This is a genomic window from Saezia sanguinis, from assembly GCF_003991585.1.
Lineage (GTDB): Bacteria > Pseudomonadota > Gammaproteobacteria > Burkholderiales > Burkholderiaceae_C > Saezia > Saezia sanguinis.
The window spans coordinates 1-909,344 of sequence record NZ_PQSP01000001.1; the positions used below are offsets into that span (position 1 = coordinate 1).

Consider the following 909,344-nt stretch of genomic DNA (forward strand, 5'->3'; position numbering starts at 1 on the left):
ATTTCTGCCGAGAGCGCATAACCGCTGCTGTCGTATTTGCTGGTGTGGCTTTGTGCAGCTCCGCTGAGTTGGTTGTCATACCAGGCGTAGTGGCCCCACAGGTCAATGTAGGGGCCTTTGTTCTGCTCTGGCATCCAGCTGCCATAGATGCCGATGCTGTAGCCTTCTACTTTGCCATCGGCAGTGGTGCCGGTCTGGTTGGACTGGTTGTTGATGCGGCTGGTGCCATAGCCACCATAGACGCCGGCAACGATGTCGCCTTGCTTGATGAGGTCTGCCCCGATCTGTACCAGGCTGGTGCTGATGTCGGCCTGTTGCAGGCCGCCGAGCAGTTTGGTTTCGCCATCAGTGTGGTTGGTTCTGATCCACAGGGTCTGGTCAGGTGAGCGGACGTTGTCGCGACGGTCCAGGATGTTGTGGTTGAACATGGTGGCTGCTGCATACTGGTTGCCCAGGTAGGAGCCGATGTTGGGGTTGTAGATGGGGATACGGATGGTGGGCTGCTCCGGGGTATAAGGTGCCGGAGGAGGTACGACCACAAGGCTGTTTTGCAGGTACCAGTTTTGTGTGTTGGCACCTGTGCCGTTGGCGAGAATGTATTCGTAAGCACCATAGGTCAGTGGCGCGCCCAGGGCAAAGCTGCCTGCATCGGAGGTGCCTGTGACTTCCACGACTTTGATGCCGTCCCCCGTGGTGAGTCCGCCGGGGCTGCCGACAACAGGATTGACGTGTATTTTTGTGGCTCCGCTGCCTAAAATGGCGTCATCCAGCACGAGGATGTCGCTCAGGCTGCTGGCATCACCCTGGTTGAGTACGGTGTCTATCCTGAGGTTGCCGCCGTTGGAGATGTATTGGCCGCTGCCGTAGCTGCCGGGGGTGGTGCCTCCGGTGATGACGAGTACATCTCCTGCGAGCCCGTTGGCGCTGAGGTCAATGGTGCCTGCGTTCTCGAAGCTGTTGAGGTTGAGCAGTTGCCCGTGCACAATGCCTGTATTGCTGCTGCTGAGGGCACCAACGGGGACGTATTCGCCTGTGGTTACGGTGGTGGTTTCGCCGCTGATGGTAGCCAAGCGCAGGGTGGCGCCAGTTTGATTGATAAAGGTGTTGGTGCCACTGCCAAAGTCGCTGATGGCAACAGATTTGGTGTCGCGTATGCCATCCAGGTCGGTGTCAGAAAATCTGCGTAGGTCCCACAGTCCTGCTGCCTGGTTGTGAAAGTTCAGGTCGGCATTGTTGTCAGTGATGTAGCCTTCGATGGTACCGCTGTTCTGAATGGTGACGACGGTGCCGTCCGGCCCTTGTGACGAGATGGCTCTGTCATTCATGGCATTGATGGTGCCTGCATTGTTGATGTCATGAACAGCGGCTGCAGTACCGGTGCCGGTGATATGAATACCGCCGCCGGTGCCGCCCAGAACCTGGGCACCGCTGGCGATATTGATTTCTCCGGTGCCATTGCTCCTGATTTGCAGTGCCCATACGCCTTCGGTGGCGTCTACCGTGGCGTTTGTTCCCAGGTTGATGGCCGCCTGCACGGCAGAATTGGTTGAGCCGGTATCCCAGGCTGCAATGCCGATGCTGTTCCCGCCGCCCGTGTTGGTGCCCACCACCTTGATAGTGCCGTTATCAAAATTAACCGTGACTTTGCCGCTGGTGCTGCCTGCGTCAATGCCATGGTTGTGCGTGGTGGTTGTGGCTTGCCCGGTGGTAATGTCGCCGCTTGCGTTGACGGTGACTTCCCCACTGGTAGACCTGGCATGGATACCGCGGCCGTCAGCGGTGGTGATGCCGCCACTGTGCGTAACGGTGGTAGCGCCATCCTGGCTTTGTGCATAAATGCCTGCGGAGTCGGTTCCTGTGACAGTCAGTATGCCGGTATTGATCACTTCCAGGCTGCCGGAGCTGGTCAGCGTATCAATGGCGCGGGCCGTGGTGCTGATGGCAGCAGTGTTGCCAACCGTGACAGCGCCTGTGCCTGATGCGGATGCGCTGATGCCCATGCCCCCGGTTGAGGAGATGGCACCCTGGTTATCGATGGTTAATGTGCCATCGACCAACTGGGCATAAATGCCATATCGGGACGACTGGATGGTGCCGGTAGACGCCAGCGCAATATTGCTGCCGCCGCTGGATGTCGCATTGATGCCTGCAGAACTGGTATTTGTGCCGGTTACGGTGATATTGGCAGCGTTGTTCAGGGTCTGGCTTCCTGCGCCTTGCATGGAAATGCCGGTACCGATGCCTGCGCCTGTGAGGGCCTTGATTTCTCCGGCCAGCGTGGTTACGTTATTGGCGGTAGAGCCCAAGACGTAAATGCCGGTGGCATTGCCATTTGTCGAGTTGGCGGTGATATCCGAATACGTTTGGATGGTGTTGGTTGATGCAAGGGGCGAATAAATGCCGTATGCCGCGCCTGAAATGGTCGTTGCCGTAATGCTGCCGCCCGGTGCTTGTTCTGTGAGCTGCACATTGGTGGTGGCGCCAAAACCAATAGCAAGTGCATTGGCGCTGGTGCTCTGTGTTGTAGCGCTGATGTGGTTTTGCCCTTGAAGCGTCAGGCTGATACTTGGTGAACCGGGAGCGGGTGACCCAGGTGAGCGGGAATACACATAAACACCCATGGCCTGGCTGTTGGTCGAGGTGCTGCTGATGGTGCTGGACTCTATCGTCAGGTTATGTGTTTGTCCAGTAGAAAAGCTTTCGGATAACAGCGCAACGGTGTTGGAGGCAGTGTTGCCGGAGGAGGTGAACAGAATGCTGGAGTTGCGTATCTCGGTGGTGATGGTGGTTCCGCTTAACCCGGATGCAACGATCACGCCCCGATCTACCGATGTGGTGGAGGTGATATTGAAGTTCAACCCATTCGCAACCAGTGTCGGGTTTGCGTAGCCTGTACCAGGATCGCCAATTTGCACAAAGCCATGGCTGATGCCTGAGCCGCCTGCACCTGAGGTCATGGTCAGGTCTGATATCGTCAGGGTGCCTCCGCGCAACTCCTTGATAAAGTCAGCCGTGCCGGTGCAGGTGGTTCCGGCCGGGCATGATGTGATGGCATATGCCGGTATGCTCAGATAAAGCAGGGAGGCAGGAAGCAGCCACATGGCTGTTTTTTTGAGTTGAAAATATTCCAAAGCCTGTTTTTTATCGCGTAAATGGGTATTGCTTTTGCGTTTGTTATTTTTCATATCCGCCTTAAATTCCTTCGCCCGAAAAAATATCTTAAGTGTATGATATATCAATATTTTTAAGTAAATCTAACAGAGCAAAGAGGGTGAAATTGTGGAATAGTTGGTATTTTGAGCAGTTAAGAGAAAGCCTGGTTTGCGTTAACGCAACTGTTTCTTTCATGGCATTCGAATGAACCCCTATTTTTCCATGAACCAGAGAGGGGATTTTTGCGCTCTACAATGATGGTGTCAGTTATGTTTTTGCGACTCAGCAATTTTGAACACCATGCATCCATGGGCTGACCAGCCTTCAGGCTCGAGGTAACAGGACTGGTTCGATAATAACCGTTCTGAGGTACTGAAGGCCGATTTCCACAACGACCTCATGCCACCTACACCGGTTTACGTTCATATCTATTTCTTCAGTGAAACATCAAACCGATTTTATTTTGAATGATAAAAGGAGTTGAAAAATGAAGATGAAAAAAACATTGGTATTTTCTTTTGCAGCAGTTTCATTGCTGGGCGGTTCTTTGGCCATGGCGGCTCAGCCCCGGGTGCCTTCCAAGGAGGCCATGTCTCCTTTTGTGCAAACCGCACAGGCCGTTCAGCCACAGCGTATCTCGGGGGAGGAGCGCCAGCATGCAGCGCAGGATAGCGCTTATCAGGCCAACCAGCGTGCATCTGGTCAGACGGCCCGGCCTGCCGCAGCGCATTGGGGCAACGAGATGGCCCCGGAATCTGTCCGCCCGGCTGAGCATCTGAGCGAAGGGCAGGTGTTGCCCCAGGAATACCGCGGCCGCCAATACAGCATTGAAGACTGGAAAGCTTACGGTTTAAATCCGCCGGCCGCAGGACACCGCTGGGTGCTGATTGGCGGTGATTTTATTCAGATCAACAATTCAAGCGGAAAAATTGCTTCCATCCTGCTGAGCCAGTAATCACCTGCTGACAGGGTGCTAAAAGGATATTGACAGGGGAGCCTGGAGCGGCTCTTTGATGTGTTCAATGTTTCAATGTGAAAGGGGGCAGTGATGCCCCCTTTTGCTGTTTGCGTGGTGTTTTCGGGTTATTTCAGCCCTTTGAAGCGCATGCGTTTGGGGCGTGCGCCTTCTTCACCCAGCCGTTTTTTCTTGTCGGCTTCATATTCCTGGTAGTTGCCGTCATAGAATACCCACTGGCTGTCGCCTTCGGCGGCCAGAATGTGGGTACAGATGCGGTCAAGGAACCAGCGGTCATGACTGACCACCATGATGGAGCCGGCAAATTCCAGCAGCGCATCTTCCAGCGCACGCAGGGTTTCCACATCCAGATCGTTGGAGGGTTCGTCCAGCAGCAGCACGTTGCCGCCGGCGGCCAGCATTTTGGCCATGTGCAAGCGGCCGCGTTCACCACCGGAGAGATTTTTCACCAGCTTCTGCTGATCGTTGCCTTTAAAGTTAAAGCGACCCAGATAAGCGCGGCTGGGAATGACAAATTTTCCGACGGTGAGGTTGTCCAGACCACCGGATACGTCTTCCCATACCGTTTTGTCGCCTTCCAGCGCATCGCGGCTCTGGTCGACGGTGGAGAGTTTCACTGTGGAGCCGATTTTCACCTCGCCGCTGTCGGGCTGCTCTTTTTGCAGAATCAGCTTGAACAGCGTGGATTTCCCGGCACCGTTGGGGCCGATCACCCCGACAATGGCGCCCGGAGGAATCTTGAAGCTCAGGTTATCGATCAGAATACGGTCACCAAAGCTTTTGGTCACGTTGGTGAATTCGATCACTTCGTTGCCCAGGCGGTCTGCCACCGGAATGAATATTTCATTGGTTTCGTTGCGTTTCTGGTAATCGAAATCAGACAGTTCCTCAAAGCGGGCCAGACGCGCTTTGCTCTTGGCCTGGCGCCCCTTGGGATTTTGCCGTACCCACTCCAGCTCTTTTTTCATCGCTTTCATGCGGGCATCTTCTGATTTCTGTTCCTGCTCCAGGCGTTTTTCTTTTTGGTCCAGCCAGTTGCTGTAATTGCCTTTCCACGGAATACCGTGTCCGCGGTCCAGTTCCAGAATCCACTCAGCCGCGTTATCCAGAAAGTAGCGGTCGTGGGTAATGGCGACCACAGTGCCGGGGAAGCGGTGCAGAAACTGCTCCAGCCATTCGACCGATTCGGCATCCAGGTGGTTGGTGGGCTCGTCCAGCAACAGCATGTCGGGTTTGGACAGCAGCAGGCGGCACAGTGCAACACGGCGTTTTTCACCACCGGAGAGCGGGCCGATGGGTGCATCCCATGGCGGCAGGCGCAGGGCGTCGGCGGCAATTTCCAGTTGTGCATCGGTGCTCTCACCGCTGCCGGCAGCAATGATCGCTTCCAGTTCGGCCTGTTCGGCCGCCAGCTTGTCAAAGTCGGCGTCGGGGTCGGCATATTCGGCATACACTTCATCGAGCCGTTTTTGTGCAGCCAGTACGCCGCCAATGCCTTCTTCCACAGCCTGGCGCACGGTTTGATCGGGGTTCAACTGGGGTTCCTGCGGCAGATAGCCGACGCGTAGGCCGGGCATGGGTGTGGCTTCGCCCTCAATTTCGGTATCAATACCGGCCATGATTTTCAGCAGGGTGGATTTCCCTGCACCATTGAGCCCCAGAACACCAATCTTTGCCCCTGGGAAAAATGACAAGGAAATGTCTTTCAAAATCTGCCGTTTCGGCGGCACGATTTTGCTGACGCGGTTCATCGTATAGACGTATTGAGCCATGTGTATGATTTCAAATCGGTAAAGTGTTTAACGGCCTGATATTCGATGCGAATGAACCAGGGCGCTTGTTGTCTGTTGGGACAACCTTTAATTGTCGCATCATTAGGAGGGAATTGCCATAGATGCGTGGTTTTCTCCATATATCTTGATTGATATGGCAGGGGGCAGGCTGTTTTGCCGGCTATGCATGCCAGGGATATCCAAGGATAGCCAGGGTTATTGGGGTGCTGTACGGAGTTTTTCAGCGTGTTTCGGCGTAACAGCGGTTGCGCAGGTCACTATCGCGGATGTTGCCGCACGAACCCGAGCCTGTTGTGGCATAACAGTAGGCGCGCTGGTCGTTGTCACGGATACTGCTGCATGAGCCTTTACCGGTTTCGGCATAGCACTGATCGCGCAGGTTTCTGCTGCTGATACTGCCGCATGAGCCTGTGCCGGAGGTGGCGTAGCAGTAGGCGCGCTGGTCATTATCACGAATGCTGCTGCATGAGCCTTTACCTGTTTCGGCATAACACTGGTTGCGCAGATCGTTATCGCGGATATTGCCGCATGAGCCTGAGCCGGAGGTGGCGTAGCAATAGGCACGCTGGTCGTTGTCACGAATGCTGCTGCAATTGGCGTATGCCCCCAGGCTGAAAGCGGTGAGCAGCAAAGCCAGAAAGACGCGTATCAATGTGTGCATGGATGCGGCTGCCTTTATGTATATCAGGTTGGTACCAGGGTATCTCAGTGATGCTGTGCTCAGCAAACCAAATTATACCGGGCAATGTGCATAACACCGTATAGATTTATAGATACTTGGAAAGCGCTACGGTTTGCATGTGATGGTCATGCAGGCGATAGAGCATTTCATGCTCTGTGCTGAACATCCATTGTGCAGGGTTTTCAAGCGGGATTTCTGCCAGCAGTTGCCCTTGCAGGTCGATGGCAAATATGCCTTTGTTGCTGATGGCAACCAGCGCTTTCAAAGAGGGGGCGTAATGCAACTGGCCTTTGACCTCGCCATAGTCTACTTTTTCAAACCAGTCGCCATCCAGCATCTTGAACTGGGGCAGCAAGCCGTCGCTTTGTGCATCCTTGAAATTGTAAAACTGCAAGCGCCTGGGAATCCATTGCTGAATTTCGTCTTCGTCATACAGCGCCGGGTCGGGGTCGTCAACACCAATGACAAAAACGTCGTCGTTGATAAAGGTGGCGGGCCTGTCCCAGTTGTAGCCGTTGCTGTAATCAACATGCATGGTGCTGGGTTCGTACTGGTTCAAAAAAGTGCCAACCTCGCCGCAGCGAACATTGTCCTGCGGCCCCCAGATCCATCCATTGATGAGAAAGTTGTTTTTCCCAGGGGAGATATGCAAGCGGCTGTGAAAGTAATCGAGGTAGTTTTTTTGCTGAGAGTGATCAATGGTGCGTTGGGTCAGCAGGGTGCCTGTGGCCGGGTCTGTAACGTCCAGCCGGTTCCATTGTGTCTGGTGCATCAGCAGGGTTTTGTTGTTGTGCCTGACAAAGCCGAGTGCAAAAGAGCAGACATCGCTGTGGTAATTTTCCCTGCTCAGGCGCATGACATAGCCGCTGTCGGTATCAATGACGGCGGCATTCAGGCCAAAGGTTTCGGCCACTGCAATATAAGGGGCGCTGAAATAAATTGAAGAATGGTTTGAAGGGTGCAGCATTGTCAACTGGAATGTCTGGACAATGTGGTGGTCTTTCAGGCTATACAGGTGCAATGCCTGCTGTTCGTCCAGCAGGGCGAACAGATTGCGGTCTGTATCAGAAACCTGGTATGCGCAGATGGGAATGCTTTTAATGACTTCGGAGCTTTGCATGATCTGCGCAGTGTAACAAAGGGGCTTATTTTTTGCTTTATTTGTAAGGAAGAATGAGGCGATGATTAAGGTAAAAGCAAAATGCCGCCGGTTAATGTGATAAGACAATGTAAAACATGTTGAATGCCTGCAGGCAGACGGCCTGCAATATCTGCAGATGCAGATAATTTGCAAACGACATTAACCGGATGGTTAAGGGGCATCCATGTGGTTCAAGAATCTGTCTGCATCCATTTTTAGAAAACCTGTTTCAGCGGCAGGTTGGGGTAAGCCTGATCTAGGCGTTTGGCAACCGCAGCCAGCTTGCAGGTGGACAGGGCAGGGAACAGGTGGTGTTCATAATGGTAAAGCATGTTGTAGGTGATGAACGATTTAAAGCGGTTGCGGATAGTGCGTGAATGCATGGTTTCATCACAGTCGTGGTGTACCAGCCAAACGGCAAAAAAGGAAGTCAGGCATTCGCCCAGACACATGACCAGCAGGTGTGCTTTTAAAAAGAAGATATCCAGAACAAATAAAACCACGATGAACCATGCCAGGCACACAACGATTTCAAACATGATCCAGCGGCGGTAATGGGTGTTGCCGACTTCAAGCGCTTTTTTCAGCAAGCGCCAGGGGAACAACGGCCCTGTGATGATGGCTTTCCACCAGGGCATGCGGGCGCTGATGGCTTCGACATCCTCATGGTTCATGTTGTATTTATGGTGTCTTAAGTGGTTGAGCTGGACGGCATGCAGGGGGCAGAACATCAAAGGGCTCATAATGACCATGAACCATTCGGTGAAAGTGCGGTTAAAGCCGATTGCATAATGGTAGGCGTTATGGACCTGGCGTAAGGCGGTCAGAAAGAACATGAACGAGCATAAAAGCCCCAATGGCCAGATACGGTAATGATAGGCGGCAAATGAGCCTAGCAGCCAGGGCAGGCTCAGGGTGACTTCATGGATACTTTCCCAGCGGCTCATGGGAAGCAGGTCTTTCCAGGCGACCGTGCGAATAATGCTTTTTTCAGATGGAATGCCTTTGGAAGTGGCATCACCTGAAGGCAAAGTGCTTGCATGGTGGCTGTGCTTTGGGGTGGCTGGTTGGTGTGAGGAAGCCGCTTGCAAAGAGGCGGGTTTGGTGATGGTGAAGCGGGCAGGTAAATGACTGGACATGATTTGATCCTCCTGAGTGACAGGATGTGTAAAACCATATTCCTGATGTTGATGAAAAAGGAATATGTCAAAGTCTGGCCAGACAAGACATATTTTATACTTACATAAATTTCTGTCAATACTGAAATTTATGTAGATTGATGGCATGAAAATAGGTAAAACCAGGGATTTACAAGCAGCAGGGCACTCTATAAACTGTCATGCAGTTGCATGAAGGCATGAAATCTGAAAGAGGTGCGCATGAGTGATTTTTTGACACGTTTGGTAGCGGCTTTGGGTGAGGATATTGTCGTGACAAGTCCGCAGGACGTTGAGCCCTGGCTGTCCGACTGGCGTGGCCTATACAAGGGGCAGGCACAGGCGGTGGTGCGCCCGCGAACGACGCAACAGGTGTCTGACTGTGTAAAGCTGTGCCATGAATATGGGGTACCGGTTGTCCCACGTGGCGGTAATACCGGGCTGTGCGGTGCCGCAACACCTGACGAGCGGGCAGAGAACATCATCATCAGCCTGGACCGCATGAATGCCATTCGCGATATTGACACGGTGGGCAATACCATGACGCTGGAGGCGGGCTGCATTTTGAGCAATGTGCAGGATGCGGCCAGTAATGCCGGGCGCATGTTCCCTTTGAGCCTGGCAGCGCAGGGAACCTGTGAAATTGGCGGTAACCTGGCAACCAACGCCGGTGGTGTGAACGTGGTGAGGTACGGCATGGTGCGCGAACTGGTGCTGGGGCTGGAAGTGGTGTTGCCCGATGGGCAGATTCTGAACCAGTTGCATGCCCTGCGCAAAGACAATACCGGATACGATCTGAAGCAGTTGTTTATAGGCTCGGAAGGTACACTGGGCATCATTACGGCTGCTGTGGTCAGGTTGTTGCCGAAAATGCAGGTCCGCACGGTCGCATTTATCGCAGTGGAAAGTGCTGACAAGGCGCTGGCCTGCTATGAGCAACTGACCGCGCAATGCGGGCAGCGCATTCAGGCTTATGAGTATATGACGCAGGAATGCATTGAGCTGGTTCACAAGCATTTTGCCGATCTGCGCTCGCCGTTGCAGCAGCCTTATCCGGGCTATGTGCTGGTGGAGTTTGCCGATACGGCAGATGAAGCGGCCTTGAATACACTGGTGGAAGAGTCGGTAGGCTCACTGTTTGAGCAGGACCTGTGCATGGACGCAGCGATCTCCACCTCGCTGGCGCAGATAGAAACCATGTGGCGTTTGCGTGAGGAAATTCCTGAAGCACAGCGGTTGGAAAGCGCGCAGTTGAAGCACGATGTTTCCATTCCGATCAAAGACCTGCCGACGTTCATGGTGCAGGCGCAATCGGTGTTGCATTCACGCTATCCTGATGTGCAGTTGATTGTTTTCGGGCATTTTGGTGACGGTAACCTGCACTACAACGTGAATGCCCCGTCCAACGTGAATGCCCCGTCCAACGTGAATGCCCCGTCAGGCGCAGGCAACGTTTATTTCACGGACAACGGGGTCGGTGAAAACATCACGCATGAAGTGATGCAACTGGTATACCGGTTTGGCGGCAGTTTCAGTGCCGAGCATGGCGTGGGGCAGTTGAAGAAGGACTACTTCCAACAGTACAAATCACCACTGGAAATTGAATTGATGCGCCAGCTTAAAGCGGTGTTTGACCCGAAGGGCATCATGAACCCGGGGAAAATATTCTGATGCAATGGCGGTGCTGCCTTTTTCACCGGTGCTGGGCGAAAAAGGCAACAGGGTAGGGCATTACTGGGACATTACTGTTGTCTGTACTACTGCTCTACCACTGCCAGCCCATGCCCAGTTGCAGTTCATAGCGTTTGAAGTTTTCGCGGCCATATGTCATGCCCACATGACTCCATGCGCTTAAACTTTCGTTGACCTGCCCGCGGAAGCCGAGTTTAAGCTCGCCGGCATTTTTGCCGATATCGCTTTGCATGGCGACACCGTTAAGGCTGACGCCGTTGTCCAGCGTATTGTGCAGCCAGTTGGCCTCAATAAAAGGGTTGATACCGTACTCGTTTGCTGTTTGCTGCCAATGGAGCCTTGCCCCCAGGCGTGTCTGCCAGCCGCTGCCCCGGTTGTTGCTGTACCTGGTGCCGTGTGAGTCGGTGAAGCTATCGGCACTGATATGTGTATAGCTGACTTGCGCATGGGGCTGAAGTATCCAACTGGTGGTGCCTTGCTGCCAGAGTTCAAGCCCGTAGCCGACTTCGCTGGAAATGGCGTAACCGGTGCTGTTGTATTTGGTCTGGCTGTACTGTGCATTGCCGGCGAGTTTGTTGTTGTACCACGCGTAGTAAGCCCATCCATCTACATACAGGCCTTTGTTGTGGTCTTGCTCATTGCGTCCGGGTGTCCAGTTGCCGTACACGCCAAGATGATAGCCATTGACTGTGCCGTTTGCGGTTGTGCCGGTTTGTCTGGAGGTGTTGTCAACCTTGCTGTGCCCGTAGCCGCCGTAAACACCTGCAACAAGGCGGTCGTGTTGCAAGAGGTCAGCGCCGATCTGGAGAATGCCGGTTTTGATGTCAACTTCCTGTTTACCGCCAAGCAGGTCGCTTTTGACGGTGTTGTAACTGGTTCTGGCCCACAGGGTCTGGTCAGGCGAGCGGGGGCTGTTTTTTCTGTCAGACACGTTGTGGTGGAACATGCTGGCTGCAGCATACTGGTTGCCCAGATACGAGCCGATATTGGGGTTGTAAAGCACACCCCCATAAAGCATGCCTGCGAGCCGGCTGCTGAGGTCGTCATGGGTTGACTCGTCGTTGCCCGTGGGATCGGTGTTGGTCAGGTACCAGTTCTGGTTGGCGTTGTAGCTGAGTATGTATTCATATGCGCCTGCAGTGACGGGTGCGCCGAGTACAAAGGCGTTGTTGTCAGAAGTGGTGGCAACCTGCACCACTTCAATGCCATTGCTGCTGGTATCGGCACCCACGCCACCAGCGTTGATGACATACAACCGGGTTGCCCCGTTGGCTCCGGTCGTCACACTGTCCGCGACTAACCGATCCGTGGGCGAACTGTCATCTCCCAGGACGGTGCGCAGATAAAGGCTGCCACCATTGCTGAGGTAGTTGCCATTGACGGTCAGTGTTGCGCCGACCGGATTGGCCGAAGCTGCTGAACTGATGCGCACGGTGCCGCTGTTCACCAATGAGGCAATGCGCTGGTCGTGGCTGTCCAGGTCGAGGGTGGCATTGCTACCCACGGTATACGCCGATGGTGCACTGAATGCGCCGGCAATGCCTGCTTTGAGCGTGCCGCTGGTGATGGTGGTAGCGCCGCTGTAGGTGTTGACACCGCCGAGGGTGAGTGAGCCGCTGCCGGTTTTCGTCAATCCTCCCACGCCGCTGAAAATGGAGCTGTCAGTGGCAATTGCATAGCCGTTATCGTCAACTGTGAGCCCTCCGGCATCGATGAACAGTTCTCCGGGAGCAAAGCCGGTGATGAACGATGCATTGTCTGCAAGTGCGCGCAGGATACCGTTGTCAAATGTTACGGTGACTGTGCCACTGCCTGCGGTGAGTGCCTGGGTTTGCAGCGTACCGCCGGAGGTAAGGCTCAGGTTTGCACTGCCTGTTGTGTTAACCCCAACGGCTACACCGCCGGTTGCATTGACCAGCCCGCTGTTGCGGATGGTGAGTACGCCTGTGCCCTCGTTGCCAATGGTGAGGGTTCCGTTGCTGATCCAGCTTGAGCCGCTGCCATCCACTATGACAGTGCCCAACCCGCCTGCATAACGGCCAATGGTGGCTGATGTATTGTTGCTGACAGTGCCGCCGTTACGGATGGTGAGCTCACCTGTGCCTTCATCGCCAACGTAGAGAATACCGTTGTTGATCCAGCTTGAGCCGCTGCCGTCTACCGTGACGGTGCCCGACGAGCTTGCTTCAGTGCCAATGTAGCCCGTTGTGTTGCTGACAGTGCCGCCGTTGCGGATAGTGAGTACGCCTGTGCCCTCGTAACCGACGTCGAGAGTACCGTTATTGATCCAGTTTGAACTGATGCCGTCCACCGTTACAGTGCCCGACGAACCCGAATAGCGGCCAACAAAAGCGGATGTATTGTTACTGGCAGTGCCGCTGTTGCTGATGGTCAGTTCACCCGTGCCGTAATTGCCAACGGTGAGGGCGCCACTGCTGGTCCAGCTTGAGCCGCTGCCATCCACCGTGACGGTACCTGACCCGCCTGCATAGCGGCCAATGGTGGCTGATGTGTTACTGACGGTGCCGCCGTTACGGATGATCAACTCGCCTGTGCCTTCGTCGCCAAGGTAGAGAAGACCGTTGTTGATCCAGCTTGAGCCGTTGCCGTCCACTGTCACGCCGCTCGTCGAGCCTGAATATCGGCCAATAAGGGCAGATGTATTGTTGCTGACAGTGCCGCCGTTGCTGATGGTCAGTATGCCTGTGCCGTAGCTGCCAACGATGAGAGAGCTGCTGCTGGTCCAGTTGGAGCCGATGCCGTCCACGGTTACAGTGCCCGACGAGCCTGCACTGTTGCCGATGTAGGCTGATGTGTTGCTGACAGTGCCGCCGTTGCTGATGGTGAACTCGCCTGTGCCATTGTTGCCAACGTACATAGCGCCGCTGCTGGTCCAGCTTGAGCCGCTGCCGTCCACCGTGACATTGCCTGTAGAGCCTGCACTGTAGCCAATGTGGCCTGATGTGCTGCTGACTTCGCCGCTGGACTGGATATTCATGGCACCATTGATATACAGATTCCCGATGCTCCATGGTGTGGCGTATGTGCCTGGAATGGTGACAGTTTCACCTGTGTTGATGGTTGTGTTCTGGGCCTGGACTGCAGGGGTGATAGACAGGATAGATAGGTAGATGCAGAGTGCGATGAAGGAGATTTTGGAGGGGATTCTGACGGGGCGTTTTTCTGTAGGGTGTTTCAGGCGGGTTGTCGGCCTATACGCTGATTTCCATGTGGCTGTATTTTTAGGAGGAGGATGAGATAGATAACAAAGGCGTGTGCATTGTTTTTTGTCTGTCATAGAACTGCCCTCGAATGTTAATTATTGTTAAATATAGAAATTGTGATTTTTTAGTGAGATCAAGCTGCAAAATACGCAGCGCCAATAAATGAAGCCCCTTAATTAAGGGAGTTCATTCAATTGGGCGAGGTTCAAAACAAAAATGTTAATTTTGTGAAATAGTTCACGACAAGTTTCATATCCCGCACAGTTTGGCGGCAGTTTCAGTGCTTGGCACAGGGCGGGGCAGTTAAAGAAAGGTTACTTCCAGCAGTACAAATCACCGCTGGAAATTGAGCTGATGCGCCAGCTTAAAGCCGTGTTTGATCCGAAGGGCATCATGAACCCGGGCAAGATTTTTTAATGCAGATGTTCCGGTTCAATGACGCTGTATTTTCAGAATGCTGTCCGGCAGTGACGTCAGTTCTGGCGCATGGCCAGTTTGTGAGCGCAAGATAGTTTCAATGCGTTTCTGGGTGCCGGGGTGGGTTTGAAAAAACTCGATCTGGTCAGCTTTGACGCCATGTTCAGCAGCCATAACCTGAAAAAATTCTTCGGCGCCAAAGGTATGCCCGTAATAGCCTTGCAGCGCTGCAATGGCATCTTCATCCGCAAGGCGTTCCTGGCGTCTGGAGAACGACAGTTGTGTGAGGTTGCTGGCCATGACATGAATCTGGCTGGCGTCTCCCCCCGTCAGCAGTGATAACAGGATGGAAACAGTTACCCCTGTGCCCAAAGAGGCTAGCGGATCGCGGTTTTTCACATGCGCCAGTTCATGCGCCAAGACCATCGCCAGTGCGTTTTCGCTGTGCACGGTGTTGATCAGTCCTTGGGTCACGATGATATGACCGCCCAGTGTGGCAAAAGCATTGGGGGTAGAGCTTTTGTCAATGTGGATGTGGATTGGCATGTCATCGGGCACGTTCATGGCCTGGGCCAGATGCTCTGCGAGCTGCTGCAGGTCTTGGCGGGCTGTGCTGTATTGTGAACCGCGCGGATTTTCCACCAGTCTGGAGACGATGCCTTGTGCAATCGAGGACTCGACGCTGAATGGAATGAAGTGTACCGACCACCTGAATGCAAAGTAGATGGCTATGAACGCGGCAACGATGATCAGCAGGATGGCTGTGAGCAGTTTGACCAAGGAGAATACCTGCGACTCCTTGGTCACATTGACTTCATGCGGCACCTGGGGGTTAACGTAAGACATGCGCGGCTTGCAGTCAGGTCATTTTGGGAACCACCCATGCTGTGCCATAGGCCAGAATCTCTGCACAGGTGGGGCCCTGGTTCCCCTGTTTTTGTCCTAATGTCGCGGTTTGCAGGTGCACATTGAAGATCATGCTGGCGCCCTGGGCTTCAGCCTGCTCTTTCATGCGCAGAATAGCTTCACGGCGCCCCCGGTCCAGCATCGATTCATAGCTGTTCAGACGGCCGCCAAAAATCTGCTTCAAGCCTGCCAGGATCTGTTTGAAATAGTCGCCGGACATGACCACCGAGCCGCTGACCAGCGTAAACTGTTGGCCCGAAACGATTGCAGGAGGGCGCTTTTCATTAAACAGCAGAATATGCTTGAGCTTTTCTTCGCGTTCTTTGATTTGGCGATAATGCTTTTTCTCACCCATCTTGCCAAAAACCAGTCCGATGGTTAACAAGATCAGGAAAAATACAAGCCAGACGATAAATTCCATGATGCTTATCCTCGCATGACAACAACAGCAGTGCCATAGGCCAGAATTTCAGAGGCGCCGGCGGTGATATTGGCGGTGCTGAAGCGTACATTGATCACGGCATTGGCGCCAATGGCTTGAGCCTGTTGTTTCATGCGGTCAATGGCTTCCTGGCGCGATTCGTTCAATAGCTCGGTATAGCCTTTGAGTTCACCGCCTACAATGTTTTTCAGGCCGGCCATCATGTCGCGGCCAACGTGTTTGGCACGTACGGTACTGCCCTGTACCAGACCCAGATGCTGTGTCACTGTATACCCGGGTAAAAATTCAATGTTGCTGATCAGCATGTTGTTTTGCATTTTGAACCTTTCAAAAACGAAAATAAATACGCAGCGTGCCCGATATTCCTGTCAAAAGGCTGTATGAGGCCAGCCGGCAATTCACTGGCAATTTTAAAGCAGTGCGTTTCAAATAAGGCATGACCGATGTATGTTTACGACAGTCAAGTGCATCATGGCCTGAAAAGGGGTGGGCCGGTTGCTGCCGACAGGTAAAAACAGGCTCAAATAAAAAACCACCGTTGGGGTGACGGTGGTTTTTGTAAAAAGTAATACGAGTTACCGCATTTTGGAAATGCCGTGTTTATGAAGACACTGCGTTTTGTGCCGCGGGCACAGGAGATGCTGCCAGATTCAGCTTTACCTGTGTTGTCCAGCCGCGGTAAGCCAGCGGCAAGTACGCTACCGCAATGGCCAGCAGGGAGACGGCGGCAATATAAAAGCCCGCGCCCATGTAGCTGTAGCTGCCCAGAATGTGATTGGGGTTGAGCAGGTAAAGCGTAAGCTGTGGCGTAATGGCACTGAAAATGGCGTAAGCCACGTTATATGAAAATGACAGGCCGGAAAAGCGGATGCTGGGTGGAAATGCACGTGTACCGACAATGGGGGTGAGGGCGATTGCGCCGCAGAACAGCCCCATGATGCCGTAAAGCGTCATCATGCCTGCCACGCTCAGGCCGGTGTGCAATGCCGCAAAGAAGGTCAATGCGCTGATGGCAAGGCCGCCCCAGGCAATGGTCATGGTCATGCGGGTGCGCAGTTTGTCTTCCAGCCAGCCGAAAACGACGCAGCCAATGGTCAGTGTCAGCGCAACAATACAGCCGCCGATGCTGGCGTGCAGTTCATCAAAGCCATAACGGGCTTTTAAAATGGCGGTTGGCGTCATCAGCACGCCCACCATCACCGTGGTGGACAGTGTCCAGGTCAGCAAGAACACAACCACGCAGGCAAATTTGTGGCTTTTTAAAACGTTGACGATGGGTACCTGTTTGGACAGTTCTTTACGGGCCGCCATTTCTTTAAAGATAGGTGTTTCTTTCAGGTAGCGGCGCAGGTAGACCGAGATCACACCAAACAGGCCACCCACAATGAATGGAATACGCCATGCGTAGTCCAGCGCCTGCTGGTCTGTGAAACAGACCTTGATCAGAATCAGCGCGATAAAGCCCAGCAGGATGCCGCCGGTAATACCGGAGGTGAGAATTCCAATGCCCAGGCCGTAGCGCTGGGAGGGTGTATGTTCGGCAATGAAGACCCACGCGCCGGGCATTTCCCCGCCAATAGCCGCGCCTTGCAAGATACGCATGCACAACAGCAGAATCGGGGCCATAACGCCTAAAGTGGCATAGGTCGGCAGTAGGCCAATGGCAAATGTGGGCAGAGCCATCATGGCAACGCTGAGTGTGAACATGCGTTTGCGGCCGATGGTATCGCCAAAGTGCGCCATGATGATGCCTCCCAGCGGGCGGGCAATATAAGCAGACGCCACAATACCCCAGCCGAGCAGGCTCTGGGTGAAGGCGTTCATGTCATCGGGCAGGAACAGGCCAATAATGACTTTGTCCACGTACAGTGCACAAATGACAAAGTCATAAAATTCCAGCGTTCCTCCTAGCGATGAAAGTGCCAGGGTTTTGTAATCCTCTTTATTCAAGGGACGCGCTTTGGGCTGTCCTTCATGCGTAACATCGGCGGTATTCATGGATGAATAGTTCCTTGTTTTTCAAAAGATATGGCGTGTGCAATCGAAGTCAAAAATCATGATGCTGAAATACAGGCCCGCATGCTGTGCCTACACAGGCTGTGCCGAACTGCAAGGGGCAAGGGTGCAAAAGCATCCAGAACAATTTCCAAAGAAGAACAGCCGGATGCCATTCTAAGTGAAATTGAAAGTGCCTGATGGCAGCACATGGACTTTGAGACAGTATCAGTTCATTGAAAACACCATAACCGGTTGTGCTGAACTTGCTTCCACAAAAAAGCCCACAGTGCAAATGCCTGCGGGCTTGATATGTTGAAGTGCGTTACAGCGGTTTATTTAAAATGTTCAGACGCAATATGACTTCAGCCTACCAGACCCGAGGGAACCTGGTAGGCTCGTAATCAAAATAATCACGTGGCTACATTTCATGGGAATCTATTCTACACCCATTGAAAAAATGCTTTCAAGTGCGGACCGGTGTTGTTTTTATGGCGTGGGAATCAGCTGTTGTATCTGGGTGGCAACCTGCGCAACCGGAAGGTGTTTGTTGCGGTGGTCCGACCAGGCCTGCCGCCAGCGGCGGGCCCCTGGCAAACCGTGCCGCAGCCCGAGCATGTGGCGCATGATCTGTGGCCACGAATTGTGTTCGTCAATGGCGGTTTCGCAATAGCGCACCATGGCTTGCTCGACGGCTTCACGGGAAGGAGTCGGGTGGGCATCGTTAAAAAATAATTGATCCCACGGTGCCATCATATAAGGCTCGTGATAAGCCTGGCGTCCAATCATCACACCATCCACATGGGCCAGATGCTGTGCAATTTCTGCATTGGTTTTAACGCCGCCATTGAGCACAATGGTGAGGTGGGGAAAGTCTTTTTTAAGCCGATAAACGGTTTCGTAACGCAGCGGGGGAATATCGCGGTTTTCTTTGGGGCTCAATCCCTTGAGCCAGGCATTGCGTGCATGCACAATAAACACACGGCAACCGGCATGGCTGAGTATGCCGATGAAGTCACGGACAAAATTGTATTCTTCAATGCGGTCTATACCGATGCGATGTTTGACCGTGATGGGAATGCTGACCGCATCCAGCATGGCCTTAACACCATCGGCGACCAGTTGCGGTTCGTTCATCAGGCAGGCGCCGAAAGCGCCGCGCTGTACACGCTCGCTCGGGCAGCCACAATTCAGGTTGACTTCGTCGTATTGCCATTGTTCAGCCAGCCGTGCACAGACTGCCAGATCAGCCGGCTCGCTGCCGCCTAACTGAAGTGCCAGCGGGTGTTCTACTTCATTGAAGGCCAGATGGCGGGCCACATCACCATGCAACAGGGCGCCTGTTGTCACCATCTCGGTATACAGCCGGGTATGCCGGGTGATCAGGCGGTGCAGATAGCGGCAATGCCGGTCGGTCCAGTCCAGCATGGGGGCCACGCTTAAACGCCATGGGTTAAAAGGCTGGGAATTCATGGGATAGGTAATGCGGTTGTTCCAAAGAAAGGTAAAGACACGTCAGTGCTTTACTTTGTATATATAGTTTCCAACTGTTTCTTCCATATGATAATGGATATGTCAACCTGCACAGTGGCCTGTAGCATTTCTCTGATTGGCAGTAAAAAAGCCTACCGGCTCAGGTAGGCTTTTCATGATGCACAAAAGGTTTATTTGATAAACATGATGGCATAAGGAATTTTGGGTTTGGCTGTGCCTTCTTTAACGGCTTTGAAATGCAGATAGCAGATATAGATCCAACCAATCCAGGCAGCAACGATTGCCAGGTATGCAATATAGAAAAGTGCGGTAACAATCATGGCCAATATGATGCCGATGATATACAGAACCATGACGACGATGAAGTAGTTGATAGACAGGTTCAATGCCAGTTTAGACTCTTCGTGTACTAAAGCATCATCCTTTTTGGTGAAGTAGAAAATCAGTGAGGAAAGCCAGTTAAAGAAAATAGCCAAAATCCACATCAGACCAGCGGTATCCTTTGACTCTTTGCTAACAGATTCATTATTTGCCATGAACAAAACTCCTTGTGGCGTTAAAGTTGATAGTTGGGCAGCCTGCGGCGATTCTAGCATGGGGGTTATGGCGTAAAAAACAGATGTTGAGTTTTTGACACATTTTTGCACTATAAAGAGGCATATTTTGGCAGTTTTACGGTAAATTTAGCAAAGTGTATTGACTGGCGATACTGTCAAAGCATGCTGCCATATATGACGAAAAAAGAAACCTAAACAGGGGGCGACTTTTGGCATAATAGGTAATATATATACATACGAGACTGTATGTATGAGGTTTATTTATCTGCTACACCATGTTTTCTCTGATTTCCCGTTTTATCCTTGTGGCCGGGTTGGTTACCTGTTATGTGCTGGCGCATGTGCTTCCTATTCGTACGGGGTGGGAAAATGGCCTGATTGAAAATACCCAGGTAGCTCTTTTGCTGTTGGGTTTGCTTATGGCCGTATGCAGTGCAGCACGTGCCCGGGATAAGAGGCTGCGCTGGTTCTGGATCATGCTGGTGCCGATCTGGTTTTTGCTGGTGGCCCGTGAACTGAGCTGGGGAACTGCGATTTTGATGCCCCCGCTGTATGTGCACCCCGAAACGGGGCCGATTTACTCATCGACGCTTCAACTGTGGTACCGGCCTGCGGTTGCTCCTGTTATGGGGCTTCTTTTGTTGGGTATGGTGGTGATCTTTTTTGTCACCAGGCAATACCGTACTGTGGTGCAATTGTTCCAACAGCACCTGATTCCCTGGTTTGAAATTGCTTTGGCAGTGATTGCTGCATTGCTGTGTGCGTCGGCAGAAGGGCATGGCTTGTCTATTTTTCAGGCTTTATCGCATCCGCAACAACAGGTATTGGAAGAGTTGTTCGAGTTCTGGATGTATGCGTCTGTTTTTGTCGGGCAATGGCTGTTAATCAGAAAGATGAAAGCAAACCAGGCAATGCATTTGCAATGAAACCTGAGCTGAGGCCTACAGGAATGAAAAACATAAGCTGTATGCTGGGGCAGCAGGCAGAAAAGCAGACGTTTTCCATAATTGTGAGAAAATACCCCTCTTTTTCGTTGCCACATATTGACTGGGCATGGAGTTTTGGTCTGCCGCTGATAGATGCGCTGTGATCTCAGCCAGTCATATTGTGAAGACGAAGTGGTTTCCCCTTGATGGTATGGTCTTCGTGACAGGTATCACAGACTGTATGTGTGGGCAAACAGGGGCGGGGTTTTGGAATTGAGAATGGCCACAGGAGAAGTTGTATGAAGCACACTGTTACGACACTGCATAAACAAAAAATCGATGGCGACAAAATCACCATGCTTACCGCCTACGATTACTACACCGCTAGGCTGATGGATGAAGCCGGCATTGAATGTATTCTGGTCGGCGATTCACTGGGCATGGTGATGCTGGGTTATGAAGATACGCTGGCGGTGACCATGGAAGACATGATTCACCATACCCGGGCAGTAGCCAGGGGGGCCTCAAAGGCGCTGGTGATTGCAGACCTGCCTTTCATGTCGTACCAGACTTCTGTTTATGATGCTGTGGTGAATGCCGGCCGGCTGGTTAAAGAGGGCCGCGCGGCTGCGGTCAAACTTGAGGGGGGTGAGGTGATTGCCCCGCAGATCAAGGCGATTGTGGAAGCTTCAATTCCGGTGGTGGCGCATCTGGGTTTGACGCCGCAGTCGGTCAACGCATTTGGCGGGTTTAAAGTCCAGGGTAAGGACGAGGCCGCAGCCGTCAAGTTGCTGGCCGATGCCAGAGCTGCGCAGGCTGCGGGTGCATTTATGGTGGTAATTGAATGTGTACCGGAAAAACTGGCGCGCCTGGTGACCCGGGAGCTGGATATTCCGGTGATTGGCATTGGTGCAGGCGCTGGATGCGATGGCCAGGTGCTGGTGTACCAGGACATGCTGGGCATGTACGGGGGCATTGCACCTAAATTTGCCAAGCAGTTTGCCGATATGGGGGCTGCGATGAAAGCGGCTTTTATGGCGTATGGCGATCAGACCAAGGCAGGCACTTTTCCCGGGCCTGAGCATGTGTTTTCCATCAGTGACGAAGTCATGGCTGCGGTGCAGAAGGTCGCTGCCCATGGCAAAGGAGCGTAGCCATGATTCAGATTACGAGCACGGTTGCCGAGGTTCAAAACCAGGTCAGGCAGTGGAAGCAGGACGGGTTGACTGTAGCGCTGGTGCCCACCATGGGCTACCTGCATGAGGGGCATGGCAGCCTGATTGCACAGGCAGCAAAAGAAAATGACCGGGTGGTGGTCAGTATTTTTGTTAACCCCATGCAGTTTGGCCCTGCGGAGGATCTGGCAACGTATCCGCGCGATCTGGTGCGCGATCAACAGGTGTGTTCGCAATATGGCGCGCATCTGATTTTTCATCCCACCGTTGAAGAAATGTATACACCCGGATTTTCCAGCTACGTGGATGTGAGCGGGCTGACCGAAGGCCTGTGCGGCAGCAGCAGGCCAGGCCACTTTCGGGGCGTGTGCACGGTGGTCAATAAGCTGTTGCATATTGTGGCGCCGCACAAGGCTTATTTCGGACAAAAAGATGCCCAGCAACTGGCGGTGATTCGGCGCATGGTGCGCGACCTGAATATGGACCCAGATATTGTCGGCTGCCCGATTGTTCGGGAGCCTGACGGCCTGGCCAAAAGCTCGCGCAATACTTACCTCAGTGCGCAGGAGCGCGCGGCTGCGCTATGCCTTTCGCAGGCGCTTGATCTGGGGCGCAACATGGCAGCACATGGGGAGCGTGATGCGGCGGCCATCATCGAGGCTGTGGGAGCCAGAATCAGGCAGGAGCCACTGGCCAAGATAGATTACGTTCACATTGTTGATCTGGATACTTTAAAACCTGTTCAGCAGATTGACAGACCGGTGCTGTGCGCCCTAGCTGTGTTCATTGGCAAAACCAGGCTGATTGATAATTTTATATTCACCCCCTAAAGAGGAGACATTCCGGATGGAACTGTGTATGCTGAAAGGCAAAATACACCGTGCCACTGTGGTTCAGGCCGAACTGGATTACGTGGGCAGTATCACTGTAGACCAAAATCTGCTGGAAGCAGCCGGGATTTTGGAATATGAGAAAGTACAGATCGTTGATATCAACAACGGCAGCCGGTTTGAGACCTACACCATTGCCGGAAAACGCGGCTCCGGGCTGATCTGCCTGAACGGCGCAGCAGCGCGCTGTGTACAGCCCGGCGACAAAATCATCATCATGTGTTATGCCCATATGAGCCCGGAAGAAGCCAGAAACGCCAGACCCAACGTAGTGTTTGTTGATGATGAAAACAAGGTCCAGCGCGTTACCCGGTACGAACAACATGGGCGGCTGGAGGAGATGTAATTTTCCCCAGGCCGCCGCGAGTTCATGTCTGTGTAAAAGCCCTGATACAGGGCTTTATTTCATTTTGCACATAGCCGGCAATATCCGCATTGCTTTCGGGCTGAAACAAAAGAGAGTAAAAGCAAGTTAACAAAAATTTACACAGCTTGAATACAGGGTTTACATGCCGGGCTTACGATACCCTTAAGCAAAGAGATGATCTGACAATGTTTGATCATTTGGCTGTTGGACGATTTTGTTTCAAACATGACTTATCTTGGAGGTGAGCATATGAAAAAACTACTCATTTGCCTGGGTCTGCTTGCAGTGACTGCAACGGCTGCCAATGCGGAAGTGACTATTTATCGCCGTTCAGGAAATGCGGTTGTCGGCTCAGATGGCTCCGGCTTTCTTGTGCGGGACCGGTATGTTCAGGATTCACAAGGCAATCGCCGCGAAATCGGCAGTGCCGGGGTTGGTAGCAACGGCCGGGCTTATATCAGAGACGGCAACATCACAATCTCCAATGATGGCGCGACCTATGTTGACATGGGAAATGGATGGAGCATGGGTAATAACGGCAAGGCCTGCTATACAACCAAAGGCTATACGTATTGCAACTGATAAAGCATCAGCAGCCCATTGCATTCATTTCATGTTCTGTCCCCAAAGCCCTCCATGTGAGGGCTTTTGATTGTCTGCAACGCTCAGATGTGTATACGCCATGAGGCAGAAATACCGCGCATTGACTGGTACCAGGGTGTGTTAACACGCTCTAGATTTTAAAACGAAAGGTATCTCCATCGTTAAATGCCAGATCAAGCACCATCCATGCGCCTAATACCACAGCAACGGGGGCAGCGGCGATATTGGCTGCAATGTTACCAGGATGCAGCGGGTGCTCCCCTACAAGCTGGCAGCCTGTCAGGCTGAGGCTGGCGGCACACAGCAATGAACAAAGTGCCATTGATAGTTTCTTTTTCCTGGTGCTCATGATGATGTTCTCCTGCGAATGTACATGGATACAGCATTGTCCATAAGGTGTCATGCTGTCTGGAATTGTATGGACCATGTGCGCCGTTTTCGCTGTCTATCAATAAAGTATTGTTTGCAGCTACAGGCAGTATCGTCAGACAACACCTGTTTCATCTCAGCGCCTTTTACAAGGGCAGAGACACAGGTGTGGATGCATCGGGAAGAATGATGCTTAAGGCGTGTAAGGCTGTTTGTTAAGGGGTGGAGTTCGGGAAATATCCTTTTTGCTGATAGAGCTGCTCAATGCGGGTTTTAACAATGCTGGCAGTCGCTTCTCCAACACTTTGTTTGATGTTGTTGATGCTCTCTTCCCAGGCAAACTGGCAGATGAGCCAATTGTGGCTCATGTACTGATTGCGGCACATACCTAAATAAGCCATCGCCGCATATTCGGTGTTGACCGGCCGGCCTGGTGTGTCAATGCTTTTGACAAACAGTGCGATTTCAGATGTTGTCGCCGTTGGAGGGATGGTGCTCATGAGATTCCTTTGTGAAGAAATTTGTGGAGCATGATAATTTGCGGGAAAAAGTAAGGACCTCGCAAGGGGCATCGTTGAAGCAGTTTTTATGGAAAAAATTGGACTGAAAATCCTGGAAGATAAAGGGGTTTCGTTGTGAGACTTTATGGTGCTGAAGCGAACCAGCACAGTGCTTCCGTGCGAATGTTGGTGCATGAAAAATGGCTGTTGAATCATCCCGCGATGTGACTTTAAATCCAGGCTGTTTGTAATGTCATACATGCATGATGCAATCTGGCCGCGCTGCGAATCGCTTGGCGTCACTCTGTGCCAATGGACAGTTTTGAATTCTGTTCATCAATGGTTCTGTTGATTACTCGCGATGCATATAAAGTGTTTTGACAGTTTTGTCATCGCTTTGTAAAAAAGGACAGGTTTGTAAGGCTGGGCATATTTTTTGCACTCGTTTTTTCTGGTGATGTTGTGCATGGACGGTAATCGAATACAGAAAAAAGGAGATGGCATATGTCTAGTTTGAGACGCAGGGCTTTAATAGCCAGTTTGACCGGTAGCTCGATTGAATGGTTTGATTTTTTTCTTTATGGTTCAGCGGCTGCTCTGGTTTTCAATAAGGTGTTTTTTACAAATCTGGATCCGGTAACAGGGTTGTTGTTATCGTATCTGACGTTTTCTCTGACATTTTTCATTCGGCCTTTTGGCGGTGTTTTGTTTGCCCATATCGGAGACCGTATCGGGCGTAAAAAAACGCTTGTGGCTACCCTCAGTCTGATGGGTGGGGCTACGGTGATGATCGGGTTATTGCCTACGTATAACAGCATTGGAATTGCTGCACCTTTACTGCTGATTTTGTGCCGCCTGGTTCAGGGGCTGGGGATTGGCGGCGAGTGGGGCGGGGCTTTGTTGCTGGCGTATGAATACGCGCCTAAAGAAAAGCGCGGCCTATTTGGCAGTGTGCCGCAAATAGGCGTCACAATTGGTTTGCTGCTGGCATCTTCTTTTATGGCGTTAATGGCTTTGCTGCCCGATGAGAGCTTTATGGCCTGGGGCTGGCGTGTGCCTTTTGTTTCCAGTATTGTGCTGGTGGCGCTGGGGTTGTGGATTCGCAGCGGCCTGGAGGAAACACCGGATTTTCTGGCCGCGAAAAAATCAGGTAACGTATCCAAAATGCCGGTGGTTGAAACGGTCAAATATCACTGGAGAGAGGTTTTGTAGGCAGCAGGTTTAAAGGTGGCTGAAACAGCACCTTTTTATATTTTTTCAACGCTGGTTATCAGCTATGCGATATCTCTGGGGTATCAGAAGACATCTGCACTGACGGCCGTGATGATTGGCGCTGCAGTTTCCAGCCTGATGATTCCTTTGTGCGGAGCCTTGTCAGACCGGTTTGGCCGTCCGGCCGTGTACATTACCGGTCTTCTGGCCATGGGGGCGTTTATTATTCCCTACTTTATGCTGCTGGATTTGAAAGCAACATGGGCCATCGTGCTGGCAACATTTTTGATCTTTGGCATTATCTGGTCACCGATCACCGCTACTTTGGGGACGCTGTCATCTGAGATTTTTGACACCCGGGTGCGCTATACCGGGGTGACTCTGGGTTATCAGATCGGGGCTTCTGTGGCCGGGGGGACGGCCCCGCTGGTCGCGACGTATCTGCTCAAAGAGTTTCATAACAGTTGGTTGCCCATCGCCTTGTATGTCATGATGCTGGTGGGTGTTTCACTGCTGGCGGTCGTGACGGTGATGCTCAGAAGCAGGCGTACAGTATTTTCGCCAATCACACATCCCGCAATGGGAATGAGCCCTCAAGCCGTTATGGTAGAAGGCAAGTAAAAGACGCCTGGCGTAAAGAAGAATGACCACACCCTTGGCTGATTGAGCCGGGGTGTGGTTTTTGCTATGAAGTCATGCAGACGTGCCTGAACCGGCAAAATTTGCACAAAGGGTGTATACCTTTTGGCAGGTATACCGCAGGACAAGATGGTGGTTGAATATGCCAAAACCGGGTCGTGCTGTTCCAGCTTGCAGCGTGTTTGTCTTTTTGGCATCAGGCTTGTGAAATCGGTAACGGGGGCAATGTGTCTGTTACCGCTGGATTGTCTTCAATAAAGAGTTTTCCATGGTCAGTTTTGATCATTTCAGAGCCAACCAGCCATTCGTTTTTATTCAACAAGTGCACGGATTGCACAATGGCTTCACCACTGTCAATTAAATACGCAATGTGTTCGCCCATGAAGGTATGGCCGGAGGATAAAATACCATTGCTGATTTGGTGCACGGCAACATATTGAACACTGCCGTCGGTGCGGACAGTCGCTGCAGAAATGTATAGATGAGTGGGCATTTCGTATCCTTTCTCCGTTCAAGGATGGAGCTACGCAGATGCGCAACCACCTTTCGCATGCATAACATTTCTTTCGCTACTTCCAATGGTGCAACAGATTTGTTGCCGGCGTCAAAATATTTGTGTCAATAATCCTGCATAATAATCGGGTAAAAATGATGGAAAAAAGGCCCGGCAGGTGTGAAGTGAACACGGGTTTTGCACAGTGGGCTCCATCTGATTTGCTGGGCGTTGGGATTGAAGCGTTTTATGCGTTGAAGAATGGCCCTGAGCTGTGCGGCAGTAGGCAATGTTTTGAAACGGACATAAAATCATGCATCGGGCGCAGTATGCCTGATGGAACTTCTTGTTCTGAGATGCCTTCAATGGTCTGCAATGCGGCTGACGGTTAAAGAGGAAAATAAATGTGAGCACGATGAAAAGGTTTACATACCGCATCAGGTGGGGGCGGCTTTTAATTGAAATTCAACCGGTCTGGTGGAGGTATTGGTGACTGAAAATAAGAGATCTCCATTCGTGTACGTTGACCCTGCTCTGTTCATTTTGTGTGTGGTCACGGTACTGGTTGGCTACAAGGCCTGGGGGTATTTCCATATCCAAAATCCGATGGTTGCCAATGCGCTGCTGGGCGGTGCTGTGGCTGCATTCGGAACGACGATCGGAACCTTGCCGGTTTTGCTGGCACGCAGCCTGTCTGTTCGCACACAGGATACCATGCTGGGGTTTGCCGCAGGGGTGATGCTGGCGGCATGTTCTTTTTCTTTGATCATTCCGGGCATTGATGCGGCCCGCAGCCAGGGGGTGGGCGCCTGGGGTTCAGGGTTTATTGTTGCCGGCAGTATCATGCTGGGTGCCGGGCTGATGTTTCTGATTGAGCGTTTTGTACCGCATGAGCACTTTATCAAAGGGGTGGAAGGCCAGCAGGCGTTGCTGATCCGGCGCACCTGGCTGTTTGTTTTTGCCATTGCTTTGCACAATGTCCCTGAAGGGCTGGCCATTGGTGTCGGGTTTGGCGGGACAGATCAGTTGCGTGCATCGGCGCTGGCCGCAGGGATTGCCATACAGGATATTCCGGAAGGGCTGGTTGTTGCCGTGGCGCTGGTTGGGGCCGGTTATAAGCGCAGCAGCGCGGTGTTGCTGGGGATTGTTTCAGGGCTGATCGAGCCCATTGCGGCTGTATTGGGCGCGCTTGTCATTAATTTGTCTACCATCCTGCTGCCGTGGGGGCTGGGGTTTGCCGCTGGTGCCATGCTGTTTGTTGTTAGCCACGAAATGATTCCGGAATCGCACCGCAAAGGACATGAGGCTTATGCCACAGGGGGGCTGATCATTGGTTTTGTGATCATGATGCTGCTGGATACGGTGCTGGCCTGACCTGATGGGGATTCTGATCCATTCTATTAACCACCGCTTTCCATCAGCATAAAGAGGCGCCGCATGGTGTCAATGCGGCGCCTCTTTGTATTTGAGATTGACTGTAGAAGAAAAAAGAATCAGTGATGGTTGCAGTTGGTGCAGTCGCCGCCGCAGGTACACGCCTTTTTAATCGTGTCTAGGCTGACTTTGACGCTTTGCCCGCAATGAGGGCATTGAACTGCCGGATTTGCTCTTACTTGAGCCAAGTTTTCCTCCCATGTGTGATTGCATTTGGGACATGTTGCTTCAACCTTTTTCATTTGAAACTCCTTCGTGCTTTTCCACAAATTTAAGATGAGCCAGCTGGTCGCGGCATCAGCCGGAGGCCTGTTTCCGTTATCCGATCCAATCGGGAGGTATGCTTGGACGAATGATTGTGCCCCGATAAGGGCTGCATAGTTGCAAACGGCATTAATGCGTAGATCAAACTGGGTACATGCGTGATTTAATCACGTTTGTTCAGGCAAAAGGGGTTTTCAAAGTGAAAATCTGGTCTAACCAGAAAAGGGCGTATTTAGCTGTGTTTTAGCGATGTTTCAGCATGTTTTGAGCCGATAAGGGTATTTTTATCAGGCGAGCAATTGAGTTACCGTATGAATGGTCAGCCCGACCAGACCACCGACCAGTGTTCCGTTGATGCGGATAAACTGCAGGTCGCGTCCGACGTATTTTTCAATGCCGCTGCTCATTTCTTCAGGTGTCCAGGCATTGACGGTATTGACAATATACTGCCGGATGGTGGAGCGGTAACGGGCAATCCACTGCGGTACCAGCGTAAATATTTTCTGGTTTAACCATTGCCGGGTTTCGTCGCTGGCCTGCAACTGGCGTGCAATGGTTTGTATGCCTTGTTCCAGGTGGTTCTGGGTTATCGGGTAGGGCTTGGCACAATCGTCTTTGATCCATTGAATGAGGCTGTCCCAGCTCTGTTCCAGTGCCTGGCTGAGTGCAGGCTGCTGGGCCAGTTGCTGCTGAAATGTGCGGATACGCTGATGGTAGTCCGGACTGTCTTTCAAACCATCGATCAGGTGGCGGATGAAATGGTCAAACCGCTGTCTGAAGGGGTGCTCTGTATTTTGTGCCATTTCCTCCATCAGGTGGGCCACGGTGGCCACAATTTTCCGGGTGGCATATTTGCCGGCCGCAGCGTCCAGTCCGATGTAGCGCAGGTAGCGGACTTCAGTAGCCACCTGGCTGGCGATGTGGTCACGAATTTCTTCGTCTGTCAGCAGCTTGCCCAGTTGCATGACGGCCTGGTCCAGAATTCGCTGATGCGAACCTTCCTGAGCAATGATGGTCAGCAGGGCACTGCCGGTGCGGGTCAGGTCTGCTGACTGAATCGCGTTGAGTACATTGGTTTTGACGTAGGTGCGCAGCTGTTCACTGGCCAGTACCGGCACCAGGTGTTCAATGCTTTTGCACAACTGCCCGGCCACTTTGCGTGCATTGGTGGGCTGTGAAAGCCAGCGTGCGACAATGCGCACAGGGTCGCCTATGCCCAGGTGCTTGGCGATTTGCTCGGTATCAATGAATTTATTGCACAAAAAGTCAGCCAGCCGTTTGGCGATCCGTTCCCGGTTGGCCGGGATAACGGCGGTATGGGGGATGGGTATTCCCAGCGGGTGCCTGAACAGGGCAACCACGGCGAACCAGTCAGCAATGGCGCCAACCGTGCCGGCTTCGGCAAATGCCGCCACATAACCCCAGACTACAGAGCGGGGCTCCATCCATGTTGCCAGCACATACAGCAGTGCAACGGCAATCAGCATGAGTGTGGCGGTGCGTTTCATTTTGAGTCAGTATGGTGTTATCGGCAGCAGTCCCATTTTTCTGCGCTAAATGGGTTGATACAGGATACTAACGCATTTTGAAGGGAGACGGTGTTACCGTCTCCCGTGTGCATCAAGCGAATCGGGTCTCAGGAAATGTCCGTTTTATACCACTGAAACGGTACTGCCTGCCGCTGGAGCGTTGGTAATGCTCCCGATCTGGTAAACGGTTTCACCGTGTTCACGCAGCGTTGCCGTGACAGACTCTGCAGCGCTGGCGGCTACCACAATGGCCATGCCGATGCCGGCGTTGAAGGTGCGGAAGAACTCATGGTCGTCGAGGTTGGCGGTTTGCTGCAACCAGGCAAACAGCTCGCTTTGGGGCCAGCTGCCTTTGCGCAACTGCGCACCCATACCCTGCGGGAACACGCGGGGCAGGTTTTCAATCAGTCCGCCTCCGGTGATATGGGCCATGGCCTTGATCTGTGGTACCGGGTGTTTGGCCAGCGCTGCGAGCACAGACTTGACATACAGGCGGGTCGGGGCCATGACGGCCTCTTTGAACGGCTTGCCGTCAAGCTGTTGCGGCAGGTTGTTTGCAGCCCGCTCGATGATTTTACGCACCAGGCTGAAACCATTGGAATGTACGCCGTTGGATGCCAGCCCCAGTATCACATCTCCGGGCTGAACATGCTGGCCGGTGATGATTTTGGATTTTTCCACCACGCCCACAGCAAACCCGGCCAGATCGTACTCGCCTTCAGGGTACATGCCGGGCATTTCAGCGGTTTCGCCACCGATCAGGGCGCAGCCGGAGAGCTCACAGCCCTGTGCAATGCCTTTGATGACTGCGGCGGCCGTGTCCACGTCCAGCTTGCCGCAGGCAAAATAATCGAGGAAAAACAAGGGTTCTGCGCCTTGCACCAGCACATCGTTGACGCTCATGGCGACCAGGTCAATGCCGACCGTGTCGTGCATCTGCCACTCAAAGGCCAGCCGCAGTTTGGTCCCCACGCCGTCCGTACCTGAGACCAGTACCGGTTCCTGATAGCGTTTGGGAATTTCGAACAGCGCGCCAAAGCCGCCAATACCGCCGAGCACACCCTCGCGCAACGTCTTTTTGGCAAAAGGTTTGATGCGCTCAACCAGGGCATCACCGGCATCAATATCGACACCGGCATCTTTGTAAGATAATGTAGAGGTCATAAGGTCAACGTGTTTCGTATTGGGGGTAAAACCAGAGGCGCCCACTTAAAAGCAACCACAGACAGCCCCCCATTTTATCGGGGCTTGGAAGTTTTGGAAGGCATCCCCTAAAATATCAACCGAAATCGCATAGCGCTGCCTTTTGTTCCCTTTTAAAACTTATGCGAAACCGGCCCGGCTGTAACGCATGGCCTTTTTGATCAACTTTTTGAAAGTTGTGGTGTTGTTATTTTTGGCCGATACCCGGGTTGCCTATAAAGAGATACCGCTGTTTACATGAAGCAACTGCCACTGGCACTTCCTACCTACTCAGGTCCCAGTCTGGATAATTATGTTCCGGGCGCCAACCTGGATTGCCTGCTTTATTTGCAGGATGCCATGGCGCAGATTGATACCCAGGTGCCTGCGCCGACCTATCTGTGGGGGGAGCGGGGGTGCGGAAAGACGCATTTGTTGAAATCAGTCGCCTCTGCCGTAGAGCAGCGCGGTGGATGCTGCGGCTGGCTGACGCCTAAACAGATCATCAGCGAATTTGACCCGCGCTGGGCGGTGGTGCTGATGGATGACTGTGAGCAGTTGAGTGAGCGGCACCAGGCGGCAGCGTTTCGGGTGTTTATTGATGCACAGTCTTTCGGCGCCTGGGTGGTGGCTGCGGGTGCGGTGCCGCCGGTAGACCTGTCGGTACGGGAAGATTTGCGTACCCGTTTGGGCTGGGGGCATATTTTTGCCTTGAAAAGGCTGACCGATGAAGAACTGCAGGCGGCGCTGTGGCAGGCGTTCCATTCGCGCGGGCTGGTGTTAAGCCAGGAGGTTCAGGACTATCTGCTGCATCACTTTTCCCGCGACATGACGTCACTGATGTTTTTGATGGAGCAAATGGATCAATACGCTCTGGCTTCCAAGCGTGCTGTGACGGTTCCGCTCATTAAAAGTATGCTCAGCGATAATGAGCCTGTGCCAAAGAACAGGCCAGACATTTGATTTTTATATAGGAAAACAGTTTTGAAAATTGCGCTTTTTGATTTAGACAGCACGCTGCTGCCCATTGATTCAGACCATAGCTGGGGTGCTTTCACACAGCAGATCGGGTGGGTTGATGCACAGGTGTTTAAGCAGCAAAACGATGTGTTTTATCAGCAGTACAAAGAGCAGATACTCAATATTGATGAATACGTTGCTTTTACAACCCAGGCAATCCGCGCCAAAGGGATGCGTGAGGCGCTGAAAGCGCGTGTACAGTTCATGCAGCAGATGATCGAGCCGCATATTCTGCCGCAGGCGCGTGCCGTTGTAGACCAGCGCATGGATGCAGGGTATGAGTGCATTCTGGTGACGGCGACCAACGACTTTGTAACGTCTCCCATTGCCCAGGCATTTGGTTTTAAACATTTGATTGCCACCACGCTGGAATACAATGCCCAAGGCGAGCTGACCGGCAATTATGTCGGGGTGCCATCGTTTCGTGAAGGAAAGGTCGAGCGCGTTGCCCAGTGGCTGCAAGAACGCGGGCACGACTGGCAGACGCTGGAAGACAGTGTTTTTTACAGCGATTCGATGAATGACTTTCCGCTGCTTTCTCAGGTCAGGCATCCTGTGGTGACCAATCCTGATAAACTGCTGGAAGCTGAGGCCAAGCAGCGTGGCTGGCCGATACTGAGGCTTTTTGAATGATTAAAAATCTGATTGGAAAAATACTGGGCATGCCCAAGTCCTTTCTGGGCAAGCGGGTGGAGATTCCGCTTGAAAAGCATCGCATTGACGTGCACCAGGTGGACAAGCGTGCCAGCGAGGTGGTGAACACCCTGCGTGATCATGGCTATGACGCTTATATCGTCGGCGGTGCTGTGCGTGATCTGCTGCTGGGATTGCCACCCAAAGATTTTGACGTGGCTACCAATGCGACACCGGAGCAGGTCAAGGCGCTTTTCAGGCGCTCTTTTATTATTGGCCGGCGTTTTCGCATTGTGCATGTTGTATATGGGCGCGGGCGGGCGCATGAAGTGATTGAGGTGTCAACCTACCGGGCTTCGGTGGATATGTCCACGGCGCAGACGGTGCATGGCAATGAGCGCACGGCCAAGGCTGAGCTGGCTGATAAAAGCCTGGCGGTGGATGAAAGCGGGCGAGTGTTGCGCGACAACGTCTGGGGCTCGCAGGAGCAGGATGCGGCGCGCCGTGACTTCACGATCAACGCCATGTATTACGACCCGATCAGGCAGGTGGTGGTGGATTATCACCATGGGTTTCAGGATGCCAAAAAGCACATTCTGCGCATGATTGGTGATGCTGCGGTGCGCTACCGTGAAGACCCGGTGCGGATTTTGCGGGTGGTGCGGTTTTCGGCCAAGTTGGCGCATTTAGGTTTTACGATTGATGAAAAGACACGTATGCCTATTCAAGACTGTATTTCATTGCTCAAAAATATTCCTGCATCGCGCATGTTTGACGAAATGATCAAACTGCTGCAAACCGGGCATGCCCAGGCCAGCATTGAGGCGTTGCGCAAAGAAGGGCTGTTGAAGGTTTTCCCGATGCTGGACGGCCTGATCAAGGACGAAAAAAAATATCCTTTGGCCTGGCTGGCACTCGAAGATACGGATGAGCGTGTGGCCCAGGGCAAATCGGTTGCCCCCAGTTTCATGCTGGCCTGCTTGTTGTGGCCGGAGGTGAAAAAACACTGGGATAGTTTGATGGCTGCTGGCGAGCATGAAGTTCCGGCCCTGCAGCACGCGATTGATGAAGTGTTTGAACGCCGTGTGGGCGATGTTTCCGGGCGCGGCAAACTGGGTGCCGATATGCGCGAGATCTGGCTGATGCAGCCGCGCTTTGACCGGCGTACCGGAAAAACACCGTTCAGTCTGGTAAACCAGCCCCGTTTCCGAGCTGCATTTGATTTCATGCGGCTGCGTGCAGAAGTGGGCGAATACAATTCGGCTGTTGCGCATTGGTGGGAGGTGTTTGCCTCAGGCGATGAGCCGGTACGCCAGGAACTGATTCAGCAGGCACGGGCCGAAAAAACCACGGGTGGCACTGCCACTGCGGCGGCCAATCCTGAGAAAAAGCGCCGCCGCCGGCGCAGGCCAAGCAAAGCATCGGCTGCCAAAGAAAATGCCGCGCCAGTGCCGAAGATACAGGTGTCATGACAACGGTACAGGCCTGGATCGGGCTGGGGGCAAACCTGGGAGATGCCCAGGCGACACTGGAAGCTGCCTTGCAGGCGCTGAATGCCCTGCCTGAAACCCGCCTGCTCAGGCGGTCGTCTTTTTACCGCAGCGCCCCGGTGGATGCCGATGGCCCTGATTTCATCAATGCCGTTGCATGCTGTGAAACGGCCATGGCCCCTTTAGACCTGCTGCATGAGATGCAGCGAATCGAGCTGGCGTATGGAAGGCAGAGGCCGTATTACCATGCGCCCCGGACACTGGATCTGGATTTGCTGCTGTATGGCGACCAGACCATGCAAACGGCTGAATTGGTGTTGCCCCATCCGGCTATTGGCAAGCGGGCTTTTGTATTGCTGCCTTTGGCTGAGCTGGATATGGCTTTATGGATACCGGGGCAGGGGTACGTTAACGACCTGTTGCCTCAGGTGCAGGATCAGCGGATTGAACGGCTGTCTGCCGTAGCAGGAACCAGTACAGACGGAATGTCAGGCGCTTCAGGCTGAATTTCTGTATGCGCTGTATGCACGAGCAGTGGTGATGCCAGCAGCCCGCTGGGCAGCAGATAATGGCCGCTGATCATCGGGAGTTTTACCTGCGTGTAAACGGGTTGCAGATCGACGCCCGCAGCCAGCCATGCGTTTTCAATCAGGGTAGTGCAGTACAGGCCCGTTTCGACGACTGAAAATGGTTGGCCAAGATCTTGCAGCGCGGCGGCCACTGCCTGTTCATGCTGTTGGGGGGTGGCTTGTACCTGGTATATGGCGTATTGCAATGAACGTTCAGGCGCAATGAAAAATGCCAGATCATCTATCACAACCGCATTGCCGCGGCCGGGCACTTCTTCCGGTGTGGCGTGAATAACCTGCCATGCGCCGGGTTGGCCGATGATCATGCCGACATGGCTGAAAAGGCCACGGTCAGCAAGCCGTACCAAGTCGCTGACCGGTTCATTGCCTTCTCTGAAAATCAGATCCCCCGCCTGCCATGTTTCCTGCGCATAGCCGGCTTTAGGCAGACAGAGCAGGCAGAAAAGGCCTGCGATCAGCAGGCCAAATGACTGGCAGAGTTTTTTCAAATAGCATGGCATTTGAAAAAATGCCCCTTAACCTTTATTTCATGCTGATTTTCCAGTCGCTGCCGACTTTGATCAGGTTCATGGTTTCTGTTTTTGTGGTGCCGTTACCGAAGGTAAGCGTCAAGGTCACCTCGGCAGTCTTGCCATCAGAAGCCACGGATTTGTTGGTGACGTCAACCGATTTAAGGCCGCCCATCTGGTCAAACTGATTTTTCAGCTCATCAAAAATCATTTTCAACTTGCTGTTAGCCATGGACAGCTCTTGTGCAGATACCGATGACAGGTCCAGCATGGCAATGGCTTCGTCAGACTTTCCGCTGGCAATAGAGGTGTAAAAGCCTTTGGCAACATCTGCCTCGCTTTTACCACCGCAGGCGCTCAGTACAAATGCGCTGCAGAACAAAGCCAGAAAAAGTTTCAAAAAATGCAGTTTCATAAGGGTTCCTTTTGTGGTGGGATTGAATAAAAATGAAATCGTGAGTCAGGTAAACATGAATTGTTTCTAAATGCAGCTTGGCTCCAGACAAGTCAGGTGATTTTCCAGCCTGTATCTGTTTTAATCAACTGCATGTGGTCATTTTTGCTGGACCCGTCGCCAAAATGAATCAGCAAGTCCAGATTAACCTTGCGGCCGTCATCCTGTGCTGTCTGGTCAATAATTTCAACGCGCTCAATACCGCCTTGAGCATTAATTTCTTTACTGATTTCAGCGACCAGCAAAATCAGCTTGCTTTGCAGCAGGGGAGCCTCTTCTTCAGACAGGTCAGATAGGTCAAACATGGCAAATACTTCATCAGCCTTGTTATCTGCCATGTTCTGGTAAAAGCGTGAGGCGAACTTTAATGGGGTTTCCTGATTCACATAACCGATACAGCCCGTGATAAAAAAGGCTGTGATCAAAAAGCTTATAAACAGACGACACAATTTCATATAAGTGTTGCAGGTAAATGGGCTTACAATTTATGCTTTAATTAATTGAGCAATTTTAGAGGAGATTTCAGTTTGACCCTAGTGTAGCAGATGATTGCTATCCAATGATAATATCAGAAGAGTCACTGGGGCCTGTTGTTCCTGAATGAACCGGCGCGCGCTGTTATTTGAAACGAAACCATAAAGAGGGGTGATTGTGATTTTTCGATGGTTTGAGCGTTATCCCAGTACATTATTCACCTTGATGGCTCTGGTTTGCTGGGGGCTGGTGGGCGCAGGGATCTATATCCAGAAAAGCGATCCGTTTATCAACCCTTGCCCCATGTGCATATTTCAGCGGATTTTATTTCTGATCATTGGCATCATTGCCATGGTTGCTGCCGTGAGCGCACGCTGGTCAAAAAAGTCTGTTCCTGTATTTTCCGTGCTGGGGCTGCTGGTGGCTGCTGTAGGTGTCTACACGGCAGGCAAGCAAAGCTGGATGCAGTGGCATCCGCTGGAAGGTTCATCCTGCGGACGCGATGATGATTTCTACACCATGGTCGAGCGTATGCCAATGCGGGACTGGTTGCCCACCATCTTTAAGGGAACCGGGGACTGCGCCAATATCGACTGGACGTTTTTGGGCCTGTCCATTGCGAACTGGTCATTCATTGCCTTTGTCTGCTGCATTATTGCGCTGCTTCTGATGCTGTTTAAAGGCGGCAAACTGCGCCGGTCAGAGCGTTGGAAGGGCTATCATTAAGCCGGATTGGTCGTTGCTCAATCTGACAATGCTTTGTTACAAGGCACGATCAAACCTGATAGTCAGCTAAGAGCGGGGAGCGGACGGCTGGAGATGATCGTGAGTATCGTGTCCTGCCCCCTGTTGTTCACGTTTGACAGCCATGGAGAATCGGTATATTCTATCAGTTCGCATGGCTGACCCCATGTCCGTAGGCCACCTATGGGAATCAAACAGTCGTAAAAGCGAACAAGCTGTAAAACAGTGTAAATGAGGCACCTTCCCAATCGGGCAAAGTGACCTTGTCTAGTGGCCTGACAATGTCCCAAAGCCCCAATTTTGGAGAACGTGCTTATGAACACCAAATCAAAAAGCCTGCAAAAATTCACCCTGACAATCTTGGGTAAAAATCGCCCTCCGATTCGCCAGAAAGTCTTTGACAGTAAAGACTTCATCCTGCCTGGTACTCGGGTTGGCGTTGATAGCCGTGAGCCCAAAACCCGTAAAGAGAAGATGGACGCCTGGGCCCGTGCCCCGCTAAGTGAGCGGGATATCGAGATCACAGGCTTTATGCGTAATTCAAACCCATTCCATCATCTCGCCAAGGCGATTGATACCTCCCAGCTCACCCTTTTGATTCCCAATAAGGGCACTAAGGTAAAGGTCAAAGACCTTCGCGAGGCAGCTCTGAAGGCTGCGCCAGAGGGGACAAAGATCGGTGTGGCTTTCGAAACCTATGTCAAAGAGCAGTACGGCCACTCCTATTCGGATCTAGTCAACGATGCTCGGAACAAGGTTATCGCCCGATTCAAGGCTGCATTTGCGGAGAACCTTGATCTCGACCCAATGAACGATGAGTACCACACGGATAAGGAAATTTTCCTGCACCTTCCAGTGTGGACGTCCGAAAGTTCCATCAAGGAATACAAGTCGCTCGCAAAACAAGGTCATGTGTACTCCCAGTATCTAGCCGGTGTGTTCCTTGCTTCGAACGCTGGTGGCTACAAGGTTGAGTGTGTTGAGTACCTGCTGATGGCGTACGAAAACAAGCAACCCGAAGCCATGCGTGTACTAGCTGAGTTCCTGCATTTCAAAAACGACTATTATGGTGCTGCGCAGTGTGCGCTTCTGTCTATTGACGGCGGCGATGACTACTCGAGGAAAATTGTTCGTGAAGTGCTGGGTAATACCTCTCACCAGATGATGCAGACGAGTCGTGGTGTAGCGCCGCTCAGCTATGTGATCATCGAGACCCTCCGTGCAAACGGATTCGATTCGATTCTGAGGGAGCATTTCAGCGAGTTCAATCCTGATCCACAGCCCGTAATGCATATTCCTGGCTTCATTCAAGGGGGTGGTCATGAGTAGCGTAAACATGTGGGAAAGCAACGGTTCGGACGAAGAGCAGGAGGAGTTCGAATGCCTCGATTGCGGGTGCACTACATCCGAGGCTGATTTCGAATCTGTCGATGACGAGCTGAATCAGCAAAGTCCGCGCTGCCCTGACTGTCAGAGCTCGCATTGGATCTCCCGCACAACCTGCGACTGTGGTGAGCCGGCCACCCATAAGGTTGAGTCAGGTTTCGTTTGCGACGACTGCCATGAGCACTATGTCAGCGGTTACATACGGGACTAATGCTTAGGGGGTGGGGCGTGCTTAATTGCTCGCACGCTCCCACATACCAATTGTACTTCGAGCATTCAACTTTCCAGCTCACTATAGATAAGCGACCACCGTCCGCTTTTGGCACTGAGCCGGCTGCCAGATTTGATTACTCCCAGAATGACAAAAGTGTCTGATTAAGTATGAGTCGGTATAAATTAAACGATCGTGTGCGGGGGGCAGAGTGACACGGTTCGTCAAGCAGAATAAAGCCTGGTCCATACCAGCAGAATGATTGCCGCAAAAACAATCCACACGCCGATGGCCCCGGTGAGTGTGACAGCCAGGCTGTAGCGCAGGCTCAGTACATAAACGGCACCCAGGTAGGCCGCGTAAGGAATCAGCGACCACAGGCCAAACAGAGCCGTGAGGCGCAGTTGTTCCATGCTTCTTTCTGTGCCGACAATGTAATGGGCAATCAATGCAAATGTGGGGAACAGCGGCACCAGCCCTGCAATGAAAAAGACTTTTGTTCTGGACAGCAGGGCGATGATCAGTACGGTGACCGCACCGATCAGGCACTTGATGAATAGCGCAGCCACTTTCTATTTGACCGTTTGCTGGTGGTCTGCCGCGCTGGTGAATGCATCGGCATAAAACTCATTTTCAGGCAGGCCGCATTGGGCGCTAAAGTCGCGCTGGGCCGATTCAACCATCACAGGGGCGCCACAGGCGTAGACCTGGTAAGTCAACAGGTCGGGGAAGTCTGCCATGACGGCCTGGTGTACAAACCCGGTTCTGCCTAACCACTGGTCTTGCGGCAATGCATCGGAGATGACGGGGATGAATGACAGGTTGGGCATGAGCGCCATCTGTTGTTCCAGCCATTCACGCATATAAAGGTCTTTGGGGCGTCTGCCGCCCCAGTACAGGTGGGCCGGGCGTGATATGTTCTGATGCTGCATGTGTTCGAGAATGGCTTTGATGGGCGCAAAGCCTGTGCCCGAAACCAGAAAGATGATGGGCTTGTCGGAATCTTCACGCAGGAAGAACGTACCGAAGGGGCCTTCAATGCGCAATATGTCGCGCTCTTTCATGCCGTCAAACACATGCGTTGTGAACAGGCCGCCGGTCATCAGGCGGATATGCAGTTCAATCCCGACGCCGTTGGGGACTTGTGTGTGTGGTGCATTGGCCATTGAATAGCTGCGGCGGTTGCCGTCTTTGAGGATGAATTCAATATACTGGCCTGCATGGTATTGCAGTGTATCGTTGGCCGGTAACTGCAGGTGCACGATCATGACGTCATCTCTGCAGCGTTCCATGCGCGTGACCCGGCACGGCAGTTTACGGATGTCGAATGTGTCTGCTGACGATACGATATTGGCGTGCAGCACCAGGTCTGTTGCCGGTTTGGCACAGCAGGTCAGAATGAGTCCGGCGTCCAGCTCGGCCTGGCTCAGCACATTTTCCTGATAAGGGGTTTGGTTGACTTTCCCGCTGGTCATCTGGCACTTGCATGAACTGCAGGCACCGGATTTGCATCCGTAAGGCAGACCAACCTGTGCGCGAATGGCAGCTTCCAGTACGGTCTCATCAGGTTCTACAGAAAACGTACGACCGCTTGGCTCTACCGTGACCTGGAACGACATAATGACCTTTCCTTATTGAATAGATAGTTATGGGGAAAATGGATATGATGGCTTATATTTTCTCTCAAATTAATCAAAGCAGGGAAATAAGGGGTGTTGTTTGCCGAGGGAGTGCCGCTTTCCTTTTGTTTTGGCAGTCCGGTGTGTGTTTTCAGAGTTGATGGCGGTGTAATGCAGAGTTTGCTGATTGTGGGTTGTGGTGATATCGGGCTGCGCGTGGTGCGGCAGTTGAAACCGCATATACGTGTTGTGGCGCTGACCTCATCTCCTGCGCGTGTGCCTGAGCTCAGGGCGTGCGGTGTGACGCCGGTGGTTGGAAACCTGGATGACATGAGCAGCCTGCAAAGGCTGGGCAGGATTTGTTCGCATGTGTTGTATTTAGCGCCGCCGCTTCAGGAAATGCGCATGGACGCACAGCAGGCGCCGTTACCGGGCAGGGCGGGGGTCGATTCTCGTTGCCTGCATCTGTGTGCCACGTTGCTGAAACATAAGCGGCCAAAACGGCTGGTGTATATCAGCACCACCGGGGTGTATGCCAGTGGTGGCCAGCAATGGATGGATGAGACGACGCCGGTGAATCCGATGACTTCAAGGGCGCATAAGCGTATTGCCGCTGAGATGACCATGCGCCATTTTGGACGGGTGGGCAAAACGGCAGTTTCTATCCTGCGCGTGCCTGGTATTTATGCGCTGGACCGTCAGGGTGGCAATCCTGCACAGCGCCTGCGACAGGGTATGCAGGTGTTAGCGCGCGAGGATGATGTTTACACCCAGCATATTCAGGCTGATGATCTGGCACGCATCTGTATTGCAGCGCTGTTTCACGGAAAGCCGCAGCGTGTGGTGAATGCGGTGGATGACAGTGACATGCGTATGGGTGATTATTTTGATCTGGCAGCAGACCTAGCCGGTATGCCGCGGCCTGAGCGTCTGACCCGGCAAGACGCTGCCCGGATGATGTCGCCGTTGCTCTATTCCTTTATGAGTGAATCCCGGCGTATCCGCAATCAGCGCTTGAAGCGGGAATTAGGTGTTCGCCTCACATACCCGACCGTGCGCGAAGGGTTGGCAAGGCTTGCAAAAAAAGCCTCTGAATGACCAGAGGCTTTAGGATCAGGATGCGTTAACACGCCCTGGTTGCATGATAAAAAGTGCAGCTTACTGGTTCACGATTTCATCGGCAGCGTCCAGCAACTCCTGCGACAGGGTGACACCCTGCCGTTGCGCTGCGGCAGGGTTGACGTAGAGCTGGATTTTGTCGCTGATCTGCGGTTTGATATCGCCGGGTTTTTCGCCGTTGAGAATACGCAGCACAATGCGGCCGGTCTGGCGGCCCAGTTCCTTGTAGTCAACGCCCAGTCCGGCAACGGCGCCACGGGCCACAATGGTGGCGTCTGAGGCGATGAGCGGAATCTTGGCATCCTGCCCGACTTTGGCCAGTGCTTCATAGGCCGATACCACGTTGTTGTCGGTATTGGTGTAGATCACATCCACCTTGCCGGCCAGAGAGCGGGCAGCAGAGCCAACATCCACCGAGCGCGGCGCGGCCGCCGTGACCAGTGTCATGCCTCTTTGCGCCAGCAGTTCCTGCAGGCTTTTGACCACGGCCACCGAGTTAGCTTCGGCCGGGTTGTAAACCATGCCCACGCGTTTGGCATCGGGTACGATGCGCAAAATCAGGTCAATCTGGGGCCCCAGTTCAACCACATCGGAAAGCCCGGTCACATTGGTGCCGGTAGCTTCCCAACTGCTGGTGAGTTTGGCGGCAACCGGGTCGGTAACGGCTGAGAACACCACCGGAATGGTTTTGGTGCCAGCCACCACTGTTTGCGCCGAAGGGGTGGAGATAGCGACAATCACATCGGGCTTGTCACCAATGAACTTGCGGGCAATCTGGGCGGCAATGCTGGTATTGCCCTGGGCGCTCTGGTATTGCCAGCGCAGGTTTTTGCCGTCTTCGTAGCCGGCTTCTGTGAGCACTTCACGCACACCGTCCCGAATGGCATCGAGCGCCGGGTGTTCAACAATGGCCGTGACAGCAACAGATTTTTGTTGCGCCCAGGCGCTCGGGCTGATCAGCGCCAGCGCTGCAAACCCTGCCAGCAGCAGGCGTGCAGGGAGTTTGAATCTCAACATAGTGGCATTCCTTTATAAACGCTCATATTTTTCAAAATGCATACATGGCACCCGGCAGTGATGTTTTCTAAACAAAGCTGCCGGAGTGCAGAACCGGTGCACAGCTTCATTGACGGATGATTTCAGTGGCGTCTTTGAGCAGGTCTTCCGAAAGCGTAACACCCTGTTTCTGGGCTGCATCGGGGTTCAGATGCAACTGGATCTTGTCGCTGGTCTGCGGCTTGATGTCGCCGGGTTTTTCACCGTTGAGAATACGCAGCACAACGCGACCGGTCTGGCGCCCCAGTTCCTTATAGTCAACGCCCAAGGCTGCAACGGCACCGCGCTGCACGCTGGGGGTGTCCGATGCGATGACCGGGATCTTGGCATCCTGCCCGACTTTGACCAGCGCTTCATAGGCCGATACCACGTTGTTGTCGGTATTGGAGTAAAAAACATCCACTTTGCCGACCAGAGAGCGGGCGGCAGAGCCAACGTCCACCGAGCGCGGTGCGGCTGCCGTGACCAGTGTCATGCCTCTTTGCGCCAGCAGTTCCTGCAGGCTTTTGACTACGGCGACCGAATTGGCCTCGGCCGGGTTGTAGACCATGCCCACGCGTTTGGCATTGGGTACGATGCGCAAAATCAGGTCAATCTGGGGGCCCAGTTCCAGCACGTCGGATACGCCTGTGACATTGGTGCCACTGGCATCCCAACTGGTCGTGAGTTTGGCGGCAACCGGGTCGGTGACCGCAGAGAACACCACCGGAATGGTTTTGGTGCCGGCCACCACCGTTTGCGCTGAAGGGGTGGAAACAGCAACAATCACATCGGGCTTGTCGCCAATGAACTTGCGGGCAATCTGGGCGGCAATGCTGGTATTGCCCTGGGCGCTCTGGTATTGCCAGCGCAGGTTTTTGCCGTCTTCGTAGCCGGCTTCTGTGAGCACTTCACGCACACCGTCGCGAATGGCATCCAGTGCCGGATGTTCAACAATGGCTGTGACTGCAACAGATTTTTGCTGCGCCATGGCTGATGCGCCTGCCATGGCCAGTACGGCAAAGCCTGCTGCCAGCAAATACGTGTGAAGTTTCATTCTCAACATGTTGGCGTTCCTTTTTTTGACCTGATTAGAAGTGCTGTAAAGATTTATTGGGGTAGAGCCAGTAAACTTAAGATCGCTGTAAATAATTTGCAATATTACCTTGTTTGTAAAATCTGCGTGTGACTTTTAGCGGTTTGATGGCGGCGCATGGCTGTGGGCAGATTGGGTAAAATGGGCCCAGGTTTTTGGTCTGGTTTATGAAAACATCGGTTCAGAGAATATATATTCAGACCCATGCCAATACCTGCACAACGCTTCTGACTGCCTGCCTTATTTATGACAACTGAGACCGATCATATTGCTGATGAGCACTGGATGCAACTGGCATTGGCGCAGGCGCAGTTGGCGCGCACCTCTGGGGAGGTTCCTGTAGGCGCTGTGGTGGTGCGTGATGGGCAGTGCATTGCCGCAGGGCATAATGCGCCCATTTCGCATAGCGATCCGACCGCACACGCTGAAATCAATGCACTGCGCCAGGCGGCCCAGACGCTGGAAAACTACCGCTTGCAGGGCTGTACGGTGTATGTCACGCTGGAGCCCTGTGCCATGTGTGCCATGGCGATGCTGCATGCCCGTGTGGACCGTGTTGTTTTTGGCGCCTACGATCCGAAGACCGGTGCGGCAGGCTCGGTGGTGAATCTGTTTGCTTCGCGGCAGTTGAATCACCATACGCAGCTCACAGGCGGTGTGCTGGAGTCTGAATGCAGTGACGTACTGAAACAGTTTTTTCAGGAAAAGCGGCAGGTTTTGACAATCCCATTGCGGGATGACGCATTGCGCACACCTGCGCAGCAGTTTTCCGGCTTTCGGCTGGATGAGGCCAATTGGATTTCTGATTTGCCGGCGCTGGACGGGTTGCGGCTGCATTACCATCATGATCTGCCCCAGGCAGCGGATGCGAAGGGGACGCTGTTATGCATTCATGATGAACGGGGGAGTTCTGAGCAGTATGCAGAACTGCTGTCGCAGATGCCTGAGGGATGGGCTGTGCTGGTACCCGACCTGATCGGGTTCGGGCGCAGCGATAAGCCTAAGAAAACGCAGTGGCATACCCCTGAATGCCATGCAAGGGTTTTAATACAGTTGTTACAGGCAACCGGTCCGCATAGTGAAATCCGTGTTGTGCTTCCATCCGCCTTGAGCGGGTTACTGCCCGCATTGCAGCAACAGGCACCGCATTTGATTTCCACCGCAGACATCATTTCTCGGCTGCCGCCATTGGCTGAGGATGTTGAACGGGCGCCATTTCCGGATGACGGGCATCGGGCAGGTGTACGGGCACTGCATCTGTGGCGTTCCCGAGACGATTTTGCGTCGCACACTTTCCCGGTGAACTTCTATGATGATTTGCATATCTGGCTGCGATAATTTGGGCACAGGCGATAGCCAGAACAGGTGCGGTTCAAACAGGAAAGACGATGAAGCAGGTAGTCCGGGGGCCTGAATTCTGTTGCCGGGTTGAAAAATGCCGGACTGGTTTTTTGTCATCCGGCAGGTTTTTCATTGACGGTGCGGCGCTGAGCTAAGTCATTCGCTTGTCTTTGTGGAATATCTGCTATGAGGACGATATGGCCTTTGCAAAAGCGAAGAAACCACAAAGGTACCAAGCAGTATCATCTGGACTCCGCAGCCTGTTTTTTTAATTTGCGCGTATCAGCAGGCTGTTAGTGAATTTTTGCAGAGCAAAAATCCTTTCTGAAAGTATTTATCATTCTGCTCAATGCAGCATATTAAGCTGTGAAGCGCTAGAATAGCAGACCTGCCTGAATCCGATTGTTCAAATGAAAATCACCATTTTTTCCCCTTCAGGTGTGATTCTGGAGGGAAAGCGTCTGCGGTTAGCAGTGAAACGACTCCAGCAGTTGGGTGTTGAGGTGTCTGTGGACAGTGCTGCCAAGTTGCGCACACAGCGTTTTGCCGGTTCAGATCAGGCGCGTTTAGAGGCGATTATGCGTGTGGCGCAGGATGACTCCGATGTGGCGCTGGCTTCGCGCGGTGGCTACGGACTGACCCGGCTGCTGGATGCGATTGACTGGAAGCGGATTGCCCAAAGTGTGGAGCAGGGCAAACACTGGGTCGGGCACAGCGATTTCACGGTTTTTCAACTGGCGTTACTGGCGCATACGGGTGCCTGTAGCTGGGCCGGCCCGATGGCGCTAGCTGATTTTGGCCAGGCCGATGGCTCTGAGCCGGATGAAATTACCAGCGCCTGTTTCATGGAGGCCATGTCCGGCGAACTGGAAGCAGTGGGTTTTCGCACTGAAAAAGGCTTTGACGGCCTGAGCGCACACGGTGTTTTGTGGGGCGGTAATCTGTCTATGGTCTGCAGCCTGCTGGCAACCCGGCACTGGCCGCAGATTGAAGGCGGTATTTTATTCCTTGAAGATGTCAACGAACGCCCATACCGTGTTGAGCGGATGCTGCTGCAACTGCATCAGGCCGGCGTACTGAGCCGGCAGAAAGCAATTTTGTTGGGAGACTTCGGCAAATGGGAGCCTACCAGCATAGATAAAGGCTATCGTTTGACACATGCCGTTCAATACCTGCGCACCGTTTGCGACACACCTATTTTGACCGGACTGCCCTTTGGCCACATTACGACCAAGCTGACTTTACCGGTAGGCAAACCTGTTGAGCTGGCGGTTGACCGGCGCGAAGTATTTTTGCATTGGGGGCATCAGCATACCGATGCCCATGGGCACGGACAGGAACAAGCTGAACCGGTTGACCCCAGAGCACTGGAGGATGAGGAAACCGGTGGCTGCTGTGGCGGCCATTGCGCGCACCATTTATTGAGGTAGGCTTGTATGCCCTTGGGGCAGGCCTGTCTGAGAAAAGAATTTTTTAACTTGAGTGAGATGTAACTTAAATGAGTAAATCCAAACCATTGACTGAAGCCGAAAGTGCCTTGCGCACAGCCGCCCTTGAGTACCATAGCTTGCCCACCAAGGGCAAGATCAGTATCAAGCCGACCAAGCCGCTGTCCAACCAGCGCGACTTGTCTTTGGCGTATTCTCCCGGCGTGGCGTATGCCTGCCTGGATATTTATGAGGACCCGTCCAAAGCGGCTGATTACACGTCGCGCGCTAACCTGGTTGGGGTGATCACCAACGGTACCGCTGTGCTGGGGCTGGGCAATATCGGCCCGCTGGCCGGCAAGCCGGTTATGGAGGGCAAGGCCTGTCTGTTCAAGAAATTTGCCGGGGTCGATGTTTTTGACATTGAGCTCAATGAGAATGACCCGGATAAGCTGGTTGAAATCATTGCCGCGCTGGAGCCCACGCTGGGCGGGATCAATCTGGAAGACATCAAGGCCCCGGAATGTTTTTATGTGGAGCAAAAGCTTTCAGAGCGGCTCAATATTCCTGTATTCCATGACGACCAGCACGGTACAGCGATTATTTCCTCCGCCGCGTTGATCAACGGGCTGGAACTGGTGGGCAAAAAAATCGACCAGATCAAACTGGCGGTGTCCGGTGCCGGTGCGGCTGCCATTGCCTGTCTGACACTGATGATGTCTTTGGGCGTCAAGCGGGAAAACATCACCGTATGTGATTCCAAGGGTGTGATTTACGAAGGCCGCCCGGGTAATCTGGACAAGTCCAAACAGGTGTTTGCGCAAAAGACCGAAGCGCGTACGCTGGCCGACGCGGTGAACGGGGCCGATGTGTTCCTGGGCTGTTCCGCAGCAGATGTGCTGACGGGCGAAATGGTCAAAACCATGGCAGACCACCCGATCATTCTGGCTTTGGCCAACCCGAACCCCGAGATTCGTCCGGAAATTGCCAAAGAGGCTCGGCCCGACTGCATCATTGCCACCGGCCGTTCTGACTTTCCCAATCAGGTGAACAACGTCCTGTGCTTCCCGTATATTTTCCGCGGTGCACTGGATGCCGGCGCAACCCGGATTACCGAAGAGATGAAAATCGCAACCGTGCGGGAAATTGCCGCACTGGCCAAAGAGGATGTCAGCGATGAAGTCGCCAGCGCCTACTCGGGCCGCGAACTGTCGTTCGGGCCAGAATACATCATTCCGACGCCTTTTGATATGCGGCTGATTCTGCGCATAGCACCGGCTGTTGCCAAAGCCGCTGAGGAGTCAGGCGTTGCGACGCGGCCGATCCAGGATCTGGATGCATACCGCCACTCGCTGGAGCGTTTTGTGCTGCGTACCAGCATGTTCATGCGCCCGGTGTTTCAGGCGGCAAAGAGTGATCCCAAGCGTATTGTGTACGCGGAAGGGGAAGACGAGCGTGTGCTGCGTGCGGTGCAGGCCTGTGTCGATGAGAAAATGGTCAAGCCCATTGTCATCGGGCGGCCTTCGGTGATTGAAATGCGCATCCAGCGTGCGGGGCTGCATATCCAGCCCGGGCGTGATCTGGAGATTGTGGACCCGGAATACGACAGCCGCTACCGCCAGTACTGGGAGGCGTATCACAAGATCATGGCACGTAACGGCGTAACGCCCGATATGGCCAAAGCGACCATGCGCCGCTCAAACACCACCATTGCGGCGATGATGGTGCGCCAGGGTGAGGCAGACGGTATGCTGTGCGGTCTGGTGGGGCGTTTTGAAAGCCACCTGGAACATGTGCAGGAGATTTTCGGGCGTAAAAACCATGACGCACCGCTGGCAACCATGCATGCCATCATGCTGGAAGGCAATACGCTGTTTGTAGCGGATACCTCCGTGAATCTGGACCCGACCGCCGAAGAACTGGCCGCGATTGCCGAGGTGGCTGCCGAAGAAATCAAGCGCTTTGGATTGCCGCCGCAGGTTGCATTCCTGTCGCACTCGATGTTTGGCGGACGCAAGAACCCGGCTGCCCGCAAAATGCGTGCGGCACGCGATCTGTTCCTGCTGCGCTGCCCCGATATTCCCGCCGATGGCGAAATGCATGGCGATGCGGCATTGAGCCAGACCATCCGCTCACACTTCATGCCGGATTCCACCTTGAAGGGTGCGGCCAATCTGCTGATTGCACCGAACCTGGATGCGGCCAGCATTTTGTTTAATGTGCTGAAGATTACCGGTGGTCAGGGTGTGACTGTGGGGCCGATGTTGCTGGGCTGCGGTGCGCCGGCGCATATCCTGTCGCCAGGCTCTACTGCACGCCGTATCATCAACATGACGTCGCTGGTGGTGGCGCAGGCCAAAGGCGTATCCTGATTGGCTGTTGATGTAACGGACTGATAGAAAAATTCCCTGCCTTGGCAGGGAATTTTTTATGCTCAGATGATTTTTTGCATCAGCTCAATCGACAGCGCATCGACCTTGTCTTTGATAAAGGCCTCAAACGCTTTGAAGTGCGGGGTCTGGCCATGTGTATCGACAGCTTTTTGTGATTCCCAGATTTCAATGAATGTCAGCTTATTGGCATCAGTGGTGCTCTGGTGCAGGTTGTACTGAATGTTGCCGGTTTCCTCGCGGCTTTTTTCAATCAGCCCTTTGAGGAATTGCAGCACTTCCTGCTTGCATTCGGGTTTGACAGACAGAGCGGCAACAATGATGATTTGATTGGTCATGAAGGGTTCCTTTTTTTGCCGGTATAAAGATATGGTGAGATATGGCGCTGGCCTGTCCACGCTTGGTGCAGGAAAGGCCAACGCCGCATATCCTGATGGATGTTCAACTGTCTATGATAAACCAACATAAAAGACACATCCAGTCGTTTCCGCTTATGAAACTGTTTTTTAAGGATACAGGCCGCGCATAGAGCGGGCTTCCAGAATGCGGTTGCACGCCACAATGTAGGCTGCGGTGCGCAGGGAGACATGGCGGTCTACCGACATTTGCCATACGGCGGCAAAGGCATCGCGCATGATACGGGACAGCCGTTCATTGATTTCATCTTCGGTCCAGAAAAAGCTGGAAAAGTCCTGCACCCATTCAAAATAGCTGACGGTAACCCCGCCGGCATTGGCGACCACGTCAGGAACAACGGTAACACCCTTGTCGCGCAGAATATCGTCGGCTGCCGGGTTGGTCGGGCCGTTGGCACCTTCAACAATCAGCTTGGCACGGATTTTGGCTGCGTTGGCAGATGTGATCTGGTTTTCCAGCGCGGCCGGTACCAGAATATCCATATCGGCCTGCCAGAACTCTTCGGGTTTCATGGTTTCTGCATTTTTAAATCCGCCAACGCCGCCGGTTTTTTCAACATGCAGGCGCAGCTTTTCAACGTCCAGACCGGATGCGTTGTAAATGGTGCCGGTGGCGTCCTGCACTGCAACAATGCGCGCACCGGCCTTGCTGAAAAGCTGTGCTGCCACGCTGCCCACGTTACCGAAGCCCTGCACGGCAATCCGGCTGTTTTCAAGCGACATACCTAAACGGCGAATGGCTTCAACCGCCACTACAAACACGCCGCGCCCGGTGGCTTCTACGCGCCCCAGTGAGCCGCCCAGAACAATCGGTTTGCCGGTGACAACGCCTGTTGTGGTGGAGCCGGTGTTGACAGAGTAGGTGTCCATCATCCAGGCCATGATGCGGGCGTCGGTGTTGACGTCCGGCGCGGGAATGTCTTTGTTGGGGCCGATCAGAATGCCGATTTCGCTGGTATAGCGTCGGGTCAGGCGTTGCAGTTCTCCGGCAGAGAGTTTCTTCGGGTCAATGCGTACACCGCCTTTGGCGCCGCCAAAAGGAACATTGACCGCAGCATTTTTAATGGTCATCCATGCCGCCAGGGCCATGACCTCGGAGAGCGTGACATCCTGGTGGAAGCGCACGCCGCCTTTGCCCGGCCCACGGCTGGTATTGTGCTGAACACGGTACCCTTCAAAGTGGGCAATGGTGCCGTTGTCCAGCTCAATGGGCACATCGACAATCAGTGCGCGCTTGGGGCGTTTCAGCGCCTCTATCCAGAAAGCAAGCTCTCCCATGTAGGGCGTTACCCGGTCAATCTGCTCCAGGTAGATCTGCCAGGGCCCCAGATTGTCCGCCGGCAGGTAAGAAGGGACGTCAGTGCGTTTGGTATTGGTTTTATCGTTGCTTTTAGTCATGATAATGATGGTGTGAGTTGATGATCGATGACAGTCTTTTGAATTGTCAGCTTCGGCAATGAAAAATCGACAGAAACCGTTGTCATTCAAACGTGCTCAGACGGTTTCATGAACCGCGCGATCCAGGTGCGTATTGCCCGCCGCACATGGTGAAGTAAAACACTTTAGCCGCTGTGAAAAAAGCCTGTTTCAAGCAGTGGCTATCTTGGCAATGAATGTGGAAGCATTATTTCCATTTAGAGAAATAATGTGTCATGGAGTTCATGTTGAATGGGGAGGTTTGAACGCGCGGTGCATGGAGAGCATGGAAAAGGCCTGCATGCAGCAGGCCTGGGTATCGCGCTTTTGTTTGGCGGGTGTTTTATTAGCAGCCTAGTGCATCGCACAATTGCAGCAGGTCTGTGACGGTATACTGCGGCTGAACGTTCTGGCTGCCGGTGTTTTTTTGTGCTGTGTTGCGTACCACCCATGCGGTCTGCATGCCGGCCTGAAGGGCGCCGCTCACATCAAGCTGAAGGTCATCTCCCACATGCAGAATATCAGCAGCATTTTGTCTGCTGACCCTGGCGGCCTCGTGAAAAATGCGTTTGTCCGGCTTGCTCACGCCGAAGTTCTGCGCACTGACAGCAGCCTGAAAATAATGCTTCAGCCCCATGCGTTGCAGGTCGGAATTGCCATTGGAAAGGGCAATCAGCGGGTAACGGGCGCTTAAACGTTCCAGTGCCGGTAGTGCATCGTCAAACAGGTCAACCTGTTGCCGCGCTTCAAAAAAAACGGAAAATCCTTCTTCCGTCAGCGATTCATCATCACCTGCCTGGCGCAGTGCCAGGCGGATGGCCTCGCGCCGGTAGGCGCTCAAATCATGTTTCCATTGCGGATGCGCTGTTTCCACCTGCTGGCGCAGGGTGCGCAGTCCTTCCAGCGAAGTGGTGGCAGCGGTAGCCGGAGCGCGCTGGCTCATCCAGTTGTATAAATGCTGCTCTGCACGCTGAATGGTCGGCCAGATGGGCCATAGCGTATCGTCCAGATCAAGGGTAATGGCTTTAACAGTAGTAGGTGTCATCTTGCCCATGAGGATAATGCTTTTTATTTTACAATTGGCGCTGTGCCTGTAAAACCCTTGTATTGAACTTGGCCCTGTCATGAGTAATCCTTTCAAAAATTCTAAAAATGGTATGCACTCTGCGCAACCCGGTATCGGGGTTTTGCTGGTCAATCTGGGAACGCCCGACGAGCCGACGGCTGGCGCAGTGCGCCGTTATCTGGCTGAATTCCTGAGCGACAAACGCGTGGTTGAATTACCGGGCTGGCTGTGGAAGCCTGTGTTGCATGGCATTGTGCTGCGTACACGCCCGGCGCAATCGGCCGCCAAATATGCATCCATCTGGATGGAGCAGGGCTCTCCCTTGCTGGTACATGTGGCAGCACAAACGGCTGCGGTGCAACAGCAGTTGCAGGCGCAAGAACCAGAACGCTTTGTGGTTCGTTATGCCATGCGTTATGGCAATCCGGCAATTGGCAACGCGCTGAATGATTTTGTCCGTGAGGGCATTTCACGTATTCTGGTATTGCCGCTGTATCCGCAGTATTCGGGAACCAGTACCGCCAGTGTGCTGGATGCTGTGTATGGCTGGGGTTTACAGCAGCGCCACATTCCTGAAATGCGTTTTGTGAACGATTACCACGATGATGCCGGTTATATTCAGGCGCTTAAACACCAGATTGAAACGCACTGGCAGCAGCATGGGCGCAGCCAGCATTTGCTGATGAGTTTTCATGGTGTACCGCAAAAAGTGATTGATGCCGGTGATCCTTACCAGCAGCAGTGTCTGGCGACAGCCGCACAACTGACCGCAGCGCTGGGGTTGACGCCTGAGCAGTACAGCGTTTCATTTCAAAGCCGGTTTGGCAAAGCGCAATGGATAGAGCCTGCCACAGAGCCCACTTTATGTAAACTGGCACGGCAGGGCGTGCAGTCGGTTGACGTGGCTTGCCCTGGCTTTACTGCCGATTGTCTTGAAACGCTGGAAGAGATCAATATGGAGTGCCGGCAGGTATTTCTTGACAACGGCGGCATTTCGTTTCAATATATTCCCTGTCTGAATGCACAACCAACTTGGGTGAATGCACTGGTTGATCTGGTGCGGTCACATACCCAGGGGTGGGGACAGCGCGAAACACAAACTCAGAGTTCACCAAGCTAAGGAGTATATTTGAGTCAGAACCCTGAAAAAATCCGTCTGGATAAATGGTTGTGGGCGGCCCGCTTTTATAAAACACGCTCACTGGCGGCCGAAGAAATCGGGCGCAACCGGGTTCAGGTGAATGAGCAGGCGGCCAAACCTGCGCGTGAAGTCAAGGTTGGAGACAAAATCCAACTGCGCCAGGGGGCGGGGCTGAACCTGACCCAGACAACGGTCATCGTCAAAATACTGAGTCCGGTGCGCGGACCTGCGCCCGTGGCCCGTACTTTGTACGAGGAAACGCCCGAAAGCATCCAAGCGCGTGAAGCGCACCGAGAAAAACGGCGTATCATGAATGAGCCGGCAACCAGCATTGAAGATGGCCGCCCGACAAAGCGTGACCGGCGAAAACTGTCACAGTGGGAGCGCTGGAGCGCGTCGCTGGACGATTAAGGCATGGGTGTAGAAAAAACATGAGGCCTGTGAAAGGCCTCATGCCATGTACCTCTGCCAATGTATCTGTGTTACAGGTTTGAATTGTTGCGGCGCGATGCAACCGTGCTCTGGCGTGCCTGTGCGGTAACCCAGTTACGCATTTTTTCGGCATCGTTGATGCGCCCGGTGCTGCCGCTGGAATCCAAAAATACCATGATCAGGCGACGATTGGAGATAGTGGCCTGCATGACCAGGCAATGGCCAGCCTCTCTGATATAGCCGGTTTTCTGCACACCGATCTGCCAGTTGGCATTGTGTGTGAGCCGGTTGGAGTTGATGTAATTGACCTGGCGCTTGCCAATGGAGATCTGATAGCCTGAAGACGTGCTCAACTGGCGGATCATATCGTAATCGTATGCCGCCTTGACCAGCCATACCAGATCGCGTGCGCTTGAGCGGTTCTGGCTGCTGAGCCCGGTCGGTTCAATGTAACGAGTTTGTGACATGCCCAAGGCTTGGGCCTTGTTGTTCATGGCCCTGACAAATGCTGTGGTTCCACCGGGGTAGCGGCGTGCCAGGGCATGTGCGGCGCGGTTTTCTGAGGACATCAGGGCCAGATGCAGCAACTCACGCCGCGTCAGCCGGGCACCTACCGACAAACGGGAAGACGAATTCTTGAGCGTATCCACATCGGCTTGTGTGATCGTGATCATTTCGCCCATAGGCTGCTTGGCGTCCAGCACGACCATGGCCGTCATCAGTTTGGTGATGGAGGCAATCGGCACCACATTCTGTGGGTTCTTGCTGTACAAAACCTCGCGTGTATCCTGATCCACGATCAGTGCAATGCTGGCCTCTACGTCGAATGGCAGTCCGCTGGAACGTATGCTGTGCGCATCCAGTGCGGCTACAGGTGTTTTGGCTGGCGAAGACAAATACGTACCCAGTGCCGCAGCGCTGTTTCGCTGTGTCTGGGTTGATGTGGCAATGGCAGGCACTGTGCTGACCGCTACTTTAGAAGGCGTGGTCTGTAAACTCTGCACCAGGGCGCCTAACTGATCATGGTTGCTGGTCGGCGCAGACGAAGTGGGCGTCAGAGAAAGGCTGGCTTCCAGCACAGGCACATTGGCTCTGGCATCTGATGCGCTGGCGGCAGGTGTCTGTACAGCGACTTTGGAAGGTGTTGACGAACTGTTGTTATTTGGTCGGGCGGCAGCGGTTTGTGTGCTTGCAGGTGCTGAAACCGCTACTTTCGATGGCGTTGAATGTCTGGTCTGTGCGTATGCCGGTACTGCAAATATACTGCTGCTTAAAAATGCAGCAAAAACCCATGCCTGGGCAAATGCTTTTGGCCTGCTTTTCATGACGTTCTCCCACACTCGCGAACCTATGCTGCCAGTATATGAAAAAATAAAAAACCATGCAATATCAAATTATTAGGCACTTTATCTAAAGTGTTATATGGCTAATGCCGCGCAACCACTTCAAAATAGGCTTTATTTCATCTGTATTTAACAAATATCACGCCTGCGTGTGCAGGCAGTTGTGACGCTCTCATTTATAAAAAAAGCAGGCCATATCATGCCAATGGAGCAGGGTTTTGTGTTAACTAATTGGCATAATATTTCACAAAATATTGTTTAAAAACAAATGTTAACGTATGCAAAAATTATAATTGGTAGCTTTGGCGACTATTGCCTGGATACTTGTGCCTATACGCCATGTTGCCATTAAAGCATTGCAGATATCAGCTTTGAATTAAGCTTTTAGACATGCATTAAAAACTGAAATAAATTCAACTGAGCGGGTACAACTAAATGGGCAAAAACTGTAAAAATGCAGGGTATAAAAAGCGGCGCTTACAAAAAATACGCTCAAAATAAAAAGAAAAGCCGCCAGACATACTCGTGCATATCATCCCTTACTCAAAACCACGGTACTGGTTTCTCTTGGCCTTACCGCCGCACCGTCCTGGGCGCTGACACATTCTCTGGCAGACGGAGACAACATCTACTCGCTCGCAACGTCATTGAACAGCGGGGATGAAATTAATTTTTCGGGCAATGCCGTTATGTTTGGCTCGAGCTCCTCAGTTAGCATGACTTTGCCGGACTCGCTCACGATGAGTGGCGCAGCCGGTGGTACAACCATCACCATGAATAATGGGGCAGGCAGCTATGGTCGCTTTGCCCTCAGTACCAGCAGCACCAATAAAACATTTTCCATCTTTAACGTCACTTTTACTGGTGGTTATGTGAGCGGGTCCGGTGCTGTGTTCGGGTTGACCGGGGGCTCTTCAAAAATCACCATGTCTGGAAATGATGTGGCATTCACAAGTAATATTGCCACCAACCAGGGCGGCGCTATTTATGCCAACAATACCGGGGGCATCGAGTTCAGTGGAGAAGTGACATTCAGCAACAATTACGCACAAAATACCTCCAGTGCAGGGGGCGCCATTTATTCTGCCTCTAATGTCATTTTCTCTGATACCTCTGCCACAGCAACATTTACAGGAAATTACAGCAGGGGCTCCGGCGGGGCCATTTGGACCGATGGCAGTGTGACCGTTGCAGGAAATGCCGAATTTCAAAACAACCAGACCAGCTATCAGCAAAGCTATGGCTATGGTGGCGCCATTCGTACAAAAAGCGGCTTTTATGCAACCAACACCAATGGAACCATCAACTTTGCAAACAACAGCGCTTATTCGGGTGGTGGAGCTCTTGACTCCAATAGCAATGTCAGTTTTGCAGGGAATGCCTCTTTCACAAATAACCGGACAACCACCGGCGTTGGCGGCGCTATACGCATAGACTCGGCGGCTGCAACCAGCAACGTTACATTCACCAACCCCAATGGCATCATTCAGTTTGAGCAGAACTATGCAGCCACCTATGGCGGTGGTATTTATGCCTATACAGTCACGGGTGCTGGCCATATGTTTTTGGACCAAAATATTGCAGGCCAGTCCGGAGGTGCAATTTATACACTTGCCAGCACATCCTTGGGCAGCACGGGTACACAGCTTGAGATCACAGGCAATAAGGCAGGCTTTAATAATACAGGAACATCCGTTGTAACCACATCGGGTTATGGTGGTGCAGTCTTTAGTGCAGGGACAATCCGCCTAGCCAGTAATGCGGGTGATATTTCCAGCAATATCGCCAGTGGCTATGGCGGTGCGCTTTACGCGCAGGGCCAGACTGAATTGGCAGGCCAGATGTCGTTTGCTGATAATTTGGCGCTCTATTACGATGGAGGGGCAGTTTATGCCCAGCAGGCACTGCAGGTTGAAGCCACAGGCAGTTCAGGCATCAGTTTTGTGTCAAACATGGCGGCTCAAAATGGCGGCGCCATTTTCCTGCAAGGCAGTGGAACCGCAGCGCAAAACACATCGACATTACAAGCAAACAGCGGCAATATTATTTTTTCAGGAAATAAAAGCCAGGCCACACGCGTGGGCCTTACGCTGACAGGGGGTGTGGCTAACGCGATCCACCTGAACAACGCAAGTGCAAACTCGACGTTAAACCTGCTGGCGCAAAGCAACCAGTACATTGCCTTTCTGGACCCGATCACCAGCACAGCAGCCAATGGCAATGTCGCCATTAACATCAACAGCAATGATGGCGGGGTTTCAACCACTGGCGGGCGGGTCATATTTTCCGGTGAAAATTTTGCCGCTGGCAGCGCGGATGTGCAGTCCAATGTGTATGCCAACACCACTGTTTATGGCGGTACATTTGAAGTCAAAGACAATGCACAGTATGGTGCAAGCACGGCAGACAACACATCATTCACTGTGAAGCAAGGGGGGCAGTTACTCAGCACGGCCAGCAGCAGTGTTGTTGACAACATCGTCCGCGCGCAGGATATCGGGTTTGATCACGGCGCCAGCATCACAGCGAATGGCAGCGGCACTCTAACCCTGGATGCGCAAGCCGTCACACTTGGCAGCAGTGCGTCAGATGCGGTGAACGTCAATGTCAACAACAGCGATGTATTTACTTTAGATGCCACTTTGTCCGGTGCAGGCGGAATTGCCAAACAAGGCAGCGGTACACTGGTACTCAACACCGTCAATACCAACACGGGTTTAAACACCATCAATCATGGTACGCTGCTGCTGGGAGAAAGCTCCGCGCATACGACTGCACAACTTTCCGGCGACATACAGGTTAACAATGGTGGTGTGCTCAGTGGTTTTGGTGCGGCCACAGGGGTTGTCCATGTCGGCAATGGCGGCACGATCGCGCCGGGCAATGCCGCTGGCGTGCAAACAGGAACCCTTTACCTTGGGCAAGCCATATTGGGTGCCGGCTCCACCTTTCAGTATGAAGCACTGCCTGATGGTTCAGTCGACCTGCTGGTTGTCGATTCCACACTCGGTACCGGTGACGGCACAGTCACCATCAATTCTGGTGCCAGGCTTGACGTACAGGGCGGCCCCGGCACATGGAAGGCTGACCGCGAATACACATTGATCACCGCAGATGGTGGTGTCAGCGGCACCTTTACCGAAGTGGACAAACACCTGGCATTTCTTGATCATGAGGTTTTATATAACCCCGACAGTGTGCAGCTTGTATTCACACGCAACAGCACCAGTTTTGACAATGTGGGGCTGACCTACAACCAGCGTAACACCGGCACAGGGATTGAAAGCCTGGGGGCTGGAAACCTTGTATACGATGCCATCGTCAGCATGACTGCCCAGCAGGCCAGGGATTCATTTGACAACCTCAGTGGTGAAATTCATGGCAGCGTTAAAAGTGCAGCACTTCACAACAGCCGCTATGTCCGCAATGCTGTGAGTCAGCACCTCTCAGAAAATCAGGGTGCTGCACAGCCTGATCCCGATGCGCACCGGAACTTGTGGGTCAGCACGTGGGCGCACGATGGAAGCCTGAAAAACGATGGCAATGCGACACGGCTGGACAACAAAGGCTGGGGCGTCCTCGTTGGGTATGACGCTTATGAAAATAACGGCACTGTCGCGGGTGTTGCGCTGGGTTACGAGCAAACCGAGCTGGATGCTGCGTCAACCCGTTCTTCAAGTGCTGATGTTGATGCGGTCCACATGATGGTATACGGGCGAAGCAGTTTAGGCCCGGTTGATCTTAAAGGTGGTGCTGGCTACAGTTGGCTCGATGTTGATACCCAGCGCCATGTCACCGTACCCACACTGGTGTCTGACAACGAAGCCAGTTACAAAGGCGGCTTGTTCCAGATGTTCGTAGAGGGCAGCCACACCTTCACGCTGACAGAACAGGCAAGCCTGACACCGTATGCTTCACTGGCCTACCAGCGCGTTAAAACCCGCAGCTTCACGGAAAAAGCAGACACTGTTCCCGGCGTTTACACCCAACTGCACAACAACAGCACCAGCGACGGTCTGGCAACCAGCACACTGGGAGTAAGAGGTAACTGGCAACTGAGCGAAACGGGTACCAATCTTTATGCGGACCTTGGCTGGCAACACCAGTTTGGCAGCACTGCTCCCGAAGTCAGCCTGAATTTTGCAGGAGGTACGCGCTTTAATGTCAGAGGTACAGAAGTCAACCGCAACGCTGTGCAAATCGGCATTGGCGCCAACATCATATTGCAGCCCAATATGCAACTCAGTGTCGGCTATGAAGGATTGTTTGGCAACCAGAGCCGTGACCATGCCGCCAAGCTGTTGTGGGAAATAAAGTTTTAGGACTGTACCTCTGGTTACAGAGGATATGGTATAGCGCTTGAACCTACGAGAGCATGACCCGCAGAAAAATAATTATTTTAAAAGCGGGTTTTGTCATGGCCTGACATGGTTTAATATGCTGCTTTGGCAGATAGATCATCCTGGCTACAACGTGTGTTGATGCACTTTTCAGAGGGGCAACACAGGTACATGTACTTTGTCTTTGTGTATGCCGGAGTGCGCCATTGACCGTCCAAATACATCCGGTCTCAAAAGATCGCTTTAAAGAATCCATCCTTCTAAGAATATGCTCAGACAGTCCTGAAAACGTGTTCTGTTCAACGCTGTCAGTTGAAGGTGCTGATGTGGATGAAACATCTTTATTCGGTAAATTTATCAATACATTCCAGTGATGAAGTATTTGTTGGCATCAGTTGAAACTCATTATTTAGTACTCTAATAAACTTTAGGTTTACTAGGTATTTCAACATAACTACAACATCATTTAGGAATACGGGCGGACAAATTCATGTGATAAATCTTTAAAAAATATTGCGCAATTGCATTGTGTTATTGTAGGATTAACGGGCTCAAAATAAAAACTAAAGGTTAAGACAATAATGAATGACAAGCGCAGTGCGCTGCTTGGCATAGGCCAAGTATTGGCGTGGACAATCGCAATTTTCACTGGCACCATGATAAGCACAGCTGTACAGGCCCAGCCGATGCCTTTGCCAGACAAGGCCGCTCATGAGTTGCTGTTGCAGCAGCAACGTGACCGTGAGCTGCGTGAGCAGATGGGTTCTGCGCCTAACGCGCGCCTGGAGGAAATGGGACAACTCATTCCCAATGAAACGCGCATACCCGATCAGGAATCACCGTGTTTTACCATAGAGCGCATTGAACTGATGGGTGAGCTGGCAGAAAAATTTCAGTGGGCACTCAAAGCTGCTGATAATGGGCCGGGACGTTCTGTGGACCAGGCTACCGGACGTTGCCTGGGAGCGCAGGGTATCAATACCGTGATGAGCCGGGTACAGAATGCCATCATCGAAAAAGGCTACATCACCACCCGAATATTTGCAGCCCCACAAGACCTAAACGAAGGCACGCTGACCTTGACCCTTGTTCCCGGGCGCATTCGATCCATCCGCTGGGGAGAGGGCTCACAAACCCGTACCAGTTGGCGAGCCGCGTTACCCATGCGCGAAGGCGACCTGTTGAACCTGCGTGATCTGGAGCAGGCGCTGGAAGTATTCAAGCGTGTGCCCACAGCTGACGCCGATATTCAGATTGAGCCGGGCGCACAGGCCGGCGAAAGTGACCTGGTCCTGTACTGGCAGCAGAAATTCCCGTTCCGCTTGAATTTGTCAGTGGACGATGGTGGCAGCCGCGATACCGGGCGCTACCAGGGTGCACTGACACTTTCTTACGATAACTGGCTGACCATGAACGACCTTTTCTACGTCAGCCTGAATCACCATCTGGCAGACAGCCAGGGCGGCAATTCACGCGGTTATGCACTGCATTACTCCATCCCCTTTGACGGCGACTGGTTGCTGAGCTTCAATGGCAGCTACTACAAATACGAACAGGACATTGCCGGCATTAACCAGAGCTACACCTACCGAGGCAGCAGCCAGAATGCCGACATCAGTCTGAGCCGCCGTATCTACCGCGACTCCAGCAAAAGACTGAATGCCTACATCAAAGGCTGGACACGTCGCTCGCACAACTATATCGACGACGTCGAAATTGAAGTCCAACGCAGGCGCACGGCAGGCTGGGAAATCGGCGCTGACTACAGACAATTCATTGGCAATGCCATCTTGAATGCCAACCTGTCCTACCGGCGCGGCACCGGTGCTGACAACGCCTTGCCTGCGCTGGAAGAACAGTATGGCGAAGGCACATCGCGTATGAAGATCGTGAATCTCAATGCCACATTGAATGTGCCATGGCAGATCGGCAGCCAGTACTTCAGATACTACGGAACCTTGCGCGTGCAATGGAACGACACCCCGCTGATCCCGCAGGATCAGTTTGCCATCGGCGGACGCTACACGGTACGAGGCTTTGACGGAAGAAACAACCTGATGGGTGACCGTGGCTGGCTTACGCGCAATGATGTGGGCTGGATCATTGGCAATACCGGGCAGGAACTCTATTTCGGACTGGACTTTGGCTGTGTCTCCGGGCAGGCCACCCGTTATCAGGTGGGGCAAAACCTGGCGGGTGCAGTGATAGGCCTCAGAGGCGGTTATGGGCACGTGAGCTATGACGCGTTTGTGGGCACACCGCTGCATAAGCCCGATGGGTTTGAAACATCCAAGTTCACTTCCGGATTTAATGTGAATGTCTGGTTCTGACACGCTGCATTATTTTGAGTGAACGGTATTTTTGAAAACCATTAACCGTTTTAAACCCAGGCAGCAGGGTTTGCGTTCAGGTTGTTTTTATGGCGACAGAGGGCAATTTCAGTAGCCATAGATGCCTGTTTGAGAAAATTAAAATTCAGGAGTATAAAAATGAATCGACAATGCTACCGTACCATCTTCAGTGTAATTCGTAACCAGTTCATGGCCGTGCAGGAAACCGCGACCAGTCTGGGGAAGGGCAAACATGGCGGTAGCAAACCGGCAGTCGCAAAAAGGCGCAGCCTGAAATTGAAGCAACTGGCTTTGGCCATGCTCCTGGGTATCGGTAGCATGCATGGTGCAATCGCCCAGATTGTCGCAGACCCGAATGCCGCTAATCAACACCGCCCCAATGTCACCACACCTCCTAACAGCAACGGCGTACCTGTTGTGAATATCACGGCACCAAGCGCTGCAGGTGTGAGCCGCAATCTTTACCATCAGTTTGATGTGCAGCAGCAGGGTGCGGTTCTCAATAACAGTGTTTTTAATACGCAGACTCAACTGGGCGGATGGATTCAGGGCAATCCGAATCTGGCCGGTGGTGCTGCACGTGTGATACTTAATGAAGTCACCTCCGGGAATCCCTCGCTGTTACGCGGCTACATTGAAGTTGGCGGCCAAAGGGCAGAAGTCGTCATCGCCAACCCTGCGGGCATATCCGTTAACGGGGGTGGGTTCATCAACGCAGCCGGGGTAACGCTGACCACAGGAAGGCCACAGTTCAACCAGTTCGGCAACCTTGAATCATACCGGGTTGCAGGTGGTGCGATCAACATTTCCGGTGACGGGCTGGACACCAGCACTGCCGACTACACGCGCCTTATTGCACGTGCCGTGGAGGTGAATGCCGGGTTGTGGGCCAATGACCTCAGCGTTACGGCGGGAACAGGAACGATTGCACCCGATGCAACGCCGATTCAACTGACGGTTGAAGACGAAGATGGCAAACCGCTGTATGCCATTGACGTGGCCTATCTGGGCGGTATGTACGCAGGGAAGATCAGCCTTGTGGGCACAGAAAGTGGTGTGGGTGTGCGCAATGCAGGTCACATTGGTGCCAGTGCCGGGCAGGTTGCCATTACCACGGAAGGGCAACTGCTCAACACCGGAACCGTCAACGCCATGGGTAGCGGTGCCAGCATACAGGTTGCAGCCGCAGGCAATATCGACAATATAGGCACCATCACCAGCCAGGGCAACCTGCAGGTGCAAAGTCAGCAACAGTTAAACAACCGCGGATTGATTGATGGCGAAAGTGCACTGGTCAGCGCGCAGACCATCAACAATGTCGGCACAGGCCGTATTTATGGTACCCATCTTGCGGTGCAGGCCGATACGCTGAATAACCATGAGGAAACCGTTGATGGGCAAACACAGGCTGCTGTGATTGCAGCGCGCAGCAGGCTTGATATCGGTGCCAGAGAAGTGCATAACCAGGAGAACGCCTATATCTACAGTGCGGGGGATATGGTCATTGGCGGTATTCTGGACGTTAACCGCTTGGCGCAAGGGAAGGCGGAACTGATCCAAAACGATGGCGCCAAGATTGAGTCAGCCGGGAATATGTGGCTGCAGGCTCAGCAGATTAGCAATACCAATTCCAATTACACCTGGGAGTATGAGACTGAGGCACTGAACAACGGCAATACGATCACGCAGGTAGCCTATGACCCGAGCAAGCCATTTGATGTAACCGAAGTGAAAATTGTACGGTATGGGCAGGTTTTGAATATTGCGTTCACGAGTGTTGGACAATTGTGGCAAGAACTGAGAGTGACCCCGGAAAATTCCCAGGTTTTGTTTCCCGATGGGCGCCGGGCTTCGGCCATTTACATTCTGGATACTAGGCAGACCTCTTACACACCGGTCACGGTTACCAGCCAGCCTGGCGAAATTCTGTCCGGGGGGCAAATGGTACTGGACGGAGACCTCCTGAATGACAGGAGCCGTATCCAGGCTGGTGGAACGCTGGCGACAACCGGTAGTGTCCAGGTGGAAGATGCGCAGGAGAACCAGTATATTCAACGCTCTGGTACATGGCGTTTGTGGATCATGGAAGACGACCATATCAGTTCCAGCAATACCGGGGTGTTGAGCGACCGGGTGAACAATACGCTGGTTAGTTTGACGGTGGCAACACCGCAGTCGCACACCGCGATTACGGACGGCGGATTGAGCGTTCCCAATAATGCTTTTTATAAAGTCATCCCAGGCAGCAACAGCAATTACCTGATTGAAACCGATCCGCGGTTTGCCAACTATGCAACGTGGCTGACTTCGGACTACATGCTGACATCGTTGGGGCTCGATCCATCGTTGGTTCAAAAGCGCCTTGGAGACGGGTTTTATGAGCAACAGTTGATTCGTGAACAGGTTGGTGAGTTGACCGGATTCCGTTTTCTGGCAGGTTATTCAAGCGATGAGGAGCAATACCGCGCACTCATGAATGCCGGGGTGGAGTTTGCGCAGGCTTACGGGTTGACTGTAGGTGTGGAGTTGACCGCTGAGCAAATGGCACAACTTACCACTGATATTGTCTGGCTGGTGAGTCAGGATGTGGCCATGGCCGATGGCAGTGTGGAAACCGTGCTGGTACCCAAAGTTTATGCCCGCAATGGTACAAGCATTGTCACCCCTGACGGTTCACTGCTGAGCGGTAACAATGTACTGGTTGCCAGTGCAGACAACACGCCCATTACATTAAATAACAGTGCCACCATTGCCGCACGCCAAAGCATGGTGATGGATGTAGAGCACATGCAGAACAATGTGGGGCAGATCCATGCCAATGATCTGTACATCCACTCAGCGACAGACATTGACAATGTGGGCGGCACCCTGTCAGCCAATAACAGTCTGGTGCTGGACGCAGACCGCAACATCAATGTCGCATCCACGGTTGTGAATGGGCAGAATATCAATGGACACTTTACCGAAGTTGGAAACGTCGGCGGGGTTTATCTGACTGGCGATACAGCAGGCGGACAACTGGTGATGCAGGCCGGTCAGGATATCAATCTGAATGCCGCGCTGATTGCCAATGCTTCACAGGATGGCACTACCACTTTGGCCGCAGGTCAGGATATCAACATCGGGACTGTCACCACAGAGTACCAACAAACGTTGTCTTCACGCAGCAGTTCAAGGCGCCACTCGGTTACTTCATCAGGAAGCCAGGAGGTCGGAAGTGTCATCCAGACGACGGGTGATTTGAATATGGTTGCTGGCAATGCGTTGACAGTGCGGGGCTCCAGTTTGACCAGTGATGCCGGCGCAATCAATGCGAATGCAGATTCAATCACGATTGAAGCGGCACGCAGCACTGAGAATCTTTCACAATATAATCGCCATTCATCCAGCATGGGGTTGATGAATATTACGTCAACCACACGGTCTGAGCGTAATGAAGGGACTGTGGACTCCAGCAATTTGAGTGCTGAAAGGATCAATCTGGCCAGCAATCAGGATCTGAATATCATTGGCAGTAATGTGGTGGCCACCCATGATGTGAATCTTTCCTCTGCTCAGGGGGATGTCAATATTGTGGCTGGAACGGGTAACTTGATGCAATATGAGTACGAGCGTACCAAATCATCTGGGTTGTCATATACAGCCGGGCTGTCTGGATTGTCTTTGACCTATGGCATACAGCAAGACACCAGCAAAGACCGCATTACATCTGATTATGCTGTGGGAAGTACTGTTGGCAGTTTGGAAGGTAATGTTAATGTCAGTGCCCAGAATGGTAACTACAATCAGGTAGGCAGCGATGTTATTGCCCTAAATGGCGACATCAATGTTATCGCGCAGGATATCAATGTGGTAGAGGCACGGGAAAGTAGCTACAGGGAAAGGTCAGAAGAAAGCAAGTCAACTGGTTTTACCATAGGTATAGGCGGGCCTGGCTCGACCGCAGTTTCAATAGTTCAGAATGCTGCAACAATGGCTACCCGTGTTGAACAGGCAGACAGTAGCAGAATGCGGAATTTGGCTGCAGGAGCAGTGGCACTGAATGTTTATAACAACAGCGATAAGCTGGCAGCAGAATACGATATGGCGAAAGATAGTCTCGCGGCGATTGGCCGAGGGGATTTGGCTGGTGCTATACCAAATACAGGCTTTAAGATTTCTGCCGGTGTAACGACTTCAAAGTCTGAAACAAGTTCAACGCAGAATACACAAACAGCTGCTGGGTCAACTATGCAGGCCAATAATATCAACCTGGTTGCCACTGGTAAACCTAACAGCACCACTGGGGAAAGTGAAGGTGGAAATATCACGATCCGCGGTAGTGATATTACAGGTAGTCAGGATGTACTGCTGGCTGCTAATAATCAAGTGAATATCCTTGCTGCGTCAAATACAGATGATTTTGAAAGTGACAGTCGCAAGACATCGGGTTCTTTTGGTGTCAGCCTTGGCGTAGATGCCAAAGGGGGAGTTAATCTGGGAGCCAATATCGGATTGGGTCTTGGAAAGGGAAGCGAGAACAGCTCGGAGCAGACTTGGACTAATAGCCATGTAACTGCAGGCAATACAATGACAATTATCAGTGGAGGCGATACCAATATCATTGGCGGGCAGGTTGCCGGAGAGACAGTAAGGGCGAATGTGGGTGGTGACTTGAATATCGAAAGTTTACAGGACACATATTCCTATGAGAGCAGTAAAAGCAATACAAATGTGGGTGTGAATGTGGGGGTTGCCATCACTCCTGCCGGTTTAGCACCCACAGGGGGCGGCTCTTTGAGTATGAGCCGTCAGAATGTTGAAAGCGACTATGCAAGCGTGAGTGAATATTCGGGTATTATGGCTGGCGATGGTGGTTTTGATGTGACGGTTGGGGGTAATACGGACCTTAAAGGCGCTGTTATTGCGAGTACTCAGGAGGCGGTAGACAATAACCGTAATCAGTTTACAACCGGTAGCCTGACTACCAGCGATATTGTTAACACCAGTTCTTATGATGCTACGGGTAGTTCAAGTAGCGCCAGTGTATCGTTGGATGCTAAGGGAAGCTGGAACGGAGTAGCCAACTCATCGGGGAATTATCGTGACAATGGTTCCGATAACAGTGTGACCGTGAGCGGAATCAGTGCCGGGCAAATCACCATTACTGATGAAGCTGAGCAGCAGCGCCGAACCGGACAGGCAGCAGAGGAAGCAGTTGCTGCCGTAAATGACAGCGTGAGAACCGGGCAGGGAGAGAATACCCTTGAACGGGTGGATACTGGCAAGATCAGCGCTCAAACACAGGCCAGTGTTGAAATAATGTCTGAATTTAACAGCCAGTTTAAACAGGCTAGTAATACTTACCTCAAAAACCAGCTTGCAGAAGCGACCAAACTGAGGGATCAGGCAAAAACATTATCTGATAGTGACCCCAATAAGCAGATTCTGCTCAGCCGAGCTGACCAGATTGAGAATGTCTGGGGAGCGAATGGATCTGGTCGAATTGCATTGACAGCAATTGTTGGGGCTGTTAGTGGAAATCTGACCGGTTCAGGGACTGAAATTTTGCAAGGTGCCGCAGTTAATGCAATCCAGAGTTTGGCTGCTCATGAAATCAAAGAACTGACAGATAATTATCTGGAAGGCAATAGTGCAGCAAGAGCGGCCTTGCATTCTATTCTGGCTTGTGGCGGTGCTGCAGCTCAAGGAGGTGATTGTGGTTCTGGTGCGCTTGGCGGTGCAGCCAGTGTGGTAATTAATGAGCTTATCGGTGGTAATGCAAATAATCTGACAGAAGAGCAGAAGACCCAGAGAGCCAATTTGGTTGAAAGTCTGGTTACCGGTGTTACCAATATTGTTGGAGGAGATGGGCAAATGGCCGGACTGGCCGCACGTATTGAAACAGAGAACAATCAGCTCAGTCATAGCAATGCTACAGAGTATCCTGTTCGCGGAGATCTATATCAAATAGATCAGATCATTGACTGTCCTCAAGGCGGAGGTAAATGTATTGTGATCAATAAGAGGCCTGATGATCCAATTTGGGGCGGTTATGGAGATGGTGTCCCCAATAATGTTGCAAGGGAGATTTCAGAGGAGCAATATTTACAATATGTGGCCGAAGGAAAGGCTCCGCCACGAAATCTGGAAGAAGTGGGATTATTGAGTCCAGGTTTACTTTCTGCTGGCATGTCTATGGATGCCGGACCGCTGACATTGTGGTTTTCTGCTTTTCTTGATGCTGGCGGGGAAAATCCTATAACAGGCAAACCAATTACTTCTGAAGAAAGGAAGGCATTATGGATAAATCTTATAGAACAAAAGGTGATGAGTCCTGCTCCTTGAAAAGATTGATATTTGTGGGTTACTTATAGTAACGGTATAGTTTTAATTAGGGCGTGTTAACACAATTTGAATGGTTGGAGAAAAGAGCAGCTAATTGGAAGCAATGAAATTGACCTCCAAACAATACGCCCTAATTAAAGATGCATTGTCCGTTCAAAGGGGCAATGTGAAGATCAATAATGAAGACGTGCTCAACGCTTCCTTTATGTTGCAGAGAATGGCTGTAGTGGCGAGTTTTGCCTGAACGCTTTGGTAACTGGCATACACTGTATACACACATGAGCCGCTGGAGTAAGGCTGGGGTGTTGCGCAATGTGTTTGAACAACTCCAGCTCGAACAGGCGCTGCTGAGCAAAATTGACTGCATATGCCTGGACTCTACCAGCGTCAAAGTACATCCTGATGGGATGGCTGCATTAAAAAAACGGCCCCCAAAGTATAGGCAAGTCATGTGCGAGCTGGACAACTAAGATCCATATGCTTAGTCATAGCCCCATACATGCGGTGGCATTTCCACTGAGCGTAAGCAATGCACATGACGCGCAGCCTGGGGGCGCGTTATTGCACCACACAGGGCAAGTTAAACGTAAGCTGCATTTGCTCATGGACAAAGCCTATGAGGGCAACTAAACCCGGCAACTGGGAGAGCGTTCATAATTCTGTGTCAGGCAGAGAGTGGGATTATAAAGTTAGCGCATGATCGAGTCGTCCTTCAAAATAAATGGCTAACTGCGATAAAGTCAGATTCCAGTTGCGTATGGGCATGGTCCATTTTTCCTGTGCGTTTTGCAGTCCCAGATACAGCAGTTTGAGCAGGCTATTTTCATTTGGGAAAGCGCCTTTGGTTTTGGTCAATTTTCGGAACAGGCGATGCGCCGATTCTATGGCATTTGTCGTGTAAATGGCCTTGCGGATATCGGCGGGGTAGCGGAAGTAAGCCGACAGGTTCTCCCATTTACGCCGCTATGATTGAATGACCATCGGGTAGTGCTGCCCCCATTTGGTTTGTAGTTTATCCAGCGCCGATTCTGCCGCCTCTTTCGATACTGCGCGGTAAATCGTCAGGTATGTGCCTTAGGAGTATACAAAACTGTACCATGTCATCCAAATGTATCGTTTTAGGGATGGTGGAATTTATGGTAGAAAAATAAAAAAGCAGCCTTAAAAGCCGCTTTGTTACTTGCTGTCTGGCGGAGAGAGCGGGATTCGAACCCGCGGTGGGCTATTAACCCACACACGCTTTCCAGGCGTGCGACTTAAACCACTCATCCATCTCTCCGTGGCAAGCTGCACATTATAGCGCAGAAACTGGGAGTGTTGCTAGAGGGTAAAGTATGGGTGTGGAGAAATACAGGGCGGTGGATCTGAATTTTTGCTTTTCGGGGCCGCAGGCGGAGCAGTTTTAACTGTAAAAAAGAGTTTTCTAAGTATAAATGGGTAAGCAGCCGAGCGTTCTTTACAATAGAATCTGCAGGTGACAATTTAGAAAGCCTATCTCGGTTGTTTGTGGTTTTGAGCCGGGGCTGTGGTAGGCGATTATAAAAATGCAGTGAATTTTGGTTGGGCGAGCAGGAGTAGGGGTTGATGGAAAAGAATATCACGGTGTTAGGCGCTGGAATGGTCGGGGTTTGCTGTGCGCTGGCGTTGCAGCGTTTGGGTGCCCGTGTAACTTTGATTGACCGTGGTGAACTGGGTAATGAGACTTCTTATGGCAATGCCGGCGTGATCGCCAGAAGTTCGTTGATTCCATTTAATAATCCGGCGTTGTGGAAGTCCTTGCCGCGTTACAGTCTGAACCAGTCGGCGCAGTTGCGTTATAACCTGGGCTTTATGATGCGCAACTGGACCTGGGCTGTTCAGTACCTGTCAAATACGAGAAAATCACGTTTTAAAAAGACGGTGGTGGCCCTGAATTCTCTGATCAGCCTTTCTTCAGAGCTGCATCAGGCCTGGGTGAAAGAGGCGGGGGCCGAAAAGCATTTGCATGACCAGGGGTGGATTCACCTTTACCGCACTGAAGCGGCTTTTGCAGGGCAGGCATGGGCCAGGCGCATTTATGAGCAATATGATGTTGCTTTTGAGGTGCTGGATTCTGCCGGGCTGTATATGCTGGAGCCTTCTATCAAGTCTATTTTTGAACGCGCAGTGTGGATCAAGGATACGATGAGTATCAGCAACCCACGCGCCGTGGTCAAAGCATATGCGCGCCTTTTTACCGCGCAGGGCGGCAGTATTGTCCGCAGTGATGTGCGGCATGTGAGCAAGGCGGGCAATGGTCACTGGGTATTGCAGGAGGTGACTGGTTTGCAGCGGGAGGCGCCGTGCCTGGTTGTGGCACTGGGCCCATGGTCAGCAGATATGTTGTTGCCGCTGGGGGTGAGGATTCCGATGGTGTATGAAAGAGGTTATCACATGCATTATCAGGTTGCGGATGATGTGGCGCTGAACCGCCCGGTTTACGATACCGGGGGCGGTTATGTTTTGACGCCGATGGAAGAGGGGATTCGCTTGTCTACAGGTGTTGAGCTCAATGACTACAATGCGCCTGCAATGACCGAACAACTGGATATGGCCCAGCAATTTGCGCAGCAGGCGTTTCCGCTGGGTGCACGCAAAGACCAGAAGCCCTGGCTGGGCAGCCGGCCAACGCTGCCGGATTGCCGCCCCATGATTGGCGCTGTTCCTGACCATGCAGGGTTATGGCTGGCTGTGGGGCATCATCACATTGGCTTGAATACTGGGCCGGCCACAGGCCAATTGCTGGCTGCGCTGATGAGCGGGGAAGAACCGCCAATTGATCCGCAGCCTTTTGCGCCGGAGCGCTACCTGTAAATCAGCACTGTCTGGCGGAGGAATAGTCGCTCGTGCAGTACGATATTGTCTATGGGGATTTGCTGGACCAGCCTGTTGATGTGATTGTGAATGCCTGGAATCGCAATGTGATTCCATGGTGGCTGTTGTTACCGCAAGGGGTTTCGGGGGCCATTAAAAAGCGCGGGGGTTATCAGCCTTTTAAAGAGGTTGCCCAAGCCGGGGTGATTCCACTGGGGGGCGCTGTGTATACCGGTGCCGGCCGGCTGCCTTTTAAAGGGATTATTCATGTGGCAGGCATTAATATGTTCTGGCGTTCCACATACAAGTCCATTACGGGTTCTGTGCTGTCTGCCATGCAGATAGCCGCGCAGCGCAATATTGGCTCAATCGCGTTTCCGGTGATTGGTGCAGGCTCTGGTGGGTTCTGGGGTTATAGCCAGAAGCAGGCTCTGGCTCTGATGGAGAGCACCTTCGCCGGGATTGAGTCTGACGTGCAGACCAGAATCGTTATTTTCCGTCGCACATAGAAAATGGTTTCCCAGCATTATTCAGGCAAGGGGCCAGGAGCCCCATGCCATCTTAAAACGCTGCCTTGGTTTTTGCCAGATAGTAAATGGACGCAAAACAGGCCAGAGCCAGAAGAAAAGCGCCATAGCGGATGCCTGAGTTTAATGGCTTGCGGCGCAAGGCGACAAAACCCAACAGAATGTACACCAGCAGCAGCCCCAGCTTTTCGGTCAGCCACAGGGATTGTGGTGTGAGCGGATACTGTGCGGTCAGGAAGATCAATGTCACACCGGAACAGAACAGGATGGTGTCGTTGCAATGCGGTACGATCCGTACCCATTTTTGCCGCATGACAGAGGCATTCAGGCGCAGACAGATAAAACGAGCGATCAGCAGGCTGATGCTGATGGCCGCACATATCATGTGCAGGTGCTTGATGAGGGGATAGTAGTTGGACATGGCTGTGCTGGTTAAGTGATAGTGTCAGGCAGGGTGTAAGCTTATGAGCCTAGATGGCATGATATGAATCTGCTTGGCTGGGCTGTTGCATCAGTTGGGTGAGTTTTTCCATCATGGGCTCCACCTGTGACTCAATGGTCAGGTAGCTCAATTGCTCCTGGTTCATGAACCCTGCGTTGACGCCTGTTTGCATGAAGTTCAGCAGGCCGTCGTAATAGCCGTCCACGTTCAGCAGGCCAATCGGGTTATCATGGTAAGCGAGCTGACGCCAGGTCCAGACTTCAAAAAATTCTTCAAAGGTGCCAATGCCGCCGGGCAGCGCCAAAAACGCATCGCTGGCCTGTGCCATGGCCTGCTTGCGCTGGTGCATAGTATCAACAATGCGCAGTTCGGTAATACCCCGGTGTCCCTGTTCTTTTTTGATCAGGCTTTGCGGAATGATGCCATATACTTCCCCACCTGCGGCAAGTGCCGCATTGGCCACCGTGCCCATCAGGCCGGCATTGCCGCCGCCGTATACCAGCCGTATCTGGTGTGATCCGAGCCATTGCCCGACTTGTTGTGCTGCCTGTACATAAGCCGGCGATACGCCGGAGCGCGATCCGCAATAAACGCAAATAGATAGTTTTTGATTCATAGGTTTTTGTTGTTATTGATTTGTTAAGTCTACCACCAATGATGTGACAGCCGTATGACAAGCAGGCTCAGCCATATGCCGGCAGCCAGCAGCATGCTTGCCATGGCGGCTGCGCTGCCTATGTCTTTGGCGCGGCCTGAGAGCTCATGGTGCTCAAGCGAGATACGGTCCACAACGGCCTCAATGGCAGAGTTAAACAGCTCAACAATCAATACCAGTGCAATGCAGCCCAGCAGCAAGACATACTCAACCCAGGTGCGGGCCAGCAGCCATGCGCAGGGCAAGGCCAGCAGCAGAACAAAAAGCTCCTGCCGGAATGATTCTTCATATCGCCACGCAGCTTTAAAACCCTTGACAGAATAGGTGAAAGTCGAAAATGCACGGCGCCAGCCTTTGGGTGCTGGTTTATTGATATTGTCTGGTTGTGTCATAGGTGATTCATCAATGGGTTGCGGTAAATACCGGCTTGAACGCTGTGAGGTTTATATTATGCCCGTTTCTGCAGAAGAGGTATTGAAGTATGGGGTGGCCGGGTACGGGAAAAGCTGCGGAAAATGGACGTTTTCAGACGCCTGTATTTCAGATGGCATTTTGAATTGTCAAGATAAAGCCGGGGATGGTACATATCCTGCCGGGAATACGCACAGAGAATGGCAAACCATTAAAATAACAGGTTATGCAAAAAAATATGAAGTCAAATCAAAGCTATCAGGAATCGTCCATTAAGGTGCTCAAGGGGCTGGAGCCTGTCAAACAGCGCCCGGGCATGTATACCCGCACCGACAATCCCCTGCATGTGGTGCAGGAGGTGATTGATAACGCGGCCGATGAGGCGCTGGCAGGTTTTGGCAAGCGCATCAATGTCATTATGCATACGGACGGCAGTGTCAGTGTTGAAGACGATGGGCGGGGTATTCCTTTTGGCATGCACCCGCAGGAAAAAGCACCGGTGGTGGAACTGGTGTTTACACGGCTGCACGCCGGCGGCAAGTTCGATAAGGGGGATGGCGGGGCTTACAGTTTTTCGGGTGGCCTGCATGGTGTGGGGGTCAGCGTAACCAATGCACTGGCCAAGCGGTTGGAGGTGACCGTGTACCGTGACGGTCAGGTTGCCCATATGGCTTTTTCCGGCGGAGATGTGGTTGAGCCTCTAACCGTGCGCAAAGCGGGTTCCGTTGCCGGTACCAGTGACCGTAAAAGCGGAACAACTGTGCGGGTCTGGCCGGATGCCAGGTATTTTGATTCAGCCAATTACCCGATGGGGGATATGGTTCACCTGCTGCGCAGCAAAGCGGTGCTGATGCCCGGAACCATTGTGACGCTGACGCAGGAAAAGAACAAAGAACAGCAAAGCTGGCAATACAAAGGGGGGCTGAAGGATTATCTGCTTCAGACACTGCCGGCAGACCCGGTAATTCCGGTGTTTGAAGGCGAGCAGTATGCCGATGACCAGGGTGAGCAGTTTGCACAAGGGGAAGGTGCTGCATGGTGTCTTGCCTTTACCGAAGAAGGCTCACCGGTACGTGAGAGTTATGTCAACCTGATTCCGACCACCGCCGGGGGCACCCATGAAAGCGGCTTGCGCGAAGGCATATTTCAGGCGGTAAAAAGCTTTATTGATCTGCACAGCCTGCTGCCCAAAGGGGTGAAGCTGATGCCTGAAGATGTGTTTTCGCGTGCGAGTTTTGTATTGTCGGCCAAGATTTTGGACCCCCAGTTTCAAGGCCAGATCAAAGAGCGTTTGAACAGTCGCGATGCGCTGCGGCTGGTATCCAGTTTCATCCGGCCAGCGTTTGAGTTATGGCTGAACCAGCATATTGACAGCGGTAAACGTTTGGCAGAGCTGGTGATCCGTGCGGCACAGACACGCCAACGAGCCGGGCAGAAGATTGAAAAGCGCAAGGGCTCCGGTGTGGCCGTGCTGCCGGGCAAGCTGACCGATTGTGAAAGCCGTGACCTGCAGATGAATGAACTGTTTCTGGTGGAGGGTGATTCCGCCGGAGGTTCTGCCAAGATGGGGCGCAACAAGGAGTATCAGGCGGTACTGCCCCTGCGCGGAAAAATTCTGAATGCATGGGAGGTTGAGCAGGACCGTTTGTTCGGCAATGCTGAAATCCATGATATTTCTGTGGCGCTGGGTGTTGACCCGCACGGTGTGGGGGATGAGCCTGATTTGTCCGGGCTGCGTTACGGCAAAGTGTGTATCCTGTCTGACGCAGATGTGGACGGCTCTCACATTCAGGTGCTGTTGCTGACGCTGTTTTTTAAACATTTTCCGCGGCTGATTGCCAATGGCCATGTCTATGTGGCCAAACCGCCGTTGTTCAGGGTGGATGCACCGGCGCGCGGTAAAAAACCAGCCAGCAAGATTTATGCGCTGGATGAGCGCGAACTGAATGCCACTTTGGACAAACTGCGTAAAGATGGTGTACGGGAAGGTGCATGGGGCGTCAGCCGCTTTAAAGGGCTGGGTGAAATGAATGCCGAGCAGTTGTGGGAAACAACGCTGAACCCGGATACCCGGCGTTTGCTGCAGGTGGGGCTGGGCATGATGGACTTTCATGCTACAACCACGGTCATGACGCACCTGATGGGCAAGGGCGAAGCGGCAGCACGGCGTGAGCTGATGGAAGTGTATGGCGATGCAGTCGAAGTGGATGTGTAAGGCATTGCCGGCCATCTGCTGAAAGACCAACAAGTACTGGAAAGGCACCGATGTTATGGAAGATCTTGCACCCCAAGTGGACAGATGGCTGAGTGTGCTGATTCCTGCGGCGCAGGTGGTTTTTATCATCGTTGTGGCGCTGCTGCTGAAAAAGCTGTCGAGCCGGCTGGTGGAAAAGCTGAAGTCGCATTACCACCTGCCCATGGAAGTGCTGGTTGGCATCCGGCGCTTGCTGTCTTTCATTATTTTTTCCAGTGCGTTATTTTTGATTCTGGACCGGCTGGGCGTGTCCGGAACGGTGCTGTGGACCGCTTTTACCGGGTTTGCTGCCGTGGCGGCAGTCGCTTTTTTTGCGGCCTGGAGTGTGCTTTCCAACATTTTTTGCGCGGTGCTGATCATGACGACCCGGCCTTTCCGCCTGTATGACCATGTGGAGTTGCTGGAAAACGGTGAAAAACCGGGGCTTGTCGGGCAGGTGATTGATATCAACCTGGTGTACACGACATTGCGCGAAACCCATGAGGATGACACCAAAACGGTATTGCAGATACCCAACACCCTGTTTTTCCAGCGGACCATCCGTTGCTGGCAGGGCAATTCAATACCCAAGCGCAAAAAGAAAGTTGAAGAAGCTGCCAAGGCGGATGAGGGCAAGTAAGCCGCCCTGCCCCTGTGCCAGCCGGTTTTTCAAAACTTGTTTTTGAATGAAGCATGTGCGGTTGCTTCGGTCCCGGTTATTCAAGGTAGCGTTTAGCCCATTCACCGGTCCATTGTTGCAGCGCATTTTCTACCGTGCTGTTTTCGCTTGCAGGTAAACCTAACACGGCTGCGGCCAGATTCAGTTCTACCAGTGGCTTGCTGCTGTCCGCAGCAGGAGCACCGTGCTGTTTGCTGAGTTTTTCGCCATTGGGCATGTATACCAGTGGTGTATGGCAGTAACGCGGTGGGGGTTGGTTCAGCGCCTGGTACAAAAGGATCTGGCGCGCTGTGTTGTCACTGATATCTTCGCCACGTACGACATCGGTAATGCCCTGGTCGATATCGTCTACAACGACGGCAAGCTGATAGGCCCAGATGCCATCGGCGCGCTTGAGCACAAAGTCTCCGACAACCTCGTCCACCTGCTGGCTTTGCATTCCCTGCCGCCGGTCTTTCCAGTCGACACGGCATTGCGCATGGTCCGGCAAATGAAAGCGCCAGGCGCGTGGCAGTGCACCGGCAGGCAAGCCACCATGTTCCGGCCGGCAGGTGCCGGGGTAGATCAGCGCTGTATGGCGCTGGTGCGGGCGGCCAGAATGTTCTAGCGCATGGAGAATCTGTGCCCGCGTGCAGATGCAGGGGTAAGCGCGCTGGTGCAGCAGCAGGTGCTCTAGTACCTGTTGATAACGGGCGTTTTTGTGTGTCTGGTAAACAGGTTTGGCATCCGGCAGCAGGCCAAAGCAGGCCAGTTGGTGCAGGATGGTGTTTGCCGCAGCAGGATCGCACCGCTGGGTGTCAATGTCTTCAATGCGTACCAGCCATGTACCGTGGTGGGCGCGTGCGTCAAGCCAACTGGCCAGTGCGGCAACCAGCGAGCCCCGGTGTAAAGGCCCGGTGGGGGAAGGCGCAAAACGGCCGATATAGGCAGGTGCAGAAGTGGTGTTCATGAAATCAACGGCAATGCTACTTTTGTCAGCGCCTGGCAGGTAGCCGGTGAGGCCAGTTGGTTTAGCCACCATTTCAGCGCATTGCCTTGAGGGCCGTCGCGCCAGGCACAGACCAGTTTCATGGCGGGCATGATGTATTCGGTGGCTTTGGTAATGAGCAGCCCCTGCTCAATGAACGGCTCAGCAATGGTTTGCGGTAAATAACCGCCGCCCAGTCCGCGTAGCTGGGCGTGCAGTTTAACGGTGAGCGATGGTACGGTCAGAACATCCTGCCCGGGCTGTATGCCCAATGTCATAGGGGTATTGACACGCGCCGTATCGGCAATGGCGATCACGCGGTGTTTGGCAAGTTGGCTGTTGCTTAACGGGGCAGGTACCTTGGCGAGCGGGTGGTGTGCTGCCACGCAATACACCATGGGAACCTGGCCAATCGATTGCGTGCAAAAAGTGCGGTAAAGGTGTTCATCTTCAATCGCCAGAATCAGGTCTGCCTGCCCACTGGCCAATGCTTCCCAACTGCCGGAGAGCACTTCGGCCCTCAGCCGGATGCGTGTGGGCGGCGAGTTCCGGTGCGGCTTTGGGGAGGAGGGGTGTTGTTGGCCGCTTTGAGCCGGCAGGTTTTTGATATGCAGTGCATAAAATGCCTCGACCAGATCAAGCATGGTTGGCAGGTTGATGATGCTGTCTACCGCAATGGTGAGGACACTTTCCCAGCCTGTGGCAATGCGGCGGATGCGGTTGGCAACGGCATCCAGATCTTCCAGCACGCGTAACCCTTCCCTGAGCAGCTCTTCGCCTGCGGCGGTCAGCTTGGCCTGGCGCGAACTGCGGTCAAACAGAAGCACATCCAGGTTTTCTTCAAGCTGCCGGATGGTGTAGGTCAGTGAGGAAGGGACTTTGCCCAGCTCACGCGCAGCAGCGGCAAAACTGCCGCTACGGGCAATCAGGTCAACCAGCGCAATGGCCTGTGGCCCCAGCGCCTGGGAGGCATGTAAGAGGGGAGGAAACTTTTCATTCATATTTTTTGAATGATAACGTCAAATTTATCTCATTATGTACCGGATGTTTGCTTTTTACAATACTCATATGACTTATATAAAACCTTATTTATATATTCAATAATTTTGTATTAAAAATTTCTAGGGAACCACGGCGTCATTCATGGAATGGCGTACAGATGACACACTTTTAAAGGATCAAAAATGAAAAATCTTCAATCTCTGTCTCAAGGTCTATTTCCTTTTATCGGGCGTATTCTTATTGCGCTGTACTTTATCCCGTCTGGCTTTGGCAAATTGGGCAGCGGATTTCAGGGGGCTGTGGCTTATGCAACTTCTGCCGGCCTGCCTTTTCCAACTTTGGGCGTGATTGCAGGTATTGTGATTGAAATTGCGATTGGTATTGCCTTTTTGCTTGGTTTTCAGACAAAGTTAAGTGCGCTGGTCTTGGCTGTATTTACAGCGGTGGCAGCATTTTTCTTCCACAATTACTGGGCAATGCCTGCAGAGATGCAAATGATTCAGTCCATTCTGTTCTGGAATCACCTGGCTTTGGTGGGCGGCATACTGGCTTTCATGTCTTTTGGCGCAGGGCGCTGGAGTGTCGACAGTTTGTTGCGCCAGCCTCAGTGGTCGGGCAAAGCTGAATATGCAGGGGCCCGGACAGGCAGTCATGCATGATGTGTTGTTGTCAATTACGGACGTAAAAAGGAGGCATATGCCTCCTTTTTTCATGGGCCATCACTGAACAGAATCATGCAGAAGCCTGGAGCATTGACCGCATGTTGCACCTGTTTTGGCTGATATGTGATTGGCGTGCTGAATGGCGCTGGTTGGATGTTACGCACATTTAAGCGACGATGCCTATATGTGGATAGTGCCGCGAAGCATTTGTTACGCATAAAAAAAGAAGCCTGTTAAGGCTTCTTTTCAGGTTGGGGCATAAGGCGTTTACTGGTCAAACGGCATATGCATTTTTGAAAGGTCTTTTTTGGTTTCCACCAACACCAGCGGGCCTTCGTCAACCACAACACGTGGTTTGGGCTCACGTGGAATATGCGGCTGTTTGGGCTCATTGTTGATGGCTTCCTGAACTGCTGCTGCACGTTGTGGATCAGTGTTGACCCATACCAGGCCGGCATTTTGTGCCACGGTGTTCAACTCGCTTTGAGGCAGGGTATAAGCACCATTTTTCTGCTCGGCAGCCGCATGGGATTGGGGCTTGTGTTCCTCAGAAGCCGGTGGCGCAGTTTTCAGCAAAGCCTGTTGTGTGACAACAGAATCAGCCGTGACAGGCAGATGTTCAACGGTAACTGTCATTGCCGTGCCGGTCACTTTTTCCACAACATTGGGTTCTGCATTGTCGCCAGCCTGTTCCTGTGTTTCTACAGTTGCCGACTGGACGGATTCACCTACATAAATGGTCGATGAACCGGCAGGTGCTGTCTGCTCAGTGTTCTCCGCAGCATCTGACGTGATGCTGACCATGGGCTCCGTTTCCGGGATTTCAGCGCCAAATGTGCTGTCATGCCCACTTTGGGAATCGCTGAAACCATCTTCCCGTGGCCCTCTTTGGCGGCGGTCACGGCCATAGCGATCACGGGTGCGGCGGCTGCGCTGACGGGGAGCTTCCTGCTCGCTGTTGATGTTGACGTATCCGTTCTGATTGGCCGCTGCATCGTCGCTGCCTTGCTCTTTGGCTGCCTGGTCGGCGCTTTCCGGCAAACTCTGCTCAGGCGCATGATCTGCAGAGGTGGCTGTATCAACTGCGGGTGTCTGGGCCTGGTTGCGCGGGCGCCGTTCGCGGCGTTCCCGTTTAACCGGAGCGGTTCCGGTGCCGGCTTCGCTGCTTTGTTTTTCAGCCTGGTCCTGCGATTCCAGCATGTCGTCCGTAGCTGCATTGGCTGCTTGATCGTCACGCTGCGGGTCACGCCGTTTGCCGCGGCGGTTTTCGCGTGGCGGGCGCGTGTTTTCGGCACCATTGGATTGCTCCGCTTCACTGCCGGCCAAAATGCTTTTATCAGCTTCGGGCTGGCGGCGCTGGTTGCGGCGCTGCTGTGTATTGTCTTTGTCGGCAGTCTGGCGGTTGCTGTTGCGGCGGTCACCCTGTTTTTCGCCGGTTTGCCGCTCGGTGCTGCGCTCTCCGCTGGCTTTGCGGCCTTCACCACGGTCATTGCGGCGGGTGGAGGAACGCTCACCATTGCGACGGTTGCCAGAGCCTGCGGTTCTGCCGGAGCGTCCTTTTTTCTTGGGCTCTTCGGGTTCGGGTTCCGGTACCGGTGTAGGCTGTCCACCAAACAGTTTTTTCAGCCAGCCAAAGAAACCATTGGATGCCGGGGCAGCCAGTTTTTCTTCTTCGGCAGGTTTGTCTTCCATGGCCGGTGGCGGTGCATCGGGCAGGAAGTTTTTAATGACAGGTTCTTGCCGGTTGGTTTTACGCTCAGCCTTGCTGATCATCATGTCCGGGTTTTCTGTTTCCTCGGCCATGGTGTAGCTGGCCTGCAGATGCTCCAGTTGCGGGTCATCGTATTTCAGGCGTTCAAGCTTGTAGTTGGGCGTTTCAAACTGTTTGTTCGGCACCAGGATCACGCTAACACGCTGTTTGAGCTCAATCTTGGTGATTTCCATGCGCTTTTCATTCAGCAGGAAAGAGGTAACATCCACCGGCACCTGCACCTTGACGGCAGCGGTGTTGTCTTTCATGGCTTCTTCCTGAATGATACGCAGAATTTGCAGCGCAGATGATTCCGTATCGCGGATATGCCCTGTGCCATTACAGCGCGGGCAGGTAATAGAAGCGCCTTCGAACAGTGCCGGGCGCAGCCGCTGGCGGCTCAGTTCAAGCAGGCCGAACTTGGAGATGCTGGAGAACTGGACACGGGCACGGTCTTGCTTGAGCGCATTGCGCAAGCGGTTTTCGACTTCCTGCCGGTTCTTGGGCTCTTCCATATCGATGAAGTCGATAACGATCAGCCCGCCCAGGTCGCGCAAACGTAACTGGCGTGCAATTTCGTCAGCGGCTTCCAGATTGGTATTGGTGGCCGTTTCTTCAATATCGCCACCGCGTGTGGCGCGGGCGGAGTTGACGTCAATTGCCACCAGTGCTTCGGTGTGGTCCAAAACGATGGAGCCGCCTGAAGGCAGGACCACAATACGGGCATAGGCCGATTCAATCTGGTTTTCAATCTGAAAACGCGCAAACAACGGGGTGTCGTCGCGGTAGCGTTTAACCTTGCGGGCGTCATCAGGCATGATGTGCGCCATGAACTGGTTGGCCTGGCTGTAGATGTCATCGGTATCGATGAGAATTTCACCAATGTCAGGCGTATAGTAGTCGCGGATGGCGCGAATGACCAATGAGGATTCCTGATAAATCAGGAATGCGCCGCTTTGGGATTGTGCTGCACCGTCAATCGCTTTCCACAGGCTGAGCAGGTAGTTCAAGTCCCATTGCAGTTCGTTGACTGCGCGGCCAATGCCGGCCGTGCGGGCGATCAGGCTCATGCCGCGCGGGTATTTGAGCTGGTCAAGGTTGTCTTTCAGTTCCTGACGCTCATCGCCTTCAATCCGGCGCGAAACACCGCCGCCACGCGGGTTGTTGGGCATCAGCACCAGATAGCGGCCAGCCAGCGAGATGAAGGTGGTCAGGGCTGCGTTTTTGTTGCCGCGTTCTTCCTTTTCGACCTGAACAATCAGTTCCTGCCCGACGTGAATCGCTTCATTGATTTTAATCTGCGAAACGTTGGAGCCTTCCGGAAAATACTGCCGGGAGATTTCTTTGAACGGCAGAAAGCCGTGACGCTCTTCACCGTAGTCGACAAAGCAGGCTTCCAGCGATGGTTCAATGCGTGTGACCACGGCTTTGTAAATATTGCCTTTGCGCTGTTCCCGGCCCTCTTGTTCAATTTCAAAGTTCAGCAGTTTCTGCCCATCAACCATTGCCAGACGGCGCTCTTCCGGTTGTGTGGCGTTAATCAGCATCCGCTTCATGATGCATGTTCCTTTTTACATTCAGTCAACAAAATCTGTATGCAGGCATAGCCTGCGCACAGCATACGTGACGATGCAGCAGAAAACATGTGAACGAATGATATGAACTGCCGTATGTTCCCAACTGATTTCCAGAAACTGAATCACCTGTTGGGGGAAGGGCACAAATTATGAAATCATCTGATTCAAGCGGCGATAGATATTAAAGCCTGATGAAGCATTGAAATTACCCTCTGGTGCACGGAATGCATAAAAACGTGAGGGTAAATTGCAAATGGGGTGGAGTGTTCTGGTTGCAGATGTGCGCCGGGCATTCACAGCCACACCGCCAGTCCGCTGGACCAGCAATGGATATGCACATGCAATTTGAAAATACAGCCACGCCATGATCATTTCACTAACGGGTAACAGCCTTATGACATATCACTTTATGCATAATGGCTGCTGCCACAAGATTTCATTACACTGTTCTTAGTCGTTCTACGTTGTTCTCTGTATATCATGGCCGCTTGGAACCACCGTTACACATTGGGTAACAGGCTGGTACACAGGCCGCCACGAAGCATCGTTATGGAACCTGCTGCCAGATCAACGATCCATTTTCATAGCGGATCAATCTGACTCAGATTCCTGTTTGCTGCGGGTCATTGTCTTCACAAAAGGCAATATGCCTTTTACATTGGGGCAAACCCCGCCAGCCACAGTTTATATGTTGTTCTGCAATAACTTGACGTGCTTGTTACACTCTGTGTGTATATGACAGGCCAGCATGCATCAAAACAATAAACCAAACATATTATAAGCGGGAAAATGCCTAAAAAGTTACAAAATTATCAACAGGGGGGTAAAACGGGTCGTCAACCCCCTGCTGAAAGTGGTCATCGGGCCCGCCAAAGCGTTTCGCCTGGCAAAACTGTTGCTGCCAAAAAAGTGCCTGGCAAGAGAGCACCTTCAGCCGGATATGCCCAGGCAAAGCCCGCTGAAGGGGCGTTGACGCATAAAAACTGGGGTGCTCAGGCCGCTCCTGCGCCCAAAAAGAGAAGCAGGACTTCACCGAAAGCGGCGGATTCCGGCGCTAGTGAAGCACAGCAGCAACTGATGGAGCAGGCGCAACTGATTGCGGTGGATGAGGGGCATGCCGGGCAGCGGCTGGATAATTTTTTGCTGAACCATTTAAAAGGCGTACCTAAAACCTATGTATACCGGGTGATTCGCAGCGGCGAGGTGCGTGTGAATAAAGGCAGAGCCAGCGCGCAAACCCGTGTCGACGCAGGTGATATGGTACGTGTGCCGCCGGTACGGCGGGCATTGCGGCCCCAGGTACCTGCCGCACCAGCCAGAGAGTTTCCGGTTTTATACGAGGATGGCGGCTTGCTGGTGGTCAACAAGCCTGCGGGTACCGCGGTGCATGGCGGCAGCGGTGTGAATTTCGGGGTGATTGAGCAATTGCGCCAAGCCAGGCCGCAATGCAAGATGCTGGAACTGGTACACCGGCTGGATAGGGACACTTCGGGCATTTTGGCTGTGGCTAAAAAACGCTCCATGCTGACCGCGTTGCAGGATCAATTCCGTCAGCGGGAAACGGGCAAGACCTATCTGGCGCTGGTCAAAGGGGTATGGGGTGAGGGCGCTACTGGCTCAAAGCAGAAAGCTGTGGTTATTGACGTGCCGTTGCATAAATACCTGACGCCAGAAGGTGAACGCAGGGTCAGGGTCACCGGCAAAGATGATCCGCAGGGCAAGCGTTCGGTCTCTATTGTGAATGTGGTGCGGGTATTTGATGGCTTTACGCTGCTGGCAGTGACCATTAAAACCGGGCGCACGCACCAGATAAGGGTTCATTTGGCGCATATGGGGCATCCCATTGTGGGGGATGATAAATATGGTGATTTTGAGCTGAACCGTGTAATGGCCAAAGAGCGCCGTTTCACCCGCATGTTTTTGCATGCTTATCAGCTCAGTTTTGTGCACCCGCAAAGTTCGCAGACGATGCAACTGCAGGCGCCATTGCCTTTAGAATGTCAGACTTTATTGCAAGAGTTGGAAAATGAGTCAAATATCTCAACGGCCGTTTGATCTGCTGGTTTTTGACTGGGACGGAACGCTGTTTGATTCGACAGCGCTGATTGCCCAATGTATTCAGGATGCATGCCGCGATCTGGGCTGCCTTATTCCCGATCTTTCTGCGGCCAAGCGGGTGATTGGCCTGGGCCTGGTGGATGCCTTGAAGCAGGTGGCGCCGGACTTGCCGCAGGAACGTTACCCCGAGTTGGCAGCGCGCTACCGCTTTCATTATTTTGCGACACAGCATCAGGTGACTTTGTTTGACGGGGTGCCCGAGTTTTTGCAGCGCTGCCGCGACCAGGGCTATATGCTGGCGGTGGCAACGGGTAAAAGCCGCCGCGGGCTGGATGAAGCCCTGAGCAGTGTGGGCCTGAAGGCCATGTTTGATGACACGCGCACAGCAGATGAAACCGCTGGCAAGCCCGATCCGCAGATGCTCAATGAACTGATGCAGGTGCTCGATACGCCTGCGGCACGCACATTGATGGTCGGCGATACAACACACGATATTCAGATGGCTGTCAATGCGCATGTGCCGTCTTTGGCAGTCAGTTATGGTGCCCATACACCCACGGTGCTTTCTTCCTATACGGAAGCGCAGGGCATGCTGGGAATTGTGCATTCCATTGATGAAATGGCCCACTGGCTGGAACGGCGAAATTCAAATGAAGCCGCTATCTGATGACGCTGGCAGCGAACAGCGGATATACGTGTGTCGCAGTGATGAGCTGGAGGACAGCGGCAAGGGCGCTTCTTTTGACGTGATGTTGCAGGGCGCAAAAAAAGCCCGTGCGTTTGTGGTGCGCTATCAGGGGCAGGTGCACGGTTATATCAACCGCTGCCCGCACCTGGGCGCGGAGCTGGACTGGCGCAGGGACTTTTTCTTCAGCAGGTCGGGCCATAAACTGATTTGTGCCTTGCATGGGGCAACCTTCAGTCCTGTAGACGGTGCTTATCTGGCCGGGCCTTGTGAAACCGGGCTGACGTCGGTTCGTGTTGTGGAACAGGATGGCGCTGTGTATTGGCTGCCCGATGAACTGATTTCGTTCCCAGCAGTCTAAGTAATTTAGGCAAACAGGTGATTACTGTCACTTGATAAGGTAAAGGGCATTATGGCGTCGCTTAATTTCAGGACTGAAAAATTAAACTTTAAAAACTTTTATTCTAAAAACCAAACGGTACTGGATAACGCCAGATTGATGTTCAGTACCTTGATTTCTTCGCTCTTATCTGCTGAAAAAAATATCTCGCTTTATTCCATCAGCAGCCGTTTAAAAAGCCGCGATGAAGCTGTCCGCAAATTCACCCGGAAATATCAGGAGAGCCTGGAGAATGAAAAAATACCTTATGAAATAAAAGATCACATCACTGACTTGGTGGGGCTGCGCATTGTGCTGCTCTATGAGTCTGATATACAGGTTGTGGGTGATATTCTGAAAAGCGAGTTTGATGTCATTGAGGTGACCAATAAAACACGCATACTTGAAAGCAAGGGGGATGCTTTTGGCTATAAAGGCCTTCATCTTGACTTGAAGCTTTCTGCCAGCAGGGCAGCGATGAGGGAATACGCACCGTATGCGTCGCTGCGGTTTGAAGTGCAGATTCGAACCATTATCCAGGATGCCTGGAGTGTGCTGGATCATAAGATCAAGTATAAAAAAGCCATCCCGAAGTATCTTGAAAGAAGAATCAACTCATTGGCGGCATTGTTTGAGATTGCTGACCGGGAATTCCTGAACATCCATGAAGATACGCAGGCCGAAGAGGCGAAAGCCCATCAACACCAGAATGGCGACGAAAATATCAATGCATTTACGTTTTCTCAGATTATTAAGGATAAGCTGAGCGGGTTTGCAAATGATGAAAGCCGTATCGGGGAGTTTGTTGACTTTTTATTGAGCTATGGTGATTTAAGTTACAACCAGTTGGTCGAATATATAGATCGCTACCATGATCTGGTTTATGGGTTTTTCAATCAGATCAAAAAGATGATTAAAAAGAATTACCAGATGGATGTGATGTCGTTTTTGTTTTTTGTTCTCTATGCAGCAGACAGGAAAAAATATAAGGATATTATTCATGGGATGGCAGAAGGCGAGTTTCTCGAATATCTGAACAGCACGGGGAAAGGCGGAACCGTTTGAAGGGGGCGGTATTCTTTTGGGCTGAGGCCCTGCCTGTCAATGATTGAAACTGCCGATACTTCTTGGTTGGGGCTGGCTATAATGCAAAATACGCTTTTCCAAGATGATTTGTTTAAAAACGCCATAAAGAGATATGTCAATGAATGATTCAGGCCATACAAGTTCGCAGGCTTCTTCCACGGGGAGCACGCCTGTGCCGTGGGAAAAGGATTTGCTACAGAACATGCTGCTGGCAACTGTGCGGGAGCAGCGTGCTGCCAGGCGCTGGAAGATATTTTTCCGGTTTTTCTGGACTTTTCTGCTGCTTGCTTATGTTGTGATGCTGATGGTGGTTGGCCGTGGCTCTTCCAGTGTGGGCAGTTCCGAAAGTCATACCGCTGTGGTCGATGTGACCGGGGCAATTGCCGCGGATTCCCAGGCCAGTGCCAAAGCACTTAACCGTTCGTTGCGGGCTGCGTTTGAAAACAAGATGTCGCAGGCGGTGGTGTTGCGCATCAATTCGCCTGGCGGCAGTCCGGTTCAGGCTGAAATGGTGTATGACGAAATCAGGCGTTTGCGTGCGCAGTATAACAAGCCGGTTTATGCCGTGATTGAAGACGCGGGGGCCTCAGCGGCGTACTACATTGCTGCGGCAACGGACAAAATATATGTCAGCCGTTCTTCCATTGTGGGCTCCATCGGTGTGCTGACCAATCAATTTGGTTTTGTGGATTTGATGGACAAGCTCGGGGTTGAGCGCCGCCTGATAACCTCCGGCGGGCATAAAGGCATCATGGACCCGTTTTCTCCGATGAAGCCCGACGAAAAAGTGTTTGTCGAGAACATGCTCAACCAGGTGCATGAACAATTTATCAATGCGGTCAAGGAAGGCCGGGGCGACAGGCTCAAGATCGATGATGACACGTTTTCAGGTCTGTTCTGGATTGGACAGGTGTCGGTGGACCGGGGGCTGGCAGACGGGTTAGGCACTGTGGATCAGGTGGCACGGGATATAGTCGGCGCGGAGAATCTGGTGGACTATACGTCCCGCCCCAGTGTGGCTGAACGTCTGGCACGTCAGTTTGGCGCAGGGATTGGCGATGTTGCTGTGGATGCGGTGACTGACAGTACCATGCAGATCAACTGAACACCCAAAGCGATCTGAATGAGCAAGAGGCAGGTGTTGCAGCTTCCGGACAGTGACCATTTGCAGGCCTACCTCGATTCGCAAACACATTGATATTGGAAAACAAATATGGTCATGTTGAAATATGGCAGGGTTTTCATTTTGCTTTGCCTGGCGAATATGCTGGCCGGGTGTTCATGGCTGGGATGGGGGCGTGACGACCAGACACAGGTGCAGACAGCACCTGCAGCCCAAACGGAAACCATGACCTATGCATATGAGCCGCCTGCAACAAGAGATTTGTCTACGCCGTCCAACGTGGTGGTTGCTTTTTTCTGGGACGTGAATATTCGCTCGGAGACTGATGGGCAGCGTCAGGAAATCTGCCGCGCCTTAAATGATATGTCTGCATTGTCCGCGCCGGAGTTGCAGCAAAAGCGTTACGCCGATGCTTCGGGAGCATCAGGACAGTGGAACCTTGTGCAGCTGTTGCAAGCTTATTTTGTGCCTGCACAGCCGGTTACGCTTGATTTTTTGTATGAAGATATTGAAAAACCGGCGTCACGCGAAGTGATCCGGCAGACACTGGCCGATATGGATGATTACTGCGCGGGCAGAATGATCTCGCCGGAAGTCACGGGCTGGTGATCCCTTCATGATGTCATTTGAGGATTTTGTAAAAAGTGGCAGCGTGGGGGTTGATCTGAATATTGCCATTGGGCAAATTCAAAGTACGTTACCGGGCGCAACGGTCCATTGGATTGATGCGGCAGAAAAATCTTATGGTGTGTTTTTTCAAGGGATCGAAATTTTATTCTGGGGTGGCGTACTTTATTCTGTGCAGTTTGAAATAGCCAATATGGAAAAACTGCAGATCGGGCAATATACCATCGATGCAACAACCACCTGCAGTGCGTTTAAGCAAATGCTTGATGAAATGGGCCTGTTTTTCAGTGAAAGAGAATACCACGGGCAGAAGGTACTGGCGTTGCAAAGTGGTGTAAAACTCTACTTCGATGGCAGCAGCCTGTGTTTTCTGACCGCGATGAAAACCTACACTTGAACGGTGAGTACGGTACGGGCGGATGTATTGCCTGATGGCATGCGTAACGGTCTGCCGGCAATGGGGCTATGGCGTAGCGGCTAAAATAGGGTTCAGTTTTGATGGGAGGGCGTTTTGCCTTCCTTTGGATATGTATGTGCGTGTTTAAATAGAGTGGATAGAAACCATGGAACCGACAACTGATTTTTCTGGTGTCCGCGAAAAACTCGAGCTGCCGGCAGGGCATGACAAGCTGCTGCTGCATTCATGCTGTGCCCCATGCTCAGGAGAGATCATGGAGGCGTTGTCGGTGTCGGGCATCGATTACACCATTTTCTTTTACAACCCGAATATCCACCCGCAGCGTGAGTACCTGATCCGCAAAGAGGAAAACATCCGGTTTGCCGAAAAATACCAGGTACCTTTTGTCGACGCCGATTACGATAAGGATAACTGGTTTGAGCGTGCCAAAGGCATGGAGCACGAGCCCGAACGCGGCATTCGCTGCACCATGTGCTTTGATATGCGGTTTGAACGCACTGCGCTTTATGCGCATGAAAACGGGTTTAGCATATTTGCAACATCGCTGGGGATTTCACGCTGGAAAGACATGCAGCAGGTTAATGGCAGCGGCATGCGTGCAGCCAGCCACTACCCTGGCCTGGTTTACTGGGACTATAACTGGCGCAAGAAGGGTGGCTCGCAGCGCATGGTGCAGATCAGCAAGCGTGAGCAGTTTTATCAGCAGGAGTATTGCGGATGCGTTTATTCGTTGCGCGATGCCAACCAGTGGCGGCGTGAGCATGGCCGGGAGCCTATCCATATTGGTGAAAAGTTTTATGGCATTGACGAGCCGGTACATGTGGAAAGTCAATAATCTGGTCAGATTCTGTAACAATATAGCGTTTCGTCATTTGAATAAAAAAACAGGTTGTCATAATAATGGATCAGATTGTAGATACACCACTGAACGAGCACAGTGAGTTTAATGAGCTGACACTGGGGCAGTATGCGCAGCAGGCGTATCTGGAGTATGCGCTGTCGGTGGTGAAGGGGCGTGCGCTGCCGGATGTGGCCGACGGGCAGAAGCCGGTGCAGCGCCGTATTCTGTACGCCATGGACCGCATGGGGCTTTCTTACAGCGCCACCGGTCCGGCGCCCAGGGCGGTTAAAAGCGCCCGTGTGGTTGGTGATGTGCTGGGGCGGTTTCACCCGCATGGCGACCAGGCGGCATACGATGCGCTGGTGCGTATGGCACAGGATTTTTCACAGCGCTATCCGCTGGTTGACGGGCAGGGCAACTTTGGCAGCCGCGATGGCGATGGCGCTGCTGCGATGCGTTATACCGAAGCGCGCCTGGCGCCAATTGCACGGCTGCTGCTGGACGAAATAGACCAGGGAACGGTGGATTTTATTCCCAACTACGATGGCTCAACGCAGGAGCCGCGCCATTTGCCGGCCCGGCTGCCATTTGCATTGCTTAACGGTGCCAGTGGCATTGCCGTGGGGCTGGCGACAGAAATTCCCAGCCACAATCTGCGCGAGGTGGCACAAAGCTGTATTGCATTGCTCAAGCAGCCCAGGCTCACTGATGACGAGTTGTTTGAACTGTTGCCGGGCCCTGATTTTCCGGGTGGCGGGCAGATTATTTCTGCGCTGGACGATATCCGCTCAGCCTATGCCACAGGCCGTGGCAGCCTGAAAGTGCGGGCCCGCTGGGTCATTGAAGATCTGGCGCGCGGGCAGTGGCAACTGGTGGTGACGGAGTTGCCGCCGGGTGTCAGCACGCAAAAAGTGCTTGAAGAAATTGAGGATATTACCAACCCCAAGGTCAAAACCGGCAAAAAGGCATTGACGCAGGAGCAGCAGCAGTTGAAGGCGACGATGCTTTCGGTGCTGGACGGTTTACGTGATGAGTCAAGTAAAGATGCCGCAGTGCGCATTGTGTTCGAGCCGAAGTCTTCGCGCATTCCACAGGAAGAACTGATCAATACCTTGCTGGCCCAGACGTCATTGGAAACTTCGGCCTCCATTAACATGACTTCGGTGGGGCTGGATGGCAAACCGGTGCAGAAGTCACTGCGCCAGATGCTGCAGGAGTGGATCACATTCCGGCAGCATACGGTGCGCCGGCGCAGTGAGCATCGCCTGTCCAAAGTGCTGGACCGCATCCATATTCTGGAAGGGCGGCAACTGGTGCTGCTGAACATTGACGAGGTGATTCATATCATCCGCAATTCAGATGAACCCAAGTCTGCATTGATGGAAAAATTCCGACTGACAGAGCGGCAGGCCGAAGACATTCTGGAAATTCGCCTGCGGCAGTTGGCGCGTCTGGAAGCGATCAAGATCGAGCAGGAGCTTACCAGTCTGCGCAAGGAGCAGGACAGCCTGCAACATGTGCTGGATAATCCGTCCGCCCTGAAAAAACTCATCATCAAAGAAATTGAGGCCGATGCCAAGCTATTTGGTGATGAGCGCCGCACACTGATACAAGAGGAAAAGAAGGCGGCACTGGAAGTTAAAATTGTTGATGAACCGGTCACGGTGGTGGTTAGCCAGAAAGGCTGGGTGCAGGTGCGTACCGGGCACGGGCATGACGCGCAAAGCTTTGCATTCAAATCAGGCGATGGGCTGTACGGCACATTTGAGTGCCGCACTGTCGATACCTTGCTGGGGTTTGGCTCCAATGGCCGTGTCTACAGCGTGCCGGTTGCCAGTCTGCCAGGTGCCCGTGGTGATGGTGCGCCGTTTATCAGCTTCATTGACCTGGAGGCTGGTACCGATGTGCCTTATTTCTGGGCCGGGGCGCAGCAGGTCATGCTGCTGCTCAGCGGCTCTGGCGGCTACGGTTTTCTGGCGCAGATCAGCGACATGACTTCACGCCAGAAAGCCGGTAAGGCGTTCATCAGCATCAGCAAGGATGAGACGGTGTGCAGACCCTCTTTGGCTGATGGCGCAGAGTCTGTGGCGTGCATTGCCAACAACCGGCATATTCTGACGTTTGAACTGGCTGAGTTGAAACACCAGGCCTCTGGTGGCCGTGGGCTGATGCTGATGAGCCTGGATAAGAAGGAACAACTGATTGGTGCCTGTGCCTATACGCGCTCGGTGCGGATCTGGGGTGAGGGCCGGGGTGGCAAGGCACGCGAAGAGGTGCTGGAAATCCGCTCGCTGAACAATGCCAAAGGTGTGCGTGCCCGCAGAGGGCGCAAGGCGGACCTGGGATTTAACCCCAGCGGCATTGAACGGGTGGAGTGACATGCGGGTGTAGCGCTGATTTGGCGGCTGTGAAATGGGTGTTTATTTTTTAGTGAAATAAAACATGAATATGAAAAAATTCTGGATGGTTTGTGCGAGTCTGGCTTTCAGCATTTCGCTGCGTGCAGAGCCGGTGACCTTGTTTGGTTTATCGTTGAATCAGCCTGTTGATTTGCCTGCCTGCCCTTTATTCGATGGGGCGGCGGGCATTGACCTTCGCTCGCAATTGGAAAAGGTTGATGAGACGTGTATCAGCCGCCATGGCAACCAGAGTGAGTACGGTGCTTTGGTGGTTGATAATGCATGGATTGCGTTTTCTGAGCACGAGAAGCCGGACCTGCCGCTTGAACGTGTGATCAGTGCGCGGTTAGATGGAAATGACCGCCTGATTCATCTGGAGTTTGATTTATATGGCGGGCTGCAAGAGCAGGAAGATGCATTTGCCATGCTGGTAACGCTGTTTGGCCAGCCAGCGGAGCGTCATTACACCCAAGAGGGGGATGGCGACTGGTTCAGGTCAACAGGTTCCTTGAATGCCAAGTGGCTGTTCAATGATGGTGATGAAATTTTATTCACCGGGGAATATAGCGAGCTTGAAAAAGGCTATCTGATCGTTTCGTCCAGAGCGATGGCTGAAGCGGCTGCAACATTGGAATAGATGAAAAGGTAAAGGTAGATCATGGCTGTACGTGATGTGCTCAAAATGGGAGATGCCCGCTTGCTGCGTGTGGCGCAGCCGGTGCAGGTGTTTGATACGCCTGAACTGAAGGCACTGATTGTCGATCTGTTCGATACCATGGAAGCAACTGATGGTGTGGGGATTGCCGCGCCGCAGATTGGCGTGAACCTGCAGGTGGTGGTGTTTGGGTTTGATGAGAGTGAACGCTATCCCGATGCACCGTCTGTACCGAGAACGATTTTGCTGAACCCGGTGATTACGCCTTTATCCGATGAGATGGAAGATGGCTGGGAAGGGTGTCTTTCCGTGCCCGGCCTGCGTGGCCTGGTGCCGCGCTATCAGCATATCCGCTACCAGGGCGTTGATCCGCAGGGCCAGCCGATTGAGCGTGAAGCGCATGACTTTCATGCGCGGGTAGTGCAGCATGAGTGCGATCATCTGATTGGCAGGTTGTATCCGACCCGCATCAAGGATATGACACAATTCGGTTTTACCGATGTGCTGTTTCCCGGGCTGGATGAAGCTGATTGAGCTGTGCTAAACAATGAGGGCGTGTTAACACGCCCTGTTTTCAAGCGGGGTTATGACTTTTTTCAGAGGACGCTCAGGTGCTTTTTTTAGCGCTGCGCTGGGCAGTCCGCTTCCGTTTGACCGTGCCGCCTGCTGTTACACGCTGGTTGCCCAGTATTTTGAGTTTTTTCACGGTAGGGCGATGGTTGCCGCTGCGGGAGGGTTTGACGACTTTTGCCATGTGCGGGCCCGGCTTGCGGTCAGGGGCAAGGGCATGTTCTTTTTCGGGCAGGGGGCGAAACAGTACCAGAAGCTTGCCGATGTGCTGCACCAGCCCCGCGTCGAGTTGGTCGCAGAGTTTTACTGCGATCTGTTCGCGTTCCTGCCGGTCATCGCCGAGGACACGGATTTTGATCAGGCCGTGGGCATTCAAAGCCGCATTGGTTTCTTTGCTGACGCCTGCGGTCAGGCCGTCACTGCCGATCATGACGACGGGGTCAAGGTGGTGTGCCTGGGCACGGAGTTCTTTGCGTTGTGCGGTGGATAATGTCAATGCGGTCATGGAAATGTGCTATTCGATATTTTGGGTTAAATCAATACGGTATCAGTTTGGGATGCTGTTTTTGCTAAGATGCACGCGTGTTTATTATTCTATGTTCAAAGCAGGTTCATGGTGTTCATGACCGGCTTTGCAAATATACTGTACTGCCAATTGTGATGGATTTGCACCATGAAAGTTAAAACAAAGAGCAAGAAAGTCAATAAAGCGTGGTTGCACGATCATATCACTGATCCGTATGTCAAGCTTGCCCAAAAGGAAGGCTACCGCGCACGTGCTGCCTATAAGCTCAAGGAAATTGATGAAACATTTCACCTGATCCGCCCTGGGCAACTGGTGGTGGACTTGGGAGCTACCCCGGGGGCGTGGAGCCAGTATGTGCGCCGCAAGCTGACCGGGGGTGAGCACGGGGGGCTTCAGGGCAGCATCATTGCCCTGGATATTCTGGATTTTGAGCCGGTTGCCGATGTGACGTTTATTCAGGGCGATATCCGGGAGGATGCCGTTTTAGAAGAACTGCAAAAAGTGGTGAATGGCCGACCGGTGGATGTGGTGGTTTCCGATATGGCGCCCAACCTTTCGGGTATTGCGTCCGCCGATTCGGCCCGGATATCGCATCTGGTGGAACTTGCGGTTGATTTTGCGGTCAACCACCTGAAGCCGGAAGGGGCACTGGTATGCAAGGTGTTCCATGGCAGTGGTTATAGCCAGCTGGTGGAGTTGTTTAAACAGCATTTCAAGGTGGTGAAGCCGTGTAAACCCAAGGCATCCCGGGATAAATCGGCCGAAACGTTTCTGGTCGGGCTGAAGCTGAAAGCAACGGCCTGAAATGGTTGAAACAGATTGTTACATGTGATCAGGTTTTGGAATACACGGTTTAAAACGGGTATTTGCAATAACTAGTAAAATGTCCCCGTTAAAGTGCATATGCAGTGAATAGAAAAATAAAATCTGTGTTCTGTGGTGAAAGCTCTTGTATTGCATAGGGCTGTCTCCATATAGAGGCAAAGTCTTTGGGCTTTTGAGCTGTCTGCACATCCGTTCTTGGCATTGTTTGCGGTTGTACCGCGTTGAGGAGTTCTCTTTTGAACAATCAATGGTTTTCTAAAGTTGCGATCTGGCTGGTGATTGCGATGGTGCTGTTTACAGCATTCAAGCAGTTTGAGCGCCCGACTTCGCCCAATGTGACCTATTCCCAGTTTATGCAGGACGTTCGGGATGGCAAGGTCAACCGTGTTGAAATTCAGGGTAATAACCTGACTGTAACGCCAAAGGACGGGCAGGCTTACAACATCGTATCACCCAGCGATTTGTGGATGGTAAGCGACCTGCTGAAATACAACGTGCAGGTGGTTGGTAAGCCGCCTGAGCAGCAAAGCCTGCTGGTGACCCTGTTTGTGACCTGGGGGCCGTTGCTGCTGTTGCTGGGGTTGTTTTTCTACTTTATGCGGCAAATGCAGGGTGGCGGCAAGGGCGGAGCCTTCAGTTTCGGGAAAAGCCGGGCCAAGATGCTGGATGAGTCAGCCAACCAGGTGACGTTTGCCGATGTGGCCGGTTGCGATGAGGCCAAAGAGGAAGTGCATGAGCTGGTTGAGTTTTTGCGTGACCCGCAGAAATTCCAGCGGCTTGGCGGACGTATTCCGCGTGGCGTGATGCTGGTTGGGCCACCCGGAACCGGGAAAACGCTTTTGGCCAAGGCCATTGCCGGTGAAGCGCGGGTGCCGTTTTTCAGCATCTCCGGTTCTGACTTCGTGGAAATGTTTGTGGGCGTGGGTGCGTCGCGTGTACGCGATATGTTTGAACAGGCCAAAAAGAATGCGCCCTGTATTATTTTCATTGACGAAATTGATGCTGTCGGCCGTCAGCGTGGTGCTGGCATGGGCGGGGGCAATGACGAGCGTGAGCAGACACTGAACCAGTTGCTGGTGGAGATGGACGGCTTTGAAACCAACCAGGGTGTGATTGTGATTGCGGCGACCAACCGTCCCGACATTCTGGACCAGGCCTTGCTGCGTCCGGGTCGTTTTGACCGCCAGGTGTATGTGACACTGCCCGATGTGCGCGGGCGCGAGCAGATTTTGAATGTGCATATGCGCAAGGTACCGGCAAAAAATGTGCGGGCCGATATTCTGGCACGTGGTACGCCTGGGTTTTCCGGCGCTGATCTGGCCAATCTGGTCAATGAGGCAGCCTTGATGGCCGCTCGCCGCAATGCGCGTACTGTGGATATGCAGGACTTTGAAAAAGCGCGCGACAAGATCACCATGGGGCCGGAGCGCAAGAGCGCCATCATGCCCGAAGACGAGCGCCGCAATACGGCTTACCATGAAGCCGGCCATGCGCTGATCGGGCGTTTGTTGCCCAAGTGTGATCCGGTGCATAAAGTGACCATTATTCCGCGTGGCCGGGCGTTGGGCGTGACCATGAGCCTGCCCGAACGTGACCGCTACAGTTATGACCGTGAATATATTCTGGACCAGATCAGCATGCTGTTTGGTGGCCGTATTGCTGAAGAGGTGTTCATGAACCAGATGACCACCGGCGCTGCCAACGACTTTGAGCGTGCAACTCAACTGGCCCGTAACATGGTGACCCGGTTTGGGATGTCTGATGCGCTGGGGCCGATGGTTTATGCCGAAGACGACAGCAATGATTTTTCGTTTGGCCGCTCGGTGGCTAAAACCAACAATGTGTCTGAAGTGACGATGCAGAAGGTTGACGAAGAGGTTCGCAAAATCATTGATGAGCGTTATGCTGTGGGGCGCAGTCTGATTGAGGACAATAAGGATAAGATGCACGCCATGGCAAAAGCCCTGCTGGAATGGGAGACCATTGATTCCGACCAGCTGGATGACATCATGGCAGGTAAGCCTCCGCGTCCTCCAGGCACCGGCGAAGCATTCAAGGAAATTTCCAAGAAGCAGCCACCCCAGGATGGTGGAGCGGCTTCCGTTGTAGGAGAAGAGCCCGCAAAACCGGAGCAAAAGCCCGATGATGCACCTCAGGCAACCTGATACAGGAAATGTCAGGACTTTTTAAGCAGTAACAATCAAAAAGGGTATAAGTGCGCACTTATACCCTTTTTGCCGCTCACTGCTTGCAGCAGATTGAATAGCGGCAGATGCAGCAAGGTGCTGCTCACAATGACAGATGAAAGGTAGCTGTTGAATGGCCATATGGCAAACATCCCGTTTTAAACTGGATTTGACCCGCCCGCAGGTGATGGGCATTGTCAATGTCACCCCTGATTCTTTTTCTGATGGCGGAACGCATGCCACGCCGGTCAGCGCATTAAAGCACGCGGAGCAATTGCTGAAAGAGGGTGCGGATATTCTGGATATTGGCGGCGAGTCGACCCGTCCGGGGATTGCTGCGGTATCGCTCGAAGATGAACTGGCACGCGTGATGCCGGTTGTACAGGAGGCGGTTAAATTAGGAGTGCCGGTTTCTGTGGATACCTACAAACCGGAAGTGATGCAGGCGGTGCTGAATGCGGGGGCCGATATCATCAACGATATCTGGGGCCTGCGCATGCCAGGTGCAGAGGCTGTGGTGGCTGCGCATCCCAACTGCGGGGTATGTGTCATGCATATGCATGGAGAGCCGCAGACCATGCAGCTGACGCCGATGGCTGGTGATGTGGTTCCAGTGGTGAGTCAGTTTCTGTTTGAACGGGCCTGCTCTTTGATGCAACAGGGCATCAGCTATGAGCGCATTGTGCTGGACTACGGTATTGGTTTTGGTAAAACGGTGGAACAGAATTTTGCGTTGTTGACGCATCAACAGGACATTCTGGCATTGGGCTTTCCGCTGCTGGCCGGCTGGTCCAGAAAATCATCGCTGGGGGCTGTGACCGGGCGCGATGTGACGCAGCGTACCGCTGCCAGCATTGCGGTGGCAACATTGGCGGTGGCTCAGGGCGCACGTATTGTGCGGGTGCACGATGTGGCCGCGACCGTGGATGCAATCAAGGTCTGTTGTGCTGTGACGCATGGCGGATAATCGCGTGTGGTGTGATTGTGAGCTGTTTGAGCCGCAGTTGGATAAAATGATAACGACACTGGATGTAGCGATGCCGGATTTGGCATAACAATCATGAAAAGACAATATTTCGGAACAGATGGTATTCGGGGAACAGTCGGGCAAGCGCCCATCACGCCTGATTTTGTATTAAGGCTGGCGTATGCTGTAGGGTGCGTTTTACGCCGCAAGGAGACCCGCCCCGTGGTGGTGATCGGCAAGGACACGCGCATTTCAGGCTATATGCTGGAAAGTGCTTTGGAGTCAGGCTTTAATTCAGCCGGGGTTGACGTTGTTCTGCTGGGACCTTTGCCAACGCCTGGCGTTGCATACCTGACGCGTGCTTTGCGGGCGAGCCTGGGAATTGTGATCAGCGCATCGCATAATCCGTTTCATGATAATGGCATCAAGTTTTTCTCTGCCGAGGGTCGTAAATTGCCGGACCAGTGGGAACTTGATGTTGAAGCGATGCTAGAGCAAACGCCGCAGTGGGTGGATTCTGCCCACCTGGGGCGGGCCAGGCGGCTGGATGATGCCGCAGGGCGCTACATTGAATTTTGCAAGAATACGTTTTCGCATGATTTAACGCTCAAAGGGATGCGTATTGTGGTGGATGCAGCCAATGGTGCGGCATATCACATTGCGCCCAAAGTGTTTCATGAGCTGGGTGCAGAGGTGGTTTCCATTGGTGTGGCGCCGGACGGATTCAATATCAATGAAGGTGTAGGTGCGACGCACCTGCAAGCACTGACAGAGGCTGTTAAAGCGCATAAAGCCGATATTGGAATTGCGCTGGACGGTGATGGTGACCGCTTGATGTGCGTGGATGCCGATGGCAAGCCGTATAACGGCGATCAGCTTTTGTATGCTTTGGCCCTGGATCGCCTGCAACAGGGTGAATCTTTACCGGGTGTTGTCGGTACGCTGATGACCAATATGGCCATAGAGCTGGCGTTGAAAGAGAAGAACGTGGTGCTCGCGCGTGCGAAAGTCGGCGACCGTTATGTGCTGGAGGAATTGCAGGCACGTGGCTGGCGCCTGGGTGGAGAGGGGTCTGGCCATTTGTTGATTCTCGACAAGCACTCCACAGGCGATGGTTTGATTTCTGCCTTGCAGGTGTTGCAGACCTGCATAAGACAAGGCAAAACGCTTGCCGATCTGCTGCATGATGTGTCATTGTTTCCGCAGGTGCTGATCAATGTGCGGTTGACGCCCGAAATGAAATGGGAGTCAAGCGCCAGTTTCCGCAAGGCTCAGGATGAAGTGATCAGGCAGCTTGGAGATGATGGACGCATTTTGATACGGGCCAGCGGAACCGAGCCGTTGCTGCGTATCATGGTGGAAGCCCGTGACCAGAAGCAGGCACAGCAAATGGCTGAAAAACTGGCTGGCGCATTGTAGGGAAGTGCAGAAAAATGTGTTTGGCATCAGCGCCAGTGTTTCACTGGCCCGTGTATGGATACAAGGTGTTGTAACACACTCAATTGATAATGAATCGGAGATGAAAATGAAAAAATGGTATCGTTGGATACTGCCGTTGTTTGTGGCATTGCTGTGTTTGAATGTGCAGGCGCAGACACAAACACAAACACAGACGCCAAGCGACGCATCAATTAGGCAGTTGTTGCAGGTGTCCAATGCACAGGGCGCACTGGCAAATTCTCAGGACATGCAAAAAGACATGCTGACGCAACTGACCCAGCAGTTGCAGGTGATTTCACCGCAGCTCAACAACAAACAGCGTGCGATATTGGATCAGATGGTCAATGATCTTGCGGCGCTGATTGGCAAGTACACCAGTTGGGAACGGTTGGAGCCTGTGATGCTCAGTATCTATCAGCAGGTGTATACGCAAGAAGAAGTGGATGCGCTGATTGCGTTTTACTCATCACCAACCGGACAGTCTGTTGCGCAGAAAATACCACAGCTCACCAGCCTGACAACCCAGGTGATGCAGGAGCAGATGATGGAAATGATTCCGGAGCTGCAGCGTATTCAGTCTTCGGCCATGCAGGCAATGGAAAGTGCCCAGTAATATCCTGTTTTGTATATGCTGAACAGATGTGCATGAAATAGGTAACCGGCTGTAGCTGCTGGTTACCGTTGGAATTGATTTATGGAAATTTGGGATATTGTCGTTGCATCATTCAGTTTTCTGCTGGATTTTGTTTTGCATATTGACGAGCATTTGTACGCGTTTGTTTCGCAGTATGGCAACTGGGTTTATGCCCTGCTGTTTTTGATTATTTTTGTTGAAACCGGTGTCGTGGTTATGCCTTTTTTGCCGGGCGACTCTTTGTTGTTTGTCGTCGGGGCAATGGCCGGGGCCGGTATGATCGACTTGCCTTTGGCAATGGGGCTGATGTTTACGGCAGCGTTTTTAGGTGACCAGTGTAATTACACGATCGGGCACTGGCTGGGCCCCAGGGTGTTCAAATGGGAAAACTCCCGGTTTTTCAATAGAAAAGCATTTGATGCAGCACACCGGTTTTATGAAAAGCATGGCGGCATCACCGTGATTGTGGCGCGTTTTATGCCGTTTATACGGACTTTTGTGCCGTTTGTCGCAGGCGTTGCGCACATGACGCGCAGCCGCTTTGTGTTTTTTAACCTGATTGGCGCCATGATCTGGGTTGTTGGCGTGACCTCCATCGGGTATTGGTTTGGCGGGCACGAGATGATACAGCGTCATTTTGAAAAAGTGATCTGGGCGTTGATTATCATCCCTGGTTTGATCGCGCTTATTGGCGGGTGGCGTGCCGGGCGGCACAAGCATGATGCACCGACGTCTTCGTGAGTTTTTGCGGCCTTATGCTTATGCGTTTGGGACATGAAAAAACCGGGCATTGCCCGGTTTTTTACATGATGTCAGCTTTTCAGGTCCGTTTAAAAGCGGATCTGGGATCTGGGATCATTCGGATCCAGTCGGGGCTGATTGCCTGATGCCGGGTCAGGCCTGATCGGCTGAATGATCAGCGGCGCTTGTGGCGTCGCTGCTTCATCGTCTGGCTCAGTCATCGGCTGCGGCGCCGGGTTCTGATAGGAGGCCGGTAAGCGCGATGTGGCAGGGTATCCTGCCGCGTTCAGGTAATTGTCCCATTCGGCCGAGTTGAAGTTGCTCAGTGTTTTATTGCCAACCGTCAGGGCTGGAAAGCCGCCGTTATTTGTGCCTGTTTTTTGCTGAAATGCCTGCATGTCTTTGGTTGTATTGACAGTCATTTCTACATAAGGCAGGCCGCGGTTTTGCAGCAAAGTCCGCCCGTCATTGCAGGGAGCGCAGTTATTTGTGGTATACAAGGTGAGCGGATAGGTTGAAAAGGCCTGGCGCACATCTGCCGGCAGTGCGGCAACATCCACCTGAGTGGGTAAGGCTGCAGGCGAAGGCTCTCCGGTAGAGGCGTTTACCGGCTGCACATTCCTGGCTTGTGCCGGTGGCGTATCTGAATAGGTGACTGTGCCATCCGGAGCGACCGACCGGTAAAGGCCTTGCGCCTGTGCGCCAATGCAAAGACCTGCGAGCAAACTGCCAGCAAGCAGGTATGAGAGTAACGGACGTTGGTAAATCATAATGCTCTCGTGAGTGACAAATACTTTGATTTTAATACGAAATTTCCGAATCGACCATTCCCTGATGGCGCAGTAGCGCATTTATGCTGGGTTCGCGTCCCCGGAACGCTTTAAATGACGCCATTGCCGGGCGGGAACCGCCTTGTTCTAGAATCTCGCGGCGGTAGCGTAATCCGGTCTGCGGATCAACGATCTGCCCGTTCTTTTGGGCCTGTTCTTCAAAAGCGGCATAGGCATCCGCAGAGAGAACTTCAGCCCATTTGTAGCTGTAATAGCCGGCTGCGTAGCCTCCTGCGAAGATATGCGAGAAGCTGTTTTGAAAGCGGTTGTACCCAGGCGGAATCATGACGGCCACTTCCTGTCTGACTTCGTCGAGCAGTTGCTGCACAGTCTGGGTCGCAGGGTCGTAGCTGGCGTGCAGCAGCATATCAAACAATGAAAACTCGATTTGGCGTACCGTTTGCATGCCGCTTTGGAAATTTTTGGCCGCCAGCATTTTTTCATAAAGTGCCCGCGGCAGGGCTTCCCCGGTATCGACATGGGCAGTAATGTGTTTGAGCACGTCCCATTCCCAGCAGAAGTTTTCCATGAACTGACTGGGCAGTTCGACTGCATCCCACTCGACGCCGGAGATTCCGGATACGTCCAGTTCATTGATTTGCGTCAGCATGTGATGCAGTCCATGGCCGAATTCGTGAAACGTGGTGATGACGTCATCATGCGTCAGCAAGGGCGGTTTGCCATCAATGCCACTGGCGAAGTTGCATACCAACTGGGCTACCGGGGTTTGCAGTTGTCCGTTGTCCGGGCGCAACCAGCGGCCACGCACGTCATCCATCCAGGCGCCTCCCCGTTTGCCCTGGCGCGCGGCCAGATCAGTGTAAAACTGCCCAATCAACTGGCCATTGCGTTCGATCCGGTACAGTTGAACGTGCGAGTCCCAGGTTTGCTGAGCTGCCGCTGTTTGGTCTTCTGTGATCTGGACATCAAAAAGTGTTTGAACAATGTGGAACAACCCGGCCATGACTTTGGGCTGCGGGAAGTAGGCCTTGACTTCCTGCTCAGAAAACGCGTAACGTGCTTCCTTGAGTTTTTCGCTTGCGTAGGCACTGTCCCATGCCTGCAATGCTTCGATGCCCAATTGTGTATGGGCAAATTCGCGCAATTCTTTCAGGTCTTTCTGGGCATAGGGGCGGGCTTTTGAGGCCAGTTCACGCAGGAAGCTGATGACCTGCTGAGGGCTTTCCGCCATTTTCATGGCCAGGGATACTTCCCCATAATTGGCATACCCCAGCAGTTGCGCCTCTTCCTGCCGCAATGCAACAATCTGATTGATCAGCGCGGTGTTGTCATAACGCGTATCGCCTTTGTCAGAGGCACGGGTCACATAGGCTTTGTAAAGTGTTTCGCGCAGGGCCCGGTTGTCTGCATACTGCATGACCGGGATGTATACCGGGGGTTGCAGGCTCAGGCGCAGGCCGGTCTGGCCTTTGTCCTGTGCGGCCTGCCGCATGGCACTCAGCACGTCCGGTGGAACGCCCTGAAGTTCATCTTCAGAGACATACATTTCCCATGCATCGGTTGCATCCAGCAGGTTTTCGGAAAAGCGCTGGGTCAGTTGCGCCATTTCTTCCTGAATCTGGGCAAAGCGCTGTTTGGCTTCACCCTGCAGTTCCGCGCCGGAAAGCACAAACCCCTTCAAGGCCAGCTCAAGCGCGCGTTTTTGTGCCGCATTCATCTGTGTGTAACCATCGGACTGGCGAATGGCTTTGTATTTGGCAAACAGCCGTTCATCCTGTCCTAAGCTGGTCCAGAATTCGGTGATTTTGGGCAGCTCGCTGTTGACAGCCTGGCGCAGTTCGGGCGTGTCTTTGACGGCTTTGAGATGGCTGACGGCACTCCAGGCACGGCTCAGTCTTTCGGTATGGACGTCAAGCACTTGAGAAATGCCATTCCAGGTGGCAGGCGTATCGTCGCTGACCGCACGGGCCAACGCGGCCTGGGCTTTTTGCAACAGATCATCAATGGCCGGAACAACATGCTCAGGCCGGATATCTGCAAAACGGGGCAGGTCGGAAAAATCGAGCAAGGGATTCTGGGGGGAATTTTGAATGTCTGCTGAAGCGCTCATACCGTTGCGGTTCCTTGTTGAATGGGCATGGGAAACAAGCGGTTCCCATGCATATATGCCTTTATTGGTTTGCTTTTAGCCGGTGCTGTGCCGATTCAATCGTATTGACCAGCAGCATGGTGATGGTCATTGGCCCAACCCCTCCGGGAACGGGAGTGATCCAGCCGGCAACCTCCTTGACGCTGTCGTAATCCACATCGCCACACAGTTTACCTGTTTCATCACGATTCATCCCCACATCAATGACCACAGCACCCGGTTTGACCATGTCTGCCGTGATCAGTTTGGCTTTACCCACTGCTGCAACGATGATGTCGGCATCTTTGGTGAAGTGCGACAAATCCGGCGTAGCACTGTGACAGATGGTGACGGTTGCGCTTTTTTCAAGCAGCATCAGTGCCATGGGCTTGCCGACGATGTTGGAGCGGCCGATGACAACAGCATGTTTGCCTTTGATCGGGTAGCCGATGGACTTGAGCATTTCCATGCAGCCAGCCGGTGTGCAGGGGCGAAAACCTGTCAGCCCCGTTAACAGCGCACCGGCACTGGCGACGTGAAAGCCGTCGACGTCTTTTTGCGGCGAAATGGCTTCGATGACCTTGTGTGCATCAATGTGCTTCGGTAGGGGCAGTTGGACCAGAATGCCGTCAATATCTGCCGCAGCATTCAGCCGCGCGATATGTTGCAACAGTTCGGTTTCGGTAATAGTTTGCGGATAGCGCTCCAGTACCGAGTGAATACCTGTTTGCTCACATGCTTTGACTTTGTTGGCCACGTACACCTGTGAGGCCGGATTGTCTCCGACCAGAATCACTGCCAGCCCCGGCTGATGGCCGGCCTGGGTCAGTTGTTGTGCCTGGCTGGTAATTTGCCCGCGCAGTTGTTGAGCTAATGCTTTTCCGTCGATGATTTGTGCAGTCATGTGATGTGCCGTAATGGAAGTTGTCAAAAATATGGAACGCACTTGCTCAAATGCCTGGCAGCAGATGGGAAAGTGCGTTCAGTTCAACCTGCCAAAGGCCTCTGGGGCCGGCAGGCTGGTTGTTAGCTGGGTTTATTGGCCAATACCACTTTCAGCAGGTCAGCCACGGTGTTGGCGCTCAATTTTTCCATGATGTTGGCGCGGTGCGCTTCCACCGTTTTGATGCTGATGCCAAGGTCGTCAGCAATCTGTTTGTTCAGCCGGCCGGCAACAATGCGTTCAAGCACCTGGGCTTCGCGTGATGTCAGGCGGGAGAGCAGCGCTTCGCGGGTGGCGGCTTCCTGTTGTGCGGCAAATGCCGTCAAAGCCTGCTCCTGCATGCGTTGAATCAAGGGAATCAGCTCTTCTTCATTAAAAGGCTTTTGAATGAAGTCAACCGCGCCTTTTTTCATGGTTTCCACTGCCATGGGAACATCGCCATGACCTGTGATGAATGTCAGGGGAATCGGGTGGTTCATTTCGATGAGCTTGTTTTGCAGGTCCAGGCCACTCATGCCATTCATACGGATGTCGGCAATCAGGCAGGCGACTTCTTTGGGGTCAAAACGTGCGAGAAAGGTTTCCGCACTTTCAAAACTTCGTACACGAAATCCCTGGCTTTCTAACAACCACTGCAGAGAATCACGAACGGCTTCATCATCATCAACGACGTATACAATGCCTTTTTTTTGGGTCATGGTGCCTCATCCGTAAAAAGGTTGGAATGTAAAATGGAATCATGCTGAATGGCTGTGTACTCTTGCGTAGTCGGTAAAGAGAACGCGAAACGACAGCCTGTCAACTGATTCTGTTGGTATAAATTTTCAATCCGCAGCCGACCACCATGTGATTCTATGATGGAGCGGCATAAGTTCAAACCAATACCCAATCCGTTGTTTTTGGTTGTGTAAAAGGCCTCAAACATATGCTCTAGTGTATCAGGGGCGATTCCGGTGCCGGTGTCGCTGACGCTAAACTCTACTGCTTTAATGGTTCCTTTGTCGGAGCTCCGCTTGACCTGAAGATCAATTCGCCGTTGTTCCGGCGGACGTTGCGCCTGTTCGATGGCTTCTGTGGCGTTGCGGATCAGGTTCAGCAGGACCTGTTCGATCAGAATGGGGTCGACAACCAGAGCGGGCAAATCGCTGTCAACCTCCACATGCAACTGGATGTTGCGGCGGCGCGCATCAATTTCAGAGAGTTCCTGTACGTTTTCGATGATGTCGTCTATTGGCGATAGGGTACGGTTCGGGTCGCTCTTTTTGACAAAGGAGCGGATACGCTGAATCACCAGCCCGGCCCGCAATGCCTGTTTGGAGGTTTTTTCGAGCGTAGCAATCAGGTCCTGCTGCGGCAGGATGTCTTGTTTAATGCGGCTGATCAGGCCGGTACAGTAGTTGCTGATGGCGGTCAGGGGCTGGGTCAGCTCATGGGCCAGCGAAGAGGCCATTTCACCCATGGTGGTCAGCCGGTTGGCATCCTGCGCGCGTGCGGCCTGAATGGCGGCCTGCTCCTGGGCACGGTGGCGTTCAGTGATGTCGGTGGCAATCAGCATCTGCGCCAGGCGGCCGTCCACCCAGGGCAGGTAGCGGCTGCGGACTTCGACCCAGCGGTTAATTGACGCTACATAAATCTCATTGTATTTTTTGCTGTAATCGAGCAGGTCTTCTTTGGGTAGGCCGGCAAATTCATCCACCCCGTCATCTTCGGCAACTTCCTCAATAACGGCAGAACGGTTGGCTTCGCCGGCCAAAATGAAATGCCCGCGTGCATCATTGCCAAACAGGTGGCGGTAAGAACGGTTGGCAAACAGCAGTTCCTGTGAGCCGACGGCAACCACCGAGATGGCGGAGTCCAGCGCCTCAAGAACTGTGGTAAAGCGCTGCCCTGTCAGCGACAGTTCTTCCCGGATGCGTTTGGCCTCGGAAATGTCGGTCACCGCGGTCATCCATCCTGTATGGTGGCCTTGCCCGTCAATGAGCGGGGAGACATAAAGGCGCGCATAAAACAATTCACCATTGCGGCGCTGGAGCTGTACTTCGTAGCCGGTTGCCAGCGGGGTGCCGGATATTTCATCCTGTATGGTTTCGTGCAGTTCGTCCAGGTTATGCTGGGGCCAGTAAGGGTAGGGTGGCATGCACCCGACCAGCGCCTCTTCGCTGTAACCGGTCATGCGGCAAAACGCCGGGTTGACATAGGTGATCCGCCCGGTCATATCCAGCGTTCGCATGCCTGTGACCATGGAGTTTTCCATGGCACGGCGGAAATTGGTTTCCTGCTGCATGGCCCGCTGCACTTTGATGCGCTGGTGGGTGTGGCGCCAGTTCAGTAGCAGCAACGTGACAATGAAGAAACACAGGCACACGGCAAACCAGAACAGCACGCTGGCTGCCAGCGTCTGCGAGGCACGAATGTGCTGCACGTAAACCATCAACTGTTTGCCAACCGGCCCTATGGCAACGCCGTAACTTGGCGGCTGGTTGTGCTTTCTTTCATACAGCGTGCGTGCATTGGGGTTGGTGGTTGCCAGAATTTTGTCGTTTTCACCCTGGAACCAGATGGTGGAGTACAGCGATATTTCTGCCGGTATCTGGCTGCGCAGCAAACGGTCCAGGTCGTAAGTGGCGGTCAGAATGCCCTGCGGGTGGCGGTTATTTGGAATCAAGACACTGCTGTTCATTGTGGCAGCCGTGTCAGGGGATAATATTTCAGGCGTACTGTAAAAGAACGGCAGGCGTATGATGGTAGAGGTGGCCGATGAGTTCTGCTGCACAGAGGAAATGCCTGCGGCATTGATATGCTGAACACTTTCCGGAACAGCCGTGTTTTCCGTCAGATGGTAGCTGTAAATCTGGCCAGCGTTCAGATCGTGCCAGTAGAGTGCAATAATCTCAGGATGATCTGCCATGAACACAGGCGCCAGATCTGTCAATGTAGCGGCTTTATCTCTGGTTCGGCTGATATCGGTTGCCATGCTTTGCAGGCTGTCTTCATTGCCGATCAGGCGCAGGCGGATCTGCTGCTGGATGGTTTCTGCACTTTGCCGTGTGGTGACCAGTTCTCTTTCCCGTTCCTCATTGTTAAGGTACCAGAATGTCAGCATGATCACAATGAAAAAGATAATCACTGCCAGCAAGGGGGTCAGCGCAATGATTCTGTCCTGTTTGTTGGACGACAGATTAGTCCACCAGTGCAACCAGTTGGATGGTTTGGGTGTGGTGGCTGTTTCTGGTGAATCGGTGGGTGTATCGGACATGAGGGGGAAAGTGTTCCAGTCGCGGTGTCTGCATATTGTAGGATAGCACGGATATGAATTTCATAAATTTCACAATATGAAAATATATATCATAATTTGAAATATTGAGGATAGGATATTCAAAACTGGTTTATGATTGGCAGATCGCCAGATCTGGTAACCATAAGTCGCAGCTTCTGGCATCAACAAGTGTTCCACACCCTATAAATGTGGGACCTACCAAAATATAGGAGAGGTGGCAATGTCGGCAATCCCAGAATATATTCTAGGCGCTGGAGCGGGCAAGGACGAAGATCCAACAGAAACCCGTGAATGGCTTGAGGCAATGGCAGCAGTCATTGAAAGTGAAGGCAAAGAACGTGCGCATTTTCTGCTGGAGCAGATGCTGGAAGAAGCCAGGCAGCACGGCATTGATCTGCCTTTTTCAGCAACAACCGGTTATGTGAATACGATTGAGCCCGAAAACGAAGAAAAGTCTCCGGGTAATCTTTTTCTGGAAGGCCGCCTGCGTGCCTACATGCGCTGGAACGCCATGGCGATGGTGGTCAAAGCCAACCGCCTGCATCCGGAAGATGGCGGTGACCTGGGCGGGCATATTTCTTCCTATGCGTCGGTTGCGACGATGTTTGAAACCGGTTTCAACCATTTCTGGCATGGCGACCAGGATGGCAATGGCGGCGACCTGCTGTATTTTCAGGGCCACTCCGCTCCGGGGGTGTATGCCCGCGCGTTTCTGGAAGGGCGTTTGAGCGAAGAAAACCTGCTGAACTTCCGCCAGGAAGTGCATGGCAAAGGGTTGTCGAGCTACCCGCATCCCAAGCTGATGCACAATTTCTGGCAGTTCCCGACGGTGTCCATGGGGCTGGGCCCGATCATGGCAATTTACCAGGCGCGTTTCCTCAAATACCTGCATGCGCGCGGCATTGCGGATACATCCAAGCGCAAGGTCTGGGTATTTTGCGGTGACGGTGAAATGGACGAGCCTGAATCCCGTGGTGCTATCGGGCTGGCTGCACGTGAAGGGCTGGATAACCTGATTTTTGTCATCAACTGCAACCTGCAGCGTCTGGATGGCCCGGTGCGCGGCAATGGCAAAATCATTCAGGAACTGGAAGGTGAGTTCCGTGGTGCCGGCTGGAACGTGCTCAAGTTGATTTGGGGCAGTTACTGGGACCCGCTGCTGGCGCGCGATAAAGACGGCGCTTTGCGCAAGCTGATGATGGATACCAATGATGGTGAATATCAGGCCTGCAAAGCCAATGATGGCGCTTATGTGCGCAAGCACTTCTTTGGCAAGGACCCGCGGACCTTGAAGATGGTGGAGCACATGAGTGATGATGCCATCTGGAGCCTGCAGCGTGGGGGGCATGATCCGCGCAAAGTGTATGCAGCTTTTGCCAGAGCCAGCAAGCATGTCGGGCAGCCGACGGTACTGCTGGTGAAAACCATCAAAGGTTACGGCATGGGTAAGAGCGGTGAGGGTAAAAACATTGCGCACCAGGTGAAGAAGCTCACGGACTTTGATATCAAGGCTTTCCGCGATCGCTTTAACATTCCGGTGCCGGATGAAAAAATTTCTGAAATTCCATTTTGCAAGCCGGAAGAAAATACGCCGGAGATGGAGTATCTGCATTCACGCCGCAAAAACCTTGGAGGATATTTGCCAGAGCGCCGGACCAAGTCGGACGAAAGCTTTACGGTGCCATCCATGGATGCATTCAAGGCGGTGCTGGAGCCTTCTGGAGAAGGGCACTCCATTTCCACCACCCAGGCATTTGTACGTTTCCTGAACCAGTTGTTGCGTGACAAGGCCCTGGGCCCGCGTGTGGTGCCGATTCTGGTGGATGAGGCACGTACCTTCGGTATGGAAGGGTTGTTCCGCCAGATCGGTATTTACAACCCGGCAGGCCAGCAGTACACCCCGGTGGACCGTGACCAGGTGATGTATTACCGTGAAGATGTCGCCGGCCAGGTGCTGCAAGAGGGTATTAACGAAGCGGGTGGCACCAGTTCATGGATTGCCGCGGCCACATCGTATTCGTCCAACAACCGCATCATGCTGCCGTTCTATGTGTTTTATTCGATGTTCGGCTTCCAGCGGGTGGGAGACCTGATCTGGGCCGCGGGTGATATGCAGGCCAGGGGCTTTTTGCTGGGTGGCACTTCAGGCCGCACCACACTCAACGGCGAAGGGCTGCAACACGAAGACGGACACAGCCACATGATTGCTGCGACCGTACCGAACTGTGTCAGCTATGACCCGGCGTATGCACATGAAGTAGCCATCATCATGCATGATGGCCTGAAACGCATGGTGGAAAAACAGGACAATGTGTTTTACTACATCACGCTGCTCAATGAAAACTATGCACAGCCCGGGCTGAAACCAGGTACCGAAGAGCACATCATCAAAGGCATGTATCTGCTCGAAGAAGGCCAAGCGCCGAAGAAGGGTGCGCCCATGGTGAACCTGATGGGCTCAGGCTCCATCATGCGTGAATCGGTTGCAGCGAAAAAACTGCTCGAAGATGACTGGGGCATTGGCGCCAACCTGTGGAGCTGCCCGAGCTTTACCGAGCTGGCCCGTGATGGCCGTGCGGCAGAGCGCTGGAACATGTTGCATCCGGATCAGCCTGAGCGCCAGCCGTTTGTGACCGAGCAGTTGAGCGGACATGCCGGCCCGGTGGTGGCTTCGACCGACTATGTGCGTGCCTATCCGGAGCAGATCCGTGCGTTCCTGCCCCAGGGGCGTACGTTCAAGGTGCTTGGAACGGATGGCTTTGGCCGCAGTGATTTCCGTACCCGGCTGCGGGAGCATTTTGAGATCAACCGTCACTATATTGTGGTTGCCGCTTTGAAAGCGTTGGCAGAAGAAGGTACTTTGCCGGTGGCAAAGGTCACGGAAGCCATTCGCAAATATGGACTGGATACAGACAAACTGGATCCCTTGTACGCCTGATTCCTGTGATCAGTCAATCAATTCATAAGAAAGAGGCAAACAAATGGCAACAGTTGAAGTAAAAGTTCCTGATATTGGCGATTTCAAGGATGTCGCCATCATTGAAGTGCTGGTTAAACCCGGCGACCAGGTGCAAAAGGATCAAAGCCTGATCACGGTAGAGTCGGACAAGGCGTCGATGGAAATTCCGTCAGACACAGCCGGCACAGTCAAAGAGATGAAGGTCAAGCTGGGTGACAAGATCAGCCAGGGTTCGGTGGTTCTGACGCTGGAGGTCGCAGCAGACGCGGCCAAACCCGCTGAAACCAAAGCAGCAGCACCAACTACTCCGGCACCGGTGGCGGCTCCTGCTGCATCACCTGCTGCGCCGGCAGCCAGCGCAGTGGCAGAGCCTATTAACGTGAAAGTGCCTGATATTGGCGACTTCAAGGATGTGGCGGTGATTGAGGTGCTGGTCAAACCCGGCGATGAAATCAAAGTGGATCAAAGCCTGATCACAGTGGAATCGGACAAGGCATCGATGGAGATTCCATCGAGTGTGGCTGGAACGCTGAAGTCGCTGAATGTCAAGGTTGGCGATAAAGTCAATGCAGGCGATGTGATCGCAGTGGTTCAGGGCATTGCGTCAGCACCGCAGGCGGCGGCATCATCTGCGGCCGCTGCGCCAGCGCAGAATACCGCTGTGGCACCCAGTGCCGCGGTGCCAGCATCAGCGTCTGTGCCTGCGCATGATCCTTCATCAGTGGTTCCAGGCAAGCTGCCGCATGCTTCACCCTCTATCCGTAAAACAGCGCGTGAGCTGGGTGTGCCACTGGCTGAGGTGAAAGGTTCAGGTCTTAAGGGCCGCATTACCTTGCAGGATTTGCAAGGCTTTGTGCGCGGTGTGATGGATGGTTCGGTGCGTACCCAGGCACAGGCGGCCAAAGGCGGCAGTGGTGTCGGTATGGACCTGCTGCCATGGCCGGAGGTGGACTTTACCAAGTTTGGTGAAGTGGACCGTAAGCCGCTGTCGCGCATTAAAAAGATTTCAGGCGCCAATCTGCATCGCAACTGGGTGATGATTCCGCATGTGACCAACTGCGAAGATGCGGATATTACCGAACTGGAAGCATTCCGTGTGCAGTTGAACAAAGAGGCTGAAAAGTCCAAGAGCGCTGTCAAATATACATTGCTGGCATTTCTGATCAAGGCCAGTGTGGCCGCACTGAAGAAATTCCCGGAGTTCAATGCCAGCCTGCAGGGCGATGAGCTGGTGTACAAGAAGTATTTCAACATCGGGTTTGCGGCTGATACGCCCAATGGCCTGGTGGTGCCGGTGATCAAGAATGCCGACCAGAAAGGTCTGGCTGACATTGCGGCTGAAACTGCGGCACTGGCGGCCAAAGCCAGGGAAGGCAAAATTAGCCCGGCGGATATGAGCGGTGGCTGTTTCTCTATTTCGTCACTGGGCGGGTTTGGCGGTACTTACTTTACCCCCATCATCAATGCGCCTGAAGTGGCGATATTGGGCGTGTGCCGCTCGGCTACCCGGCCGGTGTGGGATGGCAAGGCATTCCAGCCCAGGCTGATTGTGCCGCTGTCGCTGTCGTATGACCATCGTGTGATCGATGGTGCATTGGCGGCCCGCTTCAACGCTTATCTGTCCGCAGTGCTGGCCGACTTCCGTCGTGTCTTGCTGTAACGAAAGGAGCAAAGACATGGCTACAGTTGAAGTGAAGGTACCGGATATTGGCGACTTTAAAGATGTCGCCATCATCGAAGTGCTGGTCAAGCCCGGCGACCAGGTGCAAAAAGACCAGAGCCTGATCACGGTGGAGTCGGACAAGGCGTCGATGGAGATTCCGTCAGACACAGCAGGCACGGTCAAAGAGATGAAGGTCAAGCTGGGTGACAAGGTCAACCAGGGTACCGTGATTTTGACGCTGGAGGCTGGTGCAGGTGCTGTGGCTACTACGTCAGCATCCGCAAAATCGGCAACCGAAAGCAAACCAGCTCCTGCCGCACCGGCAGCAGATACCACACCGGCGCCACAGGCAAGCAGTTATGCCGGAAGTGCCGACCTGGAATGCGATGTGATGGTGCTGGGTGGCGGGCCCGGCGGATATTCTGCGGCTTTCCGTGCGGCGGACCTGGGGCTGAGCACCGTGATTGTCGAGCGTTATCCGACGCTGGGCGGCGTGTGCCTGAATGTGGGCTGTATCCCATCCAAGGCGCTGCTGCATGTGGCTGCGGTGATGGATGAGGCCAAGCATCTGGAAAGCCTGGGTGTTGCTTTTGGCAACGCCAAGGTGGATATTGACAAGTTGCGCACGCATAAGTCTGCTGTTGTCGGCAAACTGACCGGCGGACTGGCGATGATGGCCAAGATGCGCAAGGTCACTGTGGTGCAGGGCAAGGGGCAACTGATTGACCCGAACCACATTCAGGTGGAACTGGCCGCAGGCGGGCAACAGACCATCCGGTTTAAAAAGGCGATCATTGCTGCCGGGTCTGAGGCGGTTAAACTGCCGTTTTTGCCCGATGACCCCAGGGTGGTAACGTCTACCGGTGCGCTGGAATTGCGCCAGGCACCCAAACGCATGCTGATCGTCGGTGGCGGCATCATCGGGCTGGAAATGGGCACGGTTTATTCCAGTACATTCGGCACCCGTCTGGACGTGGTGGAAATGCTCGATGGCCTGATGCAGGGCGCTGACCGCGATCTGGTCAAGGTCTGGCAGAAGATGAATGCACCGCGTTTTGACCATATCATGCTCAAGACCAAAACAGTGGGAGCCAAAGCCACAGCCAAAGGCATTGAGGTGACTTTTGAAGGCGAGGGTGCGCCTGAGCCGCAAACGTACGATCTGGTGTTGCAGGCCGTGGGGCGTAAGCCCAATGGTGCGGCCATTGGTGCGGACAAGGCAGGTGTCAAGGTTGGAGAGCGCGGGTTTATTGACGTCGACATCCAGATGCGCACCAATGTTTCCCACATCTTCGCCATTGGCGACATTGTGGGGCAGCCGATGCTGGCGCATAAGGCCGTGCATGAAGGGCATGTGGCTGCTGAGGTGATTGCCGGTGAACTCAAGGGTGATGACAAGCTGGCCAAGTCGGCTTTTGAGGCACGCGTGATCCCCAGCGTGGCGTATACCGACCCGGAAGTGGCCTGGGTGGGCCTGACCGAAGAGCAGGCCAAAGCACAAGGTATCAAGCTGAAAAAAGGCCTGTTCCCCTGGAGCGCATCAGGCCGTGCGATTGCCAATACGCGTGATGAAGGCTTTACCAAACTGTTGTTCAGCGAGGAAACGCATCAGATCGTCGGTGGCGGTATTGTTGGCACCCATGCCGGCGATATGATTGGTGAGATTGCGCTTGCCATTGAAATGGGCGCTGATGCCGTGGATATCGGGCACACCATTCACCCTCACCCGACCTTGGGAGAATCGCTGGGAATGGCTGCGGAAGTGGCAGAGGGCACTTGTACCGATATGCCGCCCAGCAAGCGTTAACATTAATAGTGTTAAAGGGTTCTTCTTGAGCCGTGTAAGTAAAAAGGAAGCAATTGCTTCCTTTTTTACGTTTTGGCGTGTATGCGGGCCATGCTGCTTAGGGCGTATTGCTTCTGCCGGTAATCCAGGAAAAAATCAGTAAAACAGCCACATAGCTTAACAATAGCGCGAGCAGGCACAAGGCAATCCACGCCGGGAGCAATACCCATAGCCAGGGCCATGGAATCAAGCCGAGTAATTTCAAAGCGATCAGTGCCAAGCCTGACAATCCTAACAAAGCAGCGATTGCTTTATAGAGCATAAGATCTCCCTGAACCATGTCCAGTGCGGTAGCGCTGAAAGGCTCCATTTATTCATGTATTTTCAGAAAGGATAAACCGTATTCTGAATGCATCTTTAGATGAATTTTTACATGTTTTTGGCATGAATTTTTGTTCTTAATCATGTTTTTATGACATGAATGGCATGGAGCCCGGCTTTTTATATTGATGTGGGAGAGGTTTCAAGAAAAAACAGGCCGCAGCACATCTGTACAGGCAGTTGCTGCCAGGTTGCTGGCATGAAAAGCAGGCAAAAGAAAAGCCGTATGCGCTTGCGCTGCACGTGCGGTCAGGCCGGCCGGGGAAATTTAAGATATGTGATGTGAGAAGGCTGCCGCTTTAACGCAGTTCAACGCGGCGGGCGCCGGTAAAGCGGGTATTCCAGTAGGTTGCCGTCATGTCTTCAATACGTATGCGCGAGCCGGTTCGGGGCGCATGAATGAATTTGTTGTCACCAACATAGATGCCGACATGGCTGTAAGTGCGGCGGTTGGTATTGAAGAATACCAGGTCTCCGGGTTGCAACTGTGTGCGGTTGATTTTTGTGGTGGCGGCTGCCTGTTCCGAGGTGCGGCGTGGCAGCGATTTGCCTGCTACCTGCAGATAAAGGGCCCGTACCAAACCGCTGCAATCAAAGCCGGTTGCCACATTGTTGCCACCGTAGCGGTAGGGAAGATTCAGATAATTGAAAGCCGAGTCTGCAATCATCTGGCGGGTATTGTCCGTTGTCAGAATGTTGCCGGTGTGAATCAGTGTTGCCAGCGGGTCTGTGCTTGCCGTACCTGCTTTGACATGGCTGATTTCTTTTTCTGCTGTGAGATGGTCAATGTCTTGACTAATAGATAACGATGCCACCTGTATTTGCTCTACTGGTGCTTCCTGTTGTGCAGGTTCGGGGGTGTTGAGCAGGGCTTGAACCTGCAGTAAACGTCCGATCGGATCCCCTTCTTCATCTGCCCAAGCGTGTGAACATGTGAAGAGTGTGCTGGTCAGCAAAACGATGAATTTGGAAGAGGATCTCATCATATACTATAAGTTAATGGTGTAACATGTTGTTGTCAATAGAGTTTTTCCGTTATTATTTGATTTGTAGGCTAAATGATACATCAAAATGCATATCTGAGTTGACAAATTCAATTTTCGATATTCGATCAGGGTTTAAGCTTGCTGTTACCCAGCCGTGAAAAGAAGATGAAAGCTGCTGGGACTCGTTGGCAGACATGTCAGCCCTTTATCTGGCGAAACTGCAACGCCTGCGGGTTGAGAATGGGTAGCGGCTTGCCTTCTGTGAAATTAACGATGTGATCGAACGCTGCGCAGAAATGGGTTTCGTAGCTTTCCTGGTCAACCGAACCGATGTGCGGTGTGCAGATGGTATTTTCCAGCCGCAGCAGTGCATGACCTTGCAGGATGGGCTCAGAATCAAACACATCCACCGCAGCAAGCCCTGGGCAGCCGCGGTTCAGGGCGCATACCAGTGCGTCTGTATCCACCAGTTCGGCATTGGCTGTGTTGACAAACAGGGAGGTGTTTTTCATCAGCGACAAGTCATCCAGCTTGACGATGCGCCGGTTGTTTTCTCCCAGCCGTAAGTGCAGGCTGAGAACGTCGCTTTCTTTGAACAGTTCTTCACGGGATTGCGCCACATCATGCCCGGCATCCGCCGCTTTTTTGCGGCTGGCGTCACTCCCCCAAACCAGTACATGCATGTTGAAGCACTTGCCGTAATGGGCCACCAGAGAGCCGATACGGCCATAGCCCCAGATGCCGAGTGTTTTGCCGGCTAACCTGCAACCCAGCGCAAAGTTGGCCGGCATGGCGGCGCGTTTTAAACCCGATTGCTGCCATCCGCCATGTTTGAGCATGCCAACGTACTGTGAAAGACGGCGCATGGCCGACATGATCAATGCCCAGGTGAACTCGGCTGTGGCGGTAGGAGATTCGTGACCTTCTATCACTGCAATACCGGCGCTGGTGCAGGCATCCAGATCAAGATGGGGGCCGACCAGACCGATCTGGATAATGAGTTTGAGTTTGGGGAGTTTTTCCAGAATCTGCCGGGTGATCTGAGTCCGGCCATGGTTCAGTACCAGAATATCGGCGTCCTTGAGACGAAAAACCAGTTGTGAAATGCCTTTAACATTGTTGGTGTAGACTTTGGCGCTGAATGGCTCGAGCCTGCTGGCGCATGCCAGCTTACGGATCGTATCTTGATAATCATCCAGGATCACAATATTCATGTCTACCAATTGTGCCTTGAAATGCAAAAGCCTGTATGACAAAAAGGGGTAATTTGTCATACTTTGGCGTTTTTTAGGTATTTCCAGAATATATCTGGTCTATCCAGGTGATTATATGCTGCTCCCTTGCGCAGCCAATGAATAGTCAAGCAGGGCACTGTTTTAAAGGCAGATTTTTTAGGGTGTGTGAGCACGATGCCCTGAATATTCAGTGAAAAAAAGCGCTGATCAGGCAAGGAGAGAGCCTGATAGCGCCAATCGGGGAGGGTAAGTTTTAAGCTGAAAGGGCAGATAGTTTCAAGACAGCTTCAATCAGTTGCCCGTGTCATGCATGCGGTTGAGCATGGAGCATACGTCGGCCATACGGCCGCTGAGTATCAAACGCTGTTGCCCGTTTTGCCGTGTGTCCTGCACACGCGTCTGGATCACTTTTAACGGTAAAGCCGGGGCCACTGTCTGCAACTGAATGGCCTGTTTGCCCCGCAGCTCCAGCGCTTGCCGGGCGCTCCATTGCGTACGCCGTTTATAGGCTGGGATCTGATATGAGGCGTGTTGAGCATCTGCTGTTGCATGAGAGTCTATGGATATGCTGTTTTCAGATGGGCCATTAAGCGCCGTGTTAAAAGCTGTTATTGCGGTTTTGAAATAAATGATGTTGCTTGCCATGTCCGATCTCCTGAAAAATCGAATGTGGCAGGATTTGAACAAAAAGCATTTGCATGCGTTTTGCTCGGGTGATGAAATTCAGAACCCGCAGGGTGCTTGCTGAAAAGAGCACGCCTGCCACCTGCCGGTTCTGTCCTGGATTGATCCAAGGAAACTGTTTGACGCTAGTTCTGTTTGAATGCCTTAATGACTGAGCTGGTTGCGGATCAGGCCTACGGCCAGCCCCTCAATGGCAAAGTCATTGGCCGAGGTGACAATGATCGGCTTGAAATCGGGGTTTTCCGGCAACAGCTCTATGCGCGAGGCTGAGCGGTGAAAGCGTTTGACGGTGACGTCGCCATCAATACGCGCAACCACGATTTGCCCCTCATGGGCCTGGGTGCTTCTTTTGACAGCCAGCAGATCACCTTCCATGATGCCGATATCGCGCATACTCATGCCGCGTACTTTCAGCAGGTAATCAGGCTTTTGGCTGAAAAGGTCTTCTTCCACGTAAAATGTATGTTCGATATGCTCTTGTGCCAGTATGGGGCTTCCGGCTGCGACGCGGCCTACCAATGGTAAAGCCAGCTTGCTGACAGCAGAGCGTAAGGAGTCCAGCGCTGATGAGGAGAGGGAGTCCACTGACTTAAGCCTGATACCGCGTGATGTGCCGCCAACCAGTTCAATAACGCCTTTGCGGGCCAGTGCCTGCAAATGGTCTTCCGCTGCATTGGGTGATTTAAAGCCAAATGCGGCAGCAATCTCGACCCGTGTCGGGGGAGCGCCGGTGGTGGCAATGGCCTGGCGGATCAGGTCCAGAATTTCCTGTTGTCGCGCGGTGAGTTTGGTGGATGCTGTCATACCCAGTCCTTAATTCATCTGTTTATTTATCCAGTAACTGTATTTTTATACAGATTTAAAAAAAATGCAAAAAATTCTTGTTTTGGCTACAGGGGGATCCATTGCCGGTACGGCAGGGGATCAGGGTGAAACCGTGCGTTATGTCTCGGCACAGCGCGGGGTGGATGAGCTGCTCAGTGGGCTTGCAGTCCCGGTCGGCCTGAAAATGGAAGCCCGCCAGTTGGTGCAGGTGGACAGCAAGGATATGAGTTTTGCCATATGGCGGCAGCTGGCTTTGAGCATTGAGCAGGCGTTGAAGCAACCTGATGTGAAAGGCATTGTGATCACGCATGGTACCGATACGCTGGAAGAGACAGCGTATTTTCTGCACCACGTGCTGCAGGCGCATAAGCCAGTGGTTCTGACGGCGGCGATGCGGCCGGCGACGGCTTTGGGGGCGGACGGGCCGGTGAATCTGGTGGATGCCATGACGCTCGCCGGGACTGACGGTGCCCATGGGGTGATGTGTGTGATGAACGGGCGGATCTTTGGTGCCGAAGATATCCGCAAGAGCCATACCTATCGGCTGGATGCATTTGCTGCGGGCGAGGCAGGCGCACTCGGTGCGCTTGAAGCGGGCCAGGTCCGTCAATGGCGTGCCTGGCCAGAGGCTACGCACAAAGCGGTGCAACCTGAAGATCTGCCCGAAGATGAGGGGCAATGGCCCTGGGTTGAGGTTGTTTTCAGTTGTGTCGGGGCGACCGGGGCGGCTGTGGATGCGTTGGTAAAACAGGGGGTGCGGGGCATTGTGGTTGCCGCAACTGGCAATGGCACCGTACACCAGGGGCTGTTGCCTTCTTTGAAAAAGGCGCAGCAGCAAGGGGTATTGGTGGTGCGTGCCGCACGCGTTGGAGACGGTGTGATTTTAGGCGATGACCCGGACGGAATTGTCAGGGCGGCCAATGTCACGCCAGTCAAAGCGCGGGTGCAGTTGATACTGGAGCTGCTGGGCCAGCATTGATATGCTCCGGGTTATGAGGGTATATAGGGGATATATAGAGGGTAGGGGTTGCTGATGCAGCGCTAGCAGAAAAAGGCTTGATTGTGAAGTGGAAAATCAGGATGGTTTTTGGGGTGTACCTTGAGAAATTTTGTTAAGATGTGTTGCAGAAAAATGAGACACCGGCTTTTTTGCACATTGTGATCATGTGAAAAGAATTTGCTTTGTGTGGGTGCCGTTGGGTATCGAGAAATGATACACCAGCGGAAAATTCAACTATTAGCCTGGTTTTTCATGAAAGAGGTTGCATCCGGAGGGTTCGCATAAAATAGGCAGAACTTTCCGGAGTTGCTTAGAACCTATTGGGTTATAGGTGTTTGTCGTCTGATTCGCTGTAACCATGACTGGTACGCGTTGTATTAACATGGAGGATTCATGTCCCGTCGAATTGCTTGGATTTTATTAGGGTTTGTTTTTGTCCTATTTGCGGGAGTTGCGCGTGCAGAGATGGTCAGTGTGTCTATCAAGGAGGCCAATCTGCGCAGTGGTCCGGGCTCCAACCATCCGGTTCAATGGAAAGTGATTCAAGGTTATCCGCTGGAAGTGGTAAAACGGCAGGGTAACTGGATTCAGGTTCGCGATTTTGAAAAAGATGTGTCGTGGATTTATGCCCAGTCGGTGAACAAATCACCTTATGTGATTGTGACCGGTGATACTGTCAACCTCAGAGCTACGCCTGCAACCTCAGCACGTATTGTTGACAAAGTGGAGTATGGCACGGTGATGGAAAGGCTTGGTTTGCAGGGCGGCTGGGTCAAAGTCCGTATTGGCGGTACAACCGGCTGGATTTCTGCCAACTATGTGTGGGGGTGGAAATAAGGGAACTCTGGTCAGCCAGCCTTGCAGGCAGGTTGCAATGATTGTTCTAGGTCAAAAAAGAGCCATAACAGGCTCTTTTTTTATGGCTGTTGGGTAGCAGAAATGATATGCTCAAGCTGGACAGGAGGACTCATGGGACATGAAAAGAACGAAAAAGCGCCATTTATTGTCAGAGGAAGCAGTCTGGGAAGTTGTGGCTACTTTCACCAACTGTGAAGGACGGGTCACATATGGCTCAGGGCAGTCCGCGATTGAAGCGGATGGGGATACGCTGCTCAATAAAAGCTGGGTGAACGGGCCTTACGGTAAGATTTATAACAATTACCGGTTTAAAAAGGTTTCCGAAAACGTTTATGAATATGAGTCTGACAATGTGTCTTTGGGAATACAGGTCGGAACCTTCCACGTGGTTCATGACTGCATATACTCCAAGTTTAAAATCAAGGACTCGATGTTGAACGGGTTTGAACTGGTGGTTAGAAGCGGCAGTACTTGCCATGTCAACGGCGCCTTGTATGATGAGGACCGTTTGGTCAATACCTGGAGTGGCACGATGAAAAAAATACCATCCGTGCCGGTGATAGAAACGCTGCAGTAATGGCATATGCGGGCGCCTGGGTGCCCGGGTGGGTGCGGCGGATGCTGAACACAATGAGCGGCAGCCTTGAAGGACCTGCTGCATTTCACCATGTGCGTGATGTTTTTCAACGGGAATAACAATGTCTTTTTCAATCCGTCTGGCCGAACTTGACGATGCCTATCAACTGCCTGCCGTTGAGCGCTCTGCCGGGCAGTTGTTTCGCACTGTTGCCGAACTGGCATGGATTGCCGATGACACGGTGATGTCTGTCCAGGCGCATCAGCAAAGCATTCTCAGGCGAACCTCCTGGGTGGCAGAATTGACTGATGTGACTGATGTGACTGATGTGACTGGTGGGGCGATTATCGGTTTTATCAGCGCCGAGCTGTTTGATGATGCGCTGCATATCTGGGAACTCTCGGTGCATGCGGATTACCAGAGGCAGGGAGTCGGGCGCGGCCTGGTTCATGCCGTGCTGGCCTATGCGCGTGAGCAGCAATTGAAAGCCGTGACCTTGACAACTTTTCAGGACGTACCCTGGAATGCGCCGTGGTATCAGCATTTGGGCTTTTTGATGGTGCCCAAGGATGAGTGGGGGCCTCGTCTGGAGGGTGTGCTGATGGCTGAGCAGGAACATGGGGTGCCGATTGAAAGGCGGTGCGCCATGCGTTATACGGTTTGATGTTTGAGCAAAGTGCTGTTGTTATTCTGCCGATCAGATGCTTCATATAAAATAAAATGCAAAGCGAAGTTTTCGATTCGGTGTCATAATCATCCAGTTAAACAACATAAACGCTCTGGGATTGGCTGCTGACCATGCTGGCTGTTGTCCTCAGGTGCGGAAGTCCTGATTCTGTCTCACAAGGATAAGGGTAAGGGCACCAATCGTTTTTCGTTAGAGAAATTCCGAAAGGTAAAAAAATGACTCATACACATGCAGATAGCAGTTCTGCGGATCAAGAGGCTGCGGCCTCTCATACAGAAGAGCTCAATGGCTCTGAAATTCTTGTCAGATGTTTACAGGAAGAGGGAGTCCAGCATGTCTGGGGTTATCCTGGCGGCGCTGTGCTGTACATCTACGACGCGCTTTACAAGCAGGACAAAGTTGAGCATTTGCTGGTACGCCATGAACAGGCTGCCGTACATGCGGCAGAAGGCTATGCGCGCTCAACCGGTAATGTCGGGGTGGCGCTGGTTACATCCGGGCCGGGCCTGACCAATGCGGTAACAGGTATTGCCACCGCGTATATGGATTCGATTCCGCTGGTGGTGATCAGCGGGCAGGTTGGAACTGCTCTGATTGGCTCTGATGCATTCCAGGAAAGTGATGCCGTGGGGATCACCCGGCCTATTGTCAAGCACAATATTCTGGTGAACGATGTGAAAGATCTGGCGATCTCCATCAAAAAAGCATTTCACATTGCCCGCACCGGACGTCCCGGCCCTGTGGTGGTGGACATTCCGAAAGACGTGTCGGCCAAAACCACTAAATTTGCGTATCCGAAAACGCTTGAAATGCGTTCATATAACCCGGTGCGCAAAGGGCATACAGGGCAGATCAAAAAGGCACTGCAGTTGCTGCTGTCTGCCAAACGGCCTTATATCTATACCGGCGGCGGCGTTATCCTCAGTGATGCCTGTCCGCAATTGCGGGCATTGGTGAATACATTGGGCTTCCCGGTCACCCATACCCTGATGGGGCTGGGTGCTTACCCGGCCTCAGACCCCAAGTTTTTGGGCATGCTGGGCATGCACGGCACGCTGGAAGCCAACCATGCCATGCAGCACTGTGATGTGCTGCTGGCTGTCGGCGCGCGTTTTGACGACCGGGTGGTGGGCAATATCAAGCACTTTATGCAAAATGAGCGCAAGGTGATTCACATCGATATTGACCCATCTTCAATTTCCAAGCGCATCAAGGTGGACATTCCGATTGTGGGCGATGTGGGTGAAGTGCTGGATGAAATGCTGGCGCTGCTGAAAGAGCAGAACTTCAAGGCCGATGCTGCACAGATTGCACCCTGGTGGAAGCAGATCAACCAGTGGCGGCAGAAAGACTGCCTGGCTTATGACCGCGCCAATGAGGACGTGATCAAACCGCAGAAAGTGATTGAAACACTGTGGAACCTGACGCAGGGGGATGATGTCTACATCACGTCTGACGTCGGGCAGCACCAGATGTGGGCGGCACAGTTTTTCCGTTTTGACGAGCCGCGCCGCTGGATCAATTCCGGTGGGCTGGGCACGATGGGTGTCGGGCTGCCCTATGCGCTGGGTGTGAAAAAGGCATTTCCGAATGCGGAAGTATTCTGCATTACCGGTGAAGGTTCCATCCAGATGAATATTCAGGAGCTTTCCACGGCGTTTCAGCATAAACTGCCGGTCAAAATTCTGGCGCTGAACAACCGTTATCTGGGCATGGTGCGCCAGTGGCAGGAGCTGGAATACGGCGGACGCTATTCACATACGTACATGGAGTCGCTGCCTGATTTTGTCAAACTGGCAGAGGCCTATGGCCATGTGGGAATGCGTGTAGACCGCCCGCAGGATGTGGAAGCAGCTATCCAGGAGGCACGCAAGCTCAAAGACAAAGCGGTGTTCATTGACTTCAGAACCGATCCGACAGAAAACGTATTCCCCATGGTGCAAGCCGGCAAGGGGATTACAGAGATGCTGTTGCGCAATATGGAGGGAAAGTGACATGAAACATATTGTTGCAGTATTGCTCGAGAATGAGGCCGGTGCCCTGAGCCGTGTGGTGGGGTTGTTTTCTGCACGTGGCTATAACATTGAAAGCCTGACGGTTGCGCCAACTGAAGACGCATCGCTGTCGCGCATGACGATTGTGACGCACGGTTCTGATGAGGTGCTGGAGCAGATTGTTAAGCACCTGAACCGCCTGATCGAGGTGGTGAAGGTGGTGGACCTGACCGAGGGCAGCTACATCGAGCGTGAGTTGATGATTGTCAAAGTGCGTGCGGTAGGCAAAGAGCGTGAGGAAATGAAGCGCATGGCTGATATTTTCCGCGGGCACATTGTGGATGTGACCGATAAAAGCTACACCATTGAGCTGACCGGCAATCAGGCCAAGAATGATGCATTCTTGCAGGCGATAGATCGGGCCGCAATTCTGGAAACGGTGCGCACTGGGGCCAGTGGCATCGGGCGCGGGGAACGTATCCTGCGGGTTTAATGAATTTTTGAATGAAAATGACTGATATATTTGAAAGGAGTCAATGTGAAGGTTTATTACGATAAAGATTGTGATTTAAGTTTAATCAAAGGTAAAAGTGTCACAATCGTAGGTTATGGCAGCCAGGGTCATGCACATGCGCAGAATCTGCACGAAAGTGGCGTTAAAGTGACGGTTGGCCTGCGCAAAGGCGGCGCTTCATGGAAAAAAGCGGAAGGCGCAGGCCTGTCGGTGAAAGAGGTTGCCGAGTCGGTTAAGGGCGCAGATGTGGTGATGATTTTGCTGCCTGATGAAAGCATTCCCGAGGTGTATGCCAAAGAGGTGGCTCCCAACATCAAGCAGGGCGCATCGCTCGTGTTTGCGCATGGCTTTGGTGTGCATTATGGCCAGGTACAGCCGCGCGAAGATCTGGATGTGTGGATGGTCGCTCCCAAAGCACCGGGACATACCGTGCGCAGCACCTACAAGGCCGGTGGTGGTGTACCGCACCTGATCGCGGTTTACCAGGATAAAAGCGGCAAGGCGCGCGATCTGGCGCTGTCCTACGCGATGGCCAATGGTGGCGGCCGTGCCGGCATCATTGAAACCACTTTCCGTGAAGAAACTGAAACCGACCTGTTTGGTGAACAGGCTGTTTTGTGCGGTGGTGCGGTTGAGCTGATCAAAGCAGGTTTTGAAACACTGGTGGAAGCCGGTTATGCACCTGAAATGGCCTACTTTGAGTGCCTGCATGAACTGAAGCTGATTGTTGATCTGATTTATGAAGGCGGTATTGCCAACATGAATTACTCCATTTCCAATAATGCGGAGTATGGCGAGTATGTGACCGGTCCGCGTGTTGTGACCGAGCAGACCAAAAATGCCATGCGCCAGGCTCTGAAAGACATTCAGACCGGTGAATATGCCAAGAGCTTTATTCTGGAAAACAAGGCTGGCGCACCAACGCTGCAAAGCCGTCGCCGCTTGACCGCTGAACACCCGATTGAGGTTGTGGGTGGCAAGCTGCGTGCGATGATGCCCTGGATTGCTCAGAACAAGCTGGTGGATAAGAGCCGTAACTGATTTGTTTGTGCACGATAAAAAAGCTGGCAACTGCCAGCTTTTTTATTGGAAGTTGTCAAAGCTGATTTTGCAATGGTGCTGCCCGCCACACGTATGACGACTTATGACGGTATCTGTGTTTTGGCATAAGGCAGCAAAATGGAAATGCTGGGGTATTGCGGCATATACCTGACTTTGACTTGGGTGCCGGCAGGAAACTCCTGTTCATATTGGCCGATTCTTTTGGTGCAATCAATTTGATTGCCGCTGGCGGCCGTGAACTGGTATTGCACGTAGTGGTACACAGCATATCGGGTTGCACGGGTTTGATAACCTGTGATCACCGCTTCGCTTTCAGCACCGGTTGCCAGCAGGTGTTTGTTTTCTTTTTGTTGAGCCCGAAATGCCAGCATAAACGGGACAGAGTATCCAATGCCTAGTAGCGTAATTCCTATTAAAAACCAGAGCATTGGTTTTCCCAGAGAAAATACTACGAGATATAGCAAGCCTAATGCAATGAGCCCGGCCAGTATCCAAAATATTTTTTCTGCAGTTTTCATTGTTGGCAGCAAGCTATCAAACAAGTGGCAGAACGGGGCACCATAAATAAGTGAATGGCGTCATTTTTTCTGAACCGGGAAAACGATTCTGGTCAGAAACTGTTCTTCGGGAAAGCCCGGGCCGTTGTAGTAATACTCATAAGCGGGCCCGGCAATCGCATAGCCGTTATCCTCAATCCACCGCATCATTTCCTTATACACAGGCTCTACCTGCTGATAAGGGCCCAGATACATGCAAAAGGCAATTTTGCCAGCAGGGATGCTGCCGGCCTGAATGGTTTCATGTGCAGGCAGGGCTTTTGCTACAGGAAAGCCGATTTCGACCTGAAGGTTCTGCATGTCCATATTGTGGTAGGCCGCAAAGGGGATATCGGTCATCCAGGCATCGTGTTTTTTCAAATAGGCGGCAATGGCGCTGTAGCTCTGTCCGATAAGCAGGGGCAGGTCCTGCACCCGCGTGGTGGTTTTGATGACAGCAGTAGCTTGTTCGGGCACTTCAATAATGGCAATGTCTGAGATTCTGGGCATATGTCACCATGAGTTCAAAAGGGGTGTGAAAAGCTTTTACTGAATCATGCTGTAATTGACATGTTAAATCAAGGGAAATCTGGTAATACTACGGACATCCCTGACAGGGTTAGCTGTTTAGATGCATAATCAGAAACTTGCATATCAGGTTTGCCTGGTTATAACTTCAACGCCTTATTTTTATTGCTTATGAATTATCCTCATCCTCTGATTGCTAAAGAGGGTTGGCCTTTTATAGCGCTGACCTTTTTTCTGGCTGTTTTTGCTTCCTTTTTTCTGCCTGGCTGGATCGCTTTTTTAGTCTGGGTGCTGCTGGTATTTGTGGTGCAGTTTTTCCGCGACCCGCCCAGACCGGTTCCGGTGCAGGAGGAGGCTATCCTGGCGCCTGCCGATGGGCGCATTGTGAAAGTAGAGCAGGTGCTGGATCCGCATACCCAGCGTGATGCGTTATTGATCAGCGTGTTCATGAATGTTTTTAATGTGCATTCCAATCGTGCCTCGGTCAACGGGACCGTGGAAAGCGTGCAGTATTTTCCGGGCTCATTTATCAATGCAGACCTGGATAAGGCATCTACGCAAAATGAGCGCAATGCGGTGGTGATCAAGGCGTCCAATGGTCAGACCGTGACCCAGGTGCAGGTTGCCGGCCTGGTGGCGCGCCGTATTCTGTGTTATGTGAAGCCTGGGGATGCGCTGGAAAAAGGCGATCGCTACGGTTTTATTCGCTTTGGTTCACGGGTGGACGTGTATCTGCCGCCGGATGTCACGCCTTGTGTGGCTCCTGGTGACAAGGTGTATGCAACCAGTACCATTTTGGCGACTTTTTAATGCTTGATGGATGATGAGACACACTTCAGATCAGGAACAGCCTGCGACCATGAGCCGCCGTGAGCAGTTGAGGAAAAAGGGGATTTATTTATTCCCGAACCTGTTTACGCTGGCGGCTTTGTTTGGTGGTTTTTACGCCATTGTGATGGCGATGAACAGGCAATACGATTCTGCAGCCGTTGGTATTTTCTGTGCCATGATTCTGGACGGCTTTGATGGCCGTGTCGCCCGCATGACAGGGACTGCCAGTGAATTTGGGGAGCAGTTTGATTCCTTATCTGATATGGTGTCGTTTGGTGCTGCCCCTGCACTGGTGATGTATGAATGGGCCTTGCGTGATTTGGGTAAACTGGGCTGGATTGCTGCATTTGTGTTCTGCGCCTGTGGCGCCTTGCGTCTTGCCCGCTTTAACGCCAATATCGGGGTGGTGGATAAACGGTTTTTCCAGGGACTGCCCAGCCCGGCCGCTGCAGCCATTGTGGCTGGTTTTGTCTGGATGATGACCAACATGGAGTTCAATGGCCGCCAACTGAGCTGGCTGGCGTTTGTGCTGACGCTGTTCGCGGGCCTGACCATGGTGTCTAACATACCGTTTTACAGTTTCAAGGTCATTAATCTGCGCAAGTCGGTTCCGTTTATTGTGCTGGTGGTGATTGCGCTGGCGCTGGCATTGATTGCCTACAAACCGGCGCATGTGCTTTTCTTTGTTTTCATGTGTTATGGCGTATCGGGCTATGTTGTCTATTTTTGGCAACGCTGCCATGGTAAAAAAGTTAGCCTGCTGAAAAAAGATGCAGGCTCTAAACAGAACGAAGACGCTGATTCTGAAAAAAACTTGCACGATTAGCCGATTCTGTGTAATATGAGCGCCATGTATCCAAATTTCTCTATTTCTTTGCTAGCGCTACTACTATGTACCATACGGGTGCAGGGAGTAGCTATGCGCACAAGCTGATTTAGTTGATCTTCCAAAAGCGGCCCGTATGCAACCAGCATCGGGCCGTTTTCTTTGGTGGTGCTGGTTTGTACAAGTTTTAAATTGATTTGTTACGCAAGAAACCAGCACAATGAAACCACATACGTTTAATTGTTTTCAAAGGACACCATCGCACACTTTCACACCGGGAAAGTGGGAGGCGTGTCCGATGGTCAATGCGCAACATCATGATGTTTTTTTAATAAATGCGACAGATGAACAGTCTGAAACGCAGTTGGCAGTTCAGTAACCCACTGACATGAATAACTGGAAATAAAAGGAGTTCCATGATGGCTGAGCAATTGATTATTTTTGATACCACCTTGCGCGATGGTGAACAATCTCCCGGCGCCTCCATGACCCGGGAGGAGAAAATGCGCATTGCCCGCCAGCTGGAACGCATGAAGGTGGATGTGATTGAGGCCGGGTTTGCCGCTTCTTCCAATGGTGATTTTGAATGCGTGCGTGATATTGCCAATGCCATCAAGGACAGCACGGTATGTTCACTGGCACGCGCGCATGAATATGATATCAACCGTGCCGCCGAAGCGTTAAAAGGAGCGGCTTCTGCCCGTATTCATACGTTCATTGCCACCAGCCCTTTGCACATGGAGAAAAAACTGCGCATGACGCCTGATGAGGTGTTTGAACAGGCCTGCAAATCGGTTCGCCAGGCGCGCAATCTGGTGGCCGATGTGGAGTTTTCTACCGAAGATGGTTTCCGCTCGGAAGTGGACTTTTTATGCCGTATCATTGAGGCGGTGATCAAGGAGGGCGCCACAACCATCAACGTGCCTGACACGGTGGGTTACGGCATTCCGGAGTTGTATGGCGAGTTTATCCGCACGCTGCGTGAGCGGGTGCCGAATTCTGACAAGGCCATCTGGTCGGTGCATTGTCACAATGACCTGGGGATGGCGGTAGCCAACTCATTGGCTGGTGTGAAGGTTGGCGGGGCGCGCCAGGTGGAGTGCACCATTAACGGTTTGGGTGAGCGTGCCGGCAACTGTTCGCTGGAAGAGGTGGTGATGGCGGTGAAAACCCGGCGCGATTATTTTGATTTGGACGTGCGTATTGATACCACACAGATTGTTCCTGCATCCAAGCTGGTGGCGCAAACAACCGGCTTTATCGTGCAGCCCAACAAGGCGGTGGTGGGTGCCAATGCATTTGCGCACGCTTCAGGCATTCACCAGGATGGCGTGCTCAAAGCGCGCGATACCTATGAAATCATGCGAGCCGAGGATGTGGGCTGGAGTGCCAACAAACTGGTGCTTGGCAAGTTGTCCGGCCGCAGTGCATTCAAGCAGCGTTTGAGCGATTTAGGGATTCTGCCCGATGCGGATGATGAGTTGAACATTGCATTTGCCAAGTTCAAGGAGCTTGCTGATCGCAAGACGGAAATATTTGATGAAGACCTGATTGCGCTGGTCAATGTCAATACAACAGCCGATGCGCAGCCTGCGCACTACAAGCTGGTCAAGCTTTCCCAGCATTCGGCGATTGGTGAGCAGCCACACGCGGAAGTCACCATCATTCAGGATGGCGAAGAAAAACGGGCATCTGCCTATGGTAACGGCCCGGTAGATGCCTGCCTGAAAGCGATTGAATCTGTGGTGGGCAGTGGCGCGGAAATGGTGCTGTATTCGGTGAATGCGATTACCGGCAGCACCGAGGCACAGGGTGAGGTGACTGTTCGCCTGCAGCATTCTGGCCGTATTGTGAATGGTGTGGGTGCAGATCCGGATATTCTGGTGGCTTCGGCCCAGGCTTACCTGGCGGCGCTGGATAAACTGCATGTGGCACAGCCTGCGCGTATTCCTGCGCAGGGCGAGTAAACGGGGTTAAGAATTGATGGAGGTAGGAAGAATGAACCGGCATGACTTGAATCGATCGTCTTTTGCCGGTTGGAAGAGCATTCAAGGGGCTACGAGCTTACGGATTGAATGCTGATGCAGCGAGGCTGGCTCACAAGGCGGATAGCGCATTTTCTTCTTCACTGTCCTTTTCAATGGAACTCAGAGGCTGGATAACTTCCAGCCTTTTTATGCCTTCGGCGTTAATGACCAGGCGTGCAAGCTCACTGGTGGTCTGGTTGCCAAAAATCACGCGGCGAATCACGTATATATGGTAAATACGCTCGCCCAGGGTGGTGTGATCTTCCTCTTCAAGTAACGGCAGTTCTTCAAACACGTTGTCAATGTATTTCAGAAAATCCGTGATGTTAAAGCGCGTAATATCAATGATGGAATACTGTGTCTGTTCGAACAGTTGCGGATGGTTGTGCAGCAGCACTTCTTTTTTATACAGCAGTATATCTTCGGCGCGCTGGTCGTTGAGCAGCTTGATCCAGTGCGATTGCTGCCGCATTTTGCGGACATCTTCGGGCAGAAATGCGTCTTTGATAAAGCGGAACGTTTCCTTGCAGATGCCTACTGCGGTTTTGTCATCTTTATAGATCAGCAGGCGCCGGTCGGGAATCCATTTCTGAAACATGCGAAACAGTTGTTCCCGCCCGATTTCTTTGATACGGTCCTTGAATATGTAAGCGATGACCATTGCCAGAAAGAGGTTGATGCTCAGTGCCCCATAGCGGCCTTGCCAGAAAAAAGCGATAAAGGTGGCAAAGATCATGGACACGGCAGCGGCAAAGCCATAGATGGAGTGCAGCAAAAGGGGCGCACCATTTTTGCGCCTGATGTCCAAAAACAGGTATCGGCTGACGTATTTTTTGATGATACTCCAGCGGTACAGCACCATTTCATTATCGCAGCCAGGCAGCGGAACACTGTCGGGGTAGTGCGCTTTGCGATACAGCATTTCCTGGCGCCAGAGTTCATGCGATTGCTCATGCGCGGGGACATCGGACTGTGTGAACATTTCTCTGAGGTAGTAGGTGGTGATGAAAGAAATGTATTCGTCACAGTATGCAAACGCGTTGGAATTCAGTCTTTTTTCGATGGGAGCGGCCAGTCCGGAAAGTGCCCGGTAATCTTCCAGGCTTTTCTCTACGTCTTTCAATATTGCGTCAACGGTTTCAGGCGTTCTTTTCTGGGTGTTTTTGCGCACGGTTTTAACCGCTAGGCGCAGTGAGCGTTTATATGTCAGTGCGTAGCGTTTTAATGTATTTTCGTAGGTGTCTACAGTAAGTTCTGTTTGTTGTTGAAACTGTTGTAGTTGTTCTTTGAGTTCATCGAGCACGCCCTCTTTGGCGCACAGGCTGCGCAGTTTTTTGGTGGGCGGGCGCAGTCGGACATAGTTTTTCAGGCTGCGCTGGAATTCACCTGACGTGTAGGTGTAGTTATTGATTTGCAGGGCCGTGGGCAGGAAAAAATAGGTTTCGACCTGGTAGCGGACTTCTTTGGCATCACGGGCAAACGACACTTTCTGTTTAACTTCAAACTGCCGTTTGCCATGAACTTTCAAAGACTCCTTGATCATTGCTTTGGTCCTGTTGTTCAAGATGGAGGCGTGAGCCTCCACCTGTCTACCACAGTTGGCTGTGGAAGCCCATGAGTGGCATTACATAATGGGTCCACAGTATCAGCACAATCCAGATCAGTACCAACTGAATCATCCCGTACTTGAACGAGTCGCCGGTCGAGTACTGGTCGGTCAGGTAGCTGATGTTGGCTGGTTTGGAGTTGAAATACAGCACATACACCTGGTTGATCATGAATGCCATGGGCAGACAGAAGCCCACCAGATCCCAGTTGTATTTCTCGGCAATGGCAATGATGATCGGGAACAGGATAATGGTACGTGCGGTTTTGCTTTCGCTGACCAGTGTGGTGATGGCAAACACACCGCTCAATACCGCAAACACGATCAGCTTGCCTGTACCGGCCGGGTCAATGTTCCAGTGGTCAAACGCTTTGTGAACATACAGGCCGACGATATCGGTCTGATCCATCATGCCGCCCAGCACATATGCCCCAAAGCTGAACATCAGCATGTGCCATGGAATATCGGCGTCATTCCATTTCATGACACCAATGGCCGGCAGTCTGGAGAAAGAAGGCATCAGCACCGCACAGGCGCCAGCCAGTGCAACCACTTCAGCTCTCAGCCCGGTCCATTTGCCGGTTGACCACAAGGCCAGTACCGTCAGGAAAACGATGCCGGCTTTGATTTCGCTGATTTTGATTGGGCCCAGTTTTTTGTATTCTTCCCACAGGCGTTCCATACCGCCTTCGAGTTTGGGTTTGCGGTCTTCCTTGGAAATCGGGAAAATAAGGCGGGTACCTGTCCACCAGGCAATCAGGCATTGCACGACAGCCAGCGGAAACAAGGCAATGAACCAGTCCTGGTAAGTGACCAGTGCGCCGGCTTTTTCCAGCATGGCCGCTGCCAGCAGGTTGGCTGCCGACCCGGTCAGGAAGGCACTGGCTGAAACGTTATTGGCCAGCAGGTTCAGCAGCACCATGTTGCGGCCAACGTTGTTGCGCCGCACGCCACCAGTGGCGCCGTATATGGCTGAGATGACCATGAACAAAGGCAGCAGCAGCGCTGTTTTGGCGGATGTGGCACTGATGAAGGCACCAAAAATCAGGTTCAGTGCAACAAAACAGAGAAACAGCATGGTCAGATGGTTTTTGGTGCGCAGCACCAGCACCAGCGAAATGCGCTTTGCCAGACCCGTTGTGACCAGGGCACTGGCTAAAATGAAGCTGGCAATGTTGAGAATCATCACCGGCTCGCCCATCATGGCAAATGCGGGGCGCATTTTCATGACGCCTGTGATGATGACAACCACCACCACCAGCAGCGATGTGAGGTAATTGGGGATGGCTTCTGTCAACCAAAGGATCAGCGAGGCCACAAAAATGCCCATCGCACTGTAGCAATGAGCAGCAGGGACTTTGGTCTGTGTTTCAAACAGTTCGATGGTTCCGCACCATTGCAACTCAAAAAACAGGAAAGCCAGTATCGCCAGCGGCACACCAATCAGCTTGAGGTTTTGCATGATGGGGCCGGCTTTGATCTCCTTGAACTTTTCAAGTGAGTAGTTGCGCATGTCCAGCGGATCAAATGCAGCTTTGTCTGTGGTTGACATATCCTTTCTCCTTCTTTCTGATGTGTGATCAGCAGCTTAGGTGGTTCACTGCCCATCACACCCAGATAAAACTTTATTTTCCGATGTGACCAACCTGTTACATCCCGACTACCTGCTTGGCAGCTCTCAAATAATTGGTATTGGGTAAACTGGCAATGCCCAGCGCATCGACCACTTTTTTCATGCCGTCATAGTTTTCACTTTCACAACAGGCAGACTCTAGCAATGCACCGTTGAACCACACTTTGGCATACTCGCAAATAATGCCATCGACCATGAATCCGTAACGCATTTTTTCAACGCTTACGGCGCACAGGTCCGGGTGGCGACGCGCCATTTCGATGAACTCGGAGAGTTCATAGCTGTCTTTGTCCAGTTTCAGGTCAACTTTCAAATGGCTGAGAATGGTTTGTAATTCCTCCTTTTTCACCGGGAACTGAAATTTGCCCCGTGGTTGAAAGATTTCGTAGCCTTCAGGGGTTTCACCGACTTTGGTTTTAATATCCAGTAGGCCATCGCGTACCTTGACATTGGCTTCGTTGGTTTGGGTGGATAAAAAATAGGTCTCCGCGGGCATGGCACGCGCAGCATGCAAGACGGCTTTGACATCCCACATTTTCTTTTCTACCGCAGAAATAATGTCTTTGCCAAAGACACGAAACTCTGCTCGCGGCACAATCTTGCTGGCGTCTTCAGCAGAGGTGGCGACATTTTTTGCAAACGTACTCATTGCTTTTTACCTCTCTCATTTTTTCCAGGTGGTGTAAGGGTTGGCAACCAGATTGGAGTTAAAGTACCTCGGGTCCGAAGAAATTTCTTCGCCAACCCAGCTTGGTTTGTTGAAAGCCTGGTCTTCACTCTTGAGTTCGACCTCTGCAACGATCAGTCCCTGATTCACGCCAAAGAACTCATCCACTTCCCAGGTGACATCGCCGTCCTTGATTTTGTAGCGCGATTTTTCGATGATGGGTTTTTCTGCCAGGTTTTCCAGCATGGCAACACAGTCCGCATGTGGAATTTCATATTCATATTCCATGCGGGTGACGCCTACGGTAATGCCTTTGATGGTCAAAAAGGCCTTATCGTCAATCGTGCGGATGCGAACTGTTCTTTCTTTGGCGCTGTTCAAATATCCCTGGCGATAATGCGTGCCTTTTGCGAGCTTGCGCCATTCATCACCAATTACCAGAAACTTTCTTTCAATTTCCTTTGCCATATTAATCACCTATTAAATTAATATAATCGTGTGCATCATAAAAATAACTATTTTCATTATGCAAATAATGTTTTTATCATTTAAATGAATTTTGGCATAAAGGGTGTTTGAATAAAAATCAGCATTTGATATTTCAACCATAAGTCAAGCTTATGGGTGAAAAACTAAGCAGAAGAGGGCAGCACAGCATGCCGGAGACAAAACGGCATTGCCACATGCCATATGAAACTAAAAGAAAATCAACCGGTTATCGGTTGGATAGCGGCGAGCATCTGGTCAATGTCGGGATCCTTGAGGTGCGAGCCGGAAACTTCCCTGAGCAGCATGAGAAACTGCAGCGCTGCGACCGAGAGTTTTTTGTTGGTCTGGTACGTCAGGTAGTAATCCGCATTGACCTGAAATTTTTCTACTGAAATGGGAATCAGCATGCCGCTGGCAATTTCGTCTGCAACCGCAAGGTGAGGGAGGGCCGTGGCGCCAAAACCGTTGGCAACCAGCCGTTTGGCTGCTTCCAGGCTGCTGATGGTGATCAGGGGGATTGGCTGTTGCCGTCCTTCTGCATGTTTTTTGAACCAGTCTTCAATTTTGACCCGGGTACGGGTTCCTTTTTCACGCATCACAACAAATGAATGCAAAAATTCATCAATGGTCAAGGGTCTGTGCAGGTGCAGCAAGGGAGAGTTGGCGCCGACGACGGCTGAATAGGGCTCTCGGTGCAGGAATACCTGCCGGACATGGGTGGTGTTGGATACGCGGCCAGCCAGTCCGATGTCTGCTTCCTGGTTGGAGACCCAGTCGACAACCTGTTGCGAATTTCCCATTTTGATTTTGAAGCTGACCAGCGGAAAGCGTTTGTTAAAGTAGCGCAGGATTTTGGTGAGGTAGTACGTGCCCATAACGGCTGTGGCCGCAATGGTCAGCGAACCTGTCTGCAAATGGTTCAGATCCTGAAAAACATGGTCTATTTCATCAAAAAGGCTGAACAGGCGCTGCGTATAGGTGTAGAGAATCTTGCCTTCGCTGGTCAGGGAGATTTTTTTGCGGGAACGGTCAAATAACGAGACCCGCAGTGAATTTTCCAGCCCCTGAATCTGCAGGCTGACTGCCGGTTGGGTTAAAAATAAAATATGCGCCGCCTGGGTAAAACTCCCGCTTCTGGCAACATAGTGAAATGTTTTTAAATGCTCCAGATTCATTCGGCTGACTTTATTTTTAAATTCCATAATTAAAACGATGGTTGATTAAAATAAAATAAAACAGCCGCTGCACAGTTGAAGCGCTATTTTTAATGTTTTTATTATTGCCTTAAATGCCAAACAGATCAAATAAAACCGGATGGAGGGTCAGGGGTTGTTCTTTCTGAATGCCGTATACGGATTGATGTTGTAGAGAGGAGTGTGCTTGTCTCCTGGCGGCGGAAATTCTGTATCTGGGATGCTGGTAGCGGTGTGCCAGATGAAATCCCCCGCTTTTTGATTGGCGTAGAGCAAAATCTCTTTTGTTTTCTCCAGCGTTGTTTGTGGATCAATCCATTCGCGTGCGTGTTCAGGCGTTAACACAATGGGCCAATGGTCATCAAGATCCATGCTGTTTTGCAGGCTGGTTGTAATGAGGAAAAGGTTGCAAGAGTTCGGGGCATCAGAGAAGCTGCCGATGCCGGCCAGAAACATGGGTGTCTTTGTTTGCAGGCGGATGTAGCGGGGATCATTTTTTTTGCAGCTTCCTGTCCATTTAAACCAACGGTCAGCGGGCAGGGCGCAGCAGTTTGATCGCATCAGATGGCGGCATGGTCTGCGTGTGGAGATAGCACTGATGGGTCTTTGAATCGGGCTGTGTATGCCTGGCATCCAGTTTAGCTTCCATTCCCCAGTACGGCTTTCCATGGTGAATCCTTTTGATTGGCCCTGGAAAAATGACTATGAATCTGTGGTGGGACATTATGCTGTCCAGCGGGCACGTGTATCACCTTAAAAAAGAATCTGAGGTGATGGGTTTGCATTGTCTCCCCGTTGTGCCATTATGTGTACTTATGCTGTTCATCCACATGTACGAGTTTGTATATCATATCGGGAAAAATAAATCCGTTTATTCTGTATGACTGTTTCCAGGGTGAACGCGGTAGCGTACATGACGATATGACAACCAGTAGGGTTTGCAGGCAGTGAAAACGACTGATCAGGGCATACGCTGATGCAACTGCCACAACAAGCATGGCTGTAGCGCTGTGTGATAGACTTTAATTCATGTATACATTTGTTGCCCTTCTTCGCGCCGTCAATGTCGGAGGCACTGGCAAGTTGCCGATGAATGCCTTGCGTAGCATGTGTGAGCAGGCCGGCTTCACGAATGTGCGCACGTATATCCAATCCGGTAATGTTGTGTTCGACACCGCTTTGCCGGCCAGTGCCGCGAAGCTGGAGCTGGAAGCGCGTTTGAAGGACTACTGTGGCAAGCTTGTGGGTGTGGTCTTGCGCGATGGCGAGCAGATGCGTAATATCTTGGCGCGTAATCCATTTCCCTATGCTCCTCCTGCAAAGGTTGCCGTCCTGTTTCTCGATGAAGCACCTGCGCCGGATATTGTCGCAACAGCGAAGGGGCAGGCAGACGAAGAAGTTGTGCTTGGGGCCATGGAGGTTTTCGTTCACTATCCGTCCGGCATGGGGCGATCAAAACTCAGGTTGTCCGCAGCCTCTGCTGGAACAGCGCGCAACTTGAACACGGTGGCAAAGCTCGCAGCGATGCTATCAGGTAAAAACTGACCGGGCGTGTTGCGCTTTGTTGTCAGGCCGTGATGATGGCCTGTGGCAGCCACTGGCGGGCCAGCCGCTGTTGCCACCAGGCCAGTGCGGTGCCATTTTCCCCGGTACGCCAGGCCAGGTAGAACGTTTCATCAGCTTTGGGCTCGGTCACGGTCAGTTCAACCAGTTCTTTGTTATGCAGCGCCTCGGCAATGCAAGCTCTGGGGATGAAACCGTGCCCAAGCCCGGCTTTTTGCAGTGCAATTTTGTCGGCAAGGCAACTGACGGTGAGTTGAGGCTGTCCATAATACAGGCCTGTTGTGCGCAAAGGCAGATGCCGTGCGCTGTCACCGATCACAATGGCGGTGTGTTGCATGAGCTGGTTTTTATGCAATGGCTTTTTTTCCTGTATCAGCGGGTGACCTGGAGCAACACAAAAGGCAAACGACAGCGAGCCGACCGGATGCGTTTTATAGCCTCCGCCAGCCGGACCTTCTCCGGCCGCAATCACAAGATCGGCGCGGCGTTGCATTAAGGCTTCCCAGGTGCCGGTTAATACCTCATGCTGAAAATGAAGCCGGGTACGGTGTGAAGATGCATTGAACGCACGAATATCTTCGGTGAAAGCAGCCAGGGGCAGCAGTTCGTCCAGTGTAATGTACAGTTCAATCTCTTCACCTTGCGCCATTTGGTGCAGGCGCGATTCCAGATCGTTGGCGGCTGCCAGCAGGCACCGGCCTTCGTGCAGCAGTTCTTCTCCGACCGGGGTCAATGTGACACGGGGACCATTGCGCTCAAAAAACTGAATTCCCATTTGTTCTTCCAGCTTGGTGACCGTGTAGGATATGGTGGAAGGTACCTTATGCAGTATTTCTGCCGCAGCGGTGAATGAACCCGCGCGGGCAATGGTATCAATGGTGTGAATGGCTTCAAGCGTTAAACGTGGCATTTGGATGTCCTATTTTCAATATTTTCGATTATAGCAATGCAAAACACTCGCCGTAGGGTCTATTGAAAACGTGAATAATAAGCACATATTAGGTTGATGGTGCTTTCAGTTGATTTTCGATATTTTGAAATATATTGAATGCAGCGTCACTGAAGCATGATTTTCCCCAACGAAAGGAGTTACCAAAATGCTTGAACTACGTAAAGCCAATGAGCGAGGAGTAGCCAACCTGAGCTGGCTTTACTCGCAGCATACATTTTCATTCTCTAATTATTATGATCCTAAACAGGTGGGGTTTTCAGACCTGCTGGTGATCAATGATGACAGGGTGAAAGCCGGGAAGGGTTTTGGCACGCATCCGCACCGGGATATGGAGATTTTCTCTTATGTACTGGAAGGTGCTCTTGAGCATCGGGATTCGATGGGAAATGGTTCTGTCATTAATCCGGGCGATGTTCAGATGATGAGTGCCGGCACCGGTATTCTGCACAGTGAAATGAACCCGCAGCAGGACCAGGATGTCCATTTTCTGCAGATCTGGATTGTGCCTGACCGCAAGGGCGTGACGCCGCGGTATCAGCAGGTGCATTTCAGCGATGAGGAAAAGCGTGGCAAACTGCGTTTGATCATTGCGCCTGATGCGGCAAATGGCGCACTGTCGGTCTACCAGGATATCCGTGTGTATGCCGGGCTGTTTGATGGTGATGAACAGGCAACACTGAACGTGCCTGAAAACCGTTATGTTTATGTGCATGTTGCCCGCGGTGAACTGGTGCTAAACGGACAGCACCTGAAAGAAGGTGATGGCGTGCGCATGCGCAACGAACAGCAATTGGCTTTCAGCCACGGCAACAAGGCCGAAGTGCTGGTATTTGATATGCGCCCCAATGAGCTGCCTGATTTTTAATATTGTCTGCCAGGCTTATTGACCTGTGTTCCCCCGTCTGCTGAGGTTTGGCAGGCGGGGTAATTTTTTTGAGTATTTTCTTTGGGCGTAGCAGTCGGTTTTATGTTTGAAGATGAACAATGGTTTTTTTCTTGTCAGCATGTCCTCTTTCATACCCGATGGTAATAGGGACCTGGGCTGCGTCGCCGGCCTGAATCAGAAATGTCACCAAAACCGGCTCTGCCTGAACAAAAAATGGAACAATGGCAATATCCAGATCGATTAACGCTGTACCGTCTGTATGAATAGGGGTTGGAACATACATCCCGTCACTGGTGATAGAGCCGTGCTCGGCAATGCCGGAAATTGGGTGGCCGGCAGAAGCAATGTTACAAATGCGTATCTGTTCTGTGGAGGGGTAGATGATGAGACTGATGTAAGTCCATCCGTTGGCGTATTTGTTTGTATTTCCCTGGTTGATGTAAGGATGGTTTCTGTTTTCGTCACGCTGGTAGAGCCGGAAAACAAGGTAGGCACATATAACGGTGGAGGCAGCAGTTATGGCGGCAAATACCATATTCATTTCTGAGAGCCTTTCTTTATTGTTTATGTTGGTGTTGTCTCAGACGTAATTACATCATGAAAGTAGGGTTAAGCCAAGCCAGAAAGGGGAAATTGGCGGGCAAAATCCTGCCCGGATGCGTTCAATTACAACACTGTTTCGGATGCTTGTGCGTACAGATGATGTGGCAGCCGTTTCAGTCGGGTTTTGCTGTTACTGGAATAAGAGAGCAAAGCTTTGAATTTAAGACTATTCAAAAGTACTGATACCTTATACTGATGAGGCAGGCTTGCAGGATGGGACTAGCCCGGGTATGAGGTATTAGAAAAACGCTTTTGATGCTGTAGCGCAGCCAATATTTCAATGGTGTTTCAGCGTATGTTGGCGGCAGGGAATGATGTATTGCAGATGAGCGGATTTATCACATCCTGTTTGCAGTGAGGAGTAAAAATGATTCATCAAACAGAGTTTGCCATTCACAGCCCTGGCCAGGGGTTCCATCTGGTGACCAGCGAAGTTTTACGGCACCTGCCATCTTTGCCGCAAGCCGGCTTGCTTAATTTATTTATTCAGCATACTTCAGCCGCTCTGGCAATCAATGAAAATGCAGACCGTGCTGTACGGGTTGATTTGCAGCAGATTTTTAATTATCTTGTACGTGAAAACGAGCCTTACTATACACATACGCTGGAAGGGGCGGACGACATGCCCGCACACGCCAAATCAATTCTGGTGGGAGCTTCATTGAATATTCCTGTTACACATGGCCGTCTGAATATGGGGACATGGCAAGGCATTTATCTTTGTGAGTTCAGGCGCCATGCACAGGTGAGGAATCTGGTTGCCACTGTGATCGGTTAAGCCTGTTGGTTTTTGCTCCGCTGTCTGTGCTGTTGTTCATTTGATCAGCGGATTGGAGGAAGTAAGCTCCGGGGGGAAATGGAGCTTATAAATCACAGTTCAGTGATATTTCCTAAATCATCCTGACTGCCTTCGTTAGAGATGTTCACATAATTTTCAGCGCCATCAGTTGAAATGAGGTAAACGGAGTTCTCGACATCAAAAGAGAAATTCGAGAGGTTCATGGAAATAGTTGCAATGGCCTGTCCATGCAAAATGGCCTTCACAATCTCATCACGTGAAACAATCATGCCGGGCGGAAGACGTATCAGGTGGTTGGCTTTCAAGACGCCGGTCATGTTTGCATTGACCAGACAGTGGACCACTGCGTAGAGGATCTTTTTCTTGTCGGCCTCATACTTGACGGCTGAAATGTAATAGATTGGATCTTTCATAGAGTTTCCTTTTGGGCTAACTTTTCCTTTAAACGGTGATGCTATTTTAGTCCATCTGGGCAAAGATTCATGTTACGGTGACTTTTGTGTGCATGTACCTTTAGGATGTATTGATTAAGGAAGGATCAGGGGCTTGGCGGATGAGCCCGTAGATGTATGAATCAGCCGATGGGTTTAAAAATAAACCGCCTGTTGTGGCGGTTTTCATTCAAAGTGGCTGGCGGCTGGATTTAAGCTCCTTGATTTTTGTGATGGCCTTGTGTATGTCGTCAAAATCAATTTCACCGGAGGATAAAACTTCAAACGGCAGGTCCCACCATTTCAGAGAGAGTAGCTCTTTGATCGTATCATCATTAAAGCGGCGCTTGATCACTTTGGCAGGTACCCCGCCGACGATGGCATAGGCAGGTACATTTTTGGTGACGATGGCATGTGCGCCTATGATGGCACCATCTCCAATGGAAACGCCAGGTTTGATCATGGCCCGGGCACCGATCCAGACGTCGTTGCCGATGGTGCAGCTTAACCGGGTTTTATATTTGTAGATTTTTTTTCTTGCCGAAACGTTAGGTTCGATTTCATCAATGGTGTATTGGAACGGATGGGTTGACATCCACGTGGTCGGATGCGGTATTGGCCCCAACTGAACAGATGATGCAATGGAGCAATATTTTCCAATAGTCGAGTTTGCGCGAATATAAGTTCCCGGGCGTATATAGGTATAGTCTCCGATTCTGACATTTTTCTCAATGCTGCACCCCTCGGAAATGGATACATTTTTGCCAAGGGCTATTCCTTCAATGTTGGAATAAACAATCTTGAGATTTTTGGCCTCCAGCAATTTAATTTCGGCCTGTAATTTCTGGATGGTTTTTAAAAGCACATCATTGGCAATCTCTTTATTGCCGTTTTCTTTATTTTTTGTTGCATTTCTAAGCATGTTGAATGTCTCCTGGTCTGATAGGCTGTGAGCAGTTTGCCGGTAAAAACCTGAGAAGTCCGCTTTGCAGCATTTTCGGGTTGGCGGGGTATTGCCGCGCGATATTAGCATTTCGCCTAAAAATGGCGGTGCGATAGTGTGGATAGGCCGGATTGCAAAATGGATTGGTTCCGATTGTGAACCGGCAGCTTTGGGCAGCGTCATTACCCGGTAACTGTTACTGCCGCCCTTTACTTTGTTTATATTGCAGCACTTTGGGTCATTTGCATGCCGAAAATGGCCGCAATCGCAGATAAAGGCAATAAAGTTGTGCTCAGTTCCTCTTTTTTGTCTACCCCATCAACTGAAGGTGATGCGTACTGTGGCGTATAAGAGATAGATTTTTCGAGGCAGAAGTTGGTAAGACCAGAATGCTAGTCAGCTACAAAGACGTTTGTCCCTCATTGTTCATCATCCGCATAGTATAGAGAGGTACGTGGGGCGTATGATGAAACTTGCCAAAAATTTGCTGAGCTATCTTGATAGACACAATCTGACTGTTGATTTGAATGGTTCCAGGGTGATCGTGCTTGATCCGGAAGGAAAGGCCATTTGTACAGGAGCAACGGTGCATACAGCCGTCAGGAAGGCGATGTGGCTGTGTGTGTGCCCTTGTCAGGGATCGAAAGCGAAGCAAAAACTATGACCTAAAGCGTAAAGCCTGTATGAGGGCAAGAACGCTACTTTGCTATGAAGAAACGTGATGACCACTCAAAGATAAACCGCCATTGAGGCGGTTTTTTATTGGGCAGTCAAAGTCGCTTTGAGCCTGGAGCGGGAATACCGTCCAGAATTAATCATTGTGATGCATTATTCCATTCTCAGGTGGTAATACCAGATTGTGGTTTATCTATTGGCATGCTGTATTTCACCTAACCTGCTTTACTGTTTAGGATAGGCATATAAAAATAACATAGCAGAGGATCGTTATGGGCATTGCAAATGAGCTGCAAAGTTACCTTGACAGAAACAGGTTAACAGTTGAGCTTAACGGCGTTAAATATGAGGTGATAGATAAGGAGAAAAAAGTTATATGCAGAGGTGTTACGTTTCAGACGGCAGTTAGAAAAGCCATCTGGCTGAGCGCGTGTCCTTGCCAGGAGTCTAAACACAATGGTCACGCGCTATGAGGCTGATTATGTTGAGCGTAACGCCTGTTTGGTAAAAAACAGTCAGTTCTGAAAGGAAAACCGCTTTGAGGGGCGGTTTTCCTATTGGTATATTCTATGTTGTGGCTGCAGGCTATTGCAAATATCGCTCTATCATGAGTCCCGCCAGCAAAATAATGTATAGACATATTGCAAATGACAACACATACGCCCATAGCCAGTTGCGCCACAATTGGTAACGCAAGCCATGTACATCCCAACGCTTTGCTGTGTAATGCAACAGTGCCGAGACCAGCAGTGCCAGTAAAGCTATCGGTAAACTGCCGATCAATGCCACACACACCAGATACGTACCGGAACGGAGTTGGTAATGGTTGGCCCAATCTATCAGATATTGCTGGGTAGCGTAAGAGCCAAACAACCACAGCAGCAATAGCATTGCTGTTATTTGCAATCCCATTTCCAGCAAACGTTGCGACCACGGCTTGACGATTTTTGGCAAGTGCGCGGTTTGCTGCGACATCCATGCGGGGACTTTATTGGGGGGAACGTCTTTGGTGTGCCACTGCCAACGCGCTTGTGCGTATTGCAGCACAGGAAACATCAAGGCGATCAAACTGACCAGTATCAGATTCAAGGTCTGCTCAAAGCTCATGTCCGCATGCAGAATCAGCCAAAAGCTCAGCCCCAGTATGCACGCCACAGCCACCATGACCAGCGCCATGGTTTTGCCTAACATCACCCATTCTTGTTTTTTCATTGTGATTGCTTTTGATGATAAGTAAATTTAACGGCATGGCGCACCCAAGAAACTTGATTTTGTGAATCTAGGGGCTGCTTTCTTATTCGATACCTCAACTTGATGTGCTAGAAGCGGAAGCTTGCCAAAAACGACAACTCACACAATTTGGCAAGTTTTTTGTGCAGATGCGTGTCTTTTGGGAGTTTTATTTACACCGTGTTAATATGAGCAGAATCAGATGGGTGTATAGATGATGTAACTTGTTGTTTTTACTGGCAGGGGAGGTCGGATTCGAACCGACGAAAACTGGATTCAGAATCCAGCGGCTTAGGCCTCTCGCACCACTCCCCAGCAGAAGAAATCAAGCGTATATTCTAATCAATCTGCCAGATATAAGCAAGTGCCATGGTATCTTTGTGCTGGTAGGACGCTTTGTCTCAGGGATGTGTCTTTTCCGATATCATGCAACCTGTTTGAATGATGGAATGCAAGAATGCCGGTAGATGAAAAATTGCAGCAACGTGCTGCATGGCTGCGTGAGGTGTTGCAGCAGTATGCGCACCAGTACTATGTGCTGGACGAGCCGACGGTGCCGGACGCAGAGTATGACCGTTTGTTTCAGGAGCTTGAAGCGCTGGAACAGGCGCACCCTGATCTGAGAACAGCAGACTCCCCGACGCAAAGGGTTATTGGCAGAGTGCTGGATGGTTTCGCATCGGTGCGTCATCAGGTGCCGATGCTTTCAATTCATACTGAAACGGATACCACTGCTGAGGGCGCGCGCGCTTTTGACCGGCGTGTGCGTAAGGAGTTGGGGCTGTCTGAGGCAGACGCTGCAATTGAATACGAGGCCGAACTGAAATTTGATGGCCTGGCCATGAACCTGCGTTATGAACAGGGTGTTCTGGTGCAGGCGGCGACCCGCGGGGATGGCGAAATTGGCGAAGATGTGACGCAGAATATCCGTACCATTCGCCAGATTCCGCTGCGCTTACAGGGCAAAGTGCCGGCAGTGCTGGAAGTGCGCGGTGAAGTCTATATGCGCCATGATGCTTTTGAAAAGCTCAATAACATGCAAAGACAGCAGGGGGCAAAAACGTTCGTCAATCCGCGCAATGCAGCGGCGGGCACGGTACGCCAGCTTGACCCGCAGATTGTGGCTAAGCGGCCGCTGAGTTTTTTTGCTTATGCCTGGGGCGAGATTGCGGGCTGGGCAGATCAGCCGTCCACACATGACGGTATGCTCAAAGCATTTGCGGCATTTGGTTTGCCGGTGGACCCGCACAGAACGGTGGTGCAGGGGCCTGAAGGGTTGATTGAATTTCATCAGCGTATTGAGCAGCAGCGTGGTGAGTTGCCATTTGATATTGATGGCGTTGTCTACAAGGTGAATTCACTGGCGTTACAGCAGGAACTGGGATTTCTTTCGCGTGAGCCACGCTGGGCGGTTGCCCACAAATACCCGCCACAGGAGCAGATGACGGTGGTGCGTGCGATTGATGTGCAGGTTGGCCGTACCGGCAAGCTGACGCCTGTTGCCAAGCTGGAACCGGTGTTCGTTGGGGGCGTTACGGTGACCAACGCAACCATGCATAACGAGGATGAAGTGCAGCGCAAAGATGTGCATGTGGGGGATACCGTGGTGGTGCGCCGTGCCGGGGATGTGATTCCGGAAGTAGTGAGCGTGGTGCTGGCGCGCCGCCCTGCCGGTATGGATGTGACGCCATGGAGCCTGGTACAGCAACTGGGCGGACGCTGCCCGGTATGCGAGAGCGCGATTGTGCGCGAAGAGGGCGAGGTGGACTGGCGCTGTTCCGGCGGGTTGTTCTGTTCGGCACAGCGGCAGCAGGCCATTTTGCATTTTGCCCAGCGCAAGGCGATGAACATTGACGGCCTGGGTGAAAAACTGGTAGACCAGTTGATTGGTATTTCCTCCAGCGAAGAGGCTGACCGTGCGGAGGATGAAGATAGTGCGGCACTGACGGCAGGCGGTGAACAGCATGAGCTGAATGTCGGAGAAACGCAGGCTTTGGTGCACACACTGCCGGACCTGTATGCGCTGACGCTGGGGCAACTGGCCGGGCTGGATCGCATGGGGCAGCGCAGCGCGCAGAATATTCTGGATGCGCTGGAAAAATCTAAGCAGACCACGTTGCCACGGTTTTTGTTTGCACTGGGCATTCGCCATGTGGGGGAGAGTACCGCAAAGGACTTAGCCAAGCATTTTGGCTCGCTGGAGCGGATCATGGCGGCAACGCAGGAACAACTGCTGGAGGTGGAGGATGTGGGGCCGGTTGTCGCACAGAGCCTGCATACATTTTTGTCCCAGCCGCATAACCGTGAGGTGATCCGGCAGCTACGGGCTGCGGGCATCCACTGGCAGGATCAGGACCCGGCAGCCGATCATCCGAAACCTTTAGCCGGTATGACGTTTGTGCTGACTGGAACATTGCCTACGCTCAGCCGTGAAGAAGCCAAAGAAAAGCTGGAAGCAGCCGGAGCCAAGGTCAGTGGCTCTGTCAGCAAAAAAACCAGTTATGTGGTGGCTGGTGCTGAAGCCGGTTCCAAGCTGGCAAAAGCGCAGGAGCTGGGGGTTGCTGTGCTGGATGAAGCTGCGCTGTTGGCACTGCTGGAAAGCAACTGAAGCTTTTTTGGCGTTGCTATAGGCTTAAGCGCAGAGCAGCCAGTCAATCAACTGACTGGCTGGCAGCGGGCCGGTGTGTCCGGCCTGTTGCCAGCGGTCAGCAGCGTCACCATGTTGCCATACACCGCAGGCCATGTTGTGTTGGAGTGCTTCATCAGGAAATGCGCTCCACCGTCCAGTGAGCCATCCGGCCAGTACATCGCCGGTACCGGCAGTGGCCAGTGCCCCGTTGCCGCTGATATTGATCAGCGATATTTGTCTGGGTGTCGCGATGATGGTGCCTGAACCTTTGAGCACACAAATGCAGCCAAAATGCTGTGCAAGTGTTTTTGCTGTTTTTAAGCGGCTGGTTTGCACCTGGTCTACCGTTATGTTCAGCAGCCGGGCCGCTTCCAGCGGATGCGGGGTGATGACTGTTGTCATCTGCATTGGTGCTCGGGCTTTGAGCAACTGCTGCAATGCAGCGTCAGCTGCGATGGCGTTGAGTGCATCGGCATCCAGCAACAGGCGGGGGCATTTTCGAAGCAGCTCGGGCAGAACGTGCGCAACCTCCTGCCCGGCACCACAGCCACAGGCAATTGTTAATTTGGAGATATCCAGTTGCTGGATGGTGCGAAACATCAGTTCGGGGTGCAAGGTATCCAGTGCGATGGCTGCGGGCGATTGTGTGAGCAGGCTGACATAGACACGGCCTGCGCCTGCGCCAATGGCTGCACGGGCGGCGAGAATGGCTGCCCCTGTCATACTGTCAGCTCCCCCGACAACAGCGACATCGCCAAAGCTGCCTTTGTGGGTGTTGTGAGCGCGTGGCGGGTGAGGCAGTACACCTGTCCAGAGCCGGGCAACTGGCGGAAAGGGAGCACTGAGGGCCATGTCAAGTGTGTCCAGCCAGATTTCGCCACTGTAAGCACGTCCTTCGGCTGTAAACAGGCCGGGCTTGGCACATAAGAAGGTCAGTGTGGTGTCGGCCCGCACGCAGCAGCTGGCAATGGCACCGGTGTCTGCAATCAGCCCGGAAGGCAGGTCAACCGCCACAACCGGGGCCGGTAACTGGTTGATGGCAGCAATGATCTGTGCAATTTTTGTGCTGACGGGCCGATCCGGTGTGAGCCCTATGCCCAGCAGCCCATCAATCATGAGTTCAATGGCAGGCAGTGTTACTTCTGAATCCAGGGGGTGCAAGGCCAGCCCGGCCTGCTGCGCTGCGGCAACCGCTTTGGTTGTATCTGAACTCATTTGCGCGGGAGAGCCCAGCCAGGTGACGTGCACCTGCTTGCCTGCCTTGTGCAGCCAGGCAGCGGCAACAATGGCATCTCCACCATTGTTGCCTGCTCCTGCAAGCACCCAGATGTTTTGTGCATGGGGATAGCGTGCCATGATCAGCCGGTACAGCGCATGCCCTGCGCGCTGCATCAGCGATGTTTCGCCGGGCTGCACTGCTGCCAGTGCCTGGGTTTCAACATGACGTGTTGTGGCGGTATCTGCCAGCAGAAAGGGATCATCAAGCAGCAGAAAAGGGTCCTCATGGACGGGCAATGAGGGTGCGGGAGGACACAGGCGTTGCATGCTCATATCGTTGTACTTTAATGATTGACTGCAATCTCAAATTTTCTGCTAGGCATCAGGCCAGATCAAAGGCAGTAGTCTCCTGATGGTGAGCCTTCCAGCGCCTTGATCACCAGATCGCGTGGCAGGCGGGGTGAAAGCAGTTCAGCAAAAATATAGGTGAAGCTGCGCAAGTAGGCCCCCCGTTTAAAGGCTACCCGTGCCAGATTGAAACCAAACAGGTCTCCCACAGGCCGCGTGACAAGACCTTCTGAGCCGGCCTGGTCGATGGCCATTTCAGCGATGATGCCAATGCCCATGCCGAGTTTGACATAGGTTTGAATCACGTCAGAGTCAATGGCTTCCAGCACGATATGGGGTTGCAGGTTGCGCTGTGCAAATGCATGGTCGATACGGCTGCGGCCTGTGTAGGACGGGTGATAGGTAATCAGTGGGTAGCTGGCCAGGTCTTCCAGGGTAATCCGGCTTTTTTCTGCTAACGGGTGGTCTTTGGGCACCACCAGAGAGTGCTGCCATTCATAGCAGGGCAGTGTGATCAGTTCTTCGTAGCTGTCCAGCGATTCTGTGGCCATGCCGATTTCTGCCACCTCATCAATGAGCATTTGCGCCACCTGTGCAGGAGAGCCCTGGTGCAGGCTGATATGCACCTTGGGATACGCCTGGCGCAAGGCAGAGACCGGCCCGGGCAGGATATAACGCGCCTGTGTATGTGTGGTGGCAATCGACAGGGTGCCGCTGTCCTGCTTGGAAAATTCTTCTCCAATGCGGCGCAGGTTGTTGATCTCGCGCATGATGATTTCAACGCTATCGAGCACATGCTGCCCAGGTTCGGTCACGCGTTTGAGGCGTTTGCCATGGCGGGCAAAAATTTCGATGCCCAGTTCATCTTCAAGCTCGATGATGGCTTTGGAAACCCCTGGCTGCGATGTATGCAGGGCTTTGGCTGCTTCTGTGAGGTTGAGGTTGCGTCGTGCAGCTTCCTGCACAAAACGCAGTTGATGTAGGTTCATATATCAAATTTAATATTAAAATTTGATTCATTATGCATCAATGGAAAAATATTGTGTCTATTGTGGGCAACTTGTCAGAGAAAAGGTTGCTTTCAGGCAACGTGGCACATTGAATATGGCCCACTGCTTTATGAGGCCTGGCCTATTGCAATGAAATCACCATGAAGCCGCTATTGCAACCCATCCAGATAAGGGATGCCATACTTTAACAATAACTGCATTTGCTGTTCGAGCACAGCCTGGTAATTGTCATCGCTGTATTGAGCAAAGTCTGGCACAGGCTCATGCAAAATCTGATCGAGGGCTTTGGGATCAGTGATGTCTATGGCCTCATCATGCACTGACGCTTGGCTGAAATGTGTTTCTGGGTTGATTCTGTGCAATCGTAACGTGGCTTCCTCGAATTTGCCTGGGTTTGAAATATCTTCTCTGGTAGAGATGAACGGTCGCACTGGCAACTCTGGGAAACGTTTCTTTCTTGACCACCCCAGCTCAATACAAAATTGGTCGGTATATTTTGAACTGGGCGAAAAAATGATAAAAAGCGCCATGTGTTCTTTATGCTTCCACCAGGCTTTTTCACTGTTGAACAGATAATCATTTTTTTCAACGTAAGGTGCGTAATCGGGCAGATGGGCATTCATCAGTTCTGACCAGAACGCCTTTATTTTTTTCTGTGATCCTTTTGCCATTCATCAGACCTCTTTATCTATGTTACCTGCATCAAAAATAAACGAAGCGCCAGGGTTAACGGTTACGCACTAGCCAGGTAAACGTTGCCAGAGATGCAATCAGGTATATCAAGCTGGGCGCACCGGCAGAGATGAAGGGGGGCCAATGGTTCAGTTGTCCCAGGTGGCCGAACATGCTGTTAATGACCACAAAGCTGATACCGATCATGATGCCGCCAAATACTTTGGTGCTGATGCCGCCTGATCTGAAATGCAGATAGGCAAACGGCAATGCCAGCATGACCATGACCAGGCACGAGAACGGGTACAGTATTTTTTGCCACAGCAAAAAGGAGAAAGAGTTCGCATCCTGCGCATTGTCCGTCAGATGGCCAATGTAGCGGTAGAGTGCCCATATCGACATGCCATTATCTTTTTGTGTGGCAATGGACACCACCTCGGATGCCAGGTTATTCTTCCAGACGATGTTTTGCTCTTGCAGGTCTTCAATATGGGCTTCAGGTGTTCCCGGATCAACCAGCGTTGAGCGGGTGGCGTTTTCTAAAGTCCAGGTGCCATTGTCGTTGATCGTTCCTGTTGGGGCGCTGGTCCAGGTAACCAGTTGGTTGTCGCTGTTAAAGGCATACAGGTTGATATTGACCAGCGCATTATCCGAGGTCTGGAAAACGCTGACCGCATATGAATACTGGTCGTCACGGTCTTTCAGCCAGGCTGCCCGCAAGGTTTTGATTGTGCTTTCAAAGTGCCCTTGAGACAGGTAGAACTTTTCCATGAACTGATTGGACAGCCGGTTCACGGCCGGGTTGATCACGTCTCCCAGCAAAAAGGTCAGTATGGCACCAGCCAGCCCGACGCCAGCCAGCAATTTCAGCGCTCTGCTGGGGGATAGGCCGCTGGTTCGCAGGATGGTAAATTCTGAGCTTTGCGCCATGCGTGAAAGTACAAAAATGGTACCAATGAGAACGACAATGGGCATCAGCTCGTATAAATGCCCAGGAACCAGAAAAAGGCTGCGCACGACCACATGGTGGAACTGGTAGCCTTTGCGCCCCATGTCGCCCATGTCTTCAATGAAGTCAAAAAAGAAAAAGAGTGCCAGAAAACCCAGTGCAACCAGCATGATGGCAGAAGCGATTTCTGCATAAAACAGGCGCCGCACTGTATATAGCGGCCCCCAGCCGCCTAACCGTTTTTTGGCTTTGGGCGCTGCTGATGTGGCGTCTTTATCCTTTTGCGCTGCGGAAGTGCTTTTGCCGGATTTTTGCCGCGCACGGCGTACGCTCAACCAGGGAAAGAGTACCCAGCCATTCTGCCGTTTGAGCATAAAAAACAGGGCAATGGCAAACATGGTTCCATGGATAACCAGCATAACGGGCAAGAGGGAGTATTTGCCGCTGCTGATCCAGCTTTGCCCCAGATTGATCAGGTTGAAGTAAATGACAAATGTCAGCAGGGCATACAGCAGGTTGGTGTTGCGCCCGGTACGCGGGTTGGCGTGTCCCAGCGGGATGGCGATCAAAATCAGATTGATCGTGCCCAGAATCAGGCCCAGGCGCCACGAGAGCTCACCCATGTTGGGCGCTGTCGGGTCCATCAGCAGGGTTTCAGTCGAGAGCTCTTTGGCTTTTTGATTCGGGTTGGTGATGGCTTTGCCATCGGTGATGAGCGCGGCATAGGTGTCAAATGTCAGCAGCGTGCGCATCTGGGTGGTGTTGTTGAATTCCAGTTGCTGCCCGTTTGTGAGCACCAGAAACCGGTCACTGTCGCGGGTTTCAACATGCGCAGTCTGAGCTGTGGTGATCGAGCGTTTGTTGTTTTCGATGTCGTTGGTGTATAAAAAAACGTTTTTGCCCTGTGGGTATTCAACTTCGTTTTGCGCTTTGCTTTGCTGTTCAATGAAAACAACATGTTTGCCGCTGGTTGATAGCTGGAACTGGCCCGGTTGAATGCGGCTGATTTCACTGCGTTGCTGAAACTGCAGGCCGATATTGGTGATTTGCGAATTGGTCCATGGCCAGACAAACAGCATCAAAACAGCAATGCCCGCCACAATCGGCCAGCTGAACAGCATGATGGGCTTGATCAGGCGTGGCAGTCCTGCCCCTGCGCTTTGCCAGATAATCATTTCACTGTCGCGGTACATTCGCGACAGGACGAATACAATAGTGATAAACAAGGCCAAGGAGAGCAGGAAAGGCATGTATCCGAGCATCACATAACCCAGGACAATCATCACGTCCTGAGGGGATACTGAGCCTTTGGAAGCCATGGAGAGTGTGCGGATAAGCATGACCGTAATCACAATGGTCAGCAGCACGACTAAAGTAGCGGCATAGGTTCTGGCGAGCTCTTTGCGGATTGAGGAATTAAATAGCATCCGTTGATGTTTGTATAGAAAGCAAATTTATGATGAATTTAGACTTTTCAGTCGGTTCGGTTCAACAAGTGAACCAGATAAATACAGAAGCCCTTATTATCCCCATTCCAGACAATGCGCAAAGGCAATATGCCCTTAAAAGCATTTCGGTTGATGTTTATGCCCACATGGAAGCAGCACTCCAAGATGGTGATTTTAAGACAAGCGCCGGATATTGTCTCCTGTTACGTCGGCTGCCGGAACTCAAGGCTCCCAGGCTGTTGCTGGTAGGTGCTGGAGGGGCCAGTCCTAAAGAAATGGGTAAGGCCATTGCCTCAGCGGTGCAGGAGCTGAAAAAGCGCGGTGTGGCAAAAGCGGTTCTGTGCCTGGAGTGTGTGAGCAGCGTGGACGCGCAGATGGTGGAAAGAATGGTGCTTGCCGCAGCAGATGCGGCCTATGAGTACCGTTTGACAAAAAGTGTGAAAGAAAAGAAACGCGCATTGACCAGCCTGCAGTTCATTGGTGCAGATTTGGCGGTGTTAAAACAGGGCGTGTCCCAGGGGGCCGCCATGGCAGAAGGGGTGTTCTGGGCTAAAGAGTGGGGTAACCGCCCGGCCAACCACGCCACACCCACGATGCTGGCACAGGCCGCCCAGAAACTGGCCAAATCCTCTGCGAAGATTTCAACCCAGGTCATGGGGCCTAAAGAAGTTGAGAAGCTGGGCATGGGTGCCTTGATGGCAGTCGCCCAGGGCTCCGCACAGCCGCTGCGTTTCATTGTGATGAAGTACCAGGGCGCAGCCGCCAGCGCAGCACCGGTGGTACTGGTGGGCAAGGGTATTACGTTTGATGCCGGCGGTATTTCATTGAAGCCTGCTGCCGGCATGGACGAAATGAAGTTTGACATGTGCGGCGCTGCCAGCGTATTGGGTGTATTTGCAGCCCTGGCACAACTTAAACCCAAGCTGAACGTGGTCGGGCTGATTGCCAGTTGCGAAAATCTGCCCGATGGCAAGGCGGTGAAGCCCGGTGATGTGGTAACCAGCATGTCGGGCCAGACCATCGAAATCCTGAATACCGATGCCGAAGGCCGTCTGATTCTGTGCGATGCTTTGACTTTTGCAGAGCGTTTGCAGCCTCAGGCGGTTGTTGACATTGCCACGCTCACTGGTGCCTGCGTGGTTGCGCTGGGGAAAGTCAACAGCGGCTTGTTCAGCAACAATGAACATTTGCAAAATGAACTGTACAGCGCGGGCGTACAGGCAGGAGACCCGTGCTGGCCGTTGCCGATGGATGACGACTATGCCGATGCCCTGAAAAGCAACTTTGCCGATGTGGCCAATGTGGGGGGGCGCGATGGGGGTGCCATTACAGCGGCCATGTTCCTCAAGCGCTTTGCTGCGGCTTATGATTGGGCCCATCTGGATATTGCAGGAACAGCCTGGAAGAGTGGCGCTCAGAAGGGGGCTACGGGGCGGCCGGTGCCGTTGTTAATCCATTTCCTGCTGAACCGCAGCGCACAAGCCGTGCAGCCGGAAGTGAAACCGCGTGCCAAACGGGCCAAATCCAGATCCGGCAAAACATCTGGACGTGTATAAAGTCTCTTTTGGTTGGTTTTTACAGGCATTTACATGAAAAATGCACGAATCCGGTGCGTGACACACGGGTGTATGTGCCTGTATGATAACGCATGTAATGTGCTGGTTTTGAGCGTATGGTGCAGGGATACCGTCTGATATGACAAATGTGGCGTTTCATTTTAATGTGCTGGACAAAGTGGTCTATGCGTGCCGCTTGCTGCGCAAGGCGACCAAACAGGGTGCCAAAATCACTGTCACAGGCGATGAGCATTTGCTGACGTTGCTGGATGACACTTTATGGACATTTGACCAACTTGAGTTTTTGCCCCATTGCAGTGCTTCAGCCACCCCGGCGATGCTGGAGCGTACAACCATTGTATTGACCCCTGATGCGCGTCAGTCGCCTCACGCCGATGTGCTGGTGAATCTGGGGTTTGGCATGCCCGATGGTTTTGAACGTTACCTGCGGCTGATTGAACTGGTTGGTACCGATATGTCTGACCGTACACCGGCCCGCCAGCGCTGGCGGCATTACAGTTCCAGAGGTTATCCTATTCAGACGTATGAGGTTAATGCATGAGTGCGGAACCAGATAGAAAAGCAGGCAAATTCATCCCGACACTGACGGAAGTGATCTCTTCTCCCAAACAGATGGATTTGACTTTGCAGAAGGAAGAAGAACGCGAGCCCGGGTTTGATAGCAGTCAATCTGCGCCCGCTCCGGCGATGGCAAAAGAAGAGCGCAAAGAACCACTGAGCAGTTTCTGGAGCCCCGGGGGAAGCCCTCGCAAGACCGGGCCCGGAGTGGTGAATGTTTTTCCTGATGCTGCATCGGCGGCAATGTCACCAGCTTCACCGTCGCCTGCAGCGCCAAGCGCTCAAACGCGACCGGAACCCATGCTGGATGACGAGGCGCTGATGGCGGTGCCGCAGGCACAGAATGTGTTTTCGCCCTTGTCACGCAATCCGGCTGCTGCACCGGACTCTTTGCGCCCGAGCGATCTGATGCTGGTTGCGCTGTCCGAGCGCATTTCTGCCAAAGCCAAGGTGCGTATTGAGCAGAGTATTGAGCAGCACATTCAGGAGCGGATTTTTCCATTGCTGGATACATTTGCCGAGCATCTGATTTCGCACATACAGGATGATTTGCTGAAGATCATGCGGGAGGGTATTGCAGAGGCCACCCGTGAGGAGCTGGAACGGTTGCGGCAGAAGAATTAAAGAGGGATTAAAGAGGGAAAGAGGGCGCAGGAGGTTCGGTATCATTTCCCATCTAACATAAAAAGACATGGCGAATGGATGAAACTGCTTGGAATTGTCTGTAGACGTGATAAAATTCCCGGCAGAGATCTGCGCCATGCAGTTTCTTTATTATTCATCTGAAAGGTTTGGATGTTGGAGCATGTAGTAATCAGATAACCGAAACTCGGCAACAGAGTTTTCCGGTTATCGAATCCATATGAATCAGTGGCGAGGCGCCTGGTGGCGTTACGCCTTGTTTGCATACACGATTACTACAACAGGTTTCCAATATGAACGTATCCAAACTGGAACAACGTACCTTACATGCTTTGGCCAAAGGCGGTCGTATTGTCCATTTCCGTGATGATTCCGGTCGGGTGACAGAAGTCGAATGCTATACCCGTGAGGGCATGATACTGACCGACTGCACACTGGCGGTTTTTAAAAAACTCAGAACCAAGCGGTTAATTCGTTCTCAAGATGGTCATCCTTACCGCATATCGGCTGCCGGCCTGAAAGCTGTCAGGCCTCAGCTTGATAACCAGTAGAGCTGATGTTCCAAAAGGCAGCCACATGGCTGCCTTTTATTTTTTATGCTGGCTTTATACCGACGCTTAAAGCATGGATAAATGCTTAGAGGGGACGCTGTTGCACTTTAATGCTGCGGGCTGGCCGCGGGGACAGCAGGAGTCAATAAAACCGCGGTTGCAGTGGTAATGGCACAAGTATAGAATCAGGAACCAGACAGCATACCTGCATGCACGCAGTCAAAAAAATATAAAAGACATGGAGACAATGGGCTGTCCAAAGCTGAAGTACCCACGAGAAACGTTCCATCAAATTGGAGGACGATGTCTTGAATATTTTCATGGCAGGAGTCGATTACAAAACAGCCAGCCTTTCTGTCAGGGAGAGGTTTTCTTTTTCAGACGAGGTTGTTCAAAAACATGTTCAGCAGATAGCCCAGCAAGCAGGTGTGCAGGGGTGTCTGTTGCTTTCAACCTGTAACCGCACCGAGTTGTATCTGTCCTGCGGGGACGATTTTTCGCCGGATGCTGCGGCCATGCTGTGCAGTCTGGTGGATTTGCCGGTGAATGCATACCGTCCTTATTTCACCAGTTGCCAGGGGCATGATGTGCTCATGTATCTGATGCAACTGGCCAGCGGGTTGCAGTCACAGGTCAGAGGTGAAAACCAGATTCTGGGGCAGGTCAAGGCGGCTGTGGTGGTTGCACGCGAAGCAGGTGGTATGGACGCTGTTTTGGAAACGGTGTTTCGCAATGCCATCAGCGCAGGGAAAAGAACGCGTACATTGGTTGCGCTGAATCCGGTGGATGTTTCTGTGGCCCAGTGCGCTGTGCAGGCATTGGCAGGCCATGCCGGCACCCTCACAGGACAGCAGGCCATTGTGATTGGCAATGGCGAGGTTGGCCGGACCGTGGCCGATATGCTGCTGAAACAGGGGTGTCAGGTGACCGCTACGTTTCGTTTTCACCGGCAGGTGCAGGCCCATGTTTTACAGGGCTGCCGGATGATTCCGTTTGAAGAACTTTACAGCGCTGTCAATGATTGTGACATTCTGGTCAGTGCAACCAGCAGCCCGCACTACGTGGTGGAGGCTGAAAAGCTGGCAGCCTGCCAAAGGAGGCCGCGTTACTTGGTGGATCTAGCGGTACCGCGCGACATTGAACCCGAAGCCGTGAATCTGCCTGGGGTTGCCCGGTACTGGAATGTGGATACTTTGCCCAAAGCTGTGGTTGATGCGCAGGACAAGCAAAAAATATCTGCGATCCGCAGTATTCATGAAGAATATCTGGCCCGTTTTCAGCAGTGGTATGTGTATCGCGAGCGGCTGCGGGCTTCTTCATAAGACGTTCCATATGTGTTGGATGTGCTCTGGCTTTCTGACGGTAGCGGAAAACCAGGCATGATGATTGATGCCGAAGGAATCATGAATGAATGATGGTTTACTGAAACGCCCCAGGCGGTTGCGCAGCACACCGGCGATGCGCCGGATGGTGCGGGAAACCCGGCTCAGTGCGGACAGCCTGATCTGGCCTTTGTTTGTGAAAGAAGGGCAAGGGATTAAAACTGAAATACCTTCTATGCCAGGGCAGTTCCATTACAGTGTGGATCGTTTGGGCGAGGCCGTACAGACGGCGCTGGATGCCGGTGTCGGGCGTGTGTTGCTGTTTGGTTTGCCACAGGATAAGGACGAGCAGGGCACGGGCGCCTGGGTGGATGATGGCATTGTGCAGCGAGCCATTCGGGAGCTGCGGGCGCACTTTCCTGATGTGATGATTGTGACCGATGTGTGTCTGTGTGAATACACATCGCATGGGCACTGTGGTGTGCTGCATGGGGAAACGGTGGATAACGATGAAACGCTGCCCCTGCTGGTGCGTACCGCCGTATCGCATGCGCGGGCTGGTGCTGATGTGGTGGCCCCTTCCGACATGATGGATGGGCGTGTTGCAGCTATCCGGCAGGGGCTGGACCAGCAGGGCTTTAGCACAACGCCCATCATGAGCTATGCTGCCAAATATGCATCGGCCTTTTACGGGCCGTTTCGGGAGGCGGCTGACTCTGCCCCGGCCTGTGGCGACCGCAGGGGCTACCAGATGGATATGCACAATCACAAAGAGGCGTTGCAGGAGGCACTGCTGGACACGCAGGAAGGCGCCGATATTCTGATGGTGAAACCCGCGCTTGCCTATCTGGACATCATCAAGGAAGTTGCCGCACACACCCTGCTGCCGGTGGCTGCCTACAGCGTGAGCGGTGAATACGCGATGATCAAGGCCGCAGCAGCGGCAAAACTCATTGATGAATACCAGGTGATGTGCGAGAGCGCTGTCAGCATTTTCCGGGCCGAGGCGGATATCCTGATCACTTACCATGCATTGGAGCTGGCACAGGCCATGCAAAAAGGAGATATTGGCTGATGATGCAGACCACAAAGTCCCAGCGTTTATATGCGCAGGCCAAGCAGTTGATCCCAGGCGGTGTTAACAGTCCGGTGCGGGCATTCGGCTCTGTCGGGATGGAGCCGCTGTTCATTCGGAAAGCGCATGGCGCCGTCATTGAAGATGTGGACGGGAACAGCTATCTTGATTATGTCTGCTCATGGGGGCCGATGATTCTGGGGCATGCGGTGCCTCAGGTTGTTGAGGCGGTTGCACAAGTTGCGCAGAACGGGTTGAGTTTTGGCGCCCCCAATGCGCTGGAGGTGGAAGTGGCGCAGACGGTGGTGGAGATGACCGGCATGGAGATGGTGCGCATGGTCAACTCGGGTACCGAAGCGGTCATGAGTGCACTGCGGCTTGCCAGAGGCGTGACCGGCCGCAATAAAGTCATTAAATTTGAAGGCTGTTACCACGGGCATAGCGACAGCATGCTGGTGAAGGCGGGGTCTGGTGCTTTGACCAGCGGCCAGCCCAGCAGTGCCGGCGTACCGGTGGCGGCCGTGGCTGACACGCTGACCGCTCAGTACAACGATCTGGCCAGCGTTGAGAAGATTTTTGCGCAATATCCTGGTGATATTGCTGCGCTGATTGTGGAGCCGGTAGCTGCCAACATGGGAGTGGTACTGCCGCAGGCCGGTTTTTTGCAGGGCTTGCGCTCTTTATGTGACCGCTATGGCGCGTTGCTTATTTTTGATGAGGTGATTACCGGCTTCCGGCTGGCGCCAGGCGGGGCACAGGCATACTTCGGGGTCACGGCCGATCTGGTGACATACGGCAAGATCATCGGTGGCGGTTTGCCGGTGGGTGCCTATGGCGGCCGGCGTGATCTCATGGCGCAGGTGGCACCCAGCGGCAAGGTGTATCAGGCCGGTACGCTTTCCGGCAACCCGGTTGCGATGGCGGCCGGGCTGTGCCAGTTGAAATTGCTTCGTGCCGGGGCGGAAAGTATTTACCCTGCAATCGAAAAAACAACCGCCTATCTGGCGCAGGAAATGCGCCGGATCGCGTCCAATGCGGGTGTGGCCGCGCAGGTGAATCAGGTCGGGTCATTGTGTTGTGCATTTTTTACCGAACAGCCGGTCACATCGTATGCAGGTGCCGTGTCTGCCGATACCCAGCGTTTTGCGGCTTATTTCAGAGGCATGCTGCAACGTGGAATTTATCTGGCGCCGTCGCAGTTTGAGGCAATGTTCATCAGCACGGCGTTAACGCCTGAAATGGTTGAAAAAACGCTCACTGCATTTAAGGATACTTTGGCAGAGCTTGTCTGAGGGCCAGTTGCTCGAAACAGAAAAAAGTGGATCAACGCATGTTAAAGACGCAGTTCCTGCATCAGATGACGTAACCATGGCTCTTTGACCGCGGGTTGCTGGCTGAGCAGTGTGATGAGGTGGTTACGGTCTTCTCGTGACTGGCCGCGCATAAACAGGGCATAAGCGTAGCGCAGTGCGTCAATGTGCTCGTCGCTGTGTGTCGGGTGGGCCAGTTCCTCCTGTCCCCAGTGCGCCGGGCGGTAAGAAGGGGTCAGTTTGTGCTGGGTGCCTCCCAGTTCTGACCAGAAATGCCGGTCAATGGAGATATTTTTGACGGCATCCGTTTCCAACAGACTGGCCCATTCAGCATGCTGCTGCCAACGCCAGGTGTTAGGGCTGTTGTGCGTGCGTAAAGTGATGCCGACAAGGCGTATACGCCGCTGTACGGCATTCCAGTCAAAGCGGATTTCTTTGCACCAGCGATGCAGCAGCATGATCAGGCGTGAAAACGTGTCGCCGGAATCAACCAAATCGACAAATGCCACAGGATGGTCTCGTGTGGCAATCTCTTGCGGGGAGAGTCCCAGACTGTGCAGGTATGCGCGCATGGCAGGAATGGCCTGAGGGTATTCTTTCTGAATGTCTGCTTCAGCCTGATAGCGCATGGAAAAGTGCAGCAGTGTCAGCCGATCTGACCAGCTTGTTTTCAGCAGCAGGCCGCTTAAATAATCGAAAAAGTTTTCCGGTGAGCGCCCGACAAATACCAGATGGCTGTCACCCGCATAGGCGATGATCTTGGCACAGGTCGGTAGCATCTCTTCATGCATTGGCACACAAGCGGGCGCTGTATCCTGAGACAACAGCTTTCCTAACTGCTCCTGGCGTGCAATGTTCCAGCGGAAGGGTTTTTCGTATGTGTGTGTCATGGTTGATGAGGTTGCGGCCTTTGCGCTTTCAAGGGGACCGCCTGTGTGAAGCGTTAAAGGGTTATTTTAAAGGCACATGATGTGTCTGCCGTAAATTCTGACTGCGCTGCAAGCAGCAGAAAACGATGGGCTTGCGGCCAGCGCCAAGGGTAAATTGCCGTAAGCTGTAAAATGGCAGGCGGGTACTGCCAATAGCCCAATAGTCAATAGTACAACACAACAAATGCCTCGTTTGTCTTCGTCATCCTCCAATTCTCATGCATCGGCTTTATTGCCGCAGCAGTCACAGCAGGCGATTGACCTGTTTTTGGATGCGCTGTGGCTGGAGGATGGTTTATCAGCCAATACACTGGCCGCCTACCGTAGGGATTTGACCTTGTATGCCGATTGGCTGGCCAGTCATCATGCGCAAAAGGCTCTGGATGATACACAGGAGGCGCATTTGCAGGCGTATGCTGCGGTTCGCCATGCCAATTCAAAAGCAACCAGTGCCAACAGGCGCCTGACGGTGTTCAGGCGCTATTTTCATTGGGCAGCCAGAGAACACCGCATTCAGAAAGACCCAACCTTGCGCCTGTTGCCTGCCAAACAGGCGATGCGGGTGCCTGGCACGCTGACGGAAGCGCAGGTGGAGTCTTTGCTGGACGCGCCCGACGTACAAAGTGAACTGGGGCTGCGTGACCGTACCATGCTGGAGCTGATGTACGCCAGCGGTTTGCGTGTGAGCGAGTTGGTCAAGCTCAAGATTTTTGAGGTGGGCCTCAATGAGCATGTTTTGCGCATTACCGGTAAGGGTGACAAGGAGCGCCTGGTGCCTTTTGGCCTGGAGGCGGCCACCTGGTTGCAGCGTTATATGCAGGAGGCCAGGCCCGTTTTGCTGAAAGGCCGTGCGTCTGACGCGCTGTTTGTGACCGGGCGCCTTGATGGCCTGCAGGGCATGACCCGGCAGATGTTCTGGGTGATTATCCGCAAATATGCGCTTCAGGCGGGCATACGGGAGCATTTGTCTCCACATACCCTGCGTCACGCGTTTGCAACTCATTTGCTGAACCATGGGGCCGATTTACGTGCGGTGCAGATGCTGCTGGGGCACGCCGATATTTCAACCACTCAGATTTACACCCATGTGGCGCGCGAGCGGCTCAAACAATTGCACGCCCGGCACCACCCGCGCGGCTGACTTCCATTCAGGCAAAATCTGGTATATAATCGAAAGCTTCCCTTGCCACACCGGTTTGGCAGTGCGGCCTTATATGGTCAACTGTATACACAGCCAAGACGCTTGCCGGGTGGCTTTTATCCATAAGGAGTTTTACATGCGTCATTATGAAATTGTGCTCCTGATCCACCCGGATCAAAGCGAGCAAGTGCCAGCCATGGTTGAGCGCTATAAAAGCATGATCACCGCTGATGGTGGTCAGATTCACCGTTACGAAGACTGGGGCCGTCGTCAACTGGCCTATCAGATCCAGAAGCTGGCTAAAGCCCATTACATCTGCATGAACATTGAATGTTCACAGCACGTGCTTGATGAGCTGGAACACGCTTTCCGCTTTAACGATGCTGTTTTGCGCCACCTGACCGTGCGCAAGGAAACCGCTGAAACAACACCTTCCTCGATGATGAAGGTTGTGGAGCGCGAAGAAGCACGCAAAAATACCCAGCAGGAATCTGCTGCCAACTGATTTTCTGTAAGAAAGGTCAAACGGCAGGCGTGAACGCGATTGATACCATCGGCCCAGGTCAGGGCGTCAATCAGTGTCATCTGCAGGCCCGCATTGAAAGTCTGGGATCCGACCGATATACCCCCGCAGGGATACTGGCACTGGATCTGGTTTTGGCCCATCAGTCCAGCCAAATGGAGTTGGGAAGTTCAAGACAAGTGGTACTTTCAATCAAGGCGGTGGCTTTTGGCGAAGTTGCACAGAAGCTGCGTTTGGCAGATATGCAAAGTGTTTATGTGTTTGATGGTTTTTTAGCCTCCCGGGGCCGGACACAACAGGTTATTTTGCATATTTCAGACTTTCAGTCGGTTTGATATTGGGAATGCAGGGTAAACGGGTTATGCACATGGTGCAACGCTTATCTTCGCTTAGAGTCAGATTTAACATTCAGGAGTCCATTTGATTATGGCTTTCACACGTAACAACAAATTTAATAAGGACCGCAAGGTCAAACGCAATCAGCAGTCACTGCTGTTCCGCCGTAAACGTTTCTGCCGCTTCACGGTGGCTGGCGTTAAGGAAATTGATTACAAAGACATTGATACGCTGCGTGATTTCATCGGCGAAAACGGAAAAATCACCCCGGCCCGTCTGACCGGCACACGTGCCATTTATCAGCGTCAGCTCAATACGGCGATCAAACGTGCACGTTTCCTGGCACTGATGCCTTATACCGATCTGCACAAGTTCTGAGGAGTACAAGCATGCAAGTTATTTTGCTCGATAAAATTCATCACCTCGGTAACCTGGGTGACATCGTTAAGGTCAAGGACGGCTACGCCCGTAACTACCTGATTCCTCAGGGTCAGGCACGCCGTGCTACGGCTGACGCGATCAAAGAGTTTGAAGCACGCCGCGCAGAACTGGAAAAAGCCGCTGCCGAAAGACTGGCCGCTGCCCAGACGCTCAGCGAGAAGATTCATGGTACATCGGTGACCATTAAACAGAAAGCCGGGGTAGACGGCCGCCTGTTTGGTTCTGTGACCAATTATGACATCACTGCAGCCTTGCATGAGCAAGGGTTTGCCGATGTGCATAAATCACAGATCCGTATGCCTAATGGTCCGCTGAAGGCGATTGGTGAGTACGATGTGGTGGTTGCATTGCATGCCGATACCACATCTGATCTGAAAGTGATCATTGTTGCTGAAACCGATTAATCTGCAACTGGTTCAAATACCAGGCAGGTGATTTCATCTGTTTCATACTGGAAAACCGGCTTTTTTTAAGCCGGTTTTTCTTTTGAGCTGCTGGTTGGATTCATGTTTACCTGTGTTTACAAAGTCGTTTAATTTGAGTGGAGAAGGGAAAAACCTTCTCAACAATAGGCACCTGTTGCCCTACCGCTCAAATGTCATGGTAAAGTGAGCAATGCATGAGCCCCGGTGTGGGCAATGCATGTGATAATGCATTGTTTTTAAAGGTTTTTTGTTTTTATGTCTGCTGTTTATCCTGAATCAGCCTCACCTTCGATGGATATGGATGTTGCGCAATTGCGTGTGCCGCCGCATTCGATTGAGGCCGAGCAGAGTGTGTTGGGCGGTTTGCTGGTTGAAAATGATGCCTGGGACCGTTGCGGTGACCTGATCAGTGAAAATGATTTTTACCGTTATGAGCACCGGCAGATCTTTTCGGCCATTGCACAGTTGATCAACGCCAGCAAACCGGCTGATGTCATTACCGTTTTTGAGCATTTGCAGAACCTGGGCAAGGCTGAAGAATGCGGCGGGCTGCCTTATTTGAATGCGCTGGCGCAAAGCGTGCCCAGTGCGGCCAATATCCGCCGTTATGCAGAGATTGTGCGCGAACGGGCGATTCTGCGCAAGCTGGTGGCTGCCAGTGATGAGATTGCCACCAATGCCATGAGCCCGCAGGGGCGGCCGGTCGCGCAGATTCTGGACGATGCGGAACAGAAGATCTTTGGCATTGGCGAAGAAGGCTCACGTATGAAGGCCGGTTTTCAGTCGATGGACAAGCTGGTGGTGGACCTGCTGGACCGTGTTACTGAAATGGCTGAAAACCCCAATGACGTTACCGGCGTGCACAGCGGGTTTTATGACTATGACCGCATGACCGCAGGCATGCAGCCGGGCGACCTGATTGTGCTGGCGGCACGTCCCTCGATGGGGAAAACGGCGCTGGCGCTCAATATTGCCGAGCATGTTGCGGTAGAGGAGCGGTTGCCGGTTGCGGTGTTTTCGATGGAAATGGGCGCTGCGCAGTTGACGCTGCGTCTGGTCGGTTCGCTGGGGCGCATTGACCAGGGCAACCTGCGTACCGGAAAGCTGCGCAACGATGAATGGGCGCGCCTGTCGGAAACGGTAGAGAAAATGCGTGACATTGATATGTTCATTGATGAAACGCCTGGCCTCACACCCAGCGAGCTGCGCGCCAATGCGCGGCGGCTGGCACGTAAATTTGGCCGGCTGGGGCTGATTGTGGTGGACTATCTGCAACTGATGAGCGGCTCGTCCGGCGGTGGTGATGAAAACCGTGCCACAGAGTTGGGGGAAATTTCCCGCGGCCTGAAATCGCTGGCCAAAGAGCTGCAATGCCCGGTGCTGGCGCTGTCGCAGTTGAACCGCAGTGTGGAGCAGCGAACCGACAAACGGCCGATGATGAGTGACTTGCGTGAATCAGGCGCGATTGAGCAGGATGCCGATGTGATCATCTTCATTTACCGTGATGATTATTATCACAAAGAGCAGTCCAAAGACCCCGGCGTGGCGGAAATCATCATTGCCAAGCAGCGTAACGGCCCTACCGGCACTGTGCGTCTGGCGTTCCTGAAACCGCTGACGCGGTTTGAGAACCTGGCGGAAGATGTCTAAGGCTGCTGACCAAGCCTGCAAATCGATGATGGATAGGGGCTGAAAGATGAAACTGCTGCGTGTTGGGATGTCTGGTTTTGAAAAACCCGCGCTGCTGGATGAGCAGGGCGCATTGCGGGATCTTTCCGGCGTGATCGGAGATGTCTGCGGGCAGTGGCTGCTGCCTGAGGTGCTGGAACGTTTGCAGGCGCTAAACCCGGAGATGCTGCCGGTATTGCCCGCAGATCAACTGCGCGTAGGCCCGTGTGTAGGGCAAGTGGGCAAGCTGATCTGCATTGGCCTGAATTACAGTGACCACGCGGCAGAAACCGGTGCGGCCGCACCTGATGAGCCGGTGATTTTCGGCAAATGGACCAGTGCCATTACCGGGCCTTATGATGAGGTTCACATACCGCGTGGTTCCACCCATACCGACTGGGAAGTCGAGCTGGGCGTGGTGATTGGGCAGTCGGGCCGTTATATCGAAGAAGACAATGCGCTGGCGCATGTGGCCGGTTATTGCGTGGTGAATGATATCTCCGAACGGGAATACCAGATGCGCCGCGGCGGCACCTGGGACAAAGGCAAAGGTTGTGATACGTTTGCACCGATTGGGCCATGGCTGGTAACGGCAGACGAGGTGCCTGACCCGCAGCAACTTTCGATCTGGCTGGAGGTGGATGGCAAGCGCTATCAGGACGACACAACAGCCAATATGATTTTTAAGGTGCCTTATCTGATCAGCTACGTCAGCCAGTTCATGAGCCTGCAGCCCGGCGATATCATTGCCACCGGCACGCCGCCCGGGGTGGGGCTGGGGCAGAAACCACCGGTGTTTTTACAGCCGGGGCAGATCATGCAACTTGGCGTCCAGGGGCTGGGCGAACAGCGGTTGACAGTGGTTTCAACGCCGCTGACCGGGGGTTAAGCCTCTCCTTCTGCTGAAGTGGCCTGGCGTTTTTGCCTGAGCGTAAATCTTGCCGGCAGCAGCGCCTGCACCAGTTGCTGAGGTAATGGCCAGGGCTCACGGCACATCATGCTGGCGAGCAGCTCTGCGCATAATGCGCCCGCGCTTAAACCTCGTGAGCCCAGTGCAGTCAATACATACAGCCCGGGCAGCACAGGGATTTCGGTGTTCATGACGCGCCGGGCATCCAGCGCTGCCAAAGCGTTCCAGTCGGGTACGGCGCCGACCATGGGCATGTGGTCGGCCGATGTACAGCGTACTTCCACAAAAGCGTTCAGTTGCTGCTGCTCAAACTGGGGCTGCAGCGCATGCGCAGCCTGTGGTGAGAGGTTGCGCAGTTTTTCAAAATTTTCCTGATGGCTTGCGGGCAGTACATCCAGGGTCTGGCAGTCATGCTGGAAGGTGGAGCCCATGCTCCATGACCAGCCGGCATCGGCCCGCAGCGGCAGCAGAAAATGCCCGTTGCCGGTGCGCGCATCGGGTAATGATGCAGGGGCAGCGGCATTTTCCAGCCCCAGTGTAATTTGCCCGCGGTTGGGGGTGATGCGGTCATTTTCCAGCTTGCATAAGGGCAGGCTGCCCATGGCGGCGGCCACGACCACATGGGGAGACTGGGCACAGATCTGTCCATGCTGGTCCCGCAGTTGCCATGAGCCTGCTTGTGTGCGTTCAAGCGCTGTGACGGTGGTATTCCACTGGTACTCAATGCCCGGCGTATGGGCCAATAATGCGTTGATGAGCGCTGGCCCTTCAACCCGCATGCCGTGGTGAAAACGCCTGCATGGCTGGTTTTCATCCGTGGTTGCCGGAGAAAACAGCATTTGCCCGAGATTGCCCCAGCTTTGAGGGATGCGGGCATCTTCAGCGCACTCAACAATCTGCTCTACCGGTGCGTCGCTCCAATAAGCGGGAGGCAGTTTACAGGCGGTAATGAGGTATTTCATCCATGCCGCACCTGCGCGTGTCAGGCGTGAGAGCAGCGCATCATCGGAGGAAATATGCGGCAGGCCCAGCCCTATGGGCAGGCCGGAGGCTCCTTGCGCTGGTCCGGATGCCTTGTCAATCAGACGCACCTTCCAGCCACGTCGCGCCAGTGACCAGCAGGCGCTGGCACCGGCAATGCCAGCACCAATCACAATGGCTTCGCGTTGAGCGGTTGTAATGCCTGCCTGCGTGCTGGGTTTGCGGCGTGAAATGGCATGCGGTTGGTAACTGCCGGTCAGGCATTCTTTTTTAGGTGGCAAGCCCGGCCGGCGTTCGGTTTGAAAGCCTGCGCTTGCCAGATGGCGGCGCACATGGCCGGCAACGCTCCAGGTGGCAATCCGGGTTCCGGGATGTGCCAGTCGGGCCAGGGCCTTCATGATCTCCGGGCTCCACAGGTCCGGGTTTTTGGCTGGCGAAAAACCATCCAGATAAATGGCATCGGCAGACAGGTATAGCTGTTTGAGCAGTTCCTGCGCGTTGCCGATAGCCAGTGTCAGAATGATCTGGCCTGACTCGCCCTCGTCAAATTCAATGCGATGCAAACCGGGCAAGGGCAGTGGGTATTGCTGTGCCAAACGCTGGCCTAATGCCTGGAGTTCCGGAATATGGGCCACAGACTGGATGATGTCCTGCGGCGAAACCGGATATGCTTCAACCGAGACAAAGTGCAAGCGGCGGCACTGACCGGGGTTGTTTTTCCAGCACAGCCAGGTGGCCAGAAAATTCAGCCCCAGACCAAAGCCGGTTTCCAGAATGGTCACGACGGGTTTTTGCTGCCATTGTTCGGGCAGCCCACAGCCATTTAAAAAAACGTGCTGCGCCTGCGGCAGAGCACCGCTGACACTGTGGTAGATGTCATCAAACTGTTCTGAATGGGGATGCCCCTGAGGTGTCCATGTGACAGGGCTGGTGTTTGGAGCGTTCATGGCCATATGGTTCAGTGTAAGCATAGCATAATGCAGGGAAGTTGCCATGCGTTTGTTGATAAAGGTTAAACAGTGGTGATCAAAACGGGGAAATTGTGTTTTACCCCTTTTCAGCGGATGATGCAGGCCGGCTTTTCCCCAATCTGTTGTTTATGGCTGTTTCAGGTGATGGGCTGTAAGCTGAATAGTCAGACAGGCTATGCATTCAATCTCAGTGGTGCGCAGATCTTCAGGGCATGTGTGGTGATTAAAACTCTGCCAAGGCTTCAAACTGCATGTTTTGCCGTGTGACCGGATGCACAAAAGCCAGACGCCATGCATGTAGCATTAGGCGCGGATAAGCATAAGCGTATTCGGGCGGGGCATACAGCGTATCGCCCAGAATGGGGTGGCCGATGGCTGCCAGATGCACGCGCAACTGGTGGCTGCGTCCTGTATGCGGCATCAGTTTCAAGGTGCTGAAATGGTGGCCCGGGCTGCGCTGAATAACTTCCCAGCGGGTGAGTGACGGTTTTCCATGCAAGTGGCTGACGATTTGGCGCGGGCGGTTTGGCCAGTCTTTTTGCAGCGGGAGGTTGATTTCTCCCTGATGGTCGGCCGGGCTGCCGGCAACCTTAGTCAGATAGGTTTTTTCAACCTGACGCTCTGCAAATGCCATGCTCAGTTGTCGCTGTACGACAGCGTTGCGTGCCATCACGACCAGGCCGGATGTGGCTTGATCCAGCCGGTGCACAGTGAGCGCATTTGGAAATAAAGTCTGAACAAGGCCGGCCAGATGGGGCTGGCTTTCATCCCGCCCGGGCACGCATAACAACCCGGCAGTTTTATGAAGGATGAGCAACTGCTCATCGGAATAAATGATCACCGGGACAGAGGTCATATGCATGGGGGCCGAAGATGACAATGCCCTGAATGGTTGGCATGGATTCAGGGCATGTCTGTTCTGGGCACAACAAGGTAATCAGATTACTTTTTCCAGTTGTCTTTCAGTGATGTGATGCGGTTAAAGACAGGGCCGGAAGCTGAGTGTTCAACCCGGTCTGCCACAAAGTAACCATGCCGTTCAAACTGTAGCCTTGTATCGGAGTCGACCATGGCTGCTTCAGGTTCGATGTAGGCCTGCACAGTTTGCAGGCTGTCAGGGTTCATGCAGCTCAGAAAGTCTTTACCGCCGGCATCCGGATGCTCGTCCAGGAAGAGCCGGTCATACAAGCGCACAGTGGCCTGTACGCCATCGGCCTGAGAAACCCAGGTAATGGTACCTTTGACTTTTACCGCGTCAGCGCCTGGTGTGCCGCTGAGTGTATCGGGCACCATGGTGGCCAGTACTTCAATTACACGGCCCTGATCATCCTTGACACAACCGGTGCACTCGATGATACAGCCGTATTTCAGCCGCACCCGGTTGCCAGGGAACAGGCGCCGGTATCCTTTGGGCGGTACTTCCTCAAAATCGGTGCGTTCAATCCACAGTTCGCGTGTCAGCTTGAAGTGGCGTACACCGGCTTCTGGAGAAGCGGGCAGGCGCGGCGCTTCGCAGGCAACTTCGTGGCTGTCGCTGCCGAACAGTTCGGCCCAGTTGGTGAGTGTCAGTTTGACGGGTTCGAGTACTGCCATGGCGCGCGTGGCCTTGCTTTCCAGGTCGTCGCGCAAGGCGGTTTCCAGCACGCCGTAATCGATCCAGCTGGCGGCCTTGGATACGCCGACGCGGTCACAGAACAGGCGGATAGATTCCGGCGTATAACCGCGCCGGCGCAGGCCTACGAGTGTGGGCATGCGGGGGTCGTCCCAGCCGCTGACGAGTTGGTTTTCTACCAGTTGTTTCAGTTTGCGCTTGCTGGTTACAACATAAGTGAGGTTCAGCCGGGCAAATTCATATTGCCGGGGTTGAGGCTGTGCCAACAGGCCACCAATGGTGCGTCCATCAGGCAGGGTTTTGGTTTCACACAGGCGCTGGATGATCCAGTCATAAAACGGACGCTGGTCTTCAAATTCCAGCGTGCAAAAGCTGTGGGTGATCTGCTCCAGCGCATCTTCCAGCGGGTGGGCAAATGTATACATCGGATAGATGCACCATTTGTCACCGGTACGATGATGCTCGGCATGCTTGATGCGGTAAATGGCCGGATCGCGCATGTTCAGGTTGGGAGAGGCCATATCAATCTTGGCACGCAGCACGGCAGCGCCATCAGGCAGTTTACCCGATCGCATATCCTCAAAGCGGGCCAGATTTTCTGCCGGGGTACGGTCACGGTACGGGCTGTTTTTGCCAGGGGTTTTGAAGTCGCCACGGTTGGCGCGCATTTCTTCTGCCGACTGTTCATCTACATAGGCATAACCGGCTTCAATGAGAAAGCAGGCGGCACGGTACATGAAGTCGAAATAGTCACTGGCAAAATACAGGTGAGATGTGTTGTGGGCCTGCCAGCCAAAGCCGAGCCATTGCACCAGGTCTTTGATCGACTCGACGTATTCAATATCTTCTTTTTCCGGGTTGGTGTCGTCAAAGCGCAAGTGGCACATGCCCGCATAGTCTTGCGCCATGCCGAAATTCAGGCAGATGCTTTTGGCATGCCCGACATGCAGGTAGCCATTGGGCTCCGGCGGAAAGCGGGTACGGATTTTGGCCCAGTCCGGCTCGCCCTGTTGCTGGTGCTGCGCATCTCCGGGTGTACCGGCAAAACGGCGCGATGCATAAGTGCCCGCAGCCAGGTCCTGCTCGACAACCTGACGCAGAAAATTAGAGGTTTTGTTTTCTGTGTTTTCCACAGAGGCTGGCTTGAGATGTGTATCACCCATAATCATGATCAAAAAATCAGGGACAATCTTTAATTCTACCTTGTAGGCATGTTGTTGTGTGAATGGCCTGAATGGAGGTGGTTGAAATCAGGTGCTGCTTGACGATATGTAAATTTATGTAAAAGAGGCTATTTTCTTAAAAATTCCATGTAAAATGATGTGTAAATAGAGCATTAGATTGAAATTAGCCGCTTTGAAAAGGATTTTTGCACTTGCTCACTGGCACGGTAGCGGCAAGGGGGCTGCGATGAAGCGGGGAATTCCTTGGATTGAATCTGATCAGACAGACATAGGCATGCAGTTTGAGCAGGGGTAGAAAGATTGTCGTTCCAAGCACCAAAGCAGTGTAGAAGGGGGATAAGGATGAAACTGAAAAAATTAGCAACCCGGGGTGTTGGTGCTGCATTATTTGTAGCGCTGAGTGCTTTTGCTGTGTTGGCCTCAGCCCAGAGCTTTGGTGTGATGCGCGAAAGCAGCAGTTCATCTGGTGTGATGCGTGAAAGTGGCAGTTCAGGCTCATCGTCTTCAAGCTATGGCAGCAGTTCGGGCAGCAGTGGTTACCAGAATTATGGAAGATATGATGACTGGTGGCCACCAGCATATTCAAACGGTTATCCGCCTGCTTATCCAGACTCAGGCAACGGGGGAAACTGGAATAATTCTTCCGGCGGGAGTGGGGGAAGCGGGGGTGGCTCTTCCGGGCGGACGGATTTTAGAGTGTTGCCATCGCCGCATCGCTGATTGGTCGTCAGGCGATTGATATAGCCCTGGCAAGCCTTGAGAGAGGAGTGTGTATATGCAGACAGGCAGTTTGTTGAAATGGATGCAAAGCGCTTTTGTGCTGCTGATGCTATGTGCTGCAGGTTCATGGGCTAATGCGCAAAGCTTTGGCGTGATACGAGATGAAAGCTCCAGTTCCAGCTCCAGCAGCAGCAACCGCTCTTCATCTTACGGAAATGTTTATACAGAGAGAAGTTACGGTGGGTCTTCAGGGTCTTTTTATGTGGATTCTGACGGGCGGTTCATGATTCAAGGGGGTACGTATTACCCTGACTATGGTTATCCGGGGTATGCCAGGCCGCCCGGCTATTATGGGCCAGGTTACCACCATGGAAGGCCGCCACACAGGCCGCCGCCGCAGTCGTCACAACCCAGGCCCCGTACAGATTTCAGGGCACTTCCGTCCCCTCATGGGCGGTAATTGAATGAAAGCCACATGGCATAGCTTTGAGCCGGATTTTGGGAGCGGCAGGTATGCTTCCCAAAGCAGGTTAAATAGCAGGAAAACTAAAGGAGTCTGATGGTGAAAGGCACTGGTTTGACAAAAAGGCGATGCCTGGTGCTGAGCATCATCTGCTCTGCTGTCTGGTTGGCTGCACCTGTTTATGCCCAGCATATTGGGACAATACAAGGCTACACAGGCAATGTGCGGTCTTCACCACCTTCTTCATCTTTTTCATCAGGCAGTTCTTCGTCTGGGACAGTCTCCAGCCCGAGCTATGGCAGCAGATACAACGACTGGGATTATGACCGTTGGTATAACTCTGACTGCTGTTATAACTTTTCTTATCCTGATAACAGCTCTAACTCCAAACCATCTCAATCAGACTCGCCGCGCTCGGACTACAGGCGGCTGCCTTCTCCTCATGGGCGATAGTTGAAGGCGCCTGAAATTCTCAGGCTGCTTCAGGTGTTTGAAAGGATGCGTATTGTCTGTTTACAGCACTTTTCATCCTGCTGTTTTTGTCTGTTGTTCGCTGCTTTGAAGGGGCGGGGTGATCGGCGCTGATGCGTCCTTGCCCAGCTCAACGGTGAACTGGTCCCCCCCGTCGTAATTGAATAAAAAGAACTCATCATCTTTCATAAACAGACTGATATTTTGGGGTTCAAGGGGATAGTTTGTCAGCAAGAATCCTTGCTCAGTCAGCGATTGCGCAGCAGATTTTTGCCCACTGTTTGCAAGTGCCTGCCCTAATGCAGCAACCAGAAAACCGCCTGTAGTGATTGGGCCGGGATACAACTGTAAAAATTGAAAAAAGGTAGGGCCGCGTGAGCGGTTGTATGTCACATATTCAGGGCCGAATAAAAGGATTAAAGCCCCCACAACAATGGTTAAAATGCCGATGCCGCTGATGATCGCGCCAAGGGTTGCTGTACCGCTAGAGGAACTTTCTGGAAGGTTGGCAGACAGGTAATCCTGATAGGCCTGGTTGAAGCCTGGCACATTGATTTTAGTTGGCAGTGTGCTTGCATCAAATTGAATTGAATGGTTATTATTATCCATGTCTGTAAGGGGGTAAATTTAAAGTATGGGCCAGTCTATCGGCAAACATGGTGTACGGCAAGTTTCATGTGCAAAAGCCTGAGATGGATGCTTTCCATCTCAGGCTTAAAGCAGAATTTTAGTGTAGAGCTAAAACTTAATGGCGGAAGTGCCTGACGCCGGTAAACACCATGACCACGCCTTGTTCGTCTGCCGCGTCAATGACTTCCTGGTCACGGATGCTGCCACCGGGCTGAATGACACAACTGGCCCCGGCTTTGACGACGACATCGAGCCCATCGCGGAATGGGAAGAAAGCGTCACTGGCAACAGCGGAGTTTTGCAGGCTCAATCCGGCATTTTCCGCTTTGATGGATGCAATGCGTGCTGAATCCACGCGGCTCATTTGCCCGGCGCCGACCCCCAATGTCATGCCGTTGGCGCAGAATACAATGGCGTTGGATTTGGTGTATTGGGCCACCTTCCATGCAAACATCATGTCGTGCATCTGCTGGTCTGACGGCTGTGCCTTGGTCACAACCTTTAAGTCGGCTGCTTTTAACTGGTGGTGGTCGGCAGACTGCACCAGTATGCCGGAGCTGACACGCTTGAGGTCGTAAGAGTTGCGGCTGCGCTCCCAGTTGGTTTTACCGTCTTGTTGCAGGCCTGATATGTCAACCACCAGAACGCGGGCGTTCTTTTTGCTCTCCAGTATTTGCAGGGCTTGCGGTGTATATGAGGGGGCGATCAGCACTTCGACAAACTGTTTGGAAACCCGGTTGGCGGTTTCTTCGTCTACTTCTGTATTGAAGGCGATGATGCCGCCAAATGCAGAGGTGGAGTCGGTCTGGAACGCTTTGCTGTATGCTTCGGCTGCATTGGCTCCCAGAGCCACGCCACACGGATTGGCATGCTTGATGATGACGCAGGCCGGGATATCTCCAAAACTTTTCACACACTCCCATGCGGCGTCTGCATCGGCAATGTTATTGTAAGAAAGTTCTTTGCCCTGAAGCTGTCTGGCTGTGACCAGCGAGCCGGGTAAAGGAGACTGGTCACGGTAGAAGGCGGCCTGCTGATGCGGGTTTTCTCCATAACGCAGATCCTGCAGTTTGGTGAAGTTGGTGTTGAACTGTAATGAAAATGGTGCGGAAGTGCCATCTGTATTGATGGCAGACAGGTAATTGCTGATGGCTGCGTCGTAATCGGCAATCCGGTTGAATGCGGCTACAGACAGTGCAAAGCGTGTGGCATCACTTAACGCGCCATTTTTCTGGATTTCTTCCAGTACTTTGGTGTACTGAGCTGCATCGGTGACAACGCCCACACCGCGCCAGTTTTTAGCGGCAGAGCGTACCATGGCAGGGCCGCCGATGTCGATGTTTTCAATGGCATCTTCAAGGGTGCAGTCGGGTTTGGCAACGGTGGCTTCAAAAGGATAGAGGTTGACGACCAGCAGGTCAATGGTTTCGATGCCGTGCTGCTTGATGGCCTGCATGTGTTCTGCCACTTCACGCCGCGCCAGCAGTCCGCCATGAATCGTAGGGTGCAATGTTTTCACGCGGCCATCCAGCATTTCAGGAAAGCCGGTATGTTCTGCGACTTCTGTTACAGCAAGGCCGGACTCCTGCAGCAGCTTGGCAGTACCGCCGGTTGACAGCAGTTTGATGCCCAGTTGAGCCAGTTGCGTGGCAAATGCAACAATGCCGGTTTTATCCGAAACAGAGATCAGGGCAGTTTTTACTGCTGGAGCTGTGGTATTCATAAATGTGGATCTCATTCAAAAAGAAGTTGGATTGATTAACTGGTGCTCAAGGAGTTTTTTGCGCAGGGTGTTGCGGTTAATGCCTAACCACTGTGCCGCCAGGGATTGATTCTGCCCGGCATGCTGCATGACGACTTCCAGCAGCGGTTTTTCTGCGGCGTGGATGAACATGTCGTGCAGGGAGTGCGGTTTTTCGCCCTGTAAATCATTGAAGTAGGCTTCAACACTTGCGCGCACACATTTTTCAATATCTTTTTTGCTCATGCGGCTAACCTCGAAATCATGGTTGAATCATGGCCTGTGGAACTCGTGGTGGATGGTTCCGTTGCCTTGTGGGCAGTACTGTCTGGCCATAAAGGGTAAGTTTGTGCGAGTCCGGTCAGATAACTTTGTAAGGCACTGACCTGGGCTTGCGTGGATTCCAGCGGGTTTAAAGTCTGGCGGAACGCCTGTCCGCCCGGAAGTCTGTGCACCAGCCAGCCAATGTGCTTGCGGGCACTCCTGACGCCCGTATGTTCACCGTATAAGGCATAGTGTTCATGCAGGTGTTCTGTCATCCATTGGCAGATATCCAGTGTTGCAGGCGCTGGCAGTAAATGCCCTGTTTCCAGGAAATGGCTGATTTCACGGAAAATCCACGGGCGTCCCTGCGCGGCACGGCCAACCATCAAGGCATCGGCTTTTGTTTTTTCCAGCACAAATCTGGCTTTGGCCGGGCTGTCAATGTCGCCATTGGCCACAACCGGTATGCTGACGGCTGCTTTGATCTGGGCGATGGTGTCGTACTCTGCCTGCCCATGGTAACCCTGTTCGCGTGTGCGGCCGTGCACTGTCAGCATGGCAACACCCGCATTTTGCGCTGCCAGCGCAATAACCGGCGCATTGCGCACTTGCTGGCACCAGCCGGTGCGCATTTTTAATGTGACGGGAACATGGCGGGGGGCGCATGCTGCAACAACGGCCTCAATGATCTCCAGTGCCAGTTTTTCGTCCTGCATCAGTGCCGAACCGGCCCATTTCTGGCAGACTTTTTTAGCCGGGCAGCCCATATTGATGTCGATGATCTGTGCGCCACGGTCCATGTTATAGCGTGCGGCGTCAGCCATCTCGGCCGGGTCGGTTCCGGCTATCTGCACGGCAATCGGACCGCTTTCGCCGGTATGGTCAGCCCGGCGCGATGTTTTCAGGCTGTTCCAGAGTTCACGTTTGGAGGTGACCATTTCACTGACTGCATATCCTGCACCCAGTTTTTTGCACAGCGTACGAAAAGGCCTGTCCGTTACGCCAGCCATGGGCGCGACAAACAGATTGTTCTCAAGCGTGATGGAACCGATGTTCATGTACGAAACTGATCAGAGAAGTGGGGCGCGCGGCAAAGCTTTGTGAAAAAGCGTAACGATTCATTAAGGCCTTTATTCTATGCTTTTTAGCCAATCAGGGGCAAAACTTTGAAAATATCAGACTGCAAGCAGTTCATTTCAGAATATGGTGCAATTCAACCTCATGGAAGAGTGGATTTTCAGCCTGCTGCATGCTTTGTCATTACCGGAATATGGGCTGTCAACTGTATTCGTGGTCTGTTTTATTGCAGCAACACTGGTACCGCTGACGCCGACGCCTGCTTTGCTGGGACTGATCAAACTGAACCCGGAGTTATTCTGGCCGGCGATTCTGGTTGCAACGCTGGGGAACACGCTGGGCAGCGTGGTTGGCTGGTGGATGGGGTATGGCGCCAAGAATTTTTACCAGAAAATCAAAAAGGAAGATTCTTACAGCAAGGGTATGATGCTGTTAAAGCGTTTTGGCCCAAAGGCGTGCCTGCTGTCATGGTTTCCGGTGATTGGCGATCCTTTGTGCATCATAGCCGGATGGCTGCATATGCCATTCTGGCGATGTGTGGCGTATATTGCCATTGGTAAATTCGCACGGTTTTTGATCATGGCAGCGCTTTTAATCTGGGTCTGGCCGGGTGCGATTACTTTTGAATAGTGGATAAGTGATAAGCGATTCAACATGCCGTGTGAAATGATACAGACCATACAGACGCTTTGCTTGACAGACCGGCCGGTGGTGATTGACACCAACATTTTGCTGGATTGTTTTATCTTTGAAGATGAAGGTACTTTGCACCTGCGCGAATGGCTGTTGCAGGCCCGGCTGCAATGGATTGCCACCCAGGCCATGCAGCAGGAGTTTATCCGTGTGCTGACGTACCCGACGCTAAAGGACTGGCTTGCACAGAAAAACCGGCAACAGCAGATGCAGATACAGGCGCTGGGTGATATTTTCAGCCGGTATGCTGCGATTGTGCCGCCAGCGCCTGAAACCCGGTTTCGCTGCAAAGACCCGGATGACCAGAAGTTCATTGATCTGGCGCTGGCGCATCAGTCTGTTTTACTCAGCAAAGACAAAGCAGTACTGCGCTTGCGCTCCAGACTGCAAAAGGAAGGGGTGATCGTCTCCGCGCAAGGATCAGCGCTACTGGGGCGTGTTAATACGCCTTAGCGTGGGGCTTCAGAAAATCTTACCCGGATTCAGAATATGCAGTGGGTCGAGCGCCTGCTTGATCAGCTTCATGGTTGCCAGTTCCTGTTCGGTACGGCTGGCGCCCAGATAGGCTTTTTTATGCAGACCGATGCCGTGTTCTGCCGAGACACTGCCGCCGAAATCGGCAACTGTCTGGTAAATTAACTGTTCCACCTCTTCATCACTGCCGTCGATATGGGCGCCATCTGTGCTCAGGTGCAGGTTGCTGTCACCCACGTGCCCGAAGCGGACTGTGACATGCCCAGGCCAGCGTGCAGCCAGCGCACTGGTACAGGCATCTGCAAAAGCGCCAATCTGGGTGATTGGCACGCTGACATCAAAGTTGATCGGGGGGTGCATGCCGGCAAAAAATTCGGCAGTGGCCTCACGAATTTTCCATAAAGCCTGTGCCTGTGTTTGCGACTGTGCAATGGTGGCGTCCTGTATCAGGCCGTTTTCAAATGCGGATGCCAGCAGTTGTTCCAGACCGGATTGAAGCGATTGTGTATTGTTTCCACTGAGATCAATCAGCGCATAAAACGGGTGGTCTTTTTCAAAAGGGGGTTTCAGGTGCTGGTGTGCAAGCGACCAGTGCCAGAAGTCCTGCCACATGAGTTCAAATGCAGCCACCCCTGCCGGGAAGTGTTGTTTAAGTTGAGAAAGCAGGGCCAGTGCCGCGGCATAATCCGGCAGCGCAATCAGCGCGGTCAGCCGGGCCTGGGGGGCCGGGAACAGTCGCAGCAGTACCCGGGTAATGACGCCCAGCGTGCCTTCGGAGCCAATGAAAAAATGTTTCAGATCATAGCCGGTGTTGTTTTTGATCATTGGGCGCAGCATCGGCAGTACCGTGCCATCGGCCAGCACGACCTCCAGCCCGAGCACCTGATCACGCATCATGCCATGTTGCAATACACCGTTGCCGCCTGCGTTGGTGGCAACAGCCCCGCCAATCTGACAACTGCCGCGCGCGCCCAGATCGACACCAAACAGCAGGCCATGGGCAGCGGCGGCCTGTTGTACGGCTTCCAATGTTGTACCTGCCTGTACCAGCATGGTATCGGCTTGCGTGTCCAGTGCTTCAATGTGATGCATTCTCTCCATGGAGAGCACAATGCAGTCAGGACGAATCACTGTGGCGCTGCCGGCCAAACCCGTGCGTCCACCCTGGGGCACTACCGTGATACGCTGCTGGTGGCAGTATTGCAGGGTTTTCTGCACATCGGCGGTTGAACGGGGGCGTACCAGTGCGGCGGGTTGCTGACCGGGGATTTCACTCCAGTCGGTACGGTAGTGTGGTGGAATATCTGCTTGCGGGGTGACAAGGTCATCCCCAAGAAGGGTGGTCAGTTTTTCTGCAATGGAAGACATACGTACCGGCTATCAGTCTGGTGAAAACAGTGTATTCAAGGCATGAGGTCTTTTTTCAAAGCGTTTTTACCACAGAATCACCGCTATTATAAAAACTGTATGCGCCAAATGGGCAGGGTGAGATATAGGGAAGATACAGTTAGGCCGTTCTGACAGCAGGCCGGTGTCATCGTGCGCAGTGTATAACCGCAGGCCACAGCAGTATGCTTTTTAACTCTCAGTGTATGAAGCATCTGCTGTAGCGGTTGGAATGGTTTTTCAGGTGTTGCGGGCAAAGTCCAGTGCGGCTTCGAGCATGGCACGCAGGTGGGGTTGGACCTGACTGGCTTTTTCATTGTGGTAAGCAAAGGGCAATTGCTCTTCCATGTAAATGCACTGAGCCATTTCCAACTGAACCGCGTGTACCTGTTGTGCCGGCTGGCCGTAATGGCGGGTAATATAACCACCTTTGTAGCGACCGTTGAGCACACTGGTGTAGCCTGTGGCCTGCTGTGCAATCTGCTGAATGCGGGTTTGCAATTCGGTTGCACAGCTTTGGCTGCTGTTGGTGCCGATGTTGAAGTCCGGCAGTTTGCCTTCAAAAAAGCGTGGTAAAACCGAGCGGATGGAATGTGCATCCCACAAGACAACAGCAGGAAACTGCTGGCGCATGCGTGCCAGTTCAGCGGCAAGCTGGTCATGGTAAGGCTGCCAGTAATGTATGCGGCGGTGTTCGATTTCTGCCTGATTGGGTTCTTTATCTTGCTGGTAAATGGAGCCGCCTTCAAAAGTCTCCACCGGGCACAAACTGGTGGTGGCCTGCCCCGGATAGAGGCTTTCATCTCCGGGCGGACGGTTCAAGTCAGCAACATAGCGTGAATAGGTGGCCTGTATGATGGAGGCGCCCATGTTTTTGGCAAAAGCGTACAGGCGCTCAATGTGCCAGTCGGTATCGGGCACCTGTTGTGCCTGCGGGGTCATGTTTCGGGCAATTTCCGGTGGCACAAAAGTGCCGACATGTGGCATGGAAATCAGCAGCGGCTGTGTGCCCTGGTGGAAAATGAAAGGTGTGGGCGTATTCATATGGTTCAACTCAGTCGTGGATGTGGCGCAGCAGTTGCGTGCGGGCCTGTATGAATTCTTTCTGCGCTGGCTGATGCAGCAGGTGCTTTTGATCAACGCGCAATATGCCTTGCGTCCAGACGCGCCGGATGGCAGATGTGCGTGAACTGCCAAACACATGGCCGGAAAGGGCCTGATCGGGTGTCAGTTGTGCCAGTGCACGGTGCTGGCAGTCCAGTTCGACCAAGTCGGCATTTTGTCCGACCGCAATCCCTGCGATCGGGCGGGCACTGGCCTGCGTGCCACCTTGCACGGCTTGCAGGTATGTATTCTGGGCGACCGACGGGGTGGCTGTACTTGCCGCCACGTTGCGCTGGCGCCGTTGCAGGCGCTGGCTGTATTCCAGTGCCAGCAGTTCGGCTGCGGCATTGACGGTGACATGGCTGTCACTGCCGATACCCCAGCGCCCCTGATGTTGCAGCCATTGCGGCAGGTCGAAAATACCGTCACCCAGGTTGGCTTCTGTGGTTGGGCACAGGCCCGCAATAGCGCCACTGGATGCTGCTTGCTGGTATTCGCTGGCATTCATATGCGTGGCATGTACCAGACACCAGCGTGCATCGACAGCCATATGGTCCATCAGCCATTCGACCGGTCTTTGCCCGCACCAGGCAACGCAGTCATCAACTTCTTTGGTTTGCTCGGCAATGTGGATATGAATCGGCGCGGTGGCATCCAGTTGGTTCATGCCTTCGATGATGGCATTCAGGCTTTCCGGGGGTACGGCGCGCAAGGAGTGCGGAGCAATGCCGAGTTTGGCATTTTGTGCTTGGCATTGGGGCAACAGCTTGTCCAGCAGCTTCAGCATGGCGTCAGTGGTGTGGATAAAGCGCTTTTGGCCGTCCCCGGGAGGTAGCGCGCCAAAACCGCCGGTCTGGTACAGCACCGGCAGCAGTGTCATGCCAATGCCAGTGCGTTTGGCGGCATTGAGCAGGCATTGGCTGAGTGTGGCACTGTCGGCATAGGGCTGACCATCGGGCTGGTGGTGTACGTAATGAAATTCGCAGACGGAGGTATAGCCGGCCTCCAGCATTTCGGCGTACAACCAGGTCGCAATGGCTTCCAGTTGCTCTGGCGTGATGTGTGCTGCAAAGCTGTACATCAGGTTGCGCCAGCTCCAGAAACTATCCTGCTCGGCGTAGCGGTATTCAGTCAACCCGGCGCTGGCCCGCTGGAATGCGTGGGAGTGCAGGTTTGGCATACCCGGCACCAGTAGCTCTGTGGCTGATGACTGGCCGGGCGGCTGTGCCACATGGGTTTGAACCTGGTGGATAAGTCCGGCTTTATCCCATTGAACTAAAACATTGGGTGCCCATCCTGTTGGCAGCAGTGCATGCCGGGCAAAAAGCTGTGTAGTCATTGGCACGGGTACTCCTTGTGTGCGTTGACGTGGTGGGAAATGATGGCGTTCATGATGGTTTTTTTTGTATCTGGACGTGAATCAGCAGCGCTTCCTCGGTTTGCGGGCTGGCTTGTACCTGAATGGTTTCTTCTGCCCACCACAATCCATGTTTGGGCGCAATCTGGGTTGTCAGTTCGGATGCGCGTGCCGTCTGGGTGATTGACCATATGCCCCGTGCATTCAGAAGCAGCCCGTATTCACTGGCGGGCAGGGTGAAAGCATTGCGGATGATGTGGACCTGTGCTGACCAGCCATGCCGCATGGTCATGACATTAAAGTCCTGCGTGGCGCCATCAATGAGTGTGCTGTCCAGTGCCACATCGCCGGAAAACCGGAACGGTTCAAACGGCTGCTTCAGGCTGTGGTCAAAACTGCCGTCGCGGGCCTGCAGGCGCACACCATTTCCGCTGAGCAGCATGATGGTGCGGTCCAGCCCCGGGTAGGCCGAGAAGGGGCCGTCCTTGTCGATATTGGCAACACTGATGCGCCAGTCAAACTGGTTCATGCTGCCGTCAAGCGGCCAGCATACAATTTCCTGCGTTGTCCCGCCGCCATTTTTCCATGGCATCGGCATGCACCGGTCAAGGTCAAAAAAGTGAATAGGCATGATCCGTTGTTTTTCTGGTTGGCGTTATGAGCGGGAAATCACTGCTTGCAGAAATGTCTGTGTGCGCAGTTCTTTCGGGTTGCTGAAAATCTGCTCCGGTGCGCCGGCTTCAACAATACCGCCGCCATCCATGACCACGACCACATCAGCCACTTCACGGGCAAACCCCATTTCATGGGTAACCACGATCATGGTCATGCCGTCCTGTGCCAGCACTTTCATGACTTGCAGCACCTCGCCGACGAGTTCCGGGTCTAGTGCCGATGTGGGTTCGTCAAACAGCATCACAGTCGGGTTCATCGCCAGCGCACGCGCAATGGCAACACGCTGTTTTTGGCCGCCGGACAGGCTGGCCGGCATGGCATGGGCCTTGTTGGACAAACCGACCTTGCCCAATAGCGACATGGCCTGTTCATGTGCCTGTTCTTTGGACATGTTCCTGAGCATGCGGGGGCCCACGCAGATGTTGCCCAGCACACTCAGATGCGGAAACAGGTTAAACGACTGGAACACCATGCCGACATCTTTGCGCAGCTCATTGAGTTCTCTTTCGGGCAGCATGACGCCATGTTTGACGATGCGCTTGCCGCAAATTTCGATATCGCCTTCTTCGGCCTGCTCCAGTCCGTTGCAGCAGCGCAAAAAGGTGCTTTTCCCGGAGCCGCTGGGGCCGATGACCACGACCACCTGGGTCGGGAGCACATCAAAATCAATGCCTTTGAGCACCACATGATCGCCAAAGCGTTTGCCCAGCTGGCGTATTTTGACAATAGGCGGCGTTGTATTCAGGTCGATATGTTTCATTGCACCATACCTCCGGCGCGTAATTTAGTTTCGAGCTTTCGCAAGGCCAGTGTTGTGATGCTGGTCAGGATCAGATAGATCAGTGCAATGCCCAGGTAGACTTCCAGATCGCGGTAGGAGGTGCTGATGATGCGGGCACCTTCATGCATCACATCGTGAATGGTGATCAGGGAGATCAGGGCCGAGTTTTTGATCAGCGCAATGAATTCGTTGCCCAATGGTGGAATCATGCGCACAACGGCTTGCGGCAGGATGATTTTGAGCATGGCCTGTGTGTAGGACATGCCCATTGAACGCGCTGCTTCCATCTGGCCTCTGTCCACTGACTGGATGGAGCCGCGCACGATCTCGGAGATGTAAGCGCCGGAATACAGGCCCAGGCCGATAACGCCGCAGAAAAATGCCGGCAGCATGATGTCCAGCCGTGGCAGGCCGTAGTACCAGATGAACAACTGCACCAGCAGCGGTGTGCCGCGGATCAGCGTGATGTATGTTGTGCACAGGCTGTAAACGACATAGCGTTTGGGATTGAGTCGGCCAATGCCGACGAGCAGGCCTATGATGCACCCCAGTACAAGCGCACAGGCGGTGATTTCAATGGTGACCAGGGTACCGTGGAGCAGCGCTTCCCATCCCTTAAGGACAGGTGCGAAATTCAGATCGAGACTCATAACAGACGTCCGGAAATCAGACTCCCGCATGGGAGTCTGATGGATTCAACAAAATGGCGGCAAAGAAAGGCTTAGATGATGGTGGTGGGGAACCACTTCTGAACCAGCGCGTTGTATTCGCCGTTGGCTTTCAACTGCTCAATGGCGGCGTCAAACGCTTTGGTCAAATCAGGCAGGTCTTTGCGCACGGCAATGCCGTATTCTTCGGTTGTCAGTTGTTGTTCCAGAATACGTACGCCACCACGGGTGCGCGCATACTGAAATGCTGCGGGTTTGCCGGTAACGGCAGCGTCCGAGCGGCCGATGTCAACCAGGTTGAACATCTGCTGATTTTTTTCCACTTCAATCAGTTCGGCGCTTGGAATATGTTCGCGCAGCCACTGTACTGATTTGGTGCCCACCTGTACGCTGATACGCTTGCCAGCCAGATCAGCCGGGGTTTTGATAGTGGTATTGTCGGCCCGCACCATGGCAACCAGACCGCCTGCCAGATAGGGTTTGGTGAAGTCGATGACTTCGGCACGCTCAGGCGTGATGTAAATGGCCGATACGGCAATATCCGCGCGTTTGGAGACCAGGCTGGGAATCAGCCCCTTAAAATCAACATCGGTCCACTCGATGGGGCGGCCTAAAACCTTGCCAATGGCTTCCACCAGTTCAATGTCAAAACCGGTACGCTGGCCGTTTTCAACGAACTCCATGGGAGGGAAGGTGGCATCGGTTACAGCCTTAATCGGTTGTGTGCCCCCCTGGCTGAAAGCCAGTCCGGACAACCCCATGGCAAGCATACCACCCATAACCTGACGACGAGTAACTGACATGATTGAGTCTCCTTTTTGAAAAAAGTCAGTGAATAACAACCACCTACACTAACGATTTTGCAGTTGATAATTAATACGCGCTGCGGTGATCAGCGTCATTTGAACAAAACTGTTTTCCTTGCCTGTAGCCCGTATGGAAGGGGCCATGAGCGTCAGCGTGCCCAGCAGGTAACGGTTACGTGAAAACAATGGCACGCTCACCCCCCATACACCGGGGTCCACTTCGCTCTCGCTGCAGGCATAACCCTGTGTGCGGATATCTTGCAGCAACTGCTTTCTGGCCAGTTGCTGCGATGCATCGGGAAAATCTGCCTGCAAAATGATGTCTTGCTGCGGTTCCGGCAGGTGCGCCAGCAGGCACTTGGCTGTAGCACCTTCGCGCAACGGCACACTGCGGCCTTTTTCAAAAGAGCAGCGCAAGGAGTGGGAACTCTCAATCATTTCAATACAGACAGCCTGCTGGTGCATGACAATGCTGATGGCCACACTTTCATGCGACTGATCAGCCAGTTTTTGCATGTCCTGCTTGGCATATTGTGTCAATAAGGATGCTTCGTCAAACCCCAGCGCCAACTGCAGGCTGACCGGGCCTGGCGCATACAGGTTATTGGATTCAAAAACAAAACCCCAGCGTTTCAGGATGGACAACTGGCGATACAGGGTGCTTTTTGCCAATCCGGTTTTTTTAATCAGATCGGCGGCACTGATCGGTTTGCCTGCCTGCGCCAGCGCCATCAGCACCATCAGTACGCGCTCATGGCTGCTGACCGGGACGGGTGCGTGGTTTTGTGCTTCGGGTTGAGTTGTTGGCATGATGGCGTATTTAAAAAGGGTCAAAATAATCTGTAAGTGGTTAATATAGCTTGAAGCGCTGCATTTTTCATACCATTTGATGAGAATAATTTCTCACAAAATGGGAATATTTGCTGTTTTATCACATTACAGTACCTATGCAGCAAGCAGGCCTTTCATGTTGAATGGGGCTTGTTTGCAGGTATCAGAATACTGAGTGTGGTAAAACTGTAAATGACAATGATCAAATGCCTGAAAAAGAAACATGAAATGCACCAACTGCGTTCATGTGCACTGAATTGGTGCGTCAGGGGGATAGAGAAATACCTCAAAATGTGTTTTAAATTCGCAGCGCTGTACAGAATTTGCGCAGGGCGTGCCAGGGACGTATGATCTCATTTATGATGGCACCGGTTAAACGAATGATTCAGGCCCGGCTTTTTCATGCCCGGGAATATCTGAGGAGACATGTCACATGAGTTTGCGTCGCCGTTCGCTGTTGCTGTCCACGGGGGCATTGGCAGTTGCAGGTATTTCTCCGCTGGTACAGGCACAGAGCCCCAGAGGGCTGCGGCTGGGTATCACACTGGAGCCGCCAGGCCTGGACCCGACGGCCAGTGCATCTTCATCCATTGCCGAAATTGCACTGTATAACGTGTATGAAACGCTGACCAAAATCCAGCCGGATGGCAGCGTGACGCCACTGCTGGCGGAGTCCTGGGAGGTTTCTGACGATGTACGCGCTTTTACGTTCCGCCTCAGACCTGGCGTGACATTTCATAATGGCGCGGCTTTTGATGCGAAAACGGTTCAGTTTTCCCTGCAGCGGGCCGGGGCCCAGGACAGCACCAATAAAGACCGGCAAATATTTGCCAATATCCAGCAGATTGTGCCGGTAGATGCGCATACGGTACGGCTGGAGCTTAAAAATGCAGATTCCGACTTGCTGTTCAAACTGGGAATGGCCACAGCCATTATGGTGGAGACCGGCAGTGTGGCCCAGAACCGTACTCAGCCGGTGGGCACCGGGCCTTACCAACTGGAAAGCTGGCGTAAAGGGGCGACTCTGACGCTCAGGAAATGGGCTGGTTACCGGCAGGCCAATCAGATTTCCATTGAGCGTGCCACTTTTCAATTTATCAGCGATGCGGCAGCGCAGGCGGCAGCCTTGCTGGCTGGCGATGTGGATGTATTTGCCCGTGCCGCGGTGGCACGCAGCCTGAGCGCATTCAAGCAGCAGCCGGCACGGTTTCAGGTTCTGGTCAGCAATTCACGTGCTAAAACCATTCTGGCGATTAATAACCGCCAAAAACCGCTGGATGATGTGCGTGTGCGGCGGGCAATTACAGCGGCAATCGACCGCAAGGCCATCATTGAAGCCGCTGCGGACGGTTACGGCGTTCCCATCGGCAGCCACTATGTGCCGGGTATGCCGGGGTATATTGATGCCACCACAACGGTGCCTTATGACGTGGCTGCGGCAAAACAACTGCTGGCGCAGGCTGGCGTGACCACGCCGTTATCGTTGCGCCTGATTCTGCCTCCGGCCCCTTATGCCAGACAGGGCGGAGAGCTTGTTGCAGCAATGCTGTCGCAGGTGGGCATTCAGGCCCGGATTCAGAATGTGGAGTGGGCGCAGTGGCTTTCGGGTGTTTACACCAACCGCGACTATGACTTGTCCATCATTTCGCATGTGGAGCCGCTGGACCTGGATAATTACACCAAGCCCGGTTACTACTGGGGTTACCAGTCAGATGCGTTTAACGCACTGTATACCCGAATACAGCAGACGGTTGACGGGCCTGTGCGCAATCAGTTGCTGGCGCAGGCACAACAGATGCTGGCCGATGATGCGGTGAATGTGTGGCTGTATCAGCCGCAGTGGCTGACGGTGGCAAACTCCCGTATCAGGGGCTTATGGGCTGATATGCCGATTTTTGTGAATGATTTATCATCCATATCCTGGGCTTCTAGTTGATAGGAAGCGTAGGAAACAAATCAAGCGTGCAGGAGTGGAGTAACGCATGAATATTTTGTTGACTGGCGGCACGGGGTTGATCGGACGTGCGCTGTGCGAGCACTGGCTGGCACAGAATAAGGTATTAAAGAAACAGAAAAACACAAAGGACCAGCACCAGTTGTGGGTGCTGAGCCGTACGCCGGAAAAGGTGGAAAAACTGTGTGGCAAAGGGGTAGTCGGGCTGCGCAGCGTCAAAGAGCTGGATGCGCAGGATATTCACATTCATGCAGTCATCAATCTGGCTGGGGCGCCGATTGCCGACAAAAGCTGGAGCGAGGCACGCAAAAAAGAGATCACCAAAAGCCGTGTCAGTTTTACGCACCAACTGGTGGGATGGATTGCCAGCCGTTCCAAGCAGCCGCATACGCTGATATCCGGTTCTGCCGTAGGGTATTACGGGGATTGCGGTGACCGGATACTGGATGATTACATCAGCGAGCCGCAACGGGATTTTGCCAGCCAGATGTGCCATCAATGGGAGGTTGAGGCCTTTCAGGCGATTTTGTCCGAGGTAAGGGTGGTTTGTCTGCGTACCGGGCTGGTGCTCAGTGATGAAGGCGGTTTTCTGGCCCGGTTGCTGCCGTTGTTCCGTGTCGGCCTGGGCGGCCCGCTAGGAACGGGCAAGCAATGGATGCCGTGGATTCATATACAGGATACGGTGCGGATGATTGAATTCTTCCTGAACACGTGGAATACCGCCGGTTCGTTCAATGTTTGCGCGCCCAATCCGGTGACAGGCAAACAGTTTGCATCAGAGTTGGGTAAAGCACTGCACCGCCCGGCATTGGTGCCCACACCGGTATGGGCCTTGCAAAAAAGGTTTGGCGAAGAATTGACCGCCATGATTCTATCGAGCCAGCGGGCGATTCCCAAAAGGGCGATAGAGGCAGGCTTCCGGTTTACGTTTACCGATCTGGATCAGGCGCTGGATGACCTGTTTGACCGTTAGTTGTTTTTGCTGTTCAGGTACTGGGAAGGGGTGATACATCCCGGAATGCGCCCCAGGGCCAATATTAAGAGCCAACTGTTTCACGAAAAGGTGCCATATGACATTGCTGGTGATTCCCGATGACTACCAAAAGGCGACCGACGGGCTTGATTTTCTGCATGCGCACAGCGGCTTTACTGTCCGTGCTTTAGGCGACTTATTCCGTGATCCGGCCGCAGACCCGCTTTTGTCTGAAGCGCAGGGGCTGATTCTGATCCGTGAACGCACCCGAATTGATCGCCATTTTCTGCAAAAAACACCCCGGCTGAAGCTGATCAGCCAGACCAGCAAAGTGGCGCGCCATATTGATATGCAGGCCTGCACCGATGCAGGGGTTGCCGTCGTTGAAGGCTTTGGCAGTGCAGTGGCACCGGCAGAACTGACTTGGCTGCTGATCATGGCGGCCCGCCGTCAACTGGTTGCCGCCGTGAATGCGATGAAGCAAGGCCTTTGGCAGGTGAATATCGGTGAAGCGCTGGCTGGGCAAACTTTAGGCATTTTGGGGTTTGGAAACATCGGCAAACGCATGGCGCATTTTGCGCAGGCGTTTGATATGAAGCTGCTGATTTGGGGAACTGCACGTGCGCAGCAGGAGGCGCGCAGCCTGGGGCTGCGTGTGGCGGAAAACCGGGAGGCGTTTTTTGCCGAGGCGGATATCATCACGGTGCACCAGCGGCTGGTTGCGGAAAATACCGGCAATATCACGCTGGCGGATTTGTCGCTGATGAAGTCTTCGGCCTTGTTTGTCAATACCAGCCGGGCTGAACTGGTTGCGCCGGATGCGCTGGAGCAGGCGTTACGGCAAGGCCGGCCCGGCTTTGCGGCATTGGATGTTTTTATGCATGAGCCTGTGTATGACAAAAATGCGCCGTTGCTGCAAATGCCCAATGTGCTGTGCACGCCTCATCTGGGGTATGTGGAAAAAGCCGGGTATGGGCTTTATTTCAAAACCGCTTTTGAGAATGCGGTGCGTTTTTTCCAGGGGGATACTTCCGGTGTGCTGAATCCTGAGGTGCTGACAAAATAAAATTTTCAAACCATCAGGATTACGCGTTCACCGCTGGAGAAAATACCTGCTCTGGCGTAATCCACATCCACGCTCCCGGTTTCAGGTGCGGCGGTAATTCAAAATGCCCGACGGCAGGACGGTGCAGTTCTGTAACGCGGTTGCCGGCTGCGGCAATCATGCGTTTGACCTGATGGTATTTGCCGGTGGTGATGGTCAGCAGCAGTTGGTGCTCATGCTGTAACTCGCAGGCAGCGGCAGCAATGGGCGCGGGTTCGTCATCGAGCTGCACACCACGGAGCAGTTGCTGGCATATCGTATCGCTGACAGGGTGTTTGGTGGTGACCAGGTAGGTTTTGGGCAGGTGCCGTTTGCCTGAAATGGCTTTGTGAATAAACTGGCCATCATCTGACAGCAGCAGCAGCCCGGTGGTGTCAGCATCCAGCCGGCCGGCAGCCTGCACACCGCGCCGTCTCAGTGGTGCAGGCAGCAGGGTATAAATGCTGGGATGGTGTGACGGTTTTTGTGAACACTCGTAACCCGCAGGTTTATGCAGCGCAATATAGGCCTGGGCGTGGTACGGCCATGGCTGCTCATCCACATGGAACAGCAGGCCTTCGTGCGGCTCCAGCAGCATTTCAGGGTCGGTGATGGTCTGCTGTTCAAGCGCGACACGTCCCTGTAAACACAGGCCCCGGCATTCGTGGCGGGAGCCAAATCCCTGACTGAAGAGCATGCGCTCTAAAGTCAGGTGCCGTTGAGGTGCGCGCTTGTGTTTGGACACGTACCGTGAAAGTGGGAATCAGGATGCGCTGGCTTGCGGATCGAGTCCGGCGACCACTTCGCTGAAGCCGCCATCCACATAGACGATGTTGGCGGTGATGCCCGCGGCCAGGTCAGACAGCATGAATGCGGCAGAATTGCCAACGTCCTCAATGGTGACATTGCGGCGGATCGGTGCCGCAGCAGCAAAGGCGCCCAGCAGCTTGCCGAAATCCTTGATGCCGCTGGCCGCCAGCGTTTTGATCGGGCCGGCTGAAATGCCGTTGACACGTATGCCTTTGGGCCCCAAAGAAGCCGCCAGATAGCGTACCGTGGCTTCCAGAGATGCTTTTGCTACGCCCATGGTGTTGTAGTTGGGCACCACTTTCATCGCACCCAGGTAGCTCAATGTCAGCAAAGCGGCATCGGTGTTCAGGTAAGGCAGCGCGGCCTTGGCCAGTGCCGGAAAGCTGTAGGCTGAAATATCGTGTGCAATGCGGAAGCTTTCGCGCGACAGGCCATCGAGAAAATCACCGGCAATGGCTTCACGCGGTGCAAAGCCAATGGCATGCACAAAGCCGTCGAATTTGGGCCAGGTTTTTGACAGTTCGGTGAAAACGGCGTCAATCTGTTCGTCAGAGGCGACATCACAGGGAAATACCAGTTTGGAGTCGAATTCAGCGGCAAATTCGGTAATGCGGTCTTTGAAGCGGTCGCCAACATAGGTAAACGCCAGTTCTGCGCCTTCACGATGGCATGCCTTGGCAATGCCGTAGGCAATGGAGCGGTTAGATAATACGCCTGTGATCAACAGTTTTTTTCCAGCTAAAAAGCCCATTGTGAGTTTTCCTTTATCCTGTTTGTCGGGGAACGATGCATGGGAGCCATGCAGTTCAATCAAATGATTATAGCGGTTCTCAATCCAATGTTTAGTCAGATTGGCTGTCTACCCTGTATACTTTACGGCTTGAATAGATCATTAAAATACGGATTTTCATTACGAGGCAGAGGCAAAATTTTGGTGCGCAGCATTGCAAGGTGTTTTCTCAGGTTCTGTGGCGTTGTGGGCGCTGCTGTGTTCCTGCTGTGGCAGCCGGCATGGGCGGCGCATGGCTATGCACAGTGGGGTGATTTGAAATACCCGGCAGGGTTTTCGCATTTTGATTATGTCAACCCGCAGGCGCCCAAAGGCGGTGAACTGGTGCTGGTGTCCAACCTGCGCGTGTCCACATTTGACAAGTACAACCCGTTTTCGCTGAAAGGTACGGCCCCGGCCTATATGAGCCAGCTGGTTTTTGAAAGTCTGCTGACCAGTTCGCTGGATGAGCCGGGCAGCGCTTACGGACTGCTGGCCGATGATGTTGAAGTGGCACCGGATAAAACCTGGGTGCGTTTTCATATCAACCCCAAAGCGCGCTTTTCCAATGGTGACCCGGTGCTGGCGCAGGATGTGATCCATTCGTACAACATGCTGATCAGCAACGATGCCTCTCCTGCTTACCGCACGATGCTGGAGCAGGTGGCAGGGGTGCGCAGCACCGATGAGCGCACCGTTTATTTTGACCTCAAGGAGTTCAACCGTGAACTGCCGATCACGATTGGTTCGCTGCCGGTTTTTTCGCATAAGTGGGGCGAAGGTGTAACGTTTGGCGATATACGGTTGCAGGAGCCGATTGCCAGCGGTCCCTACAAAATCGGTTCTGTGGTGTATGGCAAAGATATCACTTATGTGCGTGACCCCAACTACTGGGGCTGGGGCCTGAATGTGCAGGTCGGGCAGTATAACTTTGACCGCATTACGGTACGCATTTATAAAGACAGCACCGTCAAGCTGGAGGCGTTTAAAGCCGGTGAGTTTGATTTCATGCAGGAGTTTTCTGCCGGCAACTGGGCCAAGCTCTACCATGGCAGGCGCTTTGATTCGGGAGATGTGGTGAAACGCGAATTTGAAAACCGGTTGCCATACGGTTTTCAGGGCTATATTCTCAATAGCCGCAAGCCGCAGTACAGCGATGCACGGGTACGGCAGGCGCTGAATCTGGCGTACGATTTTGAATGGATGAACCAGGCGCTGTTTTTCGGCAGCTATAAGCGGATCAGCAGCTATTTCGGCAACAGCGATTTTGAGGCCAAAGGGATGCCTTCTGCAGATGAACTGGTGCTGTTGCAGTCTTTGCAGGCCGAATATGGCAAAGAGCAGCTTCCTGATGCGGTTCTGTATGAACCTGCCCCTGTACAGCCGGTGACTGCGCCGCCACCGCATTCGCTGCGGGAGAACCTGAAGCGTGCGCGCGACCTGCTGGCGCAAGCCGGCTGGACCTACCGCGATGGCGCATTGCGCAACGCACAGGGCGAGCCTTTTGTGATGGAATACCTTGATAGCCAGGAAGGCGGGGGGCGGGTGCATGCCGCATGGGCACGTGCGCTGGAGAAGCTGGGCATTCAGTTTAAGCTGCGTACGGTGGACTTTTCGCTGTACCAGATGCGTCTGGACCAATTCAACTTTGACGTTACCACCATCCGTATGGGGGGCTCTACCGTGCCGGGTAAAGAGCTGTATGAATTGTATGGCAGCAAAGCGGCGGATATGCCGCACAGTGCCAACTGGTGGGGGATTCGCAATCCGGTGATTGATGAACTGATTAACCGCCTGGTTAATGCGCAAGATAAGGCTGAAGCCGTTGCTGCCGGGCGTGCGCTGGATAGAATGCTGCTGCACGGGGCTTACTCGGTATTGCAGTTTTATTCGAGCAATTACCGTGTGGCGTATGATGCGTCCAAACTGGCGCTGCCTGATACCATTCCCGGGTATTATCAGGTTGAGGGCTGGGTCATGGGGACCTGGTGGGCCAAATCCTCAGAGGGCGTGCAGACAGCCGGGCCGGAAAACTGAACGATTGCATAGACCATGTGGCTTTATTTTATTAAACGCATTCTGCTGATGATTCCCACGCTGTTTGGCGTGTTGCTGATCACTTTCATCATTACGCAGTTTGTGCCCGGCGGCCCGGTGGAAAACTACCTGTTGGCCGCGCGCGGCGCTGGCGGCGGTAGCGACGGAGCGGGCATGTCGATTGAACGGCTCAGCTCACAGGGTATTGATGAGCAGCGGCTGGAGGAGATTAAGGCGCTGTATGGGTTTGACAAACCCGCACCGGAACGTTTTGTGCAGATGGTTGGGCAATACCTGCGGTTTGACCTGGGTACCAGTTTTTACCATCACCGCTCGGTTTTGGAACTGATTATCGAAAAACTGCCGGTATCCATTTCGCTGGGGTTATGGACGTTTATGCTGAGCTACCTGGTGGCTGTGCCGCTGGGGGTTGCCAAGGCGGTGCGCCATGGCACCCGGTTTGATTTTTTTACCACGCTGATTGTACTGGCCGGTTACGCGATGCCGGGGTTTGTGCTGGGGCTGGTGTTGCTAGTGCTGTTTGGTGGCGGCGGGTTTTGGCCGCTGTTTCCGCTCAGAGGGCTGACATCGCCCAACTGGGATGAGTTGTCGATGATGGGCAAGGCCGCAGATTATCTGTGGCATATCATTTTGCCGGTGACGGCCATGGTTTCAGGTGGGTTTGCTTCGCTGGCAATGCTGACTAAAAATTCATTTCTGGAAGAGATTCGAAAACAGTACGTGACGACGGCACGCGCCAAAGGGCTGTCGAATAAGAAAGTGTTGTGGAAACATGTGTTTCGCAATGCGCTGGTGCCTATTGTGACGGGGTTTCCGGCGGCATTTGTGACGGCATTTTTTACCGGGGCCCTGTTGATTGAAACGCTGTTTTCCCTGGATGGGTTGGGACTGCTGGGGTATGAGTCGGTGCTGCGGCGCGATTTTCCGGTGGTGCTGGGCACGCTGTATCTGTTTACGCTGATTGCGCTGCTGACCAAGTTGATCACAGATTTCTGTTATGTGTGGGTTGACCCGCGCGTGAAGTTTGACCGGTGAGGCATGATGACCGATTCAGTTTCTTCCGTTGATACCCAGAGTGCGGCAGTGCCGCAGAAAAAGGCGCTGCAGTCTCCGGCGCGGCTGTTCTGGCAGCGTTTTCGCTCCAACCGGCTGGGGTTTGCCAGCCTGTGCATTTTGATCATGATGGTGGTGGTGAGCCTGGGGGCGGAAATGATCAGCAACGACCGCCCACTGCTGCTGCGCTATGACGGGCACTGGTATGTGCCGGTATTCCAGGATTTGCCGGAAACGCTGTTTGGCGGCGATTTTGAGTCGCCTGCAGATTATACGGAGCCGCTGGTGATTGAGCAGATCAACCAGCCGGGCAATTTTGCACTGTATCCGCCAAATCATTACGGTTTTAAGACCATCAACTACCAGTTACTGGCGTCTATTCCGGCACCGCCTTCGGCGCAGAATCTGCTGGGAACGGATACCCGCGGGCGAGATATGGTGGCGCAGTTGCTGTACGGGTTTCGGGTATCGATCTTTTTTGGCATTGCGCTGACTATTGTGGGGGTGCTGTTGGGAGTGCTGTTTGGCGCGGTGCAGGGCTATTTTGCCGGTAAGGTGGACTTGATCACGCAGCGCTTTCTGGAAGTGTGGGGTGCCATGCCGGAGCTGTTCTTGCTGATTATTTTTTCGGCTATTTTCCAGCCCAGTCTGTTATTGCTTTTGCTGCTGCTGAGTCTGTTTGGCTGGATTGGCCTGTCTGACTATGTGCGGGCCGAGTTTCTGCGCAACCGGCAACTGGATTATGTGCGCGCTGCGCGGGCACTGGGGTTGTCTCACTGGCAGATTATCAAACGCCATGTGTTGCCTAACAGCCTGACGCCGGTGATTACATTTTTGCCGTTCCGCCTGAGTGCAGCGATTCTGGCGCTGACCAGTCTGGATTTTCTGGGGCTGGGCGTGCCGCCTGATACACCCAGCCTGGGTGAGCTGCTGTCTCAGGGGAAAAGCCGGCTGGATGCCTGGTGGATTATTCTGCCGACATTTGCTGTGCTGTTTACGACCATGCTGCTGCTGACGTTTACCGGCGATGCGTTGCGCAATGCGCTGGACCCGCGCTATTTGGCCAAAGGTGGCAAGGGGCGCAAAAAATGAAAGATAAAGAGCAGAATATGCAGAATATTTCGTTGTCCAAAGAGGGGCGGCCTTTGCTCAGCGTACGTGATCTGACGGTGCGCTGGGGCGCGCGTGCGGCAGTGGAGCAGGTCTGCCTTGATATTGCTGCTGGCGAAAAAGTGGCGCTGGTCGGGGAGTCAGGGTCGGGCAAAAGCGTAACGGCCATGTCTTTTCTGGGCTTGTTGTCCGGTGCGCAGGTCAGTGGTACCTCTTTGTTCACGTTGGAAAATGGTCAGCAGCTTGACCTGAACCAGGCCACAGAACGCCAGTTGGAGCGGATACGGGGAAAGGAGATTGCGATGATTTTCCAGGAGCCGATGACGGCACTGGACCCCCTGTTTACCGTAGGCGACCAGATTGTGGAGGGGCTGCAACTGCACGAGGGGCTTTCAAGGCAAGCCGCCTGGAAAAGAGCGGTTGAGCTGCTGGATCGCACCGGCATTACCGAACCGCAGGAGCGGGCATTTTCCTACCCGCACCAGCTTTCGGGCGGGCAACGTCAGCGCGCCATGATTGCCATGGCGCTGGCATGCGGACCGCGGCTGCTGCTGGCCGATGAACCCACAACCGCGCTGGATGTGACGCTGCGGGTGCAGATCATGGATTTGCTGAACCGTTTGCAGCAGGAAGATGGCATGGCGGTGTTGCTGATTTCACATGACTTGGGCATTGTGCGCCATTTTGCTGACCGCATGGCGGTGATGGAGAAAGGGGCCATTGTTGAAACCGGCGAAACGCAAAGAGTATTCAACCAGCCCAAACACCCCTATACGCAGCGCTTGTTGGATAGCCGTCCGCAACGACTGGTAGGGGATGAGTACGCTCACAGTTTGCCAGGCATTGCACCCGTCGTGCAGGCCGAGCAGGTTAAGGTGTTTTATCCGGGAAACAAACCCGCCAAGGGCAAGGGGCTGGCCCGGCTGGCGTTTTGGCGCAGGCAGCCGTTTGAGGCGGTGGATGGCGTGACGCTGTCGCTCGCCCCCGGGCGCACGCTGGGGATTATCGGCGAGTCGGGTTCAGGCAAGTCGACGCTGGCGATGGCGTTGCTGGGGTTGCTGCCGCACGGGCAGGTCCAGGGCGACATTGCCATCAACGGGAAAGCATGGGGTAGCAGTCTGGCGCAGGAGCGACCTATGCGGGCCCATATTCAGGTGGTGTTTCAGGATCCGTTTTCTTCCCTGTCGCCACGCATGACGGTGCGTGACATTGTGGCCGAAGGACTGCTGGTACACCAGCCGCAATGCACGCGTGCGCAGCGGGACGAAAAGGTGGCGCTGGCGCTGGCCGATGTGGGGCTGTCGGCAGACATCATGTCCAGATACCCGCATGAGTTTTCAGGGGGGCAAAGGCAGCGTATTGCCATTGCCCGGGCATTGATTGTGGGGCCGTCTATTCTGGTGCTGGATGAGCCGACCAGCGCGCTGGATGTTTCAATTCAGAAACAGGTGCTGGAATTATTGGCGCAATTGCAGCAGGATAAACAACTGAGTTATATCCTGATCACGCATGATGTGGGGGTGGTGCGGGCGCTGGCACACGAGGTGATTGTGATGAAAAGCGGCAAGATTGTTGAGGCCGGTACGGTTGAGCAGATCATGACAACCCCTGCCATGCCTTATACACAGGCCTTGATCAGTGCTGCAATGAATGTGGAATGAGCATTGGAATAATGCATAAAACCATCAGCCCAATTCCCGCAGAATTTGTGAGGCGCTGGATGAGCTTTTATGGTTGCTTTTTGGCAGCAGCTTCTTGCGAGCTTTTGAGAAGCGTATTATAATAATACATTCGCTGTAGAAACACCCGAAAGGGGCGGACACGCAACCGCCCCTTTTTTGTTGGCGGTTTTTTGTCGAAACCGGGTGTTGCTTTTTGGCAAAATGCCAAAAGCTGAGGCGACCGGACAAAGGGAATAAAGGGTACATACTGGATGAGTTGGCAAGCCGAAGTTGAGCAGGCTGTAACAGGCCTGGGATATGAAATGGTTGAGGCAGAGCGCCCGACCGGTGGTTTGCTGCGTGTGTTTATTGAGAACCCGAATGGTGTACCGGCGATTACTGTGGATGACTGCGAGCGCGTGACGCGCCAGTTGCAGTATGTGCTGGAAGTGCAGCAGGTGGATTATCAGCGCCTGGAGGTTTCCTCCCCCGGGTTGGATCGCCCTTTGAAAAAAGCGCAGGACTATGAGCGTTTTCTGGGCGAGCGGGCTGAAATAACTTTTAAAACCCCGGTTGTCGTGAATAGCCCGGACGGTAAGTCGGCATACAAACAGAAAAAGTTTGCTGGCCGGCTGGAAGCTGCGCCACAAGGGCAGGACGGATGGGTTCTGGTGCTGGAAGCCGAGGAACAAAAGAAAACCGGGAAGGTGGGCGCGCGTAAAAAAGCGGCTGTTGAAGAGCCTGCCATGGCGCTGGGCTTTACGCTGGATGAAGTGCGTGAGGCACGTTTGGTGCCTGTGGTGGATTTCAAGGGTAAAAAAGTTCATGCAACCCCAACGACGGAGGCTGAGAATGCTGAGTCTGCGTTGGATGAACCTGAAGACAAATCATTTAATGACAACGGAGATCGTAACCGATGAACCGCGAGCTGTTAATGCTGGTAGATGCCATATCACGTGAAAAGAATGTGGAGCGTGACATTGTGTTTGGCGCTGTTGAAGCTGCTTTGGCTTCAGCAAGTAAGAAACTGTACGATGGTGATGTTGATATTCGCGTGGCGGTTGACCGGGAAACGGGCGATTACGACACGTTCCGCCGCTGGCTGGTGGTGCCTGACGAAGCTGGTTTGCAACAGCCTGATGCTGAAATTTTGCATTTTGAGGCTGTTGAGCAGTTGCCTGATGTTGAGATTGGCGATTACATTGAAGAGCCGGTGGAGTCTGTTGCAATTGGCCGTATCGGCGCACAGGCTGCCAAGCAGGTGATTCTGCAGAAAATTCGTGATGCAGAACGCGAGCAGTTGCTCAATGAGTTTTTGGCCCGGGGCGAAAAGATTTTTGTCGGCACCGTCAAACGCATGGATAAGGGCGATGCCGTTATTGAGTCTGGCCGTGTTGAAGGGCGTTTGCGCCGCAGTGAAATGATTCCGCGTGAAAATCTGCGCTCCGGTGACCGCGTGCGTGCTTTCATCAAGAGTGTTGATCATACACAGCGCATTCCGATTGAATTGACGCGCAGCGCACCAGAGTTCATGATGGAACTGTTTCATCTGGAAGTACCTGAAATTGAGCAGGGCCTGCTGGAAATTAAATCCTGTGCGCGTGATCCCGGATCCCGTGCGAAAATAGCCGTGATTGCCCACGATCAGCGCATTGATCCGGTAGGGACCTGTGTTGGTGTGCGTGGATCGCGGGTTAATGCGGTAACCAATGAGCTGGCTGGTGAGCGTGTGGATATTGTGCTGTGGTCAGAGGATCCGGCTCAGTTTGCCATTGGCGCTTTGGCTCCGGCAACGGTTGATTCGATTGTGGTGGATGAAGATCTGCACGCGATGGATGTGGTGGTGAATGAGAGCAATCTGGCGGTGGCGATTGGCCGTGGCGGCCAGAATGTGCGCCTGGCTTCAGATCTGACCGGCTGGCGTATCAACATCATGAGTGCTGAAGAATCGGCCCAGAAGCAGGAACAGGAAACCACTGAGATTCGCGATCTGTTCATGTCCAAGCTGGATGTGGATGAAGAGGTTGCCAATATTCTGATTGCTGAAGGATTTACTTCTTTGGAAGAGGTTGCCTATGTTCCGTTGCAGGAAATGCAGGAGATCGACGCTTTTGATGAGGAAATGATCGAAGAACTGCGCAGCCGTGCCAAGGATGCTTTGCTGACAATGGAAATTGCCCGGGAAGAAACACTGGACAAAACAGCAAAAGACCTGCGTTCCCTGGAAGGCTTGACCGCTGAGCAGTTGACCAAGCTGGCCGATGCGGATATCCGTACGCTGGATGATTTTGCTGATCTGGCAGTGGATGAGTTGATTGAGATTACCGGAATGACTGATGAGGAGCAGGCAAAGCAACTCATCATGAAAGCACGTGAGCACTGGTTCGATGAGGACCAGTAATGTGTATATAAGTTAAGCGGCTTGTCAGATATGTGAGTGCACATGAAAGCGAGCTGTGTTGGAAGTGCCAAGGTGATGAACATGCATTGCATGAACCTGGCGGATAGATAAAGGATTTTAAACGCATGGCCGTTACGACTGTTTCACAACTGGCTGCAGAATTCAAACGCAGTACCCAAACGCTGCTGGAGCAACTTGCTGCTGCAGGTGTTGCCAAATCGTCTGCTGACGATGAGGTTACCGAGGCGGACAAGGGGCGTTTGCTGGAGCATTTGCGCAGCGTGCATGGGACACCGACTGAACGTAAAAAGATCACGTTGATGAAAAAGTCAACAACGGAGATCAAGCAGTCTGATGCCAGCGGAAAAGCACGCACGATCCAGGTTGAAGTACGTAAAAAACGGACTTTTGTCAAACGTGATGAAGTGGTTGCCCAGGCACCGGAACAAGTGGCTCCGGTAGCAGATACAGCACCGGCTAAACCTGTGATTGATGAAGCTGAAAAAGCACGCCGTCAGGCTGAAGCTGAGCGGCAGGCAGAGTTATTGCGCCGGCAGCAGGAAGAAGCGGAAGAAAAACGCCGCCAGCGTGAGTTGCAGGAACAGCAAGAGCAGGCTTCTGAGGCGCCGGAAACCGTTGAAGCTCCTGCGGCTGAAGTGGTTGCAGAACAGGTGGCAGAGCAGCAGCCTGCTGTGTCGGAAGAACCGGTAAAGCAGGATGTTGCAGAAGTGCCTGAATCGGCACCGAAGGCGAAAAAGGCCAAAGCGGCAACTAAAAAACCGGCAGCCGAGGCAGATTCAGCGGTGGCTGCGCAGCCTGCAGATCAGCAGACAACTCAACCTGAGGCTGTGCCAGCCGCGCCAGAAGTAGCTGCGGCTGCGGCCGATGGCGCAGGCGAAGAGAAACGCCGCAAGGCAGAAGCAGAAGCGCAGGCCATTCGCGATATGATGAATGCACCCCGCAAGGTGCTGGTGGCGAAAAAACCTGTCAAACCTGAAGCCGAGAAAGTGAAAACCGGTAAAGGTAAAACAGCCGATGTGATGCGTAAAGAGGCGGCCACTTCGGGTGAGCGCAATAAATCGATCAAATCTGAAAAGCTGTCGTCGCAGTGGGCTGATGACTCACCTAAAAAAGGTGCCCGCACAGCCACGCCTGCAGCGAATGAATGGAAAGCCAAAGGTGGCCGGGGCGGTCGACGCGATCGGCATCAGGTTGAACAGAAGGCCGCGCCCAAAGAGGTGGAATTTGTTATCAAAGAGATTCATGTGCCGGAAACCATCAGCGTGGCTGACCTGGCGCATAAAATGTCTGTGAAGGCCTCTGAGGTGATCAAGGCGCTGATGAAAATGGGCCAGATGGTCACCATTAACCAGCAACTGGATCAGGATACCGCCATGATTGTGGTGGAAGAACTGGGGCATCAGGCAGTGGCGGCTAAGCTGGATGATCCTGAAGCATTCCTGACAGATGATGACGAGCAGGCAGAGCGTGATGCTCAGGCTGAAGCCCGGGCACCTGTTGTGACGGTGATGGGGCACGTGGACCATGGTAAAACGTCGCTGCTGGACTATATCAGGCGCGCCAAGGTTGCGGCCGGTGAAGCGGGCGGTATTACACAGCACATTGGTGCGTACCATGTGGAAACACCGCGCGGCGTGATTACATTCCTGGATACCCCGGGGCATGAGGCGTTTACCGCCATGCGTGCCCGTGGAGCTCAGGCAACTGATATCGTAATTCTGGTGGTGGCCGCAGACGATGGTGTGATGCCGCAGACCAAAGAAGCTATTGCCCACGCCAAGGCAGCGCAGGTGCCTTTGGTGGTTGCGATCAATAAAATTGATAAACCGGGAGCCAACCCTGACCGCGTGAAGCAGGAGCTGATTGCAGAAGGCGTGGTGCCTGAAGAGTACGGTGGCGATTCGCCATTTGTGCCGGTATCGGCCAAGACCGGTCAGGGCATTGATGACCTGCTGGAGAATGTGCTGTTGCAGGCTGAGGTGCTGGAATTGAAGGCACCAGTCGATGTATCGGCCAAGGGGATTGTGATTGAAGCACGGCTGGATAAAGGCCGTGGTCCGGTGGCTTCTGTGCTGGTGCAGTCAGGCACCTTGCATAAAGGCGACGTGGTGTTGGCAGGCGCCAGTTTTGGCCGAGTACGCGCAATGCTGGATGAAAATGGCAGGCCGATTCAGGATGCCGGCCCGTCGATCCCGGTTGAAATTCAGGGGCTGACCGATGTGCCACAGGCTGGTGATGAGTTTATGGTATTGGCTGATGAGCGCCGTGCACGTGAAATTGCAACGTTCAGACAGGGCAAGTACCGTGACGTGAAGCTTGCACGTCAGCAGGCTGCCAAGCTGGAAAACATGTTTGAAAATATGGAAAGCGGTGATACCAAGGTATTGTCGCTGATCATCAAGGCAGATGTGCAAGGCTCACAGGAAGCATTGTCGACTTCTCTGCAAAAACTCTCGACCGATGAGGTACGGGTGCAGGTCGTTCACGCTGCGGTGGGGGGTATTTCCGAGTCGGATGTGAACCTGGCGATCGCTTCACAGGCGGTGATCATCGGCTTTAATGTGCGGGCGGATGCCAATGCACGTAAGTCGGCTGAAACCAACGGTATTCAGATTCGCTACTACAACATCATTTACGATGCAGTGGACGATGTGAAGGCAGCCATGAGCGGTATGCTTTCGCCTGAGGAGAAAGAAGAGGTCATCGGCACCGCAGAGATTCGCAATGTGTTTGTAGCCACAAAGATTGGTACGATTGCCGGTTGTATGGTGACTTCGGGCATGGTGCATCGCAATGCCAAATTCCATTTGCTGCGTGATAACGTGGTGGTGTATACCGGAGAGGTTGATTCCATCCGCCGTCATAAAGACGATGTGCGTGAAGTCAATGAAGGCTTTGAGTGCGGTATCAAACTGAAGAACTATACAGATATCAAAGAAGGCGATACGCTGGAGTTCTTTGATGTGAAGGAGATTGCCCGTACGCTGTAATGCGGGCACACGAAAAGATAAGATGCCTAGAAAATCATCCACACCCCATCGGGCCTATCGGGTCGCTGATCAGATTCAGAGAGATCTCTCTGAAATGATCGCGCGCGAACTGAAGGACCCCCGCATTGGCATGATCACGATCAGCCATGTGGAGGTTACGCCCGATTATGCGCATGCACGTGTTGGTTTTACGGTGCTGGTGGGAGATCCGCAGGTTAATGAAGAAGCATTGAACGAGGCGGCAGGCTTTTTAAGGAATCTGCTGTTTAAACGCCTGCATATTCATACGGTGCCAACTTTGCATTTTTATTTTGACCGCACCACTGAACATGCTGCTGATCTGAATGATTTGATTGCCAAAGCAGTTGCTTCAAGATCAAAGGATGCCGACGAATAATCATGGTCAAGACGGCGTCTCATGCACGGGTTGCAAGGCGCCCCGTGCATGGGGTGTTGTTGCTGGATAAACCGCTCGGGCTTTCAAGTAACCAGGCCTTGCAAAAGGCCAAGTGGCTGTTGCGTGCTGTAAAAGGTGGGCATACCGGAACGCTGGACCCTTTGGCCACAGGTGTGTTGCCGCTGTGTTTTGGTGCAGCAACCAAGTTTGCCCAGGTACAGTTGGATGCTGATAAAAGCTATCGAGCAACGGTGCGGCTTGGTATCAGCACATCTACAGGTGATAGCGAGGGCGAAGTCATTCGGCAAAGTGATGTGCATGTGACTTTGGAGCAGTTGTTGTCGGTATTGCCCCGGTTTCAAGGGAAAATCTGGCAAATTCCCCCGATGCATTCGGCGTTGAAGCATGAGGGAAAAGCTTTGTATGAATATGCACGTTCCGGTGTGGAGATTGAGCGTCAGTCGCGTGAGGTGACTATCTACGGGTTGGATGTGACAATGCTGGATCCGCAGACGTTTGAGATGGATGTGCGGTGTAGCAAAGGCACGTATATCCGCACACTGGCGAGCGATATCGGAGACGCACTGGGGTGTGGTGCGCACTTACTTGCGCTGAGGCGTACCGCTACAGGTGGTTTTTTGCAGGATGAATGCATCACGCTGGATGAGCTGGCAGCGATGGATGAACAAGCCAGGCTGGCACAACTGAAGACGGCAGATACGTTGTTGGGGGATGCTCCTGAAGTTTGTCTGGATTCAGCGGATGCAGGCCGTTTTCTGACTGGAATGCGCCGTAACACGGACATGGCTGATGCGCCCATGGTCAAGGTGATGGGGCGTCATCCCGATGCTTTTTTGGGCATGGCCCATGTACGGTCAGGGGAGTTAATCCCGCAGCGGCTGCTGTCCCCGATAGAAATACAACAATCGATTGAACAAACACAAGTTTTAACAGGTGAGAATTGATGAGTAATCAAAAACAAATTCGTAACATTGCGATTATTGCCCACGTGGACCATGGCAAGACGACCATGGTGGACCAGTTGTTGCGCCAAAGCGGTACTTTCCGCAGCAATGAAAAAGTGGATGAGCGGGTCATGGACAACAATGACCTTGAAAAAGAACGCGGTATTACAATTCTGGCGAAAAACTGCGCAGTTTCATGGGAAGGCACGCACATCAATATTGTTGATACGCCCGGACACGCCGATTTTGGCGGTGAGGTGGAGCGTGCGCTGTCCATGGTGGATTCGGTTCTGCTGTTGATTGACGCGGTGGAAGGCCCGATGCCTCAAACACGCTTTGTAACCAAAAAAGCGTTGGCTTTGGGGCTGCACCCGATTGTTGTGGTGAACAAGGTGGATCGGCCAGGCGCGCGCCCGGATTATGTCATCAATGCTGCATTTGATCTGTTTGACAAGCTGGGTGCGACTGAAGAGCAACTGGATTTTCCGGTGGTATACGCTTCAGGCTTGAATGGCTGGGCTACGTTGAATGAAGGTGAGCAGGGAACGGATCTGCGTCCACTGTTTGAAACTATTATCAAGCATGTGAAACCGCATGACGGTGATCCGGATGCACCGCTGCAATTGCAGATCAGTTCTTTGGATTACTCTTCTTATGTGGGGCGTATTGGTGTGGGCCGCATTAACGCAGGGCGCATCAAACCGTTGCAGGATGTGCTGGTATGGAGCGGCCCGGAAAGCAAGCCGTTTAAAGCCCGTGTGAACCAGGTGCTTAAGTTTGAAGGCCTGGAACGTGTGCAGTATAACGAGGCACAAGCGGGCGATATTGTGCTGATTAACGGGATTGACAATATCGGCATTGGCATGACGCTAACTGAGCAGGAAAACGCAAATCCGCTGCCAATGCTGCATGTGGATGAGCCTACGTTGACAATGAATTTCTGTGTCAATACGTCTCCGTTGGCTGGGCGTGAGGGTAAATTCGTGACGAGCCGCCAGATTCGTGACCGCTTGGAACGTGAGTTGCAAAGCAATGTGGCATTGCGCGTACGCGATACGGATGAGGATGGCATTTACGAAGTTTCTGGGCGCGGTGAATTGCACCTGACGATCCTGCTTGAAAATATGCGCCGGGAAGGCTATGAACTGGCGGTTTCCCGCCCTCGCGTTGTGTTTCGTGGGCAGGGGGAAAGCCGTCAGGAGCCTTTTGAGCTGCTGACGGTTGATATTGAAGACAGCCATCAGGGCGGAGTCATGCAGGCGCTTGGCGAACGGCGTGCCGAATTGCTGAATATGGAGTCCGATGGCCAGGGGCGTGTGCGCCTGGAATACCGCATTCCGGCTCGCGGCCTGATTGGTTTTCAGAATGAGTTTTTGAATCTGACGCGTGGCACCGGGTTGGTCAGCAATATTTTTGATGCTTATGAACCTTATGCAGGCGAATTGCCTGGGCGTAAAAATGGTGTGCTGATCAGTCAGGATGATGGCGAAATCGTGACGTACGCGCTGGGCAAGCTGGATGATCGCGGCCGCATGTTTGTCAAACCGGGTGATTCTGTTTACGAAGGTATGATTGTGGGGATTCACAACCGTGATAACGATATTGTTGTGAATCCGGTACGCAGTAAACAACTGACAAATTTCCGTGTTTCGGGCAAAGAAGATGCCATCAAGGTGACATCTCCCATTGAACTTTCACTGGAATATGCAGTGGAGTTTATTGAAGATGACGAGCTGGTGGAAATTACGCCTAAATCCATTCGGCTGCGTAAACGCCACTTGAAAGAGCATGAACGCCGCAAGGCCAATCGGGAATAACGACAATTGGTTATGCCATAAAATCATTCATGCGATTTGTGCAGGGTGTTTAATTTGCATCAATGGATGTAAAAATTACTCTGATAAGGGTAATAGCTGTTATAGAATAACTGCAAAAAGCGGGGGCAGGCATAATTTATATGCCTGAAGCTATACGGTCTGAAGGCACATTGGGCAATTATTGGGTAACGTCATATGATATTTTTGCTGGCTGGTATCGCCATGTTGATTATGAAAGCGCTGGATGTGAGTTTCATGGTCGATCTGTCCTGGTGGTGGTGTGGAACTCCCTTTGTCATGGCTTTTCTTTATTGGGAGTTTGTGGTTCCTGCTTTTCAGTTGGATGCCAAGAGGGAAGCGCGCGATGAGAGAAAAAGGGTCAAAGCGCGCAGGCAGCAGCAAATGGATGACCTGTGGTCTGATGATGAAAAACCAAAAGGTTTTTTCAGACGCAAAAAGAAGCGCTGAAATGAGAAACGGCATCTGGAATAGATGCCGTTTTTATATGGATGTTTTGAAAATCAATCAAATTTATCCAGTACGGCACCGGTACTTGCACTGGAAGCGCAATGTGCGAATTTGGCTAATACACCACGCTGGTAGCGTGGCGCAGGTGCTTTCCAGAGGCTGCGGCGTTTTGCCAGCACTTCGTCGCTGACGTTGAGCTGCAGCAACAACTGGTGCGCATCAATGGTAATGGAGTCACCTTCTTCAATCAGGGCGATGTTGCCGCCTACAGCAGCTTCCGGCGCTACGTGGCCGACCACCATGCCCCAGGTGCCGCCGGAGAAACGACCATCAGTGATCAGGCCCACAGATTCACCGAGTCCCTGTCCGATTAATGCACCTGTAGGTGCCAGCATTTCAGGCATGCCGGGGCCACCCTTGGGGCCCAGATAACGCAACACCATCACGTCTCCGGCTTTAATCTTGCCATCCATAATGGCCTGCAGAGCAGACTGCTCATCATTAAAGACTCTGGCTGGCCCGGTGATGACCGGATTTTTCAGCCCGGTAATTTTGGCTACAGATCCTTCGGGAGAAAGGTTGCCTTTCAGGATGGCAAGGTGGCCTTCCTTGTAGAGCGGGTTGTCAATGGTATGGATGACATCCTGCTCTGCGGAGGGTACATCGGGAACATTGGCCAGATTTTCTGCCACAGTTTTTCCGTTGATGGTGATGCAGTCTCCATGCAGCAATCCGGCATTGAGCAGCAGTTTCATGACCTGTGGAATGCCGCCGGCCCGGTGCAGGTCAATCGCCATGTAGCGGCCCGATGGTTTCAAGTCGCATATCACCGGGATTTTTTTGCGCATGCGTTCAAAATCGTCAATGGTCCAGTCAACACCGGCAGCGTGTGTGATGGCCAGGAAGTGCAGCACGGCATTGGTTGAGCCGCCAACTGCCATGATCACGGCGACCGCATTTTCAATGGCTTTTTTGGTGACGATGTCACGCGGTTTAAGGTCGTTTTTAATGGCTTCCAGCAGTACACGGGCCGATTCTGCGGAAGAGGTTGATTTTTCGTCATCCGGGTTGGCCATGGTGGACGAATAGGGCAGGCTCATGCCCAGCGCTTCAAAGGCCGAGCTCATGGTATTGGCGGTGTACATGCCGCCGCATGAACCGGTACCCGGAATGGCCTTGTGCTCAATGGCGGAAAAGTCTTCTTCGCTCATTTTGCCGGCACTGTATTGGCCCACGGCTTCAAATACGCTGACGATGTTGAGGTCCTGTCCTTTATAGTGCCCTGGCTTGATGGTGCCGCCATAAACGTAGATGGCTGGCACATTGGAGCGTAGGATGCCCATCATGCCGCCCGGCATGTTTTTGTCGCAACCACCGATGACCATCACGCCGTCCATCCACTGGCCCTGTACGCAGGTTTCAATACAGTCGGATATCACTTCACGCGATACCAGAGAGTATTTCATGCCTTCCGTGCCCATGGACATGCCGTCAGAAATGGTGGGCACACCAAATGTCTGCGGGTTACCGCCAGCAGCCCTGATCGCATCAACGGCAACATCGGCCAGTTTCTGAAGTCCTGCGTTGCACGGTGTGATGGTGGAGTGCCCATTGGCAATACCGACCATGGGTTTGGCAAAATCTTCGTCCTTGTAGCCCAAGCCATAGTACATGGAGCGGTTGGGTGCGCGGGCAGGCCCTTCAGTGATATTTTTTGAGCGGCGGTTAGAACTCATGGCAGTTTTGATCTCAATCGTGGTTGAATAAATGCATTTAAAGAGTGCGAATCTTCTATGATAATGCAGGACTGCCCCGGTTGGCAAAGAAGTACAGATATAAATGACCAGAATTCTGTATCTATTGCTGTTGTTTGCCCTGCTGGTATCAGCAATGGCCGGCAATACGTTATTTAAAGCGGGGGCGCCGTTTTCTTTAACGGGCGGTGACCGAGACCCACCAGGCTTTCAATGGGCTGAGCATGATGTGCTGATGCAGTATCTGGTAATCCATCTTTGGCAGCATGTCCAACCATGCCATATCCAGGCGGGCCTGAACAATCAGAGGGCGGAGAGCAGGCTTTTCACCAGCGGGAATGTTTTCCAGTGCGGTTTTAAATTGCGCCAATGCGCGTTCACGCTGAAATTCGATTAAAGCGCTGAAACGGTCACTGTAACCCCACGGCGCTTCATTTTGCCTGATTTCACTGATAGTTACGCCGAATTGTGTGAGTTCATCCTGCGGAATTTCGACACGCCCCAGGCGGGCACGGTAACCCAGGCGGCTGATGCTGTTTTTCAGTGCCATGGCCACGCCTAAAGACTGCATGGCTTCATGGGTAGTGGCCGATGCACCGAGCAAGGCCGCTGTTTGCTGTATCAGGCTGCCCTGAATCTGTGTGGCCTGATGTTTCAGGCTGGGAAAGTCCAGATAGCGTGTCTGCATACGCATATCCTGTATGCCATGCAGGAACTGTTGAAAATAAGCCGGTACCAGTTTTTCGAATGGGGTATCGGCCTGTAGCAATTGGGTTGCGGGGTGCGTTGCGTTACGGGCGAACAGGCGTTCTATTTCGGCAAGCCACCAGCCGATTTTGGCCTGTACAACCGTGTTGTCAGAGACCTCGTGTACGGTCGTCATCAGACTGTCTGCAATATCGTTGAGCGCAGACACCCAACTGCGTTGGGGTTCCGGCATGAGACCCAGCGCGTACCTCTGTGCAATATCCTGCGGCAAAACGGATTTTTGAGGCGGAGCGGCAGATGAGGGGGCTTGTTCCTTCATAGGCATGATTTTGACAGTAAGCTCAGGCAGTCAGGGGGCAGGGCATGCAATTGCAGCAAATTGAGTAGGGCAATGCTTGAGAACGGTGATGCCAGGTGTTAAAGCGGGTATAGCGGCAGAATAAGCAGAATAGGAATAGGCAAACATGCAAAATGCAATCGGAGGGAGGATGGTTGTACAGTCTGTAGTGCTTATTGCATACATGCTTTCATAAGATGGGCTGGCACACTATCATCAGTACCTTGCGCTGGAGGTGTTTTGCCCGAAGCTCACAGAATTCAAAATGAACAAGCTGTTAACCATGAATGAATATACCCAGTTGACTACCCTTGAACAATGGCTCGCGTTTTGTGAGCAACTGCATGCCCAGAACATTGAGCTGGGGCTGGAGCGTGTGCAGAAAGTACGCCAGGCACTGGGGCTGGATTTTGAATGCCCGGTTTTTGTGGTGGCGGGCACCAATGGCAAAGGTTCTACCTGCGCCATGCTGGAGTCGATTCTGATGGAGGCCGGCTACAGAGTGGGTGTGTACAACTCGCCCCATCTGATTCATTTTGAAGAGCGTTGTCGCATCAATGGGCAAATGATTCAGGGTGAAAGCCTGATTCCCCACTTCGTGCAGGTGGAGCAGGCGCGCCGTGCCGCCGGGGATATCAGTCTGACTTATTTTGAGTTCACGACGCTGGCTATTTTGCATTACCTCAGTGAGCAGGAACTGGACGCTGCAGTGCTGGAGATTGGCCTGGGTGGCAGGCTGGATGCTGTCAATATCATTGACAATGACTGCGCCATCATCACCAGCATTGATATTGACCACACCGAGTTTTTGGGCCCTGACCGCGAGAGCATCGGATTTGAAAAAGCCGGGATCATGCGTGCGCACAAACCGGTGATTGTCAGTGACCCGATGCCGCCGGACAGTGTGCTGGCTCATGCGCGTGAAACGCAAGCCGATTTATGGCGGTTTGGGCAGGATTTCAATTATGTTGGTAATGCGCAACAGTGGAGCTGGTCCGGTCGCGGTCGCCGCTATAACGGTCTGGCGTACCCGGCGTTGCGTGGCGCCAACCAGTTGCTGAATGCTTCCGGTGTGCTGGCGGCATTGACGGCGCTCAGGGAGAGTCTGCCCGTATCGGCGCAGGACGTGCGAATGGGGCTGGCGCAGGTGACATTGCCGGGGCGTTTCGAGATTGTGCCCGGGCAACCGGTTGTGGTGCTTGATGTGGCGCACAACCCGCATGCCGTTGCTGTGCTGGCTGAAAATCTGGATCAGATGGGGTTTTACCCGCAAACGCATGCGGTTTTTGGCGCCATGCACGATAAGGATCTGCGCGGGGTGATGCTGCGCATGCAGCCATTGGTGGACCACTGGTATTTTACCGATTTGCCCACGGCACGGGCCGTATCTGCAACGGCTTTGGAAGCACTGTGGCATGCTCTGCCGCCCCTGAAAGGTAAGGACGTTAGCGTGCAGTGTTGCGCCGATCCGCATACCGCTTTGCTGCAAGCGCTGGAAAAGGCTGATCCTGCTGATAGAATTGTTGTGTTTGGATCGTTTTATACTGTGGGTGGGGTACTGGAGCACGGAATTCCACGCAATCCCGTACAGCGGTAAAATACTTGCTGCATATTCAACCTTCTGCAAGGGAACCTGACAGTGCCAGTGCTCAAGCAACCACCTTCAGCGCAAACCATAGAACAGATACGGATCAGGGCGCGTCGCCGTGTGATCGGGGCCATCATTTTGGTGGTGTTGGCTGTGGCGATTCTGCCATGGATATTTAACTCGCAGCCACGCCCAACGGTTGTGGATGTGCCAATTGAAGTTGCCGGCCAGTCGGTGCTTGAGGGGGAGCAGGTTTCCTCAGCGTCTCCCCAGATGGTGTCGCCTCCAGTCATGCAACCTTTAGACGGGGGAGTAGTGGTTGATGGTGCATCTGCCCCTGTTGCCATAACAGCGCCGGAAACCGTTGCTCCTATAACTTCGGGCAGTATCATGGCGGACCCGACGCAGCCAATGGATTCAGCGGCCAGTACAGACCAGCACCAGGAAGCCCAAGGGGGAACGGATTTAACGCTGAGCGATGGCTATGCCACCCGGCCCGCCAACCGTCCGACACTGTCTTCCAAAGTACCTGCGGATGCGGTTGTTGCCAGTGCCTCTCAGAGTGGCAGCACGGCAGTCCCCTCGGCCGATGCGGCCAGAGCGGCAAACATTTTAGGAGACCCGGCCATAGCTGTGACCGGTCGCACGCCATCAGCACCTGCCACGTCTTCCAGCACCTCTTCGGCATCATCTGCCTCCACAACGCTCAAGCCCAATGATCTTTCCCGCAGTTTTGTGGTGCAGGTCGGAGCCTATGCCGACGAAGCCAAAGTCAGTGAGGTTCGGGCACGCCTGACGATGGCGGGCTATACCTCTTTTGCGCAGGAAGTACAAACAGATGCCGGCAAACGTATTCGTGTACGCGTAGGGCCTTTCAACGGGCGGGCGGCTGCGGATGCGGTGGCTGAAAAAATACGGGCCATGGGCCTGCCTGCCGCTGTACTTTCAATGTGAGCAGAGCACCAGTCAATGTGTGATTTTCATTTTTTGAGGGCATGATCTAGCATGGGTGGATTGGATCTGCTGATTATCGCGGTGGTGCTTGTTTCTGTGCTGATTGGCTGTATGCGTGGGTTCATGTACGAGGCCGCTATGCTGTTTGGCTGGGTACTGGCTTTTTTTGTCGCACGCTGGCTGGCGCCAGACCTGTCGGCGTTGCTCGCCAAGGCCATTGCGAACGAAAACTGGCGCATGGGTATTTCTTTTGTTTTGGTGTTTATTGCCGTATTGTTTACCAATGGCATTCTGGCATTTGCGCTTAAGGCATTGTTTTCTAAGCCTGCATTGCGCCCGATGGACCGCTGCCTGGGCGGGGTGTTTGGGATAGTGCGCGCAGGGCTTGTGATGCTGGTGATGACGCTGGTGGTACATATTCTGCATTTGCAGGAGGAGGAGTGGTGGGCCCAGTCACGTTCAGCGCCCTGGCTCAATGAGGCGATGGAAGTGTCCAAGCCGTTTTTGCGCTCGGTCCTGAATCTGGATGAAGCCGAGCCTTCTTCGATCACATTGCCAGTGCTGCCGGACGCGGAGCCGGTCTGACAGGCGGCAGCAATTTTTGGTTTTTCTTTTATTTTGGAATCTGAATTATGTGTGGAATTTGTGGTGTTGTTTCCAATCAGCCTGTCAATCAGTTAATTTATGATTCGTTGCTGCTGTTACAGCACCGGGGGCAGGATGCTGCGGGCATTGTGACCGGGCTGGGGCAGAAAATTTTCATGCATAAGGCCAAAGGCATGGTGCGTGATGTGTTTCGCACGCGGAACATGCGTGCGCTGCCTGGCAATTACGGTATCGGGCATGTGCGCTATCCCACAGCCGGCAATGCGCACAGCGAAGAAGAGTCTCAGCCGTTTTATGTGAATGCGCCTTTTGGCATTGTGCTGGCACATAATGGCAACCTGACCAATGTGGATGAATTAAAGCGCCAGTTGTTCAACCTGGATCACCGCCATATCAATACGGAAAGCGATACCGAGGTTTTGCTTAATGTGCTGGCGCATGAGCTGGAGGTGGCTACACGCGGCCTGACGTTGAAGCCTTCTGAAATTTTTTCTGCCGTGCGTGGCACCATGAAGCGCCTGCGTGGTGCTTATGCGGTGGTGGCGTTGATTGCAGGTTATGGCTTGCTGGCGTTTCGCGACCCGAATGGCATCAGGCCGTTATGCTATGGTGTGAATGATCAGGGCGAAGTGATTGTCGCCAGCGAATCGGTTGCAGTGGAGGGAACCGGCCATCAACTGGTGCGTGACATTGCTCCGGGAGAAGCTGTTTTTGTAGAGCTGGATGGTACGATGCACACCGAGCAGTGCACGATGTCATCCAAATTGCACCCCTGTATTTTTGAATATGTATATCTGGCGCGTCCGGATTCTGTCATTGATGGTATTTCAGTGTATCAGGCCCGTGTCAATATGGGCGATACGCTGGCGCAGCGGGTCATCTCGACAGTGGCCCCTACAGAGATTGATGTGGTGATTCCGGTGCCGGAGTCCAGCCGTCCGAGCGCGATGCAGGTTGCTTACCGCATTGGCAAACCTTATCGTGACGGGTTTGTGAAAAACCGTTATGTCGGGCGTACGTTCATCATGCCCGGGCAGGGCGAGCGGCGCAGGTCCGTGCGCCAGAAACTCAATGCCATGAAGCAGGAGTTTATGGGGCGTAATGTGCTGCTGGTGGACGATTCGATTGTGCGTGGAACCACCAGCCGCGAGATTGTGCAGATGGCCCGTGAGGCCGGTGCCAGCAAGGTATACCTGGCTTCTGCCGCACCCCCGGTACGTTATCCGAATGTGTATGGCATTGATATGCCCACGCGCGGTGAGCTGGTTGCTTCAGGTCGCACTGTGCTGGAGATCCAGGATTACATTGGTTGCGATGCGCTGATTTATCAGGATGTTGATGCGATGAAACGCGTCATCGGAGAGTTGAATCCGAAAGTGAAGGGGTTTGAGGCTTCATGTTTTGATGGTCAATACATTACAGGCGACATCAACGAGGCCACATTCGCACAGCTTGAGAAGGCCCGCCAGGGCAAGAATGAGGACGAGATCGAAGAGGGCTCACGCAGCCGTTTGTCTTTGCAAGGAACGCAGGACTGATTGAATATTTATCTGAAAGAAAACAGGGAAAGATTGTGAATTCAGCATCAAAGTCATGGAAGCAGGCAACGCTGGCAGTACGGGAAGCGGTTGAAAAAAGCGCATACGGGGAAAACTCTGAAGCCTTGTATCTGACCAGCAGTTTTGTCCAGCCTGACTCGGCCACCACAGCCAGGCGTTTTTTGGGCGAAGAAGCCGGTTATACCTATTCACGTTACAGCAACCCGACGGTTGCCAGTATGGAAAAACGCCTGGCAGCGCTGGAAGGCACTGAGGCCGCCATTGGTACAGGCAGCGGCATGGGCGCTATTCTGATGCTGTGCATGGGGCTGCTTAAGGCAGGGGACCACGTGGTATGTTCGCGCAGTGTGTTTGGCTCCACACTCAAGCTGATTGGTTCTGAATTTGGCAAGTTTGGCGTTGAGTCCACTTTTGTATCACAAACCAATCTGGATGAATGGAAGCAGGCTATCAGGCCCAATACCAAACTGCTGTTTGCTGAAACGCCATCCAACCCGTTGACCGAGGTTTGCGATATTGCTGCCTTGGCACATCTGGCGCATCAGCATGGCGCTTTGCTGACGGTGGATAACACTTTCTGTACGCCTGTTTTGCAGCAGCCGGTCAAACTGGGGGCTGACATTGTGATGCATTCCGGTACCAAGTATCTGGACGGGCAGGGACGTGTGGTAGCCGGTGCATTGTGCTGTTCGCAGGAGCTGGTAGATACCGTATTTGAACCCGTATTGCGGTGCGCGGGCATGGCGATTTCGCCTTTTAATGCCTGGGTGGTGCTCAAAGGGCTGGAGACGCTTTCTGTTCGCATGAAAGCGCAAAGCGCACAGGCGCTTGAAATGGCGCGCTGGCTGGAAGCGCACCCGAAAATTGAACGGGTTTATTATCCGGGGTTGCCTTCGCATCCGCAGCATCAGCTTGCCATGCAGCAGCAAAACGGTATTGGTGGTGCTGTAGTCAGCTTTGTGGTGAAGGGAACAACACTTGAGCAACAGCGCGATAATGCCTGGATGGTTGCCGACCATACCGAGTTGTGCTCCATTACCGCGAATGTGGGGGATGTGAAAACCATCATTACCCACCCGGCCAGTACATCGCATGGCCGCCTGAGTGAAGAGCAGCGCCAGGCGGCTGGTATTGTTCAGGGGCTGCTGCGCCTGGCGGTCGGGCTGGAGGATGTGGAAGACATCAAGGCCGATCTGGCCCGCGGGCTGGCACACGTGGTTTAGTGGTTTAAGCCACAAAAGGCAATTGATAATAACGGTGGCTTTTGGGCTTGCCGGATAAGTTATTTGATGATAATTAACAAAGTAGACATATGAGTATTGTACGCACACGTTTTGCACCTTCTCCTACCGGTTTTATCCATTTGGGGAATATCCGTTCCGCGTTGTATCCATGGGCTTTTGCCAAAGCGAATAAGGGTGTATTTGTCCTTCGAATTGAGGATACCGATCTGGAGCGTTCATCGCAGGAGGCAGTCGATGTCATTCTGCAAAGCATGGATTGGCTGGGTATGCAGCCCGATGAAGGGCCGTTCTACCAGATGCAGCGCATGGACCGCTACAAGGAAGTGCTGGCGCAAATGCAGGAAAAAGGGCTGGTCTACCCCTGTTACATGAGCCAGGAAGAATTGAATGCTTTGCGTGAGCGTCAGATGGCGGCCAAACAAAAGCCGCGTTATGACGGCACCTGGCGGCCTGAAGCCGGAAAAACGTTGCCACCGGTTCCGGCTGATGTGAAACCTGTGTGGCGTTTTAAAAACCCGCTGAGTGGCACAGTTGTGTGGGAGGATAAGGTCAAGGGCCATATTGAGATTTCCAACGAAGAGCTTGATGACCTGGTGATTGCCCGCACGGATATGACGCCCACCTACAACTTCTGTGTGGTGGTGGACGATATAGATATGGGCATTACCCATGTGATCCGGGGTGATGACCACGTCAACAATACGCCGCGCCAGATTAATATTTTTCACGCGCTGGGCAAAGAGCCACCGGTGTTTGCGCACCTGCCGACTGTGCTCAATGAAAATGGTGAAAAAATGAGCAAACGCAACGGCGCCAAACCGGTCATCCAGTACCGCGAAGAAGGCTTCCTGGCTGATGCGGTGGTGAACTATCTGGCCCGCTTGGGCTGGAGCCATGGCAATGATGAAATTTTTACCCGCGAGCAGTTGATTGAATGGTTTGATCTGGACCATCTGGGCAAAAGTGCCGGGCATTACGATGAAACCAAGCTGCGCTGGGTGAATGCGCAGCATATGAAAATGACCGATGACGCTGTGCTTGCGGAGCTGGTGAATGAACACCTGAGCAAACAGGGTGTTCAGGGAGACGAGCGCTTAAGCAGAATCTGTGCGTTGTTCAAAACCCGTTGTGAAACAACAGTTGATCTGGCCAAGTGCGCGTTGCCGTATTATCAGGAACCCACATTAGACGCCGCGCTGCTTGGTGAGTATGTGACAGATGCCTTGAAACCGGCCATCGCGGATCTGGCGAATGCGCTGGAAGCGGCAGCGTGGGAGAAAGAAGCCATTTTTGAAGCATTTAAGCAGACGATGAAAAAACACGGCCTGAAAATGCCTCAGATTGGCGCGCCGGCACGGGTGCTAGTACTGGGGCAGCCCAACTCGCCATCGATTGATGAAGTTTTTGCACTGATGGGTAAAGAAGTAGTATTAGGGCGCTTGCGTAAGGTATAAATTTTTGCCATAATCACACTCTTGATTGATTGGCCGGTTTTGCATAAGAAGGTCGGCCAAGCATAGATCAAACGGGGGTATAGCTCAGCTGGGAGAGCGCTTGCATGGCATGCAAGAGGTCAGCGGTTCGATCCCGCTTACCTCCACCAAATAAAATCAATGACTTAGGCCGATTTTCTAGAAAATCGGCCTTTTTATTTTTGAGTTTAAACCCTAAATAAACCCTAAATTTGAGGCGATACCTATACTTTTTAGTACCTGTGAGTATTGAACAACAGGTATTTTGAGCATGCTAACAAGTGTCCGGCGAATTCTTTAAAAGGCTGCTATCTGGCAGCCTTTTTTGCTTTCTGATCCCTCTTTCATGAGGTCAATTTTCATTTCTCGTTATAGGCTATATCTCACCTTGTGATCACCTTGGGGCCGGATCGTTAACCTTCACCTTGCCAGCGAGGTCCTGGGCGATTGAGCGTGGATAGGGATGCCACTATTTACCCAACTGCAATACACAGAAGCAGGCGTAAAAAGAATCAGGCTTTGTAATTCTCTTCAAGCCTGCTCTTCATCCTGAATAAAACATAAAAGCCAGTTGGATATAAATGAATCGATATAAAAGTTAAATTCAATATATATAATTAAATATATCAAGAATTCTAAAAATAAACTTGTTCCATCAAACAGGACGCATCATAAAATTTTTTATTTAATTTAAAAAATTAACTCTGTTTTTGCGCCCCCTTTGATTTGAATTTTATGAGGGCGATATGTCATCCAGCTTACAACGTAGCATTACTTTTACTTTTGTCTTCTGTGTTTTACTCGGTCAGGCCCCTTTAAGTTACGCACAAATCGTAGCCGACCCCAATGCCGGAGCATACCGGCCTGATGTCACCACACCACCCAACACCAACAATGTACCCGTCGTCAACATCACGGGACCGAGCAACGCGGGCGTGAGCCGTAACCAGTATCAGCAGTTTGATGTGCAGCAGCAAGGCGTGATTCTCAATAACAACGCCACGAATTCCAACACCCAGCTTGCAGGCTGGATTCAGGGCAATGCCAACTTTGCTCCCGGACAAAGCGCCAGAATTATTCTCAACGAAGTCACTAGCGGTAATCCTTCAATGCTCCAAGGCTATATTGAAGTCGCAGGCAACCGGGCTGAAGTCATTGTCGCTAATCCTGCGGGTATCGCTGTGAGTGGTGGCGGATTCATCAACGCCACCAGTGCCACCCTCACCACAGGCAAACCCATATTTGCAGCCAGCGGCCACCTCGAAGCCTTCCGTGTCGGAGGAAACAATGCCCGCATACAGATTAACGGTGCCTTTGATACCTCTACAGTCGACTACACCCGCATTATTGCCCGTGCTGTTGAAATCAACTCGGGCCTTTGGGCCAAAGACCTCACTGTTGCCGCAGGCACTGGCGACTTTGCCCCGAATGGCGCACCGATCCAGCTTACTGTTGAAGATGAGGCTGGTAAGCCCCTCTTTGCCATAGACGTCGCACAGTTGGGCGGCATGTACGCCGGTAAAATCCACCTCATCGGCACTGAGTCTGGTGTGGGGGTGAGAAACGCCGGACATATCGGAGCCAGTGTGGGACAAGTTGCTGTCACCGCCGATGGCAGACTGGTCAATACAGGCGCGATCAACGCACAGAGCCAGATCAACCTTCAGGCCAGAGAGATTCACAACAGCAACACCATTTACAGTCAGGGAACACTGACTGCCAGCGCAGATAATATGATCAACGCTGGCATTATTGCTGCTCAAAATGATTTGAGCTTACAGGCGCAAACCATCGAGAATACAGAAGATGCGCTGATTGCTGCGGGCATCGATACTGAAGGACGTTTGACAGGCACCGGCAGCCTTAATCTTGAAGCCACCCAAACCCTTCATAACCGGGGCGACATCGTTGCCACGGATACATTAACTGCAAAAGCGACCACCCTTATCAACGACAGCAGAGCGCAGCTTGCCGCGGCGACCACCCAAATACAAAGCAGCGAGCTGACCAACCGGGGACTGATTGACGGCGCGACGACCCATATCAAAGCGCAGGAACTCACCAATATCGGTACTGGCCGAATCTATGGTGATCATCTGGCGCTTGAAGGGGGCCGCATCACCAACACGTCAGAGACCATTGGTGGGCAGAAACAGGCCGCAACCATCGCCGCCCGAGACCGGCTGGATATCGGTGTAGGCGAACTGTATAACCAGGATCATGCGCTGATCTACAGCGGCGGCAACCTCTTCATTGCGGGTGCGTTGGATGTTTCAACTCTTACAGCGACGGGAGAAGCAACCCTTGTACAAAACGATGGCGGCACGATAGAAGCCGTGGGCGACCTTGCCATTGCCGCAGTCCAGATACAAAACCTCAATACCACGTATGAAGACGCCATCGTCGCTCAAGACAGTAAAAATGTGTTCGACCATGTGGTCGGCAGTTCAGTCATCAACAACGAAGAAGTCCTCTTCTTCAAAGAAGACGGCAGCAGCGACTACACAGTAGGCGGGTGGTTTACCACCAACACCCTTTGGGAAGCTAAAGACCGTCTGGGAGGAAGCTCTAATTGGTTCATGCTCCGGCCTTCAAGCATTTACACTCAGGAACAGACACTGGCCATCTTCAGACTGGGAGGACTCAGGTCTTTGCCGAATAACGCCAGAGCCGACTATCAACCGGGAGGTCGTTACTACAGCGCGTGGAGCATCCTAGGTATCGAGGCTCCGCAAGCAGGAGACAGTGCTGACCTCACCAACCAGAAATTCAACGCTTTGCAGAGCCAAGTCTGGCGCTTCAGGAACGATATAGAAAACCGCAAAGTCTCTCAGGAGACCATGCGCCAGTATGTCGAGACCCACTACCGCACCGAAGTTACCCAAACCAATCCGGGAGAGATCATTGCTGGGGGCAATATCCATCTCACAGGCGATATCCTCAACGATAAAAGCCGTATTCTTGCCGGTGGGAGTATTACCACCGTTGGCAATCTCCAGAATATTGCCGCTCTTGGTGAAGACTATATTACGCGCAGCGGCACGCAGATCAACACCTCGCGCACCGCCAGTGGCCGAAGCTGGTCTGGACAGGCAGATTTTAATCAAAAAACAGGTGAAAGCATTATTGATCTTGGGATCACCGAATCCACAGAAAACGCCGCCATCAACAGCACCAACCCCGACATGGATGGCGTGATCCTGACCACACCTGGCAGCAGCCTCTACGAAATCCATCCCGGCGCGGATAAAAACTACCTCATTGAAACCGACCCGCGATTTGCCAATTACGGCAAATGGCTGTCTTCCGACTACATGCTCTCAGAACTCGGGCTGATCGGTGATCTGAGCTACAAACGGCTGGGTGACGGCTTTTATGAACAGCAACTCATCCGTGAGCAGATCGGCCGGCTTACCGGCTACCGTTTCCTGGCGGGTTACCAAAGCGACGAAGAGCAATACATGGCGCTCATGAGTGCCGGTGCTGAATTTGCGCAGGAATACAAGTTAAGTGTTGGTCTCGCATTGAGCGCGGAGCAGATGGCCCAATTGACCACGGACATTGTCTGGTTGGTCTCTCGCGACGTGATGCTGCCAGACGGCAGTATCGAGACTGTCCTCGTCCCGCAGGTCTATACCGCTTCCGGCGCAAGCCTCATCAATACTGATGGCACGATGATCAGTGCTAACAATGTTTATTTAGGCGGGCAGGACAATACCCTGACCAACCGCGCCACTATCGCCGCTCGCGGCAACCTTGTCGCAGATATGGGCGACATCCAGAACCTTGCTGGCGGACAACTGCACGGCAATAACACAGTCCTTCAGGCTGAAAACAATATAGAAAACATTGGCGGCGTGATTACTGCCTACAACGAGATTCAGATGATTGCCGGAGGCGACATCATTCATGCCAGCACCGTTACCGAAGGCGCTGACCAGCATGGCAGCATGAGCAACATCGGCAATACCGGCCTTATCTACCTTGCAGGCAATGAGGGAACTTCCGAAGAAGCCAGCAGCGGTAATATCTATATGCAGGCAGGCAGAGACATCCGTGTTGAGGGTGCGGCCATCATCAATGACAGCACACCGGCAGAACAACCGGAAGCCGCAGCACGTAGTACTGGCAACATAAACAACACCAGCGGCTCCACCACGCTGGTTGCAGGAAACGATATTTATATCGGCACGGTCACGACCGAAGCGCACCACAATGTCACTTTCGATGGTAAAAACAGCCTCGGCTTAAACAGTATTGATGAACACGGCAGTCAGATGCTCACCGCTGGAGACATCAACCTCATCGCTGACAACAACCTGACCATTCGTGGTTCTGAACTCGAAAGTGGTGATGGTGCTATCAACGCTGTGGTCGACACCATCCGTATTGAAGCAGCCGAACAGCAAAGCGACAACAGTTCGAGTTTTTACAACCACAACAGCCGTTTGGGCGGCTCCAAGAAACAGGAATGGCGTTATCAGACCGTCCGTACCGATCTGGTCGGCAGTTCACTCTCCGCAGAAGAGATCAACCTGCAAAGCACAGGCGACATGACCATTAGGGCCAGTGATGTGGTGGCCACAGGTGATCTCAACCTCATCTCCACCGGGGGCAATATTGCTACCCAAAGCGGTATTGGGCAGGACTACTCCACCTCTTTCCACAGCAAAAAAACCACCGGCATCTCATCCAAAGGCTTTGGCGTACATGTCGGTTCCACCAAAGAGACTACCCAGCAGAGCAGCCAGGGCACCTATGCCTATGCTTCCAGCGTGGGCAGCCTTGAAGGTAACGTCAACATCAGCGCGGCAGGAGGCAGCTATATCCAGACTGGAAGTGACGTGCTGGCTCTCAAAGGCGATATCAACGTCACCGCGCAGGACATCGCCATCGTAGAAGCCCGCGAAACCAGAAAAGACGAATACCGTTACGAATACAAACAAAGTGGCCTCACTGTCAGCGTGAATTCTCCGGTCATCTCAGCCATCCAGACCACGCAGCAAATGAACGATGCGGCCAAGCGCACGGGCTCTGACCGAAGCAAAGCGCTGGCAGTAGGCGCGTCAGGGCTTGCTATCGTCAATAACGCCATGACCATGGATGATGCAATTCAGGATATGGCCGCAGGCAAGAACCCAGTCAGTTCAGGTGCGATTGGTATCTCGGTGAGCATTGGCAATTCCAAAACCACCAGTACCAGCACCAATGTCAGTGATACGGCCAAAGGCTCCAACCTCACTGCCGGAGGAAACATCAACCTCACAGCAACAGGTAAAAGTGGTGAAGAACAACAAAATACAGACAGCGGCAACATCCTCATACAAGGTTCCAACATTGCTGCCAAAAATGATGTGAGCCCTGCCGCCCAAAATGATATTCATATCCTGGCTGCCCGTAACACCGAAGACAGCAACAGCTCCAACAAATCCAGTTCCTCCTCGCTGGGCGTTAGCTTTACCAGCGCGGGCATTGGTGCAAGCATCAGCGGTTCCAAAGGCAAAGGCAGCGGCAACAGCCATGATGTGTATTGGACAAGCTCTACCGTCACCGCAGGTAACAACCTCAACATCACCAGCGGCAAAGACGTCAACATCATCGGTTCTCAGGTCAGCGGCGAGAGTGTTAAAGCCGACATCGGCGGTAACCTGTACATCGAATCCCTGCAAGATACCAGCACAGAACACAGCAGCCAGAGCAGCAAATCCGGCTCACTCGGATTCAACTTTGGGCCTCTGGGAGGTCCCTCCGCCAGCTTTAACAGCAGCAAAACGACGGGAGACGGCAGCTACGCCAGCGTGAACGACTATGCAGGCATCATGGCCGGAGACGGTGGGTTTGACATCACCGTGGGCGGTAACACCCACCTGGGAGGCGGTGTCATCGCCAGTACGCAAACTGCTATCAAAGAAGGCAGCAACCAGCTGACCACCAGCACACTCACCTCTGAAAACATCGATAACGAGAGCAGGTATGAAGTCAAGGGAGATTCCTTTGGCATCAGCGGTAATATGAGTAAAGGCAAAGATGGTGACAGCGGCAATTATGGTCTGCCCAGCCTTACCCCCGGCATCCCGATCAAGGGTAAAGACAGTGACAGTGACACCAGTACCACCACATCAGGCATCAGTGGTGGCACCATCATCATCACCGATGAAGCCAAGCAAGAGATACTTACCGGCAAAACCGCAGAAGAAACCATCGAAGAGCTTAACCGCGATGTCATCACCGGAGAACTTGACGAAAACAGCCTCACCAAAGACTGGAACCTGCAAGAGCTTGTGGATGAGATGCAGGCCGAGATGGAGATCACTCAGGAGTTCATCAATCAGGGCAGTCAGTTGGTCGATAACCTCGACAAAATGGAAGCCAAAGCATGGGAAGACAAACAAGCCATACTTGATGCCGGAGAAATTAACGGCGTCCCTCTGACAGATGCTCAAAAGCTCCAGCTTGCAATGGAGATCGCCCAACTCAAGGATGACGCCATTTGGGGCATGGGCGGCATTGGCAGGCAGATCGCTACGGCCATCAATGCAGCGCTGTCCGGCAATGTCGGTGGAGCCAGCACCGACATCCTGCAAGGTGCGATTGTGAATTACCTACAAGGCGAAGGCGCTGGGTTGATTAAGGAATTCCTCAACAATTATCAAGGCACCGATAAAGAAAAAGAACAACTCCGTGGACTGCTGCAAGGCATTCTTGCCTGTGGAGGCGCGGCAGCGGGAGGCAGTGACTGTACAAGCGCTGCGCTGGGCGCAGGCGGTGCGGTACTCATTAACTACCTGCTGCAAACCGATCCAGAAGGTATGACTGCCCAGCAGAAGCAGGACAGGATGAATCTGGTGAACAGCATCATCGGTGGGGTGACGGAAGCCCTTGGGGGCGATTCCAATGCGGCGGTGATTGCTGGCAAGGTGGAGCAGGAGAATAACTACCTGACCCATGCGCAAGAGACCAGAAGAGATCAGGAAATGCGGGCCTGTGGTGGAGACTCAGCTTGCCGCCAGGCAGTTTGGTGGCAGTATGCAAAACTGGATTGGGAACAAAATGCCGGATTTGCTGTAGGTATGGGCACAGGCGTTGTGATCTCAGGTAAAGAAGCTGTGGAAGGTGTTTGGGCTTTGGTGACATCTCCAGTGCAGACCTATGAGGCTATACAGGCACTGATTAATTCAGAAGAGGCTAGAGCGCAATTTGGAGATGCCTTCCTTCAAGACCTGAAAGGCCGCTATGACATGCTGTACCACGCTTCGCAGGATGAAGGGTTTGAAGCCGCCTTAGTCTATGGTGCAGAATCTACCCGCTTTGCGACAGATTTGGTTGCAGCACTGCTGGTCGTTAAAGGAGGCGCTCAAATAGCGGGTAAATTGCCTCAAGCAACGCAAAGACTGGTCAACACTGCCGGAAAAGCGATAGATGATGTGGCTGCAGGGGTGAAGCCGCCGCCATCAGGGGGTGGTGGCTATATTCCACCGATGACAGATGCTGGAAAAATATTTGTTATAGATGGTGTTACCGTAACTGAAATCCCCAGTATTGGAAAAGGGGTAAGTATTACAGACCTTCCATCAAAGATTGTTATCAGCAATGGGATGAGTGCGGCTGAGTCAGCACAAGCTGGCAGAATTATTGCCCAATCAGGCGGGACTTTTGAAGGTGTGCCCAAATTAATACAAGGGGAGTCAATTGTTGGCGGTACAGTTGTTCCATCAACACGTTATCCTGCTATTGATGGCTGGCACCATCTCGCCGGAGGGGAAAAGATACCTGTCAGTTTGAAGGAAGTAACCGGTAATTCACCGCAAAAAATATTAGGTGAAATTCGTGAAGGTGTGCGTGTAGGTGCAGATCATAATATAAGTAATGCAACGATGTATATGGATGCGCGAAACATGAGTGCTGATGTAGTCATTGATTTTGCAAATAAAGGTGCTTTGACACAATCAGGCAGAGTTTTAGATCAAGGTGTGTTTAACCGCATTATAGTTAATACCAAAGACGGCTTTGTAACGATTGAAGTTGGTGGCGCAAGGGCAGGAAAACCAGTAGGGTGGTAAATTATGAGTCTTTCATTATCAGTAAAATTATTTGTACCTGTAGAGATTAAAGTATCTGAACTCATACAAAAGACAGAAAAGATATTTAATGAATTATTGGGATTAACTCAGGAATTAGAACTTGAATTTTTGAATAGCGATACTAGAGAGAAAATCGATAAGATCGAACTTGAAAAATGTGCAGCATTTTTTGATAGAAAATGGAGCCATGATGGTTGCTCTCTTTATTACTCTTGGAATGAATATTGGGAAGAGTTGGGATATGGAGAGCAATATGATTTTGCGCTTGGTACGATGGGTTTGGATTCCTCAATGCCAATGACTGCAATAGAAATAGCCATGTTAATTGCAGTCGCCAAAATGGGAGGCGTCAATCGTTTGATGGACACGCAATCTCTTCTAGGTGATGGTGATGAATACGGTTATATTAGTGTTGATGATATTCTGGCAAAAAAAGTTACAGGCTATTCAGATGTTTATACAGCAGCACAAGCATTTTATAAAAAGTTGGATTACAGGAGGTTTAGGCAATAAAAATGAACTCGTCTTCCTAATGCGCAATGGGCGGCACTAAAAAGCCAGATTCAGATTAAACCCTGCCACATACTTTGAAGCCTCAAACCCGCTGGGCTTTTTAAGCCATGTGCCGGTAAAAACATCATAACTGAAGTAGCCGTACTGCGTTGTGGCGATGCTTCCCCTCAGACCGATGACTGCACCCGACAAAGAGCGGCCTACCTGATATTGGGTGGCCGGTCCTGACACCTCTCCGTAATCCACCCCCAGATACAGTTCGTGGTTTGTATTCGGAACGATCCATCCAAAGTCGTTTCTGATCAACCAGCCCCGATCTCCCATCAGGTTCACTCTGCCGTCAAACCCCCGCACGGTATAGCGTCCACCAATGGAGAACTGGTCTTGCGATGTCAGCGGCGTGCCATTCCATTGTGAGCGCAGCGTGCCGAAATAACGAAAGCTCTGGTTTGCTATTTGCACCGGCGCACTCAATGTGGCGTTCAGGTTAATGATCTCCATGCGGGATGTACCTCCCCCATACGCCTCTTCCGGCGCTCTGATTGCCCGGTTCGCTCCCGTACCACGGCGGTAGGACAATCCAGCGTTCAGGATTGAATTGCCCAAGTATTGGCGGTAGTCCGCCCCGATCTCCCAGCCGGATGTGCGCCGCCGCTGGACTTCGATCTCCGTGTCTTCAATATAGTTATGGGAGTTGCGAGTCCAGCCTTTAAAGTAAACATTGGTACGAATCGTTGATGTTCGGAACAAGCGCCTGCTTACCGACATATCAAAGTTGCGGCTGTTGCCACTGTATTTGTATTGCTGATTGATACCCTGAATTAGTTGGTCGTAATGGTAATAGCTGCCATTGACACTGAAAAGCCAGTTACCCCTGAAAGGGACAGAATAGTGAATGGTATGCCCTCTGGAGCCACCTCCGTTGGCATCCCCGATATCATGGTTCAGGCTGATATAAAAAAGGTCATTGAGGTTAAGCCAGTTGTCGTAAGAAAAGGTCAGTCCCCCCTGATAGCGGCCTGTGCTTTTACTGCCACCGTCATCAATGGATACATTCAGCCGGAACGGAAAACGTTGACTCCTCGTGATGACCAGATCGCTTTGCCCTGGGTCATCGCCGGGTTCGATCTGGATATCAGCTTCTGCTGTAGGAACACGCTTGAGCATCTCCAATCCTTGCTCCAGATCACGAAGATTCAGCAAATCACCTTCACGCATAGGTAGGGCAGTACGCCAACTGGCGGTTTTACCGCTCATCTCATCTGCCCAGCGGATTTGATGAACATAACCCGGAATCACCACCAGAGATAAAGTCCCCGAAGCAAGGTCTTGTTCAGGTGCAACGACTCGTGTTGTGACATAGCCTCTTTGAATGATGGCGTTTTGAATCCTCCCCATCACAATGTTGATGCCTTGTGAGCTGAGACAGCGGTTGGTAGCGATGTCATCTTTACCTTGTGCGTCTTTATTCGCAGCTCGAAGCGCCCATTGAAACCGGTCGGAAAGTTCTCCTGTGAGTTGGAGAGTTTGGATATCAAAGCAGGGTTCTTCTGTTTGAGGCAAACGGACATTGGGCTGTTCTTGCTGCTCTCTTGTATCCAGTTGGACATTGGGAATGGATTCCATCTGTTCCCGCAACTCTCTTTCCCGTTGCTGCTGGAGTTGAAGTTCGGAAGCGGAGAAGTCAGGTATGCGGCCTTGTGCAAAAGCATGACTGATCAAAACACAGAATATAATAAAAACATTGAATGTAATAAAATCTCTGAAAAATAATAACCGCATAACAACCATTCATCAACTGCTAAAACATATAGTTGAATTGTAAATGGAGAATATGTTTACGTCATTTAAAGTATTTAAAGTGTATCTATAATGAAAACAGATCATTAAATAAATGGATAATTAAATATCTGTCGCAAAGGTTGCTATGAAAAAAGTGCTTTTCCTGAGTATTGTGGCTTCGGCATTATTTGCCTGTGCATCGCCATCGATGTCGATGGATGACTACCTGGCGCAATATCAGGGATGGAGCCGCAATGATTTGGAGTCGTTGTGGGGGAAACCTGATCAGGTGATAGATAATGATACGGATGTGACATTGCAGTTCCAGACGACAAGGAAGGCACCTGTCATGGTCTCGCCTGCAATATACCAACCTTATTATGATGGCAAAACAACGCAGCAAAGGATTGTTCAGCCCGAACGTTGGGCAACGGTGGAGCAACACTGCAAAATCACATTTACCTTAAACGATGACGTAGTGATTTTCTCGTACTATCAGGGCAACGGTTGTGTCGCTTCTGCCATGCCTTCGCTATCAGATACGCGGGCTTCAACCAGGTAGTCCCACCCAATGACGAATATCGCTACGCTGAACGATTGCCGTCAAGGATTCGTTATTTTTTGTATGGGTATATAGATCGTCTGATATTCATACCAAAAATTATATAAACGTATCGAGATAGCAGTAAATATAATAATTGGAATTATTGAAAGCGGAATATTAGCCTGATTTTGCTGAAATTGATTTTTTGCATTAGGGTGATAACATTATGAGCGTTTGATAATAAAAAATTGCAGTTCCAAAAATCATCTTGATGCGCGGATAATTGGTTAGCAATATGGTTCACGGTCAAGGAGAGAGGTCATTTGAAAACATTTTACAAAATTGAAGAGTTACCAAGACAGTGCAAACGGGCAGTGTTTCGGGTTCCAACAAAACGTGGGGATCAGTTTTTACGCACAGAATACGTATCAAGTGAGTTTAGTGTTGTAGAAGTGGATGCAGAGTATTTGCTTGAACTGTGGCGCAATGATACGGATGAGGATTACTTTGAATTGGCTCACGGTAATCCTGGGACATGGAGAAAGTGTCAAGAATTCCATGAGGCAGGAAATTGCTTTGCGCATGGGCAGTCCAAGCCTGTACCACTTGCCTTTATTTACTGTGACATTCGGGATGAAATGAAGGATGTTTGGAAGAGGCGTTTTATATTTTTAAAAGAGCACATGGGGCGAAAGGTTGTCAAACGCACGCCCTACATTGGTTTTACCGTTGGTGTTACCCAGACTATATGGTTGTTAACGTATGGGGCAAAATGTTTGCCGGTGATGTGCCGAACAGAAAATGCCGAACTGCTTCAACTAATGGCAGGCTTACCTGATGGCAAACCTCATACGATTAAAGATTTGCTTGAATCTGAATCAGAAGAAATTAATACGGTACATACATGATCACCAAAGCTCGGGTCTTGAAATATGCAGCAGACAAATATGGGACGCAGCCAGAGTATCTTTGGAAAAGAACGCCCGATACTGCAATTCTCAGACATGCGCATAACAGAAAATGGTATGGTGTGTTGATTACGATTTCCAAAAGCGCACTGGGATTAAAAGGGGAAGGCCAAGTCGAAATTATCAATGTTGAGGATAGCGCCCTGGTGATTGCAGGCATTACAGATCAAGCGGCACTGTCTTATGGCATGAAAGGGCCAGATTTAGATTCAGCTTTAGCTGGGGCACCAGAGGATATGCCTACAATTCTTTTGAGTCATCGGCCTGCTGGTGCGACAGAATACGCAATGGCGGGTGTAAATGTCCAGCTTTCTGGCCACACACATGGCGGAATGATACAAGGGGTTGATCAGCTACTTCGCTACGCTAATGGAGGGTATATTTCCGGAAGTTACATGATTGATGGTATGCATTTGTATGTAAGTAATGGAACTGGTTTATGGAATGGCTTTCCTATTCGACTTGGCATCCCGGCAGAGATTACTGAATTCGTATTACAGGCATCGCATCTTTAGCAGATTATTTTATTGCTGATAGTTAACACTGGCTGACAATCGTTCTGGACGGCTCCGTTGCGGCAAAAGAAATTTACACCTTAATCGATCATAGCTTTGATCTGACGAGATGAGATGAACGTCCTATTTTTCTTCGTTTTCCAATAACGATAAGTAGGGGTTATTGAAAGGAATATCGGGCATGATCAGTTCGGGGCTGGCCAGCAGATAACCATAGAGTTTTCTGGTCTTGCGAGGCCCAGAGACAACACATGTCCAGATATTTAGGCCATTGGGCTGACGCCGATGGATTTTGAGGCGCTCAAACTGCTTTTGACACCACTCCCAATCAGTCAGTTTGTCGGGTTTTGCCAGTTTTGCGCTTTGCGGAAATTCATGAGCGTATCGGACAAATAAACTGGGGGTCACTAAAAAAACAGTATCAGCTACTGTATGGATTGTGGCCTGTGCATCGTTGATGATCAGTTTTTTGCAGAGAATGGCTTGCCTTAGCCACGCCACAAAATGTTCTCCACCTGGTTCAGTTTCATTATGACTGAGCGTGGCTGTTTGTACGGAATTAAATGCCGTCTTATCATTGCTGGCAGGAGCAGTCCTGGAAGACGCTGCAGGGGCAGTGACAGGTTCAGTCAGTATTTGCGCAGGCTGGTTTAATGCATTGGGTCCCAGCAGATCCAGTACTGCGTCCAGGCTATCAGCTTTGATTGGTTGAGCGGGAGGTGTTACCAAAGTAACAGATTGTGTCGGGTCAATGGACTCTGGTGTGTCTTCTGGAGATGCCACTGACTCTGCGATAGTTTCATCGGCAACCGGAACAACTGATCCCTCAAAGGGGTCAGGGCGATCACCGGCTTGCCATATCAATGCCGGGACCACCTTAAAAACCGTTAGTGTATTGGACCAACCTGATTTGCTGTTGATGGCAACTTTCCAGATTGCTTTACCATTGGATGCAGGTTGCGCAATGCCATGTTCTTGAAGCACATCAAATACTGCCGTGTTTTTTTCAGGAATACCGCTGATGCCTTGCGAGAGCAAATGTGCCCGCAGCTTATCCGATACGGTTTTACTCACGAGCCAAAGACCATCGTCAGTAAGCCAGCCATCAGAGGCTTCGGGTTGGTTGAGTTTTAGTTTTTCCTTCAGAAGATAACGCAGGCCATCCAGCAGTTTACGCTGCAAGGCATGTTTAGGCGCTGTTAATGCTTTGACCGGATCGCCTCCCATCTCCTGTGCAACGGATGCTTGATCTGCTTTGGTGACGATTTCACCCAGGATGCCGGCATGCTCCATTTGACCAGCCAGCACATAGAGCAGGGCAGACCATAATGTCGGGAAAGTACTGAGCCAGTCCAGGATATTCCGGTCAAGAATTTGCGTATAAAGCAGTCCTGCAGCCGCACTGTGAAGCCGGTACTCACGATTTTCCCGATACCTGAAACGATAAGGCCGGGTCAGCGGACCATGCCAGGGATGCCAGCTTTTATCATCAGATGTCTCAACATCGATATCAACAGCGATTTTACCGATATCGTGCAATAAAGCAGCATACGCTGCACCGGCGGTCCAGGCTTCGGACTGCGCTGTTTGCGTTTCGGATGAAGAGCCAATAGGGAGGAGGTGGGACTGGCGCAGTTTGAGCGCGTATGCGACGATTTCCAGCCCATGGTCGATCATTCCCCCTGGATAGGCATGGTGATGGGTTTCAGAGGCCGGAAATTGCTGCACAAGCGCGGCATATCGCTCAATGGGGCGCTGATACAGAGTTTCAAACTGAGAGCGGGAGAGGGCGGTTCTTTGCCAGATATGCTTGAGGAGCATTTGACGCCGGGGTGTAGCTAAAAGCTCACTGGCGATCATGGGCTGTAAAAAATCGCCAGACCCGTTTATAGCTTCTGTCAGAGCAGGGGGGGTAACACAGGCTGCCTGAAGCGGCAGCTTCCTGCGCAGAATTGAAAACATTGCCTCTCCAATCGTTTCATCAACCAATGGACCTTTAAGCCTTTTTCCCTTTTAACTGTTTAAAAGGGGTAGGACCGTTGCCCTTAATGATCCATTCCCTTACGACCTTTTATGCCATTTGTTGTGCCATTTATCCTTTTATTCGTGGCGTGATTTTTGATAAATTGTTATAGTGGTACAGACAGAGCAAAAATAGCCATATTTATCATGAAAACCCCCTTTAAAACTTCTTCTAAAACCTCTCATCGTATTGGTGCCATGTTTGGAAAAGCCTGGCGGGGGTGGCTTCGCCTGGAAAACCGCTTCGCGTTGTGGATTAAAAAAATCGGAGTTCCTGTTACGGCCACCAAGATAACCCTTCGGCTACTGCTGGTGGCAGGTCTCGTGGCCATACTGTTTGCAACCGGTGTGGTTTCCCTGCTGTGGGCAATCGTTCAGATACTGGTTATGATTATCCTTGTGGTGCTCATTTTGGCGAATTGGCCATCCTGGCTGGGAGAAGTTTTGGAAGAAAAACCATCGCCATCGTATTTCCCTGAAGATGAAGACGATCACCGTAATCAGCCTGGATATGATCCACATTTTTATCCTGAAGATGATCCTGACCCCCGGTTCAGAAAATGATTTTGCTTAATCACTAGCTTTTCAAACCTGCGTCAAAGCCGCTTTTGAATTCCCCGCCTGCTTTACTGGCAAGATCCCCTGCTTTTGCGCCTGCATCAGTACTGCTCCTGGTTCCATTCCCCAAATTACCAGCAATATTTCCCGCAGTAATACCAATCCAGCTAAGCGCCGTAATCCACATGGTCGGCAGCACAAGGAACATAGACCCCATCACAAAATTGAGCAGCGCATCGCTCATTCCGTTATCAAACCCCATCAATGGATTGAGGTTGCTGTGTGGCGACTCCCCGCCATAAAGTGCGTCCAGTATGGTCGAATCAATCCACCTTGCCAGTTGAAACCAGAAATCGACAAAGAAGAGCGCAAACTGCACACATGTCACCGTGATGACGTTTTTAAGTTCATAAACGCCAAAAACAAGCAGCATTGGAATACAGATCACCAGCGCCATTTTTAAAAAAGACAGAACCATTGGCAGTGATCGTCTGAGGTTATCCATCGCAGGGAAATACCCAAAACTGGTCACAGCTGTGCCCAAATTGCTGCCCCACCGGGTCACACCATTGGTCAGAGAGCCGCCAACCTGACCGCCGTAATCGGTATAAACCGCCCCGCGATTCATATTCTGCTGACGCGGAGATGCAACAACCCGGATCAGCTCATCATTGACTTCATCCTGAGATAAGAATCCGATCCAGTGACCGAAACGTGATATCAGGCTCGGATCGACCTGTGCAATCAGGCGTGCCCGTAGTCCCTTGCTGCTATCAAGCCACCACTGTGTACATGTTGGATAACCGCCGCCGCTCGCTACCTGAGCAAGACCCGCGTCACGTGTGGAATCGTATGGCCAGTCCACTCTGGGTGTTTTGGAGCGGAAACTGTCGTAAAACCCCGGCGTTCCTACAAAATATTGCGACCCGATCCATGAAACATCATTCATCTGCTTGGCACCTAGTTCAGGGCGCGACATGAACAGCTTTGCACGGCTGGGCGCATAACAATCATTGGTAAAATCCGCGACCTCCTGAGCCAGCACAGGGTCATTGATCCGTGTATCGTTGATCTCCATGCGCATTTGACGCAGATCTGTGCCGCAGGGGATGGATGCTACTGAAGCGCCGGTCACTGCGCGTGAGAGCGAATGCACAAAGAACCACCATATCGGTACTTTGGCTGACTGGTTGTTGATGGTGGTAAAAACCGTGTCCCAGCGGGTTTCTTCGGGCTTTGGAATAGATACCTGACATTGTTTGGCTCGACCTTCATCGTATTTGATGGATGAAAGATCAATTGTGATCATCGGTACTCCGGCAAACAGCAACACGACAATGGCGACCCAGACACGGTTTTCAATGCGGATGGCGGAGAGCGCTCCTTTGTTACCCTCATCTACGCCTTCACCACGCGCTTTTAACCATTCCTGAATAATGATTGCGATAAAGGGAATGGCAAAAATGCCGGACGCAACCAGGATGTTCCACACACCATTGTTAATGACCCAGGCCACCAGGGTCAGGTAATATTCTAAATAATCGCCTGTATATAGCGTCATTTCTCCCCCTTAACTTTGTCCCAGGAAATTGGTCACTTCAAGCAGCACAATTGAAGCGGCTGCACAAATCTCAACGCGCTTAAGACGCTTGCGGCCTTCATCAGTTTCCTCTCTTTGCAGCACACGCTTTCGCATCCAGAGCCAACCATAGACCGTTGCGGCATAAAGGAGTACGCGCCAGACAAAAAAGACAGGGGCGTTATTTTTAAGCCAATGATCCCAGGACAAAATATCACCGGCGAGTTCAATACCGACAACATTGACCAGAGCAGCAACTGCCACCACCAGCAGGACAGTAAGCAGTGTCAGTGCAACGCGCCGGTTAAAAACCTTGCGTAAAATCCTCATGGTGCTGTACTCCCATCAATGCTCCCGTCAGCGCCACGGTTGACTGTATCCAGACGGTTACGTTCGGGATCTCCTTCATAGATGCCACGAGAGGCTTCAGCCCGGATGCGTTGACGCTCCAAAATGGCGGTCGCTGAATTACCGGCCAGCATCCGACGCAGTTCCAGTTCGGTTTTAAGGTTTTGGATTTCCTGATCCAGCACGGAAGTTTCACGGCTGATTGATTTTTGAGCCAGCTCGTTTGCCGCAATATTGGGCTCCTTGGAGCCGGTGAGCATCGTTCTTTGCAACAGCAGGGCTTTTTCCATGACGCTGGCAAGGGCTACTTCGGAAGCCAGCCGTTTTGCCATCAAATCAAGGTCAGGCTCTTCGCGCAACGCCTCAATCACCCCTCGGCTGATTGGCAGTGAGTTGCTGCCAGCTGCGGCAAGGTTTTGTGGGGTAGTGGGTTTTGAGCCATTCAGCATTGCCTGCAGTGCTTCAATCTTGGCTTCATATTCCTCCTGTATCAGCGGTGTGAGACCCACACCGGGCGTTGTTTGCGTTTTAGTGCAGCCTTCGCAGGTGCGCTGCTCCTGCTCTCCAAGAACGCGTACAGCCCATTTTTGTGCCTCTTCGGGGGAAGACCATGTTTGGCAGACGAGATTATTTTGGCAGGTTGACGGATTAATAGCAGAGGATTCTGTGACGCTGCGACCGCTTAAAAGGTTGTAGCCTGCTTTGGTCACACTGCCAACAATTTTGATAGGCTCCTGGCCAGCGCCACCGGCATTTGTGCCGCCTACCCACGGTACGCCGGAATTGCCACGGTCCGATTCGGCTTCTTCTATGGCAGATACGGCATCACTTTTATTAACTGCTGCTTTTAAAGCCATCCCTTCGGAGAGTCGGTTCCACTCCAGTTGTCCTCCGGCGACATCGGCCATCCGCTCGGCAATCGAGCGACAGGTCAGCTTGGAGCGGTCAAAATCCATTCTGGCCTGGAGAATGCCATTGGTGATCAGGTTATACAGGGCGGGATTAGCACGCTGGAGGATCAATGCCGGAAGAGATGCAACCGCTGACGTAGCGTTTTGCAGCACATTACTCATGATGTTCTGAAAACCATTGGTTACACCATTGAGTTGGTTTTGCAGCGTGGTGCTGATCGACATATCACCACAGATCAGGTTGGAGCTCCAGCCAGCGCCAACGGACAAAGACTGCATATTAGCGGTTTTAGTCATTGATACGGCTCTGCCGCCACCAATGTTATACAAAACATGGTCATCTATAATGGCTCCACCATGATTGAACCCGTTTTCATCCAACCGGGTCTGGTTGGGGTTTTGAGCATGTGCCAGAGTTGAAAGCGTCATGGTACTAACGACCAGCAGATAGCTGATCTTTTTTGCCAAAGCGGGGAGTTGTTTTTTCATACCTTTACCTCATTAAAAATCAATACTGCCCAAAAATATCTGACCGCGTTTTTTGCAGCAGCTATAAGGTCTCCAAAGAGTCCAGGCATAAGCGCCCTGGATGTCTTGCGTCAAAAATCCTGAGCGGGGAAATGTCATGCACGAAGATGACATCGAAGGAGCGAGTTCCTGCCATTTGCCGGTTGCAGCATTGCCTTCGAGCAAAGCGCCAGCGGGCCAGTAACCATCTTTGGACTCGGCTAAAAGAGGGTAGTAGACATGGGGTTGTGCGCTGCGGGTGACGATATCTCCTGCCCGCTGCGCAATCACGGCTGCAGCCTTGTGGTCATCAGCCTGATGGATAAACCCGCCACGCGGATAAACTGCTCCCCACATATTTGCAGCAATTGTGCTGCCAACTTCCCGCATTCCAGGCACTAAGGCTTCTGGATAGGCCATTTCGGGCACGTAATAGCGCCATGCGAGCGTATCCAGGGTACTTAGGAGATAAGGCATAAATGGCATGCCAGCACCAGAACAGGACAAGCCCATTGCGCCGACAAATTCGCTAAAGACTTCGCTTGCCGGGTGACCGATCACGTCAGCGTTTTTGAAGCGCGATAATTCATTTTGATGCTTTTCGCTGGTTGTCCCATTTCCGCCATCTTCGGCAGTTGTGTTGGGGGTACTCATGATGGCAACTTCTGACCAGGGATTTTTACCTGTGGCTTGGTAGCTTGATACCACCGCATCGGGAACGTAGTGCCGGACTTTGACAGACGTTCGCACTTTGCATCCACCAAGGCTGCAGTGCAGCCAGTAGCAGATGCCCACGATTTTGTAATCCAGGCAATCAAGGGATAAAGCCGAAGTGACTATGGCGGGAGTGGTCAGAGCCTGGGCTGACATGCTGATACTTGCTGCTAAAGCAAGCATGGTGAGGCGCAGCCGTGAAAAAAATGAGTTCATTGATGTTTCTCCTGGTAATTCTGAATGCGTGAAACTGCCTCCCCCACATCAGGTTCACCGTAAACGACGTACTGGCGCTCTACGACAACAGCGGGGATTTTTTGAACGCCAAGTGTCCAGGCATCAACAATGCCCCGGTAAGACTGAGCAAGTTGATGGTGTGTTTGGGCAGTGAGCCTGGCTTTTGCGAGTTCTGCTGGATCGCCTTTATGAGTGTCCAGATCACTGAAAAGAGACTCTTCAATTTGCCTTACCTGATCCAGTTCATAGACATGCGCCTGATCGGGCACGGAAAAGACCGGATGCTCGGTGTCGGTAAAAACCAGAATTTGTTGTGCGTTAACACCAAAACTGGCAAGCAATGCCAGGGCAGCGATACATGAAACAATATACTTATGCATGAGCGAATGAAATAGTGATCAATATGATCGTATTTCAATCGATTTGGGTGATTTGTATGCGAAGAAATCGGATTTTGGGTAGTGCTGATTTCTTGATTGTTTGATCGGGCATATTGGCCAGGGTCTGGGAAACATAAGAAGCACTACACGCCTTTTAAGCTAAGCCTTGAAGATATATAATCATGCCCTGTGTCGCAGAAAGCGTGAAACCTTGTCTGCATAGAGAAAAATAATTCACAGGAGCCATCATGAAAAAGGTGATCTACATTGGATTTACGATATTTGCTATTGAAAAAATATTAACCACCATACTTTTGATTCAATCAGCAATGAGAATACAGGCGGGAGTAGATTCGTATCCAAACGTAGCATATTTTGCTTCGTTTACAAGAATCATAGGCTTCTTTGGTATCGCAGGATCAGTATGTGTGCTTATAGTCATCCTATTGCTCATAGTGAGTTTATTTAAACGCAAATCACAAAATAGTCCAGCACAGGAGTAATAGATAAACAGAGTTTTAAAGTATAAGAGTGTGTTGACGCGTCCTAATTTTGTCCGAGTTATTTTGATCAAGGTAAAGAAACGCCCTTTATTTAAAGGGCGTTGTAGATAGCAATATTATTTTTGCTTATGACGATTTTCAATTTTTTCAGCGATTTCACGAGCAACACCTTGCCAGGCTTGTGGGTTGATAAACTCGCCCAATTCTTTCAATTGTTCAGGTGCGGCATTAGCTACTGTATCTGAATAGCAATGCAGTGCTTCAATTACAAATAGTTGTGCCATTACGCCGTATTTTGAATATTGCATCAAATCGGTGACAAACTCAATGTTGGTCATACGTTTTTTCATTATTTTCTCCTACTGATTAATATAGTCATGGTGATGTGTCATTGCCAAACTCTTTTCCCTAAAACACTGAACCTGTTCAGGGATGAGTACAGCAAGCCAGTCTTCATATTGAATCGCCATGGCTGGTGATATATCTGAATGAACGTCATGTACGCAACAAACCGCATTGATCCTGCTCTTTCGTTTTGCTGCTGTGGTAAACAGTCCTAATAAAGATTTGCGCACCACAGCACTGAGGCGTCCCAGCGCAAAAAAGAAGGTGTAAAACACAAGATAGTTCAGCGTTTGATCATTGGAGTGATTTTGCTGATTCTTTTCAGACATAATGTATCTCCTAAAAATGAACAGAAGAAACATCTTTTCCCATTGGGGGAAATGTTTCCCCTGTGGGTTAATAAAAAAAAATGGGTCAGGATTACTCCATTGTGATTTCCCAATGAGCGTAATATTCAGTGATAACAATACCTTGTGGATTTTTATTGCGACACACCATATCGGTACCAACAAAGGATATCTCCAGCGTTGCTTCAGACCAGTTTTTTTGGTTTGCAAGATTCCAACCGGTGATCTTCCTGGCCGCTTGCGCATCTTCAGGTGTTTCAAATTCCACCATGATCTGGCGCGGGCCTTTGTGATAAACACTTTGAACCTTGAGGATCGTTGGGCCTGTGTATCCCATCTTCGTTGAAAATTCCTGCTTACTCTTTCTGCCATTCCACAACTGCAGTCTCAAGCTGTAATTAGAACGGGACATAAAAATACTCCTTAAATAAAATCAGGGAGCACTCTTTCCTAACAGGGAAATGAGCGTCCCTGTAGGGTTAGTTAAAAAAGGCATCCTGCCGGTTTTTGCCGGTTGTGCCGCAAAGCGGATGCTAAGAGCGGACTATTTTGATCAGCACCATGGATGTGGTGTCGCAGCCTTAAAGATCGGGGCTGCCTGGGCATGTTGCCGACTTAAGCGGCATGACATTGTGTAATATTGGCTCTACTTATAAAGAAGGGGGCATAAAATAGGAAACCCGGCTCACAGCATAAAATCATGATGCTGCAGTTTTATCAGGTGCTTTTTGAAGCGGTTCAATTCCTCGCAACACATCGATTCTTTCAGAAACCCTGAAAGCGGCTTCGAGCTCAGAGATGCCATGCTCCTTCATGAGTTGATAGCGTTCGTGTTTTTCTTCCGGTTCCGTTGCAGCCAATGCCAGAAACAAGCTTGGTGGAACTGCCCGAAACAGCACCTCCATTGATTTGGAAAGAATCACGCCTTCAGTGAATTTTCCGGCTTCTTTTCTGGCAGAGAGCATCAGTGTTTTCTGCGCTGCATTGAGCTCTCTGAACCGGGCGATCTTTTCCACTTCGTCTGGCGGCATATTCAAACACACCCACCATTCGATCATATTTAGCATCGGTTCAGCTGCTTTGGGCAGATCATCCAGATTCTGTGTGGCTAACCAGAACCATGCGCCCAACTTGCGCCACATCTTCGTAATTTTCACGATGTAGGGGGAAAGCAGGGGGTTTTTCGTGACGATATGGCCCTCATCCGTGATATTAATGATCGGGCGACCCAGCATCTGGTCGCGTTCGGCAATGTTATTGACTGTATTGATGAGCGATATGTAGGCAATAGACAATTGCGCGTTATATCCCTCGCGGGCAAATGTTGCCAGATCCACAATCGTAATGTCCGCTTCCGGCCAGGGTGTGCCGGGCCGGTTGAACATTTCTCCATCAACACCTTGACAGAACAAAGCAAGAGCATCAGCCATCTCCAATAGCCTGGACTGACGGGATTCCGGCAAGCCGGGGTCTTTGGCCCGGCTTCTGAGCGCATCACGGATATCCTGTGTCAATACCATACGGCCATGTTTTGCACACTTTTGGGCAGCATCCAGAATGCATTGGCGAATCAAACTGCGGTCTGCCCGCGTCATACGCATTTCTTCTTTTTCTTCGCCGCCAGTGATCATCAGACGCGCTGTAATTTCCAGCTCCCCCAAAACATCGCGCTGCTCGTCAAACAGGTCATGGTTAGTATCTTGAGTTTTTTGTGTAATGTGCGCAGTATCCTCATCGAGCGCATCCACGTCCAAGGTTTTGACCTTGTCCGGGGTTTCAACCAACCGGGCAGCATCAATGAACGGAGCCAGCGACACACCGGAGCCTGGAGCCAACCGTACCCGATGCACGGACAATCCCATTTTTTTAGCAAGATCACCAAACAGTCCGAAAGAGTTTCCGGCCTCGATCACAAACAGACGTGGCCGGTATATGGCGACCATTTGAGCAAGCAGATTGTTGAGTGTGGCGGACTTGCCCGAACCGGTTGGTCCAAAAACGAACAAATGTGCGTTCATTTGTCGGTCTTTGCGGTTAAGTGGGTCAAATGTTACCAAACCGCCGCCCCGGTTAAAAAAGGTAATACCAGGATGACCAGTACCCTGGCTTCTGCCCCATACAGGCGATAAATTGGCGGCGTGCTGCGCAAACATCAGCTGGCTGTACCAGTGGCGCTTGTCCCGGTCGGGATCAAACACACAGGGCAACCAGCGCAGGTAGGAATTCAATGGCGCTACTTCATCTTCATCCCTAACCGGCTGCAGCCCTGCGCCAAGCATCACATTGCATAGTTGCAAATCCCGCGCATCGAGTTCCTCCTGGTCTTTACCACGCAGATAAAATACGAGGGAGCCTCGATAGAGTTTATGTGAACTGCCAATTAGTGACCGGGCTTGTCTGACATCGGCTCTGGCCTGTTCCGAGGCCAGTGTGTCACCAACAGATTTTTTTGCGAGATAATTCAGATGGGACTCCAAAGTGTCCTGTGGGGTGATCACGATGGTGAGTACCATCATCGTATCTTCGGGCATCTGATCCATTAGCGCGTTAATGGCATCTCCCCCTTTTGGGGTCTCGCCTGTAATGTGACCGATTTTCGGTGGGTTGCGCAAACGATCAAGCACCAGTACCCGATGAGGCCAGTTGTTGAAGTACCATTGGCCCGTTTGAGCGTCTGAGCGGGGCTGTTCAAAAAACAGCCGTTGTGAGAAATCTCTCCCGCAAGCCAACTCAATTTCACCGGGTTCGTTTTCCTGCGGGTAGGACGCCAGCTGGTAAAAGCGTTCGCGGTCATTGATATGCCCACCCAACATGGTCGGGTGGGGATTGAACCAGCGTAGCAGCCAGTCGTGAATATCGCGAACGCCCATCCGTGTGGCTTTGACGCCTGCGTTGGAGAGTCCACCGATTAATCGTTCACAGGCAATATTCAATGCCTGTTCCGGTGACATATCCCGGCGTGAAGCTGATGCGGCCACCCGGCGATACACCACCAGTCTGACACGTCGGGTCTGGCCTCGCCAGGGCAGGCGAGTGACGGCGTTATCCGTAAATAATCCGCCTGGCTTTGAGACGGATTGCAAGTGATGCTGGAAGTGCTTGAGATAAAACTCGCTGAACTGTGTCCCCTTGGCGCGGGGATGAATGTAGTTTTCAAGCGTATCCAGGTAATGGTCCCAGCTTGTTTCGTCCTGAGCATAAAGCTGAATGATCCATGGATTTGTTTCATGCTCATCAAAACTATCCTGTAAAGCGTTTTCCAGTGCGTCACGCACATGCTGCAGCCAGCTTGCCTCCCGTCCTTCAGTGCCAATGGGCAGCAGCTCATAAAACGCTGCTACAGACTGACCGTCATCAAGCAGCATGGATTGCGATTCAGGCAAAAACTCTACCCACGGCAGCATATCGGTAAAAGAAGGCCCCACATGGTACAGAGCCTGCTCATCAGCTACTGTTGCTGGTTTTTTCTCTGCAACCGCACCAGGTTCAGGAATACCATTGGCTTTGAGGTTTTCAACATGGCTTTGCCAGGCATCAAGGTTTTTGTTTTCTGCCTTGTTCTGAGCGCCACGGCGAAAGATTCGTTCAAATACACCCATCAGTAATTCTCCGTTCTCTCTCCGGGCATCGCATATTGCACACGTTGATACAGCGGAAACACGGTGGTATAGCCTGGTACCGGCACAGGATCAGTTCCCGCCAGATGCGGAAATATGTACATGACCATGTCAGGGTTGGGCAGACGTTGAAACTGGCTATGGATTTCATTTACTGCCGTTCTCGTATATGTGGCCTGCATGACCGGAGTTTGCTCAATATCAGCGTTTGACAATGGGCGACGCAAACTCTGACGTGCATCCATCAACTGGCGGGATTGCTGGCTTCCAGCAGATCCACCGGTGCCCACCTCCCAAATATCCATCATCGTTTTATCACCATGAGTGAGCATATCGTCTTTGGTGGTGGAACACCCGGCCAGCCATGTGGCCAGAACTATTAAAATCAAGGTTCGTTTAATCGAGGTCATAGGCATGACTTCCCCCTAAAGTATGGTCGACCTTGCGGCCTGTTTCGTCAAAATCAATGGCGATCTGTTCGTTGATATGTATTGCAACCTGTGCGCCGGGCTGCACATATACAGCAGCAAACGCCTCTCCGTACAGTCGGTTCACCCATTTGGACATATCACGCACGCCGCCCATCAGGATTTGTCCGGCGGCTTCGTTGCCAGTAATCCCGACAGTGCCCACCGTGCCATCCGGGTTGGCATAACTGAAATTGCCGCCCTCATCCTTGATGAGTGATGCTGCGCCCGCACCGGCAGCAGTAATCAATGCCTGGGTGCTCAGGTACTGCTGGGCGTTGGATTTGCGCTCTCCGCTAACGCATGGAATACCGTAGGGGTCAGAAATCCAGCCCAGTCCCCCTGTGAATCCTGCGCTATTATTGCTGCTGCGGTTGCTGGCCTGGCTGCTTCCCGTTGATGGGGGATAGGTCCTGATGGTGCCGTCGTTAAATACAAAAGTGATGGAATGAATTTGGCCTCTAACGCATGAGAGGGTCCAGTCACCACTGGCGTTGCCACTCATCACGGCACCGGCAACATCAGGAATCTCAATGCCATTTGCCGTCAGATTGTCCGGACCAACCAGCACTTTAAAGGGGTAGGGGTCTGTGACCGTACCATCGACCGGAATACGCCCGATCAGTGCGGTCATGGCCACCGATCCCATCAGCGTGGCATTAGCCGGAACCGTATATACAGGTCGGGGGTTGGTTTTGCCGCTATTTTCACCATACGGTTCGTGACGTATTTTTTCACCGGCATACAAAGACTCAGGCTCATCGGGTTTTCTAAAACTTGTCGGAAAACTGATCGTCGGTTTGTTGCTGCGAGTATCCTGCTGGATTACATCCTGGGGTTCAACCCAGATCATCTGGTCATTTTGTGTTTGATTCTCCGGCTCCAGGCCCAGGCCAATCGGAAAGTTTGGAAGATTAGGGAGGTTGGAGTGCTCAGGTGTTTTGCCGAGGTTTTCCAGGCGGCGTTGCAAGTCCTCAATCATGCTGCGGGTTTGCTGCTGATCGCTGGCAGTTTGATTGCGCTCCTGGCGCAGCCTGTTTTTTTCATCATCCAGAGTGTTTTGGATACGCTGTTCAATATCGCGCTCACGTTGACGCAGGCGTTCGATCTCGGTTTTGTGCTGGGTGTTTTCCTTCAGGGTATTTTGAAGTTCGGTGCGCATTTGCTTAACCTGGCCAACCAGGGTCGCTACCGTATCGCGTGGTGTGTCGCCTTCAATCCCAAGCGCCTTCATTTCTTCGGCTGTGAGTTTTGGGGTTTCCTCGTATGAGTCGGTGTTGGCCTTATTTCCTGATACCAGCTTGATACCAATGAAAAGTACCAGCAGCACAACAGGAATCAGCAGCCATTTCAGCAGTCCGTTACTTTTCATGGATGCCTCCTGCTGTGAATGTTGATTGATGCATCGATCTGGCTAAGAGCAGGCAACAACGATTGGGCAAGACCGCGCTTGCGCGTTACTAGATAAACAACGGTTGTGTCTGCAGGGTGTGTGGCTGGACCAAGGTTGTGATGCTGAAACGTTGCTGCAATAAAATCTCCTTGAAGCAATCGGGGATCAAGCTCGATTACCGAGTTTGATGTGTTTTGCAGCTTAACCGCTGTTACCCAAAAATCCTCCAACCGCCAGGCAGCCATCGGTGTGGCAGCCACAGGCAAGGTTGGCAAAAGCATGGAAAGATCAAAATTGTGTCGCAGATTTACGCGGGTAATGCCCTGAACAGGCTCTACCGTTCGCAGTGGCGCATAAAGGGATTGTGCAGCGTATCTTGTCAAAATGACCGGTACAGGGGTTTCGCGCCGGGGAGTGTTTGTGGCTGTTGTCGGGTTTTGGGACTGCGTTGTAACCGCAGGTGTGCCATAACGACGTGAGGGGTTTTCACCTTCGATGATGCGTATTGACTCTAATGGTGCGTCATCTTCAACTGCCGGAACTGCAGCAATGTCGATCAGGATCAGCTCCCCCGTTTCGGCATCCTGCAGTTGCAGACGTACCGGATCGATTGGCTCTCTTGCCAAAAGATAAACAGTGCCGTTGGTCGTTTGTACGCGCAGTTTATTGGCAATTGATCCCGGGATACCCACGCGCACGTTTCTATCTACAAAAATCACACGTTCCTGACCTACGACCAGTGGAATTGCCAGTGGCAGACGCTCCCAGGGCATCAGCAGTACCGCCTTGGCAGGTATTGCCAGACAGAGGAGGATAAATGGAATAAGGCATTTAAGTAATTTCATGATGGTGCCTTTCATCGGTTGGAGAAACCTGTAGCAACAGGAGCTGATTTGGGGATTTCAATGCGCTGCGGCGTCTCGCTGTAACAATCGAGCACCAAGCCGAAAGGATTTCTCTCAGGGTCAATGTCTGAGCGGGCAACCTTGATGGGGTAGCGCACGAGGGCGCGTTTGACCTGTTCGGTGCCGTAGTATTCATCCGCAGCAATATCAAGCGTGACAATCCAATCGCTCTCAGAGAGGATTTTGACCCGTACAGTGGGATCGTCACCATAGCCCCGACCTGGTATCTCATAAATACCACGTACACGTCTTCGCAATTCACCGCTGTCTCGTTTGAGGGCATAGTCTTGCTGCAAAAATGCGTTGCAACTCGGTGTGAGATAGGGGGAGTAGGCGTGAATGTTTTTGGCGTAATCAGTTTCACCATCTGTAGGCCAGCGGTTGATCTGCTGGAACACGTAAAAAGTAAAGGCGTAGACAGATTCAGGCGGGACCTCCCACCATTTTCGGGTGGAGCCTGAGCGCAGATCAGGCGGGACATGAATCATCAGGTTTTTAGGTGCGCTCCACCAACCTGCACCCATAGCCAGCGCCAACAGGAAAAGCGCCAAAGCCAGAAAGCGCAAAGTCTTGACATGAGATTTGAGGTGCGCCACCTCATTTCTAAAACGGCTCATTGACCGTTCTCCTTTCTTTTGAGGATTCGCCGGGTTGTCCAACGACCGCAACGGGTAATCAAATGCGATCCACCCAACATGTCAGATAGCACCGGGTAACGGACACGGATTTGCCACTGGAGTTGCCGGTACAGCCAGGTGTCTGGCCGTCCCCGTTTCTGCCTGCGCAATATCCCGCCGCCAACAAAGATACCAAGAGCAATACAGATCAGGATGGAAGTGGGGACCATTCCTATCTGCCCGGTTACGATGCCTAGCGGAATTCCTGCCAGAAGTCCGGCCACACCTGTAATGCCGACCGTGATCCAAAGTTCATCGGCAGTCAGTCCCCGTACCACAACCGGCTGACGGTTGAGCCGGTGTGGAAGAAAATTGACGGTACCGTCGGCTAATGTTTTTTGATCGTTGCTCATAAAGAAGCGATCAGAGAATTTCTGTTGCCTGTGTCAGCAACCAGATACCGAGTACCAGCAGCATGGCACCAATGGCAACTGTAAGGCCGAATTGTCCCCAGGTTTTTTTGCCAGTCTGGATTTCGCTGTAGCAGATATAAGCGTGATAGCACACCCCCACAAAAATGCTGGCAATAACGACTAATGCGATCAGCATAATGATGTCGTAGCCATAATTTTGCAGTGTTGAGAGAATGCCATTACCCGTACCTCGTGACGGATCTTCAATTGTTGGCATCCTGCCCTGGGCAAAGGCTTGTTGCGAAGTGAATGCTGTGAGTAGTGCAGCGGCAGGAAGGAAGCGTTTAATAAAGGATTGTTTTGTCATTGATGGATATACCTTTGTGAGTGAAAAATTATGAAAGCAAAAGAAAAGTGAGCGCCAGATACATCGTTGCGAACCGCACGACGACAAGCGCGAATTCTTTATGGGAAAGCTCATTGGCTGCCCAGCAGGAGTAGGCAGAGCGGATTGCCCACACGCCCCACACCAGCAGCGCGATAAAGACAGCGCACAGAAGTAGTGTGGCAACGGCGTCGGGTTCAAATCCGCCATTGACCTTAAAAGCATTGAGCTGATCCGTAGAAAGGCTCATGGCTGGCCTTTCCTACTATTGACGTGCTCGGTGATGTATTGCCCTGTGATCTCCACTGGATCACGGGGCTGCGCACGCTGGGGTGTCAGGTAGTCACGGATACCATTGCGAATACGCTGCATATCTTCATGCAGTCGCGGATAGTCGAAATGGTAGCGGCTCTTCTGGTGCTGTGAGAGCATCTGGCTTTCAGCAGCAATGCGCTCCAGCGTGTCCAGTTGCCGCACAAATATTGCCAGTTGTGCGTGTTCGTCAAAACCTGTTGGTTGCGCGTGTACTTGAGCACTGAGCACCCCGGTAAATAGAACTGCAATGGCGAGTTTTAAACAAGAAAATAATTTAGGCATAACTTCATTGGTAAAGTGAAGATATGCTGATGTTCGGTCAGGATGGCCGCTCTAAGAGCAATAAAAGCGGTTTTGATGCAGACGGTTTTCTTTGGCATGAAAAGCGTGAATCAAAAATTACTACAATTGAACCTGTTGGTAATATAGGAGTTCTTTGAGCTGATCTACTCCCATGAATATTTTATAGGATACTCTCTGTCGCTGATAGTTAAGCACTCCAGTCTTCTGTGTGCACTTTTGGTACCTGTAAAAAAGCGTGGTCATTCGTAACCAATACGGCACCTACAGTTAGAGCATGTGCGGCAATCATCATATCAAGGGGCGCTAAAACCTTTCCTTTACTCTCCATTTCAGCACGTAGTTTTCCATAAATGCCTGCTGTTTCCATATCCCAAGCAAGCGTATCTACACGTTTCAAAAACTCGTGTACCAATTGATGTAATTTTTTGGCTTCTGGACGTTTTGCCAAACCATACAAAAGCTCTCCTTCTGTTATTGCTGATATGCAAAGACTGGTCAGTGGAGCTGCCACTATCTGCTTTGTCACCTGTGGATTTTGCCTAATGAAATGGCTTACTGTGTTGGTATCGAGCATGTAGAGTTTCATTCTTTCCACCCATCAAAAGGATCACGTTTTTGTTTCGTTTGTTCACGGTCTTTTTTGTTTAAAAAGTCTTTGGGAACTTCTGCATTTTCAATGGCTGCAAAAAAACCGTCCCAGTTATCAGGTTTACGCGATAGGATCACATCACCAGTTTTAGGATCTTGGCGAATATAAACCTCTTTAGAGTCAAAGCGGAACTCCGCTGGTAAACGCACGGCTTGGCTGCGTCCATTGGTAAATATTTTAGCTGTTTGTGTCATCATGCACCTCTTGTGGTATATATCTAAGTATATACCAAAAATGAGTGCAAAACAACCATGCATTCTCAGTTGTCGGTGCCATGGTTTGCTGAATGCGCTTACCAAATCAGCCAAGGAAAAGATAGTCATCTGATAATTGATAAAAGTGGGTTTGATACAAATGGTTTTCTTTGATATAAAATTGACAAGTCGTTCAACTACTTGAGGAAAGCCTAAAATGCCTACTGATTTATCCAAACTTAGCTTGTCCGGGTTGAAAAAACTTAGCCAAAATATCACCACTGAAATTAAAAAAAGAGCCCGTCAATCGAAACGGGAGATCTTGAAAGAAGTGAAAAAGCTTTGTGCCAAAGAAGGTGTGGCATTTAAAGAATTATTGAGCCTTAGAGAAAAAGAGGGGACACAAACCCAACAATCAACAAAACAGGCCGCAAAGACCACCAGAGCAAAGCAGTCTAAAAAACCGTTAAAGCCGGTGTATTTTCATCAGACTGATCCAGGCAAGACCTGGTCAGGGCGTGGCAGAAAGCCGCTGTGGGTTGTGGCCTGGATTGAGCAGGGTAAAGATATGGAAAAATTGAAAATTCGCCCTGGTAAAAAATAACAATGCAATGTAGACAAATCGCTCGAATACAAGAAATTTATAAAGATTATTTTCACAAAGGCTGTTGATCTGATCAGATATTTTTATAATCAGCTATGAGGCATTCATAGCACAAAAGATAACCTGATAAAGCAACGAGGGCAGAACGAGGGCCGTATGAGGATTGATAAAGCCTATTGTGAAGAGCTAGGGCGTGAAGTTGATATTGAAGAAGCGTGTATGGAGTTTGCTTTGCAGGACAAGCTCAGCAAATTCCATTTTCTGTGTACCGATCCGGTTTGCAGAAACTATGGCGTGAGAGTCTCAGCAATCAATCACAATAAGGTCGCAGAAGATACACCACTTAAAAGCCCGCATTTCCGTATATGGGATACACATTCAGAGCAGTGTGAGTGGATGGAGTTGGATGAGGCTTTGCAGCAAGAAGGTACAGAGTCAACTACAAACACCTGCTCTAGCAGGGTGGCAGCACAGCTTCAGGCGATTAATACACGGCTGATCAGTCATTTTGTTATTCCCGATGTAGAGAATGAACCGACTGCGCCTGAGCCTCAAGATGATGAATTAAAAAATATCAGAACCATTGTTGATCGCAAGAAAAGGCTGAATGCCAGAAGAGAATATGCGCAGCAGGCTGGTTCTACCACCAGGAATCTGGATTCTTTGGTGAGTTGCTTTTTAGGGTTAAAAGATCAGAATTTACTCGATGCGCAGGAAGTGTCCATATCCGGTGGTGCAGGCACCATCAGCTTCAGAAACCTGTTCAGACATATACGGTATGGTCTTGTGGACGGAGTTGCTGTGTATTATGGTGGTGCGCGTCTTTACAAACGGTATGGCGAGGGTTTTGCGCTGAACCTGATAGACAAAAAAGATGGGGAAAACATCAGTTTATACATATCAAAAGATGATATCCAAAGTTACCGGCCTGCAAAACGCTTTAACCGGGATATCGATCAAATGCAGGAAATGGTAAATGAAGGGCTAAATCCCTATTTCACAATCTACTGGATCGGTGGTCTTAAAAAAGGGGAGAAGGGGTATAGCGTGGATTTTAAACATCTATCTCATTTCACCATGCGCCTTAACTGTCCTTCAAAGAAACCCACAACCCTTGTTGGGGGTGAATCTGAGGAGTAGGTGAAGTAGACGAGGTAAGCGTATTAGCGTTTTGCGCTATATTCAATAATGATTTGATAAAGAAAACCCCGTCGACCAATCCGGGCAGGGCGATATCTTGCTGGTCATCTTGCGGATTGCCCAAGTCAATGCATCCCCGGTTGATAACAATGGTTGCTGCTATAGAATCTTTCGAGGTGATGTTATATGAGTCCACGGTAAGATAAAGATTCCCGCAGTGATAGTAAGCGTCTACTCTTATTTCAAACGTACTGAGCCTGGATTTAACGTATGTTCCAAATGCGCTCATCCACTGGGTGCAATCAGCCCGGCGGGAAAAATCACCATCCAGGCATTCGGTATCCCGAATGAATTTGATTTTTTGGTTTTTCATTATGATTTCAGCAATAAAATTAAAGGTATCGTTTGAAGCTGGCTGCGGTGATATTCACTGCTGTACCTAACAACATGGCACCGGGCAACAGTACCAGCAACGGAGAAACGCTCCATGGCATGGCCAAGTACACCATCCACGGAAGAACAAGAAGTGGAACTAAAAATGCTCTTGCACGGTGATAAATAAAACCGGATTCATATCCAGCAGTCATGCGCCGGATATCACGTTTGACTAGCCCGTCAATGAGGCCGACAATGATTGCCAGGAGCATCAGCGGCAAACTGAACATAATCACCAGTGTTCTCACCATGAATGTCAGCGTGGTGTATGCCGCTGCCAGCACATCATCCTGTATATACCCATAAGCCAGTGCTACATACTCCCTGAAACGTAGTTTGCGGGCACTATCCCTATCAGTGGGGGTTACGATGGCTTTGGTCTGTTCGGTCAGTCCTGTGCGAATAAACAGCCATTCATACGCCTGATTCAAAAGCCAGCCGACTTTTTGGACAGGCTCAGAGATCAGGATGCTTTGAGTATACGTTTGCGAGAATTGCTCCACTTCGTAATGAAACATGTTTTGTGCGTGTTTGTAACCCTGGTCTTTCCAAAACAGATTCATTCCGACAATTTCGACAATAATGGACAGTAGCAGTGAAGCACACAGAATACCAAAAATCGCCAATGGCAAGCCAAGCAGTTTTCCGATAAAGGTCTTGGGTTTGGCTTGCTGCGATTGAGCGGTATCAGCTGCGTCAGCCATGTTCAATTTCTTCCGTAGCGGACAGATCAGGTGACATGACCTGATAGATGCCGGACTCATCAATCGGGGCTTGTGGCTCTACGGATTCCTGTGTGCTCAGTTGTTTAAAATCCTCGACCAGATCTGCTGGCAGATGTTCGCTGTGCAGCGATGGTAATATCTGCTGCTCCCACCACCTTGTGCACTCGACATACTGAGTTCTCATATAGTCTGCAAGCGACTGGATATTTTGGGGAATCTCTTCTCCTGGATCGGTTGCTGGTAGCGGCATACGGATTTTCCAAAGCTGCCCACCTTCGAGCAGTGCAAAAGCCTGTCCTTTGGGCAAACCAACAATGTGAGAGGGTTCTAGCATCGGGACACTGGCTGCAGTAATGCGGTTGACGGTATTGCTGGTAAAAGAGGTGTTGCCGGTAGGATCGGAAGTATCGGTTGCGCCACTCATCAAAAGCGAACTGTATACTTCAACTTTTGGAAGCTGTTTGGTAAGCAGTTCAGCCGTTGCTGTTTCCCGCACGCGCAGCATAATGAGGTTATTGAAATTTCCAAGTACCTGACCGGCTTTTGGTTTGCTGCCGATCCTTGCCTCGATGTCACTCATCGTTTGGGTGTAAGCCGTGATTTGTAAACCCGCGCCGCCGCCCTTGTTAATCATCGGCAGGAATTCATCGCCCATAAGTTCGTTGACTTCATCGGCATGGACGTTGATTGGCACTTTAACGTGCGGATTTTCTCCAGGCAAACCATCATCCAATCCGAATTTATAGATGTGGCCAGCCACAGAGACGAGGTCGGCAAACATGGAGTTGCCAACAGCAGAAGCCACCACGGTGTCGGACAAGGCATCGAGCCCGACATAAACAATGGCTCGCTGGCGAATGACCTGCATCCAGTCTATAACAGGGCGGGGATCATTGAGGTCCGAATAATTCGGAGCCAGTAACTGTGAAATTTTGCCAGTGGTGAGTTTTTCCAGTAGCGGTAAAAGACTCGCGACGATTTTGTCAAAATAGGTTTTGTCGTATCGCACAGCTGATTTCAGACCATCGAGAATCGGGTCATAGATTCTCTCCTGTGTCAGATACTGGTCAAGTGCCACGACACGTTTTTCTCTGCCGATCATGTTGCGTGGCATGTTTTTCTCGTTGATTTTGGCCTCAATTTGCACGATAACATCCCACGCTTTTGGGTTACGCTCAGAAAAATAATGCTGTGCGTATTCGATAAACAGTTCGTCGATGTTAATCACATGGCGTTGAATCTGGAGGTAGTCAGGTCGGTGACCGAGTTCGACCAGGGCACGAGCGATCACATTGATGAAGCGCCACGCAAACTCTTTAAATGCGGCGCTGTTGCCTTCACCCGAAAGCTGACCGGAAATACGGCTTGCTACCTCTGATATACGTCCGAATCGTCCGACTGCGTTGTATCTCGCCGAGATTTCCGGCCAGCCCAGGTGAAAGATATAAAACTCGTTTTCCCGCCCGGCTCTTTTTGCCTCGATATACATGCGAATCAGCATGTCAGCATCACCCTTGGGATCAATGAAAATCGTTGTCTCTCCGCGCCGGATATCCTGTGTTACAAAAAGCTCGCCCAGCCGGGTTTTGCCAACGCGAGTTGTACCCAATACCAGCGTATGCCCGACACGCTCACCCAGCGGCAGTGTCACATCGACTTCATTGGGTTCAATGCCATGCAAGCGGGGCATACCACCAACGGGCGGCAATGGCCTGACCGGGTTCAGTGGATTGTCCCAGCGGGTAACCTTTGCCAGCCAGGCAATGTATTTCGGTGAAAACTCCAGCCTTGCTTCAAAGCGCCTGGCACCATACCAATAGACAGGCATTTCCACATATTTGCGAAATTCCGGTTTGTAAGTCTGTGTCAGGCGATGCGTGTGTTGTTGTCCCCATTGAAACCCCCGACCAATAAACAACCGCTGGTTGCTCACAGGAATTTGCCTGCTGGTGACAGCGTATTTGGGTAGACGGCGAATATTGCGCCGGTAGCGTAGAATGACCCAGGCATCACGAAGCCGGATGCCCGCAAATGTCAGCAGCAAAGCGGCAGCGGTAACGCCAAAAGCAGGGGAGAGTGCCAGTGCCCAGGGTGCGGCAATACACAGAAATGCCGCACAGATACAGACCGCTACCGTATAAAGTTCGACTGCTGGCCGCAGCAAGACTTCAATTGACTGATCCTGCGCCATATTTCTATTGCTCGATGCCGGTTGCAGTGATCAGCACCGGATAGTGTTTCAACTGCAAGCGGGCTGCCAGATCGTCACCAGGGGTAGGGGAAAGCGTGATTTCTGGAGCCAGTTGGCGCAGTTGGTCCAGACTGTCCATGGAGTCCACATTGACCACCAGACCGAATGCTCCCATTTCACGCAAAATGCTTCTACGCTCTTTCAGCCACTTTCGGGAGAGTTCATCATCGCCAATCAAAAAAAATGGCAACAGACCGGGCGCATTGATTATTCGGGGAGCAACCGGCCCAGGTGTCAGGCGCTTGGAGCTTATCGGCAACACGAAGGATTCGTCCTGTTGGGAAACCTGTGACGGTTGGTGCAAGGCTGCAGGTGTAGGTGAAAGTTCAAGTGCAGATGAAAGCGCAGATGCATTGGGCACAATGCCGATGGCATCGAAATATGGTGAGGTAGACCTGCCGCCGTAGTCTTCAATAACGGTCAATGATTGGGCATTAATGCAGGTTATGGGACATAGTAGCAAAAGTGACAGATAAAAGTGTTTCATTTCAGTGCGACCAGTTGTTTGGATGGAAAAGATTGGCGTTGAGGTAGCTGTTGCGGTAGTAATCGGGCATAGTGCCTTTGAACGGCCACACGGTACCGCGCAGCGGCAGCCCCGTTGGCAGGGGAGTGATATTTGCCCATCGTGATGAGCCAGTCCTGACCGGGGCGGTGTTGTTCCGTCAGTATTTGCCCAGCGAGTGTCAGGTTCACATAGGGATCAAGCAAATCACACGGTTTCCCGACTCTGTGAGAGTGATAGCCCACATTAATCTGTCCAAGGCCCACATCGATACGTTTGGCGGATGTGGTTTTAAGGGCCGCAGTCAATCTGGTGCAGGCAGCCTCCTGTGTATCAAAGTAATATCCCTGGCCTGAAATATTGAGTGTCCAGGGCCATGGACGATGTTTCCCATTGATGGATCTGCCGCTTTCCTGCAAGGCGATAGCATAAAGCACCGTTGCAGGAATCTCGGAATAAGCAGCTGCGATCTGATATGCCGGAGGTGGGATTTCTTGTGCTTTGGCATTTTGAATACCTGTTCCAAGGGCATGCAGCAGTAAAAGAAAGAGGATGACTTTCATTGACGTACCCATATTCCTTGAACATTTCTCACCACGGCAGGCAGTTCACCGCCGACATCAAGCAGCTGCCAGCGTCCTGCGTCGTGATTGAGCGTGATGGTGCCTGAGCGCACCCTGGCAGCGTCAATACCTACTTTGGATGCCCAGCGGCGTACTGTGGTGTCATTCCCTCGGCTGTCGATCAGGTAGACATCAAAAGACTGGCCTCTTGCCTGAAGGCGTTTGACCTGCTGGTCGCAGGGCGGGCAGTTTTCTTTGACAAAAACAGCCAGGCGTCCATCACCAGTGATGGTGGTGGCACTGTTGGACAAACCAGTGACTGGCTGTAACGTCGGATACAGTCGTTTCCAGGCGGCATCGTAGGCATGCTGATAGGCGAGTTCTTTTTGTACACGAGCGGCTTCTGCCTGTACCTGTTTTTGGGCATAGTAGCGGCGTTCTTCATCAGAACGTGCTTCAATGCCCAATGCAGTAAGCGGATCGATACCCGGAGAATACAGGCCACGAGGGCCGTCCATCAGTTCTTCGTACCGTTGCCATTCCTCAGGCATGAGTCCCCACTCCTCACCTTTAACCTGTGCTTGAGTGGCCTGGCTGTTTTGGACGGGGGTAAAATGCTGTTGGATCGGTTGCTGTGAGAGTTGCTGCGCATGGGCCATACTAAAAAAACACAGACCCGTGATAAAGCACAAAAGTGTTCGCTGCAATGTTTTCATGGGTGTTCTCCCATAGGCACAACCAGTTTATGGATCTGGCCTTGGCTCTCAAAGGTGGCCAGGCGTCCATCAAACTCCTGCAGCGTCCAGCCATCTACGGTTTCACCAACGCGTATTGGGCGTGCGTTTGATAGCGTAGGAGCTATTTTGGGAGCAACGGAAAGTAACCGCTCGCCGCCTTTGAGTTCTGAGCCGATGAGCAGGAATGACGGGGCGCTCGGGTTTTGTGGCTTGAGCGTGTTTCGCGATGTTCTTGGCGGTGTTGCTTTTTGAGCAGGAGGTGTTTGCTGTTTTTTCGATAACTGCATGATTTGCTCATCGAGTTTGTCCAGTCTTTCATGAAATGTCGCAAGATCGGGCGGATCATTTTGCAGGCGTGATTGAATGTCTGCAAAACGCTGATCAACCAAACGTGAGAGATCCTGCAGTTGGGACGCAGTAATTGCCTGCTCGTCGCTGAGGTTGACGATAATACTTTCCAGCTGCTCGGTGAAATCGATCAGCCGTGTTTGCAGTGACTGGATCAGTGCAGTGTTTTGTTGGTCATTGGTTGCGTGCTCAAGTGCAGTCATCTGACCTTTGTGGATGAAATGTGAAATACTGAGCACAAGCAACCAGGCGAGAGTGATCGCAAAAAACACATAATGCAGTTTGGAAGGTTTTTTGAGTTCAGGCAGTATGGTCATTACACGCTCTCCGTTTTTTCATTTTTAACATTCGGGTTATTAAACCGTGACACAAAGCACACCTGCCTGGTTGTCTCATTGACTTGTAGTGTCCAGGCGGGACCGGCCAGCACCATGAGCGCGTCTCGTAACTGCATCGGCCCTAAATGGGCGTGTACAAGCGGTAGCAGCAGCGCGTCAAAAGTATTAAGGGTGTCGCACATCTGGTAGCCTGAGCGCTGCAGCACATAACGCATTGCCTGGCCTACAGTGGTATCGGTCATGCCTTGGGATAGCGGAAACGATACATCGATAACCTGCGCCATCAGATCGCGTTGTCCTTGTTCTGGCATAACTTCCACTAGCGTATATCGTCCATAACGGACAACCTGTACAGGGGCAGCATCCAGATACGGACGAGATTTATCCGTTTTTGCTGTTATAGCCGGTGGGCTTGTCTGGCATGCCGAGAGGAAAAGGATGAGCAGCATTGTAAAAAGGCATGCTGCCGGTTTGAAAAAAGGATAAATGCGGATCACTGTTTTGCTCCCATTGAATAAAAACCATGAGTGATCTTTACAAACCAGTGGAGTTGGCGGGGAAATAAAGCAAAATAGAAATATGCTGATTTCTTTTTGGAATGATTTTTTTTGCCTAAATATGAAGCAATGTACCGGGTAAACTGTTTATCCAGGAAGTTGTGCCATATACAATGTTGTTTTATGCATGTTATGCACAAAAAATGTGGATAACTTCCCGCAAAGAAAAACCCCGGCATAAGCCGGGGGAGGGTGATTAGGTGGATGACAGTTCGAAGGATTCGTATAACAATGACTCTCCATCATAGCATTGTGATTGAACCAGTACTGTATTGCGAATTGGGCTTACTGGCAGTACAAGACTGACATCATCGGTTCCGCTCCGCCACCCGGTCAGTACCCTGGCTTTATGGCAGGCAGTTTCATTGTCAAACCAGACAGTGTACGTGCCGTAGGTAAAATGCAGATCAGTAATTTTCTCCAGTGTCAGCTCTCGTATATGCCCAGGAAAACCCTTGCCATAGAGATCGTCCATTTTAAGACTCATTTTCAGGAGGCGATGCTCCTGGTGTTCAATATTGAAGTCGCCATAATAGACCATCTGGTTTAACTCACGGTTATAGCAACCCAGCAGATCATCCCTGCTGTCAAGAAAATGTGTCTGCAAACAGTTATCAGATGTGCCAAAAGGCGGCATGCTGATAATTGCCCAGCCGGTTTCACAACTGGCCTGAACAAGCTGTTCGGGTGAAACGTAAAACAAATGCAGATTGTCGCGCTGATAACGCACTGAAAGGATATCTTTTAAACGTGGGCCTTGTGAGCCCCAGCCATCGCCTTTGAGATAAGACTGTTTTTGATCCTGATCCCAGGTTCGGCCATGGAAGATGTTCATATAAAGTGACATAATGTGTTTGCTCCTTATTAAAGAAATACGGGGCAAACATCCCATCAGGGTGTTTACCCTGCGGGGAATAAAAAAGTTATGGGCTATTTCACTGAGAAATGAGCTCAAAATTGTTGTATAAAACCTCTACATCATCACGAAATACGCTGATCTGGCATTGTTTCGTACTCCAGGTACGGGTTTCAGGAAGGTATACCCTGAAATGTTTTTCAATGTCAGTTTCCCAGCCCGTTTGCTGTTGGCATTTTTGAAATGCCTTGATATCGTCAAATTCCAGATAGTAAGAACCAAGATGGAATTTCAGCGCAAAGATGTTTTCAATTGTGATAACGCTGGAGTTTTCACAACATTTCTGATTTGTGCAGTCTGTAAACAGCCGCATGCGTAATTTCTGCCCTGCATTTTGATGGGATAGACAAAATACAGGACTGTTCACGATTTGTCTTTTGAACGAATCAATCAGAGCAATCAATTTGTGCAGCTTTTGATGATATATGAATGAGAGATATATAAACCCGTGCCAATGATTACCTGTTCCGTTTTCGATAGGCAACCATCCGGTTTTTTCATGAGCAAGTGTGAGTGCATCATCACTTTTAAAATGAAGCGATATATCACCATTTTGATATTTGGTAGCACCAATGTTACAAACGGTTAGCTTTTCAGGACGAATAAACTTTCCAGCTGTAGCTGGGTTTTGAAAAGTATGAAAAAAATCAATATTTAAAGACATCATAATCTCCTGATAATGAAAATAGGGTCGCAAAAGCGACCAGTGAATGAATAAAATCTCTTTGATTTACATGGCAAATGAACACAAAGTTTTTGGTGTTTCACAATGTTGTGCGTGAAACAACCGGACTTTGTTTCGCCACTCATGAGATGCAGTTGGAACTTTGTCCAGATATGACAAAGGGCACGAATAGTAAGAAGGATGAAACGCTTCTTCGATCTGTTGATATCCCCAATGAGCATCAACATGCTCAATCAGATTGCCGACAATGATCTTTTTTGATTCGCCTGCAGCAAGGTGCCACAAGGGAGAATCATTTCTGGCTGTTACCTGATTGATTGACCAAAATAGACCACCAACAACGGGCGTGAAATCAAGAACACAGATATCAACATTCGCTGTCTTTTTGGGCTGTAGCAGTTCATGCACAACTTCAGCCGTACTGGTTGCAAATAAAATCCAATTCATGGGAATCGTTCTCCATATATAAATGGCGGGGATATTTCCCTGGCAGGGAGATATCCCTGCCGGGTTGTGAATTAATTGAAAAAATGCATCAGCCTGGGTGAACCAGACCGCAACCTTAAAGATGTCGATTGCCTGGGCAGTTGCTGACGACGTCAGCTGAACATGCTCCAATGATGAGGTGTGCTGGCTTACGGATAGAAAAAAAGCCGATTTCAAGTGAAACGGCTTTTAAGTACAAAAGAGGATTAAATCAATGAACCATTAATCATCTGGTTTATATATCCAGTCAAGGTCAGCGTGGTACCAGCCAAGGCTGCGTGCTGCTTCAATGAAGTCTGTTGACCACTGTCTACTCGACTGATAGTCGCTTTTAGACACCAGACAATGAGAGTAGCCATAAACTTTGTTGTATATAAAAACAGCTTCATATAATGAACTTGCTGGCATGTCCAGTTTGTATTCTTTCTTTAACGACTGAACATGTTTAATGAAATGTGATTCATCTTCAAAAATACTTACCCCACGAGGATATACATTCTCATCAAGCGGGTAAGGGGCAACGATAATAGACATGATGTTTTCCTTTCTAATAAAAAATTGAATCTTTTGATCCAGTTGAAAAAGCGTACCCATCAACATTGCGCGATAACGCAATATGATCAGTACGCCGGTAAAAAAGAATTACCAGTTATAGATAATCAGTTCTTTGGCTTTTTTGACCTGGCCTACCTGTGACCCGCCGACTGTGTAGTCGATCTGGACGCATTCGCTTCTGAACGCTGAAAACAGGTCACAAATTTCTGGATGATGATTGATGCTCAGGATGCATTTACCCTGGATGGTTTGCATTATTTCTTTCAAAGCGACATACTCGTCCCACGGAAAAGCAACCCCGTATCCTTCTACCTGCCAATAAGGTGGATCGAGATAGAAAAACGTATGAGGACGGTCATACTTCTTGATGCAGGTTTTCCAGTCCAGATGCTCGATATAGGTTCCCTGCAAACGCAAGTGCGCTAAACTCAGGGACTCTTCAATGCGCAACAGATTAATCGGTGCCCGATCAGTCGTTGCAGTCCCAAAATTCTGGCTGGACACCTTGGCTCCGAAGGCATGCTTTTGCAGATAATAAAAACGCACCGCCCGTTCAATATCAGTGAGCGATTCGACATTGGCGTCTTGAAGCCAATGAAACAACTGGCGACTGCTGAGCATCCACCGAAACGATTTAACGAATTCCTCAAGGTGGCGTTGCACAACCCGATACAGATTGATCAACTCACCGTTGATGTCATTGATAACTTCCGTCTTTGACGGCTCCTTGAGCATATAAATTGCAGCTCCTCCGGCGAATACCTCGACATAGCATCGATGTTGTGGTATCCGCTGGAGCAAGATGTTGGATAAACGGCGTTTGCCGCCGATCCACGGAACAATGGGTTTGGTCATGTTTGAACTTCTCCGATAATAAAGAAGTTACTTTCCATGATTACTTCCTCAACTGATATAAAAAAAGCGATCCTACTTCTGACGCTTTTTTCTGACGGAATCCTGACCGGCGTTATAAGCATCCGTCAGCGCACTTTGAATGCTCCAAACGGGGACCTCATAAAAATCCAGCCCATCAAGACCACGCGACTCCAGTGTTTCAACACGAAAATATTTTTTTGCAATTTGCAAAATCGTTTTATCCTGATCAGCGCTAACGCTGCTTTGTTTTGATGATTGACTCATAGTTGATCCTTTAAAAAGCGGGATTGGCCCTGAAAATCAGAACCAATCCCGGAGATTACAAAAAATGATGGATTGTGCAATCAATCATTTTCAGTTGCGACGGCGATTCGATGAACTACCACGGCTGTTTCTGGAAGAGGAGCGTGAAACCTGCGTTCCAGATGAACGACGGGATGCTTGTCCCTGACGAGGTTCCCGAGGCTCTTCTTCGTAGTGCTGATCGTCACCACGACCATGGCCGGAATCGTTATCATTTCTCCTGTTGTCACTGTACTGAGGAATAGACAGGCGCTGATCATCTTCACGGTCTTCAGGACGAACCTTATAGATTTCTTCCTTATCAACACGAATCCAGTCGATATACATCAAATTGGACTGGAAGCTGACATCGTACTCGCCTGTGCGATCACCTTTTTGGTGCTCAAAAATGCTTGGCGTCATACCACGCATCAAAACACCCATAAGGATTTCACGTTTCTCGTCCAAGTCTTGCTCAAGATTCCAAAGTAGATTTTGTGCCTCTTCGCCAATGACGTAACAACTGAAACGATGATAAAAGCGGCCTTTACTGGTGTTTTCAAGAACCTTGAGGTCACACACCATAAAGGTGCTATCACCTTTGGTGATTTCTTTAAAATCCTGCAGATAAGCCATAGCAGCAATACCTGCGGTGACCCAATGGTTTCGCTTTTTAGGCTGCTCGGATGAGTTTGAATTGCTTCTTCTGTTCATAATATATATCTCCAATGATTAATAGCGGAGATACTTCACCCAAATGGGAGAAGATTATCTCCCGCAAGGGTTAAAAAAGGTCATGTGACCGCATAAGTAAAAATGACATCCTTCATCATTTCAGATGATCGTCCGCGTGTCGGATGCTGAGAACGGACTAGATGGATCAATGCAGATAAACATCTGTATCGCAGCCCTAATGATCCTGGCTGCCTGGGCATGTTGCCGACTCAGCGGCGTTACATGTTTTTCATTGTTATTTAAAAACTTTGACTTATCCACTTAGAAAACGATATGGACAAGAGCAGATTTCCATAAAAAAAACCTCCCGGTGTGGCCGGGAGGTTAGATTGCAACAGGAGTAAAAATATCATTCAGCTTTACTGGTGAGTTTTATCAGGATCATCAATGACGGGATGCAGCCAACCCAACTGATGAGCGGCCATAAGCACACGCTCATCCCACCAGTTGATTTTTTGATATTCTTCTTTGGTGATCACGGCGAAGTGTTTTCCCTGTTCTTCGAACATCCCTTTGATGTTGGATGCCAGAGATACGTCACGCTCGTCGTAGGAACACACGGCTAAAAATTCATCATAGGTCGCAATAGCATGCGCCTGGCTAGGCTGAATACCGGGGTATGTACAAACAATGATACCGCGAGGATCAATTCTTGATTGTTTATTCATCATGTTTTCCTTTGAGAAAATGGTGTACAAAATGCCCCTGATATTGCAGGGGCAGTAATAGGTTTATCAAATATCAAAAGTGGATAAACCTTGCACAAGCCTATGCAGCGTTTCTATGCAAAAAGCGGTTCAAAACATCATCAACAAGCACCCCAAGTTTTTCAGAAGCCTTGCTGATGTCACGAGCTTCAAAAAGCGTTAAGACTTCAAAGACGCGAATGATCGTTTCTTTGATAAACTTCGTGTGATTGATGTCCTCAGGGTCATAAACACTGAGGAAGTAACCACGTTTGCGCATCTCGTCAAGCAGGATGTCGTTTTTGATATTTCGCAAATCAAGACCGACATTGGCAGGGAGAACAATTTTCATGTGTTCCCCGGTTTCTTCGCTCAACTGAGTTTCGATTAATAAGATGGGTGAGCTATTATTCATAGTCGCAGTATCTTTCTTTGATATGGCAGATCGCTCATATCCGGTAGGATTAGAGCCATCCAGCCGGATTAATGAATTTTTGATGATTTAAAGAAAAGCCATAACTCGTGTCAAAATGGCTTTGACCAGTTTGATACCTTCGGGTCGGTTTTCTTCGGTCTTGAAAAGGTCAACAATAGGCAATATGCATTCTGCTGCTGTTTGAATATATTCCGGATCATCGGGTTTTGGGCTATCAGCAATAACCTGATAGCCCCGGTTTCTGATTTCCTCAATGAGCGGTTCATCATCAAGTTTATTAAAAAATTCGCCAACGTCTATATAAACGTCTACGTTCATTTCAATTGAATCCATGAAATCTCCTAAAAATTAATGGAGCGCAGCACCCATCGGGGCTTTGCCCCAAAGGGTTAAAAAATTGTTTGATAGAAAATGATCAATCAGCCTGTTGCTGATCGCAGCCCTGATGATCTCGACTGCCTGGGAGTGTTGCCGACCACGGTCAGCACAACTGGTTTCATCTTCATGTAATTGAGTATGGATTTGGAGCAATAAGCAAAATGCAGCGGTGCAGTTTTCAGGAACAGAAAAAGCCCTTCAAAAGAAGGGCTTGGTGATATGTTTGTATTACACCTCATCTATCCAGGCGATCCATACATCCTCCTGGTAAGCAAGTATCTTTTGCCTGATTTTTCCTTGATCAAGATAAGAAACAGAAAGCTGTTTTTTCTCAGTGTTGTAATCAATTTTTAAAACTTCGGCAAAGGAGCCTGGGAGCGCTTCAAAAAAAGTGCCTGCTGTCAAATTGATGGCCATAGTCAAGGATTTGTTGAGAAGGTAAGATTTACCATCTTGCTCAAATTCCGAGGTGTGGCGGGTATATTTAGCGATGGATTTAATATCATTGATATTGATCATTTAAATTCTCCTGTTAGTGTTAAATATTGTGAAAAATGGCTCCCGAAAAGGAGCCATGGCTTAGTAAGCAGCCAAACACTTGTCAAGTGGAGTGCAAAAGTGCACCACAAACTTATGTTTGATGGCTTTTATTGCAGTTGCTTTTTTCATCAGCTTGTAAAAGGTCTGCCAGACTCTTTTGAATAAGCATGCGATTTTCCGAGTTGTGAATGCCGCGCAAAATGCCCTGGATTTCGTTAAAGAGTTCCTGTGCTGCGCTTTCCGGTTTGTTTTGACATACGGCTGTGTGCAGGCATGTACCAAGATCTACCACCTGTTGTGTGTCAAATTCACAGGTGAGTTCGTGGCTGATGAATTTACCCATGCCATTGAATTCACCAGCTCGAACTTTGTCGCTGAACCAGTATTCATGGTATTGGATACTTTCAATGCTGTGGCCGTCATCAAAAAGTGAAGCAAGCCTGAATAAAATATCGAGTTCTGGTGTACCGGTGAACGAATAGGTTTTAAGTTTTTGCACACCTGGGTCGTCGTTGGTTTTATTAAAATGCCTGGCAAGAGATGCCAGAAAGCCGCTAGTTGAGTTATCAGTGTTTTGTGACATATCCACATGACGATCCTCAGCTAACGCTTTTAAACCTGCCAAAACCTCATCCCAATCCGGCAGATGTTCATCGGAAATAAATGTGATGCAAGCAGCACTTTCCGACTCATCAAAAGGGCCGATCCTGTATGTTTTGAAGAGTGCATTGATAACCGGCGTAACTTTATTTAGAACAATAACACCATGTCCTGTGATGTAATAATTTGCCATATTGGCTCCTAAAATGCGTACTGACTCACCAGCCCTTGCGGATTGGTGCTTTTGCAGTGGTTGATAAAAAATGAGCAGCCCAAATGTCTCGGACCGCAGCCTTAAAGGTCTTGGCTGCCTGGGATGTCGCTGGTCAACAACCAGCAGAGCATGGTTGTATTTTTAGGAATGTTGTTGGTATGCAGGCTATAAAAGCAGAATTGCTCCTTGATGCATTGATAAAATATGGAGCTATTTTGGTATAAGAGGAGGTGACAATGAATAATGACGAAAGCAGTCAAACTAACATCAGCAAATTCACGGGGGTATTTGGTCTTATAGAAAAGCTGTGGGATATCACTTGGTCATTGAGAGTTTTTATTATTGTTTTGTATGTAGATATCGTGCTGATGCTGCATAACCGAGTGGGGTTGATGGGGTGGGAGGAGACTAAACTATTTTTTACGCAAAATCCTGGTTATGCTATCGCGTGGTTTTCTGTATTAGGACTTTTTGTTTCGATTCTTATACCCAGTATCGAATTTGTTTTTAGGCGTGTCTGTGAAAAATTATTTTGGAATCATATTTATGGATTTCATCGTGGTGAAAGACGATCCGGTGAGGCACTCTACAGTGATGTGCTGGAGTTTGCAACGCGTTCGGGGGATAAGGTTTTACTTGATAGTTGTAAGGATCATGAACGCAATAGTGAGCTTCTTGCGCATAAAGGTTCTCAAATAGCATGGCTTACTGTTGCAACAGCGATTTTAGTTGCAGCAGATATCGGTATCCCATTTATTAATTATTCGGACCAATCCATTCTTTATCATTTTGGTCAAATGGTTGGTTGGTGGGGTGGTGGGGTTGTCCTCCTGTTTTATATAGGATGCTGGTATGTACTGTGTTTTGCGTGGCAACTGATGGATTCCAATCCATGGATTTTGTATCCTCCAATGGCAGACGAAATAGTTGCAAAAGAAAAAAAGCAAAAGCACCTTCAAGATGAATTGATACAACCTCCATTGAGAAAATATAGGATACACCAAACAGATGGAAAACGGTAACGTCTATCAGGACGAAAAAAAGCCGGGTACACCCGGCTTTGAATAATTAACCACATATGGACCGTTTGATGGAATCGGTCGTCGGTAGAACCTATCCTCATTCAGCTCTCATCAGGCTTTTATCGTGGTTTAAGCCTGTAACTGCAGGCGGGCATCCGCTCACAAATGGAACCCGATTGTTTCGCCAGCGGGTACTGGCCCTGATTACTTGCAACCCTGATGGGTTTCCGGGTACCTCACTGGACAGTAAAGCACCAGGAAACCCGTCAAGGGCGCACAACTAAAAAATAAATGCTTTTCAGCAGTGAATTAAACTCCTTCCTGCTGCCATGTTGGTATAGGCAGTCGCGCACCAAAGCGGAAGGTGGAAGTGCGCTGGCATGTCCCCAACAGGGGGCAAAATCTTATGAGCCAGCTGTTTTTGGGAAACGACTCGGACTCTTTTGACGCTTGCTTGATTTTTGACCATCAATGGGCATTGAGCCAGAACAATTAGGATATTGCGAGCATGAGTAAAAATCGCCGTTCCTGCCTTTTCTCCTGCGCATCGCGGATTTGCACAACGGGCAGGCTGGACTATCGGGCAATTTGATTGACAGGCTGGAGGCTGCATATTGTTTGACCAGTTGGTCAATCCATGCACTTTGTTTGGCAATGAAGGCTTCTGAGGTCATCTGGCCTTGTTCTATGCTGTTAAGTGCTTGCTCCCATACTGCGGTCAGGCCGGGGTCGGCGATAGCTTGGGGAATCGCATCAATCAGTGTGAATGCCGCATCTGAGGCTCGTACAGAGCGTCCCTTGGCGACTAAATAACCTCGGGCCAGCAGACCCTTGATGATGCCTGCACGCGTGGCTTCTGTGCCGATTCCGGTAGTTTCTTTCAGTATTTGCTTCAAACGCGGATCACTCACGTACTTTGCTACACCTTTCATTGCCTTGACCAGTTCTCCTTGCGTGAAAGGCTTGGGTGGCATGGTTTTGAGTGATTTCAACTCGGTGCCGGTGACTATACACTGCATGTTTTGAGATAATGCAGGTAAGACCTGAGAAACCGCAGCCTGATCTTCGTTGTCCTGATCCACCAGGACGCTGCGCCAGCCCATCACCACAATCTGTTTCCCGCTGGCACGCAAAGAATGTCCTGCACAGTCAAATTCAGCCACAGTGCGGTCATATTCATGATTGGCTAAAAACTGTGCCAGATAATGCGAGCGGATCAGCTTGTAGACGGTTAGCTCCTTGTCGTTCAATGCAGACAGGTTGATTGGCTCCATTGTCGGAATAATTCCATGGTGGGCGGTGATTTTCTCATCGTTCCATGCGCGGGAGCGGATTGACAGATCCAGCTTATCCAGCAATGTCTGGATAGAGGGGTCGGTTTTGACAATGGCCTGCATGACTGCAGGTACCTCGGCAAGCATTGATTGCGGCAGGTAGCCACAGTCGGTACGCGGATAGGTAGTGGCCTTGTGTTTTTCATACAGGCTTTGCGCAATATCGAGCGTTTCCTGTACATCCAGTCCAAGTTGTTTCGAACAAACTTCTTGCAGCGTACCAAGGTCAAACAGCAGCGGTGGTCCTTCACGCAAGCGCTCGGTTTGGACATTCTTCACAATAGCATGTGATGCAGATTTGATGGCATGTTCAGCTGCCTGTGCAACAGTCTGCTGAATGCATCTGCCAGCTTCGTCTGTGCAACCAGTCTGGGGTAACCATTGTGCGATAAAGCGTTGATTACTGGCTGACAGACCAACATCCACCGTCCAAAATGGTACCGGCACAAAATTGCTGATCTCACGGTCACGCCGTACCACCAGTGCTAGAGTCGGGGTCTGTACCCGTCCCACTGACAACACACCGTGATAACCAGCATTTTTACCCAGTAATGTAAACAGGCGACTCAAATTCATACCAATAATCCAGTCAGCCCGGGAGCGGGTTAGTGCTGAATAGTACAGTGGCAGCGTTTCATTACCCGGTTTGAGTGAGGCAAGCGCTGTGCGGATTGAAGATTCATTTAAAGCAGATAACCATAGACGTTTTATGGGACCACGGTATCCGCAAAAGTCGACAATTTCCCGGCCAATCATTTCGCCTTCACGGTCAGCGTCGGTTGCAATTACCAGCTCTGTGGTTTTTTGCAGCAATTTTTTGATGACATTGAACTGTTTGGAAACAGCAGGTTTGACTTCAACCTTCCATGCAGCAGGGAGGATAGGTAAATGTTCCAGTGCCCATTTCTTGAATGCCGGATCGTAGGCTTCGGGAGGCGCGGTTTCAAGCAGGTGTCCAATACACCAGGTGACCGTAACGCCATGACCGGCAATGAAACCTTCACCTCGTTGGGTTGCACCAAGGACCTTTGCAATATCTTTGCCTTGTGAGGGTTTTTCACATAAAAATAAACGCACTACCTGTTCCTTATCGAGTTCGCTAAAACCCAAGGATGGCAGAGTGCTCAATTAAATAGCAAAACTAATCGAAATCACTCAGGGCAGTATTTAGTGCTGCCTAGATGAGATGAACAAACAAAAAGTGGATGTGTTGTCGCCACATCCACTTATGAAAGAACCGGCAACGAATTGTCGGTTATGGTGGGCTATTCATCTGCTGGCGCTTCAGGCAAGTTTTCTCCTCCTTTGGGTTCAATGGCAATACTCAGCACACGATGTGGAAGTATTCCGATACTGCGGGCTTCGACCTTAAAGGTGACTTGTTTTTCACCTTCAGCGTTTTCCCATTCCTGACAAATCATTCGCCCGTGTACAATCACACGCATGCCTTTTTGATACAGATCTACCCAATGCTCGGCATTGGCATTCCAGATTTCCACAGGTGCCCAAAAACCTCCCCGGTCCTGATATTCATCCTTGCCTTTCACAGGAACAGGGTTGTCGAAGCGGACATTGAGTTTCAACAACCGGCGTGGCTCATCATTGCCATTCGGGAATTCGTGAAACTGCGGCTCGGAGCCGATATTACCTTCGCCAATAAAAAGAGTGCTCATAGTTGGTTTCCTCATAGTTTAAGTTAAGAGTGGATGCGCTGCTGATAAATCGCTTGGGCCCATTCAGCTTTGTGCGCACATTCACGGGCCTGTTTTGAAATCAAATGAACCAGACTGATCTGCATATTGATTGCAATGCGCTGAAGCTCCATTGCATAAAGGTCAGCGATCAGATGTGCAGGGGTGGCAGGATGCTGGATCACATCGGCCCAAAGAGACACCCCCATGGCAGATCGATCCAGATTGCGCCAGCGTAAAAAGGATGTGCCTGCGCCAGTCGATTGCATGCCGAAATGGATTGGCAGCAGCGCCAACGGAAAGGTTCGGCTTTGCGGCAATAGTTCATGCCGGGCTAAATTGATCAAGCTGTCGCGCAACTGTTCGTGCCGGTTCGAACATGCCTCAAACGGTCCTTTACCCTTAAAAGGAAAAAGGAATCCTTTTAGGAAGGCGGCATGATCCAGGCGTTGGAAGACTGCGTGCTCCAAAGGTTTGAAGTGCTGTGTAGTCATATTTACTGGTCAGCCGGATCGTCATCTTCAAGAGCGTACCTATCCAGATCACCATTCGAATCAGCGTCAGCAGGTTCAGGTGACTGGTCTGGTAAATGATCTGGTGATGGTTCGACAGGAGTTTTTTCTTCCCGGCGATAAATTGGTGGGGCAAAGCGAGAACGGCGTGTACCATTAAGGATGTCTGCAGGAATTTCCCCGAATTTTTCGATAGCAGTGCTCGCTGCAGTATTGCCTGCAGCAAAATCTTCGCGGGTGACTTGCGAGTCGCGATAACGCTGGACCAGGGTAAACAGGCTTCTGAGGTGGTGTGAGCAATGATCCAAATAGCGATCCAGTGTATTGCGGTCAATCAGTGCAGTATGATGGGCCAGCACCAGTTGGCGTGTTATCTCGTCAAATTCAGCCAACAGAAAAATCGCCAGAAACCCAAGCGGTGAATTTGCAAAGATGGCGATATTGGCTGGTTGCAGGTTGAGGTTTTCACCAAGGGACATTGCCGCAGGGACGTTGACATAGATTGCCTCTAACTGCTCCTTGATCTCAGCAAGGCGTGTTTTGACATCACTGAGTTTTTCTTCAACGCGAATAAGCCACCAGTCAGCGTATGGATCGTCCTGAGATGCAAAGCGAGCCATTTTGTTGGTGAAGGCTAAAAAACCGTTCAGACCAATAATGCCCGGTACACCATCTTTCGGTGGACGGCCTCTCCACATGCGGGCGGCGTGATGGGTATGAAGTGTCAGACGCATCTGACTTCGTAATGAACCTAGATTGAGTAAAGTATTTTCAACATTTGCCATAGATGATTCCTGATGTTTTTCAAGATCAGATGGTCGGGGCAAATGAAAGGTGTAACCGTTAAAAAAGCGATTTTGGGTAGTTGCGCTTTACAGCGAAAATTTTTCCAAATCTAAAATAACGGGTTATTTGGTTTTGGCTGTACCTGGCTATTTCTTGAAAAGAACTTTTCGAACGACATGTAGGCAATGTTTTTTCACTTTTAAAAGTGGTTGTACCCTTTAGTATCCTATATGGTGGCCACCATATAGGATACTGAGGCGTACCATTTAAAAAACGCGGTTATTCAGGGGGAGGCAGACTTGGTTTTATTCGTGTGGGAAGTTGGGGGCTTTTTGCTTAACCCTGCAAAATCACGAAGCCGCTGAATATACATTTGCGATATTTCCCGCTCTGCTGGTGTTTCTTCAAGTGCTTGGGGCTTTTGTTGTGGTTCAGGTTTCGTTAGTGCTCGCGGTGGTGTTGGTGCTTCATTAAGCGCGTTAAGCTCCCCCTGCAGGGCTTTTTGGATAATTCCTAGCAGATACGCAGGAGGTTTACGAATGGCAGTCGTTTCGCAGCGACGATCCCATTGGATCAGGATCTCTTGCTGCACATGAATGTCCAGATGCTGCAAAGCTGTTAGCGCGAGGTTTTGCTGCTTTGGTGACAAATGTTTAAAACGCTCAGGAATCTGAATATGCAGACGTTTTTGTTTTGTAGTAGTTTTATTAAAAATATTACTACTACTACTACGTACTGGCTTCGGATTTGTGAAAGCCTGATTTTTAGCGGGTTTGCTACCTGATTCGGATTCCGAAGTCAGCCCATAGCGATTCCGAAGAGAGCAAATTTTACCGTCTTCGGATTCCGTAGTCGGTTTTTCTGTGGATAACTTTGGGTTTTCAGGTTCCATGGTCGCGGCAATACGTTCGGTCAGAACCGACAGGCGCGTTGGCAGGGCTCTCTTGCCAATGGTGGGATCATTGCTGATTTCTAAAAAGCATAGTTCACCAATTCGACGGATGGCTTTGCTGTTGTGATCCATTGCCTTGCTGACCAGTGCAAAATAATCATGATCAAGTTGTATGGTTTCGTGTGGTGAGAGTGGTTCATCATGCAATACATAAATATTGCTCTGCACTTGTCCATTGGGCAGACGGCGACGACGTACCAGCGTCATCCAGCGGGTAAGACGTAATAGTGTGATGGCTTTGGCGACCGTTTCATAGGAAGCCTGCGTTGCACATGGCATTGCTGTCAGAAAGGGGCGTAGCTGATCATAAGTGGGCATCGAGGTCTTGCTGCCACTTTCCATGAGCATCTTGATGATCTGCCATGTGTTGCGCTCTATGGGTGTTAAGCGACGGTCAAAAAAAAGCGTCCTGGGGACGCTTTCCTGACGGTTCCCGGCAAAGAGAAAAACATCATCCGTTGGCGGAGCCGCAGAAAGCGCATGAACCTGGTCAAACAGATTGGCAAGAGCGGGGGTGTTCTTTGAGGATATCAATTGGGCATGTGTCATGAGTGCAGCCCTTCTTTTACCCACTTGCGAATGGCCATCCACAGTTGTGCCATCGTCAGATTTTTTTCCTCTGCCAGCCACATGCAGGATTTGGCCAAATCATGCTCGTTATGTACATCAAAACCGTATTTGTCAATGAGAGTGAGCCAGTAGCGCCACAGTTCGTTTTCCTGCTCTTCAGTGAGTTCTGTCCAACGCCCCTGGCGTTTTTCCATCCCCAATAAGGAGCGTCTGAATGCGACCTCGCGCTGGGTCAGACCAAATACTTCACAAATCATTTTGCTGCTGGCATGAAGTTTGAGCATTCTGTTGATTAAAGCGGCTTCTTGCAATAATGCTTCGGAGGAGTTAATGAGTCCTTTAAGGATAGGTGGATTGATCACAATTCGGCTCCAAGGCACCGATGTGTTGGCCAGCAAAGTGAGAATCTCCGAGTTATTAAGAGCGACCAGATCCTCATGTGCAAAACCCATCTCCAGGCATCTGCGCAATTTGCCATTTTTAAGATCATTAAGCACCTCTGTAATGATGTATCGGTTCAATGACATAGTGCATCCTTTGCTATATAGTAATTATGTGTAATTTTTATGGACAGTTAGATCAGTCAGTCTACGTGCCAGACGAATCAGGCGAAATAATTTGACAAGAGCTTCATCACTTAAGCGATTATGTGTCGAGGAGCCTATAAGCACGCTGGCAAGCTGCTCGTACAGTGACACTGTCGAAGCGTTTTGACCATCGGGGGACCCGCTGATTGCACCAAGGAGTGACAGGACTGCGTTTGCATTGTCAATTTGACAGGTATAACCAATGCCTTCTTCATTTTGCACAATCTGGTCTTTGCAATCGGTTTCATCTGCAATCTCAACAGCCAGTTGCTCAATATGAATGCGCAAGACTTCTGGTGTATCAACACTTGGTTCGATGTACCACACATCTGAAATCGGGTACAGACCACCAGCCTGCACGGGAATGGCTTTGAGCACGTTTTCACTGAAATCGCTGATCTCTTCGCCGATGTGTCTGGCTACCATCTGTTGTATGCTCTGCACCTTTTCAGAAGTTTCAGCAGGTGAGACGATGTGGGCTTCAATGAGTGCTTTTTCATCGCAGTTAGCCTCAGGCCCACTTTCATCGTCAGCAATTGAAGGAGTAGGAGCAATAGGGGAGGTCATGCCGGTGGTCGGATTGCCTTTGGGCTGCAGGATAAATTTACTGGCGTGGTGTTGAGCCTGCTGCATCACCTCGCTGAGGTCTGGCTTCACAAAATCTTGTGGTATTTGTGTTTCAGGCGGCAGTGTTGGGCTCGGAGGTGGTGCTGGTTCAGTTTTTGTGGTGTTTTGAGTACGGGGCGATCCACACAGAATTCCAACCGAGGCATAATCGTAGTTGCAGCCACTAGCAGAAGCGATCTGGCCAATGAGTTCATCCTGAAAACGTTCATAATCAAGATCTGCCGGTTCAGTATCAAATTGAGTTAGTACATCTTCAAACAGATATGCAAAGTGCTGCTCATCTCTATTGTCTTTTGCATGATTCATCCAAAAAAGTTGTGAGCTCTTCCTGAGTTTGAGAATTTTGCGTACATAGCTCATGTGAAGGCCACCATACAGGGCATTGGGTATCGCAGGCAATAAAATGTTGACAGTATCCTGCATTCGGCTGATTTGCGATTGGTCACATGGGTAGCCATCTTGTGTCAGGCGTTTTGCGAGTTCTGCCTGGGAAATGGGTGTGTGGTTTTCTTCTTCATATATTTTCTTGGCTTCTCCAACACCTAGTGCGCGTTCAATAAAGGTGAGCTTGCCGTGCAGTTCGTTTTCAGCCAGGTGGCCGGTTAAGGCAACAATCTCACTTTTCCAGGGTTTGAAAATACACAAAATGCGGAAAAACTGCTCATTTTTGGTTTCAGACCACAGTTCGCCGAGAATTTTTAACCGTGTGTTGCCACCATTGTGAATGATGTAATGCTCCTGTCCAGGACGTCTTGTAACTGAAGGGGGATTGTCAAGACCGCGTTGCAGGATAGAAGTTTTTATTTCGTCATACAAGGGGTTGCGTGTCAGACGAGGGTTGAGCTCATAGGGGCGTAGCTGATCAAGTGTCAGTACCATGGGGGTGTCGACTATAGGGTCGCTGAGCTCTTTGGCGTCAGGGCTGCTGCGCTCAAAATTCCCTGCCAGTAAGGAATTTGAGATATCGCTTTGTTTTTTTGTCATTCTTATTTCCTTCGATTTCCTTGATATCTAAGCGAACTTAAATAAACGGATCTTTTACCAGGTCGCTTGAAACGTAAACATCCGTTTGCGTGCAGTTTGACAATCCAGCCATGGCGCAGCAGGTAGATAATCAGAAATTGCAGCCGCTTATGTCGCCGATGCATTTTTTGTATCCGCATTTCAATGTCCTGCTTTGCCGGTGACGAGGTCAAATTTTTCCCTCCATTGCGGAAAAAGTTCAATGGCCAATTTCCTCATGGTGTCAAGCGCCGAAGGTGTTACGCGGCCATAAGGTTTGATACGTTCGATGCGATGCACCGGCTGGGCCAGGGCTGCGGCCCGCGTATAGGCTTCTATCTGAGGGATAACCGTCTCAATAATTTGAATTTCTTGCTGGTCGCAGAAAACCTCCTTCAACGATTTGTGTACGATGCGGGCACTGGTGGAAACTGTCGGAACACGGTTGACCAGCATGTGCAGTGGGGCAGGCGTAATGCCAAGGTGTGCGTATGGAGCGATATCTTCCATCAGCTGTAACGTGCCACGCCTAAACTCTCGCGCTGCCAGGACTTCAGGCGTTACTGGAGAAATAACCATCTTGGAGGCGATGACTGCCATTTCCAGCAAGACGCTTCTTGCACCCTGTGTGTCAATGAGCATCAGATCATAATGATCACCAAATATCCTTTGAATATTGCGCAATCTGAACCGTCCATCCGGTGCATGTAAGAGCAGCGTGTTAAGCTGCCCCCGATCATCGTTTGAATAAACCAGATCGAGGTGATTGACAGAAGTGTGGCTGATCACCTTTTGTATATCGTATTCATTAAAGGCAATGAGCTCATAAGTACCAAAGGGGGAGATATCTTTGAGTTTGAAATAGCTTGATAATGTGGGCTGTATGTCCAGATCAATCAGCAGGACACGCAGCCCTGCATCAGCAATAAATCCACCCAGATTGGCTGCGATGGTGGTTTTACCTACACCACCCTTGGTACTGATAACGGATGTGACGAGCATGGGGTTCTCCTTTGTGATGTCTCATGAGAAAAAGAAAAATCACAAAGCGGAGGATTTCATCCGCTCTTCAATCCAGGCGTTAATGGCCTCAGAATCCCAGCCTACTGCACGGATACCGATTCGGATACGTTGCGGGAATTTCTTTTGCCGGATAAGCCGATAGATATATGCACTCTTAAAGCCGACGAGCGCTTCGACTTCGTGGATTCTTAATACGCGTTTTGGCGCTTTTTCGGGGGTTGCAAGCGGTGAGTCCAGATTGGACGATTCATGAGAGATATGCAGTTTTTTCATCAAACACTCCTGACAGTTACTTAGGTATAAAAAAGAGAGTGTTTTGATTAAAACGTTTATTTCATCTAATGTCAGTGCAATTGCACATCGGCAAAGTGCAATTGCACTGACAAACCTAAAAGGGTTTGGTAGAGATTTTGCGTTTTGCCGCAGCAAATTTGCTTTTCAGCGTTCGCTCGGAAAGGCCTGGATAGCCGGGGTATTGAGTCAACAAGGTATCGATGATGGATTCCTGACTGGTAAAATGAGCAGGGATGTTGCTGACCAATATATCCAGCATTGCACCGATGATGGAAAGGTAAGTGCTTTCGCTTCTTTCCTTGAGTACAAGTGGATTTTCCTTCAGGGACAGGTTTTTTTCCTCGAGATTTTGTATCGTTTCTACCTGCTGATGAACACTTTGCTTGAGCAGGTAGTTATTTGCCAGAAGATGCTGGAGCGCATGCAGATTGATACCAGTGGTGATTTCTCTTTCTGCCTCATCAAACAAAAATGCAGGTTTGTCGAAAGGGTAGTTGGCATGTATCCAGCGTTTAAGGTCTATATGCTTGACCGTCAAATCATGATCGTCATAAGCGATGTCACAAGTTACGCCATTTTTTCCACAAGGTAGCTCTTTGTTGATAATAGCGTCAAATATTCGCTCATTGCAAAGAAAGACAGTAGGCCACGATGCAATCTCACTGTACACAGGTCTTGCGTGGTGATTAATCTTATGCAGGATTTCGCGCTCTTGATCAATGAGCCCAGCCCATCTGATAGCTGCTTCTATCGGACGGTAATAAATACGCTGTATAAAACAATGATTATCATTACTGTCACACATATTCTATATGCTCCATGGTGTAAAACTTTTATAACTATTTTTTAAAGAATAGATAAAAAGTAAAAACAATATGGAACAAATACGGGTTTTGATCGTATTTGTTTTCTAATGGCGAAATATAAGCGAACAAATCCTGGAGTAAAAGCCAGGCTTTAACTCTTTTTTATATTTAATTTGTTATGTTACTGGGGGGAAGATCGTGGTAAAGTACAAAATTCCTATAACATATTTTTAGTATATCAATTTTGATATAAATCGCGATTATTATAATATAATGAAATATTAATTTAATATGTTGTATTTATGCTATTTTTTAAAGAATTTGTATGATGAATAAATGATTTTAATGCATTTGATGAAGCACTCGAGGAATGTAGAAGATACGTTTGCAGCGTTAAGCGGGTTGCAAAGGGGCGTGTGGCTACGTTGACAGAGTGCGCTATTTCTTTTCGGCTATTGCCAATCATGCTGATACCAAATCCGGCTGCGACCAAAGATAGCATGAATTCAAAAGACTTCGCATATTGAACAATCATGGGTTGCGTTTGTGACAGATTGAGTTTTTTACTAACCTGTTGATAGCTCCCTTGAAGCTGCTGCGGGTGGTAGTAAATCAAAGGTTGAGTTAGGAACTGATCCAACTGGATTGTTTTCTCCCTCAAAAGAGGATGTCGTTTCGGGAGTGCAACAACAAATTCCTCCTCATAAATGCATATTGAACTAATCACAGTGTCATCAGTGATCGGGTAGCGGCAAAAGCCTAAATCAAAGCTACCTTTTCTTAGCCCTGTGAGCAAGGTTGACAGGTCGACCTCTAAAAATTGAATTTCGACACCTGGCGAGTCTTCGCGAAACTGTGCCAGCAGGTCTGAAACTAACGACATATTGATGTCATCAGATACAGCAATCTTTATCGTTCCATGATGACCTTTGGAAATCTCCCGGATATCCTGCATTGAGATTCGTAACCGATGGATGATTGCCTTGGCATGTTTATGAAAGGATTCCCCCGCAAGAGATAGTCTGATAGGTCTGGTTGTACGGTCGATCAGTGTGGCACCTAAAACGTTTTCAAGCTCTTTGACGCATCGGCTTAAAGCGGGTTGGACTGTGTTGAGCGTTTTTGCTGCCTCACTAAAGCTGCCAGTTTTAACTAACGCGTCAAACGCCCGGATATGCCTTATTTCTATACTTCTGATACTTTGATCCATTGTGAGTGCCTTTAAACATTTGATCCATTTTATAAAGGCGTTTTTGCACAAGGGAGGATTATTGATTGATTATTGATGGAAAAAATTTGATAAATATCAATGGAATATTTGGAAAAATAATTTTTAACCGGAATTAATTCTCAGTGGATTAAAAGAAGGGGTGGAATATTCATAGTTTTATTGAAATAAGTCAAAAAAAGTAATGCGCAATATAACGCTTACACATTTCATCTTGTTTGTTGTTTTGCCGTCATTTTTTTAGTTATGCATAAATTATGCAGGTAGGAGCGCATAGAAGGAGCTACTCAACTAGATATTGACGTTTTGCTGACAACCAGGCTTTTTTAAGGGATGTAACAAATTTCATGAGTGAAACTGATAAGTCATGAGGGCAAGATCCCACGATGGATGGTAATGAATATCTGTCGATCTGTAAATCTGGTATTACCAGATATTTACTCGACTATTGGGGTCAAACCGATGGTTCAATTTATATTGTCAAGTTACCTAATTATTAATCTTCTCCTGCATAAATGGCGTTGATGGTAGGCAGGCCACAAAGCCATATCAAAGAAAGCAGTAGCACTATGAAGCACCACGCAACCTTGTTTTTTAAGGCAGCGCAACCCCGACACATCAGACCGAATAAAAGCTCTTCCCTAAAGCGGCTTGGCTGCCTGGTCTTATCGCTAACTGTTGCTTTCACGCCTCTAAGTCCGGCCATTGCCCAGGTTGTTGCTGACCCGAATGCCGGACAATACCGGCCTGGTATGGGCAGTGCGGCAAACAGCGTGCCGGTCGTCAACATTACTGCACCCAGCGCCGCAGGTGTTAGCCGCAACCAGTATCACCAGTTCAACGTTCAGCGCCAGGGCGTTATACTCAACAACAGCACCGTCAATACCCAGACCCAGTTGGGCGGATGGGTTCAGGGAAATCCCAATTTATCCTATGGTGCAGCGCGGGTCATCTTGAACGAAGTCACCTCGGGCAATCCATCATTATTGCAAGGTTACATCGAAGTTGGCGGCCAGCGGGCCGAAGTCATCATTGCCAATCCGGCTGGCATTTCGGTCGATGGTGCCGGATTTATCAACGCCGCAGGCGTCACACTCACCACTGGCACGCCCGTCTTTAATAACAGCGGCAATCTGGAATCCTATCGCGTGGGCGGAGGCCGGGTCAGCATCGGCGGGGCGGGGCTGGATACTTCCACTGCCGACTACACTCGCATTATCTCGCGTGCTGTTGAAATCAATTCAGGCCTGTGGGCCAATGATTTGACCATGGCTGCGGGCACTGGCAGCTTTGCACCGGATGGTACGCCACTGCAACTCACCGTCGAAGATGAGCACGGCAAGCCCCTGTACGCCATTGACGTGGCTCAATTGGGTGGTATGTACGCCGGTAAAATCCGCCTGATCGGCACCGAGCATGGTGTGGGTGTGAGAAACGCCGGACACATCGGTGCCCAAGCCGGACAGGTTACCGTCACCGCAGACGGCATGCTTGTTAACAGCGGCACCATCAACAGCAGTCATACGGTTGCCGAGAGCAGTGGCATCCAGGTTGCAGCGGCCAGCGGCATCAGCAACACCGGAAGCCTCTATACCCAGGGGCAACTGGTCCTTAACAGCAACGGCACGCTTTTCAACCAGGGCACGCTGGCCGCGCTTGGCAATGTCAGCCTCAATGCACAAAACATTCAAAACACTACAGACGGACTGATAGCCGCTGGCATGGACAGCAACGGCACCTTCAATACTGAAGGCCAGCTCAATGCCACGGCACAACAAATCCTCACCAACCAGGGCCAGATACTCAGTGGCGGCAGCAGCATTGTGCAGGCCGGGGTATTGACCAACACAGGTGCGACCATCCATGCCGGTAAAGACCTGAACATCACAGCAGACACCATTCACAACCAGCAGGCGGACCTGCTCGCATCAGGCAACCTGCACATTCAGGGCAATACTCTCAACAGTAGCCTCAACAACCAGAACGGCCTCATCTCTGCGGCTGGGCAGGTTGATGTCAGCACCGGCAGCATTGACAACCATGCTGGCGTCATCATCAGCGGCGGAGACCTGGGCATCACCACCGGTAACCTCACCGGGGCTGGACAAATCCTCACCGAAGCCAATGCCGACATTGTTATACAAGGCGACTACACCGCTGAGGCCGGTAACCAGATCATTGCCGACGGCAACCTCACCTTGAACATTGACGGGACACTCACCAATGCCGGAGACATACTCGCAGGCAACACCGCCAGCATCACAGCACACAACATCGACAACCTGTTCGGTGGTGAAATCAGCGCAGGCACCAACCAGATCACTGCCACCGGCACCAACGCAGGCACCTTCACCAACAGAGGCCTGATAGACGGCATCCTCACCTATATTACTGCCGATGCGCTCACCAACCTGGGCAGCGGGCGCATCTACGGCAACCACATCGGCATTCAGGCAGGCACGCTCACCAACCGCGATGAGAGCGGACAAAGCGGGGTCATTGCAGCGCGTGAGCGCATGGACATCGGGGTTGGTACATTGAACAACCTGAACGGTGCTGTTCTGTTCAGTGCCGGGGACATGTCTATCGGCGGTAGTCTGGATTCAAACCACATTGCCCAAGGCAGCGCAAATTTAGTCTACAACGATGGCGCTGTGATTGAGGCCCTGAGCGACATGCAAATTGCAGCGGACAGCATTGAGAACCGCAACACCGCATTTGCCTCGCAAATGAGTGCCGAGCAGAAAGTGGGTGCCGTACTCACCTTTATCCTCGGTAACGGGCAGCGTTACGGGTTTGACGAAATCCTCATCTACAATCACGCAGACCGCTCGCTCAAAGCCATCACCGCAGACGACCTGGCCAACTACACATCAGCCCAAATACTCTCCAAGCTGGTATCGGACTTTGGCGGCACCGACACCCGTTATGCACTGGTGCTGCCCTCCAGCCAGTATCCGCTGGACATCTTCGGCCCGGCAAACGGCATGGACTATGCCCCGACTGTGCCAGCGTATGTGCCCCAGCGCTACGACATGGAGAACATCACCACCATCCCTGAACAGATCAACTACGACTACGACTCGCCGTACTGGGCGCTCTTTGGGGTACAGGCCCCTGACGCCCCCATGCCCGAACACCCCGGTTTTATCTGTGCGCAAGGGCACCCGTGTGACGCTGGGCAGCAGCGCCAGTACAACGAATACCTGGCCGAACTGCAACCGTGGAAAGACCGCAACCTCGCCCTGTACCTGCAACTCAATGCCAAATTGCAGGACTACATGCAAAACGGCTTTAACACCACCAGCGAATTCTACGTCGAAGGTTACGACATTCTGGGCAGCCACAGTGTGGTCACCGCGAGCAACCCCGGACAAATCAGCGCCGGGGGCAACATGCTGCTCGATGGCAATCTCGTCAACGACAAAAGCCGCATACAGGCGGGCAGCACCATCGTCACCACTGGTAATGTCACCACCATCGACGCCAAAAGCCAGGACACCACGCGCCACCATGGCTTCTCCAGCTACAGCTACATCCGCCAGAGTAACGGAGGCGACGATGAACGACGCTGGAACCATACCCCGCTGGACGTCACCCTGCCCGTGACCGAAACCACGCTGGTTGTGGCCACCCCGCAGCAAAACACCACCGTACAAGGCAGCGGCACCCAAATTGCAGCCACACCACAGGTACAACTCCCGGGTGGCGATTTGATCCAGGCTGCAAGCCCCAACACTCGCATCCCCGCGAGCAGCCTGTACCAGATCAATCCGGGAAATAGCAAAAACTATCTTGTTGAAACCGACTCCCGGTTTGCCAGCTACGGCACCTGGCTCACTTCTGACTACATGCTCAGTGCTTTGGGGCTGGACCCGGCTGCCACGCAAAAGCGTCTGGGCGATGGATTCTATGAACAACAACTGATCCGCGAGCAGATCGGCCAACTTACCGGCTACCGCTATTTGGCCGGTTATCTCAGTGATGAAGCACAATACCAGGCGCTGATGAATGCAGGCGTTGAATTCGCTCAAGCCTACAATCTGACCGTGGGTGTGGCCCTCACTGCCGAGCAGATGGCGCAACTCACCGGCGACATCGTATGGCTTGTCAGCACCGAAGTCACCCTGCCCGACGGCAGCACAGAAACCGTGCTGGTACCGCAACTCTACACCCGCGCCAGCACCGCGATGATCACCGCTGGCGGCTCGCTCATCAGCGCCAACAATATCTACATCACCGGACAGGATGGCAACCCCGTCACCCTGAACAATAATGCTACCATTGCCGGGCGTGAAGGCCTGTTTGTCGACGTGGCCTACCTGCAAAACAAAGTAGGCCAGTTGCACGGCGGCGATGTGGTTCTGAGATCAGCCAGCGACATTGACAACATTGGCGGCACCATCTCAGGAGATAACTCCATCACCCTGGCTGCTGCCAGAGACATCAACATCATCTCCACCACCGCAGACGGCAAAGACGCCATGGGGCGCATACACGGCATCAGCAACGTTGCCAGCGTCTACTTGAGCGGCAGGGAAGTCCTGACCTCTGGGCAACCAATAGATCCACCACCTGAAGAACAACCCGCCTCCCGTAGCGCCTCCGCTGACACCGCTACCAGCGAACAAAGCAGCAGCAACCAGGGGCAGATCCTGCTGAACGCCGGGCGCGACATCAATATGCGTGCGGGCTACATTGGCAACGATGCCACCGTCACCAGCAGCGCCGAAGACGGCACACAAACCAGCACCGGAGGTGTGACCACCCTGGCTGCCGGGCACAACATCGACATCGGCACGGTCGATACCGAACAAAGCCACCTCACCCTGTTTGACGCCAAAAACTGGCGTAACGAAGAAAACCGTACTGAAGTTGGCAGCCAGATACAAGGCACGGGCGACATCAACCTCATCGCAGGCGATACCCTGCACACCCGCGCATCCGGCATTCAAAGCAATACGGGTGCCATCAACGCCGTGGCCGACACGATTACCATTGAAGCCGGGGACAGTTACCACAGCGACGGTTTCTCGGTGACCCGCAATGTCACCGGGGGACTGAGCAGCGGCACGCAGCACAACATCGACCTCTACAGCCAGAATGATCAAGTCGGCTCCACCTTGAGCGCCGAGCAAATCAACCTGCAAAGCCGGGGCGACACCACCATCCAGGCTTCCAGTGTCGTTGCCACGCATGACGTCAACCTCATTTCTGAAGCAGGCAACATCAACATCATCGCAGGAACGGCCAACAGCCACGAATACCATTACGAGCACATCACCGAAACCGGCGTACTCAGCAGCAACGTCAGCTCCTTTACCGTGGGCAGGCAGCAGACCACCACCACCCAGACCATCGATGAGCAACGTGCGGTCGGCTCCACCGTGGGATCGCTGGAGGGCAATGTCAATATATTAGCCCAGCAAGGCAGCTACAACCAGGTCGGCAGCGACGTCATTGCCCGTCAGGGTGACATCAATGTCGTGGCGCAAGACATCAACGTGGTCGAAGCCCGCGAAACGCGACGTGAAGAAAACACCTACAAATCCAGCCAGAGTTCAGTCTCCATCGGTGTTAGCTCCTCGCTCATGTCTACCGCACAGTTTGCGCAGAACATGGCTGAAACCGCCGACCGTACCGACGACTCACGCATGCAGGCTTTAGCAGGTGGAGCCGTCGCTTTTAATGCCTACAACACCTATAGCGACATAATGCAAAATGGCGGAGAAGCGCCCAATGCCAGCCTGTCCATCAGCTACGGCAGTTCCAAGGCTGAAAGCTACAGCCTGCAAAACGACAACACCGCCAAAGGCTCCACCATGAGCGCCGGGGGGAATATCAACCTCATTGCTACCGGCAGACCAGAAACTACACAAAGCACTGATGAGCAGCCCACCTACAGCGGCGGCAACATCCTGATCCAGGGCAGCGACATCAGCGCGGACGGCAACATCCTGCTGCTGGCCAATGACAGAATAGACATCCGGGCCGCTGCCAACACCAGCACCGAATACAGCAAAAACAGCTCATCGAGCTGGTCAGCCGGTGTGAGTTATGGCATGGGTGGTATGGGAGGCTGGGGCGGCAGCGCCAGCGCCAGCCAGTCCAGCGGCTCAGGTTATGGAGCAGACCAGAGTTGGACCGCCAGCCACGTCAGTGCGGGCGACACCCTGACACTCGTCAGTGGCGGCGATACCAACATCATCGGCAGCCAGATTGCAGGCAACACCGTGAAAGCCGACATCGACGGCAACCTCAACATAGAAACCTTGCAGGACAGCAGTTTCCATACCAGCCACAGCAGCAGTAGCAGCATCAGTGCTTCCACCCAGCAGGGCAGCAGTGGCGGAGCCATGGGTGGCAGCAAGGCCCAGGCCAGCGGTGCCTACATCAGCGCCCAGGAATACGCCGGAATCATGGCAGGGGACGGCGGCTTTGACATCACCGTTGCAGGCAACACCGACCTCAAAGGGGCGATCATTGCCAGCACCCAGCAGGCGGTGGACGACAACAAAAACCAGTTAACCACCGGTTCCTTAACCACCAGCGACCTCATCAACGCCAGCAGCTATGACGCCAAGGGCAACTCCATCAGCGCGGGCATGCAAGGCGGCATGCACGAAAACGGCACCTTCAACGGTACCCCCAGCGGCAACATGATGGGCTATACCAGTGACAGCGGCAGCGATAGTAGCATCACCATTGCAGGCATCAGCACGGGCAGCATTACCATCACCAACGAGGACGAACAACTCAGGAGAACCGGGCAGACGGCCGAAGAAGCGATTGCTGCGATCAACGACAGTGTACGCACCGGGCAAAGCGTAAACGGTATAGAAAAGAACTGGGACATCGATCAGTTGATGAGCAACATGGAGGCAGGCGGGGAGATCACAGCAGCGTTTGGGCAGCAGGCGGCCATGGGGGTAGCCAACTTTGCCACCAACCAGCAAAAAACCATCATGGCTGAAATGATGCTGGTGGAAGACAAAGACTCTCCAGAGGGGCAAGCCAAAATGGCAGAGCTACAGCAGGAGCTTGAGCGCTGGGGCGAAGGTGGAGCCTACCGGGTACTGGCGCACACCATTGTAGGGGGACTGACTGGCGACTGGAGCGGGGCCGCTGGTGCGGGCAGCAGCGCACTCATAGCAGACCAGTTGAGCACCATGACTGCCGACCTGCCACCAGGCGTGAAAGAAGCCGTGGGTGCAGGCCTTGCTTCGGGGCTGGGTTACCTCACCGGGGGTGAAGGTGGAGCCAGTACAGCGTTCAACCAGGATACCAATAACCGGCAGTTGCACCGGCAGGAACGAGATCTTATCAGAGAGCTGGCACGTGAGAAAGCTACCAACGAACAAGGAGAACTCGACCAGAATCAATACGCTTACTGGCTCGGTATCTATGAAATGGCTGGTCGCCAGTTGGTATCTGAGCAAGGAGGGCAGGAGAACCTTGAATACTTTGCGCTGCTGGAATATGCGTTATCTTTGGATATTACAAGGCCGACAGACGGACAACATCAGGCGTCAGTACAAAGAACCTATGACAATTTTGCGTATGCGTTGCAAAGTCTGCAAGACAGCCCGTACTATAACCAACCGATACAGACCACCAATGGCGGTACATATACTTGGGATGGTGTGACGCAGACATATTTCAATGCAACACCAGAACAGAAAGCCAATGAAATGGTGGGCTGGCTGCCCAGCAACAACGGTCATATTGATCCGCTGTTTGATGACAGACGCAATGATTACGTCAAAGTGCTTACCACGCCTTATGGTAGTGTGGAGTCGGTCTACCCAGAGGCTTATTTAATAGGAGCAGGAGGGCTGCTGCAGTCAATTGGTAAATCAACACTGAACTCACTGCTATCCACTACAGGCTCCCGGACTTTGGGCGAGTGGGTCATTGCTTATGAAATTAAAGCTGGGGCAGGAGCATATACAGGGAATTCTTCTGCACTGTGGGCACTGAGTTCTGGAACAACGCAGCTGGATATGTCTCTTGTCCGTTTAGGTTATCGGCCAAGTTCTGGTGTGATGTTAGAGAGCATTCCAGGCAGAACGACAACTATTCTTGGTAATTATAGAGAGGATATGCGGCACATTATTGGTGAACTTGGAAATATTAAATCCACCAACTTCGGCCCTCAAACAGGCAGGTTTAATGTACTGAATACGCCTGATGAACTATATGTTACGCCTAAACAATTTTGGGCTGAATATAATCAGCCATGGCTTAGTAATACAGTTAAACGTGAAGATGCTATTTTAATGGCAACAAAACCAGAATTTGGAGCAGCTAATTCGATTTTAGTTCGTTTTAACCAAAATACTAAAATGTATGAATTGTCAGGTTTTGGTCGCGAATATTTTTACTTGCGCCAGCAAGGATATAAATATAACCCTTTGACAAATAGGATGGAACGATGATGAATTTAGAGTTAAATGACGATTTGTCAGGCATGCTAAGTCAAACCTTCGGACAAATAATTCAGGAGTTTAATTTAAGGGTTGTTGGGATTGACGCTGGTGCGGCATTTTTAGTCGGGAAAGGATATGCATTGAGATTTATTCAAGAACAATATGAACTAGGAGACATTTCTTACGTAGAGAGAGATAAGAAAAATAAGCTGATTAGATATGGTTTAGGCAATCTATTTTTTGATAGATTTTCAAAAAACAATACGGATTTTGATGGTGTTTATTTAAATAAAAAAGAAAGAATTTTACATACGTTAAATACGTATTCAAAACAAATGTACAAAAACTGCCAGGATCTTTTTAAAGGCGAAAAATTTTGGTTAAGGAGAGAAGGATGGAGAATTGGAGAGTTAAATAGTAAAGAAAAAAAAATTATTGAAAAATATATGTAAATATACCTCCTCACTCTTCAAATGGTTGTATTTATTTTTGAATATAACACAGATGCATGATGAAAAATATATACCAGCAGGAAATCAAAAGTAGGCTATTGCAACTCCGTGAAGAGCTTCGCTCTCTCAGTGTTCCAGATAATCATTATTCTTTAGGGCATGTTTTAGATGAAAGAACATGCTTGATAGAAAGAAATGGAGCTTGGTTAGTCTTCTATTCTGAAAGAGGCCGTATGGAGGATTTGCATACATTTTCTAGTTTTGATGAAGCAAGAAAATTTATCCTTATGATACTGAACAGTTAATGTGAGCTTCTATAAAAAGAATCGAAATGACACGTGATGAGTTAAAAAATAAACTTTCTGAGTTGGGAGTGCATCAAAGTAGCTACTCCTTGGATGGCATTAGAAATAGTGAATGTGTTTGTCTTGTAAATGAAGATCAATTATGGAAAGTATATTATGTTGAACGTGATAGACCAAAAGAACTAGGTGTTTTTCAAACAGAAAGTGATGCAATTGAATTTATGTTCAAACAGTTTCAGCATTGGTTGGGATAAATCGCATAACGTATATAGCATGAAATTGTTTGAATTAAACTCTCCATTTACTCCCAGACAAGCAGGCCAGATTTGGGAGCTTACTTCCAAATCATTTGCTGAAAATGCCAGTGGGCAAGTTCGGTCTGTGCTTGGTAGTGTTCGCCCAACAAGCGTTTATCAAAAAGTAGAACTACCTGCTATCAGAATGAATCCTGGAGTAACTGGAATTGATGAGATTTATCTCAAGCCACGTTTATATTTTGGGAATTAACATGTTTAAATGGATTAACAAACAAACTGTTGAAAGTGATTTGGGTTTTATTTTGCAATTTACAGGGCGCTTTTCTGCTGAGTATAGAGAAAACGGTAGAAAAATGACTTTAGATATTGAATTTGGTTCGGGAGCTGGAGGCCCATGTGTGATTGTGGAGAGAAGCTCGTTCAAGCGTTGGGATAACGATTCTGTCCCCTTGTCAGAAGAAGAGCAGAATAGAGTAATTAACAACTTTACGTCAGCGTGTGAGTTTCAGGATTTAGAAGTTGATATATGAGAAAGGAAAGCTAAAAATTAAGTAGTGTTAATTAACTATTTTTTATAGATACAACATGTCCAAATGGTTAGGTTACCAGAACCAACGTTGTACCTTGTCGCATAAAGGTTTTGTGGGGGGGAAGCCCACGAAGAGGCTGAACAGTACAGCAAAAGTTCTCTGTGTGAAGTCTTTAATAGAATATATATTCTGACCATGATTGTAAAAATTTCTTTGACAGTTGATTAATAACTCTAGGTGATTGAAATATGTACTTTGAGCGGGAAGAGAAAATTATTAAATGGGAATCAAATGAAAAATAATTTGGCTGGTTGTATTTTTTTATGTATGGTTTTAACGGGGTGCCAAACATTTCATCCAAAAATGCGTAGCTTTACCGAACCTGTGCAAGGGCCTACTGCACGATTGCGTGCGGTAACAGATGGGGTTGCAATAGTTGGAGATCCTAAGCCCTGCGACCCTCCTGGTAGAACAGCAATGGATGAGTTTCCTGACGGGGTAATTGTTGCAGGTGGGTTTGGCTTACCTAATCATGGCTATCTGAATCGATCTCTGGGAATGCCTCTTCCAATTGATGATGAGAGAACTTATTGGGGAGAGGTTCATATTGCTGCGAACAGGCCATTTCATTTGTCATATTCTTGGGAGGGAAATGGTGTCACTTGCGGAGTCGGGGGAAGTTTTATTCCAAAAGAGGGAAGAGATTATGAAACTGTAGCTGAAACGAATAGCAAGGGGTGCTCTTTAGGTGTATCTGAAATTACAAACGGGAATAGACAACCAGTTATGCTTGTCCGTGGTATTAATGCGTTATGCAGTAAATAATGTTTGAAATCCTTTTCTGCCTTATCGTAGGCATCTCAATGGCGATACTATCAAGGCTCGCTGCGGCGAGCTTGGATTAAGTGATAAGCCATGAACAAGCAGAAAGCTAGACTCAAAAACTGATTACTGCCTTTGGGTCATAATGATTATCCTTTGACCGATAGAGATTTGGTGATACGCAAAGAGCGCACCATTTACCGTGAATCCAGATCGCTTGAACTCATGGGCAGGCTATTTACCCCTTAAGCCGTTATGCAACACCACAAATCAGGATTGTCGCTTCTGTTGATCAGTGCAGGCGTCGCGATGTCTGCTCATGCGCAGCCGATGCCGCTACCCAATAACCCGGCACAAGAAATCCTGCTCCAGCAACAACGGGAACGCGAATTACGCGAGCAGATGGACAGCACCGCCAATGTCCGCACACCGGAATTGCCCCAGGCGCTACCCGCGCAAACGCGCATACCGGAGCAGGAATCACCGTGTTTTACCATAGAGCGCATTGAACTGACCGGTGAGCTTGCAGAAAAATTCCAATTTGCCCTCAGTGCCGCAGATGACGGTCCCGAAGGGAAAGACCCGGCCACAGGCCGATGCCTGGGCACAGAAGGCATTAACACCGTCATGGGCCGGGTACAGAATGCCATCATCGAAAAAGGCTACATCACCACCCGGATATTTGCAGCCCCACAAGACCTGAACGAAGGCACACTGACCTTGACCCTTGTTCCCGGACGCATTCGATCCATCCGCTGGGGAGAGGGCTCACAAACCCGTACCAGTTGGCGAGCCGCGTTACCCATGTGCGAAGGCGACCTGTTGAACCTGCGTGATCTGGAGCAGGCGCTGGAAGTATTCAAGCGTGTGCCCACGGCAGACGCCGATATACAGATTGAACCGGGTGCACAGGCCGGCGAAAGTGACCTGGTACTGTACTGGCAGCAGAAATTCCCGTTCCGTTTGAATTTGTCAGTGGACGATGGAGGTAGCCGCGATACCGGGCGCTACCAGGGCGCACTGACACTTTCTTACGATAACTGGCTGACCATGAACGATTTATTTTATGTCAGCCTGAATCACCATCTGGCAGACAGCCAGGGCGGCAATTCACGCGGTTATGCGCTGCATTACTCCATCCCCTTTGACGGCGACTGGCTGTTAAGCTTTAATGGCAGCTACTACAAATACGAACAGGACATTGCCGGCATCAACCAGAGCTACACCTACCGAGGCAGCAGCCAGAATGCCGACATCAGTTTGAGCCGCCGTATTTACCGCGACTCAAGCAAAAGACTGAATGCCTACATCAAAGGCTGGACACGCCGTTCACACAACTACATCGATGACGTCGAAATAGAAGTCCAACGCAGGCGCACGGCAGGCTGGGAAATTGGGGCAGACTACAGACAATTCATTGGTAATGCCATTTTCAATGCCACACTCTCCTACAAAAGAGGAACGGGAGCAGACAAATCCCTACCGACGCTGGAAGAACAGTATGGTGAAGGCACATCGCGCATGAAAATCGTGAACCTCAATGCCACATTGAATGTGCCCTGGCAGATCGGCAACCAGTATTTCAGATACTACGGCACCTTGCGAGTGCAACGGAACGACACCCCGCTGATTCCGCAAGACCAGTTTGCCATTGGCGGGCGCTACACGGTACGGGGCTTTGACGGCAGAAACAACCTGATGGGAGACAGAGGCTGGCTCATGCGCCATGATGTGGGCTGGATCATCGGAGAAACCGGGCAGGAACTTTATGTCGGATTGGACTATGGTTATGTCGGCGGGCAGGCCACCCGTTATCAGGTCGGGCAAAACCTGGCCGGTGCAGTCATTGGTCTCAGAGGTGGGTACGGGCACGTGAGTTATGACGCGTTTGTGGGCACACCGCTGCATAAGCCCGATGGGTTTGAAACATCCAAGTTCACTTCGGGGTTTAATCTCAACCTTTCTTTCTGAACTATCTTGAGTCAGGAGAGCATAATATTTCCTCCAAACGTGCTCCCCATTTTTCCCACGCCTCTTTCTTTTCATCCGCGAAGTCATAAAGCTGATAGACTTTTCTGATTTTGTTGCCGCTGTCCGTCACATGGTTCTGGCAACGGTCAATAACGTGGGCTTCTATTTTCAGCTTTTGCATGTTGGTTGCACCTGTACGGCGCATATCATGCGGAGTCCATTTGCCGTTAACACCATCGGAAAGTACCAGAGAATTATTGCTCTTACGCCCCTCACTTTTTCGTTCCGAGAACATGACCTGTCGGTCTTTAATTGATTTTGTGACCGATTTGACATAAAGGTGATTTGTCTGATTATCGTTCGGGAAACACCACTGTGATTTTCCCGTCAGCATATAGAGCGCTTTAAATTGCTTCAATGCAAACGGGGAGAGAAAAACCAGATGATCCTGTTTCTGTCCTCTGGTGGATTTCACATTCTGTTTGGGGATTAACCATTCTCCGGTATTGAAATTGACATGTTTCCATTCGGCCATCAAAAGTTCGCCGATACGACACAGTGTAGACAGGCAAATCCATACAGCCAATTCACCTTCTTTTGATATGGGGGAGGGTAAGACACACTTTTCTTTGAAGGGAGCGTTTAGGTATTCATTTTCAATAGCAGCAAATTTATCTCGTAACTCACGCAGTTCATCATCAGATAGATATCTGAGTCGTTCACCATATATGTTGCCATAATCCGGTGATATGATATACTTAATGTTTATGAGTTTTGAAGGATTGCCTTCAGCCAGTAATTTTCTCCAAGGTTGCCGGTCTTCCGCCCACTTAAAAAGCTGGACGATATCTTTATAAATCACAACAGCCATCCTATTGGCGTTGCGTTCTTTAATAATTTTTTTGAGAAGGTTTCGTAGATCTGTTTCAGTAACGTCTTTCACTCGTTTTTTGCCAATAGCTGGCAGGACATCTTTTTCAAATGTTCTTTTAAGTTCTGCATTGTCGTCTTTTCTGGAAACACCATTCTCGATCCACTCATCGAACATGTTTTTAAATATTTTGTTATTGATAGCCTCTTGGGTAGCGGCTTCCTGTTTTTGTGTTAAATCGGCCTCCCTGAAGTCGATGCCGCTTTTTGCAAGTTTCTGGATGCGCTCGTTTTCAAGACGAGCCTCAGCTAACGACATATCGCCGTCGCCGGTGATCCCATACGGGCGGGGTAAAGTTGCCTGTCTTTGTTCGCCATTAATTGTAAAACGCGAAGCCCAGCGCTTAAGGCCTGTAGGATATACCCACAGGATTAAACCAGCGTCCGCTTGAAGTTTGTACTGTTTGGCTTTCGGTTTGGCATTTTCGATAGTTTTCGCGGTAACGGTTGCCAAGTGTTCCTCCTTTTTTAAACCCTAAATAAACCCTAAAATGATGTTAATGTGAGTATACTATGGTACATGTGAGTATGTGAAAAAATAATGTAACCTATTGATATATTATGGGATATAATGCGTACAGATGAATACTGAAACATACTAAAAACATGCATGGCATGCAAGAGGTCAGCGGTTCGATCCCGCTTACCTCCACCAAGTTTGTTAAAAGGCCTGTTTTATTTTAAACAGGGCTTTTTCTAGGTCCCCATCGTCTAGAGGCCTAGGACACCGCCCTTTCACGGCGATAACCGGGGTTCGACTCCCCGTGGGGACGCCACCATATGATGGTGGCAAGGCTGCTGATGCAGCATGGCATACAGGGTAACTGGAGCGGTAGCTCAGTTGGTTAGAGTATCGGCCTGTCACGCCGAGGGTCGCGGGTTCGAGCCCCGTCCGCTCCGCCAGTTATAGCCCCAAGCAATTCTATTTATTGTTTGGGGCTTTGTTCTGTTTGGAAACTGCATTGATGCGTTTCGATGAAATAGACGGATCTCTCATCTGCGTCAAATTGGCAGGGCTATTGTCACAATAACAGCATTGGAAATTGGATGCCTGTGTTTTGTGGCGCAGTTTTTTCAAATACGGCGTGCAGTCTGGATATAAAAAGCCAGTAATCGGCTTGATTTTTCAGCAACAGCTTCAGATTGCGTTGAATCGTGGGTAAATTGGTTCTGGCATTGTAAGCTTCAGAAAATATCAGCCAGATGGATTCAGGCAAGTCAGGTGTTTGGCTGCGCAGTTTTTGATCCCATGGCTCTTGTGATGCAAGAAAGCCTTCTTTAATGCTCAGAAGGTCGTTGGTCCAGTCTTGGCTGTCATACTCGTAAGCAGCATCCAGCAGCAATGCATCCTGCGCCGGGTAGGCAAGGGTGTTGCGGTATGTACTGTCAAACCTCAGACGGGTCATTAATTCAATGACATGGTTGGCGTTGTATTGTTCCTCCTTAGGAGAGGCAATTTGCCTGCACAATGCCTGAACTGTTTTCCATATGTCGCTTGACAGGTCACGGAGTCTGCTTTGAAACAGTTGCCATGACTTTAATGCGGTAGCTTCATCGAAGCTGATGAGCCAGTATATGGTTTCTCCGTACATGGCATAGTCAACGCTTTGCCTTGCCGCATTTTGTATGCTATCGGTTTCTTTTTGCTCCCAGTCCATTGGGATAAACGCTTTCCAATACGTCAGAAAGAATTCACTGGACATAAACCGCAAGGGATAATATGTCTGGTCGTTTTTAGCCATCAAGGCAACAAAATCAGGGTTCATGGTGAAGGTTATTCAACTGCTGAGCTTACATGCTACATCATTTGTTTTAAGCAAATAAGATTTTGGCTTGCTTATCTGCCAGCAATGACCTGCCATCAAATTAAGTTCGGACCAGAAAACGGGGCTGAGGGTTGTACAAAGGGCAATCCAAGAGTGTGGCTGTGCAGGGATATAGCTCTGCTTTGTCATGTCTGATGGCATACCTGTGGTATTTCTGTCCAATGTCTGGCTGGTCTCTGAACAAAACACAGGTGATTTACGTCAGTTCAGCATCTGTTTTTGTGAACGCTGTCACAATAAGAGGCTGTGATTTCATCGCCTGTAAAAGGGGATGATTTTTTTAAGACCAGAATTCATCTTGTATGTCGCGGCTTGAGCTTATTCATATCAGCAAACAGTATCCGGCGGTTAAAGCCAATGATGATGTTTGCCTGAGAGTTGCGCCTGGTGAAATTCATGCCATTCTGGGCGAAAATGGTGCGGGCAAGTCAACGCTGATGAAAATTATCTATGGCGTGGTGCAGCCTGATTCCGGTGAAATGTTCTGGAATGAGCAGCCGGTAACGGTTACCTCACCGGCGCAGGCCCGGACACTGGGCATCAGCATGGTGTTTCAGCATTTTTCGCTGTTTGATACGCTGACCACGGCGGAAAATGTCTGGCTGGGGCTGGATAAGAAAATGCGCCTGCCGCAGGTGATTGAGCGTATCCATGCTGTATCTCAAAATTATGGTTTGCAGATTGACCCCTTGCGCCCTGTGCACACGCTTTCCGTGGGAGAGCGGCAGCGGGTGGAGATTGTGCGTGCGCTGCTGACAAACCCCAGGTTGTTGATTCTGGATGAACCTACATCGGTACTGACGCCGCAGGCAGTCCAAAGCCTGTTTGGTACGCTGAGACAGCTTTCCGAGGAAGGTTGTTCCATTCTGTATATCAGCCATAAACTGCATGAAATTCGTGAATTGTGTACGGCCTGTACCGTGATGCGTGCCGGCAAGGTGACCGGGCAGGTCGACCCACGTCAGGAGACCAATGCGTCATTGAGCAAAATGATGATTGGCGATGAGCCGCCGCGTCTGGAACGGCACCGGCATCAGGCCGGAGATATTCGCCTGAAGGTGCGTTCTTTGTCGGCATCGGCGCCAGACCAGTTTGGCACTGCTTTACGCGATATTCAACTGGATGTGCACAGCGGGGAGATTGTCGGCATTGCCGGTGTATCGGGCAACGGGCAACAGGAACTGCTCAGGCTGCTTTCGGGGGAGGATATCCGAACCTCTGCTGATCAGGGGGGCGCTATCTGTCTGGATGAGGTGAATATTTCCCGGTTTTCGGCCCGTAAGCGGCGTGCACTGGGGCTGCATTTTGTGCCGGAAGAGCGGTTGGGGCGTGGTGCTGTTCCCATGCATACACTGGCGCAGAATTTGTTGCTGACGCGTACAGAGGCTGTTGCCAGAAAAACGGGGCTGATTCACAAAAGCCAGCTCAGGCAGCAGGCGGCGCAGGTGATTGCTGACTTTAATGTCAAAGCAGGCGGTCCTGCGGCCTTGGCTAAAAGCCTTTCGGGTGGCAACCTGCAAAAGTACATCATGGGGCGTGAAATCAGTGCGCAACCCGGGGTGTTGATTGTGTCGCAACCAACCTGGGGCGTGGATGTGGGTGCCTCGGCACAGATCCGCGGTGCGCTGCTGGCGCTGCGTGATGCGGGTTGTGCCGTGCTGGTGGTGTCTGAGGAGCTGGATGAGCTGTTTGAAATTTGTGACCGTCTGTATGTAATGGCCGGTGGCCGGCTTTCTCCGAGTTTGCCGACTGAGCAAGCCAGCGTGGAGCAGGTCGGCGTCTGGATGAGCGGCCTGTGGCCCGGTCACGGGGAGGCGGTGCAGGAGAATGATCATGCTGCGCCTTGAAGCCCGCGACAAGCCTTCACGCTGGATGGTCTGGTGCTCTCCGGTGCTGGCCATTGCCATCACGTTTGCTATTGTGGCGCTGCTGTTCATGCTGATGGGCAAGGATGTCGGGCGCGGGCTGGAGGTGTTTCTGCTGGAGCCTTTTAAAGGCCAGCGTGCGCTGACAGAGTTGGCGCTGAAAGCCACGCCGCTGATTTTGTGCTCGCTGGGGCTGGCGTTGTGTTTCCGTGCCAATATTTTTAATATTGGTGCTGAGGGGCAGTTCCTCTGGGGGGCGATTGCCGGTGGCGGGTTGGCGTTGTGGTTCACCAGTAACCAGGTCAGCGTGCATCCCTGGCTGTTTTTGCCGCTGGGGATGGTGGCCGGCGCGTTGGGCGGCATGTTCTGGGCGGCGATTGTGGCGTTGCTTAAAGATAAATTCAATGCCAATGAGATTCTGGTCAGCCTGATGCTGGTGTATGTGGCCAATCTGTTTTTGAGCTATCTGGTGTTTGGCCCATGGAAGGACCCGCAGGGGTTTAATTTTCCGCAGACGATGATGTTTGCCAGAGAAACGGCTGTACCGCGCCTGATTCCTGGTATGCGTTTGCACTGGGGTTTTGTGGTGTCGTTGCTGATTGCGCTGCTGATGTGGGTTTTCATGTTCCGTACCTTCAAAGGCTATCAATTACAGGTGGGCGGACTGGCACCGGACGCTGCGCGTTATGCCGGTTTTTCGGCGCGTTTCAGCCTGTGGTGTTCTCTGCTGGTTTCGGGTGCGCTGGCAGGTATGGCGGGCTCTTTTGAAGTGCTTGGCCCGACTGGACAACTTACGGCGCACGTGGCGGTAGGCTATGGCTTTACGGCCATCATTGTGGCGTTTGTGGCGCGCTTGCATCCGATAGGCTGTGTGTTGGGAAGCTTCCTGTTGTCGGTCATGTTGATTGGCGGCCAACTGGCGCAAACGCGTATTGGCGTACCGGCTTCTTTTGCTCAGGTGTTACAGGGGGTGTTGTTGTTTTCGTTGCTGGCGTGCGATACGTTTATTCTTTACCGGTTGCGCTGGGGGAGGCACGCTGCAAAAGCCGCCCGGGTGGAGGCTGCCCATGGCTGAGCTGGTTTTATTGCTGGCCTCCATGCTGGCTGCAGGTACGCCACTGGCAATTGCCGGGCTGGGGCTGCTGATCAATGAAAAGGTCGGGGTGCTGAACCTGGGGGCCGAGGGCATTATGCTGGTTGGGGCTGTGGCCGGGTTTGCCGGCGCATTCTGGAGCGGCAATGCCTGGGCCGGACTGGCAGCCGGCGCGCTGGCGGGCGCTGTGCTAACGGCGTTTTTTGCCGTTCTGGTGATTTTCCTGATGACCAACCAATACGCAACGGGTTTGGCGGTGGCTTTGTTTGGTACCGGTTTTTCGGCTTTTGTGGGCACCGGGTTTGTCAAAGAGAAGCTGGATGTGGTGATGTCATCTGCCGTGCCCTGGCTGGCGGATGCGCCGGTGGTCGGGCCGCTTTTTAAGCTGCATCCGATGGTTTACCTGACGGTGTTGCTGACGTTGGCGATCGGCTGGCTGTTTTACCGTACCCGTACCGGACTGATTTTGCGTGCAGTGGGTGAGTCGCCGGAGTCGGCGCATGCACTGGGTTATCCAGTGCGTACCATCCGCACGCTGGCCGTTGTGGCCGGCGGTGCGCTGTGCGGGCTGGCCGGGGCTTATATTTCGATTATTTATGCTTCTTTATGGAATGAAGGCATGATTGCCGGCAAGGGCTGGATTGCATTGGCACTGACGTCTTTTGCCACCTGGCGGCCAACGCGTATTCTGATGGGCGCCTATCTGTTTGGCGGCGTGACCATGTTGCAGTTGTACCTGCAGACCAAAGGGGTGCAGATTCCCAGCCAATTCATGAGCATGTTGCCGTACCTGGCGACCATTGTGGTTCTGGTACTGATTTCCCGCCGGCCCGAATGGATTCGTGTCAACATGCCTGCGTCTTTAGGCAAACCGTTTTACCCTGGAGGGTAATTCTCATTTTTTAATCTGAATGGAGTCAATAGTCATGACCGATATGAAAAAACGTACGTTCATCAAGCTGGCCACATTTTCAGCCGTGGCCGGTGCTGCCGGTATGCTGGTGGGGTGTGGAGATTCTGACAAGCCGGCTGCATCCGGCTCTGGCGCCGCACCGGCTTCAAATCCGCAGCCGACTCCGGCTCCTGGTAATGAACCGCTGAAGGTCGGCTTTGTGTATATTGGCCCGGTGGGTGACGGTGGCTGGACGTATTCGCACGATCTGGGGCGCAAGCATATTGTGGATGTGTTTGGCGACAAGATCAGCACAACGTATGTTGAAAGCGTGCCGGAAGGCCCGGATGCAGAACGTGTGATCCGTGACCTGGTAGACCAGAAATGCAAGTTGATTTATGCAACGTCATTCGGTTATATGGAGCCGATGGTGCGGGTGGCGGCGGATCACCCTGAGGTTTATTTTGAACATTGCACCGGTTATAAAACGTCGGCCAATATGCGTGTATATGACCATCGCTTGTATGAGACAGCGTACCAGGCCGGTGTGGTGGCGGCTTACATGACCAAAACCAAGGTGCTGGGGTTTGTCGGCACCTTCCCGATTCCTGAAGTGCTGCGTAACATCAATGCATTCACACTGGGGGCACGCAGTGTGGATCCGGAAATTCAGGTCAAGGTGGTGTGGGTGAACAGCTGGTACGATCCGTCCAAGGAAGGTGAAGCAGCCAATGCGCTGTTCAATGGCGGTGCAGATATTCTGCTGCAAAATACCGATTCGTCCGCAGTTCTGCAGGCTGCTGCCAAGGCCGGGCGCTTTGGTTTTGGCTGGGATAGCGACATGACCAGTTACGCACCGGAAGCGCATCTGGGATCCTGTGCATTGAACTGGGGTGTGTATTATGAAAAATCAGTCAATGACGTGCTGAACAACACCTGGCAGAGCGGCAGTTTCCGCTGGGGTGCTAAAGAAGGCCTGGTGCAGTTTGTCAGTGTATCTGACAAGGTGGGTGAAGAAGCCAGGCAACGTCTGCAACAGGTGCAAGGCGGCTTGAAAGACGGTTCCTATAGCGTGTTCAAAGGTCCGATTGTTGACAACACCGGAACAGAGCGTTTGCCGGCCGGGCAGATTGCCGACGATGAGTGGAACAGCAAGGTCGACTTTTTGGTGCAGGGTGTGGAAGGTAAGGTACCTTCAGCCAGTTGATTTCTGATGATGCAGGGTACAGGTGGCGGACAAGTATCTGTACCCAACTGAATTGAAGCATGGACGAAGAGAGCAGGTTTCTCTGATGCCATGCTTTTTTCACAGGATGTTACAGATGCATGAAGCCCCTTTTGCCCATGCAAAAGGACTAAGGGGCAGCATCTTCCTTTTCAGTTGCATCATATGCCATTGAATGTGTCCTGCCTTTGGCCTGGCCATGGTTCGATTGTGAGCGGTCGGTTTCTTGTGAGGCGAAGGTGTCATGTCCTTTGCTGTCGGGTTGATGTTTGTGGTGACAGAAACAGGGCAGGCAAAGCACCAGTATTGCGAGGATGAAACTGTAAGTGATAATCGGCCAGGCAGTAGAGCCTGGCAGAAGTATGATGGCAAGCGTTCCCACCCCACCCAGCACCAGACCGCCCAAACAGAAATAGACCGCGGTAACGGTTCCGGCGATATGATCAAAACCCCGGAGTGCACCGTTGGGGGCAACTGAGACGGCAGTGGCTATACCGGCGCCGATCACCCACATGGGGGCGATGAAGCCAAATGTGGACTCAGGAGCGAGCACCTCTCCAAGCGCCAGCAGTAATGCCCCGGCGATCAGGCCGTACATTCCCGCTCGCAAGGTATTCAGATTTCCCCAGTGAGAAGTTATCTTCCCCGCAAATCGTGACGTTGCCATCATTGCTATGGCGACGGTTGCAAATAGCAAACTGAAATTCAGTTGAGACACACCTTGCCGCTTCATCATGAGCCATGGCGCGGTAGAGAAAAAAACAAAAAAACTGCCCATCCCTGCGCTGTAGCAGAGCGTGTATAAGCAGAAGTTCAGATTTTTCACAGGAAGCAGCAGTTGTGTCCATTGCAGCTCGGCGACCTGTTGTCGCCGGGTTTCTGGCCAAAGCCGCCAGGCGATGATCACAATGGTGAGCATTGCGGCTCCCAGCGTACCAAATATAGCGCGCCAGCCTAGCCAACTGTCAACCAGCGTTCCTAACAGCGGGCCTGCCGCGGGCACTATCGCCAGCATGGAGGCCAGCAAGCCATAGATGATGTTGCTTTCGTCACGACCTGAATAGATATCGCGCACAGTCGCGAAAGTGGCAACGAGGCATGCTGAGGCACCACAGGCCTGGATAACCCGCAAGCTCAGAAACACCGATGGAGACGAAGTTGTCGCCAGACCGAATGATGCGACTGCGTAGCAGACTGCACCACCCAATAACACCGGGCGGCGGCCTAACCGGTCTGACAAAGGGCCGAATAAAAGCTGACCGGCTCCCAGCAGGATCAGGTATAGCGTCAGGGTGAGCTGAATCGTACCGGTACTGGCACCAAGTGCATCGGTCATGAGCGGCACCACGGGCAGGTACATGTCCATGCCCAGCGATGCCAGCAAATCAAACGGGGATAACAATAACAGAGTGGCAGCAAGAGAATACTGCCAGGAATTTTCTTTTGAGCACATAAAACCATTTCCTTAAATCAAGGATCTGGCGGCGCTCTCATAGGGCAGGTGAGTTTTGAAAACGCCGCAACAACCGAAAAACGTGGTTGATGCGGCTTATTTGTCTGCTTTTTTGGCTGTGCTCATGTTCAGGTTATTTTGCGAATGAATTTGTATCGTAACCGCTTTTGATGTGAAGCGGTATGCAAATTTTAGCCTTTGACATAATTATATTTTTATATATAATATAAATGAATATAATGTATTTTGATGGAGTGTTGATGTCAAAAGCTGAAACAAATTTATCCGCTTTATCCGACAGTACTACCCGCACTGACGTGTCTAAAGAAATGCGTGCCCACGCACAAGAGGCGTGTGCCTTGCTGAAAACGCTGGCCAATGAAGACCGGCTGATGCTGCTTTGCCAGTTGGTTGCCGGCACTTACCATGTGGGCGAGCTGGAAGCGCTGTTGGGAATCCGGCAGCCTACGTTATCGCAACAGTTGGGCATATTGCGTAAAGAAGGGCTGGTGCAGACGGAGCGTAAAGGGAAGTTCATGTATTACAGCATTGCCGAAGGTCATGCATTGCGTGTGATGCAGACCTTGTGGGAAATTTTCTGTGCCAAGACAGAATGATGCAGACAGAAAAATATTCGATGAACCTGTGTTGTTATGTGGTTTGAAAAAAGGTGTTGAGGCACCTATCAACCTATCAGTTTAAATAAAAGGATGATTTATGAGTAAGAATGTGTGCGGAATTGATCGCATCTGGCGTATTGTTTTAGGGGTGCTGCTGGTTGTGTTGACGCTGACTGGCGTTATCGGCTGGTGGGGCTGGATTGGGGTTGTGCCGATTGTGACGGGCAGCATTGGCTGGTGTCCTTTTTATATGCCTTTCCGGTTCAGTACCTGTAAAGGCCGAAGAGGCTGAGGCGTTTTGAATATTGAAAGCAGTGGTTCAATAAGCAAGGAATTAACATGGATAATTATTTTCAGAATCTGACACGGGATATCAATAAAAATCTGGAAGCTTTTCGCAAGGGCCAGCCTGATGTCATGAAAGGGTTTGGCGCGCTGGCACAGGCCGCGACAGCCGATGGCGCACTGGATGCGAAAACCAAGGAGCTGATTGCCCTGGCCTTAGGGGTGGGTGCGCGCTGCGATGGTTGTCTGGGCTTTCACAGCAAGGCACTGGTGAAGCTGGGCGCCACGATGGAAGAGGTTCAGGAAACGCTGGCAATGGCAGTGTACATGGGCGGAGGGCCGTCCCTGATGTATGCGAGCAATGCGCTGGCGGCGTTCAAGGAGTTTTCTGCCTTGCAGCAGGCTAAATAACGGTTGATTTTTGACTGTGGCTTCACCAGCATGGCGTTGCGTTTCAGCATGCCGTTGTGCCTGAAACTTGCGGATAGCAGAGCTTTCAAGAAGCCGGCGGGCCCACACTGCAGCTTGATAATGCGGAAGTGGGCCTTTTGCGTTTTCAGGTGATATACAATGATTTGGTTGGCTGACTTTAAAGTGGATATTTCATGAGCACTGATCTTGCACCTGCGTCGCAGGCGGTTAAAAACTTCGGTTTAATCCTCATTGGCGATGAGCTGCTTTCAGGGCGGCGCGCTGACAAGCATTTTCCGAAAGTGATTGAGTTATTGGCCGAAAGGGGGCTTCAGCTAAGCTGGATGCATTGTGTCGGGGATGAGCCACAGCGTATCATCGAAGAGCTTCAATGGGCTTTTGAGAGTGGCGATATTGTGTTCAGTTGCGGCGGTATCGGGGCGACGCCGGATGACCATACCCGCCAATGCGCAGCACAGGCGCTGGGTGTGCCGCTGCACCTGCATCCGGATGCCAAGCCTTTGATTCTGGAGCGTGCGCGTGAAATGGCACAGGAGCGGGGTTATGCATTCGATGAAAGTGCGCCTGATACATTGCAGCGGCTGAACATGGGGGTGTTTCCTGAAGGGGCAAGCATTATTCCCAACCCTTATAACAAGATTCCCGGTTTCAACGTACACGATGTGCATTTCATGCCGGGGTTCCCTGTCATGGCCTGGCCGATGATTGAATGGGTGCTGGACCATTATTATGCAGGCCAACTGCAGCCCATAGCGCATGCGGAACGTTCCATCATTGTCTACGGTATGGGCGAGGCTACGCTGACGCCACTGATGGTGCATCTGGAAAAAGTATTTCCCGGTATCAAGATATTCAGCCTGCCCAGTGTCAACCATCCGGTGCATGGTGCGCACATTGAGCTGGGCGTCAAAGGTGCACCGGAACTGGTGAACCAGGCTTTTATGACGATGTTGTCTGAATTGAAAGCCTTACCTGTGCGTTTAGGCCCTGAATTGGTTCAAAAGCACAATACAGGTGCGTAAAATCAATATTGCACCAATATGGTGCGAAAATGTGCTGCAAGCAAATGTCTTTCGTTATGCTTTGGCCTGAATGCCCTGTGTGACATTACCGACAAAAGGGATAATGCCATGGTGGCATGGTTTCTGCTTTGCTTAAAGGTATTGATAGCGTGATGGACACGCAATATTTTATTTTTCCAGTCAAGGAGAGGTTGAAATGGCCAAGACAGTCGCAGACGTGATGAAGCTCATCAAAGAAAATGAGGTTAAATTTGTAGACTTTCGCTTTGCGGATACACGGGGCAAGGAGCAGCACGTCAGCGTGCCGATTTCGCACTTTGACGAGGATAAGTTCGTATCGGGCCATGCTTTTGACGGTTCGTCCATTGCGGGCTGGAAAGGCATTGAAGCATCAGACATGCTGCTGATGCCCGACCCCAATACGGCCAATATTGATCCTTTTTACGAAGAAACCACGTTGTTCATGTCGTGTGATGTGCACGAGCCGGGTGATGGCAAGGCTTATGACCGTGACCCGCGTTCATTGGCACGGCGTGCAGAGGCTTATCTGAAAGCATCCGGTTTTGGCGATACGGCATTTTTCGGACCGGAACCTGAATACTTCATTTTTGACAATGTGCGCTGGGGTGCGGACATGTCTGGTGCCTTCTTCAAGATTGAAGAGTATGAAGCGCCCTGGAATACCGGTGCACAGTTTGACGGTGGCAACAAAGGGCATCGCCCAACAGTGAAGGGCGGGTATTTCCCGGTTGCGCCAGTGGATACCACGCAGGATTTGCGTGCTGAAATCTCGCTGATTCTGGAGTCTTTGGGTATTCCGGTTGAGGTGTTCCACCATGAAGTGGCTGGTGCTGGGCAGAATGAACACGGCACCAAGTTCTCCACCCTGGTTGAACGTGCTGACTGGACCATTTTGCAGAAGTATGTGACTTTCAATGTGGCTGCTGCCTATGGCAAAACAGCGACGTTCATGCCTAAGCCTCTGGTTGGCGATAACGGCTCGGGCATGCATGTGCACCAGTCGATCTGGAAAGACGGCAAGAATCTGTTTGCCGGCAATGGCTATGCAGGCTTGTCTGATACCGCGTTGTACTACATTGGCGGTGTGATCAAGCATGCACGTGCACTGAACGCCATTACCAACCCGACCACCAATTCGTACAAGCGTCTGGTGCCTGGGTTTGAGGCCCCGGTTAAACTGGCTTACAGCGCACGTAACCGTTCAGCGGCGATCCGTATTCCTTATGTGGCCAGCGAAAAAGGCCGTCGTGTAGAGGTCCGCTTCCCGGATCCGATGGCTAACCCCTATCTGGCATTCTCTGCGTTGCTGATGGCCGGTCTGGATGGCATCGAGAACAAGATCCATCCTGGAGAGGCTGCGACCAAAGATTTGTACCACTTGCCGCCGGAAGAGGATGCAAAGATCCCGACAGTGTGCCACAGCCTGGACGAAGCCTTAGGCTATCTGGACAAGGACCGTGCGTTCCTGACCAAGGGTGGTGTGTTTACAGATACCATGCTGGATGCTTTCATTGAGCTCAAGATGGGTGAAGTTACACGCATGCGCATGGCAACGCATCCGGTCGAGTTTGACATGTATTACTCGCTGTGATCATGAACAAGCGTTCATGCTGCTGATGAAATGCAGCACCAAAGCAGCCCTTCAGGGGCTGCTTTTTTTATATATGGCACAAGGCGGGCACGGGATAAAACACCACGAAACGGCATATCGTATTAGAATGAAACATTGATATTGTCTCTGAAATGGGGTGATCAGTTATGCGTAAGATTTTCTGTTACCTGGTGTTATCCAGTGCCTTGATGATGGCTTCACATAGCTGGGCCCAGCAAACTTGGCGCTGCCCGGGCAATGTCTATACCAACGATTCAACGGAAGCCCAAAAAATCGGGGACTGCAAGCCGCTGAACAGCGATACGGTGACGGTGATTCCCGGACCGGAGCCTTCCCAGACCCAGAATGGGGGTTCCAATGCTGATGCGGATGCGGAACGCCAGCAGAATGCAGGTCAAGAAGATGCACTGAAGAGCCAGATGCGCGCAGCGCTGGAAGCGCAACTGGAGCAGAAAAGGCAGGAGCTGGATAAGCTGCAGGCGGAGTATAACAATGGTGAGCCTCAGCGTATGGGGCCAGAATTCCGCAATTATCAGCTTTATCTGAACCGGGTCGAGCGTTTAAAGAATGAGATCACCCAAAAACAGCAGGAAATGCAGCAGATTCAGGAGCAGTTGTCCACGCTCTGATTGAGGCGGCGCTTTTACAAAAAGCGCCATTGGGCACAGCAACGAGAATGCGGGAATTGTGCATATTTTGGCACCGATTTATCCCTGTGGTTTTGATGAATCAGCTTACAATGAAAGCCTATTGTTGACATAACATCTTTTCCGACATGAAAAAAGTTTTTATTTTGGGCGTTATTTGCCTTGCTATTCAAGCCGGTTCTGTCAGTTGGGCGCAAAGCAGGGCTTGGCGCTGCCCCGGAAACTATTACACCAACAGTTCCGAGGAGGCGCGCAAGATTGGCGGCTGCACCCAGTTGGACGATAGCAAGATTACCATCATCAATCGGGGTGGTAGTGGTAGCAGCAGCGGCGCCAGCAGGCCGTCCACCGGGGGCGGCTCTACCGGAACTTCTTCTGGTGGTGCATTGCGGGTGGATTCATCAAATGGCACGTCAACAACTCCGGCACCCAGGCTGGTGACGCCGGGTGAGCAGCAAAGCCGTGACGGTGATGCTCGCCGGCTGCTGGAACTGGAGTTGAGTAACAAACAAAATGAGCTGGCGATGCTGCAGCGTGAATATAACGATGGCAAGCCAGAACGTTTGCTCAGCGAGGCGCAGGATGATACGCAATACCAGAACAGGGTGGAGCGTTTGAGCAGAGAGATTGAGAGCAAGGTGGCAGATATCAATGCCATTCAAAATGAGCTGAATCGCCTGAGATAATTTAAATCAATTGACGCGGCTGCAAAATGCAGATGGTTTGGCAGCCGCGATTTTCGCAGCACTATGCCACCACCTTACGACTGTTTCGATTTGCTGGCAACGATGGTGATGGTCATTCAACCGGATGGCAACGTGCTGCATGTCAATGCCGCATTTGAAGATGCCTATGGGCTTTCTGCCCGTGTCATGCCGCAGCTTAACGTGACTGATTTGCTGCACGATACGACTTTGCAGCAGGTGTTGCAGGCAGTGGCACAAAACAAGGTCAGCAGCAGCCAGTTTGAGGATGAGTTGAAACGGCCTTTGGGGCAGTCAAACCTTCCGGTTCAGGTGATCATCGGACATTCGGGGCATGAAAACGAGCTGGTTGTGGAGATGCTGGCTATTGAGCAGCAGACTCGTTTGGAGCGTGAGGCCAGGCTACTGGAGCAGTCACAGGTCAACAAGGAGCTGATCCGCAATCTGGCGCATGAAATTAAAAACCCGCTTGGTGGCATTCGTGGTGCAGCCCAGTTGCTGCAAATGGAGATGAATTCGCGTGAACTGATCGAGTATACGCGGGTGATTATTCACGAGGCCGACCGTTTGCAGGCACTGGTTGACCGCTTGCTGGAGCCGCATCGTAAAGCCCAGGTGCTGGAGGCGGTGAATGTTCATGAGGTTTGCGAGCGGGTTTGTGCGCTGATTCTGGCTGAGTTTCCGAACGGGCTGAAAATTGTGCGCGATTATGACATTTCGATTCCTGAATTGCAGGCTGATAAGTCGCAGTTGATTCAGGCGGTGCTGAATATTGCTCACAACGCGGCACAGGCATTGTCTGAGAAAATAGAGGCAGGCGATGCGGTCATGGAATTCCGTACCCGTGTGGCGCGCCAGGTGACTTATGACAAGCGTCGCCACAAGCTGGCATTAGAATTGCATATCATTGATAACGGTCCAGGCATTCCAGATGATATTCGCGATCGGATCTTCTATCCACTTGTTTCCGGTAGGGATGGCGGATCTGGTTTAGGATTGACACTGGCGCAGACATTTATTCAGCAGCACCAAGGCTTTATTGAATGTCATAGCGTTCCTGGACAGACTGACTTTACGATTTATATTCCGTTATCAACCTGAAATAGAGTTTGTGCTTTGAAGCTGCAGAGTTGCCGTAGATTGTGACCGGCATCCTGTTATCATCAGCAACAGGGGCAGGCTTTCAGGGCATGTGAGATACGCCATGAAACCAATCTGGATAGTTGACGACGACCAATCAATCCGCTTTGTGCTGGAGAAGGCGCTGGCGCGGGAGAATTTTCCTACCCGCAGCTTTGTCAATATCCGGGATGCGTTGCAGGCGCTGGAAGCCGCAGCAGCGTCTGAGATTCCCCAGGTGCTGGTGAGCGATATCCGGATGCCGGGCGGATCGGGGATTGATCTGCTATCGACGATTAAAAAACGCTATCCTGAAATTCCGGTCATTATCATGACGGCATATTCTGACCTGGACAGCGCGGTTGCCGCTTTTCAGGGCGGCGCGTTTGAGTATCTTTCCAAGCCGTTTGACCTGATGACCGTGGTTGAGCTGATCCGCCGGGCCATGAATGAAAATCAGGAAACCGCGGCCAAGGACGGTGAGAGCAACGCCGAGCCGGGAACGGAAATCATCGGGCAGGCGCCAGCCATGCAGGATGTGTTTCGTGCCATTGGCCGCTTGAGTCAAAGCCATGTCACGGTGCTGATTACCGGGGAGTCGGGGGCTGGCAAGGAACTGGTGGCACAGGCGCTGCATAAGCACAGCCCAAGAGCGAACGGGCCTTTTATCGCCATTAACACCGCGGCCATCCCAAAGGATTTGCTCGAAAGTGAGTTGTTCGGACATGAGCGGGGCGCGTTTACCGGCGCGCAAAATCTGCATCGGGGGCGCTTTGAGCAGGCGGAGGGCGGTACTTTGTTTCTGGACGAAATCGGGGATATGCCATTTGATTTGCAGACCCGTTTATTGCGTGTGCTGTCTGATGGTAATTTTTACCGTGTGGGTGGTCATATTGCCATCAAGGCCAATGTGCGTGTCATTGCGGCAACGCACCAGAATCTGGAGGACCGGGTTAAACAGGGATTGTTCCGGGAGGATTTGTTTCATCGTCTGAACGTGATCCGTCTGCGTCTGCCCAGCCTGAGTGAACGGCGTGAAGATATTCCGCTGCTGGCCAAACATTTTCTAAAGAACAGTGTGAAGCAACTGGGCGGAGAGGTTAAAAAAATATCGGATGATGCGCTGCAGGTGTTATCCCGTTTTTCCTATCCGGGTAACGTCCGTCAGTTGGAGAATATCTGTCATTGGCTGACCGTCATGGCGCCTGCGCAGGTGATTCAGGTGGGGGATCTGCCTGCTGAGGTGTTGCAGGAGGTTTTGGGCGAGGCAGCGCCTGTGTCTTCTTCTTCCATTGTCAATGGCAAAGCGGGGTTTTCGCATATTTCGCATGTGGATGAAAATCATGCGTCTGAACCGGTTACCGGCTTGGCCCCACCTGGCAGGGAAAAGCCGGGGCATGATCATCACATGTTACGGCCTGATTTGCACCAAAATGGTGCAATGTGGGAATCCTTGTTGGAGGCAGAGATTTTGAAAATGCTGGCAGCCGGAACGCCCAATGTGTGGGATGAATTAACCAAGCGTGTTGAGACCTGTCTGATTAATTCTGCGCTCCACGTGACGCGTGGCCGGCGGATTGAAGCTGCACAAAAACTGGGGATTGGCCGCAATACCATCACACGCAAAATCCAGGATTTACATCTGGATGACTGAATGTGCTGCCAGCGCCCAAGCGGTCAGTGCCGTTTGAATTATGGGGATGATCAGCGGTTGAGGTTTTTCAGTGCTTCAACTTCCCAACCGCGCATAGCCATGACAATGGTGTAACCCTTGCGGTCCCGCTCCGGCAGTTTATGATCGGCCTGATGCTGCTGGGCAAAGTCTCGTGCCACTTTCCGCAACCTTTCCAGCAGGGTCGGGGCCGCTGTCGGGCTGATGCTGCCAAATACGAGTGTGATCAGTTCGTCTTCCCGGGCGAAGTTGCCTGAAAAATAGTCCAGCAGGGCATGGTCGCGGAAGAAGTTCATCACCGGGCCGTTAGGCTGCCAGCGAAATGTTTTGCCCAATTTGAGCCGGTAGCGGTTTTGCGGCCTGAGTTCAATGATGCCAAGGCGGTCCAGTTGGGCGAAGTATTTGACGCATTCGGGTTCGGAAATCCGGTAGCGTGACACGATCTGCTCAAATGTCCATTGGCTTAAAACGCAAATGGCTGCTACCAGCAGTTTTTTGTCTGAGACCACTGCTTTTTCCTGCTCCGGCGTCAACTGGGAGAGTTCCGGCTGGGCTTCGGCAATGCGCCGGGCCAGATCGGCGAAATCAACCTGCAAAACCTTGCAGATGTCATCAATGCGCGATAGGGTCATGTCACCTTTGCTGAACATGCGTTTGACGCTGGACTCTGCCATTCCGAGCATCTGGGCCAGTTGCGCATAGGTGACCTGAGCGGATTTGAGTTCCTGTTTCAGTGCCGTGATCAGTTCGTGTGTGGTACTCATGGGTATTATCTACTGATACTAAAAGTAGCATTTTCTGCTATTTTGGAGAAAAAGGAATACTCAATTAATCCTATAGGATAAAACTGGCGTCATTCTTCATTTTATTTGACGCATTTTTACCATGAATACCAAATCAGTTTCCCATCAGCCAGTTGCATCTTCTCTGAATTTTACGGCCAGAGAGTGGGGTCTACTGCTGCTTGCCGGTGTTTTGTGTGTGCTTGCTGTTGCAGGCCCGCATATCACGCAATATGAGCATTATCATGCATTTGCCGATCAGCGGACCATGTTAGGTATTCCATGTGCGCTGGATGTTTTGTCTAACGTGCCATTTGCTTTGATGGGGTTGATCGGTTTGGTGGTGGTATTGCGGCGGTCTGTGCTGGGGTATGAAGCCTCTGTATTCAAGAATATGAGCAGTCTGTTTTTTTACGGCCTGATCATAACCAGTGTATGTTCTTCCGCTTATCATCTGCATGCGGAAAATCATTCTTTGTGGTTGGATCGCATGGGGATGTCGGTTGCTTTTGCTGGCATTTTAGGTATGGCGGTATGTAACCGCGTCAGCGAGCGCGCAGCCCAGGTGACGGCTTATACTGTTTTGATTGCAGCGCCCATGTGTTTATGGAACTGGCAGACAACCGGCAACCTGCTGCCATGGAGCGTTTTGCAGGGAGGCGGTATGCTGATCGTCCTGACACTGGCATGTCTGGCACCTGTTGATGGGCAGAAGCGTATGCCTTTGGTTGCCGTGATTGTGTGGTATGCCGTAGCCAAATTACTGGAGCTTGGAGACGCGCAGGTTTATGCCTGGAGCGGTGAGCTGGTTTCGGGGCACAGTCTCAAGCACGTTGCAGCAGCAATGGCGGCCTGGCCGGTAATTGCGATGTTTTGCCGGATGAAGGCCGTATGCAAAGCATCAGCGGGCTTGTCTTGATCTTAATAACGGCGACGGAGAACCAGGCGGTCATGTGTGCGGTTCATGTCAAAGCGGTTGAGAAAGGAGTTCCCCAGCAGAATATAGGGCATGGGGACTTCCGATATGGTGGCTTCAACGTCAAAGACCTCAACATCCTGAATACGCACCGAATTGAGCCGGACCTGATAGCCACGCACCATGCCATTGGCGGTGCTCATGGCAACGGGTCTGCCGCCTTCCAGGCTGATGCCTAGCCGGTTGGCTTCGTCACTGCCCATGGCAATACTGGTTGCGCCGGTGTCCAGCATGAAGTTGGTCTGTTTGCTGTTGATGTAGCCTGTTGTGTAGTAATGTCCGCCCCGACCGGCGGTGAGCACAATTTCCTGTACTGTAGGGATGCTGCCTCCTGAAGAGGATTCCAGGTGAATGGGGGTCTGCCCAATGCGCAAGGTCAGCCGCCGTGTACCGTTGTCAGCCGTGGGTACCTGAAAAGTAGCCTGGTTGCCCTGCATGGACAGAAGCTTGATGCCCTGGTATTCCTGCCCGACAGCCATGGTGCGGGGCGCTTCATTGTTGATTACCACCAGCGCTTTTCCACCCAATGAGCCTGCCAGTGCAATTGACGGGCCTGACTGTGCAGCAGCGCGTGCCTGGTTTGCGCTTTGTGCGTAGCCGTTTGGCGGTGCCAAGAGTATAGCGCTGATGAGCACCAAAGAGGCTGATAGCAGTGTGATTTTGAGCATACGATGATGAAGGCAGATCAAACTGAAATATATGTTGTGATGTTTCATTATAGATGAGCCTAATAAATGTCATTTGAACACTTGAGTCACAAGCGCCGGCGCAAAATCAAGCGTTCACGCGTGCGTTGTATGTCAAAATGGTTCAGAAACGAGTTGCCTAACAGAAGGTAAGGTTTGTCGACATATCCTTCACTGACATTTGCTGTGACATCCAAAATTTCCACCCCCTGGATGATGACTGAGCGTAACTGTACGTTGTAAGCGCTGATGACGCCATTGGCTGTGCTCATTTGAACAGGGCGCCCGCTTTTATAGTCAATCCCCAGCCGTTCGGCGTCTGCATATCCCATCGAAATATAGGAAGCGCCGGTGTCCACCATGAAATTAAATTGTCTGTCATTGATATAGCCGGTTGTGAAATAATGTCCGCCTCGGCCCGCAGGTAGGATAATTTCCTGAACCACAGGGGTTGCGCGGCCTTGCGACGATGCCAGATGAATGGGTGTTTGGCCAATGCGCAATGTGACCTGCCGGGCGCCCTGATCTGAGGTGGGGACCAAAAAGGTGGCGCGCTCGCCCTGTAGGGATAAAAGTTTGATTCCCTGGTATTCCTGGCCGACAGCCATGGTCCGGGGCGCTGCATTGTTGATCACCACCAGCGCTTTTCCACCCAAAGAGCCTGCCAGGGCAATTGAAGCGGCCAGTGTGGTGCGGGGCGGCTGGTCAGTGGTTTGTGCGTTGCTGTGTGTAGGTATCAGAGGGATTGACCCGATCATGACGAAAGAGGCTGTCAGTACCATGGTTTTGAGCATATGGTGATAATGCGCAATTGGACTGACATATTTTTTTTGTAAGGCAGTCTGGTTCGTCATAAAGTCAAATGAGTTGCTGAATGATGAATGGCGGTTGACGAAAAGCCGGGCAGAATTGCCATTAGATGTTCAGTTCTTATTTTAATGTAATCAGGGGCGAAAAATCATCGCATGTATATGTTATTCATCGGCTTTTAAAAAATCAGTGGTTGGATATTTTTCGGCAGATAAACAAATTGAACTCCAGATGCTAGATTTTAGTTGAGATATGTGGGGCAACAGCTTGTGTTATATAAAGCAAACAGCGAAAAAAGTGTATTCCCTTTAAAATCAGCCCTGTCAATGATGTGTTGAGTGAAATCGGGTGGATTCACCGTATCCTGCTGTTGTTGTTAAGCAAGATGATGTACTTGGGGTATTGCTGAAAAAACCGTTAAGATTGAACAAATTGCTGCGGCCAGGGTCATTGCTGGTATCTGGTCGTTCATAAATGGTTTTCTGGCTATGGAGGAATAAAAGTCGTGTATCGCCGTCAATTTTTTGCCTGGTCTGCTGCGGCCACAACTGGGGTGCTGGCATCCTGGCCTACACAAGCTCAACTGAATGTGGATGTAACAGGGGTGGGGCTGACTGAAATTCCTGTGATGATTGTTCCCTTCAGAGGCGAGCAGTTGCTGGATGTTGCTGTTTCAGCGGTTGTCCGTTCCGATCTGAAGCGCTCCGGCATGTTTCACATGATGTCTGTGGATGTGACCATGGACGAAAACACCCAGGTCAATTATTCTGAATGGAAGCAACTGGGTGCGGATGCCTTGGTGGGGGGCAGTGTCAGCCAGTTGGCTGATGGGCGCTACGAAATTCGGGTGCGCTTGTGGGATATTGCCACGGGCCGTGAACTGGCTTATCAGGTATACACTGTGGCAGGTGCCGATCTGCGTTTGGCGGCTCACCATATTGCAGACCTGATTTTTGAAAAACTGACCGGGCACAAGGGCGCTTTTGCTTCCCGGATTGCTTATGTTACCCAGAGTGGTTCGCGCTACAGCCTGCTGATTGCCGATTCGGACGGGGAACGTGCCAAAGTGGCGTTGAACAGCAATGAGGCGATTATTTCTCCTGCCTGGTCGCCTGATGGCACGCAGTTGGCGTATGTGTCATTTGAACTGCAAAAACCGGTGATTTATGTTCACAACCTGTCTACAGGCCAGCGTCAGGCAGTTGCCAATTTCAAAGGTTCCAACAGCGCACCGGCCTGGTCACCTCAGGGCGGGCAACTGGCGGCTGTGTTGACTTTGTCCGGCCTGTCGCAGATTTATCTGCTGAGCAGTGGCGGAGGTACGCCCAAGCGGCTGACCAATTCTTATGGAATTGATACACAGCCCAAGTTTTCTCCGGATGGTAAATATATTTATTTTGTCAGCGACCGTGGCGGTAGCCCGCAGATTTACCGCATGCCGGCAGCCGGAGGCAGTGCAGAGCGCGTGACATTCAAGACCAGTTACAGCGTGGACCCGGCTTTGAGCCCGGATGGGAAGTGGCTGGCTTACATCAGCCGTGAAAGTGGCGGTTTTCGTCTGCAGTTGATGAACCTGCAGACCGGTGCGACCCAGAATTTGACCGATACAGCGGGAGACTCCAACCCGAGTTTTGCGCCTAATTCGCTGATGATCATGTATGCCACCCGCATTGGTGGCAGGGATGCGCTGATGACAACCACACTGGATGGCCGGGTGAAGACCCGTTTGTCCAGTAACAATGCCAATGTGAAGGAACCGGTCTGGGGACCTTATCTGCGCTGAGTGTTTGATTTTGTTGGGAGTTTCAATCCGGATATGGGGTGTTTGTTGCCTGTATCCGGACGTTGTGTGAGTAGAGATATATCTATATTTAATTTTTATTTTCAGGAGTTTCAAAATGTCCAAAAAACTATGGTTTTCTGCAATTGCCACTGCGGTGGCTTTGGTCGGGTGTGGTGGCGGTGTTGATCTGAATCAGTATTCGGATGACGGCATCAACGGCAGTTCGGGCAATTCAGGGGTGACCACGATCGATACGGGCAGTGTCGGCTCACATGCTGGCCCCAGTTCAGAAGTGTCGCGCGTTGTTTATTTTGATTATGACAGCTATGTGGTGCAGGATGGTTACCGCTCTGTGATTACTGCCAATGCGCAGTACCTGCGTGCCAATCCGGCTGCCAGAGTTGTTCTGGAGGGTAATACCGACGAACGCGGCAGCACCGAGTACAATCTGGCACTGGGCCAAAAGCGTGCAGAAGCTGTACGCCAGGCGCTGTTGTTACTGGGCGTTTCTGAAATGCAGATGGAAGCCGTCAGCTATGGTAAAGAACGTCCGGCAGTGATGGGATCCGGTGAAGAAGCATGGTCGAAAAACCGGCGCGTTGACTTCTCCTATCGCTGATCATCAGATATAAGGAAGGATGAACGCCGTGCACACCACTTTTTCTTTACGTCTACGGATCTGTCTGGCTCTGGCTTTGATGCTGGGGCCGTTGGGCGCTGCACAGGCATTCAGCGATGACGAGGCCCGTAAAGCTATTCTGGAGTTGCGTCAGCGCATGGATACCCAGCGTGCAACGTCGGAAAACCAGGCCAACAGTATTCTTGCGCTTTCCAGCCAGATACAGGAATTGCGCAGTGAGATTGCTGTATTGCGTGGACGTATTGAAGAACTGGAGCGCTCGGCGCGCACGCAGTCAGAACAGACCCAGCCGCGCGATGTGGCTGTGGATGGCAAATCGTTTACGGCGCAGCCGCAGGAGATCAGCGATTATGAAGCCGGCATGGAAAAACTGCGGCAGGCTGATTATGCCGGCGCAGTCACGTTGTTTCAAAGCTTTATTCTGCGCTGGCCCAAGAGCGGTTATCTGGACTCGGTGAATTTCTGGCTGGGCAATGCGCAATATGGCACCAAGCAGTATGCCGATGCGGTGAAGTCGTTTACCGCACTGGTGGATGCGTCTCCTAACCATGTCCGTACACCTGATGCGCTGCTGGCCATTGCCAACTGCCAGGTTGAACTGAAAAACACCCGTGCTGCACGTGCGGCACTGGAGCGTTTGGTGCAGAGTTATCCTCAGACCGAGGCGGCGAACGAAGCCAGAAAACGGCTGGCGCAAATCCGTTGATGTTTTGCTCGGATATGCATGCACCTGTTATATGGTGCATGCCTGATATTTGAATTGACCAAAGCTGTGGATCAAGAGCGACGTTTTGGCGGACTCTCACGCCTTTATTCAACCGAAGGGGCTGCCCGTATCCGCGCGGCACACGTTGCAGTGGTTGGTGTGGGCGGGGTAGGCTCCTGGGCGGCAGAAGCGCTGGTGCGCAGTGGCATTGGCGCCATTACGCTGATTGATTTTGATCAGGTGGCCGAGTCTAATATCAATCGCCAGATTCATGCATTGGATGCGACTGTGGGCATGGCCAAGGTACATGCCTTGCAGCAACGCTTTGCACAGATCAATCCGGATTGTGTTATCCATGCAGTGGAAGAGTTTGTTGAACCGGCTTCTGTTTCTGATAACAACAGCAACTGGCCGATGATTTTACCGGCTCCTGTGGATGCCATTATCGATGCCTGTGATCAGGTCAGAGCCAAAGCATTGCTGGCGTCGTGGGCTGCGCAGCACAGGCAGCACTTTATCAGCGTGGGTGCGGCAGGCGGAAAAGAATTGGCACAGTTTGTCGAAGTGGGTGATCTGGCCGATGTGACACATGATCCGCTGCTGGCACAGATGCGTTACCGTTTGCGCAGAGAATATGGCTTTGCGCGTAAAGGCCGGATGAAGGTCTGCTGCGTATTCTCACGTGAAAATGTGAAGCAGCCTGATGCAGCCTGCCAGACAGAGAGCGGTGCTGTGGATGGTTCGCTGAACTGCCATGGTTATGGCTCCGTGGTGGCGGTAACCGCAACCTTTGGTATGGTGGCTGCTGGTCAGATTCTGCATGATCTGGCACATGGGCACTGAAGCCCTATTTTTGAATAAACGCGTATAAGGTTTTAGCCTGCCAGCGAAATGCGTTGCAGCTTCTGGCCTGCCTGCCAGCGTAATACTTGGGCACGTGGATTGGTTTCATTATCCAAATCCCAGTCGGTCAATACAATACGCTGTTTCCCATCGGGTAGTGAGTGATCTGCCGGACGATGTGTATGGCCATGAATCATTAAAGAGGTTTGTGCCGTGTCAAGCCAGCGTTTGACTTCATCGGTGTTCACATCCATGATGCTTGGGCGGTTGCTTTTTTTAGTGGCTTCGCTTTTGCGGCGTATTTTTTGGGCGGCTGCCATTCTGGTTTTCAATGGCAGCAGCAGCGCCACGCGCTGGAAAATGCGGTTGTGTACGATGCGGCGGTATTTCTGGTAGTTCACATCGTCAATGCACAACAGGTCCCCATGTGTCAGGATGGCGTGCTGCCCCTGCCAGCGCAGCAGGGTGGGGTCTGCAAGTTTTTGCATATGTGCCAGGCTGGCGGCATAGCTGCTGAGCGCAAAGTCCCGGTTGCCATGCATGAAATAAATGCGCCTGCCGTGTGCTGCTTGGGCAATGACGGCCATACACTGGCGCTCAAAATCGCCTGACGGGTAGGGTGCTTTCAGTATGTCGTCACCGACCCAGGTTTCAAACAGGTCGCCCAGCATGAAAATGGCATCTGCCGGACTGTCCTGCATGTAATGTCGCCAGGCGGCAAAGGTGTGCGGATGGCCGGCATCCAGGTGCATGTCTGCAATGAAATCCAGCGTCTGGTATGACGCTGGGAGTTCAAGCTGGCGAAAAGACAGATGCTTTGACACTGTGGGGCAGAACGTGTAAAGAATCAACCGCCGATGACGGTTGCTTTTTCAATCACAACATCTTCTACCGGCACATCTTGGTGAAAGCCATGGTTGCCAGTGCGTACGCCTTTGATGGCATCAACCACATCGGTGCCGGAAATGACTTTGCCAAAAACCGCATAGCCCCAGCCTTGTGCGGTTGGGCTGGTGTGGTTGAGAAAGTCGTTGTCAGCCACGTTGATGAAAAACTGGGCTGATGCGGAGTGCGGGTCAGAGGTACGTGCCATGGCAATGGTGTATTTGTCATTTTTCAGGCCGTTTTGAGCTTCATTCTGAATGGGCTCCTGTGTGTTCTTTTCTTTCATGCCTGCACCAAAGCCGCCGCCCTGGATCATGAAGCCATTGATGACCCGGTGAAAAACCGTACCATCATAATGGCCGGACTTCACATAACTCAGAAAGTTTTCAGTGGTTACCGGTGCTTTTTCAGCGTTCAGTTCCAGACGAATGGTGCCCTTATTGGTTTGAAGTTCGACTTGCGGGTTGCTCATGCTCATGATCCTTGTTTCAATGAATAAATGGGTAAATGGAAAATTTTACTCTTGAGTTACTGTGGCTTTTTCAATGACCACGGCTGTAACCGGCACATTCTGGTGCGGGCCGACTGACTGGGTTTGCACAGCGCGGATTTTGTCAGCCACGTCCATGCCTGACACCACACGGCCAAAAACGGCGTAGCCATAACCATCAGGATTGGGCGCATCCAGATTGGGATTGTCTTTGACATTGATGAAAAACTGGGCCGTTGCCGAGTTTGGATTGGCGGTACGGGCCATTGCGACGGCACCGCGGGTATTGCGCAGTTGAGGCGAGGTTTCCAGTTGAATCGGGGAACGGGTTGGTTTGGGGCGCATATCAGGGGTCATGCCGCCACCCTGGATCATAAAATTGCTGATGACCCGGTGAAAAACGGTGCCATCATAAAACCCTTCGCGCACGTATTGCAGAAAATTGGCGGCTGTGACTGGGGCATTTTGTGTGTCAATTTCAAGCACGATATTGCCCAGACTTGTTTTCAGGGTTACCTGCGGTAATGACTGGGCATAAGCGGCCGTTGTCAGTGTTGTTGCGCAAACGGCACCCAGGGTGCCCATGACCAGCATCTGGCGGCGAGTTGTCATATGGAGTTCCTTGCTTGGTTCAAATAGAAGGCAATGTGTATAAACTGGATAAAGAGAAGCTGAATTCACAGAAATATGAGCATTTTCTCAGTGAGCCGTTTATACTAATACACCTTTCTGATGAGAAAGCATTGTAGTGGCTTGCATGTAAAGGTGCATGGTTTTTCCGAATTGCCATACCCGGCTTACCTTATGCAGCACCCGATTCGCAATGCAACCAATGTATCGTTTCTTAAAGAGTTGAATGCTTTGGGCAGATATTTTAGATAACTGCCTACAAATTAATTCAGTAAAAATACAGATATTCATTTCATGGCGCTCCATATTTTTAATACCATGGGACGGCAGTTGGAGCCGTTTACACCACAAGATGATAATCATGTTCGCATGTATGTCTGCGGGATGACGGTTTACGATCTGTGTCATCTTGGACATGCACGTGTCATGGTGGTGTTTGATATCATCCAGCGCTGGCTGAAAGCGTGTGGCTACCAGGTGACTTATGTACGCAATATCACGGATATTGATGACAAGATTATCAAACGTGCGCTGGAAAATGGCGAGTCCATCAGGTCATTGACGGACCGCATGATTGCGGCATTGCATGAAGATGCAGACCGGCTTTTCATTGAACGTCCGACACATGAGCCGCGTGCAACAGAGTATGTGCCACAAATGCTGGATATCATCGAACGCCTGCAGGCAAAAGGGCTGGCATACCAGGCGGATGGGGGAGACGTGGATTATTCCGTCCGCAAATTTCCCGCATACGGCAAATTGTCTGGTAAATCCATTGATGAGTTGCGTGCCGGCGAAAGGGTTGCAGTGCTGGACGGCAAGCAGGACCCGCTGGATTTTGTGCTGTGGAAAAGTGCCAAAGCCAATGAACCGGATGAGGCCAAGTGGCCGTCGGCTTACGGATTGGGCCGGCCGGGCTGGCACATTGAGTGCTCGGCGATGAGCCATGCACTGCTTGGCGAGTCGTTTGATATCCACGGCGGTGGGGCTGATTTGCAGTTCCCACACCATGAAAATGAAATAGCCCAAAGTGAAGGTGCATTTGGCAAAACCATGGCGCGGTTTTGGATTCACAACGGGTTTGTGCGTGTCGACAATGAAAAAATGAGCAAATCACTGGGTAATTTTTTTACCATTCGTGAAGTGCTTGAGCGTTATGACCCGGAAACTGTACGGTTTTTTATCATTCGCGCGCATTACCGCAGTCCATTGAATTACAGTGATACGCATCTGGACGATGCGCATGCAGCGTTGCTGCGTTTATATACCGCGCTGGATCTGGTGAGCCCTGAAGGTGTGCAGCCCGATATGCAGCACCCGCTGGCTGAGCGCTTTGCTGTCGCCATGAATGATGACTTTAATACCCCGGAGGCGATCGCCGTGCTGTTTGAGCTGGCTGCCGAGGTGAACCGCAGCCAGTCACGTGAGCTGGCCGCATTATTGCGGCAACTGGGTGGTATATTGGGCTTGCTGCAGCGTCAACCGCAGGATTTTATGCATGCTGGCAGTACTGCGGAAGACGAGGCCTGGATCAATACAATGATTGAAGAGCGTGCTGCAGCTAAAAAAGCGAAGGATTTTGCCCGTGCGGATGCCATACGCGCAGAGCTGGCCGACAAAGGTATTGAACTTAAGGACAGTGCTGCTGGAACAACCTGGCAGAAAAAGAGCTGAGCCCCGGAACCTGTGATGACCCCTGTAAAAAAGAAAACGCACCAGGTTATCTTGCCCGACTATTGGGCAGAGGCCTGTGCGCATCTGTCCAAACGGGATCGCATCATGCGCCGTTTGATTGCACAGTACCCTGAAGGATGCCTGGAGTCCAGAGGCAATGCATTTGTCACGCTGGCGCGTTCGATCGTTGGGCAGCAAATTTCGGTCAAGGCCGCTCAATCTGTCTGGGACAGGTTCGTGCAGTTGGTCCCGATGGATCAGTGGCGTTTGAAGCCGGAAAGCGTGTTATCCTTATCGATTGAGCAGATGCGTTCAGCAGGACTGTCTGCCCGTAAAGTAGAATACATACGTGATTTGGCTGCCCATTTTGCCGACGGTAAAATTCGCTCTGCAGAATGGCAGCAGATGGACGACGAGGCCATTATTGCTGAGTTGGTTGCTGTGCGCGGCATTGGTCGCTGGACGGCTGAGATGTTTCTGATATTTCACATGTTCAGGCCCGATGTGTTTCCACTGGATGATGTCGGTTTAATTAAAGGAATCAGTCAAGTTTATTTTTCGGGAGAACCCGTCTCCAGAGCCGAAGCCAGAGAACTTGGCGAGGCCTGGACCCCTTACAGGACAGTGGCGACCTGGTATATCTGGCGCAGTCTGGATCCACTACCGGTAGCTTATTAAACGGACCGACCACAAAGTGCGCTAAAATGCCATGTGCGTTGAGGAGAAGCAGCGTTGAGTAACAAAAGAAATTTTCTCGATTTTGAGCAGCCCATTGCAGAGCTCGAAAGCAAAATAGAAGAATTGCGGCATGTGCAAAACGAATCGGCCGTTGATATTTCTGAAGAAATACGGCGGTTAACGAAAAAAAGCCAGCAATTAACCAAAGATATATATGCCAAACTGACGCCCTGGCAGATCAACAAAGTTGCCCGCCACCCTGATCGTCCGTACACGATGGACTATGTCCGTGCCATGTTCACTGATTTTCAGGAGTTGCATGGCGACCGGCATTACGCTGATGACCAATCTATTGTGGGTGGTTTGGCCCGCTTTAATGGGTATGCGTGTATGGTGATCGGGCATCAAAAAGGCCGCGATACCAAAGAGCGCACCAAACGTAATTTTGGTATGAGTAAGCCCGAAGGGTATCGCAAAGCGCTTCGCTTGATGAAGACCGCAGAAAAATTCGGCCTGCCTGTATTCACCTTTGTTGATACGCCTGGGGCTTATCCGGGAATTGGCGCAGAGGAAAGAGGGCAGAGTGAAGCGATCGGGCGCAATATTTATGAAATGGCCCAGCTTGAAGTGCCCATCATCACAACCATTATTGGCGAAGGTGGGTCTGGCGGTGCTTTGGCTATCAGCGTATGTGATCAACTGCTGATGTTGCAGTATTCTGTCTATTCCGTTATTTCACCAGAAGGTTGTGCTTCTATTCTGTGGAAGACGGCAGACAATGCACCGCAGGCGGCTGAAGCGCTGGGCATTACCGCCGCACGGCTGAAGCCTTTAGGCATTGTCGATAAAATCGTTCATGAGCCTTCCGGTGGTGCGCATCGTGATTCACAGGCAATGGCAGAGGCATTGAAGCAGGAGTTGGCGGAAGCTTTGCGCCAACTTCAGGACCTGAAAGTTGAGGACTTGCTGGCCAAGCGGTATGAACGCCTGATGAGTTATGGGCGTTTCAAGGATGCCAGTAAAAAATAATCCGTTATTTGCCGCCATTCCGGCAGGACCAGCCGATGCAGCGCTGTCCTGCTTTTTGACTGAAAATCAAGAACAATTCTCTGATGTTGGTCGCATTGCTATAGCCTACAGTGGCGGGGCCGATTCAACGGCGCTATTGCTGGCTGCTGCGCGACAATGGCCTGACAAAGTGATTGCTCTGCATGTGCACCATGGGTTGCAGGATGCTGCAGATGCGTTTTGGCAGCATTGCCAGCAGCAATGCGAGGTGTGGCGTATTCCGTTATTTGAACAGCATGTGGATGCACGCCATTTGCCTGGAGAAAGTCCCGAAGATGCGGCACGTGTTCACCGCTATCGTGCGCTGGCCGATATGGCACATCAGCAACATGCGGACTGTGTTCTGCTGGCTCAACATGCAGATGACCAGGTGGAGACGCTGATACTGGCACTGTCGCGTGGAGCCGGGTTGCCTGGACTTGCCTGTATGCCGGCGGTATTCGAGCGGCATGGTGTGTGTTTTGCCCGCCCTTTATTGTCTGTGGGAGGTGAGGCTTTACGCAACTGGCTCAGTGAGCAAAACATTATCTGGACGGAAGACCCCACCAACCAGGACAGGCGCTATATCCGTAACCGCATCCGGCTGGATGTGCTTCCTGCCATAGCAAAGGCATTTCCGGAATACCGGCAGACGTTTGCACGCAGTGCTACCCATGCGGCGCATGCACAAATCCTTTTAAGTGAACTGGCAGAACAGGATTTGCAGATGACAGGCAATCCGCCAGCCATCAAAGCTTTACAAACCCTTTCAACTGCAAGACAGGCTAATGCGCTGCGCTATTGGTTGAGACAATTTCACCATACAGCAGCCAGCACCAGGCAGCTTGAAGAACTGCTCAGGCAAATTGACGCCTGCCAAACGCGCGGGCACAGCATTGATCTCAAGATCGGCCATGGTGTGGTTGTACGGAATAACGCTGTTTTACAATACCGGCCGCAATGAGAAGGCTCGCTCAGCCCGGTTGTTGTAAGTATCCTGCATTGTTCTAGTGTTTTAACCTGTCTTGTGTAAATAAATGTTTACACGCGCTTGAGGCCTATTAAAATAAACCGTTCTGCGCTCATGTTTTGAGTGCATGTGGTCTCAATATTGTAGGTTTATCGACAATGGCTTTAATTGTTCATAAATATGGCGGAACCTCCATGGGTTCGGTTGAACGCATCAGCAATGTTGCCAAACGCGTAGCCAAATGGGCGCGTGCAGGGCACAAAATGGTGGTGGTTCCATCGGCCATGAGTGGAGAAACCAACCGTCTGCTGGGTTTGGCCAATGAGCTGACACCAGAAGTTCCCAATGAACGTGTCTTGCGCGAGATGGATGCCATTGCGGCAACAGGCGAGCAGGTATCCGTGGGGTTGTTATCGCTTGCATTGCAAGCCGAGGGCATGGATGCAGTCAGCTATGCCGGCTGGCAGGTGCCTGTTTATACGGATAACGCCTATACCAAAGCGCGTATTCTCAGTATTGATGGTACCAAGGTATTGAAAGACCTGGATGCAGGGCGTGTGGTTATTATCACGGGTTTTCAGGGGATAGATCCCCAAGGCAATGTCACCACGCTGGGGCGTGGGGGCTCTGATACATCTGCGGTGGCTGTGGCTGCAGCGCTTAAAGCCGATGAATGCCTGATTTTTACCGATGTGGATGGTATTTATACAACGGATCCGCGCATTGTTCCCGAGGCCAGGCGCTTGAATAGCATCAGCTTTGAAGAAATACTGGAAATGGCGAGCCTGGGTTCCAAGGTATTGCAGATTCGCTCTGTGGAATTTGCCGGCAAATACCATGTACCTACGCGCGTTCTCTCCAGCTTTACGCCTTGGGACATTGACATCAACGAAGAAGCCAACTCAGGCACCTTGATTACTTTTGAGGAAGATGAAAATATGATGGAACAAGCAGTCATTTCCGGAATTGCTTTCAGCCGCAATGAAGCCAAAGTTTCTGTGCTGGGCGTGCCTGACAAGCCCGGTATTGCGTACCAGATTCTGGGTGCGGTTGCTGCGGCCAATATTGAGGTGGATGTCATTATCCAGAATACCTCTAAGGAAGGGTTTACTGATTTCAGCTTTACCGTGCAGCGCGGTGATTATGCTCACACAATGGAAGTGCTGAAAGATCAGGTTGTGCCTCACTTGGGCCAAGGTGTATCCTTGGAAGGTGATACCAAAATCTGTAAAGTATCCATCGTTGGTATCGGCATGCGCAGCCATGTGGGGGTTGCCAGTGATATGTTTCGCGCATTGAGCGAAGAAGGTATCAATATTCAGATGATTTCTACCAGTGAAATTAAAACCTCTGTGGTGCTTGACGAAAAGTATATGGAACTGGCTGTCCGAGCTCTGCATAAGGCCTTTAACTTGGAAGAAGTTAAAAAATAGGGCATAATAGCCAATCTTTACGGAGACGTGGCCGAGAGGTTGAAGGTACTCCCCTGCTAAGGGAGCATGTGGTGATGAGCTGCATCGAGGGTTCGAATCCCTCCGTCTCCGCCAAAATATGAGCCTAGTTAATTAATTTAACTAGGCTTTTTTATTTTGAAATGTATATGCCCATATTTATACCCATGATTAAGTTTTGGATTTGATGACCATGTGAAGAAAGTCATTAACTGCGAAGGCCTCATCCTGGATATTGGTGATTAGAAGAGGGAATTCTTCTGTTCTAATCGCACTTTGGTGGATAAAAAATCCCGCCAGGGGATGGATACGGAGGCGGGATTAAAGATGAATCATGTATTAAGCATAGGAGCTTAGCAAAGCGTAGTAAAGCAACTTAGTACGCGGGCGGATACCCGGGTTTAATGTATTAAACCCGGAGTCTGATGATTAATGAACAACAGGTTGCCTGTTCACATTATCTGCCGTGACGAATTTATCGGGCGTAGCGGTCAGTGTATCAATGCTGCTTTGTTGTAAGTCTGTAGGATCAGCACCCTCAGATGTGACGCTCTGATCAGGTTGTACCAGGCTTTCTTGCTTCTGAATATAAGGCTTGTACACACCTGTGAGGCTGTTAAGGAAGGCTACAATGTCGTCAATATCCTTGTTGGGCAGGCTGCGACCTACCTGATGGCGTAACATCAACTGAACAGCTTCGTGCAGTGTGGTGACATCACCGCGGTGGAAGTAAGGCCCTGTGATGGCGACGTTTCTAAGCCCAGGGACTTTCTGGCGTAGCCGGTCTCTTTGTTCTTCGGTGACATTCATTCTGCCAATATCAGCAGCGGTGACTTCTCCAAAATTGAAATCTTCTTTCAGGCCAAGTGGCTCAAAGGAACGACCTCCCATAATGATACCGCCATGGCATGTGGCGCATTTGTTCGCAACGAAGAGTTCGTAGCCGCGCTTTTCTTGTGCGGTCAGGGCATTTTCATCGCCACGTAACCATTGGTCAAAAGGAGCATCTGGAGTAAGCAATGTTTTCTCAAACTCTGCAATCGCATCGGTAATGGTTGCTCCGGTAAAGCCTTCAGGATAAACTGCATGGAAATCTCTTGTCAGCACGGGGTCAAGCGAGAGCTTGCTGATGATTTCATCCCAGGATTTTGATGCCATCTCAATCGGATTTAAAGGCGGGCCGCCTGCCTGTTCCTGCAGTGTTGCTGCTCTGCCATCCCAAAACTGTTCAATATTGAATACGGAGTTAAATACCGTAGGCGCATTGATCGGGCCAACGGCTCCGCCAACACCAATAGATGTTTTTCGCCCATCTACTCCTCCTGCATTGAGCGCATGACAGTGCGCACAGGAAATAGTACTGTCTCCTGAAAGACGCGGGTCGTGGTAAAGCCTGAATCCCAAAGCGACTTTGGATTCATCTACCGGCAGGTGTCTGGGAATAGGCTGAACAGGCTCGTTACGGCGCTCGGGTGCCATATCATTGCTGGCATAGTATTCAGCCCGTTGTTTAGCAATCCAATTGAGAATCGTTACACGTTCCTGTTCACTGAGGTGACCGGCCCAATGAAGCGCAATGTAGCGGGTAGGGGGCATTGTGCCATTGACCATTGTCCACTCGATTTTATTGAGGTCACTTTGGGAAACGGGTTGATCGTTGAGCAATGCCTCATAAACCTGTTGCAGGCTGAATGAGGAATACCCCAGTTTTACGTCATAGCTCATCAACTGGTTGGCGATTGGCCAGGATGAGTAAAATGGCAGTTCCGTAGATGGAACATGACAATAATCACATCCTTTTTGCGCAAACAAGGTCAGGATTTCTTTATTTGACTCAGGAGCTAAAGCCAGTTCTGGCATATTGACACTTCTTTGTTTGTCATATTGCCAAGCGTAAAGTGATAGTGCCAGATAGCCAATCACAAATACGACTGCGCATACTCCCACAATAGAGATTACTTTTTTCATGAGTCTTTTCTCCATAAAGTATACAGGTATATTCTTGATATACTTTTTGTACCCTAGATGAGGGTTAAATCATTGCCCACAGTAATTGAACTGCTGGTCACAGCTCGCATACTGAAATCAGGGTGGTTGGAAGATGAGCCATTTACTGTCACAGGGCCTGACATAAATTGCAGCTGCGCGTTATCGGATGCTCCAATGATGTTGATGGTATTAGGTAAAAGATCGTAGTTGTTTGCACCACTGGCACGGTACATGCCTAAAGCAATTTCTGGTACGAGTGCTTGCACTGTTGAAACGCCTGAAATGAAAAAAAGAAGTGCCCCGGGAATCAAAGTTCGACTTATTGTCATCATCGTTTGTTGTCTCCATTTATTGTTTTAATACAAACTGCTGATCTTGTTACGTTAATTGCATCAGCATTTTTTGTAGTTCTCATTTAATGAGCTTGTAGGTGATTGTTGGAGCCTATTCTCCAGTTGCAGAGATTGAAATGTGTACCGGGTATACCCTGTTGACGTTCCAGGGTGAAGTAGATATTTTCTAGGCGCTCTTATTGAAGGCGAACGCATATAGGACAGGTTCAGAGCAAGTAGCTATAAGGATGCTGTCAACGCATGAATAGCAGTGGAGATGTGTCTATTGTTGTCAATGCCTGATTGGAGATCAATTAACCATGAAAGCACCAATGATTTGAACGCAGGGGGTTGAAAAGGGAGGGTGCATAACTAGATGTATGCCAATCTGGCCTTAGAAAAAACAGCGATCAAAAGCGTTCCATCCCAAAAGAAGGAACAGCATTGTGGCAAAATGACAAGTAGCAGGCACTTTTCACCAGCAGTTTTTTTATGTAGCCGTGTCCAGTGTCTTTGGCGATGTTGGCTAGATGTCGGCGTGGCTGAGTGTATGAATGTCGAATGTGTCGCTGTTTAAGGGGTTCTTGATACTCAAGCGGAGGATACCTCTATCAGTGCATTACTGGTATGGAAAGCAGTTTTGCTTACTTTACATCCCCCATGTGCGATTTATGTGGATGGCAGATGATTTTGGGTACAAGGGTTTATAGTAATGGGCATCATCAAAAATTAGCGAGTCAGAGATCGGATCTGTACTGACTGTTGTGGAACTGAGTCAATAGGTCCTATAGCATTTCAGGACGGAATTGCGAACTCAAGTCAATTGTTTTACCTGACACCATGAACAATCCATCACCTTTGTAGTGTAGTGTTTGAGGAGCAGTTTGGGTAGCGATAACATGCGCTTTCACGACTTCGAATACAAAAAAATTTCTTCGTTTGACCAATGTTTTATCAAACAGTTTGCATTCAAAGCTGGCATATGCTTCACGAATTAATGGCGCTTTTACCTTCTGTGCAGTATCAGCTGTGAGTTTGAATATCTTGAATTTATCAATCTCTGCTCCTGTACTATTTCCAATACCTACTACCTTTTCTGCTATATCTGCCGTTGGTATGTTGATGACGCATTCGCCACTACTTCGAATCAAGTAATGACTGTAATTGCCTTCAGAAATCATGCAGCCAATCAGAGAAGGGGTAAACTCCATTACGCAATGCCAGCCCAAAGTCATGATATTCATTTGACCTTGCCAATAGGATGAGACTAAAACAACAGGACCTGGCTCAAGGTAGCGGCGTACTAAATGTACTGGTAAATCCTCTTTTATCTGCCGCTTGTGCATAATTGTCTCCTAAATAAATATCTGCATACAGAAATATCAGACTTTAATGTTCTTTTAGCTTCAGTATTTGAGTATGGTGCAAAAGTGTACTACCTGTGAGGATTGTTAATCTCTAAGACCTTGCTCAAAGTTGAACTTCGTTTCCTTTATGTGCCAAAGCATGCTCAATGATTTCTCTTGGGCAGTGTGTTGCCTCACCAACCCAATTAAAAGAAGCCAATATGTTGTGATCAAGCATGCTATATGAATTCTGAATAATGTTACATATTTGTATCTCAAACTTCAAACTGGTGTAGCGGCAATACCCATGCATTGCACTTCACACAACTGCAAGTTACATATCTAAGCGTAGCTAGCCCTTCATAGCCAAATGCTTTAGCGCTTTCCAGCGCCGTTTAGGTATGCATATTTGTGCGTGCTTGTCAGATAGCATTTACTCAAACATTGAGTCAGAAGGCATAAAAAGACTAGATGCAAGCCTGTGAGCGATTTTATGAAGGTTCACATAAAAATGTCATCCCCATTTACGCTATGACCACCTTTGGGAAAAGGTGGTTTTTTATTGGAGGAATGATGAGTGATAACACAGATGTGATGCAGTTGTTTGTGGTAATGACGACTTCGATTTTTGGACCTTCGGTTGCGATGGTCATCGGTCCTTATCTGCTGATCATGTTTGCGGCTGCAACCGGGGCGGCATGGTCGCTGGGCAGGCGTACAACCGAGAGCAAGAGCAGCAGTGTCTTTTATTTTGTACGGGTGGTTTTTACGGCAATTTTGTTGACAACAGTGATTGCCAAGCTAACGGTCGGTTTTATGCCAGAGCTGGAAGTGGATTTTCTGATTGCACCAGTGGCATTGATTATTGGTTTGATTGGAGATGACTGGTATCAGGTAATTGACTGGATGCTAAGTGCCGGGAAAAAAATCGCCAATCGCATTTTTAACAAAAAAATGGGAGAGTAATCAGATGTCTCATACTTATTATGCATTGGCTTTCCTGGTTCTGATACTTGGATTGGCAGTGATTTTTATTTCTATCGTCAAACTGAATTGCTGTTGTTGCAAGCGTTCGAGGTTGATCTATACCCTGGTGTTGGTGGCCGCCATGGTGGCAGTGTTTCAGCCTTATTTTGTCAAGAGTATGCCTGGCATTGCCGATCTGGCTCTCATGCTGAGCGTGCTGGGCTTGTTGTGGCATGGACATACCAATGCTTAAGTTGTAACTGGAGAGGCAGGGCCACTGTTTCCTACAGATGATGGTTTAGTTCAAATGGTGTAGCAAAGGTGTGTGATGAAAATGATACGAGTAAAGCCTAGAAATATATGGAGCAAGTTGCTTAAGGCAGGTGTATTGCTGTTGGTGGTGATTTGCTTTTTGTTGGAAAGCATAGTTGCTGTATTGGGGAGATGATGAATAAACCTGGCATGCGTATAGACACGATGACGCTATGCGTTGTAACTGCCATGATGTGTAATGGACATCAGACCTTGCTCTGATTTTTTCCTAGTTTGAATACTGCTTGCCTGTCTGGAAGACCGTGTGCTTCTCTGTTCCCAAAAAATATAAAAGAAGGACAAATGGCAATGCAGGCGTTCACATAACTTGAATTTGTATTTTTACACTTTGCACAACTGGCTGATAAGTGCGGTTTGTAATTTGGCACATGTGTTAGTCGGGATCAATGGGCTGTGTGTGCATGAGGGGAATCGTTGGTGCTATCGCATGAATGGATGGAAAGCAAAATGAATATGTATCAAAAATGGGGTGTAAACAAGTGTGGACCGTGGTTGCTTTGGGCGCTTGCGGTTTTGTTATGGTTAATTCCTGCGGGGCAGCAGGTCTGGGCTCAAAACAGCGCGGTTTGCGCTGAAGTGAAGATTGTTATTGAGCAAAAGCTTTCCCTGGAGCGCCAGGCTTTTGATGCCAAGATGGTGATCCGCAACGGGTTGACTGATTCTGCCATTGAAAATGTTGAGGTACAGCTTTTGTTCATGGATGCCAATGAAGAGTTGGTTGTGGGCACACAGGATCCTAATGCAACAGCGGCTCAGTTTTTTTACAGGGTGGATTCTTTGGAAGGCATTAATGCGATAGATGGCACAGAATCCATTGCGGCTGATTCTTCTGCAGAGATGCATTGGCTAATTATTCCTTCTGCAGGCACGGCAACCGGTTCCGGTACTTTGTATTATGTGGGCGCAAAGGTGACATATACGCTGAATGGTGTAGTGACAACGGTTGAAGTCGCGCCGGACTTTATTGTGGTGAAACCGATGCCTATGCTGGTGCTGGATTATTTTTTACCGGACGATGTGTATGCAGATGATCCTTTTACGGAAGAGGTGGAGCCGCAGATACCGTTTACGCTGGGTGTGAGAATTCAGAACACGGGCGAAGGCGTTTCTTCCAAGACGACGATTGAGTCGGCACAACCCAAGATTGTGGAAAACCGTTTGAACCTGCTGATTGGTTTTGAGATTTTAGGCGGGTATGTTTCGGACCAGTTGGCCGGGAAAAGTCTGTTGCTTAATTTTGGTGATATTGCCGCAGGGGCTGCCAAGGTGGGGCGCTGGAATATGGTGACCACATTGATGGGCCGGTTTGTTGAGTTCGACGCCAGCTTTACGCATGACGATAGCCTGGGCGGAGATTTGACATCGCTGATTGACAGTGTGCATACGCATACGCTGGTGCATGATGTGCTGGTGGATTTGCCGGGACGCGATGGTATTCGCGATTTTCTGGCAAGAGACGTTGATGTGCTGCGGGTGTATGAGTCGGACAATGTGGATACGCTGGTCAGTGACCAGTCGTCAACTTCTCAGTTGAGTGTTTCCGGGGCACAAGCACAATTGACATTTTCTGCTGCGCCGGGGTTTGTTTATGCGAAGGTGGATGACCCGTTTCATGGTGAAGCCGATGGAATTTCTGTAACCCGTTCTGATGGCAAGGTGCTGGCACCGGAAAACGCCTGGTTTTCTCAAACGCGTAACAGTGATTTGACCTGGTCTTATTTTTTGAATGTGTTTGATGCAAATTCAACAGGCATTTATTCAATTGCTTTTGTCAGGGGAGATTACTCCACCCTCAGCGGCCATGTTTACCAGCTTGTGAGCGGGCAAAACCAGCCTTTGCCAGTAGCGCCTGTTACTTTGCGCGGGCTGACTGACAGTAGCGACGATGTATCCTTAACCGCTCATACCAACCAGGCAGGCGAATTCCGTTTCACGCGTTTACAGCCAGGAACATATTCACTGGAGGCGGGTTCAGTCAGCGGTCTTGAAGATGTAGCAGCTTACGCAGGAAGTGCTGGCGGGCAGGTGCAAACAGGGTTGATTACCCAGATTGCATTAGGGCGCCAGGTTGATGCTACAGGGTATGACTTTGTCAAGCAGACGACTGTACTGCCAATGCAGGCTTCTTTGTCGGGGGTGGTGTATGCGGACATGAACGGCAATGGTGTGCAGGACGCTGGCGAGTCCGGCATCATGAATGTGGCGGTGATATTGAGTGAACAAAATATTCAGGGCGGCTCTGTTGCAATGACAGTGCAGACGAATGAGCTCGGTTTTTATCAGTTTACTGGATTGGCTGCGGGGACTTATACCTTACAGGTATCCGATGTCGATGGTATGGAGGACATTCGGGCCCAGGCAGGAACTTCCGGTGGTACGTCTCAACCAGGGAAAGTAACGGATATTACATTGTTTTCTGGAGACGATGCAACAGGTTATAACTTTATGAAGCAGGCTTTTGGAACGACTTCGTTATCTGGCCAGGCTGTGTGTAACACGGGGTGTGATGTTGAAGGCATCAAAGTGGTGTTAACAACCTATATTGGTGGCAGGTACTGGGAGAAATTTACCTATACCGATGCTGAGGGTAACTTTGTTTTCCACAATATCAAAGGAAACGTTTACTACACATTAACCTTATTACATAAAGAAGGGCTGTTTCTCTCTACCAGTAAAGTTGGTAATGCAGGAGGAAATGCTAATCCTATCTTAGGAGGGACTTTCTTTAATGTATGGCCTAAAGAAGGACAACCTGCTGAAGGATATACCATTACTTATCGTGATGTTCCTGGAACAGGCTCAATATCGGGCAAACTTTTCCATGACCTCAATGGAAATGGTGTTCAGGATGAAGGGGAACCAGGCTTAGCTGGACGAAGAGCCACAATTGGCCCAGCCAATGTTGCAGTGACCCATACCGATGAATCAGGAAACTTCATTTTTAGCGGCTTGCCTGCTGGCACGTATAACCTGGCTATTGATTTTGATGAGCGGTTTGATGGTGTCATTACACCTGGTTCAGCCGGAGGCATGAACGCTGGCCCAAATCTGTATGTGACCGGAATTGTTCTGGCAAACGGGGCTCACGCAAGAGATTACCTATTTGCAAGCAATACAGATCCGAAAGGCAGTTCCTTGTCTGGTATTGTCTATGAAGATGAAAATGGGAATGGTGTCTTTGATGAAGCTGAAAACGGTATCGAAGGCGTTCCGGTTAGATTAAGGCATATAAGAAATACTTCCAGCATGACTCAAGAGGACAGCATTGTCTATACCGATGCGAGTGGACACTTTACCTTCTATGAGCTGAATAACAGTCCTCTCCAACCCTACGTTTACAGGCTAGATGTTGGGGGCATAGAGGGTATGGTCGATGGCAGTGCGACTGTTGGAGATGCTGGCGGCACAGCAAACCCATCTGGTGGTATTGCAAATATTAGATTCGGGACGCAGATGCAGGCACAAGGCTACTTCTTTGCAAAACGTTCACAGTAATAATACCTGCCAATGAGTTAATAGAAAGCGAGCAAAAGCATGGAAGCTAATGAGCATATTCACTAAAAAGCATAGCTTTTAAGTCTCAGTTAATTAATCTCAAAAAGGAACGATTATGAAAAGTGGGAAACATATCCCATGGAGAGGTATTGCCGGACAAGGGAGTGCGCAGGAACTGGCACCAGATTATGAAGTTCCACGATGCTCCAACCCTGACGGCAGTAACAATTCTGTGACAGTAGCTGTGCCGGCAAACTGAGGAGCATCAAATGAATCACATGCAACTTGTTTTGCTGGCGGGCCTGCTGGCCGGGATGTTCAGTGTTTACGGGAGGGCTGGTGAGGTGGCCGGGTGCTTTGAAAGCAGCCAGCCAACCCAGGCTGAGCAGCACCGGTGGCCGCGGATCGAACACAAGCAACCGTTACATGCCGAATGCTGGCTTAGTTGGAATGAGCTGATGCAACCGGTATATCAGCAGGATGGGGTGTTATGGCTGGATGTACGGCCCTCACCGGATTGGCAGGCATCCCCTTTAAATAATGTCATGCAGGTCGGTCTTCATGAAATTGAGGACAGGTCGTTCTTACGTGGTCGTTCTTTGCTGCTTGTTGGAACGGGTACTGACCAATTAATGCTGGATGCGGCTTGCATGCAGTTAAGGCAGGCAGGGTTTGATGTGCATGCATTGAATGGCGGAGTTTGGGCATTGCCCAAGCATCTGTCAGGGCAGGGAAGTGATGCAGGCAATGTACAACAGATAGGAGCAGATCAGTTTTTGGCTGGTAGCCAGACTGTTTCCTGGCATGTTGTGACTTTAGGGGTGAGTGAGCAGGATATTGCGCATTTGCCTGAGCCGCCACGGATGCAGTTTGGTCTGGATGATGTTGCAGCAGCACAAGCCGCAATAACCACATTGCTTGGCCAGGGAGGTATTTCTGAACCGGAGAACCTGTATCCGGTTCAGGTGGTGTTGATTGCGCCGGATGATGAATCGGTGAGGGTATTGCAGGCCTTGCTGCACCATGCTTCTGATGATGGGCGGGTTGTTTGGTTGCAAGGTGGTTTCCAGGCATACGAGGCTTATATCAATGAGCAAAACCGCATGAAGGCGTATGCCGGAGCGGTGTTGAGGCGGCCATGCGGTGCAATTTGATGGTGGGATGGATTTTGGTCAGAGTTGATGGGTGATGGAGGATAGAGTGATGGGTATTGATAATTTTCAGAAAGCTGGGGCCGGGGGCCTGCTGTTAATGCAGATATGGCACATGTGGCAAATGGCATGTCGGCGGTTGTTTGAACTGAATTTGCAGAAACTGGTTTGTTTTCTGGTTACGGTCACGGCGCTGCTGATGCCATGGAGCAAAAGCTGGGCTCAAACAGGAGATGAGTGGGATTGGGCTTATGAGCCGCAAGAAGTGGAGTTGGGGTTTGACTTTGAGTTTTACGGGCAGTCTTTTAATAAGGTGTATATCACAGAAAACGGAACGATCCAGTTTTCAAACCCGCAGGCGATCAAGACACCAACATGCCTGCCTGCCAGTCAGAATAATGCTTTGTATGTGTTTTGGGATGATTTCAGGGCTGATTATGAAAATGGGGGATATTTTTCACCTTTGATGTATGAGGTGCAAGGAGAGGCACCTAACCGCAGGTTCATTGCGGAGTGGGCTTATGGCAGGTTTGTGGGCTCAACAGAGGTGACGGGCATTATTCATGCAATTCTGTATGAAGGAAGTAATCAGATTCAGTTGCAATATCGTGACTTGAGCGGCGATCGCAGCCAGGCAAGCCAGGCAACCATCGGTATCCAGGGGCCCGCAGGTCAGTATGAACAGATCGGGTGTGCGCAGCTGGGTGCAATTCGCGATGGGCAGGCAATTTTGTTCACTCCTGATGTTCAGGGTGCATCTTATGCAGTCAACCTTCAGGCCGAATATGAAGATATTTTGTACATCAATCCAGATCCGATCCGGCTGTATTACACATCGAATTTTTATATCAACAAGTCAGAGGATATGGTGTTTGGATGGGATCTTTATCCTTCCGATGCCTTTAATCTGATTGTCTGGGATGCAGATGACAATGTGTTGCTGAATAAGGTTTTGCATGCTTCCAGCGATGAGGGATCTGTTGGGGAAAATCAATTTTATTGCGGTGGCTACTTTTGCAGTTACAACTTGCCTGCCGGACTGGAGCTCGTGCATAACCAGTCGTATCATGCACAGTTACGGGGCAGTCTCAATGGCGGGGTATCGTGGCATGTATTTTCAGAAATGACAACGGCTGTGACTGCTGACCTTGTAGCACCCTCCGTTGAGTTGAAGTCTTTAGAGATTGTGGATGCTACTTCTATAAAGATTATCTACTCAGCAACAGATGACGGGACTGGCATGCAACATGTGGCGATGCAGGTTGCAACGGATGCTGACTTTACTGATATTGTTTATGAGTACCAAGGTTTTGCCTCCGATGAAGGCGATGATTTGTCTGCATGGATGAATTATGCTTATCGCGAACCTGTGGCATATATCAGAATTGCAGGTGTTGATTATGCAGGCAATGTTTCAGCATACACAACACCTATCAGGCTGGAAACAGGGGCTGCTGTCATTAATTATCCAACGGATGATTTGATTGTCAGCCACCAAGCGATGACTGTGACAGGAACAGCCAATCCACAAGATGCTCTTGCACTGTACGTTAACGGAGCTATCAGGGGGGGGCATTTACAGCCAATGCACAAGGAGAGTTCAGTACCACTTTCAACCATAATGCTGAAGGAGAGTACCGTGTTTATGTACGCTCTACGCATCAGGATTCAACGATAACCTACAGTGCACAAAAAGTTTACCGATATCAGCAAACAACACCAGAGATTGCTCTGGTTAAACCCACTGGAGGCCAGACAATTACAGATGGCATTCTTGAAATTGAGGCACAGGCCAGCGACATGGCAGGTGTTTCATATGTAGGATTTTATCTGGATGAAGAAAGTATTGGGAGCGCCTCTGAGGAGCCTTATGCCATTACATATAGCCGATCCTCGGTTGCCAATGGGCCTCATGCATTGAGTGCTGTTGTGATGAATGTGAATGGAAATATCAATCGTGATGCCCGTTCAATAGAGTTCATGGTACCTCCACAGATTCTTGAGCCGTTTTATTCGGAGGTTATCCGTCCTGAAGTTTCTGTACAGGGAACGGCCCGTCTGCCTGCTGCTGCACAGGTACAGTTGTATTTGAATGATGAGGCGGTTGGTACCCCCATCGTGACGCAGAGCAATGGTACTTTCAGCACAACCCTGGTCCTGCCTGAGGAGGGTGAATATACGCTGAGCGCGGATGCAACGTATGAGTTTGGCACTACGCCTAAGAGTACACCTCGTGCATTCGGACTGCATTTCACAACGCCTGTAGTGCATTGGATACGACCGGCAACCAATGCCACGCTGACCGAAGCAACACTGCTAGAAGTGCGTGTGTCTGACCAGGTGGATGTGACACAAATTGAATTGTTTGTGGACGATCAGCTTTTGACGACATGGGCGCAGCAGTCTGAAACCGATTATTACACCTATTTGTGGGATATTGCAGGCTTGGACAATGGCCGGCATGAACTCAAAGTGCGTGCAACCAACGAATATGGCAAGGTAGCAGAGCTAACACGCTCGGTGGTGGTACAGGCGTTTGTGCCACAGATTACCGCCCCGGTAAATGGTGCTTCAACAAACCAGGCTCAAATTACTGTTGAAGGGCTGGCATATCAGGGTGTTGCTGTGCAGGTGTATGCCAACGGTATTGCGCAAGGTGAGCGTGTGGTTGCTAATGCACAGGGGCATTTCAGCGTGCCTGTGGTCTTGCCCGCTGAAGGAAACTACAGCATTACTGCTGATGCGCAAACACCCAATGGCACCAGCGATTTGAGTGTGCCTGTGGAGGTGCGGTTTGCATTGCCGGTGCCACGTGCCGCGTTTGTAACGCCCGCGAATAATGCCGTTTTGTCTGCATCTACCATGATTGAAGTCAGCGCTGCTGATGCACTGGGCATTGACCGCGTTGAGTTTTATGCCGACGAGCATTTGCTGGGCACGGTGACACAGGCCCCTTATGCGTATGCATGGCCTGTGGAGCTGGATGACAATGGCACGCACACACTGATGGCGCGCGTGTATAACACCAGTGGCAAGCAGGTAAGCGTGGTGCGCCAGGTTCAGGTGGATGTACCTGAGCCTGTGCCACCCGTACCACCTACGCCTTACACCGGTGTGGTGCAGTCGGTAACGCCGGCGGTTTCTTATGGTGATGTCCCGGTGGAGATTGCAGGCCATGCAGTTAACCGTGCCAGTGGCCAGCCTGCAGCGCATACGCCGTTGAAGCTGGTGCTTACAGTGAAAGGGTTTGAGCGCCAGATCAATGTGGTGACTGATGCACAGGGGAATTTTACTTACGAGTTTGTGCCACAGGAGTCCGATGCAGGTGTTTATGGTGTAACAGCGGTGCATCCTGATGAGAGTGGTGTTAATTCGCAGGGCAGTTTTGATATTCGCCGTGTTCGCTTTGCATATAGTGGTTATAGTCTGACGGCTGCACGCAACTATGCTTCGCAGGTCAATGTGCGCGCAACAGTGTCTTCGGATACCACGGGCTTGCGCTGGGTAATTCGCGCGGAAGATCAGCCGAGTGGCAGTCTGCCAAACGGTATTCGCATTGATACGGGCAGCGGTATTGACATTGCTGCTGGCGGGTCTGCAGATGTTGGCTTTACTTTTACAGCAGACGATAGCGCAGGTGAGAGTGGTACGGTGATTCTGGCTGCCTTGGCCGATGATTCAGGCACACGTGTGCGTGCCCGCCTGCAATTGAATTACCGCCTGATCGCTGCTGCATCAGGCCTGTACCCTGAGCAAACTTACATTGAAACGGGAGTGCAGCAAGATAGCAGCGTTACCGAGCAACTTGTTATTGGTAACCGCGGTCTGGTGAGTGCGACCAATGTGCAGGTGGCATTAGTGGACGAGCAGGGCAATCCGGCGCCGCAGTGGGTGTTTGTTGCCGGCTCAACAGCACTGGGCGATGTGGCTGTAGGCGAATATGCCACCGTGGAAATTGTGGCACAGCCTGACGCCACCATAACTGATGGCATGTACCGCTTTAATTTGCTGATCCGTTCCGATAACGATGCCGGCGGCACGGTGCCGGTTGCTGTTGCTGTTGTGCAAAGCGGGCAGGGCGGCATGCGTTTTCAGGTAGAGGATATTTATACCGGCACTTTGGGTGAGGGCGGTCAGCCGGTTGCGGGCGTAGGCGGGGTGAGAATCAAGCTGCAAAACGAAGTGGTTCTCTCTGAGCAGTATATGTTGGTGACCGATGATGCCGGCATGGCGCTGATTGAAGAGCTGCCGCCAGGTGTTTACTCCTACCGTGCCAGTGTGGCCAACCATATGGACGTTAGCGGACGCCTGCGTATACGCCCGGGCGTCACGGGCAGCCAGTACATCTTTATGGACTACCAGCTGGTGAGTATCGAGTTCAGTGTGACTGAGACCACTATTCAGGATATATACGATGTCATACTCGAAGCTACCTTCAATACCCAGGTGCCCGCACCGGTTGTGTTGCTGGAACCATTGTCCATCAATATTGCCGGTATGCAGGCAGGTGAGGTACGCACGGGCGAGCTGACGCTGACCAACTATGGTTTGATAGAAGCACAAGAGGTGAACTTTCAGCCGGCGCAGTCTGATGCGCAGTTTCGGTACGAGTTTTTTGCCGACATTCCAGATACGTTGCCGCCTAAAACACGCATTGTGATTCCTTACCGGGTAACAGCGCTGGGTGGCAGTGTGCAGGGACGTTCTGCGGCTGTTCAAACGCAGGGTACTACGGCCTTGGGTCTTCAGAACTTTGTGGCTGCCAGCACGGCTGAAGCAGCAAGTGCTGCCGATTGCACCTCATATACGTACCCCTTTTATGTGGACTATCAGTATGAGTGTATTAACGGGCAATGGGTCAAAAGCGGAAACGGCGGCTACTTTATTTACCTGCAAGGGCAAAGCTGCAAGCCCACTTCTGTGAACTGGAGCACCTCTGGCTCTGGCGGTGGTGGTGGCGGCTGGATCAATGGTGGCTGGAGCGGCGCTACCGCTACTCCCATGGCTCCGGCATGTACGCCTAACGCACAGCAGGGTGTTTGTACCCCAGGCGGCGGCTCATTGCCTCCAGGGCTTGGCGGCAGTGGCAGCAGTATGGGTGGTGCAGGCAGCTTGGGCACGCCGCGCTGATAAAAAAGAGCTAATAAAGGTTGATAAGGGTACAGGCGAGCGGTACGACCTGTCCCTATGCCAACCCTTATATCAGCCCGGCAGCTTGCAAGCTACCAGACAGTAACAGACAGTGAATGGAACGTGGCAGATCAAGAGTGGGGATTATCCGAATGAAACAGATTGCAAAACAGATGATGAATACAAAATTCAACAAACAGACTCCAGCCTGCTTGGGCAGGGGCAGAAAAGCTGTTCCGCACCGGCTTAAAAAAGTAGTGCGTACCCTGGCCGCAGGGCTGGTAATGAGTGCGGCGCTGGTGGGCACAGGTACAGCACAGGCACAGTTTGTGCGCAGCGACTTTACCGCAACCGTCAAGCTGCCCAATGCCGAGTACATCGAAAGCACGGTGGACATGCGGGTGAAAGTGCTGGGCGGTGAAGTGGCGCTGGAGCGCACCTGGCGCAACGGCCGCTGGTACTTAAACTCCAGTTGGGCCAACCTGCGCTTTATCGCTGACCCGCTGGGTAGCAGTGTGCAGACCATTGACCGTGCCGGCACCCTGTATACCCGTAGCGGCACGACCGATGTGTACGCATTCAGCGACATACAGGCTTATATCCGCAAAACAGATACCGGCTGGCGCTGGTACGACCGTGACGGCAACTGGATTACCTATGACAGTGCAGGCCGTATGACGGGCTATGGCGACCACAATGGTGTGCAGGTGAGTTTTGAGCTGGACGGTGAGGGCCGCCGCGTGGGCGTAAAAGACCACCATGGCCAGACCATTTACACATTAAACTATGATGCCAATGAACGCCTCGTGCAGGCACAGGATGCCAATGGCCGCACCGTACTCTACACTTGGCAGGGCGACAGGCTATTGACCGTAACCGATGTGCTGGGCCATGAGTGGCATTACGGCTACGACGGCAACGGCCAGCTCAACCAGCGTACCGAACCTGATGGCGGCATAATCCGCATTGGTTATGCGAGCAGTGTGCCTGCGGCTGACCCGGCTATGGTCAGTGGTAAAAATGCAGCCGGTTTGCAGCAAAGCGCTGTGGCAAACACTGGCACACAAACGCAAGGAGAACAGGTTGCACGTGTAGGCACCTATACAGATAAAACCGGCGCAGTGACACTGTGGAACACTGACTATAACCGTGTGGTACGTGAATACGCCATTACCATGGAAGACCCGCTGGGTGTGCAGACCACATCACGCTATAACATTGAAGGTAAACTCATTTCACGCAGTGTGAACGGTGAGCTTCAGGTCACCATGGAGCGCGATGGTGACTACCAGACCAAAACCATAGACGCGCGCAGGCTGACCACCACCGTGCAGTACAACCGGGCCAACAACCCGCTTAAAATCATTCGGCCTGATGGTGCGGTAGAAACCTTTGAATACGATGATAACCTGAACAAACCCACGCGCTATACCGACGCATTGGGGCAGGTCACCATCTTTGCTTATGACAGCAATGGCAATTTGCTGCAAAGTGTGGAGGCCGCAGGCACGCCTGAGCAGCGCACAGGCGCCTGGGTGTATGACGCTTACGGCCAGCCTACTCAGTTTACCCTGAGGCAGGGGAATGACACCATTGAACTGCATCTGGCCTATGACCCAAACGGCAACGTCAGCACGCTGACAGACGGCAAAGGCTATAACTACCATTTTGGCTACAACACGCTGGGACAGCTTATCAGCGCCACCAACCCGCTTAACCACAGTTGGATGTATACCTACAACGCTGCGGGGCATCCGCTGAGCAGCACAGACCCGCTGGGGCATGTCACACGCTACGAAACGGATGCACTTGGGCGAGTTACCCAGGCCACAGATGCACGGGGCAACACCAGCACCTACACTTACGTGTTTAATGCTACCGGCACCACCATTACCCAGACCAACGCGCTGGGCCAAAGCGTCAGCTACCAATATGATATAACAGGCAAGCTGGTGAGCACTACGTTGCCTTCCGGTTTGACCAGCCGGGTTGCTTATGACAACCAGGGCCGCCTGCACCGCATGACTGATGCAGCAGGCAACGAAACGGCTATTGAATACGGCGCAGCAGGCAGCGGGCTGGACGGCATGGTGGTGGGGGTTATATACCCCACTTACCGCGAAACCTACAAATACAACGCGTTGGGCCTGCCCACACAGGTCAGCCAGGTATTGGGCACAGAACCCGGTACAGGCAACAATGCCACCGTACTCACCTACCGTACCGGTTACGATGCCATGGGGCAGACGGTGAGCATGACAGATGCCATGGGCCGCACTGCACAAACCGAATATGATGCACTGGGCAATCCGATTTTATACACAGACGTATTGGGCGGACAGACCCTGCAGGCCTGGAACCTGACGGGGCAGGTGACCCGGGTGACAGACGCCAACGGCAACACTCACCAGTTTGAGTACGATGCTAATGGCAACCTGACCCAGGAAACCATCCCCATGGGGCAGGCTACCCGCTATAGCTACGATGCGGCCAACCAGCTTACCCAGATGGTCGATGCAGCAGGCAATACCACTGCGTATGCTTATGATGCCGCAGGCAGACTGGTGCAGAAAAGTTACACTGTACTAGGCGAAGCGCAGCCACAGCAGGCCATCAGCTACCAGTACAATGAAGCAGACCAGTTGATTGAAGTGGTTCAAAGTGGCAGCACAAATAGCCACCATGTATATGCCCGTGACGAACTAGGGCGCATCACACAGGAGCAAATCACCTATGGGCAAGGTAGCGATGCTTTCACCCTGACGCTGGGTTACAGCTACACAGCAGATGGCGAACTGCAAAGACTCACCTACCCCGATGGCAGCGTACAAAGCCATGCTTATGAGAACGGCCAGCTTCAAACCGTCACCCTGCCCAACGAACTGTCCATGGTCTGGAATGGCTATGAATGGTTGAGACCGACACAGGTCAATTATCCTGGTACTGAACAGACCCTGAGCTACGACCCGCTGCAAAGAATGCAGAACATAGACATCCAAGCCGGCCAGAATACACTGATGAGCCGTGGTTATACCTATGATGCTGCGGGCAACATCATACAAAGACAAACAGAAGAAGGTGAGTTTACTTATGGTTATGATCAACTCGATCAGCTCATCCAGGCTGTGCCACCGCAAAATCTTCAAAATAAGTTACCGGTAGAAGGCTATGCATACGATGCAGTCCATAACCGCATCGGCAGCAGTCAGCAAGCTGGGGCATGGGAATACAACGCCAACAACCAGTTAATGCAATACGGCAGCGGGTCGGCACAGGTTAGCTACACCTATACAGAAACAGGGCATATTGCCACAGCAACCCAGGCCGGGCAGATCACCACATATCACTACGATGCCAGCGACAGACTGGTGAGCATCAGCAAAAACGGTGTGGAGATAGCCAGCTACCAGTATGACCCGTTTGGCAGGAGAATCAGCAAAACCGTCAATGGGCAGACAACATACTATTTGTATACAGACGAAGGGCTGATTGCGGAGATTGATGATCAGGGTAATATGCTTGTGGCTTATGGCTGGCAGCCAGGCAGCATGTACGGTACAGCACCGCTGTGGCAGGTTAACCTCAGTAGCAACAATCTGCAAACGGCGGAGTTCCATTACTTGCATACTGACCATTTGGGAACGGTGCAAATGGCGACCAATGGAAATGGCGAAATTACATGGAAAGCTCAAAGTGAAGCATTTGGCAGAACACTTCTAAATGAGCAAAATCAGATCACAATGAACCTGAGGTTCCCGGGGCAATATTTTGACCAGGAGACAGGCATACACTATAACTATTTCAGGGATTACAGCCCGCAAATAGGCCGGTATATTCAGAGGGATCCTATTGGGCTTAATGCAGGCGTGAATGTTTATTCTTACGTTTTAAATACACCTTTGAAATTTTATGATCCTGAAGGTAAACTTAATCCCGCAGCAGTAGTTGGGTGGGGTATTTCGGGGATATCTGGAGGCTATGCAGGTTATGTTGCAGGGCAAATGAATAATTCTGTAAACAGTAGCGTTGTTCCGACATATCCAGGTTTAGTTGCGTTGCCACGTGATAGAGAAGAAGCACAAAGATGGCAAGATAGAGAATATGCGCAGGGATGTCGAGATAGGACGGGAGCACTTGTCAATAGAAATACGTTGAGAGAAGCAAATAGAGTAACAGATATTGCTAGAGTAGTAGAAGGACAAATGGAAGCAATAGAAGATCAGAGAAGATATCATGATGAGTGCGATCAAAAAAATCCGTATCAACCAAAGACATGCGAGTGGGCTGTATTCAATTTAGCAAAGGCTGAAGCATGTTTGGAAGCTAGAAAGAGTTGGGTGGATAAATGGGTTGATTTCGATATTAGAAGAAAGGGGCATTTAAATTATCTTGAACAATTAAGGAGACAGATAAATAATGCCAGCAATCAAGTTCAGCAATTATGTAAATAAAGTTAATTATATTATGGAAAATGATTTGATTTTTAATCTAATTTATAATGAAGATATTCCTGGAATTGAATTATGGAGTAAATCAAATAATATAAATATTTATTCAGAAGATTATTTTGAAAGGACTCCTCTAATTTATGCAGTTAACATGGAAAAAAGTTTAATTGTTGAGTGGCTTTTGGAGCATGGAGCTGATATGTATTCAAGAAATATATTTGACGATACAGCTTTTCATTTAGCAGCAAAGAAGGGTTTAATTTTTATAGTGAAAAATTTTTGTAGACTTGGTTATGAAATAGATACTCTTGGTCAGGATGATATGACAGGGCTTAATTATGCAATTCAATGGGATCATGATGAGGTAGCTGCATATTTAATTAGTCAAGGCGCTTCATTAAGTATCCCAGATTCAGTATTTAAATTAAATGCAAAGGATAGGATAATTAAAAAGAATAAAATTTTTTTATTAGATTTTAAAAAATAAAAATGATGAAATACTAAATTTAAAGGAGAAATTACCAAGGAGGAGGCTAAAGTGGATTTTCAAGTTGGAGACCGTGTAAAAGTGCTTATTCTTCCAGAATGGTTGTTACAGGATTTACCGTTGAATGAACAAAAGGAACTGAGATCAGTTTAGTTTTAAATTTAAGAATAAATGATAGGCTCTATGTTTTAAACATAGAGCTATTTTTAATGTAGATTTACTAAAAATTTTATTGATTGAAGGAAATTAAATGTGCGTTTTTTTATATTGATTATTTTATTTTTGTATTCTATTTGTAATGCAGAAAACAGTGGCGATTATTATTATTATCGTATTTCTAGAGATAGTAATTTTATTATAATTTCTCCTAAAACTAACGGATTTGGTGTAAAAGATGTTATTTCTGATGCTGAATTTTGTAATGTCGATATCAATTTTCATTGTTTTTCATCTGGGGTTATGAAATTTGCTGTGCCACAGGGAAATATAGAGGTTAAAGAATGGGAATATAATGGGGAATTATATAAAATAGTTAACTATTACCATATAAATCATGGTTATGATTTATGGGTTATTGAAAAAACAACAAATTATAAAATGTGGTTTGTTTGGTCATCCTATTATGGATTAACGATGCTAGGTGAAGGAGATGCCGATAATCAGGTTGGAGGTGTTTATGTATTAGATGGTTTTTGTGGATTTGGTGCAAGTGGTGTTTGCGAATTTAATTAATAAATTGAACAAAATATATGTTAAGTAAAGTATATAAGAGTTAATATAAAACTGCAGTTTCACTAAAAAGTAATTTGATAGATATTTATGTGAACAGAAGATTTGATATTTAGGAATCAACTAAGAAAAGCATTTCTAAAGGAGTATGATCGACTTTATTATTTTTGTTATTGGATTTTTTTGAGGTGCTTTCCATTTTTTGCTAATCATAATAATTTGTGCACTACTTTATTTCTTGCTTTAAATTTATGTAAATTGAAACACTATTGAAATAAAAATAGATAAAAATTAATAAGCAATGCCATTTTGAGATTAACGTGCTGTGTTGATTGCTGTGAGAAGCAAATTGACGGCACGTTATTTTCAATCTGAATAACAATAAAATCAGTTATATCCTACAGGTGATTGCACCCCACAGACAGGCAGATGCATGTAGAGAGATCCGATTGGACTTAATGCAGGTATCAATGATATAAGTATGTAATGGGAAATCTGCTAATTTATTTTAACTTTCTTGGTTTGTTTGTGCTGAGAACACTGCAAAGGATGTCAATTTTTCAAATACCTGCAAACAATATTCCTTCATTTGTGCAAAGAGCAAGTATGGCGATATCCTTTTGAGCAGTAAGAACTTCTGTTTTTGTTGACACGTTCATCTTGCTAACCAAGGAGAAATGATGTTATTGATTTCAGGGATAGATCCTTCCAACATAGGGCCGAGTGAAATATCACGCATTGCAAAAGCTTGGATTGAACGGTACGAAAAAATAAATCTTGATGATGAAAAGCCTATGATTCTTCCGGCTGACACCAATCCTTGGGGGGACGCTGCTATGTTTGACCTGGTCAACTATTTCCCAGGAAAGGCATTTTTAGTTATTGATGAGGTTCTTTTGCAGACAGATCATGAAGCTGTTTTATGTAATCTGGCGGCAGGACCCTTAGAAAGCCTGTTAGCGAAATATGGGGAGGCGGTTATGCCACAGATTGAATACAGAGCCAAAAACAGCGGCAAGTTCAGAGGCCTGTTTTCGTGGATGTATCAGGTTACTTCTGATGAGCTTTGGGAGCAAATTGTGGCTTTAGTTAATATTGATAGGTAAGCTTTCTGGATGGATCGCATTCTGTTCAAGCCCTTTAAAATGGGTTACCGGTAGAAAGCTATGCATACGATGCAGTCCGCAACTCTATCAGCAGGCTAATCTGAGTAATAACAATTTTCAAACAACTAAGTTTGCCTTGGTACTTAAAAAGGTATTGTCAATGTAGCTGTACAAAAAAATAAAAGAAGCAGAATGAAAAAAATGTTTGAAATTGTTAAAGTTTTTGATGTTGAACGGATCTTATTACCGCTCGTGAATGGTGATTGTGACGAACTGAATTATCGACTAGAGGTGATGCGTGAAGTGGGCTCAGATAAATTTTCAGGAAAAGTTTATCGAATAGAATTTTATAGAGTTCAGCCGACATTTCCTCAGAAAAATGGAGTTCCTGAACACGTATGCGATGAGAGATTTTTTGTGGAAGATGCGTTTTATTCTCCAGAGCTTCTTCAAGGTAATTCAGAGTTAGAAGTAGTTGAGCAATTTCAGGAGGCACTTAAAAATTATCTAGAGTATTCTCTGGGATATCCAACCCATCAAGAATAAATTCAGAGTAAAATTTTTTAATGAATATGTAGAGAGAAGTAATATCATATTTCATGAAGCTGATAATATGAAATAATCCTTAAAATGGGAATATAAATATTGGGGCAAAATTAATGAAAACTTATCCAGAGTATGATCCGCAAATTGGGCAAATGGTTGCTTTTGAAATTGATAGTATAGATAATAGCCATATAATTTTACCAAAAATAATAAAAATTCTAAAACAAAATCCAAATGTTAGTAAAGTTCGTAGAACAGGTTTTTTTTCGAGATACTTTGATATTCTTGTTAGGTTTAATTATTATGAAAAACCATTTGTTGTGTGGCAAGAGCCGGGAGGTCTTCCTTTTTATTGGATTGGTCCATATAATAATGAAGATTCAATCAGTATTCAAGATTTGGAGGAGCTATTCAAAAAAACAAATATAAGTATATATTATTTTTTATATAATATAATATTGGCAATTTTTTTAATTTTTGCTTTTGTATTCATAATAAAAGAAATTTTTATTAATTTATGATTATTATGTTTTAATTATAAAATTTTTAAATAATAATTAATGATATTATTATTTTCAAATGATTGAAATTGTATTATTTTATGGATGAGAATAATCAAATTATTGATTGTTGTGAATAGATGCGTTGATGTCAGATTCTTATTTTGTTATATCTCTTAGAATTAAAAGTTATAAGACAGATCCCACTGAGATTTGTGATTCCTTGAAATTGAGACCAAAGATCATGAATAAAATCAATGATCTTAGAGTCGATAATAAAGGAACTTTATTAGGCGGAGTTTATGAATATAGCTCCTTTATTTCTAGAGTTTGTGAAAAAAAGGACTTTAAACAGTTTGAAGAAGCTGTAAAAAAATTGTTGAATGAATTCTCAGAACATAAAGAACTATTTCAAAATATTCGTCAAGAGGGTGGCAGTTCAGAGTTTTTTATTGGTTGGTTCACTGGTTTTAATTCAGGATTTATTTTAGACTATTCTTTATTAAAACAAATGGGAGAATTGGGTATTGATTTAAATTTTGATATTTATGGTGAGGATTAAAGAAATGTTTTGAAGTTTTATATTTATAATAATTTGAAAATAGAAATAAAAATCGTTTCTTATAATTTCAGGGGGTATGACTGTGTGTGGTTATACCCCTTGAGTGTTTGGAGCATCAATGACTTAGACCATAATTACACTAGCAGAGCATTGCTGTCTGCATATCAACACCTAGGTATGGTGCAGGTGGTAACCGATGGAAATGGAGAAATTACCTGGAAAGCTCAGAGTGAAGTATTTGGTAAAACGCTACCCAACAACCAGAACCAGATCATAATGAATCTGAAGTGCCTGAGACAATACTATAGTGTTGAGTTGATGAAGGAAAGACAGGGAGATAAATTGTTGTTCTGGTTTTGGAACAAGATACGATGAAAATCTAAACTCAAAGTGGTTAAGTGCTATTTATAAGAAAACATGAACTATCGGGCGTGAGTGAGTGGATTCAAAGGCGTTGCTTACATATCTATCTGCGATTGGGTACAGGCGCTGCCATTGCCCAGTGTTTACCTAAATAAACAAAAAACCATACTTGACAAGTTTGCTGCTTCTGTTATTATTTCAATAATAGTTGAAATATAAGAATGTTAAAAATGAATACCATTGACGCTGCAAAATACTTTGAATGCATCTCTTCGCCTGTGCGACTGAGTGTCTTTATCCTGTTGATCCGTCACGGATCGGAAGGGCTGGTTGCCGGTGAAATTGCCAATACATTAGACATTCCGGCTTCTAATCTGTCATTCCACCTTAAGGCCCTGACTCACTGCCAACTGATCTCGGTTGAACAGGAGGGCCGCTTTTTACGGTACAGGGCAAATTTACCTTTGATGAAGGAGTTGGCAGGCTTTCTGACTGAACAATGCTGCATCGACCAGAGCAGCAAAAATACTTCTTGCAAAAAGGGTAAAAAGTAATGCGGCATGTCCTTTTTTTATGTACAGGCAATTCATGTCGCTCAATTCTGGCAGAGGCAGTTTTTAACCATATGGCACCGCAAAACTGGAGGGCGGTCAGTGCAGGCAGCTATCCTGCAGGTTATGTACACCCAGGTACCATTGCTGTACTGCAACGGCATCACATTGATATAAAAGGCTTAAGTAGCAAATCATGGGATGAATTGGAAACAACTCCGGACATTGTCATTACGGTTTGCGCTTCTGCTGCGGGCGAAACCTGTCCGGCCTACCTGGGTAAAGCTCTTGGGGGGCATTGGGGGTTGAATGATCCGGCGAAAGCAACGGGCAGCGAAGAGGAGGTTATCGCTGTGTTTGAAGAGACTTTCAGCCAGCTTGATCAAGGAATCACTTTTTTCCTGCAACATCCTATTAACGAACTGTCAGATGAAGAATTGCAGCATCTGATAGATATTGCTGGGCAGCGTTTTTTTAAACTTTAAAATTTCAATAGTTAAAGGAGTAATGAAATGATAAAAGTCCAGGTATTCGATCCCGCCTTATGCTGCAGCACAGGTGTTTGCGGCACCGAAGTCGATCCGGCGCTGGTGAATTTTGCCGCTGATGTGGATTGGGCCAAAAAGCAGGGACTGACCATTGAACGCTTCAACCTTTCACAACAGCCAATGGCTTTTGCCCAGAATGAACTGGTGAAGAAGTTTCTTGAAAGATCAGGTGCCGGTTCATTGCCGTTGATTCTCATTGATGGTGAGGTTGCACTGGCCGGGCGTTACCCGTCACGAAAAGAACTGGCGCATTGGGCAAAAATCGAATTCAGCGAACCTGACACAGCGAAAAGCTGTTGCGGAGGTAAAAAATCAGGCTGCTGCTAATTTGGTTGGAGGCGGTTTAACGCCAGCAACGCTCAAAAACTAACGTATTAAATCAAGGTGCTTACGATGAAATTCCTGGCGCATATCTCTCCTTTTGTTTTTTTTACCGGAAAAGGCGGTGTTGGTAAAACCTCTCTGGCTTGTGCCACAGCAATTGAGCTCGCCAACCAGGGCAAACGCACGTTGTTGGTCAGCACCGACCCCGCTTCCAATGTCGGGCAGGTGTTTGAACAATCCATTGGCCCGGTTATTCGGCCCATTGCTGCCGTTGCCAACCTTTCAGCGATTGAGCTTGATCCTCAAGCGGCGGCGGAGCAGTACAGAAAACGCATTGTCGATCCTGTCAAAGGCATTCTGCCTGATGATGTGGTCGCTGGTATCGAGGAACAGCTTTCAGGTGCCTGTACAACCGAAATTGCGGCTTTTGACGAATTCACCGGTTTGCTGACCAATCAGGAATTATTGGCGCAATTTGACCATATTGTTTTTGACACTGCTCCCACAGGCCATACCATTCGTATGCTGCAATTGCCAGGCGCGTGGAGTGAATTCATCTCGCATAACCCCGAAGGCAGTTCCTGCCTGGGTCCGTTAGCCGGGTTGGAAAAACAAAAGGAACAATACCAGAATGCCGTTAATGCCTTGGCCGATGGCAACCAAACCCGGCTGGTACTGGTTGCCAGAGCACAGAAAAGCGCTTTGCTTGAAGTCGCCCGCACCTATGAAGAACTGGCTGCACTCGGCATACATAACCAGTATCTGGTGATCAATGGTGTGCTGGATGAACAGGATGTTGCCGATGATGCGCTGGCTCAAGCCATTTATAGCCGTGAGCAGGCTGCCATTAAATCGATGCCCGACCAGCTTAAACAGCTTCCGACAGACAGGTTGCCGCTGAAGCCTTTTAATCTGGTTGGTGTGGAAGCGCTGAGCCATTTGTTTGACAGCACAACAACGTTACAGACAAAAGCCAACCCGAAAGATGTCTCTATGCCTGATGTGCCTACACTGGCACAACTTCTTAAAGCACTGGAAACTCAGCAGCACGGGCTGGTCATGCTGATGGGCAAGGGCGGCGTCGGCAAAACCACTTTGGCGGCTGCTATTGCTGTTCATCTCGCGCAGAGAGGGTTGGATGTTCATTTATCTACTTCCGACCCGGCGGCACATCTGGCCAATACCCTTGACCAGCAATTACCGAACCTGACGGTCAGCCGTATTGACCCCAAAGAGGAAACCGAGCGTTATCGCCAGCATGTTCTGGAAACCACTGGCAAGAACATGAGCGAGCAGGATCGGCTGGTGCTGGAAGAGGATTTGAGGTCTCCTTGCACCGAGGAAATCGCGGTGTTTCAGGCGTTCTCCCGCATCATCCGCGAAGCGGGCAGGAAAATCGTCGTCATGGATACTGCCCCTACAGGGCACACCTTGCTGCTGCTGGATGCGACAGGCGCTTATCACCGTGAAGTCTCCCGGCAGATGGCGAAGAGCCAGACACACTTCACGACCCCGATGATGCGTCTGCAAGACCCGGATTACACCAAAGTCATCATCACAACGCTGGCTGAAACCACGCCGGTTCTGGAAGCTGCCCACTTGCAGGATGACCTGCGGCGCGCTGGCATTGAGCCATGGGTATGGGTGATCAACAACAGCGTGGCGGCGGCGCATACACAATCGCCTTTATTACAGTTGCGGGCACAAAGTGAACTGCCGCAAATACGAAAAGTTATTTCCAAATGCGCCCGGCGTTTTGCAGTGGTTCCATTGCGGGCACAGGAACCCGTTGGAATAGAAGCACTGGCCCGATTAGCCAATGCATAAAGCAAAGTATGAGCTGAAAAACAGCCTCTGCATGAAGGTGAAATAACCATGAGTTGCCCGACAAACACACCCGCCAAACGGCTTTCATTTCTGGACAGATACCTGACGCTGTGGATTTTTGCCGCCATGGCGTTGGGCATTATGTTGGGAACCGTTTTTACCTCGTTGCCTGAAACGCTCAATTCGCTGTCGGTGGGCTCCACCAACATCCCGATTGCGATTGGCCTGATTCTCATGATGTACCCGCCGTTAGCCAAGGTACGCTATGAGGAGCTGCCCAAGGTGTTTGCTGACAAAAAGATTCTGACCCTTTCGTTGATACAAAACTGGATCATTGGGCCGGCACTGATGTTTATTCTGGCCGTGATCTTTTTAAGAGACTATCCCGAATACATGACAGGCGTTATCCTGATTGGCCTGGCTCGCTGTATTGCGATGGTGCTGGTGTGGAACCAGTTGGCTGATGGTGACAACCAGTATGTTGCCGCACTGGTTGCCTTTAACTCTATTTTTCAGATTCTTTTTTTTAGCGTCTTTGCGTGGTTCTACCTATCTTACCTGCCACCCTTATTCGGGCTGGCCGGAAGTGTCATCAATGTCAGCTTTGGCACGGTGGCCGAGGCAGTTCTTATTTATCTGGGCATTCCGTTTGTGGCAGGCTTCTTGACCCGTTACTTCTTGCGTAAAACCAAGGGCGATGAGTGGTATCAAAACCGCTTTCTGCCCAAAATCAGCCCGATCACGCTCGTTGCCTTGTTATTTACGATTGTGGCAATGTTCAGCCTGAAGGGTAATGAAGTGGTGAGGTTACCGCTGGATGCCTTGCGCATTGCTGTGCCACTGGTGTTTTACTTTGTCATCATGTTTGCCCTGAGTTTTTTCATGGGTAAAGTTGCCAAGGAAAACTACCCCAAAACCACAGCGATGGCGTTTACCGCTGCCAGCAATAATTTTGAACTGGCAATTGCTGTAGCCATTGTGGCGTTCGGGCTGGCATCTCCAGTTGCTTTTGCTGCGGTGATTGGTCCGCTGGTGGAAGTGCCTGTATTAATCCTGTTGGTGAACGTGGCTTTATGGATCAGGGAAAATATTTTTAACCTGACTAAACAAAAAGGCTGAACCGTAAGTTATGGGTTCATTCTTTTATACTGAAAAATTAACTATCCGGTTTTTGCGGATACAGTACAAAGCCGCGCGTAAATGTTACATGATAATCTGAATGATCTCATTGCCTTTATGGTTGTTGCGCAAGAGCGCAGTTTTACGCGTGCAGCAGCCAAAATGGGCGTATCGCCTTCTGCGCTAAGCCATACGATGCGTAATCTGGAAGAGCGTATGAAGCTGCGGCTGCTTACGCGGACCACTCGCAGTGTATCGGCAACCGAAGCTGGCGAATATGTATTGGAAAATATCCAGCCATTGATTGAAGAGATGCAAAACAGGCTCGCGGTTCTGAGCGAGTTTAAAAATGTGCCATCCGGCACAATTCGAATCAATGCGGCTGAGCATGCAGTCAATACCATTCTGCTGCCAAAGCTGACCAAGTTTTTGCCTCAGTATCCTGACATCAAAGTGGAGGTGGCAATCAATTATGGCCTTATTGATATCGTAGAACAAAAATTTGATGCCGGGGTCCGTCTTGGAGAGAATCTGGACAATGACATGATTGCAGTACGCATCGGCCCCGATATGCGTATGGCTGTGGTGGCAACGCCTGCATACTTTCAACAATATGCCCGGCCTGAAATCCCGCAGGATTTGGCCCGGCACAACTGCATTAACCTGCGCTTGCCCCGGTACGATAACCTGTATGCCTGGGAGTTTGAAAAAGAAGGACGCCAGCTGAAAGTGCAGGTTCATGGGCAGCTTATTTTTAACCAGACCAGCCAGCGCCTTGATGCTGCATTGGCAGGTGCAGGTATTGCTTATGTGCCGGAAGACCTGGTGCGCGGTCATATCAAGCATGGCAGGCTGGTTCGTGTGCTTGAAGACTGGTGCGAGCCGTTTACCGGTTACCATCTGTATTATCCCAACCGCAGGCAGCCTTCTAAAGCTTTCAGCTTGTTGCTCGATGCATTGAGGTATGCGCCTGGAAAAGAAGGCTGAACTGCTGATGTTCAGGAGCGGAAATGCTCAATAAAATGAAGGCTTGTTCCAGTCTGTATCCGGTTCGCTGACACCAACGCTGGCACGGATGAACCGGTCGCTATCATCTTGAATGATGTCAACAATCAGTTGAGCAACAGCCTGCCTGGTGACTTGCGCGCCGACAAAAGGCTCCCCTTTGAAGGTAAGCATATACCTGTCGTTGTCATTCTGGTTGTATAACCAGGTCAGACGCAGCAGGGTGTAGGCCAGCGAAGACTGTTCCAAGACTGCGGCCGATTCTTTTTGTTTTTGAATGCCACGTTTGCCAACCATTTTTTCATTCCATTGCCCAAATGCACCTGGTACCTCATCATGAATACCCAGAATGGATGCGGCAATGACTCTTTTGACTCCGCTGCGCTCCATGGCACTTGCAATGGCTGAGGTGGCTGTTTTATCGCCCATGTCGTTGATATAAACCAGGTCAACTCCGCGCATGACTTTGATCAGAGTTTCTGTGTCATGAAAGTCACCGTCCACCAGCTTTTCTCTGGCCGGGGCCAATACTTTCAGCCTGTGGTGCGCGTTGCGGGCATATAGCACCAGGTAAGCGTCTGTTTGCCTGAGCAGCTTTGCTTCCAGCAGTCTGGCAACCTGGCCTGCTGCGCCAAGTATCAGAATATTCATATGCATGGTCTTTATCGATACTGGTTAGAGGGCAGGGAGAAGCAGCGCTTCACGCTTGCCGGTATCTGCCGGCATGCCGTGGCTGCTTTTCCATTGTCTTAATACATTACAGATTTTCACTGAAAAACTGAGTCAGTTTGGTTACGGCCTGATCCACATATTCTGGTACCCAATAGGTTTCAATATGGGTGGCATTCGGGATGAGGAACAGTTCCTTGTTCTGTGTGCCTGTTGCGCCGTTAAATGCTTTTTCGGTCATGTACAGTGAATCGGCTTTGCTGCCAGCTATCATCAACAAGGGCTGATTGATCAGATCCATGTGACTTGTGGCATCAAAGCGCATTAATTCCAGCAGGCTGCTCATGGTGTACCTGAAGGTTGAGTTCGGGTGCGCATGCGTTTTGCCGTAGTATTCAAACCCCTGGCGGTACAGGTCATACGGCAGCGCGGCGATTTGCGCATCCGTCAGTTGTGCATCGCCTGTATAGATGGTTTCTCCACCGGCAGCTTCCTGTGCTCTGGCTTCGGTTGCCTGTGCCAAGCGTTCCTGTATGGTGGAGAGTTGCGAATCCATATAGCCGTTGCGCCTGACCAGGCCTGAATCAAACATGCTTAATGTGGCTACCGACTGGAAACGCTTGTCCGTCTGCGCTGCTTTCAAGGCATAACCGCCGCCACCGCAAATACCAAGCAAGCCAAGGCGGCCGGTATCGACGCCCGGATACTGCGTGATATAGTCTGCCATGGCATGTATATCCTCAATCCGGTTAGCGGGTTTATCTACATTGCGTGGCTCGCCACCGCTGGCGCCCTGATAAGCGGCATCCGCCGTAATGGTGATATATCCACGCTCTGCCAGCTGCTGGGCATACAACCCGGCAACCTGTTCTTTCACGCCACCATTCGGGTGTGCAATGACGATTGCAGGGTACTGCTGACTGGGGTCATAGTGTGCCGGTGTGTAAACATTGGCAGCAATAGTCAATCCGTTCAGTCGGTAAGTTACAGGATGAATGTTGACCTGGCCGGCTATATTTTGGGTAATTGCACCTTCGTAGGCCAATGTGAACGGGTTTTGCCTGTAGTCAGCGGCCATAGCGCTACTTGCCAATACCGTTGTTATCAAGGCTGCCAGATAAGTTTTTTTGATCATTCTTCATTCCTTTCATTCGGAGACGCATCAACGCATTGCCCGCTGATACTGTTATTCGGTTTTACTTACGTATTGAATTTCATTTCCTTTTTAATCCAGGCCTTTTTCACGCAGCCATTTGGAGAGCAGGTCGGCTATTTCAACATTATTCAAATCGGAGAACGGAAAATGTGTATTGCCTGTGATACCTATCTCCGGTAAATGCACGACAGTGGCATCACCCCCATGCCGGTTAACGGTGTCAGCCCACAGCCTTGCCATGGCCAGCCGTGTGCGCCATTGGTCCTGGCCAGGCACGTTGGATGGCTGCTCAGGGATATAGTCCCCGTAATAAATGACAATGGGAATCCGGGTCAACTTCATAAAGTCGGATAGCGGGATGCCAATCGCTTCCAGCGTATCGGCAGAACTGGTCATGGGTGGCGGAACTTCTCCCAGTGGGAAAACAAAATTGCTTCCAGGTTCATATGCAACCACAGCGCGGACATTGGAGTTCTTGATGGCGGTATACCATCCCGGCCCACCGCCTTGAGAATGGGTCACCAGAATTCCCGGGCCGGCTTTGTCAAACAGTGCTGACAGGGCATCGGAGATGACATCAAGGTCAAAAGGGCCGGTGTTTGGGGTCATCTGGCGAAAATACTGGTTCAGGCTTTCAGCATCCTGCGGAAACTGCACACCGGGGAAATAATCTGGCCATGTGCCCACTCTGAAGTTGCCATACCAGTACTGGTCATCAGGTGTAGCCTGTACTGTCAAGGTTTGTGTGCTGCGCCCCGCATTGCCTCTGCGGGGTTGATCAACCAGATAAACACCAAAACCACGCCTGAGGAAAATATTTTGAAATCCTTCCCGGCCATCGGGTGTGCTTTCCCACGTTTTGGAGAACTGCCCGGCACCATGCAGAAAAATCAGGGGGTATGGACGTGCATCCACAGGCAACTGGTAAAAGACGTAGGCATGGTCTCCATGCAGCGTTTGTCCGGCAGGAGACGGTTGAAGCGGATTATATGTGCCCGGGTTTTGTATCATGGTTCCGCCAACGGCAAAACTGCCTTGCGCTTGTATCATGAGCGGGGCGGCATGAAGGCTTTGTGCATGAACGCTGACGGTTGCCAACAGGGCGGTTGACAACAGCAGAGAAAGGAGTGATTTTTGAGCATGGTATTTCATCAGATGTTTTTCCTCTCAGGCGTTTAACAGCTTGTTGAGCAGATGTTTGCAGAAAAGCATTGGTTAATATTTTGACTGTAACAAATAAGAACAGGCCTGATTAGTGGGCTGAATGCGAATGGACTCGTGAAAATATTTCATCAGTGACAGCGTGTACTGTGAAAATTTGAAACACAATTAAAAGCATGCATCATTGACGCAATATCACTGGAGTCACCATGTTTTTATTTGACAATACAATGAATTGACTTAAGCCAGAGGAGAGAAAAATGTTTGAATTGACGCGTCAGGTAGCCCTGGTGACAGGAAGCGCTAACGGTATTGGCAAAGGAATTGCAGAGGTTCTTGCACAAGCAGGGGCTCAGGTGGTGATCGCTGATATTGACCAGGTCAATGGACAGAAAGCAGCCAAAGAGCTTAATGGGGTGTTTCTGAAAATGGATGTCACAGACCACGACAATGTGCAGTCCGTGATGAATGAGGTGGAAAAACAGTTTGGGCGTTTGGATATTTTGTGTTCCAACACAGGCATTTTTCCACAGGCCATGCTTGAAAACATGACAGAAGCCGACTGGGATCAAATGCATACCATCAATTTGAAGGGCATGTTTTTTGTGGTTCAGGCAGGGTTGAATCTGATGAAAAAACAAAAATACGGCAGGGTGATCATCACGTCTTCCATTACCGGGCCGGTTACCGGCTTTCCCGGCTGGAGCCATTATGGCGCCACGAAAGCCGGGCAGCTCGGGTTTATGCGCTCTGTTGCATTGGAATACGCTCGCCACGGCATCACCGTCAATGCGGTTCAGCCAGGCAATATTCTGACAGAAGGTTTAAAGGCGCAGGGCGAAACCTATCTGAACCAGCAGCGGGCGATTATTCCTACGCATACTTTAGGCGAGCCAAAAGATATTGGCTATGCCGTATGCTTTCTGGCCTCCAGGGAGGCGAGCTTTGTCACCGGGCAGACGATCATCATTGACGGCGGGCAGATTCTGCCCGAATCGCCTGAGGCTTTGCTGTAATCGTCATCCTGTGCACTGAATTCTGATGCACCCCCTGCAGGGGGTGTACAGGAGGTAAGGGCAGTGGGTAGTACAGTACGTATGAGTATGCGATCTGTGACGCATATGCGGGGCTGCTGTTGCATAAACCTGACGGGTTGAAATATTTCAATTTGCCCCTAAATGCAGTATCAATGTGCGCTTTTCATTTACCCGGATGGCCTGTTTTCCAGTTTCGTTTTGTGCCATATTAAAAAGTATATAAATTACTTAATTGCTTTGTCATTTTGAAACAGGAGTGGCAGAATACCCCAAAAACTGTGAAATATTTCACGATTTATATCAAGACAAACAAAGAGTCAGACAGATAAAATTGGACGCCTAAACAATACCCACACTATAAATCAACTGATTGTTTAGTCTTTTCTTGCTTTGTGTTGTTTCGAAGAGCCCAAGTAGAGAATCATCAAAATAGTTTTTCATTTCCCCCCACATTTTGGGGCCGGGTAGTCAAAATTTTCATTCAGCGCACACATTGTGAGGACAAGTCATATGAAAAGCGATCAGCGGGCGTCTTCTATCCGTCGCCGTCGTAATCGTGGTTTTAATTACCCGATGAAATCTTTATGTAAAGAGATTAAAAATGCATTGCCGTTGCTTGCACTGGTTGTGGCAATACCTGCATATGCACAAATCGATGTCCCCAGCGGAGATCTGGGCAGCATTTTAAATGGTGGCAGCTACAACCTGCGTTTGACTGGTGATGTAACCTGGAGCAGCACCAACCCCTTTTATGTCAATAGTGCGACCAAAACAAACATTGTCATTGACGGCAATGGGCAGACAATTGATATCTCTGGTATTGGCAATCTTTTCATAGGCAATACAACTGGCACTTCAACGCCTTTTTCTCTGGCAATTACAAATGCCATCATCACCCAAACGGCCTTGAGCACTGCGCGCAGCGCTATGTTCTGGATATCTGTCAGCGGTGTGACCGGTAACCTGAATCTGGAAGGTACGACTTTTCAAAATATCAGGCCCACAGGCAATGGCGGTGTAGGTGACTATGGCCCAATCATCAATCTGCGATCTGGCAACTCGACCTGGAATGTTGATGGCGGCACGGCTGGCGTGACATTTCAAGGTAACAAGGGCAATGCGGATCAGCCGGGTGTTGTGGGTGTTTATGCAGGCTCAGTGAATTTCAATGGCAAGGTCACGTTTGATTCTAACTGGACCGGGAACTATGGTGGTGCTGTATCGGTGTATGAGGCAGCCAATAGCACAATGACGTTCAATGGCCAGACGCTGTTTAAGAATAACCGCGCAGCAACTTTTGGCGGTGCCGTTGACCTGTGGAGTGGTTATTCAACGCTGATATTTAACGGCATCACCACATTTGATGGTAATTATGTTTATGGACAAGGGACCTTAAATTTTGATTTCCCCTGGAGTATCAACGATCAGCATGCCGCAGGTGGCGCGATCCATATGGGCTATCTTGCCGGGACGGGTGGAGGCATCACATTCAATGATAGTGTTGTTTTCAACAATAATTTTATTGTCAACACTAAGTCCGGTTCCACAATTAGCGATGCATTGGGTGGTGCAGTTTCGCTAAATGCCAAAGGCGGTTCGGGCAGTAGCTATACCTACAACCTGAGTCTGAAAGGGCCTTCCACTTTTACGGGCAATTACGTTTATTCTAGCAGTGGCCATGGATATGGCGGCGCTATTTATACCGATTCCAGTGGCACAGTTTTTGTAGGTGGTGGCAGCAGCTTCACCAATAACGTAGCAAGCACAGCTGGTGGGGCTATTTATGTACGGCGCGGCACCATCAGCCTGTCAGCAGACAGGGGTGATATTACTTTTCAGGGCAATCGCCAGGGAGCAACTTTTTCATCCTACAGTAAAACGCTGGAATCGGGCAGTTCTTATACGTTTTACCAGCCGAATGCTGGCACAGGTACGCCCAATGCGATTTACTGGACCAATAATCTGACAGCATCACATGCCCTGAACCTGGATGCTGCTGCCGGTAATGCCATCAACTTTTATGATCCTTTGCTGGCGGATTCCGGTGTGACATTAACCGTGACTAAAACCGGAGATGGTGAGGTTGCGTTCTATGGCGACAATGGTGCGTCCACCAATTACAACTCGCTCTCTTCATCAACGACCAATACCACGGTCAATGGCGGCATTTTTACAGTGGGTAACAGCGCTGCATATGGCAATGTGGCTGCAGGTTCGTTTACGCTCAGCTCTGGTGCTACGCTTAAAGGCAGTAACAATGGTACATTGAGCGCGGCGGCAATCCGGCTGAATAATGGCAGTGGTTTAACTGTCAGCGGTGGCACTTTGGCTCTGAATTCAGCTTCCATTGCGTTGGGCAGTGCAGCCAATGGCATCATTAACCTCACAGGCTATGGTACGCTGAATGCCTCATCCAATCTGAATGCAGCTTACAGCGGTACATCTGTTGCAGCCAATATCGGCACGGATGGCAGTTCCAATCCATACACGCTGACACTGAATGCGGCTTTGTCGGGGGCAACCAATATCACCAAAACCGGTGATGGGATTCTGGAGTTGTCTGTAGCCCAGTCATATACCGGGGGAACTTATGTCAACGCGGGTACCGTGCTGGTCAACAATGCCGGCACACTGGGCAGCGGTGTTGTCAATATTGCCTCGGCGGGGACGGTGAACATTGCCAGCCCCAGCAGCGGCAACTACACATTTGGCAATGTATTGACTGGTGCGGGTTTGTTACAGGTCGGGCTGGCGAATACGGGCAATACATTTGATTTTGGTGCATCCACAGGTTCCGCTTTTGCGGGAACGGTTGAGCTGGGTAACAGCAGCTTCAATCTTGCCGGTAGCAATACAGCGGCACTGACAAACGCCACGCTGAAACTCGATAGCGGTAATACAACCATAGTGGGCAGTGGAACTCAGGCGATTGGCAACCTGAATATCAATGGCGGCACATTGCGTTTCAGCAATATGCCTACAGGTGTTATCAGCACAGGTGTTTTGAGCCTGAACTCAGGTATCATTCAGGCCGACAACGATATCTCCGGTGTTTTGGCAGAGCCATTGCTGCATCAGGATGAAGGCTCCAGCCAGCAACTGATCGCTGCATCTTCGGTAACGGGTCAGGCCGCTAACCTGAGCCTGCAGGATACGTCAGGTGTAGCGTACAGTACGGCAACCTCCAACATTGTCCAGGATTCGGGAACGGTGGTTGCCATAGGGACATATACAACAAGTTTGACTTCTGACAGTGCCGGGCTGTATCTCAACCATGTGCTGACCAGGCTGGATCTGCAACCAGGGCAAAGATTATCGCTTGATTCCGCAGCCGCCGGCATTGAAGATATGAAGGCACAGATTACGGGTAGCGGTAGTCTGTGGCTCAGTACCGTAGATACCATTATTCTCAACAACGCCACCAATGATTACACAGGCACAACAGAGGCTGCCGAAGGGCTCATCATACTGGGCAGCGACAACGCACTGGGACAGACCAGTCTGCTCAATATCAGCAATGCTTTTGGCCCGACCACTGTTGATGTCAACGGCAAAACCCAGACGGTAGGTGCACTAAGGGGCGTGGGTAATCTGGATATCAACGCAGGCAACCTGAGCATCAGCAATGGCGGCACATTCAGCGGTATCATCTCAGGCACCAGCGGCCAGTTGAACCTTACCGGCGGCACACTGACGCTCACGGGTGCCAATACCTACACCGGCAACACCAGTGTAGCTTCAGGCAGCACCATGGCCATCGGCGATGGCGGCACCACAGGCAGCTACGCAGGCAACATTGCCAACAGCGGCAGCGTCAACTTCAGCCGCAGCAACAATACGACCTACGCGAGTGTGATCAGCGGCAGTGGCAACATGAGCCAAAGCGGTGGCGGTACGCTGATACTGACCGGTAACAACACCTACACGGGCGGCACCACAGTGGCAGCCGGCAGCACCTTGCAACTGGGCAATGGTGGCACCAGTGGCATGGTGGCAGGCGACATCACAGACAACGGCAGTGTTGTATTCAACCGCAGTGATGCGCTGACCTACGCAGGTGTGATCAGCGGCTCCGGCAGCATGAGCCAGAACGGCACTGGCACGCTGATATTGACAGTTGACCATACTTATACGGGCGGTACCACCGTGGCAGCCGGCAGCACTTTGCAGCTAGGTAATGGCGGTACTACGGGCAGTGTTACAGGCAACATCACAGACAATGGCACACTGATTTTTTACCGCAGTGACAATCAAACATACGCAGACGTTATCAGTGGCAGCGGCAATCTGGTCAAGCAAGGCAGTAATACGCTGACATTGACTGGTGCAAATGCCTATGCCGGCACAACAGATGTGGATGCCGGCACGCTGGTGGTCAGCGGTAGCGGAACAATAGGTGTCAGTGCGGTAGACATTGCCTCAGGGGCCACATTGCAAATTACAACGCCAGCCAGCGGCAGCTACACTTTTGGCAACGTACTCACCGGCAGCGGTTTGCTGCAAGCTGGTTTAACCGATGCTGCCGATGCATTTGATTTTGGTGCATCCACAGGTTCTGCCTTTACAGGAATGGTTGAACTGGGTAACAGCAGCTTCAGCCTTGCCGGTAATAACACAAGCGCACTGACAAATGCAACGCTGAAGATCAATACCGGCAATACGACGACAGTGGGCAGTGGCACGCAGACGGTGGGCAACCTGCATATCAATGGCGGCATTTTAAGTTTTGCCAATCTGCTCAGCGGCACCATTGCGACCAATGCGCTGACATTGAGCAGCGGTGAAATCCGCATTGACCCGACCGATGTGGTCGATCTCACAGGGTCGTTACTGGTGCAGGATGAGGGGGTTAACAATCGCCTGATCAGCGCCAGCAGTGTCACAGGATCAGCAGGGAGCTTTTCGCTGAACAATTTGGCAGGTGCAGCACTGAGCAGTGGGCAGGTTGCTATTGTTCAGGCATCTGACACCGTGGCACAGGGCACATATGGCTATTCACTGAATACAGGCAACTCAGATGGTCTGTATGTGAATTATCGTTTGAGCCAGGTCGACATATTGTCGGGCAAAACACTGACTTTATCTGGTGATGCTGCAACACCTGCAGGCGCTGCAGACCTGACCGCACAAATCATCGGCAGCGGTAATTTGCTGGTTAATGCCACCAACAGCATTACGCTGAATAATGCCACCAACAACTACACCGGCAGCACGACAGTCAGTGGCGGCACACTGGTGCTGGGCAGCAATAACGCGCTGGGACAGACCAGCCTGCTGAGCATCAACGCCGGTGCCGCAGCCAACATCAATGGCCAGAGCCAGACCGTTGGCAGCCTTGGCGGTGCAGGTAACCTGAACGTTAACGCAGGCAATCTGAGCGTCAGCAATGGCGGCACATTCAGCGGCATCATTTCAGGCGGCAGCGGCCAGTTGAACCTTACCGGCGGTACACTGACACTCACGGGTGCCAATACCTACACCGGCAACACCAGTGTAGCTTCGGGCAGCACCATGGCCATCGGCGATGGTGGCACCACAGGCAGCTATGCCGGCAATATTGCCAACAGCGGCAGCGTCAATTTCAGCCGTAGCAACAGTGCGACCTATGCAGGCGTGATCAGCGGCAGTGGCAGCATGAGCCAAAGCGGTGGCGGTACGCTGATACTGACCGGTAACAACACCTACACGGGTGGTACCACCGTGGCAGCAGGCAGCACCTTGCAACTGGGCAATGGTGGCACCACGGGCAGCGTTACAGGCAACATCACAGACAATGGCAGCGTTGTGTTCAACCGCAGCGATGCGCTGACCTATGCAGGTGTAATCAGTGGCTCCGGCAATCTGGTCAAACAAAACAGCAATACTTTGACACTCAGTAGTGCCAACAGCTACAGCGGCGGTACAACGGTGAGTGGGGGAACGCTGGTTCTGACAAATGCAAATGCGGCAGGCACCGGCACAGTGGCGCTGAGCGCGAATACACTGCTGGATCTGGACTTTAATGGCTCTTTTGCCAATGCGGTTACCGGCAACTCCAATACAACCGCCAGCATTCAGAATGGGAACACTGTAACGCTCACGGGTACAAATACAGGGTTCAGCGGGGTATGGGAAATTGACGGCACCGCCAATGTAGGGGCCGCAGACAATCTGGGCAGCGGCAGCGTTGCCTTGGCAGGTACATTGAATGTCGTGCCAGCCAGCGGTACTTATACATTTGCCAACGCATTGAACGGTGACGGGTTGTTGAATGTCAGCATGGGCAATGCCACCGATGCCTTTAATTTTGCCGCTTCGGCCGGAAATGCATTTACCGGCACCGTGGCATTGAACAACAGCGTATTTGCGCTTGCAGGAGATAATACAGCGGCGCTGACAAATGCAACTTTAAGGCTGAACAGCGGCAATGTGACAACCGTTGGCGCCGGGGTCCAGAACATCGGCAACCTGGAGTTCAATGGCGGCAGCCTGGCTTTTGGTGGTGCGTTGCCACCCGGTACGGCGGCTACAGGCGTTGTCAATACAACGGACCTGACGCTGACAAGCGGCCAGGTGCGGGTAACGTTGCTGACGACCGGCATTCCTAACCCGTCATCTCCTGGCTTGAATCTGCTGGCGCAGGATGACGCCAATATCATGGCACAACTGGTGGCAGCCAGTGGTGCGATCAGTGGCAATATCAGCAATATCGTGTTGGCAGATGCCAATGGCAATCCGATAAATTCTGCACAGGTACTGGCCATCACAGAAGGTGGCACTGCGGTTGCCAATGCCAGCTATGATTTCCGGCTGACCACAGGCACCGGCAATGACGGTATTTATTTCAATTATGGGTTGACACAACTGGATCTGCTTTCCGGCCAGACATTGCATCTGGCTGCAGATAGCGGCGCATCAGGCAATGCGGCAACCATGTCGGCCAAGCTGACCGGGATTGGCAATCTGGACGTGGATGCTTCCGCGGCAAGTGGACAGGCTGTGACACTGGCCAATGCCGGCAACGATTACACCGGCAGCACGACAGTCAGTGGCGGCACACTGGTGCTGGGCAGCAATAACGCGCTGGGGCAGACCAGCCTGCTGAGCATCAATGCCGGTGCCGCAGCCAACATCAACGGCCAGACCCAGACCGTTGGCAGCCTTGGCGGCGCAGGTGGGCTGAACGTCAACGCCGGCAATTTGAGCATCAGCAATGGCGGCACATTCAACGGCATCATCTCAGGCACCAGCGGCCAGTTGAACCTTACCGGCGGCACATTGACGCTCACGGGTGCCAACAGCTACACCGGCAACACCAGTGTGGCTTCAGGCAGCACCATGGCCATCGGCAATGGCGGCACCACAGGCAGCTACGCAGGCAACATTGCCAACAGCGGCAGCGTCAACTTCAGCCGCAGCAACAATGCGACCTATGCAGGCGTGATCAGCGGCAATGGCAGCATGAGCCAAAGCGGTGGCGGTACGTTGATCCTGACCGGCAACAACACCTATACAGGCGGTACCACCGTGGCAGCCGGCAGCACCTTGCAACTGGGCAATGGCGGCACCACGGGCAGCGTTACAGACAACATCACAGACAATGGCAGCGTTGTGTTCAACCGCAGCGATACACTGACCTATGCAGGTGTGATCAGCGGCAGTGGTAGTATGAGCCAGAACGGCGCTGGCACACTGATACTGACAGGTAACCATACCTATGCGGGTGGCACCACCGTGGCAGCCGGCAGCACTTTGCAGCTAGGCAATGGCGGCACCACGGGCAGCGTTACAGGCAACATCACAGACAATGGCACACTGATTTTTAACCGCAGTGACGCATCCACTTTTGGCGGTGTGATCAGCGGCAGTGGGCAGTTGCAGCATGGTGGCAGCGGTACCACGACATTGACGGCTGTCAATACCTATACCGGAGCAACCACGGTAAATGGGGGAACATTGCGTTTGACCGGGAGCGGCGCCATTGGCGGTGGCAATGTTGTGCTGGGTTCGGCAGGTACCTTGTTGATTGATGCGCCTGCAAGTGGCAATTACAGCTTTGCCAATGCGCTCAGCGGCAGCGGTAATCTGGTGGCAGCATTGGGTGCAAATACCAATACATTTGATTTTGCTTCCACTGTGGGCAATGCTTTTTCCGGCACATTCAAGCTGAATCAGGGCTCAATGGCGCTGGCTGGGGATAACCTGACCGCGCTGAGCAATGCAACGTTTGAACTCGGGGCCAATGGCCTTGCTTCTCTGAATGCCAACAACAGCATCGGCAATCTGACATTCAATGGCGGCCAGCTGGATGTTGCCATGGTCAATGCCAACACCGCATATGTGCTGACCGTTGATCATCTGGAAGTGGATGTTCCGGGAGGGGCAACTATTCCCGGCACTGTGAACCTGGGCGTGGCCTCATTGCCTGGAGGAATTGCTCCAAATGGCAATCTGCTGCAGCAAGACGAGGTCAGTGCCAATACGGGCATCAAAATCGTGGCCTCCAATACAGTGAGCTCAGTAGGCAAGCAATTGACCTTGTTGCTTGATGGCGTGGCTCCTACAGATACCACCATCACCATTCATGACGGTTTTGGTAATAACGATGTGAGCGCCACCTATGGTTACATGGCGGTGACAACGCAGTCCAACACCCCTGGTGAAACGGGCCTGTATGCTGGTTATGTGCTCAAGGAGCTTCAGAGCAACAGCAATGTTGTGCTGGATTCTACAGGCGCAGCCAATGAATCGATGGGGGCCAAACTTACCGGTACAGGCAATTTTGAATACCGTGCCAACAGCGACAGCATCACACTGCTCAATTCTGCCAATGACTATACAGGCCAAACCACAGTCAGCAGCGGCACCTTGATTCTGGGCGATGACCATACGTTGGGCAATACCAGCGCAGTCAATCTTGCCAATGGTGCTGCCCTGAACGTGAATGGCGCAACACAAAGCGTTGGTGCTTTGAACGGCAGTGCAGGTTCTGTGCTGAACCTCAACGGTGGGGACCTGACCATTACCAATGGAGGTACCAGCGCCGGAACCCTGGCAGGTAGCGGCCAACTGACCTTATCTGGCAGTACCCTGACAGTTCAGAACGCCAATACAGGCCTGACAGCCTCAACCACCATTGACAGCGGAGCAACGGCTGTGTTGCACCATGCAGCAGGTCTGGGCAGTGGTGCCATGGCGCTGGACGGTACACTCGCGTTCGACAACGCCAGCGGTACTTTTGCCAGCAGTACCAGTGGTGCCGGTGTGATGCAGTTGAACAATAGCAGTCATGTCAGCCTGGCTGGTGACAACAGCGGCTATAACGGCAATGTCAGCATCACAGCCGGCAGCAGCCTGACCGGCAGTTCTGCTGAAAACCTGGGGAGCAGCACCATCGGTAATGATGGGCAGTTGATTCTTGCAGGCAATGGCGACTGGACTTTCAGCAATGCCATGAGCGGTAGCGGGGAAGTGGTCAAACAGGGCAGCGGCATGGTGCGCATTGGCTCCGATTATGGCCATACAGGCGGCACAACGGTTCAGGCCGGGACGCTGGCGCTGGAAAACAGCAGTGCAGCGTTGTCAGGTGGCGGTGCGGTCAATATCGCCAGCGGCTCGACACTGGGTGGATACGGCAACATTTACGGTACTGTAACCAACCAGGGTAATCTGGCTGCAGGGGATGCCATTAATGCCCTGACCGGCGGGGCCGGTGAACTGATTGTGCATGGCGACCTGATCAACCATGGCGCAGTCGTTCTGGCCGGGCGTACAGTCGGTAACAGGTTGACTGTGACCGGCAATTACAGCGCAGCCAGTGATCTGGTGATCAACAGTGCGCTGGGCGGTGACACCTCCCCAACCGATAAACTGGTGGTGCAGGGCAACACCAGCGGCCATACTTCGGTAACTGTCTATAACGTGGGCGGTGTCGGGGCTCAGACAAGCAATGGCATTCAGATCGTTGAAGTTGGCGGCGCCTCCAATGGTACCTTTGCGTTGAGCGGGCGTGTGGTTGCCGGTGCCTATGATTATTACCTGCATCAAGGCAGCGTGAGCAATCCGAACGACGGCAACTGGTATCTTCGCACACCGGATCCTTATGTGCCGACACCAACGCCAACGCCTGTCATTCCTATCCGCCCTGAGGTGGGTGCCTATATGGCCAACCAGGATGCAGCGCTGGACATGTTCATGCATGGCATGCATGACCGCTTTGGCGACAGCCAGTTCATTGCCGGCGATGTAACTGACAAGTCCGTTCCCAGTTTCTGGGCCCGTACGAGCGGTTACTACATGGATAGCCGGGCGGCAGGCCAGATTGACCAGAACCGCTGGGGCAGTGCGCTTCAGATGGGGGGTGATCTGGCGCGCGGCACTTCCGGGCAGGGCAACTGGCGTGTGGGTGTGATGGCCGGCTATGGTTCAGCCAAGAGCAGAAACCAGACCGATGGCCAGACACCGATGGCACGCAGCGATGTCAACGGCTATAGCGTAGGCATATATGGCACCTGGTTTGCCGATGGAGAAACCGGCAGCGAAGGGCCTTACCTGGATACCTGGGCACAGTATGGCTGGTATGACAATAAAGTGCACGGCGACGAGCTGGCGCAGGAAAGCTATCACAGCCGCACCATGGCAGGCTCGGTTGAAGGAGGCTGGACCTTCAAGGTGCATGAAGACGATACGACCCGCATTTTTGTACAGCCGCAGGCACAGTTGACTTATGCACACTATAAAGGTACTGATGTATATGAAAATAACGGTACCCTGGTGCAAAGCCGTAACAACAGTGGCCTGATCAGCCGCCTGGGGGTTCGTGTATTCGGTTCGCAGCAAAGCGGGCATGACCAGCAGTGGCAGCCGTTTATTGAAGCCAACTGGATCTATAACGATGTTGGCGCAGGCGTTGCCATGAACGGGCAGGGCTTTGATACCAGCATACCCAGGAGCCGTTTTGAGCTGAAAACCGGTGTCGAGGTACGGATCAATGACCGCTGGAATGTATGGGGCCATATTGGTGCCCAGCAGGGGCACGAAGGCTATATGCGCCTTGAAGGCTTGGCGGGGGTCAAGTATTCGTGGTAAGTGGTGTTCGGATTCGGATATCTCATCAAAAAAAGCGGCCCGAAAAGGCCGCTTTTTTATTCATAGCATAGAGCAAAGTGTGTTTGCATTCACACATGCAGTTTATTGTTATAGTTGAAAACATTGACTGATAATGATTCTCATTTATAATTGCGTATTCTGTTTTATTATTCGCTGTTCCTGTGCAATGGGTGCATCAGATTCCATAAGCAGCAAATAGGGTTACGCTTGAATTGAATGTCTTTAACTGCACGCAACGTTGCCATTGTGATTTTTGTCGCCTTATGCCATGCCGGATTTCTTTGGATGCTGGCTGCGGCAAGGTCTAACATAGAACCACCCAAAATCATATCCGTTGCTTTGCTGGGATCACTGGTTGCCCCGCCAGCAGCAGCCCAGACACCTGCGGCATCCAGTCCGGAACCAGCAGCCCCGCCCGCACCTCCACCACCTGTGCCGCAACCTGTGGAGCCGCAACGCCCAAGGCCTGTACAGCCAACGCCACCGCCCCCGAAACCGACACCCAGACCAACGCCCAGGCCGGTCGAACAGCCTGTAACACCACCTCCGCAACCGGTGCAGGAACCTGCTCCGGCTGTCAGTGAGGCAACGCCGGCCGTTACTGAGTCTGCTGCTGCCAGTACACAAAATGCTGCCAGCAATAACTCTTCGGAAACTGGTTCGTCAGCCGGAGGTGCCGCACGCGGTGACCCATCGGGTGCTGAAAACGCCGTGACAGGGCCATCGTCCAGCGCATCGTACCTCAATAATCCAAAACCGCCTTATCCGCAGGCATCACGGCGCATGATGGAAGAGGGCACCGTCATTCTTCGCGTGCTGGTCAGTGCACAGGGTAAAGCCAACCGTGTGGAGATCAAGGTTTCCAGCGGATTTGCCAGGCTGGATCAGTCGGCCCGGCAAACTGTACAGAACTGGCGGTTTGTACCGGCCAAGCGGGGCAATACGCCTATTGATATGTGGTATGACGTCCCGGTCAATTTTTCACTTCGCAATCCATAAAAACAGGAATTACGCTCATGAATGAATCTTTTGGTTTGGCTGGCTTATGGCAGCAGGGTGATTGGGTGACACGCAGTGTTGCCGTCTTCTTATTGCTGATGTCCATTGCAACCTGGGTGGTGATCGTCATCAAGCTGATGAACTTATGGCAGCTTAAAAAGCAGGCCAAGGCTGCGGAGGCGTTCTGGCACGGCAGTGATTTTGATTCCGCCTTGCCGAGTTTAGGGAAAAACAACTGCTCTCCCTGGCGCATGCTGGCAGTCGAAGGGCGCGAAGCGGTGCGCCATCATCAGAACAGCAAGCAGCAACTGCATGACAGCCTGGACATCTCAGACTGGGTGACACGTATTTTGCGCAATGCTCTGGATACGCTGTCCGCACGTATGAGTTCCGGGCTGGCAATTCTGGCGTCTATCGGGTCTACAGCACCATTTGTCGGCCTGTTTGGGACTGTCTGGGGCATTTACCATGCGCTGATCAGCCTGAGCAGCGGCGGGCCAGCCACCATTGATAAGGTTGCAGCGCCGATTGGTGAAGCATTGATCATGACAGCATTTGGTCTGGCGGTGGCGATTCCTGCGGTGTTGGGGTACAACGCGCTGGTGCGCGCCAACAAAACCGTCAGCAGGCAGTTGCATCGTTTTGCCAATGACTTGCATGCGTATCTGATTACCGGTACACGCATGGCGTCCGCTGAGGAAATGGACAAGGTGATTCAGCTCAAAAGGGCTCAGAAAAAAGGCTGAAATGTGAGCATGAGCGTAACGAATAAAGGAACCTGATATGGCTTTTGGCACACTCGATGAGCAGGATGATGATGCCGTCATGAATGAAATCAACATGACACCGCTGGTGGATGTCATGCTGGTTTTGCTGATTGTTTTTATCATCACAGCGCCGGTGATGCACCACGCTTTTCAGTTGAATCTGCCGCAGGAATCAAGCCAGCAGCAGGATATCAAGCCCGATACCATCCAGGTGGCTGTGCATGCAGATGGCAGTTACCAGTTGGATGAAGAAAAAGTGACTGTGGAGGAGCTGGCCGCCCGCCTTGCTGTGGCGGCACAGCTCGATCCGCAGCCCGAACTGCATATCAGTGCAGATAAGGACGCACGCTACGAGTTTGTCGTGCATGTGATGGGAATAGCCCAGCAGGCTTCGCTGACCAAAATCGGGTTCGTCACCAATCCGGCTCCATAATCCGGAGGGAGATTTCGATGCAAAATGCGCATGAAAACAATACCGCCAATGCTCCGACAATGGATGTGGCATCCCTGATCGACAAGCAACGGATTTCGCCTGTGCAGATCCTGATCATGCTGATCTGTTTTGGTATCATGGCAGTGGATGGATTTGACACCTTTATCATCAGTTACATTGCATCGGCACTGAAAGATGAATGGGGTATTGCCTCGGAACAACTAGCACCGCTCCTGAGTGCCGGGCTTGCCGGGCTGATGGTGGGCGCATTTGTTTTCGGGCCGCTGGCAGACCGTTTCGGGCGTAAAAAAGTGCTGGTGTGCAGCATGGCTTTTTTTGGCGTCACCACGGTATTGTCTGCGCTGTCAGGTAGTCTGACCGAATTGACCGTTTTGCGTTTTCTGACCGGGCTTGGCCTGGGTGGTGCCATGCCGGCCGCATTGGCGCTGACCTCTGAGTATTGCCCGAACCGGCGCCGCTCGTTCATGGTGATGGTGATGTTTTGCGGCTTTACCTTGGGGTCGTCTCTGGGCGGGTTGGCATCGGCATACCTGATTGACATGTTCGACTGGCGCGCCGTGCTGTGGCTTGGCGGTGGCCTGCCATTAATTCTGCTGCCAGTGACGATCTGGTTGTTGCCGGAGTCAGCACGTTATCTGGCCATGAAGCAGCAAAAGCCGGAACTGGTTAAACGCATCATGCAGCGCATTGCACCGCAGGAAGACCTGTCCAAGGTGCGTTTTGTGGTTTTTGAAAACAGCAAGGACATGCCTGCCCGCGCTTTGTTTCGCCCGGCATTGCTGAATGGCACCTTGTTGCTGTGGCTGGGGTTTTTCATGAGCCTGCTGGCGATGTTTTTGCTGGCTAACTGGCTGCCGACCCTGCTCAAAATCATGGGCCTGTCACAGAAAACGGCCTCTCTGGTTTCCATGATGTTCACTGCGGGCGGCACGACGGGGGCGATTATCCTAGGGTTGCTGATGGACAGAATCTCCCAGTCCAAGGTTTTGTGTGTGAGCTTTACCCTGGCCGGCGGATTCATTGCTTTACTGGGCAATTTGCCTGCGGTACCGTGGCTGTTGGCGCTGGTGGTTTTTTTCGCCGGCATCTGCCTGAGCGGTTCCCAGGTGGGCATCAATGCGCTGGCGGCCTCTTACTACCCGACGGACTGCCGCGCCACCGGCGTGAGCTGGGCCAACAGTGTAGGGCGGCTGGGATCGGTACTGGGGTCGATGGCCGGCGGGCTGATGATGTCCATGCATCTTTCCAATCCGGTGGTGTTTCTGCTGACAGGTATTCCTGCGGTGATTACAGGGCTTGCCATGTTCACCTTCACGATTTTTCACCAGCAGCGGAACTATAAGGATGCCAGCACAGTTTCTGTGATGACCTGATTGTCATGAGCGGTCAGAGCTCATGATGGTCTATTTGGTCTATTGCTCAGTCAGAGCTTTTGGGGCTGGTTTCATCACATGAATACAGCAAAAAATACCTGCCTGTTTTAAAACCTCCGCTGGCGTATGGTTCATCACCTCGAAGGCATGTGTGCTTGAAAAATAGCAGATAATATGAGAATGAGAATTGTTATCATAATTGTTTTATGATGACTTGAATGCATTTGTGCTGTTATCCGGTTGCATGGCGACATCAATCTACCAGGCAGTGTAAAGACATGCGTTTGCGGCAGTCAAACGCTGCATCAAGTGATGTGAAGTGGCCCGAATGCATAAAGCATCATTGGCCCTGGTAAGAAATTTTGGAAGTAAAGAATATAAGACACCAGGGCGTGTTAACACAAAATATAGGAGTGCGAAAGTATGTTCAGGCAGATGACCAGCAAGGCAGACCGAGTGCCGTGTAGTAAATCTACACAAACGAGGGCTAACACCGCTGGGCGCTGCCTGGGCGTTTTTCCCTTCGGGCTGCCATCAGGCATAGCGTATGCTTTGTCGCACCCCGCAATCAATAGCACCGCTATTCATTTTGGTTGCTTCGCGCATCCATCTATGCCTGATGAGCTGCGCACTTCCTATATTTAGTGTTAACACGCTTTAACATGATGACCACAACAAGCATGCAGCAAGCATTGACCCAGCCCCCGCCCCCGCTGAAAGCGCATTACCGCCGCGTGATCGGCAGGCAATCGGCTGGCTTGTGCCTGCTGCTTGTTCTGATTGCTTTGTCTTTATTGTTGGATGTGGTTTTAGGCTCTTCGCGCATGGAACTGGATCAGCTGCTTGCAGCATTGTTCATGCGCACAGGCGATGCCGGCAATATGGCAGAGTTTATTGTGTGGCAGATTCGCTTACCCGAAGCGCTGATGGCTGTGGCTGTGGGCTTAAGCCTGGGGCTGGCTGGTGCGGAGATGCAGACTATTTTAAATAACCCGCTGGCAAGCCCGTTTACGCTGGGCGTTTCTTCAGCCGCAGCTTTTGGCGCTGCACTGGCAATGATATTGCAGGTCAGCATTCCAGGCGTGCCTTCGCATTGGGTGGTATCCGCCAATGCATTTATTTTTGCCCTGGGTTCGGCCATGCTGCTGGATTTGGTGGCCCGCTGGGGCGGCATGAATACGTCAGGGATTGTGTTGTTTGGTATCGCACTGGTATTTACATTCAATGCGCTGGTTTCTTTGATGCAGTACGTAGCGAGTGCAGACGCATTGCAGGCGCTGGTTTTCTGGACCATGGGCAGCCTGACCGGGTTGTCTGACGATGCCTGGGTGAAGCTGGGCATTTTGTTTGTGGCATTTGCCATGATACAGCCTTGGTCGCTTATGAATGCATGGCGCATGACTGCGATGCGGCTGGGGGAAGACCGGGCCAGCAGCTTTGGTGTCAATGTGAAGCGGTTGCGTCTGGGGTCATTGTTGCGCATCAGCATTTTGTCTGCGCTGGCGGTGGCGTTTGTCGGCACCATCAGTTTTATTGGACTGGTGGCGCCGCACATTGCGCGCCGCCTGTTTGGTGAAGATCACCGCTTTTATCTGCCGGCATCGGCATTGATTGGGGCGCTGATTCTGTCGCTGGCATCTATTGCGTCGAAAAACCTGGTGTCCGGGGCGATTGTGCCGGTGGGTATTGTCACAGCGCTGGTCGGGGTGCCTTTCTTCCTGCTGATTGTGCTGCGCCAAAGAGGTTTGTCATGACACAGCCAACCGCCAGTCACGATGTGCAGTTTGTACCTGAAACAACATCAGCAAAGGTGTTGCGCGGGCTGGAGTTGAGCGCTCTGGATATAGGTTACCGGCACAAAAAGATTTTTGAACAGTTCTCAACGCAGACACCTGTCAGGCATAGCCAGGTAACCGCGCTGTTGGGACCGAATGGCTGTGGCAAGTCCACCTTGATGAAAGCATTGGCCGGGCTGGTGCATATGCATGGCAGTGTACGGCTGGACGGGCACGAGATAGGGCACATTTCTTTTGCCGAGCGGGCCCGCAAAATTGTGTACATGCCGCAGACTCTGCCGCCTGCCGTGCACCTGCGTGTATTTGAAACCGTGTTGGTGGCTGCCAATGCCAGCGCACTTGGCTCAGGTAGCCAGACACAACAGGCGGTACTGGATGATGTGTATGCTTTGCTGGAACAGTTAGGGATAACTCATCTGGCGATGCATTATCTGGATCAGCTTTCCGGCGGGCAAAAACAGATGGTGGCATTGGCACAGGCGTTGATCCGCAATCCCCAGGTGTTGCTGCTGGATGAACCTTTGTCTGCGCTGGATCTGAATTTTCAGGTGCATGTCATGCAGTTGATACGCCAGGTGACGCAGCAGCGGCAGATGGTGACGCTGGTGGTGTTGCACGATATCAATATTGCATTGCGTGATACCGATGTGGTACTGCTGTTAAAGCCGGGGCAGCTTTATGCACAAGGCTTGCCGCAAGAGGTCATCACCGACAAGGCTTTGGCCGAAGTGTATGGCGTATCGGCACGGGTGGAAGCCTGTTCCATGGGCAGGCCACAGGTATTTGTTGACGGTCTGGTGTCTTATGCCATCTGAGATCGATTTGAGGGAAAGCAGGGCAGGTTTTGTGAAAAGAGTCATTCAAATTTTGATGCTGGTATGTGTATTTGCCGGATTCAACCTTGGCTACGCGGGCCAGCCAGATGCCCAGAATATTGCTGCGCAACCGATTGTGATTACCGATATTGCAGGCCGTACAGTGACATTACCAAAGCCGGCCTCACGCGTGGTGCTGACCCAGGCTCGGTATTTTCCGGTGCTGGGTATGATTCATCCTGATCCGGTTAGTATTCTGGCCGGCTGGTCGGATGAGTTTAAAAATTCTTATGCAGAGGAGTATGCCGAGTACCAGGGGCGTTTTCCGGCTATTGACCGCATTCCTGTGGTCGGGCAGCACACTGCAGCCAGTTTTTCAGTGGAAAGGGCGCTGGCGGTAAAGCCTGATGTGGTGATCATGACCGCGGCGTTTGCGGGTATCCGGCCTAATACAGGCAACGCTGCTGCCAGCAGTTCTCCTTTGATCCGCAGGTTTGAGGCCGCCGGTGTGCCGGTGGTGGTGGTTGATTTTTTCATAGACCCGCTGAACAACACGGTTCCCAGTATGCGTATCCTGGGGCAGGTATTGGGTTACCCGGAAAGGGCGCAGGCGTTTATCAGCTACTACGAAACACATATGCAGCGCATAGCGCAGGGGGTTGCGACACTGAAGCACAGGCCCGACGTGCTGGTGCATGCCCATGCAGGGGCAACCGGGTGCTGTAATTCTCCCGGGGTGGGTACTTTCAATGAGATGATCCAGTATGCCGGCGGGCATAACATTGGGGAAGATGTGCTGCAGACACCTACCGGCCAGCTCGGGCTGGAATACATTATCCGGCGCAACCCCGCAGTGTATGTGGCAACGGGCACCGGAAGCAACCGCCTGAAAGGATTGGTGGTGGGGGCTGACGTTGCACCGGCTGATGCGCAGCAGAGTCTGCGCCGGGTCGTGCAGCAGTCGCGCTTGCAGCCGATTATGGCGGTTCAGAGCGGTAATGCGCATGGCATTTGGCATGGGTTTAATGATTCGCCGTTGAATGTGGTGTTTATTGAGGCTTTGGCCACCTGGATCAATCCGGATGCATTCAGTGACGTTTCAGCCCAGAAGACACTGGATGAAATCAGTGAGCGTTTTCTGCTGGTGCCGATGCACGGCACTTATCTGATTGACTGGGAAAAGCCGTGACAGCCCTTGAGTTCAGGAAAGTTGCAGCAGGACATGCCGGCATGGGGTTTGACGCCATTGAAGAATGCCTGCTGTTTTCTGCCGATGGTTTGCGGCGTTACCGGATGCAGATCGGCATTCCGGCTGGCATAGAGCCTGAGGCCGGTTTTCCGGTGCTGTTCATGCTGGATGGCAATGCGGTTTTTGAGCGTTTGCGCCATTCTGAACAGCAGCCTGCTGGCCCGGTATTAGTGGTGGGGATCGGGTACGACACAGAGGTTACTTTTGTTGCCGATGGCCGTGCTTTTGACTATACGCCCCCCATTGCCAATGTGACCAACCTGCGCGACCCGCGGGTACCGACGCGCAAAGCGGGCGGGGCTGATGCGTTTATCCGGTTGCTGTCTGATACCATCATGCCTGTCATTTTTGAACGCTATCATGTCCGCCAGAACGCAACAGCTCTTTATGGGCACTCCTATGGTGCCTTGTGCGTTCTGCATACCCTGTTTACGCATACCGAACTGTTTCAGCACTGGATTGCGGTCAGCCCCTCTTTATGGTGGCATGACCGCCATATCGAAAAAGAAACGGCTGCTTATGTGGCTCAGGCACAGCATTTGCCTGCATCGGTCACCCTGATGGCAGGAACCGATGAACAACTGCGCCAGCAACCCATTGGTGTTTGCGGCATCACGGAGGCCAACAGACCGGCTGGCATCCCCACATTGCCCTGGGTGGAGTCTTTGGCAGGTCAACTGGCGGCTGTGCCTGAACTGGATGTGACGTTTTTAGCCCTACCCGGAGCGGACCACCGGGGAGCGTTGCACATGTCAATTTTCAAGGCTATGGAAGTCGTATCTTCGCGTTTTAATGCGGGTTGATTGCAGCGGGCTTTTAGGTGCTGTTGTCAATGTCCAAAAGACATCCTACAAATCGTAGGGGTTTATCTCAAATGTAGAGGCTATGCATTTAAAATGCAAATGATTATTATTATCGTTTATAGAACAACTAACCACGTCTATCTCTGCATGACAGGCAGCAGGCTTGCGCATTAGCAGGTTCGCTTGCTGGAATAAATCTGTAGTACTACCCAATATGCAGGCACAGCAGGTTAGCCAAATGAATGGCGTGAACAATCGAGTGACAGAATTTTCACATGATTTGTGCTCTGAACAGACACATCAAAGCAAAAAAGTGGATGTATGGCTTTGCCGTACCGATGCTTTTTCAATGGTGGAAGAGCTGCTGCCGTTTTTGAGCCCGCCAGAGCAGATGCGGGCACAAGCGCTCCGGCAGAAATCTGCACAACTCTCTTATGTTGTTGTGCATGCATTGCTGCGCTATCTGCTCAGCCATGTCTGGGGTTGTCAGCCGCCGGAAGCTTTTGAGCAGGGGCTTTATGGCAAACCGTCCATCAAAGGAGCACCTCTGCATTTCAGTTTGTCTCATACCGACGGGCTGGTTGCTGTTGCGGTAGGCCATGTGCCAGTGGGGGTGGATGTAGAGTCACGCCTGGTTGATAACCCTCTGACTCTGGCGCAGGCGTGTTTTGCTGAAGCGGAGCTGCTGGCGCTCAGAGTATCGGATGACCCGGCACGGATGTTCCGGCATTACTGGTGCATGAAAGAAGCCGTTGTCAAAGCCACTGGTGCGGGCATGAGCCAGCCATTGAACACATTTTCTGTACCTTCTGATGCAGCCTCGGAAAATGCATGGTGCTCAGTGCAACTGCTTTCAGGTCAGCATGTCAACGTCAGGCCTGTGGCAGTTCCGGCCATGTGGAATGCCGCAGTGGCCGTTATGCAGGCGAGTTCAGAACCGTTGGACAGCGTGGCTTTCAGGACACACTGGATTGAAGGCAAAGCGCTTGCTGATGATTTCAAATGCGATGCCACATTAACGCACAACATGTAGATAGCATCACAAAAGCAAAGGTGAAAACAATATGATTCCAGCAGAACAGAAATGGCCTGCAGAGTTTGTAGAAAAGTACCGGGCCAAAGGCTACTGGCGGGGTGAAACGTTCGGGCAGATTCTGCGCGACAGGGCACAGCAGTATGGCGACAAGGTTGCTGTGATAGACGAATACGGCCAGCAGTTAACGTATGCGCAACTGGATGAACAGGCTGACGCGCTGGCACGGGGTTTTCTGGAGATGGGTCTGAAAAAAGGGGACCGGGTTGTGGTGCATATGCCGAACAAGGCACAGTTCTTCCCGGTCATCTTTGCGTTGTTCCGTGCCGGTATGTTGCCGGTATATGCGCTGGCAGCGCACCGCATTACAGAGGTGGAGCATTTTGCGAAAACCGCGCAGGCTTGTGCTTATGTGATTGCAGACCAGGTTGATCAGTTTGATTACCGGCAACTGGCTGCCGAGCTGCAGCAAAAAGTGCCTGAGGTGCAAAAAGTGATTGTGGTGGGCGATGCCGGGCCGGAATTTACGTCGTACGACCAGGTGATGGCTTTGGGCAGGGCATCAAAGCTGCAGCCGCAGGAGCCGCACCCGCAGGAGGTGGCTTTCTTGCAAATTTCCGGTGGCAGCACCGGGCTTTCCAAACTGATTCCGCGCACGCATGATGATTACATTTACACCCTGCGTGAAAGCAATCGCATTTGCAATGTCACGCAGGACAGTGTTTTCCTGGTGGTGATACCTGTTTCACACAACTATTCAATGAGTTCTCCGGGCAGTCTGGGCGCGTTGTATGCCGGGGCCAAAGTGGTGCTGGCAGCCTCTCCCAGCCCGGAACGGGCATTTGCGCTGATTGAGCGCGAAAAGGTGACCATTACCGCGCTGGTGCCGCCGTTGCTGCTGGTGTGGCTGCAGGCTGCACCACATAATCAGTATGATATTTCCAGCCTGGAAGTGGTGCTGGTTGGCGGAGCCAAGCTGACGGCAGAAGTGGCCAAACGGGTACGCCCGGTGCTGAACACGCAGTTGCAACAGGTGTTTGGCATGGCTGAGGGGCTGGTGAACTATACGCGGCTGGATGATCCGGACGAGGTGGTGATTCATACGCAGGGCCGGCCAATCAGCTCGGATGATGAAATTCTGCTGCTGGACGACCAAGGCAACCCGGTTCCGCAAGGAGAGCCAGGTTACCTGTATACACGCGGGCCGTATACCATTCGTGCCTATCACAATAACCCGTCAGCCAACGCGCGCTCGTTTACCGATGATGGTTATTACATCACGGGCGACGTGGCAGTGATGACGCCTGAAGGCAACCTGGAAGTGCGTGGCCGCGCCAATGACCACATCAACCGGGCTGGGGAAAAAATATCGGCCGAAGAGATTGAAGACCATCTGCTGGCGCATCCGCAGGTGTTTGATGCGGCAGTTGTATCAATACCTGATGAATACTTGGGCGAGCGCTCCTGTGCGTTCATTATTCCTAATGGCGAAAAGCCGCGCGCCGTGGAGATCAAACAGTGGATTCGTTCGCGTGGACTGGCGGATTTTAAGGTGCCGGACCAGGTTGTGTTTGTAGAGCACTTTATTGAAACGGCAGTTGGCAAAACCAGCCGCAAGGAATTGCGCGCCGCGCTGCGTGAGCAGTTGCAGGCGCAGGAACAGTCTGCGGCCAAAGTCTGAGTGCGCAGAATGTGCTGAGTATGAATTATGAGTAGAAAGAATAAACAATGACAACAACCCCATCACCCATACTGACCCTGGAGCGTATGCGCGAGGATATTGCCAAGGTTTTGCATGAGGATGCCTCTGAAATTCGGGACGATGACAACCTGATTGATCTGGGGCTGGATTCCATCAGGGCGATGACGTTGCTGACACGCTGGCGCGAGGCGGGTGCGCATATTGACTTTGCCGATATGGCGCAGCGCCCTGAACTGGGGTACTGGTGGCGGTTGGTGAGAGATGGGTTGCCGCAAAATTGAATGACAGGATCGAATGATAAAAGGGCTGACGGGCAGGATGCGCAAAACTTCTGACAATATGGGATCGGCTTCCGGACACAATGCTGTCAACGGCTCTAATGGTCCGACAGCTCACACCGGTGCCAGACAGATGATGCGGCTGACGCAGGCGCAGGAAGGCTTGTGGTACGGTCAAAGCCTTGATCCGCAAAATCCGATATACAACACTGGAGAATATATTGAGATTCGCGGGCCGCTGGATGTGGTGCGGTTTACGGCGGCAGTCAACCAGGTCATGGCGGAAGCGGATGCTGTGGCGTTGCAGGTACAGGATTCACCCCAAGGGCCAGTGCAATGGATCAATGAAAAACAGCGCCCGCAATTACAGCTGATTGATTTGCGCGGCGAAGTTGATCCTGCGGCAACGGCAAAAGCGCACATGGATGCAGATATGAATACGCCGCTGGATCTGGCGCGTGACGCGCTGACAGCGCAGCGTCTGTACCAACTGGCAGATGACCATTTTTACTGGTATGAGCGTATTCATCACCTGCTGACCGATGCGTGGGGGCAGTCGCTGATCAATACCCATGTGGCTGCTTTGTACCGGGGTGATGCCGACCGCCAGCCGCTGACGCCTTATGATGTCTGGCTGAGTGACGATGCCGCTTATCGCGATTCTGCAAAAGAAAAAGACGATGCCGGTTACTGGCGTCAGGTGTTTGAACAAACGCCCATGGTGGCTGACCTGACATTCGGGCATGGCGAGGTTGCCATTACGGCAGATACAGCCATTCGCATTCAGGACGTCATGCCTGATGCATTTGAGCAGCATCTGGCCCAGTTGTGTGAGCGGGATAATCTGGCCTGGCCCGATGTTCTGACGGCACTGGCGGCGGCGTATATCTGCCGCCATACGGCCAACAGTGAAACGGTCATTGGTGTACCGCACATGGGGCGCATGGGGCAGGCCTGCGCACGCATACCGGCGACGGTCATGAATGTGTTGCCCTTGCGTGTGCTGGTTCAGGAAGAAAAACCACTGACAGCGTTTTTGCTGGATGTGAGCAGGCAGTTGCGCCAGGTACGCCGTCATGGGCGCTACCGCAGCGAACAGTTGCGCCGCGACCTGGGGCTGCTGGGCGGGCATAAACGTTTATATGGCCCATCGGTCAATATTCTGCCGTTTGATTGTGCGCAGCTTGATCTGCCGGGGCTGCAAACCATTCGCCATACACTGGGCAATGGGCCGGTGGAGGATCTGACCATCACTTTCCGTGCCGACGCACTGGGGCGCGGCATCCGGATTGAGCTGGATGCAAACCCACAGCGCTACAGCCAGATGGATGTACGCACGCATGTGCAGCGTTTGATGCATTTTTTAAATGCAGCACTTAACGCACAGACACTGGCACAGGTGCCTACACTCACGCCGGTGGAAGCCAAGCACTGGGTTTGCACCTGCAACAACACTGCGCATGATGTGCCACAGACCACGCTGGTGCATCTGATGGCACAGCGTTGGGAGCAAACACCCCAGGCGGTGGCGCTGTCGTATGAAGGCACACAACTGACCTATGCGCAACTGGAAGCCATAACCCGACAACTAGCGCAGCGCATGCGCCAGGCAGGGGTAGGGCCAGGCGATCTGGTTGCTGTGGCAATTCCGCGTTCGCTTGAACTGGTACTGGCATTGGTTGCCGTATTGCGTGCCGGTGCAGCCTATTTGCCGCTGGATGTTGAATACCCGGCAGAGCGTATTGCAACCATAGTACACGCGGCAAGTCCCCGGCTGGCGTTAAGCCATGCGTCAACCCGGCATATTCTTCCAGGTGACCTGCCTGTCTGGCCGCTGAGCTGGCCGTTTGATGCAGCAGATTATGCGTGTTCTGCAAATACGGCAGATATCGCAAATATCACAGCTGGCCAGATAGACGCACCACAGCCGCACGATGCCGCATATGTGATTTATACCTCAGGCTCTACCGGAACGCCTAAAGGGGTGGTTATTGAGCATGATGCCATTGTCAACCGGCTGTTGTGGATGCAGCAGCATTACGGCATTGGTGCCGATGAGCGTATTTTGCAAAAAACACCTGCAACGTTTGATGTCTCGGTATGGGAGTTTTTCCTACCGCTGATTTCCGGTGCAACACTGGTTATTGCACCACCGCTGGCGCATAAAGACCCGCAGCAACTGGCACGCCTGATGCAGCAAGGGCAGATTACCACCCTGCATTTTGTGCCGTCCATGCTCTCCATATTTCTGGCGCAGCTTCAAATACTTTTGCCACAAAGCCAGCCTGATTTCAGCAGGCTGCGCCGGGTTTTCTGCAGCGGGGAGGCTCTGCCGGCAGAACTGCGAGACCGTTTTCATGCCACGCTCGGCGGCCCTGAAGGGGCTCAACTGCATAACCTGTACGGCCCCACCGAAGCAGCGGTTGACGTGTCTTACTGGGATGCGTCTTTTCATGACCACTCTCCGGTGGTTCCAATTGGTTTTCCGGTCTGGAACACGCAGCTTTATGTGCTGGATAAATACCTGCGTCCGGTTCCGCCGGATGTGGTGGGACATCTGTATTTGGGTGGGCGGCAGTTGGCACGTGGCTACCTGGGGCGCGACGATCTGACGCAGGAGCGGTTCATAACCAATCCGTTCATACCTTCGGAGCGTATGTATGCGACTGGTGACCTGGCGCGCTGGCGCGAAGATGGTGCGGTGATTTTTTTGGGACGTTCTGATTTTCAGATCAAAATCCGCGGACAGCGGGTGGAACTGGAAGAGATTGAAACGCAGCTTGGCAAGGTGGATGGTGTCAGTCAGGTGGCGGTCATTGTCCGCGAGGATCAGCCGGGAGATCAGCGTATTGTGGCGTATGTGGCCTATCGCAAAGGCGCCACGTTGAGCGAGGATGTGTTGCGCCAGACGACACTGGCACACCTGCCTGACTATATGGTACCGAGTGCTTTTGTCATATTACCGGAGCTGCCTGTCACGGCGAACGGCAAGCTCGACAGAAATGCCTTACCGGCGCCGGTATGGGCACAGCATGGCGGAAAAACGCCTGTCAAGGGAACCGAACAGGCCGTGGCAGCACTGTTTGCGGAAATTCTGGGGTTGCACGAGCCGGTGTATGCCGATGATGATTTTTTTGTATTGGGTGGGCACTCGTTGCTGGCTGCGCAGTTGATGCTCAATATCCGTTCCCGCTGGGGGCATGCCATTGGCCTGGGGGCACTGTTTGAGCATCCGACGGTGGCACAGTTGGCATCTTATCTTGACGAGCTGAATCAGCAGCAACACAGCGCGGGACAGGAAGGTTTTGGAGAGGTACTGTATCTGCACAAGGTGCCCAATGAACACAGTGAGCAAGCACAACGCCGGGCACTGTTCTGCATTCATCCTGCGGGGGGCCTTGGCTGGTGTTATGGCACGCTGGCGCGCCATATCAGCCCGGAAAGAAACGTCATCGGCTTGCAGTCTCCTGCATTGGATGTGAAACAAAAGTTTCCGGGCACACTGACCGAAATGGCCCGGCGCTATGTGGATACCATGATCAACCTGCAGCCGCAAGGGCCATTCCACCTGCTGGGCTGGTCGGTGGGCGGCATCATTGCGCAGGCCATGGCCGCTGAGCTGCAAAGCCGGGGCCTGCCGGTGGGCGTGGTGGCGATGCTGGATGCCTATCCGAGTGATTGCTGGCGCAGTGAGGAGGAGATGCCTGAAGATGCAGCCCTGAAAGCATTGCTGCATATTGCCGGGCATGACCCCAAGCAGATGAGCGGTGTGGAGATGACGCGCGAATCTGTGGTTGGATTTCTGCGCCGCAGCGGACATCCGTTGGGGTATTTGAGCGACGCGATGCTGGAAGGCATTATCCGCGTGGTTGATGGTAACAACCGGCTGGTGAGAGGACACCAGCACCGCCGTTACGACGGTACTGCGCTGTATTTTCGCGCGGCACTGGATCATCAGGGCAAAAACCTCTATCCCAAACACTGGACACCTTACGTCGGCACGCTGGACGTACACGACGTACCTGCACTGCACGGGCATCTGGTTGCGCCTGAGAGCGTGGAGATTATTGCGCCGGTCTTGAATGAAGCCTTGTTGAAGATAGATGAATTGAAAGAATGAAAGCGTAAAAAAACCATTGCAGTTTAGCCGCCGCCATAACTGCCCAAAGCGACCATGGTCTGGTCGTTAACATGCCTGATTGTGTGCGATAGACGTACCGAGAACGGCAATTGATTTGTAGACACTCAAAGGAAGTTTATGGAAATGATGAATCAAGCAGGCTGGGTGCGTAAAGCCGCCGCTGCCTTCGTATTGCTGGGGGCAGCATCGTTGGCACAGGCAGACAATGCTTTCACCCAACCCGATGGCGCATTTGCAGGCAATGTGCGTTTGAGCCAGCAACAGCCGGTTTATGCAGGAACTCAGGCTGCTGTTGCAGGTAGTAACTTCAAACCGGGGCAGCAGATTACGCTGGAGCGCGGCCGTACCGTTTTGAATGCGCAGCCGTATGTGGCAGATGCAGAGGGTAAATTCAGCGGAAATATTGCCATTCCGCAGAATGCCGTCGTGGGCATGCAGCCTGTTGTGGTGAAAGTGTCCGGCCCCGATGCCGCACTGGTATTCAATCTGAAAGTATCACCGCAGGTTGCTCTCTCGGGGCAGAACCTGTATGAAATTGAGAAGACGCAACCGGCCAGTGGGTTGTACCAATCTGCCTACAGTGAAGCCAACAAGGCCTTGTTTGTCACTGCATCAGTGGGGCGCCCCCCGGTGCGCGATGCGCATATACTGCGCCTCAACCCGCAAACTCTGGCTGTAGAAGCTTCTGTGGTACCTGATGAAGCCGATGAGCGCTCAGGACTTTATGCCGTTTATGGCGTTGCGGTGGACGATAAGCACGGCACCGTCTGGGTCACCAACACCCGCCAGGGTACAGTCACTGTTTACAGCCAGAAAGACCTCTCGCTGATCAAGCGCTTTGAAAACGGCTCCATTCCGGCTGGTCGTGACGTTGTCATTGATGCCGCAAATAACAAGGCTTATATTTCTTCACCCGGTAGCGGCAATATTTATGTGGCCGATACCGATAAGCTGGAACTGATGGGTGAAATTGCAGTTTCCTCCAAAGTGCCGCGAGGCTCGTTCAAGCCCATGAGCTTGTCGCTGGATGCTGCTGCACACAAGCTCTATACCGTGAGCATGGGCACTGCCGAAGCAGCCGTTATCAACACGACAACAGGCACCGTGGAGCAAGTATATGCAATACCCGGCCTGGCTGGGGGCGCTGGTGTCAGCATCAATAGCAAGGACAACCAGTTGTTGGTAACCGGACAGAACAGCGATGGTGTGTTCATTGTAGATACCCAAACAGGTAACGTGCTGCATCAGGTTGCAACCGGTGCCGGTGCGCTGAATGTGGTTTACAACCCGCACGATGGTCTGGCTTACGTGGCCAACCGCGGCGCAGGCACTGTAACTGCTGTGAACAGCAAGGGACAGGTTGTTGCCAACCTGGATATTGGCCCGAATGTCAACCACATCAGCGTGGATAAACAGGGCAACCTTTATGTTGCCAACAAAGCGCAAGGGGAGAATAACCCGCGCAATGACCAACTGACTCGCGTTACGCCGGTGAAATGATGTTAGATAGATCATCAACCCGGATAATGAAAGGTTGGTGGTGTTTCTTTGCATCATGGTGACAGTCATGACAAAAGCCGTGCCATGCCAAAAAGCATGGTGCGGTTTTGTCTGTGTGATGTCAGTGGTTTTGAAAATCTCTGCACCAAGCAAACGGGATATCGGGTTTAAGGTACACTATAGCTGTATATATAAACAGTATTTGAGTGTATATATTGCCTGCTGCAACTGTTGCCCCCTTTTACTATCTGCATAACTTCCAGCATGTTCTGGCATGGCTGGAACAACGCTACAGCGACCTGCTGAATGCGCATGAACTGGCATTCATCCGTCAATTTGAAAAACTTCCTCAGCCTTCGCAGGCGCTGCTGGTGCGCATGGTCATGCGCAAAGGCTGTCATTTCCGGCTGAGCAAATTACACTATGAAGAAATAGGTTCCACGCAAACAGCGGTTGCGCCTTTGCTGTCAGCAGGCTGGGTAACAGATGTGCCAATGCTGGAAATGGAACAACTGTTTGCGCTGTTGAGCAAACAGGAGCTGCAGCAGTTTTTTCCTGAGCAAATTGGACATATACCGCGCAAGGCGGATATGCTGGTGATACTGAAAGCCGAATTTGCCCAGGCACGTGATCTGGCCGACTGGCTTCCCGGTTTTTCAGAGCCAGTCTATGCACTGCAATGCATGGATATCTGCGACCGCTTGCGCCTGATGTATTTTGGCAATCTGCATCAGGACTGGTCCGAATTCATATTGGCAGACCTGGGCATTTATCAGTATGAGCAGGTACCGTTTTCACCGGATTCACGTGCATTTCAGCAGCGCGCAGAGGTGGACGCTTATTTGCATTTGCAGGCGTGCAGAGAGCAGTTTGAAGCCGGCGATGCATTTGAGCAGGTGCTCAGTGAGGTCCCTGCACAGCCTTACAGCAACCCATGGCTCGAAGCGCGGCGCGGTAAGCTGCTGTTTCAGATGGCGCACTTTTGCGAGTCTGAGCAGGACTTTTCACAGGCATTGCAGCTTTATCGCCAATCTAGCCATCCGCAGGCACGTTACAGAGCTATCCGGGTGCTTGAACGTAGCGGGAATTTTGCTGAAGCCTGTACACTGACTGAGCAGGCCATGCAGCAGCCTGTCAGCGAGACAGAGCAGCAAAGCCTGCAGCGGATGCTGCCGCGTTTGCAGCGCAGGCTGAATCTATCGGCTACTGTATCCCAAAAAAAGGTGCATGCGACTGACCGGATAGATCTGACATTGCCGCAGCCCGAGCCATATTATGGCGTTGAGCTTGCTGTCTGTGACGATCTTTCGCAGCACACGGACACTTATTATGTGGAAAACGGTCTGGTCAATTCATTATTTGGCCTGCTGTGCTGGGATGCTGTTTTTGCCGCTGTACCGGGCGCTTTTTTTCATCCGTTTCAAACCGGTCCGGCCGATTTGTTTGATGCAGACTTTTTGCCGCGGCGTTCGGAGTTATTCGCCGGTTGTTTGGATCAATTGAAAACAGGGGCATATAAATCCTCTATCTGGCATACGTTTGAACAGAAACAGGGGTTGCAGTCTCCTTTTGTTTATTGGGACCTGCTGAGCGAAAAGCTGTTACAGCAGGCATTGAGCTGCTTGCCTGCGGATCATCTGCATGCATGGTTTTACCGCATGCTGCATGATATGAAAAATAACCGGGCCGGGTGGCCTGACCTGATTCAGTTCTGGCCGCAGGAGCAGCGCTACCGGATGGTTGAAGTCAAAGGGCCGGGGGACCGCCTGCAAGATAATCAACTGCGCTGGCTGTCTTTTTTTCAGCAGCATGGCATGCCTGCAGTGGTGTGTTATGTACGGTGGCAAGAGCATGACTGAAACCCCACCACCGCTGCCACAGCCTTACCGCGTTGCTGTACGCGCCTTGTGTGAATTTACCGCTAAAACCGGGGATCTTGACCTGCGCTTTACACCGTCACCCACGGCGCAGGAAGGCATTGCCGGGCACGCGCTGGTCGCGTCGCGCCGCTCGGCAACATACCAAAAAGAGGTGCCGTTGTCGGGAAGCTACCGTAATCTGACTGTTCATGGCCGGGCTGACGGGTTTGATCCGCAGCAGCAGCGTCTGGAGGAATTTAAAACATACCGTGGTGACCTGCAACGGCAACCATCGAATCACCGTGCTTTGCACTGGGCGCAATTGAAAATATATGGCTGGCTGCTGTGCCAGCAGCTAAAGCTGGACGGCATCGAGCTTGCACTGGTTTATCTGGATATCGGCAGCCAGAAAGAAACGGTGTTTGAGCAGCGTTGCCAGGCCGCAGAGTTGCAGTTGTTTTTTGAGCAGCAGTGTGAGCAGTTTCTGAGCTGGGCGCAGCAGGAGATGGCACACCGGCATGCGCGGGATGAAGCTTTGCAGGTACTGGTTTTTCCTTACCAGGGGTTTCGCGCAGGGCAAAGGCAACTGGCCGAGGCCACTTACCGGGCCGCCTGTTCGGGGGGCTGTTTAATGCTTCAGGCACCCACCGGTATCGGGAAAACCATCGGCACCTTATTTCCTTTACTGAAAGCCATGCCGGGGCAGGCACTGGACCGGGTATTTTTCCTGACGGCAAAAACACCGGGGAGGGCATTAGCATTGGGTGCACTGCAAACGCTTGAGAGAGGCGGGTTGCGGCAAAATCTGCGTATTTTGGAAATGGTGGCAAGGGATAAGGCATGTGAACACCCTGACAAAGCCTGCCATGGGGAGTCCTGTCCGCTGGCGCAGGGGTTTTATGACCGTTTATCTGCTGCACGGGATGAGGCGGTCAAAAACGGCTGGATGGACCAGAACAGCATACGCACCGTGGCCCGAAATCACCAGATATGCCCGTACTACCTGAGCCAGGAACTGGCGCGCTGGAGCGACGTGGTGGTTGCTGATTACAACTATTATTTTGATGTATCGGCCCTGCTGTTCAGCCTGACGCAAAGCAGCCAATGGCAGGTTGCCATCTTGGTTGACGAAGCGCATAACCTGATAGAGCGTGGCCGGAAAATGTATTCGGCAACACTGGACCAGGCAGATTTTCAGAATGTACGCAAGACAGCGTCTGCAGCAGTCAAAAGAAGCCTGGATCAACTGAACCGCACGTGGAACAAGCTGAGCCAGGCGCAGCCTGATGTTTATCAGGCTTATGATCAGTTGCCTGAGCCATTTTTGACGGCCTTGCAAAAAACCGTATCCAAAATCGGCGATGATCTGGCCGAACACCCGGAAGGCCTATCAGGAGATTTACAGCGCTTTTATTTTGACGCACTGCATTTTATGCGCATGGCCGAAATGTATGATGCACACTCGCTGTTTGATGTCAGCAAACAGCCGGTATACCGGGGAAGCCTGCGCAACCATGCCAGCCTGTGTCTGCGTAATATACAACCCGGCGCTTTTCTGTCTGAACGGTTTGCTGTAAGCCATTCCAGTATCCTTTTTTCAGCAACATTGACGCCGCAAAAGTTTTACCAGGACCTGTTGGGTCTGCCTGACAAGGTGCGCTGGCTGGAAATAGATTCACCTTTCGACGCCAGTCAACTGACTGTGCATCTGGTGGATCAAATATCCACCCGCTACCAGCACCGGGCGGCTTCACAGCAGCCGATTGTGGATATACTAGCCCGGCAGTTTTACTGGCAGCCAGGTAACTATCTGATGTTTTGCAGCAGCTTTGATTATCTGCAGCAGATTGATACCTTGCTGCAACAATGCCATCCGGACATTCCACGCTGGAGCCAGACCCGGCGTATGGATGAGGCTGAGCGGCAGACATTCATTGACCGCTTTGCAGCAGGCGGGCAGGGCATTGGTTTTGCCGTACTGGGTGGCGCGTTTGGCGAGGGCATTGATTTGCCGGGACAGCGGCTGATTGGTGCGTTCATTGCCACACTGGGTTTACCACAGTTAAATCCTGTGAATGAGCAGATAAAACGCCGGCTTGATGAATTGTTTGATCGCAGGGGGTATGACTATGCTTATCTGTACCCCGGTATTCAGAAGGTGATACAGGCCGCAGGGCGGGTCATCCGCACACCGCAGGACCGTGGCGTTGTCTATCTGATTGATGACCGTTTTGCTACAAACCAGGTTAAAAAGCTTTTGCCTTCATGGTGGCATATTCAACAAGGACGGATAAAGTGAAAAAGTAACTGGCTGTGACAGGCAGCAATGCAATTTGAATACCATGAAGGCCTGTTTGCTCTGGGGCCGCTTGATGATGGGTGTTATGCCGCCTGTTTCAGCATGGCGACCTTTTCGCATTCCTGTGCACATTGTTCACATGCCTTCATGCAGTGCCGATAATAGGCATGGGTATTATGTTTTGCGCACTCCTGTGCGCACTGCTGGCAGGCTTTAATGCACATTTCGCATAATCTTTGGGCATGTGTGCTTTGATGCAGCATCAGGGACACGGCGGTTTTGCACATGTCTGCGCATTGGCGTTCGAGCTGGATGCTAGCAGCCATTTCTTTGGCCTCTTTACTTTGCAGGCTGGTGGTTAAGCAGGCTTCGCAGGCGATAAAGCATTCAATGCATGATTTGATGCAATCTTTGTATGGGTTCATCATTTTCAGAGGCTCCTTTGGCGCATCAGATAATTGGATGTGTTAACACGCACTGGTACTTACTTTGTGCAATTTGAATTTATGCTATAAATTAATACATCTGAGGCACAGCGTAAATGCGGGAATTCTCTTACATGTTTCTACCTATATGGGCATTCATAGCTGAGTCTGACGGCAGAAGGCATTGAATTAAGGGTTTACCCGTTCAATAACCCTTCTGTCGGAATGTATAAGGGGCTTCATTTTTTGCAACTTTATGGGTTGGGCACAGTCTAAAATTCTTTATTGTCATTTTTTTGATGATAAAACGGTGCTGATGTTTACGGACCAGAATATGCTTTTGTACTGGGGGCCAGCATGTATCGCGGTGAACGTTTTAATGCGTACAGTCATTTAATCGGGGCTATTTTGTCACTGGCAGGCATGGTCTGGCTGATTGTCTATTCCAGCCTGCATAACGATGCCTGGAAAATTGTCAGTGCAGCCATTTATGGCACCACCATGGTGCTGGTGTATACCACATCCACGATTTACCACAGCGTACGCGGACGGGCCAAAGCCATATTCCAGCGGTTGGACCACTGTGCCATTTACCTGTTGATTGCCGGCAGCTATACGCCTTTTACGCTGGTGACGCTGCGCGGACCATGGGGGTGGTCATTGTTCGGGGTTTCATGGGGGCTGGCCATCATTGGCATCATTCAGGAAGTCTGGATTGGCAAGCGCACACAGCTGTTTTCCATGATTATTTATGTGGTGATGGGCTGGCTGGCCCTGGTTGCCATCAAACCGCTGATGGCGCTACTTTCAACCGCCGGGCTGGTATGGCTGGCTGCAGGCGGGGTGGTTTATACGCTGGGTATTATCTTTTTTCTGCTGGATGAAAAGGTCAGACATTTTCATGGTGTGTGGCACCTGTTTGTGCTGGGCGGCAGCATTTGCCAGTTTGTCAGCATTCTGCTTTATGTGAATTGAGCAGCGATATGCTTTAATAAAAAAGCCGCATTTAGCGGCTTTTTAATGGCTGAGGTGTTTTTATAACCAGGTTTTACGGTCACGGCCGATAGCATCGGCTGCCTTCATGGCATTGAACACGGTTTCAGGTGTAACGGTGCCGGCTTCATTGTGAATGGTTTCACCAGTAGCCGTTGCCGCCTGGGCGGCCTTCATCAGATCGGCATCACTGACTTTATCCAGGCCAATTTCCGCCAGAGTGGTGGGCAGGCCAACAGATTCGCAGAACCCGAACACCGTATCAATCACATCGGGTGCCTTATCTGTCAGTACCAGAGAGGTTAATGTACCAAATGCGACTTTTTCGCCATGCCAGTAGGCATGTGTAGCTTCCAGAACCGTAAGGCCGTTGTGTATGGCATGCGCGGCAGCAAGGCCGGCGCTTTCAAACCCCAGGCCGGAAAGCAGTGTATTGGCTTCAATCACACGTTCCAGTGCGGCAGAGGTGATCTGTGCCTCACACGCGACTTTGGCCTGCGGGCCATATTCGAGCAGTGTTTCAAAGCACATTCTTGCCAGCCCCAGCGCTGTGGCCGACCCCAGCCTGCCAGTCATGTTGCTTGCATGCGTTACGCTGCAGGATTGCGCCTCAAACCAGGTAGCCAGTGCATCTCCCATGCCGGACACCAGAAAGCGCGCCGGCGCTTTGGCGATGATGGCACTGTCAACCAGCACCAGATTGGGATTTTGCGGCAATACCAGATAACGGCTGAATTCTCCTGACTTGGTGTATATGACAGACAGGGCGCTGCAGGGCGCATCTGTTGAAGCCAGCGTAGGAATGATGGCAACCGGAACATTCAGCTTGTGTGCAACAGCTTTGGCGGTATCAAGCGTTTTTCCACCGCCAATGCCGGCAACCACATCAATGCCCTGGGTGGCAGACAGGCGATCGATTTCCTCGTCGCAGCATTCGCCTTCAAACACTTCAATATGGCATTGCAGCTTGCCGCCAAGCCCTTTTTCAATATCCTGCTTGAGTGCTTTTGCGGCAAACGGGTCTTCCAGCAGCAGTGCTTTTTTACCCAGGCGGGCAAGTTCTTCACCCAGCAGTTGAATGGCATTGGGACCCTGGACGTAACGTCCGGGGAAAATGGTTGTGGTGATCATGACGTGTTTCCTTCAGTTTATTATTTAAAACGATGCGAAATACTCCGCAATCGGAAAACACTATGGCATCAAACAAACGGCATGGGTTTGACCAGACACAAACTCCACGGATTCACCCCGAACGGGTATCCGATAATGAGAAATTGTGCCGTTTATCGAAAGTAATTGGCAGTGGATGAATTACAGCGTTTTTTTCTGTTGCAGCAAAGGTCGTATGAGCAGAACCGCCAGCGCGATGAGGCAAAAAACGGCACCGGCATGGAAAGTGACCGAGGCATCAAACTGCATCCACAGGAAACCGGCCAGCGCACTGGCCGGCAGCATGGCAAGGCCACAAATCAGGTTAAAAAAGCCGAAAGCCGTGCCTCTGAGGTCTGCCGGTGCTGTATTGGCAACCATGGTAGCCAGCAGGCCTTGTGTCATTCCCATATGGACACCCCACAAGGCAATTCCGGCCATCGTCACAGCCCAGTGGCTGCTGCTGGCCAGCACAACATCGGCAAGAATCAGTACCAGCAGCCCCCCGGCCAGCAGGTGCTGGTGGTTGACGCGGTCTGACAATTTACCAAACGGGTAGGCAGAGGCGCAAAAAACCATATTCATCACGACCATGACCAGTGGGATAAGCGCCAGCGCCATGCCGCTTTGCTGAGCCCGCAGTACCAGAAATGCCTCACTGAAACGCGCCAGCGTAAACACAGCGCCAATCACAACCACCCACCAGTAGGCATGGCTCAGCTTTTTCAGATTGGCCCATTTGAGCGGATTGGTTCTTTTTTCTTTAGGGACTGGCGTTGCTGGCTCTTTCAGCCCGAAAATCAACAGGGCAACGGCAATGAAGGCCGGAATAACGGCTATCCAGAATACCGCGCGGAAATCACTGGCAAATAAAAGCATCAGCGCCATGGCAAGCAGGGGGCCGAGAAATGCGCCTGCGGTATCCAGTGTCTGGCGCAGCCCGAAGGCCGCCCCCCGTATTTCTGGCGTGACGGCATCTGCGACCAGCGCATCGCGCGGAGCGCCTCTGATACCTTTGCCCAAGCGGTCCAGCAGCCGGGCCGTAGTGACCATGCCGATGCCCGAAGCCATGGCAAACAGCGGCTTGGTTAATGCTGCCAGCCCATAGCCGAAAACAGCCAGCCCTTTGCGTTTGCCCAGGTAGTCACTCAAAGCGCCGGAGAATATTTTGACGATCAATGCCGTGGCTTCAGCCAGCCCTTCAATGATGCCAACTGTTAGGGCGCTGGTTCCGAGCACCGTCACCATAAAAAGCGGCATCAGGCTATGGATCATTTCAGATGAAATATCCATCAGCATGCTGACAAACCCCAGTATCCAGACCGTTGCCGGAATTTTTTGGGATGTACTCGTCTGGGGTGCTGTGGGCATGGCAGAAGAAAACTAGATTTTAGACAGGGAGGGCTGTGCAGCGTCTGTTGAAACAATCGGCTCCAGATGCGTGGAGACATTGGCTCCGCCGAGCAACTGGCTGATTTTAGCTTCAATCTCATCCAGCAGATCGTGCGACTTGCCCACCTGCCAGTCAGCCGGAACCAGGATATTGACTAAAACAAACCGCTGGCTGCCCGAAACCCGGGTTTTCAGGTGGGTATACAGCACATGGCGCGGTGCATAGGTTTGTAACAGTTGCTCAATTTTTTGAATTTCCGCTTCAGACAGGGAACGGTCCATCAGGCCGTTGACAGATTCTTTCATCAGCTTATAGCCTTCAGACAGAATATGAAATGCCACGCCAATCGCAAGCAGGGCATCCAGCCACAGCCAACCGGTCAAGAGTACCGCAATCAGTCCGATCACAATACCTGCCGTTGTCCACACGTCAGTCATCAGATGGCGTCCATCTGCCCTAAGTGCAATGGAATTCAGGCGCTTGCCGGCGCGTATCAAAACCTGTGCAACGGCAAAATTCAATGCGGTACTGACCACAGAGAAAATCAAACCGATATTCAGTGCTTCTAAAGGCGCCGGTTGAAAAAGCCGTGGAATCGCTGTGTACAGAATCAGCCCGGCAGCGATAAAAATCATGGCGCCTTCCAGCCCACTGGCAAAGTATTCGGCTTTGCTGTGCCCGAAAGGGTGCTGCTCATCAGGCGGCGTATAGGCAATGCGCAGCATGACCAAGGCAAAAAGTGCGCTGAACAGGTTGACGAAAGACTCCATCGCATCAGAAAGCAAACCGACAGAGCCGCTGATACGCCACGCAATCATTTTAAGCGTGATCGTCACGAGTGCCGCAACGATAGACAGCCAGATATAGCGTTTAACCTGTTGGGCGCCAGCCGCCGTGTTTTGCCCTGACTGGTTTTCTGCAATGTGATCGACTGCACTCATTTCAGAACTCTAAAACCACTGGGGCATGATCACTGGGGCGCTCGTTTTTACGCGGCTGTTTGTCAATGCTGCACGCACAGACAGTGCTCTTCAAGGCATCACTGACCAGAATATGGTCAATGCGCAGCCCCTGGTTTTTGCGAAATGCCAGGTTGCGGTAATCCCACCAGCTCCAGCTTTTAGGGGGCTGTTCAAACAGGCGGAATGCATCGTGAAGCCCCAATGCGATCAGGTTTTGAAAGTGTGTGCGCTCTTGCGGCGTGCACAGAATCTGGTCTTTCCAGGCAACGGGGTCATAAACATCATCATCGGTTGGTGCAATGTTAAAGTCACCAGCCAGAATCAGTTTGGAATGGTTCTCCAGATGCTCTTTGACCCAGCGCTCCAGTGCCTGAAGCCATGACATTTTATATTCAAACTTGTCGGTGCCAGGGGCCTGTCCGTTGGGGAAGTAGGCACCAATCATGCGCACATCGCCTACTGTTGCGGCAATGATGCGTGCCTGGTGGTCGTCAAAACCGGGAATGTTATGAGAAATATCGGTGACGGCTTCGCGCGAAATAATGGCCACACCGTTATACGTTTTCTGGCCAAAGCAGGCCGATTGATATCCTGCTTGGGCAAAGGCATCGTGCGGAAATTTGTCATCCGTGAGTTTGGTTTCCTGCAGTACCAGCGTATCAGTGCCGGTATCGGCTAGCCACTGCAAAACCTGCGGCAGGCGCACAGAAAGGGAGTTCACATTCCAGGTAGCAAATTTCATAGGGACGATCAAAAAAATGAGAGAAACAACCAGTGATTATGCTACAAAATAACAGGCAGCTTATTTGGAGAATACCGTATTCATATCACTGGTGGGTCTGTTCGTATTGAGAATGCTTTTGTTTCTTTTTTAAATGATCAAAATTAGGACTTATAAAGCATCGCATATTTTCGAAAAAGCATAATCAGGCAAAAAGCAAGATGTATGTATTTTCATGGTATTCCAACTCATATCTTTGCTCATACCCATTTCACAAAATGAATGAAACGGGTATTTGTGCAGTGAGCTTCATTCCGCTATTTTGTATGTCAACTGTACTGTTGAGCTGACAGAAATCATACCAGCAGCTGAACTTGCATCGTCTCCATCGTGACCAGAGCCTATTGGGGACTGGTAGGCATTTTGTACACTGTTGGCGTTCATGGGTGAGCGCTGTGCATAGTAGCTGGAATATCCGCTATCTTCCGTAACATAGACAATTTCTCCCAGTTTAATTCCTACAGCGCTTGTCAGTAAGGTCGCTTTTTCACGGGCAGCCTGAATAGCGTTTAATCGGGCCTGATCACGGTGCTCGCGGGCTTTGGAAGAAGAGAACTGAATATTTTCGATGGTGTTGATGCCCAGATCCATGACTCCGTAAATAATCTGGTTGTATTTATCCACATCGTTCAGTGTGACCGTTAATGACTGCTGCACAAGGTAGTATTCCAGTTGCAGGTTGTTTGTGCTATTGCTGCTGTACCTGGGTTCAATCTGAATATTGGCTGTTTGAATGTGTTTGGACTCAATGCCATTTTTCTGGGAGAAGGCAATGACATCGCGAATGACGCGGGCCATATTGTCTTTGGCGGTATTCAGATTCGAGGTGCGGTCATGAATGCCCAATGTCAGGCTGACCCGGTCTGGCCTGACGTGAACAACAGCGCTTCCTGAAACCGTGAAGTATTGGTAACGAGCATTTGTCGTATTCAAAGTCAAAGGTTGCGCATGCGCGCTCAGTTGCATGCTTAAGGCCAGTGATATAAAAAGAAAAGTCATTTTCAACAGCTTCATAGATAATCCTTCTGAATATTGTTTTTTGATTATATGAATGTGAAAAACTGACTTTGTCATTAATTTGTAAAATATTTGAAATAAAAAACTCTCGAAGCTTTGAAAGGCATTCGAGAGTTCTGAAGTCGTTTTTAGAGCAGTTTATTCCCACTCAATTGTTGCCGGTGGTTTGCTGCTGACATCGTAAGTTACGCGGTTGATGCCGCTGACTTCATTGATGATGCGGCCTGAAACTTTTTTGAGTAAATCATAGGGCAGAGGGGCCCAGTCGGCGGTCATGAAGTCGCTGGTTTGTACGGCGCGCAGTGCCACCACGTATTCGTAGGTGCGGCCATCGCCCATCACACCCACGCTTTTGACCGGCAGGAATACGGTGAATGCCTGGCTGGTGAGGTCATACCAGTTTTTACCACTGGTCGGGTCTTTGAAGTTGCGCAGTTCTTCAATAAATATGGCATCAGCCTGGCGCAGCAGGTCGGCATATTCTTTTTTAACTTCGCCCAGAATACGCACGCCAAGCCCCGGGCCGGGGAAGGGGTGGCGGTAAACCATTTCAGGCGGCAGTCCGAGCGCAATGCCGAGTTCACGCACCTCATCTTTGAACAGGTCTCTGAGCGGCTCCTGCAGTTTAAGCCCCAGTTGCTCGGGCAGGCCGCCCACATTGTGGTGGCTTTTGATGGTAACAGCTTTTTTGCTTTTGGCTCCGCCGGATTCGATCACATCCGGGTAAATGGTGCCTTGCGCCAGGAATGTAGCCCCTTTGCTGCCTGCATGTGCCTGCTTGAGTTTGCTGGCTTCTGCCTTGAATACTTCAACAAATTCGCGCCCGATGATTTTGCGTTTTTGTTCCGGGTCTGTGACACCTTTGAGGTGGCTTAGAAACTGTTCACTGGCATCCACATGCACGACTTTGGCGTGCAGCTTGCCTTTGAACATGTCCATGACCATGGCACCTTCATTCAGGCGCAGCAGGCCATGGTCAACAAACACGCAGGTCAGTTGATCACCAATGGCACGATGGATTAAAGCGGCCGCAACGGATGAGTCAACACCGCCGGAGAGGCCGAGAATGACTTCTTCATCGCCCACCTCTTCTTTGATTTTGGCAACGGCCTCGCTGATGTAGTCGCCCATCACCCAGTCGGGGCTGGCCTTGCAGATGTCCAGCGCAAAGCGTTCCAGAATGGCTTTGCCTTGTTTGGTGTGTGTTACTTCGGGGTGGAACTGTACACCGTAAAAATGGCGTGTATCGTCTGCTATGCCGGCAATCGGGCAGGTTGGGGTGCTGGCCATCAGTTTAAAACCGGGGGGTAGGGTGACCACCTTGTCGCCGTGGCTCATCCACACGTCAAGCAGCCCGTGGCCTTGTTCGTTGGTGCTGTCTTGAATGCCTTCAAGCAACTGTGTGTGACCATGTGCACGGATCTGTGCAAATCCGAATTCGCGCTTATGTCCGCCTTCAACCTGACCGCCGAGCTGATAAGCCATGGCTTGCATACCATAGCAGATGCCCAGCACAGGGACGCCAAGCTCAAAAACACTTTGCGGTGCTTTGTCGGTGCTTTCTTCATATATGCTGGCATGGCTGCCGGAAAGGATAATGCCTTTCAACTGCCCGTCGCTGGCGTATTGTTTGATCCATTCGTTACTGACATCGCAGGAATGTACTTCGCAATACACGTGGGCCTCACGGATGCGGCGTGCAATCAGTTGTGTGACCTGAGAACCAAAATCAAGGATGAGAATTTTCTGATGCATGGAGAATAGTTTTTCAATGACGCAAAGGGTTTTGTAAAACAGGTTCGAAAAGTGAATGTCAAAGCAATATAAAAAACCACTGCCTGCAAAGCACAAACAGCGGCATTATACGGCTGTGCCGCAGATACGCTGTGATCAGACCAGCAACATCACCAAGCGTACATGGCAACACGGCGGCATTCAGTCAGCCTAGGCTGACTGGTTGTAGTTGGGCGCTTCCTTGGTGATCTGCACATCGTGCACGTGGCTTTCGCGGATACCGGCGGAAGTGATCTGAACAAACTCGGCCTTGTTGCCCATTTCTTCAATGGACTTGCAGCCACAATATCCCATGGATGCACGCAAGCCACCAGCCATCTGATAAACGATCTGGACCACAGACCCCTTGTAGGGTACGCGGCCTTCGATGCCTTCGGGCACCAGTTTATCGGCGTCCGGGCTGTTGGCGCTGGATTCCTGGAAGTAGCGGTCAGCACTGCCGGCTTTCATGGCACCAATGGAACCCATGCCGCGGTAGCTCTTGTAGCTGCGGCCCTGGAACAGTACCACTTCGCCAGGCGCTTCTTCAGTACCAGCAAAGATACCGCCCATCATGACGGTAGAAGCACCGGCCGCAATGGCCTTGGCGATATCGCCTGAGTAGCGCACACCACCATCAGCAACCAATGGCACGCCAGTGCCTTGAAGGGCTTTGGCTACGTTGGAGATGGCGGTAATCTGCGGTACGCCAACCCCGGCTACCACACGGGTGGTACAGATGGAGCCAGGACCAATCCCGACTTTGACACCATCGGCACCAGCATCAACCAGTGCCAAAGCAGCATCACCTGTGGCGATATTGCCACCAATGACCTGCACCTGGGGATAGTTCTTTTTTACCCATTTAACGCGGTCCAGCACGCCTTTACTGTGCCCGTGTGCGGTATCAACCACCAGCACGTCCACACCGGCAGTAACCAGCGCTTCCACACGTTCTTCAGTGCCGGCGGCTACACCAACGGCAGCACCCACACGCAGCTTGCCATGGCTATCGCGGGCAGCCTGCGGGAATGAGGTTTGTTTGGTGATGTCTTTTACGGTAATGACGCCTTTAAGTTCAAATTTGTCATTCACGACCAGCAGCCGTTCGAGCCGGTGCTTGTTGAGCATGGCCTTGGCGTCTTGCAGCGAGGTGCCTTCCGGGACGGTAATAAGCTTTTCTCTGGGGGTCATGATCTGGCTGACGGGCAGGTCATAGCGGTTTTCGAACCGCAGATCACGCCCGGTGACAATGCCGACCACTTTGCCGTTTTCGCAGACGGGAAAACCGGATATATTGGTTTCGTCAGACAGCTCCATCACTTGCCGCACTGTATGCTGTGGCGTAATGGTGACAGGGTCGGTCAGAACGCCTGACTCATAACGTTTGACTTTGGCAACCTCTCTGGCCTGTTCCTGGGCTGTGAGGTTTTTATGGATAATCCCGATGCCGCCTTCCTGTGCCATGGCAATGGCCAGACGGGCTTCAGTGACCGTGTCCATGGCTGCAGAAACCAGTGGCAGGTTCAGTTGAATTTGGCGGGTGAGCTGGGTGGTGAGGACCGTGTCTTTGGGAAGAACTTCAGAATATGCTGGTACCAACAATACATCATCGAAGGTAAGCGCTAAACCTTGGAGGCGCATGTAACTAGCTCCTGTGCAAAATAAGATTATAGCGAAAAATTGTATTATTTTGTACTGTCTGAGATTATCTGTCGAGCTCCCGGGAATGTCATTGAGGCTTGAGGTATAAGCGTTTTCGCTCTAAAACAAGACATAATGGTATATTCTCTCTAAAATGGCGTCATTGGTGAACAAGATAAAACAGGGGGCTTTTGATATGTTCAGTAGCAGTAAATCACGCACAAACCACCGCGTATGGGCTTTGCTTATTGGTGCTGTGGCGCTGTCGTTCAGTGCTGCAACATTTGCGCAGTGGAAATGGATTGATTCCAACGGTGTCACACAATATACCGATGCGCCACCACCGGCGTCTACTCCGGCCCAGAATATCCTGACCAGGCCTTCCAATGCTCCGAGGCCTTTGCCTGCTGCAACCACGCCACAGCCTGCTCAACCGGAGGTGGATGATCAAACGCGCCGTTTGGAAGAGCGTTTGCAGGAGCAAGAGCGCCAGAACGCTGAGCGCCAGGCTCTCATTGACCAGGCCAATGCCGCAGAGAAAGCTCGTGCCTGTGCTGCTGCCCGCCAATCGCTTGATACATTGTCCACTGGCATGCGTATCCGCGAGACCAATGAAAAGGGCGAATATGTGTATCTGGATGAGGCTCAGATTGCCGCCAAGCGCCAGGATGCCCAGAACAGGGTCAATGAATACTGCAATTAAGGGCATTACATTCATTGCATAATTAAATTCCTCTTGGAAACTGCAAAGGACTGCTCATGATAGATGTATACACCTGGCCTACGCCAAATGGACACAAAATTCATATCATGTTGGAAGAGTGTGGGTTGCCCTACAAGGTGCTCCCGGTAGATATCCGTAAAGATGAGCAGTTCAAGCCGGATTTTTTGGCGATCAGCCCCAACAATAAAATTCCGGCCATTGTGGATCAGGATGGCCCGGATGGAAAGCCTATATCGGTATTTGAATCGGGTGCCATTCTGATTTATCTGGCAGAAAAAACCGGCAAGTTCCTGCCGAAAGATGTTCGCGGACGCACTTCCGTGCTGGAATGGCTGATGTTTCAGATGGCCAGCGTCGGCCCGATGCTTGGGCAGGCGCACCATTTTCGGGTTTTTGCGCCGGAAAAAGTACCTTATGCTATCGAACGCTACACCCAGGAGGCCAAGCGGCTTTATCGTGTCATGGATAAACGCCTGATGACATGCGCTTATATGGCCGGGGCGCAATATTCCATTGCCGATATTGCCATCTTTCCTTGGCTGCGCTCATGGGAAAAGCAGGGTGTTGACTGGAGCAAGTATCCGTATGTGAAAAACTGGTACGACACGATTGGCGCCCGCCCGGCAGTACAACGCGGTGTTCAGGTGCTTGCCAATTTGTAATTTTTGTTGCAGATGCCTCTGATTTTTGGCTGAATACGGGTTTGATGCGTTTGTGAAAGCCCATGGATTTTCATATGAAATGACAACATCATGGCTGGCTCCGCTGTAATACCACCTTTGTATGCAGTCAGCAGCGGACTGCGGCCAATGACGTTTCCGCCTGTCGAACGTGCCTGGCCTCATGATTCTCCGGCCCCAGGGTTATTGGCCTGGGGTGGGGACTTAAGCCTGGAGCGCCTGAAGCTGGCATATGCGGAAGGCATTTTCCCCTGGTTTTCTGTTGAGGATCCGATTCTCTGGTGGTCTCCTGATCCGCGCATGGTGCTCTATCCAGGGCAATTCAAGCTTTCCCGCTCGCTGCGCAAAACATTGAGACGATTTTTGCATACAGCGGGATGTGAAATCCGCATGAACACTGCATTTCGCAAAGTGATGACGGCATGTGCAAGCGTTGAACGTCCGGGGCAGGATGGTACCTGGATTGTGCCCGATATCATTGATGCTTATACCCGTTTTCATGAGCATGGATATGCGCACAGTTTTGAAACCTGGATAAACGGCACATTGGCTGGCGGGCTCTATGGCGTGGCGCTGGGGGGGATGTTTTATGGAGAGTCGATGTTTGCGTACCAGACCGACGCTTCCAAACTGGCGTTATGCGGCTTGATTGCTTACGCCCGCTTCCATGGAATCAAATTGATTGACTGCCAGCAAAAAACGGCGCATTTGGCCTCTTTGGGGGGCGGGAGTATACCCAGGGCACAGTTTGTACAGGAGATGAAACAGGCACAGCAGCAACCCTGTGCGCCATGGGGTTCTGGTGTGTGCGATGGCGCAATCTGGCATACACTGTTGCCATGAGTTTTGCGCAAGAGCCACACCTGTTTCGGTTGCAGTTTTATACAACGGCGCCTTATCCGTGCAGTTATCTGGACAAGCAGATCGCCTGTTCCCAGGTGGCGGTTCCGGCACACCTGGTCAATACACCGGTCTATTCCCGGCTGATCCGGCAGGGGTTCAGACGCAGCGGTATGTTTGTTTACCGCCCACATTGCGAAAACTGTCAGGCATGTGTGTCATTGCGTGTCCCTGTCACGCATTTTTGTCCCAGCCGCAGCCAGAGACGTACAATGCAAAAGCTCAAGCACCTGCAGGTCCGGACGCTGAATCTGCATTATTCCGAGGAACATTACAACCTGTACCAGCGTTACCAGCAAAAACGCCATCCCGGTGGCGGGATGGATGAGGACAGTTGCGAGCAGTATCAGCAGTTTTTGTTGCGCAGCCCTGTATCCAGCTACCTGATTGAATACAGGGAACCTGCTGGGGATTCTGCACAGTCTGGCATATTACGCATGGTGTCGATCATTGATGTGCTGGACGACGGATTGTCTGCGGTATACACGTTTTATGATCCTGATCAGCCGCAGGCGGGTTACGGCACTTATGGGGTTTTGTGGCAGATAGAGTATGCTAAGCGGTTGTCGCTCTCGCATGTGTATCTTGGGTATTGGATTCACGGCAGCCCCAAAATGACATATAAAGTGAATTTTGAACCGTTTGAAGCCCTGAGTCTGCAGGGCTGGCAGCGTTTTTGCCGTGAAACGCCCGGTAACAGTCAGGCAGAAGGTGTACATCGGTAGGTCACGGTACAATGCATACTGTCTGTGTTTGAAGTTCAAATTGTGACGGCTGATTTTTCCACTGCTCCTTCCAAGATTCTGGTTATCCGCTCATCAGCCATTGGTGATATCGTATTCGCCTCGCCATTTGCTGCTGCGTTGCGGCGTACCTATCCGCAAGCGCGCATTGCCTGGCTGGTGGAGCCGGGGATTGATGAACTGCTGCGGGCCAATCCCCATATTGATGAATTGATTCTGTGGCCTAAAAAGGAATGGCAGTCCTTATGGAAGCAACGTCGCTACGGTACATTGTTTAAAACAGTCCGCGCATTTGGCAAAATGCTGAAATCACACCGGTTTAACTGGGTGATTGATTTGCAGAGCCTGCTCAAAAGCGGTGTGCTGGCGTGGATGACCAGAGCACCGCGCCGCATTGGCCTGGGTTCCATTGAGGGCAGCCAGTACCTGATGACGGAAGTGATTCCTAAAGGCGGGGATATTGAGCGCATCAGCTCTGAGTATCTGTATGCTGCCCAGCAGCTGGGGCTGGATACAAAAGACTTTATTCCTGAACTTTATTTACCGCAGGCGGCGCAACAGCGTGCGCAGGAGCTGTTACATGCATATGGGCTGGAACCAGGTAAATATGCGGTCATGGCACCTTTCACGACGCGTCCTCAAAAACATTGGTTTGAAGATGCCTGGCAGGAGCTGATCATGCTGTTGAAACAGCAGCATGGTATTACATCCGTGATATTAGGCGGCCCGGATAACCAGGAGGCTGCGGAGCGCCTGATCAGTCAGACACCTGGCACCATCAGCCTGGCTGGAAAAACCAGCATCACGGAAACCGCCGCGCTGGTACAGTCAGCAGGCCTGCTGGTGGGGGTGGATACCGGTGTAACGCATATGGCCATTGCTTTTAATACACCGGCAGTGATTCTGTTTGGTTCAACACGCCCTTACCGCAACACCTGCCGCGACAATGCGCACGTCATCTGGCTGGGGCTGTCATGCTCGCCCTGTAAACGCAGGCCTACATGCAATGGCGCCTACACCTGCATGCGGGATATTTCTGCTGAAATGGTGCTGTGGGAAGTTGAACAGGTTATCCGTCATACACCGTTATGGAATGAACATGAAAATTCTCCACGTTGAAGCAGGGCGTTTTTTATACGGCGGCGCTAGGCAGGTGCTCTACATCATGGAAGGGCTGCAGCAGTTGGGGATCAGCAATGTACTGGCATGTCCGCCAGGCTCTGACATTGCGCAGGCGGCACGGCATGTGGCGCAGGTGCATGAGATTCCGATGAAGGGTGATGTGGATATCGGTTTGGTTCGGCGCTTAAAAAATGTGATCAGGCAAACGCATCCGGATTTAGTGCATTTGCACAGCCGCCGTGGTGCTGATGTGTGGGGGGGCGTTGCGGCACTTAAAATGCAGGTGCCCAGTGTGTTATCCCGCCGGGTGGATAACCCTGAAAATGCGTGGTGGGCGCAGTGTAAATACCGGCTTTATGACCATGTGATTGCTATTTCGGAAGGCATACGGCAGGTGCTGCTTTCTGAGGGTATAGAGGCTGAGCATGTCACCTGCGTACGTAGCGCAGTTGATGCTGCACCTTACCTGCATGCAGTGGAGCGGGATGCTTTTGCCAAAGAGTTCGGCATTCCACAGGATTCATTGGTGATTGGCGTGGTAGCGCAGTTGATTGAACGCAAGGGACACCGCTATCTGCTTGAAGCCATGCCTGCCATTTTGGCGCGTTTTCCAAATGTTCAGGTGCTGTTTTTTGGCAAAGGGCCGCTTCATGATGAGTTGTTGCAGTTAATTGAGCAGCAGGGGTTGACTGCACAGGTGCACCTGGCGGGTTTCAGAACCGATTTGCCGCAGTGGCTGGGAGGGCTGGACTTGCTGGTGCATCCGGCAGATATGGAAGGCCTGGGTGTTTCCCTGTTGCAGGCCGCCGCCGCCGCGGTACCGGTGATTGCCAGCGCAGCAGGAGGGTTGCCGGAAGCCGTCGCCGACAAAAAAACCGGCATTTTAATACCTCCGGGAGATATTCCTGCATTGACTGCGGCGATTATTGAATTGCTTGCCAACCCGGCGCTCAGGCATCAATACGGACAAGCCGGCCGGGCCAGGGTATTGGCCGAGTTTTCAGTCAATGCCATGGTTCAGGGAAATTTGAATGTTTACCGAAAGATCCTGAACCGTGGCTGAGTCGTCATGGCGTGGAAAGTGAAAGTACGCCCAAAATTGTTTAATCGGCGGTATTTTCCTGCGGCTCGTCTTCTGCTTGCTGTGGCGCAGGGGCCGTACGTTCGTATATAACGAAACGGTATTTCAGCCCGTTGGCTGATTTGAGTTCGTCAGAAGAAGAGGTCTCCTGCCATTGATCAGGCGCGAGTTCAGGTGCATAGGCGTCACCTTCGTACGTTTCGTCAATTTCTGTTACAAATACGCGGCTTGCCAAGGGTAGCGACAGTTCATAAATCTGTGCGCCCCCTATGATCCAGACGTCATGCGCTTCGGGCACCAGTGTCAGCGCATCTTCAATGCTGGCAGCGCGCAATGCGCCCTCAGCTTCCCATTGTTCATAACGTGTCACGATGATATTGGTGCGGCCAGGTAAAGGACGGAATTTTGCCGGCAGAGATTCCCAGGTTTTGCGCCCCATGATGACAGGCGCCCCTGTAGTGCATTCTCTGAAATGAGCCATATCCTCCGGGAGGTGCCAGGGCAGGGCGTTGTCACGTCCGATGACGCCATTGCGTGAACAGGCATAAATGAGGTTGATGCGTGGTTCAGACATGGAGGTATTCCTTTCAATGGGCAACACAGTGTATTTTCAAGGGATTATCTGTGTTGCATATCAGGCGATGCTATTGTGCGAATCAATCGTTGAGGGAGTTATGTACATAGCCAGTCCCTTTTGCAAATTTTCACATACATACACATAGCCCGAAGCGCCAATGCCAATTCAGTGTACAAAAAAATGACAGGTCAGAATTGCTGACAGCGGATGTTCATTCTATCTGATTCAATGGGCTTCTTCTTGTCTTGGAACGGTTTGCGTGTCCGGTCAGAGATAAAAAGTTAAACTTTATTTGAATTCAATAACTTAAAGCCTGAAATCATTGCTGCACTGTCCATACTTTTCTGCGCTGCTTACCGTAGCAAAATGAAGGTTATTGACCGATGGCACATGCCCGCAGGTTTGAAAACTGCGACAGAAAGTTGATTTGACGGCGGGCAAACAAAAAGCCTGCGAATGCAGGCTTCAAGTGAAACGAAAAACCAGCTCCTGTGTTTGGAAGCTGGTAGGCGCGATTGGATTCGAACCAACGACCCCCACCATGTCAAGGTGATGCTCTAACCAACTGAGCTACGCGCCTATATTTCCGTAAAGAGAAGCATTATATGCGATATTTTTTCTTTCGTGCAAGTGCCTTTCACAATGCGGCGGGTAAATTCTTTTTTAATGCGAAAAAGTTCTTGGTGCCGGTGCAGATGCGGTCAAAGCCTAGCGCCGGTTGGCGGACCTGACACCGGATACCGCTGAAACCTGGTTGAGCGCGCGTTTCAAACGCTCTGTATCAGCCACTTCAACGGTGAATGTCATCCATGCGCTGTCACCGTGCAGGCGATGCCGCAGCGACTGGGTGTTCACGCCAATGACATTGATGTGCTCTTTGCTGAGCACCTCCGATATATCGCGCAGCAAACCTTGCCGGTCAACGGCCCAGACTTCAATATCCACTGGATACACGGGCAAATGCCCATTTTCTGAGGCCTGCGGTGCTTCCCATTGAACTTCAATCACGCGCTCAGGTTCCCGTTGTTCGAGTTCTTTGATGTTGGTGCAGTCAGACCGGTGTATCGAGACGCCTTTTCCACGGGTCACATACCCGACAATGGCGTCAGGTGGTGCTGGCTTGCAGCATTTGGCCAATTGGGTCAGCAGGGAATCCATCCCGACAACCAGAACGCCCCCTTTATGAGAGGATGCCGGTTGGGGTTTGCGCGAAGCGGATAACAATGCTTCCTGCGGTGATTCCTGTACTACAGGTTTAAAGATCTGCTCAATATTGCGCAGTGAATATTCATCTTTGCCAATGACTTCAAACAGGCTGTCGGCATTTTTAAAACCGAGCTTGGCTGCCAAATCATCCAACTTGAGTGCGGTTTTTCCTTCGCGTTGCAGCAGTTTTTCGACCTGCTCGCGGCCACGGGCAATGGTTTGCTGAGTTACCTGGGCATTAAACCAGGCACGCACTTTGGCTTTGGCGCGCGGGCTGGCCAGATAATGCTCATCCGAGTTAAGCCAGTCGCGTGAGGGGCCGCCTTCCTTTGCCGATACAATTTCAACCGTTTGCCCGTTTTGCAACGGTGTATCCAGTGGCACCATCATGCCATCGACTTTGGCACCCCGGCATTTGTGCCCCAGGTCGGTGTGCACGGCATAAGCGAAGTCCAGCGGTGTTGACCCTTGGGGCAATTCAATGAACGTTGCCATGGGGGTGAGCACATAGATGCGGTCATCAAAAAGGGATGCGCCTTCTTCAGTCGCATGGTGGGACAAATCTCTTTCCCAGGCCAGCAACTGGCGCAGCATGGCAATGCGCGCATCATAGTCTGAGTTGGCCACCACACCGGAATAGCCTTTGGAGCCGGCTTCTTTGTAAGCCCAGTGGGCTGCAACGCCATTTTCAGCGCGGTCGTGCATATCCTGGGTACGGATTTGAATTTCAAGGCATTTGCCACGCCCGGCTTCTGAAGTATCTTTGACCACCGTGTGCAATGACTGGTAGCCGTTGACTTTGGGCTTGGCGATGTAGTCGTCAAATTCGGAAGGAATCTGCTCAAAATGGGCATTGATCCAGGCCAGTACGGTATAACAATCCTGGACGGATGGCACAATGATTCTGAATGCCCGCAGATCATAGACCTGGTCAAAGTCCAGCGATTTTCCATGCATCTTTTTCCAGATGCTGTAAATATGCTTGGGTCGCCCGGTCACTTTCGCGTCAATTCCCAGTTCCCTCAAACTGTTAATCAGATATTTTTCAACATGGGCGATGTAGTTTTCCCGCTCAATGCGGGGCTCATCCAGCAGTTTGGCAATCTGCTGGTATGTCTCAGGCTGAATGAAACGGAAAGCCAGATCCTCCAGCTCCCATTTGATTTGCCAGATACCCAGCCGGCTGGCCAGCGGGGCGAACACATTCAGTGTTTCTTCGGCCATGCTCTTGGGCAGCTCAACGCGATGAGTGGCGCAGTAGCGCATTGTCTGCAGGCGCGAAGCCAGCCGCAGCATAACACCACGCAGGTCTCGCGAAAAAGCCAGCAGCATTTTGCGAGCGCGCTCGGTCTGCGCCATGGCGTCATTGTCATTCACAACGGCGTTCTGACGTGCCGAATGCTGAACCTGAATCAGGCGGTGTGTATCAATGACTAGATTAGCCATTGAAGAACCGAAAGCTTTTTCAATCACCTCTTTCGGGCGTTGAATATGCTCTATGGCATATACCAGGTAAGCGGCGGTTTGCAGCGACTCGCTGCCGTCCAGTTCTTTGAGTATCTGCACAACAGCATCGGCATGGGCCAGCGTATCTTCGCCGGTCGACAGGGCAAACCCGTTGATCAGCGGCTCGACAAAGGCACGTGCACGTGCGACATCGGGCCTGTCAACGGCATCTGCAAGTGTTTCACGTACATTTTCACCATCTTTCAGTTGAATGAGAGAGACAGCATCACTCGAAATGGTATTTGTCTTCATTTGTCTTGTATATCAACCTACTCACAGATTATGTAGATTTCTTTTAGCCTGACTATATCCCATAACCACTTATGGTGACTTGTTTGCTATCAAAGTTTTTAAAAGGAGCATGGTTCAACAGGTTTGTGCATGGCAAAAATATGTTTGCGATTTCAAACGATAAAACATTTTTTACCTTTTCCAATTGCCTTGCACGGGAATCACCATGCATTGCAAAACGTATTTTGCCAAAATGGTGATTTCTGCATCCAAACCAATGTTGCATGAAAGGGTTTCCAAGTGTTGAAGAGCAGGGGGCAATTCCTGTTTTACAGGAGAAAGGGCATTTACCTGCCGCGCATGAACAGGTTATTCAATTCGCGCACGCTGATCTGGCGCCACGTTGGGCGGCCATGGTTGCATTGATCGGAGCGTTCAGTTTCCTCCATTTGCCGCAACAAGGCATTCATTTCTTCTAGGGTCAATTGCCGGTTGGCCCTGACGGAGCCATGGCAAGCCATGGTTGAGAGCACATCGTTATGAAGCTGTTCCATGACATGTGTTGTATCGTGCTGTACCAGCTCGGCCAGTACGCTGCGTGCCAGCTCAACCGGGTCGGAAACTTTGAGCACGGCGGGAACACTGCGTATAGCCAGCACTTTTTCAGACAAAACGGATATCTCAAGCCCCAGTGTTTGCAGCGTGGCATGGTGCATTTCAACTGCGGCTATTTCCAGGGCGGTCGCGGAAAATGTCGCAGGAATCAGCAGCGGTTGCGATTCGATCAGGCGTGAAGCCAGTTGCATTTTCAGCTTCTCATAGGTGATGCGCTCGTGTGCTGCGTGCATATCAACAATGACCAGGCCCTCATCATTTTCGGCCAGTATATAAATACCAGCCAGTTGAGCCAGCGCTTTGCCCAAAGGCCATACTTGAGGAGAAGGGGACGCTGCAAAAGCGTCCTGCGGATTTTCTGAAGGGGCGCTCTTCGGTGCCATAGGCGTCGCTTCAGCAGGGGCCTGCCACAGCGCTTTCATCTCTTCTACCCGCAGCGGATTGCCCAGACCCAGCCCGCCTTGCCTGGGAGGTGTATGCAGAGCAGGCCAGGAACCTGATGGTTTGGGCGATGGATGTTGCGAGGCCGGGTAAGCAGTCCCAGGTACCGTGGTTTTTTCGGCAGTCAGCGTGGCAGGCGCATCATGACGGTGCTCGGCCAATGCATTTTGCAGCGTTTTCACAATGGCCTGGTGCACGCTGCCTGAATCGCGGAAACGGACTTCAATTTTGGTTGGGTGCACGTTCACATCGACCAGCGCCGGATCGATTTCAATGAACAGGACATAAACCGGTTGTTTATGTCCATGCAGCACATCGGCATAGGCGGTGCGCACCGCATGTGAAATGAGCTTGTCGCGCACATACCGGCCATTGACATAACAGAACTGCATGTCTGCCCGCGTACGCGCTGCATCCGGCAAGCCAATGCGACCGCTGATGCGCATCGGGCCGATGGTTTCTCCTGCATCATCACTATGGCCAATGCTTCGGCTGCCGGAAATAAACTCTTCTCCCAGTACATCGCGAATACGCTGTTGCTGGGCATCGGCAAAAAGCTGGCCTGGCGTGGCTCGCCATTGCTGTGCCAGTTTACCGTTATGCCATACAGTAAAACTCACGTCAGGCCTGGCCAGTGCATGGCGCCGTACGGCTTCAATGCAGTGTGCCAGTTCTGTCGTTTCGCTTTTTAAAAATTTACGCCGCGCCGGGGTGTTGAAAAACACTTCATGAACTTCAATGCTTGTGCCTGTGGAGCGCGCAGCCGGAGATAGTTCGCCAGAACGGGCATCAAGCCGCATGGCGTGATTTTGCAGTTCCGGGCGGCTGGTAATGGTCACCGATGCCACGGATGCAATCGCTGCCAGTGCCTCACCCCGAAATCCCATGGTATTGACGTGCTCAAGGTCATTCAGGCTGCGAATTTTACTGGTTGCATGGCGCTGCAATGCCAGCGGAAGCTCGCTGGCGATGATTCCGATGCCATCATCTTCCAGCACAATCTGCCGGATACCTCCGGCTGTCAGGCGCAAAGTGATCTGGCTGGCACCTGCATCCAGTGCATTGTCAATCAACTCACGTACCACGGAAGCAGGACGTTCCACAACTTCGCCAGCAGCAATCTGGCTGATCAGTTCATCTGGAAGTTCCTGAATGGGTAAACGTTGAGCAGTAGTCATGGACGGATGAATTTATGAGAAAAAATTTGTATTATCAATATGTTGCAGTGCTGTGACAGCACACTAAATGATGCAAGCGAGCGATTTTGGCAAATATATCGGCACCGTTGACATTATAAGTTTTTGAGAAAAGGGTGTTGTTTCAAGGCGTATCTGGGTTGAATCCGGGTTGATAAAACAGCCGCTTGGCAGGCATTGCGGGGTATAAACTGCAATGCTGCCTGAAGTGCACCGTGAATAGCATGCTTGGGTTAAAATACCTGCTTGTGTTTCAAATTACTGACCAGCCTGCCTGTTGAGAAAAGGTATCAAACAAATAATAAACGGCAAATAGACGGCAGCGCATCTTTGACAAAACTATTTTTATTTAAGACACCAAGTGCGATTTACTGATTTTGATTTTAAACGTTTTTTAAAGGCAGTTGCCCCGCACCAAATCGGGTTGTGGGCAGCGTTTGCATGTTCCATTGTTTCTGCAGCGATTGAAACCAGTATCCCGGCCTTGCTGAGGCCTTTACTGGATAACGCAGTGCCCAGCGAGGGCGATCTGGTCACCCGCTTAGCGTGGTGGGTTGTGCCGCTGGTGATTGTGGCGCTGTTTTCTTTGCGTGCGTTCACCAACTACACATCCACGTATGTGATGACCTGGTCCATTTCACGCATTGTGCTGGACATTCGCAATGCGCTTTTCAGGCGTATTGTGTATGCCGATCCGAAGGTGTTTGAAGAGCAGCCGGCCAGTAAGCTGATCAATACGGTATCGCTTGAAACACAAAATGCTGTTGGCGCCCTGGTAGGCTCGGTACAGACGTTTGTCAAGGAAGGGCTGACGTTGCTGGGGCTGCTGTGTTACCTATTCTGGTCCAACTGGAAGCTGACGCTGATTGTTTTCATTGTGCTGCCTGCGGTTGCGGTTGCCGTGAAGTTTACCCGTAAAAAACTGGATCAGATTGTGCTTTCATCCCAAAAAGGGATGGACGACATGACGTATACGGTAGAAGAAAATGTGCTGGCCTATCGGATTGTGCGGCTTTACGGCGTTCAAGATAACCAGAGTGAACGCTTTCTGGCAGACAATAAATACCTGCGCCGGATGTTGATGAAAATGACCTCGGTCGGCAGCCTGCTGACGCCGGTAACCCAGGTCATTGCATCAATTGCCATTGCGATTATCGTAACCATTGCGCTGGCTCAGACCAGTGGCGGGCAGTTGTCTTTGGGCGGGTTTGCCGCCTATATCGCCACCATGCTGTTGACGGTGCCCAGGGCCAAGGCACTCAGCGACGTCTACCCGGGCATTCAGCGCGGTATCATGGCAATGAACCGTATTTACAAATTGCTGGATGAGCCACTGGAAAAAGATGATGGAACGTACACCGCAGAGCGTACGCCCGGAGCCATCGAGTTCCGCTATCTGACCAAACAATATCCATCTTCTGATCGTCCTGCGCTGGACCGAGTCTCTTTTTCCGTTGCTGCCGGTGAAACTGTGGCGCTGGTTGGACATTCCGGCTCTGGGAAAACGACACTTGTTAACATGTTGCCGCGTTTTATTGAACCGACTTCCGGTGATATCTTGCTGGACGGCGTACCTTTGCCTGAATGGAAACTGGCTTCGCTGAGAAACCAGATGGCCATGGTGAGCCAGGATGTTGTGCTGTTTAACAGCAGCATTGCCGCTAATATCGCTTTGGGGGTGGAAGAAAAAGACATCGACCGTGAGCGCGTGCGTAAAGCATTATCAATGGCGCACCTGCTGAAGTTTGTTGAATCCTTGCCCAATGGCATGGATACCGTAACCGGGCATAACGGATATACACTCTCCGGTGGCCAGCGCCAGCGCCTTGCCATTGCACGTGCGCTTTATCGCGATGCGCCTATCCTGATTCTGGACGAAGCCACTTCTGCACTGGACGCAGAGTCCGAACGGCTGGTGCAACTGGCGTTAGACTCGCTGACACATGAGCGTACCACGCTGATCGTGGCACACCGGCTTTCAACCATTCGCAATGCCAACCGCATTGTGGTGCTGGATGAGGGCAAGGTCATTGAAATTGGCTCTTATCAGGAGCTGATGGAACGTGACGGAGCATTTGCCCGCCTGGTTGAAGCCCAATCGGCCATGCAAAATAATACGGACCCCGGCGCTGCCCCTGCTGAAGTGGTGCTGTAGCCCTGCGCTCAGAAAGGCGTCAGGCTTTTCTGCGCAGGCTACTGGGTGTTACCGGGTATCAGCATGTTTGACGGGAACCGGTGTTTTTCTCAGAACCGCGCTGGCAATGGCAACCATGACACAGCCAGCAGCAATGATGTCTGCAACATGGGGTGTTTCGTTGACCAGCAAAGCAGCCGAAAATGTGCCCACCAGCGGAACAGCCATAATTGAAAATGCACTGGCAGATGGTGGCAGCGAGCTGGCCAGGTTAAACCAGATCAATTGTGCGGCACCAAAGTTGATGAACATGCTGTAAAACAGGGCTGCCCACATCGGGATGCTGAAATGCCAGGATGGTGCGGGTTCCAGCATGGATGCGATCACCCAGAAAATGGCAGAACCAATGCCCAACATCCAGACCGTCGTGGCCTGAATCGGAATTTGGGGTTTGATGCGCCCGAACAGCAGCGTGCCTACAGCCCAACAGACCGCCCCCAGTTGCATCCAGAAAATACCGATAGGCCGCCCAGTCATGTGTGTTAATTCATTGTAGGACAGCAATCCGACAGCAGCGCTGGCTGCAACAATGCTGATCCATATTCTGGCATTCAGGCGCTGCCCCATCAGCAAGGCGCCCAGCAGTGCCGTCCAGATCGGCATGGTAAAGCCTAAAATAGCGGCCCGGCCGGATGCGAGCTCTCCCACCCCCAGGATGGAAAACATATGCCAGCCGACCACATTGGGCAGCGCCAGCCAGACAATTTTAAAAAAATCCTGCCAGGTAATTTTTAAAGAAATATGCTGAAACTGGAGCCATAACAGCAAAAACAGGCATCCGCCTGTCATGGTCAGTGCACGGAAATGTAACGGCGTCAGTTCGCGCAAAGAGAACTTCATGACCGGCCAGTTGACCCCCCACATCAAGGTCAGCAAAATCAGCAGGATGATCTGGCGACGGGTAAGCAACATATCAACAGGCGTTTGAAGGCAAAGCCGTCAGGCTTTTTGGTTAAACAGCCACCGGGGCTTTGATTGCCGGATGGCACTGGTAATCCAGCACTTCAAAATCCTCAAATTCGTAGTCGAAAATGGAATCCGGGCGGCGCTTGATATGCAGTGTCGGGTAAGGGTAGGGTGTGCGAGCCAGTTGTGTCTGGACCTGCTCAAAGTGGTTGTTATAAAGATGACAATCACCACCGGTCCAGATAAAGTCACCAACATCCAGATCGCATTGCTGAGCCAGCATGTGGGTGAGCAGTGCATAACTGGCAATGTTGAACGGGACACCCAGGAAAATATCGGCACTGCGCTGGTACAACTGGCAACTGAGCTGCCCGTTGGCCACATAAAACTGGAACAGCGCATGGCAAGGCATTAAAGCCATTTTGGAGAGTTCACTGACATTCCAGGCGCTGACCAGAATCCGGCGTGAATCCGGGTTGGTTTTGATCTGCTTCACCACTTCGGCGATCTGGTCAATATGACCCCCATCCGGCGTTGGCCAACTGCGCCACTGTACACCGTAGACAGGACCCAGGTCGCCGTCCGGGCGTGCCCATTCATTCCAGATGGTTACGCCACGCTCTTGCAGCCAGCGGGCATTGGAGTCGCCGCGCAAAAACCACAGCAATTCGTAAATAATGGATTTCAGGTGCACTTTTTTGGTTGTGACCAGAGGAAAGCCTTCTTTGAGGTTGAACCGCATCTGGTGGGCGAAAATGCTGCGTGTGCCTGTTCCGGTACGATCCTGCTTGGATACGCCATTTTCATATACATGGCGCATAAAATCTTCATATTGGGAACGAACGGGACGCTGCTGATTCATGGCGGATTCCAAAGTAAACAATCTGAAAACACAAAGTGGTAATCATAACGTGATATGCATAGGCATGCACGAATGTGGTCGGCCATTTCAGGCGCTTATTTGATGATAGACAAAGGGCCAGCCGATCAGGAACGGGCTGATGGTGGATTTTGTACCAGGTAGGCTTTGATGGCCCGCATCATGGCCTGTGCCAGTTGCTTTTGGTAGGCCGCGCTGCGTAAAAGCTTCTCTTCTTCCGGGTTGGAGATAAATGCCGTTTCCACCAATATGCTTGGGATATCCGGTGCCTTAAGCACGGCAAACCCGGCTTGTTCAACGGTGTTCTTATGCATATGAGCAAAGCTGGACAGCTCTTTGACGACCAGTTTGCCGAGTTTCAGGCTGTCTTTGATTTGTGCTGCCGTACTCATGGACAGCAGAATACCTGCCGTCTGCCTGTCCCGGGCCCTGACCCCCACACCGCCAATCAGGTCAGACTGGTTTTGTGTGTTGGCCAGCCAACTGGCTGTTGTACTCGAAGCGCCACGCTCACTGAGCGCAAATACAGATGCGCCTTTGGCACTGCGGTTGGTGAACGCATCGGCGTGAATGGATATGAACAGATCGGCCTTGACACTGCGCGCTTTTTGCACGCGCTCTGCCAAAGGAACAAAAAAATCGGAGTCCCGTGTCATAAAGGCACGCATATCGGCCTGCGCATTGATCTGGTCACGCAGCAGCTTGCCAATAGAAAGTACCACGTCCTTTTCCCGTGTACCGGATGGCCCGACAGCACCAGGATCTTCTCCGCCATGCCCGGGGTCCAGCGCAATGATGTATAAGCGGCCAGAGCGGGTGGGCGCTGTCGTTGTTGCCGATGGTTGAGAGGCGGGCGGCGCTGCTTCACCAGGAATTTTAGAAGGCGTGGGGCGGCGATTCGATGCTGTGGTGGAGGGCGCCGGGGTATCAGAAGCGGTTGCTGCGGGTACCGGCAGGCTGGAAGAGCCTGGATTTTGCTGCTGCGCTAGCCAGTCGCCTAAAATGTCAGCTTCAGAGTGGTTGCCTTGATTCAATGCACTTGTGCGTTCAGAGGAAATCTCGCTGATCAACTGATTCAGCGGGTCTGGTGCGTCTACAGGAGTAAAGTCAAAAACCAGCCGGTCTTTGTATTCTGCAAATGGATTAAGGGTAAATACATTTGGGGAAATGCGCTGCTTCAGGTCAAAAACAATGCGAACCACATCCGGCTGATACTGGCCTACCCGAATGGCGCTGACATAAGGGTCAGACTCCTGCACCAGGGCAGAGAGTTCCTTGACCTGCTCATTGAGCTGCATGCCTTCAATATCGACGACAAACCGCTCCGGGTCCGACAGCATATGGTGCTTGGTGGTCAACGGCACATCGGATTCGATGGTGACGCGGGTATAGTCATTGGAAGGCCACATCCGCACGGCTAACAGGCTCGCGCCTCGGGCCAGGTGGGGCAAACCCAGCAGCAAGGCCAAAGAACCGGTTTGTACAAGAAGTGTGCGGCGTTTCATCGTTATAAATTGTTGTCTATGTATTTTTAGTCTGTTGCAGATTTTGCATCCAGCTTTGCAGGATGGACTGCCCCAAAGCGGTCATTGTATGCAGTTGCACCAGACGTTGCTGCTGCTGTGGGTCTGATGTGATGAATAGTTTTAAATCAGGTGTAGGCAATAAGCCTTCTGCCTGTTCAGGCCACTCCACCAGCTTCAGCCCCTGGGTTGCAAAAATATCACGAAAACCTGCATCTTCCCATTCCAGCGGGTCATTGAACCGGTAAAAATCAAAATGCCATACAGGAAAAGCCGCTGTTTCATAGGACTCTGCAATGGCATAAGTCGGGCTTTTGATGTGTCCTGTGACCCCCAGGGCCTGCAGCAGGTAGCGTACAAAAGTGGTTTTCCCCGCCCCCAGTCCCCCATGCAGTTCAATCAGTGCCTGACCAATAGATGCGACTTGTGCCAAAGCCTGGGCTGCATGCTGAGTCGCCTGCTGGTTGGCCCATGTCATCTGGACAGGAGGAGCGGAAAAAGTAGGTGCATTCACAAAACTGGCCTTAAATGATGTTTGATGAAGGGCGCTTCTTTCAAACAACATCGTCACTCTTAACTTTAATAATATCTCTTAACTGATTGTTTAATATGAGTATATTATACTATTTTAATAAAATGTGCAGCGCTTCAGCCTGGCAGGCAGCGATTCATATCCATCAGGAGTGTGGTTTTGTTGCATTTCTGCCAGTGCGCGCAGCATGTGGAGAGCGGGTGATCTTTATATTTTGCGGATGATTTTTTTGAACTCATCCACATTCTCAAAGCTGTGGTACACCGACGCAAAACGCACATAGGCCACTTTGTCGAGCTTGGCGAGCTCATTCATCACATATTCGCCAATCGTTCCGCTGGGCACTTCTTTCAGGCCACTGGTCAGTAGCTGCTGTTCAACGTGGCGGATGGCCTGATCCACCTGTTCTGCGCTGACAGGGCGTTTTCTTAAGGCCAAAGTGAAGGAGGAATGCAGTTTTTCAGGGTTGAACTCGACCCGGTTGCCATTTTTTTTGACCACCATCGGCATGCTGACTTCTGCATGCTCATAAGTGGTAAAGCGCTGATCACATTTGGTACAGCGCCGTCTGCGCCGCACCGCTGCGCCATCATCTGAAACACGTGTTTCGACAACTTGTGTATCCGGGTTATGGCAGAACGGGCAGCGCATAGGGTGTCCAGATGAAAAATCAGTTTCGGTAAACCGGGAAACGTTTGGTCAATTCAACCACCTGTTCCCGGACTTTGGCAATATTGGCTTCGTCATGCGGATTGTCCAGCACATCGGCCACCAGATTGGCAACCTGTACCGCCTCTGCTGAACCAAATCCCCGTGTGGTCATTGCCGGGCTGCCTAAACGGATACCGCTGGTGACAAAGGGTTTTTCCGGGTCGTTGGGGATTGCATTTTTGTTGCAGGTGATATGGGCCTGTTCCAAAATGCGCTCGGCATCCTTGCCGGTAATCTTTTTGGCCCTCAGGTCCACCAGCATCACATGGCTTTCTGTACGGCCCGAAACAATGCGCAGGCCCCGTTTGACCAGAGTTTCAGCCATCAGGGCAGCGTTTTGAACAACCTGTTGCTGGTAAGCCTTGAATTCCGGTTGTGCGGCTTCTTTGAAGGCGACGGCTTTACCGGCAATTACATGCATCAGCGGGCCGCCCTGGAGACCGGGGAATATGGCACTGTTAATGGCCTTGGCGTGTTCTTCTTTGCACAGAATCACACCGCCACGGGGGCCGCGCAGGCTTTTATGGGTGGTGGTGGTGACAAAGTCGGCATGCGGTACCGGGTTAGGGTATACGCCAGCGGCAATCAGGCCGGCATAGTGTGCCATGTCCACCATGAAATAAGCACCTACGGCTTTAGCCACTTTGGCAAAGCGTTCAAAATCAATCCGCAGCGCGAATGCAGAAGCGCCGGCAATGATCAGCTTGGGTTTATGCTGATGCGCCAGTTTTTCCATGGTTTCGTAATCAATGTCTTCCTGGGCATTCAGGCCGTAGCTGACAACATTGAACCATTTGCCGCTCATATTCAGCGCCATACCATGGGTCAGGTGGCCGCCTTCAGCCAGACTCATCCCCATGATGGTGTCGCCGGGCTTGAGCATGGCGAAAAACACGCCCTGATTGGCCTGTGAGCCTGAGTTGGGCTGGACATTCGCGTGATCGGCCCCGAAAAGCGCCTTGACACGGTCGATTGCCAGTTGTTCCACAATATCAACGTATTCACAGCCACCGTAATAACGTTTGCCGGGATAGCCTTCGGCATATTTGTTGGTGAGCTGTGTGCCTTGAGCCTGCATGACAGCAGGGGAGGTATAGTTTTCCGAGGCGATCAGTTCAATATGGTCTTCCTGGCGCTTATTTTCTTTTTCAATGGCACTCCAGATTTCGGGATCGACTTGGGCAATGGTCTTTGAGCGGTCAAACATGAATGATTCTCCGTTTTCATTAACATGAAGAGCCTGTCACCCATGCTCGGCGTGAGCACAGACCAATCTCTTGTGTTTTCATCGACAGGGGAAAGTCAGAAAACAGCAGGGATTTGATAGACAGGCTGCCCAGGCGAACGGCATAAAACAATGCGCTTCCCGATGGTTCACCACCTCGACCGATATGCTGCAGTTTAATGCGTTTTGTCTGAGCACATCAATCTATCGCCAGTTGCGCAATCCGCATTCTAGCGCGTTTATGTGCGAGTGCGTGCAGACTTTTGACAAATTCCTTCAAAATGAAAAACCTGAACACACTCTGTGCAAATGCAAAGAGGTGAACAGGCTTGAAGGTTTTATCGAAGAGAAGAAAGATCGCTCGGTTGCGCGGAAACCTGGCGCAGGGAAGCTTGCTGGATACCCGGCGTTGCCGTATTGATGTTCTGGGCGGCCATCAGAATGCGGTCAAGATCAGGCGTTGTGCTGCCAAACATCACGCGGCGGATACGGTCACGTTCTGCCAGTACCTTGGAAGCGTAGCCATAGTCATCAGGCCCTACGGCACCTACGTATTGTTTGAGGCCACCTTCCAAAGACCCGGCGCGTTGAATATGTTCCTGCAATACCAGCACGCCAACCCGCAGGTTGGTGACAGGGTCGTAAGCCATCATGCTGCCGCCTGTGCGTTCAAACTTTTCTGAGTGAACACTGGTCATGACCTGCATCAGGCCCGATGCACCTACAGAACTCTGTGCATAGGGGTTGAAACGTGACTCTATGGCAATAATGGCTAGCAGCAGTGTGGGATCAATGCCGGTGCGCTCGCCAATATTCCATGATTCATGTACCAGACGGGCGACCAGTTCAGGAGCAACGCGGTAGCGGTTAGCAATCCAGTTAGCCACTTTCAGTTGCTGTACAGAAAGCTCCTGAGGGTCCAGAACGGCCATATGTGAATTGGCCTGAACCGGGTGTTTGCTAGCTCCGACAGGAATGATATTCGCATCCTCACTGTAGCTTTCAAGATCGAAGGGGGCTGCGACAAAGCTTGTATTTTCGCTGGAACCAATTCCGGCCCATTGCAGTAGCTTTTGCCCCGTACTGTTGCGCATGGATGCACTGCTGGCCAGAATGGCCATAAATACAATCGCGCTTAATCCAATACCCATCAATCCATGTTTGATCATTTTGAATGACATGGCGGATTTGTGGGGAGATGGACATCTCTTTGTAGTGGATGTCATCAGTCATTAACCCTTTCTTTGATGTATCCGGCAAAACAGCCTGTTTACTTCATGCGGCGGTCTTGCCATACTGCATACATGTATTTATAGAGATGATTGACTGCGTAAATTCAGTGAACAGTCAAGGCTTGTCCATATATATTCAAGCCAAAGTTCGAAGTCTCCTATAAACTCCTTTGTTAAAAGGGAGCTTCTTTCTTGCCATTTAGTTCCCCTGTTAGCGGAACCAAGCAACTAAAACGCATCAATCCGCAGCTTCAAAGAACTGTTGGAAATATACTTTTCGAATTTTAAAATTTATTTATGCAAGGTCAACAATATAAAAACAGTTTGTTATAACTAATAGATATGAAATACCATGATTTACGTGACTTCATTAACCAGTTAGCATCGCAAAAAGAGCTGGTTTTTATCCCTGAAAACGTTTCGCCGGTCTATGAAATGACCGCTGTGTGTGAAAAGCTGATACGCCGACAGGGTCCGGCTGTCGTTTTTCAACAACCGACAGGCCATGCCATCCCGGTTCTCGGGAATCTGTTTGGAACCAGCGGGCGAGTGGCTGCAGCCATGGGAGCCAATGATCTTTCTGAATTAAGGGAAATTGGGCGCACACTGGCTTCGTTAAAAGAGCCGGAGCCGCCGCGCGGGCTCAAAGACGCAGGCAAGCTGTGGCAACTGGCCAAAGCGGTATGGCATATGAAACCCGGGATTGATAAACACCCGGTATGCCAGGAAGTGGTTTTTGATGGCCCTGATGTCGATCTGAACCGGTTACCCATTCAATGGTGCTGGCCTGGCGATGTGGCGCCGCTCGTGACGTGGGGGCTGGTGGTGACCCGTGGCCCGCAGAATGTTGCCAAGCCACGCTCGCGCCAGAACCTGGGCGTTTACCGGCAGCAGTTACTGGGGCACAACCGGCTCATCATGCGCTGGTTGGCACATCGGGGCGGGGCGCTGGATTTTCGCGAGTTTGCTTTGGCCAATCCTGGGCAGCCATTCCCGATTGCGGTGGCGTTGGGTGCCGATCCGGCGAGTATTCTGGGCGCTGTCACGCCAGTTCCAGACGCGCTGAGCGAATACCAGTTTGCCGGGCTTTTGCGCGGCAGCCAGACGACTTTGGCCAATTGCAGTGTGGGAGAAGGTAATAGCCGGCTTCAGGTGCCGGCATCTTCTGAAATGGTGCTTGAGGGCCATATTCCGATAGCGGAAAAAGGCTACGAGGGGCAGACGGAAAACGGCGTCAGGCTCAAAGAGATCAATGGCTACCTGCATGCGCTGGAAGGACCTTACGGCGACCATACCGGCTACTACAACGAGCAGGACTGGTTTCCGGTGTTTGAGGTGAGCCGTCTGACACACCGCAAGGACCCGATTTACCATTCCACCTATACCGGCAAACCCATTGATGAACCTGCCGTTCTGGGGGTTGCGCTCAACGAAGTGTTTGTTCCCATTCTGCAAAAGCAGTTTCCTGAAATTACCGACTTTTATCTGCCGCCGGAAGGATGCAGCTACCGGCTGGCGATTGTCAGCATTCGCAAAAGCTACCCCGGGCATGCCAAACGCATCATGATGGGGTTGTGGAGCTTTTTGCGACAGTTCATGTACACCAAATTCATCATTGTGGTGGATGAGGATGTGGATATTCGCGACTGGAAAGAAGTGGTCTGGGCCATGACCACGCGCATGGATCCGGTCAGGGATACCACATTGGTTGACCACACCCCGATTGATTATCTGGACTTTGCCTCTCCTGTGAGCGGACTGGGCGGCAAGATGGGCATGGATGCAACCAACAAGTGGCCGGGTGAAACGCAGCGCGAATGGGGCAAACCGATTGCGATGCAGGCTGAAGCAGAGGAAAAGGCTACCAGGCTGCTGCAATCTCTGGGGTTGCTGTGAAAAAGCGCAGCTTTTATATATATGCAAATGGTGTGTGATTACATCAATATAACGGCAAGGTATCAGACAGAGAACGCAACATGTGCATCCGGTATGGATAAAATGACGGCAGTATCTGGTAGCAGACATATTTTTACTCAGCGAGGACAATGAAATATGGGACAGGTGAATGTCGTCAATCATCCTTTGGTACAACATAAACTGACGCTGATGCGCAGTGAAGAGACTACAACCGATAACTTCCGTCGTTTGGTCAGAGAAATTGCTGCCATGCTGACTTATGAGGCAACCCGGCATCTGCCTGTAGAGCACATTTCGGTAAAAACACCAGTGGCAACCTGCCAGTCCGCAGTGATTTCCGGGAAGAAACTCTGCCTGGTTTCGATTTTGCGTGCCGGTAACGGCATGATCGACGGCATGATCGACCTGCTGCCCGGCGCCCGGGTGGGGCATATCGGCCTGTACCGCGACCCGGATACGCTGGAGCCGGTTGAATATTACTTTAAAGTGCCTGATGACATTGCCGAGCGGGAAGTGCTGGTGGTTGACCCCATGCTGGCTACGGGGAACTCTGCCGTGGCTGCCATTGCCCGCCTGAAAAAAGAGGGGGTCAGCAGCATCCATCTGGTCTGTATATTAGGAGCGCCTGAAGGCGTCAAAAATATGACCGATGCGCATCCGGATGTACCCATTACACTGGCTGCGATTGACCAGGGGCTGAATGATCATGGCTACATTGTGCCCGGACTGGGCGATGCGGGTGACCGCATTTTTGGCACCAAATGATGATGTGGTCATTCTGATTTTCAATGCACGCAAACAGACATGAACAGACTCAAACAGGTCTGAGCCTGAGGCGCTGGCAGGATAGACTGCCAGCATCTCTACATCAGCCAACCCTAACAGCAATGTGAGAGCAGATGGATATTTTATTTGTCGCAGACCCGATTGATACCTTTAAAACCTATAAAGACTCCACGTTTGCAATGATGCGTGAGGCGGCTGGTAGGGGGCATGCCATTTATGCCTGCGTTCCTTCGCAGATGTCGTGGATTCAGGGCGGGCAGGTCAGAGCGCAATGCCTGAAACTGGAGATGACCGGACGCGTTGGAACCGCAGAGCAGGAACTGCATGACTGGTATAACGTACTGTCATCACAAACGATGACGCTGTCTGCGTTTGATGCCATCGTCATGCGCAAAGATCCGCCGTTTGACAGCGAGTATTTCTATGCCACGCACCTGCTGGAACAGGCGCAGCGTGAGGGCACCCGGGTATTTAACCAGCCGTCAGCGCTGAGGGACCATCCAGAAAAAATGGCACTGATGGAATTTCCCCAGTATGCACCGCCGACATTGATTTCGCGTGACCCAGTGCAAATCAGAGGATTTCATGCGGCTTATAACGATATCATCTTAAAACCGCTGGACGGTATGGGTGGTGCTGGTATTTTCCGCATCAGAGAAGATGGTATGAATTTAGGCAGCGCGATTGAAGCACTGAACCGCTTTGGGCAGCAGACCATCATGGTGCAGCAGTACCAGCCAGCCATTGCGCAGGGTGACAAACGGATATTGATTATCGACGGTGAGCCCGCTCCCTATGTCCTGGCACGCATTCCGCAGGGCAATGAAGTGCGAGGCAACCTGGCCGCAGGCGGCAGGGGAGTGGCGCAACCATTGTCAGACGCCAACCGGGCTGTTGCCAAAGCCATCGGGGAAAAGCTGGCGCCACGTGGTTTACTGCTGATTGGTCTGGATATGATTGGTGACCATGTCACGGAAATCAATGTGACCAGCCCGACCTGTTTTCAGGAAATTGAGCAGCAAACCGGTTTTAATGTGGCGGGTATGTTTGTGGATGCATTGGAAAAAGCAGTCAGCTCATAAAGGCGATGCCATGATTACAGGTCAGTTTGAATGAGAAACAGGCAATCATCTCTCAACACATTTTTGGAGCAGCTTTACCAGATAGAGAAATCGCTTGACGGCCTTGATCTGCTTGCCTATTCTGTCTCCCGTGAGTATGACGGAAACAAATTCCCCGAACAGAAGAAACTGGCTGCTGATACGCTGGAGAACCTGATGCTTGCCGCAACGCATGAAACGGCAAGTCAGATAGGCTTTTTGCGGCGTGGTATTGAAACACTGGCTCAGTTGATAGATTTCAGGGAACGGTACGCTCGATTCAGTGACCAAGAGTTGGCGCAAATATTGGACGGTCATTTATCCATACATGCCAAAAATGCTTTTGCAAAGCGGTTTGAGAGCATTGAAAAAATGATTGCAGAGCTTGATTCATTAAAACAAGACTGGAATCAAACTTTTGCCAATAAAAGTTATGGTCAGATCAAAAAACAACTGGGGTTGGTTGGCGCTGAATAGCAGGGAGCGAAAGATAAGGTAGTAAGGTGAAGGTAGCAAAGCGGCACAGTTCTTTCTTGAATATTCTCCTCCTTGAAGATTTAAAACAGAACACAAAAAAAGCGGCATTAAATCATGCCGCTTTTTTATACAAATGTATTAACGCTTTGCTTTAGCTTGCTTTCTTCTGTGCGTTAATGATGGCCATCGCGGAGCCGATCAGGCCGGAAATTTCGCTGACGCTGTTAGGCACAATCAGGGTATTATTTTCCTGTGCCAGTTTGCTGTAAGCATCCACCGCACGTTCAGCCACTTTCAATTGAACAGCCTGTTCACCGCCTGGGTGCTGGATCGCTGTAGCGATGCGTTCAATGGCTGTTGCAGTGGCTTCTGCCACCGCCAGAATGGCCTGGGCTTCACCTTGTGCCTGGTTAATGGCAGCCTGCTTTTCACCTTCAGACTTGGCAATGAAAGCGGCACGCTGACCATTGGCAATATTGACCTGTTCCTGCTGGCGACCTTCAGATGCTGCAATCAGTGCGCGTTTTTCACGCTCAGCGGTAATCTGGGCCTGCATCGCGTGCAGAATGACTTGAGGCGGTGTCAAATCCTTGATTTCATAACGCAGCACTTTCACCCCCCAGGTCAGGGCGCTTTCATCAATGGCGCTGACCACGCTGTGGTTGATGACATCACGCTCTTCAAAGGTGCGGTCGAGTTCGAGCTTACCAATGACAGAACGCAAGGTGGTTTGTGCCAGTTGGGTAATAGCGACAATATAATTGCTTGAGCCGTAGCTGGCGTTGTAAGGGTCGGTAACCTGAAAGTACAGGATGCCGTCAACCTGCAACTGGGTGTTATCGCGGGTAATACACACCTGGCTGGGCACGTCCAGCGGAATTTCTTTCAGGGAATGACGGTATGCCACCCGTTCAATGAATGGGACAACGAATTTCAATCCGGGGGTCAGGGTGCGGTCATACTTACCCAAACGTTCAACCACCCAGGCATTTTGCTGGGGCACAATTTTGAACGTCATGGCGACAAAAATGACGGCAATGATACAGACCGCGATTACAAAGTAAAAAGAAAGCGAGAGCATTTCCATAGTGTTTGACCCTGATAAATAGTTTGTTATGTAGAAGAACCGGCTGAAAACGAAATTATCTTACTTATATATTACATGCACGTTTATTTTTTGGTATCCAACTGCAATTGAGAACCTTTGATGGCGCTGATGGTGCAGCGACCTGTCTGCGGCTCTCCTTCTCCAATCCAGAGGGCAGACCATTCTGCACCGCGGTAACGTACTTTGGTGGTCTGATCGGGGTTCCAATGGACCACTTCCACGGTTTCTCCAATGTCGATCAACGCATTTTTATTTTCGAAATAAATTTTAGAACGCGGATTTTTATAGCGCTTGAAATGCCACAACCCGGTGGCAACAGCAGCAGTCAGCGCCGCGCACACAATCTGCCAGTTAAAATTCAGGCCAATCAGATAAGCAACTGCACCTACAATCGTGCCCAGCGCGAGCATCAGCAGGTAAAAGGTTCCTGTGACCAACTCCAGGCCGATTAAAACCGCTGCAGCAATACCCCACCAGTATGCAGGATTCATAGTGTATTCCTTATATATTCAAGAAGTTGCCAAATTTCTAGCAGTCGATGTTTTCGGTTCACATATCATACATGTTTAATGTATACATGTAAACAATTTTGTCTAAGGAAGCCGTTAAAATAACGCGACTGCCTAGTGTATGCATTTCCAGCCAATAAATCCAATTTTTTGTACACGCGCAAGGATATTGTCCTACACTATCAAACTCGCGCATGGGTGATGGTTGATTTTCTTGCACCATCATTCTTTTTGTATGTACTTTCGAAATTTTGCCGAATCATGAAATTCCGCTTTCCCATTGTCATCATTGATGAAGATTACCGCTCCGAAAATACATCCGGCCTGGGGATTCGCGCATTGGCGCAAGCCATTGAGCAGGAGGGCATGGAAGTGCTGGGGGTAACCAGTTATGGCGATCTGAGCCAGTTTGCACAGCAGCAAAGCCGCGCTTCGGCATTTATTTTGTCAATTGATGATGAAGAGGTGGCGCCGGCGGACAACGGCGAAGATGAGGCGGATGCCATTACCAATCTGCGTACCTTCATCAACGAGATTCGCAAAAAGAACGAAGATATACCTATTTACCTGTATGGCGAAACGCGTACGTCCAGGCATGTCCCCAATGACATTCTGCGTGAGTTGCATGGCTTTATCCATATGTTTGAAGATACGCCGGAGTTTGTTGCACGGCACATCATTCGCGAAGCCAAAAGTTATATGGACGGCCTGTCGCCGCCTTTTTTCCGCCAGTTGGTGGAATATGCCAATGATGGCTCGTACTCGTGGCATTGCCCGGGGCACTCCGGCGGTGTCGCGTTTCTGAAAAGTCCGGTAGGGCAGATGTTTCACCAGTTTTTTGGCGAAAACATGCTGCGTGCAGACGTGTGCAATGCGGTGGAAGAGCTGGGGCAGTTGCTTGATCATACCGGGCCGGTGGCCGCATCAGAGCGCAATGCCGCACGCATTTTTAATGCCGACCACTGCTATTTTGTGACTAACGGCACCTCAACCAGCAATAAAATTGTCTGGCATCACTCTGTTGCGCCAGGCGATGTGGTGGTGGTGGACCGCAACTGCCATAAATCCATTCTGCACGCGATCATCATGACCGGTGCTATTCCGGTGTTTCTGACGCCCACACGCAACCACTACGGCATCATTGGCCCAATCCGCAAGAGCGAGTTCGAGCCGGAGAATATCCGCAAAAAGATTGCCGCCAACCCGTTGCTGAAAGACGTTGACCCGAAAACGGTGAAGCCACGCATTCTGACGCTGACACAAAGTACTTATGATGGGGTGCTGTACAACACCGATACCATCAAAAAAATGCTGGATGGTTACCTGGACACACTGCATTTTGACGAGGCCTGGCTGCCCCATGCGGCGTTTCATCCGTTCTACGGGCCGTATCATTCCATGGGTAAAAAGCGCCAGCGTCCGAAAAAAGCACTGGTGTTCTCAACCCAGTCAACGCATAAATTGCTGGCAGGCCTGAGCCAGGCGTCGCATATTCTGGTGCAAAATGCGCAAAACCATGAACTGGACCGCTCCATTTTCAATGAAGCCTATCTGATGCACATGTCCACCAGCCCGCAATATGCCATTATTGCCAGTTGCGATGTTGCTGCGGCCATGATGGAGCCCCCGGGCGGCACTGCGCTGGTAGAGGAAAGCATTTTAGAATCGCTGGATTTCCGCCGGGCCATGCGCAAAGTGGAAAAAGAGCTTGGCGATGACTGGTGGTTCAAAGTGTGGGGGCCGGACACGCTGTCGCAGGAAGAGGGAATTGGCGAAGAGAATGACTGGATCATTAAAGGCACTGGCAAAGAGTCTAAATGGCATGGCTTTGGCGCACTGGCCGATGGTTTTAACATGCTGGACCCGATCAAGGCCACCATTGTCACGCCAGGGCTGGACATGGCCGGTAAGTTTTCCAAAACCGGTATTCCTGCCTCCATTGTGACCAAGTATCTGGCCGAGCACGGCATCATTGTCGAGAAAACCGGTCTGTATTCCTTTTTCATCATGTTTACCATTGGTATTACCAAAGGGCGCTGGAATACGCTGCTGGCTGCATTGCAGCAGTTCAAGGACGATTACGACCGCAACCAGCCGATGTGGCGCGTATTGCCGGAGTTCTGCCACAGCCATCCGCAGTACGAGCAGATGGGGTTGCGCGACCTGTCGCAGGCTATTCATGAAGCGTATGCCAAGGGCGATGTGGCACGGGTGACGACGGAAATGTACCTCTCGCCGCTGGTGCCAGCCATGTGCCCGGCAGAAGCTTTTGCTAAAATGTCACACCGGGAAATTGACCGGGTTGCCATTGATGCGCTGGAAGGGCGTGTCACTGTCGGCTTGGTTACGCCTTATCCGCCGGGCATTCCTTTGCTGATTCCCGGCGAGCGGTTTAACCGTAAAATTGTCGATTATTTGAAATTCACTTACCAGTTCAACATGCGCTTTCCCGGTTTCCAGACGGATATCCATGGGCTGGTGATTGAAGAAGATGCGAGCGGACAACAGCAATATTATGTGGATTGCGTTAAAAATTAACGCGGGGATAGTGTTGTTGGCTATTCAGATAATGACAATACAGGCTTAAAATAAGAAAATTCCATCTGTGGGATAAGCGAGTTTGCATGAAAACTGATTTTAATTTTTTGTTTACCGACAAAGCTCAGGAAGCCATTATCAATAAGGGCAAAAAAGGAATTAGTTTTCCTACACCGCCAAATATGCCGGTGTTCCTTCCAGGCGATCTGATCACCTTTGAGCAACTGGACCAGGAACTGATGTTCAAGGTCAGAAGCCGCTATTTCATCTGGAAATCGCACGATTACCTGATCATTCAGTATGTGCTGAGCTTGCCTACAGAAAGCAGCAGGCAAAAAAGCGCCACTCCGGAAAAAGGCAATGATGCTGTTTGATCACGGCATCGCTTTAGATCATTGGTTTTTCAATAAGACATATAACAGTTTAAACAAGCCTGCCTTGAGCAACACGCCCGGCATATCGCCTTAGCGTTAAATATCAAGGTAGCACAACAAGGTTCATGGACATCGGTGACAATTGACTCCATGATGATTTCTGAAAGCTACTCTTCACCTGTTACGGACAGGCTGCTGCAGCACTTAAATCCCGAACAGCTCAAAGCGGTTACACTGCCAGCAGAAAATGCGCTGATACTGGCCGGTGCCGGTTCTGGCAAAACGCGTGTGCTGACTACCCGTATTGCCTGGCTGCTTGCCACAGGCCATGTTTCTCCCGGCGGTATTCTGGCCGTCACCTTTACCAACAAGGCCGCCAAAGAAATGCTGGCCCGGCTGACGGCGATGCTGCCGGTGAACACGCGCGGCATGTGGGTCGGTACGTTTCACGGCTTATGCAACCGTTTTTTACGCATGCATTGGAAAATTGCCGGCCTGCCGCAGACATTTCAGATTCTGGACACACAGGATCAGCTCGCTGCGATTAAACGCTTGTTAAAAGGGCTGGACATTGACCAGGACCGCTTTCCGGCCAAAGAGGTGGCATGGTTTATTTCAAATGCCAAAGAAGGTGGTTTAAGGCCTGCGGACATTGATGCATTTGATCCGGATACACGGAAAAAGGCCGAACTTTACCAGGCCTATCAGCAACAGTGCGAGCGTGAGGGCGTGGTGGACTTTGGCGAACTGATGCTGCGCAGCTACGAACTGCTGCGCGACCATGCGGAAATACGCCAGCATTATCAGCAGCGGTTCAGGCATATCCTGGTCGACGAATTTCAGGACACGAATAAGCTTCAGTATGCGTGGTTGAAAATGTTTGCAAACCAGATGCCAGGCCAGGCCAACTGCATTTTTGCGGTTGGCGATGATGACCAGAGCATCTACACGTTTCGTGGCGCTTATATTGGCAATATGTCTGCGTTTCAGCGCGAGTTCGATGTCAAGGAAGTCATCAAGCTTGAACGCAATTACCGCTCGCAGGGCAATATTCTGGATGCGGCCAATGGACTGATTGCGCATAACGTGGCGCGGCTGGGTAAAAACCTGAGCACCGATGCCGGGCTGGGCGAACAGATCCGGGTGTTTGAAGGCAGTAGTGATCAGGAAGAGGCACGCTGGATTGTGGAGGAACTGGAGCAGTTACACCACGAAGGCATAGACCGTTCTCAAATGGCGATTCTGTACCGCTCCAATGCGCAGTCGCGGGTGATTGAAAACCAGTTGTTCAGTGCCGGAGTGCCTTACCGCGTTTATGGCGGCTTGCGTTTTTTTGAACGGGCCGAAGTCAAACATGCACTGGCGTACCTGCGCCTGCTGGAAAATCCGGATGATAACACCAGCTTTTTACGTGTGGTGAATTTCCCTCCACGGGGTATTGGTGCGCGTTCGCTGGAACAGTTGCAGGATGTTGCCAGAAATGCCAATGGCGGCTCTGGCAGCAGTTTGCACGAGGCTGTGTCTTTGGTGCAGGGCAATGCCGGTGTCAAGCTGAGTGCATTCAACGCACTGATTGATGTGTTGCGCGAAGAGATCATTGGCTGCACGCTGCGTGAAATCATTGAAAAAGTACTGACCGCTTCAGGACTGCTGGAACACTATGCCAAGGAGCGCGAAGGTGCTGACCGCATTGAAAATCTGAAAGAATTGATCAATGCCGCTGAAGCTTTTGTAACCATTGAAGGGTTCGGGCGCGATGCTGTCGCGCTATCTGTGCCATCTGTTCCTCATGCCAATGAGCCGGCACAGCCGGTTGCTGGCCAGGCAGCAGACGGGGCAGTGCAGCCACTCAATGCCCAGGATTTGCTGGATGCACAGGAAACCATGTCGCCACTGGCCGCCTTTCTGACACATGCATCGCTGGAAGCTGGTGATAACCAGGCACAGGCAGGGCAGGATGCCGTGCAATTGATGACCATTCATGCAGCCAAGGGGCTTGAATTTGACTGTGTTTTCATCACCGGGCTGGAAGAGGGGCTGTTCCCGCACGAGAATTCCCTGTCTGACATTAACGGGCTGGAAGAAGAACGCCGCCTGATGTATGTGGCCATTACCCGGGCGCGCAAACGCCTGTATCTGAGCTTCACGCAAACGCGTATGCTGCATGGGCAGGTACGCTACAACCTGCGCAGCCGTTTCTTTGATGAAATACCACAGCAGACGCTGAAATGGCTGATGCCCCGCACACAATGGACAGTATCCGGCTCCGCCTCAGAGGGACATACTTCCCGCTGGGACGGCGAGTGGAATGGGCATGCGTCTTCTCTGGCGCAAAACAGGCTTGAGCCCGCCAGCGTTGCATCTTCCAAAAAAGATACGCATGGGTTACACATCGGGCAGCAGGTATTTCATAACAAATTTGGCGAAGGAACGGTCTTAACCATTGAAGGCAGCGGTAACGACACCAAGGTACAGGTGAAGTTCAACCGCTACGGCACCAAATGGCTGGCTGCATCGGTTGCCAAGCTGACGCCGATTGAAGAATGAGCCTGGAATTATTCGGCCTGTCGCTGCTCAATGGTTTGAGTTACGGCCTGTTGCTGTTCATGCTCAGTGCTGGGCTGACGCTGATATTTGGCATCATGCGGGTGCTCAATTTGGCACATGGCAGTTTTTACATGCTGGGTGCTTATCTGGGCTATACCGCTACCTGCATCGTAGGCATGAATTTCTGGCTGACACTGATACTGGTGCCGTGTGCTGTGGGCATGGTCGGTGTGCTGAGCGAAAAATATCTGTTACGCCGTGTACACGCACGAGGCCACCTGGCTGAATTGCTGCTGACTTACGGCCTTGCGTTGCTAGTACTGGCCGTCGTGCAATGGATATGGGGTAAGGCGCCTGTGGAGTATCGCATTCCCGCATTTCTGCAAGGCCACTTGTTTGAGCTCTGGGGGATGAGTTTTCCCCGTTACCGGGCTTTGATCATGGGCATCGCATTGTTCATGCTGCTGTTTCTGATCATCCTGCTGCGCGGCACATCAACGGGCCTGCTGTTGCAGGCCGCCACACAAAACCCGCGCATGCTGGAGTCATTAGGCTACAACGTGCCGGCATTATGGGCATGGGTTTTTGGTGCCGGATGCGCTCTGGCTGCTCTGGCAGGTGTTCTTGGCGGGTTCGCGTATGTCACCGAGCCGGCCATGGCGCAGTCCATGGGCATGTTGCTGTTTGTGGTGATTGTCATTGGCGGCATGGGCTCTTTAACTGGTGCATTGCTGGCTTCAGTGCTGTTGGGCGTATTTCAGACGCTGGCTGTCGGCATAAATATTCGCCTGGCCGATCTGCTGCATATGGATGTGGTTGCAACAGGTTCGTTATGGAATGTCACGCTGTCACAGTGCGCGCCATTGTTGCCATTCATATTGATGGTGCTGGTGCTGTTATTGCGTCCGCAGGGGCTATTGGGCGCCAGGCAGGAGCGCAGGGTATGAAGCAACGTCTGCCTCACGGGGTTCTGTACAGCATCATGGCGGCAGCCATTCTATTGGCTTTGATATGGTGGTGGCTGCCGGGCTTTGCTTTAAGCCTGCTGGTGCAGTCATGTGCAGCGGTCATCATCTGTGCCAGCCTGCGTGTGCTGGTGGGCATGGGGGGGATTATCAGCTTTGGCCATGCCTTGTATGTCGGGGCCGGTGCCTATGGTACAGCACATCTTTTACAGGCGGTTGAAGCACAGCATTTTTTTGTACCTTTGCTGCTGGCGCCTGTGGCGGGTGGCGTTGCCGGTTTACTGGTGGCAGTGATTGCAGGATGGCTGTGCACACGGCGCACGCATCCGATTTTCATGGCGATGGTGACGCTGGCGTTGTGCGAACTGGCGTACACGCTGGCGCAGATGTGGCCTGCGCTCTTTGGTGATGAAAGCGGCATACCGTTTGACCGTACGGCAGGTAATTTTTTAGGTTTGAATTTTGCAGATGAGCGGTTGGTGCTGATACTGGCTTTGCTGTATAGCGTAGTCGTTCTTTTTCTGCTGCATGGTTTTACCCGTACCCCGGCTGGCAAATGGCTGGTGGCATCGCGTGAAGATGCGATGCGGGTCGCCAGTCTGGGCATGTATCCGGCACGTTTTCAGTATATGGCTTTTCTGATCGCTGGCTTTTTTGCCGGTATTGGCGGTGGCCTGCTGGCGATTGAACTCGAGGGCGCGCATGCTTCCATGCTCAGTGTTGTACAGTCCGGCAGTTATTTGATGTTCACCTATTTAGGCGGGCTTGGCTCTGTCGTCGGCAGCCTGATTGGCGGGGGCGCTTTCAGCCTGGGAATAGTCTGGCTGCCTGCTATCACGCCGGTGTGGGAACTCTACCTGGGGCTGCTTTTTGTGTATGTGGTGCTGTATTGGCCGCAGGGCATTGTTGGTGCCATCAACTCAGGGTATCTACAGTGGTTAAACCACAAAGAGCTGCGCAGCAAAATGGTCTTAATGGTGATAGCAAAAGCAGGCTGCTGTATTGGTGCCATTGGCATGGTGGAAGGCGGTTACCGATTCTGGCGCGCATACATGGCCGCAAGCGGAAACGGTTTTCCTCTGACAGAGCTGTTTTCCGGCTGGCTGATAGCCTGTATGGCGATATGCATTATCTGTCTGGGGAGCATCTTGGTGCTGCAGCGGCAAAGCCATCGCAAAGCGGGGAGGGCATCATGAACCCGATACTCTCGTTGCGCCACATCAGCCTGAGCTATGGACATTTCAAAGCACTGAATGGCATCAGTCTGGATGCCATGCCAGGAGAGCGTCTGGCGATTATTGGCCCCAATGGCTCTGGAAAGAGTTCCTTGTTTGATGTGATCAGCGGGTTTGCCAAAAGAGAAGCAGGAGAAATCTGGTTAAACGGTCAGCGGATTGACCATCTGTCATGCCAGAAACGTTGCCGGGCCGGGCTGGTCCGGAGTTTTCAGACCAGCCGTCTGTTTGGGCAGATGACGGTACTGGAGCATGTTCAGTGTGCAGCTTTTTTCCAAAAAACCCGCCCATGGCAACGGTATGCGTTCTGGTGTGGAATGCATCGCATGGCAAATGTTCACGATGCGGCACAGGCCGCTTTACAGCATGTTGGGCTTGAGCGCTATGCGCAGGAACGGGCAGGGAATCTGAGCTATGCCAACCAGAGGTTGCTTGAACTGGCAATTGTGCTTGCAACCGATGCCAAAGTGCTCTTGCTCGATGAGCCAACGGCCGGGCTGAGCCATGCGGAAACACAGGATTTTCTGGGGCGGATAGACTCCTTGGCAAAAGATAGAACCATCCTGATGATAGAACACGATATGTCTGTGGTTTTTCAACTGGCGCACCGGGTCGTGGTACTGGCGCAAGGGCAAGTACTGGCCTGCGATGCACCGCAGATAATCCAGAGTAATCAGCAGGTACAGCAACTGTATTTGTCCGGCAAAAATGCAGAAACGCTTTTGCTCGGGGAGCCTTTATGCTAAATATCAGCAATCTGGCAGTTGCTTATGGCAGCAGAACGGTATTGCAGGGTATCAGCCTTAACGTGGCTGCGGGTGAAGTGGTTGCCATGATTGGGCGCAATGGTTCCGGCAGGTCGACCTTGCTGACAGCCATTGCCGGACATGTGAGCATTGCTGCCGGGGAGATTCAATTGGCGCAACACGCCATCACGCGCTGGCCTGCTTATTTGCGTGCCCGGGCCGGGCTTGCGTGGGTGCCTGAAAACAAGCTGCTGTTCAATGAACTGAGTGTCAGGCAAAACCTGCTTTTAGGGATGGGCCCGGGGACTGCCCACAACGATCAGAAAACAGCGTTGGATCGTATTTATGCGTTTTACCCGCTGTTGGCTGAGCGCGCCGCCATTTCGGCTGGCGCACTTTCTGGTGGAGAACAGCAATTGCTGGCTTTTGCCCGCGCGTTGATGCGTGTTCCCAAAGTTTTATTGCTGGATGAACCGGCCGAAGGGCTAGCACCCCGTATGGTTGAACAAATGAGTGAACATCTGCTGGGTTTAAAAGCCCAGGGTGTTGCCATATTGCTGGTGGAGCAGAAGCTGACAATGAGCACGTCTCTTGCTGACCGTTGCCTGGTTTTGGAGCAGGGGGGCATAACGTTCAGTGGCGGTGTGCAGCAGTTGCTGGAAAGCCAGAAGCAAAATCAATAGCGGGAACAGTAGCCGTGCCGGTCATCAGCAGTGGGGGGCAGGCTTCAGGCTAGCGTCTTGCAAAATACTCATACCGCCGGTCAGTATCAATACGCTGGGTATCCAGCGCAGTTACTTTGGCCAACAGCGGGCCAAAACGCAGCCACTGCAGCATTTCGTCTACCTGGTCAGGTACACCTTGTACCAGGGCTTCAACCGTGCCATCATCCAGGTTGCGGACCCAGCCGTGAATACCGAGGGCGTGCGCTTTTCGCACAGTAGCTTGGCGAAAACCAACGCCTTGCACCTGTCCATGGATTCTGACCTGATATGTTTCCGGGATGTGTTGCATAGCGCGCATTTTAATGGATGGATGTATCCACATGCAGCGCAGTTAGAAAAACACCCTGGTGAGGTAAATCAACAAGACCTGGTTTTGTCGTTTAAAGCCATCCATTCTGGCAGTTTGTGACTTTAGCTGGTACACGACATTCTGATATAGTTTTACCATTTCAGCGATTATCTCAACATACGGGCGCAGAACATCACAGGCTCCTATTTTTTCAAGCATCATGAATCATCCTTTGATTATTTTCATTGACTATATTGGTACATTTGCTTTTGCGATCAGCGGTGCGGTTGCCGCACAGCAACGGCGGCTGGACATCTTCGGCATTATCGTGATTGCTTTTGTGACCGCCTGTACGGGTGGGGTGGTGCGTGACCTGTGTATTGGTGCATTGCCCCCTGTCAGTTTGTCACAGTGGCCTTATCTGGTGATATCCGTGCTGGCGGTGCTCATTTCAGTTGCAGCTTCCAGATGGATTCAGAAACTGACGTATCCGGTGCTGTTTTTTGATGCGATCGGCCTGAGTTTTTTTGCCATTTTCGGGGCCTATAAAACATTATTGTTTACCAGCAATACAGAGCTGGCCATTCTTTTGGGCATTACTTCCGCAGTCGGAGGCGGTGTTATCCGTGATGTGCTGCTGAACCGGGTTCCGGTGATTTTACATAAAGACATTTACGCGACGGCCGCATTGTTGGGTGCGGTTTTACTGGTGCTTGGCGAACTGGCAAATCTGCCGTTGCTATTGACTTCGTGCGTAGCGGCGGGGGCATGTTTTGTCATTCGCATGCTGTCACTGCATCGGAATTGGAAGCTGCCGTCATTTCCGTATCACAGGAACCCGCCTAAAAACTAAAAATATCAATGGCAACGAGGGATTTCCCTGCCTTTGTTTCTGACGCTACACTGTGACAGCCTGTTGTGCTTTGTGCTTTCAGGCCGCAAATGCAACGATCCAGGACAGTTTGTTTTTTATTTTGGTGCATATAAACGTCATTTGATGAGTAAAAAGTCATGGAAGTGAACTTTTTTTATTTCCTGAGTGAGTGAAAATTTCCTCTGTCCTGAGAATGTGTGTATTCTTGCGTCGATTGATTTCAACTTGATGAAAGATTGGTATGGAGTTTAAAAAATACAGTGCAGAACTCATTGGGACATTCTGGCTTACTTTTGGGGGTTGTGGCAGTGCGGTAATTGCTGCGGCATTCCCTCACGTCGGCATCGGGCTGCTTGGTGTGGCTTTGGCATTTGGTCTGACCGTACTGACCATGGCATATGCCATTGGGCACATTTCCGGCTGCCACCTGAACCCGGCCGTAACCATTGGCTTGGCAGCAGGCGGGCGTTTTCCATTTTCCCAGGTGCTGCCGTATATCGTGGCACAGGTTATTGGTGCCATTATTGCCGCGGCGGTGCTGTATGTGATTGCCAGTGGCGCTCCTGGGTTTGATGTGGTTGCCAGCGGATTTGCTGCCAATGGTTATGGTGAGCATTCTCCGGGGCATTATGCGCTGGGCTCTGCATTGGTGGCTGAAGTTGTGCTGACCATGATGTTCCTGTTTATCATCATGGGCGCTACCCATGAAAAAGCCCCGGCTGCGCTGGCGCCTGTGGCAATTGGTCTGGCGCTGACGCTGATCCACCTGATCAGCATTCCTGTCACCAATACATCGGTCAACCCGGCACGCAGTACCGGGCCAGCCTTGTTTGTGGGTGGCTGGGCATTAAGCCAGTTGTGGCTGTTCTGGGTTGCTCCCATTGTCGGCGGCGTATTGGGCGGCCTGATTTACCGCTGCCTTAGCTGCACCAAAAAGCAGTAAAAAAGCATTAACAAGCGTATGCGTGGTAGGGGCATTTGCCGCGTACGCTTGTCAAACTGCTTTTATCTATCAAGATAGACCCTTGAAGTTGTAGTTGCCACAGGCATGCTGTGCAATCTGAATGTGCGCGGCATGCTTTGGCAACCGAAATAACAAAACACGTCAACTTATCAGGAGGTCTGTTTATGGTACATGGAACCACGCCATTTCTTTTAATTCCCGGACTGCTGTGCACGTCGGAGCTCTATGCTCCCCAGCTCCCTTTTCTCTGGCGTTATGGACCAGTGATGGTGGCCAACCATACGCAGGCAGACAGCGTGCAGGCCATTGCCAAGCAAATACTGGACGCAGCACCATCCAAGTTTGTACTGATGGGGCTGTCCATGGGTGGCTACCTGGCGCTTGAAGTCATGCGGCAGGCACCTGAGCGTGTGCTGCGCCTGGCACTGATGGATACCTCGGCACGTCCTGATACCGCAGAAGGCAAAGCAGGGCGACAGGAAAAGGTGAAAAAGGCGCGCAACGGTGAGTTTGACAAAGTTGTCAGCGATTTGCTGCCGGCCATGTTGCTGCCTGAGCACCTGAAAAATGAGCAACTGGTTCAAACCAGCAAACGCATGGCCCAGGTGGTTGGCATAGAAGGCTTTGCCAGGCAGCAGCAAGCCATCATGGATAGGCCGGACTCCCGCCCCGGGCTGAGCCGGATTCAATGCCCGACACTGGTACTGGTCGGACGGGAAGATAAACTGATACCTTTGGAGCATTCCAAAGAAATGGCTGACCAGATTAAGGGTGCCCAGCTTGTCACAATTCCTGAATGCGGACATATTGCAACGCTGGAACAGCCCGAGAAAGTCAACAAAGCTTTGGAGCAGTGGCTGCAACAGGCGTTTTAACAACTAATTTTTCCCTGTTTATCCGGAACTGCTTCAAAAACGCAAAATGACATCTGGGGCTGCGTGGGTTTCCATTTTTAATATATTATAATTATCGAATATATTAATTATTGAATGGATTGACATGCATCCTTGGGTACTTTCTGGCATAGGCGGCGTACTGATTGGTTTATCGGCAGTGGTTTTAATGGCCTCAATCGGGCGGATTGCCGGTATCAGCGGCATTGCAGGCGGAGCGCTTCCCGGTATCGTGCGCCAAGGCGATCTGGGCTGGCGTCTGGCTTTTATCGGCGGGCTCATCGCTGCGCCATTTTTGTTGCTGATCATCCGCGGCAGCAACGGCATCGGAGCGCCGCAGGTCTCATGGCCATGGATGATTGTGGCCGGGTTACTGATAGGTTTTGGAACCCGTTTGGGTAACGGATGTACCAGTGGGCATGGTGTGTGTGGCATCGCCCGTCTGTCTCCGCGTTCTTTCGCGGCAACCGGGGTGTTTATGGTTTTTGGCATCAGCACGGTTTTTGTCATTCGCCATCTGCTGCAAGGAGGCCTGCTATGAAGTTGGGGGCTGCTTTACTTGCCGGGTTGCTGTTCGGGCTGGGCCTGATCTTGGGAGGAATGACAGAGCCAGCCACCGTGCTTGGCTTTCTGGATGTGTTTGGGCAATGGAACCCGCGCCTGGTGTTTGTCATGGGGGCAGCGTTGCTGACAACGGCTATTGGTTATCGGCTGGTATTTCGCCAGCAACATCCCTGGTTTGAGCAGAAGTTTCAATTGCCAACGAGTAAGCGGCTGGATATCCGCCTGATTACCGGCGCAGCCTTGTTTGGCATGGGGTGGGGCATTGCGGGTTATTGCCCCGGACCTGCTCTGGCATCACTGAGCAGCGGGCAGGCTGCCGTATGGTTGCTGGTCGCAGCCATGATTACCGGCTGGTGGCTGGCGGCAAAGCTGATGCCATCCGGCTCAAAGTAACCGGTATGAATATGATAAATTTAATGACGCTTGTAGGCATCTCATGAAAAATACACCTGCTTTGCAGATATCCCCTTCCACTGATCTGCATGACATGACCGGCATGCAACAACATGCCGATGAAGCCATTGCTGTGCTCAAAGCCATTGCAAGCCCAAACCGGCTGATGCTGTTATGCCGGCTTTTGCATGGAGAGTGCTCTGTCAGCGAGCTGTCGCAGGCTTTGGGGCAATCGCAGAGCGTGGTATCCCAGCACCTGTCTTTGCTGCGGCGGGACAAACTGGTCACCGGCAGGCGTGCAGGGCAATCCATTTACTATGCCATCAGCGATAAACGCGTATATGGTTTGATGGAAAAGCTGTTTGAACTTTTCTGCACAGATCACCCCGATATGGACGCCCGTTTAAAATGATTGGTGCATAATACCCATGATTTTTATGATACGGCTTTCAACAAGAAGCAGGCAACAGAGCGCCATGCTGCTTTGTTGTGATGATTTGAAGAATGTATACTTCCCCCATTCGCTACATTGAACCTGTTTACCGTCCGCCCAGTGAGGCCCATTCGCTGATACTGCCTGTAACGGACGGGTGCTCGTGGAACCAGTGTACATTTTGCGAAATGTATAAAGCGCCACAGAAGCGCTTTCGTGCCCGTAGTGAGACAGAGGTTCTGGAAAGCATACAGCGCAGTGCCGACTATTATGGCAACCGGGTACAACGCGTTTTTCTGGCTGATGGCGATGCACTGGTCCTGTCAACCCGGCGCTTACTGACGATACTGGAGGCCATACGCACCCATATGCCTTCAGTCAGGCGGATATCCAGCTATTGTCTGGCCAGCAACCTGCGCCGCAAAACAGTAGAAGAACTGACAGAACTGCGTGAAGCAGGGTTGCAACTGGTGTACCTGGGGGCAGAATCTGGTGATGACGAGGTGCTGCAGCGGGTTAATAAAAACGAAACATTTGAATCAACACGCTCTGCACTGGATAAGCTGGGGGAGGCTGGTATTTCACGCTCTGTCATGCTGCTCAACGGCCTTGGTGGGGTAACGTTGACAGCCCAGCATGCGGACAATTCAGCCCGCCTGATCAACGCAACACAACCTGAATACCTGGCAACGCTGGTGGTGAGTTTTCCTTATGGAGATACAAGGCTGCGTGAACATTTCCCAGACTGGCAGCCTTTGTCACAACATGAACTTTTCGTTGAAATGGAGCGCTTTTTATCTCAGCTTGAGTTAAAGCGCACCGTTTTCAGGTCTGACCATGCATCCAACTGGCTGGTCCTGAAAGGCACACTCAATGCGGATAAAAACGCATTGCTGGCCCAGGTCAGAACAGCCATTGCCACACCAGATGCCGCACCGCTGCGTCCATCCTGGGCCAGAGCATTATGACTCTTCCCCTGTCCCCCTGAGCCCTCATTAACGAATACCAGTGACTTCATAACCAGCATCAGTGACGGCATCGGACAGCGCTTTGTCTGCCACACTGTCTTCAGCAGTTACGGTTGCTGTTTTGGCTGCCAGATCCACATGGACGTTGCTCACACCCGGTACCGCGCTCAAGGCCTTTTCGACTCTGGCGGAGCAATGGCCACAGCTCATACCTTCGATCTGAATATTTTTGGTTGTCATGTCTAAACTCCTTTGATCAGTTGACTCTGTTGAAATTTCAGGAATTGCTCCTGCCTGAAGAGCAGGGGACTTGTCGGCATTTTCCAGTGCCTGTGAATTCTGTGTATATCTGGGCTTAAACCAGCGCAGCCGCAGCGCGTTGCTGACCACACTCACCGAGCTTAAGCTCATGGCGGCAGCAGCAATCATCGGACTGAGTGTCAGCCCCCACACGCCATAAAAAACACCTGCAGCCACGGGAATGCCCACGCTGTTGTAAAAGAACGCCCAGAACAGGTTCTGGCGGATGTTACGCATTACCGCTTTGCTTAACTGGATAGCGGTGACCGCATCCAGCAGGTCGCTCTTCATCAGCACAATGTCAGCTGATTCAATGGCGATGTCTGTGCCGGCACCAATGGCGATGCCAACATCGGCCCGTGCCAGCGCCGGTGCGTCGTTAATGCCGTCACCCACCATCGCTACTTTTTTACCCTGCGCCTGCAGTGCGCGGATTTCGCGCTCTTTGTCCTGCGGCAGCACCTCAGCCAGTACATGGGCAATGCCTGCCTGTTGCTGCACAGCAGCGGCAGTCTGAGCGTTGTCACCAGTCAGCATGATCACGTCAATGCCCATTGACTGCAATTCTGCCACGGCCTGGCGGCTGGTTTTTTTAATCACATCTGCAACCGCAATGATGCCAAGCAAAGCCTTGTCGCTGGCAAAATACAGCGCTGTTTTGCCTTCATTGGCAAACGCTTGGGCCTGGGCATTTGCTGCCTGATCAAGCACGATGCCCTGTGCAGCCATCAGTTTGCTGTTACCGGCAAAATAGCGTTGCCCGTCGAGCAGGGCACTGATACCTTGTCCCGGCGTTTGTTGCAGGCCGGAAGCTTTGGTCAGTTCCATACCCCGTTGCTGTGCCTCGTTCACAATGGCCATGCCCAGCGGATGCTCGGAAAGTTTTTCCAGCGAAGCCGCGATGCGCAGCAATTGTGATTCATTGCCGTTATCGGCAGTCACGATATCGGTCACCACAGGTTTGCCTTCAGTCACCGTACCGGTTTTATCCAGCACCACGGTATCTACCGCCTGAGCCACTTCAATGGCTTGTGCCGACTTGATCAAAATGCCGTTGGCAGCGCCTTTGCCGGTACCCACCATGATTGCCGTGGGCGTAGCCAGCCCCAATGCACAAGGACATGAAATTACCAGCACGGCAATGCCGATGGACAGTGCAAACTCCAGGTCATAACCCAGCAGCAGCCATACCGCAGCAGCCAGCACAGCAATCACAATAACTACTGGTACAAAAATGCCACTGATTTTATCGGCCAGCCGGGCAATCGGCGCTTTGGACGAGGTGGCTTCATCTACCAGTTTGACAATCTGTGACAGCGTTGTGTCATCCCCGGTACGGGTTACCCGCATCAGAAAATGTCCGGCTTTGTTAATGGTCGCGCCAGTGACTTTGTCGCCGCTTTGCTTTTCCGCCGGAATGCTCTCTCCGGTAATAGCCGATTCATCTATGAAAGCGCTGCCTTCGGTGATAACGCCATCTGCGGCAATGCTTTCGCCAGCTTTCACCACCAGAATATCGCCTACCTGAACCTGCTCGCTGGGCACCACTTTTTCAACACCATCATGCAGCACGGTTGCGGTTTTAGGCACCAGATTCACCAGCCGGGTGATCGCATCAGACGTTTTGCCTTTGGCTCTGGCCTCTAAAAACTTGCCTAGCGTGATCAGCGTCAGAATCATTGCCGCCGATTCAAAATACAGGTTCATTGCAAAATGTTCTGTGCCTGCCAGGTCACCATGCCCCAGTGCATTGCCCATTTTGTAAATAGCGTACACACCAAAAACAACCGCAGCACCTGATCCGATGGCAATCAGCGAATCCATATTCGGAGCACCGGAAAACAGCGTTTTAAAGCCAACCCGGTAGTATTTGAAATTGACAAACACCACCGGCAAGGTCAGAAGAAACTGGGTAAACGCATACGCTAATGCATTTTGTGGCCCCGTTAAAAACCCTGGCAGCGGTAAGCCTGCCATATGCCCCATGGCAATATAAAACAGCGGTATCGTAAACAGCAAAGAAATCAACAAACGCCGTTTCATTTCCTGCAGTTCCTGCTTGGCAATATCTGATGGTGCACTGCCTGCTGCTTTGCCACTGTGCTGGCCGTTGCGCAGCGCAGCGCCATAACCTGCTTTTTCAACTGCAGCCGTAATATTGTCCGCAGAGGTGATCTTTTCGTCATAAGAAACATTCATGCTGTTTTTCAGCAAGTTGACGTTGACCTCATTCACGCCCTGCAGCGCAGCAACACTCTTTTCCACCCGTGCGGAACAGGCAGAGCATGTCATGCCGGAGATATCAAAAAGCGCTTTCTGCATATTCTGTCTCTTTATTGGATTGGGGAATTACCGAATACATTGAACTTTATAAAGTTTATGAGTATCATTTTAGGTATAAGTATAATTTTTTCAAGAATGCACTTTTTTGATATATAGTATCCAAAAAGATACCATGCTATGAGCAAAGCCAAACAATCCATTTCATGCTGCCCGCCTCAGGCAGCTTCCGCTTCAGAAGAAACCTACTGCCCGGTGGAAGCGACCATCAATCTGATCGGCGGCAAATACAAGTCATTGATCCTGTGGAAACTGGCTCACAATACGTTGCGGTTTTCACAACTGCGAAGAGAAGTACCCGGAGCCACACCCAAAATGCTCACACAGCAACTGCGTGAGCTGGAAACACATGGGCTTATCAGGCGCAAAGTATTCCCAGTGGTTCCTCCCAAGGTGGAATACTCGCTGACAGCGTTTGGTCATAGCCTTAAACCAGTGCTGGAGGCCATGTACACCTGGGGTACAGGTTACCTGCATACGCAGGGGCTGGAAGTCAATTGCTCTATGGAACCATTTGCAGAAGAAGACGAAGCAGAAATAGCATGAAAATCGTGAAATAATTCCACATCAAGAGTTGGCGGGTCATTTTTGGCTCGGTGTAATTTTTCTTTTAAAACAATAAGTTAACAAAAATCGGGTCATTATTGACCCGGTATGGTTTCTATTTAAAATCAACGGGTTAGCAAAAATCGGGTCAATAATGACCCATTTTGGCTTGTGGATAAATCGAAATTCTGTGGATAACCTGTTTCTACTTTTTTGTGAATTGAATTTTTTTAAATAAAATCAATGAGTTAAACATTTGGTTGGTATGCTGGCACATGAATTGCAATATATCTAAGTGAAACTGCCCGAAGGCAGCGCGTTTGTCTTATTCATGTTTGTTATTTCAACAAGGAGCACTCAGAATGCCAACCCCAGCGTATATTTCGATCGAAGGCAAAACCCAGGGCAACATCACCCAGGGTGCATTTACAGCCGATTCCGTCGGTAACGTCTACGTCGAAGGCCACGAAGACGAAATCCTGGTCCAGGAAATCAGCCACCGTGTCACAACACCTACCGATCCGCAAAGCGGCCAGCCCTCAGGCCAGCGCGTGCACAAACCGTTTGTGTTCACCTGTGCCCTGAACAAAGGTGTTCCACTGCTGTACCAGGCACTGACCACCGGTGAAATGCTGCCGACAGTGGAAGTCCGCTGGTATCGCACATCTGTAGATGGCAAACAGGAACACTTCTTCTCCACCAAGCTGGAAGATGCTACTGTAGTCGACATTGACACCGTGCTGCCGCATGCGCAGAACGCAGACAACGCCAACTACACCCAGTTGGTACGCGTGTCACTGGCCTACCGCAAGATCATCTGGAGCCATGAAGTCGCCGGAACGGAAGCATCAGACGACTGGAGAGCGCCGATCGAAGGCTGAAATACCAGGCCATGCTGAAAATGAATCAGAACAAGGTAAAACCTTGTTCTGATTTACGCGCTTTCTAAAGGTGAATTTACAGGAGAAGCAACATGTCGGCACAGCGTCCAGTTGTCCTGTTAGGACACGCACACACATGTCCCATTCACGGGCCGGGCACCGTGATCAGCGGCTCACCCGTATGCAGCCTGCATGGCAAGCCAGTGGCACGCCAGGGCGACAAAATCAGTTGCGGGCCCACCATCATCACCGGCTCACCCACCGTACTCATTGACGACGGGCGTCCTGTAGCACGCCTGGGAGACAGCACAGACCATGGCGGTGCTTTGATAGAAGGAGATGCCAGATGGAGCGTTGAATGAAAGCATAGAGACAAATTGTCATCAGCTTGATACAGGCTGATAACACGTTGTTTTTATCACTATCTGAATGCCACCAAAGGAATCGCCATGGCCCAAACGGACCTGCACTTCAGCTTTGAACCCGCCTACAACAGCGCAGAAGACGCCAGCAAACACATGGCGTTTGACGTCGTAGAATTTACCCTTACCGAAGCGCTGAATACCCCATTTGTGCTGGAAGTGGAGCTGCTCAGTGCTGACCCCAGTGTTGACTTCAGCAAACTGATGGATCAGCCGGTACTCTTCACAATCTGGCAAGGCAGCACTGCGGTGCGCCATGTACATGGACTGATATCGAACTTCAGTCAGCGCGACACAGGCTTTAGAAGGACGCGTTACTTTGCAGTTGTAGAACCTGCTCTGACCAGGACACAGTTAGGTTCTGACTGGCGAATTTTTCAACAAAAAACTATTCCTGAGGTAATTTCAGAAGTTTTCAAATCAGCGCAGATCAGCAATTATTCTCTTACAGCAGAGCAAATGCATTTGCAACGTGAATATTGTGTACAAGCAGGCAATGAAACTGATTTTGAATTTCTCCAAAGAGCTATTGCAGAAGAGGGGTTTGTTTATTGCTTTGAGCATAATGAGAGGGGCCATCAGCTACTTCTTACAGACGTCGTTCAGACTTTAGGTGCACTTCAATCAGGCACCGTTCTTTATCAGCCCAAACCTGCTGGAGATCGTCCGCAGCCCGCGCTTCGCACGTTTACCTATCAGGAGAAAGTCCGCACCGCGCGCCAGACCCAAAGAGACTACACCTTCAAAAACCCGCGCTACAACCAGCAACAGGTGAGTGTGGGACGTGATATGCCAACACAATCCACCGCATATGAAAGATATGATTATCCTGGCCGCTATAAACAGGATGCTGCCGGCGCCCCCTTTACCCAGACCAAACTGCAATCCCTCAGAAGAGACGCCAAACTCGCCATCGCTACTGGGGATGACGCCAGAATCCAACCCGGTGTTGCCTTTGAACTCACCGGCCACCCCAGAAGCGAACTCAACACCCTGTGGCGCCCCGTCAAAGTCGCACACAGCGGCAAACAACACACCAGTGGAGAAGAAGAAGCCGCTAACGCACAAGCCAGCACCAGCTACCAGCAAACCGCAGAACTCGTACCCGCCACCGCCGAATGGAAAGCACCCATCCCTGCCAAACCACACCTGCACGGGCCTGAGATTGCCCACGTTGTAGGCCCGCAGGGAGAAGAAATCTACACCGACGAACACGGACGCGTCAAAGTCCAGTTTCCGTGGGACCGCATCGGCAGCAATGACGAACACAGCACCTGCTGGATACGCGTCGCGCAGAACTGGGCCGGAGCTGGCTGGGGCCACATTGCCATACCCCGCATCGGACAGGAAGTCATTGTCGACTTTCTTGATGGCGATCCGGATCAGCCCATTATTACTGGACGGGCCTATGATGCTAGCCATCCTACTCCCTATAAACTACCTGCACTCAAAACCCAGCAGACCGTCAAAAGCAAAGAACACAAAGGTGGTGGCTACAACGAACTGTTGATTGATGACACCACTGGAGAGATCAAAACGCAACTTCATAGTACTCATGGGGTTACTCAGTTAACCATGGGTTATCTGACTCACCCCAGGAAAGATGATGGCAGTGGTGAACACCGGGGAGATGGATTTGAAGTCAGAACCGATGAATGGGGAGCTATCAGGGCAGGTAAGGGGCTGTATATCAGCACGGATAAACGGCAGAATGCCCAGGGCAAGCAACTTGACCTGCAGGAGGCCATTGCGCAGTTACAGAATGCACTGACTGTTGCACAGGACCTTGAACGTGCCGCTCAGACTGCGCAGGCAGACCCTTCGGACATCAACGCTCAGGAGCAGCAACTCAATAAGGTTTACACAGATTTACAGGCACCAGGTATTCTCGTCAGCAGCCCATATGGGGTAGCAGTTACCACGCCCGCCAATGCTCAGGTTAGCGCAGAACAGGGTGTGCAGATTACCTCAGCTCAGAATACAGATGTTAGTTCAATAAAGAATTTTACAGTCGCAGCAGGAAAACGAGTATCTTTACTCGCAGTAGATGAAGGAATGAAACTTATTGCTAATAAAGGCAAGGTGCAAGTGCAGGCACAGCATGGAGAAATGGAGCTAACTGCGCAAGATGATTTGGTTATTACCAGTACTAAAGGTAAAACAACTATTGCTGCACAAAAAGAATTGCTGTTCACTTGTGGCGGAGCTTATATCAAACTCAAGGATGGCAAGATAGAGCTTGGAAGCAGTAGTCCATTAGAAGTCAAAACGGCGGGCATTAATGTTGTTGGCCCTAATGTCCATCAGGCACAGTTTTCTTATTTTCCAAAAGCTATGGTTGCTTATCAAAAAACTGGGCAATATCACGGAGTTCTTCACCTGCTGGATGCTGATCAAAAGCCTATATCAGGTGCTGTCTACAAAGTTGTCAGCCAAAACGGGGAAACCCTTGCCGAAGGCGTCACGGATATGGCTGGTAAAGGTATGGAAGCCGTTACCGATGCAGGGCCTAATGCTACCCTATTTATAGGGCAAGGTGAGTGGACCATCTCAGAACGAATCCTTGAAGATGATGAAATTGGCTGTGGGTGCTGATACAGGAAAGAATGGAGAATAAACAATGGACTCTCATGAAACAACTGCAAGCGGTTCTGAAGAGCACACACATGATCATGTGCATGCTGGGGTAGCTACATTGGTATTTATGGGCAAATATGTACCCATCAGTAGTTTGCATTATCGCCTGCAGTGCGATGGAGAAATTTATCAAGGGCAATCCTCTGGTGACGGTGAAGGAGGCTCCCTGATCCTTATTGGACATGATGATGATTTCATTCCTTCAGGCTTACCAGAACCAGTCTGGTTGATCCAGAAAGACGCAAAGTCTTTTAATGTTGAAATAGAAGTACGTCGTGATGACGGCACCTGGAAAAATATCGGTAATTTTCAAATACAAGCCGGTAAAAATAAAGAAATTACAGCACAGATTGATACGGTTGCAGTACCGTTTCAGTTAGGGCTTATTGAGTAATCAGGAAAAAGGTATTTAATTATGGGATCACCTACAGTTGAACCAGTCGCAACAACACCTCCGCAGCAAGGAGCAGGGGCACCCGCAGCGGCCAATAACCAGAACAATTCCGGAGCTGCTCAAACAACAACCAACGCTCCTGCAGTAGGCGTTCAGTCAGTAACCACGACCACCACCACTACAGGCTGTACCAATACAGTGGTACTGAATGCTACATATAAAGTGAAACTCAACGTGGGAACATACAACCTGGATGATGGAGTGATCACCACTACCGGAGCATCCAAGCTGCCCTATGTGCTGGTATATGCGAGTTTTAGCCAGCCGGACAGCTGGACAGTGATTAAGACGTCTACTACCACTGGTGGGATAGTTATACCTTTAGAAAATATTGGGTATTACAGGTTGTATATCAAAGAACCCAGACTGACTTTTCAGGCTAACAGTACATTTGACATACCTTATCATATGAACACTGACGGCACTGCTAGCACACACCAAGTACAGCCGTTTTTTGGGCTAAGAGTGGAATCTGCCAATAATTGTGCAGCAGATGCGACGACCAACAAGCTGACGCCTCCATTCACGGTAACGACGTATCTGCCAAATACCTTAAGCCGTGCAGCTAATCTTTACCCTACAACTGGACAGACATTTACACTGACACAGCAGAATTCACAATCTACACTGACTCTAAGCGGCTTTACAACCAGAACACGCAGTTCAGCAACGGCAGCGTTTCAGACACAAACGGAAAATACATACCGCATTACTTTCCAGTTGTGGTCTGATTGCTCCAGAGCTTATGGACACCTGCATACCAGAGTACAAAATAGTACGCATCGCACTATTCTGGAAAATTTTTATCGAGAAGCTATGACAGTTTCAGGCAATAGCAGAAGACTGACATTTCGTTTTGGCACAGAAACCAGAGATAGAGAGATATTTTTTGATGAGGGCGGCACTTTTGGAGCCAGACAGACATTGTCTTTTTCGTCTCAAACCAACATGACAGCCAGTGAAGCTATCAGGCGTATTCACCCAGATGTATGGGATTACTGGGTTAGTGCCATGCAAACACTGAATCTGACCTATTCTAAAATTGGTAGTGCTTGGAGACCACATATCGGCTCTACATATCACCGTTATTCAGTAGCCCTAGATTTTAACGACACCAGGGGTATGTTAACCGTACCAAATCCTAACTATCACAGCGGTAGCCCGCCAGGCAGTCCCAATGCACAGCCGGAGATTGAAGAAGAAATTACCATTACTTTCCGCCGCGATTTGGCAGCCACAGATGTTCGACAAGACTGTAATCCGTCTACAGCATTAAGTGCTAACAGCAGTACGGCACCCACAGCTCGCGATAAACGGATTACACTTTCCAAAAATATTTTGAATCATGTCGCGACCGGTAAACTTGGTGGACAATTAGGCTGGACTGGCGGTCCGTGGACACTTAACTACAATCAGGTAGGGATTACCAATAATACAACACGCTTTATCACTACGGACAATACCCATAAACACCACATCCACCTCACAGTGGGAACGGAACAAGTATAGGCATGGATTTTGAAATTCATAACATAGCAAGGTAAGATTAAACATGGTACTGCGATCATCACGTAACAATAACATCTTGTTTTCCGGAGCACTTATATTCATCTTCATCTTTTTTTCTGCGTTTACACAAGCAGAGGAAGCACCTGAATCGGCTTCACCGCAATACTGTAAATTCAATGCAGATAATGAATGTATTGAAGTGGATATATCTAAAGGTTTTGATGAAGTGTGTGGAAGCCCAGAAGAGGACGATGATTGTTACGACATTACACCGCCACCCCAAAGCGCACTTCAAAGGAATCAACTTGATGGGAAGGGCCCTGCTTATCAGGTGAGGCCTGATAACTGGCCTTTCCGGGCTATTTATTCTGATCCTGCAATGACGTTCGGTGCTCTTGAGTTTGATTCAAAAGGCAATCTCCTGGATGTTGCTGGAAAAGCCTGGAATGGTGCTTACGTCACTGAGTTTTACAGAGACGGTAGTCCTGTGTGGGGTCACAACGGCTATAAGGTGTATTACATTGTTCATCCGGATAAACAGAACCCTATTGTGGAGCAAGGGTTTGTTGTGAGTGATGACTTCAAGCATATATGTCCTGCTGTTCAAATTGCCCAGAGTTATTCTGCAATTAAACAAGGAGGAGATTATCTTTATCTCAGAGGCGATTGTGCGCAAGAGCAACCAGTAGAAATAGAAGGTCATACATTCTGGTCATATCCGAATGGCTCTATGATTTGGACAATACAACGTTTTGGTGAGCCCAAGAAACCAGTATATGACCGGTCAGGCACTTGCAGGCTTTACTGTGATGTATTGCAAGCAGATGCCCCATGAACGATTCCGTTTTTTAAGCAATCTGTTTCAGCACTGGCTTTATTAAAAGTGACAACGATCCACATGGTAATGCGCTCACTTTTACATACTTTTTTCATACCATAACAAAAAAGGCCATCGTAAGATGGCCTAACTTGTTGTTTTTATTGGTGGGTGATACAGGGTTTGAACCTGTGACCCCTGCCGTGTGAAGGCAGTGCTCTACCGCTGAGCTAACCACCCAAATTCGGTGAAGCTGCAATTATGACACAGTCGAAGGTGAAGATGCAAGCCCCCATTGCACTTTTCCGCCGGATTCTTTGTCAATTTCTTCTAAAACTTTTTGGTGTGCCTGCAATTCTTCTGGTGTAGCGATAATGACTGGAAATGTGATGGCGGAAAGATCCGCTGCATTGGGATTATTATGACCAGCAGTGCCACTGTAGTCACCTGAATCATCAATGACCAGTGCATGCTGCCCACGGGTCATGTTGATATAGACATCGGCCAGCAACTGGGCATCCAGCAGGGCACCGTGCAGCGTGCGGTTAGAGTTGTCTACACCGAGGCGGTCACACAGTGCATCCAGCGAGTTACGCTTGCCGGGAAACAGTTCCCGTGCCATGGCCAGGCTGTCAGTTACCCGCACATCCAGTTTTTCGATGGGTGGTAGTCCCAGCAACTCAAATTCTTTGTTCATGAATGCCACGTCAAAAGCGGCGTTATGAATGATCAGCTCTGAGCCCTGGAGGTATTCAAGCAGGTCGTTCACAATGTCTTTGAACAATGGCTTGTCTTTGAGGAATTCGCTAGTGATGCCGTGGACTTTTAAGGCATCTTCATGGCTTTCGCGCTCGGGGTTGATGTAATAATGCCTGTCGTTGCCGGTCAGGCGCCGGTTAAGTACTTCAACGCAGCCGATTTCGAGTATCCGGTCCCCCGTCTGGGGATTCAGCCCGGTTGTTTCAGTATCAAGAACAATTTGTCGCATAAGTGCAAAGTATACAAGGTACAGGCCAACAGGGCATACCTGTTTTATCCGTTTTCGCGCGCGTGGTTGATGGAGTATTTCGGTATTTCGATGGTGACATCCTGATCAGCCATGATGGCCTGGCAACTCAGCCTCGAATCGGGCTCCAGTCCCCAGGCTTTATCCAGCATATCTTCTTCACATTCCTGCAGCTCGTTCAGAGAATCAAAGCCTTTACGGACAACAACGTGGCACGTTGTGCAGGCACAGCTCATTTCACAGGCATGTTCAATGGGTATGCCGTTTTCCAGTAAGGCCTCGCAAATGGATGTGCCGGGTTCGGCCTGGATTTCAGTTCCGTTCGGGCAATACTGTTCGTGGGGTAATACTTTGATAACTGGCATTCACAATTCCTCAACATGCCGACCCGATAGCGCATCCCGGATGCTGCGGTTCATGCGCGCTGCGGCAAAGCCTTCTGTACCATTGGCAAGGGCACGCGTTGCGGCTTCTATTGCTGTAACATTTTCTGACTGGATGGCTTTTTGCAGCGCATTGATCAATACATCCACCTCCATGCGTTCACTGAGTTCGAGCAGGTCGCCGTCAGCCACCAATGCCGAGTCGGTCGCCTGCATGAGTTGTTGCGCACTCACCAGCGCTTCACGCAGGCTGCGGGCCCGCATGTCGTCCTGCGCATGGTTGAACCCATCGTTGAGCATGTGTGTAATGTCTGCATCTGAAAGGCCGTATGACGGTTTGACTTCAATGCTGGCTTCCACACCAGAGGTCAGTTCCTGCGCCTGTACGGTCAACAGGCCATCAGCATCGACTGTTAAAGTGATACGTATGCGCGCGGCGCCTGCTGCCATGGGCGGAATGCCGCGCAGTTCAAAGCTGGCGAGCGAACGGCATTCGCTGACAAGATCGCGTTCTCCTTGCAAAACATGCAGCGACAGGGCAGTCTGGCCGTCTTTAAACGTTGTGAAATCCTGCGCCTTGGCAATGGGGATCGGGGAGTTGCGGGGGATGATATGCTCCACCAGCCCTCCCATGGTTTCAATGCCCAGCGATAAGGGGAGCACGTCCAGCAGCAGCATGTCTTCATTATCTCTGTTGCCTGCCAGTGCATCGGCCTGAATTGCCGCACCCAATGCCACAACTTCATCCGGGTTCAGATTGGTCAGCGGTGCAAAACCAAACATGTCTGTCAGAGCCTGATGCACCTGGGGCATGCGGGTGGCTCCGCCTACCAGCACAATGCCTTGTATATCATGCGACTTTAACCGGGCATCGCGTAAAACCTTGCGGGTTAATTGAATGGTTTTATCTGTCAGGCTATGGGTTAATGTGTCAAATTCTTCACGAGATACGTTAAATTCAACGTCTATTTGATTGATTTTACATGAAAATTTTGCAACGCCTTTGATGCTGAGCGCTTCTTTGGTTTGACGCGCTGCCATTAGAATAGCACGCTTGTCTTCAGGTGAAGATATTTCAATTTTCCGTGTTTCAAGTATCCACTGCGCCAGTGCATTATCGTAATCATCACCCCCAAGGGCAGAATCCCCGCCTGTGGATATAACCTCAAACACGCCTTTGGTCAGGCGCAGCACGGAAAGGTCAAAAGTACCGCCTCCCAGGTCGTAAACGGCGTAAATGCCTTCGCTGCCGTTATCCAGCCCGTATGCTATAGCTGCTGCGGTAGGTTCGTTCAAAAGGCGCAGTACATGCAGCCCGGCAAGGCGGGCTGCGTCTTTGGTGGCCTGGCGCTGGGCATCGTCAAAATAGGCCGGAACGGTAATGACCGCACCGACAATATCTTCCGTGCCAAACGTCATTTCTGCCCGTGTTTTTAGTGCCAGCAGTATTTCAGCAGAAGCCTCCACCGGAGATTTAATGCCTGCAGAGGTATCAAAAGCCACCATGCCCGGCGTGTTGAGCAAGCGGTAGGGGAGCTGATCCGGGTTTGAAATGTCTTCCAGTTTGCGACCGATGAAACGCTTGGCCGAAAGAATGGTGTTGACCGGGTCTGATGCCTGCACCAGTTCAGCCATGGTCCCTACCTGTGCAGGCTGTCCGGCCTGATAATGCACAACAGAAGGCAGCAAATACATGCCTTGCTCGTCCGGCAGGCATTCTGCAATACCATTGCGAACCGCGGCAACCAGAGAATGCGTGGTTCCAAGATCGATACCGATTGCGGTGCGACGCCGGTGGGGATCTGGCGTGGCACCAGGTTCTGATATTTGTAGTAAAGCCATCAGTACAGTTGATTACAAATGAAATATTTTTTATATTTTGCCCGTATTAGGGGGTTATGCCGAATAATACCAGCGAAACTGTGTCCTTATCAGAGGCAAGCCTGTTATCCCTTCTGAGAGTGATTATGTATGCAAGGAAATCAAATCTGGCTGGCCTGACATGGCTTCAGGCGTCAAGCTGGTCGAGCTTATCGTTGATGTTTTTCATGAACCGGTCCATGAACATCAGAACACGGACCTGTTGTGCCGCCTGCGGATAATCTCCTTTTTCGTCAGTCAGCCAGGCCAGTGTGGACAAAGACCGCGCGTATTCTGCGTCTACAATGCCCTGCAACTGATCAACCTGGCTCATTGTCCGGGCAGCTTCAAGCTGTTCACGCCACTCCAGTTGCTGCATTAAAAATGCGGCTGGCATTGATGTATTGGTTTCTGAATTGATGGCAACGCCGGCCAGTTCGCACAACAGGGCTGCACGCGCAACCGGGTTTTTCAAGCGTTGATAAGCCTCATTGATCCGCACCGACCATTGGGTTGCTGCCCGTTGTGCTGCCTCGCCCTGAGACGCAAAGCGGTCAGGGTGCATCTGCGCCTGCAGATCTTTCCAGCGTTGTTGCAGCATCTGCTCATCTTGTTCAAACTGCTGCTTTATGCCCAGAATTGCAAAGTCGTTATCGGTCAGATTGACGGAGGTACTCATGGTACTTATCTTTGTTTTATTGTGTGTGCCAAGGGCAGAAAGGCTGCCCGCCCCAAATAGGGGATATTGTATGTATGTACGGTATGGGCAGGGCTCTGCGCGTGACTTGCACCTACGCTGCGTGAGGTATTAGCCTGCTGACACGGTTATTTGCCGGCTGTGGCTTTCAAAAATACCCTTTGATATGAGCATAACGCTCAAAACCCCGCTAATATAGCGACATGTGTCAATTACTTGGAATGAACTGCAATACGCCAACCGATATTGTTTTCAGTTTTACCGGTTTTGCCAATCGTGCCGGAAAAACAGGAATTCATACGGATGGGTTTGGTATTGCCTTTTTTGAAGGCAAGGGGTTACGGCTGTTTGTGGACTCGCAGCCTGCGCTGACGTCACCTGTTGCGGTGCTGATCAAAAACTATCCGATTCAAAGCGAAAATGTGATTGCGCATATCCGCAAAGCGACTGTTGGCGAGGTTCGGCTGGAAAACTGCCATCCGTTCTGTCGTGAACTGTGGGGGCGGTATTGGGTTTTTTCTCACAACGGAGATCTTAAAAACTATGCACCGCGGCTGCATTCGCATTTTCGGCCGGTAGGCAGCACAGACAGTGAACTGGCATTCTGCTGGATCATGCAGGAACTGGCCAAGGCCCATGCCGGTATGCCTTCTATTGCGGAATTGAGCAATACACTGCGTGAACTGGCTCAGGTGGTTTCACGTTATGGCACTTTTAATTTCATGCTCAGTAATGGCGTGGCTTTGTGGACGCACTGCACAACCAGCCTGTTTCACCTGACGCGGCAGTTTCCTTTCAAATCAGCACGTTTACAGGATGAAGACATGGCGGTGGACTTTTCTCAGCTCACCACGCGTGACGATCGCGTAGCGCTGATTGCAACAGAACCTTTGACAACGGATGAGCCCTGGGAGCCTTACAGTACAGGCGAACTGAAAGTATTTATGAAAGGCGAGTACCTGGTCGATATATAGCCCCGGTGCTTTTCGGCGCTCATGGATGCGTTGCAAATGCGGCGCTTTGGGGCTTAACACATTTTGGATTCTGCCACGAGCACTGCCAATTACAAAAATCGTGTATATTTAGATAAGCAGTTCCGGTGAGAACTGCCATTTTTTCTTTAATGACTCTTATCATGGACCGTCCTCGAAGTCGATTGACTTACATACGCTTATTTTCTCATCTCTTTTCAGGCACTTCGTGCCCTTTCATTGAGCTTATTCCTCCCCGATTGCATAGCAACTCCCGCCCTGGCAATTTGCCGGCGGCGTGCGGCAGCAGGGCAATGCCTGCATTGCATTTAAGCACACAGGAGCATGCATAATGGAATTCTCCCTGATCATTCTGCTGGTGACGCTGATACTGCTGGAAATTGTCCTGGGGGTGGACAATCTGGTCTTTATCGCCATTCTGGCTGACAAGCTGCCCCCTCAGCACCGTGACAAGGCGCGCATCATCGGGCTTTCACTGGCGCTGGTGATGCGTATCATTCTGCTGTCACTGGTGTTCCTGCTGGTTAAGCTGACAGAGCCGCTGTTTACTGTTTTTTCACATCCGTTTTCCGTGCATGATCTGATCATGCTGGGCGGCGGGCTGTTTTTGATTTTCAAAGCCACCGTGGAACTGCATGAACGGCTGGAAGGTGTGCCTGCTGCCGAGCATGGACAACGCGAGCATGCCACATTGTGGAGCGTCGTTGTTCAGATTGTTATTCTGGATGCGGTTTTTTCGCTGGACTCGGTCATCATGGCTGTCGGCTTGGCCAAAGAGCACTTCTGGATCATGGTCAGCGCGGTTTGTATTGCCATGGGGGCGATGATGTTTGCCTCCAAACCACTGACCAAATTTGTCAATGCGCATCCTACCGTGGTGGTGTTGTGTCTGAGCTTTTTGCTGATGATTGGCGCCACACTGATTGCGGAAGGTTTCGGCCTGCATGTGGATAAAAAATACGTCTATGCAGCCATCGGTTTTTCCATCATGATCGAGATTTTTAACCAGGTGGCACGCCGCAATTTCCTGAAGTACCAGGCGCGTATTCCGTTAAGGGAGCGAACAGCGAATACCATTTTTAACATGATTGGGCTGCACGGAGGCAAACACACTTTTACCGCTGCATCTGAAACAACATCCGGTTCCAGTGTACAGACCGGTGCGAACAGCCCTGTATTTGGGGATGAAGAGCGTTTCATGATCCGCGGGATTCTCACGCTGGCAGACCGCTCCATCAAAACCATCATGACGCCGCGTATGGATATTTCCTGGATTGACAGCGAAGATACGCCTGAGCAGATCAAGCAGGCGCTGCTGGATTCTCCGCACAGTCTGTTTCCGGTCTGCCAGGGCAATCTAGACCATGTGATTGGCGTCGTTAATGCCAAAGATCTACTGGAAGCCATGGAAAATGGCATTGCCGTGGATGACATGCTCAAGCAGCACCCGCCCATTATGGTGCCGGAAAGTATTGATTCGCTGCAGTTGCTGAAAGTCCTGCGGGCAGCCAAACGCCGTCTGGTACTGGTGACCGATGAGTTTGGGGCAATTCAGGGGCTGATCACGCCGCTGGACATTCTGGAAGCCATTGCCGGTGAGTTTCCGGATGAAGATGAAACGCCTGATATCACCAAACAGGAAGGCGAGGTCTGGCTAGCCAAGGGCAGTGCTAGCCTGCATCAGTTGGAGCGGGCGCTGGGAAGCATTGACTTTATCCAGCCGGGAGAAGAGTATGCGACGCTGGCAGGGCTGCTGTTGGCTGAATATGGCCAGATACCGCAGGAAGGCACGGTGATTGATATTGCGCCTTACCGCTTTGAGGTGGTGGAGATGGACAAGCGCCGCATCGAGCTGGTACGCATCAGCATGCTGCCAGTAATACAACCGGATCAGTCAGATTAAAGTAAGAAAAACGCTCCACATTCTGCTTGCAAAAGAATGGGAGCGTTTGACGCTATACGGCTAAAAGCAAACTTATTGCGGTGGCACAGATGCTGGTGCAGGTGCATCCATTTTGAAGCAGGCTTTAAATGCAAAATAAACAGAGATTTGAAACAATGCAAATAAAGCCATAAAGCACGTTACCACAATGAAAAAAAGCAGCATGGTGGTAAATGTGTTCAACCCCAGCAGCATCGCCAGCAGACTGCAAAACAGGCTGACAATAAATAAGCTGATAGTCAATAAGGCCAGCCACATGACTGCATACAGTGCAAAAGCTGCTATATTTTTATAACCTGCAATCAGGTTGAAAAAGATGGCCTTGGCTGCTGGTATTTGCCCCCAATAAACCAAAGCCGGGGTGAAGAGAAAGAAGAACAGCACAATCACATAAATGAACAAGGACTGGATACTCATCACAGAAACGTACTGCACGAGAAGCATCTGGTCATTTTCAGACAAAACAATGGATGAGCTGTTGGGGTCTGACAGCCGCATGGTCAGTTCCACAAACTGGGCTGTAAGTTCAGGAAACAGGCTGGCGGTGATCTGTCGGCATACCAGCCATACCAGAACCGTTGCAGCCATGTACATGACACTCAGGGTGAATAGCGGTCTTTTGCCTGCCGGCGCATTTAGGATGCCGTTAAGCAGCAGGGTGAATGATGACGGATTGTTGTGCAAGATATTATCGGTGGCAATCATGAATGCCAGGCTGAAATACACAGAAACCATGAACGCCAAGAGCGGGCCTATATATGGCAATGTTGACGACAAAGCAAATGTCATGAAAAAACTGAGTACGGCCAAACCAATGAAATGCATGGGGCTGCGTTTGAACGCAGCAAAGCTTTGAAAAATCCATTGCTGACCGGCGGTCATGGGAACAATATTGAGTTTCATAGTCAGAAAGTGTCAGCTGATGGGATAGGGTGTTCAGATGAAGAGAGGTGTTTTTCAGGCAGCCAATTCCATGGGTGGTTGACGCGGTGGCGCAAAATACGCTCGAAATGGCTGGGGTCGTGCGGTGTCAGCATTTGTGCGGTACGGGGCAGATAAAAGTCCCACAGGCGCGATGTCCAAAAGCGCAGCGCCCCGGCTCGCAACATGGCTGGCAGCATGGCCAGCTCCGCATCAGACAAAGGGCGCTGCTGGTGGTATGACTGCATCAGGGCCTGTGCACGGGGCACATCCAGTTCACCGGTTTGCAGGTTCACGCACCAGTCGTTCAGGCATACGGCAATGTCAAACATGAATGTATCAATGCCGGCAAAATAAAAGTCAAAAAAACCGCTGAGCCGCTCGGTTTCAGGCGTCTGGCCATCAAACATGGCATTGTCGCGAAACAGATCCGCATGCACCGGACCGCGTGGCAGTTGCTGGTATTGCGCGCTGGCAGCCGTTTTTTGCTGAAAGGCCAGTTCGTTTTGGATCAGTTGGCTTTGCTCACTTGACAAAAAGGGCAGCACCAAAGGAATGGTTTCCTCCCACCAGGAGAGCCCGCGTAAATTAGGCTGCTGAAGCTGAAAGTCCAAGCCGGCTGTATGCATCAGCGCAAGGTAATGGCCAAGCTGCGCACAATGGTGAATCTGAGGGGCCAACTGGTTATGCCCATACAGGCGTTCAACCAGCGCGCAAGGCTTGTTCTTTAACGAATGCAGAATTTCGCCCTGATGTGCGCCTTGGCGATGCGGCTGCGGTGCCGGTACCGGAATACCTTTACCGGCCAGGTGCTGCATCAGTCCCAGGTAAAAGGGAAGTTGTTCAAAATCCAGCCGCTCGAAAATAGTCAGGACGTATTCCGCCTGATCTGTTGTGACAAAATAGTTGGTATTTTCTATGCCTGAAGAAATACCTTTCAGTGCAATCAGTTTGCCTGAATCAAACGGAACCAGAAACGCCTGTACCTCGTCAAAAGAGACTTCTGTAAAAACAGCCATATTGATTGATCTGACGGTTTAAAAACTCAGAACACGCCAGACCCGCTGGCCCGCATTGTTATTACGGTCAGATGGCTGTGCAGGAGAATCCGGCACCACTTCATAAGACGGCATATTGCCCTGCGGCTTCACCTGTATGCTCTGTGTTTCACCACGCACACGCAGTTCATCGATCTGGATGCTGCCATCGTCAATATGAATGCGCTCGGCTTTGGCTTCGGGCGTGCCGGAATCTGCCTCAGGGCTGTCCTGAACCCGTACGGCGGCTGGCGCTGGTGAACTGCCGGTAGCAGCATCTTGCTGGGCCTGTGCATTCATATAGAACCCACTCAGTACGGCCAATGTCGCAAAACTGACGGTGGTGATAATTTTTGACATGATTTAAAAATGGATAAAGTACTCTCAGGGCCACAGGGCGTTTGTGCAAAAATAAGCACTGGGCTGTGCGTGTATGTGCAATAAGTGAGAGTATATCGGTTATTGGGTTTCCCATGTATCAAACTATTTTTCCTGTAATAGACGCAGGCCTGGCTCTGATAGATAAAACAAGTGACAATTGCTGCTTATGAAAAAACTGCTTTTAATTGATGGCTCCAGCTACCTGTACCGTGCATACCATGCCATGCCCGATATGCATGTGGTGGCAGGAGACCGTAACAGCCCGCCGACAGGCGCTTTGCACGGCATGGTCAATATGCTGGAAAGCCTGCGTAAAAGTGAACCTGCGGTACTGGGTGCCTGCGTATTTGATGCGCCAGGGCCAACATTTCGAAATGAATGGTATGACCAATACAAGGCCAATCGACCGCCAATGCCCGAAGATCTGGTGGCACAGATAGAACCCATACACGAAGTGGTGCGCTTACTGGGCTGGCCGCTACTGGTAGTGCCGGGCGTTGAAGCTGATGACGTGATCGGCACACTGGCTTGCATCGGGGCACAAAATGGTTATGAGGTTGTGATTTCAACCGGAGACAAAGACATCACCCAACTGGTCAACGAGCATGTGTCCCTGGTAAATACCATGTCCGGTGAAAGGCTGGATATTGATGGCGTAACGCAGAAATTCGGCGTGCCTCCTGACAAGATCATTGATTACCTGACGCTGATGGGCGACGCGGTCGACAATGTCCCTGGCGTCAATAAGGTGGGCCCGAAAACAGCCGCCAAATGGATCAGTGAGTACGGTTCGCTGGATGGTGTGATTGCTGCCGCGCCCACAATGAAAGGTGCGGCTGGTGAAAATCTGCGCCAGGCGCTTGAATGGCTGCCGGAAGGCAAACGGCTGGTCACCATTGTGACCGATTGCAACTTGACGCAGGCGATAGACGGCTTTCCCAAGCTGGATGCATTGCATATTCAGCCCGAAGACAAACCTGCACTGAGGGATTTTCTGCAACGTTTTGGTTTTCGCAAACGCGTGCAGCAACTGGACCAGGAATTAAAGTCAGTATCCTCTGGCGAAAGCTCCTCAAATTCAAATGCTTCTGCCAATGGAGAGCTTTTCCCCGATGAGCCGTCGCCGTCATCTCAACAAGCTGCCGGGCGGGCTGCAAATTACACGCTGGTACAGGATTGGGAAACGCTGAACGCCTGTCTGGATGCCATACAAAAAGCAGATCTGGTCGCTCTGGACACAGAGACCACATCGCTCGAGCCTATGCAGGCGCGCATTGTCGGACTGAGCTTTTCCGTAGCACCTTACAGCGGCTGGTATATTCCGCTGGCACATGACTATGCCGGCGTACCGGAACAACTGCCTTTGCAGGAGGTTCTGGATAAATTCCGCCCCTGGCTGGAAAACACCAGTGCTGCCAAACTCGGGCAGAATATCAAATACGACTGGCATGTATTTGCCAACCATGGAATTAAAGTGCAGGGCTACCAACACGATACCATGCTGGAAAGCTATGTGCTGGAAGCGCAGCGACAGCACTCTCTTGAAAGCCTGGCATTGCGCCACGTGAACCGCCAGGGTCTGAGCTACACCGACTTATGCGGCAAAGGCGCACATCAAATCCCGTTTTCCCAGGTTGATATTGAAAAAGCCGGTACTTACTCGGCAGAAGACAGCGACATGACGCTGGATGTGCATCAGAAACTGTGGCCTCAGATTGATGCGACCCGCGAGCAAAGTGCCAAAGAAGGGGCAGGGCTGGCCCGGATTTATGCTCTGGAAATGGAAACTTCGCGCGTACTGGCACGTATGGAGCGCCAGGGCGTACTGGTTGATGCACAGGTTCTGGGCAGGCAAAGCGCAGAACTGGGCAAGCGTATCAGTGAGATTGAACAGCAGGCGTATGAACTGGCAGGGGAAAAATTCAATCTGGGCAGCCCTAAACAAATTGGCGAAATATTTTTTGAAAAACTGGGGCTGCCGGTTGTTAAAAAAACCGCCAAAGGCGCGCCTTCCACCGATGAGGAAGTGCTGGAGAAGCTGGCCCTGGACTATCCTTTGCCAGCCAAGATTCTGGAGCACAGGTCATTGTCCAAGCTGAAAAGCACCTACACCGACAAACTGCCGCAAATGGTTCTGCCGGCAACCGGCAGGGTGCACACCAATTACGCACAGGCGGTTGCTGTGACCGGGCGGCTGGCCAGCAACGACCCCAACCTGCAGAACATTCCGGTGCGGACGGAAGAGGGGCGCCGCATCCGCACGGCATTCATTGCGCCGGCAGGCTGCAAAATTGCCAGCGCCGACTACTCCCAGATTGAACTGCGCATCATGGCGCATCTCAGCGGCGATGAAGGGCTGCTCAAAGCCTTCTCCCATGGGATGGACGTGCACCGCGCAACTGCCAGCGAAGTTTTTGGCGTGAAGCCTGAAGAAGTCAGTGCCGATCAGCGGCGTTATGCCAAAGTCATTAACTTTGGCCTGATTTACGGCATGAGCGCTTACGGGCTTGCCAGCAACCTGGGCATTGAAACGTCCGCAGCCAAGGCATGGATAGATCGTTACTTCCTGCGTTATCCGGGGGTACGCCGCTATATGGATGAAACCCGCCAGCGTGCCAAAGAACTGGGCTATATCGAGACTGTTTTTGGCCGCCGGCTTTATCTGCCCGAGATCACCAGCCCGAACGGCCCCAGACGCGCTGCAGCAGAGCGCGCGGCAATCAATGCGCCAATGCAGGGTACGGCAGCCGATTTAATCAAACTGGCGATGGTCGCCATGCAGGATAAGCTGGATCAGGAGCAACGCCAAAGCAAAATGGTGATGCAGGTTCATGATGAACTGGTTTTTGAAGTGCCTGAAAATGAGCTTGAATGGATTCAGGCCGAAGTTCCCAAGGTCATGGCGAGTGTGGCTACGCTCAAGGTTCCGTTAATTGCTGAAATCGGTGTTGGCAACAACTGGGACGAAGCGCATTGATACCGCCAAGGCTGGAAACTATTTTGTCAGTAGTGTTATTTCCCGGCTGTGGCAGTTGCTTTTAGGTCAGCCGTAAGGAAAGCACCAGAGTAAAAACCCGTATCCGGGACGGGGAAAGGCTGGTGCAATCTGAGCATTCAGCGCTGCCATGGCAAAAGACCCTTTGACGATCTTGACTGAATCGCTCAATCTCTGATATACTCGAGTAAAAGATTCGGAATTTTAGTGAACAGAGTGCACTGATTGACCATATTGCTGATGTGAGTCAGCTTATTTATTATCCAGTGCATTCATCGCGATGATGAACGTATCCAGTGACTGCAATTGGTGTTAAATAGCTGCCTGTGCTTGAGCAGGCTTAGGAAAAATATAGGAGTGTCAGCCATGCGTCTTACAACAAAGGGAAGGTTTGCCGTTACTGCCATGATTGATCTGGCGATGCGGCAGCATATGGGGCCTGTCACATTAGCTGCAATCAGCCAGCGGCAACAAATTTCTCTGTCTTATCTGGAACAATTATTTGGCAAACTGCGCCGCCATGAACTGGTGGAAAGCACACGCGGTCCGGGCGGTGGATACACATTGGGTCGTAAGCCTGAAAGCATCACAGTGGCAGACATCATTGTGGCTGTGGATGAGCCGATTGACGCAACCCAATGCGGCGGCAAAGAAAACTGCCTGGGTGAGGGCGGGCGCTGCATGACCCACGAGTTGTGGACTTCCTTGAATTCCAAGATGATCGAGTTTCTGGACTCTGTCACGCTTAAAAAACTGGTAGACGAGCAACTGGCCAAAGGTGTTACGGTGGAAGATGCGCCGATCAAGCGTGCAATTTCTTCTGCACCGGTTGTAAAACCCATCAAAGTCAATGCACCCAATTCGGTGTTTGCATTGGGAGCGGCTTTTACAAAATAAATTACCTGACGCTGGTAGTAATACCGTGAGCAGTTTGATGATGCCTAGGACACGAAGTCTTTGGGTGGTTTTTGGGCAAGTATAAAAGCGATACATCAAAAATGGACACGACCCCACACTTTCCAATTTATCTGGACTATAGTTCTACAACCCCGTGCGACCCCCGCGTGGTAGACGCCATGATTCCATGGCTGCGAGAGCATTACGGCAATCCTGCATCGCGTTCGCACGCCTGGGGTTGGGAAGCAGAAGAAGCCGTGGAAAAAGCACGCACACAGGTTGCTGAGCTGATCAATGCCGATCCCAGAGAAATTGTTTGGACATCAGGGGCAACAGAGTCTGACAACCTCGCTCTCAAAGGTGCTGCACAGTTTTATAAATCCCGTGGCAAACACCTGATCACCGTTAAAACAGAGCACAAAGCCATTCTGGATACCATGCGTGCGCTGGAGCGCGAAGGTTTTGACGTCACGTATATGGACGTTTTGCCCAACGGGCTGCTGGATCTGAACGCATTTGAAGCCGCCATCCGGCCTGATACCATTCTTGCCAGCGTCATGCTGGTCAATAATGAAATCGGTGTGATTCAGGATATTACGGCCATCGGTCAGATTTGCCGCAAGCACAATGTTATTTTCCATGTCGATGCGGCGCAGGCTACCGGCAAAGTGGAAATTGACCTGCAGAAGCTGCCGGTCGATCTGATGAGCCTGGCCTCACACAAAACCTATGGCCCTAAAGGAATTGGTGCCCTGTACGTGCGCCGTAAACCCCGTGTGCGCCTGGAAGCCCAGATGCACGGTGGAGGCCATGAGCGCGGAATGCGTTCCGGCACGCTTGCAACACACCAGATTGTTGGCATGGGTGAAGCGTTCCGCATTGCCCGTGAAGAAATGGCCACCGAACTCCCGCGCATGCATGCATTGCAGCAGCGCCTGCTCAAAGGGCTTCAGGGGCTGGAAGAAACATATATCAATGGTGACCTGGAGCACCGCATTCCACACAATCTGAACATCAGTTTCAATTATGTGGAGGGTGAGTCTCTGATGATGGGGCTCAAGGGCGTTGCTGTATCGTCAGGCTCGGCCTGTACATCGGCCAGCCTGGAGCCCAGCTATGTGTTGCGCGCGTTGGGGCGCAATGATGAACTGGCACACTCCAGTCTGCGCATGACCATTGGCCGCTTTACAACCGAAGAAGAGATTGACCATGCAGTACAGGCAATCCGCCACAATGTGACCAAGCTGCGTGAACTTTCCCCTTTGTGGGATATGTACAAGGATGGCATTGACCTGAATACGATTCAGTGGGCCGCCCATTGATTTTTTAGCGTTCATATTGGAGTAATCCCAAGCAAAAGCTGTTTTCTGTATTGGGAGGAGTTAAAAATGGCTTACAGTAATAAAGTTGTTGATCATTACGAAAATCCACGCAATGTGGGCTCTTTTGAAAAAGATGATGCATCCGTGGGTACCGGCATGGTTGGTGCGCCGGCCTGTGGCGATGTGATGCGCCTGCAAATCAAGGTTAATCCGCAAACGGGTGTAATTGAAGATGCCCGTTTCAAGACCTATGGTTGCGGTTCGGCCATTGCCTCAAGCTCCCTGGTTACAGAATGGGTCAAAGGCAAAACGCTGGATCAGGCGCTGGAAATCAAAAACAACCAGATTGCGCAGGAACTGGCTTTGCCTCCGGTTAAAATTCACTGCTCCATTCTGGCAGAAGACGCCATTAAAGCCGCTGTGAGTGACTACAAAACACGTCAAAGCCATTGAGCAAAAGCGCCTGATAAAAGGAGATGATGAAATGACGGTCTCATTAACTGAATCTGCGGCTCGCCATGTATCGAGCTACCTGGCAAAGCGCGGCAAAGGCATTGGCATTCGTTTAGGTGTTAAAACAACGGGCTGTTCCGGTCTGGCCTATAAGCTCGAATACGCGGATGAGGTCACACCGGAAGATGTGGTTTTTGACTCTCAGGGACTGAAAGTGCTGATCGACCCCAAAAGCCTGCCTTATCTGGAAGGCACAGAGCTTGATTTTGTGAAAGAAGGGCTGAACGAAGGTTTTCGCTTCAACAATCCCAATGAGCGCGGTCGCTGTGGCTGTGGTGAGTCCTTCCGGATTTAGTCATCAGCAATGACAGTTGCACTTGCTGCAAGCAAATAGAAAAGGGGACATGATGATGTCCCCTTATTTTTTGCATTCCATCCCATCAGAAGCTGTATTTCAACCCAAACTGTGCGGCTGTATCACGGTAGGAATTGGAACCCATCTGATGCCCCACATTGAACCATAAGGTGGTGTTTCTGCTGATATTGGCTTCCATACCAATTCTCACTTCTCCCACATCTTTGGCGCCATCCTGAGACACTTCTGTGCCCCCCATGTTGACATGATAGCTCTTGGTGTTGTGTATCCAGTTCAGCTCAAGGTAGGGCTGCACAACATTCTGGCTGGCCTGGCTATTGATATTGCTCAGGTAGCCTCTGGCGCCCAAACGGGTCTGCACATTGTTGCGGTTGCTGGTTACCCAGGTGCCGTTGTGTTCCATATGGTCATCGGCTTTGGCGCCCATCCAGGTCACCTGGGCCTGGGGCTGAATCCACACGCCATATTCTTCGTTCATCTGGCCAATCTGGAATGAATATCCGGCTTCCAGAGAAGCGGTTACCCCTTTGATGTCATAGCTTTCTTCTGCCAGGCCGCTGCCATTGACCTTGGCATTGACATCATTCCACAAAATCCAGCCGTCCACATAAAGGCCTGACTTATCTTCCTGGTTGGCATACCAGGTGCCATAAACGCCCAGGCTGTAGCCATCGACCTTACCGGAAGAACGGTACCCGGTTAAAGAAGAGTCGGTATCGATATTGACCCGGCCATACCCCCCCATCACACCCAAGTGAAAACGGTCGCTGCCGTTGCTGCTCCACTGTGCAATATCGCCGCCAACCTGCACAACGCTACGATCAGACTTGTTGGTCAACTGGCCGCTGCTATCTCCAGACCTGTTGTGCCCATAGTCGTAACGTATCCACAGGCTGCTGACTTTATCCTGCGCGCTCAGGCTATCGGCAAATTGCGGTTCCCCGAGACGGTCATGCAAACGCATGTTGAACATGTTGTTTGCCGCTGCCAGATTGGCTGAATAAGTTCCGCCTTCTGGGCGCATCATATAGACGCCGGTCTGTGTTTTATTACCGCCCTGATCGGTAATGATGTATTCACTGGTCAAATACCAGCTCTCAGGATCAAGTCCGCTGACGTTGCCTTTCATCAGGCTGTATTCATACGCGCCTGCCACGATACGACCACCCTGCACAAAAGCGGAATCGGTTGATGTACCGCTCACATCAATGATCTCAAAGCCTTCAAGTGTCTGCCCACCCAGGCCGCCTACGTTGCTGACCGTTACATACGTGGTGCCGGATGCATTGCCATCAATCACCAGTTTGTCAGTCACGGAAGAAACATCATCACCCAAAGCGCCGTTCAGATGCAGTGCACCATTGTTCCCGATGTAGTTGCCATGGATTGTCAGGCTTCCGGTGGTGCCGGAAAGAACATTCGCAGCCGAACCGGGAGCAACAATGCCCGAGTTGTTCACATCAGCGGTAATGGAACCATATCCGCCCAAAGTTCCGCCTGCGTTCACAATCACGCTGCCACCACCGCTCAGAGCAGCAGTCGGGTGGCTGCTATCGCCCACCATCAGTGTGCCGGCATCAATGGTGGTTGTACCTGTATAAATGTTGTCTGCATTCAGCACCAGCGTACCGGCACCGTTTTTGCTCCAGGAACCTGTGCCAGAGACTACCCCTGAAAGATCAAACGTCGTTCCGGCATCCACAATGACAGTGCCGGTAGAGTTCAGTGTGACGTCGCGTGCGCTTGAGAAGCTTGCTACGGTTTGCAGGGCTCCGCCATCAAATATGAGCGATGCGGTAGGGTCGCCCAGATTGGCATCCTGCGATACGACAAGCGTCCCGCCTTTGAGCGTTGTCGAGCCGGTATAGGTGTTGATGCCTTCAAACCTGACCGAGCCGCCTGTACCCGTATTGTCAATGGTGATGACACCAGGAGTACCACTGACCGCATCAGAAAAAATACCGGTAAATACCGAATTGTTGCCATTCTGGTCGATGTTGCTGCTGGCGATATTGGACAGCGTAAAGTCGTCTGTATAAATACCATTGACCAGATCCATTTTCAGGGTGCCCCCGACAAAGATCGGGTCAACCGTAACACCCAGCTCGCTGCCCAGGTAGTTGGGCTGCATCAGGTCAATCGGTGAGCGTCCGGTATAGCCGCCAAAAAGCACATCTCCGGTGGAATAGAACTGGAACGGGAGTGTTAAGTTATTACTTGCTGAGATGCTGTAGCCGGAAACAAACAGCGTATAGGTAATGCCGGCTGTGACGCTGAAAGTGATTTGTGGGCAATAGTTTGTAGTACCACACATGGTGGTAAGAGAAGGATCTCCCAATGTTGTCCGATGCGTTGCCTGCGAGGTATCATCATTGCCAACGATTGCCCCGGTTCCCGGGCTGCTTGGATCGTAGACACCGTTATACAGAATCATGACTGTATCGCTTGGCGCATAGGTCTGCCCGAAGGTAAAGCTACCACTGCTTGTCGCGGTGAATATGATGGCCGAATACTTGAAGACATTTGACCCGGTGGTCAATGCGGATGGATTGCTTAAAACACCGTTGCCAAGGGTTGACGCACTGAGCCCGACAGTCGATGTCGTGGAATTGCTGGCGTCAGCCGTGTAAAAAGTTGCCGCAGATGCGTTGCTTACAATACAGCCTGCACCGATCACTCCGGCAGTTGTTGCATACAACAGTTTTTTCAACTTGAATGGGGGGGTTGCACGTTGAGCCATTTCATACCTCTTTTGGCGTCATTGATTGATTCTTATGACGAATTGTCTACCTTTGGCTAAAAAAGAGGATAGGACTGTAGCGTGAACGCTGCCAATTCATGTTAAATAATTCACAGAAGCCGATTTTTGTTTTTTTCTTTGATTGAACTTCGTCAGAAATTAAGATTAAATGATTCTTATTTAATGAAAACCCATCGCATTCATTGTGACCTTGTGGTTCAATGTTCACATCATTTGTGATCTGAGACATGGGGTGGCAAAAAATAAAATAGCCTCTGTGAAAGAGGCTATTTATCCGCAAAGAAGGGTAATTAAATTATAAGGATGCTTCCACTTCCGGGATCATCATGCGGGACTTCGTCAGAACCATACCCATGTTGGCTCCTTTTCTGCACACAAAGCAGGCCACCTGATGTTGCTTTTTGCCGCGCAAAAACACATGCAGGAGGTTATCACTGTTGATGATAATTTCCTGAAAATAGTGGCGCCCATCTTCGCTGACACCACGTGCCTTGCGGAAAATCTGCTCAATCAGTTGCACATTCTGCCCTTGAAACAGGTCCGCTGTAGCCGCTGCCAGCAGCTCGATCACTTCGCGTGGGTGCGAATCAACCGTTTTGATGCCCAATAACATACCTGATGCCAAATCAACGTAGCCTGCTGCCACACAGTCCGGGATGGATGTCACTGCTTTTTGTAAAGCCATATCTAAAGAACTCATTGTATTTCTCTTGTTACTTGTGAGGATTAAGTTTTATGATAATTCTCCGGCAGAGTGCCAGAGCTGTTCAGACTATTCTTCTGAATCAGCGGATTGGAATTTTACAGATGCATCACGTTCGGTCAAATTTGAAAAATGACCTGATAAATACCGCCGCTGATAAGGTTATGTGTTTGCGTGTAGGTATGCACCCCCATGACCAATGCAGCGCAACATGTTAAACCCTGTGGTTAATCGTGAGCTTATCGCTCGCAAACCAAACCAAAAGACGAAAAAAAGGGGACATTGTGTCCCCTCGGTTTTCACAGCCTGCAAAATATCAGAAGCTGTATTTCAAGCCAAACTGTGCTGTTGTATCACGGTACGAATCAGAACCCATCTGATGCCCGACATGCAGCCATAAAGAAGTGTTCTGGTTGATATTGGCTTCTACCCCCAACCGTACTTCGCCCACGTCTTTGGCGCCATCCTGTCGCATTTTGGTACCATCCATGCTGACATTGAAACGTTTGGTGTTGTGTATCCAGTTGAGTTCAAAGTAGGGCTGCACAACGCTGCGAGTTGCCTGGCTGCTGTTGATATTGCTCAGATAGGCCCTGGCACCCAAACGGGTCTGCACGTTGTTGTCATTGCTTTTAACGAAAGTGCCGTTATATTCGATATGGTCGTCAGCATCCATTCCCATCCAGGTTATCTGGGCCTGTGGCTGAATCCAGATGCCATAATTTTCATTCATCTGGCCAACCTGGAATGCATACCCGGCTTCGAGTGACGCCGTTACGCCTTTGATGTCATAACTTTCGCCATACAACCCCTGGCCATGCACTTTGGCATTCATATCGTTCCATAACAGCCAGCCGTCAATATACAGGCCTGATTTATCCTCCTGGTTGGCATACCAGGTGCCGTATAGGCCGACACTGTAGCCTTCCACCTTGCCTGAAGAACTGTACCCGCTCAAAGCCGCATTGGTGTCACTGTCGGTACGGCCATAGCCGCCCATAACACCCAGGTGGAAACGGTTGCGTCCGTTGCTGCTCCATTGCGCAATGTCTCCGCCGATCTGCACCAGGCTGCGGTCTGATTTGGTCGATGTCTGACCGCTGTTATCCTCAAACCGGTTATGCCCGTAATCGTAACGGATCCACATGCTGGTCACTTTATCCTGTCCTGTGATCAAGTCCGTATATTGGGTTTCGCCCAAACGGTCATGCAGGCGTGTATTGAACATTGTGTTGGCTGCTGACAGGTTGGCGATATAAGAGCCGCCTTCCGGACGCATCACATAAATATTGTTATTGTTCCCAAGGTACTGGCTGGTCAGATACCAGCTTTGCGGGTCAAGGCCGCTGGTTGTGCCTTTCACCAGGCTGTATTCATAAGTCCCGGCCACAATACGTCCGCTTTGCACAAATGCGTTATCGGTCGATGTGCCGCCCACATCAATGATTTTGATGCCCTCAACAGTTTGCCCGCCGATACCACCCAGGCTGTTGATAACGACATAAGTGGTGCCAGATGCATTGCCGTTGATCGCCAGTTTATCTGTCTGGGAAGAGGCGTCATCCCCCAGAATGGCGTTCAGCCGCAACACGCCGTTATTGCCAATATAGTCGCCCTGAATGGTCAGCTGCCCGAACGGAACGGCCGTTGTCAGTGCACTTGCAGCCGAACCCGGTGCCACAATACCCGTATTGCTCACGTTTCCGGCAATAGAACCATACCCGCCTAAAGTACCGCCTGCGTTGACAATCACGTCTCCGCCGCCGCTAAGCGCTGCGGTCGGGTAGTTGCTGTCGCCAATCACCAATGTGGCACCCGTGTTAATGGTGGTGGTGCCGGTATATGTGTTGACCGCATTAAATGTAACAGAGCCGCCTGTGCCCGTATTGTCAATGACAATGCTGCCTGGTATGCCGCTGGTTGCATCGGAGAGGATACCCTCAAATACCGAGTGGTTGCCGTTCTGGTCAATGGTACTCGTGGTGATATTGGCCAGCGTAAAATCGTCTGTGTAAATGCCGTTAGCCAGGTCCATCTTCAAGGTCCCGCCGACAAAGCTTGGGTCCACGGTGACGCCCAGCTCGCTGGACAGGTAATAAGGCTGCATCAGATCAATAGGGGTACGGCCGCTGTAGATGCCAAAAACCACATCCCCGGTGGAATAAAACTGGAAAGGAAAGACGAGGGATGATCCCGGGCTGAAAGTGGAAACAAACAGCGTATAGGTAATGCCTGCTGTGATGCTATACGAAATCTGCGGGCAAAGGCCTGAGCTGCCACTGCATGAAACAGAAGTGGGGGAGCCAATGGCACTTTCATGATTAGCTTGGTCTGTATCATCGTTTCCAACCAGCCCGCCAGCACCCGGATTGGACGGATCATAAACGCCGCTGTACAGAATCATCACCGTATCGGCGTTTGCAAATGTCTGCCCGAATGTGAACATCCCACTGGTGGTTGATGTGAAAATAATGGCTGCGTAGTTGTAGTTATACGAGCCGGATGTCAGCCCGGACGGGTTTGAGATGGTGCTGCTGCCCAGATTGCCCGAAGACAGGCCGACCGTGGATGTCGTCGCGTTGGAAGAGTCAGCAGTGTAAAACGTTGTTGCCTGCGCATTCTCAAATATCAGACTGGTGCCGATCAATCCGACCAAAGCCAGTGAAATTGCTGAAAGTGGCAGGCTTTTAGCATGTCTTCCTGCTGCGCCCAGTGGTCGCTGGTTTTTTTGTATTGTGCTATAGATCATGAGGGGCCCTTAAAAAAGTAGCAATGATCAGTGCCGTGGATCGTGGATACACGAAACCGTGTCAGAGCAAAAATGCGAAATGGAGTGTCTTGATACCGCCCGCTGCATTGTTAATGCGGTGCAGTTATTCAATAGAGGCATCGTACGAGTCTGGATACAACACCATCGTGTCAGGTTGCATGCGCCGTACTGTTTATCTGCCGATTTTGCCGGCCTGTTTAGCTTTTAATATCCATTTTATAATTATTGTTATTCAAAAATCCACCGCAAAATGCATTTATGTTGGATTGATGCAATTTCCCCTGCAAATGCGAGCAATAGGCAGCAAATGCAGATTCATAGATGCTTCGACCTGCAAAACAAACTGCAAATACTGCTATGAAAATTGTTATAAATGTGAGTGCCAACACACGCTCAAGGTCAGCGCAGCAGCAGGTTAAACCCCGCGTTGATCATGCCGCCGCCAATCACCAGCCAGCCAAACATCAGGGCAGCCAGTAACAGGGGCTTGATCCCCGCTTTTCGAAACGCGGAAACATGGCTGGTGAGTCCTAGCGCAGCCATGGCCGTGGTCATCATGACATCGTCTGCATAGATGACCGATTGAACCAGCGGGGCAGGCAGAATATGCAACGAATTGATCACCGCCATCAACATAAATCCAACAGCAAACCAGGGTATGGTGATTTGGGCGTTGCGGGGGAGGTCATTTTCGTTCTGATTTCCGTTCTGCTCACGCAGTTGCCAGGTTGACAGCGCCAGCAGAAAAGGTGCTAGCATCAGCACACGGATCATTTTGCTGATCACCGCGGTATCTGCTGCGTGTTCTCCAATGGCATTGCCCGCAGCCACCACCTGTGCAACTTCGTGAATGGTTGACCCGGTAAATATGCCAAAAGAAAATTCGGAAACACCCCAGTACTTTAAGATCAAAGGGTAGAGCAACGGATAGATAAACATGGCCAGCGTGCCAAAAACAACAACGGTAGCAACGGCCATGGTCACTTTTTCTGTTCTGGCTTTAATCAGCGATTCTGTTGCCATAACGGCCGCTGCCCCGCAGATTGAGCAACCACTGCCAATGAGAATGATACTGTGCCGATCCAGCCCAAACCATTTACGCCCAAGCCAGATGGTCAGGCCAAAGGTGGTACATATAACGGTGGCGTCGATGAGTACAGCAGTGATGCCAACGGAAGCAACATCCTGCAGTGTCAAACGTAAACCGAACAGAATGATTGCCAGGCGCAGTATTTTTTGCTTTGAAAAATCCACGCCTGCATGGCATACAGGTGCCATGCGGTGGTAGATGGTATTTCCAATCAGCATGCCACCTACAATTGCCAGCAGCGAGGCCGAAATACCCCAGGGCTGAACCCAGCTTGAATGAGACACATACAGGGCACAATATGCCAAGGCAACCGCAAGCAAAACGCCTGGCATCAATTTCATGATGAATTTCATTGATTATTTGAATTATTTTGCAATACCGGCTTACTGTACAGCGCACAATAAAATAAGTAAAATTAATAATATTGATATATTTAAGTAATTTTATTAATATAAAGCTACCTAAAGGGATGACATTAAGGAGCGTTGTTTGCGTTTGCATCTGACACTGCGTGAACTGGAAGTATTTCAGGCCATTGCACAGCACGAAAATGTACTTAAAGCTTCTGAAGCTGTCATGCTGACCCAGTCTGCCGCCAGTCAGGCACTGGCCCGGCTGGAGCAGGCTGTGCAGCAGCAGTTATTTGACCGCCATGGCAGGCGGCTGACACTGAACGAACATGGCCGGCTGTTTTTACCCCAGGCGAGGGCACTGCTTGACCGGGCTCAGGCGCTGGAGAAAACCTTTACTACTGGCGCGTTGTCGGTACGCATAGGTGCCAGCACCACCATAGGAAACTACCTGATGCCATCCTGCCTGGCCGCATTCCGCAGCCAGCATACGGGTTCCAAACTCAATCTGATGGTTGGGAACACCGAAGCAGTCGTCAATGCAGTTGCCAATTTTGAAGTTGACTTCGGCTTTATTGAGGGCATCTGTCATCACCCCGAGCTGAATACGGCGCCCTGGCGTGATGACGACATGGTGGTATTTGCATCCAGTTCACAGCCTTATGCCACCCGGCGGTTGACTGTGGAGCAATTGGCACAGTTGCCTTGGCTGCTCAGAGAAGAGGGCAGCGGCACCCGGGAAGTCGTCGAGCAAATGCTGCGGCCTTATCTTCAGCACTTTAACGTCGACATGGAGCTGGGCGATTCAGAAGCCATCAAACACACCGTTGCAGCCGGACTGGGAGTCAGTTGCCTGTCACGATGCGTTATTGAAGACCTGATCATACAAAATAAGGTTGTGGTACTTGATACAACTTTACCGCCATTGCGGCGCACGCTTTACTGTGTGATGCATCAGGATAAGGAAATAACCCGGGGTATGCAGGCATTTTTAGCTTCATCTATGGATGAAACTTCACCTTGAAGAAATGAGCAAGATTCATGACATATACCATTCGCGATGAACAGGAGCAGGACTTTGCACCCATTTCGGCGCTTTTGCAAAAGGCGTTTGAAAACCATCCCTACAGCATCAATAATGAATACCTGATCGTAATGGCTTTGCGCGAGGCAAACGCCTTGACTTTAAGCTGTGTGGCGCTGGATGATCAGCAGGGCTATGTCGTCGGGCATATTGCGTTTTCGCCTGCGCTGCTTGATGGAACGTTTGATGGCTGGTATACGCTGGGGCCCTTGGCGGTATTGCCTGAATATCAACGCAAAGGCATAGGGCAGGCGCTGATCAGGCATGGGCTTGAGCGCCTGCAAAAGTTGGGCGCAAACGGGTGTATCCTGGTTGGAGACCCTGGCTACTACACCCGGTTTGGCTTCAAGTCTTATCCGCAGTTGGCTGTTGAGGGAATTCCAGCAGAGAACCTGATGGCGTATTCATTGACGGGAAAAGTCCCTGCCGGGCAGGTTACCCATCATGAGGCATTCCATATTTAATATATTGTTTAATAACAATGAGATAGAAATTACTTTAAAAGTAAGTTCTTAACCTAAAAGCAGCGCATCGTCGGATATTTCTTCGCCACGAACCTTGGTAAACATGGCGACCAGCGCCGGCACATCCATGCGTTCACGCTCTTTGCCAGAAACATCCAATACCACTTTGCCCTGGTGCAACATGACCGTGCGTTCACCAATATCAAGGGCCTGGCGCATGCTGTGCGTGACCATCATGGTGGTCAGCTTGTTTTCCTCAACAATACGCTGGGTCAAGTCCAGCACAAAATGCGCGGTGCGGGGATCCAGCGCTGCGGTATGCTCATCCAGTAAAAGAATACGCGAAGGCTTCAACGCCGCCATCAGCAGGCTGACCGCCTGCCGCTGCCCACCGGAAAGCAGGCCGATACGGTCTGTCAGCCGGCGCTCCAGCCCCAGCTTTAAGGAAGCCAGTTTTTCGCGGAACAGGTCGCGCAACTCGGCACGGGCAGCACGCCTGAGTCCGCGGGAGGTGCCGCGCTGATAGGCCAATGCCATATTTTCTTCAATTGTCAGGTCTTCGCAGGTGCCTGCCATGGGGTCCTGAAATACCCGGGCGATCTTGGAAGCCCGCTTGTAAGCTGGCTGGCTGGTTACATCTTCACCGTCAATGATGATGCGCCCGCCATCAATCACCTGGTCACCGGAAACAGCGTTCAAAAAGGTGGATTTGCCTGCACCATTGGAGCCGATAACGGTCACAAACTGGCCTGCTGGAATATCCAGCGACATGCCGCGCAGGGCACGGGTTTCAATCGGCGTGCCGTGGTTGAACGTCAGAACAATATCTTGTGCGCTGAGCATTTATTGACCTCCTTTACGGGGCATTAAACGTTGTTTCAGCATCGGAATAATCAGGGCAAATGTCACCAGAACCGCGGTAATCAGGTTCAAATCCTGCGCTTGCAGGCCAATGAACTCTGCATTCAGTGCCAACGCGATGAAAAGCCGGTAAACCACAGCGCCAAGAATCACTGCCAGCGTGGTCCAGATCAGGCGACGGGCAGGGATAATGCGCTCGCCGACGATGACAGCGGCCAGCCCGATCACAATGGTGCCAATCCCCATGGATGCATCGGCACCGCCATTGGATTGGGCAAACAATGCGCCAGCCAATCCAACCAGTGCATTGGAAATAGCCAGCCCGAGCAGCATCATGCGGCCTGTAGGAACACCTTGTGCACGCGCCATCCGGGCGTTGGTACCAGTTGCACGGATAGAAAGGCCCATTTCGGTGGAAAAAAACCAGTCCAGCAGAATCTTGGCGATGATCACCATCAGCAGCATGATCAGCGGACGCGCCTCATAGTCCTGCAGCAGTTCCCCGGGCTGTAAGGTTGTGAATACCGTGGGATCATTGATCAACGGAACGTTGGCGGCGCCCATAACGCGCAGGTTGATCGAATACAGCGCGGTCATGACCAGAATACTGGCCAGCAAGTCCATGATGCGCAGCTTAACGCTTAGAAACGCCGTGACCAGCCCCGCCACAAAGCCTGCGGCCGTACCCGCTGCGGTCGCCACAAAGGGATTGTGCCCATGCACGATCATGATGGCGCATACTGCACCGCCTAGGGTGAAACTGCCGTCAACTGTCAGATCAGGAAAACGCAGCAAACGAAATGAAATCAGTACCGCCAAAGCTACCAGGCTATAGATCAAACCGATTTCAATAGCGCCAAGAAATGAAAATAAGGACATCGGGCAGACAGATTGATACGTTAAGTGTGTTTCAGGCACGCTATTTTAAAAGCGTGCCTGCAGGAATTTCTTTATGTAAAACGAATTATTGTATTGGTTTCAGCCATACTGAGTAAACCATATGGCTTACTGAATGATACGGTTGGCCTGGTCAAGCAATTCCTGAGAGAAGGTGACCCCCTGGCCCTGGGCGGCTTTCAGGTTAAGGACCAACTCCAGGTTTTGGCCGATTTCCGGTTTGATATCCCCCGGTTTTTCACCGTTGAGAATGCGCAAAACCATTTTGCCGGTTTGTATGCCCAGCTCTTTATAGTCTACCCCCAGTGAAGCAGCAGCACCACGCTCCACACAGTTAGGGTCGCTCGCGATGAGCGGGATTTTGGCGTTTTCAGCAACTTTGGCCAGCGTTTCAAAGGATGCAACCACATTGTTGTCTGAAACGCTGTAAAACACGTCAATTTTGCCTACCAGGCTGCGGCCGGCGGCACCCACATCCACAGTGCGAGGTGCGGCCGCCGTCACCAGCGTCATGCCCCGGCTGGGCAGTAACTCCTGCAACTGGCGAACATAGTAAACGGAATTGGCTTCAGCCGGGTTGTATACCACGCCTACACGTTTGGCGTCAGGTGCAATCTGCAGGATCAGGTCAACCTGGCGGTTGACTTCCAGCATATTGGACACACCGGTCATATTGGTACCTGAAGGCTCCCAGTTCGCAACCAGTTTGGCGCCAATCGGATCTGTGATGGCAGAAAATACGATGGGAATGTCTTTTGTGGTGGACAGCATGGTCTGGGCTGACGGGGTTGAAATGGCCACGATCACATCCGGCTTATCGCCCACGAATTTACGGGCGATCTGAGCGGCGGTTCCCACATTGCCCTGTGCGGTCTGATATTGCCAGCGCAGGTTTTTGCCATCGGTATAGCCGGCAGCCTCCAGCGCTTCTTTCACGCCGTCACGCACTGCATCCAGTGCCGGATGCTCAATTACCGAAGTGACTGCAACAGATCTCTGCTGTGCCACAGCAGGCGTACCCAGCGCCACCAGTGCACCCAGCCCGGCGAGCAAAAAGCATTTTTTGAGTGTACCCAATGAATTTCCGATCATATGTAAGGCCATAAATCATCCTGTTATCTGTATTGAAAGTTCATTTCCTTGCAACGGGGGATTATTCTGTTATTTTGCAAGGGGTTAAAAATGAGAACATGTTATTGTAAATGGGTCGGCCTAAATATACAAAAACATGTTTTCTCAGCCTGTTTTCGGTTTGGGCATTAAAAACGGCTGTCTTTAAGACGCGGGTCCAGCCAATCACGCAGGCCGTCGCCTAGCTGGTTAAAGCCCAGCACGGTCAATGCAATGGTCACACCCGGAATCACAGCCAGCATCGGCGCTTCAAACAGCAGCGTTTGTGCTTCACTGAGCATGCGTCCCCAGGAAGGCGCGGGCGGTTGTGTTCCTAAACCAAGGTAGGAAAGGGCGGCTTCAGCCAGAATGGCCATTGAAAACTGTACCGACGCCTGCACAATGATCAGCGGCAACAGGTTGGGCAGGATATGAGACTTCACAATGCCCCAGTTGGAGCGCCCCAGTGCACGGGCGGCTGTGATGAAATTGCGCGGCAGCAGGCTTCGCACGGCATTGCGCGTCAGGCGGGTGAATACCGGGATATTGGCAATGCCAATGGCAATGATTGCATTGGTGATGCCTGGGCCAAACAGCGCAATCAGCATAATGGCAAGCAAAATGGCTGGAAATGCAAAAGCAAAATCCATTGTGCGCATGATCATTTCATCCGATTTGCCACGGTTAAAGGCGGCAAGCATGCCTAACAGCAGCCCTGCAGCCAGGCCAATGCTGACGGCAACCAGCCCCACCCACAGCGCATTGCGGGCGCCCCCCATCAGAAGTGAGGCCACATCGCGACCATACGCATCGGTACCCAGCCAGTGCTGGGCAGAAGGCCCCTGCAATTTGATAGACAGGTTAAACGCATCAACCGGCCAGGGCTGCCATACCGTGTAAATAAGGGCGGCCAGCACAATGCAGAGTGTCAGTGCGCCGCCAAACCACAGTTTGGCGCTCGGGCCTGAGCGGCGTTTGCGGATAGAAAGGGTATTCATGCGCACAGGCCTTTTTTCACACCGCGTCCCCCGTGCTCTTTTGCAGACGTGGGTCAATGGCGGCACAGAACAGGTCCACCACCAGGTTGACCACCATCACCATCATCACCAGCAGCAGCAATGCGTTGCGGATCACAATCAGATCCCGATTGCCGATGGATTGAAATATCAGACGCCCAAGGCCGGGCAGTGAAAACACATTCTCAGTCACAATCGCCCCGGCCAGCAGATTGGCAAACTGGAGCCCCGCAATGGTCAGTATCGGGATGGATGCATTGCGCAGCACGTGCCGCCACAGCGTCATACGGGAACTGGCGCCTTTTGCCCGTACGGTGCGGACGTAATCTTCCCGCATAACCTCCAGCATCGATGATCGGGTAAAACGTGTCAGGATCGCCGCCTGCACCAACGCCAAAGCCACCGCAGGCAACAGCAGGGCATGCAGTGCAGCCGCCACGCCGCCGCCTTCCTGAACACTCCAGCCGGGAAAACCGCCTGAAGCAAACCACTGCAATTTAACAGCAAACAGCAATACCAGCAGTATCGCCAGCCAGAGGCTCGGGATGGCCATGCCGGTTTCGGCCAGAATGGTGACCACATGGTCACCGGTACGTCCATGGCGTGATGCAGCGTACACACCCAACGGCAATGCGATCAATATGGTCAGCAGCATTGCCATCAACGCCAGTGGCAGTGTCACCTGCAGGCGTTCTCCAATCAGTTCAGCCACCGGAGAACCATAAACATAACTCAGCCCCAGTTCGCCTTGCAGCAATCCACTCAGCCAGTGGAAATAACGTATCCATGCGGGCTGGTCCAGGCCCAGTTGCCGTGCGAGTGCTGCCACCACCTGAGGATCAGCATCCGGCCCGCTGAGAGTCTGCGCTGCATTGCCGGGCAATACTTCCAGCGCCATAAAAATAACCGCCGAGGCTGCCAGCAGCATCAGCAGAAATGAAAATATGCGTTTGAACAGATAAACCGCCATAAGTGCGCAAGACAACCACGTGACCACCCGAATGGGCCTGGATGAATGGATTATACGCAGCAGCGTGATCCGTGCAGGCGGCTCATCAACTTAAAAGCTGGTTGAAGCCTGAGCGGCCAGCTATCTGTTTCATACCGGTTAAATATCAGTCGCACCTGGTTTTGCACAAGAGAATCGGTGTTTGTTGTACTAAAAAGACGCTGCCGCCATACAGAAAGAGACTCTTTTCACAATGGGAGGGATTCTGGGCGTTTGATTGAAAAAAAGGTGGGATAATGAATAAATCTAGTTTGTGCTGCGCAAAAATACTTGTCTGACCCAGTTAGACGGATGATTTTTATTATTGCGGGAAGTATGGGCTTGTGGTATTTTTAGAAAAATTTGTGAAATAGCAAGAGGGGGAAATATGAAGAAACTGGCTGTTGCTGCCATGAGCTTGGCAGTTTTATGCTCTGGGTGCGCAATTGTTGGAGGCGGGCGTCCCAGCGAAGACAGTGGTGAAAAGGTATGGTCCATCATGGCATCACATGAAACCTGGGCTTTCAACAGTGCCGACGACTTATGCCCTCATGGATACTATGTCCATAATGAGTTACCCAACCGTCCTTTGCCGCCGCTTTACCTGATGGAAATTGAATGCAAACCAGAATCTTCAGGGCAGGTGAATCTTGTACTGACCCCTCCTAAAGTTGAAGCCTATAATCCTCAGGGCATAGGCAAACCAGGGCAATACTCCTACCAGATTGAACGCATGCCCGAAGTTTTGGCCTGCAATGAAAAACCGCTTGCACTGGTGGAGTCCAAAGGCCCCGGGATTGAAGAATACAACGTTGACTGCTCCAACGGCAACCAACTGGCTGTGCGCTGTGAGTTCAGCATCTGCTCGGTGAAATAACCCGGCCTGAGAATTTCTTTTCGATCTGTTGAAACCTCCGGAATCGTTCCGGAGGTTTTTTTATTTTTTAATCGCGCAAAGAGCGCAGCATGCGCAAGCCATTAAGCACCACCAGCAGGCTGGCTCCGACATCGGCAAACACTGCCATCCACATGGTACCGTAGCCTGCAACAGTGAGCAGCAAAAATACCAGTTTGATGCCCAGCGCCAGCGTGATATTCTGCAGCAAAATCCGGTGCGTACGCTTGGATAGCCTGATGAACAAAGGAATCTTGCGCAGGTCATCATCCATGATGGCAACGTCGGCTGTTTCCATGGCGGTGTCGGTACCGGCGGCCCCCATGGCAAAACCGATATCCGCACGCGCCAGGGCAGGGGCATCATTGATGCCGTCTCCCACCATGCCAACCATGTTTTTCTGATCGCCACGGGTTTTCACCTGCGCAAGCTTTTCTTCGATGGCCTGGCGTTTATCTTCGGGCAGCTGATTTCCGCGCGCTTCATCAATACCGGCCTGCAACGCAATCGCCTGTGCGCTGTGCTGGTTATCACCGCTGAGCATCAGGGTCTGCACCCCGAGCTGATGCAGCTCGGCAATGGCTTGCTGGCTGGTCGGCTTGATGCTGTCTGCCACAGCAAACAAAGCCAGCACCGCCTGGTCAGTTGCCAGGGCAACCACTGTTTGTCCTTTTTGCTCCAATGTATTGATATGTTGTGCAATTTCAGGAGCCAACAGATTCAACGATTCGATCAAACGCAGGTTACCTAAATAGTACTGAACACCATATATGACACCGCGGGTTCCCTGACCGGCCAGTGCCGTAAATTGCTCTACCGGCAGAAAATCAATGTTATCAGCCTGTGCCGCCTTGGCAATTGCCAGGGACACCGGATGATCTGACCGGCCTGCCAGGCTGGCTGCAATCTGTCGGGTCTGTGCAGGTTCGGCTTGGGCTGCAGGCAAAACAGCCATTTCTGTCTGCACCGGTTTGCCATGCGTAATGGTTCCGGTTTTATCCAGTGCCAACCAGCGCAGCCGGCGGCCATTTTCCATATAGACACCGCCTTTGACCAGCAGCCCGCGTTTTGATGCCGCCGTCAGCGCGCTGACAATGGTGACAGGGGTAGAGATCACCAATGCACAAGGGCAGGCAATGACCAGCAGAACCAGCGCCTTATATATCCAGACAAGCCAGGGTTGGGCAAACAACAAAGGCGGGATAATGGCAACCGCAACCGCAATCAGCACCACAGCCGGCGTATAGTAGCGGGCAAACTGGTCAACAAACCTCTGGGTTGGCGCACGTTCCGACTGGGCTTCTTCCACAGCGTGGATAATGCGGGCCAGTGTGCTGTTCTGTGAGGTGGCTGTCACCTTGAACTGAAACTCCCCGGATTCATTCAGGGTACCGGCAAAAACAATGTCACCAGCTTTTTTATCAACCGGAAGACTTTCCCCGGTTACGGCAGATTGATTGATGCTGGTTTGGCCCTGCGTGATGACGCCATCCAATGCAATGCGCTGCCCAGGACGAACCCGGACAACATCGCCAATGCTGAGCGCATCAGGCGTAAGTTCTTTCCAACTGCCGTCGGCCTGCAGTACCGTGGTGGTATCGGGTGCCAGTTGCAGCAGGCTGCGAATAGCCAGCCGTGCCCGGTCCAGCGAACGGGCTTCAATCAGCTCTGAAATGGTGAAAAGCGCCATCACCATGGCTGCTTCAGGCCATTGGCCAATGACTGCGGCACCTGTGACTGCAATGCTCATCAGCGCATTGATATTGAGTTCACCATGCCTGAGCGCAATCAAGCCTTTGCGGTATGTGCCCAGACCGCACATCAAAATGGCAATGATCGCCAATGCAGCGGAGACCATCGAAGGCCATTCAAGCCAATGGGTGATCTCAGCACCCAAAGCCAGTGCCAAGCCGCCAGCAGCCAGGCCAAGCGCCCGGTACTGCTGCTTGGGAGAAGCCGTGAGTTCAGGAGCAGGGGCCCCTTCCTTAACGGGCACAGCCTGCATACCCAAAGATGCAATAGCCGCCTCGATCGTACCTTCCGTCCCTTTGAAATGAATGGCACTGAGCGTGCGCTGCATCAGGTTGAATTCCAGCGCGCTGATATTGTCCATGGATGCAAGCTGCTTGCGAATCAGTGTTTCTTCTGTAGGGCAATCCATGGCGTCAATACGCCACTGCGAAATCTGGCTGCCATCCGGAACAGGCTGCTGACGCAGACGGCTGCGGGTTTCCGGCACCGGTCCGGCAGCATTGCAGCAAGGGGAGCTGTGATCATGGTGGTGGTGCACATGCTGCTGATCTTTATCCGCATGCGCATGATCTTCTACCGACACTTCAACATGCTCATGCTTGTCAGCATTGCAACTGCAACAGCAGGTATCAGATGCTGTTGAATCGTGAGTTAAAGTTGTTTTTTCTGTATTCATGCTGTTATTACACACCTTATAGTCACTATAAGGTCAAGCCCCAGGGTCGAAAATGCAACAAGGCCACAACACGAGGATGAAAAGGTTTCAGTTGCTGGGACTATTTGGCCTGCCGTGCTTTGGCTTTAGCCAGTACCTGGCTGATCAGCTCGCGTTTGCGTTCCAGCGTATGCGGGTCAGACAGCTTTGAAACCTGCTCCAGATTCGCCAGTTTTCTTTGCGCTTCGGCCAGCAATCTGGCCTGGTTTTCACGCTGCCGGCGCTCCAGGCGGAACTGGCGAAACACATAACGTTCACGTGCCGTATCAGCCTGTCTTTTTGACCATGCTGCCCAGCCTGTCGGAGTCGGGTTATCGCAGGAAGAGGGCACCAGTTCAATACAATCCACTGGGCAGGCCGGCAGACACAGCTCGCACCCCGTGCACAGATCTTCTATCACAGTATGCATCTGTTTGGATGCGCCCATGATGCAGTCTACCGGGCAGGCCTGAATGCATTTGGTGCACCCGATGCACCAGTTTTCATCAATGACTGCCAGCAGGCGAGGGCCTTCTGTGCCTGCATCAGGATCGAGCTTTTGTACGGTTTGTTGCGTGACTTCAGCCAGGCGGGCAATGCCTTGAGCTCCACCCGGCGGGCAGCGGTTAATGCCGGTGCGGCCTTCTGCAATTGCCTGCGCATAATGGCGGCAATCCGGATAGCCACAGCGCGTGCATTGTGTCTGCGGCAACTGGGCATCAATCAGCTCAACTTGCTTCTGTCGCTGCATGGGCGTCATTTTGGCGTATGCAGATGGCATTTCCTGTGAACCAGTCACTTGGATCATCACCCGTCAAGAAGTCACTTTGACTTTGGGCATAATGGCCGAATAGTCACGCGGACGCAAGGCAATTTCTGCCGCAATTTTTAGCGCAATCGCCCGATATGCCTTTGCCTCCGGGGATTGAGGAGCATGTACCACGGTAGGCGTGCCTGCATCGGCCTGCTCACGAATCGCAAGGGTCAAAGGCAGCCCACCCAGGTAAGGGATGTCATACTTCTGCGACATTCTCTGAGCTCCACCTTCACCAAAAATGTGCTCAGCATGGCCACAGTTGGAACAGATATGCACCGCCATGTTTTCAATGATGCCCAGCACAGCAATGCCCACCTGCTCAAACATCTTGAAGCCTCTTTGTGCATCAAGCAGGGCAATATCCTGCGGGGTTGTCACAATCACAGCGCCTGTAATCGGCACTTTCTGCGCCAGCGTCAACGCAATGTCTCCGGTGCCGGGCGGCATATCGACAATCAGGTAATCCAGCGCCTTCCAGTTGGTCTGCACCAGCATCTGCTGTAGCGCCTGGGTTGCCATGGGGCCACGCCAGATCAGGGCGTTATCAGCATCCACCAGCAGGCCGATGGACATCACCTGCACGCCATGGTTTTCCAGCGGCTCCATGGTTTTGCCGTCGTTGCTTTCCGGTCTACCATCAACACCCATCATCATGGCCTGGCTGGGGCCATAGATATCAGCGTCCAGAATACCTACATTGGCTCCCTCAGCATGCAATGCCAATGCCAGGTTGGCTGCGGTTGTACTTTTACCGACACCGCCTTTGCCGGAGGCAACAGCGATGATATTTTTCACCTGAGGCAACAGTTCCAATCCCTTTTGCACCTGGTGCGCAATGATCTGCGAGCGCACATGACACACCACCTCCCGAATATCGGGGCAGGATTTCTTCAGCGCATCTTCAATCTGTTTTTGAATCAGCTCATGTTGCGATGCAGCAGGGTAGCCCAGTAACACATCCAGGCTGACACGCGAGCCTTCAACCTGGAGGTTCTGCACGCTTTTCTGACTGATGTAATCTGCGCCTGTATTGGGGTCGATGACGGTTTGCAGTGTTGTGAGGATATCTTCTGTAGTGATGTTCATAACGGATACATTGTATGGGTTAGTTCGCAGAAATCGGCAAAACCGGCTTTTGTATTGATATTGACCATGAATGCCAGCTTGTCATCATCAAAGCAAACGCGAGTATAAGCCTGTTGCATCATCCAGTGCTGAACTTTGCGTTCACCCGCCTGCAAGTAATGATACAACTGGCTTTCAAGCGAGCGGTGCAATAACGCAAACACCGGATGGTCTTTGCATTGATCAGGCTGGCTATCAGAAGTCGTGCAGGCAAAAGCGATCCGGGCATTGTTGTGCAAAGCGCCTTCATACAGCCGGCGTACCAGTTGAGGATGCAATAAGGGTGCGTCACATGGTGCGGTGACCAGCCATGGGGTCGTACACTGGCGCAGGCCAGTCAGCATACCGGCCAGGGGGCCGGGAAAATCCTCCCAGTCAGCGTCGCGCTCGTCTGTCCAGACCGGAACTCCGAGCTTTTGATACTCGGCAATATGGCGATTGGCATTAATCACAACTTGATCAACCTGGGGCCGCAGCCTTTCAAGCACATAGTGAACCATGGGTTTTCCCTGCCATGGCAGCAAGCCTTTGTCAGAAACAACGCGCTGCATGCGCTGGCTGGCGCCCCCAGCCAGAACCATTCCGGTAATCAGTTCATCACGACCTGCCGCCATCTGTTCAGCCTCCAATGTAGCTCATCTCTACACGCCGCAAAGGCTGCATTCCCTGTCCACGCAATTCGGAATAATGGTCATCACGCTGTTGCCATAAATGCGCGATGGAAGCCTGCAGCGCCGCATCGTCCAGATTCTGCCGCAACAAGGCGCGCAGATCATAGCCGGCACCGGCAAACAGGCACAGAAACAGCCGTCCCTCCATGGACAGGCGAGCCCTGCTGCAACTGTGGCAAAACGCCTGCGTCACACTGGAAATCACACCGATTTCCCCGGCGTCATCGTCATACGCCCAGCGTTGTGCTGTTTCTGCTGCCGTGTGGGGCTCTAAAGGGTGCACAGGGTAGAGTGCATGGATGCGCCGGATCACTTCGCTGGATGGCAATACCTCGTCCATACGCCAGCCATTGGTTGTCCCCACATCCATATATTCGATAAAGCGCAAAACAATACCGCTGTGCCTGAAATGCTCCACCATGGGAATGATCTGCCCATCATTGATGCCTTTGCGAACCACCATGTTGATTTTGACAGGATTCAGATCGGCTGCCAGCGCTGCATCAATTCCCTTGAGCACAGTAGCCACAGGCACACTCATATTGTTGAGCCTTTGAAAAATGGCATCATCAATGGCGTCCAGGCTGATGGTGACACGGTCTAAGCCGGCCGCTTTCAATATTTTGGCTTTTTGCGCCAGTAAGGACGCATTGGTTGTCAATGTCAGCTCCGGTGCCTGCCCTGACAAGGTGCACAGGCTGGCAAGCTGCTCAATCAGGTTTTCCAGATGTTTGCGCAACAAAGGCTCGCCACCGGTAATACGCAGCTTGGTCACCCCCAGCTTCAAAAACACACGGGCAATGCGGTTGATTTCTTCAAAACTCAGCAATTGGTCGTGTCGCAAAAAGGGGTGATCGCGGCTGAACACCTCTTTGGGCATGCAGTATGAACAACGGAAGTTGCACCGGTCGGTCACCGATATCCGCAAATCCTGCAACGGGCGATGCCTGGTATCTTCAATGGTTTCCAAAACAGGGAGCATCGCGTCTGCACGGATCAGTTCGATCGGCAGTGCAGGCGTACGCGCATCCACTAACTGCTGCGTCGTTTCATGATGGGGCGTTGTAAGATCTGGCGCATTCATGATGTACTCAATTATAAAGGATATACACTGTGCCCCGGTTAATGCCACACCTCTTGGGTGGTTGAAAATAAACTTATAAAACAACAGGTTACAAAATATAATCCAATGTGCTTAGTACGTCTAAGCAGATTGCAGAACCGCCTCCGCTCCCTTATCTTCCTGTGCTTTCAATGAATCCCTGTAAGCCACCAGCATTTCATACCGGTTAGGATAAATATGGAAGGACAACTCTTTCGGGTCGATATTGTGCGTTTGCAACCACTTTTTCATATGGTTGGTATGGTCGGCAAAAGCCAGTGCAATGCCACGGGCAGCCAGGAATTTGCCTAAATCAGACAGCGTCATCACGCCGGTAAGGTCTACGTTATTGATCGAATGCCCATCAATAACAACCCACTGAACAGGAGAAATATCTGTACGCCTGACCAGACTCAGCACACGCTGACGGAAATAACTGGCGTTCAGAAAAATCAATGATGCATCGAAGCGGTACAGCAGCAGTCCCGGAACCTCCTGAGCTTCCGGATGGTGGTCTGTTTCATAAAAGTTGTCGTCATCGGGCATCAACCCCAGGCAATGGTCGACAGGGCGGGCCGTTTTGCGCAGGAAGGAGAGAATAGCCAAAAAAATCGCCAAAATCACCGCATGAATCACACCCAGCAGCAGCACAGAGAGAAACGTCGTCATAGCGATGAAAAACTCTGTTTTGCTGATTTTGCGCAGCTTGAACAGCCAACTGAAATTCGTCAGCTTGATGGCACTGCAAATCAGGATAACCCCCAATGCTGCCAAAGGCATGTACCCCATGGGCTCAATGAACAGAACCAGTGCGCCCAGGATGGTGAGGGCGGCAATCAACTGCGCAAACCGCGTTTTGCCACCAGCCGCTTCATTGACTGCGGTACGCGAATCGGCCCCACTGATCGCAAACCCCTGGCATATGGCTGATGCCATATCGGCCACCCCCAGCGCGATCAGTTCTTTGTTGTCATCCACTTCATAATTGTTTTTGGCTGCAAACGTATGCGCAGTCAAGGTGGCACTGATGAAGCTGACAAAAACCAGCGCAATGGCACCAAAAAACAGTGAACCCCATTGCTCGTGCGGCGGCAGTGCCGGCATCGTCATATCGGGGAGTGCCGATGGTATTTCACCGACAATATTCACCCCGCGGGTGGAAAGTGAAAACACCATACTGAGTATCACAGCCACAATGGCAATCACCAAAATGGAAGGCACCTTCTTGCCGCCTGGATAGCGCTGCATCACATAATACAGTGCAAACAGCGTACCGGAGAGCAGCAGCGTGAGCCAGTGAAAATCAGGAATCAGGTGAATGAACGACATCAGCTTGCCGATGGTGTCCTTGCCGGTTGCCGCCACACCAATCACATTGCCAAGCTGGCCAATGATGATCATGACGGCCACACCGTTCATCAGCCCCAGCAAAATAGAACGTGACTGCAGATCAGCCAGAAAACCCAGCCGCAAAAAACCGGCAACGATGAAAAGAATACCTGCCAGCAGCGTCAGTGTAAACACCAGCGACTGGTAATATTCCGGATTGCTGCCGGCCGCCACAATCGGCATCAGCGTGGAGGAAATCATGGCACAGGTGGCTGCATCCGGCCCGACAATCAACTGCCGGGAAGAACCGAGAAACGTATAAATGATCATCGGCAAAATGGTGCTGTACAGCCCTGCCTGGGGCGGCAGGCCAGCCAGTTGCGCATAAGCAATACTGGTCGGCAGGGCAACCGCAGCTACCGATAAGCCGGCAAACAAGTCGTTTTTAAAATACGCCAGGTCGTAACGCAGCAACTCGGGCAGGCCAGGAATCCACTGGCCAATCCAGTTCAGCATATGGATGATTTTTTGAAATAATTTAATCTCCACCGAGCCTGCTCCCCCCGCATCAAAGACTCTTTATCCCTCTGCTGTCAGTGTATAACAAAGCCAGGAAAATAAACAGGCAGGGACATTGGCAAACTGCGTACTTTTACCCGTTTATGCGTAGAAAACCTGCTCATACGGCATAAGCCGGCAGTCTAGTCCGCATCAGGCTATTTGCCAATGGCAAAAACTGCGGGCAGCTTCCATTGCTCGGCGCTGAGCCGGAGTTTTTTCCAGCCGTTTTGAGCCTCCTGCTTCCAGGCACTGACTTTCATGCTGTGCTGCCACCCGCCAGGCAGGGTGACGCCAGCAGCAACAGCCAATTGGGTATCAGGAGCCAGTGCGGCCAACAGGGTCTGCATCATGGCTTCATTGCGGTAAGGCGTTTCTATGAACAACTGGGTTTGCCCAAAGCGCAATGCCAGCTTTTCCAGGTCACTGATCCGTCGTGCCCGCTCGTCTGCCTGCACCGGAAGATAGCCGACAAAAGCAAAACTTTGCCCGTTCATGCCGCTCCCCATCAGCGCCAGCAGGATAGAGGAGGGGCCGACCAGAGGACGGACTGGAATATGCAAAGCATGGGCGGCACGCACAACGGAAGAGCCCGGATCGGCAACCGCCGGCAGTCCGGCTTCAGACATCAGCCCTATATCATTGCCCTGCAATGCGGGCTGCATCAATGCACGGGCATCAAATCCTGCATCACCTTGCTTATGCACCTGCCGGGGCAGCTCTGTCATGTGCATCTGTTGCAGCGGAAGCGCCAAAGGAGAAATTTCATTGACGCGTTTTAACACCGCGCGGGCAGTTTTGGCATTTTCAACCACCCAATGGGTGATTTGCGCGGCCTGGGCTATCACATCACGCGGAATGATGGCATCCAGCGCGATTGGGGAGTCGGTGCCAAAGTCCAAAGGAGCCGGGACCAGCCAGAGCACTCCCGTATCAGTTGCTGTGTTTTGATCTGCCATATCAGCGTCTACGCAGCCTTAAGGCAATGAAACGCCGGCAGCACGCAGCAGCCGAGCCGTTGCAATCAGCGGCAATCCGATCAGCGCCGTCGGGTCATCATTATGAATGGCATTGAGCAGGGTAATGCCCAAACCTTCGGATTTTGCACTGCCAGCACTGTCATAAGGTTCCTCTGCACGCAGATAGCGGTCGATCTCAGCATCATTCAACTGCCGGAATTCAACCTTCACCGCAACCAGTTCACATTGCTGAAAAGCACTGGCCTGGCAAACGACAGACACCGCTGTTTGAAAGATCACAGTCTGCCCGCTCATGCGCCTGAGCTGTTCAAAAGCCTTATCGTAATTGCCGGGCTTGCCAATGGCCTGCCCATGCAGATCAGCCACCTGGTCTGATCCAATCACCAGTGCCTGCGGATGCTTAACAGATACCGCCTGTGCTTTGGCAACAGCCAGCCGCTGTGCTAACTGAGCTGGTGTTTCTCCGGCTAAGGGCGTTTCATCCACTTCCGGCCTGTGTACATTGAAAGGCAGCCGCAGGCGTTGCAGCAGCTCACGCCGGTAGCGCGAAGTTGAAGCCAGAATGATGTCTGGCTGAGAAGACGGTTGTGTACTTGTTGTCATAGCTTGGGATTTTAAAATAAACAGGGTACCATTGCAGTATTGCCAAAGAAGTAGGGTATTCTTTGGCGCAACCCGATACAATGCATGTTTCAGATGATTTTGGGTGTGACCAACCATGAAAACGCCTCTATCCGTTCGTAAACTCAACGTGGCAGAATTTGCACGCAGGGAAGAAGAGCTGACCGGCTCGCTCAGTCTGGACGATATGCCCCGGCTGGCTGATTTATGCGTTGCTCCGCTGCCAGCAGGAATCACCAGTTCTACGCCCATTGCACACTGGAGGGCACGTGGAGAATTCAAACCCCAGCGCATTGGAGAGCCACAGCTTTGGCTGTTCCTGACGCTGGAGGCACAAATCCCGCTGCGTTGCCAGCGCTGCCTGCAAGACCTGCTGCAACTGGTTCCTCTGGAACTGTCTTACCGTTTTGTTGCAACAGAAGAACAGGCCACGCTGGAAGATGGAGAAAGCGAAGAAGAAGTCCTGTCGCTGACCCGCGCACTGGATTTGCCTGCTTTATGCGAAGATGAACTGATCATGGCGCTGCCGTTGATTCCATTGCACGAAATCTGTCCTGATCCGCTGGTGCCTGGGCTGGACCGGGCCGGTATAATGCTGGAAATCAGTGATGATGATGAACAGCCCAATGTGCAAAACAGCGAGGAGGCTGAAAAGCCAAACCCCTTTGCAGCGCTGGAATCATTGCGGAAAAAACTGCACTGAAATCTCCCAAACAACACAGCGCCATACAGGGCGCTTTGACATTCTGATCAGGTAAAAAGAGTTTATATGCACATTCATGTTCTGGGAATTTGCGGTACCTTTATGGGCGGCCTGGCCGCATTGGCACGGGAGGCCGGGCATAAAGTCACAGGGTGCGACGCCAATGTTTACCCGCCCATGAGCGACCAGTTGCGCGCGTTGGGAATCGATTTGATCGAGGGGTTCTCTGCGGATCAGTTGAGCCTGAAACCGGATGTGTTTGTCATTGGCAACGTCGTCAAACGCGGCAATCCGCTGATGGAAGCCATTTTGAATGCAGCGCTACCATACACCAGCGGCCCCCAGTGGCTGGCTGAACACATGCTGGCTGGTCGGCATGTCATGGCAGTGGCAGGCACGCATGGTAAAACCACCACCACATCGATGCTGGCGCACGTTTTGCAGGCCAATGGCATGGAGCCCGGTTTTCTGGTTGGCGGTGTTCCCCAGAATTTTGGTGTTTCCGCCCGGTTGGGCCGTTTGCAACCCGATGCGCCGCTGCCAAGCGGCCTGGGTAATGTTTTTGTGATTGAGGCCGACGAATATGACACCGCTTTTTTCGACAAACGCAGCAAATTTGTCCATTATCGGCCGCGAACAGCCATTTTGAACAACCTCGAGTATGACCATGCCGACATTTTCCCAGACCTGACAGCCATAGAAATTCAGTTCCATCACCTGGTGCGCACCGTTGCCGGGCAGGGTCGCATCGTCATCAACGGCATGCAGGAAAGCCTGCAACGCGTGATTGAGCGCGGCTGCTGGAGCGAACAGGCATGGTTTGGCCATACCCCGGCCTCCATGCTCAAAACGGAACTGCACCCGCAGTGGACATACAAAGGCACAGCAGAACACTTTGATGTGTTTAAAAATGGAGAGCCTGTCGGGCAGGTAAACTGGGCGCTGCTTGGTGAACACAATCAGCTCAATGCCGTTGCCGCCATTGCCGCAGCAGAGCATGTCGGTATTGCGCCCGGGCAGGCTGCACAGGCCCTGGCTTCGTTTGAAAATGTCAAACGCCGTATGGAGCTGAAAGGCACGGTAAGCAACATCACTGTTTATGATGATTTTGCCCACCATCCTACGGCCATCCGCACCACCATTGACGGCCTGCACGATAAATCGGGCAGCCGGTCCGGCCGTATCCTGGCCGTATTTGAACCACGCTCCAATACCATGAAACTGGGCACCATGAGCAGCCAACTGCCGTGGGCGCTTGAGCATGCCGATGTGGTTTTCTGTTATGACAACGGACTGGGCTGGGATGTTCAGGCCGCACTGTCCCCCATGGGTGCCAAAGCCCATGTCATCAATCATCTGGATACACTAGTACAGCAGGTCGTCTCAGCCAGCCAGCCGGGCGACCAGATTGTCTGCATGAGCAACGGCGGTTTTGGCGGCATCCATGCCAAACTGCTGGCAGCGCTGGCAGAAAAATTCAGATCCGCAACCGTTTAAAAATTAGAGAACTTCACACACATTTCACATGAAGTTCACATAGACTTCATTGGCCTTTCACACCGTGCAGAAATAATAACAATCAATATCACTGCACGATGTCAAAGGAGGTGTGAATCATGACAAACAAGCTTCGCTTATGGGGTGTTGCATTGCTGACGGCTGTTGCTGCAAGCCATGCATTAGCGCAAACATACGCAGCACTGGATGTTTTGCCCACATACCATTCGGGCCTGTATTATTTGTATGCGGACATGTCAGCAGCAGGTCAGGGCGGTGCCTCGCCTGTACTGGCGGTGGCTTCCTACGGCGAACCCATCACGGCGCCGGAACCTATTTACATGAGTGAGGATGAATACCTTGAACTTGAAGCACAGGGCAAGCACTGGAATGCCAAGCTCTGGCATGAAAAAGGCCTGCGTTCAGGGTCATGGCAACGGCAGCATGTCCGCACATCCCTGATATGAAACTGCTGTGTTCGTTGCAGCAGCAGGGCGTCAGTGCGAAATGAGTACGTTCTATCCGGGAGGCCGTTTTTATTGTATTCTCTGGTCGTATAAGCATATTGTTTCAACTGCCTCACTGAACAAAGGCCTCCCGTTATGAAATTACTCTATTTGCATGGATTCCGCTCATCCCCCCAATCTGTCAAGGCGCAGAAATGTGATGCACGTGTACAGCAGTTACGCAAACAAGGCGACCGCATTGAATGGTATTGCCCGCAATTGCCGCCATCTCCCAAAGCGGCCATGGAGATGGTGATGGAGCACATTGAAAGCTGGCAGGGGCACCAGATGGGCATCATCGGCTCGTCACTTGGCGGATTCTATGCCACCTATGTGGCAGAACATAAGCGCTGCGGCGCGGTGCTGCTGAACCCTGCGGTCAATCCGGCGCGGGATATTGAAAAGTTCATGCAAGAGCATAACGACATTCCGCCGGAAGAGCAGATTTACTTTCAGCCACAGTACATTGAAGAACTGCATGCGCTACAGGTCACCCTGACCATGCCGGAACGCTATTTTCTGATTGCAGCCAAAGGCGATGATGTGCTGGACTACAAGGAGGCCGTCAAACACTATAAGGGCAGTGAACAACTGGTTTTGGAAGGCAGTGATCACCAGTTGACGGATTTTGATCAATATATGGATGATGTGTTTGACTTCATCGGCTTAGGGACATGATACAGACCTCCCTATGCTGCGATGACAAGCCATCACACTATTGGATGAGAACGAATGAAAAAGAAATGGCTTATCGCATCATTGGCAGGTTTCATATTACTGTCGGCAGGATGCTACTATGCGGTGACAAACTACAACATCCATCCTGAGCGGCAGGTAGGCGAAGTGGTTGATGCGCTTCACGGCGTTCCTGTCTATTACAACGGTGGTGTCAACCATGTACGCGGCAGAAACACCACTGCCGACGGCTACAACCTGGGGCTTGAATACCAGTGTGTTGAATTTGTAAAACGTTATTATTATGTACGCTTCGGGCATAAAATGCCCGACTCTTACGGCCATGCCAAAAGTTTTTTTAATACCCAACTGGAAAGCGGCGCGCTGAATCCTCAGCGGGGCATGCTTCAGTTCAGCAACGGCAGCACAGTCATGCCGCAGGCAGATGATCTGCTGGTATTTCGCGCCACGCTGCTGAACCGTTACGGGCATGTTGCCGTCATTTCAGCGGTTACGGAAGATGCCATCGAAATCGTGCAACAAAATCCCGGCCCTTTTGCAAGCTCCAGAGAATCATTCAAACTGCTGCACGATGCCGATGGACAGTGGCGTATTGATCATTCGGCTGTCCTGGGCTTTTTAAGACTTCCTCCCTAATGACAGGAGCCCGCTGTATGTCCCCCGGCGCACCAGAGCGTGTTAACACGCCTTAATTGATCTAAAATCCAGGCAAAACGATAAACCCGTTAAAATAAGCCGCCCGCTTTTAGGCAGCTTTATCGCATGCAGCGGATATTGACACCGTGCATTTTCTGAGAGGAACCGATTTTGACTTTTGCTTTGTTTGATGATGGTGGCAAATTTTTAGCCGGACGGGTCATGTCACAAACGGATACTTCGGCTCAGGTAGAATTGGATTCCGGCCGCCGCATCAAGGTCAAAGCTGCCAATATCGTGCTGACATTTGAACAGCCGCAGCCATCCGAGCTGATAGCGCAGGCTCAGACACTCTGCCCGGAAATCGACCTCGATCTGGCCTGGGAGTTTGCCCCGTCAGACGAGTTCAGCTTCACCGACTTCGCACGCGACTATTACGATGCCGGCGCCACGCCGGTACAGCAGACAGCGGTGCTGTTCCGCCTTTTTGAAGCACCGCATTATTTCCGGCGTACAGGGAAGGGACGCTTTAAAAAAGCCCCCGAAGAAATTGTGAAGGCCGCATTGCTTGCCATTGAACGCAAGCAGCAACAGCAACTGCAGGTCGACGCCTGGGCACAGGAACTGATAGAAGGGCGCTGCCCGGAAAATATCGGCGAACAACTGTACAGAATTCTGTTCAAACCGGATAAAAATTCACTGGAATACAAAGCCGTTGTCCAGGCCAGCCGGCAAAGCCAGGTGTCACCACTGGATTTATTCAAACGCTCCGGCGCCATCTCATCGGCCTACCAGTTCCACTGGCAGCGGTTTTTATATGAGTTTTTCCCCAAGGGAACACAGTTTCCATCATCTTTACCCGAGCCTGATCTGAAAGCCACGCGTGATCTGCCATTGGCCGATGTGCGTGCATTCAGCATTGATGATTCGGCAACCACCGAAATTGATGATGCCTTATCTGTACAAGGGCTGGGCAGCGGTACTGTCACCCTAGGTATTCACATTGCAGCACCGGGGCTGGGCATTTCACCGGCAGATGCCATCGACCATGTGGCACGTAACCGGCTTTCCACGGTCTATATGCCGGGCTGGAAAATCACCATGCTTCCTGATGACATCGTGCAGCAATTTACCTTGCTGGAAGGGCAGGCATGCCCAGCGGTTTCACTGTATGCCAGCTATGACGAACAGTCACTTGAATTCAAAGGCCAGGTCACACGGCTTGAGCAGGTACCGATTGAGCGCAACCTGCGCTACGATCTGCTCGAAGATACCATTACCGAAGAAACGCTTTCCGGCCAGGCCCCGGCTGATTATGAATACGCCAATGAGCTGGCGTTTCTGTTCAAACTGGCCAGGCATCTGAAAGCCAAACGCGAAGAAGTGCGCGGCAAGCCCGAGCTGTTCCATCATCCGGATTATGCTTTTCGCCTGCTGGATGAAAATGGCCAAACCAATACAACAGAACCTGTCGGCAGTGAACAGGTCAGCATCGGTGAGCGCAAACGCGGCTCTCCCCTGGACCTGATTGTTGCCGAAAGCATGATTGTGGCCAACGCCACCTGGGGCAGCTGGCTTGCCTCGGTCGGTGTGCCAGGCATTTACCGCAGCCAGTACAGCATGGCTCCCGGTGTCAAAGTGCGCATGAGCACCAAAGCCTTGCCACATGCTGGGCTAGGCGTGCCGCAATACATATGGAGCACATCGCCGCTGCGCCGCTACACCGACCTGGTGAACCAGTGGCAGATCATTGCATGTGCCAAACATGGCTCCACTGCCGCCCTGGCAGCACCATTCAAGTCCAAAGATGCAGACTTGTTTTCCATTATTTCCGCCTTTGAGGCTGCTTATGCAGGATATAACGGTTTTCAGCGCACCATTGAACGGTACTGGACTTTGCTTTATCTGCAGCAGCAGGGTATCACTGAGCTGGAAGCTACCGTCATGAGAGACGGAATAGTGCGTGCCAGCCACTTGCCACTGGTTTTTTTGGCTGTCGGAGCCCAAAACCAGCCCCGCGGTACTGTGGTTCTTGTTAAGATCACCACTGTTGACCTGCTGACACTGGATGTCAGTGCACAGCTTGAGAAGGTGATACAAACCATTGGCGTTGCCGGGCAGGATACCCCGCAGCAAACCGACGAAGAAAGCGCTGATGAAGATGATGATGCCATGACCGGTCCGATTGAACTGGCAGTAGATATACAGGCCGGTGAAGAAGGACAGGCGACTCTCTAGTAAAATAACAGAATTACAGAAAACAGAGGTAAAGGGATTGAGTCCGGGAAGCAAAAAAAACGCAGCACCTGATCCGGCAGCAGATGACGCCGCACAGACAGCTAAAGCGCCCAAGGCTGCCAAAACAGCCAGAGCGCCAAGGGCAGCTAAAGCATCGCCTAAAACGGCTGAAACAAAGAAGAAAAGCAAAGCCGCTACCGGAACAACTGCCCCCAGGCGGAGGAAAAAGGCCGAGCCTGCTGCCACACCTGCGCCGGTGCTGCTGGACCTGGATTCCGCACTGACGCCCAAGCAATCCAATACGGTTTTGCGTACCGCCATCATCGTGTCGGTTGTTTTCCACCTGGCTTTACTGACCATTAAGTTCACCGACCCCGAAGCCATTAATGACTTCTTCCAGCGCTCGTCGCTTGAAGTGGTGCTCATCAACGCACAAAGCGAGGAAGCGCCCACCAACCCTCAGGTCAGAGCCCAGTACAACTATGCCGGCGGCGGGGATTCAGAAGAAAAAGTCTACGCAACATCTTCAGAAACACATTCCGAGGTTTTCTCTGCGGGCGATTCCTTCGACGAAATCCAGGCCAAACTCAATGCCGCACGAGAAGAATCCATGCGCATCCTGACCCAGGTTAAAGCACAATACGCGCAGCTTCCACCAATTGACCCCAGTTGGGGTGAAAATGACCCGCGCCGCAGAGCCGAGGAAGAGCGCAGGCGGCAGCTTTCCAATACCATTGCAGCCATTGAACAGCGTATTCAGGAAGAAAATGCACGCCCCCGGCGCATGTACATCGGCCCTGCAGCCCGCAGCGACGCGCAGGCCATGTACTACGACATGGTCCGGCAGAAAATTGAACAACGCGGCACAGAGAGCTTCCCTCAATATGCAGGATTGCCGTTGTATGGCTCGCTTTTGATGGAAGTAGTGGTAAGCCCGAAGGGGCAAATGGTCAGTGCCAGCGTCCTGCAAAGCTCTGGCAATGCCGTGCTGGACCGCCAGGCCCAGGCCATTGCGCTGAAAGCCGGCCCATTTTCCGCTGCCCCGCCAGAACTGCTGCGTGTTGAACAGAACGTGGAGTTTGTCTTCGTCATGCGCTTTAACTTCCTGAATGAAGGCAAACTGACAACAGAGTTGATGGAGCGGGTCAACCCTCAGTGATGCCTGAAACCGGGCGCTGCATTTTTGATTTCGTCATAAGGGTTACGCTATGAGCCGCCAGCTTTCACACTCCAACATCTATGCTGTTGTTGGCAACCCTGTTGAGCACAGCCTGTCTCCGCGTATACATGCCTTATTTGCGCAGGCCACCGGTCAGGAGATTCGTTATGGCAGGCTGCTGTCTCCTTTAGACGGCTTTTCACAATGCATTGCGGATTTTGCCGCTTCTGGCGCACATGGTGCCAATGTGACAGTTCCTTTCAAGTTTGAGGCACTGAAACTCGCTACCCATGCAACACCGCGCGCGCAGTTGGCAGGTGCTGCTAATACGTTGCGATTTGACGCCACATTACCAGACAAATCCTGGCAGGCCGATAATACCGATGGCGCCGGCCTGGTACGAGATATCACTCACAATGCCGGCACACCTTTGCGTGGGCAGCATGTATTATTGATTGGTGCAGGAGGCGCATCATCCGGTGTACTGGGCCCCCTGATTGAAGCCTGCCCCGAACGGATTACCGTGGCGAACCGCAGCTTGCATAAAGCACAGGCTTTAATCGCCAGACACTCAGCCCTGGCACAAACACATGAGGTAGAACTAAAGGCTACGAACCTGGACGATTGTGGCAGCAGCTACCACGTGGTGATCAACGGGACTTCCAGCAGCCTTGAAGGTGCCGGGGTACCGGTTTCTGCCACAGTTTTGCGCCCAGGAGCCATGGCGCTGGACATGATGTACGGCCCGCCAGCTCAGCCATTCCTGAGCTGGGCGCAGTCACACCAGGCCTGTGGGCGCGATGGCCTGGGTATGCTGGTGGAGCAGGCGGCTGAGTCATTCCTGTTCTGGCGTGGTGTGCGCCCTGAAGGTGCCCCGGTACTTGAACAACTGCGCAAGGAGGCACACGCGTGAACTCACTTTCATTTGAAGTATGCGAAGTATTATTGGTACAGTACAAACTAAGAAAATTTTCAAAAAAGGACTAGCCAAACAGGAAAAAATCAGGTTATAATTCCATCTTTCGAAATTTAAGGGCCTTTAGCTCAGTCGGTAGAGCAGCGGACTTTTAATCCGTTGGTCGCGAGTTCGAGTCTCGCAGGGCCCACCAGAATTTTGATCAGAAACAGCCCAACGTGGCTGTTTTTTTATGCATGAAAAATTTCTGACCCATAGATGTAAACACAGATTGATACTGGCATCAGATTAAAGGCTTTATTCTGTGGGACAATCGGTACCTGCATTCACCCTCCGCTATCCAACGTACATTTGTCATCATGCTGGTTCACCCCCAATTCAACCCTGTAGCCCTTGATTTAGGTATCATCTCTGTGCATTGGTACGGCCTGATGTACCTGGTTGCATTTTTGCTGTTTTGGTGGCTTGGTTCTTTACGTTGCAAACAACCCCATATTGCTGCTCAGGGCTGGCAACGCAAGGATATTGAAGACTTGCTGTTTATTGGTGTCATCGGGGTCGTTGTGGGCGGACGCCTAGGCTATATTCTGTTTTATAAGCTGGGCTACTATCTTGCACACCCTTTGGAAATTTTTGCCTTGCAGCAAGGGGGCATGTCTTTTCACGGCGGTTTTCTGGGCGTACTGCTGGCCTCAGCCATTTATGCCTATGTCAAAAAAAGAAACTGGTTTGATATCACCGACCTGGTGGCGCCATGCATACCATTGGGCATTGCTGCGGGCCGGCTTGGCAACTTCATCAACGGAGAATTATGGGGCAGGGCGGCAGATCCGTCACTCCCCTGGGCTATGGCTTTTCCGCAAAGCGGCAGTATGATTGCACGCCACCCTTCGCAATTGTATGAACTGGTTCTGGAAGGCATTTTGCTCTTCATCATTCTGTGGATATATGCCCGCAAACCTCATGCCCGGGCACGTGTGTCTGCATTATTTCTTGGTGGTTATGGCGTATTCCGGTTCATTGTGGAATTTTTCCGTGAACCAGACAGCTTTTTGGGGCTGCAGGCCTTTGACCTCAGCCGCGGGCAGTGGCTGTGTGTGCCCATGATTTTAGGCGCTGTCGTTTTGTATATGTGGGCAGGAACCAGACAGAGCAATAAACAATAGACGCCGCCACCCAATGAAAAGGCGGTACATGACTCTGCTATACACTTAATCTCAGTTACAGCAGTTCAATGCCGTCCAGCGTTTTCATGCACTGTTGCCTTATGATCTGCACAAAATCAGCAATGTATTGCTTGACCGCCAACTGCCTTGACGCAATTGCATAAAGCTCACTCCATAAACCATGTGCACCGATATGGCGGGCAATCACGTAGTCATGGTCCACATAGCTCTTCACACCCCAGTTGGGCAGGGCTGCAATGCCACGCTGGCTTGCAACCAGTTGCAAAATATTAAGCGTCAGCTCTGCGGTCCGTCGTTTGTAGTGAATGCCTGCAGGCTGCAGAATCTCCCGGATGAAATCTATTTTTTCAACTGGAACCGGGTAGGTGATCAGCGTTTCACCAGCAACATCGCTGGCCTGAATTGTTTTGCAATGTCGCAGCGGATGGCCTGGAGCCAGCACCGCCAGAATTTCAAACCGGAATAAAGGAAAATTGGTTAGCAGTTTGCTGCGCGCCTTGATGCCGGCAATGACCAGGTCGGCCTTACCTTCTTCAATCAGGTCAACCGGCTCACTGTGAAAACCGGAAACCAGGTCGATATTGATTTGTGGCCAGCGTGCATGGAATGTATCCAGCACCGGCATCAGCCATTCAAAACATGTATGACACTCCAGTGCCACACGCAGTTCTTCATTGGCCGATTCATCTTTCATGCGTACCAGATCACGTTCCGCCTGGCTGGTTTCACTGACGACCATACGAGCCAATTCCAGCAGCCGTTCTCCGGCTGGTGTGAATACCACGCCCGAACGTGAACGTGTTAACAAAGATATGCCGTAATAATCTTCCAATGCACGCAACTGATGCGACAGGGCAGACTGCGTCAGGTGAACCTGTTTGGCCGCAAGTGCCAGTTTACCCGTCTGGGCAATGGCCAGAATCGATTTGAGGTGGCGTAGTTCAAGCATGAATTTTATTCAACAAAACTGGCTTTTATTGTAAAGTTTTTTCAAAATTAACGCTGACGTGTTCAAAGCCGCCTTTTGTTGAAAATACCCCAGAGCTCCCCCTTACTCGCATGTGGCAGAAGGTGTCATTACTGTCACACTCAAGACAAATTGAGTACAATGCTGTCGCTGGATCTGTGATTCTACGGTATGATTACGACTGACACGGAATTATAAAAATATTTCATGTAATTTTGCTTTATGATCACACGTTGTTCCCCGACAATGTACCCCTTGTATTTGCTTTAAAGGCTTAAAAAATAATGACGCGCCAGTCTATTGAAAAAAGCACCTTTTTACTGCTGCTTGTGGCCGTATCGCTGGCATTTCTGCTGGTGATCTCCAACTTTTACGGTGCCATTTTCTGGGCCCTGATTCTGGCCCTGATCTTTATGCCGCTGCACCGGCGCTTTCTGAAACTGTTTGGTGATCGGCCCAATGCCGCATCTTTTGCCAGTTTGTCCGTGTGTATATTGCTGGCGATTATCCCGATGATTCTCATCATTTTCGCCATTGTGCAGGAATGCATGGCACTGATCACAAGTATCACCGACGAAACCACGGGAAAAATAACCATCACGCCTTATCTTGACCAGCTATGGGCCGCCATTCCGGATTCTCTGAAAGAATGGATTGACCGCATCGGCGTAGAAGAATTGGCCGACATACGCTCTAAATTTGAGCAGGCTGCCGCCAGTACAGCGTCTGTCGTCGGCAAAACACTGGTTGGCTGGGGACAGAATGCTTTTGGTTTTGCTGTGGCATTCTGTGTCATGCTGTACCTGTTGTTTTTCCTGTTTCGGGACGGCGAGAAACTGGCCCAGCAAGTGGTTGATTATGTGCCGCTGAGCCCCAGCTACAAAAAACACCTGTTCCAAAAATTCATTACCGTCGTCAAAGCTACAGTCAAAGGCAACATTGTAGTTGCCATAATTCAGGGAGCCTTAGGGGGAATTGCTTTTTATGCACTGGATGTGCAGGGTGCCTTGCTGTGGGGCGTGCTGATGAGCTTCCTGTCGCTGCTGCCTGCTGTGGGAGCCTCGCTGGTATGGGGCCCCGTTGCCATCTATTTTCTGGCAACAGGAAAAATTGGGGCAGGCATATTCCTGATTGTGTTTGGATCGCTGGTAATTGGTATGGTCGATAATGTGCTGCGTCCGATCCTGGTAGGCAAAGATACCAAATTGCCTGACTATGTTGTGCTGATCACCACGCTGGGGGGCATGTCACTGGTGGGTCTGAATGGTTTTGTCATTGGGCCCTTGATAGCAGCCTTGTTCATTGCTGCCTGGGGACTGCTGGACCAGGAGCGCACCGAAGAAGCCCGGCAAAAAGAGCAGCGCCAGCAATACCGTCCACGCAGGAAAGGCAGAAAGGAAAGGGAGTCTGAGGGTGGTGCGGCTCAGCAAAAGCAGCAGAGCAGGGACAGGGACACACAAAAAGATATGCCCCTGTGGACCGATACGCAAACACCTAAAGAATAAAAGGTATCACCTTTCGGCTGTGAAAATCATGAGAGGTGCATCGTAACGCGCCAATGGCGCGTTACAGCACATCACTGGCAAAGTCAGCCAGACGTGAACGTTCACCGCGCGCCAGTGTCACATGCCCGCTGTGTCCCCAGCCTTTGAAGCGGTCCACCACATAAGTTAAACCTGAACTGCCTTCAGTCAGGTAGGGCGTGTCAATCTGTGCCAGATTCCCCATACAGATGATCTTGGTGCCCGGGCCGGCACGGGTAATCAATGTTTTCATCTGCTTGGGCGTCAGGTTCTGGGCTTCATCAATAATCAGGTATTTATTCAGGAATGTGCGCCCACGCATGAAGTTCAGACTCTTGATTTTGATTTTGCTGCGAACCAGCTCATTGGTTGCTGCGCGGCCCCATTCTCCGGCTGTGCCTTCGTTTTTTGACAGCACTTCCAGATTATCATCCAGAGCCCCCATCCATGGCCCCATTTTTTCCTCTTCAGTGCCGGGCAAAAATCCGATATCCTCACCGACAGATACGGTTACACGGGTCATGATAATTTCACTGTAGCGCCGGTCATCCAACACCTGCGTTAACCCGGCTGCCAATGTAATCAGCGTTTTACCGGTGCCTGCCTGTCCGGCCAGGGTGACAAAGTCAATATCAGGATCCATCAACAAGTTCAGCGCAAAATTCTGCTCACGGTTTTTGGCACAAATGCCCCAGACAGCATTTTTGTTGTGTGTATAGTCCTTAAGCGTTTTGAGAACCGCCGTTTTACCTCTGATTTCAACCACTCGCGCATACAATGGGATCGCCCCAGGCGCTTCATAATAAACAAACTGGTTGATATAAAGGGAGGGCACCACAGGGCCTGTAATGCGGTAAAAAGTAAAACTGTCCTGCTGCCAGCTTTCCATCGTTTTGCCATGCCGGTCCCAGAAATCAGCAGGTAGCTCAAGCACCCCGGTATATAGCAAATCGCCATCATCCAGCGTTTTATCGTTGGTATAGTCTTCTGCAAGTAGCCCCAACGCACGTGCTTTGACGCGCATATTGATGTCTTTGGAAACCAGGATCACCTGGCGTGTAGGGTGCTGCTTGGCCAATGCATTAACCACCCCCAGGATTTGATTATCCGCCTTGCCAACCGGCAGGCTGGAAGGCAAAGTCATATTCAATGGTTCGGTCTGAAAAAACAGCCGCCCGGTAGCTTCAACATGTCCGGTACGGTTTAATGGGATACCAACCGCAATATCATGTAATTCAACCCCTTCAGCCAGCTCATCTAAATAACGACTGGCTTGCCGTGTATTGCGCGCAACTTCGGTGGTTCCTTTTTTATGCGCGTCCAGCTCTTCCAATGCAATTAGGGCAATAAAAATATCATGCTCTTCAAAACGGAACAGGCTCACCGGATCATGCATCATTACATTGGTATCCAGAACAAAAAGCTTATCCTCTTCTGTGCCAGTTGTATGCTTTCCATCCTTTTTCGCGAGCTTTTTCCTTTTCTGCATCAATTTTTGCCGCTCAATAACTTCAAGATGATGCTGCGCAGCCTGAGAAACTGCTACAGGTGGCGCTGATACAGGCTTTTTATCCCCCATCTTTTTCTCTGCTGCGATTTGTTTTACAGCAGGTTTTTCCGCAGCCGCAGGCATCCCTTTTGAGGTTTTTTTCTTCGCTGCAACCTGTTTGGGTGCCGCCTTGACATTGAATGCTTCAGGAGTAATGTTATCTGCGCGTTTGTTCGGAGGTGGTGGTAAAGGCATATAAATCGATCAATCGTTTTTAATAGAAGAATGCTGATACTATAACTTCTTCGCTGGGTTCAATCAAATTCGGTTGCGCTGTGCCATTTCTTCCAGCAAGCGTATCACGGTCTGTTCAGATAACTTATTTGAGAGAGGCAAATTTAACGCCGCTTACGCGAAGATGTCTCTACTTGTTTTCTGATTTCAGAACGCACCTTTCCCGGTTCAGGAATGTCTTCAAACCGTACAACTTGATATCCTGCATCAGCAAGCAGCTTATCCCTATCGGCATCACGCTGCTCATTGCCTTGGTGACTCCAATCATCCAATTCAATAATCACCAGCACATTCAGATCATAATCGCACACGACAAAATCGGTAAACTTCCGGTTGAAGGTAGCCCGGGAAGCGAAAGATTTGGCTGTAATCAACGCACAAAAACTGACCTGGGTGAAAACAATCAACTCGGGCAGGGCAGCTTTGAGCACAAAATACATCTTTTGCTCTCTGGGCGTCATGATTCTGCGCTGCACAGGCTTTTCAACAACCTTTTTCTTCTTTCTTAAAAAAAGTACCTGAACCATAACCGCAATGGCTATGCAAGCAAAGATAATAAAAAGCTGCCAGGTTGTTGAAAAAGGAAATTTATCCATTGAAGTATGCTTATATCAAAGGCATATTAGTTTGCCATAAGATGAAACATTTGTAACGAAAATATTTCTCATTTACTTTTAAAAGCGAGCTTCTGAAAGATAATATTGATGCTCGTCATAAGTCAAAGAAGCATAAACTGTATTGCATTGATGAGCTCTATTCAATTTGATCGAATGACATGCTGTTGCAATCATCAAATAAATTCACGTAGCCCTGGAGCAGAAAAAAACTCAGAAGCCTGGTGCAGGGGACATCTATGCATAGACGTATGTTTGAAGGAGCCTAAATATGGATAACATCAGTTTGATCTTTATGTGAACAGAAATGCTTTTCAGTCTATTTATAATTTGACATAATACACAATGTCAAAAGTAGGCACACACTGCTTTCTGCTTTTGAAGCCGTGGCACCCCCTTGGGTTTGACAGCTTAAAGAAGTTCCCACGAATGATGAATTTAGCAGGCTAACAGGGTCAGAGCAGCCTATTGAGGCGGCACGTTGATCGTCAACCGTCCATGATCGGAGGGTTTCACCCCCGATACCCCCAGTTAACGATTAAGCAATGCATCAGCACTTTCAATCACACCGGAACCAAGCCAGAACAGGATTAAAAATATCATCGGCAGCACCCCAAACCACAAACAAATTTTAAGCACCTTATCAGACTCATAATTGATAGCCTCAAGCGCTTTTTTATCATCCTCTGTCATGGTTGTTTTCTTCCTCTCTGCGGCGCTCATCGGGTTCCCAGTCCAAGAAATAACCCCGATCAACGATGCTCATACAGGTAATTTTAGATACATCCATCGCTGTTGCCTGTTGACTATAACACTTACAAACATCACGTTCAGCGCTGTAAATGCATGCGGCAGGATACGCAGCCGTCACCGGCTTGGTGATCTCATCATATCGACTAGCAGTATGCGGCAACCCCTGTATACGTGGTTCAAAGGTTTTGATATATTCCACCGTAGACATTGGCTGATTTTCCCGAACAGATGAACGTGTTGCCTGTTGCTGTAATTGCACATCTACTGATGCTGTCTGAACCTGTTGAGCTTCCGGTTTACTTTCCCGGTTAAATGTCACATCATAGAACCGCCAAGCCGCCCCCAATGCAAAGAATATACCCAACACAACCAGATAAAAGACTTTAGGAATCTCACGTTTAGCCGTGTGAAGTTCTGCCGATTTATACCAGCTATAAACCTCAGTAGGAAATTTCAGTTTCTTTTCCTGATAAGCGTTTTTCTTGGCATACGGTTTTTCGCAACTGGTTTCTGCATAATTGAACGATAGGCAATTCACACGGTTAAATCCGAAGATACGCTTCAAATGCCGATGCCAGCCAGAACCAATCAATTTTCTAATAAAGCTGCTGATATTGCTCGGATGCTGTGTGACCAAGAAGAAATCAAAGCCCCGTTTTCTGTGACTGATGGCTATTTCTTCTTCAAAGTCCGGGTTCAGACTGCCCTGGGCGCGTGTTGGAAATATGCGCTGACACTCATCAACCATGACAATTGAATTGTCCGGCAGTTCCATCCACTTTTTAGGGTCACACGGCAGCCATCCAAATTTCTCGGCCACATCGGAATTAATCTCAAAGCCATCATAATAAACAGGACGCTTAACACCTTGTTTCTTTTCCCATTCAAGTTGTAAATCACGCACCCAGCGCAACGTAAACAGGGTTTTACCAGCACCATTGGAACCCGTCACCAGATACAGCATGATCAGCCCCAGAAGCCGGATTTGTTACCGATAAAGCGCAGGTTTGCCGCCCGGTCATTCACCATAGACAGCCCCGCCAGTACCATACGCATCATAATGGCACTGCTGATGATCGATATACAGGTTCCAAAGCCACACAACGATAACATGTTCATCATGTCCGCAGGCAACCCGGAGAGCTTGGCAAGTGCCATATCAATAAAGCTGTTCATTGCCAATTTAGTGCCGATAAACGTGATGACACCAAAGCCCAGACCAATAAGCACACGCTTGACCACAGAGCCAGCAATCATGATAAACGCGCCCCAGAGCGCAGGAACCAATGCCGCAGGTAAAGCCATTTACACACCCCCTCCAAACGCAATACGCATACCCCACAACAGGGCAACCGATTGCAAAATAAGTCCTAACCATTTAAAGAGATCACACAAGTCCGATAGCGGTATCGTGAAGGTCCGCCCGTTCCATGTAAATTTTTTATCAGCCATGCAGCGCCCGGAACCAAGCAGATTGTCAGTTTTGAAGTAGTCACCAACATTGATATCAGCACCCGGCAAAGCATCACCAATAGCACCAAATTCAGGAGCTTCCCCGGTGCCACGTTCGGTACCATACAGCTTGTATTCATCGGTTTGCTTAGGGTCTTCCAGCAGGCCGCAATTAAGCACATGTGACGCCTGCGAGATGGCACACACCAGCGCATCACCTTCGCAGGTAAAACCTAACTTGCAGTCCCCGCCCCAGTCACTGCCGCCGTTATCATCACCGTTACCGCCGCCGCCTGTGCCGGTTCCGCTTCCTCCTGTACCACTGCCCCCACCGTCACCGCTTCCGGTTCCTGTGCCCGAACCGGTGCCACCATCACCGCTACCGCTGCCACCCCCTGTACTGCCCCCACCGTCACCGATTCCACCATCACCACAGGGCACACAAACCGCATTACCGTTAATCGTGCCTGGACAGGTGCCAGCCTTGCAATCTGTTGGCAACGGGTCATTGCCAGTAGATGGCATATCGCTTTCGTTGCCCGTACATTCTGAGCCTGTGTATGTAATCCAGCCCGGCCCCCCTGCATAACAAGACCATTGATTTAAAATCTGAACGCAAGCCACCGTACCCGGAACCTTCATCTGACAGCCATCTAAACAAAACAGTCCTTTTGTACCTGTCGGGACGTCTTCACCGTCCATCAGCTCAAGATAATTAGTTCCAGCCGCCTTGCAGGCATTAGCAGGTTTTTCGCCATAGCAACCAAACTGAGCCGTATCAGCCTGCCCACCTTTCAAGCAGTAATGCTTAACACCCATCTGTGAAGGTGTCCCATCGCTATTTACAAATGAACAGACTATTGTCGATTTGTCCGAACCGATACCGATAAAGCCTGTCGGTGTTCTACCTGAGCCCAAACTCGCAGACATACAATACGACTGCCCATCGTTATATGAAGTTGTCCCCGTTGTACTGTTAAACAGGCCCGATATGCGCACGGTTTCAGCATGAACTGATAAACTCAAACCAAACACACACAGCAAAAGGAGTAAAAGCCGTTTAAACATTAAACAGAATCCACCCAGCGCCTAAAACTGCTATCAGTACCCAGATTCCTGAATCCATGATGTTTTGTTCCTTACTGTTCGCAGCATCGGGCGTAGGCGCATCGCGCCCCCGCCCTTTGCTGCTTTACATCATGCGCTTGATGAGTTTGAAACCCAGCACCACCGCAAGAATTGCGATGATGGCCCCACCGATTGCAATCACAGCAGGCTCATTGCTGCCGATACTGGAAACTACCGGAGCCGGGTCAATCGGTGCTGCATTGGCAACCACTGCCGAAGCAGCAACCACACCCGCCACAACAGCGCGTTTACCTTTTTTGATGTATCCAAACACTTTGTTCATTTTTCAATCTCCTAATGAATGCACCATCTTTGCTATAACCCGGCAGCCCCATGCCGCCGCCCAAACTCCCAAGATGGCTAAAGAAATCTGGGTTCCTTCTTCTGCAGTGAGGTTGAACGGGTAAAGTTCTACCGCCGCAGAATCCGTAAGAACGTAAGAACACACCTGAGCAGCGTCAGGAGCGCCCTGAGAATAAAGATAACCGTCTGCATCTATGCCTACACAAATTTTTTCCATGTCAATGAATCCAGCAAAAAGCCCCGCTCGGCTCGATCAGTTTTTCATGCTCATGTACACGCCTAACGGCTGGCTGTCCGCCGATGTAGGCATGTTCATACTCAGATTCGTAATGCACACCATCAGCATCAATCCAGCCGCCGCCAGCAAAGCGTTGCCAACGTTCGTAGACATCAGATCGACATTTAATAAATCGCGGATAGTTAAGCCAGCGACGAACGCAACGAAGATCATTAAGACCACCCACACCATAAATTCGCGCCCCCCTTGGAAAGCTTCCAAAACACTTGGACGTGTCTTTGGACAGGTATTTCATTAAATAGGCCACGGGCTTGCGAGCCTGTTCGATCTTGCTCATCCCATGCGGCCACCAGCCCTGTTTATCGGGCTTTGGCAGCGTCAAACCCTTAGGAAGCCATATCGCCATGTGGTAGTGAATGACACCGCGCTTTTGCAGCTCTGCGACCCACACATAACGGCAACTGACCGCCCTTCTTTTGCACCACTGGCGCAGGCACTTAATCAATCTTGAAATGTGCCGAGGTTCCCAGTCACCGTTATCCCCGGCATAGGTCAGAGTGACCATAATCACCCGGTCTTTCTGAAAGCCTTTTGGCTGGTTCACCACATGCAGACGGGCAGAAGCACCAACATTTTTTCTCAGGCGTGCAAGGCGGCCTTGCACCGGGTCAATGAAGTAATGCTCCCCTACCCGCTTATGGAGGTTTTCAACTGCGTGGGCACGTTCTAAAGACAACGTGTCACTTGTTGATATTGAGATAAACCCAGAGCCAGCCGCTTCGCGGCTGCCTCTTTCAATATCTCTCACTTCCACAGACGCGACCATATAAACGCCCCCACAGCAAATGCCACCAAACCAAAAACGATTCCATCAAGCCCGATCATTTCGCCGCCCTCAATAAAAATCGTCCCCGGTAAATCGACCCATCCTGACGAACAATCGTGACAAGCAAAACGCCCCGAGCCTTCAACTCAACTGCAATTTGTTTACCTTTCTCACGCTTATAAATAGGTGCCAAATGAGCAGATAACGATTGAGAGATATTCATTTCGCCGCCCTTTTCTGAGCCTGCTGCATGAACACGCCTGCCCAGAACTCTTTTTTAAGCACGCAGTCCCGAACCGGCTCTTTCTGCAAGGGTTTTACCGTCTCGCCCTTGTAGTTGACGTAAGCCACTGGACGAAGCACAGAAAACTTTTTCATAAGCTGTAGCCCTCATAGCCGTCATAATCCTTGCCGCCACCCTCTGTAAAAAGGATGACATCAATGGAACCATCACGAAGAGAAAAAAACTGCAATGCCACAATTGAAGGATTCCCTTCAATTTCCAGTCGCGTCAGTTCACGGGTAGCAGCAGCAAGCTGTGCTTGTATCGCCAGTTTGTAAACGCTTTGCGAGTCCATAAGACCCCCTTTCAGGTTTACTTGGCGGCAGCCGGGTTGCTGGTTCGGATAGGTTCGAGTCGCGGAGACACGTTCAAACGACCAAACTTGTCGATGTACAAACTCAGGGGGCTAAGCTGGTAATCACCTACCGTATACGGTGTTTGTTCATCACCGAGCGTAATTTCAATACGCTGGGGATACGGGCGCAGTTTGCCCGTCTTGGGGTCAAAAGTGGAAATGTAAGCTTCCTGTTTTCTAAAACTGTAAGGCTTGTTCGTTCTGGCTGAGATTCCATCGTGTTTAATTACTGCATCGCTCAATACTTTTACGTTTAACATGATTTTGCCCTTAGTTGACTTGATTGATAGGTTATTGCGGTATCATAATTCGATACCTCAACGTATCTCGGTTACAACACTTTAAAAAAACTATCATCTTGCTAATTCATTTAGGTATGTGAACTTCGCATATCATTACGATCTATCAAAATGATAAATCGCATTTTCCTATGATCAACTTGATAAATCAATATGCTATTGAAACTTATAAACGGCTTGACAAGAGAGCAAAGAGCAGGCTTGCTAATTAGAGGTATAGAATCACCTCTAATAAGTGCATGGAGAACAGGCCGAAGACGGCCTACATACGCACAATGCGTATACTTGGCAGAGGCAACAGGAGCCAACCTAAAAGACCTACTCGCAGAAATTGCGCTGAAAGAAGTACCCGAAGAAGTTGCCAATAAGTTCAGAGATTCGATCAAGAATTGATATAAATACAACATTTGATATATCAATTTGATACGTACAATCCGGTATGCTCAACCGCATACCGCGCAACATTCCCCCTCTTCCTGTCCTTCTGGCAGAAATCGGAGCCACGCCCCGACAGGTTGCACGCGTGTTGCAGGTTTCAGAGCGTACCGTTTATCAGTGGCTTAAAACAGGCCGGGAGCCATGGAGCGCCAGAATCGCCCTCTTTAGGTTGACCCGCTGGGGTTACAGCATCATTCACACTGACGCCGAGAACGAAGCCCGACTATTCGCAGCTCTGGCACGAGCTCGTGCCGACCAGCTCCACGAGCTCGAAAAGGCTGCATTTTTTTCAGTCGTTAAAAAAACCGCCTCAGCCAGTAATGAAGCGGTTTTTGACAGTTTTAATAATCAAAATAACTCTAGGCTCCGGGAACGGCCTTTATCACTTCTCCCTCAGAAGAAATTATCACAGCAAAATGATTCCCTACCCGGTTAGCTCCTTCAACATTTGGTTTTCCCTCAAAAAGAACTATCCACTGATCATCCTTGAACATAGTAGATACATTCACCCCAGACCAATCCGGCGATGATCCTCGAGCAATAACAACTTGTTTTGCTATTTCAATAGCTTGGGCTTCCGTAATGGGTCGAACTGATTGTTGCGCAACAGATAGCGTGTGAAATGAAATCAAAATAATTATCGACAGAATGAATTTTTTCATTTGAAGCCTTTCGTAAAAAAGTTATTCACCCAGCGATCCATTTAACCACATCATCAGCACCGATGCCGGTAACTCCAAGCCAGTGCAATATTTTCCGTCGTTAAAAAAGCCGCTCAAGCGGCCAACGATGCGGGTTTTGGAGGTTTTGAAGCGGAGCCAGATAATACACAATGTCAAAAGTAGGCACACACTGCTTTCTGCTTTTGAAGCCGTGGCACCCCCTTGGGTTTGACAGCTTAAAGAAGTTCCCACGAATGATGAATTTAGCAGGCTAACAGGGTCAGAGCAGCCTATTGAGGCGGCACGTTGATCGTCAACCGTCCATGATCGGAGGGTTTCACCCCCGATACCCCCAGTTAACGATTAAGCAATGCATCAGCACTTTCAATCACACCGGAACCAAGCCAGAACAGGATTAAAAATATCATCGGCAGCACCCCAAACCACAAACAAATTTTAAGCACCTTATCAGACTCATAATTGATAGCCTCAAGCGCTTTTTTATCATCCTCTGTCATGGTTGTTTTCTTCCTCTCTGCGGCGCTCATCGGGTTCCCAGTCCAAGAAATAACCCCGATCAACGATGCTCATACAGGTAATTTTAGATACATCCATCGCTGTTGCCTGTTGACTATAACACTTACAAACATCACGTTCAGCGCTGTAAATGCATGCGGCAGGATACGCAGCCGTCACCGGCTTGGTGATCTCATCATATCGACTAGCAGTATGCGGCAACCCCTGTATACGTGGTTCAAAGGTTTTGATATATTCCACCGTAGACATTGGCTGATTTTCCCGAACAGATGAACGTGTTGCCTGTTGCTGTAATTGCACATCTACTGATGCTGTCTGAACCTGTTGAGCTTCCGGTTTACTTTCCCGGTTAAATGTCACATCATAGAACCGCCAAGCCGCCCCCAATGCAAAGAATATACCCAACACAACCAGATAAAAGACTTTAGGAATCTCACGTTTAGCCGTGTGAAGTTCTGCCGATTTATACCAGCTATAAACCTCAGTAGGAAATTTCAGTTTCTTTTCCTGATAAGCGTTTTTCTTGGCATACGGTTTTTCGCAACTGGTTTCTGCATAATTGAACGATAGGCAATTCACACGGTTAAATCCGAAGATACGCTTCAAATGCCGATGCCAGCCAGAACCAATCAATTTTCTAATAAAGCTGCTGATATTGCTCGGATGCTGTGTGACCAAGAAGAAATCAAAGCCCCGTTTTCTGTGACTGATGGCTATTTCTTCTTCAAAGTCCGGGTTCAGACTGCCCTGGGCGCGTGTTGGAAATATGCGCTGACACTCATCAACCATGACAATTGAATTGTCCGGCAGTTCCATCCACTTTTTAGGGTCACACGGCAGCCATCCAAATTTCTCGGCCACATCGGAATTAATCTCAAAGCCATCATAATAAACAGGACGCTTAACACCTTGTTTCTTTTCCCATTCAAGTTGTAAATCACGCACCCAGCGCAACGTAAACAGGGTTTTACCAGCACCATTGGAACCCGTCACCAGATACAGCATGATCAGCCCCAGAAGCCGGATTTGTTACCGATAAAGCGCAGGTTTGCCGCCCGGTCATTCACCATAGACAGCCCCGCCAGTACCATACGCATCATAATGGCACTGCTGATGATCGATATACAGGTTCCAAAGCCACACAACGATAACATGTTCATCATGTCCGCAGGCAACCCGGAGAGCTTGGCAAGTGCCATATCAATAAAGCTGTTCATTGCCAATTTAGTGCCGATAAACGTGATGACACCAAAGCCCAGACCAATAAGCACACGCTTGACCACAGAGCCAGCAATCATGATAAACGCGCCCCAGAGCGCAGGAACCAATGCCGCAGGTAAAGCCATTTACACACCCCCTCCAAACGCAATACGCATACCCCACAACAGGGCAACCGATTGCAAAATAAGTCCTAACCATTTAAAGAGATCACACAAGTCCGATAGCGGTATCGTGAAGGTCCGCCCGTTCCATGTAAATTTTTTATCAGCCATGCAGCGCCCGGAACCAAGCAGATTGTCAGTTTTGAAGTAGTCACCAACATTGATATCAGCACCCGGCAAAGCATCACCAATAGCACCAAATTCAGGAGCTTCCCCGGTGCCACGTTCGGTACCATACAGCTTGTATTCATCGGTTTGCTTAGGGTCTTCCAGCAGGCCGCAATTAAGCACATGTGACGCCTGCGAGATGGCACACACCAGCGCATCACCTTCGCAGGTAAAACCTAACTTGCAGTCCCCGCCCCAGTCACTGCCGCCGTTATCATCACCGTTACCGCCGCCGCCTGTGCCGGTTCCGCTTCCTCCTGTACCACTGCCCCCACCGTCACCGCTTCCGGTTCCTGTGCCCGAACCGGTGCCACCATCACCGCTACCGCTGCCACCCCCTGTACTGCCCCCACCGTCACCGATTCCACCATCACCACAGGGCACACAAACCGCATTACCGTTAATCGTGCCTGGACAGGTGCCAGCCTTGCAATCTGTTGGCAACGGGTCATTGCCAGTAGATGGCATATCGCTTTCGTTGCCCGTACATTCTGAGCCTGTGTATGTAATCCAGCCCGGCCCCCCTGCATAACAAGACCATTGATTTAAAATCTGAACGCAAGCCACCGTACCCGGAACCTTCATCTGACAGCCATCTAAACAAAACAGTCCTTTTGTACCTGTCGGGACGTCTTCACCGTCCATCAGCTCAAGATAATTAGTTCCAGCCGCCTTGCAGGCATTAGCAGGTTTTTCGCCATAGCAACCAAACTGAGCCGTATCAGCCTGCCCACCTTTCAAGCAGTAATGCTTAACACCCATCTGTGAAGGTGTCCCATCGCTATTTACAAATGAACAGACTATTGTCGATTTGTCCGAACCGATACCGATAAAGCCTGTCGGTGTTCTACCTGAGCCCAAACTCGCAGACATACAATACGACTGCCCATCGTTATATGAAGTTGTCCCCGTTGTACTGTTAAACAGGCCCGATATGCGCACGGTTTCAGCATGAACTGATAAACTCAAACCAAACACACACAGCAAAAGGAGTAAAAGCCGTTTAAACATTAAACAGAATCCACCCAGCGCCTAAAACTGCTATCAGTACCCAGATTCCTGAATCCATGATGTTTTGTTCCTTACTGTTCGCAGCATCGGGCGTAGGCGCATCGCGCCCCCGCCCTTTGCTGCTTTACATCATGCGCTTGATGAGTTTGAAACCCAGCACCACCGCAAGAATTGCGATGATGGCCCCACCGATTGCAATCACAGCAGGCTCATTGCTGCCGATACTGGAAACTACCGGAGCCGGGTCAATCGGTGCTGCATTGGCAACCACTGCCGAAGCAGCAACCACACCCGCCACAACAGCGCGTTTACCTTTTTTGATGTATCCAAACACTTTGTTCATTTTTCAATCTCCTAATGAATGCACCATCTTTGCTATAACCCGGCAGCCCCATGCCGCCGCCCAAACTCCCAAGATGGCTAAAGAAATCTGGGTTCCTTCTTCTGCAGTGAGGTTGAACGGGTAAAGTTCTACCGCCGCAGAATCCGTAAGAACGTAAGAACACACCTGAGCAGCGTCAGGAGCGCCCTGAGAATAAAGATAACCGTCTGCATCTATGCCTACACAAATTTTTTCCATGTCAATGAATCCAGCAAAAAGCCCCGCTCGGCTCGATCAGTTTTTCATGCTCATGTACACGCCTAACGGCTGGCTGTCCGCCGATGTAGGCATGTTCATACTCAGATTCGTAATGCACACCATCAGCATCAATCCAGCCGCCGCCAGCAAAGCGTTGCCAACGTTCGTAGACATCAGATCGACATTTAATAAATCGCGGATAGTTAAGCCAGCGACGAACGCAACGAAGATCATTAAGACCACCCACACCATAAATTCGCGCCCCCCTTGGAAAGCTTCCAAAACACTTGGACGTGTCTTTGGACAGGTATTTCATTAAATAGGCCACGGGCTTGCGAGCCTGTTCGATCTTGCTCATCCCATGCGGCCACCAGCCCTGTTTATCGGGCTTTGGCAGCGTCAAACCCTTAGGAAGCCATATCGCCATGTGGTAGTGAATGACACCGCGCTTTTGCAGCTCTGCGACCCACACATAACGGCAACTGACCGCCCTTCTTTTGCACCACTGGCGCAGGCACTTAATCAATCTTGAAATGTGCCGAGGTTCCCAGTCACCGTTATCCCCGGCATAGGTCAGAGTGACCATAATCACCCGGTCTTTCTGAAAGCCTTTTGGCTGGTTCACCACATGCAGACGGGCAGAAGCACCAACATTTTTTCTCAGGCGTGCAAGGCGGCCTTGCACCGGGTCAATGAAGTAATGCTCCCCTACCCGCTTATGGAGGTTTTCAACTGCGTGGGCACGTTCTAAAGACAACGTGTCACTTGTTGATATTGAGATAAACCCAGAGCCAGCCGCTTCGCGGCTGCCTCTTTCAATATCTCTCACTTCCACAGACGCGACCATATAAACGCCCCCACAGCAAATGCCACCAAACCAAAAACGATTCCATCAAGCCCGATCATTTCGCCGCCCTCAATAAAAATCGTCCCCGGTAAATCGACCCATCCTGACGAACAATCGTGACAAGCAAAACGCCCCGAGCCTTCAACTCAACTGCAATTTGTTTACCTTTCTCACGCTTATAAATAGGTGCCAAATGAGCAGATAACGATTGAGAGATATTCATTTCGCCGCCCTTTTCTGAGCCTGCTGCATGAACACGCCTGCCCAGAACTCTTTTTTAAGCACGCAGTCCCGAACCGGCTCTTTCTGCAAGGGTTTTACCGTCTCGCCCTTGTAGTTGACGTAAGCCACTGGACGAAGCACAGAAAACTTTTTCATAAGCTGTAGCCCTCATAGCCGTCATAATCCTTGCCGCCACCCTCTGTAAAAAGGATGACATCAATGGAACCATCACGAAGAGAAAAAAACTGCAATGCCACAATTGAAGGATTCCCTTCAATTTCCAGTCGCGTCAGTTCACGGGTAGCAGCAGCAAGCTGTGCTTGTATCGCCAGTTTGTAAACGCTTTGCGAGTCCATAAGACCCCCTTTCAGGTTTACTTGGCGGCAGCCGGGTTGCTGGTTCGGATAGGTTCGAGTCGCGGAGACACGTTCAAACGACCAAACTTGTCGATGTACAAACTCAGGGGGCTAAGCTGGTAATCACCTACCGTATACGGTGTTTGTTCATCACCGAGCGTAATTTCAATACGCTGGGGATACGGGCGCAGTTTGCCCGTCTTGGGGTCAAAAGTGGAAATGTAAGCTTCCTGTTTTCTAAAACTGTAAGGCTTGTTCGTTCTGGCTGAGATTCCATCGTGTTTAATTACTGCATCGCTCAATACTTTTACGTTTAACATGATTTTGCCCTTAGTTGACTTGATTGATAGGTTATTGCGGTATCATAATTCGATACCTCAACGTATCTCGGTTACAACACTTTAAAAAAACTATCATCTTGCTAATTCATTTAGGTATGTGAACTTCGCATATCATTACGATCTATCAAAATGATAAATCGCATTTTCCTATGATCAACTTGATAAATCAATATGCTATTGAAACTTATAAACGGCTTGACAAGAGAGCAAAGAGCAGGCTTGCTAATTAGAGGTATAGAATCACCTCTAATAAGTGCATGGAGAACAGGCCGAAGACGGCCTACATACGCACAATGCGTATACTTGGCAGAGGCAACAGGAGCCAACCTAAAAGACCTACTCGCAGAAATTGCGCTGAAAGAAGTACCCGAAGAAGTTGCCAATAAGTTCAGAGATTCGATCAAGAATTGATATAAATACAACATTTGATATATCAATTTGATACGTACAATCCGGTATGCTCAACCGCATACCGCGCAACATTCCCCCTCTTCCTGTCCTTCTGGCAGAAATCGGAGCCACGCCCCGACAGGTTGCACGCGTGTTGCAGGTTTCAGAGCGTACCGTTTATCAGTGGCTTAAAACAGGCCGGGAGCCATGGAGCGCCAGAATCGCCCTCTTTTGGTTGACCCGCTGGGGTTACAGCATCATTCACACTGACGCCGAGAACGAAGCCCGACTATTCGCAGCTCTGGCACGAGCTCGTGCCGACCAGCTCCACGAGCTCGAAAAGGCTGCATTTTTTTCAGTCGTTAAAAAAACCGCCTCAGCCAGTAATGAAGCGGTTTTTGACAGTTTTAATAATCAAAATAACTCTAGGCTCCGGGAACGGCCTTTATCACTTCTCCCTCAGAAGAAATTATCACAGCAAAATGATTCCCTACCCGGTTAGCTCCTTCAACATTTGGTTTTCCCTCAAAAAGAACTATCCACTGATCATCCTTGAACATAGTAGATACATTCACCCCAGACCAATCCGGCGATGATCCTCGAGCAATAACAACTTGTTTTGCTATTTCAATAGCTTGGGCTTCCGTAATGGGTCGAACTGATTGTTGCGCAACAGATAGCGTGTGAAATGAAATCAAAATAATTATCGACAGAATGAATTTTTTCATTTGAAGCCTTTCGTAAAAAAGTTATTCACCCAGCGATCCATTTAACCACATCATCAGCACCGATGCCGGTAACTCCAAGCCAGTGCAATATTTTCCGTCGTTAAAAAAGCCGCTCAAGCGGCCAACGATGCGGGTTTTGGAGGTTTTGAAGCGGAGCCAGATAATACACAATGTCGAAAGCAATAGATGGTTTTGGAACTATCCAGGTGCCATGTGCATCTATCCTTTCCACAAGTACTTATCTCACGAATTATTATTGTTTCTGTTTCGATGATTCATACATACAGATGCTTGCTGCAACTGCTGCGTTAAATGATTCTTCGCCACCAGGTTGATCAATACGCACAATTTGGTTGCAATGTTGCAGCAGTTCTGCAGAGATTCCCTGGCCTTCATGTCCTACGACCCAAGCACATGGCCATGGCAATTGCAGTTGTTGAAGGCTTTTTTCTGCGTGTGAGCTGGTCCCAAGCAACGGCAGCTTCAGGAGATGTTGCAACTGTTCAAGGCTGCATTGCTCATGTAGTTGCAGTGAAAAATGTGCTCCCATACCTGCGCGCAGCACTTTCGGTGCCCAGAGTCCACAGGTGCCTTTCAAGGCAATGATCTGTTTAAACCCAAAAGCGGCCGCACTACGCAGGATCGTTCCAATGTTGCCGGGGTCTTGCAGGCGGTCCAGCACCACTGTTGGTGCATAAGGTGCAACCTCAGACTTCATTGTCTCTGGCTCGACCAGATAACCTATGCCGGCAGCGCTTTTTAAGCCGCTGATTTGCTCGAAAAGCATATCACTGAGCACGTAGACTTCTTGCGCAGAAGCGCCCAGATAAGCCAATTGTTGTTGCTCGTAGCCGCTTTGACTGTAAACAACCGCTTTTGCCACGCCCATTTTGTTCTGGTAAGCATGACACAGGTGCTCGCCTTCCAGCCAGATTTGCTCCAATTGCTGGTGGCTTGACGGTGTTTGCGACAGTCGATACAACTGTTTGACCAACACATTTTGCCGAGAGCTGATATATTTAGGTTGCATCAAATTTTCATTTAATATCAATTAATTAAGAATTATGCTTAATTTAATTTGTTATAAATAATTTTCTTAAATATTGTTTTAATAAAAGTAAATAACCAGTTGATATTTAATAATTTTTAAGATTTTTTACCGGAGCAAATGATTTTCGATGTTCTGGGCAAGCCCCATGCTCCTGCAAGGCAGCAAGATGCTTGGCTGTACCATACCCTTTGTGTACCGAAAAGCCATATTGTGGATATGCCTCATGCATGTGTTCAAGCAATTGATCCCGATAGACTTTTGCCAAAATAGATGCTGCTGAAATACAAGGAACCTTGGCGTCTCCTTTTACAATGGCTTCCGCTTCACATCGGACAACCGGGATACGATTACCATCCACCAGTATCTTTACGGGGGGCAGCCGCAACCCATCGACGGCCCTGCGCATAGCCAGCATGGTGGCTTGTAAAATGTTCAAGGTATCGATCTCTTCCACGCTGGCCTGGGCAATAGAGCAGCAAAGCGCTTTGGCTTTTATCTCTTCAAACAGAACGGAACGGCGTAGTGCGGTGAGTTTTTTGCTGTCAGCCAGCCCCTCAATCGGGTGATCTTCATCCAGAATCACTGCGGCAGCCACCACAGGGCCTGCTAACGGGCCACGCCCTGCTTCGTCGACTCCGGCAACCAGGCCTGGAGATGTCCAGTCAAATGCAGCCTGCAGGGTATTTTGTTTTTTCATAAGGACACTGATGCACTACAGGTAGATAACTCCATAGGCAGATTCAAATGATGACGGTCTTTTCCCAAATCATAACTCTCGAATTTTAGGGCAAAACGTGTAAGACCATATCAATAACAGTGCCCACGCTTCAACATCCAAGTGCCTGGACAATGGCATTTGTTGCCATTTTGGCTGTATTCTGGCGTAACAGCACATGCAATTCAGTAAAGCGTTTTTGAAGCGACTCCATTTTTCCGGGGGCATCAAGCCAGGCCAACAGGTCCTGCGCTAGTTGTTCAGGCGTTACTTGTGCCTGTACCCGCTCTGGCACCATGCTTTCTTTGCAAAGGATATTGGGGAGCCCAATCCATGGCAAATAGCTCATGCGCCGAAGGATAAACCCCGAAATTGCCCCCACTTTATAGGCAATGACCATAGGGCGTTTATACAGAGCGGCTTCAAGCGTTGCCGTACCGCTGGCAATCAAAGCCACATCACACGCAGCCAGAACCTGGCCGGCACGCCCTTCTGTCACCTGGATCCGTTCAGGAGGCAATCCAGAGGCCTGTACAAGCGGTAACGCCATTGGCATCAGGCCAGGCGCTACAGGAAAAAGAAAATGTGCCTGAGGCCGGTATTGGAGCAGTTTTCGGGCTGTTGCCAAAAAAGGAGCGCCAAGCCGCTGCATTTCAGAACGACGGCTCCCGGGCATAATGGCAATCACGGCATCAGGTGCATTCTGCAGGTTGAATTCTGCCCTGGCACCTTGCTGGTCAATTTCCAGCGGAATTTCGTCTGCCAGAGGGTGCCCGACATAGGTGGCGGCAACGCCGGCTTTTTCATATATAGCTGGCTCAAACGGAAACAGGCACAATACCAGATCCGTGCTTTCTTTGATGGCTTTCATGCGCCAGCCGCGCCAGGCCCAGATGGACGGGCTGACAAAATGAATGGCTTTGATGCCCGCCTGGCGTACACGCTTTTCCAGCCCCAGATTAAAGTCCGGCGCATCCACACCAATAAATGCTGCAGGTCGGTCTGCCAGAATTCTGTCCCCGACCTGGCGGCGTAGCGCACTGAGTTCGCGGTAGCTTTTAATGGCATCCACATAACCATGCACAGCCAGTTTGTCGTAGGGCCACCAGCAGTCAAACCCCTGTGCCTGCATCTGGCTGCCGCCAATCCCCGCAGCCTGTACATCGGGCCAATGCTCGTGCATGCCTTTCAGCAGCAAACCTGCCAGCATATCCCCGGAAGCCTCTCCGGCAACCATTCTGAACTGAGGAGTAGCCATGTGGCGATGCTGAGGCATCTCTTTACCTGACAATCCCGCGGGTGGATTGCTGTAAAAACTCTTGCATCAACCGGGAGTCAAATTCTTCCTCAGGCGTCGCAAATGGCAATGCTTCAATTTCAGCTCGGGCTGTAGCCAGCGTCAGGTTGTCCCGGTAAAGCAGCCGGTACATGGCTTTGATGCGTGTAATACGCTCGCGTGTAAAGCCACGTCGACGCAGCCCCTCAATGTTAAAGCCATGCACATGGGCAGGATTGCCGTCAACCATCATAAATGGAGGCACATCCTGGGAAATAGCGCTGGCAAAACCAATCATGACATGGGCTCCGATATGCACAAACTGGTGTACACCGGTCAGGCCGCCAATGATGGCGTAATCCCCCATATGCACATGCCCGGCCAGCGTTGCATTATTGGCCAGAATGGTATGGCTGCCCAGTTGAACATCATGAGCCAGGTGTACATAGGCCATGATCCAGTTGTTGCTTCCTATCCGCGTGACACCACCATCCCCCTGGGTGCCCAGGCTGAAGGTGCAGTACTCATGGATGGTATTGGAGTCTCCGATTTCAAGTGCGGTGTTTTCGCCCTGGTACTTTTTGTCCTGAGGCATGCAGCCTATGGAGTTGAATTGCAGGATTTTGTTATGGCAACCAATGGTCGTGTTGCCTTCGATCACACAATGGGATGCCACAGTGGTCCCCTGCCCAATGCGGACCTGGGACCCAATGATGGTAAATGGACCAATTTCGACGTCAGAATCAAGCTCTGCTTTCGGATCTACGATTGCCGAAGGGTGGATCTTCGCCATAGCTTACCGCCTTTGTATACACAATCACTGCTTCATGCAAGCAGATGCTTCAACACAGGTTTGCCAGCGCCAGTTCTCAACCTTCATGCTTTGACCGGCAAACCGCAAGCAGCCAGATATCAGCTGTTAGGATCGTTGATAGAACCGCGCATGGCGCACATCAGTGTGGCTTCTACTGCCAGCTCGCCATCCACCAACGCCCTGCCGCTGGAGCGGAACATGCGTGCTTTGGCCTTTTCAAAAGTCACCTCCAGAATCAGTTGATCGCCTGGGATCACTGGACGGCGAAAACGTGCACCGTCAATTGAGGTGAAATAAAACAGCATTTGTGCCGTATCAGCAATATCAAAAGTTTTGAAAGCCAGCAAAGCAGATGCCTGAGCCAATGCTTCCAGAATCAAAACACCAGGCATAACGGGTTTTTCAGGAAAATGTCCTGTAAAACAGGGTTCGTTAATGGTGATGTTTTTTAATGCCCTGATTTGTTTTCCTGGCTCAAGCTCCAGTACTCGGTCAACAAGCAAAAAAGGATAACGATGAGGTAACTTGGATAATATATGCTGGATATCCATTACTACAGGGCTAGTCATGAGTTTTATCGGTTGAGTTAGTTGTTAAATTTGAAACCTGCTTTTCCAATGCGCGTATGCGATCGCGCATATGGCTCAGTTGCCTGAACATGGCTGCATTCTTACGCCAAGCATTGGCTTCGTCAAAAGGGACAATACCACTGTAAAAACCGGGTTTGCTGATAGAGCGTGTTACGTTGGTAGCCGCCATGACCACCACGTCATCCACAATTTCCAGATGCCCGGCCATGCCTACAGCACCCCCGATAATACACCGTTTACCAATATGGGTACTACCGGATATCCCCACACACGAGGCCATAGCGGTGTCGTCGCCAACATGGACATTATGGGCTATTTGAATCAAATTATCCAGCTTGACGCCATCGCCAATCACTGTATCTTCAAGTGCGCCGCGGTCCACACAGGTATTGGCGCCAATTTCCACATGGTCACCAATCAATACACCACCCAACTGCTCAATTTTGACCCAGCGTTTGTTTTCCGGTGCATAACCAAACCCATCGGCACCAATGACAGAACCTGAGTGAATGCGGGTAAAATTTCCCACCCGGCATTCATTCATGATGGAGACCAGCGGTGCAATATAGCTGTCATGCCCAACAGAGGCATGAATACCTATATAGCTTTGTGCACCGATCTGTGTATGCTCACCAATGCGGGCATAGGCATCAATCACTGCACCTGCCCCGATCGTGGCTGTATCGGCCACATGCGCTGTCGGATGAATTGTTGCCGACGGTGCAATCCGCTCGGCCAGATGTGCTTGCAGACCTTGCACATGCTTTTTCCACCACTGGGTCAGCCGGGCAAAATACAAATACGGGTCTACTGTGATAATGACTGGGCCATCATGGAGATTTGCATATTCTGCAACCATGATAACAACGCTGGCCTTTGTTGCTGCCAGCGCTGCTTTGTACTGTGCTCCAGCGATAAAGCTGATGCTGCCTGACTGCGCCTGCTCCAGTGATGCCAGTTGGTTAAGCGGCGTATCAGGATCTCCACGCAACTCTCCGCCCAAAGCATCAACAATGTCCCCCACTCGAATGGGTTGGTCAAGCGCTTTCACAACAGACTTACAGCCAGTATTACTTGTTCAAAATAGCCAAAACCTTATCTGTGATATCCAGTTCAGGTTTGACAAAGGCTGCTTCAGTCAGAATCAGGTCGAATTTCTCATTTGCAGCAATTTGACGCACAGCCGTATTGGCACGATCCAGCAATATCTGCAACTCCTGGTTGCGGCGTGTGTTCAGATCACGCTGAAACTCGTCGCGCATTCTGTCAAATTTTTCAATCTCTTGCTGAATCTGTGCCTGGCGAGTTGCTTTGTTGGATTCTGACAAAGTGGGAGCATCTTTCGTGAAGGTATCAACCATGCCCTGCACTTTGGTTCCCTGCGCCTCCAGATCACGCTGACGGGCAGCAAACTCCTGCTCCAGCTTGGTCTGCGAAGCTCTGGCCATATTGGACTCAGACAAAATACGCTCGGTATTCACAACCCCGACTCGGCTGCTTTGGGCATAGCTCAGCGCCGGAGCAGCAAGAAGGGAAACAGCAATACTGATGGAAATAAGGAATTGTTTCAACATAAAAGTCTTTATTTGTTAAAAAGAAGTACCTATCTGGAACTGGAATCTTTCGATTTTATCATCATCATTCTTCTTGATAGGAATCGCGTAACTGAATTTTAGCGGCCCCAATGGAGAAATCCAGCTAAAGCCAAAGCCGACTGACATACGCGCGTCACTGAACTGCCAGCCACTGCGCTTGGAGTCAACATACTCGTAGTTTACGATTGAAGTCTCATAATCTGTCGCTACGTTACCATAATCCAGGAATGCAGACAGGCGCAAGGTCCGATCGCTGCCAGAACCAGGAAACGGTGCATACAGTTCCAGGTTGACATTATATGAGCGGGCCCCGCCGCTGTATGTATCAGTCGCTATATCATAGCGGCCAAAAGTGCCTGACTCAAAGCCACGCACAAAACCTTGCCCGCCACCATAAAAATTCTTAAACACAGGGAAATCCTTGCTCCCTATGCCTCTGCCGTAACCAATTTCACCATTAAAGGCAAATGTGAAGTCACGACCAAGAGGAATCCAGCGCTGATACTGGTAAGTGCCTTTGAAATAATGGGTATCGCCCAGCAGGCTCAACTCACCATTCAAGCGGTGCAGTGTGCCCTTCGTTGGCACCAGCGAACTGTCACGCGAATCCCTGCCCCAGCCGATTGTCAAGGGGAAATAGGTCGACCTTTCACCATACTGCTCAATATATTGCTCGTAAGCGCGCGGCAATTCCCAACCGGGTTTAATGCGCGTGGTTTCACCTCCCAAACCAAAGTAAACCTTATCCACTTCGCTGAAAGGCACACCGAACCGGAAAGCGGCCCCTGCTGTTTCAATTGAATAATACTGGCTGCTGCTGGTACTGGAGTATGGGCGGGTTGTCGTGTAGTACAAATCAAACCCTCTGGAAACCCCCTCCTGCGTGAAGTACGGATTCAGCGTGCTCAAACGGAACTGCCTGTTGTATTTACTGCTGCTGATACCCAGGCCCAGATAGTTCCCGGTACCGAACACATTCTCCTGCGAAATCCCTGCATTCACAGACACCTTGTCGTCACTGGAGAAGCCTGCCCCCAGGGTCAGAGAGCCTGTAGGTTTCTCTGTCACCTGCATGGTAATGTCAACCTGGTCATCGGTATTAGGTACCGGAGATGTTTCCAGATTCACCTCAGTAAAGAAACCCAGGCGGTCAACGCGGTCACGTGAAAGCTGGATCTTGTCCCAGTCATACCAGGCACTTTCAAACTGCCTGAACTCACGCCGGATCACTTCATCACGTGTTCTGTCATTTCCTCTGATATTCACGTGTCTGACATAAACACGCCTTTGCGGTCTGGAAACCACCCGCAGCGCAACGGTGCCGTTTTCTCTGTCGATGCTAGGCTGCGGCTGGATCTGTGCAAATGCAAAGCCGTAGGAACCGAATTTTTCGGAAAAAGACTTTACCAGCGCAGAAACTTCAGAAGCGTTATAAGGCTTGCCGATGCTCAGGTCAATGATGGACTTGAACTCATCTTCACGCCCCAGGTAATCCCCTTCCAGTTCGACAGAGGACAATATATACTGCGGCCCTTCAGTCAGGTCCACAATCAGGGCAATACTTTCTTTATCTGGCGTGATTTCAACCTGAGTTGAATTGATCTGGAAGTCCAGATAACCACGGTTCAGATAATATGAACGGATTTTTTCCAGATCGGCATTCAGCTTCTCGCGCGAATAACGGTCGTTTTTCGTATACCAGGTCAGCCAGCCGCCCGATGTCAGCGACATCTCGCTCAGCAAACGGGAGGTTGAGACATCATGATTGCCGATGATGCGAATCTCGTTGATCTTGGCAACACTGCCTTCCGTGATAATGAAGTTCACATTCACCCGGTTATTTTCAATCGGGGTCGATGTGATCTCCACCGCGGCAGAATAATAGCTCTGGCTCAGGTACTGGCGCTTGATTTCCTGCTCGGCCTGATCAGCCAGCGCTTTATCAAAAGGACGCCCTTCAGCAATACCTACGCTGCGCAAGGCAGATATCAGCGCCTGGTTATCAAAAGCCTTGGCACCGGTAAACGACAGCGAGGCAATGGTCGGGCGCTCCTGCACCGAAATAACCAGCACCCCGTTATATGTACTCAGGCGCACATCTGAAAACAGGCCTGTGGCATACAGTGATTGAATCGCCGTCGTACCTTTATCATCGTCATACACCTCGCCAATCCTGAATGGCAGGCTGGCAAAAACCGTCCCTGGCTCTGCATGCTGCAAACCTTCAACGCGAATGTCTTGCAAGGTAAATGGCTCAACGGCTCGTGCCGGCAGGCTTAATGCCCCTAATAAAGCAACGGCAGCAACGGTGATGGACCGTTTTTTAAAGCATAGGCTCAGGGTAGATCGCATGTATAGACAAATAAAGGTTAAAAAATAAACTCAGATATTCTAACGCAACCACAGCCGCGTAATGTCATTGAATGTGGCCACAAACATCATGAGCAACAATAAACAAATGCCAGCACGCTGCAGATTGAGCATCCACGCCTCTGAGACCGGTTTTCCACGAATGGCTTCATAAAGATAGTACATCAAATGTCCGCCATCCAGAATGGGTAATGGTAACAGATTCAGAACGCCTAAACTTAAACTGACCAATGCCAGAAATCTCAGATATGAAATCCAGCCACTGCGCAACGAATCCCCTGCCACATCGGCAATGGTAATGGGTCCGCTTAAATTCTTGACCGTCGCCTGCCCCACCAGCATTTTGCCAATGGTTTTAATCGTCAGCCATGAGTATCCCCATGTTTCACTCAGGCCATAATTCAAGCTACCTAAAATACCGTAGCGTATTGTAACCATTTCTGGCACAGAACCAATACCTGCACCAATCTTTCCAACCCATGAACCCTGTTCCTCTACCCGGTCAGGCCGGACATTCAGCTGCATTATCGTACCATTACGGTCAATTTCCCATGCAGATGGTTTTTCAGCGTTGGACTGGCGAATTAACCTGAGTAAAGTATTTCTATCTGTGACTGGGCGACCATCAATGGACATGACCCTGTCTCCAGCCTGTATGCCTGCCCGCTGAGCCGCGCCATCCGGAAACACCTCCTGAATCACAGGAAGGCTAAAAACACCTTCATAACCAATCTGAAGGATAAACTCAGGCCCGACATTTTTGGAGCCAAACTGACTTAACGGCAATGAAACAAAGCGCGTTCCCCCGGTTGGGCCGCGAAGCGCCAGTTGGACGTTTTCTTCCGAAAGAGCTGCTTCTGTCAATTTCAAGCGAAGATCCATCACCGACAAAACCGGCATAACCTCCCCTTGCCCAACGATCATGCCCGTGACCTCATCGCCGGACTGTATGCCCGCTTGCTGCATCATGGAGTTTTCGACTGGTGCAGCCAGAATGGCCCGCGGTTCATCAAACCCTGCAAATGCAATAATCGCAAAAAACAGCACTGCCAGAACGAGGTTCATAACCGGCCCGGCTGCAACAATCAGGGCGCGTGAGCGCAGCGGTTGCCGGTTAAATGCACGGTGGACCTCTGCTTCATCAACAGGCGCCTCCCGTTCATCCAGCATACGCACATAGCCCCCAAAAGGAATAGGGGCAATAGCAAATTCAGTGCGATCCGGCCCATAACGCCATATTAACAACGGCTTGCCAAAGCCTAGGGAAAAACGGAGAACTTTCACGCCGCACGCCACAGCAACCCGGTAGTGCCCGTACTCATGCACAACAATCAATATGCTTAAAGCAACGATAAATGCCAGAATGGTCAATAACATGATGGATTCTTCATTTTATGTTGGCCTGCACAGGATCAGAGTGGCCCGATCCGCTGAATGAGGCTCAATGCACCATTTCTAGCCTGCATGTCCAGATCAAACAGATCATCCAGCGTTTTAGCTGCAGCAGAACATGTGACATGCTCCAGCACCTCTGAAACCACATGGTAAATCTGATCAAAACGCAATTGTTTATGCAAAAAAGCCTCCACAGCAACCTCATTTGCAGCATTCAGCACTGCGGTCGTCCCTTCCGGCGCCGTCAGAGCCTGCCATGCCAGTGGCAGGCAGGGAAACCGCTTGTTGTCAGCTGCCTCAAATGTCAGCGCGGATAAATGTGTAAAGTCCAGCCGTTGCGCGCCTGATTCCACGCGCTCAGGCCAAGCCAGGCTGACCGCAATCGGAACCCGCATATCCGGCACACCCATTTGTGCCATGACAGAGCCGTCAACGCACTGGACCATGGAATGAACCACACTCTGCGGATGGATAACCGCTTCAATGCGCTCTGGCTGCGTATCAAATAACCAGCGTGCCTCAATCACCTCCAGCGCCTTGTTCATCATGGTGGCCGAATCAACTGAAATTTTGCGCCCCATGCGCCAGTTCGGATGAGCACACGCTTCTTCAGGCGTTACGCTGGACAATGTTGCCGGATCCCTGGTACGAAAAGGCCCTCCGGAAGCAGTCAAAATGATTTTCTCAATCACCTGTCCCCATTTTTGCCGATCCTGCGGCAAACACTGAAATACAGCAGAATGTTCACTGTCCACCGGAAAAAGCCCTGCCTTGCCTTGTTCAACCGTTCTCATGAACAACGCCCCGGCAACAACCAGCGCCTCCTTGTTTGCCAGCAGCAAACGCTTGCCTGCGGCCGCAGCAGCCAATGCAGGTTTCAGGCCGGCAGCCCCCACAATCGCGGCCATCACCGCATCGGCCTCTGGCGCACATGTAACCTCTTCCAAAGCATGCGCTCCGCCAAGTACTTCCGTTGTACTGCCCTTTGTCTGTAACAAGACCCGTAACCGTGCCGCAGCGGCCTCATCCGGCATGACCGCATAGCGCGGTTTGAACTGAATGCATTGCTCGGCCAGCAAATCAACCTGGCTGGCTGCCGTCAGGGCAAATACCTCATACCGCTCAGGATGCTGTGAAAGTACATTTAAAGTATTGCGGCCAATAGAGCCTGTTGAGCCAAGGACTGTGATACGCAAACTACACCTCTTCTCTCAGAAATGAACTGCCTGAATAGTTCAATGGCATAGAAATAAATCCCCGTACCGTGGGCTTCATCATCCAACTAGATCAATGCGCTGAACTGCACCAATGCCATGCTCAATGGCAACACCGGCAACAACGCATCAGTACGGTCCAGTATACCGCCATGTCCTGGCAATATCTGGCTGCTGTCTTTGATACCTACGCTGCGTTTCATCAAAGACTCCGTCAGATCGCCGACCACGCTCATTACCGTCAAAAAAATCACAGCAACCAATAAGCCCCACCACGACCAGTTCTGCAATAGCATCGTATACAAACTACCAGCCCCGGTCATCGGATACGTGGCCAGATACCAGCGATCAAAATAAATCCACAGCGTGGCAACCAGCATGACAGCCAGCAGCCCCCCGATAGCACCTTCCCAGCTCTTTCCAGGGCTGATCGAGGGAGCCAGTTTATGCTTGCCAAAAACTTTGCCGCTGAAATAAGCACCACTGTCGGCCACCCAGACCAAAACCAGCGCTGAAAGCAGGAAATTATTGCCAATTAACTTGGCTTTCCAGATTGCCGCCCAAGCCATGCATAAAACAAATATACCCAAAACCCAGCGTACCGTCTTGGGAATAGCCAGCCATGTTGAAGCGCCGCCCCGCAACACAATGGGAGCACCACCCACCCAGACAACCGCAACCCCGATCCAGACCCAGCCATTCAGGTACGCAATCCATCCGCCAAACCATAAAGCTGCGCAAAGCAGCGCCACCAGCAAGGCCAGCACATACGCACCGGCACCTGGGATACCATTTAACCGCGACCATTCCCAGCCACCGATAGCGACAAAAACCAACGTCAGTGCGCCAAAAAACTCGGCACGGGGTGCCAGCAAAGCCGCTACAAAAACAATCAGCAGCACAATAGCGGTAATCAGACGTTGCTTGAGCATGGGTGTTCCTACTTAATCTAATGATAAGGCGCCAAAACGCCTTTCACGTTGAGCATAATCGCGCAATGCTTCCAGTAAATCCGCTTCAGAAAAATCAGGCCATAAGCGCTCGGTAAAATACAACTCTGCATAGGCAGCCTGCCACAGCAGAAAATTGCTGATCCTCAGCTCTCCTCCGGTACGGATAATCAGATCCGGATCCGGGCCGCACACTGCTGTTGCCATACGCTCAGCCAGGGCCTGTTCCGTTATGTCCAGCCCGGCTTCAGCCAGTTGGCGAGCGGCCTGCATGATATCCCAGCGGCCACCGTAATTCATTGCAATAATCAGGGTCAGTTTATTGCTTTGAACATTCAGCTGTTCACCCTCTTCCATCGCCTGCAGCACATCGGAAGGCAAGCCCTGCTTGTCACCAATAAAACGCAGATTCACGCCGTTGCGATGCAACTCGGCCAGCTCCGTCTGGATCGCCTGCACAAACAAGGCCATGATGCCATTGACTTCATCAGCCGGCCGGCGCCAGTTTTCAGACGAAAACGCAAATACCGTCAGATAGCGTATGCCGTATTTGACGCATGCTTCAACACAGCGCCGCAATGCCTTGACACCGGCACTGTGCCCTATCAACCTGGGCTGGCCATGCTCCTGCGCCCAGCGGCCATTACCATCCATCACAATGGCAATATGCTGCGGCAAATCTTCAACCGGTATCAATGGCTCCATCTCTCTATTCATTCTCTGTTGTGCTCACTGGGTAGGTCAGCGCGGTGTTTCATGTCATTCATATGAGAAAGATAGATGTTTATTGTGAAAAAAGTATGAAGTCATTCAAAATAATCACATATCAGGATAAAACAGTAAATTATAGACAATATTGTTATGCTCAGTATCGATAAAATCGCTTGTTATGCTGATCGGAAGCTTCGTTTGCAGTATTTCGTCAGACAGTATTGACACTCCCGCTTGCTGCAGATCCACCTGAAGCGCCGCCTCGACCTCACAAGCACGGGCACGATGAGCCTGATTTCTTTTCCAACGGTTAGACCGCCACGCCCCCAGCGTGGCATAAGGCCCGACCAGAGAAAGGCATAACCCCCACCTTAACGCCCTGCTGTGTAATTCGTAAGACAGGCACACATCATGATTCAGGTCTGTCACATCCTTCAGCGCAACATACTGTTCTATTTTTTGCATGACAGGCTGATACAGCCCGCATCGCACCCGATCTGACACAAAGTGAAAACTGGGGTGCTGTTCGTCCAGATAACTGGCTTTGATGTGCTCGCAAATGGCCTGAATCAGCGGCTTATCACGCATGCAAGCCCTCCATTAAAAATGCATCTGTACCTGAAATTGTGGTATACAGATGCATCCTTTTTTAAAATCTGATTCAGAACCAGCAAGCAGCTTAAACCGCCATGACTTCCTGTTCTTTGGTCTGGGTCAGCTTGTCAATCTCCGCAACAAATTTATCGGTAGATTTCTGAATGCTGTCCTGCGCACGACGCTCATCGTCTTCAGATATCTCTTTGTTTTTGAGCAGTTTTTTGACGCCTTCATTTGCGTCACGGCGTAAATTACGCACGGCAACCTTCGCGTTTTCACTTTCGGAGCGAACCACTTTGGTCAGTTCGCGGCGACGCTCTTCCGTCAAGGCAGGCATCGGCACGCGAATCAACTCTCCCTGGCTCGACGGATTCAGCCCCAGGTCAGACTCCCTGATGGCTTTCTCAATTTTGGCTGCCATCGGTTTTTCCCACGGCTGCACACTGATGGTTCTACTGTCGATCAGCGAAACGTTGGCCACCTGCCCGATCGGCACCATGGAACCATAATAATCAACCTGAACATGGTCCAGTATGCCTGTATGCGCGCGTCCGGTCCGGATTTTTGACAGGTTGTTTTTAAAAGCCTCAATCGACTGCGTCATTTTTTGTTCGGCTTGTTTTTCAATTTCAGCAATACTTGTCATTCCCACGTATCTCCTCAGACATGGACCAGGGTGCCTTCATCCTTGCCCATGACGACATTTTTGAGCGCACCGGTTTTAAAAATATTGAATACACGAATCGGCAACCCCTGGTCACGGCACAGCGCGAACGCTGTCGCATCCATGACTTTCAGGCGCTTGATAATCGCTTCGTCAAACGTTACTGTACTGTAACGCGTGGCATCCGGATTTTTAACCGGATCCGCATTGTATACGCCATCCACCTTGGTTGCCTTGAGCACCACCTCAGCGCCGATTTCAGCGCCTCTCAATGCTGCTGCGGTATCGGTTGTGAAAAACGGATTTCCCGTACCACAGGCAAAAACCACCACCTTGCCCTCATCCAGGTACTGCAAGGCCTTCGGACGCACATAAGGCTCAACCACCTGTTCAATGTTGATTGCGCTCATGACACGCGCCGTCACCCCGGCCCGATTCATCGCATCAGCCAGCGCCAGACAGTTAATGCAGGTCGCAAGCATGCCCATATAGTCGGCCGTGGAACGGTCCATCCCCTGGGCGCCAGGCGCAACCCCTCTGAAAATATTGCCGCCGCCAATGACGACAGCAACCTGTACACCCAGATCGACAACACCGCGAATTTCTTGCACCATGGCGTCGAGTGTTTCGCGGTTAATGCCAAAGGCATCCTGCCCCATAAGGGCTTCACCCGACAGTTTAAGCAAAATACGCTTGTAAACAAGCACAGAAAACTCCCCATATCAACAATGGAAATCAAACATTGGCAAGTGTAACGGACATTGACAATTTTTGTTTCAAAAAATGCTTAATTTGAGCAAAATACCTGCCTCAAAGTTAAGCAGATACAAAAAAACCGGGCGGTTCCTGCCAAAGCTGGCAGGATACCCTCCCGGTCTTCCAAGACCGTAAAAATCAGGCCTTTTGTGCTGCAGCCACCTGTGCGGCTACTTCGGCTGCAAAATCGTCAGATTTCTTCTCAACGCCTTCACCAACCACATACAAAGTGAATGCTTTAATTGACGTATTCGATTTCTTAAGCATTTCAGAAACAGTCAATTTGTCGTCTTTCACAAAAACCTGATCCAGCAAAGACACTTCTTTGAGGAATTTCTTCACTGAACCTTCCACCATTTTGGTCAGAATATCAGCCGGACGACCAGATTCAGCGGCTTTCTGCTCAGCAATGCGACGTTCCTGCTCAACCAGTTCTGCCGGCACCAGGTCAGCAGACAGCGCCTTCGGTTTCATCGCTGCAATCTGCATCGCCACATCGGCAGCAGCCTGCTCATCACCTTCAAACTCCACAATGGCGCCAATGCGGGTGCCGTGCAGATATTTGGCCAGCTTGGTACCGCCATCATGGCGTTGGAAGCGGCGGATGCTCATGTTTTCGCCAATCTTGCCAATCAGACCTTTACGCACATCTTCAACCGTCGGGCCAAATGTATCCATCGCCAAGGGCAAAGCGCTCAATGCAGCCACGTCAGCCGGGTTCTTCTCAACAACCAGTTTGGCCAGACTTTCAGCAAATTGAATGAAAGACTCATTTTTAGACACGAAGTCGGTTTCACAATTCAGCTCAACAATCGCACCAACAGAACCTGCAGTGTAGGCAGAAACAACACCTTCAGCGGTAATACGCTCGGCGGCTTTACCTGCTTTGTTACCCAGCTTGACACGCAGAATTTCTTCGGCTTTAACGGCATCCCCATCAGCCTCGATCAAGGCTTTTTTACATTCCATCATGGGTGCATCGGTTTTTTCACGCAGTTCTTTCACCATGCCTGCAGTAATATTTGCCATATCCATTTTCTCCACTATGTCTGAATGCATCACAATGCTCGTGCATTCAAAAAATACCAGTTACAAAAAAGGGGCTTCAAGCGCCCCTTTTAACCATTAACGTCAAAAATCAGGCGCGCTCGGCTGATTCCTGTACCTCAACAAACTCTTCACTGCCTTCTGCATCCGGTGCAATGGCAGCAACCAGATCGTTCACAGCATTGGCTTTGCCTTCCAACACAGCATCGGCAATTGCACGTGCATACAGCACCACAGCCTTGGCCGAGTCGTCATTCCCAGGAATGACATAATCAATACCTTCAGGCGTATGGTTGGAGTCCACGATGCCGATCACAGGAATGCCCAGCTTTTGAGCTTCTGCAATCGCAATCTTATGGTAACCCACGTCAATCACGAACAAGGCATCGGGCAAACCGGCCATATCCTGAATACCGCCGATATCACGTTCCAGCTTAGCCAGTTCGCGCTCAGCCATCAGGGCTTCTTTTTTGCTCATCTGTTCAGTACCGGCTTCCACTTTAGCCTGCATATCCTTGAGCTTCTTGATAGACCCCTTCACTGTTTTGAAGTTGGTCAGCATGCCGCCCAGCCAACGCTGGTTCACAAAAGGCATACCGGCACGGGAAGCTTCTTCAGCGATGACATCGCGGGATTGGCGCTTGGTGCCTACAAATAAGATGGTGCCGCGGTTGGCAGACAGATTACGCACAAACTTAGTTGCATCCTGCAGCAAAGGCAGGGTTTTTTCCAAGTTGATGATATGGATTTTATTACGCTGGCCAAAAATATAAGGGGCCATTTTGGGGTTCCAGAAGCGGGTTTGGTGGCCAAAGTGGACACCGGCTTCCAGCAATTCACGCATTGTCACTGACATGCTTTTACACTCCGTCGGTTAAATCTAAATACTGGCTTAAATCATATGGGGCAATTAACCCTATGACACCTCAGGCGAGCCAGATGCTTGTTACGTCCTTACAAAACCACGCGTGCGGCCTTGTTGAGCAGACTTTGATTCTCTTGCGTACTCTTCCTTCTTTATCCCCTGGCAACCCGAAACCCGAGTTTCTGAGAAACATCCTGTTACCAGTAGAGGCTCTAAAAAGGAATCCATACGAAAAAGACTGTCAATTATAGCACAAATCAACTCCCTGTGGAACTGTCTCCACTCCCCCCGCTCTTCAGTACCCGTAAAGCACACAAGGCACGCCCCTGGCATTAATAAAGACGATACGGTATGACCATGCTCCCCCATGTCAGTAAGCACACATTAAAGTAACAATTTACAATAAACGCATCTCCCCCCCTGAAAGAGCAACTTTGACATGAGTGACGACTATCCGGTCCACAAGACTGAAGAACAATGGCGCTCTGAACTGACGCCAACTCAATACGCTGTCACCCGTCAGGGTGCCACGGAGCCACCGTTCAGTGGTGCCTACTGGGACACGGAACAGCCTGGCATTTACCGCTGCATTTGCTGCCACGCCGTTTTATTTGATTCGCAAACCAAATTTGATGCGGGTTGTGGCTGGCCCAGCTATTATGCGCCGATTGACGAAGAGCGCATCGAGCGCCGTATGGACTACAGCCATGGCATGGTCCGCGTAGAAATTCGTTGCAAGAACTGTGGCGCCCACCTGGGCCATGTTTTTGAAGATGGCCCCGAGCCTACTGGACTGCGGTACTGCATCAATTCAGCTTCTTTAGATTTTGAAGCTTCCGATAACCCATAAGATATCCCTGCATGAAACTTTTATTTGATTTTCTCCCCATTATTCTGTTTTTTGCCGCATACAAACTGGCAGGTATTTTTGTGGCAACTGGAGTCGCCATCGCTGCTTCATTGCTGCTGATCGGTTTCATCTATCTGAAAGGACGAAAACCGGACATCATGCAATGGGTCAGCATTGGCGTGATTGTCGTGTTCGGTGGCGCCACAATCCTGCTGCATAACGAAACCTTCATTAAGTGGAAACCCACGGTGCTCTACCTGCTCATGGGCCTGGCACTGGCAGGCGCCCAGTTGCTGTTCAAGCGCAATCTGCTGAAACTGCTCATGGGAGAACAAATCACACTGCCTGAACCTATCTGGATCAGGCTGAACTGGATGTGGGTTGGTTTTTTCATGTTCATGGCCGCGCTTAACCTGATTGTCGCTTACCAGTTCTCTACCGATATCTGGGTTAACTTCAAACTTTTTGGCGGTATTGGACTGATGATCGTATTTGTCATTGCGCAGTCCCTCTACCTGTCGCGCTACATACAGGAAGACAGTCCGGCAGTTAAAACATCATCCGATGAATCATGACTAACCACCAGCATGAACGCTCAACTCACTCCTGATCAAATGCGTGCGGTGCTGCAACAGGCTTTTGCCCCTACCTTGCTGGAAATCATTGATGATGAAAAGCAGCATGCCTCACATGCACACCATGGCGCCGGGCATTTCCGTCTGATGATCCGCAGCCCAGCCTTTCAGGGCAAAACTCGGATACAGATGCACCGCATGATCTATGCCGCATTGGAACCTTATTTAGGTAATGGAATCCATGCATTATCGATTGATGCCAAAGGCAGCTCTGACGCATAACCGCAGTCGCACATACACCTCAGTTGCCCAGACCATCATTCATTTTTTAACTTTCTTACACATATACAACCATGAACATGAAAAAAACCGCCCTCTCTATCCTTTTAGCCGCTGCCATGGTCGCACCAGCAATGGCACAAAACATTGCAACCGTTAACGGCAAACCCATTCCGTCTGCACGTGAGCGTGTATTAGTTGAGCAGTTGCAAAGGGCCAACCCCGGAAGCACCATTGATGAAAACCAGGTAAAAGATAACCTCATTACCCAGGAAGTGCTGTCGCAGGAAGCCATTAAGCTGGGGCTGGATAAAACCGAGACTTACCGTGAACAGGTTGAAATGATGCGCCGCAGCCTTCTGATTGCTGCACTTTATGAAAACTATGTTGCCAAGCACCCCATATCCGACAAAGACATCTCCGCCGAATATGAACGCATGAAAACGCTGATGTCTACCGAATATCAGGCCCGTCATATTCTGGTCGCCACAGAAGAGCAGGCCAAGGACATCATCAACCAGATCAACCAGGGCGCCAAATTTGCAGACCTGGCTACCCAGTATTCTTTAGACAAAGGAACCGCATCTGAAGGCGGCCTGCTGGACTGGTCGCCCGCCACCACCTATGTGCCCCAGTTTGCCCAGGCACTGCAAGACCTGAAAAAAGGCCAGCTGACCGCCGCCCCGATTCAAACACAGTACGGCTGGCATGTCATCAAGCTGGAAGATGTCAGACAGAATAATGCGGCAGACTTTCCTGCTCTGAACGATAACATCAAAGCCCAGTTGCGCGACCAGATGGAACAGAGAGGATTTCTGGAATATCAGGAAAAACTCATCCAAAGCGCTGACATTAAACCCGTGCAGTAAAGTGCATTGGTACTTTACCCATGCATCTCATCTGTTATTGTTTTAACATCCTCAGATAAACATCACAGCAAAGGGATAAATTATGCGTAAACCTATCGTTATTGCATCATTGATCTGCATGGCTTGCCTGGGCACTACCGCGTATGCGCAGTCATCTGCAGGCGGTTTTTCAGGCCCGAGCACGGTCAGCAGCCAGGGTGGTTTTGTTGGCCCAAGCACTGCAAACAACGTCACCACTGTGGAACAGGCTAAAAACCTGCGTGACGATGCTCGCGTCGTCATGCGTGGCAACATCGTTCAGCACCTGGGTGGTGACAACTACCTGTTTAAAGATGCCACAGGCACCATCACTGTCGATATCGACGCCCATAAATGGGATGGCCAAACCGTGAAACCTGAAGACCAGGTGGAAATACGGGGCGAAGTGGATAAAGACTGGAACTCTATTGAAATAGATGTGAAGTCAATCCGCATCATCCAGTAGCAGCGATCAAGGCAGGCCTGATACTGATACACAGACCTGCCGGCTACCTTCTTCGGGGGAGCATTGATGAAAAAGGCTGCTGATATTTCCCTTCCACCAAGTCTGGTGTATTGATACCTGCACACCGCGCCATGCCCCGCTGCAAGCATATAATGGCCTTCTAGATTATGGACTTTCAATCTGATACCGCTTTTCAGCATCGCATCACAGCGTACGGCCCCGGCTGGATCGAGGTTGATGGTGAGCGCCAGAACAGCAGCCTGCTGCTCAGCTCCAAAACCGGCATACTGTCATGGCCATATCCCCGTTTTGACACGTTGGACGAACAGGCATTTTCCCAGTTGTTGCAGTATCGGCCTCAGATTATTGTATTTGGCAGTGGCAGCCAGTTGCGATTTCCTCGCCCGACCTGGATCAAAGCGCTGATTCAGCAGCAGATCGGCGTGGAAACCATGGATTTATACGCTGCCTGCAGAACCTATAACATCCTGGCAAGCGAAGGCAGAAACACCATTTTTGCCGCACTGATTGAATCTCCTGATACGCCCTAAAAAAGCCTATCTTGGACTATAACATCGTCATCTGCTGGGCTATCATAGCCAAAAATAGGTAATTTAGATTAAAATAGAGCTTTGCACGCCAATACAACTCTAAAACCTAAAGCAGACACATGGCCATTGTTTTAAATAAACCCCTTCCCGAGTTTGAAGCGCTCGCGACTGGTGGTATCAAGTTTTCACCGCAAAACTACCTTGGCAAAACCGTTGTCCTGTACTTCTACCCCAAAGACAACACGCCAGGCTGTACAACAGAAGCTTTACAGTTTCGCGACAAACACAAAGAGCTGGCTAAAGCCGGAGCTGTTGTGTTTGGTGTATCGCGAGACAACATGCAGTCTCATGAAGCCTTTAAGAAAAAACTGGGACTGCCGTTTGACCTGATTGCAGATACAGAAGAAAAACTGTGCCATATGTTTGGCGTGGTTAAAAATAAAATCATGTATGGCAAAAAAGTCAAAGGCATACAGCGCAGCACCTTTCTGATTGATACAGAAGGCATTCTGCGTGAAGAATGGCGCGGCCTGAAGGTACCGGGTCATGTGGATGAAGTGTTGAAAGCCATCAAGGCCATTAACAAAGAAGCCAAAAGCGCTGCTTGAAAACGTCATGCATTCCGACTAAAAAGCATATCTTGCCGTGATATGCTTTTTTTATGGTGCTTTGCTGCCAGTGCGCTGAAAAAGCACGTTGATTATTTTGCATGCATATCGATACGCCGGGATACCATCGATCATAATCCTGTGCTAGGATTGCGCTGCTTTGCAAGCAAAGCAATGTGCTTACCCCACCCCCATATTAAAAAGGACAGAACAACCATGGCAGGAGCAAGTCTGCTAGCTTTACTGGATGACATCACAACGCTTCTGGATGATGTCGCCACCATGACCAAAATTGCCGCCCGCAAAACGGCAGGCGTACTCAGTGACGACCTGGCTTTAAATGCCCAGCAGGTTGCTGGCGTCAGCGCCAAACGCGAGCTACCTGTGGTATGGGCCGTTGCCAAAGGCTCCATGCTCAATAAGGCATTCCTGATCCCTGTCGCATTGTTAATCAGTGAGTTTTTACCATGGCTGATTGTTCTGCTGCTCATGATCGGCGGAGCCTACCTGTGCTACGAAGGCGTGGAAAAACTGCTTCACAGTTACCAGCACTGGAAACAGAAAAAACAAGGTCAGCACTCAGAAGATGCCAGCGCACTGGCCAATACTTCAGTCAGTGCAGAAGACATTGCAGCGCTGGAAAAAAGAAAAATCCGCGGGGCCATCCGTACCGATTTTATTTTGTCAGCAGAAATCATCGTGATTGCACTCAATGTGGTACAGAACCAAACGCTGATGATGAAATTTCTGGTGCTGGCCGCTATTGCTGTGCTAATTACCGTAGGTGTTTATGGCATAGTCGCAGCCATTGTCAAACTGGATGACATCGGTTACTGGATGGTTCGCGACAGTGAAGAAACCGCCCTTCGCCGCAAGCTGGGCATGCTGCTGGTCAACGCCGCCCCTCACCTGATGCGCTTTTTATCCATTGTGGGAACCATTGCCATGTTTTTAGTGGGCGGCGGTATTATCATGCACAATGTGGCAGCTCTGCACCATATGGAGCTTGACGTTGCCAATTGGATAGCGACAACACCTGCTGTGGGTGAACTGTTTCAGGCCATCACCCCTTCCATCATGAGCCTGGTATTGGGATTAATCGTCGGCGCTGTGGTGCTGGCAGTTGTTAGTGGTATAGAGCACTTTTTTAGCAAAACCAACAAAGCGGATAAACCATCCGCCAGTTAACACAGCTTGCATAGACCCGCTTCAGTCTTTTGCAAGCTGTGCTTCAAACCAGTGCAGCGCCTGAACCGTGGCTTCAGGCGCATCCGCATAGACAATATGCCTTTGCGACATTGAGCGCAGCCACGTGATCTGGCGTTTGGCCAACTGACGTGTCGCAGCCACGCCTGTCAGCATCAATTCCGCTTTGATGCGCTCATCATCATCGCCACTCAAGGCCGTGTTTTCCAAAGCAGCCCAGGCCTGCCGGTAGCCAACTGAACGTATGGCGGGCAAATCGGCATTCAGATCGCCTCTTTGCATCAAAGCCCGCACCTCATCCAGAAAACCCATTTGCAGCATTTGTGCAAAACGCTGCTCAATGCGCTGGTGCAGCCAGGCACGCTCCTGTGGCTCCAAAGAGAGCAGCGGCGGGAATGGCCTGTTGCCCTTTGCCGTGAAAAAAGATGAAAGTGGTTGCCCACTGACCAGCCAGACTTCCAGCGCCCGTTGAATGCGTTGAGAATCGTTTGGCGCTAAACGTGCTGCGGTAACAGGATCAACCAGGCTCAGACGTTTATGCAGTGCTGGCCAGCCTAGTTCCACCGCTTCGGCCTCCAGGCCTGCACGTACCTCAGGCGTTGCCACAGGCAAGTCATCCAGCCCGTCAATCAATGCCTTGAAGTACAACATGGTGCCCCCCACCAGCAACGGTATTTTGTTGCGCTGGTGAATTTCATTGATCAGCCTGGATGCATCTTTGACAAAGTCTGCCGCAGAGTAAGGGTTGTAAGGTTCACGGATATCGATCAAATGGTGTGTTACCTCTGCCCGCTCCTGCACAGAAGGCTTGGCACTGCCAATATCCAGCCCGCGATAGACCAGTGCTGAATCGACACTGATGATTTCCACCGGCCAGCGGTGCGCGATTTCCAGCGCAACCGCCGTTTTTCCTGAGGCGGTCGGACCAGCAATACATAAATAATGAGGTAAAGTATTGGTGCTCATAGACTTGTTGATTGTCCCATGAAGCGCTCATCTGATGTGGCGGGTTCACAGCAATGCTAGCATTGGTACTGTGTGACGCAAACAATCAGTGAAAATCCATTAACTGCTGCAACGTTGCACGTAAATCTCCGGCAGGAATGTTCATCATGGCATTGTGATGCGTACCATTTATCACCGGCAAATAGCGTTTCGGCTCGGCGGCCTGGTCAAACAGCTTTTGCCCCAGGTGAGAAGCAATCGTTTTATCCGCACTGCCATGGATAACCAGAACAGGTGAACCCATGGATGCAATTTTGCTTCCTGCATCAAAACGCTGTGTCAACAACGGCCAGACCGGTATCCGGCCCCATTTAGGCAATGTCACAAAGACTTCATACGTGGATGGGAAAGTTGCCTCCAGAATAACACCCTGCTCATCCTGCACCCGGGCCGCCAGATCGACAGCAATGGTTCCTCCCAATGAGTGACCATATATGAAACGCTGTTGTGCCGGGTGATGTATTTGCAGCCACTGCCAGGCCTGTGCGGCATCTTCATATGCCATGGCTTCAGACGGCATATATCCGCTGCTTTGCCCAAACCCCCGGTAATCAATCCCCAGAACAGAAAACCCCAGCTCATTTAACCTCTGCATCCGCCAGATGCCCGATAACACAGGCCAGCGAGCACCATGCAAATACAAAACCACTGGCGCATCTGCCCGTTTTGACGGCAGCCAGACGCCATGCAAAGACTCTTGTGCATTGGTTTGATGGGAATAAAAATCAATCCATACATCCTGATACGCTATTTGTTGAATCAAGCGTTCTGCTGCGGCCAGATTCTCATGGCCGGGACGAAATATCCAGCTCCGCTGCTTTTCATCCAGCCAGGCAAAACCTCCCAGCAACAAGATCACCAGCCCCATCAGTAAACAACAGCAGAATAAACGCAGTTTGCTCATACAAATTCAAATCATGTTCATTATGGATATGATGATGGCAAACCTCTGTGAAGTTTGTATGAACTCATTGTGAAATCTCACAACTAAAATAAACATTAGGGCGCGTTAACTCACCCTGATTCCACCCAAAATAAAAAGGCGTTTAAAAATAAACGCCTTTTTATTCAGAAAAGAACGTGCTTACAGCGCGTTCACCAGTTCCGGTACTGCTGTAAACAGATCGGCAACCAGGGCATAATCAGCCACAGAGAAAATAGGTGCTTCCGGGTCTTTGTTGATAGCCACAATAACTTTGGAATCCTTCATCCCTGCCAGATGCTGAATGGCGCCTGAAATACCAACGGCAATATACAGCTCCGGGGCCACAATTTTTCCTGTTTGCCCAACCTGCAGGTCATTGGGCGCATAACCTGCATCTACCGCTGCACGGCTTGCCCCTAAAGCGGCATTGAGCTTATCAGCCAGAGGAACCAGCACTTCATTGAACTTTTCAGCACTGCCCAGCGCACGCCCACCGGACACAATGACCTTCGCAGCCGTCAGTTCAGGACGATCGCTCTTGGTCAGTTCACGCCCGACAAACTTGCTTTTCCCGCTGTCCTGCACAGCAGCGACTGATTCCACCGCCACGGCAGCAGAACCGGTTGCAGCCGGATCAAACGCCGTTGAGCGTACCGTCACGACCTTGACCGCATCTGCACTCTGAACGGTGGCAATGGCATTTCCTGCATAAATAGGGCGCTCAAAAGTATCTGCACTCACCACTTTGGTGATTTCAGAGACTTGTGCAACATCCAGTTTGGCTGCCACGCGTGGTGCCGTATTTTTACCATTGGCTGTGGCTGGGAAAAAGATATGGCTGTAGTCCGAGCTAATTTTCAAAACCTGCGCCGCCAGATTTTCTGCCAGGGCATTTTCAAGGCAGGCGTCATCGGCATGCAAAACTTTAGCAACGCCTGCAATCTGGGCTGCCTGTTGAGCAACCGCCTGAGCGTTCAGCCCGGTGACTAAAACATGCACATCTCCACCAACCTGTTGAGCTGCGGCAACAGTATTCAACGTTGCGGCCTGCAGTGTCTGATTGTTGTGTTCGGCAATTACCAGTGTTGTCATTTTTACATTACTCCCTTCAGATCACTTTGGCTTCGTTTTTCAGTTTTTCAACCAGTGTTGCAACATCCGGCACCACCACACCTGCTTTACGCGCAGCAGGCTCGGCCACCTTCAGTGTCTTCAGACGCGGAGCAATATCCACCCCCAGATCTTCAGGTTTAACCACATCCAGTTGTTTTTTCTTGGCTTTCATGATGTTGGGCAGTGTGACATAGCGCGGCTCATTCAAACGCAAATCGGTTGTGATAACAGCAGGCAATGTCAATGTATCTGTTTCCAGGCCGCCGTCGACTTCACGTGTCACGGTCACTGCATCAGCAGCAAGCTCTACCTTGGATGCAAATGTGGCCTGCGCACAATCGGCCAAAGCCGCCAGCATCTGTCCAGTTTGATTGGCATCATCATCAATGGCTTGTTTGCCCATGATCACCAGCCCCGGCTGTTCCTTATCCACCAGCGCCTTTAGCAGCTTCGCCACAGCAAGCGGCTGCAACTCTTCGGCAGTTTCAACCAAAATGGCACGATCTGCACCAATGGCCAATGCGGTACGCAATGTTTCCTGAGACTGAGCAACCCCGCAGGATACAGCCACAATTTCGGTCACGCTGCCCCCTTTTTCCTTTAAGCGCACAGCCTCTTCAATAGCGATTTCATCGAATGGATTCATGCTCATTTTGACATTGGCAATATCCATTCCGGAACCATCTGATTTAACGCGTACTTTAATGTTATAGTCCACTACTCGTTTTACCGGGACTAAGATTTTCATGCAGCTTCTCCTCAAGCATCGTTGAAAGTTAATCGTTATTGACCATCACAAATGACAGGCATAGCTTCAGATTTCATCATCACAATGAAAAATCCAAAAAAATTCCTGGGCACCGCAAAAAGTGCATTTGCCAATTCTAAACGTGAATGCGTATTGCCGGGGAGAAAAACGAGCTAAACCCATGTTTTTCATAAGCTTCATTTTGCCAGGAGAAACACATACCATGCTCTTGCCCGGCAATGTCACAACCTCTCAAATACCAGATATTTTGCGGTGCTTTGCCCCAGAAATTCCGTGCAAAGTGATCACTGAAGCGACCCTTTCATCGCGGCAGGCAATGGCAGCGCCATCACCTCGATGCCCTCTTCCTCGAGTGTCTGGACTTCCTCCGGCGTTGTTTGTCCTCGAATACCTCTTTCAGCTACTTCACCATAATGTATACGTCTGGCTTCTTCTGCAAAACGCTCACCCACATCTTCGGTATTTTTCATCACATGATCAACAACCTTCAGCCAAAGAGACTGCATGGCATCATGTGGTAAATGCGACGCACTGCCAGCCGGAAGCGTGTTATTTAGATGATTGCCTGTGTCTGCTTCGTCAGAATGTCGCCCTGATTTGAGATTCAAACGCGGTGCGGCAGGCAGTTTGCTGATTTGCGTACTGCCACAGAATGGGCAAGACACCAATGCATCGGCATTCTGGCTCTGATAATCATCCTCTGAGCCAAACCAGCCTTCAAAAGTGTGCCCATGTATGCACTGGAGATCAAATACTTTCATAAAACGACAAAACAGCAAAATACAGCAGTAAAAACACTGCTATTGCCATGATAGCAGGTAATCAGTGATACAGCTCAAACCACCTGCCAATCAGGCTGCCACTCATCATGCAGCCAGGCATTCAGCCACCGCAGTGCACACAAAGTTTTGCTGTCCGTGATGGTCCCGTCCAGACTCCACTGATTGACCTGTTGTACTGGAGCTGTAAAAACATCAACAAACTCCCCTTGGTCAAGCCTTTGCGCTCCTGCACTTAATTCTGTTGCTAACCAGATGTGAATGATTTCATCAGAGTATCCAATACACGGATAAATTTTGCCCGCATACGCCCAGCGCCGTGCCGTATAACCGGTTTCTTCGCGTAACTCCCGAACCGCACACGACAAATCTGACTCCTGCGGATCGAGTTTACCCGCAGGAAACTCAATCATCTCCTGCTGTACAGGGTAACGGTACTGCTTCTCAAGCACCAACTGCCCGTCTGGCAACACCGGAATAACAACTGCTGCGCCAGGGTGCACACAGTATTCGCGCGTGGCCTGCTTTCCATCCGGCAACAATACAGCATCGCGCCTGATTTCAAGAAAACCGCCCCGATAAGCGACTTGAGAGTCAATCGTCTTTTCTTTTAAAGACATGGCTTATGATGACTTCCAATATAGGTTGATTCAAATTCAATGCAAAAGGTATGCATGAAGAAAAAAAGCTACCGATATGCAGGTGAAAGAATTCACCTGCCCTTTTTGGTAGCTTTTCTATATGAGAAACGCCAATCCTGGCCAAGTTGCGCTACTAAGCCCAAATCGAGCGAATAGCAAAGATACAAGCTGTCATTAAAAATCCTGGGAAAATTCCCAGCAACAGGATAGCTAAGCCATTCAGCGACAATAAATAACGCTGCTCATTCCCACCGTGGGTGACAACTTTCGGCGCATTCTCTTCGGGAGCATCAAAATACATGACTTTGACCACTCTCAGATAGTAGTAAGCACCAATCAAAGACATGATCACCGCATAAACGGCCACTGCAGTAAACCCGGCATGTACCAATGCCTGAAGCACAAACAGCTTGGCATAGAACCCTACCAGCGGCGGAATACCTGCCAACGAAAACATTGCAATGGCCATGACAGCGGCCATCAGCGGGCTATGCTGATTCAATCCTTTCAAATCATTGATCTTGTCAAACTTTTCACCGTTACGTGACAAATACAGCAATACACCGAACGAAGCCAGAGTCGTCAATACATAGCTGATCAGATAAAAAAGCCCGGACTGATAGCCACCACCCTGCAATTGGTTACCAACACTCATGGTCCAGCCGCCACTGAGCAGATCCAGCAATACAAAACCCATTTGAGCAATGGTCGAATAAGCCAGCATACGCCGGATATTGCTTTGCATGATGGCAGCCAAATTCCCAACCAGCAACGATAGTACCGCCAGAATCATCAGCATTTGCTGCCACTGTACATGCATGATAGACAGCATATCCACCAGCAGACGCACCGCCATCGCATAAGCTGCCAACTTGGGCATACTGCTCACAAACAATGTAATGACTGTGGGAGAGCCCTGGTACACATCAGGCACCCACATATGGAAAGGCACGACCCCGAGCTTAAATGCAAGGCCCGATACAATAAAAACCAGACCGAAAATCAACACACGGTTATATTCAACCCCTGCATTCTGCCCTTCATACAAAGCACTGACAATTGCACTTAATTCCAAGTTGCCGCCAGAAGCACCATAGATCAGGGACATACCATACAGCATGAAGCCACTGGCCAAAGCGCCTAACACAAAGTATTTCATTGCGGCTTCAGTCGCATTTTTATCGTCCCGCCGTAATGCCACCAGAGCGTAAAGAGACAGAGACATCACTTCCAGGCCCAGATACAACATCAGCAGGTTGTTGCCCGAAATCATGACCATCGCACCCAGTAAGGAGAGCAAAGCTAAGCTGAACAACTCGCCTTTGAGCATTTGACGCGAGAGAGCATAAGACCTTCCATACGACAAGATCAACATCACTGCAATTACCGCACAGAATTTCAGCAGACTGGCAAGCTGATCGACCACCACCATGCCATTCCAGGCCACCACTTTATAGCCATTGATAAACTGAATCAGTTCCAGAATCGCAATAGCAAGCAAAGTTATCTGCGACAGCACATAGGGTGCCGTCTGCTTCTCTGTCCGGTCTTTACCCAAACCAATCAAGGTAATGACGCAGGCCATTACTGCCAGAATTACTTCGGGGAAAATCGCGCTCCAAACCATATTTTCACCATTCATTTGTCTCGCTCCCCATTACTGTGCTGACGGAATTTTTGAAGGAACATTGACGTGATTATCAAGCAATGCCTTAATCGATGGCTCCATCACATCGGTGACCGGTTTTGGAAACACCCCCAAAGCAATCACCATGGCTGCCATCACCGCCAGTATGCCAAATTCACGGCAGCCAATATCTTTCAGCGCTTTCACCTTGTCATTGCCTACAGGCCCAAAATACACCCGCTTGTACATCCACAGAGTATAAGCAGCAGCCAGAATCAATGAAGTGGCAGCCAGCAGACCAATCCAGAAGTTGAACTTCACTGCAGCCAAAATCACCATCCACTCACCAATGAAACCGGAAGTACCCGGCAAACCACTGTTTGCCATACAGAACAGCAACGCCAGTGCGGCAAACTTAGGCATGGTATTGATCACACCGCCGTAATCAGCAATCTCACGCGAATGTACCCGGTCATACAGCACACCAATACACAGGAACATCGCGCCTGCAACAAACCCGTGAGAAATCATCTGCACAATCGCGCCCGAAAGCCCTAGAGGCGTAAACAAAAAGATGCCCAGTGTCACAAACCCCATGTGCGTGATGGAAGAATACGCCACCAGCTTCTTCATATCTTTTTGCACCAAGGCAACCAGCCCGACATAAATCACTGCAATCAAAGACAGTGCAATGATGACCCAAGCGTACTCCTTGCTGGCATCAGGCAGGATTGGCAGCACAAAACGCAGAAAACCATAAGCCCCCAGTTTCAGCATGATCGCTGCCAGCACCACAGAGCCACCGGTAGGTGCTTCCACGTGGGCATCGGGCAACCAGGTATGTACCGGCCACATTGGAATCTTGACAGCAAACGCAGCAAAAAAAGCAATAAACAATAGCGTTTGTGCAGTCATGGTCAACGGGGTCTGATACCATTTGGTCAATGCAAAGCTTTCTCCGGAGACGTTATACATATAAATCAACGCCACGAGCATCAGCAGTGATCCCGCCAGGGTATACAGGAAAAACTTGAATGCGGCATAAACACGCCGTGGTCCGCCCCACACCCCGATGATGATATACATTGGGATCAGGGTTGCTTCAAAAAACACGTAAAACAGCACAGCATCCTGTGCACAGAATACGCCGATCATCAGACCCGAGAGAATCAGGAACGCACCCATATACTGATGCACGCGCTGAGTGATCACTTCCCAGCCGGCAATCACAACAATCACGGTGATAAATGCTGTCAGCAGCACAAACCAGACAGAAATGCCGTCAATCCCCAGATGGTAGTTGATATTCAGTGCAGTAATCCAGGGTGCAAACTCCTGAAACTGCATTTCTGCCGTGCCTAATTGAAAACCTGTGATCAAGGGAATGGTCACCAGAAAACTGATAACCGCCCCTATCAGCGCCAGCATGCGTGCGAACTGCGGCTGCTGGTCGCGACCAGCAATCAACAGAACCACACCAAATAAGATAGGAAGCCAGATGGCCAAGCTTAACAGCATGTGAATTTTCCTTCTTCTACTAATTGAGCCACAGGAACCAGGTCATCAGCACAAACACGCCGAACACCATCGCCAAAGCATAGTGGTAGATATAACCTGTTTGGAACCTGCGTACCAATGCTGCAATGCGGCCCACAATTTTCCAGGATCCATTGACCAGTCCTCCGTCAATGACACCCTGATCTCCGGCCTTCCACAGCAAATTCCCCAATTTAACGCCAAGCCCGGCAAAGACATTAATCCAAAGCCAGTCCATGTAATACTTGGCATCCAGAATTTTGTACAGCCATGCAAAATTCTTTTTAATCCATGCCGGAATTCCGGGCTTGACCATGTACAGGAACCAGGCAACCACCACCCCGGCCAAAGCCAGCCAGAACGGCGCGGCCATCAGGCCATGCGTTGTCATCGCCCATACACCATGAAAACCCGCTTTCATTTCTTCCATGACGGCATGATTGCTCAGTGGCTCAACAATACCGTCAAAGAAATTACCGTATAACAAAGGCCCAATGATATAGCCTGCAATAACAGATGGGATGGCCAATGCAATCAGCGGCAATGTCATAGACAGTGGGGTTTCATGCGGCTTCCCAGTATGTCCATGGTGATCATCTGCATGCGGGTCATGCGGCACCTGGTCATAACGTTCCTTACCATGAAATACCAGGAAATACACACGGAAAGAATACAACGCCGTGACAAAAACACCAGCCAAAACAGCAAATGAAGCAAAACCGGAGCCATAAAGATGGCTTTCCTGAACGGCTTCAATGATACTGTCCTTCGAGTAGAAACCTGAAAACAGCGGAGTGCCGATCAATGCCAGGGAACCGATTAAAAATGTGATCCAGGTAATCGGCATGTATTTGCGCACGCCGCCCATGTAGCGGATGTCCTGGTTATGGTGCATGCCAATGATGACAGAACCCGCCCCCAAGAACAGCAATGCTTTAAAGAACGCATGCGTCATCAGGTGGAAAATCGCAATCGGATAGGCCGACACACCCAGTGCCACCACCATATACCCTAACTGCGAAAGCGTTGAATACGCCACCACACGTTTGATGTCGTTCTGGATAATCCCCAGAAAGCCCATGAACAAAGCCGTAATGGCACCAATGATCAGCACAAAACTCAGCGCCGTATCAGACAACTCAAACAGCGGCGACATACGGGTCACCATAAAGATGCCGGCCGTCACCATGGTTGCCGCGTGGATCAGTGCCGAAATCGGTGTCGGGCCTTCCATCGAATCAGGCAGCCACACATGCAATGGAAACTGTGCCGATTTACCCATGGCGCCAATAAACAGGCAAATACAAGCCACTGTGAGCAGTTGCCAGTCTGTGCCGGGGAAAGCCATGGTCGCCAGAGAATCCTTCTGGGCAAAAATGTCGTTGTAATTCAGCGAACCCGTTGCTGCAGCCAGCAAACCTATCCCTAAGATAAACCCGAAGTCACCGACGCGGTTCAGCAAAAAGGCCTTCAGGTTGGCAAAAATCGCTGTCGGACGTGTATACCAAAAACCAATCAACAGGTAAGAAACCAGACCAACCGCTTCCCAGCCAAAGAACAGCTGGAGCATGTTATTGGCCATCACCAGCATCAGCATGGAGAATGTGAACAGGCTGATGTACGAAAAGAAACGCTGATATCCCGGGTCATCGTGCATATAGCCGATGGTATAAACGTGAACCATCAGCGACACAAAAGTTACCACACACATCATCAGGGCCGTCAGGTTATCGACCATGAAGCCGATCTCCATCTTCATGCCGCCAATCATGGCCCACTCATAGATGGTGCCGTTGAAGGTGGCACCACCGAGCGTCTGGGAAAACACGATTGCTGAGCAGATAAACGAAATCAGTACCCCCAGAATCGTAACCCACTGAGCCCCTTTTCGACCGACCTGCTTACCGAATAACCCGGCGACAATACAGCCTGCCAAAGGCACCATCGGTACGGCCAGCAATAAACTTTGTGAAATAGTTGTCGTCATAGTGTTCACTTGCTGGATGGTTACCCTTTAAGGGAATCAAGTTCGTCAGCATTAATTGACGAACGGTTACGGAATAGCAGAACCAGAATCGCCAAACCGATAGCAGACTCTGCCGCAGCGACCGTCAGGATAAAAAACACAAAAATCTGTCCGTTAAGATCACCAAGGAAATGCGAAAACGCGACAAAGTTCATGTTAACCGCCAACAGCATCAGCTCAATGGCCATCAGCAGCACAATCAGATTCTTGCGGTTCATGAAAATACCCACGACAGACAGCGCAAACAAAATTGCACCCAGCGTCAGAAAGTGTCCCAGTGTCAATGTCATGCTTTTTCTCCTCCCTGTGCTGCGGGCGTCTCGCCCGATGCAACAGCATCAGGTGCATCTTCTGCCGCAGCTTCAGCGCCGCGGTTCACCGCTTCAAGCTTCACAACCTTCAGGCGGTCCGCCTTGTTTGCCTTCAACTGCTCAGATACTTCTATCGCCTTGTTGTTAGCCCTGCGGGGCCGGAATGTCAAAGCAATCGCAGCAATCATCCCCACCAGCAGCAATATGGCAGCAATTTCAAACGGATACAGGTAATCGGTATAAAGCTTCTGCCCGATATCTGCAGCATTACCTCTGGCAGAAACCTCACTCGTCACACTCGCCAGCGTTTCAGAGCCAAACCCGCCCATCAACACAATCCCTGCTTCAACGATGATCACCACAGCAATCATCAGCCCGACCGGGAAATACTTCCAGAAGTCGCGACGCAATGTATCAATGTTGATATCCAGCATCATCACGATAAACAGGAACAACACCATCACCGCGCCCACATAGACCAGCACCAGCACAATAGCCAGAAACTCGGCCCTGAGCAGCATCCAGATCCCTGCCGCATTAAAAAATGCCAGAATTAAATAAAGCACTGCATAAACCGGATTACGCGCTGTAACAACCCGAAACCCCGAAAACACCAGAAGTGCTGCGAAAAAGTAAAAGAAAGCGGTTATGACCATGCTTGTTTGCCTTGCATCATGTTACTAGCGGTAACGTGCATCAGCCTCCTTATTGGCGGCTATCTCTTTTTCGTATCGGTCACCAATAGCTAAAAGCATATCTTTGGTGAAATACAGATCCCCTTTTTTCTCTCCGTGGTAATCGAAAATATGCGTTTCCACGATGGAGTCCACCGGGCAGCTTTCTTCGCAAAAACCACAGAAAATACATTTGGCCAAATCAATGTCGTAACGCGTCGTGCGGCGGGAGCCATCTTCGCGCTCGGCACTTTCGATAGAAATGGCCAGTGCCGGACAAACAGCCTCACACAGTTTGCATGCAATGCAACGCTCTTCACCGTTTTCATAACGCCTGAGTGCATGCAAGCCACGAAAACGCGGAGACAGTGGTGTTTGTTCTTCCGGGTAATACACGGTAATGGTCGGAGACCAGAAGTGGCGCCCCGTTACCATGAGCCCCTGGAGAAGCTCCTTGAGCAAAAAGGTGTTAAAGAAATTTTTGATCGCAGACATTGCTGTCGTCCTTTGTCAACTGCGGGATCAACCCGTATAAGTCCAGATGTTCCATGGTGACATGATCCATATTCCTACCAGTACCAGCCAAACCAGCGTGACAGGAATAAACACCTTCCAGCCCAAACGCATGATCTGGTCATAGCGATAGCGCGGGAAAGTGGCACGTACCCACAGGAACATGGTTACAACGCAGAATGTTTTTATGCCCAGCCAGATCCAGCCCGGAATAAAGCTCAGGAAAGCAAACGGTGCATCCCATCCACCCAGGAAGAACGTGACGGTCAGTATGGAAACCAGAATCATGTTGGCATATTCGGCCAGGAAGAAAATGGCAAACCCCATGCCTGAATATTCAATCATGTGCCCGGCCACAATTTCCGATTCACCTTCTACCACGTCAAACGGGTGACGGTTACATTCGGCCAGGCCTGAGGTGAAATAAATCACAAAGATAGGCAGCAAAGGCAGCCAGTTCCATGACAGAAAATTCAACCCCCAGCTGGCAAACATGCCCTGCTGCTGTCCCACCACAATCGTGGACATATTCAGGCTGCCGGAAACCATCAGAATGATCACGGCGCAAAAACCCATGGCCAGTTCATAAGAAATCATCTGTGCAGAAGCACGCATGGCACCGAGGAACGCATACTTGGAGTTGGACGCCCAGCCGGCAATGATGATGCCGTAAATTTCCAGTGAGGTAATCGACAGCAGCAACAGCAAACCGGCGTTGACATTGGCAACAGCCATATCCGGCCCGAACGGAATCACCACCCAGGCAGCCAGCGATGCCCCCATGGTAATGGCCGGCGCCATGTAAAACAGCACCTTATTGGCTTTGGCCGGCGTAATCACTTCCTTAAAAATCAGCTTGGTCGCATCGGCAATCGGTGTCAGCAAGCCCCAAGGGCCCACACGGTTCGGGCCGGGACGAATCTGCGTATGCCCAATCCCGACACGCTCCCACATGGTCAGATAAGCTACCAGGGTCAATAACGGAGCCAGCACAACGGCAATTTTGATCACTGTCCAAATCAGTGTCCAAAAGGAGTATCCAAAAACCCCTAATCCCCAGTTGTAAATGAAATCGATCATTTTTTATCCAGTCTTTCTCATCATGGCCCTGGCTCAGACCTTCACAATTGTCAGTGGACCAAACGCATTTCCCAGCGTTGCAGTCAATGGATGACCGACGGGAACACGTAACGTACCGTTCGCCTGTGCCGGTGCATGCACAGCTTGCAAAACAGCATGGGCTTCACCCTGCTGAACACGCACCTGATCACCATCCTGCAACCCCATATCTTTCCAGATATGCGTAGGCACGCCCACAACCGGTGGCTTGGCGTCTCTGGTGGCTTGCAGTGCAGGCGCTCTGCGAACCAGTGCATCTGTCGCATAAATCGGCACTTCTGCAACACGCTCATACTCGCCTGCACCCAGGTTCAAAGAGAATTCGGCGGGCACTGCTGCTTCGCTCTGGTTAGACAAGCCAGACTTCAAAAGAAGCCCTGTTTCATCTGTTGCCAGATTCATCAATGCGGCTTCACGAACCTCTTGCGCACTGTTATATGCAAGGCCTGATAACCCCAGCATATCAGCCAGCACACGCAGCACCTTCCATGCCGGACGCGTATCCCCCAAAGGTGTTGTCACACCGTGGAACGACTGCACACGCCCTTCTGCATTGATGAATGTGCCCGCTGTTTCTGTAAACGGCGCGATTGGCAGCAAAGCATCTGCATAGTCCATTGCTTTTTCGCTCTTGAACGCAGACATGCAAATCACCGTATCAGCGCCCTTGAGCGAAGTATAGGCGCGTGCAGGGTTGGCCATATCCAGTTCAGGCTCAGTTGCCAGCAGAATATAGGCACGCAGAGATTTTTCCAGCATCTGCGCTGCGTTTAAACCACTGTTTTGAGGCATTGCCTTCACCAGTTGCGCACCGACTGTATTGGCATCTTCCGTTAAATACCCAACGGTTGCGCCGGTTTGCTCGGCAATCCAGTTAGTGGCTGTCAGCAACTGAGAAGCACGGGGATGCTGTGCAGCCATATTCCCCAGCAGAATGGCTTTACTTTGGCCGGAAATCAATGACTTGGCAATGGCTGCTGAAACGTCATCAACAGTACCGGCAAATGGTGATTGTGTTCCTTTTTCCTGGGCAACAGCCTGTGCCACATTGCACAGTGCTTTCAGCCACTGGGATGGTGCCACCACCACTTCACCAGCAATTGGCAAGCGCCAATCGTCGGCCACCGCGTGGATACGGAACACCTCTGCACCCTGCTTGTTGCAGGCCTGGCGGATACGCTGTGCAAACAGCGGATGATCCTTATTCAAGAAAGAGCCTACCACCAATGCACTGTTCAACGTAGACAGCGATGCAATGCTGGTTCCCAGCCAATGTGCACCATGGCCTTGAACAAATTCTGAATGACGCAGACGGAAATCCACATTATCGGAACCATACTCACGCATCAGGCTGGAGAGCAGATACAACTCTTCCACTGTGGAATGGCCTGTCGCCAAAGCCCCCACGCTGTCAGCGCCATGCGTTTGGGCAATATCTTTCAGAGCACGGGCTACATAATCCAGCGCGGTCGGCCAGTCCACTTCATGCCAGCGTCCATCCTGCTTGAGCATGGGTTTGGTCAAACGCTGATCACTGTTCAGTGCTTCGTAGGAAAAACGATCACGGTCAGCAATCCAGCATTCATTCACATCTTCATTTTCCAGCGGTACCACACGCATGACCTGCGCCCCCTTCACCTGCACCACCAGATTGGCACCGGTGGAATCATGCGGGCTGACGCTTTTGCGTCTGGAAAGCTCCCAGGTACGGGCTGAATAGCGGAAAGGCTTGCTGGTTAACGCACCGACCGGGCAAATGTCAATCATGTTGCCGGAAATCTCGGAATCCACGGTTGAACCCAAAAATGTCGTGATTTCTGCGTGCTCGCCCCGGTTCACCATGCCCAGTTCCATGATACCGGCAATTTCCTGCCCGAAGCGCACACAGCGGGTACATTGAATACAGCGGCTCATTTCCTCCATGGAAATCAGCGGACCTACGTTTTTATGGAACACCACCCGTTTTTCTTCGGTATAGCGTGAGCCGTCACTGCCATAGCCCACAGCCAGATCCTGCAGCAAACACTCGCCGCCCTGGTCACAGATCGGGCAATCCAGCGGATGGTTAATCAGTAAAAACTCCATCACCGATTGCTGTGCTGCAACGGCTTTTTCACTCTTGGTATGAACAACCATACCCTGCGTCACAGGCGTGGCGCATGCAGGTACCGGCTTCGGTACCTTTTCAACGTCCACCAGACACATGCGGCAGTTGGCCGCAATGGAGAGTTTTTTGTGATAGCAAAAATGAGGAATGAACGTACCGGCCTTCTCGGCAGCCTGCATCACCATGCTGCCTTCTGTGACCTCAACCTTACGACCATCAAGTTCTATTTCAACCATGGAGTGCATCCTGCTGACGAGACGAGTGCGCACCAACCTTACAGGTCTTGTGCTCAATGTGATAGGCGAATTCATCGCGGAAATGCTTCAGGAATGCCTGTACCGGCATGGCAGCGGCTTCCCCAAGCGCACAGATGGTTCGGCCTTTGATATTAAACGCCACCGAATCCAGTAAATCCAAATCTTCAGGCTTGCCCTGTCCATGCTCAATACGGTGAATAATGCGCCACAACCAGCCGGTACCTTCACGGCAAGGTGTGCACTGGCCACACGATTCATGCATGTAAAAATAAGACAAACGCAGCAAACTGTTGACCATGCAACGTGTTTCGTCCATCACAATCACCGCACCAGACCCCATCATCGAACCGGCCTTGGCCAGGTCGTCATAGTCCATCGTGGTATTCATGATGATTTCTGCCGGCAACACTGGAGCAGATGAACCGCCTGGAATCACCGCCTTGAGCTTGTGCCCATGACGTACGCCACCCGCCAGCCCCAGCAATTGGGAGAACGGAATGCCCATGGGTACTTCATAATTCCCCGGAAACTCCACATCCCCTGAGATGGAGAAAATCTTGGTGCCGCCATTGTTTGGCTTGCCGCAGGCCAGATATGCCTCGCCGCCATTGAGAATGATCCACGGCACCGCGGCCAGTGTTTCCACATTGTTAATGGTAGTCGGCTTGCCATAAATACCAAAACTGGCAGGAAATGGCGGTTTAAAACGGGGCTGCCCTTTTTTACCTTCAATGGACTCCAGCAACGCCGTTTCTTCACCACAGATGTATGCCCCAAAGCCATGGTGTGCATGCAACTGAAAGCTGAATCCCGAGCCTAAAATGTTATCTCCCAAATACCCCGCCGCTCTGGCTTCCTCTATCGCCTGCTCAAATCGTTCGTAAACTTCGAAAATCTCGCCGTGAATATAATTGAACCCAACACTGGCACCCATGGTGTAGCCGCCAATCAGCATGCCTTCAATCACCATATGCGGGTTGAACATCAGAATATCGCGGTCTTTACACGTGCCCGGCTCGCCTTCGTCAGCGTTACACACCAGGTATTTCTGGCCCGGAAACGCGCGTGGCATGAAACTCCATTTCAAACCAGTCGGAAAACCAGCACCGCCACGACCGCGCAGGGCTGATGTTTTGAGCGTGGCAATGATCTCATCCTGAGACATGCCGCTGCCGCCATCTTTACCCAGCACTTTGCGCAGTGCCTGATAGCCGCCGCGGGCTTCATAGTCTTTCAACCCCCAGTTCGTGCCATCGATACCGGCATAAATCTGTGGGTTAATGTGGCGGCCATGAAAACAGGTTTCCTTGCCTGTTGCTGCAAACTGGGCCAGAACGTCTTGTACCTTCATTGCGCGTCCTCCGCTGACTTCAGGCCGTCAATGAGCTGATCCAGTTTGTCATTGTCCATAAAGCTGCACATGTTACGGTCATTCACCAGCATCACTGGTGTGTCGGCACATGCGCCCAGACATTCACATTCCTGCACAGTGAACAGGCCGTCCGCCGTCGTTTCGCCGACATTCACGTCCAGTTTTTTGCACAGATGCTCTACCGCTTCTTTACCGCCACGCAACTGGCAAGACAGGTTGGTACATACATTGAGCTTGTATTTGCCAACCGGTTTCTGGTTGTACATGTTGTAAAAGCTGGTCACCTCGCGCACGGCAATCGCTGGCATCTCTAAATACTCCGCGACCTGTGCCTCAGCTTCGGGTGATATCCACCCCTGCTCCTGTTGCACAATGGCCAGACAAGCCATCACCGCAGACTGTTTTTGATCTGCCGGGTACTTTTCCAGTTCGCGTGCAAATCGCTGTTTGGTTGCTTCAGATATCATCGGTCAACATCTCCAAACACAATATCCATCGTGCCAATAATCGCCACCACGTCAGCAAGCATGTGCCCTTTGGCCATGACATCCATTGCTGAAAGGTGTACAAAACCTGGTGAACGCAGCCTGAACCGGTATGGTTTGTTGGCTCCGTCACTGATCAGATAAACACCCAACTCCCCCTTCGGATGTTCAATCCCCGCATACGCCTCCCCTTCAGGAGCACTCATCCCTTCAGAAAACAGTTTGAAGTGATGAATCAGCGACTCCATGGAGGTTTTCATTTCCACGCGCGAAGGTGGCGCCACTTTATGATCATCCGTAATCACCGGCCCCGGATTCACGCGCAGCCAGTCCACACACTGTTTGATGATGCGTACGGACTGACGCATTTCCTCCACACGCACCAGATAGCGGTCATAACAGTCGCCGTTGGTGCCGATAGGAACATCAAAATCCATGCGGTCATACACTTCGTAGGGCTGATGTTTACGCAGGTCCCACAATATGCCGGACCCCCGCAGCATCGGCCCTGTGAACCCAAGCTGCTTGGCCTCTTCAGGGCTGACCACACCAATACCTACCGTGCGTTGCTTCCAGATACGATTTTCCGTCAGCAGGGTTTCGTAGTCATCCAGGTTTTTGTGATAACGCCCGGCAAACTCGTCAATGAAGTCCAGCAAACTGCCTTCACGCGGTTTGTTGCGGCGTTTGGTTGACTTGGCATTGTGAATTTTCGACTCTTTATACAAAGCCATGGAATCCGGCAAATCGCGGTATACGCCACCAGGTCGGAAATAAGCCGCATGCATACGGGCACCGGAAACCGCTTCGTACATATCAAAAATATCTTCGCGGTCACGCATGCCATAAATCATCATGTTCATGGCACCGCAGTCAAGCCCGTGCGAGCCTAAGAACATCAAATGATTCGCCAGACGCGTAATCTCAGAAAACATGACACGGATATACTGCGCACGAATAGGCACTTTGATGCCCAGCAGCTTTTCCACCGCCAGACAGTAGGCGTGCTCATTGCACATCATGGACACATAGTCCAAACGGTCCATGTAAGGCAGGTTCTGAAGATAGGTACGGGTTTCTGCAAGCTTTTCCGTACCCCGGTGTAACAAACCAATGTGCGGGTCAGCCCGCTCTACCACCTCACCATCAAGCTCAAGCACCAAACGCAGCACACCGTGTGCTGCCGGATGCTGTGGGCCAAAGTTAAGTGTGTAATTCTTGATTTCTGCCATGGCTTACCTTGTGTATCTGCTACTAGCGGTTTGTACCTACTTTGGTTATCTGAAGTTAATGCCTGACGCCACCGTAACCATCCTCACGAATCACTCTGGGAATGATCTCTCGCGGCTCAATCGTGACAGGCTGGTACACCACCCTTTGCTGCTTTTCGTCGTAGATCATTTCGACATGACCAGAGATCGGGAAATCTTTGCGCTGCGGGTGTCCGATAAAACCATAGTCTGTGAGAATTCTGCGCAAATCCGGATGACCTTCAAAGACAACACCGTACATGTCAAACACTTCGCGTTCAAACCAGTTGGTATTCGGCCAAACGTTAACCAGCGAAGGCAGAAGCGGCATTTCATCATCGGCACAGGCCACTTTCACGCGGATACGCTGGTTCTGTGCAATGGAGAGCAACTGCAATACAACGTAGTAACGCGGCCCATCGTATTCGCCTTCACGGTAGGTTGAATAGTCAACACCGCACAGGTCAATCAGTATTTCAAATTTACAGGCACTGTCATCACGCAGTTTTTGACAGGCAGCCAGATAATTTTCCGGGCTGACTTCAAGTACCAGATCGCCTCTGATAATCTGCGCCTTTTTGAGCAGAGATCCTAAAACTGTTTCGACGGTGGATTGAAAAGTTTCAACATAGCTCATCGCTCAATACCTCGCTATGGAATTAGTTCGGCGAATTTTTTTATGCAACTGCAAAATGCCGTATGCCAGCGCTTCAGCCGTTGGCGGGCAACCAGGCACGTACACATCCACCGGCACAATGCGGTCGCAGCCTCTAACCACTGAATAGCTGTAGTGATAATAACCACCGCCATTGGCGCAAGAGCCCATGGAGATAACCCAGCGCGGTTCGGCCATCTGGTCATATACCTTGCGCAAAGCCATAGCCATCTTGTTGCACAAAGTGCCTGAAACAATCATCAGGTCTGACTGCCTGGGGCTTGGCCGGAACAGCATGCCAAAGCGGTCAGCATCATAACGTGCGCCGCCAAAATGCATCATTTCCATGGCACAGCATGCCAGACCAAAAGTCATTGGCCACAACGAACCGGTTTTAGACCAGTTCATCAAGGCATCCACCTTGGTTACTATAAAACCATCTTTTTTGATGTTATCGCCATCAGCCATGTGCGATTACTCCCAATTGAGCGCGCCTTTTTTCCATTCGTAGGCAAAACCCACGACCAGAATCGCCAGAAAAATCATCACTGCAATGAAACCCGTCATTCCCACATCGCGCATCACAATGGCCCATGGGAACAAAAACGCAATTTCAAGATCGAACAAAATGAAAAGGATGGCGACGAGGTAGTAACGCACGTCGAATTTGATACGCGCGTCTTCAAAAGCTTCGAAACCGCATTCGTATGCGGACCGCTTTTCTGCGTCTGGATGTTTCGGACCAACCAGATAACCCAGAAGTGGCAAACCTCCGCCAATTCCCAGTCCGATTGCAATGAAAATAATGACGGCAAGATACGGTTCTAAATTCATCGAGGTTTCTCCGTTAAGCCTTTTTATTTTATGCTGCGATGCAAAGTGTACCTTATTGGTGTAACACTTTCCACCATCAGCCTTCGTCTCCAGTACAGGATATAACTCCACCTGTACACTCTTTATTTGGTGCCGACGGCGAGACTTGAACTCGCACGACTTTCGCCACTACCCCCTCAAGATAGCGTGTCTACCAATTCCACCACGTCGGCTTTATTTTTTTACCCGACACAGCATGCAACTGCTGCATCTGAAATTCATATCAAATGAAAGGAATAATTGTAACTGAAATTAAAGTCAGTTTGCAGGTATCTGATTCACTCCCTGGGTTGGGGTTGACTCTGGGTTCGGTTGTGTCGTAGTTGCCGCAGGAGCCTCATCTGCCGGCGTGGTTGTCACCGCTGCCGGCACTGCTGCAGGAGGCGTCTGAGGATTGTCAAAAACGCTGCCGGAACCGCCTGTCGTTTTAAACCCAATATACGTCAAAGCCAATGTGGCGACGAAAAAAATCGTCACTGCTGTTGAGGTCATTCTGGAAAGAAAATTAGCACTTCCGCTGGAGCCGAATAGACTCCCGGCGCTGCCGCTGCCAAACGCAGCCCCCATATCGGCACCTTTACCATGCTGCAATAAAACCAGACAAATGATCGCAATTGCAGCAATGATTTGAATGACCAGAAGGACAATGGAAAATCCACTCATACCCATAATATACGCCTAACTCCGTCAACAATTCACAATAAACATGTCCGCAGCAAAACTTAAACTTCAATTGCTGCTTGAATAATCGCTAAAAAATCTTCTGATTTTAACGAAGCCCCGCCAATAAGGCCACCGTCAATATCAGATTCACTGAATAACTCGCGTGCATTATCTGCTTTTACACTGCCACCGTACAGAATTGGCACATCGCCCGCCCCTGATCCGATCAACTGTGCACGTAATTGTGCATGAACCGCCTGCGCCTGCGCTGGCGTCGCATTTTTGCCTGTGCCAATCGCCCATACCGGCTCATATGCCAGAACAATGGACGTTGTATCACCTGCTAGCAGATCAATCACTGCTGCGAGTTGCCTTGATACAACAGCATGTGTCAGCCCGGATTCCTGCTCGTCTGCAGTCTCTCCCACACAGACAATCGGCGTTATGCCGGCATTCAGTGCCTGCCTGGCTTTCTGTGCCACAACCTCATCGCTTTCACCATGCAGGGCACGGCGCTCTGAGTGGCCCACAATCACATATTGGCAGCCAAAATCAACCAGCATGGAAGCCGATACATCGCCCGTAAAAGCGCCTGCATCATGCTCAGAAACATCCTGCGCGCCCCATGCCATGCACGAAGTGTCCAGCACCTGCTGGCACTGCGCCAGATAAGGAAATGGCGCACACACGGCAACCGTCACCTTTTCAGCAATGCAAGCCGTTGATAATGACTGCAGCAGCGCTTCGTTTTGCGCCTTATCGCCATTCATCTTCCAGTTACCAACAACCAAATTCTTTCTCATACTTCATTCCTTCGTGCACAGGGCTGCGGGCAGATGTTAATCAGCAAGCAACTGCCAGTCCAACACCAGCTTCCCCACATGTGCCCGGCTTTCCATACGGGTATGAGCCTGTACTACATCCTGTGGGGCAAATACCTGATCAACCACCGGCTGAATATCTCCGCGTTCAATCATCGGCCAGACATTGGCCTTCAGTTCAGCAGCAATCTGGCCTTTAAAGGCAATTGGCCTGGGGCGCAGCGTTGAGCCTGTAATCACCAGGCGCCGGCGCAAAACCTTGCCTGCATCAAACTCCGAGGCAATTCCGCCTTGCACGGCAATAATCACCAGCCGGCCATCCTCAGCCAGGCAGTTGACCTCGCGGGCAACATAGCCGCCTGCCACCATATCCAAAATGACATCGGCCCCTTTGCCGTTGGTCACCTGCATGACCACTTTTTCGAAGTCCTGCGTTTTGTAGTTGATTGCCGTATCAGCACCCAGCTTCAAGCAGGCATCACATTTTTCATCACTGCCTGCCGTTACGATGACATAGGCACCAAACTGCTTGGCCAGCATGATGGAAGTCACACCAATGCCGCTGGTACCACCCTGTACCAGCAAAACCTCGCCAGACTGCAGGTGGCCACGCTGAAACACATTCGACCATACGGTGAAAAATGTTTCCGGCAAAGCCGCTGCCTGCACCCAGGTTAAGTTAGCCGGCATAGGCAGACACTGCAAAACAGGTGCAACGCACAGTTCTGCATAGCCGCCGCCAGCAACCAGTGCACACACTTTGTCGCCAACAGAAAAGCCTGCGGCCTGCATCGCCTGTGTATCACCACTGACAATTTCACCCGCCACTTCCAGCCCCGGAAGCTCTGATGCCCCTGGAGGCACCGGATAATGCCCTTTGCGTTGCAGCACATCAGGGCGGTTAATGCCCGATGCCTTCACCCGAATCAGCACCTCCCCCTGAGCAGGAGTCGGATCGGGCTCCGTCACCAGATGCAAAACATCCGGGGGGCCATACTGCGTGATTTTAATGGCGCGCATCCGTACTCTCCTTTACCTTTTGCTCAGAAGTCCGTGCTTTCAGAACACATCAGTTCTGCTGGTCGGACTCAGAAGAACCTTCCTGGGCCTGAGGCTGCTGTGCAGGCTTTTCAAGCAATGCCTTCATGGAAAGCTTGATACGGCCTTTGTCATCCACATCCAGTGCTTTCACCTTCACAATCTGGCCTTCGCTCAGATAGTCGGTCACTTTGTTCACGTGCTCATGTGCAATCTGGCTGATGTGCAGCAGGCCATCCTTGCCGGGCATGATGTTAACCAGCGCACCAAAATCCAGCAGCTTCGTGATCGGGCCTTCATAGACCTTGCCCACTTCCACTTCGGCGGTGATGGCTTCAATGCGCTTGATCGCATCCTGCGCTTTGGCAGCATCGTTACTGGCTACGGTCACGGTGCCGTCGTCAGCAATATTGATCTGGGCGCCGGTTTCTTCGGTCAGCGCACGGATCACCGCCCCACCCTTGCCAATCACATCACGGATTTTTTCCGGGTTGATCTTGAGCGTATACAGACGTGGCGCAAACTCTGAAACATCGTCGCGAGAGCCATCCAGTGCTGCAGTCATTTTGCCCAGAATATGCATCCGCGCTTCTTTGGCCTGTGCCAGAGCCACTTGCATGATTTCTTTGGTGATGCCCTGGATTTTGATATCCATCTGCAATGCCGTAATACCAGCAGAGGTTCCTGCCACCTTGAAGTCCATGTCGCCCAGGTGATCTTCATCGCCCAGAATATCGGTCAACACGGCAAAACGGTTGTCCTCTTTGATCAGCCCCATGGCAATACCTGCCACGTGCGCTTTCAACGGAACACCAGCGTCCATCAGGCTCAGACAGCCACCGCAGACCGAAGCCATTGAAGAAGAACCGTTGGATTCAAAAATCTCAGAAACCGTACGGATGGTGTAAGGAAACTCGGAAACAGAAGGCAGCACAGCTACCAGCGCGCGCTTAGCCAGACGGCCATGACCGATTTCGCGGCGCTTCGGGCTGCCGACACGGCCGGTTTCACCTGTTGCAAACGGCGGCATGTTGTAGTGGAAAATGAAATTGTCACGGAACTCGCCATCCAGCGCATCAATCAACTGTGAATCCTGTTCAGTACCCAGTGTCGTTGCAACCATGGCCTGTGTTTCGCCACGGGTGAAAAGCGCCGATCCATGGGTGCGCGGCAGTACAGAAGTGCGGATTTCAATCGGGCGCACCGTACGGGTATCGCGGCCATCGATACGGGGTTCACCGGCCAGAATCTGAGAGCGCACAATACGTGCTTCAATGTCAAACATCAATTGTTCAACCTTGACTTCGTCAAACGCCACTTCCTGTGCGGTTAAAGCGTCTTTCACTGCGGCATAAGCTTCACGCAAGGCCTGTGTACGGGGCTGTTTGGAGCGAATTTGATACGCTGCGCGCAGCTTGTCCTCAGCCAGACGGGTCACCTTGCCAATGAACTCCTCGTCTTTGACAGGAGGAACCCATGTACCAGCCTGCAACCATTCAGGCTTGCCTGCTTCGCGTACCAGATCATTGATGGCCGCAATCGCCACTTTACCCTGCTCATGGCCATAAACCACAGCGCCCAGCATCACTTCTTCGGTCAACTGACTGGCTTCTGATTCCACCATCAGCACAGCAGAATCAGTACCGGCCACTACCAGATTCATCTGAGAATTTTTCAGCTCTGACGGACCGGGGTTCAGCACATACTCGCCATTCACATAACCGACCCGTGCAGCGCCAATCGGGCCATCAAACGGAATGCCGGAAACAGACAGCGCAGCACTGGAAGCAATCAAGGCAGCAATATCGGCCGATACTTCCGGATTCAATGACATCACATGAATCACCAGTTGCACTTCATTGTAAAAACCTTCCGGGAACAGCGGCCGGATCGGGCGGTCAATCAGGCGCGATGTCAGTGTTTCGTGCTCGCTGGGTTTGGCTTCGCGCTTGAAAAAGCTGCCAGGAATGCGGCCTGCCGCATACGTTTTTTCAATATAGTCGACGGTCAGCGGGAAAAAATCCTGTCCCTCTTTCGCCGTTTTGGCAGCCACCACAGTGGCCAGCACCACGGTGTCATCTATGTTCACCAAAACCGCCCCAGTCGCCTGGCGCGCAATTTCACCGGTTTCCATGGTAACCGTATGTGAACCCCATTGGAATGTTTTGGTCACTTTATTGAACATGGTCATTATTTTGATCTCCTTCATGGCTTGTACCAGACGTTGACGCCCGCCAAGCATTTAGACAAATTCCGAAGTCCATGTTTTGCTGCAAGATGCCATTCCGAAGCGGCTCGTTTAACGGCTGCAAACCGCCTCGGAATGACACATCACACAAGAAAACCCTCAAAACTTCAGAAAACAAAAAGCCTGTGTGAGCGATTGATTTCACACAGGCTTTGCATCATTGACTTAACTTACTTACGTAAGCCCAGTTTGGCAATCAGAGCAGTATAACGGTCAGCATCTTTGCGCTTCAGGTAATCCAGCAGCTTACGGCGGCGGCTCACCATTTTCAGCAACCCACGACGGCCATGGTGGTCCTTGGCATGGGTTTTGAAATGAGGCGTCAGCTCGTTAATGCGAGCCGTCAGCAATGCGACCTGCACTTCGGGAGAGCCAGTATCGGCTGCACCGCGTGCGTTATCCTTGATAATTTCAGCTTTGTTGATATTTGCAACAGACATTTGATTTCCTTCAATATTGATAAACCCGCGAACACCGGTGGAATCAACCAGTGCCGTGACATTTCAGCGCTTTGAACCAAGCGCCACACTCAAACAGCCCCATGCACCAAAATATGGCACATGAAACCAAGACTTGGGATTATACACCAAGAAATTGGCTTAGGCGAGCCGCCCCCTGCAACATGCTCATAGCCATCATTTAATACCAGTTTTCTCCCCTTCTTGCAAAAGCTGTTTCGCCCGAAGAAGCTCGTCATTCAGCACGTCGTCATAACGCTCCTCAAAATCCTCAACCTCCTGCCCCAGAGTCAACACTCGTCGCAGGTGCTGCAACGCCTCTTTTTCTCGGCTGCTTTGTATGAGAAGGTCTCCCAAGCAGACCAATGCTTGGGCCAGTAAGACGACATCGCCCTCAGCCTTTGCCTGGCAGATCACATCGTTCAGCGCAGCTTCTCCACCTTCAATATTTTGTTGATCCAATAAAAACAGCGCTTTTTGAAAATGTTGACGTGCATCCATTAATTATGACTTTCTGACTCTGCTCGCTCTGTGTCTTTCCAAACCATTAGCTTACCGGTCGCTGCATCTGGCAATAAGAAGGCATTTCCACCTGATCCGGCGTCAGCCGCAGCACAGTGCGAAAACCGTATGCGCTGCCCTCATTGGTAAACCTGATGCCTGGTGTACCGGCTTTTTCCATGCGCATCACCGTCAGCATCTGCTGGAACTGGTGGTCCTGCGCCCGCATCACCCCCGAATGAAACGCATTCTGGTAATGCATGCCCTCAAGCGCCTGTGCAATCCATTGTGCATCCACAACTTCTGCCTGCGCCACGGCACGGGCCAGCATCTCCAGCATCACATGGATACGCAGCCGGATAAAATCCTCATTGGGTTTGGAAAAACGCTCACGAAATGCCAGATAAAACGCGTCGGACGCTTCCCCTGCCTTGCCCCCCAACTCTACCCCCACATTCGGGTGCCACTCAATCACCGCCATGGCACGCCCGACCCCGGCATCTCCCATGGCCGTGGGGGTACCCAGATCGTTGGCATAAAAGGTATAAAAACTGGCGTCCAGCCCCACATCGCGCACCGCACGCACCAGCAGACTCAAGTCGTTGCCATAATTACCCGTCACAATCGCCTGCGCACCGCTGGCCTTGATCTGGGTCGCGTAAGGAATAAAATCTTTGACCTGCCCGGTAGGGTGCAATACCTGCCCAACCACTTCAATATCCGGCCGGACTTCAGGGATCATCTGGCGCGCCCGCTCCACCACATACCGGCCAAAGCTGTAATCCTGCCCGACCAGGTACACCTTGGAAACATTCTGGTCGCCCTTGAGCACTTCAAACAGCGCCTTCAGGCGCATATCGGCATGGGTATCAAAACGAAAATGCCAAAAACTGCAACGCTCGTTGGTCAGAGCGGTTTCCACTGCCGAATAATTCAAAAACAGCAGCCGTTGCGCCGGATTACGTGCATTGTGCTTGTTGATGGCATCCAGCAACGCGCCAGCAACAGCAGAACTGTTACCCTGCGCAACGATACGGATTTTTTTATCCACCACCGCTTTCAGCATCGAAAGCGCCCCCTGCACAGAGCCCTGGGAATCAAAACGCTCTACCACCAGCCGATGCGGAACGCCTTTGATCACAATGCCGCCTGCTGCATTGATTGCCCCGCTGGCAAACAGGAAATTGCGGTAAATACCTTCCCCGGCATTCCCGAACGCCCCCGAAAACCCCTCAACCAGTGCCACTTTCACCTCAGGCCAGCTCTGCTGCTCCTGCGCCCAGGCACTTGCGGCCCCTGCACTGCCCCATAACGCCAGAGGCAAACCAAGTAATTGGCGTCTTTTCCATAAATTCTGTGTCATATCAGCTCTTGAAAATAAATGGAGTGATCCTAAATATCCGTCAACGGGCCAGTAAATCGTGTCTGCAACAGCCAATTCACAAGCATGCTCTGCTGGCCAAAATCAAATTCAAGGAGGTTTATTGTATGTTTCTCGTTCCTACATTGCGTCGCGCTTACTCACAAGACAGTGCAAACTCTGCGATTAATGGCTTTGAAAACGAACTGGCACGCTGGTTTGGCCGCGCTGTTGAGCCAGGGTTCAGCACGTTGACAGAAAAAGATGGTGTATGGGAAGTTTCTCTGGATATTCCCGGTGTCAGCCGCGAACAACTGAGCATTGATATTGACGGCCGCAAGGTCAAAATTCAAACCCAGGAAGGCGCCCCGCGCCAGTACGCCAGCGCATTTGTACTGCCGGCAGAAGTTGATCCGGCCGCATCAGAAGCCAAATTGGAAAACGGCGTCCTGACGCTGAAACTGGCTCGCAAGGTTGAAGAAAAGACAAGTACACAACTGACCATCAATTGATTCTCCTCTCCTGCTATGGCCACATGCAAACGTGTCATTGCATCGTGGTAACCAGGGCTACCCGCATGAATCAAATCATGCGGGTATTTTTTGCCGCTTAACGCCATGCCAGAGTCCCGATTGACTACAATAAGCCAAGGAGGTTGAAATGAAAGTATGCATATATGGCGCAGGCGCTATCGGGGGTCTTTTTGCTGCCCGCCTAGCGGCCCAGGGACATGATGTCAGCGCAGTTGCGCGCGGGAAAACATTGGCCGCTTTGCAGGCCAATGGCATCGGGCTGCACAATGCGCAGGGAACCCGTTTTTATCCAATCAATGTGCAGGAAAACCCGGCACAGCTTGCGCCCCAAGATCTGGTGGTGATTGCCGTCAAGCAGCCTGCGCTGTCTGCTGTGGCACACGCTGTCGCGCCTTTGCTGGCCCCTCACACCAAAGTGCTGCTGGCAATGAATGGCGTCCCGTGGTGGTTTTTTGACGGCATGCCAGGCCCCATGGCTGGCGCTACACTGCACAGCATCGACCCCAACGGCCAACTGCGCACGTTGATTCCAACCAGCCATATCATCGGCTGTGTGGTCCATATCTCCTGCGTCAACCAGGCTCCCGGCATCACGGAGCACCGTTTTGGCGACACGCTCATTCTGGGTGATCCGGCCAGTTCAGGGCAGCCTCCTGCACAAGCGACACAGGCCATGGCACACACGCTCAGCCAAGCCGGGTTTGATATTCAACTGTCGTCGTTCATTCAGCAGGACATCTGGTTCAAGCTCTGGGGCAATATGACCATGAACCCCGTTTCTGCCATAACAGGCGCCACCACAGACCTGATTTTGGACGATGAGTTGGTGCGTTCGTTCTGCTCAGCAATCATGCAGGAAGCCGCAGCTATTGGTGAGGCCATTGGCTGCCCGGTCTCGCAAACAACAGAACAACGCCACGCCATCACACGCAAACTGGGGGCCATGAAAACCTCCATGCTGCAGGATGTGCAGGCTGGCCGCACACTGGAAATTGACGCCCTGCTGACGGTTGTGCATGAAATTGCCAGCCGCTGCAATGTTCCGGCGCCAAACACCGCTGCACTGCTGGGGCTCACGCGGCTGTTTGCGCAGGTCAGGGGGTTACGCTGATATTCACCACGGTGATTTTTGTCTGGTACTCATTGCATTTCGAGCGCCCAGCGCGGATGCACCTTGAACGAATAGTCAAATTCGGGCTTTGCTACGCCGGCCTGTATGCGCAAACCTGCCGCCAGTGCAATCATGGCACCGTTGTCTGTACACAATGACAGCTCCGGATAATGCACGCGTATATGACGGCGTGCGCATGCCTCATTTAACTGGGAACGCAAGGCCTGGTTTGCGCCCACACCACCGGCGACCACCAAGCGCTTGAGCCCGGTTTGCTTCAGTGCTTTCAGGCTCTTTTTAACCAGCACCTCCACAATAGCCGCCTGTGTGGCAGCCGCCAAGTCAGCCCGCTGCTCTGGGGACACCTCACCCGCAGCTTCCAGCTTTTTCTGCTGTGTCAGCACGGCTGTTTTCAGTCCGGCAAACGAAAAATTCAGATCCTTGCTGTGCAGCAAAGGCCGCGGCAAATCAAATGCCAGCGGGTTTCCGCTCTGTGCCATTCTGGCCAGTTCAGGGCCTCCCGGATACGGCAGGCCCAGCAGTTTGGCCGATTTGTCAAACGCCTCTCCTGCTGCATCGTCAATGGTTTCTCCCAGCAGCACATATTGCCCGATGCCGTTAACCTGCATCAACTGGGTGTGCCCACCGGACACCAGCAAAGCCACAAAAGGAAACACAGGCGGATCAGCACTTAAAAAGGGCGACAGCAAATGCCCCTCCAGGTGGTGCACGCGCAATACAGGCTTGTTCAGCGCAGCCGCCAGCGCACAGGCGTATCCGGAGCCTACCAGCAGCGCACCAGCCAGCCCTGGGCCTTGTGTAAAAGCCACCACATCAATCTGCTCGAGCGTGAGCCTGGCCTGCTCCAATACCATGTGCGTTAATGGCACGACACGGCGGATATGGTCGCGTGAAGCCAGTTCAGGCACAACACCACCATATGCCTGGTGCATTTGAATCTGGCTGTGCAGCGCCTGCCCGAGCAGCGCGGGCACAGGCAAAACACCGGTATCGACCACGGCAACACCGGTTTCATCACAAGAAGACTCAATTCCTAAAACATACATGGCAAAAAATGGCAAAAAAACTGCACCCGTTATTATCAACCATAAACTATTTTGACGAACCCCTGTGGTTACACCGAAACGACATGGCAGCAGCCTCTGAAAACACTTTTTTGACAAGCACAACCACGCTGTTCACAGCAATTCACAGCAAAACTGTCCAAAAATGCGTGCTGAATGTGCTGAGATAGTGGTATGCTCTCAACTGTATGCATGCAACATATTGCTGATGTCACCGCCTGTGTGATCGTCAACAGGTATTTCAAGGTGGTTTAATTCATTATGGATTTTGAAAAACGGCTTCAAAACTATCTGCAAAAATACCCTGATGCGCCAGGCGATGTTTTGCTGATTTCGCAATTGCTATTGCGCTCAGCGCAGATGCTCGAACAGCATATCAATGACCTGCTGCAAGCGCAGGACATCAGTCTGCACGAATATCTGGTATTGGCGCTGGTCAGCAGTGAAAACGGCCCATTGCGCCCAACGGAGCTCAGCGAAACACTGGGCATTTCCCGCCCTCAGATCACACGTTTGCTGGACGCGCTTGAAAAACGTGGCTGGATCATCCGCAAACACAGTACGGTTGACCGCCGCTCCCTCTTTTTGCGGCTGACAGACAAAGGCCAGGAGCGCTTTGAATCCGCAGCATCTGCCGTGCACAATGCCCATGCCGACAGTTGGCGCAACAACATGAAGCAGTTGCCACTTTTACTCAGTGAGTTCCGGTTACTTTACGATACGCTGAAATATAAAAACGGCTAGCGTCAGGGGTCCTGCCGGGGCGGATTCAGCGCCTTCTTCGCCAAGCAGGCCTGCGCCAAAGCACACGCCGCAACCAGAAACAACGCTATCGTCAGGGTACTGGCATGGGCCACAAAACCGATCAAAGCCGGCCCTCCCATCAAACCGGCATACCCTACGGCTGATACCGCCGCAATTGCCTGTGCTGCACTGATGCCGGGCACTTTGATCGCTGCGCTGAACAAAATCGGCACCACATTGGCCAACCCGACACCTGCCAGCGCAAAACAGACCAGCGCCACGTAAGGATTGCCTGCCAGCAGCATCACCACCATGGCAACCACAACCAAAGAGGCACAGGCGCGCAGCAACGCCGCAGGCTCATAGCGCGCCCGCAGGCGGTCTCCGATAAAGCGGGTTGCCGCCATCGCTGCTGAAAAAAATGCATAAGCCAGCGCAGCCTGATCAACCGGGCTTCCCAACTCCTGCTTCATGTAAAGCGTACTCCAGTCGTACATCGCACCTTCAGCCAGAAAGCCCAACGCGGCCAGCATGCCCAAAAGCAGCACCGCACGCGGAAACAGCAAATGCCGCCTGCCCAGCGGGGTCTGAATCGTTTGCTCCATCATGCCAAAATCGCGCGGCTTCATCCGGTAAGAAACAATGACAGAAAGCACAATCAATGCAGCCATGCATATCAAATGCCATTGCGCCGACATCTGCAATGCCAGCAAGCCGGCCCCCAATCCTGCGCCCACCATGCCCCCCAGGCTGAACATGCCGTGGCATGTGCTCATCAATGTTCGCTGGCTTCGCAGCTCCAGCTCCGCAGCCTCCGCATTGATGGCCACATCGGCTAATGTTCCCAGAAACCCAAAACAGATCAGCACACCGATCAGCCCGGGTAACGATGAAAAAACAAACAAAAACACCATCACCAGTGCGGCAGATGCCTGCGTGCACGAAAGCACCAGGCTGGCACCCCAGCGGGCAATCACCCGACCGGCCATCGATAACGCAAACAAGGCGCCAATACCCGCCCCAAGCAGCAACAGGCCCAAATCAGCCTCGCTGATACCGTAATGCGTCTTCACATTGGGAATTTCGATACCCCAGGCGGCAAACAGGAACCCGCCCATAAAAAAGTGCAGCCAGACCACCCATCTGGCGCGTTTGAACTCTGCCAGATCCCATGTTGGCTTAGCCCCGGCACTGGTTAAATCATTGGTCATTTCTATTGTTTTTCAAATCGGCCATTCTCTAGCCATTCTCAGTTTCAAATCTGCCCCACATGAACAGCGCCATTTCACGGCTCAGACATAAACATTAAAGTCACTTTATGGTTTTTCAACTTAAAAGCCTGTCATTCTCACCGGAGAACAGCCACACAGACTTTACCGATCTTGCCCGTAGCATTTTTGCACACAGGCCACATTGTATACACAAAATAAAAATGCTATAATGCCGGTTTGCTAGCAATTTGCAGATAAGCAGGAATATGTAAATTCAGTGCTTACTGCATTATTTTTTAAGAATTTCAGTCAGGAATCTATAGATCATATGACCACTATCCGAGTCAAAGAAAACGAACCGTTTGATGTCGCCATGCGACGCTTTAAGCGTACCATCGAAAAGCTGGGCCTGCTCACAGACCTTCGCGCTCGCGAATTCTATGAGAAACCCACCGCTGAGCGTAAGCGCAAAAAAGCTGCCGCAGTCAAGCGTCACTACAAGCGCGTTCGCAGCATGCAACTGCCAAAAAGGCTTTACTGATCTGGTGAAATACCAGCAAGCCTGATGGCCATGCTGCCAAGCCCGCTGCAGGGGACGCCCGAGCGGGCTTTTTCATTGCCGGATCGTTTTTTCTATTTTCAGCGCTCGCCTATTTCGCATTTTAAAAACCGAAAACAGGCCTGCCACTTTTTATTTGAAGGATAACCATCATGAGCCTCAAAGAACAAATCACCAGTGAAATGAAAGACGCCATGCGTGCCCATGATTCCGAGCGCCTGTCTACCATTCGCATGCTGCTGGCGGCCATCAAACAAAAAGAAGTCGATGAACGCATCACGGTGGATGACGCCATGGTGGTTGCCATTGTGGACAAACTCATCAAACAGCGCAAAGACTCTGTTGCTGCCTATGAGCAGGCAGGACGTTCAGACATGGCCGAAAAAGAAAACAACGAAATCAAGGTATTGCAAACCTATCTGCCGCAAAGAATGTCTGAGCAGGAAGTTGCAGCAGCTGTTGCCAAAATTGTGGCTGACTTGGGTGCCAGCGGCCCTGGCGATATGGGCAAGGTCATGGGTGCCGTCAAACAGCAACTGGCCGGAAAAGCCGATATGGGCATGGTATCAGCCCAAGTGAAAAAAGCCCTGGCAGGCGCTTAAAAAGAGAGAAAGAGCGCGCATCCGCTGCGCTCCTTTCTTCACTTCTGTGCAACACAGGCCCGGTGTGCCCTATATAGCTTATGTCATGATGTAAGGCATATACCGGGCTTTTCCATGGCGGCATCCTGTCACAGAGCTATCAGGCATCCTTTTTGCGCATGTATTTGAATGTACCGGTCGCATGTGCCAGCCGCGCGCCTTCAGTGTCACACACCCAGCCTTCGGTAAATGCCAGCGAATGGGTCGCCTGTATCACTCTGCCATGCGCAGTCAGCTTGCCAAGCAACGCCGGTTTCAGGAAACTGGTTTTCATCTCCACCGTCATCACACTGCGCCCTTTTTCACCCGGTATCGCATGTGGGTCTGCCCGGTGAGCAGCCTGCCCCATGGCCACATCCATCATGGTCATGCTGACACCTCCATGGGCAACCCCGAATATATTCAGCAGTTCCGGGCGCAATTCCAGTTCAACACACGTTTCCCCGTCTTCAAGCTCTCTCAACTCAAGACCGACCAGTTTAATAAACGGGCTGTTAAGGGTGTATTTGGTGCCGCTTGCCATTTGCTTCAATCTCCTTGTTGATTCTTGTCCTGCTTTTTCCGCAAAAATTTCCTGTTATTTGCCGTCCTGAACATCCAGTGTGTAATGCGCGCCTTTATCCTGCGCCAGATATTTCATCAGCACAGGCAACGCTTCTTTGAGCTTGCTCTGCAAAATAAACGGCGGATTGATCACAAACATACCACTGGCCACCATGCCCCTGCCTTCTGATGAGGGGTTGCGCACCTTGAGCGTGGTATGCAGCCAGCCGCGCCCGTGTGTTTCAGCCAGTCGCCTGAGCTTGCCAGGCAACTGGTGTGCCAGCGGCTGCGGCACAATCGGATACCAGATCAGGTAAACACCGGTGGCAAAACGCTTGAGCGCATCTGCCATGCATTCATGCACCCGCTGATAATCGCTTTTCACCTCATACGAAGGGTCCATCAGTATCAGCCCACGGCGTGAAGGCGGTGGCAGCAGGCTTTTCAGTCCGGCAAAGCCGTCTGCAATATTCACCTTGACCTGCCGGTTGTGCTCCAGTTGCCTGACATTACTTTGCAGCAGGCGCTGGTCTGTGGGATGCAACTCAAACAACTGCAACTGATCCTGCGCACGCAGGTTATTCCAGATCAGCATCGGGGAGCCCGGATAGGTCTGCAATGGCCCGGTAGGGTTAAAAGCGCGTATTTCCTGTACATAATCAGCGAGCGCGGCTGGCAGTTGCGGCACATCCCAAAGCCGGGCAATGCCATCCTGCGCCTCCATGCTTTTCTGCGCAAATTCATCATCCAGCTGATACAAGCCAGTGCCTGCATGCGTATCTACCACCAGCAAAGCGGTATCTTTGCTGAAAAGATACTTCAGCGTCTGCAGCAACACCACGTGTTTAAGCACATCGGCATGGTTACCTGCATGAAATCCGTGTCTGTAGCTGAACATAAATAAAGTTTTCCGGCTATGCCATTCTTCAAATGAAAGTCAGGGATTGGTCAGGGTTTGGTGTGATGCCCGGTGCGAAAAAGCATCTTTTCCTTTGGCGCATCTTTGTTGTACAGCTTCCATGTGAAGCCCAGTACATTGTCCCCATACGAAATGGCTTTACGCGGCAAAGCCAGCAGATCAAAAGCCGGTGTAGCAGCCCCTCGGTCACAGGTCATCCCGGTCAGGTAGCCGGCACGTTCAGCCGCCAGCATGGTCGTCAGGTTATATGAGCCATAGGGGTAACAGACATGTTCAACCTCCTGCCCCAGTTCCTGTTGCAGGCGCTCTTTGCTCACAGCCAGCTCATGAAACTGTTCCTGCTCAGAAAGTTGCGCCAGATGCACGTGCGAATTGGCGTGGCTGCCAATTGCCACACCCCGCCTGGCGATTTCACGCAACTGCGCATAATCCATCAGCGGTGGCGTCGGGTGGTTTTCCGCCGCCAGCCACTGGGCCTCTCCTCCCACCATGCCCGCAATCACGTACACAATGGCCGGATAGCCGAATTCTTCCAGAATAGGCAATGCATTGTCATAGAAATTGGCGCACCCGTCGTCAAACGTCAATACGGCTGCACGTTTAGGTATCGGTATCTGCCCGTTCAATGCCTGCATCATCTCGTGCATGGAAAGCACTTTGATGCCCAGCGTTCGCAGCACTTTCATCTGTGCACGAAACCTGTCCACATCGCAATAACTGGCACGGTGTGTTTTCATCGGCGCAAACTTACCGACCTGGTGGTACATGAAAACTGAAATACCACTCATGCTGCGCTCCGCCCCTGGTGTGCGGCAATCGCCTGCCTGTACACAGCAACTGTTTTCCCACACATGGCTTCAATGGTAAATTCACGCTCATAATAGGCACGCGCCGCTTTGCCATAGGCCATGCGTTTGTGCGGATCACTCATCTGCTCAATGCCATCAGCCAAGGCGTGCACATCTTCACTGGGCACCAGAATACCGGTTTCGCCATCCAGAACCACTTCAGGAATGCCCCCCACACGGCAAGCCACAGCAGGCCGGGCCGAAGCAGCGGCTTCAATCAGGCTCAAACTCAACGCCTCGCGCCGCGAAGGTGCCAGCAACACGTCAAACCCGTTCATCAGGTAGGCAATGTCATTGCGCAGCCCTAAGAACTTCACCATCCCCTCAACACCGCATTCAGAAGCCAGCCGCCCCATATACTCTGCCCAGCCGGTATCATCGGCCCCCACAATCGACAGTTCCATCGGCAACTGACACCGGTCCCTCAAAATAGCCATGGCCCGTATGGCCAGGTCATGGCCTTTGACATGCTCCACCCGTGAAACCATGCCCATCCGCAGCGGCCTCTCTGGAGTAATGGCTTCATCAGCAGGCCAGATCACTTCAGGTACATCGGTCACCCCCAGGTGCACCATATGAACCTGCTGCTCTGACAAACCCTGTGCCAGCAGAAAATCCTTGACCGCCTGCGCCACAGCAATCACATGAACACGGCTTTTAAACCATTTGCTGGAGGTGGTTGAGTGTGCTGTTGCTACTGCCGGCAGTTTCAGCCACCAGGCAGCCCAGTCGGCATAACGGCCACCACGCTGCGAATGCCCGTGCATGACAGAGGCCCTGAACTGCTTGGCAAACCGCACAACGCGCCATAAAGAAACAGGATCATACATGCCATTGAGCGGTGCATGACAGCACGGATAACCTGCCGCCTGCATCTGCTCTCCCAGCCAGCCGTCCATCGGCCCGGCATAAGCAACCGCATGGCCATGCTCAGCCAATGCTTTGGACAGCGCAACGACGTGGCGCTCCATCCCGCCCAGTTGATGGCTGTGCGCGGTCATGACAATGCGCAGTGGTGATTCCGATGGCTGCTGATTTGACATTTCTTTGTTCAGTGAACCTCTTGTCTGTACATTTTACCGTTTACCCTGCTGCAATTTGGCAAATGCAGCCGCCATAGCCGATTGCGGCGCACCGGACTGCTGAGAAGCTCTTCCTTTCGCTGCATTGGCCTGCCCGTTCGGGTGGTGCCCGCTACGTGCGGCTGTCCCCTGCGGTCTTTTTTGCGCCGGCTCACTCAGCTTCATCGTCAGGCTGATGCGTTTACGCGCCATATCCACTTCCAGCACCTTGACCCTGACCACATCACCGGTTTTTACCACTTCACGCGCATCCTGCACAAACCGCTCTGAAAGCTGGCTCACATGTACCAGACCATCCTGGTGTACACCCAGATCAACAAAGGCACCAAATGCGGCCACATTGCTGACCGTACCCTCCAGAACCATGCCTTCTTTCAGGTCGGTAATATCCTCTACGCCTTCGCTGTAGCGTGCTACCTTGAAATCGGGGCGCGGATCGCGGCCGGGTTTTTCCAGTTCACCCAGAATGTCCTTGACCGTAATCACGCCAAAATGCTCATCGGCAAACAACTCGGGCTTGAGTGTTTTTAACACGTCTGAACGCCCCATGACCTCGGTAATCGGCTGATTCAGGCTGGAAAGAATCTTTTCCACCACCGGGTAGGTTTCCGGGTGTACACCAGAAAAGTCCAGCGGATTATCGCCTCCCCTGATGCGCAGAAAACCAGCAGCCTGTTCAAATGTTTTGGCCCCCAGACCGGATACCTTCATCAACTGCTTGCGGTTCTGAAAAGCGCCGTGCTCATCGCGCCATGCCACAATCTTGCCTGCTACCGTGCCAGAAAGCCCAGAAACACGTGCCAGCAATGGCGCTGACGCCGTATTCAAATCCACCCCGACCCGGTTCACGCAGTCTTCCACCACAGCGTCCAGACTGCGCGCCATTTCGGTCTGGTTCACATCGTGCTGATATTGCCCCACGCCAATGCTTTTGGGCTCAATTTTGACCAGTTCCGCCAACGGGTCCTGCAAGCGCCGCGCGATACTGACGGCACCGCGCAGGCTGACATCAAGTTCAGGCAGCTCTTTGCTGGCATATTCACTGGCCGAATAGACCGAAGCCCCGGCCTCGCTGACCACTACCTTATCAATCTGTGCCTGCGGGGCCATCTGCTTCAGGCGCTTAATCAGGTCGGCAGCCAGCTTGTCCGTTTCACGGCTGGCGGTACCGTTGCCAATGGCAATCAGGTTCACACCATGCGCCGCGCACAACCGTGCCAGCGTATGCAGCGAACCCTCCCAGTCGCGCTTGGGCTCATGCGGGTAAACCGTTGCCGTTTCCAGCACCTTGCCGGTATCGCTGACCACCGCCACCTTGACCCCGGTGCGAATCCCCGGGTCCAGCCCCATCACCACACGCCTGCCCGCAGGTGCAGCCAGCAGCAAATCACGCAGGTTTTCGGCAAATACCCTGATGGCCACCTTTTCAGCCTCTTCGCGCAGGCGGGCAAACAGATCGCGCTCCAGGCTTAACGACAGCTTGACCTTCCAGGCCCAGGTAACACACTTGCGCAGCAGGTCATCGGCAGCCCGCTCCTGATGGCTCCAGCCCAACACACGCGCAATATGACCTTCAGCCATGGACAACTGCCCCGGCTGCGGCTCTTCTGGTTGCACCAGTTTGGCGTCCAGAATATCCAACGAACGACCCCGGAAAACTGCCAGCGCCCGGTGTGAAGGTACTTTATGGATTGGCTCTTCATAATCAAAATAATCGCGGAATTTCGCCGTTTCCGGATCATTTTCATTTTTGCCGCTCAGCAACAGGCTTTTCAGCAGGCCGTTATCCCACAGCCATTCACGCAGTTGCCCCACCAGCGCTGCATCTTCAGACCAGCGCTCGGCCAGAATATCACGCACACCGTCCAGCACTGCCTGGGCATCAGCAAAACCGGCATCTGCATTGATGAAGCCGGCAGCTTCCTCCTGCGGATTCAAAGCCGGGTTTTGCCAGAGCTTATCCGCCAAAGGCTCAATCCCCGCTTCACGGGCAATCATCGCTTTGGTACGGCGCTTGGGTTTATAGGGCAGATACAGGTCTTCTAGTTCCTGCTTGGTCGGCGCGGCTTCAATCGCTGCACGCAGTTCCCCGGTCAGCTTACCCTGCTCTTCAATGCTCTTGAGCACAGCGGCACGCCGCTCCTCCAGTTCACGCAGGTAGCCTAAGCGGCTTTCCAGATCACGCAGCTGCGTATCGTCCAGCCCGTCTGTTGCCTCTTTACGGTAACGGGCAATAAAAGGTACTGTTGCGCCTCCATCAAGCAGCCCTACGGCTGCCACCACCTGAGCCTGACGCACCTTCAGTTCAGCGGCAAGCTGTGTCAAAATTTTCTGATCAATCATGTAATCCGTTACAAATAGAATACCCTGTCACAACGGACAGAAAAGGGCTATTCTACCTGCCCAGACGCAAGAATGCACATCCTCTTGAACACCGGCCCAATGAAAAGGCACGCATTTTCACAATAGACTTTATTTGACCACGTATGCATACAGCAAAGCTCAAATTCTTTTAAGTTCTACAGCTTAACACGGCACATTGGATATCAGCCAACACCATCACATGTAATTAATCAATGGAATGAGTCTTCAGCTCTTAAAGCCTTCATTTTTTAAAAGCCAAAAATTTTTAAATCCAAATATCCGACGGAATTGGCGCTGGCTATGATGATTGGGCGGCAACGCCAGTTGCTGACGCAGTGTTTCGTTTTCAAAATCCAGCAACCGCAGTTGCTGCTCCAACCGCTTAATCTTTTTAACGGACTCTTCACATATATCGGCTGAACGCAACACATATTGCATTTTTTGCGGCTGCCCGCTGGACACCCGTTCAAACTGAAAATGCCCTAAACACCACTCAATTTTGCGTGAAATGGCCTCAATATCATCATAGCGGATCCAGTAGCGGGTCAACAAATAAGCAATGACCTGCTGCTGATAAAGAGTCTGACCAGGCTGGTCAAATGCAAACGCGGCTTCAAGACCGTCCAAGGAATTCACCTGAATGCACGCCTGCTGCCATTCATTCTGCCCCATCGCATACACAGGTTTTCCTGCAATCAGGGCCTCCAGCCCCACGCCAGAATTGAATACCAAAACAGATTGACACTTTTGAATCAGATGCTGCACATTCGCATCGATTATTTTGACGTAAGGGTTATCAAAAAATATGGTTTGCAGTTGATTTATCTTCGTTTCCAGATTCTTCGTGCGGGGATGAACCTTGAGCACAAGGTGCGTTTTACACTTTTGCGCATAAAAGGCGGCTTTTTTAATGCTTTCAAGCAAATCAAAGCGGTAAAACTGGGTCACCGAATCATCAACCAGTTGTAACGGGAAAAAAACAAAGCGGGCCGGCAACTCTGCCTGATGAGCAGGCTGCTCATATTTTGAAATCTGGCAACCGAAAATTTGCTGCTGAAACCGGGCAATTGACGCCTGTGCAACATCCGGTGTAATGGCCCTGATAGCCTCTTCATACTTTTCGGGATGCTGCGCAATATCTGCTGCTCCGGAATAGCCGCAGGGGTCAATCGCAAAAAGCGAAACCACCGGCGCCTCTTTCACACTCCAGACATTGGGGTTGTCTTTTTGAATGGCATGGTGCGCAAAAACAATTTCCCCCGGCTCAGGAAATCTGGGGCAACTGTACGAATCCGCATTAACCTTAAAAAACTCAATCGGCACCGCTGACTTGCATGTCAGAACACTGACAAAATTGAAAAAAAACGCATAAAACGGCGAATTGTCTTTTTGTTGTTGCGCTGAATAAAGGTATGCAGGGAATTCAAGCCTGATTTTTGAAATTTTGGAACTTTTCATCACAACTTATATGCCCAATTGAGTTGGTGGATTGGCTGTCTCATAATTCTTAATTCTTGAATGTGCTTATAACGAATGGCAAAACAACGCTCAGCACACTGGGCAGATTTTGAGCCTTCACATATATTCAATTTGTGTTTTTTGTGTAAAGTTTTGTAAAGCTGCGAGACACTCAAAGTTCACTTACAAAGGCATAAAGCCAGGGTTTACAGCATCAGCAAAAAACCTCCCTGGCCCGGAAATACGCGCGAGTGCACCTTGGCAAAACACATTGCAGATTTCAAGCCTTGCAGGCAGGCTTGAAACAGAATGAAGCATTTTTATTGTCAAATTTATATTGATAAATAACTTTAACTATTTAATATAGTCAAATGATAAATAATAATATTTTTATTTCAACAAATTCAAGCAAGCATTTTCATTTCATTTGGATAACAGGCAAACAGCACGCGCCTCCATACTCAACCCCTCGCCAACAGGCCCCAGCTTTTCAGCTGTTTTGGCTTTGACATTCACCTGTGTCTTATCGCACTCAAGTATTTGCGCAAGCCGTGTACGAATCAGCGGCATATATCCCGCCAGCTTAGGGGCCTGGGTCACGATGGTTGAATCCACATTCACCAGACGCCATCCCTCCTCCCTGACTTTTTTCAGCGCTTCGTGCAACAGCAGCGCAGAGTCGGCACCCTGATATTGCGGATCAGTATCTGAAAAATGGCGCCCGATATCCCCCAATCCAGCCGCCCCCAGCAATGCATCGGTAACGGCATGCAGCAACACATCGGCATCTGAATGGCCCAGCAGCCCTTTATCGTACTCGATGCGTACCCCACCCAGTATCAACGGGCGCCCCTCCACCAGGCGGTGCGTATCCCAGCCTTCCCCTACACGAAGATTCACCATGCTTTATTCCCTTTACCCTTTTTATGCCCCTGTATGCAGGCCAGACTTTTTGAAGCGGCGCATATGAAAAATGGCTTCAGCGCGTTCAAAATCCTGCGGATAAGTCAGTTTAAAGTTATCCGCACTGCACGCAACCAACCTGGGCTTGAACCCCAGCGCTTCTACCGCGCTGGCTTCATCGGTCACCTCCAGCCCCCTGGCCTCAGCGTCATCCAGCGCCCGCTCCAAAAGGCCTATTCTGAACATCTGCGGCGTTTGGGCCAGCCATTTATCCTGCCGGCTCACGGTCGCCACGCTGTGGCCATCATGACCTTGTTTCAATGTATCCGGTACCGGCTGGGCCAGAAGGCCACCCACATCGTCATCTTTACAGGCATCAATCAACATTTGCACCCATTCGGGCAATATCAGGCAACGTGCGGCATCGTGCACCAGAACCCAGTCCTGATCTGCCGCACCATGTGCCCGTAATGCGCTCAGGCCGGCCCGGACACTTTCAGCCCTGGTTTTTCCACCGGTAGGGGTCACAATTCCCTGAAAACCTGCCGGCGCATAACTGCCAAACAACTGATCAGCAGGTGCAATCACAACTGAAATCGCCTCTACGCCTTGCACCTGCATCAGTGCCTGCAACGTGTGCGCAATCAGCGGCTGCCCTGCCACCGGCATATATTGCTTGGGTAGCTGGGCACCAGAGCGTGAACCCGATCCGGCACAGGGCATCACAATCCATATTTTACTTGAAGTATTCACTATATTTATATGATTTTAAATATATTTACAAATTTTTATAAACAAACTAACCAGGCCATTGGCATGTTCAACACATCACACAGATCCGGTTTAAAATGCATATGATTCTTTGTTGAAAATCCCTGTTGTCAAAATACCCAGCAAGGACTTTGACATGCTGAGCACCCCCCGGTCAAACCGACACGGGGGTATACGCGCTATTGTAAAGACAAAACTTTCATGCAGTTACCCAACCTTACACCAGGACACCGTTTCACTCTGCCGCAACCTCCTGCAAGCAGCGATTCGGCACTGCTTGCCACATTGGCATTGCAGCAAAAGCAGTATCAGCAACGGCTGGCAATCGTCACGGCCGACCCCATCAATACTCAGCGGATTGCCGATGAACTGATTTTTTTTGCACCGGAACTGCATGTGAGCATTTTCCCCGACTGGGAAACACTGCCTTATGATAATTTTTCACCACATCAGGAGCTGATTTCCGAACGCCTGTCCACTCTGTGGCAAATCAGCCAGAGCCAGGCCGATGTTGTACTGATTCCTGCCACAACGGCACTTTACCGTCTGGCTCCCCCATCATTCCTTGCTGCATATACCTTTTCTTTCGAAAAAGGACAAAAACTCGATGAAGCCAAACTCAAAGCCCAATTAACGCTGGCCGGTTACGAACACGTCAGCCAGGTGGTCTCACCCGGTGAATACACGGTGCGCGGCGGGCTGATTGACCTCTTTCCCATGGGGGCGACCGTCCCCTACCGGGTTGACCTGTTTGATGACGAGGTCGACTCCATCCGAACCTTTGACCCCGACACTCAGCGCAGCCTGGACATGGTGCCAGCCGTCAGACTGCTGCCTGGACGTGAATTTCCGATGGATGAGCCTGCGCGGCTGCATTTTCGTTCGCGCTGGCGTGAAAAGATGGAAGGCGATCCGACCAAAAGCCGTATTTATAAAGACATGGGCGAAGGCATTGCCAGTGCCGGTATTGAATACTACCTCCCGTTGTTCTTTGACCAAACAGCAACGGTATTTGACTACCTGGGCACGCAGACCACACTGGCCCTGCAAGGCGATCTGGAAAGTGCATTCATCCGCTTCTGGCAGGATACACGCGAGCGTTACCATCTGCTGCAGGGCGACCGTGACCGACCCGTTTTGCCGCCCGAAGAACTGTTCCTGAAATCAGAGCAGTTCTACCAGCTTGCCAACCAGCACCGACAACTGGCCTTAAGGCCAGCAGAAAAAAGCGCGGCAGAACCGACCGAACATGCATCATGGGTACAGGCCTTGCCCAATTTGAGTGCGCAGCGTGGCGCGGAAAAACCGCTCAAGCCACTGATACAGCATATAGAAGCCTCCCGGCAACGCTGCCTGATTGTGACCGAATCAGCCGGACGGCGTGAAAGCCTGCTGGAAATGCTCTATGACCATCGCCTGGCCCCAGTCAACGTGGAAAGCCTGAGCGAGTTTGAAAGCCGCCCGGACCAGGTCGGCATTGTGATTGCCCCACTGGCGCAAGGATTCTCATGGCTGGAAACCGGCATTGACCTGATCACCGAAAACGAAATTTTCAGCAGCAGCGGTGGTGTGGGTGTGCGCCGCCGCAGGCATAAAGGCCAGAGCAGCAACGTTGACAACATGGTGCGCGACCTGGCGGAACTGCAGCCGGGCGACCCGGTAGTACATGCCGCACACGGCATCGGGCGGTATCAGGGCCTGATCACCATGGACATGGGCGACGGCCCGGCCGAGTTCCTGCACCTGACCTATGCCGACAATGCCACCTTGTACGTTCCAGTCGCACAGTTGCACCTGATTGGCCGCTACAGCGGCGTCAGCCCGGAACAGGCGCCGCTGCACCGGCTGGGCTCCAACCAGTGGGAGAAAGCCAAACGCAAAGCCGCTGAGCAGGTGCGCGACACTGCCGCTGAACTGCTGGCGCTTTATGCACAGCGCAGCACCCGGGAAGGCTTTGCCTTCCGTTTTTCTCCCGCAGACTATGAAGCCTTTGCAGCCAGCTTTGGCTTTGAGGAAACCCCCGACCAGCACGACGCCATTCACGCCATCATACAGGATATGGTCAGCCCGCAGCCGATGGACCGGCTCGTGTGTGGTGATGTGGGTTTTGGTAAAACAGAAGTCGCATTGCGCGCAGCATTTCTTGCCGTCAGCAATAACAAGCAGGTTGCCTTTCTGGCGCCGACCACCCTGCTGGCAGAACAGCATTTCCAGACGCTGAGCGACCGTTTTGCCGACTGGCCGGTCAAAGTCACCCAGCTCTCGCGCTTTCGCACCGGCAAGGAAACCAGCGCCGCACTCAAAGGCCTGGCCGAAGGCAGCATCGATATTGTGGTGGGCACGCACAAACTACTGTCTCCCGATGTGCAGTTCAGCAACCTGGGGCTGCTGATTATTGACGAAGAGCACCGTTTTGGCGTTCGGCAAAAAGAAAAAATGAAAGCCATGCGGGCAGAAGTTGATGTGCTGACACTAACGGCCACCCCCATCCCACGCACACTGGGCATGGCGCTGGAAGGCATACGCGACTTGAGTGTGATTGCCACCGCACCACAACGGCGCCTTTCCATTAAAACCTTTGTACGCACCGAAGGCCCCGGCATCATTCGTGAAGCGTTGCTGCGCGAGCTCAAGCGCGGCGGGCAAGCCTACTTTTTGCACAACGACGTTCAAAGCATTGAAGGCCGCAAAAACATGCTGGAGCGGCTGGTGCCCGAAGCACGCATTGCCATTGCCCACGGACAAATGCACGAACGTGAGCTCGAGCGTGTAATGCGCGACTTTGTGGCGCAGCGCTACAACGTGCTGCTGTGCTCCACCATCATTGAAACCGGCATTGACGTGCCCACGGCCAATACCATTGTCATCAGCCGGGCTGACCGTTTTGGCCTGGCGCAACTGCACCAGTTGCGCGGGCGTGTCGGACGCTCTTACCACCAGGCCTATGCCTACCTGATGGTCAACGAGATGGAATCCCTCACCCGCCAGGCGCACCAGCGGCTGGAAGCCATTCAGCAGATGGAAGACCTGGGATCGGGATTTTACCTGGCCATGCACGACCTTGAAATACGCGGTGCTGGCGAAATACTCGGTGAGCACCAGAGCGGCAACATGACCGAAGTCGGTTTCCAGATGTATAACGACATGCTGGCCGAAGCAGTACGGGCGCTTAAAGCCGGTGAAGAACCAGACCTGCTCTCGCCCTTATCCGTGACCACGGAAATCAACCTGCACACCCCCGCACTGCTGCCTGACGAATATTGCAGCGATGTGCATGCACGGCTTTCCATTTATAAACGCCTGTCCAATGCCGGTACGTTTGACCAGGTCGACGCCATCATGGAAGAAATTGCCGACCGTTTCGGCAAACTGCCGCCACCAGTTTATGCACTAATCGATACGCACCGCCTGCGCATCCTCAGCAAAGCCTACGGCATCACCCGCATAGACGCCGGGGCAGAAACCATCTCCATTCAGTTCAGACCCAATCCACCGATTGACGCGGCCAGAATCATTCATCTGATCCAAAACAACCGGCGCATCAAACTGGCCGGACAGGACAAACTGCGCATCACCCAGAAAACCGAAGACGCACACGAACGGATGCAAGTCGTGCGCGATCTGCTCAAGAAACTAGGCCCCCCCCACTTCGCAGCCCAAACCTCTTTAACAGAAACATAAGGATATGAATACGCCCATAAATAAAATGCTTCCTGCCCGCCTGCATGTCAAACTGGCCAGAGCGTCTTCATTGTCACTCGTACTTCGCCGCGGCCCAACCATGCATACAGCAAGCATCTTGTGGGACCGTGCCGATGATACATTTACATTAGGACAATGGCTTAAGGGTCGCATCTTCGCCCATGAATGCGACGTCTCACCGGACGGCAAACACATGATTTACCGTGCCCGGGGGCAGCATTCCTATAAATCGTGGATCGCTGTATCGTGCATGCCTTATCTTAAAGCACTTGATTTCTTTGATGATGCTGATTACTACCAGGCACTCTTCTTATCCAATGATACATATTGCTTAGCTACCTCAATCCGCAAGCCCAAATACAAAAACAGCCACCTGAACATTACCTCCTGCACTGCTTTTGGCGCTGATAACCGCTACTCAGAAATAATCGCCTTGCGTGATGGCTGGAACAGTATTCACAATGAATCTGCAGGATACAACAAACTGATTGCATTCGAAAAACAAATCCATCCTCACTGGAAATTACTGAAAAAAGTAAGCGTACCCATTCCCAAAAACAAATCTCCCGAATACACACCACATCAGTTGCTGCACATCTCAACCAATACTATCTATGATAAAAGCGACTGGGAGTGGGCTGACTGGGACAATACCCAGCAACGCCTGGTCTGGGCGGAACATGGAAAACTTTTATCAGCTCAGCTAAGTGATAATGGCATAAAAAATATTCATGTACTGCATGATTTCAACAACATGCAATTCGAAGAAATCACCGCCCCTTACTGACCTGTTGCTCACTGCTGCTCAGAAAAAAAATTCTACCGCCTTATCAGCACTGGGAAACAAGAAATAACCGCAAGGTTCTTGCAGCGGTTGATCCAGAAACAAATAACAGGTTTATTGCCTTACACTGGTCCCTCCCAGACTCGGCTATCATGACAATATTCAAAGCTGAAATCTGTTCAAACCCGGATGGAAAATGAAGCCCCCAATATAGCAACATATAGTTTTGTGCTGGCTGCATGTTTGCAGCCGGAAGCGCCTTTTCCACTTACAGGCAAACGGTTTAATAACAGTTTTCTGAAAAATCCTTCATGCATTGTTTCAGCAAAGCGTCGGCTTGTGTTTGCGAAACATTCATTTTTTCAAAAACCAGGTCTCTGAGCATCAACACTTTGAAAACCTCTAAATCAGGGGTGTGAGAAAAACGTACCGTACCAGCAATGGACATCGACATCAGTACAAAAGCTTTCTCCAGATTGCGCGGCTCTTTTTTATCAACATAAAATATGCCCAAAAGCACCATTTCAGCCGCACTGACCTCATGCAGCTCAACGCGCCTGCGTAGACTCTGAATCACGCTTTCATCTGTCACGTTACCCGAATCCAGTAGCTTATCTAAAGCCAGTACAGCCAACTGATTTCCCTGATCTGCTGACTGCTGCCACCAATATGCCGCTTTTTCCCGGTCCTGCTCAACACCTTCGCCCGATCTGTAATATGCCCCCACTTGAAACTGTGCCCATTCATTGCCCTGTTGGGCTGCGTGCTCGTAAGCTGCAAAAATCTGTTCCTGCCATTGGCGCTTAAGCTGCTCCACCTCGTTGTAAGGCATTTCTCCAAAACAGTTGCTGTTGGCGTAGTCAACCAGGTTTTCCTGTGCCTGGGTGTTGCCATTTTGTGCAGCCGCCATTAAAGATGCACCCCACTGCGGTTCATCAAGCTCACTGCACAACAGCAGCATGGCGTCGACGTGTCCTTGCGTTGCAGCCTCAACCAGCCATTTTTTAGCCGTATCAACATCCTGCTTGACCAGGGTGTTTGTCAGATAAAGGTAGCCCACATTGAACTGTGCCTCCACGTTGCCCTGTTGAGCCAGAGCAATACGCTCATCCAGCGGCATTTGTACCCAGTTGTATATTGCTGGTGTACTCTCCCCTGATGATGAGGGCATTGCAACTGCATTCAGCGTAAAAACAGCGCAGGTAGCCAGCAAAATACCCGCACCCAGTTTTCGTAACATGTTATACAGGCTCATATAATATTTCTATTCAACAGAAAAAGTTATAGTTTAATGCAATTTCAATATGCAAAATTGAAAAAGATTCCCGACCTGCAGCACAGATTTCATACTGCGGTAAAAATGTAATGTTTACCGTATTCGATCATATACCGTCATGACTACATCCACTGAATACCTCCCCGGCATTGTCATTCAGCAGATTCAGCCTCCCTTGTACCTGAAAGACTTCGCCCTGATCGCATTTGACATGGACTCTACCCTGATCGATATGGAAACGGTTGATGAGATTGCTGCGGCTGTAGGAAAAAAAGCCGAAGTTTCTGCCATCACTGAAGCGGCAATGCGCGGGGAAATCAGCGATTACAAAGAAAGCCTGAGACGGCGGGTTGCATTGTTAAAAGGCGTTCCATTCAGTGCCTTGGAAAAAGTCCGTGATCAGCGCATGCGGCTCAACCCGGGCGCAGAACAGTTGATACGAACCGCGCAGGCAGCCGGACTGAAGACCATGCTGGTATCCGGTGGGTTTACTGTTTATACCGATGAACTGCAACGCTGTTTAGGGCTGGACTATACACGCTCCAATGTGCTCGAAATTGCAGACGGCAAACTGACCGGGCGCCTGCTGGACCAGCCCTGGGGCGATATATGTGACGGGGAAGAAAAAAAACGCATGCTGCTGACCACCTGCGCCTCATTGAATATAGACCCAAAGAAAACCATCGCGATGGGAGATGGTGCCAATGACCTGCCGATGATGAGCGTAGCAGGTTTATCTGTGGCCTACCATGCCAAACCTGTTGTTCGCTCACAGGCCAAAATCGCCATCAATGAAGGTGGGCTGAACCGCCTGCTGGAAATAGTGCTGCCCTAACTGAAAACACACTTGCAACAATACGGCAGCTGTCCCTCTCATGAGGCTTATTCAGTGACCACGCAGAATCACTCACCGCAATAAAAATGCGGTTCAGGTACCTGAACCGCATTAGTCTCACTCGTTAAACTGAAATCAGCTTAACAGAATTCCACCCCAGATAAAGCCAAACACGACCGACAATACAATACACACCGTTCCTGGGATCAGGAATGGGTGGTTAAACACATATTTGCCAATGCGGGTTGAGCCGGTATCGTCCATTTCCACCGCAGCCAGCAGAGTCGGATAAGTCGGCAGAATGAACAGCGCAGACACCGCAGCAAAAGAACCTACTAAAGTAATTGCCGCCGATTGCTCTGAAATACCACCTGCTGCAACACTTGCCATAAGCACCGCAATCGCTGCAGGCCAAATCGCCTTGGCGGTTGATGCCTGTGAATAAAGCAACATGGAAGCAAAGAAGTAAGCCACCGCCAGCAACCAGGGCTGACTCGAGACCAGGTCTGTTGCCAAGCGGGTAATGTCCTGCGTATGCGCATCAACAAAGGTGGTTCCCAACCAGGCCACCCCCAGAATACACACACTCGCACTCATACCTGATTTAAAAGTCTGTGCGGTCAGAATTTTGCTGATATCAATCTTGCAGAAAAGAACAATCAACGTGGCTGCTGTCAGCATAAACGTGATGATAGCGCTATCGCGGGTAATCGTCGGTTTTTCGATAATGCCCAGGTTGTTGCTGATCAGGACGGCATAGATCATAACGGCAACAATGGCAATCACAAAAATAAGCACTGAACGCTTGGCCGTTGGCAAAATGGGAATATTGCTCACACCGCGCATTTGCACCAGGCCTTTCGCCAGACGTTCCTGGTAAACAGGATCATCTTTAAGGTCTTTGCCCAGATGATTCGCAATAAAGGCTGTAATCATCACGGCAAGAAAAGTGGTTGGAATACAAATCGCAAGGAATGTCAGATAACCCACATTAAAGTTCTTCTCAAGCTCACCCGCATAAAAAACAACCGCCGCCGAAATGGGGGACGCCGTAATAGCGACCTGAGAAGAAACCACAGCAATGGAGAGCGGCCGAGAGGGACGAATACCCTCTTCCTTCGCCACTTCAGCAATCACAGGGAGCGTGGAAAATGCCGTATGACCGGTTCCAGCCATCACAGTCATCAGATAGGTGACGATCGGCGCCAGGTAAGTGATATAGCGTGGATGCTTACGCAACAAGCGCTCGGTCACAACCACCAGCCAGTCAACACCGCCGGCCACCTGCATGGCGGCAATCGCACAGATCACCGACATGATGATCAGCATCACATCAACCGGAATGCGGCCAAAGTTAACCGGAACCTGGAAAATAGCTAAAGCCAAGACGCCTAGGCCACCCGCAAAGCCAATACCTATGCTTCCCATTCGGGCACCTAGGTAAATTGCTCCTAGCACAATGGCGAGTTGAAGGATAACACTGAAATCCATAACACTCTCCTCTATCGCTGAATTATCAAAACTCCCTGCAAAGCAGAAGCCTCTATATATAAATCATATAAATGCTTCTGCTTATATTAGGTATATTTAAAATACATCATTTAATATTATTAAATTATCTGAAATAGCCTCACTTATTTAATTAGCTTTTAATGAAATGCGGGTGGATCAAATTTTCAAAAGAAAATACTTCGTCCCATTTCTCTTGCGTAATGAGTTTTTTCTCTAAAACCACAATATCATGGATTGATTTATTTTCTTTATACCCTTCACGCGCAATTTCTGCGCACTGCTTATACCCCAGAATCGGGCTCAATTGTGTCACAATGCCCAACGCCCCCATCACCATAGCAGCGGTGCGCTCGGCATTTGCAGTGATGCCTTTAATACAGTTGTCCGTCAGGCTTTTCACTGCATTTTGCATGGCACTGATCGAACTGAAAAGTGCAAAGCCAATCACTGGCTCCATCACATTGAGCTGCAACTGCCCTGCCGAAGCTGCCAATGTCACCGTTAAATCCATACCGATCACAAAAAAGCTGGTCTGATTCACCACTTCAGGGATAACCGGATTGACCTTGCCGGGCATGATTGAAGAGCCAGGCTGGAGCTGCGGCAGGTTAATTTCATTCAAACCACAGCGCGGCCCGGAAGACAGCAAACGCAAATCGTTACAGATTTTGGTCAACTTGACCGCTGTGCGCTTCAGCACACCTGAGAGCTGAACGTAAGCCCCTGTATCAGAAGTAGCCTCAACCAAGTCACTTGCCAGAACAAACTCAATGCCGGTGATTTTGCTCAGGTTCAAAGTGGCCAGTTCCGGATAACCTTCGGGCGCATTGACCGAGGTGCCAATGGCAGTGGCCCCCAGATTGATCTCACGCAGCAACAGGTTCGACTCTGCAATGCGCTGAATCTCTTCGCCAATGGTTGTGGCAAAACCATGGAATTCGGCCCCCATCGACATCGGCACTGCATCCTGCAAATGGGTACGCCCCATTTTCAGTACGTGGTCAAACTCAACGCTCTTTTTAGACAAAGCGTCCTGCAGCCCCTCCAGCGTCTTCATATACTCACGCAACCGCATGATCAGGGCCAGACGAAATGCCGTTGGATAGGCGTCATTGGTTGACTGCGAGCAGTTGACATGGTCGTTGGGGCTGACGATCGAATATTCGCCCTTGGGTTTACCCATGATTTCAAGCGCCACATTGGCGATGACTTCATTGGTATTCATATTAAAGGAGGTACCTGCCCCCCCTTGTATCGAATCTGTAATAAATTGATCCAGGTACTGCCCTGCAATCAAACGGTCACACGCCTGAACGATGGCATCGGCTACTGTTTTATCTAACACCCCTAACTGGCAGTTTGTCATGGCCGCAGCCTTCTTGACATAGGCAAATGCCTTAATCAGATTGGGCTCCGTTGACATAGGGATTCCGGTAATGTAGAAGTTTTCTTTAGCACGAAGTGTTTGAACACCATAATAAACATCATCCGGGACTTCTTTTTCACCCAAAAAATCTTTTTCAATTCGAGCCATTTTCTTCCCTTCCATATTCTTAAAACAAATTGCCCACTAATTAATTCTCCAATTAATTAATGGGCCCAGATATTTCACATACCACAAAATTGTGATTGATTGACTAACAAATAAGAAGTTAAATAAATTTATATTAATTTCAGTTGCACTTTAAATTTATGTTTTTCATTCTATCTGCAAAAAAATAAATTTCATTGACGCATGTTAATTTATAGCATCTCTTTTTATTTATTTCAAACCCGCCCTATGTTATAATTATCAGCTGTGTGTGTAAAAAATTCCCTCTTCGAAAAGAGGAAATACTTTTGTTACACTTTCTATTTTTTCAGCCATTCGTTCTGGGGCTTGCCACAGCCACAAGAAATACAACACCGCCTTGGCATGCAGGCACGCCAAAAGCAACCCATCAGGCTGATTGATGAAAAGATAAAAGCTTTTGACAGGCCCGGGCCTAGCCGGCGTAAATGATCTCAGCCTGTCCCTGGTCGGCCTGCATCCGCCAGCACGCTATGGCAGCATCACTTGGGAAAAATCGGGAATACTCACCCAAATCAATTTCCGCATAAAACCCATCGCGGTGCAACGCCACCCGAACTTTCACACCCTGCCGCAATTCATCACCATCGTCAGTGATGACGGTCTGAGCGGGAAAAGCCTGAATCAGCGACGCAACATCAGGCGTTTGGCCATTGACTGCAATTTTCAGAAACTGCCCAAAACGGCAGCGTGCCGCTGGCAGATCCCACAGTTGTATGACATTGGCACGCAAACCTCCCGAAAAACGATCCGGTGCCAGTTTGCATTGCGCCACCAGCAATTCATCGTCTTTCAGTGCATCGCGCCATTGTGATGCGATTTCCTCGTTGGCAACCGCTTCAATACTGCCTGATTTGTCTTCCAGGCTGAAAATCGTTACTTTCCCCCGCTGCCCGTTCACGGTGCGCACATTGGTCACCATACCAGCAAGCAGTTGCGGTTCGCGGCTATCCACCAGGTCTGCAATACGTGTTTTGGCAAACCGGCGCACTTCACGCTCATATTCATCAAAAAGATGCCCTGACAGAAAAAAGCCGATGGCTTCCTTCTCACGCATCAATTGTTCTTTGATCGACCATGGCGCTGTCTGTGCCAGTGCCGGTTCTTCATCAGAGGCCGCCTCTCCCAGCGTATCAAAAAGCCCGCACTGGTTGATATTCTGCGCCTGCTGTTCAGCATATTCAAACGCCAGATCAACGCTGGCAGCCATCGCCGCACGATTCCGCTGAATCGTGTCAAATGCACCCGCCTTGATCAACGCTTCCACCGTGCGTTTGTTGACACGGCTGCGGTCAACCCGGTTACAGAAGTCAAACAGTGTTGTAAACGGCCCTCCGGCATGGCGTGCCTGCACAATCGCCTCAATCGCACCCTCTCCTGTCCCTTTGATCGCCCCCAGGCCATAACGTACGCATTGCGAAGAAACAGGATCAAACCCATACGTTCCCCGGTTCACATCCGGCGCTTCAAACACAATGCCCATTTCAACGGCATCGTCATAAAACACCTTCAACTTATCGGTATCGTCAATCGAAACCGTCATGTTGCCGGCGGCAAATTCAGCGGTATAGTGCACCTTGGCCCAGGCAGTGTAATACGACAGCAAGGCATAGGCCGCTGCGTGCGACTTGTTAAAGCCATACCCGGCAAACTTTTCCATCAAGTCAAAAATTTCATCTGCCTTGGCCTGGGAAATATGATTCTTGGCAGCACCTTCGGCAAAAATAGCGCGGTGCTTGGCCATTTCTTCGACTTTTTTCTTCCCCATGGCGCGGCGCAGCAAATCGGCGCCTCCAAGTGAGTAACCGCCAAGCCGCTGTGCAACCTGCATCACCTGTTCCTGATAGATCATGATGCCATAGGTTTCGCGCAGCACCGGCTCCATCAGCGGATGTGCATACTCAACCGCTTCGCGGCCATGCTTACGTGCACAGAAAGAAGGAATCAGATCCATTGGCCCCGGGCGGTACAGCGCCACCAGAGCAATCACATCCTCAAACACACTGGGACGTGCATCACGCAACATGCCCTGCATGCCGCGACTTTCAAGCTGGAACACGGAAACCGTTTTCCCCTCGCTCATCAACTGATAGGTTGCCTTGTCATCCAGCGACAGGTGCGAAAAGTCAAAGTCACGCATATCCGCATGATTGCGGCTGATGAATTGACGCGTCTGCTCCAGAATGGTCAGCGTTGCAAGCCCCAGAAAGTCAAACTTCACCAGGCCAATGGCTTCAACATCATCCTTGTCAAACTGGCTGACGGCAGCGTCGCTGCCAGGCTGCATATACAGCGGGCAAAAATCAATCAGCGGCCCTGGGGCAATCAACACACCACCGGCATGCATCCCCACATTGCGTGTCAGTCCTTCAAGCTTTTGCGCCATTTCCAGCAACTGATGCACTTCTTCTTCATTGGCATCACGCTCAGCCAGCAAAGGCTCATCACGCAAGGCCGATTCAATGGTTACATGCGCGCCCGGCTTATTCGGAATCAGCTTGGATATACCGTCACAAAAGTTGTAGCCATAATCCATCACCCGGCCCACGTCCCGCACCACACCGCGTGCAGCCATGGTACCGAATGTGGCAATCTGGCTGACCGACGCGCGTCCATAACGCTCCTTGACATATTCAATCACACGGTCCCGGTTCCCCTGGCAAAAGTCCACGTCAAAGTCAGGCATGGAAACACGTTCAGGGTTCAGAAAACGTTCGAACAGCAGGTTATAACGCAGCGGATCAAGATCGGTAATTTTAAGCGCATACGCCACCAGGGAACCCGCACCAGAACCACGTCCCGGCCCGACCGGACATTCATTATTTTTAGCCCAGTTGATGAAGTCCGCCACAATCAGAAAGTAACCTGGGAAATCCATTTTCAGGATAATGTCCAGTTCGAAATCAAGCCTTTGCTCATATACCGGACGGTGCTGCTCACGCTCGGCCTCGTCGGGATATAAAAATACCAGCCGTTCTTGCAAACCGGCAAAAGACAACTGCCGGAAGTAGTCCCCAACCGGCATAGGCACGCCGTCAACCTCAGGTGTTGGAAAATGCGGCAACTGGGGCTTGCCCAATACCAGGCTCAGGCTACAGCGCTTGGCAATCTCAACCGTATTCGCCACAGCAGAAGGCAGATCGGCAAAAAGCGCCTGCATTTCCTGCTGCGATTTAAAGTACTGGTCTTTCGTGAAATGACGCACCCACCGCGGATTGGCCAGTGTTTCACCTTCGGAAATACAGACACGGGCCTCGTGCGCCTCAAAATCCTCTTCCCGCAAAAACTGGGTCGGATGCGTGGCCACCAAAGGCAGGTTCAGCCGGGCCGCCAACTGCGCGGTGGCCGTCAGCAATGCCTCGCCAGAAGCCCCGGCACGTTGCACCTCCAGATAAAGCCGGTGCGGAAACATCCGCGCCAACTCCAGCGTAACGTGAGAAACACGTTTCTCATCGTTTTGCAGCAATGCGCTTGCCAGCGGGCCTGCTGCCGCACCGGTTAAAAGAATCAGCCCATCGCTCAATTCATCAAGCCAGTCCCATTTAACCTGCGCCTGGTCACGCACCACATTCTCCACCCAGGCCCGGCTCAGCAGATCACACAGGTTATGGTAGCCCTGCTGGTTCTGCACCAGCAAAATAACACGCGAGGCCTGATGAATACCTAAAGCCTCATTTTCAGCCAGCCAGACCTCTGCACCCAAAATCGGTTTGATGCCTGCTTTACGTGCTGCCTTGTACATCTTCAACGCGCCAAACAAATTCCCCAGATCGGTCAGGGCCAGGGCAGCCTGCCCGTCATCTGCTGCGGCTTTCACAACCTCGTCAATACGGATGGAGCTGTCAACGATAGAAAATTCAGAGTGGAGGCGAAGGTGAACAAACATGCGTTTTATCAAAATGAAAGATTCGTGTGCGACACAAAAGATTGTATGCGATTTCAGCTTCTCCATATGTTGATCGCACACCATGGATACCATCGCACTTCATTTTGGCAGGCCAGGTTGACCCGCATTCAAACCTGAAAAAACAACACCTTATGCAAGCTCTGCTTGATCAGCCTGGCAAAATTCAATAGAATTCAGTTCTCTTCTTTTCTTGAAAAGCTGCTGCGGAAAAGAAAAACACTCTCTGGATATGCATCCAGGGCGCATTTACGTGTTTTTCTAGGTAGCATTTCATGTCAAATTTCCATCGTTTACAAAAACACCTGTCCAAACAAGGCATACAGGTTGGATACAACAACCGCATTTACCGTTTACAAAGCGAACATTCTCAGGCGACGGTCCTGCTGCCCGAGTCGTTCAAGCTCGAACAAAAAGCGGTTCAACAGTTACTCAATTTTGCCGCCGTCCAGGTTCCTGGTCATACCTCGCACGTGTGCAAGGCCTGCGCAACGCCGGACTTTCATACCGGCTCCATTGCGCCTGTAGGCAGCATTGTTGCGACCACACCGGATCTGGTGATTCCCGCTGCCATTGGCACCGACATCAATTGCGGTATGCGTCTGATGACCACAGGGCTAACGCTTGATCACGTAATTGATAAACAAAAGCTGCTGGAGCATATGCTCAGCATGGTCTTACTGCATGACCAGCGTGATGTTCCTATTCCGGGCCACTCGTTTTCAGTGTTGTTTGACGACAGCCCGGCAGCATGGCTGGAAAGCCTAAAACCAGCCGGGATCTGGCAGCAGGTTGATTTCCAGCGTTTGCAGCATGAACTTCATGCCGCACTCTGCCTGCCTTCTTTGCACGCTGATAATCGCTATGCGCCGCAAGCATTTTCTGACACGCGTGAACTGATTCGCCCGGCCAGCCTGGGCACCACAGGCTCGGGCAACCACTTTGTTGAGTTGCAGGTGGTGGACAAGGTATTGGACCGCCATGCCGCTTACGCAGCCGGTTTAAAAGCCGGGCAGGTTGTGATCATGATTCACAGCGGGTCACGTGATGTGGGCTTTTATGTCGGGCAGCGCTGGATGGACCGTGCGAAAGCCGCCTGGCCTGCAAGTGTCAAACATCCGCAATCAGGGCTGTATGGTTTAAGCGGCCTGCTGGCAGACGAATACATGCTGGCCATGGGCGTTGCAGCGCGCTACGCCTGGGCCAACCGGGTTGTGCTGGCAGAACTGATCCGGCAGGTGTGGTCGCAGGTCTTTGCACAAGACAACACACAACTGGTTGTGGATATTCCTCACAATATTGTGATACGTGAACACGGTATGAATATTCATCGCAAAGGCGCAACCCCGGCACATGAAAACAAACTCGCGCTCATTCCGGGTTCCATGGGCGATTATTCCTATGTGGTCTCAGGTCTGGGCAATGAAGAATGGCTCTGGTCCTGCTCGCACGGGGCTGGGCGTACAGTTCGCCGGCAGCAGATGCGCGCCCAGAAACCGGCGTCCATACATGATGATCACCTGCCCTGGCATTGTGTGACACTGAACGAATCCAGAAAACTGGAAGAAGCCCCGCAGGCGTATAAACCTGTAGGGCCAGTGATCGAAGCACAGGAACAGGCCGGCATGATTCAGGCTGTTGCGCGGCTGCGCCCCTGGATGACTTTCAAAGCATGATGAAGTCTGCTGCAATCACCCTCAAAATAATGCCCCTACCTTTGCAGGTAGGGGCTCATCTGCTTACATACAGCTCACATGCTGCTCAAGAAAAATACATCAACCCAGTAGCAAGAACAGATAGTTTTTGTTGGCCATCATGACAATGACCTGAATGACGACGTTCAGCGGCCAAAACCAAAACATCCAGCGCATGTTGACATCGCCAAAGAGATTGTCATGCACATAGTCATCAATTTTGCCATGCAGCAGTTGTGCTGCACCAGCCTGGTCACCGCGCACAATCACATCCTTGACGCCAAGCACAAAACCACCGAAAGGCACCCGCTCTAAAACCAGTTGGATCACTTTACGTGCGGCTTCCGGCACCTTCTCTGTATACGACTGGCTTAACATTGCATCTATCTCAAATGCTTTCTGCAGTTTATCGGCATCCATTTTGAAATAATCACCGGACAGCCTGGCAGCCTGTGCAACTGCCTGTTCACAAAAGCCATATACCAGACTCTCGGAACTGTCGTACACCGTATTCAGCCCCTTGAAAATCAGGTACTGATAAACACGCAATACTGCCCAGATAACCATCCCAAAACCAATCACCCATGTGATCAACACCGACGCCCAATAAACCGTTTGATGGGTTGTATCGTAATAAAACAGACTGATCACACCAAACAGAAGGTTGGTTGGAATAAACAGCAGTGCGATCAAACCAACGGCTTTAAGCCCCTGTATGCCAAACTTTTTGGAGTGACCCAAAGCGCTCGACAGCAATTGGCTGGCCATTTTGAGATGATTCTTCTGAAACCGCATCCGGTAAGCCCCTTTTTAACATTCAACAGGTATTGTGCTTTGATCAGTTGTATTGTTTACTTCAAGCATCATGCCATTTGCCCTCACATGGCAACTAAAACTCCTCTACCCTTCTGGGCGGATAACTGTCCCAGCTCTGGCAACCCGGACACTGCCAGAAATAATGTGTTGACTCAAACCCGCAGGCAGCGCAACGGTAGCGGTCCATCGGTTTGGCCGCCCGTTCCAGGGTGCGCCTGATGGCCACGGTTTCCTTGCTTTGATCTTCTGTCTGCATGGTATTCAATAACTCGGCCGCAGCCACCACAGAAGGGTGATGCTCCAGGTATGCCAGCAAGCGGGCGTGGCGTTTTTGATGGTCGGTTTCTATATCCACCTGCGCGGTCAGAATATCAAGCGAAGCCTGATGCGCATAAGCACCGTCCAGCAGGTCCAGCGCCATTTGCCGCCAGCGCTCCTGCTGCTGTGCAGAAAACTGGTCCGAACTTTCCATGCCCTGAATAAACTGGGCGACTTCAGGGGCAATCAGTGGAACAGCCTGTGCAGCCACACGAGCCAATTCCGCCCAGTTTTTGAAAGCAGCGTCCACATCGCCCCGTTTCAGATGGTAACGCGCCAGTTCAATCAAAGGCCGGGGGCTGTCAGGCGAATCATGGTGCGCCAGTGTCAGCTCATGCAAGACCGTGGCATAGTCTCCCGAAACCTGTGCAACAGCGGCCAATTCACAGTGGTAATGCGCACGTCTGGGTGCGAAGTTACCCGCTTTCTGATCCTCCAGCGCATTGGCCACATCAATCGCGTTCGGCCAGTCATGCGCACGTTCATACAGCGTCAGCAAAGCCATGCGCGATTCCCGGGAGTAAGCAGGAATATTTTCCAGCACCCGAAAGGATTGCTCGGCACGGTCCAGCAGTCCGGCTTTCAGATAATCCTGTGCCAGCGCATACTGGGCCCGGTCGCGCTCAGCGGTGGGAAGATCAGCACGCCCTAACAAATGCTGGTGCACCCGCACAGCACGCTCATACTCTCCTCTGCGGCGAAACAGATTTCCCAGTGCAAAATGCAATTCAGATGTATTGGGGTCGTACTGTACGGCTTCAATGAACGCATCAATGGCTTTATCCTGCTGTTCATTCAGCAGAAAATTCAGGCCTTTAAAATATGCGCGCGGCGCATCAAGCTGCTCCTGGCGCCACTGGCGTATATCAAAGCGGGAAGCGCCCCACCCCAGTGCAAAAACAGCAGGGATAATCAGAAACAGCCACCAAAGTTCAAAATCCATATGCGTTGATCACTCTGCTGAATCAGGCTTGGGATGCCGGTGCTGTATCCGTTGTTTTGGCCATTGCCTTGGTGGCATTCTTGATCTGCTTGCGGCGGCGCCATGCAAAAGGCAGCATCGCCAGCATGCCGAAAACACAGCCTGCGGCAAATACAATCAGCACCAGCACAATCATGGGCACCGTAATGGACATGCCGCCAAAGAAATTCAGCGTGGTCTGATCCAGGTTATTCAGAGAAAAAACCAGCAACAAAATAAAAATAAGGGCACTGATCACCCAAGCAATGATTTTAAACATCTGCACCTTTCTGCCAAGATCAGCAGTTGCTATCTTGCTCTCGAAAATATCCGTACTGATCTGCACGCCTGTACGCCATTGCACACGGCAGCAGATACACAGGTTGGAAACCCATCATCAACCTGCATCGAAGTGATTTTAGCGCTTTATTGAGAATCGATTGAATTACCGTGCCAACCAGCATGCCTATAACCAGCTTAGCTTGATGCCATAAAAATACCCTTGCCAATTTAATTGACAAGGGCATCATATTGATCAGCGATGCTCACACCAACAGTTCAGGCAGAAATATGGCCTCAACCATCGCAGGCACGGCTAAACACAGCAACAATTATTGAGCCGATGATTTGTCGTTTGACAAAATATCAACCGCTTCGCGCAGTGCTTTTCCAGCCTTGAAATGAGGAACTCGCTTTTCCGGCACAATCACCTGCTCGCCTGAACGGGGGTTACGCCCCACCCGAGGCGGGCGGCGTGTGACTGAAAAGCTGCCAAAACCCCGAATCTCAATGCGATGGCCTTTGGCAAGTGCCTCGGTCATCGCATCCAGAATCGTTTTGACCGCAAGCTCGGCATCCCGTTGAGACAATTGCTCAAATTTGGATGCCAGCTCACTGACCAGATCGCTTCTTGTTGTCATCGTAATATTTCAGACAAGTCTATTGATTAAGACTGATCATCACTGCTTTGATCCAGTTTGGCCCGCAGCAATGCACCCAGGTTGGTTGTACCGGCAGCTTCGCGAGAAGAATTGAGCTGTTGCAATGCTTCTTGCTGATCTGCAGCGTCTTTTGCCTTGATAGACAGCTGAATATTACGCGCTTTGCGGTCAATGTTGGTGATCACCGCAGTAACTTCATCACCTTCTTTGAGCACATTGCGGGCATCTTCCACGCGCTCGCGTGAAATTTCAGAAGCGCGCAGATAACCGGTCACATCTTCAGCCAGCTGAATTTCAGCACCCTTGGCATCCACGGTCTTCACAGTACCTGTAACGGTCTGACCACGGTCATTGATACCGACATAGGCGGTAAACGGATCGCTGTCGAGCTGCTTAATGCCCAAAGAGATGCGTTCACGTTCAACGTCGATCGCCAGAACCACGGCTTCAACTTCCTGACCTTTTTTATAGTTGCGAACTGCGGCTTCGCCGGGTTCGTTCCAGGACAGGTCAGACAGATGCACCAAGCCATCAATGCCGGAAGTCAGGCCCACAAACACGCCAAAATCGGTAATGGACTTGATCGGGCCGGAAACCTTGTCGCCACGGTTGTAGTTCTGTGCGAACTCTTCCCAGGGATTGGGTTTGCACTGTTTCATGCCCAGGCTGATGCGGCGCTTGTCTTCGTCAATATCCAGCACCATCACTTCAACTTCGTCACCCAGGGTCACAACCTTGCTGGGCGCCACGTTCTTGTTGGTCCAGTCCATTTCAGAAACGTGTACCAGCCCTTCAATGCCAGGTTCCAGTTCCACAAATGCACCGTAATCAGCAATATTGGTCACCTTGCCAAACAGGCGGGTACCGGCCGGATAACGGCGTGCCACGCCATTCCAGGGATCATCACCCATTTGTTTCAGGCCCAGAGAAACACGGTTTTTCTCGGAATCAAACTTGAGCACTTTGGCATCCAGTTCCTGACCGATCTGAACCACTTCACTGGGGTGACGCACACGGCGCCATGCCATATCGGTGATGTGCAGCAGGCCATCGATACCACCCAGATCCACGAATGCGCCGTAGTCGGTGATGTTTTTGACCACACCGTGAACAATGGTGCCTTCCTGCAGGTTTTCCAGCAGTTTGGCGCGCTCTTCACCCTGGCTGGCTTCCACCACAGCACGGCGGGACAGCACAACGTTATTGCGCTTGCGGTCAAGTTTAATGACCTTGAATTCCATCGTTTTGCCTTCATAAGGAGACATGTCCTTGATCGGGCGGGTGTCAATCAGTGATCCAGGCAGGAAGGCACGAATGCCATTGACCATCACAGTCAGGCCGCCCTTAACCTTGCCAGATACAGTACCTTCGACAAACTCGCCAGATTCCAGCGCAGTTTCCAAAGACAACCATGACGCCAAACGCTTGGCTTTGTCACGTGACAGAATGGTGTCGCCGTAACCGTTTTCCAACGCATCAATGGCAACAGAGACGAAATCACCAGGCTGAACTTCAATTTCACCCTGGTCATTTTTAAATTCTTCAATAGGGATGTAAGCCTCAGATTTCAGGCCGGCATTCACAACGACAAAATTGTGCTCTACAGCTACAACTTCGGCGGTGATCACTTCACCGGTTTTCATTTCATGACGCTTGAGAGATTCCTCGAACAGCTCGGCAAAAGATTCTGTAGCCGGAACGGTAGCGGTTTGATTCATTGAATATTTCCTATGCTTCCTGGAGAACAACCAGGAATCTTGTTGAATGCAGCAACGCTGCAGGTTAATGTTAAACAACTTCCCAAAACTCGAAGCATGTACTGTCATGCATTCGTTTTCAGGCCTGACATTCCACCCTTAAAAGCTGTAGCAGCCCTTGTCCAAAGACAAGTAGCCTCTGCAAAGGGGCTGTACTGTGAATCAGCACAGGACCATTGCCTGAAACCATACTGCTTACTCAAAAAGGTGTAATTTTTCCCACCAGGATAAAACCTGTTGAACCGACTGTTCTATCGTCAATGCGGAGTTATCGAGCAGATGAGCGCCTTCGGCCGGCTTCAAAGGCGCAACAGCACGGTTCATATCCTGTGCATCACGCGCTTCCAAATCGGAGCGAAGGTTGTCTATTTTAGCGAAAATCCCCTTTTCATTCAACTGCTTATAACGTCTTTGCGCCCTTGCAGCGGCTGTTGCAGTCAAAAACACCTTCAAAACGGCGTCCGGGAACACAACCGTTCCCATATCCCGGCCATCGGCAATCAGGCCAGGCAGGCGCCGGAATGCGCGCTGCAAAGCGAAAAGCGCTTCCCGAACCGCAGGATAAGCCGCAATCCGAGACGCCAGCATGCCAACTTTTTCAGCGCGAATGGCTTCAGTGACATTGTCACCTTCATACCACACCTGCCCCGAATGGAATGCCACAGGCAGGTTCTGGGCCAAAGCCGCCAGTGCGGGTATATCATCCGCCGAAACATTTTTTCGCATGGCCGCTAACGCTGTGACGCGGTAAAGCGCCCCGGAGTCCAGATAATGAAACCCCAGGCGCTGCGCCAACACATTGGCCAGCGTTCCTTTGCCGGAAGCGGTCGGGCCGTCTATGGCAATCACCGGGACATCCTGCACCTGGCAATGGCTCAGGGCAAAAAAATCATCAAAATACCCCGGATAGGTTTTATTGACACATGCGGGATCCTGTATCCTGACCGGCACACGTCCCTGATTGAATGCCGCCAGCGAAAAACACATCGCCATGCGGTGATCGTCATAAGTGGCAATCTGCGCTTTTTGCCACTGGACTGGAGGCGAAACCTCAATAAAATCATCCCCCAGCACCACCTGCGCACCCAGCTTGCGTAGCTCCGCAGCCATTGCATCCAGGCGATCTGTTTCCTTCACACGCCAACTGGCAATATTGCTCAGGCGGGTTGTCCCCTGGGCATACAGCGCCATCACCGCCAGCGTCATTGCGGCATCAGGTATATGGTTGCAATCCAGATCAATGGCCTTTAAAGGCCAACTGCCACGGTGAATCTCCAGGAAATCCTCTTTGGCATGCACCACAGCGCCCATGGCACGTGCAGCCTCTATAAAGCGGATATCACCCTGGATAGAAGCGGCGCCAACACCTTCGATGATGACCGGCGCCTGCGCTGATGCAGCAATGGCACCGGCAGCAATAAAATACGAAGCCGATGATGCATCGCCCTCCACCGCATACTTTTGTGGTGACATGTACCTGCTACCGGCAGGAATCACAAAACGCTGAAAGCTGTCATCTGACTGCACCTGAATGCCAAAATCCTTCAGCAGCTTTAACGTGATTGCAATATAGGGTTTGGAGATCAGTTCCCCAATTACTTCAATGGTGATATCTGTGCGCGCTACCAGCGGCAATGCCATCAGCAAGGCGCTTAAAAACTGACTTGATACATTGCCTTTTACCTGAATCGGGTGGGACAGTTGTGCATCATTCAGTTCAGCCGGATGAATGCGCAACGGGGGAAACCCCGCCACACCTGTATAGTCAATATGGCAGCCCAGTGCCTGCAGCGCTTCAACCAGATCCTTGATCGGCCGCTCATGCATGCGGGGAACACCGCTGAGCTCAAAATCGCCCCCGAGCAATGCCAGCACGGCGGTCAAAGGCCGCATCACGGTCCCGGCATTCCCCAGAAACAATGCAACAGTCTGCTGCGAACGCCATACACCACCAATTCCGTGCACATGCACGCCCTGCGCCACACGATCCGGATGCACCAGCTCGATACCGCACCCCAATTGCCTGAGTGCCTGCAACATCACCTGCGTGTCATCAGAATCCAGCAGCCCGGTCAGAACAGTATTTCCGGCGCTCAGGCCTGCCAGCAGCAACGCCCGGTTGGAGATACTTTTTGAACCCGGAACCTTTACCTGCCCACCAGCAGATTCAAGTGGCGGGAGATCCAGATAGGCAATATGGTCCATGCACAAAAATAGGTATTCGGGGTTATTTATTTAGATGACAAGGCATCCCGGATACGGCCCCAGAACCCTGCTTTTTCAGCGGGCTCTTCAGTCGCACCGTCCGGGGGTGGCGTCATCGGTATGATGGGGGCACGCTCTCCCACACTCCATGCGGCACGGGCAGCAGAAGCGGCGCGGATCAAGTCCAGCAAAGCGACAGGATCATTGTCCTTGATTGCTGCTTCCAGACAGTCCACCGCTTTTTTGAAATGAACCAACTGATACTCCATCTCGCTCTTATTAGCCATGAAAACATCGCGCCAGAGCGTCGCATCGCCTGCTGCAATGCGGGTAAAGTCCCTGAAGCCCACACCAGCCAGCGACATGTAATGCTCGCCTTTTTCCTGCGAAATCAGCCCATTCATATAACCAAATGCAATCAGATGCGGCAAATGGCTGACCGCCGCAAAAGCCGCATCGTGATCCTGGGGGGTCATCATCTGCACTTTGGAGCCCAGTGCCCGCCAGACTTTGATCGCATCATCCAACTGCGCCTGGCGTGTCACCTCCAGCGGAGTCAAAACCACTTTATGGTCTTCAAACAGGTTGGCCTCAGCAGCTCTAAAACCGGCAATATCCTTGCCTGCAATGGGATGCGCCGGCACAAAATTGGCAATTTTTTTATGCAGCGTTTTTTGTGCCGCTGCAATCACATCCTGTTTGGTGCTGCCGACATCCATCACCAGCATCGTAGGTTCAATCAGTGACACGATGTCTGAAAAGATTTTCGGAATGGCACCTACCGGCACTGCAATCAAAACAATGTCCGAGCCCGATACGGCATGTAGCGCCGATGGCGCGGTTTCATCCAGAATACCTGCGGCTTTGGCATTTTCAGTGGTCGTCGGTGATTTACTGTAGCCAATCACCCGTTCGACAATACCCGCCTTTTTGGCCGCCATCGCAAATGAACAGCCAATCAAGCCACAGCCAATAATTCCCAATCTGTTGAACATCATAACTCCCGACTCACAATATAGCTTCCCAGCAGCTTATAAAATGAGCATATTTCACGCACATCCTGAAGTGCCTGCGCAACTGCTGGCTGCCCAATATGGCCTGCAATGTCCATATAAAAGAAATATTCCCACTGATCAGAACGCGCCGGACGCGACTCAAACCGTGTCAAAGAAACCTCATGCGCTTTTAACGGCGCCAGCAGATCATAAACAGCCCCAGGCTTATTGGGTACCGAAACCACCACACTGGTGCACGCCGCAGCCTGATCTGAAAACTCCGGCTGCAACTCTGAATTATTAGCCAAAACCACGAATCTTGTCCGGTTGTTACTGGCATCCTGAATGCCGCGCGCAACTACTTGCAGGCCAAAAATACCTGCCGCCCGCTCGCTGGAAACAGCGGCAGCCATTGGCTCAGATGCAGCCAGACGAGCCCCCTCGGCATTGCTAGAGACTGCCTGCCTTCTGGCCTGGGGAACATGCGCGGTCAACCAGTTCTGGCATTGCGCCAGCGCCTGCGGATGCGCATAAATCACTTCTATTTCATCCAGCTTGCCCTGTAACGACAGTAAATTGTGCCGGATACGTAGGCCAACTTCCCCCACAATTTTCAAGGAAGCCTGCTGCAATAAATCCAGAGAACGGGTAACCACCCCTTCCGTAGAGTTTTCGATCGGCACAATGCCAAAGCGACAGTTTTCATTACTGACCGCACGAAAAATAGCATCAATATCCGGGCAGGCCTCAAATTCAGCGCTGGAGCCAAAATACTCTAAAGCAGCCTGCTCACTGAAAGTCCCCACCGGTCCCAGAAAAGCCACCCGAATCACCTGCTCCAGCGAGCGACAAGCCGACATGATTTCACGCCAGATCGGTGCAATCGACTGTGCTCTGAGCGGCCCTTGATTGGCCGCTACCAGCGACTGGATGACCTGCGCCTCTCTTTCCGGATGGAAAACCGGTGAACAGACCTCTTTTTTAATTTCACCAATCTGCTGTGCAAGCCGGGCACGCCGGTTCAGCAGATCCAGCAGTTGCCGGTCCAGTTCATCTATTTCATATCTGAGTTGAGGTATTTGATTATCCATGCTGTTGTGCAAATGACTTCATATAGTCTGCCAGAGCATATGCCCCTTCCACTGGAACCGCATTATAAATGCTCGCCCGCATTCCACCTACACTCTTGTGCCCCTTCAGATTAATCAGCCCCCGTTCTTTGGCATTGGTCAAAAACAGGTCATTCAAATTTTCGTTTTTCAGGAAAAATGTCACATTCATCCGTGAACGGCTGTCCACAGCGACCCGGTTGATATAAAAACCGTCAGACGCATCAATACACTGGTATAACAACTTTGATTTTTCAATTGCACGGCGCTCCATCTCTGCAATGCCGCCCTGCGCTTTGATCCACTGAAACACCAGCCCGGCAATATAGATCGCATACGTAGGCGGCGTATTAAACATGGAGTCCGTCTGCGCCATTACCTGATAATTCATCACTGACGGGCAAATCTCCAACGCCCGCCCCAACAAATCTTCCCGCACAAACACCAGTGTCAGACCGGCCGGACCAATATTTTTCTGTGCCCCTGCAAACATCACCCCCACACGTGCCCAATCCACCGTGCGCGACAGAATATGCGAAGAAGCATCCGCAACCAAAGGCAGGTCGCGCCCGGCAATGGCATCCAGATCAGGTAACTGCTGAAACTCAACACCATGAATCGTTTCATTGCTGCAAATATGCAGGTATTGCGCTTCACTGCTGATCTGCCAGCTATCAGATGAAGGCACGCCATAAAACCCACCCAAAGATTTTTCAGCATCGGCAACCACCGTCGCTTTGCAGTATTTGGCGGCCTCTTTGGCGGACTTTTGCGACCACGCGCCCGTAACCACAAAATCAGCCGCTTTCCCTTGTGAAAGATTTAAAGGAATTGCCGCATTTTCACCCAGCCCACCACCTTGCAAAAACAGAATTTTAAAATGAGGCGGCACATTCAGCAGCTCGCGCAAACTCTGTTGCGCCTGCTCATAAATGGAAATAAATTCTTTTCCCCTGTGGCTCATCTCCATGACACTGACGCCACTGCCGTGCCAGTTGAGCATTTCAGCACTGGCCTGTGCCAGCACCGACTCAGGCAATGCTGCCGGCCCGGGAGAAAAGTTAAAAGGTCGATCAGCTAAACGGTTTTCTGTTGCGGTATTCAACTTCATAATTTATTCATGTGGGTTTTCTACTGTTCATTCAGCCGCAACTGAATCAACCAGACAAGAGGCAAACACCGGATTTAACCCTGTGGTGTCTGCCTCTGCGCTTTTTCAGCGTTTTTGTTATTTTGCAGAATTAACAATCGTCGAAGCCTTGGCATCAAGTGCCCCCTGCCGGTCCTGAATGGCAATGCGGGAATTTTCCACCAGCCTGCTGACATAACCCTCAGCCAGCTTGGGAGACAATTCCTGATACTTCTTGAAAGCGGGTGAATTGAACAAAGCGACCAGTTCTTTTAATTCGCTTTCCGTAAATTGCTGTGCATACTGCATCACCAGATAATCCGACTCTACCTTGGGAGACTCAGCACGCAAAATTTTGAGTACATCGTTGTAAAAAATGTCCAGTTCTGCATCCAGCTTATCTGTAATCTGCGCCCGCTTTTCCTGCGGTACGCCCTGAACAATACGCTCAGCCCATTTGACACTTAGCCGTGTCGATAAACCATTGGCCAAATCCACCAGCAGCGCATCCTGTTCCGGGCCACGCTGCAATTCAACCATCTGGCGCGCCAGATCCAGGCTGGCTGCACTGGGCGTTTGGGCAAAAGACAGAGGCGCAACCGCCAGCATGAAGGCCAGCGATGAAGCTTGAATCCATTTTTTCATTTCAATCTCTTTCTTGCTTTGTTTATTAAAAAAGCCAGATTGCCTGCGAAAACTCTCACATTGAACCGGCAACCGGCTCATTTCAACCACACATTATCAATCAGATCACAATTCAGGCGCGCCTTCGTCCGGCAGCACATCATCTTCTGATGCCTCATCGTCGTCCTGCGCGCTCTCATTGGCATCATTTTCCACAATACGCTGCAGGCCGGTCAATTTGGCACCATCATCCAGCGAAATCAGTGTCACGCCCTGTGTGGCGCGGCCCATTTCGCGTATTTCCGATACCCTGGTGCGCACCAGCACGCCTGTATCCGTAATCAGCATAATTTCATCGTTTGGCTCGACCAATGTGGCAGCAACCACGTGTCCATTACGCTCACTGGTTTGAATCGCGATCATGCCCTTGGTTCCGCGTCCATGACGTGTATATTCGGAAATAGAGGTCCGCTTGCCATAGCCGTTTTCCGTGGCGGTCAATACGCTTTGCGATTCATCGCCAGCCACCAGCAGTGCAATCACGTTCTGCCCATCTTCCAGATTCATACCGCGTACACCTCGGGCATTACGGCCCATGGGGCGTACATCATTTTCGTCAAAACGCACTGCCTTGCCGGCATCGCTGAACAGCATCACATCGTGCTGTCCATCCGTTAACGCTGCGCCAATCAGGTAGTCCCCATCATCCAGCCCCACAGCAATGATACCGGCTTTACGCGGATTGCTGAATTCATCCAGCGATGTCTTTTTCACCGTTCCATGTGACGTTGCCATGAAAACAAAATGATCTGCCGGGAAACTGCGGAACTCCCCGGTCAGCGGCAGCACCACCGTGATCTTTTCATCCTCCTGCAACGGGAACATATTGACGATGGGTTTGCCGCGCGAATTGCGCGACCCCTGCGGCACTTCCCAAACCTTCAGCCAGTACAGCCGACCACGGTTGGAGAAGCACAAAATATAATCGTGCGTATTGGCGATAAACAACTGGTCAATCCAGTCATCTTCTTTCATCTGGGTCGCCTGCTTACCGCGTCCACCGCGTTTTTGCGCACGATATTCAGACAGTGCCTGGCTCTTGATATAACCGGTGTGTGACAAGGTCACCACCATATCGGTTGGTGTAATCAAGTCTTCCGTGCCCAACTCCTGGGCATTGTGCTCAACCACGCTGCGGCGCTGCGCCAGTTTGGTTTTGCCGTATTCATCAACCAGAACCTGCAACTCATCGGCAATGATCGTTGTCACACGCTCAGGCGTTGCCAGAATATCCAGCAGATCAGTGATCTGCGCCATGACATCCTTATATTCCCCAACAATCTTGTCCTGCTCCAGCCCGGTCAGGCGCTGCAGGCGCATTTGCAGAATTTCATACGCCTGCACTTCAGACAGCCTGTACAGCCCATCTGACTGCAAGCCATACTGCTTTTCAAGCCCTTCCGGACGGAAATCATCGGCATTGATCTTGCCGCCATCCGCCGTCGCGCGCGTCAGCATCTCACGCACCAGAGAACTGTCCCAACTGCGGGCCAGTAACTCTTCCTTCGCCACAGGAGGCGTTGGCGCATTACGGATAATGGCAATAAATTCATCAATATTGGCCAACGCAACCGCCAGACCTTCCAGCACGTGCCCCCGTTCGCGGGCTTTACGCAGCTCATAAATGGTGCGGCGTGTGACCACTTCGCGCCGGTGCCGCAGGAAAATCTCCAGCAGATCCTTCAGGTTGCACAGTTTGGGCTGCCCGTTCACCAATGCCACCATGTTGATGCCAAACGAATCCTGCAACTGCGTTTGCTTGTACAGGTTATTGAGCACCACTTCCGGCACTTCACCGCGTTTGAGCTCAATCACCACGCGCATGCCGGACTTGTCCGACTCATCCTGAATATGGCTGATGCCCTCAATCTTCTTCTCGTGAACCAGTTCGGCAATCCGCTCCAGCAGACTCTTTTTATTCACCTGGTACGGGATTTCGTCGACGATAATGGCCTGGCGCTGCCCCCTGTCGATATCTTCAAAATGGCACTTGGCACGCATGATCACACGGCCACGCCCGGTACGATACCCTTCACGCACACCCGACATGCCATAAATAATACCTGCGGTCGGGAAATCCGGCGCCGGGATAATCTCCATCAGCTCATCCAGAGAAGCCTCAGGGTTATGCAGCAGGTGCAGACAGGCACTCACCACCTCATTGAGGTTGTGCGGCGGAATATTGGTCGCCATGCCCACCGCAATCCCGGCCGAACCGTTCACCAGCAGATTAGGCAGCCGAGCCGGCAGAACCGAAGGCTCCTGCTCAGAACCATCGTAGTTCGGCGTAAAGTCGACCGTTTCCTTATCAATATCGGCCAGCATTTCGTGCGCTATCTTGGTCAGTCGCACTTCGGTATAACGCATGGCTGCGGCACTGTCGCCATCGACAGAGCCAAAATTCCCCTGCCCATCAATCAGCATATGGCGCAGAGAAAACGGCTGTGCCATTCGTACAACAGTGTCATAAATAGCAACATCGCCATGAGGGTGATATTTCCCCATGACATCCCCCACGATACGGGCCGACTTTCTGAACGGGCGGTTCCAGTCATTATTCTGCTCATGCATGGAATACAACACACGCCGATGCACAGGTTTCAAACCATCGCGCGCATCAGGCAGAGCACGGCCTACAATCACGCTCATGGCGTAATCCAGATACGAACGACGCATCTCTTCTTCCAGGCTGACTGGAAGAGTTTCTTTAGCAAAAGAGGTCATAAAGCTTTATTTAAAAAACAAACGGTTACGGGCTATTGTAAATTGAACTGCTCGTTGCAGGTAAACAACACTATAACCTGATTCGAATGTATTATTCCTATGAATAGTAACAGCAACTATAAAATAGCTATGGCACAATCGGAACATCGGCGTTGGCAATGCCAATGAGCTTAACGCTGTGAAGATAGACTGCAATCTAGATAATCTGGTTAGTGATATATCACGAGAGGAAAATTATGAAGAAACTGAACAAAGTGGCAATGCTGGTTGCATCTGCAACACTGGCTCTGTCAGCTGGCAGTGTATTTGCCCAGTCCAATGAAAACAACTGGTTGAATGTTGATGGCACGACATGGCGTACTGGCGACGGTACACTGTGCTGGCGCAATCCCTTCTGGACACCTGCAACTGCCAATCCTAACTGCGATGGCGCAGTGACTCCTGAAGGCCCTGTCACTCAAGCACAGCCACAACCACAGCCTGGTGCAACCAGCCAGCGTGTCAGCTACTCTGCTGATACCCTGTTTGACTTCGACAAAGCCGTGCTGAAACCTGCCGGCAAAGAAGTGCTGGACGAACTGGTTCGCCGTATTGGTAACGTCAACCTGGAAACCGTCATCACTGTGGGCCACACCGACTCTACCGGTCCGGAAGCTTACAACATGAAGCTCTCCCTGCGCCGTGCTGAAGCTGTGAAAGCTTACCTGGTCAGCAAGGGTGTTCCGGCTAACCGCATTTTCGTTGAAGGCAAGGGCGAAACACAGCCTGTTGCAACCAACGCTACCCGCGAAGGCCGTGCACAGAACCGTCGTGTAGAAATCGAAGTGATCGGCACAGTAATGCGCTAATCCTTTGACCTATCGTTTTTCAAAACGACCGGTTACAAAAACCCCGCTTCGGCGGGGTTTTTTCATATGGCAGCCATCACAATAAAACCCCGCTTTTCATAACACCGCAACTGCTTTGCCCATTTTGCGAATACGCCACATACAAAACAATAAAGCCCTAAAATAAACACCTACTTTGTTATAAAAACTTTACAACGCGTTTGAAATGACAACCACAACAACACACAATGTCGACCCGTCAGAAATAGAAAAATTCTCCGATTTGGCCCACCGCTGGTGGGAGCCTGAAGGAGAATTCCGCCCCCTGCATGACTTAAACCCGGTACGCCTGCAATGGATAGATGCCCAGGCACCAATCAAAGGCAAAAAAATACTGGATGTTGGCTGTGGCGGCGGTATTTTGAGCGATGCCATGGCGCGTCGCGGGGCTCACGTATTAGGAATCGACCTGGCAGAAAAAGCTCTGCAAGTAGCTCAGTTACACGCACTGGAAGCCCAAACCCCGCAGATCCAATACCGGCAAATTGCCGTGGAAGACCTGGCCGCAGAACAACCCGGGCAATACGACACAGTGACCTGCATGGAAATGCTGGAACATGTTCCAGACCCGCAATCCGTCATCAACGCCTTGGCCCAACTGGTCAAACCCGGAGGCTGGGTATTCCTGTCGACCCTTAACAAAAACCCCAAATCCTTTTTACTGGCGATTGTCGGTGCCGAGTACATCATGAACCTGCTTCCCCGCGGTACACATGAATACGCCCGCTTTATCCGTCCCAGCGAGCTTGCGCGTATGGGCCGTCATGCTGGGCTTGAACTGGCCCAAGCCACGGGTGTCGAATACAACCCATTCACACATAAAGCCAAACTCACCGCCAATGCCGACATCAACTACATGCAGGCATTCCGGCGTGTTTAAAATCCGTATCCATCGCCATTCTTGTCATGCCCATAAAAGCAGTATTATTTGACCTGGACGGCACACTGGTAGACAGCGCTCCTGATCTGGGTGCTGCTGCTGACCAGATGCGAACCGACCGCGGCCTTCCCTCCTACCCTTTAGCAAAATACCGGCCACTGGCCGGTGCCGGCGCACGCGGCATGCTGGAAGTCGCTTTTGGCATGACGCCACAAGATACTGACTACGAAACCATGCGGGAAGAATTTTTCCGCAATTACGAAATCCGCATGACCCAATCAACACACCCGTTTGATGGCATTGCGGCTATGCTGCTCGAATTAACCGCACGGCATATACCCTGGGGAATCGTCACCAACAAAATGGAACGCTTCACCCTGCCCTTTATCAAACAGGCGACATGGGCTCAAAGCGCCCAGACCGTCATTGCCGGCGACACAACGCCCCATATGAAACCACACCCGACCCCTGTGCTGGAAGCCGCAAAACAACTCCACCTACCGCCCGAAACATGCCTGTATGTTGGGGATGACCTGCGCGACATACAATCAGGCAATGCAGCCAACATGCTCACAGCCGCTGCCACCTGGGGTTACCTCGGCGCTAATAGCGACTACACCACATGGAATGCCGATTACATCGTTGAAAAACCGGCCGCCATCTTGAAACTCCTGAATTAAGCTACAATATAGCTTCTATGGGGCCGACCTGGTTTCGACGTGAGTGCGGAAGCAGAGCGGGGCATGCCGAGCACCAGTCCGCTCGTAAAACCACTGGAAAAAAAGTAATTGCAAACGACGAACGTTTTGCACTCGCTGCTTAATTGACTAGCGAGACTCACAACAGTTTGCCAATGGGCTGGGGCCGCAAGGCCTGTGGGTTAATACTACATTGACTGGTTTGCCGTTGGGTTACTCAACAGCAAACGAGACTTAAGTAACTGGCGGCAAAGAGAGGGTGTGGGTGCCCGCTCCAGTCGCGAGAATTAAAACATTCCACTAAGCATGTAGAACTGCCTGAATATGGCTTGCGGACGGGGGTTCAATTCCCCCCGGCTCCACCAATCATAACCAGTCCTGACAACTCCTGACAGTATATAAATCAACCACTTAGCTTTTAGGGGTTGTCTGGACTTGTCTACGGATTCACACCGAATTCACACTGCCCACTAAAACGATCAACTATTCAAGATGCCGGCATGGCCAGACCCGTTGACACCTGGAACAAACGTCGTGCAGCGTGTACCGTACACAGGCCGTCGGCGCTGACCTGGTTGTTGCCCGGAGCTCAAACTCACAGGGTAAAACTGCCCCTAAAAATAACAGTTTTCTAAAATTTGGCGGTGCTCGGGAAAAGGGTATTTTTAGTATTGAATCAATGAAATCGGCTTGAAATCATTTACTGATGCGGGTTTCAGAGTTTTTACAAAAGGTATTATTTAGGTAATATAAAGGTAACTTAATGACTGTATAACAAGGTACTCAACCCTATTTATAACCTATTGATTTTAAACAATAATTAAAAAAGGTAATAAAAAAATACCCTAAATGCCCCCATCAAGGTAATTAAAAAAATAGTTGTAAATCAACATGTTACATATTAAAAACAGCAAAAAATTTTCAAGTTACCCTGTTCCCGAACACCCCCCTATTCCTGGCATTCACTTCACCCCATGCCTGGTACAGATTCCCCCTGCTGCCCTTACCTGTCAAAACCCGTCATTGTCCGTCAAATCCCGTCACTTTTTCCCAACACCAAACCCGGCGCAAAGCCTGAACACAGCACGCCGCGACCCACTTCGACAGCGCCGCCAATTTCGATAGGTTTAGACCGGGGGGGCGGCGGGGTAGCAACGACGCGCCAAGGGGTGAAACTGCATGGCAGCCCAAATTCCCCGCATGCTCTAGGCTATCAGGTGGTTCTCTTGGGCTGCGGTGCTATCATATTTGTTTTATTGCCCTCTGGCATAAGTAGTACAAGCATACAGGGGGTCTATCTCAATCCTGTTTCCTTCCAAAGGGCGATCATGAAACGCAACGCACCTCAACGCTCGCAAATGGCCGAGCAGCTCCAGCAACTTTCCCAATCTCCACAAGCTGCAGGCCTGATCAAACAAACATCCCACTCAGCCTCGCCTCAAAAACCTTACAGTGCGCGCCCTTCAAACAACAGCGACCCCAGAAGCCCTGCAAAGTCCTCCTCCCAGCCCTGGAAAGAAGAACTCCCCCAAACCGCGGCACTGGCTATTGCGGCCAACATTGCTGAAAGCCGCATCAAAGGCATCTTTCAGGCACACTCCAATTACGATAGCAAAGTCATCAACCCGCTTAAACAGGCACTGCAAAGCCCTAGCCCAACCAATGCACTGCTGCCTTACGCCAACGAACTGCAAACGCTCTGGGAAAGTATTGTCCTCACCCTGCCCAATGACCGCCAGATCTACAAAACCGACGCCGTCAAACAGCTCCTCATGGCCGAACTGCTGGTGCAGCTCAACACCCTGCGCAACTACTACAGCCACATGAGCCGCATGGGCGACCCGTTTGACCTTACCGCCAAGCCGCAGTTTTGCCATTTTCTGCAAAAACTCTACGACGAAGCACGCACCAGCCTCAATGCTGTCCCCCCTGCCCCCCTGATCGAAGTCAAGCAAGCCCCTAACGTTTCAGGCTCTGCTTCCTCTGCATCAACACCACCGGCAGCAACCTACCGTCTCCAGCAGCCCTGGGGTGTGGTCTTTTTGCTCAGCCTGCTGCTGCCACGCAGCCAAACCGAGCGCCTGCTGCAACACATCGCGCAGCCGCCACACGCCCTTAAACGCCGCACACGGCGCCTATTCACCTACTTCAGCCGCCGCGACGGCTACTCCGAAACCCAGCTCGACGCCACCGGCATGCTGTGCCGCGAACTCATCGGCTACCTTACACTGCCCCCGGTCGAATCCGCCGCTGGCCAAGAAGCACTGGCCGACTGGCGCCAGCAGCTCGCGAAACTGCCTGCAGGAGAGTACCCCACCACCACGCCGCAATTTCGCAGCCAAGACAAAATCCGCGCCTACCTGCACACGGTGCTTGATGCGCTGCACCTGCTGACCGGGCTGCACTTCTGGGGCCACTACCAGCGCCAGCAAACCGACGCAGACGGCAGCACCTCGCTGTGGGTCAACGAGCCAGGCCGCAGCATCGCCCAGGCCAACCCCGACCCCGAGCAACAGCAACAGGGCATCCGCAGCAAAAACACCCGCAATGACCAGTACGGCCGTAACACCGGCCTTGAGCCCGGCCGCCGCTTCGTTTACGACATGCTCGACGGCAACCTGCGCATCTCGCTGGCCAACCCGGCAGATGCCGCCGCACCACGCGTTGAGGGCGTGCTGCGCCTGCGCGACTTCATCAACCTCGCCTACACCGTACTCACGCAGTCCTCAAGCACCGCAACAACCCAACCCAGCGTCCAATCAACCATTCTGCAAGCCATGTACGATTGGCTTACCCGCTACCAGGCCAGCCTCAAGCCACTGCAACAAGGCCAGACCCCCAGCGCAGACCACACCGAGCTGCAAAAACACTACCCGGCGCAAATTCAGCACCACATCACCGGCACAGCGCCCACCCTGCTGCAGCGCCTGCAGGCACGTGTCCAAGCCCGTCTAGACCGTGTCCGCCTGCTCATCGCACGCGACCGCGAGCAGCCCGCCACAGCAACACGCGGCTCTGCAACCGAATACAAACACAACCTGCCACGGCACGAACAGGTGCACGAAATCCTGCACGACTTCATCGCCTGCCTCAACAAAGAGGGGCGCGCACTCGTCACCCGGCACGAATTTGTCCACCTGCAAAAACTCCTGCTGCAATACAAAGGCATCACTCCAACCGACTTCCGCTACCTCAAGCAACTGGCCCAGCCCTCAGTTGGCAACAGTCCACAACGCCCGGCCCAGGCGCTCTCCAACAAAGGTGAATTCTGGCACTACATCCACGACAAATACCCCGCAGACCTCGTCACCGGCAACAAAACCCACCCCATCTGGGAAAGCTGCATCTCCACCAGCACAATAGACCGCCGCGAAAGCGTCGTCAGCCTGGGCAAACTCTGTGCCGACGTCCTGCACCGGCAACAGCGCCAGCTCATTGCGCTGCAAAGAGAACTGCAACGCCAGACACAACCCAATGAAGAAAATGAAACACGCCTCAAACAAATTGCGGCCGAGCTCCAGCTCAGCCTGCAAGAGTCTGCCCAAACCGCCAGCGGCAAACCCGCCGCCGGCTTGCAGGCCGCGCTGCACAACGCGCAGCACTACAGCGTCATCCCGGCAAGCTTCATCCAGCAAGCGCTGGGCCAACGCACCACCCAGCCGCAGCGCATAGGCAACAGCACGCAAGAAACCACCTACACCAACCTGGCCCAAACCATCCGCGAATACCCGACGTCACTCACACTCCTGCCAGACTTTTACAACCCCGAAAAACGCCACCCGAAGCTGGCTGGCAAAATGGCCGCCACCCAAAAACTGAGTGCACTGGCGCCAGACGAAAAAAAACAGTGGAAACACACCGTCAAAACCCTCAACGACTGGCACACCCACGACAAACTCTGCCTCATCATGGCCGAGCGGCTCGCGCAACAAGCCGACATCACCTTGCCGCAAGGCACGGCAGTCAACGCGCTCTCGCTTGCCACGCCCGAAGTTGAACTGCAAGGCACCGACCCCTGCGGGCAGGACAAAACCCTTTACCTGCAACTCTCTGACAGCCACCAAAGCACCCGGCGCTGGTTCACCTGGTCCCAGCAAAAACTCGGCCGCGCACTGGCGCTGCACCACACCAACAACGACCACATCCCCAGCAGCCGGATTCCTGAGCTCATCGCACGCTACCAAGGCCACTACCACCACATTGTGCAAGCCATACTGACGTTTGAACAACAGTTCTACCAGCAACGCCCACGCCAGAAAAAAGAACTCGAACAACAGCAACTCAGCAAAAACGAAAACTATGTGCCATTCCACCTGATTGCCAATCAGGCAGGGCTATCTCAGGAACACATCAAAGCCATCAACTACCTGCGCAACATCGCGCTGCACGACGCCATGCCAGGCAGCCTGAAAGGTCAGCAGTGGGAAATCGCGCTCAGCCAGATACTGCCGCAACATGCAGAAATAAAGGTCGACGACATCGGCAAAGACCAGCTCAATTATCTGGAAAGTTTCACCGTTACCCCCAAACCATGAGGCATCGCAACCATTTTGAACATGCGCACAACACAAAACCGTACAATGAAACAAATGCTTACAGCAACCCTGGTCCAGTAACCTCTGATTTGAGAGGTAACCGGAGCAGCAACCGTATATGCTCATTGAGTAAATCCGGTCCAGTAACCTCTGATTTGAGAGGTAACCGGAGCTGATTTCTTCAATAAAAAAGGCCGCTCAGGGGTCCAGTCACCTCTGACTTGAGAGGTAACCGGAGCTTTGGCAGACTGGGCACCATTGAGGGTGAGGGTCCAGTAGCCTCTGATTTGAGAGGTAACCGGAGCGTGTATGTGATCTGGTACTTTTTAGTTTGAGGTCCAGTCACCTCTGATTTGAGAGGCAACGGGATCCCATTTGCATTCCGGCTGGTTTTCGTTTATCCTTACTCCAGGTGCTCAAAACACCTTTGCAACAAGCGGATGGCCCGCGCCCGATAGCGTGGATTTTTTACGTCCATAAAGTTTTATGGCCGGGTGTGCGGCTAATACAAGACCTGTGAATAACAGGGAATACGCCCGCCGACTTGTTGCGGTTTTGAGCTCCCGGCCGCCCTCTCAAAAGGGGCAAACATCAAAATGCAACAAGGAGTCACCATGAGTACTCAGAACTCAGCGCACCGCATCACCACGCCCTCAACCACTGAATACGGGCGCCCCCTGCTCTCGCTGCCTGAAATCCGCGAACTGGTCTGCCAGGTTGACTGCGGGCTTGAAGCGCTGCTGGAACTGCTGTGGCAGTCGCAAAACAACCTGATCCACCCCGAATCGGTGCACACCCTGCTTAAACCCTTAAGCGACATACTGAGCCAGGCCAGCGGCGACCTCAATGACATGCGCTTTTAAGCATTGACAAGCAGCCAATTTACACCTGTAATACAGGGCAGGAGATCGATATGGGCGAAAGAATGGAAAACATCATTCCTTTTGACTTTGAGAGCAACGCCGTGCGCGTTGTCATACAAGATAATAATCCGTGGTTTGCAGCCACAGATATTGCAAAAGTATTGGACTATCGAGATGCCAGTAACTTAGTTCGCATTCTTGACGATGATGAAAAGGGTACTCATAAAGTGAGTACCCCCTCCTTGAATCAGCATGGTGAATATGGACCAGTTATCCAGGAATTATTAACGATCAATGAGTCTGGCTTATACAGCGCTATTTTTAACAGCCGCAAACCCGAGGCCAAACGGTTTAAAAAGTGGGTCACCAGCGAAGTGTTGCCCGCTATCCGCAAAACGGGAGCTTATATCGGCCCCAAAGCTTCAGAGAAGGTGCAACTCAGTTACCGCCTCATGGGCCTGCAGCAGCATAGCTGGAAACTCATCAAAACCCTCAAGGCTGAAACCAACAAAGAAATCAGACAGTATCTGTACAACCAGCTTAAGGGTATCTCACAAGAAATTGACATTGAACCGCCCGCCCTTGAAGAAATAGGAAGTGATGCCCCTGATGTTCCAGAGGCTGTAGTGCAGTTCTGGGCAGTGTACGATGCACTGCAAGCGTTAGGCGTAAAAGTCAACCACTCCCCAAACCCGGATTTTATTGCCATCAGTCTCAAAGGGTTTGTGCGCGAAGCCGCACACCACCAGATCAAAGCGCCAAATTATTCAGATCTCAGGAGTACTTTGCGACAAAGCAAGTCGCCCAGGTTTGTTGACCATAAACCTGTGACCAGTCGCATTGAAAACAAAAGCGTGAGTTGTTATGTTTTTGAGCGCCCTGCCCTTTAAAGGATGAGATCATGAATATCTCCTCAAAAAACCATGGGCAGACAACCATTTTGAACATGCGCACAACACAAAACCGTACAATGAAACAAATGCTTACAGCAACCCTGGTCCAGTAGCCTCTGATTTGAGAGGTAACCGGAGCATAGGCCACGCTGGCAATGATTTTTCTGCCGGTCCAGTAGCCTCTGATTTGAGAGGTAACCGGAGCGAAAATGAACGAGCATGGTAGGAAAATGAAGGTCCAGTAGCCTCTGATTTGAGAGGCAACCGGAGCAGTCTTGCCTTATCCTTGGATAGCTCTGCTGGTCCATTAGCCTCTGATTTGAGAGGTAACCGGAGCCTGAATAAAATGGGGATTTCCTTTGTTGTCGGTCCAGTCACCTCTGATTCGAGAGGCAACGGGTCCATGAACTGCTGTCAATTACGAGGCCATCGCCTCTTTGAGCGCGTCGGCCAGCTTGTCGCCGCTGCTTTGGCTGAAACTGCCCAGCTGGCCGATGTAGTCCTGCACATCAATAAACCGCACCACCTCAACGCCCAGCCACTTATTGATGGCTTTCATGCGGTTTTGTATCGGCATAATTTCAAGCGTCAAGAACACCTGCGCGGCATCCTTAATGCTGCCAAACCCGCCCGAGTTTTGCGGCACAATGCCAAGCAGTTGCGGCGGTACGCGGTGCGGGACCAGGATGTCGTCGCGGCTGATGTTTTTAATGTTGCTGAACTCATCTTTTGCCGCCACCTCACCCACCGGGATTAACTGCAAACCGTCCTTTTTACCTTTCGGGGCATACAGGAACAGGTTGCGGAAATTGCCCGGGCCCTTGCTTTCCTGTAGCTTTTGTTTCAGCGCTTCAATGTCGGCATCTTCGAGCGTTTCATCGGTCGCGTACAAAATGAAGCCAGCGTGGCTGCCGTTTTTGTAATACTTGCGCCTGAAAAGTGTGGCTTCCTCATTGAGCCACACGCTTTGCAGCGCGCTTAGGTACCCCGGCAACCCGTAAATCTCCTGGTTAATATCGGGCTCGCGCAGCATGAACACACTGCCGGGCTCGAACGCGTGCGGCTCATAGATAGACGAGCGCAGCCAGGGCGTGCCAGTGCCGTATTGCAGATAAACAAAGTTTTCCAGATCAGAGGCGCGGCGCATGAACTTCGCGAGCGGGTGATTGAGCTCAAGCAATCGGCCGGTTCTGGATTGCCGGCGCTCAAGGTAAGCATTGCCAAAGATCAGATAATCGAGCGCCATGCCGCTGAATGTTTCCTCATCCAACAGGGGGTGTGGCATGAGTGAACGCACCAGCACATCGCGTTTAAAGCGTAACGCGGTTTCATGGTGCGGATTGGCACGAAACGAGCGCGCCAGGCCTTCAAACGAAACGGGCGGCTCAAACCATTTGCCATTGTCCCCGCACGCCACATAATTCCAGATGCCGCGCATTCCTTCGAGTACCGGCTCGGGGTCCCCGAACGTGAAGAAATCGGCCTTGGCCTGGTGGCTTGCTGTGTGCTGGACCGGCGCGGGTTGCGTGTGCCGAACGTTGCGGCGGTTGCGGTTGTTTGCCATGTTCAATAAATCCCCATGAATGAGCGTTTGCGCCCGACGGTTTTTTCGTCGAGCGGTTCGTTAATCAGTGTGTGCATGACCGCCCAGGCCGCGTCCGCGTGCCCGGTTTGATTGTTGCGGCTGGCTTCAAAAGTCAGGTTTTTCTGGCTGTGTGTGAGTGTTTTGCGAATCGAGAGGAACGCGCGCACCAGATCGGTTTCGCTGGCGTCCATTTCAAAGCGGCTTTTGTGAAATATGCTTTGCGCCTTGAGCACCATGCGGCTTTTAAAATCCACGTCATAGGTGAACCCCTTGGCGCGCGGGTAAAACTTCACCACCAGCTCATGCACGGCGCTGCCATGGCCGCCCGTCACATCCAAGGCCATATACTGCACGTTGTATTTTTGGGTCATGCGCCGCAGCGTTTCGGCCTGGGTTTCGTAATTGGCCCCGCGCATCGATAGCAGCTCTAACAGCCGGAATTTACCGCCAGGTGCGGCAGGTGGAGCGACGACGGCAATAGATGAATTATCCCCGCCTAAGCTCGCATCCTGCCCCACCCATACCGGCATATTGGCAAAGGGCCGCTCGCTGTAGCGCCGGTAGTCACTCCACTCCACGTCGGCGTCAATCATCGCGCGTTTGAGCTCGGCAAAACTGAACACCGACAGGCTATCGTCAATGAACTCGCATTCGTACAGGTTGGCAAATTCATCGGGGCTGTTTTCGTCGCGCAGCTCATCAATATCGAACAGATCGCAGCCGCCGGCCTCAGCGTCAAAGATGGTTACTTTGTTGCGCCAGATTTTGTCGCCACCCAGCACGCCGGCGCGCAATGCCGCATCGCTTAAATCAATGACCGCGCGTTGTTCCGGCGTGCGCTTTTTGTTGTACGCTTCCCCGGTCCACAAGGGTAGGCCTCATGACTTTGCGCGCTCGGGGTGCTGGTGTAGGTTTTGCGGTAGACCTTCTGCGTTGACATGGCGCGCGCCACTTTGTTGATTTTTTCAAACTGGTTCACCCAAAAAAATTCATCAAAGTACAGATTGCCGTGATAGCCTTGCGCGGTGCGGTAATTGGTGCCTAAAAAAGTCAGCTCGGCACCGTTGCCAAGTACGATATTTTCGCCGGTCAGTTTCACATCGGCCGCACTTTGCGCGAGCTCGAGAATATACCCCCTGAACACCAGCGATTGCCGTTTGCTGGCAGAGAGAAACAACTGATTGCGCCCGGTATCAATCGCATCGAGCAGCGCTTCGCGTGCGAAGTACCAGGTGGCCCCAATCTGCCGGCTTTTTAAAATCATGCGGGTGCGCTGGTTGCGCATTTCATACCAGCGGCGCTGATAGTCAAAATTGGCCGCTGTGAACGCTTCCCGGATTTTGTCTATTTGCTTTTCATTGAACCAGTTTTTACGCCGGCCCGGGCGGTGTGCCACCTCATTGCGCGCGTTTAAATTGGGGTTGAGGTCCGAGGCTTTGCCGCTTTGCTGGTAGTGCCCTACCCGCGCAAAGCGCTCAACCTGCCGGCCTAATAAATCAATCTCTTTAAAATCGCCGCCGGTTTTGGGGTCTTTGGCGTAGAGAATCGCCAGGCGCAGCTCTAACGAGCCCTGTAACCTATCCAGCGGTGCGGCCTTGTCCCAAGCTTCCAACGCTTTCCATGTCTGCACGGTGCGGCAATTGCTTGGAATGAGCAGAGAAGATATCCAAGAAACCTAAAACCGCTGCCGGCGAGCGCATCGTCGAACTGTCAGAAAAGGCCATACATGCGCTGCAAGCACAGCGCCGAATTTATGGCGATACACTGCGCACCTGGATAAACCCGGCAACCTGCCAGCCCTGGACAACCGAATCGCAGCTCCGGAAAACGCTATGGGTGCCCTTAATCAAGCGCGCAGGCATTAGATACCGTAACCCCTACCAATGCCGCCACACATACGCCAGCACGCTTTTAACGGCCGGCGCTAACCCTTTCTGGCTGGTTACTCAGATGGGCCATGCAGACGTTGAAATGATTTTTAAAATATATGGCAAGTGGATACACGAGAACTTTAAGCAGGCCGGGAAATTCACACCAATTTCACACCAGCAGGAAAACACCCACAGCACATAAAATGCATGTGTTTGATTCCGTGGGAGTTTTTCCCACTTTCACATAAGAGCGGTCAAGGGTTCAATTCCCCCCGGCTCCACCATTACCTTGTTCACCGACGTTCGTTAACGTTCATAAAATCAATGGATTGCATAAAAATCTGTTCGCGGATGTTTGCCGTTGTTCGCCTGAAGCCACGTTTTTTTCCAGTAGAATTTCCAGTAACATACTATTCTGAAAAAGGAGTTACTGGAATGGTTCTGACTGATACGGCAATCAAGCATGCAAAACCTTTGAGCAAACCCTATCGTTTGCCGGACGGTAGTGGGCTCTATCTTCTTGTTCAGCCAAGCGGCAAAAGATGGTGGCGACAAGACTATCGCTTCGATGGCAAAGACAAGACACTTTCGCTGGGTGTCTATCCTGAGGTCTCGCTGAAAATGGCACGTGACCGCAGAGATGAGATTAGCAGACAGGTCGTTGAAGGCATTAATCCAAGTGAATACCGAAAACAATCCAGACAGGCATTGACGGAGATACAGGAAAACTCTTTCGAGAACGTCGCACGTGAATGGTTTTTAAAACTCAAGCCAACATGGGCACCAACACATTCTGAAAAAATCATCCGCAGACTTGAACGCGATATATTTCCTTGGCTTGGTTAGCAACCCATTCATCTCATTAAAGCCCCTGAATTGTTATCTGTTATCCAAAAAATAGAAAACCGGGGACGGCTTGAAACAGCTCATAGGGCCATGCAAAACTGCGGCCAAATATTCAGATATGCCATTGCTACCGGCCGTGCGGAGCATGATATCGCCAGTGATTTACGTGGGGCACTTCCCCCTGTTCGAGAAAAACATTTTCCGTCAATCACTGAGCCTTCAGCAGTCGCAGCTCTACTTCGCACGATTGACCGCTTTACAGGTACATTGATTGTCAAAACTGCTTTACAGCTTGCACCACTGGTCTTTGTTCGTCCTGGCGAACTATAACCGGACAAAATTTATCAAAGAGCGTCGTGTCATGATGCAACGTTGGGCGGATTATCTTGGCGAGTTGAAAACTGGCACTACGCATTAAGTAACTCGAAACATCGATATGATGGCGCTCAAGTCAGCGCTGACCATCCCATTTATCACCCTCTAATAGCTCGAGGACAAGAACGTTTTTTGCTTGTTCTTGAACTATTAGAGGAACCAGAAATGGCATGGATGCAACAGCCGCTCAAAAAATTTCTGTCCGCCACTGTTTGTGGTTGTTCACTTGCCGTTTTTGCTGCAAATCAGCGGGTTTCAGCTATGGACACGCTGCGGAAATTCATACACAATGAACCCATGTTCGTGCTCGCAGAGCACTGCTGCCCCGCAAGGGGAACCCAGAGGAGGATGGTCTTGAACCTCCCGTCTGACCTTTCAAGATCAGATGACCATGCCCGCACGCCCCGACTCCAACTACGCGTGCAACCTGTACCCATACAGGCGGAGTCTATTTCAACCCAGCCAGGGGCAACCCGGCATATTGTTCGTCACGCAATACGCGTTACTGTACAGAGAAGAGATGACAGGCGGCGAAAGCCATCTGTCATCAGCTTGCCTGCTGCAAGCTCAAACGCAATCTGAGCCATCGCGCTCAGAACACATACACACCTTGTCCTCAACAAGGCGGCATCTGCTGCCATCCTTTGCATGCTCAAAGCGGTACTTGCCATGACCTTTGGCATCCGTTCAAACAGCACCAAGGCGTCACTTTAACGTTGCAAACGAGAAAGTGACGCCGTTCATCCACTGCGTGTTTATCTTATGGATTCAGCTAATTAGGCCGCCTCTAAGAATGTGACACTATTTTTTAACCATGGGTCTGCTCTGCTCAATCACAAACCACATTGAGTAAACAGCATTTTTTTCAAGGAGTTATTTGACCGATACCGATGGCTGGTCACCACCAGCGGGGAGTTACCTGCTTTCCCTTTTAAAAAGGAAAGCAGGCGGCAGCACAGAGTGCTTCACCGTTCCCCCATACCTCAACCGCATCCGCTCCGGTGCACAGGTATCGGTCAGGAGAACACATATATACGTGTTCTCAGCATCAGCATGCGCCGGAGTTATGTGGGTTCATAGGTATATAGGAAAGGAGAACAGAAATGAGCAATCTGAAGCAACAGGTACAGCAATATGCCAGACAGGCCGCTGGCGGCAAGAAAACCGTACATGACCGGCAAGTCATCATAGACCGGCTGGTGCAGACCCTGCAGAAAAGCAATATCCAGATACGCGACATCGCGCATCTGAAAACCAGACACATCATTGACTACATCAGACAGCGACAGGCCAAAGACCTGAACAAACGCACGCTGCAAAATGAAATGTCCGCCATCCGGCAAACGCTCAGAATGGCAGGCAAACATAAACTCGCCCAGAGCAAGGAAATCAGCAACAAGGCACTAGCCATCGGCTATGCCAGACCCGCCAGAGAAAGCGGCATTGACAGGTATCCTGAACTCAAAGGCATACCTCATCTCACAGACAACCATATCGCTTTATGGCAGAGCATACACAACTGTGTTCAGGAGAATAAAAACTGCACCAAGGCACAGATCCGTGAAGACTTACAGGCCATAGGGCTGGATGTTGATAAGAAATTCGGCCGCTGGCTGGATAAAATCGAAAATGCCGGGCTTATTGCGATTGACGGAGAGATGATTACGCCTCTGGTTGAAAGCTGCTAGAACACAAAAACAGACTTCCCTCACTTCGGTTATCTATAGATGCGGAAAGTGGGGGAATTTCAAAAAACAGACTCTTTTAGAATTATTTATTAGATAACTATTATGAAACAGTATATTTGATATAATATTTATTCAATTTCATTATTAACCGATGTTTTAGTTAAAATATTGAATATTAGTATTTCAGGGTCAATTTCACAGTGCTTGAAAAAATGCTGCAGGCCTCCAATTTTGGCTGATGTATTGCAGTTAGCGTAAATAAAATAATTGCCTAACTCTGCATAAGATTTCGAAAGTTTTTTTTCTGATATGTATTCATTTTGAGACGCTAATTGTTGCATTTTCACTGGGTATAAAGAAATTAATGCAGATACTACATCTTGCATCATATCCTTCCAACTATTCACGGGTTTTTCTCCATCCAGAAATTCATATGAATAAAGAACATTCCCTTTAAAATCAAAATCATCAGCTAGAGTATAAGTACTTATTTCTTGTTGTGGGGAAACATAGTTGCTTTCAGGGTAAGGCCACAATTTAATTGCTTCTTTCTCAAGTAAAGATTTACGTTCTTCAAGTTCTTGCTCAGCCCATTTAGTGCACCTACTAATATATTTATTTAGACGCAGATTACTCTCTCCGAATCCATTTTCTATGGTTAGTTTTTCATGGAACGAATTGTTACTGTATTTACTATTGTAGGCAGTCAGTGTCAAATTAGGCAATGTATGCAACAATCTATTATGGATTTCTTCGTAGTTTTCCCCTAATTCTTTTTTCCAAGTTTTGTTCAGCGTTTGAGGCATTACATGCTCAATACTGTATTCTCCCTTTTGTAAGCGTTCAATTACATTAATTTGTTCTTTGCTCTCACCATTTTCCAAGCGACTAAATAAATACTGCTTATACGCAGGGCTCATAGAATAAATATTTTTTGTCATTAGGAGGTCAATAAATTCATCATTATTAGGAAAACGAGTTCCTTGTTCTTTACTTAGTAAAATAAATTTGCAGATTTCTGAATAATCTTCGTTACCTGTTTGACGTTTAGATATATCCTTATCTAAAGTAGCAAACACTTTATTTAGTGCGTTAGAGGCAAGTCCAACAATAAGACGACGAAAAATATAGGTTTCTACTGCTAAAAAAACCGTTTTAACTTGTTGTATAGACAATTCATTTTTTGATTGCCGCTCTAAAACTGCAAGTAGAAATGGGTAAGTAACCGTAAAGTTCAATTGGTTTAACCGAAGAATATTCTCCTCAAATAGCCCTGTGCGTCCCTTGGGGTTAAGCAGCATTTCATAAAACGTTGCATAATGTAATAAATCTATAAGAAGCTCTTTTTTATCGAGGTCATGCGCAAATTCTTTGAAAGAGAAATAGATGTCCCTGATAACAATTGTTCGTCCCAGCTTTAATGTCAGATAATCTTTAATGAAATCACTGACATGATAGCTGTTCTCAAATTCTGTTTTTTTCTCAATTTTATACCAGTAATTCTCGTAATATTCTTCTTGAATTTGGAGAGGGAGATTCATCAAAATGTAATTTCTAATCTTATCGCCTTCTTCCAACGCCAAACCAGTTGAGTTTAAACTTTCAAAAATGAGTTGTGGGTCATCATTTTTTTCCAAAAAAATATCAATGATTTCCAGGCGCGAAATAGCGTCATACATTTTCTCTAAATTTATTGATTCTTCTAACAGTGTATTTTCAAAGAATAGGTAATTAGCTGTTACATTTGACGTTTTTATAAAATCAGATTCGTCCTGAAATAAAGCGTCAAATGCTTGTCGATCTTCATTCACAGGTTTTAAACGAACTTTTCGAGTGTCGGTATTGAACTCATCAACCAAATGTCGTTTAGTAATTTTTTCACATAATTTTTCGTCGTCAACTTGTAATTGGTTATTTTTTAGTAGATTGACTATCGCAATGAGTAGGAGAGAAATAGTTGTCAACCTTTGTTGACCATCTATAATCAAATAATCCTCACGATTGCCATTCTCCATGTTACTTGACACGATGCTGCCAAAAAAATGGGGTTTCTTTGGTTCTACAATTAATTTTTTCAGATCTTCATATAGTTGCTGGCATTGTTTTATTTGCCAACTGTAGTTCCTTTGATAAATAGGAATAATAAAGCGTTTATCTGAACCATCTAAGAATTTTAAAAACGATTTCGCTTCGCCTTTCATGAAATATTTTCCTATTTAATAGATTTGGCATAATTGAAGTTAATAAACTTTATCGAAATTGCTTTAACCTCACAGATTAAACAATGGCATCTTCAATTGTTTGCCAGTCTTTATTTTCAACCCAGACAAATCGGCATGTCCCATGGCTTCGTCTGGCCCATAATTCACCAATACGTCTCTTCTCTTGACTATCCCTGTTGTCCGCAATGTGTGCGCCTTTGTATTCAATCACTAGCGTGCAACCGTCTTGCATCCTAACGATAAAGTCTGGATAGAACTTGTCTGATGCCGTTTGCAGCCAGAAAGAGGTCTTTTTTCTTTCTACATTACGCACCCACCATTGAACACCCTCCAGTTCATTGGCAATAAATGCTGCACATTCCAGCTCTTCGCCTTGGTTTTTAAGATTCCCAATGACAGGAAAAAAATGTCTCTTGAGCTTCATAGGGCCTGTATAAGGCGTATCGTAAGCGTAATATCCCTGTTTGAAGACAATATGGTGTTCATCGCTTGCGTTGAAAGCAGCGTCATCGTCAAGCAGTTCATTAAAAATACGTTGCTTAGCTTGAACCAACCCCGTCTGCATTTTGCGCTCAACGGCTGATCTTAGACTGAACTTTTGATAAGCAAGTTCATCAACTTCAAACCTTCTGCTTTCTAGAAGGTAGGTCACGACTGCATTGATCCACGCTACTTTCTGTCCCTGAGAAGCATAAGGGAACAATATTTTTTGGTCCAGCCAACCCACAATGTCGGTAGCGCTCCAACCGCCTTCCTTGCCAAATAAGGATAGGTTCGTATCCAAGGAGTCATAAGGATCGAATTCAATTGTTTCCACCTTGGAAAGACGTAACAAAGCCCTTCGGAATGAATCGGGATCACGGTGAAATTCGGCCTCGGTAAGTTGTAGGCTGAATTCGTCCATTTCCCAATCGCCTTCAAGTAGCGAATTTTCTTCAAACAGTTCAACTTGGCTACCTTGTTGAACCGTCAGCAAGGGGATGTAAGCCACTTCGCCGCGCTCAGCAGGTGTTTTTTCAGGTAGCTCTGGTGAAGTTTGTTTGATTAAGGCTGTATCTAACTGTTCTTTTATTGCCTTAATCACTTCGGGCTTTTTAAAGGTTTCAGCCAATTGTTTAACTTGCGATGCAGTGACAGTACCATTCACTGTCAATGTTCCTGTCTCTTGAGAAATATCTACTTTCTCACGCAGTGTCTTGGGCAAGGCGTTGAGGGCGTCAAGGTCGGGAGTAATAACTTGGTTGTCAATTTCCGGCAGGTTGACCGTGATATCTTGAGCCTGATTGAATAAATCAGGTGTGGGGCTGTCATCTTGAACTGGAGCAATCAGGTCTTTGCTCTCTAACCGTTCAAATCCGCTTTGTACCAAACCGTCACGCAGATTATTGGCAGTTTCCAGCATATTTTCTGAGACTACGAATGCATAGCTCTTATTGAGCGCTTCATTGTGCTTTCGTGTAACATGGGGCATGCGCAGGATTCTGCCCAGAAGCTGTTCAACAGCGGTGGCTGAAGTGGTATTGCGAAATGAGAACAGTACATAGGCATTGGGGCAGTCCCAGCCTTCACGCAACTTATCAACAGTGATGATGTACTGGGGATAATCTTTGTCTCCCAGTTTCTTGCCGGTCAACTCATCAGTTACACCGGTGGCAATAGCGATTTTTGATTCAGGAATGTGAAAATCCTCAATCAATGCTTTTTTCACAATTTCCGGTATAAAGGTTTCTTTACCTTGCATTTTGCGTTCAGCCTGGATGAGCATCACGATGGGAGCAACGATTTCCCCGGTTTGCTTTTGCTCCCCGATCGCGTCCTTTTCAAGTTGCTGCAACTTAGCATGAGCGCCAGCAAAGCATCGTTGCCACTGCGGATGTATCGCGAGGTCCAACGGTAGCTTAATCATTTCTTCAGCCTGTAACGTCGCTGCCGATACGCTGCGCAATATATTAGAAGGCTGGCTGGAGCGGTCTGGCGTAGCTGTGAGTTCTAAGATACAGGATGGGTTTAGGCGTACCAAAGTATCTACAGCAAGCGGAGTACCCTGATTGTGGGCCTCATCGACAATGATGAAAGGTTGCTGCAAACGAATGACATCGACCAGTGAATGCTCGCCACAACGTTCAGGTGCGATACCATCAAAATGTGGCATCAATGCGCCATTTTGCCGGTAAACGCGTAATCCGTCGGCACTGTCGCGTTTAAAGCTTTGCATAGTAGCGACAATAATGGTGTTGGCGGTGCTGAGAGTTGCTGGAGAAAGGTAGAGGGCTTCATTAATATCGAGGACATGGACCGAGCCGAATAGGTCTCGCATATCTTGATAAAGCAATTCTCCCGGAGTTCTCAGCGCCTGAAGTGTCTGTTCTCGAATGGTTTCAGACGGCACCAGCCATAACACCAGAGAGCACTCACGCGCTAGAAAAGCTTCATTGACTCGTTTGATGGATTGCCCTGCAAGCCGAGTTTTACCGCCGCCTGTAGGGACTCGCAGACAGACATAAGGCACCATTTCGGCGCCCGGCAATGGCTGATAAGGTAGACCACGACCAAAAAAGGCTTCGGTACTTTCAGTGAAGGCGGCGGCGGGACTTCTGAGCTCCCGAACACGCCTCAGGTAAGCCTCATAGCCTTCCAGTAACTGGACCTGATAGTTTTTAAGGTCTGTATTGTTTAAAGCCATGTTTTTACCGCCAGGTCGTAAGGTAACTGGTGAAAGGTGATGCCAAGCTGGGCCAGTTTAGTTTTGCTAAAGCGCGTGAAAGCTCCATAAACAACCCATGATCCTTCGTGCCCAAGCAATTCAGCTTTCAGGATTTCCAGCGTCATGTAATTGAGTACATTACCGCCTTTGTCAGTTTTGTCCTTGAGTATGCCGTTATACAAAAGGAAAATGGCACGGTCTTGATGAATACCCAGCAATGGTGAGGATTTTTTCTGCTTCTGCGGATCAACGGCGTGCTGACCTGATCCAGTCTCCATGAACCAGACGAACTCAGCTAACTGCGCAAAAGTCACATCGGGACGAATAGCGCCATCAGCTTGGAACAAGGGCTCTGAAGATAGCCGACAGTACTGGAATCCACTTCCTAAGCCCGCAATGTCCTGCCCTTTGGCATTGGTGTATCCCTGTACCACATGCTTGATACGTTCTGCTGTGACGTTTTGCGCGATGTTTTGATCCATTTCAACCAGAATAAACCGGCGGTTGCCGCCATCTTCAGCATTTTGTTTTAAAACAGCATGTGCAGTGGTGCCAGAACCGGCAAAGCTGTCTAAGACTAAGGAGTCCTTGTCTGTCGCAATTTGCAGGATGCGTTGGATCAAGCGGGTTGGTTTGGGAGTAATAAACACCTCATCTGATGTTTCAAAATCAACCAACTCTAAGAGTTCTTTTTTGGCTTCTTGAGTATGTCCTACTTCTGAATATTGCCATAGACTCATTGGAACAACGCCTTGAGTCACCTCTGATAGAAAAATTTTAGGTGCTGGTACATTATTTCCATCTTTTCCCCACCAAATACGATTATCTTGGTCAAGCTCCTTAAACTTTTCTTCAGATATACGCCAATAAGATCCTTTGGGTGGGCCAGTAATAATACGTCCAGAAGGACACTTAATAGGGTAAATTCCTTTACTATAATAATTCCGTGCAGCTAAGTTATTGGGTCTCCACCTTCCTCTAGAGTCGTTATCCGGATTCTTATATATTTTGTCCTGCTTATCAGATCTTGGCATCAAATTCCTTATCCAAGAGCTACTGTTTTTAGCATAAGTGATAATATATTCGTGCGATTCAGAAAAAAATTTTGCTGATGCCTTAGGCGCGTAATTTTTCTCCCATATAATCGTCTCAATAAAATTTCTTTTCCCCCAAATTTCATCCATCAACAATCTAAGACAGGCTAATTCATTATCATCAATAGAAACAAAAATGGCGCCATCTTCACGTAAAAACTGTTTGAGTAAAAGCAGTCGTGGATACATCATGCATAGCCAGCGGTCATGCCTGTCCAGCGTTTCACCTTCCTTTCCAACTACTTCACCGAGCCACTTTTGTATTTCCGGACTGTTGACATTGTCGTTATAGGCCCAACCCTCATTGCCGGTATTGTATGGCGGGTCAATGTAGATACATTTGACCTTGCCCGCATAGCGGGGTAGCAACGATTTGAGCGCTTGCAGATTGTCACCCTGAACAATCAGATTGCCATTGTCTGCTTCACAGGAGAATATTTGCTCAGGTTCTAGAAGCCGGAACGGTACTTCTTTATGGTGGATTATGACTGCTTTTTTGCCAATCCAGTTGAGTGTAGGCATGTATAACTTCCTAAATAAAAACTAGATAACTGAATTAATTTTGGCAATTCTCAGTATCTCTCTGAGTTTGTTATGCACCACATCTGTTGAAGTATAGATACCGGTCTGTGCGGCGTTATCACGAGATGTTAGCGCTCTTTGTAGAAACTCGACCTTAATTTGTTGGTTTTGTACTTGGCTACGAATCGCTTTTTTAACAAAACTTGCTTGCGTTCCATTGTTTGTCAATACCTTTTCAGCAACTTCACACAATCCAGGTTTGACACAGATAGCTGGGGGAAGGGTTATTTTACTCATTTTCAGTATATTAATTTAATTGTATTAGTTGCTTTAAAATAACCCTGTCAGAATTGGCTATTTCTTTTTATTGATCATCTTTTCAACGTCGCTGGGTGTGATTTCCAGTATTTTGGCAATACTTTCAATATCAACACCTTTTTCAATTAAAGCGAGGGCTAGCGTTGTTGCTTGATTTTTAGCATTTTTTTCAGCTTCCTTGGCCTCCTTCACTTTACTCTGAACAGCCTTAACAGCCTCCTTCGCAATCGCCTTCTCTTCCTTACGGATCTGCTCAATGATCTGGTATGTCGGCACATACTTCAGACTTTGTTCCAGCGTGTCCATCAGCCCCATGCATTTAAAACTGACATAGGAGGTGGTGCTGATAATCAGGTGGTCTTCCATTCGGATATTGAGGATTCTGCCGACCTGGATCAGCCTGTCAGTGATGTCCTTGTCGGCTTCTGATGGACTGAGCGTGCCTGCGGGGTGGTTATGCACGGCAATCACGTGCGTCGCGTTTTTCATCACGGCGACACGGTAGACATTCATTGGTTCGATAGGTGCCCGATCAACTGTGCCCAGAGTGACCAGTTCGATGTAGAGAATATAGCAGGCGACATCAAGACCGATGATCCAGAAGTGTTCCTTTTCCTTGTCGATCTTGTTCTCACGCAGCAGGATACGCTGCATGATGCCGAATACGTCATCCGGGCAGTGAACGTATTTCTTGTCTTTGCTGGTGAGTTTGATATCCATGGGTTCTATTTTAAATAAGATTAAACAAAAAAACAGGATCGGTATTGTGAATAATACGGTATAAATTATGTTGAAACAAAATGCGGATTTTTACTGGTAATACGCCGGGCTGATTTTCTCTGTCGTGCCCACTGAATCTGATGCGAAATTTCTCAAAAAAACAGCCTGTTATCCAGACATATCACAAGAGTATTGTACAATATGAATGTACTTACTTATTGTACTTTTACAAGGCAAAAAATCATGCAGCAGATCAGCTATAGTGAAGCACGTCAGCATCTGGCCAAAGTGCTGGATGACACCCAGAATGGCCCTGTTACTGTGACCAGGAACGGCAAACCGGCTGCGGTTATCCTCAGCCATGACGACTTTACAGCCTACCGGCACTATCAGGAAAACCAGTTAAAACAGGAATTTGACCGCCTGATGCAGCGTCATCAGCCACAGATAGATGCGCTGGCCGACAGATGAGCATTCAGTTTGTCGAAGCGCATGAAGTTATCCGGTTCCATGACTGGATACTCGAAAACGCCAAAGGTTTGACTGGTATCGCCGACACCGGACGGATCGAAGCCATGATCATGCGCGTGCAGAACCTCTACCACTATGAAAACATCACCGATGTTTTTGAACTCGCTGCCGCCTATTTTCTGGCGATTGCCAGAGGCCATTGCTTTGCCGATGCCAACAAGCGCACTGCATTGATAACCACCGCTATTTTTCTGGATCGCAATGGTTTTCAGTTGCCGGAATCGATGACGCTGGTCGATCAGACCGTCAGCGTGGCCGCCGGCAAGTATTCCAGAGAAGATCTGGCTTCGTATCTGAAACAGATTGTGACTTTGAAGTAAGCGGTGGAGACAGAATCGTGATTACGCGCTGGGTAAAAGAAGATGTCTGACGTCACACCTGAGCGGCGTGAGTAAATAGATAATGAGAAAAAGACAGTATTGCTAAAGCAAAGTCTGTTGAATTAAGAAAAGAATGCACTCAAAATTCCAGTAACTTTTCCAGTAACAAAATTTTATTAATTAAATTTAATTTATTAAAAATAATAAGTTATCAAATATGTTTGATTGTCCCCGGCCCATTCATAACCAGTCCTGACAACTCCCGACAGTATATAAATCAACCACTTAGATTTTAGGGGTTGTCTGGACTTGTCTACCGATTAGCAGTGCCCGCTAAAACAGTAAAAAAATAAGTTCCCCTTTTCCCACCCTCCTATTCCTGGCATTCACTTCACCCCATGCCCTTACCTGTAAAACTCCATCACTTTTTCCCAACACAAAAACCAGCGAAAAGCTTGAACACAACACGCCGCACCCCACTTCGGCAGTGTCGCCAATTTCAATACATTTAGACCGGGGGCGGCGAGGTAGCAACGGCGCGCCGAGAGATAAAACGGCAACCTAATTAAAAGGTCACGTTAGAATTAACCGAACATTTAAAAATAGGCTTTTATTCCATGAAAAAACTCTTACTTCTTTTATCCTATTTGATTATGGTCTTTGCAGCCCATGCACAGCAACATGCTGCCCAGGGAAATACGGCACACACTATTGACCCTCAGGCCACAGCTGCCTCACCATGGGAAGTGGGCGAAACGATCATAGAAGAGCCGTGTGTCGTCAACGAGAAAAAAACCTGCTACTTAAAATTTCTTGGAATAACCACACAAGGCGAGATCTTGCTTCAGGAGTTTTATGCATCAGGGCAAAAGGCAACTGAACCTTATACTGCTGTATTATTACCAGAGACCGTGGAACGACGCCGTGACGGTTTATATATCGCGTTGCATGAAAACGGTCAGAAGGCATCGGAAGGCCATTATCAGAATGGCAAACAGCAAGGGCTTTGGACTAGATGGGATAAAAACGGAAACATTATTGAACAAGTGAACTTCAACTAACACTTGGTCATTTCCCGTCTTTATACAACCTCATTGATCAGCCGTAATAGAGCCCGGCACCTCATTTTGAGGTGTCTTTTTCATTCGTCAAAGAGAATATATTTAGACTTGCTGCGGGCGGGGTAGCAACGGCGCGCCAAGGGGTGAAACTGCATGGCAGCCCGAATTCCCCGCATGCTCTAGGCTATCGGGGGGTTCTCTTGGGCTGCGGTGCTATCATATTTGTTTCATTGCCCTCTGGCATAAGTAGTACAAGCATACAGGGGGTCTATCTCAATCCTGTTTCCTTCCAAAGGGTGATCATGAAACACAACGCACCTCAACGCTCGCAAATGGCCGAGCAGCTCCAGCAACTTTCCTAATCTCCACAAGCTGCAGGCCTGATCAAAAAAACATCCCACTCAGCCTCGCCTCAAAAACCTTACAGCGCGCGCCCTCCATACAACAGCGGCCCCAGAAACCCTGCAAAGTCCTCCTCCCAGCCCTGGAAAGAAGAACTCCCCCAAACTAAGTTTGATTTCGCAGGTTTTTTCTTTTTAGGCGGTAAAAAATGGAACCACTTCAATTCCCCCCAGCTCCACCATCCATAACCAGCCCTGACAACTCCCGACATTATATAAATCAACCACTTAGCTTTTAGGGATTGTCTGGACTTGTCTACGGATTCACACCGCCCACTAGAACAGTCAACAATTGAAAATCGCCGGCATGGCCAGACGTGCCTATGTCTGGAACGGTTGCCTTGTGGCATAGGCCTCCCGACAACTCAATACCTAGCTGCGCAACCAGACTCCTTTTTTGAAGGTGCTTAGCTTAAGCACTGCAGTCCAATGTGTAACGATCAATCAACCATAAGTACCAGCACCCCTCTATCTGTGTGACAGAGAATGCCAGGGTATCTGCACCTGTATTAATAATAACCCGGTAGCTATTAGCCTCTAATGCATGGATCTTATCTAAAGAAAAACCTCCAGATATTTCTTCTATAGCTTCGGGATAATCCCAAAACTCTACGAGCTGCTGGAGTAGTGTTGAAAGTAAGTTATCCTCTGTCAAATAAACGCCTACCTGTAAAGGCTGGCCCTCAAGTACATAGTGGGCATCATCCTCACAATGGCTGGTAATGGTAGTTGTGTAATGAAATTGGGTACTATTCAAAAAACGCTGAATTCCCTCCTCTGCCTTCAGTGTGACAGGCCAAAAGGTATCTCTCATTTGAGAAAGTGCATATATATCAATATGAGATTCGTGGTCAATAACAGGGGGGATACCTATTTTATAGGGAATAAAAACACCTATCCTGGGATGAATGTAATGACTCAGCTTCTGTTGGTCTACATCATGAACAGCTAATGCAATTTCACGAACAGCATCTTCCAATGATGAATCAGGCATTGGCTGAGCGTTAACAACAGACAAGAAGCTGGCAATAAAAATAGTAAAAATAAATTTCATTTTTATTATTTTATATTACGAAACATATTTTTTAACGCTATAACATCTGTTGAAAATATTTGAGAATCCTTAATCAACCTTTAGAATTCGAGCATTGAACAAACACATTACAGGCACAGCAATACGCCCACCGACTGTTAGTGGTTTTAAGCTCCCACCCGTCCTCCCCAAAGGGCCATATGTGAATAGAACTAACAAGCGTCACCCATGAGTATCTTGATTCAACGTGCCGTATCACCACGTCCCAACTACGCTTGTCGAGTGCTTTAAATGGTTTTGAATGTAGTATGATGGAATGGTAATAAGCTAGCTGCCTTAACCTAAGGTTTTGGTACACAGCATTTATCAATTTGCCACAACAGAAATACCAGCTATGTCAGCAACTGTCTCTCAAACTCTATTGGAAAAAATGCATGCCTACTGGCAAGCCGCCAATTATTTGTCCGTAGGCCAGATTTACCTGCTGGACAACCCCCTGCTTAAAACACCTCTGGTGCTCAAAGACATCAAACCCAGACTGCTGGGTCATTGGGGCACCACACCAGGACTGAATTTTATTTATACGCACTTGAACCGCATCATCAATGAGCGTGAACTGAACATGATTTATGTTACCGGCCCCGGACATGGTGGCCCGGCACTGGTGGCCAATGCGTGGATGGAAGGGACGTATTCAGAATACTACCCCAATGTGTCTGAAGATGAAGAAGGCATGAAGCTGTTGTTTAAGCAGTTTTCTTTTCCCGGTGGCATCCCTTCGCATGTGGCACCTGAAACGCCTGGCTCCATGCACGAAGGCGGAGAGCTGGGCTACGCGGTCTCTCATGCATATGGCGCCGCATTTGATAATCCTGAGCAGGTGGTCATTGCCGTCGTAGGTGATGGCGAGGCTGAAACTGGCCCTTTAGCCACCAGTTGGCATTCGAACAAGTTTTTAAACCCGATTTCAGACGGTGCAGTGTTACCTATTCTGCACCTGAACGGCTACAAGATTCAAAACCCCACCGTGCTTTCGCGCATATCGCATGATGAGCTTGAGGCTTTGTTTGTCGGGTACGGCTATGAGCCGCATTGGGTCGAAGTGGCTGATCCCGATGACTACATGGCTGCACACAAGCAGATGGCGCAGGTGCTGGATATCTGCTTTGACCGGATTGCTGCGATTCGCGCGCATGCCCTGCAGGAGCAGTCTTCAGGCAAACCCCTTTCGCGCCCACGCTGGCCCATGATTATTTTGCGCAGCCCTAAAGGCTGGACCGGGCCGAAGAAAATTGACGGAAAAATCACAGAAGGTTATTGGCGAAGTCACCAGGTTCCTTTTTCAAACATGAATGAGGAACACATTCAGAATTTAAAAACATGGCTTGAAAGTTATAAACCGCAAACGCTGTTTGATGAACACGGGTCTTTGAAAGCAGAGCTGAAAGCGCTGCACCCCCAAGGGTTCAAACGCATGAGCGCAAACCCGGTAGCGCAGGGCTCAGTAAGCCGCGATTTAAGGCTGCCGGATTATCGCAACTACGCCGTACCAGTTGAAACACCGGGTGTTTCCATGGCAGAAGCCACCAGGGTGATGGGAAGATTCCTGCGGGACGTGCTGCGTGCAAATGAGGCACCCCGCAATTTCCGCCTGTTTGCACCGGATGAAATTGTCTCCAACCGTTGGACAGATGCACTGGATGCCAGTGGCAAAGCATGGATGGCAAATACGCTCCCCGAAGATGAAGGCAACGATACGCTGGCACAGGACGGGCGCATCATGGAGATTCTTTCTGAGCATACCTGCGTGGGCTGGCTCGAGGGCTACAACCTCACCGGGCGGCATGGCTTTTTCAGCACCTATGAAGCCTTTGTGCATGTCATTGACTCGATGTTCAACCAGCATGCCAAATGGCTTAAAACCATCCGGCATATTGATTGGCGCCGCCCTATTCCATCGATGAATATTCTGCTCACAAGCCACGTCTGGCGACAGGACCACAATGGGTTTTCACACCAAGACCCGGGTTTTATTGACCATGTGGTGAATAAAAAGGCTGAAGTGGTCCGTGTCTACTTACCGCCCGATGCCAATACGCTGCTTTCTGTCACCAACCATTGCTTGAAAAGCCGCAACTATGTTAATGTAATTGTGGCAGGCAAGCAGCCAGCGTTGCAGTACCTGAACATGGAAGACGCCATGACGCACTGCACCAAAGGTATTGGTATTTGGGAGTGGGCATCCAACGACCAGGGTGCTGAGCCTGACATTGTATTTGCCTGCGCGGGCGACACCCCAACCATGGAAGCGCTTGCTGCGACCGACCTGTTAAGGCAATACCTGCCTGAGTTGAAGGTCCGGTTTGTGAATGTGGTGAACCTGATGCGACTTCAGTCTGAACGCGAACATCCGCATGGTTTGTCAGACCGGGATTTTGATGCCATTTTCACCACAGACAAGCCGGTTATCTTTGCATTCCACGGTTATCCCTGGTTGATTCACCGCCTGACTTACAAACGCCATGGGCACGACCACATGCATGTGCGTGGTTATATTGAAGAAGGTACCACCACAACACCGTTTGACATGGTGGTGCTCAACCGCATGGACCGCTACAGCCTGGCCATAGATGCGATTGACCGTGTGCCAGGGTTAAGAGAGCAAGCCACGCACATCAGGCAAAAGTTCATCGACCAGTTGATTGCACATAAACGCTATATCACCGAGCACGGCGATGATCTGCCCGAAATCAAGAACTGGAAGTGGCCTTATCCGTCATCATCTTCAACATAATGACATGAATTAACCTGTTTCAAGCTTGATCGGGCATTTGTCATTCCAACAAAACAGGCACTGTCCGTAGACAGTGCCTGTTTGCTTTTACAGAAAAAACTCTGCGGCTTGATACGATATGACTGCAATAAATATACCGTACAGGCCAGACTTTATCCTGCCAAAGCCGGGCGATGTTTCCTCACAATGTCAGTCGCCAGCTCATAAGCATAAGCCATGCGCAGCACATCCCAGTCGCTCTGGGGTTTGCCAATCAGCTGGATCCCCATGCTCAGCCCCTTGCTGTTAAAACCAACAGGGATTGCCGCAACCGGGCAGCCGCACATCGTCCAGTGCGTGACAATTTCCATCCAGCGATGGTAGGTGTCCATCTCTTTACCGGCAACCTCTTTGGGCCAATGCCAGTTTTTGTCGAACGCAAACATCTGAGCGGTGGGCACAGCAATGAAGTCATACTTCTCAAAAATACCCAACACTGTGCGGTACCAGTCACTGCGCCGCAAGCTGGCAAAATAGGTATCCTGAGCGCTATACTTCTTGGAGCCTTCATATTCCCAGATGGCTTCAGGTTTGCTCAAAGCACGTTTTGCCGGGTCTTCCATCAGCGCCCTCATGCTCGAAGCACAAATGTGGCGATGCGGCAACCAGACTTCATCCCAGAACTTGGCCGGATCGGTCGGGTTATCAATCTCATCAACCTTCACACCCATGCCTTCAAACGCTTTCAGACCATTCTGGCAGACTTCCAGCACATCTTTTTCCATCGCCAGGTAACCATGCCAGTCTCCCAGCCAGGCAATGCTTTTACCCTTGGGGTCCATTTTCAGGCGGTCACACACATTCAACGGCGTGAGCGCTTTCAGATTGGCGTCATCGGCCAAAGACTCCGGCGCCAGCGGTGTATAGCCAGACTGGGTATTGAGCAACAATGCCACATCGGCAACTGAACTGCCCATCGGCCCATTGATACCAAACTGGTTAAAGAACAACTCTTTACCAGGAGCCGGCACACGCCCCCAGGACGGGCGGTAACCAAACACATTGTTCCAGCCCGCCGGATTACGCAAAGAGCCCATGAAGTCACTGCCATCAGCCACGGGCTGCATACGCAGCGCCAGCGTCACCGCTGCACCACCGCTGCTGCCGCCAGCCGATTTGCTCGGGTCATACGCATTACCGGTCACGCCGTAAACCGGGTTGTAGGTATGCGAGCCATAGCCCCATTCAGGCGTATTGGTCTTGCCCACCACAATGATGCCAGCCGCTTTCATGCGCTGAACCATGAAGCTGTCGCTTGTGGGAACATTGTCTTTAAATACCGGGCTGCCGTAAGTGGTACGAACGCCTTTGGTATCGTCAAGGTCCTTAATCGCCTGAGGGAAACCATGCATCCAGCCATCGGTCTTGCCCTGCGCCAGCAGACGGTCTTTTTCAGCAGCCTGCTTCATCAGGTCGTCATGATCCTGCAACGCCACAATGGCATTCACCTTATCATTGACCTTATCAATCTGTGTCAGATAGGCTTTCATCACCTCCTGGCAGGATACCTTCTTCGCATGAATCTGCACCGACAGTTCCCAGGCAGGCATATCAATAATTTGGGTAGCGCCAGAAGAAGGCACAGAAGTACTCCCCGTTGCAGAAGCGGTTTGAGCTATAGATGTGTGCATTTTACCAAGCAGACCTACAGCGGCTACACCGCCGACCAGATTTTTAATGGCAGTGCGCCGGTTAGGTTGCGCCTGGTCATGAGCAGAATTTTCAGAGCCTTGGGTTGATTCTTGATTCATTTATACATCTCCCATATGTTGGTTAAAAAGAAAACCCCAAAAGAAAAAAACAGTAACTAAATGGTCCTCCTTCATTTTTCATACATAGATCACTACACCTGGCCCGGTCATGCATGGTCCAGCCTTATCACACTTGATTTGCACGTATCCATCATTTTTGAAAAAGCAAAGCCCCTGCGGCCTTCAAACCGCATTTGAACTTTCAAGGGATCCTGTCAATACGCCGGTTGGATCCGGCCTTTCATAACGTCAGGGCGTGGTACGCTGAGGTACATCCCCCACGACATGGCTTTGCATCACAACCCCTGCTTGCCCAGCAGAAGACGTGGGCGCTTCGGCTGAGGGATTTTTGAAATACATGGAATAAACATAGCCACCCAAAACCCCGACTACCAAAAACAGCAGCAGCACCTTCTTGTTTGATCTTTTAAGTGCTCTGCGCACAGGAACTTTTTCTAATGAAATAATGACTTTGTCGTCTTTCATGACACTTCCATTCATATCAAAAACAGACCACTTTTGATAGTCTGTGTTGCTGAATCCGTCCTGCTTTAAACCTTCACAAAACAGAATAAATTCATCATCACTTGCTGTGGTAGCACGCCACAGGCGTTAACGTACCCAGCCCTTACCACGCATAAAACAGTACAACCCTGCAGCGGCTGCGCACAGCACAACCATGCTGGGAATAAACGGTGTAAACCCCGTTGCCAGTGCCTGAGCAAAATCCACACCGGTTGCGCCTTTGTACATCAGCGACCCCAACAGCAGCCAGATAAAGTAACCCGAAAAGCACTTCATTAAAACGGATTGAAAAGAACCCGCATCACGCTGGGTGTTGATGCTGCAACTCATCGCGCAGGCCACACCGCCAAGCAGGTAGCCGCCATAAGCCCCCGTTAAAGCAGCCATGCCGCTTTGACCCTGCGGAAATACCGGCAGCCCCAGCAAACCCAAGCCCACATATGCAACCGCTACAAGCGGCCCCACACGCGAGCCTAAAACCAACCCTGTGAGCATAAAAAAAAGTCCCTGCAACGTCACCGCCACAGAGCCTTGTGCTGTAAAAGGAATATTCACCCACGCCGCAGCCATGATAGAAAGCATCATCAATACGGGCCACACATACAAACCCGGAAATACCGACCACTTTTTTGCAATATTCATCGCTTATCTCATCATGCTCAGGTCACTCAAAAATCAAGTCAACATTCTCTCTTTCTATCTCACCACTCTCACTTGCCCACCAAAAAATTTCAATATATACCGCTGAGAATTTCTAGTTATTGATATGTAACATACACACATGAGACCAAAAATGAACTTTTCAGATTCCGTACACTCCCAGTCTCATGCTGTTTCTTTTTACTTACATTGACATCAAATTATCCAAGTATCGCCTTGGTAATCAGGAACAATACCGACGGGCACAACAAACACCCGAACCCGGTGTAGAACGTTGCCACCACTGCACCATAAGGCACCAGTCGTGTATCCGTCGCAGCAAGCCCAGCAGCCACACCGCTGGTCGTTCCCATCAGACCGCCATACACCATGGCTGCCTGCGGATTGCGCAACCCGAAAGGCTTGGCCAGAAGAGGTGTGAGAATCATCACAAGAACAGACTTCACCACACCGGCAGCAATGCTCAATGCCATGATGTCAGAGCTGGCCCCCAAAGCCGCACCGGTAACCGGCCCGACGATAAATGTGACAGCACCTGCGGCAATCGTTGCCACATCCACTGCACTGTGATAGCCAAACATATAGGCAATGACCGCTGCCACAATGTAACAGCCCACAATACCAATGAACAATGACAGCAAACCTGCCAGACCTGCCTTGGTCAATTCACTCAGTTTGGCACCAAACGCGGTTGAAATGATGGCGTAGTCACGCAACATCGCACCACCCATAATGCCAATACCACTGAACAAAGAAACGTCTGCCAGGCCCTTGCTGCCTCCTGTGGTCGCACCTCCAATAAACGCCAGAATCAAGCCTATCAAAATGGCCATCGCCGAACTGGCGATACGCCCTTTTGTCAGATACTTGGATATCAGACCGGAACCCCATAGAATGACACCCACAATCATGAATGCCATCACCAGGCCGTTTTTAGAGAATAAACTCTGAACAATACCTACAATATCTACTTCCATAATGGCACCTGTTTATTTTTTGTCAGCCAATTCTTTTGCCAGGTCCTCTTCCCAGTTTTCATTAGGCTTGGCTAATTTCGACAGCGGTTTAATAAGAGGAAACATGACAACGCACCCGGCAATCCCGGCCACCAACGCAGTAGGCCCACCGGAAATTGCAGCGTAAACGTTCTGGCTTGCCGCCATTGCCACTACAATAGGTATGTACATGGCCGACCAGAACTCAATGCCTGAGCTGGCCGATTTTTTCATCAACCCTTTTCTATCAAGAATTTCTGTGGAGAGCATCAGGAAGAGCATAGCGAAGCCAACCCCACCAATGTCGCCGGGGATACCGATCAGCTGTCCGATCAGGGTCCCCACAAAGACGCCGGCAAACATGCAGGCACTTAAGAGAGCTAAACCATAAATAATCATACATGGACTCCCGTGTGTGATTTTTCCGCAGAGGACATGGAGGTGTCCCCTGCGGTTTTTTTATTTACTCAATAACCACGAGGAGATCGCCAGAGCTCACGCGCTGTCCCACCTCAACCTTGATTTCCTTAACCGTGCCATCTGCTGGTGCCGGCAAAGGAGTTTTCATCTTCATGGCTTCCATAATGACAACCTGTTGATCTTTTTTCACAGCATCGCCCACTTTCACCTTGATTTCATCAATTTTTCCAGGCATCCTGGCTTTAATTTCACTCATTTCATGACTCCTTTTCAGTTAATTGAGTGTAGTTTTAATGACATTTACCAAGTTCGGGTGCTTTTCGTTTTCAGCTACATCAAACAAGGTAAATATTTCTTTTTTAGGCAAAAGAACAACATCTGCCGGCCCTTTGGCCAAAACAGTGTGTCCATGACTAAAAAGCTCTTTGAGCGAGACCCCATACCCGTTGGGTAATGAAAGCTCGACATCAATGCGCACATGAAACTCATGCTCGCTTTGAATCACAATATCCATCCAGTCGCGCAAAATCAGCGCCGCATCAACCGAATTCAACGAAGCCGGAGACGGTGTAAACAAAATATCCAGATCGGAATCCTCGCGGGTATAAAAATAGCCCGTCAGCAATTCCACCGCGGCCGATCCCCATACACCCAGCGAAAACAAAGCTCTGTTTTCCTGCTCCATCAGGCTGGAGAGCGCACACAGGGCAGTGGTTCTTTCACACTTCACCTGACCACGCCTTAAAGGCTCAAGAACATCCGCAGGCTGAAATACCGCAGCGATTTCACTGGGTGCCACAAAGGCGGGAATGCGCAGTTTGTTGCCATCGGGCTGTTGCCAGGAGGAAAATCCCACCGGAATCAAACCATCGCGCTTATGTCCCTCTTCCCGCCGGACAATACCCGGGATAGACACATCAGGGCCTGAACAGGCATAGCGCCCCACATCAGGCGGGCATATTTCCGGCAGCAGCACTTGTTCATAGTTCTGCTGCAACATCCCCTGCTCTTGCAGTTCACGGAAAATCCGCTCCCGCCCTTCGCGTGAAATAAAGAGGTAAGTATGGCGTGTATACATATCAGCTCTTTTTCACCCAGGTCGGGTCTGTTTTGGAGGATGACTGAAACTGCACCTGCGCTTCAACCAGCGAATCAAACAACTGCGTTTTTTCCGGCCCGCATACCGCGGCAATGGCAGAGGCAACCTCGCCCGGCGGCACAATGGAAGGCATATACACAAGTTCAGTGGCCGGTGCATTGCAGCGCAGATCGGTACTCACCTTCACCACCCGCCCTTTGATACGCAGAATGCTTCTGGCCGCGCGTGTGATAGTTTCAGGCGTCGGGAAAGTGGTCGCAGTTACATACACATCGTATTCCGGATTGGTACGGCGCCTTCTGTATGTGATGATGTGTCCTGCCTTGTTGCATACATGACCGCTCTGGCTCACAATGAAACTGTCAGCCAGCGGCATCCCGCCTACCAGCAGCTCCCGGTATTCTGCACCCGCAGGTGATGGAATCAATGAAATATCATCGCGCAAAGGAACGCCATCCAGCGTCAGCCAGCCAAACTCCTGGCAACCATACAAATCATGCACCTGCCAGTCATAAAGTTTGGCCACCTCCAGCAGCTCCAGATCCAGCGGAGTCCCCGCGCACAGCACCACGCTGCCACGCGGAATCATGTCGGCAAACCCCAGGTTCTGGGCATCCACCAGAGTAGAGGCAATGAACGCCGACTCTCCCACCACCACTTGAGGCTGCTTTTCACACAGCGCCAGAATAAAAGCGTCGCGGCTGGAGCGTTTGAGAAAACTCCAGGTCAGGCCATAGGCATTCAGCGCCTGCGCACTGAACACATTCACCAAGGGTGCATATGTAAATACCGCATGTGCCCCTGCAGGAATACCGGCAAGCGCCATCACCTTGCGCACAGCCTGTTCGCGCTGCGGCAGTTCAGGATGTGTCACACCCACAATATTTTGGAAAGCCGTCGACCCTGTAGTGAACGTCACATAGGCCAGATTAAACGGCACGTGCACTTCTTCAATCACATGCGCGGCTGTTGGCCCGGCGATGCCCTTGTCAGCCAGCGTTCTTCTGGGCATTTCTTCCAGAGTCGGCGCTGTGCCAATATCATCGACGATACTGCGAAGGCTTTCCAAAATCGTGTTCATACGTTGAACCTCTTTGGTTCCGCCTGCACATGCCCTTTCACAAGCATGTGCAGGTCATATGTTGATCAAGCGCTCAGATACTTGGCTTCGACAGCTTTGAACTCTTCGTTCATCTTGTCGATCACCACTGCACGCATTTTGCGGCCACCGCGCTCAACGCCCAGTTTGCCACGCCCCCAAGGGCCCAGGTCGTCATAACGACCCTGCTTCTTGAGTTCAACCACTTCTTTTACATGCTTGAGCACTGTGGGGCGGATGTCATCAATTGAATTGATGATCTCCTCCACACCGCCAAGCTGTTCAAAGAATTGCGGCCCTGCGGCAAACACCGGATTGTTCTTGGAGAGTTCCTCTAGATAATCCTGATCGAGTTTGGTAATACGCGCGATGGATGTAATCGGCATCACGTGAATCATGGTGCCAAACTCCGGGCTCATCGACAGAATATGATCTGCCTGCAAACCGTGGCACAGGAACGCGCCACTGATGGCACGACCAATCACCACCGCAATGATCGGGTGTCCGGTTTTGCGCGCTTCGGCCAAAGCCAACTGGTATGCACCCGTCGCCTTGTTCATGCCGAAAATCTCTTCCTGCTTGCCAGGCCCGTTTCCGGGGGTATCCACAATCAGCAACAATGCACGTTTTTCATCAACCGGCAGGCTTTTATCTGCTTCAATCGAGGCGTACACTGCCAGCGCCATCTTGTAGCCTTCTTCCAGACCGATCACGCCTGCATAAACCACCGGGAAGTTGGGGTTCCCTACCATGGCATCATTGGCAATCACGGTACAGTTTTTACCATCGAGCTTGGCTGTACCAATCACGGCGCCAGGGCCGAAATCGGGGTTGTCAATTTTCAACTGTCCCACCACATTTTCAGTAAATGTGCCCGGGTCGATCATCAGGTCGATCGCTGCACGACCTTGTCCCATCAAGCTTTCCATAAATACCTCCGCTTAAATTTCGTAAGTCTTCTGCTGGTCCAGATCCAACCGCTTGGCATTCTGAACAAATTCGGGCACCTTCAAATCAATGAGGTGTTCCGGATCAGCATTACCTACGGACTTCCAGACATCCATGGAGTCTTTAGGATGAAGGTCAATCGACAAACGCACGCCCTTGAGCTGTTTTTCAACCAGCGCTTTGGTACCAATACGGCGCTGTGCATTGATTTCAGCCATCGGCATTTGCAGTACCTTCTGTACCGCAGCCCTGAAGATCGACACTTTGTCATCTTCCAGGTAGTTACAGTCCGTCATGATGTATTTATGCTTGCCACCAGTGGTGCGGAACACCAGGCTGGTATCGCTTGCATCAAACTCGTCTTTGCCCATTTCCTGCTCAATCACCTCAGGGCCGGTCAGGCCCAGACGGCCATACTGGCTCATGATGATCACATCGGTTGCAGCACCCACAAAGCCCATGCCGCCAAAGCAGCCGACCTTACTACCAATCAGCGCAATCACCGGGACAATATTGCGGCAGTCCTGCAACTGATCCATCACCTCGGCGTGAGCCAGCAGACCGGCATTGGACTCATGCAAACGCACACCGCCGGTTTCAAAAGAGATCACCACAACCGGACCTTCGTTATCTTTCAGGCCTGGATTTTTCTCTTTCATTTTTTTGTAAGACTCAACCGCCAGACGAATGGTGTTGACCATCTTGGCACCGTTAACTTCACCAATAGAGCCACCAATAAAACGGCCTTCCTGGGAAATCACAAACACCGGGCGTTTGCCCACCAGGCCCACACCCGTCACAATACCATCGTCAAAAGCCACTGCTTCACCCAGAACCGGCAAATGCGGACTTTCCAGCTTGTCCATCGGACCAGCCAGCTCGGTAAAAGTCCCTTCATCGACAATGCCCAATGCCCTTTGGCGCGCATTGGCTGTCAGAAAACTCATATCTTGCAAACTATTCCATTTCGGCATATTCTGACCCCTTATTCATGACCGGCTGTTTTCATTTCACCCAATGCCTGATGCAGGCGCAGGTTCACAACAGCGGGTGTTGAATTGTTATCATTGATTTCAAAAAAAGCATTGCTGGTGCCGGTTTCTTCCACGAAGCGTTGCAACACTTTTTCCCATACCTTGTCAAAGCCGGTCACAGGCGTAACCACCTTGAACTTGGTCACACCATCCAGCGGTTGCTGATGAATCAACACTTCCATATCGCCTGAGCCCACCACACCATAGTGCAGTGAACGGCTCACAACGCTTTTGGGTGCAGAAGATTTGAACTCAAAGCTCAATGTATTCAGCGATTTCGTTGCCATAATTTCATATCTCCTTCAAATTACCAGTTGTGATATCTCTTGGGTGGCTGATACAAACCGCCAGACCAGTCAACGATTTCACGAATATTCTTGGCTGCCAACAGTGAGCGTGTGGCTTTGCTGCGGTCAATGCCCAGATCTTCCGGTGTCTGCAGGATGCCTTTTTCACGAAGCTGCTTGGTCACCTTGGGATCAGCCCTTAAGCCCACTTCGGTGTAGCCTGCAATGCCTTCAATCGCACGCATACGCTCATCCAGCGAGCGGCACATATGCAGGTTGGCAATCCCCTCTTCAGAGATGATGTGTGTAATATCATCGCCATAAGCCATCACAGGCGGCAGATCCAGGTTGGCGTTTTCAGCCAGCTTGTAGGCATCAAGCTGGTCCACATAAGCGGGCGCCATTTTTTCCAGGAAGGTTTCAGCCATCTGTACCACCAGGCGTTTACCGCGCTTCATCGGGCCAATGTAATCAGCCTGCGATACAAACTCTTCACCGCATTTCAGCCAGGCATCTGTCGGGTGACGACGGCCTTTGGCATCACAACCCATGTTGGGCGCGCCACCAAAACCAGCCACACGTTTAGCGGTTGCGGTACTGCTGTTACCGTACTTGTCAATCTGCAGCGTACCGCCAATGAACATATCCAGCGCATAATGGCCGGCGGTTTGACAGTAAGCACGGTTGGAGCGCATCGTGCCATCGGGGCCAACAAAATACACATCCGGGCGTGCATTACAGTATTGCTCCATACCCAGTTCACCGCCGAAGCTGTGAATGGTTTTCACCCAGCCGCTTTCAATGGCTGGAATTAAGGTTGGATGCGGGTTGAGCGCAAAGTGAGAGCAGCATTTGCCTTTCAGGCCCAGTTCTTCACCATAGGTTGGCAACAGCAGCTCAATGGCAGAGGTATAAAAACCAATACCATGGTTGATGGTCTGCACACCATATTTGGCATAGATGCCTTTAAGAGCAATCATCGCCATCAGAACCTGCTGATCGGTAATCAGCGCTGGATCGCGTGTAAACAGCGGCTCCAGGTAGAACGGACGGGGCGACTCAATCACCATATCCACCCAGTCGCCCGGAATATCAACACGCTTCACTTTATCCACCAGCTTGTTCACTTGGGCAATCACAATACCCTGGCTGAACTTGGTCGCTTCGATCTGGATAGGCGTATCTTCGGTATTGAAGCCGGTGTACAGGTTTCCGCTGCTATCGCCTTCGTAGGCACACACCAGTGTGACTTGAGGAATCAAGTCGACAAAATAGCGTGCAAACAGTTCCAGATACGTATGAATTGCACCCAGTTGCAATTTGCCTTTGTTGATGAACTCAGCAATCGGGCCGCCCAAGGGGCCGCTATAAGCAAAGTCCAATTTTTTGGCAATGCCTTTTTCAAAAATTTCCAAGAAGATCGGCAGCGACAAAGCAGACTGCACCATGTGCAAATCATGCACCTTGGTTTTATCCACTTTAGAAAGACACTCTGCCAAAAAGTCGGCCTGCTTCTGGTTGTTACCTTCCAGGTTGACCTTATCGCCAGGCTTGATCACTGCCTCAAGCAGCTTGATCACGTCTTTCGCGTCCACCACCTTGTCTTTTTTGATGAATGGCGCAGCCTGGTTCATTCGTCCAAGATACTCAGTCCTTCTGGTATCCCATTTCTTTGTTTCACCCATTGAATTCACCTTTCTATCAGATTAGGTATCTGCCAATTCAAGTTTCAAGAAAATCTCACCGGAATCCACCTCCACAACAGAACCGTCTGCCAACCGGACCTGTAACGCACCTGCTTCAGACATGCCTATCGCCAAACCGCTCTGATAACCATCATCCGATTGGAAAGAGACTGTTTTGCCCAGGGTATGTGCGTGTTCAAGCCATAACTTGCGGATTCCTGCAAAACCTGTTTGTTGCCACTGCAGGAAAAACACATCAATGCTTTCCAACATGCAGTGCAAAAGATCTGACTGAGTCACCTCACCGCCACCCAACATGGACAGTGACGTGGCCTTGCCGTTCAGCGCCGGGGAAAAACCCCCGGCGGTCTGATTCACATTCAACCCCACCCCCAACACCAGTGTGTGCGACGTTGTGTACCTGCCCATGTCGCTGGCTGTAGGAGCCATTTCAACCAGCAGACCGGCACACTTTTTTTCATCGCCCAACAGGTCATTGGGCCATTTGATCTGCAAGTCCACACCAGTTGCCTGCTTCACTGCGTTTTGCACTGAAACAGCCAGTACCAGCGTGGATTGCGCAAGCTCTTCAATCCCGACATTGACATTGATGATGGCACTCACCCACAGCCCCAAGTCATTCCCAGATTCCCAGCCGTGGTCAGAGCGTCCATAACCGTTTGACTGCTCGTGCGCAACGATCACCGTTTTGGAGGAAATCGGTCCGTTTTGCAGCATCCGTTTGGCCATTGCATTGGTTGAATCCACCATATCAACTTCTATGCACTGCCAACCGTCAATCAAAGTGTCAAACTGTTTCATCAACATTCCCGGTTCATTTCAAGAGCTTCATGAGGTGAACGTTACGGCGCATATATCAGGTCATAATCCAGCCTGCGGTAGCAATCAGCACCCCGGTTTCCACCGCTGTAGTGATCACACCGCAAATATTGATCCCCATGGCAATCGGCATGATCATGCAGTACGGGTTTTCTTCCATCGCGGCCTTCTGGGCCAGCTTGGATGTTGTCGGCATACACGACACACCGGCAATCCCAACAACCGGGTTGAACTTACCCTTGTTGATCCAGTAAAACAGCCAGCCGCCCAAAATGCCACCGATACCGGAAATAGCCAGCGCCACCACACCGATCACCACCAGAATGGCAATCTTCGGATTCAACAACGTATTGGCATCACACAGCACACCCAGCAGCAGCCCCATGAAGAAAGTAGCGCTGTACAAAATGGTCGTTTCCAGCAGATTCTGCAAAGGCTCAATCTCAGCTTCTTTGATCGCCACACCGATGAAGAACGACATGATCAAAGGAGAAGCCACCGGCAACAGCAGGCACAGCACCGCACACAACACGATGGTCATGGTGAACTTGCTTTTCTTGGTTGCATTGGGCACTTCAAACTCAATGTCAATGCCGCGGTATTTTTTCGGCACCATCAGCTTCATCAGGTACGGATAACCCACATACGTCAGGCTCAGGTACAGGTACGCAATCACTGCAATCGGCACAAACAGATCCTTGGCCAGTATCAGCGAGGCAAACAGCACCATCGGGCCATCAGCACCACCAATGATGGCCGCGGCAATCGCTTCACCGGGCAACAGCCCCATGTAGCTGCCAACAATCAGCGCAGCAAACGTGCCCAGCTCACCAAACAGAGCCAACACCAGACATGTCCAGGGGCGCACCAGAATGAAGCTGATTTCACTCATCACCCCAATGCCCATGAACACCAGACACGCAATCAACGCATTGCTGAATGTCAGCGTATACACCGGCTGCAGGAAGTTCACCTGCATCATGTCAACCAGCTCACTAGGATCCGAAATCAGCGGATCCAAAATGATGTTGCCAATAGAGCCATCAGCTAAAAACAAAGTGCCCGCATTGATCGCAATCATGCCAAGCCCCATCGGGATCATGATCAGTGGTTCCAGCGTCTTCTTAAAGCCGTAATAAGCCAGCACCAGGCCAAAAACAATCAACAGAATTCGGGAAACCGCCAGCATCGGCGCTTGCATGAACAGAGAGGAGATGCCGGGAAAAATCTGGATTAACTGCTCCATCTCAAACTCCTTCTTCGGCCTGTTCGCTTGTGCTAGAACGGCTCATGATTTTATTGATCAGAATGATCAACGCGATTAGAAAAAAAGAAATGACCGCTGTAATGCCATAACACAGCAGTGCATAAACGATGATGTTCATAATTCAACCTTATTCATTTGTAAATTCTGAATTTCGGCTGAGCGCCCCAGATAGTGCAACGAAAAAAAGCATGCGCACACTGTCGTTACACAGCATGCACATGCTTTTAATGAATTCTTAGAGACGTCAGTAAACAAACCGAAAGACAACATGACAATTCATGCCGGTTTGCCAGACAAATTACACTAAATCACTTTGGCGGTAGAAGAAAAATCACTGCACAGTATTTTGTGCTTTCACAGGCTTGCAAGTCACTGTTAGCAAGCTCATCACAGATGATGGAGGGAAGTGTATTCCTATTTGCCCGAAATTACAAGAATCCGAGCAATCCGTTATTACATACTTCCATCCTACAAATGCATCATGCCCAAACCACAACGTTCATGGTTTGTATATACCGAAAAAGCAGAGTATCCATAAGCCGCAATTGCCACCCATTTTTTATTCGATACCATGCCAATCTTCACCTTCAAACTGGTCGAAACAGACGGCAGCGAAATCATCGCATGCAACGCTTCCAGACTGGCATGAATCACTGCATGCACCTGCCCTGGATGCTTGGCAATGACACCGCTTGACAGCGCTGTATTGACAATGATCTTGGCATACGACGCCGTGATTTTATTGCTCATCCCGGTGATGAATGTTGCCGCACCAGTGGTGTGATCAATGGTGTGAATAAACTCCTTGATTCTTTTTTCCTCTTCCTCACCCTCGCTCATCGCAAGTACCAGAGCCAGTTTGCCGATCGGGGTGGTATGGTTGATTCCAAGCATCTTATCTCTCCTTACAGCCAACTTTTCTAAGTTCGACCATAAAACATTAAATAGAAAAACAGCGTTAACGCCAGCAAATCAGCACAGCCCCCCGGACTGAGATTGCTGCGTGTAGATACTGCACAGTAATCACGATACTGCTGGCCTGCATCCGAATGCACTTTGGCAAACAGTTCTTCAGCCCCTTTCTGTAACGCTTGCAAACCCGCTAAACCACGCCTGTGCACAACGTTGGTATCTTGCGTATGCAGAATTAAAAACAGCAGCACATGGCAACAGGCATCATTCCAGCTTTGCTGTGCCAAGGCTTTAACAAGGTACTCAAATGCCTGCACCACATGCGGAAAACCTGCTTCCGCTTCTCCTCGAATCCCTGTAATGCCATATTGCTGATAGATATGTTCTCCAGCGGTCAACGGCCTGTCATGGATTGCAGTCACCGCATCCACCAGTTCGCGCTGAACCATTCCCTTCACCATCTGTGCGGCTTCATCACATATCGACTTGAGCAAAAGTGCAGATTGTTGACGCGGGTCAAAAGAAGATGCTTTTCTCAGCCGGACTTGTTGTGTTCCAGCAGCACAACAGACAATGCCCAGAGAAAAAATCAGCCCTTTATGCGTATTGATACCGCCAGTTGCCGCATACATTTCTTTCTCCGCAGCAACGCCTGCCCGACGCAAAACAACAAAACGCTGGTCTGCAGACATATGTTCCAGAGTCTGGCCAATTTGGACACAGGTTTCAAAATATGTATGCAAAGACAAAGCGCTGCTGATAAACGTGTGGTAGTCCATATCTGAATGTGCGCCAGGCGTGTCAGGACACACCAGGCCAGGCTTGGGCGATACAGAAACCTCCAGAATGGCGGCACTGCGAGCCAGATCGGCTATCTCAGCAGCGGTATAACTCAAAAAATCTTTTTGACTGAGCATGTTAAAAATCAAACCAGATCATCATTGAAGCACGGAACACACTGCATACTTCCTGTGTTAACACAAGAAGTAGTTAAATAAAAATAACCATAGCCTGCCATGAGTTCACCCCATCAATACAAAAACATTTGTCCATTGAAACTGACCGTTAAAGCCCCGCCGTGTGGTCTGCAACGTTCCTGCTGAAGATGCATTTACGCTACACCCCGGCGCCTTGTGCCACATGTTCTTGATACGCAAACCATCGGCAAAAGAAAAACAGATTTTTACTGCTGAATTGACAACATAGAACAAAGCAAACAAGGCTGGAGCCAAACAGGTTCTCAGACCGATACCTTGTACAGCCCGTGCGCCTTTACAGACGCTCCGCACATTGACCAACCGGTAAACACTGAACGCTTTTCCATGAAGCCCGAATGGTGAACGCCATTTGCTGTTTTGCGCGTATATGCCAGATTGATTATTCATGGCTACGCTAGTGGAGCGGTGCTTCAGACACACGTATGCACGCAGGCCACTGATCGGCACGTCAAGCTTTTCTTTCGAGGGAATATAGACAGGATGCTGCGCCTGTTCAGCGCCAGGCCTGTGCTCGTCGGTGATTGTGCGCTCCATAGCGACCCCAGAACAAAGCCAACTTAGTGTTGTTCAATTTGACGAAATCACCGTCTCACGTTGAGGAAAAAATTTCCTCTCACAGCCACAAATAAACACCTAGTTCACTTTGCGTTGCTGGGTACAACACACACACATAATCACTTGTCGTTAGGTGATGAATACATTCTATCACCGCCAAAAATCGGTAACGTATTATGTAAGCAACACAGTTGTAAACCTGCAAATTACCCGTATTGGAGTGCACAATCAGCAGCACATAGCAGGTTATTCTGTTCATGGGTTATGCACTGGTGGGGTAAAGTTATTAGCGGCTATCAGGTTGATAAAGCCCAGCCACACACTGCCACGCCTCACATTAGCTTGCAGACCAGGGGTCTTCAGCCATTAAAAATGCACGTAACGCATTGCGGTGAGGGTGTGCAACAAGCCATGCCCTTACTGATTTGACTTTTTCGTAATCTTCGTTGCCAAATTTTTTTCGATACATTTGTTCAAAAGTATCTTTTGCAGATTCTGATCGAACCTTGCGCTGCCATGGCGTCGTGAAAATGCTGTTCAACTGATACGCCAGCCCTGCCTTTTTAAGGTATTCCCATTCTCCCTTATCAAGCCAAATGCCGCCAACATCTGGCGACAGATCGAGGCGATGGCTGCTGTCTTTGGATATTCTGTACTTCAACATCAAGGCACCACTCACCGGGCAAACCAATGCTTGTTTTGAATCCATGGGTTCTATGTCCAGGTCTTCTGCACTCGTTGCATCTAATGGCTCAGGCGAAGTGTCTTTCCAGCGCAGGTAATCCTCAAGCAAAATCCAGTTGCCCCCGCAATGATCACATGTTTGACACGCAAACAGGTTATCCAGATATGCCCTATTCAACTTTCCATTTGCGCAGCTTGGACACTTCATATCACACTATCCTCCAATATGAAAGATGAGCATGTGACGCTTCTGCGAGAAGCTTTACATGCCCTGCCCTGTATTCCGCCATATCCATATGTATATGTCTTAGTCAGGCCAGCCCAACAGCCTTTTTAGCCGCATCCAGATAAAGCGCCCTGAGCCTGCTTGCAATGGGGCCCGGTTTACCATCTCCCAGCACGTGGCCGTCAATGCTGACAACGGGCCAGATAAAAGCCGTCGCTGCACTGACAAAAGCCTCTTTGGCTGCCTTGGCCTCTTCAATGGTAAAAAGCCGTTCTTCCAGTTTGAATGAGCGGTCCTGCTCAATGAGCTGAATAATGGCTTTGCGCGTGATACCGTGCAGAATATCGTTGCTCAGAGGACGGGTCACAATGGTATTGTCTTGTTGAATGATAAAGGCATTGCTGGCGCTGCCTTCAGTGACATAACCGTCTTCCACCAGGAAAGCATCATCTGCCCCCTGAGTATGCGCATATTCTTTCGCCAGGGAAGCACATAACAACTGAACGGTTTTGATATCACGCCGGCGCCAGCGCAAGTCTGGCACAGAAACCACCTTGATGCCTTTTTTGGCAATGGGGCAATCCAACAGATTTTTAGCCTGGGTAAAGAGTACCAGGGTAGCCGGCGTATCGGCCGGAGGGAATGAAAAGTCACGGTCTTTATCACGACCGCGCGTCAGTTGCATATAAATGCCGCCTTCGCGCAGTTGGTTCTTTTCAATCAATTGCCTATGGATATCCAGCAACTGGTCCTGGCTGACCGGCATTTTCAACTGCAGTTCATTGCATGAACGCTTCAACCTTGTAAGATGGCCTTCAGACTCAAGCAACCGGCCATTGATCACCGCGGTAACTTCATACACGGCGTCGGCAAATAAAAATCCCCGGTCAAAGATGGAGACTTTTGCATCGCTCTCATCAACATACTGACCATTGACATAAACAATCCGTCCCATGTATTGCTCCTTCATCGGCTTAAAGATGCATTGTGAATCTTTTCACATGTTTCACCTGAACAGAATTGCCATTTTCAACGAAAAACACCCTTCAAAGCAACACTCGTCTGACATATGTTCATGTTCTCCTCATTTCCCCTATTGGCAACAATAAGCTCGAAATACCGCATTTATTTGTGAAATAGCCACAGTTGGCAATCAATGCACTTCAGATTGATGCCATAACACCCGGCGTATGGCACAATCAACATCGTTTGTGCATCACACAAAACAGACTGTCTGGTTTTTAGGCTTCTGAGGCCTGTTTTCTGCAACATCAGCTCGGTCATGCAAAGTGCCATGCGCATTTCTTCCCCTGTTTCATAGGCCTATTTGTCAGTAGCAACGTTTGCCATGCCTGCCATTATCGAAGCTTATCGTGCCGGATTGCTGAACCGAAAATACTGGTTGCAAAACATCATTTCGGGTATTGTGGTTGGCGTCGTTGCCCTGCCTTTGGCCATGGCGTTTGCGATTGCCTCGGGCGCCAAACCCGAACAAGGCATTTATACGGCGATTATTGCGGGTTTTCTGGTTTCTACCTTGGGCGGCAGCCGTTTGCAAATTGCAGGCCCAACAGGCGCCTTTATCGTCATACTCTCTGGCATCACGGCCAACTACGGCATTGTCGGCCTGCAAACAGCAACGCTGATGGCCGGGCTTATTCTGCTTCTGTTAGGCATCGCCCGCATGGGCACCATCATTAAATTCATTCCTGCTCCGGTCATTGTCGGCTTTACTGCGGGAATTGGTGTGATCATCTGGGTGGGCCAGTGGGGAGATTTTTTCGGGCTCCCTGCCGCAGCCGACACAAACCTGCATTTCCATGAAAAGCTATGGTATCTGCTTCAGGCCCTGCCCGAGTTGCATTTGCCAACCACGGCTCTGGCCGTCATATCGCTGCTGCTGGTCATTCATACATCTAAAATCACCTGGCTGAAGCGCATTCCCGGCCCATTGGTTGCCCTTGTGGCAGCCACTGTTTTGCAATCCATTTTTCACTTTGAGGGTGTCAAAACCATCGGCTCAGCATTCGGCGGTATTCCACAAGGCCTGCCCTCATTTCAAATGCCGAACCTGTCATTCAAACAAATCATCGAGCTGATCGGCCCCGCATTCACAATTGCCATGCTGGGCGCGATTGAATCCCTGCTTTCAGCAGTGGTCGCAGATGGCATGGCCGGTACACGCCACAACTCCAACCAGGAACTGATCGGGCAAGGCATTGCCAATATGGTTACTCCCTTGTTTGGCGGCTTTGCAGCTACAGGCGCCATTGCACGTACGGCAACCAATATCCGCAATGGCGGCACCAGCCCTTTATCAGGCATTGTGCATTCGCTGACACTGATACTGGTCATCATGCTGCTGGCCCCACTGGCGGTCAACGTCCCGCTGGCTGCTCTGGCTGCCATTTTGTTTGTTGTGGCCTGGAACATGAGTGACATCCCGCATTTCATCAAATTGGTCCAACGGGCACCCCGTACCGATGTGACCATTCTGCTGGTGACATTCTGCCTGACGGTTTTTGCCGATCTGGTGGTGGCGGTCAACATCGGTGTTATTCTGGCTGTCTTTCAGTTTTTGCGCCGTATGGCCAGAAGTGTGGAAGTTCGTCAAGTTACTGAACAGGAGCTTGACCATGAGTTTGCGCACCAGGGCATCACGCATCTGCCCCCTGGCACTCTGGTTTATACCGTTGAAGGCCCCTTCTTTTTTGGCGCGGTTGAAAACCTGGAGCGCGCTTTAGCCAACACCGCTACCGATCCGCGCATTCTGATCATCCGTTTGCGCTGGGTTCCTTTTATTGATTTCACAGGGCTCTTGACTCTGGAGGAAGCCATTCTGGATCTGCATAAGCGTGGCATTCGGGTCATGTTGACCGGGGCCAATGACAGGGTTCACGCCAAACTGGAAAAGGCCAAAATTATCAACCTGGTTGGGCCGGATAATTACTTTAAAAATGTGTTACAGGCTTTGGTGGTCTGCCAGCAGTTGGCAGAGCAGGATGAGCACGAAACAAACACCCACAGCAACTGAAAACCCAGTCTGCGCCTGCTCTTAAAGCAGGCCTGCTTGCGCACAGTCACCAAGAGTCTCTTGATTCCATCAGCGCCTCAGACAGGCTTTACATGGATATGCCTGCACGTTCTGCTGCTTTTAGTATATGGATGCGCATAAAATATTCAGCATTGGTTGGCTCATGGGCCACAATGGAATCCAGAATATTCTTATGCTCTATGGTCATCTCAAGAAAACGTTTCCTCTGACCCAGCGGCCGGCTCTGCGTTTCAAGAAAAGATTTGCCGTAACTGTCATAGCAGTCAGCAAACATTCTGTTTTGAGAGAATGACATGATCAGGTGATGAAAATCATGGTCGTGTTCCGCCGCGCTCACCAGATCCTGCATCTTCAGCGCTTTGTTAAAGCTCTGCAGATTCTGCCGCAGAATTTTCACCTGTTTGTCCGAGCAGTACATTGCGGCTCTGCCTGCTGCATGGCTTTCAACAATGAATCGAAAATGGTAAATCTCTTTGGCTGAATAATCCAGCCGCCAAAGCGGCGCCGTATCGTCTGGAACGCGCCCTTCTTTGTTGACAATGATCGTGCGTTTTCTGGGCTCGGAATGTACCCAGCCCAGCATTTCAAGTGTGATCAACGCTTCCCGCAACGAAGTACGACTGACGCCAAGCATTTGAGACAGCGCCCTTTGCGAAGGTAAGGGCTGCCCATCTGATAACGCACCACTGCGAATCAATTCCTGAATCTGTAGTGCAACCATTTTCGTTACTTTGTCATTATGTGATTGCGTCATAGCTCATGTGCCAGCATGTATTAAGTTAAGGTATGTCACACCACCCATCAAGAGACTTCAAAAACTTGCCCTGCTCCGCTGTGATGGATATGAAACCGAATACGACCTCTTACAACCAACCAAGAGATTCCCAATAGCGCCCATTCTCTCACAGCTTTTGTACACATTTCTACAAACCTGCTAAAACCATTGCGCTTCATTCAATCTGTAGTGAAAAAATACCTGTTTATCGTTTTAAAAGTGAATTTCCAGCTGGCAAAAGTACAACACGTCAATTCCACCCGACCACAATACCCGGTTTTGCTCACATTTGCACCATGCCTCCATTTTTGCAATGCAAACACTTTTGCCGATATTGTCACAGCACTGCATAACTCTTGACTGCCACAGGTGAAAACGCTTGACTCCACAGAGCATGCCAATTAGCATAAACTGGTCTGACCAGAAGTTATTGGCCTGACTGAAGATGTTATTCAAAATATGCGCAAATACTGCATAACGTGGTTCATGCGTGAATTATCACAAGTATCATCAGTTAACTAGGGTGCTTTCATAACAAGAAAGATTCGTATTACAACGAATGCAAGCGATAGATACATGTTTCCATGTCCTGCTACAAACAGGTTCATGGCTTAATCGGGCTCTCACTGTCGGGTTTACATGCGTTTCTTTGCATCTCACAGGTTATGAAGCACATTTGAAAGTCACTTTTCCTGGAGCCAAATTAAAATGAAACGCCGTTCATTCTTAAAAACATCATCTACATTTGCGCTGGCATTAGGCGCACCGGCCATTATTCATGCCCAGTCCAAGCAGTTTGAAGGGATTACGTTAAACATCAACGGGTATGGAGGTGACTTCAGCCGTATTCTGACAGAGTATGTCAGCAAGCCTCTGGAAGAGAAAACCGGCCTGAAAGTATCCTATCAGGACGGGACTGCTTCCGCTGCCGTGGCAAAACTCCTGGCTTCCAGAAACAACCCGCCATTTGACATCATCATGGCAGACAGCCCCAATATTCCGGAGTTGATGCGCTCAGACATCATTGAGCCCATCACCAATGCAGAAATCCCTAACTCCAGCAAACTTCTCCCAGGTGTGCGTGAATTCGGTGACTTCGGCATGCCTTTCCTGACCAATGCGGTTGTGCTTACCTATAACTCAAAGCATGTCAAACAGCCGGTCACTTCATATGCCGATCTGGCGCGTGCCGACCTTAAAGGCCGGGTGGGCTGGATGAGCCCAAGCCACACCGCAGGCCTGCTGGCGCTGATTGCATTAGGCGAAGCCAATGGGGGAACTCTGGACAACATGGAACCCGCCTTCAAGGCACTGGCTGCCATGAAGGACAATATTTCAATGGTCAGCGACAGCACCGTCAGCATGGTGCAGTTGTTTGAGCAAGAAGAAGTATGGGCAGGTGCATTCTGGGATGGCCGCGTTTATTCCATGCGCAACAAAGGTTTCCCAATGGAATCGGTTCTGCCTAAAGAAGGTGCTTACGGCCTGTTTAATTATCTGGCCCCGGTCAAGGGAACCAGAAAAAAAGATGCGGTTCTTGCCTATATCAACCAGGCATTGTCTGACGAGGCTGCAAACGCATTGGTGGAATTCTTCCGCTATGCGCCCTGCACCAACCTGGAACTGGCACCGGAAGTGGCCAAAGATGTGGTGGTTTATGGAAAAGACCGCTCTATGCTCAAACCGATCGACTGGGACAAGGTTTCACAGATCAGAGGCCAGTTGCTTGAACAGTTCAACAAAGCAGTGCGCTAAAAAACGGATAGTTTACAAGGCCTTTGCTGGCGCTATCATATAAGCGCAGGAATTTACGCGAGCTTGCAAAAGAAGAAACATGTCGCATCGTAAAGTTACATTCATTTTGCTTCTAGCAGCACCGCTGGCCCTGTTGCTTGTGTTTCTTGTGGTTCCTATCCTGGGTCTGCTGCGTTCAAGTTTTTATGAAGGCAGCGGACCGGCAGGATCAGGCTTTACCTTTGCCCAATATGGCAAATTCCTGTTAGACAGTTACTATCTGACAGTGCTGGCAGAAACCATTGGTTTCGGGCTGGCCAGTGCATTTGTCAGCCTGCTGATCGGATTCCCTGTGGGTTATTCGCTGGCAAGGCTGCCACCGGAAAAACGCAGGTGGCGCATGGTACTGGTTATTCTGCCATTGACGCTGAGTCTGGTGATTGTTGTTTTTGGCTGGATTGTGGTCCTGGGCAACACCGGCCTGCTGAATTCGCTGTTGGTGGGGCTGGGCGTTATCGATGCGCCCAAGCGCCTGCTATCGAATCGTATTGCCGTGCTGGTGGTTCTGGTGCAGCAGTTTCTGCCCTTCATGATTCTTTCCATCATGAGTGTCGTATCACAGATCAGCCCGGTACTTGAACAGGCCGCATCCAATCTGCGGGCCAACCGCTTCACCACCTTCCGCCGGGTGATACTTCCATTGTCCATGCCCGGCATCTTGTCCGGCCTGACACTGGTTTTCATCCTTTCAGTTTCTGCGTTCATCACCCCAAAACTCATTGGCGGGTCGCGGATTCAAATGGTAGGCAGCCTGATTTATGAACAAGTATTAACGGTGCTGAACTGGCCATTTGCAGCCGCCATGTCTTTTATTCTGCTGGCTCTGACACTGATGGTGACTTTCATTGCCAATACGGCACTCGCCGTGCGTTTTACATCCAAGGGGAAAAAGCATGCGGCTTAACCTTATAGATACGCTGATGCGGATCTGCGGTGCCATTCTTCGCCCGCTGGTCTACATCACACTGTCACTGCCCGCGGTTATCATCATCATTTCATCGTTTACTGCCGGCAATAACCTGCGTTTTCCGCCCGAAGGGTTTTCTCTGAAGTGGTACAGCGCAGCCTTTGCCAACGAACCTTTCATGACGTCGTTATGGATCAGCACCAGACTGGCGCTGATTGCAACAATATGCTCTTTGGCTATTGGCGTATCTGCCGCCTTTGTGCTGGACCGATACAACTTCAAAGGCAAGGAAACGTTCAGAACGCTCACGCTTTCCCCGCTGATTATCCCGATGGTGGTGCTTGGGCTGGGACTGCTGCAGTTCCTGTCATGGCTGGGTTTAAGCCAGACGTTTATCGGGTTGCTGATCGGCCATGTGCTGATCACGCTGCCTTATGTGGTCAGAACACTGACGGCCGGTTTCATCCTGTTTGATAAAACACTGGAACAGGCCGCCATGAACCTGCGCGCCTCTCCCTGGACCGTGCTGCGCAAAATCACCCTGCCCCTGCTGGCTCCGGCACTGATATCCGCAGCAGTATTTGCATTTGTCACATCGTTTGGCAACATTACATTGTCTATTTTTCTGGGATTTGGCGGTGAAACAACGCTGCCGGTGCAGATCTTCACTTATGTAGAGCACAGTTATGATCCGATTCTGGCAGCAGTGTCCACCATTGTGATTCTGGTCACGCTTGTTGTCATTGCCATTGTTGAAAAATTCTCAGGTATGGAGAAGATTGCGTGAACGTGGGTACCAAAGAAAATGCAGCGACCAAACTGCACACCAATGCCTCAGACGAAATTGTTGTGTCATTGAATGGCATCAGCAAGAGGTATGGCGATTTTGCTGCGGTTGATCATCTGTCGCTGGATGTGCACAAAGGCGAGCTGGTCTGCCTGCTGGGCCCCTCCGGATGCGGAAAGACAACCACCCTGCGCATGATTGCCGGCTTTGATCTGCCCACCAGCGGAACCATCATGATCTCAGGGCAGGAGGTTTCTCAACTTCCACCCTATCAAAGAGACACCGGCATGGTTTTCCAAAGCTACGCATTGTTTCCCCACATGACCGTCGCCGACAACATTGCGTTTGGGCTGGATAACATCGGCATTGGTAAAACAGAACGCAGACAACGCATACAGGAAATGCTGCAATGGGTCGAGCTTGATCACCTGGCCAGCCGCTACCCCAGAGAGCTTTCCGGTGGCCAGCAGCAGCGTGTTGCACTGGCACGGGCATTGGCGCTGCGCCCGGCGGTGTTATTGCTGGATGAGCCATTTTCCAACCTGGATGCCCGGCTCAGGGTTCGTCTGCGTGAAGAGTTGAGAAAACTCATTGACCAGATCAATATCACCACCCTTTTTGTCACACACGATCAGGAAGAAGCGCTCATGCTATCCGACCGGATTGTGGTTCTCAATGCCGGCAAAGTTGAACAAATTGGCACCCCGGAAGAAATCTATGAAACCCCGGCAACCCGCTTTGTTGCGGAATTCATCGGCTGGTGCACGCTACTGGAAGGAGAAGTGCAAAATGGTACTTTTACTTCGACTGCAGGCTTTTCGATGCCGGTTCCCAGTGCCGCCAATGGCCCACAACTGCTGGTGTTGCGCCCTGAGTATCTCAGGCCGGCTGCCGCGTCTGCAGAAGTACCAGGCTTCAGGGGAGTTGTCCAGTCATCCGAGTACTATGGCTCCATGACTAGGATGGTTCTGCTGGTCTGTGGAGAACGTCTGCTGATGGAGGCACACTTTCCTGCAGGAAAGCGGCCCCAGATCGGAGATGAAATCCACATCCAAGTTGATCCGCAAGGAATCAGGCTGATTCCTTGCGGGTAAAAACGTTCTTTTGTTATCACCTTATTTTTGAATGCATTTGGCGCAGGAGTACGTCATGAAAAATCAGCTTCTTGCCTGGATTGAACAGGATCGCGATAAGTTTATCCAGTTTCTCAGACAATTCGTTCAGGCCGCATCACCCAACCCGCCGGGCAACACCATTGCCACCATGCAACATATCCGTTCGCTGCTGGACCAGGAAAAAATACCATACGATATCCGCATCAAAGAGCAGACCATGCCTAATCTGGTTGCTTCGTCCACTTTTGCGGCCGGGGACAAACACCTGGTGCTCAACGGCCATATTGATGTGTTTCCGGTAGAAAACGCATCGCAGTGGCAGAGTGAACCATGGGCCGCAGAGGTTCATGATAACCGCATATATGGCCGCGGTGTCACTGACATGAAAATGGGCTCAGCATCTTTGCTGTTTACGTATATTTATATGCAACGGCTCAAAGAGCACCTCAAAGGCAAACTGACTTTGACACTGGTATCTGACGAAGAAACCATGGGGCCCAATGGGGCCAAATACCTGTTTTCGGATTTTGCCGATGAAGTGACCGGCACATCCTGCCTCAGTGGTGAGCCCAGCAGCCCGTATACCGTGCGCTTTGGAGAAAAGGGAGCAGTCTGGCTGAAGTTTGTCATCACCACCCCTGGCGGCCACGCTGCATACGCGCACCTGAGCCCCAATGCCATTGACCTGGCTTACCGGCTCATAGAAGACCTGCGCGGCTTTATTCAGTTTAAATACACAGAGCCTGCAGAAGTTGTTAAAGCGCTGGAAGAATCCAAAGTGGAGTTTGACAAAGCCAACGGCGCAGGCGCTTCCAAACTGGCACGCTCCATCATCGTCAATGTCGGCACCATGAAAGCAGGTCCCAAAGTCAACATGATTGCTTCACGCTGCGAGTTTGAAGTGGACGTGCGCCTGCCCAACGGAGTGACCAAAGACGATCTGCTAGACTACATTGAAGCCCTCAAGCACAAACATGATTTCAGCTACGAAGTCATGATGATCAATAACCCGAACTGGTGCGACCCTGATTCAGAACTGGCCCAGATTGTCCGCAACAACGCGCACTCAACCACCGGAATCAGGCCTGTCAATGTGCTGGGCATGGCCAATACCGATGCGCGTCTGTGGCGCTACAAAAATGTTCCTGCTGTTGTCTATGGCCCCACACCCATTGGCATGGGCGGCGTTGACGAACACGTATCCATTGATGAGGCATTGAACATACTTCGTGTGCATGCCCTTTCCTCCTATGATTATTTGAGTAAATAAAACAGTCCATGAAAAAAGTAGTATTGATTGCAACAGGCGGTACGATTGCATCAGCTTGGAATGAAAAAGAGGGGGATGTGCGAGCATCCATTCCCGGAGAATCACTGATAGAAAAAATATCGCCTTACCTGACAGATATCAGCCTGGAAATTGAAAACTTCAGCAATATCGGCAGCCATCGCATGACGCTTGAAAATGTTTTTCGCCTGGCCAAGTGCGCAGAAAAACATCTGATGCGTGAAGATGTATGCGGTGTTGTGATTACCCACGGCACAGATACCATGGAAGAAAGTGCCTATATGGCCGACCTGGTAGCCAGCTCTGAAAAGCCGGTTGTGTTCACTGGTGCCCAATACAGTGCCGACCAGCCCGACAGTGACGGGCCGCGCAATCTGTATACGGCCATACTGGTGGCAGCCAGCCCGCATGCTGCGGGGCTTGGTGTTTTGCTGGTTTTTGACGGCGAGATTCATGCGGCCAAATTTGTAAAAAAGATTCATAGCTCGCAATTGCATGCATTTGATTCTCCAGGACATGGCAAGCTTGGCTTCATTGATGGAGATGAGATCTGCATCCAGCAACGTCCCGCAGTGATCAGAAAATACAAGGTGGATGGTATTGAAAGCAGAATCGATATCATCAAACTGGCCATTGGCATGGATGGCCGGTTTGTCCAATGCGCGATCAACAGTGGAACCAAAGCCATTGTGATCGAAGCATTTGGCCGGGGCAATGTACCGCCTGCGGTGTTTTCGGTGATCAAGGCGGCCGTCAAGGACAATATCCTGGTCGTCATCACAACCCGGTGTGAGCAAGGTGGCGTCAGGCCGATCTATGGAGATGGCGGGGGCAAAGACCTGGAACGCATCGGCGTGGTGTTTGCCGGGGATATGCCGGCAATCAAGGTGCGCATTCTGTTATCCGTCATCCTGATGATCACACAAAACAAGGATGAAATTTCCAAAGCCATTCATGAAGCACTGGACTCAGAATCATTGATGTCCACCCTTCACACGGAATGAATACACTGCCCCCTCTATGCCCTCTTACACCCCCTGGCCAGGCTGAGTATCATGCTCTTCCCTGGCCAACGGGTGTGTGTCTTCTATAATAACGGCACTTTAACCTTTCGCAGTGCTTTGCCGTATAACCCATATGGCATGTGCACTGCCCATGCATAAAAGCCCTCTTTTATGCATGACTCTGACAAAGACAACATATGAGCCAATCTCTGATCGCTGCCCTGCAAAATCCTGCACTGTACCCCCATCCTGTTGAATCATTTCAGGTTCTTGAAACCCATATCTCCTGGGTCATTCTGACAGGGCCTTTTGCTTACAAGATCAAAAAACCGGTCAATTTTGGCTTCGTCAACTTCACCGAACTCGAAGGCCGCAAACATTTCTGCGAGCTTGAACTGCAACTCAATCAGCGGCTGACGCACGATCTTTACCTGCAAGTGCTGCCCATTACAGGCACTCCGGATGCCCCGCAGCTCAACGGGACAGGCCCTGCCATTGAATATGCACTGCAAATGAACCAGTTCTCACAGGAACAGTTGCTGGTGAACCTGCTGGAACAAGGCGAGTTGAAGCCCGAATATATCGATTCAACGGCACGGCAGATTGCAGACTTTCACCTGCAAACCCCGGTGGTTCCGGTAACCCTGCCCTACGGCACACCACAACACGTGATGGCACCGGTACAGCAAAATTTCGATCAGATCCGGCCCATGCTGAATGACGACAAAGACCTGCAACAACTGGCCGCATTGGAACGCTGGGCGCAAGACAGCTACCGGCAACTTGAACCTGTGCTTTCAGCCCGTAAAGCCAACGGCTTTATCCGGGAATGCCATGGCGATATTCACCTAGCCAATATGGCGCTTTTCCATGATCAGGTTGTCATTTTTGACTGCATTGAATTCAATGAAGACTTCCGCCTGACAGATGTTGCCGCCGATGTCGCATTTCTCGCCATGGATTTGCAAGCGCGCGGCCTGCATGCCTTATGCAACCGTTTTATCAACCTGTATCTGGAACGCACAGGAGACTACCAGATACTGGCTGTGCTGCCGTTTTATATGGCATATCGGGCCATGGTTCGCGCCAAAGTCAGCCTGTTTGGCATGACACCGCAAACAACGCCGGAGCAGCGCGCTGCCATATTTCAACAATACCGCAATTACGCAACGCTGGCCCAGCAGCACAGTGTCACCCCCAAACGTTTTCTGAGCATTATGCATGGCATCTCCGGCAGCGGAAAAAGCCATACAGCCATGCAACTGGCAGAAGCAACAGGAGCCATCAGGTTGCGCTCAGACGTTGAGCGCAAACGCCTGTATGCCCGAAGTGATGATACGGCAGCTGCTTTCAATCACGGTATTTATGATCCGCGGACCAATGCGGCCACATATGAGCGCTTGCACCAACTGGCCGCAGAAATACTGCAAATGGGCTTCCCCGTCATCATTGATGCCACTTATCTGAAGCAAGCCCAACGGCAAGCGGCGCAGCAAACAGCACTGGCGGCTGATGTGCCATTTCACATCATTGACTGCCAGGCGCCTGACGATGTACTGCAGGCCCGTTTACAACAGCGGCAGGAGACATCCGCCGAACCGTCCGACGCCAACTGGGAAATTGCCCAGGCGCAACAGGCAAACCAGGAGCCTTTGAGTGCTGAAGAACTGAAGCAGGCCATACCTGTCCAGAGCAACGGCTATGAGGAAAATATCCGGCGCCTGCTGAAAGCGTTTGCCTGACCGCACCCCTTTAAAGCCCCTTTAAAAATCATACGCTGTTTTAGCCTTCCGAAATTCTGCACAGCAGACATCCGGAAGGCTTTTTGATACCCGACTTTTCTTCATGACTAATACAGTCAGCAACACTTATGTCTTATATAAGACTGTAAACTATCTCCACAATAACTGAACACCCACCGGGTAAGGCTTGTTCAGGATGGTTTAAGAGAAAAGAACGCCAGAACGACTGGTGAAGGAGACAACCGCACGCCCCATGAATTCACCATGTGGATCAACTGCACAGCGGTGAATTTCATGGGGGACAGGCGGCCTGCAATAACAAGCCTGTTCCTGCTGTGTGCAACGGTTAATATCCCACGTCTTTTCTTGAAGGAACATTTGCCATGTTGCAAGCCTATCGCCAACACGCCGCCGAACGCGCCGCTTTGGGAATTCCGCCGCTACCGTTATCTGCCAAGCAAACCGCTGATCTGATCGAATTGCTAAAAAATCCCCCTGCCGGAGAAGAAAATTTTCTGCTTGACCTGATCACCAACCGCGTTCCTGCCGGCGTGGACGATGCCGCCAAAGTCAAAGCATCGTATCTGGCCGCAGTGGCTTTGGGCAAAGAAAAATCTCCTCTGATCAACCGCGCCAAAGCCACGGAACTGCTGGGAACCATGCTGGGCGGCTACAACATTTCGCCATTGATCGAGTTGCTGGACGACGCAGAAGTCGGCACCATTGCCGCAGATGGTCTGAAAAAGACCTTATTGATGTTTGACGCCTTCCACGATGTGCAGGAAAAAGCCGAAAAAGGCAATGCCAACGCCAAAGCCGTGCTGCAAAGCTGGGCCGATGCGGAATGGTTCACCAGCCGGCCGGAAGTCCCCCAGAGCCTGACCATTACCGTATTCAAGGTTGCGGGTGAAACCAATACCGATGATCTGTCACCGGCACCGGATGCCACAACCCGTCCGGATATTCCGATGCACGCACTGGCAATGCTGAAAAATGCCCGTCCCGGCGCACCGTTCCAGCCCGAAGAAGACGGCAAACGCGGCCCGATCCAGTTTATTGCCGACCTGAAAAAGCAGAACCACCTCGTTGCTTATGTAGGCGATGTGGTGGGCACCGGCTCCAGCCGTAAATCAGCCACCAACTCGGTACTGTGGTGGACCGGTGAAGACATTCCGTTCATCCCCAACAAGCGCTTTGGCGGCGTTTGCCTGGGCGGCAAAATTGCGCCCATTTTCTATAACACCATGGAAGATGCCGGGGCACTGCCTATTGAGCTGGATGTTTCCCAGATGAACATGGGCGACGCTATTGAACTGCGCCCCTATGAAGGTAAAGCGCTCAAAGACGGCAAAGTCATTGCTGAATTCAAAGTCAAATCCGACGTGCTGTTTGACGAAGTACGCGCCGGTGGCCGTATTCCGCTGATCATTGGCCGCGGCCTGACCGCCAAAGCCCGTGAAGCGCTGAAACTGCCGCCCTCCACCCTGTTCCGCCTGCCTGAGCAGCCTCAGGACAGCGGCAAGGGATATTCACTGGCGCAAAAAATGGTCGGGCGTGCCTGCGGCCTGCCTGAAGGCAAAGGCATTCGCCCCGGAACCTACTGCGAACCGCGCATGACCAGCGTAGGTTCACAGGACACCACCGGCCCGATGACGCGTGACGAGCTCAAAGACCTGGCCTGCCTGGGCTTTTCTGCCGATCTGGTCATGCAGTCGTTCTGCCACACAGCGGCTTATCCAAAGCCAGTTGATGTGAAAATGCACCACGAGCTGCCCGATTTCATCAGCACCCGTGGCGGCGTTGCATTGCGCCCGGGCGATGGTGTGATTCACTCCTGGCTTAACCGCATGCTGCTGCCCGATACCGTCGGTACCGGCGGCGACTCGCATACCCGCTTCCCGATTGGCATCTCATTCCCGGCCGGCTCCGGTCTGGTGGCATTTGCCGCTGCCACCGGTGTCATGCCGCTGGACATGCCCGAGTCGGTGCTGGTGCGTTTCAAAGGCAAAATGCAGCCCGGCATCACGCTGCGTGACCTGGTCAACGCCATTCCACTGCAAGCCATTAAAAACGGCCAGTTGACGGTTGCCAAACAAGGCAAGAAAAACATCTTCTCTGGCCGCATTCTGGAAATTGAAGGCCTGCCAAATCTGAAGGTGGAGCAGGCATTTGAACTCTCTGACGCGTCGGCCGAACGCTCTGCAGCAGGCTGCACGGTGCACCTGAACAAAGAGCCCATCATCGAATATTTGCAAAGCAACATCACACTGCTGAAATGGATGATTGCCAACGGCTACCAGGATGCACGCACCCTGCAACGCCGCATCAAGAAGATGGAACAATGGCTGGACAATCCGCAACTGCTGCAACCTGATGCAGATGCTGAATACGCTGCCGTCATTGAAATTGACCTTGAAAAAATCAGCGAGCCGATTGTGGCCTGTCCCAATGACCCGGATGATGTGAAAACCCTGTCCGACGTTGCCGGCACCAAGATTGATGAAGTGTTCATCGGCTCCTGCATGACCAACATTGGCCACTTCCGTGCCGCATCCAAACTGCTCGAAGGTAAGCGCGATATTCCGGTGAAGCTGTGGGTTGCCCCGCCAACCAAAATGGATGCCAAGCAACTGACCGAAGAAGGTCATTACGGCGTATTTGGCACTGCAGGTGCACGCACCGAAATGCCGGGCTGCTCGTTGTGCATGGGCAATCAGGCACAGGTGCGCGAAGGCGCTACCGTCATGTCTACCAGCACCCGCAACTTCCCGAACCGGCTGGGCAAAAATACCAATGTATACCTTGGTTCGGCAGAACTGGCAGCCATCTGCTCACGGCTGGGCAAAATCCCCAGCAAAGAAGAGTACATGGCCGACATGGGCGTACTGACCGCCAACAGTGACAAGATTTACCGTTACATGAATTTTGACACCATGGCCGAGTACGAAAAAGCAGCGGAAACAGTCACTGCCTGAACCTGCTTTTCTCACCTGCAGCCATAAGCTGCACATCAGCTCCCAAACGCCCTCTGAACACGAGGGCGTTTTCACATCTTTCCTGATCTGTAGCAATACAGATTGCATGAACTGATCGTCACAACCTATCTTTATTTTAGAATGAAGCACTGATCGTTATATAATCAAAACATTATGTCTTGAGGAAGGTTTTCCCATGAAACGTCTCGATTTGCTGGACGAAACCGACCGTCAACTTATTTCGCTGTTGCAGGTCAATGCACGTGAATCCATTGCTGAGCTAGCGCGTAAACTCGGCGTCGCCCGCACCACCATCATTGCTCGCATTGAACGCTTGGAAAAAAACGAAACCATCACCGGCTACACCGTTAAACTCGGGCAGAATGTGCTGTCCTCAGAGCTGAATGCCTATGTCGGCATCACCGTGCAGCCCAAATCCAACCAGGCCGTCGTTGTCGAGCTGGAACGCATTCCGGAAATTCAACTGCTGTGCGCTGTCAGCGGTGAGTTTGATTACGTTGCATGGGTCAAAGCCATCAATCCGGAACAGCTTGACCACCTGCTCAACCAGATCGGCAATATTGACGGCGTCATGAAAACCACCACCTCAATTGTGCTGGCGCGTAAAATCGACCGCAGCGCAACCTGACTCACAATCAGGCGTGTTTCACCCGCGCTAAAAACGTTCGCGTGGCTTCCTGCTGCGGATTGTCAATTACCTGTGAAGGTGTGCCAGTCTCTACCACCACGCCATCACGCATAAAAACCACCTGGTCTGCCACCGCTTTGGCAAAAGCGATTTCATGCGTCACCAAAATCATGGTCATGCCATCTCTGGCCAGCCCTTCAATCACGGAGAGCACTTCGCCCACCAGTTCAGGGTCCAGTGCAGAGGTGGCTTCGTCAAACAGCATCACATCAGGGCGCATGGCCAGTGCCCGGGCAATCGCCACACGCTGTTTCTGCCCGCCGGAGAGCTCATCCGGGTGCGCATGTGCTTTATCCGCCAGCCCGACACGCTCCAGCAGTTGCATTGCCAGTTCCTGTGCATCTGCCTTGGCCCGCCTGAGCACTGTCACCGGCCCTTCCATTACATTTTTTAATGCCGTCATATGCGGGAACAGATTGAAGTGCTGGAAAACCATCCCTGTCTGAGCCCGGAACTGCGCCAAAGCCTTATCGCCCAGCCGATGCCCCTGCAACTGGTCAAAATCGAAACGCTGCGCTCCGACCTGGATTACACCGCCATCCGGTTCGGTCAGCAGATTGATGCAACGCAGCAACGTTGATTTGCCGGAGCCGGAAGGACCAATCAGTGCCACAACTTCGCCTTTGGAGATATCCATATTGATATCGCGCAGAACCTCCAGCGACCCAAAACTTTTACGCAAATTGCGAATAGAGATCATGCAGTTACCGTTTTTCATGATTTTTGACCGCGCATTTCCAGGCGCTCGGCCCAACAGGTCACAGGAAACAGAATCAGAAAATAAATGATGGCAATTACCGTGTAAACTTCCAGCGGCCGGTACATTTCATGCAGAATCACCTCGCCCCGGTACAACAGGTCGGGAACCGCCAGCACAGAAAACAGCGAGGTATTTTTAAGCTGCATGATCGACTGGTTCACCAGCGGCGGCACCATGCGCTTAATCGCCTGCGGCAGCACAATGCGCCACATGACCTGCCATTTGCGCATGCCCAGTGCCTGCCCGGCCTCTTTCTGGCCGGCATCAATGGAGATGATCCCGCCACGCACAATCTCGGCATAAAACGCACCGCCATAAAGCGTCAGTGTGATAAAAGCCGCCAGCCCAGCCGATGGCGTGATGTTAAAAATAATCGGTACGGCGTAATAAATCCAGATCAGTTGCACCAGCACGGGCGTGCAACGAAACGGCTCAATGACACAACGGCATAAAACAGAAACCAGCTTATGAGGCGAAGCACGGCCCAGCCCAAAAATAACCCCGAAGATAAAACCCGAGATTGTGACTAAAACGGTATAAAGAATGGTAACACCGGCACCGCTGAGCAGCAGATTGCGATATTCCCAGATCGATTGAAAATTCCATTCATACATATGGATACCTGAACGACATCAATTTCTCATGATGCGGGACGAGATACAAACAACAACGGTTGCACACTTCTGACATGCCCTCAAACCACAGCAGAATTCCTGCATAGCCCGTTATTCACCGCCAGAATCGTGTAACGTGCAAAGCATAGCACTGTACATATAGAATGGTTTGCCAGTTGGGAATATGGCACCAATATGAACAACACATCATACAAAGTGCAGTATAAAATCAAGCTACACTTCAGCATATGCGATGTGTCACAGAAAAAAGCTGACTTGATCATCAAGCGCTGAACCGGTCTGAACATCATCATCGCATCCAAATGCATTGATTGCTTTGTATTTGCAACTGTTTTCAGGAGATTTTCATGGCTCATCGTCGTCAATTTTTAGCCACGCTGACTGCAGGTGGCCTAACCGCAGCACTGCCGTCTTTTGTATTTGCCCAGGGCGGAACTGAAAGCGCATGGGACCGGATTCAGCGCACCAAAACCCTGCGCATTGGCGCCATTCCAGGCGCAGCGCCCTACTATCACAAAGACCTGAATTCAGGAGAGTGGCAAGGTTTCATGATTGACTTTGCCAAAAACCTTGCAGACAAACTCAAAGTCAGCCTGGACGTCAACGAAACCACCTGGGGTAATTTTGTGATGGAACTGCAATCCAACAGAATTGACATCTTCATGGGCGTCAACCCTTCGCCAGAGCGCGCCAAAGCCATCGACATCACCAATCCGCTGTTTAACAACGCATTTGTGCTGGTTGCCCGCAAAGGGTTCGAGCCTAAAACATGGGAAGAAATCAACCAGCCTGAATGCAAGATCGCGGTGGATATTGGCTCCTCACACGACCAGTTCATCAGCAAAATGTGCCCCAATGCCACGCTGATCCGCCTCAAGAGCGCCACTGAAGCAACCATGGCTGTCCAGTCAGGTCGGGCCGATGCGCAGGTACTTGCCATTGTGCTGGCACTACGCATCTACAGCAAGAACCCCAACATCGGCAAAATCATTTTGCCGCAGCCTATTCAGACAACCACAACCAACATTGGCTTGCGCAAAGAAGAAGACAAACGCATGCTGGAATATGTTAACAACTGGATTGAAGAAATACGTGCCAGCGGCTTTGTACAAAAAACCGTACTGGCTAATCTGGAAAAATTCTCCGGTGTAACACCTGACCAACTACCGGCAGAAATCAGTTTTTAACAATTGCACAAAAAAACGATAGTGACCAAACACTATCGTTTTTTTATCTGTGCCAGACTGTTTTTACCTCAAGGCACAGCACTTCAAAAAATAATTTATCAAAGGCAATGCCCACTTTCAAGTTGGAACCGTGAGCCATTTTTCTTCCTATCTTTAACAGTTGCTCCATGTACCAATAATCCGGCGATATTTATTCCCAACCATCAGCACCAAACAGATGTACCGGATGATGCTCTGACTTGGGATGAATCTGTTTTTGTGCAGGAACACGTCCCCATTGTTTTGGGTAATTTCCAAGTATAATCAAGCGCATAGCTGACACAGTCAAATACCCGTTTTGTTTTTCAGAAGCAAAACGGTTTTATATTATCCTGAGATCTGAAGCACCATCTGGGTTGCTTTAAATTTGTGAAGGTATTGTTTATGATGAAAACGCCTTTGGTGCAAATTGCATCTCTTGTGATTTTGGGATATGGAGGAATATCTTTCCAGGCGCATGCGCAAACAACACACCCTCCTTTTCTCGTATATTCAGGAACAAACTATCTGACAGGCGGGGACACCATTCCTTATGTGAATAGCGGTGTCTTTGGATACGCCATTTATGCCAATGGGGCTGGTACCAGCATCATTGTCACGGGCGGCGGCGGTATTCGCGCGGAAAGCACCAATATGACCCAAACAGGTGTTGTTTATGCCGATCAGCAAGCCCGTATCGACCTGGGCACTGGCAGTTATATTCAAGGAGAAGGCTATAACGCCGCCGCGGGCTGGACCGGGGCCACCGGCATCTCAGCAAATAATGGCTATATAACGGCCCGCGATCTGACAATCAGTGTTAAATCAGATAATCCTTACGGCGCATACGCCAATAACAATGGCGTGGTTGAATTGACCGGGCAGACCGATCTGACCGTCTACAATGCCAACAGTGCCAGTTTGAATGGTTATGGGCTTGTAAGCTCCATTGGTACTCTGACAGCAGAGAACGTCAGCATGGTCATGAATGGAACAGGCGGCCTGTACAATGCAACGGCTTTAGGCATTTCTGCTTATGGCAAACAGACCATGGTGATGTGGATTCAGTAGACAAAACACATCCGGTCTCAAAAAATCGTATCAAAAACCCATATTTCTAAAAATATGCAGAAACAGTACTGACAAAACCGACGAAATACCGATTGTGGTGTTGGTTTTATTGGCACGTTTCGGGCATCTGCCTGAAAAATCGGATTTTGAAAAAGACCGCAAACCACACTTCAAAGTTTGAAAAAACTGAGCCTAACAGCAAACAGAACCTATTAATGTCAAATACAGTGTAATAGTGCACCGGCGTAACGGTCTAAAAGTGCACCACTCCAAGACCTATGTTTAAAACGGTAAGAGTCACTACCGGTTTCAACAATATCGCAATGATGAACAAGTCTGTCTAATAATGCAGTGGTCATCTTTTCATCAGCAAATAAAGTAGCCCATTCAGAGAAGGCCAGATTGGTTGTAATGACAATACTGACATGCTCATGTAACTGGCTGATGAGATGAAACAACAAAGCCCCACCTTTTTGAGAGAAGGGTAAATAGCCCAGCTCAACTCATCAAGAATACCGAGCTCAGGCTTTTGTACAGGTGGCAAGAATATGCGATGAAATTCCCAATAATTCCGGGGTATTTTCAAGCAACCGCAAGTGTTGCAACAGCAGTTCTTTTTTTCCTTCATCCCGCATAATATCATCGGTATTGATAAGGCTCGCAAAACCTTCCACCGCGAACAGCCTGATGTCCTGAAAACTGCCTTGACGGACTTCCTCCGCGATCAACTGTGGCGTGTGAAAAAACGCGGTTGTAAAATAGTGGGGGATGCCTTCGGGATTCTCATGCTTCCCTGTGCGAAGATCGGTTTCCACGATTCGTTGAAATTTTGCATTATCAATAAACTGATACTTATATCCATCCACTAACGAGGCATAGCGCGAAATATATGCAAAGATTGCCCGCCCGCCGGGCTTGAGCACTCGGCGGCATTCGTTAAGGCATTGCATACGGTCTCCGCTTTCTTGCAGGTGGTACAGAGCGCCCATGAGCAGCACCAAGTCAAAGGAGTCATCTTCATAGGGCAGTTGGCGTGCATCGCCGCAGATGAGCGAGGCCAGTTCGATACCGCTTTTTTTCCCATGGATTTTCGCCAGTTCAATGTGCCTGGCCGATAAATCCAGCAGGTGTACTTTATGACCTTGCTCCGCCAGCCAATACGAGTAAGGGCCTGTCGCACCAGCGATATCGGCGATGGCGAGGCATGGCTTTGTCACATACCGTGCGATGATTTCCTGTGAACGGATAAATTCCAATGGATTATCTGCAAAACGGCGATCCTCGTTATAGCAGTTTTCATAAAATTTTCGGACGGCATTATTATTTCTCAAGACACAACTCTCCCTCATAACATACTCGGTTCACAACACTATACGGTAAGGTTCAAAAGAGTTTTACGGTATCACACAGAGGGTATCATTTTAAAGGGTTTCTTGAGTCCATAAAAAAGATTGTTGCACCACGTGCGTAAGACGACTCAAACCCCTCCCCGGCAACAATTAACGGACATGTACGCGCGCGCGAGGGGACATGGGGGCTGATAGCTGACTGTGCTTTGATAATTTCCAGACAACGACAACGCAGGGAAACGAATTTTGCGTGTCCATAAATAAGATTTTCCGAGGCCATAAAAAAGGAACACCACGCCCCACAACGGCAAGATTAGGGCAAGGATAAATAATATTCCGACATCATCAGAAAAAATATCGTTTTTAGATGTCTGCAAAAAAGTTTTTGCTGCCTGGTTTATTGCCTGCAGATAAATGATCACTCTGCAACATTGGACTATCACACAGCGATTCAGCCTATCAGTACCGCCCTGCTCTAAGCTATTTAGTTAGATGGACACTCGTTATACGAAGCCTCTGATGCCCAAAGCATTTTTAACTTGTTTTTGATTTGGCGGTTAGGTTGGTGGGTAAAAAAAATTACATCCCAAAACCTGCATCAAATAGAGATAACTGGCGGAGCGGACGGGGCTCGAACCCGCGACCCTCGGCGTGACAGGCCGATACTCTAACCAACTGAGCTACCGCTCCAGTTACCCTGTATGCCATGCTGCCTCAGCAGCCTTGCCACCATCATATGGTGGCGTCCCCACGGGGAGTCGAACCCCGGTTATCGCCGTGAAAGGGCGGTGTCCTAGGCCTCTAGACGATGGGGACATCGCAGAGAATTTGGAATTCTAATAAATTTTCAGTAAAAAAGCAAGTGCTGGGTTAAAGAGAATATGTCGTTTTCTTTGAAGTCAGCAGACATATTTCGCCAGGGAAAACCCCCTGTTACCCCATGTGCAAACCGCCATTGATGGAAAAGTCTGCGCCGTTGGCGTATCCGGCCTCGTCCGATGCCAGCCAGGCCACAATAGAGGCAATTTCCTGCGGCCGCCCCAACCTTTTGGCTGGTACCGCGGAAAGGATTTTATCCATGGAGTCATGGCGGATGGTCTGTACCAGTGCCGTGCCGATATAACCCGGGCTGACCGTGTTGACCGTCACGCCTTTATCCGCCACTTCCTGTGCCAGCGCCATGGTAAAGCCATGAATGCCGGCTTTGGCAGTGGAATAGTTGGTTTGGCCAATCTGGCCTTTCTGGCCATTAACAGAACTGATGTTGATGATGCGGCCAAACCCCTGTTCAATCATGCCATCAATCACCTGCTTTGTGACATGGAACAGGCTGTTCAGATTGGTGGAGAGCACGGCATACCAGTCTTCTTTGCTCATGTCGCGAAAAAAACCGTCACGGGTAATGCCCGCATTGTTGACGAGTATGCTGACCAGACCATGTTCGGCCTTGACCTTTTCAAAAGCCCGTACCGTGGAGTTCCAGTCAGCCACATCGCCTACAGAAGCATGGAACTGATAGCCCAGCGTTTTTTGCTCATCCAGCCATTTCTGGTAGTCACGGCTGGGCCCGCAGCCTGCAACAACCTTGAAGTCAGCCTCGTACAGACGCTGACAAATTGCTGTTCCCAGGCTGCCCATTCCAGCAGTGACATAAGCAACACGTTGATCCATATCTGTCCACATGCTCTTTTCAGCGCAGCAATAGGAATTTAGACCTTTTCAAAGGCCATGCCAATTCCCATGCCGCCACCAATACACAGTGCAGCCACACCTTTCTTGGCATTGCGGCGCATCATTTCGTGCAGCAGTGTCACCACAATACGGGTACCAGAAGCACCAATCGGGTGGCCCAGCGCAATGGCACCGCCATTCACGTTGACGTTGTCATTTTTATCCAAACCCAGTTCTTTGAGCACAGCACACGATTGCGCGGCAAATGCTTCATTCACTTCGTACAGGTCAACATCTTCCTGTTTCCAGCCTGCGCGTTTCAGTGTCTTTTGAATCGCTCCCACTGGCCCCATACCCATGATAGCCGGGTCCAGCCCCACGCTGCCATAGCTGACAATGCGTGCAATAGGTTTCACACCCAGTTCTTTGGCCTTCTCTGCCGACATCAGTACCACTGCAGCGGCACCGTCATTGATACCGGAAGCGTTACCGGCTGTCACCGTACCATTTTCTTTCACAAACGCCGGGCGCAGCTTGCCCAGTGCTTCCAGATTGGTTTTGCGGTTGATGAATTCATCAGCCTCGAACACAATCGGATCACCTTTTCGCTGTGGAATCACAACAGGCACAATTTCATCTTTGAATTTGCCTGCATCCTGCGCGGCAATGGCTTTTTGCTGCGATGCAATGGAAAACTGATCCTGCGTTTCGCGTGTAATGTCATATTTCTGTGCCACTTTTTCTGCAGTCACACCCATGTGGTAATGCTCATAGGCATCGGTCAAGCCGTCTGTCAGCATGGTGTCCTGCAGTTTCCAGTCGCCCATGCGCTGGCCATCGCGGGAGCCGGGCAGAATGTGAGCAGAACGGCTCATGTTTTCCTGACCGCCGGCAACCACCACATCCACATCACCATCGCGAATCGCCTGTACAGCCAAGACAAGCGACTTCAGGCCGGAACCGCACACCTTGTTGATGGTGGTGGCTGGCACGGTATTGGGCAACCCTGCTTTCAGCGTTGCCTGGCGGGCCGGATCCTGCCCCAGCCCGGCCGTCAGCACATGGCCCATAATGACTTCATCCACTTTATCGGCAGAGACATTCGCACGTGCCAGTGCCTCTTTGATGACCAGAGCGCCCAAATCCATGGCAGTCGTTGTGGCCAGGCTGCCTCCGAACTTGCCGATCGGAGTACGGACAGACGAAACAATAACGACTTCTTTCATAAAATTATCTCCTTGAGTAAATGAGTCAATGGCCTAAGCCGCAAGCCTCTTGCATTAAAAACAATTCCTGCTCCCGCTGAATGGATGCGGTAAGCTGTTGAAACTGCAGATCTAACTGTTTTTCTCTATGCCATTCTACCCTCTTTTTGCATTGCAAAAAAATATTTTGCGCCCGCATGCAAACCATTTGAGTTTCAGAGCGAAATACCCCTACGGGCACCCTGATTTTTAACGTTTCACCGACATTTATGCATCCAGCCAGATGCATGCCGCCATACGCCCGCTTCCACCCAGACGCGATTGATCTCTACGGTAGGAGAAGAACAGATTTTCCTGCGTAACCGTACATCTGCCATCGGTATAAACCTGATTGACGCCTGCACGCTCCAGTGCCAGCCGGCCCAGCAACGGCAAATTGGCATACCACTTGCCTGATGCCACCCCAGGCCGAAAGGCAGTTGCATTGTCGGAGTGCCTCTGTATAAAAGCATCCCTGACATCATCACCTACTTCAAACGCATCCGGCCCGATGCACGGCCCCAGCCAGGCCACCACCTGATCCGGTTTTTGCTTGGTTGTTTGCAATAATTTTTGCAGTGCAACATCAATCACACCACCGGCCAGCCCGCGCCAACCGGCATGTGCTGCCGCAACGCCCCCAGGAACAGCCAGCAATACAGGCATGCAGTCAGCTGCACGAACCACGCAGGCCATGCCCGGCGTGGTGCAAAAGCTGGCATCTGCCTGCAACACCCGCCCTGCTTTTAACTGCTGGCGGGTGGTTTCATCATCCAGATCAAGCGTATGTGTGCCATGCACCTGAAACATCCATGCGGATGCAACACTTTGCCCATATGCAGACAGCGTCTGCCGCAGTCGGCCCAGATTTTCCTGCACGGCAAGCGGATCATCACCAGTGGCCATTCCCAGATTTAAACTGGCGTAAGGCCCCTGGCTCACGCCGCCTGCGCGGGTCGTCATCAGCGCACGAACCCCAGCAGGAGGCTGCCAGTCAGGAATAATCAACGCCTGCTCATCGATACGCATGTTCATGTGGTCTTCTCAAAACAAGAGGCTTCCATTCAGATGCAGGCAAATGCATTTGCCTGACGTTATAGCACTGTTATGGCGCTCAGATAATCTTCACAGCCAATTCCGGCAGCCCGTCCACATGCGCCACCAAAGCATCGCCCTGCACAACGGCACCTACCCCGGCAGGTGTTCCAGTGAAAATCAGGTCGCCAGGCTGCAAAGTCCAGGCACGGGAAATCGCTGCAATGATCTCCGGTATATTCCAGATCAGTTGCTCGATAGAGCCCTGCTGGCGGCGCTGGCCGTTCACATCCAGCCAGATAGCTGCCTGGTCAATGTCAAACACCTGGGCTGCGGGCAATATCTCACCAATGGGAGCAGACTCTTCAAACCCTTTGCCAATGTCCCACGGACGCCCCTGTTTTTTCGCCTCACCCTGAAGGTCGCGGCGCGTCATATCCAGCCCGACAGCATAGCCCCAGACATACGCCATGGCATCCTCTACCGCAATATCTTTGCCCGCCATGCCAATGGCAATTACCAACTCCACTTCGTGGTGCAGGTTGGAGGTCAGCCCAGGATAATGCATATCCACTGCCTGGCCGCTTTTCGCTGGCAGCAACGTATCAGCAGGTTTTAAAAAGAAAAACGGCGCCTCACGCCCGCTATGTCCCATTTCCTGGGCATGTTCTACATAATTACGGCCAACACAATAGATGCGGTGCACCGGAAACAAATGGGACTGTCCTGCAACAGGAACGGCTGCAACAGCCGGAGGATCAATGATAAAACTCACACCAAACTCCTTGCCAAGATAAAGATGATATCGTACCAATCATGCCATCTGAAGAGGGCATCGTGCCTGCTGATACCCTGCTGGAATGTACATTTTCCCGGATATCGTTAAACTGTTGCTATGTCTATTGTTCCCACCATCAAATTTTGTCGCGAATGCGGCCATACCATTCATTTTGTGATACCGCCGGGCGACTCGCGCCTTCGTGCCGTGTGCCCGGCCTGTGGTGCCATTCAATATCAGAATCCGATCAATGTGGTGGGCACCATCCCCATTTGGAATGACCAGGTATTGCTGTGCCGCCGCAACATTGAGCCCCGCTATGGTTTGTGGACACTGCCCGCCGGTTTTCTCGAACTCGGCGAAACCACTTCTGAAGGGGCTGCGCGCGAAACGGTGGAAGAAGCCGGCGCCACCTTCAATATGGGCGCACTTTTTGCCGTCATGAATGTGGTTTTTGCCGGTCAGGTGCATCTTTTTTACCTGGCTCAACTGACTTCAGACCGCTTTGCACCAGGCCCTGAAAGCATCGAGGCCCGGTTGTTTTCTGAAAATGATATTCCCTGGGAACATCTTGCATTCAGAACCATAGAAACCGCGCTCAGGCTTTACTTTCAGGACATACAGCAACACACGCTGGGAAGCACAGTGCACACCGCCGATTTGATCAAATAGGCGGCGTATCACAGCTTCATTGTTCCTGAGCGGTTTTCACTTCGTCTTCAGCCTGCCAGATGCGGTATTTCACCTGCACCCCTTCAGGCACATACACCACAATCGGCAATTTGCTGTTATAGCGCTGCAAACCCTGCGGCTGCATGGTGACAAAGGCTTCTCTCTTCTGCTGATCCAGACATGCCATTAACGTACCGGCAGGCCCTTTGAGCTCGTCCAGCACATAGTAGTCATAACCCCAGCCCTGCAAAGTCTCAGTGCGTAACTGCCCACCAAAAAAATACCGGTTGCAATCCACCTCAATCGTCTTGCCAATCAGCAGTTCAACCTTGGCGTCATTTTCATCGGGCAGTGCCGGCAGAAAAATCACCTGCCGTGTAAAGCCTTTTTCTGCCTCAGGATAAGGTGCAATCTCTTTGAGCGGCTGTGTTGCCATAGCGCCCTGCATCATCACAAAAGAACCCAGTGTCAATGCCAGTAAGTTTTTCATTTTATTCATCGAAACAGATCCCTTTCATTTCAGTCAATGGATATAGGAGTCCTGCCAACCGCAATGGTTCCCTCATGCAAGGTAGCCACCTTGATTTCAGCAGAAGGAGCTGCTGCCGCAACCATATCGAAGTGCCGAACAGCAGACCCCGCATCACAGTGTACTATTGAAAATAACCCTGTTTGTTGCAAGTACACTGTCCTGACAGGATATCCAATTGCCATGTGTTTCTCATGCCGATGCCACCGCCAAACCATCGTGCATCTATGCATAGAACACCATTGAGCTTTTTCATAAACTGAACTGGTTGCCATCATATTTGTATGAAGTCCACGCAAAAAAAAGTTTCCGGTGCTGACCTGCCAACCCGCTGGCATGGCGTTGTCTTTGAATGCAAAGCCTGGGGTCTGCGTATGCAACGCACTGTGCAGAATGTATATCACCGCATTCCACGACATGCCCCCGGGCAGCACCTGCCAAACGGCAGGCTGTTGTCCGAATCAAGCTCTCCCTTATGGTCAGGGGAAGAAACAGCACGCATGCTGGTTGCGGGAAAAATTCATAACCTGCGCCAGGCTGCGCGACATCTGGACGGCCTGGTCATACCGGCCGGGAAAATTTTCAGCTTCTGGAAACAGATCGGGCGAGCGACACACCAGCGCGGTTATGCTCAGGGGCGTGAGCTGCGCGAAGGCTGCATCATTCCCACCATTGGCGGCGGGCTGTGCCAGTTGTCCAACGGCATTTACGATGCCGCCCTGCAGGCCGGACTTGAAGTTGTAGAGCGACATCGCCATTCGCAGGTGATTGCCGGATCGCTGGCCGAGCAGGACCGCGATGCCACTGTGTTCTGGAATTACCGCGACCTGCGCATACGCGCCAGCCACCCCTGGCTGCTTCAGGTCAAGATGGATGGGCGGCACCTGTCGGTGCGCATTCTGGCAGATAAACATCAGGAAAAACACATTCCTCTGGTGGCTGTGCAGCCCCAAAAACACCGTGCGCCCGATGCCATGGGCGACTGCACACAATGCGGCCGCACCGATTGCTACCTGCATGTAGGAGACATTCCGTTGCATACACATAAAACCTGGCTGGTCACTGAAGAAGAATGGCCTGAATTTGCACAATGGCGCCAGCAACAGGCTGGCAAGCAGGACAAATTGCTTTCCACTGTTGCCCAGGCTGATGCCGCCCCACCGCTGGGCACGCGCATTGCCAATTTCAACTCGCGCCTGATGCGGCGCTTTCATATCTGGCGCGGCCACCCGTTGCCGGTAGCGCACAACAGCCGGTTCAGCCACATTGCGCGCAACCTGATGCGCCAACTGGATGCATCAGACACCCATCTGGTCATACCCCAATCCCTGCTGCCGTGGTTGTGGATGGCCGGAGAGCTACGCGGGCGTGAATACTATGTGCTGATGACCGCGCTGCCCATCCCCGACATCCAGCGCAGGCTAGATGAAGCGGTACAGCTTTACCCGCAAACCACCACGTTAAGCGACTTTCGCGCTGATCAACACCTGATGCAGGCGGAGCAGGAAGCGCTTGCCGCTGCCAGCCACTGGGTCACACCCCATGCCGAAATACTGAAGCTGGCTGGCACCAAAGGCATCGCCCTGCCCTGGCTGGTACCTGAATTGAAGCCCACGGCCTCTGAACAATACGCCCCGCCTGACACCGGGCAAAAACCTAAAGTCATGCTGGCCGCCTCATCACTGGCGCGTAAAGGTGTTTACGAACTGCGCGAAGCACTGCGTACGCTGGACATGCCTGTGCAGTTGCTACTGCCGCCAGGCGCAGCAGAAACACCAGATCTGTGGCATGGCTTCAATGTACAGCGCACAGCATCCATGCTCGAAGGCATCCGGCAGGCCGATGTGGTGGTACTACCCGCCTGGGTGGAACATATGCCGCGCGGGCTGCTGCAGGCCATTGCATTGGGCAAGCCGGTGCTGGCCACGCCTGCCTGTGGCCTGACCGCCGATCTGGCATGGACGCCTATTACGGCCGGCGATGTGGAAGGCTTAAAACAAGCGCTGACTAATGCACTCAAACCATAAGCTGGTCAGGTTGGCGGTAAAAACATTTCCTGCAAGTCACTTAGGAAATCAAACCCTTTGGCACTCGGCCTGATCTGCAAGCCATCGTTTTCCAGCAACCCCTGCTGTACAGCACATTCCAACGGGTCAGTAACCGCCTGCACCGGCAATCCGGTGCGTTGCGTCAACAGCCGCAAGGCAACGCCTTCTTTCAAACGCAGTGCATTGAGCATGAACTCAAAAGCCAGCTCGTCAGGCGCGACAACATGCTCCTGCGCCAGCGCCTGGCCCTGCAGTGCTTTTTGCATATACAGCATCGGATCGCGGTGTTTCACCTGCCGCACAATGCGGTCTGGAAAACTGATCTTGCCATGTGCCCCGGCACCTATGCCGATATAGTCCCCAAACTCCCAGTAGTTGCGGTTATGCGCGCACTGATGCCCGGTTTTGGCGTAGGCTGATATTTCATAACGCAGCATGCCAGCACGGCCGGTACGCTCGGTAATCAGATCCAGCATTTCGGCTGCCAGATCATCATCCGGAACCTGTGGCGGATACTTGGCAAAATAAGTGTTAGGCTCCATCGTCAGGTGGTAAATGCTGATATGCGGTGGCTGATAACCCAGCGCTGTATTCAGGTCAGCGCTTAACTCATCCAGACTTTGCGCTGGCAATGCATACATCAGGTCCAGATTGAATGTGGCAAAGTGTTTCTGCACCTCTTCAATTGCAGCGCACGCCTGAGCCGCATTGTGAACACGCCCCAGCGCTTTCAGTTTTTGATCATTGAAACTCTGTACCCCCAGCGAAAGGCGCGTCACCCCCGCCTGGCTGAAAGCCTGAAAACGATCCGCTTCAAACGTACCCGGATTGGCTTCAAGCGTAATTTCACAGCCCGGAACCAGCGGCAATAAGGCTCGTAGCTGCGATAACAACTCGTTCACACCATCAGGGGTTAGCAGGCTGGGAGTACCTCCGCCAATAAATACGCTCTGCACCGAGCGCCCCCAGACCAACGGCAGCATGGTCTGCAAATCGCTTAACAAGGCATTGAAATACGCTGTTTGCGGTACACCATCGGCAGGCAATGCATGCGAATTGAAGTCACAATACGGACACTTGCGAAGGCACCAGGGAAAATGCACATACAGTGAGAGCGGCGGCAGTTCAGTTAATGCAATGGACTGCCGTCCCTGAAAAACAATTGGCGCTTCAGGCATGGGAGAGACTGTCTGCCCAGTAAGACTTCATCAGCGCCAGCATCTGCTGCATGGCCTGGGCCCGGTGGCTGTGCAGGTTTTTCTCGTGGGCATCCAGTTCTGCCACAGTTTTCCCCAGCGCAGGAATAAACATCAAAGGGTCATAACCAAAACCACCATTGCCACGCAGTTCATGCAAAATCTCTCCATTCCAGCGGCCGGTGGCAATCAGCGGCTCCGGGTCGTTGGCATGGCGTACCGCCACCAGTGCACAGACAAACCGCGCCTGTCGGTCTGCCTGCCCTTGCATGCGTTGCAGCAGCAGTTCATTATTGGCCGCATCGCTTTTCGGTCCGTCAGGCTGCTGCGCATAGCGCGCCGACTGTACGCCGGGTGCACCGCCCAGCGCCTGCACGCAAATGCCGGAATCATCGGCAATGGCCGGTTTGCCGCCCAGTCTGGCGGCATGACAGGCTTTTGTCAGTGCATTCTCCACAAAGGTGTCAAAAGGCTCCTCGGCCTCAGGTATTTTAAGATCGCCCTGCTTGAGTAAATGAAACCCCAAGGGGGATAACAATGCGTTCAGCTCCTTGAGTTTGTTCTGATTGTTGGATGCCAGGATCAGTTCCACCGTGAATACCTCTATTCAAAATCACAAAATCAAACCGCCAGCGCCACGCGCTGCAGCTCTGTCAGCTCGTTGATGCCCTTGGTCGCCAACGCCAGCATGGTATCCAGTTGCGCACGGCTGAAAGGCTCACCTTCCGCTGTGCCCTGTATTTCCACCATGCCTCCCTTGCCGGTCATCACCACATTCATATCGGTATCGCAAGCAGAATCCTCTGTATATTCAAGATCCAGCAGTGCGGTGCCATGCACCATGCCCACTGAAATGGCCGCTACCGAATCCAAGATGGGAGAGTGCTGGATTTTCCCCTGTTCCAGCAACCAGTTGACTGCATCGTAAGCAGCAACCCAGGCCCCTGTGATGCTGGCAGTACGTGTGCCGCCATCGGCCTGCAATACATCGCAATCCAGCGTAATGGTACGCGGCCCCAGGGCTTTTAAATCAAATACGGCACGCAATGAACGGCCGATCAGACGCTGAATTTCCTGCGTGCGCCCGCTCTGTTTGCCTTTGGCCGCCTCTCTTTGTCCGCGCGTATGCGTGGCACGTGGCAGCATGCCGTATTCGGCTGTCACCCAGCCTTCACCACTGTCTTTTTTATGCGGAGGCACCCTTTCTTCCACCGATGCAGTGCACAGCACCTGGGTGTTGCCCATTTCGATCAAAACAGATCCTTCTGCATAACAAGTGAAATGGCGGCTGATGCGCACCTCACGAAGAGAATCCCACGGGCGCTCCTGGAAACGCTGAAAAGTCATTATTTTCCCCTGATTAAAAATGCTGCCACATTGACGGTACCCGCACCTGACGCGGGTCTAAAACACTTCAAACCGCCCGCATCAACTATTCGGAACGATTTGTCCGCTGCAATGCCTCATTGATTTCGTTGATCGACTGGTCTATCTCATCGTCAAACTGAAACTTATTGGCAAAAGGCGAAGAGGACGGTTCGTTTTCCACAGGCTCAGCAACCTGTTCCTGCGAAACCTCTGGTTGCATTTCGTGTGGCTGCCATTCCACACCAATCACCGTCACGTTATCGCTGGATTTTCCGGCTTTATCCAAAGCCATGGCAACCAAAACGGAAACCGCCTTGGCGATATCGTATTTCATGCTCAGCACATCGCGGATGTCTTCATCATCCACAGAGCCCCACAAACCATCTGAGCACTGCAAAATGCGGTCTCCCTGCACCAGATCAAATGGCCCGGAAACCTCAATCATGGGCAATGTGGCACTGCCCAGGCAGGCATACAGCATGCTGCGGTTAACAGCAGCCAGCGTGCCATCCATCTTAAATGGCTGACGTCCGCTTTTGATATAAGAATGGTCGGTTGTACAGATCAGAATTTTCCCCTGCCTGACCAGATACAAACGGGAGTCTCCGCAGTGGGCCCACCAGATTTTGTTTTTTTGCAGCACGCAGGCAACTGCCGTGGTGCGGGGCACGTCCATCAACCCCTGCTCGGTACCATAACGAATGATTCGATGGTGCGCGGTACGCAGTGCAGTAGAAAGAAACAGCGCCGGATCATGGATAACAGGTTTCGCATCACGGTGGAACAGCTCGATGGTTTCCCGCACGGCAATTTCAGCCGCCATTTCCCCATCCGGATGCCCGCCCATGCCGTCCGCCAGGATAAACAGGGCGCTTTCCTCGGTTTGCGTGTAGCCAGAGCGGTCTTCGTTTTTAGCACGTCCGCCACGCTGACTCAGTTCTGAAACAGAAAATCTCATGGTCATGCGATAAACCGCTTACTTTACTCCAGCATAATTAAGTTCCCGCTGGAAACTGAACACACTCTGTGGCCTGGAAAGCGGGTCCAGCAACATGGCCCAGTTCACCAGTTCCAGCAGATGATCCGAATAAATGCCCTTGAGTTTGGTCAGCATCATCGGAATCCGGTCTTTTTCAGTCCGTTTAGTCGCCTCATCCGGTGGAATACCCAGCATACAGGCAAAAATACAACTGCCAATGGCGTACAGGTCAGTCCAGGGGCCTAAATTGCCATCACGGCGATACATTTCAGGTGCAGCAAAACCAGGGGTATACATCGGGCGGATGAATTTTTCCTCATCGGCAATCACCTCTCTGGCAGCACCAAAGTCGATCAGAACCGCTTTATCTGTATCGGTAATGAAGATATTGGCCGGCTTGATGTCCAGGTGCAGCATCTTATGCTGGTGCACCACACGCAGCCCGTGCAATACCTCGTCAAACAGCGAAACAATGGTGGCTTCGCCCAGCACACCCTGTTTTTTACGCATTTTTTTAGCGGTAATGATGAAATCCTGCAGGTTGGCCCCTTCCAGGTAGTTCATCACCATGTAAACGGTATCGTTTTCCAGGAAAAAATTCAGCACACTGACCACACTGGGATGCTCAATCTGTGCCAGGGTCCGACCCTCTTCAAAAAAGCTTTTCAGCCCCAGACGGTACAGTTTGGTTTTTTCTGGCAGAATCCGCGGCGAGCGTTCACCCTCCAGACGCTCAGCCAGTGAGGCAGGCATGTATTCTTTAATGGCTACAGGCGTGCCATCCTTATCAATGGCGTGATAAACAATCCCAAAACCGCCACTGGCAATTCTGCGCAGTATCTGATAACCATGTAAGGCCGTACCGGGAGGTAATGCAGCAGGCTTATTCTTTGTCATAATGGCAATATTATTTTTTACATTCTAAAACAATCATGCCCATTTACAGCATGACAGGTTATGCAACATCCTGTTCAAAATCCAACCCCGCAGAAAATGCTGCGGCACCCAATGCGCCCGTTATTCATATAGAAATCCGCTCAGTTAACAGCCGTTTTCTCGATTTCAATTTTCGTTTGCCAGATGAGTTGCGAGCCTGTGAACCAACGTTGCGCACGTTAATTTCCAGCAAACTCAAGCGTGGTAAAGTCGAAACGCGTATTTCCTTGGAAAACACTTCCGACCAAATCACAGGGCAAATTCCTGTTTCCACACTGCAAAACCTGGCACGGCTTAGCGATATTGTACGCAATTGGCTGCCAGATGTGAGATCCCTGAGTGTGACTGATGTTTTACGTCTGGCACAACATCCCGCTCCGTTGGAAAATATGCAGGAGCAAATCCTGCAACTGGCGCAGAAATCGCTTGATCAGTTGATGCATGCGCGCGAACGCGAAGGCAAAAAACTCGGACAAAGCCTCAGTGAGCGTGTGGTCAAACTGCGCGCCCTGGCCGCACAGGCAGGGCCGCTGATTCCACAACTGGTGGAACAGCAGCGCCAGCGTTTTCTGGAACGCTGGCAGCAGATCATGCAGCAGGCCGACCCGCAGTCTAAAACACTCTCTGCCGACAGCGTGCAGGAGCGCGCCTTGACTGAGGCCACCGCATTCGCGCTGCGCATTGACGTAGCCGAAGAGCTGACCCGGCTGGCCAGCCATCTGGATGAAATTGACCGACTGCTGGCCAAGGGCGGAGAAATCGGCAAACGGCTGGATTTTCTCATTCAGGAGCTGCACCGCGAGGCCAACACCCTGGGTTCCAAATCAGCCACGATTGAACTGACGCAGATTTCAGTTGAAATGAAAGTGCTGATCGAGCAGATGCGCGAACAGGTACAAAATATCGAATAAACCTGGTTTCATCCTGTTTTGCCGATCTGCGGCATTTATACAACATTCAGTCTGCATAGCCGAGCCTTCACCCCGCTGTCACCATGCGTTTACAGACGGGGATCGACCGGCTCGCTCTCCAGCGCCAGTACACCGAATACGCATTCATGCACCCGGTAATGGGGTTCATTGGAAACAAAGCGGTGCAATGCCTCGTAGCCCAATGCAAACTCACGCAGTGCCAAAGCACGCTTGAGCCCCAGTCCGCGCTTACGCAAGCGTTCCAAATTTTCCGGCTCTGAATAAGTCGGGCCATAAATAATGCGCAGGTATTCGCGCCCGCGACATTTGATGGCAGGCTGCATCAGGCCTTTTTCACCTTTGACGATGCCTGCCACCGGCTTGATGACCATGCCTTCCCCCCGGCCCTCCCCGGTGAGTGCTTCCCACCAGGAGGTTGCCTCCTGCTCGCTTGCAGGGTCTGAAAGGTCGACAAAACGCCGGCCGGTCGGTTTGAAAAGCTGCAAATCCGCTGCACAAAGCTGATCGAGCATGTCCAGATGCCAGCGATGGTCAGCATCCATTCCCACCCTGCCCTCATAAGCCAGAATCTGAAACGGCGCCAGGCGCAGGTCATCCACACTGTTCACCTCCCAGCAGTAATTTCGATATTCATCGATATAACGCTGAATCATATCCTTGCGTTGCAAAACTTCCTGCGGCAAAGCGCCCATTTGCACGCCACGCCCGGCGGCCATTTCCATCCATTGAGATACCGCCCCCAGATTCGCCAATGCCGATGCCCCTGTAGGCGCATATTGCTGCCGCAGCAGCTCCCCCGACTTGGCCGACCAGGGCAAAATCTCCATATCCAGAACAATCCAGTCGGTTTGCAGACTCTGCCACAGCCCGCTGGCCTGCATCGCGTTATCCGCTTTCTCCAAAACTTGCCGAGTCAGATCAGCGTCATTGAAAAAAGCCCGGCCAGTACGTGTATAAACAGCTCCACGGCCACCTGCCTCTATCCCAAACCGCCTGCGCACAGCCTCGTCGTCGCGGCACAAAACCATCACCGCACGTGAACCCATGTGTTTTTCCTCACACACCAGCTCCGTCACACCCGCATGGCGGTAGTAATTAAAAGCCTCGGTCGGGTATTCCAGATAATGCGCCAGCGCCGAGGTAGCCGGAGGCGACATGGTCGGCGGCAGATAAACCAGCCAGCGCGGGTCCATGGCAAAACGACTCATGACCTCCAGTGCCGCACGCGCCTGCGCCTCACGGATAGTGATGCTGTTACCCAGGCGTGGCTGAATATGCCGCTTACCCAGTACATCATCAATATCCAGCACATAGCTCCCGCGCAGCGTATCGGCCTGCGTCTGGGGTTCTTCCAGCGGGCGCACCGGCTCATAATACACCTGCAACGCGGGCACGCTGACAATTTCACGCTCGGGATAGCGCAGCGCCGTCAAATGACCGCCAAATACACAACCGGTATCGACACAAAGGGTACGATTGATCCATTCGGCACGCGGAGAAGGCGTATGCCCGTAAACCACCATTGCATCCCCACGGTAGTCATTGGCCCAGTCATAACGCACCGGCAGCCCGTATTCGTCATCCTCGCCGGTGGTCTCGCCATACAAGGCAAAGGAGCGGACTTCACCTGATGCACGTCCCTGCATTTCTGCCTTCATCCCGGCGTGCGCCACCACCAGCCGCCCATCATCCAGCACATAGTGACTGACCAGGCTTTCCAGAAAATCGGCAACTTCCGTATGAAATTCTGCTGGGTATGCCGCCAGTTGCTGCATCGTTTCTTCCAGGCCATGCGTGAGCTTTACCTGTTTGCCCCACAGTTTGCGCATCAGCTTGACATCATGGTTGCCCGGCACACACAGCGCTGTTCCATTGCGTACCATGTGCATCACAAGCTTAAGCACGGCCGGTGAATCAGGGCCACGATCCACCAGATCCCCTACAAACACCACCTTGCGCCCCGCCGGTGGCTGCACCTGCAAAAAGTCTGCATCGCCTGTCACCTGATAACCCAGCTTTCCCAGCAGTGCAAGCAGTTCAGCATAGCAGCCATGCACATCACCAATGATGTCAAACGGCCCATGTTCTTCACGCTTGTCATTCCACAGCTTTTGCCGCTCAATGACCGCTGCGTTGACTTCCTCCTCGGTTTTCAGATGGGCAATATGCCGGAAACCCTCACGCACCAGCCCGCGCATCGAACGGTGCAGGCTTTTCATATGCTGGCGAATGACATGCGGCCCGAAAGCGCGGTCCGGGCGGCTGGCGTTGCGCTCATGGCAAAGCTGCTCCGGCAGGTCAAATACAATGGCCGAAGGCCGTACATGATACTGCCGCGCCAGCGCAACCAGTTGCCTGCGATCCTCCGGGCGCACATTGGTCGCATCCACCACCACCAATTTGCCTGCGGCAAGCCGCTTGGCAGCAATGTAGTACAGCACATCAAAAGCGTCTTTACTGCAGTGCTGGTTGTTTTCATCGTCACTGACCAGTCCCCGGCAATAATCAGAAGAAATCACTTCGGTGGGCAGAAAATGCTGGCGGGCAAAAGTGGATTTACCCGACCCCGACGGGCCGATCAGCGCCAACAGTGTCAATTCCGGTATCTGTATTGTTTTCATCGGCGGAATACCCCCATCTGTGTAGGAGCCCCTACTTCAGGGTCAAACTGCCCGATCGGCACAAACTCCACACGGTAACCATAACGTTCACACACACCATTGGCCCAGCGCTCAAACTCTGAGCGTGTCCATTCAAAACGGTGGTCCTTATGCCTTAACACATCATCGGCAAGCCCCTCAAAACGCGCGTTGTACTCCACATTGGGCGTGGTCACAATCACCATCGGCGGCTGCGCATACTCAAACAAAGCCCGTTCAAACGCCGGTATGCGTTCAGCATCCATGTGCTCAATCACCTCAATCGCACATGCGGCATCAAAACCCTGCAACCGCGCATCGCGGTAAGTCAGGCTGCCCTGCGCCAGTTCAATGCGCTTGCGCTTCATGGGCGGCAGGCGGTCGAGCTTGAGCCTGCTGAATGCACGCTCCAGAACTATGTTTGACACATCAATCCCCAGCAGTTTTTCAAACTGGCGTTTTCCTAGCAAATGGCGCAGCAGGCGCCCTTCGCCACAACCCAGGTCAACCACCGAATGCACATTGGCTGCCACCAGCGTATCCACCACGGTGTTCATGCGCTGTGCATTCAGGCTCAATGGTTTTTCCAGCGCCTGTTCTCCGTTCACTGTTGCAGCATCATTCTGCGGCACCGCCTCCTGCCCTTCAGTTTCCTGTCCCTCTGCGGTCACATCAACATCGTCTGCCTCTTCTTCAAGGGCCTGCTCATCAGCCAGCAAAACATCCGGCGAATCCTCCAGCAGCTTTTCCAGCGCCATATGCACCAGTGAACGCTGGCGCTTGAGATAGCGGTTCATGATCCACTCGCGCTGCGGATGCTCCAGTAGCCAGTCCCTGCCCTTTTCGATCAGCTTTTGCACCTCATCTTCGCCAATGTAATAGTGTTTGCTGCCATCAATTGCCGGCAGCAGCACATACAGGTGCATCAGCAGATCTGACAGTCTGATCGTTGCCGACAGCTTCAAGTCAAAATAGCCGCTTTCGCCCCATTGCGGAAATTGAACATCCAGAACAATCGGCGTCACATCAACCTGATATCCCAGCGGCTCAAAACACTCCCTGAGCTTTTCTTCACCCGCCTGGCAACGAATCACCGGCAGATGCGCCTGCAATGGTATTGCTGTCAACGCAAGCTCGGGCCGTTCACGACTGCGCCCCGACAGGGCACTGGAAAATACCCGAGCCATGGCAACCGACAGAAAAGACGATGCTGTATATGGCCGGTCATTGACATACTGTGCCAGCACGCCGTCACCTTCACCACGTCCGCGCACCAGCCCGACCGGATCAATATCGGCATACAGGACAACCGAGCAGCATTCATCATTCGCCTGCGGATAAAACACATGTGCTTTTCCAAAGGGAATGGTAAAGGTTTGCAAACGCTCGGGATTCTTCCCAAGCAGATAACCCATGTCCGTTGCCGGCCTGTGTGTGGTTGTAATATTCAAAAGCATTTTTGCCTCTTCTTTACTTCTTTATTTTGCTATCTTTGATCACTACCGCTGATTTTGCATGACAATTGCGCAAATGAACCGGCTGCCAACACAGGGCAATCAGGTATACACCTGCTACGCGTGCATGATGCATGGCAATGCTTCAACACATACGGTTCAAGCAGAATAACGAAGTGATCGGTTTGGCCAACGGATGGCAAGGCATGCAAGGGGATATGCATCTAAGCCGTGATGGTATAGAACCCCATGCCAAAATGTAACACCCATACATAAACAGCATCATCGCTGTTTACAAGGTGACTGTATTGTATATGCATGCACACAGGCGGCACAAGAACAGCACATGCATGTGTGACAAAAAGGCACACAAATAAGACCACATGAAAAAATATGGCCTGCATCACAGCAGGCCATATCAGCAGATTTATAACTAAATATCAGTTATTGCGTGAAAGCTGTTCCAGAATGCCGGGGTTTTCCAGCGTGCTGGTATCCTGCGCCAGTGTTTCACCACGGGCAAGGCCACGCAGCAAACGGCGCATGATTTTGCCGCTGCGCGTCTTGGGCAGGTTTTCACCAAAGCGGATATCCTTGGGCTTGGCAATCGGCCCAATTTCCTTGCCTACCCAGTTACGCAGTTCCTGTGCCAGTTTCTGCGCAGCATCGCCTGTGGGAATCTCTCCCTTGAGCACCACAAATGCCACGATGGCTTCACCGGTGACATCATCAGGACGACCGACCACAGCGGCTTCAGCCACAATGTCGGAACGTGCAACCAGTGCCGATTCAATCTCCATGGTACCCAGACGATGGCCACTCACATTGAGCACATCATCAATACGGCCGGTAATGCGGAAGTAGCCATTGTCTTTATTGCGCACAGCACCATCACCTGCCAGGTAGATCTTGCCACCCAGCTCTGACGGGAAGTAGGAACGCTTGAACCGTTCCGGGTCACCCCAGATGGTGCGGATCATGCTTGGCCATGGACGGCGAATCACCAGCAGCCCGCCTTCGCCATTGGGCATTTCATCTCCGATCTCATCGACAATGACCGCGTCAATACCCGGCAGCGGCAAGGTGCACGAGCCCGGCACCAAAGGCGTCACACCCGGCAGCGGCGTAATCAGATGCCCGCCACTTTCGGTTTGCCAGAAAGTATCCATGATCGGACAACGTTTGCCGCCAACCTGCTCATAGAACCACATCCAGGCTTCCGGATTGATCGGCTCACCCACACTGCCCAAAATACGCAGCGAACTCATATCAAAGTTTTTCGGATGCAGTTTTTGATCGGCATCAGAAGATTTGATCAATGAACGGATCGCCGTTGGCGCTGTATAGAAAATAGAAACCTTGTGGCGCTCAATCATCTGCCAGAAACGGCTCGCGTCCGGATAGGTTGGAATGCCTTCAAACACCACCTGCGTCGCACCCGCACAAAGCGGCCCATAGTTCACGTAGCTGTGTCCGGTAATCCAGCCGATATCGGCAGTACACCAGTAAACGTCTTCATCTTTAAGATCAAATGTCCACAGCATGGTGACCTTGGCCCACAGCAGATAACCCGCCGTAGAATGCTGCACGCCTTTAGGCTTGCCGGTAGACCCCGATGTATACAGCACAAACAACGGATGCTCGGCTTCCACAGGAACCGGTTTACTTTCTTTGGCGTGGCCTTTCAGGAAGTCATGCAGCCAGACATCACGGCCCTCTTTCATTACCGTTTTGTCATCTGTTCGCTGGTGCACAATCACCTGTTTGACACTGTCACACCCGCCCATATCCAGCGCATCATCCACAATGGATTTCAGCGGCAGTGATTTGCCGCCACGGCGCTGGAAGTTGGTGGTCATAACCGCCACCGCACCGGCATCCTGAATACGCTCATGCAGACTGCGTGCAGAAAAACCGCCAAACACGACCGAGTGCGTTGCCCCGATGCGGGCACAGGCCTGCATGGCCACAATACCTTCCACCGTCATCGGCATGTAGATAATGACCCGGTCACCCTTTTGAATGCCGCTGACCGACAGAGCATTGGCCAGTTGGCAAACTTTTTCGTACAGGTCTCGATAGGTCAGTTTGGTAACTTCGCCATCATCATTTTCAAAAATAATTGCAACTTTTTTTTCAGTGGGCGTCCCCAGATGGCGGTCCAGGCAGTTGGCCGATGCATTCAGCATGCCATCATCGAACCATTTATAAAACGGAGCCTGACTTTCATCCAGAACCCTGGTGAAAGGTTTGTCCCAGTTCAAATGCTCTTTGGCCAGTTTAGCCCAGAATTCATCCGGATTCTCATTGGCTTGTTTACAAAGTTCCTGATAGGCAGGCATGCCGCTGATGCGCGCCTGAGCTACAACCTCTTTTGATGGATTAAAAATGCGATCTTCTACCAATGTAGACTCGATGCTGTTATTCATATCGTTCTGTCTCCTTATCAATGAGAAATATCCGGTGCCTTTTTTATTCAGAGGATAACATATCGATTGTATACTCTCCTACACACGGTTTCATCGCTGAAAACTGAGGATATTCCCTAATAAGTTGATTCCTGTCAAAACCTCTGCCCTGATCAATCAGCCGGTCGTAAAAGCTTGCATCACCAGTACCCTGGCTGTTTTATGCACCACACAAACCGATAGAATTCAAAGCGGTATCGCATCAGGACATCATCTTGAACGCGTTTCAAAATGCTTTTATCACAAAAGCTTATTAGGGTTTGCCTTATATGCCTCGATATCTGCATTCGATGATTAGGCCGCGTTTATTTTTGCCGCAGCTTCATGATCGATTGAATATGCTGCGAAGGCATGCATTTTCCGATAATGTTATGATTAAAAGGCAGGCATACATTGCTACGCCACAAAACCCTGTCTGCACAGACTTTTGTAAAGCCGGTAATTTTCTGCCGGTATTCAAGCATTGCCACTGCACCAGCACTTCATCGGCAATACATCCGCCACGATTTTTTTGATAGGGATCACATCATCACCCATGCTTGATCAATTACGTACTTTATTCTCTACGGAAAACACACTGCCTGTCATCATCCTCAACGTCGGCGTTCTGTTTATCGTTGCACTGCTGGCCTACTATGTCTTCCGCCAGATACTGGGTTACGCTGCAAAGCGCCTGACCCGCAGCACAACCGCTTTCATCAGTACGCTGGCAGATCCGGAAGTCATCAAAAAAATCGCAAAAATCCTGCCCTGGATCATCATTCAGGTCGGCATTACCCTGATTCCCAACCTGGCAGAATCGTTTGTTCAGATCGTACGCAACATTGCCACGGCCATGACGCTGTTATATGGCATGCTGACCATTTCCGTCTATCTGGAAGCCATCACGACTTACTTCACTCATAAAGAAGACATGCGCCTGCGCTCTATCAAGAGCTATGTGCAATTGGCCCAGTTGGCTATATTCATACTGGGTGCCATCTGCATCATTGCGGTACTGATTAACCGCTCGCCGGTGATCCTGCTCTCCGGTTTGGGCGCCATGTCTGCCATCACCATGCTGGTGTTCAAAGACACCATTCTTTCTTTTGTTGCCGGCGTACAGTTATCCTCCAACGACACATTGCGGGTAGGCGACTGGATTGAAATGCCGCAGGTAGGCGCAGATGGTGATGTGATCGACATTGCGCTGCAAGTCGTTAAGGTGCAGAACTGGGATAAAACAGTCACCTCCATTCCGACCTGGCGCTTTATGCAGGAAAGTTTCAAAAACTGGCGTGGTATGCAGGAGTCAGGCGGACGGCGTATCAAGCGCTCGTTATATATTGACATCAGCAGCGTCGGTTTTGTCGCGCCAACGCAGTTCGATCACCTGTGCCACCTGCGTGTTCTGAAAGGTTACCTGGCCGATAAACAGGTCGAAATTGATACCTACAACTCCAACCTGGGGGAAGATGCCCAGATGCAGGCAAACCGCCGCCGCCTGACCAACCTGGGCACCTTCCGTGCCTACGCGCTGGCCTATCTGAAATCACACCCACGCATCAATCAGACCATGACCTGCATGGTGCGGCAACTGGCGCCGCAGGCCGAAGGTATTCCAATGGAGATCTATTGTTTTACCAATACCACTGCCTGGGCCGAATATGAAGGCATACAGGGCGATATTTTTGATCACCTGTTTTCCGTATTGTCCGAGTTTGGCCTGCGAGCCTACCAACAGCCATCGGGGCATGACCTGTCGCTGCTGGCTGGCACGATGTCGCCCGCAGCGCATGAAACAACAGCCACTGCAGGGCAGCCATAAAACACACAGGCGGCTACCGTCCGCAGCCACTATGCAGGCCATACGGTGCAGCCGCTTTACACCCTGACCAAACCGCTATTGCCAACTTGCGCTATGATTTCCCCCATCATCATATGCTGCAGGCATAGAAGCAAGGAGTTTTAAGATGCGCCGCCATATTTCCATTGTATTGGCCTTATTTGTGCTGTGGACCGGCACTGCGTTGGCACAGACAACACCTGCCACAGCAGGCACAGAAGCGCCATCTGAACCCGAAAACTCTCTGCAACAACAGGCTGACGCGTTCATCAGGCTTTACAACCAATTGTGCGTCCAGCATATTGTGCAGCTTGATACACTGCGCCAGCAACTGCAAAACCAGCCGCCGCTGGAACCTTACAAAGCCGAGTATTTTCTGCAAGGCATACCAGGAAAAGCGTGGCCGATATCGGGCATGGGCGGCACCTACGTCATTGCCATACCCGACGAGGTTGACATTTGTTCTGTTTATGCGCTGCGCGCAGACACCACGCGGATAGAAGCCCAGTTTCAAGCCATTGCCACAGATGCGCCTGCGGACATGCAGTCATCTGTATACAAGGACGACTACCGTATTGTAGAGAGCAATGTCATTCACCACCAAAGCTACACATGGACTTTGCCTGAGGCACCACGCCAGATCCTGCTGATCCTGTCCACATCAAGCAATCCGCCAGAAGCCGTACCGCAAAGCATGGCTTCAATCACCATTACCGGCAAATAAGCCATGAGCATTCGCATTCTGGGCATTGACCCCGGCCTGCAACGCACAGGCTTTGGTGTGCTGGACGCACAGGGCAGCAAGCTGAGTTATGTTGCCAGCGGCACCGTCAGCACCACCCATGTGGAGCTAGGCAACCTGCCCGGGCGCATCAAAGTTCTGTACGAAGGAATTCAGGAAATTGTGCAGCGCTACCAGCCACAGGTCAGCGCCATTGAAATTGTATTTGTCAATGTCAACCCGCAATCCACCCTGATGCTTGGGCAGGCCCGGGGTGCGCTGCTTTCCGCGCTGGTTGCGTGCAACCTGCCCGTTGCAGAATATACCGCCTTGCAGTTAAAAAAAGCCGTCGTCGGGCATGGCAAGGCACGCAAGGAACAGGTACAGGAAATGGTCATGCGTTTGCTGAATCTGCCTGGCCGACCTTCCAAAGACGCGGCAGATGCCCTGGCGCTTGCCATCTGCCATGCCCATGCCGGAGGCTCTATGAGCAAGCTGGCACAAACCGCCAAACTTAACCGCCGCACCTTCGCCCAATATGCCAAAGGGCGTACCTATTAAAGATACGCCCTGTGATCCGATGCGTTATTTCAGAGAAAAGTCATGCACCTGTTATGCGTGTATCAGGCTGGAAAACCTCTGGATATCAATATTGCCGCCGCTGATAATGACACCAATGCGCAGGCCTTTGAGCTGATCTTTCATCTTGCGCACTGCTGCCAACCCCAGACACCCTGTGGGCTCCACAATGAGTTTCATGCGCTCGGCAAAAAACCGCATGCAGTCCACCAGTTCATCGTCTGTTGCCGTGAAAATATCATTCACATCGCGCTTGATGATGTTGTAGGTGTACTGGCCCAGATGCTGGGTCTGAGCACCATCGGCAATGGTTTTGGGTGTATCGATGTGCACAATGGAGCCGGATCTGAACGACTGCTGACCATCGTTGCCCGCCTCAGGCTCCACACCAAACACCTGGATATTCGGTGCCAATGCGCGCGCTGCCAGCGCTGTACCGCTGAGCAGGCCACCGCCGCCTAAAGGCGTGATGATCACATCCAGCGGGCCGACTTTTTCCAGCAACTCCTTGGCTGCCGTACCCTGCCCGGCAATGACATCCGGGTGATCATAAGGCGGAATCACCACCGCCCCTTTTTCATCAGCCAGTTTGCGGGTAATTTCTTCGCGATCCTGCGTGTAACGGTCATACGTAATCACTGTGGCACCATACCCGCGGGTGGCCTCCATCTTGGAGTGCGGCGCGTCTTCGGGCATCACAATGGTTGTTTCAATGCCAAGCAGCCGGCCAGCCAGGGCAACAGCTTGTGCATGATTGCCCGACGAAAATGCCACCACGCCGGCGCGGCGCTGTTCATCGCTCAGGTTGGACAGTGCGTTAAAAGCGCCACGAAATTTAAACGCCCCCATGCGCTGCAGGTTTTCACATTTGAAAAAAATCTGCGCATTGACATCACGATTAGCCGTACTGGAGCTCAGTACAGGGGTACGATGTGCATGCCCCCTTAAACGTTTGGCAGCAAGCACTACATCGTCATATGTTGGCAAATTCAGCATGTCGTCATTCCTTTTTTATACTGATCAATAAGTCTGTCAAAACGGGCATAATGCTGTAGCATACCCCGTTTATAAAAAAGCGGTCAAGCCGCAGCCCAAGGTCCACAGCCGGTTATTGTAAAACAATATCATACTGCTCCTGCGTCAGGATGCTTTCTGCCTGCAGCGAAATACGTTTTCCGATGTATTCACACAGCCCGGCAAGATGCTGGCTTTCCTCATCCAGAAAAGTTTCAATGACCTTGGGCGAAGCAATTACACGGAATTCCTTGGGATTGAACTGGCGCGACTCACGCAAAATCTCGCGCAGGATTTCATAACACACGGTCCGGGCGGTTTTAACCTCACCGCGCCGCTGGCAGGTTGGACAGGCCTCGCACAGCATGTGCGATAAGGATTCGCGGGTGCGTTTGCGTGTCATTTCAACCAGCCCAAGTGCAGAAAAATCGCTCACGGTGGTTTTGACACGGTCATGCGCAAGCTGCTTACGCAGTTCTTCGAGCACCTGCATCCGGTGCTCTTCGTTGATCATGTCAATGAAATCAATGATGATGATTCCACCCAGGTTGCGCAAACGCAACTGGCGGGCAATGGCCCCGGCAGCCTCCAGGTTGGTTTTAAAAATGGTTTCATCAAAGTTTCTGGCCCCGACATAGCCGCCGGTATTCACGTCAATGCTTGTCAGCGCCTCAGTCTGGTCAATGATCAGATAACCGCCGGATTTCAGTTCAAAACGGCGTTGCATGGCTTTGAGCAATGCATCTTCAATTGAAAAATAATCAAAAATCGGGCGATCTCCCTGAAACAGCTCTAGTTTTCCGGTTGCGGCGGGCATGTAGCGCTCGCCAAATTCGCGCAGTTGCGCATACCGGGAGCGGGAATCAATGCGGATGGCACGGGTATTTTCCGTGACCAGATCACGCAGAACCCGCCGCAGCAGATTCAGGTCTTCATACAGTAATGAGCCTGCAGGCGAGGTTTTCGCCTTTTCCACAATGACCGCCCAAATACGCCGCAGATAGGTTACATCATCCAGCAACTCATCATCGGTTGCATCTTCGGCATTGGTACGCAGAATAAACCCGTTGCCTTCACCCGGATACGCCTGCACAATCTGCGTCAGTCGGTCACGCAACTGCTCGCGCAGATCAGCAGATTCAATGCGGGTTGAAACCCCGATATGCTGGTCCTGCGGTAACAACACCAGCATTCGCCCGGCAATGCTGATCTGCGTTGAAAGCCGCGCACCCTTGGTACCGATCGGGTCTTTCACCACCTGCACCAGCAGCGATTGGCCCTGGAAAATCTGCTTTTCAATCGGCGTCAGCACTTCCTGCGATGCATCCGCCCCCACATGCGGGCGCCAGACATCGGCCACATGCAAAAATGCAGCCTTTTCCAGCCCGATATCGACAAAAGCGGACTGCATGCCCGGAAGCACGCGGGACACTTTGCCCAAATAGATATTACCGACCAGGCCGCGCTCGAGCTCGCGCTCAATATGCAGTTCCTGTGCTTCGCCATTTTCGACGACAGCGACACGGGTTTCCTGAGGGCTGGTGTTGATTAAAATTTCCTGCATCGTGATTGTTTTAACTGTGTTTGACACCTGCTGCACTCAGCAGTTGTGCCGTTTCGTATAAAGGTAAGCCCATAATTCCGGAATAAGAGCCTTCAATATGGCTGACAAAGGCCGCCATGCGGCCCTGTATGGCGTATGCCCCGGCTTTGCCCATGGATTCGCCGCTGAGAACATAACGTTCGATTTCCTGTGCAGACATGGCCGCCAGCCTCACATGGGACGTGCTTAAACGCTGCCACACCTTGCCCTCCTGTCCCGGAAGTGCGACGGCGACAGCCGTCAGCACCTGATGCATGCCGTTTTGAAGCTCGGAAAGGATGCGGCAGGCATCAGCCTCATTTTCAGGCTTGCCATAAATGGTAGCGCCTAACGCGACCGTGGTATCTGCACACAAAACCGGGGCCGCCGGTAATCCGTGCCGTTTGTGCCGCAGCACTGCTGCCTGTAATTTGGCCCGCGTGACCCGCTGCACATAAACTGCAGGGGCCTCCTGGGGCTCAATGGCTTCCAGGCTTTCAGCATCTTCCTGGGCATCCGGCAGCAGCATTTCGTAGCGCACGCCAATCTGCCCCAGTAACTCACGCCGTCTGGGACTTTGAGAAGCCAGATAAATAAAATCAAATGTTGCCAAGGAGGTTGAAGTTGTCAAAGCAGATGTCATGATTGTGGATAATCAGCGGGCGCTTTATCATAGCGGATCATGCTGACCAGCGCACAAATCCCACCGCCAATGGTATACCTACTCGCGGTGATAAGGATGCCCGGCCAGAATAGACCATGCACGGTAAAGCTGTTCGGCCAGTAGCACCCTCACCATGGCATGTGGCAGGGTCAGATCCGACAGGCGCCACAATGCCTGGGCCTGCTTCTTCAACCCGGCGTCCAGCCCATCCGGGCCGCCAATCAGCAGCACGGCTTCGTGCCCCTGCCGGTCAATGCTTTGCAGTGACTGTGCCAGTTGCACCGTTGTCTGGCGTACGCCGTGCTCATCCAGCGCAATCACATAAGGATGCCGGGCTCCTGTGCTGAAAGCCGCCTCAATGCGCGCCCGTTCCGCAGCCATTAATACGGGCGCGGTTTTCCCCGATGTGCGCGGCTCGGTCTTCACGGTTTTGAGCTCAACTTTCCAGTCTGCCGGAAAGCGCTTGAAATAGTCGTCTGATGCTGCCTGAGCCCAGTCAGGCATTTTCTGCCCCACGGCAACCACCAGAATTTTCATGTCAGCAACCCATGCAATGTTTGATCAACCTGACCGGTTAATCCGCTTTTTTCCGCACAGTTCTCTTCACCGCTGTTTTCTGAGCGGCTGTCCGAGAAGTACCCGTTCGGGCAGATGTTTTTGCCGCAGGCTTTTTAGCCGAGGTTTTGGCAACTTTCACCGTTTTCGCCGGAGCGGTTTTAGATGCCGATGCTTTTTTAACTGGTGCTTTTTTAGCTGGCGCTTTTTTGACCGCACCGCTCTTCACCGCTGTAGCGCCTGTTTTCGCACCCGATGCCGTTGTTTTGCGGGGTGCCGTCTTGGCTGCCGCAGCTTTCTTGTCCGAAACCAGTTTCACACGCACCGGCTTTTCACCCCAGATTTCTTCCAGCCGGTAGTAGGAACGTATGGTCGGCTGCATGATGTGCACCACGGCGTCGCCGCAGTCCACAATGATCCATTCGCCATTTTCTTCGCCTTCGCTGCGTGGGACCGGATAACCAGCCTCTTTGACCATTTCGCGAACACTGCTGGCAAGCGCTTTGGTTTGCCGGTTGGTATTGGCTGAGGCGATGATGACACGCTCAAACAAAGGGCTTAGATGCTCGGTATTGAATACCACAATATCCTGGGCTTTGATGTTTTCCAGTCCGTCAACAATAACGCGTTGCAATTTGCGAATATCCATGCAGAATTTTTTCCCTCACTGATAAAGATGATGTTGCTCAATATAACCGATCACCGGTGCCGGTACCATGCCTGCAAGCCGCTCAGCCGCCTGCTGTGAGCCGCCTGCCGCCTGATGTGCCAGCTCCCTGATGACAGAGGATGACACGTCCGACTCGGCAAATGGCACATGTACCCATTTTGCCTGGCCCATGACATCGGCATCAGCCTGTAATGGTATTCCGGCACGTCCGATCACTGCCAGTGTACAGCGGCTGGCAATCTCTTGCCAGCGCTTCCAGGTATGAAACAGGGCAAACTGGTCGGCTCCCATGACCACATACCATTGCGCATCAGGGCTGGCCTGTTGCAGTTGTTCCAGCGTATCCACTGTATAACTGGGGCCGGTACGGTCTATTTCGCTGGTGCTGATCATCCATTTCTGTACCAGGGCTTCAGGCTCATCCTGAAATGCCAGCCTGAGCATGGCCACACGATGCTGGGCCGCCGTCAGCACATGGTTTTTATGCCAGGCATCTCCGGTAGGCACCCAAAGCAACTGCTCCAGATGCAACGCCTGCGTTACGCAGCGGGCCAGCTTCAGGTGCGTCAGATGCACCGGGTCAAATGCACCACCATACATGGCGACCCGCCGATTGGCCGCAGGCTGGGTGCTGCTCATACCCAGTCGCGCACAGGTAAAAAGTCGGTATACAGCCGCGCTTCGGCCGTTCCTGCGGCAGGCTGATACTGGTAAGCCCAACTGGCAACGGGAGGCATCGACATCAGGATGGATTCCGTACGTCCGCCTGATTGCAAGCCAAAGTGCGTTCCCCGGTCCCAGATCAGGTTGAACTCGACATAACGTCCACGGCGGTGCGCCTGAAATGCCTGCTCTGTCTCACCATAAGCCATGCTTCTGCGCCGCTCGACAATCGGCAGATAGGCTTGTAAAAATGCATCGCCCACCGCTTTGGTCATCAGCCAGCTCTGCTCAAAACCCAGTTCATTAAAGTCGTCAAAAAAAACACCGCCAATGCCACGCGCCTCGTTGCGGTGTTTGAGGAAAAAGTACTCATCACACCAGCGTTTAAAACGCGGGTATTTATCGTCGCCAAAAGGCTGCAACGCCTGCTGGTTAACGCGGTGAAAATGCACGGCGTCTTCTTCAAAGCCGTAGTAAGGCGTCAAATCCATGCCGCCGCCAAACCATACCACCGGATCGCGGTTCGCCGGCAAAGCACACATCATGCGCACATTCATATGCACCGTAGGTACATAAGGGTTGCGCGGATGCAATACCATCGACACCCCCATGGCTTCGTACGCTGCACCAGCCAGTTCCGGCCGCTGTGCCGTGGCAGAAGGCGGCAATGCCTGCCCTTGCACATGGCTGAAATTACAGCCGCCACGCTCAAACAGGCCGCCATTTTCTATCAGCCGGGTAATGCCGCCACCCTGCAGCTTTTCGCCGGGCGCGCGCTGCCATTCGTCAATCAGGAAAGGCTCGCCGTCTGCCTGCTCCAGCGCATTGACAATGCGCAACTGCAAAGACAGCAGCCACGCCTTGATCTCATGCGTTGGCACCGCCTGCATGCCCGGTTCAACTGTCATGCCGCTTGACTCCCTTGTTGCCGATGTCACGCCGGTACTGCATGCCGTCAAAACGGATATGGGCAACCGCTTCATAAGCGCGCTGCTGCGCCTGTTTCAATGATGTGCCCAAAGCTGTGACACACAGTACCCGGCCGCCATTGGTCAGTAATTCACCATCCTTCAACTGCGTGCCGGCATGAAACACCACCACATCATCAGAAGCCTGCAGCGGCAGGCCGGTAATCACATCGCCTTTGCGCGGTGATTCGGGATAACCTTGTGAGGCCAGTATCACAGTCAATGCAAAACGGTGGTCCCACTCCAGTTCGGTTTCCTCTTTCAGCTTGCCCTGTGCGGCGTTAAACAACACAGGTACCAGGTCCGACTTCAGGCGCATCATGATCGGCTGCGTTTCCGGGTCCCCCATGCGGGAGTTAAACTCCACCACACGTGGTTGTCCGTTTTCATCAATCATCAGGCCCACATACAGAAAACCGCAGAACGGCCGCCCTTCTGCGGCCATGCCTTTTAAGGTGGGACGGACAATCTGCTGAATTACCTTGGCATGGATATCCGGCGTTACCAGCGGTGCCGGGGTATATGCCCCCATACCGCCCGTGTTGGGGCCGGTATCACCATCGTTCAGGCGCTTATGGTCTTGGGCTGTGGCCAGCGTCAAAAACTCATAGCCGTCGCTGATGACAAAAAAACTGGCCTCTTCGCCTGCCATGAATTCTTCAATGACAATGCGCGAGCCGGAAGCACCGAATTTATTGTCCAGCAGCATGCTGTCAATGGCTGCATGCGCTTCATCCAGAGTCGCCGCAACCACCACGCCTTTGCCCGCAGCCAGTCCATCGGCCTTGATCACAATCGGTACGCCCTGCTGCTCAACATAAGCATGGGCGGCTGCCGCATCGGTAAAAGTTTCATAAGCCGCTGTTGGAATGCGGTGGCGCTTCATGAAAGCTTTGGAAAAGTCTTTCGACCACTCAAGCTGCGCGGCTTCTTTGGTGGGGCCAAAAACCAGCAGCCCACGGCTTTGAAACAAGTTCACCACCCCTTCGGCCAGCGCCGCATCAGGCCCGACGACTGTCAATTCAATCTGCTGCGCTACGCAGAAATCTGCCAGTTCGGCAAAATCGGTGATCGGTACATTTTCCAGTTCAGGTGAAGCCAGTGCGGTACCGCCATTGCCTGTAGCCACAAACACGCGTTGCACCAATGGCGACTGTGCCAGCTTCCAAGCCAATGCGTGCTCACGCCCGCCTGATCCAATCACTAAAATTTTCATAGTTATCCATTATTGAGTTGATTCGCGCCTGATGAATTGGGGGGAAATTCAGGCAAAGTCCGCATTGTGATATACCTCTTGCACATCGTCCAGGTCTTCTAGCGCATCAATGAGTTTTTGCATTTTTGCCGCATCATCGCCACTGAGTTCCACACTGTTTTCAGGGCGCAATATCACTTCTGCCGCATCAGGCACAACGCCGGCACCGGCCAAAGCGTCTCTGACCGCTTCAAAATCTGTCGGCGCACACAAAACCTCAATGGCCCCATCGTCTCCGGAGATGACATCTTCTGCACCGGCTTCCAGAGCGATTTCCATGATACGGTCTTCATCGGCACCGGGGGCAAATAAAAACTGTCCGCAATGCTTGAACTGGAATGCCACAGACCCGGTTGCTCCCAGGTTACCCCCTGATTTTGACAGCAAATGTCTCACTTCAGCAACAGTACGCACACGGTTGTCGGTCATGCAGTCAATGATCAGCGCTGCGCCGCCAATGCCATAACCCTCATAACGGATTTCTTCATATTGCACGCCATCGAGGTTGCCGGTCGCCTTGTCGATATTGCGCTTGATCGTATCAATCGGCATATTCGCGTCTTTGGCCTTATCTACCGCCAGACGCAGACGCGGGTTGGCATTCATGTCCCCCCCGCCGGTGCGCGCAGCCACGATGATCTCGCGGATCAGCTTGCTCCAGATTTTGCCGCGCTTTTCATCCTGGCGACCCTTGCGATGTTGTATATTTGCCCACTTGCTGTGTCCAGCCATGGTATTCTCTCTTATGCTGATGCAGTAATAAAAATGACAGCCTCATATTTTAACCATCTGAACCACAATGACCCAAGCACTTCAAATTGCCCGTAATGCTACTCACGTTTGCGAACTGCTGCCCGCACTGGCAAATCGGCACGGCCTGATCAGTGGTGCCACCGGTACCGGTAAAACGGTGACCCTGCAAGCCATGGCAGAACAATTTTCGCGCATCGGCGTGCCTGTTTTCGCCACTGATATCAAAGGCGACCTGACCGGAATCTCACAGACAGGCCAGATCAGTAGCAAATTAGCAACAACGTTGGCCGAACGAGGTATCACACCGGTGGAACCATTCAGTTGCCCGACAACCCTGTGGGATGTATTTGGTGAACAGGGGCACCCGGTACGCGCCACAGTCTCGGATATGGGGCCACTGCTGCTCTCCCGTATGCTGGACCTCAACGATACCCAATCCGGCGTACTGACACTGGTCTTCAAAATTGCCGACGATAACAACCTGCTGCTGCTTGATATGAAAGACCTGCGCACCATGGTTCAATACGTTGGAGATAACGCCAAACAGTTTACAACCCAGTATGGCAATATCAGCACAGCGAGTATCGGCACGATTCAGCGCGCATTGCTGCAACTGGAAGAGCAAGGGGGCGACCATTTTTTTGGTGAGCCCATGCTCAATATAGACGACCTGATGCAGACCATTGATGGCAAAGGCGTTATCAATATCCTCGCTGCAGACAAACTCATGAATTCACCCCGGGTTTATTCCGCATTTTTACTGTGGCTGCTCTCAAGCCTGTTTGAACATTTGCCCGAGGTTGGTGATCCGGAAAAACCGAAAATGGTGTTCTTTTTTGATGAAGCGCACCTTCTGTTCAAAGATGCCTCCAAAGTGCTGCTGGAGCGCATTGAACTGGTCGTGCGGCTGATCCGTTCCAAAGGCGTCGGTGTTTATTTTGCTACTCAGAACCCGCTGGATATTCCGCAAACCGTGCTTGCGCAGCTCAGCAATCGTGTGCAGCACGCACTGCGCGCTTTCAGCGAGCGAGACCACAAGGCTGTCAAGGCTATTGCCCAGACCATGCCCACCAACCCTGATCTCAACATTGCCACAGCCATTACTGAACTGGCTACCGGTGAAGCGCTGATCAGCTTTCTGGGTGCCAAAGGCCAGCCGATTCCGACACAGCGTGCCTTTGTCATTCCGCCAGGCACCCAGATCGGCCCGGTCACAGCAGAACAACGGCAGGCACTGATACAGCATTCACCCGTTGCAGGCGTTTATGAAAAAACATTAGACCGCGAATCGGCTTATGAGGTATTGCAGCAACGCACGAACAACGGTGATAATATAGGACAGACAAAGCCGTCCGAATCTAAACAAACGGCTGATCAAGGAAGCGGTAGTCTTTTGAAAGATCTGATTTTTGGGTCAACGGGCCCACGTGGCGGACATCGTGACGGTATGCTGCAAACCGCGGCCAAATCGGCTGCTCGCAGTATTGGCAGCAATACCGGACGCAAGATTTTACGAGGAATTTTAGGCGGACTGCTGGGTGGGAAAAAGTAATGAATTTATCCTATCCCCCCTGCGATTACTGGAAAATGTATAAAATATGCCGATATCAATGGATAATCGGCCTATAGGGGGGCTTCAACTTAGCTTTGAATTATATTCAGCGGCATCTCTGTTGAAGATAATGCCTGTTCATAATATACTGCATACACTGCAAGTCAAAATGGATCATACCTAGCCATGGGACAATTAATATTTGATAACGGACACCACCGAGTTCTGATGTTTTCCGATTTGGTCAGCGAAACTGACCATGATGCCGAAGCCGTTCAAGCTAACCAGTTTTTGATCATCAACGGCGACTCTGGCATCATTTTGGATCCGGGTGGCGTCATGACCTATAACGAGCTCTATCTGGAGATGAGCCATTACTTCGCTCCGAAAAAGCTCTCGGCTATTTTTGCCTCGCACCAGGACCCGGATATTGTGGCCTCGCTGTCGCGTTGGCTCAGTAACTCTGAAACCAAGCTGATCATTTCCCAGTTGTGGGCACGTTTTGTTCCGCACTTCTGCCCGGCCGGGAAAACCGCAGGACGTATTGTTCCGTTAGGTGATGAAGGTGCCTGGATCAACATTGATGGCGTTGAGTACGGATTTATTCCGGCGCACTTCCTGCACAGCGAAGGAAACTTCCAGCTTTATGACCCCATCAGCAAGATTCTGTTCAGCGGTGACTTGGGCGTTTCACTGGTAGCAACCAAAGACGCTGCCAAACCTGTGACGAACTTCAAAGATCATGTCAAGTACATGGAAGGCTTCCATCGCCGCTACATGCTGTCCAACAAGGCCTGCCGCCTGTGGGCTAACATGGTCCGCAAGCTTGATATCAAGGCCATTGTGCCACAGCACGGATCTCCCATGCTGGACCCGGTGGTGGCGCAGGATTGCATTGACTGGGTTGAAAACCTGCAGTGCGGTATCGATCTGATTGACCAGAGCCTGTACACCATTCCGACGATTCATGATACGTTGGAACACATGAAAACAGTCTGATGGCTGAAATATATAAAATGGCTGCCGGCTCGTAATACAGTAACAGTTGTTTTATAGAATAAAAGGGTAAGTTCTGATGCACTTACCCTTTTATTTTGTGAAGTTCAAAGGCACAGCATTGTTTTAAATACAGCCTATCGGAATGTATGTCCGATACACCCGCCTTGATCAGCACAGAACCATGTCTTCTGTTTTATTATTTTCTCCCTTGGGGCTTGAATTCAGCCTGAATACCCCCATTTACGGTGAGTACTTTTATTTGAATAGGTAATGAAAATATGACTAAACACCCGCCAGAAGAAAAACAAAGCATGGATGAGGTCCAGAATTCCGAAGGTACCCAGCCTCAGGATGAAGCATTATTACCAGACTCAACTCCGGAAGAACTGCTTGCACAGTTGCAGCAGCAATATTCTGATCTGGAGCATAAACATGCTGAAGTGGCTGACGCCTACCTGAGAGCCAAAGCCGAAACAGAAAATACCCGCAGAAGAGCTGTGGAAGACGAGTCCAAGGCACGCAAATTTGCCATTGAAAGCTTTGCGGAAAACCTGCTGCCGGTCAGAGACAGCCTAGAAGCGGCGCTGAACACCCCTAACCAGACTTATGAAAGCCTGAAAGAAGGCGTCGAAACCACGCTCAAGCAGTTGACTGCCGCTTTTGAGCGCAACAAGATCATTGAAGTTGCTCCTGTTGTGGGAGATAAATTCGACCCAAATGTGCACCAGGCCATTTCCGTCGTACCCGCCGAGCAGGAGCCCAACACCATTGTCGAAACCCTGCAAAAAGGCTACACCATTGCAGAGCGCACACTGCGACCGGCCATGGTTATCGTTGCGGCGAAAAAATAAGTTCAGAAAACATGTTCAATGCAATTGCGGCCCTTGAAATATCGTAAAAAGCCCACAGTTGCATTGCAGTTAATTATTTAATATCAGGAGCAGAATAACATGGGAAAAATCATTGGTATTGACTTGGGGACCACCAACTCGTGCGTTGCCATCATGGAAGGCACCACCCCGAAAGTCATTGAAAACTCAGAAGGTGCACGTACAACGCCTTCGGTCATCGCCTATCAGGACGATGGCGAAATTCTGGTCGGTGCTTCTGCCAAGCGCCAAGCGGTGACCAACCCGAAAAACACGGTATATGCCGTCAAACGCCTGATTGGCCGTAAATTTACCGATGCAGAGGTGCAAAAAGACCTGAACCTGATGCCCTACTCCATTGTTGCTGCCGACAATGGCGACGCCTGGGTTGAAATCAGCGGTAAAAAACTGGCACCGCAGCAAATCAGCGCTGAAATCCTGCGTAAAATGAAAAAAACGGCTGAGGATTACCTGGGAGAAACCGTTACCGAAGCAGTGATCACGGTTCCGGCTTACTTTAACGACGCCCAGCGCCAGGCCACCAAAGATGCCGGCCGTATTGCCGGACTGGAAGTCAAACGCATTATCAACGAGCCTACGGCAGCAGCGCTGGCGTTCGGTATGGACAAACAGACCAAGGGCGACCGCAAGATTGCGGTATACGACCTGGGTGGCGGTACTTTTGATATTTCCATCATTGAAATTGCGGATGTGGACGGTGAAAAGCAGTTTGAAGTGCTTTCCACCAACGGTGATACATTCCTGGGTGGTGAAGACTTTGACCAGCGCATCATTGATTATCTGGTCAGCGAATTCAAGAAAGAACAGGCCATTGACCTGAGCCAGGATATTCTGGCACTGCAACGGCTGAAGGAAGCGGCTGAAAAAGCCAAGATCGAGCTTTCTTCAACCCAACAGACTGAAATCAACCTGCCTTACATCACCGCTACGGCAACCGGCCCCAAGCACATGAACATCAAGCTCACCCGTGCCAAACTGGAAGCACTGGTGGAAGACCTGATTGAGCGCAGCATTGTGCCCTGCCGTACCGCTATTAAAGATGCGGGCGTCAAGATTTCCGACATCAACGACGTCATCTTGGTCGGCGGTATGACCCGTATGCCTAAAGTACAGGATAAAGTCAAAGAATATTTCGGCAAAGACCCGCGTAAAGATGTCAACCCGGATGAAGCGGTTGCCGTGGGCGCAGCCATTCAGGGCTCTGTGCTGGCGGGTGACCGCACCGACGTGCTGCTGCTGGACGTGACTCCGCTGTCTTTGGGTATTGAAACCCTGGGCGGTGTCATGACCAAAATGATCCAGAAAAATACCACCATCCCAACCAAACACTCGCAGACTTACAGCACGGCAGAAGATAATCAGCCTGCTGTAACCATCAAGGTGTATCAGGGTGAGCGCGAAATGGCCGCAGGCAACAAGCTGCTGGGCGAATTTAACCTGGAAGGCATTGCACCGGCTCCCCGCGGCCTGCCGCAGATTGAGGTGACTTTCGATATTGACGCCAATGGTATTTTGAACGTCAGCGCCAAAGACAAAGCCACCGGCAAAGAAAACAAAATCACCATCAGAGCCAACTCCGGCCTGTCCGAAGACGAAATTCAGAAAATGGTCAAAGACGCTGAACTGAATGCCGCTGAAGACAAGAAAAAACTGGAGCTGGTACAGGCCCGTAACCAGGGCGAAGCGACGATGCACCAGATTCGCAAGAGTCTGACCGAGTACGGTGACAAGCTGGACGCAGCCGAAAAAGAAAAAATTGAAGCTGCCATCAAGGCGCTGGAAGGTGTACTCGAAGGCGAAGATAAAGACGCCATCGAAGCCAGAACCCAGGAATTGATGACTGCCAGCCAGAAGCTGGGCGAAAAGATGTATGCTGACGCTCAGGCTGCTGCCGGTGCAGCAGGCCAGGCCGGTGCTGCTGACGATGGCGCCCAGCAACAGCAGGCCAAGGCTGATGACAATGTGGTGGATGCCGACTTTACCGAAGTCAAGGATGGCGACAAGAAGTAATTTCAGACATCATTTCATGCGAAATGACTGACTCTCCTCCCTCCCCCGTGAGTGCTGTAGCAAAGCTCACGGGGTCTTTACATGAATCTTTGTTAGTTTGACACCATGGCCAAGCGTGATTATTACGAAATATTGGGCGTATCCAAGACAGCTTCTGAAGAGGAAATTAAAAAGTCCTATCGCAAGCTGGCGATGAAGTTTCACCCTGACCGCAATCCTGACAACAAAGAAGCGGAAGAGAAATTCAAGGAAGTCAACGAGGCCTATGCCGTGTTGTCTGACGCCCAGAAACGCTCTGCTTATGACCAGTTCGGACACGCAGGTGCCAATGGTCAGGGCGGTTTTGGTGGTGCCGACGGTTTTTCCGGCTTTGGCGGTTTTGCCGATGCATTCGGAGATATCTTTGGCGATATTTTCGGACAGCGTTCACGCGGTGGCGCCAGCAATGTTTATCGTGGAAACGACCTCTCTTATGCAGTCGACCTGACGCTTGAAGAGGCCGCCCACGGCAAAGAAATGAAAATCCGGGTGCCATCCTGGCATACCTGTGACACCTGCCACGGCAGCGGTGCCAAAGCAGGCACCAGCCCGAAAGAATGCCCAACCTGCCACGGCCAGGGGGCTGTGCGCATGAGTCAGGGATTTTTCAGTGTGCAACAGACCTGCCCGCACTGCCACGGTACCGGGAAAGTCATTTCCGACCCCTGCCCTGACTGCCATGGACAAGGCCGCAACAAAACCACCAAAACACTGGAAATCAAAATTCCGCAGGGGATTGATGACGGCATGCGTATCCGTTCCGCAGGCAACGGTGAGCCTGGCCTCAATGGCGGCCCGGCAGGCGACCTGTACATTGAAGTCCGTGTGAAACGGCATGAAATTTTTGAACGTGATGGCGACGACCTGCACTGCAAAATTCCAGTGACAATGACCACTGCTGCGCTGGGTGGCGAAATCGAAGTGCCCACGCTCAATGGCTCGGCGCGCATTGATATCCCGGCCGGTACACAGACCAACAAAATTTTCAGACTCAGAAGCAAAGGCATCAAAGGCGTGCATGCCAGTTACCCTGGCGACCTGTACTGCCACATTGAAGTGGAAGTTCCGGTGCGGCTTACCGAGAGCCAGCGCAAGCTGCTGCAACAGCTCGATGAAAGCCTGCAGGCTGGCGGAGACAAGCACTCGCCTCAGGCCAAGTCGTGGACGGACAAGGTCAAAGACTTTTTCCAGAAGCTCAAGGTGTAATAAAATAGCCACCACATGATTAAAGGAGCCTGTGTGCTCCTTTTTCACATGGACTGATCAACCTGCACAAGACACTTCTCCCCATTCACATGCCCATGACAACTTCTTCTGATACCAGTATGGCAAATACAGCACACGACCCGGCAGATACTTCGGAAAACCAGTCCCCTGCCGTCTCTGAAACTGCGTATCCACGCCGTATCCGCTCTTTTGTGCTGCGTGCCGGCCGCACCACCGAGGGACAGGCGCGTGCATTCCGTGAACTCAGCGACAAATACATCGTTCCTTACCAGGACTGTGCCGTAAATTGGAGCGAACTTTTCGGCCGCAAAGCGCCTGAAGTGCTTGAAATCGGTTTTGGCATGGGTGAAGCCACGGCGCATATTGCGGCTGTTAAACCGGATGTGAATTTCATTGCCTGCGAAGTGCATCCCCCCGGCGTCGGCAAACTGATGCTCAGGCTGGAAACGCAGCAAATTGCCAATGTACGCATCGTACAGCATGACGCGGTTGAAGTGCTGGAGCAGATGATTGCACCGGCAAGCCTGACGGGTGTGCACATTTTTTTCCCAGACCCCTGGCATAAAAAACGCCACAACAAACGCCGCCTGATTCAGGCGCCGCTAGTGAAACTGCTGGCCTCGCGCCTGCAGGCTGGTGGCTACATTCATTGCGCCACCGACTGGCAGCCTTATGCCGAGCAGATACTGGAAGTGCTCAGCAGCGAGCCCGATCTGCGCAATACCAGCGAAACAGGCTATGCACCCAAGCCCGATTACCGGCCGCTGACCAAGTTTGAAAACCGCGGGCTCAAGCTCGGGCATGGTGTGTGGGACATTGTATTTGCCAAAGTGTGACCTTAGCAGCAGCCCCCTTACGAAATAGCAAGCACACCAAAGTGTCCCGCCATTCAAGCGCCACCGATGGTCAATTCATGCCACCGGCGTATATTCAATACTGGCTTTTTGATTTGTCTGCTCAATTTTAAAAATCACCGGCCGTAAACCATCGTTGCAACTGCAAATGGCAACACCCGGCTTGCGTATCCAGTCGCCATAATAAAAAAGGCCGCTGTCCTGCCCTACGCCATGCGCCAGTGCAAACACATACTGGTATATGGCCTTCCATGCCTCATTACAAAAACCTTCCGGGCAGGCGTAGTCCGCATGAAATTCCTGCCCTTCTTTCAGCATCGGGCAGGGGCCAATTCCTTCTGTCCCGTATTCGTTAGCCAGTTCTTTATCAAATGTTTTTTTCAATACGGTGATTTTGCATTTGTTCATCGTGGTTACCTTTTCAGATTCTTCATTATGATCAAGGCCGCAGCGCACGCCTGACCAGGGTTTCAAAAACACCCAGATGTTTTTGAAAATCAAATTCAGCGTCATCGGCCGTTCGGGCAATCAAGCCGTCTATCAGTGCATAAAGCCATATCGAGACGGCATCAAAATCAAGCGTATTGTCGATTTCACCGGCCTGCCCCGCCTTTTCCAATAGCTCAACAAACACCTTGCGCATGGCTTTATCGCTGGCAACAAAAGCTTCGCGTATGGAGTCATCACGCGCAGCCACCGCAAGGATTTCCACCCACAACCGGTGGTCGATCGGAAACCCGACATCCCGAATGCAGCCTGCCATCAGAGCAATGATGCTCGAGAGAAACGATGTCGATGATTGGGAGGCCTGTCTGGCTTTATCTGCGCCTTGCCCATGTTCATCCTGAATCATGGTTTTGAACAGTTCTTCCTTGCTTTCAAAATGCACATACAGGTTTCCTTTGCTGACACCCGCATGGGCCGCAATATCGGAAACAGAGCAGCCTGAATAGCCTTTTTCTGCAAAACAGGCAGCGGCCGCATTTAGCAGGCTGGCTCTTGTTTGCATCTTCTGTTGTTCACGTTTTGCCATACAAATAAAATAATGACTGACCAGTTGGTCATTATTTTATAAAAATACTGAAAATTGTCAATCAACAAGTTCAACCGGCAAAGCGTTTCAAACATATTCTCTGCCCTGACACCGCAGAACAAGCGTATAACGCAGGCCATGTACATTCGCTTTAAAGCGGAGCAATCACGCCGCAGGCCAGCAGCACAAAGACCAGCGCCCCTAGTGCCAGCCGGTACCAGACAAACGGCATATAGCTGTAATGCGAAACCAGCCGGATAAAAGCGACAATCACACCATACCCAACCACAAACGCAACCACCGTTGCCAGCACGGTCGCGCTGCCACTCACCGGCCCCGCCTCGCCCCAACTGGCATACAACTGGTAAAAACCGGAAGCCAGCACCGCCGGAATAGCCAGCAGGAATGAATAACGTGCTGCCGCCTCGCGCGTAAACCCCATCAGCAGCCCCGCCGTGATGGTACCGCCTGAGCGTGATACTCCGGGAATCAGTGCCAGCGCCTGTGCCAAGCCGTACAGAATGCCCTGCGTCCAGCCCAGTTCCTTCAGTGGGCGTTTTTTACTGCCAATGCGGTCAGCAATACCCAGCAAGATAGCAAACAAAATCAGCATGGTTGCCGTGATGTAAAGGTTACGCAGGTAGGTTTCAATGGCATGCCTGAACAGCAGGCCCAGTACGCAGATAGGGATAGAACCGATGATGACCAGCCAAGACACGCGCACATCGGAATCCTGGAATGAACGCCTGCCCGCAAGCGACGCACACCAAGCCATCAACAAGCGCCAGATGTCATGGCGAAAATACACCAGAACCGCCAGCTCGGTGCCTATTTGCGTAATGGCGGTAAACGCGGCACCCGGGTCTGTGGCAGAGGGCAGAAAAGTACCGAGAATTCGCAAATGCGCACTGGATGAGATCGGCAAAAATTCGGTCAGCCCCTGTACCAGTCCTAAAATAAGCGCTTCCCACCAACTGATCACTGCCACTCCCTGCTTGTGTTTTGCGGTTTGAGCGACCATTCTGCCACGCACAATACCGTGCTGCAAAAGCACTGCCCAAGCAACCCTGCAAGCAGATCATGTGTCATTTTTCTGTCATTGGAATGTGCATACCTTCCATCTGCACGACCTGATGCAACAAATCCTACACAAGACAAATTCCAGGGTTAGACAGCCAGCGAATGATCAACGCTCCGCGCAGCATGCCATTCCATGTATTGGGCCTGCCCGCCATAAGTTGCAACGCTGGCATGCAGCCCCGGACTCATTTGTACCGGGGTAAATCCGTATTTTTGCCAGTAAGAGGCTGAATTTTGAATTGCCACCAGGCAGGCATATGGCAAATGGGTTGTCGCCAGCGCCTTTTGAAAGGCGTTGAACAGATGCTTGCCCACACCACTGCCCCGATATGCGGGAGATACTGCCAGATCATGCAGGTAAAGACAGTTAGGCCGCGCTGGCAATTTGCAGGCCGGTGCATCGAGTTCAGGCGGTTGCTGGCGCTGCCAGGGAATGGAAAGCATATAGCCGGCAACGCCGCGCGCGGGATCATCAGCCACGAAGCAGGTTTGGGGACTTGCCTCCAGCTTGGCTTGTATCGACACTTTGGATTCAGGCACTATCTCCTGATAGCATTGTGCCTGTATTGTCAGAATTCCCTCCAGGTCTGACGCTTGCATGTTCCTGATATGAATAGCTTCCATACCGGCATTTTATCAATCGGCTTTTCTTGATGAGGCACACCTCTTTTGAACCCCGTCCACCTGTGCCGGAAATAAGCAGCTTTCAGGTCGCAGCATCAAATATGCTTACTCAAACAGATCGGGCTGGAACACATCATGCCGGGAAGGCATTTGCGCGGTTTTCTGTACCCATACAGGGGGCTGGAAACGGGTGGTATCCAGCCCGGCACTGGTCAGGTTCATGCCATGTTGCCGCAATGCCTTGTAAAAACGCTGCCGGATCAGATCAGCCCAGATACCTTCAGCATGCATCCTCACGCCAAACCGGCTGTCGTTGGTTTTTCCACCCCGCAAATCGCGGATACGGTCCATGATGCGCTGTGCACGTTCAGGATAATGCTGCTGCAACCAGCTTTCAAATAAAGGTTTTAACTCCCATGACAACCGCAGGATGGTGTAAAAAGCGCTGGTCGCTCCTGCCTGTGCGGCGGCCTGAATGACCTGTTCCATATCGTCGTTTAAAAATGGAATCTGCGGCGCAATGCTGACACTGACCGGAACCCCCGCCTGTGCCAGAGCAGCCACGGTTTGCAAACGCCTTTGCGGTGTTGGTGCACGCGGTTCCATAATACGCGCCAGATGCCTGTCCAGCGTGGTGATGGTCACGCACACTTCTGCCAATTTGGCCTTTGCCATCGGCGCAATCAGATCCAGATCCCGCTCAACCGCACTGCCTCTGGTAATCAGAAAAAAGGGATGCTGCGTTTCGTGCAGAACCTCAATGATCTGCCTTGTGAGCTTGAGCTTTCTTTCCATCGGCTGGTAACAGTCCGTCATTGACCCAAGCGCGATCGGCTGGACATTCTCCGCATATTTGGGGCGTGCCAGCTCCTTGCGGAAAAGCTCGGCAATATTGCCCCTGGCAATGATCTGTGTTTCAAAATCAAGCCCCGGCGAAAGGTCCAGATACGCATGGTATGGCCTGGCATAACAATAAATGCAGCCATGCTCACAACCGCGATAGGGGTTGATGGAGCGGTCAAAAGGAATGTCAGGTGAGTCGTTATAAAAAATAGCACTTTTGGACTGCTCATAACGAACTGTCGTGACGGGCGGCGCAAGCCGTTCATCTTCCGACTCAGCCTCCTGCCAGCCGTCGTCGTACACCTCGCGCTCATCTTTGCTGAAACGATGCGCAATATGCAGGTTCGCCCCGCGCCCTTTGAACTGGTACACAGGGTGCAGGGGAACAGCCAGGCCATCATCGCCACAGGCATTTTGCGTTGCAGACTTGGATTTGTCCTGCTTGTATCCCGAAGAATGGGCCATGGTTTCAGCCAATTAAATACTGTATATTTATACAGTATATCATGTTTAATCCCATCTGAATCATCGCGACAGACCGGTATGCTGATCACAGCAGCTCAATGGCATGCTGCGCCCTCTGGTAAACGATTTGATTTATAGTGCAAAGTCGTTTAAAAATCTCTCTCTGTGACGTTGAAAATATCTACCCTGAACCCCTGGTTGCGCCGTGCTTTGCAGGTAAGCATCTATGAGGCCTTTGCCATTGCAGCAATTACCATTGGCGCGCTGATTCTGACTGATGAAACTGTTTTCAGCTCAGCAGCCTATGCCGCATCCACCTCAGTGGTTGCGATCACCTGGAATTACATCTACAACACCCTGTTTGAATACTGGGAGGCACGGCAAACTGTCAAGGGCCGCAGTGTGCAGCGACGTATTGCACATGCCATTGGCTTTGAGCTGGGGCTAGTTGCCACACTGGTACCATTGATGGCCTGGTGGTTTCACATATCACTGACAGCGGCGTTCATAGCCGAAATCGGACTGATGATTTTCTTTATGGTTTATACGTTTATTTTCAACTGGGGATTTGACCGTGTTGTAGGGCTTCCCCGTTCTGCCCAGCCTGTTACATCGCTATAGCTGCCCGGCCCGGCAAAACCAGTCAAACAAGCGATGGTTTATACATAGTGGCTAATGAGAAAAATGAGTGATAAACGGAAAATATGCACAAAAAACTCTTAATCCTGTTTGGCTTCCTTTTACTCTGCAGTTCTTTGAGCAATGCTTTTGTTCGTTATCGCGGCTCCATACCCACCCCCATCGACATCAGCAGCCTGCAGGCCGCTTTCCCAGACCGGGTGGCCGCTGTCTGGCGCCTGGGCAGATTTAACGGCACAACTTCGACGGTCATCAGGCACTATCATAATCAGAAACTGGACCGGGAAGACACAACCCCCAGATTAAGCGCGGACCAAGCTGTTGCTGTCATTCAGGAAATTGGCCTGAATATGAATAACTGGGAACTGGCAGGTATCCCAGATGGGCGCTATACCCGAGAATCGATTAAGCGCTACAGTATGCAGGCATTTGAACAAAACGCCTATCGTGCAATTGCGGACATTGGATAAAATGGAACAGGGAACTGGCAACAACGTCCGTTTGTGGTGCATACCGACTAATCAATAAGCTCGCATGATGCTTGGGCCATAACGGATTCAGTCCAGCCCTGCCAGCGTACGGATATGTGCTTCCACACTGCGTCCCAGGGCGGAAAGGTCGTACCCCCCCTCCAGGCAGGAAACAATCTTGCCCCCGGCATGTCTGTCGGCCACCTGCATCAACTGGCTTGTTATCCAGGCGTAATCATTTTCCACCAAACCGATTTGCCCCATGTCATCTTCGCGGTGGGCATCAAAGCCGGCTGAAATGAAGATCATCTGGGGTTCAAACCGGTCCAGCGCCGGCAGCCACTTTTCCTGCACAATATCACGGATAGCCTCCCCTTTGGTGTAGTGCTCTACCGGTATATTGATCATGTTATCGGCTTTGGGCGGCACGCCCATATGCGGGAAAAAAGGATGCTGAAAGAAACTGACCATCAGGGCTCGTTCATCACCGGCCAGAATATCCTCGGTTCCATTGCCATGGTGTACGTCAAAATCCACCACCGCTACACGCTGCAACCCCAGCACATCCAATGCAAAAAGAGCCGCCAGAGCCACATTGCAGACAAAACAAAAACCATGCGCCCGGGCACGCTCAGCATGGTGTCCTGGCGGACGCACCGCACAAAACGCATTGTTCAGTTCCCCGGAAAAAACCGCCTCGGTCGCAGCTATCGACATGCCGGCTGAACGTCTGATGGCTTGTAAGGTATACTGGTTAATGGTGGTATCCGGGTCAACATACCGGTAACTCGGCCCGCCTGCAGCGTACTCTTCGAGCAAAAGCTCATGTTCACTTTTTAACCATGCAAGATAAGCAGCAGAATGCGCCATCATCAAAGCATTATCGCTTGCCAGATCGGCACTGCGGCGCTCCAGAAAGTCCGCCAGTCCGCTGGCGATCAGTCTGTCTTCAATGGCATCCAGGCGCTCCGGGCATTCTGGATGTCCCGATCCCATCTCGTGTCTCCAACAATCAGGGTGGGAGAAATATCCTGTTGTCATATTTAATTTTCTTTTAAATGCGCATTATTTATTATATTAATAATAATACTTTTTTATACTAAGCGAATTGCTTTATCACAAATATATCATGAGCACAGACATTCCCAATAAATTAAAAACGCTGTTACAACAACTCAATACCATTATTATCGGAAAACAACAGCAAGTTGCCAATAGTGTTGTGTGCCTGCTTGCCGGCGGACATTTGTTGATTGAAGATGTACCGGGTGTAGGTAAAACAACCCTGGCACAGGCTTTGGCGCACAGTTTCGGGCTGCATTTTTCCCGCGTTCAGTTTACTTCGGATCTGATGCCTTCTGACCTGACTGGCGTTTCCATTTACGACCGCACCAATGAATCCTTCGTGTTCCACCCCGGTCCGGTCTTTTCACAGGTGTTGCTGGCTGATGAAATCAACCGGGCCAGCCCTAAAACACAAAGCGCCCTGTTGGAAGCGATGGAAGAGCGGCAGGTCAGTATTGAAGGGCAGACACGGCCACTGCCCAGCCCGTTCTTTGTGATTGCCACCCAGAACCCGCAGGAACAGGTTGGCACCTACCCGCTGCCAGAGTCCCAGCTAGACCGTTTTCTGATGAAAATCTCTCTGGGTTACCCCAGCCGCGCGGCCGAGATTGACCTGTTGACAGGAACAGACCGCCGTAAACTGATCAACCAGTTGCCTGCCGCACTGAACACAGAAGAATTGCTGATAGTGCAGCGGTTCATTGACAAGGTTGAGGTCGCGCCTCCTTTGCTGGAATACCTGCTGGATCTGACCGAAGCCACCCGTTCCGGGCAATGGTTCGTGCAAGGATTAAGCCCGCGCGCGGTGCTGGCCATATTGCGGGCAGCCAGAACCAAAGCCATGCTGGCAGGGCGCAGTTATGTAGTGCCCGAAGACGTGCAGAATATTTTCCCCTGCTGTGCCTCACATCGCCTGCTGCCGATTGCCGGTGCTTCACGCGGCTCCATTGAGCAGATACAGGCCATGATGCAGTCTATTCCGATCAGGTAAGGCGCCTTGCCCTTCTCTCTTTGCTAACCGGGAATTCATGCAACACGTTCATTATGCCGCATAGACCACGCCAAGCAACACCCAGCCATCATCTGCGCCTGCGTAACATTTATGTGTTGCCAACCCGCGCAGGCTTCATGCTGCTGGCCACTTTATTGCTGCTGCTGGTCACCAGCATCAACTTCCAGTTGAACCTGGGGTATGCACTGACGTTTTTAATTACCGGCGCAGCGGCGGCCAGCGTATTTACGGCTTACCGCACCCTGCGCAACCTGTCCCTGGGCATGCGCGGCATCACCCCGACCTTTGCCGGGCAGAATCTGCAGTTCACAGTCGTCATTGACAACCCGGACAAACGGGCGCATTACGGTATTGGGCTGGCCATTGATGTTTATGGACTGCGCTATGAAAAAAATGAGTGGACATGGACTGACATTCCTGCCAACGAAACAGCGACCATCACACTTTCTGTCATGGCAAATGAGCGGGGCTGGTTGGGCGTTCCCCAGCTTGCTATCCTGACCCGTTTTCCAATGGGTGTTTTCCGTACCTGGAGTGTATGGCAACCTGCCGCCGCCGGCCTTGTATACCCGGCCGCTGAAATCAAAGCCCCCGTATTGCCGACCAACCAGTTGCATGAACAGTCTCCCGGGCAAAATACCGCCCAAAAATGGGTAGGTGACGAATACGATGGCACGCGGCCCTATCAACCTGGCGATCCGCTCAAGCGCATTGTGTGGAAAAAAGTGCTGGCCAGCGGCGAACTGGTTAGCCGGCAAACCGCTTCTTTTGAAAGCAATGAATTGTGGCTGAGTCTGCAATCCACCCGGCTGAGCATGCTGGAAGCACAGCTTTCCCGCCTGACCACATGGGTACTGCAGGCGCATGGGCTGGGCATTGCTTATGGGCTGCAACTGGGCAACCTGCGCATTCCACCGGCAACCGGCGAAGCACATCAATTGCGCTGTTTGCGCGAACTGGCACTGTACCAGCGCCCCCAAACGCAGCCCAACATGCCGGATGAGGGGTAGGACCATGGCAAAGACATCCTCTCCATTTTCATTTAAAGCCATCAGTGCCGCCAAAATGCCACGCGAGCAGCGTGATACTCTGTTCATTCTGGGCACCTTGTTGTTTATTTTGCTGCCGCACTTTTTTTACCTGCCGATCTGGGCCTCTGTACTCACCTGCCTGACCCTGCTTTGGCGCGCCTGGTTGACCAGAGGCACTGCCAAGTTACCGGGGCTGTTGATCAAAATCTCCTTGCTGGTATTTTTTGTCGGCGCCACGCTGATCAGTTACAAAACCATTGCCGGCCCACAGGCAGGCGGTACGCTGCTGGTCATGCTGGTTTCGCTGAAAACACTGGAACTCAGAGCCCGGCGCGATGCCCTGATTATTTTTTATCTGGGCTTTTTCCTGATCATGATGAGCTTTTTCGAGTCTCAGAACATCCTGATTGCCCTATGCATGCTGATCTCGCTGACTGCATTAATGGCCGCACTGATCAACGCCCATATGCCAGCCGGGTATCCGCCGCTCAAAGACTCTATCCGCATTGCATTGCGCCTGATGCTTTGGGGTACGCCCTTCATGGTCATTCTATTTTTAACATTTCCGCGCCTGGACCCGCTATGGGCGTTACCAGACCCCAATGTGGCGAAAACCGGCGTTTCAGATGAACTGTCCATCAACAGCATATCAGAGCTGGTACAAAATCAGGCCATTGCTTTTCGCGTCAAGTTTGAGGGCAACGCGCCTGCCCAAAAAGATCTCTATTTTCGTGGTCCTGTGCTTTCTCTTTTTGACGGGCGTGTCTGGCGTGCACGCGATATACCGATGCACAACATGCTGTCGGCAGAAGAAAAGGAAGCCTATTTCACCTTTTCCGGCCCGGCAGTTCACTATGAGATTACACAGGAAACAACCAACCAGAACTGGCTTTTCACGCTGGATCTGACGCCCCCGCAAGGCGCACCTGCACTCAACAGCAACCGGGCCCAAATAGGATACGGCGGCCAATGGGCTGTGGGCAGAATCATCTCGGACCGCATTCGTTACGATGCAACGGCTTATTTCAACTACCGCTTAGGCAGCAATACGCCACCCAATGCCCTGTATATAGAAACGCTTCTGCCTTCGCAAAGCAACCCCAGAACACAGGATTGGGCCAAGCAGCTGATGCAGGACCCGTCCTTCGCTGCCCTTGATCCACGCGGCAAGGCACAATGGCTGCTGAACTACATTCGCCAGGAAAACTTTCACTATACCTTGCAACCGCCAGCCGGCTACACAGCGGCAACCGCAGCAGACCAACTCTGGTTTGACTATCGCGCCGGTTTTTGTGAGCACTATGCATCGGCATTTGTGGTGTTGATGCGTGCGCTGAACATTCCAGCCCGCATTGTAACCGGCTACCAGGGAGCCGAGCCCAATTTCATCGACAGCTACTGGATTGTCCGCCAGAGCAACGCCCATGCCTGGACCGAAATATGGCAGCCAGGGGAAGGCTGGATCCGCATTGATCCCACATCAGCCATTGCACCGTACCGCATCAACAACGGCAGTCTGTTTTTAACCGATGAAAACGCAGGCAACCTGTCGTTCGCCAATCTGCCGTTCATTGACAAATTGCTGATGCGCTGGGATGCACTGGAAAACTACTGGAACCAATGGGTGCTGGCCTATTCGGTCGATGCAGGCATTGACCTGCTGTCGCGGCTGGGCATTAAAAACGCCTCCTGGGGCACCCTGGTGAAAATACTATTAGGCATAACCGGCGCTGTTCTGCTGGTGCTGCTGCTGATCATCAGGTGGAAAAACCGCACTAAAGACCACTGGCTGAAAGCTTATGCTGTGCTGCGGCAAAAGCTGCAAAAGGCCGGCTTTCCGTCCGATGCGACAACCGCCCCCAGAACCCTGGCAAAACAACTGGCGAGCTCTGCCGCACAGCAACCCAAATTGCAGCAGGCACAGCATCTGCTGCTGCGGTTGGAAAAACTGCGCTACGCCCCCTCCGCTTCTCAACACCATTCTCTCAAAGAGGTCATACGGGAAGTTCATCGATTCCATATTTCATGACACAATAAGACATCTTTATATATACCGCTTCAACAGATACCATCATCCTTATGACAGCTTCTTTTTCCCGCTCTCTTGCCCGCATGATCGTTTGTACGGCCAGCATCAGTTGCATGGTGTTGCTGGCCAGTTGTGAAAATACGGCTCCTGTCGCATCATCTGAAGAACTGGCACAAAACCATACCCCTGCACCTGCTGAGCAAAACACGGCCGATGAAATTCTGGAAGCAGCGCACATCACCCCGCCCCAGCCTGACCCGTGCGAAACGCTGGGCGACCTGATTCGCGAGACCAAGCCCGAAACAGCGCTGACCACACCAGGCAACTATAAAGAGCGTGCCGATGTCAAAGCTTTTGCCCAACAGGTTTCCGCTTGCCACAACCTGGATCTGGCATGGGTGCTTGATACCCTGGGGCAGGCACAATACCAGGCATCCACGGCCAAGTTCATCATGCCGCAGCCTTCCGGCACACGCAACTGGCAGAATTTCAAAGGGCGTTTTATTCAAACCAACCGGATTCAGGCCGGTGTTAAATTCTGGCGCCAGAACCACGAATGGCTGGAACGCGCCGAAGCCACCTATGGCGTACCGGCAGACATTGTGATGGGTATTCTGGGTGTGGAAACCGTATTCGGGCAGTTTACCGGCAACCACCGCATTATCGACGCGCTGGCCACACTGGCCTTTGACTTTCCACAAGGCCGCAGCGACCGTACCGATTATTTTGCCAGCGAGCTTGCATACTACCTTGTATTCACTGCACGTGAAAACGTACCTCCGTTAAGCGTACGCGGCTCCTACGCCGGTGCCATGGGCATGCCGCAGTTCATGCCTTCCAGCCTGCTCAATTACGGCGTAGACTTCGATGGTGACGGCAAAATTGACCTGCACAACAGCGCCCCCGATATCATCGGCAGTGTCGCCAACTATCTGGCTGCACACGGCTGGCAAAGAGGCCTGCCGCCCACCCTGCCCATTTTGTTCCAGGAAACTTCACAAGAAAGCCTTGAAGCACTGCTGAAGCCCGACATTGTGCCCACCTTCACCATTCAAGAGCTTGAGCAGCATGGTGTGCTCGTCGATGCCAGCGCTAACGAAAATATGGATATGACCCATACCAAACTGGCTTTCATTGCACTGGAAAACGGCACCGATCTGCCACCGGATTACATCGCAGGAACACAGAACTTTTTTGTTATCACCCGCTACAACCGCTCCAGCTTTTACGCCATGGTGGTTGTGGAAATGGGCAATGCCATTGCCAAAGCATACGCTGGCAACATGCCGTCCAAAGTTGCTGTACCCCATTAAACCTCCTCTGTTGTCAGCGTATACGTGAAGCAAACATGAGGTAAAAATGGCAGAAGGTGCATTGCCCCATCTCGGCCATGCCGAATTGACGGCCATCCCCGATATGATAGACAATGCCATTCAAAACAGATAATCCATAGGGTCCAATGCAACATACCATTTCCAGTATGAACCTGCGCGAAGCAGCGCTTCACGCCTTATGTATATGCACCCCGGCAGAAAAAAGCAACGCGGTCATTTCATACTACACACAAACGGATTTCCAGCAAAGAGTATCCGGCGCAGAACTGTCAATTACCCCCTCGGCCAGCGCACCCATGCCGGGCAGGCCTGACCTGCCTAGGCTCCTGCCGCCCAAAGATGTGCCCAGACGCAGCCCGAACACGCCACAGGGCCGCGCTGCGCTGATCCACGCACTAACACACATTGAATTCAACGCCATCAATCTGGCGCTGGATGCGGTGTGGCGTTTCCCCGATATGCCCGAACCATATTACCGCGACTGGTGGCAGGTCGCCTATGAAGAGGTACTGCACTTTAACCTGATGCGTGAACACCTGGAACAGCTCGGTTATCACTATGGCGACTTTGACGCACATGACGGCCTGTGGAACATGGTCGAAAAAACCAGTACCGATTTATGTGCCCGCATGGCGCTGATTCCACGCACCATGGAAGCCCGCGGGCTGGATGTCACCCCCGGCATTCAGGAAAAACTGCGCCAGGTAGGCGACCATAATGCCGTGGCGATTCTGGACATCATCATCCGCGATGAAATCGGCCACGTAACCTTTGGCAACCGTTGGTACCACTGGCTGTGCGGGCAACAGGGGTTTGACCCGCAAACACATTACGCCAGCCTGCTGGAACAGTACCACGCACCGCGCATCAAGCCGCCGCTCAATGAAGCCGCGCGCCACAAAGCCGGTTTTACTGCACAGGAGCTGGCTGCATTGAATACCTCTTCCTAACTACATTCATCTGCAAAGCCCCATGACATGGAAGAACTGCGACAAAAATACCTTTAAGTTGCACAACGGTTATTACTGCTTTGTGCCGAAAAAGATCTTCTTCTGAACGAGCTCATCCGTGTATATACGGAAGCGTTCAACATGCCTGCCCCGGACTTTGATCACGAAATGATTGACAGCATCAGGTTATGGCTGGCTGCAGAAGGCTCTTACCAGACGTGCGACCAGTTGGAAGCCATGGCTGCCAAAACAGATGACCCAGCGCTTAAAAAAGACCTGCTGAAGCAGTCACAGGCGATTGAAAACAAATGCGCTGCCTATTGCATGCCCAGAAATAGATACCAGCAGATAAAACAGCAGCAAGACAAACAACATCAAAAAACCAAAAAATAATCTGCGCCTGACCGATTGATTTGTATAGTCTTAGATTATGTTGCCAAAAAAAAACAGGCGAACCGAAGTTCGCCTGTTCATGTTGGCTAGGCTGCCAGCCGCATGGCAACAGCGTCAGGTGCCTGTGCATAACGTTCAAACTGCATATTGAAACTGCCCCGCCCTGAAGTGAGTGCACGCAAAGTACCAATATAGCCGAACATTTCCTGCAAAGGCACGCTGGCTTCAACCACGCAGAACTGGCCCTGTACATCCTGCGCATGGATGATGCCACGCCGCCGGCTCAGATCACCAATGCTGTCGCCCAGTGCAGCCGCAGGTGTATGCACCTGCACCCGCATCAACGGTTCCAGCACCACAGGGCCCGCCTTGCGCACAGCCGCCTGAAAAGCCGCTACCGCAGCCTGTTCAAACGCCATGACAGACGAGTCCTGCTCATGGTAGCTGCCATCCAGCAGCGTGACCCTGATATCCACACAGGGGAAATGCCCCAGCACACCGGCCTGCGCCGCACGGCGTACACCGGCCTGCACACCAGGTATATATTCACGCGGCACAGCACCACCGACAATTTTGCTTTCAAACTGAATGCCCTGCCCTTCAGGCAAAGGCTCCAGCCGCAGCACCACTTCGGCATACTGTCCGGGGCCACCACTCTGCTTTTTATGCAGGTAACGTTCTTCCACGGTCTTTGTGATTGTTTCCCGGTAAGCCACCTGCGGCCTGCCGGTATTCACTTCCACATTAAACCGCTGGCGCAGATCCTCCAGCCGCACATCCAGTTGCAGTTCACCCATGCCGGACAGAATGATCTGCCCGCTGTCGCTATCCTGCCGCACATGCAGGCTGGGGTCTTCACGCACCAGGGCCTGCAATGCCAGCCCCAGACGTTGCTGGTCTGCCTGCTTTTTCGGTTCAATCGCAATGTCGATCACCGGATCCGCGGCCACAATCTGCTCCAGCACCACCGGGTGTGCCGGATCAGACAGGGTATGCCCGGTCACAGCATCCTTGATGCCCATCACCGCCACGATATCACCGGCCTGTGCCAGCTTGACCTCATTCCTCTGGTCTGCATGCATTTCATACAGGCGCGAAATGCGCTCCCGCTTGCCCGTTGTCGCATTCAGCACCGTATCACCCGCGTGCAATTGCCCACGGTAAACGCGCAGGAACGAAAGCTGCCCATGCTGATCGGCAATTACCTTGAACAGCAACGCCACCAGCGGTGCATCCGGGTCAGAGTCGACCGGGTTTTGCACCTCAGCGGGCGCAGGCAGATAATCCACCACAGCATCCAGCAACGGCTCTATGCCATAACTGCGATAGGCTGATGCGGCCAGTACCGGCACAAACGCACCGGCAATGGTGCCACGGCGAATACAGGCACGCAGTTCCTCAACCGAGGGCTCGGCACCATCCAGCCAGCGCGCCAATAAGGCATCGTCCTGCTCAACCGCCAGTTCAACCATTTTGCTGCGCCACTGTTGTGCAGTATCTGCCATTTCAACCGGAATATCGGCCACCTGATACGCCTCGCCCGATGACGATACCCAGTACAGCGCACGCTGCTGCAACAGGTCGACCACACCGTGGAATTCGCCTTCTGAGCCGATTGGCAGATACAGCACCAAAGGCACCACATCCAGCCGCTCACGGATCATCTCCACCACACGGGCAAAATCGGCCCCGGTGCGGTCCAGCTTGTTCACCAGCGCAATACGCGGCACATGGTACTGATCGGCCAGGCGCCAGTTGGTTTCGGTTTGCGGCTCCACACCCGCAACGCCGTCAAAAACAACAACGGCACCATCAAGCACGCGCAGCGAACGCTTGACCTCAATATTGAAATCAATGTGTCCCGGTGTGTCGATGATATTGATCGGATGCTCACGCCAGAACACGGTGGTTGCCGCGCTGTTGATCGTGATTCCGCGCTTGCGTTCCTGCTCGTCATAGTCCAGCGTGGTATCGCCCGCATGCGTATTGCCCATGCGGTAGTTTTTGCCGGTGTAATACAGAATGCGCTCTGCCGTGGTGGTTTTGCCTGCATCCACGTGCGCGATGATGCCAATGTTACGAATTCGGTTTCTCATGGTTTTACCCCTTGGTTATCACACTGCTGCCAGGCACTACCGTATTTGCGTGCCGCTGGCATGGTGTTGAATCTGAAAGTCTGTCGGTTGACCTTCAGAATCACCAAAGGTCAACCACTAACCTGCTGACTGGCTCAAAAGCCCTCCTAAAGCGCTTTTGCCAACATGAACAGAGCCGAAGCACAGGCGCAAGCTATCCTGACCCCGGCCGGCCCGAATGGATTCGATCTGTTTGTCATAGCGGAACATGACTCACTGGCTCCTGAAAATGTGATGAATAAAAACAAAAAACCCGGCAGACTCAAGGCCAACCGGGTTCCACAAAAATTTGCTGAGCTTCAGAAGGCCTTCAACACTGCCTTCCGTACCACTGATACGTCAGGCTACTGAATCAAAATTGCGTGCACACCGGCAGGCAGCACAAAACGCACAGCAGATGCTGTGTTTTGCGCAGAAACCATCAGTGTGTTGGCAAAATTCAGTTTCATGACTTTCTGATATGGTGATGAATCAATGATTTTCAATAGATCCATTGGAACGCCCCGCACATCAACCCGTTGTACAACTTAATCAACCGGCTGACCTACTTCAAACGAGCGCCCCAATGTCAGTTACATATTTTACTGCCATGGCCTTATATGCAGCAAGGCAGGCCGTACCGCGGCAAAGAACCCCTGAGCACTCCACTGGCCCCAAACAATTTGTAAAACACCTCTGAAAAAATTTCTAATTCATTGAATTTAAATGAAAATTAAAAATTCACAACAAACCACCCTCCCCAACCCGGCTATCTAGTTCGGCCCCCAAACACTGTACCGAAAGAGCAACAGCACATTCAACACAAGGCCGAATCGGCACGCGTACAAAACCTCATACAAACCCCGGCGTATCAGGCATGGCCTGACCCGTGATCTGATATTGATATACCCTTATATATTGCTGTAAAGCTGTTTTTCAAAAAATTCAATACAAAAGGAAACCATGATGCAATTTCTACACACCATGCTGCGCGTGGGCAATATGCAGCGATCCATTGATTTTTATACCCAACTGCTGGGCATGACACTGCTGCGCACCGTCGACCGCCCTGACCAGCAATACAGCCTGGCGTATCTGGGATACGCTGGCGGCAATCCGGAACAGGCTGAGTTGGAGCTGACCTATAACTATGGAACCGACCATTACGACATAGGAACAGCCTACGGCCACATTGCCATTGGCGTTAACGACTGTTATGCGGCGTGTGAAAAAATCCGTGCCGGTGGTGGCCAGATATCCCGTGAACCCGGCCCGGTGAAAGGCGGAACCACCATGATTGCCTTTATTGTTGACCCTGACGGCTATAAAATTGAATTGATACAAAACGGTACCATGCAGTAACACGACCATAAAGCTTATACCGCTGTTCTGAACTGCCGGAATCATTGTCAGGGGCATGGATTGGCACAACCAGTAGAATAAGCACACCTATCACGACGCACAAAGGGTATTGGCAACATGTCTGAACCACGTTCGACCACACATCATATCCATGAGGTATTCACACAGCGCTGGTCGCCCCGGTCATTTACCGGTGAGGCCATTGATGAAAAAACATTGATGAGTTTTTTTGAAGCGGCCCATTGGGCACCTTCGGCGCACAACAGCCAGCCCTGGCGGTTTATCTATGCCCTGAAAGGCAGCCCCGAATGGGAGCCCTTGTTTGCGCCGATTTTCCCGCAAAACCAGATCTGGGCACAAAACGCATCCGCACTGGTTTTGTTTGTTGCACAAACACAATGGATTCCTCCACTGATGGACCATGAGGTGCCTCTGCCATATCATGCGCTGGATGTGGGCGCAGCAGCTATGTGCTTTTCATTGCAAGCAACGATGTCGGGCTGGGATACGCATCCGATTGCCGGCTTTGACAAAGAGTCTGCGCATAACCTGCTGGGCATTCCGGATCTGTTTGCACCGCTGCTGCTGATGGCTGTCGGCCGCCGTAATCCGGACATATCTGCTTTACCCAAAGAGTTGCAGGAGCGTGAGAAACCCAGCTCACGCATCGCGCTCAATGAACTGGTGAGCAAAGGCCTGTTCCAGCTTTAACCCGTATTGGCTGGTTCAGCCGGTGAGCATTCAACAGCAATCGGCTGTGCCAGAACTCATTTTCAATATTCCGTCACTTCGCCATTACCGGCAATCAGCACGGTACGGATGGGCGTTTCAGGATAAACCTGGGCCAGCGCCTGCCGGTATAACGCCAGTTGTTCACGGTAAGCGTCACCATGATGCACTTCTGGATTCCAGGACGATTTGTAGTCGACAATCCACCACTGCCCATCCAGCATCACCAGCCGGTCAATGCGCACAATTTCTCCCTGGTAACTCAGCTCAACCTCGTTCTCGGCCAGCTCAATCGCATCCGCATCAAAAAAACGCCTGCTTTGCGCATGGGTCAGAATCGCCTGCGCACTGCGTGCCGCTTTAGCGGCTTGCCCAAAGTCCAGCCCATGTTCACGGGCTGCTGCCTGCACATGCATATCTTCCGTGCTGCCCCACTCCAGCAGCCGATGCACCACCCGGCCAAAACGCTGTGCAGTTGAGGTCTGTTCAGCGGAATTGCCTGCCCCCAGTTGGGCCGCGCGAGAAATACCGGGCAGCCCTGTTTCTGCGCGCACCAGTTCCATCCATTCGGCAGCCTGCGCCGGTTGCTCCATCAGCTGCGGGCTATACGCCGGCTGCTCCAGTTGTTCAAAAACACCTTGCACTGCTATTTGAGAAGACGAAATGTCAGCAGCCAGCGTCAGCTCAGGAATATGCTGCAACTGGTTCAGCCTGCACCACCAGCTTTGCTCATCCCTGCCGGTTTTGACCGCAGAAAACACCAGGCGCTCCTGCGCCCGCGTCATCGCCACATACAGGGCATTGAGTTCTTCACGCGCATTGGCGGCAGCTTCGCTTTGCGCTAGCAGCGTCACATCAGCCGGCAGTTTTTTGGCACTGGTGAAAAATACAAGCCGGCGCGGGTGGCTTTCCTGCGCGGGCCAGTCCATCAGCACCGAAAATCCGTCCGCTCTGGATTTGGCCGGATCGGTATCCAGCACAATCACGCCCCGCGCTTCCAACCCCTTAGCGCCGTGAATGGTAAGCAGTTCCACCGCATCACCACCACCCGGATATTCACTTTTGATCGGGCGCTTGCGCAATGCCCGCACCAAGTTATAAGGCGTTGCATAGCGCCCGCCATCCAGCGTCAAAGCCTGTTGCAGCAAAGAGCGCAGATTGGTCAGCACCTCGTCACGCATCGCCACCGGAACCGCCTGTGCATAACGCGCCAGCAGGTCCGCCTGGTTGTAAATGACATCTAACAAATCATGCGGCGGCAGTTCGCGCGCCAATTTGTCCCATTGTTGAAGCAGCCCGGCTGCCCGTTGTAAAGCAGCAGGAAATTCATCCTCCTCGCCTGCTGCCTGCAGCAGCACATCCCACCAACTGACGGACGTTTTTTCCGCTGCGGCATATCCGGCATCATCAGGCACCGGCATGCGTGCCTGCCTGACCCGCTGTGCCAGCAGCATCAGATCATCGTCATTCACATCAAAAATCGGACTACGCAGCGCCTGCGCCAGTGACAGATCATGCATATGCGAGGCCAGCACATCCAGCAGGGCCGTCACGTCCTGAATTTCCTGCGTTTGCCCCAACAGCACATCATCAGCAAAACGCCAGGGAATACGCCGATGATTCAGTTCCACCAGCAGCTCGCGCAAACGGTCTTTTTTACGTGACAGCACTTTGATATCAGATGCCCGCCAGCCGTCCTGCACTATCCACAGGCTGATCAGGTCGGCCACCTGGCGTACCTCCTGCTTACGCAGCTTTTCCTCTTCCACATAACGCGGCTCGGTCAGCGAATCGCGCCATTGCATACGCTGTTGCGCCGATTGCTTCTGCCCGGTAGTTTGCTCCACCGGCGGCAAAATACCCACCAGCCCCGGCTGGGAAGAAGCGGTGGTATGCGCCCGGAAGTCCGCATATTCCCCCGCCGTCTGTGCCAGCGTAAACAGCTCATTCACACGCTCAATCACTCCACACGCATTGCGGCGCGTATGATCGCACGCCAGCCGGTCAGCCCCCCACATCTGTTGCAGAAAATCACACGCCGCCATAAACACCGCCGGATCGGCCCGGCGAAAGCGGTAAATGGACTGCTTGGGGTCTCCCACAATGAACACACTCAGCCGCCCACCACCACCAATACCACCATAGGCGGAAAACCAGCTGCGCAGGGCCTGCCACTGCAAAGGGTTGGTATCCTGAAACTCGTCGATCAGCACCTGGCTGATGCTGGCGTCCAGCCGCTGGGCCACCCAGCCATAGGTTTCGGTATCGCCCAGCAGGCGCAGTGCCACACGTTCCAGATCGACCATGTCCACTTTGCCCTGCTCGCGTTTGACCTGCGCATAACACGCGAGCAACGCACGCGTTAAGCGCATCATGCGTTGCTGGTACACATAAGCGTCATGCTGGATAAGTGCCTCCAGTAAGGGCTGCAACTCCTGTTCGGCGAGTTGGGCTGCTTCAAATTTTTGCAAGCGGTTATTCAGGCGAAATTCGGTTTTGACAAACAGCGCTTCGCGCAGCATGTTCAGCCGCTGCTTGGCACTGTCTGCGGTCAATGCCTGTTCTATGGCTCTGGCTGCATCCTGCGGCGTTTTATTCTTCTCCTGCCCCAGCACTTTGGCATAACCCAGCCAGCGCTGAACAAAGGCCGCATGCATCGCCTGGCTGCCTGGGTCGGGCGCATCAGCAACTGAATCGGCCACCCTCCCGTGTGCATCAGCTAAAGTAAATTCAATACGGCGTTCCCAGGCCTTCCGCAAAGCTTCCTGCGTGTTAAAGCTGCCCTGCTCCTGAAGCAGGTTTTCCAGGTCTTCTCGCAGTTCGCTGTTGTGCAGACACTTTTGCAGCAGCGCATACCAGGCCGGTGCAAACAGCTCGCTGTCGTCTTCAACCAGCTCATAGCTGGCCGGCAAGCCCAGTTCATTCAGTACCCCCATAGGTGCAGCGCCCAGCAACTGTGCAAACCAGCCGTGGAAAGTGCGTATCTCCACACTGCGCGGGTTGGCAATGAGCCTGGCGTAAAGCCCGCGCAGTTCGGGCACCAGCGGTTTGGCCTGATCCGCCGCAATGCCCCGGTTCACCAATTCTTGTACCAGCGCGTCATCATCTGCCTCATGGGCGAATGCATGCAACCATTCCTGCAGGCGTGCACGCATTTCACCGGCGGCTTTTTTGGTGTAGGTAATGGCCAGTATCGCTTCAGGCTTGACCCCTGCCAGCAAAGCCCGCAGGATGCGGGATACCAGCATCCAGGTTTTTCCGGCACCGGCACAGGCCTCTACCGAAACACTGCGGGTCGGATCACAGGCAATGGCGTAAAAATGTTCTGCGCTGACTGGCGCACCATTGGCCGTATACGCAGGAGCATATGTATGAGACGGTACGGATGGGTTTGGCACAGAATCAGTCATGCAGCTTCCCTGTCTGTACTGCGCCTTTGGTCGCCGCCGTATCAGCGGCGCTGAAAGCAGGCTGGGCATCAGCCTCCCAGTATTTTTTCCGACACAAACCAATGGCCGAACAGTAGGCACAGGCTTGCGCTTGCCCGATCGGATCTGCGGGAAAACCATCTTCCAGCCGCTGCAAGTCATTCACAATGCCCTGGCGCAGCGCCTGTTTGTCCTGCGCCAGATCCTTGACTGAAAATGCTTCGACATTACCTTCCCGCTCATCCAGCGACAGGTAAAATGCCGACGCGGCATCTGCCTGGGAAACTTCGCCCACAGCGTCCCCGCCTTTGACCATCTGCCCTTCCATCAGCAGGGCATAAAAAGGCAGTTGCACATCTTCAAACGGTTCATTGACACGCTGCCTGGTTTTGGAGCGCCGTTCTGTCTTGTAATCAATCACCACAGGCGCGTCCCGCTTTTTGTCCAGACGGTCGATACGCCCCTGCAAAGTGATTTGGTCAGTCAGTTGGCTGCGCATCGCCAGCTCTGCCTGCTCAAACTGTCCCCCTTCACTTTCGTACCCATGCAACCAGCTCAGATACGCTACGGAAATGTCCGGCCAGCGCGCACGCCAGAGAATCAGCGCCGCCTGATCATAGTTTTCAGAAAGCTGCTGCGCACATGCATTGAGCAACTCGGTATCGCTTGCCATTGTGCAAGGGAAATTCTGATGTGCCCTCTGTTCGTGAAACTGTTTAAGCACGGCATGCAGCCAGTTACCATAATCACGCTGATCCAGTTCACTGTCCAGTTCGTCAGGTTCGCGCAGTTGCATCATGTACAAAGCATAAAAACGGTAAGGGCAGTTGCGCAGGGCCTGATAGGCTGATGCGCTCAACATGTCCACCTGCAAACGTTTGGCAGGCCGTGGGGCAGGAACCGGTGTAGACTGCGCTTCCAGCAAACGCATTGTCCGCTGATCCGGCTGTTGGTCGGAAAGCTGCATCCCGCCTTCTGCTTCAGCATTCAAAAGCCTTTGTACCAGCGTGGCAGGCCCCAGCGGCTGAGAGCCCTCTATGGAACGCCAGATCAGACTGACACGGGGCAGCCTCAACGCCTGTACCCACTGTGCCTGCAAACGTTGCCACCAGCGCTGGCGGCTGGCCAGCCCCAGGGCGATGCGGTCAGATTCACGCCAGAATCCTGGCAGGCTGGGGGCTGCCGTCAGACGTGCTTCATCACAGCCCGGAATCACAATGGCGGCAAAAGGACGCAGCATGACACGGGCCAATGGCGTGATCACCACCTGCGGCTGCTCGGGAGCAGGCGGAATGAACGTCACGGTTTCCAGCGCATGCGCCACCCAGCGGACAAAGTCGGCATAATTCATTGATACGGCTTGTGCCTGCCGGGCAAAATCAGACAGAACATATTCTGCATCAGCTTCTGGCTGTGCAGACAACTCGTGGCAGTGCAATATCTGCAACGCTTCAATCCCTGCCGCATCGCGCAGTAAAAATGCTTTGGCGCCGCATTGCTCCAGCACCTGGTCAAATACCTGTAAATGTGCCCATAAGCTGCTCTGCCCTGTGCCCCGCAGGGTTGTCACCAGATCATTGATGCGCCGCAGTACCTGTTGTGCAGCCAGTGGCCAGCCTGGCCGCGCCTCGTAAGGCCACTTGGGGACTTCCTGTTTGCGGATGCAGGCCTCCAGCACATCCAGCCCGCCGGTGAATTCATGGTTTGGCGGCAACGCTTTGAACGCATCCAGCAGTGTATCGGCCGGGGCATCCCACAAGCCACTGCGAACCAGGCTCATCACCAGTGCGGCAGAACGCGTGGTGGAAAGTGTCCAGCCGGTTTCATCGGCCAGTGCAACGCCCTGCCGCGACAACAGGGCCCGCACACGGCGGGCGATTGGCCGGTCTTGCGAGCATAAAGCTACAGGCATGACACCGGCATTGAGCAGGTTGATCACTTCGGCCGCTGCGCGTTCAGCTTCATCTTCAGCATCACTGGCAATCTGCCACACCGGGGGATGCTCTTTGGCAATGACCGCCAGAGGATCGGTCTGCACTTCCATGCGTTTAAACATATCCGGCGTGGACTGCACGTGTGCCTGCTGCGATGAAAACAGATCGAGATTCAGCCACAACCGCTGTTGTTGAGGCCAGCGGGCAAACAGGTTCTGCGTCAGCGCGTCCGGTCCGCCGGCCTGCACCACCACCAGCGCAGTGCGCTGCTGCGACAATGCCGATACGTTATCTGCCAATGCAAACAGGATGTCGGTAGCCCATACCTCGGTTGCACTGGCCCATGCCACAGCCAGCGGCCCCAGCGCCGCTTCCACGCCCGCCACGCCAGGTTGCGGCTGCTCAGCCAGTTGCCCGGCCTGTTTCCAGTAAGCCGCACGCTCCTGCGGTGCCAACGTGCCAGCGGCCTGCATCAGGTCGTTGGCCATGGTTACCAGCGGCTCCACCAGGGCATTGGCCAGATCAAGCGCCTGCCCCTGCTCCAGCCGGCGCAGCCAGCTTTGTGCTTGCAAATGGTCCAGCACCGGGTCTCCACAAGGTCCTGCGCCTGGCTGATGCACACCGCCCAGCCTTGCCGCCCAGGTCTGGGTCGTCTCTATGCGGGGAATCAATCCATCCCCAAGTTCCTGCTGCCACGCTTTGCGCAGCGGAGATATCACCTGGACAAACGGTAATACTACTGTAATTTGTGTGGGTATTAGGCCGCCTCTTTTACCCCATTCGTTAATCTCGGCGGCAACCCTTCTCCATAGCGAAGAAGTGGCTCCGCTCTCTAAAGGCCAATCCCAGGCGCTTGTCAAGCCAGGGAGGGTATCATCATTTACTGAGTGGGTAGTCACGGCCATTGAAAAACAACTTTTCGCCTTTATGTCAGAATTCACATCCATGGGAATGTGCTGGTAATATTTCACACATTTCAGGGTTTTTCCTTATTATGATTATGATAATCAACTTGAACAAGGTTTCATTATGAGCACAGAACTCATCAAGCATGTTACCGACAGTAGTTTTGAAAACGATGTCCTCCAGTCCCCCACACCCGTTCTAATTGACTTCTGGGCCGAATGGTGCGGCCCATGCCGCATGATGGCCCCTATTCTCGATGAAATTGCCGAGGAGTGCCAAGGTAAGCTGGTTGTCGCCAAGGTCAATACCGACGAAAACCGCAATACCGCCGCCAAGTTCGGGATTCGTGGCATTCCAACACTGATGCTGTTTAAAAATGGCGACCTGCTGGCAACCAAAGTGGGCGCAGCAAGCAAGTCACAATTACTCAGCTTCATCGAACCCCATATTTCCTGATTCCTCAGGATTTGTTACACTTTTTTCTTGCAGACAGCTTTTTTCGTCGTATACTAGCTGCCTGAACAGTGAAAACAGCCTGTTTGTCTTTGGACCAGCAGGCTGTTGTACAAATACCCACCATTTTCACACGCACTTTGATCAGTGTGCCGACAAGTGGTACAGGTTAGCATATTCCTTGCTATAAATTTTCAACATATCCTTTAACCGCCAAGGGGCGGACTTCATGCATCTTTCTGAACTAAAAAAACTCCATGTTTCAGCGTTGCTCGAGATGGCCGAAGGCCTTGAGATTGATAACGCTGCCCGGTTGCGCAAACAGGAACTCATGTTTGCCATTATGAAAAAACGCGCCAAAGGCGGTGAACAGGTCTTTGGCGACGGTGTGCTTGAAGTCCTACCGGACGGTTTCGGCTTTCTGCGTGCGCCGGAAGCCAGTTACATGGCTGCAACCGACGATATTTATATCAGCCCCAGCCAGATCCGCCGCTTCAACCTGCACACCGGCGATGCCATTGAAGGTGAAGTCCGCACCCCGAAAGATGGCGAACGCTATTTCGCGCTGGTCAAAGTGGACCGTGTCAACGGCCTCACGCCTGAGCAAAATAAGCACAAGATCATGTTCGAAAACCTCACCCCGCTGTTTCCGAATAAACAGCTGGTGCTGGAGCGTGATACCCGCAGTGAAGAAAACATCACCGGACGCATCATCGACCTGATCTCCCCCATCGGTAAAGGCCAGCGTGCCCTGATTGTGGCACCGCCGAAAAGCGGTAAAACCGTGCTGATGCAAAACATTGCCCACGCCATTACCGCCAACAACCCGGATGTTTACCTGATTGTGCTACTGGTGGATGAACGACCGGAAGAAGTGACAGAAATGCAACGCTCGGTTCAGGGCGAAGTGGTCAGCTCCACCTTTGACGAACCGGCTACCCGCCATGTCCATGTGGCAGAAATGGTCATCGAGCGCGCCAAACGCCTGGTTGAACTGAAAAAAGACGTGGTGATTCTGCTGGATTCCATCACCCGCCTGGCACGTGCTTATAACAATGTTGTGCCATCATCCGGCAAGGTACTCACCGGCGGTGTCGATGCCAACGCACTGCAACGCCCGAAACGCTTTTTTGGCGCCGCACGCAATATTGAAGAAGGCGGCTCCCTGACAATCATTGCCACCGCGCTGATCGACACCGGCAGCCGGATGGATGAAGTGATTTTTGAAGAATTCAAAGGCACCGGCAACAGCGAAATCCAGTTGGATCGCCGCTTGTATGAAAAACGTGTGTTCCCGGCCATTGCCCTCAACAAGTCAGGCACACGGCGCGAAGAGCTGCTGGTGCCCAACGACGTGCTGCAAAAAACCTGGATTCTGCGCAAACTGCTCTACCAGATGGACGAAATTGAAGCGATGGAGTTTATCCAGACCAAAATGCGCCAGACCAAAAACAACAACGAGTTTTTTGAAATGATGCGTAAAGGCAGCTAAAGCGGCAAATTACAGCCTCTTGTCATCCAAGCACATTTTGTGCGATAATAGAAAATTATTCTGGAAAGTACTGCGCTTATTCAATGAAGCAGGCAGCGGCTCCCGTTGTTAAACATAGCTAGGAAAAATACCATGCGTGAAGGTATCCACCCCGATTATCGTGAAGTTGTATTTCTGGACCAGTCTAACGGCTTCCAGTTTGTAACCCGTTCTTGCGCTCCGACCAAAGAAACCGTCAAACTTGACGATGGTCGTGAACTCCCCCTGTTTAAACTGGAAACATCCAGCGAATCGCACCCGTTCTACACCGGAACGCAGAAGAGTGTGGACTCCATGGGTGGTCGCGTTGAGAAATTCCGCAACAAATTTGCCAAGGCAGGTTCTCTGTTGCGCAAATAATGGACGGCTGCGCCGCATTTTGAATTGCGGCCTGGCAACTGATCCATTTCAAAAAAGGGCTGCGACGGTTCACACCGCACTGCCCTTTTTTCATTGATCTTCATTGCCCCTGAGTAACGAAATTCACAACGATATCGTTACAATCACTGCATACCCTCACAACAGATTATTGATGTGAACCAACCCACCCCGGCCATAGTCACCCAACGCGAGGTCAAGCGCCTGCCGCGCCTGGCTCTGCTGCTGATGTGTGCCGCCTACATATTGCCCGGTTTGTTTGGCCGGGACCCCTGGCGTCCCAGCGACTCCACCGCTTTCGGATACATGTATGCGCTGGCCGAAGGCCATACCTCATGGCTTGCCCCGGAGCTTTTGGGCAATTCGCCTGATGGCGGGCTGATTCCCTACTGGCTGGGAGCTGCCTTTATCAAACTGCTACCGTTTCTGGATGCGCCCACCGCTGCACGCATTCCGTTTGCTTTGCTGCTGGCCGCAATTTTCCTGCTGACCTGGTACGCCTGCTATTACCTGGCACGCACCGAGCCAGCACAACCGATTGCCTTTGCTTTTGGTGGTGAAGCCAATCCGAAAGACTACGCACGCGCCATTGCAGACGGCGCCTTGCTGGCGCTGATGGCCACCATCGGCTTATTGCAGCCAGGGCATGAAACCACCCCGGAACTGGTACAGATGGGGTGTATCACTTTCTTCTTTTTTGCACTTGCCGCAGCACCGTATAAAACAGTATCTACCTGGATATGCGCGGCCTGTTCATTACCGGTACTTGCACTCAGTGGTGGCCCTGTCATGGCCGTGGTGCTGGGTATTGCCGCAGCGGTCATGTGCGCTAATTCCGAATATGAAAAAGCCCGTCCGGCGGCGGCCTTTTTTATCCTCGGTGTTGTGTTATCTGTTGTATTGTCCTGGCTGACCAATACCTGGGGCGGCATCAGCATATACATCAATTCACCGCTGCGCCTGCTGTTGTCGTTCATGGAAAATGCGGTGTGGTTCACCTGGCCGGTATGGCCTTTTCTGGGGTGGACGTTATGGCACTGGCGTTATCTGTGGCGCCGTAGACACATCTCCGGCCCGCTGGTCGTGGTGGTGGTTGCAGTTCTGGGCTGCCTGTTCAGCGATGGCGACAAAAACTACCTGCTTTATGCACTGCCCGCCATGGCTGTACTGGCAGCATTTGCCATGCCCACATTCAAGCGCAGCGTATCGGCGCTGATTGACTGGTTTGCGCTAATCCTTTTCACGCTGCTGATGCTGGTAGGCTGGTTTTACTGGTTTGCCATGTCAACCGGCTATCCAGCAACACCATCGGCCAAAGTATTGCGTCTGGTACCCGGCTATACACCCGAATTCGCGCTGCTGCCTTTCATCATTGCGCTGCTGGCAACCATTGCCTGGCTATGGCTGGTACGCTGGCGCACCGGCAGGCATCCGCACGCCATCTGGAAAGGCATGGTGCTCTCGGCTGGCGGCGTGACACTGTGCTGGCTGATGCTGATGACCCTGGGGCTGAACGTGATGGACTACGCACGCAGCTTCAGGCCCTGGACTGCCCGAATTGAGCAGGTGGTTACTGCCAGCGGCACTGTACCTGAATGCCTGTCCACACAGAATCTTTCTGTCATGCAGATTGCCACCTGGTCATGGCAGCCTGGCATACCGTTGCGTGCAGAAACGGCCAACTGCCCTTATCTGATTGTCAATGCACCATCCAATGCGTTTATTCCCTTTGTTGATAAACAGCGTTGGGAGCTGGACGACAATGGCATTGTCATCCGCCCAAGTGACCGTACCCTGCAAGACCGGGTTCTGATTTACCGCCTGCACCCGGATGCATATCATGACGCTGCTCAGCCTGCTGATAACGCCATTGGTATTGCGCATGAATGATTTTTTTAAGATCGGGCGTCATGCATTTTCTGTATTAGCTGGCCAGTGGGCGGCTGTCGGCTATGGCATAGTCGACAACGCCATTGCCGGCCACATTGACAAAACTGCCTTATCAGCCCTTTCACTGGGCATTGCCATCTACATGAGCGTGTTTATCGGCCTGATGGGCATCGTTCAGGCCATTTTGCCCATTGCCGGCCAGCTCTATGGTGCCAAGCGCTATACAGAAATTGGCTACCAATGCCGGCAGACGTTTTACCTGGCCATCGGGGTCAGCATTATCGGTATTCTGTGCCTGATGTTTCCCGGCCCCCTGCTGCAACTGGCTGACGCCCCGCCCGAAAAAGAAGCGCTGGTACGCGATTACCTGCACATGCTGGCGCTGGGGTTTGTGCCTGCAGTGCTGTTCCGGATTTATGCCTCTTTGAGCCAGGCCATATCGCGCCCGCTGTTTGTTACTGTGCTGCAGATCATCGGGCTCGCTATCAAAATTCCGCTGACCTGGCTGCTGGCCGTGCAATGGGAGATGGGCATTGCCGGCTGCGGCGTGAGTACAACGATGCTGAACACGCTGTTTTTTATCATCGCTGTCGTCATGCTGATCAAGCACCCGGTATACCGACCATTTCACATTATCCAGCGGCTGGAGCCACCGGCTGCCAAAGACCAGGTCGCCTTATTAAAGCTAGGCATTCCAATGGGGTTGAGCTACTTTATTGAAGTGACCGGCACCACGTTCATGGCCATTTTTATTGCACGCTTTCATTCCGATGCCTATGCCAGCGGGCACCAGATCGTGGGCAGCATTGCCGGTGCCGTCTACATGATTCCGTTGTCCATCAGCATTGCCAGCAGCGCCATTGTTGCGCAGTACCTGGGGGCCTGTAATTACATTGCCGCCAGATCTGCCGGTTATAAAGGCATTACCATGGCAATCATCTGCGCTATTGCAGCAGGCCTGCTGGTCTACTTCTGCCAGCAACCCATTATCGGCATCTACACGACTGATCCCGATGTGATTGTCGTAGCCTCTTCACTGATTATCTTTATTGCCTTGTACCAGTTGGCAGACGCCACCCAGATCACTGCCGCATTCATCCTGCGGGCTTACAAGATTGCGATTTTGCCCACCATTTTGTATGCCGTGGCGCTGTGGGGTGTCGGGCTGGGTGGGGGCTATACAATTGCATTCAACCTCACCGGGCACTCACCTGAGTTTCTGCAAGGCCCAGCCGGCTTCTGGTTTGGCAACGCCGTCAGTCTGGCTGCCATTGCTATCGCACTGGTCATGCTGTTCAACCATATTTCGAAAAAACTGATTGCAGAAGAAAAGCGTCTGGCCTCAGAAGCCATACCTGTTTAGGCTATAAGCGCCTTGTCTTCACTGCGGCGCTTACGCTGAAGTATCGGGAAGTTGGCTGCTTTCCAGCATAATGGTCAGCGATGAAATGTCATGAAACCCCTGCGCCTGCGCAGCCTGACAGATCGCATCATGCAGCTTGGCATCGTTTAAAAATTCAACACGTGAACCACACGGACTGATCAGCATGTCGACTTTCTCTGATGTTTTCTGTGGTTTAAGCCGATACAGCATGGCACCTCCTTCAGAGCGTACCCGCAACACAACACCATGCTGTTCCAGATGACTGAGCGTACGGTACACCGTCGCCAGAGAGAAAGTCATGCTTCCGACCGTCTGTGCACGCTGAATCACACAACAGAAAATCTGTTTTGCATCCAGACATTCCGGTGCGACCTGTTCCAGTATGCGCAACACCACCAGCCGAACCAGCGTCGGACGCAGTCCGGCCTGTGCCAGCCTGGCCTGCGCCGATTCCAGCTCATCCATCTGTGCTGTCAGATCCTTTTTACTCATACAGCCTTCCGATAAAAGCTTTTACTCCACTTCTCTGGGCGCATTTTTAACGCCATGCTTCCAGTAGTTGGAAGCGCGTATCCGCGATTTATCCACACCACGAACCGTCACAAAATGCTGGTGTACTGCCTTTATCACAGCACTCTCTGCTGCAGCCCAGATGAATCCTTCGCCCTCAGGTAATGCCGTATCAGACAAGGCGTCCACAAAAGCCTTCACCTCATCCTGCTGGTCACGCCGGTACAGCCACATCGCAGACAGTTGCGCCTTGGTGTTTAACGGCAGTTGTGCTGAAGGGTCATCCACCTCAATGAATGTATATACCCGCGCCTGTGCCGGCAGCTCTTCCAGCCTGCGGGCGATGGCCGGATACGCGGTTTCATCCCCGATCAGAAAGTGCCAGTCAAAATGGCTGGGAATCACCATGGAACCACGAGGCCCGCCCATACCCAGATAATGCCCGGGTTGTGCCTGTTGCGCCCATGTAATGGCAGCACCGCCATTATGAATGGCAAAGTCCAGCACCAGTTCACGTTTGAGCGGGTCATACCGACGTGGCGTATAGTCCCGCACCGTCGGGCGTGCCTGCCCTTCAGGAAAGATCAGACCATTCTCTCCCACTTCAGGCAACACTGGTCGATCACACCCTGGCTCTGGAAAAAAGAGTTTGACGTGATCATCAAAAGAAGCCGATTGAAAGTCATGCAGGTCATCGCTTTGCAAGGTGATTCTGACAAAATTCGGTAATTCGCGAGACACCTCTTTGACTCGCAGCAGACGCATTTTTAAAGGGAAACGGACCCGTTCAATGGCAAAATCACGCACTTCAGACATGTGTACATTCCTTGTTGTTGTGGTTCATAAAAATGTTGATCCCAATGTCATGGTCGTTTTTAACCGGCATGGTTTCAATCAGACATAAATATATCTTAAGATATATTTAAAGATACTTTAAACTATCTTACGATATAAAGTCAAGCGTTTAGATTGAAAAATGGTGCCCAGGCTCACACCTTGCAACCATGCTGAGCTCGCAGATTGCAAAAACAGATAAAACAGATACCCGTGATCAAATCCACAGGACAAGCCAGCCACTTTCCAAAATGACCATATGGCACCTGCACCGGCCTGTTCAGATAAGAAATCGGCAAATTCAGTGGGAATTCGCCAGCCCTGTCACATAGTCCCCAATAGCCAGGGATGCCGTCAGCCCGGGCGATTCAATGCCGAACAACTGTATGATGCCGCGCACACCATGCTGACCTGGGCCGGTAATGACAAAATCCTTTTCAGGCTCCCCTGCGGCCTGGATTTTAGGGCGGATGCCTGCATACGCAGGCTGCAAGGCACCATCGGGCAAAGCAGGCCAGTAAGAACGGATAGCCGCATAAAAACGGTCGGCCCGTTTCGGGTCTACTGTGTAATCAATCCCATCAATCCATTCGATGTCAGGACCAAACTTGGCCTGATGCCCCAGGTCAATGGTCAGATGCACGCCCAGCCCGCCCACCTCAGGGGTAGGATAAATCAAACGGCTGAAAGGCGATTTGCCCGAAATTGAATAGTAGCAGCCCCGCGCGTAATACAATGCTGGAATCTGTTCCTTGGGGAAGCCCGCCGTATGCTCGGCCAGCGTCTGCGCACCCAGCGCCGCACAGTTCACCAGCAGCCCTGTTTTCAGCGGATCAGCCCCTTTGGCATGAACGATCACACCGTCAGAAACCACTTCTGCCCGCTCTACCTGCGTGTTGAACACCACCATGCCCCCGGCATTCTCCAGATCACCCTGCAGGCTCAGCATCAGGCCATGCGTATCGACAATGCCCGTTGTCGGGCTCCATAACGCACCGGTACAGAACAGGTTGGGTTCCATTTCACACGCACGGGCTTGATCCAGAAGCTCCAGTTGCACACCGTTCTGGCTGGCTGTGGCCTGTATGGTTTTCAACTTCTGCAACTGCTCTTGCGTGGTTGCCACAATCAGCTTGCCGCAGTTTTCATGAGGCACATCGCGTTCCTGGCAATAAGCGTACAAACGCTCACGACCCTGCACACATAAAGTCGCTTTCAAAGACCCGGGACGGTAATAAATACCCGCATGGATCACTTCGCTGTTACGTGAACTCACACCCATGCCAATGGCAGGCTCAGCCTCCAGCACCATCACCTCACGTCCGGAAAGCGCCAACGCACGCGCACAGGCCAGTCCGACAACACCTGCGCCGACCACAACTGTATCAATGTAATCCATGATTTTATGATTAGAAAAAGGGAAGAATTGGAACCGATAATCTTAGCAGAAGAAAACGGCTTTTTCACAAAAATGGAATTACCTGCAAGCACCATTTCCGCCCACGTCTCATCATTTTGGAAAGACATCAATGTTCCATAACAACCACCCCCTGATACGGTTTGCCATTTCCTTCTTGAACAGTTCAGATTGCACAGCTTGCAGTGTGCTTTATCATGTGCCGCATGTTGATGCATAAAATGGCATACAAATCCCGTTTATAATCTGAACGAGAGACCAATGAAAACAAAAATCCATTGCCCCATAACAATATGACACCTCAGCAAGAACAACTGGTGAACCTCGGCGCTGTATTCACAGCCGCTTTACAGGCCGATCAGGTCGCACGCACAGGCCAGGCCGATGAGGCCGTTCTGGGCTGCTTGGTCCAAAGTCTGCTGGTTATTGATCCCCCTAACTCACTGGCCATATACAGCGGGCAGGATCATGAACTGATGCCTGGCTACCGACTGCTGGCCGCTTTGCTGCAAGGCGACCGCGATCTGCAGCCCGAACCGGTACGCTATGCCATCACACTGCTGGCACTGGAACGCAAGCTCATTGCCCGAAAAGACCTGATGCAAACCATCAGTGAACGCCTGCAACTGATCCGTACCAAAGTCGAACACTTTGGCATTCTGAACGAAAACGTGATTGCAGCCTGCGGCCAGCTTTATGAAGACACCGTCAGCCAGTGCGGTAAACGCATCATGATCCATGGCGATCCGCACATTCTGCAACGGCAGGGAACACCCGAAAAATTACGTGCGCTGCTGCTGGCAGGCATACGGGCTGCCATGCAATGGCAACAGGTAGGCGGCAAACGCTGGCACTTTCTCTTTCAGCGTAAAAGAATGCTCGAAACGGTACTGCAACGGCTCAAACGCCCTTTTTAACAGGTTATCGGCATTCGTTATCATGCATGCGGTAGGTAACCAGAGCATGTCCACACAGAGCCGAAAAATGCACTTTATCCTGAATATCTCGGTAAAAAGAAGCCCGGCATGATGAAAAGTAAAGATCTTGTCATCCAATCAGAAATTGAGAACTTATTACAAAGCCGCTCTTCCGGGCAGAATTTAAAATCTTATTTTGAAAACCTGCCTGATCACAAGGTCAGGAGAGCAATTGTCATCTTATCACGCATATACCCTGACAAAAACACAGTTTCAGATGATGATCTCGAATTTATCATCTGCATGCTTTCAAAGGAAAGGTATCTGGAACAGGATAGTTTTTTTAACTTTATCCATTCGCTGAATCTCATTGAGTTCACCGAAACACAAAAAGATACACTGATTCCTGTTATCCAAAAACACTTTGAAACATTATGTGAAAACTGCACGTTTGAGCTGGATAATCTTTTGGTCAACATATTCAAACTGCCTGATTTGTTTGAATATATGAAAACACTGGCAGAAGAAGGCAGCACCGCCGTGCTTCAGCACATTGCAGATATTTTGCGGTATGAACATTTCTCTGACGACAAGGTATCAGCTGAAGCCTTAGAAATACTGGAACAAAAAATATCGCGCAAACTGTAACCTGCAACCGCTGAAGGTATCTGGCCAGAATATGTCAAAATACCCCCGCGGCACAGACAATGCACCGACCTCATTGAGACAACATACGCCCTCGTATTCACATAACGAGCAATACTGGGCACTGGCTTGATTGCTGCGGCCTATTCGTTGAACAACACCATGATCTGCCTGCATAAAGCCTCAGGCAGGCCGTCTTCATAGCCCGATGGATCTTTCAGTTGAACCACCACTTCTCCGACCTTTTGGGATAACTCTGCAGGTATAGCCCGCTTGGCAGGAATATCTGCATAGTCATGCATATTGACCATGTCGTTATCATGCGGGTCGTACCAGATACGCGGTGGCTGATAAAAACCATTCAAAATACGCTCTTCCAGTGTTCTCACTGTCTGGTAATCATCTTTCTCACCCTGTGGCACTTCTTCCAGCGAAGCGTATTGCGCTAAAAACCCCGCCCCCATATTCCAGAACAACATCCGGGCTGTGGCTTCATCCAGCTGAGGGTTATCGATCAGCCATTGCAGACCCAGCGCGTTATAGTCAAAATCAGACTTGGCTGCGTACAGATGCCACTGTTCAGGCGTTGCCTGCTCCAGATAAGGAAAGATCAGCGCCCATGTTTTTTCTTCTGCATCTTTTTCTCTTACCACCTGTCATTGTCCCTTTCATACAGTAAAAGAACTTTGCTATTGTTATCTAAAAGCAGCAAAACAGCAAAATCGCATCGCACTAAAATTGACTCCTTTAACAGGCCATCAGAAACGAGTATGACTTTTCTTTACGCTCATCCTATCGAAGACCATGCCCGCCAGCGCATCCAGAGCAAATTGAGCCGGATTGAAAAGCAGCATCAGGTACATATCGTTTACGCCTGCGAATCCGGCAGCCGGGGCTGGGGTTTTGCCTCTCCCGACAGCGACTATGACGTGCGATTCATTTACGTGCACCGTCTGCCCTGGTATCTGAGTGTGGAAACACAACGTGATGTGATTGAACTTCCCATAGATGACGAGCTTGATATCAGTGGATGGGAATTGCGCAAAACACTGCAACTTTTCCGCAGATCAAACCCCACTTTATTCGAGTGGCTGGGCTCGCCAATCATTTACCGGGAAGATGTCAGCATAACAACACACCTGCGCCAATTGGCCGCAGGGTTTTACCATGGGCTTAAAGGCCGCTGGCACTATCTGGGAATGGCCAAAAACAATTTCCGCGGCTACCTGAAAGGAGACCAGGTCCGGCTGAAAAAATACCTCTATGTATTGCGCCCGATTCTCGCGGTGTTATGGATTGATGCCGGCCAAGGCATTCCGCCCATGCGTTTTGCCGACCTGGCCGACGCCACCATTACAGACCCTGAGCTCAAAAAAGAGATCAACGCCCTGCTCAAAGTCAAAATGAGCAGCGGTGAAAGCCAGTACGGTGCTCCGTTCCCCAACATACAGGCATTCATTGAGGAATTCTTTGCCCGGCAAGAAATACCTGAAGGTTACCGCCAGATTACCTCACCGGAGAACGATGCCGCCCTGAATCAACTGCTTTACCAGGCCGTCATGCAGTTCACGCCCGACTGATTTACGGGAGCCGCGCGCAAGCAGCACAAGCAATACATGCTTATGCGCACAGCCGCATGCATGAATCCTTGTCAGGCTTGGCAAAGTGGTTGCCTAAAATGGTTTCAACATCAATATGATCGCTGAACGATGTCAGCGTATCTGCCCGGGCACATACCTTTTTAAATTTTCTTTCCCATTTTTCACTCAGCGCCAGATCAACTTCCAGCCCGGTGTAACCATCCAGGTGCCCCTGCGCATAACCTTCGGCGAGAAACTTGCATGCACTGTCATGGCCATTTTCAGCCGCATCGATAATCAGCAACAAAGCCAGCGTGCGATCGGCAGCAATGCCCTCTCCCGCCCAGAGCATCGTTGCCAGATTCCATTTGGCTTCCGTATGTCCCTGTTTACAGGCCTGTGCATAGTAATAAACGGCGGCCCGATGGTATTCCTTTCCACCTGTCGCAAACAATGCACCCAATCTGTTCTGCGCCTCGGCATCGCCCGAGTCTGCCTGTTTCAATAAAGCAATCAAGTCTTGTTTATCCATGCCTTGTAGCCTCAAAAATTGAACCGTTGTCCACCAGACATCATGGACTTAAGATGCAACCCCTGTGTTCAGTTTACTTATTCTAGCAGAGGCTTGGAAAAGACCGTATTTTCCCCGGAAGGCCCCCTTTGCCCTGTATGACTGGCAGAAGATAAAAGCCTATTTTGAAATAGGTTCCGGCACATCATAAAACATGCCATATTCCCAGCGATCAATCAGGCGAGAACTCTATTTTGCACCACGCGGGCTGAATGTGCGTGGAAAGTAAACCGGCGCCTCACGGTGCTGCAGCCGATAACCCATGGGGGCACGAGGGGCATCGCTTTGCACCGTGCCTACCTCCTGCAAAAACTCGGCTGCCAGCATGCGGGTTCTAAAGCCGCTTTTATCCACTGGCCGTCCCAAGACAACCTCATACATGTGCTGAAGCTGTGGCAGGGTAAATGGTTCAGGCAACAGAAAAGCCGGCAACGATGTGTACTCCACCTTGCTGCGCAGTCGCTCCAGCGTGGCCTGAAACAGTTCATGGTGATCAAAGGCCAGCTTCATGGTTATACACTTCTCGGCAGCAAACCATTGCGCATCACTGACATTGGTGTGTGCTGCGGCCTGAACCTCCTGCCAAGGAACCAGCGCGAAATACACATGCGTGGCCGACCAGCCGCGCGGATCGCGCCCGGCCCCGCCCCAACTGCCTACCTGCTCCAGATACGGTGCCTGCACGCCTGTTTTTTCATGCAGCTTGCGTAAAGCACAGTCCAGCAATGTGGCATCCTGCGCCACATTCACAAACCCGCCCGGCAATGCCCAGCATCCCGGAAAGGGTTCCTGGTCAGCACTGCCGCGCTGCACCAGCAGCACCTGTAGCTGGTCTTCCTTCACGGTAAAAATCACCACGTCCACAGTGGTCAGCGGGCGATGCGTTGGTAAATGGATACCTGTTTGCTTTTTCATGACCGTTTCAATTTTTGTTCCAGCGCAACCATTCTGATGGCCAGGCCTTATTGTTGTGCATTTTCCAATATTTTTTGAAAAACTTGACATTATTTCATTAAGTTGTATTATACAACCCATATAAGTTGCACAATGCAACCTTAGGAGAACAACATGTTTGGAATTCAATATATCAAATCACAGCCCACGGTATACCTTATGCAGTTCAACCGCGGCAAAGTCGTCCGGCAAGGCGCAGGCCAGTCATTTTTCTATTACGCCCCCGCCTCGACACTGGTTGCCGTACCGGTCAGCAGCCAGGACAGCCCCTTTATGCTGAACATGTCCACCGCTGACTTTCAGGAAATTACCGTGCAGGGCCAGGTCACCTACCGCATCACAAAGCCTGAGCACATTGCCAAAATGATGGATTTTTCTTTAACGTCAAATGGCAAGCGTTATGTATCGGAAGACCCTGCCCGGTTAGGTGATCGCATCGTCATGCAAACAGAGGTCATCATTCAGCGTACGGTACAGAGCATGACTTTAAAAGAGGCGTTATGTGCTGCCGCCCAGATTGCACAGATCACAGCACAAAGCCTGCAACAACAGTCTGAGATTGAAGCATTAGGGCTTGAGATTCTTGGCGTTTCCATTGTTGCCATCAAACCCACGCCTGACATTGCACGCGCACTGGAAGCCCAGGCCCGTGAAGCACACCTTAAAGCGGCGGACGAGGCTATTTATTCACGCCGAATGTCTGCAGTGGAAAACGAGCGTGCCATCCGGCAAAATGAGTTGGATACCGAAATTGCCGTCGAAGAAAAGAAAAGCGAAATCCAGGCTGCGCAGATGGCCATGAAAGCGGCCCGTATGCGTAAAGACAACGAACTGCGTAATGAACAGATGAGTTCTGACATTGACCTGGAAGAAAAACGCAAGGCGTTTGTACAGTCGCAGGTGGAAAACACCCGTGCCAACGCCGAAGCAGAGGCTTACAAGGTGGAGGCACTGATGCAGGCATTGGACAAAGCCGATCCGCGCGTGGTGCAGGCACTTGCCGCCATCGGGATGCAGCCCGGCCAGCTCATTGCGCAGGCATTCGGCGGTATCGCCGAAAAAGCCGAGCGTATCGGACAACTCAACGTCTCGCCCGATCTGCTTAATACATTGATGCGCAGCTCATCTGCGCCCTCTGGCAAAAAGCAATGACAACGCTTAATTGAAAGGAACGGCAGGATGAAAAGCCATAACTACATCGCATTGAGCGCTGACTTCTGGGAAAAATTCCATGGCCCCTTGCAAAACATCCTGAAACAGGAACTGGAAGCAGGCAACCAGATCGCCAAAATCTACGAAGGAGATTATCCGCGTGAAGGCAGCGTCATGGTTTTTCTGGTCTGGCCTTTTAAAACGCCCATACCCCACCCCCTCAACGGTATTGAATACCACGATATCAACGATCCGCACTACTGGAAAGCCGAATATGCCGATGAGTCCAACAACCTGTACCTGTGCTGTTGACACCTGCAAATAAAAAAGGAGCACCACGATGAGCAATGCAACCGAACGCAAAGTGGTCTTGATCACCCGCCAGACCCGGCTGGAAGAACTGATACAGCGCTATCACACGCTGGCGCAGGCCAGGTTTTACATCGAGCATCTGGGTGCCGATTTTTCAGACTACCTGCGCGAGAATGAAGCCTATGCGCAAAGCCTGCGGCAGGTGGTGGAAGTGTTGCAGGCCTGGGGCCGCTACCAGATCGTTGAGCGCCATCTGGTACCCAACTACTGTTTTGCTGAAGATGACATTGTCGTTACGCTGGGCCAGGATGGGCTGGTAGCCAACACGCTGAAGTACCTGCACGGGCAACCTGTCATTGGCATCAACCCTGAGCCCAAACGCTGGGATGGTATTTTGCTGCCATTTACCGCACCGGACTTTCAGCACATTCTGAATGATACCGCACGCAGACGCAGAAAAACCAGGGCCATCACCATGGCGCAGGCCACCCTGTCCAACGGGCAGGTGCTGCGTGCCGTGAACGATCTGTTCATCGGCCCGCAGCACCACACCTCGGCGTTGTACGACATCACGCTTGGAGAGCAGCACGAATTTCAGTCTTCATCGGGCATCATTGTTTCAACCGGCCTGGGCTCCACCGCCTGGATCAAAAGCATTGTCACCGGCTCGATGATGGTGGCACAGGCATCGCTGCCTTCATTCACCTGGAAATACAAACCGCTGGCATGGAATTCAGAACAACTGCTGTTTGCGGTACGTGAACCATTTCCCAGCCATGCCACACAAACCGAGCTGGTATTTGGCAAAGTCAGCAAACAGGAGCCTTTGAAACTGCGCTCACGCATGGCAGACAACGGGGTGATTTTCTCTGATGGCATGTACCGCGATTATGTGGAGTTCAACGCCGGCATGGAAGCGCAGATTTCCATTGCAGCAGAACAGGGGCAACTGGTTATTTAAGAGCCCCGGCACAATAAAAAAACCGGCCGTATCAAACTGCCGGTTTTCTTTATGCCATGCAACATCAGGGCTTGAGGTAGTCAGGCTGGTTTTCCGGTGCGGCTGCCTTGAATTCCGGCAGGCTGCTGCAATGCTCATACACTTTGCGGCACAGCGGATAAGCGCTCAGGTCACAATTCATGCGGGCAGCGTTGGCCCATTGCGGAATCAGGCAGCAATCAGCCATTGTCGCCGTATTGCCAACACAGAACTTGTCTGCTCCGGCATTGGCAAGCAACTGCTCCACGGCCTGCAGACCTTCTGCAATCCAGTGGGCATACCAGTCCTGTTTCTGCTCGGCACTGACCTGCAGCTCATTGTTCAGGTACTTGAGAATGCGCATGTTGTTCACCGGGTGGATATCGCAGGCAATGGCATAGGCAATCTCCAGCACCTGCACGCGCTGCTTAAGCTGCTGCGGAATCAGCCGGGGCTCGGGGTATTTCTGATCCAGATAATCGATGATCGCCAGCGACTGCCCGACCGGCCCTTCAGGCACACCGTCTAATGCCGGAACCAGTGCAATCGGATTCAGTTCCCGATACCCTGGCGCATTCTGCTCGCCAAGGCGGATATTCACTCCCTGCAGGTCGTATTTGATTTTTTTAAGCTCCAGTGCAATACGCACGCGGTAAGAGGCAGAGCTGTTAAAAAAGCTGTAAAGCTTCATCGTCTTCCTTTTCAGAACAGTTAATCATGACAAATAACCCGTGTTCCTGTAAACACGCAATGCGGTCATCAAGGTGCTGACTGCCCAAAAACAACCTTGATCCCGCATTTCTATTTTTTTATATTTTCTCTATTATCTGAATGCATGCGTCAAATTAACGCGGCACCAGACAGTTCTCTTCTTTCCAGCCATACAGCCAGTCAATCGCTTTGTAGAAAAAGTCCTGTGACTTGTTTTTCCAAAGCAGGTTACGCACATCGCGCTCAATACCATCCGCATGGTACAAGCGCCCCATTTCACGGGTGGAAAGTACAATGCGTGCCGTACGTGGAATGCGTACCGACTCATACAGTTTGAACGCGGCCCGGATATCGCCCTCGCACTTGCGGATCGCAGAACCCAGAGTAACCGCATCTTCCAACGCCATACAGGCCCCCTGTGCCATGTATTGTGCTACCGGATGCGCCGCATCTCCCAGCAGCGTGACCGTATCACGGCCCCATGCCGCAACCGGGTTTTTATCGGCTGTCGCCCAGCGCCGCCATGAGGTGGGTTTTTGCAGCATCTGCGCGGGGCGCGGATGAATGCCCTGGAAGTAGGACAACACCTCTTCCTTGCTGCCATCGGTCACACCCCATTCCTCTTCCTTGCGGCTATGGAAAGTAACCACCAGGTTGTACTGGGAGCCGCCACGCAAAGGATAGTGCACCAGGTGGCATTGGGGACCAGCCCACAGCACCGGCGCATTGATACGCAGGTCTTCAGGCATGTTGTCACGCTCAATCACCGCGCGGTAAACCACATGGCCGGTCACGCGCGGGCCATCCCCCACGGTATATTTGCGCACCACAGACTTGCCGCCATCCGCACCAATCAGCATATCGGCTTCATACACATTACCATTGGTATCTGTCACCCGCACGCCTTTTTCGTCAGCATGCACCTGATCTACCTTGGTCGAGATTTTGTACTGAATCAACGGGTGTACTTCAGCAGCTTCCCACACGCTGGAATGGATATCAACCCGGTGAATCACCGCGTAAGGGCCGCCAAAACATTCACGGAATTCCTTGCCGGTATCCACACGCACCACCTGTTCACCATTGACGGCATCCATCATGGTGATATGGTCAGTAAAGACAGCACGTGAACGCGCCACTTCACCCACACCCAGGCTGTCCAGTGCCGAAAACGCGTTCGGGCCCAGCTGGATACCAGCACCAATTTCACCGATTTCGTGCGCCTGTTCCAACAGCAACACTTCAATGTCGCACTGCGCCAATGACAATGCTGCTGCCGCACCGCCAATACCACCGCCCACCACAATTGCTTTTTTTCTGTTACTCATGTTGTCTACCTCTCTTTTAATTGAATACCACCACCATGGGGTTGCGCCGCTCTTCTGCGAGAGCGGCTGCATACACACTTATCAGACGACTTTCACATGCAGAGGTGTCAGCCCCTGTACATCACCCTCCATCAGGTCACCCTTGACCACCGGCCCGACACCTTCGGGCGTGCCGGTATAGATCAGGTCACCAGCTTCAAGCCGGAAGTATTTTGACAGATAGCTGATGGTTTCAGCCACCGACCAAATCAGGCAGTTGACATTGCTGCGCTGCTTGTCTGCACCATTAACCTTCAGCCATAGCGCTGCATTGTGAATATCTTTGACCTGGTCAGCCGGATGCAGCGGTGCAATCGGGGCAGACAGGTCAAACGCCTTGCCAATCTCCCAAGGGCGGCCCATCTTGCGCATTTCCATCTGCAGATCACGCCGGGTCATGTCCAGGCCCGTCGCGTAACCAAACACATGGCTCAATGCATCGGCTTCAGCGATATCGCTGCCGCCTTTGCCAATTGCCACCACCAGTTCAATTTCATAGTGGTAGTTGTCCGTCTGCGCCGGGTATGGCAAAGACAGCGTTTCACCCGCCTTGACAGGCACAACCGCGCCTGCCGGCTTACAGAAAAAGAACGGCGGTTCGCGATCGGGGTCAAATCCCATTTCGCGCGCATGCGCTGCATAGTTACGCCCTACACAATAAACCCGCCGCACCGGAAACTGTTTGTCGCTGCCAACAACGGGAACGCCCACCGGGGCTTCTGGGGAGAAAAGAAACTGAGTCACAACAAGACTTCCTTATCTGTTTTATTGAACAAAATCATGCGCGTGATTCACGCAACAGGCCAAGCGCTTCCTGTACCGGACGGTCTGAAAAGCTGAACAGCACCACATCTTCGCTGGTTTCAAAGCTGACCGGCTCCCATGAAGGCACCACAAACACATCTTTTTTGGTGAAGTCAAACGTCTTCTCGCCAATATGCACTTTGCCGTTGCCTTCCACCACGTGATAAACCGTACCATCGGTGCTTCTGGCTTTTTTGCCATTGAACCCCTTGGGCAGCAGTTGCAGGAAAGTCGCGATGGTCGGCATGGTATCCTTGCCGTTGGCCGGATTCACATAACGCAGCTTGAAGCCTTCGTATTCGTCCATCGGGCCGTTTTTACGCAGTTGTTCCAGCGCTTCGCGGCTGCGGTCATAACGGTAGTTGAAGATCGGCGAAGAATTGCCGGACTGATAACGCACCGGCAGCATGTTGGCGGCATAACGCGCTTCAAAATCGCCTTCCGGACGTGTCACCGGCTGCTGTTCATCAGGATAGGTTTCGGCAAATGCCGCGCCGAAGTTATTCACCATCGGCAGATCCAGCGCATCCAGCCACACCACAGGTTCATTGCCCACATGGCCGTGGTCATGCCAGCGCCATTGCGGTGTCAGAATCAAGTCGCCTTCATGCATCATGGTGCGCTCACCATCCACGGCCGTAAACCCGCCAGAGCCTTCTACAATGAAACGCATGGCCGACTGTGTATGCCGATGGCTCGGCGCCACTTCACCTGGCAGAATCAACTGCAGGCCGGCATACAGCGTGGGCGTAATGACAAACGAGCCCCGCATTTCAGGATTTTCCAGCACCAGCACACGGCGAATGGCTTCACGCGCGCCAATCAGTTCACCACTGCGCATCAGGTGCGGTCTGATCTGCGCGTATTTCCACAGATGTGCGGTGTATTTGATTTCAGGCTTGGTTGTAACCAGCGAATGGATAGACTCCCACAGTGGAACCATATCGATCTTGCTGATCTCTCCATAAAATTCCTGCCGTTGCTGGATGACCGGATCGGTAATATTGTTCATCGTGCTATCTCCTATGGATGTTAAGGCAGTTTTTTAATAACATACTGCCACTTATACAGCTTCCTGGGAAGCTGCTGTTCTGATTTGAAAACCTGGTTGTGATAACGCCCTGCGCTTTTTCGTCTGTGCAAACATGAACAGAATACCAAGACAGATGGCGGTAATCAGTGCAGGAACGGCCAGCAACATGAAGATGGTTGAAAAATCAAACCCCCATGAAATCATGGTGCCACCGGCCAGGGCACCAAAAATGGCACCACAACGGCCCGATGCATTTGACCAGCTGACGCCTGTAGCCCGACACTCCGTAGGATACAGGATAGCCGATAATGCATTGAACCCCACCTGAGAACCACTTACGCCAACCCCTGCGCCAAATATCACCAGCACCAGCAACAGCGTTGAAGCCGTGGTGATGCCAATCAGCGCGATAAAAACGGCCCCGGCAACATAGCTGATCACAAGCACGCGATACGGATTGACTTTATCCATCAGGTAACCCAGATACACGGCCCCGACAGTACCGCCAATCTGGAATGAAGCCGTCACCCACGACGCATGCGAGAGATCGACACCGATACCCTGCAATAACGTTGGCAGCCAGCTTGAAAGCATGTAAATAATGAGAAAACTCATGAAAAAAGCACACCACAGCACCAGTGTCATGAACACCCGGCCATTCTGAAACAATGCCGTCACGGCACCCTTGCCTGTTTTGCGCTCTTCAAGGTAAAAACGCGTATTCTGGGTATAAACCTGCCCGGTGATTTTTTGCAGCACAGAGCCAATCAGATGCGGCGCATGCTGGCGCAAAATCCGGTAACGCGGTGACTCTGCCAGAAAATACAGCAATGCGCCAGATAGCAGCAGCGGCAATACACCGCCAATGACCAAAATACCATGCCAGTTGATATGTTGAAGCAACTGTGCAGTCAGAATACCGCCCAAGGCAGAACCTAAGGTAAAACCACAAAACATCAGTGTCACCAGCGCGGAGCGGCGGCGCATCGGCAAAAATTCTGAAGTCAGTGTAATGGCCGTGGGCATGGCGCCTCCAAGCCCCACGCCAGTCAGAAACCGCAGTACGGTCAAAACGGTCATGTCAGGAGAAAACGCAGAGAAAAGGCTCATCAGGCCAAAGAAAAACGTGCTGAAGACCAATACTTTCTTGCGCCCGATCCGGTCCGCCAGCGGACCAAAAACCAGTGCACCCAGCGTCAGCCCGAGCAAGCCTGCAATGAATAACGGTGTCAACGCCGGCTTGCTCAGCCCCCAGTCACTGATAATGGCCGGTGCAATGAAACCAATCGCGGCAGTATCCAACCCATCTGTTGCCACAATCAGGAAGCAACAGATCAGTATCTTCCACTGAAACGGCGATATGGGTGCGGCATCAATCGCTTTTTGTATATTGATTGCATCAGACTGGTTGCTTGTCATGATGTTGTCTCCATTTCATCTGAGCCCTGCCCTTTGGCTGAGCTCATTTTTCTTTTTTAGGCCTCAATGACTCTAAGGCTGAATGTATTGTGCATCTCCCAGGGTTGAAAATAAAATGGTATTTTTAACACAGCCATAACTTTTTGGTTATATCAAATGAATTCCACATTGACAACACCGCTGCCCTGCATGCACCCCGGCACATGCAGAGCCAGATGCCCCATGGAACGGCACATCAGTCCCACGGGTCAGGCTTGCTGCACCCTCAGGCGCCTTCCATTTGAAATTTGATCGGTGTCACCACAACCTGCGCTTTTTTGCGCTGGGCAATCACAAACAGAACCATCAGGCACACGGCGGTAATCAACGCCGGGATTCCCAGAAGCAGGAAAATAGTTTTGAAGTCGAGCCCCCATGAAATCATGGTACCGCCAGCCAGTGCACCAAAAATGGCACCACAGCGCCCCCAGGCGTTTGACCAACTGACGCCCGTTGCACGGCACTCGGTCGGGTACAGCGTTGCAAGCAATGCATTAAATCCGACCTGCGCACCGCTGACCCCCACGCCGGCACCAAAAATTGCCAGTACCAGCAGCACCATCGACGAACTGGAGACACCAATCGCTGCAATCAGCAGGCCGCCAATGGCATAGCTGGCAATCAGTACCTTGTAGGGGCTCTTTTTATCCATCATGAACCCAAGGAACAACGCTCCCAGAGTGCCCCCGATCTGGAAAGAAGCCGTCACCCAGGAAGCATGCGAGAGGTCAATGCCGATTCCCTCCAGCAGCGTGGGCAGCCAGCTTGACAGCATATAAATCACCAGCAGGCTCATGAAAAAGGCGCACCACAGCACCAGTGTGACCAGCAGCAACCCTTTTTGAAACAGCGCAGAGATGGCACTTTTACCGGTTTTTGATTCTTCCAGAAAAAACCGGGTCTGGTCGGCATACGCCACACCGGTTACTTTGCGCATCAATGCAGCCACCTTTTCAGCCGGGTGCTGCCGCAGAATACGGTAACGGGGCGACTCTTCCAGCACCATCAGTAATACCACCACCAGAGCCAGAGGCAATACGCCGCCCAGTACCAGAATGCCCTGCCAGTGAATATACGGCAGCAACTGGGCGGTTAAAATCCCCCCCAGTGCCGAACCCAGCGTAAAGCCGCAGAACATCAGCGTCACCAAAGCGGAGCGGCGGCGCACCGGTAAAAATTCAGACGTCAGCGTGATTGCGGTCGGCATCGCTCCGCCCAGGCCCAGACCGGTCAGAAAACGCAGCAGGGTCAACACAGTCATATCGGGAGAAAATGCCGACAGCAGGCTCATCAGGCCAAAGAAAAACGTGCTGAATATCAGTATTTTTTTGCGCCCCAGGCGGTCGGCCAGCGGGCCAAACAGCAGCGCCCCCACTGTCAGGCCAAACAGTCCGGCCATGAACAGTGGTGTGAGCGCCGGGCGGCTTAAGCCCCATTCCGCCATGATAGCCGGGGCAATAAAGCCGATAGCGGCGGTATCAAGGCCATCGGTGGCCACAATCAGAAAGCAGCAGATCAGCACTTTCCACTGCAAAGAAGTCACTTTGGCGTCGTCAATGGCTTGTTGCACATTCACGGCATGCGGTTGAGAAGATTGCATGGTGTTGTCTCCGTATGGGGGAGGCAGATACATGGCCTGCCGTTTTTTTGATGTGTAATGGCAAGTCTGCGCTTGCTGGGTTTTACGTATTGTGTAGGTTGTTGTATTGAAAATATAATGATATTTTCAGCACGGTCATAACATTCAGGTTATATCAATAATGGACTGGACACAAAAACTCAAATTCCATCACCTGCAAATACTTGTCACACTGGCTGACCAGTGCAACCTGACCCGGGTTGCCGAGCTGATGAACATTACCCAGCCGGCGCTTTCCAAATGGCTGACCGGGCTGGAAGAAGAGGTCGGCATTCCTTTATTCGAGCGGCACAGCAAAGGCATACGGCCAACGCCCGGGGGGCTGCTGGTCATCAAACACGCCCGGCGCATACTGAATGATCTGGAGCGCTCGCGGGAAGACATCGAACTGTTTAAAGGCGGGGTACAGGGCAGCCTGATGGTGGGCAGCTCACCGGTCGCCACCGATATTGTGGCACAGGCCATGCTCAACCTGATGCAGGACCACCCGAAGATTCATCTGCGCATTTTTGAAAGCGTGATGACGCCGCTGCTGGAACACCTGCTTTTAGGGCAGATTGACGTGGTGGTCGGGCGCATTGGCGGCAACGCACTGGCACTGCCGCTGAATTACCGCGTGCTGTACAGTGAACCGATCTGTTTTGTTGCACGTTGCGGCCACCCGTTGGCCGCCGAAAAAGAAGTCAGTTGGCGCCAACTGGCACAATGGATATGGATCGTCTGGCCCACCGGCACACCAATACGCGTCAGCATTGACAATGCGCTGGTAGCCAACGGCATGATGATGCCACCTGACCATATCGAATCAGGCTCCATGAGTGTGTCCCTGCGCATGCTGCAGGCCAGTGATATGGTCGGCATCCTTTCACAGCGCCTGGCACAAAGTTATGCTGCGGAGAAGCAACTCACCATTCTGAACCTGCCGCATATCGCCCAACAGGGCAGCGTGGGTGTATTCTGGCGCCAGAATGAACAACCCTCTGATGTTCTACAGGCATTTCTGGACCATCTGATTTCTCTCTCTCAGCAAAGCGACAAATGAGTTAGCGCATACCACGCTTATGCTCCCCTCATAACTCAGAGCATAGCTGTTTGAATCGAAACAGGACAGGTAAAGCACCGTTGTTGCAGCAAAGAATAACGCCAGAAAAAATCTTTTAAGCCAACAGAAGCATCATGAAAACAGCCTGCCATTTTGACCAAAAATGACAGGCTGCATTGAGCGCACTCAATTGTTCTGGCTTACTTGCAGATGACATTCAGCATGGCAACGTCAGCAGGAATTTCTGCTTTTTTGAACTCGTTGTATCCGGCCTGCTCACCCAACAATTTACCTTGGGCCAGCGGAGCCTCATAAAACGCATAACGGTCACTGCGTCCGCTTTGCTGGGCACAGTCTACGGTGATATTGATTGCCAGCGACCCGGCAGCCTGACCTTCATACGTGATACTGCCACCCTGCACAGCAATCATGGCGCTGCGCCAGTTGGTCTGCCCCTCGACAGGTTTGACGCTGTTTTTATCAACATAAAAATCAAAGCCGCCTTCGTTATGATAGGCCTGCCAGTCAGGTCCTTGCGGTTGGCCGGTGGTACTGCATGCAGATAAGACCAGCGCAGCCAGCCCCATGGATAAAGCAAGTTTTTTCATATTTTGGTCTCCCGGAAAATATATCAGGTGGAACCCCCACCTGCCTGAGGTTTGGGAATCGAACAGCCCATTATACAAACTGGGCCGATGCCAGCAACAGCATGTACGCTATTCAGAGCACGGCTCCCATGCAAAAGTTGCATATTGCTGTTTTGTGCATTGTAAATCAAGCATGCCATTGGCAAAAGCCGGGCCATTTAAAAACAAAACCGGCGCCATGGCTTACACCGGTTGGCGCCAGAATTTTTCTGTCACAAGCAACTGGCAGGCTACAGCGCCTGTTCGTTGGCTTCTCCGGTACGGATGCGGATGGCCTGCTCAACCGGCAGCACAAAAATTTTGCCGTCACCAATTTTGCCAGTCTGGGCCACATTCATGATGGCGTCCACACAGCGCTCCACATCGGCGTCAGCCACCACCACTTCAATTTTCAGTTTGGGTAAAAAATCCACTACATATTCCGCACCACGGTACAGCTCGGTATGCCCTTTCTGACGGCCATAGCCCTTGACTTCGGTTACCGTCAAACCGCCAACGCCCGCTTCGGTCAATGCCTCGCGCACGTCCTCGATCTTGAATGGTTTAATGATTGCCATAATCAGCTTCAATGCAATATCTCCTCTATTTTCAGGCACGGAATTTGGAAGTAATAGGATAACGCCAATCGCGACCAAATGCACGATGGGTCAACCGAATCCCGACTGGAGCCTGGCGCCGCTTGTATTCGTTAAGCTTGATCAAACGCGTGACCTTATCCACGTCAGAGCGCTCAAACCCCGCTGCCACAATGTCTTCAATACCCTGGTCTTCCTCAACATAACGCTCGATGATCTGATCAAGCACATCGTAAGGCGGCAGGCTGTCCTGGTCGGTCTGGTCCGGCCGCAACTCGGCACTCGGTGCGCGCGTGATGATGCGCTCGGGAATCGGCTCTTTGCCATGCCCGTAAGGATCATTTTCATTGCGCCAGCGGGCCAGCCGGTAAACGCGCGTTTTCACCAGATCCTTGATCACCGCAAAGCCACCTGCCATATCGCCATACAGCGTGCAATAGCCGGTGGCCAGTTCACTTTTATTGCCGGTGGTCAACACCAGTGCGCCGGTTTTATTGGAAATGGCCATCAACAGCGTACCGCGTACCCGTGCCTGAATATTTTCTTCCGTTGTATCTTCGCCGGCAGGTTCCGGCATCCCCTGAAATACCGGGGCCAGTGCCGAGCGAAAAGCATTGAACGTATCCAGAATAGAAACTTCGTCATAGCGCACATTCAGCCGCTGCGCCATATCGCGTGCATCCAGCAAGGAAATATCAGCGGTATAGGGCGAAGGCATCATCACGGTGCTGACATGTTCAGCGCCCAGCGCATCCACGGCAATGGCCAGCACCAGCGCCGAATCAATACCGCCAGACAGTCCCAGCACCGCATTACGGAAACCGTTTTTGACAAAATAATCTTTCAGCCCCAGCACCAGCGCGCGCCACAGCGATTCATCCTCACTCAGCAGCGGGTGGATTTGCCCCTGCAGCGCACCGCCCTGCCCGGCATCCACCAGCATCAGCTCAGGCCCCAGTTGTGTTGCACGTGCAGCCAGCTCTCCGCCTGCATTCACGGCAAACGAGCCGCCGTCAAAAACCAGCTCATCCTGCCCGCCAAACAGGTTGGCATAAATAATGGATGCGCCTGTTTTTCTTGCGAGATCGGCCAGACGCTGCTCACGCTCTGCCTGTTTACTGGCATGATAAGGCGATGCATTGGGCACCAGCAGCACCTGGGCGCCTGCCTTGCACGCCTGCAAGGCCGCGTCATCAAACCAGATGTCCTCACAGATCAGCACCCCATAACGCACGCCCTGCACTTCAAACACCACCGGATTGTTACCGGGCACGAAATAACGGCGCTCATCAAACACCTGGTAATTCGGCAACATGTGTTTGGCATACGTTGCCAGCACCTGCCCGGCATGAATCACCGAAGCTGCATTATGACGGTACTGCACCGCAAATGACCGGGTACGCTCGCCCGAACCGACGGGATGCCCCAGCACCAGATAAAAATCCTGCAACGCTGCCAGCTCCTGCGCAATACGCGCCAGCGCCGCATCGCAGGCCTGCATGAAGGCCGGGCGCAGCAGCAGATCTTCCGGGATATAACCGCATATGGCCAGTTCCGGCGTCACCAGTATGCGTGCCCCGGCTGCATAAGCGTCCCTGGCAGACTGAACAATCTGGCGGATATTCCCTTCAAAGTCACCCACAACCGGGTTGCACTGGGCTACAGCTATTTTCATGGATCAGGCCAGCTTTAAACAAAAAATGACAAGGTTCGATTATGTCACGCCTGCACAGTACCTGTAGCATGTACAGTTTTCTTTTTATCCAGCGGAACCACGCAGCCCAATTATTCATGCTGCAAAACAGCAAACACAGCCATTAGGGCGCGTTAACACGCTTTCAGTACAAAACAGGCCAAGAAAGCGTATAATAGATAAGTTAACCTGGCTGGCAAGTTTGTGTTTTGACCATACCTGCCTGAACCAGCGCTTCAAGCCCCATTGCTGCCGGAATGGGGCAGGCGACCAGCGGAGAAACTTTCCCCCTATTGCATAATTCTCTTCGCTTACCCAAGATGCTCGTGACGCCAATCACATCCATCTGCAAGAAGTACAACAGACATCAGCGCTTTGCAAACGTTGCTACTGTGTGCAAATGAACACATGCTGTCAAACGCAGCGTGCCGTGACATGGCAGTGTCCGCTCCTGGCGCGATACCGCAAAATCGCGCGAGTGCTGAATCGGCCTTTTGTATGCTTTTCAGTTGACCCAAAAAACTGATGCCGCAAGAGGACAGAACAGTCTGAATAACGCCGATGTGTGAACTGCACATCAACAAGGACAAGGAATTTTTATGGCAAAAGAAGAACTCATTGAAATGCAGGGCATTGTCGACGAAGTGCTGCCGGACTCCCGTTACCGCGTGACGCTGGAAAACGGCCATGCACTGGTGGCATACACCTCAGGCAAAATGCGCAAGAACCACATCCGCATTTTGGCTGGTGATCATGTGGCGCTTGAACTCTCCCCTTACGACCTGGAAAAAGGCCGCATCACCTTCCGTTACCTGGACCGTTCGGGCTCTGCCCCATCATCGAATCCGCAATACGCACGCAGACGGTGATCTGTGCACAACATACTGTGCCTATAAAAAAAGAGGATGATATTCATCCTCTTTTTTATGTCCGTGCCGCATCAGAACCGGCTGGCCCGCCTTTGCAGCAACTTCAATTACAGGTGACCTGTTCCACCACAAAATCGTCGTTCACCAGCACATTAACGCGTTCTGCGTTGAATTCCAGCGTCACCGCCTGGTTCGGCTGCAAAATCCGTACATAACGGGCACCCGTTTTCTGGCGCAACTGCTCCAGCAGGTCGGTGGAGGCTACCTTCCCAATCGCAAACTGAATATGCTCAGCCTCGCAGGATGCCTGTGGCCCTTGTGGCGATGGCAGCAACACCACAGGTTCTTCACCGTTTTGTTGCGCCGCCGCAGGCGGCTGAGGGCTGGCTGGTGCTGATGAAGAAGGTCCATCCAGCAGCACGCACCCACTCAATACCAGAGCCACAGCAATCAGTGTTAACGGTTTCAACATGGTGTACGCCTTTCTCCATCAAAACATCACATCGCCATGCCCGTGTGCCTTGGCATCGGGGGCAGGCATGGCCTATTGCATCTTTGGCAATAGCGACAAAACCTGCTTATTTTTTAGCAGCCTGTACCGCCTGGTTAATGGCCTTCTTGGCAGCGTCAGCACCTTCCCAGCCGGTTACTTTCACCCATTTGCCAGGTTCCAGATCTTTGTAGTGCTCAAAGAAATGTTTCACCTGCTGCAACAGCAGTTCACTCATGTCTTCCAGTTTCTGGATATGCTTGAAATGCGGCAGAATTTTTTCTGTGGGCAATGCAATCAGCTTGGTATCTACGCCGGCTTCGTCTTCCATGTTCAGCAGGCCGATCACGCGGCACGGCACCACCACCCCTGGAGGCAGTGGGAACGGTGTATACACCAGCACGTCCAGCGGGTCACCATCATCGCCCAGCGTTTGCGGAATATAGCCATAATTCAGCGGATAGCTCATTGAGGTACCCATGAAACGGTCAACAAACAGCGCACCGGTTTTTTTATCAACTTCATACTTCACCGGATCTGAATTGGCCGAAATTTCAATCACCACATTAAACGCTTCCGGCGCCTTATCGCCGGTGGGCACATCTTTCAAACTCATTGGTTGACTCCTTTTATAAAATGAATCTATTGTACGTTCTGAATAAAACCCGTTGACTTCAAAGCAGGTTTTAACAAACAACGGCTATCGACAGCCATCATGCACCGGCAATTTTCATGCGTTCAATCAGCACCGATCCGGCTGTTTTAGAGCCATAGGTGTAAGCATCAGCACCGATTGCCACAATGCTTTGGAACATTTCCTTCAGATTACCGGCAATGGTAATTTCCTGCACCGGATAGGCAATCTTGCCATTTTCAACCCAGTAGCCGGCCGCACCACGCGAGTAATCTCCCGTTACATAATTGATGCCCTGCCCGATCAGCTCGGTCACAAATAGGCCGCGATGCAGCTTGCGCAACATGGCGTTCAAATCATCCTGTGCATTGGTCAGGCTGCTGGCAAAACGCAAATTGTGCGAGCCGCCCGCATTGCCGGTTGTCTGCATGCCCAGCTTGCGTGCGGAATACGTTCCCAGAAAATAGCCATGCAGCACGCCCTGGTCAACCACCCGTCTGGCACGCGTTGCCACACCTTCACTGTCAAAAGGCGAACTCCCCCGGCCCTTGGGGATATAAGGATTTTCATCAATGAAAACATGCGGTGCAAACACCTGCTGCCCCAAAGTGTCCAGCAGAAAACTGGTACGCCGGTACAGCGCCCCGCCGCTGACCGCCTGCACAAACGATCCCAGCAAGCCAGCAGCCAGCGGCGACTCAAACAGCACCGGGCATTCGCAGGTCGGAATCTGGCGCGCATTCAAACGTGCCAGCGCCCGCTCGGCTGCATAGCGGCCAATGGTTTCCGGCGCAGCCAGTTCAGTGGCATCCCGCATTGAGCTGTACCAGTAGTCACGCTGCATCTGACTACCTTTGCCGGCGATCGGCGCCACAGAAATAGAATGGCGGCTGGCGGCATAGCCACCGCGAAAACCACGCGTATTGGCCATCCAGAAATGCGACTGCTGTGCCGAAACGCTGGCACCTTCTGAATTGGTAATGCGCTTGGACGTGGCAAAAGCCGCTGTTTCAGCGCTGATGGCAAGTGCAGCGGCGTCATCGGTGCCAATGGACCATGGATAGTACAGATCCAGATCAGGCACATCGTGCGCCAGTTCATGTTCGTCAGGCAGTCCGGCAAACGGGTCTGCGGCGGTAAAACGGGCAATGTCGTACGCAGCTTCAACCGTGCTGCGCAGCGCGGCCATGGAGAAATCAGAGGTACTGGCACTGCCGCTGCTTTGTCCAACATAAACCGATATCCCCAGCGACTTATCGCGGTTTCGCTCTACGTTTTCCACATCCCCGCAGCGTACGGATACACTTAAGCCCACGCCCTCAGAAGCTTCGGCCACGGCATCGCTGGCACCCAGCTTTCGGGCATAATCAAGCGCTTGCTGTGTCACCTCGGCAAATTGTTCGGGACGATAGGCAAATAAATCAGAATGTGTTTTATCTTTCATAACGGGAGCTATCATACTGGTTTGCGCGTTTTCATAGGGATGTCCCCTTTATACCATCGGGCATAGACCCTTACTTGAAGCATGACACCATGACAGAAGCAGAAGATTTTGACGCCCCAGAGGATTTGCCTCCCAGCAAAAGTGAGCTTAAACGCCAGATGCATGAGTTGCAGGACCTGGGCGCGGCCATTGTCACACTGTCCAAAGAGCGCATCAAAGCGCTGGACCTGCCGGAAAAACTGCTGGATGCGTTAAAACAGTGGCAAACCATCAGCGCTCACGGGGGACGCCGCAGACAACTGCAATACATTGGCAAACTGATGCGCTCCGTTGACCCGGAACCGATCCGCCGCGCACTGGATGAACAGCACCGCGGCTCGGCCGAACAAACGCTGCAACTGCACCGGCTGGAAACACTGCGCCAGACGCTGCTGGATGAGGGCGACAATGGACAACAGGCGCTGACCGACTGGACGCGCCAGCATCCGCAAGCCGACATACAGCAACTGCGCAGCCTGATCCGCGCGGCCCGCAAAGACGCAGCAGCCTCCTCAGAGCAGCGTTCTGGGCGTGCTTACAGAGAGCTTTTCCAGTTTCTCAAGGAACATGAACAATGACTTCCGCTTCCCCCGAAAATCTGGAACCCGTCAAAATCGGGCTGCTTTCCGTCAGCGACCGCGCTTCCAGTGGCGTTTATGAAGATAAAGGGCTGCCCGCGCTGCGCGAATGGCTGGGTAAAGCCATTCGTAACCCGATCCATTACGCCGAAAAACTCATTGCCGATGAGCAGGCAACCATCAGCTCGGCATTGATCACCCTGGCAGATACAGAGCAGTGCCATCTGATATTCACCACCGGCGGCACCGGCCCCGCGCTGCGCGATGTCACGCCCGAAGCCACACTGGCTGTGGCCGACAGGGTGATGCCGGGGTTTGGAGAGCAGATGCGCCAGATCAGCCTGAACTTTGTCCCCACCGCGATCCTGTCGCGCCAGGTTGCAGTCGTCCGCAAACAGGCGCTGATCGTCAACCTGCCGGGCCAGCCCAAATCAATTGCCGAGACATTGGGCGGCCTGCCGGCCAGCCAGACCAGTGCCGCAGTGCACGGCATATTTGCAGCCATACCCTATTGCATCGACCTGATCGGAGGACCTTACATTGTGACCGATGACAGCTTCTGCGCAGCATTCCGGCCCAAATCGGCCCAACGCCACTGACATATCTTCACACCATACACTTACCATTTCATCAAGGAGATCAACCGTGCCTCAAGTGATTGTTGAATATTCAAACAACCTCGTCAGCCACAAAGCATTTGAACCTGCAAAACTGGTCAAAGCCATCAATCAGGTTCTGCTGGAAAGCAAGGTATTTCAGGAAAACGACATTAAAACCCTGGCGCATGGCAACGACGTGTTTGCTGTAGGCGGCCCCCACGCCAACGACAAGGCAGAACAGGCCTTCATATTCTGCAAAGTGTATATTCTTGCGGGGCGCTCCGCCGAAATCAAACAGCAGCTCAAACAAGCCACCATGCAGGTCCTCAGAGAACAGGTGAAGCCTGTTGCCGGACTTGAAATTCAGGCTTCTGCTGACATCAACGACATGGAACGTAATCTGTTCATGAAAGAGACTTTTTAAGCCGCCTTTCTTCATCATTTCTCATGACAACAGGGCCTGTATATCAGGCCCTGTTTTGTTTGATGCATAGGCCGTATTTCAAGCTTCAAAACAGCCTCCAACACAGTCTTCTATCAGATATAAAACAACATATTCAATCACTTACGTATGGCTTAATTGAAACACCTCTTCCCACCAAACGGTCAAACCATTTGCGTTACATCAGACAGTTTCGAAATACCCTCCAGCCCTCCCAAAAAGCGAATCCACCTGTGCCAGAATTTCCTCTGTCACATCACACTTTTTATCAGGGAGCATACTATGCCGGTCTCAAACAATACGGCTAAGGGCCTGATCACGGTCCTGGTCGGAGTCGTCCTGTGGTGCCTGCCGTGGTTCATCACTTTACCGGAAGCCATTACGCCACAAGCATGGCACCTGTTTTCACTCACCGTTGCCATCATCGTGGGGTTCATTCTCAGCCCCATGCCAATTGGCGCTATCGCGTTTATCGGTATCAGCATCATTGCGCTGACCAATACGCTGACTGTTAAAGACGTTGTCGCCGGGTTTGGCGATGCCACCATGTGGCTGATTGTTTCGGCCTTCATCTTCTCGCGCGCATTCCTGAAAACAGGGCTGGGCCAGCGTATTGCCTACCTGTTCCTGCGTGCACTGGGCACCAGTACACTGAAGGTTGGCTACGCGCTGGTGCTCAGTGACCTCGTGCTGGCACCTCTGACGCCTTCCAGCGGTGCACGCGCAGGCGCCATCATGTACCCGATCGTACGGGGTGTCAGTACCGCTCTAGGCTCTGAGCCTGACAACAACCCACGCCGTGCAGGTGCCTACCTGATTCAGTGCGTTTACCAATGTGAAGCCATTCTGTGTGCCACATTCATGACCGCCATGGCCGGTAACGCCGCCATTGTCAGAATTGCCAATGATGCCGGTATCAACATCACATGGGGCGGCTGGCTGCTGGCCTCATGCGTACCGGCAGCACTGTGCCTACTGTTATACCCCTGGCTGGTTTACAAGCTGTTTCCGCCTGAAATCAAAAAGACACCCGAAGCCAAAGCCCTGGCAGTTCAAAAACTGCGCGAAATGGGCCCGATGAGCAAACATGAAATCATTCTGGCATGCACGTTCGCTGTGGCATTGTTCCTGTGGTGTACATCGGACTTTTCATTCAACAAATTCAACGCAACCGCTGTTGCCATGTCTGCAGTTTCGTTCCTACTGCTGACAAAAGTCATTGAATGGAAAGACATGCTCAATGAAACCGGCGCCTGGGATACCCTGATCTGGATGGGCGCGCTGATTGCACTGGCCGGACAGCTCTCCAAACTCGGCTTCATTGGCTGGTTTGCCGCATCTGCCAGCGGCTGGATCTCTGCCATTGGTGTGGCAGGTTTTGCCGCACTGGTCGTGCTGATCATTCTGTACATGTACTCGCACTACGGATTTGCCAGCATGACCGCGCACATCGCAGCCATGTATGCCGCATTCCTGGGCGTTGCGATTGCCGCCGGAGCCCCGCCCATGGTCTCCGCACTGGCACTGGGCTTTGTTGCCAACCTGTGCTTGCCAATCACCCATTACAGCGGTACGGCCAGCCCGATTTTTTATGGCGCCGGGTTTGTGCCTTTAGGGCCCTGGTGGAAAATGGGCTTCATTTTCTCCATCATCAGTCTGGTGATCTGGCTGGGCGTGGGCTCGGCATGGTGGAAAGTGATCGGTCTGTGGTAAAGCGCTAGCCTTTTGCATTCCCCAAACAAAAATGCCTGGAGAAATCCAGGCATTTTCACTGCATACTTAAGACAGATTAAGCTTCTTTGGCAGGAATGCGAATTTTCTGGCCCGGGAAAATCTTGTCCGGATCCTGAATCACTTCCTTGTTGGCAGCAAAAATTTTCGGGTAATCATTGGCATTGCCATAAAACTGCTTGGCAATTTTGGAAAGGGTATCGCCCTTTTGAATGATGTAGTAGTCCACTTTGGGCTCGGCAGCAGCCTGGGCAGCAGAAGCAATGATCAGCTTCTTGGCTTCCACTTCCTGCACGCCCTCAACATTGCCTGCAATCAGTACCGCTTTTTGAAAAGCAACAAAGTCAGGGCAGTCGCCTGCCAGGCTGCACTTCTGGCCCTGCACGGTGACCGTCAGGTTTTTAATCCCTAAATGGGCGGCATCCAATTCTTTTTGGATTTTGGCGGCAGCTTCTTCAGGTTTGGCATCGGAGCCAAACAGTTTTTTCCCGATGTTGGATGCAAAATCAAATAACCCCATGGCATTCTCCTTTTCGATTAAATAGACTTGCTGAAAGCCAGACGGGTCATGTTAGCACACTCGTTATCGCCTTAAATCGATGAAAAACCATGAGAGGCACGTTTTTATAGACAAAAAGTCACTTAACCTGCACTTATTTTTTTGCGACCGCCCCTCACAGGCTCTGGATTTATATCTCAAAAACCCGGGTATGTCTCAAAATATTGAACGCAATAATGGCCAATGCGCTGCAAATCCCTACCAGCATCACCCAAGGCCCAACACCTTTGGAACGGATGCTGTAGCCAAATAAGAGCAATGCACAACTGAGAACCAGCAACAACAGCGAAATATAATCGTGTTCATTTGTAAATGACATAGTTGCACACTTAACATTTCTGAAGGCAACATGCTGTAAAGAACCACTGCCTCCTTCTGTGTGGTAACAAGCCGGCCATACCAGCTTCTTTTACAGCGACTCTTTCAGGCAACCGGTCTGGTCCTTTATTCTTTGCTGAACCTCAACCTGATCACCTTCATTTCAGTTTATATCTGAACCCGCAGGTTGACAAGAAAACAACCCTATATTTATTTCATTTGAAACAATTATTTATAAAAATATAGGAATTTGTGGTATGAATGTTGATGTGCATCACAAATCCGGGTTTGTGCGTTTATACTTAGGACCCATTATCTTTTGCAGCGCAAAGCATCAGGTTGAAAATGCGGCTGGCAGGGGATAACCGATGCCTTTAGGCATATTTCTGCTGCAGATGCTTTAATGCACTTGACGCTTTTTGCTTGACCCACAACCAGGAGATCTTCAGAGATGAAAATGATGACCCAGCGCCTCTCTCGTGTTGTAACTCTGATGATTGGCAGCGTCGGCCTGACGTGTGCCATGCTGGCAACAGCCCCCGCACAAGCCGAGGAAGAAAAAGTCCTCAACATTTACAACTGGTCAGATTACATTGCCCCGGACACCATCGCCAACTTTGAACGCGAAACCGGCATCAGAGTCCGCTATGACACGTTTGACAGCAACGAAACGCTGCACACCAAGCTGGTTGCTGGCCGTACCGGCTATGACATTGTGGTCCCGGGCTCCCATTTTGCCAAGCTTCAGATTGAAGCCGGCCTGTTTTTGCCTCTGGACCCTGCCAAAATTCCGAATCTGAGAAACCTGGACCCTGCCATTCAGGCACAGCTTGCCACCGTTGACCCGGGCAACAAGCACCTGGTTGACTGGATGTGGGGTTATACCACCGTAGGGATCAATGTCGACCAGGTGAAAGCCGCCTTGGGTGACATGCCCATGCCGGAAAATGCCTGGGATCTGGTGTTTAAGCCCGAATACTCCGGCAAACTGCGCAGCTGTGGCATTGCCATGCTGGATACCGCCTCAGAAATCATTCCCATTGCCTTGCGTTATGTCGGCAAAGACCCCTACAGCGCCAACGCGGCAGATTATGAAGCCGCCGCGACCATGCTGCGTACCATTCGCCCCAACGTTTCACGCTTCGTTGGTTCGGGCTCTGACTACATTGACCAGTTGGCCACCGGCTCGCTGTGCGTGGTGGTCGGCTGGTCTGGCGACATGATGATCTCTGCGCATAAGTCCCAACAGTCCAGCAAGCCGCAGAACATTGAAGTCCTGCTGCCTGCCATGGGCGGATTGCTGTTCTTTGACACCATGGCCATCCCCAAAGATGCGCCACATCCCGAAAATGCGATGAAATGGATCAACTATATCCTTGATCCCAAGGTGCAGGCATCTTTGACCAATTCGGTGTTTTACGCCAACCCGACATCCAAGGTGTCACTGCCGCATGTCAACCCGGAAATCGCAGCCAATAAAGCCGTTTTCCCGAGCGATGAGGCCATCGCCAACATGATTCCACCCAATGCAATGAGTCAGGCAACCCGCCGTCTGGTGACACGCACGTTCACCAACTTCAAAGCAAACCGGTAATCATTACCAATACGCATTAAAATATCGAGTTACCTATTGTGAGGGACGTACTTTCAGGCTCAGCCTGAATACGTCCCTTCATCTCTCTTTTAACAGGTTATGACGCCGCAAACTGTGCTGTCTTGACGGAGTGTGTATTCAATGAATCCTTTTCACCTTGCAGATAGCCAGAAAACAGACCCGGCGCCTATAACCGCCCCGTATTCTTGCCAACTTTCTCACGCAGGTATTGCCCAATGAGTGAAAAAACCGTTACGGCCAGCGATGAAGCGTTTCTCAGAATTGACGCTATCGTTAAAACTTACGATGACTTTACCGCTGTCGACCGTGTCAGCCTGGATGTTGCCCGGGGAGAGATTTTTGCCCTCCTGGGCCCATCAGGCTGCGGTAAAAGTACACTGCTGCGCATGCTTGCCGGGTTCGAAACCCCGACCTCAGGGCGCATTCTGCTCAACGGCAAAGACCTGACCGATGAACCACCCTACCGGCGCCCGGTCAACATGATGTTTCAGTCCTACGCGCTGTTTCCGCATCTGAGTGTTTGGGACAACATTGCTTTTGGCCTGAAACGTGACAAACTCCCCAAGGCCCAGGTCAATGAACGTGTGGACGACATGCTGCGCTTGACCCAGCTCACCAAATACGCCAAACGCAAACCGCATCAGCTCTCCGGCGGCCAACAGCAACGCGTTGCACTGGCCCGCTCTCTGGCCAAACGGCCTCAGTTGCTGCTGCTGGATGAACCGCTGGGCGCACTGGATAAAAAACTGCGTGAAGCCACCCAGATTGAGCTGGTCAACATCATTGAGCAGGTCGGCGTGACCTGCGTCATGGTCACACACGATCAGGAAGAAGCCATGACCATGGCCTCCCGCATTGCCGTCATGAGCGAAGGCAGCTTCCTGCAGGTTGGCACACCGGCGGACATTTATGAAACCCCGACAACCCGCTTTGTCGCCAACTTTGTCGGCAGCGTCAACATGATGCCCGGCACCATTCTGGAAGATAAAGCCGACCATGTGACCATTGAATGCGCCGACTGTATACAGTATGTCGGGCACGGGGTTACAGGCTACGAAGGCATGGAAGTTACCGTAGCGATCCGGCCGGAAAAAATTGACCTGAGCTTTGAGCAGCCAGAAGGACAAGGCAATATGGTGCAGGGCGAAGTGGCGGAGCTCTCCTACTTTGGCAGCTTCACCATGTACCACATCCGCCTGGGCAGCGGCACCATGATCAAAGTGCACATTGAAAACGACGAACGGGGCCATGCCAATGCGCCCACCTGGGGTGACAAAGTCTGGGCATACTGGCCCGATACCTCCCAGGTTGTGCTCACACAATAACGCAAAGCAAGGTTAAAGGCATAGACATGACAACCCGTGCTATTCGTTTGATGCAGCGCCAGTGGAGAAAACTCCGGCGTGGCCGCACCGCCGTTATCGGTATCCCCTACACCTGGTTACTGATATTTTTCCTGTTGCCATTTCTCATTGTGCTGGCAATGAGCTTTCGCGTGGTCATGCCTGATGGCATCACGCTCTCCAACCTGTTTAATCTGAGTGACGGAGAAACCGCAAATTTCACACTGAAACTAAGCAACTACTGGCGCCTGTTCACCGAGCGGTATTACTGGGAAACCTATGTCTATTCCGTCATCTATGCCGCTGTGACTACCGCCATTTGCCTGTTCATCGGATACCCGTTCGCCTACTTCATGGCACGGGCGCCCAAAACCATTCAGCCCCTTTTGCTTATGGCGGTGATGGTTCCGTTCTGGACCAGCTTTCTGCTGCGTGTTTACGCCTGGAAAGGGCTGCTGGACGCCAACTCCGGCTGGGTCGGCATGCTGATCCATTCGCTCGGGCTTGACAGCCTGCTCGTTCACATGGGCCTGATCAGCAACCCCGGGCAGTACCTGTACACATCCCTGTCTTTGCTGCTCGGGATGACTTATACCTATCTGCCCTTCATGATTTTGCCGCTGTATGGCACGCTCTCCAAAATGGACCATCGGCTGCTGGAAGCTGCGCAGGATCTGGGCGCCACACCCTGGCAGACATTCTGGAAAATTACCGTTCCGCTTTCCGTTACCGGGGTTGTCGCCGGCTCCATGCTGGTATTCATTCCATGCATTGGTGAATACGTCATTCCCAAACTGCTTGGCGACCCCAGCATACTGACTGTGGGGCAAACGCTGTATGACGAATTCTCCAGCAATAACGACTGGCCAATGGCCTCTTCCCTGGCTGTGGTCATGATCATGATCATCATTGTGCCCATGGCGCTGTTCAATAACGCCATGGCGAAGGAGGAAAAACGATGAAATCCTCTGCTACCGGCCGCTGGACTTCGCGTATCTGGCTATTCGCAGGGCTGCTGTTCTTGTACCTGCCGATCATTTCGCTGATTCTATACAGCTTCAGCGAATCATCCATCATCAACGACTGGACACGGTTCAGCCTGAAATGGTACCGCGCCCTGTTCAACGACGAGCGCATTGGCGCCAGCCTGTGGGTATCACTCAAGGTAGCCGCCATGTCGGCAACCGGCTCTGTACTGGTAGGCACCTTGGCAGCCTATACCATTTTGCGCTACAAAAAGTTTTTAGGCCGCCGGCTTTTTCTGGGTATGGTCAATGCCCCGCTGGTCATGCCCGATGTGATTGTCGGTTTATCATTGCTGCTGCTGGTCGTTACCATGCAGAACCTGTTCTCTTTGGAAGGCAGCCGCAACATCTACACCATCTGGGTCGGGCATATGCTGGTTGGCACCGCTTACGCTACGGTGGTCATCATGGCACGCCTGCGTGAAATCAACCTTCAGTATGAAGAAGCGGCCCTTGATCTGGGCGCACGCCCGTTTCAGGTATTCCATCTGATTACACTGCCCATGATAGGCCAGTCGCTGGCCGCAGCCTGGCTGCTGACCTTTACCTTGTCGTTAGATGACGTAGTAATCGCATCCTTCCTCTCCGGCCCGTCTGCAACCACCCTGCCGGTAGAAATATTCTCCCGGGCCCAGCGCGGGCTTGATCCGACTGTGAATGCACTGTCAACGGTAATCATCATTGTGGTCAGCGTTGCCGTCATCGCGGCCAGCTACCTCATCGCCCGCAGAGAAAAACGGGTATGGAAAGAAACATTCGGACGGTAGGACATTCAAAAAACCGACCGTAGTTATAATGGTCTATAGAACTCAGCTATCGAACGTGTTATCCAACCATGCCCTGCAAGGATAACACTTCGAACTTTTGATCAGGTTAGACATCTATAGATAAGTTAAGCTTTTCATGAGGATCAGCCGCGATGAATAAAAAAACATCTCCATCACTGCCAACTGCAGATACGGAAAACATGCACGACAGCTCGGAACCTGCCCAGTCTCAACCAGCATCCAAACCAGATCCGACTGCGCGCTGGAGCGAACGCGTCAAACAAATGACCAGTGGGTATGTACACCACCCGGCTAATGGCACTGCCACCGAAGCACAACATGCCCAGCGCTGTCCGCTCAGAGACATGGATATCCAGACCGTTGCTGACTGTGCTGAAAAATACATTGTCAAGCGCCCGCTGACATCCATGGTCATAGCGGCAACTGCCGGTGCTGTTGTCACCGCATTGTTTGCCGCCCTGATTGGCAGCAGCAAACGCAGACATTAAATCAGAGCGGGCCATTGGTTCATTGCTTTAGGCTGCACGGCACAATAAATACAAGCGCCATAGTGGTTTGCACATATGGTGCTTGTACAGTTGCAATGCCTGCTCTATAATTTCTGACACTGCACACCGTGGGGGAGTAGCTCAGCTGGGAGAGCGCTGCGTTCGCAATGCAGAGGTCGGGAGTTCGATCCTCCTCTTCTCCACCAAACACCATTTCCAAAAGTGCTCATAAAATCCGCAGCACATTGTTTTTTTAAAAAAAAGTAGCATCGCCCCTCGGCACTACCCCCTTTTGGGGACGCCTCAGTAGTCAAAAAATTCAGTGTCAATGCTCGGCTGCGGTTTGTTCTGAATCTGGCCGGTGCCGTTCAATTCCTGCCTCAGGTGCAAAACAGTCTGTCTCCCCCCGTTTATAAGTCCCGCCCATGGTGCTTTTGCCTTGACCGCGCCGCATTTTTTCCCGGCATAACTCGTGAATGTCCGATTCAGAGCCTGATTGAACAAGCGGTAAAGGCCCGATCACATAACTCTGCTTATCCCCTGGAAAATAAATGATCACTCACTTAGGAGTCATCATGAAAAAGATCAAAACATTCATTGAAAACCACGACGTTGCAGACAAGCTTATTGTTGTACTTGGGCTCATCGGAATAATCGCTGTGTATAGCTTAGCAGCTTTGGGGGATTAAGTTATGAAGACTCTTTTTGCTCAAAATTGTTATCGACCAGTTGCTCAAGGCTTTGAAAATAGCTTTGCTTTTGCTCCTTACCCTCGAGCTCTTCAATTTTAGAAGCCGCCCGATACAATTTGGCGTAAATAAGCTGAAAAACAGGCTCTACTTTTTCAATCCGGTAGAGCAATGGATCAGCGTTTTTTTCTTTTTTCAACAATGATGCTGTAATGATTGCTGCGGCCTGGACCAGGGGTTCTTTGAGTTTCATACGTTTCCTTCTTTATTGTTTATCAACGTACCCAAAATCATAACCATGTCATATGTCACTTTTATGACAAAAGCAGAAAATGAAATAAAGTTGAAACAATACGCGGATTAGGCAGTGTAAAAAAACAGATCCGATGACAGGAATTGCTGTTTAGTTGGTATGGCCCATCTGGCAGGGGGAAAAATGGGAGGACACACAACACAGCAACAGACAAGCGAATATATCCGCCAACAGAAACCTGTAAAAATTTCTGCTACCCGTTAGATACTGTTATTTTGGTTAGATGATCAAAACACTGCTTCAATGTTTTGAATAAGAACATATATGAATTAAATCATATAGTTATGTGGTCGGGGTGATACGATTCGAACGTACGACCCACTGCTCCCAAAGCAGATATTAAATCGCTCAACCATGCGGATTTGAGCCTAATTTCATCTAACCATTTTGCTTTTCGCCGGCACGGTTTTATGCGGGTTTCAAGAGGGGCGTTAGATGTTTTTAAGGCTTCCTAAGCGCATCATAAGCAGCATTGCAAGCCTTTAATGCAATGCCCCGTTCGTCAGCAGTTCTTGCATAGATTCCCGCTGCCTGGTCAGTCCTTGTAAGCACGTGGGCAAGCACTCCGATGGGGTCTGAGGTTGTCTGGATTGTGCAGGCAGCTGCAGTATTGCTGGCTGAACGCAAATAAGCAATTCATCAATTTCATGTAATCACATGAAATTTATCAGGTAATATAATGTTTACGCATAAAACAAATATAATTTTCTTATTCAAAACAAATTGTTTGGGCGCTCTATGATCGAAAAAATATTCTTCAAATTTATGGGGCTTGTGATCATCATCCTAGCGCTGTGGAGCATAAAAGAAGAGCAAGACAATACAAATAAATACTACGCCCCACTGCAAGAACGGGCTGCACATCTACTGGCACTCAACTGCCAACCTCAGCAATGTGTGCAAACAGGGGAAATAGAATATCTTAAGACAGATGTTGATATATCCAAATTTCCTCCTAAACGTCCTCATATATATCTCTACCGATACACTTTTGAGGTTGATAACAGAAAGTACTATTCTGATCTGAAGGTATTTAGTGAAAAGCATGGAACCAGATATATGCCAACAGCCCGAATCACTTTGGGAAGAACATTTCCGGAAAAAATTCTTTACGATCCCCAAAACCCCAACATCAACCTACCAGAAGGTTATGCAAAAGTATTAGCCCAAATTCCCAATCCTTACAACCATGCGCCACTGCTGCCATATGGTTTTATGTTTTTGGGACTCTTTTGGACGTGGTACTTTGTTTTCAGCGCTAAAGGACGGGACGAGATAAATAACAGATAACCCTTTTGTGGTTGACCTGTTTTACATTGTTAAGGAAACACTCCGATGGAAATTTTAAGTAAAAATGGTTGGTTCTGTAATTCGGAAAGAGCGTTAAAACATGGGATTGGTTTGTTTATTTTCATAGCCATTCTGCTGACCATAAGTATAGTAGCCGCATTAAAAGGTGACTCACAGGGTTTATTATTCGTAATCATTCCTCTTGGGGTAGTATTTGTAGCAGCGTGCTTCACAAGCGATGGCCCCAAACTGCTTCTTTGCTATATAAGAGCAAAAAAAGTAACTTTTTTCTCAAAACATATCACGGTGGGTAATGAAAGAATCTCTGCAAATAAAATAAAAGAAATTAACTATATTGGAGAGTGGTATAGGCAGGAAGATACAAAGAGATACACTTATGGAATTAATCTTGCTTTTCAAATTATTTTTACTTCCCCAGTCAAAAATATCGGGAGCAGCGTTTATTTTTTAATCCGTTTTCCCGGGCTATTTAATAATGACGAAGCAAGCGCTTTATTTATGGAAGCACTTCAATCTGAAATGAACTTAAATAGGAATGTGTCTTTTAACTCATTTGCATAGTTAAATAACAAGCCCCGTATTTTACGTAATTGGTTACCTTACTGCAAGTTCAGCACTTCAATGATCGAATTGTAGGAGCGCTCACACACTACTCCGGCAATGTGAGACTGGTCTGCATACCTCATGTGTCCAGGATACTCTTTTCAGTATGCTGCCAAACAAGCATCAAGTTCTATCACATTCCGGTCTGCGTATTCAGCGTAGATTGAAGCTAACGCCAACCACACAAGCATGAGCCTGTTCACATAAAAGGCAATCTATAAACGATCATAGCAACTCATCTACTTAAAGGAGACTACGATGAAGATGAGTTTGACTAAAAAAGGATTGGCTGCAGCTTTTGCTGCATTAGGTATGTTTTCACTGATTTCTACAGTCCACGCCCAAACAGAACCTTATTATGCAGGAGCCGCTTCAGCAGATATTTCTACCGGTCGAGTTACTGGCACCTTGGATCAACTGTGTCACTTCCTTGTCAAAGATCGTTATGAGCGAGAATTTCCTTCAGGCAATCCGAGGTTCATTGATGCCAAATTTGCCTGGTTTGCCAGTGGTAAACAAGGCGACAATGTCCGAAAGCTGGCATGTTCCATCAAAGATCAGTATTTAAGAAGGGTGGACGGTGTCATGATATGGTATCCCCCCGAACCCGTATTTCCAGATATTCCGTCTAGCCCATGGGGCCCTGCACTGTGCAACGAGTACAATGGTACAGGTTTATATGCTGATAGAGATGGTTGCTGGTGGTATCCTCCTAAATGAGTTTTACCATACAGCTAAACTTTAGCTCATTTTAAGAATAGCCCGCAAAAAGCGGGCTTACTTGTTTGCCCTCGCATTGTAAAACCCGTTACACGTCAGTAAGCGGTTTCGAGTTGTGTCAGCGTATTGTGCATAGACTCCCGCCAGTCTGTCAGATTCTTCAAGCAACTCGGTAAGCACTCGGATGGTATGGGCGGCGGCAGTGCAATTGCCGGTAGCGGATCGACTTGCTGCCTGACGTACACGGGCGAGTTCTGAGCGCACCCCGTCACGCTCAGCAATAGCGCTGTCACGATCATCCATAATCTGCTGTTCCCTTTTTTCGCTTTCATTGCGTTCAATCTCCCTTTGTTCAAGTTCGCGCTGCCGTTCCAACAGCATTGCTTGCATCTGAGCCACCTTGTAGCTTTCAAATTCCAGCGTGACCATCACTGTTTCATGGCGGGCTGCCTCAAGCCGGAAGGTCTGAACGGTGCCCCACAACAGCAGCGCCACAATAGCCAGAACAGCGCCGATCTCTGGCAGGTACTTTTTAATCACACTCATATCAAGGTTTCTCCAATACGGGTACTCTACGCGTGCACATTAAGCGCCCTGTTTAATGTGAATAAGTGGTTATGCCCGCCTACCCCGGCGGGTTCTTTTTTTTATTCATCAATTATGTGAATTAGTAGACGCCCAAAATCGCAAATCCCTGTTTGTCCCGTTGACAGCCATATATGGCAGATGTATTCTCTGCTTGCGTATCAAGAGCCCATTCTTAATACGTGATTGACTAAGCTTATACCCCCGCCTCGGTAACATCCCTTGGCGGGGCTTTTTGTTTATTGCGGGAATCCCCGGTACGGGTATCAATAGCGGCTCGAAAATCCCGAATAGCTGTTGATGCCTTAATAGCCAAAGCCACTACTTAAAGTTAACAAAGCTTCTTTACATAACATTGACAACCTTTGGTAACGGATGTAATATCCGCATGCGCATTAAGCCGCTTTGTAACTCCTTTGCTTAATGCGTAGTTCAACGCTTTACCCCGCCTCCGTATCCATCCTTGGCGGGGTTTTTTATTCACTGATGCACCTCTGGTACTCTGCCTGCCTGCGAGTCCATAGGCCTGCGCATATTCTGTTTCCTGGCGTGCTGCAATCAAAGGGCTTCCCATTGATTCGTAGATACTTGAATGTGAGGATTGCTGTACAGGCAGCATCATGCCTGCCATTCCTCAGTTTCAATGGTATAGAAGACCTGCAAAATTTGGCAGTCCCCACGTTATAGGACAGGCTCACAAAGGCATCAAATTCACCTTGAGACAGAGGAACGTCAGGGCCGATGCACTTCTTTATCTCTTCACCAAACTTATTTACATCCGCCCCTAAGCGTTCTATCGCTTCGTCCTTGGTAATGGTGTCACCGGGTTTGACGCCTGCTGTCGTGCCATAACCTATGGTCGGTACATCCCATCCATGCACCGGATCTGGATATGCCTTGTCTCTAAACCCCTCGAATCCGGCAATGGAAGCAATGACGGCCGCCGATGCTCCAAGTGCTGCCAGCGTGTATCTGGTTTTAGTCATCTCCACCCCTCCCCTTGATCGCCTTATGGCACTTGATCAGTACATAGACAATGCTCACGACAAAGTAAACAAAGGTTGCTATGGCAACCAGCGTATTCCAGGTGATGCCAGCAATAAAGCTACCCCCAACCGTATTGGCTGCGGCCATCTTCACATCCGGCATAACGTCCGGACTCTTGACTGTTGAGATGATTTTTTGGATTTTGGTGAGCACGGTTTCTCCTTTTCTTCTTGCCCAATAAAAAAGCCGCCTACTTCATCGTAGACGGCTCACTTGTTGTTAGGTGAACGGTTTAATACCGATAAAACTGCATTAACCAGCAACCACGTTGACAGCCACGTTAGGTGTATAGTCACCAAACCAGTTGCCATGATCCCCTACCATCCGTCCTTGCAGGTTATAAACGCCAGGCGTTGATGGCGCCATCACCGGAAACACCATAATTGCCGTCTGATTAGGTTCGATTCTGGAAGGCAGCCACACACGATGAGCGCCCCAAATGAAGTTATCCTGCGGATTCTGTGTACCCAGAAACACTTCACCCAACTCCCACTTCACATTGCCTGTATTACGCATGTCCACGCGAATATCGTATGGTCTACCCGCAATCATCGTCGATGGAATCAAGTGTCCAATCCACTGCGCATTAGCATGCGAGTATTTCACCTGTCTCCCGATCTGATCCCACCATTGACGGTAATTTTGCAACCGATAATCCCCTGACCCTAACCCAATGAAAGTCCCTGTTTCGTCATACCCAGAATTCCACAAAAATGTCACAATTGCCAGCACAGTTGGATCACTTTGTGCGTAAGCGTACATTCTGAATGGATCATGTGCTCTTGTATCATTTTGAGTTACATAGGCACACGGAACAACAAACATACGCTGTTTGGCGTTGAGTTGAAGTTCACTTTGAAGCCTTCTAAACCAATACAGATAGAAATCCTCACTGGTGCTTTGTCCATCCCCTGGGGTAAACTCATCTATGCCGATCCAGTCAAACAACCGCAATCCGGCAATGGCGCGTCCATAATTGATACTAGTACAAACAGCAAGTGCTCCATATTGTGAATGATTATTCCTGCGGATGATATTCACAATCTGTGCCAACACGGGAGAAGGTGCGCCATTCACATCCACCAAGCCGTGTTGCTCAGGTTCATCTACCGGATAAAACCCGATAACGGTCCCATTCTCAACATCGTTTGGAGCAAAAAAACCATCGCCTACTAATCGGTTCATAAAACCAAGCCACTTTGTTTCTGCAAACTGATCAAGGGTGTAGTACCCGCCCTCAGTTGAAGGGGCATACAAGTAAGGGGTGCTGATCACCGCCTTATTGCCTTTATCCTTGACTATCGCCAAATCCCGGGCAAGCTGGTTGTAATCAGACCAGAAAATCACCGAAAGGTTGGTATGATTAACTACCTCACTTTGGCGCCCGTTCTCTGTATGCAAGTGACCAAAGTATTTCAGATGCGATGCGGCGCTAGTCGCTGTTACCTGTACTGCCGGCTGCGCCGAAGCAGCTATTGCCGAGGATGCCTTACCCTCATCCACGGTGGGATGTAAAAGTCCTATATTCATCATATGTATTTCCTCATTGTGATATGTAGTAGAAAGAGCGTCACTTTCATGACAGCTCACACTCACTTTAATAGGGCAATAAGGGCATATGTGAACGAAAAACCGCCCGAAGGCGGCTAAAATTTTGTTAAGTAATTATGCTTATTCAATCAAACAACAGTTACTTTCATATTTGGCGTCATTGGCCCAAACCATGTTTGCCCCTCAAGCAACAACTGGAAACGCATGTCGTATACACCAGGTGCACTTGGTGCACGTACAAAGAAAGTTAAAGTTGCAATGCCATTAAAACCAACACTTCCTGAAAGTTCTGCACGGGAAGTCCCCCAAGTCATATTGTCATGCGGGTTTTGTGTTCCTAACCTTACGGCTCCTGGCTGCCAGGTGTTACCCTTATTTTTGTATTGCACGGTCACTTGGTAATTTCCCCCTCTTTGCATGGTTTGAGGGATACTTTGCGATACAAATTCTGAGTTATATCCTGCTGGGCCAGCTTTAATAGATCGTCCAACGTTTTCATAACCTACACGCAAGTTAGACATTGCTGGTTCCCTTAATCCAGCAATAGTATCACCCCCCGGGGTACGCCAAATAAACGGCACAATCGCAATGACAGATGGATCAGATGCTGCCTTTTCCAGAATCGAATATGGATCTGAATACCAAGATTGGTTAAAGCCCTTCCACGTTAATTGGGCACACAAAGGAACCAGCATTGTACGTTGATGGGAGCCTATTCCTAAGCCCTGCTTGAAGGTTTGATCAAACTCTGACAAATATTGTGCAGTCGTTGGGCCATAGTGGTCATAGCCAACCCAATCATACAGCTGTGCAGTCGCTTTGAAAGACATCATACTTGCATGATATGCAACGATTGTTGAAATAGGTATATTCTGTGTCAAAGGGTTGCCACGCATGATATTGACTAATCTTTGAAGATTCTGATTAGGCTGAGTTCCATAATCAGTGAAACCATGTAGATTAGGCTCATCAACAAGGTAGAACGAAACTACGGTTCCATTTTCAGGGAATTCAATATCAATGAATCCATTGACATAAAGTTCTTGTGCCAATGTGCTCCAGTTTTCTTGAGCAGATGGGCTGATAACAAAAGAATTTTCGTTAAAAACAAAACCATCCACACTTAAGATAACTTTAATGCCATTTTCCTTTGCCATAGCAAGTTCGCTACGCAACCGTGCTGTATCCCACCACAGCGACGCCAAATGCATCATCGTCGTATGGGGATTGGTTTCTAATTGATAAGTTACATTCGGTGGCGTCCCACTTTCATTTGAAAAATATCCAAAATATTTCAGATGCGCTGGAGATGCTGCTACGGCTGTCACGACCTGTGTTGCTTCATTTGTTTTGGATGTATTCATCATATGTATTTCCTTATTGTGATATGTGATAGAAAGAGCGCCACTTTCATGACAACTCACACTCACTTTATTAGGACAATAAGGACATATGTGAACGAAAAGCCGCCTCAAAGCGGCTAAGCCTGTTCTGTATTATTATTTTGCTCCTGGACACTCCCATTGTTTGACAACCAAACGACCAAAATCCCAGGTGCATTCCAGATTAGGGTTCTCTGGGTTGTGTAATGACTGCGACATAATTCGCCCACTCTCACTAAAAAGAATCCATGTTAAAAGCCGATTGTTTTCCCCATATACTGACATAGATGATAAGTATCCTGTCTCATCCCACCTAAAAGTGATCCCCACAATATTCGTGGCATCCGAAAACATCAAGCCACTGATGTTCCCATTTTCAAACCAGCTGATATTGATCCCATAAGGAGGGGAAATATAATTTTCAGTCCATCTTTCGCCTGTAGGATAATAACTTTTATAAACCCCCAGATATGAGACATTAGAAGGCTTCACAAGGTACGGATCTGTAGCTTTACTTTCATTAACTAAATAAAAATTTTGTACAATAAAATTTCCATCAACTGTAATGCCTAAAAATCTTATTTCGCTTGCAAGCTCAGGATCATCCAGGTTTTTCTTCAGGATACTATCACCAACGTTCCAAATTGCCGCACTTGTGGCTTCGTCGTCTATTTCATACGATAGCTTTTCAGCGTAACTTACTCCAGTGAGCATTAAAACAAATAACAACATTAGCCATTTTTTCATTCTCTTGATTCTCTTCTCCACTCCCAGGGCGGGACGGGGTTAGGCATCGACCAGATATTGAGTTCCTCATTCTGAGCGTGGTCTTGAAATCCGTACAGGTATTTATGATCTTTGGCGTACTGCGGATAGACCCAAGCCAGACCTTCCTCGACCAGCGCAGATCCTGCATCAACATCGTTGCAGATTACCTGACCAACGATGCGACCGTAACGATCCCGACCATGCACAACAATCTGAGCATTGACCCGATAGCATAGGTCACTTAGATACTCCCTGGATTTAGCGCTGTAGTCCTGCTCTCTTTCGGGTGCATCTATTGCAACAATGCGCACCCGTACTTGTTCATAGTTTCCAGGTTCGCCGCAGCGGGCTTTAAGGGTGTCGCCGTCTGATATACCCACAACAAGGCAAAAAAGGATTTCAAGCATTGTGGCATTGTATCCGACTACAAGTCTGGTCTTACCAATATAAAGCCAAGCCATCATTCATAATCAAAGCGTAGACAGCTACCACCCAGGAGGACATATGGCTAGAATCAAAAACAGGGACTATAACAGGGCGCGTGATCTAATTATCCAGTTTTACAATCAGAATAATGTTGTCGGAGGTAGAGCAGCACAAACACATCCTGCACATGGAAACGATGGTACAGTTCCAGCCAGCTATGGTAGAGACCTTTATGATCAGGTTGTTGCTGATTTAAATTTGAACCCAGGAGTTGGAGTCATCGCCCGCCGGGACTTCCTACAGGAGCTTGAAGATTTATTACTGTAGATTCCAGTCATCACCCACATCAACAGGTCGCCCGTCTTTTACTGTTCATTAAAAAAGCCACCCGGAGGTGACTTAAGTCCTGCCTAAACAAGAACGTTCACATATGCATATTTCATGCGCTTATCATAAAACTTCTTTAAACCAAATAAAGGAAATTAATTATGAAAGCACTGAAAATATTACTGGGAGCGTTTCTGGTTTCTATTGCTGCTATTTCAGCACATGCACAGGAAGTCAGACATTGTGGCACAACGGATTCCGTATCCGTATGTATCCAGAAATCATATACTGCAGGCACATTTCGCTGGGTGGATGGCTCCAACGGCGTTGAATGGATGATGAAACTAGGGGCCAGCGGTAATTCTGTAATGGTTTATCAGAACGGCCAGCACCTGGGTAATTTTGCTCCTCAACTTGCACTGCCATCATATTATGCAGGGCCAGGAGTGGATGGTAATCCATGTGGGGTAGCGCATATCGCATTAACTTTCCCTGATTTTGATAATGCCTATGTCACAGCAACTGAAAATCTGTGTCATCTGACTTCTTCATATACAAAAACTGTATGTATCAACGGGCAGTGTTATACGCATAACTCTTACTAATGCCCCAGTAGTCAAAGCACATATCCCAATAGCCACCTGAAGGTGGCTTTATCAATCCACCCTCCAAACTTTAATCCGGCAAGGTGCGGTTGTTGTTTGTGATGCCCCAACAAAAACATTAAGCGTACCGGCAGGGGAGCCAAAGAGCGCATAACTACCGGTCTGAACCCGCAGAACATCGTTAACGACATCTGCCACAATCCCAATACCACCGCTGTTATAGTAGTTGTAAGAGGCTACGCAACTCCACTCTCCTCCAAACTGGAGTTGAATTCTGAAGTCAATCTCGTGCCCTGGAAACGGGGTAGGAATCGTGTAGCGGTTATTGATCGTTACATTGGCCGGACTTGCAGCATTGCCCCCATTCGGGTAGATAATTGCAAAGCGGTCAGACATATACTGCACCAGCCCGGCAGCATCCACCCACTTATCCGCAGCCCCGTTTTGAATATCGGCGCTGGTGGCCTTCGCTGACACGTCGACCTTGCTAGTTTGCATGTTACCCACCACCTCGGCGACCGCTAATACCGTTTCTTCATCGGCCTTGCCGTTCACGGTTTCCACAAAATCCGCAGCGAGCTGCAACTGGTTACTGGTCGATATCTCTAGGCCCGATCCGATGTTGGGTGTCAGTTTTCCATCCTGCGCTTTCAACCCAGGACCTGCCAGGTCAACCGCATCGACCGCGCTATCTTCGAGGGATTGGATACGGCTAGTGTTTTCCCCGATGGTTTCCGCCACTGCCTGTAATGCCTCCTGGTCGGCTTTGCCTTCGATAGACTCGATCAGATCGGGATCGACCACCAATGCACCATTGCTGTCCACTGTCAGGCCGTCGCCATGGTTGACATCAATTTTTGTGCCGTCGGTGCTGGCCTTCAGGCCGGAGCCGGACAGCGCTGCGGGCGTTGTTGCGTTCTTGACATTACCGATAGCGGTTGTGTTGTCCTGCACCCGCTGCGTCAGTTCTGTCACTGACGCCTGACTGGCCTTGCTGTCTATCTGCTCCTGCTGGCTGTCTAGTCTTTCGCCGATGTCCTGTGCATCGGCTTTGGCCGCCAGTTGTGCTTGCGTTTCTGTGGTATTGGCGTTAAGTTTCTGAAATGCCGGTCGCAGTGGGTCGCCCGTGCCGTCATCGGCTGTTGCGCCGACATTGACCTGTTGGAATACCATGGTTTCTTTTCCTCAAAAACAAAGCCGCCGTTACCGGCAGCGTTCAGCGGTTGTAAATGGTTCCGATCAAAGATGAATCGGTGCATGTGCAAGTCGGGTTCCCCGACCCGGTCCAGCGGATGCGTAGAACGTAGGTGCTGGTCCCGACGGGCGGGTAATCCATGTGTGTGAACGTGCCGGCAAGGACGCGTATCGAATCTCCTACAGCAGCACCGCCCAGACTTATTGTTTCGATCACCACACTGTTCCTCACGATGTCCAGATAAGCCGACATGGCGCTGCTGCCGCCACTGATCGTAAAAGACAGACCAACCTGCAACATCAGCCTGGCTCCTGACAAGCTGTTATAGATATCGGTTTGCGAGCGGAATATCGCACTGGTAGACCCGCTGGAGGTGGTGCCGTCTTTGGATGCCACCGATGTGGTCACCGCATTGCCCCGGATCTGCAGCGTGCCGATCACATCAATGGCGTTAATGGTCATGGTGCCATTGGCTGTGAGCGTCATGGCACCACCGCCAAAGTTAATGGCCTGCTGGCTTCCGCTGGCGTTCAGGTCGATAAAGTTGCCGTTCGTTGCACTCTGTAACTTGCCTGATACCAGAATGCCCGCATTGTCCGTCAGTTCTGACAGGGCATTGACTTTGATATGCTGCGCGGTCAGTTGGCCGATGATCGCGTCATTGATAAATACCTGCCCACCCTGCACCACAAACGGCGTCACGACCTGGCCGCTGGATTCGTCCAGAATCGCCACGCGGGCCGCCGCTAACAGGATCTGGCTGGTAATGATGCCTTCGTTGTTCTCGACCCCCACTCCGATACCGGCAAAGTACGGCACCCCATCCAGCGTATACTGAACCTTGATGTTATACATCGCAGCCAGATCGGTCATGATCTGGTCGACACTGATGGCTGCACCCTCACCTGCTTCGATGCGTTCCAGCAATGCCTGGGCCAGTTGCGACTCGGTGATCTGGTCACGCAGGTAATCCAGTATTTCGCTGGCGTCTGTGCTGGCCGTTCCCAGCACACCATTGCCTGCAGGGTAGACCTGCCCGGCCAGGCCGTTTTTATCAACCAGGCGGGCCCAAAAATAAAGCCGTGCGCCTGCAGACAGCCCGACCAGGGTCTGTGTTCGCTGCGGATAGGGATAATCACCCAGCCGGGTCGCGTCACTGAAGTTGTTGGTCTGGCTGTACCATATTTCGGTTTTTTCGATGATGTTCGGGCCTTCTGGAAAGCCCCAGTTCAACTCAATCCCGAATACGATCCCTTTGGTTGTCAGGTGGGTAACCTGTGGCGGCTCGCCGATGGTGCCGTTCAGGGCTGTCAGTACGCTATAGGCCCATACCGAAGCCGACCCGATAGAGTTGAACGCCCTGACCCGTGCCTCGTAGTCGCCTGCATAGGTGTTTTCGATCTCTGCTGACGTGGTGCCGGTACGCGACATCGCGACCCAGTTGGAATTGTTGCGCCGCCACTGGATCTCGTACTGTGTGGCGTATTGCGTCACATCCCATTCGATCAGCGCATTTATACGTTCTGCCCCCTGCACGATGGCGCTGCGGTTCGATATCCGTATCCCAAAACAGTACTTTATCTCCCCGGTGTGGGATAACATGATCTACCACTACAGCTACTTCGACTATGCCTTTTGCTTGGCACATCACGCACAATGGGTTTTTCTGTAAATATCCAACACGGTACTTCTGCCAGCGGTAGCCATAGCCTCGCTGTGCTGCAGTCCTCTTATCCCCGCGCCAACTGCCCGGAGTTACTGTTGCCACTACACGGGTAGCTAGCATCTTAACCCTCGGCTGTAGTGTCTTTAGTTTCATCACTGCGAAAAGCCTTTACAAGCTTTTCGGAACTTATATCGAAAGTAGCAATCAAGCGAGGTATCTCGTCTGCATCAATCTGAATTCGCCATATCCCCAAAGCAACTTCGCAGTTCCGGTAAATCTTACTTCAATCCCATGATTGGGAATATTCATGATGGCAAAAAAGATCGGGCAATCCGGATACTTGCTTGAAGCGCAAAACCTCATCCTCATCCATTCCCAACTCTCTGGCTACATCAACTTCATCCCATCCCGCCTGAAGCAACGTAACAACAATATCTGTCATTTTTTGAACGCCATGCACTCCTCGCGCACGATTATGTCGTATGGTTGCAGCAATTCGATCTGCAGAGTTTCCACGCTCTGCCCGGATAGAAACAACCGGTAAGTAGCCATGCAACCGCTGCCGGATACGCCCTGCCTTCTTGCCAACACGTAATCGGTGAAAACCATCTACAACCAAGTAGCTGTCATCGTTCTGAGGATGTGCAACAATTGGTTGGGTAAAACCATCCGCATCAATAGACAAAGCCAGTAGTCTCATTTCCGGTGGTGCAACAGTGTTAGGGTTATAGTCATTGCCTTGTACTTGTTTTTCAGGTATCCACTGCACACAATCAACTGGCTCATCTGCAAATGGACTGAACTGGTGTAAACACTGGCGTAGCTGATTGATGGCATCTACCCGTTTAGATAGAGGCAATGTTTCAAGCTCACAAAACAGAGCTCGAGCACGTTCCAGCAAATTTGTTACTTGTGACATGCACGTTCCTTATCATGGTAACCCAGGCTCCTCGAATACTCTGCACATGGAATCCATACCGGGCTAAATATTTCACACTTGACTGTGGCTGACGCGTTATACAGTCCAACTGATGTTGATCAACATAAGTTAATGCATGCTGAAGTAACGCCCGAAACAAGCCGTTCCCACGTGCTTCAGTACGCAGATAGCCGTGACGCAGTCGAACAACATCAAACTGCTGCTCTAGGCTGATGAAACCAAGCACCCGTGTATCACCCTTTCTCCGTACAATAAACCAACGATAAAGGTCATTGTCACTCAGCGGATAACCTCCACACTCACGGCGTACTGTAGCACTCGCAAAAAATTTCCCCATACAGGAAAAAAAGGCTGCCTCATCATGAATTGAGCGCCATTGGAGAAACTCACAATCTTGTGGATGTATCTTGGTCATTATTTTCTCTTGGTCAGATCCAGTACATCCAGGTCGCGCCGGGCAAAACCAAAAGACAGTGAGCGGGCCATATCTTGTTTCAGCAAAGACAACCCTACACGACGCCAAGATGGTTGCTTTTTTCGGTTCTCCAACGCCGGCTCCCCAGCATCAGGCCAAGTTTGCAGCGGATAATCGTGTTGCTCCCACCAGCGGATAAAACGCACAATGCGGCGTTGGTAGATTTTGCGTACAGGAGATGGCATGCTCTGCAGCAAAAATTGGCTATATTGCCGCCATGTGTTAAATGTAGGTGGCAAACCCAGTCCCCCATGATAGCCTAAGAAACGCTGTCTGCAGTAACGTGCAGCATAATTTGCACCCCTCACACGCTGAACAACCTTGAACCATGTTTGAGGCTCCAACTTGTGAAACAAATCCAAACCTTTGCGCTGATCATCTCCATAGGGCTGACAAATGCGCATCTGCGAAAACGGTACGCCCGCTTTATACATATCATCGTAAAGCCGGTTGTAGGCATAACCATGCTCAGCAACACAATGCCACAAATCCCCAAAGCGCCAGTCATATATTGGGAAAAAGGTAACTGCCTGGCTATCGTGCCGATCCCGAGCACTCCAAATAATCGGTTTAGATGATCCAGGAGGTGTCCATGCACATTTTTTGATTCGTGCACGGCGCTTTACAGCCAGGTAACGATTGAGTGATTCATCTGAACGGATGCCAACCAAAAATGCCGTAGGTTCGTCCTGAGCCAACCAAGCATTGAATTCGGGAACAAACTCTTCGAACTCCATGCGATAACGATAAAAAGGGAAAAAATCTGGATCACTAATTACGGAAGGGTGTTGAGGCTTTGGCCTGATCCATTGTGCGTCAAGTCCTGGCTCCCAAGCGCACCAGTATGGTTGTTGCAAACTAGATGCATTGCGAAGATTGAGAGGCAAGCACACCCACCAGGGATGCACGTCACTGCGATCAAATACCTCAGTGACATGTTCAATTGTCGCCTGATATTGCCCCTCCAGATCAATAAATAACGCGTGTACAACACCATGTCCCATTTCTTTGGCAACATCTAGCGCCAGATGCAATAGAACTGAACTGTCCTTACCACCAGAGAAAGCTACACAAACACGCTTGAAGTGCTGAAATACCAATCGTAGACGCGCTTGGGTTGCGTCATAAACATTAATATCATGATAGAGCTTACCCGTCATGATCAAAGCCTCTAAATCTCTTAATAAGAAAGGCTTACACCATAAACAAGAACACTTAATCTGCTTTGGGGCTTATCAAGTGCATTTTTTTTCAACCAACGTCTCAATTTTCCTGCCTGGAAAACAAAGAATACCATGCGTTTCTCCGTCGTAACAACTATTAAATATGAAAGCGAACTTGTCACTTCAAATTAGTCTTTTTGATCAGCAGTTACTACACAACAATACCGCTGGCACCCAGCATGCCTTCTTCTATAGCAGGAGAAGATATAAGATACATCCCGTCTTTTCCATGCTCAGCTTGATATGACATGATTAAATGTTATCATACATTTTAATACAAAACATATTTGTAAATAATTCTATTTTACAAAAATAAACCTTCATTTTGCCATCTCAAATACTTCACGTATTGCTTCCTGCATTGCCAGCTGCAGATGCTGGCTTACTGTCTTCTGCGCCACATCGTAGAAGCCTAACTCCTGCTTTACTGGTAGTGCATCACCAAACCGGATTAACAGTTTCAGTTGGCTGGTCTGCTTCCTGGATACGGTTCTGCGCCTTCTGGCTGTTGCCTTGCGTTGCCAGATACCTCGTACATCACCACGCGATGTCTTTACTGTCCCCACAAACACATTAGGCTTGGCTGTCAGTGTCGATGTCTTGTTGCGTGCCAGGTTGCCATACTTATTGAGCGCTACACCCTTGGGGTTGAGCAATGCATTGCCACTGAGTTTGCGAATGCCACCATTCTCATACGGATCCAGATAACTTGCCGCTATGCTCTGTATAAAGACCTTCGCTCTCAGGTCATCACGTCTGGCACCGAATGATTTCACTGAATTGACAGTAAACGGTGTTGGATTATCGAAGGTGCTTTCGATGTTGGCCTGCTCATCTGCCTGCATCTGACGGGCTACTTTAGTCAGTGCCCGCGCCTGAGCATATTTGACCTGCTTGGAAAAGCTTTTCAGCTTTGATTGCAGATCATTCAATGTACTCATCGCTTGGTCTAACTATTGGTTTTTTGTCTCTTTTCACACGCCAAAAACATAACCCTAGAGTTATAATTATTTTGCAAACAAATAACTCCAGAGTTATAATTCTCTCATGTTAAACAAAATAGGAGATTTAAACTATGAAATATCCAATTGTTATTGAATGGGGTGATGACGCAACTGCACATGGCATTCACATTCCTGATTTAAATGCTTCAACTAGCGGTGATACGATTGAAAAAGCATTTGAAGCAGCAATTGAGGCAGCTGACCTTGAACTTCAAAATATTGCTAGCCAAGGTAAAAACATCCCCACTCCTTCTCCCATAGAAACCTTACGATTCAAAAAAGAGTTCAGAGATATGGGATGGGGATTCATTGATGTCGATATCACTCCTTTTCAAGGGAAAACTGAAAAAATCAATGTCACAATACCTCAACGGATTATTGCAGCCATTGACAACTATGTCAGTCGCTTCAACTTGAAGAGTAGATCCAGTTTTTTGTCTGAGGCAGCGCTTGAAAAAATCAAATCTCCGAGTCTCAGCAGTTCCATCAAAGTAATTCAAATTAACAAAAAAACACGTCGAGTTGTCTTTGGTCCTGCACTAAAGTATTTCGATTTGGACTATAGTCTGCCATTCTCAAAACTTAGACCTTTACTTGAAGTCGCAATTTCTTCTGCCATTGAACTTGATCCTCAATTTTCTCACCTTGCTGACAAAGACGTACGTGTCCATGAAGGAAGCCACCATTTGGATATCATTGAAGATGGTGTCGGCTCACTTGAACTTTTAATCATTACAGATGAAGAGTCTTATTAACAAAAAGCCCCACGGTTCGTCTATTGGCCTACTTGGTGGGGGTTGCGGCGTTCCTATAGAATAAAGGTGTCCAATCTTTCCTATAGGAGATTTATTAATGGCGCTATACCAACTTACGCTGTTTTATCCAAATCTTCGCTCTCAAGCTGTAAATGTGCGAAAAATCCGGGCCGTTGTAGAGGAATGCGCTGGTCACAATTGGCGCGTCCTGTCAGCTGGCGAACAAGTCTGTGCAATCGTTTTTGTGACCGAAACACCAAAAGATCAACTTCGTAAACTCCTGGTTGGATTTGAAGGAAGTGAACAATTTCAATTTCTCCTAATAGAAGTCGCTGACCCCATACAAGGATTCTTGTCCAAAGATACTTGGAAATGGATACAAAGCCACCTGGGGGACAAGAAAGCATAAGTTTTTCAAACACCGTGAAACTCTCTTCCCCAACAAAAAATTCCCCAAAGGAATAATATGAACGACTCAAATTCACAAAAAAAGAAAGCTTTCTCAATTTTTGTCTATTTTAAAAAAGGAAACATAAACGATGATGGCCTGGAAAAATTATTAGAAGCTATTTATGAAGTCATAGCAAATGACAAAATGGGGAATGTCGGATATAAAGACTGTGAGTATGAATTCGATAATCAAAAATCTCCTGCTTGGGAGTTTTCTTTTGAAAAGACAATACCTGCTCCTACTCCTCCAAACACAAGATGCCGTGAATATAGGCGCAGGATAGCAGCCTGTTTTAGTAAGAAAGCAGGCACCAATATTAACGAAAAGTCTATTAATGTGGTTTGCTCTGAATCACGCGCTTAATTATCAGAATACTTTCAATCTACCCCACAACAAAAAAGCCACCGCTGGTGGGTGGCTTTACTTTTTCTCTATACGCAATTCGTCCCGAGAATAGATAAATATTACCTCATGTGTTACCAAAAGTCAAGAAATTTCTGCTTGTTCAGTTATTTCGTTGTTTAGTATCACAGAGAGCTTCTTCAGCGCCTCCATTTCCAAACTGGCTGAGTATTTGCCAATGATCTGCTTTGTTATCGTCAAATCCCTCAAAGACTTGCTGTACCTGTCAGCAATGTCACGTAACGACGGTGGAGCGATCTTTCTCCCTTTCTTGTTGTACCTGGTCAAACCATAGAAGTTAGCTGTTAACTCCAGCAGAGCATCCCCTTTAAGCTTCGATACGCTTTCAACATAAGCAGCCATCCCTTCTATACCATCTGACTTGGTGAATACATTGATCCGGTTGTCATACTGCCCATACCGCGCCCAGATGGCATCTCTTTCTGGTGGGGGAAGCCTTTCCTCCACCTTTTGCCGGATCAGTGCACATTGGGCAAACCAGTCTTCCTGACGCATTCCTTTGGTGTTGACTACCGGTTCAGGTATCCCCTGGAAAACGTGCCCGCTGTTCTCCATCAGATGCTGTATGCAGATTTCAGTCTGTCCCTTGGTGCTGGGTATGACGATCTCCATCAAGAATGCAACGTGTACAGCCTGAACAATGCTTTTAAAGATCGGTTCTGTCATTGGCTCACCTTTTTCCACAAATGTTTCTGGATTACGTCTTTGAGATGCTCAAGCATCCACTCATGGGCCTTACCAAGCTGCCGATAGTATTCCTCTGTTTGGTAGGTCTGTTCATCGCTTAATGCCAGTTTTCCAAGCCGATAATGGGCAACCAATACTGAGTACAGACCATAATCCTGCTCGCACAGAATCGCAGCATCCCTGTCAACCCGGTCAAAATCTTGGATATCGAATTTCCATACATCCTTAGCCAGCATGCTTCTGTTGTGCCATGCTTTTAATAACGCCACCAAAATCTTCATCTCCAGCGTTCCAGTTTTTGGTTCGCTACCCTTTTCCTTCAAAACTGCTTTGGGCCTAACTCCAACCCATGTTTGGGGAGATGTCAGGCCATTCTTTTGAGGAGCCGCTTTTAATTGCCTTTTTGCACATTGCCTGCAACCACTTCGGAATATCGGGTGGTTTGGATTAATTTCTGCCTCTTTGCAGTCCGGGCATTTATCCATCACACCACCTCCATTGATTTAATCCACTGCAACTGCCAGTCACCTTCATAAAACCGCCAAGCGTTCCGGGTAGGTAAACATGAAACTACCGTCTAACGTCTACAAAAAGTTTAACGCATACTATTATGTTCTTGCCCAGGGCAAAAAACGTAAATGGATAAGGCTATCATCGGTTCGGGATGGTTTGCCAGCTATGTATGCAGCGCTTTCAGAGTTCATGCAAACTGACTCCAGAAACGAAAGCATGAAAAAGCTGATTGAGGACTGGCAAAAAGAGGTCATGACAAAACACGCCATCAAAACTCAAAAAGATGAAATCCGTATTTCTCAAAATTTGAAGGAAGCATTCATTGAATTTAATGCCAGCGAAGTACAGGCCCCTGATGTCATTGAAGCTATCAAGCCATTCAAAGAAAAGCCCCGTACATACAACATGTACAGGGCAATGATGCGCGATTTAATGCGCTACGCAATTGAAAAAGGATACCGCACAGACAACCCAGTGGAGCATATTAAAACAATGCCAACACCACCACGCAAACGGTATGTAACGGATTCAGAAATCAGAAGGATAAAAGTAGCGGCGATGTATGGATTGGACGGACTTAAAACCAGATCGGGACTGATGATCTGCGCCCTGATCGACATGGCGTACCTGACAGGTCAAAGAATAAGCGACCTGCTGGCACTGGAATGGTCACAAATGACAACAGCAGGCATCATTTTTCAAACCCAAAAGACAGGCGCCAAGGTACTCATTGAATGGACACCTAAACTCAAAGAATTAGAACAGCGTTTGATTGACTTGAAAAAAGAGAAGAAAACCATTACAAGCAATGTCTTCACAACTCAGGATGGAAAGCCTTACTCATATTCCGGGGCTTCTACAGCCTGGAAGCGTGCCATCAAACGGGCCGGGATAGGAAATATCCATTTCCACGATCTGAGAGCTAAAGCCCTCACAGACAAGGATGAATATGCAGGCATTACGGCTGCACAGAGAATGGGAGGACACACAACCCAACAGCAAACGAGCGAATACATTCGCCAACAGAAACCTGTAAAAATCTCTGCTACCCGTTAGATGCTTTTATTTTGGTTAGATGATCAAAACACTGCTTCAATGTTTTGAGTAAGAAAATATATGAATATAATCATATAGTTATGTGGTCGGGGTGATACGATTCGAACGTACGACCCACTGCTCCCAAAGCAGTTGCGCTACCAGGCTGCGCTACACCCCGAAAAGATTAGAGATTATATATGAATTTTCCCATTCTGACCAGAATGAATTTTCACCATATATCCTTTGCTATCAGGGTAAAAAACTAAAGGTTCTCGCTCTCAGGCATCATTGAGCATCCACCGGTCCTCTGACCATGACAACATATGCGTTAATTTCAATGTTTCCAAAAATAGCCTGTCGTGCGACGCAACCAGCATGGCTCCGGGAAAAGCAGACAAAGCACCTTCCAGCGCACGCAAAGCCCATAAATCCAGATGGTTGGTTGGCTCATCCAGCAACAACAGTTGGGGCGCATTTTCTACCCACAATGCGCATGCCAGTGCCGCTTTCAGCCATTGTCCGCCGCTGAGTTGTGCAGCAGGTAAATGCACATGAACCGCATCCAGCCCGAGTTGTGCCAGTTGCATGCGAAGCTGGCTTTCCGGCACCGGACTTCTGTTGACCTTCAATTGCTCCAACACACTGCGTTCACCAGGCAGCAGTTTTTCTGGCATTTGGTCAAACCATACAAACGGCACCCCCACATGGCACGCACCACTTGCAGGCATCAGCCAACCTGCCAGGGTTTTCATCAAAACACTTTTCCCGCAGCCATTGGGCCCCACAACGCCTACCCGTGCCGGGCCATTCAGAGTCATGCTCAAAGGTGCATTTCCGGCAGGATACAAGGTCTTTAATTCATCGAGCTGGCAAATTTGTTTGCCCGCCGGAACTTGACTTTCAGGCAGCATGACAAAAACAGAGCGGTCTGCCTGAACCTGTTGTGCAGCCTTTTGCACGGTTGCAGCCACCTGTGCTTTCATTTGACCAAGCTGTCGTTTTTTTCTCCCCCGGGTATGGTCGGCACTTTCTTTCAGGAGACTTAGGTAAAGTCCGGAATGATTACTTACTTTCGCTTTTGCATTTTCTCGAACGATTTGTCTTTGCAATTGATCATGCTGTTTGCGCAACTCGCGTTCAACCCGCTTCTTTTCACACTTGGCCTGCTCCAGATGTTTTACCGCTCGCTGCATTTCCGCCTGCGATTGCTGCTCATAAAACGCATAATTACCGCCATAATGTTTCAACCGCGTGTCACCAATTTCAACGGTATTCTGCACTCGACTCAACAGGTCGCGGTCATGGCTGGCAACAACAATGCCGCCTGTCCACGAATCTAATTTTTGATAAAGCCAATACCTGGCATCCCGATCCAGGTGGTTGGTCGGCTCATCCAGTATCAGCGCACCTGCCTGGCTCGCAAAGGCGGCGCATAAAACGACTTTGATGCGCTCCCCCGCGCTGAGCATTGCAGCAGGCATCTGCATGGCCAGGTCAGGCAGGCTGCAACTTAACCACTGGGCCTGCATGCGCGGCAACAGCTCCCAATAGCCTTCTGCCAGATCAAAATCTGCCTGCTCGGCCCTCCCTTGCTCAATATGCGTCAAGGCATTGAGCATCGGAGTTAAACCCACCATGTCGGCAACCGTCCAGTCGCTGGGCGCTTCCATATTCTGAGGAATATACACAACCGGCAACATACGCATCACTTTCCCGCCGCTGGGTTGAAGCAAACCTGCCATGATCTGTAACAACAGGCTCTTTCCGGCCCCATTGGGGCCAACCAGAGCAGCAGAGCTGGAAATATGAAAACTGGCATTTGCATCATTAAAAAGCACCCGTCCATCACTCAGGGTCAAGTTGATATGCTTCAGTTCAAGCCAGGGGGTTGCCGCGTGATTGCAAACCGCAGCCAATGGCACATTGGCTGGCTGCAAGTGCAACGCAAATCCAGATGGGTGGAAAGCCGTATCGTCGGCAGAAAAAACTGCATGGAAATGTGTCATAAAAGCGCTTTCATCACATGTTCATCACACATCACCGCCATCTCAAACGGGGTGACGCACAACATAGAATCAGAACTTACAGACGCATTTCAAAATCTCTCAGAAGGTAATAAGTGGAACTTACTTGGCACAGGCAATGCATGCTACCTGCTGACCGTTCTATTGTACAAGGCAAAGCCGCTCTTTAACCAGTATGTGTGCAGGCATGCAGTCACACAGCGTTGGAAAAATGCCTCAACCCCAGTTCAGCATCACTGCGCACAGTGATCAGCCTTTTTGTGCATGAGTCCGCTCAAACTCGCAGCCCGTTGCATACAAGGCTCGCACTTCTGCCGCTCTCAAATACATCGATATCAACACATAAGTATTGTGAACAGTTCAATGGCTTTTATTTGATCCTGACTGGTCGGCTCTTTTTAAATCGGAGAGATCATCGGTTGCCCTGCAAAATGCAAGCGTGCATTATCCAAAAAACGCTGCTCCGAATTGGCAATCGCCTCTGGTGACCATCCTCCCACATGCGGTGTGATCACCAGCGTATCAAATCCGATCAAATCAGCTGGCGGAGACGGTTCGCTTTCATACACATCAAGCCCGGCGCCTGCAATGGTTTTATTTTTTAATGCCTGTGCCAATGCCTGTGTATCAACCACGCTGCCACGCCCTACATTCACCACGTACCCTGCAGGCCCAAGCGCTTCAAGAACCTGGGCATTGACCATATGATGTGTCTGTGCCCCACCCGGGGTTGCCACCATCAGATAATCTGCCCACTGCGCCATTTCCAGCACATTATCGAAATACGAATATGGTACATTTTGCCGCTGGTGCCGGTTGTGATAACCCACTTCTATCTCAAACCCCACGGCACGTTTGGCAATCAGTTGACCAATGGTTCCCAGGCCAATGATGCCCATCTTCTTTTCTGAAACATTGGCAGGCAAAGCCACATCTGAACGCCATACCCCACGACGGCACGCATGGTCCAGATACACCACCTGCCTGACCGTTGCCAACAGCAGCGCCATGGCATGGTCAGCCACACAATGCGCATTGGTACCCGCACCATTAGCCGCAGCAATACCGTGCGCATGCGCATAATCCACATCCAGCCGCTCATAGCCTGCTCCAGTGGTGCACACCAGTTCAAGCCGGGGCATCTGCTGCATTTCTTCTGCTGTCAGGCCTGCAATGCCATTGGTCAGAACTATCTGAACATCTTTGCCATGTGTTTGAATGGCCTGCTCTCGCCGTGCCGGATCTGCCTCATAAATGACTTCATAGGTTTGCCTGGCACGTGCCAGATAGGGCTCAGTCAACTTCACAATCACCAGCAAAACAGGTTTCATCATCTATACCCCCTTCATCGCGGTATATGTCATACGACGCTGGAACTCATTATAGAAGCCCTGCATATCTACAAGTTAGCGTGGCTTTGAAAAAAAGAATTGATGTACGAATGATTCAGAATCACTGCCGAAACAGACAGCGGTGATGGCCCATTTCGTGGGGAATTATTGGCATTGATATATATGAACGAACCTAAACTATAGAATAAAGGTGTTCAATCTTTCCTACAGGAATGTTATTTTGTATCGCTTACTCATTACCATCACAGCATTATTAACAAGTGCTTGCGTTAACACGCATCAAGGAGCTTGGCAGCCCATGCCCAATAGCAGGGGCGATAGCTTTTATTACTGGAGTTCTCCAGAGGTTGACTCAAGCAACAACAGTCTGATTACCGCTCGTATTTTGCTTAACGACCACACCCCAAATGAGTCTGCTGTTTTCAATATCACATATGATTGTACAAACACAACTGCAAGAATGAATCATATTAAAGACTATAGTGAACGGTTTGCTCAGGGAGAAATTTACACAACATTGGAGGACTTCCCTAACCGATTCGATCCGCTACCACTACCGCTAGACAAGGATGAACCATTCGCATACGTTTATCTCCAGGTCTGCCCACAATAACCAACAAAAAGCCGCTTATCAAGCCTTACAGAATACAAATCGTTTATAACCACTCAAGGAGCTAACAAATGAGTTCATATGAAATAGGAAGTTTTGCAGGAAAAATATTCGTCGCTGTTTTCATCATCGTTGTTCTGTGGAAACTGATTAAACGAAAATAAAAAACCACCGCCAGTGCGGTTGGATATGTATTCTGACCAAAACTGACGTTATTCGTCCCGGAAATAAACAAGCATTGATACCACGGGGTTAAGCATCAGATAGTATCAGCGGAACATTGACAGATGCAAAACAGTTAGGCAGTACAGATTTACTAAGATTGCCTGAATGCCGCGCCTGTACAAGATATTGCCAATATCATATAATGCAAGGCTACCTGTCCGTAGCTCAGTCGGATAGAGCAACAGCCTTCTAAGCTGTGGGTCGGGGGTTCGATTCCCTCCGGACAGGCCAATAAAAACAATTAGTTACATCAATCCACAATCTAGCAAGTACAGCCTATATTACCACCATGGTAATATGATCACTTTCTGAGCGCATCATAAGCTGCTTCCCATCGCCCAGAAATCAAAAAACCACCTGATTTCTCAGGTGGTTATGCAGTGCTAATAATTCTAAAAAAATAGAATCTGCGGCCCTGGCCAGAACCAGCAGCAGGAATATTTACAACGCAACACGCATAGTGACATGGGGAATATTGACTTCCATGAAAGGCTCGCCAAACACCTCAAACCCCTGCTTTTTATAAAACCCTATGGCATAACTTTGCGCATGAATCACAATGGCATGATCTCTACGCCGACGTGCAAATTTCATCAGCTCGGTCAGCATCAGCTTACCCAGCCCATTGCCCCTGCAATTAAAGAGCACTGCCATACGGCCAATGCGCGAAACACCATCGCCTTCTTTGGTCATTCGTCCTGTCGCAACTGGCGTTCCATCGGCAGTTGTCACCAGAATGTGAACCGCCTCAATATCATGCCCATCCAGATCCATATCGGTTGGAACCATCTGCTCCTTGCTAAAAACCGCATCGCGAACAGCAGTAGCGCCCTGGTTCAACTGAGACCATGTATTAATTTGCCAGTGGAATTCGCCAAAATCACCACTGGGCTTTAACAAAGCATTAAGACGTGATACGTTCATATACCAGCATTATATTGTGGAAGTTAAATTCTCCGACTGAATTCGCTGCACCCCAGCCGCAGCCATTTCTTCCCAGGCTTTGGTCAGTGAACCATTCAAATCAATCCCCTGACATGCATCTTCAATCACCACAGCGGCAAACCCCATTCGGCGGGCATCCAGCGCAGTCCAGGCCACACAAAAATCTGTCGCCAGACCGCAAATATAACATTGTGTTATATCCCGTTCCCGAAGATACCCTGCCAAGCCGGTTGATGTTTGCCTGTCGGCTTCCATAAAAGCCGAATAGCTGTCCGTTTCAGGATGAAATCCTTTACGAATAATCAACTGGGCATGGGGTATTTGCAGTGAAGGTGATAACTCGGCATCCAGTGTACCCTGAACACAGTGATCAGGCCAGAGTACCTGCATGCCGTACCGGACTTTCATGGTATCGTAAGCTTTGTGGCCGGCATGAGAAGAAGCAAAGGACATATGCCCGCTTGGGTGCCAGTCCTGTGTCAGCACCACATTGGAAAACAGGGGGACAATATGGTTGATGACCGGAATAATCCTGTCGCCATGAGCCACAGCCAGATGCCCTCCTGGTAAAAAACCATTTTGCACATCAACCACGATCAGTACCGTGTCTGATCTGGACATCTCCAATGTCATGGTCAGCGTCTCTCCCGTTTCTCAACCACAGCCAGAACAACTCCAGGTCATTGCTTGATGTACCTTTTGCAAGCCTCTGGCCACATTATTTTCAGGTTTTCAGTTCTGGCTGCAATGCCTGCGCTCCAGAGATATAGTCAAAACCTTTTTACATGTAATGCAGTATAACTATTTATTATAAAGCGTATCTGCCTTGATTGTTGGCTGATGCCAGATTAGCATTCCATTACCTGACAACGCATCTGCATTAAACCACACCAAATACCTGTGCCAATGCCTGTGCCGCAGCTTTTTGGGCTGCCAGGGCTTCCGGTATCGCCTGCCCAAATTTGGCAAACTCGTGCGTCACACCTTTATAAAGCTCCAGTTCCACCGGCACTCCGGCAAAACGCAGCCGGTCAGCATATGCGACGCCCTCATCCACCAGCGGGTCACATTCCGCCAGCCCCATCCAGGCGGGTGCAACACCCTGCAAGTCGTCACACAACAGTGGTGCAAAGCGCCAGTCTTCACGCTCCCCATCTTCAATATACTGGTGGAAAAACCAGGTGATCAAAACCTCAGGAATAATCGCGTTATCGGCATACACCGTGTGTGACTCGGTATCCTGGTGGGCTGTGGTCCCCGGGTAAAACAGCACCTGCAATGCCACAGGCAACTGCGCATCACGCGCCATAATGGCACACACGGCGGCCAAGGTTCCCCCCGCACTATCGCCCCCGATGGCCAGACGGGAATTATCCAGCCCCAGAGTCTGCCCATTCTGGTTCAGCCACTGGCAGGCCGCCCATGCGTCATCCACTGCTACCGGAAATTTATATTCCGGTGCCAGCCGATAATCCAGCGACACCACAGCAACACCACTGAGCAACGCAAGCTGGCGGCACAGACTATCGTGCGTGTCAATACTGCCAACGGTAAACCCACCTCCATGAAAAAACAAAAGAATAGGCAAGCCCTTCTCTTCTGACGGTGCATACAATCTGGCCGGCAATAACTCGCCATCTGTTGATGGAATATAAAAATTCTCTACACGCGGCAACGATGCTGCTGGCAAATCCAGAATACTGGCATTGCGCTCATAGTATTCCCGTGCTTGCTGCGGTGAAAGCTCATACATGGGTTTATGACCTGCACGTTTCATCTGATCAGCAATACGCTGCATTGCAGGAGTCAATTTATGCGCCCTGGAAACCACTTGCTTATTATCCTTATTGATCAAACCTGATACACATGTGTTTTGGTAACACGACCTTATCGTATTATCCGGTCCGAAAAAAGACATTGCATACAGCGCCCTATTTTTTTATTCATAGCGCAATAGCGCACGAAGCGAGCACTTTATTTTTCATTCGTCCGGTATCCTGCGTTACACAAAATACACGGTAAAAATCCTTGACAGAGGTTTTTGGCAAAACAGCAAAAACCTCTGCAATTTGGCTGTACCTGTAATTGCATGAGCACCGTACAGCCTCATCACTTACCAGGAGTATCTCAACCCGACATTGGCACCATAGCCCCTGGTCGAATTCTCACCAATTACTCCCTGCAATTGACCGTATATCTGCCAGTTTTCCGAAATCGGCGTTTGCGCCCCTATTTTCAGTTCCAGCAGGTGACGGGAGCGGTTACTTTCAACAGGCACATAACTCATTTGCAAAGACTCCTGGCGCTCACCATACCAATAATTCAAAGTGGCAAAAGGCTGCAAACCTTCTTCATGATGCCTTTGCACGCGCAAACCAACCCTGCCAGTCAGGCCGCCACTTTTACCGATATGTACCCGGGTGCCGTTGCTCTCCCAATGGTCGCTGCCATCCATGCGGCTGTAAATAACCTGTGCCTGTGGCTCCAGTGTCCATATAGCCTGATTCTGGTCCTGCTCTCCCAGCAAAAAGCTGTAGCCGGTTTCAGCCGATAAAGTGAAACCATCGGTGCGATAACGCTCCTGCGGCAACCCCTGACCATTGACCTTGTTGTTAAACCAGTTGTATTGTGCATAGGTATCAACGTAATAACCTTCATAAGGTTTATCGTTGGCCTTATCCTGGTTAAACCAGGTTGCATATACGCCCAGCGAGTAGCCGTCCGATTTGCCATCGGCCGTAAAGCCTGTCACTCGAGAGCTCGAAGACACATCACCCCGGCTGTATGCTCCCATGACACCGAAATGAAAAATTTCATCCTGATAAACATCCGTGCCCACATGCAGCAAAGTGCTCTGTACTTTATTGCTGAGTTGATCGTCAAGCCCGGCCCGCGTTTTAATCTCGCTGTACTCGATGCGTCCCCAGGAGGATTCGTACTGATTGTTCAGCAGTTGCTGGCGGTCATGGAAACTGTGAGAAAACGCTGCCCGATTATGCTCCATCAGTCCCAGATAGGCGCCCGCCTCGGGCCTGACAGTAGGCCTCACAACTGGAGTGATGACTTTGGAATCCTCCGTATCAGGCCCAGGCACAAGAACCAGCGGACTGTCATATGAAGTCAAATACCAGTTAGCACCATTTGTGCCATTGGCCGTATTCCCCCGGTCCAGCTTGTAATCATAAGCGCCTGCAACAATACGCCCATCCTGTACAAATGTACCATCAGACTGGCCCTGCACTTCAATAATTTCAATACCGCTTTGGGTCAATGCGCCAACACCACCCACGTTGTTGACTCTCACACGCGTGGTTCCCGATGTATCGCCCTGTATCACCAGCTTATCGGTAGGCGACAGATCTCCGTCCAGCGTGGTATCAAATGTCACCAGGCCATTGTTGCCAACATAGTTACCCTGAATCGTCCAGGTATCACCAACCGCCAGATTATTGCCCATGGTCATGTGCCCGGCGTTGTTAACCGTGGCAATAATCGTTTGTGAGGGCGTTGCCGGATCGTGCAGCAATGTGGACGTGCTGTCAATATTTACCTGGTTATTAGCCAATCCGGTCGAGGCTGACAAAATGTTGGTCCCGGTCATCGTCAGGCGGGTGCCATTGGTCAGATTCAGTGTATCCCAGCCATAAATAAACAAACCGGTACCGTCGAAACTGCGCGCACTCATTTCACTGCCGCTGAACGACAAAGCCCCTGTACTCGCTGCCGAACCATCCGAGCCACCATTGAATATAACCACGCCGCTCACATCAGGGTTGCCTTTAATGGTTGCGCTATCCTGACCTGAGCCCATGTAAAGCTGTCCTGTGACTTTACCGCCGGCAATTTCGACGTAATCGTCTCCATCTCCCATGTAGATATTGCCATTGAACGTGCCTGACGTGATCTTAAAGCTGTCATCCCCCTGGAACAAAGTAATATCACCACGCACCTGTCCGCCATCAATCCACACGCTTTGTTTGGTATTGACGCTACTGCTATATACAGCATAAACATCAGAGTCCACTATACCTTTGATCGTGATGACGGTGTTAGGAGCACCACTGAGCACATTCAGCGCATAATCACCTGATACTTTGGCATTGGTGCCGATGTTGACCTGCGCAATGCCTGCGCGGCTGTTCTCCATCTGCTGGGTCACAGCCGCACTTTCACCCAGGCTGACAAGCCCATACCCATTGATCCAGATGCCAGAGCTGTAAGCCTTGTTCGCTGTAATGGTTGTTGTTCCGGTTGAAGTCACACTGGCAGTGCCACCGGCAATCAACCCCTGAGCGGCATTGGTGTTAATTTCCAGTTCATTGAAAGATGCTTTTGATGTGTCTTGCGCACTTAAAACAAGCGTCGTATTATTTGAACTCAGATTCGTCAACACCGCCTTACCACCAACGCTGAAAACACTGCCGGAGTTCAACTGCACCATCGTTCCCTGATCGGAATTTGCCAAAAGCGTCATGTTGGCATTGCCATCAACAATGAAATTCCCGTTCATCATATACATGATTCCGGGAGCCCCTGCACCGCCGGTTTCTGCGGTGATATCAAAATTACCGCCAACACGGATGGTGCCACCATTGGTCGGGTAAATAATGGACTGTGTTGTGGTACGAGCTGAAGGGGTGACCTTCAAATTGCCTTCAAACACAATGCTGCCATTGTTATCGGCAGTAATTCCGCGCTGACTGCCGCCCGAGGTTGTGATCTCCACATCCGCAGCGGTGAAACGCAAAATACTGCCCGCATTCTGCGACAGCACAACCGGGCTTCCCGGGCCATAGCTGCTGCCGGTCTGAACACACTCAGCCCCACTGGTACAACTGGCAGTCTGAGCCGATGCGCAATGCGCAGCTAAGCCTAAAACACTCAGGGCAATAGCTGTTCTTTTGTACGACTTCATTCAAAAACTCCAAGACAATTCAATAAAAAAATGGGTTTCAATATGCCCTGAATATCAATTAAGAAAAAATTTTTATCATAGAGATGTGAAGGCATTCTATGATGACTTCCAGCTCGGCCATGCCCCTGGTTTTGACAAAAATCACGAAAGACAATAATTAATTTGAATTGCACATCCCAATGCAGACTGCATCAAACATTTTTACAACATTTGAAATACATGTTTTCGTGATACCAGCTAAAAATCTGGCCAATCAACAAGCCTGAATATGCAAACCGGGTATCGTTTTTACAAAACAAACGCACCCTCATTACCTTAAAACCGGTATTCGTTCACATATGAATTGCTACGGGATTTTTTACTCTTTTAGTGCCCTGCAAAAGCAGGTCCAATTTACCCGCTGCACAACAGCCAAAGCGCATGCAAGTATATTTTGCGCTCGCCATCTGGATAATCCTGCATCTTGAAATGACAGAGAAAACAATGCGGTTTACCCCTGCGACAACTGGGCCCAGGTTTTTTCCAAACGCTTCACACTGACCGGATAGGGCGTGCGCAGTTCCTGTGCAAAAAGGCTCACACGCAACTCCTCCAGCATCCAGCGAAAATCCTGCAAGCGTGCATCCGCTTTGCCATGCAGTTCAGCAACCCGGCGCTGGTAACGCTGTTCCAGTGAACGCATTTCTGCCATACGTGCTTCGTCACGCGCCGGATCTGCCTTGTATTTATCCAGCCGCATCACCACGGCTTTCAGGTAGCGCGGCACATGCTGCATCTGTGTCCATGGCGTTTCCAGAACAAACCGCTTGGAAACCAGGCGTGCAAGCTGGGCCTGGATATCATCGTGTATCGCTTTGGGCGGTTTGCTGTCTTTGAGTTTGCGGATCGCCACGTTATATTCGGCAAGAACCGTTGACGCCATCCGCGCCACCTCCTGTGCAATCAGTTGCAAACGGGCACGTCCCTGGTTCACACATGCTTCAAACGACGCTGCATCTACAGGCAAAGGATCTGCCAAAAAAGCACGGTCCAGCGCCAGCGCCTGAATCTGGTTTTTCAACTCCTCTGCTGTTCCCAGGGACATATACCCCATCGACATGCGTTGCAGATCAGGTACGTTTTTCTCAAGATATTTCAGCGCATCCTTCACCTGCAGAGCCACCAGCCGCCTTAACCCGGCGCGGTGATGTGCTGCCGCCACTTCAGGCTCATCGTATACCTCAATATGCACCGCATCGCCCTCATCCACCAGCGCCGGAAAACCAACCAGCGTCTGCTTGCCTTTGCGTATTTCCATCAGTTCAGGCAGCTCACCAAATGTCCATGCTGTGTAGCGCTCTTCACTTTGCGGCAGTGTTTTTTGCGCAGTAACTGTAACCTTTTTCTCAGTACCTTCAGATTGGCCGGATGGCAAGGGTTGTACATGCGCCTGTTCAGCAGGTGTCTGGGGCAGTTTGAGTGCAGCCAGCGCCTGAAATGCATTACGTGCCAGGGCACCGAACTCGGCTTTTAATGCGGACAAATTGCGCCCCATACCCAGTTGGCGGCCATGTTCGTCAACCACCACAAAATTCATGAACACATGTGGTGGCATGTTTTCCAGCCGGAAGTCGGTACGTTTCACATCCAGTTGTGTCTTCTGGCGTATTGCATGCAACAATGCCTCAAACAGGCTGCCTTCGCCAAATGGATGGCTTTCAATGAAACTTTGAATATAAGCCGCCAGCGGCATCAGCCGCGAGCGTGGGCGCTGGTGCAGGTTTTTCAACAATGCGGTCAATTTATCGGTCAGCATGCCTGGCACCAGCCATTCAGCCCGTTCGTCACTGACCTGGTTCAGCGCGTAAATCGGCACGGTCACCGTCATGCCATCACGCACATGCCCCGGTTCGTGCAGGTAGCTGACAGCGCAGTCAATGCCACCCAGCCGGATCATGCGCGGATAAGCATCGGTTGTAATGCCTGCGGCCTCATGGCGCATCAGCTCTTCTTTATTCAAATAAAGCAACCGGGGCTGTTTTTTGGCCTCCTGCCGGTACCAGGTTTCAAACGTATGACCACTGACCACATGCTCAGGTACCTGCTGCTCATAAAAAGCATAAATCAGCTCATCATCCACCAGCAAATCCTGTCGGCGCGCTTTATGCTCCATCGCCTGCACCTGTGCCACCATTTTGCGGTTATGCGCTAAAAACGGCAGCTTGCTGTCCCAGTCCCCGGCCACCAGCGCTTCGCGTATGAAAATTTCACGCGACTGCTGCGGATCAATCTTGCCGTAATTGACTTTCCGGTTATTAAAGATCACCAGCCCATACAGCGTAGCCCGCTGCAGCGCCACCACTTCAGCGGCTTTTTTCTCCCAATGCGGATCCAGCAACTGGTATTTCAGCAGATGCTGCCCCATGGTTTCTATCCAGGCAGCCTGTATCGTCGCCAGCGAACGGCCAAACAGGCGCGATGTTTCCACCAGTTCGGCGGCCATTACCCAGCGCCCCGGCTTTTTATTCAGATTGGCACCCGGATGCGGCCAGAACTTGATACCGCGCGCGCCCAGATACCAGTCTTCATCATCACTCTTGCAGCCGATGTTACCCAAAAGCCCGCTGAGCAAGGCCAGATGAAGTTGTTCATAAGTTGCTGGCTTGCTGTTCAGCCGCCAGCCGTGCTCACGTACAACGGTCAATAGTTGCGTATGGATATCACGCCATTCACGCACCCGGCGCGGGTTGATGAACTGTTCACGCATACGCAGCTCCTGCTGCCGGTTGCTGAGCTTATGCAGCGCACCATCCTGCACTTCACCGGGTGCTGTCTTTTGGCTTTTCCTGATAGCACCTTTATTTGCAGGTTGGGATGCAGGCTGGGATTTTTCTCCACTTTTCTGAGCATTTGGCCCTGCTCCCTTTTTACCCGCCTGTGCGGCCAATACAGCCTGCTCAGCCGGTGCAAAAAGGCTGCGCCCGCGCAACTGCTCCAGCCACTGCCACAGCCGCAGCGTACCCGAAAACTCAGACCGTTCATCATCAAACAGCTTATGTTTTTCATCGGCTTTCTGCTGCGCATCCAGCGGGCGGTCACGCACATCCTGCACGCTCATCGCGGCGGCCACCACCAGCACCTCGGCCAGAGACTGGCGTTCACGCGCCTCCAGAATCATGCGGCCAATGCGCGGATCTAACGGCAACCGCGCCAGCACCTTGCCCACATCGGTTAAAGTACGCTCCAGTTCATTGATTGCCCCCAGCTCAGAAAGCAGCGCATAACCATCGGCCACGGCACGGCCCGAAGGCGGTTCAATAAACGGGAATTCATCAACAGCACCCAGTCCAAGCGAAATCATGCGCAGAATCACGCCCGCTAAGGATGAGCGCAGAATCTCGGGGTCGGTAAATGGTGGTCTTCCTTTGAAATCCTGCTCGTCATACAGGCGAATGCAGATCCCGTTGGCAACACGTCCGCAACGCCCCGAACGCTGGTTGGCCGCCGCCTGGCTGATTGCTTCTATCAGCAACTGCTCCACCTTGTTGCGGTAACTGTAGCGCTTGACACGCGCCAGCCCGGAATCAACCACGTAGCGGATACCCGGCACCGTCAGTGACGTTTCGGCCACATTGGTCGACAGCACAATGCGCCGGCTACCCTGCGGATGGAAAATCTTTTCCTGCTCCTGTGGCGAAAGGCGTGCAAACAAAGGCAGCACCTCCACCGCACCCAGTTGTGCATAACGACTGGCCGTATGCTTGCGCAAATGGTCAGCCGCTTCACGGATTTCACGCTCTCCCGGTAAAAATACCAGAATATCACCCCCCTGATGAGGGTCGCGCCATAACGCATCAGCCGCATCTGCAATGGCCTCATTCAGACCATAATCACGCGAATCTTCAAACGGCTGGTAGCGCACCTCTACCGGATAGAGCCGCCCGGAAACCATGATCACCGGTGCCGGCCCCTTAGCGGATGCAAAATGCCGTGCAAAACGGTCGGCATCAATCGTGGCGGAAGTCACAATCACCTTCAGATCAGGACGCCGCGGCAGCAGTTGCTTGAGATACCCCAGCAGAAAATCAATGTTCAGGCTGCGCTCATGCGCCTCGTCAATGATCAGCGTGTCATAGGCCTTGAGGTCGGGATCAGACTGGATTTCCGCCAGCAGAATGCCATCGGTCATCAGTTTGACGGATGCGTCTTTGGAAAGCTTATCCTGAAAACGCACTTTATAGCCAACCACTTCACCAAAAGGTGATTTCAGTTCCTCGGCAATACGCTTGGCCACGCTGGAAGCCGCAATACGCCGGGGCTGCGTATGGCCGATCAGCCCGCCGCCGTTGGCGCGACCCCGTCCCATCGCCAATACAATCTTGGGTAACTGTGTTGTTTTACCCGAACCCGTTTCACCGCATACAATAATAACCTGGTGGGCACGAATAGCCGCGGCAATTTCGTCGCGCCGGGACGACACTGGCAGTTCTTCAGGAAAGCTAATGTTGAGCGTTGTAGTTTTTAATTCAGTAGAAGCCATGTGATTCATGCAGAATGCGTGATTATCCTTAAACCTATAGATTGTTGATGTTATGGAACTCGTATTTCCTCACCTTTTTGTGCCCTGGTTCCGCTCGGTCGCACCTTATATCCATGCACACAAAGGCAAAACATTCGTCATCGGCATTGCCAGCGAACTGATCGCTGCCGGGCGCCTTGCACACTTTGTACAGGACCTGGCACTGATCCACTCTTTAGGCATCAAAATTGTGCTGACCCACGGCTTTCGGCTACAGGTCGAGGAACAACTCGCCACGAAAGGACACGCCTCGCGTTTTGTCAACGGCATTCGCATTACCGACGAAGCCGCCCTGGACGCTGCACAGGAAGCCGCCGGTCAACTGCGTTACCAGATTGAAGCCGCATTCAGCCAGGGGCTGCCCAATACCCCCATGGCACATGCACAGATCCGTGTACTGTCAGGCAACTACATCACCGCCAAGCCTCTGGGCATTGTCGATGGTGTCAATTTTGAGCAGACCGGTCTGGTGCGTAAACTCGACAGTGTCGGCATACAGCGCGCATTGGAGCAAAACGCTATTGTACTGCTTTCACCGTTTGGTTTTTCACCTACGGGTGAAGCTTTTAACCTGACCATGGAAGACGTAGCCAGCCAGGCGGCCGCAGCGCTCAAAGCCGACAAACTGATTTTTGTCACCGAAATCAAGGGCATTTCGGAAACCCTGGCCAAAGACGAGCAACAGCAGCCGACTCAGGCTCTAACAAGCGCCGCAACAGCCCCGCCGGCTCCTGCAACAGACGAACATTCGGGCATTCTGCATGAATTAAGTCTGCACCAGGCAGAAGACCTGCTGGCCAAATTGCCTGATACCCAGCAACCCACCGATGCCGCCTACTACCTGAAATATGCGGTCAAAGCATCGCAGAACGGTGTTGAGCGTGTGCACATCATTCCTTATGCCGTGGATGGTGGGCTGTTGATGGAAATCTTCACCCATGACGGCATCGGCACCATGATTGTCGATGAAAAACTCGACAGCCTGCGCGAAGCCCGCTCTGACGACGTCGGAGGTATTATCCAGTTGATCGAACCGCTGGAAAAAGACGGCATCCTGGTCAAACGCAGCCGCACCGACATTGAACGCGATATTTCAGCCTATACCGTGATAGAACACGACGGCGTGCTGTTTGGCTGCGCGGCATTTTACCCCTATCCTCAAGCCAAAACCGGCGAAATGGCAGCCCTCACGGTACTGCCTCAGGCACAGGGCCAGGGTGACGGTGACCGGTTGCTGAAACGCATTGAACAACGCGCACGGGCGCTCGGGTTTGAAAGCATTTTTGTGCTCACCACACGAACCATGCACTGGTTCATTAAACGCGGATTTGAGCCGGTTAAGCCTGAGTGGCTGCCTGAGGCGCGTTTGAAAAAATACAACTGGGAACGCCGTTCACAGGTACTGGTCAAACGGCTGGACCGAATCATTGACTAACCCTTCCAAACCGGGGCTTCGGCCCCGTGACCCTATACCGGAAAACCACCCGAAAACAGGCCTCCTTAACGGCGCTAAAACCCCTTGTTCCCAATACGCGGAATCAGCAGAACTCCTCCGGCGCCCACAACACCACACCCCATGGATGGATATTTAAAAAATATCGATACCTCAAGGGCTCCTTGCTATCATATGAGCCAATTACGCTGTCAACCTTAAAATCATCGTAATTGATTTTCATTTTTATTTGTCTGGTACATCAATCGGGTCGAACTGAGCAAGATTTGAATCAAATTCAACAAGCTGTCGTTTAACCTGATTGGATACCGTCAGACATCGCATTCGTTTTTCAAACAGTAGCCAAATTAACTGACCGCACGAAAAAAAAGAAAGGACAATTAATCAGCTACGCCGCCGAAATACCAACACTCCCAGCATATATGCCCAACGGTGAACTGCTCTTCCAGTACCGTATGAATTTATTGCTACCACGATGACTTGATTCCCTTATACAAAGGAACAACCATGTTCGATTTGAAAGTTAAAAACAAACAAAGCATCTGTTTCCTGACCATTCCTGCTGCATTATGTCTATATACGGGTACCGCCTTTGCAGCCACCTACGATGTAGGCAACGGACAGACGTACCCTACCCTCGACAGCCTGGTCACTTCAGGCGTACTGGCTAATGGCGATGTGATTCGCATTCACAATGATGACTCATCTTTTATCGGTCATCCGTTTTCCTACACCTCCCTTACCGTTGAATCCGGCAGCGGCTCTGCTGTTGTGCTCGCCCAGGCTGCCGGGACAGCACCAGCCAAAGGGGGCATGTTCAACTTCACCCCATCCAATGTCACCCTCAATCTGACCAACCTGGAAATTCGCGACAGCAAAGCACAGGGGATTGACGGTTCAATCAGCAGTGGCCAGGGCGGTGCCGTTTATGCCGCCAACAGCCTGTCCATAAGCAACGCCAGCAACATCGGTTTTTATAACAATACAGCCACCGGAGGCAACGGACACGGTAGCAACTCAGGCGCAGGCGGTGCAATTTATGTATATAACGCCCTTAACCTCAGCAATGCACAGAATATCACCTTCTCGGGAAATCAGGCCGTTGCAGGCAACGTCAGCGGCACAGGCAACAACAGCACTGCGGGTTCCGGCCAGGGTGGCGCCATTTATGCATCACAATTGAATCTGACTGATGCCCAGAACATCACGTTTGAAAACAACCGGGCCATTGGCGGCAATGCCAACGGGCTCAATGCCTCCAACTCAGGCAACGGTGGCGCTGTTTACATCGGCTTTCTCGGCCTGGACATGACCGGTGCCCAGAACGTTGTATTCCGCAACAACCTGGCACAAGGCGGAGCAGGCGGCTCCGCCACATCAGGCGGCAACGCAGACAAGTCAGGCCTGGGTGGCGCTATTTCCATACTCAGCGCTTCCATCATTGAAGGTGCAAGCTTTTATAATAACCGGGCCACAACAAGCAATACAGGAGATATGAGCAGCGGCCTGGGCGGCGCCATTTACAACTCCGGCCCCAGCCTAATACTGATTGCAGACGCGGGCAAAGACATCACCTTTTCAGGCAATACACATAACCCGGGCGCAACCGGCGTCGTACCCAACAGCATTTATTTTGGCAGCGTTTCCTCAGGCGCACTGACCACAGCGTTCACCCTTGACGTTGCAGCTGGCGCCAATGTGAACATGCTTGACCCGCTGGCTTCTCAGGCCGATAACACAGTCGGAAAATACGATTCCCGCCCACTTGGCAATGTGAACCTGACCATCAACAAAAACAGTGCCGGCACGTGGATACTGGCAGGCCACAACGACATGGCCAGTGCCACCACCTGGAACATCAACGAAGGCACCCTGTATCTGGCACGGGCCAACAACAGCCCGGCCCATATCGATCTGCGCAATGCCACCACAGCCTCGTTCAACATGGCTTCGGGCACCAACCTCCTATTTGCCCTTTCAGCAACGCCGCATCTGATCAATGGCAAGGACATTACACTGAGTTCCGGCTCCAATGTCGGCATGAACCAGGGCGGTTCATTCAGCTATTTTGAACTGCCTGCCGGTGCTGAAGCCCCCTTGCTGAGCCTGCGCGCAAGCGACAGCCTGTCAAACAGCAGCACCATTCTCAATCCTGAAGGCGCATTCTCATCGGGCTTTTATGACTACCGCTATGGCCTGTACTGGCGCGAAAACAATGCGCTGTCACAGGATCTGGTCGCATTTATTCAAAGCAAAACATACAACGAGGAAACCGGCGCATCATCGGCAACCACCGCCCCCAGCGGTATAGCCACACAGAATGTCATGGGCAACATGCTCAGCGAGCGCTTTGCCTGGAATTTTGAATGCTTTGATAACTGCCGCGACCAGCCACTGCCAGTCGATAACAATGCCACGCAGAATTGCCAAGACCAGTGCGAAAAATCACATAACGTATGGCTCAAACCCACATACCGCTACACCAGCCGGGACAGCGGCAGCAACTTCACACTGAAAACACCCGGCATTGCCTTAGGCATTGATAACTGTTTTGACCGGGAGTTTTTCCTGGGGCTTGCCATTTTTGGCTCATGGCCCGAGTACCGTTCAACAGACGCCGATATCAACGCCAAAAGTGTGAGCGTGGCTCTGTATGGCGGAACTCTTCTGCCAGGCCAGATCGAGCTGGGTCTGCTGGGCGCTTATGGCCGCACATCATACGACCAGACCCGGCGCGTCTACTGGCAAAGCTATTCTGCAGACTACAGCTCCAACAACCTGAATCTGGGCATCAACTTCGGACGCCGCTTTCAGCTTGATGAATCATGGATGATGCGCCCCTTCCTCTCCTACGAATACATGCGGCTTGATGTTGGCAGCTATACGGAAAGCTGGGGAAATTATGCGCTGCAGGTTGACTCGCATAAAGAAAACTTCCACTTCCTCAGGGCCGGCACCAGCCTGACCTGGACCAATAACAAGGACATGAATGTCAGTGGCGAAATTTACTATGCGGGGCTGTACGGTGATAACGCGGCTTCGGCCCGGGCATTTTTCCTGATGGACACGTCCGGGACAAGGTACGAAAGCTATGCAGACAAACTCGACAGTGACGCCCTGGGGCTGGGCATCAACAGCGTCTGGCATGTCACCAAAGATTTTCAACTGGCTGCCAGCTACAACTTCGAGGTCAGCAAGCATACCTACAGCCACTATGCCGGCGTCAATCTGATTTACTCTTTCTAAAAGACTCGGTATCTGCCGGCGTACATGCCGGCAGATAGACTGAATAACCGCTTCTATGCCATTTTCGGCAAGCCGGATACAGCCATGGCAAAGCAGGCAATCAGTCCTCTATGCCCAACCCATTCATCCCTGGAATGCCAGATAAGGCTCAATATAGCGCTGGTATTTTGACGCCTTCAACCGCGACATATCAACCACAACCAGGCCATCAATGCAGTGGTTAAAGTCCGGGTCTATACCAAAATCAAGGAACTGCACGCCACCGGGCTCGCATAACTCTGAATACTGTTTATACAACGTCGGAATCGAACACCCCATATTGTTCAACATGGTTTTAAGACTGATTAAATCTTTGGCGTAATCATTGCCATCAAAAATCGCCTGCACCTCAGGAACCGATGCCGGATACGCCCACCTGGAATATGCGATTTGCCCCGCGGCAGAGAAATACATACGGTAAAACGCCACCAGCAAATCGCGTGCAGCGGCAGGCAATGCGCCTGAAATTGAAACCGGCCCGAAAAGGTAGCGGTACTGCGGATAGCGGGCCACATAAGCACCAATCCCCTGCCACAGGTAGTCCAGCCCCCTTTTCCCCCAGTAGGCAGGCTGAACAAAGCTGCGGCCCAGTTCAATACCGCACGCAAGTATGTCATTCATCTCCTTGCCATATTCAAACAGCGTGTAGCTGTATAAATCCGCCATTCTGCCCTGTTCAAATGCGCTTGCAGCAGGCATAAAACGGTAAGCGCCGACAATTTCCAGCGCCTGTGGGTCCCACAAAATCAGGTGATGGTACATGTCATCGTAACGATCAAGATCGCGGCGGTTGCCGCTACCTTCGCCAACGGCACGGAAAGCCACTTCACGCAAACGGCCAAGCTCACGCAAAACGGGCACATTCACCGCCCCGCAACGCTGGTAAAGGTATATCACCTTTCCATCCGGAGTCTGCCCCAAAGGGGCGCAGGCTTCAATCGCTTTTTTCAGCACGATTCTGTCTTCAGGCAACGCAATCGGCGCCTCTGTCAAAAAACCGTCCGGCTTGTTGGCCCCCACCCGGTACGTGTGGTTGCGAAAACGCCCGGCCAGTTCTGCCAGATGGATACGCCCCGAATGCCAGTTGTCATAAGGAATTTTGCGACCGATGCGAATTTTCAAGGACTTGTTTTTTTTGTTAAACATCTCCCTGACCAGCAACGCGGTAGACAAAGGCTTGTAAATACAACTGGCGAAATAAAAAAATGCACTGTTTCGCGCCGCAATATGAATGGGAACAATCGGCGCACGTGCCTTGGCAGCAAAGCGGATAAACCCGGTACCCCATTGACCGTCGCGTATGCCCTTCAATTTCAGGCGTGAAACCTCTGCCGCAGGAAAGAAAATCAATGCCCCCTTGTTCTGCAAATGCGCCTGCACCTGCTCCACCTGCTTGCGGCTGGTGCGGTTACCGATATTGTCAACCCCCAGAAACAAACTCCGCAAAGGTTCAAGATACTGAAGCAACTGGTTGGAAACCACTTTGATATCCGGGCGGACTTTGGACAGAATTTTCAACAGGACCAGACCGTCCAGCCCCCCCAGAGGATGGTTGGCAACTAGCACCACGGGACCTTCGCTCGGGATATTTTCCAAACAGCCATCAACCACCTCTGCTCGCGGCCCCACTTCATCCAGAATCTGCTCGACGCTGTCGATCCCTCTCAAATGCGGATACTTCTCAGCAAATTCAGTAAACCGGCTTTCATGCAAAAGCTTTTTCAAAAGCGTTCTTTTCCATGAAGACACACTTTTGCCCTGTGATAGATCTTGCAATACAGCATCAACACTTAACATGGCTATACCTCAGGTTGTATGGTATAAGCAGTACTGTAGATAAAAATCGTGACAAACATATGTCAACCCCGACTGAGCAATTCGGTATCGTTCTTTGCTTTTCCCAAACAACCCTGATAACCAATTTGCATGGGTTTCATTACAAAATTCAATAGCTTGATTAAATTGATTATGAATTATAATAGAATCTATCAATAAAACATCCGTCAACTACATGAAAGGATCCGACGATGAAAACAACCAGACCCGTCCAGACGACAACAGCCGGAGCCCCGATCACAGACAATCAGAACAGCATTACCGCAGGGGCACGCGGACCCGTTCTGATGCAGGATTACCAGCTCATCGAAAAACTGGCACACCAGAACCGCGAGCGCATTCCTGAACGTACCGTACACGCCAAAGGTACCGGCGCCTATGGTACGCTGACCATCACCAAAGACATATCCAAATACACTGCAGCAACCGTATTCAGCGAAGTTGGCAAGAAAACGCCCATGCTGATCCGTATTTCCACCGTCGCCGGTGAAATGGGTGCGGCAGATGCCGAGCGTGATGTGCGCGGCTTTGCACTGAAGTTCTATACCGAGCAGGGCAACTGGGACCTGGTGGGTAACAACACACCGGTATTTTTCATCCGCGACGGTATGAAATTCCCCGATTTCATCCACACCCAGAAACGCCATCCGCGTACCAATATGCGCTCACCGACGGCCATGTGGGACTTCTGGTCGCTCTCCCCTGAATCTCTGCATCAGGTCACCATACTGTTCTCAGACCGCGGCCTGCCCACAGACGCCCGCCATATTGACGGATTCGGCTCACACACCTATTCTTTCTGGAACGCCAAGGGCGAGCGCTTCTGGGTAAAATTCCATTTCAAAACCCAGCAGGGACACAAGCACTGGACCAACGCCCAAGCTGCCGAGGTTGTTGGTAAAACCCGTGAAAGCACACAGGAAGACCTGTACACATCCATTGAAAAAGGCAACTACCCCAAATGGACCATGTATGTGCAGATCATGCCTGAAATGGAAGCCGAAAAAACACCTTACAACCCGTTTGACCTGACCAAAGTCTGGCCGCATGCCGACTATCCGCTGATTGAAGTGGGTGTGCTCGAGCTCAACCGCAACCCGGAAAACTATTTTTCGGAAATTGAACAGGCTGCGTTCAGCCCGTCCAATATCATCCCCGGCATCGGCTTTTCTCCCGACAAAATGCTGCAGGCACGTATTTTCAGCTATGCCGATGCGCACCGCTACCGGCTGGGCACCCATTACGAAGCACTGCCGGTAAATGCGCCGCGCTGCCCGGTTCACCATTACCATAAAGACGGCGCCATGCGGTTCACACCCAACATGCCCAACGCTGATGCCTACTATGAGCCCAACTCATTCAACGGCCCGGTTGAAGACCCCAGCCTGAAAGAGCCGCCGCTGAGAATCAGCGGTGATGCAGACCGCTACAACCACCGTGAAGGCAATGATGATTTCGGACAGCCCCGCGCTTTGTGGAAACTGTTCAATGAAGAACAGCGCCAGCGCCTGTACAACAACATTGCTGATGCCATGCAGGGCGTTCCGGCTGAAATCGTTGAACGGCAGGCCAAACTGTTTGATCAGATTGACCCGGCCTATGGCAAAGGCGTAAGAGAAGCCGTTAAAGCCAAAACAAAATAACCAGAAAAATATAAAAACGAAAAATAACAATACGCCCTGACCCCACAGGCACTAAACACCAGACCGAAAAGGCCTGGTGTTTTTTTATGGAATGCATAAACAGCAGGATTCAGGCAATGGTCACAGCGGATACTCGAACAGACAGAACTGCCTCAGATAGGGAATATCAATATCCAGGTCTACCGTATCAATGTATTGAAACCCGGCACTTCGGTATAACCTGATTGCGGCTTCATTTTTTTCAAAAACATCCAGACGGATTGATTTTTGAGCCTTCTGCCGTGCGTAATCTTTTGCAAACTCCAGCATCGCGCGTGCAATGCCCCGCCTGAAATAATGCGGGTGCGTTGCCAGCGTGCGCACCACCAGTATGTCTTCATTTGGCGCCTGCACCCGCCAGGCCGTTGTTTTATCGTAAGCAATTTCAGGCGTGTGGTTCAAAATCACAGTGCCGGCAACCACGCCCTCTTCTTTCCATACAAAAAGACTTTTTTCTGCCAGCGCCTGCAAAGCGGTTTCGCGCACAGGATAAATGCCTGTGCGCCACCAGGGTTCAGCGTACACATGTTCAAGATGTGCATTCAACCCGGCATAAAGTTCGGCAACAGCATCAATATCGCGGGCCGTTGCCGGTTCAATATGCCGGTATGAATCCATCTTGCTCCATGCGCTTACATATCATTCGGCAGGAAGCCACCGCTCTGGTGCGCCCATAGCTGCGCGTACAAGCCGCCCTGCGCCAGCAGGCTGGCATGGGTGCCCTCTTCCACAATATTGCCCTGATCAAGCACGATCAGCCGGTCCATCGCGGCAATGGTGGAAAGCCGGTGGGCAATGGCCACTACGGTTTTGCCTTTCATCAACTGGTACAGGCTGTCCTGAATCGCCTGCTCCACTTCAGAGTCCAGTGCGCTGGTGGCTTCATCCAACAGCAGAATCGGCGCATCCTTGAGCATGACACGCGCAATTGCAATGCGTTGCCGCTGCCCGCCGGAGAGTTTCACACCACGCTCACCAACATGGGCATCGTACCCTTTGCGCCCCTTTTGATCCATCAGGTGCGCAATGAATTCATCGGCTTCAGCCTGCCGGGCTGCATGAATCATCTCCTCTTCAGTGGCGTCAGGCTTGCCGTACATGATGTTATCACGCACAGAGCGGTGCAGCAGCGATGTGTCCTGCGTCACCATGCCAATTTGCGAGCGCAGGCTATCCTGCGTGACATCGGCAACGTTTTGCCCGTCAATACGGATCTGGCCGCTTTGCAGGTCATAAAAACGCAGCAGCAAATTAACCAGCGTCGATTTGCCGGCACCCGAACGCCCCACCAGACCAATGCGCTCGCCCGGCTTGATGGTCAGGCTGAAATCTTGAATAACCGACTGGTGCGTTTTCGCACCGTAATTGAAATGCACATGGTCAAAGCAGACTTCACCCTGCGACACCTGCAGCACACCCGCTTCGGGCTTATCCACCACCGCAGGTTTTCTGCTCAGGGTATTGATGCCGTCCTGTACCGTGCCCACCTGCTCAAACAGCATTGCCATTTCCCACATCACCCAGTGCGACATGCCATTGAGCCGCAACGCCATCGCGGTGGCCGCTGCAATGGCGCCTACGCCTACAGAACCCTGTGTCCACAACAACAGCGCCACACCGGCAGTCGACAGAATCAGCAGCATGCTCAGCGTATGATTCACCACCTCAATGCCGCTGATCAGGCGCATCTGTGCATGCACCGTCTGCAAAAACTCCTGCATGGCCGAGCGCGCATAATCCGCCTCCCGGCCCGCATGCGAAAACAGCTTCACAGTGGTGATGTTGGTATACGCATCAGTGATACGCCCGGTCATCAGCGAGCGGGCGTCAGCCTGTGCGCGGGCCGTTTTGGCCAGCCGTGGCACAAACCAGCGCAATGCAATCACATACAACACCAGCCAGGACAAAAACGGCGGCAACAGCCACAGATCAAAACCGCCGACAATGCTGATCATAGTGACAAAATATATTGTCACAAACACCAGAATATCTGCCAGTATCATGCACACATCACGCACGGCCAGTGCAGTCTGCATCACCTTGGCAGAAACACGCCCGGCAAATTCATCCTGGAAAAAGTTCATGCTCTGGTTCAGAATCAACCGGTGAAAATTCCAGCGTAGCCGCATCGGAAAATTCCCTGCAATGGTCTGATGTTTGACCACCGTTCCCAGCGTTACCACCGCAATACTGACCACCATGATGGTCGCCAGAATCAAAAGCGTTTTCCCTTCCTGTATCCAGAGCTGATCTGGTTTGACCTCAGCCAGCCAATCCACCACATGCCCCAGCATGGCAAACAGCAGCGCTTCAAAAGCGCCGACAACTGCTGCGAAAAAAGTCATCAAAACAATATAAGGCCTGACCCCTTTGGTACATTGCCAGACAAATGCAAAAAAGTTGCGTGGCGCTGCTTCCGGCTGTGTATCAGGATACGGCTGAACCAACTTTTCAAAAAAACGGAACACAAAATCTCCTTTAGAACCTTTCAAAGCATACTGCATTCAGTTAAAACAGAATCATCTGGAAAGGCTATTCCAAGTGTACCAAGCCCTGCATGATTTAGCTAACCCGGCATTGTGTTGCAACACTGGCAGCAGGAATATGGGCACCGAAAATCGCGGGGTTATCATCATACCTGCCTAATCTTTTTCGGCAGGCAAACAAGTGGATGCATTCTCATTCTCAAAGCCTCAAAGAATAGTCCTGATATCATTTACATTTCTTCATGCATACGCAGTCAACGGTAATAAACTCATGTTTTTATACTGACTCGTGCAAATGCATGATTTACATTCGGAAATGTCAAAAAATATGCCTCAAAATGCTCAGCCCTCTCAAAAGTACGTGATATGGATTCCACCCGGACATCTGTCTCCTGAAAACAATCCAGACGATAACAATGCCGACGTACATCTTTACTTTGAAGACGGCTCCCACTGGGTGACCACTGTATACACCTACACCAATGTGCAAACGTTGCGTCGCTCCTTTGTCGCTACCGGTGAATGCCTGCATGGTGCCTACTTCTGCGATCCGAGTATGCTGCTGATTGACCGGCTCACCCATCAGCGCATTTCTGAAGTGGTCAGCGAGCTCATCAAAAATAATGAACTGCCGTCTGCATTTGAATATTGCGGGAAGGAAGAACTGCAAGCCGTTCAGAAGCTGTTTCAGAACATTTCATGAGATAGCGCTGCAAGAAATTACACACACTAGAATGAATGAGGCTGTTGTTTCTCACCAACCTCAAAATTGACAAAGCATCTGCTATCCTCGAGAATGCCGCTATTCATTGATAACTTGCAAAGGAGCGTTTCATCATGCGATTGAATACCACCATTTGCAGTTCTGCCGCTCTGGTTTAAACATTCTTCTAGAAGTATTCTCCGGCTCATTACAGCCTGCTATCGAATCTTTCCGGTCGGGTGTCCACCACCTTCAGATCTGCACCACCACTTTAACTGAAAACGATCTGCTTCCCCATTGACTTTGGGGTTGCTCTGGCATGCGCGTTCATTCAGCACGTGCAGCCGATGTGCGTTTTCACTTCAGCAGACTGAAACCCAAAAGGATTCATCATGGGCAACTATTTACGTTCGCTTTCTCAAAAAGCGACGCTTGTTGCAGCACCCGATACCTGGATAGAAGGCAAGGCACTGCAACAACTCGAAACCACAGCGCAACTGCAAGGCATGCTGCAAGTTGCAGGTATGCCGGACCTGCACCCCGGCCGGGGCTACCCTGTTGGTGCTGCATTTTTTTCTATTGACTGCATATACCCTGCCCTGGTCGGAAACGACATTGGCTGCGGCATGACACTGTGGCAAACAGATATTCAAAACAGGCAATTCAAATTTGATAAGGCACAAAAACAACTGGGCAGTATTGACCAGCCATTGAACGACATGGAAAAAAGCCGCTTGTGCAACGCTATATCCTCCAATGCCCCCGGCACCATTGGCGGCGGCAATCATTTTGCAGAATTGCAGCAGATTGACACGCTGTATGACCATGCGGCTGCCGAACGCCTGGGGCTTCACGCTAAATGCCTGCAACTGCTGGTCCACAGTGGTTCCCGCGGTCTGGGTGAGCAGATTCTGCAGGCGCACATCGGCGAATTCGGGCATCAGGGTTTGCAAAATAATCAGCCTGCATTTGCCAGCTATCTGCAACAGCATGATGCTGCGCTGGCGCTGGCGCGAGATAACCGCCACCTTATCGCATTGCGCTTTTTGCAGCGTCTGCGTGCGAGCGGCCAACAGGCGCTGGATATTTTTCACAACACGATTACCCCGGCTCAAATCGGCCCCGCAAAAGGCTGGCTGCATCGAAAAGGTGCTGCACCGGCAGATCAGGGAGCCATTGTCATTCCTGGTTCACGGGGAGACTACAGCTATGTCGTGCAGCCTGTAACAGGACAGGCCAGCGAGGCAGCGCTTCTTTCACTGGCACATGGCGCCGGGCGTAAATGGATGCGCTCGGAATGCAAACCACGTCTGCAACGTTTCAGTGTGGCACAACTGAAGCGCTCCGCATTGGGATCACGCCTGATCTGCTGCAACCACGACCTGGTTTATGAAGAAGCGCCTCAGGCCTACAAATCCATTGATACGGTCATCCATGCACTCGAAGGCGCCGGACTGGTCACCAGAATCGCCAGACTGAAGCCCGTGCTCACCTACAAAACACAACGGGAGAGGTAACCTCATGATACTGATTCAAATATCTTCCGCCAATGGGCCTGTGGAATGCTGCCTGGCTGTGGCACATGCTTTCAAACGCCTGGCTCATGAAGCCGTGCAACTGCATATCGACCTGCAAATGGTAGAACAAATTGCCGGCCCGGCTCCGGGTACTTACCGCTCTATCATACTGTCGCTGCATGGGCTGCAAGCGGAACAGCTACGTCAGCGCTGGTGCGGCTCTGTTCAGTGGATTTGCCAGAGCTCCTACCGCCCTGCGCATAAGCGTAAAAACTGGTTCATCGGTATCCATGCGATACCGTTGCCAGCCAGCCATCAGTTGAAAAATGACATTCTCTTTGAGGCCATGCGCGCCAGCGGTCCTGGCGGGCAACATATCAACAAAACCGATTCTGCAATCCGGGCAACCCATGTTGCCACAGGCATTCAGGTCAGAGTACAAAGCGAGCGTTCACAACATGCCAATAAAAAACTGGCGGTTATGCTGATTGCCCATAAACTCCGGGAACTTCAGGCAAACGCACAGGCACAGCAGAAAGCCACACAACGCCTGCTGCACTACCAGGTAGAGCGAGGCAATCCGATACTGGTTTTTAAAGGCATGCAATTCAAACCGGCAGAACTTGTTGAATAAATGTCATTCGCACTCGCAACCCTTTCACTGCTGTACTGTGCTGCCTACCCCATAGCAGCGCATTTTCAGCACCTTGCCACCTGAAAACCTCTCCATTGCGCGCGCACACAAAATGCGTCATCAAACGCGACAAATTACTTATCTGTAACCCTCCGCGACAAAATTGTCGATTGTTACAAGTGCAATTGACAAAAATGATTCGTGACATAACGTGTTATGAATAAATCTGTGAAATATTTCACAAAAATCAGCAATGCAATTGCAGGCATATATCTTGCGGGCTTATTTCTATTCATAACGGCGCTACCCGAATCTGCTGTCAAAAAACCAATGAAAACAGCGTCACATATTGTCATAAGGGCACGGTCAATATCCATCAATTGAATACATGAGAGGACCTTCATGAAAACCAAACATCCATTCAAAAAGAGCCAAATGGCCTGTGCCATATCCGTTCTGGGACTGAGCATGACTGCATTTTCAGCCTATGCAGCACCTTGTACAGTAGATGTCAACAGCCGCATCGTCTTGTCAGACGGATCTGCATGCACATCAGACTCTGCCAGCAATTTGCGACAGATCCAAATCACAAACGGAACGGTAGACCAGAGCGGACAAAACACCGATCTGACCATCACGGCCAATACCTCTGATATTGATGCAACCGGCTCCAGGTTTACTGGAATCAGCGCTGTTGGCGCATCCAGCCATTATGTTTTCGGCTCGGTCGCAAACGGAAACAACAATCTAACCATTACCGGCACCCAGGCCGGAACCACTTATGGCGAAGCCCAGGGCATTGTCAGCAGGACCTCTTCAAGTGTGAAGATTTATGCCAACCAGCTTAATATCACAACCACTTCCACCAATACAGCAGCTGGGCGCACGTTTGGCATGTATGCCTACAGCGGAGGAAACATTGAGATAGAAGCCAACGAAGTCAATATCAACCAGATGGGCCAGAACATCAATATCGGTATTGAGGCAGCGAATAATTCTCAGGTTGTCATCAGAGGAAAAAGCGGCAACCTGTCAATGACCAACATCACCATCAACGGCAACAGCAACTCCTACGCATTGTCAGCCGGCGCCAACAGCCTGTTGCAACTGGACCTGATCAATATCCAGAGTACAGGATCAGGCTCTTCTGCATATGGCATTGGCATTCACGCCCGCGGAGCAGGCGCCCTTCTCGAGTTCAAAGGCGGCGATATCTCCTCATCAGGTTCCCATGCCGGCACAGGTATCCGCACTTTCGAGCTTGGTACAGTAGATGTGAAAGGTTACAGCACAGCCTTGGGTGGCGGGCATTTTAATATTTATACAGGCTCTATGGATGCACGTGGTATCCGGGCTACCGGCGGATCTACGGTTAAGGTAAACACAGACCAATATGCAGATTTTGTCACAACCATTCACACGACAGGTGCCATCTCTGACGGTCTTAATGCAGGACGGCTCAGACATGGCGGAGAACCTGGTGCTCAATATTCCAGTTCCAACATCACGACCTATGGCGAAACCCATATCCAGACTGATGGCACAAGCTCTTACGGTATTCGCCTCATGGGAGATGGTGCAGCCATTCAAATGCTGAGTGTACCCGGGCAGCAAGGTCGCAGTACCCTGCACTCGGCCTCTACAGCGGTGCGTTTTAACTTTGGCAATGGCTACAGTACCAATCAGGATGGCAGCACTGCTATTCGCCCGCAAACTGCCATTTTGGAAAGCGTGGATATCACAACCGATGGGCAAACTGGATCGTTTGCTTTAGGCAATAACAGAAACAGCACCCTTTGCCAACTTGTTGGCGGCCTTTGTGACCTGAACGGTAACAACACCTGGACCACCGGCCACCTGATACAGGTTGGAGACCACCAGGGGGATGTAGGCGTGCAAGGCAGCGGCAGCTACGCCATCACCGTGGCTGATGCGGTCAAAGACGGTGTATTAACACTGCGCGACAGCACCGCTACCGCTGCAGATGGCAAAGACCTGCTCAACGTCACCTACGGTGGCGGAACTGCACTGGTCACCGACAAAGTATCCAGCAGCTTTACCCTGAACGCTGAGCAAGGCAGCATTCTGCGTGGCAGTATCTTTACCGATACCACACCAGACGATATCACAGGAGAGTCCAGTTCCACCACTTTAAACCTTTCGGGTAATTCTGAATGGTATGTCACCCGCGACTCCAACGTGACCAACCTGAACCTCAGCAACGGCCATGTCTATCTGAATGAACATGCTCAATGGCGCGGTGCTGGCGGCTCTCCAATGCCCGGTCAACCCACAGGCTATACCACACTGACCGTTAACCACCTCAACGGCAGCAACGGTACCCTGTACTTTCACTCCGACATATCCAATGGTGTCACTGACAAACTGGTTGTCACAGAAACCAATGCGACGTCTGGCACACACTACGTTTATGTGAAAAATGATGGCAGTCAGGTTACAACCGGTACAGAAACCCTGGCTATCATTGAAACGCAGGGTGGCAGTGCCCAATTCCTTTCCGGTCAGGTTCAGGCAGATGGCTCTGCGGCAACCCGCAAGGCCGAGCTTGGTGGCTACCTGTACGATGTACGCCAACAGGCTGGTACACAGAACTGGGAACTCTATGCCGTACCGGCAGACCCACTCCTCCCTGCCGATCCCCGTAACCCAGGAGCAGCCATTACCCAGCCTGCTACGGCAGCAGCCAATTTCATGAACGTCAGCTACCTCATGGGTTATATTGATATGCAAACCCTGCTGCAACGCATGGGGCAGCTGCGCCAGGGAGTCAATACAGACAAAGATGTCTGGATCCGGACTTTTGGCGGTCAGCTTGATGGCTTTGGTGGCGGCAAGCTCACCAACTTCGATATGGACTACTACGGTATTCAGGGCGGTACAGATACACAACTGGATGTTGACAATGGCCGGGTATATATCGGCGTAATGGGTGGTTACAGCCAGGGCAAACCCAACTATACATTTGGCAGCGGTAAAGCCCATGCTTATCATGTAGGCGTTTATGGCACCTACATCAATGACGATGATTATTACATTGACGGTGTGTTGCGCTACACCCGCATGAAAAATGAGTTTGATGTTGTCGACACCCAGATGAGCATGATTCACGGCTCGGCCAGTACCAACGGCTTCAGCTTTTCCGTTGAAGGTGGCAAACGGTTTTATCTGCAGGACAATAGCAGCAAACAGGGCTTTTACCTGGAACCACAATTGCAGTACATTTACAGCCACCAAGGCAGCGATACAGTGCACAGCACCAATGGCCTGAGGGTAGGATTGGGGTCATACGACTCCAACATGCTCAGGGCCAGTGTACTGGCCGGTTATGCCATCAGAGAAAATGATAATCCGGTGGATGCCTACATCAAAGTCGGCTATCTGCATGAATTCAGCGGTAACACCTCTTACACATTGAACTACAGTAAAGAAAGCCATGATTTCGGACAATCCATGCTGGATTTGGGTATAGGTATCAACGCGCAGTTCAACAAGGCACATAACCTGTTTGCAGAACTGGGCTATACCAACGGCAGCCGTTTTGACAGCAAGCAGATTAACGTAGGTTATCGGTTTGCATTTTAAGCAATAGATGTCACTGGCTGACATCACTTTCCTGTCAGGCATCTCTTTATAGAGATGCCTTTTTTATGCCTTCAACGGTATACCAATGACGTATGGCATATGGGCATGTAGCGCTGCACAACAGCAGCTTTTGGTAAATATATTTCAGAGAAAACGGGTTTCGCATCAAACATGCAAAAAACCCATGGCACTTTGCCATGGGTTTTGATGCTAACAACGCTTTCTTTTATGCCATCAATGAATAATGGATGATTGCTGCTTCACATAGCGGTGTACCAGTTTGAGCAGCTCCTCTTCCACATAAGGTTTACCCAGATAATGGCTCACCCCCAGTTCGTTGGCATAATCATGGTGCTTCTGGGCAATACGCGATGTGATCATGATCACAGGCAGCATCTGGGTTTCAGAATGTGAGCGCAGTCTGCGCACCAGCTCAAACCCATCCATCCGCGGCATCTCAATATCGCTGAGAACCAGTGCGGGAATTTCTGCCTGAATCTGATTCAATGCATCCTGCCCGTCCTTGGCCAAAGCAACCTCAAAGCCGGCACGTTCGAGCAGACGTTGTGTCACACGGCGTACGGTCAGGGAATCATCAACCACCAGAACCTTGTTACTGTGCGGCGTACGTGAAGTCTCTGCTTCTTCCAGTGCTGCAACAGCACCGCTGCTGCCAACTTCGCTTGCAGTAACATCTGCAGGAATCACCATATCCTGTGGTACTTGCACAATGGCAGACAACTGGCCGTTATCGCCAAAAGAGCGCGCCAAAGCCACAGGGTTATAGATCAGAATGATTCTGCCCCCCGAAAGCACTGTCAGCCCGGAAAAGCCGGTCAGGTGAGCAAACTGAGGCCCCACATTTTTAATCACAACTTCCTGTGAACCAATGATATGGTCGACCGCAATGGCAACCTGCTGGCCAGCACTGCGTAAAACCAGCCACTGCAGTTTGCGTTCACCGAGTTTGAACGGTGTCGTTCCAGCCAGATTCAGCAAGCCGCCTAACCAGTAAGCAGGTATCTCCATATCCAGATAGCTGACTTTCCCGCGCCTGACCGCATCGCCGACGACCGGGTCTGAAAAGCGCTGAATGCTTTCAATCAGGTTAACCGGGATGCCAAAGGTTTTTCCCGCCACACTCACCATGACCACCTGCGTTACGGCGGTAGTCAGTGGCATTACCATACGGAATTCAGTGCCTTCATGCGGTTGGGTCAACACTTCGACACGTCCACCCAGGCCGATAATTTCCGCATGCGCCATATCCAGGCCAACACCACGCCCGGCCAGTTCACTGACTTTATCCGCAGTGGTCAAGCCTGCTTTATAAATCATCTGTGCCAGGTCATAATCCGAAACGGAAGACCCCGGCTCAATCAGATTCATACTCTCAGCTTTTTTGCGGATCTTCTGCAGGTCAAGGCCGGAACCATCATCCGATATGGAGATGGACACATCGTTGCCTTCCTGCGCCAGTTTGATCGTGATCTGCCCGACAGGCGTTTTACCAAGCGCTTTGCGCTTTTCTGCCGGCTCAATCCCATGCACAATACAGTTACGCAAAATGTGCTCAAACGCCGGCGCAATGTGATCCAGAACCGCACGGTCAACCTCAATTTCGCCACCGATGATATTCAACTGCGTCTGTTTCTGACACTCTTTGGAGGTCAGCCGCACAACCCGGTGAAATCGCTCACCAATGCTCAAGAACTCCACCATACGCGCACGCAACAAAGTACGCTGAAGATCCCTTGCACTGCGGGACTGCGCAGCCAAACCGTCTTCAACCGTTGTGGCTGCATGCAACAATGTTTTCTGCACCGTTCCGACGTCATTGACCGATTCAGCCATGATGCGGGTCAGCTCCTGAATACGGGTATAGCGGTCGAACTCGAGCGGATCAAAGCCATGCCCTTCAACGCGGGCCGACTCCATGCGGGACGCCAGCTGCGTCTCTGCCTGCAACTCAACGTCACGCAACTGAACACGCAGGCGCTCCAGGTTGGTACTCAGTTCCTGCAACAGCACATCCTTCAACTGGCGCACTTCCGCGGCCAACTGACTGCGCAGCATGTTCACTTCACCAGCCTTGTTCACCAGTTCGTCAATCAAGGTGGCTTTCACACGAAGCAACTGCCCTGAGCTTACAATCCCGACCGCACGTGCAGCCGTAGGCTTGATTGCTCGCGGCATCACCTTGGGCTGATCTGCCAGCGTCACATCTTCCACAACCGGCGCCGGAATTTCCTCCGCCTTCACCGGTTCGGCTTTCACTGGCTCTGCCTCAGGCAATACCTGGTCCGGGATACTTTTTGCCTCGACAATCTTGGAGGAATGCTCTTTCTCCAAAACATCATGCATTTCAGCAACTGACTGCCCAAACAGTTTTTGCATCAGTTGTTCTGCATACAACGGAACCGGCCGATAGGTCTGATGGCGAACCTCTGCCGAAGCTCTGTAAAGCCTGTCAAGTTCAAGCTCAACCTCGTTGAACTGATCAATCACATGCCCAATCTGATCCACCTCGGGTGTGGTTCCGATCAACTCCTTCAGCGAAGCATTCAACTCCTGGGTCAACGCTCCCAGACGGCCGATACCAGACAAATGGATATTGTCACGCAGTGTATTCAGTGCACGCAGCACTTCCACCAGTGGCAGGCCCGAATCGGGGCTCTGCGCCCACTGATCGAGTTTTTCAGCAATCACCGGTGTCAGTCGCTGTGCTTCCTTACCAAAGAAGGTAAAGATCTCAGCCCCTACAGCATCACGGTCTGTTGCCTCCAATGGGTACAAAGCGGAAGTACTGGCCACTTCTGTAACCAGCGGCAAAATATCTGCATCCTGAGCCGCATCAGGCTGATTAACAGGCGGCAATACCTGCCCGCTCCTGATCTCCTGTTCGGCCTTGCACAACAGATCGAACTCGCCTTCAATCTGTATAAACTGGTCATGGATACTGTTAAACTCTTCATCAGAAGGCTGCTGGTTCTCCATGATCTTGAGCGTAGACTCAAGCGCATGAACCATCTTGCCCAGCCGTTTGGCACCCGTTAACCGTGAACTGCCCTTAAGCGTATGCAAAGCACGCAGTGCTTCCACCAGACGGGATGACTTGGGAGACTCAGCCCAATGCCGCAAACCGCTTTCAATGGCGGGCAACAGTTCATTGGTTTCCTCTTTGAAGATAGCAAACAAATCTGTCGTTACCGCTGCGCAGTCCTGCGGATCCAGCCGATAAACAGCAGAATCAACCGGAATGCCCGATGTAGCGGCTACCGCGTCAGAAGCTTTTTGTACTGGCGCAGCCTTAACAGGCTCTGCAACCTGCTGAGCCGGAGCCTTAACTGGCTCCACAACTGCAGGTTGTACCGGCTGCGGTGCAGCAGATGAATCTGCAGGTGCAGCCGCATGAAGGTCAACAACCCCCTGAGCCACTTCTACTGCAGCGTCACACAATGTATCAAATTCAGTTTCAATATCGTCCAAACGACCCAGGACATCCTGAACCTGTTCTGATGCCCCTTGCTGCTGCTCATTGACATTCTTAAGCGCGGTCTCCAGTTCATGCGTCATATTGCCCAGGTGCATCGCACCTGCCAGACGAGAACTGCCCTTCAGCGTATGCAAGGCCCGCAATACTTCAATCAGCGGAGCATGATCATCGGGCTCATCCGACCATTCACGTAACCCCGAACTGATACGGGGCAACAGATCCTGCGTTTCCTCTTTGAATATGTCAAACAGATCTGTACCTACAGCGGCCCGGTCTTCAGGATCCAGCCTTGCATAGGCCAAACGGACCTCATCAACACTTTGCTGCTGCTCTGCCCCTGAGACAGACGGCGCAGCACTTTCAGAGACCTGGTCTGCAGCCTGACATAACAGATCAAACTCAGCCCGAACTGCATCCAGTTGATGCAATGCACCTTCAAGCAGACTCGAATCCATCGGCTGGCGTTCAGACAACTGATCGACAACCGGCTCAAGCGCCTGCACCATATTGCCCAAACGCATTGCACCTGCCAAGCGGGCACTGCCTTTAAAGGTGTGTAAAGCGCGCCGCACATCAAGCAGGCTATCGTCCGCTCCTGTTTGTGCGCATGTTTTTAATCCCTGCTCCACCCGGCTCAATAAACCGGTTGCCTCATTGCGGAAGAACGTAAACAGTTCCGTACCGACAATGTCAATTTCTTGCGGATCTACTTTTGTTAAATCAGAAGCAGATTCAACAATCGGCGCTGTGGCAACATCCGAGACGTCAACAGTATCCGTGACTGTCACGACTTCTGCACCTTGCTCATCAGCAGGCTCGTCTACGACGATCTCTTCTGCTGAATCTTCCGGCGCAATTTCTTCCACCACTTCCACGTCAGATTCTGCATCGTCGGCGGCTTGTACATCAGAAGACTCATCCACAATGATACTGTCTTCGCCATCCGCATCGAATGCATCTGCCGGTTGCTCTTCCTCTGACACAGAAACATCAATTGAATCATCTGCCAAATCGGCATCTGTGACCGTAAGTGGCTCTTCAACTTCATGTTGATGAGATTGAGGCACCTCTGCCACATGTTCAACTGACACGGACTCTACATCATCAGTCGCAACAACTGCAGACGGGGCATGCTCATGAACAGGCTGTTTCTCAGCTACTGCACCCTGTACCGCTTCAAAATCGGTCTGTTTGAACTGGTACAGTGCAACAATCAGATCGGTATGAGGAATATCCAGCCGGCCATGGATAAACTGATCCAGCAGACGGCGGAACTCCAGACAAATCCGTTCCAAAACCTGGGTTGCTGAACGGTCCTCAGGAACACCAGCGCGAAGCGCTGTCAAGCGATAATGTTCGAGCGCACGCTCCAGATCTCTGGCAAAGCTGGAAAGCCCCAGAAAACCAACTGTAGCGGAGCTGCCAGCCAATGCACGGGCAGAAGTCTGCGCCTGCTCCAGCGCATACGGATCCCCTTCGGAATGCCACCGCCCCAACGAAGCCTCCAGCAGTTCAATGCGGGCACTGGCTTCATCAATATACAAATGATACAGCGCTTCATTGACTTCAATGCCACCAGCAACCACCTTAATGGTTTGTACGGCGTGCTCAGGCTCAGACACCGGTTCAGCCGCAACATATTGTTGTGCTTCTGCTGCACTTTCAGTTGGCGTTTCAGCCGTCACTGCATCTGTTGGCAGGGGCTCTGCCAAGGAAGCCACAACGGGCTCATGCACTTCCAACTGCGGTTCTGCAACCGGTTCCGGTACCGAGGCTGCCACAACATCTTCAGCCTTGACCGGCACTGCACTATCTTCGTCTACCTGTAATGTATCTTCCGGCTCAACAAGTGGCTCAATTGTTGCAGAAAGCTCCTGCGTCGATGGCTCGCTTGCAGGCTGTTCATCCTTGGCAACAGGGCTGGTACTTTCATCAGCAAAATCGATACCATTGTCAAATGTTACAGCACTTGACGGCGCTTCAACACGTTCTTCAGGCACCGCCATCGGCTGAGCCAGAATCTCTTCCTGCTCCTCATAGCTGATCGGCTGTGTGGAAGCCCAATCCTGCGGCGGTTGGGAATCCGTGACAATGGATGCTTCTTCTTCAGCAGTGTCAACCGGTGTGACAGTCGGTTCATCAAAAGACTCCAGTTCAACCGCTGTGGGTTGTTCATCTGTGCTTTCGCTATGCTCTGCAACACTTGCAGCCATTTCCTCAGCAGGAGCAGCTTCTTTCTCTGCAATAGCACCGGCAACTTTCTCGGCCTCGGCTTTTTCTTCAAATACAGCAGCCTGCCAGTTACCATCGCCCTTGCCTTGCAGCAAGTCATCTACCCAGGATGCAAACTGATCGAATGCCCAGTTGGCAAAATCCACCAGCTTATGCGGGATAGGCTGATTTTCAGCAATCCACTCATTAAAACACTGTTCACATGCCCATGCCGCAGAACCAAACTCGGTCAGCCCCACCATGCGTGAACTGCCCTTGAGCGTATGAAAACTCCGGCGCACAGTGACCAGGGCTTCATGGTCAGTCAGGTTATGATTCAGCTTTTCCAGCTCTGCACGGGCAGTCTCGATGACTTCCTGTGCTTCTTCCAGAAAGATTTCACGCAAATCATCACCAAAGTCATCTTCATCTTCGTGCGAAGAGGTTTCTTCAGGCAAAGGCGCAGTGACAACCTGCGGTGCTGGCGGTGCCTCAACAACCGGCTCATCAGGCAATGCTTCAACAACGGACAATTCCTCTTGCGGCGCATCTTCAGGGAAGTCGATTGTAGCCTCGGCTTCATCAGCCTGATGCTCATCCTGAGGCGCTGCTGCTGGAGAGGCTGTCTGAGCATCTTCAATCAACCCCATGCTCAGCTCTTCTGTTGTCAGCTGATCGGTATCAGAGAACTCATCCTGCTCCTCAAGGGTAACTTCTGCTTCTGGCTCAGTCGCTGTAACTTCCTGTTCAAATGATTCAGGCGCATCAGACTGGACTTCATGCACTTCATCAGCCGCAGGGGCTTCCTGCACCAAAGCCGCCGTATCCTGTTCTGCTGCGCGATCCCGCCCCATAAGGAATTTAAATTCGTTATGTTCGGCGTCATACACAAACATTTTTCTGGCCACCAATGGCTGGTAACCCAACATATCAATCAGAAAACCCAAAGCCCCCAAGCTATTGCTTAAAGAGCTGATCTGGCTTTTACGCTGCTCGTCAATCTGCTCCGAAACAGCCGATTCATTCTTCAGCAGCCAGTTGACCTGTCCTTCCATCATCAGCGTCGCACGGGCGGCCTCATCCAGTCCAAGGACGCTGAGAACACCGTGAATCTGTCGCAGGTCCATCCCTGCCTGAGACATGGCCTGAGAATTCTGAGTATTACGCAAAAAGCCGTCAATATTGCCTTCAGCCTTGCCCAACAAAGTGCGGAGCTCGCCCACAACGCTGCCCATTGTCTCGCGGTCATTGACCTGACGATACAAGTCTTCAATCCACGCATCCAAAGGCAAAGGCTTACCGCCTTTGGCCACCAGGAGCATTCTCTCCGTCAAACGATTGAAGCGAGACTCTGAATTGGCATCATTTAAATCCAGGTCTGAAAACAGCGCCTCTACATAAAGCACAGCGGTTGCCACTTCCAGCGCCAGTTCAGGAGAAGGCATCTGCCCGCGTGAAGCAATCTGCGAAACCGCCTGCAGCAAGGCCTGAGCAAAATGCGTGCTCCCCGGCATAATCTGCTGCAGCGATTCAGATACATTTTCAAACGCTTCCGTCACGGACTGCGCAGGAATAGGCTCACCGGAAGACAGCGAAGACCACACCAGTTTGGCCGCAGCAATGCGTTTACGCGCCAGCGTGATCAGCGCCGGATCAATGCGGCCATATAACGGCGCATCATAATTGACTATTTTGACCTGATCCAGATGGTATGCTTGGCGCACGGCTGTCAGTACCGGGTGCGCCTGGGTAGCAGCCCCTGCACCCTGTTGCTGGGGCACACAGAAAAACAGCAGCGTTTTCACAAACTGCTCAGGAACTTCCATTTGCCCCTGGGTATACGATTTGTGAATATTTAAAACTTGCGAAGCCGCACGTTTTGTATAAATATTCAATGGAATTGACTGCGTGGCAATACCGTCAAAAAAACCAGCCACCAGCGCCCAAAACTGCCCGGAACGCTCGTCTTTAGGTGAATAAGCCAGCCCTAATGCAATGGTTCTGAAATCTTTTGCCGTATCCAGATTTCCACGCAGCAGCCCCAGCATGACTTTGTCCACCCTGGACAGCGCTGACTCGAGTTCCTGCTCGTTGACCTGATTGGCCGCAGACAGTGCAACATCCGTCCACTGCCAGTTAAATGACCATAAATCAGAAGGCTGAACGTTTAATTTTGAAATCTCGGCAACATCACGGTACTGGGCAAACAAACCCACCGGATATACCGGTTTGCCGTTTAACAGCAACTGAAAAAAATCAAGCAACGCAAAACAAGCCCGGTCAACCTTGTTCACATTGTCTGCATTCAAAGCGTCGGGCCGGTCTGTGAATTGTTGTACCGCCCCATTGATCGCCACCAGCATTTGCACTGCGGCTGGGATATTCACCAGCTCAAGCGCCCCTTCGCTCTGGTGTAAACGACGTTGAATATCTTGTAAAGAAGACTGGTCTGCTGAAGAGCCTGTAGATCCTTTGCCCTGTGCCCGCTCATGCACACGCATGCGTAACGCACTCTGGAGCTGTTTGAGAACCCGCTCCACCTCACCATACACCATGGCGACTGTATCAAGATCAGCGTTCACTGAACCGCCAGATATTGCATCAGAATTCGACATGACACTCCCACAGTTAGCTGCTGAAAAACAGAAGTTATTGAGTCAAAATCAGGAAATCCTGAACCGGGCCACTGACCTTTCCAGTTGCTCAGCAACTCGCGCCAGTTCACGCACCTGCTGTGCCGTGGACCTGGTCCCATCCGCTGTCTGTTCTGTCACAGCAAAAATATGCTGAATATTTTCTGCCACACCGTTCGCAACGACGGCTTCGTTTTGGGTCTGCTCAGCAATCTGCTGAATCAGCGATGCCAGCCTGCGGGTCACAGAATCAATTTCAGTAAACGCCGTACCTGTTTCATCTGACAGCCGTGCCCCCTCGACCACACCACGTGTTGAACGTTCCATAGCGGCCATGGCATCCTGCATATCGCCCTGAATGGCTTTCACCAGCGTTGCAATCTGACGCGTTGCATCCGCAGAACGCTCCGCCAGACGCTGCACTTCTTCTGCCACCACAGAGAACCCGCGTCCCGCTTCACCGGCAGATGCTGCCTGAATAGCGGCATTCAAGGCCAGCACGTTGGTCTGCTCTGTAATGTCGGCAATCAGGTCGGTAATTTCACCAATTTCCTGCGATGATTCCACCAGTCGTTTGATACGTTTGGCTGTATCCTGAATCTGATCGCGAATGGTATTCATACCACCAATAGCATTCTGCACAGCCTGCATCCCTTTTTCCGCCGCCTCAAGAGACTGACGGGCCACCGTCGCAGACTGTTGCGCCTGGGTAGACACGTTGTTAATACGCGCCGCAACATCCAGCACGGACTGACCGGTTTCACGAATTTCACGCAACTGCTCGTCAGAAGAGGCCAGCAGTTCTGTCGAAGTTGACTCCACGACCGCTGTGGTTTTTGACACCTGCTCGGTAGCACCCTGCACCTGTGCAACCAGGTTGCGCAACTCTTCCACCGTATAGTTCACCGAGTCAGCGATAGCCCCGGTGATATCTTCCGTCACCGTTGCCTGCTGCGTCAGATCCCCTTCCGCCAGATTCTGCAACTCGTTCATCAAGCGCAAAATAGCAGCCTGATTGGCTTCGTTCACACGGCGTGCCGCAGCCACCTGTTCCTGTGCCGCGTGCCTTTGCTGCTCGGCTTCGGACTGCAAGTCCTCCACCAGGGCGTTCAACTGGCTCATTTCCTGGCCACGCCCCCGTCTGACCGTTGAAATCTGCTTGATCACAATAATTGCCAGAACCACGATGATCAATGCCGCAACCAGCGCCACAGCCGCCAGAATCAACAACTGTTTCTGAGCAGTTTCCTGTATCTTCTGCCCGGCCTCTTGAATAGAGGCATTCAACCTGTCTGCGGTGCTTGCAATGGTACCGACACGCCCGCGCGCCTCGTCAATATCCTCCCACGCCACAGAGGAACTGTTGGTCATCGAATCAAACGCTCTGGAAAGGGCATCTTTTCTGGTCTGCAGATCCGAGACCGCTTTTCTGAACGCCCCGTAATCAGGCTCCGAATCCGTCAGTTCACTTCTGTGAGGCTCCAGCAGTTCGTTCCAAAGGTTGTTAAGCTGCGTCGCCTGGGTATTCAGTGCGTTCCAGCTATCGCTTTTACCGGACAGGACCATTGACGCTGAAGATGATGTCTTTTGCACCTGTGCCTGCAGTTCGCTCAAACGCGACTGTGTCTGCGACATCTGCATCATCTGCATATAAATATAGCCACCAATCCCTAACAACACAAAGACCATCACGATTAAGACGATCAATGCAGATGAGCTAGCGCCTTTTTCTTTGGAGCTAGATGAAACATACTCACCCAATACGGTTGTCAACTCTGTTGGTGTATCCAAGTTATTTTCATCACCTTGAGACATACTGTGTCCTTGCGAAGAGGCCGTGTCACGGCTGATTAACATAGTAAACTTTTACAATTATCTATAAAAGGTGCCGATCTGACAAATCAATACAGCATCCTTGATTCAAATTCAATAACATATGCAACAGCCACCTGCCCTTTTTGACAAAGGCAATGTACGGCTGGATCATATATTTCAATTATTATTGTTGCTCGCTCAATTTCTGTTTTTTCAACTGCACAAAACAGTTTATAAATTACCCCTAAATTTCCTGAACTTTCGCCCCACTACAAACATATCCTTATGATTCTATTGATAAAAAGTATTCATCACGGGCCAAGTCAGACATCCGCATGATCTGCCAGACCTGTCCTTGCTGATCAGCCAGATATTCGGCTGAATAATCCATTCCTTCCGGCGCCTGTGCCACACTCCAATCGTTGTCATTACGCAGACCGGCCAAACGGTCCACCAGTAATGCACAACTCATCTCAAGTGATGGGTTAAAAGCAACAATAGACGCATTATGACGCGCCATATACTGTAAATCCGGCTTACCCTTACGCAACCCCAGCCACCCGGCCAGATCAATCACGGCAAAAGGTGCCCCACGCAGATTAACCACCCCGACAAACCAGGGCTTGGTATGCGTCACGGACTCAATCTGTGAAATCGTCGAAAGCAAAACCACTTCACCGGCTTCCACCAGTGGCAACAGGTATTTATGACCAAGCACCTCAATCGCCAGCCAGCTTGCCACGTCACCAGCCGCCTCAGCTGTCTGCAAACGCTGCATCAACTGAGTCTGGAACTCTACCAATGACTGCTTGGGCATATGCGCTACTCCCTCATCTCTCTCATAACCGATTATATGTTTTTGGCATCAACTCAGAGCAGAAATTTTCGCCAACAGCGCCTCTGCCGCAACAGGTTTGGTCAGATAGTCAGAAGCGCCCTGCCTTAACCCCCAGAAGCGGTCTGTCGGCTGGTCTTTGCTGGTACACATGATCACAGGTACTTTGGCATAGTCAGGGTTATGCTTGATCGCACGTGTCAACTGGAACCCGTTTATTCCAGGCATAACGACATCCATCAAAATCAGGTCGGGCACAGCCTCTTGCAAGCGCTGCATGGCTTCCTCTCCATTTTCAGCCGTACGTACCGCATAACCGTGCTGTTTTAATATGGAAGACAGATACACCAACTCTGTTTTGGAATCGTCAACAACCAAAATATTATGAATAGCCATGATATCTCAATAATGGTTTTACTATTTTGTTACAAAGAATCAACTTTATAACCCCAACATAAACATACTGTCCGTGACTCACTGTCATTCAGTTCAACACAACAACGTGTCACGTCCCCACATCTGCAAACAACACCGCTGATAAACAAAACTTGTTTCATGAGCCGCATAATGCATCATAACATCACGAATGGTCCACGCCCATTTGTTGCTCCACCACCGTGATCAACTGACCTTTGGTAAAAGGCTTGGTTAAGTAATCGTCCGAGCCGACCATACGTCCGCGTGCCTTGTCGAAAACGCCATCTTTGGATGAAAGCATGACAACAGGGACAGAGCGAAACTTTTCATTACGTTTAATGATAGCGCAGGTTTGATAACCATCCAGCCTGGGCATCAGAATGTCGCAGAAAATCAGATCCGGCTGATAGTCATAAACTTTCGACAACGCATCAAAGCCATCCTCTGCGAGCAAAACATCGCAGCCAGCCTGTTTCAAAAAAATCTCTGCGCTGCGTCGAATGGTATTGCTGTCGTCCACAACCAATATTTTTTTCCCGCTTAGACTTGGTTGAGCCACATCAATCTCCTTTTTGCATCTCAAAAACAGATGAAATGCCGCATAACATATTCACCCCCCATCTCTTTATATGAAAAAGAGCCTTCCTCGTTTTGTCAGGTGTAAATTCTACACCAGCCGCCATTTCTAAATGGCCTTTTTCATGCCACTGCCCTGTAACAATACATACAACACTAATTTTTTGAGTTATTACAACAATATACCGAAAACTTGTTAACTAAACAATGACAAGGACTTTTCCATCATATGACGTTTTCTATTCCGCAGTGCAAAAAAACAACAATACTCCACCTTTCTCATATAGCAGGAACTCATGCCAGAAAGTGGCCTCATACACCGGCTATTTCTATCTCACAACATTTGTGAACAAAAACATGCGGAAAAATCCGCTCTCCGCCAGCCTCCAACGCCTGCCTGACTCACAAAAAACAATACACAAGCAGACCCGCATTGTGTTTTATACCCTTCATTAATGTTTGTACCCAAATAGGGCTATTCAGTTTCAAACTGAAGTCAATCATTTTTATCTATTTGATTTTTATCAATTTTTATCAAATTACATTAAAAAATCCTGGATTAATGCACGCAATTAAAAATCGTTTTATCATATTTAGTTGCTTTTTACACATATTCCAACGGTATTACCAAGCACGCTATAGCAACGTAGCTGCATCCAACCTCTGCGTCCGCATGCGTCTTATAGGCTCACCGGCGGCATAGGTATAAAAAGCAGATGAAACTAATTCGCATTTCAACAATAACAGCACCATGACATACACCCCTGTCGATTTTTAAAGAACGGAGCACAATGAAATGAACTATAACTGGGACTGGGGGATTTTCCTGCAACAGGATTACACCGGGCAAGCATATTTACAGGTTCTGATTAAATGTTGGGGCTGGACGTTTGCCATTGCGGCTGTTGCATGGATCATTGCTTTATTTGCCGGCGGCGTCATTGGCACCATTAGAACGCTACCAAATAAAGGATTTGTAAACCGCTTTTTACTCGTCTTTGGCAACGCCTGGGTGGAATTGTTCCGCAATGTCCCTGTGCTGGTACAAATGTTCCTGTGGATGTTTGTCATACCCCAGGTGATTCCTGCACTTCAAATTCTCAGGCCACACCCCTTCATCATGGCGGTGTGTGCACTGGGCTTCTTCACCTCGGCCCGAGTGGCAGAACAGGTCAGGGCTGGCATACAGGCCATTCCCCGCGGACAACGTGATGCCGCCAGGGCATTAGGGCTCAACACATTTCAAACCTATTTTTACATTCTGTTGCCCATCGCCACACGCATCATCATGCCGCCGCTCACATCCGAAGCCATGAACATCGTGAAAAACTCAACTGTCGCCATGGTGCTTGCAGGCTTGCCAGAACTCATGAACTTCCTGACCCAGGCAATGGAAGAAACACAGCGCATTTTTGAGTTGTACATTGCTGTGGCTATTCTGTACATCATTACGGCATTTGGATTTAACAGGGTCATGCGTTTTATCGAAAAACGCATGAGAATTCCCGGATTCGCTTCTGGCGCTGCAGGAGGTCACTGATGAATATTGATTACACCTTCTTTGCGCCAGAAAACTGGAACCTGATATCCACATACGTCTTAAAAGGACTTGGCTTCAGCCTTCTTTTAACTGTTGTTGCCACTATCGGCGGGATTTTCCTGGGAACCATCATTGCGCTCATGCGCTTATCCAACTCTAAAGTACTGCAATGGACTGCCGCCATCTACGTTGATGGCCTGCGCTCCATGCCGCTGATGCTTGTACTGCTTGGTTTTTTCCTGGTTGTGCCGTTCCTGCTTGGGCATCCGCTGGCTGCAGAAACATGCGCCATCATTACCTTCGTGCTATTTGAGGCTACCTACTTCTCTGAAATTGTCCGCGCCGGTATTCGGTCCGTTTCATCGGGACAAAGCCAGGCCGGCCAGGCACTGGGCATGACCTATGGCCAGAACATGCGGCTGATTGTGCTTCCTCAGGCATTTCGCAACATGATCCCCGTGTTTCTGACACAGGTGATTGTCCTGTTTCAGGATACCTCGCTGGTTTATGTGATTGGCGCCTATGACCTGCTTAAAGGGTTCAGCGTCCTGAGCTCTAACACCAGCCGCCCGGTAGAGGCCTATCTGCTGGCTGCCGTCGTCTATTTCATTATCTGCTTCTCGCTTTCCCGTGCTGTCAAAGCCTACCAAAAGCGTGTTGCCATTATTCGCTAATCAGGAGACCATCCACTATGATGATTGATATTAAAAATGTATCCAAGTGGTACGGAGCATTCCAGGTACTAACTGATTGCAGCACCACCATTGATAAAGGCGAAGTTGTGGTCGTCTGCGGCCCATCAGGCTCAGGCAAATCCACCCTGATTAAAACCATCAATGCGCTGGAGCCTTTTCAGAAAGGGGAAATCTGGGTTGACGGCGTTGCAGTACATGACCCTAAAACCAACCTGCCCAAACTGCGCAGCCATGTCGGCATGGTATTCCAGCACTTTGAACTGTTTCCGCACCTCACCATTACCGAGAATCTGACCCTTGGGCAGATGAAAGTTCTGCGGCGCAGCAAAGCACAAGCCATGGAACACGGCCTCAAATACCTTGAGCGCGTGGGCCTGAGTGCACATAAAGACAAATACCCGGGCCAGCTCTCCGGCGGGCAGCAGCAGCGTGTTGCCATTGCCCGCGCCTTGTCCATGGATCCGATTGTCATGCTGTTTGACGAGCCCACTTCTGCTCTTGACCCCGAAATGGTCGGTGAAGTGCTGGACGTCATGGTTCAGCTTGCACACGAAGGCATGACCATGATGTGTGTTACGCACGAAATGGGATTTGCCCGCAAAGTCAGCAACCGCGTCATTTTCATGGACCAGGGCAAAATCCTGGAAGACTGCTCCAGTCAAGAGTTTTTTGAAAACCCCGAAGCCAGAAGCGACCGTGCCAAGGACTTTTTAAACAAAATTCTCCAGCATTGATGCCGGTATAATCCTCATATTCTTTTTCTTTTAACCCCGCTCAAGCGGGGTTTTGTTTACAACACACCTTCTGGTCAATAACCCTGTGAAGCAGATATGAGCCCACAACCCCAAACCATCACCCTGACACGCCCTGACGATATGCACCTGCATGTACGGGACGGGCAGATGCTTGAAACCGTACTGCCACACACGGCCAGGCAATTTGCCCGCGCGCTCATCATGCCTAACCTGCGCCCACCCGTCACCACCGCCGAGCAGGCAGTCGCTTACCGCCAGCGTATTTTGCAGGCTTTGCCCCCAGGCACTGATTTCACGCCATCGATGTCACTTTATCTGACTGATAACACCTCTGCGCAGGAAGTAATACTCGCCAAACAGGCTGGCGTTGTGGCATTTAAACTCTACCCGGCAGGCGCCACCACCAACAGCGATGCCGGCGTTACAGACATACGCAAAACCTATGTGACTCTACAAGCCATGCAAAAACACGGGCTGTTATTGCTCATTCATGGAGAAGTCACAGACTCTCAGGTCGATATTTTCGACCGCGAAGCCCAGTTCATTGAGCGAGTCCTTATCCCGCTGAGAAACGACTTTCCCGAATTAAAAATCGTTCTGGAGCACCTCACCACTCGAGATGGGGTTGATTACGTCGAAAGTGCAGATTCATTTGTGGCAGCAACCATCACACCACAACATCTGCTGTTTAACCGCAATGCCTTGTTTACCGGTGGTATCAGGCCCCATTATTACTGCCTGCCCATCCTCAAACGCGAAGAGCACCGGCTGGCCCTGGTACAGGCCGCTACCAGTGGCAGCCCTAAATTTTTCCTGGGTACGGACAGCGCCCCCCATTTGGCCTCGTTGAAAGAGGCCGCTGTTGGATGTGCAGGTTGCTACTCGGCATTCAGCGCACTTGAGCTTTATGCCCAAATATTTGATGAGGTTGCAAAAATTGAGCGGCTTGAAGCCTTTGCCAGCCATTATGGCGCTGACTTTTATGGCCTGCCACGCAATACAGGAACTGTCACCCTGAAAAAACAACCATGGACGGTTCCCGAATCCATCCCTGTGCAGCACAGCGCCGCCCAGTTGAAACCATTGTGTGGCGAATCCCAGTTGAACTGGCAAATCCAGCCATAAAGCCCTGTCATTACTCTCATGCTGCGCACCATGAGGGTATACAACCAGGCATTTCCTGAAAAGGCAAAAAAAACCGGACTCCAAAGAGTCCGGAACAATTCCCCCACAAGAGCGCACAAAGGCAGGACCACCTTTGTGCCCACCATGGCAGCATGGCACTGCTATGGTCTGCTCAGCAAATCTTTCCAGGAGACAGGAAAGCATCAACTGAACATGGAGCAAGTATGCCATAGGGGGCTTGGCACCATCTTTGCGCCAGATCAAATGAAAGCGTCCTTTCAGCCCGGATTTGGGAGCGAATATCCCCGCCCCATCCCGTCAGATCGCTGAACTGTCACTAACATGCTACCAAATTTAAATAAAATACATAAAATTAAACCAATTTCTTTTATTTTTCTACAAAAAAGAGGATAATCAACACCTGTAAAGCAGGCCAGACCGTTGCTGGTACCGTATCCGAAAGGTGGTACTGGAGGAAGGTCCGGACTGCACAGGGCAACGTAGGAGGTAATACCTCTCCGCCGTGAGGCGAGGATCAGAGCAACAGAGACGAGTCCTGCCGCTGATGTGGCAGGGGTGAAACGGGCAATCTCTACGTGCAGCAACACCAAATAGGCCAGCATTGATGCGGCTCCGCGGAGCTGGCGGGTAGGTGGCATTGAGCTGTTTCAGCGATGGGCAGCCCAGATGAATAACGGTCACATCATGAGTCTCATGATGCACAGAATCCGGCCTACAGGCCTGCTTTACACTTCTTCTTTTCTTCCACAACTTCCCTGCCTCTCACCTGTCTCATCCCCCCATCTGAGCGCGGCACACCCTGCCCTAAAAATACAAGCAAAATGTGCAATATGCCCATTGAGACGCTTATGCATCGCACCTAAAATGCACCACGGTGCAGCATTTGACACTGCTACCCAGCTTAAATAACCCTCACTTATTTATAACCTATGATAAACGTTACACTTTTTTATGCGCTGATCATTGGTGGCGCTCTGCTAATATCGCTTGCGGCATTGTTCACCATCAAGAAACTCACACGGGAAAATCTGAAAAAATTCCAGACTTTCAGCGGCATATACTTTGTCATTGTGATTCTGTTAGGCGGACTTGCATACATTTATATCGACTTACTGGCAAAAAGAATGCTGATCGTGACAAATAGCGATGGTCAGTATGAATACAACTTTGTTTTCACCCCCCAGACATTGCATCTGAATAACGGCGCTTCCCTGACCATCACACCCGATGAGATCGAAAGAATACTGATTCTGAATAATTCAGAGCAAGACGTCTTTTACGAGTATGTGAATTATGGCAATTTTCACATGGATACCACCCCGAAAGTCATTGCCCCTTATCAACACCTCAATAATATTGCCCGCATTGACCACATTTTTGAAGACCCACCCGATTCCGTACGTGTTAACAGCAACAGCCGGGGTGACTTGCGGGCCTGGCTTCATTATTGACAGCTATCCATATCAGCTTTGGTCAAAATTTAACCGTATCATACAAAAAGCCACCTATAAGGTGGCTTTTTGAATATCATCAGCAGACTATTTTCTGCTGAATATTATTCCGTTTGTGCTGCTGAATCATCCGCCGCTTGTTTTGCTGCAGAAGAACGCACCAGTTTTTCCTTAATACGTGCAGCCTTACCAGAACGCTCACGCAGGAAGTACAGCTTGGCGCGGCGTACATCACCACGGCGCTTCACTTCAATCTTGGCAATCAGCGGTGAATACAACTGGAATGTACGTTCCACGCCTTCCCCACTGGAGATTTTGCGCACGATAAAGCTGGAATTAAGGCCACGATTGCGTTTTGCAATCACAACACCTTCATAAGCCTGTACACGTTTGCGTGTGCCTTCAACCACATTCACACTGACCACAACGGTATCACCGGGGGCAAACTCAGGCAGAGTTTTGTTCAAGCGAGCAATCTCTTCTTGCTCAAGGGTCTGAATCAGATCCATTTACTTTTCTCCATGTCGATCATATCCAGCTTTTGTTGCGAAATTATGGAAAGAGATTCATCGTTGCAATATGCATCCTGAATCTCTTATAAGACTGGTAGAGGATCAAAGCCTTTTATTATAACCTATCTTTTCCAGAAAGTCTCTATCGTTTCGATCCAGCAACCCCTGGCTCAGCGCCTTCTCAATAAGCTCCGGCCGCCTTTGCCAGGTCAGTTGAAGCTGCTGCTCTCTGCGCCAGCGTGCAATTTTGGCGTGATCACCAGATAACAGCACAGAAGGAACCGCCTGTGCATCCCCCTCCTCCTGAAAAAGCAGCCTCTCAGGACGCGTATAGTGGGGATAATCCAGCAAACCATCATGCACGGGATGAAAGCTGTCCTGAATGCTGGAAAGGTCATCCCCCAGCACCCCCGGTTGCAGCCGTGCCACAGCATCCAGCAGAGCCATTGCGGGAATTTCACCGCCAGAGAGCACAAAATCGCCCAACGACAACTCCATCTGAACATAATGGTCGATAAAGCGCTGGTCAATGCCTTCATAGCGCCCGCACAACAGAATTGCACCAGCCCCCTGCGCCAGCTCGCTGACAATCTGATGCGTCATCGGCCGGCCGGCCGGTGAAAACAGCAACACAGGGGGCAGGTTGCCCCCTTGCGCAGCGCACTGCGCATAAACATGCTGAATACAACGCTCCAGCGGCTGCGCCAGCATCACCATGCCGGGCCCGCCACCATAAGGACGGTCATCCACACGGTGGTAGTTATCCTCGGTAAAGTCCCGCAGTTGATGCATGTGCACATCAACCATGCCGGAGGAAAATGCCCGGCGGGTAATCCCCTGCGTCAAAAAGGGGGCGAACAATTCTGGAAATAAGGTAACAACATCAAAACGCACGTATCTGGCTTTCCAATTTGCAGTGTATGGAACTCTCTGCCATCTGGCATCACAAAAGCGGTTTAAATCCGCTCATCATGCACGGCAGTGACAAGAAGCTCAGTCATCAGTTTCCCAGTCTACATGAATGACACCCGACTGCAAGTCCACATTCCCCACATACGCATCAACAAACGGAATCAACCGTTCAGCCTGCCGGGGAACACCCTGCACATCTGCCTGTTCATAGGCAATGCGCAAAATGCTTTGAACACCATTGCTCATCAGATCGGTCACCTGCCCCAGTACAGCGCCTTGCTGATTCACAACCTGCAATCCGATCAAATCCACCCAATAGAACTCACCCTCTTCCAACTCGGGGAAATCGCGGCGGCAAACAAAAATCCGCCCTCCCTTAAAAAGCTCGGCGGTATTGCGGTCAGGAATCTCCTGAAGCAATGCAATGATGCTATCCCCCTGCTCACGAATCTGCTGCACGGTTAGCATACCGGGCCATGGCTCTGTCTTCTGCCCTGCCAGAGACCGTGCCTGCCTGCCCCGGCCCGATAAACTCTCAGCCGTCTTTGCTGTTTTCGCCGTTTTGGCAAACCGAGGCTCGGGTGGTAAAAAATACCATTGGTCAACAGAGAAAAGTACATCCGCCTCAGCACTGTAGGGCAGTACACGCACCGCCCCCTTGACGCCCCAGGCGCCTGCAATACGGCCCACTTCAACCGCATCATCGGGTAAATTGGATTCACTCATCTTTGTCATATAGAAAAAGGCATGGTGCAAAACACCCTCATCAGGAGGTATTTGCAACCATGCCTTATGGCATGTCAGCGTTTGTAACGATCAGGCTGCAGCCTGGTCAGCCGGAGCAGCAGCAGCCACATTTTGGGTAGCTTGCTTCACCAGACGCACCACTGTCGGTGACAGTTGCGCACCAACGCTTTTCCAGTAGTTCACGCGGTCCAGCGACAGGCGCAAAACTTCAGCCTGACCGGAACCCAGCGGGTTATAAAAACCAACGCGCTCAATAAAGCGGCCATCACGGCGATTGCGTGAATCAGCAGCAACAATGTTGTAAAAAGGGCGCTTTTTAGAGCCACCACGGGCAAGGCGAATAACGACCATATTTTCAAAATCCTTGATTAACCTGATAATGCAACCTGATGCCACCCTAGATACTAGGCAGCCAGGTGCTCTTGGCAGGCACAACAGAAACGATATTTACTTTTTCAGTCCGTATCAGCGTAAATATGCATTACTGTTTTATACTCGCGATGCCGAGACACGTGCATGACCCCTTGGTCAGCTAACATCGCAGAAGGCGCTATTATAGCGCAAAGTCAATTGTTTGTTGTATGAGAATTCAAATGCTGATTCGACCCTGCTCCTCAGATGATTTGCCGGCTGTTACCGCTATTTACGCCTACCACGTTTTAAACAATACGGGCAGCTTTGAAACTGATCCTCCCTCTTTGGAGGAAATGCGGATGCGCAGAAAAAGCATTCTTCAGCAGGGCTGGCCCTATCTGGTAGCCATTTTTCAAAATGAAGTGGTCGGCTACGCTTATGCTGGCGCATTTCGTCTGCGCCCAGCATACCGCTATACCGTGGAAGACTCCATTTATGTGCGTCAGGACATGCATCAAAAAGGCATTGCCCGTGCACTGCTGGCAGAGCTCATCACCCAGTGCGAACTCCGGGGTGCCCGCCAGATGGTGGCCGTCATCGGGGACTCGGACAACCGGGGCTCCATTGGCCTGCATACCGCTCTGGGATTTGAGCATACCGGCATCATGCGTGCAGCAGGCTGGAAATTCGACAAATGGCTGGATGTTGTCACGATGCAACGCGCTTTAGGCATGGGTGACAAATCCGCACCGCCTCAAACCTGATTTAACCTATCGCACACACCCTGCACCCTCACGAAAATTCACCGCACATCAACGCGGCGCTTCAGATGCCTGTTCTTTTTTAAACCCTTGCTCCAAGAGCGCCAGCAACCAGGCACTGACGGACCCGACTGCATACCGGCTGGACCAGATGACATCAATGGCAATATGCTTTGGCCAGCCCGGCACACCGAGTTCATGAAGACGAGCAGGGGCATAGTTTTCAACCAGCCATTTCGGCAGACGCGCCCAGCCATAACCGGCAAGGACCATTTCAAGCAAAACCAGATAATGCGACGTTGACCAGCACGCATTCGAACGCGGTTGCACATTGCTCTTCTCAAATGACTGAATGCGCAGCTCTCTGTGATGTGCCAGATCTGCCGCACGCACATGCTTTAAGCGGGCTAATGCGTGACCAGGCGCCACCACCAGAACCACCTCTGACGTTTCTTCCAAAGTGAAATGCCGGATATGGGTAGGATATGACGCCATTGCTGCCAACAAGCCAATGTGGGCTCTACCCTGCTCCACACTCGAGACTACATCCGCATCTTCCGCAATCAGACATTCCAGCGCCAGTTCAGGCGTACGCTGGTGCACCAACGCCATCATCCGTGTAAAGCCGTCTGCCTGATAAATATCGGAAATGGCAATCGTCATCTCCAGTTGCCGCCCCTGGGCCAGTTCGCTGGCACAACGTGACAAAGAATCATTGGCAAGCAAAACCCGCTGGGCATGTTGCAGCAAAATCCTGCCAGCATGTGTCAAATGCGGCGTATGGTGTGCTCTGTCAAACAGTTGAACGCCGTATTCAATTTCAAGATTGGCAATCGCCTCGCTGATGGTGGACTGCCTCTTGCCCAGTTGGCGTGCAGCGGCTGAAAAAGACCCTTGCGAGGCCGCTTCGACAAAAGCGGTTAATGCATCCAGTGATTGCGCCATACAACCCTTCTTATAAATCAAATCATCGGAATATCCGATATATATTAACTTGTTTTTATCGGCATAGTTGTTATATTTACGGCCTTTGTACACATAGTTTACAGAAGAGGAAAGTATGCAACCCCGCAAAACTGCCAAAGAACTGGTCATACATGCCATGCTGTTTGAAATCATTGCAACAGCCATATGCGCACCCCTGTTCGCATGGATCATGGGCAAGACCCTTTTGCAGATGGGCGCGTTGTCCGTCATGTTCGCTTTCATCGCCATGACCGTGAATATGATCTACAACGCCATATTTGAACGCATTGAACACGCACTGAAATTCAAGCGTACACCGCGCATACGCATTCTTCATGCCTGCTTTTTCGAAATGATATTGATCCTGATCGTGGTGCCGCTGGCCGCATGGTGGCTGAGCGTTACACTGTTGCAGGCATTTATGATGGAAATTGGCATGATCGCCTTTTTCCTGCCCTATACCTATGTCTATAACCTGGTTTACGATCGCTTACGCGCCAAACGGCTGAAACGCATAGCGTCCCGGCGTTTTCACCTGGCCAGTTCCGGCGGGCCACACTGAACCTACATACAGAGCCGCATCAAAAAATCAGGCCTTCAGTAGCAACTGAAGGCCTGATTTGTGAGAAAAAGAATTCAAAGCGTCAGAACAGCAATATGCTGATGCCATACCCCAGTGCTGCAATCAGCGCGGATGCAGGGATGGTGAAAATCCATGCCCATACAATGGTCCCCGCAACACCCCAGCGAACCGCTGAAGCGCGCTGTGTGGAGCCGACCCCGACAATGGCGCCGGTAATGGTATGCGTCGTGGAAACAGGAATCCCAAAAAATGTGGCAATAAACAAGGTCATTGCCCCACCTGTTTCAGCACAAAAACCACCTACAGGCTTGAGCTTGGTAATTTTCTGCCCCATCGTCTTCACAATGCGCCAGCCACCAAACATGGTGCCTAAAGCAATCGCCATATAACAACTGATGATGGTCCACACAGGCGGCATGTCATGATTGGCACTGTACCAGCCCGTCGCAATCAGCAGCATCCAGATAATCCCAATGGTTTTCTGTGCGTCATTGCCCCCATGCCCCAGACTGTAAGCCGCGGCAGACGCCAACTGCAATCGCCGGAACCAGTGGTCGACTTTGCCGGGCGCCTGTTTGCGACAGATCCAACTGACCAATACCATCATCAGGGAGCCCAGCAAAAAGCCCAGCAACGGTGAGACAAAAATAAAGGCGACAACCTTACCGATGCCGCCCCAGACCATGACCGAAGGCCCTGCCTTGACCAAGGCAGCCCCCACAATACCGCCAATAAGCGCATGGGAAGAGCTTGAAGGAATGCCCCAATACCAGGTAATCACATTCCAGCTGATGGCACCGATCAAAGCGCCGGTCACCACATGGTAGTCAATGACCCCTGCCTGCACAATTCCTTTACCCACCGTCGCAGCCACACTCAAATGGAACACGGCAATGGCAAGCAGATTAAAAAATGCTGCAAAAACAACGGCATGCTGGGGCTTGAGCACACCAGTGGAAACAACCGTTGCAATAGAATTGGCCGCGTCATGAAACCCGTTCATGAAGTCAAAGATCAGGGCAATCAGAACCAACGCTCCTACAGCCCATATGCTCAGGGTAACAGCATCCATGATCAGCTATTTTCCAGTACGATGCCTTCGATGATATCGGCAACATCCTCACAGCGGTCAGTAATCTGCTCCAACTGGCTGTAAATGGCGTTGTACTTAATCAATTCACGAACATCCGGCTCTTTGCGAAACAGTGCGCTGATGGCCACGCTCTGCGCCTTATCCGCCTCAGACTCCAGCTTGTCAATTTCCTGGCACGCCTGAATCACGACCTTGACAACATCTTCTTTATTCAGCTGCTTGAGAGGCTGGACCGCATTTTTCAGGCAGACACAGGCTTTCATGGACAGATCGGTCATTGACACAATCTCGGGCGTCATGGCATGCACATCATAAAGCGACATCGCCTGCGCCACGTGCTGGATGGTATCGACCACATCATCAATACCGATCGTCATGGAATGAATCTGCTCACGATCAATGGGCGTGATAAACGTCTTGTGCAAAAGCCTTAACACTTCTGCCGTGATGCGATCGGCCTTGTGTTCAATTTCAGCGATTTCGGCAGTCAAACGCTCACGCGCTTCAACATTATCATATTCGCTGACCAGTTGGGAAAAAGATAAGGCAGCCTGATACATTTCATCTGCATGCCTGTTGAACAGTTCGAAAAAGTTACCTTCTCGAGGCAGTAATTTGCTGAATAGCATAAAGCGTTGTAACTTCTCTCAAGTGTGAAGCTAACAGTTTAACCTGTCTTTCCCCCAATTTTCACCAAACCTGACATTTTCCTTTCATCCCACTGGACTAAATGAAAATAACCACATGATTTCCGAAAAATAAGGCAGGAATCCACTTTATAGCTGGGGGTTAAAGAAACCACGGGTTCCGCGAAACCCCTCCAATCGCTGTAATAATCCATGAAAATGCGCTTCATTATCAATAGGATTGAAGTTTTCGGTATTCACGGCAAATACCGGCGCCTTTTCATAATGCTGAAAAAGATGCGCGTAACCATCTGCCAACCGTTCCAGATACGGCAGCTCAATGCGCTTTTCCATGGTTGTTGCGCGCTTGCGAATCCGTGCCAGCAGGGTTTGCGGCTCGGCCTGCAGCCAGATCACCAGATCCGGCGGTGCAACCTCGGCAGGTATGACATCATGGTGGATGCGCTGAAATAAAGCGTACTCTTCCTTATCCAGTGTCAGCCAGGCAAAAACATCGTTCTTCTCAAACAAATAATCCCCGACAACTCTTTGCCCCTGAGCCAGGCACGCCTGTTCATTGCGCTGCTGGTCCAGGCGCTGAAACATGAAGTACAACTGTGTCGCCAGCGCATGGCTGGCCCCGGAAGTTTCATAAAAACGCCCCAGAAAAGGATTTTGCGCCGCATTTTCCAGCACAAGCGTTGCACCCAGTACAGAAGCCAGCTTCTCCGCCAACGAGGTTTTACCTACCCCAATCGGCCCCTCAATCACAATATGCGGAAACCGTTCCAGAACTTTTGACACATTATCCCCTTCACTGTGACATGAATCTGTATGCATACATACTTAGCCGTTTTTATCATACTTCTCTGCCAGGCAAATTCAGGCCGGTATAAAAAACCGCAGGGCTCCCGGATATCGTACGCAAAATATATGCAAAGCTGAACGCCCGCATCACCAAAATAACAGGGCGATCACGCACTGCGTAACCGCCCCACCCATCAAAACGTACAAATATGAAAAAGCTAATGCGCCATCACCGGCCAAGAGACCTTCCATTCATCATCGCAGTGCCTCCTTGATAAGAGAAGTCCCATGTCACCATTCCGCCTCTGTTGACCAAAGCACCTTGTTGAATCCGTTCCTGCAACTGAGCATATAACTTTGGCCCCAGAATCTCACGTGTCAGCATTGAGGCAGGCGCACGGAAATCCATTTGAACACTGAGCCTGGTCATCAGTAACGCCATAAATGGCGTGCGTTTCAAATCGTCGGCAGTAATGCTTGCAACTCTGATATCCACGTGAGATTCAGCGGTTTGCCCATTATAGGTAATTGTAAAAGGATCAATGATAAATGCCGGTGACGCTTTGAAGATATCCGCAGCCCTGCTCTCCATGATTCTCATCGCTTCCTGTTGCGCCCGGGGCGAGTTTCCGGCAGCTTCATACTGTTTTGAAAACTCCTCCATCACAGGCACGTTGATATTATCCAGTCTGGAATAAAGGTTCACCTGCATGGAATTCCCCATGACTTTGGCATCAAACTTGATTTCCATTTTGTATGAGGCAAAATCACCGTCACGCCGCTCTTCACTGACCAAAAGCACTTTGTTAATATCAAATTGCTGCTCCGGTTTTCCCCCATCGATCAAAAACCTTTCCAGTGCCAGATTGTGATTGCCATTCCACCACGTGACAATATCACCCACCTCACTGTCACGGGCCTGATAAGTCAGTTGATGAATCAATAATTGAGACTGGGTGCTCGGCTGGGTCAGCAGCAGATACGGAAAATTCACAGACAGGTCTGCTTTGGTTCCAAAACGACGGGTCTGAAATTGTGCAGCCACCCCGTTATATTGAAATTGTGTATCACCATTATCCAGATCGAAAGCGGCACCATAGACATCGGTTGAAAAATCTTTCCAGTAGGTGATTTTAATTTGCGCTGTTATCAGGTTCTGCCCCTGCAGCGACTGCACAATCTGCGGCGAAACATGCGCCGGGTCAAAATTGGCAACCGTATCAATCCTGGCTAATCCAAGGCCTTTGCTTCCCAGCCAGGGGCCTGTGCGAATGTCATTATCCACAATAATGCGGATTGGCTTTTGCGGCAGTTCAAAAGGCGTTTCGTAAAACTCGTCCTGGCGCAAATAGCTCCGACGGACATCCCACTCAACAGCGAATTGCGCCTGAGAGTCAAACAGCCCCCTGTGGTAACTCAATTCCGTTACACGCACATCAGGCATGTTTTCCTGCAGCCATATGTTGGTTTCAACAACTTCCTCATGATAACGTTTCTCAATATAAAAGCTGCTGCCAAAAGCAGCTCCTAAATAAACCCCAACCAATACCACAGTTCCAACCAGCAGCGTCTTCGCCTTCATAATCTCCTCACATGCACTGATACGTAAAATAAAAATTATTTTTTAAAGAAAACACCCATCAGCAGACAATTTTCTTTGATTTTGGATTTTCCATGTAACAAATAGCCTCCTTTCATCATTAAATTGGCACAAATAAGACATTTTTTATATGGCATGGCAATGATCAAAAAGCAGCCAAAGTGGACCCTATTGTTTTCCCATTCACCTGTGTAACGCCCTGCTGGTAAGAAAAATCAGACACCAGCAGATCTCCTCTTTTCACCAAAAATCCCTGCTCGATCAGGGCCAAAACCTGAGGATATACAACTTCACCCAGCATATCCTCTGCGAGTAATGATGCAGAAGCCTGAAAATTGCTCTGACCATTTATCTTACTCATCAACACCATTGGCAATGGCATGCGCTTCAAATCTCCATCTGATATGGAGTCCACCTGTATTTGCGCTGAATAGTCGGCAGTTTTTCCATCATAGACAAATGCAACGTTGATTGAAAAAGAAGGTGATCTTTTGTAAATATCTGCCAGATGCTCTTCAAGCTGTGCAAACAATGCCATCCCTTTTTCGCTAAACGCGCTTGTCTTCGACCATAGCTCTAATGTGGCTGCATATGCATCAATTGCCGGGGAGAACAAGCGATTCATCTTCGAATTAAATGACAACTGAAACGGACGCCCCGACCACACGCCTTTGGTTTCGAAATTCATGACAGGAGAGATAAAATCCCCTTCACTATTTTCCTGCACCATCAAGTGCAATTTAGCAATATCGATATCCATACCCTCGGAACCCAAACGCAGGCCATCCAGGGTTAATTTCTGATCGCTTGTCCAGAAAAATATGTTGGCTCTGCCATTCAATGATTCATACAGCAAATTATCAACCTGCAAATACGCATGACGCTTTGCATCGCTCCAAAGCACGTAAGGCAGCCTGACACTCATATCCACCAGCGATCCAGACTGATGTGTTTGAACTCTGGCATGCATACCAGAAAACTGAAGCTGTATTTGCCCGGCATCCATGTGAACCGGAGTCACATAAACCTCCGTCCCGAAACTGTTCAAATAACCAACTTTCGTCTGCCCTGTTCCCAGGTCCTGCCCTTGCAATGATTGAATCAACTCGGGTGAAACGCTGGCCGGATCAAAGTGAGCACGCGTTTCTACTCTGGCCAACCCCACCCCCTGGCGCCCCAGCCAGGGGCCTGTACGGACCTGATGTTCAAAAACAATACGCACAGGTTTGCCAGCCCCGCCGAAAGATGCCTTATTCGCATCATCAAAAATTGGGGGCATATCCACTTCAAGCACAAACTGCGCAGATGAATTGAAAAACCCTCGCTGATAGCTCGACTCAATGATACTGATGCCTGGTGCAGATTCCAGCAGCCAGGCGTTTATTCTGATTCTTTGCTCGTTGTAACGTTTTTCGAAATACCAACCATGCCACCAGGCACCTGCTAAATATATAAAAACCAACGCCACAATACCAATTAACAAGTATTTTGTTTTCATAACATTCACATGTATTTTCTTGCGATATATATGCGTTAATTATATGTAAGTAATTTTTAATCAGCAAGTCTATTATTTTTCATGCACTTATGTTATGTTGCATACAGGTATTTTCAAAATATGGGTACTTTTTTTACATGTCATAAAAGCAAATAGGACACCCGCCCCTTTGATACAAACGTCATTGTTTCAATGTTAATACCCGGCCACCGACAACTTATAAGGAGCAATAAATGGACACCAGACAGGCAAACGGCAGTTGTTTATGCGGCAAAATCAAAGTCAAATTGGGAGCATTCAATTCGCAGGTGTATGCCTGCCATTGCGGAATGTGCCGCAAATGGAGCGGCAGCCTGCTCATGTCTGTTGATGCTGGTAAAAGTGTCCAGTTTGAAGGCGAAGAATATATCCAGGTTTACGATTCATCTGCATGGGCCGAGCGGGGCTTTTGCAAAAACTGTGGCACACACCTGTTTTACCGCGTCAAAGCAACACAGGATTACTTTCTGCCCATTGGGCTGCTGGACGATATCCAAGACGACCAGGTGCAGTTTGTCTCACAAATCTACATTGACCGTAAACCCGCATATTTCAGCTTTGCCAACCCCACACAGACCATGACAGAAGCGCAGGTCATGGCCATGTTTGCAGCACCTGAAGAATAAATGCCGCCAGCGGCAAGCTGCCGCGGCTTAACGCCGCCGCAGCACCGTTTTTAGCGCCTCTCCGGTATGAGAATCTTTGGTTGCCATGACCTGCTCCGGCGTACCGGTTGCAACCACAAGGCCGCCACCGGAACCGCCTTCCGGCCCCATGTCAATCACCCAGTCGGCCTCGGCCACCACATCCAGGTCATGCTCGATCACCAGCACCGTATGCCCCGCATCTGTCAGCCGGTGCAGCACATGAATCAGTTTTTCAATATCGGCCATGTGCAGCCCTACGGTCGGCTCATCCAGCACATAAACCGTATGCGGCGTGCGGTTGCCACGCCGCGTCACATCATCGCGGACTTTGCTCAGCTCGGTTACCAGTTTAATGCGCTGCGCCTCACCGCCAGAAAGTGTGGGTGACGGCTGCCCCAGCGTCAGGTAACCCAGCCCAACATCCTTGAGCAACTGCAACGGATGGCTGATGGCAGGCATGGAGGCAAAAAACGCCACCGCTTCATCCACCTCCATCTGCAACACTTCACCAATGTTTTTGCCCCGCCAGGTTACCGCCAGTGTTTCGGGGTTGAAACGCACGCCATGGCAAATCTCACAGGGAACTTTCACATCAGGCAGAAAGTTCATTTCAATCGTGCGCATGCCCTGCCCGTCGCACCCCGGGCAACGTCCTTCGCCGGTATTGAAAGAAAAGCGCCCCGGGCCATAGCCGCGTGCCTTCGCTTCCAGCGTATCAGCGAACAACTTACGCACGGTATCCCAAAAACCGATATAGGTTGCCGGACACGAACGCGGCGTTTTACCAATCGGTGTCTGATCCACTTCAAGCACCCGGTCCACCCGTTCATAGTGGTCAATCCCCTGACAATGCTGCCAATGCGGCTTGCCTTTGCTGTTCACTGCCATGTGCAGATTGCTCAGCAGAACATCACGCGCCAGCGTCGATTTGCCTGACCCTGACACCCCGGTAATGGCCACCAGCCGTTTCAGCGGCACGGCAATATCCACATGGCCCAGGTTATGCATCATCGCATCACGCAGATAGACCGATTCGCTCTCCAACGTCTGCGCATTTACTTGGCGGCGCTCATGCATCGGGTGTTTCAGCGGATGCGCCAGATAACGCCCGGTTACAGAATCCGGCTGCGCTGCCAGATCCGCCATGCTTCCCTGTGCAATAACGCGACCGCCACGCGTACCCGCACCAGGCCCGATATCAATGATATGGTCAGCCGCGCGAATCGTTTCCTCATCGTGCTCCACCACCATCAGCGTATTGCCCTTGTCGCTCAGCGAATGCAATGCTTTCAGCAGAATCCGGTTATCGCGCGGGTGCAGGCCAATGGTCGGCTCATCCAGCACATAGCATACGCCCTGCAGGTTGCTGCCCAACTGCGCTGCCAGCCGGATACGCTGCGCCTCACCACCTGACAGCGTAGGCGCACCACGATCCAGCGTCAAATAACCCAGGCCAACCTCTTCCAGAAAATCCAGCCGGCTTTCAATTTCGGGCAACAGGTCACGGGCAATCTCTGCATCGCGTCCATGCAACTGCAACGCCTGCACCCAGTTCCGCATATCGGTTACCGAAAGCTGCGCCAGCTCGGTAATGGTAACCCCGGCAAACAATACATTACGGGCCTGCACATTCAGTCTGGTGCCATGGCAGCTCGGGCACACTTCATCGCCAACACCATCCACTTCAGGCTCGGCAAAACTGCGTTCACGGCCCCTGTTATCATCCTGCGCAACGATGGAATCGTCATACGCTTTACGCTGGTCCTTGTTCAAACGCAAACCCGTTCCCACACAATCGGGGCACCAGCCATGCTTGCTGTTGTAGGAAAATAAACGCGGATCAAGCTCAGGATAACTGGTGCCGCATACCGGGCAGGCCCGTTTGGTTGAAAACACATGCACATGCCCAATACGGGCGGTAGATGAGCCATCGCGCATGGCCTGCTGCAAACCGGTCAGGTCATCAAGCACATGCGCAATGCCTTTTCCATGCTCCAGTGTCTTGCGCAAGGCATCACGCAGGTATGTTTCATTCTGTGGCTTCACATGCACATCGGCAACCGGCAACTCCAGTGTATGTTCCTTATAGCGATCCAGCCGTGGAAATTTAGCCGTCGGCAAAAACTCGCCATCCACACGCAGGTGCGTATACCCCTGGTTCTTTGCCCAGTCTGCCAGATCCGTATAAACACCCTTGCGGTTCATCACCAAGGGCGACAGCAAACCAATGTGCTGCCCGCGGTAACGCGTTAACAGTTGCGCGGCAATTTTTTCAGCCGTTTGCGGCTCCACCGCCGTATCATCATGAATGCAGTGCTGCACACCCAGCTTCACATACAGCAGGCGCAGATAGTGCCATACTTCCGTGGCGGTACCCACCGTGCTTTTCTGCCCGCCACGCGATAAACGCTGCTCAATAGCCACTGTCGGCGGAATCCCATACACCGCATCCACCTCGGCACGGCCTGCCGGTTGCACAATGGAGCGTGCATAGGCATTGAGCGACTCCAGATAGCGCCGCTGCCCTTCGCCAAACACAATGTCAAATGCCAGCGTCGACTTGCCGGAACCAGAAACGCCAGTAATCACATTGAATACGCCGCGCGGAATATCCACCGAGAGCGACTTCAGATTATGCTCACGCGCATTCACCACTTCAATTTCATTATGCGCAGCGGCGTGTGCCTGTTTTTGGTCTTCCAATGTCAGCAGATACTTCGCAACCTGGCCTTCAGCCACATGCATATCGCCGGAACCTAAAGCCTGTTCATACGTTTTGAGCGCCTGCCCGGTATAAGAATCGCGGCAGGCTTTTACCGCCTCCGGTGTGCCTGTGCATACCACCTGCCCGCCTGCATCTCCACCCTCAGGTCCCAAATCAATCAGCCAGTCTGAGGCGCGAATCACATCCAGGTTATGCTCAATCAGAATGATGCTGTGTCCAGCATCCAGCAGTTTACGGAAAGCCCGCATCAGCTTGGCAATATCGTCAAAATGCAGCCCGGTGGTTGGCTCGTCAAACAAAAACAGCGTCCCTTTTTTAGCCAGCTTTTGTGCCGTGGCACTGCGCGAGCTGAGCTTGCCCGATGTTGCCTGCGCCAAAAAACCGGCCAGTTTCAAACGCTGTGCCTCACCACCCGACAGTGTTGGTACCGGCTGTCCCAGCTTAACGTATTCCAGCCCGACATCGACAATCGGCTGTAACACGCGGCCGACTTCTGCATCCTGCGCAAACACCTGCGAAGCCTCACTCACCGTCAGGTCCAGCACATCAGCCACCGTGTAATCACGGCCACCCCGCATCAGGGTCACTTCCAGCACCTCCGGCCGGTAACGCTTGCCGTCACAGTCTGGGCAGCGCAAATACACATCGCTCAGAAACTGCATTTCCACATGCTCAAAACCTGAGCCGCCGCAGGTGGGGCAGCGGCCATCGCCGCTGTTAAAGCTGAACTTGGACGCCGTATAACCGCGCTCACGCGCCAGAGGCGTCTGGGCAAACAAGGAACGAATGGCATCCCATGCCCCGACATAACTGGCCGGATTGCTGCGTGCCGTCTTGCCGATAGGAGACTGGTCCACAAAAACCGCATCGGCCAGCCAGTCTGCGCCCAGCAACTGGTCATGCACACCTGGGGTTTCCGTCGCTTTCCCCAGGCCGCGGCACAGCGCCGGATACAGCACATCCTGAATCAATGTGGATTTGCCGGAACCCGAAACGCCGGTCACCGTAGCCAGACAATGCAGTGGAAACTCCACATCAATGTCTTTCAGGTTATGCTCGCGCGCACCCTGCAAAATCAGGCGGGGCGTTCCTTCTGTCACCAGGCGTCTGACACCCACCCCAATATGCTTTCGCCCCCCCAGATAAACACCGGTCAGCGTATCGGCCTTGCGTAACGCTTTGGGGGTACCATCAAATACAATCTGACCACCGTTTTCTCCCGGCCCCGGGCCCATATCCAGCACCCGATCAGCCGCCAGCATCACGGCCGGGTCATGTTCCACCACCACCAGCGTATTGCCTGCATTGCGCAAACGGTGCATGGCTTCAATGATGCGGTTCATATCACGCGGGTGCAGGCCAATGCTGGGCTCGTCCAGCACAAACAGCGTATTAACCAGTGAAGTGCCCAGCGCGGTCGTCAGGTTGATACGCTGCACCTCGCCGCCCGAGAGTGTCCGGCTTTGCCGGTCCAGCGTCAGATAACCAATGCCCACATCGCACAGATATTGCAACCGTGTACGGATTTCATCGTACAGCAGTTGCAACGGGTCTTTCTCTGTATCCGTTGCCTGCTGCTTTTTTAAAACGGGAAACGCCAGATTGATAAAGCGGTACAGCCGCTCTATCGGCAGCAGCATCAGGTCATGCAAAGATAACCCCGGCAATGCCTCAAGCTGCTTATAGTTCCATTGCACACCTGCGGGCATAAACCGTTTTTCCGGTGCCAGCACGGCATCTGCCTGCTCTTTGCTGCCCACACGCCACAACAGCGCTTCCGTTTTCAGGCGCGCGCCCAGACACACCGGACAGGTGGTATAACTGCGGTACTTGGAAAGCAGCACACGGATGTGCATTTTGTATGACTTACTTTCCAGATATTCAAAAAACCGGCGGATGCCATACCACTGCTTGTTCCAGTTGCCCTCCTTGAAGTCGGGCGTGCCGTCAATCACCCACTTTTTCTGGGCATCTGTCAACTGGCTCCAGGAAGTATCACGCGGTATGCCTGCAACCGCCGCATAGCGCAACAAATCATCCTGTATTTCAGACCACGCTGGCGTCTGAACCGGCTTGACCGCGCCGCCGCGCAAGGTCAGTTTTTCATCGGGAATCACCAGCCCCCAATCCACACCAATAACCCGCCCGAACCCACGGCACGATTCGCACGCGCCATAAGCCGAGTTGAATGAAAACAGGGATGATGTCGGCTCCGAATATGTCAGATCGCTCTCAGGGCAATGCAGCCCGCTGGAGAAACGCCAGATATCCGGCTCTTTTTCACCAGAATCATCCTCAGCATTTTCAGGCAAGGCATACACATTCAAACGGCCGCCGCGTTTCAGGCAGGTTTCAATGGCTTCAGCCACCCGTGCCGGCTCCACATTGTCTATGCGGAAACGGTCCGCCACCACATCCAACAGCTTGCGCGGACCGGTCAGTGTTGCAACCTCACGCTCAGCCTGAACGCGCGTAAACCCGCTCACTGACAGCCACTGCTCCACCTCCGCCTCGCTCACATTGGACGGCAGCTCCACCGGAAAAGTCAGTACCACACGCGGGTTTCCGGCCTGCTGCGCCCTGCGTTCCAGCTCGTGCTGAATCGACTGCACATTGTCATGTTTGACAGGTTGTGCCGTAACACGGTCAAACAAATGCGCCGCACGTGCAAACAGCAGCTTGAAATGGTCGTTCAGCTCCGTCATGGTGCCCACTGTAGAGCGCGATGTCCGTACCGGATTGGTCTGGTCAATGGCAATGGCAGGTGGCACACCCTCTACCGCATCCACCGCAGGCCTGTCCATACGGTCCAGAAACTGGCGCGCATAGGCACTGAATGTTTCCACATAGCGACGTTGCCCTTCCGCATACAGCGTATCAAACACCAGGCTGGACTTTCCCGAACCGCTTGGCCCGGTGACCACCGTCAGCTCCCCCGTATGAATATCAAGATCAACCCGCTTGAGGTTATTCTGGCGTGCGCCGCGGATATGAATATCTTTTTGACTGTTGTCTTTTTTGGCTGATGTGCTCATACAAGGCTTTAGAAATACATATACTGGTCAGGCTGAATATTGTAGGACTATCTGGATAAATTTACAGCACTTGTCTGCAACGACCACAATGCGCTCATGAAGTGCCCAATCATGCGAAAGTCACAAATCCTGACAGGTAAAAATACAAAATCAACTGTGTTAGTATTTATGTTTGGTCCAACCATTGCGCACATACGTCCATACACACACCTACCGGCCATATGACCCTGCTACTGAATATTCTCGCCTTTTTACTGAATGTCGTTTTTGACCTGTTTGCCATCCTGTGCCTGCTGCGCCTGTATATGCAGTTGGTCAAAGCATCCTTCATGAACCCTGTCGGGCAGGGCATTATCAGGCTGACCAACTGGCTAGTACTCCCACTGCAACGCATTCTGCCCCGTATACAGCGTTTTGATCTCTCTTCCTTTCTGGCAGCCTATTTATGCAGCCTGCTGCATTTCCTGATTCTCTGGACTGCCATTTACCTCTCACAGGATACAGCCGCTGTTGCCATTTCCAGCCCATTGCACGGTATTTTCCTGCTTTTGTTCTTTGCACTGCTCAACGTCATCAAGCTCATGCTGTACCTGCTCAGCCTGATTGTTTTGCTCAACGCCATCCTGTCCTGGCTGCAGCCAAATCACCCCTTTTACGGGCTGACACAACAATTGAGCGCCCCTTTGGTCAATCCGGTGCGCAAGGTCGTCCCTTCCATTGGAGGACTGGATTTAAGCCCGTTCATTGTGCTGATCATTCTGCAAGTGCTCCTGATCATTGTGAACCATTTGATGAGATGATCTATTTCCCATCTCCATAAAAAAGGACCCTGAAGGGTCCTTTTTAACAATGACTTAAACTCTGAATCCAGATCAGATCACGCCGCCGCTTCCGCCGGTATTTTCTGCAGCATCGTCAACAGGCTGGCAATCGTATCGCGTAACTGGCGACGATCACAAATCATATCAATCGCGCCCTTGTCCAGCAGAAACTCTGCACGCTGAAACCCTTCCGGCAGTTTTTCACGCACCGTGTTTTCAATCACACGCGGTCCGGCAAAACCAATCAATGCGCCCGGCTCGGCAATCACCACATCACCCACAAATGCAAAGCTGGCCGAAACACCGCCCATGGTCGGGTCGGTCAGCACACTGATATAAGGCAGCCCGAGCTTACCCAGTTGCGTCAGCGCTGCATTGGTCTTAGCCATCTGCATCAGGCTTAACAGGCCCTCCTGCATACGTGCGCCACCTGTTGCAGAAAAACTGATGAACGGTACTTTTTGCTCAACGGCTGCGTGCACGCCTTCTACAAAGCGCTCACCCACCACCGAACCCATAGAACCGCCCATGAAGTCAAACTCAAAGCATGCAACCACCGCAGGCAGGCTTTTAATGCTGCCACGCATCACCACCAGTGCATCCGTTTCACCTGTGCTTTCAGTCGCTGCTTTCAGGCGGTCCGGGTACTTCTTGGTATCTTTGAACTTCAGGGCATCCATCGGCAAAATGCTCTGCCCGATCTCAACCCGCCCATCGGCATCCAGCATGGCATCCAGCCGTGCCCTGGAACCCATGCGCTGGTGATGCCCGCACTGCGGGCATACATTCAGGTTTTTCTCCAGATCACTGCGATACAGTACCGTTTCGCATTTAGGGCATTTGAACCAGAGTCCTTCCGGAATGGATCGCCTGTCCTCTGGAGAGGTTTGCAGAATTTTGGGAGGCAATATTTTATCTAACCAGCTCATCAATCAACCTCTTTCAGTGTGACTACTACGGTATGTATGTACCTGTTATTTTGAATCCAGAGCCTGGCGCAGTTCCGCTATAAAAGCCTGGGCAACTGGCAGCACCTGATCTCGCGGCTGTTTTTCAATCAGCTCAATCAGGCGTGAACCTACCACCGCACCATCAGAAACTGCTGCAACGGCTTTTGCACTGGCTGCGTCACGGATGCCAAACCCCACGCAGACCGGTGCATGCACATGTTCTCTGATACGGGGCATGAACGCCGAAACCGAATCCGTATTCAGACTGGCGGCCCCGGTCACCCCTTTCAGAGAGACATAATACACGTAACCCGATGCCAGTTTGCCCACCTGCGCAATACGCTCCTCTGTCGAGGTGGGGGCAAGCAGAAAAATCTGGTCCAGACCGTGCAATTTTAACTGTTTGGCAAATTGGTGCGATTCCTCAGGCGGATAGTCAACGATCAGCACGCCATCCACACCGACAGCAGCAGCATCCTGCGCAAAACGGTTCTCGCCATGACGGTGGTCATAAAATTCCACCGGGTTGGCATACCCCATCAGCACCACCGGGGTCTGCTGGTCTTTTTGGCGGAAAATACGGACAATTTCCAGCACATTCGCCAGGTTCATGCCTTTGGCCAAAGCACGCTCACTGGCACGCTGAATCACCCTGCCATCGGCCATCGGGTCGGAAAAAGGCACCCCGACCTCAATCACATCGGCACCCGCGCTGACCAGCGCGTGCATCAGATCCGGTGTGATATCGGCATAAGGATCGCCTGCCGTGATATAAGGAATCAGCGCTTTACGCCCATTGGCCTGCAATTGCTTAAAAGCATTAGCTATACGACTCATGATGTGTATCCTTTCAGGCCAGTTGCATACCCGCGCGCTCGGCCACGGTATGGATGTCTTTATCGCCTCGTCCTGAAAGGTTCACCAGCAGAATCTGGTCGGAACGCATGGCAGGTGCTATTTTCATCGCCTGTGCCACCGCGTGACTGGATTCCAGCGCCGGAATGATGCCTTCTGTGCGGCACAGATAATGGAACGCATGCAGCGCCTCTTCATCGGTAATGCTGACATAGTTAGCACGACCGCTGTCTTTCAGCCATGCATGTTCCGGCCCGACACCTGGATAATCCAGCCCGGCACTCACCGAGTGCGCCTCAATGATCTGCCCGTTTTCATCCTGCAGCAGGTAAGTCCGGTTGCCATGCAGCACACCCGGAACACCCAGCGTCAAAGAAGCCGCATGACGGCCGGTTTCGAGTCCGTCTCCGGCGGCCTCCACCCCCAACAGACGCACATTTTCGTACGGAATATAGGGATAAAAAATGCCCATTGCATTGCTGCCACCGCCAACCGCGGCAATCACCACATCCGGCTGCCGGCCAGCATATTCGGGCATCTGTTGCAGGCACTCATCTCCGATCACACGCTGAAAATCCCGCACCAGCATGGGATAAGGGTGTGGTCCGGCAACCGTACCGATGATGTAAAACGTATCCTCTACATTCGACATCCAGTCGCGCATCGCCTCGTTCAGCGCATCTTTCAGGGTTTTGCTGCCGGATTCCACAGGAACCACTTCCGCCCCCAGTAGTTTCATGCGGTACACATTGGCAGCCTGGCGCTTGATATCCTCCGAGCCCATGTAGACAATACACTGCTGTTCAAATCGCGCGGCAATCGTGGCTGTTGCCACCCCATGCTGCCCGGCGCCGGTTTCAGCAATGATTCGCGGTTTGCCCATACGGCGAGCCAGCAGCGCCTGGCCAATGACATTGTTAACCTTGTGCGCGCCTGTGTGGTTGAGATCTTCGCGTTTTAAATAGATCTGCGCACCACCAAGCTCGCGGCTCATGCGCTTAGCGTGGTATACCGGCGTAGGTCGGCCTACATAATGAAGCAGTTCATCATGGTATTCCGCCAGAAAATCCGGATCATTTTTATAACGAGTATAGGCAGCAGTCAACTCATCAAGCGCGTGGCGCAAAGTTTCAGCCGCAAAAACGCCCCCATAGGGGCCAAAATGCCCGTTAGCATCGGGCAGTTCATAAGCTTTCATGGAAATTATTCAATTCTCGAAAAGACAGGCATCCGCTACACGGACCGACTGTACAAAATGCTGAATGGCTTTGGCATCCTTAATACCTGGAGATACCTCCACCCCGGTACATACATCAACAGCCCACGGCTGTACCTGCAGAATAGCCTGCTTCACATTTGCAGCATTTAATCCACCAGACAAAACGGCCTGAACGCCTATATCTTGAGGTATAAGTGACCAATCGAACACCTTCCCAGAACCGCCATATGTTTTACTGTCAGAATCAAGCACCAGTGCCTGAGCCGAAGCATAATCTTGCGACAATTTTACCAAATCTGTATCAGAATGTACACGAATGCCCTTCAGGAAGGGGCGCCCCCAGCTTTCACACCAATAAGGCTCCTCATCGCCATGAAACTGAAATGTCGCGTTGGGAATATTCTCCTGCACCAGCAATATTTCATGCACCTTGGCGTTCACGAACAGAACCACAGGGGTAACAAACGGCGGCAGCCGTTTTGACAGCTCCAAGGCACGCTCCACACTGATGACCCGCGGGCTTTCACGGTACAGAATGAATCCCACCGCATCAGCACCAGCCGCCACGGCTGCATCCACATCTTCTTCGCGAGTCAATCCACAAACCTTAATGCGCGTACGACGCAATCTTTTTTCTATGATGTCCATCAGCTAAGACCGCCTTTCAGTCATTTTCGATATTTTGATATTGTCTGATAATTGAATCTGATAGCCCACACCAGCAAAAGCCAGTTTACCCGTATACGGTCGGGCTGCAAACCTTTCCAGAGCAGAAAACTCTTAATGCCTAATCAACCGCTATTCAAACTTCCCGTCTGACCCTGCATGATATTCCCTCTCAAACAGAAACTTTTCTGATCGAACCACGCCGACAAGGCTATTTTAATCAAGCCACGGATATCTATCGCTCATGTACGTTTTGTCTATGTTACAACAAAATGAAATAACACAGCAGATCAATTTACAGTGATATCAACACTGCAACTCAGGTTATGCCTGCTGTATCAACAAAAACAGCTTTTTGGACGGCGCTGTGCATCAGCCCATCCTCAATTTAAGGCAACCAGCTCAAAGCAGCCACCTCTTGTGGCAACCCCCATTTCGGATCGTATTGCGGCCCGGCAAAATACAAACCATCAGCAGCAAAAGTAGGCGCAGCAAACTCCCTCTTTTTACCGGCCAGTACCTTCTCAACCCATTGTGGCGCCTGGCTGCCTGTACCGACAGCAATCAGGCAGCCCATCAGGTTGCGTACCATATGATGCAGAAATGCATTGGCCTCAAACTCAAAACGCCAGTAAGCACCGCGCTGTTCAATGTGAATTCGCCGCAAATGCTTTACAGGCGTCAGCGCCTGGCACTCGGACGAGCGGAATGCGCTGAAATCATGCTCCCCTTCCAGCAATGCAGCAGCCTCACGCATCGCATCGCCGCTTAAAGGCCGCCAGCTCCATCCGACACGCCGAGACTCGACAGAAGGCCGCACGGGAGACTCCAGCACAATATAGACATAACGCCGCCCAATGGCACTGTTACGGGAGTGAAAACTGTCCGGCACGGTTTGGCACCACTGTACAGCAATGTCAGAAGGTAAAAAGCGGTTGGTCCCGCGCACCCAGGAAAAAGAATCTCGCTCCACTCGGGTATCAAAATGAATAACCTGATTCAGTGCATGCACACCTGCATCGGTACGGCCAGCACACTTTGTCCTCACGGCTGCCTCATCCGGTACGGCCATGAATGACTGCAGCGCCCGCTCCAGTGTGTCCTGCACCGTGATACCGCTAGGCTGGCTCTGCCACCCCTGGTAAGCAGTCCCGGCGTAACTGATACCCATTGCAATACGCAAAGTTCTCTCCAAATAAAAGGGGGGCCAAGCCCCCCAGTTTCAAGCATATGCTTTTGAATCAAGTCTGATCAAGCAGCGCTTTTGCACGCGCCTGAACTTCCTGCGACGGATTTTCAGACAAGACTTCCTGCACAATTTCCTTGGCATCATCGGTATTGCCAATCGCCAGGAATTCCTCTGCCAGAGCCAGACGGGTTGCAGGGCCTTCATCTTCATCAGGAATCGATGAAGGTGCAGCCTGGCTGCTGCCCGGTGCATCATCTGGCAGGTCAAGCGAAAGACCGGAAAGATCATAACCGGCATGCGGTTGTGCCTGAGCTGCACTGCTGTCTGCCGCAGATGGCGCACTGGCTTGCGGTGCACTCTGCGCCGGACGGCTGACCGGTGCTTCCGGTTCGCTGGCGTTGGGAGCCGGGGCAAACTGAGGCGCAAACCCACCGCCACCGCTGCCGCCGCTATTCATGTTTTTCGTTTCAATCGCATCGGAGTAAAGCGAGTTGGTCGGGGAAATACTATGCCCTAACTTGGCAATTTTCACCCAGTCATTGCCCCGTCCGGATGTCAGGGCGCGCAATTGCGATGCCTGGTCATCAAACTGGGCCACTTTACCCTGTCGAGCATACACTTCACACAGCTTCGTATGCAATGCAATACGGTTAGGATCTGATTGCAGTGCGTCGCGCAGAATTTCTGCCGCCTGCTCATCGCGCCCATAAGCCAGATACACATCAGCTTCCTGTACCGGATCAACATCGGCATTGGTATCAAGCTGGCTGGCTGCATACAGGCTGGAAGACTGATCCAGCATGCTGGCTCCGGCACCCTGCTGGCTGATATTGTCAGCAAAGAACGAATCTATCTGTGAAGTGGACTCAGGAACATCATCATCCAGATCATCATCCTCGTTCTTTTTACGACGCGCCAGTTTGACGCCTGCAAAGGCAATCAAAGCAATCACTGCCAGACCACCCACCGGAATCAGGGGGTTATCCATCAGCTGGTCAATCAGACTTTTTTCCGGCGGCACAACCGGTGCTACAACGGCTGCCGGGGCGGGCCGCGGTGTCGTAGTTGCAGGCGTTGGCTGCGGCTGTGGTACCGGCTCAGGTTGTGGCACAACTTCAGGCACAGGCTCAGGTTGTGGTACGGGATCAGGTACCGGATCTGGCTGTGGCACAGTATCAGGCACCGGCTCAGGTTGTGGTACAGGGTCCACCACCAGCGGCGGCTGCGTTTGTGGCACAGGTTGTGGCGCTGGCTGCGGTGCAGGCGTTACTACAGCAGGCTGCTGCGTAGGAGCAACTGCTACAGGTGTATTGTTCAGTGCATCCTGAGCACGCCTCAGGTCGTCTGTATTAGAGGCAATTTCCGTACGACGTGCATCGGCATTTGCAGCTTGTTGCTGTCCTGCCCGCTGTGTATCCTGCGGAGCCTGGGCACTTGAAATCTGCAGCTGATCAATCGGTTGTGCAGGTTGTGCAGGCTGCACAGGCTGTGGCGTCACATCACCACCGGTTGTCCTTGTTGTGCTATCCGCACTGCGCACAGGAGCCGAACCCCTGGCTACCTGGGTGCGGTAGTCATTGAATTGACGTGCATGCTGGCTCACCTGGCTGCGTGCTTCCGCCTGGCTGATTGATGCAATTTCACTTTCACTCGGTATGCGCAAAGTTGCGCCAGCCTTCACCCAGTTGATATTTCTATTGATGAACGCACCCGGGTTGGCCCGAAACAAGGCAATCAGCATTTGCTCATTGGAAACGCCTGCCGGTTTCATGGCTGAAGCAATCTGGCCCAGCGTCTGGCCCCGTGCAACTTTGACAGTCCACTGGTCACCGCCAGCAACTGGTGCCGGCTGCGGACGCGGCTGTTGAGGTGTAGCCTGCCGCTGAGGTGCTGGCGCAGCAGGAGCTACCCGCCCGCCCTGGCTCGGCTGCACGGTCGCTGCCTGCCCAGCCTGGGAAGGCGCTACAATTCTTTCGCGAATCACATCATCACCGGATACGGCACTTGGGCGTACCGGTGCAGCCGGGGCTGTTGCCTGAGCAGATGTGGTCGGTTGTGCTGATGTCACTGCGGCAGGCTGCAATGCAGAAACCTGCGGCGCCGGTGCTGCAGCGCTAGAAGTCGTCACCGATGCCGGCGGATCCACCAGCATGGTATAGCTGCGCTGCATGCTGCCTGTACGCCATGACACGTCCAGCAGCAGGTCAATGAACGGATCCTGCACCGGGCGCATGCTGCTGAGTCTAATCACAGCCGTTGTATTGCCCGTTTGCTGGAAAGACACTTTAATGGCAGACATGGCACTGCTGTAAATCAGTCCACGGCTGCTGAAATCGCCTGGGCTGGCCAGTCGCACCTGTAAGGAGGCCGCTTCATCCGCATTCAACTGCGTGATGGGCACTTCCGCCTGCAACGGCTCACCTAAAGCAGAGTTGACACGAATCTGCCCCAGAACCAGTGCCTGAGCAGAAAACGACCAGCCGCCCGCCAGTAGTGCTACCGCCAACGCAGCAGAAGTTACACGCCAATGCTTCTTTGCAGGCTGCCCCTGCACCCCCCGATTCTTCGAGCTGATTGCGTTCACAAGAAGGTCCCTCTTTATCATGTTTATCAAATTTTCAGCCGGCCACGAATGGCCGACCAATTCTTATACCCCTATAGCATACACTCACATGCAAGCTTACACATACTAAAACTGCACAAAATTCAGGTTTTCCGAGCCCCTGAATTGGTATTTGTGCAACATTTTACTGTTTTTTCACCCCGATGACCGATAAATTGACCGATAAATCACCCAAGCAAAATCAATAGCATACGGCGCAAAGGTTCCGCTGCGCCCCACAATAACTGGTCGCCAATGGTGAACGCACCCAGGTACTCAGGGCCCATTTTCAGCTTGCGCAGACGACCCACCGGAATTGTCAGTGTTCCGGTCACCGCTACCGGCGTCAGGTCCTTCATGGTGGCTTCCCTTGTATTGGGAACCACTTTCACCCACTGGTTATCCGCAGCCAGCATGGCTTCAATATCAGCCAGCGGTACATCCTTTTTCAGCTTGAAGGTCAGCGCCTGGCTGTGGCAGCGCATGGCACCAATACGCACACAGAAACCATCTACCGGAACCGCCGCATTTTGCGCCAGCCCCAGAATCTTGTTGGTTTCGGCCATGCCTTTCCATTCTTCGCGGCTTTCTCCATTGCCCAGATCTTTGTCGATCCATGGAATCAGCGAACCGGCCAATGGCACGCCAAACTGTGCCGTCTGTTCGGCAGACAGGCCACGCTGGGTTTCAATGACCTGGCGGTCAATTTCCAGAATGGCACTTTTCGGGTCTGCCAGCTTGTCTTTCACCGCAGTATTCAAAATACCAAACTGGTTCAGCAGTTCGCGCATATGCTGGGCGCCGCCACCCGAAGCCGCCTGGTAAGTCTGCGTGCTCATCCATTCCACCAGACCAGCCTTGAATAAAGCGCCCACGCCCATCAGCATGCAACTGACGGTGCAGTTGCCGCCCACCCAGTTCACGCCGCCTTTAGCCAAGGCATTTTTAATGGTGGGCATGTTGACCGGGTCGAGCACGATCACTGAATCGTCACGCATCCTCAGTGTAGAGGCCGCATCAATCCAGTGCCCTTTCCAGCCGGCAGCACGCAGTTTGTCAAAAACGGCGGTTGTGTAATCGCCGCCCTGGCAGGTCACAATAATCTCACAACGCTTCAAACTGTCAATGTCATGCGCATCGTACAGTTTAGTCTCATTTTTAGCCCACTGAGGCGCCTTGCCCCCTGCATTGGACGTTGAAAAGAATACAGGTTCAATGTGCGCAAAATCACCTTCATCCTGCATGCGTTGCATCAATACCGAGCCGACCATACCGCGCCAGCCGACAAAACCTACCAGTTTCATGTTACACCTTTCAACCTTTGACATGCGTCTGTTGATTATCTGACTCTATCGGGTTTACCGCAACCTTAACAAGCGCAAACAGCACGCAATGTCCTGTCAAAATTCTCAGCTTGCCTGTGTTTTTAGCGCCGTTACAACAGCATCGCCCATTTCCGCAGTCCCCACCCGGGTGGAGCCTTCGGAATAAATATCCGCCGTGCGCAGGCCGGATGCAATGACAGAACGCACTGCCGCCTCAATCCGGTCTGCCACTGCCGCCTGGTTCAGAGAAAACCGCAGCATCATCGCCGCCGACAAAATTGTCGCCAGCGGATTGGCAATGCCTTTGCCGGCAATGTCAGGCGCCGAGCCATGGCTGGGCTCATACAAGCCTTGTTGCTTGTCGTTGAGAGACGCCGAAGGCAGCATACCGATAGAGCCTGTCAGCATCGATGCCTCGTCCGACAGAATATCGCCAAACATATTGCCGGTAACGATCACATCCAGCCGCTTCGGATCACGCACCAGTTGCATCGCCGCATTGTCAATGTACATGTGCTCCAACTCCACATCCGGATACTGCTTATGCACCTCGATCATGATGTCGCGCCAGAACTGCGATGTTTCCAGCACATTCGCTTTATCAACGCTCAGCAGTTTTTTACGCCGTTTGCGCGCCGCCTGGAAAGCCACATGCGCAATGCGCTCCACTTCGGGGCGGCTGTAGCGCATCGTATCAAATGCCTCATCCGTTCCCGGGAAAGCGCCATCGCTTGCCGTGCGTCGTCCTCTGGGCTGGCCAAAGTAAATATCGCCTGTCAGTTCGCGCACAATCAGCAGGTCAAGCCCACCAACGATTTCCGGGCGCAACGTGGATGCCTGAGCCAGTTCGCTGTAACAGATCGCCGGGCGGAAGTTGGCGAACAATCCCATATTTTTACGCAGGCCCAAAATAGCCTGTTCAGGGCGCAAGGCACGCTCCAGATGGTCATATTTAAAGTCCCCCACTGCCCCAAACAAAATGGCATCGCTTTGCATGGCCAGCTTGAGCGTTTCAGGCGGCAGCGGATGGCCTGTGGCCGCGTAAGCGACGCCCCCCACCAGAGCTTCTTCAAATGACAATGGCACCCCGGTAGCTTTGAGCACCTTCACGGCCTCTGCAACAATTTCTGCACCAATACCATCCCCTGCCAATACTGCGACTTTCATGCTGACCTTTCTATAAAGAAAAAATACAAAAACAGGGTATCAAAATCATCCAAGCCACTTGGCTGCCAGCCACGGCTTCTGCGCCAGACGGTTGGCCTCATAAGAGCGGATTTCATCCGCATGGCGCAACGTCAACCCGATATCATCAAAACCGTTCAATAAACAGTATTTGCGAAATGGCTGCACGTCAAAACCAAGCGCCGAACCATCGGGTTTGATGATTTTCTGCTGCTCCAAGTCAATCGTTAACTGGTAGCCGCTAAAGGCATACACCTCGTGAAACAAGGCATCCACCACCGCATCGGGCTGAACAATCGGCAGCAGCCCGTTTTTAAAGCAGTTGTTAAAGAAAATATCGGCAAAACTCGGTGCAATGATCGCCCTGAAACCATATTGCTCCAGCGCCCATGGCGCATGCTCGCGCGAGGAGCCGCAGCCGAAATTTTCACGCGCCACCAGAATAGACGCACCCTGATAACGCGGCTGGTTCAGCACAAAATCAGGGTTGGGCCGGCGGGAAGCCGGATCCTGCCCAGGCTCTCCATGGTCCAGATAACGCCATTCATCAAACAGGTTGGGGCCAAAACCAGTGCGTTTAATCGATTTCAGAAACTGCTTCGGAATAATTGCATCCGTATCGACATTCGCTCTGTCCATCGGTGCCACAATGCCCGTGTGTTTGGTAAAAGCTTGCATGATGCCTGATATCTCTCTTGAAAAATAAAATGAATTGCATGTACGAATGTATCAATATACCTGAGTACATGCCTGCCATTGAAACGCAAATCAATAAGAGTGCTATTTTTTCATACTTTTGTCATTTTGTTGCTTGCTCAAGAATGTCGCTCGCTAACAACAAATGGACAAACAAAAAAGCAAAGAGGCGTTACCGCCCCTTTGCTGTGATGAACAGCGAATTATTTGATCGTGCAGGTATTTATTTCACCACACCACACGCAACACGAGCTCCGCCGCCACCCAAAGGTGCCGGATGATCAGAATAATTCTCGCCACCGGCATGCACCATGATAGAACGGCCAGCCAGATCCGCCACTTTCAAGCGTGGAGCCAGAACCGGAGTCACTGCAGTACCATCTGCTGCAACATACAGCGGCGGCAAATCACCCAGGTGCCCATCACCCCACGGGGTGCCATGCTTGCCTGTATTTTGAGGGTCGTAATGTCCGCCAGCAGCCAGTGCGGCAACCATTTTGCCATCCTGCTCTTTCGGACCACAATCCGGGTTCACATGAACATGAAACCCATGAACACCCGGTGCCAACCCCTGCAGGTTAGGCGTTAAAACCAGCCCATACTGTGAATCAACAGCGGTTACCGTACCAATGGGCTTACTCCCGCCATCGGCATCCACCAGGTTCACTTCAATCACTTTTTCAGCCTGAGCAACGGCCAGCGCGGTAGCAAACATCAAACTGGCTGCAATCACGGTCTTTTTCAACAAACGCATGTTTAACCTCCTTTGGTGAGCTCTGCACATTACAGAATAGTCGTAATATAACGGAATCTTTCAAAATGCCATGTCCGGGCAAGCATCATCGAGTAATTTATTACCCTTTGAAAAATTGCACGCAGAGCAGCATTTGGCATGGTGCATAGACACGCCCTGCTCTGAAAGTCTTGAACCTGAACACTGGATACAAGCGTTTTGTATCCGCCCGGTATTCACGTGGTGTGATGCGAACTATCGGTTAAACTGTACCAGCATCAAATAGATGCTTGCTGCCTGAGTCTTTGGTCATCCAGCGTGCAATATGATTTTTCCATGGCTCAACGCCTTGTTGCACAACCAGTTAACAGCACAACAGCACCAGCCTATCTGCCATATCAATCAGCGCTTATGCATCACAAAACGCTTCCATGAAAAGCACAGTCAGATGTGATAAAGGCCGGAATTTGCATTCCGGCCTTTAGCGTTATTTAGTGGCAGCATCCTCAATCGCTTCGCCGCCCTGCTGTATATCTTTACCAGCACCGGCAACTGTGTTACAACCTGCTAAAACTGCTGCTGAAAGCATTAAAACGAGTAGGTACTTTTTCATTATTCACCTCCGATTCATTCGCATGAATCAAAATCAAATTAAAAATCCGCAACTACACAATACGGCGCACATCAACAAAATGCCCTTCTATTGCAGCTGCTGCTGCCATGGCCGGGCTCACTAAATGGGTCCGTCCTCCGGCTCCCTGGCGTCCTTCAAAATTCCGGTTGGACGTTGAAGCACAGCGCTCTCCCGGCTCCAGCCGGTCGGCATTCATCGCCAGACACATGGAACACCCGGGCTCACGCCACTCAAAACCGGCAGCTTTAAAAATCTGGTCCAGTCCTTCCCGTTCGGCCTGTTCACGCACCAGCCCGGAACCGGGCACCACCATCGCCAGCTTGACGTTAGCTGCAATTTTACGGCCTAATTTTTTGACGACTGCTGCCGCTTCGCGCATGTCCTCAATACGTGCATTGGTACACGAGCCAATGAAAACCTTATCCACATAAATATCAGCCATTGGCTTGTTAGGCTCAAGCCCCATATAACTCAAGGCGCGTTCAATACCGGCACGTTTGCCGGCATCTTTTTCTTTATCGGGATCAGGCACTTTGGCATCAATGGGCAATACCATTTCTGGCGAAGTGCCCCAGGTGACCTGTGGCATGATCTGGCTGGCATCCAGCGTGACCACTTTATCCCACTGCGCATCTGCATCCGAATGCAGCGTACGCCAGTAGGTTATCGCCTGCTCCAATGCCACCCCTTTAGGTGCTAAAGGACGGCCCTTCACATAGTCGATGGTTTTTCCATCCACCGCCACCAGCCCTGCGCGTGCGCCGGCTTCAATCGCCATATTGCACAATGTCATGCGCCCTTCCATCGACAACGCCCGCACCGCATCGCCGGCAAATTCAATGGTATAGCCAGTTCCGCCTGCCGTGCCGATTTTGCCGATCACCGCCAGTGCAATATCTTTCGCGCTGCATCCTTTGGGCAATACACCGTCCACCTTGACCAGCATATTTTTCATCTTCTTGGCCAGCAATGTCTGCGTTGCCATCACATGCTCAACTTCACTGGTGCCAATACCGTGAGCCAATGCACCAAATGCACCATGCGTTGAGGTGTGCGAGTCACCACACACCACCGTCATACCAGGCAAAGTAGCACCATTCTCAGGGCCAATCACATGCACAATGCCCTGACGCTGATCCATGAAAGGGAAATAGGCCGCAGCACCATATTCCTGAATATTTTTATCCAGCGTGGTGATCTGCTGTTTGGAAATCGGGTCCTGAATGCCATCATAGCCCTGCTCCCAATGTGTAGTGGGCGTATTATGGTCTGCTGTTGCCACTATGGAACTGGGGCGCCACAGCTTACGGCCCGCCATACGCAGCCCTTCAAACGCCTGAGGACTGGTCACCTCATGCACCAGATGGCGGTCGATATAAAGTGTGGTCGTACCATCGTCTTCCGTACGAACCACATGCTCATTCCATAATTTATCGTAAAGCGTATAACCCATTTTGACCTGATTTCACCGTTGTAATATATAAATTATTCATCCGCTGGCAAAATGCCTGCACTGGCCTGACCCTGACCAAACCGCCAGGAACCACATTCTCCGCTATTCTGCACGCGTCGAAATTTGGAATGCGCTCCAAAATACCGGTTTGGCGATCTGCTATTATAAAGCCTTTGGCATTATCATCAGACCGCCCGGGTCGATCGGACTCCTCTCTTTTTACCCATTACGCATAACCATAATGCAAGCACAACTAGTTACAAAGAACTAAGCTGCTCTAAATATAATGACCTAGTTTTTTGGAAAAGCCCTGCAAAACAGCAGAGCATAAAGATCAATTTATGATCTAACTCAAGCTCCTTGCACCATAATGAGGCTATCTTTTAACCGTGGGATGCTGCTCACAAAGCCTGTTTTCCTCAACCCTAAAAGCATACAACCAGTCATGAACCCAAACCAACTACAATCGGCCGTCAACCAAGACATTGACGCTGAAGCCCCGCCCACCTCCATCAAACAAAACGCCACATCCTTACCTGCCATCCCAGAATACCTTTCCAGCACCTACACCTGGGCTTACCTGAACCCCAAATCTGTTGCGCGGCTTGATCAGGGGCTGGTGGTTTCAACCATTCTGTGGGGCAATGCCAACCGGCTCATGAGAGCTGCCGTCAATGAATTCTCTGCCGGACAGCATGTGCTGCAATCGGCCTGCGTGTATGGTTCCATCACACCCGACTTGGCGAAAAAAATAGGCCCTGATGGTCAACTGATGGTGGTGGATGTTGCCCCAGTGCAAATTGCCAACATGAAGCGCAAACTGCCTAACACGCCGCAGTTGAATACGCTGATTGCAGATCTGTCCGTGCCGGGCTGCCTGTCTCACCTGCCTGATTATGATGGCGTGTGCTGTTTTTTCCTGCTGCACGAGGTGCCAGTCAAAGAGCGCAGCCAGATTGTTGAAAACCTGTTGCAGAAAGTGAAACCAGGCGGCAAAGTTGTTTTTGTGGATTACCATAAGCCGGCCTGGTGGCATCCGCTGAATCCGATCACCTATACCGTCTTCCATTTCCTGGAGCCGTTTGCCAAATCATTGCTGAGCCAGCCCATACAGGATATTTCCTCTTTAGGAAAAGAATACACCTGGCAGAAAAGAACGCTGTTTGGCGGCCTGTATCAGATACTGGTAGGCATCCGGAACAAAGCCTGATACACCGTAAACAAGATACCGTTTAAACAAACTCTGTCGGTACACCAACATCAAAAATGCCCGCAAATGCGGGCATTTTTCATTCAGCATGATGCTTGGTTTACTTACGCTTGTCCATGGTAGGTACATCGCGTCTTGGAGAACCAATATACAACTGACGCGGACGACCAATCTTATAATCCGGATCGCTCATCATTTCGTTGAGTTGTGCAATCCAGCCCACCGTACGTGCCAATGCAAAAATGGCTGTGAACATCGGCACCGGAATGCCAATCGCACGCTGCACAATGCCTGAATAGAAGTCCACATTTGGATACAGTTTACGCTGCACAAAATAATCATCTTCCAGCGCAATCTTTTCCAGTGTCATTGCCAGTTTGAACAGCGGATCATTTTCCAGACCCAGCTCAACCAGCACTTCTTTACAGGTTTCCTGCATCAGCTTGGCACGCGGGTCATAGTTTTTATACACGCGGTGACCAAAACCCATCAGGCGCACGCCGGAAGATTTGTCTTTAACCTGGTTGATGAATTCACCAATTTTTTCCACACCGCCCATTTTCTGGATGTCTTCCAGCATATTCAGGCAGGCTTCATTGGCGCCACCATGCGCCGGGCCCCACAGGCAGGCCACACCAGCGGAAATTGCAGCAATCGGATTGGTTCCGGAAGAGCCGCACAAACGCACGGTTGACGTCGATGCATTCTGCTCATGGTCAGCGTGCAGGATGAAAATACGATCCAGCGCACGCACCACAGCATCGTTGGCTTTGTATTCTTCACAAGGCGTGGCAAACATCATCCGGCAGAAGTTTTCTGCATAGGAGAGCTTGTTGTCCGGATACATAAAGGGCTCGCCCTTATTGTATTTATAGGTCATGGCTACCAGCGTAGGCATCTTGGAAATCAGCCGATGCGCTGCAATGGCGCGGTGCTCGGGGTTATGCACGTCCATGTGGTCGTGGTAAAACGCTGACATCGCACCGACCAGCCCTGTCATCACAGCCATCGGATGCGCATCACGGCGGAAACCACGCAGGAAGAAATGCATCTGTTCATGCATCATGGTGTGGTGCATGATCGTTTCATTGAATGTCTTCTTCTGGTCAGCGTTGGGCAACTCGCCTTCCAACAACAGATAAGCCACTTCAAGGAAGTCGCACTTTGTTGCCAGTTGCTCGATCGGGTAGCCCCGATAAAGCAGTTCACCCTTATCCCCATCAATATAAGTGATTGACGAGCCGCATGACGCTGTAGACATAAAGCCAGGGTCATAGGTAAATTTATCAGTCTGCGCATACAGCTTTCTGATATCAATCACATCCGGACCAATTGTTCCTTTGTAAATAGGCAGCTCGACGCTGGGGCTGCCATCACTGAAAGAAATACTGGCTTTTGTTTCTGAAGGTGTCATCTCTGTTCCTTTTTTATCATCTACTTTTTTACCTTGACCTGTCGTATCTGTTCAAGCACGGCCTTGACCTCGGGCGTATCCAACTCGCCCTGCGGCTCTTTACGTGCCATCAGCAAATCCAGCAGATCACTGTCACTGAGCTCCATCAAGCTCAATAATGCTAAAGCCTGTGGTTGTGACAAATTGTCTCCGTAACAAGAAAAAAACCGCTCAATGAGCAGATCATTTTCCAGCATACCGCGCCGGCAGCGCCAGCGCAGTAACCCTAAGTTCAGAGGGGTATCAGCCTCTTGCGTCATTTTAGGCCTTCATCTCTCTTGTTTCAAATGAGTTCTTAATAACGTCACCGTGCTTGTTTGCATTGATCAAACAGCACGTCTTACCATCATTTCCTTGATTTTGCCAATGGCCTTGGTCGGATTCAGACTCTTCGGACAAACATCCACACAGTTCATAATGGTATGACAACGGAATAACCGATAAGGATCCTCCAGATTATCCAGACGCTCTTCAGTCCCTTTGTCCCGGCTGTCCGCCAGGAAACGGTATGCCTGCAACAGGCCGGCAGGACCAACGAATTTATCCGGATTCCACCAGAAGCTCGGGCAACTGGTAGAACAACTGGCGCACAGAATACATTCATAAAGGCCATTGAGCTCTTCACGCTCTTCCGGTGACTGCAGGCGCTCTTTTTCAGGCGGTGGGTCGTCGTTGATCAGATAAGGTTTGATCGAGTTGTACTGATTGAAAAAGTGCGTCATATCCACAATCAGATCCCGGATCACCGGCAGACCGGGCAAGGGCTTGAGCACAATCGGATCAGCCAGGCTGCGCAGATTAGCCAGACAGGACAAACCGTTCTTGCCGTTGATGTTCATTGCATCAGACCCGCACACGCCTTCGCGGCATGAACGACGGAATGACAGTGTCGGATCAATCGCCTTGAGCTTAACCAGTGCATCCAGCAGCATGCGTTCATGCCCTTCGAGTTCAATCTCGATGGTCTGCATGTAGGGTTTCTCATCCTTATCCGGATCGTAGCGGTAAATTTTGAAAGTACGTTTGATTGTCATGGGGAATTACTTTCTTAAAACCTTGTTGATATATTAAAAAGTACGGGGCTTGGGCGGTACGGTAGGCACCGTCAATGGCTGCATACGCACAGGTTTATATTCCAGGTGGTTGTCTTCACTGAACCACAGGGTATGTTTAAGCCATTCCTGGTCATTACGGCCCAATGGATGATCAGGATCATCTGCCGGGCGTTCATAATCATCCACCGAGTGCGCACCGCGGCACTCATGGCGTGCAGCAGCAGACAGCATCGTTGCCTTGGCAACCTCGATCAGGTTCTCCACTTCCAGCGCCTCCATGCGCGCTGTATTCCAGACCATCGATTTATCCTTGAGCGTAATACCCGGCACACGCTCGGCAATCTTCATGATCTCCTTGACACCTTCATCCATCTTGGCCTGGGTGCGGAACACGCCCGCATGCGTTTGCATGCACTGGCGAATATCGTTCGCCACATTCTGTGCATACTCGCCACCGGTCGATTGATCCAGATGTGCCACACGTGCCAAGGCGGCATCTGCCGCGTCGGCGGGCAGATCCTTGTGCGAACGTGTCTGCTTGCACAAATCCACCATGTGGTTACCAGCCGAGCGGCCAAACACCACCAGATCCAGCAGCGAGTTGGTGCCCAGACGGTTGGCGCCATGCACGCTGACGCAGGAGCATTCGCCTACCGCGTACAGACCATTCACCACCTTCTGATTGCCCTGTCCGTCAGGCACAACCACCTGCCCGTTCACATTGGTCGGAATGCCGCCCATCTGATAGTGAATGGTCGGCACCACCGGGATAGGCTCTTTGGTGATATCCACGTTGGCAAAATTCAAACCGATTTCAAATACGGAAGGCAGCCGTTTATGGATGGTTTCAGCACCCAGGTGATCCAGCTTCAGCAGCACATAATCTTTATTGGGACCACAGCCACGGCCTTCTTTGATTTCCTGGTCCATTGAGCGCGATACAAAATCGCGCGGTGCCAGATCCTTCAGTGTCGGCGCATAACGCTCCATGAAACGCTCGCCTTCGCTGTTGATCAGAATCGCGCCTTCACCACGGCAGCCTTCTGTCAGCAACACACCGGCGCCAGCCACACCTGTGGGGTGGAACTGCCAGAACTCCATATCCTGCAACGGTATGCCGGCACGCGCCACCATACCCAAACCATCGCCGGTATTAATAAACGCGTTGGTAGACGCCTGGAATACACGCCCTGCACCACCCGTAGCCAGCAAAGTGGCCTTGGCCTCCAGCACATAAATGTCGCCGGTTTCAAGCTCCATGGCCGTCACGCCCACCACATCGCCATCAGCATCGCGGATCAAATCCAGCGCCATCCATTCCACAAAGAAATTGGTATGCGCTTTCACATTCTGCTGATACAGCGTATGCAGCAATGCATGCCCGGTACGGTCAGCGGCCGCACAGGCACGCTGCACCGGCTTTTCACCATGGTTAGCGGTATGGCCGCCGAAAGGACGCTGGTAAATCGTACCATCGGCATTGCGGTCAAACGGCATGCCGAAGTGCTCCAGCTCATACACCGCAGCAGGTGCCTGGCGGCACATGAACTCAATGGCATCCTGATCGCCCAGCCAGTCCGAGCCTTTCACCGTATCGTAAAAGTGCCATTCCCAGCTATCCTCAGACATGTTGCCTAACGAGGCACCAATACCGCCCTGCGCAGCCACTGTGTGCGAGCGGGTAGGAAATACTTTTGATAAAACAGCCACGCTTAAACCTGCGCGTGACATCTGCAATGCGGCCCGCATACCGGAACCACCGGCACCAACGATGACCACATCGAACTGACGCTTGGGGAGTTTTTTTGTAGTTACTGACATTTTAATTTTTCCTCACAGACTCCAAAGCACTTGAATCGCCCACCCTGAGCAGCCAATCAGCCATACCAGCGTAAACACGTGTAAAAACAATCGCAAACCTACCGGTTTGATATAGTCCATGAAAACATCACGGACCCCCACCCAGACGTGGTAGAGCAAAGCCAGAATGGTAAGCAGCGTTAAAATTTTCATCCACTGCGGCGTAAATACGGCAACCCAGCCTTCATAACCCAAAGCGCCGGAAGTGCAGATCACACGCAACGCCAGCACCACAATGAACAACGCCATCAAAACAGCGGTAACACGCTGTGCCAGCCAGTCTTTCAAGCCGTAATGCGCACCGACCACCAGCCGTTTAGAACCATATGTTGTAGACATTTTTTCGACTCCTGATCAATGCTTAATACAAGCCAAACAATTTGGCACCCAGCCCAGCCGTAAGCAGCAACGACACAATCAGCGAAATGATTGCGGTTGACTTACCCTGCTCTTTGCTGACGTTGTGATGCACGTCGGCCATCACATGGCGCAAACCGGCACACAGGTGGTGCATCAAGGCCCAGATCAATCCCAGGCACACCAGCTTGACAAACCAGCCCGGCACAAAAGCGCAGCCGTTATCAATGAAGTTGGTAAATACCGCATAAGTTTCTTTACTGCGCAAACTGGCATCAAACATCCATATCACAAACGGCAACAGGATGAACATGATCACCCCGGTAATACGATGAAGAATGGAAACCCATGCCGCAATCGGCATGCGATAACTCAAGATGTCACCCAGTCCGATGTTTCGGATCTCTGGGCGCTTTTTTGCTTGATCTTGCATAACAAGGCGCCTTCTTTATTAAAGTAAATATCATGGGAGGAACAATAGATAACACCAGGAATTGTAGTTCAAGGGTTTGCCCGCAAAGCACAAAACCCCCATATGATGCTATCGTGATTTTCGGGGATCAGTGTCAAATTTCGTTTTCTTAGTCTGTGTTGTCTCCATCAACTTTTATTACATCAGCAAAACAAATACTGCGTTTTAATTCAACTCGTTACGGTAATAATAATCTTCAGTACGGTAAAAGCCGCGCCGGTACTCCACCGGCACATCTCCGTACGTATACGATGTGCGCAAAACCTGCAACAAAGGCAAACCTTCATCAACCTGTAGCAATGCTGCCACATCTTTGGTGGCAGCAATTGCCGAGATCTGTTCCGTAGCGCGGATCATGCGCACACCATACTCTGATTCAAACAGTGCATACATCGGCCCGCGGTATTTGGATAAACGTTGCGCGGTCAATGTCTCAAACAATTTATAGGGCAGCCAGATCTCATCCAGCACCACCGGTGCCTGGTCTGAACTCAGCACACGCCGGATCTCCAGCACCTGCTTATCGCCTTTCAACTGCAGCACAGATGCCACGTTGGCCGGTGCTTTCAAGCTCTGGCAGTCAATGAAACGCCGATGCAATGGGCGCACCTCACCATTGTTGGGCTGCAAACGTAAAAAACGATACTGAATTTTTTCTTCGTGGTGGGTCGCAACAAACGTTCCCTTACCCTGTTTGCGCACCAGCAAATTCTCTGCCGACAATTCGTCAATTGCTTTGCGGACTGTCCCCTGGCTCACCCCGAAACGCGCAGCCAGTTCAATTTCGCTGGGAATAACCTCGCCTGGTTTCCATTCGGCAGAACGCAAACTCGCAATAATCAAGTTCTTGATCTGGCGGTATAAAGGACTGTAAGATGGCGTAGCAGCCTCTTCTGTTTTTGCAGTCGCAGATGGTTTTGTATTTTCAGGCATGGTCATCGTTGTGATACAAACATATGTCCTGGCAATCATAACAAGATGTTTGATTCTTTATATCTTACATAAGATATAAGACTATTGACGACGTGCCACCCCTTTTCTGGACTCTTCCACTATGATATCGATCATTTTCTGATGTACAACTCTCCCCATTGGAACGACAATGTACTGTTCGACACACAGGAAATCATAGACTAAGCGTTTATAAACGCCTAAATACAAAAACTGATATGGAGTCATCAATGAACAAAAAACCCGTTCGCGTTGCCGTCACTGGTGCCGCAGGTCAAATTGGCTATTCGCTGTTATTCAGAATTGCATCCGGTGAAATGCTTGGCAAAGACCAGCCCGTCATTCTGCAACTGCTTGAAATTCCTAATGAAAAAGCACAGCAAGCGCTTAAAGGCGTCATGATGGAACTGGAAGACTGCGCCTTCCCGCTGCTCGCAGGTATGGAAGCCCACAGCGACCCGATGACCGCATTCAAAGACATCGACTATGCTTTGCTGGTTGGTGCCCGTCCGCGCGGCCCTGGTATGGAGCGCAAAGACCTGCTGTCTGCCAACGCCCAAATCTTTACCGAGCAGGGCAAGGCGCTGAATGCCGTTGCAAGCCGTCGCGTTAAAGTCCTGGTGGTCGGCAACCCGGCCAACACCAATGCGTATATTGCCATGAAGTCAGCGCCCGACCTGCCGGCGAAAAACTTCACAGCCATGCTGCGCCTGGACCATAACCGCGCACTGGCTCAGTTGTCTACCAAACTGAAAAAACCCGTTACCGCATTTGAAAAACTGTGCGTATGGGGCAACCATTCCCCAACCATGTATGCGGACTATCGTTTTGCCACAGCAGACGGCCAAAGCGTTAAAGACGCCATCAACGATCAGGAATGGAACAAAAACGTGTTCCTGCCCACCGTTGGCAAACGTGGTGCCGCCATCATTGAAGCACGCGGCCTGTCATCAGCCGCATCGGCTGCTAATGCGGCCATTGAGCACATGCGCGACTGGGCACTGGGCTCCAATGGCGCCTGGGTGACCATGGGTGTGCCTTCCAATGGTGAATACGGTATTCCAAAAGAAGTCGTTTTCGGCTTCCCGGTTACCACCAGCAACGGTGAATACAAAATCGTGGAAGGACTGGAAATCGATGAATTCTCTAAAGAACGTATCGCCCTGACACTCAAAGAGTTGCAGGAAGAACAGGATGGCGTGAAGGGCCTGTTGAAATAATTGGCATCGCCCCATTATTTCAGCAGCAGTTAACACACATCTGCTGTATCGCATGAAAGGCCGTTTTTAAACGGCCTTTTTTCATGGCAATAAGCATCAGCATCCCGCGCTGAATTCATTCATACCCCACCTTTGCATTGCTTCATACCTGTTTTGCAACAAAGCATGTTTCAGAGCAAAATCCAGATTTTTGGCATTCCACTGAACTGCCAACACACCCTAGTCTGGATACAATACGTGCCATACACACCGAACCACATACAGAACTCATGAATACACTCTTGCCACAAGATGCCCTGTTTGACGGCAATGCAGAGCCATGGACCAGCCTGCCTGTCTGCGACCACTATGCCGGTATCGAAAAACGCATGATCAAAAGCCTTGAAATGCAGGCAGAAATGGGCCCCGTTTTTGATGTCACGCTGGATGCAGAAGATGGCGCGCCAATTGGGGGAGAAAACGACCATATTGAATTAATCGCCTCCATCATCAATTCCGAGGCCAATCTTTACAACCGTGTCGGTGCCCGCGTACACCCCGTTACACACCCGGCTTTTGAAAATGATGTGCGCATGTTGTTTAAACACGGCATTTCCCGCCTGGCTTATCTCATGCTGCCCAAAGCCAGAAATCTGGATGACGTACGCAACGCCATTGCGTTTATCAGCCGCTGCGCTGATGAAGCCAATGCACCGCTGCCCCCATTGCATGCACTGATCGAAACCCATGGCGCGTTGCACGACGTCTGGTCAATCGCCGGCCTGGCGCAGATACAGTCACTTTCATTTGGCCTGATGGACTTTGTCTCTGCACACGGCGGAGCCATACCTGCCCAGGGAATGGGTGCCCAGGGGCAGTTTACACACCCTCTGGTGGTACGCGCCAAGCTTGAGATTGCAGCTTCTTGTCACGCCCACGGCAAAACACCATCACACAGCGTCATTACCGAGTTTAATAATGCTGACATTGTCTTTGCAGCAGCACGCAAAGCCTGCCAGCAGTTCGGCTACACCCGCATGTGGAGCATTCACCCCAGCCAGATCCGGCCCATCGTTGATGCGTTTAAGCCCGATCTGGTCGAAATCAATGACGCATGCCAGATTTTGATGCTGGCTTACCAGAACAACTGGGCCCCAATCCGTTACAAATCTGAAGGGCAGGACAGCCTGCATGACCGTGCCAGCTATCGCTACTACTGGCATATTTTGCGCCGCGCCAAACAAACAGGCTGCACCCTGCCGCAAGAGGTCGAACACCTGTTTTTTGAGCACCAATAACGCACGTCAGCACAGCCGCATATCCTGGCAGCATTTCAAAAATTTCCTCAATTTCACAAGTGCGCTTCCAGGGGAAACAAAGAGGCCTTTGATCCTGAGTTTCTGCCGGGTCATACCATTGGTGTTATATTACGCATGAACTCTCAGGGCATTTGCGGGCTGATCGATCCCGTGAAACCGCCCCAAATAATTCGCCTGCGTATGCCAACGCTGCGACTGGATGGACCTTTTTCATGTCTTTGAAAGAAAATGACAAAATCTACTGAATCATCTGAAACACGGATCATTAAAAAATACGCCAACCGGCGACTGTACGATACCCAGACAGGCAGCCACCTGACACTGAGCGACATCAGGCACCTGGTCGCGGAAGATGCGCAGTTCCAAATCGTTGACGCCAAAACCGGCGAAGATCTGACACGCAGCGTTTTACTGCAAATCATCAAAGAAGCCGAGAGCGAAGGCAACCCGATTCTCTCGGATGACTCACTTCGCGCCATTATCCGTTTCTACGGCCCGCTGCAAAGCATGATGGGCGGATACCTGGAAAAAAGCATCCAGTCGATGATGGAAATTCACACCCAGGCCAACGCGCAATCGTCCAAGGCATGGGAAACATTTCTGCACAACCAGATTCCGGCCATGCAAAATGTCATGAACCAGTACATGGAGCAAGCCAAGCAGCTTTACCTGAGCTCGCAAAACATGTTTGGCCTGTTCTCAGGCACACCGAATGCCGATGCCCCCAAAGAAACCAGCACAACCAAAGGCAGCGACACTGGCAACGAGAAGTAACCATCCGCATTCACTGAATCAGGCATAAAAAAGGGTTCTCTGTAGAGAACCCTTTTTACTGCAGTAAACCGTATCTTCCATGTAGCACATTCAGCGCTGCCAGATCAGGACTCCCTTATCTTATGGAAGATATCTTGCTTAACTTACTGCATTATTTTTTGCTGGTAGCTTTGGTTGCAGCAGTGGTAGCCTGAGCAGCAGCAGAAGCAGCAGCAGAAATACCGCCTTCTACCAGTTCAGAAGCCTGTTTAACAGTCTTCTGAGCGTTTTCATACAGTGTGTTAGCTGCATCAACAGCAGTTTTCCAAGCAGCAATCACGGGTTCTGAACCGCCAGGAGCGTTCTTGGCAACAGACTCAACGATTTCATGCAGGTCTTCTGTACCTTTTTTCAACTGGCTTTCGGCCAGCTTAGCAATTTCAGCCTGTGTTTTAGACAGAACGTCATACACTTCACGGTTGATTTCCAGCAGAGCGCCAGATTGTGCAGGAGCCTGAGCCAGAGCACTTTGGAATTCGGCAAAAGATTGGGGATCACGCACGTTCAATGCTTTTTGGAAAGTTTTGATGCTTTCGCTGGTGGCTGAACGCAGAGCTTTCAACTGCAGCTGAGACAGCTTTTCAACGCTGTCAAACACTTTGTCTGTCAGTTTTTGCAGTGTATCCAGGTTGCTCTTTTGTGCAGCCTGAAATTTTTCAGTATCAAATGCGGCCATGTTTGTATCTCCTAAATATAAAAAATCGATCAAAGAATGAAATCAGCAATTAGCAATTCCTGCGAGCAGCAATCCATCAAACAGCAGGACCTAGAACTGAATTGTGATGGAATTTTACATCAAATGCAAGAATTTTTTTGCGTTGCACAAAAAAATGTAATGAAAGCAGTGCGGACTTCCCCCAAATGAGGCTATACTTCGGATAAAACCCTATAGAATCATAAAGGAAAATTGTAACTATACGGTTTTTCTGAATTTGACCCAATTCCCATAAGAACAGGAGATTGTCGTGAGTGAAGAAACATTTTTTGCTAAGCAAAAAGAGCTGGCAATGTCATTTGAGAAACTCGGACGCAGCCTTCAAGAACTCACTGATATTCAATCTGACCACGGTTTTGCAGCGATACAACGTAAACAAGAAGCCGCATTAGCCCCTTTTTCATCAGGGCTTTTCAACAAAGTCCCCTCTTTCAAAGACTGGAGCGACTACCTGGTTGACTTCAGCCAGCGCATGGTTTTGTATTGGGACACCTTGCGTCAACGTGCAGACAACATGATCGCCGATGAACAAAACGGCTACCCATGGGTTTTGAAATTCGATTACGAAATCTTGGTTGACGGCAAGGATCTGCCCGACCCGGTCAACTACTGCCTGCTCAGAATACTGCCCGACCCCGGACAAAAGATTGACAACACCCGCCAGCCGATTGTGATCGTCGATCCGCGTGGCGGACACGGCTCGGGTATTGGCGGGTTTAAAAAATCCTCTGAAATCGGTGAAAGCCTGCGCGCCGGGCATCCCACCTATTTCATTGCCTTTCGCAATGCGCCAGAGCCTGGTCAAACGATCATCACGGCAGGCAAAGCACAGGCATATTTCCTGGAACAAGTCATTGCTCGCCATCCGAAAAGCCCCAAACCCGTCATCATCGGGAATTGCCAGGCCGGCTGGGCCGTCATGGGGTTGGCCGCCTCCCGGCCAGACCTGGAAAGCCTGGTCATTATCAACGGTGCGCCACTGTCCTACTGGGCAGGTGTTAAAGGGCAAAACCCGATGCGCTATGCTGCAGGCCTGATGGGCGGCGCATGGATGACACGTTTTGGCAGCGATATTGGCAACGGTATTTTCGATGGCGCCTGGCTGGTGATTAACTTTGAAAACCTGAATCCCGCCAACACCTGGTGGAGCAAAGATTACAACCTGTTTTCCAAGGTCGATACCGAGGCCCCCCGCTATCTGGATTTTGAGCGCTGGTGGTGTGCCCCCACCTTATTCAACAGTGAAGAAATCGAGTCCATTGTTGATGAACTGTTTATTGGTAACCGCCTGACAGGCGGCGTATCGGGCCGCGCCGGCTCTCCGCTGAACCTGCGCAATATCAAATGCCCGGTCGTGGTGTTCTGCTCCTCCGGTGACAACATCACACCGCCCCAGCAGGCACTCAACTGGGTGGTCGACTTATACCCCAATGACATGCTGTTGCGTGCCTCAGGCCGTACCATTGTTTACCTGAAACACGCCAGTGTCGGGCACTTGGGCATATTTGTCTCGGGACGGGTTGCCGAGCGCGAACACCGCGAGCTCATCAATGCCATTGACAGCATCAAAGCACTGCCGCCCGGTTTGTTTGAACTGGTCATTGACGATGTGCAGCAGTCCGACGGCAAAGAGAAAATTTACCAGGTACATTATGAAAAACGCAGCATCAAAGACCTGATCAGTGCTGACCAGGACGGCCGCACCGACGAAGCCGAGTTTGAACTGGTCGACCGTTTGTCAGAAATCAACTCAACGCTTTATGACTGGTGTGTACGCCCCTGGCTCTCGAACTCCGTCAATGAGCTTTCAGCCCGCCTGTTCAGAGAGTTTTTCTACTTCCGCTCCAACAGAAGAATGTGGAGCAGCACCAACCCTGCATTGTGGTGGCTGCCCGGTATGGCACAACAGGTCAAGGCCAGCAGAGCCCCTGCCCACCCTGACAACCCCCTGCTGGGCTGGCAGGAGGCCACATCCGACAATATTGAGGCCAGCCTTGATGCCTACCGTGCCACACGCGACTCTTTTGTCGAAACCATTTTCCACCTGATGTACGGTACGCTCAACGCCATTACCGGCGAAGGCACTGCGGCACAGAAAAGCCCGATTGATGTTGAGGCTGTCAGCCATGATCTGGTTGAAAAACTGGAAGGGCTTCTGACACAGGGCGGCACACGCGAAGCCGTCATTCGGATCATCCTTTTGCTCACCCAGTCCAAAGACAAACTGGACCAACGGTTTTTAGATGCGGCAGTCAACTTCTGCCGCCAACAAGGAGAGAGCGTATCACCACAGGAGTGGGATATGCTGCGCGAAACCATCAAGGTCCAGAACCTGCTGGTCTTCACATATCCCAAAGACAGCCTGAAAACACTGCCGGCCCTGCTGCGTACCAAAGCAGATCGTCAGGACGTGATTGCTTTCATAAAAGCCAGCGCTCAGTTTTTCCCGGCTGATTCTGTGGATAAAATGCGCCCCATGTGGCAAAAAATTCTGGAAGTTCTGGAACTGCCTGTCTCTCGTACCGAAAAACTGGCCCAAACATCAGACACGCCGAAGCCGGTCGCAACTAATCCCAATCGCGCTCCTGCAACAGCCTCTGAAAAGAAAACGGCTGTTCCCCAGCAAACCTCTTTTCTGCCCGCAGCAACTGAGGTCGTAAAACCCAAAGCGCCCGCTACCGCAGCACCTGCTAAAGCAACACCTCCGGCTAAAGCGGCTGCGACACCTGCTGCGGCAAAACCCTCGCAGCCTAAAGTCAAGCCTGTTGCCAAAAAAGCGGCTCAACCCAAAGCGGTGGTCGCCTCCAAAGCCAAAACTCCGGTTAAGGCTGCGGCAAAATCTGCTGCAAAACCTGTGGCAGCATCTGTTGCAGGCAAAAAAAATGCATCAACACCCAAGCGCACCGAGTCTCCCAAACTGCCCGTAAAGGCAGTACCCCAAAAACAGACTCTGCGCACCCCACAAAAAACAACACGCAAGAAAGGTTAATACCATAGAAAACCATCAAAGATCTGATGCACTTTGGCAGGCTACGGCAGCATTTCATCCCGGCCTAAAACACAGGGTTATCTGTCATACACCTGCCACTAAGAAGGTCTACAATGGTTTCGATAAATATTAAATTGACAGGGCAAACATTCAAAATCGATTTTTGAGTGTTATTACGCATACATATTTGTATGAAACATGATAAACATGTAAATTTTTGAGCCGGCAATGAAAACACTGACCCCCCTTCTGGTAACTTGACTGAGTCAAATTTGACAATTGCCTGTTGGATTGCTTTGGTGTTCTTATTAATCCGTTAAACTTTATTTTTTACCCGTTGGAGGAACTTATGACAACAAAACGTATTGCACTGGTTACCGGAGGCATGGGCGGAATCGGAACTGTGATTTGCCAGTATCTGCATAAACAAGGACATACTGTCATTGCAGCACATACACCCAATGCCAGCAATCAGCAGGAATGGCTGAGTGAACAGAAAAAACTGGGGTTCAACTTTGAAAGCGTCGGTTTTGACGTTGCCGACTGGGACTCTGTTTCAGCAGCGCTTAAAGAAGTACAGGAACGCGTTGGCACCATTGATATTCTGGTCAACAATGCAGGTATCACACGCGACGGCATGATGAAAAAAATGCCGGTTGAAAACTGGGATGCCGTGATCAAAACCAACCTGAGCAGCATGTTCTACGCCAGCAAATGCGTGGTTGACGCCATGCTTGCCAAAGGCTGGGGCCGTATCATCAATATTTCTTCGGTGAATGGTCAGCGTGGTCAGTTTGGCCAATCCAACTACTCTGCTGCCAAAGCCGGCGTACACGGCTTTACCATGGCAATGGCTCGCGAAGTTGCCGCCAAAGGCATTACGGTTAACACCGTGTCCCCAGGCTACATTGAAACACCGATGACCGCCATGATGAAACCTGAAGTGCTGCAACAGATCACTTCAGGCATTCCTATCGGCCGTCTGGGCAAACCTGAGGAAATTGCTTCCATCGTGGCCTGGCTGGCTTCTGATGAAGCGGCTTACTGCATTGGCGGAGATTTCAGCGTCAACGGCGGCCTGAATATGCAATAACGCCTTTTGGTACCTGAACCCCGCCTGTGTTCCCTATTAAAAATGCAGGTGGTGTTCTGGCTGGCAACATCAAATCAACAACCAACCGATACCCCCAGGCGTGTTTAAAAACGCAATTGGAGAATAACAAATGACAGCAAAGCAAGAAGAAAAGGCTTTCACAGACTTCTGGTCTGTGCAGACACCTTTTACAGCCATATCCACCATTGAAAGCCTCAAACTGTGGATCGGTTCCAATCCATGGTTTTCACACTGCGATACATCCACATGGTTTGATGTGGATACCCAGCAGTTAGACAAACTCCAGCTTGAATACCAGGCACAGTGGTTCAAACTGTGCAGCAAGCTGATGACACGCGAGGCTTTCACTTTTGATGACGCCCGCTTCAAAGCCAAAGAATGGTCAGACCCGATGTATGGTGCTGTTGCTGCGTTGTATCTGATGAACTGCACCTTTCTCCAAGAAACCGTTAAGCTGCTGAAAATTGATGACCCTAAAGCACAACGCCGGCTCGATTATCTGCTGGAGCAGACACTGGCCGCCGCAGCACCCAGCAACTTTCTGTTCACCAACCCGGAAGCTATTGACAAAATGGTCCAGACACAGGGTGCCAGCCTTTTTTCAGGCATGCTGCACTGGATGGACGACGTCAAGGCCGGCGTATTGCGCCAGTCCGACAAAGACGACTTCCAAGTTGGCGTTGATCTGGCCGTAACGCCCGGAACCGTTATCTTCCAAAATGAGATGCTGCAACTGATTCAGTACGCACCATCCACCGATACCCAGTACAAAATTCCTCTGCTGGTCGTGCCACCGTGCATCAACAAATACTACATCATGGACCTGCGTCCCAAGAACTCCCTGATTAAATACATGGTTGAGCAGGGACATCAGGTCTTTTTGATCTCATGGCGCAACATGGATATTTCCATGGCAGAAACCTCATGGGATGACTACCTGCAAAAAGGTGTTATTGCGGCCATGAGTGTGGTGCGCTCAATCTCTGGCGTACACGATATCAACACCCTCGGTTTCTGCGTGGGCGGCACACTGCTGACGCAAGCCCTGGCCGTGCTTGCAGCCCGTGGCGATACACCTCCCAACAGCTTGACGCTGCTCACCAGCTTCCTGGACTTTATGGACACCGGCCCGATTGACGTTTATGTTGACGAGCAGACCGTTAACTACCACGAAGTCACTGTTGGCGGAAAAGCCGGCCATTACGGCATCTTCCGTGGTGAAGACATGGCCAATACATTTTCCATCCTGCGCCCCAACGAATTGTGGTGGAACTATAACGTTGACAAATACCTCAAGGGTGAAAAACCCCGCGCATTTGACATCCTGTTCTGGAACAACGACAGCAGCAACCTGCCCGGCAAAATGTACTCCTACTATTTACGCCACGGCTATCTGCAAAACGACTTCAAATCAGGCGAAATGCAGATGTGCGGCGTCACCATGGATTACCACAACGTCACCGCACCGGCTTACATCTACGCCTCACGCAAAGACCATATCGTGCCGTGGGAAAGCGCCTATGCCTCCACAGCTATCCTACCTGGGCAAAAACGTTTTGTATTAGGCGCATCGGGCCACATTGCAGGCGTTATCAACCCGCCGGCTGACAACAAGCGCTCCTACTGGACCAACGACAAGCTGGTCAAAAAAGCGCAGGACTGGATCAACAAGGCTACAGAGCATACAGGTAGCTGGTGGCCTGACTGGGCCCAATGGCAGGCCCAATACGGCGGTGAAAAAATTCCTGCCGTTACCAAGGCCGGAAGCCCTGCATTCCCACCCATTGAACCGGCTCCTGGAAGTTATGTGATGCGGTCTGCAACATAAATTTGCTACGCTGCATCAGCTACTAAAAAGCCACCGCTCCCGGTGGCTTTTTTTATGAAAAATGCTTGCCCACCGATAAATGCAACGCCGTTGCAGGAAATATTACCGCACACTCCGCTTTTTCCATCATGGTTACCCTGTATATGATGCAAATTAAACCATTTCATAGCATAATCAGACCACATGATCCGTTTTAACTGTATCAGCAGGCTTGCTTGGCCTACTGGTATGCCGGCAACCTAATTCATTGTTTTCAAAGCATTTTTCTATGCCAAAATCCATACGTACTTTGACCCTTGCCTGCCTTGGCGCTATTGCCCTGAGCGGATGCCAGTTCCTGGCTGATATCATTCCTGCCGCCCCCCGTACCGACGGACCGGCACCAGCAACCGGCACAGCGCCGGAAACCATCACTTTTTACAGTGCAGATAACCCACCATGGGCTCGCCTGCATGTAGGCAAAATGGCATGCGCTGAAGGCGTCTCGTTCAACATCAGCCGGGCTGATGCCAACAACGAACTGGACCTGAACTGGAAAGGCCGGCAATACACGCTGCGCCGCGTACAGACCTCTTCCGGCGCGTTCCGTTATGAGGACCCGGCATCAGGTATGGTATTGATTCAGATCCCGGCCAAGTCTTTATTGCTGGACGCTAAAATCGGCCAGCGTCTGGCTGATGAGTGCAACCCCGGATAATTGCACCTCTTCTGGTCTGCACAAAACATGAAAAAAGCACTTCCATCATGCGGAAGTGTTTTTTTTATTCATACATCCTGCCCAGCTCCAGCAAACGTCCTATGAAAAACCAACCGGTGTCCTTTTCTGTGCCCTCTTCTTCCTCTTCCCAGTCGCTCATGCATTCAATGCCGCAACTCAGGTTACTGAACGGATCAAAGTTGTACCACCAGTTGCCGGTTTCAGACTCAATGCCGTAATAACGGTCTTCATTCTGAAGTTGTTTGTCCTGCATTTTATGCAGTTCTGCTATCTGAAATTTCAAAACAGCCAGACTGTATGCCATACCGGCAACCGGATCAGAACCGCTTGCGGATATCTGCTCCACATCAGGGCTTTCGGCCAAATCCAGCCACGCGTCATCAAAACATGCGGACTCGGACGTAATCGCCTGTTTCAACACCTCCAGCACCAATTGTCGTGACGCCTGCTGCCTGACATATTGTTCTTTGCCATCAGTCAGAATTTTATAAAGCGCCAATAAATACGTTTTCAAATCTCTGCTTTGCAGATCATTTTCCAAACTTCCAATTTCATCCGCAAAATCATCCAGCGTCATGGCATACCTCAGTCAGTTTTTAGCATTATAGGTATACCTGCCAATCGGCAGTTTCATGAGCCTCATATGAAAAGCAGAGTCAGCGCATTATTCAGATACAAACACCCTCGCCTGCTTGGGCACAACATGCAAATGTGCCCCTTCCCGCACATTCAACGCCCAAAACGTACCCGTGTCGACATAGGCTTCCAGCGTATCGGCCTCACCGGCCTGTACCGTGTCCTGACGGCGCAGTTCCAGTCGTGCGGTAGGCCCAATCACCATGGCGCGCACCAGTTCCACCGGCAGCCCGGCAGAACCTGGTCGTCCCTGCTGATCCGCAGTCAATTCAAAATCATACGGGCGCACATATGCCACCGCATTCTGGGCTCTTGCATCTGTATACTCAGGCACGGCCCATTGAACGCCGTTGACATTCATCACCCCCAGGCTGACCTGCCCGCGCAACTGATTGACATCACCCAGGAAGCCATACACAAACGGACTGGCCGGGTTCTCCCATACCTCCTGCGGTGAGCCCACCTGCTCAATCTGCCCCTGATTCATCAGCACCACACGGTCTGCCACTTCCATCGCCTCTTCCTGATCATGCGTGACAAAAATGCTGGTCACATGCAGGTCATCATGCAGCCTGCGCAACCAGCGGCGCAATTCCTTGCGCACCTTGGCATCCAGCGCGCCGAAAGGCTCGTCCAGCAGCAGCACTTTAGGTTCCACTGCCAGCGCCCTTGCCAATGCAATGCGCTGGCGCTGTCCGCCGGAAAGCTGCGCCGGATAACGGTCTGCCAACCAGTCCAGTTGTACCAGCTTGAGCAGGGCATAAACCTTCTCTTTGATTTCCGCCTTGCTGGGGCGCTGACCATGCGGCTTCACGCTCAAACCAAACGCCACATTGTCAAATACCGTCATATGGCGAAACAGCGCGTAATGCTGAAACACAAACCCCACCTGCCTCTCACGCACATGCTGTTCAGTCGCATCCAGCCCGGAAAACGCAATTGTCCCCGTGTCTGACGACTCCAGCCCTGCAATGATGCGCAGCAGCGACGTCTTGCCGCAGCCCGAAGGCCCGAGCAACGCCACCAGTTCTCCCGAATGCACATCCAGGTTGATATCTTTCAGCGCCTGAAACTGCCCAAAATGTTTATTGACCTGACGAATTTCAATGCTCATGATTTACTCTTTTCAAATCCATATCGTTATTCTGCCGGCTGCATAGCGGTACGCGACGCCTGATCAGCAGAATTCACTGTCAACGCTTTCACTCTTTCACCCGGGTTTTGTTGCATGAGTGAAGGCGCTGCTACCGGCTCTGGCGGCAGGTCTTCAATCATTTTCAAAGCCCGCTCATGCCGCCATTCGGCAATGCTTTTAATCACCAGCGTTACCAGTGCCAGCATCGCCAGCAATGACGCCAGAGCAAACGCGGCAGCACCCTGGTAGTCGGCATGCAAAATCTCCACCTGCAACGGAATGGTATTGGTCTGCCCGCGGATATGGCCTGACACCACCGACACCGCGCCAAACTCACCCATGGCCCGCGCATTACACAAAATCACACCGTACAACAGCCCCCACTTGATGTTAGGCAATGTCACCTTGCGAAACACCTGCCAGCCACTCGCGCCCAGCACCACTGCGGCCTGCTCCTCATCGTTGCCCTGTGCCTGCATCAGCGGAATCAGCTCACGCGCCACAAACGGAAATGTCACAAACAGCGTTGCCAGCACAATACCCGGCACGGCAAACACAATCTTGATGTCATGCGCCTGCAACCAGCCACCCAGCCAGCCTTGCGCGCCAAACAGCAAAATAAACAACAGCCCGACTACCACAGGCGAAACCGAGAACGGCAAATCCACCAGCGTGATCAGCAGCGACTTGCCACGAAACTCAAACTTGGCAATAGCCCAGGCCGCCGCCACGCCAAACACCACGTTCAGCGGCACCGCAATCAGCGCCGTCAGCAGGGTCAGCTTAATCGCTGCCAGATTATCCGGATGATTCAGCGCCCCCCAGTACGCCTGCAATCCCTGCCGGAGCGCTTCCACAAACACCGCCGCCAGCGGCAGCACCAGAAACAGCAGCATGAAACCCAGCGCAATGCCAATCAGAATACGCCTGACCCAGGGTGCCTCAGTGGTATGGACACGGCGTGCAATACCATGCTCGCCACCATAGACAATGGTCGCGCTGCTCGGCAGCTCTCCGCCCAGGTTTGCACGGGAAGCCAACACATCCTGATGTATCACCTTTTCAGCAGCCATCATCTATCCCCCGCCCCGGTACGGCTGCGCTGCCAGGCCTGCAGGCCGTTGATCAGCAACAGCAATACAAAAGAGATCACCAGCATCAGCACCGCCACAGCTGTAGCCCCGGCATAATCGTGCATATCCAGTTTACCGATAATGACCTGCGGCGCAATCTCGGACACCATCGGTATATTGCTGGAGATGAACACAATCGAGCCATATTCACCCACGCCACGCGCCAGCGCCATGGCAAACCCGGTCAACAATGCCGGCGAAATGGCCGGGAAAATCACCCTGTAAAAAATCTGCCAGCGCGATGCACCCAGGCAAGCCGCCGCTTCTTCCAGCTCTTTTTCCGTATCTTCCAGCACCGGCTGCACCGTACGCACCACAAAAGGCAGGCCGATGAAAATCAGCGCAATCACAATGCCTGTGCGGTTAAACGCTAGGTCAATACCGAGCGGGGCAAACAGTTGCCCCACCCAGCCGTTGCTGGCCAGAATGGCTGTCAATGAGATACCGGCCACTGCTGTAGGCAATGCAAAAGGCAGGTCTACCAGCGAATCGACAATCTTTTTGCCCGTAAACTTGTAGCGCACCAGTACCCAGGCCACCAGCAGGCCAAACACCGCATTGATCATTGCCGCCAGCAGCGCGGCGCCAAAACTCAGTTGCAGCGAAGCAATCACGCGCGGTGCGCTCACCGCTTCCCAGAATCCGGCCCAACTCAGCGTCAGCGTTTTACCCACCAGCGCTGCCAGCGGAATCAGCACAATCAGGCTCAGGTAAAACACTGTAAACCCCAGCGTCAGGCCAAAACCGGGCAGCACCCGGCGCACCTTGCGCTGGCGCACTGCCGGAGCCTGCCCGCCTGAGGCCAGTGCTTCAATGTTGGCGGCTGTATTCATTGCCTTGCCTTTTGCCTGTTCTGATCAGCTTATTTCGGGCCGGTGTAGATCTGGTCAAACACACCACCATCACTGAAATGCACTTTCTGCGCTTCGGTCAGGCTGCCAAAATACTGCTGCACGGTAAACAGCTTGATCGGCTTGAAAAAGTCTGCATGGCGTGCCAGCACTGCTGCAGAACGGGGACGCAAAGCATGGCGTGCGGCAATTTCCTGTGCCTCATCCGAATACAGGTATTGCAGATAAGCCTGTGCCAGTTCACGTGAGCCGCGTTTGTCCACGGTGCGGTTGATGATTGCCACCGGGTTTTCCGCCACAATGCTTGCCGACGGGTAAACCGCTTCCACCCTGCCCTTGCCAAACTCACGCTCGACCGAAACCACTTCCGATTCAAACGTAATCAGCACATCACCCACGTTCTGTTGCAGGAATGCAGTGGTTGCTGCACGGCCGCCTTTGGCCAGCACAGGCACATTCTGGAACAGCTTGGTCACAAACGCTTTGGCCTGTTCAGGCGTACCGCCAGTGCTCAGCACATAACCCCAGGCCGCCAGATAAGCATAACGCCCGTTACCACCGGTTTTCGGGTTGACCACCACCACCTTCACGTCGGGGCGGATCAGGTCGTTCCAGTCATGGATATTTTTGGGGTTACCCTGACGCACCAGAAACAGCATGGTGGAAGTGGTTGGTGCGGCATTATCCGGGAATGCCTGCGCCCAGTCTTTCGACACCACGCCGGCATCGGCCAAAAAGTCGATATCGCTGGAGGTATTCATTGTGACCACATCAGCGTCAAGCCCGTCAGCCACCGCGCGCGCCTGCGTGCTGGAGCCGCCATGCGCCTGGTTGATGGTGACACTCGCACCGGTTTTTTGCTGCCAGTAAGCCTGGAACGCCTTGTTGTAATCGCTGTAAAACTCGCGCGCCACATCATACGAAGCATTCAGCAAAGTATTCGGCTGCGAGGCCGGCTGGGCTATGGCCACGCCGGTAATGCCGGTTATCACTGCCACGGCCAAAACAGCCAAAGTCAATTGAATCGATTTGAAATTCATACATACTCCTGTCTGGAATCATGCCGGTGCTCTTGCCACATGTCCGGCTTTAATTTGTCATCTTGGAAAATAAGGGTTACAAGGTCAACCGCTTTCATTTCGGCGGCATTATGCTTCCCCAAAGCAGGGAAACTTTCTTTTTATCGGCAACAGCGCATGTGGCAAATGATCATGATGAAATCTCTTATTGTGAAGTCACCGGGCAACCGGGCCTTGTTTTTATTTCGCAAACTGCGTAGCCTTTATTCTGAACCTTTATACTTAAAACTCAAACCATTGTTTTTTTATGTTCATATAACTATTTGAAATATAGAGGTGTTAAACAGCTCAAGAGACGCTTACCCCTTCAAACTCACACCAGGCAGTAGCACAGACAGCAGCCCCTTCTATTATGAAAACCTGCCCATGAAACCCGACTCTGGCCTAAAATACAAGGTTTGGCTCTGCTCGCTGGTGTCAACCGTATTTTCCATACTGGCCAGCTTTGCACCAGCAAGGGCCTGCAAAACATGAACAGAGATCGCATAAGAGAATCACAAATGACTGAACTCGCCAAATCTTTTGAACCCGCAGCCATTGAAGCCCACTGGGGGCCACTGTGGGAAGCCCGCAATCTGTACCAGCCCACGCTGGATCAAAACAAACCGTCGTTTGCGATTCAGCTGCCACCGCCCAACGTCACCGGCACACTGCACATGGGGCACGCGTTCAATCACACCATCATGGACTCGCTGACCCGCTACCACCGCATGCGCAGCTTCAACACGCTGTGGGTGCCGGGCTCAGACCATGCAGGCATTGCCACACAAATCGTCGTTGAGCGCCAGTTGCAGGGCGAAGGCAAATCCCGCTATGACCTGGGGCGCAAAAACTTTGTCGCCCGCATCTGGGAATGGAAAGAACAAAGCGGCTCCACCATCACCCAGCAAATGCGCCGCATGGGCGACTCGGTCAGTTGGTCGCACGAATACTTCACGATGAACGAACAGTTGTCCAAAACTGTCGTTCAGACTTTTGTTCAACTGTACAAAGAAGGCCTGATCTACCGCGGCAAACGACTGGTCAACTGGGACCCGGTACTGCTATCTGCCGTATCCGACCTGGAAGTTGAGAGTGAAGAAGAAAACGGATCGCTGTGGCACATCCGCTACCCGGTGGAAGGCAGCGAAGAATATGTTGTTGTGGCCACCACCCGCCCCGAAACACTGTTTGGTGACCAGGCTGTCATGGTGCACCCGCAAGATGAACGCTACACGCATCTGGTTGGTAAAAAAGTCCGCCTGCCGCTGACTGACCGCCTGATTCCGGTCATTACCGACGAATATGTCGACCGCGAATTCGGTACCGGTGTGGTCAAGGTCACGCCCGCGCACGACTTTAACGACTATGCCGTGGGGCAGCGGCACAAACTGCCGATGCTCGAAATTTTCACGCTGGACGCCAAAACCAACGACAACGTGCCCGAAGCCTACCGCGGACTCGATCGTTTTGTGGCACGCAAAAAAGCGGTTGCTGACTTGCAAGCCCAGGGCCTGCTTGAAAAAACCGAACCGCACAAACTGATGGTGCCGCGCTGCGCGCGTACCGGCCAGGTGGTGGAACCCATGCTGACCGACCAGTGGTTTGTCGCCATGAGCAAGCCTGCCGCAGACGGCAAAAGCATTGCACAAAAAGCCACCGAAGTGGTTGCCAATGGCGAGGTAAAGTTCTTCCCTGAGCAGTGGGTGAATACCTACAACCAGTGGATGAACAACATTCAGGACTGGTGCATCAGCCGCCAGTTGTGGTGGGGCCACCAGATTCCGGCCTGGTATGGCAGCAACGGCGAAATTTTTGTGGCCGAAGACGAAGCGGCAGCACAGGCACAAGCCAAAGCAGCAGGCTATACCGGGGAACTGACCCGCGACGAAGATGTGCTGGACACCTGGTATTCATCGGCACTGGTGCCCTTCTCCACATTAGGCTGGCCTGAAAAAACACCGGAGCTGGAACTGTTCCTGCCCTCCACGGTGCTGATCACCGCGTTTGACATCATTTTTTTCTGGGTGGCGCGCATGATCATGATGACCGTGCACTTCACCGGAAAAGTACCGTTCAAGCACGTGTATATCCACGGCCTGGTACGCGATGCACAGGGCCGCAAAATGAGCAAGTCCGAAGGCAATGTGCTTGACCCGGTAGATTTGATTGATGGCATTGCGCTGGACCCGCTGCTGAAAAAACGCACCACCGGCCTGCGCAAACCTGAAACGGCGCCCAAAGTTATTGAAGACACCAAGAAAGAATTCCCCAGCGGCATTCCGGCCTATGGCGCAGACGCATTGCGCTTTACCTTTGCCGCGCTGGCCTCGCTTGGGCGCAACATCAACTTTGACTCCAAACGCTGCGAAGGTTATCGCAACTTCTGCAACAAACTGTGGAACGCCACCCGCTTTGTACTGATGCAATGTGAAGGCCAGGACTGCGGACTGAAAAAACACGACAAGAGCCAGTGTGCACCCGACGGCTACATGGACTTCTCCGCAGCCGACCGCTGGCTGGTGAGCGAGTTGCAACGCGTTGAAGCCGCTGTGGCACAGGGTTTTTCCGACTACCGGCTGGACAATGTGGCCAACGCCATCTACCAGTTTGTCTGGGATGAATACTGCGACTGGTACATTGAAATCGCCAAAACACAAATCGCCCACGGCACTGTGCAGCAACAGCGTGCCACACGCCACACCCTGATCCGTGTGCTGGAAACCGTGCTGCGCCTGCTGCACCCGGTTGCGCCATTCATCACCGAAGAACTGTGGCAAACTGTTGCCCCCATTGCCGGCCGTAAAGCGGCAGGCGAAGAGGCATTCATTGTGCTGGCACCCTACCCGCAGGCGCAGCCCGAGCGCATTGACGATACAGCCTGTGCCTGGATGAGCCGCTTTAAACAGGTCGTCGAAGCCTGCCGCGGCCTGCGTGGAGAAATGAATGTATCTCCGGCGCAAAAGCTGCCGTTATATGTGCAGGCAGCCAGCGAAGATGCCGAGTTCATACAAAAAGCGCTGCCCGCCCTGCAGGCCCTGGCCAAGCTCTCAGAAGTCAAGGTATTTGCAGACCAAAACGAATGGCAGGCTGCGGCCAAAGCCGCCCCTGTGGCTGTGGTAGGCGATCTGCGCCTGTGCCTGTTCATGGAAGTGGACGTACAGGCTGAAACCGAACGGTTAGGCAAAGAAATCAAACGACTGGAAGGCGAAATAGCCAAGGCACAAGGCAAACTGTCCAACGAAAGCTTTGTCGCCCGCGCTCCACAAGCCGTTGTGGAACAAGAAAAAGAAAGACTGGCCGGCTTTACTGCTACGCTTGAAAAAATACAGGACCAGTTGAAACGCCTGGATACATAGGAACTTTCATGCGTTTGGTGTACCATAAGTGAAATCAGCCTGCCTGATACCCTAGCGTATCAGGCTACGCTGGCCACTTATGGGCATGTATGCACAAGCCTTTCATACCCATAACGAACTGGGCACTCATACAGTAACGAACCCTATTGATTGATAAAACATCATGACAGACAAATCCAAACAACTCGTCAAAACCGCTGTTTTTCCTGTAGCTGGCCTGGGTACACGCTTTTTGCCCGCTACCAAAGCCAGCCCCAAGGAAATGATGCCCATTGTGGACAAACCGCTGATTCAGTATGCAGTAGAAGAAGCTTATGCCGCAGGCATTCGCAACATGGTGTTTGTGACCGGACGCAATAAACGCGCCATTGAAGACCACTTTGATACCGCTTATGAACTGGAAAGCGAACTGGAGCGGGCCGGCAAATCAGCCCTGCTGCAGATTGCACGCAATGTGGTGCCTGACGACATGAACTGCCTGTTTGTGCGCCAGCCGCGCATGATGGGTCTGGGCCATGCTGTATTGTGCGCTGCCCCGCTGGTTGGGCATTTTCCATTTGCCGTGCTGCTGGCTGATGACCTGATGATTGCCGGGCAAAGCGGAAAATCCGTCCTTGCGCAAATGGTGGAACAGTACAACGTTTACCACAGCTCCATTCTGGCGGTGCAGGAAATCCCGCCAGAACACAGCAAACGCTATGGTGTGGTTGCCGGTAACCCGCTGGAAGAACGCCTGGTGAAAATCGGCACCATTGTTGAAAAACCAGAACCCGCCAAAGCACCTTCCAACCTGGGTGTGGTTGGACGCTATATTCTGAACCCGGCCATTTTTGACCACCTCAGAAGCCAAAGCGCCGGAGTCGGCGGAGAAATCCAGTTGACCGATGCCATTGCACATCTGCTCAAAGATGAACTGGTACTGGCTTACAAATTTGACGGTAAGCGTTACGACTGCGGTGCCAAAGACGGATTTCTTGAAGCCACCGTTGAAATTGCGCTGCAACACCCGGAAGTCGGAGAAATCTTCCGCCGCTATCTGGACCAGCATGTCTGCAAAAAACCTGCGGCTAAAAGCTGAGGCTTGCCAATAAAACATGCCTGAAACTGGCCTGACTCTGCTCCAAAACATTGGGGTGACCTTACACCAGCCTACAGATTATTTAGGCCAGTTTACCGAACTCGTGCAACAATTGGGTCAGTTACATGATCCAGTTGAACCATGCACCTCACCTGCCACTGCATTTGAAGCACTGTTTGCAGAATTGCCTACAGTGGAATTTTGAAAAATGGAATAAAGTTGACGCAGAAAACCCGCTTCACCGGCGTTCAATCACCGTCACAAACTCTTCACCGAATTCTTCCTGTGAAATCAGCCTGTTACCGGTCTGCTTGGCATAACCGCGAAAGGCCTGCATTGAACTGGTATCTACAGACCTGATTCTCAACACTTGCCCGCTAGCCATCTGTGCCAGCTTTTTTTTCGTTGCCAAAATTGGCACCGGGCATGGCAAATCGCGTGTATCGAGCTCGTAATCAACCTGGATCGTATCTAATAACATTGACTTTGATGAATTATCAATTACGGGAATCACACTCTTTTGAAACACTCTTCCCTTGGTCTTACAAATATCACTGAGCCCCTTTGTCAGAGGCCGTTCACTAACGCCGACGCAACACTGTAATACACTCGTCGCCTTGTTGCTGCTGCTCAACCAGTTCATTACCAGTCTGCTTGGCAAACGCCTGAAAATCCTGCAGAGAACTGCTATCTGTCGCTACCACCCGCAGCAGTTGCCCACTACTCATGGTTGCCAGTGCTTTCTTCGCCTTCAAAATAGGCAGCGGACAAAATAACCCGCGTGCATCTAGTTCTTGATCCACTTTCATCTATTTTGTTCCCAGAAAACGCCCTCAGCATACAGCAGAAAACCTGCTGGTCCTATTGTGGCATACCCTATACCAGGCACACATTCATGCAGATCAAAGCGGGAACACACCGGTAGACAAATAACGGTCCCCGCGGTCGCACACAATGAACACAATCGTTGCATTCTTGGCCTGACGCGCCACTTCGAGCGCGCACCAGAGGGCCCCGCCAGTAGAAATTCCGGCGAAAATACCCTCTTCACGGGCCAGACGACGCGTCATCTCCTCCGCATCCTCCTGCTGCACATTCACCGTTTGTGTCAGCAATGCCGGGTCAAAAACCTTCGGCAAGTACTCTGCAGGCCATTTGCGGATACCTGGAATGCTGGAACCATCAGCAGGCTGCGCGCCAATCACCTGAACCTCCGGGTTCTTTTCCTTTAAAAAGCGTCCGGTCCCGGTAATCGTGCCTGTGGTTCCCATCGCACTCACAAAATGCGTCACTTTGCCCTTGGTCTGCTTCCAGATCTCCGGCCCGGTCGTTTCATAATGTGCTCTCGGATTATCGGCATTGGCAAACTGATCCAGCATGTATCCCTGCCCTTCAGCCACCATTTTGGCTGCCAGGTCCCGTGCATACTCCATGCCACCGGAACGCGGCGTCAGAATCAGCTCGGCACCATAGGCCTTCATCGTCTGGGCACGTTCAACCGACAGATTTTCAGGCATGATCAAAATCATGCGGTAGCCTCTCATCGCAGCAGCCATCGCCAGCGCGATCCCCGTATTACCTGAAGTCGGTTCAATCAGCGTATCACCCGGGTGAATTTCACCGCGCTCCTCGGCCCGCCGGATCATCGAAAGCGCCGGACGGTCTTTCACGGACCCCGCCGGATTATTCCCCTCAAGCTTAGCCAGAATGATATTGTTACGTGCTGTAATATCCGCGCCAGGCAGTCGTACCAGTTGAACCAACGGCGTATGTCCAATGGCATCTTCAATACTTGGATATGTCATTATGGCTTGTCTACCCTCTGTACAAAAAAAAGAATACCCGTTATACTACCACCTTTCGCAAGCCCAGGTGGCGAAATTGGTAGACGCAGGGGACTCAAAATCCCCCGCCGCGAGGCGTGACGGTTCGAGTCCGTCCTTGGGCACCAGAAAAACAAAAATAATAATCAATGTGTTAGCTTATCGGGAGCTAGCACATTTTTTTATGTCACTTCAGATGTCTTACGAGATATTCTGAAAAAAATACAAATCGTCGTTTTTAGAAATTGCTCAGCTACTCATTCCTGAGAATGAGCAATGCAAGTGTCAAACTCTGACTTTCATAATCAGTCGCTATTGATGCTCACCCAGAAGAAACGACACTCCACTATTTTGCAAGAGGACACAGCAGATGGATCAGATTTTGATAAAAGAAATCATTGTAGGTATCATTTTAGGAGTAGGTATCTGTGCTTGCCTGACATTCATGCTCAGAGGAGCAGAAAAAATAAAAAAACATCAAGAAGAGACTGGGAAGCAAAAAGGAACTGTAGGGCTGCCATCCATCGGACTGGGCATACTATTCATATTCATTACATTTGGGCTTATTTTTTACTTATCTCACAAGTTCGGAATTGAAGCAATCTATGATCGCGACGATTCTCGTGTCATTCCCCTGCTCGGTAGTATTGGGCGCTTCAACTGGCATGTTTCTGCACCTGCTATAGCTATTTGGGTTATCTATGCAATGACAATTAATGCCATTGCCAAACGTGCCAGCCATGATCAAACAGAGGGAACAGAAGAGTTTGATTTAAATAAAACCAATCAATTGTGATCGTATTCAGCATAAAACCCGTTGCACATCAATAAATGGCTTCGGGTTGTGTCTGCATATTTTGTATAGTCCCCACCAACTGGCCAGTTTTATTTCTATCAAACAATTCAATATCAAACTGCTCCATAGTGACCTCTTGCGCAAAAGAGTTTACCGTAAAAGCCAATACCAAAGCAAACATGGCGATGGCATTACGCAAGCAAGTTGAAAGCTTGAGCATCACTGGCCTTCTTTGGGCGTATCGGCAAGTTTTTGAAAATAAGCATCTATAACGGATGCAGGACGCATCGTATTGGTATGAATCATATGCAATACTTCTCCCGTGGTGCCATTAACCAGAAAAGCAATAACAGCTTGATCTGGCGCTGGACTGGTATGATCATAGCAATCCACCAGATAGTACGAAACTAACGGATCAGTACTATAAATACCACGAGCCAGCCGATAAACATTATCCGAATTCATAATATCGATCTGATAGTCTGCCAGCATCTTGGCTGCAAGATCTTCTACAGAGAATTCAAAACCATCATCTTCGCTTTCTTCCTTGATAACATTTCCATGTCCATCATAGCGTTTCGTTGTACCCACAAAAAAGGAATAAAACTCCTGTGTGGTTGCCATTAGCTGCCCTTGGGCGTTAAATAGTTTTCTGTATGTATAAGCAGACTGAGGGGGGATCCTATCTTCAATATAGCCTCCCTCAGATATTTCAAATTGCCTGATTTTTGTTCCATCAGGTAAAAGAAATACCCCATTATGTTCTATTAGATTGCGCTTAAATGCTTCAATATCAAACCGTTCCATAGTAGCCTCTTGCGCAAAAGAGTTCACCGTAAAAGCCAACACCAAAGCAAACATGGCGATGGCATTACGCAAGCAGATTGAAAGCTTGAGCATCATTGGCCTTCTTTGGGCGTATTGGCCATTTTTTGAAGATACGCCTCTAAAACAGACACAGGCTCTTTGGTATTGGTATGAAGGATATGCAGAACTTCTCCCGTAGTACCATCTACCAAAAATGAAATTATGGCCTGACTAGGTGCCGGGCTGGCAAGATCATAGCAATCCACTGCATAATAAGGAAATAAGGGATCAACACCATGAATGCCACGCGCTAAGCGATAAATATTATCCGAATTCAGTATGTCAATCTTATAGTCTGCCAGCATCTTGGCGGCAAGGGCTTCTATAGAAAAAGGAAAGTATTGATCTCTATCATTCACCTCTTCTTTTATCAGATTCCCATGACCATCATAGTATTTACTGACACCAGTAAAAAAAGAGTAAAACTTTTGCGTCGTTGTTATCACATATCCTTGTGGGTTATACAATTTTCTATATGTATAAGCGGATTGAGGAGGCGTCCTATCCTCAATATAGCCCCCCCTAGAGGCCTCAAACTGATGTATCTTTGTGCCATCAGGCAAAAGGAATACCCCATTATGTTCTATTAGATTGAGGTTAAATGCTTCAATATCAAATCGTTCCATGGTGACTTCTTGCGCAAAAGAGTTCACCGTAAAAGCCAACACCAAAACAAACATGGCGATGGCATTACGCAAGCAGATTGAAAGCTTGAGCATCATTGGCCTTCTTTGGGCGTATTGGCAATTCTTTCTAAATAAGCACCGAGTACGGGAGTGGGCCTTCTGGTATTGGTATGAAGAATATGCAGAACTTCTCCTGTAGTGCCATTAACCAGAAAAGCAATAACAGCTTGATCAGGCGCTGGACTGGCAAGATCATAGCAATATACCTGATAGAACGAAAAAGGCGGATCGATATTCTGCCCTCGATTCAATTTATAGATATTGTCTGAATTCAGTATATCGACCTTATAGTCTGCCAACATCTTGGCAGCAAGATCTTCTACAGAAAATGCAAAACCTTCATCAAAATTTCTTTCTCTAAAGAGCTTGCCTTCACTATCATATTCTTTTGAAATGCCTACAGGAAAAGAATAGAACAATTGACCGACGGCTATTAAGTTACCCTGCTCATTAAATCCTTTTCTATAAGTCAACCCGGAATGCAAAGGTGTCCTATCTACAATATAACCAGTCCCAGGAGAGTATCTTTGTTCTATTTTCGTCCCATCAGGTAAAGTATAAATCCATGTAAAGCCATTTTTATTTTGGTTGAATAATTCAATATTAAATTTTTCCATTGTGTCTGTCTCCTGTGCCAGGCAGGTTTGAATTGCATGATGACTAAAAGTCAATACGATTACAAAAAATATTCTAAACAAGCAGGTCAAGCTTTTCATAGATGATCCCTCATAATCTGCCAATGCCAACGGTAGGTGCTATATCCATTTTGTGTATAGCTGATGACACTTGTCGTTCCACTGTTTAGCCGGTAATCCGGATGAGCCGTATCCCACCCTCCAAAATTAAAAACATATTTCATGGCATTTCTATTGATAGACCAAGGCCCGGAAGCTGATGTTGTCACATCGACAGGGGTCGTGTAAGTGCTGTCATAATCTATATGGGTATGGTATAGCCCCAGATTATGTAATATCTCGTGTGATGGAGTGTTGAGCATTGAGTTTTGACCATTTGCAAAAACGGAGCATGATTTTCTTCCTACCCAACCAACTCCCCCCATACCTTCGCCATCAATGCCAAAGAAAAACACTGGCCAATAATCATCTGCTGAGTAAGCAGGGTGTGCATTTCTAAAACTTGTTCTTAAATGGTTCAAGAAATCACCTGCGGTGCTCCTTGCTACCTCGTCTGCACTATTGATAAATGTATTGCTAGAAACTGGTGTTGGCTGTTTAAATTTATCGTCTGCACTGCGGTCAAACATAATATTTGTAGTCGTATCCGGATAAATCAGTGCCTGATATAAAGTGTTATACAGCATTTTTTCTTCATCAGGACGAAGCGATCCTGTTGACTCGTAAAAAATACTAGGCGGTACTGCCGTATCAATGTTCAGTTTTACATTAACCAGCAGCACCTTCATGCTTTTACGGTGCTTGGCATCATTGGCACACACGCAGAGTTTGCCTGCCAGAGAACGGCCCTGCATTTTGTTCATTTCTTCGGTGTTTTTGGTGGCCTGTTCCTGTTTTTGTTCAATCTCCTGTTGCTTGGCCGCAATCTGGTTTTTCTTTTCTTCCAGTTCGGTTTTTTTAGCCTCCAATTGCTTTTGCATATCTTCAAGCTGTTTTTGCGGGGCTTCCAGTTGAGCTTTCTTTTGAGCGATCTGCTGTTCCAACTGTGCAACTTCTGCTTTCAGTTGGTCTACCTTGGCCTGATCTTTTTCTCTTTCCCCCGGCAGGTTCAGCTTTTGAAAGTCCGGGTTATCTGTGGCCTGTTTTTGCTCATCGCTCAACAATGAAAACGCCTGGAGCTGGCTTTCTATCGTCTGATAAATGGTTTTTTTGGCAGCGCATTGTGCCTCGAGCGCGGTAATTTCTGCTTCCAGTTGGCTGACAGTGGCCTGCTGCGTAACGACCTGAGCCTCCTGCGTCGTAACCTGCTCTTGCAGTGTTTGTGCTTCTGCTTCCAGCGCGGCTTTCTCCTGCTCCAGCGCCGGAATATCGGTGTCATTCAACTGTTTGTTTTCCTGCTCCAACTGGTCTATTTCTGCCTGGGTATGCTGATAATGGTGTGCCCATACATCAATGTACTGGTCTGTAGAAAACTCTTTAATGCACTTGACCTTGATGGTATCTGGCAAATCGTGGTTGATGCCTGGGCTATTGGGCGCAAAGGCCACACCCGTAGCAGGAATGGTGATAGGGCTGTTCTGTATGTACGTGCCCGTGCTCGAGCCTGCAGGATATTTGATGTTGAAATACTCTGACGGAAAAACAATTTCCAACTCCTTGGGCTTGGTGTCGCCCTGCACATTGACAATCAGCCGCAATTCCGCCTCAAAAGGAGGTGGCACCAGCAGATCAGCCCCACCGTTTCGGGTTTTGTAGTCGTTCTTGATCTGGTTGCTGATATCTTCGGCATATAGATTAAGCCAGGGGATAAAGTATTCGTCTTTAGGCGCTGCCCGGTGACTGTTGACGCTGAGTTTATGGTATTCGGTTTTCAGGTCGTTATAGGCAGCGGCATTCGGGGTTGCTTTGGTATAACCGCTTTTTTTGCTGCCAAGAATACATTCTTTATAGGGTGGTTCGCCTGTAACATGACCCGGAACCTGTCCAGGAGTGAGTTCATCATTAACCCGCAGCCAGTCAAACCCAAACTCGCCACGCCAGGTCCGATGAGGCCTGAATTCAACAATGGTATGGTTTAACATGCATACCATGGCTGTACCCTTACAATCCTCGGTACAGCCCACAACGCCGGTTGGATCACTTGTTCTTTTTCCCATCAGAACATCCCCTCCATATTCTGTAAATCAGCACAAGACGGTTAGTTATTGGCTCTTCAGGTGCAATACCGTTTTTCCTTCAAAAGAAACGGCTTCTTCTGAACCTGCCTGGCGAACTGGCATGACTATATGAATTTCTGCAAGCACATCAATGTGGTTTTGATTGCGAAACTGCTCTAATTCCGCATCAAAAATAATCCAGTCAAAAGATATGCTTTGCCCAGGAGCAAGCAAAATCAACTTTTCCATCAACTGGGGGTCTGCCAAATTTCTTCTTAATGGCGTTTCTTCGCCTGTTTCTCTATCTTTAAGCGTTATAAACGGGCCTGTTGTTTTGACATATTCAAACGGGATTTCAAGACCTTCCTTTATGTTATTCGTGATTTGTATCACGATAAAGAGTTCTCCGTCGCCAGTAAAAATGCATTGAGGGCCATCCTTGCAATAAGCAGAAATTGTAAATAATTCATTTGTACGCATGACCTGCTCCTCAGTTTTGGCATGAATCGTCAATGGAATCGCCATGATAAATAAAAATAAAAAATGAATAAATGGTTTTCTAAATGGTAATGGCACATTTAACCCCTGAAATATCAATAAGGTCTTTGGCCTCAATGGCAAAAAACCACCCATGCCGTTGAGCTATTTTTGTATTTGAATGTGTAGACATGATGCTAGAAGAAGTATCAGAAGAAGGTTTTGACGGGGGTGCATTAATCGCCGTATCTAATGTGCCATCAGGTTGGTAGTACTTAACAGTATCTGTACCTGTACTGTATGAGTATTCATCAGGCAGCCCAAAGCAATGTCCAAACTCATGGGCATACGTCCAAACAATGGTTGTTTTGGAAACGTTTATGACAGATCCACTCACACCTTCTCTTGGATAAGTGCTGTGAACCTTCATCGTATAGTGCTCATTGGAAGTAACCCATACAACTTTGAACTTGATGGGTAAACTTTTTACAGGACAATTTGCAGTATCAGGATGAGTAACTTGCAAATTAAACTTGCCATTCCAATGACTTAAGCTACTTTGCATATTACTTTTAGCCGCAGTAACATCTGCCGCACTGACACCACTTTGAGCCTCCGCTTTGATTCTTATTTCAACGCTAGCTTCTGTACCGGTTTTTAAAGGAATATAAATCTTAAATTTTTTGGAATAAACAGAAGTATATGACGAGCTATCAGGTTTATACCTTTCAAAATACCTTCCTCTGCTGTTTACACTGATTTCCTTTTCATAATCTTTATTCCAGCAAACAACGCATACACTCACAGGATCAGAAACTTCACACGATGCATCTGATGCAGAGTGAGGGGCACTTGTTCTTTTTCCCATCAGGATATTCCTCCTTGCCCAGAGTCCTGCTGTGATAAAAATGCTTTCTCATTCTCCACTGCGGCCCGCAGCCATATTTTCCCCCGGCTGGCCAACTTTCTTGCCATCACCATGGCGTTATCAACAACCAGGGTGTAATCTACATAGCTGCTTGTTTTCTCTAACCTTGCCCAGCTATAAAATGGGTCGTGGTCGAACTGGTGGCCTAAGAGGTACATCAGTAAAACAATCACCCCGGCCGGTCGTGCCTGGTCAAAACCATAGCTTTGCAGTGCTTTTTGTTCACCCTGCTCAATTAACACCGCCAATGCAGGGGCACCACTGGTTTCGTATTTTTGCGGGTAGCACTCCTGCATGATCTTGAGCATATAAGATGAAAAACCCGTTTTATATACATGAAGCTCTTCTACATTGAGTTGCTGTATTTTTTCTGCCGCCTCAAAAAAATGCCGGCTTTGTGGGCCTAATATTTGGTCAAAATAGTCTGAGGTTAAACGGTAGAGCCTGGAACTTTGCTCTATTTGGGACAGGTGCTTATTGTCAGCCAGTGCTTTTTGTATCCACGGGTATTGAGGGTCGGTCTCAAAACCAACTCCAAACGCAATCATCATGTCGATGTAAAACTGAACAGGCCCCCTTTGGGTAAAACCGCTTTGCTCGGCTTTTTCAACACAATCTTTCAGTACCTGCCTGAGCCTGGACTCCTCCATGGTTTTCCTCAGATACGGATAACATTCATCACAATGCACAACCAGCTCGCTGACGTAGTTATCAAGCGCATAAGGCTCAAGTTTTTTCAACTGTTTTTCTTTTATTTTGATTGCCATTGACTCCGCCCTTCAGTTTATGTCAGGTACTGATACTGCCCATCTTTTTTCAACGCCCACACCAAAACATCTGCCAGCATTTTGCTTGCTACTGCGTCCTCCTTAAATACAGCAATCAATCCCTCAAGGCACCTGGGATCATAGTAGCGAAAAAACATTTTTTTACCATTTTCAAGCTCGCCAAACAAAAGACTTCTAAGCTGCCCGCACAGTGGCTTAAACTCCTTTTCGCTCCACAGCCATACCACGGCAGGCTTTTGATCCTCAATAGCAAGAATCTTTTCAACAAAATCTGCATTCTTTTTTGTATCCACCTGCACCAGCAAAGGCCCTGCTTCTACCGATACAGCATGAGGAGTCCCAATAAACAAGGACCTGGACACAATGTTCGGTTCTTTTGTCACGGCCGGATAAAAATCCTCCGCCAGTTGAGCACAATCAATGATCACATACAGATGCGCGCCATTCTCTTCATTTATCCCTGGTGGATGCGGTAACAAAACCTCTTGGCTCATCATGCAATCTCCATCATGGCAGACGCTCTTTGAGCTGCGCGCTTCAAACATTCTATGCACAAAGGTTCGGTTTCAAATGCCGGCATACTGTAGCTCAAACTAGTCGGTCCCTTGAACGGGAAACTCGCCGCCTTATGCTCTATGATCCCCGGACCGTGCAGATAAATGTTGCCGTCCCTGATCTTGATATAAGCCCCGCCCGATGTCAGCAAGATCTCCTTCTCCGCTGCCACCTCCACCTTGTCTTCTGTGGAC

Annotated in this window: 819 protein-coding genes, 15 tRNA genes, 2 other RNA genes, 7 pseudogenes, 1 CRISPR repeat array and 1 riboswitch; of the genes and pseudogenes, 377 read left to right on the plus strand and 466 right to left on the minus strand. The window is 51.3% G+C overall.

Annotated features, from left to right (window positions below):
• Positions 1–3,185, minus strand: a 3,185-nt coding sequence (locus CUZ56_RS00005) for an autotransporter outer membrane beta-barrel domain-containing protein (protein ID WP_126977012.1), incomplete at its 3' end; no start/stop codon positions are given.
• A 455-nt stretch (positions 3,186–3,640) separates the two neighbouring features.
• Between CUZ56_RS00005 and CUZ56_RS00010 the strand changes: the two genes are divergently transcribed.
• The gene (locus tag CUZ56_RS00010; protein WP_126977014.1) at positions 3,641–4,108 is read left to right on the plus strand and encodes an RcnB family protein; all 468 of its coding nucleotides are present in this window, start codon (positions 3,641–3,643) and stop codon (positions 4,106–4,108) included.
• Positions 4,109–4,236: 128 nt separating this feature from the next.
• Here CUZ56_RS00010 and ettA read toward each other — a convergent pair whose 3' ends face one another.
• From ettA to CUZ56_RS00030, 4 genes are all read right to left on the minus strand, one after another.
• Entirely contained in the window at positions 4,237–5,901 is a 1,665-nt protein-coding gene (ettA, locus tag CUZ56_RS00015; protein ID WP_126977016.1) for an energy-dependent translational throttle protein EttA, read from the minus strand.
• Between the two features lie 241 nt (positions 5,902–6,142).
• Entirely contained in the window at positions 6,143–6,583 is a 441-nt protein-coding gene (locus CUZ56_RS00020) for a hypothetical protein (RefSeq protein WP_126977018.1), read from the minus strand.
• Between the two features lie 106 nt (positions 6,584–6,689).
• Positions 6,690–7,724 carry a hypothetical protein gene (locus CUZ56_RS00025; RefSeq protein ID WP_126977020.1) on the minus strand — a complete coding sequence of 345 codons (1,035 nt, stop codon included), beginning with the start codon at positions 7,722–7,724 and terminating at the stop codon, positions 6,690–6,692.
• Between the two features lie 236 nt (positions 7,725–7,960).
• Positions 7,961–8,884, minus strand: coding sequence for a fatty acid desaturase family protein (locus CUZ56_RS00030; RefSeq protein WP_204250786.1), 924 nt, complete (start codon positions 8,882–8,884; stop codon positions 7,961–7,963).
• 234 nt (positions 8,885–9,118) lie between these two features.
• Here CUZ56_RS00030 and CUZ56_RS00035 point away from each other — a divergent pair, with 234 nt between their 5' ends.
• Positions 9,119–10,573: an FAD-binding oxidoreductase gene (locus CUZ56_RS00035; protein ID WP_126977022.1), complete on the plus strand. Its 1,455-nt coding sequence runs from the start codon at positions 9,119–9,121 to the stop codon at positions 10,571–10,573.
• A gap of 94 nt (positions 10,574–10,667) precedes the next feature.
• Here CUZ56_RS00035 and CUZ56_RS00040 read toward each other — a convergent pair whose 3' ends face one another.
• Complete coding sequence (locus CUZ56_RS00040; protein WP_126977024.1) at positions 10,668–13,892, minus strand: autotransporter outer membrane beta-barrel domain-containing protein; 3,225 nt, start codon at positions 13,890–13,892, stop codon at positions 10,668–10,670.
• A gap of 196 nt (positions 13,893–14,088) precedes the next feature.
• On the opposite strand from CUZ56_RS00040, the pseudogene CUZ56_RS00045 reads away from it, so the two are divergent.
• Positions 14,089–14,235: pseudogene (locus CUZ56_RS00045) on the plus strand (FAD-linked oxidase C-terminal domain-containing protein); the annotation flags it as partial.
• A 15-nt stretch (positions 14,236–14,250) separates the two neighbouring features.
• Here CUZ56_RS00045 and CUZ56_RS00050 read toward each other — a convergent pair.
• From CUZ56_RS00050 to CUZ56_RS00075, 6 genes are all read right to left on the minus strand, one after another.
• Complete coding sequence (locus tag CUZ56_RS00050; protein WP_126977026.1) at positions 14,251–15,081, minus strand: M48 family metallopeptidase; 831 nt, start codon at positions 15,079–15,081, stop codon at positions 14,251–14,253.
• A gap of 13 nt (positions 15,082–15,094) precedes the next feature.
• Positions 15,095–15,562, minus strand: coding sequence for a YbjQ family protein (locus tag CUZ56_RS00055; RefSeq protein ID WP_204250787.1), 468 nt, complete (start codon positions 15,560–15,562; stop codon positions 15,095–15,097).
• 5 nt (positions 15,563–15,567) lie between these two features.
• Complete coding sequence (locus tag CUZ56_RS00060; protein WP_204250788.1) at positions 15,568–15,900, minus strand: YbjQ family protein; 333 nt, start codon at positions 15,898–15,900, stop codon at positions 15,568–15,570.
• A gap of 283 nt (positions 15,901–16,183) precedes the next feature.
• Entirely contained in the window at positions 16,184–17,581 is a 1,398-nt protein-coding gene (locus CUZ56_RS00065; protein WP_126977028.1) for an MFS transporter, read from the minus strand.
• 486 nt (positions 17,582–18,067) lie between these two features.
• A complete protein-coding gene (dusA, locus tag CUZ56_RS00070) occupies positions 18,068–19,051 on the minus strand; it encodes a tRNA dihydrouridine(20/20a) synthase DusA (protein ID WP_126977030.1) in 984 nt (327 codons plus the stop codon).
• A gap of 191 nt (positions 19,052–19,242) precedes the next feature.
• Positions 19,243–19,608 carry a DUF4870 domain-containing protein gene (locus CUZ56_RS00075; RefSeq protein WP_162615201.1) on the minus strand — a complete coding sequence of 122 codons (366 nt, stop codon included), beginning with the start codon at positions 19,606–19,608 and terminating at the stop codon, positions 19,243–19,245.
• A gap of 296 nt (positions 19,609–19,904) precedes the next feature.
• Here CUZ56_RS00075 and CUZ56_RS00080 point away from each other — a divergent pair, with 296 nt between their 5' ends.
• The 5 genes from CUZ56_RS00080 (at position 19,905) to CUZ56_RS00100 (ending at position 23,569) form a co-directional block, all read left to right on the plus strand.
• The gene (locus CUZ56_RS00080; protein ID WP_126977034.1) at positions 19,905–20,555 is read left to right on the plus strand and encodes a hypothetical protein; all 651 of its coding nucleotides are present in this window, start codon (positions 19,905–19,907) and stop codon (positions 20,553–20,555) included.
• 299 nt (positions 20,556–20,854) lie between these two features.
• Entirely contained in the window at positions 20,855–21,709 is an 855-nt protein-coding gene (gene panB / locus CUZ56_RS00085) for a 3-methyl-2-oxobutanoate hydroxymethyltransferase (protein WP_126977036.1), read from the plus strand.
• A gap of 2 nt (positions 21,710–21,711) precedes the next feature.
• Positions 21,712–22,560, plus strand: coding sequence for a pantoate--beta-alanine ligase (gene panC, locus CUZ56_RS00090; RefSeq protein WP_239441911.1), 849 nt, complete (start codon positions 21,712–21,714; stop codon positions 22,558–22,560).
• 16 nt (positions 22,561–22,576) lie between these two features.
• Positions 22,577–22,966, plus strand: coding sequence for an aspartate 1-decarboxylase (gene panD, locus CUZ56_RS00095; RefSeq protein WP_126977038.1), 390 nt, complete (start codon positions 22,577–22,579; stop codon positions 22,964–22,966).
• A gap of 270 nt (positions 22,967–23,236) precedes the next feature.
• Positions 23,237–23,569 (plus strand): hypothetical protein, encoded by a 333-nt coding sequence (locus CUZ56_RS00100; protein WP_126977040.1) that lies wholly within the window; start codon positions 23,237–23,239, stop codon positions 23,567–23,569.
• A gap of 151 nt (positions 23,570–23,720) precedes the next feature.
• Here the strand turns inward: CUZ56_RS00100 and CUZ56_RS00105 are convergent, their stop codons facing one another.
• A complete protein-coding gene (locus tag CUZ56_RS00105; protein ID WP_126977042.1) occupies positions 23,721–23,939 on the minus strand; it encodes a hypothetical protein in 219 nt (72 codons plus the stop codon).
• A gap of 235 nt (positions 23,940–24,174) precedes the next feature.
• Entirely contained in the window at positions 24,175–24,720 is a 546-nt protein-coding gene (locus tag CUZ56_RS00110; RefSeq protein WP_126977044.1) for a hypothetical protein, read from the minus strand.
• 243 nt (positions 24,721–24,963) lie between these two features.
• Between CUZ56_RS00110 and CUZ56_RS15960 the strand changes: the two genes are divergently transcribed.
• Together CUZ56_RS15960 and CUZ56_RS15965 are read left to right on the plus strand one after the other, a co-directional pair.
• On the plus strand, positions 24,964–25,671 hold the full coding sequence (locus CUZ56_RS15960; RefSeq protein ID WP_204250789.1) for an MFS transporter: 708 nt from the start codon (positions 24,964–24,966) through the stop codon (positions 25,669–25,671).
• Positions 25,672–25,686: 15 nt separating this feature from the next.
• Positions 25,687–26,292 carry an MFS transporter gene (locus tag CUZ56_RS15965; protein ID WP_204250790.1) on the plus strand — a complete coding sequence of 202 codons (606 nt, stop codon included), beginning with the start codon at positions 25,687–25,689 and terminating at the stop codon, positions 26,290–26,292.
• 214 nt (positions 26,293–26,506) lie between these two features.
• Here CUZ56_RS15965 and CUZ56_RS00120 read toward each other — a convergent pair whose 3' ends face one another.
• Positions 26,507–26,803 (minus strand): hypothetical protein, encoded by a 297-nt coding sequence (locus CUZ56_RS00120; RefSeq protein WP_126977046.1) that lies wholly within the window; start codon positions 26,801–26,803, stop codon positions 26,507–26,509.
• A gap of 549 nt (positions 26,804–27,352) precedes the next feature.
• On the opposite strand from CUZ56_RS00120, the gene CUZ56_RS00125 reads away from it, so the two are divergent.
• Positions 27,353–28,177, plus strand: a complete 825-nt coding sequence (locus CUZ56_RS00125; protein ID WP_404948023.1) for a ZIP family metal transporter — start codon at positions 27,353–27,355, stop codon at positions 28,175–28,177.
• Between the two features lie 611 nt (positions 28,178–28,788).
• Here the strand turns inward: CUZ56_RS00125 and CUZ56_RS00130 are convergent.
• Together CUZ56_RS00130 and purM are read right to left on the minus strand one after the other, a co-directional pair.
• Positions 28,789–30,009, minus strand: coding sequence for a DUF445 domain-containing protein (locus CUZ56_RS00130; protein ID WP_126977048.1), 1,221 nt, complete (start codon positions 30,007–30,009; stop codon positions 28,789–28,791).
• A 144-nt stretch (positions 30,010–30,153) separates the two neighbouring features.
• Positions 30,154–31,194, minus strand: a complete 1,041-nt coding sequence (gene purM, locus CUZ56_RS00135) for a phosphoribosylformylglycinamidine cyclo-ligase (RefSeq protein ID WP_126977050.1) — start codon at positions 31,192–31,194, stop codon at positions 30,154–30,156.
• 276 nt (positions 31,195–31,470) lie between these two features.
• On the opposite strand from purM, the gene hda reads away from it, so the two are divergent.
• Genes hda through folK form a run of 4 tightly spaced genes read left to right on the plus strand, consistent with a single transcriptional unit; the run spans position 31,471 to position 34,861 of the window.
• Complete coding sequence (gene hda / locus CUZ56_RS00140; protein ID WP_126977052.1) at positions 31,471–32,175, plus strand: DnaA regulatory inactivator Hda; 705 nt, start codon at positions 31,471–31,473, stop codon at positions 32,173–32,175.
• Positions 32,176–32,196: 21 nt separating this feature from the next.
• On the plus strand, positions 32,197–32,865 hold the full coding sequence (locus CUZ56_RS00145; RefSeq protein ID WP_126977054.1) for an HAD family hydrolase: 669 nt from the start codon (positions 32,197–32,199) through the stop codon (positions 32,863–32,865).
• Positions 32,862–34,337, plus strand: coding sequence for a polynucleotide adenylyltransferase PcnB (gene pcnB / locus CUZ56_RS00150; RefSeq protein WP_126977056.1), 1,476 nt, complete (start codon positions 32,862–32,864; stop codon positions 34,335–34,337). Before CUZ56_RS00145 ends, pcnB begins: the two co-directional genes overlap by 4 nt.
• Entirely contained in the window at positions 34,334–34,861 is a 528-nt protein-coding gene (gene folK, locus CUZ56_RS00155) for a 2-amino-4-hydroxy-6-hydroxymethyldihydropteridine diphosphokinase (protein WP_126977058.1), read from the plus strand. Before pcnB ends, folK begins: the two co-directional genes overlap by 4 nt.
• Here folK and CUZ56_RS00160 read toward each other — a convergent pair.
• The 3 genes from CUZ56_RS00160 to CUZ56_RS00170 form a co-directional block, all read right to left on the minus strand.
• Positions 34,792–35,445, minus strand: coding sequence for a YiiX/YebB-like N1pC/P60 family cysteine hydrolase (locus CUZ56_RS00160; protein WP_126977060.1), 654 nt, complete (start codon positions 35,443–35,445; stop codon positions 34,792–34,794). The genes folK and CUZ56_RS00160 overlap by 70 nt on opposite strands.
• 22 nt (positions 35,446–35,467) lie before the next feature.
• The gene (locus CUZ56_RS00165; protein ID WP_126977062.1) at positions 35,468–35,869 is read right to left on the minus strand and encodes a DUF4878 domain-containing protein; all 402 of its coding nucleotides are present in this window, start codon (positions 35,867–35,869) and stop codon (positions 35,468–35,470) included.
• Between the two features lie 92 nt (positions 35,870–35,961).
• Complete coding sequence (locus tag CUZ56_RS00170; protein WP_162615202.1) at positions 35,962–36,246, minus strand: DUF4878 domain-containing protein; 285 nt, start codon at positions 36,244–36,246, stop codon at positions 35,962–35,964.
• 313 nt (positions 36,247–36,559) lie between these two features.
• Between CUZ56_RS00170 and CUZ56_RS00175 the strand changes: the two genes are divergently transcribed.
• Positions 36,560–37,108, plus strand: coding sequence for a disulfide bond formation protein B (locus CUZ56_RS00175; RefSeq protein ID WP_126977066.1), 549 nt, complete (start codon positions 36,560–36,562; stop codon positions 37,106–37,108).
• A 333-nt stretch (positions 37,109–37,441) separates the two neighbouring features.
• The gene (locus CUZ56_RS00180; RefSeq protein ID WP_126977068.1) at positions 37,442–38,455 is read left to right on the plus strand and encodes an SEL1-like repeat protein; all 1,014 of its coding nucleotides are present in this window, start codon (positions 37,442–37,444) and stop codon (positions 38,453–38,455) included.
• A 492-nt stretch (positions 38,456–38,947) separates the two neighbouring features.
• On the opposite strand, the gene CUZ56_RS00190 is transcribed toward CUZ56_RS00180, so the two are convergent.
• Together CUZ56_RS00190 and CUZ56_RS00195 are read right to left on the minus strand one after the other, a co-directional pair.
• Complete coding sequence (locus CUZ56_RS00190; RefSeq protein WP_126977070.1) at positions 38,948–39,292, minus strand: GlpM family protein; 345 nt, start codon at positions 39,290–39,292, stop codon at positions 38,948–38,950.
• Between the two features lie 3 nt (positions 39,293–39,295).
• Positions 39,296–40,342, minus strand: coding sequence for a CDP-6-deoxy-delta-3,4-glucoseen reductase (locus CUZ56_RS00195; protein ID WP_126977072.1), 1,047 nt, complete (start codon positions 40,340–40,342; stop codon positions 39,296–39,298).
• A gap of 171 nt (positions 40,343–40,513) precedes the next feature.
• Here CUZ56_RS00195 and CUZ56_RS00200 point away from each other — a divergent pair, with 171 nt between their 5' ends.
• Complete coding sequence (locus CUZ56_RS00200; RefSeq protein WP_126977074.1) at positions 40,514–41,440, plus strand: NAD-dependent epimerase/dehydratase family protein; 927 nt, start codon at positions 40,514–40,516, stop codon at positions 41,438–41,440.
• 60 nt (positions 41,441–41,500) lie between these two features.
• On the opposite strand, the gene CUZ56_RS00205 is transcribed toward CUZ56_RS00200, so the two are convergent.
• Both CUZ56_RS00205 and CUZ56_RS00210 read right to left on the minus strand, forming a co-directional pair.
• Positions 41,501–42,478, minus strand: a complete 978-nt coding sequence (locus tag CUZ56_RS00205; protein WP_126977076.1) for an ABC transporter substrate-binding protein — start codon at positions 42,476–42,478, stop codon at positions 41,501–41,503.
• A 106-nt stretch (positions 42,479–42,584) separates the two neighbouring features.
• Positions 42,585–43,553: an ABC transporter substrate-binding protein gene (locus tag CUZ56_RS00210; RefSeq protein WP_204250813.1), complete on the minus strand. Its 969-nt coding sequence runs from the start codon at positions 43,551–43,553 to the stop codon at positions 42,585–42,587.
• A 285-nt stretch (positions 43,554–43,838) separates the two neighbouring features.
• Between CUZ56_RS00210 and tadA the strand changes: the two genes are divergently transcribed.
• The 3 genes from tadA (at position 43,839) to CUZ56_RS00225 (ending at position 48,732) form a co-directional block, all read left to right on the plus strand.
• Positions 43,839–44,930, plus strand: a complete 1,092-nt coding sequence (tadA, locus tag CUZ56_RS00215; protein WP_126977080.1) for a tRNA adenosine(34) deaminase TadA — start codon at positions 43,839–43,841, stop codon at positions 44,928–44,930.
• 413 nt (positions 44,931–45,343) lie between these two features.
• Complete coding sequence (locus tag CUZ56_RS00220) at positions 45,344–46,363, plus strand: LD-carboxypeptidase (protein WP_126977082.1); 1,020 nt, start codon at positions 45,344–45,346, stop codon at positions 46,361–46,363.
• A gap of 68 nt (positions 46,364–46,431) precedes the next feature.
• Positions 46,432–48,732, plus strand: coding sequence for an NADP-dependent malic enzyme (locus tag CUZ56_RS00225; protein WP_126977084.1), 2,301 nt, complete (start codon positions 46,432–46,434; stop codon positions 48,730–48,732).
• A 62-nt stretch (positions 48,733–48,794) separates the two neighbouring features.
• Here CUZ56_RS00225 and CUZ56_RS00230 read toward each other — a convergent pair whose 3' ends face one another.
• The 3 genes from CUZ56_RS00230 to CUZ56_RS00240 all read right to left on the minus strand — a co-directional run bounded on the left by CUZ56_RS00230 (position 48,795) and on the right by CUZ56_RS00240 (position 51,636).
• Entirely contained in the window at positions 48,795–49,088 is a 294-nt protein-coding gene (locus CUZ56_RS00230; protein WP_126977086.1) for a putative quinol monooxygenase, read from the minus strand.
• A gap of 168 nt (positions 49,089–49,256) precedes the next feature.
• Positions 49,257–50,564 (minus strand): Glu/Leu/Phe/Val family dehydrogenase, encoded by a 1,308-nt coding sequence (locus tag CUZ56_RS00235; protein WP_126977088.1) that lies wholly within the window; start codon positions 50,562–50,564, stop codon positions 49,257–49,259.
• A gap of 364 nt (positions 50,565–50,928) precedes the next feature.
• Positions 50,929–51,636, minus strand: coding sequence for an HAD family hydrolase (locus tag CUZ56_RS00240; RefSeq protein WP_239441912.1), 708 nt, complete (start codon positions 51,634–51,636; stop codon positions 50,929–50,931).
• A gap of 103 nt (positions 51,637–51,739) precedes the next feature.
• On the opposite strand from CUZ56_RS00240, the gene hemH reads away from it, so the two are divergent.
• Together hemH and CUZ56_RS00250 are read left to right on the plus strand one after the other, a co-directional pair.
• Positions 51,740–52,768: a ferrochelatase gene (gene hemH, locus CUZ56_RS00245; RefSeq protein ID WP_126977090.1), complete on the plus strand. Its 1,029-nt coding sequence runs from the start codon at positions 51,740–51,742 to the stop codon at positions 52,766–52,768.
• Between the two features lie 9 nt (positions 52,769–52,777).
• On the plus strand, positions 52,778–53,200 hold the full coding sequence (locus CUZ56_RS00250; protein ID WP_126977092.1) for an RNA-binding S4 domain-containing protein: 423 nt from the start codon (positions 52,778–52,780) through the stop codon (positions 53,198–53,200).
• A gap of 71 nt (positions 53,201–53,271) precedes the next feature.
• Here the strand turns inward: CUZ56_RS00250 and pbpG are convergent, their stop codons facing one another.
• A complete protein-coding gene (gene pbpG / locus CUZ56_RS00255) occupies positions 53,272–54,546 on the minus strand; it encodes a D-alanyl-D-alanine endopeptidase (RefSeq protein WP_126977094.1) in 1,275 nt (424 codons plus the stop codon).
• Positions 54,547–55,280: 734 nt separating this feature from the next.
• Here pbpG and CUZ56_RS00260 point away from each other — a divergent pair.
• The 5 genes from CUZ56_RS00260 to CUZ56_RS00275 all read left to right on the plus strand — a co-directional run bounded on the left by CUZ56_RS00260 (position 55,281) and on the right by CUZ56_RS00275 (position 68,052).
• Positions 55,281–58,886: an autotransporter domain-containing protein gene (locus tag CUZ56_RS00260; protein ID WP_162615203.1), complete on the plus strand. Its 3,606-nt coding sequence runs from the start codon at positions 55,281–55,283 to the stop codon at positions 58,884–58,886.
• 674 nt (positions 58,887–59,560) lie between these two features.
• The gene (locus CUZ56_RS00265) at positions 59,561–61,234 is read left to right on the plus strand and encodes a ShlB/FhaC/HecB family hemolysin secretion/activation protein (protein ID WP_239441913.1); all 1,674 of its coding nucleotides are present in this window, start codon (positions 59,561–59,563) and stop codon (positions 61,232–61,234) included.
• Between the two features lie 159 nt (positions 61,235–61,393).
• The gene (locus CUZ56_RS00270) at positions 61,394–67,582 is read left to right on the plus strand and encodes a two-partner secretion domain-containing protein (protein WP_126977100.1); all 6,189 of its coding nucleotides are present in this window, start codon (positions 61,394–61,396) and stop codon (positions 67,580–67,582) included.
• 94 nt (positions 67,583–67,676) lie between these two features.
• A complete protein-coding gene (locus CUZ56_RS15685) occupies positions 67,677–67,826 on the plus strand; it encodes a hypothetical protein (RefSeq protein ID WP_162615204.1) in 150 nt (49 codons plus the stop codon).
• A 34-nt stretch (positions 67,827–67,860) separates the two neighbouring features.
• On the plus strand, positions 67,861–68,052 hold the full coding sequence (locus CUZ56_RS00275; RefSeq protein ID WP_162615205.1) for a hypothetical protein: 192 nt from the start codon (positions 67,861–67,863) through the stop codon (positions 68,050–68,052).
• A gap of 211 nt (positions 68,053–68,263) precedes the next feature.
• Here CUZ56_RS00275 and CUZ56_RS00280 read toward each other — a convergent pair.
• Together CUZ56_RS00280 and CUZ56_RS00285 are read right to left on the minus strand one after the other, a co-directional pair.
• Positions 68,264–68,641, minus strand: a pseudogene (locus tag CUZ56_RS00280) (transposase); the annotation flags it as partial.
• Between the two features lie 129 nt (positions 68,642–68,770).
• Positions 68,771–68,861 (minus strand) — tRNA-Ser (locus CUZ56_RS00285).
• Between the two features lie 305 nt (positions 68,862–69,166).
• On the opposite strand from CUZ56_RS00285, the gene CUZ56_RS00290 reads away from it, so the two are divergent.
• Together CUZ56_RS00290 and CUZ56_RS00295 are read left to right on the plus strand one after the other, a co-directional pair.
• Positions 69,167–70,414 carry an NAD(P)/FAD-dependent oxidoreductase gene (locus CUZ56_RS00290; protein ID WP_126977104.1) on the plus strand — a complete coding sequence of 416 codons (1,248 nt, stop codon included), beginning with the start codon at positions 69,167–69,169 and terminating at the stop codon, positions 70,412–70,414.
• Positions 70,415–70,446: 32 nt separating this feature from the next.
• Positions 70,447–70,923: a macro domain-containing protein gene (locus tag CUZ56_RS00295; protein WP_126977106.1), complete on the plus strand. Its 477-nt coding sequence runs from the start codon at positions 70,447–70,449 to the stop codon at positions 70,921–70,923.
• 52 nt (positions 70,924–70,975) lie between these two features.
• Here the strand turns inward: CUZ56_RS00295 and CUZ56_RS00300 are convergent, their stop codons facing one another.
• From CUZ56_RS00300 to CUZ56_RS00310, 3 genes are read right to left on the minus strand one after another with little or no spacing between them, the layout of a single operon-like run.
• Positions 70,976–71,362 carry a SirB2 family protein gene (locus tag CUZ56_RS00300; RefSeq protein WP_126977108.1) on the minus strand — a complete coding sequence of 129 codons (387 nt, stop codon included), beginning with the start codon at positions 71,360–71,362 and terminating at the stop codon, positions 70,976–70,978.
• Between the two features lie 49 nt (positions 71,363–71,411).
• Positions 71,412–71,999: an LOG family protein gene (locus tag CUZ56_RS00305; protein WP_126977110.1), complete on the minus strand. Its 588-nt coding sequence runs from the start codon at positions 71,997–71,999 to the stop codon at positions 71,412–71,414.
• 29 nt (positions 72,000–72,028) lie between these two features.
• Positions 72,029–72,430, minus strand: coding sequence for a diacylglycerol kinase (locus CUZ56_RS00310; protein ID WP_126977112.1), 402 nt, complete (start codon positions 72,428–72,430; stop codon positions 72,029–72,031).
• A 13-nt stretch (positions 72,431–72,443) separates the two neighbouring features.
• On the opposite strand from CUZ56_RS00310, the gene CUZ56_RS00315 reads away from it, so the two are divergent.
• From CUZ56_RS00315 to CUZ56_RS00325, 3 genes are read left to right on the plus strand one after another with little or no spacing between them, the layout of a single operon-like run.
• Positions 72,444–72,725, plus strand: coding sequence for a hypothetical protein (locus CUZ56_RS00315; RefSeq protein ID WP_126977114.1), 282 nt, complete (start codon positions 72,444–72,446; stop codon positions 72,723–72,725).
• Positions 72,688–74,664, plus strand: coding sequence for a DNA topoisomerase IV subunit B (locus CUZ56_RS00320; protein ID WP_204250791.1), 1,977 nt, complete (start codon positions 72,688–72,690; stop codon positions 74,662–74,664). The genes CUZ56_RS00315 and CUZ56_RS00320 overlap by 38 nt, the downstream gene beginning before the upstream one ends.
• Before the next feature lie 55 nt (positions 74,665–74,719).
• Positions 74,720–75,322, plus strand: a complete 603-nt coding sequence (locus CUZ56_RS00325; RefSeq protein ID WP_126977118.1) for a mechanosensitive ion channel family protein — start codon at positions 74,720–74,722, stop codon at positions 75,320–75,322.
• A gap of 76 nt (positions 75,323–75,398) precedes the next feature.
• Here the strand turns inward: CUZ56_RS00325 and gluQRS are convergent, their stop codons facing one another.
• Positions 75,399–76,310 carry a tRNA glutamyl-Q(34) synthetase GluQRS gene (gene gluQRS, locus CUZ56_RS00330; RefSeq protein WP_126978469.1) on the minus strand — a complete coding sequence of 304 codons (912 nt, stop codon included), beginning with the start codon at positions 76,308–76,310 and terminating at the stop codon, positions 75,399–75,401.
• Entirely contained in the window at positions 76,307–77,329 is a 1,023-nt protein-coding gene (locus CUZ56_RS00335; RefSeq protein WP_126977120.1) for a LysR family transcriptional regulator, read from the minus strand. Before CUZ56_RS00335 ends, gluQRS begins: the two co-directional genes overlap by 4 nt.
• 183 nt (positions 77,330–77,512) lie before the next feature.
• Between CUZ56_RS00335 and CUZ56_RS00340 the strand changes: the two genes are divergently transcribed.
• Entirely contained in the window at positions 77,513–77,989 is a 477-nt protein-coding gene (locus CUZ56_RS00340) for a DoxX family protein (protein ID WP_126977122.1), read from the plus strand.
• Between the two features lie 270 nt (positions 77,990–78,259).
• Here CUZ56_RS00340 and CUZ56_RS00345 read toward each other — a convergent pair whose 3' ends face one another.
• Positions 78,260–81,298 (minus strand): Rne/Rng family ribonuclease, encoded by a 3,039-nt coding sequence (locus CUZ56_RS00345; protein WP_126977124.1) that lies wholly within the window; start codon positions 81,296–81,298, stop codon positions 78,260–78,262.
• Positions 81,299–82,396: 1,098 nt separating this feature from the next.
• On the opposite strand from CUZ56_RS00345, the gene CUZ56_RS00350 reads away from it, so the two are divergent.
• The 11 genes from CUZ56_RS00350 to def all read left to right on the plus strand — a co-directional run bounded on the left by CUZ56_RS00350 (position 82,397) and on the right by def (position 92,124).
• Positions 82,397–83,374, plus strand: a complete 978-nt coding sequence (locus tag CUZ56_RS00350) for an RluA family pseudouridine synthase (protein ID WP_126978471.1) — start codon at positions 82,397–82,399, stop codon at positions 83,372–83,374.
• The gene (locus CUZ56_RS00355; protein WP_126977126.1) at positions 83,346–84,044 is read left to right on the plus strand and encodes an HAD family hydrolase; all 699 of its coding nucleotides are present in this window, start codon (positions 83,346–83,348) and stop codon (positions 84,042–84,044) included. The genes CUZ56_RS00350 and CUZ56_RS00355 overlap by 29 nt, the downstream gene beginning before the upstream one ends.
• Positions 84,028–84,423 (plus strand): Rieske (2Fe-2S) protein, encoded by a 396-nt coding sequence (locus CUZ56_RS00360; protein WP_126977128.1) that lies wholly within the window; start codon positions 84,028–84,030, stop codon positions 84,421–84,423. The genes CUZ56_RS00355 and CUZ56_RS00360 overlap by 17 nt, the downstream gene beginning before the upstream one ends.
• A 51-nt stretch (positions 84,424–84,474) precedes the next feature.
• Positions 84,475–85,506 (plus strand): GTP pyrophosphokinase, encoded by a 1,032-nt coding sequence (locus tag CUZ56_RS00365; protein ID WP_126977130.1) that lies wholly within the window; start codon positions 84,475–84,477, stop codon positions 85,504–85,506.
• A gap of 139 nt (positions 85,507–85,645) precedes the next feature.
• Positions 85,646–86,632 (plus strand): S49 family peptidase, encoded by a 987-nt coding sequence (locus tag CUZ56_RS00370; RefSeq protein WP_162615206.1) that lies wholly within the window; start codon positions 85,646–85,648, stop codon positions 86,630–86,632.
• Positions 86,633–86,740: 108 nt separating this feature from the next.
• Positions 86,741–87,259 (plus strand): hypothetical protein, encoded by a 519-nt coding sequence (locus CUZ56_RS00375; RefSeq protein ID WP_126977134.1) that lies wholly within the window; start codon positions 86,741–86,743, stop codon positions 87,257–87,259.
• A 7-nt stretch (positions 87,260–87,266) separates the two neighbouring features.
• Positions 87,267–87,674 (plus strand): hypothetical protein, encoded by a 408-nt coding sequence (locus CUZ56_RS00380; RefSeq protein ID WP_126977136.1) that lies wholly within the window; start codon positions 87,267–87,269, stop codon positions 87,672–87,674.
• A gap of 166 nt (positions 87,675–87,840) precedes the next feature.
• Positions 87,841–88,530 (plus strand): epoxyqueuosine reductase QueH, encoded by a 690-nt coding sequence (locus CUZ56_RS00385; protein WP_126977138.1) that lies wholly within the window; start codon positions 87,841–87,843, stop codon positions 88,528–88,530.
• A 65-nt stretch (positions 88,531–88,595) separates the two neighbouring features.
• A complete protein-coding gene (gene parC, locus CUZ56_RS00390; protein WP_126977140.1) occupies positions 88,596–90,914 on the plus strand; it encodes a DNA topoisomerase IV subunit A in 2,319 nt (772 codons plus the stop codon).
• 64 nt (positions 90,915–90,978) lie between these two features.
• On the plus strand, positions 90,979–91,572 hold the full coding sequence (locus CUZ56_RS00395; protein WP_126977142.1) for a hypothetical protein: 594 nt from the start codon (positions 90,979–90,981) through the stop codon (positions 91,570–91,572).
• Positions 91,573–91,593: 21 nt separating this feature from the next.
• Complete coding sequence (gene def, locus CUZ56_RS00400) at positions 91,594–92,124, plus strand: peptide deformylase (RefSeq protein ID WP_126977144.1); 531 nt, start codon at positions 91,594–91,596, stop codon at positions 92,122–92,124.
• 73 nt (positions 92,125–92,197) lie between these two features.
• Here the strand turns inward: def and yhbY are convergent, their stop codons facing one another.
• A complete protein-coding gene (yhbY, locus tag CUZ56_RS00405) occupies positions 92,198–92,665 on the minus strand; it encodes a ribosome assembly RNA-binding protein YhbY (protein ID WP_126977146.1) in 468 nt (155 codons plus the stop codon).
• Between the two features lie 168 nt (positions 92,666–92,833).
• Here yhbY and CUZ56_RS00410 point away from each other — a divergent pair, with 168 nt between their 5' ends.
• From CUZ56_RS00410 to CUZ56_RS00435, 6 genes are all read left to right on the plus strand, one after another.
• On the plus strand, positions 92,834–93,490 hold the full coding sequence (locus CUZ56_RS00410) for an RlmE family RNA methyltransferase (protein ID WP_126977148.1): 657 nt from the start codon (positions 92,834–92,836) through the stop codon (positions 93,488–93,490).
• Positions 93,491–93,747: 257 nt separating this feature from the next.
• Positions 93,748–95,676 carry an ATP-dependent zinc metalloprotease FtsH gene (gene ftsH, locus CUZ56_RS00415; protein ID WP_126977150.1) on the plus strand — a complete coding sequence of 643 codons (1,929 nt, stop codon included), beginning with the start codon at positions 93,748–93,750 and terminating at the stop codon, positions 95,674–95,676.
• A gap of 154 nt (positions 95,677–95,830) precedes the next feature.
• Positions 95,831–96,664 carry a dihydropteroate synthase gene (gene folP / locus CUZ56_RS00420; RefSeq protein WP_126977152.1) on the plus strand — a complete coding sequence of 278 codons (834 nt, stop codon included), beginning with the start codon at positions 95,831–95,833 and terminating at the stop codon, positions 96,662–96,664.
• A 93-nt stretch (positions 96,665–96,757) separates the two neighbouring features.
• Positions 96,758–98,083 (plus strand): phosphoglucosamine mutase, encoded by a 1,326-nt coding sequence (gene glmM, locus CUZ56_RS00425; protein ID WP_126977154.1) that lies wholly within the window; start codon positions 96,758–96,760, stop codon positions 98,081–98,083.
• A 100-nt stretch (positions 98,084–98,183) separates the two neighbouring features.
• On the plus strand, positions 98,184–98,717 hold the full coding sequence (locus CUZ56_RS00430; RefSeq protein WP_126977156.1) for a DUF2059 domain-containing protein: 534 nt from the start codon (positions 98,184–98,186) through the stop codon (positions 98,715–98,717).
• A gap of 81 nt (positions 98,718–98,798) precedes the next feature.
• Entirely contained in the window at positions 98,799–99,479 is a 681-nt protein-coding gene (locus CUZ56_RS00435) for a VTT domain-containing protein (protein ID WP_126977158.1), read from the plus strand.
• A gap of 89 nt (positions 99,480–99,568) precedes the next feature.
• Here the strand turns inward: CUZ56_RS00435 and CUZ56_RS00440 are convergent, their stop codons facing one another.
• The 5 genes from CUZ56_RS00440 to CUZ56_RS00460 all read right to left on the minus strand — a co-directional run bounded on the left by CUZ56_RS00440 (position 99,569) and on the right by CUZ56_RS00460 (position 106,597).
• On the minus strand, positions 99,569–100,249 hold the full coding sequence (locus tag CUZ56_RS00440) for a glutaredoxin family protein (RefSeq protein WP_162615207.1): 681 nt from the start codon (positions 100,247–100,249) through the stop codon (positions 99,569–99,571).
• 31 nt (positions 100,250–100,280) lie between these two features.
• Positions 100,281–102,380: a M3 family metallopeptidase gene (locus tag CUZ56_RS00445; protein WP_126977162.1), complete on the minus strand. Its 2,100-nt coding sequence runs from the start codon at positions 102,378–102,380 to the stop codon at positions 100,281–100,283.
• A 61-nt stretch (positions 102,381–102,441) separates the two neighbouring features.
• Positions 102,442–103,302, minus strand: coding sequence for a bifunctional methylenetetrahydrofolate dehydrogenase/methenyltetrahydrofolate cyclohydrolase FolD (gene folD, locus CUZ56_RS00450; protein ID WP_126977165.1), 861 nt, complete (start codon positions 103,300–103,302; stop codon positions 102,442–102,444).
• A gap of 122 nt (positions 103,303–103,424) precedes the next feature.
• On the minus strand, positions 103,425–104,039 hold the full coding sequence (locus tag CUZ56_RS00455) for a response regulator transcription factor (RefSeq protein ID WP_126977167.1): 615 nt from the start codon (positions 104,037–104,039) through the stop codon (positions 103,425–103,427).
• Complete coding sequence (locus CUZ56_RS00460; protein ID WP_126977169.1) at positions 104,036–106,597, minus strand: PAS domain-containing sensor histidine kinase; 2,562 nt, start codon at positions 106,595–106,597, stop codon at positions 104,036–104,038. The genes CUZ56_RS00455 and CUZ56_RS00460 overlap by 4 nt, the downstream gene beginning before the upstream one ends.
• A 241-nt stretch (positions 106,598–106,838) precedes the next feature.
• Here CUZ56_RS00460 and aceE point away from each other — a divergent pair, with 241 nt between their 5' ends.
• From aceE to lpdA, 3 genes are read left to right on the plus strand one after another with little or no spacing between them, the layout of a single operon-like run.
• Positions 106,839–109,556, plus strand: coding sequence for a pyruvate dehydrogenase (acetyl-transferring), homodimeric type (gene aceE, locus CUZ56_RS00465; protein ID WP_126977171.1), 2,718 nt, complete (start codon positions 106,839–106,841; stop codon positions 109,554–109,556).
• A 43-nt stretch (positions 109,557–109,599) separates the two neighbouring features.
• The gene (aceF, locus tag CUZ56_RS00470) at positions 109,600–111,237 is read left to right on the plus strand and encodes a dihydrolipoyllysine-residue acetyltransferase (protein ID WP_126977173.1); all 1,638 of its coding nucleotides are present in this window, start codon (positions 109,600–109,602) and stop codon (positions 111,235–111,237) included.
• A 16-nt stretch (positions 111,238–111,253) separates the two neighbouring features.
• Positions 111,254–113,047: a dihydrolipoyl dehydrogenase gene (gene lpdA, locus CUZ56_RS00475; protein WP_126977175.1), complete on the plus strand. Its 1,794-nt coding sequence runs from the start codon at positions 111,254–111,256 to the stop codon at positions 113,045–113,047.
• 97 nt (positions 113,048–113,144) lie between these two features.
• On the opposite strand, the gene CUZ56_RS00480 is transcribed toward lpdA, so the two are convergent.
• From CUZ56_RS00480 to lexA, 5 genes are all read right to left on the minus strand, one after another.
• Positions 113,145–113,348 carry a hypothetical protein gene (locus CUZ56_RS00480; protein WP_126977177.1) on the minus strand — a complete coding sequence of 68 codons (204 nt, stop codon included), beginning with the start codon at positions 113,346–113,348 and terminating at the stop codon, positions 113,145–113,147.
• A gap of 358 nt (positions 113,349–113,706) precedes the next feature.
• On the minus strand, positions 113,707–114,102 hold the full coding sequence (locus tag CUZ56_RS00485) for a C40 family peptidase (protein WP_239442008.1): 396 nt from the start codon (positions 114,100–114,102) through the stop codon (positions 113,707–113,709).
• 488 nt (positions 114,103–114,590) lie between these two features.
• Positions 114,591–115,607 (minus strand): D-2-hydroxyacid dehydrogenase family protein, encoded by a 1,017-nt coding sequence (locus CUZ56_RS00490; RefSeq protein WP_126977179.1) that lies wholly within the window; start codon positions 115,605–115,607, stop codon positions 114,591–114,593.
• Between the two features lie 312 nt (positions 115,608–115,919).
• Positions 115,920–116,273: a hypothetical protein gene (locus tag CUZ56_RS00495; RefSeq protein ID WP_126977181.1), complete on the minus strand. Its 354-nt coding sequence runs from the start codon at positions 116,271–116,273 to the stop codon at positions 115,920–115,922.
• A 183-nt stretch (positions 116,274–116,456) separates the two neighbouring features.
• Complete coding sequence (lexA, locus tag CUZ56_RS00500; protein ID WP_126977183.1) at positions 116,457–117,116, minus strand: transcriptional repressor LexA; 660 nt, start codon at positions 117,114–117,116, stop codon at positions 116,457–116,459.
• A 64-nt stretch (positions 117,117–117,180) separates the two neighbouring features.
• Here lexA and CUZ56_RS00505 point away from each other — a divergent pair, with 64 nt between their 5' ends.
• From CUZ56_RS00505 to ilvC, 7 genes are all read left to right on the plus strand, one after another.
• Positions 117,181–118,116, plus strand: coding sequence for an asparaginase (locus CUZ56_RS00505; RefSeq protein WP_126977185.1), 936 nt, complete (start codon positions 117,181–117,183; stop codon positions 118,114–118,116).
• Between the two features lie 414 nt (positions 118,117–118,530).
• Positions 118,531–118,974 carry an SH3 domain-containing protein gene (locus CUZ56_RS00510; protein ID WP_126977187.1) on the plus strand — a complete coding sequence of 148 codons (444 nt, stop codon included), beginning with the start codon at positions 118,531–118,533 and terminating at the stop codon, positions 118,972–118,974.
• A 139-nt stretch (positions 118,975–119,113) separates the two neighbouring features.
• Positions 119,114–119,572 carry a hypothetical protein gene (locus CUZ56_RS00515; RefSeq protein WP_126977189.1) on the plus strand — a complete coding sequence of 153 codons (459 nt, stop codon included), beginning with the start codon at positions 119,114–119,116 and terminating at the stop codon, positions 119,570–119,572.
• A 121-nt stretch (positions 119,573–119,693) separates the two neighbouring features.
• On the plus strand, positions 119,694–120,236 hold the full coding sequence (locus tag CUZ56_RS00520; RefSeq protein WP_126977191.1) for a GNAT family N-acetyltransferase: 543 nt from the start codon (positions 119,694–119,696) through the stop codon (positions 120,234–120,236).
• Positions 120,237–120,475: 239 nt separating this feature from the next.
• Positions 120,476–122,254, plus strand: coding sequence for an acetolactate synthase 3 catalytic subunit (locus tag CUZ56_RS00525; RefSeq protein ID WP_126977193.1), 1,779 nt, complete (start codon positions 120,476–120,478; stop codon positions 122,252–122,254).
• A gap of 1 nt (position 122,255) precedes the next feature.
• Positions 122,256–122,747 (plus strand): acetolactate synthase small subunit, encoded by a 492-nt coding sequence (ilvN, locus tag CUZ56_RS00530; protein ID WP_126977195.1) that lies wholly within the window; start codon positions 122,256–122,258, stop codon positions 122,745–122,747.
• 45 nt (positions 122,748–122,792) lie between these two features.
• The gene (gene ilvC, locus CUZ56_RS00535; protein WP_126977197.1) at positions 122,793–123,809 is read left to right on the plus strand and encodes a ketol-acid reductoisomerase; all 1,017 of its coding nucleotides are present in this window, start codon (positions 122,793–122,795) and stop codon (positions 123,807–123,809) included.
• 101 nt (positions 123,810–123,910) lie between these two features.
• Here the strand turns inward: ilvC and CUZ56_RS00540 are convergent, their stop codons facing one another.
• Positions 123,911–124,258, minus strand: a complete 348-nt coding sequence (locus tag CUZ56_RS00540) for a DUF3592 domain-containing protein (protein WP_126977199.1) — start codon at positions 124,256–124,258, stop codon at positions 123,911–123,913.
• A gap of 150 nt (positions 124,259–124,408) precedes the next feature.
• Positions 124,409–124,876, minus strand: coding sequence for a GyrI-like domain-containing protein (locus CUZ56_RS00545; protein WP_126977201.1), 468 nt, complete (start codon positions 124,874–124,876; stop codon positions 124,409–124,411).
• Between the two features lie 189 nt (positions 124,877–125,065).
• Here CUZ56_RS00545 and CUZ56_RS00550 point away from each other — a divergent pair, with 189 nt between their 5' ends.
• From CUZ56_RS00550 to CUZ56_RS00560, 3 genes are all read left to right on the plus strand, one after another.
• The gene (locus CUZ56_RS00550; protein WP_126977203.1) at positions 125,066–125,704 is read left to right on the plus strand and encodes a phosphatidylserine decarboxylase; all 639 of its coding nucleotides are present in this window, start codon (positions 125,066–125,068) and stop codon (positions 125,702–125,704) included.
• 10 nt (positions 125,705–125,714) lie between these two features.
• The gene (gene pssA / locus CUZ56_RS00555; protein WP_204250792.1) at positions 125,715–126,551 is read left to right on the plus strand and encodes a CDP-diacylglycerol--serine O-phosphatidyltransferase; all 837 of its coding nucleotides are present in this window, start codon (positions 125,715–125,717) and stop codon (positions 126,549–126,551) included.
• A 419-nt stretch (positions 126,552–126,970) separates the two neighbouring features.
• On the plus strand, positions 126,971–128,518 hold the full coding sequence (locus CUZ56_RS00560) for a 2-isopropylmalate synthase (protein ID WP_126978477.1): 1,548 nt from the start codon (positions 126,971–126,973) through the stop codon (positions 128,516–128,518).
• A 130-nt stretch (positions 128,519–128,648) separates the two neighbouring features.
• Here the strand turns inward: CUZ56_RS00560 and CUZ56_RS00565 are convergent, their stop codons facing one another.
• The 6 genes from CUZ56_RS00565 to CUZ56_RS00590 all read right to left on the minus strand — a co-directional run bounded on the left by CUZ56_RS00565 (position 128,649) and on the right by CUZ56_RS00590 (position 134,835).
• Entirely contained in the window at positions 128,649–130,121 is a 1,473-nt protein-coding gene (locus CUZ56_RS00565) for a hypothetical protein (RefSeq protein WP_126977205.1), read from the minus strand.
• A 46-nt stretch (positions 130,122–130,167) separates the two neighbouring features.
• On the minus strand, positions 130,168–131,736 hold the full coding sequence (locus CUZ56_RS00570; protein WP_126977207.1) for an SLC13 family permease: 1,569 nt from the start codon (positions 131,734–131,736) through the stop codon (positions 130,168–130,170).
• A 97-nt stretch (positions 131,737–131,833) separates the two neighbouring features.
• Positions 131,834–132,466, minus strand: a complete 633-nt coding sequence (locus CUZ56_RS00575) for a hypothetical protein (protein ID WP_126977209.1) — start codon at positions 132,464–132,466, stop codon at positions 131,834–131,836.
• Positions 132,467–132,481: 15 nt separating this feature from the next.
• Positions 132,482–132,952 (minus strand): CYTH domain-containing protein, encoded by a 471-nt coding sequence (locus tag CUZ56_RS00580; protein WP_126977211.1) that lies wholly within the window; start codon positions 132,950–132,952, stop codon positions 132,482–132,484.
• Positions 132,953–133,191: 239 nt separating this feature from the next.
• On the minus strand, positions 133,192–134,175 hold the full coding sequence (locus tag CUZ56_RS00585) for a LysR family transcriptional regulator (RefSeq protein ID WP_126977213.1): 984 nt from the start codon (positions 134,173–134,175) through the stop codon (positions 133,192–133,194).
• A 120-nt stretch (positions 134,176–134,295) separates the two neighbouring features.
• Positions 134,296–134,835 (minus strand): SOS response-associated peptidase family protein, encoded by a 540-nt coding sequence (locus CUZ56_RS00590; protein WP_126977215.1) that lies wholly within the window; start codon positions 134,833–134,835, stop codon positions 134,296–134,298.
• 360 nt (positions 134,836–135,195) lie between these two features.
• Between CUZ56_RS00590 and CUZ56_RS00595 the strand changes: the two genes are divergently transcribed.
• Positions 135,196–135,711 carry a DUF1697 domain-containing protein gene (locus tag CUZ56_RS00595; protein WP_126977217.1) on the plus strand — a complete coding sequence of 172 codons (516 nt, stop codon included), beginning with the start codon at positions 135,196–135,198 and terminating at the stop codon, positions 135,709–135,711.
• Positions 135,712–135,733: 22 nt separating this feature from the next.
• On the opposite strand, the gene CUZ56_RS00600 is transcribed toward CUZ56_RS00595, so the two are convergent.
• Positions 135,734–136,639, minus strand: coding sequence for a LysR family transcriptional regulator (locus tag CUZ56_RS00600; RefSeq protein ID WP_126977219.1), 906 nt, complete (start codon positions 136,637–136,639; stop codon positions 135,734–135,736).
• 187 nt (positions 136,640–136,826) lie between these two features.
• On the opposite strand from CUZ56_RS00600, the gene CUZ56_RS00605 reads away from it, so the two are divergent.
• Complete coding sequence (locus CUZ56_RS00605) at positions 136,827–137,546, plus strand: pirin family protein (protein ID WP_126977221.1); 720 nt, start codon at positions 136,827–136,829, stop codon at positions 137,544–137,546.
• A 100-nt stretch (positions 137,547–137,646) separates the two neighbouring features.
• On the opposite strand, the gene CUZ56_RS00610 is transcribed toward CUZ56_RS00605, so the two are convergent.
• On the minus strand, positions 137,647–138,108 hold the full coding sequence (locus tag CUZ56_RS00610) for a hypothetical protein (RefSeq protein ID WP_126977223.1): 462 nt from the start codon (positions 138,106–138,108) through the stop codon (positions 137,647–137,649).
• Between the two features lie 429 nt (positions 138,109–138,537).
• On the opposite strand from CUZ56_RS00610, the gene CUZ56_RS00615 reads away from it, so the two are divergent.
• Positions 138,538–138,948 carry a secondary thiamine-phosphate synthase enzyme YjbQ gene (locus CUZ56_RS00615; protein WP_126977225.1) on the plus strand — a complete coding sequence of 137 codons (411 nt, stop codon included), beginning with the start codon at positions 138,538–138,540 and terminating at the stop codon, positions 138,946–138,948.
• A gap of 92 nt (positions 138,949–139,040) precedes the next feature.
• Here the strand turns inward: CUZ56_RS00615 and CUZ56_RS00620 are convergent, their stop codons facing one another.
• A complete protein-coding gene (locus CUZ56_RS00620; RefSeq protein WP_126977227.1) occupies positions 139,041–139,382 on the minus strand; it encodes a hypothetical protein in 342 nt (113 codons plus the stop codon).
• Between the two features lie 208 nt (positions 139,383–139,590).
• Complete coding sequence (locus tag CUZ56_RS16245; protein WP_126977229.1) at positions 139,591–140,526, minus strand: CatB-related O-acetyltransferase; 936 nt, start codon at positions 140,524–140,526, stop codon at positions 139,591–139,593.
• 280 nt (positions 140,527–140,806) lie between these two features.
• Between CUZ56_RS16245 and CUZ56_RS00630 the strand changes: the two genes are divergently transcribed.
• A complete protein-coding gene (locus CUZ56_RS00630) occupies positions 140,807–141,007 on the plus strand; it encodes a hypothetical protein (RefSeq protein ID WP_126977231.1) in 201 nt (66 codons plus the stop codon).
• 596 nt (positions 141,008–141,603) lie between these two features.
• Here the strand turns inward: CUZ56_RS00630 and CUZ56_RS00635 are convergent.
• On the minus strand, positions 141,604–142,230 hold the full coding sequence (locus tag CUZ56_RS00635) for a hypothetical protein (protein ID WP_126977233.1): 627 nt from the start codon (positions 142,228–142,230) through the stop codon (positions 141,604–141,606).
• A gap of 475 nt (positions 142,231–142,705) precedes the next feature.
• Here CUZ56_RS00635 and ligA point away from each other — a divergent pair, with 475 nt between their 5' ends.
• Positions 142,706–144,856: an NAD-dependent DNA ligase LigA gene (ligA, locus tag CUZ56_RS00645; protein WP_126977235.1), complete on the plus strand. Its 2,151-nt coding sequence runs from the start codon at positions 142,706–142,708 to the stop codon at positions 144,854–144,856.
• A 24-nt stretch (positions 144,857–144,880) separates the two neighbouring features.
• On the opposite strand, the gene CUZ56_RS00650 is transcribed toward ligA, so the two are convergent.
• The 4 genes from CUZ56_RS00650 to lptF form a co-directional block, all read right to left on the minus strand.
• Positions 144,881–146,428 (minus strand): NAD(P)H-hydrate dehydratase, encoded by a 1,548-nt coding sequence (locus CUZ56_RS00650; RefSeq protein WP_239441914.1) that lies wholly within the window; start codon positions 146,426–146,428, stop codon positions 144,881–144,883.
• A gap of 59 nt (positions 146,429–146,487) precedes the next feature.
• Positions 146,488–147,432, minus strand: a complete 945-nt coding sequence (locus tag CUZ56_RS00655; RefSeq protein WP_126977237.1) for a CysB family HTH-type transcriptional regulator — start codon at positions 147,430–147,432, stop codon at positions 146,488–146,490.
• Positions 147,433–147,602: 170 nt separating this feature from the next.
• Positions 147,603–148,124 carry a hypothetical protein gene (locus tag CUZ56_RS00660; RefSeq protein WP_126977239.1) on the minus strand — a complete coding sequence of 174 codons (522 nt, stop codon included), beginning with the start codon at positions 148,122–148,124 and terminating at the stop codon, positions 147,603–147,605.
• A gap of 55 nt (positions 148,125–148,179) precedes the next feature.
• Positions 148,180–150,501 (minus strand): LPS export ABC transporter permease LptF, encoded by a 2,322-nt coding sequence (gene lptF, locus CUZ56_RS00665; RefSeq protein ID WP_126977241.1) that lies wholly within the window; start codon positions 150,499–150,501, stop codon positions 148,180–148,182.
• A gap of 32 nt (positions 150,502–150,533) precedes the next feature.
• Here lptF and CUZ56_RS00670 point away from each other — a divergent pair, with 32 nt between their 5' ends.
• From CUZ56_RS00670 to hemL, 7 genes are all read left to right on the plus strand, one after another.
• On the plus strand, positions 150,534–152,078 hold the full coding sequence (locus CUZ56_RS00670) for a leucyl aminopeptidase (protein ID WP_126978481.1): 1,545 nt from the start codon (positions 150,534–150,536) through the stop codon (positions 152,076–152,078).
• 139 nt (positions 152,079–152,217) lie between these two features.
• Positions 152,218–152,640 carry a DNA polymerase III subunit chi gene (locus CUZ56_RS00675; protein ID WP_126977243.1) on the plus strand — a complete coding sequence of 141 codons (423 nt, stop codon included), beginning with the start codon at positions 152,218–152,220 and terminating at the stop codon, positions 152,638–152,640.
• On the plus strand, positions 152,637–153,281 hold the full coding sequence (locus tag CUZ56_RS00680) for a hypothetical protein (RefSeq protein WP_126977245.1): 645 nt from the start codon (positions 152,637–152,639) through the stop codon (positions 153,279–153,281). The genes CUZ56_RS00675 and CUZ56_RS00680 overlap by 4 nt, the downstream gene beginning before the upstream one ends.
• 311 nt (positions 153,282–153,592) lie before the next feature.
• Entirely contained in the window at positions 153,593–153,850 is a 258-nt protein-coding gene (locus tag CUZ56_RS00685) for a YjhX family toxin (RefSeq protein ID WP_126977247.1), read from the plus strand.
• 320 nt (positions 153,851–154,170) lie between these two features.
• On the plus strand, positions 154,171–155,172 hold the full coding sequence (gene hemA / locus CUZ56_RS00690) for a glutamyl-tRNA reductase (RefSeq protein WP_126977249.1): 1,002 nt from the start codon (positions 154,171–154,173) through the stop codon (positions 155,170–155,172).
• 85 nt (positions 155,173–155,257) lie between these two features.
• Positions 155,258–156,247 carry a porphobilinogen synthase gene (gene hemB / locus CUZ56_RS00695; protein ID WP_126977251.1) on the plus strand — a complete coding sequence of 330 codons (990 nt, stop codon included), beginning with the start codon at positions 155,258–155,260 and terminating at the stop codon, positions 156,245–156,247.
• Complete coding sequence (gene hemL, locus CUZ56_RS00700; protein WP_239441920.1) at positions 156,247–157,539, plus strand: glutamate-1-semialdehyde 2,1-aminomutase; 1,293 nt, start codon at positions 156,247–156,249, stop codon at positions 157,537–157,539. The genes hemB and hemL overlap by 1 nt, the downstream gene beginning before the upstream one ends.
• A 41-nt stretch (positions 157,540–157,580) precedes the next feature.
• On the opposite strand, the gene CUZ56_RS00705 is transcribed toward hemL, so the two are convergent.
• Positions 157,581–158,447, minus strand: coding sequence for a hypothetical protein (locus CUZ56_RS00705; protein WP_126977253.1), 867 nt, complete (start codon positions 158,445–158,447; stop codon positions 157,581–157,583).
• 223 nt (positions 158,448–158,670) lie between these two features.
• Between CUZ56_RS00705 and xerD the strand changes: the two genes are divergently transcribed.
• The 7 genes from xerD to CUZ56_RS00740 all read left to right on the plus strand — a co-directional run bounded on the left by xerD (position 158,671) and on the right by CUZ56_RS00740 (position 163,909).
• Complete coding sequence (gene xerD, locus CUZ56_RS00710; RefSeq protein WP_126977255.1) at positions 158,671–159,627, plus strand: site-specific tyrosine recombinase XerD; 957 nt, start codon at positions 158,671–158,673, stop codon at positions 159,625–159,627.
• A gap of 136 nt (positions 159,628–159,763) precedes the next feature.
• Entirely contained in the window at positions 159,764–160,132 is a 369-nt protein-coding gene (gene rpsF, locus CUZ56_RS00715; protein ID WP_126977257.1) for a 30S ribosomal protein S6, read from the plus strand.
• A gap of 29 nt (positions 160,133–160,161) precedes the next feature.
• On the plus strand, positions 160,162–160,485 hold the full coding sequence (priB, locus tag CUZ56_RS00720; protein WP_239441925.1) for a primosomal replication protein N: 324 nt from the start codon (positions 160,162–160,164) through the stop codon (positions 160,483–160,485).
• 91 nt (positions 160,486–160,576) lie between these two features.
• Positions 160,577–160,864, plus strand: coding sequence for a 30S ribosomal protein S18 (gene rpsR / locus CUZ56_RS00725; protein WP_126977259.1), 288 nt, complete (start codon positions 160,577–160,579; stop codon positions 160,862–160,864).
• Between the two features lie 11 nt (positions 160,865–160,875).
• A complete protein-coding gene (gene rplI, locus CUZ56_RS00730; protein ID WP_126977261.1) occupies positions 160,876–161,331 on the plus strand; it encodes a 50S ribosomal protein L9 in 456 nt (151 codons plus the stop codon).
• 276 nt (positions 161,332–161,607) lie between these two features.
• A complete protein-coding gene (gene dnaB / locus CUZ56_RS00735) occupies positions 161,608–163,002 on the plus strand; it encodes a replicative DNA helicase (protein WP_126977263.1) in 1,395 nt (464 codons plus the stop codon).
• Between the two features lie 46 nt (positions 163,003–163,048).
• On the plus strand, positions 163,049–163,909 hold the full coding sequence (locus CUZ56_RS00740; protein ID WP_126977265.1) for a fumarylacetoacetate hydrolase family protein: 861 nt from the start codon (positions 163,049–163,051) through the stop codon (positions 163,907–163,909).
• Here CUZ56_RS00740 and mnmC read toward each other — a convergent pair.
• From mnmC to CUZ56_RS00755, 3 genes are all read right to left on the minus strand, one after another.
• Positions 163,906–165,858, minus strand: a complete 1,953-nt coding sequence (mnmC, locus tag CUZ56_RS00745; protein ID WP_162615208.1) for an FAD-dependent 5-carboxymethylaminomethyl-2-thiouridine(34) oxidoreductase MnmC — start codon at positions 165,856–165,858, stop codon at positions 163,906–163,908. The genes CUZ56_RS00740 and mnmC overlap by 4 nt on opposite strands.
• Positions 165,859–166,105: 247 nt before the next feature.
• Positions 166,106–166,744, minus strand: a complete 639-nt coding sequence (locus CUZ56_RS00750) for an RluA family pseudouridine synthase (RefSeq protein ID WP_239441927.1) — start codon at positions 166,742–166,744, stop codon at positions 166,106–166,108.
• Positions 166,745–166,824: 80 nt separating this feature from the next.
• Complete coding sequence (locus tag CUZ56_RS00755) at positions 166,825–168,657, minus strand: glutamine--tRNA ligase/YqeY domain fusion protein (protein WP_126977269.1); 1,833 nt, start codon at positions 168,655–168,657, stop codon at positions 166,825–166,827.
• Positions 168,658–169,020: 363 nt separating this feature from the next.
• Here CUZ56_RS00755 and CUZ56_RS00760 point away from each other — a divergent pair, with 363 nt between their 5' ends.
• On the plus strand, positions 169,021–169,398 hold the full coding sequence (locus CUZ56_RS00760) for a hypothetical protein (protein WP_126977271.1): 378 nt from the start codon (positions 169,021–169,023) through the stop codon (positions 169,396–169,398).
• Positions 169,399–170,386: 988 nt separating this feature from the next.
• Here the strand turns inward: CUZ56_RS00760 and CUZ56_RS00765 are convergent.
• The 4 genes from CUZ56_RS00765 to dusB form a co-directional block, all read right to left on the minus strand.
• Entirely contained in the window at positions 170,387–170,941 is a 555-nt protein-coding gene (locus CUZ56_RS00765) for a hypothetical protein (protein WP_126977273.1), read from the minus strand.
• Positions 170,942–171,077: 136 nt separating this feature from the next.
• On the minus strand, positions 171,078–172,685 hold the full coding sequence (purH, locus tag CUZ56_RS00770) for a bifunctional phosphoribosylaminoimidazolecarboxamide formyltransferase/IMP cyclohydrolase (protein WP_126977275.1): 1,608 nt from the start codon (positions 172,683–172,685) through the stop codon (positions 171,078–171,080).
• A gap of 15 nt (positions 172,686–172,700) precedes the next feature.
• Positions 172,701–172,949 carry a helix-turn-helix domain-containing protein gene (locus CUZ56_RS00775; protein ID WP_126977277.1) on the minus strand — a complete coding sequence of 83 codons (249 nt, stop codon included), beginning with the start codon at positions 172,947–172,949 and terminating at the stop codon, positions 172,701–172,703.
• A complete protein-coding gene (gene dusB, locus CUZ56_RS00780; RefSeq protein WP_126977279.1) occupies positions 172,946–174,025 on the minus strand; it encodes a tRNA dihydrouridine synthase DusB in 1,080 nt (359 codons plus the stop codon). Before dusB ends, CUZ56_RS00775 begins: the two co-directional genes overlap by 4 nt.
• 163 nt (positions 174,026–174,188) lie before the next feature.
• Between dusB and CUZ56_RS00785 the strand changes: the two genes are divergently transcribed.
• The gene (locus tag CUZ56_RS00785; protein ID WP_126977281.1) at positions 174,189–174,674 is read left to right on the plus strand and encodes a YqaA family protein; all 486 of its coding nucleotides are present in this window, start codon (positions 174,189–174,191) and stop codon (positions 174,672–174,674) included.
• A 36-nt stretch (positions 174,675–174,710) separates the two neighbouring features.
• Complete coding sequence (locus CUZ56_RS00790; RefSeq protein ID WP_126977283.1) at positions 174,711–175,190, plus strand: putative toxin-antitoxin system toxin component, PIN family; 480 nt, start codon at positions 174,711–174,713, stop codon at positions 175,188–175,190.
• Positions 175,191–175,199: 9 nt separating this feature from the next.
• On the opposite strand, the gene CUZ56_RS00795 is transcribed toward CUZ56_RS00790, so the two are convergent.
• The 8 genes from CUZ56_RS00795 to CUZ56_RS00830 all read right to left on the minus strand — a co-directional run bounded on the left by CUZ56_RS00795 (position 175,200) and on the right by CUZ56_RS00830 (position 182,798).
• Entirely contained in the window at positions 175,200–176,579 is a 1,380-nt protein-coding gene (locus tag CUZ56_RS00795) for an FAD-binding oxidoreductase (RefSeq protein WP_126977285.1), read from the minus strand.
• Positions 176,580–176,837: 258 nt separating this feature from the next.
• Positions 176,838–177,641, minus strand: a complete 804-nt coding sequence (gene hutG, locus CUZ56_RS00800) for an N-formylglutamate deformylase (RefSeq protein WP_126977287.1) — start codon at positions 177,639–177,641, stop codon at positions 176,838–176,840.
• Between the two features lie 10 nt (positions 177,642–177,651).
• Complete coding sequence (locus tag CUZ56_RS00805) at positions 177,652–179,040, minus strand: formimidoylglutamate deiminase (protein WP_126977289.1); 1,389 nt, start codon at positions 179,038–179,040, stop codon at positions 177,652–177,654.
• Between the two features lie 49 nt (positions 179,041–179,089).
• Positions 179,090–179,689, minus strand: coding sequence for a HutD/Ves family protein (locus CUZ56_RS00810; protein WP_126977291.1), 600 nt, complete (start codon positions 179,687–179,689; stop codon positions 179,090–179,092).
• Between the two features lie 24 nt (positions 179,690–179,713).
• Entirely contained in the window at positions 179,714–180,493 is a 780-nt protein-coding gene (locus CUZ56_RS00815; RefSeq protein WP_126977293.1) for an amino acid ABC transporter ATP-binding protein, read from the minus strand.
• Positions 180,490–181,164 carry an amino acid ABC transporter permease gene (locus CUZ56_RS00820; protein WP_126977295.1) on the minus strand — a complete coding sequence of 225 codons (675 nt, stop codon included), beginning with the start codon at positions 181,162–181,164 and terminating at the stop codon, positions 180,490–180,492. Before CUZ56_RS00820 ends, CUZ56_RS00815 begins: the two co-directional genes overlap by 4 nt.
• Before the next feature lie 71 nt (positions 181,165–181,235).
• Entirely contained in the window at positions 181,236–181,985 is a 750-nt protein-coding gene (locus CUZ56_RS00825; protein WP_126977297.1) for a transporter substrate-binding domain-containing protein, read from the minus strand.
• A 48-nt stretch (positions 181,986–182,033) separates the two neighbouring features.
• Positions 182,034–182,798, minus strand: a complete 765-nt coding sequence (locus tag CUZ56_RS00830) for an IclR family transcriptional regulator (protein ID WP_126977299.1) — start codon at positions 182,796–182,798, stop codon at positions 182,034–182,036.
• Between the two features lie 454 nt (positions 182,799–183,252).
• On the opposite strand from CUZ56_RS00830, the gene CUZ56_RS00835 reads away from it, so the two are divergent.
• The 3 genes from CUZ56_RS00835 (at position 183,253) to CUZ56_RS00845 (ending at position 186,812) form a co-directional block, all read left to right on the plus strand.
• Positions 183,253–184,755, plus strand: a complete 1,503-nt coding sequence (locus CUZ56_RS00835; protein WP_126977300.1) for an ABC transporter substrate-binding protein — start codon at positions 183,253–183,255, stop codon at positions 184,753–184,755.
• 46 nt (positions 184,756–184,801) lie between these two features.
• Entirely contained in the window at positions 184,802–185,746 is a 945-nt protein-coding gene (locus CUZ56_RS00840) for a TIGR01777 family oxidoreductase (protein ID WP_126977302.1), read from the plus strand.
• A 97-nt stretch (positions 185,747–185,843) separates the two neighbouring features.
• Entirely contained in the window at positions 185,844–186,812 is a 969-nt protein-coding gene (locus CUZ56_RS00845) for a D-2-hydroxyacid dehydrogenase family protein (RefSeq protein ID WP_126977305.1), read from the plus strand.
• Positions 186,813–186,831: 19 nt separating this feature from the next.
• Here the strand turns inward: CUZ56_RS00845 and CUZ56_RS00850 are convergent, their stop codons facing one another.
• On the minus strand, positions 186,832–187,542 hold the full coding sequence (locus CUZ56_RS00850) for a 16S rRNA pseudouridine(516) synthase (protein ID WP_204250815.1): 711 nt from the start codon (positions 187,540–187,542) through the stop codon (positions 186,832–186,834).
• Between the two features lie 51 nt (positions 187,543–187,593).
• A complete protein-coding gene (gene fabI, locus CUZ56_RS00855; RefSeq protein ID WP_126977307.1) occupies positions 187,594–188,391 on the minus strand; it encodes an enoyl-ACP reductase FabI in 798 nt (265 codons plus the stop codon).
• Between the two features lie 225 nt (positions 188,392–188,616).
• Here fabI and CUZ56_RS00860 point away from each other — a divergent pair, with 225 nt between their 5' ends.
• From CUZ56_RS00860 to CUZ56_RS00910, 11 genes are all read left to right on the plus strand, one after another.
• Entirely contained in the window at positions 188,617–190,446 is a 1,830-nt protein-coding gene (locus tag CUZ56_RS00860; RefSeq protein WP_239441928.1) for an extracellular solute-binding protein, read from the plus strand.
• Between the two features lie 15 nt (positions 190,447–190,461).
• Positions 190,462–191,502, plus strand: coding sequence for an ABC transporter permease subunit (locus CUZ56_RS00865; RefSeq protein WP_126977311.1), 1,041 nt, complete (start codon positions 190,462–190,464; stop codon positions 191,500–191,502).
• Between the two features lie 6 nt (positions 191,503–191,508).
• Positions 191,509–192,612, plus strand: coding sequence for an ABC transporter permease (locus CUZ56_RS00870; RefSeq protein WP_404948024.1), 1,104 nt, complete (start codon positions 191,509–191,511; stop codon positions 192,610–192,612).
• On the plus strand, positions 192,609–194,291 hold the full coding sequence (locus CUZ56_RS00875; protein ID WP_239441930.1) for an ABC transporter ATP-binding protein: 1,683 nt from the start codon (positions 192,609–192,611) through the stop codon (positions 194,289–194,291). Before CUZ56_RS00870 ends, CUZ56_RS00875 begins: the two co-directional genes overlap by 4 nt.
• A 272-nt stretch (positions 194,292–194,563) precedes the next feature.
• Positions 194,564–195,211 (plus strand): ribosome maturation factor RimP, encoded by a 648-nt coding sequence (gene rimP / locus CUZ56_RS00880; protein ID WP_126977315.1) that lies wholly within the window; start codon positions 194,564–194,566, stop codon positions 195,209–195,211.
• Positions 195,208–196,692 (plus strand): transcription termination factor NusA, encoded by a 1,485-nt coding sequence (nusA, locus tag CUZ56_RS00885; protein WP_126977317.1) that lies wholly within the window; start codon positions 195,208–195,210, stop codon positions 196,690–196,692. The genes rimP and nusA overlap by 4 nt, the downstream gene beginning before the upstream one ends.
• A 125-nt stretch (positions 196,693–196,817) precedes the next feature.
• Complete coding sequence (gene infB / locus CUZ56_RS00890) at positions 196,818–199,703, plus strand: translation initiation factor IF-2 (protein ID WP_126977319.1); 2,886 nt, start codon at positions 196,818–196,820, stop codon at positions 199,701–199,703.
• A 22-nt stretch (positions 199,704–199,725) separates the two neighbouring features.
• On the plus strand, positions 199,726–200,100 hold the full coding sequence (rbfA, locus tag CUZ56_RS00895; protein WP_126977321.1) for a 30S ribosome-binding factor RbfA: 375 nt from the start codon (positions 199,726–199,728) through the stop codon (positions 200,098–200,100).
• A gap of 2 nt (positions 200,101–200,102) precedes the next feature.
• Positions 200,103–201,065 carry a tRNA pseudouridine(55) synthase TruB gene (gene truB / locus CUZ56_RS00900; RefSeq protein ID WP_126977323.1) on the plus strand — a complete coding sequence of 321 codons (963 nt, stop codon included), beginning with the start codon at positions 200,103–200,105 and terminating at the stop codon, positions 201,063–201,065.
• Positions 201,065–202,882, plus strand: a complete 1,818-nt coding sequence (typA, locus tag CUZ56_RS00905) for a translational GTPase TypA (protein ID WP_126977325.1) — start codon at positions 201,065–201,067, stop codon at positions 202,880–202,882. The genes truB and typA overlap by 1 nt, the downstream gene beginning before the upstream one ends.
• A gap of 195 nt (positions 202,883–203,077) precedes the next feature.
• Complete coding sequence (locus CUZ56_RS00910; protein ID WP_126977327.1) at positions 203,078–203,350, plus strand: TIGR04438 family Trp-rich protein; 273 nt, start codon at positions 203,078–203,080, stop codon at positions 203,348–203,350.
• A 53-nt stretch (positions 203,351–203,403) separates the two neighbouring features.
• Here the strand turns inward: CUZ56_RS00910 and ilvD are convergent, their stop codons facing one another.
• Entirely contained in the window at positions 203,404–205,086 is a 1,683-nt protein-coding gene (ilvD, locus tag CUZ56_RS00915; RefSeq protein ID WP_126977329.1) for a dihydroxy-acid dehydratase, read from the minus strand.
• A 196-nt stretch (positions 205,087–205,282) separates the two neighbouring features.
• Positions 205,283–206,131: a squalene/phytoene synthase family protein gene (locus CUZ56_RS00920; protein ID WP_162615210.1), complete on the minus strand. Its 849-nt coding sequence runs from the start codon at positions 206,129–206,131 to the stop codon at positions 205,283–205,285.
• A gap of 283 nt (positions 206,132–206,414) precedes the next feature.
• Between CUZ56_RS00920 and folC the strand changes: the two genes are divergently transcribed.
• The 9 genes from folC (at position 206,415) to CUZ56_RS00965 (ending at position 222,166) form a co-directional block, all read left to right on the plus strand.
• On the plus strand, positions 206,415–207,746 hold the full coding sequence (gene folC, locus CUZ56_RS00925) for a bifunctional tetrahydrofolate synthase/dihydrofolate synthase (protein WP_239441932.1): 1,332 nt from the start codon (positions 206,415–206,417) through the stop codon (positions 207,744–207,746).
• 48 nt (positions 207,747–207,794) lie between these two features.
• Positions 207,795–208,691, plus strand: coding sequence for an SPOR domain-containing protein (locus tag CUZ56_RS00930; RefSeq protein WP_126977333.1), 897 nt, complete (start codon positions 207,795–207,797; stop codon positions 208,689–208,691).
• Between the two features lie 51 nt (positions 208,692–208,742).
• The gene (locus CUZ56_RS00935) at positions 208,743–209,276 is read left to right on the plus strand and encodes a CvpA family protein (RefSeq protein ID WP_126977335.1); all 534 of its coding nucleotides are present in this window, start codon (positions 208,743–208,745) and stop codon (positions 209,274–209,276) included.
• 47 nt (positions 209,277–209,323) lie between these two features.
• A complete protein-coding gene (purF, locus tag CUZ56_RS00940; protein ID WP_126977337.1) occupies positions 209,324–210,835 on the plus strand; it encodes an amidophosphoribosyltransferase in 1,512 nt (503 codons plus the stop codon).
• A gap of 35 nt (positions 210,836–210,870) precedes the next feature.
• The gene (locus CUZ56_RS00945) at positions 210,871–212,079 is read left to right on the plus strand and encodes an O-succinylhomoserine sulfhydrylase (RefSeq protein ID WP_239441933.1); all 1,209 of its coding nucleotides are present in this window, start codon (positions 210,871–210,873) and stop codon (positions 212,077–212,079) included.
• Positions 212,080–212,168: 89 nt separating this feature from the next.
• The gene (gene gltX, locus CUZ56_RS00950; RefSeq protein WP_126977341.1) at positions 212,169–213,554 is read left to right on the plus strand and encodes a glutamate--tRNA ligase; all 1,386 of its coding nucleotides are present in this window, start codon (positions 212,169–212,171) and stop codon (positions 213,552–213,554) included.
• A gap of 73 nt (positions 213,555–213,627) precedes the next feature.
• A tRNA-Ala gene (locus tag CUZ56_RS00955) sits at positions 213,628–213,703 on the plus strand.
• A gap of 615 nt (positions 213,704–214,318) precedes the next feature.
• Entirely contained in the window at positions 214,319–221,632 is a 7,314-nt protein-coding gene (locus tag CUZ56_RS00960) for a two-partner secretion domain-containing protein (RefSeq protein WP_126977343.1), read from the plus strand.
• 3 nt (positions 221,633–221,635) lie between these two features.
• Entirely contained in the window at positions 221,636–222,166 is a 531-nt protein-coding gene (locus CUZ56_RS00965) for a hypothetical protein (protein ID WP_126977345.1), read from the plus strand.
• Positions 222,167–222,202: 36 nt separating this feature from the next.
• Here the strand turns inward: CUZ56_RS00965 and CUZ56_RS00970 are convergent, their stop codons facing one another.
• Complete coding sequence (locus CUZ56_RS00970) at positions 222,203–223,888, minus strand: ShlB/FhaC/HecB family hemolysin secretion/activation protein (RefSeq protein WP_239441935.1); 1,686 nt, start codon at positions 223,886–223,888, stop codon at positions 222,203–222,205.
• 205 nt (positions 223,889–224,093) lie between these two features.
• Here CUZ56_RS00970 and CUZ56_RS00975 point away from each other — a divergent pair, with 205 nt between their 5' ends.
• The 3 genes from CUZ56_RS00975 to CUZ56_RS00985 all read left to right on the plus strand — a co-directional run bounded on the left by CUZ56_RS00975 (position 224,094) and on the right by CUZ56_RS00985 (position 225,975).
• On the plus strand, positions 224,094–224,510 hold the full coding sequence (locus CUZ56_RS00975) for a hypothetical protein (RefSeq protein ID WP_126977349.1): 417 nt from the start codon (positions 224,094–224,096) through the stop codon (positions 224,508–224,510).
• 305 nt (positions 224,511–224,815) lie between these two features.
• The gene (locus CUZ56_RS00980) at positions 224,816–225,400 is read left to right on the plus strand and encodes a plasmid fertility inhibition factor family protein (protein ID WP_126977351.1); all 585 of its coding nucleotides are present in this window, start codon (positions 224,816–224,818) and stop codon (positions 225,398–225,400) included.
• The gene (locus CUZ56_RS00985) at positions 225,397–225,975 is read left to right on the plus strand and encodes a hypothetical protein (RefSeq protein ID WP_126977353.1); all 579 of its coding nucleotides are present in this window, start codon (positions 225,397–225,399) and stop codon (positions 225,973–225,975) included. The genes CUZ56_RS00980 and CUZ56_RS00985 overlap by 4 nt, the downstream gene beginning before the upstream one ends.
• A gap of 123 nt (positions 225,976–226,098) precedes the next feature.
• Here the strand turns inward: CUZ56_RS00985 and mobH are convergent, their stop codons facing one another.
• Entirely contained in the window at positions 226,099–227,937 is a 1,839-nt protein-coding gene (mobH, locus tag CUZ56_RS00990) for a MobH family relaxase (protein WP_126977355.1), read from the minus strand.
• 207 nt (positions 227,938–228,144) lie between these two features.
• Here mobH and CUZ56_RS00995 point away from each other — a divergent pair, with 207 nt between their 5' ends.
• Entirely contained in the window at positions 228,145–228,561 is a 417-nt protein-coding gene (locus tag CUZ56_RS00995; protein ID WP_126977357.1) for a DUF3742 family protein, read from the plus strand.
• A 13-nt stretch (positions 228,562–228,574) separates the two neighbouring features.
• Here CUZ56_RS00995 and CUZ56_RS01000 read toward each other — a convergent pair whose 3' ends face one another.
• The 5 genes from CUZ56_RS01000 to CUZ56_RS01020 all read right to left on the minus strand — a co-directional run bounded on the left by CUZ56_RS01000 (position 228,575) and on the right by CUZ56_RS01020 (position 233,231).
• Positions 228,575–230,116 carry a conjugal transfer protein TraG N-terminal domain-containing protein gene (locus CUZ56_RS01000; RefSeq protein ID WP_126977359.1) on the minus strand — a complete coding sequence of 514 codons (1,542 nt, stop codon included), beginning with the start codon at positions 230,114–230,116 and terminating at the stop codon, positions 228,575–228,577.
• 9 nt (positions 230,117–230,125) lie between these two features.
• The gene (locus CUZ56_RS01005) at positions 230,126–230,464 is read right to left on the minus strand and encodes a hypothetical protein (RefSeq protein WP_126977361.1); all 339 of its coding nucleotides are present in this window, start codon (positions 230,462–230,464) and stop codon (positions 230,126–230,128) included.
• Positions 230,461–231,822, minus strand: coding sequence for an integrating conjugative element protein (locus tag CUZ56_RS01010; RefSeq protein ID WP_239442011.1), 1,362 nt, complete (start codon positions 231,820–231,822; stop codon positions 230,461–230,463). Before CUZ56_RS01010 ends, CUZ56_RS01005 begins: the two co-directional genes overlap by 4 nt.
• A 72-nt stretch (positions 231,823–231,894) precedes the next feature.
• Entirely contained in the window at positions 231,895–232,797 is a 903-nt protein-coding gene (locus tag CUZ56_RS01015; protein WP_126978495.1) for a TIGR03756 family integrating conjugative element protein, read from the minus strand.
• Between the two features lie 29 nt (positions 232,798–232,826).
• Positions 232,827–233,231, minus strand: coding sequence for a TIGR03757 family integrating conjugative element protein (locus CUZ56_RS01020; protein WP_126977365.1), 405 nt, complete (start codon positions 233,229–233,231; stop codon positions 232,827–232,829).
• A 248-nt stretch (positions 233,232–233,479) separates the two neighbouring features.
• Here CUZ56_RS01020 and CUZ56_RS01025 point away from each other — a divergent pair, with 248 nt between their 5' ends.
• Positions 233,480–233,734 (plus strand): hypothetical protein, encoded by a 255-nt coding sequence (locus tag CUZ56_RS01025; RefSeq protein ID WP_126977367.1) that lies wholly within the window; start codon positions 233,480–233,482, stop codon positions 233,732–233,734.
• Between the two features lie 116 nt (positions 233,735–233,850).
• On the opposite strand, the gene CUZ56_RS01030 is transcribed toward CUZ56_RS01025, so the two are convergent.
• From CUZ56_RS01030 to CUZ56_RS01085, 12 genes are all read right to left on the minus strand, one after another.
• The gene (locus tag CUZ56_RS01030) at positions 233,851–234,084 is read right to left on the minus strand and encodes a hypothetical protein (RefSeq protein ID WP_239441937.1); all 234 of its coding nucleotides are present in this window, start codon (positions 234,082–234,084) and stop codon (positions 233,851–233,853) included.
• Between the two features lie 9 nt (positions 234,085–234,093).
• On the minus strand, positions 234,094–234,408 hold the full coding sequence (locus CUZ56_RS01035) for a hypothetical protein (RefSeq protein ID WP_126977368.1): 315 nt from the start codon (positions 234,406–234,408) through the stop codon (positions 234,094–234,096).
• Between the two features lie 91 nt (positions 234,409–234,499).
• Complete coding sequence (locus CUZ56_RS01040; RefSeq protein WP_126977370.1) at positions 234,500–234,838, minus strand: hypothetical protein; 339 nt, start codon at positions 234,836–234,838, stop codon at positions 234,500–234,502.
• Positions 234,839–235,124: 286 nt separating this feature from the next.
• Positions 235,125–238,025 carry a conjugative transfer ATPase gene (locus CUZ56_RS01045; protein WP_126977372.1) on the minus strand — a complete coding sequence of 967 codons (2,901 nt, stop codon included), beginning with the start codon at positions 238,023–238,025 and terminating at the stop codon, positions 235,125–235,127.
• Positions 238,025–238,459 carry a TIGR03751 family conjugal transfer lipoprotein gene (locus tag CUZ56_RS01050; RefSeq protein WP_126977374.1) on the minus strand — a complete coding sequence of 145 codons (435 nt, stop codon included), beginning with the start codon at positions 238,457–238,459 and terminating at the stop codon, positions 238,025–238,027. The genes CUZ56_RS01045 and CUZ56_RS01050 overlap by 1 nt, the downstream gene beginning before the upstream one ends.
• Positions 238,440–239,882: a TIGR03752 family integrating conjugative element protein gene (locus CUZ56_RS01055; RefSeq protein WP_126977376.1), complete on the minus strand. Its 1,443-nt coding sequence runs from the start codon at positions 239,880–239,882 to the stop codon at positions 238,440–238,442. The genes CUZ56_RS01050 and CUZ56_RS01055 overlap by 20 nt, the downstream gene beginning before the upstream one ends.
• Positions 239,879–240,748 carry a TIGR03749 family integrating conjugative element protein gene (locus tag CUZ56_RS01060; RefSeq protein ID WP_126977378.1) on the minus strand — a complete coding sequence of 290 codons (870 nt, stop codon included), beginning with the start codon at positions 240,746–240,748 and terminating at the stop codon, positions 239,879–239,881. The genes CUZ56_RS01055 and CUZ56_RS01060 overlap by 4 nt, the downstream gene beginning before the upstream one ends.
• 11 nt (positions 240,749–240,759) lie before the next feature.
• Positions 240,760–241,425 (minus strand): PFL_4703 family integrating conjugative element protein, encoded by a 666-nt coding sequence (locus CUZ56_RS01065; RefSeq protein ID WP_126977380.1) that lies wholly within the window; start codon positions 241,423–241,425, stop codon positions 240,760–240,762.
• Positions 241,422–241,838, minus strand: coding sequence for a TIGR03750 family conjugal transfer protein (locus CUZ56_RS01070; protein WP_126977382.1), 417 nt, complete (start codon positions 241,836–241,838; stop codon positions 241,422–241,424). Before CUZ56_RS01070 ends, CUZ56_RS01065 begins: the two co-directional genes overlap by 4 nt.
• A gap of 10 nt (positions 241,839–241,848) precedes the next feature.
• Positions 241,849–242,205 (minus strand): TIGR03745 family integrating conjugative element membrane protein, encoded by a 357-nt coding sequence (locus tag CUZ56_RS01075; RefSeq protein WP_126977384.1) that lies wholly within the window; start codon positions 242,203–242,205, stop codon positions 241,849–241,851.
• Positions 242,206–242,233: 28 nt separating this feature from the next.
• Positions 242,234–242,473: a TIGR03758 family integrating conjugative element protein gene (locus CUZ56_RS01080; RefSeq protein ID WP_126977386.1), complete on the minus strand. Its 240-nt coding sequence runs from the start codon at positions 242,471–242,473 to the stop codon at positions 242,234–242,236.
• Positions 242,470–242,820: an integrative conjugative element protein, RAQPRD family gene (locus CUZ56_RS01085; RefSeq protein ID WP_126977388.1), complete on the minus strand. Its 351-nt coding sequence runs from the start codon at positions 242,818–242,820 to the stop codon at positions 242,470–242,472. Before CUZ56_RS01085 ends, CUZ56_RS01080 begins: the two co-directional genes overlap by 4 nt.
• Before the next feature lie 23 nt (positions 242,821–242,843).
• Between CUZ56_RS01085 and CUZ56_RS16250 the strand changes: the two genes are divergently transcribed.
• A complete protein-coding gene (locus tag CUZ56_RS16250; protein WP_275427129.1) occupies positions 242,844–242,978 on the plus strand; it encodes a hypothetical protein in 135 nt (44 codons plus the stop codon).
• Positions 242,979–243,028: 50 nt separating this feature from the next.
• Here CUZ56_RS16250 and CUZ56_RS01090 read toward each other — a convergent pair whose 3' ends face one another.
• Positions 243,029–243,415 (minus strand): type II toxin-antitoxin system VapC family toxin, encoded by a 387-nt coding sequence (locus CUZ56_RS01090; protein ID WP_239441938.1) that lies wholly within the window; start codon positions 243,413–243,415, stop codon positions 243,029–243,031.
• An 8-nt stretch (positions 243,416–243,423) separates the two neighbouring features.
• Positions 243,424–243,684 (minus strand): antitoxin, encoded by a 261-nt coding sequence (locus CUZ56_RS01095; protein WP_204250816.1) that lies wholly within the window; start codon positions 243,682–243,684, stop codon positions 243,424–243,426.
• 217 nt (positions 243,685–243,901) lie between these two features.
• Between CUZ56_RS01095 and CUZ56_RS01100 the strand changes: the two genes are divergently transcribed.
• Both CUZ56_RS01100 and CUZ56_RS01105 read left to right on the plus strand, forming a co-directional pair.
• Positions 243,902–244,288 carry an H-NS histone family protein gene (locus tag CUZ56_RS01100; RefSeq protein ID WP_126977394.1) on the plus strand — a complete coding sequence of 129 codons (387 nt, stop codon included), beginning with the start codon at positions 243,902–243,904 and terminating at the stop codon, positions 244,286–244,288.
• 156 nt (positions 244,289–244,444) lie between these two features.
• Positions 244,445–245,428, plus strand: coding sequence for a hypothetical protein (locus tag CUZ56_RS01105; protein ID WP_126977396.1), 984 nt, complete (start codon positions 244,445–244,447; stop codon positions 245,426–245,428).
• On the opposite strand, the gene CUZ56_RS01110 is transcribed toward CUZ56_RS01105, so the two are convergent.
• The 21 genes from CUZ56_RS01110 to CUZ56_RS01205 form a co-directional block, all read right to left on the minus strand.
• Entirely contained in the window at positions 245,373–245,801 is a 429-nt protein-coding gene (locus CUZ56_RS01110; RefSeq protein WP_126977398.1) for a hypothetical protein, read from the minus strand. The genes CUZ56_RS01105 and CUZ56_RS01110 overlap by 56 nt on opposite strands.
• A gap of 19 nt (positions 245,802–245,820) precedes the next feature.
• A complete protein-coding gene (locus CUZ56_RS01115; protein WP_126977400.1) occupies positions 245,821–246,567 on the minus strand; it encodes a TIGR03747 family integrating conjugative element membrane protein in 747 nt (248 codons plus the stop codon).
• The gene (traD, locus tag CUZ56_RS01120; protein ID WP_126977402.1) at positions 246,560–248,779 is read right to left on the minus strand and encodes a type IV conjugative transfer system coupling protein TraD; all 2,220 of its coding nucleotides are present in this window, start codon (positions 248,777–248,779) and stop codon (positions 246,560–246,562) included. The genes CUZ56_RS01115 and traD overlap by 8 nt, the downstream gene beginning before the upstream one ends.
• A 4-nt stretch (positions 248,780–248,783) precedes the next feature.
• On the minus strand, positions 248,784–249,326 hold the full coding sequence (locus tag CUZ56_RS01125) for an integrating conjugative element protein (protein WP_126977404.1): 543 nt from the start codon (positions 249,324–249,326) through the stop codon (positions 248,784–248,786).
• Positions 249,323–249,907 carry a lysozyme family protein gene (locus CUZ56_RS01130; protein WP_126977406.1) on the minus strand — a complete coding sequence of 195 codons (585 nt, stop codon included), beginning with the start codon at positions 249,905–249,907 and terminating at the stop codon, positions 249,323–249,325. Before CUZ56_RS01130 ends, CUZ56_RS01125 begins: the two co-directional genes overlap by 4 nt.
• Positions 249,904–250,566, minus strand: a complete 663-nt coding sequence (locus CUZ56_RS01135) for a TIGR03759 family integrating conjugative element protein (RefSeq protein ID WP_126978499.1) — start codon at positions 250,564–250,566, stop codon at positions 249,904–249,906. The genes CUZ56_RS01130 and CUZ56_RS01135 overlap by 4 nt, the downstream gene beginning before the upstream one ends.
• A 53-nt stretch (positions 250,567–250,619) precedes the next feature.
• Positions 250,620–251,264 (minus strand): hypothetical protein, encoded by a 645-nt coding sequence (locus tag CUZ56_RS01140; RefSeq protein ID WP_126977408.1) that lies wholly within the window; start codon positions 251,262–251,264, stop codon positions 250,620–250,622.
• A 44-nt stretch (positions 251,265–251,308) separates the two neighbouring features.
• Entirely contained in the window at positions 251,309–251,779 is a 471-nt protein-coding gene (gene pilL2, locus CUZ56_RS01145) for a PFGI-1 class ICE element type IV pilus protein PilL2 (RefSeq protein WP_126977410.1), read from the minus strand.
• Positions 251,712–251,855, minus strand: a complete 144-nt coding sequence (locus tag CUZ56_RS15690; protein ID WP_162615198.1) for a hypothetical protein — start codon at positions 251,853–251,855, stop codon at positions 251,712–251,714. Before CUZ56_RS15690 ends, pilL2 begins: the two co-directional genes overlap by 68 nt.
• A 228-nt stretch (positions 251,856–252,083) precedes the next feature.
• Positions 252,084–252,770, minus strand: a complete 687-nt coding sequence (locus CUZ56_RS01150; protein ID WP_204250793.1) for a hypothetical protein — start codon at positions 252,768–252,770, stop codon at positions 252,084–252,086.
• Between the two features lie 52 nt (positions 252,771–252,822).
• On the minus strand, positions 252,823–253,470 hold the full coding sequence (locus CUZ56_RS01155) for a hypothetical protein (RefSeq protein WP_126977414.1): 648 nt from the start codon (positions 253,468–253,470) through the stop codon (positions 252,823–252,825).
• A gap of 63 nt (positions 253,471–253,533) precedes the next feature.
• The gene (locus CUZ56_RS01160) at positions 253,534–254,151 is read right to left on the minus strand and encodes a hypothetical protein (protein WP_126977416.1); all 618 of its coding nucleotides are present in this window, start codon (positions 254,149–254,151) and stop codon (positions 253,534–253,536) included.
• 45 nt (positions 254,152–254,196) lie between these two features.
• Positions 254,197–254,508, minus strand: coding sequence for a hypothetical protein (locus CUZ56_RS01165; RefSeq protein WP_126977418.1), 312 nt, complete (start codon positions 254,506–254,508; stop codon positions 254,197–254,199).
• Positions 254,509–254,616: 108 nt separating this feature from the next.
• Positions 254,617–255,384, minus strand: coding sequence for a DNA adenine methylase (locus CUZ56_RS01170; RefSeq protein ID WP_126977420.1), 768 nt, complete (start codon positions 255,382–255,384; stop codon positions 254,617–254,619).
• A 72-nt stretch (positions 255,385–255,456) separates the two neighbouring features.
• Entirely contained in the window at positions 255,457–255,669 is a 213-nt protein-coding gene (locus CUZ56_RS01175; protein ID WP_126977422.1) for a DUF6900 domain-containing protein, read from the minus strand.
• A 90-nt stretch (positions 255,670–255,759) separates the two neighbouring features.
• Complete coding sequence (locus CUZ56_RS01180; protein ID WP_126977424.1) at positions 255,760–256,401, minus strand: DUF3577 domain-containing protein; 642 nt, start codon at positions 256,399–256,401, stop codon at positions 255,760–255,762.
• A 380-nt stretch (positions 256,402–256,781) separates the two neighbouring features.
• Positions 256,782–257,093 carry a hypothetical protein gene (locus tag CUZ56_RS01185; protein WP_126977426.1) on the minus strand — a complete coding sequence of 104 codons (312 nt, stop codon included), beginning with the start codon at positions 257,091–257,093 and terminating at the stop codon, positions 256,782–256,784.
• Between the two features lie 97 nt (positions 257,094–257,190).
• Complete coding sequence (locus tag CUZ56_RS01190; protein ID WP_126977428.1) at positions 257,191–257,523, minus strand: hypothetical protein; 333 nt, start codon at positions 257,521–257,523, stop codon at positions 257,191–257,193.
• Positions 257,524–257,610: 87 nt separating this feature from the next.
• On the minus strand, positions 257,611–257,877 hold the full coding sequence (locus tag CUZ56_RS01195; RefSeq protein WP_126977430.1) for a hypothetical protein: 267 nt from the start codon (positions 257,875–257,877) through the stop codon (positions 257,611–257,613).
• 273 nt (positions 257,878–258,150) lie between these two features.
• Positions 258,151–258,441, minus strand: a complete 291-nt coding sequence (locus CUZ56_RS01200; RefSeq protein WP_126977432.1) for a hypothetical protein — start codon at positions 258,439–258,441, stop codon at positions 258,151–258,153.
• A gap of 112 nt (positions 258,442–258,553) precedes the next feature.
• Positions 258,554–259,255, minus strand: a complete 702-nt coding sequence (locus tag CUZ56_RS01205; protein ID WP_126977434.1) for a hypothetical protein — start codon at positions 259,253–259,255, stop codon at positions 258,554–258,556.
• Positions 259,256–259,338: 83 nt separating this feature from the next.
• On the opposite strand from CUZ56_RS01205, the gene CUZ56_RS15695 reads away from it, so the two are divergent.
• Together CUZ56_RS15695 and CUZ56_RS01210 are read left to right on the plus strand one after the other, a co-directional pair.
• On the plus strand, positions 259,339–259,500 hold the full coding sequence (locus tag CUZ56_RS15695; RefSeq protein WP_162615212.1) for a hypothetical protein: 162 nt from the start codon (positions 259,339–259,341) through the stop codon (positions 259,498–259,500).
• A gap of 12 nt (positions 259,501–259,512) precedes the next feature.
• Positions 259,513–260,298, plus strand: coding sequence for a hypothetical protein (locus CUZ56_RS01210; RefSeq protein WP_126977436.1), 786 nt, complete (start codon positions 259,513–259,515; stop codon positions 260,296–260,298).
• Positions 260,299–260,702: 404 nt separating this feature from the next.
• Here the strand turns inward: CUZ56_RS01210 and CUZ56_RS01215 are convergent, their stop codons facing one another.
• The 11 genes from CUZ56_RS01215 to CUZ56_RS01265 form a co-directional block, all read right to left on the minus strand.
• Complete coding sequence (locus CUZ56_RS01215) at positions 260,703–262,709, minus strand: DNA topoisomerase III (RefSeq protein WP_126977438.1); 2,007 nt, start codon at positions 262,707–262,709, stop codon at positions 260,703–260,705.
• 188 nt (positions 262,710–262,897) lie between these two features.
• The gene (locus CUZ56_RS01220; RefSeq protein WP_126977440.1) at positions 262,898–263,305 is read right to left on the minus strand and encodes a single-stranded DNA-binding protein; all 408 of its coding nucleotides are present in this window, start codon (positions 263,303–263,305) and stop codon (positions 262,898–262,900) included.
• A 23-nt stretch (positions 263,306–263,328) separates the two neighbouring features.
• Positions 263,329–263,817, minus strand: a complete 489-nt coding sequence (locus CUZ56_RS01225; protein WP_126977442.1) for a DUF3158 family protein — start codon at positions 263,815–263,817, stop codon at positions 263,329–263,331.
• Between the two features lie 2 nt (positions 263,818–263,819).
• Entirely contained in the window at positions 263,820–264,620 is an 801-nt protein-coding gene (locus CUZ56_RS01230; RefSeq protein ID WP_126977444.1) for a PFL_4669 family integrating conjugative element protein, read from the minus strand.
• Between the two features lie 284 nt (positions 264,621–264,904).
• Positions 264,905–266,122, minus strand: coding sequence for an STY4528 family pathogenicity island replication protein (locus tag CUZ56_RS01235; RefSeq protein WP_126977446.1), 1,218 nt, complete (start codon positions 266,120–266,122; stop codon positions 264,905–264,907).
• The gene (locus CUZ56_RS01240; RefSeq protein ID WP_126977448.1) at positions 266,119–266,670 is read right to left on the minus strand and encodes a DUF2857 domain-containing protein; all 552 of its coding nucleotides are present in this window, start codon (positions 266,668–266,670) and stop codon (positions 266,119–266,121) included. Before CUZ56_RS01240 ends, CUZ56_RS01235 begins: the two co-directional genes overlap by 4 nt.
• Before the next feature lie 24 nt (positions 266,671–266,694).
• Positions 266,695–268,341 carry a ParB family protein gene (locus CUZ56_RS01245; protein WP_126977450.1) on the minus strand — a complete coding sequence of 549 codons (1,647 nt, stop codon included), beginning with the start codon at positions 268,339–268,341 and terminating at the stop codon, positions 266,695–266,697.
• 180 nt (positions 268,342–268,521) lie between these two features.
• Positions 268,522–269,361, minus strand: a complete 840-nt coding sequence (locus CUZ56_RS01250) for a ParA family protein (RefSeq protein WP_126977452.1) — start codon at positions 269,359–269,361, stop codon at positions 268,522–268,524.
• A 39-nt stretch (positions 269,362–269,400) separates the two neighbouring features.
• On the minus strand, positions 269,401–269,655 hold the full coding sequence (locus CUZ56_RS01255) for a helix-turn-helix transcriptional regulator (protein WP_126977454.1): 255 nt from the start codon (positions 269,653–269,655) through the stop codon (positions 269,401–269,403).
• Positions 269,656–269,770: 115 nt separating this feature from the next.
• Positions 269,771–270,481 (minus strand): hypothetical protein, encoded by a 711-nt coding sequence (locus tag CUZ56_RS01260; RefSeq protein ID WP_126977456.1) that lies wholly within the window; start codon positions 270,479–270,481, stop codon positions 269,771–269,773.
• Between the two features lie 287 nt (positions 270,482–270,768).
• Entirely contained in the window at positions 270,769–271,692 is a 924-nt protein-coding gene (locus CUZ56_RS01265; RefSeq protein ID WP_126977458.1) for a LysR family transcriptional regulator, read from the minus strand.
• A 587-nt stretch (positions 271,693–272,279) separates the two neighbouring features.
• On the opposite strand from CUZ56_RS01265, the gene CUZ56_RS01270 reads away from it, so the two are divergent.
• The 8 genes from CUZ56_RS01270 to CUZ56_RS01305 all read left to right on the plus strand — a co-directional run bounded on the left by CUZ56_RS01270 (position 272,280) and on the right by CUZ56_RS01305 (position 284,476).
• Entirely contained in the window at positions 272,280–280,148 is a 7,869-nt protein-coding gene (locus tag CUZ56_RS01270) for a two-partner secretion domain-containing protein (protein WP_162615213.1), read from the plus strand.
• Positions 280,145–280,591: a hypothetical protein gene (locus CUZ56_RS01275; RefSeq protein WP_126977462.1), complete on the plus strand. Its 447-nt coding sequence runs from the start codon at positions 280,145–280,147 to the stop codon at positions 280,589–280,591. Before CUZ56_RS01270 ends, CUZ56_RS01275 begins: the two co-directional genes overlap by 4 nt.
• Before the next feature lie 56 nt (positions 280,592–280,647).
• Positions 280,648–280,896 carry a hypothetical protein gene (locus CUZ56_RS01280; RefSeq protein WP_126977464.1) on the plus strand — a complete coding sequence of 83 codons (249 nt, stop codon included), beginning with the start codon at positions 280,648–280,650 and terminating at the stop codon, positions 280,894–280,896.
• A gap of 26 nt (positions 280,897–280,922) precedes the next feature.
• Positions 280,923–281,150, plus strand: coding sequence for a hypothetical protein (locus CUZ56_RS01285; RefSeq protein ID WP_126977466.1), 228 nt, complete (start codon positions 280,923–280,925; stop codon positions 281,148–281,150).
• Positions 281,151–281,169: 19 nt separating this feature from the next.
• On the plus strand, positions 281,170–281,403 hold the full coding sequence (locus CUZ56_RS01290; RefSeq protein WP_126977468.1) for a hypothetical protein: 234 nt from the start codon (positions 281,170–281,172) through the stop codon (positions 281,401–281,403).
• Between the two features lies 1 nt (position 281,404).
• Positions 281,405–281,683, plus strand: coding sequence for a hypothetical protein (locus CUZ56_RS01295; RefSeq protein ID WP_126977470.1), 279 nt, complete (start codon positions 281,405–281,407; stop codon positions 281,681–281,683).
• Between the two features lie 291 nt (positions 281,684–281,974).
• Positions 281,975–282,508, plus strand: a complete 534-nt coding sequence (locus CUZ56_RS01300; RefSeq protein WP_126977472.1) for a hypothetical protein — start codon at positions 281,975–281,977, stop codon at positions 282,506–282,508.
• Between the two features lie 306 nt (positions 282,509–282,814).
• A complete protein-coding gene (locus CUZ56_RS01305) occupies positions 282,815–284,476 on the plus strand; it encodes a ShlB/FhaC/HecB family hemolysin secretion/activation protein (RefSeq protein WP_204250794.1) in 1,662 nt (553 codons plus the stop codon).
• A gap of 1 nt (position 284,477) precedes the next feature.
• On the opposite strand, the gene CUZ56_RS01310 is transcribed toward CUZ56_RS01305, so the two are convergent.
• Positions 284,478–285,860 (minus strand): tyrosine-type recombinase/integrase, encoded by a 1,383-nt coding sequence (locus tag CUZ56_RS01310; RefSeq protein ID WP_126977474.1) that lies wholly within the window; start codon positions 285,858–285,860, stop codon positions 284,478–284,480.
• A 246-nt stretch (positions 285,861–286,106) separates the two neighbouring features.
• Between CUZ56_RS01310 and CUZ56_RS01315 the strand changes: the two genes are divergently transcribed.
• Both CUZ56_RS01315 and CUZ56_RS01320 read left to right on the plus strand, forming a co-directional pair.
• A tRNA-Glu gene (locus CUZ56_RS01315) sits at positions 286,107–286,182 on the plus strand.
• Positions 286,183–286,232: 50 nt separating this feature from the next.
• Positions 286,233–286,309, plus strand: a tRNA-Asp gene (locus CUZ56_RS01320).
• A 119-nt stretch (positions 286,310–286,428) separates the two neighbouring features.
• Here CUZ56_RS01320 and CUZ56_RS01325 read toward each other — a convergent pair.
• A complete protein-coding gene (locus CUZ56_RS01325; protein ID WP_126977476.1) occupies positions 286,429–287,172 on the minus strand; it encodes a hypothetical protein in 744 nt (247 codons plus the stop codon).
• Positions 287,173–287,534: 362 nt separating this feature from the next.
• Here CUZ56_RS01325 and CUZ56_RS01330 point away from each other — a divergent pair, with 362 nt between their 5' ends.
• From CUZ56_RS01330 to CUZ56_RS01345, 4 genes are read left to right on the plus strand one after another with little or no spacing between them, the layout of a single operon-like run.
• Positions 287,535–289,079, plus strand: coding sequence for an ABC transporter ATP-binding protein (locus tag CUZ56_RS01330; protein WP_126977478.1), 1,545 nt, complete (start codon positions 287,535–287,537; stop codon positions 289,077–289,079).
• On the plus strand, positions 289,066–290,172 hold the full coding sequence (locus CUZ56_RS01335; protein WP_126977480.1) for an ABC transporter permease: 1,107 nt from the start codon (positions 289,066–289,068) through the stop codon (positions 290,170–290,172). Before CUZ56_RS01330 ends, CUZ56_RS01335 begins: the two co-directional genes overlap by 14 nt.
• A complete protein-coding gene (locus CUZ56_RS01340) occupies positions 290,165–291,082 on the plus strand; it encodes an ABC transporter permease (RefSeq protein ID WP_126977482.1) in 918 nt (305 codons plus the stop codon). Before CUZ56_RS01335 ends, CUZ56_RS01340 begins: the two co-directional genes overlap by 8 nt.
• 34 nt (positions 291,083–291,116) lie before the next feature.
• On the plus strand, positions 291,117–292,289 hold the full coding sequence (locus CUZ56_RS01345) for a BMP family ABC transporter substrate-binding protein (RefSeq protein ID WP_126977484.1): 1,173 nt from the start codon (positions 291,117–291,119) through the stop codon (positions 292,287–292,289).
• Positions 292,290–292,503: 214 nt separating this feature from the next.
• Here the strand turns inward: CUZ56_RS01345 and cml are convergent.
• Positions 292,504–293,760, minus strand: a pseudogene (gene cml, locus CUZ56_RS01350) (CmlA/FloR family chloramphenicol efflux MFS transporter); the annotation flags it as partial.
• Positions 293,761–294,089: 329 nt separating this feature from the next.
• Here cml and CUZ56_RS01355 point away from each other — a divergent pair.
• From CUZ56_RS01355 to ntrC, 9 genes are all read left to right on the plus strand, one after another.
• Positions 294,090–294,377 (plus strand): ArsR/SmtB family transcription factor, encoded by a 288-nt coding sequence (locus CUZ56_RS01355; RefSeq protein ID WP_239442013.1) that lies wholly within the window; start codon positions 294,090–294,092, stop codon positions 294,375–294,377.
• 100 nt (positions 294,378–294,477) lie between these two features.
• Positions 294,478–294,672 (plus strand): YgaP family membrane protein, encoded by a 195-nt coding sequence (locus CUZ56_RS01360; RefSeq protein WP_126977490.1) that lies wholly within the window; start codon positions 294,478–294,480, stop codon positions 294,670–294,672.
• A gap of 47 nt (positions 294,673–294,719) precedes the next feature.
• Entirely contained in the window at positions 294,720–295,076 is a 357-nt protein-coding gene (locus CUZ56_RS01365) for a carboxymuconolactone decarboxylase family protein (RefSeq protein WP_126977492.1), read from the plus strand.
• Between the two features lie 194 nt (positions 295,077–295,270).
• Positions 295,271–296,119 (plus strand): competence/damage-inducible protein A, encoded by an 849-nt coding sequence (locus tag CUZ56_RS01370; protein ID WP_126977494.1) that lies wholly within the window; start codon positions 295,271–295,273, stop codon positions 296,117–296,119.
• A 196-nt stretch (positions 296,120–296,315) separates the two neighbouring features.
• Positions 296,316–297,731, plus strand: a complete 1,416-nt coding sequence (gene glnA / locus CUZ56_RS01375; protein ID WP_126977496.1) for a type I glutamate--ammonia ligase — start codon at positions 296,316–296,318, stop codon at positions 297,729–297,731.
• Between the two features lie 167 nt (positions 297,732–297,898).
• Entirely contained in the window at positions 297,899–298,381 is a 483-nt protein-coding gene (locus tag CUZ56_RS01380) for a hypothetical protein (protein ID WP_126977498.1), read from the plus strand.
• 146 nt (positions 298,382–298,527) lie between these two features.
• A complete protein-coding gene (locus tag CUZ56_RS01385; protein WP_126977500.1) occupies positions 298,528–299,085 on the plus strand; it encodes a hypothetical protein in 558 nt (185 codons plus the stop codon).
• 63 nt (positions 299,086–299,148) lie between these two features.
• Positions 299,149–300,204 carry a nitrogen regulation protein NR(II) gene (gene glnL / locus CUZ56_RS01390; protein ID WP_126977502.1) on the plus strand — a complete coding sequence of 352 codons (1,056 nt, stop codon included), beginning with the start codon at positions 299,149–299,151 and terminating at the stop codon, positions 300,202–300,204.
• Positions 300,205–300,307: 103 nt separating this feature from the next.
• The gene (ntrC, locus tag CUZ56_RS01395; RefSeq protein ID WP_126977504.1) at positions 300,308–301,876 is read left to right on the plus strand and encodes a nitrogen regulation protein NR(I); all 1,569 of its coding nucleotides are present in this window, start codon (positions 300,308–300,310) and stop codon (positions 301,874–301,876) included.
• A gap of 50 nt (positions 301,877–301,926) precedes the next feature.
• Here ntrC and CUZ56_RS01400 read toward each other — a convergent pair whose 3' ends face one another.
• Positions 301,927–302,658, minus strand: coding sequence for a helix-turn-helix domain-containing protein (locus tag CUZ56_RS01400; RefSeq protein ID WP_126977506.1), 732 nt, complete (start codon positions 302,656–302,658; stop codon positions 301,927–301,929).
• Positions 302,659–302,779: 121 nt separating this feature from the next.
• On the opposite strand from CUZ56_RS01400, the gene CUZ56_RS01405 reads away from it, so the two are divergent.
• A complete protein-coding gene (locus tag CUZ56_RS01405) occupies positions 302,780–303,595 on the plus strand; it encodes a hypothetical protein (RefSeq protein WP_126977508.1) in 816 nt (271 codons plus the stop codon).
• Positions 303,596–303,597: 2 nt separating this feature from the next.
• Here the strand turns inward: CUZ56_RS01405 and CUZ56_RS01410 are convergent, their stop codons facing one another.
• Both CUZ56_RS01410 and CUZ56_RS01415 read right to left on the minus strand, forming a co-directional pair.
• Positions 303,598–304,320, minus strand: a complete 723-nt coding sequence (locus CUZ56_RS01410) for a retropepsin-like aspartic protease family protein (RefSeq protein WP_162615215.1) — start codon at positions 304,318–304,320, stop codon at positions 303,598–303,600.
• A gap of 86 nt (positions 304,321–304,406) precedes the next feature.
• Entirely contained in the window at positions 304,407–305,132 is a 726-nt protein-coding gene (locus CUZ56_RS01415; RefSeq protein WP_162615216.1) for a retropepsin-like aspartic protease family protein, read from the minus strand.
• 521 nt (positions 305,133–305,653) lie between these two features.
• On the opposite strand from CUZ56_RS01415, the gene tolB reads away from it, so the two are divergent.
• From tolB to CUZ56_RS01435, 4 genes are all read left to right on the plus strand, one after another.
• Positions 305,654–306,931, plus strand: coding sequence for a Tol-Pal system beta propeller repeat protein TolB (gene tolB, locus CUZ56_RS01420; protein WP_126977514.1), 1,278 nt, complete (start codon positions 305,654–305,656; stop codon positions 306,929–306,931).
• A 115-nt stretch (positions 306,932–307,046) separates the two neighbouring features.
• The gene (gene pal, locus CUZ56_RS01425; protein WP_126977516.1) at positions 307,047–307,550 is read left to right on the plus strand and encodes a peptidoglycan-associated lipoprotein Pal; all 504 of its coding nucleotides are present in this window, start codon (positions 307,047–307,049) and stop codon (positions 307,548–307,550) included.
• A 19-nt stretch (positions 307,551–307,569) separates the two neighbouring features.
• The gene (gene ybgF / locus CUZ56_RS01430) at positions 307,570–308,277 is read left to right on the plus strand and encodes a tol-pal system protein YbgF (RefSeq protein WP_239441943.1); all 708 of its coding nucleotides are present in this window, start codon (positions 307,570–307,572) and stop codon (positions 308,275–308,277) included.
• An 18-nt stretch (positions 308,278–308,295) separates the two neighbouring features.
• Entirely contained in the window at positions 308,296–309,120 is an 825-nt protein-coding gene (locus CUZ56_RS01435) for a tRNA threonylcarbamoyladenosine dehydratase (protein ID WP_126977518.1), read from the plus strand.
• Between the two features lie 32 nt (positions 309,121–309,152).
• Here CUZ56_RS01435 and CUZ56_RS01440 read toward each other — a convergent pair whose 3' ends face one another.
• The 3 genes from CUZ56_RS01440 to CUZ56_RS01450 are packed head-to-tail and all read right to left on the minus strand — an operon-like array spanning position 309,153 to position 311,107.
• The gene (locus CUZ56_RS01440) at positions 309,153–309,944 is read right to left on the minus strand and encodes a UDP-2,3-diacylglucosamine diphosphatase (protein WP_126977520.1); all 792 of its coding nucleotides are present in this window, start codon (positions 309,942–309,944) and stop codon (positions 309,153–309,155) included.
• 23 nt (positions 309,945–309,967) lie between these two features.
• Positions 309,968–310,477 carry a peptidylprolyl isomerase gene (locus CUZ56_RS01445; protein WP_126977522.1) on the minus strand — a complete coding sequence of 170 codons (510 nt, stop codon included), beginning with the start codon at positions 310,475–310,477 and terminating at the stop codon, positions 309,968–309,970.
• Positions 310,478–310,522: 45 nt separating this feature from the next.
• On the minus strand, positions 310,523–311,107 hold the full coding sequence (locus CUZ56_RS01450) for a peptidylprolyl isomerase (RefSeq protein ID WP_126977524.1): 585 nt from the start codon (positions 311,105–311,107) through the stop codon (positions 310,523–310,525).
• A gap of 312 nt (positions 311,108–311,419) precedes the next feature.
• On the opposite strand from CUZ56_RS01450, the gene cysS reads away from it, so the two are divergent.
• The 6 genes from cysS (at position 311,420) to CUZ56_RS01480 (ending at position 317,041) form a co-directional block, all read left to right on the plus strand.
• Positions 311,420–312,799, plus strand: a complete 1,380-nt coding sequence (cysS, locus tag CUZ56_RS01455) for a cysteine--tRNA ligase (protein WP_126977526.1) — start codon at positions 311,420–311,422, stop codon at positions 312,797–312,799.
• A 15-nt stretch (positions 312,800–312,814) separates the two neighbouring features.
• Positions 312,815–313,477, plus strand: coding sequence for a DNA-3-methyladenine glycosylase family protein (locus CUZ56_RS01460; RefSeq protein ID WP_126977528.1), 663 nt, complete (start codon positions 312,815–312,817; stop codon positions 313,475–313,477).
• A gap of 54 nt (positions 313,478–313,531) precedes the next feature.
• Complete coding sequence (locus CUZ56_RS01465) at positions 313,532–314,506, plus strand: acetyl-CoA carboxylase carboxyltransferase subunit alpha (RefSeq protein ID WP_126977530.1); 975 nt, start codon at positions 313,532–313,534, stop codon at positions 314,504–314,506.
• Positions 314,490–315,488 carry a tRNA lysidine(34) synthetase TilS gene (tilS, locus tag CUZ56_RS01470; protein WP_126977532.1) on the plus strand — a complete coding sequence of 333 codons (999 nt, stop codon included), beginning with the start codon at positions 314,490–314,492 and terminating at the stop codon, positions 315,486–315,488. The genes CUZ56_RS01465 and tilS overlap by 17 nt, the downstream gene beginning before the upstream one ends.
• Positions 315,489–315,652: 164 nt before the next feature.
• Positions 315,653–316,927: an aspartate kinase gene (locus CUZ56_RS01475; protein WP_126977534.1), complete on the plus strand. Its 1,275-nt coding sequence runs from the start codon at positions 315,653–315,655 to the stop codon at positions 316,925–316,927.
• A gap of 21 nt (positions 316,928–316,948) precedes the next feature.
• A tRNA-Ser gene (locus CUZ56_RS01480) sits at positions 316,949–317,041 on the plus strand.
• Positions 317,042–317,374: 333 nt separating this feature from the next.
• On the opposite strand, the gene CUZ56_RS01485 is transcribed toward CUZ56_RS01480, so the two are convergent.
• The 3 genes from CUZ56_RS01485 to CUZ56_RS01495 all read right to left on the minus strand — a co-directional run bounded on the left by CUZ56_RS01485 (position 317,375) and on the right by CUZ56_RS01495 (position 320,612).
• Positions 317,375–318,913 (minus strand): cytochrome c peroxidase, encoded by a 1,539-nt coding sequence (locus CUZ56_RS01485; protein WP_126977536.1) that lies wholly within the window; start codon positions 318,911–318,913, stop codon positions 317,375–317,377.
• Positions 318,914–318,966: 53 nt separating this feature from the next.
• Positions 318,967–319,266 (minus strand): hypothetical protein, encoded by a 300-nt coding sequence (locus CUZ56_RS01490; protein ID WP_126977538.1) that lies wholly within the window; start codon positions 319,264–319,266, stop codon positions 318,967–318,969.
• A 785-nt stretch (positions 319,267–320,051) separates the two neighbouring features.
• Entirely contained in the window at positions 320,052–320,612 is a 561-nt protein-coding gene (locus CUZ56_RS01495; protein ID WP_126977539.1) for a flavin reductase family protein, read from the minus strand.
• Between the two features lie 471 nt (positions 320,613–321,083).
• Between CUZ56_RS01495 and CUZ56_RS01500 the strand changes: the two genes are divergently transcribed.
• From CUZ56_RS01500 to CUZ56_RS01590, 20 genes are all read left to right on the plus strand, one after another.
• The gene (locus tag CUZ56_RS01500; RefSeq protein ID WP_126977541.1) at positions 321,084–321,578 is read left to right on the plus strand and encodes a hypothetical protein; all 495 of its coding nucleotides are present in this window, start codon (positions 321,084–321,086) and stop codon (positions 321,576–321,578) included.
• A gap of 4 nt (positions 321,579–321,582) precedes the next feature.
• Positions 321,583–321,831 carry a hypothetical protein gene (locus CUZ56_RS01505; RefSeq protein ID WP_126977543.1) on the plus strand — a complete coding sequence of 83 codons (249 nt, stop codon included), beginning with the start codon at positions 321,583–321,585 and terminating at the stop codon, positions 321,829–321,831.
• Positions 321,832–322,358: 527 nt separating this feature from the next.
• Entirely contained in the window at positions 322,359–325,406 is a 3,048-nt protein-coding gene (locus CUZ56_RS01510; protein ID WP_162615217.1) for an SdrD B-like domain-containing protein, read from the plus strand.
• Positions 325,407–325,521: 115 nt separating this feature from the next.
• On the plus strand, positions 325,522–325,665 hold the full coding sequence (locus tag CUZ56_RS15700; RefSeq protein ID WP_162615218.1) for a hypothetical protein: 144 nt from the start codon (positions 325,522–325,524) through the stop codon (positions 325,663–325,665).
• A gap of 10 nt (positions 325,666–325,675) precedes the next feature.
• Complete coding sequence (locus CUZ56_RS01515) at positions 325,676–326,560, plus strand: rhodanese-like domain-containing protein (RefSeq protein ID WP_126977547.1); 885 nt, start codon at positions 325,676–325,678, stop codon at positions 326,558–326,560.
• Between the two features lie 151 nt (positions 326,561–326,711).
• Positions 326,712–328,235, plus strand: a complete 1,524-nt coding sequence (locus CUZ56_RS01520; protein WP_126977549.1) for a hypothetical protein — start codon at positions 326,712–326,714, stop codon at positions 328,233–328,235.
• A 53-nt stretch (positions 328,236–328,288) separates the two neighbouring features.
• Entirely contained in the window at positions 328,289–331,687 is a 3,399-nt protein-coding gene (locus tag CUZ56_RS01525; RefSeq protein ID WP_275427132.1) for an Ig-like domain-containing protein, read from the plus strand.
• A 152-nt stretch (positions 331,688–331,839) separates the two neighbouring features.
• Positions 331,840–336,138: an RHS repeat-associated core domain-containing protein gene (locus CUZ56_RS01530; protein ID WP_162615219.1), complete on the plus strand. Its 4,299-nt coding sequence runs from the start codon at positions 331,840–331,842 to the stop codon at positions 336,136–336,138.
• 13 nt (positions 336,139–336,151) lie between these two features.
• Positions 336,152–336,622, plus strand: coding sequence for an ankyrin repeat domain-containing protein (locus CUZ56_RS01535; RefSeq protein ID WP_162615220.1), 471 nt, complete (start codon positions 336,152–336,154; stop codon positions 336,620–336,622).
• Between the two features lie 252 nt (positions 336,623–336,874).
• Complete coding sequence (locus CUZ56_RS01540; protein WP_126977557.1) at positions 336,875–337,354, plus strand: hypothetical protein; 480 nt, start codon at positions 336,875–336,877, stop codon at positions 337,352–337,354.
• A gap of 674 nt (positions 337,355–338,028) precedes the next feature.
• A complete protein-coding gene (locus CUZ56_RS01545) occupies positions 338,029–338,457 on the plus strand; it encodes a DUF6869 domain-containing protein (RefSeq protein ID WP_126977559.1) in 429 nt (142 codons plus the stop codon).
• A gap of 192 nt (positions 338,458–338,649) precedes the next feature.
• The gene (locus CUZ56_RS01550; RefSeq protein ID WP_126977561.1) at positions 338,650–339,003 is read left to right on the plus strand and encodes a hypothetical protein; all 354 of its coding nucleotides are present in this window, start codon (positions 338,650–338,652) and stop codon (positions 339,001–339,003) included.
• A gap of 113 nt (positions 339,004–339,116) precedes the next feature.
• A complete protein-coding gene (locus CUZ56_RS01555) occupies positions 339,117–339,524 on the plus strand; it encodes a hypothetical protein (RefSeq protein WP_126977563.1) in 408 nt (135 codons plus the stop codon).
• Positions 339,525–339,651: 127 nt separating this feature from the next.
• Positions 339,652–340,065 carry a DUF4279 domain-containing protein gene (locus tag CUZ56_RS01560; RefSeq protein ID WP_126977564.1) on the plus strand — a complete coding sequence of 138 codons (414 nt, stop codon included), beginning with the start codon at positions 339,652–339,654 and terminating at the stop codon, positions 340,063–340,065.
• A gap of 593 nt (positions 340,066–340,658) precedes the next feature.
• The gene (locus CUZ56_RS01565) at positions 340,659–340,982 is read left to right on the plus strand and encodes an ArsR/SmtB family transcription factor (RefSeq protein WP_126977566.1); all 324 of its coding nucleotides are present in this window, start codon (positions 340,659–340,661) and stop codon (positions 340,980–340,982) included.
• Entirely contained in the window at positions 340,982–341,464 is a 483-nt protein-coding gene (locus CUZ56_RS01570) for an arsenate reductase ArsC (RefSeq protein WP_126977568.1), read from the plus strand. Before CUZ56_RS01565 ends, CUZ56_RS01570 begins: the two co-directional genes overlap by 1 nt.
• A 27-nt stretch (positions 341,465–341,491) precedes the next feature.
• Positions 341,492–341,854, plus strand: coding sequence for an arsenite efflux transporter metallochaperone ArsD (gene arsD, locus CUZ56_RS01575; protein ID WP_126977570.1), 363 nt, complete (start codon positions 341,492–341,494; stop codon positions 341,852–341,854).
• 66 nt (positions 341,855–341,920) lie between these two features.
• The gene (gene arsA, locus CUZ56_RS01580; protein ID WP_126977572.1) at positions 341,921–343,678 is read left to right on the plus strand and encodes an arsenical pump-driving ATPase; all 1,758 of its coding nucleotides are present in this window, start codon (positions 341,921–341,923) and stop codon (positions 343,676–343,678) included.
• 48 nt (positions 343,679–343,726) lie between these two features.
• Positions 343,727–344,797, plus strand: coding sequence for an ACR3 family arsenite efflux transporter (gene arsB / locus CUZ56_RS01585; RefSeq protein WP_126977574.1), 1,071 nt, complete (start codon positions 343,727–343,729; stop codon positions 344,795–344,797).
• Positions 344,798–344,878: 81 nt separating this feature from the next.
• Positions 344,879–345,784 carry a LysR family transcriptional regulator gene (locus CUZ56_RS01590; RefSeq protein WP_126977576.1) on the plus strand — a complete coding sequence of 302 codons (906 nt, stop codon included), beginning with the start codon at positions 344,879–344,881 and terminating at the stop codon, positions 345,782–345,784.
• Positions 345,785–345,811: 27 nt separating this feature from the next.
• Here the strand turns inward: CUZ56_RS01590 and CUZ56_RS01595 are convergent, their stop codons facing one another.
• The 3 genes from CUZ56_RS01595 to CUZ56_RS01605 all read right to left on the minus strand — a co-directional run bounded on the left by CUZ56_RS01595 (position 345,812) and on the right by CUZ56_RS01605 (position 348,779).
• The gene (locus CUZ56_RS01595; RefSeq protein WP_126977578.1) at positions 345,812–346,453 is read right to left on the minus strand and encodes an NAD(P)H-binding protein; all 642 of its coding nucleotides are present in this window, start codon (positions 346,451–346,453) and stop codon (positions 345,812–345,814) included.
• 106 nt (positions 346,454–346,559) lie between these two features.
• Entirely contained in the window at positions 346,560–347,606 is a 1,047-nt protein-coding gene (locus tag CUZ56_RS01600) for an alpha/beta hydrolase (protein ID WP_126977580.1), read from the minus strand.
• 90 nt (positions 347,607–347,696) lie between these two features.
• Complete coding sequence (locus CUZ56_RS01605; protein ID WP_126977582.1) at positions 347,697–348,779, minus strand: alpha/beta hydrolase; 1,083 nt, start codon at positions 348,777–348,779, stop codon at positions 347,697–347,699.
• Between the two features lie 269 nt (positions 348,780–349,048).
• Here CUZ56_RS01605 and fabG point away from each other — a divergent pair, with 269 nt between their 5' ends.
• The 18 genes from fabG (at position 349,049) to trhA (ending at position 383,381) form a co-directional block, all read left to right on the plus strand.
• Complete coding sequence (fabG, locus tag CUZ56_RS01610; protein WP_126977584.1) at positions 349,049–349,804, plus strand: 3-oxoacyl-ACP reductase FabG; 756 nt, start codon at positions 349,049–349,051, stop codon at positions 349,802–349,804.
• A gap of 531 nt (positions 349,805–350,335) precedes the next feature.
• On the plus strand, positions 350,336–360,892 hold the full coding sequence (locus tag CUZ56_RS01615) for an autotransporter outer membrane beta-barrel domain-containing protein (protein WP_126977586.1): 10,557 nt from the start codon (positions 350,336–350,338) through the stop codon (positions 360,890–360,892).
• 237 nt (positions 360,893–361,129) lie between these two features.
• Positions 361,130–361,912 carry an energy transducer TonB gene (locus CUZ56_RS01620; protein ID WP_126977588.1) on the plus strand — a complete coding sequence of 261 codons (783 nt, stop codon included), beginning with the start codon at positions 361,130–361,132 and terminating at the stop codon, positions 361,910–361,912.
• Positions 361,913–361,929: 17 nt separating this feature from the next.
• Positions 361,930–362,658 carry a MotA/TolQ/ExbB proton channel family protein gene (locus CUZ56_RS01625; RefSeq protein ID WP_126977590.1) on the plus strand — a complete coding sequence of 243 codons (729 nt, stop codon included), beginning with the start codon at positions 361,930–361,932 and terminating at the stop codon, positions 362,656–362,658.
• 37 nt (positions 362,659–362,695) lie between these two features.
• Positions 362,696–363,112 (plus strand): ExbD/TolR family protein, encoded by a 417-nt coding sequence (locus CUZ56_RS01630; protein ID WP_126977592.1) that lies wholly within the window; start codon positions 362,696–362,698, stop codon positions 363,110–363,112.
• 17 nt (positions 363,113–363,129) lie between these two features.
• A complete protein-coding gene (locus tag CUZ56_RS01635; protein ID WP_126977594.1) occupies positions 363,130–364,506 on the plus strand; it encodes an MFS transporter in 1,377 nt (458 codons plus the stop codon).
• A 665-nt stretch (positions 364,507–365,171) separates the two neighbouring features.
• Positions 365,172–366,260 (plus strand): FecCD family ABC transporter permease, encoded by a 1,089-nt coding sequence (locus tag CUZ56_RS01640; RefSeq protein ID WP_239442019.1) that lies wholly within the window; start codon positions 365,172–365,174, stop codon positions 366,258–366,260.
• Entirely contained in the window at positions 366,257–367,117 is an 861-nt protein-coding gene (locus tag CUZ56_RS01645) for an ABC transporter ATP-binding protein (protein ID WP_126977598.1), read from the plus strand. Before CUZ56_RS01640 ends, CUZ56_RS01645 begins: the two co-directional genes overlap by 4 nt.
• A gap of 31 nt (positions 367,118–367,148) precedes the next feature.
• A complete protein-coding gene (locus CUZ56_RS01650; protein ID WP_239441947.1) occupies positions 367,149–368,306 on the plus strand; it encodes an ABC transporter substrate-binding protein in 1,158 nt (385 codons plus the stop codon).
• Complete coding sequence (locus tag CUZ56_RS01655; protein WP_126977600.1) at positions 368,303–369,169, plus strand: alpha/beta hydrolase; 867 nt, start codon at positions 368,303–368,305, stop codon at positions 369,167–369,169. The genes CUZ56_RS01650 and CUZ56_RS01655 overlap by 4 nt, the downstream gene beginning before the upstream one ends.
• A 238-nt stretch (positions 369,170–369,407) precedes the next feature.
• Positions 369,408–370,202, plus strand: a complete 795-nt coding sequence (locus CUZ56_RS01660; RefSeq protein ID WP_162615222.1) for a 4'-phosphopantetheinyl transferase family protein — start codon at positions 369,408–369,410, stop codon at positions 370,200–370,202.
• Positions 370,203–370,233: 31 nt separating this feature from the next.
• Positions 370,234–371,883, plus strand: coding sequence for a (2,3-dihydroxybenzoyl)adenylate synthase (locus tag CUZ56_RS01665; RefSeq protein ID WP_126977604.1), 1,650 nt, complete (start codon positions 370,234–370,236; stop codon positions 371,881–371,883).
• Positions 371,884–371,930: 47 nt separating this feature from the next.
• Positions 371,931–372,185: a phosphopantetheine-binding protein gene (locus CUZ56_RS01670; protein WP_126977606.1), complete on the plus strand. Its 255-nt coding sequence runs from the start codon at positions 371,931–371,933 to the stop codon at positions 372,183–372,185.
• Between the two features lie 37 nt (positions 372,186–372,222).
• On the plus strand, positions 372,223–376,302 hold the full coding sequence (locus CUZ56_RS01675) for an amino acid adenylation domain-containing protein (protein WP_239441952.1): 4,080 nt from the start codon (positions 372,223–372,225) through the stop codon (positions 376,300–376,302).
• 144 nt (positions 376,303–376,446) lie between these two features.
• Complete coding sequence (locus CUZ56_RS01680) at positions 376,447–377,823, plus strand: YncE family protein (protein WP_126977608.1); 1,377 nt, start codon at positions 376,447–376,449, stop codon at positions 377,821–377,823.
• Positions 377,824–378,029: 206 nt separating this feature from the next.
• On the plus strand, positions 378,030–379,682 hold the full coding sequence (locus CUZ56_RS01685; protein WP_239441955.1) for a VRR-NUC domain-containing protein: 1,653 nt from the start codon (positions 378,030–378,032) through the stop codon (positions 379,680–379,682).
• Complete coding sequence (locus tag CUZ56_RS01690; protein ID WP_126977610.1) at positions 379,675–381,981, plus strand: ATP-dependent DNA helicase; 2,307 nt, start codon at positions 379,675–379,677, stop codon at positions 381,979–381,981. The genes CUZ56_RS01685 and CUZ56_RS01690 overlap by 8 nt, the downstream gene beginning before the upstream one ends.
• Positions 381,982–382,763: 782 nt before the next feature.
• A complete protein-coding gene (trhA, locus tag CUZ56_RS01695) occupies positions 382,764–383,381 on the plus strand; it encodes a PAQR family membrane homeostasis protein TrhA (RefSeq protein ID WP_126977612.1) in 618 nt (205 codons plus the stop codon).
• A gap of 60 nt (positions 383,382–383,441) precedes the next feature.
• On the opposite strand, the gene CUZ56_RS01700 is transcribed toward trhA, so the two are convergent.
• From CUZ56_RS01700 to guaB, 7 genes are all read right to left on the minus strand, one after another.
• Complete coding sequence (locus CUZ56_RS01700) at positions 383,442–384,530, minus strand: glycerol dehydrogenase (RefSeq protein ID WP_126977614.1); 1,089 nt, start codon at positions 384,528–384,530, stop codon at positions 383,442–383,444.
• Between the two features lie 180 nt (positions 384,531–384,710).
• Positions 384,711–385,919 (minus strand): MFS transporter, encoded by a 1,209-nt coding sequence (locus CUZ56_RS01705; RefSeq protein ID WP_126977616.1) that lies wholly within the window; start codon positions 385,917–385,919, stop codon positions 384,711–384,713.
• Between the two features lie 12 nt (positions 385,920–385,931).
• Positions 385,932–386,882, minus strand: coding sequence for a cation diffusion facilitator family transporter (locus CUZ56_RS01710; RefSeq protein WP_126977618.1), 951 nt, complete (start codon positions 386,880–386,882; stop codon positions 385,932–385,934).
• Between the two features lies 1 nt (position 386,883).
• Entirely contained in the window at positions 386,884–387,645 is a 762-nt protein-coding gene (gene xth, locus CUZ56_RS01715) for an exodeoxyribonuclease III (RefSeq protein WP_126977620.1), read from the minus strand.
• Between the two features lie 288 nt (positions 387,646–387,933).
• Entirely contained in the window at positions 387,934–388,698 is a 765-nt protein-coding gene (locus CUZ56_RS01720) for an SIMPL domain-containing protein (RefSeq protein WP_162615223.1), read from the minus strand.
• A 141-nt stretch (positions 388,699–388,839) separates the two neighbouring features.
• The gene (gene guaA / locus CUZ56_RS01725) at positions 388,840–390,456 is read right to left on the minus strand and encodes a glutamine-hydrolyzing GMP synthase (protein ID WP_126977624.1); all 1,617 of its coding nucleotides are present in this window, start codon (positions 390,454–390,456) and stop codon (positions 388,840–388,842) included.
• A gap of 189 nt (positions 390,457–390,645) precedes the next feature.
• Positions 390,646–392,118 carry an IMP dehydrogenase gene (gene guaB / locus CUZ56_RS01730; protein WP_126977626.1) on the minus strand — a complete coding sequence of 491 codons (1,473 nt, stop codon included), beginning with the start codon at positions 392,116–392,118 and terminating at the stop codon, positions 390,646–390,648.
• Positions 392,119–392,284: 166 nt separating this feature from the next.
• Here guaB and CUZ56_RS01735 point away from each other — a divergent pair, with 166 nt between their 5' ends.
• The 6 genes and pseudogenes from CUZ56_RS01735 to CUZ56_RS01760 all read left to right on the plus strand — a co-directional run bounded on the left by CUZ56_RS01735 (position 392,285) and on the right by CUZ56_RS01760 (position 397,350).
• On the plus strand, positions 392,285–392,821 hold the full coding sequence (locus CUZ56_RS01735) for a DUF4124 domain-containing protein (protein WP_162615224.1): 537 nt from the start codon (positions 392,285–392,287) through the stop codon (positions 392,819–392,821).
• Positions 392,822–392,877: 56 nt separating this feature from the next.
• Positions 392,878–393,495 (plus strand): annotated as a pseudogene (locus tag CUZ56_RS01740) (glutathione S-transferase N-terminal domain-containing protein); the annotation flags it as partial.
• Positions 393,496–393,594: 99 nt separating this feature from the next.
• Positions 393,595–394,365, plus strand: a complete 771-nt coding sequence (gene aat, locus CUZ56_RS01745) for a leucyl/phenylalanyl-tRNA--protein transferase (RefSeq protein WP_338056636.1) — start codon at positions 393,595–393,597, stop codon at positions 394,363–394,365.
• Positions 394,362–395,147: an arginyltransferase gene (locus CUZ56_RS01750; RefSeq protein WP_126977632.1), complete on the plus strand. Its 786-nt coding sequence runs from the start codon at positions 394,362–394,364 to the stop codon at positions 395,145–395,147. Before aat ends, CUZ56_RS01750 begins: the two co-directional genes overlap by 4 nt.
• Positions 395,148–395,171: 24 nt before the next feature.
• On the plus strand, positions 395,172–396,284 hold the full coding sequence (locus CUZ56_RS01755) for a glycosyltransferase family 9 protein (RefSeq protein WP_239441956.1): 1,113 nt from the start codon (positions 395,172–395,174) through the stop codon (positions 396,282–396,284).
• On the plus strand, positions 396,265–397,350 hold the full coding sequence (locus CUZ56_RS01760) for a glycosyltransferase family 4 protein (RefSeq protein ID WP_126977634.1): 1,086 nt from the start codon (positions 396,265–396,267) through the stop codon (positions 397,348–397,350). The genes CUZ56_RS01755 and CUZ56_RS01760 overlap by 20 nt, the downstream gene beginning before the upstream one ends.
• Positions 397,351–397,390: 40 nt before the next feature.
• Here CUZ56_RS01760 and CUZ56_RS01765 read toward each other — a convergent pair whose 3' ends face one another.
• The 4 genes from CUZ56_RS01765 to mutL form a co-directional block, all read right to left on the minus strand.
• Positions 397,391–397,942 (minus strand): dihydrofolate reductase, encoded by a 552-nt coding sequence (locus CUZ56_RS01765; RefSeq protein ID WP_126977636.1) that lies wholly within the window; start codon positions 397,940–397,942, stop codon positions 397,391–397,393.
• Positions 397,943–398,448: 506 nt separating this feature from the next.
• A tRNA-Val gene (locus CUZ56_RS01770) sits at positions 398,449–398,525 on the minus strand.
• Between the two features lie 128 nt (positions 398,526–398,653).
• Positions 398,654–400,909 (minus strand): RelA/SpoT family protein, encoded by a 2,256-nt coding sequence (locus CUZ56_RS01775; protein ID WP_126977638.1) that lies wholly within the window; start codon positions 400,907–400,909, stop codon positions 398,654–398,656.
• A 326-nt stretch (positions 400,910–401,235) separates the two neighbouring features.
• Positions 401,236–403,122 (minus strand): DNA mismatch repair endonuclease MutL, encoded by a 1,887-nt coding sequence (gene mutL, locus CUZ56_RS01780; protein ID WP_126977640.1) that lies wholly within the window; start codon positions 403,120–403,122, stop codon positions 401,236–401,238.
• Positions 403,123–403,501: 379 nt separating this feature from the next.
• Between mutL and msbA the strand changes: the two genes are divergently transcribed.
• Positions 403,502–405,295, plus strand: coding sequence for a lipid A export permease/ATP-binding protein MsbA (msbA, locus tag CUZ56_RS01785; RefSeq protein WP_126977642.1), 1,794 nt, complete (start codon positions 403,502–403,504; stop codon positions 405,293–405,295).
• Positions 405,296–405,343: 48 nt separating this feature from the next.
• Here the strand turns inward: msbA and CUZ56_RS01790 are convergent, their stop codons facing one another.
• The 7 genes from CUZ56_RS01790 to CUZ56_RS01820 all read right to left on the minus strand — a co-directional run bounded on the left by CUZ56_RS01790 (position 405,344) and on the right by CUZ56_RS01820 (position 412,280).
• The gene (locus tag CUZ56_RS01790) at positions 405,344–406,246 is read right to left on the minus strand and encodes a DMT family transporter (protein ID WP_126977644.1); all 903 of its coding nucleotides are present in this window, start codon (positions 406,244–406,246) and stop codon (positions 405,344–405,346) included.
• Positions 406,247–406,286: 40 nt separating this feature from the next.
• The gene (locus CUZ56_RS01795) at positions 406,287–407,102 is read right to left on the minus strand and encodes a thymidylate synthase (protein WP_126977646.1); all 816 of its coding nucleotides are present in this window, start codon (positions 407,100–407,102) and stop codon (positions 406,287–406,289) included.
• Between the two features lie 125 nt (positions 407,103–407,227).
• Positions 407,228–408,625 carry an N-acetylmuramoyl-L-alanine amidase gene (locus CUZ56_RS01800; RefSeq protein WP_126977648.1) on the minus strand — a complete coding sequence of 466 codons (1,398 nt, stop codon included), beginning with the start codon at positions 408,623–408,625 and terminating at the stop codon, positions 407,228–407,230.
• 16 nt (positions 408,626–408,641) lie between these two features.
• Positions 408,642–409,157, minus strand: coding sequence for a tRNA (adenosine(37)-N6)-threonylcarbamoyltransferase complex ATPase subunit type 1 TsaE (gene tsaE, locus CUZ56_RS01805; protein WP_404948019.1), 516 nt, complete (start codon positions 409,155–409,157; stop codon positions 408,642–408,644).
• A 225-nt stretch (positions 409,158–409,382) separates the two neighbouring features.
• Positions 409,383–409,826, minus strand: a complete 444-nt coding sequence (gene nrdR / locus CUZ56_RS01810) for a transcriptional regulator NrdR (RefSeq protein WP_126977650.1) — start codon at positions 409,824–409,826, stop codon at positions 409,383–409,385.
• Between the two features lie 19 nt (positions 409,827–409,845).
• The gene (glyA, locus tag CUZ56_RS01815; RefSeq protein ID WP_126977652.1) at positions 409,846–411,093 is read right to left on the minus strand and encodes a serine hydroxymethyltransferase; all 1,248 of its coding nucleotides are present in this window, start codon (positions 411,091–411,093) and stop codon (positions 409,846–409,848) included.
• A gap of 120 nt (positions 411,094–411,213) precedes the next feature.
• Positions 411,214–411,339: riboswitch (ZMP/ZTP riboswitch) on the minus strand.
• A 110-nt stretch (positions 411,340–411,449) separates the two neighbouring features.
• Positions 411,450–412,280, minus strand: a complete 831-nt coding sequence (locus tag CUZ56_RS01820) for a transglycosylase SLT domain-containing protein (protein ID WP_126977654.1) — start codon at positions 412,278–412,280, stop codon at positions 411,450–411,452.
• Between the two features lie 405 nt (positions 412,281–412,685).
• Here CUZ56_RS01820 and CUZ56_RS01825 point away from each other — a divergent pair, with 405 nt between their 5' ends.
• The 4 genes from CUZ56_RS01825 (at position 412,686) to CUZ56_RS01840 (ending at position 416,623) form a co-directional block, all read left to right on the plus strand.
• Entirely contained in the window at positions 412,686–414,239 is a 1,554-nt protein-coding gene (locus CUZ56_RS01825) for a UbiD family decarboxylase (RefSeq protein ID WP_126977656.1), read from the plus strand.
• 156 nt (positions 414,240–414,395) lie between these two features.
• Positions 414,396–415,025 (plus strand): uracil phosphoribosyltransferase, encoded by a 630-nt coding sequence (gene upp / locus CUZ56_RS01830; protein WP_126977658.1) that lies wholly within the window; start codon positions 414,396–414,398, stop codon positions 415,023–415,025.
• Between the two features lie 134 nt (positions 415,026–415,159).
• Positions 415,160–416,128, plus strand: a complete 969-nt coding sequence (gene gshB, locus CUZ56_RS01835) for a glutathione synthase (protein WP_126977660.1) — start codon at positions 415,160–415,162, stop codon at positions 416,126–416,128.
• A 30-nt stretch (positions 416,129–416,158) separates the two neighbouring features.
• Entirely contained in the window at positions 416,159–416,623 is a 465-nt protein-coding gene (locus CUZ56_RS01840; protein ID WP_126977662.1) for a hypothetical protein, read from the plus strand.
• A 151-nt stretch (positions 416,624–416,774) separates the two neighbouring features.
• Here CUZ56_RS01840 and CUZ56_RS01845 read toward each other — a convergent pair whose 3' ends face one another.
• Both CUZ56_RS01845 and CUZ56_RS01850 read right to left on the minus strand, forming a co-directional pair.
• Complete coding sequence (locus tag CUZ56_RS01845) at positions 416,775–417,710, minus strand: SPFH domain-containing protein (RefSeq protein WP_126977664.1); 936 nt, start codon at positions 417,708–417,710, stop codon at positions 416,775–416,777.
• A gap of 83 nt (positions 417,711–417,793) precedes the next feature.
• The gene (locus CUZ56_RS01850; protein ID WP_126977666.1) at positions 417,794–418,222 is read right to left on the minus strand and encodes an NfeD family protein; all 429 of its coding nucleotides are present in this window, start codon (positions 418,220–418,222) and stop codon (positions 417,794–417,796) included.
• 279 nt (positions 418,223–418,501) lie between these two features.
• On the opposite strand from CUZ56_RS01850, the gene CUZ56_RS01855 reads away from it, so the two are divergent.
• From CUZ56_RS01855 to CUZ56_RS01885, 7 genes are all read left to right on the plus strand, one after another.
• Entirely contained in the window at positions 418,502–420,778 is a 2,277-nt protein-coding gene (locus CUZ56_RS01855) for an arginine/lysine/ornithine decarboxylase (protein ID WP_126977668.1), read from the plus strand.
• A gap of 86 nt (positions 420,779–420,864) precedes the next feature.
• Positions 420,865–421,152: a hypothetical protein gene (locus tag CUZ56_RS01860; RefSeq protein ID WP_126977670.1), complete on the plus strand. Its 288-nt coding sequence runs from the start codon at positions 420,865–420,867 to the stop codon at positions 421,150–421,152.
• Positions 421,153–421,305: 153 nt separating this feature from the next.
• Positions 421,306–423,699 carry a UvrD-helicase domain-containing protein gene (locus CUZ56_RS01865; protein WP_404948025.1) on the plus strand — a complete coding sequence of 798 codons (2,394 nt, stop codon included), beginning with the start codon at positions 421,306–421,308 and terminating at the stop codon, positions 423,697–423,699.
• The gene (locus CUZ56_RS01870) at positions 423,696–424,646 is read left to right on the plus strand and encodes a branched-chain amino acid ABC transporter permease (protein ID WP_126977674.1); all 951 of its coding nucleotides are present in this window, start codon (positions 423,696–423,698) and stop codon (positions 424,644–424,646) included. The genes CUZ56_RS01865 and CUZ56_RS01870 overlap by 4 nt, the downstream gene beginning before the upstream one ends.
• Positions 424,643–425,860: a branched-chain amino acid ABC transporter permease gene (locus CUZ56_RS01875; protein WP_162615225.1), complete on the plus strand. Its 1,218-nt coding sequence runs from the start codon at positions 424,643–424,645 to the stop codon at positions 425,858–425,860. The genes CUZ56_RS01870 and CUZ56_RS01875 overlap by 4 nt, the downstream gene beginning before the upstream one ends.
• Positions 425,857–426,645 (plus strand): ABC transporter ATP-binding protein, encoded by a 789-nt coding sequence (locus CUZ56_RS01880; protein WP_162615226.1) that lies wholly within the window; start codon positions 425,857–425,859, stop codon positions 426,643–426,645. Before CUZ56_RS01875 ends, CUZ56_RS01880 begins: the two co-directional genes overlap by 4 nt.
• Positions 426,639–427,328 (plus strand): ABC transporter ATP-binding protein, encoded by a 690-nt coding sequence (locus CUZ56_RS01885; RefSeq protein ID WP_126977680.1) that lies wholly within the window; start codon positions 426,639–426,641, stop codon positions 427,326–427,328. Before CUZ56_RS01880 ends, CUZ56_RS01885 begins: the two co-directional genes overlap by 7 nt.
• Positions 427,329–427,377: 49 nt before the next feature.
• Here CUZ56_RS01885 and CUZ56_RS01890 read toward each other — a convergent pair whose 3' ends face one another.
• Both CUZ56_RS01890 and CUZ56_RS01895 read right to left on the minus strand, forming a co-directional pair.
• The gene (locus CUZ56_RS01890; RefSeq protein WP_126977682.1) at positions 427,378–427,659 is read right to left on the minus strand and encodes an acylphosphatase; all 282 of its coding nucleotides are present in this window, start codon (positions 427,657–427,659) and stop codon (positions 427,378–427,380) included.
• Positions 427,660–427,701: 42 nt separating this feature from the next.
• Positions 427,702–427,881 carry a hypothetical protein gene (locus CUZ56_RS01895; protein ID WP_126977684.1) on the minus strand — a complete coding sequence of 60 codons (180 nt, stop codon included), beginning with the start codon at positions 427,879–427,881 and terminating at the stop codon, positions 427,702–427,704.
• Between CUZ56_RS01895 and CUZ56_RS01900 the strand changes: the two genes are divergently transcribed.
• The 7 genes from CUZ56_RS01900 (at position 427,880) to CUZ56_RS01930 (ending at position 432,748) form a co-directional block, all read left to right on the plus strand.
• Positions 427,880–428,512: a trimeric intracellular cation channel family protein gene (locus CUZ56_RS01900; RefSeq protein ID WP_126977686.1), complete on the plus strand. Its 633-nt coding sequence runs from the start codon at positions 427,880–427,882 to the stop codon at positions 428,510–428,512. The two genes, CUZ56_RS01895 and CUZ56_RS01900, sit on opposite strands and share 2 nt — an antisense overlap.
• A 262-nt stretch (positions 428,513–428,774) precedes the next feature.
• Positions 428,775–429,476: an aquaporin Z gene (aqpZ, locus tag CUZ56_RS01905; protein ID WP_126977688.1), complete on the plus strand. Its 702-nt coding sequence runs from the start codon at positions 428,775–428,777 to the stop codon at positions 429,474–429,476.
• A 185-nt stretch (positions 429,477–429,661) separates the two neighbouring features.
• Positions 429,662–430,372 (plus strand): alpha/beta fold hydrolase, encoded by a 711-nt coding sequence (locus CUZ56_RS01910; protein WP_126977690.1) that lies wholly within the window; start codon positions 429,662–429,664, stop codon positions 430,370–430,372.
• A gap of 124 nt (positions 430,373–430,496) precedes the next feature.
• A complete protein-coding gene (locus CUZ56_RS01915; RefSeq protein WP_126977692.1) occupies positions 430,497–430,931 on the plus strand; it encodes a YeeE/YedE family protein in 435 nt (144 codons plus the stop codon).
• Positions 430,928–431,347 (plus strand): DUF6691 family protein, encoded by a 420-nt coding sequence (locus CUZ56_RS01920; protein WP_126977694.1) that lies wholly within the window; start codon positions 430,928–430,930, stop codon positions 431,345–431,347. The genes CUZ56_RS01915 and CUZ56_RS01920 overlap by 4 nt, the downstream gene beginning before the upstream one ends.
• A gap of 43 nt (positions 431,348–431,390) precedes the next feature.
• Positions 431,391–431,759, plus strand: coding sequence for an ArsR/SmtB family transcription factor (locus CUZ56_RS01925; protein ID WP_239441961.1), 369 nt, complete (start codon positions 431,391–431,393; stop codon positions 431,757–431,759).
• Positions 431,760–431,851: 92 nt separating this feature from the next.
• Positions 431,852–432,748, plus strand: coding sequence for a radical SAM protein (locus tag CUZ56_RS01930; protein WP_126977696.1), 897 nt, complete (start codon positions 431,852–431,854; stop codon positions 432,746–432,748).
• Positions 432,749–432,775: 27 nt separating this feature from the next.
• Here CUZ56_RS01930 and CUZ56_RS01935 read toward each other — a convergent pair whose 3' ends face one another.
• On the minus strand, positions 432,776–435,370 hold the full coding sequence (locus CUZ56_RS01935) for a heavy metal translocating P-type ATPase (RefSeq protein WP_126977698.1): 2,595 nt from the start codon (positions 435,368–435,370) through the stop codon (positions 432,776–432,778).
• A 138-nt stretch (positions 435,371–435,508) separates the two neighbouring features.
• On the opposite strand from CUZ56_RS01935, the gene CUZ56_RS01940 reads away from it, so the two are divergent.
• The 7 genes from CUZ56_RS01940 to CUZ56_RS01970 all read left to right on the plus strand — a co-directional run bounded on the left by CUZ56_RS01940 (position 435,509) and on the right by CUZ56_RS01970 (position 442,672).
• Entirely contained in the window at positions 435,509–435,934 is a 426-nt protein-coding gene (locus tag CUZ56_RS01940) for a winged helix-turn-helix transcriptional regulator (protein WP_126977700.1), read from the plus strand.
• A 362-nt stretch (positions 435,935–436,296) separates the two neighbouring features.
• A complete protein-coding gene (locus CUZ56_RS01945; RefSeq protein ID WP_126977702.1) occupies positions 436,297–436,815 on the plus strand; it encodes an Hcp family type VI secretion system effector in 519 nt (172 codons plus the stop codon).
• A gap of 92 nt (positions 436,816–436,907) precedes the next feature.
• A complete protein-coding gene (locus CUZ56_RS01950) occupies positions 436,908–437,177 on the plus strand; it encodes a PAAR domain-containing protein (RefSeq protein ID WP_126977704.1) in 270 nt (89 codons plus the stop codon).
• An 87-nt stretch (positions 437,178–437,264) separates the two neighbouring features.
• Complete coding sequence (gene tssI / locus CUZ56_RS01955) at positions 437,265–439,832, plus strand: type VI secretion system tip protein TssI/VgrG (RefSeq protein ID WP_126977706.1); 2,568 nt, start codon at positions 437,265–437,267, stop codon at positions 439,830–439,832.
• A gap of 25 nt (positions 439,833–439,857) precedes the next feature.
• Positions 439,858–440,268 carry a hypothetical protein gene (locus CUZ56_RS01960; RefSeq protein ID WP_126977708.1) on the plus strand — a complete coding sequence of 137 codons (411 nt, stop codon included), beginning with the start codon at positions 439,858–439,860 and terminating at the stop codon, positions 440,266–440,268.
• A 21-nt stretch (positions 440,269–440,289) separates the two neighbouring features.
• Complete coding sequence (locus CUZ56_RS01965) at positions 440,290–441,837, plus strand: hypothetical protein (RefSeq protein ID WP_126977710.1); 1,548 nt, start codon at positions 440,290–440,292, stop codon at positions 441,835–441,837.
• Positions 441,838–441,880: 43 nt separating this feature from the next.
• Positions 441,881–442,672 (plus strand): hypothetical protein, encoded by a 792-nt coding sequence (locus CUZ56_RS01970; protein WP_126977712.1) that lies wholly within the window; start codon positions 441,881–441,883, stop codon positions 442,670–442,672.
• Positions 442,673–442,819: 147 nt separating this feature from the next.
• Here the strand turns inward: CUZ56_RS01970 and CUZ56_RS01975 are convergent.
• From CUZ56_RS01975 to hscB, 5 genes are all read right to left on the minus strand, one after another.
• Positions 442,820–442,894 (minus strand) — tRNA-Val (locus CUZ56_RS01975).
• Between the two features lie 19 nt (positions 442,895–442,913).
• Complete coding sequence (dnaQ, locus tag CUZ56_RS01980; protein ID WP_126977714.1) at positions 442,914–443,642, minus strand: DNA polymerase III subunit epsilon; 729 nt, start codon at positions 443,640–443,642, stop codon at positions 442,914–442,916.
• 44 nt (positions 443,643–443,686) lie between these two features.
• The gene (gene fdx / locus CUZ56_RS01985) at positions 443,687–444,025 is read right to left on the minus strand and encodes an ISC system 2Fe-2S type ferredoxin (protein ID WP_126977716.1); all 339 of its coding nucleotides are present in this window, start codon (positions 444,023–444,025) and stop codon (positions 443,687–443,689) included.
• On the minus strand, positions 444,026–445,885 hold the full coding sequence (hscA, locus tag CUZ56_RS01990; RefSeq protein ID WP_126977718.1) for a Fe-S protein assembly chaperone HscA: 1,860 nt from the start codon (positions 445,883–445,885) through the stop codon (positions 444,026–444,028).
• Between the two features lie 166 nt (positions 445,886–446,051).
• On the minus strand, positions 446,052–446,582 hold the full coding sequence (gene hscB, locus CUZ56_RS01995) for a Fe-S protein assembly co-chaperone HscB (RefSeq protein WP_126977720.1): 531 nt from the start codon (positions 446,580–446,582) through the stop codon (positions 446,052–446,054).
• A 221-nt stretch (positions 446,583–446,803) separates the two neighbouring features.
• Between hscB and CUZ56_RS02000 the strand changes: the two genes are divergently transcribed.
• Entirely contained in the window at positions 446,804–447,574 is a 771-nt protein-coding gene (locus CUZ56_RS02000) for a class II glutamine amidotransferase (RefSeq protein WP_126977722.1), read from the plus strand.
• 349 nt (positions 447,575–447,923) lie between these two features.
• Positions 447,924–449,495 carry a TerC family protein gene (locus CUZ56_RS02005; protein WP_126977724.1) on the plus strand — a complete coding sequence of 524 codons (1,572 nt, stop codon included), beginning with the start codon at positions 447,924–447,926 and terminating at the stop codon, positions 449,493–449,495.
• A gap of 72 nt (positions 449,496–449,567) precedes the next feature.
• Here the strand turns inward: CUZ56_RS02005 and CUZ56_RS02010 are convergent, their stop codons facing one another.
• From CUZ56_RS02010 to CUZ56_RS02020, 3 genes are read right to left on the minus strand one after another with little or no spacing between them, the layout of a single operon-like run.
• A complete protein-coding gene (locus CUZ56_RS02010; RefSeq protein WP_126977726.1) occupies positions 449,568–450,437 on the minus strand; it encodes a BPSS1780 family membrane protein in 870 nt (289 codons plus the stop codon).
• A gap of 2 nt (positions 450,438–450,439) precedes the next feature.
• A complete protein-coding gene (locus CUZ56_RS02015; protein WP_126977728.1) occupies positions 450,440–451,474 on the minus strand; it encodes a homoserine kinase in 1,035 nt (344 codons plus the stop codon).
• A gap of 18 nt (positions 451,475–451,492) precedes the next feature.
• A complete protein-coding gene (locus tag CUZ56_RS02020; protein ID WP_126977730.1) occupies positions 451,493–451,852 on the minus strand; it encodes a hypothetical protein in 360 nt (119 codons plus the stop codon).
• A 187-nt stretch (positions 451,853–452,039) separates the two neighbouring features.
• Here CUZ56_RS02020 and polA point away from each other — a divergent pair, with 187 nt between their 5' ends.
• The 5 genes from polA to iscA all read left to right on the plus strand — a co-directional run bounded on the left by polA (position 452,040) and on the right by iscA (position 457,895).
• Entirely contained in the window at positions 452,040–454,850 is a 2,811-nt protein-coding gene (gene polA, locus CUZ56_RS02025; RefSeq protein WP_404948020.1) for a DNA polymerase I, read from the plus strand.
• Positions 454,851–455,234: 384 nt separating this feature from the next.
• Positions 455,235–455,765: a Fe-S cluster assembly transcriptional regulator IscR gene (gene iscR, locus CUZ56_RS02030; protein ID WP_126977734.1), complete on the plus strand. Its 531-nt coding sequence runs from the start codon at positions 455,235–455,237 to the stop codon at positions 455,763–455,765.
• A gap of 101 nt (positions 455,766–455,866) precedes the next feature.
• Complete coding sequence (locus CUZ56_RS02035; protein WP_126977736.1) at positions 455,867–457,087, plus strand: IscS subfamily cysteine desulfurase; 1,221 nt, start codon at positions 455,867–455,869, stop codon at positions 457,085–457,087.
• Between the two features lie 66 nt (positions 457,088–457,153).
• Positions 457,154–457,540 (plus strand): Fe-S cluster assembly scaffold IscU, encoded by a 387-nt coding sequence (gene iscU / locus CUZ56_RS02040; protein WP_126977738.1) that lies wholly within the window; start codon positions 457,154–457,156, stop codon positions 457,538–457,540.
• A gap of 31 nt (positions 457,541–457,571) precedes the next feature.
• Positions 457,572–457,895, plus strand: a complete 324-nt coding sequence (iscA, locus tag CUZ56_RS02045; RefSeq protein ID WP_126977740.1) for an iron-sulfur cluster assembly protein IscA — start codon at positions 457,572–457,574, stop codon at positions 457,893–457,895.
• An 85-nt stretch (positions 457,896–457,980) separates the two neighbouring features.
• On the opposite strand, the gene CUZ56_RS02050 is transcribed toward iscA, so the two are convergent.
• The 4 genes from CUZ56_RS02050 to CUZ56_RS02065 all read right to left on the minus strand — a co-directional run bounded on the left by CUZ56_RS02050 (position 457,981) and on the right by CUZ56_RS02065 (position 465,581).
• Positions 457,981–460,656 (minus strand): autotransporter outer membrane beta-barrel domain-containing protein, encoded by a 2,676-nt coding sequence (locus CUZ56_RS02050; protein ID WP_126977742.1) that lies wholly within the window; start codon positions 460,654–460,656, stop codon positions 457,981–457,983.
• Between the two features lie 316 nt (positions 460,657–460,972).
• Positions 460,973–461,377: a hypothetical protein gene (locus CUZ56_RS02055; RefSeq protein ID WP_126977744.1), complete on the minus strand. Its 405-nt coding sequence runs from the start codon at positions 461,375–461,377 to the stop codon at positions 460,973–460,975.
• Between the two features lie 319 nt (positions 461,378–461,696).
• Positions 461,697–464,129 (minus strand): autotransporter outer membrane beta-barrel domain-containing protein, encoded by a 2,433-nt coding sequence (locus tag CUZ56_RS02060; RefSeq protein ID WP_126977746.1) that lies wholly within the window; start codon positions 464,127–464,129, stop codon positions 461,697–461,699.
• Positions 464,130–464,549: 420 nt separating this feature from the next.
• Positions 464,550–465,581, minus strand: a complete 1,032-nt coding sequence (locus CUZ56_RS02065) for a YeiH family protein (protein WP_239441962.1) — start codon at positions 465,579–465,581, stop codon at positions 464,550–464,552.
• 148 nt (positions 465,582–465,729) lie between these two features.
• Here CUZ56_RS02065 and CUZ56_RS02070 point away from each other — a divergent pair, with 148 nt between their 5' ends.
• Complete coding sequence (locus CUZ56_RS02070) at positions 465,730–466,614, plus strand: LysR family transcriptional regulator (RefSeq protein ID WP_126977748.1); 885 nt, start codon at positions 465,730–465,732, stop codon at positions 466,612–466,614.
• Positions 466,615–466,631: 17 nt separating this feature from the next.
• Positions 466,632–467,138 (plus strand): GNAT family N-acetyltransferase, encoded by a 507-nt coding sequence (locus CUZ56_RS02075; RefSeq protein WP_126977750.1) that lies wholly within the window; start codon positions 466,632–466,634, stop codon positions 467,136–467,138.
• 48 nt (positions 467,139–467,186) lie between these two features.
• Here CUZ56_RS02075 and CUZ56_RS02080 read toward each other — a convergent pair whose 3' ends face one another.
• The 6 genes from CUZ56_RS02080 to CUZ56_RS02105 form a co-directional block, all read right to left on the minus strand.
• Complete coding sequence (locus CUZ56_RS02080) at positions 467,187–467,981, minus strand: ABC transporter ATP-binding protein (protein WP_126977752.1); 795 nt, start codon at positions 467,979–467,981, stop codon at positions 467,187–467,189.
• Positions 467,982–468,878 (minus strand): ABC transporter permease, encoded by an 897-nt coding sequence (locus CUZ56_RS02085; RefSeq protein ID WP_126977754.1) that lies wholly within the window; start codon positions 468,876–468,878, stop codon positions 467,982–467,984.
• A 126-nt stretch (positions 468,879–469,004) separates the two neighbouring features.
• On the minus strand, positions 469,005–470,000 hold the full coding sequence (locus tag CUZ56_RS02090) for an ABC transporter substrate-binding protein (RefSeq protein WP_239441963.1): 996 nt from the start codon (positions 469,998–470,000) through the stop codon (positions 469,005–469,007).
• Positions 470,001–470,155: 155 nt separating this feature from the next.
• On the minus strand, positions 470,156–471,004 hold the full coding sequence (locus CUZ56_RS02095; protein WP_126977756.1) for an ABC transporter permease: 849 nt from the start codon (positions 471,002–471,004) through the stop codon (positions 470,156–470,158).
• Between the two features lie 16 nt (positions 471,005–471,020).
• Complete coding sequence (locus CUZ56_RS02100; protein WP_126977758.1) at positions 471,021–471,992, minus strand: ABC transporter permease; 972 nt, start codon at positions 471,990–471,992, stop codon at positions 471,021–471,023.
• Between the two features lie 285 nt (positions 471,993–472,277).
• Positions 472,278–472,511 carry a hypothetical protein gene (locus CUZ56_RS02105; protein ID WP_126977760.1) on the minus strand — a complete coding sequence of 78 codons (234 nt, stop codon included), beginning with the start codon at positions 472,509–472,511 and terminating at the stop codon, positions 472,278–472,280.
• On the opposite strand from CUZ56_RS02105, the gene CUZ56_RS02110 reads away from it, so the two are divergent.
• Entirely contained in the window at positions 472,510–472,887 is a 378-nt protein-coding gene (locus CUZ56_RS02110; RefSeq protein WP_126977762.1) for a hypothetical protein, read from the plus strand. The genes CUZ56_RS02105 and CUZ56_RS02110 overlap by 2 nt on opposite strands.
• Before the next feature lie 67 nt (positions 472,888–472,954).
• On the opposite strand, the gene CUZ56_RS02115 is transcribed toward CUZ56_RS02110, so the two are convergent.
• From CUZ56_RS02115 to CUZ56_RS02150, 8 genes are all read right to left on the minus strand, one after another.
• The gene (locus tag CUZ56_RS02115; RefSeq protein ID WP_126977764.1) at positions 472,955–475,333 is read right to left on the minus strand and encodes a heavy metal translocating P-type ATPase; all 2,379 of its coding nucleotides are present in this window, start codon (positions 475,331–475,333) and stop codon (positions 472,955–472,957) included.
• 100 nt (positions 475,334–475,433) lie between these two features.
• Entirely contained in the window at positions 475,434–476,132 is a 699-nt protein-coding gene (gene rsxB, locus CUZ56_RS02120; protein ID WP_239441964.1) for an electron transport complex subunit RsxB, read from the minus strand.
• Between the two features lie 33 nt (positions 476,133–476,165).
• Positions 476,166–477,254 (minus strand): iron-sulfur cluster carrier protein ApbC, encoded by a 1,089-nt coding sequence (gene apbC, locus CUZ56_RS02125; protein ID WP_126977766.1) that lies wholly within the window; start codon positions 477,252–477,254, stop codon positions 476,166–476,168.
• The gene (gene mobA, locus CUZ56_RS02130; RefSeq protein WP_126977768.1) at positions 477,251–477,907 is read right to left on the minus strand and encodes a molybdenum cofactor guanylyltransferase MobA; all 657 of its coding nucleotides are present in this window, start codon (positions 477,905–477,907) and stop codon (positions 477,251–477,253) included. Before mobA ends, apbC begins: the two co-directional genes overlap by 4 nt.
• A 4-nt stretch (positions 477,908–477,911) precedes the next feature.
• Positions 477,912–479,048 (minus strand): GTP 3',8-cyclase MoaA, encoded by a 1,137-nt coding sequence (gene moaA, locus CUZ56_RS02135; protein WP_404948021.1) that lies wholly within the window; start codon positions 479,046–479,048, stop codon positions 477,912–477,914.
• A 120-nt stretch (positions 479,049–479,168) separates the two neighbouring features.
• On the minus strand, positions 479,169–480,911 hold the full coding sequence (locus CUZ56_RS02140; RefSeq protein ID WP_126977770.1) for a SulP family inorganic anion transporter: 1,743 nt from the start codon (positions 480,909–480,911) through the stop codon (positions 479,169–479,171).
• Between the two features lie 200 nt (positions 480,912–481,111).
• Positions 481,112–481,912, minus strand: coding sequence for an SAM-dependent methyltransferase (locus CUZ56_RS02145; protein ID WP_126977772.1), 801 nt, complete (start codon positions 481,910–481,912; stop codon positions 481,112–481,114).
• An 18-nt stretch (positions 481,913–481,930) separates the two neighbouring features.
• Entirely contained in the window at positions 481,931–482,536 is a 606-nt protein-coding gene (locus tag CUZ56_RS02150) for a Maf family nucleotide pyrophosphatase (protein WP_126977774.1), read from the minus strand.
• Positions 482,537–482,651: 115 nt separating this feature from the next.
• Between CUZ56_RS02150 and CUZ56_RS02155 the strand changes: the two genes are divergently transcribed.
• From CUZ56_RS02155 to lgt, 10 genes are all read left to right on the plus strand, one after another.
• Positions 482,652–483,257, plus strand: a complete 606-nt coding sequence (locus tag CUZ56_RS02155) for a YceD family protein (RefSeq protein WP_126977776.1) — start codon at positions 482,652–482,654, stop codon at positions 483,255–483,257.
• 66 nt (positions 483,258–483,323) lie between these two features.
• Positions 483,324–484,754, plus strand: a complete 1,431-nt coding sequence (gene mpl / locus CUZ56_RS02160) for a UDP-N-acetylmuramate:L-alanyl-gamma-D-glutamyl-meso-diaminopimelate ligase (RefSeq protein WP_126977778.1) — start codon at positions 483,324–483,326, stop codon at positions 484,752–484,754.
• A 119-nt stretch (positions 484,755–484,873) separates the two neighbouring features.
• Complete coding sequence (locus CUZ56_RS02165) at positions 484,874–485,221, plus strand: hypothetical protein (RefSeq protein WP_126977780.1); 348 nt, start codon at positions 484,874–484,876, stop codon at positions 485,219–485,221.
• A 135-nt stretch (positions 485,222–485,356) separates the two neighbouring features.
• Entirely contained in the window at positions 485,357–485,938 is a 582-nt protein-coding gene (locus CUZ56_RS02170; protein WP_126977782.1) for a YqiA/YcfP family alpha/beta fold hydrolase, read from the plus strand.
• Between the two features lie 54 nt (positions 485,939–485,992).
• Positions 485,993–486,592: a CHAP domain-containing protein gene (locus CUZ56_RS02175; protein ID WP_126977784.1), complete on the plus strand. Its 600-nt coding sequence runs from the start codon at positions 485,993–485,995 to the stop codon at positions 486,590–486,592.
• Between the two features lie 222 nt (positions 486,593–486,814).
• Entirely contained in the window at positions 486,815–488,830 is a 2,016-nt protein-coding gene (locus CUZ56_RS02180; RefSeq protein ID WP_126978526.1) for a ribonuclease catalytic domain-containing protein, read from the plus strand.
• A gap of 37 nt (positions 488,831–488,867) precedes the next feature.
• Positions 488,868–489,989 (plus strand): energy transducer TonB family protein, encoded by a 1,122-nt coding sequence (locus CUZ56_RS02185; protein WP_126977786.1) that lies wholly within the window; start codon positions 488,868–488,870, stop codon positions 489,987–489,989.
• A gap of 49 nt (positions 489,990–490,038) precedes the next feature.
• Entirely contained in the window at positions 490,039–490,902 is an 864-nt protein-coding gene (gene aroE, locus CUZ56_RS02190; RefSeq protein WP_126977788.1) for a shikimate dehydrogenase, read from the plus strand.
• 120 nt (positions 490,903–491,022) lie between these two features.
• A tRNA-Lys gene (locus CUZ56_RS02195) sits at positions 491,023–491,098 on the plus strand.
• A gap of 166 nt (positions 491,099–491,264) precedes the next feature.
• Positions 491,265–492,071 (plus strand): prolipoprotein diacylglyceryl transferase, encoded by an 807-nt coding sequence (gene lgt / locus CUZ56_RS02200; RefSeq protein WP_126977790.1) that lies wholly within the window; start codon positions 491,265–491,267, stop codon positions 492,069–492,071.
• Positions 492,072–492,126: 55 nt separating this feature from the next.
• Here the strand turns inward: lgt and CUZ56_RS02205 are convergent, their stop codons facing one another.
• Positions 492,127–493,041 (minus strand): LysR family transcriptional regulator, encoded by a 915-nt coding sequence (locus tag CUZ56_RS02205; RefSeq protein ID WP_126977792.1) that lies wholly within the window; start codon positions 493,039–493,041, stop codon positions 492,127–492,129.
• A gap of 302 nt (positions 493,042–493,343) precedes the next feature.
• Here CUZ56_RS02205 and CUZ56_RS02210 point away from each other — a divergent pair, with 302 nt between their 5' ends.
• A complete protein-coding gene (locus CUZ56_RS02210) occupies positions 493,344–494,564 on the plus strand; it encodes an AI-2E family transporter (RefSeq protein ID WP_126977794.1) in 1,221 nt (406 codons plus the stop codon).
• 61 nt (positions 494,565–494,625) lie between these two features.
• Here the strand turns inward: CUZ56_RS02210 and CUZ56_RS02215 are convergent, their stop codons facing one another.
• From CUZ56_RS02215 to CUZ56_RS02260, 13 genes are all read right to left on the minus strand, one after another.
• Positions 494,626–496,326 (minus strand): PhoH family protein, encoded by a 1,701-nt coding sequence (locus CUZ56_RS02215; RefSeq protein WP_126977796.1) that lies wholly within the window; start codon positions 496,324–496,326, stop codon positions 494,626–494,628.
• A 143-nt stretch (positions 496,327–496,469) separates the two neighbouring features.
• Complete coding sequence (locus CUZ56_RS02220; RefSeq protein ID WP_126977798.1) at positions 496,470–496,961, minus strand: DUF2726 domain-containing protein; 492 nt, start codon at positions 496,959–496,961, stop codon at positions 496,470–496,472.
• Between the two features lie 549 nt (positions 496,962–497,510).
• Positions 497,511–497,672: a hypothetical protein gene (locus tag CUZ56_RS15705; RefSeq protein ID WP_162615227.1), complete on the minus strand. Its 162-nt coding sequence runs from the start codon at positions 497,670–497,672 to the stop codon at positions 497,511–497,513.
• Positions 497,659–498,696, minus strand: a complete 1,038-nt coding sequence (locus tag CUZ56_RS02225; protein WP_126977800.1) for a zonular occludens toxin domain-containing protein — start codon at positions 498,694–498,696, stop codon at positions 497,659–497,661. The genes CUZ56_RS15705 and CUZ56_RS02225 overlap by 14 nt, the downstream gene beginning before the upstream one ends.
• Before the next feature lie 2 nt (positions 498,697–498,698).
• On the minus strand, positions 498,699–499,037 hold the full coding sequence (locus CUZ56_RS02230; protein ID WP_126977802.1) for a DUF2523 domain-containing protein: 339 nt from the start codon (positions 499,035–499,037) through the stop codon (positions 498,699–498,701).
• Positions 499,038–500,114, minus strand: coding sequence for a virulence factor TspB C-terminal domain-related protein (locus tag CUZ56_RS02235; RefSeq protein WP_126977804.1), 1,077 nt, complete (start codon positions 500,112–500,114; stop codon positions 499,038–499,040).
• Positions 500,115–500,376: 262 nt separating this feature from the next.
• A complete protein-coding gene (locus CUZ56_RS02240) occupies positions 500,377–500,595 on the minus strand; it encodes a major capsid protein (RefSeq protein WP_126977806.1) in 219 nt (72 codons plus the stop codon).
• A 3-nt stretch (positions 500,596–500,598) separates the two neighbouring features.
• The gene (locus CUZ56_RS02245; RefSeq protein ID WP_126977808.1) at positions 500,599–500,832 is read right to left on the minus strand and encodes a hypothetical protein; all 234 of its coding nucleotides are present in this window, start codon (positions 500,830–500,832) and stop codon (positions 500,599–500,601) included.
• A 1-nt stretch (position 500,833) separates the two neighbouring features.
• Entirely contained in the window at positions 500,834–501,679 is an 846-nt protein-coding gene (locus CUZ56_RS02250; protein ID WP_126977810.1) for a rolling circle replication-associated protein, read from the minus strand.
• Between the two features lie 55 nt (positions 501,680–501,734).
• Complete coding sequence (locus CUZ56_RS15710) at positions 501,735–501,902, minus strand: hypothetical protein (RefSeq protein WP_162615228.1); 168 nt, start codon at positions 501,900–501,902, stop codon at positions 501,735–501,737.
• On the minus strand, positions 501,899–502,057 hold the full coding sequence (locus tag CUZ56_RS15715) for a hypothetical protein (protein WP_162615229.1): 159 nt from the start codon (positions 502,055–502,057) through the stop codon (positions 501,899–501,901). The genes CUZ56_RS15710 and CUZ56_RS15715 overlap by 4 nt, the downstream gene beginning before the upstream one ends.
• Positions 502,054–502,257, minus strand: a complete 204-nt coding sequence (locus CUZ56_RS02255; protein WP_126977812.1) for a hypothetical protein — start codon at positions 502,255–502,257, stop codon at positions 502,054–502,056. Before CUZ56_RS02255 ends, CUZ56_RS15715 begins: the two co-directional genes overlap by 4 nt.
• Before the next feature lie 17 nt (positions 502,258–502,274).
• Positions 502,275–502,577, minus strand: coding sequence for a single-stranded DNA-binding protein (locus tag CUZ56_RS02260; RefSeq protein WP_126977814.1), 303 nt, complete (start codon positions 502,575–502,577; stop codon positions 502,275–502,277).
• A 478-nt stretch (positions 502,578–503,055) separates the two neighbouring features.
• On the opposite strand from CUZ56_RS02260, the gene CUZ56_RS16320 reads away from it, so the two are divergent.
• Positions 503,056–503,490 carry a helix-turn-helix domain-containing protein gene (locus CUZ56_RS16320; RefSeq protein ID WP_126977816.1) on the plus strand — a complete coding sequence of 145 codons (435 nt, stop codon included), beginning with the start codon at positions 503,056–503,058 and terminating at the stop codon, positions 503,488–503,490.
• On the opposite strand, the gene CUZ56_RS15720 is transcribed toward CUZ56_RS16320, so the two are convergent.
• The 12 genes from CUZ56_RS15720 to CUZ56_RS02305 form a co-directional block, all read right to left on the minus strand.
• The gene (locus CUZ56_RS15720) at positions 503,414–503,716 is read right to left on the minus strand and encodes a hypothetical protein (RefSeq protein WP_162615199.1); all 303 of its coding nucleotides are present in this window, start codon (positions 503,714–503,716) and stop codon (positions 503,414–503,416) included. The two genes, CUZ56_RS16320 and CUZ56_RS15720, sit on opposite strands and share 77 nt — an antisense overlap.
• A 356-nt stretch (positions 503,717–504,072) precedes the next feature.
• The gene (locus CUZ56_RS15725) at positions 504,073–504,234 is read right to left on the minus strand and encodes a hypothetical protein (protein ID WP_162615227.1); all 162 of its coding nucleotides are present in this window, start codon (positions 504,232–504,234) and stop codon (positions 504,073–504,075) included.
• Positions 504,221–505,258, minus strand: coding sequence for a zonular occludens toxin domain-containing protein (locus CUZ56_RS02270; RefSeq protein ID WP_126977800.1), 1,038 nt, complete (start codon positions 505,256–505,258; stop codon positions 504,221–504,223). The genes CUZ56_RS15725 and CUZ56_RS02270 overlap by 14 nt, the downstream gene beginning before the upstream one ends.
• 2 nt (positions 505,259–505,260) lie before the next feature.
• The gene (locus CUZ56_RS02275) at positions 505,261–505,599 is read right to left on the minus strand and encodes a DUF2523 domain-containing protein (RefSeq protein ID WP_126977802.1); all 339 of its coding nucleotides are present in this window, start codon (positions 505,597–505,599) and stop codon (positions 505,261–505,263) included.
• Positions 505,600–506,676, minus strand: coding sequence for a virulence factor TspB C-terminal domain-related protein (locus CUZ56_RS02280; RefSeq protein ID WP_126977804.1), 1,077 nt, complete (start codon positions 506,674–506,676; stop codon positions 505,600–505,602).
• A gap of 262 nt (positions 506,677–506,938) precedes the next feature.
• Complete coding sequence (locus CUZ56_RS02285; protein WP_126977806.1) at positions 506,939–507,157, minus strand: major capsid protein; 219 nt, start codon at positions 507,155–507,157, stop codon at positions 506,939–506,941.
• A gap of 3 nt (positions 507,158–507,160) precedes the next feature.
• Complete coding sequence (locus tag CUZ56_RS02290) at positions 507,161–507,394, minus strand: hypothetical protein (protein WP_126977808.1); 234 nt, start codon at positions 507,392–507,394, stop codon at positions 507,161–507,163.
• A gap of 1 nt (position 507,395) precedes the next feature.
• On the minus strand, positions 507,396–508,241 hold the full coding sequence (locus CUZ56_RS02295) for a rolling circle replication-associated protein (RefSeq protein ID WP_126977810.1): 846 nt from the start codon (positions 508,239–508,241) through the stop codon (positions 507,396–507,398).
• 55 nt (positions 508,242–508,296) lie between these two features.
• The gene (locus tag CUZ56_RS15730; RefSeq protein WP_162615228.1) at positions 508,297–508,464 is read right to left on the minus strand and encodes a hypothetical protein; all 168 of its coding nucleotides are present in this window, start codon (positions 508,462–508,464) and stop codon (positions 508,297–508,299) included.
• Entirely contained in the window at positions 508,461–508,619 is a 159-nt protein-coding gene (locus CUZ56_RS15735) for a hypothetical protein (protein WP_162615229.1), read from the minus strand. The genes CUZ56_RS15730 and CUZ56_RS15735 overlap by 4 nt, the downstream gene beginning before the upstream one ends.
• Positions 508,616–508,819 carry a hypothetical protein gene (locus CUZ56_RS02300; RefSeq protein ID WP_126977812.1) on the minus strand — a complete coding sequence of 68 codons (204 nt, stop codon included), beginning with the start codon at positions 508,817–508,819 and terminating at the stop codon, positions 508,616–508,618. Before CUZ56_RS02300 ends, CUZ56_RS15735 begins: the two co-directional genes overlap by 4 nt.
• Positions 508,820–508,836: 17 nt before the next feature.
• Complete coding sequence (locus CUZ56_RS02305) at positions 508,837–509,139, minus strand: single-stranded DNA-binding protein (protein WP_126977814.1); 303 nt, start codon at positions 509,137–509,139, stop codon at positions 508,837–508,839.
• 478 nt (positions 509,140–509,617) lie between these two features.
• Here CUZ56_RS02305 and CUZ56_RS16325 point away from each other — a divergent pair, with 478 nt between their 5' ends.
• Complete coding sequence (locus CUZ56_RS16325; RefSeq protein ID WP_126977818.1) at positions 509,618–510,052, plus strand: helix-turn-helix domain-containing protein; 435 nt, start codon at positions 509,618–509,620, stop codon at positions 510,050–510,052.
• Here CUZ56_RS16325 and CUZ56_RS15740 read toward each other — a convergent pair.
• From CUZ56_RS15740 to rpsB, 18 genes are all read right to left on the minus strand, one after another.
• Positions 509,976–510,278 carry a hypothetical protein gene (locus CUZ56_RS15740; RefSeq protein ID WP_162615199.1) on the minus strand — a complete coding sequence of 101 codons (303 nt, stop codon included), beginning with the start codon at positions 510,276–510,278 and terminating at the stop codon, positions 509,976–509,978. The two genes, CUZ56_RS16325 and CUZ56_RS15740, sit on opposite strands and share 77 nt — an antisense overlap.
• Positions 510,279–510,531: 253 nt before the next feature.
• A complete protein-coding gene (locus CUZ56_RS02315) occupies positions 510,532–511,167 on the minus strand; it encodes a TrmH family RNA methyltransferase (RefSeq protein ID WP_239441965.1) in 636 nt (211 codons plus the stop codon).
• Between the two features lie 247 nt (positions 511,168–511,414).
• On the minus strand, positions 511,415–512,026 hold the full coding sequence (gene rnhB / locus CUZ56_RS02320) for a ribonuclease HII (protein WP_126977822.1): 612 nt from the start codon (positions 512,024–512,026) through the stop codon (positions 511,415–511,417).
• Positions 512,027–512,156: 130 nt separating this feature from the next.
• On the minus strand, positions 512,157–513,302 hold the full coding sequence (lpxB, locus tag CUZ56_RS02325) for a lipid-A-disaccharide synthase (protein WP_239441968.1): 1,146 nt from the start codon (positions 513,300–513,302) through the stop codon (positions 512,157–512,159).
• Positions 513,303–513,324: 22 nt separating this feature from the next.
• Positions 513,325–514,113: an acyl-ACP--UDP-N-acetylglucosamine O-acyltransferase gene (gene lpxA / locus CUZ56_RS02330; protein ID WP_126977824.1), complete on the minus strand. Its 789-nt coding sequence runs from the start codon at positions 514,111–514,113 to the stop codon at positions 513,325–513,327.
• Positions 514,114–514,232: 119 nt separating this feature from the next.
• Entirely contained in the window at positions 514,233–514,703 is a 471-nt protein-coding gene (gene fabZ / locus CUZ56_RS02335) for a 3-hydroxyacyl-ACP dehydratase FabZ (RefSeq protein ID WP_126977826.1), read from the minus strand.
• Complete coding sequence (gene lpxD, locus CUZ56_RS02340; RefSeq protein ID WP_126978530.1) at positions 514,696–515,754, minus strand: UDP-3-O-(3-hydroxymyristoyl)glucosamine N-acyltransferase; 1,059 nt, start codon at positions 515,752–515,754, stop codon at positions 514,696–514,698. The genes fabZ and lpxD overlap by 8 nt, the downstream gene beginning before the upstream one ends.
• Positions 515,755–515,794: 40 nt before the next feature.
• On the minus strand, positions 515,795–516,298 hold the full coding sequence (locus tag CUZ56_RS02345; protein ID WP_126977828.1) for an OmpH family outer membrane protein: 504 nt from the start codon (positions 516,296–516,298) through the stop codon (positions 515,795–515,797).
• Positions 516,299–516,313: 15 nt separating this feature from the next.
• Positions 516,314–518,671, minus strand: a complete 2,358-nt coding sequence (gene bamA, locus CUZ56_RS02350) for an outer membrane protein assembly factor BamA (protein ID WP_126977830.1) — start codon at positions 518,669–518,671, stop codon at positions 516,314–516,316.
• A gap of 39 nt (positions 518,672–518,710) precedes the next feature.
• Positions 518,711–520,066: an RIP metalloprotease RseP gene (gene rseP / locus CUZ56_RS02355; protein ID WP_126977832.1), complete on the minus strand. Its 1,356-nt coding sequence runs from the start codon at positions 520,064–520,066 to the stop codon at positions 518,711–518,713.
• Between the two features lie 35 nt (positions 520,067–520,101).
• A complete protein-coding gene (gene ispC, locus CUZ56_RS02360; RefSeq protein WP_126977834.1) occupies positions 520,102–521,280 on the minus strand; it encodes a 1-deoxy-D-xylulose-5-phosphate reductoisomerase in 1,179 nt (392 codons plus the stop codon).
• An 86-nt stretch (positions 521,281–521,366) separates the two neighbouring features.
• Positions 521,367–522,230, minus strand: coding sequence for a phosphatidate cytidylyltransferase (locus CUZ56_RS02365; RefSeq protein WP_126977836.1), 864 nt, complete (start codon positions 522,228–522,230; stop codon positions 521,367–521,369).
• 12 nt (positions 522,231–522,242) lie between these two features.
• A complete protein-coding gene (gene uppS / locus CUZ56_RS02370) occupies positions 522,243–522,953 on the minus strand; it encodes a polyprenyl diphosphate synthase (protein WP_204250797.1) in 711 nt (236 codons plus the stop codon).
• A gap of 114 nt (positions 522,954–523,067) precedes the next feature.
• Positions 523,068–523,547, minus strand: a complete 480-nt coding sequence (locus CUZ56_RS02375; protein WP_126977840.1) for a hypothetical protein — start codon at positions 523,545–523,547, stop codon at positions 523,068–523,070.
• Between the two features lie 91 nt (positions 523,548–523,638).
• A complete protein-coding gene (gene frr / locus CUZ56_RS02380; RefSeq protein WP_126977842.1) occupies positions 523,639–524,202 on the minus strand; it encodes a ribosome recycling factor in 564 nt (187 codons plus the stop codon).
• A 14-nt stretch (positions 524,203–524,216) separates the two neighbouring features.
• On the minus strand, positions 524,217–524,927 hold the full coding sequence (gene pyrH / locus CUZ56_RS02385; protein WP_126977844.1) for a UMP kinase: 711 nt from the start codon (positions 524,925–524,927) through the stop codon (positions 524,217–524,219).
• Positions 524,928–525,114: 187 nt separating this feature from the next.
• Complete coding sequence (tsf, locus tag CUZ56_RS02390) at positions 525,115–526,005, minus strand: translation elongation factor Ts (protein ID WP_126977846.1); 891 nt, start codon at positions 526,003–526,005, stop codon at positions 525,115–525,117.
• A gap of 109 nt (positions 526,006–526,114) precedes the next feature.
• Entirely contained in the window at positions 526,115–526,879 is a 765-nt protein-coding gene (gene rpsB / locus CUZ56_RS02395; protein WP_126977848.1) for a 30S ribosomal protein S2, read from the minus strand.
• A gap of 448 nt (positions 526,880–527,327) precedes the next feature.
• On the opposite strand from rpsB, the gene msrB reads away from it, so the two are divergent.
• The 8 genes from msrB (at position 527,328) to CUZ56_RS02435 (ending at position 532,292) form a co-directional block, all read left to right on the plus strand.
• Positions 527,328–527,738 (plus strand): peptide-methionine (R)-S-oxide reductase MsrB, encoded by a 411-nt coding sequence (gene msrB, locus CUZ56_RS02400; protein ID WP_126977850.1) that lies wholly within the window; start codon positions 527,328–527,330, stop codon positions 527,736–527,738.
• An 11-nt stretch (positions 527,739–527,749) separates the two neighbouring features.
• Positions 527,750–528,313 (plus strand): septation protein A, encoded by a 564-nt coding sequence (locus CUZ56_RS02405; RefSeq protein WP_126977852.1) that lies wholly within the window; start codon positions 527,750–527,752, stop codon positions 528,311–528,313.
• Between the two features lie 12 nt (positions 528,314–528,325).
• Positions 528,326–528,595: a BolA family protein gene (locus CUZ56_RS02410; protein WP_126977854.1), complete on the plus strand. Its 270-nt coding sequence runs from the start codon at positions 528,326–528,328 to the stop codon at positions 528,593–528,595.
• Positions 528,596–528,672: 77 nt separating this feature from the next.
• Complete coding sequence (locus tag CUZ56_RS02415; RefSeq protein ID WP_162615230.1) at positions 528,673–529,461, plus strand: peptidylprolyl isomerase; 789 nt, start codon at positions 528,673–528,675, stop codon at positions 529,459–529,461.
• An 82-nt stretch (positions 529,462–529,543) separates the two neighbouring features.
• The gene (locus tag CUZ56_RS02420; protein ID WP_126977858.1) at positions 529,544–529,945 is read left to right on the plus strand and encodes a YgiW/YdeI family stress tolerance OB fold protein; all 402 of its coding nucleotides are present in this window, start codon (positions 529,544–529,546) and stop codon (positions 529,943–529,945) included.
• Between the two features lie 167 nt (positions 529,946–530,112).
• On the plus strand, positions 530,113–530,496 hold the full coding sequence (locus CUZ56_RS02425; protein WP_126977860.1) for an Mth938-like domain-containing protein: 384 nt from the start codon (positions 530,113–530,115) through the stop codon (positions 530,494–530,496).
• Between the two features lie 119 nt (positions 530,497–530,615).
• A complete protein-coding gene (locus CUZ56_RS02430; RefSeq protein WP_126977862.1) occupies positions 530,616–531,104 on the plus strand; it encodes a peroxiredoxin in 489 nt (162 codons plus the stop codon).
• Positions 531,105–531,320: 216 nt separating this feature from the next.
• Positions 531,321–532,292 (plus strand): DUF808 domain-containing protein, encoded by a 972-nt coding sequence (locus tag CUZ56_RS02435; RefSeq protein WP_126977864.1) that lies wholly within the window; start codon positions 531,321–531,323, stop codon positions 532,290–532,292.
• Positions 532,293–532,313: 21 nt separating this feature from the next.
• Here CUZ56_RS02435 and miaA read toward each other — a convergent pair whose 3' ends face one another.
• From miaA to CUZ56_RS02575, 28 genes are all read right to left on the minus strand, one after another.
• Positions 532,314–533,276: a tRNA (adenosine(37)-N6)-dimethylallyltransferase MiaA gene (gene miaA, locus CUZ56_RS02440; RefSeq protein WP_126977866.1), complete on the minus strand. Its 963-nt coding sequence runs from the start codon at positions 533,274–533,276 to the stop codon at positions 532,314–532,316.
• Positions 533,277–533,361: 85 nt separating this feature from the next.
• On the minus strand, positions 533,362–534,219 hold the full coding sequence (locus tag CUZ56_RS02445) for an alpha/beta hydrolase (RefSeq protein ID WP_126977868.1): 858 nt from the start codon (positions 534,217–534,219) through the stop codon (positions 533,362–533,364).
• Positions 534,220–534,399: 180 nt separating this feature from the next.
• Positions 534,400–535,332 (minus strand): electron transfer flavoprotein subunit alpha/FixB family protein, encoded by a 933-nt coding sequence (locus CUZ56_RS02450; RefSeq protein ID WP_126977870.1) that lies wholly within the window; start codon positions 535,330–535,332, stop codon positions 534,400–534,402.
• A gap of 16 nt (positions 535,333–535,348) precedes the next feature.
• Positions 535,349–536,101, minus strand: coding sequence for an electron transfer flavoprotein subunit beta/FixA family protein (locus CUZ56_RS02455; RefSeq protein ID WP_126977872.1), 753 nt, complete (start codon positions 536,099–536,101; stop codon positions 535,349–535,351).
• Positions 536,102–536,406: 305 nt separating this feature from the next.
• Positions 536,407–536,883 carry a DUF1178 family protein gene (locus CUZ56_RS02460; RefSeq protein WP_126977874.1) on the minus strand — a complete coding sequence of 159 codons (477 nt, stop codon included), beginning with the start codon at positions 536,881–536,883 and terminating at the stop codon, positions 536,407–536,409.
• 74 nt (positions 536,884–536,957) lie between these two features.
• Complete coding sequence (locus tag CUZ56_RS02465; protein WP_126977876.1) at positions 536,958–537,521, minus strand: NUDIX domain-containing protein; 564 nt, start codon at positions 537,519–537,521, stop codon at positions 536,958–536,960.
• A gap of 154 nt (positions 537,522–537,675) precedes the next feature.
• Positions 537,676–539,184, minus strand: coding sequence for an NADH-quinone oxidoreductase subunit NuoN (gene nuoN / locus CUZ56_RS02470; protein ID WP_126977878.1), 1,509 nt, complete (start codon positions 539,182–539,184; stop codon positions 537,676–537,678).
• Positions 539,185–539,199: 15 nt separating this feature from the next.
• On the minus strand, positions 539,200–540,687 hold the full coding sequence (locus CUZ56_RS02475) for an NADH-quinone oxidoreductase subunit M (protein WP_126977880.1): 1,488 nt from the start codon (positions 540,685–540,687) through the stop codon (positions 539,200–539,202).
• Between the two features lie 19 nt (positions 540,688–540,706).
• On the minus strand, positions 540,707–542,692 hold the full coding sequence (nuoL, locus tag CUZ56_RS02480; RefSeq protein WP_126977882.1) for an NADH-quinone oxidoreductase subunit L: 1,986 nt from the start codon (positions 542,690–542,692) through the stop codon (positions 540,707–540,709).
• A 20-nt stretch (positions 542,693–542,712) separates the two neighbouring features.
• Complete coding sequence (gene nuoK / locus CUZ56_RS02485; protein WP_126977884.1) at positions 542,713–543,021, minus strand: NADH-quinone oxidoreductase subunit NuoK; 309 nt, start codon at positions 543,019–543,021, stop codon at positions 542,713–542,715.
• A complete protein-coding gene (locus CUZ56_RS02490) occupies positions 543,018–543,698 on the minus strand; it encodes an NADH-quinone oxidoreductase subunit J (RefSeq protein ID WP_126977886.1) in 681 nt (226 codons plus the stop codon). Before CUZ56_RS02490 ends, nuoK begins: the two co-directional genes overlap by 4 nt.
• Before the next feature lie 24 nt (positions 543,699–543,722).
• Complete coding sequence (gene nuoI, locus CUZ56_RS02495; protein ID WP_126977888.1) at positions 543,723–544,211, minus strand: NADH-quinone oxidoreductase subunit NuoI; 489 nt, start codon at positions 544,209–544,211, stop codon at positions 543,723–543,725.
• A 27-nt stretch (positions 544,212–544,238) separates the two neighbouring features.
• Complete coding sequence (gene nuoH / locus CUZ56_RS02500; protein ID WP_126977890.1) at positions 544,239–545,309, minus strand: NADH-quinone oxidoreductase subunit NuoH; 1,071 nt, start codon at positions 545,307–545,309, stop codon at positions 544,239–544,241.
• Between the two features lie 33 nt (positions 545,310–545,342).
• Complete coding sequence (gene nuoG / locus CUZ56_RS02505; protein ID WP_126977892.1) at positions 545,343–547,691, minus strand: NADH-quinone oxidoreductase subunit NuoG; 2,349 nt, start codon at positions 547,689–547,691, stop codon at positions 545,343–545,345.
• Positions 547,684–549,063, minus strand: coding sequence for an NADH-quinone oxidoreductase subunit NuoF (gene nuoF / locus CUZ56_RS02510; protein WP_126977894.1), 1,380 nt, complete (start codon positions 549,061–549,063; stop codon positions 547,684–547,686). Before nuoF ends, nuoG begins: the two co-directional genes overlap by 8 nt.
• Positions 549,060–549,551: an NADH-quinone oxidoreductase subunit NuoE gene (nuoE, locus tag CUZ56_RS02515; protein ID WP_126977896.1), complete on the minus strand. Its 492-nt coding sequence runs from the start codon at positions 549,549–549,551 to the stop codon at positions 549,060–549,062. Before nuoE ends, nuoF begins: the two co-directional genes overlap by 4 nt.
• A complete protein-coding gene (locus CUZ56_RS02520) occupies positions 549,548–550,801 on the minus strand; it encodes an NADH-quinone oxidoreductase subunit D (RefSeq protein WP_126977898.1) in 1,254 nt (417 codons plus the stop codon). Before CUZ56_RS02520 ends, nuoE begins: the two co-directional genes overlap by 4 nt.
• A gap of 55 nt (positions 550,802–550,856) precedes the next feature.
• Positions 550,857–551,456 carry an NADH-quinone oxidoreductase subunit C gene (locus CUZ56_RS02525; RefSeq protein WP_126977900.1) on the minus strand — a complete coding sequence of 200 codons (600 nt, stop codon included), beginning with the start codon at positions 551,454–551,456 and terminating at the stop codon, positions 550,857–550,859.
• Between the two features lie 3 nt (positions 551,457–551,459).
• On the minus strand, positions 551,460–551,942 hold the full coding sequence (locus tag CUZ56_RS02530) for a NuoB/complex I 20 kDa subunit family protein (RefSeq protein WP_126977902.1): 483 nt from the start codon (positions 551,940–551,942) through the stop codon (positions 551,460–551,462).
• 6 nt (positions 551,943–551,948) lie between these two features.
• Entirely contained in the window at positions 551,949–552,308 is a 360-nt protein-coding gene (gene ndhC, locus CUZ56_RS02535; protein ID WP_126978532.1) for an NADH-quinone oxidoreductase subunit A, read from the minus strand.
• Positions 552,309–552,435: 127 nt separating this feature from the next.
• Positions 552,436–552,520 (minus strand) — tRNA-Leu (locus CUZ56_RS02540).
• A gap of 85 nt (positions 552,521–552,605) precedes the next feature.
• Positions 552,606–553,010 carry a preprotein translocase subunit SecG gene (gene secG, locus CUZ56_RS02545; protein ID WP_126978534.1) on the minus strand — a complete coding sequence of 135 codons (405 nt, stop codon included), beginning with the start codon at positions 553,008–553,010 and terminating at the stop codon, positions 552,606–552,608.
• 59 nt (positions 553,011–553,069) lie between these two features.
• On the minus strand, positions 553,070–553,813 hold the full coding sequence (gene tpiA, locus CUZ56_RS02550; RefSeq protein ID WP_126977904.1) for a triose-phosphate isomerase: 744 nt from the start codon (positions 553,811–553,813) through the stop codon (positions 553,070–553,072).
• 36 nt (positions 553,814–553,849) lie between these two features.
• Positions 553,850–554,851 (minus strand): NAD(P)H-quinone oxidoreductase, encoded by a 1,002-nt coding sequence (locus tag CUZ56_RS02555; protein WP_126977906.1) that lies wholly within the window; start codon positions 554,849–554,851, stop codon positions 553,850–553,852.
• A 49-nt stretch (positions 554,852–554,900) separates the two neighbouring features.
• Positions 554,901–557,060, minus strand: coding sequence for a polyribonucleotide nucleotidyltransferase (gene pnp, locus CUZ56_RS02560; protein WP_126977908.1), 2,160 nt, complete (start codon positions 557,058–557,060; stop codon positions 554,901–554,903).
• A gap of 227 nt (positions 557,061–557,287) precedes the next feature.
• Positions 557,288–557,557, minus strand: coding sequence for a 30S ribosomal protein S15 (rpsO, locus tag CUZ56_RS02565; protein ID WP_126977910.1), 270 nt, complete (start codon positions 557,555–557,557; stop codon positions 557,288–557,290).
• Between the two features lie 195 nt (positions 557,558–557,752).
• Complete coding sequence (locus tag CUZ56_RS02570; protein WP_126977912.1) at positions 557,753–558,076, minus strand: hypothetical protein; 324 nt, start codon at positions 558,074–558,076, stop codon at positions 557,753–557,755.
• A gap of 46 nt (positions 558,077–558,122) precedes the next feature.
• Positions 558,123–559,439 carry a branched-chain amino acid ABC transporter substrate-binding protein gene (locus CUZ56_RS02575; protein WP_126977914.1) on the minus strand — a complete coding sequence of 439 codons (1,317 nt, stop codon included), beginning with the start codon at positions 559,437–559,439 and terminating at the stop codon, positions 558,123–558,125.
• Positions 559,440–559,564: 125 nt separating this feature from the next.
• Between CUZ56_RS02575 and CUZ56_RS02580 the strand changes: the two genes are divergently transcribed.
• A complete protein-coding gene (locus tag CUZ56_RS02580; protein ID WP_126977916.1) occupies positions 559,565–559,948 on the plus strand; it encodes an Hsp20/alpha crystallin family protein in 384 nt (127 codons plus the stop codon).
• 148 nt (positions 559,949–560,096) lie between these two features.
• Entirely contained in the window at positions 560,097–561,080 is a 984-nt protein-coding gene (locus tag CUZ56_RS02585; protein WP_126977918.1) for a 2-dehydropantoate 2-reductase, read from the plus strand.
• A 29-nt stretch (positions 561,081–561,109) separates the two neighbouring features.
• Here CUZ56_RS02585 and tsaD read toward each other — a convergent pair whose 3' ends face one another.
• Positions 561,110–562,147 carry a tRNA (adenosine(37)-N6)-threonylcarbamoyltransferase complex transferase subunit TsaD gene (gene tsaD / locus CUZ56_RS02590; RefSeq protein ID WP_126978536.1) on the minus strand — a complete coding sequence of 346 codons (1,038 nt, stop codon included), beginning with the start codon at positions 562,145–562,147 and terminating at the stop codon, positions 561,110–561,112.
• Positions 562,148–562,426: 279 nt separating this feature from the next.
• On the opposite strand from tsaD, the gene CUZ56_RS02595 reads away from it, so the two are divergent.
• Positions 562,427–562,909 carry a MarR family winged helix-turn-helix transcriptional regulator gene (locus CUZ56_RS02595; RefSeq protein ID WP_126977920.1) on the plus strand — a complete coding sequence of 161 codons (483 nt, stop codon included), beginning with the start codon at positions 562,427–562,429 and terminating at the stop codon, positions 562,907–562,909.
• A 2-nt stretch (positions 562,910–562,911) separates the two neighbouring features.
• Here CUZ56_RS02595 and CUZ56_RS02600 read toward each other — a convergent pair whose 3' ends face one another.
• Positions 562,912–564,120 carry an MFS transporter gene (locus CUZ56_RS02600; RefSeq protein ID WP_126977922.1) on the minus strand — a complete coding sequence of 403 codons (1,209 nt, stop codon included), beginning with the start codon at positions 564,118–564,120 and terminating at the stop codon, positions 562,912–562,914.
• A gap of 328 nt (positions 564,121–564,448) precedes the next feature.
• On the opposite strand from CUZ56_RS02600, the gene rpsU reads away from it, so the two are divergent.
• Both rpsU and CUZ56_RS02610 read left to right on the plus strand, forming a co-directional pair.
• The gene (rpsU, locus tag CUZ56_RS02605) at positions 564,449–564,661 is read left to right on the plus strand and encodes a 30S ribosomal protein S21 (RefSeq protein ID WP_126977924.1); all 213 of its coding nucleotides are present in this window, start codon (positions 564,449–564,451) and stop codon (positions 564,659–564,661) included.
• A gap of 170 nt (positions 564,662–564,831) precedes the next feature.
• The gene (locus CUZ56_RS02610; protein ID WP_126977926.1) at positions 564,832–565,281 is read left to right on the plus strand and encodes a GatB/YqeY domain-containing protein; all 450 of its coding nucleotides are present in this window, start codon (positions 564,832–564,834) and stop codon (positions 565,279–565,281) included.
• A 139-nt stretch (positions 565,282–565,420) separates the two neighbouring features.
• Here the strand turns inward: CUZ56_RS02610 and CUZ56_RS02615 are convergent, their stop codons facing one another.
• From CUZ56_RS02615 to ispD, 8 genes are all read right to left on the minus strand, one after another.
• A complete protein-coding gene (locus CUZ56_RS02615) occupies positions 565,421–565,843 on the minus strand; it encodes a PaaI family thioesterase (protein WP_126977928.1) in 423 nt (140 codons plus the stop codon).
• Between the two features lie 54 nt (positions 565,844–565,897).
• Positions 565,898–566,761, minus strand: coding sequence for a 23S rRNA (adenine(2030)-N(6))-methyltransferase RlmJ (locus CUZ56_RS02620; protein WP_126977930.1), 864 nt, complete (start codon positions 566,759–566,761; stop codon positions 565,898–565,900).
• Between the two features lie 50 nt (positions 566,762–566,811).
• On the minus strand, positions 566,812–567,570 hold the full coding sequence (locus CUZ56_RS02625) for a polysaccharide deacetylase family protein (RefSeq protein ID WP_126977932.1): 759 nt from the start codon (positions 567,568–567,570) through the stop codon (positions 566,812–566,814).
• Positions 567,567–568,673 carry a glycosyltransferase gene (locus CUZ56_RS02630; protein WP_126977933.1) on the minus strand — a complete coding sequence of 369 codons (1,107 nt, stop codon included), beginning with the start codon at positions 568,671–568,673 and terminating at the stop codon, positions 567,567–567,569. The genes CUZ56_RS02625 and CUZ56_RS02630 overlap by 4 nt, the downstream gene beginning before the upstream one ends.
• A gap of 33 nt (positions 568,674–568,706) precedes the next feature.
• The gene (locus CUZ56_RS02635) at positions 568,707–571,055 is read right to left on the minus strand and encodes a Tex family protein (RefSeq protein ID WP_126977935.1); all 2,349 of its coding nucleotides are present in this window, start codon (positions 571,053–571,055) and stop codon (positions 568,707–568,709) included.
• A gap of 246 nt (positions 571,056–571,301) precedes the next feature.
• Positions 571,302–572,534: a capsular polysaccharide export protein, LipB/KpsS family gene (locus CUZ56_RS02640; RefSeq protein ID WP_126977937.1), complete on the minus strand. Its 1,233-nt coding sequence runs from the start codon at positions 572,532–572,534 to the stop codon at positions 571,302–571,304.
• A gap of 423 nt (positions 572,535–572,957) precedes the next feature.
• Complete coding sequence (ispF, locus tag CUZ56_RS16135; protein ID WP_275427133.1) at positions 572,958–573,434, minus strand: 2-C-methyl-D-erythritol 2,4-cyclodiphosphate synthase; 477 nt, start codon at positions 573,432–573,434, stop codon at positions 572,958–572,960.
• 24 nt (positions 573,435–573,458) lie between these two features.
• Positions 573,459–574,190, minus strand: coding sequence for a 2-C-methyl-D-erythritol 4-phosphate cytidylyltransferase (ispD, locus tag CUZ56_RS16140; protein ID WP_239441975.1), 732 nt, complete (start codon positions 574,188–574,190; stop codon positions 573,459–573,461).
• Between the two features lie 219 nt (positions 574,191–574,409).
• On the opposite strand from ispD, the gene mfd reads away from it, so the two are divergent.
• The gene (mfd, locus tag CUZ56_RS02650) at positions 574,410–577,889 is read left to right on the plus strand and encodes a transcription-repair coupling factor (RefSeq protein WP_126977939.1); all 3,480 of its coding nucleotides are present in this window, start codon (positions 574,410–574,412) and stop codon (positions 577,887–577,889) included.
• A 4-nt stretch (positions 577,890–577,893) separates the two neighbouring features.
• Positions 577,894–578,697 (plus strand): hypothetical protein, encoded by an 804-nt coding sequence (locus tag CUZ56_RS02655; RefSeq protein WP_126977941.1) that lies wholly within the window; start codon positions 577,894–577,896, stop codon positions 578,695–578,697.
• A 280-nt stretch (positions 578,698–578,977) separates the two neighbouring features.
• Here CUZ56_RS02655 and CUZ56_RS02660 read toward each other — a convergent pair whose 3' ends face one another.
• Entirely contained in the window at positions 578,978–579,934 is a 957-nt protein-coding gene (locus CUZ56_RS02660; RefSeq protein WP_162615231.1) for a tetratricopeptide repeat protein, read from the minus strand.
• A 154-nt stretch (positions 579,935–580,088) separates the two neighbouring features.
• Between CUZ56_RS02660 and serB the strand changes: the two genes are divergently transcribed.
• Positions 580,089–580,805 carry a phosphoserine phosphatase SerB gene (serB, locus tag CUZ56_RS02665; RefSeq protein ID WP_126977945.1) on the plus strand — a complete coding sequence of 239 codons (717 nt, stop codon included), beginning with the start codon at positions 580,089–580,091 and terminating at the stop codon, positions 580,803–580,805.
• Positions 580,806–580,940: 135 nt separating this feature from the next.
• Here the strand turns inward: serB and CUZ56_RS02670 are convergent, their stop codons facing one another.
• The 3 genes from CUZ56_RS02670 to dnaE all read right to left on the minus strand — a co-directional run bounded on the left by CUZ56_RS02670 (position 580,941) and on the right by dnaE (position 587,773).
• Positions 580,941–582,296, minus strand: coding sequence for an anaerobic C4-dicarboxylate transporter (locus tag CUZ56_RS02670; RefSeq protein WP_126977947.1), 1,356 nt, complete (start codon positions 582,294–582,296; stop codon positions 580,941–580,943).
• Between the two features lie 151 nt (positions 582,297–582,447).
• Positions 582,448–583,851 carry an aspartate ammonia-lyase gene (gene aspA, locus CUZ56_RS02675; protein ID WP_126977949.1) on the minus strand — a complete coding sequence of 468 codons (1,404 nt, stop codon included), beginning with the start codon at positions 583,849–583,851 and terminating at the stop codon, positions 582,448–582,450.
• A gap of 451 nt (positions 583,852–584,302) precedes the next feature.
• Positions 584,303–587,773 (minus strand): DNA polymerase III subunit alpha, encoded by a 3,471-nt coding sequence (gene dnaE / locus CUZ56_RS02680; protein ID WP_126977951.1) that lies wholly within the window; start codon positions 587,771–587,773, stop codon positions 584,303–584,305.
• 293 nt (positions 587,774–588,066) lie between these two features.
• On the opposite strand from dnaE, the gene CUZ56_RS02685 reads away from it, so the two are divergent.
• The gene (locus tag CUZ56_RS02685; RefSeq protein ID WP_126977953.1) at positions 588,067–589,467 is read left to right on the plus strand and encodes an RtcB family protein; all 1,401 of its coding nucleotides are present in this window, start codon (positions 588,067–588,069) and stop codon (positions 589,465–589,467) included.
• A 99-nt stretch (positions 589,468–589,566) separates the two neighbouring features.
• Here CUZ56_RS02685 and CUZ56_RS02690 read toward each other — a convergent pair whose 3' ends face one another.
• From CUZ56_RS02690 to gyrA, 11 genes are all read right to left on the minus strand, one after another.
• Positions 589,567–590,253 carry a hypothetical protein gene (locus CUZ56_RS02690; RefSeq protein WP_126977955.1) on the minus strand — a complete coding sequence of 229 codons (687 nt, stop codon included), beginning with the start codon at positions 590,251–590,253 and terminating at the stop codon, positions 589,567–589,569.
• Positions 590,254–590,374: 121 nt separating this feature from the next.
• Entirely contained in the window at positions 590,375–591,562 is a 1,188-nt protein-coding gene (lapB, locus tag CUZ56_RS02695; RefSeq protein ID WP_126977957.1) for a lipopolysaccharide assembly protein LapB, read from the minus strand.
• A 22-nt stretch (positions 591,563–591,584) separates the two neighbouring features.
• On the minus strand, positions 591,585–591,860 hold the full coding sequence (locus CUZ56_RS02700) for a LapA family protein (protein ID WP_126977959.1): 276 nt from the start codon (positions 591,858–591,860) through the stop codon (positions 591,585–591,587).
• Positions 591,861–592,191: 331 nt separating this feature from the next.
• The gene (locus CUZ56_RS02705) at positions 592,192–592,500 is read right to left on the minus strand and encodes an integration host factor subunit beta (RefSeq protein WP_126977961.1); all 309 of its coding nucleotides are present in this window, start codon (positions 592,498–592,500) and stop codon (positions 592,192–592,194) included.
• A gap of 26 nt (positions 592,501–592,526) precedes the next feature.
• The gene (gene rpsA, locus CUZ56_RS02710) at positions 592,527–594,239 is read right to left on the minus strand and encodes a 30S ribosomal protein S1 (protein ID WP_126977963.1); all 1,713 of its coding nucleotides are present in this window, start codon (positions 594,237–594,239) and stop codon (positions 592,527–592,529) included.
• Positions 594,240–594,473: 234 nt separating this feature from the next.
• On the minus strand, positions 594,474–596,483 hold the full coding sequence (locus tag CUZ56_RS02715) for a bifunctional 3-phosphoshikimate 1-carboxyvinyltransferase/cytidylate kinase (RefSeq protein WP_126977965.1): 2,010 nt from the start codon (positions 596,481–596,483) through the stop codon (positions 594,474–594,476).
• 26 nt (positions 596,484–596,509) lie between these two features.
• Entirely contained in the window at positions 596,510–597,481 is a 972-nt protein-coding gene (locus CUZ56_RS02720) for a prephenate dehydrogenase (protein WP_338056638.1), read from the minus strand.
• Positions 597,478–598,569, minus strand: coding sequence for a prephenate dehydratase (pheA, locus tag CUZ56_RS02725; RefSeq protein WP_126977967.1), 1,092 nt, complete (start codon positions 598,567–598,569; stop codon positions 597,478–597,480). Before pheA ends, CUZ56_RS02720 begins: the two co-directional genes overlap by 4 nt.
• Entirely contained in the window at positions 598,562–599,698 is a 1,137-nt protein-coding gene (serC, locus tag CUZ56_RS02730) for a 3-phosphoserine/phosphohydroxythreonine transaminase (RefSeq protein ID WP_126977969.1), read from the minus strand. The genes pheA and serC overlap by 8 nt, the downstream gene beginning before the upstream one ends.
• Before the next feature lie 117 nt (positions 599,699–599,815).
• Positions 599,816–600,361, minus strand: a complete 546-nt coding sequence (locus tag CUZ56_RS02735; RefSeq protein WP_162615232.1) for a DUF2059 domain-containing protein — start codon at positions 600,359–600,361, stop codon at positions 599,816–599,818.
• Between the two features lie 105 nt (positions 600,362–600,466).
• Entirely contained in the window at positions 600,467–603,124 is a 2,658-nt protein-coding gene (gene gyrA, locus CUZ56_RS02740; RefSeq protein ID WP_126977973.1) for a DNA gyrase subunit A, read from the minus strand.
• Positions 603,125–603,360: 236 nt separating this feature from the next.
• Here gyrA and ompA point away from each other — a divergent pair, with 236 nt between their 5' ends.
• The 7 genes from ompA to CUZ56_RS02775 all read left to right on the plus strand — a co-directional run bounded on the left by ompA (position 603,361) and on the right by CUZ56_RS02775 (position 611,877).
• Positions 603,361–603,972, plus strand: a complete 612-nt coding sequence (gene ompA, locus CUZ56_RS02745) for an outer membrane protein OmpA (protein WP_126977975.1) — start codon at positions 603,361–603,363, stop codon at positions 603,970–603,972.
• A gap of 205 nt (positions 603,973–604,177) precedes the next feature.
• Positions 604,178–604,891: a bifunctional 2-polyprenyl-6-hydroxyphenol methylase/3-demethylubiquinol 3-O-methyltransferase UbiG gene (gene ubiG, locus CUZ56_RS02750; RefSeq protein ID WP_126977977.1), complete on the plus strand. Its 714-nt coding sequence runs from the start codon at positions 604,178–604,180 to the stop codon at positions 604,889–604,891.
• Positions 604,892–604,917: 26 nt separating this feature from the next.
• Complete coding sequence (locus CUZ56_RS02755) at positions 604,918–605,571, plus strand: HAD family hydrolase (RefSeq protein WP_126977979.1); 654 nt, start codon at positions 604,918–604,920, stop codon at positions 605,569–605,571.
• Positions 605,572–605,590: 19 nt separating this feature from the next.
• Positions 605,591–605,954: a transfer-messenger RNA gene (ssrA, locus tag CUZ56_RS02760) on the plus strand.
• A 963-nt stretch (positions 605,955–606,917) separates the two neighbouring features.
• On the plus strand, positions 606,918–610,124 hold the full coding sequence (locus CUZ56_RS02765) for a hypothetical protein (protein ID WP_126977981.1): 3,207 nt from the start codon (positions 606,918–606,920) through the stop codon (positions 610,122–610,124).
• 71 nt (positions 610,125–610,195) lie between these two features.
• A CRISPR array of direct repeats spans positions 610,196–610,495; the repeat unit is 36 nt; unit sequence GGTCCAGTAACCTCTGATTTGAGAGGTAACCGGAGC.
• A gap of 243 nt (positions 610,496–610,738) precedes the next feature.
• The gene (locus CUZ56_RS02770; protein WP_126977983.1) at positions 610,739–610,987 is read left to right on the plus strand and encodes a hypothetical protein; all 249 of its coding nucleotides are present in this window, start codon (positions 610,739–610,741) and stop codon (positions 610,985–610,987) included.
• A 50-nt stretch (positions 610,988–611,037) separates the two neighbouring features.
• The gene (locus CUZ56_RS02775; protein WP_204250798.1) at positions 611,038–611,877 is read left to right on the plus strand and encodes a BRO-N domain-containing protein; all 840 of its coding nucleotides are present in this window, start codon (positions 611,038–611,040) and stop codon (positions 611,875–611,877) included.
• 421 nt (positions 611,878–612,298) lie between these two features.
• Here CUZ56_RS02775 and CUZ56_RS02780 read toward each other — a convergent pair whose 3' ends face one another.
• The 3 genes and pseudogenes from CUZ56_RS02780 to CUZ56_RS15665 all read right to left on the minus strand — a co-directional run.
• Entirely contained in the window at positions 612,299–613,444 is a 1,146-nt protein-coding gene (locus tag CUZ56_RS02780; protein ID WP_126977985.1) for a phage portal protein, read from the minus strand.
• 2 nt (positions 613,445–613,446) lie between these two features.
• Positions 613,447–614,058: a phage terminase large subunit family protein gene (locus tag CUZ56_RS16255; protein WP_338056642.1), complete on the minus strand. Its 612-nt coding sequence runs from the start codon at positions 614,056–614,058 to the stop codon at positions 613,447–613,449.
• A gap of 66 nt (positions 614,059–614,124) precedes the next feature.
• Positions 614,125–615,095 (minus strand): annotated as a pseudogene (locus tag CUZ56_RS15665) (terminase large subunit domain-containing protein); the annotation flags it as partial.
• Positions 615,096–615,163: 68 nt separating this feature from the next.
• Between CUZ56_RS15665 and CUZ56_RS02790 the strand changes: the two are divergent.
• From CUZ56_RS02790 to CUZ56_RS02800, 3 genes and pseudogenes are all read left to right on the plus strand, one after another.
• Positions 615,164–615,538 carry a tyrosine-type recombinase/integrase gene (locus CUZ56_RS02790; protein WP_338056643.1) on the plus strand — a complete coding sequence of 125 codons (375 nt, stop codon included), beginning with the start codon at positions 615,164–615,166 and terminating at the stop codon, positions 615,536–615,538.
• Between the two features lie 233 nt (positions 615,539–615,771).
• Positions 615,772–616,512, plus strand: a pseudogene (locus CUZ56_RS16450) (tyrosine-type recombinase/integrase).
• 1,148 nt (positions 616,513–617,660) lie between these two features.
• Positions 617,661–618,245 (plus strand): phage integrase N-terminal domain-containing protein, encoded by a 585-nt coding sequence (locus CUZ56_RS02800; protein WP_126977987.1) that lies wholly within the window; start codon positions 617,661–617,663, stop codon positions 618,243–618,245.
• 128 nt (positions 618,246–618,373) lie between these two features.
• On the opposite strand, the gene CUZ56_RS02805 is transcribed toward CUZ56_RS02800, so the two are convergent.
• The 5 genes from CUZ56_RS02805 to CUZ56_RS02825 form a co-directional block, all read right to left on the minus strand.
• Positions 618,374–620,446, minus strand: a complete 2,073-nt coding sequence (locus CUZ56_RS02805; RefSeq protein WP_126977989.1) for a DUF262 domain-containing protein — start codon at positions 620,444–620,446, stop codon at positions 618,374–618,376.
• 76 nt (positions 620,447–620,522) lie between these two features.
• Positions 620,523–623,150, minus strand: a complete 2,628-nt coding sequence (locus CUZ56_RS02810; RefSeq protein WP_126977991.1) for a DEAD/DEAH box helicase — start codon at positions 623,148–623,150, stop codon at positions 620,523–620,525.
• Positions 623,141–624,787, minus strand: a complete 1,647-nt coding sequence (locus tag CUZ56_RS02815; protein WP_126977993.1) for a site-specific DNA-methyltransferase — start codon at positions 624,785–624,787, stop codon at positions 623,141–623,143. The genes CUZ56_RS02810 and CUZ56_RS02815 overlap by 10 nt, the downstream gene beginning before the upstream one ends.
• Before the next feature lie 21 nt (positions 624,788–624,808).
• A complete protein-coding gene (locus CUZ56_RS02820; RefSeq protein ID WP_126977995.1) occupies positions 624,809–625,084 on the minus strand; it encodes a prevent-host-death protein in 276 nt (91 codons plus the stop codon).
• 57 nt (positions 625,085–625,141) lie between these two features.
• The gene (locus CUZ56_RS02825; RefSeq protein WP_126977997.1) at positions 625,142–625,825 is read right to left on the minus strand and encodes a JAB domain-containing protein; all 684 of its coding nucleotides are present in this window, start codon (positions 625,823–625,825) and stop codon (positions 625,142–625,144) included.
• Positions 625,826–626,068: 243 nt separating this feature from the next.
• On the opposite strand from CUZ56_RS02825, the gene CUZ56_RS02830 reads away from it, so the two are divergent.
• The 3 genes from CUZ56_RS02830 (at position 626,069) to CUZ56_RS02840 (ending at position 627,737) form a co-directional block, all read left to right on the plus strand.
• Positions 626,069–626,296 (plus strand): type II toxin-antitoxin system Phd/YefM family antitoxin, encoded by a 228-nt coding sequence (locus CUZ56_RS02830; RefSeq protein WP_162615233.1) that lies wholly within the window; start codon positions 626,069–626,071, stop codon positions 626,294–626,296.
• Complete coding sequence (locus CUZ56_RS02835; RefSeq protein ID WP_204250801.1) at positions 626,293–626,676, plus strand: type II toxin-antitoxin system death-on-curing family toxin; 384 nt, start codon at positions 626,293–626,295, stop codon at positions 626,674–626,676. The genes CUZ56_RS02830 and CUZ56_RS02835 overlap by 4 nt, the downstream gene beginning before the upstream one ends.
• Positions 626,677–627,293: 617 nt before the next feature.
• Positions 627,294–627,737, plus strand: coding sequence for a toxin-antitoxin system YwqK family antitoxin (locus CUZ56_RS02840; RefSeq protein ID WP_126978001.1), 444 nt, complete (start codon positions 627,294–627,296; stop codon positions 627,735–627,737).
• An 813-nt stretch (positions 627,738–628,550) separates the two neighbouring features.
• On the opposite strand, the gene CUZ56_RS02845 is transcribed toward CUZ56_RS02840, so the two are convergent.
• Complete coding sequence (locus tag CUZ56_RS02845) at positions 628,551–629,192, minus strand: hypothetical protein (protein WP_126978003.1); 642 nt, start codon at positions 629,190–629,192, stop codon at positions 628,551–628,553.
• A 373-nt stretch (positions 629,193–629,565) separates the two neighbouring features.
• On the opposite strand from CUZ56_RS02845, the gene CUZ56_RS02850 reads away from it, so the two are divergent.
• Positions 629,566–631,965, plus strand: coding sequence for a phosphoketolase family protein (locus CUZ56_RS02850; protein ID WP_126978005.1), 2,400 nt, complete (start codon positions 629,566–629,568; stop codon positions 631,963–631,965).
• Between the two features lie 152 nt (positions 631,966–632,117).
• Here the strand turns inward: CUZ56_RS02850 and CUZ56_RS02855 are convergent, their stop codons facing one another.
• From CUZ56_RS02855 to CUZ56_RS02945, 20 genes are all read right to left on the minus strand, one after another.
• The gene (locus CUZ56_RS02855; protein WP_239441977.1) at positions 632,118–633,755 is read right to left on the minus strand and encodes an amidase; all 1,638 of its coding nucleotides are present in this window, start codon (positions 633,753–633,755) and stop codon (positions 632,118–632,120) included.
• A 249-nt stretch (positions 633,756–634,004) separates the two neighbouring features.
• Positions 634,005–634,241 (minus strand): hypothetical protein, encoded by a 237-nt coding sequence (locus CUZ56_RS02860; RefSeq protein WP_126978007.1) that lies wholly within the window; start codon positions 634,239–634,241, stop codon positions 634,005–634,007.
• A 126-nt stretch (positions 634,242–634,367) separates the two neighbouring features.
• Positions 634,368–634,922 carry a biotin transporter BioY gene (locus CUZ56_RS02865; RefSeq protein ID WP_126978009.1) on the minus strand — a complete coding sequence of 185 codons (555 nt, stop codon included), beginning with the start codon at positions 634,920–634,922 and terminating at the stop codon, positions 634,368–634,370.
• A gap of 218 nt (positions 634,923–635,140) precedes the next feature.
• Entirely contained in the window at positions 635,141–635,917 is a 777-nt protein-coding gene (madM, locus tag CUZ56_RS02870) for a malonate transporter subunit MadM (protein ID WP_126978011.1), read from the minus strand.
• A 12-nt stretch (positions 635,918–635,929) separates the two neighbouring features.
• On the minus strand, positions 635,930–636,334 hold the full coding sequence (madL, locus tag CUZ56_RS02875) for a malonate transporter subunit MadL (RefSeq protein ID WP_126978013.1): 405 nt from the start codon (positions 636,332–636,334) through the stop codon (positions 635,930–635,932).
• Positions 636,335–636,398: 64 nt separating this feature from the next.
• On the minus strand, positions 636,399–636,611 hold the full coding sequence (locus CUZ56_RS02880; RefSeq protein ID WP_126978015.1) for a biotin/lipoyl-containing protein: 213 nt from the start codon (positions 636,609–636,611) through the stop codon (positions 636,399–636,401).
• Between the two features lie 18 nt (positions 636,612–636,629).
• A complete protein-coding gene (locus CUZ56_RS02885) occupies positions 636,630–637,433 on the minus strand; it encodes a malonate decarboxylase holo-[acyl-carrier-protein] synthase (RefSeq protein WP_126978017.1) in 804 nt (267 codons plus the stop codon).
• Between the two features lies 1 nt (position 637,434).
• Positions 637,435–638,535, minus strand: coding sequence for an AMP-binding protein (locus CUZ56_RS02890; RefSeq protein WP_126978019.1), 1,101 nt, complete (start codon positions 638,533–638,535; stop codon positions 637,435–637,437).
• Between the two features lie 65 nt (positions 638,536–638,600).
• Entirely contained in the window at positions 638,601–639,470 is an 870-nt protein-coding gene (mdcE, locus tag CUZ56_RS02895) for a biotin-independent malonate decarboxylase subunit gamma (protein ID WP_204250802.1), read from the minus strand.
• A 24-nt stretch (positions 639,471–639,494) separates the two neighbouring features.
• Entirely contained in the window at positions 639,495–640,475 is a 981-nt protein-coding gene (locus CUZ56_RS02900; protein ID WP_126978023.1) for a biotin-independent malonate decarboxylase subunit beta, read from the minus strand.
• Between the two features lie 11 nt (positions 640,476–640,486).
• Positions 640,487–640,822 carry a malonate decarboxylase acyl carrier protein gene (mdcC, locus tag CUZ56_RS02905; protein ID WP_126978025.1) on the minus strand — a complete coding sequence of 112 codons (336 nt, stop codon included), beginning with the start codon at positions 640,820–640,822 and terminating at the stop codon, positions 640,487–640,489.
• A 20-nt stretch (positions 640,823–640,842) separates the two neighbouring features.
• Positions 640,843–642,507 (minus strand): malonate decarboxylase subunit alpha, encoded by a 1,665-nt coding sequence (mdcA, locus tag CUZ56_RS02910; protein ID WP_126978027.1) that lies wholly within the window; start codon positions 642,505–642,507, stop codon positions 640,843–640,845.
• Between the two features lie 21 nt (positions 642,508–642,528).
• Positions 642,529–643,329: a biotin--[acetyl-CoA-carboxylase] ligase gene (locus CUZ56_RS02915; RefSeq protein WP_162615234.1), complete on the minus strand. Its 801-nt coding sequence runs from the start codon at positions 643,327–643,329 to the stop codon at positions 642,529–642,531.
• A gap of 55 nt (positions 643,330–643,384) precedes the next feature.
• A complete protein-coding gene (gene madB / locus CUZ56_RS02920; RefSeq protein WP_126978031.1) occupies positions 643,385–644,593 on the minus strand; it encodes a Na+-transporting malonate decarboxylase, carboxybiotin decarboxylase subunit in 1,209 nt (402 codons plus the stop codon).
• Between the two features lies 1 nt (position 644,594).
• Positions 644,595–644,732 (minus strand): hypothetical protein, encoded by a 138-nt coding sequence (locus CUZ56_RS15980; protein WP_204250803.1) that lies wholly within the window; start codon positions 644,730–644,732, stop codon positions 644,595–644,597.
• 350 nt (positions 644,733–645,082) lie between these two features.
• On the minus strand, positions 645,083–645,508 hold the full coding sequence (locus tag CUZ56_RS02925; RefSeq protein ID WP_126978033.1) for a HutP family protein: 426 nt from the start codon (positions 645,506–645,508) through the stop codon (positions 645,083–645,085).
• Positions 645,509–645,534: 26 nt separating this feature from the next.
• Positions 645,535–646,443: a triphosphoribosyl-dephospho-CoA synthase CitG gene (gene citG, locus CUZ56_RS02930; RefSeq protein ID WP_126978035.1), complete on the minus strand. Its 909-nt coding sequence runs from the start codon at positions 646,441–646,443 to the stop codon at positions 645,535–645,537.
• A gap of 105 nt (positions 646,444–646,548) precedes the next feature.
• The gene (locus CUZ56_RS02935; protein ID WP_126978037.1) at positions 646,549–647,058 is read right to left on the minus strand and encodes a hypothetical protein; all 510 of its coding nucleotides are present in this window, start codon (positions 647,056–647,058) and stop codon (positions 646,549–646,551) included.
• Between the two features lie 358 nt (positions 647,059–647,416).
• Positions 647,417–647,971, minus strand: coding sequence for a zf-TFIIB domain-containing protein (locus CUZ56_RS02940; RefSeq protein ID WP_126978039.1), 555 nt, complete (start codon positions 647,969–647,971; stop codon positions 647,417–647,419).
• Between the two features lie 103 nt (positions 647,972–648,074).
• Positions 648,075–648,944 carry a D-amino-acid transaminase gene (locus tag CUZ56_RS02945; protein WP_126978041.1) on the minus strand — a complete coding sequence of 290 codons (870 nt, stop codon included), beginning with the start codon at positions 648,942–648,944 and terminating at the stop codon, positions 648,075–648,077.
• Positions 648,945–649,337: 393 nt separating this feature from the next.
• Between CUZ56_RS02945 and CUZ56_RS02950 the strand changes: the two genes are divergently transcribed.
• Positions 649,338–651,023, plus strand: a complete 1,686-nt coding sequence (locus CUZ56_RS02950; RefSeq protein ID WP_126978043.1) for a SulP family inorganic anion transporter — start codon at positions 649,338–649,340, stop codon at positions 651,021–651,023.
• 88 nt (positions 651,024–651,111) lie between these two features.
• Here the strand turns inward: CUZ56_RS02950 and CUZ56_RS02955 are convergent, their stop codons facing one another.
• A complete protein-coding gene (locus CUZ56_RS02955; protein WP_126978045.1) occupies positions 651,112–651,798 on the minus strand; it encodes a FadR/GntR family transcriptional regulator in 687 nt (228 codons plus the stop codon).
• Positions 651,799–652,527: 729 nt separating this feature from the next.
• Here CUZ56_RS02955 and CUZ56_RS02960 point away from each other — a divergent pair.
• From CUZ56_RS02960 to CUZ56_RS03000, 9 genes are all read left to right on the plus strand, one after another.
• Positions 652,528–653,574: an ABC transporter substrate-binding protein gene (locus CUZ56_RS02960; RefSeq protein WP_126978047.1), complete on the plus strand. Its 1,047-nt coding sequence runs from the start codon at positions 652,528–652,530 to the stop codon at positions 653,572–653,574.
• A gap of 79 nt (positions 653,575–653,653) precedes the next feature.
• On the plus strand, positions 653,654–654,517 hold the full coding sequence (locus tag CUZ56_RS02965; RefSeq protein ID WP_126978049.1) for an ABC transporter permease: 864 nt from the start codon (positions 653,654–653,656) through the stop codon (positions 654,515–654,517).
• Positions 654,507–655,307: an ABC transporter permease gene (locus tag CUZ56_RS02970; RefSeq protein WP_126978051.1), complete on the plus strand. Its 801-nt coding sequence runs from the start codon at positions 654,507–654,509 to the stop codon at positions 655,305–655,307. Before CUZ56_RS02965 ends, CUZ56_RS02970 begins: the two co-directional genes overlap by 11 nt.
• On the plus strand, positions 655,304–656,401 hold the full coding sequence (locus CUZ56_RS02975) for an ABC transporter ATP-binding protein (RefSeq protein WP_204250804.1): 1,098 nt from the start codon (positions 655,304–655,306) through the stop codon (positions 656,399–656,401). Before CUZ56_RS02970 ends, CUZ56_RS02975 begins: the two co-directional genes overlap by 4 nt.
• A 55-nt stretch (positions 656,402–656,456) precedes the next feature.
• Positions 656,457–657,692 (plus strand): M20/M25/M40 family metallo-hydrolase, encoded by a 1,236-nt coding sequence (locus CUZ56_RS02980; RefSeq protein ID WP_162615235.1) that lies wholly within the window; start codon positions 656,457–656,459, stop codon positions 657,690–657,692.
• An 8-nt stretch (positions 657,693–657,700) separates the two neighbouring features.
• Positions 657,701–658,714: an asparaginase gene (locus CUZ56_RS02985; RefSeq protein WP_126978055.1), complete on the plus strand. Its 1,014-nt coding sequence runs from the start codon at positions 657,701–657,703 to the stop codon at positions 658,712–658,714.
• A gap of 197 nt (positions 658,715–658,911) precedes the next feature.
• Positions 658,912–660,456, plus strand: coding sequence for a bifunctional aminoglycoside phosphotransferase/ATP-binding protein (locus tag CUZ56_RS02990; protein ID WP_126978057.1), 1,545 nt, complete (start codon positions 658,912–658,914; stop codon positions 660,454–660,456).
• Positions 660,457–660,839: 383 nt separating this feature from the next.
• Complete coding sequence (locus tag CUZ56_RS02995; protein ID WP_126978059.1) at positions 660,840–663,431, plus strand: bifunctional aconitate hydratase 2/2-methylisocitrate dehydratase; 2,592 nt, start codon at positions 660,840–660,842, stop codon at positions 663,429–663,431.
• 196 nt (positions 663,432–663,627) lie between these two features.
• Positions 663,628–664,080 carry an Lrp/AsnC family transcriptional regulator gene (locus CUZ56_RS03000; RefSeq protein ID WP_126978061.1) on the plus strand — a complete coding sequence of 151 codons (453 nt, stop codon included), beginning with the start codon at positions 663,628–663,630 and terminating at the stop codon, positions 664,078–664,080.
• Between the two features lie 7 nt (positions 664,081–664,087).
• On the opposite strand, the gene CUZ56_RS03005 is transcribed toward CUZ56_RS03000, so the two are convergent.
• Both CUZ56_RS03005 and CUZ56_RS03010 read right to left on the minus strand, forming a co-directional pair.
• Entirely contained in the window at positions 664,088–664,858 is a 771-nt protein-coding gene (locus CUZ56_RS03005) for an amino acid ABC transporter ATP-binding protein (protein ID WP_275427130.1), read from the minus strand.
• Complete coding sequence (locus CUZ56_RS03010; RefSeq protein ID WP_126978063.1) at positions 664,855–665,514, minus strand: amino acid ABC transporter permease; 660 nt, start codon at positions 665,512–665,514, stop codon at positions 664,855–664,857. Before CUZ56_RS03010 ends, CUZ56_RS03005 begins: the two co-directional genes overlap by 4 nt.
• Before the next feature lie 368 nt (positions 665,515–665,882).
• Between CUZ56_RS03010 and CUZ56_RS03015 the strand changes: the two genes are divergently transcribed.
• The 3 genes from CUZ56_RS03015 (at position 665,883) to CUZ56_RS03025 (ending at position 667,811) form a co-directional block, all read left to right on the plus strand.
• Positions 665,883–666,722, plus strand: a complete 840-nt coding sequence (locus CUZ56_RS03015; RefSeq protein WP_126978065.1) for a transporter substrate-binding domain-containing protein — start codon at positions 665,883–665,885, stop codon at positions 666,720–666,722.
• A 21-nt stretch (positions 666,723–666,743) separates the two neighbouring features.
• Positions 666,744–667,025 (plus strand): hypothetical protein, encoded by a 282-nt coding sequence (locus CUZ56_RS03020; protein ID WP_126978067.1) that lies wholly within the window; start codon positions 666,744–666,746, stop codon positions 667,023–667,025.
• A 120-nt stretch (positions 667,026–667,145) separates the two neighbouring features.
• Positions 667,146–667,811, plus strand: coding sequence for a hypothetical protein (locus CUZ56_RS03025; RefSeq protein ID WP_126978069.1), 666 nt, complete (start codon positions 667,146–667,148; stop codon positions 667,809–667,811).
• Positions 667,812–668,029: 218 nt separating this feature from the next.
• Here CUZ56_RS03025 and CUZ56_RS03030 read toward each other — a convergent pair.
• The 8 genes and pseudogenes from CUZ56_RS03030 to CUZ56_RS03065 all read right to left on the minus strand — a co-directional run.
• Positions 668,030–668,311 (minus strand): annotated as a pseudogene (locus CUZ56_RS03030) (ATP-binding protein); the annotation flags it as partial.
• A gap of 21 nt (positions 668,312–668,332) precedes the next feature.
• Entirely contained in the window at positions 668,333–669,142 is an 810-nt protein-coding gene (locus CUZ56_RS03035) for a class I SAM-dependent methyltransferase (RefSeq protein ID WP_162615236.1), read from the minus strand.
• 631 nt (positions 669,143–669,773) lie between these two features.
• Positions 669,774–669,850, minus strand: a tRNA-Asp gene (locus CUZ56_RS03040).
• A gap of 50 nt (positions 669,851–669,900) precedes the next feature.
• Positions 669,901–669,976: transfer RNA gene (locus tag CUZ56_RS03045), tRNA-Glu, on the minus strand.
• 117 nt (positions 669,977–670,093) lie between these two features.
• Positions 670,094–670,831: an acetoacetyl-CoA reductase gene (phbB, locus tag CUZ56_RS03050; RefSeq protein ID WP_126978073.1), complete on the minus strand. Its 738-nt coding sequence runs from the start codon at positions 670,829–670,831 to the stop codon at positions 670,094–670,096.
• Positions 670,832–670,869: 38 nt separating this feature from the next.
• Entirely contained in the window at positions 670,870–672,057 is a 1,188-nt protein-coding gene (locus tag CUZ56_RS03055) for an acetyl-CoA C-acetyltransferase (protein WP_126978075.1), read from the minus strand.
• Between the two features lie 246 nt (positions 672,058–672,303).
• Entirely contained in the window at positions 672,304–673,110 is an 807-nt protein-coding gene (pgeF, locus tag CUZ56_RS03060; protein WP_126978077.1) for a peptidoglycan editing factor PgeF, read from the minus strand.
• Positions 673,111–673,189: 79 nt separating this feature from the next.
• A complete protein-coding gene (locus tag CUZ56_RS03065) occupies positions 673,190–673,885 on the minus strand; it encodes a fumarylacetoacetate hydrolase family protein (protein ID WP_126978079.1) in 696 nt (231 codons plus the stop codon).
• A gap of 120 nt (positions 673,886–674,005) precedes the next feature.
• Here CUZ56_RS03065 and CUZ56_RS03070 point away from each other — a divergent pair, with 120 nt between their 5' ends.
• Entirely contained in the window at positions 674,006–674,560 is a 555-nt protein-coding gene (locus CUZ56_RS03070; RefSeq protein ID WP_126978081.1) for an NUDIX hydrolase, read from the plus strand.
• A 16-nt stretch (positions 674,561–674,576) separates the two neighbouring features.
• On the opposite strand, the gene eco is transcribed toward CUZ56_RS03070, so the two are convergent.
• Positions 674,577–675,059 (minus strand): serine protease inhibitor ecotin, encoded by a 483-nt coding sequence (gene eco, locus CUZ56_RS03075; protein WP_204250805.1) that lies wholly within the window; start codon positions 675,057–675,059, stop codon positions 674,577–674,579.
• 314 nt (positions 675,060–675,373) lie between these two features.
• On the opposite strand from eco, the gene CUZ56_RS03080 reads away from it, so the two are divergent.
• On the plus strand, positions 675,374–677,116 hold the full coding sequence (locus tag CUZ56_RS03080; protein WP_126978083.1) for a VanW family protein: 1,743 nt from the start codon (positions 675,374–675,376) through the stop codon (positions 677,114–677,116).
• A 5-nt stretch (positions 677,117–677,121) separates the two neighbouring features.
• On the opposite strand, the gene hemW is transcribed toward CUZ56_RS03080, so the two are convergent.
• The 5 genes from hemW to CUZ56_RS03105 all read right to left on the minus strand — a co-directional run bounded on the left by hemW (position 677,122) and on the right by CUZ56_RS03105 (position 681,577).
• Entirely contained in the window at positions 677,122–678,315 is a 1,194-nt protein-coding gene (gene hemW, locus CUZ56_RS03085; RefSeq protein ID WP_126978085.1) for a radical SAM family heme chaperone HemW, read from the minus strand.
• On the minus strand, positions 678,308–678,925 hold the full coding sequence (gene rdgB, locus CUZ56_RS03090; RefSeq protein WP_126978087.1) for an RdgB/HAM1 family non-canonical purine NTP pyrophosphatase: 618 nt from the start codon (positions 678,923–678,925) through the stop codon (positions 678,308–678,310). Before rdgB ends, hemW begins: the two co-directional genes overlap by 8 nt.
• Before the next feature lie 29 nt (positions 678,926–678,954).
• Positions 678,955–679,680, minus strand: coding sequence for a ribonuclease PH (rph, locus tag CUZ56_RS03095; protein WP_126978089.1), 726 nt, complete (start codon positions 679,678–679,680; stop codon positions 678,955–678,957).
• 85 nt (positions 679,681–679,765) lie between these two features.
• Positions 679,766–680,665: a PP2C family protein-serine/threonine phosphatase gene (locus tag CUZ56_RS03100; protein ID WP_338056639.1), complete on the minus strand. Its 900-nt coding sequence runs from the start codon at positions 680,663–680,665 to the stop codon at positions 679,766–679,768.
• A gap of 12 nt (positions 680,666–680,677) precedes the next feature.
• Positions 680,678–681,577, minus strand: a complete 900-nt coding sequence (locus tag CUZ56_RS03105; RefSeq protein ID WP_126978091.1) for a serine/threonine protein kinase — start codon at positions 681,575–681,577, stop codon at positions 680,678–680,680.
• A 50-nt stretch (positions 681,578–681,627) separates the two neighbouring features.
• Here CUZ56_RS03105 and CUZ56_RS03110 point away from each other — a divergent pair, with 50 nt between their 5' ends.
• Positions 681,628–682,527, plus strand: a complete 900-nt coding sequence (locus CUZ56_RS03110) for a YicC/YloC family endoribonuclease (RefSeq protein ID WP_338056640.1) — start codon at positions 681,628–681,630, stop codon at positions 682,525–682,527.
• An 89-nt stretch (positions 682,528–682,616) separates the two neighbouring features.
• Here the strand turns inward: CUZ56_RS03110 and CUZ56_RS03115 are convergent, their stop codons facing one another.
• From CUZ56_RS03115 to acs, 3 genes are all read right to left on the minus strand, one after another.
• Positions 682,617–685,169 carry a polynucleotide kinase-phosphatase gene (locus tag CUZ56_RS03115; protein WP_126978095.1) on the minus strand — a complete coding sequence of 851 codons (2,553 nt, stop codon included), beginning with the start codon at positions 685,167–685,169 and terminating at the stop codon, positions 682,617–682,619.
• Entirely contained in the window at positions 685,166–686,644 is a 1,479-nt protein-coding gene (locus tag CUZ56_RS03120) for a 3' terminal RNA ribose 2'-O-methyltransferase Hen1 (protein ID WP_126978097.1), read from the minus strand. The genes CUZ56_RS03115 and CUZ56_RS03120 overlap by 4 nt, the downstream gene beginning before the upstream one ends.
• 437 nt (positions 686,645–687,081) lie before the next feature.
• Positions 687,082–689,070 carry an acetate--CoA ligase gene (acs, locus tag CUZ56_RS03125; RefSeq protein ID WP_126978099.1) on the minus strand — a complete coding sequence of 663 codons (1,989 nt, stop codon included), beginning with the start codon at positions 689,068–689,070 and terminating at the stop codon, positions 687,082–687,084.
• 574 nt (positions 689,071–689,644) lie between these two features.
• Between acs and CUZ56_RS03130 the strand changes: the two genes are divergently transcribed.
• The 3 genes from CUZ56_RS03130 (at position 689,645) to ruvC (ending at position 692,216) form a co-directional block, all read left to right on the plus strand.
• A complete protein-coding gene (locus CUZ56_RS03130) occupies positions 689,645–690,916 on the plus strand; it encodes a mechanosensitive ion channel family protein (RefSeq protein ID WP_126978101.1) in 1,272 nt (423 codons plus the stop codon).
• Positions 690,917–691,061: 145 nt separating this feature from the next.
• Positions 691,062–691,658, plus strand: coding sequence for an NMCC_0638 family (lipo)protein (locus tag CUZ56_RS03135; RefSeq protein ID WP_126978103.1), 597 nt, complete (start codon positions 691,062–691,064; stop codon positions 691,656–691,658).
• Between the two features lie 9 nt (positions 691,659–691,667).
• Complete coding sequence (ruvC, locus tag CUZ56_RS03140) at positions 691,668–692,216, plus strand: crossover junction endodeoxyribonuclease RuvC (protein WP_126978556.1); 549 nt, start codon at positions 691,668–691,670, stop codon at positions 692,214–692,216.
• Positions 692,217–692,267: 51 nt separating this feature from the next.
• Here the strand turns inward: ruvC and CUZ56_RS03145 are convergent, their stop codons facing one another.
• The 9 genes from CUZ56_RS03145 to CUZ56_RS03185 form a co-directional block, all read right to left on the minus strand.
• Positions 692,268–693,230, minus strand: coding sequence for a threo-3-hydroxy-L-aspartate ammonia-lyase (locus CUZ56_RS03145; RefSeq protein WP_126978105.1), 963 nt, complete (start codon positions 693,228–693,230; stop codon positions 692,268–692,270).
• A 112-nt stretch (positions 693,231–693,342) separates the two neighbouring features.
• On the minus strand, positions 693,343–694,812 hold the full coding sequence (rng, locus tag CUZ56_RS03150; RefSeq protein WP_126978107.1) for a ribonuclease G: 1,470 nt from the start codon (positions 694,810–694,812) through the stop codon (positions 693,343–693,345).
• Positions 694,813–694,822: 10 nt separating this feature from the next.
• Positions 694,823–695,461, minus strand: coding sequence for a Maf family protein (locus CUZ56_RS03155; RefSeq protein WP_239441981.1), 639 nt, complete (start codon positions 695,459–695,461; stop codon positions 694,823–694,825).
• Between the two features lie 90 nt (positions 695,462–695,551).
• Complete coding sequence (gene rlmH, locus CUZ56_RS03160; RefSeq protein WP_126978111.1) at positions 695,552–696,031, minus strand: 23S rRNA (pseudouridine(1915)-N(3))-methyltransferase RlmH; 480 nt, start codon at positions 696,029–696,031, stop codon at positions 695,552–695,554.
• Between the two features lie 37 nt (positions 696,032–696,068).
• Complete coding sequence (gene rsfS, locus CUZ56_RS03165; protein ID WP_126978113.1) at positions 696,069–696,698, minus strand: ribosome silencing factor; 630 nt, start codon at positions 696,696–696,698, stop codon at positions 696,069–696,071.
• A gap of 15 nt (positions 696,699–696,713) precedes the next feature.
• Positions 696,714–697,358, minus strand: a complete 645-nt coding sequence (gene nadD / locus CUZ56_RS03170) for a nicotinate (nicotinamide) nucleotide adenylyltransferase (protein WP_126978115.1) — start codon at positions 697,356–697,358, stop codon at positions 696,714–696,716.
• Positions 697,355–698,290: an oxygen-dependent coproporphyrinogen oxidase gene (gene hemF / locus CUZ56_RS03175; RefSeq protein ID WP_239441982.1), complete on the minus strand. Its 936-nt coding sequence runs from the start codon at positions 698,288–698,290 to the stop codon at positions 697,355–697,357. Before hemF ends, nadD begins: the two co-directional genes overlap by 4 nt.
• Positions 698,280–699,566: a phosphoribosylamine--glycine ligase gene (gene purD / locus CUZ56_RS03180; RefSeq protein ID WP_126978117.1), complete on the minus strand. Its 1,287-nt coding sequence runs from the start codon at positions 699,564–699,566 to the stop codon at positions 698,280–698,282. Before purD ends, hemF begins: the two co-directional genes overlap by 11 nt.
• A gap of 48 nt (positions 699,567–699,614) precedes the next feature.
• Positions 699,615–700,337 carry a YebC/PmpR family DNA-binding transcriptional regulator gene (locus CUZ56_RS03185; RefSeq protein WP_126978119.1) on the minus strand — a complete coding sequence of 241 codons (723 nt, stop codon included), beginning with the start codon at positions 700,335–700,337 and terminating at the stop codon, positions 699,615–699,617.
• A gap of 67 nt (positions 700,338–700,404) precedes the next feature.
• Between CUZ56_RS03185 and CUZ56_RS03190 the strand changes: the two genes are divergently transcribed.
• The 6 genes from CUZ56_RS03190 to trmB all read left to right on the plus strand — a co-directional run bounded on the left by CUZ56_RS03190 (position 700,405) and on the right by trmB (position 707,911).
• Positions 700,405–701,910 carry a helicase HerA-like domain-containing protein gene (locus CUZ56_RS03190; protein ID WP_126978121.1) on the plus strand — a complete coding sequence of 502 codons (1,506 nt, stop codon included), beginning with the start codon at positions 700,405–700,407 and terminating at the stop codon, positions 701,908–701,910.
• 186 nt (positions 701,911–702,096) lie between these two features.
• Positions 702,097–702,909 carry an oxygen-binding di-iron domain-containing protein gene (locus CUZ56_RS03195; protein WP_126978123.1) on the plus strand — a complete coding sequence of 271 codons (813 nt, stop codon included), beginning with the start codon at positions 702,097–702,099 and terminating at the stop codon, positions 702,907–702,909.
• A gap of 278 nt (positions 702,910–703,187) precedes the next feature.
• Positions 703,188–703,760 (plus strand): nucleotide exchange factor GrpE, encoded by a 573-nt coding sequence (gene grpE, locus CUZ56_RS03200; RefSeq protein WP_126978124.1) that lies wholly within the window; start codon positions 703,188–703,190, stop codon positions 703,758–703,760.
• A 99-nt stretch (positions 703,761–703,859) separates the two neighbouring features.
• Positions 703,860–705,809, plus strand: a complete 1,950-nt coding sequence (gene dnaK / locus CUZ56_RS03205; RefSeq protein ID WP_126978125.1) for a molecular chaperone DnaK — start codon at positions 703,860–703,862, stop codon at positions 705,807–705,809.
• Positions 705,810–705,914: 105 nt separating this feature from the next.
• Entirely contained in the window at positions 705,915–707,054 is a 1,140-nt protein-coding gene (gene dnaJ, locus CUZ56_RS03210; protein WP_126978126.1) for a molecular chaperone DnaJ, read from the plus strand.
• Positions 707,055–707,149: 95 nt separating this feature from the next.
• Entirely contained in the window at positions 707,150–707,911 is a 762-nt protein-coding gene (gene trmB, locus CUZ56_RS03215) for a tRNA (guanosine(46)-N7)-methyltransferase TrmB (protein ID WP_126978127.1), read from the plus strand.
• Positions 707,912–707,986: 75 nt separating this feature from the next.
• Here trmB and CUZ56_RS03220 read toward each other — a convergent pair whose 3' ends face one another.
• The 5 genes from CUZ56_RS03220 to CUZ56_RS03240 all read right to left on the minus strand — a co-directional run bounded on the left by CUZ56_RS03220 (position 707,987) and on the right by CUZ56_RS03240 (position 711,974).
• The gene (locus CUZ56_RS03220; RefSeq protein WP_126978128.1) at positions 707,987–708,337 is read right to left on the minus strand and encodes a TIGR04076 family protein; all 351 of its coding nucleotides are present in this window, start codon (positions 708,335–708,337) and stop codon (positions 707,987–707,989) included.
• 31 nt (positions 708,338–708,368) lie between these two features.
• Positions 708,369–708,938: a TetR/AcrR family transcriptional regulator gene (locus tag CUZ56_RS03225; RefSeq protein WP_204250806.1), complete on the minus strand. Its 570-nt coding sequence runs from the start codon at positions 708,936–708,938 to the stop codon at positions 708,369–708,371.
• Between the two features lie 175 nt (positions 708,939–709,113).
• The gene (locus tag CUZ56_RS03230; RefSeq protein WP_126978130.1) at positions 709,114–709,983 is read right to left on the minus strand and encodes an undecaprenyl-diphosphate phosphatase; all 870 of its coding nucleotides are present in this window, start codon (positions 709,981–709,983) and stop codon (positions 709,114–709,116) included.
• Positions 709,984–710,129: 146 nt separating this feature from the next.
• Entirely contained in the window at positions 710,130–710,642 is a 513-nt protein-coding gene (locus CUZ56_RS03235; protein WP_162615237.1) for a GNAT family N-acetyltransferase, read from the minus strand.
• A 129-nt stretch (positions 710,643–710,771) separates the two neighbouring features.
• On the minus strand, positions 710,772–711,974 hold the full coding sequence (locus CUZ56_RS03240) for a PA0069 family radical SAM protein (RefSeq protein WP_126978132.1): 1,203 nt from the start codon (positions 711,972–711,974) through the stop codon (positions 710,772–710,774).
• A 165-nt stretch (positions 711,975–712,139) separates the two neighbouring features.
• Between CUZ56_RS03240 and CUZ56_RS03245 the strand changes: the two genes are divergently transcribed.
• The gene (locus tag CUZ56_RS03245) at positions 712,140–712,595 is read left to right on the plus strand and encodes a PACE efflux transporter (RefSeq protein ID WP_239441990.1); all 456 of its coding nucleotides are present in this window, start codon (positions 712,140–712,142) and stop codon (positions 712,593–712,595) included.
• A 134-nt stretch (positions 712,596–712,729) separates the two neighbouring features.
• On the plus strand, positions 712,730–713,083 hold the full coding sequence (locus tag CUZ56_RS03250; protein ID WP_126978134.1) for a hypothetical protein: 354 nt from the start codon (positions 712,730–712,732) through the stop codon (positions 713,081–713,083).
• Between the two features lie 87 nt (positions 713,084–713,170).
• Here the strand turns inward: CUZ56_RS03250 and CUZ56_RS03255 are convergent, their stop codons facing one another.
• Positions 713,171–714,079: a histone deacetylase family protein gene (locus CUZ56_RS03255; protein WP_239441992.1), complete on the minus strand. Its 909-nt coding sequence runs from the start codon at positions 714,077–714,079 to the stop codon at positions 713,171–713,173.
• 133 nt (positions 714,080–714,212) lie between these two features.
• Here CUZ56_RS03255 and CUZ56_RS03260 point away from each other — a divergent pair, with 133 nt between their 5' ends.
• The 6 genes from CUZ56_RS03260 to CUZ56_RS03285 all read left to right on the plus strand — a co-directional run bounded on the left by CUZ56_RS03260 (position 714,213) and on the right by CUZ56_RS03285 (position 720,897).
• Positions 714,213–715,139 (plus strand): AAA family ATPase, encoded by a 927-nt coding sequence (locus tag CUZ56_RS03260; RefSeq protein WP_126978138.1) that lies wholly within the window; start codon positions 714,213–714,215, stop codon positions 715,137–715,139.
• 53 nt (positions 715,140–715,192) lie between these two features.
• The gene (locus CUZ56_RS03265) at positions 715,193–716,170 is read left to right on the plus strand and encodes a DUF58 domain-containing protein (protein WP_126978140.1); all 978 of its coding nucleotides are present in this window, start codon (positions 715,193–715,195) and stop codon (positions 716,168–716,170) included.
• 4 nt (positions 716,171–716,174) lie between these two features.
• Positions 716,175–718,220 (plus strand): transglutaminase family protein, encoded by a 2,046-nt coding sequence (locus tag CUZ56_RS03270; protein WP_162615238.1) that lies wholly within the window; start codon positions 716,175–716,177, stop codon positions 718,218–718,220.
• 50 nt (positions 718,221–718,270) lie between these two features.
• Positions 718,271–719,533, plus strand: a complete 1,263-nt coding sequence (mltB, locus tag CUZ56_RS03275; RefSeq protein WP_126978144.1) for a lytic murein transglycosylase B — start codon at positions 718,271–718,273, stop codon at positions 719,531–719,533.
• Positions 719,534–719,700: 167 nt separating this feature from the next.
• Entirely contained in the window at positions 719,701–720,504 is an 804-nt protein-coding gene (locus tag CUZ56_RS03280) for a ferritin-like domain-containing protein (protein WP_126978562.1), read from the plus strand.
• A gap of 141 nt (positions 720,505–720,645) precedes the next feature.
• Positions 720,646–720,897: a hypothetical protein gene (locus tag CUZ56_RS03285; protein WP_126978146.1), complete on the plus strand. Its 252-nt coding sequence runs from the start codon at positions 720,646–720,648 to the stop codon at positions 720,895–720,897.
• An 86-nt stretch (positions 720,898–720,983) separates the two neighbouring features.
• Here CUZ56_RS03285 and fusA read toward each other — a convergent pair whose 3' ends face one another.
• The gene (gene fusA, locus CUZ56_RS03290; RefSeq protein WP_126978148.1) at positions 720,984–722,993 is read right to left on the minus strand and encodes an elongation factor G; all 2,010 of its coding nucleotides are present in this window, start codon (positions 722,991–722,993) and stop codon (positions 720,984–720,986) included.
• Between the two features lie 165 nt (positions 722,994–723,158).
• Between fusA and CUZ56_RS03295 the strand changes: the two genes are divergently transcribed.
• The 3 genes from CUZ56_RS03295 to CUZ56_RS03305 all read left to right on the plus strand — a co-directional run bounded on the left by CUZ56_RS03295 (position 723,159) and on the right by CUZ56_RS03305 (position 725,084).
• Positions 723,159–723,383 (plus strand): hypothetical protein, encoded by a 225-nt coding sequence (locus CUZ56_RS03295; protein WP_126978150.1) that lies wholly within the window; start codon positions 723,159–723,161, stop codon positions 723,381–723,383.
• A 594-nt stretch (positions 723,384–723,977) separates the two neighbouring features.
• Positions 723,978–724,373: a lactoylglutathione lyase gene (gloA, locus tag CUZ56_RS03300; RefSeq protein WP_126978564.1), complete on the plus strand. Its 396-nt coding sequence runs from the start codon at positions 723,978–723,980 to the stop codon at positions 724,371–724,373.
• A gap of 117 nt (positions 724,374–724,490) precedes the next feature.
• The gene (locus CUZ56_RS03305) at positions 724,491–725,084 is read left to right on the plus strand and encodes a nitroreductase family protein (protein ID WP_126978152.1); all 594 of its coding nucleotides are present in this window, start codon (positions 724,491–724,493) and stop codon (positions 725,082–725,084) included.
• A 62-nt stretch (positions 725,085–725,146) separates the two neighbouring features.
• Here CUZ56_RS03305 and CUZ56_RS03310 read toward each other — a convergent pair whose 3' ends face one another.
• Together CUZ56_RS03310 and CUZ56_RS03315 are read right to left on the minus strand one after the other, a co-directional pair.
• Positions 725,147–728,512, minus strand: coding sequence for a UvrD-helicase domain-containing protein (locus CUZ56_RS03310; protein WP_162615239.1), 3,366 nt, complete (start codon positions 728,510–728,512; stop codon positions 725,147–725,149).
• Complete coding sequence (locus tag CUZ56_RS03315) at positions 728,505–731,183, minus strand: PD-(D/E)XK nuclease family protein (RefSeq protein ID WP_162615240.1); 2,679 nt, start codon at positions 731,181–731,183, stop codon at positions 728,505–728,507. The genes CUZ56_RS03310 and CUZ56_RS03315 overlap by 8 nt, the downstream gene beginning before the upstream one ends.
• A gap of 310 nt (positions 731,184–731,493) precedes the next feature.
• Here CUZ56_RS03315 and trxA point away from each other — a divergent pair, with 310 nt between their 5' ends.
• The 5 genes from trxA (at position 731,494) to CUZ56_RS03340 (ending at position 736,985) form a co-directional block, all read left to right on the plus strand.
• A complete protein-coding gene (trxA, locus tag CUZ56_RS03320; RefSeq protein ID WP_126978158.1) occupies positions 731,494–731,826 on the plus strand; it encodes a thioredoxin TrxA in 333 nt (110 codons plus the stop codon).
• Between the two features lie 226 nt (positions 731,827–732,052).
• Positions 732,053–733,315 carry a transcription termination factor Rho gene (rho, locus tag CUZ56_RS03325; RefSeq protein WP_126978160.1) on the plus strand — a complete coding sequence of 421 codons (1,263 nt, stop codon included), beginning with the start codon at positions 732,053–732,055 and terminating at the stop codon, positions 733,313–733,315.
• Between the two features lie 132 nt (positions 733,316–733,447).
• Positions 733,448–733,714, plus strand: a complete 267-nt coding sequence (locus CUZ56_RS03330) for a type B 50S ribosomal protein L31 (protein ID WP_126978162.1) — start codon at positions 733,448–733,450, stop codon at positions 733,712–733,714.
• Positions 733,715–733,888: 174 nt separating this feature from the next.
• Positions 733,889–735,622: a hypothetical protein gene (locus CUZ56_RS03335; RefSeq protein ID WP_126978164.1), complete on the plus strand. Its 1,734-nt coding sequence runs from the start codon at positions 733,889–733,891 to the stop codon at positions 735,620–735,622.
• Positions 735,573–736,985 carry an MATE family efflux transporter gene (locus CUZ56_RS03340; RefSeq protein ID WP_162615241.1) on the plus strand — a complete coding sequence of 471 codons (1,413 nt, stop codon included), beginning with the start codon at positions 735,573–735,575 and terminating at the stop codon, positions 736,983–736,985. The genes CUZ56_RS03335 and CUZ56_RS03340 overlap by 50 nt, the downstream gene beginning before the upstream one ends.
• A 30-nt stretch (positions 736,986–737,015) precedes the next feature.
• Here the strand turns inward: CUZ56_RS03340 and CUZ56_RS03345 are convergent, their stop codons facing one another.
• The 3 genes from CUZ56_RS03345 to CUZ56_RS03355 all read right to left on the minus strand — a co-directional run bounded on the left by CUZ56_RS03345 (position 737,016) and on the right by CUZ56_RS03355 (position 739,749).
• Positions 737,016–737,498 carry a Fur family transcriptional regulator gene (locus CUZ56_RS03345; RefSeq protein ID WP_126978167.1) on the minus strand — a complete coding sequence of 161 codons (483 nt, stop codon included), beginning with the start codon at positions 737,496–737,498 and terminating at the stop codon, positions 737,016–737,018.
• 21 nt (positions 737,499–737,519) lie between these two features.
• Positions 737,520–738,332, minus strand: coding sequence for a siderophore-interacting protein (locus tag CUZ56_RS03350; RefSeq protein ID WP_126978169.1), 813 nt, complete (start codon positions 738,330–738,332; stop codon positions 737,520–737,522).
• 319 nt (positions 738,333–738,651) lie between these two features.
• Positions 738,652–739,749, minus strand: a complete 1,098-nt coding sequence (locus CUZ56_RS03355; protein WP_126978171.1) for an NAD(P)/FAD-dependent oxidoreductase — start codon at positions 739,747–739,749, stop codon at positions 738,652–738,654.
• Positions 739,750–740,060: 311 nt separating this feature from the next.
• On the opposite strand from CUZ56_RS03355, the gene hflD reads away from it, so the two are divergent.
• Both hflD and CUZ56_RS03365 read left to right on the plus strand, forming a co-directional pair.
• Positions 740,061–740,684, plus strand: a complete 624-nt coding sequence (hflD, locus tag CUZ56_RS03360; RefSeq protein WP_126978173.1) for a high frequency lysogenization protein HflD — start codon at positions 740,061–740,063, stop codon at positions 740,682–740,684.
• Between the two features lie 108 nt (positions 740,685–740,792).
• Complete coding sequence (locus CUZ56_RS03365) at positions 740,793–741,332, plus strand: hypothetical protein (RefSeq protein ID WP_126978175.1); 540 nt, start codon at positions 740,793–740,795, stop codon at positions 741,330–741,332.
• A gap of 140 nt (positions 741,333–741,472) precedes the next feature.
• Here CUZ56_RS03365 and CUZ56_RS03370 read toward each other — a convergent pair whose 3' ends face one another.
• On the minus strand, positions 741,473–741,982 hold the full coding sequence (locus CUZ56_RS03370; RefSeq protein ID WP_126978177.1) for a DUF4274 domain-containing protein: 510 nt from the start codon (positions 741,980–741,982) through the stop codon (positions 741,473–741,475).
• Positions 741,983–742,099: 117 nt separating this feature from the next.
• Here CUZ56_RS03370 and CUZ56_RS03375 point away from each other — a divergent pair, with 117 nt between their 5' ends.
• Entirely contained in the window at positions 742,100–742,909 is an 810-nt protein-coding gene (locus CUZ56_RS03375; RefSeq protein WP_126978179.1) for a nucleotidyltransferase domain-containing protein, read from the plus strand.
• 40 nt (positions 742,910–742,949) lie between these two features.
• On the opposite strand, the gene CUZ56_RS03380 is transcribed toward CUZ56_RS03375, so the two are convergent.
• Together CUZ56_RS03380 and CUZ56_RS03385 are read right to left on the minus strand one after the other, a co-directional pair.
• A complete protein-coding gene (locus CUZ56_RS03380; protein WP_126978181.1) occupies positions 742,950–743,441 on the minus strand; it encodes a tetratricopeptide repeat protein in 492 nt (163 codons plus the stop codon).
• A gap of 228 nt (positions 743,442–743,669) precedes the next feature.
• Complete coding sequence (locus tag CUZ56_RS03385; RefSeq protein ID WP_126978183.1) at positions 743,670–744,395, minus strand: NUDIX hydrolase; 726 nt, start codon at positions 744,393–744,395, stop codon at positions 743,670–743,672.
• A gap of 153 nt (positions 744,396–744,548) precedes the next feature.
• On the opposite strand from CUZ56_RS03385, the gene CUZ56_RS03390 reads away from it, so the two are divergent.
• The 3 genes from CUZ56_RS03390 to CUZ56_RS03400 are packed head-to-tail and all read left to right on the plus strand — an operon-like array spanning position 744,549 to position 746,859.
• Positions 744,549–745,586, plus strand: coding sequence for an SPFH domain-containing protein (locus CUZ56_RS03390; RefSeq protein WP_126978185.1), 1,038 nt, complete (start codon positions 744,549–744,551; stop codon positions 745,584–745,586).
• Between the two features lie 27 nt (positions 745,587–745,613).
• A complete protein-coding gene (locus tag CUZ56_RS03395; RefSeq protein WP_126978187.1) occupies positions 745,614–745,898 on the plus strand; it encodes a hypothetical protein in 285 nt (94 codons plus the stop codon).
• Positions 745,899–745,926: 28 nt separating this feature from the next.
• Positions 745,927–746,859: a diacylglycerol kinase catalytic domain-containing protein gene (locus tag CUZ56_RS03400; RefSeq protein WP_126978189.1), complete on the plus strand. Its 933-nt coding sequence runs from the start codon at positions 745,927–745,929 to the stop codon at positions 746,857–746,859.
• Between the two features lie 64 nt (positions 746,860–746,923).
• On the opposite strand, the gene maiA is transcribed toward CUZ56_RS03400, so the two are convergent.
• The 6 genes from maiA to CUZ56_RS03430 all read right to left on the minus strand — a co-directional run bounded on the left by maiA (position 746,924) and on the right by CUZ56_RS03430 (position 753,850).
• On the minus strand, positions 746,924–747,568 hold the full coding sequence (maiA, locus tag CUZ56_RS03405; RefSeq protein ID WP_126978191.1) for a maleylacetoacetate isomerase: 645 nt from the start codon (positions 747,566–747,568) through the stop codon (positions 746,924–746,926).
• Between the two features lie 154 nt (positions 747,569–747,722).
• Complete coding sequence (locus CUZ56_RS03410; protein ID WP_126978193.1) at positions 747,723–748,916, minus strand: 3-hydroxybenzoate 6-monooxygenase; 1,194 nt, start codon at positions 748,914–748,916, stop codon at positions 747,723–747,725.
• Positions 748,917–748,997: 81 nt separating this feature from the next.
• Complete coding sequence (locus CUZ56_RS03415; RefSeq protein ID WP_126978195.1) at positions 748,998–749,699, minus strand: fumarylacetoacetate hydrolase family protein; 702 nt, start codon at positions 749,697–749,699, stop codon at positions 748,998–749,000.
• A gap of 34 nt (positions 749,700–749,733) precedes the next feature.
• Positions 749,734–750,771: a gentisate 1,2-dioxygenase gene (gene gtdA / locus CUZ56_RS03420; RefSeq protein WP_126978197.1), complete on the minus strand. Its 1,038-nt coding sequence runs from the start codon at positions 750,769–750,771 to the stop codon at positions 749,734–749,736.
• A gap of 51 nt (positions 750,772–750,822) precedes the next feature.
• Positions 750,823–752,211: an MFS transporter gene (locus tag CUZ56_RS03425; RefSeq protein ID WP_126978199.1), complete on the minus strand. Its 1,389-nt coding sequence runs from the start codon at positions 752,209–752,211 to the stop codon at positions 750,823–750,825.
• 265 nt (positions 752,212–752,476) lie between these two features.
• Positions 752,477–753,850, minus strand: a complete 1,374-nt coding sequence (locus CUZ56_RS03430) for an MFS transporter (RefSeq protein WP_126978201.1) — start codon at positions 753,848–753,850, stop codon at positions 752,477–752,479.
• 160 nt (positions 753,851–754,010) lie between these two features.
• On the opposite strand from CUZ56_RS03430, the gene CUZ56_RS03435 reads away from it, so the two are divergent.
• A complete protein-coding gene (locus tag CUZ56_RS03435) occupies positions 754,011–754,931 on the plus strand; it encodes a LysR substrate-binding domain-containing protein (protein WP_204250807.1) in 921 nt (306 codons plus the stop codon).
• Between the two features lie 200 nt (positions 754,932–755,131).
• Here the strand turns inward: CUZ56_RS03435 and CUZ56_RS03440 are convergent, their stop codons facing one another.
• The 3 genes from CUZ56_RS03440 to CUZ56_RS03450 form a co-directional block, all read right to left on the minus strand.
• On the minus strand, positions 755,132–755,539 hold the full coding sequence (locus CUZ56_RS03440) for a surface-adhesin E family protein (protein ID WP_126978205.1): 408 nt from the start codon (positions 755,537–755,539) through the stop codon (positions 755,132–755,134).
• A 269-nt stretch (positions 755,540–755,808) separates the two neighbouring features.
• Positions 755,809–756,147: a P-II family nitrogen regulator gene (locus CUZ56_RS03445; protein ID WP_126978207.1), complete on the minus strand. Its 339-nt coding sequence runs from the start codon at positions 756,145–756,147 to the stop codon at positions 755,809–755,811.
• A gap of 19 nt (positions 756,148–756,166) precedes the next feature.
• The gene (locus CUZ56_RS03450) at positions 756,167–757,828 is read right to left on the minus strand and encodes an NAD+ synthase (RefSeq protein ID WP_126978209.1); all 1,662 of its coding nucleotides are present in this window, start codon (positions 757,826–757,828) and stop codon (positions 756,167–756,169) included.
• A 617-nt stretch (positions 757,829–758,445) separates the two neighbouring features.
• Here CUZ56_RS03450 and infA point away from each other — a divergent pair.
• Positions 758,446–758,715: a translation initiation factor IF-1 gene (infA, locus tag CUZ56_RS03455; RefSeq protein WP_126978211.1), complete on the plus strand. Its 270-nt coding sequence runs from the start codon at positions 758,446–758,448 to the stop codon at positions 758,713–758,715.
• 103 nt (positions 758,716–758,818) lie between these two features.
• On the opposite strand, the gene CUZ56_RS03460 is transcribed toward infA, so the two are convergent.
• From CUZ56_RS03460 to pmbA, 3 genes are all read right to left on the minus strand, one after another.
• The gene (locus CUZ56_RS03460; RefSeq protein WP_126978213.1) at positions 758,819–759,187 is read right to left on the minus strand and encodes an I78 family peptidase inhibitor; all 369 of its coding nucleotides are present in this window, start codon (positions 759,185–759,187) and stop codon (positions 758,819–758,821) included.
• A 106-nt stretch (positions 759,188–759,293) separates the two neighbouring features.
• The gene (ppa, locus tag CUZ56_RS03465; protein ID WP_126978215.1) at positions 759,294–759,821 is read right to left on the minus strand and encodes an inorganic diphosphatase; all 528 of its coding nucleotides are present in this window, start codon (positions 759,819–759,821) and stop codon (positions 759,294–759,296) included.
• 97 nt (positions 759,822–759,918) lie between these two features.
• Positions 759,919–761,283: a metalloprotease PmbA gene (gene pmbA, locus CUZ56_RS03470; protein WP_126978217.1), complete on the minus strand. Its 1,365-nt coding sequence runs from the start codon at positions 761,281–761,283 to the stop codon at positions 759,919–759,921.
• Positions 761,284–761,372: 89 nt separating this feature from the next.
• On the opposite strand from pmbA, the gene yjgA reads away from it, so the two are divergent.
• The 4 genes from yjgA (at position 761,373) to CUZ56_RS03490 (ending at position 764,654) form a co-directional block, all read left to right on the plus strand.
• Complete coding sequence (yjgA, locus tag CUZ56_RS03475; protein ID WP_126978219.1) at positions 761,373–761,900, plus strand: ribosome biogenesis factor YjgA; 528 nt, start codon at positions 761,373–761,375, stop codon at positions 761,898–761,900.
• Positions 761,897–762,499, plus strand: coding sequence for a molybdopterin adenylyltransferase (mog, locus tag CUZ56_RS03480; RefSeq protein WP_126978221.1), 603 nt, complete (start codon positions 761,897–761,899; stop codon positions 762,497–762,499). The genes yjgA and mog overlap by 4 nt, the downstream gene beginning before the upstream one ends.
• A gap of 46 nt (positions 762,500–762,545) precedes the next feature.
• Positions 762,546–762,923, plus strand: a complete 378-nt coding sequence (locus tag CUZ56_RS03485; protein WP_126978223.1) for a 5-carboxymethyl-2-hydroxymuconate Delta-isomerase — start codon at positions 762,546–762,548, stop codon at positions 762,921–762,923.
• Between the two features lie 300 nt (positions 762,924–763,223).
• Positions 763,224–764,654, plus strand: a complete 1,431-nt coding sequence (locus tag CUZ56_RS03490; RefSeq protein ID WP_126978225.1) for a DASS family sodium-coupled anion symporter — start codon at positions 763,224–763,226, stop codon at positions 764,652–764,654.
• Between the two features lie 76 nt (positions 764,655–764,730).
• On the opposite strand, the gene lysM is transcribed toward CUZ56_RS03490, so the two are convergent.
• Positions 764,731–765,192, minus strand: a complete 462-nt coding sequence (gene lysM, locus CUZ56_RS03495; RefSeq protein ID WP_126978227.1) for a peptidoglycan-binding protein LysM — start codon at positions 765,190–765,192, stop codon at positions 764,731–764,733.
• Between the two features lie 808 nt (positions 765,193–766,000).
• On the opposite strand from lysM, the gene CUZ56_RS03505 reads away from it, so the two are divergent.
• From CUZ56_RS03505 to CUZ56_RS03530, 6 genes are all read left to right on the plus strand, one after another.
• A complete protein-coding gene (locus tag CUZ56_RS03505; RefSeq protein WP_126978231.1) occupies positions 766,001–767,143 on the plus strand; it encodes an extracellular solute-binding protein in 1,143 nt (380 codons plus the stop codon).
• A gap of 236 nt (positions 767,144–767,379) precedes the next feature.
• The gene (locus tag CUZ56_RS03510) at positions 767,380–768,489 is read left to right on the plus strand and encodes an ABC transporter ATP-binding protein (protein WP_126978233.1); all 1,110 of its coding nucleotides are present in this window, start codon (positions 767,380–767,382) and stop codon (positions 768,487–768,489) included.
• Positions 768,490–768,515: 26 nt separating this feature from the next.
• Positions 768,516–769,469 carry an ABC transporter permease gene (locus CUZ56_RS03515; RefSeq protein ID WP_126978235.1) on the plus strand — a complete coding sequence of 318 codons (954 nt, stop codon included), beginning with the start codon at positions 768,516–768,518 and terminating at the stop codon, positions 769,467–769,469.
• The gene (locus tag CUZ56_RS03520) at positions 769,466–770,299 is read left to right on the plus strand and encodes an ABC transporter permease (protein ID WP_126978237.1); all 834 of its coding nucleotides are present in this window, start codon (positions 769,466–769,468) and stop codon (positions 770,297–770,299) included. Before CUZ56_RS03515 ends, CUZ56_RS03520 begins: the two co-directional genes overlap by 4 nt.
• A 152-nt stretch (positions 770,300–770,451) precedes the next feature.
• Entirely contained in the window at positions 770,452–770,808 is a 357-nt protein-coding gene (locus CUZ56_RS03525) for a hypothetical protein (RefSeq protein WP_126978239.1), read from the plus strand.
• A 130-nt stretch (positions 770,809–770,938) separates the two neighbouring features.
• Positions 770,939–771,014 (plus strand) — tRNA-Ala (locus tag CUZ56_RS03530).
• 484 nt (positions 771,015–771,498) lie between these two features.
• Here CUZ56_RS03530 and CUZ56_RS03535 read toward each other — a convergent pair.
• Both CUZ56_RS03535 and CUZ56_RS16150 read right to left on the minus strand, forming a co-directional pair.
• Positions 771,499–771,750 (minus strand): hypothetical protein, encoded by a 252-nt coding sequence (locus tag CUZ56_RS03535; protein ID WP_126978241.1) that lies wholly within the window; start codon positions 771,748–771,750, stop codon positions 771,499–771,501.
• A gap of 501 nt (positions 771,751–772,251) precedes the next feature.
• A complete protein-coding gene (locus tag CUZ56_RS16150; protein ID WP_239442026.1) occupies positions 772,252–772,374 on the minus strand; it encodes a DUF2514 family protein in 123 nt (40 codons plus the stop codon).
• Between the two features lie 174 nt (positions 772,375–772,548).
• Between CUZ56_RS16150 and CUZ56_RS03550 the strand changes: the two genes are divergently transcribed.
• The 3 genes from CUZ56_RS03550 to CUZ56_RS03560 all read left to right on the plus strand — a co-directional run bounded on the left by CUZ56_RS03550 (position 772,549) and on the right by CUZ56_RS03560 (position 774,444).
• Complete coding sequence (locus CUZ56_RS03550) at positions 772,549–773,100, plus strand: hypothetical protein (RefSeq protein ID WP_126978243.1); 552 nt, start codon at positions 772,549–772,551, stop codon at positions 773,098–773,100.
• A 45-nt stretch (positions 773,101–773,145) separates the two neighbouring features.
• A complete protein-coding gene (locus CUZ56_RS03555) occupies positions 773,146–773,682 on the plus strand; it encodes a hypothetical protein (protein ID WP_126978245.1) in 537 nt (178 codons plus the stop codon).
• A gap of 300 nt (positions 773,683–773,982) precedes the next feature.
• Positions 773,983–774,444, plus strand: coding sequence for a hypothetical protein (locus CUZ56_RS03560; protein WP_126978247.1), 462 nt, complete (start codon positions 773,983–773,985; stop codon positions 774,442–774,444).
• 57 nt (positions 774,445–774,501) lie between these two features.
• Here the strand turns inward: CUZ56_RS03560 and CUZ56_RS03565 are convergent, their stop codons facing one another.
• The 7 genes from CUZ56_RS03565 to CUZ56_RS03595 form a co-directional block, all read right to left on the minus strand.
• Entirely contained in the window at positions 774,502–774,990 is a 489-nt protein-coding gene (locus CUZ56_RS03565; RefSeq protein ID WP_126978249.1) for a DUF2514 family protein, read from the minus strand.
• A 515-nt stretch (positions 774,991–775,505) separates the two neighbouring features.
• On the minus strand, positions 775,506–776,015 hold the full coding sequence (locus tag CUZ56_RS03570) for a lysozyme (RefSeq protein ID WP_126978251.1): 510 nt from the start codon (positions 776,013–776,015) through the stop codon (positions 775,506–775,508).
• Positions 776,008–776,229 (minus strand): hypothetical protein, encoded by a 222-nt coding sequence (locus tag CUZ56_RS03575; RefSeq protein ID WP_126978253.1) that lies wholly within the window; start codon positions 776,227–776,229, stop codon positions 776,008–776,010. The genes CUZ56_RS03570 and CUZ56_RS03575 overlap by 8 nt, the downstream gene beginning before the upstream one ends.
• A gap of 99 nt (positions 776,230–776,328) precedes the next feature.
• Positions 776,329–777,609 carry a hypothetical protein gene (locus CUZ56_RS03580; protein WP_126978255.1) on the minus strand — a complete coding sequence of 427 codons (1,281 nt, stop codon included), beginning with the start codon at positions 777,607–777,609 and terminating at the stop codon, positions 776,329–776,331.
• Positions 777,610–777,755: 146 nt separating this feature from the next.
• Entirely contained in the window at positions 777,756–778,994 is a 1,239-nt protein-coding gene (locus CUZ56_RS03585; RefSeq protein ID WP_126978257.1) for a hypothetical protein, read from the minus strand.
• A 132-nt stretch (positions 778,995–779,126) separates the two neighbouring features.
• Positions 779,127–779,756, minus strand: a complete 630-nt coding sequence (locus tag CUZ56_RS03590) for a toxin-antitoxin system YwqK family antitoxin (protein WP_126978259.1) — start codon at positions 779,754–779,756, stop codon at positions 779,127–779,129.
• Entirely contained in the window at positions 779,753–780,241 is a 489-nt protein-coding gene (locus tag CUZ56_RS03595) for a thermonuclease family protein (protein ID WP_239441997.1), read from the minus strand. Before CUZ56_RS03595 ends, CUZ56_RS03590 begins: the two co-directional genes overlap by 4 nt.
• Positions 780,242–780,281: 40 nt before the next feature.
• Here CUZ56_RS03595 and CUZ56_RS03600 point away from each other — a divergent pair, with 40 nt between their 5' ends.
• Positions 780,282–780,530, plus strand: a complete 249-nt coding sequence (locus CUZ56_RS03600; RefSeq protein WP_126978261.1) for a hypothetical protein — start codon at positions 780,282–780,284, stop codon at positions 780,528–780,530.
• Between the two features lie 161 nt (positions 780,531–780,691).
• Entirely contained in the window at positions 780,692–781,135 is a 444-nt protein-coding gene (locus tag CUZ56_RS03605; protein WP_126978263.1) for a hypothetical protein, read from the plus strand.
• 51 nt (positions 781,136–781,186) lie between these two features.
• Here the strand turns inward: CUZ56_RS03605 and CUZ56_RS03610 are convergent, their stop codons facing one another.
• The 6 genes from CUZ56_RS03610 to CUZ56_RS03640 all read right to left on the minus strand — a co-directional run bounded on the left by CUZ56_RS03610 (position 781,187) and on the right by CUZ56_RS03640 (position 787,575).
• Positions 781,187–782,308: a hypothetical protein gene (locus CUZ56_RS03610; RefSeq protein ID WP_126978265.1), complete on the minus strand. Its 1,122-nt coding sequence runs from the start codon at positions 782,306–782,308 to the stop codon at positions 781,187–781,189.
• Positions 782,309–782,351: 43 nt separating this feature from the next.
• Positions 782,352–783,932 carry a phage tail tip fiber protein gene (locus CUZ56_RS03615; RefSeq protein WP_126978267.1) on the minus strand — a complete coding sequence of 527 codons (1,581 nt, stop codon included), beginning with the start codon at positions 783,930–783,932 and terminating at the stop codon, positions 782,352–782,354.
• A gap of 347 nt (positions 783,933–784,279) precedes the next feature.
• Positions 784,280–784,915, minus strand: a complete 636-nt coding sequence (locus CUZ56_RS03625; RefSeq protein ID WP_126978269.1) for an IbrB-like domain-containing protein — start codon at positions 784,913–784,915, stop codon at positions 784,280–784,282.
• Entirely contained in the window at positions 784,866–785,351 is a 486-nt protein-coding gene (locus tag CUZ56_RS16300; protein ID WP_126978271.1) for a GNAT family N-acetyltransferase, read from the minus strand. The genes CUZ56_RS03625 and CUZ56_RS16300 overlap by 50 nt, the downstream gene beginning before the upstream one ends.
• The gene (locus CUZ56_RS03635) at positions 785,351–786,571 is read right to left on the minus strand and encodes a phosphoadenosine phosphosulfate reductase (RefSeq protein ID WP_126978273.1); all 1,221 of its coding nucleotides are present in this window, start codon (positions 786,569–786,571) and stop codon (positions 785,351–785,353) included. Before CUZ56_RS03635 ends, CUZ56_RS16300 begins: the two co-directional genes overlap by 1 nt.
• A gap of 383 nt (positions 786,572–786,954) precedes the next feature.
• A complete protein-coding gene (locus tag CUZ56_RS03640) occupies positions 786,955–787,575 on the minus strand; it encodes a hypothetical protein (protein ID WP_126978275.1) in 621 nt (206 codons plus the stop codon).
• A 134-nt stretch (positions 787,576–787,709) separates the two neighbouring features.
• Here CUZ56_RS03640 and CUZ56_RS03645 point away from each other — a divergent pair, with 134 nt between their 5' ends.
• The 3 genes from CUZ56_RS03645 to CUZ56_RS03655 all read left to right on the plus strand — a co-directional run bounded on the left by CUZ56_RS03645 (position 787,710) and on the right by CUZ56_RS03655 (position 789,207).
• Complete coding sequence (locus CUZ56_RS03645) at positions 787,710–788,393, plus strand: type II toxin-antitoxin system HicB family antitoxin (RefSeq protein WP_126978277.1); 684 nt, start codon at positions 787,710–787,712, stop codon at positions 788,391–788,393.
• A 97-nt stretch (positions 788,394–788,490) separates the two neighbouring features.
• On the plus strand, positions 788,491–788,802 hold the full coding sequence (locus CUZ56_RS03650) for a hypothetical protein (protein WP_126978279.1): 312 nt from the start codon (positions 788,491–788,493) through the stop codon (positions 788,800–788,802).
• Positions 788,803–788,859: 57 nt separating this feature from the next.
• Positions 788,860–789,207: a hypothetical protein gene (locus CUZ56_RS03655; RefSeq protein WP_126978281.1), complete on the plus strand. Its 348-nt coding sequence runs from the start codon at positions 788,860–788,862 to the stop codon at positions 789,205–789,207.
• A 123-nt stretch (positions 789,208–789,330) separates the two neighbouring features.
• Here CUZ56_RS03655 and CUZ56_RS03660 read toward each other — a convergent pair whose 3' ends face one another.
• Together CUZ56_RS03660 and CUZ56_RS03665 are read right to left on the minus strand one after the other, a co-directional pair.
• On the minus strand, positions 789,331–789,933 hold the full coding sequence (locus CUZ56_RS03660; RefSeq protein WP_126978283.1) for a hypothetical protein: 603 nt from the start codon (positions 789,931–789,933) through the stop codon (positions 789,331–789,333).
• The gene (locus tag CUZ56_RS03665) at positions 789,930–790,442 is read right to left on the minus strand and encodes a hypothetical protein (RefSeq protein ID WP_126978285.1); all 513 of its coding nucleotides are present in this window, start codon (positions 790,440–790,442) and stop codon (positions 789,930–789,932) included. Before CUZ56_RS03665 ends, CUZ56_RS03660 begins: the two co-directional genes overlap by 4 nt.
• Before the next feature lie 76 nt (positions 790,443–790,518).
• On the opposite strand from CUZ56_RS03665, the gene CUZ56_RS03670 reads away from it, so the two are divergent.
• Complete coding sequence (locus tag CUZ56_RS03670) at positions 790,519–791,523, plus strand: site-specific integrase (protein ID WP_126978287.1); 1,005 nt, start codon at positions 790,519–790,521, stop codon at positions 791,521–791,523.
• An 83-nt stretch (positions 791,524–791,606) separates the two neighbouring features.
• On the opposite strand, the gene CUZ56_RS03675 is transcribed toward CUZ56_RS03670, so the two are convergent.
• Both CUZ56_RS03675 and CUZ56_RS03680 read right to left on the minus strand, forming a co-directional pair.
• Positions 791,607–791,683 (minus strand) — tRNA-Pro (locus CUZ56_RS03675).
• 100 nt (positions 791,684–791,783) lie between these two features.
• A complete protein-coding gene (locus CUZ56_RS03680) occupies positions 791,784–793,427 on the minus strand; it encodes an ABC-F family ATP-binding cassette domain-containing protein (RefSeq protein WP_239442028.1) in 1,644 nt (547 codons plus the stop codon).
• Between CUZ56_RS03680 and CUZ56_RS16155 the strand changes: the two genes are divergently transcribed.
• A complete protein-coding gene (locus tag CUZ56_RS16155; protein ID WP_239442030.1) occupies positions 793,311–793,778 on the plus strand; it encodes a hypothetical protein in 468 nt (155 codons plus the stop codon). The genes CUZ56_RS03680 and CUZ56_RS16155 overlap by 117 nt on opposite strands.
• A 149-nt stretch (positions 793,779–793,927) precedes the next feature.
• Here CUZ56_RS16155 and CUZ56_RS03685 read toward each other — a convergent pair whose 3' ends face one another.
• Positions 793,928–794,860 carry a 2-hydroxyacid dehydrogenase gene (locus tag CUZ56_RS03685; RefSeq protein WP_126978570.1) on the minus strand — a complete coding sequence of 311 codons (933 nt, stop codon included), beginning with the start codon at positions 794,858–794,860 and terminating at the stop codon, positions 793,928–793,930.
• Between the two features lie 319 nt (positions 794,861–795,179).
• On the opposite strand from CUZ56_RS03685, the gene CUZ56_RS16330 reads away from it, so the two are divergent.
• Positions 795,180–795,494 (plus strand): surface-adhesin E family protein, encoded by a 315-nt coding sequence (locus CUZ56_RS16330; RefSeq protein ID WP_369126756.1) that lies wholly within the window; start codon positions 795,180–795,182, stop codon positions 795,492–795,494.
• Between the two features lie 376 nt (positions 795,495–795,870).
• Positions 795,871–795,947, plus strand: a tRNA-Arg gene (locus CUZ56_RS03690).
• 210 nt (positions 795,948–796,157) lie between these two features.
• Here the strand turns inward: CUZ56_RS03690 and CUZ56_RS03695 are convergent.
• The 5 genes from CUZ56_RS03695 to hrpA all read right to left on the minus strand — a co-directional run bounded on the left by CUZ56_RS03695 (position 796,158) and on the right by hrpA (position 806,095).
• Positions 796,158–796,640, minus strand: a complete 483-nt coding sequence (locus CUZ56_RS03695; protein ID WP_126978291.1) for a GNAT family N-acetyltransferase — start codon at positions 796,638–796,640, stop codon at positions 796,158–796,160.
• A 9-nt stretch (positions 796,641–796,649) separates the two neighbouring features.
• Complete coding sequence (pncA, locus tag CUZ56_RS03700; protein ID WP_126978293.1) at positions 796,650–797,282, minus strand: bifunctional nicotinamidase/pyrazinamidase; 633 nt, start codon at positions 797,280–797,282, stop codon at positions 796,650–796,652.
• Positions 797,283–797,541: 259 nt separating this feature from the next.
• Positions 797,542–798,459: an alpha/beta hydrolase gene (locus CUZ56_RS03705; protein ID WP_126978295.1), complete on the minus strand. Its 918-nt coding sequence runs from the start codon at positions 798,457–798,459 to the stop codon at positions 797,542–797,544.
• A 315-nt stretch (positions 798,460–798,774) separates the two neighbouring features.
• Positions 798,775–801,576: an autotransporter family protein gene (locus CUZ56_RS03710; RefSeq protein ID WP_126978297.1), complete on the minus strand. Its 2,802-nt coding sequence runs from the start codon at positions 801,574–801,576 to the stop codon at positions 798,775–798,777.
• A gap of 490 nt (positions 801,577–802,066) precedes the next feature.
• Positions 802,067–806,095 carry an ATP-dependent RNA helicase HrpA gene (gene hrpA / locus CUZ56_RS03715; protein ID WP_126978299.1) on the minus strand — a complete coding sequence of 1,343 codons (4,029 nt, stop codon included), beginning with the start codon at positions 806,093–806,095 and terminating at the stop codon, positions 802,067–802,069.
• Between the two features lie 52 nt (positions 806,096–806,147).
• Here hrpA and argA point away from each other — a divergent pair, with 52 nt between their 5' ends.
• Complete coding sequence (gene argA / locus CUZ56_RS03720; RefSeq protein WP_126978301.1) at positions 806,148–807,569, plus strand: amino-acid N-acetyltransferase; 1,422 nt, start codon at positions 806,148–806,150, stop codon at positions 807,567–807,569.
• Between the two features lie 525 nt (positions 807,570–808,094).
• On the plus strand, positions 808,095–810,833 hold the full coding sequence (locus tag CUZ56_RS03725; protein ID WP_126978303.1) for an autotransporter family protein: 2,739 nt from the start codon (positions 808,095–808,097) through the stop codon (positions 810,831–810,833).
• Between the two features lie 123 nt (positions 810,834–810,956).
• On the opposite strand, the gene CUZ56_RS03730 is transcribed toward CUZ56_RS03725, so the two are convergent.
• On the minus strand, positions 810,957–812,597 hold the full coding sequence (locus CUZ56_RS03730) for a lysophospholipid acyltransferase family protein (protein ID WP_275427131.1): 1,641 nt from the start codon (positions 812,595–812,597) through the stop codon (positions 810,957–810,959).
• Positions 812,598–812,899: 302 nt separating this feature from the next.
• Here CUZ56_RS03730 and CUZ56_RS03735 point away from each other — a divergent pair, with 302 nt between their 5' ends.
• Positions 812,900–814,351 carry a catalase gene (locus CUZ56_RS03735; protein WP_126978307.1) on the plus strand — a complete coding sequence of 484 codons (1,452 nt, stop codon included), beginning with the start codon at positions 812,900–812,902 and terminating at the stop codon, positions 814,349–814,351.
• A 120-nt stretch (positions 814,352–814,471) separates the two neighbouring features.
• Here CUZ56_RS03735 and CUZ56_RS03740 read toward each other — a convergent pair whose 3' ends face one another.
• On the minus strand, positions 814,472–815,008 hold the full coding sequence (locus tag CUZ56_RS03740; RefSeq protein WP_126978309.1) for a GNAT family N-acetyltransferase: 537 nt from the start codon (positions 815,006–815,008) through the stop codon (positions 814,472–814,474).
• Positions 815,009–815,022: 14 nt separating this feature from the next.
• Entirely contained in the window at positions 815,023–816,858 is a 1,836-nt protein-coding gene (locus CUZ56_RS03745) for an ABC transporter ATP-binding protein (protein ID WP_204250824.1), read from the minus strand.
• Between the two features lie 346 nt (positions 816,859–817,204).
• Between CUZ56_RS03745 and CUZ56_RS03750 the strand changes: the two genes are divergently transcribed.
• The 4 genes from CUZ56_RS03750 (at position 817,205) to CUZ56_RS03765 (ending at position 823,333) form a co-directional block, all read left to right on the plus strand.
• The gene (locus tag CUZ56_RS03750; protein WP_126978313.1) at positions 817,205–817,579 is read left to right on the plus strand and encodes a hypothetical protein; all 375 of its coding nucleotides are present in this window, start codon (positions 817,205–817,207) and stop codon (positions 817,577–817,579) included.
• 392 nt (positions 817,580–817,971) lie between these two features.
• Positions 817,972–819,096, plus strand: coding sequence for an RNA ligase RtcB family protein (locus CUZ56_RS03755; RefSeq protein ID WP_126978315.1), 1,125 nt, complete (start codon positions 817,972–817,974; stop codon positions 819,094–819,096).
• 4 nt (positions 819,097–819,100) lie between these two features.
• Positions 819,101–819,730 carry a peptide chain release factor H gene (gene prfH, locus CUZ56_RS03760; protein WP_126978317.1) on the plus strand — a complete coding sequence of 210 codons (630 nt, stop codon included), beginning with the start codon at positions 819,101–819,103 and terminating at the stop codon, positions 819,728–819,730.
• A 402-nt stretch (positions 819,731–820,132) separates the two neighbouring features.
• Positions 820,133–823,333, plus strand: coding sequence for an autotransporter outer membrane beta-barrel domain-containing protein (locus tag CUZ56_RS03765; protein ID WP_126978319.1), 3,201 nt, complete (start codon positions 820,133–820,135; stop codon positions 823,331–823,333).
• Between the two features lie 234 nt (positions 823,334–823,567).
• Here the strand turns inward: CUZ56_RS03765 and CUZ56_RS03770 are convergent, their stop codons facing one another.
• The 5 genes from CUZ56_RS03770 to CUZ56_RS03790 form a co-directional block, all read right to left on the minus strand.
• Positions 823,568–831,622, minus strand: coding sequence for a hybrid sensor histidine kinase/response regulator (locus tag CUZ56_RS03770; protein WP_162615242.1), 8,055 nt, complete (start codon positions 831,620–831,622; stop codon positions 823,568–823,570).
• 81 nt (positions 831,623–831,703) lie between these two features.
• The gene (locus CUZ56_RS03775; RefSeq protein ID WP_239441999.1) at positions 831,704–833,488 is read right to left on the minus strand and encodes a methyl-accepting chemotaxis protein; all 1,785 of its coding nucleotides are present in this window, start codon (positions 833,486–833,488) and stop codon (positions 831,704–831,706) included.
• Between the two features lie 283 nt (positions 833,489–833,771).
• Positions 833,772–834,305: a chemotaxis protein CheW gene (locus CUZ56_RS03780; RefSeq protein ID WP_126978322.1), complete on the minus strand. Its 534-nt coding sequence runs from the start codon at positions 834,303–834,305 to the stop codon at positions 833,772–833,774.
• A 48-nt stretch (positions 834,306–834,353) separates the two neighbouring features.
• Entirely contained in the window at positions 834,354–834,719 is a 366-nt protein-coding gene (locus CUZ56_RS03785; protein WP_126978324.1) for a response regulator, read from the minus strand.
• 184 nt (positions 834,720–834,903) lie between these two features.
• A complete protein-coding gene (locus tag CUZ56_RS03790) occupies positions 834,904–835,299 on the minus strand; it encodes a response regulator (RefSeq protein ID WP_126978326.1) in 396 nt (131 codons plus the stop codon).
• A gap of 813 nt (positions 835,300–836,112) precedes the next feature.
• On the opposite strand from CUZ56_RS03790, the gene CUZ56_RS03795 reads away from it, so the two are divergent.
• The 6 genes from CUZ56_RS03795 to CUZ56_RS03820 all read left to right on the plus strand — a co-directional run bounded on the left by CUZ56_RS03795 (position 836,113) and on the right by CUZ56_RS03820 (position 840,903).
• Positions 836,113–836,856, plus strand: a complete 744-nt coding sequence (locus CUZ56_RS03795) for an amino acid ABC transporter permease (RefSeq protein WP_126978328.1) — start codon at positions 836,113–836,115, stop codon at positions 836,854–836,856.
• On the plus strand, positions 836,856–837,530 hold the full coding sequence (locus CUZ56_RS03800; RefSeq protein ID WP_126978330.1) for an amino acid ABC transporter permease: 675 nt from the start codon (positions 836,856–836,858) through the stop codon (positions 837,528–837,530). The genes CUZ56_RS03795 and CUZ56_RS03800 overlap by 1 nt, the downstream gene beginning before the upstream one ends.
• 20 nt (positions 837,531–837,550) lie before the next feature.
• Positions 837,551–838,285 (plus strand): amino acid ABC transporter ATP-binding protein, encoded by a 735-nt coding sequence (locus CUZ56_RS03805; protein WP_126978572.1) that lies wholly within the window; start codon positions 837,551–837,553, stop codon positions 838,283–838,285.
• A 96-nt stretch (positions 838,286–838,381) separates the two neighbouring features.
• Positions 838,382–839,431: a dihydroorotase gene (gene pyrC / locus CUZ56_RS03810; protein ID WP_126978332.1), complete on the plus strand. Its 1,050-nt coding sequence runs from the start codon at positions 838,382–838,384 to the stop codon at positions 839,429–839,431.
• 425 nt (positions 839,432–839,856) lie between these two features.
• An RNA gene (gene rnpB / locus CUZ56_RS03815) (RNase P RNA component class A) lies at positions 839,857–840,183 on the plus strand.
• Between the two features lie 198 nt (positions 840,184–840,381).
• Positions 840,382–840,903 (plus strand): hypothetical protein, encoded by a 522-nt coding sequence (locus CUZ56_RS03820; RefSeq protein WP_126978334.1) that lies wholly within the window; start codon positions 840,382–840,384, stop codon positions 840,901–840,903.
• Between the two features lie 104 nt (positions 840,904–841,007).
• Here the strand turns inward: CUZ56_RS03820 and rplS are convergent, their stop codons facing one another.
• The 4 genes from rplS to rpsP form a co-directional block, all read right to left on the minus strand.
• On the minus strand, positions 841,008–841,412 hold the full coding sequence (gene rplS, locus CUZ56_RS03825; RefSeq protein WP_126978336.1) for a 50S ribosomal protein L19: 405 nt from the start codon (positions 841,410–841,412) through the stop codon (positions 841,008–841,010).
• A gap of 105 nt (positions 841,413–841,517) precedes the next feature.
• Positions 841,518–842,309, minus strand: coding sequence for a tRNA (guanosine(37)-N1)-methyltransferase TrmD (gene trmD / locus CUZ56_RS03830; protein ID WP_126978338.1), 792 nt, complete (start codon positions 842,307–842,309; stop codon positions 841,518–841,520).
• A gap of 99 nt (positions 842,310–842,408) precedes the next feature.
• Positions 842,409–843,062: a ribosome maturation factor RimM gene (rimM, locus tag CUZ56_RS03835; protein WP_126978340.1), complete on the minus strand. Its 654-nt coding sequence runs from the start codon at positions 843,060–843,062 to the stop codon at positions 842,409–842,411.
• 81 nt (positions 843,063–843,143) lie between these two features.
• Positions 843,144–843,425 (minus strand): 30S ribosomal protein S16, encoded by a 282-nt coding sequence (gene rpsP, locus CUZ56_RS03840; RefSeq protein WP_126978342.1) that lies wholly within the window; start codon positions 843,423–843,425, stop codon positions 843,144–843,146.
• Between the two features lie 242 nt (positions 843,426–843,667).
• Here rpsP and CUZ56_RS03845 point away from each other — a divergent pair, with 242 nt between their 5' ends.
• Positions 843,668–844,192 carry a GNAT family N-acetyltransferase gene (locus CUZ56_RS03845; protein WP_204250808.1) on the plus strand — a complete coding sequence of 175 codons (525 nt, stop codon included), beginning with the start codon at positions 843,668–843,670 and terminating at the stop codon, positions 844,190–844,192.
• A gap of 48 nt (positions 844,193–844,240) precedes the next feature.
• Here CUZ56_RS03845 and CUZ56_RS03850 read toward each other — a convergent pair whose 3' ends face one another.
• The gene (locus CUZ56_RS03850; protein ID WP_162615243.1) at positions 844,241–845,134 is read right to left on the minus strand and encodes a LysR family transcriptional regulator; all 894 of its coding nucleotides are present in this window, start codon (positions 845,132–845,134) and stop codon (positions 844,241–844,243) included.
• A gap of 115 nt (positions 845,135–845,249) precedes the next feature.
• Here CUZ56_RS03850 and CUZ56_RS03855 point away from each other — a divergent pair, with 115 nt between their 5' ends.
• Positions 845,250–845,717 (plus strand): multidrug/biocide efflux PACE transporter, encoded by a 468-nt coding sequence (locus tag CUZ56_RS03855; RefSeq protein WP_126978348.1) that lies wholly within the window; start codon positions 845,250–845,252, stop codon positions 845,715–845,717.
• Between the two features lie 82 nt (positions 845,718–845,799).
• Here the strand turns inward: CUZ56_RS03855 and CUZ56_RS03860 are convergent, their stop codons facing one another.
• From CUZ56_RS03860 to CUZ56_RS03880, 5 genes are all read right to left on the minus strand, one after another.
• Positions 845,800–846,810: an inorganic phosphate transporter gene (locus CUZ56_RS03860; protein WP_126978350.1), complete on the minus strand. Its 1,011-nt coding sequence runs from the start codon at positions 846,808–846,810 to the stop codon at positions 845,800–845,802.
• A gap of 2 nt (positions 846,811–846,812) precedes the next feature.
• A complete protein-coding gene (locus tag CUZ56_RS03865) occupies positions 846,813–847,460 on the minus strand; it encodes a DUF47 domain-containing protein (protein WP_126978352.1) in 648 nt (215 codons plus the stop codon).
• 147 nt (positions 847,461–847,607) lie between these two features.
• Positions 847,608–848,261 carry a deoxynucleoside kinase gene (locus CUZ56_RS03870; RefSeq protein ID WP_204250809.1) on the minus strand — a complete coding sequence of 218 codons (654 nt, stop codon included), beginning with the start codon at positions 848,259–848,261 and terminating at the stop codon, positions 847,608–847,610.
• A gap of 232 nt (positions 848,262–848,493) precedes the next feature.
• A complete protein-coding gene (locus tag CUZ56_RS03875; protein WP_126978357.1) occupies positions 848,494–849,846 on the minus strand; it encodes a DUF945 family protein in 1,353 nt (450 codons plus the stop codon).
• Positions 849,847–850,009: 163 nt separating this feature from the next.
• A complete protein-coding gene (locus tag CUZ56_RS03880) occupies positions 850,010–851,362 on the minus strand; it encodes a DUF945 family protein (protein WP_126978359.1) in 1,353 nt (450 codons plus the stop codon).
• A gap of 233 nt (positions 851,363–851,595) precedes the next feature.
• Here CUZ56_RS03880 and CUZ56_RS03885 point away from each other — a divergent pair, with 233 nt between their 5' ends.
• On the plus strand, positions 851,596–852,027 hold the full coding sequence (locus CUZ56_RS03885; protein ID WP_126978361.1) for a GFA family protein: 432 nt from the start codon (positions 851,596–851,598) through the stop codon (positions 852,025–852,027).
• A 27-nt stretch (positions 852,028–852,054) separates the two neighbouring features.
• Here the strand turns inward: CUZ56_RS03885 and uvrA are convergent, their stop codons facing one another.
• A complete protein-coding gene (uvrA, locus tag CUZ56_RS03890) occupies positions 852,055–857,808 on the minus strand; it encodes an excinuclease ABC subunit UvrA (RefSeq protein WP_126978363.1) in 5,754 nt (1,917 codons plus the stop codon).
• 221 nt (positions 857,809–858,029) lie between these two features.
• On the opposite strand from uvrA, the gene CUZ56_RS03895 reads away from it, so the two are divergent.
• Positions 858,030–858,608, plus strand: a complete 579-nt coding sequence (locus CUZ56_RS03895) for a YggT family protein (protein ID WP_126978365.1) — start codon at positions 858,030–858,032, stop codon at positions 858,606–858,608.
• 77 nt (positions 858,609–858,685) lie between these two features.
• Here the strand turns inward: CUZ56_RS03895 and accD are convergent, their stop codons facing one another.
• From accD to leuC, 12 genes are all read right to left on the minus strand, one after another.
• Positions 858,686–859,558 (minus strand): acetyl-CoA carboxylase, carboxyltransferase subunit beta, encoded by an 873-nt coding sequence (gene accD, locus CUZ56_RS03900; RefSeq protein ID WP_126978367.1) that lies wholly within the window; start codon positions 859,556–859,558, stop codon positions 858,686–858,688.
• A gap of 45 nt (positions 859,559–859,603) precedes the next feature.
• Positions 859,604–860,416: a tryptophan synthase subunit alpha gene (gene trpA / locus CUZ56_RS03905; protein ID WP_126978369.1), complete on the minus strand. Its 813-nt coding sequence runs from the start codon at positions 860,414–860,416 to the stop codon at positions 859,604–859,606.
• Positions 860,417–860,429: 13 nt separating this feature from the next.
• A complete protein-coding gene (gene trpB, locus CUZ56_RS03910) occupies positions 860,430–861,632 on the minus strand; it encodes a tryptophan synthase subunit beta (RefSeq protein WP_126978371.1) in 1,203 nt (400 codons plus the stop codon).
• 9 nt (positions 861,633–861,641) lie between these two features.
• Complete coding sequence (locus CUZ56_RS03915) at positions 861,642–862,301, minus strand: phosphoribosylanthranilate isomerase (RefSeq protein ID WP_204250810.1); 660 nt, start codon at positions 862,299–862,301, stop codon at positions 861,642–861,644.
• 406 nt (positions 862,302–862,707) lie between these two features.
• Positions 862,708–863,502 (minus strand): tRNA pseudouridine(38-40) synthase TruA, encoded by a 795-nt coding sequence (gene truA / locus CUZ56_RS03920; RefSeq protein WP_126978373.1) that lies wholly within the window; start codon positions 863,500–863,502, stop codon positions 862,708–862,710.
• Positions 863,503–863,560: 58 nt separating this feature from the next.
• The gene (locus CUZ56_RS03925) at positions 863,561–866,092 is read right to left on the minus strand and encodes a type IV pilus assembly protein FimV (protein WP_162615244.1); all 2,532 of its coding nucleotides are present in this window, start codon (positions 866,090–866,092) and stop codon (positions 863,561–863,563) included.
• Positions 866,093–866,298: 206 nt separating this feature from the next.
• The gene (gene asd / locus CUZ56_RS03930) at positions 866,299–867,414 is read right to left on the minus strand and encodes an aspartate-semialdehyde dehydrogenase (protein WP_126978377.1); all 1,116 of its coding nucleotides are present in this window, start codon (positions 867,412–867,414) and stop codon (positions 866,299–866,301) included.
• 105 nt (positions 867,415–867,519) lie between these two features.
• Positions 867,520–868,602, minus strand: a complete 1,083-nt coding sequence (leuB, locus tag CUZ56_RS03935; protein ID WP_126978379.1) for a 3-isopropylmalate dehydrogenase — start codon at positions 868,600–868,602, stop codon at positions 867,520–867,522.
• Positions 868,603–868,647: 45 nt separating this feature from the next.
• The gene (gene leuD / locus CUZ56_RS03940; RefSeq protein ID WP_126978381.1) at positions 868,648–869,298 is read right to left on the minus strand and encodes a 3-isopropylmalate dehydratase small subunit; all 651 of its coding nucleotides are present in this window, start codon (positions 869,296–869,298) and stop codon (positions 868,648–868,650) included.
• 241 nt (positions 869,299–869,539) lie between these two features.
• Entirely contained in the window at positions 869,540–870,061 is a 522-nt protein-coding gene (sodC, locus tag CUZ56_RS03945) for a superoxide dismutase family protein (protein ID WP_126978576.1), read from the minus strand.
• Between the two features lie 475 nt (positions 870,062–870,536).
• Positions 870,537–870,662: an entericidin A/B family lipoprotein gene (locus CUZ56_RS03950; protein ID WP_204250812.1), complete on the minus strand. Its 126-nt coding sequence runs from the start codon at positions 870,660–870,662 to the stop codon at positions 870,537–870,539.
• A gap of 52 nt (positions 870,663–870,714) precedes the next feature.
• The gene (gene leuC, locus CUZ56_RS03955) at positions 870,715–872,136 is read right to left on the minus strand and encodes a 3-isopropylmalate dehydratase large subunit (RefSeq protein WP_126978385.1); all 1,422 of its coding nucleotides are present in this window, start codon (positions 872,134–872,136) and stop codon (positions 870,715–870,717) included.
• Between the two features lie 445 nt (positions 872,137–872,581).
• On the opposite strand from leuC, the gene rquA reads away from it, so the two are divergent.
• Positions 872,582–873,346 carry a rhodoquinone biosynthesis methyltransferase RquA gene (gene rquA / locus CUZ56_RS03960; protein WP_126978387.1) on the plus strand — a complete coding sequence of 255 codons (765 nt, stop codon included), beginning with the start codon at positions 872,582–872,584 and terminating at the stop codon, positions 873,344–873,346.
• Between the two features lie 100 nt (positions 873,347–873,446).
• On the opposite strand, the gene CUZ56_RS03965 is transcribed toward rquA, so the two are convergent.
• The 7 genes from CUZ56_RS03965 to CUZ56_RS03995 all read right to left on the minus strand — a co-directional run bounded on the left by CUZ56_RS03965 (position 873,447) and on the right by CUZ56_RS03995 (position 879,476).
• Positions 873,447–874,760, minus strand: coding sequence for a citrate synthase (locus CUZ56_RS03965; protein ID WP_126978389.1), 1,314 nt, complete (start codon positions 874,758–874,760; stop codon positions 873,447–873,449).
• Positions 874,761–874,780: 20 nt separating this feature from the next.
• A complete protein-coding gene (locus CUZ56_RS03970) occupies positions 874,781–875,059 on the minus strand; it encodes an FAD assembly factor SdhE (RefSeq protein ID WP_126978391.1) in 279 nt (92 codons plus the stop codon).
• A 66-nt stretch (positions 875,060–875,125) separates the two neighbouring features.
• A complete protein-coding gene (locus CUZ56_RS03975) occupies positions 875,126–875,833 on the minus strand; it encodes a succinate dehydrogenase iron-sulfur subunit (protein WP_126978393.1) in 708 nt (235 codons plus the stop codon).
• 33 nt (positions 875,834–875,866) lie between these two features.
• Positions 875,867–877,675 (minus strand): succinate dehydrogenase flavoprotein subunit, encoded by a 1,809-nt coding sequence (sdhA, locus tag CUZ56_RS03980; RefSeq protein WP_126978395.1) that lies wholly within the window; start codon positions 877,673–877,675, stop codon positions 875,867–875,869.
• 12 nt (positions 877,676–877,687) lie between these two features.
• Positions 877,688–878,053 (minus strand): succinate dehydrogenase, hydrophobic membrane anchor protein, encoded by a 366-nt coding sequence (sdhD, locus tag CUZ56_RS03985; RefSeq protein WP_126978397.1) that lies wholly within the window; start codon positions 878,051–878,053, stop codon positions 877,688–877,690.
• A 22-nt stretch (positions 878,054–878,075) separates the two neighbouring features.
• Positions 878,076–878,504: a succinate dehydrogenase, cytochrome b556 subunit gene (gene sdhC / locus CUZ56_RS03990; RefSeq protein ID WP_126978399.1), complete on the minus strand. Its 429-nt coding sequence runs from the start codon at positions 878,502–878,504 to the stop codon at positions 878,076–878,078.
• Between the two features lie 204 nt (positions 878,505–878,708).
• Positions 878,709–879,476: a GntR family transcriptional regulator gene (locus CUZ56_RS03995; protein WP_239442005.1), complete on the minus strand. Its 768-nt coding sequence runs from the start codon at positions 879,474–879,476 to the stop codon at positions 878,709–878,711.
• A gap of 248 nt (positions 879,477–879,724) precedes the next feature.
• On the opposite strand from CUZ56_RS03995, the gene CUZ56_RS04000 reads away from it, so the two are divergent.
• The 3 genes from CUZ56_RS04000 (at position 879,725) to phaR (ending at position 882,786) form a co-directional block, all read left to right on the plus strand.
• Positions 879,725–880,714, plus strand: a complete 990-nt coding sequence (locus CUZ56_RS04000; protein ID WP_126978401.1) for a malate dehydrogenase — start codon at positions 879,725–879,727, stop codon at positions 880,712–880,714.
• A 269-nt stretch (positions 880,715–880,983) separates the two neighbouring features.
• A complete protein-coding gene (locus CUZ56_RS04005; RefSeq protein WP_126978403.1) occupies positions 880,984–881,991 on the plus strand; it encodes an HpcH/HpaI aldolase/citrate lyase family protein in 1,008 nt (335 codons plus the stop codon).
• A 249-nt stretch (positions 881,992–882,240) separates the two neighbouring features.
• The gene (gene phaR / locus CUZ56_RS04010) at positions 882,241–882,786 is read left to right on the plus strand and encodes a polyhydroxyalkanoate synthesis repressor PhaR (protein ID WP_126978405.1); all 546 of its coding nucleotides are present in this window, start codon (positions 882,241–882,243) and stop codon (positions 882,784–882,786) included.
• 151 nt (positions 882,787–882,937) lie between these two features.
• Here phaR and CUZ56_RS04015 read toward each other — a convergent pair whose 3' ends face one another.
• Positions 882,938–883,501: a phasin family protein gene (locus CUZ56_RS04015; protein ID WP_126978407.1), complete on the minus strand. Its 564-nt coding sequence runs from the start codon at positions 883,499–883,501 to the stop codon at positions 882,938–882,940.
• A gap of 289 nt (positions 883,502–883,790) precedes the next feature.
• Here CUZ56_RS04015 and CUZ56_RS04020 point away from each other — a divergent pair, with 289 nt between their 5' ends.
• From CUZ56_RS04020 to CUZ56_RS04035, 4 genes are all read left to right on the plus strand, one after another.
• The gene (locus tag CUZ56_RS04020; RefSeq protein ID WP_126978409.1) at positions 883,791–886,529 is read left to right on the plus strand and encodes a DUF3141 domain-containing protein; all 2,739 of its coding nucleotides are present in this window, start codon (positions 883,791–883,793) and stop codon (positions 886,527–886,529) included.
• Positions 886,530–886,878: 349 nt separating this feature from the next.
• Positions 886,879–887,622 carry an acetoacetyl-CoA reductase gene (gene phbB, locus CUZ56_RS04025; protein WP_126978411.1) on the plus strand — a complete coding sequence of 248 codons (744 nt, stop codon included), beginning with the start codon at positions 886,879–886,881 and terminating at the stop codon, positions 887,620–887,622.
• Positions 887,623–887,752: 130 nt separating this feature from the next.
• Positions 887,753–889,471, plus strand: coding sequence for a class I poly(R)-hydroxyalkanoic acid synthase (gene phaC / locus CUZ56_RS04030; RefSeq protein WP_126978413.1), 1,719 nt, complete (start codon positions 887,753–887,755; stop codon positions 889,469–889,471).
• 268 nt (positions 889,472–889,739) lie between these two features.
• Positions 889,740–890,168, plus strand: a complete 429-nt coding sequence (locus tag CUZ56_RS04035) for a hypothetical protein (protein WP_126978415.1) — start codon at positions 889,740–889,742, stop codon at positions 890,166–890,168.
• Positions 890,169–890,232: 64 nt separating this feature from the next.
• On the opposite strand, the gene CUZ56_RS04040 is transcribed toward CUZ56_RS04035, so the two are convergent.
• The 5 genes from CUZ56_RS04040 to CUZ56_RS04060 form a co-directional block, all read right to left on the minus strand.
• On the minus strand, positions 890,233–890,766 hold the full coding sequence (locus CUZ56_RS04040) for a hypothetical protein (protein ID WP_126978417.1): 534 nt from the start codon (positions 890,764–890,766) through the stop codon (positions 890,233–890,235).
• A gap of 87 nt (positions 890,767–890,853) precedes the next feature.
• A complete protein-coding gene (locus CUZ56_RS04045; protein WP_126978419.1) occupies positions 890,854–891,939 on the minus strand; it encodes a sulfate/molybdate ABC transporter ATP-binding protein in 1,086 nt (361 codons plus the stop codon).
• Between the two features lie 26 nt (positions 891,940–891,965).
• Positions 891,966–893,036: a sulfate ABC transporter permease subunit CysW gene (cysW, locus tag CUZ56_RS04050; RefSeq protein ID WP_239442006.1), complete on the minus strand. Its 1,071-nt coding sequence runs from the start codon at positions 893,034–893,036 to the stop codon at positions 891,966–891,968.
• A complete protein-coding gene (gene cysT, locus CUZ56_RS04055; protein ID WP_126978421.1) occupies positions 893,033–893,926 on the minus strand; it encodes a sulfate ABC transporter permease subunit CysT in 894 nt (297 codons plus the stop codon). The genes cysW and cysT overlap by 4 nt, the downstream gene beginning before the upstream one ends.
• Before the next feature lie 29 nt (positions 893,927–893,955).
• The gene (locus CUZ56_RS04060; protein ID WP_126978423.1) at positions 893,956–894,984 is read right to left on the minus strand and encodes a sulfate ABC transporter substrate-binding protein; all 1,029 of its coding nucleotides are present in this window, start codon (positions 894,982–894,984) and stop codon (positions 893,956–893,958) included.
• A 539-nt stretch (positions 894,985–895,523) separates the two neighbouring features.
• Between CUZ56_RS04060 and CUZ56_RS04065 the strand changes: the two genes are divergently transcribed.
• Positions 895,524–898,361 (plus strand): valine--tRNA ligase, encoded by a 2,838-nt coding sequence (locus CUZ56_RS04065; protein ID WP_126978425.1) that lies wholly within the window; start codon positions 895,524–895,526, stop codon positions 898,359–898,361.
• A 163-nt stretch (positions 898,362–898,524) separates the two neighbouring features.
• Positions 898,525–899,439 (plus strand): UTP--glucose-1-phosphate uridylyltransferase GalU, encoded by a 915-nt coding sequence (gene galU, locus CUZ56_RS04070; RefSeq protein ID WP_126978427.1) that lies wholly within the window; start codon positions 898,525–898,527, stop codon positions 899,437–899,439.
• Between the two features lie 238 nt (positions 899,440–899,677).
• On the opposite strand, the gene CUZ56_RS04075 is transcribed toward galU, so the two are convergent.
• From CUZ56_RS04075 to cysM, 3 genes are all read right to left on the minus strand, one after another.
• A complete protein-coding gene (locus tag CUZ56_RS04075) occupies positions 899,678–899,920 on the minus strand; it encodes a sulfurtransferase TusA family protein (RefSeq protein ID WP_404948022.1) in 243 nt (80 codons plus the stop codon).
• Positions 899,921–900,020: 100 nt separating this feature from the next.
• Positions 900,021–900,248, minus strand: a complete 228-nt coding sequence (locus tag CUZ56_RS04080; RefSeq protein ID WP_126978429.1) for a sulfurtransferase TusA family protein — start codon at positions 900,246–900,248, stop codon at positions 900,021–900,023.
• A gap of 93 nt (positions 900,249–900,341) precedes the next feature.
• On the minus strand, positions 900,342–901,244 hold the full coding sequence (cysM, locus tag CUZ56_RS04085) for a cysteine synthase CysM (protein ID WP_126978431.1): 903 nt from the start codon (positions 901,242–901,244) through the stop codon (positions 900,342–900,344).
• A 61-nt stretch (positions 901,245–901,305) separates the two neighbouring features.
• Between cysM and CUZ56_RS04090 the strand changes: the two genes are divergently transcribed.
• Both CUZ56_RS04090 and CUZ56_RS04095 read left to right on the plus strand, forming a co-directional pair.
• A tRNA-Leu gene (locus CUZ56_RS04090) sits at positions 901,306–901,390 on the plus strand.
• Between the two features lie 242 nt (positions 901,391–901,632).
• On the plus strand, positions 901,633–902,058 hold the full coding sequence (locus CUZ56_RS04095; RefSeq protein ID WP_126978433.1) for a hypothetical protein: 426 nt from the start codon (positions 901,633–901,635) through the stop codon (positions 902,056–902,058).
• A gap of 28 nt (positions 902,059–902,086) precedes the next feature.
• Here the strand turns inward: CUZ56_RS04095 and CUZ56_RS04100 are convergent, their stop codons facing one another.
• The 10 genes from CUZ56_RS04100 to CUZ56_RS04145 form a co-directional block, all read right to left on the minus strand.
• Positions 902,087–902,278: a hypothetical protein gene (locus CUZ56_RS04100; RefSeq protein ID WP_126978435.1), complete on the minus strand. Its 192-nt coding sequence runs from the start codon at positions 902,276–902,278 to the stop codon at positions 902,087–902,089.
• Complete coding sequence (locus tag CUZ56_RS04105) at positions 902,278–902,961, minus strand: hypothetical protein (RefSeq protein WP_126978437.1); 684 nt, start codon at positions 902,959–902,961, stop codon at positions 902,278–902,280. The genes CUZ56_RS04100 and CUZ56_RS04105 overlap by 1 nt, the downstream gene beginning before the upstream one ends.
• Positions 902,958–903,647, minus strand: coding sequence for a hypothetical protein (locus CUZ56_RS04110; protein WP_126978439.1), 690 nt, complete (start codon positions 903,645–903,647; stop codon positions 902,958–902,960). Before CUZ56_RS04110 ends, CUZ56_RS04105 begins: the two co-directional genes overlap by 4 nt.
• On the minus strand, positions 903,644–904,228 hold the full coding sequence (locus CUZ56_RS04115) for a hypothetical protein (protein ID WP_126978441.1): 585 nt from the start codon (positions 904,226–904,228) through the stop codon (positions 903,644–903,646). The genes CUZ56_RS04110 and CUZ56_RS04115 overlap by 4 nt, the downstream gene beginning before the upstream one ends.
• A gap of 95 nt (positions 904,229–904,323) precedes the next feature.
• The gene (locus tag CUZ56_RS04120) at positions 904,324–906,336 is read right to left on the minus strand and encodes a hypothetical protein (protein WP_126978443.1); all 2,013 of its coding nucleotides are present in this window, start codon (positions 906,334–906,336) and stop codon (positions 904,324–904,326) included.
• A gap of 111 nt (positions 906,337–906,447) precedes the next feature.
• Positions 906,448–906,978 carry a hypothetical protein gene (locus CUZ56_RS04125; RefSeq protein ID WP_126978445.1) on the minus strand — a complete coding sequence of 177 codons (531 nt, stop codon included), beginning with the start codon at positions 906,976–906,978 and terminating at the stop codon, positions 906,448–906,450.
• The gene (locus CUZ56_RS04130; RefSeq protein ID WP_126978447.1) at positions 906,962–907,747 is read right to left on the minus strand and encodes a hypothetical protein; all 786 of its coding nucleotides are present in this window, start codon (positions 907,745–907,747) and stop codon (positions 906,962–906,964) included. Before CUZ56_RS04130 ends, CUZ56_RS04125 begins: the two co-directional genes overlap by 17 nt.
• A complete protein-coding gene (locus tag CUZ56_RS04135) occupies positions 907,747–908,574 on the minus strand; it encodes a hypothetical protein (RefSeq protein WP_126978449.1) in 828 nt (275 codons plus the stop codon). Before CUZ56_RS04135 ends, CUZ56_RS04130 begins: the two co-directional genes overlap by 1 nt.
• Before the next feature lie 17 nt (positions 908,575–908,591).
• A complete protein-coding gene (locus CUZ56_RS04140; protein ID WP_162615245.1) occupies positions 908,592–909,092 on the minus strand; it encodes a DUF4123 domain-containing protein in 501 nt (166 codons plus the stop codon).
• Positions 909,089–909,344, minus strand: a 256-nt coding sequence (locus CUZ56_RS04145) for a DUF2345 domain-containing protein (RefSeq protein WP_126978453.1), incomplete at its 5' end; no start/stop codon positions are given. The genes CUZ56_RS04140 and CUZ56_RS04145, both read right to left, overlap by 4 nt.

Excerpts from the sequence above, each read along its gene's own strand:
- CUZ56_RS03615 (WP_126978267.1), bottom strand. The coding sequence starts at position 783,932 with ATGTTATCCCACACCGGGGAGATAAAGTACTGTTTTGGGATACGGATA.
- dnaJ (WP_126978126.1), top strand. The coding sequence starts at position 705,915 with ATGGCCAAGCGTGATTATTACGAAATATTGGGCGTATCCAAGACAGCT.
- CUZ56_RS03605 (WP_126978263.1), top strand. The coding sequence starts at position 780,692 with ATGAAAGCACTGAAAATATTACTGGGAGCGTTTCTGGTTTCTATTGCT.
- CUZ56_RS03515 (WP_126978235.1), top strand. The coding sequence starts at position 768,516 with ATGACAACCCGTGCTATTCGTTTGATGCAGCGCCAGTGGAGAAAACTC.
- CUZ56_RS01185 (WP_126977426.1), bottom strand. The coding sequence starts at position 257,093 with ATGATGAATAAACAATCAAGAATTGATCCTCGCGGTATCATTGTTTGT.
- rph (WP_126978089.1), bottom strand. The coding sequence starts at position 679,680 with ATGACTTTTCAGCGTTTCCAGGAGCGCCCGTGGGATTCTCTTCGTGAG.
- CUZ56_RS03005 (WP_275427130.1), bottom strand. The coding sequence starts at position 664,858 with ATGAAAAACGGTAACTGCATGATCTCTATTCGCAATTTGCGTAAAAGT.
- CUZ56_RS01690 (WP_126977610.1), top strand. The coding sequence starts at position 379,675 with ATGACTGAAACCCCACCACCGCTGCCACAGCCTTACCGCGTTGCTGTA.
- CUZ56_RS02245 (WP_126977808.1), bottom strand. The coding sequence starts at position 500,832 with ATGGAAAAAATTTGTGTAGGCATAGATGCAGACGGTTATCTTTATTCT.
- arsA (WP_126977572.1), top strand. The coding sequence starts at position 341,921 with ATGAAATTCCTGGCGCATATCTCTCCTTTTGTTTTTTTTACCGGAAAA.
- CUZ56_RS02860 (WP_126978007.1), bottom strand. The coding sequence starts at position 634,241 with ATGAAAGACGACAAAGTCATTATTTCATTAGAAAAAGTTCCTGTGCGC.
- pyrC (WP_126978332.1), top strand. The coding sequence starts at position 838,382 with ATGAGCCCACAACCCCAAACCATCACCCTGACACGCCCTGACGATATG.
- gluQRS (WP_126978469.1), bottom strand. The coding sequence starts at position 76,310 with ATGAACACCACTTCTGCACCTGCCTATATCGGCCGTTTTGCGCCTTCC.
- CUZ56_RS02445 (WP_126977868.1), bottom strand. The coding sequence starts at position 534,219 with ATGAGCAAACTGCGTTTATTCTGCTGTTGTTTACTGATGGGGCTGGTG.
- CUZ56_RS01020 (WP_126977365.1), bottom strand. The coding sequence starts at position 233,231 with ATGCATAAGTATATTGTTTCATGTATCGCTGCCCTGGCATTGCTTGCC.
- tadA (WP_126977080.1), top strand. The coding sequence starts at position 43,839 with ATGACAACTGAGACCGATCATATTGCTGATGAGCACTGGATGCAACTG.
- CUZ56_RS02520 (WP_126977898.1), bottom strand. The coding sequence starts at position 550,801 with ATGGCAGAAATCAAGAATTACACACTTAACTTTGGCCCACAGCATCCG.
- CUZ56_RS02260 (WP_126977814.1), bottom strand. The coding sequence starts at position 502,577 with ATGTTAAACGTAAAAGTATTGAGCGATGCAGTAATTAAACACGATGGA.
- CUZ56_RS00620 (WP_126977227.1), bottom strand. The coding sequence starts at position 139,382 with ATGAAAGATCCAATCTATTACATTTCAGCCGTCAAGTATGAGGCCGAC.
- pal (WP_126977516.1), top strand. The coding sequence starts at position 307,047 with ATGTCCAAAAAACTATGGTTTTCTGCAATTGCCACTGCGGTGGCTTTG.
- CUZ56_RS01130 (WP_126977406.1), bottom strand. The coding sequence starts at position 249,907 with ATGAAAGTCATCCTCTTTCTTTTACTGCTGCATGCCCTTGGAACAGGT.
- CUZ56_RS00585 (WP_126977213.1), bottom strand. The coding sequence starts at position 134,175 with ATGGAATTTAAAAATAAAGTCAGCCGAATGAATCTGGAGCATTTAAAA.
- mog (WP_126978221.1), top strand. The coding sequence starts at position 761,897 with ATGACTTCCGCTTCCCCCGAAAATCTGGAACCCGTCAAAATCGGGCTG.
- CUZ56_RS00440 (WP_162615207.1), bottom strand. The coding sequence starts at position 100,249 with ATGATTTACCAACGTCCGTTACTCTCATACCTGCTTGCTGGCAGTTTG.
- CUZ56_RS03230 (WP_126978130.1), bottom strand. The coding sequence starts at position 709,983 with ATGGTCGCTCAAACCGCAAAACACAAGCAGGGAGTGGCAGTGATCAGT.
- CUZ56_RS00205 (WP_126977076.1), bottom strand. The coding sequence starts at position 42,478 with ATGTTGAGATTCAAACTCCCTGCACGCCTGCTGCTGGCAGGGTTTGCA.
- CUZ56_RS03000 (WP_126978061.1), top strand. The coding sequence starts at position 663,628 with ATGAAACGTCTCGATTTGCTGGACGAAACCGACCGTCAACTTATTTCG.
- CUZ56_RS01040 (WP_126977370.1), bottom strand. The coding sequence starts at position 234,838 with ATGTCCCGTTCTAATTACAGCTTGAGACTGCAGTTGTGGAATGGCAGA.
- CUZ56_RS01620 (WP_126977588.1), top strand. The coding sequence starts at position 361,130 with ATGTCTTTAACTGCACGCAACGTTGCCATTGTGATTTTTGTCGCCTTA.
- CUZ56_RS03915 (WP_204250810.1), bottom strand. The coding sequence starts at position 862,301 with ATGGACATCATAGAAAAAAGATTGCGTCGTACGCGCATTAAGGTTTGT.
- CUZ56_RS00305 (WP_126977110.1), bottom strand. The coding sequence starts at position 71,999 with ATGAATCAAAAACTATCTATTTGCGTTTATTGCGGATCGCGCTCCGGC.
- CUZ56_RS02595 (WP_126977920.1), top strand. The coding sequence starts at position 562,427 with ATGGATTTTGAAAAACGGCTTCAAAACTATCTGCAAAAATACCCTGAT.
- CUZ56_RS00055 (WP_204250787.1), bottom strand. The coding sequence starts at position 15,562 with ATGGAATTTATCGTCTGGCTTGTATTTTTCCTGATCTTGTTAACCATC.
- CUZ56_RS01090 (WP_239441938.1), bottom strand. The coding sequence starts at position 243,415 with ATGCTCGATACCAACACAGTAAGCCATTTCATTAGGCAAAATCCACAG.
- CUZ56_RS01515 (WP_126977547.1), top strand. The coding sequence starts at position 325,676 with ATGAATCACATGCAACTTGTTTTGCTGGCGGGCCTGCTGGCCGGGATG.
- CUZ56_RS00240 (WP_239441912.1), bottom strand. The coding sequence starts at position 51,636 with ATGGGCAAGATGACACCTACTACTGTTAAAGCCATTACCCTTGATCTG.
- CUZ56_RS16155 (WP_239442030.1), top strand. The coding sequence starts at position 793,311 with ATGAAAACTGGCATTTGCATCATTAAAAAGCACCCGTCCATCACTCAG.
- uvrA (WP_126978363.1), bottom strand. The coding sequence starts at position 857,808 with ATGAGCACATCAGCCAAAAAAGACAACAGTCAAAAAGATATTCATATC.
- pssA (WP_204250792.1), top strand. The coding sequence starts at position 125,715 with ATGATGAGACACACTTCAGATCAGGAACAGCCTGCGACCATGAGCCGC.
- CUZ56_RS02255 (WP_126977812.1), bottom strand. The coding sequence starts at position 502,257 with ATGGACTCGCAAAGCGTTTACAAACTGGCGATACAAGCACAGCTTGCT.
- hemA (WP_126977249.1), top strand. The coding sequence starts at position 154,171 with ATGGCAGGAGTCGATTACAAAACAGCCAGCCTTTCTGTCAGGGAGAGG.
- CUZ56_RS02690 (WP_126977955.1), bottom strand. The coding sequence starts at position 590,253 with ATGGCCAGCCAATTGCTGTCGAGCGCTTTGGGTCACTCCAAAAAGTTT.
- CUZ56_RS01945 (WP_126977702.1), top strand. The coding sequence starts at position 436,297 with ATGCCAACCCCAGCGTATATTTCGATCGAAGGCAAAACCCAGGGCAAC.
- CUZ56_RS04115 (WP_126978441.1), bottom strand. The coding sequence starts at position 904,228 with ATGGAAAAATTTAATATTGAATTATTCAACCAAAATAAAAATGGCTTT.
- CUZ56_RS00200 (WP_126977074.1), top strand. The coding sequence starts at position 40,514 with ATGCAGAGTTTGCTGATTGTGGGTTGTGGTGATATCGGGCTGCGCGTG.
- CUZ56_RS01240 (WP_126977448.1), bottom strand. The coding sequence starts at position 266,670 with ATGTCATTGAACCGATACATCATTACAGAGGTGCTTAATGATCTTAAA.
- CUZ56_RS01720 (WP_162615223.1), bottom strand. The coding sequence starts at position 388,698 with ATGAAGCTGTTGAAAATGACTTTTCTTTTTATATCACTGGCCTTAAGC.
- CUZ56_RS02175 (WP_126977784.1), top strand. The coding sequence starts at position 485,993 with ATGAAAAAGAAATGGCTTATCGCATCATTGGCAGGTTTCATATTACTG.
- CUZ56_RS02170 (WP_126977782.1), top strand. The coding sequence starts at position 485,357 with ATGAAATTACTCTATTTGCATGGATTCCGCTCATCCCCCCAATCTGTC.
- CUZ56_RS01820 (WP_126977654.1), bottom strand. The coding sequence starts at position 412,280 with ATGATCAAACATGGATTGATGGGTATTGGATTAAGCGCGATTGTATTT.
- nuoK (WP_126977884.1), bottom strand. The coding sequence starts at position 543,021 with ATGACATTGACACTGGGACACTTTCTGACGCTGGGTGCAATTTTGTTT.
- mfd (WP_126977939.1), top strand. The coding sequence starts at position 574,410 with ATGCAGTTACCCAACCTTACACCAGGACACCGTTTCACTCTGCCGCAA.
- CUZ56_RS02305 (WP_126977814.1), bottom strand. The coding sequence starts at position 509,139 with ATGTTAAACGTAAAAGTATTGAGCGATGCAGTAATTAAACACGATGGA.
- ompA (WP_126977975.1), top strand. The coding sequence starts at position 603,361 with ATGAAGAAACTGAACAAAGTGGCAATGCTGGTTGCATCTGCAACACTG.
- CUZ56_RS02755 (WP_126977979.1), top strand. The coding sequence starts at position 604,918 with ATGCCCATAAAAGCAGTATTATTTGACCTGGACGGCACACTGGTAGAC.
- CUZ56_RS04045 (WP_126978419.1), bottom strand. The coding sequence starts at position 891,939 with ATGAGCATTGAAATTCGTCAGGTCAATAAACATTTTGGGCAGTTTCAG.
- CUZ56_RS03435 (WP_204250807.1), top strand. The coding sequence starts at position 754,011 with ATGGACTGGACACAAAAACTCAAATTCCATCACCTGCAAATACTTGTC.
- CUZ56_RS01285 (WP_126977466.1), top strand. The coding sequence starts at position 280,923 with ATGACACGTGATGAGTTAAAAAATAAACTTTCTGAGTTGGGAGTGCAT.
- citG (WP_126978035.1), bottom strand. The coding sequence starts at position 646,443 with ATGCTCAGTCAAAAAGATTTTTTGAGTTATACCGCTGCTGAGATAGCC.
- CUZ56_RS02965 (WP_126978049.1), top strand. The coding sequence starts at position 653,654 with ATGTCGCATCGTAAAGTTACATTCATTTTGCTTCTAGCAGCACCGCTG.
- CUZ56_RS03520 (WP_126978237.1), top strand. The coding sequence starts at position 769,466 with ATGAAATCCTCTGCTACCGGCCGCTGGACTTCGCGTATCTGGCTATTC.
- phaC (WP_126978413.1), top strand. The coding sequence starts at position 887,753 with ATGACAGCAAAGCAAGAAGAAAAGGCTTTCACAGACTTCTGGTCTGTG.
- pmbA (WP_126978217.1), bottom strand. The coding sequence starts at position 761,283 with ATGAAAGATAAAACACATTCTGATTTATTTGCCTATCGTCCCGAACAA.
- CUZ56_RS03115 (WP_126978095.1), bottom strand. The coding sequence starts at position 685,169 with ATGAAAACAATACAGATACCGGAATTGACACTGTTGGCGCTGATCGGC.
- CUZ56_RS02530 (WP_126977902.1), bottom strand. The coding sequence starts at position 551,942 with ATGGCTGATGGCGATAACATCAAAAAAGATGGTTTTATAGTAACCAAG.
- CUZ56_RS15725 (WP_162615227.1), bottom strand. The coding sequence starts at position 504,234 with ATGACAGAGGATGATAAAAAAGCGCTTGAGGCTATCAATTATGAGTCT.
- CUZ56_RS03340 (WP_162615241.1), top strand. The coding sequence starts at position 735,573 with ATGACGCTGCTCAGCCTGCTGATAACGCCATTGGTATTGCGCATGAAT.
- phbB (WP_126978411.1), top strand. The coding sequence starts at position 886,879 with ATGACAACAAAACGTATTGCACTGGTTACCGGAGGCATGGGCGGAATC.
- CUZ56_RS01635 (WP_126977594.1), top strand. The coding sequence starts at position 363,130 with ATGCAAAATGCGCATGAAAACAATACCGCCAATGCTCCGACAATGGAT.
- CUZ56_RS01170 (WP_126977420.1), bottom strand. The coding sequence starts at position 255,384 with ATGACCAAACCCATTGTTCCGTGGATCGGCGGCAAACGCCGTTTATCC.
- CUZ56_RS00590 (WP_126977215.1), bottom strand. The coding sequence starts at position 134,835 with ATGGAAAGCCGTACTGGGGAATGGAAGCTAAACTGGATGCCAGGCATA.
- mobA (WP_126977768.1), bottom strand. The coding sequence starts at position 477,907 with ATGGCGGCAGGTCGTGATGAACTGATTACCGGAATGGTTCTGGCTGGG.
- CUZ56_RS03015 (WP_126978065.1), top strand. The coding sequence starts at position 665,883 with ATGGCTCATCGTCGTCAATTTTTAGCCACGCTGACTGCAGGTGGCCTA.
- infB (WP_126977319.1), top strand. The coding sequence starts at position 196,818 with ATGGCCGTTACGACTGTTTCACAACTGGCTGCAGAATTCAAACGCAGT.
- CUZ56_RS03080 (WP_126978083.1), top strand. The coding sequence starts at position 675,374 with ATGAAGTCCACGCAAAAAAAAGTTTCCGGTGCTGACCTGCCAACCCGC.
- CUZ56_RS01790 (WP_126977644.1), bottom strand. The coding sequence starts at position 406,246 with ATGTTGCTTACCCGTCGCCAGATCATCCTGCTGATTTTGCTGACCTTG.
- CUZ56_RS01415 (WP_162615216.1), bottom strand. The coding sequence starts at position 305,132 with ATGCTCAAAACCATGGTACTGACAGCCTCTTTCGTCATGATCGGGTCA.
- CUZ56_RS01560 (WP_126977564.1), top strand. The coding sequence starts at position 339,652 with ATGTCAGATTCTTATTTTGTTATATCTCTTAGAATTAAAAGTTATAAG.
- CUZ56_RS04000 (WP_126978401.1), top strand. The coding sequence starts at position 879,725 with ATGAACAAAAAACCCGTTCGCGTTGCCGTCACTGGTGCCGCAGGTCAA.
- CUZ56_RS16255 (WP_338056642.1), bottom strand. The coding sequence starts at position 614,058 with ATGATTGACGCCGACGTGGAGTGGAGTGACTACCGGCGCTACAGCGAG.
- CUZ56_RS02465 (WP_126977876.1), bottom strand. The coding sequence starts at position 537,521 with ATGTCTTTAAAAGAAAAGACGATTGACTCTCAAGTCGCTTATCGGGGC.
- CUZ56_RS03400 (WP_126978189.1), top strand. The coding sequence starts at position 745,927 with ATGAGCAATGCAACCGAACGCAAAGTGGTCTTGATCACCCGCCAGACC.
- CUZ56_RS02610 (WP_126977926.1), top strand. The coding sequence starts at position 564,832 with ATGAGCCTCAAAGAACAAATCACCAGTGAAATGAAAGACGCCATGCGT.
- panB (WP_126977036.1), top strand. The coding sequence starts at position 20,855 with ATGAAGCACACTGTTACGACACTGCATAAACAAAAAATCGATGGCGAC.
- CUZ56_RS02050 (WP_126977742.1), bottom strand. The coding sequence starts at position 460,656 with ATGGCTCAACGTGCAACCCCCCCATTCAAGTTGAAAAAACTGTTGTAT.
- CUZ56_RS00220 (WP_126977082.1), top strand. The coding sequence starts at position 45,344 with ATGAAAATCACCATTTTTTCCCCTTCAGGTGTGATTCTGGAGGGAAAG.
- CUZ56_RS03895 (WP_126978365.1), top strand. The coding sequence starts at position 858,030 with ATGACCCTGCTACTGAATATTCTCGCCTTTTTACTGAATGTCGTTTTT.
- CUZ56_RS15695 (WP_162615212.1), top strand. The coding sequence starts at position 259,339 with ATGTCTCGGACCGCAGCCTTAAAGGTCTTGGCTGCCTGGGATGTCGCT.
- rpsR (WP_126977259.1), top strand. The coding sequence starts at position 160,577 with ATGGCTTTCACACGTAACAACAAATTTAATAAGGACCGCAAGGTCAAA.
- CUZ56_RS01920 (WP_126977694.1), top strand. The coding sequence starts at position 430,928 with ATGAAGTTGGGGGCTGCTTTACTTGCCGGGTTGCTGTTCGGGCTGGGC.
- dusA (WP_126977030.1), bottom strand. The coding sequence starts at position 19,051 with ATGAATTCCCAGCCTTTTAACCCATGGCGTTTAAGCGTGGCCCCCATG.
- CUZ56_RS00365 (WP_126977130.1), top strand. The coding sequence starts at position 84,475 with ATGGCGTCGCTTAATTTCAGGACTGAAAAATTAAACTTTAAAAACTTT.
- mltB (WP_126978144.1), top strand. The coding sequence starts at position 718,271 with ATGACAGCTTCTTTTTCCCGCTCTCTTGCCCGCATGATCGTTTGTACG.
- CUZ56_RS03310 (WP_162615239.1), bottom strand. The coding sequence starts at position 728,512 with ATGACTGATTCTGTGCCAAACCCATCCGTACCGTCTCATACATATGCT.
- CUZ56_RS02270 (WP_126977800.1), bottom strand. The coding sequence starts at position 505,258 with ATGCTGTATCTGGTGACGGGTTCCAATGGTGCTGGTAAAACCCTGTTT.
- arsB (WP_126977574.1), top strand. The coding sequence starts at position 343,727 with ATGAGTTGCCCGACAAACACACCCGCCAAACGGCTTTCATTTCTGGAC.
- CUZ56_RS02660 (WP_162615231.1), bottom strand. The coding sequence starts at position 579,934 with ATGTTACGAAAACTGGGTGCGGGTATTTTGCTGGCTACCTGCGCTGTT.
- hemW (WP_126978085.1), bottom strand. The coding sequence starts at position 678,315 with ATGCCTGAAGCGCCAATTGTTTTTCAGGGACGGCAGTCCATTGCATTA.
- CUZ56_RS00455 (WP_126977167.1), bottom strand. The coding sequence starts at position 104,039 with ATGACCCAAAAAAAAGGCATTGTATACGTCGTTGATGATGATGAAGCC.
- CUZ56_RS02615 (WP_126977928.1), bottom strand. The coding sequence starts at position 565,843 with ATGGCAAGCGGCACCAAATACACCCTTAACAGCCCGTTTATTAAACTG.
- typA (WP_126977325.1), top strand. The coding sequence starts at position 201,065 with ATGAGTAATCAAAAACAAATTCGTAACATTGCGATTATTGCCCACGTG.
- CUZ56_RS02090 (WP_239441963.1), bottom strand. The coding sequence starts at position 470,000 with ATGGCCTTACATATGATCGGAAATTCATTGGGTACACTCAAAAAATGC.
- CUZ56_RS00600 (WP_126977219.1), bottom strand. The coding sequence starts at position 136,639 with ATGCCACGTTTAACGCTTGAAGCCATTCACACCATTGATACCATTGCC.
- CUZ56_RS04075 (WP_404948022.1), bottom strand. The coding sequence starts at position 899,920 with ATGTTATTAGATACGATCCAGGTTGATTACGAGCTCGATACACGCGAT.
- CUZ56_RS03355 (WP_126978171.1), bottom strand. The coding sequence starts at position 739,749 with ATGGATTACATTGATACAGTTGTGGTCGGCGCAGGTGTTGTCGGACTG.
- mdcA (WP_126978027.1), bottom strand. The coding sequence starts at position 642,507 with ATGGGTGAAACAAAGAAATGGGATACCAGAAGGACTGAGTATCTTGGA.
- CUZ56_RS03950 (WP_204250812.1), bottom strand. The coding sequence starts at position 870,662 with ATGAAAAAGTACCTACTCGTTTTAATGCTTTCAGCAGCAGTTTTAGCA.
- CUZ56_RS01630 (WP_126977592.1), top strand. The coding sequence starts at position 362,696 with ATGGCTTTTGGCACACTCGATGAGCAGGATGATGATGCCGTCATGAAT.
- CUZ56_RS03975 (WP_126978393.1), bottom strand. The coding sequence starts at position 875,833 with ATGACAATCAAACGTACTTTCAAAATTTACCGCTACGATCCGGATAAG.
- CUZ56_RS03800 (WP_126978330.1), top strand. The coding sequence starts at position 836,856 with ATGAATATTGATTACACCTTCTTTGCGCCAGAAAACTGGAACCTGATA.
- CUZ56_RS01965 (WP_126977710.1), top strand. The coding sequence starts at position 440,290 with ATGGGATCACCTACAGTTGAACCAGTCGCAACAACACCTCCGCAGCAA.
- CUZ56_RS01545 (WP_126977559.1), top strand. The coding sequence starts at position 338,029 with ATGATGTTATTGATTTCAGGGATAGATCCTTCCAACATAGGGCCGAGT.
- CUZ56_RS16325 (WP_126977818.1), top strand. The coding sequence starts at position 509,618 with ATGCTCAACCGCATACCGCGCAACATTCCCCCTCTTCCTGTCCTTCTG.
- ntrC (WP_126977504.1), top strand. The coding sequence starts at position 300,308 with ATGAAACCAATCTGGATAGTTGACGACGACCAATCAATCCGCTTTGTG.
- CUZ56_RS01045 (WP_126977372.1), bottom strand. The coding sequence starts at position 238,025 with ATGGGTGTATTTGAACGAATCTTTCGCCGTGGCGCTCAGAACAAGGCA.
- CUZ56_RS00785 (WP_126977281.1), top strand. The coding sequence starts at position 174,189 with ATGGAAGAGTGGATTTTCAGCCTGCTGCATGCTTTGTCATTACCGGAA.
- miaA (WP_126977866.1), bottom strand. The coding sequence starts at position 533,276 with ATGAGCACCAATACTTTACCTCATTATTTATGTATTGCTGGTCCGACC.
- CUZ56_RS03460 (WP_126978213.1), bottom strand. The coding sequence starts at position 759,187 with ATGTTGAAACCGTTAACACTGATTGCTGTGGCTCTGGTATTGAGTGGG.
- traD (WP_126977402.1), bottom strand. The coding sequence starts at position 248,779 with ATGGCGCAGGATCAGTCAATTGAAGTCTTGCTGCGGCCAGCAGTCGAA.
- CUZ56_RS15980 (WP_204250803.1), bottom strand. The coding sequence starts at position 644,732 with ATGAACATCATCGTTTATGCACTGCTGTGTTATGGCATTACAGCGGTC.
- CUZ56_RS01505 (WP_126977543.1), top strand. The coding sequence starts at position 321,583 with ATGTCTCATACTTATTATGCATTGGCTTTCCTGGTTCTGATACTTGGA.
- mpl (WP_126977778.1), top strand. The coding sequence starts at position 483,324 with ATGCACATTCATGTTCTGGGAATTTGCGGTACCTTTATGGGCGGCCTG.
- CUZ56_RS03375 (WP_126978179.1), top strand. The coding sequence starts at position 742,100 with ATGACTTTTCTTTACGCTCATCCTATCGAAGACCATGCCCGCCAGCGC.
- CUZ56_RS02010 (WP_126977726.1), bottom strand. The coding sequence starts at position 450,437 with ATGAAACTCAATATTGTTCCCATGACCGCCGGTCAGCAATGGATTTTT.
- CUZ56_RS00290 (WP_126977104.1), top strand. The coding sequence starts at position 69,167 with ATGGAAAAGAATATCACGGTGTTAGGCGCTGGAATGGTCGGGGTTTGC.
- CUZ56_RS02375 (WP_126977840.1), bottom strand. The coding sequence starts at position 523,547 with ATGCGTGATAAGCCGCTGATTCAGGCCATTTGCGAGCACATCAAAGCC.
- prfH (WP_126978317.1), top strand. The coding sequence starts at position 819,101 with ATGATACTGATTCAAATATCTTCCGCCAATGGGCCTGTGGAATGCTGC.
- xerD (WP_126977255.1), top strand. The coding sequence starts at position 158,671 with ATGCCTCGTTTGTCTTCGTCATCCTCCAATTCTCATGCATCGGCTTTA.
- CUZ56_RS15730 (WP_162615228.1), bottom strand. The coding sequence starts at position 508,464 with ATGAATATCTCTCAATCGTTATCTGCTCATTTGGCACCTATTTATAAG.
- CUZ56_RS02180 (WP_126978526.1), top strand. The coding sequence starts at position 486,815 with ATGTCACAAACGGATACTTCGGCTCAGGTAGAATTGGATTCCGGCCGC.
- CUZ56_RS02140 (WP_126977770.1), bottom strand. The coding sequence starts at position 480,911 with ATGCTGAACTGGATTGGCCAGTGGATTCCTGGCCTGCCCGAGTTGCTG.
- pheA (WP_126977967.1), bottom strand. The coding sequence starts at position 598,569 with ATGGATAATCAAATACCTCAACTCAGATATGAAATAGATGAACTGGAC.
- CUZ56_RS02065 (WP_239441962.1), bottom strand. The coding sequence starts at position 465,581 with ATGAAATTGATGCCAGGCGTTTTGCTTGCGGTTGCCTTGGCATATTGT.
- CUZ56_RS02635 (WP_126977935.1), bottom strand. The coding sequence starts at position 571,055 with ATGATTGATCAGAAAATTTTGACACAGCTTGCCGCTGAACTGAAGGTG.
- CUZ56_RS01950 (WP_126977704.1), top strand. The coding sequence starts at position 436,908 with ATGTCGGCACAGCGTCCAGTTGTCCTGTTAGGACACGCACACACATGT.
- CUZ56_RS01600 (WP_126977580.1), bottom strand. The coding sequence starts at position 347,606 with ATGATCAAAAAAACTTATCTGGCAGCCTTGATAACAACGGTATTGGCA.
- nuoN (WP_126977878.1), bottom strand. The coding sequence starts at position 539,184 with ATGAATGGTGAAAATATGGTTTGGAGCGCGATTTTCCCCGAAGTAATT.
- CUZ56_RS02085 (WP_126977754.1), bottom strand. The coding sequence starts at position 468,878 with ATGTCCTTATTTTCATTTCTTGGCGCTATTGAAATCGGTTTGATCTAT.
- lysM (WP_126978227.1), bottom strand. The coding sequence starts at position 765,192 with ATGGGGTTATTTGATTTTGCATCCAACATCGGGAAAAAACTGTTTGGC.
- CUZ56_RS00565 (WP_126977205.1), bottom strand. The coding sequence starts at position 130,121 with ATGATCAAGGAGTCTTTGAAAGTTCATGGCAAACGGCAGTTTGAAGTT.
- trpA (WP_126978369.1), bottom strand. The coding sequence starts at position 860,416 with ATGAGTCGTATAGCTAATGCTTTTAAGCAATTGCAGGCCAATGGGCGT.
- hemL (WP_239441920.1), top strand. The coding sequence starts at position 156,247 with ATGATGCAGACCACAAAGTCCCAGCGTTTATATGCGCAGGCCAAGCAG.
- madM (WP_126978011.1), bottom strand. The coding sequence starts at position 635,917 with ATGGAAGTAGATATTGTAGGTATTGTTCAGAGTTTATTCTCTAAAAAC.
- CUZ56_RS01435 (WP_126977518.1), top strand. The coding sequence starts at position 308,296 with ATGCACCTGTTATATGGTGCATGCCTGATATTTGAATTGACCAAAGCT.
- CUZ56_RS03995 (WP_239442005.1), bottom strand. The coding sequence starts at position 879,476 with ATGCCTGAAAATACAAAACCATCTGCGACTGCAAAAACAGAAGAGGCT.
- CUZ56_RS02225 (WP_126977800.1), bottom strand. The coding sequence starts at position 498,696 with ATGCTGTATCTGGTGACGGGTTCCAATGGTGCTGGTAAAACCCTGTTT.
- CUZ56_RS01000 (WP_126977359.1), bottom strand. The coding sequence starts at position 230,116 with ATGACGCTATATACAGGCGATTATTTAGAATATTACCTGACCCTGGTG.
- CUZ56_RS00275 (WP_162615205.1), top strand. The coding sequence starts at position 67,861 with ATGAGCCGCTGGAGTAAGGCTGGGGTGTTGCGCAATGTGTTTGAACAA.
- sdhD (WP_126978397.1), bottom strand. The coding sequence starts at position 878,053 with ATGTCTACAACATATGGTTCTAAACGGCTGGTGGTCGGTGCGCATTAC.
- mnmC (WP_162615208.1), bottom strand. The coding sequence starts at position 165,858 with ATGAACGCTCCAAACACCAGCCCTGTCACATGGACACCTCAGGGGCAT.
- CUZ56_RS00180 (WP_126977068.1), top strand. The coding sequence starts at position 37,442 with ATGAACACCAAATCAAAAAGCCTGCAAAAATTCACCCTGACAATCTTG.
- rnhB (WP_126977822.1), bottom strand. The coding sequence starts at position 512,026 with ATGAAAAAACAAAATACCCTGCAGGCTGCATTTGACTGGACATCTCCA.
- CUZ56_RS00375 (WP_126977134.1), top strand. The coding sequence starts at position 86,741 with ATGGTCATGTTGAAATATGGCAGGGTTTTCATTTTGCTTTGCCTGGCG.
- CUZ56_RS15710 (WP_162615228.1), bottom strand. The coding sequence starts at position 501,902 with ATGAATATCTCTCAATCGTTATCTGCTCATTTGGCACCTATTTATAAG.
- rimP (WP_126977315.1), top strand. The coding sequence starts at position 194,564 with ATGAGTTGGCAAGCCGAAGTTGAGCAGGCTGTAACAGGCCTGGGATAT.
- CUZ56_RS00705 (WP_126977253.1), bottom strand. The coding sequence starts at position 158,447 with ATGACACACACATACGAAAAACCCTTCCGCTGGAACATTGCACGCCAG.
- CUZ56_RS01360 (WP_126977490.1), top strand. The coding sequence starts at position 294,478 with ATGAGTAAGAATGTGTGCGGAATTGATCGCATCTGGCGTATTGTTTTA.
- CUZ56_RS01025 (WP_126977367.1), top strand. The coding sequence starts at position 233,480 with ATGAAAAAGGTGATCTACATTGGATTTACGATATTTGCTATTGAAAAA.
- hda (WP_126977052.1), top strand. The coding sequence starts at position 31,471 with ATGAAGCAACTGCCACTGGCACTTCCTACCTACTCAGGTCCCAGTCTG.
- CUZ56_RS03295 (WP_126978150.1), top strand. The coding sequence starts at position 723,159 with ATGAACAGAGCCGAAGCACAGGCGCAAGCTATCCTGACCCCGGCCGGC.
- CUZ56_RS00170 (WP_162615202.1), bottom strand. The coding sequence starts at position 36,246 with ATGGCAGATAACAAGGCTGATGAAGTATTTGCCATGTTTGACCTATCT.
- CUZ56_RS02985 (WP_126978055.1), top strand. The coding sequence starts at position 657,701 with ATGAAAAAAGTAGTATTGATTGCAACAGGCGGTACGATTGCATCAGCT.
- CUZ56_RS01605 (WP_126977582.1), bottom strand. The coding sequence starts at position 348,779 with ATGAAATACCATGCTCAAAAATCACTCCTTTCTCTGCTGTTGTCAACC.
- CUZ56_RS01010 (WP_239442011.1), bottom strand. The coding sequence starts at position 231,822 with ATGACGCTTTCAACTCTGGCACATGCTCAAAACCCCAACCAGACCCGG.
- CUZ56_RS02315 (WP_239441965.1), bottom strand. The coding sequence starts at position 511,167 with ATGGGCGTGGCAAAAGCGGTTGTTTACAGTCAAAGCGGCTACGAGCAA.
- mdcE (WP_204250802.1), bottom strand. The coding sequence starts at position 639,470 with ATGGGACAAGGTCGTGCAGCGATCGACCTGATGATCGACCCGGGCACA.
- CUZ56_RS01250 (WP_126977452.1), bottom strand. The coding sequence starts at position 269,361 with ATGCTCGTCACATCCGTTATCAGTACCAAGGGTGGTGTAGGTAAAACC.
- CUZ56_RS02475 (WP_126977880.1), bottom strand. The coding sequence starts at position 540,687 with ATGCTGTTAAGCTTGGCCATCTGGCTTCCTATCTTATTTGGTGTGGTT.
- CUZ56_RS03845 (WP_204250808.1), top strand. The coding sequence starts at position 843,668 with ATGCTGATTCGACCCTGCTCCTCAGATGATTTGCCGGCTGTTACCGCT.
- CUZ56_RS03440 (WP_126978205.1), bottom strand. The coding sequence starts at position 755,539 with ATGAAAAAACTTGCTTTATCCATGGGGCTGGCTGCGCTGGTCTTATCT.
- CUZ56_RS01445 (WP_126977522.1), bottom strand. The coding sequence starts at position 310,477 with ATGAGCAACCCGCAAGTCGAACTTCAAACCAATAAGGGCACCATTCGT.
- CUZ56_RS03145 (WP_126978105.1), bottom strand. The coding sequence starts at position 693,230 with ATGCTGAATTTGCCAACATATGACGATGTAGTGCTTGCTGCCAAACGT.
- CUZ56_RS02300 (WP_126977812.1), bottom strand. The coding sequence starts at position 508,819 with ATGGACTCGCAAAGCGTTTACAAACTGGCGATACAAGCACAGCTTGCT.
- CUZ56_RS03130 (WP_126978101.1), top strand. The coding sequence starts at position 689,645 with ATGCTTGATCAATTACGTACTTTATTCTCTACGGAAAACACACTGCCT.
- CUZ56_RS00630 (WP_126977231.1), top strand. The coding sequence starts at position 140,807 with ATGATGAAACTTGCCAAAAATTTGCTGAGCTATCTTGATAGACACAAT.
- CUZ56_RS02570 (WP_126977912.1), bottom strand. The coding sequence starts at position 558,076 with ATGGATGCACGTCAACATTTTCAAAAAGCGCTGTTTTTATTGGATCAA.
- CUZ56_RS00965 (WP_126977345.1), top strand. The coding sequence starts at position 221,636 with ATGAGTCTTTCATTATCAGTAAAATTATTTGTACCTGTAGAGATTAAA.
- rsxB (WP_239441964.1), bottom strand. The coding sequence starts at position 476,132 with ATGCCATCTGCATACGCCAAAATGACGCCCATGCAGCGACAGAAGCAA.
- serC (WP_126977969.1), bottom strand. The coding sequence starts at position 599,698 with ATGAAGTTGAATACCGCAACAGAAAACCGTTTAGCTGATCGACCTTTT.
- CUZ56_RS01135 (WP_126978499.1), bottom strand. The coding sequence starts at position 250,566 with ATGGCCCATGCGCAGCAACTCTCACAGCAACCGATCCAACAGCATTTT.
- lexA (WP_126977183.1), bottom strand. The coding sequence starts at position 117,116 with ATGACAGCATCCACCAAACTCACCGCGCGACAACAGGAAATTCTGGAC.
- CUZ56_RS03590 (WP_126978259.1), bottom strand. The coding sequence starts at position 779,756 with ATGAAAAAATGGCTAATGTTGTTATTTGTTTTAATGCTCACTGGAGTA.
- guaB (WP_126977626.1), bottom strand. The coding sequence starts at position 392,118 with ATGCGCCTCCAAGGTTTAGCGCTTACCTTCGATGATGTATTGTTGGTA.
- CUZ56_RS02580 (WP_126977916.1), top strand. The coding sequence starts at position 559,565 with ATGTTTCTCGTTCCTACATTGCGTCGCGCTTACTCACAAGACAGTGCA.
- CUZ56_RS02240 (WP_126977806.1), bottom strand. The coding sequence starts at position 500,595 with ATGAACAAAGTGTTTGGATACATCAAAAAAGGTAAACGCGCTGTTGTG.
- CUZ56_RS01345 (WP_126977484.1), top strand. The coding sequence starts at position 291,117 with ATGACCGATATGAAAAAACGTACGTTCATCAAGCTGGCCACATTTTCA.
- CUZ56_RS00790 (WP_126977283.1), top strand. The coding sequence starts at position 174,711 with ATGATACAGACCATACAGACGCTTTGCTTGACAGACCGGCCGGTGGTG.
- truB (WP_126977323.1), top strand. The coding sequence starts at position 200,103 with ATGGTCAAGACGGCGTCTCATGCACGGGTTGCAAGGCGCCCCGTGCAT.
- CUZ56_RS00820 (WP_126977295.1), bottom strand. The coding sequence starts at position 181,164 with ATGAGTCTCGATCTGAATTTCGCACCTGTCCTTAAGGGATGGGAAGCG.
- CUZ56_RS02210 (WP_126977794.1), top strand. The coding sequence starts at position 493,344 with ATGACGCGCCAGTCTATTGAAAAAAGCACCTTTTTACTGCTGCTTGTG.
- grpE (WP_126978124.1), top strand. The coding sequence starts at position 703,188 with ATGACTAAACACCCGCCAGAAGAAAAACAAAGCATGGATGAGGTCCAG.
- CUZ56_RS03725 (WP_126978303.1), top strand. The coding sequence starts at position 808,095 with ATGTTCGATTTGAAAGTTAAAAACAAACAAAGCATCTGTTTCCTGACC.
- CUZ56_RS00975 (WP_126977349.1), top strand. The coding sequence starts at position 224,094 with ATGAAAAAAGTGCTTTTCCTGAGTATTGTGGCTTCGGCATTATTTGCC.
- CUZ56_RS03695 (WP_126978291.1), bottom strand. The coding sequence starts at position 796,640 with ATGAACGTATCACGTCTTAATGCTTTGTTAAAGCCCAGTGGTGATTTT.
- serB (WP_126977945.1), top strand. The coding sequence starts at position 580,089 with ATGACTACATCCACTGAATACCTCCCCGGCATTGTCATTCAGCAGATT.
- ndhC (WP_126978532.1), bottom strand. The coding sequence starts at position 552,308 with ATGAATTTAGAACCGTATCTTGCCGTCATTATTTTCATTGCAATCGGA.
- CUZ56_RS03775 (WP_239441999.1), bottom strand. The coding sequence starts at position 833,488 with ATGTCTCAAGGTGATGAAAATAACTTGGATACACCAACAGAGTTGACA.
- aspA (WP_126977949.1), bottom strand. The coding sequence starts at position 583,851 with ATGGCTCGAATTGAAAAAGATTTTTTGGGTGAAAAAGAAGTCCCGGAT.
- CUZ56_RS02845 (WP_126978003.1), bottom strand. The coding sequence starts at position 629,192 with ATGAAATTTATTTTTACTATTTTTATTGCCAGCTTCTTGTCTGTTGTT.
- CUZ56_RS00615 (WP_126977225.1), top strand. The coding sequence starts at position 138,538 with ATGATTCATCAAACAGAGTTTGCCATTCACAGCCCTGGCCAGGGGTTC.
- CUZ56_RS00080 (WP_126977034.1), top strand. The coding sequence starts at position 19,905 with ATGTTTTCTCTGATTTCCCGTTTTATCCTTGTGGCCGGGTTGGTTACC.
- CUZ56_RS02810 (WP_126977991.1), bottom strand. The coding sequence starts at position 623,150 with ATGGCTTTAAACAATACAGACCTTAAAAACTATCAGGTCCAGTTACTG.
- dnaK (WP_126978125.1), top strand. The coding sequence starts at position 703,860 with ATGGGAAAAATCATTGGTATTGACTTGGGGACCACCAACTCGTGCGTT.
- CUZ56_RS03865 (WP_126978352.1), bottom strand. The coding sequence starts at position 847,460 with ATGCTATTCAGCAAATTACTGCCTCGAGAAGGTAACTTTTTCGAACTG.
- CUZ56_RS02835 (WP_204250801.1), top strand. The coding sequence starts at position 626,293 with ATGAGCATTCAGTTTGTCGAAGCGCATGAAGTTATCCGGTTCCATGAC.
- CUZ56_RS00435 (WP_126977158.1), top strand. The coding sequence starts at position 98,799 with ATGGAAATTTGGGATATTGTCGTTGCATCATTCAGTTTTCTGCTGGAT.
- CUZ56_RS01855 (WP_126977668.1), top strand. The coding sequence starts at position 418,502 with ATGAAATTCCGCTTTCCCATTGTCATCATTGATGAAGATTACCGCTCC.
- CUZ56_RS00270 (WP_126977100.1), top strand. The coding sequence starts at position 61,394 with ATGAATCGACAATGCTACCGTACCATCTTCAGTGTAATTCGTAACCAG.
- CUZ56_RS02435 (WP_126977864.1), top strand. The coding sequence starts at position 531,321 with ATGGCAGGAGCAAGTCTGCTAGCTTTACTGGATGACATCACAACGCTT.
- CUZ56_RS03585 (WP_126978257.1), bottom strand. The coding sequence starts at position 778,994 with ATGATGAATACATCCAAAACAAATGAAGCAACACAGGTCGTGACAGCC.
- rbfA (WP_126977321.1), top strand. The coding sequence starts at position 199,726 with ATGCCTAGAAAATCATCCACACCCCATCGGGCCTATCGGGTCGCTGAT.
- argA (WP_126978301.1), top strand. The coding sequence starts at position 806,148 with ATGGAACTCGTATTTCCTCACCTTTTTGTGCCCTGGTTCCGCTCGGTC.
- rpsF (WP_126977257.1), top strand. The coding sequence starts at position 159,764 with ATGCGTCATTATGAAATTGTGCTCCTGATCCACCCGGATCAAAGCGAG.
- CUZ56_RS02960 (WP_126978047.1), top strand. The coding sequence starts at position 652,528 with ATGAAACGCCGTTCATTCTTAAAAACATCATCTACATTTGCGCTGGCA.
- CUZ56_RS00550 (WP_126977203.1), top strand. The coding sequence starts at position 125,066 with ATGAATTATCCTCATCCTCTGATTGCTAAAGAGGGTTGGCCTTTTATA.
- CUZ56_RS02290 (WP_126977808.1), bottom strand. The coding sequence starts at position 507,394 with ATGGAAAAAATTTGTGTAGGCATAGATGCAGACGGTTATCTTTATTCT.
- CUZ56_RS03580 (WP_126978255.1), bottom strand. The coding sequence starts at position 777,609 with ATGATGAATATAGGACTTTTACATCCCACCGTGGATGAGGGTAAGGCA.
- CUZ56_RS01110 (WP_126977398.1), bottom strand. The coding sequence starts at position 245,801 with ATGAAAAACCAAAAAATCAAATTCATTCGGGATACCGAATGCCTGGAT.
- msrB (WP_126977850.1), top strand. The coding sequence starts at position 527,328 with ATGAGTGACGACTATCCGGTCCACAAGACTGAAGAACAATGGCGCTCT.
- cysM (WP_126978431.1), bottom strand. The coding sequence starts at position 901,244 with ATGACATATCCAAGTATTGAAGATGCCATTGGACATACGCCGTTGGTT.
- CUZ56_RS02585 (WP_126977918.1), top strand. The coding sequence starts at position 560,097 with ATGAAAGTATGCATATATGGCGCAGGCGCTATCGGGGGTCTTTTTGCT.
- trmB (WP_126978127.1), top strand. The coding sequence starts at position 707,150 with ATGACAACTTCTTCTGATACCAGTATGGCAAATACAGCACACGACCCG.
- CUZ56_RS00385 (WP_126977138.1), top strand. The coding sequence starts at position 87,841 with ATGGAACCGACAACTGATTTTTCTGGTGTCCGCGAAAAACTCGAGCTG.
- frr (WP_126977842.1), bottom strand. The coding sequence starts at position 524,202 with ATGACAAGTATTGCTGAAATTGAAAAACAAGCCGAACAAAAAATGACG.
- CUZ56_RS00360 (WP_126977128.1), top strand. The coding sequence starts at position 84,028 with ATGAAGCCGCTATCTGATGACGCTGGCAGCGAACAGCGGATATACGTG.
- tsf (WP_126977846.1), bottom strand. The coding sequence starts at position 526,005 with ATGGCAAATATTACTGCAGGCATGGTGAAAGAACTGCGTGAAAAAACC.
- eco (WP_204250805.1), bottom strand. The coding sequence starts at position 675,059 with ATGAATAAAATGAAAAACTTACTGGCATTGACACTGGGTTCTTTTGTG.
- CUZ56_RS00110 (WP_126977044.1), bottom strand. The coding sequence starts at position 24,720 with ATGTATGACATTACAAACAGCCTGGATTTAAAGTCACATCGCGGGATG.
- CUZ56_RS02990 (WP_126978057.1), top strand. The coding sequence starts at position 658,912 with ATGAGCCAATCTCTGATCGCTGCCCTGCAAAATCCTGCACTGTACCCC.
- CUZ56_RS02015 (WP_126977728.1), bottom strand. The coding sequence starts at position 451,474 with ATGGCTGTTTTTACAGAAGTCTCTTTTGACGAGGTACAGGCGTTTCTG.
- CUZ56_RS00840 (WP_126977302.1), top strand. The coding sequence starts at position 184,802 with ATGAATATTTTGTTGACTGGCGGCACGGGGTTGATCGGACGTGCGCTG.
- CUZ56_RS01670 (WP_126977606.1), top strand. The coding sequence starts at position 371,931 with ATGACAACAACCCCATCACCCATACTGACCCTGGAGCGTATGCGCGAG.
- CUZ56_RS01155 (WP_126977414.1), bottom strand. The coding sequence starts at position 253,470 with ATGATGTCTTTAAATATTGATTTTTTTCATACTTTTCAAAACCCAGCT.
- CUZ56_RS03685 (WP_126978570.1), bottom strand. The coding sequence starts at position 794,860 with ATGAAACCTGTTTTGCTGGTGATTGTGAAGTTGACTGAGCCCTATCTG.
- rplI (WP_126977261.1), top strand. The coding sequence starts at position 160,876 with ATGCAAGTTATTTTGCTCGATAAAATTCATCACCTCGGTAACCTGGGT.
- acs (WP_126978099.1), bottom strand. The coding sequence starts at position 689,070 with ATGAATAACAGCATCGAGTCTACATTGGTAGAAGATCGCATTTTTAAT.
- CUZ56_RS01065 (WP_126977380.1), bottom strand. The coding sequence starts at position 241,425 with ATGAGCCGTTTTAGAAATGAGGTGGCGCACCTCAAATCTCATGTCAAG.
- CUZ56_RS02525 (WP_126977900.1), bottom strand. The coding sequence starts at position 551,456 with ATGAGCTATGTTGAAACTTTTCAATCCACCGTCGAAACAGTTTTAGGA.
- CUZ56_RS03395 (WP_126978187.1), top strand. The coding sequence starts at position 745,614 with ATGAAAAGCCATAACTACATCGCATTGAGCGCTGACTTCTGGGAAAAA.
- hutG (WP_126977287.1), bottom strand. The coding sequence starts at position 177,641 with ATGAATACGCCCACACCTTTCATTTTCCACCAGGGCACACAGCCGCTG.
- CUZ56_RS01750 (WP_126977632.1), top strand. The coding sequence starts at position 394,362 with ATGAGTTTTGCGCAAGAGCCACACCTGTTTCGGTTGCAGTTTTATACA.
- CUZ56_RS02715 (WP_126977965.1), bottom strand. The coding sequence starts at position 596,483 with ATGGACCATATTGCCTATCTGGATCTCCCGCCACTTGAATCTGCTGGT.
- ilvD (WP_126977329.1), bottom strand. The coding sequence starts at position 205,086 with ATGAGTTCTAACCGCCGCTCAAAAAATATCACTGAAGGGCCTGCCCGC.
- CUZ56_RS03430 (WP_126978201.1), bottom strand. The coding sequence starts at position 753,850 with ATGCAATCTTCTCAACCGCATGCCGTGAATGTGCAACAAGCCATTGAC.
- CUZ56_RS00570 (WP_126977207.1), bottom strand. The coding sequence starts at position 131,736 with ATGTCAACCACAGACAAAGCTGCATTTGATCCGCTGGACATGCGCAAC.
- iscR (WP_126977734.1), top strand. The coding sequence starts at position 455,235 with ATGCGTCTTACAACAAAGGGAAGGTTTGCCGTTACTGCCATGATTGAT.
- CUZ56_RS01870 (WP_126977674.1), top strand. The coding sequence starts at position 423,696 with ATGAGCCTGGAATTATTCGGCCTGTCGCTGCTCAATGGTTTGAGTTAC.
- CUZ56_RS03750 (WP_126978313.1), top strand. The coding sequence starts at position 817,205 with ATGCCTCAAAATGCTCAGCCCTCTCAAAAGTACGTGATATGGATTCCA.
- CUZ56_RS03875 (WP_126978357.1), bottom strand. The coding sequence starts at position 849,846 with ATGAAGGCGAAGACGCTGCTGGTTGGAACTGTGGTATTGGTTGGGGTT.
- CUZ56_RS04095 (WP_126978433.1), top strand. The coding sequence starts at position 901,633 with ATGGATCAGATTTTGATAAAAGAAATCATTGTAGGTATCATTTTAGGA.
- CUZ56_RS04080 (WP_126978429.1), bottom strand. The coding sequence starts at position 900,248 with ATGAAAGTGGATCAAGAACTAGATGCACGCGGGTTATTTTGTCCGCTG.
- CUZ56_RS03330 (WP_126978162.1), top strand. The coding sequence starts at position 733,448 with ATGCGTGAAGGTATCCACCCCGATTATCGTGAAGTTGTATTTCTGGAC.
- CUZ56_RS01680 (WP_126977608.1), top strand. The coding sequence starts at position 376,447 with ATGATGAATCAAGCAGGCTGGGTGCGTAAAGCCGCCGCTGCCTTCGTA.
- CUZ56_RS00795 (WP_126977285.1), bottom strand. The coding sequence starts at position 176,579 with ATGTCTTCCATTGCAGAAAAACTGACCACCCTTCTTGGGGATGACCTT.
- CUZ56_RS01195 (WP_126977430.1), bottom strand. The coding sequence starts at position 257,877 with ATGGATTCAATTGAAATGAACGTAGACGTTTATATAGACGTTGGCGAA.
- upp (WP_126977658.1), top strand. The coding sequence starts at position 414,396 with ATGGGACAGGTGAATGTCGTCAATCATCCTTTGGTACAACATAAACTG.
- bamA (WP_126977830.1), bottom strand. The coding sequence starts at position 518,671 with ATGCGATCTACCCTGAGCCTATGCTTTAAAAAACGGTCCATCACCGTT.
- maiA (WP_126978191.1), bottom strand. The coding sequence starts at position 747,568 with ATGAAGCTTTACAGCTTTTTTAACAGCTCTGCCTCTTACCGCGTGCGT.
- CUZ56_RS15690 (WP_162615198.1), bottom strand. The coding sequence starts at position 251,855 with ATGGTTTTTATTCAATGGGAGCAAAACAGTGATCCGCATTTATCCTTT.
- CUZ56_RS01850 (WP_126977666.1), bottom strand. The coding sequence starts at position 418,222 with ATGAATCCTGCATACTGGTGGGGTATTGCTGCAGCGGTTTTAATCGGC.
- CUZ56_RS01450 (WP_126977524.1), bottom strand. The coding sequence starts at position 311,107 with ATGACAACTCGCCGCCAGATGCTGGTCATGGGCACCCTGGGTGCCGTT.
- CUZ56_RS01910 (WP_126977690.1), top strand. The coding sequence starts at position 429,662 with ATGGTACATGGAACCACGCCATTTCTTTTAATTCCCGGACTGCTGTGC.
- CUZ56_RS00230 (WP_126977086.1), bottom strand. The coding sequence starts at position 49,088 with ATGACCAATCAAATCATCATTGTTGCCGCTCTGTCTGTCAAACCCGAA.
- CUZ56_RS02850 (WP_126978005.1), top strand. The coding sequence starts at position 629,566 with ATGTCAGCAACTGTCTCTCAAACTCTATTGGAAAAAATGCATGCCTAC.
- CUZ56_RS01530 (WP_162615219.1), top strand. The coding sequence starts at position 331,840 with ATGAAACAGATTGCAAAACAGATGATGAATACAAAATTCAACAAACAG.
- CUZ56_RS01795 (WP_126977646.1), bottom strand. The coding sequence starts at position 407,102 with ATGAATCAGCAGCGTCCCGTTCGTTCCCAATATGAAGATTTTATGCGC.
- CUZ56_RS01590 (WP_126977576.1), top strand. The coding sequence starts at position 344,879 with ATGTTACATGATAATCTGAATGATCTCATTGCCTTTATGGTTGTTGCG.
- CUZ56_RS03635 (WP_126978273.1), bottom strand. The coding sequence starts at position 786,571 with ATGACGGGTAAGCTCTATCATGATATTAATGTTTATGACGCAACCCAA.
- CUZ56_RS01825 (WP_126977656.1), top strand. The coding sequence starts at position 412,686 with ATGAAATACCATGATTTACGTGACTTCATTAACCAGTTAGCATCGCAA.
- CUZ56_RS03365 (WP_126978175.1), top strand. The coding sequence starts at position 740,793 with ATGATGAAAAGTAAAGATCTTGTCATCCAATCAGAAATTGAGAACTTA.
- CUZ56_RS01875 (WP_162615225.1), top strand. The coding sequence starts at position 424,643 with ATGAAGCAACGTCTGCCTCACGGGGTTCTGTACAGCATCATGGCGGCA.
- CUZ56_RS02555 (WP_126977906.1), bottom strand. The coding sequence starts at position 554,851 with ATGCGCGCCATTAAAATCACGCAGTATGGCCCCCCGGATGTTTTGCAT.
- purM (WP_126977050.1), bottom strand. The coding sequence starts at position 31,194 with ATGACCTCTACATTATCTTACAAAGATGCCGGTGTCGATATTGATGCC.
- moaA (WP_404948021.1), bottom strand. The coding sequence starts at position 479,048 with ATGAATGCGCCAGATCTTACAACGCCCCATCATGAAACGACGCAGCAG.
- lpdA (WP_126977175.1), top strand. The coding sequence starts at position 111,254 with ATGGCTACAGTTGAAGTGAAGGTACCGGATATTGGCGACTTTAAAGAT.
- CUZ56_RS02295 (WP_126977810.1), bottom strand. The coding sequence starts at position 508,241 with ATGGTCGCGTCTGTGGAAGTGAGAGATATTGAAAGAGGCAGCCGCGAA.
- leuC (WP_126978385.1), bottom strand. The coding sequence starts at position 872,136 with ATGGGTTATACGCTTTACGATAAATTATGGAATGAGCATGTGGTTCGT.
- CUZ56_RS02105 (WP_126977760.1), bottom strand. The coding sequence starts at position 472,511 with ATGATGGACCATACCTTTTCACCACTGTCTTCGCTGGGACGCCCGCCT.
- CUZ56_RS04100 (WP_126978435.1), bottom strand. The coding sequence starts at position 902,278 with ATGCTCAAGCTTTCAACTTGCTTGCGTAATGCCATCGCCATGTTTGCT.
- CUZ56_RS03505 (WP_126978231.1), top strand. The coding sequence starts at position 766,001 with ATGAAAATGATGACCCAGCGCCTCTCTCGTGTTGTAACTCTGATGATT.
- asd (WP_126978377.1), bottom strand. The coding sequence starts at position 867,414 with ATGAAACTGGTAGGTTTTGTCGGCTGGCGCGGTATGGTCGGCTCGGTA.
- CUZ56_RS01970 (WP_126977712.1), top strand. The coding sequence starts at position 441,881 with ATGGTACTGCGATCATCACGTAACAATAACATCTTGTTTTCCGGAGCA.
- CUZ56_RS02915 (WP_162615234.1), bottom strand. The coding sequence starts at position 643,329 with ATGAAACAGTTTGACACTTTGATTGACGGTTGGCAGTGCATAGAAGTT.
- CUZ56_RS02640 (WP_126977937.1), bottom strand. The coding sequence starts at position 572,534 with ATGAAAAGTTCCAAAATTTCAAAAATCAGGCTTGAATTCCCTGCATAC.
- CUZ56_RS04065 (WP_126978425.1), top strand. The coding sequence starts at position 895,524 with ATGACTGAACTCGCCAAATCTTTTGAACCCGCAGCCATTGAAGCCCAC.
- fusA (WP_126978148.1), bottom strand. The coding sequence starts at position 722,993 with ATGAGAAACCGAATTCGTAACATTGGCATCATCGCGCACGTGGATGCA.
- CUZ56_RS00635 (WP_126977233.1), bottom strand. The coding sequence starts at position 142,230 with ATGAAAAAACAAGAATGGGTGATGTTAGGCAAAACCATGGCGCTGGTC.
- folD (WP_126977165.1), bottom strand. The coding sequence starts at position 103,302 with ATGACTGCACAAATCATCGACGGAAAAGCATTAGCTCAACAACTGCGC.
- CUZ56_RS03855 (WP_126978348.1), top strand. The coding sequence starts at position 845,250 with ATGCAACCCCGCAAAACTGCCAAAGAACTGGTCATACATGCCATGCTG.
- CUZ56_RS03640 (WP_126978275.1), bottom strand. The coding sequence starts at position 787,575 with ATGAGTACATTGAATGATCTGCAATCAAAGCTGAAAAGCTTTTCCAAG.
- CUZ56_RS01930 (WP_126977696.1), top strand. The coding sequence starts at position 431,852 with ATGTATACTTCCCCCATTCGCTACATTGAACCTGTTTACCGTCCGCCC.
- CUZ56_RS00325 (WP_126977118.1), top strand. The coding sequence starts at position 74,720 with ATGGAAGATCTTGCACCCCAAGTGGACAGATGGCTGAGTGTGCTGATT.
- CUZ56_RS01885 (WP_126977680.1), top strand. The coding sequence starts at position 426,639 with ATGCTAAATATCAGCAATCTGGCAGTTGCTTATGGCAGCAGAACGGTA.
- CUZ56_RS02000 (WP_126977722.1), top strand. The coding sequence starts at position 446,804 with ATGTGTCAATTACTTGGAATGAACTGCAATACGCCAACCGATATTGTT.
- gltX (WP_126977341.1), top strand. The coding sequence starts at position 212,169 with ATGAGTATTGTACGCACACGTTTTGCACCTTCTCCTACCGGTTTTATC.
- CUZ56_RS00525 (WP_126977193.1), top strand. The coding sequence starts at position 120,476 with ATGACTCATACACATGCAGATAGCAGTTCTGCGGATCAAGAGGCTGCG.
- rho (WP_126978160.1), top strand. The coding sequence starts at position 732,053 with ATGCATCTTTCTGAACTAAAAAAACTCCATGTTTCAGCGTTGCTCGAG.
- CUZ56_RS02415 (WP_162615230.1), top strand. The coding sequence starts at position 528,673 with ATGAAAAAAACCGCCCTCTCTATCCTTTTAGCCGCTGCCATGGTCGCA.
- CUZ56_RS02820 (WP_126977995.1), bottom strand. The coding sequence starts at position 625,084 with ATGAGTAAAATAACCCTTCCCCCAGCTATCTGTGTCAAACCTGGATTG.
- fabI (WP_126977307.1), bottom strand. The coding sequence starts at position 188,391 with ATGGGCTTTTTAGCTGGAAAAAAACTGTTGATCACAGGCGTATTATCT.
- CUZ56_RS01615 (WP_126977586.1), top strand. The coding sequence starts at position 350,336 with ATGAAAAGCGATCAGCGGGCGTCTTCTATCCGTCGCCGTCGTAATCGT.
- CUZ56_RS01645 (WP_126977598.1), top strand. The coding sequence starts at position 366,257 with ATGACACAGCCAACCGCCAGTCACGATGTGCAGTTTGTACCTGAAACA.
- CUZ56_RS00020 (WP_126977018.1), bottom strand. The coding sequence starts at position 6,583 with ATGCACACATTGATACGCGTCTTTCTGGCTTTGCTGCTCACCGCTTTC.
- folC (WP_239441932.1), top strand. The coding sequence starts at position 206,415 with ATGAACAAGCTGTTAACCATGAATGAATATACCCAGTTGACTACCCTT.
- CUZ56_RS00870 (WP_404948024.1), top strand. The coding sequence starts at position 191,509 with ATGACCGATTCAGTTTCTTCCGTTGATACCCAGAGTGCGGCAGTGCCG.
- aroE (WP_126977788.1), top strand. The coding sequence starts at position 490,039 with ATGAGCCGCCAGCTTTCACACTCCAACATCTATGCTGTTGTTGGCAAC.
- dusB (WP_126977279.1), bottom strand. The coding sequence starts at position 174,025 with ATGAACATCGGTTCCATCACGCTTGAGAACAATCTGTTTGTCGCGCCC.
- glnA (WP_126977496.1), top strand. The coding sequence starts at position 296,316 with ATGGCCAAGACAGTCGCAGACGTGATGAAGCTCATCAAAGAAAATGAG.
- CUZ56_RS02855 (WP_239441977.1), bottom strand. The coding sequence starts at position 633,755 with ATGAATCAAGAATCAACCCAAGGCTCTGAAAATTCTGCTCATGACCAG.
- nuoL (WP_126977882.1), bottom strand. The coding sequence starts at position 542,692 with ATGACGACAACTATTTCACAAAGTTTATTGCTGGCCGTACCGATGGTG.
- arsD (WP_126977570.1), top strand. The coding sequence starts at position 341,492 with ATGATAAAAGTCCAGGTATTCGATCCCGCCTTATGCTGCAGCACAGGT.
- CUZ56_RS01355 (WP_239442013.1), top strand. The coding sequence starts at position 294,090 with ATGCGTGCCCACGCACAAGAGGCGTGTGCCTTGCTGAAAACGCTGGCC.
- CUZ56_RS04130 (WP_126978447.1), bottom strand. The coding sequence starts at position 907,747 with ATGGGAAAAAGAACAAGTGCCCCTCACTCTGCATCAGATGCATCGTGT.
- CUZ56_RS01595 (WP_126977578.1), bottom strand. The coding sequence starts at position 346,453 with ATGAATATTCTGATACTTGGCGCAGCAGGCCAGGTTGCCAGACTGCTG.
- CUZ56_RS01050 (WP_126977374.1), bottom strand. The coding sequence starts at position 238,459 with ATGCCTATGACCTCGATTAAACGAACCTTGATTTTAATAGTTCTGGCC.
- CUZ56_RS03410 (WP_126978193.1), bottom strand. The coding sequence starts at position 748,916 with ATGAGTAACAGAAAAAAAGCAATTGTGGTGGGCGGTGGTATTGGCGGT.
- CUZ56_RS00480 (WP_126977177.1), bottom strand. The coding sequence starts at position 113,348 with ATGCTCTATAAAGCAATCGCTGCTTTGTTAGGATTGTCAGGCTTGGCA.
- nusA (WP_126977317.1), top strand. The coding sequence starts at position 195,208 with ATGAACCGCGAGCTGTTAATGCTGGTAGATGCCATATCACGTGAAAAG.
- madB (WP_126978031.1), bottom strand. The coding sequence starts at position 644,593 with ATGGAGCAGTTAATCCAGATTTTTCCCGGCATCTCCTCTCTGTTCATG.
- CUZ56_RS01365 (WP_126977492.1), top strand. The coding sequence starts at position 294,720 with ATGGATAATTATTTTCAGAATCTGACACGGGATATCAATAAAAATCTG.
- guaA (WP_126977624.1), bottom strand. The coding sequence starts at position 390,456 with ATGCATCAGAAAATTCTCATCCTTGATTTTGGTTCTCAGGTCACACAA.
- CUZ56_RS01205 (WP_126977434.1), bottom strand. The coding sequence starts at position 259,255 with ATGGCAAATTATTACATCACAGGACATGGTGTTATTGTTCTAAATAAA.
- CUZ56_RS01760 (WP_126977634.1), top strand. The coding sequence starts at position 396,265 with ATGAAAATTCTCCACGTTGAAGCAGGGCGTTTTTTATACGGCGGCGCT.
- CUZ56_RS01775 (WP_126977638.1), bottom strand. The coding sequence starts at position 400,909 with ATGAAGACAAATACCATTTCGAGTGATGCTGTCTCTCTCATTCAACTG.
- purF (WP_126977337.1), top strand. The coding sequence starts at position 209,324 with ATGTGTGGAATTTGTGGTGTTGTTTCCAATCAGCCTGTCAATCAGTTA.
- CUZ56_RS01510 (WP_162615217.1), top strand. The coding sequence starts at position 322,359 with ATGAATATGTATCAAAAATGGGGTGTAAACAAGTGTGGACCGTGGTTG.
- cysS (WP_126977526.1), top strand. The coding sequence starts at position 311,420 with ATGGCGCTCCATATTTTTAATACCATGGGACGGCAGTTGGAGCCGTTT.
- CUZ56_RS02925 (WP_126978033.1), bottom strand. The coding sequence starts at position 645,508 with ATGCTTGGAATCAACCATACCACCCCGATCGGCAAACTGGCTCTGGTA.
- CUZ56_RS00760 (WP_126977271.1), top strand. The coding sequence starts at position 169,021 with ATGAAACTGAAAAAATTAGCAACCCGGGGTGTTGGTGCTGCATTATTT.
- CUZ56_RS01340 (WP_126977482.1), top strand. The coding sequence starts at position 290,165 with ATGGCTGAGCTGGTTTTATTGCTGGCCTCCATGCTGGCTGCAGGTACG.
- CUZ56_RS00805 (WP_126977289.1), bottom strand. The coding sequence starts at position 179,040 with ATGACTACACAGCTTTTTGCCCGGCATGCACTGCTGCCAACAGGATGG.
- CUZ56_RS01405 (WP_126977508.1), top strand. The coding sequence starts at position 302,780 with ATGAATACCAAATCAGTTTCCCATCAGCCAGTTGCATCTTCTCTGAAT.
- CUZ56_RS02805 (WP_126977989.1), bottom strand. The coding sequence starts at position 620,446 with ATGAAAGGCGAAGCGAAATCGTTTTTAAAATTCTTAGATGGTTCAGAT.
- rlmH (WP_126978111.1), bottom strand. The coding sequence starts at position 696,031 with ATGAAAATTCTGGTGGTTGCCGTGGGGCAGAAAATGCCTGACTGGGCT.
- CUZ56_RS01460 (WP_126977528.1), top strand. The coding sequence starts at position 312,815 with ATGACCCCTGTAAAAAAGAAAACGCACCAGGTTATCTTGCCCGACTAT.
- CUZ56_RS02575 (WP_126977914.1), bottom strand. The coding sequence starts at position 559,439 with ATGACACAGAATTTATGGAAAAGACGCCAATTACTTGGTTTGCCTCTG.
- CUZ56_RS02285 (WP_126977806.1), bottom strand. The coding sequence starts at position 507,157 with ATGAACAAAGTGTTTGGATACATCAAAAAAGGTAAACGCGCTGTTGTG.
- sdhC (WP_126978399.1), bottom strand. The coding sequence starts at position 878,504 with ATGCAAGATCAAGCAAAAAAGCGCCCAGAGATCCGAAACATCGGACTG.
- fabZ (WP_126977826.1), bottom strand. The coding sequence starts at position 514,703 with ATGACTAGCCCTGTAGTAATGGATATCCAGCATATATTATCCAAGTTA.
- CUZ56_RS03885 (WP_126978361.1), top strand. The coding sequence starts at position 851,596 with ATGGACACCAGACAGGCAAACGGCAGTTGTTTATGCGGCAAAATCAAA.
- tsaD (WP_126978536.1), bottom strand. The coding sequence starts at position 562,147 with ATGTATGTTTTAGGAATTGAGTCTTCTTGTGATGAAACCGGTGTTGCC.
- CUZ56_RS02780 (WP_126977985.1), bottom strand. The coding sequence starts at position 613,444 with ATGGCAAACAACCGCAACCGCCGCAACGTTCGGCACACGCAACCCGCG.
- CUZ56_RS01380 (WP_126977498.1), top strand. The coding sequence starts at position 297,899 with ATGCGTAAGATTTTCTGTTACCTGGTGTTATCCAGTGCCTTGATGATG.
- CUZ56_RS00845 (WP_126977305.1), top strand. The coding sequence starts at position 185,844 with ATGACATTGCTGGTGATTCCCGATGACTACCAAAAGGCGACCGACGGG.
- CUZ56_RS01300 (WP_126977472.1), top strand. The coding sequence starts at position 281,975 with ATGAAAAATAATTTGGCTGGTTGTATTTTTTTATGTATGGTTTTAACG.
- CUZ56_RS02900 (WP_126978023.1), bottom strand. The coding sequence starts at position 640,475 with ATGCCGAAATGGAATAGTTTGCAAGATATGAGTTTTCTGACAGCCAAT.
- xth (WP_126977620.1), bottom strand. The coding sequence starts at position 387,645 with ATGAAATTTGCTACCTGGAATGTGAACTCCCTTTCTGTGCGCCTGCCG.
- CUZ56_RS01410 (WP_162615215.1), bottom strand. The coding sequence starts at position 304,320 with ATGCTCAAAATCACACTGCTATCAGCCTCTTTGGTGCTCATCAGCGCT.
- hemH (WP_126977090.1), top strand. The coding sequence starts at position 51,740 with ATGCACTCTGCGCAACCCGGTATCGGGGTTTTGCTGGTCAATCTGGGA.
- CUZ56_RS01940 (WP_126977700.1), top strand. The coding sequence starts at position 435,509 with ATGAGCAAAGCCAAACAATCCATTTCATGCTGCCCGCCTCAGGCAGCT.
- CUZ56_RS02735 (WP_162615232.1), bottom strand. The coding sequence starts at position 600,361 with ATGAAAAAATGGATTCAAGCTTCATCGCTGGCCTTCATGCTGGCGGTT.
- CUZ56_RS03240 (WP_126978132.1), bottom strand. The coding sequence starts at position 711,974 with ATGGCCCATTCTTCGGGATACAAGCAGGACAAATCCAAGTCTGCAACG.
- CUZ56_RS00545 (WP_126977201.1), bottom strand. The coding sequence starts at position 124,876 with ATGCCCAGAATCTCAGACATTGCCATTATTGAAGTGCCCGAACAAGCT.
- CUZ56_RS03350 (WP_126978169.1), bottom strand. The coding sequence starts at position 738,332 with ATGTCTGAAGTGCGTGATTTTGCCATTGAACGGGTCCGTTTCCCTTTA.
- CUZ56_RS02230 (WP_126977802.1), bottom strand. The coding sequence starts at position 499,037 with ATGGCTTTACCTGCGGCATTGGTTCCTGCGCTCTGGGGCGCGTTTATC.
- CUZ56_RS01665 (WP_126977604.1), top strand. The coding sequence starts at position 370,234 with ATGATTCCAGCAGAACAGAAATGGCCTGCAGAGTTTGTAGAAAAGTAC.
- CUZ56_RS02490 (WP_126977886.1), bottom strand. The coding sequence starts at position 543,698 with ATGGTCATAACCGCTTTCTTTTACTTTTTCGCAGCACTTCTGGTGTTT.
- CUZ56_RS00370 (WP_162615206.1), top strand. The coding sequence starts at position 85,646 with ATGAATGATTCAGGCCATACAAGTTCGCAGGCTTCTTCCACGGGGAGC.
- CUZ56_RS01370 (WP_126977494.1), top strand. The coding sequence starts at position 295,271 with ATGAGCACTGATCTTGCACCTGCGTCGCAGGCGGTTAAAAACTTCGGT.
- CUZ56_RS01335 (WP_126977480.1), top strand. The coding sequence starts at position 289,066 with ATGCTGCGCCTTGAAGCCCGCGACAAGCCTTCACGCTGGATGGTCTGG.
- gshB (WP_126977660.1), top strand. The coding sequence starts at position 415,160 with ATGGATATTTTATTTGTCGCAGACCCGATTGATACCTTTAAAACCTAT.
- ettA (WP_126977016.1), bottom strand. The coding sequence starts at position 5,901 with ATGGCTCAATACGTCTATACGATGAACCGCGTCAGCAAAATCGTGCCG.
- CUZ56_RS01030 (WP_239441937.1), bottom strand. The coding sequence starts at position 234,084 with ATGAAAAAACGTATGACCAACATTGAGTTTGTCACCGATTTGATGCAA.
- CUZ56_RS00335 (WP_126977120.1), bottom strand. The coding sequence starts at position 77,329 with ATGAATGAAAAGTTTCCTCCCCTCTTACATGCCTCCCAGGCGCTGGGG.
- CUZ56_RS01960 (WP_126977708.1), top strand. The coding sequence starts at position 439,858 with ATGGACTCTCATGAAACAACTGCAAGCGGTTCTGAAGAGCACACACAT.
- CUZ56_RS02980 (WP_162615235.1), top strand. The coding sequence starts at position 656,457 with ATGAAAAATCAGCTTCTTGCCTGGATTGAACAGGATCGCGATAAGTTT.
- CUZ56_RS02700 (WP_126977959.1), bottom strand. The coding sequence starts at position 591,860 with ATGTTTAAAATCATTGCTTGGGTGATCAGTGCCCTTATTTTTATTTTG.
- CUZ56_RS01800 (WP_126977648.1), bottom strand. The coding sequence starts at position 408,625 with ATGAAACGCCGCACACTTCTTGTACAAACCGGTTCTTTGGCCTTGCTG.
- CUZ56_RS01105 (WP_126977396.1), top strand. The coding sequence starts at position 244,445 with ATGAGGATTGATAAAGCCTATTGTGAAGAGCTAGGGCGTGAAGTTGAT.
- CUZ56_RS04015 (WP_126978407.1), bottom strand. The coding sequence starts at position 883,501 with ATGGCCGCATTTGATACTGAAAAATTTCAGGCTGCACAAAAGAGCAAC.
- CUZ56_RS01485 (WP_126977536.1), bottom strand. The coding sequence starts at position 318,913 with ATGAAAAAAGTAATCTCTATTGTGGGAGTATGCGCAGTCGTATTTGTG.
- CUZ56_RS03710 (WP_126978297.1), bottom strand. The coding sequence starts at position 801,576 with ATGAAGTCGTACAAAAGAACAGCTATTGCCCTGAGTGTTTTAGGCTTA.
- CUZ56_RS02425 (WP_126977860.1), top strand. The coding sequence starts at position 530,113 with ATGGACTTTCAATCTGATACCGCTTTTCAGCATCGCATCACAGCGTAC.
- CUZ56_RS00345 (WP_126977124.1), bottom strand. The coding sequence starts at position 81,298 with ATGAAGCGGATGCTGATTAACGCCACACAACCGGAAGAGCGCCGTCTG.
- CUZ56_RS00660 (WP_126977239.1), bottom strand. The coding sequence starts at position 148,124 with ATGGCAAAAGGATCACAGAAAAAAATAAAGGCGTTCTGGTCAGAACTG.
- CUZ56_RS02970 (WP_126978051.1), top strand. The coding sequence starts at position 654,507 with ATGCGGCTTAACCTTATAGATACGCTGATGCGGATCTGCGGTGCCATT.
- CUZ56_RS01165 (WP_126977418.1), bottom strand. The coding sequence starts at position 254,508 with ATGTCTATTATCGTTGCCCCTTACCCGCTTGATGAGAATGTATATCCT.
- CUZ56_RS01175 (WP_126977422.1), bottom strand. The coding sequence starts at position 255,669 with ATGAGTCAATCATCAAAACAAAGCAGCGTTAGCGCTGATCAGGATAAA.
- CUZ56_RS00875 (WP_239441930.1), top strand. The coding sequence starts at position 192,609 with ATGAAAGATAAAGAGCAGAATATGCAGAATATTTCGTTGTCCAAAGAG.
- lgt (WP_126977790.1), top strand. The coding sequence starts at position 491,265 with ATGCTGGTTCACCCCCAATTCAACCCTGTAGCCCTTGATTTAGGTATC.
- CUZ56_RS01475 (WP_126977534.1), top strand. The coding sequence starts at position 315,653 with ATGGCTTTAATTGTTCATAAATATGGCGGAACCTCCATGGGTTCGGTT.
- hscA (WP_126977718.1), bottom strand. The coding sequence starts at position 445,885 with ATGGCTTTACTACAAATATCAGAACCTGGTGCCACGCCAGATCCCCAC.
- glyA (WP_126977652.1), bottom strand. The coding sequence starts at position 411,093 with ATGTTTGACCGCTCAAAGACCATTGCCCAAGTCGATCCCGAAATCTGG.
- CUZ56_RS02205 (WP_126977792.1), bottom strand. The coding sequence starts at position 493,041 with ATGCTTGAACTACGCCACCTCAAATCGATTCTGGCCATTGCCCAGACG.
- CUZ56_RS03610 (WP_126978265.1), bottom strand. The coding sequence starts at position 782,308 with ATGGTATTCCAACAGGTCAATGTCGGCGCAACAGCCGATGACGGCACG.
- CUZ56_RS00050 (WP_126977026.1), bottom strand. The coding sequence starts at position 15,081 with ATGTCTTACGTTAACCCCCAGGTGCCGCATGAAGTCAATGTGACCAAG.
- trxA (WP_126978158.1), top strand. The coding sequence starts at position 731,494 with ATGAGCACAGAACTCATCAAGCATGTTACCGACAGTAGTTTTGAAAAC.
- CUZ56_RS01305 (WP_204250794.1), top strand. The coding sequence starts at position 282,815 with ATGTCTGCTCATGCGCAGCCGATGCCGCTACCCAATAACCCGGCACAA.
- CUZ56_RS03705 (WP_126978295.1), bottom strand. The coding sequence starts at position 798,459 with ATGCAGCGTATTGCTGATCAGATGAAACGTGCAGGTCATAAACCCATG.
- CUZ56_RS03510 (WP_126978233.1), top strand. The coding sequence starts at position 767,380 with ATGAGTGAAAAAACCGTTACGGCCAGCGATGAAGCGTTTCTCAGAATT.
- CUZ56_RS03110 (WP_338056640.1), top strand. The coding sequence starts at position 681,628 with ATGACAGGTTATGCAACATCCTGTTCAAAATCCAACCCCGCAGAAAAT.
- CUZ56_RS03785 (WP_126978324.1), bottom strand. The coding sequence starts at position 834,719 with ATGGCTATTCATAATATTTTGGTTGTTGACGATTCCAAAACAGAGTTG.
- CUZ56_RS00490 (WP_126977179.1), bottom strand. The coding sequence starts at position 115,607 with ATGAATATTGTGATCCTGGATGATTATCAAGATACGATCCGTAAGCTG.
- aat (WP_338056636.1), top strand. The coding sequence starts at position 393,595 with ATGGCTGGCTCCGCTGTAATACCACCTTTGTATGCAGTCAGCAGCGGA.
- CUZ56_RS03450 (WP_126978209.1), bottom strand. The coding sequence starts at position 757,828 with ATGAAAATAGCTGTAGCCCAGTGCAACCCGGTTGTGGGTGACTTTGAA.
- CUZ56_RS03490 (WP_126978225.1), top strand. The coding sequence starts at position 763,224 with ATGCCGGTCTCAAACAATACGGCTAAGGGCCTGATCACGGTCCTGGTC.
- CUZ56_RS00595 (WP_126977217.1), top strand. The coding sequence starts at position 135,196 with ATGTATACATTTGTTGCCCTTCTTCGCGCCGTCAATGTCGGAGGCACT.
- CUZ56_RS03860 (WP_126978350.1), bottom strand. The coding sequence starts at position 846,810 with ATGGATGCTGTTACCCTGAGCATATGGGCTGTAGGAGCGTTGGTTCTG.
- CUZ56_RS01710 (WP_126977618.1), bottom strand. The coding sequence starts at position 386,882 with ATGAGTGCAGTCGATCACATTGCAGAAAACCAGTCAGGGCAAAACACG.
- hrpA (WP_126978299.1), bottom strand. The coding sequence starts at position 806,095 with ATGGCTTCTACTGAATTAAAAACTACAACGCTCAACATTAGCTTTCCT.
- rquA (WP_126978387.1), top strand. The coding sequence starts at position 872,582 with ATGAACCCAAACCAACTACAATCGGCCGTCAACCAAGACATTGACGCT.
- CUZ56_RS01895 (WP_126977684.1), bottom strand. The coding sequence starts at position 427,881 with ATGATGCTTGAAAAAATAGGAGCCTGTGATGTTCTGCGCCCGTATGTT.
- CUZ56_RS01235 (WP_126977446.1), bottom strand. The coding sequence starts at position 266,122 with ATGACACATGCCCAATTGATATCCTCAAAGAACACCCCCGCTCTTGCC.
- CUZ56_RS00575 (WP_126977209.1), bottom strand. The coding sequence starts at position 132,466 with ATGAGTACGTTTGCAAAAAATGTCGCCACCTCTGCTGAAGACGCCAGC.
- CUZ56_RS00445 (WP_126977162.1), bottom strand. The coding sequence starts at position 102,380 with ATGAGCGCTTCAGCAGACATTCAAAATTCCCCCCAGAATCCCTTGCTC.
- mobH (WP_126977355.1), bottom strand. The coding sequence starts at position 227,937 with ATGTTTTCAATTCTGCGCAGGAAGCTGCCGCTTCAGGCAGCCTGTGTT.
- CUZ56_RS00060 (WP_204250788.1), bottom strand. The coding sequence starts at position 15,900 with ATGCAAAACAACATGCTGATCAGCAACATTGAATTTTTACCCGGGTAT.
- CUZ56_RS03380 (WP_126978181.1), bottom strand. The coding sequence starts at position 743,441 with ATGGATAAACAAGACTTGATTGCTTTATTGAAACAGGCAGACTCGGGC.
- CUZ56_RS03805 (WP_126978572.1), top strand. The coding sequence starts at position 837,551 with ATGATTGATATTAAAAATGTATCCAAGTGGTACGGAGCATTCCAGGTA.
- CUZ56_RS02060 (WP_126977746.1), bottom strand. The coding sequence starts at position 464,129 with ATGATCTATAGCACAATACAAAAAAACCAGCGACCACTGGGCGCAGCA.
- CUZ56_RS02945 (WP_126978041.1), bottom strand. The coding sequence starts at position 648,944 with ATGGGACGGATTGTTTATGTCAATGGTCAGTATGTTGATGAGAGCGAT.
- CUZ56_RS01625 (WP_126977590.1), top strand. The coding sequence starts at position 361,930 with ATGAATGAATCTTTTGGTTTGGCTGGCTTATGGCAGCAGGGTGATTGG.
- CUZ56_RS03280 (WP_126978562.1), top strand. The coding sequence starts at position 719,701 with ATGAACCTGCGCGAAGCAGCGCTTCACGCCTTATGTATATGCACCCCG.
- CUZ56_RS00825 (WP_126977297.1), bottom strand. The coding sequence starts at position 181,985 with ATGTCAGTTACTCGTCGTCAGGTTATGGGTGGTATGCTTGCCATGGGG.
- CUZ56_RS01280 (WP_126977464.1), top strand. The coding sequence starts at position 280,648 with ATGATGAAAAATATATACCAGCAGGAAATCAAAAGTAGGCTATTGCAA.
- CUZ56_RS02995 (WP_126978059.1), top strand. The coding sequence starts at position 660,840 with ATGTTGCAAGCCTATCGCCAACACGCCGCCGAACGCGCCGCTTTGGGA.
- CUZ56_RS02865 (WP_126978009.1), bottom strand. The coding sequence starts at position 634,922 with ATGAATATTGCAAAAAAGTGGTCGGTATTTCCGGGTTTGTATGTGTGG.
- CUZ56_RS03185 (WP_126978119.1), bottom strand. The coding sequence starts at position 700,337 with ATGGCTGGACACAGCAAGTGGGCAAATATACAACATCGCAAGGGTCGC.
- CUZ56_RS02885 (WP_126978017.1), bottom strand. The coding sequence starts at position 637,433 with ATGTATACACGCCATACTTACCTCTTTATTTCACGCGAAGGGCGGGAG.
- CUZ56_RS15960 (WP_204250789.1), top strand. The coding sequence starts at position 24,964 with ATGTCTAGTTTGAGACGCAGGGCTTTAATAGCCAGTTTGACCGGTAGC.
- mdcC (WP_126978025.1), bottom strand. The coding sequence starts at position 640,822 with ATGGCAACGAAATCGCTGAATACATTGAGCTTTGAGTTCAAATCTTCT.
- folP (WP_126977152.1), top strand. The coding sequence starts at position 95,831 with ATGGCCATATGGCAAACATCCCGTTTTAAACTGGATTTGACCCGCCCG.
- CUZ56_RS00030 (WP_204250786.1), bottom strand. The coding sequence starts at position 8,884 with ATGTCCAGTCATTTACCTGCCCGCTTCACCATCACCAAACCCGCCTCT.
- CUZ56_RS00910 (WP_126977327.1), top strand. The coding sequence starts at position 203,078 with ATGATATTTTTGCTGGCTGGTATCGCCATGTTGATTATGAAAGCGCTG.
- ilvN (WP_126977195.1), top strand. The coding sequence starts at position 122,256 with ATGAAACATATTGTTGCAGTATTGCTCGAGAATGAGGCCGGTGCCCTG.
- CUZ56_RS00610 (WP_126977223.1), bottom strand. The coding sequence starts at position 138,108 with ATGAATATGGTATTTGCCGCCATAACTGCTGCCTCCACCGTTATATGT.
- CUZ56_RS02940 (WP_126978039.1), bottom strand. The coding sequence starts at position 647,971 with ATGAAGTGTCCAAGCTGCGCAAATGGAAAGTTGAATAGGGCATATCTG.
- CUZ56_RS02430 (WP_126977862.1), top strand. The coding sequence starts at position 530,616 with ATGGCCATTGTTTTAAATAAACCCCTTCCCGAGTTTGAAGCGCTCGCG.
- CUZ56_RS01565 (WP_126977566.1), top strand. The coding sequence starts at position 340,659 with ATGAATACCATTGACGCTGCAAAATACTTTGAATGCATCTCTTCGCCT.
- CUZ56_RS00670 (WP_126978481.1), top strand. The coding sequence starts at position 150,534 with ATGAATTTAGACTTTTCAGTCGGTTCGGTTCAACAAGTGAACCAGATA.
- CUZ56_RS00100 (WP_126977040.1), top strand. The coding sequence starts at position 23,237 with ATGAAAAAACTACTCATTTGCCTGGGTCTGCTTGCAGTGACTGCAACG.
- CUZ56_RS00410 (WP_126977148.1), top strand. The coding sequence starts at position 92,834 with ATGAAAGTTAAAACAAAGAGCAAGAAAGTCAATAAAGCGTGGTTGCAC.
- CUZ56_RS03780 (WP_126978322.1), bottom strand. The coding sequence starts at position 834,305 with ATGCCCAAGCAGTCATTGGTAGAGTTCCAGACTCAGTTGATGCAGCGT.
- CUZ56_RS03850 (WP_162615243.1), bottom strand. The coding sequence starts at position 845,134 with ATGGCGCAATCACTGGATGCATTAACCGCTTTTGTCGAAGCGGCCTCG.
- dnaE (WP_126977951.1), bottom strand. The coding sequence starts at position 587,773 with ATGTTTGTTCACCTTCGCCTCCACTCTGAATTTTCTATCGTTGACAGC.
- CUZ56_RS00300 (WP_126977108.1), bottom strand. The coding sequence starts at position 71,362 with ATGTCCAACTACTATCCCCTCATCAAGCACCTGCACATGATATGTGCG.
- CUZ56_RS00680 (WP_126977245.1), top strand. The coding sequence starts at position 152,637 with ATGAGTGCGGAACCAGATAGAAAAGCAGGCAAATTCATCCCGACACTG.
- CUZ56_RS01255 (WP_126977454.1), bottom strand. The coding sequence starts at position 269,655 with ATGAAAAAACTGCATATCTCTCATGAATCGTCCAATCTGGACTCACCG.
- CUZ56_RS03055 (WP_126978075.1), bottom strand. The coding sequence starts at position 672,057 with ATGAAAGAAGTCGTTATTGTTTCGTCTGTCCGTACTCCGATCGGCAAG.
- yjgA (WP_126978219.1), top strand. The coding sequence starts at position 761,373 with ATGACAGAAGCAGAAGATTTTGACGCCCCAGAGGATTTGCCTCCCAGC.
- CUZ56_RS03555 (WP_126978245.1), top strand. The coding sequence starts at position 773,146 with ATGGAAATTTTAAGTAAAAATGGTTGGTTCTGTAATTCGGAAAGAGCG.
- CUZ56_RS01245 (WP_126977450.1), bottom strand. The coding sequence starts at position 268,341 with ATGACAAAAAAACAAAGCGATATCTCAAATTCCTTACTGGCAGGGAAT.
- CUZ56_RS03550 (WP_126978243.1), top strand. The coding sequence starts at position 772,549 with ATGATCGAAAAAATATTCTTCAAATTTATGGGGCTTGTGATCATCATC.
- CUZ56_RS00560 (WP_126978477.1), top strand. The coding sequence starts at position 126,971 with ATGGCTGAGCAATTGATTATTTTTGATACCACCTTGCGCGATGGTGAA.
- CUZ56_RS00505 (WP_126977185.1), top strand. The coding sequence starts at position 117,181 with ATGCAAAAAATTCTTGTTTTGGCTACAGGGGGATCCATTGCCGGTACG.
- CUZ56_RS00740 (WP_126977265.1), top strand. The coding sequence starts at position 163,049 with ATGAAACTGCTGCGTGTTGGGATGTCTGGTTTTGAAAAACCCGCGCTG.
- CUZ56_RS01085 (WP_126977388.1), bottom strand. The coding sequence starts at position 242,820 with ATGCCTAAATTATTTTCTTGTTTAAAACTCGCCATTGCAGTTCTATTT.
- purH (WP_126977275.1), bottom strand. The coding sequence starts at position 172,685 with ATGAATACCACAGCTCCAGCAGTAAAAACTGCCCTGATCTCTGTTTCG.
- CUZ56_RS03670 (WP_126978287.1), top strand. The coding sequence starts at position 790,519 with ATGAAACTACCGTCTAACGTCTACAAAAAGTTTAACGCATACTATTAT.
- CUZ56_RS03025 (WP_126978069.1), top strand. The coding sequence starts at position 667,146 with ATGATGAAAACGCCTTTGGTGCAAATTGCATCTCTTGTGATTTTGGGA.
- CUZ56_RS01900 (WP_126977686.1), top strand. The coding sequence starts at position 427,880 with ATGAATCATCCTTTGATTATTTTCATTGACTATATTGGTACATTTGCT.
- CUZ56_RS04035 (WP_126978415.1), top strand. The coding sequence starts at position 889,740 with ATGCCAAAATCCATACGTACTTTGACCCTTGCCTGCCTTGGCGCTATT.
- CUZ56_RS03795 (WP_126978328.1), top strand. The coding sequence starts at position 836,113 with ATGAACTATAACTGGGACTGGGGGATTTTCCTGCAACAGGATTACACC.
- galU (WP_126978427.1), top strand. The coding sequence starts at position 898,525 with ATGACAGACAAATCCAAACAACTCGTCAAAACCGCTGTTTTTCCTGTA.
- hemB (WP_126977251.1), top strand. The coding sequence starts at position 155,258 with ATGAATGATGGTTTACTGAAACGCCCCAGGCGGTTGCGCAGCACACCG.
- CUZ56_RS01490 (WP_126977538.1), bottom strand. The coding sequence starts at position 319,266 with ATGATGACAATAAGTCGAACTTTGATTCCCGGGGCACTTCTTTTTTTC.
- CUZ56_RS00065 (WP_126977028.1), bottom strand. The coding sequence starts at position 17,581 with ATGAATACCGCCGATGTTACGCATGAAGGACAGCCCAAAGCGCGTCCC.
- CUZ56_RS00350 (WP_126978471.1), top strand. The coding sequence starts at position 82,397 with ATGGAGCAGGCGCAACTGATTGCGGTGGATGAGGGGCATGCCGGGCAG.
- trhA (WP_126977612.1), top strand. The coding sequence starts at position 382,764 with ATGTATCGCGGTGAACGTTTTAATGCGTACAGTCATTTAATCGGGGCT.
- CUZ56_RS01890 (WP_126977682.1), bottom strand. The coding sequence starts at position 427,659 with ATGCAACACATCCCGGAAACATATCAGGTCAGAATCCATGGACAGGTG.
- CUZ56_RS00430 (WP_126977156.1), top strand. The coding sequence starts at position 98,184 with ATGAAAATGAAAAAATGGTATCGTTGGATACTGCCGTTGTTTGTGGCA.
- CUZ56_RS15705 (WP_162615227.1), bottom strand. The coding sequence starts at position 497,672 with ATGACAGAGGATGATAAAAAAGCGCTTGAGGCTATCAATTATGAGTCT.
- CUZ56_RS00675 (WP_126977243.1), top strand. The coding sequence starts at position 152,218 with ATGACAAATGTGGCGTTTCATTTTAATGTGCTGGACAAAGTGGTCTAT.
- CUZ56_RS01400 (WP_126977506.1), bottom strand. The coding sequence starts at position 302,658 with ATGAGTACCACACACGAACTGATCACGGCACTGAAACAGGAACTCAAA.
- panC (WP_239441911.1), top strand. The coding sequence starts at position 21,712 with ATGATTCAGATTACGAGCACGGTTGCCGAGGTTCAAAACCAGGTCAGG.
- rpsP (WP_126978342.1), bottom strand. The coding sequence starts at position 843,425 with ATGGTCGTTATTCGCCTTGCCCGTGGTGGCTCTAAAAAGCGCCCTTTT.
- CUZ56_RS00040 (WP_126977024.1), bottom strand. The coding sequence starts at position 13,892 with ATGACAGACAAAAAACAATGCACACGCCTTTGTTATCTATCTCATCCT.
- CUZ56_RS02655 (WP_126977941.1), top strand. The coding sequence starts at position 577,894 with ATGAATACGCCCATAAATAAAATGCTTCCTGCCCGCCTGCATGTCAAA.
- CUZ56_RS01555 (WP_126977563.1), top strand. The coding sequence starts at position 339,117 with ATGAAAACTTATCCAGAGTATGATCCGCAAATTGGGCAAATGGTTGCT.
- CUZ56_RS00685 (WP_126977247.1), top strand. The coding sequence starts at position 153,593 with ATGAACGTATCCAAACTGGAACAACGTACCTTACATGCTTTGGCCAAA.
- CUZ56_RS03425 (WP_126978199.1), bottom strand. The coding sequence starts at position 752,211 with ATGACAAGCAACCAGTCTGATGCAATCAATATACAAAAAGCGATTGAT.
- CUZ56_RS15740 (WP_162615199.1), bottom strand. The coding sequence starts at position 510,278 with ATGAAAAAATTCATTCTGTCGATAATTATTTTGATTTCATTTCACACG.
- CUZ56_RS02345 (WP_126977828.1), bottom strand. The coding sequence starts at position 516,298 with ATGTTGAAACAATTCCTTATTTCCATCAGTATTGCTGTTTCCCTTCTT.
- CUZ56_RS02100 (WP_126977758.1), bottom strand. The coding sequence starts at position 471,992 with ATGGCGGTTTATCTGTTCAAACGCATATTTTCATTTCTGCTGATGCTG.
- CUZ56_RS02670 (WP_126977947.1), bottom strand. The coding sequence starts at position 582,296 with ATGGATTTCAGTGTTATCCTTCAACTCGCCATTGTGCTAGGAGCAATT.
- aceE (WP_126977171.1), top strand. The coding sequence starts at position 106,839 with ATGTCGGCAATCCCAGAATATATTCTAGGCGCTGGAGCGGGCAAGGAC.
- CUZ56_RS02955 (WP_126978045.1), bottom strand. The coding sequence starts at position 651,798 with ATGACGCAATCACATAATGACAAAGTAACGAAAATGGTTGCACTACAG.
- CUZ56_RS02075 (WP_126977750.1), top strand. The coding sequence starts at position 466,632 with ATGACATATACCATTCGCGATGAACAGGAGCAGGACTTTGCACCCATT.
- lptF (WP_126977241.1), bottom strand. The coding sequence starts at position 150,501 with ATGCTATTTAATTCCTCAATCCGCAAAGAGCTCGCCAGAACCTATGCC.
- ppa (WP_126978215.1), bottom strand. The coding sequence starts at position 759,821 with ATGAGTTTGAAAGATGTGCCCACCGGCGATAAGGCGCCGGAAGCGTTT.
- nuoF (WP_126977894.1), bottom strand. The coding sequence starts at position 549,063 with ATGAAGGTACAAGACGTTCTGGCCCAGTTTGCAGCAACAGGCAAGGAA.
- CUZ56_RS01935 (WP_126977698.1), bottom strand. The coding sequence starts at position 435,370 with ATGCAGAAAGCGCTTTTTGATATCTCCGGCATGACATGCTCTGCCTGT.
- CUZ56_RS02630 (WP_126977933.1), bottom strand. The coding sequence starts at position 568,673 with ATGTCAAATCAGCAGCCATCGGAATCACCACTGCGCATTGTCATGACC.
- CUZ56_RS00765 (WP_126977273.1), bottom strand. The coding sequence starts at position 170,941 with ATGGATAATAATAACCATTCAATTCAATTTGATGCAAGCACACTGCCA.
- CUZ56_RS01660 (WP_162615222.1), top strand. The coding sequence starts at position 369,408 with ATGAATGGCGTGAACAATCGAGTGACAGAATTTTCACATGATTTGTGC.
- CUZ56_RS00395 (WP_126977142.1), top strand. The coding sequence starts at position 90,979 with ATGAATATGAAAAAATTCTGGATGGTTTGTGCGAGTCTGGCTTTCAGC.
- ybgF (WP_239441943.1), top strand. The coding sequence starts at position 307,570 with ATGAACGCCGTGCACACCACTTTTTCTTTACGTCTACGGATCTGTCTG.
- accD (WP_126978367.1), bottom strand. The coding sequence starts at position 859,558 with ATGAGCTGGTTAGATAAAATATTGCCTCCCAAAATTCTGCAAACCTCT.
- pilL2 (WP_126977410.1), bottom strand. The coding sequence starts at position 251,779 with ATGCTGCTCATCCTTTTCCTCTCGGCATGCCAGACAAGCCCACCGGCT.
- CUZ56_RS03965 (WP_126978389.1), bottom strand. The coding sequence starts at position 874,760 with ATGACACCTTCAGAAACAAAAGCCAGTATTTCTTTCAGTGATGGCAGC.
- CUZ56_RS01570 (WP_126977568.1), top strand. The coding sequence starts at position 340,982 with ATGCGGCATGTCCTTTTTTTATGTACAGGCAATTCATGTCGCTCAATT.
- CUZ56_RS01015 (WP_126978495.1), bottom strand. The coding sequence starts at position 232,797 with ATGCTTGCTTTAGCAGCAAGTATCAGCATGTCAGCCCAGGCTCTGACC.
- CUZ56_RS16250 (WP_275427129.1), top strand. The coding sequence starts at position 242,844 with ATGCTGATGTTCGGTCAGGATGGCCGCTCTAAGAGCAATAAAAGCGGT.
- CUZ56_RS03135 (WP_126978103.1), top strand. The coding sequence starts at position 691,062 with ATGCGCCGCCATATTTCCATTGTATTGGCCTTATTTGTGCTGTGGACC.
- nuoI (WP_126977888.1), bottom strand. The coding sequence starts at position 544,211 with ATGTCTGCGATCAAAAATTTCTTTAACACCTTTTTGCTCAAGGAGCTT.
- rpsA (WP_126977963.1), bottom strand. The coding sequence starts at position 594,239 with ATGAATCAAACCGCTACCGTTCCGGCTACAGAATCTTTTGCCGAGCTG.
- glnL (WP_126977502.1), top strand. The coding sequence starts at position 299,149 with ATGCCACCACCTTACGACTGTTTCGATTTGCTGGCAACGATGGTGATG.
- ligA (WP_126977235.1), top strand. The coding sequence starts at position 142,706 with ATGCCGGTAGATGAAAAATTGCAGCAACGTGCTGCATGGCTGCGTGAG.
- CUZ56_RS03260 (WP_126978138.1), top strand. The coding sequence starts at position 714,213 with ATGAGCACAGACATTCCCAATAAATTAAAAACGCTGTTACAACAACTC.
- CUZ56_RS04140 (WP_162615245.1), bottom strand. The coding sequence starts at position 909,092 with ATGATGAGCCAAGAGGTTTTGTTACCGCATCCACCAGGGATAAATGAA.
- uppS (WP_204250797.1), bottom strand. The coding sequence starts at position 522,953 with ATGGAGCCATTGATACCGGTTGAAGATTTGCCGCAGCATATTGCCATT.
- CUZ56_RS01035 (WP_126977368.1), bottom strand. The coding sequence starts at position 234,408 with ATGTCTGAAAAGAATCAGCAAAATCACTCCAATGATCAAACGCTGAAC.
- gyrA (WP_126977973.1), bottom strand. The coding sequence starts at position 603,124 with ATGACCTCTTTTGCTAAAGAAACTCTTCCAGTCAGCCTGGAAGAAGAG.
- CUZ56_RS03265 (WP_126978140.1), top strand. The coding sequence starts at position 715,193 with ATGCCGCATAGACCACGCCAAGCAACACCCAGCCATCATCTGCGCCTG.
- CUZ56_RS01270 (WP_162615213.1), top strand. The coding sequence starts at position 272,280 with ATGAAGCACCACGCAACCTTGTTTTTTAAGGCAGCGCAACCCCGACAC.
- CUZ56_RS01840 (WP_126977662.1), top strand. The coding sequence starts at position 416,159 with ATGAGAAACAGGCAATCATCTCTCAACACATTTTTGGAGCAGCTTTAC.
- CUZ56_RS00495 (WP_126977181.1), bottom strand. The coding sequence starts at position 116,273 with ATGGCAAGCAACATCATTTATTTCAAAACCGCAATAACAGCTTTTAAC.
- CUZ56_RS00605 (WP_126977221.1), top strand. The coding sequence starts at position 136,827 with ATGCTTGAACTACGTAAAGCCAATGAGCGAGGAGTAGCCAACCTGAGC.
- CUZ56_RS01845 (WP_126977664.1), bottom strand. The coding sequence starts at position 417,710 with ATGGAAATGCTCTCGCTTTCTTTTTACTTTGTAATCGCGGTCTGTATC.
- CUZ56_RS02215 (WP_126977796.1), bottom strand. The coding sequence starts at position 496,326 with ATGCCTTTACCACCACCTCCGAACAAACGCGCAGATAACATTACTCCT.
- CUZ56_RS00830 (WP_126977299.1), bottom strand. The coding sequence starts at position 182,798 with ATGCCAACAACTCAACCCGAAGCACAAAACCACGCACCCGTCCCGGTC.
- lapB (WP_126977957.1), bottom strand. The coding sequence starts at position 591,562 with ATGGATTTTGAACTTTGGTGGCTGTTTCTGATTATCCCTGCTGTTTTT.
- mutL (WP_126977640.1), bottom strand. The coding sequence starts at position 403,122 with ATGACTACTGCTCAACGTTTACCCATTCAGGAACTTCCAGATGAACTG.
- CUZ56_RS03105 (WP_126978091.1), bottom strand. The coding sequence starts at position 681,577 with ATGACAAAGAATAAGCCTGCTGCATTACCTCCCGGTACGGCCTTACAT.
- trpB (WP_126978371.1), bottom strand. The coding sequence starts at position 861,632 with ATGAAAGCTTATGAACTGCCCGATGCTAACGGGCATTTTGGCCCCTAT.
- CUZ56_RS02880 (WP_126978015.1), bottom strand. The coding sequence starts at position 636,611 with ATGAGTGAAATTAAAGCCAGGATGCCTGGAAAAATTGATGAAATCAAG.
- CUZ56_RS01060 (WP_126977378.1), bottom strand. The coding sequence starts at position 240,748 with ATGAAATTACTTAAATGCCTTATTCCATTTATCCTCCTCTGTCTGGCA.
- ubiG (WP_126977977.1), top strand. The coding sequence starts at position 604,178 with ATGACAACCACAACAACACACAATGTCGACCCGTCAGAAATAGAAAAA.
- CUZ56_RS01495 (WP_126977539.1), bottom strand. The coding sequence starts at position 320,612 with ATGCACAAGCGGCAGATAAAAGAGGATTTACCAGTACATTTAGTACGC.
- fabG (WP_126977584.1), top strand. The coding sequence starts at position 349,049 with ATGTTTGAATTGACGCGTCAGGTAGCCCTGGTGACAGGAAGCGCTAAC.
- CUZ56_RS02005 (WP_126977724.1), top strand. The coding sequence starts at position 447,924 with ATGGAATTCTCCCTGATCATTCTGCTGGTGACGCTGATACTGCTGGAA.
- madL (WP_126978013.1), bottom strand. The coding sequence starts at position 636,334 with ATGATTATTTATGGTTTAGCTCTCTTAAGTGCCTGCATGTTTGCCGGC.
- infA (WP_126978211.1), top strand. The coding sequence starts at position 758,446 with ATGGCAAAAGAAGAACTCATTGAAATGCAGGGCATTGTCGACGAAGTG.
- CUZ56_RS03655 (WP_126978281.1), top strand. The coding sequence starts at position 788,860 with ATGAACGACTCAAATTCACAAAAAAAGAAAGCTTTCTCAATTTTTGTC.
- apbC (WP_126977766.1), bottom strand. The coding sequence starts at position 477,254 with ATGAACATCACTACAGAAGATATCCTCACAACACTGCAAACCGTCATC.
- rseP (WP_126977832.1), bottom strand. The coding sequence starts at position 520,066 with ATGTTATTGACCATTCTGGCATTTATCGTTGCTTTAAGCATATTGATT.
- CUZ56_RS04110 (WP_126978439.1), bottom strand. The coding sequence starts at position 903,647 with ATGATGCTCAAGCTTTCAATCTGCTTGCGTAATGCCATCGCCATGTTT.
- CUZ56_RS00120 (WP_126977046.1), bottom strand. The coding sequence starts at position 26,803 with ATGCCCACTCATCTATACATTTCTGCAGCGACTGTCCGCACCGACGGC.
- CUZ56_RS15720 (WP_162615199.1), bottom strand. The coding sequence starts at position 503,716 with ATGAAAAAATTCATTCTGTCGATAATTATTTTGATTTCATTTCACACG.
- CUZ56_RS02020 (WP_126977730.1), bottom strand. The coding sequence starts at position 451,852 with ATGTCAAAAATTATCACCACCGTCAGTTTTGCGACATTGGCCGTACTG.
- sdhA (WP_126978395.1), bottom strand. The coding sequence starts at position 877,675 with ATGTCAGTAACTACAAAAAAACTCCCCAAGCGTCAGTTCGATGTGGTC.
- CUZ56_RS02800 (WP_126977987.1), top strand. The coding sequence starts at position 617,661 with ATGAGCAATCTGAAGCAACAGGTACAGCAATATGCCAGACAGGCCGCT.
- pncA (WP_126978293.1), bottom strand. The coding sequence starts at position 797,282 with ATGTCCAGATCAGACACGGTACTGATCGTGGTTGATGTGCAAAATGGT.
- CUZ56_RS03285 (WP_126978146.1), top strand. The coding sequence starts at position 720,646 with ATGCCTGCCCCGGACTTTGATCACGAAATGATTGACAGCATCAGGTTA.
- CUZ56_RS00260 (WP_162615203.1), top strand. The coding sequence starts at position 55,281 with ATGACTTTGCCGGACTCGCTCACGATGAGTGGCGCAGCCGGTGGTACA.
- CUZ56_RS02815 (WP_126977993.1), bottom strand. The coding sequence starts at position 624,787 with ATGCCTACACTCAACTGGATTGGCAAAAAAGCAGTCATAATCCACCAT.
- CUZ56_RS15735 (WP_162615229.1), bottom strand. The coding sequence starts at position 508,619 with ATGAAAAAGTTTTCTGTGCTTCGTCCAGTGGCTTACGTCAACTACAAG.
- CUZ56_RS02150 (WP_126977774.1), bottom strand. The coding sequence starts at position 482,536 with ATGACAACAAGTACACAACCGTCTTCTCAGCCAGACATCATTCTGGCT.
- CUZ56_RS02455 (WP_126977872.1), bottom strand. The coding sequence starts at position 536,101 with ATGAAAATCTTAGTCCCGGTAAAACGAGTAGTGGACTATAACATTAAA.
- nadD (WP_126978115.1), bottom strand. The coding sequence starts at position 697,358 with ATGAGCAGCACCCAGCCTGCGGCCAATCGGCGGGTCGCCATGTATGGT.
- CUZ56_RS02840 (WP_126978001.1), top strand. The coding sequence starts at position 627,294 with ATGAAAAAACTCTTACTTCTTTTATCCTATTTGATTATGGTCTTTGCA.
- CUZ56_RS03660 (WP_126978283.1), bottom strand. The coding sequence starts at position 789,933 with ATGACAGAACCGATCTTTAAAAGCATTGTTCAGGCTGTACACGTTGCA.
- CUZ56_RS02145 (WP_126977772.1), bottom strand. The coding sequence starts at position 481,912 with ATGGCAGATCAAAACACAGCAACTGATACGGGAGTGCTCTGGCTGGTC.
- tssI (WP_126977706.1), top strand. The coding sequence starts at position 437,265 with ATGGCCCAAACGGACCTGCACTTCAGCTTTGAACCCGCCTACAACAGC.
- CUZ56_RS00010 (WP_126977014.1), top strand. The coding sequence starts at position 3,641 with ATGAAGATGAAAAAAACATTGGTATTTTCTTTTGCAGCAGTTTCATTG.
- yhbY (WP_126977146.1), bottom strand. The coding sequence starts at position 92,665 with ATGACCGCATTGACATTATCCACCGCACAACGCAAAGAACTCCGTGCC.
- CUZ56_RS00960 (WP_126977343.1), top strand. The coding sequence starts at position 214,319 with ATGTCATCCAGCTTACAACGTAGCATTACTTTTACTTTTGTCTTCTGT.
- CUZ56_RS00340 (WP_126977122.1), top strand. The coding sequence starts at position 77,513 with ATGAAAAATCTTCAATCTCTGTCTCAAGGTCTATTTCCTTTTATCGGG.
- CUZ56_RS00775 (WP_126977277.1), bottom strand. The coding sequence starts at position 172,949 with ATGAGCAAAAAAGATATTGAAAAATGTGTGCGCGCAAGTGTTGAAGCC.
- CUZ56_RS02625 (WP_126977932.1), bottom strand. The coding sequence starts at position 567,570 with ATGAGTGGTATTTCAGTTTTCATGTACCACCAGGTCGGTAAGTTTGCG.
- CUZ56_RS01640 (WP_239442019.1), top strand. The coding sequence starts at position 365,172 with ATGACCACAACAAGCATGCAGCAAGCATTGACCCAGCCCCCGCCCCCG.
- CUZ56_RS01385 (WP_126977500.1), top strand. The coding sequence starts at position 298,528 with ATGAAAAAAGTTTTTATTTTGGGCGTTATTTGCCTTGCTATTCAAGCC.
- CUZ56_RS00075 (WP_162615201.1), bottom strand. The coding sequence starts at position 19,608 with ATGGCAAATAATGAATCTGTTAGCAAAGAGTCAAAGGATACCGCTGGT.
- CUZ56_RS03225 (WP_204250806.1), bottom strand. The coding sequence starts at position 708,938 with ATGCAAACAAGAGCCAGCCTGCTAAATGCGGCCGCTGCCTGTTTTGCA.
- iscA (WP_126977740.1), top strand. The coding sequence starts at position 457,572 with ATGACGGTCTCATTAACTGAATCTGCGGCTCGCCATGTATCGAGCTAC.
- CUZ56_RS02155 (WP_126977776.1), top strand. The coding sequence starts at position 482,652 with ATGAAAACGCCTCTATCCGTTCGTAAACTCAACGTGGCAGAATTTGCA.
- CUZ56_RS01005 (WP_126977361.1), bottom strand. The coding sequence starts at position 230,464 with ATGAGGATTTTACGCAAGGTTTTTAACCGGCGCGTTGCACTGACACTG.
- CUZ56_RS01220 (WP_126977440.1), bottom strand. The coding sequence starts at position 263,305 with ATGAGCACTCTTTTTATTGGCGAAGGTAATATCGGCTCCGAGCCGCAG.
- CUZ56_RS00235 (WP_126977088.1), bottom strand. The coding sequence starts at position 50,564 with ATGACTAAAAGCAACGATAAAACCAATACCAAACGCACTGACGTCCCT.
- CUZ56_RS03970 (WP_126978391.1), bottom strand. The coding sequence starts at position 875,059 with ATGACGCAAGAGGCTGATACCCCTCTGAACTTAGGGTTACTGCGCTGG.
- nuoE (WP_126977896.1), bottom strand. The coding sequence starts at position 549,551 with ATGATATCTGAAGCAACCAAACAGCGATTTGCACGCGAACTGGAAAAG.
- dnaB (WP_126977263.1), top strand. The coding sequence starts at position 161,608 with ATGTCTGCTGTTTATCCTGAATCAGCCTCACCTTCGATGGATATGGAT.
- CUZ56_RS03735 (WP_126978307.1), top strand. The coding sequence starts at position 812,900 with ATGAAAACAACCAGACCCGTCCAGACGACAACAGCCGGAGCCCCGATC.
- CUZ56_RS01275 (WP_126977462.1), top strand. The coding sequence starts at position 280,145 with ATGATGAATTTAGAGTTAAATGACGATTTGTCAGGCATGCTAAGTCAA.
- polA (WP_404948020.1), top strand. The coding sequence starts at position 452,040 with ATGAAAAAACTGCTTTTAATTGATGGCTCCAGCTACCTGTACCGTGCA.
- CUZ56_RS02055 (WP_126977744.1), bottom strand. The coding sequence starts at position 461,377 with ATGAGTTCTTTAGATATGGCTTTACAAAAAGCAGTGACATCCATCCCG.
- CUZ56_RS00540 (WP_126977199.1), bottom strand. The coding sequence starts at position 124,258 with ATGCTCTGGTTTTTAATAGGAATTACGCTACTAGGCATTGGATACTCT.
- iscU (WP_126977738.1), top strand. The coding sequence starts at position 457,154 with ATGGCTTACAGTAATAAAGTTGTTGATCATTACGAAAATCCACGCAAT.
- CUZ56_RS01535 (WP_162615220.1), top strand. The coding sequence starts at position 336,152 with ATGGAAAATGATTTGATTTTTAATCTAATTTATAATGAAGATATTCCT.
- rimM (WP_126978340.1), bottom strand. The coding sequence starts at position 843,062 with ATGACAAAGATGAGTGAATCCAATTTACCCGATGATGCGGTTGAAGTG.
- phaR (WP_126978405.1), top strand. The coding sequence starts at position 882,241 with ATGACAAAATCTACTGAATCATCTGAAACACGGATCATTAAAAAATAC.
- CUZ56_RS03645 (WP_126978277.1), top strand. The coding sequence starts at position 787,710 with ATGAAATATCCAATTGTTATTGAATGGGGTGATGACGCAACTGCACAT.
- CUZ56_RS02115 (WP_126977764.1), bottom strand. The coding sequence starts at position 475,333 with ATGAATACAGAAAAAACAACTTTAACTCACGATTCAACAGCATCTGAT.
- lpxB (WP_239441968.1), bottom strand. The coding sequence starts at position 513,302 with ATGGCTACTCCTCAGTTCAGAATGGTTGCCGGAGAGGCTTCCGGGGAT.
- nuoH (WP_126977890.1), bottom strand. The coding sequence starts at position 545,309 with ATGATCGATTTCATTTACAACTGGGGATTAGGGGTTTTTGGATACTCC.
- CUZ56_RS00380 (WP_126977136.1), top strand. The coding sequence starts at position 87,267 with ATGATGTCATTTGAGGATTTTGTAAAAAGTGGCAGCGTGGGGGTTGAT.
- CUZ56_RS01325 (WP_126977476.1), bottom strand. The coding sequence starts at position 287,172 with ATGAACCCTGATTTTGTTGCCTTGATGGCTAAAAACGACCAGACATAT.
- hscB (WP_126977720.1), bottom strand. The coding sequence starts at position 446,582 with ATGAGTACCTCCGTCAATCTGACCGATAACGACTTTGCAATTCTGGGC.
- CUZ56_RS02165 (WP_126977780.1), top strand. The coding sequence starts at position 484,874 with ATGACAAACAAGCTTCGCTTATGGGGTGTTGCATTGCTGACGGCTGTT.
- CUZ56_RS00650 (WP_239441914.1), bottom strand. The coding sequence starts at position 146,428 with ATGAGCATGCAACGCCTGTGTCCTCCCGCACCCTCATTGCCCGTCCAT.
- CUZ56_RS01865 (WP_404948025.1), top strand. The coding sequence starts at position 421,306 with ATGATTTCTGAAAGCTACTCTTCACCTGTTACGGACAGGCTGCTGCAG.
- CUZ56_RS00265 (WP_239441913.1), top strand. The coding sequence starts at position 59,561 with ATGATAAGCACAGCTGTACAGGCCCAGCCGATGCCTTTGCCAGACAAG.
- CUZ56_RS03235 (WP_162615237.1), bottom strand. The coding sequence starts at position 710,642 with ATGCAAGCGTCAGACCTGGAGGGAATTCTGACAATACAGGCACAATGC.
- CUZ56_RS03390 (WP_126978185.1), top strand. The coding sequence starts at position 744,549 with ATGTTTGGAATTCAATATATCAAATCACAGCCCACGGTATACCTTATG.
- CUZ56_RS02250 (WP_126977810.1), bottom strand. The coding sequence starts at position 501,679 with ATGGTCGCGTCTGTGGAAGTGAGAGATATTGAAAGAGGCAGCCGCGAA.
- CUZ56_RS00520 (WP_126977191.1), top strand. The coding sequence starts at position 119,694 with ATGTCTTTTTCAATCCGTCTGGCCGAACTTGACGATGCCTATCAACTG.
- CUZ56_RS02220 (WP_126977798.1), bottom strand. The coding sequence starts at position 496,961 with ATGGATAAATTTCCTTTTTCAACAACCTGGCAGCTTTTTATTATCTTT.
- CUZ56_RS00750 (WP_239441927.1), bottom strand. The coding sequence starts at position 166,744 with ATGCATATGACCTCTGTCCCGGTGATCATTTATTCCGATGAGCAGTTG.
- CUZ56_RS03625 (WP_126978269.1), bottom strand. The coding sequence starts at position 784,915 with ATGTCACAAGTAACAAATTTGCTGGAACGTGCTCGAGCTCTGTTTTGT.
- CUZ56_RS04005 (WP_126978403.1), top strand. The coding sequence starts at position 880,984 with ATGAATACACTCTTGCCACAAGATGCCCTGTTTGACGGCAATGCAGAG.
- CUZ56_RS03765 (WP_126978319.1), top strand. The coding sequence starts at position 820,133 with ATGAAAACCAAACATCCATTCAAAAAGAGCCAAATGGCCTGTGCCATA.
- CUZ56_RS02775 (WP_204250798.1), top strand. The coding sequence starts at position 611,038 with ATGGGCGAAAGAATGGAAAACATCATTCCTTTTGACTTTGAGAGCAAC.
- CUZ56_RS01125 (WP_126977404.1), bottom strand. The coding sequence starts at position 249,326 with ATGAAACACTTTTATCTGTCACTTTTGCTACTATGTCCCATAACCTGC.
- CUZ56_RS16320 (WP_126977816.1), top strand. The coding sequence starts at position 503,056 with ATGCTCAACCGCATACCGCGCAACATTCCCCCTCTTCCTGTCCTTCTG.
- CUZ56_RS01550 (WP_126977561.1), top strand. The coding sequence starts at position 338,650 with ATGAAAAAAATGTTTGAAATTGTTAAAGTTTTTGATGTTGAACGGATC.
- CUZ56_RS03525 (WP_126978239.1), top strand. The coding sequence starts at position 770,452 with ATGAATAAAAAAACATCTCCATCACTGCCAACTGCAGATACGGAAAAC.
- CUZ56_RS00025 (WP_126977020.1), bottom strand. The coding sequence starts at position 7,724 with ATGCAAAGCTCCGAAGTCATTAAAAGCATTCCCATCTGCGCATACCAG.
- CUZ56_RS01860 (WP_126977670.1), top strand. The coding sequence starts at position 420,865 with ATGAAAACTGATTTTAATTTTTTGTTTACCGACAAAGCTCAGGAAGCC.
- CUZ56_RS16300 (WP_126978271.1), bottom strand. The coding sequence starts at position 785,351 with ATGACCAAGATACATCCACAAGATTGTGAGTTTCTCCAATGGCGCTCA.
- nuoG (WP_126977892.1), bottom strand. The coding sequence starts at position 547,691 with ATGGTTGAAATAGAACTTGATGGTCGTAAGGTTGAGGTCACAGAAGGC.
- CUZ56_RS02410 (WP_126977854.1), top strand. The coding sequence starts at position 528,326 with ATGAACGCTCAACTCACTCCTGATCAAATGCGTGCGGTGCTGCAACAG.
- CUZ56_RS01500 (WP_126977541.1), top strand. The coding sequence starts at position 321,084 with ATGCAAGCCTGTGAGCGATTTTATGAAGGTTCACATAAAAATGTCATC.
- CUZ56_RS02450 (WP_126977870.1), bottom strand. The coding sequence starts at position 535,332 with ATGACAACACTGGTAATTGCCGAACACAACAATCAGACACTGCAGGCC.
- panD (WP_126977038.1), top strand. The coding sequence starts at position 22,577 with ATGGAACTGTGTATGCTGAAAGGCAAAATACACCGTGCCACTGTGGTT.
- CUZ56_RS02235 (WP_126977804.1), bottom strand. The coding sequence starts at position 500,114 with ATGTCTGCGAGTTTGGGCTCAGGTAGAACACCGACAGGCTTTATCGGT.
- rpsB (WP_126977848.1), bottom strand. The coding sequence starts at position 526,879 with ATGTCAGTGACAATGCGTGAATTGCTGGAAGCCGGTGTCCACTTTGGC.
- CUZ56_RS02685 (WP_126977953.1), top strand. The coding sequence starts at position 588,067 with ATGTCAAATTTCCATCGTTTACAAAAACACCTGTCCAAACAAGGCATA.
- rplS (WP_126978336.1), bottom strand. The coding sequence starts at position 841,412 with ATGGATCTGATTCAGACCCTTGAGCAAGAAGAGATTGCTCGCTTGAAC.
- CUZ56_RS02950 (WP_126978043.1), top strand. The coding sequence starts at position 649,338 with ATGCCTGCCATTATCGAAGCTTATCGTGCCGGATTGCTGAACCGAAAA.
- CUZ56_RS04060 (WP_126978423.1), bottom strand. The coding sequence starts at position 894,984 with ATGAATTTCAAATCGATTCAATTGACTTTGGCTGTTTTGGCCGTGGCA.
- secG (WP_126978534.1), bottom strand. The coding sequence starts at position 553,010 with ATGAGTGGATTTTCCATTGTCCTTCTGGTCATTCAAATCATTGCTGCA.
- CUZ56_RS03560 (WP_126978247.1), top strand. The coding sequence starts at position 773,983 with ATGAAGATGAGTTTGACTAAAAAAGGATTGGCTGCAGCTTTTGCTGCA.
- CUZ56_RS03565 (WP_126978249.1), bottom strand. The coding sequence starts at position 774,990 with ATGAGTGTGATTAAAAAGTACCTGCCAGAGATCGGCGCTGTTCTGGCT.
- CUZ56_RS02890 (WP_126978019.1), bottom strand. The coding sequence starts at position 638,535 with ATGAACACGATTTTGGAAAGCCTTCGCAGTATCGTCGATGATATTGGC.
- CUZ56_RS00835 (WP_126977300.1), top strand. The coding sequence starts at position 183,253 with ATGAGTTTGCGTCGCCGTTCGCTGTTGCTGTCCACGGGGGCATTGGCA.
- CUZ56_RS03120 (WP_126978097.1), bottom strand. The coding sequence starts at position 686,644 with ATGCTTTTGAATATTACAACCACACACAGGCCGGCAACGGACATGGGT.
- CUZ56_RS02830 (WP_162615233.1), top strand. The coding sequence starts at position 626,069 with ATGCAGCAGATCAGCTATAGTGAAGCACGTCAGCATCTGGCCAAAGTG.
- CUZ56_RS01070 (WP_126977382.1), bottom strand. The coding sequence starts at position 241,838 with ATGAGCAACGATCAAAAAACATTAGCCGACGGTACCGTCAATTTTCTT.
- pgeF (WP_126978077.1), bottom strand. The coding sequence starts at position 673,110 with ATGAACATGCGTATCGATGAGCAGGCGTTGATTATTCCTGACTGGCAG.
- CUZ56_RS00935 (WP_126977335.1), top strand. The coding sequence starts at position 208,743 with ATGGGTGGATTGGATCTGCTGATTATCGCGGTGGTGCTTGTTTCTGTG.
- CUZ56_RS01295 (WP_126977470.1), top strand. The coding sequence starts at position 281,405 with ATGTTTAAATGGATTAACAAACAAACTGTTGAAAGTGATTTGGGTTTT.
- CUZ56_RS02765 (WP_126977981.1), top strand. The coding sequence starts at position 606,918 with ATGAAACGCAACGCACCTCAACGCTCGCAAATGGCCGAGCAGCTCCAG.
- CUZ56_RS02720 (WP_338056638.1), bottom strand. The coding sequence starts at position 597,481 with ATGATGTTCAACAGATTGGGAATTATTGGCTGTGGCTTGATTGGCTGT.
- CUZ56_RS15700 (WP_162615218.1), top strand. The coding sequence starts at position 325,522 with ATGAAAAGTGGGAAACATATCCCATGGAGAGGTATTGCCGGACAAGGG.
- CUZ56_RS03535 (WP_126978241.1), bottom strand. The coding sequence starts at position 771,750 with ATGAAACTCAAAGAACCCCTGGTCCAGGCCGCAGCAATCATTACAGCA.
- CUZ56_RS03570 (WP_126978251.1), bottom strand. The coding sequence starts at position 776,015 with ATGACTAAAACCAGATACACGCTGGCAGCACTTGGAGCATCGGCGGCC.
- CUZ56_RS01115 (WP_126977400.1), bottom strand. The coding sequence starts at position 246,567 with ATGGCTGACGCAGCTGATACCGCTCAATCGCAGCAAGCCAAACCCAAG.
- CUZ56_RS00160 (WP_126977060.1), bottom strand. The coding sequence starts at position 35,445 with ATGCCATGCTATTTGAAAAAACTCTGCCAGTCATTTGGCCTGCTGATC.
- hflD (WP_126978173.1), top strand. The coding sequence starts at position 740,061 with ATGACACCTCAGCAAGAACAACTGGTGAACCTCGGCGCTGTATTCACA.
- CUZ56_RS01765 (WP_126977636.1), bottom strand. The coding sequence starts at position 397,942 with ATGTCTGAACCACGCATCAACCTCATTTATGCCTGTTCACGCAATGGC.
- CUZ56_RS01095 (WP_204250816.1), bottom strand. The coding sequence starts at position 243,684 with ATGACACAAACAGCTAAAATATTTACCAATGGACGCAGCCAAGCCGTG.
- folK (WP_126977058.1), top strand. The coding sequence starts at position 34,334 with ATGACAACGGTACAGGCCTGGATCGGGCTGGGGGCAAACCTGGGAGAT.
- cysT (WP_126978421.1), bottom strand. The coding sequence starts at position 893,926 with ATGAATACAGCCGCCAACATTGAAGCACTGGCCTCAGGCGGGCAGGCT.
- leuB (WP_126978379.1), bottom strand. The coding sequence starts at position 868,602 with ATGAAAGTCGCAGTATTGGCAGGGGATGGTATTGGTGCAGAAATTGTT.
- CUZ56_RS00655 (WP_126977237.1), bottom strand. The coding sequence starts at position 147,432 with ATGAACCTACATCAACTGCGTTTTGTGCAGGAAGCTGCACGACGCAAC.
- CUZ56_RS00515 (WP_126977189.1), top strand. The coding sequence starts at position 119,114 with ATGAAAAGAACGAAAAAGCGCCATTTATTGTCAGAGGAAGCAGTCTGG.
- hemF (WP_239441982.1), bottom strand. The coding sequence starts at position 698,290 with ATGACAGTTGAACCGGGCATGCAGGCGGTGCCAACGCATGAGATCAAG.
- CUZ56_RS01675 (WP_239441952.1), top strand. The coding sequence starts at position 372,223 with ATGCGCAAAACTTCTGACAATATGGGATCGGCTTCCGGACACAATGCT.
- tpiA (WP_126977904.1), bottom strand. The coding sequence starts at position 553,813 with ATGAGAAAGAATTTGGTTGTTGGTAACTGGAAGATGAATGGCGATAAG.
- CUZ56_RS02935 (WP_126978037.1), bottom strand. The coding sequence starts at position 647,058 with ATGGAGCGCACAATCACCGACGAGCACAGGCCTGGCGCTGAACAGGCG.
- CUZ56_RS00310 (WP_126977112.1), bottom strand. The coding sequence starts at position 72,430 with ATGACACAACCAGACAATATCAATAAACCAGCACCCAAAGGCTGGCGC.
- CUZ56_RS03820 (WP_126978334.1), top strand. The coding sequence starts at position 840,382 with ATGATAAACGTTACACTTTTTTATGCGCTGATCATTGGTGGCGCTCTG.
- CUZ56_RS03595 (WP_239441997.1), bottom strand. The coding sequence starts at position 780,241 with ATGATGGCTTGGCTTTATATTGGTAAGACCAGACTTGTAGTCGGATAC.
- CUZ56_RS00810 (WP_126977291.1), bottom strand. The coding sequence starts at position 179,689 with ATGCCTATTCACTTTTTTGACCTTGACCGGTGCATGCCGATGCCATGG.
- leuD (WP_126978381.1), bottom strand. The coding sequence starts at position 869,298 with ATGCAAGCTTTTACCAAACACACGGGCATTGTGGCACCGATGGACAGA.
- CUZ56_RS04040 (WP_126978417.1), bottom strand. The coding sequence starts at position 890,766 with ATGACGCTGGATGATTTTGCGGATGAAATTGGAAGTTTGGAAAATGAT.
- CUZ56_RS03270 (WP_162615238.1), top strand. The coding sequence starts at position 716,175 with ATGGCAAAGACATCCTCTCCATTTTCATTTAAAGCCATCAGTGCCGCC.
- CUZ56_RS03195 (WP_126978123.1), top strand. The coding sequence starts at position 702,097 with ATGGGACAATTAATATTTGATAACGGACACCACCGAGTTCTGATGTTT.
- CUZ56_RS15715 (WP_162615229.1), bottom strand. The coding sequence starts at position 502,057 with ATGAAAAAGTTTTCTGTGCTTCGTCCAGTGGCTTACGTCAACTACAAG.
- CUZ56_RS02035 (WP_126977736.1), top strand. The coding sequence starts at position 455,867 with ATGGACACGACCCCACACTTTCCAATTTATCTGGACTATAGTTCTACA.
- CUZ56_RS03385 (WP_126978183.1), bottom strand. The coding sequence starts at position 744,395 with ATGAAAAAGCAAACAGGTATCCATTTACCAACGCATCGCCCGCTGACC.
- CUZ56_RS02460 (WP_126977874.1), bottom strand. The coding sequence starts at position 536,883 with ATGAAAGTATTTGATCTCCAGTGCATACATGGGCACACTTTTGAAGGC.
- CUZ56_RS02420 (WP_126977858.1), top strand. The coding sequence starts at position 529,544 with ATGCGTAAACCTATCGTTATTGCATCATTGATCTGCATGGCTTGCCTG.
- glmM (WP_126977154.1), top strand. The coding sequence starts at position 96,758 with ATGAAAAGACAATATTTCGGAACAGATGGTATTCGGGGAACAGTCGGG.
- CUZ56_RS01190 (WP_126977428.1), bottom strand. The coding sequence starts at position 257,523 with ATGAATAATAGCTCACCCATCTTATTAATCGAAACTCAGTTGAGCGAA.
- CUZ56_RS00105 (WP_126977042.1), bottom strand. The coding sequence starts at position 23,939 with ATGAGCACCAGGAAAAAGAAACTATCAATGGCACTTTGTTCATTGCTG.
- lpxA (WP_126977824.1), bottom strand. The coding sequence starts at position 514,113 with ATGGCGAAGATCCACCCTTCGGCAATCGTAGATCCGAAAGCAGAGCTT.
- CUZ56_RS03220 (WP_126978128.1), bottom strand. The coding sequence starts at position 708,337 with ATGAACAAATGCAAAATCACCGTATTGAAAAAAACATTTGATAAAGAA.
- rpsU (WP_126977924.1), top strand. The coding sequence starts at position 564,449 with ATGACCACTATCCGAGTCAAAGAAAACGAACCGTTTGATGTCGCCATG.
- CUZ56_RS16330 (WP_369126756.1), top strand. The coding sequence starts at position 795,180 with ATGCCCAATAGCAGGGGCGATAGCTTTTATTACTGGAGTTCTCCAGAG.
- pbpG (WP_126977094.1), bottom strand. The coding sequence starts at position 54,546 with ATGAAAAGCAGGCCAAAAGCATTTGCCCAGGCATGGGTTTTTGCTGCA.
- CUZ56_RS03305 (WP_126978152.1), top strand. The coding sequence starts at position 724,491 with ATGTCTGAACCACGTTCGACCACACATCATATCCATGAGGTATTCACA.
- CUZ56_RS02600 (WP_126977922.1), bottom strand. The coding sequence starts at position 564,120 with ATGACCAATGATTTAACCAGTGCCGGGGCTAAGCCAACATGGGATCTG.
- CUZ56_RS00315 (WP_126977114.1), top strand. The coding sequence starts at position 72,444 with ATGGGTTGCGGTAAATACCGGCTTGAACGCTGTGAGGTTTATATTATG.
- CUZ56_RS04135 (WP_126978449.1), bottom strand. The coding sequence starts at position 908,574 with ATGGCAATCAAAATAAAAGAAAAACAGTTGAAAAAACTTGAGCCTTAT.
- CUZ56_RS00920 (WP_162615210.1), bottom strand. The coding sequence starts at position 206,131 with ATGAAGGAACAAGCCCCCTCATCTGCCGCTCCGCCTCAAAAATCCGTT.
- CUZ56_RS02405 (WP_126977852.1), top strand. The coding sequence starts at position 527,750 with ATGAAACTTTTATTTGATTTTCTCCCCATTATTCTGTTTTTTGCCGCA.
- CUZ56_RS01700 (WP_126977614.1), bottom strand. The coding sequence starts at position 384,530 with ATGATCACCACAACCATTTTCCCCGGACGTTACGTCCAGGGTCCCAAT.
- CUZ56_RS00460 (WP_126977169.1), bottom strand. The coding sequence starts at position 106,597 with ATGTCCGATACACCCACCGATTCACCAGAAACAGCCACCACACCCAAA.
- CUZ56_RS03190 (WP_126978121.1), top strand. The coding sequence starts at position 700,405 with ATGACCCAAGCACTTCAAATTGCCCGTAATGCTACTCACGTTTGCGAA.
- CUZ56_RS03600 (WP_126978261.1), top strand. The coding sequence starts at position 780,282 with ATGGCTAGAATCAAAAACAGGGACTATAACAGGGCGCGTGATCTAATT.
- CUZ56_RS03880 (WP_126978359.1), bottom strand. The coding sequence starts at position 851,362 with ATGAAAACAAAATACTTGTTAATTGGTATTGTGGCGTTGGTTTTTATA.
- dnaQ (WP_126977714.1), bottom strand. The coding sequence starts at position 443,642 with ATGCGACAAATTGTTCTTGATACTGAAACAACCGGGCTGAATCCCCAG.
- CUZ56_RS01880 (WP_162615226.1), top strand. The coding sequence starts at position 425,857 with ATGAACCCGATACTCTCGTTGCGCCACATCAGCCTGAGCTATGGACAT.
- rpsO (WP_126977910.1), bottom strand. The coding sequence starts at position 557,557 with ATGTCTGTTGCAAATATCAACAAAGCTGAAATTATCAAGGATAACGCA.
- CUZ56_RS00580 (WP_126977211.1), bottom strand. The coding sequence starts at position 132,952 with ATGGCAAAGGAAATTGAAAGAAAGTTTCTGGTAATTGGTGATGAATGG.
- CUZ56_RS03650 (WP_126978279.1), top strand. The coding sequence starts at position 788,491 with ATGGCGCTATACCAACTTACGCTGTTTTATCCAAATCTTCGCTCTCAA.
- CUZ56_RS02825 (WP_126977997.1), bottom strand. The coding sequence starts at position 625,825 with ATGGATATCAAACTCACCAGCAAAGACAAGAAATACGTTCACTGCCCG.
- CUZ56_RS03255 (WP_239441992.1), bottom strand. The coding sequence starts at position 714,079 with ATGGGATCGGGACATCCAGAATGCCCGGAGCGCCTGGATGCCATTGAA.
- CUZ56_RS02280 (WP_126977804.1), bottom strand. The coding sequence starts at position 506,676 with ATGTCTGCGAGTTTGGGCTCAGGTAGAACACCGACAGGCTTTATCGGT.
- parC (WP_126977140.1), top strand. The coding sequence starts at position 88,596 with ATGGATCAGATTGTAGATACACCACTGAACGAGCACAGTGAGTTTAAT.
- CUZ56_RS00815 (WP_126977293.1), bottom strand. The coding sequence starts at position 180,493 with ATGAAACATATCGACCTGAATACAACGCCGCCTATTGTCAAAATACGC.
- CUZ56_RS04105 (WP_126978437.1), bottom strand. The coding sequence starts at position 902,961 with ATGATGCTCAAGCTTTCAATCTGCTTGCGTAATGCCATCGCCATGTTT.
- CUZ56_RS00210 (WP_204250813.1), bottom strand. The coding sequence starts at position 43,553 with ATGAAACTTCACACGTATTTGCTGGCAGCAGGCTTTGCCGTACTGGCC.
- cysW (WP_239442006.1), bottom strand. The coding sequence starts at position 893,036 with ATGATGGCTGCTGAAAAGGTGATACATCAGGATGTGTTGGCTTCCCGT.
- rng (WP_126978107.1), bottom strand. The coding sequence starts at position 694,812 with ATGCAGGAAATTTTAATCAACACCAGCCCTCAGGAAACCCGTGTCGCT.
- CUZ56_RS03345 (WP_126978167.1), bottom strand. The coding sequence starts at position 737,498 with ATGAGTAAAAAGGATCTGACAGCACAGATGGATGAGCTGGAATCGGCG.
- CUZ56_RS04120 (WP_126978443.1), bottom strand. The coding sequence starts at position 906,336 with ATGGTATGCATGTTAAACCATACCATTGTTGAATTCAGGCCTCATCGG.
- CUZ56_RS01915 (WP_126977692.1), top strand. The coding sequence starts at position 430,497 with ATGCATCCTTGGGTACTTTCTGGCATAGGCGGCGTACTGATTGGTTTA.
- CUZ56_RS02620 (WP_126977930.1), bottom strand. The coding sequence starts at position 566,761 with ATGTTCAGCTACAGACACGGATTTCATGCAGGTAACCATGCCGATGTG.
- CUZ56_RS00985 (WP_126977353.1), top strand. The coding sequence starts at position 225,397 with ATGATCACCAAAGCTCGGGTCTTGAAATATGCAGCAGACAAATATGGG.
- phbB (WP_126978073.1), bottom strand. The coding sequence starts at position 670,831 with ATGGATCAACGTGTTGCTTATGTCACTGCTGGAATGGGCAGCCTGGGA.
- CUZ56_RS00995 (WP_126977357.1), top strand. The coding sequence starts at position 228,145 with ATGAAAACCCCCTTTAAAACTTCTTCTAAAACCTCTCATCGTATTGGT.
- CUZ56_RS01200 (WP_126977432.1), bottom strand. The coding sequence starts at position 258,441 with ATGATCAATATCAATGATATTAAATCCATCGCTAAATATACCCGCCAC.
- CUZ56_RS00165 (WP_126977062.1), bottom strand. The coding sequence starts at position 35,869 with ATGAAACTGCATTTTTTGAAACTTTTTCTGGCTTTGTTCTGCAGCGCA.
- CUZ56_RS01925 (WP_239441961.1), top strand. The coding sequence starts at position 431,391 with ATGAAAAATACACCTGCTTTGCAGATATCCCCTTCCACTGATCTGCAT.
- CUZ56_RS01705 (WP_126977616.1), bottom strand. The coding sequence starts at position 385,919 with ATGCCCACAGCACCCCAGACGAGTACATCCCAAAAAATTCCGGCAACG.
- pnp (WP_126977908.1), bottom strand. The coding sequence starts at position 557,060 with ATGACCATGTTCAATAAAGTGACCAAAACATTCCAATGGGGTTCACAT.
- rsfS (WP_126978113.1), bottom strand. The coding sequence starts at position 696,698 with ATGGATATTCGCAAATTGCAACGCGTTATTGTTGACGGACTGGAAAAC.
- CUZ56_RS03010 (WP_126978063.1), bottom strand. The coding sequence starts at position 665,514 with ATGTATGAATGGAATTTTCAATCGATCTGGGAATATCGCAATCTGCTG.
- CUZ56_RS01225 (WP_126977442.1), bottom strand. The coding sequence starts at position 263,817 with ATGACTACACAGCACTTCAAACCTTTGGAGCACGCAGTCTTCCAACGC.
- nrdR (WP_126977650.1), bottom strand. The coding sequence starts at position 409,826 with ATGCGCTGCCCGTTCTGCCATAACCCGGATACACAAGTTGTCGAAACA.
- gtdA (WP_126978197.1), bottom strand. The coding sequence starts at position 750,771 with ATGAACAATATTACCGATCCGGTCATCCAGCAACGGCAGGAATTTTAT.
- CUZ56_RS03755 (WP_126978315.1), top strand. The coding sequence starts at position 817,972 with ATGGGCAACTATTTACGTTCGCTTTCTCAAAAAGCGACGCTTGTTGCA.
- CUZ56_RS03070 (WP_126978081.1), top strand. The coding sequence starts at position 674,006 with ATGTCTATTGTTCCCACCATCAAATTTTGTCGCGAATGCGGCCATACC.
- CUZ56_RS00510 (WP_126977187.1), top strand. The coding sequence starts at position 118,531 with ATGTCCCGTCGAATTGCTTGGATTTTATTAGGGTTTGTTTTTGTCCTA.
- pcnB (WP_126977056.1), top strand. The coding sequence starts at position 32,862 with ATGATTAAAAATCTGATTGGAAAAATACTGGGCATGCCCAAGTCCTTT.
- CUZ56_RS01075 (WP_126977384.1), bottom strand. The coding sequence starts at position 242,205 with ATGACAAAACAATCCTTTATTAAACGCTTCCTTCCTGCCGCTGCACTA.
- CUZ56_RS16245 (WP_126977229.1), bottom strand. The coding sequence starts at position 140,526 with ATGACGCTGCCCAAAGCTGCCGGTTCACAATCGGAACCAATCCATTTT.
- CUZ56_RS02770 (WP_126977983.1), top strand. The coding sequence starts at position 610,739 with ATGAGTACTCAGAACTCAGCGCACCGCATCACCACGCCCTCAACCACT.
- CUZ56_RS01100 (WP_126977394.1), top strand. The coding sequence starts at position 243,902 with ATGCCTACTGATTTATCCAAACTTAGCTTGTCCGGGTTGAAAAAACTT.
- purD (WP_126978117.1), bottom strand. The coding sequence starts at position 699,566 with ATGAAAATTTTAGTGATTGGATCAGGCGGGCGTGAGCACGCATTGGCT.
- CUZ56_RS00225 (WP_126977084.1), top strand. The coding sequence starts at position 46,432 with ATGAGTAAATCCAAACCATTGACTGAAGCCGAAAGTGCCTTGCGCACA.
- CUZ56_RS02110 (WP_126977762.1), top strand. The coding sequence starts at position 472,510 with ATGGCATCACATGAAACCTGGGCTTTCAACAGTGCCGACGACTTATGC.
- fdx (WP_126977716.1), bottom strand. The coding sequence starts at position 444,025 with ATGCCAGTTATCAAAGTATTACCCCACGAACAGTATTGCCCGAACGGA.
- aqpZ (WP_126977688.1), top strand. The coding sequence starts at position 428,775 with ATGGAGTTTAAAAAATACAGTGCAGAACTCATTGGGACATTCTGGCTT.
- gloA (WP_126978564.1), top strand. The coding sequence starts at position 723,978 with ATGCAATTTCTACACACCATGCTGCGCGTGGGCAATATGCAGCGATCC.
- CUZ56_RS01290 (WP_126977468.1), top strand. The coding sequence starts at position 281,170 with ATGAAATTGTTTGAATTAAACTCTCCATTTACTCCCAGACAAGCAGGC.
- CUZ56_RS01180 (WP_126977424.1), bottom strand. The coding sequence starts at position 256,401 with ATGAACAGAAGAAGCAATTCAAACTCATCCGAGCAGCCTAAAAAGCGA.
- CUZ56_RS00865 (WP_126977311.1), top strand. The coding sequence starts at position 190,462 with ATGTGGCTTTATTTTATTAAACGCATTCTGCTGATGATTCCCACGCTG.
- CUZ56_RS02080 (WP_126977752.1), bottom strand. The coding sequence starts at position 467,981 with ATGCTCAGCGCACAAGATATTGTTCTGACGTTCAACCACGGCACGCCG.
- CUZ56_RS01230 (WP_126977444.1), bottom strand. The coding sequence starts at position 264,620 with ATGGCAAATGTTGAAAATACTTTACTCAATCTAGGTTCATTACGAAGT.
- aceF (WP_126977173.1), top strand. The coding sequence starts at position 109,600 with ATGGCAACAGTTGAAGTAAAAGTTCCTGATATTGGCGATTTCAAGGAT.
- CUZ56_RS00130 (WP_126977048.1), bottom strand. The coding sequence starts at position 30,009 with ATGAAACGCACCGCCACACTCATGCTGATTGCCGTTGCACTGCTGTAT.
- CUZ56_RS01080 (WP_126977386.1), bottom strand. The coding sequence starts at position 242,473 with ATGAGCCTTTCTACGGATCAGCTCAATGCTTTTAAGGTCAATGGCGGA.
- CUZ56_RS01260 (WP_126977456.1), bottom strand. The coding sequence starts at position 270,481 with ATGTGTGACAGTAATGATAATCATTGTTTTATACAGCGTATTTATTAC.
- CUZ56_RS03740 (WP_126978309.1), bottom strand. The coding sequence starts at position 815,008 with ATGGATTCATACCGGCATATTGAACCGGCAACGGCCCGCGATATTGAT.
- CUZ56_RS01055 (WP_126977376.1), bottom strand. The coding sequence starts at position 239,882 with ATGAAAAGTAACGGACTGCTGAAATGGCTGCTGATTCCTGTTGTGCTG.
- CUZ56_RS01330 (WP_126977478.1), top strand. The coding sequence starts at position 287,535 with ATGTCGCGGCTTGAGCTTATTCATATCAGCAAACAGTATCCGGCGGTT.
- CUZ56_RS00355 (WP_126977126.1), top strand. The coding sequence starts at position 83,346 with ATGAGTCAAATATCTCAACGGCCGTTTGATCTGCTGGTTTTTGACTGG.
- CUZ56_RS02365 (WP_126977836.1), bottom strand. The coding sequence starts at position 522,230 with ATGCTCAAGCAACGTCTGATTACCGCTATTGTGCTGCTGATTGTTTTT.
- CUZ56_RS02275 (WP_126977802.1), bottom strand. The coding sequence starts at position 505,599 with ATGGCTTTACCTGCGGCATTGGTTCCTGCGCTCTGGGGCGCGTTTATC.
- CUZ56_RS03100 (WP_338056639.1), bottom strand. The coding sequence starts at position 680,665 with ATGACCATGAGATTTTCTGTTTCAGAACTGAGTCAGCGTGGCGGACGT.
- CUZ56_RS00195 (WP_126977072.1), bottom strand. The coding sequence starts at position 40,342 with ATGTCGTTCCAGGTCACGGTAGAGCCAAGCGGTCGTACGTTTTCTGTA.
- CUZ56_RS00320 (WP_204250791.1), top strand. The coding sequence starts at position 72,688 with ATGAAGTCAAATCAAAGCTATCAGGAATCGTCCATTAAGGTGCTCAAG.
- CUZ56_RS02705 (WP_126977961.1), bottom strand. The coding sequence starts at position 592,500 with ATGACAACAAGAAGCGATCTGGTCAGTGAGCTGGCATCCAAATTTGAG.
- def (WP_126977144.1), top strand. The coding sequence starts at position 91,594 with ATGGCTGTACGTGATGTGCTCAAAATGGGAGATGCCCGCTTGCTGCGT.
- tilS (WP_126977532.1), top strand. The coding sequence starts at position 314,490 with ATGCCAGTAAAAAATAATCCGTTATTTGCCGCCATTCCGGCAGGACCA.
- CUZ56_RS02095 (WP_126977756.1), bottom strand. The coding sequence starts at position 471,004 with ATGAATACCCTTTCTATCCGCAAACGCCGCTCAGGCCCGAGCGCCAAA.
- CUZ56_RS00755 (WP_126977269.1), bottom strand. The coding sequence starts at position 168,657 with ATGGGTGATACACATCTCAAGCCAGCCTCTGTGGAAAACACAGAAAAC.
- CUZ56_RS01265 (WP_126977458.1), bottom strand. The coding sequence starts at position 271,692 with ATGGATCAAAGTATCAGAAGTATAGAAATAAGGCATATCCGGGCGTTT.
- CUZ56_RS01210 (WP_126977436.1), top strand. The coding sequence starts at position 259,513 with ATGAATAATGACGAAAGCAGTCAAACTAACATCAGCAAATTCACGGGG.